Below are 695411 nucleotides of genomic sequence, written 5' to 3'. Positions count from 1 at the left end.
GAAATTCATGATCGTCTCGACTTCTTCCACGAGGCCGAGACCATAGGGACCTACCACGATACCGGCGAGCAGGTACCCGATCATGGTGCCGAGACCAACCCGGACATGATCGGAACGAGGATCACGCGGCGATCAGCGCGAACGATATACCCGCCGCGATGGAGTTTGTCGGGGAAGGAGCGCAGAGGCGTGCGTCAGGAACCCGCCCCAGAATTCAAGGAGCTTCGACCAGGCGAGTTCAAACATGGTAGGACTCCCAGTCAGCGATGCGGTCAGCGAGCGAATCGATGATTGAAGAGAACTGCTCGGGGGTGAGCGGCTGCCGGGAATCGATAATCTCGGGATCGAGCCACTTCGCGCCGCAGAAGGTCCACATGCGGCGGATCGGGCCTCAACTTCGGAGATTTCCACTTCCCCCGGGAATTCGCCGTCGCGGTACCCGGTGCCGAGTGACGGAATCCAGAGGACCCCTTTTCCCTTTACGGCATCGCCTCCGTTTCCATAGGCAAAGCCATAAGCGAGCACTTCATCGAACCACTTCTTCAGAAGCGCGGGCACGCTGTACCAGAAGACCGGGTGTACGACGAGGATAAGGGACGAATGAGCGACTGCTTTCCTCTCTTCCCACAGATCTATTGAACTGTCAGGGTAAAGGTCATAAAGCGCCCGGATATCCATTTGAGGGAATTGTTCTTTCAATCCCTCAAGCAGCGGGATGCTGATTACAGAGAAACGGGGATAGGGGTGCGCGAGAAGAGCAGTGATCATCAGTCAGTCGATATAGGGTAAAAAGTCCAAAAAATGAAAGGTGAGGGCGATATTTTACGGGAAAACCCACAGCCTGTGGGAGCCTTTTCGTTCCTATTTAAAGTACTGATAGAGATATTTGTTACAAAATTCCGAATTCGATCGGTGTTTTCACACAGAAAACACCGAGATTTTCAGACCGGATCCGCTCGATCAGGCGTTCCGCGTCCGCTTCTGTAACGGCCACGCGGACTTCGACGCTCTGCTCGCCGGACTCAAAGAAAGACGCGCTTTTAAGCCATCCGTCCCGGCCATAGCCTTCCGCAGCCGGGAAAAGGGTTGCCCCCGGAATCCCGAGACTCTTCGCGGTTTCGAGAATCCAGTTCCCCATGGGACGGCCGTCCTTTCTTCTGCTCTGCTCAGTGAAAAACGAAATCTGATATCCCTTCTGCATGGACAGCTCCTTCTTTAAAGGTGACGAAGCATGGCAATGGTGCCCATGCCGGCCAGCGTGGCGATAAGGGATCCGCCGACATGAACGCAGACCTCCATCGCGGCGAGCGTGAATTCGCCCCGCGTGAGGAGAGTCACGGTTTCAGCGGAAAACGTGGAAAACGTGGTGAGACCCGCAGAACCCCGTGACGACGAGCAGCCTCCACTCGGGTGACAGTTCAGGAAGCGCTGCGAAGAACGATAGCGCGCCGATCACGTAGCCGCCGATCAGGTCGCAGCGAGTGTTCCCGGCGGGATGGCAGGGAAGAGGCTGTTCAGCCAGAGCCCGAGCGCCCAGCGGAGAACGGCGCCGCACCCGGCACCGAAACCGATCACAAGAATGGAGAGCAGCAAGATTCAATATCCTTTGAGAGACGCAGTTAAGCGCCGGGCGCTTAACCGCGCGGAAAATCTGTCTACAGTAATGATTTTATGCCCGGTGAGACTGGCGGCGGATAGCAAAAAAGCGCAGGGATCACATCCCTGCGCTTCTCAGCAGCATCCTGGCAGATGCCGCGGCAGATTCAGACCGTGTTACGGCCAGAGGATTTCGACCTTCTTATCGATCTTATCGGAAAGGGCGAGACCGACCGGGCAGGCATCGCGTACTTCTGAATCACTTTCTTCTGGCTATCCGTGTATTCAGCCTGCGGCATGCGGATCGTGAGCGTAATGGAGGCAATGCGATGGGGACGTTCCGCCATTGTGCAGTCGCACTCAGCGGTGGCACCCTTCGCATCAGCGCCGTTCGCTTCAGCCGCGTAGGCAATCATCGTAAGCGTGCAGCCCGCGGCACCGAGCAGTCCCTCCACCGGGTCATAGGATTCGCCGAGCCCGTCAGGTTTCCCCTGATCAAAAGTCAGACGGCCGCCAGAGCGGGGATTTTCCGCTTCAACACGCTTGTTTCCAACGTAACGGGCAACGATATCAGCCATAAATGCAGCTCCTTAGAGAGATAAAAAGAGGAGAAAAAGCTGAGGGTCAGGAACCGACAGACTCTCCCCTATAATGCAACCGGCGCGCCGATGGAGTATTCCTTCGCGGCGCAGGTTTACTGATAACTCTAAGCATACGGCGTTGCAGAAAAAACGTGAGGCAGATTCCCCCTCTTCCTCAGACGCCAGGAATAAGGAGCAAGTGATGGACGCGGCAAAGACTCTTCAGGGCACTCCGTACTGCGACTGCCTCGTTATTTTCGACCCCGAATCCGACCGGAGTGTCGAAATGGCCGGTGTCTGGAGCGAGGCGGCAAGAAACCTCGGCGCGATTCCTGTCTGCCGTCCGCTCGAGGATCTGGAGGCGGGAGAGCTTGCCGGAAACCGGCTGTCCGCCGGCGGCTGCCTCACTGACGCCCTGATTCTTTCTGAAATCCGGGGCTACAGCGCGCCGACTCTCGATCTGCTTCTTAATTTCGTGATTTTCGGCGGTGCGATTGCGGCTTCGGGTCCCAGACTTTCCGGCTCTTCCGCGATCCGGAATGCGGAGGGACGGAACTCGTTCACCGTCCGATCCGAGATCGCCCGGGTGGAGCAGTACACGAGCCGCGCCGATCCCTGGGATGAGATCAACGCGGATCTGCTTCAGAAGGGGATTCCGTCACTTCGCATGCGGCGCCCGGGATTCTTTTCGGAAACGGCGATCACCCGGGTTGAAAAGGGTGTGTCGCTTGATCTGTCATCCGGGCGTGAAGTCTGGCAGATCGAGCTTTCACCGGATGAGCCGGGCTGGGACGGGATTCTGAGACTCCCGTTCCCCGCGAAATCGATCAGGGCTCTCACGGAAGAAACGCTTGAACTCCGGTTCCGCGATTGGTCCCGTTCTGATGGCGAAGATCACGCGTCCCGCGGTGATTGAGGTGACGGCCGCGATACACCCGAGCGTTTCCCCGCGGCGTCAGAAGAGGGATGGTGGTGAAGCGGGGAAGAGCCTGATGCGCTGCTTCAGCCTCTCAGGACTGGGACTCCTCTGCCGGCGAAGGCCCGCTTCTCTACAGCACCGAGGCGGATCGATCGGACTTCCCTCCGGTGCCTGAGGCGGCACGCTGATGCTCGACCTCGGGAACTCTGCCGGGCAGCTCGCGCTCGCGCTGAACGGAAAACTTCTGCAGCCCGCTCAAGGGAGCGATGGGACGATTTTCCCGGTGATCCGAAGGACATCCAGGATAAAAACCAGTCCGGATCGCGGTGAAGCGGACGAAGGAAGACGCGGGACAGAGGATCACACGGTCGGCATTTTCTCGCTTCCTGACTGGCAGGTCCAGAGGCGGGTCAGATGACCGGCGTTTACGATCTGAAACCGATCTGCCGCCTGATCTGTGCAGGAGGTCCGATATCAGAGAAAACAAACGCCCCCGGATTCCTTTTGGAATCCGGGGGCGGCTGCATTCTTCCAGCCCGGGAGAGGGCGGGGAGCCGCAGCGAGGAGAGACTGTTACTTCGCGATGTTTTCGCCCGCGACCATACCGAAGGTCAGAGCGTCAAGCACAGCGACCGTTCCGAGGCGGATGCGCCATGGACAACCGCCCGTGATTCGCCGCCGGCGTAGAGGCCCGGAATCGGCTGTGGGTCTTCGAGCTGATCACCTGAGCCTTGGTGTTGATCAGGAGGCCGCCCATCGTGTGATGGATCTCGGAGCCACTTCAACGCCGTAGAACGGGGCTTCGAGATGTTGAGGCCGTTGTTGAACTCAGAATACGGTGGAAGTCCTTATCCTCACCATCCTTCACGAAGCCATTGAAGCGCTTCACTTCCTCAAGGAACGCATCCTTCTTGATGCCGAAGTGATCAGCGAGTTCAGGCAGCGTCTGAGCGACAAAGACGGTCTTCGCGGCGAGCGGAGCCTTCACGAAGGACGGGTTGATCGCGTGAACGATAGCGTCGTCGCAGATGGCGATCGGGTAGTTCTTATCCGTGCCGATCACTTCGAGTTCCGCGTCGCTCTTGATCTTGCGGCCGGCGTGTTCATCCATGAAGCGCTTGCCGGTCTTCTTATTCACCACCATGCCGAGTCCATGCAGGCGTGGTTCGTGAATTCACCGTCACGCCGAAGCCGTCCTCATGCGGGTTGCAATAGGGGAGGAACTGCAGCCAGGAGATCTGAAGCGGGTAGCGCCGATTTCGAGAGCCTTCAGGAGCACGCCGGCAGTGGCGCCCGCTGGTTCGTGGAGTCAGTGGACGGCACAACGCGCGGATCCTGGACCTGACGGAACCAGATGTCGCGGGAGAAACCGCCAGCCGCGAGCATCACAGCGCGGCGGGCGCCGTAGACCTTACGCTTGCCGGTCTATTCTCGACGTCATCGCTCGCGAGATTGCGGTTGAAGCGATAGCCTTCGCGGCAGACAACACCCACCACGCGGCCGTCCTTATTCATCACGAAGTCGTCAAACTTCGTGCGGCCTGCATCTAACGTTCTTCAGCTCGAGAGGGTTTCATACATCGGACGATGTACCCGGAGCCGGAACCAGCCTTGATTTCATAGGAACGCGGACCGAGTGGCCGCCTTCAAACAGCATCTTGTTCGGCACAATTCAGCGCCGCAGTCCTGAACAAACTTCACCGTGTCGTTGCAGCGGTCAACGAGAACGTTCAGCAGTTCGGTGTGGTTGATGCCGAGCCATCCTTCAGGCAGTCCTTGATGAAGAGCTCGCGGGAGTCCTTGATGCCCTGAGCCTTCTGAACCGGATTCACCGGGCAGGCCATGTTGCCGCCGCAGATCGCGGAGTTGCCGCCGAAGACGCCCATCTTCTCAATCATGAGAACGGAAAGGCCTGCCTTGGCAGCCTTATAAGCGCAGGCCATGCCGGCGAAACCGGAGCCACGACCACGACGTCATACGTGCATCAAACTTGGTGTTTTCAGCCGAAACAGCGGCCTGAGCCGTGAGCGGCGCAGCGGCAACGGCTGCGGCAGCGGCGGTGCCGGCTTTCAGAAGATTTCTGCGGCTAGTTTCCATAGAACCCATGATTTCTCTCCAGAAAATGATGAGCGGCTGGCTGCGTACGTCCAACCGATGATGGAAATATAGCACTTTGGTCCTAAAAATCAAGACTAAAGTCCTAGTACTTTAGTTTATGTTTTCCCTGAGTTGTTTTTGTGGCCGGAAATACGCAGAAAAGCCCGGTCTGAACAGGTATTTGTTCAGAAACCGGGCTTCGGGGACCTCTGTGGCCGCGTTCAGTAATTCACGGTATCGGGTCTAGCCCCGTGAAGCCGTGAGCGGCAGTCTGTCGATCGCGCGCATTTCGTCCAGCGCAGCGTGAAGTCAAAGATCGAGGCATTTTCCTCGATATGGGCTTTCGATGTGCTCTTCGGAACTGGCACCACCCCGTGCTCAAGCGCCCAGCGAAGGGCAACCTGCGGAACCGTCTTGCCGTGCTTCGCGGCGATGCTCTGAAGGACGGATCCTCCATCAGCGCGCCGCGCCCGAGCGGTGCCCAGCCCAGCACCTTCATGCCGTGTTCGTGCGAAAAGCGAAGCGCCTGGAACTGCGGGTAGCCGGGATGAAATTCAAGTGAATTCACCATCGGCGTGATTTCCGCGCGGGCAAGGAGCGGCACAAGATGGTGTGGGAGGAAGTTGCTGACACCGATCGCGCGCACAGATCCGTCGCGGTACAGCTTCTCAAGCGCCCGCCACGTTCCCGCGTTGATCGCCTGGCAGGTAATCGGCTCTTCATGCGTCGCGGGCCAGTGAATCATGTAGAGGTCGAGGTAAGAGGTGCCGAGAAGCGCCGTGCTTTTCCTGAAGGCCTCCAGCGTTTTCTCGTACCCCCGGTCCGCGTTCCAGACTTTGTCGACCAGAAAAAAGTCACTCCGGGGAACACCGGAATTCCGCATGGCGATGCCTACGGCACGCTCGTTCCCATAGATCGACGCGGTGTCGATCAGACGATAGCCGGCATGAATAGCGTCGCTAAGCGAATTGAGGAGCGCGTTGCCCTCCGGACCTGCCACGAACCAATTCCGAGGCAGGGCATTCTGACGCCGTTCGATAGCTGAATTGTGTCTGCTGGCGACCTGAGCACGGAAGAGACCCTGTTAGAGAAGACAAAAGCGGATTGGCCGCCCCGGAGATTCAGACCGCAATACGAGGAGGCTATTACCACTATCGCCCCATTTTAGGGGATGAGGTATGCGCTTCATCAAAATCGCCAAATAAATCCTTTAGATGCGGGATGGCCGCATGAAGTAGGAATTTAATTCCTTCGGATTATTTCTTCTCCGTTTCAGGTCAGAAGCGGGAGAAGAACCGGTAACCGTACTTGGCGGCTGACTCCCGATGGCTTTTAGAGATAGGGGACAGCAGACAGTGGTAGCAGAACTTCAGCAGATCATCCCGGTGATGAACATTCGCGGCCGCGCGAAGCTTTTCATAGAAAGGCGTTTCCTTGGCAGCTTTCCACCACTTGTCGTGATAGGATAGAGTTTGGAGCGCCAGGGCTTTTCCGCGGTGGTGTAGTGAATGACAACAGGAGACTGAAGCGCGGACTCAATCGTGCGTCTCAGAGTCCGGTCACCGATCAGCGGGGGGAGCTTCGGCCAGGTGTGCACCGTGAGGTTATAGCGGATATCGAGCATCCGAACCCGGGTGTTCAGAATGATATTGAGGCAGTCCTGATCCAGCATTGGGAGGTTTCTGTGCGCCAGTGTGTCAGAAACCTCTGCGTTAAACGCCTTCGCGTCGATATTTCGGGGATAAAAAACCACCATGCCGGCATTGAAATACTTTTCCGGGTATTTCAGATGCAGAGTGGCATTCTGTCGGTCAATGTCGTTTTTCCCATAGGAACGTGAGAAAGTCAGGCTTTCAGGCACACAGGCCGCGGGCTCATCTCCCTGCGCGGCTGAAGGAGAGGATCAATGTCTCCAGCCACGATTGTGTCAGCGTCCAGATAGAGAACAGTCTGGTACTCCTGGCAGAGTGTGGGAATCAGCATCCGATAGTAGGTCGCGATAGGCCAGTTGCCTTTTCCCCGAAAACTGTTCCCGGGAAAGTAAGCGCTTACTGCTTCAGCTACGTTGATAAAGCGTAATGAAATATTCTGAGGACACTGTCGGCGAAGTTCCTCTTCACTCTCTGCTGGCAAATCGACATGGAAGCAAAGGACATCTCGTTTTTCCCGGATGCCTGGTCAATCAGCGACTGCAAAGCTACCGAGAAATACGGGACAAAACGTTTGTCAAACGTATAGACGATGCACGAATTTACGTCTGGGAAAGCTTTGGGGATAGAGGTGATAACAGACATAACAGTGAAGACATTCCGGGGAATTGGAGCCGCCCGGCATCCATCCGGGGAAGCGCTCTGAAGATCCGTTATTCTACGGCATCAGAGAGGGCTCCTCGCCATGGTTTACCCGGCGCAGAGGCGAATGAAAATTGCCAGTCCGGCAATTGCCGGCACGGGTCTGCTTGAAAAATCAACCGGACTATACGACACTCTACCGATAAGACGGAATATCAGCAGTTATGAGCCTCATTCGGAGGCGGAAGGAGGGGAATCGTGGGAGATACGTTTTTTTGGATCGCCCTGGGCGTGGTACTGGCGGTGGTTCTTGCGATTCTCATTATCCGTCGGGTGAGGCGCGGTATCCATGCAGTGCAGGGAGCGGCAAAAGCGGAAAGCTACCGGCCGTCCGCGACCGGGTCCGCGTCGGGAAACGTCCGGTGCCCGCGGTTCCGAAAAAGACGGTTAAGCCAAAGCCGGTTTTCAGGGGACCGCTCGGTCCCGCGCTGATCGCGTTTGGGTTTGATGATCCTGCCGGTTTTATCACGCTCTTCACCTGTCAGCCAATGAGGACAGGATCCCTTGGGGCGTTTACACCTATCACGGGCGCACTTCCCGATATCCGGATTCCCTTCGCCTGGCAGCTCGGTGCAGCCTCCGGGATCGGTGACAGGGGAAAGAACTCGGACCGGGCTTATTTTGAATTCGCCTATCCGCCAGAAGCGACCCCGGAACAGGGAAACGCCGTGCTCGCAAAACACGCTTCTGACCCTGTGACTCAGATTTTCTGGGATAAAAACGGAAAGATGATCCGAAAGAGCGCTCTGCCGCCCGAAGACTCTTGTCAGATGACAGACGCGATCCCCAAAGTGAAAAGCGTGCTTTTCACTAACCGGCTGCTTCCCGCTCTCCGCCGGGTTTGCCTTGAAGAGTCCACCCGTTTCAAAGGCCTGATTGAAGCATCGCCCGATGTGCCGCCAGAGTGGCGTGAGAAAGCCTCACGCCTTGAAGCGTTCGCGAAGCAGGGCGAAATGCCGCCTGAAGAGAAGCTTCGGGCTCTGATGGATGGGGAAAAGTCACTGCCGCCGAAATTCCGGCTGCCGCTTCTTCGCGTGGCGGTCCCCTTTCTGATCGCGGCCGGTATCCCCTGGAGTGAGGCCGTGACGCTCCTCTCCCGCATTGCGGATGATGAGAGCGGCGCCAATGGGGCTCCGGCGAAGCATCTCAGCACGTTCCTTACCCGGGTAGCGGCTTTTAACGGCCATCTGCCGAGGTTTGGCGCCGAGGTGGATGAGACGGGCCGCGTGACGCAGCTTTTCTGCTACGAAGAAAAGATCTGACAGGCGCACCTCCGGCAGCCGCCCGGAGCTCTTTAAAATAAACAGGTTATCTGAACAATGCCCTGACTCAGGATGCCGTACACGGTCTGTCCTGACCGCTTATCTTTTCCTCAGAGGAATTTCCCGCTTTGCAGCAAGCTGAACTGAACCCCGAGCAGCGCCTCGCCGTTGAGACCACGGAAGGCGCGGTCTGCGTGATTGCAGGTCCCGGTGCCGGTAAGACGCGGACACTGACGAGCCGCTATGTCTATCTTGTGCGCGATCTCGGCATCAATCCGCAGAATATTCTCTGCGTGACCTTCACGAATAAGGCGGCCCAGGAGATGAAGGCCCGGATCCGCGCGATGACAGGGGATCTCGATCTGGGGCAGATCTGTACCTTCCACGCCTTCTGCGTCCGGTTCCTGAAGGACGAGGGCTATGTGATCGGTATCCCGAAGGACTTCATCGTGATCGATGAAGAGGATGAGCTTGAGCTGCTGAATGAGGTATACGAAACCTTTGGGATTCCCGGAAATCTCATGAAGTTTTCGGCCGCGATGGATGTGATCGGAAACTTCAAGGACGACTCCAATTACATCCGGGATCTGGTGCTGACATCCCCTGAGTCGCTTCGGGAGAAGGCGCTTCAGTCACCGGATATCTCGGATAAGGTTTTCTACGGCTACCTTTGGGCTGAGCGGAAGATCTTCGGACTCGACTTTGATGATGTCATCTGGGCGGCCTTCTATATCCTGGACCACTTTCCGTCCGTGAAGCAGAAGTGGCAGGAACGGCTTCAGTACGTCATGGTGGATGAGTACCAGGACGTGAGTAACGATCAGGCGGCGCTTGCCAATATTCTTTCCGAACTGAATGGCAATCTCTTCGTGGTCGGTGATCCGGATCAGACGATCTACACCTGGCGGGGGTCTTCCCCTGCGATCATGCTCCGGTTTCCGAAGAGTCACAAAAACTGCCGCACGATCAAGCTGATGCAGAACTACCGGTCGCTCCCCGCGATCATCGGCGCGGCAAACTCGCTGATCCGCCATAACCGGGACCGCTTCCCGGTGGAAGGCGTGCCGATCCGGCGTGACGCGGATCCCGCGAATCCGAGCCTGGTCGTTTTTGACGGCGAAAAGACTGAGAAAGAGTCACTCGCCTGGTTCGTCAAGGCGCTCCTCCATCTTCATAAGGCGGGCCGCGGCTGGGAAGAGTTCGCGGTGCTCTACCGCTCGAGACAAAGTTCGCGCGCCGTTGAGGAAGCGCTCGTCCGAGCCGGTATCCCGTATCGGGTGTGGTCCGGTGTCGCTTTCTACGCGAGACGCGAAGTGAAGGACTCGCTCTGCTACATGCGGATGCTGACCCGGGGGGACGACGCGGCGTTCCTTCGTACGGTGAATTCTCCCAAGCGGGGATTCGGCCCGAAGAAAGCGGATGCCCTCAAAGTTCTTGCGATGCGGGAAGGTATCTCGTACTACGAGGCACTGAAGCGCCACATTGACGAGAAGCCTTTCAACACGAAGGCGATCCGGGAGTATGTGGCGGTCATTGAGAAGGCGCGCGCGAGCGCTGCCGCCCGCAAGGTGAGTGATGTCTTCAATCTCATCATGGCGGACTCGGGGTACGAGGCCTCTCTGCAGCTCTCGGGCGAAGATGAGCGTCTCAATAATCTCGCGGAACTCAGGCAGGCAATCGCGAACTACGAGAGTGACGCGGATGATCCGACGTCGCTCCCGGAATTCCTTCAGCGGGCCTCAGTCTTCGCGGAGGATATCGGAGAGCAGAAGGGGCCCGCGATGAAGCTGATGACGATTCACGCGGCAAAGGGGCTTGAGTTCCCGGTTGTGTTCCTTTGGGGATTTTCAGAAGGTATCATGCCGAGTTCCCGCACGAGCACCATGGAAGAGATGGAGGAGGAACGCCGGGTCTGCTATGTCGGCATGACCCGCGCGAAGGATCTTCTGATACTCTGCCACTCTCAGGGAACGAGTGAGGCCAGCACTTTCCGTTATCCAAGCCGGTTCTTTTTTGAGCTTGACCGGAATCTCGTGAAGCTGGTACGCCCGCTTGAACCGGGGTTGGAGGAGAGCGCGAAGGAAGCCCTGATGTATAAGGACAAGTTCCTTACAGGGGAACCGCTTGAAAGCAGCTCCTGGCGTCCCGGTGACCATGTCAGACACAAGGTGTTCGGAGACGGGGAAATTATTGCTGTCGCGAAGTCAGGTGCCATGACGATCCGGTTCCCGACGCTCGCGACTCCCCGGACTCTGATGGCAGGGGCGCCTCTTGAGCGGATTTCGACGGCCGGGGCACCGACCGTCGCGGACTCATCCTTTTCAGGAGCTCCGGTTCCCGAACCGTCCGCTGAGCCGGGCGTGAAAGATCAGAAGTAAACGAAACAGATTCCAGCAGCAAGGAGATTTAGCGAATGTCACGGACCGCAGTGGTTCTTTTTTCCGGCGGACAGGACTCGACCACGTGTCTTGCCGCCGCGCTGAAGCAGTATGACGCGGTGTACACCGTCGGTGTCGATTATGGACAGCGTCATCGGGTTGAGCTTGAGTGCAGAGAGCGGATCCGCGCAAGGATCGAGTCCATTCTTGGCACGCATTCCCTGAAGGATGATCTGCTTCTCGACCTGAAAGCCTTCGGACAGCTTTCCGACTGCGCACTGACGAAACCCCGAAGCGATTGAGATGAACGAGAAGACTCATCTTCCGACCACCTTTGTCCCCGGCGGAATCTGATTTTCATCACCTATGCCGCAGCGTATGCCTGGAAGCTTGGGGCGGAAGCGATTTTCACGGGTGTCGGCCAGGCGGACTACAGCGGGTACCCGGATTGCCGCGAGAACACGATGAAAGCGCTTGAGCTCGCGATTGATCTCGGCATGGAAACGAGTCTCCGGATTGAGCGGCCGCTGATGAACCTCTCGAAAGCCGAAACCTGGAAACTCGCTGAGACGATCGGTGGCGACGCGCTCGTCAGCTTTATCCGTGACGAAACGCATACCTGCTACGAGGGCGATCACACGCACTTTCACGACTGGGGCTATGGCTGTGGGAAATGCCCGGCCTGCGTTCTTCGTGAAAAAGGCTGGGAAGAGTACGTCGCAAACCTTAAAGGACGGTAACCCCTTATGCGGATCGGGATCATCACAAATAAGTTCGCCCCGTCGGGCGGCATGGAACGCTACGCCCAGGATGTGGTGCGGGAGCTTCTGAGACAGGGGCACGAGATCACGGTTTTCACCAAGAAAGCTGATCCGGCGCTCGATCTCGTGCCGATGGTAGAGCTTATTGTCTGCCCGCTCAGTTTCCTGCCGAATAAGATTCAGGATGAGTCATTTAACTGGTGGCTGAACCGTGAATGCCCGAAACGCGCGCTCGACTTTATCCTCAGCTGCTCAAGAACGGATGCGGGCGATGTTGTGGCCTGCGGCGGGACGCATATCGGATTTCTTCACGATGCCGGACGGACTCCCACCTTCTTTGATCGCCGGGCGATCAGACTGGAAACGCGGTCCTTTGAGCGTGCGAAGCTCATCATCGCTCACTCGCAGAAGATGGCGGGAGAAATTGAGGACTACTACGGGATACCGGGTGAAAAGATCCGCGTGATCTATCCTCCGGTCGATACCGAGCGTTTTACTCCGGTATCAGCAGAGAAAAGGCTTGAACTGAAGCGGTCTTTCGGTCTGCCGGAGGATCGGATTGTGTTCCTTTTCCCATCCTCAAGCCACGAACGGAAAGGGTACCCATTCCTGTCATCCTTCTTCGAGTCCACTGATCTCCCGGTCCACCTTGCGGTGGTTGGGCGCCCAATCCATAACGAGGGTGAGAACATTTCGTACCTGGGGTACAGCAGGGAAATTGAAAACTGCTATCGGGCGGCCGACTATACGATCATGGCGTCCCAGTATGAGCCGTTTGGGCTTGTGGGTATTGAAAGCCTGCTCTGCGGCACCCCGATCGTGATGACGGACGAGACCGGATGCTGCGAGGTGGTGACTTCGCCCGCTGTGACCGCTTTCAGGAAAGGGGATTCAGCAGATCTCGCGGCCAAAATAAAAGAGATTGTCACCCGGGGAGCAAAGCCTCTGACTGAGTCAGAAGTCACGCAGAGTCTTCGGTATGATCCGCATTTGCAGACCCATGTGAAGCTCCTGCTGGATGCCTGGAGGCGCCGGGGGAAGAGTCCTGGCGTCTGAGAAGACGAGATTCTCATCGGATCCGGGGAAAGGGGGCCTTAGAGGGTTCCCTTTTTTTTGTTGTTCCCTCTCATTTCGCAGATGATGTAATAATCGATGGAGGGTTATTTATTAGGTGCTTTCCCTAATATAACTAAGAACGAAAATTACACGAATTAAATATGTTATTTGTTTTCAATATATTGAAAATTAAACGCACACAGAAATTAGTTCCGGATTCCAGTAAAAACAGGATTAATGCATTACCGAAATTTACAACTTAATCCGTACAACATTTTTGCAGGGCGAATTATCACTTCAAGTGCAAAGCCTGAGAAAAGAATAGTGGCCCATAAAGCTTCCATAATAGAGATTGTCAAGATAACTATAGAGGGAGCTCATGAGCCACTATCATCATCTTACGAGGGTGAGGAAAATTTTGTGGGTGACTCTGAGATAATTGCTCTTGGAGGAGCCTCAAATGAAACGAAAGACAGACCCCTTGGATAGTGTTGCAGGACAGATTTTAGAAAACGCCAAGAAATCCGGGCTTGAGATTAATACCGCAGAGGATGCGGAAAATCTTATGGCCCATATGCTCGGTCGGCTGCTGACTCAAATGCTTGACGGTGAAATGACCAATCATCTCGGTTACGAAAGAGGCGGTAAACGTGTCACCGAAAATGAGCGTAACGGGCATAGTTCGAAAACCCTCAAATCGTCCAGCCTTGGAAATATCCGTATTGACGTACCCAGAGACCGCAAGGGAGAGTTTGAGCCGAGGGTCGTTCCTAAGCATAAACGCCAGCTGGCGGGGTTTGAGGACAAGGTTCTGGCCTTGTACGCCAGAGGGCTCTCAACCCGGGAAATTCAAGGCTTTCTCTATGATGAATACGGTATGGAGACCAGTGCCGAATTTATCAGCGATGTTACGGACGCCATCCTTCCTGAGGTTGAAAAATGGCAGAACCGTCCTCTGGATCCGTTTTATACAACTGTTTTCTTTGACCTATTCGAGTCAAAATCCGAGGTGATAATGGCATTGTTACCCCGAAAGCGGTCCATCTTGCCTTGGGCGTAAACGCCCAGGGCCGCAAGGAAGTTTTGGGGATGTGGGTCGCTGATAACGAAAGCGCAAAATATTGGCTTAAGGTCTTCACTGAACTCAAAAACAGGGGGGTGTCTGATATTCTGATTGCTGTCACAGACGGACTCAAGGGAATGAAGGAGGCGCTTGAAGCTGCCTTTCCCAACACTCTGCTGCAGACCTGCATTGTTCACCTGATCAGGAACAGTCTGAAATTCGTCGGATATAAGGATTACAAGGCCGTAGCCGGCGCGCTGAAGCCCATTTACCGGGCCGTAAACGCGGCTGATGCGCGGAAGGAACTGGACGCTTTTGCACAGTCGGAACTGGGGCTCAGATACCCTTACATCGCCAAACAGTGGATCGATTCCTGGGATAAGGTGATCCCCTTCTTTGATTTTTCCCCAAATATCCGCAGACTTATTTATACAACCAATGCCATAGAGAGCCTTAATCGGGATCTAAGAAAAGTAATTAAGACCCGAGCTGCTTTCCCTACTGAAACGGCTGCTTTGAAACTTCTCTTTCTGGCAATCCGGAAAGTAGAGAAAAGATGGGTGCGGCCTTCTCCATACTGGAGTGCCGCTATGAGAGAATTGGTTGTGCTATTTGGTGACCGAATCACCCCCTACATCGATTAACCTTGAACGAGCCGCCCACAAAAAATTACACACCCTCGCCGCTTAACACCGCCGCGCTTAAAGAGCCGGTGGTAATCATCATTGGAATAAAACTGATTGCCGACAACGTAGCCCAGATAATTTCGTTTCTCGCATCCCCGATGCTTTTCCTTATCCCAGTAATACAGACGTTCAACCACGCGGATAACTCCGCGGGCAGAGACCATGACTGCTTTGGGGTTATCCGGGTAATCAGCTACATTCTGAGGATCAGGGAGCGAGCTTTTAGTAGGCATATAAACCTCTCTATTCATACGTATTTATTATATCACATGAATACGTATGATGCAAGTAAAAAAGAACTGATTTTTCTATATTTTCTTAAGAAAAATCGGTTCCTACGGATTCCCTGAGACTAATTTAGATTTCCAAGAGGGCGGATTGGGAGGAATCCACACAAAGGAATCAGAGGCATAATCAGGATTATTCTGCGTCTGAGAAGAATGGTAGTTTGCTTTATATAACTGATTTTGAAGCTGGAATGTAGCGTATCCGTGCTTATGCAAAAAATGTAATTTCTGTTGGACTTTGGCTCTATGTGTTTATTTTTGGCGAATTATCACTTCAAGTGCAAAGCCTGAGAAAAGAATAGTGGCCCATAAAGCTTCCATAATAGAGATTGTCAAGATAACTATAGAGGGAGCTCATGAGCCACTATCATCATCTTACTCTTCGGGACAGAGTATTTATTTCGGCTTTAACGATTTCAGGCAAATCCCTGTCTGAAATTGCATGTGCGATTGGGAAAAATGTTTCTACGATCTCCCGCGAACTGAAGCGAAACAAGGCTGTATCGGCCCAGGATGGGGCTTCAGCTGCCTATGATCCCTGTGCCGCGCAGGCCCGATATCAGAGACAGAGAAAGCATTGCGGAAAGAGAAACATTCTGAAGTCTGACTCGTTGCTGACAAGGATTGTCTCAAATCTGCTGGTTAAGAAATTCTGGTGAGGGTGTGTAATTTTTTGTGGGCGGCTCGTTCAAGGTTAATCGATGTAGGGGGTGATTCGGTCACCAAATAGCACAACCAATTCTCTCATAGCGGCACTCCAGTATGGAGAAGGCCGCACCCATCTTTTCTCTACTTTCCGGATTGCCAGAAAGAGAAGTTTCAAAGCAGCCGTTTCAGTAGGGAAAGCAGCTCGGGTCTTAATTACTTTTCTTAGATCCCGATTAAGGCTCTCTATGGCATTGGTTGTATAAATAAGTCTGCGGATATTTGGGGAAAAATCAAAGAAGGGGATCACCTTATCCCAGGAATCGATCCACTGTTTGGCGATGTAAGGGTATCTGAGCCCCAGTTCCGACTGTGCAAAAGCGTCCAGTTCCTTCCGCGCATCAGCCGCGTTTACGGCCCGGTAAATGGGCTTCAGCGCGCCGGCTACGGCCTTGTAATCCTTATATCCGACGAATTTCAGACTGTTCCTGATCAGGTGAACAATGCAGGTCTGCAGCAGAGTGTTGGGAAAGGCAGCTTCAAGCGCCTCCTTCATTCCCTTGAGTCCGTCTGTGACAGCAATCAGAATATCAGACACCCCCCTGTTTTTGAGTTCAGTGAAGACCTTAAGCCAATATTTTGCGCTTTCGTTATCAGCGACCCACATCCCCAAAACTTCCTTGCGGCCCTGGGCGTTTACGCCCAAGGCAAGATGGACCGCTTTCGGGGTAACAATGCCATTATCACCTCGGATTTTGACTCGAATAGAGTCAAAGAAAACAGTTGTATAAAACGGATCCAGAGGACGGTTCTGCCATTTTTCAACCTCAGGAAGGATGGCGTCCGTAACATCGCTGATAAATTCGGCACTGGTCTCCATACCGTATTCATCATAGAGAAAGCCTTGAATTTCCCGGGTTGAGAGCCCTCTGGCGTACAAGGCCAGAACCTTGTCCTCAAACCCCGCCAGCTGGCGTTTATGCTTAGGAACGACCCTCGGCTCAAACTCTCCCTTGCGGTCTCTGGGTACGTCAATACGGATATTTCCAAGGCTGGACGATTTGAGGGTTTTCGAACTATGCCCGTTACGCTCATTTTCGGTGACACGTTTACCGCCTCTTTCGTAACCGAGATGATTGGTCATTTCACCGTCAAGCATTTGAGTCAGCAGCCGACCGAGCATATGGGCCATAAGATTTTCCGCATCCTCTGCGGTATTAATCTCAAGCCCGGATTTCTTGGCGTTTTCTAAAATCTGTCCTGCAACACTATCCAAGGGGTCTGTCTTTCGTTTCATTTGAGGCTCCTCCAAGAGCAATTATCTCAGAGTCACCCACAAAATTTTCCTCACCCTCTTCTGGTCTCCGGAGCAGATTCAATACCGTCTCAGAAAGGAGCTGCCGAATCTAAGGATCAGCGCCACGACAATCTACCGAGGAATCAATTCTGGCTTTCTGGATCGCTTTGTGGATGGCCGAAAGATGTCCCGACACCTGCGACACCACGGTAAAACGCGTCACCGTAAAGGCATGACCGAGAGGCGAGGAAAGATCCAGATCACTCACAGCATTGAAGAGCGACCCCTGGAAGCTCAGAACAGATCTCGCCTGGGGATTGGGAAGGCGATACCGTCATCGGAAAAAAGGGCGGAGCCTGCCTCACGACTCTGGTCGATAGGAAGTCCGGCTTTCTCTGTGGCGGGAAAACCGCTTCCAAGACTGCGGCCGATGTGTCTGCCGTAATTGAGAAATCTCTGTCAGATAAGGATCTGCGTACGATTACCGTAGATCGCGGAAAAGAATTTTCCTGGGCTGAAAAACTGGAGAAAGATCTCAGAACCAAAGTGTATTTCTGCTTGCCTCATCATCCATGGGAGAAAGGAAGTAATGAAAATACAAACGGACTTCTTAGAGACTTTTTCCCAAAAGGAATGAGTATCGATAAAATTTCTCAGGCAGAAGTTCAGAAACGGTTCAATGCTCTGAATTTCAGACCCAGAAAACGTCTCAATTGGAAGTGTCCGGCTGAAGTCTTTTATTCAGTAACTTTGCACTTGATTTGATAATTCACCTTTTAAGAAATTTAATATATAGGGATAGGATATTGTTATGAGATGTTTGATACTGGGCGGCACTGGTTTTTTGGGAGTTAATCTAACCAATTTACTGATAAATTTGGGGAATGAGGTAACTGTTTTCAGTTCGGGCGCGAATAAAGATTTTCTTGACTATGGCTTAAAAGCCAAGTTTGTTTGCGGAGACTTTAAAGACAGAAATTTAATAGATAGTCTGAGCAGGAATGGGTTTGATTATATATTTCATTTGATCAGTACAACCAAGCCTTCAAATTTAGACCCATACTCCGAATTCACTGATAATGTTTTGCCGACTATTAATCTTTTGGAATCGGTCAAAAATCAAGTGAATTGAAAAAGATCATATTTATATCTTCAGGAGGAACGGTATATGGTATTCCGGAAAAACTTCCAATAACGGAAGAGCATGATTGCAATCCTATATCCTTGTATGGTATTCAGAAACTTACGATTGAGAATCTTTTTTTCTATTACCACCACCAATACGGTCTTAATTATCAGTCAATCCGGTTGTCAAACCCCTATGGACCAGGACAGCCGGCGTATTCCAATCAGGGTGTTATCGCTAATTTCCTTCGGAAAGCTATTCTTGATGAGCCTATAGAAATATGGGGGACGGGTAATGTTATACGGGACTTCATATATATTTCCGATGTATTGGAAGCTTGTAAGGCCTGTATGAATTATTCAGGAGACCAAACCGTATTTAATATAGGATCCAGTCAGGGAGCTTCACTTATTCAGATTATCGGATATATAGAAAATATCCTAAATAAAAAGGTGGAAATTGTATTTAAAGAGGGAAGAAAGCAGGATGTACCAGCGAATGTCCTGGACATCAGTCTTGCCCGGAGGGAGCTGAAATGGAGGCCTGAGATTGAGCTGCCGCAAGGCATAAGACTGATGTTTAATTCCTGGTCTGCTTCAAAGCATAAATTTATGATTTAACACTTATCCGTAAAAAGCCCGGTGCAGGTTCTGATCAAGGCTGGACTGTCTTCGGGGCAAGGCAATCTATATAGGACAGTCTGTAAAAAAGTTCACTGAAACGTTTGGATAGGTAGATCTAATGTATTAAAAGAAGGTTTTGCGCGCCTTAAATGTAACAATTTATTTCTAAATCTGGCACACATTCCAATCAAACACGCCCAATTTTATCATCCCGAATTTCAGATCAAAAAAACTGGTATACCTGATTTTCAACACCACGAATATAAGAATTTGAAGCTGAGACCTGAAATTCTTTTCCATCCAGAAATAGAGATAAAAATATTTTAAATTTATCAATAATTTAAGTAGTTAAAAAAGATATCAGAATCATTGGGAATGTAAAAATATATCATAGGAATACAGCTTTTTATATAAGCTATATGCATCACGGTAAATGACGTAAATTCCCGCTATTCATTAAAGAAATATTTATAAATGTATAGCGATACAAATGCATGAAAGGCTTTCTTATTGAATTTGAGAATTTCATAATAACTAGTCAATTAGGATTACCACCGGAGAGCGCAAGACAGGGGTGATCCGACTGACTTCAAACGAATTCAATAAGGAGGACAAACCAATGTCCCAGATTTCTCGTCGTACATTAATCAAAGCTTCTGCAGCGACGGCAGCTGCCGCAGCGGTTGCCGCGCCCGGTGTTGCTTCTGCAGAAATGATGGAGAGTCCGAAGGAGCATCCCGGGTATCCTGCCGCAAAAGAGAGTGCAGCAATCTTTCCGGAGAATCCGCTCCCGGAATCAGACCTTTCTCTTACAGGTTCTTTTAATCTCGGAAAGTCCCAGCTGAATGAAGGTGAATCGATTACGGCTTTCCGCTGGGGTGTTGTCCGTCCGGTAGTGAAGGGCGGCCGTATTGTGGGCTGCAAGCCGTTTGAGCATGACTATCAGCCTTCGGTCAACCTTCAGGGGATTGCGGAAATGCCGTATTCCACGGCTCGTATCCGCTATCCGATGGTTCGTGAGTCCTACCTGAAGAATGGTCCGGCTTCCCGCGCGACGCGTGGCGACGAAAATGAAAAGTGGGTTCGGGTTTCCTGGGATAAGGCGCTGGAACTCGCAGCCAAAGCAATCCGCGACACCTATGACAACTATGGTCCGTCCGCGGTTTATGGTTCTTCATACGGCTGGATGTCAACCGGGAAGCTCAATGCCGCAATTACCTGCCAGCATCGTCTGCTCAATCTGATGGGAGGCTTTGTTGGCCGTCGGAACAGCTATTCGTCCGCCGCTGTTAACACGATCTTCCCCTATGTGGTCGGAACCGGTGATCCTCGGTCCACATCCTGGGATGTTGTGATCAAGCATTCAGAACGTGTCGTCTTCTGGGGCTGTGATCCTGTAGTGACGAATGATATTGACTGGTACACGACGCTCCACAACTACGCTGGTTATCTCCGCGCCCTGAAGAAGAAGGGGACGAAAACCATTTCCGTGAATCCGGTTGAGACGGATACGGCGGAGTATATGGGATCCGAATGGATTCATCCGAATCCTGGCACCGATCCTGCTGTGATGGCCGCCATGATTTATGAACTGGATGCCACGGGCAAGATCGACAAGGCTTTCCTCGACAAATACACCTATGGCTGGGCTGAACTCCGCCGTTACATTGTGGGTGAAGAGGATGGTGTCAAAAAGACACCTGAATGGGCCGAAAAGATTTCTGGCGTTCCTGCCTCAAAGATTCGTTCCTTCGCTCACGAAGTGCAGGAACATCGCACGATGTTCATGATCGGCTGGGGCATTCAGCGTATTGACTTTGGTGAACAGAGCCACTGGATGCTCGCGGCGCTCTGTTCGGTGCTTGGGCAGATCGGTCTTCCGGGCGGAGGACTCGGCACCAACTATCACTATTCGTCCGGCGGTTCTCCGCTCAGCGAAGCGCCGTTCATGGCTCAGATTCCGAGCAGCGTAAAGCCGGTTCGTCCGGTGACGAAGCCCTGGAAGGGCAGCAAGGTACTTCCGGTTGCTGCCGTTTCAGACGCGCTCCTGCACCCGGGCAAGACAGTTGACTATGACGGGAAAAAGGTGACGTTCCCGGACTTTCATCTGGTGATGTGGGCAGGCGGCAATCCGTTTGCTCACCATCCGGATACGAATCAGCTGGCGAGAGCTTTTAAAAAGCCGGATACCGTAATCGTGACGGATATCGTCTGGACGGCTACAGCGCGGCACGCGGATATCGTGCTTCCCGCCTGCACGGCGTTTGAACACAACGACATCACGAATATCGGCACATATTCCAATGACGGCTTTATCGCTATGAAACAGGCGATTGAACCGCAGTGGGAGGCAAAACCGGATTACGACATTTTCTCCGCTCTTGCTGACAAGCTCGGCATCAAGCAGGCCTATACGGAAGGACGCTCTCAGATGGACTGGATCCGCAAGTTCTATAACGACGCGCGGCAGATGGGAGCGACTCTGGGTCAGAAGATGCCGGACTTCGATACCTTCTGGAAGAAGGGATATCTTCTCTTCCCGGTGTCTGAAGAAAACCGGAATTATGTTTCCTTTGCGGACTTCCGTGCTGATCCGAAAGCGCACCCGCTCTCAACTGAATCCGGGAAGATTCAGCTCTTCTCCCCGAAGATTGCCGGCTATCACTATAACGACTGCCTGGGGCATCCGACCTATTTCCAGCCGACTGAAGGTGTCGCCGCGGCGACGAAGGAATTCCCGCTTGCCCTTATGGCCTGCAAGAGCCGTTATCGCATGCATAGTCAGCTTGACTGCACGGCCACCCGTCTCCGCGGAACGATTGAAGACCGGGAGCCTGTCTGGATCAATCCGAAGGACGCTAAGGCGCGCGGCATTCAGAACGGTGATATCTGTCTCGTGAAGAGCCGCCGCGGTCAGATTCTGGCCGGAGCTGTTCTTACGGATCGGATTATCCCGGGCGTTATCGTGGTGCATCACGGCGGCTGGTTCAATCCCCGTCAGACAGCTCATGGGGTTGTGGACGTCCGAGGCAATTCGAACACTCTGGTGCTCGATAAGCCGACATCCCAGCTTGCCCGCGGCAATCTGGCGTCAACTGCCAATGTCGAAGTGTCGCTCTGGAAAGGTGCCGTTCCTGAGGTGACCGTGTACGATCAGCCGCCCCGGACTATCGTGTAACAAAGCTGACCGCTGAAAGGCGAGTATCAGTTCAGACAGTCAACAGAAGCCCCGAAGATTTTCTCCGGGGCTTCTGAATGTTTACGGATTTTATTCTAAACATATGAATATCTGATTATTTTTATAATATTTTCCCTCTATCAGGCATGTTTCGTCAGCAGTCAGATTCTTCGGAAAATATCATCCAATCCGCCTTTTGTAATTCTTATTATTACGTAGTCTTAAGCTGTAAAAAGCAGTATCATTACGATAAATTTTTTACCGGAAATAGCTGACCTCCTATAAGATCAGTCTCAGTCGGGCGATTCAGATTTGAGCGGGTCTCAGTTGTTCAGCAGACGCATCCTGCAGAGGATGGACCTGCAAGGACCAAAACCGCCGAAAGCGAAGGTGCCTTTCCCAGCCAAACAGACTAATTGGAATTCTGAATGCCTAAAATCTCGGTTCTGACCCCTCTTTACAATACGGAACCCGATCAGCTGAAAGAAATGATTGAGTCCGTTCTGGCTCAGTCATTCAGTGATTTTGAGTTTCTGCTCCTGAATGATTCTCCGGACAATACTGAGCTTGAAAGTCTCGTGAAGGGATTTTCAGACCCGCGGATCCGGTTCTTCAGCAATGAAGAAAATCTGGGGATTTCTGAGAGCCGGAATAAGCTTCTCGGGCTCGCTTCAGGCGACTATATCGCCATTCTGGATCATGACGATATCTGTTACCCGACCCGTCTGGAAAAAGAAGCAGCTTACCTTGATTCCCACCCCGATGTGGGAGTCTGCAGCAGCTGGGCAGATGAGATTCCCAGTGGCCGGATGCTCAGAGTTCCTGAAAGTAACGAGGATATTAAGAGAGGGCTTCTCTCTGACTGTGCAGTGATTCATTCGGCGGCCATGATCCGGAAAGATGTACTGCTGAAAAACCACATTCGGTGGGAAGCGGTTTACTCACCAGCTGAAGATTACATGCTGTGGGTGAAACTGATGGAGGTAACGATGTTCTATAACCTCCAGGAACCGCTGCTTAAATACAGGAATACGCCTGACAATACGACCCATAAAAAATCTGATCTGATGGAAGACCGGGCTAACGTGGTCAGGAGTTACGCGATCAGAACGTATCCATACTTTTTGCTGCAGCATGACAGAAAAAGATGGGTCTACCTGTTCGGAAAAATTCCTTTTCTCAAAGTTAAAAATTATGGTTCCAAGTCCGAGTATCTGCTCTTTGGGATCCTCAAGATCTGGACCATTCTGTAGCAATTGTTAGTGGAGCAAGCATGAAGACACTGTTGGTAACCGGAGGAGCCGGTTTTATTGGTTCCTGTTTCGTTCTTCAGAGAATTGCCGCGGGCGATAAAGTTATCAATCTCGATAAGCTCACCTATTCCGGCAACCTGATGAATCTGAAGGATGTCGAAAGCAATCCGAACTACGTGTTTATCCACGGCGATATCGGAGACGAAAAGCTGCTGCGGAAGGTTCTTCCTGAATATCAGCCAGACGCGGTGGTGAACTTTGCAGCGGAGAGCCACGTTGACCGGTCCATTGTTGATCCGGACTCCTTTGTCCGCACTAATGTGATGGGCACCAGCATCCTGCTCCGCTGCGTGAAAGACTGGTGGAACACCCTCGAGGCGGAGAAGAAGAGTGCTTTCCGCTTCCATCACATTTCGACAGATGAAGTGTTTGGGACGCTTTCCATGACGGATCCGGCCTTTACGGAAGAAACCAAGTTCGCGCCCAACAGCCCGTACTCTGCTTCCAAGGCGTCGAGTGATCATTTTGTCCGTGCTTTTCATGAAACGTATGGTCTGCCGACTGTGATTACGAATTGTTCGAATAATTACGGTCCCCGCCAGTTTCCTGAAAAACTGATTCCGCTGATGACCCTGAACGCGATTCAGGGGAAGCCTCTTCCGATTTATGGATCGGGTGAAAACATTCGCGACTGGCTGCATGTGGAAGATCACTGCGAAGCGATTTATGACGTGCTGACCCGCGGCCGGGTGGGCGAAACCTATAACGTGGGTGGTCGCTCGGAGCGTAACAACATCACGATTGTCACGAAGATCTGTGAGATTCTGGATGAGCTTCGTCCGCGAAAAGACGGTAAGTCTTATAAGGAACAGATCACGCACGTTGCTGACCGTTTGGGGCATGACCTTCGCTACGCAATCGACTGCTCGAAGATCGAGCGGGAACTTGGCTGGACGCCGAAGCATAAGTTTGAAGATGGGCTCCGCGAAACAATTGAGTGGTATCTCAATAACAGTGAATGGGTTGAGTCCATTCAGACCGGTGAATACAAGAACTGGCTTAAGACTAATTACGGCAGCAGAAACGAACTGTCCTGAAGGAGCTGATTGTGGAAAACAACAAGAATAAATGGCGCGGCATTGTGCTTGCCGGCGGATCCGGAACGCGTCTTTATCCGCTCACGCGCAGCGTCAGCAAGCAGTTGATGCCGGTTTACGATAAACCGATGATTTTTTACCCCATATCGGTTCTGATCAAGGCTGGTATCCGTGAGATTGCCATTATTACGGCCCCGGATCAGCAGCACCTTTTCAAGGAACTTCTGAAGGATGGTTCCCAGTGGGGGTGCTCCTTTACTTACGTTGTCCAGGAAAAGCCGGCGGGGCTCGCTCAGGCGTTTACGCTCTGCGAGGACTTCATCAAGGGCTACCACACGTGTCTGATTCTTGGTGACAACCTGTTCTTCGGGCACGGACTCGCTGAGATGCTGGAGCGCGCGATGAGCCGGGATCACGGAGCTACGGTGTTTGGTTATCACGTGACGGATCCGGAGCGCTATGGCGTTGTTGAGTTCGATGATCAGCATCGGGCAATCAGCATTGAAGAGAAACCGAAGCACCCGAAGTCGAACTTTGCGGTAACCGGGCTTTATTTCTATGATCCTGACGTGCTCGAAATCGCGAAGCAGGTGAAGCCGTCCGCCCGAGGCGAGCTTGAAATTACGGATGTCAATAAAGCCTATCTTGAACGCAAGGATCTTTGCGTCGAACTGATGTCGAGGGGCATTGCCTGGCTTGATACCGGTACGCATGAATCCCTGCTTGAAGCGGCCATGTTTATTCACGCGGTTGAGTCCCGTGAAGGTCTCATGATTGCCTGCCCGGAAGAGATTGCCTGGAGGAAGGGCTACATTTCGAGTGAACAGGTTGCTGAACTGGCAAAACCGATCGCAAAGAATCACTACGGTCAGTATCTGCTGAACTTGATCGAAGGAGATAAATAATGGAAGTCGTAAAGACACCGATCGAAGGTGTGCTGCTCATCAAGCCTCAGGTTTTTGGTGATGAACGTGGGTATTTTGTCGAAACCTGGCAGAAGGAGCGTTACGAAGCCGCAGGCATCAATCTGCCTTTTGTTCAGGACAATCACTCCAAGTCCACGAAGGGGATTCTCCGCGGCCTCCATTTCCAGAAGCAGCACCCGCAGGGCAAGCTTGTTATGGTGTCTCTTGGAGAAGTGTTCGATGTGGCGGTGGATATCCGCAAGGGATCTCCCACCTTTGGCAAATGGTTCGGAGCCATTCTGAACCAGGAAAATCAGAATCAGCTCTGGATTCCGCCAGGAATGGCTCACGGGTTTGTCGTTCTGAGCGATGTCGCTCACTTCCACTATAAGTGCACGGACTTCTATCACCCGGGGGATGAAGGCTCCATCCGCTGGAATGACCCGACGATTGCGATTGACTGGCCCTATAAGGAAGAACCGGTTCTGTCCGCAAAAGATCAGATCGCTCCGTTCTTCAAGGACGCTCTGGAGTTCTGACCGATGAAAGTACTGATTACCGGCGCGGATGGCATGCTCGGCCGTACTCTGCAGCATGAGCTGCAGGGAGTCGAAGTGATTCCCACCAATCACAAAACAGCGGATATCACCGATGCCGCCGCCTTTGATCGGTGCCTTGCTCTCCATAAACCTGACGTGGTGATTCACTGCGCAGCCATGACAGCCGTCGATAAGTGCGAAACTGAAATTGATCAGGCTTACCGGATCAATGCGGTCGGCACTGAAAATGTGGCATCTGCCTGCTACCGCCACGGCGCGAAGCTGATTGCCATTTCAACAGATTATGTGTTTGAGGGCGATTCTCCCGTTCCCTATACGGAATTCGATGCTCCAACAGGGGGGCACTGTGTATACGGTCAGAGCAAATGGGCGGCCGAGCAGGCCGTGAGAACACACTGCCCGAACCACATTATTGCCCGCGTCTCCTGGCTTTACGGTCCCGGCGGCCCGAGCTTCCTCGATAAGATGCTTTCTCTTGCGGATGGCACCCGCGAGGTTCTGAAGGTCGTGAATGATCAGAGGGGTAATCCGACGAGCACAATCGCCGTCGCTCAGGCCCTGAATGAGCTTCTCCGTCATCCGGAGCTGGTGGGAACCTATCACCTCACTTGCGAAGGAGAGGCGACCTGGTACGATTTCGCGTGCCGGATTTTTGAGCTCGCGCACGTGAATCAGAAGGTGATTCCCTGCACATCTGAAGAGTTCAGGTCTCCAGCGAAGCGTCCGGCAAATTCCCGCCTGGCGAAGAAGAAGCTTGAATACACGCTGAACTACAAGATGCCGAGCTGGGACACAGCACTTGCGGATTATCTGACGCGGTTTTATACGAAGTAACTGAGGTCAGGAGCGGAAGTGCTGTGAAAGGCTGATTCACTCATTGTGGATCAGCCTTATATTTTTTCTGGGTTCAGCAAAGGCGGAAAGTTAGTTTGAAAGAAGAAATGCTTCGGGCATGAAAAAATCCCAGACAGCGGAACTATCTGGGATTTCTTGAATTCGTTTGGTGCGCCCGGTAGGATTCGAACCCGCGCCCCCCTGGTTCGTAGCCAGGTGCTCTATCCAACTGAGCTACGGGCGCAACTCAGAACTGAAATATTACACATGAAAATTAAAAAAGGCAAATTTTTTTGATGCCGTTTTTTGATTTAACGTCTTCATTATTGATTTAATTAGAAAGTGCGCTTCAGAAGGATGCCTCTGTTCCGCCAGAGTAATGAATGAGGTCAAGGTGGGATAACCCATTCATGCGTCACGCCTTATAAGAGCGGCAGGGGACGTGAGGATCGCAGGTATCCATCAGTTTTCTGAAACAATTCAGAGCTCACGCCGACTTCAATACGGGGCTATCCTTCATGACACAAGCCGGGCGGTGTTGTACTATTCTTCAATTACACACTGCAAACAGGGGACGCGTCCGACTGTCCCCAGTCCCCATCTTTTTTCGAGGTTAGTTAGTCATGACCGCTTTGGTTCTAGGCCACAAGAATCCGGATACCGATTCCATCGTTTCTGCACTGTCCGCCACGTATCTCTACCGCGCCCGCGGCATTGATGCTGTTTCCGGCGCTCAGGGTGATCCTTCTCCTGAAACCGCTTTCGTGTTGAAGCGCTTCGGTCTCAAGGCTCCGGAAGTGGTGCATTCGGTCGAAGGCCGCGAGGTTTATCTCGTCGACTACTCCGATCTTGCTCAGGCTCCGGACGACTTCCCGAAGTGCCGTCTCCTCGGCATCATCGATCACCATAAACTTGGCGACGTGACGAGCGACTACCCGCTCGAATGCTGGATTCAGCCGGTCGGCTGCAGCAACACGATCGTGAAGCTGATGTACGACTACTACAAGGTTGAAGTGCCGAAGGATATCGCCGGTGCCATGCTCTGCGCGATTCTTTCTGACACGGTGCTGTTCCGCAGCCCGACCTGCACACCGACGGATATCCGCGCCGCGAAGGAACTCGCCGCTATCGCTGGTGTTGACGACATCGAGGCGCTCGGTATTGAGATGTTCAAGGCCGGCAGCAACCTCGACGCCTCCCCGCGCGACCTCGTGTTCCGCGACTATAAGGACTTCGATATGAACGGCAAGAAGGTCGGTATCGGCCAGCTTTCCCTCATTTCGCTTGATCTCATCACGCCGGAACTGAAGGCCCAGCTCGCAGCCGAACTGAAGGAAGTGAAGGCTGAAGGCCGCGACACCGTTCTCCTCGTTTTGACGGACATCATGAAGGAAGGTTCCGAGCTTCTGATGGAGTCTGACGACGCCGATATTGTCCGCGGCGCTCTGAAGCCTGACGCGAACGGCTGGATGGCTGGTGTCATGAGCCGCAAGAAGCAGGTTGTTCCGCCGCTTCAGCTCGCCTTCAAGGCTTAATCAGCGATCCTTATACAGGTAGTCTGATTCCATCCCGCAGGGTTTAGGCTCTGCGGGATTTTTTCGGCGCTTGGTTCTCAGAGAAGAGAACTGAATCCGGAATCTATCCTCACTGTGACGGGTTTTCCGTCAGATACCCGAGGGAAGGTCAGTTCCTCGAGGTGCAGATAAAGCCTTGGTTCTCTGAGCTCGAAGAGCCCCCGTTTCCCATAGAGTGCGTCCCCGAGGATCGGGCACCCGAACCCCAGTGCCATATGGATCCGGAGCTGGTGCGTGCGCCCGGTCTCAGGATGCAGTCGGACGAGGGTACGGGCGAACCCACGGTGTTCACTCACCGCGATGATCTCCGCTGCTGATTTCGCGCTTTTTCCCCGGTTGGATTCCGAGAGCACGATCTGGCGCGGAAGATCGAACGGATCTCCCCCGAGAGGAAGCCGGAGAGTCTCCACACTGCCTGCGATTCCTGTTTCGCCCTCGAGAATCGCGGTATAGGTTTTCCGGGTCAGCCGTGAAGCAAAAGCGTCAGAGAGGCTTGCTGCCGCCGCGGCGTTTTTGGCGAAGAGCAATACACCTGATGTTCCCTGATCAAGTCGGTGAACGGTGTAAAGCGGACCGGTTTTTTCTTCAAGAACCGACTTCATGTTGACCGGCTCAAGGATCCCCGGGACTGACGGAATACCTGAGGGCTTCAGGATCGCAATCGAATCCTGATCCTCGTACAGCACCTCGAAGTCTGGATTTTTCCCGAGACTGAATGGGATTCTCGGAGCCTGCTCGACCTCCGGCATCAGAGAGGCTATGAGTGGACGCGTAAATGTCCGGACCGAATAGGGCGCGCCAACCGTTCGGGCTTCAAATGAGAACGGCGTTCCTGCCCGTGTTTCAAGGAGCTCAACCGGACGCCAATCGCAGAAGTGTTCTCTCCAGGTATTGATGACGGACACAGGAGCGCTCTGGAGCTCCCGCAGGATAGCGCCGCGCCAGAGATTCCGATTCCTTCCCGGCTTAGAAGCCCAGGCGGGAGCGGAGTGCTCGAAAAAGCGGGATAAATCAACTCTGCGTCCACCCGCGGTCTCCACCGGAGTCTCTGGGTTCAGGCGTTCCCCGGATTCCTCAAGATTCCGATAAAAGGAGCTCCATGAGATTTCAGCAGGCGGCATTCCGGCACTCCCCGGGAACCTCTCGTCTGAAAGCGCCGTGAGAATACGGGTGCTCCCATCCTTTTCAAGCAGAAGCCCGGCCCCCCGCATTGGATGGCTGACCGTGTGGGCAAGTTTCTGAAGCTGCGCCGCGAGTTCAGGAGTCGGGGGAACCGATTCCGGCATTCGGAAAGGCTTCGAGAAGTTATCCGTCATGAGGCGATTCCTCTCTGCTTAAGCCAGGGAACCAGAAAGCGAAGAAAAGACCGGGCCGGGGAGGCGAGGCGGTTTCCGGCGTAATACGCGTAACCAGAACTCGGCATTGTGAGATCCGGCAGGATCTGCGTCAGTTTCCCGGACTGAAGGGCGTCAGACACCGCCCAGCGGCTTCTCAGAATAACGCCGAGACCAGCCTCAGCCCATCGGGTTGCGGTTTCACTTGAATTTGTGCGGAGTGATGAATGAAAGCGGATTCGGACAGCGCCGTTTTTTCCTTTCAGCTCCCAGATGTTTCCGGGTAGGCGGTCCTCATCGATTGAAATGGCAGGGAGCTTCGCGAGATCCGCAGGTGATGTGACGGAGCTTCCGGTTTTCTGAAGCAGGGAGGGAGACGCGCAAAGGATACGGTCATTCCGGAAGAGGCGCTTGGCGTGAAAACGGCTCTCGGGGAGCTCTCCGATATGAATGACCAGATCGAGCCCGGACTGTACCGGATCGAGAGGAGGATCGGAGAGGAGGAGGGTGAGTTCGATTTCAGGATTCGCGGCGGCAAATTCCGCTGCCGCGAGGCTGAGAACCCGTTCCCCGAACCCCCAGCTGCAGTTGATGTGAAGCTTTCCTTTCAGAGTGCCTCGCGCTGACGTCACAGCGTCTTCAAGAGCGGCAATCCGTTCCAGAATGTCGTCCGCGCCCGCGAGAAACCGCTTTCCTTCCCCGGTAAGCGCCATCCCGCGAGTATTGCGGAGCACCAGGGGGCAGCCTAACCGGGTTTCCATCGCGGCGAGCCGGCGTGACACAGCGCCGGCGGTCAGTCCGAGACGGCGCGCTGCCTCAGAAAGACTTCCGCTTTTCGCGATTGCGGAGAAGAGTTCAAGATCAGTTGCCCGGCTCAAACCGAAACCCTCCTGGAAGAGACCTTCCGGAGGTGTGGCACTCCGGAAAGCCGTGACAAGTAATGTTTATTTTGCGGGCTTTCTGCACGCTGCCTGCGTGAAGGGATTCACATTCCCCTGAATCGCCGCGATGCGGCTCGCCCTCTCACACTCCCAGGCTGTTGCCGGGAACGTCTTATCCCAGGCGTTCATCAGCTGACGGGTCTGGTTACTCATCCGGTACTTCGAGTAGGCCCACTCCATGTACTTATACGTGCGGGCGACGAGCCCCTTCACGGCGTCCGGCGGTTCCGCCTTCCGGTCCTCAATCTTCATAGGGCACGTACCGAAGGTGTTCGGGGTCCCTTTCGCGAACTGCGTGTAGTCGTAGTTCTGCCGCGCGGCATTGACGGAGCCGATTGCGGGGTAGAGGTTATACATATCCGCCTGCATCAGGCGGTACTCCGCGCTCGCGCGGTTTGCGCAGGCACGGCCCTTATAAGGCTTACCGTTTCCTTTTACGCATTCCGGCGCGCCTTCCCGCCATTCCGTGAAGGCCCTTCCGAAGTTTTCCGCCGGCAGAATATGTTCCCATTCAATTCGGTTTGCGCGTTTCGGGGATTTGGCCGCGATGAATCCCTTCGGCAGAATGACCTGCTTATCCGGCGTGAAAGACGCGCCGCAGTAAATCGTCGTACGGTGATCGTTGAAGACCTGATTGAGCAGAATCTTCTTCACCTGGGAAAAGCTTTCAAACTGGGTGTTCCCGCGGGGAGCGTCAGCAGCAGACGCGGCCGAAGCGGCAAAAATCAGAGCGGGAAGGAGCAGCAACACGCGTTTCATGAATTTTCAGTCCTAAAAAATCTGAAAAAACCGAAAAGAGAAGGCAGGAATAGGGTTGGAAAATCGGTCTTCCTGTTTCTTATCTTTGATTTTTTCTCAAAACTCTTTTGATTTTATGCGTGATTCAGACTATCGGGGGTGGGGGAGAATAAAAAATAAATTTTCTTTTTCTTCCTCGAGGCCACGCCTATGAAGCTCACCGAGCTCGATACACCGTCGCTTTTGATTGATCGCGACAAACTTATCCGGAATATTGCCCGAGCCAAAGCATCCTGCGCGAAGCTCGGTGTGCATTGGCGTCCGCATCTGAAAACGCATAAGTGTCTGGAAATTGCCCGTCTCCAGATTGAGGACCCGACTGGTCCCGCCACAGTTTCCACCCTGAAAGAGGCGGAATTTTTTGCCTCCAACGGAATCACAGATCTGATTTACGCGGTCGGAATCGCCCCGCATAAACTGCCCCGCGTTGATCGGATTAATAAGTCTGGGGCTGACTGCAAGATCATTCTCGACAGCGTTGAGGCGGCCGATGCCGTGAGCCGCTATGCGCGGACAGCTGGCACCAGTTTTCGGGTACTGATTGAAATTGACTGCGATGGACATCGTTCCGGCCTGAAACCGGGAAGCCCTGAAATTCTTGAGGTAGCCCGACATCTGAAAGATGGCGCGGCGCTTGTCGGCGTCCTGACACACGCGGGCGGCAGCTATTCGGCGCACGGGGACGCCGAGCTGAAGGCCGCGGCCGAGAATGAAGTGACTGCAATTACCCGAGTCGCGGATGACCTTCGCGCTGCCGGTTTCCCGATTGAAATCGTGAGTGTCGGTTCCACCCCGACACTCTGCGCCGCGGAAAAGGCTCCTGGTGTCACGGAATATCGAAGCGGCGTCGGGACCATCTTTGATCTCTTTATGCATGGTGTGGGAGTTTGCGAGATCGGGGACATCGCTGAGTCCGTGCTGGTCTCTGTCATTGGCCGGCAGCAGGAGAAGGGCTGGCTGATTACGGATGGCGGGTGGCTCGCGATGAGCCGGGACCGCGGCACGGCTTCTCAGGCGGTTGACTGGGGTTACGGAGCGGTCTGCGATATCAATGGGAACCTGATCCCTGAGCTTTGGGTGGCGTCCGCGAACCAGGAGCACGGGATCATTGCCCGGCGTGACGGGAAACCGATTTCAGAATCGGATTTCCCTTTGGATACGCGTCTTCGCATTCTCCCAAATCACGCTTGCCCGACGGCGGCGGCTTTCGACCGCTATCACATCGTCGATCACGGAGAGGCTACGGAAGTCTGGCACCGAATCAATAATTGGGAGTAGACTTTAAGCGGTATTACGCTGAGGCGTGCATATAACGTCATCTCTAAAAAATGCTGAAGAATTCAATTCAGCTCACGCCTCCGCGAGGTTGTCCGTCAGGATAAACCTAATCTTCTGTTCCCTAACCACCAGGATGGCAGAAGAAAACGGGCATCAGGGTCTGTGCCTCAAGAGTTATGCATCAACCACAAAGGAGATGAAGCATGCTAGGTGTCGTCATAACGCTCGCAGTGATTGCGGCGGTCGCGTGGTGTATTTTCAAAAACTATTACCCTCCAACCGTTCTTTTGATTGCAGGTCTTTTATTCCTTGCAGTTGCTGCGTGTTTTGGAGTTGATCCGGTGCCGGCAAAGGCATCCACTCATTTCCTTGGATTTGATTTTGCGCAGGCCTTCACTGATCGTATGAAGACACGCCTCCCCGGTCTGGGTCTCAACATCATGTGGATTGCAGGTTTCTCGTATTACATGGATAAGATCGGGGCATCCAAGGCTCTCGTGAAGCTTTGTGTGAAGCCGCTATCAGCGATCCGCTCGCCTTATCTGCTTCTTGCCGTGACCTATATCGTTGGTCAGTTTATGGCACTCTTCATTAACAGCGCAGTCGGTCTTGGATTGCTGCTGATGGCTTCGATTTTCCCGCTGCTTGTCGCGCTGGGGGTTTCTAAGACTTCCGCGGCTGCGGTGATTGGTTCGACCTGCTGTCTTGACCTTGGACCGTCATCCTCAAATGCGATGCGGGCGGCAGATCTCCTTAACACAGACGTCGTTACCTATTTTGTCCAGAATCAGATTCCGGTTGCACTCTGCGTGATCGCTGTAGTAGCAATCGGACATTTCTTTATTCAGCGTTGGTTTGATAAGAAGGATGGTATTGAAACAAGCGGAGCCGGGACTCAGGAAGATGTAGCAAAGGCATTTGAAGGAGCAGGTCCTGTCTGGTATTCAATCCTTCCGATGCTGCCCCTTGTTCTTCTGATTATTTTCAGCCCGATGGTCTATCAGCCTGTGAAACTCTCGCTTCAGACCGCCATCATTATTTCCATTCTTGTGTCTTTCGTAGTTGACCTCATCACAACCCGGGGTGTGAAGGATTCGATTGGAAGGACAAAGGCTGTATATGAAGGGATGGGCAAAGTATTTACATCAACTGTGGCCCTTATTTGCTGCGCTGAACTCTTCGCTTTTGGTATGACAAAGGTCGGCGGTATCACGACGATGATCAACGCCGCCGCATCAATGGAATCGGCAGGTGTCTGGGTGATGCTCTTCATCATGATTGCCATTATGGTCCTTGCGACTCTGGTCACAGGCTCAGGAAATGCAGCGTTCTTTGCATTTTCGCCGCTTCTTCCTCAGGCAGCGTCTTCTGTCGGCATGAGCGCGGCTGTGCTTGCCGTTCCTGTACAGCTGTCGGCGGGTATTGCCCGTACGATGTGCCCGATTGCGGGTGTCACCATTGCCGTGTCATCGATCGCTGGCATTACACCGTTCCAGCTCGTGCGCCGCACGATTCCGGTGATGGTGCTTGCCCTGATTACAAACATTGCGGCTTCAGCCGCCTTCCTCTGAACGGAACCCGGGCTGCCGTAAAAAATTCCGGCAGCCTGATCCCATTCTCTTTCTGACAGGAGTCAAATGATGAATGCAGTTCTGATTAGAAACGCCGAGGTATATGCGCCGGAACGTCTGGGGGTTCAGGACGTTCTGATGGTGAATGGCCGTTTTGCTGCGGTTGGGAAAGATCTCAACGTAGTAATGCCTGGACTGGAAACAATTGATGCAGCAGGGAAACTGCTGACGCCTGGATTCTTTGATCAGCATATTCACGTCACGGGAGGCGGCGGAGAAGGCGGTCCCGTGTCCAGAACACCGGAACTGGTGCTTTCGGAATTGGTTGCCTGTGGAACCACTTCTCTTGTTGGGGTATCAGGGACAGACTTTATTACCCGCTCAATTGAAAATCTGCTTGCCAAAATTCGTGCGCTGGCCGCAGAAGGGGTGTCCACATGGATGTATACGAGCAATTACCGCTTTCCTCCGACCACGATGAGCGGTGAGGCCGCAAAAGATATCTTTATGGTTCCGGAGTGTCTGGGAGTCAAGATTGCGCTTGGCGATCACCGCTCATCCTTCCCGACAGTTGATCAGGTTATTCAGCTACTGGCTGACATTCGTCTTGCCGGCATGATTTCCGGAAAAATCGGTGTATTGCATGTTCATTCCGGAAATCTTCATGGCGAATTTGAAATGTTTAAGGAAATAGTGGACCGCGGTTTCCCGATTCGCCATATTCGCCCGACTCATTGCGCAAGGGCAAAGTATGTGTTTGATTCCGCTGTGCAGTTTGCCAAAGCAGGCGGCTATATCGATATCACAACAGGCGGATCCTGCTGCTTCGACTCCCCGGCTGATGCCTTTATTGAAGCGGTTGGCGAAGGGGTTGACCCTGCCCGCATTACGATGAGCTCAGACGGTCATGGCTCCAAACCTCGTTTCAATGACAAGGGGGAAATGGTAGGGCTGGCTGTCTGCGGGATTGAATGTAATCTTGAAACTATTCAGAAGCTTGTCAGGGAAAAGGGGCAGAAGCTCGAGGATGTTCTTCCCTTTATCACCAAAAATGTTGCGGATTCGCATGGGCTATCTACGCAAGGTCGGGTGGCCGATGGAGCAACGGCAGATGCATTGCTTTTTGATGACAATCTTGAACTTACGGATGTTTTTGCCAAGGGGCGTCAGATGATGCGGAATCGCGAAATTATTGTTCGCGGTACTTTTGAAGAATAATTGGTTATCCCGAGCTTCCGATAAAAACAGCGTCCCGTTAGTGATTTTTCGGGGCGCTGTTTTATTCAGGCTTGTGTCAGTGCTTCCTCTCTGTTCGATCGGTTCCAGAGCCGCTTGAATGCGGGGATCAGGAGAAGGAGATGCCAGGTGCCATATCCAATCACGAGTCCCACGGCAACACCCCCCAGAACGTCTGTCGGGAAATGGGCAAAAAGCCAGAGCCGCGAAAAGGCGATCAGAAGCGCGACGGGAAGCGCCGCGAGAGCAATTTTGAATTCCCTGCTTGCGAGCAGAACGCCGAGCACCGTGAATGACACCGCCGTGTGACCGGAAGGAAATGAGAAAGAAGGCGGGCACGCCTGCAGCATAGAGACCCCTGTCTCAATGGCGCAGGGTCTCGGACGGGCAAAAAGAAACTTCAGAAGGCCGTTTGAAATAAAAAGATCCGCGAACAGACTGACGATGATCGCGATGCTTACCGGGCGGGTCTTTTTTGAGCATAAAAGCACCGCGGCGAGCGCGATCCAGATTTCTCCCGCGTTCCCGACCCGGGTCGCCGCCATCATGATGGAATCAAAAAATGTTCCATGAAGCGCCTGGAGTGAGAGGAGAAAAGACATTTCCGACATTTTGAAGCAAACCTCTTCCGGGGGCGGTTTCTGGGAAACCGTCCCTCTTATTAATTTTCGAACCGGATCAGCGTTCAGGCTTTCTGAGGAATCCGAATGAAGCGAGCCGCATGGCTGCGCTTTAACGAAGACGCGAGAAACGCGAGGTAGACCAGAGCGGAGAGACTCCAGTCAAGAAGGAACGTCGCCACATTGTGGCTCGGGAAGTGGTATCCCCGCATCATCTGAATGACACCGCAGACCGTTCCGAAGAGGATAGCGAAAAAGAGACCGGCGCGGGCAAGGGTCGGACGGCGACGTCTGAAAGCAAACCAGAAGGGGATCAGGCTGAAACCGGTTCCGGCAAAGCCTCCGGGCCAGCAGTTGCCAGGGGCTGAAAGGCTGAATCCAAAGTGAGGGGCAAGAATCGGATGCGTACCGCCGAAGAACGTCGTGGAAACCGGGCAGTAGACCCCGGTCATATCTTTCAGCACTGAGACTGTCCCGACGCAGACGAGTATTGCGGTAATAAGATAGCCCGCTTCAGTGACAGAAATCCGGGGGGAGATCTTGGCACGGTCTTTTACCGCGATCGCGATAACTCCCAAAGCTACGAACACCGTGAGCAGTTTTGCCCATTTATGGAAGAAAAGCAGCGCTGCGCTGTTCTGAAGCGGAAACGTTCCATCCGGCGCAAAGAAACGCTCCACCGCGAGGTCAATGGAGACCGGGTGAAGGATGATGAGCGCCGCGAGCAGCAGAGCCGGAATAATCGCTTCGGCTGCAGCGGAAAGAAAACGTCTTTTCACGGGATTCAGAGTGCCGACGGACGGAAGTCCGGCAGCAGATAAAGGGAGACAGTTAAAGTGTGTTCCCTGCCGTGTGAAACCCCCGTTCAAAGCGCGTCAAAACAGTGTGAAGAATAAGAGAGGAGAGAGCCAGATTCAAAACCGGCCGAGGGTCTTTTTGAAGACCAAGCTTCTGAGGGGGAAATGTGAACGGGGAGACAAATGAGGGAAAAAGAAATATCCCTCCTTCCATGAGGAGAACTTGCAGGGAAGGAGGGAAAAAGACCTCATCTCCGAGGAGAGAGTCACGGGATGAGGCTGTACGCACTCATGCTTCTACAGATGCCGGAGCAGTGTCTCCGGATTCGCCGTGATGCTTCCGCTGCAAGGACTTCGGGAAAATAGCGGAACCGGCTTCCGGCTGCTCCTAAACCCGCTTCGCGGAGAAGAGAAGAAGGAAGAAATGCTCTCGGGGTTTCTTCTTTTTCTTTTCTCTGCAATTCATACATTACGCCTTTTTAAAAATATTTATGTATCACCAAATAGGGATTCCAGGAAGAAATGCCGTAATTTATTCATCATGATGGAGGCTTCTGTCTTGGATTTACGGGTTTCTGTAAAAGCTCTATTTATTTATAGGTATCAATATTGCGGCAGGCGGCACAGAGCGTTTCGTATGGCGGTCAGGAGGAACGGTTCACGGTTTTATTCGGTGAATTATCAAATCAAGTGCAAAGTTACTGAATAAAAGACTTCAGCCGGACACTTCCAATTGAGACGTTTTCTGGGTCTGAAATTCAGAGCATTGAACCGTTTCTGAACTTCTGCCTGAGAAATTTTATCGATACTCATTCCTTTTGGGAAAAAGTCTCTAAGAAGTCCGTTTGTATTTTCATTACTTCCTTTCTCCCATGGATGATGAGGCAAGCAGAAATACACTTTGGTTCTGAGATCTTTCTCCAGTTTTTCAGCCCAGGAAAATTCTTTTCCGCGATCTACGGTAATCGTACGCAGATCCTTATCTGACAGAGATTTCTCAATTACGGCAGACACATCGGCCGCAGTCTTGGAAGCGGTTTTCCCGCCACAGAGAAAGCCGGACTTCCTATCGACCAGAGTCGTGAGGCAGGTTCCGCCCTTTTTTCCGATGACGGTATCGCCTTCCCAATCCCCCAGGCAAGATCTGTTCTGAGCTTCCAGGGGTCGCTCTTCAATGCTGTGAGTGATCTGGATCTTTCCTCGCCTCTCGGTCATGCCTTTACGGTGACGCGTTTTACCGTGGTGTCGCAGGTGTCGGGACATCTTTCGGCCATCCACAAAGCGATCCAGAAAGCCAGAATTGATTCCTCGGTAGATTGTCGTGGCGCTGATCCTTAGATTCGGCAGCTCCTTTCTGAGACGGTATTGAATCTGCTCCGGAGACCAGAATTTCTTAACCAGCAGATTTGAGACAATCCTTGTCAGCAACGAGTCAGACTTCAGAATGTTTCTCTTTCCGCAATGCTTTCTCTGTCTCTGATATCGGGCCTGCGCGGCACAGGGATCATAGGCAGCTGAAGCCCCATCCTGGGCCGATACAGCCTTGTTTCGCTTCAGTTCGCGGGAGATCGTAGAAACATTTTTCCCAATCGCACATGCAATTTCAGACAGGGATTTGCCTGAAATCGTTAAAGCCGAAATAAATACTCTGTCCCGAAGAGTAAGATGATAATAGTGGCTCATGAGCTCCCTCTATAGTTATCTTGACAATCTCTATTATGGAAGCTTTATGGGCCACTATTCTTTTCTCAGGCTTTGCACTTGAAGTGATAATTCGCCTCAGAAAAAAACGTGAACGAAAGATAGCGTCGTTGAAATTTAAAAACGTTACTTGATGGTGATATCCGGAAAATGTCTGATGAAAACCCGAAAAGAGAGAAAGCGGGGGAAAGTCTCAGACGTTTTCCTTATCTCAGTCGACCGTGGTCAGAGAACGGCTTTGGAGCGCTCCTTCGAGTCACAGTGCCGCACTAACATGGAAGATGCCGGAGCCTCGGGGCTTCCTGCCTTCCGCGGATTCGGCAGTCCATCCAATTTCACTCAATATAAAAAATAAATCCTATGACAGAAACCAGAATTGAGGCGTCAAGCCCCCAGGCCGGGGGTCTGAAACGCACATTCGGCATGCGGGAGGCGGTGACGATCACGGCGGGCTCTGTGATCGGTGTCGGTCTCTTTACAACGGGTTCCAATGTTGTCGGCACGCTCGGGCCAGCGGTCATTCTTGCAACGCTCCTCGCGCTCGCGGTGAGTATTTATCCGGCGCTCCTATACGCGGAAATGGGAGCCGCGCTTCCTTACGCGGGCGGCACCTACCAGTTCGCATCTCTTGGTCTTGGACGTGCGGCCGGAATGCTCGCGGGCTGGAACTTCATCATTTCGCTTGTCGCAGTGACGGGGGGCGAAGCGCTCGCTTTCAGTTACTACTTCCGAACGCTTTTCCTCGCGTTTGGCTACGACCTGCCGATATCCGACGTGGTGCTCGCCTCCATTGTGACCGCGGGCTTCATTGTGGCCAATGTTTTCGGCGTGAAGCTCACCGGAAAACTGCAGAACGGCTTCATGTTCTTCTTCTGGGGCGTCGCCTTCATCTGGTTCCTTACGATGATTCCGAATGTCCACCTGCCGTCCTTTGTGCGGGCTCCGGAATTCCTTCACGCGACAACACCTCTCGGATTCTTCTCCGCGACCTGCATGATCTGGTGGTGCTTTGCTGGGTTTGAGGCCTGCGTGGCGATGGGGGAAGAAATCAAATACCCGCATATCAATGTGCCGCGCGCGATGTTCCTCGCCCCGTTTGTCGTCTTTGCGGTGAACGCGCTTTTCCAGTGGTACCTCGTCGGCATCACGCCTCCGGATCAGATCGCATCGCTCGCGGATGCGGAAGCGCCGTTTGCCCAGGCGATGAAGGCGGCCGGGATCCTCGGGTTCCCTCTCGCGCTCCTTGCTGCCGGTATCGCCTTTGGCGGCGACTTCTCCACGCTGAACGCCTCGATCTCGACGCCTCCCCGCTATCTCTTCACGATGGCGCGTGACGGCTCCATGCCGAAGGTCTTCGCGATCACGAGTAAGAAATATCAGACGCCGTATGTCGCGGTGATTGTGCTCGGTGTGCTGTCCGTAGCGCTGATTGCGACGAATTCGCTTGAATACATCGCGTCGCTCTCCCTTTTCGCCGACCTCTTCTACTACGTGCTTGGCATCATTGCCGCGCTTGCTCTTCGTAAGAAGCATCCGGAACTGAAGCGGAGCTACAAGGCTCCGTGGATCAAGGTCGGGGCTCCGGTGAGCGCGGTGATCTACGTGCTGATGATGACGCAGCTGGACGCGAACGCCTTCATCACTGGCGTGCTCTGGTGCGTGCTCGGTATCGCGATTTATCTTGTCTGCCGGTGGAAGTACGGCAAAGCCGGGGAATTCACGCTGGATCTCGCGGCGTCCGGTGCGGATGACGTACCGCCGCCTGAGGAAAAACGGGCGATGGATCGTGAGTACCTGATCTGGAAAGTGATTGTTTCAGCGTCCTGCGTGATCGCGGTTGTTCTCTATATCTTCCCGTTCTTCGTGAAGTAGCCGGGAAGAGAAGACTGTTATCCGCCAGGAAACAGCGCGCCCCTGTCTGAAAGCTTCAGGCAGGGGCGCTCTTCGTATCACGAGGATTACTTCAGTGTGTAGGATCTCGCCTTTGTGGAGCAGGGCGAACCTTCAGTCAGCCAGAGTGTCCGTTCGTCAAGATCGAGCACCATGGACCAGAGTGACGTATGGCGGTGGTATTCGGGCAGCGACATGTCGTCATGGCGGCAGACACCGTCCGGATTCCCGGCGTGATCCGAGAGGATCCGGAACAGTGTCTTTCTCTTCAGATGGCCTTCTTCCGCGCGGGTAAGGCGCCGGACGCGGTCGAGACGCGTAAAAGTCGATGTGAATGAATAGCGGGTCGCCTCTCCCTGCGAGAGCATATAGGGGGAGAGCCAGTGATTGGTGTGGCAGAGCGGATGGCCGTCTGAGAGAAGGATATCGAGATCGGAAGGTGCGTATTCAACCGCGACCACGAGACCGTCCGCGCTCGCGAGACCCACGCAGGCTGAACCCGCGCGCTTCGCCTTCGCGATCGTATCAATCGCCTTCGGGACTGTCGGCTGCTGCACAGCGTTCCTAAGAATCACATGAAGCGGTACGCCAATCTGACCTTTCTTCACGGACATGGCGTTCAGCGATACGCCGACCCCGGCCGCATTAAGCCCCTTACCTCCGACCAGACCCGCTTCTGTCACGATGAGGGCTTTCGGGTACGGCCGCTCGTACACCTCAAGAATCACGGTGGTGCCGGCTCCGATCGACCACCAGTCCCAGTTCTGCGCGAGATAGGTTTTCCCATTGCCGGAGGCTTCCTGCGGCACACCGATCACGCTGCATTCGTCCGCCGGCGCTTCACTCTTCGCGAACATCACTTCCGAGCGGCAGTTCAGCGTCAGAATCACATCAAACGGCACACCTGCCCCTTCGGCGATGCCTTTCATTTCATCGATCAGGTCCGGCCGGTAAGCCCGGATTGCCGGTTCGTAGCGTTTTGCCATCCGGACCGCATCTTTCCATGGCAGATGCGCTTCTTTATCGAAGAGAACTTTGTATTCGTCAATAACCTTCAGGATCCGTTCCTTCGCGAAGGATCCATAAGCGACGCCCCGCTCATGGGCCTGTCCCGAAATGCGGATGTATTGGTGAACTGATGGTGCCATGCGCTGCTCTCCCTTGATTTTTTTGTAGAACAGAGTGCTTCGGAATTCACTTTAACACCGGCAGTTCAGGCTGTGTGCTGAATGACGATAATCAGTTGAAATGGATAACAAAAAAGCCTCTCAATATTAATACTGAGGAGAGGCTTCCCGTGGATTTGGATGTCTTACAGGGGCGGTCAGACGGGAGAGGTTCCGGAAGCGCCGTCCTCTTTCGCAATCGTCGCCACCGCCTTTTCATAAATATCCGCTACGGTGTGACGCTTCAGCTCAGCTTCAAAGGACGCCTGAATGGCATCCAGCGTCGCGTCCAGACTCCCGTGAATAGCGCGTCCGACCGGACACGCGGGGTTCGGGTGCTCATGAAAGTGAAAAAGCGGCGCGCTGCTCCCGGTTTCCACGGCCCGGTAGAGGTCGAGAAACGTGATGGCTTCAAGCGGCTTCAGAAGCGTGATGCCTCCGGGGCCCCGGCGGACCTCAATCAGACCGGCTTCCTTCAGCTGCGACATGATGTTCCGGATGATCACGGGGTTGCTGCCAACGGTTCCCGCGAGCATATCGCTCGTGATCTTCTCATCATCCCTGAAGTATTCAATCGCGATCAGCACGTGCACAGCAGTCGTGAATTTGGTGGAAATCTGCATAGAGTCCTGATTCTCCGGAAGTGTAGATGCATCAAAGCGTCAGGCATCTCACAGGACGCCTGACGCGGTAACCGTTCTTGGGGAAGGTGGGGATTTTAAGCCCAGCGGACCGAAATCCGCTCGCGGATGTGATTCCCGTGCTCAATCTCATCCACCATCGCGATCGCGTAGTCGGCGTAGGAGATTTCAGACTTCCCGTCCTTATTCACCGTGAAATCCTCGCCGGTCAGTTCATAGAATCCCGTGCGGGGGCCGTCCGCGAGGAAGACTGCGGCCGGGCTGATATAGGTCCAGCGGACATAGTTTCTCGTACGGAGGTAGCCAAGCGACTTCTTCATAGCCTGGGCGAGCGGGCGGATCGCCTCCGGGAAGTCTTTTCCGTCAGCAAGGGTTTCCGTGCGCTCCGGGTTCGTGTAGAGAGAACCGGCACCGCCGACAAAGAGCAGACGGGTGTCAGAACCGGCGAAGATATCCGCGAGGTGCTCAGTCGTGGTCTGGTAGAGCGGGAAAGTTTCAGGCGTGAAAGCCCCGAACCCGCTCACCACCGCGTCAAACCCGGCGAGGTCTTCGCGTGTGAGATCAAGGATGTCCTTACGGACGTAAGTCTTTGCTTCCGTATTGTTCTCTTCGTGACGCCCGAAAGCGGTCACGTCAAAACCGCGGGAAAGGGCTTCAGAGATGATTTTGCGGGAAGCTTTGCCGTTAGCGGCAACGACTGCGATTTTTGCCATTTTGCATTCTGCCTTATTGATGTAATAAGTGTTGTTTCATCTGTTAAGAAGAAATATAGCGAAGAAAATTTTAGATGTCAATACTTTTATTACATCAAAAGAAATTCTGAAGGGGAAAGGGAACGGCCGGTTTTCATCAAGCCCCTGAATACAGGCATTTCGCTTTAACATTGGGGGCATGACGGCCGGAAAGGTGCCGGAATCAGGGTGCTTCAGGCGCTTCCTGCCCGGCCGCAAGGACAAAGGAGATAGGAAATGACGCTCGGTGTTCCTTCAACCGGCGAGGCAGGCCGCCTCGCGGACGCATCTCCGTGGACGGGCGAGAGACCGCCGCGGGATGAGTTTTTCTGGCTTTCCCAGATCAACAAAGCGACGTTTGTTGTCAATACCCGAAGCGGGCTTCTCGACCCCAGGCGGGCACCGGGTTGGGCAAGAGCTCAGAGACGCGTGATCGAGAAAGGCAATACACCCGGAAATCCCCGTCCCAAGATGTATGTGCGTTACGAGCCGCTTCTAATTGCCGAGGCCGGAATCGATGTCACGCTGATCCACGCGGGGCGGTCCTCCCAGGATATGCACGCGGTGTATCAGCGAGCGATGCTCCGGGATCAGACGCTTGAAGTGATGACCGCGCTGAACTCGGTGCGTGAGACACTCTTTCGCCTCGCGAAGGAAAACCGGGACACGATCGCTCCCTGCTATACGAATGGGGTGGCGGCTCAGCCGAATTCGCTCGGGCACACCTGGCTCGGACACCTTGAAGGCTTCCGGCGTGACTTTGAGTCGCTGAAGGAATTCTGGGCCCGGCTGAATCTCAGTCCTATGGGGACCACCGTGCTGAATGGGACCCCATGGCCGCTTGACCGCGAGTCGATGGCCTCACTCCTCGGTTTTGAAGGACTTGTTGAAAACGCGTATGACGCGGCGCAGATTTCATCCACTGACACCGCGGTGGAGGCAAGTCTCAAACTCGTCGAACCGATGCTGCATATCACGCAGTTTATCGAGGACATCATGACGCAGTATGCGCAGCCGCGCCCCTGGATCCTCGTGTCCAGCACGTATGCCTCAACCGCCATGCCGCAGAAGCGGAACCCCGGGTCGCTGATCGATGTGCGGCGGGACGCGAATCAGGTGCTTGGGGAACTCACGGGAACGATCTTCCGGGCGCACGATCTGATGCCCGGAATGTATGACCCGAAGGATGAGGCCATTAATAGCACAGTGATGGCGGAGGGCGCGGCGGTGCTTCGGGCTTTCGCTCACGTCCTCACGCTTCTCAAAGTGAACCCCGAGCGGGCTCTTGAGGAACTGAATCTTGACTGGACGGCGAGCCAGAATATCGCGGACGTCCTGATGAAGGACTACGGGGTGCCGTTCCGCGAGGGGCATCACTTTGCGAGTGACCTCGTGACGTTTGCCAGAAGCCGGGACTACACGCCGCTCACGCTGCCCTACGAAGACGCAAAGGCTCTCTATGAGAAACTCGCCTCCGGGGCGGAAGAGGGGATTCCAAAGACCTTCCCGCTCACGGAATACGATTTCCGTTCGGCGTTGGATCCCCGCTCGATCGTGAACAGCCGCGCGACCCGCGGCGGTCCGCAGCCGACTGAGCTTACACGGCTCTTCCGCGAGGCCGAGGACGGGATCCGGTCGGATTCTGACTGGGTAAGCGGAAAGAAGACCGCGCTTGCCGCGGCCGAGAAAACGCTTGACGAGGATTTCGAAGCGCTCTGCGCGTTGCCCGGATAACAGATTTTTTTCTTTCTGTCCGGTATCCTTACCGGTCGGTCTGGCTGCCCGCCTCCCGGAAACCCGAGGCGGGCATTTTTTTCTTTTTCAACAGGTTTTAAGAAGGAGGGCTGCGCGTGAAGCAGTTTGTGAGCCGCTGGGGATGTCTTTTTATCGGTATGAGTTCGGTGGCGTTCGGGATCGCGATGACAACCCGGGCGGGGCTCGGCACAACACCGCTCTCATCCTCGCCCTATACGGTCACGTTTTTCACGCCGCTCACGCTCGGTGCCGCGTCGATCGGTCTCAATGTGTTTTTCTTCGCGCTCCTCTGGGCCGTGATGGGAAAGCGCTTTCAGTTCACCCGGAATCTTCTCCAAGTGCCGATTGTTCTCCTTTTCGGCTTTCTCATTGATTTCTTCATGTGGGCCCTCGCCGCGGTTCCGCCGGGACCTTATGCCGCGAAGATCGCCCAGAACCTCCTCGGGAACGCCTTTCTCGCGCTTGGTGTTGTCTTTCAGGGGGCGAGCTGCGCGGTGACGCTCCCGGGCGACGGCTTCGTGATTGAGGCGTCGAAACGCTTCGGAATATCTCTTGGGCGCATGAAAGCAATCTTTGACTGGTCGCTTGTCGCGATCGCCTGCGTGCTCGGTCTCATCTTCCTTGGCCGCATCGAAGGGGTGCGTGAAGGCACCGTGATTTCCGCTCTCACGACCGGAATCTTTGTGCGGCTCTGGGCCAAATGCCCCGTGTTCCCGAAACTCGTTAAATTCAACCGTTTGAAGTAACAAAAAAAGATGAGAACGATTATATTTAAGTATCACGGAAAATAAATTTTCCGTATCTCTTTTATGTTATTAGCTATGCTCGATCTTATTGAGAATAAATGATTTTTTATTGGTCGAGTTATTTTTTTTACTGGACTTTTTTCTTTCTGAACCATTAAAATTGAAGAAAAACCATGAACCGGCAGTCAATGGCTGACCGGTCCCCCCGGAAAGCTGATAAGAGGTCTGAAATGCAGCAGGAAGAAGAAAAAGAAAAAAATGCGGAAGAGGCGGCTGAAGCCGCCCCTCGGTCTCGAAGACGGGGCCGGCCCGCATCTCTCCACACGAAGGAAATGGTGCTTCACATCCGCTGTACCACCGAGCAGCGGGATACGTTTGCGAGGATGAGCGGGTCTGTCTGGTTCCGGTCATTCCTTGATACGCTCCAGGCCGGTTTCGATCGGGATGTGAATTCATCGTCCGGCGAAGAGGATTAGGCAGAAACCGGACGGGGCAGAAATGCATCGCCGGATACAGAAACGGGAGGGTTGCCCCTCCCGTTTTTTATGGCCTGAAATCAGGAACTCTGATCACGGAATAAAGATTTTCGGATCTACGGTAATTTAAGTGTCAGTGATACTAATTACAGGGTCTTCAGTGTCTTTTCGTATTTTTCCAAATGGTAATTTCAGTGTTTTAGAGTGAGAATCTCACTCACCGGCACGCGTCCCGTCCGGAGACGGTTAAGCGGGGAGTCCGCCGGGTAGCCCAGTCCTATCCCGATCGCCAGAATCAGGTTATCGGGGATGCCGAGAACGCGCTTCACGATATCGGGGTAACGCACCAGATTAAAGGCCGGAATGCTGCCGACTCCGCGTGACGCGGCGGCAAGAAGCAGAAACGCTTCAAGCGCCCCGGCGTCAAGCACCATCCATTCCGAATGCACTTTCGGGATCGTGATAAAAGCGACTGCGGGCGCGTGGAAGAGCACGGCCTGGCTCGCCCGTTTGTCGGCCTCAAGCCCCAGCGCCTCGCGTTCTGCCGCGACCGCTTCCATCCGGGCCCGGACTTCGGGGGAGCGCTCCGAGAGCGGGAGGTTCGCGAAGTCGGTCGAAGGTGGGATACCCGCCCGGTTCCGTTCGTCGAATTCCGAACGGATCGCGTCGAGACTCTTCCCCGTCGAAATCCAGATCTTCCAGTCCTGGCCGTTCAGCTGGGAGGGAGCCCTTGTCGCGTCTTCCGCGATAGCCTGAAGAACCGGATCCGGAACAGGGCGGGCTGAGAAATACCGGATCGAATGACGGAAAGCAATGGCGCTTGAGAATTCCATGACGGAAAGGTCCCGATAAAAAGATGCATCGCAGAGGAAAAGCTCCGCGGGAGGCTTTCAAAGGGCGGAAAAAAACCGGGGCGGCAGATGCCGCGCCGGTTTCACCGGATTGATGAAATTTTAGTCCCGCGCTCCTTTAGGATTCAGGATATTTCATTCGTCACAAGGTAACCCGCACGGCTGAGCGCCTGAACCGCGTTTTTGACGGTATGGCTCTTCACCAGGATATAGTCCGTGTTGTAGGTGGAGACCGCGAAAATCGGAATCTCCTCATCCGCGAGCACCTTGGAGATCCGGGCAAGAATTCCGGTGAGTGACATATCGAGCGTTCCCGCGACCCGCATCATGCGGTAACCCCGGTCGACGGGATAGGCGTCTGACGGCACGTCTGACTCAAGCGCCACGAGCGACAGCTCATCATCCGTCTTCCCAACAAAGACAAAAGGCGACTTCCAGTTAATAGAGGCGGGATTCCGGATCTTCGCGATCGCGAAGAAGTAGGGGAAGGTTTCGATCTTCAGGGCATTGGTCATCGGAGTCTCTTTTTTTATTTCCTGGGGGAGTCTCTGATCAGAGACGGGTGCAGCTGAAGCGTTCGGCGAGCGTCTTCGCGGGAGCAGAGTCTGCCGCGTGTCCCAGCGTGATGCCGGACTTCACTTCAAATCCCTCGGGGATCTGAAGGATCGAGCGGAGTTTCGCGGGGTCTTTCGTTCCGAGAAGGCAGCCCGCGATGAAGCAGGTTCCGAGTCCGAGATCCGCCGCGGCAAGAAGCATATTTTCAATGATCGCGCCGGCGTCAAGCGTTCCCACAGTGCCGGGCTTCGCGGAAACCACGATGAAGGCGGGAGCGCCGTAAAGCGGGTCGTGGCTTTCTGAAGCCATGAAGAATTTCCGGAGTTCCGCCATTTTTTCGCTTCCGGTGACTACCGTCAGGTGCACAGTGCCGTATTCCCCCATGCCGACCGGAGCCGCGCGGCCCGCGGCAAGAATCGTGTCCAGAGCTTCATCCGACACCGGCGTCGCCTCATAGGCTCTTGAAGAATGACGCCGGGCCAGCGTTTCACGGAATTCCATGGTTTTCTCCTTACAGAAAAACAGTTCGATGGAAAGACTAGCGCAAAGACACTCTTTCGGTATTGTCTCTAGCCTATAGAGGAAGAAAAATTTTTTCCGAACGATAGCCCGAGTGCTCGTATGGGTTCGTACCGGCTGCAGCGCGTTACGTGATCATTCACCATGCCGGTTGCCTGCATAAAGGAGTAGAGGATCGTGGTGCCAAGGAACCGGAATCCTCTCGCCTTGAATTCCTTCGCGACCCGGTCGGAGAACGGTGTGGAGGGCGGCACCTGCGACTCATCCGTCCACGCGTTCTCAATCGGCCATCCATCCGTGAAGCTCCAGTACCAGCGGACAAAGGACCCGGTTTTCTCCCGGATATCAATGAGTGTCCGGGCGTTCGTAATCGCCGCTTCGATTTTCATCCGGTTTCGGATGATGCCGGGATCGAGGAGCAGCCGATTGACGTCCGCCTCACCGAAGGACGCGACCGTTTCCGGATCAAACCCGGCGAACGCTTTCCGGTATCCCTCACGTCTTCCGAGGATCGTGGACCAGGAGAGGCCGGCCTGAGCGGATTCCAGAACCAGAAACTCAAAGAGACGCTTTTCGTCAATCGTCGGCACACCCCACTCGGTGTCGTGATACGCGCGCATCGCGAGGGATCCCGAGGCTCCCCAGGCGCAGCAGCGGTCGTTTGTCATGATGTGGTTTCCTCCTGATACCTGAAACGGCTTTCTGAATGGATGCCATCAGAGTCTGAGCGCGGATTTCCGCCGGGGCCGTTCCTTTTTTTACTGTTCAGGCCAGATTTCCGAGACATTTTTTGACGAATTCAGTTTTCGTAACTGATTGATTCCGTTCGCTGTCATGATTCCGTCATATTTCTGTCACGGAACCGTCATCTCGCTGAAGCCTTTCTGACATATTCGCCCGGCATACTCAGCACCGCTAATGGAGGCGGAGCGGGCCTTACCGGTTTTTTATGGGCAAGTAAAAGACTGGCAGCTGACGGGCCTGATCTCCTGCTTCCGACAACAGATTCCTACTTCCATCACTCACCATTATGGATACATTCTTTCTAGTTCTGCTCGTGTTCCTCGCGATTCTCGCCGCGGTGGACCTTTTCGTGGGCGTCAGTAACGACGCCGTCAACTTCCTGAATTCCGCGGTCGGCAGCCGCATCGCCCCCTTCAAGGTGGTGCTCGGCGTGGCTGCGGTCGGCGTGCTGCTCGGCGCGACGTTCTCAGGCGGCATGATGGAGATTGCCCGAAGCGGCGTCTTCCATCCCTCGATGTTCTCGTTCTCTGACGTGATTGCCATTTACTTCGCGGTGATGGTGACAGACGTCCTGCTGCTGAACGTCTTCAATAAGATGGGCCTTCCCACCTCGACCACGGTCTCGATCGTGTTCGAGCTTCTCGGCGCGGCGGCCGGTGTGGCGATCAACCGTCTGATCCAGAACGGTGAGTCCGCTCTTGGGTTCGGCGCTTATATCAATGACTCGAAGGCGCTCGGAATGATTTCCGCGATTCTCGTCTCGGTCGTTGTCGCGTTCCTCGCAGGCGTCATCGTGCAGTGGATCACCCGCGTGATCTTCACCTTCCGCTATGACCGTCTCTTCAAGAAGCTCGGCGGCATCTACGGCGGTTTTTCGCTCGCGATGATCTTCTACTTCCTCGTGATGAAGGGGGCGAAAGGCGCTTCCTTCATGACGCCTGACGTGCTCGCGTTCCTCGATGCCTACGGTACGGAACTCGTGCTCGGGATCTTCGTTGTCTGCTCGATTCTCCTGCAGCTCGGGATGATGTTCTTTAAGACGAACGTTTTCCGGATCATCATTCTTGCCGGTACTTTCGCTCTGGCCTTCGCGTTTGCCGGGAACGACCTCGTGAACTTCGTCGGTGTGCCGATCGCGGCGCTCGACAGCGCTCACATCTTTGAAGCGGCCGGTGCCGGCGCTTCGGCCTCCACCTTCACGATGGCGGGTCTCGAACAGGCGATCCCCGCACCGACTGCGCTGCTTCTCCTCTCGGGTGTCATCATGGTGATCACGCTTTTCACTTCGAAGAGCGCCCGTCACGTGATTGAAACCTCCGTGAACCTCAGCTCCTCCGCCGCGGGCGAAAAGGAACAGTTCGGCGCGACGCTTCCTGGCCGTATCGTGGTGAAGGGCGCGATGAAGTTCGGTGCCTTCCTCACCTCAGTCCTCCCGAAGCCGTTCCTCAAGTTCCTCGCGAGCCGCTTCGAACCGAAGCCGGTAGAGAAGGGTGAGGATGTGCTCCCGTTTGACTATATCCGCGCGTCTCTTAACCTCATCGTGTCCGCGATTCTGATCGCGTCCGCGACGTCCCTCAAGCTTCCGCTTTCGACCACTTACGTGACCTTCATGGTGGCGATGGGGTCGTCGTTTGCGGATCGTGCCTGGGACCGTGAAACGGCTGTGTACCGCGTGTCCGGTGTGATCACCGTGATTTCCGGCTGGTTTGTCACCGCTTTCTCCGCGTTCGTTGCCGCGGCGATCGCCGCGACCCTGGTGCTTAAGGGCGGCGAAGTGGTTTCTGTCCTTCTGATGGTGATCGCGATCGCTGTCATCGTGAAGACGAACTTCTGGCCGAACAAGGTTGAAGAAGCCGAGAAGGAAAGAATCCGTCTTACGGACCGTGACGGCATCCGCACGATGCTCGACCACGAAATTCCGCGCCACTTTGATAACGCCTCTGAACTCTACGGCGCGATGGTCTACGGCTTCCTGAATGACGATGAGCGGACGCTCCGCCGCGTCGTGAACCGCGCAAGTGAATGCCTCGATGAGCTCACCGAAAAGCGCTCGCTTTACTACCAGATGGCAAAGCATCCGACGGACCGCGCGGACAGCGATGCGAAGTACTTCTACTACCGCAGCTTCACCGGCATGCGTGAAATCGCCCGTACCCTTGTCCGCACGTCGACTCTCACGCGGGACCATGTCGCGAACCGTCACCGGGTCTTTACGGGTGAACTCGCTGAATACCTGAAGCGGCTTTCTGTTGAAGTGGATGCGGCGCGGCGCGATGTGGCGACCTTCTGCAAGGTGGGCGGCGACCTCACACCGCTGCACACCCGGATGAAGAACCTCTCTGAGCTTGTGGATCAGAGCCAGGAGGCGGTGCTTTCCGACGTGAACCGCTTTGGTCTGTCGCTTCGCGGCTCCGAGCTCTACCTCGTCCTCGTGCAGTTTGTCCGGGAACTCATTAACCGCTACGAAATTGTGGTGACGCTGCAGTGGCACCTGAATCAGGTGTGCCGGAAGGAAAAGCTCGATGTGCTGAATGAAGCGCACTCGGCGGCTGTCCCTGAAAACTCGGGCCGCCCGGTTTTCCCTGGCACCCGAAAGGGCGCTGTGACGGGATCCGCCATGATGGCTGATACCCCTGTGAGACTCTCCGCACCGTTTGTGAATAAGGAAACGAAATTATGACAAAGAAGCATGGTCGCGCTGAAATCCGCTTCAAGCTGGAGCATGACCTCTATGACGCGGCGGAAGAGGCTTTCCGTGAGGCAGGGCTTTCGATCGAAACCGGACTCATGCTGTTCCTCGCGCAGGTCGCGAAGCAGCATATCGAAGGCAAGGTGGTTGACGAGCCGCATGATGTTTTCGCGACAGTTGACGAACTGATGGAGTATCTCGAGGAACGTGAGGAGCGCCGCGCGGCTGAAAAGGCCGCCGCCCGTCAGGCGAAGAAGAACGAAAAGGTTCTCGCGGAGCTTGAGCGTGAAGAGAAAGAGAAGGAAAAGGAGCGCCTGAAAGCCGCGAAGAAGGCTGAGAAGGCGGACCGTGAGGCGGCTGAGAAAGCGGCTAAAAAAGCCCGCCAGGAGGCGAAGAAGGCGGAGAAAGCGGCGAAAGACGCTGTTCCGCAGACTGAAGCCGGGGTGGAGCCTCAGGCAGCCGCTCAGCCGGAACCGAAGTCTGAGAAGAAGCCCGTGAAGGCTTCCGAACCGGTGCCGACCGAAGTCGCGATCGCGGTGTCCAGGACGGCAAATTCCTGATTTTTCGTTCGCAGGAAATGCGGCCCTTCCCGGCGACCCGTTCGGACCGGACGCTGGCCGCACAGCTGAAAGCTCCGGGATTTTTCCGAACCCTGGGCTTTCCAGGGGGAACGCTTTCGGAGGAGGTTGATGGTGGTCAGGCCTTCGGAAGCTTTTTGAGTGAAGCGGTCTCTTGCTTGCCCTGAGAGGCCGCTGAGCGCGGGGTGCGTTCTGAACAGGTGAGTGATCAGAACGCACCCCATTTTTTATGGCCGGGAGCGGGAGCCGCGGAAGACATCAGGAAGCTTTGGAAAGTTTTCCGATTTCCCGGAGCACCTGGCTGAACCGTGTGACGGGCTTTGCCCAGTCGGGTTCGCTGTGCAGCTGTGCGAAGTAAAGCCGCTTCATGGGGTCTGCCCGCAGCCCGGTCTGACGGAATTTCTCCTGAGCGATCATCTCATCCGCGATCGGGTGCATATCGATTCCCTGAAGCACCGCGCGCCGGATCGGGGCGGGAAGCGAGAAGAGTGAGAGGAGGACCGGAATCGCGAAGTGAAGCGCGGCTCCGAGCGCGGGATTCACCTGTCCCCAGTCAGCTGCCGCGGTGTTCAGTGTGCCGCTCGCCTCTCCCCAGTCTTCCTCCGTGACGGCGGAGGCGATCCGGTGCCGTTCCTTTGTGAACCGCGCCTTGCTGATCTTCGCGAAGGGAAACGTGAGCGGGTAAAACACGGCGGACAGATCCTGGATGATCGTGGCCTGCGGGAAGAAACGCTGCGCCGCGTCAGACCAGAAGGGCTCCGTGTCGTCGGGCGGCACGGCGATAAAAGCGGCGTCCATGAGCCCCCGGACACGAAGCGACGTGAAAACCGATTTCGGAATCTCAATCGCGTTTCCGGCGATCCAGCCGCCAAGCGATACCGGAACGCCCTTCTTATCAAACGAAAAGGCGAGTGCCGCGAGGAGCTCGGTCACGCGGCCGCCGTCCTGCTTCCGCACTTTGATGGGCTTGATGAAGAGGATGGGAAGCGTCTCCGGCACGGGTCCCTCGCTCCATAGATCCGCGCCGCTTTGCAGTTTCCCGACCGCGGCCTCAATAAATTCCCGCGTCACCCGGGTGCCGTGGCGGGACAGTATGGAGTCGTGGATTTCAGTATCTGTTTTTCCGCTCCGAGAGAGCCGGTACGCTTCTTTTTCGATCTGGGGAAAAAGGCCCATGGAGTGATGATCGAGAGGCTTTCCGGGATTAAGGAGCCGCGGGGAATCGAGTTCTCCCTGGAGTTCCTCTTTCAGGGTTTCAAGCTCAGGCGGCAGCCCGGCATCCGACCCTTTGTAGGAGTTGAGGAGAATCTGAACGAGAGAGTCCGTCTCCGGGCCGCCCCTGCGGCGGGACCGGGGTTCTGATTTTGCGGAAATCTTCTTCTCAGCCATAACGGGTTCAGCGGATCTGTGTCAGAAAACTTTTCAACGAAGTGAGACTACCCTAAATTTGGTAGGAGCGGGACAGTTTTTGACAGCAGGGAAAACATCCGCCGGGGTCAGTCGGCTGTCGGAAGTTATTGATTGCTAATGATTCTCAAATGCAAAAAATCCCCGTCTGACGGGGTCTGGAGGGCTGCGTCGGGGAGCCGCCGAAAACGCTCCGAAGACGGAAATTCATTACGCCTTAAGGATTTTCACTTATTTCATTTCGTGTTACATCTCTGTTTTCAATTAAGAAAAAATTAAGGAAACCGCATTATTGATCTAAGCACATGTCCCCTTTTTTAGTCACGGAAAAAGGCCTCCCACTTTTTTCCAGTTTGCCTAGAATCGTTTCAGACATTTGAGAAAAGACGGAGTAGTATCGTCTAATTGAGGGTTTGCCACTAGCTCTTAGCCGGGATGCCGGCGGAGTGAGCGCGGTCACCGCGCGGCTCCAGGGCAGGGGAAGAGCGGACCCCGCTTAACATGAGGAGTGTTTATGAACAACATTTGTGATGCGTCCTACGGTCTATTCATCAATAACGAATTCGTGCCGTCCTCTGACGGAAAGACTTTCGCGACCGTGTGTCCGGCAAACGGCGAAAAGCTCGCCGATGTGTCTGCCGCGACCCCGGAAGACGTGGACCGCGCGGTCAAGGTCGCTACTGAAGCGTTCAAGACCTGGAGCAAGACGTCGCCTGCTGAGCGTGCCGCTCTGCTTCTGAAGATCGCGGACGCGATCGACGCGAACGTTGAGCGTCTTGCCACGGTGGAAATGCTCGATAACGGCAAGCCCTTCCGTGAGACCCGCAATATCGATATTCCGGCCGGTGCCGATCACTTCCGCTACTTCGCCGGCGTTCTGCGCGCCGCCGAAGGCCGTGCCGCCCAGATTGACGAAAACACGCTCTCCCTCGTGCTTCACGAGCCGCTCGGCGTTGTGGGTCAGATCATTCCGTGGAACTTCCCGTATCTGATGGCCTGCTGGAAGCTCGCCCCGGCGCTCGCTGCCGGCGATACGGTCGTGATCAAGCCGGCTTCTGACACGCCGCTCTCCATTCTTGAACTCGCGAAGCTCCTGAAGGACATCCTTCCGGCCGGCGTCGTGAACGTGCTCCCGGGTTCCGGCCGCGTGGCTGGCCAGGCGATCCTTGAGCATCCGGGCTTCGCGAAGCTCGCCTTCACCGGTTCCACCGAAGTGGGCCGCAATGTGGGTCTTGCCGCTGCGAAGCGCATCATCCCGGCGACGCTCGAACTCGGCGGCAAGTCCGCGAACATCATCTTCGACGACTGCAACTTTGATAAGGCGCTCGAAGGCGCTCAGATGGGCATCCTCTTCAATCAGGGCCAGGTCTGCTGCGCCGGCTCCCGCATCCTCGTTCAGGACACGATCTATGACAAGTTCATCGCTGCCCTGAAGAAGGAATTCGAGGCTGTGAAGGTGGGCCGTCCGTGGGAAGAAGGCGTGCAGGTCGGCGCTCTCGTTGATGAGCGTCAGCTGAAGAAGGTTCTCAGCTATGTCGATATCGGTAAGGAAGAGGGCGCTACCGTGATTACCGGCGGCCGCCGTCTGACGGAAGACGGTCTCGACAAGGGCTGCTTCATGGCTCCGACGCTGCTCGGCGATGTGACCCCCGATATGCGCGTCGCGCAGGAAGAAATCTTCGGACCGGTTGCCGTGGTGATCAAGTTCCACACCGAAGAAGAAGCGCTCGCGATCGCGAACGACTCGGTCTACGGTCTTGGCGGCGCTGTCTGGACGCAGGATATCAACCGCGCGATCCGTGTGGCCCGCGGCGTTCACACCGGCCGTATGTGGGTGAACACCTATAACGAACTGCCGGCTCACGCCCCGTTCGGCGGCTACAAGCAGTCTGGTATCGGCCGCGAGACCTATCTCTCGATTCTGTCTGCCTACACCCAGACGAAGAACATCTTCATTTCGCTTAACGAAAAGCGTATGGGTATGTTCTGAGCGGCATGATCAGACGGCGCCGCGTGCGGTCAGTCTGACCTCCCGCGCGGCGCCTATAACGGTTATGCTCAGAGCTCCCGGATTCAGGTCCCGATAACGGGCCGGATCCGGGACTTTCGTTTTTATTACGGTTCAGAGTTTTTTGTAGCAATGGATGGAGTTTTCTTAACGATTTACGGAAGCCCCGCTTCCTATAATCGTTATTACCCGAGATGGACAGGGATCGGGCCGGAAATCTTCCGGGCTGATCGCCTGTCCGGGTGCGGGGAACCTGAATGCTGCCGTCCGACCCCTCAGGAAACGGATGGATCCGGGAACTCTTTCCGGGCCCTTCCAATAAGGAGATAAGACAATGCGTATTGCAATTCCGGTTGAAAACGGCGAAATCTACCAGCACTTCGGTCACGCTCCGGCTTTCCGCGTCTATGACGTGGAGAACAGCAAAGTGATTCAGGTGCAGGAAGTGCCGGCCACGGGATCCGGACACGCTGCCATGGCAGGGCTCCTCGCGGACCTCAACGTGGGAACCGTGATCTGCGGCGGAATTGGTTTCGGCGCGGTGAGCGCTCTTGAGTCGATGAATCTGAATCTCATCGCGGGCGCTTCCGGAAACGCTGACGAGGCGGTCCGCGGATTCCTCACGGGGAAACTCGTGAATAATCCGGACGCGTTCCACGCCTGCGGCTGCCACTGAGGTTCGCTCGAAAGCACGAGATGAGGATCTCCCCGTCATTCTCTCGGGGCACCGGATCCTCATCCAATTCCTGCAGAAAAGCAGGTAGGACGAACGATATGAAACGCAGACTGATGCTTTTAGGGCTTGCGGCGCTGCCGCTTGCCGCGATCGCGCAGCAGGGACCGGGGATGGCCCCGCCGCCCCCTCCGCCTCCCGGACAGCCCGGGACGGGACCGGCTCCCGCTCCGGCGATGCCGGGCTGGGGCAACGCGACCCCTGAACAGGTGGACTGGATGGGGCGTCATATTGCTGAGGCGCTCCGGATCCGTCCGTATCAGAAGCCGACGTTCGACTCCTGGATCGCCGCGCAGCGGCAGCTCGCGGTTGACCGCCATGAGCATTGGCGCCGTGTGAGAAACGCGCCGGATCATCAGGCGCTCGCGGACGAGCAGGCGCATTTCGCGCAGGTTCTTGCGACCGACCTTGACCGCGTGGCGCTTACCCGCCGCCGCATGGTGTCTCATTTCGATCAGCCGCAGCGGCAGACGTTTGAGCGGATGGAATTCGGTCATCCGCCCCGTCCTCCGAAGCCCGCGCCGGATCCCCGGTTCGCGCCTCCGCCGCCTGGACCCCGTCAGGCATCCCGTCCGGCTCCAGGCCCCGGAGCCTGGGGACCCGCCCGGTAATAAACCGCGCCTGAATTTCAGTTCAAAAAGAAACCGTGCGTTCTTTCAAAGGAATGCACGGTTTTCTCTTGTGATGTTTAATCAGAAAAAGGTGAATTCAGTACACATTTCTGGCTTAATAAACCGCGGCTACTCCCACGACACATCGACATTCCCGCTTCCCAGCGCGCGGATCAGATCCTTTGTGTCCGTAACACGGCCGATCCGGGTGTAGGTGTAGGGGGAGTTTTCAGGCGTCATATAGAAGATCACAACGTAGTCATCCTGATACAGCATCACGTCTCCCGCTTTGGCGTGCACCGCGGGCGCTGCCGGGAACGTACGGTCCCTGAAGTGGAAGTACTTTTCGTTCCCGTTCAGTTCGAGCATCGGGAGCTTCGCCGGAAGCACTTTCCTGAAAGCCCGCGCGGCCGGCGTATCCGCTAGCTCCACCTTGAAGGTTCTGCCGCCAGCCGTAAACCGGATGAAATCTGTCATGACACCTGCCTCCTCTTTATCCGGGCCATTGACTCTGGTAAATTACTGACAACCACTTTTCAGCCCGGTTAAATGGAATTATCATCTTCCGGGTCAAATCCGGTGTGAAAGCGGGTTATTTTTTTGTCCGGAAGGCTTTGCGAGGCCTTAAATGAGACGATTTAGCAGAAATCCGGGGGAAGCTGGATTTCGCTATTCCAATAAGTAATAATTAATTGGAAGTTATGGCTTTTAGCTATTGACTGGAATAATTTGGTATTACAAATATCGGTTTGTAAAACCGGGATTCCGGATATTTTCGATTTTGTAATTGAAAAATATTGGCGTCATAGCCAACATAGCTGAAAATAAGGCATTTTTATCGGTTTTTGTGACGCATAAGAAGGGTCACATATATATCGTTTAAGCAAAAACCTGATTTTTAATGCCGTGAAACTGATTTTCAGAGCACTTGAATGCGCGTCGGATGAGAAGCCGCCGGGGGTCCCCTGCTTGATCACCTCCGTGTTCCATTTATTCGGCTAATTAATCTTATCCTGCTGATTTTGTTTTAAATAAAAGTTTAGTTTTGGTTGATCGATCAACGAAAAAGCAGAGCCTCGCCTTAAAAAGTTAACTAAATTAAACTTGGTTTAAAAGTTGTCAATTAATGGCGGGAAACAGTTTTGAACATCCTCAATAACTGTGCTCAGTCATAAGCGTGGTCTATGGCAAGACCCTGACAGGTTTATAATTTTTTCAAGGGGATGCCGTGAGACAAACGGCATCACGGTCCACAGGAGGCCGCAATGGAAATCAGGGTGCTTCGCTACTTCGTGACAATGGCCCGCGAAGGCAATATGACGCGGGCGGCTGAGCGGCTGTTTGTGACCCAGCCGACGCTTTCCAAACAGCTGAAGGACCTCGAGGAAGAGCTCGGGCGGAAGCTGTACGAGAGAACGAATTACAGTATCAGGCTCACCGACGCCGGCATGCTTCTCAGAAAGCGGGCCGAGGATATCCTGGCGCTCGTCGATAAGACTGAGGAGGAGTTCCGGGCCCTGAATGACCTCGATTCCGGCAGCGTCTCGATCGGGGCGGCGGAGTCCGACTCGATCAAGTATTTCGCCCGCACGGTGAAGCGGCTTCATGAGCGGTATCCCGGAATCCGTCCGGACTTTGTGAGCGGGGATGCCGATGACATCACGGCAAAGCTCGATAAAGGGCTCCTCGACTTCGCGATCATTGTGAATGACGCCGATCTCTCGAAGTACAACTACCTTGACCTTCCCGGGCAGGACCGCTGGGGCCTTGTAATGCGGCGTGACGCGCCGCTCGCGATCCGGAAAGCGGTGCCGGTGGAGGATCTGCCGTTTCACCCGCTGATCTGCTCCCGTCAGGGTCTGCAGCAGGATCTCAGACGGTGGCTCGGAGACACCGCGGATCGCCTGAATATTGTCGCGACCTTCAACCTCGCCTATAACGCCGGCATCATGGTGCGTGAGGGGCTTGGGTACGCCGTGGTGTTTGATCACCTGATTGATACCTGCCCGGCCTCAGACCTCTGCTTCCGGCCGATCGTGCCGGCGAAGACAAGCGGTATGAAGATCATCTGGCGGAAGTATCAGGTGTTTACGCCCGCGGCGACCCGGCTGCTCGAAGTGCTGAAAGCGGATCTGGAGCGCGAGTTTGAAGCGGCGGCGAGAGACGCGGCTGCGGAAGCCCTGAAAGAGGATCCGGAGCGGCCTGGCGCCCGTCCGGCGAGATAACAGAAAGCCCCGTTTCAGAACGGGGCTTTGCTTTTTTCAAGCGGCCGCGGGGTTCTTCTCAGAGCTCACCCCGGCGGATCTTATAGAGGACGGAGTCGATGCAGTCGATCGACGATTCCTTCTCGTGAAGCGATCGAAGGAGCGACTCACGTTTCTCCTTCAGCTCCTCAATCGCGGAATTGCGGCAGCCGACCGTCAGAAGGTCACGGAGCCGCTCGGCATCTTCCACCCGGAAACCCGAGTCGAGAAGCTCTTCGAGAAGCATGGCGCTTCGATCTCTAAAGTCAGCCATCCTGCTGCCTCCATTTTCATCCTGAGCGGCGAACCTGCATCGCCGCTATCCATCCAAAGTCTACCGTGAAGCGGCGGAAGGCGCGAGGTTCTTCGTGAAGAAGCTTTCGAGCTTCGCGAACGGAATGAGTTCCTTCCGATCGTAGAGATCCACGTGGTTCGCGCCCGGAATGATCACGAGTTCCTTCGGCTCAGCGGCGTTCCGGAAGGCCGTTTCTGCGAAGTACCGGGAGTGAGCCTTTTCGCCTGTGATGATCAGAACAGGGCGGGGCGAAATCTCCTTGATATAGGTGAGAAGCGGCATATTCATGAAGGAGAGCGGCATCGTACGGCACCAGGCGCTCGTCGAATTGACGGACCGGGGATGGAAACCGCGCTTCACCCGGTAGTAATCAAAGAACTCTTTCAGAACCGGATCCGGATTTTCCGGGAGCGTTTCAGGAAGGATCCGGTCGCCCTGCGTAACGTGACCCGCTTTATCCACCGGGAGATCGTGGCCGCCGGGCGGAATCGAGCCCTTCGCGGCGTCCTCCCAGCGCTTTTCGTTCAGGAACGCCTTCACGGCGCGGCGGTCCGCTTCGGTGTAGCGGTCGCGCCCCGCGCCGACCCCCCAGCCCATCGCGCGGCTCATGTCGTACATCACAACAGAAGCGACCGCGCGTACGCGCGTATCCATCGCGGCGGCGTTCAGCGCGAAGCCGCCGAATCCGCAGATCCCGATAATGCCGATCCGTTTCTGATCGACGATCGGGAGGATACCGAGCGCGTCAACCGCGGCGCTGAAGTCTTCGGTATTCACGTCAGGAGACGCCATATTGCGGGGGAGGCCGCTGCTTTCGCCGGTCCAGGAGGGATCAAAGGCGAGCGTGACAAAACCGCGCGACGCCATTTCCTGCGCGTAGAGCCCGGAACTCTGTTCCTTTACGGCGCCGAACGGCCCCGAAACCGCGATCGCGGGGAGCTCAACTCCCGCTTTCACGCCTTTCGGGGTGTAGAGGTCTCCCGCGAGCGTGAAGCCATAGCGATTCTTAAAGGTGATCTTCCTATGGTCCACATTGGGGTTCTTCGGAAAGACCTTGTCCCAGCCGGACGAGAGCGCCGGTGTGTCAGACGGCACCGCGGCCGAGGAGCCGGCAGCACTCGCGGCGGCCGGGAGTCCGAGGGGAGCGGCGGCGAGCGCCGCGCACTTCAGAAAATTACGCTTGTTCATAAAGGTTCCTCTGTTCTTTTAATAATCTGAGGGCTATTGCCCCTGTGATTCAAGTTTATGAAAACGCTCTGGTTATTTCCAATATTTTGTTTTCATATCTGGTTATAGCTTTCATCGATATCTATACATCCAGCGGAGGAGGAAAAAGTCCGCCTTTTGACAGTCGGGGCGGCATTTCTGCATTTGGAGACAAAACGCGGGCGTTTCAGACCTTAAAGCCTCACGCTTCCTGAGTGCGAAAGTAGAATTCGTGACGAAATATATTCGCGGGAACCTATAAAACCGGTTCCTTTCTCAGCAACGAAGGAATAAAACAAAATGAAGATTCTGATTGTCGACGCCGGCATGCCGTTTAAGGGTGGAAATGGCGGTGCGCTTAATCATCGCCTCACTGAAATCGAGAAGGCGACGCTTGAAAGCCTCGGGCACGAAGTGCAGGTGACGCGGCTCGCGGACGGCTGGAAAACCGAGGATGAGGTGGCGAAGTACCTGTGGCTCGACGCGGTGATTTATCAGACGCCTGCCTGGTGGATGGAAGCCCCGGCTGCTCTGAAATCATACGAAGACGATGTGTTTGGGGGCCCCGCGATGATCACGGGCGACGGCCGTCACCATGAGAATCCGGCCGTCAATTACGGAACCGGCGGCAAGCTGAAGGGCCGCTACATGATCAGCTCCACCTGGAACGCGCCGCTGAACGCTTTCCTCGCCCCGGATGAGTTCTTCGAAGGGAAGGGAATCGACGCCACGTTCTTCGGTCTCCATAAGGCGAACCAGTTTATCGGTCTCAAGCCGCTTCCGTCCTTCATGTGCAATGACGTGATCAAGAATCCGACGCTCGAGTCCGATATCGAGCGCCTGAAAGCGCATCTCGAAAAGGTATTCGGCCGCGCCTGATAACCGCGTGAGAATCGTTTCATCCTGAAACCGGTCTCTTAAAAACCCTGAAGCCCCGCAGTCCTGCGGGGCTTTTTTTGAGCCGGAACAGCCGGATTCCGGGGAAAAACAGCGTCTGGCATCGTCTCTTACAAAGTTAATGATAATGACAATGATAATAATTATCATTGACAAACAAAGATATGAAGTATATCTTTACGGGTACATGGGCGGGGTGAGATTCGTTCCGCCAGTCGCAAATCATTGATTGAACAGGAAAAACGATGGAAATGAAGATGCCGGTCCACGTGATGAAGCGTGGAGGAAGCCCGGAAGAAGCGTCGTGGCGTGCCCGGGTCACCGGAAATCCGCTCCGCGACGCGTTTGACCCGAAGATCATGACGCACGCAGGGATGAGCGCGAGTCTTGTGCCGGATGAGGAGCTCGCGGTCCGTATTGAAGAAATCGCCGATACGGTCCGGGGCCGCCGGACGGTTGCCTATATCAACGTGCCGTACTGCGAGACCCGATGCCTCTACTGTCTCTTCTATATCAAGCCTTACCGCAACGCGGAAGAAAGCCGCGCGTTCACGGATCTCCTGATCCGGGAGCTGGAGCTCTGGAACAAACGCAACGTTCAGACTGGACGGCCGCTTGAAGCGGTGTATTTCGGCGGCGGCACGCCGACCGCGCTCGAAGCTTCGGACATCGTGCGGCTGATCCGCGCGGTGAAGAAGAATCTGCCGCTCGCGAACGACTGCGAGATTACGTTTGAAGGTCGTCTCTCAAACTTCGGGCCGGACCGGATGGAGGCCTGCATGGAGGGCGGGACGAACCGCTTTTCGCTCGGTGTCCAGACGTTTGACACGAAGATCCGTCAGGCGGTCGGCCGCCGTTCCACGAAGGAAGAGCTTGTGCGGCAGCTTGAGCGCCTGACGGGCTACAACCAGGCCGCGGTGGTCGTGGATCTGATCTACGGCTTCCCTTATCAGACACTTGAAACCTGGAAGGAAGACCTCCGGATGGTCGCGGAGCTCGAGCTTGACGGCGCGGACTGCTATCAGCTCCGCGTCTTCCCGGGCGCTCCCCTCTACCGCTATATCGAGAAGGGAAAGCTTCCCGCGGGGCCGGACTCCGAAATGCGGGGCCTGATGTTCGCGGAAAGCATCCGCGCGATGGAGGCCTCTCACTGGAAGCGTCTCTCGATCAGCCACTGGGCCCGCGCGACGCGCGAACGGAAATTCTACAACTACTTCGCGAAGGGCCGCACGGACTGCCTCGCCTTCGGCCCCGGAGCCGGCGGCACGGTGTCGGGTTACGGCTACATGGTGAACCGGAATGTGGACGAGTGGAAGGCGTCTGTCGCGGCGGGCGAAAAGCCGGTTGCCATGATTACCGCCCCCGGCCGCTTCTGGAATGAGGCCCGGGCGCTGAACGAGCAGACGGAACTGAATTACCTTGACCCGGCGGCGCTCGAGCGTCTTTACCCGATCGCCTTCTCTGAACTCTGGCGCCCGGCGATTGAGAACTGGCTTGAAGCCGGTTTGATTGAACCCGATGGCAGCCGTTACCAGCTAACCGTCTCCGGCCAGTTCTGGCAGGGACGTCTTACCCAGGCGCTGATGGATCTTCTCGCCTCAGCCTCAAAGTGACGGGACCCCGTGAAGGGGATCTCTATTCCAGCAGGGAATTAATAACAAATGCAAGGAAAGCATCATCTCACGCTCATCGCCGCGCTCACCGCCGCGGCTTTCGCGACAGCCGCCGGAGCGGCTGAAACCGCGGAAAAAACCGGTGAAGTCGTTGTGACCGCGAGCCGTGTCGCGCAGGAATTGGAAGACGTTCCGATGAGCGTCTCCGTCATCACGTCGGACGACATCCGCCGGTCCTCGGCCCGGACGGTGGGCGAGCTCCTGGAAGACATTCCGGGCGTTCAGATCATGAATGACGGAACGCAGGGGCTGAAGCGCCTCAGCATCCGAGGTGAGGACGCGTTTCGTACGCTCGTGATGATCGACGGTCAGAAGATTTCGGAGCATAAGTCGATGTCCGGCGCTCCGATCCTCATTGATCCGACGGAGATCGAGCGTATCGAAGTGATCAAGGGACCGGCCTCCGTTCTATACGGCTCTGACGCGATCGGCGGCGCCGTGAATATCATCACGAAGAAAGGGGGCGATAAGCCCTTTGAAGCCGAGGCGTCGATCGGTTACAACGGCGCTGGCCGCGGTTTAAGCGAAGGAGCGACGATTTCGGGCTCCACGCACGGTTTCCACTATCGGCTGAATGGCAGCTACGAGAGCCACGGCGATATCCGCACTCCCTACGGAAAGCAGGAAAACACGAATTTCCGCGCGAAGTCGGGCGGTCTCTATCTCGCTTACGACATCACTGATCACTGGACCGCGGGTCTCACGGCAGATACGTTTGACTCCTCAATCCACGGGGGTGTTTTCGGAATGTCACCGGACGCCTTCTCGGTTGATGTGCCGAAGTGGCGCCGCGACAAGGTGGGGCTTTTCGCTGAAGGGAAGAACCTCTCGAAGTACCTCTCCCGCGTCCGCTGGGACGGCTACTGGCAGAAGAACGACAAGGAAATGCTGAACCATGTGAGCCAGGGGATGACGATGGACAACACGGCGGATAACCGCGTGAAGACCCTCGGCACCTCGATCCAGATGGATTGGCAGCTCGGAGCGCGCAATTTCCTGATCACGGGCTACGAATACTCGCAGGATAAGCTTTCCGCGGATACCGGCGTTCACATGGTGATGAAGCAGCCCCTCGGCCCCGGCATGTCGTCCGACATGGATTACACGACGGACCGCGTGAATGAAGGCAAGCAAACCGTCCACGCAGTTTTCGCCTCCATGGAGACGCAGCTCCCCTGGGATCTCACCGCGAATTACGGTGTCCGCTACACGTGGGTGGATTCCGAAATGAATACCGCGACGGCGTCGAAAAACGGTTACACCCGCATCACCATGCCGCGCAGAACGATCAATAGAGAGTATGTGAATGTGGATGATGGGTCCGCCGGTGACACGGGGTCGAGCGACAACAGCCGCGCGGTCTTTAATGCCGGCCTCATCTGGAAGGGAATCGATAACCTCGCGCTCCGCGCGACCTGGTCTCAGGGGTTCCGAGCCGCGATCCTTCAGGAGCGCTATCTCGCGACCTCGATGGGCGGTCAGGGAACCCTTTACGGAAACCCGGATCTGAAGCCTGAGACGTCGAATAACTTTGAGGTCGGTGCCCGCTTCAATAACGGCCCGGTGGTGATTGACGCGGCGGCGTTCTATTCCGACGTGAAGAACTACATCACGACGGAATACCTCGCGGACGGCGTCAACAGCCGCTATGTCAACGCCGATAAGGCAAAGACCCGCGGTCTCGAACTCGCGGCCTCCTGGAAGGCGACGGAACATATTGAGCCCTATCTCTCGCTCACCTGGATGCGCCGTCAGCTTGAGTGGGGTGATTACTCCACCTACCAGAGCGGCACGCCTGAGTTCTGGGCCCGTTACGGTGTCCGTACGGCTTTCGCGGTCCCGGGCGGCACGCTCACCACGGATCTCTATGCCCGAAGCCAGAACGAAACGAAGAGCTACTCGCGTACGACCGGCGTAACCACCCGGACCGCCGGTTTCACGACCGCGAACTTCGCGGTCGGCTACCAGTTCGGGAAGCAGGGCGCGTATCAGCTCTCCGCTGAAGTAATCAACATCTTCAATAAGGGCTACCGCTACAACACTTCCACCTGGGAAGCTGAGCGGCACCTGAACCTGAAGCTTACGGCGAAGTTCTAAGAGAGGAGTGCGGCTTTCATGATGAACACCGCGGTATTCGGGGAGGGAAGGCTCCCCGACACACCGCGGCCCCGTTACTGGGCCGCGCGTGAGCTCGTCGCGATCGGCATTTTTGCGGCCGCGGCGAAGCTCACCTCGCTTCTCATCGCGCTTGCCGGGGGCGGGATGAATCCCGCAACGCTGCTGCTGAAAAATCTCGTTTTCACGACGCTCGTCGTTGTGATGCTCTACAAGGTGAGGAAGCAGTGGACGCTGCTTCTCTTCACCACGGTGAACATGCTGATCAGCCTCATTCTCCTCGGAGGGAGTGTCACGCTGATTCCGACAGCGTTCGCCGCGGCGCTTCTCGGTGAAGGCGCGATGCGTCTCGCGGGAGGCCCGAAAAGCCGGTTCGGTGTGTTCGCGGGGGTTGGGGTCTCGGATTTCGCGGCGAAAGTCCTGTCGCTCGGGGTCTCATTCCTCTTCGCCCGCGAAACGCCGGCCCTTGTCTGGATGGTCGTGCCGTTTGTGGCGATCGGCTACATCGGTTCATTTGCCGGGCTCTTCACCGGGGCCCGGGTGGTAAAGGAATTGCGTCATGCAGGGATCATTCAGTCTTAGCGCCGGAGAGAGGACGTGGCTCACGTCGCTCGACGCCCGATCCAAGATGGCGGTGACGGCGGCCGCGGCCGCGGCGACGATCGCGTTCTCGGGGTTCTGGGCTGAGTTCGCGCTTTTCGCGGCGTCAGCGGTCTACCTCGCGAGTGCCCGGCGCTGGAAAGTGTCGGCGGCTGCCTACATTCTCATGGCGCTCATGATGGCGATGTCAGTCGGCTGCGCGATGGTGCTCGCGCATTTCTTCCCCGCGATGGCGCGCGGCCTCGATATGAAGAGCCTCTCGATCCCGTTCCTCCGCGGTCTCACGATGATGAACGTGATTCTTCCGCTCGCCTTCTCGACCCGGATCCAGTCGGTGCTCGGAGCGCTGCAGTCGATGCGGCTGCCGTTCTGCATTTATCTCCCGGCGGCTGTCATGCTGCGCTTTATCCCGACCTTCGCGAACGATATCCGCCAGGTCTGGGAGTCGGTTCGGATCCGCGGCTGGAAACTGGGCCCCGTGGCGTGCGTGATTCATCCGTTCTTCGCGATGCGGCTTCTCCTTTCTCCGATTCTCTTCCGGACGCTTAAAACGTCCGACGAACTCGGAATCGCGGCTGAAATGAAGGGACTCGGGCTCCGTGCCCGGATGACCCCCTATCGGGAATCTGTCTGGAGCCGCGCGGATACCTGGCTGATGGTCACGACGATTCTCGTGATTGCCGCGGCGATCGCGCTTGAAATCGCGTTCCCGGATGCTGTGCGAGGGCCGCATCGATGAGAAACGAGAAAGTGATGGAACCTCTGATTTCGCTTGATCACGTTACGTACCGCTATCCCTTCACGGGGCGGGACGCCGTGACGGATATTTCGATCGACGTGAAGCCTGGCGAAGCGGTTCTTGTGACGGGGGTCAGCGGCTGCGGAAAAACCACGCTGATCCGTCTGATCAATGGTCTCGCCCCCGGGTACTACGGCGGGAAGGTGACGGGCAGCATCCGTGTTGCCGGGATCCCGAACGCGAGCCGAACGCTTCCTGAGATAGCGGCTGACTGCGGGACGCTTTTCCAGGACCCGGAGAACCAGTTCTTCGCGCTGAACGTCGAGGATGAGCTCGCGTTCGCGGAAGAGTGGCGGGGAACGCCTCGGGAAGGCATTCGCCGGAAGATCGAAGACGCCGTGAAGCGGTTCGGGATCGGCCGCGTGCTGTCCTCATCGATCCACGAACTCTCTGAAGGAGAAAAGCAGAAGGTCGGTCTCTCATCCATCACGATGACAGACCCGAAGGCGCTCATTTTCGATGAGCCGACCGCGAATCTCGACCCGGAGTCAACCGAGGCGCTCGCCTCTGAAATCATCCGGCTGAAGAAGGAAGGGAAGGCGATTCTCGTCGTGGATCACCGTCTCTACTGGCTCGCCGGAGCCGTGGACCGCGTGATCGTGATGGAGGACGGGCGGATGGCGGAAGAGGGGGATTTCTCAATTCTCACCCCGGAACTCTGCCGCCGCTATGGCCTGCGGTCTGCCGCGGTGCCGGATGTCCGGGAGACGCTGCCGAGAAACGAGGAGGCATCGGGCCGCCCGGTGCTCGCGGCGGACGCCGTTACCTTTGCCTACAAGGGGAAGCCCCCCGTGTTTGATGACGCGACGTTCGGCATTCACCCCGGGATCACCGCAGTGATCGGCCATAACGGCGCTGGGAAAACCACGCTCGCCCGTCTTCTCACGGGGCTCGCGAAGCCCGTGAAGGGCGGGTTCCTGCTTGGCGGCAAACGGGCTGACGCGAAGACGCTACTAGCCTCGGTGTCGATCGTGCTGCAGAACGCGGATCACCAGCTTCACATGAAGACCGTGCTTGGCGAAGTGATGTCGTCGCTCGCCGCGGCCGGACGCCCGGCTGAACGGGAAGACGCGCTGCCGCTTCTCTCGCTCTTTCACCTTGAGTCACTCGCGGAGCGCCACCCCCAGTCACTTTCGGGCGGTCAGAAGCAGCGTCTCGTGATCGCGCTCGCCTTCGCGAAGGATCCTGACGTGATCATTCTCGACGAACCGACTTCGGGGCTTGATGGCGTCAACATGCGGCGGATTGCCCGGGCGCTGGAATCCATGGCGAAGGAGTGAAAGGCGGTGCTTGTGATCACGCACGACCTTGAACTCCTGAAACTCTGCTGCGAAAGGCGGCTCACGCTTCCGATCAGAAACGAGGTTCTGGCGCGAGCCGCCTGAAACCCGTTTCTCTTCCCGGGGAAGCCCCGGGAAGCAGCTCTGACACAGAACAGATTTTTTCACTCCACCTACTTAAGGAATTAATTGAATGACGGAAAAAACGATGGAAGAAAAAGTGGCCGCGGTGCTCTCCTCCAAAGCCCCTGCGACGCTGAAAACGCTCGCCGCCGCGACCGGACTCACGGAGCTTGAGGCTTCGAAACTCCTTCCCGCGGATTCCCGGGCTTATGCGGATGGATCGAAATTTGACGCGGTCTGGAGCTCGGCCTGCGCCTGGCCCTCCGCCACGTTCTTCCTTGAGCATCTCGGAAACGTGATCGAAGTGAGCTGCAAGCTCGCGGAAGGGAAGCACGGAATGGGCTACTACAACATCTTCCACGGTTCCCCGCTTGGCGGTCACCTGAAGGCGGACGCCGTGAAGACGATCGGTTTCATCACGCTTCCCTTCATGGGACGCGAAAGCCACTTCCTCGCGTTCTTCAATGAAGAAGGCGAATCGATGTTCCAGGTCTATGTGGGCCGTGAGAACCATCAGCTGATCCCTGAGGCCCGCGACGCGTTCCTCGCGCTGAAGGCCGAGCTCGGAGCCGCCTGATGACGGATACGAGACCCGTACTCGTCGCCTACAGCTCGGGCACCGGGAACACCGAAGCCGTGGCCCGCGCGATTGCCGCGTCAATCCCGGGTTCTGTTCTCAGGAAGGCGTCTGAGGCGGGTGACCTCTCGGCCTACCGCCTCGTGCTTCTCGGGTTCTGGATTGATATGGGCGAGATGAGCGCGGACGCGAAGGCTGTAATGGGCCGCGCATCCGGCATGCCGCTCGCGCTATTCGGCACGATGGGCGGGGATCCGACGTCCCCCCGATTCCAGTCGTTTCTCGAACGGGTTCGCGGCGAAGCAGCCGCGTCCGGAGCCGATCTCCTTGGGATTCGGATGTGGCGGGGACGCGTGAGTGACGATGTGGTCCGCATGATGCAGGAGGCCGGGATGATGACGCCAGAAGTGGAAGCCCGGCTGAAGGCGTCAAGCCTCACACCCCGACCAGACGGATCTCTCTGAAGCCGGAGCCTGGGCCGCTGGGATTCTCAGCACTCAGCGGCAGCCGATTCCGGACTGAGGCAAACGAAAAATGGAAGCCGGTTCATGTACCGGCTTCCCGCTTTTAAAACATAAACATAAAAAGAAGGCACCAGAATGGGTTTAGCGAAAATGTACGAACTGATCGGACCCGCGGGTGTAGCGCTGATTCTTGTCGCTGCCGCGGGTCTTTACCTCACGATCTGGACCGTGATTTATCTCATCCGGACCGGCCGGGGCTTCCGTTCGACGATCCACGAAGCGGAGGCGGACGGCGGCCGGCATTTCCGCGAGCGGACGGAGGGGAACCTGAATCCGCTCGTCTGCGTCGTCCGGGAAGTGGTTTTTACGCATGGATCCCATTCAAACGATATCCGGGCTGAGGTCGCGTACCTCTTTCATAAGCACCTCGCTCCCGTGAATAACAGCATGTGCTGGCTGAAGCTCATCGCGGCGATTTCGCCGCTTCTTGGGCTTCTCGGCACGGTGCTCGGCATGGTGGGAGTCTTCCAGACGATCGCCGTGAACCAGGCACCGGACCCCGCGGCGCTCGCTTCCGGCATCTGGCAGGCCCTTCTCACAACCGTGATGGGCCTCGTGATCGCGATTCCGGTGCTCATGGTCTACTACTGTCTCCTTCTCCGCATTAAGGGTTTCCGGATCGAAGCGGTGGAGCATAGCTACCGCGCGCTTGAACTGGTGCAGGGCGGCCGCCCGACGCTTGAAAAAGAAGTGAAAGCTCAGGCGGAAACGCCGCGCGACGCGGGAGTCCGCTATGTTTGATGATGAGAACGAGGAACCCCGCATTGACCTCACGTCTCTGATCGACGTGATCTTCATGCTGGTCATCTTTTTCGTGATGACGATGACCTTCAGTTCAAAGCCGGTGCTTGATATCGTGCTGCCGGAGTCCACTCAGGCAAAAGCCTCAGAAGTGCCCGAAGAACTCCTTGTTGCCGTGAAGGCGGATGGCTCGATCTGGGCGGACGGACGGCCGATAACGCCGGAAGGGCTCGCCTCTTTCATTGATTCAAAACCCGCGGACGCGGTGCTGAACCTCGCGGTCGATAAGAAAGCGCCGTTCGCGGCCTTTGTTAAGGTTGTGGATGTGGCGAAGGAAAAGAAGTCCGGCCGATTTGTGATCCGGACAGAGGAGGTAGGAAAGTGATGGTGGGTGAAACCGCGGATCCTGTGCTCCTCTCGTCACGCGCCGGCGGCCGATGGCTGACGGCTGGGGCTTTCGTGCTGGCCGCCGCGCTGCTCGCGACGCAGAGTTTCGATCTGAAGCGGAGCGCGGCCCCGAAACCGGATTTCGCGATGGAAATCCGGGTCGCGGAAACGGTGAAGCCTGCGCCAGCTCCCGCGCCAGAAGTGAAAAAAGTGCCTGAGGTGAAGCCGGTCCCCAAGGCAGCGCCCGTCACGGCTGCGCCGCCCGTGAAGCGGGAGGTTCAGAAACCTCGGGTGATCGCGTCGCGTACCGCCGTAAGCCCGGTGACTGTTGAGGAGCCGAAACCGGCAGCCGCTCCCGCGGTTCCTGAGATTCCCCGTCCGGTAACACCGCATCCTGCGGTTTCCGCCCCGGCCGCGATCCCCCTGAGAGCCGCGTCTCCCGCCGTAAAAAAGGCGCCGGCCGCTCTTCCCGCGGCACCTCAGCCCGCGGTCAAGACTTCCGACGTGGCGTCGAAACTGATCGCCCTCGTGGAGCGAAAGAAGCGTTACCCAAAGAGCGCCCTCCGTTCAGGCACAGAGGGCGTTCTTGAAATCACGTTTTCGCTGAGCCCCGCGGGAAAGATCCTGAAAGCCTCGGTATCGAAAGGTTCCGGGTTTTCAGTTCTGGACGCAGCGGGTGACGTGCTTGCTTCCGCACTTATCGGGGAATCGGTTGGTGAAACCGGCCGTGCGATGAAAATCACGGTCCCGCTTCGGTACTCACTTAAAAACAGCTGATGATTCAGGAGATTGAGGTCAGACTCTCACTGATCACAAGGCAGAATCATAACGTTAAGGAAAGATTCAGACTGGGGTGAATTTGTATTCGCTCTGGACTACATGAGATCCGGGTAAAACGGGATTTCTCCGCTTTTCAGTATCAGTCAGAAGAACGATAAGACGACAAATCGCTGACGGTATCAGGTTGCTTTTACAAATTTTCACTGTAGAGATAACAAAAATTTATTTAAACTTTTATCCAGTTCAAAGGTGATTCCATCTGAAAATCAGGAATCGCCAGACGGGGAGGATATGAGTGTGAAGCCTCCCGTCAGACAGGCGCACGGCGCTTTCTGCCGTCTGCGTGCAGTCTGCCTTTGGAGACTGGAAGCAGAAGCGGCTTTCCAGGGTCTAAACGGAGCGTCAGTCCGGTCGTCATAGCGTTCCGTACAGGCGGCAGGCTCCGCGCGCCGGATGAGGTTTTCCTTTTGTGTTTCGCATGACTTCCTGAGCTATTCTTATTTCAGATCCGGGCAGAGCAATCCGCCCGGTTTTTTTGTGCGTGACGCAGCAAAAATCCCCCGGGAGAATGAGATCTCCCGGGGGATTTCGGTATCAGAGGTTTGCTTCAGAGAGAAGCGAAACGCTGATTAGAACGTGTGACGGATACCGACGTTCCAGCGATAGCGCTCATCCACTTCGCCGCCCGAAGTGCGTTCGAAGTCGACGTAACCGTAGGTGTTCTTCGTGAAGCTGAAGTTGGCACCGACACCGTATTCAACCCAGAAGCCGCCGAGGTCGTCCTTCAGGTTGCTGCGGGCAGAGGCATTCTGAGCGGACATCTTCAGGTCGCCGAGGAAGTCGTAGTTGCCGGACACGCGGGCATAGATACGGCCCTTGTTTTCAGCGAACTTCGCGCCGGCGCGGACACCGATGCGGGCGATGAGCGAGTTGTAGTCGCTCTGGTCAATCTTCACACCGTTCGAAGCCGTGTCATCAGCGCCGCCGACCGTGCCGTAGGTGAGTTCAGCCTGCGGTTCAACGAAGGCGTACTGGCCGAGGTCCTTATGCCAGCCGGTTTCAGCGCTCACCGTGAAGGCGTTGTTGTCATAGCCGCCCTTCATGTTGCCGAACTCGTAGTCGGTGCTCATGCGGGTGTATTTGCCGATCAGGTCGACATACACGCCGTTCGAGCCGAACCAGGTGCCGTAGGCCGCGATGCTGTAAGCGTCCATATCGCCGTCACCGCCGGTGTAATCAGCCTTGCCGTTCGTGTAGATGAACGCGCCGCCGACCTTCCAGCCGGTCTGGGCGATATCGGTATCAACACCGACCTGGACCGAGTTGTTCTTGCTCGTGAGACCGTTGTCACCGTAGGAGAGCTTGGAGCCGTAGACACGGGCCCAGGCGCCGACACCCTTCGGAGCGTCGCGGAGTTCGCCCATACGTTTCGTGAGGTTATTCAGGTCGTGGCGGAGAAGCGTCATCGAAATGGCGCCGATCGACTGCAGGCTGTCGAGCTTGGTGTTGCGGACAGGCGCGGCAACCGTCGTCGTGCCGTCGGTGTTCTCCGTGATCGTCAGAGCGCCGTTCACATCGCCTTCAGCGACGGTCGCGACACGCGTCGTTTCGGTGGCGAGTGCGCCGGTCACAGCAGCGGAAGTCAGTGCGGCGAGTTCAGAGGCGGAGATCACGTCTGAATTCACCGTCGTGCCATTCGTGCCGACCATATTCACGGTCAGGGTCGGAGTGCCGGACGTGGTGCTGACCGTGGTAGCGGAAAGAGAAGACGTCTTATAGGTGCCGTCAGCATTCTTTTCAACCGCGGTGTTCACCGTGCCGCCCGTGCCGGTCAGATTGTCAATCGTAGCGGTCTGGGAAGCATCCGAGAACGTCACGGTACCGTTATTGAGCGACAGGTTATTGATCGCGAGCGGGGTCGTGGAGGAGCCGGACTCTGACGAAGTCGCCGTAGCGGTGTTGGCAACAATCCAGGTGCCGCCGTTAGACAGGGAGAGGTTAAGCCCCGTCACGGTGCCGTTGGAAGTTTCACTGTTACCGCCGTTACTCAGAACCGCATTGCCAGTCCAGAAAGAGTTGGCATCCGAGAGATTGAGATTGACGGTCGAATCAGCGATATTACCGGAGTTAGCTTCGTTGTAGTTGTATTCAATATTACCGGTCAGCTGGACGGTCTTGTCCTTGTTCGGGTTGATCGTGATAACTGATCCGCCGCGGGTCAGGATGGCGTCGCCGCTGCCTGCGTTCACGGTCAGGTTGCCGTTGACATTTACGCGGCTGTTTGACATCGCAATGATGCTATACTGGTGAGACTCACCGGCGCCGGACGTGACATTGATCACCGTGTCCTCGGCATTGATGTTGATCGTGGAAACGTCACCCTTGTAGTCAGGAGTCACAGAGCTCTGAGCGAAGAGGCCGTAGGCGTCGTCCGTATCCGAGTGAGCGTTGATGGTGAGAGACTTGCCGTTCACCGTAACCGTGCTGCCAACCTTCGGGCCGGCAAAGATACCGAATGCCTTGCCCTTCGTGGCGGTGGCATTCAGAGTCGTAACGGAAGAATCCTTTCCAAGGGTAACAGTTCCGATGCCGGTGTTCCCCGAGGCTTCAATCGCCCGAGCCATGGTAACGCCGTTCGCAGAGATATTGATCGTGTCGCTGTTCACGGTAACCGTGCTGTTGTTCAGGGCAACGATGCCATGCGCTACGCTTTCCGCGCTGGTAGCGTCAAGTGTAAGGGAGGAACCGTTCACAATCACGTCGCTTCCCCGGCCACCGGCGGCATAAATGCCTCTCGAAACACCGTTGGCAGAGGTCGTGAAGGAAACCGTCGAAGTGTCTCCGCCCACGGTTAAGAGAGCCCCAGTAACTTCTGCATTGTCATTCTGCTTTCCGGGAATGTTGAACACGCCGTATGCCGTGCCGAGTGCCCCGTCATCCGGATCGTTCCCTGAACTGGTGACAGTTACGGCAATCGTCGGATTGGTAATGGAGGCCTCAAATCCGTTGTAGGAGGAGATGCCGTAGGGATAGATGCTGGAAACGGTCTGATTGGCGACATCAGTATCCGGTACCGATATATCTGCTTTATTAACGTAAACAGCGGACGAAGCAAGAGCCGCACCAGAAACGGTGGCCAGCACAGCAGCGGCAACTGAAGAAATAAGTATCTTATTCATTTACTAACCTTCGATGTGATAACTGGACAAGGCGTCGGTTAAAACGACTATGCCATTATCCACTCTACGGAAAAACGTCAATTACATTTAATAATTACAAATTCATTCTTATAAATTTAACTTATAAATCATTAAAATTAAACAAAATTTTATAAATAATGATTCCGCTTCTCAATTAAAAATATCAATGAAGATAACGAAAATTTTATGATAGTTATGCTGTTTTTAATGAAATCCGTAGATCGATAAATGATTAAAAACATTACATCGTTATTTTTAATTAATTTTTTCACACCTTAACTTTCTGAATTCCGGGTAAAAAAAGAGCCTCCGGGCAGTGATGCCGGGAGGCTTTTCCGAAGAGGTTATTTACGGAAGCTTCGCGGGGCCGTCTTTGTCCGGAACCCAGGGCCAGAGCACCTTGGGAAGGTGGTAGCTGTCATTTTTGGATTCATCGCGGAATCGATCGATCAGGTCATCCCGTCCCTCACGGACAAGGCGCGCGAGATCCGGGTTCAGCATGACAGATTGCCCGGCGGCCGCGAATTCCGTCCAGCCGGAAGACACCGCGCGTTCAAAATCTGCCCCGGTCACAAGCTCCCCGGCTCCGATCACGGCAGTGCGTCCCGCCACGGCTTCGTGAATCAGTTCCATCCGGGACTTTGAGGTGTCGGCCCCGCGTCGGACCGCATGGAAGAAGTTCTGCTGCGACACATGGAGATACTGAATCGGACGCTTGACGATCTCAGACACTGCGGCGAGGGTCTCTTTCATCGTGATGCCTTTTTCACCCGGCTGCTCAGGCGTGATCCGGTAGCCGATGATGAAATCCTTTTGTCCAGCCTTTTTTTTGACATCAATGACGGTGTCCAGCACCGCGAGCGGGAACCGAAGCTGGTTTTCCAGTGACCCGCCCCAGCGATCCGTTCTTCTGTTCGTGGCTTCTGACACGAACTGCGGAAGAAGGAAAGGACCGGCTCCGTGCACTTCGACGCCGGCGTATCCCGCCTTCATGCAGAGTTCAGCCGCGTAAGCGAACTTCTGAATCAGTGACTCAATCTCAGCTTCGGTTAGTTCTGACGCCTTCCCGTCCGGCGTAGCGGAAGGTCCCCGCGGCTGACGGTCCGGGAGGAAGTCGGGGTTAGCGAGGATCCCGCCGTGGAACAGCTGCGCGATCGGGATCGCACCGAGCGACCGGACGATTTCCACTCTTTCCCGGAGGCTCGGAAGATCAGCCTCTGAGAGCGCCCGGGCCTGTCTGTAGAAGCTTTGGCCTCCGGCGTCGACGAGCGTCGCACCGGTTACATAGAGTCCGAAACCTTCGCCGTGATGCTTCAGAAAATCGCGTTCATCGTCGCTCACCGTTCCATCCGGGTTCTGACAGTAGAGCGTGAGCGGGGCGACCGCGAGCCGGTTCGGGACCGTGACGCCGTTATTCAGGGTGTAAGGAAGAAAGAGATTGCTGTAATCGTTTGCCATAAAGGGAACCTTTTTCATTCAAAAGCCGGAGGAACTGCTTGAGAGTCCGTGTTTCCGGCGTTCCCGGTAATAGTAGACGCGGGTACTACGAGCCGTGAGGCTTTCTCTCAACCGGTAAAGAGAAGAAAAAGCCCGGAGTTCAGTAGAACGGCCGGGCTTTTTAGAGTGGAATTCAGTTGAGTTATTGCGGGAGACGGGGCCAGAGCACCTTCGGGCAGTGGTAAGCCGCTTCCTTCACGGGGTCGAGCTTTGTCTGAATCTCGGAATCGCGTCCCTCGCGGATCAGCGTGGCGAGATCCGGGTTCAGCATGACGGCGCGCCCTGTGGCGGCGAGTTCAACCCAGCCGGTGCCGATCGCCTTATCAAAGTCATCCCCCGTGAAGAGGTTCCCGAGACCGATCAGAGCGGTCTTCCCCGCAATCGCTTCGTGAATCAGGTCAAGCCTTGAGCGGGTTTCATCAGCGCCCCGGCGGGCGTTCTGGAAGAATTCCTTCTCAGACACGTGGATGTATTGGATATCGCGCTTGATAAGTTCCTGAATAAGGGCGAGTGTTTCCTTCATCGTGATACCGACTTCTTCAGGTTCCTCAGGCGACAGGCGGTAACCGATGATGAAATTCTTCTTTCCGGAGCGCTCCTTTACGCGGAGCACGGCGTCGAGCACCGCGAGCGGGAACCGCATGCGGGCTTCGTTTGAGCCGCCCCATTCGTCCGTGCGGTGATTGGTCGCGCCGGAATAGAACTGCTGAATGAGATAGCGGTTGGCGCCGTGGATTTCAACGCCGTCGTACCCCGCGACGAGGCAGAGTTCTGCCGCGTGGGCGAAGGCCCGGATGATCGCTTTTACTTCAGGAGGCATCAGAGCCCGAGCGCCGCGCTCTTCGTTTTCACTCGGCCCCACCGGAACATGATCACGAAGAAAAGCCGGATTCCCGAGAATCCCGGCGTGGTGGATCTGCGCAATGGCGAGAGAGCCGTTCGCGTGCGTCAGACGGACGCGCTCCTTCAGGGCCTGGAGGTCGTAATCACGGATCGCGCGGGGCTGGCCGGGGAAGCCCTGGCCGTTATCGCTTACGAGCGTCGCGCCATGGATCACCATGCCGAAATTCCGGCCGCGGCTTGAAATGAAATCGCGTTCTGCTTCACTGACCGTTCCGTCCGGGTTCTGGCAGTAAAGTGTCAGAGGGGCAATGACAAGCCGGCTTTGCAGCGTGACACCGTTATTCAGAGTGAAAGGCTCAAAAAGCTTTGCGTGGGAATCCGTCATTGAATTGCGCTCCTCTTATATCAGTGATTGGGTCAGCAGACCGGGCGGGCTGATTATAGGGCGAAGCGGGAGCGGAAACTTTTTTTCAGGGTTCAGCCGTGGGGAAAGCGGCTGCGGTCAAAGGGTTTCCCGTGCGCGGCGAAGAGAGCTTCAGCCGTGATCGGTACGGGATCAGCTCCATCAGGCTCAATCCACTCGGGGTAATAAGCCCGGATCTGAGCGGGAGAGCCGAAGAAGGGCAGGGGGAGCGATCCGAGCTCTTCGATCGCCCTTTCAAGAATTCGGGTGTCACTCCCGGGGAGCGCCGGAGGCTGCCTTCTCAGATCCAGCTTCAAACGGCCGTCCGGAAGGTTCCCGATACGGGTCAGCCAGGCGAGCGGCGGTTTCGTGGACTCGAGTAGCTCCTTGATTTCAAGGACAGCAGTCCCCTCCGGGAGAGAAACCAGAGTTCCTCCCGTAAGCGGAAGCCCCCGCTCGAGCAGCGAGCGGCGTTCCGACAGGTAGAAGAGCGACGAGAGTGTCGCCTTCGTCATAACACGGCCCGATCTGCCGAGGAACCAGGCCGTGATATCCGAGGCTTTGATGATGCTGAACATTTTGTAGTTATGAAAGGTTTTAAAGCCTTCGTTTCCGACTCCATGAGGTGTTGACCTTACCCGTATTCCCGAAGAGGAAAACAGTCCCGGGAAACTTAAAATCAGAAAGAAGACATCGCAAACTTGTAGAGCTTTGCTTTCGACCCTATAGCATACCCAAAGGCTATGCTTAACGTATACACCGTAAAGATTTCGTGAATATGAAAGAACAGAACGGCAGTACATCAGGCCGCCCGATGAGGCGGAAAGAGCGTGAACTCACCGTGGATCAGGCCTGGGAGGTCGTGGAGGGGACTGATCACGCGGTGCTCGCCACGGTTGATGATGAGGGAAACCCCTATGGGGTTCCTATCACTCCTGTCGCGGCTGATCGGAAGAGGATTTACTTCCATGCGACCGGAAAACCGGGCGGCCGGAAATCAGACAACATGAAGATGAACCGCAGGGTATCTCTGACCTACATCGGAAAGGAACTGACGGTTCCGGAGCTTTATACGGTTGACTACGCGAGCGCGATTGTGGAAGGCACGGCATCAATCGTTACGGATCCGGCAGAGCGCGCGGAGGCGATGGTTGCCATGGTGAGGCGTCACGCTCCCGGGAATTCTGATGCCCGGAACGCGATTCAGTTTACCAACCGGCTCGGGGCGCTCGCGGTATGGCGGATTGATGTGGTTTCGATTTCCGGCAAAGCCCGTGCCGCGGCCAAATGGGAAACCGGAAAGACACTACAGGAACCTACGCCGATGCCTGTGCAGCCGTGGCTTGTCGGCGCTCCAAAGTAGATCTGAAATATTTTAACGGCGAATTATCACTTCAAGTGCAAAGCCTGAGAAAAGAATAGTGGCCCATAAAGCTTCCATAATAGAGATTGTCAAGATAACTATAGAGGGAGCTCATGAGCCACTATTATCATCTTACTCTTCGGGACAGAGTATTTATTTCGGCTTTAACGATTTCAGGCAAATCCCTGTCTGAAATTGCATGTGCGATTGGGAAAAATGTTTCTACGATCTCCCGCGAACTGAAGCGAAACAAGGCTGTATCGGCCCAGGATGGGGCTTCAGCTGCCTATGATCCCTGTGCCGCGCAGGCCCGATATCAGAGACAGAGAAAGCATTGCGGAAAGAGAAACATTCTGAAGTCTGACTCGTTGCTGACAAGGATTGTCTCAAATCTGCTGGTTAAGAAATTCTGGTCTCCGGAGCAGATTCAATACCGTCTCAGAAAGGAGCTGCCGAATCTAAGGATCAGCGCCACGACAATCTACCGAGGAATCAATTCTGGCTTTCTGGATCGCTTTGTGGATGGCCGAAAGATGTCCCGACACCTGCGACACCACGGTAAAACGCGTCACCGTAAAGGCATGACCGAGAGGCGAGGAAAGATCCAGATCACTCACAGCATTGAAGAGCGACCCCTGGAAGCTCAGAACAGATCTTGCCTGGGGGATTGGGAAGGCGATACCGTCATCGGAAAAAAGGGCGGAGCCTGCCTCACGACTCTGGTCGATAGGAAGTCCGGCTTTCTCTGTGGCGGGAAAACCGCTTCCAAGACTGCGGCCGATGTGTCTGCCGTAATTGAGAAATCTCTGTCAGATAAGGATCTGCGTACGATTACCGTAGATCGCGGAAAAGAATTTTCCTGGGCTGAAAAACTGGAGAAAGATCTCAGAACCAAAGTGTATTTCTGCTTGCCTCATCATCCATGGGAGAAAGGAAGTAATGAAAATACAAACGGACTTCTTAGAGACTTTTTCCCAAAAGGAATGAGTATCGATAAAATTTCTCAGGCAGAAGTTCAGAAACGGTTCAATGCTCTGAATTTCAGACCCAGAAAACGTCTCAATTGGAAGTGTCCGGCTGAAGTCTTTTATTCAGTAACTTTGCACTTGATTTGATAATTCACCACGGATAAAAGTCCGCCGAGTGACTCTGTGAGGAATTGATATCAGGCACCTAAATTTGATATTATAGAAGTGTTAACAATTACGAAAGTCAGAGGCGCCCGGCATGACGAGCGATAACGATCGGCTCAGAGCCGTATTTCTGAAGCGTTCAAAAATCTCCCAGCGGGAGTTCGGTGAGCGTTATGGTATCGGCACAGCCGGCATGGTGAATCAGCTGCTCCTGGGCCGTCGGCCGGTGAGCCTCGCCGCGGCGGTGAAGTTTGCCGAAGGGCTTGGCTGCGCGATTGATGACTTCTCCCCGGAACTCGCGGCTTTCGCGAGAAAAGCGGCTTCCTTTACGCACGAGATTGAAACCGATATTGACAGCGCGATTCATCCGAACCGGATACCGGTGCTGACGGGTGAAGAGGTGGCCTCAAGAAGCCGCGGCAAAGAGGATGAGCCCGCGGGCTGGACTCTTACGGATCACCGAATGGCGGAAGGTTCCTTTGCGCTCAGAATCGAGGATACGCAGATGGAACCGCATTTCACCGCGGGTGACATCGTGATTATTGAGCCGATAGCGCCGGCCGCGGGGGGCTGCGTGGCCGCTCTCCCGTCGGGTGCCGGCAGAGCAGTGTTTATGCAGTACTCTCCGAAAACGGATCCCGTTTCCGGAAAAACGGAATTCGATCTTCTGCCGAGCAACAATCTCTATCCGGTGCTTCACTCGACCGAAGGCAATATCCGGATTCTCGGCGTGATGACCGAGCACCGGTCGTACAGACGGAAGCGCTGATCGGGAAAACCGATGAAAAACAAGCGGGAAGAGGTCTTTGGACCTCTTCCCGCTTTGCTTATGAGAGAAAGAAAACGCCTTTTACTTCAGCGTCTTTCCGTGAGCCTTGAAGACCGCCTCGAGTCGTTTCGCGTGTCCTTCTTCCTCAGGAATGGTGTCTTCGATGGCGTCCGCGATATCGTCGCGGCCGGCTGCACGGACTTTATCCGCGATCGACTGAAGCGCGGGACGGGCGCTCGCCTCAGCCTGCCAGAAAGCCCGGGCACGATCCCAGATGGCGTCCTCAGCGCTCACGCCTTCGCCGAGCATGGAAGCGTAACGGCCGCCGTGCGCCGCGTCTTCGTTCGCGTTGGCCTGCATGGCGTCCGCGAGGTCGTTGAGACCGTGTTCGCGCGCCTGGGCGATCAACACGTAGTACTCCTCAGAGCCTTTCACTTCAGCCGTGTGAAGCAACCGGATCTGATCCTCGAACGACGCGCCCTTGGCGCTTCCATAAAAAGCCATAATCGGGTTCTCCTTGGTATTGATGCGGTTTCAGTTCTGAGTTTCTTCTGAAAAACTTATCCTGCGCTTAGCTGATGGCCCGGTAGGTATTTTTCTGCGCTTCTTCCAGGCTCTCAGGCCAGCTGCCGTTCGCGGCATTCTTGCGCCAGAACGCCTCGCCTTTCCGGAACTGCTCGAAGTCGCCGCGCGGGCTGAGACCGAACTGGCTTCGGTAGTCGCGCGAGAACTGCGCGGGAGATTCGTATCCAAATTCGTAACCCGTCTGAGCTACTGGAAGTCCTGAGAGTATCGCTCTTCGGGCTTCCTGGAGTTTGAGTGATTTCTGGTATTGGAGCGGTGACTGTCCGGTGACCTCGCGGAAATACCGGTAGAACGTCGGCTGACTCATGCCGATGCTCTTCGCAAGCTCACGGAAGTCAATGGAATTGCGGAGATTTTTCCGGATTTCAAAGGCGGCCTTACGGATACGGTACTCCGGGGCGCCGACCGTGAAGATCTGCCGGAAGGCGGCTCCGCCCTGACTCACAAGGAACCGGAAGATGATTTCGCGTTGGATAAGCGGGGCGAGAATCGGGGCTTCTTCCGGCGTTTCGAAGAGTTCCACGAGTTTCGCGTAGGCGTCAATCACTTTGATATCCGGCTGCATGATCCAGGCGGCTCCGGAGAGATCCTCCGCGTCAGCCCGCTTCGGGATCGGAATGCCGCAGGCGTCCATTTCGGACGTGATCTTCACGACCTCATCCTCCTCAAGATCAAATGACACGCCAAGAAACGGTGTCTCATGGGTCGCACCGATCGCCTGGAAGCTGTCGAGCATGTCGACACCGACCACGAGGCATTCACCCGCCGTGTATTCCACTGTTTTTCCGCCCATCAGGGCACGTTTCGCTCCCTGCACGAGGAGCCCCATTCCGGGGTGAGCCGAGCAGGTGGCGGCGCAGTTCGATTCATCGCGCCGGTGCAGCGTGACACCGCAGAGCGTGCGGCTTTCTCCGGCTTCCGGAAGCAGCTTCATGTGAAGTGATGCGATTGAGCGCAGATGCTCGGCGTAATCAGCGTTATTCATGAGGGATTTTCTGACTGGGGAAATAAGGCTCTGATCATTTTAATAGTAGAGAGAAAAGGTTTAGAGGCTTTTCAGGACTGATAAAAATAAGCAAGTAAAACAGAAATTTCCCCGTAACCCATTGGGGAGCCCCGGGGCTACAGTTTTCTCCGTGGACCGGATGAGGATAAAAGCAGCCGGGAAGTGGGGGAAAGGCATGAAGAGAAGGTCATTATTAAAAGCAGGGGTCGCGTTCGCGGTCCCGGGAGTCCTGAGTTTCGGAGCCTCAGCGAAGCCGGTCTCCAAGGCGAAGGCTCCGAAAATTCTGGTTGCCTATTTTTCTCGGCCCGGCATGAACTATGTCTCAGGCGACATGGTGAACCTTCCGGTGGGGAACACGGAAAAGTTCGCGAAGATCATCGCTAAGACATTGGATGCTCCGCTCTTCAGGATCGAACCGGTAACGCCTTATCCGTTTGACTACCGGAAGACCACAGCGATCGCGCGTGAGGAACGTTCGGCAGGAAAGGCGAGAGACGCGAAAGCGATCCCTGATATCCGGGGCTACGACGTGATCTTCTGGGGGCACCCGATCTGGTACGGCGAGATGCCGTATATCGTGCGGGGCGTGCTTTCAAAGCTTGACTGCGCAGGGAAAACGATCGTCCCGTTTGTGACTCATGAAGGAAGCGGGATCGGGGATACGGCGAATCTCGTCCGGTCGTTCCAGAAGAGGGCGGCAGTCCGCGAGGGGCTTGGCATTCTCGGGACGCGTTTCGCGAGAAACGAACCGGTGGAGCCTGAGATCACTGCCTGGCTTAAGCGCCTGGGCTATCAGAAATAATCAGGAGGAATTTCAGTATGGATTTCAACGGAAAGAAGGTTGCTGTGGCACGGTTTTCGCGCCCCGGCATGAACTGGGTGTCGGGGTCGATTGTGCCGCTTAAGGTGGGCAACACGGCGAAACTCGCGGACGTGATCGCGGAAGAAACCGGGGGCTCGGTGTACGCGATTGAACCCGCGGCGGCTTACCCCGATGACTATCGGGCCTGCACCGATCAGGCGGCGAAGGAACTGAAGGAAGACTGCCGGCCGGCGCTGAAGCACCCGGTTCCGGATATGGCTGATGTCGATGTTCTTTTTATCGGATACCCGATCTGGTGGGGCGAAATGTCGATGCCGGTGAAGACGTTTCTTGAATCCGCGGATCTCTCAGGCAAGACGGTGATTCCGTTCTGTACGCATGAAGGAAGCGGCATCGGTGCAACAGTCGGGAGCGTGAAGCGGCTCGCTCCGAAAGCGCGTGTCACATCAGGTCTCGCGGTGACCGGATCAACGGCAGCTGAGGGCGGTGAAGCGCTCCGCCGCCGCGTCAGGACTTTCCTCTCCTCGCTCTGATAACGGACTGAAAGGAGACTCTCCGGATGGTGATCGGGAGCCAGACGCTCCGCGCGGTCATTGATACCGTGAAGAATCGGCTCGAAGACTTTGAGTCTCAGGAAGTGATCGCCGCGTCGACGGATATCACTGAGTCACGTCTGTGAAAATTGCCCGGATAGAAACCTATCCGGGCTTTGCCGCTCAGAGGCCTTTTCTCGGGAATGAGAAAAAGGCCTTATTCATTTCGTCCGTGTATTTCGTCGCGCGGACAGTCAGCCAGTCAGCGAAGAGCCTGACGCGCTTTTTCCGGAGTGCCTTTTCTGTTGTGATCACGCAGCAGTGCCGCGGCGGTCTCGTCCATCCCCGCATCACGGGGACAATACGGCCGTCTTTCAGATAGTCCACACACTGATCAAACGCCATGTCGGGTACGATGCCGGCGCCTAGAAGGAGTGCGTCACGAGCGTTTACCTGACTCGTAAATGCCATAGTCTGCTTCCAGTCGAGCTTTTCTGTCACGCCGTTTTTGGAGAGATAGGAAACCGAGGTTCGGTTCGGAAGTCTGAGGAGGAGTCCCGTGTGACGCATACAGTCAGACGGCCGCTCAGGCTCTCCCTGCTGTGTCAGGTAGGCAGGAGACGCACAGGCGATGAAATGCATCGGGCCGCAGTCGCGGAGAATGGCGCCTTCAGGAAGTTCGTCTGACGGCCGGTACATGAAGACAATATCGTTTGACTCGTTATCCGGTGTGGTCAGAAATTCGGAAACACCGGACACCATATCTTTCACTTCAATCGAAATTCCCGGATGCTTCATCTGGAACTCGACCGCGGAAGGAACAATCAGGCTTTCACGGAACCCGGCGGTAGAGGCGACATGAATCGGACCGGTAAGTGAATCAGCAGAGTCAGTCAGTTCTTCCTCGAGCTCTTCCTCAAGCTGCAGGATTCTGAAGACGTAGCTGTAGTAGCGCTTGCCTTCCGGTGTCAGCTTCATCGGACGCTGGCTTCGATCGAAGAATTTTGACTTCAGTTCCTTTTCCATCGCGCGGATGATCCGGAAGGCGTTACTTGGCTCAATATGAAGCTTTTCGCAGGCTTCACGGGCGCTTCCGGTTTCAACAATTTCGCAGAATACGCGGAGATTTTCGAGGTTCTCGATTTTCTTCATGGCGTCCTCCTCCTCTCTCTGAGTCTGCTCCCGCCGAGTTCAAAAACCTGTTAAGTGGCTGAATCTGACCACTTATTGGACGGCTATGAACCTTTACCGCCTCCTGATGATCTCCAATAATTTACTTAAGTCATTTTACTTATTCAGGGATAGGGAGTGGGTAGATGACGAGTATCCCTGTGAGGGTCCGGGGCCTGGGTAACAGACACGGCCTGGACTTCGGACACCCGGTCGGGAAGAACAGGAGAACGAGGCGGAGGAGTTCGAACCACCGCCCTTCCAAAGCAACCAAGAGAGAGGAGGGAACGTTTTAGGGAGGGTCGCAGGTCTAAACCTCCCGGAGCGGTTCCATGTCATCTATGTCAATATTTTTCTGGATTGAGCTCGTGATCGTGCTTGCCGTGATTTTTATCGGCGCGCGGTTTAACGGTGTTGGTCTCGGTATCTGGGGCGGCGTCGGTCTGTTCCTGATCGCGGTCCTTTTCGGCGTGAAGCCGACCGCCCCGCCGGTTGATGTGCTGCTGATCATTCTTGCTGTTGTGACAGCAGCCGCGACGATGGACGCGGCCGGAGGCATCGATTTTCTGGTGTCGGTGGCAGAAAGAATTATTCGTGCGAATCCGAAGTACATTACGATTCTTGCCCCGCTGGTGACCTGGCTCTTTACCTTCCTCGCTGGAACCGGACATGTGGTGTATCCGCTGCAGCCCGTGATTTATGAAGTTGCGATGTCGGCTGGTATCCGTCCGGAACGCCCGATGGCGGTGGCCACGATTGCCTCTCAGCAATCCATTACGGCATCCCCGGTCTCGGCAGCCACGGCGGCCATGCTCGGCATGTTCGCGGCCTATAACTGGACGAGTTTCGGTCTTGCCCAGATTCTCGCGATCTGCGTTCCTTCGACGCTGCTCGGCGTGATCGTGGCGGGTTTTGTCTCCATGTTCCTCGGAAAAGACCTCGCTGATGATCCTGAATTCCAGGCCCGCGTGAAGGCGGGGCTTGTGAAGATGCCGGATCCGAATGGAGCGAATAAGGTGCTGAAGCCTCACGCCAAGCGTTCCGCCATTGTGTTCCTCGTCTTTGTCGCGATCGCGGTGGCCTCCGGCCTGATTCCGGAACTCCGTACGCTTCGCGGGGAAACCAAGCCGCTCGGTATGGCGACCGTTCTTGAAATCTTCATGCTCGTGAACGCTGCGGCGATTCTTGTGACCTGCCGCCCGAAAGTGGACGATATCGTGAAGACCCCGACGATGCGCGCCGGCGTGGTGGCCATGATCGGCATTTTCGGTCTGGCCTGGCTCGGTGACTCCTTTGTCGGTGCCAATAAGGCGGATCTTCTTGCCGCGGTCGGCGGTATTGCTCAGGCGATGCCCTGGACCTTTGCCTTCGTGCTCTTCTTCGTTTCCGTGCTGCTCTACTCGCAGGCCGCCACGGCCCGCGCTGTGATGCCTCTTGGCGCTGCTCTCGGGATTCCGCCTCAGACGCTGATCGGTATGTTCCCGGCAGTGAATGGCTACTTCTTCATTCCGACCTATGGGTCTCTGGTCGCCGCCATCGCGTTTGACGGATCCGGAACGACGCACATCGGCAAATACGTTCTCAACCATTCCTTCATGATTCCGGGTCTTGTTGCGACGATTGTGGCGGTGACGACCGGTCTCGGCATCGCGGGGATTCTTTACTAAGAAACATGGTTTGTCTCCGGTAATCCAGGGAGGCCGGGGAGGGGAGGATTGGAAAATAATCGGGAACTTCTCCTCTCCCTTCTTTTTTCCTGGCATCGGACGATAAACGGAACCTCAGTGTTTTGAAGGGCGGGAAGATATTCCCGCCCTTTTTCTGTCTCTAAGCTCTGTCCTCAGATCCGGTCAGTCGCATAATGTCGGAAAGAAAATTAAATCCTAAAGGACTGCGGAATATGGCCGGAGAAAAAACTGAGGAGCAGGGCCTCACCACGGCGGACGCGCTGCTTTTCGCGGCAGCCGCGGGCGTTGCGGTTGGAAATCTCTATTGGACGCAGCCGCTTCTCGCTCGGATCGCGGAAAATTTCGGCGTGCAGGCGTCGGTCGGCGGTCATCTGATGACAGCCACTCAGGTGGGGTACGCGCTCGGCATTCTGCTCCTCGTCCCGCTCGGCGACATGGCAAACCGCAGAAAACTTGTCACCACGCTTCTCGCGCTCTGCGCGGTGTCCCTTGTAATCGCGGCCTTCGCGCCTCACTTCGGCGTGCTGGGGCTGTCACTTGCGCTGGTCGGTTTTACGACCGTGTCAGGGCAGGTGATTCTTCCGATGGCGGGCGGCCTTGCCGCTCCGCAGGACCGCGGTAGGATTGTCGGCATTGTGACATCCGGCGTTGTGGTCGGCATTCTGTTTGCCCGGACCGTGAGCGGCTTTATTGCGAATCTCGCGGGGTGGCGTTCTATCTATATTGTTGCGGCCGTTCTGAATATCATCCTCATCTTCGCGTTAAGAAAGCGGATTCCGACTGCCCCGGGCGGCGTGAGGATGCCGTACCCGAAACTGATCCTTTCTGTCTTCACGGAGGCCCGCCGGGTTAAGAATGTCGGACCGGTGCTGCTGATCGGAGGCTTTGGCTTCTGCGCGCTGCAGCTCTTCTGGACCGCGATTACTTTCCTTCTTGCCGCTCCGCCCTTTGGCTACAACACACTCGAGATCGGGCTCGTGAGTCTCGTGGGCGTCGCGGGCGCTCTGATTGCCGCGAAGGTGGGCGGGCTCATGGACCGGGGTGTCGGTATTCCGGCGCAGGGGTGCTTTATCGCGCTGGGGGTTGCGGCCATGCTCGTCTCTTCTCTGGGGAGTCACTCCATTATTCTCGTCGTACTGGCGGCGCTTCTGATGTCGCTTTCATTCCAGGGAATCGGCATTCTGAATCAGACCACGCTCTTCCTGCTTGCCCCGAAGTCGAGGAGCCGGCTGAACACCGCGTTTGTCGTGAATAACTTTATTTTCGCGGCTTTTGGATCAACGCTCGCCGCGGTGCTCTGGGATTATGGCGGCTGGGTGATGGTGTCTCTCGGCGGTGCCGCGTCGCTTCTCATCGCGCTCTCGGTCTGGGCCTGCGCGAAGAAGAACCTGAAGGCGGCGACAGATGCTGCCCGGGGAGAAAAGACGGAATAAAGAGAAGAGGCGCCGGGGGCAGACGAGGGGAGCGAGAGGGAACAACCGCCACTGCTCTCCCTCTTTAGGCCTTAGATTATCGGATGATAGCCTTCGCGGCGAAATTGAGGAACCGGTCACGCCACTCGGTCGGATACCCGAAGGACGTCAGATGTTTCTCCTTCAGTGCCATCCAGATTTCCCGGTTTTCGGGCAGAGCCTTCAGCATGTCATCCATCTCTTTTTCAGGGACCGAGTCATCCCGCCCCGGATACAGATAAGCGACAGGGATTTTCACTTCCCGCAGCGCGTCAATCGGATCCTCTGAAACGGAATCCGGCAGAAGTCTGGCTCCGAGATGACCGACTCCGGGACCGTAACGGCGGATCATCCAGCCGCGGTGCGTTGCCGTCACAGCCTCAAGAATGATCGCGGCGGCGCCATCTGGGTGACGTCTCAGAAGCCTGAGCAGCGCGTCGCCCCCGGGGCCCTGACCGAAAAGCACGAGTTTATCCGCGGATACGCTGCGCACATCCCGCGCGTAGCGGTAAACCGCCTCCGCATCATCCACCATGCCGTTCAGCGTGAGTTTCCCGGTGGAGCGGCCGGTTTCCTCCGGATCGTAGAGGATCACATTCCACCCAGACGGAACGAGCCAGGAAACCTGAGGCAGGTGAAAGCCCATGTTCCGTGTACAGCAGTGAGCGTAGAGCACCGTGCCCTGGAGCGGTTTCCCATCCTGCGGCAGCGCCTTAAGCCACAGTCCGGAGATGACAGAGCCATTGGGCCCCGGTGTCTCGAAGGTTTCTCCCTCGAGACCGAACTGCCGATGGTCCCAGTACCGCCGGCGGTCAGTTTCAAAGAAAAGTCCTTCTGCTATCCGATTCAGAAATCCAGCCATACCGGTTCCTTCTTCAACGCATGGTCAAGTCACTTCTTGATCCTACACATTCTGAAGCTGAGGAACAGAGCGATTCTGATCACTTAAGAAAACGGGGCAGGTACAGATAGTTCTTTATTACATGTTTATTACTGTTAAAAATATCATTTTTTAACAGTCAATTTGCGTAATTAAACGGAATAGCCGATGATTCTGTCGATAAAACCTGAAAAAGCTGGCCGTATGGAATCCGCTATTACCTCATCCTTTTTTCTCGGGGCGCTCGTGTCACTGGTCGTCATCACGAATCCGCTCACCAAAATCCCGCTTTTCCTCAGTCTCACGGAAGGCTGGAGCTCGGGGCGGCGCCGGAGCGAAGCGGCTCACGCCGCGCTCGACGCGTTTTTCATCATGGTGGCAAGTCTCGTCGCTGGTAATCTCCTGCTCTCGTTTTTCGGCATTTCTTACGGAGCGATGCGGATCGCGGGCGGCTTTGTGGTAGCCGTGATCGGAAATCAGATGCTGTTTGGCGTGAAGACGCCGAACGATTCAGAGCACGGTGAAAAAGGGAGCGACGGATGCGCGTTCTTCCCGCTCGCGATGCCGGGAATCGCGGGCCCCGGGACGATTGCCGTGGTAATCGGTTTCTCCACTCAGATCGCGGAGGCGGACGGTCTCCAGACGAAAGCCGCGATGTTTGCCGCGGTGACCGCGGCTGCGGCGCTTTCCTCCTTCCTCACCTGGGCCGTCATGCGGGGAGCGGATTCCTGCTCAAAGGCGCTGGGTCCATCCGGTACCCGGGTCCTCACCAAGATCATGGGTTTTCTGCTGATTTCAATCGGAATTCAGTTTGTGGGATCCGGAATCCTCACCTTTTTTCCGAAGTGAGAGGCTGGAGGATGCATGTCAGATTCCGCGTCAGTAAATTTGGCTTAAATGTTGAAAAAAGATGTCCGTAGTCAAAACTTAGTCAAATTTACATGTGATACGAAAAAATAAAAAAAATTAAGTTAAACAGTAAGTAAAAATAATTGAAACCCACTTAAATCGTCAACTTGTTGTAAAATATAGGTAGACAAAAAGAGAGTCTCCGGTTAATTCGCGCGGGTTGTGGCGCGAGCTTCATTGCCCGGATTTTTGTTCAGCTTCGGCTCCAGAGAATGAGCCCCATATAAGAAAGAATGAAAGAACTATGCAGTCATCCGTCATCGGCCGGATGAGCAGAACCGCGGGAGAGTTTCTCCTGCGTCGGTCTGCTCACCGGACCGCGGCAAACACACAGCCGCGGAGGAGAGGCGGAGGCTGTCCTGATAGAAGTGGGGAGTGAATTATGGCCACAACAGAAGGGCTTCGCGCTGAACGCCTTGCGCGTGTAAATGATGCTATTCAGGGCAGCGGCTATAACCAGACAGAAATCGCGCGGGCGATGGATGTGTCGAAGGCGGCGGTATCGCGCTGGATGACAGGGGCAAGCTGCCCGACCAGAGATAAGATTGTTGCGCTTGAGAAGCTGCTTGGACTTCCGGCTCGGTCACTCGTGAACGGAACCACAGGCGCTCCCTCCAAGTCTGAAGAGGAGCTGACGGTTGAGCCGCTCATCCCGTCGCGCGGCGAAGGGGTGCTGCAGTCAGTCCGGCTGTCGAAATCCGCTATTGAGTCGTTCGGGCTGAAACCGGGCTCGATCAGCGCTTACCGGATGGATAATCCGGCGCTTGGGCAGCTGATCCCGATCGGCTCCGTTCTTATCGTTGACCGGAGCGTGAAGACCGCTCAGGCGGAAGGCTTCTACCTCGTGCAGGATAACGGCGTGAAGCGGATCGGACGCTACACGTTTAAGCCGGATGGGAAACCGCGCCTCATGCGGGGGCTTGAGGATGACCCGGCGAGCGCCATGCCGCCTGAAACAGAGGTGCTTGGGCGTGTGAAGGCTGTGCTCGTGGTGACGGAGACATAATTCCGGCGGCGCGCGGTCATGGCATAAGAAAGGGCGGCTGAAAAGCCGCCCTTCGTGTATCCGGATGAGAATACCGGTAATCAGAGTTCCGCGAGATCCGCCCGGATCTTGAACACCGCCTTCTTATGCATGGCAGGGCCCGTGACCGCGAGGTTCGGCGCGTGGCGCTCTCCCGGGAAGTAGATCGCGAAGTCACCAGGCTTCATCGTCACGGTTTCTGCCGGATCCAGATCCGGGTAAAAAGCGATGTCGTCACGCTCAAGCCGGTCATCTGTGGGTGTCAGGTGGTTCGCGTGGGTAATGAAGTCCTGACGCTCGTCCCCTTCAAGCAGCAGCTGAATATCGATATAGCGTGCGTGAGCCTCAAACTTTCGGTCTGAAGCGGGGCGCGTCATCCCTTCCTCAACATTCACGTAAAATGCCGAACCTTCAATTTCGTGACGCCCGGTTTCGAGGTCACCGCCATGCGCCGCGAGGTAAGCGAAAGCGCGCGAAAAGACTTCAGGAAGATAGGACTTCAGGTTTTTCCACTCGGACAGCGTGCCGGAAATCATGTCGGGTTCTCCAGTTGATAAGGGATGGGGAAGCTGCCCCGTCCCGATGATGTCCGACTATTTTAGGACGGCTCCAGGGTGTTCTCGCGGATACTGCGTTTTTCCCCGAAATAGGGAGGGGAAAAAGGGCTCAGTGTCAGACGTCCGCGCGCTTTGCGTTACGATGAAAGGACCAAATGAAGGAGGATGGTTAGAAGATGGCTTACGTTGTGAGCAAAGCGCTTTCAGGCCGCACGGTGAAGGTCTACCGGGAGAGCGAATATCCGGTGCCTGTCATTTTCTCGACCCAGTATCAGGAACAGGGGAAAACGGTGCTCGAGCTGCTCGCGAATCTCGGCGCGCCGGAAGTGAATCTGGTCACGATTTCCGATCTTCACTGGGAAGAGGACCTGTCCCCCTGGGCTCACGGCTCTGTGCTCGCTTCAACCGATCACTTCACGGGCGGCGCGCCTCAGTATCTCGAGTTTCTCGAGAAGGAAGTGATTCCGTTCGCATCGCAGCACCTAGCCCTCGATCCCTCCACGCTGATTCTCGCGGGCTACTCAATGTCCGGCCTTCTCTCCGCCTATTCGCTCTTCATGACAGACGACTTCCCGTACCTCGTTTCTGCCTCAGGTTCTCTCTGGTTCCCGGGGTTCCTCCCGTTCGCGAAGGAGCAGGGAATCAAGGGATCGCCGAAGGCGGTGTATCTGTCGCTTGGTGACACTGAGAGCCATTCCCGGAACCCCTACCTCAAGGAAAACGCTTCAGTCACGTCCGCGATTGCCGGGCTCAGCCGGGAAGCGGGAATTCCCACGGCGCTGATCTGGGAGCGGGGCGGTCACTTCAATGAACCGGCCGCGCGGCTTGCGCGCGGGCTTCGCTGGGTCCTTGGCGTGATGCGGGGAGAGGATATCAAGATCGAAAGCCGGAAGACGCCTGACGGCGTCTGATCCGCGTTTGGTATCGGCTTCACAGAACGGGAAAGCGTTTCAGACGCCTTCCCGTTTTTTATCGGGCGGGAGACGCCCCGGTCTTTGCGGAAGCGAGGAGCTCAAGCGCCTTTTCGATCAGGCGGAGACGCGGTTCGACTGTCGCGAGATCGAGATACTCTTTATTCGGGTTATGGAGCAGGCCGCCGGAGGGCGCCAGGGCATCGATCACCGCGACGCCGAAGGACGCGAGCTCATTTCCGTCAGACGCGCCGCCCGCCTCAGCCCAGACAGGGGAGGGAAGGCGAAGCGTTGCGGCGGCCCGGTTGATGAGCGTGATCAGAGACGCGGACTCTGCGGAAAGCGGAAGCGCCGGACCGAGACTCTCGATTTTGAGGTCTGATGTCACACCGTCCGCAAACCCCGTGAGGCAGAGTTTCCTCATCCGGAAAATCAGCTCATCGCGGTCCCTGTCCGAGCCGTAGCGAAGGTCAAACGTGACCGAGGCGTGCTCAGCCACTGTGTTCGCGGTTGTGCCGCCAGAGACAAGTCCGGTGCTGATCGCTGTGCCGTCGATTTCAGACGCCAGATGCTTCAGCTGCGGTATCGCGGCAGCCATCGCGTCGATCGCGTTCCGCCCATCCTCGGGGCGGTTTCCGGCGTGCGCCGGCACCCCGTGGAAGTCCACCCGGACGGTGCTTGACCCCTTCCGCGCCCTGACAAAACTGCCATCCGGCCGTCCAGGCTCAAAAATGAAGGCGGCGGGAACGCCGCGGGACGCTTCACGGAGAAACTCAGCGTGTTCGCGCGGAGTGATTTCTTCAGCGGGCGTCAGTACAACCTTAAGGGAAAGACGGTCTTTTACGGCAGCGGGAAGACCGGATGCGATCGCAGCGATGGCGGCGAGCCCCGAGCGGTCATCCGCGACACCGGGACCAAAGGCGAGGCCCTCATCGATTCTGAAGGGGTAACGCGCGGCGCTCCCTCTTGAGTGCACCGTGTCCAGATGCGCGCAGAGCATGAGGTCAGCGGTTTCTGACTCCGGATGATTACGGAAAACACACGCGCGGCCGTAGGAACCGACTTCAGGCCGATCGGTTTCCCAGCCAAGTTTTCTGAAAATCCCTTCCATCACGTCGCCCGCTTTCGTGACTCCTTCGGCGTCGCCTGACGGTGAATCGATTCCGGTCAGTGTTCTCAGAGGACTCAGAAATTCAGGCCGAAGGTTCATGGGAAGTCTCTCCTTGTCTGGGACGTGAAAAACAAACAATAACCTCTCAGTTTAAGCGGAAAAGCGGCGGCTGTGACCGGCAAAAGACGGTATGCCGCACGGGATAACAAAAAAAAGAACTTCGGGGCAATACAGATATAATGATTCTTATAGCCCCGAGGTGTTTCAGGAGAGGAAACTATCACTTCAGTGAGATAGCTCCGGGGTATCCAGGCAAAAGCGGAACCGGCCGCACAGGGAGGAAGGCCGGACCGCGCTGTGCCTCTAAAAGGAGCCAATATGAAAATTCTGTTTCCGGTTGATGGCAGTGAATACAGTGTCCATGCCGCGCACGTGATCGCGCGCCGCGCGGAGCTTCAGAACTTTAATCCTGAGGTTTGCGTTCTCAATGTGCAGAAGGCGGCCGAACTGATGATTCCGGCACTCAAGCTTCGGCGTTCTGCCGCTACCAACCGCCAGTCTGAAGCCGCCTTCAAGAAGGTGCGTGACATTCTGAAGAATGTGAAGACTAAGGAAAAAGTGGTGATCGGAAACCCCGCTCAGGTGATCGCTGAAGAAGCGGACCGTGAGAAGGCGGATCTGATCGTGATGGGATCCCGGGGTCTCTCGGACTTCGCGAAGCTCTTCCTTGGCTCCGTCTCCACGGCGGTTCTCGCCCGCACCACGGTGCCTGTGATGCTGATCCGCAGCGAGTACACCTCTGAACCCGGCAAGGAACTGAAGGTCTGTGTGGCAGTCGACGGTTCGCCTTACTCCGAAGCCGCCGCCCGCTATATCGTGGCCCACCGCGAAATGTTCGGTGAAAAGCCGGATGTCCGCGTGGTCACGGTGGTGGATGTGGCTGAAGCGATCGCGTACGAGTACCCGACGGATGTGCCGCTTCCTGAAATTCCGGCAGAGCGAGAAGCCGCTGAAAAGAATATGGATGAGATTCAGCAGCTGATCCCCGAAATCGAGGAGAAGGGGAAGAAGGAAGCCATGTCGACGATCCGCCCGATTTTTGAACAGGCGAACTTCCCGGTGACGGAAGTGGCCCTGACGGGTGATCCGGGCACCGAGATCGCGAACTACGCGAAGACTGAGAAGCTCGACCTCGTCATCATGGGAACCCGCGGCCGCGATAATGTCGCCTCCGTCATTCTCGGCTCCGTCACGAGCCGTGTGGCGGCGGACGGTTCTGTTCCGCTCCTCGTGATTCCGGCGTAAGAATCTGTTTGCCGTCCCGGGAGACTTCTCTTCGGGATGGGAAAAGGATTTTTAAGTATCAGGCAGGAAGCCGTTCAGGTTTCCTGCCTTAATTTTTTTGCTGAAGACTGAAAGCCGGTAATCCGGATGGATGCAGCGAGCGGATCCTGACACCGTATACTCAGGAGCGGCTGAAAAATCAGGCAGCGGCGGTCTCCGGGATCGCTTCTGTCTGAAGGTATCAAAAGGAAAATAGACCGATGTCTGAAAGCAAAGTGTTTGAGTATCCGGTCCGGGTCCAGTGGGAAGATACGGACGCGGGCGGCGTGGTGTACCACGCGAACTACATCAAGTTCATGGAGCGCGCGAGAAGCGAGGCGCTCAGAGCGGATGGTCTGAATCAGAGGAAGCTCGAAGCGGAGCAGGGGATCGTGATTCTGGTCGCGGAGCTCTCAATCAAATACAAGCGGGCGGCGCAGCTCGAGGATCTTCTCACCGTGAAGACCCGGGTGGAGAAGCTTGGCCGCGCGAGCGTCGTCCTCAATCAGTCCGTGTGGCGGGGGGATGAGCTGCTCACAGACGGCCGCGTTAAGGTGGCGGCGGTAAAGAAAGCTGAGCTGAAACCCGTGCCGCTTCCTGCTGAAATCTATGACATGTTCAAGGCTTACGTGACGGAGCCTGAGTCCTGAAACGTCTCTATTGATCTTCCGTCCTGAAGCCATTCGGAATCCGTTTCCGGCGTCCGAGGGCGAAGGGAAGCCCGGACGGGATGAAGTACGTGTCCGGGAGAAAGTAGATAAGCCAGCGGGCGATCACTTCCACCTGGTCATACGCGCGGATATGCGCCTGAAAGTCCGGGCTTCGCACCATCTCTTTCAGCGCGCCGAAACTGAGGAAGGGGCGTCCCGGACCGGTTTCGGTTCTGAAGAGTGACTGAATGGTTTTCAGAAACGGGCTTCCGGCGAGCCGCGTTCCGATATAAAGATCCATTTCTTCCGGTGACCGGAGCGCCGGGGGAGGCACGAGCGCCGCGAGATCCTCGGCCGCGAGCTTCTGGATAAAACGGGCGTCGGTATCCCGCGGAAGCAGATCCCGGATATCGCGCCCCCGGAAGATTTCGTAAAGCAGATTCGGGAAAGGGCAGGCGGGGAGCCACCCCGCCGGGAGCGGGCCCGCTTCCTGGACTGCCCACCGGCGGAACCAGTCCGGAAGGAACCCCTCGCGCCGCCGCCTTTCAACAAATTCCCAGAGTTCCCCCGCGGCGTCCCGCGGAATCCGTACCGCGGCCATCCGCCAGTCATGTTCGAGCTCATGACTCTCACGGCTTGTGAAGTCAGAGGCGAGTACTTCGTCATTCCACTTCTGATCGAGCCCCACGCCGATGCCGCGGCCCGTGAGGTTCGCGCTCCCCGTGAAGAAGATCCGGTCAAAGCGGTAGTACTTCGCGTGAAGATTCGGAATTCGGTAGACCTCACCCCCGAGCGACCAGACCGCGTCCAGCGCGTCCAGATCCGAAATGCCGCTCGCGAAATCGTCCGGCGCACCGCGTGTCACGAGTGTCAGCTCATCAAACCGGATGCCGTGCGGAATAATCGCCTCAATCGCGCGGATTTTGACGTAAGGCGTCACGATAAGAATCGATCGGGCATTCTCTGCCGCGCGTCTCAGGTGATAGGCGAGGTTCTGATGGTAAAGGCGGATCATAAAGGAGCGGTAAGTCCGGGGGGAACGGCTGGTTTCCGCCATTCTAAGCTACGGCGGGGAGGAAGCCCGCGAGCGTCAATCCGATAAAATGACACGCCGGAAAATCCTTTCCGTCCAATTCACTTAAAGGAACCGGTAATGAAGAAAGCGGCTTTCATCCTTTTCTCGCTTGCCGCGGGAGCCGCGGCTCTCCCGGCGTTTGCTGCGGGAGACGCGCTGTACCCTGAAGCGATCAGCGCGAAGGAGCTGCTCCCAGGGCCGCCCGCGGCCGGCACCTGGCGAAGCGCGGCGGACGACGCTTCCTACCGCGAAGGGCTTTCGCTTCGGAACGCCCCCAGGGGCCTCCAGGCCGCGGAAGACGCCGACATGTCGCCCCTCAAAGCCTTTGAAGTCCGGTTTTCAAAGCCTCTTGGGGTTCAGATTTCGAAAGACGCGACTCCCGCGACCCACGCTTTCCTCCTTCTCACGATGAAGCGCGTCTATCCGTCACTGAAGGCCGGGAAGGAAGTCTTCAGGCGGCCCCGCCCTGTGGTCCAGCATCCGGAAGACGCCACGTGCCGCCCGGATCTCGCGAAAAAATTTGACCGCTTCGCGAGTTACCCGTCCGGTCACACCACGATGGCCTGGGCGCTTGCGCTCGCGCTGACCTCAGTCGCTCCGGGAGACCCGGTTCCGGTTCTGAAGCTTGGCTACAGCGCGGGAGACAGCCGCGCGATCTGCGGCGCACACTGGCAGAGTGATGTGGAAGCGGGGCGAGAACTCGCCGCGGCGGTTTTCGCCCGGATCATGGGGGATCCGGATTACCTTGCGGCGGCCGCCGCGAGCCGCGCGGAACTCCTGAAACTCTCGAAACCGGCGCCGTCTTCGGCCCGCTGAACTCGCGGAGAAAGAAGCCTCAGCGCGGGGCTGAGCCTTTGCTATTCTTTCTTCTGACAGCCGTTTCGCCCGCGGTCCCGCGGCCGGTACGGTCAACAGATAAAGGAGCAGGAGCGCGATGAAAATTACATTCTGGTCAGACTTTGCGTGCCCGTGGTGCTGGATCGGGGAAACGAATCTCGAAGCCGCGCTGAAGTCGCTTGGCCGTACGGCTGAGTTTGAGATGAAAGCCTACGAACTCGCGCCGAACGCTCCGAGGATGGGGGGCGAAACCACTTTCCCGCGGCTCCTCGCCCGGGGTCTCAGCTGGGAAGAGGCTGAGGGCCGGATCAAAGAGGTGGATGAGGCAGGGGCTGCGGCCGGCCTGCCCTTTGCTTACGGCGACGCGATTCAGTCAAACACCTTCGACGCCCACCGGGTGAGAAAGTTCGTTGAAGCGCATTTCGGACGCGACGCCGCGGAGAAGCTGAGCGAACGTTTTTTCCGGGCGTACTTCTCGGATCATGTCGAACTTGGGAACCCTGAGGTGCTCTGCCGCCTCGCGGGAGAAACCGGGATTCCCTCCGGACAGGTGAGAGCGTTTCTTGACGCGCCGCTTGATACCGGAACCGAAGCTCGGATTATCGCGGACGCGGTCCGTGAGGATGAAATGACGGCGAGATCCACCGGCGTCACCTCGGTCCCGTTCTTCATTATCAATGGCAAATATTCCGTTCCCGGCGCGCTCGATCAGGCGGGCTGGGAGGATGGCCTGAAGCAGGTCTTTGAGGAAGAGGATAGAGAAAGACAGCGGGGTCCTTTCGGGGCCGGTGTCACCTGCGGGCCTGACGGCTGCAGCATTGATTTTGATAGAGAATAAGAGCAGAGAGCGGCATGATTACGCGTATCGAAGTTTCGACACCGGATATTGAAAATACCTATCTCGATATCGATCCTGAGACGAAACACGGGTTTCTGATCGATCCGGGCGCCGCTCCCGATCAGATCGCGGACGCGATCCGGTCCGGGGGCTTCACGATCGAAAAGATTCTCCTCACGCACGGTCACTTTGACCATATCGGAGCGATCGACGCGATCCGTGAGGCCTTTGGGCATCCTCCCGTCTATATCCATGAGGCGGGGCTTCGGTATCTTTCAAGCACATTTTTCAATCTCTCGGGCCCCATGGGTCGCCCCTTCACGGTGGAGGGCGCGATCCCGTTTCAGGACGGGGCTGTGTTTTCGCTGCAGTCGAATCCCGCGTTTTCGCTCCGCGCGATCCATGTGCCGGGACACTCAGAGGACAGCACGCTCCTTTATTCGGAATCGGGAGGCTACGCGTTTTCGGGTGACACCGTGTTCCAGGGCGCGGTCGGCGCGACGCATTTCCCGGGCGGGGATGATGAGAAACTCGCTTCCAGCATCCGGGACCGGGTGCTCACGCTCCCGCCAGATACGAAGTTTTATCCTGGGCACGGGGAACCGACAGTGCTATCCCGTGAAATTCCGCTGCTGCGCCGTGTCGCGGGACTGAGAGAGATTCCTTAAGCCTTTTCGGATAAGCCATTTCACGTTTGCCTGTTCTTCGCTCTCTGCGGTAAGGTTTTAACTCATACCTTACAAAAACAAAGGAGCGGGCAGCTATGCCAGAACGTGCGACTTGGGCTTCGAAAGCCGGATTCGTGCTCGCCTCAGCCGGGGCAGCCGTTGGACTCGGAGCGATCTGGAAGTTCCCGTGGCTTGCGGGAAGCAACGGCGGCGCGGTCTTCGTGATCCCGTACGTGATCCTGTCCCTCACGCTGGGCTTTGTGTTCCTCACGGCCGAAATTACGCTCGGTTACATGGGGCGCGGTTCCATTGTGACGACCATGCGGAAACTCGGCGGTTCGAAATGGGTGCCGGCCGGTTATCTCGGCGTGGTGACTGGCCTCTTGGTGCTTTCCTTTTATTCCGTGATCGGCGGCTGGACGATCGCGTACCTCGTCGACGCGATTCTCGGCCGGGGGCTCGTCACGAGCCAGGCGGAGCTCGGTGCCCGGTTCGGCGCGCTTTCAGGAGACCCGCTTCTTGCGGTTGGGTATCAGGCGCTCTTCCTTACGCTCACCGCGGGGGTTGTCGCGCTCAAAGTGAGCAAGGGGATTGAGCGGCTTTCCCGCATCCTGATGCCCGCGCTCTTCATCCTGATGCTGATCCTCATTGTCCGGGGTCTGACACTCCCCGGGGCGTCCGAAGGCCTCAGCTATCTCTTTGCCTGGAAGCCTGAGGCGTTTACCTGGCAGAGTCTCTACCAGGCCCTTGGCTTTACGTTCTTCTCGCTCTGCGTCGGCTGCGGCTGCATGATGACGTATGGTTCCTATCTGCCGCAGGGGAGCCGCATTCTGAAGTCCTGTGCTCAGATCGTGGGGCTCACGACCGCGGCATCGATCCTCGGCGCTCTGATGGTGATGCCGGCGGTGTTCGCTTTCCATCTCGATCCGGCGGCGGGTCCCGGACTCACCTTCGTCACGATGCCGGTGATTTTCGCTCAGCTCCCGTTTGGCGGACTGTTCGCTGTGGCGTTCTTTGCCTGCCTCACGTTCGCGGCGCTCACGAGCTCGGTCTCGATGCTGGAACTGGATACCGCGTTCCTTGTCGATGAATTTCATGTCTCCCGGACGACGGGTGCCATTATCAGCACGCTTGTCATCATGGTGATCGGTTTCTTCTGCGCGCTTTCTTTTGGACCGCTTGCCGACACGAAGTTCCTCGGGAAGAACGTTTTCGACTGGTGCGACTTCCTCACCTCCAACATTTCGCTTCCGATCGGCGGCCTCATCGTGGCGCTTCTCGCGGGACTTGTCGTGTGGCCGAAGTTCCGTGAGGCGCTTTCGGTTCCCCCGGCACCGAGCGATCAGTGGTTCCGGATTTTCAGGCTGCTTCTCGTTGTGGCCTGCCCGATCCTCGTCGTGATCGTACTGGTTACGGGGCTGCTCTGATCGGTTAAGACGGTTCCGGAAACGGAAAAACGGGAGAACTGCTGACGCAGTCTCCCGTTTTTTTGTTGCTACAAAAGGACTTTTTGCAGGTTTCTTCAAAAGCGTGTCACCTTCACACTAAAGTAGAAACCCTTAAGAGTTTACCTCACTGTGTAGGTTTTATCAATCAAACAGTTTTCTGTGTTTCAGTGCGAGACTTTGCCGAGAGGCTGAAAGGGGTCAAAGTTTTTGCGGCAAAGAGAAATCGGCGGGAATTTTTATTCTGAAAAATGAATAAGCTGTATCACAGGCTAAAATGTAACAAATAGGCTTTAATCCCATACCTTTTTCCGGAGGCGAAATGACATTTCAGGCGGCAGGAATTCTTCTTTTCACCCTTCTCGCGGCGGGCTGCAGCGCGCAGTCTCCTTCCTGCGGGGATCCTGAGACTCTCGCGAAACTGAAGGAGGCGGTCGTGAAGGCCGTGGGGGGAGGGGCCGGGGCGACGCCTGATCAGGCGGTCGTCTCGAAAACCACGGATGGGGGTGAGAAGAATGTCTGCCGGGCGGAGATCCGCTGGAAACTCTCCCCTGAAGCCGCCGAAATCGTGAAGACCGTCCCTGCGGTCGCCTGGGATCAGGATCCGGAATTCATGGTGGGGAAGGGATCTGAAAAGATTTACGCCGCGTTCGCGGAAGAGTCCGCCGTAAAGAATAAGGGCGAGGCTCCCGCCTGGGTGCTTGCGCCTTCAGGCGACCCGGCGGCTCTGAAGGGATGGCAGGCAGGAGCTCGGCCAGGCGTCCGCCGCGGCACTCCGCAGTCTTCCGAAAGTGCAGAAGGACGGCACTATCCTTTTCTCGGCTGACCCGATGGAATTCCGCCTGATCGGAGGCGCGTCTCACGAAGTGTCGCTTGTGATTCCGCAGTCGCTCTCAGGTGCGATCCGGACCGCCGAAACACTCGGCGCCGAAGCGAAGGCGGGGGATGCTCTGATCGCGAAAGCGAAGGAAGCGCAGCTGGCCGCATCAGGCGAAAAGCCTGCGTCTGAGTCTGCCGCTTCCGCGGCTCCCCGGGATCCGAACGGCCCGAGCTACGACTGTGCCAAAGCGACTTCTGTCCCCGATAAGATCGTCTGCGGAAGTCCTGAGCTCTCACGCCTTGACCGGGAGCTTAACGCGGTCTGGGTGAAGGTCCGCGCGAAGTCCTCGGATCAGGGCTGGTCCCGCAGAAAGCAGATGGACTGGTATCGGAATGAGCGGAACACCTGCAAGAACGCCGCCTGTCTCAAAAAGGCCTATCAGAAGCGGATCCGGGAGCTTTCTTCGGATTGACAAAGAATGGACGCCCGAATTTAAGGGAAACAAAAGGCCGGAGCGGTGTCAGAGCCGCCCCGGCCTTCGTTTTATCCATTGATGCCGCGGTTACTTTGCCGCGCGGACGAGTCCGAGCGCGTTAAGCGTTCTCGGGAAGCCAAGCAGCGGATCAGCGACCCGGAGGGCATCGGTGAGGTTCTGCTTCGTCGCGCCGACAGAGAGGTTCGCCGCGATGTGCGCCTTCAGCTGCGGCTCGCAGCCGCCGAGCGCCGCGATCGAGGCGAACGTGATCAGCTCACGGTCCTTGATCGAAATGTTTTCGCGCGTGTAGTAGTCGCCGAAGCACCAGGCGGTCAGGTCATCGACGATGAGGCCCTTTTCTCCTTCGGCCGCGGATTCGTGCATCTTCAGAATGTGATCACGGCCGAAGATCCCGCCCTGGGTATCGAGACCTTTCTCGAACCGGTTCTGATCATTCACCGTGGCGCCCTTTGCCTCAACCTTGACGCCCGCGTGACGGAACGCGGCGAAGGCCTCGCGGAGCGCAGCTTTAGCGCGGGCAAGACCCACATAGGGAGAGGTCTGGAAGATGGCTTCGCGGATCAGCGTCCCGGGCACCTTATCGCGGAGCGCGCGATCCGCGATATCCCGCACGCCGCCTTCGGCCGCCACAGCGGTCGCCACCGCGAGGAGCACAAAGTATTTCTGATTGGTGCTGAGCGAGGTGCCGCGCTTCCCGAGATCCAGCATCCGGTTTTCAATCGCGTCAAACTCCGCGTCCCTCTCGGGACGCTTCGCTTCAGCGCTTCCCGCCGCACCGGCGAGGGCAGTCGTAGTCGCAGCAGCCATCAGAACACTCCTTCTTGAAAAACTCGTCATAAGATCCGTTCCTCTCTATTGTGGGGCGGGTAAGAGAAACTGACTTACTCCGCCTTCTGTTCAACCGATATTTTGATCATAGAAAGAGGAATTCTGAAAATCGCACGGATTTTCTCAAGTTTTTGATAAATCCTCTATCGCAGAGAAGTCAGTCTGATGCTATAAAGCTGAGAGCTACGCGGCAGGAGCCGCATTGAGGGAAGTGAAGGACATGGAGAATTTTCTCATTCAGGCGGCCTATGACGAAAAGGCTGTGGAGACAGAGTCAGCCCGGGAAATCACAGCATCCGGCGTCCCCCTTGTGATTCCGGCCGAGTACCTCGGCATGGAGCGGATGGAGGGAGACCCGGAAGACGCTGAGATCTATGGCTTTAACGGAGAAGAGTCTGACGGTGTCGCGTTTTTCAGCCTGATCCCGCGCGAAGACGCGCTTCCCTTCGGAGACGTGGATTCCGTGATCGAGAATGTCCACGAGATTCTGGAAGAAACCCAGGGGCTGATCCGTGTCGGAAGCGGCAGCACGGCATCGGGCCGCCCCTTTATCTACACCATCATTAAGAACGTGACGGAAGAGGGCGTCCTGCAATACACCCTCACGCTTCAGATCGCGCTCGAAGACCGGGCTCTCAACGTGCAGGGATTCTTTAACGAAACCGGGGACGGGAAGAAGCGTGAGCGCGCGGTCTACAGCCTTCGGAGAATTCTCTCAGAGCCCTGGGCAGCGGATCCTTACGATCCGACATTTACCCGGGGCCGCCTGATGACGCAGGCGGAACGCTCGGCCTGGGACCGCGACTATCCGACTCACGCGCTGAGTGAGGCTCGGAAACTCGTGAAGTGCCTCGTCGAAAAGAACTGAGAGTTCAAAGCCTTTTTCTGAAAAGTCGGAGAACGAAAGCTGATTCCCGGAACCTGCTCCGGAATCAGCTTTTTTATTGAGTATCACGGAACGGTTCCCGGCGGTTTTGCGCAAAGCATTCTGATAATACTTTCGGATATAAATTTTTATAATTTAATTTATCGATTTAAAATCAATAAATTAATAAATAACAGAGTTTTGCGTAATTAAGTTTTCCGGATAAGCCTCATAAGATTCCTCTCAGCCAAAAAGAGGAGATCTTCTTCAGGAAGATCTCAGCCTAAGGAGATGAATCATGGCTTTTGCATCCAGAAGAAATTTTCTCAAAGCGGGACTCGCGGGTACCGCTGCTGCCGCGGCCGCCGCGGTTCCTGCTGCCGCTCACGCGGCCAAGGCTCCGAAAGCGAAGGAGCTTACCTATGACGTGATCGTGGTCGGCGCGGGCTGCGCCGGGCTTGCGGCGACAATCGAAGCCGCGGACCGGGGCGCGAAGGTGCTTCTCATTGAGAAGTCCGCTGTTCCGATGGGTAACACGATTTACGCGGGCGGCTTCGTCAATGCGGCCTGCACCTGGGTTCAGAAGAGTGACGGCATTACGGACGATCTTGACTCCTTCTATCAGGACATGATGATGGTGTCGAAAGGCCGCGGCGACCCGGAACTCACGAAGATGTACTGTGAGCAGTCTGCCGGCGCTGTGCAGTGGCTTACTGACCGCTGCCACCTCAGCTGGAAAAAGATCCCGATGCAGATCAAGCCGATGCTTGGCCGCAGCCATCAGGTGGATTCAAAGGCCGGTCCCGGCGGCTCCCAGATGGTGGAGAACATGATGGCGGAAGTGGAGAAACTGCACGTTCCGATGATGTTCAATACCAAGGTGGTTGAGCTGCTGCATGACGATATGCTTCGCTGCACGGGCGTTAAGGCGGTGTCGCCCGAGGGGCCGCTCGTGATTCACGCGAAGGGCGGCGTGATTCTCGCGACCGGCGGTTTCCACGCGAATAAGGCGCTGGTCACCCAGTTCATGGGAGGCGAAGTGGCCTGGATGCCGATTCGGGGCTCGATGACTCTCACCGGCGAAAACATTCTTCTCACGGCTCCCTTCTTCCCGATGTACGTGAATATGGACCAGTTCCATGCCGGTCCGATCCATGGACCCACCAAGGCGAATCCGTCGCAGATGGTGAATTTCGGAATCTGCGTGAATACGCTCGGGAACCGGTACGTGGATGAAGCGTCGACCTACGTCGAAATCGCCCGCCATACGGCAAAGGACACGATCCGGAATTCGGCCTTCATTATTCTCGACTCGGCTGTGGTGAAGCTTCCGATTGTGGCTATGCGAATCGATCGCTACAAGGCTGCCAAGGCTCCGATTTTTGAAGCCAATTCGATCGGAGAGTTCGCGTCGAAGATCGGTGTCCCCGCGAAAGCGCTGGAAAAGACGGTTTCTGAATATAACGACGCGGTTCACGCCGGGCGCGGCGCGTCTCTTAAGGTGCCTGCCACGATGAAGAAGCCGTACACCATCGAAAAGGGGCCGTTCCTCGCGGTTCCCTTCTCCGGCGGTATGACAGCCACCTTCGGCGGCCCGAAGATCAGCCTGAAGGGCGAAGTGCTGAATACGGAGTCGAAGCCGGTCCCCGGACTCTACGCCGCGGGGAACGCGATCGGCGGTCTCTTCTATGACGACTATCTCTCAGGTTCCCAGCTCGGAGCCGCGGTGATCTGGGGCCGGGTCGGCGCAGATGAGGCGGCAGCCCGCGCGAAAGCCGCGTAAAAAAGTTCTCTCCTCCCCGCCTGGCGGCAGTCATGGGCGGCTGCCGGGCGAGGGTCATTTTTAATTTTTCTCTCTCACTCTTTCGGCTCCCGGAAGAGCTTTTTCAGGGGCTTCCGAACGTGGTTCACCGGAAGCCTTTTTTATTGGCAGGAGAAAACCTGTTGTCTGAAGCGGCTGAAGCGGTGCCCGAGAGGCGCTCCTCTAAAATAGAGACGCCGGTTTCGGAGGAGAGTGTGATGAAGGAAGACGCGGGGAAAAGGCTTCTCGCACGGGTGCTTTTCTGCGCCTGCGCGGAGGCGCGGAGTCTCACAAAGGGGCGGAAGACGCTGGGGCTTCACGCGGAAGAAGCGGAAACGCTCCTTAACGCCCTCACGCGGGAAGCGGCGGAGCCGCTTTTTCGGGTGACAAATGGCGTCTTTACGCTGACTGAGGCCGGCATCCAGCGGTTCCGGAAATGGAAGGAACCGGCTTCAAGCCTTTACCAGGCAGATCCCGTATCAGAGGAAGAGCCCGGGTATGAGAGCCTTGCGGTCTCGGTACCTACGACGACCGGTGCCACGCTGCTCTCTCCTCTGATCGTCCGGTTCGCGGAAAGCCGCCCCGGACTCCGGATCGATATCCGGCTGACACACGGCACGTACCACCCGCTCTGGGAGGGGGTCGATCTGCGGGTGGGCCACGGCGAATACTTTATGGAAGACGTGGAAACACATCCGCTTGGAGCGCTCACGCGGATCTGTGTCGCGGCCCCGGAGTATCTTGAGGCGAATGGGACGCCTGAAAATCCGGAGGATCTGGAGAGGCATCTCTTTTTCGGGCCGAAAGACGCGGTGGATCCCGGATTTCTCACCTTCACCCGGGGAAAATCGGTCAGGCGGGTTCAGGCGGAGTCGAGAGTTTCGCTCCGAAGTCATCTCTCAGCGCTTTTCTGCGCGCTCTCGGGGGAGGGTATCGGTGTGCTCGTTCCCGCGTACCTCGCGGCTCCCTATCTCGACTCGGGGAACCTCGTTCATGTGCTCCCGCAGTGGCACTCTCTCCCGCTTCCGCTTCGCGCGTTTATCGCGAAAGAAACTGCTCCCGGGGTGCTCCGGGATCTGGTGCGGTTTCTCGAAGAGGCCTGCCGGCAGAATCCTTTTATCGAGCCGATCGAATGAAAAAATCGCTTATTCCGGATACGTGGCTGATGCTCCTTCAGCTTGAGGAGCTGGGGAGTTTTTCGAAGGTTGGGGAACGGCGCGGGATCGCGCCTTCCTCTGTCAAACGGCGGCTGGATGATCTTCAGAGCCGGTTTGATCAGCCGATATACCGGGCGGAGCCGACCGGTGTTTTCTTCACCGCGTTTGGAACGAGGCTTGCCGCCGGTATCCGGACATCTGTCAAGACACTCCTTGAATCTGATGAGAAGCCTGAACCCGTGACACTGACGGTCTTCCGTGACCCGAGAGTCGCGGCAGCCCGGATACTTCCGCTCTTCTCCAAAGCGGCGGAGGAGGGGGCAGTGTCGTTCTCCCTCACCGTGTCTGAGGCCGATCGGGAATCCGCGGATCTTGCGATTACGGCCCGGATCGCTGACGGAACATCGCCCCGAAACCGGATCGCGTCTGTGCCCTGGGTGCTCACCGCGTCCCCCGGCCTGATCCGGCGAACCGGAGTGCCTTACAGCCCTGAGGATTTCAGCCGTATCCCTGTCATTTTTCTTCAGGCTGACCGCGCGATGCTGAAGTCGCTCGAACTCGCTGGAAAAACCGCCCGGACGCATTTTGTTCCGGATATGGAAACCGGGATCATGCTCGCGAAATCGGGGGCCGGGATCTTTTTCGGCGCGGATCCGGGAGTGATCGAGCGGGAAATCCGGCGGAATGAACTCACGGTGGTGCCGTTTTTTAAAGGAATTGAGCTGCAGATTGCGGCAGAGGCGAACCCTGCGGTGAGGAAACTGATCCCTGAGCTGAGGTCACTTTTTGAGGAGTACGGAAAGGGTTGTGGCGGGGAAAACTGAAAAAATCCGGCAGAACTGCATCTCCGGATACAGACTTGCAACGTCTTGATAAGAGAGAATAACCGCCTAGATTTTTATTGATCTTCTCTCCTAGCCCCGGATGACTCTGCAGAAGCCATCCGGGGATTTTTTTCTCTGGAGAGACTGAGGGAAGAGCAAAGCGCCCGGGGACTGAAACTCTTGTCGGGCGCTTAACCCTTGATCAGTACTCTTCGAAGTATTCCTGGATCTTCTTCGGGTCGTTCGTCTTCGTCAGAGCGAGCTGAAGCAGAACACGGGACTTCTGGGGATTCAGCGTGCCGCTCTGCAGCATGCCTTCATCCGCGTAGCGCTGGAGAGATTCCGTTACCGGGCCGTTCGGCACGCGGGAGGAACGGATTACGATTACGCCTTTCTTCGTGGCGTCAACAATCCCGGGTTCTTCCCATTCATGCACAGAACCGTCACCGGTGCCGGCCATGATGATGCCCTTGGCGCCCGCCTTGACGAAAGCGTCAATCGGCACGCGGTCCGCGTTCGAGTGAGAGTAGACGATATCGACGCGGGGGAGAGAGTCGAGCTTCGACACATCGAATTCAGAACCCGACGTATGACGCTTCGTCGTCTGACGGACGAAGTAATTGTGGCCCGAAGCGATGAAGCCGAAGGCACCGAGTTCAGGCGACATGAAGGTCGCGACGTTCGTCGTATCGGTCTTCGTCGTGTCGCGCGCGCCGTTAATCATGTCATTCATGGCGATCAGAACGCCGCGGCCCTTCGACTGAGGATCCGCTGCGAGCTTCACGGCGTTCAGGAGGTTGATCGGGCCGTCAGCCGAAATGGCGGTAGCCGGACGCATGGCGCCGACAATCACGATCGGCTTATCGCTGTGAACCGTGAGGTTCAGGAAGTAAGCGGTTTCTTCCAGCGTATCCGTGCCGTGCGTAATCACGATTCCGGACACGTTCGGATCGGCGAGCAGCTCGTTGCAGCGCTTGGCAAGCTTCAGCCAGATTTTGTCCGTCATGTTTTCAGAGCCGATGTTGGAAACCTGCTCACCGGACACTTCAGCGTACTGCTTGATCTGCGGGACCGCGTTGATCAGAACCTGAACACCCAGGTTGCCGGCCTTATAGCCCGTCATCTGAGTGCTGCTGGAAGCCGTACCGGCAATCGTGCCGCCCGTGGCAAGAATCTTGACCTGGGGCAGTGCCTGAGCGCCAACAGCAATGGCAAGGCCGACCGCGAAAGTGATCAGTTTGTGACCGAAATGCATGATGTAACTCTCCAATTAAAAATAAGGTGATTTACCTAGGTTTTGCCTAGTTCTTATTATTTATTAACTAGGCTATTTAACCTAGGCAACAAAGAGTATCACAAAGAATCCGGAATTAAAAGTAATGGAGAGAGTGATATTTTGGTATACCACGAATAGAATATTCTTATCTTTGCGGTATCCGCTGATTCCTAAGAGGTTCCGCCAAGCTCTGGATTGGTGCATGGAATGGGCTTCTTCAGGGGTTTCCCATGGAATCAGATATTTGTCGCGGAAGGAAATATAAAGAGAGCGGAGCAGAAACCGGCAGAGTTTCAGACCGCCCCAGGGGCAGCACCTAAGAGAGCCAGTCTATTTAGAGAGTTGAAGCCATGATGAACGGAAAGAAAACCGAGCCGGAAGAGCCGCTCAGCCGCGAAAGCGAGCCGCTTTATCGCCAGGCAGCTGAAATCCTCCGGGACCGGATTCTGAAAGGGGAATATCCTCCCGGGACCATGATCCCCTCAGAGCGCGAGCTCGGAAACAGTCTCGGCATCAGCCGGATTCCGATCCGGGACGCCATCAAGTCGCTTCAGTACATCGGAATCGTGAATCAGGTGAAGGGGAAGGGCGTTGTGGTTCAGAAGCTTGACCCGGGTCAGGTACTCGCGAAAGTGGGACCGTTCCTCGCGTCCCCGGGACTCAAAACCCTGATTGATCTCCTTGATATCCGGATCGCGGTCGAGCAGGTATCGGTGCGGGAGGCTGCCCGGAAGGGAACTCCGGAAGACTTTGATGAGCTCTCCCGGCTGATTGCCGTGCTGAGAAGTGAGGCGAGTGAGAAGGAAAAAGAGGACGCCGGGCGGCAGTTTCATCTGAAAATCGCGGAGATCGGCGATAACCAGATCGCGGTGATTCTCTGGCACTTCTTTGATGAGCTTCTGAAAATATCGCGAAGCGTTGTGCATCTGACAGAGGCTGAGAAAACTCAGTCGTACGAAGAGCATGAGGAGCTCCTCCGGGCGCTTCGGATGCGGGACGGCGATAAAGCGGCCGCGATCATGAAGGCGCACCTCGAAACCACGAGGCGCGAACTCGCGGCATCACACGACGCCTCAGTGAAGGAATAAACGCGAGGCGCGGAATGAAGAAAGGCGGATCAGCTCTGAAGCTGATCCGCCTTCTCCTTTTTATTAACTCTGGTATCGCATCACTGCGACCCGGGTTTTGCCTTTGTTATAAATTCTCTTCGGAGTCTTTTTTATTCTGTCCTTTAAGCGGCATTGTGTGGTCGAAAATTGCCTGCACCACACGTCGCACCGCTGGATCCTCGTTCCCCTGATAGTACTCCGCTATCTCATCGAGGTCCTTCCTTTCGCTGAACCGGTCGCTCTGAGACACGAGTTCAAAGAGATAGGGGTCGTCGCCGATCAGTTCCGCAAGATAGCTGAACGGAAGGCGCGAGACCGCGTCGGAGTTCAAGCAGAGCATTTCCCGGACGTCAGACGCCGGATCCGTCGCGAGGTTCTCAAGCGCCTCAAGCGGAAGCCCCGGGGAGGAGGCGAGCCGCGTACGGATCTTATGCGACTGATGCGTTGAAAGCGCTACAGCAATCGGTTCAAAACCGGTCTTGATGCCGGCTTCCAGAAGGCCAAGAGCCTCAAGGACGGTGAGGGGCATCGTTTTGCCCAGAACTTTGATACTGAAATCTGTGGTGTTCATAACTCCTCCTTTGTTATGTTATTAAGGTACCTCCGCATGCGTCAGTTTTTGACGCATGCCATCAGGAGGCGCTTTTCTCGCCGCATCGGAGAGATAAAAGTCCTACACTTTTTTCAGTTTTCTTATTCCGGGAGCACTCATGGCCAGGGTCAGTTCTATTTCGCAGGAAGCTCTGCTCATTATTGAAATTCTGAAGCTGATTCCGAGAAACCGGCTGATCACAGCGTCTGAAATCAGGAACAGCCTCTTCTCGGCGGGGTACGACATCCCGATCCGGACTCTGCAGCGCTACCTGAAGTCAATCTCGGAAACCGAGAGCCTGCATGTGGAGTGCGACAGCCGCTCAAAGCCCTACGGATACCGGAGGTCGAGTCCGAAGTCGGAATTCGCGGATCTGAAGCTGACACCTGAGGAAAGCCTGCTGCTCTCGCTTGCCGGTCAGTATCTGCAGTATCTGCTTCCCACCACGATCTCGACCTCGCTCTCTCAGGTGTTTGATGCCGCGAGGGACCAGCTCTTCAGTCATCCCGCGGCGACCCCGGCGGCTTCCTGGCTGAACAAGGTAGCGCTTGTTTTCACGAGCATCCCGACGCTTCCCCCGGAAATCAAGCCCCGGATTTTCTCCATCGCGACGGAGGGGCTCTATCGGAACCGGAAGCTGGAAATCAACTATTCAAATAAGAACGGTAAGCAGAAAGTTTCTGTTGTTTCGCCGATCGCGCTCGTGCAGCAGGATCTCCGTATTTATCTCGTCTGCCGTTACGACGGGTATGAGGATCTCCGAAACCTCGCGCTTCACCGCATCATGGATATCCGGCTTCTTGATATCGAAGCAGACCGCCCGAAGGATTTCAGGCTCGCGGACTATATCCGGCACTCCAACTTCAATTTCGGCACGGGAAAGAAATGCCGGCTTGAAATCGCTTTCCGGAGCCCGGTGCTCGCGCTGAATCTGAAGGAGACGCCGTTTAACCGGGAGCAGAAACTGGAGAAAGACGCGGATGGGGTGTTCCATCTCGATGTGGTGCTGGACGACACGACGCAGATCGACGGGTGGATCGCGCTCTGGAAGGATAATGCCGAATTTCTGGAGATCCGCCGTACCCCGATTCAGGATCCTGCTGCGGTGAAGATGGCGGGAAACCAGCCTCCTGATGGAATATAAGTAAACTGATTCTGTTTAATAAATTAATCTTTATCGGATTAAAAATTCGAGGCAGTCCGACAGGATGCCGGAACACCTCACGTTTTGGTAAAAGAGGAAGAGCGCGGATTTATTCCAGCGCTCTTTCCTTATCGGAATTACTTCGCGAGGAAGGCGAGACTTGTCCGTGCGAGCTCGGTCCAGAGACCGCTGAATCCGGCCCAGAGGACCTGAATGCCGATGCAGATCAGGATGAAAGAGAACACCTTGACGATCGCGTCCGCCCCCGCGGCGCCGAGGCGCTTTGAAATCTGGCCGGCATAGCGGAAGCAGACCCAGATACCGATGCAGAGCGCGGCTGACGCGAGATTAAGTCCGAGCGTATTCGCGAACGTCGTCGGGAGCGTGGTGCCGATCGCGGTGCAGACTGACATGGCGCCAGGTCCCACCATGAGGGGAAGCGTCAGCGGGAAGAAAGCCCGCTGCTCAAAATGTTCTTTCTCAAGCGGTTCGTCTGAGCCGCGGCTTTCACTTTTCTTCTCTCCGCCCCCGAAGCTCGAAATCGCTTTCCAGCCGGCAGACGCGAGCACGAGGCCGCCCGCCACCCGAAGCACATCAATCGAAATCCCGAAAAAGTTCAGGATGAAGACGCCCGCATAAACCGAGATCTCGATCAGGATGAAGGAGTAAATAGCGACCCGGGCCGCAAGCCACGCGCGTTCCCGCGGACCGAGGTCAGAAGTGAGCGAGAGAAAGAAAATGGAGCCCGAAAGCGGATTCACCATCGGGATCAGCGCGGCGATCACGTAGAGAAAGGTGCTGAGAAAGTGCTGCATGGCAGATGTCTGAGAGATGGGAGAAGGAGGGCCGCAGTCTACGGATAGACCACCGTGAACCGTTTTTTATCCAGCGGCAGCCGGTCACCCCGGTTCCAGCGGTAGGCGGTGAGGGGGCCGCCTTTTCCGGCTCCGTAGTCCACGCAGGCGACCGCAGTGTCAAGCGGGGCGAAATTCCCGGTGTCGGAAAGCGAATAGTGGCCGATAAACGTGGGCACGGTGGGTTTGAACACAAAAGGATTTTCCCGGAGATCCTCAAGCGGGAAGGAGCGCGATGGGTCCGAAATCACAGCGGCTTCGTATGTCGTGATTCCGCGGTCCCACCATTTGACGCGGACTCGGGTCACCGCTTTGCCTTCCGCGTTTTTGTATGAAAGTGTCTTTGGAAGCCAGACCTCAGGCCCCTTAAGCGTCTGATCAAGCGCCGCGATGAGAGACTGTCCGGCATCTGACTCCTCTCCCGAACTCCGCAAAACATCCTCATAGAGTCCGAGTGTCGGAAGCGCGCCTTCCCGGACACAGGCGTCGAGTATCGACTGGATCGCGTCCGGGTCCCAGCACGCGTGCACCACACGGATTTCACCGAGATTAAGCCAAAGCGGGAGCGTCCGGATCCACTTCATCAGTTTCTGAAGCGTCTTCGGGTCTTTCACGGCGGAGTCAAAGAAAGTGATGCGGGAATCCGTTCCGTGAACGTGGCCGATGCCGCAGAACCGGCAGAGAGCGGCGTACTCGTGATTTCCGGCAACGCAGTACGCGGTTTCGTGCCTCACCATGCGGCGCACGAGTTTCACGGTTTCCACCTGTTCCGGCCCCCGGTTGATGAGGTCTCCCGTAAACACCGCGATCCGGCCGTCCGGGTGTCCCCAGGTCTTCCCATACTTCACGTAGCCCAGCTTTCTGAGAAGCTTTTCAAGAAGCGCGGCGTGCCCATGCACGTCGCCGATGATATCGAAACCAGGTTTCTGATCCATGCTGCAGAGGCTCCCGTTGGGGCTTGATGTTTCGGAGGGAAAAAGGCGGGGTTGGGTGAAAACGCGCGGGCGGCCCGCCGGGCGGAAAAACTGCTTTGAGAGATTAATGATTTTCCGCTGGATAATCCAGCGCTTTGCGTCACAGATCGAAGTGAAACTAGCTATCATTAACATTCAAAGCAAAGTATGCGCCTCTCCGCTTTCTGTCCAGTGTTTTTCAGGCGGGAGACGCATGAAAGAGTCCGCGGCGGCCAGTATCAATCTCATCATCCCGGAGCCTCGGAACTCACATAAAGATAAAAATTACCAATGACAAAAATTAAAAGCCCGAATGGTCCGGCATCCGAGACCCTGAGGGATCTCCCGGTCGGGATGAGTGCGACGGTGAATTCCGTCGGCGGGAAGGGGCAGCTGCCGCAGCACTTTCTCGATATGGGGCTCATCCCGGGTGTCCGGGTGACGCTCGTGAAATATGCGCCGATGGGAGACCCCGTCGAAGTGAGGCTGCATGGCTATGAACTCACGCTGAGGCTTGAGGACGCCGGGAAGATCGGTATCCGCAATATCAGCCGTGAGGGGGAGCCAGAGCATGTGGAAACGTTTGATGAGGAGGAGCGGCAGCTTGAGCTCCCGCACCCGGGACTCGGTGAGGAAAAAGGCCTGATCGATGACCCCGAGGCGCATCTCCGCCCGGTGAAGGGGAAGCTCACTTTCGCGCTTGCCGGCAATCAGAACTGCGGCAAAACCACGCTCTTCAATCAGCTGACGGGATCCAATCAGCATGTGGGCAATTTCCCGGGCGTCACAGTGGACCGGAAGAGCGGTCCGATCCGCGGGTACCCGGATACGGAGGTAACAGACCTCCCCGGCATCTATTCGCTCTCTCCCTATACGAGTGAGGAAATCGTTTCCCGGGAATTCATTCTCGATGAGCGGCCGAGCGCGATCATCAATATTGTCGACGCGACCAATATCGAACGGAACCTCTACCTCACGATGCAGCTGGTGGAGCTCGACATCCCGATGGTGCTCGCCCTCAACATGATGGACGAGATGGAGGGAAACGGCGGCTCGATCCATATCAACGAAATGGAACAGATTCTGCAGATGCCGGTGGTTCCGATTTCGGCTGTGAAGAATCAGGGTGTGGAAGAACTCGTCCGCCACGCGGTCCATATCGCGCGCTACCAGGAGCGCCCCGGGCTTCAGGATTTCTGCGGCAAGAATGATCATGGGGGCGCGGTGCACCGCGCGCTGCATGGCGTCATGCATCTGATTGAGGATCACGCGAAAGCGGCTGCGATCCCGATCCGGTTCGCCGCGGCAAAGCTCCTGGAGGGGGATCACCTGATTCAGGAGGAACTGAAGCTCGACCCGGCAGAAATTGAGACGATCGACCGCATCGCGCAGCAGATGGAGACTGAGCGAGGGCTTGACCGCGCGGCCGCGATCGCCGATATGCGTTACCTCTTTATTGACAGGCTCTGCCGCAAAACTGTGGTGAAGCCTCATGAAAGCCGGGAACATGTGAGAAGCCGCCGGATTGACCGGATTCTCACGGGGAAGTACACCGCGATTCCAGCCTTCATCCTGATCATGGCGCTTGTCTTCTGGCTCACGTTCAACGTGATCGGCGCGGCGCTCCAGGACTGGCTTGCGGACGGGATCGACGCGTTGACAGAAGTCGTGAAGACGGCGCTCGCGTCATCCGGCGTCAATGACGCGATGCAGTCACTCATTGTGGATGGCATCTTTACCGGTGTCGGAAGCGTGCTGAGCTTCATTCCGATCATCGTCGTGCTCTTCTTCTTCCTCTCGCTTCTCGAAGACTCGGGGTACATGGCGCGTGTCGCGTTCTTTATGGATAAGCTGCTGCGGAAGATCGGGCTCTCGGGCCGCAGCATCGTGCCGATGCTGATCGGGTTTGGCTGTACGGTGCCTGCTGTGATGTCAACCCGGACGCTTCCTTCAGAACGAGACCGCAAGATGACGATCATGCTGACCCCGTTCATGAGCTGCTCCGCGAAGATGCCGATCTACGCCTTCTTTACGGCGGCCTTTTTCCCGAAGTCGGGCGGCCTCGTGATGATCGTGCTTTACTTCGGCGGCATTCTGATGGGGATTCTCACCGCGATGGCGTCCAAAAACACGCTCTTCCGGGGTGAGGCGGTGCCGTTCGTGATGGAGCTGCCGAATTACCGGATGCCGGGTCTCAAAAACACCCTGCGTCTGATGTGGGATAAGGCCCGTGACTTCCTGGAGCGGGCGTTCACCGTGATCTTCATCGGGACAATCGTGGTCTGGTTCCTGCAGACCTTTGACTTCCGGCTGAACATGGTGGCGGATACGGGCGAGAGCATGCTGGCCCTCATCGCGGGCGCGATCGCGCCGATCTTCACGCCTGCGGGGCTCGGCGACTGGAAGCTCTGCACAGCGCTGATTTCCGGGTTCCTCGCGAAGGAAAGCGTGGTGTCGACGCTCTCGGTGCTCTATGGCGGCATTTCGGAGCTTGCCTCCGCGATTACGCCGCTCACCGCGTGCTCGATGCTCGCTTTCTGCCTCCTCTACACGCCCTGCGTCGCGGCAATCGCCTCTGTCAAGCGAGAGCTGGGCGGCATGTGGGCTCTGAAGATGGTGTTCTTCCAGTGCGCCATTGCCTGGGTGGTTGCGGTAATCGTGAGGCTTATCGGCCTCGCGCTTGGATTCTCCTGATAAAGGAGGGAATGAAAAATGGCTAATTATATTATTGGTGCCGTGATTGTGGTTCTCGTGGCTCTCGCGCTCCGGCGCGTGATCCGCCAGGCAAAGACCGGAAAGCCTGCCTGCTGCGGAGACTGCGGCGGCTGTGGCTGTGGGAAAACAGATGAAAAGCGGATCACACTGAAAGCGAAATCCTGATTCATCAGAGGAAGGGCGGCAGGAATGCCGCCCTTTTTGCCTGAGGAAGACGGAGCGGGAATATCCCTCCCGCGGAGATCTCTGATACTCCGCTTCTCCTCAGTAAAATGAGCGGATCAGAGTGGGCAGGGCGAGCGGAATTCCTGCGGCCGCCATCACTCTCTATTGACTTCACGCCGGGAGGCTCCATCCGTATGAATTCCGTTCCGATCACGCTTCAGGTTCAGAAGGCGCTCCGCCTTCATATCGGTATTTTTGGCTGCCGGAACGCGGGGAAATCTTCTCTCATCAACCGGCTCACGAATCAGGAGCTTTCAATCGTTTCAGACGTTCCCGGAACCACGACGGATCCGGTCGAAAAGGCCTGCGAACTCCATCCGATCGGACCGGTGGTGCTGATTGATACCGCCGGTATCGATGATACTGGGGCGCTTGGAGCGGAGCGTGTCCGGAAGTCGCTCGGGGTCCTCTCCTGGATGGATCTCGCGCTTCTCGTGATTGACGCGGCAACGGGCATCACAGCCGCGGACCAAAAGCTTCTGAAGGATATCCGGGAGCTCGGGACACCGGCTGTCGTGGTTTTCAATCAGGCGGACCGCGTCCCTGAAGGTACCGCGGAGAGAATGGCGTCAGACTTCTCGGCCGCGGAAAAGATCCCGGCGGTTGCCTGTTCGGCGAAGCTCGGAACCGGAATTGAGGCAGTCCGCGCGGCGATCGTGAAAGCGGTCGAAGCGGGCTGGGAACCGGATCAGTTGCTCGTTTCCGGGCTGATCCCCGAAGGACGCACGGCAATTCTTGTGGTGCCGATTGACTTCGGTGCGCCGAAAGGGCGTCTCATTCCGCCGCAGGTCCAGTCGATCCGGGAGCTTCTCGATCAGAAATCCCGCTGCCTTGTCGTTCTGGAGACCCAGGTGGCGGATGCCATATCCGAACTCAAAGTGCCGCCCGCGATCGTGATCACGGACTCCCAGGCAGTGAAGCGGGTGGCGGCCCAGGTGCCGCCTGAGATTCCGCTCACGACGTTCTCGATCCTCATGGCGCGGAGCAAAAGCGACCTCGCGGAACTCGCGCGCGGCGCGGCTGTGCTTCCCGAGCTGAAGCCCGGTGACCCGGTTCTCATCTGCGAAACCTGCAGCCACAACCCGCAGGGCGAGGATATCGGACGCGTGAAGATCCCGAACTGGCTCGCGAAAAACGCGGGCGGCCCGATGAAGATCACGGTCGCGGTATCGAAGGACTTCCCGACCGATCTGAGGCCCTACCGTGTGGTGATCCAGTGCGGCGGCTGCATGGTGACGCGCCGCCATATGCTCGCGCGGCTTCGGGAGTGCCGGAAGCAGGGCATTCCGATGACCAATTACGGCATCGCGATTTCGCACCTCCAGGGGGTGCTTGAGCGGACGCTTTCGCCGTTCCCCGAGGCGCTCGAGGCGTGGCGGGAATCGAAAGCCGCCCGGAGTGACGCCGCATGACAAGGCTTTCTGACATCATTTCGCGGGACGAGTGGACGAGGGAAGACCTTGCGTACGCGGTGGGGCTTGAAGAAGGGGATCCCGAGCGGGAGCTCCTCTCTGAGGCAGCTCATCGGGTCAAGGCGGAACGCGTCGGCTGTGTCTCCTACTACCGCGGTCTCATCGAGTTTTCGAATATCTGCGTGAAGAACTGCCTCTACTGCGGAATCCGGAAGAGCCACAGTTCAGTGCATCGGTTTGAGTCGACGCTTGATGAAATCCTCGGTATCGCGAAGTGGACCTACGAAAACCACTATGGTTCCGTCGTGCTGCAGTCCGGCGAACGGACCGATCCGAAATTTATTGATTTTGTTGAGGAGGCCCTCCGCGGAATCAAGCGGGTGTCGGATGGAAAACTCGGCATCACGCTCTGCGTCGGTGAGCAGACGGAAGAAACTTACAGGCGGTGGTTCGAGGCGGGGGCTCACCGCTATCTCCTTCGGATCGAGGAATCCAGCCCCGAACTCTATTCAACACTGCACCCCGCGGACGGCCACCACCTCTGGTCTGTGCGTGACGCCTGCCTCCGGACACTGAAAAAAATCGGGTACCAGGTCGGCACCGGTGTCATGATCGGTCTCCCGGGGCAGACCGCGGAGAATCTCGCGGACGATATCCTGTACTTCAAAGCGCTTGGGATCGACATGATCGGGATGGGACCCTATATCGTGTCCCGCGGGACGCCGCTCGGCGATCGGGTGGAGGCGGAGGGCGGAAATACCGATGCTGCCTGCCGCCGCCGTTTTATCCTCGGACTCAACATGATCGCGGCGACCCGCCTCGCGCTGAAGGACGTGAATATCGCGGCCACCACAGCGCTTCAGGGGCTTGATAAACGGGGGCGGGAGCTCGGGCTCAAAGCGGGCGCGAATATCCTGATGCCGATCGTGACGCTCCCCGAGCATCGCGCGGATTATCAGCTTTACGACGGAAAACCCTGTATCGAGGACACGTCTGATCAATGCAAACGCTGCCTCACGGGCCGCGTCCGGTGGGCGGGTGACACCGTGGGGTTTGATTCCTGGGGCGACTCGAGGCACTACTTCGGGGAACGCGGCATCAATCCGGCACCGCACATTGAGGCGGGTGAGGGGACGGTCGGGGCCGGTATCCGCACCGTGATCCCGATCTGCAGCGAGGGACCGGACGGGCCGGAATCGGACGCCTGCCACTTTACGGAAGAAAACTGACCCCGCGTCGGAATTCCGGGGGCAGGTTTTTGACAGCCATTTTTCTTTCAGCGTGGTAGAGTCACTGATTCTCATTAAGGAATATTGCTGGCTTCATGGAAAGGAAAATGTGGCTGCAGGGGCTCGTCCGGGGCCTTGCGGCGGCAGCGGCTTTGCTTTGCATTATGACGGGCTTCAGGCTCGCCTTCTTTTTGGCGTACCGGTCGCCTGAAATCAGTTTCGCGGATGAGCTCTCCGCGCTGGTGCTTGGGGCGCGGGTCGATCTGAAGTGGGTATCGATTCTTCTTTTCCCCGCCTGGCTCTTCTGGCTTCTCGGTCTTAAAGCGGCGGTGTCCGGAAAAATCGCGAAGGTGTTCTTTGTCCTCGGCGTATTTCTTTCCGTGCTTCTCGACGCCGTCAATTTCGGTTTTTACGGTTTCTACCGGACGCCGATTTCATCCATCATCTTTGGGTTCCTGCAGGACGATACGGCGGCGATCACGAAGACCATTCTCTCTGACTGGCCCGTGATGTCGTATCTCGCCGTGATCGCAATCGCGACCGGGATTCCGCTTTTCATTCCGTCACTCTTTCACGCGCGTGTCCCGGAGTTCCGGCGTCCTAAAACCGCGCTTACGCTGATCGCCGTGATTTTCACGGTGCTTCTGGGGATCGCCATGCGCGGGAGCCTTGGAAAATTCCCCCTCCGGCTCCAGGATTTCTCCATTTCCCCGATCCCGTTTGTGAACGCCACCGTGCCGAACGGCACCGAAGCGCTTTATGTGGCGACGAAGGATCAGAAGGCGCTTGAACTGAAGGGGGGACCTGCGGCCGGGCTTCGGGAACTGGGGTTCGCGGATCCGGAGGCGGCTGAACGCGCGCTGAAGGAGCTTGAACCGCAGAATCCCGCTCCTGTAACCCGAGACGCCAGGCAGCCGAACGTGATCTTTGCTCTCATGGAATCGATGGGGCGGGACGAATTTGACTCCTACGATCCGAAGACCAACGACACCCTGGGGGCGCTCGCCGGCGCCATGAAGTCGGGCTACGTCTTCCATCAGGGGATTCCGGTCGGGAATGGCACCTTCGTGTCGCTTGAGGGGCTCCTTTACGATTCCCCGCTTTCTCCGATTTCGCAGAGCCGCTATGGGCATGAGCAGTTCCCGTTCTCTAACGTCCTCGCGTTCCGGAGGGCGGGTTACCGGACGATTTTCCTCACGTCCTGCACCGAAAACTGGCGGGAACTGAACCGTTCGCTCCCGCTCCACGGGTTTGATGAAGTGATTGGCGCGTCGAAAATCAAGGGGCGGTTCCCGGAAGCCGAAATGGGGGTCTGGGGTGTGGGTGACAAGTGGACCTTCCGCTACGCGAAGGAGCTGCTTGAAAAAGCGTCGAAGGACGGGAAACCCGTGTTTCTCATGATTCTCTCCGCAACGAACCACCCGCCGCATCACCTTCCCGATCACGAGACCGGCGCGGCAGTGGATCCCGCGAAACTCCCGCCGTTCCTGATCCAGAAGCCGCATGATGAGATGGTCTCGATGCTGCAGACGTACTCCTATGCCGCAAACGCGCTCGGGAATTTCGTGGAGGGGGTAAGAAGCGAACCCTGGGGAAAGAACACGCTGATTGCCGCGACCGGTGACCACAATGCCCGCTTCAGCTACCAGCCGAACGGCTGGTATCACCACGCGAACGGCGTTCCGATTCTCTTCTGGCTCCCTGACGGGTTTAAGCCCGCGGCGGTGCCGCCTTCGAAGCAGTGGGTGAGCCATCGGGATATTTTCCCGACGCTGCGGGGGATCGCGCTCGGCGAAAAACCGGCCCTTTATCAGGGACGCGATATTTTTGAGCCGGGTATTCCGGATGCCGCGGATACCTTTACCGGGATCGGAAAGTACGGCTACGCGATCGGAAACGCCGGAGCGGCGGGCGTGGATGGCAGCGGAAAGCTTCTCTGCTTCCGCTGGCAGGGGGATCGGCTGATCACTTCGTCCTGCACGCCTGAACTCCGGAAGCTCGGGACCATCGCGGCAGTCCGCCGCGCGCTTTCCGACTACACGGTCCGAAGCGCGCTGCTCCACGAAAAGGCGGAGAAACGATTGGAATAAAGTGAAAGCCGGTTTTCAGAACGTTTCTCAGGCACTCCGCTCCGGCTAAGATAGCGGAATGCCCGGAAGAAACCGAAGACTCAGAAGGGCGGAAATTTTCCGCCCTTCAATTTTTTCGGCAGCGAAAAAAGATAAAAAGACGACATACTGAAGGATGCAGGAGAGAAAAACCATGCTGCTGATGACAAGACGCGATGCCCTGAAGGCAGGCGCCGCGGGACTCGGGGTCCTCGCGGCCCGCGGGGCTGCCGCGGAACCGACCCGTGTGGTGACGGATCACCTGGGGAGACGCGTAACGCTGCCCCTCCGGATAGACCGGGCCGTGGTGGCGGATATTTATCCGTTCGCTTCTGTCGCCGCGATTTTCCTTGGCGGCTGCGGAAAGCTCGCCGGCATGTCTCCGGTTTCCATGAGTGCCGCGAGGCACGGGATCCTTTCCCGGATCTATCCCGATATCCTGAAGGTCAGAACCGACTTTATGACCGGGGATACGGTGAATGTCGAAGCGCTTCTCAGGCTCCGGCCTCAGGTCGTGTTCGCGAACGCCTCAAACCCGAAGACACTGGCTGAACTTGAGGCCGCGCATATTCCGGTGATCGCGGTCAGCGCGACAAAGTGGAATTACAGCGTTATCAAGACGTTTGATGAGTGGGTGATGCTCTTGAGCCAGGTGTTCCCGGAGGATGGCGGCGCGAAAGCGAAAGCGGTGCATGGCTACTCGGCCTCAGTGGTGAGCCGGATCCGGAGCCGTGTCAGCCGGATCCCGCAGCCGAAGCGCCCGAAGACACTTTTCCTCTTCCAGTATGGAAAGGACCGGATTGTCACCTCGGGCTCTCACTTCTTCGGACAGTACTGGTGCGACGCGGTCGGCGCGAGAAACGTTGCCTCTTCAATCCGGGCGCAGAACCAGAACGCGGTGATCACGATGGAGCAGGTCTACGCCTGGGATCCGGATCTCATCTTCATCACGAATTTCACGCCGGCTGAGCCTCAGGATCTGTATCGGAACGCTTATCACGACTGGAAGCCCGTGAAGGCCGTCCGGGAGAAGCAGGTTTTCAAGATGCCGCTTGGCACCTACCGGACCTTTACGCCGTCCGCGGACACGCCGGTGACGCTCCTCTGGCTCGCGAAATGCGCTTATCCGACGCTCTTCTCCGACATCAATATCGAGCGCGAGGCGGAAAACTATTATTCAAAGCTCTTCGGGATCCACCTGTCGGAAGCTGAAATCCGTTCGATCTTCGACCCCGGACGCGGTGCCGGAACAGCGCTGAAGCTCGCGAGGTAAGCGGTATGGGAACGGGATCGCGGGCACTGCCCGGGCTTGGTGCCCGGTGGGGCGTCGGGCTCTTGGCGCTGCTGATCGCGGCGGTGATGGTGTCGCTTGCGGCCGGCGCTTACCCGGTACCGCTCCGCGATATTCCGGAAGTGCTTCTCCACGCGGTGTTCCCCGGTGTCTTTCAGGCCGCGCCGGACCCAACCGCGGAAACCGTGGTGATCGGGCTCCGGCTTCCTCGCACGGTGCTCGCGGCGATCGCGGGGGCAGGGCTTGCGGTGTCCGGGGCCGCTTTTCAGACGCTGTTCCGGAATCCGCTCGCGACCCCGGATACGCTCGGTGTCGCGACAGGGGCGTCCTGCGGCGCGGCGCTCGCGATACTCCTCGGGTGGTCGGGACTCGGGATTCAGACGCTCTCGTTCCTCTTCGGGATCGCGGCGGTGGCACTTGTGACCTCGGTGTCCCGGGTTCCGGGATCCAATCGGATTCTCATGCTGATCCTCTCAGGCATCGTGGTGAGCGCGCTTTTCTCAGCGCTCGTAGCGCTGATCAAATTCGCGGCGGATCCGGAGTCTGTTCTTCCCTCGATCACGTTCTGGCTGATGGGGAGTCTCGCGTCTGCCACATGGTCCGGAATCCTCATGGCGCTCCCCTTTGTGACGCTCGGGACCGTGCTTCTTTATCTCTACCTCTGGAAACTCGCGGCGCTCTCGCTTCCCGAGGATGAAGCCCGGTCACTCGGGATTTCGGTGAGGCGTCTGAGATTCACTGCGATTCTCGCTTCCGCCCTGATCACATCCTCCATCGTCGCGCTCTGCGGCCTCGTCGGCTGGGTCGGACTCCTGATTCCGCACGCCGCGCGGATGCTGTTCGGCGGTTCCGTGAGGCGTCTGATCCCGGGGTCGGTTCTGCTTGGCGCGCTGTTTCTTATTGCGGTCGACGCCGGAGCCCGGATGGTGTTTGACGCTGAAATCCCGGTCTCTGTCCTCACGTCCCTCATCGGGGCGCCTGCCTTTATTTACCTGCTCCGAAAGACGGGCGGCGTGAAGGCTTGAAGGAGGCTCGCGATGGAACTTCAGGTTAAGAACGGGCTTTTCCGTTATGGGCACCGGGATCCGGTGCTGAAAGGCGTCGGCTTCCGGTTTGGTGACGGCACTGGATCTGGCCGGATCCTCGCGGTTCTGGGGCCGAATGGCGCGGGGAAAACGACGCTGATCCGGCTTCTTCTAGGGCATCTCCGCTGGACCGAAGGGGAGACGCTTTTCGGCGGCCGGAAGGCAGCGAGCCTTTCCCCGGCAGAACTCGCGCGTCTGATCGGCTACGTGCCGCAGGCCAAAGTACCGCCTTTCGCGGTCACCGTGCTTGAAATGACAGAGCTCGGCCGGATCGCCTTTCACGGCGAATTCGGGGAACCGGATGAAACGGATGAAGCGGCGGCGCTTGAAGCGCTTGATACCGTCGGAATCCGGCATCTCGCGGGGCGGCTCTGCAGTGAAATCTCAGGCGGCGAATATCAGCTCGCGCTTTTTGCCCGGGCGCTCGCTGCCGGCCCGGGGCTTCTCCTTCTCGACGAACCCGAGGCGGGGCTGGATTTCAGAAACCAGCGGCGGATTCTGTCGACCCTGAAATCCCTTCGCGGAAAGGGAGTGAGTTCAGTCTTTATCACGCACTATCCGGATCACGCGCTGGAACTCGCGGATGACGCACTGCTCCTCGGGAAGGGGAAAGCGCCGGTCTTTGGAAGGGCCTCAGACGTGCTGACTGAAGAAAGCCTGTCAGAAGCCTTTGGAATCCAGGTCCGGATCCGGGATGTGCAGATTCCGGAAGGCATCCGGAAAACGGTTATCGCGGCGGAATAAGGAAAGGCCGCGGGAACAGCGTTCCGCGGCCTTGCGGTCATGAAAGACAGCCCCAACCGCTATTCAGCGGGCGGAAGCGGCGACTGACGGACTTCTGGCGCGGCGGTCGCTGCCGCTTTTGGAACCAGATATCCGATCTCCCGCTTCAGCTGCTGAAGACCGATATCCGCGAGTTCGCGAAGTCTTGCCGCTTCACTCCCGAGCGTGATCGCTTCACCAAGCCCCGCGATCAGTTTCCGATAGGCTTCTTTCAGAGCCTCTTCGTGGTACGTTTCGGGTTTCTTTCCGTCGATATTCAGTTCATGCGGACCGCCGTCCTCACGGAGCTCGATTTCAGTCTGCATGACTTCCCTCCACGTGGGAAGGAGTACGAAGATGATCGACTGGATCTTCCCGGCGAGCGCCCGGTCATTCTCCTGGATCAGGCGGATCTGAGGCGCCATCCGTTCCGTTTCATCCCGTATGCCGCTGAGTCCCCGGAGGACCGTTTCAAAGCGGCTGAAGTCAAGCGGAGTTCCTGCCTTGCGGGCGGTGTTGAGCGCTTCGGCGCCGGTCTCCAGCAGCTCAGCGAGTGACGCGCCGATCGCTTTGTTTTTTGCGGCGAGGGTTTCAAGCGTCGCGCTGTCTTTGATCAGCCCGAACTGCGCGGCGTCGAGTTTTCCGCTGATCACGCCGATCGACTTCATGAGCGTTTCAGCTTCAGGAGAAGCGATGCCCGAGGCTTCAAAGAGCTTTCCGACCACGGGCAGCGTGGCAAGGATCCCCCGGTCATCCTTCTTTCCGGATGTGAGCAATTCGGCGCCTGATAGGAGGGAGGTGAGGTCAGACTTGATGCCTTCCGCGTCCTTTACCCGGATCCGTTTCAGGATGGTATCCGCAAAGGTTTCCGCCTCATCAAGCGTTTTCCGGCCGAAGTCCTCAGCCGGAAGAGAAACCGTGCCGGCAGCCGCGGGTTCCTGCTGGATAGTGGCATTTTCGCTTTCCATAATCACGCCTCCTCAATGGTTCAGGGGATCCGATCCTGAAAAGAGGAGAGGGGATGATGAAAATTACAACTTAGGAGGGAGCGGGGTGTTTCTTACAGCCCTTCAAACCGGGCGAGACCGATCGCTACCTCCTTCAGGCCACCCCTCTTTATGGGACAGTCCCTTACAGATATTGTGGCTCAAAGCGGGTGAAAACGCTAAAGTTCTGAAGGAATTTCCTGAATATGTATCAGTAATACATAAAAAATTAATAGAAATCAGATATCTAAACCCTAAAGTCTAATCCCTTCAGCGTACGGCTTATGAACTCTTTTTTTCTATAGGAATTACGAATAGAATTTTTGTAGTTCCGAAAGGGACTGGGTGGATCAGCGTGTGCAAAGGATCCGCTCAAACGCACTGTGTCTTTGGAGAGGGAAACATGTGCATTGGAATGCCCGCAAGGGTTGTGAGCGTCAACGCGGCTTCAGCGATCGTTGAAGCTCTTGGAATGAAGAAGACGGTAACAACGCGGCTGCTGGGAGAACTTCAGCCGGGTGATTTCGTTACAGTCCATGCCGATATTGCGTATGGCCGGATTTCAAGAGAAGAATACGATACGGCAAAAGTCCTCTGGAAGAAGCTCGCGAAGTGCTCCTAGAGAGAAAAAGGAGAAACCCGGAAAATGAGTTTCTCCTTTTTTAGCTTTCAGTAACCTCATTGATTGATTTGAGCAGCCCCGCCCGGTGTCAGCGCCTGGCGGGTTTTCTTTTGCCTCAGGTGCAGGAGCAAGGGCGTCCTCCGGAATTTTTTCGGGCAAACGAAAAGAGGCGCTTCTTTCGAAACGCCTCTTTCAGTGCTTATGTCAGAGCGGGAGCTCTGAACTGCTGCGGACAGTCAGCAGATTACTTGCAGCACTTGCCTTCGCCGAAGTAGCGTTCAAGCAGACCCTTGAAGGCCTTGCCGTGACGGGCTTCGTCGCGGGCCATTTCATGAACGGTGTCATGAATGGCGTCGAGGTTCGCCTGCTTCGCGCGCTTCGCGAGATCGGTCTTGCCTTCGGTAGCGCCGTATTCAGCTTCAACGCGCATTTCGAGGTTCTTCTTGGTGGAGTCGGTCAGAACTTCGCCAAGCAGTTCGGCAAAGCGGGAAGCGTGATTGGCTTCTTCCATAGCGGCCTTTTCATAGTACAGGCCGATTTCCGGATAACCTTCACGGAAAGCAACGCGGGACATCGCGAGATACATACCGACTTCGGAGCATTCGCCGTTGAAGTTGGCACGGAGGTCGTTCTTGATGTCTTCGGGAACATCCTTGGCAACGCCAAGAACGTGCTCGGAAGCCCAGGTCTGGCCCTCAACAACAGGAACAAACTTGGATTTCGGTGCGCCGCAGGTCGGGCAGGTCCAGGTGTCGGGCAGGTCAGCGAACTTCACGCCTTCGCGTTCTTCATCATAGATGTGTCCGCAAACTGTGCAACGATATTTCATATTTTTCTTCCTTTTATAAACGTTCTCCTGAGGACTTCAGTATACCAATCGTTCGTTCAGTAAGTAAGGCTTTTTTCACTCGGTATGCCAATATGTACCTTTGATGACAAACCACACATACTATCTATAGTGTTATGTAAAATGCCCCGAAATGCCCGCAGATCCGGTAAATGCTGGACTTGCCGGAAATTATTATGTGGCTCAAAAATCAACATATGGGGTGCATATTGTGGGTGGGTCTGCAATACCTTGTTACATATAGATTTAGTTGTTTTTTGTTATCAACAGAAGTCTTAAACGAGGCTGAATAAAAACATAATTTTGTGCATCAAAAATAGTTTTCAGGCATAAAATTCCGCCTGTCTTCAGTCCGGGACGGCCCGGAAACTTTTTCTTGAGGAGAAGCCGTGGCAGAAATCGTCATTCTCATCAATATCGCGGGCGCTGTGGCGCTCCTCATGTGGGGCACGTACGTGATCCGCACCGGCATGATGCGGACCTTCGGCGCGAAGCTCCGGTCGTTTCTCGGGCGGTGGCTCACGAACCGGTTTTCGGGGTTCGGGGCCGGGTTCGTCCTTTCCTCACTCCTTCAGAGTTCCACCGCCGCGACCCTTCTCGTCTCGGGGCTTCAGAAGAAGGGCCTCGTCTCTACCGCTATCGCGCTCGCCGCGGTGATCGGCGCGAACTTTGGTTCGGCCGTCATGGTGCGCGTCCTGTCACTCAATATCGACGCGGTGTCGCCCCTTCTCATCGCGGTCGGTGTTTACCTCTTCATGAAGAAGTCGGATACCGCACTCGGTCAGTTCGGGCGGGTCCTGATGGGGCTCGGTGTGGTGATGCTCGCGCTCACGCTGATCGGCCACATCACGACCCCGATCAAAGACAGTGCTGCCATGATGGCGCTCTTTCACTCGATTGAAGGAAATGCCTTCTTCTGCACGGTGCTCGGTATCGGGCTCGCCTTTCTCTGCTTCTCGTCGCTCGCGGTTGTGATTATTGACGCGGGGCTCGTCGCGGCAGGGGTGCTCGCGGTGTCCTCTGGCCTCTGGATTGTGCTCGGCGCGAACCTCGGCACCGCATTCCTCGCCTCCGTGACCACGATGGGGAGTGACGCGATGACGCGCCGCGCGCCAATGGGGAACACCATTTTCCGGGTGCTCTGCTTCGTGATCGGCGCGGCGGCGCTGATCCTCATTCCGGAGGTGAGCCGCGCGTTTGAATCGATGGCGTCCGATCAGGTGATTTGGTTCCATGTGGTCTTCAACGCGGTTTCCGGTGTCCTGGGCCTCATCATCCTGAACCCGGTCGCGGCGCTCGTTGATCGGCTGCTGCCGGCCGCTCCGATGGTGAGCACAGGGACTGAGTCACTGACGGAAGACTCGCTCTCCGACCCCGAGACCGCGTTCCATCTCGCTGAAGGGGAGATTGAGAAAACCTGCTGGTTCGTGAGTGAATTCTGGCGGAAGGCCGGGGACCTCATCACAAAGAACCCCGCTGTGGGCGCCGTGATGCTCCTGCGGCAGGATTACCCGATGATCCGTCAGCGCTGTCACGCGGTGAACAGCTATCTCTCCCGAATCGTGCAGACGAGTCTCACGCCGTCTGAAATTGCCCGCTGGGAAGAGCTTCACGCGAAGAATGCGGACCTTCAGAGTATCGGTCACGAAATCGATAAGGTAATCGCCGGGCTGGGCGAACATAAAGTGAAGAAGGAACGGTTTTTTGATGAACAGGGCGAGAAGGAGCTTCTCGAAGCGCACGCGAGAATCGCGGACGACCTGAAGACCGCACTCGATTACCTGTCGGCTGATGACCCGGTGAAGCGCGAGGCGGCGCATAAGAAGCTGCTCGCGACCCGGAAGACGCTGAACGATAACGAACTCGCTCTTGTTCAGTCCCACATGGACCGGGTGTCCCGCGGGGACTTCAAGGCGATCGAGACGAGCGCCCTTCATATTGCGCTGATTAACCGCTTCCGGAGACTTCGCACGAAGATCAACGAGCTCGCGGAGCTGTCGTTCTGAGTCTCTCCCGGGGAAAACAAAAAACGCAGAAGGCCTGAAAAACCTTCTGCGTTTTTGATGGGCGGTAACCGCCGTGTCAGATCTTATGCGGGAAGAAGACCGCCTTCACGGATCGCGGCGTGGGGGTTCCGAAGTAGCTTCCGATCACCGAGAAAAGGAGCCCAGCCGCTGTTCCGATCACGATGTTATGGAAGTGATAGAAGTGAAAGCCGGTCGCCATCGCGAGGGTATAGAGGCCAAGGCCGCCGAACACGCCCGCCATCGCACCGCAGGCGTTCATCCGAGGCCAAAAGAACCCGAGCACCACGGGCCATAGGAACGCGCTTTCGAGTCCTCCGAACGCGAAGAGGTTCACCCAGACCACGATGCTTTGCGGGTACATGGCAAGAAGAATCGACACCGCGCCAAGGAGCAGCGTGATCGTGACGCTGATTTTCTTACTCGCGTCATGCGAAATATCGGCGGGGTTCTTTCCGAAGCTCTTCTCATAGAGATCGCGGACCACGGTGGAAGAGGCCGCGATGAGAAGAGAGCTCACGGTGCTCATGGTGGCGGCAAGCGGCCCGATGATCGTGATGCCGGCGAGCAGCGGATGCATGTGATTCACGATGAGAAGCGGAATCACGGCGTCTGTCCCTGAAGCCGGTTTCTCAAGAATCACGCCGCGCGCGAGAACGCCGAGAAGCGTCATCCCGATCATCAGCGCGCCGCAGATCACGGTCGCCACCACCATCGCGCGGCTGAGGTCCCGGGTGCTTTTATAGCTGAGGCACCGGACGAGAGACTGCGGGAGCCCCACCGTGCAGAAGCCGACGAGGAGCCAGGAGGAGAAGAGAAGCGACCACGGAAGGAGCCCGCCCGCGTCAGGGAGCAGATGACGGCTGACGCCATTTGCGGTCAGGTCCGCGGCTGAAAGCGTCTGCATGATGGACGAGAGTCCGCCGCCGTCCTCGAGAATGGTGTAGCCAAGCGTCACCATCCCTGTCAGCATCAGAACCGCGCAGACCGCGTCGGTCCAGACCACGGCGCGGAACCCGGATGACGTATAGATCACCGTGACCGCGGCGAAGAGTACGAGCCCGAGCTTATAGTCGAGCCCTGTGATCGCGGCGAAAATCTGCGCTCCGCCCATAAACTGCCCCACCACCATCGCGGTGAAGAAAATGAGAAGCACGGCGGAAAAGATGATGGAGAGCGTGTTTGAACCGTAACGCTCACGGAGGATATCGATGATCGTGAGGGAATCCGTGCGGCGCGCGAGCACCGCGAGTTTCTTCCCGACGACGCCGAGAAGCAGGAACCCGGTGATGATCTGCGGCGCGGCAAACGCGACCCAGCCGAAACCGAGATTCCAGGCAACGCCCGGACCCGAGACGAAAGAACTCACGGAGCCGTAGGTCGCGACAAGCGTCATCGCGAGAACGACGCCCCCGAGGCTGCGGTTCGCGATGAAGTAATCGCGCTCAAAGTCTTCTGACTTCCGGAGCGACCGGTTCGCGATAAACCCCACGGCGAGGAGCAGCGCGAGGAATGCCATCACGGGCACGAGTGTCATCACGGGGTTCGTCATGCGGCGTCTCCCTTTGTCGTTTCGGATTCTTCGGGCGCGTCCTGATCGAGATCGAAATCCCGGAAGTATCGCTTCACGAGGAAAATCACGGCGACCACGGAAAGCACGTAGCCCCCGAGGCATGAGACCGAGAACCAGAGCGGCATCTCGAATAAGGTTTCCGGTGAATCCTTCAGGAGAAGAAGCGCGGCCCAGAAGGCAGCCATGATGACCACCGCGCAGATGGCGGTCGCTGCCGCCTCGCGGTCCATCTGGATAAATTTTTCTTTGTAAGTGAGTTTCCGCATGATTCCAAAATAAAACCTGGAAAACACCGGAGCGTCCGCGTCGGGCGTCTCCGCAGATAGGTAGAGGATGAGGCCGATGACCGGCGGGACCTCATAAGTTTTTCGAGTATAGCGGCCGGGTTTTGAAAATATGGCTGGAAAGTCGTTTCCGGTTTAGCGCGAAGAGGGGAGGGAAGAGGCGAGGTCTGGTGACACCGCGGGGCCTTCGATCATGAGTGACACGATCCTCACGAAGTCCCGCCCGGCGAGACGCTCCGGGGTCCAGACGCAGAAGGCTTCCCGATCCGGGTGCCGCGTAAGGTCACTGAAAAATTCCGCCATCCGGTCCCGAGCCTGGATGAAACTGAGCGCGGTCCGGGCGGAGATCTTCAGATCGGTCGCAATGACAAAGATACCGAAGCGCTTCGCGTCATCCGCGATCCGGGCGTCAAGCACCCGGAGAGAGGGGGAAGGCCCGCGCCCGGGAATCAATTTGAGATAGCGGCTATGAAGGGAATTGCGAGCGTCAAAAGGCATAAGCCCCGATGTGATAGCGTCCGCCGCATCGTGAACCGCGGCGGAAAGGGCGGAGGCGAAGTTGTTCTGCCGGTTTTTTGACCGAAGGATAAAGAGCCGGGCAGGGCGTTTTCCCGGGAGAAAGGGGAGATCTGCTGAGGTTTCCGCGGACTTCAGGTCCGGATTTCCGGGTAGCACATCGCTCTTCCAGTCGAGTTCCGGGAGACGGGAATTAATGACAGTCAGGATTGCCGGGTTCCCTGCTGAGAGTTTCAGCAGAAAGTGCGGGGTGCGGTTCAGTATTTCAGGCCGGGGATTTTCTCCCGCGAGGAGAAGATCCGGGGACTGATCAGGAGTAAGAAAGAAAGCGCTTTTTCTTGAAAACGCCGCAGGAAACCCTGAAGCGGTACTGACGAGAAGCTGAAGCGGAGGCATCAGCCGGACATCCATGAGTCCCGGCAGCCGATCGGTATTGGGAACGGAGAGCGGGAAGGGAGGACGGGGGGCGAATTCCATCCCGATCCTCGTCCCTTGGTCAGGCGATAACCGCCGGAGGAATTCAGACTGGGCGTCAGGATTCAGCCCCACTTCGCGGTAAAGCGCGGCGATCTGGGGGGCTTCTCCCCTGTCCGACGGTTCAAGCCGGGTTTTAAGAAAGTCCCGGGCCTCGTCGAATACGGCCCGGCCGGTTTCGTCCCCGAACGTGCTTCGGAGCGCGAGCCTGATTTTCCCCGCCCGGGCAGCATCGGCAGCCGCAGGTCGCATTCCTCTCCCCACGCCGTTTGTCGCAATACGGTCGCCGGACGCCGTGATCTTATAGAGAAGCGAGGTCCTCAGCGTCTCCGTGTAGCCTTTCTCCGGGTTGTAGCGGGTCTCCCGCTCATAGACATAGCGAGTGCCGTCTTTCCGTTTCCTTTCAAAGCGCGAAAGCCGGGGGTCGGTAGGACGAGAGGTCATGATTTGCGGTCATATGAAAAATACGAGTGTCTTTTATTTTATAAGAACACTCGTTTCAGGAAGCGGAAAAAGCACAGAATTGGTGATTAAATGATTTTTAATCAATAATTTGAGAATTTGTGCCAGGCTCAGTGCGGATTGCAGCGATGAGTCGCTCAGGTTTTTCGGCCCCGCTAAGCTTTTTCTTTCCGCATCTTTTTTCCAGGAAGGACGTTCAATTGAAGTTGAAGAAATTTGCCCTCGCGATGGGGCTTTCACTCGCCGTCAGCGCGGCTCCCGCTTTTGCTTCCGCCGGTTTTCAGTTTCCGAAAACCGGTATTGCGGAATCCGCTTCGCTGAACGGGAAGACGGTTTCCTGGCAGACTTACGCAAAGATCCCGTACGTGAAACGCCCGAGCTGCGGCTCCTGTCAGCGCCTTACGGTGTATGTGCCGGAAGCGTATCTGAAGGGCGGCACAGTGAACGGTTATACGAAAGAAACCGCGCCGATTTTCCTCCCGAACTCGGTCGGCGGGTACATGCCAGGCGACATCGCGGATCCCAAGAAACCGAATTTTGATGGCGGCGAAAGCGCGCTTCTTGCGGCGCTTGCCCGCGGATACGTTGTTGTGTCCCCCGCGATCCGCGGCCGCACAACAAAGAATGCTGCTGGCCGCTATGTCGGAAAGGCCCCGGCGCTGATCGTGGATTACAAGGCTGCGGTCCGTTATCTCCGCGCTGTGAAAAATGAACTCCCCGCCGGAAACACCGATCGGATTATTTCTGACGGCACGAGCGCGGGCGGCGCGCTATCCGTTCTCCTGGGGTCGACCGGAAATGATCCACGGTATCTGCCGTACCTGAAGAAAATCGGGGCCGCGAAAGCCCGCGATGATATTTTTGCTGCGATCGTCTTCTGCCCGATCACGCTCCTCAGCCATGCGGATGAAGCCTACGAATGGGTCTTCAAGGACGAGACGGTGTATCACCAGGGGAAGATTCCGGGCGGCATGATGCAGCCCCCGAAGGCTGTCGGAAACGGCGCCGCGCCGGCGGCCCGTCCCGATAACGCGCCGACAGAAGCCGCTGCCGGGCTTCCGCTCAGCGGGAAGCAGATCGCGGCGTCCAAGGTGCTCGCACGGGCGTTCCCCGCGACGCTTAACCGTTTCGGACTTAAGGACGCGGATGGAAAATCTTTGACACTGAAGGCGGATGGCACCGGGAGCTTCGCGGACTATATCCGGTCGCTCTATATCGCGAGCGCTGAGGGCGCGCTGAAGTCGGGAGCCGATATCAGCCGGTTCAAGTGCCTCACCGTGAAGGATGGACACGTCACCGCGATCGATATGAAGGCCTACGCGAAGGAAGTGAACCGGCTGAAACCCGTGCCGGCTTTTGACTGGTTTGATGCCGGGTCGGGTGAAAACGATGAATTCGGGACTGTGAAAAACACCCCCCGTCATTTCACCGCGTTTTCTTCCGCGCGTGATCCGAAGCATCACGCAATGGCGCCCGCAAAGGAAATCGCGCTTCTCGATCCCTTCACCTCGATTTCAAGGAAAGATGTGACTGTCGCGCCTCACTTCCGGATCCGGCACGGCTTTGAGGATCGCGACACCGTGCTCGCGGTGCCGGCTTCTGTCGCACTGAAGCTTGCGGAAAAAGGGTCGGATGTTGATTTTGCCGTGAAGTGGGGGAAGGGCCACGCGGGTGATTATGACCTTGACTCGATGTTTGACTGGGCTGACGGTGTCGTGAAAAAGGCTGCGAAGTAATCGCTGTCTGAGAACAAAAGAAAAGAGGCGGTTTTTTTGCGAAACCGCCTCTTTTTGACTGGAAAAGGGGTTAATTTTTGGCCGTTCAGGGTAAAAAAGGCCGGAAAGCTGATTTTTCGGCTTTCCGGCAGTCAAGAGAGAGACTAAGCAAAGCGCTCCGGAACTGTTTCTGGTGCAGTTCCGGAGGTACTGCGAATTACTTCAGAAGGAGCTCATTCAGGCTCTTAATGAAAGAGCTCGGATCCTTCAGCGTGCCCTGGTCAGCGAGCTGCGCCTCAGCGAAGATGAAGTTTGCCCACTGCGTGAACTTCGCTTCGTCGGTTTCAGTGGCCATGCGGCCGATCAGCGGGTGATCGGGGTTGATTTCAAGCGTGTAGTTCTCTTCCGGCACGGCCTGACCCGCGGCTTCGAGCATGCGGCGCATCTGCTGCGTCAGCATCTGATCCTGGGCTCCGACCACGCAGGCCGGGGAGTCAACGAGACGGGCCGTCACCTTCACATCCTGAACCTTGCCGCCGAGCGCCTTCTTCAGACGTTCAACGAGTCCCTTATGCTGCTTCTCGGACTCTTCCTTCTGCTTCTCTTCTTCCTTGTCCTCGAGTTCCCCAAGGTCGAGATCCTTCGCGGTGGCGGAGATGAAGGTCTTGCCGTCGAACGCTTCGACGTTCCCCATGAGCCACTCGTCCACACGGTCCCAGAGAAGGAGCACTTCGATCCCCTTCTTCTTCAGCGTCTCGAGGTAAGGCGAGTTCGCGGCGGCTTCGTAGCTGCCGGCCGTGATGTAGTAGATGTGCTTCTGCTTCTCGGGCATCCGGGCGACATAGTCGGTGAGCGACACGTCTTCGGCGTTCGTACCGGACTTCGTCGACGCGAAGCGGAGGAGCTTCAGGATTTCTTCCTGGTTCGTGCGGTCCTCAACCGGGCCTTCCTTCAGCACGCGGCCGAACTGGCTCCAGAATTCAGCGTACTTCGTCTTATCCTCGGCGAGCTTCCCGATCATCGTGAGGGCGCGCTTCGTGAGCGCGCGGCGGAGTTTCCGGGTCACCGCGCTGTCCTGAAGAATTTCGCGTGACACGTTAAGCGGAAGGTCAGCCGTGTCGACGAGTCCCTTCACGAAGCGGAGGTAGTTCGGGAGGAACTCTTCGGCGTTATCCATGATGAAAACACGCTGCACGTAGAGCTTCAGCCCGTTCTTCTGCTCGCGGTTATAGAGATCCCACGGAGCGGTCTTCGGAATATAGAGAAGGCTCGTGTACTCGAGGTCGCCTTCAACGCGGTTATGCGCCCAGGTGAGCGGATCGTCGTAGTCGTGAGTCAGATGCTTATAGAACTCTTTGTACTGCTCGTCCTTCACGTCCTTCGGGGGCAGCGTCCAGAGCGCCTTCGCGTCATTCACCTGAACCCACTTCCAGGTGGGTTCCTTCTTTTCGTCCGCGGGCGTCTCTTTTTCCCAGAGCCAGACCGGGGTCGAAATGTGGTCGGAGTACTTCGTGATGATGCCGCGGAGCGTCCATTCGTTCAGGAATCCCTTTTCGGAATCCTTGAGTGTCAGGATCACATCGGTGCCGCGGGTGTCCTTTGTCGTGAGTTCGGACTCGTAGGTGCCGTTCCCGTCAGAGGTCCAGCGGACGGCTTCGTTCGCGGCCGCTTTCGCGGATCGGGACACCACGGTCACGCGGTCCGCGACGATAAAGGCGCTGTAGAAACCGACGCCGAACTGGCCGATCAGCTGGGAGGCCTTTGCCTGATCCTGCGAGAGATTGCGGAAGAACTCTTCAGTGCCCGACTTCGCGATCGTGCCGAGATGCTCGTTCGCTTCATCCAGCGTCATGCCGATACCGTTATCGGAAATCGTCAGGGTGCCGGCTGCTTCGTCCGCCTTCACGCGGATATGGAAAAGCGGATCGTCCTTCGTGAGGAGCGGATCCTGAATCGAAAGGAAGCGAAGCTTATCAACCGCGTCAGAGGCGTTTGAAATCAGCTCGCGGAGAAAGATCTCCTTATTGGAATAAAGGGAATTCGCGAGCAGCTTGAGTAGCTTCGTTACTTCGGTCTGGAAGCCGTGAACCTGTGCAGCCATTTTCTATTGCATCTCCTGACTAGCGGACGGCACACGCCGTCCCCAAGTAAAACTTCAATACGTAATTAAATGGGGGCAGGGGATAAAAATTTCAAGGGGCTGATAAAAAATCCCGTCCTGCCGGTGAGGGAGGACGGGATCAAGAGGTAAATATTCCGATTCAGAAATCAGAACCGATGCGCGGTGCCGCCTTTGAAGCCAGAGGGTTTTGCTGACGCGCAGGGCCTGATCGTGAGGCAGGGCTTCGTTTCCGCGGGATCCGGGAGCGGCGCGATCGCCGCGTTATTCCCGTGCTTCTTCCGAAGTTCCTCAATATCCCCGAATTCGAGCGCCCGCTCAGGGCACGCCTCGACGCAGACCGGCATGCCGCCCTTTGATGTCCTTGCGACACAGCCGTCACACTTCCGCATCTTCATGGCCGCCTTGTCGAGCACGGGGGAGCCGTACGGGCATGCTTTCGCGCACATGCCGCAGCCGATGCATTTTTCCGTATCGATCACGACGAGGCCGTCCTCGGTCCGCTTGTGGTGAGCTCCCGTCGGGCACGCTTTCACGCATACCGGGTTCTCGCACTCGTTGCAGCCGATCGACGTGTAGTACGCGAAAACATTCTGAGTGCAGGTTCCGTTGGTGTTCACTTTCCACGTGCCGCCCTCAAACTCAATCACGCGGCGCAGCACGATATCCGGCGCGTAGTTATGCAGGTCACTGCAGGCGACGGAGCAAGTCCGGCAGCCGGTGCAGCGGGTCTGATCAAAATAAAATCCTTTCTGTCCCATGTTTCTGCTCCTGATATTCCGGCCTCAGGCCTTTCTCACTTCAACGAGGATGTTGTGCTGCGCGTTGCCTTTCGCGTACGCGCTCGGACGGTGTCCGGCGAGCGTATTGATGCAGCCGCCGACGTCAATCCGCATCCCGTTCACCATCGTGGGCTTATACCAGGCGCCCTGCGGGATCGTGATCACGCCCGGCATGATGCGGGGCGTTACCCGGGCGGGCAGCATCACGCCGCCGCGGCGGTTGAAGACCACCACCTTTTCACCATCCTTGATGCCGCGCGCCTCCGCGTCGATCGGATTCATCACCACCATATCGGGGTGGAGGTAGCGGAGTTTCGGGAGGTTATGGAACGTGGAGTGAATCCTGCCGTGCCCGTGGAAGCCGAAGCACTGCAGCGGGAAAGCCTTTCCTTCGGGGTCACCCGGCATATCCCAGGTCCGGTAGAAGATCGGGATCGGGGAAATGACATCCCCTTCGGGGATCTCCCAGTCCGCGGTTTCACGCGCGAGCTGTTCGGAATAGATCTCGATCTTGCCGCTCGGAGTCTTCAGCGGGTGCTTCATCGGGTCCTTCCGGAACGCTTCAAGCGCGATCGGGTCCTTGCGGTAGCCCCAGACCTTCGCCATACCGTCCTTCCAGAAGGTCGCGAAGTCAGGGAGCTGCGGGACCTTCTTCCGCGTTTCCTCGTAGCACCACTTCACCCAGCCCATCTGAGAGCGGCCTTCGGTGAATTTCTCCTCGAGCCCGAGCTTCGCGGCGAGAAGCCTGCAGATCTCAAAGGACGACTTCTGGTCATACATCGGCTTCACGGCTTCCTGGATCGCGAGCATGCAGGCCACGTCGCCGTGCGAGCCGCCCTGGCACGCCGCGTCGTTCGTTTCGGGGCCGAGCGTATCGGGGAGCAGGATATCCGCGTAGCGGGCGGACGGCGTCATCATGTTGTCGCAGACGAGGATAAATTCGCACTTCGACGTGTCGCGGAGCACCTTATCCGTCCAGTTGCAGTCGCCGTGCTGATTGATCATCGTGTTGCCGCCCGAATTCACGATCATCTTGATTCCGGTGCGGAGTTTCTCTGCGCCGTGAAGCGCTGAGTTGCGGCGTGTCATTTCAGGTCCGCGGAGAATCGCGTCCGTCCACATGTAGACCGGGATCGTGGCCTTTACCGGGTTCTTTCCAATCGGGAGATAGACCGCGGGGAAGGAGGTGTTTCCTTCGTGAGCGCCGGTGTTCGTGCCGGGGAGACCGACCTGGCCGAGCAGAATCGGCACCATGGCGATCGCGCGGCAGGTGGCTTCGCCGTTAGCCTGACGCTGCGGACCCCAGCCCTGGGAAACAAAGAGGGGCTTTGTCATCGCCATTTCGCGCGCGAGGCTCCGGATCACATCCACCGGAATGCCGGTGATGGGGGCCGCCCATTCCGGGGTCTTTGCCGTACCGTCGGGACCCGCGCCGAGGATATAGGACTTGTAGTCCGACTTCGCGGGGGCGGATTTCGGAAGCGTCTTCTCATCGAACCCCACGCAGTAGCGGTCAAGGAACGCCTGATCGATCCAGCCATTCGTAATGAATTCGTAGGCGAGAGCCGAGATGAGGGCAGCGTCTGTCCCCGGGCGGATCGGGATCCACTGATCGGCGCGTGCCGTGCAGGTATCCGTGAACGCCGGGTCGATCACGATGATTTTCTTCGGGCGGTGACGCGTAAGCGCGGCGTCAATCTGGAAGCCCTTGCCGCCGCCGGACGGCCGCGTGACAGACGGATTGTTGCCGAAAAGCACGTAGAGCTCGGCGTTCGCGATTTCACTCGGGAGGGAACTCGGGCGGCCGCCGTAGGTCTTCGGGAAGGCCGCGGCCCCTTGAGCGTTTGAGTAGGAGCCGTAGTACTGCAGGTACCCGCCCATCAGGTTCATCAGGCGCTGCCAGGCGCGGCGCGAGCTGACGAGCGACTGCTGCCCCGAGCAGTACTGCCAATAGATCGAATCGTTCCCATACTGGTTTTTGATCCGGGTCCATTCCTTCGCGATCGTGTCGAGCGCCTCGTCCCACGAGATGCGCTCAAACTTACCTTCGCCGCGTTCCCCCACACGCTTCATCGGGAAGCGGAGTCGGTCAGGCGAATAAATCCGTTCGCGCATGGAGCGGCCGCGCTGGCAGGCCCGGAGCTGACGGGGACCGAGCGTATCGGGCTGCGTGTTATCCGTTTCAATCCGGATCACCTGTCCGTTATGCGAAAAGACACGGAGCGCGCAGCGCTGTCCGCAGTTGATCACGCACGCGCACCAGGTGCACGCGTCCTTGCTGTTCACCGCTTCGGCAACCGCGCGGGCAACAGGCATCATCGGGAGTCCGGCAGCCATAAAAGCCTTTAAGAGGGACCTCCGGGATACGGGGTGAAAAATCATCTTGCTTCTCCTATTTGCTTCTGGTCTCAGAGAAGCCGTACAGACGCCTGAAGCGGAACACCCGGGGAATCGCTCCCCCGTCTCTCGGTTCATTCAGGCAAAGGCTTCTCAGAGACCGCCGGGATTCAGGAGTAATTATTTTTATATGTAATACAAAAAAGACGTTTTTCTTCCGATCTTTGCCGGAGTTGACAGGTGACGTCTAAGCCAAAAGAGGTATCTGAATCCACCGAAGAGTTTACCCGTGAAAATGGGCTTTGACAATGGTATACCGGGTAAAAAAAGCGAAATTCCGGTAAATAGCTGATAATCCGAAATATCTAGTTGAGACTGATTTCTGTTTATATACAGAAATTCACAACCGGGAAGAAAAAACCGGCCCGGGGAGGTATCCCGGGCCGGTTTGTCAGGCCTTAACAGGAGATCTGAAGCCTAGTCATCATCCTGGAACGCCACTTCGCGTTTCTTCCGGATGGAAGGCGCGAGAACGAGGATGAGAAGGATCGCCGCGGCAATGAGGAGACCGCAGGAGATAGGGCGCGTGACGAAGACCGAGGGGTCGCCGCGCGAGAGCAGCAGCGCGCGTCTCAGATTCTCTTCCATCATCGGCCCGAGAATGAAGCCGAGAATGAAAGGCGCTGCCTCGCATCCAAGCTTGATAAAGAGGTAGCCGAGAAGCCCGAAGACAATCGACACCCAGATATCGAAGACGTTGTTATTGATCGAATACGTGCCGATCACGCAGAACGCGATGATCGCGGGGAAGAGCCAGCGGTACGGCACCTTGAGGAGCTTCACCCAGATATTGATCATCGGAAGATTCAGGATGATCAGCATCAGGTTGCCGATCCACATGGAGACAATGAGCCCCCAGAAGAGGCCCGGGTCTGAGCTCATCACAAGCGGCCCCGGCTGGATATCGTGAATCATCATGGCGCCGATCATGAGCGCCATCACGGCGTTGCTCGGAATACCAAGCGTCAGCATCGGGATGAAGGAGGTCTGGGCACCGGCGTTATTCGCGGTTTCCGGTCCCGCGACGCCGCGGATATTGCCTTCGCCGAACGCGGGGTCCGCGTTCTTTCCGGCGATCTTCTTTTCAACCGTGTAGGAGGCAAAGGAAGAGAGCAGGGCGCCGCCGCCCGGCAGCACGCCGAGGATCGAACCGATCGCGGTGCCGCGGACAATCGGGCCGAAGCAGTTCTTGATATCGGCCCAGGAGGGGAGAACCTTGCCGACGGAACCCGTATTGAAGTTCCGGGTCTGGCGCGCTTCGAGGTTATTCATGATCTCGGCGTACCCGAAGATACCCATTGAGATCGCGACGAAGTTAAGCCCGTCCTGGAGATCCTCAAGACCAAACGTAAAGCGGAGCGCCCCAGAATTGATGTCGGTGCCGATGAGGCCGACGAGAAGCCCGAGGAGCGTCATGCAGAACGCCTTGATGAGCGAACCATTCGCGAGAACGATCGCGCCGACGAGGCCGAGCACCATGAGGCTGAAGTACTCGGCCGGCTGGAACTTGAACGCGACCTGAATCAGCGGCGGCGCGAAGGCGGCGATCACGAGGGTCGCGACGCAGCCCGCGAAGAAGGAGCCGAGCGCCGCGATACCGAGCGCCGCGCCGGCGCGCCCCTTTGTCGCCATCTTGTGGCCATCGAGACACGTGATCACGGCTGACGCGTCACCCGGAATATTCACGAGAATCGCGGTGGTGGAGCCGCCGTACTGAGCGCCGTAGTAAATACCGGCAAGCATGATGAGGGCAGCGGAGGGATCAAGCGTATAGGTGATCGGGAGCAGCATCGCGATCGTCGCGACCGGGCCGATGCCCGGCAGCACGCCGATCAGCGTACCGACCGTCACGCCGATAAAGCAGTAGATGAGGTTCGTGAGAGACAGCGCGTTCTCAAACCCCAGAAGCAGATTCGAAACGAGATCCATCGCTTATTCCCCCACCATAAACTCAGGAAACACCGGGATCGTCATGCCGAGGAGGTAAACGAAGATCACCCAGCAGAGCCCGCAGAGCACCACGATAAGCGCGATCACTTCCTTCGCCCGGAATTCACCGCTTGCGAGCGAGCAGACGGCGATCATCACCGCCATGGCGGCGACAAAGCCCGCAAACGGAAGCAGCACGCAGAAAAGCGCGATCGCCGCGAGAATGAGGATCATGAGGCCGAAGTGGAAGCGCCCGACACGGCCGCCATCCTGGGCGCCGCCCGTGGAGAAAAGTCCCTTCACGGAACAGAAGAGGCCGAGCGCCGTGAGACAGCCGGCGAGGAGCGTCGGGAAATAGGCGGGGCCCATACGGGCCGCGGACCCAAGCTCGTTCTCCTGGGCCGTGATGATGAAGAAGAGACCGCAGGCGGCGAAGAGTATGCCCGCCCAGAAATCTCTCTCGTTTTTGATGCGCAAAATAAAACTCGCTTTTTAAGAGAAAGCCAATCAGTCAGTGACTGCCGAAAGGATCAGAAGGTCCCGCACTTGAAGGCAAGAACGGGCAGAGCCGGAAACCAGCTCTGCCCAGATCCATTTCCGGCAGATTGAAGCGAAAAAGAAACCGTCCGGAGAAGAGCGGGGTGACGGGAATCACCCCGGCTTTTCCGGGTTATCAGTCGACGTGAGCGCCGGAGATCTTCACGATCTTCGCGTACTTCGGGATTTCCTCGCGGATGAGAGCCGCGAACTGAGCGGACGTGGTCGGAGCGGCTTCGCCGCCGAGCTTATCAAGACGCGCGTCCACTTCCTTCGACCGGAGCGCCTTCGTGAAGGCGGCGTTCAGCTTATCCACGGTGGCCTTCGGAGTCTTCGCCGGAACGAAGAGACCGTACCAGGTGGAAATGTTGAAGCCTTTCAGACCGCATTCCTCAAGCGTCGGGACCTTCGGGAGCGCCTTCGCGCGCTTCGCGGTCGTCACGGCGAGCGGAATGAATTTTCCGGCCTCAATATTCGCGGTGGCGGAGGCGAGGTTATCGAAAATGAGCTGCGTCTGGCCGCTCATCACGGAGAGCTTCGCGGGGCCTGCGCCCTGGAACGGGACGTGGACGATGTTGACACCGGTGTCAGCCTTGAAGAGCTCACCGGCGAGGTGGCCCGCGGAGCCATTGCCGCCCGAGGCGTAATTCAGCTTTCCGGGGTTCTTCTTCGCGTAGGCGATCAGATCCTTCACGGTGCGGATACCGGTCTTCTTCTGGAAGGCGGGCGTGATCACAAGCACGTTCGGCACGTGAGCGATCAGGGTGACCGGGGTGAAGTCCTTCACCGGGTCATAAGGAAGGTGGCGGAAGAGCGAGGGGTTGATCGCGTGAGTCGCGACGGCGCCAACGACGAGCGTACGGCCATCCGGTTTCTCACGGGCAACGGAACTCACGCCGCGCGTGCCGCCGGCACCCGGCCGGTTCTCGACGATCACGGTGCCGAGGTCGCCCTTAACCGCGTCCGCGAGAATGCGGGCAGAGACATCCAGGGGACCGCCCGCGGGCCACGGCACCACGATCGTAATCGGGCGCTCGCCGAAAGCGAGAGCAGCCTGGGGAATGGATGACAGCAGTGCCGCGGAAGCGGCGGCGCCGAATAGGGCGCGACGGTTAACGTTGACCACGATGACCTTCCTTTGAATTTAGGTTTTTCCGTGCCCGCAAAGTGACTCAGGGCATCGGATTGTTGTTTTCTCTAAAAATTAGGGAATCGGGTTAATTAGACCTGTTAAACCTGCGGTCTGCAACTGGATTACGATAGATGAAGGGTTTACCCTCGTTATTAATCAGGAGAGTTCCTTAGGGGTTCACAATAAATCCATAGGAACTTTCCGATGAAAGGAGGAAAGATGGATTTCGAGAAGCTATATATCGACGGAGCCTGGGTGCCGTCGGCGTCCGATAAATGGATCGAAGTGGAGAATCCGGCAAGCCGCAGCGTGATCGCCCGGGTGCCGGCCGGAAACGCTGAGGATGTCGATCGGGCGGCGAAAGCCGCCTCCGCAGCGTTCCCCGCGTGGCGTGATACGCCGCTCGCGGACCGCATCGCGCTGATGGAGAAATTCCTCACTGAATTCCGCGCCCGTGAAGAGGATCTCGTCCGGATCACCGTGGAGGAGCTCGGGAGCCCGGTTGGGTTTACGCGCTCAAGCCAGGTCGAGTACCAGTACACAAGAACCCGTTCCTATATCGATCTCGCTCCTACGGTGCCGCTCGTTGAAAAGATGGGCGCCTCCACCACGTACCGCGAGCCGGTCGGTGTGGTTGGCTGCATCACCCCCTGGAACTATCCGCTCGGACAGGTGATTCAGAAGATCGTCCCGGCGCTCCTCATGGGGAACACCGTAATTCTGAAGCCGAGCCAGCATACGCCGCTCTCCGCCTATTACCTCACGGAAGCGATCGAGGCGGCCGGTTTCCCGAAGGGCGTCTTTAACCTCATTACGGGCCGCGGCGGCGAAATCGGAAATTCCCTCTCCACGCATCCGCTCGTCAATATGGTGTCCTTCACCGGGTCGACCAAGGGCGGCGTCACCGTGGCGCAGCACGCGCTGGAATCCGTGAAGCGCGTGAGTCTCGAGCTCGGCGGGAAGTCCCCGTACGTCATGCTCCCGGGAATCGCGGATTACGATGAGCCGATTCATATCCTCTTCAACTCGATCTTCCTCAATTCCGGACAGACCTGCACCGCGTTCAGCCGCCTCCTGATTCCGGAGGCTGAAGCGCCGGCGATCGAAGCGAAGCTGAAGGAAATCGCCCGCGAGTACACGGTCGGGAATCCGCAGGATAAGAAGGTGAAGCTCGGCCCCGTCGCTTCCGAAGCCCAGTTTAAGAAGATCTCGGGCTATATCGCGAAGGGCGTCGAGGAAGGCGCGAAGCTCCTGATCGGCGAAGTGCCGACGGAAGGGAAGGGCCTCTACATCCATCCGACGATCTTCACGAATGTGAAGAACAGCATGACGATCGCGCAGGATGAGATCTTCGGGCCGGTGCTCTGCGTTCTCACCTACCGCACGGTGGATGAGGCGGTCGCGATCGCGAATGACACGCGCTATGGTCTTAACGCCGGTGTCTTCGGGCCGAAGGATGAGGCGCTTGCTGTGGCGCACCGGATCGAAGCCGGGAATGTTTACGTGAATTCGAGCCCGCGCGACACGGCGGCGCCGTTTGGCGGCTATAAAGAGTCCGGCATCGGGCGCGAGGGCGGTGTCTACGGCATGATCGAATTTACGCAGCAGAAGGCGCTTTTCGATACGAAGCTCTGAAGCGCGTAGAAAGCACTGACACCAGACCGGACGGCTCGGGGCTGCAGCCCCGCCGCCCGGTTTTTCTTTCCCTTAAAGGAGACCGCTTCCTCTTCGTTTTACAATCGGGACTCAGCCGGTTCCGCTCCCTCTGGTCGGTTTCATTCGCGGAACCGCGCGCACATAAAAAAGAAGAAGGGAGAGGTTTTTCTGATGTCCTGGCTCACAGCGCTCTTCACCGATACGCAGTCACCCGCGCACGCGGCTTTGATCTACTCGCTGGTCATCGCGGCCGGCATGGCGCTTGGGCGGATCCGGATCCGGGGCGTGTCACTCGGGGTGACGTTTGTTCTCTTCACGGGCCTTGTGGCATCGGCGCTCGGCGCCCGGGTGGATCCGGCGGTGCTCGCTTTTATCCGGGACTTCGGTCTCGTGCTCTTCGTTTTCTTTATCGGGCTTCAGGTCGGACCGTCCTTCTTCAATTCATTCCGCACGCATAACGGCCGGACACTCAATCTCCTCACGATCGGAATCATCCTCGCGGGGCTCTTCCTCACGCTGCTCTTCGCCGCGGTTCTTCCCGGGCTTGTGTCACTTCCTCAGATGCTCGGTATCCACTTCGGCGCGGTGACGAACACCCCAGGGCTGGGCGCCGCGCGGGATATGCTTTCTGAACTCGGTTATTCGGGCGAAGACATCACGATCGGCTACGCCTCCGCGTATCCGCTCGGTGTGATCGGCGCAGTGCTCACCGTGCGGTTCCTGAGGCGCCTTTTCAGGATTGATCTCGCGAAGGAAGAAGCGGCGTGGGACGCGACGGAAGGGGCGAAGGATAAGCCGGTCTTCTTTCACGTTGAGCTGACCAATAAGGCACTCTCCGGCCGCACGATCCGGGAGATCGCGGAAATCATCGGGAAGCCTTTTATCTGCAGCCGGATTCTTCATGACGGCACTCTGCTGAGCCCCGGAGCGGACACCGTGGTGGAGGCGGGAGACACGCTCCGCATTGTGTCCAACCCGGATCACCGCCAGACGATCATCGCGTTTTTTGGTTCCGAGGCGGAGGATTTCGCCTCGGATATCGAGCATTCCCCGGTGACCAGCCGCATCATCCGCGTGACCCGTCCCTCGGTGAACGGGCTTCAGATGGCGGATCTCCACCTCAGCCGGCTTGATGGAGTGAATATCACGCGGGTGTTCCGCTCAGGCCTCCAGCTTTTTCCCTATCACAATCTCACGCTGCAGCTCGGTGACCGTGTTTACTGCGTGGGCCCCGAAAATTCCGTGAAGCGTCTCGCGGAACGCCTGGGCGACGAGGAGCAGAAGCTTAATCACCCGAATATGCTTTCACTCTTTATCGGCATCGCGCTCGGGATTCTCGTCGGGGCCGTTCCGATTACCTTTCCCGGGATGCCGGTTCCGGTGAAGCTCGGTGTCGCGGGAGGTCCGCTCGTGATCGCGATTCTTCTCGGCTCCTGGGGGCCGAGGCTCCGCCTGATCACCTATATGACGCCGTCCGCGAATCTGATGCTGCGGGAGTTCGGGATGGTGTTTTTCCTCGCGAGCATCGGGCTTGCGGCAGGGGATGGTTTTGCTGAGGCTCTGATGAATGGCCGCGTGTTTCTGTACGCGGCGCTCGGCGCAGTGATCACGGTGGTGCCGGCGCTGATCGCCGGGATTATCGCGCTCCGCGTCTATCACCTGAATTTCCATTCGGCCGCGGGCCTCATCGCGGGCGCAATGACGGATACCCCGGCGCTCGCCTATATCGGGACGCTTTCCGGGAGAAACATCGCGGCGGTCGCCTACTCAACGGTGTACCCGGTCTCGATGTTCCTTCGGATTCTGTCGGGGCAGCTCGTGCTGCTCTTTGTCTGGGGTGCGATCGCCTGAGAGTAAGGCGGCCGGAAGATAAAATGAGCGCCGCGGACGGGGGGACTCGCCGCGGCGCTCAGTTTCTTCCGGAGAGAAGAATTCTGTTCAGGCTTTCTCTTTCGGCTTCCGGGGACCGAGCCCCGCGGACCGCATGACTTCCGCGACCTGGTTGTGACCAGGCTTTCTCGGGTAACCGTCATGCTTCAGGGCTTCGGCCACGCGGCGGCTCCCGAGTGTCCACCCGGCCGCTTCCTGAGCCGCCCGGATCCGCTGCGCGAGTTCAAGATTCGACTCAAGGCGCTTCCTGACGGACACGAGCGCGTTTTCCTTCCGGTAGTAGAAGGAGCTTCGCGGCATTCCGAAAATGCGGCAGGCCCGGCTGATCGGGATGCCATCCTCCCGGAGCGATTCAATGAAGTGGGCCGCGGCCAGGCGTTTTGCCCGGCTGTCAGCTAATCCCGCGCCGTGCCGGAAAGGCGCTTCATACTTCGCACGGATTTCGTCGTCCGTAAGTGCGGAGCCCGTGCGGGTTTCGTTGAGTGTCGTCATGACATCCTGAGAGAAAAGGCGAAGAAAACAGGGTCTTCGCCGTAGTTAAAAAAATCTCTCAGGAGAGTAATGCGCTGATTTCAAATTCGCGTCAAAAGGGGGGAGGGGAAACACCGGTGAGGGAGGGGAACTACTCCCTCTGATACCGTGTTTCAGCGAACGCGGAGCACCTTATGGAGCTGAACCGAGACGCGGTAGCGGCCGCCGCGCTCCACCGCGGTCCGGAAGCAGAGTGACGCCGCGGATTCTTCCATGGAAAGCGGCTGAAGGGAAATCGGGGTCGACTCGGGGATCTTATCCGTGATCGCGTCAAGCGCCGCGAGGTCTGATTCATCCCCGATCACCATCTTCACTTCGTCCGCGCGCTCGAGCGCCGAGTCGAGCACCCGGCCGCCCGGGACCGTGATCTTCGGGGACACCGTGACGAAAGTCTCTGGCGCCACATCGATTTCAAGGAACCCGGAGGTTTCAAGCGACACGCGTTTTCCGGCTGCGATCAGGCGCTCGGTAAGCGGCCGGATCGGCTGCTCAGCGGGTTCTCCCCCTGTGATGACGACGAGCGGGATCCGGGGCCAGCGTTCCAGAATGAGATTCACGAGTTCATCCAGGGTCGCGTCCGCGGATCTCGGACGGCTGTCTTTCACGAGAACTTCGGAAAGGGGAATCTTCGCGGTTCCGGAGCCATCCTCTTTCCAGGAATACTTGGTGTCGCACCACGGGCAGTGCACGGGGCAGCCCTGAAGCCGCACAAAAACCGCGGGCGTTCCGGCGAGCAGCCCTTCACCCTGGACCGACGCGAATATTTCGTTGATGGAATAACGGATTTCTTCCATTCTGGCAGCAGTTCCTATCTTTCCCGGATCAAAGCGTAAAGGTCGCGGTGCACTTCCGCGTTTCTTCCACGTCGCAGCGGATCAGCTTGACACCCGTGCCGCGGAGCTGCTCAGGGCCCACCACAGTGACGAGATACTCGGCGATATTTTCCGCGGTCGGATTAAACGGCACCTGAACCACCTTCGGGTCAAGCGAAAGGAGGGCATCCGCGAGCGGATCCTCGGTCCAGATGAGGAACCGGTGGTCAAAATGCTCCTCCAGCCACACGCAGAGCTTCTCCTTGATGACCGAGAAGTCGATCACGCGCCCGAGCGAATCCAGTTCTCCCGCGCAGCAGAACGTGATGCGGTAGTTATGGCCATGGAGGTGGGAGCACTTGTTTTCGTGCCCGCACACCCGATGGCCGCAGGAGATGTCGTGGTAACGCGTAACGGTAAACATGGCGGCAACAGTGGGAATGGAATTCCTGAATGGAGAAAAAGTAAAAACAAAAAAGCGACCCTCATTATAAGGGGGCCGCTTTTGCGAATGAGGCGAAGGACCCGGAAGGACGGTCAGCCGGCGTTATCCGCAAGCACCTTGGGTGACCAGGCGTGAAGCACCACGCCGTTATCGCCCTTATGCACCCGGGCGAAAAGCTGGCAGAGTGCCCCGACCTTCGGGAGCCCGAATTTCGGGTCCAGCACGACTTCAACCGCGTGCCCCGAGCGATCAGTGAGTAGGTAGCGGTTCTTTTCCAGCTGCTTCACGATCCGGCCTTCTACCTTCACGATTTCCAGATTCTTCGCTTCTCCGATCAGGTATGAGAGCCCGACAGGCTTCGACACTTCGAGGACTGAGACTCCGGGCGCCGCAGAGGCCCCGAGGGAAATCGTGAGAAGTGCGGCAGCGGCGGCCGCGAAAATAGCGTATCGCATGATGAAGAATCTGAGGTTAGAGGATCCCTGATAAAAATTAAAAAACGAAAAATTCAATGCTGCACTTTAACAGATGGTGAAAAAGCCGTCTGAATTCCTGTTTTTCCAACTGTTTCAAATATTTTCGGTGCCAGACCGCGGTTCCCTCTTGTCTGCGGAACATAACGGACGGGAGAAAGCCGCGGCGCGAAACCCGAACGGGAAATTCTAGGCTTTTTGGATGACACCGGGATCCCATGTTCAGGCTCCGGGTTTCAGAGTGAGGGAAAGCCATTTCCCGGGAAACTCCGAGTCAGATTCCTGCCGCGAAAGCTCGATCATCTTCTCCTTAATCATTACAATCCATACCCGTTGGACATAATTAAAAAGAATTAGGAGCGTCAGAATGAAAATCGTGGATCCTCATTTCAACGGGGTGAATTCAGGCCACTACGCGCCAGGTGTTATCTCAAACGGCATGGTCTATGTGTCCGGGCAGCTGTCGCTTGATCCGGATACACGCGAAGTCTGCAAGGACGACATCCGGGCACACGCGAGGCAGGCGCTTGAGAACGTCGACCGCGTGCTGAAGGCTGCCGGAAGCGACCGCACGAAAGTGGTGCAGTGCCGCGTCTATACCACGAAGGGGGAATACTGGGGCCCGGTGAACGAGGAGTACGCCGCGTATTTCGGCGATCATCGCCCGGCCCGGATCGTGGTGACGGTGCCGGAGCTCCACTTTGGGTGCCTCGTTGAAATCGAGGCAGTGGCGGAACTCTGACTCTGAGGATATGCTTTCCCGGCACTGCTTTCGGAGTACTTCCGGGTACTGCCAAAGCCGGGTCAAAAAACGCGGGCTTCTTACTATGATGGTGAAGTCAGACGGCGGATAAAAGAAGAGCCGGCGGGGAGAAAACTTTGAATTTTCCCCCGTGAGGACTCCGGGTACCGCCCGAAGCAAGAAGCAGACTGGAAAACCAGCAATTCGTGCCAAAGAGGAGACGCACGCACGGCAGACGGACCGGGGAGGGAACTTCCTATGTCTGCCGCGGAAAGGAAGGCTGATGCCGGGGCGCGAGATCCCGCAGCGAGCCCTCCGACTTAAAGAGAACCTATGCGAAAGATCCTATACGGCGTCTGGAAAGGCGTTAAGTACGACAACACGGAAGGGGGACGCGCCGCGCCCCTCGATCTGCCGCTCGATAAGATCGAGACCTTTAACCCGGGGAACCCGGTGGACGCGGTGGTCTGTAATTTCGGCTTCCTCGTCTTCGACCCCAATGTGTCGCTCGCGGGTGTGCTGCTTCGCTACTACGCGCTCGCGCGTGAGAATTCGTGCGGCGCCTGTACGCCCTGCCGCACCGGGTCAATTCTGCTCGCGGAGTGCCTCCGCGACGCGGTGGAAGGCCGGGGCGATACGGTTGACTGGGACCATATGCTCGACTCCGCCGAGCAGATGAAGTACACGAGTCTCTGCGGCATCGGCCGCACGACTCCGGAAGCGATGATCGGGGCGCTGAAATACTTCAGAGACCGTCTGATCAGCACCGCGGCGCCGCTGAAAGGCGATATGTATATGACAATCACGGCGAAGTGCATCGAAGCCTGTCCTTCGCACGTGAATATTCCCCGCTATATCGACTACGTGAAGGACGGACATCCGGACCTCGCGGCCGGTGTGCTCCTGCATCACTATCCGCTTGTCGCCACCTGCGGCCGCGTGTGCGTACGCCCCTGCGAAGCGGCGTGCCGCCGGAATTATGTTGACCGTTCCGTCGCGATCAAGGATATCAAGCGCTACGTGTCGGATAACGCCGGAGCGGCGATCTCAGACCTCTTCCACGGCATGGATCCGGTGATCGACTATTCAAAGGCCCGGGTGGCCGTGGTCGGCGCGGGTCCCGCGGGTCTTAACTGCGCGTATCACCTTCTCATGAAGGGCTACCCGGTTGATATCTTCGATAAGGACGAGAAGGCGGGCGGCATGGCGCTCCGCGGCATTCCTCCGTACCGGCTCCCGAAGGGGCTGCTTCAGAAAGAAACGGACGCGATCGGAGAGCTTGGCGGTGAGTGGCACTTCGGGCAGCGGCTCGGGCGAGACTTCACCGTGTCGAGTCTCTTTGACGACGGGTACGGCGCCGTGTTCCTCGGAATCGGCTGCGCGGAAGGCGCGTACCTCGGGCTTCCCGCTGAGGACCGGTCGCTCGCGGGCTATCAGAACGGCATCGACTTCCTTCTTGAAATCGAGAAATCGGTCGCGGACGGCCTTCCGCCCCAGATTCATGGGGACGTCGTTGTGGTGGGCTGCGGAAATGTCGCGATGGACTGCTGCCGCACGGCGGGGCGTATCGCGACCGGGAAAGTGCATATCGTTTACCGCCGCACCGAGGCCCAGGCCTCCGCTGACCGCGAGGAAATCGAGGCCGCGCGGGATGAAGGCGTGGAATTCCACTTCCTCACGAACCCCGTTGGCATTCTCTCTGAAAACGGGCACGTCACCGGCGTGAAACTCACGAAGATGGAAATCCGCGGCACGGATTCCCGGGGCCGCCCCGCGGTCCGCGCGGTGGAAGGAAGCGAATTCGATGTGCCGTGCGCCATGGTGATCGCCGCGATCGGGCAGAAACTTGAGCGTGACGTGTTTTCAGACGCGGACGGCGTGATTCTGGACCGCTATGGCAACATCAGCGTGAATCCGGCGCTTGCCACGACGCGGCCCGGCGTTTTCGCGGGCGGCGACTGCGCGACAGGACCGACTACGCTGATCGGCGGTCTCGCGCAGGGTCAGCAGGCCGCGAATTCGATTGACGAATACCTCTCCCGCGGTTCAGTCGGCTTTACGCCCCGCTCCCGGATGGGAGAAATCATCCGCGACTGTGAGCTTCTTGAAGACGGCGGCCCGACGGTCCCGATGGAAAAGATGCCCCGCCACCGCGTTCCGACGATTCCTGTGGAATCCCGTGAATGCAATTTCCGTGAGGTGGATCAGACGTTTTCGGATGACGTCGCGCGCTACGAAGCGGACCGCTGCATGCGCTGCTACCGCATGATGGCCGTCGCGACACCGCGCCCGATTCCCGGGAACGAAGCGCTGCATCGCAGCCCTGACACCGAAAACCTGACCGCATCCGCGAGGGGGACGAACTGATGAACGCCTGGATCAATAACCGCCCCGTCACGTTTGAGGAAGGGGAAACGATTCTGCAGGTCGCGAAGCGCCTAGGGATTTTCATTCCGACGCTCTGCGCGCTGCTGCCGCTGGATCACACGCCCGGCACCTGCCGCATGTGCATTACGGAAATTGAGCGGAAGGAAACGCCCGGGAAGCGGGAGCTCGTGACCAGCTGCACGACGCCGATGCTCGAAGGCATGGCGGTTTTCACGCATACGCCTGAAGTCCGTCACCGTCAGCGTCAGCAGGCCGCGTGGATCTTCTCAGACCACGATCAGGACTGCGCGTCCTGCGTCCGTCACGGCAACTGCGAACTGCAGGACGTGGCGCTTTACGTGGGGCTGCAGAATAACAGCTGCAACGGCCGCTTCATCGCGAAGCGCCCGGTGGATACGAGCGCGCACGGTCTGCTGCGCGACGTGAATAAGTGCATCCGCTGCGGGCGCTGCGTAGAGGTCTGCCGCAAGGTGCAGGGAATCAGCGCTCTGACGCTCGATGACATCGGGACGAAGCGCGGCGTCGGGATCGTCGGCGCGGACCGCTGGATCGATTCCCCGGGCTGCGTTGAGTGCGGCCAGTGCACGCTTGTCTGCCCCACGGGGGCGCTTGGCGAAAAGGATCAGTGCGACACCGCGATCGACTGGTTTGACGATCCGGATATCAAAACGATCGTCGCCTTCGCGCCGTCCGCCCGTGTGACGATCGGTGATGAATTCGGGCTTGAGCCTGGAAAGAACACCGAGGGGCAGCTGATCACCGCGATCAAGATGCTTGGGGCTGATTTTGTCTGCGACGTGAACTGGGGCGCGGATGTCACGATCATGGAGGAGGGGAACGAGTTCCTCAGCCGCCTCCGTACGGGCGGGACTCTCCCGATGATGACAAGCTGCTGCCCGGGCTGGGTGACCTACGTGGAAAAGCATCACCCCGAGATGATGGGGAACCTCTCCACGACCCGCTCGCCGCAGGGGATTTTCGGGGCGCTCGCGAAGACGTGGTTCGCGAAGACCCACAATATCGATCCGAAGAAGCTCCGCTTTATTTCGATCATGCCCTGCACGGCAAAGAAAGAGGAAGCGGCGAGACCGCAGCTCGCGCGTAACGGCATGCCGGACACGGATCTCGTGATCACGATCCGGGAATTCGCGCGCATTCTCCGCCGCTACGGCATCAGCCTTCCGACGCTCGAACCCTCGAAATACGATTCGCCCTTCATGGCGGAGAATACCGGTGCCGGCATGATTTTCGGCGTGACGGGCGGCGTGATGGAAGCCGCGCTCCGCACGGTGCATCACGTGGTGACGGGAAAGAATCTCGATGGGATTGAGTATCTTCCGGTCCGCGGCATGGAAGGGATCAAGGAAGCGACGGTTGATCTCGGGCCTGGCGGCAGCGTGAAGATCGCGGTCGCGAACGGCCTTCGGAACGCCGAGGAGCTGATCCAGCGCGTGAAGTCCGGAAAGGCGGATTACCAGTTCATCGAAGTGATGGCCTGCCCGGGCGGCTGTATCGATGGCGGCGGCACGGCGCGAATCAAGAATTCGTACCTCTCACACGCCGCGGCCCGCGCGAAGACCGTGTATCAGATCGACCGCGCCCGCGTTTACCGTCAGAGTCACGCGAATCCGGATGTGATCAGGCTTTATGACGAGTTCCTCGGGAAACCGAACAGCGAACTCGCGCATCACCTGCTTCACACGTACTTTACGGACCGGGCAAAGGCTCCGGATCCTGAGACGATCTCCCAGATCTGGAAACTCGTGAAGCTTGGCTGATCCGGAGTGACAGGGTCTGAAGGCCGGAAGGAGCGGGGCGGCAAGGCCCCCGTTCTTCCGGTTTCTTTGCCGTCAGATCACGAGCGCGAGAGCGGCAAGCGACGCCGCGAGCACCGGGATCGTGAGAATGAGGCCGAGCCTGAAGTAGTAGCCCCAGGTGACACGGATCCCCTTATGCGAGAGAAGCGAGAGCCAGAGCAGCGTGGCCAGGCTCCCGATCGGGGTGATTTTCGGTCCGAGGTCGCATCCGATCACATTCGCGTACGCCATCGCGGTCCGGACCGCGTCAGAAACGGATGCCGCGTCGATCGAGAGCGCGCCGATCATGGTGGAGGGGAGGTTATTCATGACGCTTGAAAGCGCGGCCGCGATGAAGCCCGCGCCGAACGCCGCGGCGCCGGTCCCCGAGTCGCCGATCCGGCTGAGCGCGGAGGAGAGGAGAGAGGTCGCGCCGTCATTCTGCAGCCCGTACACCACGAGATACATGCCGAGCGAAAAGATCACGATCGACCAGGGAGCGTCTTTCAGTACTTTCCCAGCGGGCACCACGCGGTTCTTCCGTGAGAGGAGGAGAAGGATGGCGGCGGACGCGAGCGTCACGGCTGAGATCGGAATCCGGAGGAAGGATGACGCGAAGCAGAAGACGAGCTGAAGCGTGAGCACCACCCATCCCGCGCGGAAGAGAAGGGAATCCCGGATCACGGAGTCCGGAGCGGGGAGCCTTGAGAGATCAACCCGCTTCGGGACGCTTCGCCGGAAGACGATCCAGAGCACCGCGAGACTCGCGGCAACGGACGCGATATCGACCGGGATCATCACGAGGGCGTAATCCGTGAACGTGAAGCGGAAGAAGTCCGCCGAAATAATGTTGACGAGATTTGAGCTCACGAGCGGGAGACTCGCGGTATCCACGATGAAACCCGCTGCCATTACAAAGGCGAGCTGCTGCGCTTTTGAAACACCGAGCGGCGTGAGAAGCGCGAGCACCACGGGGGTGAGAATCAGCACCGCGCCGTCATTCGCGAGAAACGCGGACATGACAGCGCCGAGCAGAATAATGAGAGTGAAAAGCTTCGCGCCGCTTCCCCCTGAAGCCCGAGCGACCTTCAGCGCGCACCACCGGAAGAACCCCGCCTCATCAAGCACAAGCGTGATAATGATGAGCCCGATGAGCGTTCCGGAAGCGTTCCAGACAATGGACCAGACGGTCGGGATATCTGAGAGCGTCACGGTTCCGAGAAGGAGAGACGCGATGGCGCCGGCTGCCGCGCTCCAGCCGATCCCAAGGCCCCGGGGCTGTGTGATCACGAGGAGGAGTGTTGCGATGAAGATAAGGACAGCGGTCATGAAGAAAGAGGGAATTCAGGCGGAAAAAACCGAAACCCCGGTCCGGATGGATCGGGGTTCGCGGGACAGGAGGTGAATTTTAGAGTTCCCGGAGGAATCTGACTTTGCCGGTCTCAATATCGAGGATCGCGGGGAGGACGGCGAGCCCGTGCTCAGACTCTTCCCGCTGAATCTCAAGCGACGTCTCAATCCGTTTCACGCTGCCCTCGGCGTTGAGGCAGGCGGCCTTGTACTCGTCCTTTTCGTCCCCGATCGCTTTCAGCACTTCATCCGTGATCGTCTTCACGTACCCCTCGGGTGCGTGGTGGATCGCGGCTCCCACTGCGCCGCAGTGCGTGTGGCCGAGCACCACGATGAGGCGGATTCCGAGGTGGGAGGCGGCGTATTCGATAGACCCGAGCTGATGGTTATCGATCACGTTCCCGGCGACCCGGATCACGAAGATATCGCCGATTCCGCAGGAAAAGGCGACTTCGGGGATCGAGCGGGAGTCTGAGCAGCAGACGACAACCGCGTAGGGGTTCTGGCCATGCTCCGCGGTGTCGAGCCTTCGGGCGTCTGAAAGATCCCCGAAATGCTGCCCGTTCACATAGGCGGCGTTTCCGAGCTTCAGACGCTCGAGAGCCTCGCGGGCCCGAAGCCCGGTGTTATATCCATTCATGGCACCCATATTCCGCCTCTCTTAAACGTTTACCGATTAAGAAAGTTATACGCGGTTTTCACGAAAATCAATGCCCCGCCGATCAGACCGGATTCGTCTGACGTGCAGCGATCGGTGTGAAGCGGGAAAGCGGCTTTCACGGCCTCATTCCGGATACCGAAGAATCCGAAGGCGGACGGGACCCGATGCATGATGACCGCGAAATCCTCACCGACCAGTGTCGGGGGGACAGAGGCGAGTCCGTCTGGTCCGAGCACTTCGGCTGCGGCTCCCGCCGCGACCGCCGTGATGGCCGGGTCATTAATGACGGCGTCCGAGAGCCAGGTATACGTGGTTTCCGCGGTGCAGCCATGAGCCGCGGCGACACGGTCCGCCATCCGCTTCATGCCTTCGCGGATTGTCTTCCGCGTTTCCTCTTCAAAGCACCGCACGGTGCCTTCAAGGTAGGCGCTGCCCGAGGTGACGTTCCAGCGGGAGCCTGAGTGGAGGCTTCCGATCGTGAGCACAGCGGAGGAGGCCGGGCTGATCGACCGGGAGACGAGCGTCTGAAGATTCACGGCGAGGAACGCGGCGGCCGGTGTCGCGTCGACGCAGAGGTGAGGCGCCGCGGCGTGCCCTCCTTTCCCTTGGATATCAATACGGAAGCGATCCGTGGACGCCATGCGGGGACCGGGCTCCAGTGATACGCGGCCGGACGCGAGTTCAGGCCACACGTGCATGCCGAACGCCGCGTCAACGCCTTCGAGCGCTCCGTCCTCAATCATGTCGAGAGCGCCGATTCCGACCTCCTCGGAAGGCTGGAAGAGGACCTTCACCGTGCCCCGGAGCTCATGCCGGTTCGCGGCGAGGATCTTCGCCGCGGTGAGCAGCATCGCGATGTGGTTATCGTGCCCGCAGGCGTGCATGACGCCCGGGTTCTCGCTCGCGAAGGGAAGTCCCGTCGCCTCCGTGATCGGGAGCGCGTCGATATCGGACCGGAGGAGGATCGTTTTTCCGGGCAGATCGCCCTTGATCGTGCCAAGCGTCCCCTGGGGGAGGCTCTTTCCGCAGCTCCGCCACTCGATTCCGTCAGCGTCGAGCTCCGCGCGGATCGCGGCGGAGGTCTTCAGTTCTTTTCCGCTCAGCTCAGGATGCGCGTGAAAGTAGCGCCGCATGCGGATCACGTACGGTTCGTACTCGGTTTTCAGCTTTTCAATATCCAGCATATTTGTGTCGTCCCTTAAGCTAATTCTGTCCAGTGGACCCGGTGAGGAAGCGAAGCGCGGTGGCTACGTGAATCAGGGCTCCATCGACAAGCGCGTTCTCATCCACCATGTAACAGTCCGAATGCTGCGGTTTATCAGCGCCGCAGGCCGCATTCCGGACACCGAGGTGCGCGAAAGATGACGGCACGAGGTTCGCGTAGAAGCTGAAATCCTCGCCTCCGGTGCCAGGCGGGTTGATCACGGTGCTTCCGGCGCCGAGCACAGCTTCGGACGCCTCGCGGGCGATGCCGGTCATCGCCTCATCATTCACCAGCGCGTCGCAGAGCCGGTCGTAAGTCACATCAGCCGTACACCCATAGGCGGCCGCGACATCCTCTGAAATCCGCCTGAGGGACGTTTCCGCGAGATCCCGGACCGCGGGGTCGTAGCTCCGGACTGTGCCTTCGATCGAGGCTTCGCCGGAAATCACGTTCCAGCGGGAGCCTGAATGAATGGTGCCGATCGTGAGAACGAGAGTGGAAAGCGGATTCGCTTCCCGGCTCCTGATGGTCTGAAGTTCAAGAATGAGGGCCGCGATCGCGGGCGCGACATCGATGCATTCGTTAGGCCGCGCGGCGTGACCGCTTCTGCCATGAAGCGTGATTCTGAAGAAATCGGTCGCGGCGGTGGAGGGACCGCTGCGAAGAGAGACCTTTCCGGAGGGGACCGAGGAGGCGACGTGAATCCCGAACGCCGCGTCGACGCCTTCCAGCACCCCGCCCGCGATCATGTCGAGCGCGCCCCGGGAGTTTTCCTCAGCCGGCTGGAAGATGCATTTCACGCGGCCCGGGAATACGGTCCGGTGTTCATAGAGAATTTTCGCGGCGGCGAGCAGCATCGCGATGTGACAGTCGTGCCCGCAGGCATGCATGACGCCCTTCGTGCCGCTCTTATAGGGAACATCATTCTTTTCCTCAATCGGGAGCGCGTCGATATCCGCGCGGAGAAGAATGGTCTTTCCGGCCCCGACCCCGTCGATCGTGACAAGAGTCCCCGGAAGCTCCTTGCCGCAGGGTTCCCAGGGGATGCCGGCGCCGGTGAGAATGGCGCGGATCCGTTCAGCCGTGTTCCACTCGTGCCCGCTGAGCTCAGGGGCCGCGTGGAAAGCGCGGCGCGTCCTGATCACTTCCTCGCGATACGCGTCGCGAAGCGAATTGAAGTTCATCTCGATGCCCTCCCTCGGAATTTTTGTGTTCTATCCATATTAACCGGGAGGGAACCGGACGGATGAGGCGGCGGCCGGCAATACCTCATAAAAAACCTCCTCAGGGGGCGGAGGCCCCGGAGGAGGTTCTGTGTCACTCAGGTCAGGAAATCTGAGCGGCAGATGGTCAGGATGACCGCTTTACTTATTGGCGTTCAGGAAATTAAGCGCCGTCTGAACGGAGAGCAGGGCACCCTTCACGAGCGTTGACTCGTCCACCGTGTAGTGGTCCGAATGCTGCGGATAGCAGGCGTTGCAGGCGGCGTTTCCGACACCGAAGAGCGCGAACGCGGCCTTCACCTTGCTGCAGTAGAAGCCGAAGTCTTCGCCGCCCATTGTGGGGGGCGTATTGGGAAGAGCGTCAGGCCCGAGGATTGTCTTCGCGGCTTCGCGTCCGAACGCGGTGATTTCCGGATCGTTATAGACGTTGTCGCAGAGGCGGTCGTACTTCACCTCGGCCGTGCAGCGGTAGGAAGCCGCGGTGTTCGCGGCGATCCGCTTGACAGACTCTTCCGCCATATCGCGGGACTCGGAGTCAAGCGACCGCACCGTGCCTTCGATCTTCGCGGAACCCGAGATCACGTTCCAGCGGGTGCCGGACGTGACCTTGCCGACCGTGAGAACGAGCGGGCTCACCGGGTTCACCTGGCGGCTCACGACGGTCTGCAGATCCATGATGGTGGCAGCCATGCAGGGCGTGGCGTCAACGCACTTATGAGGGAGTGCCGCGTGGCCCGACTTTCCGGTGATCGTGATTTCAAACTGATCGGTGGCCGCCATCCGGCCGCCCGCTTCAAGCGACACCTGTCCCGCGGGGAGTTCGGACCACACATGCATGCCAAACATTCCGTCGACGCCGTCCAGAACACCGTCCGCCATCATGTCGAGAGCACCGAGTGCCACTTCTTCAGCCGGCTGGAAGATGAACTTGATCGTGCCGGGGATTTCGTCCCTGATGCTGTTCGCGATCATTACCGCGGTGAGAAGCATCGAAATATGGCAGTCGTGCCCGCAGGCATGCATGAAGCCGTCGTTCTGGCTCGCGAAGGGGAGTCCGGTCTTTTCCTTCACGGAGAGGCCGTCGATATCACCGCGGAGCAGGAAGGTCTTGCCGGGCTTCCCGCCGTGAATAGTGGCCAGCGTGCCGGTCGTCAGGTTCTTGCCGCAGGGACGCCATTCGATCCCGGCTCGGGTCAGTTCTTCGCGGATCTTCTTCGCGGTCTCCACTTCTTTTGTGCTCGGCTCAGGGTGCGCGTGGAAATAGCGGCGCATCTCGATCTGGTACGGGTTGAATTTTTCTGCCAAAGCTTTCAGATCCATTTTCAATTCCTTTCTGACTGACACAGAGGCCCGGCGCGTGACGCCGGAACCTGAGAAATCCAATGTGATAAGGCCCTCCGCGGTCTGACGGGAGGGCCTCGAGCAAAGCAAAATCAAGTGAGGGCTGCGGCCTTCATCAGAACATCTTCACGAAGATGCCCGCGATGAAGACAGAGGTGATCGTCACCGTGACGAAACCGCCGACGATCATCGAGGGGAAGAGTTTCCCCATGAGGAAATCGTACTCTTCACGGGTCTTCGCGACGGTCTTGCAGGTGTTATCCGTGATGATCTGATCGAACGGGAAACCGTAGAGCGCGGTGAGGCAGTTCGCGAAGCAGAGGAAGAAGCTGCGGTGCAGGATCTTCGACGCGACGAAGGCAAAGAGCGTCATGCCGGCGACACCGACGATAATGAAGCCGATCATCGGGCCGATCATGCCGAAAAGCAGCTCCGGGGTCATGTCCTTAAGCCCATCAAAAACGAAGCAGATGAGGCCGAGCATCATGATGTTGAAGGAGTTCGCCTTGTGGAGCGAATCGCGGTCAAGGAACCCGAGCGTGCAGAAGATGACACCGAGGATCAGGGCCCAGATGGCGCCGGACACGCCGGTGTACTTGCCGATCACTGAGGCAACCCAGGCGACGAGGCCGAGCTTCGTGAGAATTACGATCGAGCTGTTGTACTTCTCCGGCACCTGAAGCGGAAGGCGCTTCACGTTGTCGCCGCCCGCCGCGAGCTCAATCGCGTTCTGCATCGCTTCGCGGTCCGCTTCTGACGCCTTCAGAGTGCCGTTCCGATAGCCTTCAAGAAGCCGGCGGCTTTCCTTCTTCAGCGCGAAAGCGGTGAGCGGGTAGCCCGCGAAACCCTGAATGCAGTACATCGAAATCGCGAAAAGCGCGGCAACCGTGAGACCGGCCTCCATAGCGGCTTTCTGCATCATGGTGGCTGCCACGATGCCGCCCGTGAGCGGGGGGAGACCGGCGATCACGAGCGTCCGGTCCATGAAGAACGGGCAGATAAAGAAGGCAGCAAGGCACATGCCGAGGAGTCCGAGAAGACACGTCACCACGGTCTTCCACTGCTCCAGCAGCCGCTTCATGGAAATAATCGTTCCGAGGTGAACAATCATCACCATCACGCAGATTGTGCCGCCGAACGGGATGAGGTAGGAGTCTTTGATGAGGTCGTGGGGGAGGACCGTCCAGTAGCCGAGCAGGAAAAGGCAGGCCGTCACGAAGACGGAGGGCACCCAGGCTTTTGTCCAGGAAGACACCAGCTCGCCGATGATCACGGCAGCGCCGCACACCGTAAAGGCAAGGAGAAAGTTATACATTTTTATTGTCCTGGTAAAAATTGATTCAGGCAGGCTATGAAACCGGTCACATCCTGAATGTATAGACTTTATTCATCTTAGGTTCAAAAATATTATTTGTGAAACAAGTGAGACATTTTCCTAGATACTTTCGGATAGCGTATATTTGGTATCAAATATATTAAGCAGATGAAAAATAATAAAAAATTGTTTTTATATGAAATCCTGAAAATATAAACTCTGGGGAGCGGCGGTGTTCCGCCGTGTTCTTCAATGCTTTTCCTCTAGGACCTGAGACCTAAGACGATCTACTACCGGTGGAGGATCCCTGCTGGGTCTAGCGATCTATCGTTTTTTCTTAAGAAAATCCGTAATATAGGAGCGTAACTCCAATGGTTGTTGCATTATTGCCTGGGCAGATTCCTCTCCTTCCTGCCCAGGCTGTTTTTTTTGCCATCCGTGCCGGATGCGCGCCTCGAACTTCTCCCATTTCTCCCGCTGCCAGCTCTGACGCTTTTCTCCTCCTCCGCTTTCCGCCGGGCGGGAAGTGAGGTAAAGTTATCTTGAAAAAAATACTGAATTAATCATGATGACAGTCCGGGAGTCGAAAAACCTGCGGGGACGGTCGTCAGTAAGAGGATTCCGAAAATGGCGGAAAAGAAAGCAGACGGCGCGAAGCCGCGCTCCGGGTGGGGCGGCAGAAGACCCGGCACCGGCCGGAAGAAAGGTCAGGGGAAGGGGCTCACGGAGCATCTTCAGGTCTCAGTGACACCGCTTCAGAAAGAGACCTTCAGGAGAGCGGGCGGCAATATGTGGATGCGTCACGTGCTTGATGTCGAAAGCGCGGCGGAGCTTCCGCCTGGCGCCATGGTGATGAAGACGGAGCTCTCCCACGCCGAGATTGAGTATGAGGTTTCAAGCGTCCAGGCCGGTTTCCCGTCCCCGGCAGATGACTACGCGCATGAGCCGCTCGACTTCAATGACCTTCTCGCACCGAACCCCGAGAACACGTTTGTCGTTCACGTGACCGGCGACTCCATGGTGGATGCCGGCATCACGCCCGGCTGTCTTCTCGTTGTCTCGCGCCTTCTTGAGCCCCGGGACGGCGACATTGTGATCGCCCGGATCAACACGGATTTCACCGTGAAGCGTCTTGTGAAGCGGGACGGGAAAATGGAGCTGCACCCCGAGAACAGCAGCGGTCTCTACCGGACGATCATTCCGGGCGAGTGCGATGAGTGGTCCTTCATCGGCGTTGTGACGAATGTGATCCAGAGCTTCTCCGCGGCCTCGCGCCGCTGAAAGACCGGCGCGGGAAAAGAGGAGTGAGGAAGGGGGCGGAAGATGCTGGAGCCTCGTTTTGCGCTGGTCGACGCGAACTCGTTCTACGCGAGCTGCGAGCGGGTATTCCGGCCGGATCTGCTGAAGACACCGATCGTGGTGCTCTCGAATAATGATGGCTGCGTGGTCACGCGGAGCGCCGAAGCAAAGGCGCTCGGCATCAAAAACGGCACGCCGGCTTTCAAGATCGGGGATCTGATCCGATCGGGGAAAGTGGTCGCGTTTTCATCAAACTATGAACTCTACGGCGATCTCTCCGCCCGCATGATGAAAACGGTGTCGCGGCTCGTGCCGGCGATTGAGCCGTATTCGATTGATGAATGTTTTATTGACCTCACCGGGGTGGAGAAGGAGATCCCGGAGCTTCTCACTGCGATCCGGAGCCGGGTGCTGCGGGGGGTCGGGATTCCGACCTGCGTCAGTTCCGCCCGTACGAAGACACTTACGAAACTCGCGAATCATCTCGCGAAGACCTATAAGGGGCTTGGCGGCGTGCTCGACTGGGAGAGCCTCACGCCCTCGCGCCAGGAGCGCGCGATGAAGCTCGTTCCGGTGGAGGAAATCTGGGGAATCGGACGCCGGATCGGGTCGAGGCTTAACGGGATGGGGGTCAGAACTGCCTATGACTTCACGCGGCTTCCGAATTCACTCGTCCGGAAGCAGTTTGGCGTGACGCTCGCGAGAACGCATGAGGAGCTCCTCGGACACCCGTGCCTCGCGCTTGAAGCCGCGCCGCCCCCGAAGCAGCAGATCATGCGGTCGCGGTCCTTTGCGGAACCGGTCGCGGACCGGGCGGCGGTCGAGGCGAGTGTCGCGACGCACGCCGCGGAGGCCGCCCGGAAGATGCGCTCCCAGAAAATGGCAGCTTCACTGGTTGAAGTCTTTTTTCAGACAAATATTTTCAACCCGAACGTTCCCCAGTACTTCGCGGCCGGTGTGGCGGCGTTCCCGCGGGCAACCGCGGATACGCTGAAAATCACCGACGCCGCGGTCCGGGTGGTCCGCGCGAAGTGGCGGGACGGCTTCGCCTTCAAGAAGGCGGGCGTCATGCTGACAGGGCTTGAGCCCGGGATCTCGCCGCAGCCGGATCTTTTTACGGAAGAAGAGGACGACCGGAGCCGCCGCCTTATGCGGACGCTGGACGACCTGACGGGACGATTCGGAAAATCCGCGATCGTGACCGGGAGTTCGATCGCCTCAGACCGCTGGGAGATGTGCCGCGGGATGCTCTCTCCCTGCTACACGACGCGATGGGAAGATCTCCTCAGCATCGCCTGACAAAGCCTTAAAGAGCCGATCTACCCCTTATAGGATAAAAACTAACATTTACCTCGAATTATTAACAGCTTATTTTTACAAGCGTATACTTGAGAGTGAAGGAAAGGTTGCAAAAAAGACAATTATCAGGACGGTAGTGCCTGTAGTCAGAATGAGCACGCCGGCCAACTGAATGGAAGGAGATGGATATGAGAATACTGCTCCCTGTTGACGGCAGCTCCTACAGCCGCTATGCGGCTGAATTTATTGCGTCCCGTACGTCGATGATCGGGAAGAAGCCCGCGGTTGAGGCGTTTTATGTGGCGGCTCCCCGAGGCCGTGTGGTGACGGAGATCTGGAACACAGATGTGTATGACAGCTGGATCAAGGCAGGTGCCGAAAAGGCGTTTGTGATGGTCCGCTCGCCGCTTGGCATCAAGGGCATCAAGGTCGAAGAGAAATGTGTGGTCGGCGCGCCTGCCGAAGAAATCGTGAAAGAGATCGGCGCCTATAAGCCTGACCTCGTCGTGATGGGGGCACAGGGTAAGACCAACGTGAAGAAGCTCTTCATGGGGTCTGTCACGAACGCTGTGCTCGCGGGCTGCGATACCCCGGTGCTGCTGGTCCGTGAGAAACCCGCTCCCGCCCAGGACGCGCTTCGCGTCGGCATCGCGGTCGATGGTTCCGAATACAGCCTGAAGGCCATTGAATGGATCGGCAAGAACCGTGAGCTTTTCGGCAACAAGGCGGATTTTGAAGTGCTGAGCGCGGTGGAAGACTTCTACGCGGATCTGATGACCGCGGCGAACGACTGTGACGCGCCGACGGTCTCGATGGAAGACGCGGAGAAGTACGAGCAGCAGGAGTTTGAATACGCCACGGCCCGCGCGATTCCCGCGCTGCAGGATATCGGGGTCCAGCCCCGCGCCGTGCGGCTCGTTGGGAATCCGGGTGACGCGATCGCGCGTTACGCGAATAAGGAAAAGCTTGACCTCGTGGTGATGGGGTCTCACGGCTTCACGAACTTCAAGAGCGCGGTGCTTGGCTCCGTCGCGACCCGTGTCGCGGCCGAAGCGGAGTGCCCGATTCTGATCATCCGCTGATGAGTTTCTGGTGCTGCTTCATCTGAGGCGGCTTCCGGATGGGGGATGGCCCGGCAGAGATGCCGGGCCTTTCAGTTTTCCGGGGAGCCGTTTTCTGAGTGATTGAATTTTGAAGAGTTTTTGACAGATCTGCCGCTAATATCCGGTAGATTGGGAGGGAGGGGGAAGAGCGCCACGATTTATCCGCTTACGCGCGGTTCGGCACAGGCTCTTCGCTCTCCCTATAGAATGGACCGATCAGCTGTTTACGCGTAAAGGTTTACCGAAATGCCGAAAATCCGATTCGCCCCGGCGGCCGTCAGTGTTTTTGTGGGACTCGCGGCGGCCTGGATTGCCGCTCACCTGTCAGACAGCCCTCTCACCATCGGGGGTGTCGGCGTGCTGGCGCTGATGTTCGCCTACGGTAAGTGCATGATGGATGAAAAGGCGAAACTCGAACGCGAGAGGCTGATCCGAACGACGGAAAGAGAATCTGCCGCGCAGCGGGAGGCTAAACACAGCCGTCGGGGTAAAAGTCCGAAGGCGGCCGGAAAAGCGGCCGCGGAGCAGAGTGAAAAAAGAGGAAAGAACTGATGCAGAAAAACGGAAAAGGGAAGCAGGTGCTTCTGATCACAGACGTGGCGGGCTACAGCAAAGTGGCGCTTTCCGCCATGCTTCCGGTGCTCACGCACCTGGGCTACGACCTCTATAACCTTCCGACCGCGCTGGTGTCGAATAACTTCGCGTACGGTGAATACGCTTTCCTCGATACGACGGACTACATGCGGGATACGCTCCGCATCTGGCAGCATCTGGGGTTCCACTTTGATGCGGTGTCGACAGGTTTCATGACGTCCGCTGAACAGGCTTCGCTCGTCCGTGCCTTCTGCCAGGCGCAGCGCGCCGCCGGAGCTCTGATTTTCACGGACCCGATCATGGGCGATGAAGGTTCGCTCTATCAGGGGCTTCCTGAGGAGACGGTCGGCTTCCTGCGGGAACTGATCCCGGTCTCGGACTTCCTGCTTCCGAATTACACGGAAGCCTGCCTGCTCGCCGGTATTCCTTATTCGAAGGAACCGATTTCGATGGATGACGCGAAGGCGCTGATCGCGAAGCTGCGCGATCAGGGCGCGAGGTCTGTCGTGGTGACGAGCATGCAGGTGGAAGGGGAAGGCTCCGTTGTCTGCGGGTACGACGCGAAGGCGGATCACCATTTCATCCTTCCCTATAAGCTCATTCCGCTCAGTTTCTCCGGAACCGGCGACATCTTCTCCTCGGTCTTCATCGGCCGCACGATGGCCGGATTCCCGATCCGTGAATCCACGCAGTCCGCGATGGACGCGGTGTACGAAATGATTCTCGCGAATAAGGATGTCGCGAATAAGTTTGACGGCCTGCAGATTGAGGCCTCACTCGATATCATCGATCAGACGGCGCCTAAGGCGTAAAGCCGCGCGCTGTCTTTCAAACAAATGAAAACGCTCTGGATCTATCCGGTCCAGAGCGTTTTTTTGGAGTGTGGTTTCCGGGAGGCCGCAGCCGCCCGGAAGACATCACACTCAGAGCGTACCCATGTAGGTGATCACGAGCGCGTTCACAAGGTCAATCAGGAAGGCGCCGACAATCGACACGATGAGCCAGGCGCGGGCCGAAGAACCATACTTTTCGCCGATCGCCTGCATGTTCGCGAGGCCGTTCACCGTAGCGCCCATGCCGAAACCGATGCCGCCCACAGCGAGCATCACGTTGTCGTACTCCTTGCCGAAGAGCTTGATGAAGACGAGCCAGGCAAAGGCAAGCATCAGCACAGTCTGGGCCGCGAGAATCACGATCATCGGAATCGCGAGATTCACGAGTTCGTAGAGCTTCAGCGAGTTGATCGCCATCGTGACGAAGAGGATCAGGCTGATGTCAGCGACAGCGTTGAGTCCCTTGCCTTCAACAGAGAAGGAGTGGGTGAAGTCACCGATGTTGCGGACGATAGCGGCCACGATCATGGAGCCGATATAGGCGGGGAGCGTGATGTACTGACCGAGGTAGCTCGAAACCACAGTGCCGAGCGCCATGCAGAGCGCGACGATGGAGCCGGCCTTCATCAGTTCGTCCGTGAACGTGGGGGTGTTCGCGCGCTGCTCGGATGTGATGGACACTTCGGTGTCAGAGGGCAGCATCAGCTTTTCCTCGGGCTCATGCGGCTGCTTCGGGGTCTGAATCTTGTAGCGGTGAATCACCCATTCGCCGAACGGGCCGCCAAGGACGAGCGCCGCGACCATGCCGAACGTGGCAGCCGTGATGCCGACCGCCGTGCCGCCCGTGACGCCGTAGGTGTGTTCAAAGAACGGACCGAAGGCCGCGGCCGTGCCGAGACCGCCCATCATGGAAACGGAACCGGCGAGAATGCCGTAATGCTTATCAAGCCCCATCGCCTGAGCGATCGTCATGCCGACGAGGTTCTGCAGCACCACGAGGACAGAAACCGCGATGAAGAAGGAGACGAGGAGTGTGCCGCCCTTCTTGATCAGCTTCAGGCTCGCCATAAGGCCGATCGTCGTATAGAAGGCAAGCATCAGAAGCGTCTGCAGCGACGAATCAAAATGCACCTTCATGATGTTCATGCCGTCGAGAATCGAAAGCACGATGGAGAACAGAATGCCGCCGACCACCGGGCTCGGAATCGAGTACTTCTCGAGAATGCTGACGTGCTTCTTCACCCAGACGCCGAAATAGTACGTGAGCACCGCGAGCGCGAGCGCCTGAATGGCGCTTACGTTGACGAAGAGCACTCCGCCTTTGAACGCATAATCCATTTGAATCTTCTTTTAATTAAATAACAGGTAAAAGCCATTATCTGCTACAAATGGATTTTGTTAATACCGCATTTACGGTAAATGCTCTAAGAGGTAGTCTTTACGGCTGAAGTCCTAAATGAAACCGGCAGCAGGATGGATGAAGCGCTGCCGGCTCTTTCGCCGGAGACCGGAATGTCACCCGCGGGTCCGTTCACCGTGGAGTGTCATTTCGCACGGGCCGCAGTGGAAGCGGGCGATGAATTTCATCGGGCCGGAGGTGAGAACGATCGGGGTCGGGCGGATCTTTTCACCCCGCTTGATCGCTTCCTTCGGACAGATACCGAGCGTATATCGGATGCAGTGACGGCAGTGCATGAGTTCAGCTTCACCCCGGACTTCGCCGGTTTCAAACGCCATCTGGGTGACGGTCGCGCCGCGCTCTTCATAGAACGCCTTCGCGCGGCTGTTATAGACGTTCGCCCGGTAGTCAAGCGTCTTCACGGGGAAGGGAACCACCTTCACGGGAGCCCGCTCCCAGCGCGTAAAGGCGCCGCGCCTCGCTTCCTCAAACTTTTCGACGAGCGACCGACGAAGGTTATTCAGGACTGAAACCGGAACGAAGAGCGGCGTTTCCTCGTGAAGCTCGATCGTATCGGCCCGGTAGTCAGTGTCGCCAAGCTTTGAAAGCGCGTTTTTCTGCTGCTCAAGCGACTTCGCGCCGTTTTTCGCGGGATCGAGCGCCATCGTTTCGCGGATCGCCGCGCGGCACCCTTCGGCGTCCTCGATCGAAAGCGAAATGCCCTTCGGATCAACGGAAGCCTCAATCCTCACCGGGATCTTTCGGACTGAGGTGTCACCCTCAAGCTCCCGGGTCCAGGCCTGATCGTGGTTCCGGAGGATCTGTGTTCCGGGGCGGAGGTTCGCGAGCTTGGCGGGGGACTCACGCGTGAAGATTTCCGTTGTCCGCCCTTCAAGCGGTTCGACGCGGTTCGCGAGGAGCCCGGAGAGTTCCCCCTTCTGATCGTAGAACGTGAGACCGTCGCCGTTATGAAGCGGTTCGTTCGCGCGGATCACGATGGAGCGGGCATTGATTTTCTTCACGGTGCCGATCGGTTCACCGGCGTTTTTCGGCGTCGTGATGGTCGCAATATGAGGAATCCGGCCGTGAACAAAATATTCCGTCGCGCCGCGGTTAAAGGTCTTTGCGGGGTCCGGCGTGAAGGAGAAACGGACATCTCCCACGCTTTCCTTCGCGTATTCGGGGTGAGTATTGAGAAAAGCGTCCAGTTTCTTCCGATAGAACGCCGTGATGTTCTTCACGTAGTCCATATCCTTCAGCCGCCCCTCAATCTTGAAGCTCCGGACACCGGCCGCGACGAGTTCTGCAAGGTTTCCGCTCTGATTGTTGTCTTTGAGGGAGAGCAGGTACTGATGGCGCGCAAGAACCGTGCCGTCCTCAAGCGCGGCATCAAAGGGCAGCCTGCAGATCTGGGCGCAGGCACCGCGGTTCGCGCTCCGGCACTTCACGGCTTCGCTCGCGTAGCACTGGCCGCTGTAACTCACGCAGAGCGCCCCGTGCACAAAGAACTCAATTCGGGCTGAAGTGAGGACATCCGCGATCGCGCGGATTTCTGGAAGCGTCAGTTCGCGCGCCGGCACGATCTGCGAGAACCCGGTTTCTTCAAGAAACTTCGCTTTTTCAGGCGTCCGGATATCGCACTGCGTTGAGGCGTGAAGCTGGATCGGCGGGAGATCGGCTTCGAGAAGCCCCATATCCTGAACGATCAGCGCGTCAACGCCCGCGTTCCAGGCGTCCCAGGCGAGCTTCGCCGCGGGTTCAATCTCTTCATCCCGGAGAATGGTGTTGAGAGTCATCATGACGCGGCCGCGGAAGCGGTGCGCCGTTTCACAGAGCCGCGAAATATCCTCAAGGCTGTTCCCGGCCGCGGACCGCGCGCCGAAGGACGGCCCGCCGATATAGACAGCGTCCGCGCCGTGGCGGAAAGCCTCGATACCGATGTCCGCGTTCTTCGCGGGCGAGAGGAGTTCCAGTGCTTGAGGATTATGTGGCATGTCGCTTTGAAAATCAGTGAGATAAGAAGGGGAGAGGCGCCCGTCACCTGAAGCGGAGAGAGTCCGTTTCAGGAGAAGAAAAGAGGCTGCGCCATTTTAAGCGCTCAAGGAAAGCCCGTGCGGGTCTAGTCGTTCTCGGTGCGGAAGGCCGCGGCTTTCCGGTAGCGCGTGAGGAGTTCGAGTTCTGTCTTATTCTGCTCAACCGCGGCCTTTACCGCGCGGTCAACCGAGAGGAACGAGAGCGAGGTGAGCGGAAGCTCCGGAATCACGGCGTGAGAGAGCGCCTCACGGGCCCGGCGGTGGAGACGGCAGATGAAGAGGCGGCAGTTCGAGCGCGCGAGGTCTCGCGCGAACATCTGAAGCGCTTCAATACCGGTGCCGTCAAGGTCCGCGCATTCCTCAAGACTCAGAATCAGGATGGAGATCTTTTCTGCCTGACGCCGCGCCTCGTACATCGCTTTTGTCTTTTTCATCATCGGTTCGGCGTTCGCGAAGAACATCGGCTGATCAAGCCGCAGGATCAGGATCCCAGGCACCGGCGTCGCGGTGGAGAAGATCAGCCGGTTCACGTAGCTGTGAGACCCCGGGAGATGGCGGAGTTCCGAGACATGCGGCTCCGCGGCGTTGAAGAGAATGAACACCACGGAGAGGACAACAGAAACGAGAAGGCCATTCAGCACGCCGAGAATCGCGACCGCGAGGAAGGACGAGATGACGAGCAGCCGGTCCCGCTTCCAGCGGAAGTAGGGGAGCAGGGGCTTCGGGGAAAGACCGTGCGACACCGCATTGATCACAATGGCGGCGAGGATCGGTTCCGGAATCCGCTCGACCAGAGGAAGGAGGAAGATGATCGCCAGAACGCAGACCGCGAGAGCCGTTGCGGCGGAGAGCCGGCTTTTCGCGCCGGACTCCTCATTCAGGCTTGTCGCTGAGTAGCCCGCGCCCACCGCGAGCCCGCCGAAGAACCCTGAGACAACGTTCGCGGTGCCGAGCGCGATCAGGTCCCGGTTCGTGTCAGGGGAGTCACCGTGGCGGGCTGCCGCCCCGTGGATACTTGAGTAAGACTCGGCGTACACCATGAGGCAGAGCGCCGCGCTCATCTGAATAGCGCCGATCCAGTCAGCGTTCGCGAGACTTTCGAGCGACAGAGCGTTCCGATGCAGGTCGATATTCCCGACGAGCGGAATGCCGTACTCGGGGAATGGGATCACGTAGGTCGCGGCTACCGACACCGCGATCACCCAGAGACTCGCGGGCTGCTTCGGCCACCGCCAGAAAAGGAGAATGACGAGCGCCGCGGCACCGAAGAGAAGCGGCGCGGGGCTGAGTGTCGGAAGCGCCTGAACCGTGTGGAACAGCCGTCCAAACGGCGACATGGTGTCAGGTGTCAGCGTGAAGAGCTTTGGAAGCTGCATCAGCGTGATGGTGAGCGAGAGTCCCATCGTGACGCCCCGGAGCACCGGTTTCGCGACAAAGTTTGAGGCGCGCCCGAAGCCAAGGAGCCTCGCGAGCAGGAACCAGAAGCCTGTCATCATGACAAGCACGGCGGCGAGCGTCTCAGGATCCGCGTCCGCCTGGACCGCGGAGAGTGTCGCGACACCGACGGCGAGCACGAGAGCGGAGGAACTCGTGGCGGACACAATCGCGAAGCGGCTGCGGCCGATGAGCAGATAACAGGCGAGACCGCAGAAAAGCGCGATGAGGCCGGAGGCGGGCGGCATTCCGGCAATGCCGGCATAGGCGACCGCTTCCGGGAGCAAAAGCCCGATCACGGAGAGACCGGCGATAAAGTCCGCGCGGTGGAGACGGGCAAACGCGGCCGCGGTCCGGGGTCCGGGGACTGCGCCGATCGCGGAAAGCGACTCAAATGACGACAGAATCCGCCCGATAATCCCGCTCTTGGGATTTGGATCTGAGGAATCTGGGCGGTTCTTATTCATCGCGCTTTATCTCTTATCGGGCTTTTTCGTATACGTAATGCCTTTTACTATATAGCCAAAGCCGCCGACTGGACAAAAAAGCGCCCGGAGGATCCCCTCCGGGCGCTATACCAAACCGGTTTCCCTGCGGGAAAGAACAGAGATTACCAGGCGGGAACCACCTGGCCCTTGTACTTATCCTCGATGAACTTCTTCACGGGCTCCGTGTGGAAGATTTCGATGTACTTCACGATCGACGGATCGGTCTCACGGCCCTTCTTCACGGCGATGATGTTCACGTACGGAGACGTATTGTCTTCGGCGACGATCTGATCCTTCTTCGTGAGATTCGCGGCAAAGGCGTAGCCCGCGTTGATCACGGAAGCGGTCGTGTCGTCAAGAGAGCGGGGCAGCTGCGGAGCCTCGATTTCGACGATCTTGATCTTCTTCACGTACTTCGTGATATCAGCCTTCGTCACCTTGGTGGCGGGGACATCGGGCTTTAGTTCAATCCAGCCCTGCTTCGCGAGGAGCTGAAGCGCGCGGCCGCCGTTCGACGGATCATTCGGAATGGCGATCGTCGCGCCGTCCTTGATTTCAGAGGCGCTCTTGATCTTCTTCGAGTAGAGGGCGAGCGGGGCGAGATAGGTCTTTCCGGCCACAACGAGGTCAGTCTTGTTATTCGCGTTGTAGGCCTGAAGGAAGGGCTCATGCTGGTAGCTGTTCGCGTCGATTTCACCGCTCGCGAGCGCGGCGTCCGGCGTCTGATAGTCACCGAACACCTTCACCGTGACCTTAAGGCCGGCCTTTTCGGCTTCCTTCGTCACCACTTCAGCGACTTCCTCACTCGTGCCGGCCGTAACGCCGATCGTGATCGGGCGAAGTTCACCGGAAGCGGCGCTCGAAGCGGCGGCAGCGGAAGCTGCCGGTTCCTTCTTACCGCAGGCGGTCAGCGCGGCGGCAAGGGCGGCCGCGGAACTGAGCAATACGCGTCTCTGCATGTATGTTTCTCCTTTAGTGGATATGGCAAAGAGGAGAGGCGATAAGGGAAGCCGCTCCTCTTTGTTGAATTATTGTAGAACGGAAATGTATTCCGGATGACTACCAGCCGTAGAAAGCCCTGACGGTTTTCCAGGCGACCGACTGAAGGTACGCGGCGTCCGCTTCGGAGAGCGGCTTATCGCAGCCCCCGAGGAACTTCAGGCCTTCAGGTGACCGGTGGAAGAGGAAGCTGTAAGCCACGGCGCCATAGAGATAGGAACCCGCGGCAGACGGATGCCGTTTATCCGGCGCGTAGAAATTGATATCCGGACGGCCTGCGTGGGCTTCCGCGAAGGCGAGGCCCACGGGGAGCGCTGCGGCCCCATTCTCATTTGCGGCTGAAATAATCGAGTCAGCAAGCTTCTTCGTGTCTTCCGGGTGATCCTTCTTCGCCCAGGTGACAACCACCACGGGTTCAGACCCCGCGGCTTTCACTTCGGCGACTTCAGACTTCAGATACTTTTTCCAGGTTGGAATGCTTTTCGCGTCGATCGGCTCCGTGCTGAGCGCCTGAATGAAGACCACGTCAAACATCGGGGCAGTGAGCTTTCCGTCCTTCACCTTGCCTTTCGCGTAGGGGTCGAGCTCATGCGGCGCGAGATACTGTGCCATCGGGTGATAGGAGAGGCGGCCTGAGCTGATCGTGATCTGACGGGCGCGCCACGGGATGCCTGCGGCTTTCGCGAACCCCCGCACATAGCCGACAAGCCCGCAGTTGTAGTACGTGAAGGAGTTGCCGACATAGAGACCGGTTTTCGGGGCCGGGTTCGAGAGGCTCGTCACCGCGGGCTTTACGGAGGTATCAAGCGGCAGGGCGTTCGCGGCAGCGGACACCGAGAGCATCGCGGCGAGAACCGCGGTAAGCGTAATCAGAGATTTCATTTCAGCTCCTTCTGAAAGCGTGGTTCCGTTTAACGGAGAACGATTCAGAGAAAGGAATGGGGTGCTTCATCTATAGTCTCGCCCCGGATGGGATTCATCCGGGGCAGAGAAAAAAGAGTGTATCTGTCAGCCGATAAAGATCGCGTTCGCGGCGAAAGTCACGATCATGCCGACCGTCATCGGGAGCCAGGTGCGGCGGACAACCGCGATCGGGGTGACACCCGCGGCGCCGGCAACAGCAATGATGACACCAGCCACCGGGGACATCGCGCGGAACATGCCGGACGCGAACTGCATTGGCGTCACAAGCGAAGCCACCGTGCCGCCGAGGCCATGCGCCACATCAGGAGCGAGTGCGGCGAAGCTTGAGTACGCGCCGACACCGGACCCGGTGAGGAACGTGACAAGACCCACGATCAGAGCAAGGATCACCGCCATCTCGAGCATCCCGGCGCCGATTCCCTGGGCGGAATTGATGAGCGCCGTGATAACACCCGAAACCTTGAGGCCGTTCGCGAAGAACTCAGCGCAGATAATCAGGGCGACAATGCCGCCGAACATCTTTCCCATCGACTGGAACATCGCCATGGCGTCCTTGAAGATCTTTTTCGGGCTGCGGAGCCGGATAAGCTCAACGAGGATCACGAGCACCCAGACAAGGAAGAGCGCGGCGATCGTATCGAGCTTCACGGTCGAAATGACGAGTTTCGAGAAGATGATCATCAGCGCGATCGGAAGAAGCGGGAAGACCGCGTACCAGACAGGCACCGACGGCACCTCTTTCGCCTGGACCTGATCGGCGTCCTGGTAGACATCGTCCCCCTTCCGGTCGTAGTAGCGCTGCACAAAGTAGTGGCAGACAGCGACCGCGATGAGCGTCGGGATCGCGACAGGAAGCTGATACTGCACGAAGTAGATGATCGGGTCGAGTCCCGCGACTTTCGCCGCGAGGTTCGCAGTGCCGGAGGAGGGCCCGAGCGTCATGCCGGCCGACGTGCCGATCACGGCGACAGCCGCGGCAGGGGACACCCCGACGCCCTTCAGAATCGGGTAAAGCGCGACAAGGAGCAGCATCGCGAGACCGGCGGCGCTCGGGATCACCATCACGAGAAGCTGACCGATGAGGTACCCGAGCACAAGCACGATGTACGGGCTGTTCAGTTTCCGAAGCGGAGACACCGTGATGCGGACAAGCGCGTTCGCGGCACCGATCCGTTCCATATAAGCCGCGAAGCCGCCGGCCGCCATGATGAGGAATCCGATCCCTGAGGCCTGCTTCTTACCGATTGAGACGAGGAGATTGAAGATATCAAACCCCGCGAAACCGGAGGGTTTCACGCCTTTCGGCAGGATATCGACACCGGCGAGAAACGCGGCGGTAGCGACCAGAATAAGCCCTGAGAAGAGCAGCACGATATGCGTCTGGTAACGACGGATCATGGCCCAGCCGGCCAGAATAGTGACAACAACCCCTAGCATGGGCAGAAATATGCTCATGATCAATCCTCCTTTGAGGAAGCAGTAAAAGTGAGCGGCGCAGGTCTGAGGCTTCAGCGGATCGCGTCAAAGGCGTCCGCAAGAGCCTGATGCGCGGACGCGACCCGGCGGCGGGCCATCGCGGTGTTCTCCCGGTACCAGGCGATGCGGGCTTCCTGTTCGGAGAGCATCGCGGAAGTTTCCTTCGGATTCGCGCTTCCCGCGGTCTGACGCTTCTCAAGAATCGACTTCGGGTCGAGGCAGGAGTGGAATTCGGCCTCGGTCATCGGAAGGTCAGGCGACGCGTCAGGGAATTCGGACTCGATCTCTTTCCGGTAGAGAGCCTTCATTTCGTCATACGGGAAGTCACTCGGGCGGACGTCATGCGCGCGGGCCCAGCTCACCATGGCGCTTGCCATGTGGTGGCCGATACGGAAGGGGAGTCCGTGCTTCAGCATGAGCTGATCCGCGATTTCCTGGCTCGCGGTCCAGTCGAGATTCAGTTCCTCGAGCGCCCGGTCGCGGTTCACGACAATCCCCGCGATCACGCGCCGGAGCTTCGTGAGAGCGGAGGACGCGGTGTCCGCCATCCCGGTGTTTTTTCCGGCGCTCTTTCCGTCCATCATGCCGGAGACCACGTTATGCGCCCGGAGGAAGACACCTTCGGCCGCTGCGACGGCGTCAGAGGCTTCCGCGCGGGTGTTATTGAGGAGTCCCGGGTTCCGCTTCTGAGGCATGGCGGAAGAAACATAAGTGTTGTCGCCTCCTTCAGAAAGAAGGAGCCAGGGGCGGGGCTGCGCGTACTGCGTCATGATGCCGCCGATCATTTCCCCGACATGGAGACCGATCGCGGCTACGATGCCGGCGAGTTCCACCGGGAGATCAACCTGCGAAATCTGGGTCGCGTCAAAAGCGTTACGCCGCGGCCGGTCAAACCCGAGGAAGTCTGACATCCCGTTCCGGTCGAGCGGCCACCCGGTGCCGTTCAGCACGGTGCATCCCATCGGGCACTCATTCATGCGGATATAGAATTCGCTCAGCCGCTCACGGTCCCGGGCAAAGCCCGCGATGTAGCCGGAAAGGAGATGGGCGAGCGTGGTGGGCTGCGCCGCGACCCCGTTCGTATAGGCCGGGAGGAGCGTGGATTCGTTTTTCCGGGCGAAGAGCGCGAGGTCATCGAGCGTCCCGTCAAGCGTCTCCATCAGGTCAAGTGTCGCGCTCCGCAGCATCGCGAGCCTGAAGGTGGAATGCATGTCCTGGGAAGAACGTCCCGCATGAATCACGGTGACTTCGGGACCGGCCTTCGCGATGAGAAGGGGTTCGTAGAGAATCACGCGCTTCGCGCGGGGAGACTTTCCGCTTTCCACATCGGACACGACCCCCCTCAGGGCGTCAGCCGCCATCACGGCGGTGCTGTGATTGATAAGTCCCGACCGGAGATTCGTCACAATGCTCGCGCGGTTGATTTCCGTGAGCCAGTCAAATTCATCCATCCGTGCCATGCTTCTGCTCCCAAGGCTTTTATCCTGAACTGATGGCTACATTATGTAGTCCGGAAGACGTAGAAGTAAAAGCAGAATCCGCAAACTCTGATTGCGTAAAACGCAAAATTATCGGATTCTGCCGGCTGGGATATACCGGGCGGCCGTGGTTCAGGGAGAAAATGCCGGAGGATGGGCGTGAGTGACAGGAAGCCGAAAAGATAAAGATGCCTGGAACTCTCTGTTTTTCCTGCTGCTGGAAATTCCGGGGACGATCCGGAAGAAAAAAGTGAAGAAAAAAATTTGACAAATGGAATTCCCGCATATAAGATTCTCATCCTGAGTTGCGCCCGTAGCTCAGTTGGATAGAGCACCTGGCTACGAACCAGGGGGTCGCGGGTTCGAATCCTACCGGGCGCACCACAAAATTCCTAAATCCCAGAACACTCTGTGTTCTGGGATTTTTCTTTATATCCGCGCTGAGCCGGCGGCCGACGGTGTCGGACGGGAAGCCGGTCCTCCGCTCTCCGGGTGAATTCAGGGCCCAAATAGCGACATTACCCGGAAAGTAAAATTACGTAATGTTTTCTGCGAAGGCGTGGGAGCGAAGCTATACTGACGGGTGTTTTAGTTCATCCATCACTGGCTTGCTTAGCAATGCCGGTACCGCAGTGGAATGAATTCTTGACGAGGCTCTTCTTATATCGGGAAGGGCCTCTTTTTTCGGGGCCGGAAGCCGGATTCGGATGGGGTTTCCGGAAGGAAAAAACGATCCCCTCTAATATATATAGAGAGGGGAAAGAACCCCCTCAGTGTTTTGATTCCTCCACCGGGCCTTTCAGACGATTTCCGGAAACTCCTGGGATCCCGTATTGACGAGATAGGAGAGGGGAGGAGCCCCGTACCCCCTTGAGACCTTGGTTCTAGAAACCCGGCGCGGCTGCCCGGGGTTATGAAAAAGATTAGGAAGCGGAGGATACCGCTTCTCAGCACGCTGAAACCGGGGCTTTGAGCCCGGTTTTGTGGACAATTTCGGGTACCGAGTTCTTATTCCCGCTACAGGGGAAAAACGACCTGTGGAAAAAGGAGACCCCGATAAAATAGGAAAAAAGCGGCCTATCAGGGTATGTGCTTACGGTGCCAAACCATCCTAATTTGCGTGATAGCCAAGGGGGTGGGGGCGGAATACAATCTCCCCTGTGTTTTGATTCCTGGGCAGAACCCAGGATGAGAAAGCAAGCTTCGGATTTTCCGGGGCTTTTTTAATCACGTTTCCCAAGAGCCCCGCTGTCTCGGCGTCGGGCCGGCGGTATTAGGGTTTACATTACCGGGTTATATCCGGTTGGCGTTTATCCTAATTCCGTTGGCACTCACACGCGAAAGTAGATAGAATGGCTCTGTTCACCAGAAATGCAGCGACATTTACGCACTCCACTTCTGGGGGAACAGTTTATAGTTTATAGATTCCATCCTAGATGGACGTTTGTTTTAGAGGATTGTCTCAAAAATGAATACCGCTCTGAAGATTGTTGCCGCCGCTTCTATCGCCATGATGGCTGTTGCTTGCTCCAAGCAGGCTTCTGCTCCGGCCTCTTCCGTTGCTGACGCTGCTCCGTCCGCTGCTGCTTCTATGCCCGCTTCTTCCGCCGCTGCTGACGCTGCTGCTGCTTCCGCTCCGGCTTCTGCCGCTGCCTCCGCTCCGGCTGACTCTGCTGCTGCTTCCGCTCCGGCTTCTTCCGCCGCTGCCAAGTAATTGTTCCGCTGCCCAGGTGGCAGCTGACAGTTAGCAGTAATGCCCTGATCTGATTCGTCGGACCAGGGCATTATCGTATCTGGGCTTCGCGCGGGCTTACGCTTGAATTTACTAAAAAATTCTCGACGCCCGTCTGGATTCCGTACTAAGATTACCTCTCGATTTTTAAGTTCCCGCTTGAGGCCGCGCTGCCGCTCACCCCTATTTCGGCCGCGCTCCCTGTGGGTCCCTTATCCAGAAAAATGGAGATTCGCTCATGAAGAGGCGTTCCCTGCTCGCTGCGGCCGCTGCCGCCGCGGTGTTCACTGCAGCTCCGGCCATCGCCGCCCCGGTTTACTCCGTCGGCACCGGCGCGACCTACCGTCCGTTTGAATTCCAGGCTCCTTCCAAAGAGATCGTCGGCTTTGATATCGACCTCATGAAGGAAATCGCGAAGGCAGCGGGCTTCCAGGTGAAGTTCCAGAACACGCTCTGGGGCGTGATCTTCGAATCCGTGAAGAACGGCGACCGTGACATCATTATGAGCGGCATCACGATCACCCCGCAGCGTCAGCAGACGGTGGATTTCTCGCTTCCGTACTTTGCCGCGCATCAGCTGATCCTCACGCAGCGTAACCTCCGCGTGAAGTCGATCAATGACCTGAAGGGGAAGAAAGTTGCTGTCGTCGCGAACTCCGCGGGCGATATCGTCTGCTCGAAGGCTTTCGGCAAGGCGAGCCCCAACATCAAGCGTTTCGACAACACCCCTCTCGCGCTTGAAGAGCTGAATGCGGGCGGTGTCGACGCCGCGATCGGTGACGTCGGTGTCTTCGCGTACTACGCGCAGCAGAACCCCGGCAAGCACTTCAACATGACGCGCGACCCGAATTTCGAGGAACAGTACTTCGGTATCGCGGTCCGCAAGGGCAACACGAAGCTGCTCGCCCAGATTAATGATGGTCTCCGCAAGGTCTATAAGAACGGCACCTACGCGAAGGTCTATCACAAGTGGTTCGGCAACACGCCGGTCCCGAAGCTCCCGATCAAGTAATCCGCCAGGCTTTCCGCCCCGGTTCCCGCGGCACTTCCGCCGGAGCCGGGGCTTTTCATTATCCGGAAACCTGAGAGCCTCACTGATTCCCTCCGGTTCCCGCACTGACTGACTTCAAATGTTCCGTTTCGACGTCCTTTCCGACTATTGGCCGCTCTTTATTGAAGGCGCGGAGATGACGGTCAAGCTCACGCTCGCATGCGTTATCTGCGGCGTGTTCCTTGGCATGATTCTCGGCATGGCCCGCATGGCGCAGGCCCGCCATCAGCCTCTCAAGGCACTGCTGTACTTCGGTGTCCGGTGGCCCGTGACGATCTGGGTGAGCTTCTTCCGCGGCACACCGCTCTTCGTTCAGATTTTCCTGATGTACTTCGCGGTCCTCCCGGTGTTTGTGCACCCGGTGGACGGGCTCCTCGTGAGCGGTGAGCTCGCGCGCGACCTCCGAAGCAACTACGGCGCGCTGATCGCCGGTTTCCTCGCGATTTCGCTGAACGCCGGCGCTTATATGAGTGAAGTGTTCCGTGCCGGCATTCAGTCGCTCGATAAGGGGCAGGCTGAGGCTGCGCGCTCGGTCGGCATGACGTACTGGCAGTGCATGCGCCACATCATTCTTCCTCAGGCCTTCCGCCGTATGCTCCCCGCGCTCGGGAACAACGCGATCGCGATTCTGAAGGACTCGTCACTCGTCTCCGCGATCGGTCTCACGGAGCTCGCCTACGCCGCCCGTACGGTGGCTGGCGCCTCCGCCCGCTACTGGGAGCCGTATCTCACGATTTCCGCGATTTACTGGGTGATGACGCTTGCGCTTGCCTGCGGCATCCACGCGCTCGAAAAACATATGGGTAAGGGAGACGACAAATAATGGCTGAAGAGAAAAACATGTCTTCCGACGTCATGATTCAGATCCGGGGGCTGAAGAAGAGCTACGGAAAGCTTCAGGTGCTGCGCGGGATCGACCTCGATGTGAAGCGCGGCGAAAAAGTGGTGATTCTCGGGCCGTCTGGCTCCGGGAAATCAACCCTCCTTCGCTGTATCAACGCGCTCGAGGAAGCGGACTCGGGAAGCATCCTCGTGGACGGCATCGAAGTGACGAGCCGCCGCACGAACCTCAATCACCTGCGTGAGCATCTCGGCATGGTGTTCCAGCGCTTCAACCTCTGGCCTCATCTCACGGTGATCGAAAACGTGATGATCGGTCAGGTGGTTGTCGGTCACAAATCGAAGGCCGAAGCCCGGGAGAAGGCGCTTGCCATGCTGGACCGCGTGGGGCTTAAAGACCGCGCCGATGAATACCCGGTGCGGCTTTCAGGCGGCCAGCAGCAGCGTGTCGGCATTGCCCGAGCGCTCGCGATGGATCCGAAAGCGATTCTCTTTGACGAACCGACCTCAGCGCTCGACCCGGAGCTCGTCGGCGAAGTGCTTGCCGTGATGACGCAGCTCGCCCGTGAAGGCATGACGATGGTGGTTGTGACGCATGAGATCGGCTTCGCCCGTGAGGTCGCGGATCACGTGATCTTTATGGATGGCGGCGTGATCGTCGAAGAGGGAACGCCGGAAGAGGTGGTCGTGAATCCGCGTGAAGAGCGGACCCGCGCCTTCCTGAAGCACGTGCTCTGACGCGATTCAATCGCTCGGAACCTCGGCCGGCAGGGGATTTTCCTCTGCCGGTTTTTTCATTTTCCTCTCCGGTTTTCTACAATCACGGAACGGTTTTGTTTTTCTCGTGTTTTAGGAGTCACTCCTCATGGATTCTTTTCTTCTCATGCTGTCAGTCGCGCTCGGAGCGCTCTGCACGGTGCTGCTTCTGAAGATCGCGTTCGGGGAAAAGCGTGAGGAGACGGATACGGCGGCGCTTGAAGCCGCGATCCGGGACGCGCTGGATCGGAATTCGGACGCCGCGGAGGCGCGCCAGAACCGGCTTGAGATGAGGCTTACCCAGGCGAACAGCCTGAACCGCGAGGGAATGGAAGCGGTGAGGCGGGAGTCGCTTGACCTGATCCGGAAGGGGTCGGAAAGCCAGGCGGCGCGCCTCACCTCGATGGAGTCGTCGCTTGCCGCCGGGATCAACGCGGTGAACGAAACGGTGTTCCAGAAACTCACCGCGCTTCAGGCGCAGAACGATGCGAAGCTTGAGCAGATGCGCTCAACGGTCGAGGAGAAGCTTCAGACAACGCTTCAGACACGGCTCTCGGAAAATTTCCGCCTCGTGGCGACCCAGCTTCAGGCGCTTGAAGAGGGGCTCGGGGAAGTGAAGGGGCTTTCTGAAAACGTGGACAGCCTCCGACGCCTGATGTCGAACGTGAAGACCCGCGGCACCTGGGGTGAGGCGCAGCTCGGCGCGATCCTTTCCGAGATCCTCACGCCGGATCAGTTCGGCACCAATGTCGAAACCGTTCCCGGGACCGGAAAGCGGGTTGAATTCGCGGTCCGGATGCCGGGCCCGGATGCTTCGACGCCAGTGTGGCTTCCGATTGACTCGAAGTTCCCGCGAGAGGACTGGGAGCGGCTTGAAGCGGCGCGTGAAGCGGGGGACCGGGACGCGGAATCGTCCGCGCAGGCGTCTCTCCGGACGAGCGTTCTCGCTTTCGCGAAAGATATCGCGGAAAAGTATCTCAAGGCCCCGTATACGACGGAATTCGGGATCATGTACCTGCCGACCGAGAGTCTGTACGCTGAGGTGCTTCGGATTCCGGGCCTCTTTGACGAGCTGCAGCAGAAGTGGCGCGTGACGCCTGCCGGCCCCACGGTGATCTCCTCACTCCTTAATTCTCTCCGGATGGGGTTCCGGACGCTCGCGATTCAGGAGCGGAGCGCGGATGTGTGGAAGCTGCTTGGCCGTGTGAAGAGTGAGTTCCAGGCGTTCGCGGCCGCGATGGACGCGGTGGATAAGCGGCTCCGCCAGGCGCAGGAAGCGGTGGAACGGGTTCAGAAACGGACGGAGCGCGTGGACCGGAGTCTCGCCGATATCGAGACGCTCCCATCGGATGACGCGTTTGGCGATAAATCGGAGTCGAGTGCCGGGGCTATTCAGGCTTCAGAGGCGGAACCCCCGAGGGGCTGAGTTCTCAGGCTTTCCGCTGCGCCTCAATCCAGCGCGCGGCGACCCCCGGAAGCATCACCGCGGTGCCTTCTTTTCTGGAACGGCGGCCGGCCTTCATCACGAGCTTATCCTTGCTCACGATCAGCGGGCAGCCGGAGCCTGAGGCGAGGTCAAAGAACTTCTGATCAAGCGGATCGCGGCACCGGGCAAGCGCGTCTTTCGCCGGGGACGCGGGGCGGCGCGCGATTCGGAACCAGTGAGTGAGAATCGCGGTCTGCTCTTCAGGTGACAGTCTGAACCCCGGCCGGTGAATCACTTCCGCGAATTCGTTTTCCGTTGCCTCATCCCGCAGCATCGTGCAGGTGCCGTCCTCAATCAGTCGGAGCAGCGCCTCGGTCTTCGGATCATGAAACGCCCAGAAGTCGAGGAGCACGTTCGTGTCGACAATCACGGTGAGGGCGCTGCTGTCCGGGGGATCATTTGCCGCGGGGGCGGACCGGAGCTGATCAAGGAGAGACTGGATTTCAGAAGCAATTGGCATCGGGGTTCGGTTTTTCGGTCACTAAACAAAAAGAATCGGCCGGGCGAAGCCCGGCCGGTGCAGAAGGGGAAGCCGCAAGGCACCTCACGGGCGTGAGGGCCGGCGCGGCTTCACGCGGTCCGGTTACTCCGCGATCAGGGGAGCAACGGTTTCGCTTTCCTTCACGAGTTCAGCCACCGTCTTATCGAGGCGGGCGCGGCCGGCAGCCGTGAATTCAATATCCTTCACGATTTCGTAGTTGCCGTTTCCGGTGCAGATCACGGGCATGCCGCAGACGATGCCTTCCGGAATGCCGTAGGAGCCGTCAGAGGGAACCGCCATCGTGACCACACGGCCGTCGGAGCCATTCCACCAGTCGCGCATATGGTCGATCGCGGCGGAGGCGGCGGAGGCGGCAGAGGACTTGCCGCGGGCCTTGATGATCGCGCCGCCGCGCGTCGCGACGGTCGGGAGGAAGTAGTCGTTATACCAGGCTTCATCGACGAGCTCGGTCGCCGCGGTGCCGGCGATCGTGGCAGCGGTGATATCCGGGTACATCGAGTTCGAATGGTTGCCCCAGACGCGGACACCCTGGATCGAGCAGACCGGCTTCTGGGTCTTCTCGGCAAGCTGAGCGACAGCGCGGTTCGCGTCAAGACGCATCATGGCGCTGAAGCACTTCGGATCAAGATTCGGGGCGTGGTGATAGGCGATGTAGGCGTTCGTGTTGCAGGGGTTGCCGACCACGAGCACCTTGACGTTCCGGTCAGCCGCTTCGTCAAGCGCGCGGCCCTGTTCCTGGAAGATCGGGCCGTTCGCGAGCAGCAGGTCCGAGCGGTCCATGCCGGCGCCGCGCGGCATCGAGCCGATCAGGAAGGCGGCATTGGCGCCGTCAAAGGCAACGCGCGGGTCGCTCGTCGTCACAACCTTCGTGAGCAGCGGGAAGGCGCAGTCGAAGAGCTCCATGCAGACGCCCTGCAGGGCAGCCTTGCTCTGTTCGTTATCGCGTTCGAGCAGCTGCAGCTGAACCGGCGTATTGGGTCCGAACACGGCACCGCTCGCGAGGCGGAAGAGCAGAGCGTAACCGATGTTGCCGGCGGCACCCGTAACGGCGACGCGGACAGTCTTATTTAGCTTCGGATGATTTGCAGGACAAGCCATTTGAATCTATCTCCTTCCTTGGATTTTGGGATCGCCCGGCGGGAACGCGGGGGACGATCTTCGCCAGGTGTTCAGAAACGTCCGGCCGGTACTGATTTTGTGTGTTTCCGGCAGGGTTCTTCTGCGATTCTACACGCAGAAAAACGGCTTTTACAGTGAAAAGCAGTACCGTAAATCAGGAGTTTCCTGTGTCCTGTCATTCATTCCGTTTTCGGGACAAAATAGAGACACGTAAAAGAGCCGCGCGCGTTTTTGTGCGGGCGAAGGGAGTCTCTAGAAGATGGATCAGATGAATCTGGCCGCCGCAGGGCCGGCGCTCGGGAGCAACGCCTCCTATATCGAGAAGCTATACGCACGGTGGAAGGAATCCCCGGGCGCGGTGGCAGAAGCCTGGCAGACATACTTCACGCAGCTTGAGACCGGCGCGGTCCCGGATTCCGGCGTCATCGCCCGGGCCGGAGCCGAAGCCCGCCCAAGCTGCATTCCGGAGAATGAGGTGCTCGCTTTCGCGCAGCGCCAGGTCGCGGTGCAGCAGCTCGTCGCCGCGTACCGGAATCTCGGCGCCGAGATCTCGGACCTGGATCCTCTGAAAAATCAGCCTGCCCGTGTGATCCCGGAGCTTGATCCCTCGTACTACGGGCTTACCGATGCGGATCTCGATCAGGTTTTCTCAACCGCGAACACGTATTTCGGCCGCGCCTCGATGACGCTCCGTGAACTGATTGAAGCGCTCCGCGAAACGTACTGCGGAAAGATTGGCGCGGAATTCATGTACATCACGGATCCGGAAGAGAAGCGGTGGTGGCAGCAGAGGCTTGAATCCATTCGCTCCGCCCCGTCCTTCACGCCGGAAGCGAAGGTGCACATTCTTGAGCGGCTGACCGCGAGCGAAGGGCTGGAGCACTTCCTACATAAGCGCTACACGGGTCAGAAGCGTTTTTCGCTCGAGGGCGGTGAGTCCTTTATCGTCGCGATGGACCGGATCGTGGAAGACGCCGCGTCCCGCGGAATGAAGGAAATCGTGATCGGCATGGCGCACCGCGGCCGACTGAATGTTCTCGTGAATATTCAGAATAAGGATCTGCAGGCGCTTTACGACGAATTTGACGGAAAGGAGTCTGCGGAGAGCCTCCCGTCAGGCGACGTGAAGTATCACAACGGTTTTGAGAACTCGGTCCCGACCGCCTCGGGCCCGATCTGGGTGTCGATGGAGTTCAACCCCTCGCACCTCGAAGCCGCGGATCCGGTGGCGCTCGGCTCGGTCCGGGCGCGTGAGGATCAGCTCGGTGACCGCGAAGGGAACCAGGTGCTTGGCATTCTCGTTCACGGCGACGCCGCGTTCTCGGGCCAGGGCATCGTGCAGGAAACGCTGAACCTCGCCTCCACCCGAGGCTTTGGGACCGGCGGCACGGTTCACATCGTGATCAATAACCAGATCGGTTTTACGACGTCTGATCCCCGCGACAAGGGCTCCATGCTCTACTGCACGGACCCCGCGAAGGTGACGGAAACCCCGGTGCTGCATGTGAACGGCGATGAGCCGGAATCCGTGGCGCTCGCGACGCAGATCGCGATGGAGTGCCGCCTCCGTTTCCACCGCGACGTGGTGCTCGATATCGTCTGCTACCGCCGCCTTGGCCACAATGAGCAGGACACGCCGGCAGTCACGCAGCCTCTGATGTATAAGAAGATCGACGTGCACCCCACGGTGCGTGAGCTTTACGGCAAGGCGCTGGAAGAAAACGGCACGATCCCCGAAGGCCGTGCGCAGGAAATGGACCGCTATGTCCGCGACCGTCTGAAGAAGAGTGAAAATCCGCGCGTCATCCCGGAGTCACTCCGCGCGAAGCACGTGGTGGACTGGAGCCCCTGGATCGGGAAGGCGAGGACGGAACCCGCGACGAGCGTTCCGGTCGCGAAGCTGACTGAGCTGGGGCGCGCGATTACCGCGGTGCCTGCGGCGTTCCGGCTGCATCCGCTCGTGATCCGCGTGCTCGACAGCCGCCGCCAGATGGCGGAAGGCGCGGCTCCGGTGGACTGGGGCATGGCTGAGCACCTCGCCTTCGCGTCGCTTCTCTCTGAAGGCCACCCCGTCCGGATTTCGGGCGAGGACTCGGGCCGCGGCACGTTCTCTCACCGCCACGCGGTGCTGCATGATCAGGACCGCGCGAAGCGTGATGTGGGTGAATATATTCCGCTGCAGCATGTTTCCCGCTATCAGGCGCCGTTTACCGTAGAGGATTCGCCGCTTTCTGAATACTCCGTCATGGGGTTTGAGTACGGCTACGCGTCCGCATCGCCGAACGCCCTGGTGATCTGGGAAGCGCAGTTCGGCGACTTTGCGAACACCGCTCAGGTAATCATCGATCAGTTCATTTCGTCAGCGGAAGCGAAGTGGGGCCGTCAGAATGGTCTCGTTCTCATGCTTCCGCATGGCTACGAAGGGCAGGGCCCGGAACACAGTTCCGCGCGTGTTGAACGCTATCTGCAGCTCGCGGCTGGCGACAACTTCTCTGTCGTGCAGCCGACCACCGCAGCTCAGATTTTCCACGTGCTGCGGCGTCAGGTGCTGCGTCCGTACCGTAAACCTCTGATTCTCTTTACGCCGAAGAGCCTGCTCCGTAATCCGAATGTCGCGAGCCCCTTAAGTGACCTCACGTCGGGCGGCTTCCAGCCGGTGATTGGTGACGCGGCGGTCGATCCGGCCCGCGTCACGCGCGCCGTGCTCGCGAGCGGCCGCGTGTACTACGACCTCCTGAAGAAGCGTGAGGAACTTTCGCGGAACGACGTGGCGCTTATCCGGGTGGAAGAGCTTTATCCGTTCCCCGCGGGTCTTCTCACGACCGAGCTTTCCCGCTATCCGGGGCTCGACGAAGTCGTATGGTGCCAGGATGAGCCGCGCAATCAGGGCCCGTGGAACTCGCTCTTCCCGCAGCTCCTTGATCTGATCCCGAGCAGCGTGAGGCTCTCCTACGCCGGGCGTGATGAGAATCCGGCGCCTGCGACGGGCTACGCCGCGCGATTCAAGCGCGAGGAGGCGGCGCTGCTGGAAGCCGCGTTCGGTACGCCTGTGAAGTCCTGGCGTGGTGTGAAGGGCGAATAACGACAACCTGATCGGAGGGCGGCGGAAGATTTCGCCGCCCCGGAGAGATAAGCATGAGTGAAATTGAAATCAAAGTCCCGGAACTATCCGAATCGGTGTCGAGCGCCGAGGTGCTTGGCTGGAAGGTGAAGCCGGGTGACCCGGTGGAAGAGGATCAGGTTCTCGTTGAGCTTGAGACGGATAAGGTGGTCCTCGAAGTGAGCGCGCCGTGCGACGGTGTGGTAACCGAGATCCTCGTGAAGGAAGGGGATACGGTGAAGACCGGTGATGTCGTGGCGAAGGTGGAAGAGGGCGCGGCGAAGGCCGAGAATGTCCCAGCCGCAGCCGCCGTGGCTTCGGTTCCTGCCCCCGAGCCCGCGCCGGCTCCTGAGGCTGCAGCTCCGGCAGCCGCCCCGGCTCCGGCTGCGAAACCCGCTGAGTCCCGCGTGATGCCGTCCGCCCTCAGGGCCGCGGCTGAAGCCGGAATCGATGCCCGCGCGCTTCAGGGCACCGGGGTCGGCGGCCGCGTGACGAAGGCAGACGTGGAAGCAAAGGCCGCCGCTCTTCCGACGCCCGCGCCGGTTCCTGCGCCCGCGGCACCGGCAGCGGCTCCCGCGCCGCAGGCTGCCGCGCCGGCAGAGTCCCCGGTTTCTGTTTTCTTCCCCGCGCCGCACGCGGTGTCGCGGGACACTTCGCGCGTCGCGTCAGCGGCGGCCTCAGTCCGGCTGAATTCGAGCCTCGGCACGGCCGCAGTGACGCTTTTCGAGAAGGTGGATGTCACATCCCTTTTTGACCTGATCGAAAGCGAGTCGGCGTCCTTTGAAGCGCGTGAAGGCGTGCCGCTTGAAGCGTCCGCGGTGTTTGCCGCCGCGCTTTCCCGTACGGCCGAAGCCTTCCCCGCGATCGCGCCGGCCGCGGCATCCGGAGCGGCTCTCGTGAATCTCGCCGTGGATACGGCGCTTGGCACCATTTACCCGGCTGTTGTCGCGTCCCGCCGCGAAGGGATCGCGGGGCTCCTCCGCCGCTTGTCAGACCTGAAGAGCCGGGCTGAGGCGGGTAGCCTCACGCCGCAGGAACTGTCGCTTGGCGACATCACGCTGATCACGGGGCGCGGCGCCGGTACGATTTCATCGACCCCCGCTGTGACGCCGCCTCAGGCCGCGACGCTTGCGGTGCACCGGGCTGAGGAAACAGCGGTTTGGAAGAACGGCACCTGGGAACCCCGCCGTGTGGCGGTGGCGGCGCTTTCCTTCGATAGCCGCATGGTAGAGCGGGAAACGGCGTCAGACGCGCTGCTCTTCTTCCGTTCACTCATTGAGAATCCTGTCCGGATCTTTCTTTAAGGGGGGCGCCTGATGGCAGATGGAATTGATTTTGATGTCTTTGTGATCGGAGCGGGGCCGGGCGGTTATGAATGCGCGATCCGCGCAGCCCAGCTGGGGTTTAAAACCGCGGCGGCGGATCCCTGGAAGGACGCGGATGGAAAGGCGGCCCCGGGCGGCACCTGCACGAATGTCGGCTGCATCCCGTCCAAGGCGATGCTTGCGTCCTCTCTCGCCTACGAGTCCGCGGGTGAGACATTCCGCGAACTCGGTATCAATGTCGGACCGGCGTCCTTTGATCTCGATGTGATTCAGGCGCGCCGCGCCAAAGTGGTCCGGAAGTCGAACGACGGCATTCTCTGGCTCTTTAAGAAAAACGGGGTCGAATTCTTCCCGGAATCCGCGCACTTCCTTCCGGGCGGAAAGCCCGGTGCCTGGAAGATCGGGCTTTCGGACGGCACCGAAATCACGGCGGCGAACGTTGTGGTGGCGGCGGGTTCTGTTCCCCGCCTGCTTCCCGGGGTTACGCCGGATGAAAAGACGATTCTCACCTCGACCGGAGGTCTGGAGCAGACCTCGGTTCCGAAGCGCCTCGGTATCATCGGGGCCGGCGTGATCGGGCTTGAGATCGGCGCTGTGTGGCAGCGGCTGGGGGCCGAAGTGACGATGCTTGAAGCGCTTCCCGGTTTCCTCGGAATCGCGGATGAGGAGATTTCGCGCGCCGCGCTTCAGGTTTATAAGAAGACCGGCTTTACGTTCCACTTCGGGTGCCGTGTGGAGTCCGTTGAAAAGCGGGCGGACGGTGTCGTGGTTCGTTACCGCACCGGGGATGAAGAGAAGGAAGCGGTGTTTGACCGGCTGATGGTGTCGATCGGGCGGGTCCCGGCGCTGCAGTCCGTGAATCCGGAAGCCGTGGGGCTGAAGGCGGACGCCCGGGGGTTTGTCGAAGTGGATGAGGGGTGCCGCACGAATCTCCCCGGGGTCTACGCGATCGGAGACCTCGTGCGTGGACCGATGCTCGCGCATAAGGCGAGTGACGAAGGCGTAGCGGTCGCCGAAGAGATCGCGGGTGAGCATCCGGTGATCAATCACCGGCTTGTCCCCTCCGTGATTTACACGCATCCTGAAATCGCCTGGGTAGGGCTCACGGAAGCCGAGGCCCGGAACGAGGGCTACACGGCGAAGGCCGGGAAGGCGTTTTTCTCCGCGAACGGCCGCGCCCGGGCTCAGGGTCAGACAGACGGGTTCGTGAAGATCGTGGCGGACGCTGAGAATGACCGGGTGCTCGGAATCCATATTCTGGGGTCTGAGGCGGGAGAGCTGATCGCCGCGGCGTCCTTTATCCTTGCGACCGAAGCGACGTGCGAGGATGTGGCGCTCACGACGATTGCCCACCCGACGTTTGCTGAGGCGATCCGGGAAGCGGCGCTCACGGTTCTCGGGCGCCCGATGAATAGCTGACCGGCCGCGTGACAGTCTGAAGAGAGGGGGGAGAAGCATTGCTTCTCTCCCTTTTTTACAGCCGGATGCGATTCAGGCCGATTCCTTACGGGAGGAGCTCCGATTTTTCAGGCGTCCTGCGGTAAACTTGAGAATCCCGGTCATGACTCCGGCTTGTCCCCAGTACAGAGGTTTTATTTCCATGCATTTCGCCCGGTCTGCAGTTTGTCTTTTCACGCTTACGCTGATTTCAGGTTCTGTCTTCGCGGCCGGCACCGGCATTGCTGGGAAATCCGGTTCCGTGATGACCTCTGGCTCCACGATCCGGGCACCGAAGGCGAATGCCGCGCCAGGCGCTGATGTGGATCCCGCGCGTCTCACGCCCGCTCCGAAGACCGGGGCTGAGAGACTAACAGACTCGAGCATTCTCCAGCGCTGGCCCGCCGGCTCCATCAAGACGCATGACGAGGCGGAAGCCGCGCTCGCGGACGTTGACCGCAACCGCGCGGCGCTGAAGAAGCAGGAAGCGATTGAACACGATGCCTGTATTGACCGGTTTTTCGTGAGCGCCTGCTGGGAAAAGAACCGCGTGAATTCCTATGACCGTGAAAAGGAATTCCGCCGTGTGGAGCTTGAGGCGAAGGATTGGCTCCGGGCCGAAAACGCTCAGAAGGAAAAAGAGCGTCAGCTCCAGGCAAAGATTGAGGAAGGAAAAGAAGCGAGCGCGGGTGAAATCGGTGCGGTCCTCGATGACAACGCTCCGACGAAGCGCATGATGGGTGCCGAATCCCGTATGGAAGCCCGGATCCGGGCTGAGGAACGGGTCGCGAAGGCTCAGAGTGACGCGCTCGAGAAGCAGGCAAAGGAACTTCAGAACGAAGAAACCTATGCCCGGCGCCAGGCGAACATTGTGGAGCGCCAGGCCAAGGCGGTTGAAGACGCCGCGGCTGCCGCGAAGCGTGTTGAGCAGCACGATAAGACAGTGGAGCGCGTCGCTGAGCGCCGCGCCTCTGACGCCGCGAAGGCTGCGAAGGAACCCGAAAATGTCGCGGCCTACAATAAGCGCGCGGCGGACGCCGCTGACCGCAAGGCGAAGGCTGAGCAGAAGGGGGCTGACCTCGCTCAGAAACGCGCTGAACGCGCGGCCCGGAATGAGCAGGACCGCCAGAACCGTATCGAGCTTCAGAAGAAGTATGAGGCTGAGCGGAAAGAGCGGAGCGAATCCATTAACCCGTTCCAGTAAAAGCGTCCGAGTCCCGGAGGATTTTCTTTCGGGGGAGACAAAAAAAGCTTCCGGTGATGAACCGGAAGCTTTTTTCATAAGCTCTGACGCTATGCCTGATCAGGCCTGCTGGTAGTGCTCAAAGAAGTGCTTCATCTTTTCGCAGGCCGCTGTCAGCACGTCAACCTGCGGGAGGTAGACGATGCGGAAGTGGTCCGGGTTGATCCAGTGGAAGCCGCGGCCATGCGTGATCAGGATCTTTTCCTGCTTCAGGAGGTCAAGCGCGAAAAGCTCATCATCATGGATATTGAAGCGCTTCACGTCGATCTTCGGGAAGATGTAGAACGCGGCCTGGGGGCGCACGGCGGAGATGCCCGGAATGTCATTCAGCATCCGGTAAATGCATTCACGCTGTTCGTAAACGCGGCCGCCGGGAACGAGCATCTCTTTCGTGCTCTCGCGCTGAGCGAGTGCCGGAGCGATCAGAGACTGACCGGGGGCGTTCGAGCAGAGTCGCATGGCGGAAAGGAGATTGATACCCTCGATATAGCCTTTATAGCGGCGCTTGTCGCCCGCGAGGCACATCCAGCCCACGCGGTAACCTGCCATCAGGTGGGACTTCGAGAGGCCGTTGAAGCTCACGGTGAGGAGATCGGGGGCGAGGGAGGCGAGCGCCACGTGCTCGATCCCGTCCATCACGAGGCGGTCATAGATTTCATCCGCGTAGAGAATGAGATCAAATTCTCGTGCGATCTTCACGATCCCTTCGAGGATTTCACGCGGATAAACAACGCCCGTGGGGTTATTCGGATTGATCACGACAATCGCCTTCGTGCGGGGCGTCACCTTTTTACGCATATCGTCGAGGTCAGGGAGCCAGCCGCTCTTTTCGTCACAGATATAGTGCACGGCGGTGCCGCCGGCGAGCGTCACGGAGGCGGTCCAGAGCGGATAGTCAGGCGCGGGGACGAGCACCTCGTCTCCGTTATCAAGAAGCCCCTGCATGGAAAGCGTGATCAGTTCGCTCACGCCGTTTCCGGTGAAGACATCATCCACGCCGACATTCGGGATGCCCTTTTCCTTGCAGTAGTCGACGATCGCGCGGCGGGCGCTCATGAGGCCATGGGAATCGGTGTAGCCCTCGGTGTTCGGGAGATTTTCCGCCATTGCCTTGAGAAGCGGTTCCGGGGTCTTGAATCCGAAATGGGCGGGGTTTCCGATGTTCAGTTTCATCACATCTTCGCCCGCCCGGATCATCCGGTTCGCTTCATCCATAATCGGACCGCGGATGTCATAACAGACGTGGTCGAGCTTATGGGACTTTTCGTAAGTCTTCATAGTCCTTTCTCTTCTCTCTCAAAAACCGCGGGCGCAGCGCGTCCGTCGTAGGGTCAGTTATCCGGAAATGCGGGGCGCGCGGCCTTCAGAACCGCGGTTCATCGATCCCGCCTGTTTTTGATTTCCGGATACATAAATATACTCAGTTAGGGTACAGCTTTTTCCCGATATCCGCCATTTGACGAACGCATGTGTCAAAGAGCGGTACCTGAACTATTAGAATGCGAGAATACTGCCGCGGAAGCGGCCGGCGTGCGGGGATAAACCCGCTCACGGATTCAGGAGATCAGAGCGGACGGAAGTCCAGGCGCTCAGAGCTTCCTCAAAATAGGAACAGGTCAGGAAACATGAAAGCGGGTGAAGAGAAATTAGCGCCGGGGCCGGCGGGGGAGGCTGGGAAGCCTTCGCGGCTCGTGCAGCACGTGCGCGAGGCCTTCAGCCCGCATGGTCTTCTCACGCAGAAGCTCCCGTCCTTTGTGCCGCGCGAGAGCCAGCGGGAGTTCGCGGAGGCTGTCGCGCGGACAATCGAAGAGAAGGGGACGCTTGTCGCTGAAGCCGGCACCGGCACCGGCAAAACGTTCGCGTACCTCGTTCCGGCGCTTTTTTCCGGTATCCGGGTTCTCGTGTCGACCGCCGGGAAACCGCTTCAGGATCAGCTGTACTCAAAGGACCTGCCGCTCATTCTCGAAGCGCTGGACCTTCACGCGAACACGGTGCTCCTTAAGGGGCGCTCGAACTACATCTGCAAGAAGCGGCTGGAAGAAGTGGACTGGGTGCCGTCCAAGGAAGATGTCGGCTACCTCCGAGATATTCAGATTTTCAGCCGCACGAGCCAGACAGGGGATCGCTCGGAACTCGGCCACATCCCGGAAAACGCAATGATCTGGCCGCTTGTCACGTCGACCAAAGAGAATTGCCTTGGCACCAAGTGCCCGCTCTACGATGACTGCTTCCTCACGAAAGCACGGCGCGAGGCGAAGGAAGCCGATATTCTCGTCGTGAATCATCACCTGTTCCTCAGCTCACTCGCGATCGCGGATGAGGGTGCAGACGAAATCCTCCCCTCGATGCCGCTCACCGTGATTGATGAGGCGCATCAGCTTCCTGGGATCGCGACAGACTTCTTCGGCGATCTCTTTTCAACGAACGCGGTGCTGGAACTTGCGCGCGACACGCTGCAGCTCGGGAAAACAAACGCGAAGGACGGCGCGAACTGGGACGCCGTGACGAGCGAGGTCGACAGGTCCGCGAAAGAAGTGGCGCTTTCCGTGTCGACAAAGCTCGACTTCCTGGAGGGAGACCGGAAGTCGGTTGATGATATTCCGGACCTCGGGCTTCTGATTCCGGATCTTGAGCAGCTCGGGCGGGCGCTCTCCGATCTGAGTGAGGTCCTCAAGGCGAATAAGGGCCGGAACGCGGATATCGATCTTCTTCTCCCGCGCTGCGAAAACTTTATCGAACAGGTGAATGACTGGCTGATGTTCGCGGCGGGGCAGGAGGAGGACGCGGCGGCAGCGGATGTGGTCCCTGAAGGGATAGACCGGAAGCCGCTCAGGCTCCCGGGGCTCGAAGCGGAAGCGGATGCGGTGTCGGATGGCGAATCTCCAAGAGTCCGCTGGGTGCAGCAGGGAAGGACCGGGACGCGGTTCTATAACACGCCGCTCTCGTTCGCGGAGGATCTGAACCGGCTGAGGCGCGAGAAGGGCGAAGCCTGGGTGTTTACGTCCGCGACCCTTTCAGTCGCTGGAGACTTCAGTCATTTCCTCACGGAAATCGGGCTTCCGGACGCGAAAACCGCGAGCTGGCCCTCACCCTTCGATTACTTCAGCCTCGCGTCGCTTTATCTCCCGAAGGGACTCCCGGAACCGAATTCTCCGGCGTTCCCGGAGTCTGTCGCACGGAGCGCCTGGCCCTTTGTCAAAAAGGCGGGCGGCCGCACTTTCTTCCTCTGCACGAGTCTCCGCGCCGTGGACATCATTGCGGACATGGTGAAGCAGCTCGCGAATGAAGACGGGATGCCGCTTCGCGTTCTCCGTCAGGGAGACGGCACAAGGCGCGGCCTTATCGAGGAATTCCGAAAGGATCCGGCCTCGGTTCTCGTCGGCTCGATGAGTTTCTGGGAAGGTATCGATATCAAGGGCGAGACGCTCTCGGTCGTCGTGATTGACCGTATTCCGTTCTCGCCCCCGGATGATCCGGTGGTCGCGGCCCGCTGCAAGTGGATCCGGGATCAGGGCGGAAAACCGTTTTTTGAGTATCAGGTGCCGGAAGCGGTGACGCTGCTCCGTCAGGGTGCGGGCCGTCTGATCAGAAGTGAAACGGATCACGGGGTCTTTATTCTCTGTGACTCCCGGATTATCACGAAGTGGAACTCCTACGGGAGAACTGTGGTGGAGAGTCTTCCGGACTTCTGCCGGACGCAGGACCCGATGCGGGCGCTTGCTTATCTCCCTGAGCGGGCGGAGGCGCCTAAGAAACCTGCAGGCCGTAAGAAAAAGACGAAGGGGGAAGGGAACTGATCTTCCTCCCTCCATTCACACCGAGCTGCGCCGCCCGGATCCGGCGCTCTGCGTTACGATAGGCGGTCAGCTTTCACAGAATAAAAACGAAAGGAACCCAAAACATGCCGATTTCAGAAGTCGCCGGTGCGTCCAAAGAGGCCGTGAACCATCCTTCCCACTACGCCGCGCATTACCGCCGCGAAGTGATCGAGCTCACCTCGCACTTCGACTTCACGACGGGAAACGCCCTGAAGTACGTGCTCCGCTGCCGCTTCAAAGGCCGTCCGACGGAGGATCTCCAGAAGGCTCACTGGTACCTCAATTACTTTTCCGATCACCCGGAATCCGGGTTCCTGAAGAGTGAGGGGCTCGAGCCCGTGCTCGCCGATTTCCTCACGGATCTCGCGAATCAGAAGGATCAGCTTTTCGGCGAAGAAGCCGGCCGTTTTGTCCGGAATCTCGTCGCCGCGGTGCAGCTCGCGCCTGAATTCCGGGCGCCTGAGCTTGAAGCCGCGAAGACCGCGCTCGAAACGCTGATCAAGGCGTCTGAAGCCTGATCAGCGGCTGAACGCTTTCGAATCCAGCAAAATGCCCCGGCGGTTCTGAAACCCGCCGGGGCATTGTTTTTATTGGAAGGAAGCGCTGCGGCTTATTCCGCCTTATCTTCCGTCGTGATGATATGAATCGCGGGCTGGCTCTTGAAGGCGAGCCTGAGAGCCGAAGTCACATCATCCGCGGTCACGGCCTGCAGCGCCGGAATATCCTCTTCATTCCACTTGATCCAGGGCTGCTTCTCCGTCACTTCAAGCCTGAGAAGCGCTTCCCACCGGACGTTCAGTTTCCGCTGCGTCTGAAGCGCGGTGATCATCGGTTTCTTCAGTTTCTCAAGCTCATCCTCCGTAATGCCTTTGGAGGCGAGGTCTCCCATCACCTGGCCAAGCGTCTTCCGGACGAGCGCGAGCTGGTCAGGGGACGTCTGAACCGAGGCCCAGATGAAGCCGAAACCGTCGTTCCGCGGTGATTGATAGTAGAAGCTCCAGGGGCTGTAGGCCGCGCCGAGCTTCTCGCGGATCACCTCACGGAGCTTATCGGAGAGGACAGAGGCCGCCATGCGATACGTCATCACGGTCTTCCGGTCAGCACCGTCGGTGTTCGGGAGGCGCCACGCCTCATTCAGGAACGCTTTCGGAGCGGTATCCGCGATCACCACGCGGTTTTCCCGGCCCGAGGGGAAGCTGAGCGGCGACTCACGCTTGACGCCGGATTCCGTGCCGGTCTTCTCGGCGTTGAAGAGCTGCGCCACAGCGTCCACCGCGGCCTTCTTATCAAAGTCACCCGAAATCACGATCGCGATCGGGGAAACCGTGCGGGACGCGGCGATCACTTCACGCACAGCAGGGAGCGTGTAGCGGTCGAGATTCGTGGGGGAGAGCGGCCGCACCCGTTCAAGATCTCCTGTGAACCAGGCGAGTGGCTTCCAGCTCGCGGCGCCCGCGGTGGTTTCGTAGAGCAGATGGCGGTTCTGCGCGAGCGATTCCTTCACCCGCGTGAGATCCGCGGCGTCCACGGTCGGCTGCTGATACTGGGTCCAGAGTGCCTCAAGCAGCGTCTTCACGTCGCCCTTCTGGGCGGTGCCGCTGATCGAGAAGTGGTCTGGCGAATAGCTTTCCGCGACCGCGATCCCCTTCGTTCCGAGGGTATCCGCGGTCTGCGTCTGAGTGAGCTTCCCGACGCCATGCTGCTGAAGAACGGACTGCGCGAGTTTCGGTTTCCAGGCGTCGATATCCTCGTAGGTCTGGGTGCCGGAGCCGAAGATGAGGCTTGCCTGCACGGTGCCCTTTTCCATCGTGAGCGGCTGCAGGTAGAGGCGGATCCCGTTCGGAAGCGTCGCCTCCTCAATCTGAAGATTCAGGTCCTTTGCCGCGACCCGGGTCTGGAACGCCTTGCCGGAGAGAATCGGCTGCCACGCGGCGGCAGAAGTCCCCGTCGGCATGGCGGGAAGGGTGAGGTAGGGGAACTTCACGGTTGACTGCTCGGCGAGCGGCTTCGCGGGCCGAGAGGCAGCCTCCTGCCAGACTTTGACCACTTCAGCGGTTGTCGCTTTCGCGCCGCCAGAGAGCTGAATCGTGCGGTTTTCGGGCTTAAACGCGTCGCGGAAAGCGGCGTTGACGCGTTCGAGCGTCATGTCTTTCTTAATGGAATTGAAAAATTCAAGATCCTGCTCGGGGCTCGTCACCACCTGATCCGAATTGATGGTCCAGGCGATCGCTCCCGCGATATCGGAGCTCTGATAGCCGTTATAGTTCTGCACGGCGGCCCGGAGCTTCTCCTCGTAGCGCTTCAGCGCGAGATCAAGCTCTTCCTTCGTGAAGCCGTACCTGATCGCGGAGGCGGATTCTTCCTCAAGCCCCGTCAGAGCCTTTTTCCAGCCGTCGTTAGACGTCACAGCGACCATGACGGCTTCCGGGGTCAGGCTGCTCCGGATATCGGAACTGAATCCCGCGCCGCGCCAGATGCCGGGAGACTTCTCTTCACGCTGCTGCAGACGCCGCTCGAAGATCGAGGAGGCGATTCCGTCCGCCACATCCTGTTCGGAGGCCGCGCGGGACGGCGCCTCGTGGCGGCGCGGATGCATGACGTAGACCATGATCCGGGTGGTGGATTCCTTCCGGGTGCTCACCCAGGCGCGGACGCCGGCCGCGGTCGGATTCCCGAGCGACGGGATCACGGCGCCAGGGTCCGACGCGGTGGCTTTCTTCATGGAACCGAAAGCTGCCTCAATCTCAGCCTTCGTTTTCTCCGGATTCACGTCACCCACCGCGATCACGACCATGCGGTCCGAGCGGTACCAGGTGTCGTAGAACGGCCGGAGATTATCGGAATTCGCGGCCTTGATGGTTTCCGTTTTTCCGATCGTCGCGTCCGTGAATTTGCTACCCCGGTAGAACCAGTTCCGGAACGCGTCCTCGGCCTGCTGGGATTCAGAGTCCCGGGCCCGCTTTTCAGAGAGGATGATCCCCATCTCTTCCTTCACTTCGTTCGGAATGAAGAGCTGGCCGTCGGCGTAGTCGCGAAGGATCGAGAGCCCTTTCTGCAGCTGATCCGATGACCCGGAGGAGAGATCCAGTGTATAGATCGTTTCCACGGGGTCCGTTGACGCGTTTGTGTCCCCCCCGAAACTCATGCCGTTCTTCTGGAAGAAAGGAATTAGGGAGCCGGGCGCGAAGTGCTTCGTGCCGTTAAACGCCATGTGTTCAATATAGTGTGCGTAGCCCAGCTGCTCCGGGGTCTCAAAGTACGATCCCGCCTGAACGTCGAGGTAGAGCGACACACGGCCTTTCGGCGTCTGATGCGGCAGGATCACATAGCGGACGCCGTTCGGGAGAACGCCGTACGTCATCGCGGGATCCGGCTTCAGGTCGGAGTGATCCCAGGGGAAAGCTGCCTTGTACCAGGAGAATTCAGCTGCCGCGCTGTGTGACGCGGGAGCGGAAACCGCAGCGCTGGCTGCGGGGAGTGCGGCATATGCGGCGGCGCCCGAAAGGGCGAGCGACGCGGAAGCCACGGCGAGGAAGATCAGACGGTATTTCATCCGTAATTCCCTTATTGGAAGAGTTCCCGAAGGAGCCGTCTGCGCGGCTCCGCTTCAGAGGAAACGCAATTTTTCACTTGAGTGTAGGACAAAAACTGCCGGGAAACCGTTTTACGGAGCGTGACAATCGTGAACAAAAATGACCGGCCTGTGACCGTGCCTCAGGTCCCGCCGTTCGGGCATCCGCGGAAAATGCTCTTCAGAGACACCCAGAAACAGGGGATTCCTTGTTTTTCAACTGTTTTTGTCTTGATATGAGTCAAATCTGAGGTGACGCGAATAAGGATTTATGCTTAATCAGTCTATTTAATTAATAATAATCAAAACCTTATTTTATATGTCCGGTTAAGGGCCTTGCTCCGGACTACGGTAAACGCCGTAGGAAAAAGGGAATAATCCGCTTCATAACTTATTGAATATAAAAGGCGTACCGGATAGTACCTAGACGCTAAGGAAACAGAAACATTATTTTGCAGATTTCTTTCAAAGTGTAATATTGACGGAGAATCTGATAACTAAGCCCTATCCGTTTGTATGTTGGTTCTTTTCCCTTCGGAGGTAAGTTTTCCGGCGGAGAACGGAGCAGGGCGCAAACTAACGGCGGCGGGAAATCCGCCGGTATGTGGGAGGATGTATGGCAGAAAAGAAAAAGAGCTTGCTGCTAAGTCTGCCGGTCCAGATGTGTATCGGCCTCGTGGTCGGTGTCATCGTGGGCGCGTTTGTTTCGGCTGACGTAGGCACCACTTGGTTCAAGCCGCTTGGCGACCTGTTTATTCGACTGATCCGAATGGTGGTTGTTCCGCTCGTCTTCGCGACCCTCGTCGCTGGCGCTGCCGGCATCACCGATATTTCCAAGCTCGGCCGCGTAGCTGTGAAGATTCTTCTCTGCTACTTGATCACGACCGCTATCGCTGTGGCCTTCGGTCTCGGTATTGCTGAGATCATCAACCCGGGCCTCGGCCTTGACCTTTCCACCTCCGGTGCTGTCGCGAAGGTTGTGAAGGCCCCGAGCATTGTTGAGACGTTCCTCAACTTCGTCCCGATCAACCCGGTTGAAGCCATGGCGAAGGGCAGCATGCTCCAGATCATTGTGTTCGCCATCTTCTTTGGCTGCTGCCTTGCCGGCCTCGGTGAACGCGGCAAGCCCCTGCTCAAGATCTTTGAGCTCACGGGCGACGTGATGATCCGCCTCACGAACGTTGTCATGTACTACGCTCCGATCGGCGTCTTCGGCCTCATTTCTTACACCGTTTCGAAGCACGGCCTCGCGGTTCTTCTGCCGCTCGGCAAGCTGATCCTCGCCTCCTTCATCGCGACGGCTCTCTTCTGCATCATCGTTTACGGCTTCCTCGTGAAGTTCGTGATCCGTATGCCGATCAAGACCTTCCTGAAGGGCATCTTTGAGCCGTGGCTCGTCGCTTTCACGACCTGCTCGTCCGCCGCTGCTCTTGCTCTGAACCTCCGCGCTTCCCGTCAGCTCGGCGCTTCGAAGGCTATCGCGACGTTCTCCATTCCGCTCGGCAACACGATCAACATGAACGGTACGGCCATTTACATGGGCGTCTGCGCTGTGTTCGCTGCTGAAATCTTCGGCATGAACCTGTCCCCGACCGACATGGTCACGATCGTTCTGATGGGCGTGATGGCTGCTATCGGCACGGCTGGCGTCCCGGGTGCCGGCCTCATTATGACGACCCTTGTCTTCACGCAGGTCGGTATTCCGCTTGAGGCTGTGGCTCTGATCGCCGGTATTGACCGTATTCTCGATATGATCCGTACGTCCATTAACGTCGTGGGTGACGCGGCTTCGGCTCTGGTTGTCTCCCGCCTCGAAGGTGAACTCGGTACCGATCCTCTGAGCGAAGACGAAATGCTGTAACGCTCCTCAGACTCTCCCGGGATGCGCTCTCGGGAGATCGGGATCCCGACCTCCGGAAAGAAGATTCCTTCTTCCGGAGGTTTTCTTTTGGCTGTGGGAAAGATATAGAGGAAAGGAGAAAGAGCGCGGCAGCCGGGGTACCGGCTTTCGCGTTCCGGGAACAGACGGAATTGGGAATGAAGGAGGCGGTGAGGGGGGCTTCATTCCGCTGCGGGAAAAAACAGTTCTCACTTGCCCGAGCTTAATCCGCCTCGCGGATTCTTCCTCCCGCGGTCAGGAAAAGCCCCCGCGTTCCGTTGAGGAAGCGGGGGCTTGAATGATGCGCTTTGAACTTCAGCAACGGTTTACTTCGCCTGCTGACGCACCTGGGTCGAAGGCACGTTCTTCGGGGCCTCGATCGTCGGCTTCTCAATCTTCGGCATCTTCACCTGCGTTTCGGGGTGCTCCTTATTCAGAGCGATCACGCGGCGGACGTCCTTCTCGTTATCCTTCATGCCGAGGTAGCCGTAGCTGTCCGCCATGATCTGAAGGGCTTCATCACGGTACGGCGTACGGGAGTAATCCGTAATCACACGCTGGGCGCGGGCAACCGCGGCCACATAAGCGTGGCGGATAAAGTAGAATCTCGCCACCTTCACTTCGTGATTCGCCTGCGCCAGAATGAGTTCATTCAGACGGCGGCGGGCCTCAGGAGCGTAACGGGAATCCGGGTACTTCTGCACGAGTTCGCGGAACGTATCCCAGGCGTCACGCGCGGCCTGCGCGTCGCGGTCCGAGATGTCCTGACGCGTGAGGCGGGCAAAGAACCCATCATCCTCATTCAGCGTGGCAAGCGCCTTCATATAGAGCACATAGTCGCTCGCGGGGTGATTCGGATACGAACGCAGGAACCGGTCGCATGCCTGAATGGCCTGGGCGGGATCACCGTCCTTCCAGTAGGCGTACGCCATTTCGATCTGAGCCTGCTGGGCATAGCGTCCGAACGGATACCGGGATTCAAGCTTGGTATAGTACTCTTCGGCCTGCGACCAGTTGCTGTTATCCAGCGAGTCACGGGCCTCGGTGTAAAGCTTGTCAGCGGACCAGTTGATCGTTTTATCATCGTTCACAGTCGAGAGCCAGGAGCAGGAGGCGGTGAGCGTGATGACGGCAGCCATCGAAATGCCGAGGGCGGTGCGGCGCAATGCTTTCTTCATTTACTAGGAAACCAGAAATTGAAAAGTGTGGTCAATTATAGCCTTGAGACCAAGGGCGAAACGGAACAGGAAGAAAACTTTACCGAGTACCTTGTCTCAGCGGAAAACTCCGGGGAGCGGCTCGATAAGGCACTCGCCGCCCTGATGCCCAAAGTTTCGCGCTCCCGTCTTCAGACGTGGATCAAGCAGGGCGCGGTCACGGTAAATGGAAAGCCGGTCGATAAGGTGCGGGATCCGGTCTATGAGGGAGATGTGGTCGCGGTCACTGCGCAGCCGTCTCCCGAGGAGCTCGCCTTCACGCCCGCGGATGTCCCGTTTGACGTGGCGTATGAGGATGACGCGATCATCGTTGTGAATAAGCCTTCCGGCCTTGTTGTACATCCGGCGGCGGGTCACTGGGACGATACGCTGCTGAATGGTCTTCTTTTCCGTTACCCGGAGCTTCGGGTGCTGCCCCGCGCCGGCATTGTTCATCGTCTGGACCGCGACACGACCGGTCTCATGGTGGTCGCGAAGACGCTTGAAGCGGAAACCTCCCTTGTCCGTCAGCTTCAGGAACGCACGGTGAAGCGTGAGTACTGGGCGCTGCTTCGGGGCGAAGCCCCGGAGCGGACGCTGGTCGACCGTCCGATCGGCCGTGACCCCCGGCACCCGATGCGGTTTGCCGTCGACGTTCCGGGCTCGATGCGCTCCGCCCGCACCCATATCGCCCGTGTGGCGCTCGGGAACGCAGGGAAGCGCGTGATCAGCTGGGTCGCCTGCCGTCTCGAAACCGGCCGCACGCATCAGATCCGCGTCCACTGCGAGAGTCTCGGGCTCCCGCTTCTCGGAGACCCCGTGTACCGCGGCGGCCTTCAGCCGATTGATGACGGCACGGTTTTCTCGATCAAGCGTCAGTGCCTTCACGCGAGCCGCCTCGGGCTCACGCACCCGGTGACGGGAAAGCGGATGGAGTGGTTCGCTGCGCCTCCCGCGGATCTCGCGGAAGTGATGCAGGCGCTTGACTTCGGTCCGCTTGATCAGCCGGTCACGGTGTTTGATGAAGAGGCGCCGCTTGGCGCAGCGCCTGACTGGGAATAAAACCCGATTTCTCCCGGCCTGGGGTCTCAGAGCCTCGGCCGGGCGCGGCGCGCTGACTACAATAGCCCCCAATCCTTAACTCTTTTCTGCAGCGACTAATCTCATGGCTTCCAATCTTGAAAAACCGGAGCTTGCTGTTCTGACTCCTCAGTGGCAGGCACCGGCTTCTGTTCACGCCTGTTTCACGCTTCGCGAGGGCGGGGTGTCTTCAGGACCCTTCGGGAATGAGGACGGTATCTGCGGCATGAATGTCGGTCTCTACTGCGGAGACGCGAAGGTCTGCGTCCGGACGAACCGCGGTTTTCTCTCAGCCTATGCGGGGTCTGACCCGAAGTGGCTGCATCAGGTGCATGGAACGGCAATCGTGCACGCGGATGAAGCAGCGCCTGAAGCGGAGGCGGATGGCAGCTGGACGATGACCCCGGGTGTGGTTCTCGCGATTCAGACCGCGGACTGCCTCCCCGTGATTCTCACGGATCCGGAAGGAAGAATCGCGGTCGCGCTCCACGCCGGATGGCGGGGACTCGCGGCCGGGATCCTGCAGGACGGTGTGAAGCTGGTGAGGGAAAAACTGTCGGATCCGGATACCCGGATCCTCGCCTGGCTTGCGCCCCGGATTGGCGCGGATGACTTTGAGGTGGGGACTGATGTCCTCGACGCGATGAAAGCGCGGCTCCCTGACGCCGCGTCCCGCTTTAAACCGAAAGCGGAAGCCGGGAAGTGGCTCTGCGACCTCGCGGGGCTCGCGTCAGACGCTCTTGTGTCGGAAGGCGTGAAGCGTGAGGATATCGCGGACTGCGGGTTCTCGACCTACGCGGATCCGGTTCACTTCTTCAGTTACCGCCGCGATCACGGTGAGACGGGGCGCCACGCGGCGCTTGTCCGGATTGAACCGAAAGCGCTCTGATCCCTTATAATCGCCTCCCCACTACTTAAAGACTGAAATCAAAAGGAAATCTTCTTCCATGCTGAACGAAACGCCCCGTCGGATTCCGACGATCGGTTTTGTGTCCCTCGGCTGCGCCAAGGCGCTCGTCGACTCTGAGCGCGTCATTACGGAGCTCCGGAGCGAAGGCTATTCGATCGTCGATAACTACCGGGATTCGGATCTCGTGATCGTGAATACCTGCGGGTTCATCAACGAGGCGATTGAGGAGAGTCTCGGCGCGATCGCCGAAGCGACCCGTGAAAACGGCCGCGTGATCGTGATGGGGTGCCTCGGCGGGAAAAAGGACGCGGACGGCACGAATTTCGTGATGAAGCGGAACCCGGCAGTGCTCGGCGTTCTGGGACCGGAGGAAGAGAAGGACGTGGTGAAGCTCGTGCATCAGCACCTCCCGGCTCCTCACGCCCCGTACCTCGATCTCGTTCCGGGCGGCGGTGTCCGTCTGACCCCGCAGCACTACGCCTACCTCAAGATTTCAGAGGGCTGCAACAATCACTGCACGTTCTGCATCATTCCGCAGCTCCGCGGCAAGCTTCACTCCCGCTCGATGGACTCCATCATGCGCGAAGCCTGGAGCCTGAAGGAAGACGGCGTGAAGGAAATCATGGTGATCGCGGAGGACACGTCGGCCTACGGTTCCGACCTCGGCTATAAGCTCGCGTTCGCGGGCGGCCGCCCCGTGCATACGCGTCTTGAGGACCTCTGCGTTGAGCTTGGCCGTCTCGGTCTCTGGATCCGCCTCCACTACGTGTACCCGTACCCGATGGTGGACCGCATTATTCCGCTGATGGCTGAGGGGAAGATCCTCCCGTACCTCGATATTCCGCTCCAGCACGCGGATCCTGACGTGCTCCGCCGCATGGCGCGCCCGGCGCACGCCGAGAAGACGCTTGAGCGGATCCGCAAGTGGCGCGAGATCTGCCCGGATCTCACGATCCGTTCGTCCTTCGTGGTCGGTTTCCCGGGGGAGACCGAGGAGGAGTTCCAGCACCTCCTCGACTTTATCCGCGAGGCGGAGCTTGACCGTGTCGGCTGCTTCACGTATTCGCCGGTTGACGGCGCGAAGGCAAACGACTTCCCGGACGCTGTGCCGGATGACGTGAAGGAAGACCGTCGCCGCCGCTTCATGGAAGTGCAGGCCGAGGTGTCCGCGGCGAAGCTGAAGCGCCGCATCGGGAACGTTGAGACGGTTCTGATTGACGAACCTGAGGATGAGGACGGCGTCGCGGTCGGCCGCACGGCTCACGAAGCTCCCGAGGTGGATGGTGTTGTTTACGTCACGGTGACCCGCCCGGTGAAGCCTGGCGAATTCGTGCGGGCGAAGATTGTCCGTACCGAGGAGCATGACCTTGTGGCGCTCCAGGTGGAAGAATAACCGGCCGGATTTTCTCACCGCCGGATAGAAAAACCGCTTCAGATTGACTCACTGAAGCGGTTTTGTTTTATGAGGAGCGGCGCTCGAAAAGTGCGGACATCCCGGGCTGAAGCCCCGGGATCGGTTTCAGGGGCCGCGCCCGGATTTCCTCAATCGGTTCCGCGTCACCGCCCTTCGCGTTTCGCCGCTCGCGGATCGTCTCAATCCGGAATTCGTGCGCGGGGCCTCCGATCGCCGGAATCCGGATATGAATCACGTCCCCCTCTTTAAGGCCGGCCGCTTCGCTCGCGGGAGCCGAAAACGCGGCCCAGGGGGAGGAGAGATCCGCGATCGTAGCGATCGGGAAGCCGCTCGGCGCGGCGTCGCCTGTTCCAAGGAAAATGTGGGAGATTTCCCCATTCATCGGGCTCCGGATCACGGCGTCGTTTTTTGAAGCCGTGCTCTTTCCCTTATTGCCCGCTGCGGGTGACGCTGCGGCAGGGGTTGCTCCCTGATTCCCGAGGATGAATGCTTCTTTCGCGGCGCGCTCCGCTTCGCGCGCGGAGTCGAGAGCCGCGCGTTCCTCTTCCAGCCGCTGCTCGGGGACGAGCCCCTGGCGGTAAAGACCGGACACCCGGGCAAAATTCTTTTCCTCAGCGCGTTCCGCGGCGATCGCGGCTTCGTACGCCGTGCGGGCGTCTGACATATCGCTTGTGCCGAGGATCGTTTCGTCTTTGAGGCTTCCCCTTTCATGCCGCATCGGAGAGGCCGTTTCGGCGCGGGCCCGGACTTCGGCGTCCGGGATCGTTACGATAGCGATCCGGTCTCCAAGCCCCACACGGTCACCTTCCTTCACGAGGATCTGACGGATGCGGCCGGGAATTTTGCTTCCGACGTCGATCGACGCCGCGGTGATTTTGCCTTCAAGCGGCGGGAGCCTCGGGTGCGTCCAGAGCCACGCCCCCCAGCCCGCGAATCCGATCACGAGGATCGCGAGGAGCACGGAGAGGACGATGACAAGCGTGTTGCTGCCCTGATCTTCTTTTTTTTCTTCAGCCATAAGCGACAGATCGCGGATCGGAATTCCGGTTCCGCGGGAAAGGATGGACAGTCTGTCAGAAGGAAACCTCTGAACCCAGCGCTTCAGAAACCACTGACGGCTGTCTTTCCCTATTGTAGGGATGAAACATCACTCTTTGCATCGGCGGAACGGCGGAAGTGTGATGCAGAGCCGGAAGATCGGTAAATGATTGTGGCCGGGCGGCACGGGGGGAGCGCGGTGCCGCCGGATCGGGATGACGCTCAGTCTTCGTGCGTATGGGGATGTGTGTGCGGGAGCGCGTGGGCGTGTTCGTCCGTGTGATCATGGCTGTGCCCGTGGTCATGCTCATGTTCATGCGGATGGTCATGATCCCCTTCATCCGGCACTACCGGAATCAGATTGATCTTGCCGTAGTGGACACCGGGCGCTGAGACAATCGAGAGCGCGAGACTCTGAATCTCGGACACCGGTCCCCGGAGAATGATGGTTTCGGAGCACACCTCGTGCGACACGTGGACATGCATCGCGGTGACAACAAGTCCGATATTCGCGTGCTGGATTTCATTCATCCGCTCGGTGAGCTGCCGCTTATGGTGGTTGAAGCTGTAGCTCACCACGGCGAGCGCCTCGGCATCCCCCCGCGTCAGATCCTCTTTCGCGATGATGTCGCGGAGAATATCCCGGAAGACTTCAGAGCGGTTGCTGTAATTCCGTTCCTTCATCAGGCGGTCGAGCTGGACCGCAAGATCGTCATCAAGCGAAATCGTGAAGCGCTTCATAGGTGTTCTGCCTCTTCTTCTGTCAGGGACGCGTTCGGGCTGCGTTTGGATAGGATTTTAGACCCCGGCGCGCTCGGCCCAATACGGACCGTCCGCAAACCAGTTAAGTGCCGAGTCAAGTCCGAGGCTGTTGATCTGATGCGGAATGAGGGCGCGGACCCGGGGCTTCGCGTGGTACGCGATGCCGAGTCCCGCGTATTCCAGCATCTTCACGTCGTTCCAGCCGTCGCCCATCGTGATCACGTCACAGGCCGGGATGCCGCGCTCCGCCGCGAGCTGCTCCACAATGTGACGCTTGCCGTCCGAATCCACAATCTTCCCGCCGTTTTCTTCAGGGCCCGTCACGGTGCCGTCCAGCACTCCGTCCCGGATCCCGAGCTTATTGCAGTGGAAGCCGTTCGCGCCGAGCTTCACTGCGGCCGCGGCCGCGACTTCATCAAAACCACCCGTCACGATGTGGCACTCGAGCCCCGCCGCGCGGCAGCTCTTTACCCAGCGTTCCGCGCCGAGGCTGTAGGGCATCGTTTCCGCGAAATCTGTGAACGCCTTCACGGGGCACCCCTTCACCGCTGCGATCCGGAGTCTGAGGCTCTCGGCGTAATCCTTGATATCGCCCCGCATGGCGGCTTCGGTCACCTGTGCGACTGTGTCACCGTAACCCGCGTTTTTCGCCACCGTGTCGAGCGTTTCAATCGCGACCAGCGTGCTGTCGAGGTCACTCGCGAGGAGGCGGAATTCCGTGAGTTTCAGGCCGTGCCGCACCATCGCGGCGTCGAGCCCCGCTTCCTGCAGCCTTCCGATCACGGGTTCAGCGGTGAGCGGGTTCACGGACTCCAGCCTCACGGCCCCCGGTGCGATTTCAGCGATGAAGCCGGCGAGACCCGCCGCATCAGCCGGAAGATTGCTGCGGGAAAGATCCTTTCCCTGAATCACGAGATCGTAAGAAAGCGGCGTCATCGTCACGCTAGACTCCTTCGCACGGGGGTGCCTTAAGGTTTTTGGGATTAGGTAAATTTACTCAAGTTTACCCAGAATTCCCTTGACCGCCGCAATCCGTGACTCAACATTCCCTGTTGACTGCGCGATCTGGACCCGGTTCGGGCCCGTCATCCGCATATCGCGCCGGCTCTGCATGAGGTCGATGAATTTAAGCGGCTCAAATTTCGGCTTATCGGCGACTGTGAGATAGATCACCTTTTCAGACGCGTCCACTTTGCGGATTCCGAGCTTCTCGCAGAGGAGCCGGATCCGGTGCTCATCGATCAGGGTCTTTGCCTGAGGCGGAATCTCGCCATAGCGGTCAGCGAGGTTCTCGACCACGGCGTCGATCGCGTCCGGGGTTTCGGCCGCGGCGAGTTCCTTATAGAACCCGAGCCTCTGGTTCACGTCCGGCACGTAGTCGGACGGAAGGAGCGCCGGCGCGTGGAGATTGATTTCCGCGACGGATGCGAACGGATGCTCGACATCCGGGGTTTCACCGCGCTTCAGCGCCCGGACCGCTTCCTTCAGCATTTGGTTATAGAGGTCGAAGCCCACGTTCGCGATCTCGCCCGACTGCCGTTCGCCGAGCACTTCACCCGCGCCGCGGATCTCCAGGTCATGCATCGCGAGGTAGAAGCCGCTTCCGAGATCCTCGAGATTCTGGAGCGCTTCAAGCCGCTTCTCGGCGTTCTTCGTGATGGAGGCCTCGGGCGGCGTGAGGAGGTAGGCGTAGGCCTGGTGGTGGCTGCGGCCAACGCGGCCCCGCAGCTGATGAAGCTGCGCGAGACCGAACTTATCCGCCCGGTGAATGATGATCGTGTTCGCGGTCGGAATATCGATCCCGGTCTCAATAATCGTCGTACAGAGAAGGACGTTGTAGTGCTGCTGATAGAACTCGCGCATCACGCGCTCCAGCGCGTGTTCCGGCATCTGACCGTGGGCGACCGCGATGCGGGCCTCGGGGACAAGCTCAAGCAGCCGCTCGTAGCGCGTCTGGATCGTGTCGACATCGTTATGGAGGAAGTAGACCTGGCCCCCGCGCTTCAGCTCTCGGAGAATGGCTTCCCGGATCAGCGCGTTGCTTTCCGGCCGCACAAAGGTCTTCACGGCCAGCCGCCGCTCGGGCGCCGTCGCGATCACGGAGAAGTCCCGCACGCCTTCAAGCGACATCGACATCGTGCGGGGAATCGGGGTCGCGGTGAGCGTGAGAACGTCGACCTCGGCACGAAGCGACTTCAGTTTCTCTTTCTGCCGCACGCCGAACCGGTGCTCCTCATCAATGATGACGAGCCCGAGGTTCTTGAATTTCACGGTGTCTGAGAGGAGCTTATGCGTGCCGATCACGATATCGACCGAACCCGCTTCGAGTCCGGCGAGAGCCGCCGCGGTTTCCTTCCCGCTTCGGAAGCGGGAGAGCTCCGCGATACGGACAGGCCACGCTGCGAACCGGTCACGGAACGTCTGCGCATGCTGCTCCGCGAGCAGCGTCGTGGGGCAGAGCACCGCGACCTGGCGTCCCCCCATCACCGCGATGAAGGCGGCCCGGAGCGCGACTTCGGTTTTCCCGAACCCGACGTCGCCGCAGACGAGGCGATCCATCGGTTTCCCTTTCTGCATGTCGTCGAGCACCGCGTCAATCGCCGCCTGCTGATCGGGGGTTTCTTCAAAGGGGAAGCCTTCCGCGAACGCTTCGTAGTCGGTCGGTGACACCTTGAAGACCATTCCGGGGCGGTTTTCCCGGAGCGCGTAGAGGTGAAGAAGCTCCGCCGCGGTGTCCCGCACCTGCTGGGAGGCTTTCCGTTTCGCCTTTTCCCACTCGCCCTTCCCGAGGTGGTGAAGCGGCGCGTGGTCACGGTCAGACCCGGAGTAGCGGGAAATCAGATGGAGCTGCGACACCGGAACATAGAGTTTCGCGCTGTCCGCGTAATCAATCTGAAGGCACTCGGCGGGTCCGTCCTGGGTATCCAGCGTAATCAGCCCCTGATAGCGCCCGATGCCATGCTCCACGTGGACCACGGGGTCCCCGATCCGGAGTTCCGAGAGATCCCGGATCATGGAGTCGACGTTTGTCTTCCGGTCGCGCCGCCTGACGTTGCGGCGCGGGTTCGCCTTATAGAGCTCGGTCTCTGTCACCACCGCGATCTTCGGCTGATCCATCACGAAGCCGTCATAAAGCGGCCCGTTGGTGATCGAGAACGGGGAGTCGGAGTCAATAAACGCGCTGAACCCCGAGGTCCGGTCCGGGGCGAGCCCATACTCGCGGAAGAGTTCGAGAATCGTCTCTTCGCGGCCGGCGGATGACGCCGAAATGAGGAGCCTCCGCTTCTCGGTCTGCGTCCTCGCGCGGTACGCCTTCAGATGCTCAAGCGGATCCTTCGCTCTCCGGTCAACCGAGAGATCGGGGAACACGGGGGTGCCGTCTCCCGATGTCACTAGTTTCCAGCGGGCAAAGGGGCTGAGTGCCTTGAAGAACGCTTCAGGCGACAGGAAGAGCTGCTCAGGAGGCAGCGCCGGATGCTCGGCGTCGTGCGAGAGGAATTCGTACCGCCCCTCGGTCTCGTGATAGAACCGCTCAAGCTCCGCGTTCACGTCTCCCGTGAGGAAAAACCGGGCGTCCTCTCCCACGTAATCAAAAATCGTTGCCGTCTCATCAAAGAAAAGCGGCAGATAGTATTCGCTCCCCGGGCTCGGGACGTGGTTCGCGATGTCCTTATAGACAGACGACCGGGTGCCGGCCTTCGGGAAGGCGGTCTGCCAGTTTTTGCGGAACGTGAGGGCGCCCGCCTCATCGATCGGGAACTCGCGCCCGGGGAGGATACGGATGCTTTCCGCGTCCCCCGTCGTATGCTGCGTGTTTTCGTCAAACACCCGGATCGTTTCGATCTCGTCATCGAAGAGTCCGATCCGGTAGGGGTTCGGAGCGCCCATCGGGTAGATATCGACGATTTCGCCGCGGACACAGAATTCGCCCGGGCCCATCACCTGGGAAACGTTTGAGTAGCCGGCGAGAATCAGCCGGTGCTTCAGATCCGTGGTGGAAAGGATGTCGCCCCGGCGGAAGAAGAACGTGGTCGCGGAAATGAAGGAGGTCGGCGCGATCCGGAGCGCGGCGGTTGAGGCGGAAAGAAGCAGCAGGTCAATCGCGGTCCCGGAGTCAGACCGTCTGCCGGGGACGCGGGATGAAAGCCGGTAAAGCGTTTCCAGCCGCTCCGATATCAGATCCTCATGCGGGGAGAGGAGGTCGTAAGGGAGCGTTTCCCAGTCGGGGAACGTCCGGACGGAGAGCGAGGGATCGACCCACGCCACTTCCTGCTCCAGCCGGATCACGTCAGAGGCGTTCGCCGCGATCACGACGAGGATTGAGCCCTGTTCCGCGCATTCCCGCGCGGCCTCCGCGATCGCGACACTGTCAGGCGCCCCCGCGGGGAGCGTCATCGTGCGGCTGAGCGTCGGGTGTTTATCAAAGAGACTGTCGCCAAGGAGGCCGGGGAAACGTGTTTTCGTCATGAAGAAAAATTCTGAAGGACGGGAAATTACGGTCTGGGCGAACGGTGCCGGATCGCTACAATTCCTGAAGATTATAGAAAGACTCGGGCTGCGGTTCGATCCCTGTGTTTCGAGGGGAAGCGCGTCGCCCGGGCCAAACGCCAGCGTGACTGAAAGGAAGAGTGGAGTGAAAGAGGAAGAAAGCCGTTTTTATGCTCTGGTGCCGGCCTCCGGCGTCGGGCGCCGCATGGGGCTCGCCGTTCCGAAGCAGTATCTGAGGCTCGCGGGTGAAACGGTCCTTTCTCTCACGGTCCGGGCGCTTCACGATTCAGGCATCTTTTCCGGGATCCTCGTTGTGGTGTCAGAGACGGACGCGTGGATCGATGAGGAAACGTTCCCTGAGGGCGTGAGCGTTGTCCGACGCGGCGGCGAAACCCGCGCGGACACCGTAGTGAACGGCCTCGAAACACTCTCAGGCGGCGCCGTTTTCCCGGCGTCCGGCTCGGACTGGGTCATGGTGCATGACGCGGCGCGTCCCTTTGTGGATCCCGCGGATATCCGGAAACTCCGGGATGAGGTGCTGTCAGCAGGGCACGGCGCGATCCTCGCGATGCCGATGGCGGACACCGTGAAGGAAGCGTCACCCGACCGCCGGATTCTCGCGACCCGTGACCGCAAATCGCTCTGGCGCGCGGCAACACCTCAGGCGTTCAGGCTCTCGGAGCTCCTTTCCGCGCTCAGACGCGGGACCGAAGGGGTGACGGACGAATCCTCCGCGATGGAGCGCACCGGACACCCGGTTTCCGTTGTTCCGGGCAGCACGCTAAACTTTAAAATCACGACGCCGGATGACGCGCTGATCGCGGAAGCGATCGCCGAAAGCCGGCTCCGCAAACACCCGTAACGCCCCAATAGGGGAGACTGGAGAAAGATACAGATGGCATTTCATATTGGGGAAGGCTACGACATTCACCGCCTGGTGCCCGGCCGGAAGCTTTATCTCGGCGGCATTCTGATCCCTTACGAAAAGGGACTTCTCGGGCACTCGGACGCCGATGTGCTGCTGCACGCCATTACGGATGCGATCCTTGGCGCCGCGGGCCGCGGCGATATCGGAGAGCGTTTCCCGCCGTCAGACGAACGCTGGAAGGACGCGGACAGCCGCCGTCTCCTTCAGATCGTGGTGGGCGAAGTCCGCGACGCGGGCTGGGAAATCGTGAACGTGGATACGACGATTTACGCTGAAGAACCGAAGCTCGGCGAGTGGAAGAAAAAGATCCGCACTCAGCTCGCGCGGATTCTCGGTGTCGCCGAGCAGGACGTGAACGTCAAGGCGAAGACGAAGGAAGGCATGGGCGAAGTGGGCGAAGGACAGGCGATCGAAGCGACCGCCGCTGTCCTTCTTGAGCCGAGCCTTCAGGCGGAAATCTTCTGATCGCCTTTTGCTGACAGGTCCGCTTCATCCCGTCCCTTCGGCGCTTTCGGAGGCGAGGCGAGGGGGAAGCGGATTTCCACGACAAGACCCTTCGGGTTATTTGTGTGAAGCTTCACCTGACCATCGCTGCGACGCGCGATGCGGTCCACAATCGCGAGACCGAGGCCTGAGCCGGTAGACCCGGTTCGGGCCCGTTCGCCCCGCTCAAACGGCCGGAGCACGCGTTCCATCTCCGCTTCCGGAATCCCTTCGCCGCGGTCCGCGACGGAGAGAATTGCCCGTCCGCCCTGCATCCCGGTATTCACGAAGATCTCAAGTTTCCCATCAGGGTCGCGCCCGTACTTGCTCGCGTTGACGAGGAGATTCTGCACGACACGCGCGATTTCAGCCGGGTGCGCCATGATGTAGACATCCTTCCGGATCACGCTGTCAAGCGACACCGAGGGGTCTTCCTGCATGCGGCTCGCGCCGATCGCGGAAGCCACCACTTCACCGAGATTCACGAGTTCGAGCGGCGTATTCGAGCGCCGCGCGTAGCCGAGGAACTGGTTCACGATGTTTTCCATCTGCTCCATATCCTGGACCATGGCGTTCCGGGAGTCTTCGGGGAGATCCGCGAGTTCGACCTCCAGCCGGAGCCGCGTGATCGGGGTGCGAAGGTCGTGGCTCACGCCGGCGAGCAGCAGTTCCCGGTCCTCCTCCATGCGGGAGAGGTCCTTCACCATGATGTTGAAGGATTTGTTCACCTCACGGATTTCGGTCGGGCCGGTGTCCGGGAGCTCTTCAGGCGTCTGCCCGCGGCCCAGCGCCTTCGCGGCGCGCGAGAGATTCGCGAGCGGCTCCACCGTGTGACGCGTGAGGAGCGTGGCGCCGAGCGTCGAGAGCATAAAGGCGATGATGCCCCACCAGAGCCAGGACGTGCCGCTCGGGCGGTCAAAGAGCTTTTTCCGCGTCATCAGCCAGTACTGATCGCCGTCAATCGAGAGCGACACCCAGAGGCCTTTTTCTCCGTTCACTTCGGAGGCGAGCACCGTGTGCGGCCCAAGCCCCTCATGCACCATCTGCTCGATGAGACTCACGGTTGACGTGTCGGTAAGCGGCGTCGTGTGATCGCTGTCCTCCTTCGGCACGATGCGCAGTCCTTCTTCGCTCGCGAGAATATTGAGGAGGTCCGGCCGGTAGACCGGGTCCGCGGAAATCAGCGCGTAGCGCGTGAGATTCGTCATCGAGACGATCTGCTGGGAAATGCTCCGCGCGATCGACTCTTCATTAAATGTCCAGTACGTCTGAAGGCCGCCCAGCACCGACACCACGATGAGGACCATCAGCATCAGGAACGTGCGCCAGAAGATGCTGTTGCTTGAATTACGTTCGCCTTCGGGGGCCGGCGCCTCTTTTTTAGCCATGATTGCAGCCTGGGGATAAGAGGAAAAAAGGGAAAAGCGCGGCTGGCTTCTTTCTGAGAAACCTCTGCCGCACTTCAGGTGAGAATCCGGTGACGCACCTGATCCTTACACCGTATGTCCGTCCGGGATGAAGACGTAGCCGAGACCCCAGACCGTCTGCAGGTAGCGGGGCTTGCTCGGTTCGGGTTCAATCAGCTTGCGGAGACGCGAGACCTGGACGTCAAGACTCCGGTCAAAGGCCTCGTACTCGCGGCCGCGGGCCATTTCCATCAGCTTGTCACGCGAGAGCGGCTGACGCGGGTGGCGGGCAAAGGCCTTCAGCACCGCGAATTCGCCCGTCGTGAGCGGAATCGGTTCGCCGTTCTTCCGGAGCACCCGGGTGCCGAGGTCGAGTTCAAAGTTCCCGAACTTCACGATTTCGTTTTCGCTTGAAGGCGCCCCCGGCGTCTCAGGCGTCGGACGGCGGCGCAGCACGGCGTGCACCCGGGCGAGGAGTTCGCGCGGATTGAAGGGCTTCGGGATGTAGTCATCGGCCCCGAGCTCCAGCCCCACGATACGGTCGACATCTTCACCTCGCGCCGTGAGCATGATGACAGGCGTCGTGTCCTTGGACGCGCGGATCCGCTTCAGGATCGCGAGACCATCCTCACCCGGCATCATCAGGTCGAGAATCAGCGCGTCAAAGCGCTCACGCATCCAGAGCCGGTTCATCGCCTGGCCGTTTTCAGCCACGAAGACATTGAACCCGTTCTCACCGAGATAGCGCCGCAGTAGATCCCGCAGCCTCGGGTCATCATCGACCACCAGAATTTTCGGTTTGCGTTCAGCCGTCATGTCTGTCCCCTTGTAATAGAATTCTTTCTCTAAAGAAAAAAGCTTCCCGGTTTTTGCTTCCGGGTTGGTTTGTTACATTTTGGCCTGTTACAAATTTTTTTGTGCTCTCCAAAACAAGCTGTAACAAAAGAACCCGCCCTGAAAGAATTTCACTCCCTTTTTGTAGCACTTTTTAAGAAAAATCGAAATAGGATATAGGTGTTGAAGAAAGGAGGAGCCTCCGCGGCCGGTTTCTGGAGCGGGGCCTTCCTTGCGGAAGCTCCTCCTCACTTATTTCCTTATTCGGACTGCTATGAGAAAATTTTTGCTGCTGGCTTTGCTGACGACCTGCTGCGCTGCGGCTTCCCCCGCGTTCGCGCAGGATGGTCCTATGTGCAATCGCACCTGCACTCCCGCTGAGTGGCAGAGTCTCTCCGTTCAGGAGCGCGTCGATCTCTGGCCTGTCATGACGCAGGAAAACCGCCGCCACATCTGGATGCTGATGGATGACGCGGAAAAACGGGCGCTTCGCGAGAAGCTTCGCCCGATCAGCCGGGAAGAGTTCCGGCGCCACTTTGAGTGCAGCATCGACCCGAAGGGGCTCGGTGCCATGGAGCCGGGGGATCCCCGTCCGGTGATGTCGCCGATGGAAAGAATGCATATGAGAAATCAGATCATTCAGGTGCATCAGGAATTTATGCATGTCCGGTCTGCGCGTGAGAACGCCCGGCTGGACGGAGGCCGCTGAGAAGAGGCCGTGCCTCTGGCGGGCTTCGGGAGTGAAGCCGCCGGAAAAACCCGGAAGCCGATCCGGCGAGGCGCTAAAATGCGCTCTTGACAGGCGGGATTCGCGATTCATAGCCGCGGTCCCGCTTTTTTCGTATTTGGAATTCAGTAAGAGAACAGAGAATGTCGGCAAAAATCCCAACGCTCCTCGCGCTTGATACCGCAACGCCGGTGAGTTCCGCCGCGGTGACGGGTGAAGGTCTTTCGGTCCAGAAAATTGATGAGTCCGGAGCGGGGCATTCGGAGTCCCTGATCGGAGAGGTGGACGCCGTGCTGCGGGAAGCGGGTGTCTCGCTTTCAGACTGTGACGCCGTGGTGTTCGGAGCGGGTCCGGGAGCCTTTACCGGGCTTCGGGTCGCGTGCGGCGTGGCGCAGGGGCTCGCCTGGGCAAAAGAGAAGCCGATTGTCGCGGCGAGTAACCTTGAAGCACTCGCGATGAAGGAACTCAGCGGGAAACCCGCCGGGACGAGAATCCTCGCGGCTTTCGACGCCCGGATGCATCAGGCGTACTGCGCGGTGTACGAGAAGGCGGAAGAGGGTGCGAGGCTCTCTGAACTCGTACCGGCTGAACTCGTGAATCCGGATGAGCTCGCGGGGCTTGCCGAGAGTTTCGGCGTGGCGCTCGCCTCGGGAAGCGGTGTCCGCGCGTTCCCGGAGTCGTTCGCGGTGCTGGGTGACCGGGTGACGCTGAATCCGGATGCGACAGTCACGGCGCTTGATCTCGCGGCGCTCGGCGCGATTCTCTTTAAATTGGGGCTCGCCGTGATTCCGGAACTCGCCGCTCCGCTTTACGTCCGTAACCATGTGGCGCTCACGATTGAAGAGCGCGCCGCGGGAAAGAGGCTCTGACGATGGCAGCCGCGATTCGGAATATGACGCCCGCGGATCTTCCCGCGATTGAAACGATTGAACAGCGTGTTTTTACGGAGCCCTGGGATATGGGTTCCTACGCCGCGTGCCTCCGCTCCGGGTGCTACGCGAGAGTCGCGGAGGACGCCGGGACTGTGGCTGGTTACGCCGTCCTTCATCAGCTGCGGGGTGAGGCCGAGATCTTCACGCTCGCGGTTGCCCCGGAATTTCAGGGGAAGGGAATCGGGACCGCGCTTCTCGCTGATCTCATGAGTGAGGCGAACCGTGAAGGCGCTTTCCGCGTGGTGCTTCAGGTGCGGTCTTCAAACGATCACGCGATCCATATTTATAAAAAGGCGGGGTTTGTCCAGGCCGGGGTGATTTCGGATTACTACGCGAACCGCGACGGAACACGCGAAGACGCGCTCTTTATGGAGGCAATGCTCACCCATGCTTGACGCACGGCAATCCGCGATCTGGAAGGCGATGGGGCTTGGCCCTGAGTGGATTCTCCGGGCAGAAGAGGATCCGTCAGTGCCGGTCCGAGGCGTGCCGAAGGCGATTGAGGCTCCCGCGGCTCCGGCTGCGGAAGCGACGCCTCAGCCGCGCCCGGTGGCACCCGCACCCCGTGTGTCCCGTGTATCCCGGGCTTCGGTGACAGCTCCGTCGCAGCCGGTTCACGCGAGCCCGATAACTCAGGCGCCGCGCCGTGCGGCGCAGGCGGTGTCTCCCACCGTGTCGTCTTCCATGCCGGCAGCGGTTCTCCCTGATCACGCTGCGAGCGGCTGGGATTCAGTGAAGTTCTTCAGCCAGGTGACAGACGGTACCTGGGATCAGCTGAAGGCGCTTCTCCCTGACTGCCACGGCTGCGGTCTCAGTGAAACGCGGACCCGCACCGTGTTCGCGGACGGCGCTCCGGGCTGCCCGATCGTGATGGTCGGCGAAGCGCCGGGGGCGGAAGAAGATCTCCAGGGGAAGCCTTTTGTCGGGAAGAGCGGTCAGCTTCTCACGAAGGCGCTGGAGTCTGTCGGGCTGCAGCGCGGGAAGGACATCGCGATCATCAACGTGCTTAAATGCCGTCCGCCGCATAACCGCGATCCGAAGCCCGAGGAAGTCGCGGTCTGCCGCCATTTCCTTGACCGGCAGCTTCAGCTCCTCGCCCCCAAGGTTCTCGTGCTGATGGGCCGCCCCGCGGCGTCAGCGGTTCTCGGCACTGATCAGGCGATCAGCCGTCTCCGCGGAAAGCTTTTCGAAATCGAGGTCGCTGGGAAGAAGGTTCCGGTGATCGTGACGTATCACCCCTCGTACCTCCTCCGGAACCTCGCGGATAAGGAAAAGTGCTGGCACGATCTGCTCTTTGTGAAGCGGACGCTGAAAGAAGCGGAAGCGGCCTGACACACATCGCAGAGCCCATCAAAAAAGCCCGGTTTTTCAACCGGGCTTTGCTTTTGGGGAGCGATCCGCCGCTCTACTTCTCTTTCCCGTTCTGCAGATGCGGGCTTTCTTCTCCGATCATGCTGGAGAGATCCTGACCGATCGCGTTGCGGCGGTGCGTGAGGATCACAATGATCATCCCGATCGCGACAAAGGCGCCGAAGATCTCCATGATGCGGGTGGAGGTGAGGCCTCCCTTGATCATGAGCGAGTAGATGCCAAGCATGATCAGCATCGACGAATTTTCGTTGAAGTTCTGGACGGCGATCGAGCGGCCCGCGCTCATCAGAACAAAGCCGCGGTTCTGAAGGAGGGCGTTCATCGGCACTACGAAGAAGCCGGCAAGCGCGCCGACAAGCACCATGATGCAGCCCGCGATGATGATCGCCCAGGAGATTTCAAAACCGCCCGGAAGCGTGATGACGGAAGGCGCCATCGCGCGGTTGAAGTGCGCGGCAAAGACCACGACGACCCCCATCAGAACGCCCATCGGGAGTACCTTGAGGCACTTCTTAAGCGGCACAAAGGTCGCGGCGCCGACCGCGCCGATTGCGATGCCGACAGAGACCACGGCCTGAAGAATGGAGGCCTGTGAGAGATTGAGGCCGAAATTCGTGTCAGCCCAGGAGAGCACTAGGAACTGCAGCACAGCGCCCGCGCCCCAGAACATCGAGGTGACGGCAAGCGACGTCTGTCCAAGCTTATCGGTCCAAAGCGCTTTGCAGGAGCCGAGGAAATTGCAGACCGTTTTGATCGGTTCGAAATCCGCTTTCGGGTACCGCACGCCGGTGTCCGGAATAAAGAGATTGCAGGCCGCGGCAATGAGGTAAATAAAGAAAACGATCGAGATCGCGGCGCCGGCTCTTGTATGAATGCCGATTGTCTGGAGGACGCCCGCGGCGAGCACCGGATCCGCGACAGCCGGAAGAATCAGGGCACCGCCGAGCACTACGCCGAGAATGATCGAAATCACCGTGAGGCCTTCGATCCAGCCGTTAGCCACAACGAGTTTATCCGGGGGGAGGAGTTCCGTGAGGATGCCGTATTTGGCGGGGGAGTAAGCCGCGGCGCCAAGACCGACGATCGCGTAGGCGAGAAGCGGGTGGCCCCCGAAAAGCATAAAGAGACAGCCCACCGCTTTCAGCGTGTTCGTGAGGAACATGACGCGGCCTTTCGGCATGCTGTCCGCAAAAATTCCTACATACGCCGCAAAGATGATGTAGCTCAGCGTGAAGCAGAGTCGCAGGAGCGGAGTCATCCAGGCAGGGGCGGCGAGCTCGGAGAGCAGCGCGATGGCAGCGATGAGGAGAGCGTTATCGGCGAGGCTTGAAAAAAACTGCGCCGCCATGATCGTGTAAAACCCGCGATTCATTTGTCTCCCTTATATTCCTTGAAAAGTGGGCAGTTCAGAGATGACGCAGCAGAACCGCCTAGGTAAATATAGCGGAAAGGCGGGATTTGTGACGCGGTCTCAGAAAGCCGTGCCGGAGTCTACCGGTTTTCCGTCCCGAAATCTAAAAGAAAAACGGAAACTTACACTTTATCGCACGGAGGCCTCAGGTTAAACGATCCCGGGGGTTAACTCGGGTGCCGGGCCATAGTGGTAAAGTTTCCGGACAGTTTCCTTCCGGCGCTCCGCCGCTATGCGGAAAAAAGCGGGAACGACCGCCAGGGATCATTCATCTACAGAATCAGAATAAATCAGGAAAGTTTAGAAAATGTCTCGTCCCATAGAGCTTGTCATTCATATGGACGCACTGCGCCACAACTGCCAGAAAATGCGGGAGGCGGCGCGCGGCCGGTTCCTCTGGGCTGTGGTGAAGGCAAACGGCTACGGTCACGGACTGGAGCATATTGTGAAAGGGTTCGCTGAGGCGGACGGTCTCGCGATCCTCGATATCGGTGACGCGCTGAAGCTGCGGCGTCTCGGCTGGAAGAAACGGATCCTGATGATTGAAGGGTTCTTTGATGAAGAGGACCTCGAGCCTATTCAGGAAGCAGGAGCTGACGTGATCGTTCATTCGGAGCGGCTCCTTTCCATTCTGGAGCATCACAAGGGGCTGCGCCTCGGCTGCTATATCGGCGTGAACACCGGCATGAGCCGTCTCGGCTTCCGGCCATCCGAAGTGGAAGCGGTCAGAACCCGGCTTCACGCGATTCCCGGGGTGACGAGCTACGGCGTTCTCACGCACTTCGCAAACGGTGACCCTTCTTATAAAGAGAACGGCCCGGCGACAGTCGGCCGGCAGCTGGACCGGCTCGGTGATCTCGCGAACGACCCCGAAGGGGCGTGTCTCGCTGCGACGACCGGCATGCTCTTCCACCCTGAGGTGAAAGGGAACGCGGTCCGCGCAGGCATCGCGCTTTACGGCGTGAGCCCGGATTCGACGGTGTCCGAGAAAACACTCGACATTATTCCGGCGCAGACGCTCCGCGCGAAGATTATCGCGGTCCAGCATATTGAGAAGGGTGAGGCGGTCGGTTACGGCTCCAAGTGGATCGCGCCGCGTCCGAGCCGGATCGGCATCGTCGCCTGCGGCTACGCGGATGGCTACCCGAGATCCGCTCCGAACGGCACCCCGGTCTGGGTTGAAGGGAAAAAGGTCCCGATGGCGGGGCGTGTCTGCATGGACATGATTTCGATCGATATCACCGATTTCCCGGACGCGGATGTCGGAAGCTGGGTGGAACTCTGGGGACAGCATATTCCGGTGAACGAGATCGCGGGTTCGGTCGGCACGATTGGGTATGAGCTGATCTGCAGCGTGCTGCCGCGCGTTCCTGTCCGGGAGACAGAAGGGACTCTCTGATTCAGGTGTCCTCCTTTCTGTAAACTAAAAGCTTCAACCGCAGGGCTGTGGATCCGAGGGATCCCGGCCCTGATCAGTCTACGGAGCGGCAGAAATGGCAAAGTCAAAAACGGTTTATGTTTGCAGCCAATGCGGGGAGAGTTTCCCAAAATGGATGGGACAATGCCCGAACTGCCACGCCTGGAACACACTCTCCGAATATAAGGTGGAGGAGGGTGTCAGCGCCCGCTATGGCTCTGACCGCCACCGCAGCCAGGCGATTATTGAGTCGACTGAAGTGAAGGATCTCTCCAGCGTTCAGGCAGAGGGCCTTCCGCGGATTCTGACCGGGCTCCGCGAATTTGACCGCGTGATGGGCGGAGGACTTGTGCCCGGAGGCGTATCTCTGATCGGCGGTGATCCGGGTATCGGGAAATCCACGCTTCTCCTTCAGGTCACGGCGCGGCTCGTCGGGCGCGGCATGAAAACACTCTATGTATCCGGTGAAGAAAGCGCGGGACAGGTCGCGATGCGCGCGAAGCGTCTTGAGCTCCGTCCTGACGGGATCCGGCTGATGAGTGAAATTCAGCTTGAGACGATCGAACAGGTGATCGTGGCGGAGAAACCGGACTTCGTCGTGATCGACTCGATCCAGACGATTTTCTCCTCTGAACTCAATTCCGCGCCGGGCTCGGTCTCCCAGGTGCGCGAATGCGCGGCCCGGCTTACGCGTCTCGCGAAGACCTCGGGCACGACGCTTGTTTTTGTCGGCCATGTCACGAAAGAAGGGTCGCTTGCCGGTCCCCGGGTGCTCGAGCATATCGTCGACACCGTGCTTTACTTTGAAGGCGATACGCACTCCAACTTCCGCCTCATCCGCGCGTTCAAAAACCGTTTCGGCGCCGTGAATGAACTTGGGGTCTTCGGTATGACGGACCACGGCCTCCGCGGTGTCTCGAACCCGTCCGCGATTTTCCTTTCCGAATACCGGGAGAGTGTCCCGGGTTCCGTGATTCTTGTGACGCAGGAGGGGACACGGCCGCTTCTCGTCGAAATTCAGGCTCTGGTGGATGACTCACACTCGCCGACCCCGAAGCGGCTTTCGGTCGGCCTTGATCTGCAGCGTCTTTCAATGCTCCTCGCGGTCCTCCACCGTCACGCCGGGGTGAGCTGCTTTGATCAGGATGTCTTTGTGAACGCCGTGGGCGGCATGAAGATCTCGGAACCGGCGACTGACCTCGCGGTGCTGCTCGCCATCATTTCCTCGATCCGTAACCGGGCGCTCCCGAAGGGGCTCGTGGTGTTCGGTGAAATCGGTCTCGCGGGCGAGGTGCGTCCCGCGCCGCGCGGCCAGGAGCGGCTCCGCGAGGCCGCGAAGCTCGGGTTCTCACGCGCCATCATCCCGCGCGCCAATAAGCCGAAAGAACCGATTGAGGGGCTTGAGGTGATCCCGGTGGATAAGCTCTCGGAAGCGGTCGCTGCGGTGCAGGGGATGGAGTAAAGAACGCCTCACCGGCCCCGGACTGAATCGGTATACTTTCCCGCATCAAATAACCCATATTGCCTGGAAATTACACAATGACCACGCTCACCAAAATCCTTCCGGCGGGATCGAAGCCCGCTCCTGTTCTCCTCGCGAGAATGAAGCAAATCCCCCTGATTAGCGCCTTCCGCGCTGAGCTTCCCTCCACCTTTGAGGCGGGCGGCGAAGCGTACGAAGTGACGGTTTCGGTTGATGAACTGCGTCCGCTTGAGATCGATGACATCCTGATGGATGATCATGGGCAGCTCTACGCGGTGAGCGCGGCGCCTGAAGTCGTGTTCCATGTCACGGGCGATATGAATCTGATGCAGCAGGCGGGTTCCGCTCTTCTGATGCGCGGCTACCGCGTGTCTCAGACTGAGGATGGTTTCGGTGTCGCGGCGGACGAAGACCTGGGGCTTGCGCTGAAGCAGATCGGCCTCACCTATACCGAAGTCACTGAACCCTTCACCCCGATCGTTATGGATTCCTGCGGCTGCGGGTGTGGCTGCGGCGGCCATCACCACCATCACGATGACGACGATGAATGCGGCTGCGGCTGTGGCGGTCATCACCATCACCACGAGGAAGAGGAGTGTGGATGCGGCTGCGGCGGTCACCACCATGAGCACGAAGAGGAAGAGTGTAGCTGCGGCTGCGGCGGTCACCACCACGATCACGAAGAGGAAGAGTGCGGGTGCGGCTGCGGCGGCCATCACCATGAGCATGAAGAGGGCGAATGCGGCTGCGGCGGTCATCACCACGATCATGAAGAAGGCGAGTGCTGCTGCGGCGGCCATCACCACGAGCATGAAGAGGGTGAATGCGGCTGCGGTGGTCACCATCACGAGCATGAGGAAGGCGGCTGCACCTGCGGCTGCGGTTCCGAGAAGCCCGCAGCCAAGTAACGCCACCCTGGCTGCGACTCTGATTTTTTAAATCTGCACAGCTTTTTTGAAGGCACTTTTCAGAGTTTTTCTGTAAAATAGAGCCTTCGTGCGCGGGGATGGCGAAATTGGTAGACGCACCAGGTTTAGGTCCTGACGCCCGTTGAGGGCGTGCCGGTTCAAGTCCGGCTCTCCGCACCAGTTTTCAGAGCCCGGAGTGCTTCTAAGAGGCATTTCGGGCTCTTTTCTTATGTATGCGGGGTTGTTCCCCCCGGTTCCTGCGTTCCCGCCTTCCAGCCGAGCTTTCCATTCAGGAAAGATACCCGTCTCAGTCGGTTTCCTCTGTGATTTTTGAGTTCATCAGTATCCGGTCTGATACTGAAAAACGACAGAAAAATTCCTAATCGGGACCTGCTTTTGGATGAAATCCATTAGTCGTCTAACTATAATTTTGTGTTTCAATAAATATTTAATTGAAAATACAGCCGGCTCTCAGGGACATAAATCCTTCAGTACAAAAATCCTCACTAGCGGTCTCGGACTGTCTGAATAAGAACAGTTCTCAATACCTTCAGCTTAAGGCTGGCGTAAGGTCGGTTTACCTATATTAGGAATATAAATTAAAGAGTTAAGAAGGATGGAAAGCGCCAGGTGATGTTATGAAACTGGTTTGATTGAGAAATTTTCATTCTCATTGAAAAGCACTGCCGGGATACTTTCAGTGATTGACAATATTGAAATTAAGGTAATACAAAAAAATAAAAAAAGACTCACACTTTTTATGAAAAGCGAATAGAATGTTCATATCTGGTATGCCACACATTTGTCCCCGGGACCCCCAATCACCCCGGGTGGCAGACCGGATCATTTCTAATATCTAGGAGAAAGTAATGGCTGCTAATCGTTATGCCGGTACGAAGACCGAAAAGAATCTGTGGGAAGCCTTTGCCGGTGAGTCCCAGGCCCGCAACAAGTACACGTTCTTCGCAAGTGTCGCGAAGAAGGCGGGTTACGAGCAGATCGCCGCTCTTTTCCAGAAGACCGCTGATAACGAGCGTGAACACGCGAAGCTTTGGTTCCGTCAGCTCGGCCAGATCGGCACGACCGAGGAAAACCTCGCCGCTGCCGCTGCCGGTGAAAATTATGAGTGGACGGATATGTATGATCGTATGGCGAAGGAAGCCGACGAAGAAGGCTTCCCGGAACTCGCCGCTCAGTTCCGCGGCGTGGATGCTATTGAAAAGACCCACGAAGAGCGCTATCGCAAGCTGCTGAAGAACGTGGAAGAGAAGAAGGTGTTCGAGAAGGCCGGCATCACGGTCTGGGAATGCCGCAACTGCGGTCACATCGTGATCGGCACGAAGGCTCCGGAAGTCTGCCCGGTCTGCTTCCATCCGCAGAGCTTCTTCGAAGTCCGCGCCGAGAACTACTGATAGACGCCGTGTTCCGCGGGTCCTCTGAGGACCTGCGGATCAGTCCTGATGGTTTTGTTCCGCCTTTCGTCTGCAGGCGGGGCAGATCCCTTGAAACACGGAATTCTGAAAGTCAATCAGGATTCCGTGTTCTGCATCCAGGTGATGCTTCAGTTCCTCAGCGGTACGCTCAATCTCTCCGCAATGAAGGTGAAAGAGCTTCCGGCAGACTTTGCACTGCACGTGAAACTCCGCCTCATCGTGACCCGGCGCGAATTCGAACACAATCGGGCCGCCTTTCTTGGTCAGAAATTTCTTCAGCTTCCCTTCCTCTGAAAGTGCGTTGACGAGCCGGTAGACCGTCGTGTAGCCGATCTTTTCACCGCTCGCGACGAGCCCCTCGTGAATTTCCTTCGCCGTCAGAAACTCCTCAGGATGCGACTCGAGAAAGCGGATAAGGGAGGCTTTCTGACGTGTTGAGTAACCGCTTCCGCGGGGGTTCTGTTTCGTTTCGTTTTCTTCAGTCATGACTGTCCGGTGATCTTCGCCCGAATTCTGAGAATAAGAATAACCGATAAGAGGATGAAAACCGAAATCAGGGCTGTGGCGCCCCCTGGCGCGACATTGAGCGCATAGGAGGCGAAGAGCCCGCCGATCGCTGAAACCACAGAAACCGCGATGGAAATGACGGCCGTCGCGCGGATTCCTTTACGGAACTGAAGCGCCGAGGCGACCGGGATCGCGACCATCGAGCTGATCACAAGAGCGCCGAGGATTTTGATTGAGGCAGCGACTGAGGCCGCGGCGATCACGGAGAAGAGGAAGGACACCGCCCGGATCCGGACACCGGCAAACTTTGCCGCCACTTCATCAAAAGCGACATAAATCATGTCGTAGCGAAGCAGGAACGTGAGGAGCACGGCGGCCGCCGTGAGCACAAGGATCGCGATCGCGTCGCTCCTGTCAACCGTCAGGATGCTTCCGAAAAGGAAGGATTCGGCGTTCGCGTGAAGGAGCCCCGAACTCATGAGGGTCACGGCGATGCCGGCAGAAAGCGCGAGAACGATCGCGAGCGTGAGGTCGGACCGTCTCGGGAAGCGGCTCTGCAGAAGGTCGATCCCGGCACCCGCCGCGACGGAGTACCCGATCGCGTAGAGAATCGGGTTCCCGCTGCAGAGAATCCCCGTCGCTGCGCCGGCAAGCGACGCGTGGGCGAGTGTGTCGCCGAGAAGCGAAAACCGCCGCAGCACAATAAAAATCCCGATCGTGGGGCAGAGAATGCCGATGCAGATGGACGCGAAAAACGCGTACCGCATGAAGCTGAAACTGAAGATATCGCTGAAAACCGAAAAATCAGGCATGAAGCGCCTCCGATTCCGTAAGACGGCCGTCTTTCAGTTCGAGAATCCGGTCTGAGTAGCGCCGCGCGGCACCGAGATTATGTTCCACCGCGATGACGGTGAGGTGATGTTTCTCATGAACGTGACGGATCAGTTCATAGATTTCCTCGGCCCGTTTTGGATCGAGTCCGGAAGAGGGCTCATCGAGGATCAGAAGAGCGGGAAATGAAATGAGGGCGCGTGAGAGATAGAAGCGTTTCATTTCGCCCCCTGAAAGCGTACTGACAAGCGCCTCCGCCCGATGGCCGAGGTCAACTGATTCGAGCGCGAGAAGAGCGGAGTCCCGAAGATTCGTTTTTCCGATCCTGAGAGACGCGAGAATGCCTTTCTCGGTCCGGGTCCGGAGCCGCTCATAAATGGTGAGTGCCTCAAGCAGCGTGATCGGGAAGTCGGAATACGCGTAGTCAGACGCCTGGGGGACAAAACCGATCCGGGTGCCCCGAGGAACGCGGATCGACCCGGCGGACGGCTTCAGCAGACCGAGCATCAGACGGATCAGAGTCGACTTGCCGCTTCCGCTCTCTCCGGTAATGGAGGTCCAGGAGCCGTCAGTGAGGGTCTCTGTGACCGACTGGAAGAGAAACGGCGCGTGCCCGGAGTAAGAAAAACTTAAATTGGAAATCTCAACCATATTCATTCCGTTCGACAAACGGATTTGCTATTTATTTTGGTAAGCATGTATGATAGCGGATATTCTAAATTGAAAATGCTTTCCAAATTAAGGAGTGAGAGTGATGCAGAGAAGATCGCTTCTTGCGGCGATGGCCCTGATTCCCGTCTTCCAGATGGCGGTTCCGGGCGCAGCGATTGCCGCGGAGAAGAAAGTCAAAGTTGCGGCCACTTTTGACGCGATGGCGGAGATCGCGAAGGCGGTGGGCGGGAACCGGGTCACAGTCTCGACCCTGATCCCTCCGGGCGTGGAGCCGCATGAGTATTCGCCCCGTCCGGGTGATATGCGGGGACTCGCGGGCGCGGATCTCGTGATCAAGAACGGGCTCGGGCTTGAACCCTGGACTGAAAAGGCGCTGAAAGCGTCCGGCAACGGCCGCGCGAAGATCGTCGTGGCGTCTCAGGGCGTGACGCCGATGAAGATCGGGGCCGCGATCGATCCCCACCTCTGGATTTCGCCTTCAGGCGCAATCCTTGAAGCGGAAAACATCGCGAAGGCGCTTGAAGCCGCGGATCCCGCGGGAGCGGCGGTTTATAAGAAGAATCTTGCGGCTTTCGCTTCAGGCATCAAAGCCGCGTCCGACGCCTTCCGCAAGGCGGCCGCCGGATCCAAAAACCGCACGTTTGTTACCGGGCACGCGGCGTTTGGCTATCTGTGCCGTGATTTTGGTCTGAAGCAGGTCAGCGTTGAAAACGTTTACGCGGAAGGAGAACCCTCCGCGAGGCAGCTTGCGGAACTCGTGAGCTTCTGCCGGAAGAACCACGTGAAGACCGTTTTCGCTGAGGAACTCGCAAGTCCCGCGGTTTCCAGGACACTCGCCCGCGAATGCGGCGCCAAGGTGGTCCCGATCTACACGATGGAAAGTCCTGAAGACAAACTGAGCTTCACCGCCCGTATGTCTCAGAACCTGAAACACATTGCTGAAAGTTTTCGGTAACGACGCGAAAAGACTGCGGACCTGATCCGCGCGACACACAGAGTAAAGCGTTAACCGGGCTCTCTGCCTCTTCTCCGGGAGGCAGAGAGTTTTTTTATATTGAGTTCGGGGAGAAAAAGAGCAAAAAAATGGGAAGACTGAATGGATCAGCCTTCCCTTTAAGAGAATCAGGAAACTGGGATTCGTGCTTTTTCCCCCAATCCTGTTTCCTGATTCCGTGGGAGCCCGGCGCCCCCAGAGAGAGTGGATGCAGCGTTCTTTGTCAGACGCCTGAGGAGAGGAGGGCAGTGTCCGAAGTGTTTTCCGCGATGCCGGTTAATGAGGCGGATTCTGGAGATCCTTTGCCGCATGTCCGGTACGGGAGAACTGGCGTGACTCACAGCTTTAATCCGTCACTTCTGTCTGTGAGTGACGCCGGCGGAATGACCTTTCTTCTTCTTTTCTTAGGGCACTGCCTGCGTCGGTGAAGCATTTTCAAGGGAGGTCAGATCGATCCTCCTTTTTCTGATGTAGTCATAAAAACTGCTTCCTTCTGTGTGTCGTTTATGTTGTTCTTTCTTGTGAAATCAATTCTATAAGTCATTGAATGTTGTATGTTTTGCAATTGAGATGAAGGGCGGTGAATTCAATTATTGCAATTACTTTCGCTTGAGACAGACTGATAAATTTCTGTAAAAGGCCCTCTCTGTTTCCCGGGATGAAACAATGCGGTGATTTCACTGTAAAAATGATGTTTTTACAGATGGTTGAATGAAAAGCACTGTAAATCTGACCCTTAGCCGTCTAAGTAAAGGCGGAAAGATAGCAATGATATCTAACTGAGATGAATTGGCAGTTCGTTTTCCTGTGGTTACGTAAAAGATTGACTTTTGGTTGAAAAAGTTGACTTGCAATAATTTTGATGTGTATCAAAAAGATAACCCCTTGGGGTATCGGGTTAAGCCGGTATCAGGCAGAAAGAAAGGGTTTTCGGAGGTTGACACAGAGTTTGCAGGGATGAACTTTGGAGCAGTTTTCTGAACCGGGAGTCTTAGAGCGCTGCAGATCTGAAGGCAAAAAAAACGGGAAGGTCAGGGAGGACCTTCCCGGTAAAGGAGTCTGCGAAACAGGGATCAATGCACATTCCCCCTTCCTGCTTTGCAGATTCCAAGGGGGCCCGGCGCCCCCTATGTCAAGCTGCTATGGGAGTGATTTATTTCAGCCGCTTCTGAATATCAGCGATCTGTTGCTTCAGCGCCCGGAGTTCCGCTGACTGGGAGTCGAGGCGGGTATTCGCGGCGGAAAGCTTCGTGTCAGCTGTGGCGAGGCGGGCACTGAGGTCCGTGTTTTCGGTCTTAAGCGACGTCACTTCGGCCTGCAGTTCCTGGGGCGACTTCTTCTTCATGCTGTTATCCCCGAACCGGTAAGAAACACCGAGGTTCAGCATGTGGTCGTTCGATGCGAAGGCACCGCCGACGTTAAACATCAGGTTTTCAGTCGGGCGGACAAAGAGTCCGACCGCGAGAGCCTGAGTGCCGTGATAGACACCGAGACCGAGGGAAGCGGAGACTTTGTGGTCTTCGTCATAATCCTGCGGATGGAGACCCGCGAGAGCGGCTGCTGTCGCTCCGGCCCGGTTGATACGGTCCTTCAGATCCCGCTGTCCGGCAGAGAACTGGTTCTGCAGGTTATTGATATCCGTGCGGTTAGCGGCGATGTTCGCCGTATTGTTGTCAATATCCCGGCGGTTCGTCGCAATGTTCGTCGTATTGTTCTGAACCTTGACATTGGTTTCGTGGAGCTGGGCCCCATTGATCGCCTCGTTCGACGTCGCAGAAACGGTGCCGGCAGCTACATTTGTGATCTTATTTCCGCCGTTATCGAGCCCGGCCGAAGTGATTGAAACCGTTCCGGAAGAGCCGCCGGTGATCGTTACGCCGTTCGTATTGATGACCGTCGTTGTGGGGGACGAGTCTGAGGAGAACGTGGCGCTATGCATATCCGTCAGGTCCTGGCTCAGCGTCACCGTGTAGGTGCTCGCGGGAGGCGAAGTGGAGGGATCAGCCGTGATCGGGAGACGCGTGGTGTCAACCGAGAGGTTCGGTCCCTTGGTGTCCACTTTTGTGGAAGAAGCAGCGGTAATGGCCTTGAGCTGAGCCACGTTGACCGCGTCGGTATCTTTCCAGCCAGCGGCGACACCCGTAATCTGACGCGTGATTCCTTCATCGGCGTCACCGACCGAGACTGCGGATGCGGTGGACATCCAGGTTGCGGATGTGTCTGTAGAGATCGTTTTGGTTGACGGATCATAGCCCTTCAGTCCGTACCAGGTATCAGCGACAGAACCTGAACCAATCGCCACGCCGCCAGTCGTGGTTGCGGTGGCGTTGTTGCCGATCGCAACCGAGCTCGCTCCTTTGGCGATCGTATTCGTACCGACCGCGGTAGCGTTGGCGCTGGACGCGGTTGATGTGTTGCCGATAGCGACACCGCCCATGGAGGTAGCCGTTGCCGTATTGCCGATCGCGACCGTATTCAGAGTAGCGGCCTTGGAATTGGTACCCATGGCAATCGCGTTGCTGCCAGAAGCTGTCGCTGTGCTGCCGATTGCAGTGGCGTTAGTGCCAGTCGAGTTCGCCGCGTTGCCGAGTGCGACGCCGCCCATGTAGGACGCTGATGCGGTATTGCCGATCGCAACCGTATTCAGCATAGCCGCCTTGGAATTGGTACCCATGGCAATCGCGTTGCTGCCAGAGGAAGACGCTGTATTGCCGATAGCGACACCGCTCTGGAAGGTTGCGAGGCTGTCGGAACCAATCGTCACACTGTTGTTTGCTGCTTTGACAGGAGTTGCGGTCGTGGCGTTTCCAATGACGACAGCGCCGGTAACCGTATCGAGATTACGGTTATCACCGATCACAATCGTTTTTGTGGCATGGGAAACCGAGTTTCCGGACCCAATAACGGTGACATGGTGCACGGAGTCGCCCGTGTTAGCGAAGCCTGTGAAAAGGTTATAGGCGCTCGGTGCGCCTTCACCGCCTTTCACCGTATTCCCGACACCGATAATTGCGGTTTCGTTTGTCCAGTCAGCCGTATTAGCACCGCCGATTGCAAGCGTAGAGCCGCCGCCGTTTGATTGGCTGACGAGTTCCCGGAGCGTGTCGGCGAACTCAACCGGGGAGGAGGGCAGAATCGGGGTCCGCGACAGCGTGTCGTCATTCTGGAGCGAATTGGTAATCTGGTTTGCGGCACCGAAAACCAGCGCACCGGAAGAATTGGAAACCCGGTTTGCTACGCCGACCAGACTGTTTGCCATCCCGGAGACTGCGGACTGAGAGCTTCGGGATTCGTTGCTGTTAAAAGAGCCAATGATCGTGGCACCGAACCCCTGGGAAACAGTGCTGTTTCCATTGACCGTGTTTGTTCCGCCCGGATAGTAATTGGCGGAATTGACGTTATAGGCACCGATCGACGTGGCGTACTGACCAGCGGTATAAGAGTTATAGCCTACACTCGTCGCTCCGAACCCGTACTGAAGGTTTTCATAGGAGTTGAAAGCGTCTCCCTGCTTATTGACATTCACGTCGCCGATCTGACCGGTGTAATCGTGCTGACCAAGAACGGTTGAGCCGTTGTAGCCAATGGAATTTTTACCGATCGCGATACCGCCCGCGCCAAAGTTCCCAGTATGAAAGAGATAGGACAAGGGATCCATGAATACGACAGCTGCGCCTTTTCTGCCGACTTCGGTGATGGTCTTGGCGTTGGCGCCGATTGCGATACTGGCTTCGCCAGCGTTGCCGCTATAAGTACTGTCTGTTCTGGCGTTGGGGCCAACAGCGACCTGATTGGCTCCAGTGGTTGAACTCGTCGCGCCGACAGCGACGCCGGCGCCGCTGCCTGCAGTAACCATTCCTGCGGCCATGGCGGGGCAGGCTGCGAGAGCAATCGCAGCAGCCACAAGTGACACCGCGAAACACGAATGAGAAGTGTTTCCCGTGGTGCGTTTAGAAGGGCTGGCCTGTCGCCGGGCGGAGGGAGCCTGGTGAATGACATTGCTTGACATGAGATTTTCCTCTGTGTGTTTTTTGTTAAGTTTTGTGAGGAAAATTATATGAATGAGCCATAAGTTGTTGATTTAGCAATCATCTCATGTTCGTTATGCATTCATTAAATGCAATAAGAACGGGAAAGAGGATTTGATAAATCCAACGTTTTTTCGATAACTGACGTCCAAAAATCCGGGGATAATTCAACGTATATTGAAAAAATGCATTTAAACAAGGGATTAAATAGGGAACATAGGGGGTATTATTCAAACACTGGTGAAATAACGGTATACCATCATGCATAAAGAGCAAGCAGGAAATGGCAGTTTTTCTGATTGCAAAAAGTTCAATAATTCAAATAGTTGCATGTATATCAACAACAAAAAACGTTGATTGAAGTCAAAAACCGCCAGTGATCGGGACTGAAAAACGTGTTTTGGAACTACGAAGCCGCTCCAGATTCGTAGGAAAGAGAAAGATGATCCGGGAGAAACCGAAAACTGTAGGGGGCGGTTTTCTGTCCCGTGCCGCTAAACGAAAAAAGGGAAGGTTTTTTCAAACCTTCCCATAAAAGGGCATCAGAAATCAGGACTCTGTGCTAATCCCCCATCCTGTTTTCTGGTGCCCGGGGAACCCGGCGTTCCCCGGAACCAGTCCGATGGACTGTATTAATGAAGAAGCTTCTGGATGTCCGCAATCTGGGCTTTCAGGGCTTTGAGTTCCGAGGCCTGAGAGTCAATGCGGGCATTCGCGGTAGCGAGCCGCGCGCTGAGGTCAGTGTTTTCAGTCTTGAGAGACGTCACCTCTTCCTGCAGCTGCTGCGGAGACTTCTTTTCCATGCTGTTGTCACCGAAGCGATAGGAGACGCCGAGGTTCAGCATGTGGTCATTCGACGCGAAGGCACCGCCGATGTTGAACATCAGGTTTTCAGTGGGCCGCACGAAGAGACCGACCGCCAGAGCCTGGGTTCCGTGGTAGAAGCCAAGACCGAGAGAACCGGAAACCTTATGGTCTTCGTCGTAATCCTGCGGATGAAGTCCGGCAAGAGCCGCGGCCGTTGCGCCCGCCCGGTTGATGCGATCTTTCAGGTCCTGCTGCCCGATGTTGTATTTGTTCATGAGTTATCGATGTCCGTCCGGTTAGCGGCAATATTCGTCGCGTTCTTCTGGACGTTCACATTCGTTTCGTGGAGCTGAGCCCCATTGACCGCGTCGCTCGAGGTTGCTGAGATGGTGCCAGGAGCCACTTTCGTGATCTTATTTCCGCCGTTATTGAGGCCCGTCGAAGTAAGAGAAACCGTGCCTGAAGTACCGCCAGTGATCGTCACGCCATTCGTGTTGATGACGGTCGTCGTGGACGAGACATCAGGATTACTGAAGGTGGCGCTGTGCATGTTCGTCAGATCCTGACTAAGGGTTACGGAGTAATCCTTGCCAGAGGCTTCCGCAACCGGTGTGGGATCTTCACCCTCAGAGGTGATAGGAAGCTTTACGGTTTCAGACTTAACCGAGAGGTTGGGGTCATCGGTAGTAACGGTAGTGGTATTAGCGGACGTATTAATCGCCGTCAATGTCGCAGCCCGCAGCTGAGCCACGTTGACTGCATCCGTGTCCTCGGAACCGGCGGCTACGCCAGTAATCTGACGCGTCACACCTTCATCGGCATCACCAACAGCAACCGCAGCTGCAGTAGATGTCCAGGTGGAGTCGTCCACCTTAGTCGAGGTAGTCTTCGTGGAGGTTCGTAACCGGCTACGCCAGCTGCGCGGTTAGCGACTGAACCAGCGCCGATTGCAACGCTACCGCTGACAGAAGCGGTGGAGTTTGTACCCAGAGCCACAGAGGATGGCGAATTAGCGGCCGAATTTGTGCCAATGGCTACAGCATAAAGCCCATTCGTTTGAGCCTGTGTGCCAAGCGCTACAGTCCCGCCACCAGAAGCTGTTGCGGTGTTACCTAATGCAATGTCACCGATAGTGGATGCTGTTGTGTTGTAACCGATAGCTACCGAGTACGAACCTTTGGTTTTCGTGTAGCTGCCGATAGACACACTGGACAGACCAGCGATTTTGTTATCCGCCCCCAGAGCTCCAGCCACAGCTTTGTAGCCAAGAGCAACCGATTGACTGGCGAGAGCCGTATTTTGCGAACCAATAGCTAAAGAGTCCACACCATACGCTTTGGATATGTAGCCAACAGCCAAGGAGTCTGATGCGTTAGCGAGACTCTGGAAACCAAAGGCAGAAGAGAAAGGCCCCTTCGATATTACCTGATAGCCAATGGCATTTGAGCCATCGCCCTGAGCGCTAGCGGTGTTTCCAATTGCCAATCCGCTCTTCCCACTGGCGACTGCAGAGGTTCCGATAGCATAACTGTCCTGGGCGGTTGCGCTGGCAGAGGTGCCGATTGCGACGCTGTCCTGTGCAGTCGCGTTGCTGGACTTTCCAATTGCGACAGCATCAGCAGTGGTCGCACTGGAGGAGGTACCAAGTGCAATTGTGTCTGTGGCACTCGCATTGCTGTCAGTGCCGATAGATACAAAATTATCAGCGTCAGAAATTTCTGTCGTCTCAGTAGCAGATCCCAGTACGACCGCACCGGTTGTAGAAGTTAAGGTGTGGTTGTCGCCGATAACAATGTCGGATGTTCCTGTCGAAACGGTATTGCCGGAACCAATAACTGTGACATGAGTGATCTCGTCAGCGGTGTTCGCAAAACCGGTGATCAGGTTGAAAGCACTTGGGTTTTCTGCCGAACCTGTTACGGTATTTCCGACACCCAGCAGGGCCGTTTCCAGAGTCCAGTCAGCCGTGTTGGCACCGCCAATTGCAAGGGTAGAGCCGCCGCCGTCCGAATTTTTGACGAGTTCACGAAGTTTTGCAGCAAAATCCGAGGCATTCCAAGGCATGCTTAAAAGATCCCATTTGCTAGTTGGCAAAACTCCTGAGAGCGTGTCGTCATTCTGCAGAGAATTTGTAATCTGGTTTCCGGCACCAAAGACAAGCGCGCCGGAAGCATTTGAAACCCGGTTTGCAACACCAACAATACTGTTAGCCATACCCGAAACAACTGACTGGGAATTCCGGGATTCATTACTGTTCAGCGAACCGAGAATAGTAGCGCCGAATCCTTGGGAAACTGTGCTTTTACCGTTGATGGTATTTGTATTGGCTAAGAAATAATTTGTCGAATTAACGTTATAGGCACCGACCGAGGTTGCGAACTGCCCTGCGGTATAGGTGTTATAGCCAACACTGGTTGCGCCTACGGCGTACTGCAGGTCTCCATACGTATTGCCTGTGCCTGTTCCGTTGATATTGACGTCCCCCAAGGCCCCGGTGTAGTCATGCTAGCCAATAACCGTTGATCCATTGATTGCGCTTGAATTTTCCCCGATCGCAATCCCGCCCGAACCGCCAGAGAAATCAAACGAAACAGCGATAGCCTTAGTGCCGCCTTCGGATGAAGTTGTAGCATTCTTGCCGATAGCGATGCTGGAGTCGTCATTGTTGCTACTTGAATACATAGTCGCCGCGGCACCGCTGCCAATCGCGATCTGATTGGCTTTTGCCGTGGAGCTGTTTGCTCCTACAGAAAGCCCCGGGCCGGTACCTGCAGCGACATCAGCCGCAAACGCTGTTACTGACGTGGTCGCCAGGATTGCTGCGGCGAGAATGGAGAGGGAGAACCGGAATGCGTTCTTTCCGGTGTGATTCTGCATACTGACCTCCTGCCGGGAGGGGGGAGGCACGTGGAACGCTTTTTTAGTAATTTTGCTTGTCATGGCTGGTTCCTTCTGTGTTTACGTTATTGTTAACTTCTGTAATTTCAGTATAGATAACCCATTGAAATTTGTGATTTTTGCATTTACCAACTTCGTAAATATTTTCAATAAATGCAATCACTAACGCTGAGAGTAACTTGATAATTTTCAAAACCAGCAAAAAATTGTTACGTAAATTGAAACAATCAAAAAAACAGAAAAATTACTTAAATAATCATTCTGTTAACTTTTGATATCAGCGATATATGAACAGAATCTGCGCAATAAATTGGACAAATAGCAAAGCTATAAGTTTGACAGGAAATGTATTTTTGTTGATTGCATTGTTTACAACAATGCAACGAAAATCAACTAAGTTGAATCTGATGTTTTATTGATATAGGTCAAATTAACGAGGCCCGTATACGTTTTTTGATCTAGAAGTTCACACTATTGACCTACTAGTTATTGTTAAAAATTTAATCTAAATAACGATAAATTGTGCTGTAACCAGAAAATTCGAAAGAAAAGTCAAATCTGGAATAGGAAGAGGGACAGCAGAGGGTTGAATCGTTAACCTACGCTTAACTAACCTTTAGTTGTAAATCGATCAATAGCGGTTGGAAAAAAGAAAAAATTACAAGATAAAAAATAAGGGAGAAGCATTTCTGCTTCTCCCTAAATTTTCTGTGCCGCCAAGAGGGCACAGAGAGGCTTTTTACCAGCCGCAGCCGTGTCCGCCGTTCATCATCGGGCCGGGACCAAAGCCGCCCATATGGGGGCCGTATCCGCCCATCATGCTGCCGGCGTGATGGCCGAACTCATACTGCAGGAAGATTTCCTTCTGATCCGCGGAAAGCGAATTCATCAGGTTCTTGCGGGCAGAGGCGAGAGCCGAGAGGTTATCCGACGCTTCACGCATGACCTTCGCGCGGGCTTCAAGCGCCTGCTGACGGCTTTCTGCACCGAGCATGGCCTGGCGGGCTTCGTAGCGAGTGTTCGCCATATTGGTCACCGCTTTCATCCAGGCGTCAAACACCCCCTGCTGGGCGCTCGTGATCTTGAGCCCTTCGGCGATGTGCTTGGAAATCTGGTTCATATAAGCGGGATCCACTTTACCCTGAGCCCCCTGAGGCATCACCGGGCCCGGTCCGAGCATCGGGCCGCCTGCAGGGCAGGGGTACCCCGCCTGAGGCTGACCGCCAGCCGGGTAGGCCCAGGCGGTGGCTGCCGCGGCGAGAACGCCGGCTGAGGCGAGAGCGCTGAGAATGATCTTGGAAGACTTCTTCATGGTTTTGCTCCTGAGGTTAATTGCATAACTGGAAGTCTATAGAAGAGGCGTGCAAATGCCGCATTGTCTTTGTAACGGGGAAGGTGCGGTGTTTACAGAGTATTTCAGGGGTTTCACGGAGGATATCTGATACCGCCTGTGGAACCGGAAGGCAGGGTCAGGTGAGTGTCATCCTCAGAAACAGAAACACCCCGAAGTGCCGGGCTTCGGGGTGCTGTCATGGGGGATGTGGAGAAGACCGGTGCTACTCAACTTCTTCCGGCTTCTTGTCGAATGCCTCTCCAACAGTGTCGAGGAACGAGCGCAGCCAGTCTGCGCCGCCAAGCCTCAGAAACATCTCTTTCTGCTTGGGGGTGCAGCGGATGTGAAGGACGATGTCCTTCGCATGCCCTGACAGCGGGCGGCCGCGGCGCCGTTTCTCTCCGCTAAGGGGTTGGGGCATATAAGTTCTGGTTTGAATTTCGGGCATTTTGTTTTCTCTCTTATTACACACACTATATTACATCGTGTGTTTGGAATAGTCCAGTACCCTAATGATTTGCTTACACTTTTTTCCGGTTAAGTATTACAAATTTGGAAAGTTGTAAACACCGAAGTTGTCAAAAAAATCCCCCGGACCGCTATTCAGCGCATCCGGGGGATTGCGTTTTCAGTCAACCGCGGTTAACGAAGCGCGAAGCTGATGCCGAAGAGCACCGCGAGAACGCACATCGTCGGGTTGATATCCTTCCAGCGGCGGGTGAGAACCTTGACCGCGATATAGGAGATGAAGCCGATACCGAGGCCGGTCGCGATGTTGAACGTGAGCGGCATCGAGATAACGGTGAGGAAAGCGGGGAGGGCGTCCGTGAAGTCATCCCAGTTGATGGCGCGCAGCGTCCCCATCATCATGGCGCCGACGATCATGAGGGCGGCTGATGTGGCGTAGACCGGAACGATCGAAAGGATCGGAGCGAGGAAGAGAGAAAGGGCAAAGAGCACAGCCACCGTCACAGCAGTGAGGCCGGTGCGGCCGCCAGCGGCAACGCCTGAAACGCTTTCGAGATAGGTCGTCGCGGTGGTGCAGCCGAGGAGACCGGAACAGAGCGTACCGATGGAGTCCGACATCAGGGCGCGGTCGATGCCGCGGATCTTGCCGTCAGCGGACACGTAGCCTGCCTTTGAACAGACACCGATCAGCGTGCCGAGGTTATCAAAGAGGTCAATAAAGCAGAGCGTGAAGAGTACGACCACAACCGAATGCTTCATCAGACCGCCGAAATCCAGCTGGAACGCCGTTGCGGTCGGGAAAAGCTTGATCGGTTTCGCGAATTCAGCGGCAAGGTCCGGGAGCGGAGTGGCGCCGAAGACGAAACCGACCACGGTGATGATCGCCATACCGATAATCATGGCACCCTTCGTCCCGCGGGCAATCAGAGCGCCGATGATGATCACGCAGATCACGGTGAGGAAAACCTTCGGATCCCAGAGGTTGCCAAGCGTCACGAAGGACGTCTTATCCCCCACAATGAGACCGCAGTTCTTCATGCCGATGAACGCGATGAAGAAGCCAATACCGGCCGGAATCGCGGACTTCATGGACATCGGAACCGAATTGATAATCAGCTGCCGGATGCGGGTGAAGGTGAGGAGAGAGAAGATGATGCCGGAGATGAGCACCGCGGCGAAGCCTGCCTGCCAGGTGAACCCCATCGGTCCGCAGACGATGAAAGAGAAGAAGGCGCTGATGCCGAGACCCGGGGCGACAGCGACCGGGAAATTAGCCCAGAGGCCCATGATGAGCGTCGCGATCACGGTGATCCATACCGTTGACACGAAAGCGTCGCCGAACGCGATGCCTGTGTTGGACAGCATGCCAGGGACAACGGCGAGCAGATAACACATCGTCACGAAAGTCGTGACGCCTGCGAGAATCTCCCGCCTGACGTTCGAGCCGGCAGCCTCGATTTTGAAATACCGGTTTAGAAGCTCATTCACTTGTGGTGCCTCTCCGAAGAGAAAGTTTGAGGATGGTTTTATAGGAAATCGGTTACCGCGCCCGGCGGGTGAGTGTCATGCGGGTGCGGTTATATTCGCCCCAGGAGATCTTCCCGGATATCAGGGCATCCTGATTCGCTTTCACTTTGGGGTCAATCTGGGCTTCGCTTTGTTTCACCGCGGCTTCATGTGTGTCAACGCCGGAGGCAATCATCATCTGCCGGGTCTTGTCGTTGATCGCGGCAATCTGCTGGAAGACACGGTTCGCGGCTTTCACTTCCGCGGGAGACGCTTTGGCGGAGTCGGAGGCCTGAGCGTCAGTGAGTTCAGATGCGATACAGGGGGTCTTGCTGAAATAAGCCTGATTTGAGGGCTGCTGGCAGACCCGGAGCATCAGACCGCGGACGTCGCGGAATCGGGCTGCCACGGTTTCAGGGGCCACTTTGCCGCCCTTGAAAGGAGCCTCGAGCTGGAAGGCGTCGTCCTTCGGATTCACTTCGACATCAAGAAGCTTCTGCTGCAGCGCGGGTTTCGACTGCGTGAGAGCAGGCGCGTCCGGCACGCTCACCGTTGCCCGGTCGGAGTGGAGCAGAAATTCAGTAATAGGATCAGCCGCAAAGGCGAGTGTCGCGGAAAGAGCGGCCAGGCCAGCGGCAATAACAAAATAGAGTTTTTTCATCGGGGGGGATCTCGCGGTTGTGCTAATGATAAAACCGGGGAGAGATTTCGTACATTGCCCGAACAAATTTTTTTTGACGGAAGTCCCATTCAGCAGGGGATCCGGTGCGTTTCCTTTTGAAAATTTCGGCTCTCTGGTCTAACGTATCCTTCAGTCTGGCTAATAAGAAAGGTCGATCAGATGGCTAAAACCTTCACGCTCCGTGACGCGGGGAATTCTGCGTTTGTTCCTGGGTTCCGGCTTGTGGATGCCGAGCTTCCGAACGGCATCACTCTCAGAACTGCGATCGGCGGTCCCCGCTATTCCAGGAAGCGGCCGCTTGTGATGCTGCATGGGCATCCTCATACCCACGTGATCTGGCGGAAGGTCGCGCCGTTCTTCGCGAAGGACCGTCTGGTCATCCTTCCCGATCTCCGCGGGTACGGTGACAGTTCAAAGCCTGAAAGCACGCCGGATCACCGCCCGTACTCAAAGCGCGAAATGGCGTCCGATATCGCGGAACTCGCCCGTGGCTTATCGCTCCCTCCATTTGATCTCGTGGGGCATGACCGAGGGGGACGGGTCGGGCACCGTTTCGCGCTCGACTACCCTGAGATGCTTTCAAGCGCCACCTTTATCGATATTGCGCCGACCGCGACAATGTATGAAAGAACCAATAAGGAATTTGCGACCCGATACTTCTGGTGGTTCTTTCTGATTCAGCCGGAGCCCTTTCCTGAGAAACTGATCCTCTCGGATCCGGAGTATTTCCTCAGGCGTCATATCGCGGGGCAGCTGAAGACCGAGGGGGCGACAGAAGAACCGGTGATGCAGGAATACCTTCGCTGCTACCGGGATCCCAGGACGGTGCACGCGATCTGCGAGGATTACCGGGCAGCGGCAACGATCGATCTCGAGGATGACGCGTCTGACAGCGGGAAGCGGATCCGCTGTCCGCTTTTCCTTGTGTGGGGCGCGAAGGGCACCGTGGGGCAGCTTTACGATGTGCCGGAAACCTGGCGCGGGAAGGCGCTCGATGTCCGGGGCACAGCTCTTCCCTGCGGTCATTCCCCTGAGGAAGAGTGTCCGCATCGGTTTGAAGAAGAGCTCGACGCCTTCCTGATGAGTGTTCCATAAAGAGAAAGCGCAGACTCTCGTTAAGAGTTATCTGGCTTCCTCTATATATAAGATATAAGAGGACAGTTTCTTTAGAGGAGCCCAAGAAGGCTCAGCACCGCAGGCAGCGTTACCGCGGCAAGAATTGTCGTGAGAAGGAGCGAATTCGCGGTCGGCCCCTGAAGCACATTGAATTCCTGCGCCATGATGTAGACATTCACACCGACCGGGAGGCAGCCGAGGAGACACACGGCCTGAAGTTCCGGCCCCGTGAGCCCCATCAGGTGCCCGAGAAGGAATACAACAACCGGCTGCACGCCAAGCTTCAGAACCGTGATGAGGCCAGTCGTTTCAAAGTGGGACCGAAGCTTATATTGAGTAAGACCGACACCCACCGCGAAAAGCGCGACAGGGGAGGCGGCGTTTGCCATCAGATCGACAGTCTTCTCCAGCGGCACCGGCATTTCGAGTCCCGTGAGACTCCAGAGGAGACCGAGAATAATGCCGATCACAATTGGGTTCCGAAGGGATCGCATCGTACCCTGATAGATCGTCCTGGAGAGTGACGGACTGCGGCTCCGGCTGAACTCAATCTGCACCGTCGCGAAGGTCCACATGAGGAACGCGTTGAGCGCGAAGATCACGGCAAGTGCCGGCATCGAAGCCGGGGAGAGAAGCGCGATCGAAATCGGGACCCCGAGCTGGACGTTATTGGAAAACACCGTTGCCATGCCAAACACCGTCTGTTCGTCTGTCGTGAGGTGGCAGAGTTTCTTCGCGAGAATCCGGCCGAAAAAGTAAACCAGAATGCAGGAGCCGAAAAACGCGAAGGGCACCCCGAGCTTCGGCGCGGGAAGCTGCGTGATGTTACTCATCAGACGGAAGAGGAGCGTCGGGATCGCGACCGTGAAGGCGAATTTTGAGAGCGCCTTTCCGATTTCCGGTGTGACAAGTCTGAGAGAGGCGAAAAGGTAGCCAAGACCGACCAGCGCGAAAAGCGGAAGCGCGATCAGAAAGTTATTAAGAAAGACAGTCATGAAAGGAGCCGGTTTGAATTTTTCCTGACTCTACGCCGCTTTGGATCCGGGCGCAGTTACGCAAAGCTCCGAGGATCCCCCGATCGGGGGATCCCTGCGGAAAGTCTGAATAGATCAGAGTACCGGGCCTTCCATGAAGACCTCGAGCTGCTCCTCATAAAGGAGCGTCTCCATTTTCGTAACGGTTCCGGACGCGATGTCTCTCAGATGGGTGAGAAGCGCTTCTCCCATTTCTTCGATTGACGCGTTGCCTGACATGACGGGAGAGGCGTCAAAGTCAAAATTATCAGGAGACCGCTCAAAAGCTCTGGCGTTGCCCGTTACGTAGAGGAACGGTGATACAACGGTTGGATTGATGGCAGGCATTGCGGGATTTTCAGGCATGGCGTTTCCGCCCATCTGATAAATCATGATCGCGGCGCCGGCAGCGGTGAACCCGAGGGGAAGCGAAAGCGAACTCATCCAGGCGTCCATGAAGTAGAGCCCATGACCCGACGGGGCTTCACCGTAGGTGAGTACATCCTGAATCGGGCGATGACCGGATTTGGCGATCGCGCCGAGCGATTTTTCTTCAAGGGTCGATATACCCGCCGCGATATTCGCCGGTATCGGATTGATCGCCCGGATATCTTCGCCGGTGGAGAGCGCTTTTTCTTCCCAGCGACGGGCTGCGGTGAGAATTTTCCCTGCTACGGTGTCATTTACGGCACGGGCAGCGACCAGCTTCTCCGCGCCGATGATTTCCGTGGTTTCTGAGAACATCGCGGTTCCGCCGGCGTCGATCAGCCGGTCAAAAGCGTTGCCCACCGTGGGATTCCCCGCGATGCCTGAGGTGGCGTCTGACGTTCCGCATTTTACGGCGAGTGTCAGCGCGGAAAGCGGGCAGGGCGACCTTCGGGCCCTGGAGACTTCGACCGCAAGGCTTCGGGCTGCCTGAAGCGCTTTACCGAGAAGGCCATAGCTTCCGCCGGACTCTGTGAGGTAAAGGATCCGGAAGGGTTTACCGGACTGCTCTGCCGCGGCAGCAAAGCGGCTGTCGCTCATATTGCGGTAGGCGCTTTCGCCGGACGGTTTCACCGCGAGGAGCAGTGTCCCGCCGACATTCGGATTCCGGATAAGACCTTCCATCACACGGGCAATCGTTTCTCGGTCTTTCGCGGGGCGTCCCGTTTCTGCCGGAATTTCAAAGTGAACCGCGCCCCGGATCATCCGACAGACATTGGTCGCGATGAAATTGAGCGACCGGTTGATCGGAAGAATGAGAAGCGTGTTTCTCGCGCCGGCATGCCCATCGGGGCGCATGAACCCCAGAAACTCATTAGTCATTTGGCGTTCTCCTTCAGGTCACCCCGGCCGCGGGCCCCCTCAATGTTATGAATATGGACGAGTGAACCCGGAGCGATGTCGCGGCTCGCAACGCCAATCGGCAGACCGTACTTGATCACGAGGCTGCCTTTTTTCATCGGTGACACCGCAATCTTGAATCCGAAGGGGACCGCGTCCAGGGCTGTGACTAGGCGGCCGGTTTTTTCGCGGCCCAGGATGATTTCAGCGGTATCTCCGGCCGCTGCGTCAGAAAGCGCGGTGGCCACCGTGTCTTCCGGATTGAGAAGCAGAGCAAGCATCGATTCTTCTCCTGATATAAGAGACTTCGCGAAGCGCAAAGCGATCCAATTATCAGCGGTTTCCCGTGTTTCAGAAATGCCTAATAGGGGGAAGAGGGAGGCGAGGCTTCACGCCTAAAGGTGTGAGGTTTTGTGAGCCGGGCGCCGGAATCGGGAGCAAGGCCCGGCAACTTGAAATATAATCGGCAGTTTACCGGGCCTTGAAGCGGGTGAGCCCTTTTGTTCCCCGTTTCCGCGGTCAGTCCCGAGATGGGCAGTGCTGTGTCGCGGTGCTGCCGTCTCCCGCCGGAATTTTTAGGCCGTATCCGTTCTGGAGCCGGCCCCTTTTTAAAGTAAGCAAAATGACTGAAAAAGCTGAAGAAGTAAAGAATGAAGAAACCGAGGTTAAGGCCACCAAGTCTTCCGAGGTTACCGATAGCTCCCTCACCGCTCCCGTGAACCCGCTCGCGCGTTCCGTTGAGGTCACTGTCTCCCAGGATGCCGTCTCCGCCGGCACCGAATCCCGCCTGAAGGGTTATGCCAAGAAGGCCCGCGTTGACGGTTTCCGCCGCGGCCACGTCCCGATGAACATCGTGCGCAGCCTCTACGGTCAGGAAGCCTACAGCGAAGCCCTGAACGAAGAAATCGGCAAGGCTGTTGAGAAGGCGATCACTGAAGGCGGCTTCCGCATCGCCGGCACCCCTGAAGTGGTCCCCGCGAAGGACATGCCGACTGACGGCAAGTCTGATCTCAAGTTCGAGGCTCACTTCGAAGTGATCCCCGAGGTCGAAACGCCTGATTTCGCTAACCTCGAGCTCCATCGTTTCGTCTGTGAAGTCACCGATAAGGAAGTGACCGACACGCTGAACGTCATGCTGAAGCAGCGCGCTACCTATAAGGATGTCGAACGCGCTTCCCAGAAGGACGACGAAGTGACGGTTGACTTCGAAGGCAAGATCGACGGCGTCGCTTTCGACGGCGGCACCGCTAAGGACTACGCCTTCATTGTCGGCGCCGGCCAGATGCTCCCCGAGTTTGACGCTGCCGCCACCGGTCTCAAGGCTGGCGAGACGAAGGAATTCAAGCTCACGTTCCCGGTTGACTACGGTGCGAAGAACCTCGCCGGCAAGATCGCCGACTTCACCCTCACCGTGAAGAAGGTTCAGGAGCCCGTGCTCCCCGCCCTCGACGATAAGTTCGCTGAATCCCTCGGCATCAAGAGCGTTGATCAGCTGAAGAAGGAAGTCGAGACCAACCTGAAGCGCGAAGTGAAGTCCCGCCTGACCGCCCGTACGAAGGAAGGTGTCTTCAACGCCCTGATCGAGCAGGCCAAGTTCGCTCTGCCGGTCGTGATGGTCCGTGACGAAGCCGCCCGTATCGGCAACGAATACCGTGAGCAGCTCGCTGCCCGTGGTCTCGATGTGAAGAACATGCCGAACCTTGACCCGCAGGTCTTCGCTCCCCAGGCTGAACGCCGCGTTCGCCTCGGCCTCCTCGTTTCCAAGCTGATCGCTGATAATAAGATCAAGGCGGAACCGGAACAGGTTAAGACGTTTGCCGCTGAAATGGCCTCGGCCTACGAGAAGCCTGAAGAAGTGACGGAATGGTACCTGAAGGACCAGAACCGTTACGCTGAGCTCTCCGCTGCCGTGATTGAGAACAACCTCGTTGACTTCGTGCTCGGCAAGGGCAAGACCTCCGACGAAGCGATCGACTTCGACGTTCTCATGGGCCGCAAGGCTGAAGCCTGATCCGGAAGGACCGCGGTTTCTCTGTTTTAGTGAAGAAGGAGCAGCATGACTAAGTTTGACGCAAACAGCATGGGTCTCGTGCCCATGGTGGTAGAGCAGAGCGGGCGCGGTGAGCGCGCGTTCGATATCTATTCCCGACTGCTTCGGGATCGGGTGATTTTCCTGACGGGCCCCGTGACCGATGAATCGGCGAACCTCGTCGTTGCGCAGCTCCTGTTCCTCGAGAGCGAGAATCCCGATAAGGACATCTCGCTCTATATCGATAGCCCCGGGGGCAGCGTTTACGCCGGCCTCGGGATCTACGATACGATTCAGTTCATCAAGCCCGATGTGAACACGATCTGCTTCGGAATGGCAGCGAGCATGGGTGCTTTCCTTCTTGCCGCCGGCACGAAGGGCAAGCGCTACGCGCTCCCGAACTCCCGGATCATGATCCATCAGCCGTCCGGCGGTTCCCAGGGCATGGCGAGCGATATTGAGATCCAGGCGAACGAAATCCTGTACCTCAAGAAGCAGCTGAATCAGATCCTTGCCGATCGTACCGGTCAGCCGATCGAAACGATCCAGCGCGATACGGACCGGGATAACTTCATGAATCCGAAGGAAGCGAAGGCGTATGGCCTGATTGACCATATCTTCGTTCGCCGCGGAGAAACAGACTAAGCCTGAGTCCAGAAAGGAAGATGAGGGGCACTGCCTCAGGCCGCCTCTCAGAACTCTTCTCTTTTATGGATCAGCAGGAAAGCCCGGCGGGTTCAATCATCCCTCCGGGCTTTTCAATTCCGGCGTCTGAGCCGGACAGAATTCACTATTTTTACTTTTGGAGTTCCTTCATGACAGATAGCCGTTCAGATCACGAGACCCGGAAATGCGTATTCTGCGGCCGTGGGGAAGGGGAGGTGAAGCACCTCTTCGGCGGCAACGGGGTTTTCGTCTGCGATGACTGCACGAGACAGCTCGCCTCGCTCCTCGCGGATGAAACGGGGGAAAAGGCGGCGGCGCCTTCCGTGGAAGAGGCGGAAGTCGAAGCGGCTGCCGCTGAGAAGCCGATCCCGGCTCCGAAAGAGATTTTTGAGCACCTGAATGACTATGTGATCGGCCAGGAACGCGCGAAGAAGACTCTCGCCGTTGCCGTTCACAATCACTACGTGCGTCTCCGCCACCAGGCGAAGGAAGACCGCGAGGTGGAGCTGCAGAAGAGCAACATTCTTCTCATCGGGCCGACCGGCTCCGGAAAGACGCTCCTCGCGCAGACGCTCGCGAAAGCGCTTGATGTGCCGTTCGCGATCGCTGACGCGACGACGCTTACCGAAGCGGGCTATGTGGGTGAGGACGTTGAGAACATTATTTCGAAGCTCCTCCAGGCGTCTGACGGCGACGTGAAGCGCGCGGAAACCGGTATCGTTTACCTGGACGAAATCGATAAGATCGCCCGTAAGAGCGAGAACCCCTCGATCACCCGTGACGTGTCGGGTGAGGGCGTGCAGCAGGCGCTTCTGAAGCTCGTCGAGGGGACGGTCGCGAATGTCCCCGCGCAGGGCGGCCGGAAGAACCCCGGAAAGCAGATGATTGCCGTAGATACGACAAACATCCTCTTTATCTGCGGCGGCGCGTTTGATGGGCTCGAGAAAGTGGTCCGGAACCGTACCGAGAAGAGCGGCATTGGGTTTGGCGCTGAGGTGAAGAGCAAGAAGGAAGAGCCGCTTTCGAAGCTCCTCCGGAACGTTGAGGCAGAGGATCTTGTCCGATACGGCCTGATTCCGGAACTCGTCGGCCGTCTCCCCGTGATCACGGTGCTTTCCGAACTCGATGAGGCGGCGCTCATTTCGATTCTCACGGAACCGAAGAACGCGCTTCTCAAGCAGTATCAGGTGCTCTTCGATGATGAAGGCGTGAAGCTTGAGTTCACGAAGGAAGCGCTTTCCGCGATCGCGAAGCGCGCCATCGCCCGCAAGACCGGTGCCCGCGGACTCCGCTCCATTGTGGAGGGGATTCTGCTTGACACGATGTTTGAAATCCCGTCCCGTAAGGATGTGGAAAAGGTCGTGGTGGGAGAAAACTGCGTGACAAAGGGAGAAGCCCCTGAACTCGTGCTTCGGAAGACGGAAGCCTGATAGTTTCCTCTGCTTCAGAGTACTGAGAAACGCTCGGGTCCAAAAAGGCTCGAGCGTTTTTTTTGACTTCGCTAGAATTAATTCAAAGCTGCGGCGGAACCCGGAATGTCCGGGACTGCCGCTTCCGTTTCTCGAATACCCTTGAAACTGCGTTAACCGCCCCCATATATGGTTTTAGGACTGCCGTCAGCCGGGACACACCCGGCCGGAAGATTGTTTTCTGACGGGCAGTTTCACATTTTTTGGAACGAATTGAATGACAGAAAAAACGCAAAACACCGCTCTTGAAGTGTTCCCGCTCCTTCCGCTGCGTGACATCGTGGTGTTCCCGCGTATGGTGATCACCCTTTTCATGGGCCGGGCGAAATCGATCCGGGCTGCGGAAATTGCGATGAACCAGGGTAAGAAGATCCTTCTTGTCGCCCAGCGGGACGGCCAGATCGATGAACCGACCGGACAGGATCTGTTTAAGGTCGGCTGCGTGGGCACCATTCTTCAGATGCTGAGACTCCCGGATCAGACGGTGAAGATTCTGGTCGAAGGCAAGGAACGCGTCGATGTGAGCGCGGTGCGTGAAGTGGACGGGTATCTCACGGCCTCTGTGTCGCCGCGCCCGATGAAGGAATCGGATCCGGCGGAAACGGAAGCGCTGCGCCGCGCGACCATCGAGTCTTTCACGGCCTACGCGAAGCTGAATCCGAAGATTCCGGAGGATCTCGCGCGCAGTGTCAACCAGACGACAGACGCTACGCGGCTCGCCGATGTCGTGGTGCAGCAGCTCCCGGTCGCGGTGGCCGCGAAGCAGAAGCTGCTCGAGTCTGATGACCTGAACAGCACGCTTACCGAACTCCTCAGCCTCCTTGGCGGCGAAACCGAAATCCAGAAGATGGAGAAGCGGATTCACGGCCGTGTGAAGCAGCAGATGGAGAAGAACCAGCGAGACTACTATCTGAATGAGCAGATGAAGGCCATTCAGAAGGAACTCGGGCAGGGGGATGACGGGAACGACGTGACGGACGACTACGAGAAGAAGATCGAAGCCGCCCGGATGAGCCCGGAAGCGAAGGATAAGGCGCTTGAGGAACTGAATAAGCTCCGTCAGATGAGCCCGATGTCCGCAGAAGCGACCGTGGTCCGCGCGTATCTCGATACGCTGATCTCGCTCCCCTGGAGCAAGAAGACCCGTGTCTCCTCCAATATCCCGAAGGCGAAGAAGATTCTCGACGAGGATCACTACGGTCTCGAGAAGGTGAAGGAACGTATCCTTGAGTACCTGGCGGTTCAGGGCCGTGTCACGAAGGTGAAGGCCCCGATTCTCTGCCTCGTCGGCGCGCCGGGTGTCGGCAAGACGTCGCTTGGCGAATCGATCGCCCGCGCGACCGGCCGCAAGTTCACGCGTCTCGCTCTTGGCGGCGTGCATGATGAAGCGGAAATCCGCGGTCATCGCCGGACCTACGTCGGCTCGATGCCGGGCAAGATCCTGCAGAACCTGATCAAGGTCGGTGTCCGCAATCCGCTCTTCCTGCTTGACGAAGTGGACAAGATGGGCATGGATTACCGCGGTGACCCGGCGAGCGCGCTGCTTGAGGTGCTCGACCCTGAGCAGAACAGCACGTTTGAGGATCACTACGCTGAAGTGCCGTTCGATCTGTCGGACGTGCTCTTTGTCGCGACCTCGAACTCCTACAACATTCCGCCGGCGCTCCTTGACCGTATGGAAGTGATCAGCCTCTCGGGCTACACCGAAGAGGAAAAGGTTCACATTGCGGAAGAGCACCTCGTGCCGAAGCAGATGCGTCTTAACGGCGTGAAGAAGGGGGAGCTCGTGATCGACCGCTCGGCGATCGTCGCGATCATCCGCTACTACACCCGTGAAGCCGGTGTCCGCGGACTTGAGCGCGAAATCAGCAAGATCTGCCGCAAGGTTGTCATGGCGAACATGATGAAGGAAGGGACGAAGAAGAGCGCGAAGACTGAAACCGTTACGGTGAATGAAGAGAACATCGGCAGTTACCTGGGTGTTCGCAAGTTCACGTTCGGTGTGGCGGCGAAGAAGCCCCAGATCGGTCAGGTGAACGGTCTCGCGTGGACAGAGGTCGGAGGCGATCTCCTTTCGATCGAAGCCGCGGTCTTCCCGGGCAAGGGCATGGTCCAGCGTACGGGCAGCCTCGGCGACGTGATGAAGGAATCCGTGGAAGCGGCCCGCTCGGTGGTGCGTGAGCGTGCTGAATCTCTCGGCATCAAGCAGGACGTCTTCTCGAAGACCGATCTGCACCTCCACTTCCCGGAAGGCGCGACGCCGAAGGACGGTCCGTCCGCGGGCGGTGCCATCACGACGGCGATTGTTTCCGCGCTCACCCGGATTCCGGTCCGCGCTGATGTCGCGATGACGGGCGAAATCACCCTCCGCGGTGAGATCCTCGAGATCGGCGGTCTGAAGGAGAAGCTCCTCGCGGCTCTCCGCGGCGGCATTAAGAAGGTGATGATTCCGGAGGACAACGTGAAGGATCTTGCTGAGATTCCGCAGAACGTGAAGGACGGTCTTGAGATCGTTCCGGTCCGCTGGATTGAGCAGGTTCTGGAGCAGGCTCTTGTCCGTATGCCGGAGCCGCTTCCGAAGGAAGATCTGGCTGAGTCGCTCGCGGCTGTACCCGCTGAACAGCCCGGCCTGCCTGAGATCGTTGCTCACTAAGCCTCAGATTCGGGCTTGATTTAATTGACGGGGATCAAAGAAATTTGCCCCCGTCAATTTTTTTATACGGAAATTCCTAAATTGTTTTGATTTTCCACGCTCTGCGGCTAAAATCGCTCTATCCCCGCACACAGGGGAGATTAGAAGAAGTTCATGCCCCCCACGGGGTAACAATGAAGAAGGAAATTCGATATGAATAAGTCTGAACTCGTTGAGCTCATCGCTGAAAAGGCTGATATCTCCAAAGCCAAGGCTGCTCTTGCCGTTGACGCTTTCACGGCTGGTGTTGCTGACGCCCTGGCTAAGGGTGACGAAGTCGCCCTCGTGGGTTTTGGTACCTTCACGACCGCTAAGCGCGAAGCCCGCAAGGGCCGTAACCCGGCGACCGGCAAGGAAATCACGATTGCTGCTGCCACGCTGCCGAAGTTCCGCCCTGGCAAAGCTCTGAAGGATGCTGTAAAATAAACCTTCCACTCTCGGAAAAACTGAGCGGTCTTTCTAGATTCCGGTTTTTCTGAAGAGGGCGCTTAGCTCAGTTGGTAGAGCAACGCCTTTACACGGCGTGGGTCAGGAGTTCGAGCCTCTTAGCGCCCACCAAGATTCAGCCCCGGATGCCTCAGGCATCCGGGGTTTTTTCTTATTTATTCAGCCGCCGGGCGGCAGTTTAAAAAGATATTTTTGCGGATCCTCTGATGAACCGGGATAGACTGAAAACCATCAGGAGGTACACAGCGCTGGGAAACAGGCGTGAGCCAGTCCTCCTCTGTCTGATTCAATCCGGCTAAAGGCTGATCTGCACTACAGAAATTAACCTGATAGGCGTATAGGCTTAGCCGGGTGTTTGCCGTATATTGAATCGTTGACATTTTCATGACCCGGACGGATTCCGTTCGGTCAATCCAGGGTGCAGCTATGAAGAATATCGGGATTTTCTGCTCGTCTTCCTCTCAGATCGATCCAAAGTACCTGAATGAAGGCAGGGCGATCGGTGAGGCGATCGGAAAAGCCGGAAAGACGATGGTGTATGGCGGAACGGATTTCGGTCTCATGAAGGCTGTGGCTGACGCGGCTCACGAGACGGGAGGCCGCCTGGTCGGTGTGGTGCCGAAACTCCTTGAGGAGCGGGGCCGCGCGCATACGGCGCTTGACGAGAAGATTCTCGTTGATGACCTGTCCGAGCGGAAGCGGGTCATGGTGGAACGATCGGATATCCTGATTGTGCTCCCCGGCGGGATCGGGACGCTTGACGAGGCCTTCTCCACGCTCGCCGGCTATACGCTCGGCTATCACCATAAGCCCACGTACTTTTACGACATGCAGGGCTTCTGGAGCCCGCTCGTTGTTTTCATGAGGCGGCTTGGACGCGATGGCTTCGTGAAGCCTGAGGGGAAGGAATCCTGGCATGTGATCGCGACGCACGCGGAGCTGCTGCGGATCATCGCCGAAATCTGAGCGCCGGGCGTTGAGTCGCCTCATAAGAAAAACCCTCTGCGCGAAGGACAATCCTTCAGACAGAGGGTTTTTGCATTCCGGGCAGAACTCACCGGAGAGCCATCGGCTTAGTGGCGGCGGTTGTTGTTGCCGTGAGCAGCGCCAGGAGCCGCGGAAGTCGGAGAGCGGCCTTCGATATAGCGGAAGGTAATGCGGCCCTTCGACAGGTCATAGGGCGAGAGTTCAAGCGAAATCTTGTCGCCGGCCAGAATGCGGATGTGGTTCTTGCGCATCTTGCCGCTCGTGTAGGCGATCAGTTCGTGACCGTTTTCAAGCTTCACGCGATAACGGGAATCGGGCAGCACTTCAAGTACGTGCCCGGCCATTTCAATAAGGTCTTCCTTTGCCATAGTCTGATAACCAGAACCACAGGTGCTCCACCTTCCTATCCGATTCAAGTATTTCTGAAGTGGATACCAGGTTGGGTTCTGTAGAAACTGAGTTCCTTTACTTCCTCTGCTGTAATGAAGACTCAATTTTAACTGAAAAAACTGATTTGTCATCCCTTTTTTTGATTTTTTAGTGAGGGTGAGGAAAATTTTGTGGGTGACTCTGAGATAATTGCTCTTGGAGGAGCCTCAAATGAAACGAAAGACAGACCCCTTGGATAGTGTTGCAGGACAGATTTTAGAAAACGCCAAGAAATCCGGGCTTGAGATTAATACCGCAGAGGATGCGGAAAATCTTATGGCCCATATGCTCGGTCGGCTGCTGACTCAAATGCTTGACGGTGAAATGACCAATCATCTCGGTTACGAAAGAGGCGGTAAACGTGTCACCGAAAATGAGCGTAACGGGCATAGTTCGAAAACCCTCAAATCGTCCAGCCTTGGAAATATCCGTATTGACGTACCCAGAGACCGCAAGGGAGAGTTTGAGCCGAGGGTCGTTCCTAAGCATAAACGCCAGCTGGCGGGGTTTGAGGACAAGGTTCTGGCCTTGTACGCCAGAGGGCTCTCAACCCGGGAAATTCAAGGCTTTCTCTATGATGAATACGGTATGGAGACCAGTGCCGAATTTATCAGCGATGTTACGGACGCCATCCTTCCTGAGGTTGAAAAATGGCAGAACCGTCCTCTGGATCCGTTTTATACAACTGTTTTCTTTGACGCTATTCGAGTCAAAATCCGAGGTGATAATGGCATTGTTACCCCGAAAGCGGTCCATCTTGCCTTGGGCGTAAACGCCCAGGGCCGCAAGGAAGTTTTGGGGATGTGGGTCGCTGATAACGAAAGCGCAAAATATTGGCTTAAGGTCTTCACTGAACTCAAAAACAGGGGGGTGTCTGATATTCTGATTGCTGTCACAGACGGACTCAAGGGAATGAAGGAGGCGCTTGAAGCTGCCTTTCCCAACACTCTGCTGCAGACCTGCATTGTTCACCTGATCAGGAACAGTCTGAAATTCGTCGGATATAAGGATTACAAGGCCGTAGCCGGCGCGCTGAAGCCCATTTACCGGGCCGTAAACGCGGCTGATGCGCGGAAGGAACTGGACGCTTTTGCACAGTCGGAACTGGGGCTCAGATACCCTTACATCGCCAAACAGTGGATCGATTCCTGGGATAAGGTGATCCCCTTCTTTGATTTTTCCGGTGAATTATCAAATCAAGTGCAAAGTTACTGAATAAAAGACTTCAGCCGGACACTTCCAATTGAGACGTTTTCTGGGTCTGAAATTCAGAGCATTGAACCGTTTCTGAACTTCTGCCTGAGAAATTTTATCGATACTCATTCCTTTTGGGAAAAAGTCTCTAAGAAGTCCGTTTGTATTTTCATTACTTCCTTTCTCCCATGGATGATGAGGCAAGCAGAAATACACTTTGGTTCTGAGATCTTTCTCCAGTTTTTCAGCCCAGGAAAATTCTTTTCCGCGATCTACGGTAATCGTACGCAGATCCTTATCTGACAGAGATTTCTCAATTACGGCAGACACATCGGCCGCAGTCTTGGAAGCGGTTTTCCCGCCACAGAGAAAGCCGGACTTCCTATCGACCAGAGTCGTGAGGCAGGCTCCGCCCTTTTTTCCGATGACGGTATCGCCTTCCCAATCCCCCAGGCGAGATCTGTTCTGAGCTTCCAGGGGTCGCTCTTCAATGCTGTGAGTGATCTGGATCTTTCCTCGCCTCTCGGTCATGCCTTTACGGTGACGCGTTTTACCGTGGTGTCGCAGGTGTCGGGACATCTTTCGGCCATCCACAAAGCGATCCAGAAAGCCAGAATTGATTCCTCGGTAGATTGTCGTGGCGCTGATCCTTAGATTCGGCAGCTCCTTTCTGAGACGGTATTGAATCTGCTCCGGAGACCAGAATTTCTTAACCAGCAGATTTGAGACAATCCTTGTCAGCAACGAGTCAGACTTCAGAATGTTTCTCTTTCCGCAATGCTTTCTCTGTCTCTGATATCGGGCCTGCGCGGCACAGGGATCATAGGCAGCTGAAGCCCCATCCTGGGCCGATACAGCCTTGTTTCGCTTCAGTTCGCGGGAGATCGTAGAAACATTTTTCCCAATCGCACATGCAATTTCAGACAGGGATTTGCCTGAAATCGTTAAAGCCGAAATAAATACTCTGTCCCGAAGAGTAAGATGATGATAGTGGCTCATGAGCTCCCTCTATAGTTATCTTGACAATCTCTATTATGGAAGCTTTATGGGCCACTATTCTTTTCTCAGGCTTTGCACTTGAAGTGATAATTCGCCCCCCAAATATCCGCAGACTTATTTATACAACCAATGCCATAGAGAGCCTTAATCGGGATCTAAGAAAAGTAATTAAGACCCGAGCTGCTTTCCCTACTGAAACGGCTGCTTTGAAACTTCTCTTTCTGGCAATCCGGAAAGTAGAGAAAAGATGGGTGCGGCCTTCTCCATACTGGAGTGCCGCTATGAGAGAATTGGTTGTGCTATTTGGTGACCGAATCACCCCCTACATCGATTAACCTTGAACGAGCCGCCCACAAAAAATTACACACCCTCGTGGCTCCATCTCCACGGGAAACTTTTTTCCAATGAATATGATTGGTTAAATCTTCATATTCATCAGGACAGCAAAAAATAACCTGCAAGATATTCATTTATCTTGTCCATAATGTTGAGTAGACAACATCTTTAATAGGTAAAAAGGGCTACTCTCGTAGTAGTTCTTTGAGATGCGGTGGCTTTAAAAGTCAACCTAGGCAACTGGAGAGATAAATGAAAATTCAGACTTTTTTGACGCGGACTGCGGTAGCTGCTGCAGTCGTGGCTATGGCGGGTGTGGCTGGTGCTGCTGAGAAGCAGATGACGGCTGATATCGTTGTTGTTGGCGGCGGTGCGGCTGGCATGGCGGCTGTGACTCAGGCGGTGGATGCCGGCAAAAAAGCGATCCTGCTTGAAAAGAATGCGTTCCTCGGCGGCGGCGCCTCGATGGCTGAAGGCCTTGGCGCAGTCCAGACCCGCTGGCAGCGTGACAAGAACTATGCGCTTGCAATTGAGGACGCCTATAACCGCGTGATGAATTACACCCATTACAAGACGAATGGCCCGTTGCTCCGCCGCTTCCTTGAAGGGTCTGCGGAAAATCTCGACTGGCTCTCGAAGCATAACCTTACGTTCCATCTCACGCAGATGTCGCCGACCGAATGCATCACCTGGCACGTGGTCGGAAAGTACAAGAATTCCCAGCATGGCGCGGCCTATATTGAAGCTCTGAGTGACTGGGCAAAAGAGAAGGGCGCTACGATCCTTACGAGCACTCCCGCTAAGTCGCTCATTACGGAAAACGGCCGTGTGGTCGGCGTGAAGGCTGCGGATAATCAAGGCAACACCTACACGATCCGCGCGAAGGCGGTGATCATTTCGACCGGCGGCTTCAATAACAGCCCGGAGCGTGTCCGCGATTGGGGGCACTATGATCCGGCTATTTATCAGGGACTTGTGCCGCTCAATAAGACCGGTGACGGTATCGCGATGGCTGAAGCCGCGGGTGCTGTGCCTGGCAATATGGCGCTGATGGCGCACCCCGGTACGCGCGCTTCCAATGTGAAGCTCCTCGGGAACATCTGGGTGATGTCCTGGCAGCCGAAGCCCGTCTGGGTGAATGATTCCGGTAAGCGCTTCGTCCGTGAGACCGTGACGCACGAGTTCTCGGACGCCGCGAACGCCCTCGGTCAGCAGCATAACGGCTACGCCTGGGCCATTATCGACTCCAATATGGTGGATTACTTCGAGAAGGAAGGCCTTGATCTTGGTGTCGGCGTGCTTGTTCCGGTGGGCGCGAAGATGACCGATATGAAGAAGGAAATCAAGGACGTTCTCGCGAAGGGGTCTGATGGCTTCAAGTCCGGCGCGACGATCGCCGAACTCGCGAAGCAGATCGGTGTTCCTGCCGCGACGCTTGAAGAAACGATGAAGCGCTACAACGAAAACGTAGCCTTCGGCTTCGACCGTGATTTCTATAAGGAACGCGAGTGGCTGACCCCGATCAACAAGGGCCCGTTCTACGCGATCAAGATTGCTCCATATTCCTTCACTTCAATCGGCGGTATCAAGATCGATCAGTACATGCATGCGCTCGATAAGAATAACCAGCCTGTGAAGGGACTCTACTGCACGGGTATGGACGCGGGCGGTATGTATGGCGACAGCTACCCGGTGTGGTTCTCGGGTAACGCCTTTGGTTTCTCCTCCTGGTCCGGCCGTCATGCCGCTCTCCAGGCGATTGAGGACGAAAAGCTTTAACTCTCTCTCCTCTGATTCATGGGAATGAATCAGAGCCCCGCCTTTCTCTCCAGAGGGCGGGGCGTCATTTTTTTGCAGTGTGTAAAAAGCGATTCCGGAGATGGGTTTTGCGGGTCTATAGTGAAAAGACAGATTAAAAACCCTACGGAGCCTCTTTTTATGAAAATGAAAAAAATCCTCCTCGCGATGAGTCTTGCCGCGGTGGCTTCGGTGCCGGCGGCCGCGTCAGCCGCGGATCTCACGGCGGCGCCGGACGCAGAAATCACGCTCTCCACAACGGTGACCCGTACGGTGCCAAACGATGAAGCGGTGCTGACACTCGCGGTGACCCGTCAGGGCGCTACGGCGAAAGACGCTCAGAAGGCAATGCTCACGGTGCTCAATCAGGGTATGAAGGCACTCCGCGCCGCGCTTCCTGCGGGGAAGGCTGTGCTTCAGTCGGGGAGCCTCTACACAAACCCCAATTACTCCCAGGCGAAGAAAGGGGAAGGCGTGAAGATTCTCAACTGGACATCCCGCGAGGAAGTCCGGGTAACGCTGAAAGATCCTTCGCTTGCCGGTGAAGCGATTGACGCCGCGAACCGGTATTTTGAATTCTCCGGACTTCAGTTCCGGGTATCGCGTGACGCCTCGCTCAGGAACCGCTCCGATCTGATGGCTGACGCGATGGCGGATCTGGGCGCGAAGGCCGCGGTTGTCGCGAAGGCTTTCGGGATTCCCGCGAGCGGCGTGAAGGTTTATAAGCTTTCCTTTGGCGGTCAGACCGGGAACTATTACCCGCAGGCCCCGATGCTGATGGCGGTTCGGAAAGCGGCCCCCGCTGCGGATTCTGTCGAAATGAGCCCGGGAGAATCCGATGTGTCACTCTCCGCAAGCGCGGTTTTCAAGATAAAGTAACACTTTAATCAGATATTTCTAATATTCTGAATTAAAAATAAAATCCCGCAGAAAATTTCTTCTGCGGGATTTCTCTTCTGAATCTTTGAGAGAATCAGAGACTCATCCGTCTCACCTTACGCCGGGACGCCGAAAGCGAGCGGCGGGGGAGTCGTCATGCGGATCATCTTGCGGTTGATGTCCTTCACCTTTGCCGCGCCAGTCAGCGTCATCGCGACAGCGAGTTCATTCCGGATCGTGTTCGCGAAGAGTTCAACGCCGTCCGCCAGTGCGCCGTGAGCGCCGCGGACAAAGTGACGGCCCGCGAGGCAGGCATCAGCGCCAAGGGCAATGTATTTTTCCACATCAGTGCCGCGCTTCACGCAGCCGTCGACAAGAATCATGCAGCGGCCGTGAATCGCGTCAGCGATGGCGGGAAGCACTTCCGCGGTCCCGGGTTCATCCGCAAGCACCCGGCCGCCGTGGTTCGACACCACGATGCCGGCAGCGCCCGCGTTGAGGCAGAGAAGTGCTTCATCGGTCGTGAGAATGCCCTTGAAGAAGAGCGGAAGCGGGCTCGCCTTCACGAGTTCACGGAGCTGCTCGGGGGTCTTCGGCTCAACGGTCTGGCCCTTCGTCGCGCGGGCCGCACGGCCGGCGGAATCCAGGTCGATCGTGAAGGCGACAACACCGGCGTTCGCAGCGATCTTCATGCGTTCAATGATGTCCTGCTGGCGGCGGGGTTTCAGGCCAACGATCGCTTTGAATCCCTTTGACTTCAGTGTCTGGAGCCGTTCCTCGAAAACATTCAGAGGGTCGCCGATACCGTCAGCCACAGCGCCGAGCGTTCCGGCCGCGGTGCAGCCGCCGCAGATCGCGGTAACGAACTCGGCTTCTGTCAGATGGCCGCCCATGTTATAGGTTGTGCCGCCGGTCGGTGCCGCCATGACCGGCATCGAAAGCTTGTTCCCAAAGAAATCGAATGAGGTATCTGGCACATGGACCCCGTGCACCACGCGGCCATTCAGACGGATTGCAGCAAGCGCATCGTAATTCGCCTGGAAGGAACGGTTCGCGCCCATGCCGCCGAAGCCTGGCACCTGGCCGATGCAGGGGCCGCGGCCGTTGCACTCCGCGCAGACGTAGCAGCGGGGCATCATCATTTCGCGCGCCCGGTCAAGCACGTCTTTCATTTTGAGATTCTTGCCGGTGAGGGGGCGGATCTTCTTTTCGGGTTCTTCCGCAGCCTGGGCAACAACCGGAATGCTGCTGATCGTAGAGGCGGCGGCGATAACGGCTCCGGCCTTGAATAGACCGCGACGGTTGAGGTCGATAGTTGACATGTTCTGCTCTCCTATATAAGACACTGAATTTCTCAGGCAGTGTCATTTTTTTGTCAGACGGTTTTCGCGCTTCCTGCCGTCTGTTTTTATATTATTCGAAAGGCTTAGTTCTCAGAAAACAGTATTCATATAATGAAATCTGATTATTCAGCAGGTGAGTCTGAAAAACTCCATAATGCTGAAAAAGCGGCAGATACTCGGTTTTTTGAATCACGCAGATAATTGAGACTGGTTCTCAATTAGTTAAATTATGAATAAATGATATCGGTCGTTTCTCTGAGTCGAAACGGAGCAGGGCGTTATGGGAAAACTATTGGAAGAGACACTGACGGACGATACCCCGGGGCGGAATCCGGCGCACGCAATCCTGCAGGACGGTGCCCGGGCCTTTGTGGCTTTCGGTGCGACCCGGAGCCTTTCAGAAGCGGCAAAGCGTGTGGGGAAAAGTCAGCCCTCGGTGTCCCGCGATGTCGCGGGGCTTGAAGCGGCGCTTGGCGTCACGCTGCTCGACCGCTCGACGCGGCCGATCCGGCTGACCCCGGAGGGGGATGCGCTGCTTCGTTTTCTCGATTCTGAGCAGACCGAACTCACACACCTTCTGCAGGGGCTTCGCGAAGCGAACGCAATCAGGCCCTCTTTAAGGATCGGAATCTGTGAAAGCGTCGCCTGGAGCTACGCGGATGTGATTGCGTCACGCCTTGCATCCCGCCTCTCCGATATCCGGATCGTTGTCGCTTCAAGCGGCGCGATGCTTCCGGAACTCGATGCCGGCGAGCTCGATATGCTTTTCTGCTCAAATCCGTTTGCGAACCGGAATGACCTGAACCGTATCCCGGTGTTTGAGGAACCGTCGATCCTCATTTTCCCAAAGCCGTTTGATCTCGCGCCGCTCGGGACCCCGATTACCTGGGAGTCGCTTCGCACCTGCGGTCTGCCCCACATCCGCTGCTCCAAAATGAATGCCGCGGGGCAGAGCGAAGTGAATTACTTCAACACCCACGCGCTGGAGTTTCCCGGACGGATCGTCGTGAACGAAAATTCCCTTCTTCTTAAGCTCACCGCGGAGGGGCACGGCTGGGCTCTTGCCCGGCCGACCACGCTCGCGCAGTATCCGGACCTTGCGCGCGAGGTGAACGCGGTTCCGATGCTGCCCCCCGTGCTGCTCAGACGGGCATCCATTATTACGAAGAAGGGAGCCCGGCCTTGGGTCGCGGATGCCGTGGCAGGTGTGATCCGGGATCACTACGAGGCGTCCGTCGCGCCGGCTATCGCCCGTCTGGTTCCCTGGGTCCGGGATTCACTTTACACAGTGAAAACCGGTGACTTTGGAAAACCGGTGCGGCACGCCGCTGTCCGGTTCGCGGCGGTCTGACGGGGCTGATGTATCCGATGCGCTAAGATCTCAGGCTACAGACGAACCAATTGCTCCGCGGCAGAGCCGCTTTGGAGTCCGCACTCATGCTTTCCTCCCTTTGGTCACTCGCGGCCGCCGCCAGTTTTTCTCTGATGGCCGCGATCGTGAAGCTTTCATCCGGTGAATTCGGGTCACTCGAACTGGTGTTCTACCGGTCGGTTTTCGGCATGGTGCTCATGATGTTTCTTGCGGCGTCCCAGCACGGGTCCATGCGGACGGAGCATTTCAGGGAGCACATGATCCGATCGGGGCTTGGGGTGCTGTCCGTGGCGCTCTGGTTCTTCACGCTCCGCGATATGACGTTAAGCACCAATATGACGCTGATCTATACGACCCCGCTTTTTATGGCTGCGAACTTCATCGTGCTCGCGAAGATGAAGCACGAACGGGCTCCCTGGGCGATGGTGGCGTCTATTCTCGTGGGGTTCATCGGTATTACGCTGATTCTGCGGCCGGAATTTCATGAAAAGGATTTCATTCCGGGGCTTGTCTGCCTTTTCATCTCAGCGATTGATCTTCTCGTCTACTGGCAGATGCAGAAGATGGGGAAGCTGGGTGAACCTTCCTGGAGAATCGTGTTCTACTTCTCGCTGCTAGGTGCAATCTTTTCCTTTATCGGACAGTGGGTGTTTTCTGACGGTTTCCATTACCCGAGCCCGCATGGAGCGCTCTGCATTCTGGGAATCGGTGTGTTCGCGACACTGGGTCAGATATTTATGACCCGGGCCTACGCCTACGGGAACCTGCTCCTTTCATCCTGTCTTGGTTTTTCAGCGATCCCGTTCTCCGCAATTTTCGGCTACTTTATCTTCGATGATCCGATCACTGTGATGTCACTGATCGCGATGTCGCTGGTGCTCGCGTCCGGTGTCGCGGCCTCCGTGACAACGAAAAAGATGGAGGCAACGCTCGTTCACGGGAAAAAAGGCTGAGCCCGGCATTTAGGAGAAAAAATAATGAAAGTCATTGATTTTGAAAACTTTCTGCTTCACCCCGATCTGGCGGTCGCGGAGGCCGCCATTTCGGGAGGCCCGATTCTCGTTTCAGGCTGCCGGGCGGGGACCGCGGTGATCCTGTCGCTGGACGCCTATAACGAACTGAAAGCCGCGGGGTTCACGGCCGGAAAGAAGGGTGAGGAGCCCCCCGAAAGTGCCCGGGATCCGGGCACTAAAACACCATAATTCCGATATCTTTCCGCTCATCCCGGCGGTAGTATTACAGAAATGGTGGATACCGGACGGAATCCGCCGCGTTCCAAGAGAAAAGGGATGGAGAGCATGGCGAAGGTAACTTTTGTCGCGACCGGCGACAGTTTCATCACGCGTCATATTTCAGAGGACGGATACGATGGCTTTGAGAAGCTTCGCAAACTGATCCGGGATCATGATGTGCGGTTCGCTAATCTTGAGATGACCTTTCATCGGTGTGAGGGATCCCCGGCCGCAGCGTCCGGCGGAACCTGGGCGATGACCGATCCCTCCATGCTCGACGATATGCGGCGGTTCGGTTTCAATCTCTATAACACCGCGAATAACCACTCGGGTGACTTCGGTGAGGGTGGGGTGACCGCCACAATCCGGCATCTTGAAGAGCGCGGGATGATTTTCGCAGGGACCGGTAGGACGCTTGAAGACGCGTCCCGCGCGGCGTATCTCGAAACCCGGCATGGAAGAGTGGCCCTGATCGGCGTGGCGTCAACACTCGACCCGGCAGCAATTGCGGGAAGCCAGGGTGTGGATATGCCCGGGCGCCCGGGACTTAATCCGCTTCGGTTCCGCACAATTCACCATGTGAACGCCCGGCACTTCGCGATGGCGGAGGAACTCGCCCGGGTGACCGAAGTGAATGCCCAGAAAGACTATCTGATCGCGACCGGATATTCGTCACCGTACCCGGAAGGCACGATGCCGCTCGGAGGAATGAATTTCGAGCTGAATGATCTTGAAACGGATCCGGAGCGGAATGAGACGGAGCCGCTTGCCATCGACCTGAAACGGACAGTGGCTGAGATCCGCGAGGCGAAGCGGCAGGCGGATATCGTGGTGGTTTCTGTTCATACCCACGAAATGAAGGGGCGCGACACGATGGTGCCGCCTGAATTCCTCGAAACCTTTGCTCATGCCTGCGTGGATGCCGGAGCCTCGGCTGTGATCGGTCATGGACCTCATCAGCTGCGGGGACTTGAAATTTATAAAGGCGCTCCCGTTTTCTACAGTATCGGAAACTTTATCTTTGAAACCGAGACAGTCGCGCGGCAGCCCGCTGACGCTTTCATCGGAAAAGGCATGCCGGCTGACACCAAGGTTGGTGCCTATATGGATGCCCGAAGCGCGAACGGAACGCGGGGTTACATTGTGGATCCCCATATCTGGGAAGCTGTGGTTCCGGAGTGGATCGTAGCGGATGGTAAGGTAAGGGACCTTGTGCTTCACCCCGTGACGCTCGGCCAGAAAGATTCGCGCTCACAGCGGGGACTCCCCCGTCTTGCCGAAGGGGACGAGGCGAAAGCGATCCTCAGCCACCTCAAAGATCTTTCTGAGCCCTACGGGACGAAAATCCAGGCTGAAAACGGAGTCGGCCGCGTTAAGCTCGGGATTAAAGAGTAAAAGAATAATCAAAGAAGCATTTTCAGTACGTACATCTAACCTCAGGATGAATCACTATGAAGATCCTATTGCCAGTCGATAACAGCCCGCTCAGCGAACATGCGGTGAGTTTTGTAGCGAGCCGCGCGTCGCTCCTCGGCGAGAATCCCGAAGTCACGCTTTTCAACGTTCAGACTCCCTTCTCCAACCGGAGCGCGCTGCTCGGGCAGGAAAAAATCGACGCGTATTACCATGCAGCTGAAGAGAAGGCTTTTGGCGAAGCCCGTAAGAAGCTATCCATGGCGGGGATTTCAGTCCGCGAACGGACCGCGGTCGGCAATCCCGCGGAAATGATCGCGGAAGAGGCCGATAAGATTCATCCGGATCTTATCGTTATGGGAAGCCGCGGCCGCGGCCGGATCGCTGAGATGCTGCTCGGCTCCGTGACGACCGGAGTGCTTGCCCGCACCCGTGTGCCGATTCTGATTCTCCGGGGTGACAAGGCTCCGGAAGGAAAAGAACTGAAGATCGGTCTCGCGGTTGATGGTTCCGCCTACAGTGAGGCAGCTGCCCGATACGTTGTGCGGCACCGCCATCTCTTCGGACCAGGGAACCCCTTCACGGTCTTCACGGTGGTGAATGACTATTCAGGTCACGACTACTCGATGCTTTACGCGATGACGGAAGGCCGTCTGACAGGGGACGAAGCGGAGAAGCTTGAGGCTGAGGAGTTTGATGAGGCCATGCGTTCGATCCGCCCGATCTTCCAGGAAGCGGATGTGCCGGTGAAGGAGGTCTGTCTTCACGGGAACCCCTCGGAACAGATTTCGGAATTCGCGAAATCGCAGCAGTTTGACCTCCTCATCATGGGGTCTCACGGATACAACAAGTTTGAATCCGCGGTGCTGGGATCCGTTGCGGCCCATGTCCTCGCCGCCACCACGATTCCGGTCATGGTGATCCGTACGGCAGCCCGCCTCGGCGATCGTCCCTGAACGGATTCCTGATTCTGACTAAGAAAAAGGGAGCGACCCTGAAAGCCGCTCCTTTATGCTGCCGGTCCGCCGAAGAAAGCCTTCGGCGTGAATCTTTCCGTTCAGTGCTGCATATGCATGTGATCGTGACCCTGCATGTCAGCCGGGGAGGACCCCATCGGCATGGCGGCAGCGGGGGAAGAGGCGGAGACTGAGGTCATTCCGTCAGACGCGGGCTGGGACGCGGCAGCGTCAGACCCCTGGGTATTCGGTTCCTGCTGCATCGGGGCGGCGTTCGAGGGGCCCATATCCATACGGCCGGAAGAAGGATCCATCTGCATCGGGGCGCCGGAATTCATTTCCATGGCGGCGTGGTCATGCATCGGATGCGCGTCGCCCGTGAGAGCGGGGTCGAGCATGCCGAACACCATCGCGAGATGGGCGATGATGAGGTAGCTGATGAGCCAGATGAAGTGATGCTTGATCTGCTTCACGCTCAGGTGACGGCCGGAGAGGGCAATCAAAACCGCCGGAATAAAGGCGAGGAAGAAGAACGCGATCGCGAGGATGTCAATCGGACCCTGCCACTCAATTCCCGGTACGACTGCGACGAGGAGATACACGACGAGGCAGGCGTAGTAAATTGCGAGGAAGAAACCGAGGTACTTCGTGAGCTTCTCGGCGAACGTCGACTGGGCAGCGTCACCGTGGGTGGCTTTCCCGTAGAGAACAAAGAATTCGCTGGCGACGAGGGTTTCCGCGCACGCGACCGGGATCACCATGAAGAGAATCAGATTCCACGGCTGATTGGCAGCGAGCAGCGCCATATAGGCGGTCATTGACATAATGTTGTCCTTCTGGCTTTTTCTCCGATTGGGCGGGGTTCACAGAAATCGGACAGCGCCTCGGAGATTGAAAAGTGAGTGATAGCCTGCGGGTATGGATGGCTGAAACTGATCGGTCAGGCTTCCCCCGCAGAAGGCGCTATTTTCTGCTCTTTTTTGTGTCTTTGAGAGAAATGCAGGGGGTGAGAATCACTTCGTTACATTTGTCTCAGGGCAGAAAAAAAGAGCCCGGAAATACCGGGCTCAAAAAATACGGAGAGAAAAGACAGAGACAAACTGCAGAAACTTACCAGGCTGGGAAAGTGGAATCCCCAAACCGTTTTTCGATGAACGCCTTCACGTTCGGCTGGTGATAGGCCTTGATGAAGGTCTTCACCCAGGGCTTATTTTTGTCAGCCGTACGGACGACGAGAACATTGGCGTAAGCGGACCCCTTGGCGCTCTCAACGAGAACACCCTGCTTCGCGATCGAGAGACCGGCTGGGCGGGCATAGGTGCCGTTCACGGCGGCGGCTGCCACATCAGGCAGAGCGCGCGGCAGCTGCGGAGCCTCGATTTCGACAAACTTCAGCTTCTTCGGGTTCGAGACGATATCGAGCGGCGTCGCCTGGAGACCGGAACCCGGGCGGAGCTTGATGTAGCCCGCGTTCTGAAGGATCAGAAGCGCGCGGCCTTCATTCGTGGCGTCATTCGGAATAGCGATCTTGGAGCCATTCGGAATGTCCTTGAAGCTCTTGTAGCCCTTGTTCGTGAAGAAGACGAGAGGCGAAATAATGGTCTTCGCGACGCTCTCAATCTTGTAGTGACGATCCTTGATCTGACGGTCAAGGTAGGGCTGATGCTGGAAGCTGTTGATATCGATGTCACCCGTGTCGAGCGCCACATTCGGAGCGATGTAATCGCTGAACTCGAACACCTTGATCTGGAGACCCAGCTTCTCGGCGTTCTTCTTCACGACTTCCATGATCTCAGCCTGTCCGCCCGGGTTGATGCCGACACGGATCACGGGGGTGGAGGAGGCGGCGAGGGCGCCGGAGGCAAAGAACGGAGTCGAAAGAGCGGCAGCGGCAAAGGCTGCGAAGAGGGAACGGCGATTCAGCATAGTATTTCTCCAGAACTTGATTTTGTCTTCAAGGGGTGGCGGCCCTCATAGCCGCGCCCCGTGAGAACAGTTGTACCTGAGAGAAAAAAAAGATGTTCCGGGAATCCTGTGCTCCGTGAGGTATTACCAAAGATCCTCTGGAAAACTCCTGTGGAGGATCAAAAACAGTAATACCGGCGGTGCCAAAGCCGCGTCGTGACAGCGTTCCGGAAAAGCAAAGATATAATTAATGGAACACAATCAAGGAAAGCGTCCTCGCGCTTTTCAAAGAAACGGGGTTTTTATGAAGATTCTTCTTCCGGTCGACGGCAGCGTTTACAGCCGTTCAGCGATTGATTTTGTGGCTACCCGGGCGTCTCTCCTCGGGAAGCATCCCGATATTGAGCTCCTTAACGTTCAGACTCCTCCCACGTTCCTGCAGAAACTGTTCTCGCGGGAAACGCTCGATGAGCACACCGCGAAGGAGGCCGAAAACACGTTTATTCCTATCCGGAAGATCTTCAAGTCCGAGGGCATGACCGCCCGTGAAAAAGTGAAGGTCGGTGTCCCCGCCGATACGATTGCCGAAGAGGCCGCTGAGTTCCAGCCTGACCTCATCATTATGGGATCCCGGGGGCTCAGCGCCTACCAGGGGCTTTTCATGGGATCCGTTACCACGGGTGTTCTCGCGCAGACTACGACCCCGATGCTGATTCTCCGAGGGAAGGAGACTCCGGCGAAGGAAGACCTCACGGTCGGTATCGCGATTGACGGTTCAACCTACGGGGTCGCAGCGGCCCGATATGTAGCTGAAAATCCGGATCTTTTCGGACCGGGAGCGGAATTCCAGGTAATCAATGTGGTGTCCGATATGCGGGACGCGAAGTATTCGGTGATCGCCGCGGTCGATGGGAAGCAGCTGTCAGACGATGACTTCGAGAGGCTTGAAAAGGAAGACTTTGAAGCCGCGATGAACCAGGTAAGACCGATCTTCAAGGAGAATGGCCTGAAAGTAAAAGAGGTGATGCTGACGGGTGACCCGCGGGACGAAATTTCTGATTACGTCGAAGATAAACACCTCGATCTTCTCGTGATGGGGTCCCACGGCTATACAAACTTCAAGAGCGCCGTGATGGGGTCGGTTGCGACGCATGTGGCGGCCGAAGGCAATGTGCCGCTTCTGATTATCCGTGAGGGCAGCGACGCACCGCAGGGTGTCTGATAAGAATCGGCTGTTTCAGGAGAAAATTCCCGGGGAACCGGGAATTTTTTTGATTTTGGTCCCTAATAAATACCAAGGTAGAGTAATTTAGCCGCTTAAAAAAATAGGAATAGAGAAAAATACAAAAGAAAAGTCTCTAAGGAGGACAGGCTTTTCTATAGCGGCGAATTATCACTTCAAGTGCAAAGCCTGAGAAAAGAATAGTGGCCCATAAAGCTTCCATAATAGAGATTGTCAAGATAACTATAGAGGGAGCTCATGAGCCACTATCATCATCTTACTCTTCGGGACAGAGTATTTATTTCGGCTTTAACGATTTCAGGCAAATCCCTGTCTGAAATTGCATGTGCGATTGGGAAAAATGTTTCTACGATCTCCCGCGAACTGAAGCGAAACAAGGCTGTATCGGCCCAGGATGGGGCTTCAGCTGCCTATGATCCCTGTGCCGCGCAGGCCCGATATCAGAGACAGAGAAAGCATTGCGGAAAGAGAAACATTCTGAAGTCTGACTCGTTGCTGACAAGGATTGTCTCAAATCTGCTGGTTAAGAAATTCTGGTCTCCGGAGCAGATTCAATACCGTCTCAGAAAGGAGCTGCCGAATCTAAGGATCAGCGCCACGACAATCTACCGAGGAATCAATTCTGGCTTTCTGGATCGCTTTGTGGATGGCCGAAAGATGTCCCGACACCTGCGACACCACGGTAAAACGCGTCACCGTAAAGGCATGACCGAGAGGCGAGGAAAGATCCAGATCACTCACAGCATTGAAGAGCGACCCCTGGAAGCTCAGAACAGATCTTGCCTGGGGGATTGGGAAGGCGATACCGTCATCGGAAAAAAGGGCGGAGCCTGCCTCACGACTCTGGTCGATAGGAAGTCCGGCTTTCTCTGTGGCGGGAAAACCGCTTCCAAGACTGCGGCCGATGTGTCTGCCGTAATTGAGAAATCTCTGTCAGATAAGGATCTGCGTACGATTACCGTAGATCGCGGAAAAGAATTTTCCTGGGCTGAAAAACTGGAGAAAGATCTCAGAACCAAAGTGTATTTCTGCTTGCCTCATCATCCATGGGAGAAAGGAAGTAATGAAAATACAAACGGACTTCTTAGAGACTTTTTCCCAAAAGGAATGAGTATCGATAAAATTTCTCAGACAGAAGTTCAGAAACGGTTCAATGCTCTGAATTTCAGACCCAGAAAACGTCTCAATTGGAAGTGTCCGGCTGAAGTCTTTTATTCAGTAACTTTGCACTTGATTTGATAATTCACCGCTCAAAAATAAACCGCCAGGGGGTTAGCCTGGCGGTGCGCGTATTAAAAACCGGTATTACGGATTAACGGTCTTATGCGAAGGATCCAGTCCCTTCCAGCCGCCTCCCAGCGCTTTGATGAGTTCGACACTGTTCACGAGTTCCTGCGACTGGAGTGATAGCAGCGACTGTTCGCTGGAAAGCCTTGTGGCTTCGGATGAAGAAACATTGGTGTAATCAATCATCCCGGCCTTATAGCGATTCATCAGAATGGAAGCGGTCTCAGTCGCCGCGGAGAGGGATTTCCGCGTGTTCGCCACCTGAGAGGCAAGGCTCGCCTGTGAGGAGAGCGCGTCTTCTGTCGTCTGGAACGCCTCGAGCACGGTTTGACGGTAAGCGGTGACAGATTGCTCATAAGCCGCGCGGGCCTGAGCCACCTTGGCCCGGGTGGAACCTGCGTCGAAGATTGTCTGCGCGGCTGACGCGCCAAGTGACCAGAGAAGGTGATCCGCGCTGATCAGCTGGGAAAAATGTCCGCCGCTCCAGCCGCCGGAACCGGAAAGGGTGATGTCCGGGTAATAGCCGGCAATCGCGATGCCGATCTTTTCATTGGCAGCGGCGACCGCACGCTCGGCGGATGCGATATCCGGACGCCGTTCAAGAAGCGTACTCGGAATGGCTGCAGGAATTGCCGGAACAGAAGGCAGTGCTGTGTCCTGAGGCAGGAGCGTAAATTCAGCCGGAGCCTTGCCAATCAGAACCGCGATCGCGTGTTCATACTGAGCCCGGGAGGACTTCAGGGCGTCACGCGATGCTTCCGCCGAGTAGAGTGACTGCTCAGCGGACGTCAGGTCGGATTTCGCGATCTGGCCGCTTTCGTACTGATTCCTCAGAGTTTCGACATTCTTCTGATAAACCTTGATCGTTTCGCCGTAAACCGCGATGCGGCGGTCCAGAACGCGAAGCGTAAAATAGTCTTCGGCGAGGCTCGCCTGAGCGGAAAGACGGGCATTTGCGAGATCCGCTGCGGAAGCTTCGGCGCTTGCTTCATCGGCGGTCCGGGCCCTGCGGAGTTTTCCCCAGAGATCCGGTTCCCAGGAGAAATTTCCCTGGAAACTGATGGTGTTCTTGGTGACACCGGCAGTCCGTCCGCGGGATCCGGATGCGCCGGCCGTAATGGACGGGTAAAGGGCGGCGTCAGACTGCGCGACCAGGGCGACAGCCTGCAGGTACTTCTGGGCGTACTGCGCGACGTTCTGGTTATTGATTTCGACCTGGGATTCCAGGCTGTTCAGCACCGGATCGCCATACATCGTCCACCAGTCTCCCTTAAGGGCGGCGTCATTCGGCGTGGCCGATTTCCAGCCGGCAGGAGCCTCTTTGAACTGCGCGGGCATCTGGCTCACGGCGGACGGCCGGGTGTAGTTCGGGCCGACTGCGCATCCGGAAAGGATGAGGAGGGCGGCTGCAGCGGCCGCCGCGAGTTTCAGCGGTGTCCGTACAGCGGTCTGGGTACTTTCAAAAGTCTTCTTCATGTTTCTTTCCTCTTACTTTCCGGCGGTAACGGCAGCAGCCGTACCGTTCCCTTTGAAGAACCGTCTCCAGAGTCGTTTGGCCCAGGAACCAAACCGGTCAAGATAAACATAAACCACAGGAGTGGTGTAGAGCGTCAGAATCTGACTCACCACAAGGCCGCCGCAGATCGCGATGCCGAGCGGCCGATGGAATGACGCGTTGCTGCCGGTCTGAAGGAGAAGCGGCACCGCGCCGAAAAACGCCGCGCAGGAGGTCATCAGAATCGGGCGGAAACGCTTACGGCAGGCCTCAATAATGGCTTCCTCCGGGGTCCGTCCTTCTCTCTCCGCGGCAATCGCGAAGTCCACCATCAGAATAGCGTTCTTCTTCACAATGCCGATAAGGAGAAGAATGCCGATGAACGCGATCACAGTGAACTGCGTACCAGTGATTTCCATCAGGAGCAGGGCACCGATGCCGGCGGAGGGCAGTGTCGAGAGAATCGTGATCGGGTGGATCCAGCTCTCATACAGAATGCCCAGCAGAATGTAGATCACGAGGATCGCGGTCAGGATGAGAAGCGGAATCTGCCCCATGGTTTTCTGGAACGTGGCGGCAGTCCCAGCGAAACTTCCGTGAACCGAGTCCGGGAGACCGAGGGACGCCATTGTGCGATCAATCGCGGCCTTGGCGGTGTCGAGTGACACACCGTCAGCCAGATTGAAGGCAATGGTCGTTGTCGCGGTCTGATCCTCATGGTCAACCGAAAGCGGTGTGGTCGAATATTCAATGCGAGCGAAATTCGAGACCGGAATCTGCTTTCCGGCAGAAGTCACCACGAAGAGCCGGGTGAGGACGCTCGGATCCTGAGTCCACGAGCTGTCGAGCCCAATCACGCTGTAGTACTGATTCAGCATCTTGTACTGCGTCGCGATCTGGCGCTGCGCGAAGGCGTCATTCAGGAAAGTGTCGATTTCCCGGGCATTGAGACCGTAGCGGGTAGCGGCTTCGCGATCCACGATCACCTTTACTTCAGAGCCGCCGGTTTCCGCGTCGCTGTCCACGCTTGTGAGTTCAGGAAGCTTCGAGAGCGCTTTATAAATCGGCGTGCTCCACTGACGCAGTGTCGCGAGATCGTCACTCTGAATACTGTACTGATACGTCGCGTTCGCGCTCCGGCCGCCGGTCCGGAAATCCTGAACCGGCATCAAAAAGAGCGACGTGCCTGGCATCCGCTTGGAAAGCGCGAAAAGCCGGTTCGCGACCTGGGAGGCGGTCTCAGTACGCTGATCGAGCGGCTTCAGCCGGATAAAGAACTGTCCGGTGTTCCGCGACCCGAATCCGCCGCCGCCCGTGGAGGCGAGGACATACTCAATGGCGGGATCCTTTTCCAGCATTTTGCTCAGACGCAGAATCTTCGGATCCATCTGCGTAAAGCTTGTCTGCTGATCAGCCCGAACCATACCGAAGAGAATGCCGGTATCCTGATCCGGGAATAGCCCCTTGTCGATCGTAATGTAGAGGAAAACGTTTCCGACGATAGTGAGGAGAAGAATCACCATCGTGAGGAGTTTGTGCTTCATCACGGTGCCGAGACTCGCGACGTAGGCCGTGTGAAGTTTCCGGAGACCGGAAGAGATCCAGTCAAGCACCACGGTTTGTGGCCAGCGCCGGCCGTTCGGCATCCGATGAGGTTTCGGAGCGTCTTTCCTGAAAAGACGGCTGCAGAGCATCGGAGTCAGTGTGAGAGACACAAACATTGAAATCGCGAGCGCGACAGAAAGTGTCACCGCGAATTCCCGGAAGAGCTTTCCGACAACGCCTCCCATGAGAAGCAGCGGGATGAAAACCGCGATCAGGGACGAAGTCATTGAAAGAATCGTGAACCCGATTTCGTGGCTGCCTTTCAGCGCGGCCTGCATCGGTGTCATCCCTTCCTCGATATGGCGGCTGATGTTTTCCACCACCACAATCGCGTCATCCACCACAAAGCCTGTACAGATGATGAGCGCCATCATGGAGAGAGCGTCCAGACTGTAGCCGAGGAAATACATCGCGCTGAATGTTCCGACCAGTGAGATCGGAAGGGCGACTGCGGGAATCAGCGTAGCGCGTCCCCGCCTCAGGAACACGTAAACCACCACAATCACGAGGAGGATAGAGAAGAGCAGGGTCTTCTCGGTTTCCTGGAGCGCGTCGCGTACCGTGCTCGAGCGGTCAATCGCGAGTGTGAGTTTCGTTCCCGCCGGCAGCATGGAATTCAGTTCCGGCATCAGAGCCTTCACCGAATCGATGGTTTCCAGCATGTTCGCGCCCGCCTGACGGGTGATGGAGATGGAAACCGAAGGCTTCGAATTGAAGTAACCGGAAGAGTACTTGTCCTGAATCGAGTCGTAGACGTTAGCGACGTCCTTCAGTCTCACCGGAACCCCGTTCTTATAGGTCACGATGAGGTCCCGATACTGGCTCGCCTGCGTGAGCTGACCGTTCGCCTCAATCCACCAGGTGCTGGCCTTTCCGGAAAGCAGGCCGCGAGGGGAGTTGGATGTCGCGCTGTCAACCGCCTTCCGGACGGTATCAAGCGGGATTCCATAGCTTTCAAGAAGCCGTGGCTTCAGGTCGATACGGACTGCCGGCAAAGCGCCGCCTCGGATTGAAACCTGACCGACACCCTGCACCTGGGCGATTCGCTGCTGGAGCTTAGAGCTTGCGAGGTCGTAAAGCTGACCGCGGTTCAGCCGGTCAGACGTCATCGCAAGCATCATAATCGGCGCTGAAGACGGATTCGCTTTGTGATAAGTCGGAAGCGTCTTCATTGCGGAGGGAAGGAGGCTGCGCGCCGCATTGATGGCAGCCTGAACGTCACGCGCCGCGCCATCGACGTCACGCGACATATCGAACTGGATAATGACGTGAGTCGATCCCTGGGATGAGACGGACGTCAGTTCCGTAATGCCGGCGATCTGCCCCATCGCGCGCTCAAGCGGTGTCGCGACGGTTGCGGCCATTGTTTCAGGAGACGCGCCGGCAAGCGATGCCTGCACAAAAATCACAGGCATATCGACCGTGGGGATCGGAGCGACCGGCAGGAACCGGAAGGAAACCGCTCCGACCACGGTGAGGGCGATCGAGAGGAGAAGCGTCGCGATCGGCCTCAGGATGAAGAGCCTCGATATGTTCACGGTTTTTCCTCCTCGAGGGCAGGTTCGGGCTCAAGCGCCTTCCCCTTCCTGAAGTGCGACGCAAGCCGCTCAAACCAGAGGTAAATCACCGGGGTCGTGAAAAGCGTGAGGAGCTGACTGAAGATCAGACCGCCCACAATCACAAGGCCCATCGGACGCCGCAGCTCAGCGCCGCTTCCGGTCGCCAGCATCAGAGGAACGTTGCCTAGGAGCGCAGCGAAGGTCGTCATCATGATCGGACGGAAACGCAGCAGACAGGCGCTGTAAATAGCGTCAAACGGCGTCTTTCCCGCACGTTCTCCGGCAAGAGCGAAGTCAATCATCATGATGGCGTTCTTCTTCACAATGCCGATCAGAAGAATGATGCCGATCAGCGCGATCAGTGTGAATTCCGTTCCGGTGAGCTTCAGCGCAAGGAGCGCGCCGATAGCGGCGGACGGCAGAGTCGAAATTACGGTGACCGGGTGAATCCAGCTTTCATAGAGAATGCCGAGCACGAGGTACACCACCATGACGGCCGCGAAAATGAGCCAGAGCGTATTGGCGTTCGCGTTTTCGTAAGCTGAGAGCGACCCCTGCGGCTTCAGGTTCATCGTGATCGGAAGTTTGATCTGAGTCTTCACGTCTTCGATCGCTTTCTTTGCGTCATCAAGCGAATAGCCGTCCCGGATATTGAAGGAAACCGTGGCAGCCGGAGTCTGTGAGAGACGGGCGTAGCCAGAGGGTCCCAGCTGCTCGGTCACCCGGATGATGCTTGTGAGCGGCACCATGGTGCTCGACGCAGGCGCGGCAGAATCGGAAGACGCCGAACTGGTTGTCGTCGCCGTACCGCTTTTCAGATAGATATGCGAGAAGGCATTGAGATCATCCCGGAACTGCTTACCCACCTCAAGCACGACGCGGTACTGGTTTGACTGCGTGTAAATCGTGGAGATAAGCCGCTGGCCGAAGGCGTTATAAAGCGCCGTATCGACATCATCCGCGGTGAGTCCATAGCGGGCCGCGGCCTCGCGGTCGATATCGACATAGGCGATGCGGGCGTTCCCCATGAGGTTCGTCACAACATCCTTCAGTTCAGGACGCTTCGAAAGCGCCTGCGTGAAGATCGGGACCCATTTTTCGAGTTCCGACTGGTCCGTCGTGTTGAGCGTCAGCTGGTACTCGGATGGCGTGACCTGATCATCCACCTTCAGATCCTGGTTCTTGATCGCGTAGAGGTGAATGCCTGGGACCTTCGCCGCGTCGGCTTCCAGCCGTGAAATGATGGCGTCCGCACTGTCTCGCTCTCCGAAAGGTTTCAGCGTGATCTGGAGACGGCCCGTGTTGAGGGAATTGTTGTTTACCGCGTCAACGCCGACGATCGAGCTCACGGACTGAACGCCAGGATCTTTCTGAATCAGGGCCGCAAGCTCTCCCTGGCGCTTCGCCATTTCAGAGAATGAAATATCAGCAGGTGCCCGGGTGATGCCCTGAATGAAACCGGTGTCCTGCGCAGGGAAGAATCCCGACGGAACCCAGATCCAGAGAAGAGCGGTGACAAAAAGCGTGCCGATTGCCACGAAGAGGGTCGCGACCTGATGATTCAGTACGACCTTAAGGCAGCGCTCATAGAGATTGAGAAGCCAGTTAAAGGCCTTGCCGAAATCCTGAGTGATGCGGCTGTGTTTCTCTTCCGGAATATGCTTCAGCAGATAAGCGGAAAGCATCGGCGTGAGAGTGAGCGACACGACCATCGAGACCAGGATCGACACCGCGAGGGTGATCGAGAATTCGCGGAACAGACGCCCGACTACGTCCCCCATGAAGAGAAGCGGAATCAGCACGGCAATAAGGGAGAAGGTGAGCGACACAATCGTGAAGCCGATTTCCTTTGATCCCAGAAGAGCCGCGTCGAGCGGTTTCATGCCGTCATCAATATGGCGCTGGATGTTTTCCACCACTACGATCGCGTCGTCAATCACAAAGCCTGTCGCGATGGTAAGCGCCATCAGCGTGAGGTTATTGAGTGAGAAACCGGCGAGATACATCACGGCGAAAGTGCCGACAATAGAGAGCGGCACCGCGAGACTCGGAATGAGCGTCGCGGTCGGCGTCCGAAGGAAGAGGAACGAGACCGCGATCACGAGACCTATAGCGATCAGGAGTTCCGTCTGGACATCATCGATCGACGCACGGATCGACTGCGTACGGTCTGCGAGAATCGTGAGTTTCACGGATCCGGGGAGCGATTCCTGAATGGCCGGGAGCGCCGCCTTGATGTCATCCGCGATATTCACAACATTCGTGCCAGGCTGACGCTGAATATTGATGATGATGGCGGGTTTGCCGTTCGCGAACGCTTCCTGATATTCATCCTGCGGCGCGAGTTCAACGTCTGCCACATCCTTCAGACGCAGCGCGTTTCCGTTCGAATATTTGATAACGAGGTTCTGATAGTCCTCAATCGACTTCAGCTGGTCATTCGCGTCAATCGTGACACTCCGCTCGGGCCCGTCGAAACCACCCTTGCTGCCATTGACGTTCGCGTTATTGATCGCGGTGTTGATATCGGAAAGCGCGAGACCGGCAGAGGCGAGTTTCACCGGATTCGCGCGGATACGGACAGCCTGTTGCTGGCCGCCCGCAAGGCTCACAAGGCCTACCCCTGAAATCTGGGAGAGTTTCAGTGCGGCGCGGGTGTTGATCAGATCCTGGACCTTGGTGAGGGGGAGGGTGTCAGAAGTCGCCGCAATGGTAAGAATCGGGGTATCTGCCGGATTCACCTTCTTATAGGTCGGCTTATTCGGAAGATCACTTGGGAGCAGGGCGTCAGCCGCGTTGATGGCGGCCTGAACTTCCTGTTCCGCCACATCGAGACTGAGATCGAGATTGAATTTCAGCGTGATCACCGAATTGCCGCCGGAGGTCACGGAGTACATCTGATTCAGCCCCGACATCTGGCCGAGCTGGCGCTCAAGCGGCGCGGTGACACCGGAGGTCATCACCTGAGGACCGGCACCCGGGAACTGTGTCGTCACCTGGATCACCGGATAATCCACTTCGGGCAGGGCCGAAATGGAGAGGTATCGGTACCCAAGCGCGCCCGCGACGACAAGCGCGATCATCAGAAGGAGCGTCGCGATCGGGCGATAAATAAAGAGTCGCGAAAGGTTCATTTGGTGGCCTTCAGCGCTTTAGGAATGAGAAGCGGCGGACGAGGCGGGAGCGGAGGCTGCGGGGGACGCGGCGGCGTCAGAGCCTGTGGCAGACGGTTTTCTCCGCCGCGGTGTGGCCCCATCAGAGGCGTTTGCCGCGGCAGGCTTCACCACGTTGACTTTTCCGCCATCCGTGGCGGAATCGACTCCGGATGTAATCACGGGGTCGCCTGCCTTGAGGCCCGAAAGAATCGCGGTGAAACCATTACCGGCGTCAGGCCCCATTTTGATCGGAGTCCGGTGGGCGACAGAATCACTGTCAACCGTAAAGACAAACTGCCCGGTCGTACTCGTCTGAACGGCGGCAGTCGGCACAACGATGGCATTTTCAAGCACGTTGGTGATGAGTTTCACATTGACGAACTGATTCGGGAAAAGCCTGTCATCCGTATTCGGGAAATCGGCCTTCAGTTTCACCGTACCGGTCGTGGTATCGATGGAATTTCCTACCGTTTTTACGGTGCTTTGAGCGATCAGCGTTGATCCGCTCTGATCGTAGACTTCGACGCGAAGCGATTTCCCCGCCCGGATCGGTGTTACGACATCAGAGAGGTTAGCCTGAGGAATGGAAAATTCGACAGAAATCGGGCGGGTCTGGGTAATCGTCGCGATGGCGGTTGAGTCGCTCGGTCCTACGAGGTTCCCGATATCCACACCCCGGAGACCGATAAAGCCAGAAATCGGCGCTGTGATGCGGCCATAGCCCACCGAAACCTGAGCGCCTGAAATCTGGCCTTTTGCCGCCCGAACCGCGCCTTCATACTGTTTGACAAGGGCGGCCTGAGCGTCGTAATCCTGCTTTGAAATGGAATTCTGTGCGTAAAGTTTCTGATACCGGGAGAGCACCTGGCGGGCATTCGCAAGCTGAGCTTCGCTTTGAGCAAGAGTACCGCGGTACTGCTCGGTGTTTGCTTCGTATCCTCGGGTATCAACTTTGGCGAGAAGAGCGCCCCGCTTCACATACTGCCCTTCCTTGAAGAAAATCTGCGTGAGACGGCCTGTCACCTGGCTGATCACGCTGACGCTCTGCGCCGGAGTCACTGTACCGAGAGCTGAAACGTAGACATCAACATTCTGGGTCTTCGCGGGGACTGTCAGAACCGAGGTCGGCATCCGGCGGCCGCGGCGGCCTCCGGCCTGCTGCGGCGCGGCGTTCGATTTTTTATTCTTCCAGTACTGGTATCCGCCGCCTCCAATTGCTGCGGCAGCAAGGATGGCAATGGCGGAGAAGACGAGTTTGCGGCGTTTCATGGAAGGACCTTTTAACTGTTTTTTGGCAGGGAAGGCGGCCAGAAATGAATTCGCGCGATCCGGGTACACCATCTCCGCCAGTCTGGATGAGACAAAGATACCAGTAATAACTGTTAAGCGAGCGTAAGGGAAAGAAACGATTTCTTCCCGGTGAGGTGACTCAAACATAACGATAGTCAGCGCCGGGAAAGTTTCTGAGTGTCTCTCTGAACGAAATCAGACTGATTCTGGTGGTCTACAAAAATGATTTCTATGCCCGCGGGTGCCGCCCATTCTAAGAGCTCCGGACGTAAAGGGAGGTGCCGGAAATTGAGAGTTTCTGTATCAGAAAATAAAAAATACCCTGCCTGATATCAAGCAGGGCGGGGTAAAAGCTTTCTATTTCAGACGTCTTTCAGCGGGCCGCGCGAAAGAATCAGCATGAATAGAAGGGAGATGACGGCGAAACAGGCACCTGCCCAGAAGGACGCCGATGCGCCGAGCGTGTCCCAGAGCGCGCCGGCCCCGATACCGGCGATCAGAAGAGCACCGCCTGATACGAGGTTATAGAGACCGAACGCCGTACCGCGGAGATCTTCAGGGGCGAGTTTGGCGATGAAAACGGAGAAAATGCCCTGAGTAGCGCCGAGGTGCAGACCCCAGAGGACGACCGCAGCCAGAACCCAGACGGGGGATGACGCAAGAGCAAGAGTCACCTGCGAGGCAAAGAGGAAAACGATGCCAAGTGTCAGGAGCCAGATTGGATGGATCCGGTCCGCGGCTTTTCCGAAGGGATAGGACGAAAACGCGAACACTGCGTTCATGAGCACCATCACGAGCGGCACCATGGCGGCCGAAATTCCGACATTAGCCGCGCGAAGCACGATAAAAGCGTTGGAGAACCGGGCGAGGGAAAAAACAGCCGCTGCCGCGATCAGCATCCAGAAGGCCGATGACAGCCTCCCCATAGCTTCGCGGGAAATCGGGTTCGTCCGGTGAGCGTTCTTCGGTTCCGGCGCTTTCACTTCAAAGATGATGAGTGAAAGGCAGATCAGACCCGGAATCAGGGCGCACCAGAAAATGAGCCGGTAGTTATCAAACGTGAGCCACATCAGCAGCGCCGCAATAGCCGGGCCAATAAAGGCACCGGCGGAATCGAGCGACTGGCGAAGTCCAAAACTCGCTCCCATCACGTCTTTCGGTGTAACGGTGGCAATCAGGGCGTCTCGGGGCGCTCCGCGGATCCCTTTTCCGATTCGGTCAGCAAACCGGCAGCAAAAGACCTGAAGCACGGTGTCAGAAAGGGCGAAGAACGGTTTCGAAATTACGCCGAGTGCGTAGCCCGTGAAGACGAGTGCCTTCGTGTGACCGAAGCGGTCAGAGATCATGCCGGAAAAGACCTTCATGATGAGCGCGACGGATTCCGCCGCGCCTTCCGTGATACCGATCGCTGTGGCCGAGGCTCCGAGTCCCACCGCCATGAAGAGCGGAAGAACCGCATGGATCATTTCAGACGAAATATCCATAAAGAGCGAGACGAATCCGAGGGCCCAGACCGTGCGGGGGATCTTGGCGCGGTCTGTTTTGGGAGGGAGCTTTGAAAATTTCATAGTTATGCCCTGCAAAAAGAAGACCCCTGGGCCGGGACCCAGGGGAACTTAAGGTTTTATGTGTCGGTTTTTGCTTACTTCGACGGCTTCCGGCACGCAGCCGTAATGTCCTGCTTCGCGTTGTAGGTCGAGCTCTTCACCTGGGTGAGAGCAAGAACCGTGCTCCAGATGTCGTCATGCGAAACCGGTTTTTTCGCGCCGGCTTCAAGGCACCCCTTCGCAATGCCAAGGCGGGACCGGAGACCGTCCGACACCCAAAGGATCATCGGAATATGAGTCTGTTCACTCGGAGCGATCGCATAGGGAGCGCCGTGGAGGAAAAGACCCTTTTCGCCAAGGCTTTCGCCGTGGTCTGACATGTAGATCAGAGCGGTATCCGCGTCCTTCATCGCCTTCAGTTTGTCGATCATGGAGCTCAGCACGTGATCCGTGTAGAGGATCGAATTGTCATACGCGTTCCGGATCGATTTCGGATCACAGGACCGGAGATCAGAATTCGTGCAGACCGGACCCCACTTATTGAATTTTTCCGGATAGCGCTTGGCGTACGCCGGGCCGTGACTGCCCATCATGTGGAAGAAGAGGGCATTTACCGTACCGGGCTTCAGTTTCTCCTGATCAATATAGGGAACCATGCCTTCGTCATAGCATTCGCCATTCGGACAGACGGAATCGCGAAGCGCCTTCGGAAGAGACTTGACGGGTTCCGTGTACGGAGTCCCCTGGCTCGCTCCCTTATCACCGCCCTGGTTATCCACCCAAAGCGTCTTCACGCCGGCGCGCTGCAGGACCGCGGGAAGCGGTTCTTCCGTAATGATCTTCTTCCGGTTGTAGTTTTCTCGTCCAATCCGGCTGAACATGCAGGGGACAGAGACGTCGGTGCTCGTGCCGCAGGAAGAAGCATCAGTGTAATTCACCACGCCTTCCTTACGGAGTTCAGGGGTCGTGTCGCGGTCATAGCCATCGAGTCCCCAGTTCGCCGCACGGGCGGTTTCTCCCGTCACGACAACGACGAGGAGGGGACGCTCAGTCGCGGAAGGGGCAGGGGACAGGGTCGGAGTTTTATCCACGATTGTCCGGACTTTGACCGAACCCGGAGCCTCATCCGAAAACTGTGTTTTGACTGCGGAGTAAACGATATTGACTGGAGTCAGCAGATAGCGGGCGCTCTTCTGACCGCGGATGAAGTACGAGAATCCCTGGAAGTCAGCCAGCAGAGAAACAATGCCGAAAATAACGAGGGCAATTGCCGCCAGGAACCGCATCGCGTGATCCTTAAGCGGCGCGGGTTTCAGCGGAAACTTCCAGATCAGAAGAATCGGCGGAATCGCGGCGCAGAGGAACGTGAAAATGAGCCCGGGGGAAATCAGGTCACGGGTTTCAGCCACATTGGTCGCAAAAGCGTTACGCAGCATGTCAGGCGACATCACCGCGCCGTAAAGAAGCGAGAAACCGAAACCGCCCGCGCCGATCAGCGAGAGGATGATGAGCAGCGCTTTATAGAGCCGCCGGTCCATAATCGCGGCGAGGAGCGTACCCAGAGCCGCAAAAAGGAAAAAGAGTCCGAGCCACGCTGAGGCGTAGAACTTCACGCCGGCGAGCGACAGCGGATTCGTACCGGTTGCGGCCGCAAGCTTCCAGAAGGGGAAGCTGTCCACCGTCAGCCACCAGGCCGCGACAATCAGCGCAAGACCGGTAGCGCCGGTCGCGAAATACCGGACAAAGCTCTTAAGGGAATGCAGAACGGACATAGAGAAACCTATCCATATTAGACGGTGACGAGTCTGCATTGCAGACTGTCAAATGAAGGTCAAAATACTTGCAATTCGAAACATTTGCAACTGAGACTCTTTATTTTTGTGTCTCACGCCGCTTTAACCGAACTCTGTCAACTCGGTATTATTAGATGGATGAAATGATTGGACCGGAGCCATGCAGGAAAACATTCTGGTTGTAGATGATAACGACGATATCCGCTCAAATGTCGCGGAATACCTGAGAGCCAAAGGCTGGAAAGCGGAGGAGGCTTCAACTGGTCCTATGGCAGTCGCTCAGGTGCACACGGGAGCCTTTGATCTCGTGTTGCTTGACCTTGGGCTCCCCGGGATGGATGGCATTGAAGTGTGCCGGAAACTCCGAAGCGAAGGTTATTCTCTTCCTATCATGATGCTCACCGCGCGCGATGAACTCGATGACCGTGTGGCAGGTCTTCAGAGCGGCGCGGACGATTATCTCGTCAAGCCTTTTTCACTCCGGGAGCTTTCAGCCCGTGTTGAAGCAGTCCTCCGACGCAGCCAGGGGAAAGTGGTTAAGGATCTGAAGGTTGGGGACCTCGTGCTCTATCTTTCCACGGCATCCGCTGAACGTGAGGGAAAAACACTCCACCTGAGCCCCGCGTGCTTCCAGATTCTTCGGGTACTGATGTCAAAGAGCCCGAATATCGTGCCGCGCGACGAACTTGAGAAAGCTCTCTGGGGCGGAGACCGCCCGGATTCAGACAGCCTTCGCTCAAATCTCTGGCTTCTCAGAAATGTAGTGGATAAACCCTTTGCTGCGCCGATGATTAAGACGCATCCGGGATTTGGCTGGTCGATCGCACCGGCCGCGGCACCAGCCAAAGCGACAGAAGACAAATAAATTCCAGCAGCTGCTGCGGGGCGAACCAATAGGAGAAGCCGCATGAAACGTATCGGACGCTTTTTCCTGAGACTTGGGCTTCGGGCGAGGCTGATGCTGGTGATCGGTATTCTTGCCTTCGTGCTCACGGCCGGTTCTATTGCCGCTTTCTCCTACGCGATTGAATTCACGGAGGATCATCTGGTTTCTGAGAACCAGTACTACTCACTTCGCGGCTATATTGACAGTGATATCGCGCACGGGAAAGCCCCACGGCTGCTTCCGAATAAGAAGCTTTACGCAGATCCGAGCGTCGTCAATGGCGTAAAACTGGAACCCATTCCGCCCGAATTTCAGAATCTGCCTGACGGGTACACCGAGTACGAAGACGATCATCAGGCGGATTATGTCTTCAGGATGCAGCGTCACGGTGTGACCTATATCCTCACAACCGATCAGACTGAGTTTGAAGAGGTGGAGCACAGTCTCGTCGCTGTGGTCGTTCTTTTTGGTCTGCTCGCGGTGATGGCCGCGGTTCTGATGGCCTGGCTGCTTGGCGGCACGGTTGTGCGTCCGGTGAAAAAGCTCGCGCGCGAGGTTCAGAGATGTGCGTCTGAAAAAGAATTCCGGCCGCTCTCGGTTGAATTGACGAATGATGAAGTCGGCTATCTCGCGAAGACCTGTGAGAACTCGCTCAGAAAATTGCATGAAACCGTGCAAAGCGAACGATTCTTTGCGTCGGATCTCTCTCACGAATTCCGTACTCATCTTTCAATTGTTTCCACGACAGCCGAGCTGATGCGGGAAATCGGCGACCTTACCCCGCAGCAGGAGCGGCAGCTGGCAAAAATCACGCTTGCCGCAGAGAGAATGCAGCGACTGATCCATGTGCTTCTTGCACTTGCGCGCGATAAGGATGTCAAAGCCGCGGATAACGATATCAAATATCTGCCTGATATTGCCCGTGAGATTCAGGAAGAGGATGAGCCTGATGCCCGCCAGAAAGGGCTCCGCATGGTGATTGACGACCGGTCCGGTACACCTCCGCCTCGACTTTCGGATAGTTTCGCTTCCTGCGTGCTTTCCAACCTTGTGCGGAATGCGGTGAGAAATTCCACCCGTGGGACTATCACGATCACGCTCGAACCCACACGGTTTTCCGTGAAGGACGAAGGGTGCGGTATCCCCAAGGACGAAATGGAAAAGATCTTTTTGCCCTTTACCCGGGGAAAACTTTCCCATGGTCAGGGTCACGGAATCGGGCTCTCGCTGGTCTCCCGTATCTGTACCCGGATGGGATGGAAAATCGCGGTGGAAAGTGAAGAGGGGAAGGGATCGCTCTTCACCATTACGTTCGCTGAGAAGAAAACTCCGTTCTGAGGCGAACACTCAGCCGGAAATGATTCTGACGATGATTTTCCCAAGCATAAAGAGGCCGAAGGCGAGGAAGAAGAATCCGCCGATCCGGTTCACCCAAAGGAGCCCTCGCTTTCCTGTAAGCAGATGGCGGGCATATGCCGCGGCGGCCGCGTATCCGGCGTGAATGACGATAAGTGTCAGCGCGTAGAGGAGCGAGAGCAGTACGGACTGTCCCCAGAACGACCCATCCTGGTCGATAAACTGCGGGAACATGGAGAAGAAAAAGATGATGAGGACAGGATTCGTGAGCTGAAGCAGAATGCCCCGGGTAAAAATCGAGACGGGTGAAGCGCCGGTTTCCTGTTTATCCCTTTTCTCCGCAAGTGACATCAGATCAACCGCGGGCTTCCGGAAACTTTTGACACCAAGCCAGAGAAGATAAAGCGCGCCAAGCGCCTGAATAAAAGTAAATAAAGAGGGGCGGGCGGAAAGAATGGCCCCGAGTCCGCCCACCGCGATCATGGCGAGAATAAAGGTCCCGCATGCCAGCCCACCGATACACCAGGGAGTCTTCCGGCCGCCTTCCTCCAGAGTCGTCATCACCGTGAGAAGCACCCCGGGACCGGGAGAAGCAACCACTGTGATACTGAGAATGATGAAGAGCGTCAGTGTGTGGGACAAGATTCAGGACCTCCAGTGCATTCAGTTAGAAGAAAACAACATCAGACACAAGATTCCTGAGCAGCGCGATGACACTCCATGCAGCAGAGGTGCTTGACTTGGGGTTGGCCGGATCCGGCTTCGACGCGATCGAAAGCTCGGCGTGCATAAGACCGTTTGAGAGGCTGATCCGGTGAATATTTTCGCGAAGCCCAGGAACGCTTCTCACAGTTACCCGGGCGTTCGGAGCCTCGGCGGCGATTGAGGCGGTAACCGCGACATTGACGTTTTTCGGGAAAGCCGCAATGGCGTCCCGGACAGTGCCGGTGAAGAGAACTTCTTCCGCGGTTGCTGAAGGGATACGGCCTTTAAGTCCTGGAGCGCCTTCAAGGCTTCTCGGAGCTTTGACATCCTCAATTTCGACCCGGGCGTCCCCTTTCAGGGCATAGACCTGCATGAGGTCCAGTCCGCCGATCGCGCCAGAAGGGATAAAGAGTTTTGCCCCCGATTCCTTCGCAGCTGTTTTCAGCGTATTGAAGAATTTGGGATCAGCCAGAGCGCCGACAGAAGCGGGTATGAAATTGGCACCGGACCGGAGAATCGCTTCACCATACTCCCGGACCGCGGCTCCGCCCGCGAATTCAATAACAAAATCAGGCTTCAGGGCAAGAAGCGGATCAATCTCGGTAAAGAACCGGCAGTCCAGTGTTTCCGCAAAGGATTCCGCACTCCCGGCGTGACGCGCCATGACGCCTGTAATCCGGAATTCACCGGGAAGAATCCGAAGCAGATTGCGGGCAAAAATGTGGGACAGGGCTCCGCAGCCGATCAGCGCGATGGTTTTCATACGATGGAATCTCCCGGATGACAGAAAGAAGACTTCGCCGGAAGCTGAAACGCACTGCTCAGATAAAAAACGGAACCAGTCCAGCCGGACGGCTCCGTTTATTGGATTCCGGCACTGCCCTCTATTTTAGAAGCGCAGTGCGCGTAAAACCATATTTTTTGTGTTCCGGCGCGGATTACTTCGCGACGCGGTGAATCACAGCGTCCATCGGGAGACGGCTCTTCTGCTTCGTGGCGTTGCGGTCTTCCTTTTCGTCGTGGTGACCGATCGCGAGAACGAGCACCGAGGCAAGGCCCTTTTCAGCGAGGCCCAGGTTCTCGTCCATCTTCTGGAACTGAACACCTTCCATGATCGTCGTGTCGAGCCCCATCTGGGCGGCGGCGAACATCAGGTAACCCATGCCGAGATAAGCCTGCTTGGAGGCCCATTCGAAGAATTCACCGGAGGTGACAGCGTGCAGGCCGACAAAGTAGCGGCGACCGGCGTCCATGTTTTCTTCGCCTTCGTGACCGGCGTAGCGGCCATCAGCGATTTCCTGCTTATAAACAGCCTGCAGGTGTTCTTCCGACGGACGGAAAGGCACAGCGCACACGATAGCGCGGGAGGCTTTGGTCACGCGTTCCTGATTGAAGTCAGAAACACCAGCCGCAACGGCAGCACGCTCTTCTTCAGTTTCAGCAACAAAATACTGCACCGGCTGGTAGTTGACGGAGGTCGGGGCGAGACGGAGGATCTCGAGCAGATCCTTCCACTCGGCGTCCGTCACGGACTTTGCCGGATCGTAAACTTTGGCCGTAAAGCGGCGGCGTGCAATATCAAGAGCTTCAGTCATCTTTTTAAATCTCACTCATTTTCGGGGGGGAATGTGTCCCGATTGGAAGACTTCCGGCGGCGTTTTGATGGGCCGGCCTTGAAGATCGCCTGCACGAGGCGTGACTGTGCGATCACGACTCCCATGCTGTTATAGGCGATTTCCCAATCGGCGTACCACGTAATCATACGGACTCCGCAGATGAAGAGTGAGCCTATCCAGACCGCGGCAACAGAATTGACTCCGACATAGATAAGTCCGAGCGTGAGCCAGCTCCCGAGGAAAGCGGCGGAGGCGTAGGGCTTTCGATCTGAGAGGACCATTGGAAGCTTATTCATGAAGACATCGCGCAGCATGCCGCCCGCAGCGCCCGTGGTGACACCGAGAAGGGTGGAACTCAGCATCGGGACTCCGAAAGAATAGGCAAGCGCGGTGCCTGATGCCGAAAAGAACCCCAGACCAATGGCGTCAAGCCAGATGAACGCGGCGTAAGGAATATCGTGATGGAAGCGCTTGACGAGAACCGGGGCGAAGACCGTAAGAAGGAGCGTGAGCCACACGTAGTATTCGTGCGTGATGAACCAGAATGGACGGTTATTAATCACCACGTCACGAAGAATTCCGCCTCCGAACGCCGTCGTGAACGCGAGAACAAAAATCCCGACCGGATCCAGACGCCGTTCCTTTCCTGCCAGCAGCCCCGAAAAGGCAAAGGCCAGAATACCGATAAAGTCGGCGAGATTCGAGAAGAACTGAAGCATGGAAGGCACCCGGTGAAAACGCTTTAAAAAGATAGATTAAACCGGGATATTACTTGGTGGAACAGGCAATGTAAAAGCGATTCGCTACCGTTTTCTTCTGACAGTGAAAAGGCTTAATACGAGAGGAGCGCGAAGCGCAGAATCCGCGTGAATTCCTGAGGATCAAATCCCAGACCCGCCAGTGCGAGGACCTGGAGTACAAGGAGTGCCGGAATGCCGAAAGCGAACAGAGGCTTTCGGGTTTTGTGGTGAAAGAAACGCATGCCGGCAAGCGCTCCGATTGAGCCACCGGCCGCGGCGAGCCCAAGAAGTGTGGCTTCGGGGATCCGCCACATATGCTGCTCCGCCTTCCACTTATCGATACCGAAGGTGATGAACGCCGCAATATTGATGAAGAGAAGCCAGAGCGCCATGAGAAATACCGTATTCGTTTTAAGAGATGCGAATTATAGGAGTCTCCGCGACGCTAAACCGCAGGCGGAGAATCTCCGCTGAAACAAAGAGTAATCGCACCCCGATACCGAAAAATCAGGCGACATTTCAGTCTTCCGGTGCTAATGTGACACAGAAAGGTGTTGAACCACTCTGAAGGAGACTCCCATGCGGACCAAAGAAGATGCGAGGGCCTTGATTGATGCTGTGAAGAAGGTGCCTCTTGGTTTTTACCCCACACCGTTTCATAAGCTTGAACGGATGTCCGAGCTTACCGGGGTGAATCTTTGGGTGAAGCGTGAAGACTTCTCGGGTGTCTCGCTTTTCGGCGGAAACAAGGTGAGAAAGCTTGAGTTTCTACTCGCGGACGCGGTCCGGAAAGGGTGCGACACCGTTTTTACCTATGGCGCGACAGAATCCAATCACGCGATGCAGACCGCGACTGCCGCTAGAAAACTTGGACTGAAACCCGTGCTGTGGCTTGGCGCGATTGTGGAGCCGAATCCCGCGGCGCTTCGCGCGAACATGCTGCTCGACAGAATTCTCGGCGCGGAAATCCATATTCTGGAATCCCGAGGGAGTACGCGGGAGACCATGGAAGCGAATCAGGAGCTCTTCGAAAAACGGAAGAATGAGCTCGAGAAAGAAGGGCACCGGGTATATGACATTCCGATGGGCGGCTCCCTTCCTCGGGGCGCGCTCGGGTTTGCCGAGTGCTGGATTGAACTTGCCGAACAAGCAGAGGCGGCGGGGATTCATCCGGATTATGTGTACACCTGTACAGGAAGCGGCGGAACCCTCGCGGGGCTTGCCGCCGGACGTACCCTGATCGGATCTGATCGGACCGTGCTCACCGGAATCGCGGTTGGAAAGAAAGATCCTGAGACGTATGGGAAAGAAGTCCGGCTGCTGGCGGACGATGTCCTGATGCTGCTCGGTGAAAAGAAGCTGACCAAACCGGATGTGTTCCAGATCCTTTACGACTATGTCGGCGCGGGTTACGAAAAGCCTTTTGGCCTCGCGAACGACGATATCCGGCTGCTTGCCCGGACTGAAGGCATATTCCTTGACCCGGTGTATTCAGGAAAGGCGTTCCACGGCATGATGGAAGAAATCCGCAAAAGAAATGTGCCCCAAGGGAGCACCGTGGTGTTTCTTCACACCGGAGGCGCGACAGCGCTCTTCGCGGAACCTGAAATTATTGGGGATCTTTCTGAAGAAAAGTAGAATTTTTGCTTGAAGTTTATTCAGATAATCGTCTGATTACGAATAATATTTGGCCGTCAGTCCTAAGCGGATCGGAGAGAGAGTTTCCGCGGTGGGACTGACGGCCAAACCTTTTAAATCGGCTGCTTAATTTCAGTGCGTCTTGGCGTAGTGAGCGGCATCTTCGCCAGCGAGACGGCCTGAGGTGTAGGCAAAGCCGAGCGTGCCGCCCTCGAAGTCGACGTACGCCTTGCCATACATGCCGCCCGCGTCAGCGCCGACAGCCCAGAGACCGTTGATCGGCGTGGCATCAGAGGTCACCGCACGGAGTCGGTCATCCACACGGATGCCGCCCAGCGTACCGAGGAGTCGGGAAGTGAAGCGGACAGCGTAGAACGGTCCCTTTTCAACCGGAATCAGGCGCTTTCCGTCAGCGAAGAAGAGCGGATCTTTCCCATCGTGATAGGCCTTGTTGTACTGCTCGACAGAAGCGGCGAAGTTCTTTTCGTCGACGCCGATAGCACGGGCGAGCTCAGGAATGGAATTTGCCTTGTAAACGGTTGCGGTATTTCCGACCAGCTTATCGAGGAACGCGGCCACATCCTTCGGCGTGTTTTCAGCCTTGGAGAGTTCATCCGTGTCGTTCGGCTCATTGAATTCCTGGAAGTACTGACGCTTGTCTCCCTTCCAGTTCGCGTACTGTTCTTCGATTGCGGCGAAACCCTTTGCCTTCACTTTATCGAGCATTCCGGAGTCAACAATCACGAATTCCGTCTGATGCGGCTGCATCGCGATTTCAGCGCCGTGAACCGAGTAGAGCGTCGCGTCCGTTTCGTTGCTGAAGCGGCGGCCATTGGTGTTCACGCGGAGATTCGGGTAACGCGTGAAGTCCGTAAGCGCGAACCAATCATCACCCACCTGCTTCGTGATCTTGCCCATTTCCTCCTGGCTGAACGTTTCCCAGAAATACTGTGCGACATTCTCACCGCGTTTTCCGGCACCGGCCTTCCACGCCATCTGGATACCGTCACCCGTGTTCTGGGTCACTTCACCCATCGTGTAGGGGACACCGATGTAGCGTTCAAGCATGTCCTTATTGCCGCCGAAGCCGCCGGAAGCAATCACAACAGCCTTTGCCGTCACCTTGCCGGGCTTCCCATCCTTGCCAATAATCCGGACGCCGGTCACATTGCCCTTTGCGTCCTTAATGAGTTCAGTGGCCCGGGTAGAGAAAAGCGCCTGGCCGCCAGCCTTCAGGAACGAGTCCTTCAGGGCGACGAGAGCCTTCGCGCCGCCATCCTGATAGCCATGGAGCGTTGCGGGCATTCCAATGTGAGCGTACGCGCCGCCAGTACCGGCGTCGACAAGCGTCATCCGGCAGCCGTTCGCGTTCAGCCAGTCAACCGTTTTTCCGGATTCATCAATGATGCGGCGGACAAGGAGGCTGTTCTGGAAACCGCCCGAGAGGCTGAGGTACTGATTAAAGAGCCACTTCTTATCAACAGTCTTTCCGGCAGCCTTCTGCTGGGAAGAGTCAGCGGCAAACATACCGCCCGCGAACGACCCGGCGCCCATCTGGAAGGGAGTCTTTTCGAGAAGAATGGTCTTCGCGCCGGATTGCTGGGAGGCGAGGGCGGCTGCGGAACCTGAGGCACCCGCGCCGATCACAACAACATCAGCCGTATAGTCAGCGGCAAAAGCCGGGGCCGTCATCGCCACCGCGAGGGTGATGGCGGAGATAGAAATCGCTTTGCGCATCCACTGCATGAAAAATGACTCCTTTGGTTATTTCCGTTATGCGTATATGAATTGTTCCCCGAACGATCTAGGGGCCCGATGATTCTGGCAAAGAAAATTCCGGGATAAAATTACACAACATTCGCTTCTATCCATTGATTCAGCTGACATGAAGAATCTCCATATCCTGAATGACGACATAATTCCGACATCCGTCGATCTGATTACGCAGCTCCTTACGAGTGAAGAAGCCCAGAAGCAGTTCTTCGCCGCGATTTACCATCAGGGCCGGGTTTCAGAAGCGGCGAACCGCCAGTCAGACCTTGAGCTGGCGGGCACTGTGGTCAGCGCCATCGTGGAAAGCGAACTGGTCGCGTTTCTGAAGCGGGAAAACAGCAAGCGGGGCGCAAAGAAAAACTATCGGAACGGCTATATCCCACGGGAACTTCACGTTGGAAAGGAAAAGCTTCCGGTGCAGATCCCTCGCGACCGGAACGGCGTCTTCCGGCCGTCATTTGTTCATACCTATTCAAGGGAATTCCGACCTTCAATTGAAGACATTCTGTCTTTCGCCGTAGCGGAGGGGTACCGAAGGGAAGAGCTCGCGATTCTGCTTTATCAGGCCTATCAGGATCAGCGGTCTGACGGTCTCATCATTGCGAAGCAGATGCCGATTCTTTTTGAGTCGCTTGAGAAGTGGCTGACCGCTCCCGCTCCCGGCACGATCCGGCTCCTCGTCGGGTGGGAAAAACGGGTAAGGCACTGTGCCGGAATCGAAAAGCGGATATGCGGCGTGAAGCAGCTTGAGCCTGACGGGACACTTTCCGGGATCTGTGCCTGGGCGTGCGACGCCGACAGCGATGAGGATATTGAGGCAAAGCTGATCCACTTCGTCAAGACGAAGTGCGGTGTCAACACGGTTCAGATGCTTTTCGCACTGAATCACTGTGACGCGTTCGAATCGGCGGCGAAGAAAGCCTGGCCTCAGGTGAAATTCCCGGCGGTCTGAAAAAAAGCCGGGAGGATACACAATCCCCCCGGCAGCTCACTGCAAGAGAAAGAAAAAATGAAAATGACGCCGGGATCAGAAGAAGTGCGTCATACCAACCTGGAACGCGGTGTAATTCGTGTCTGAACCGTCGTTATCCCAGGAGAGAGCGCCGCGGCCGATTGACTGTGAGACATCGGCGTACATCAGCGTACGCTTTGACATGTAGTAGTAACCGCCAAGCGCAAGCACATGGCGCTTGAACTTCGTACCGTCGTCCTTCACCTTGCCGTCCAGGTACTGATACTGGGCGACGACCTCGTACTGATTGATCGGCACGCGGATACCGATCCAGGCCTGGTCTGATGAAATACCCTTCTTCAGCGCTTCGCCTGACGCGGTGGTCATGGAGTAGAGGTTTTCGTTAAAGGTCGCGTAGGCGTACTGATACTGATGCTCGGCCCGGTTATAGCCGCCCATCACCTTGAATCGGCCGAAGTCGTAGCTTGCGGCGGCCCGGAATACGCGGCCGTCCTTCAGATCAGAATCCGTGCTTCGGATGTCGCCCTCTGCGGACACCATGGCGGAGAGTTTTTCATCTGAATAGCGAATGGCAGCGTTCCAGAAGCGGTTGTTCTTCGACTGCCGGGCGTTCTCCTTCGCGTCTCCCGAGAACGAATAGAAGAGACCTGCCTTGAAGCCCTTAAAGGTCGGCGTGACGTAGTAGAGGGAGTTGTCGTACGCGGCCCAGGTCGTCTGCTGCGTGGACTGCAGACCAGCATCCTGGTATCCAGCCTCAAACACGTCAAACGGGCACATCCAGCCCTGAGTACCAACGGATGCGGAGAACGGGCTCATGCGGCCCGCACCGATCAGACCGTACGGCCCCTCAACGTAGAGCTGGGACTCGTAATCGAAAAGCTTGTCCTGAGTCTGGAAAGCGCCGGTATCCGGGTTGAAACGATTACGCAGGGCAAAACCGACCTTCGTCGTGCCGGAGAGTTTCTCCTCCCCAAGGAAGTCAAAGCCTGAACCGATATAGTTGTCAGGCGTCATGGAGAGCGTCGTGTCGCCATGCTTCGCATGGGTTACGGTAAGACCGAGATCAATGACACCTCGGATCTGAAAGTCAGCGGCCTGAGCGCTGAAGGCGAGCAGAGCGGCGGCAATGCCGGCAGCTGCCTGCGTAAGTTTGAACATGTTTTCTCCTTTGGTCGTTTTCGCGCCTGGCAACTGAAATACCAGGCGTGCCGAAATCGTATGAAGAAAACAGGGAGGCGAAAATTACACAACTTTCGATCTAAGCCGTGTTAACTCCAGCAGTCTAGTTAGAAAGAAATATTTTCCTGCCGCGAAGGAGAAAAAAGCCCGTTACAAACGCTGAAAGCAGTTCCGCCACGCTGATCGAGAACCAGATACCGTTGATCCCGATAAGAAAAGGAATCAGAAAAACGCATCCCGTTTCAAGGACAAGCGTGTGGGTGAAGGAAATAGCGGCTGACACCGGACCGTTTCCAAGCGCTGTGAAAAAGGCGGATCCGAAAATCGTGATCCAGCAGAGAAGGTAGGAGAGGCCGTAAATCGTCATGGCATTCACGATCAGACCGTGGAGCCCGGCGTCTCCGGCATCAAAGAGTCTCGCGACGAAATCCGCGAAAACGGCGGACAGAATCGTCATCAGAATGCCTGTGAGAGCGAGGATCACCACGCTTTTCTTAAAGAGACTCTTTACTTCCCGATAGTTTTTGGCTCCGAAGTGGAAGCTGATCGCCGGGGCGACGCCCTCAGAGAAACCAATCATCGCAGACACGAAAACGAACGCGGTGTAGATCACGGCTCCGTAGGCCGCGACGCCGTCATTCCCCGCGTAGCGGAGGAGCTGCAGGTTGTAGCAGATGCCAACCACCGACATCGCGATGCTGGACATGAGTTCTGAAGATCCATTGATCACCGTATCCAGCACAACCCGCGGCATCCAGACTGGACGGATAAACCGAAGGAGGCTCGTGTTTGGGCGGGAGAAATAAAGCAGTGGGAAAAGCCCGCAAAGCAGCTCACTGATCGCGGTAGCGGCCGCGGCACCAGTGACACCCCAGCCAAAAACAATAATAAAAAGAGCGTCGAGCCCGATATTCGTGACCCCGGCAGCAATGGTTGATGCGAATCCGAGGTTGGGCTTTCCGGCCGTAATGTAGAAAGACTGGAAGAACGACTGAATCATGAAGCAGGGGAGAGCAGCCGCAATGATCCTGCCGTAAGAAATACAGTCCGGGAGAAGCGTGGCATCCGCTCCAAGAGCCCTTGAAATCTCAGGCATCAGAAGCCAGAGGATGACGGAAATCAGGAGTCCAACCCCCACCGCGATCGCGGCGAGAAGCGAAAAGATCCGGTTCGCCGTTTCCGGTTCTTTCCGTCCAAGAGCCGCTCCGACAAACGCGGAACCACCGGTGCCGAGCAGAAAACCAGGCGTTCCGGCTGCCATCAGGACCGGGAACACCAGGTTAACCGCGGCAAAGGCCTCCTTACCTACAAAGGACGCGATAAAGAAACCGTCCACAATCGTGTAGCAGGACAGAAACACCATCATCGCGACGGTCGGAAGCGTAAATCTCAGCAGTTTTCGATAAGAAAAATGACGATCGAAAGCGTGGTTATTCAAACAAACACCTTTATTTCCGAAGGTTACGGCAAATTGCGCCAGGTTTCGAACAGAAAGCCCGGATGAGGGACCGTTACGGAAGATTTATACCCTATGGGAATTTCTGCCGCTTAAACACAACACTTCCGCCCATCCTGCGGGAAGCCATAAAAACGCTTCGTGGCGTACAAAATTGGACATTCTGATTACGAAACCAGCATGTTTTCTAGGTTTTTATGGGTTTTTGTGACGCAAATTACAAATTAATTGTGGCGGAGAATGGGCAATAAGTGTAAAACTATAGATATAGAAATTGATGGTGTTGGATTCAATAAAAAGTTTTTAACAGCAATTGCCTTCAGTTCGTTCATTAAGACCGGGCTGAAGGTGAATCCTCTACCTCGCTGCTTGCCCATAAAGAACGGAAGAGAGTTTACCCCAACCCCTAGAAACTCCCTTTTAGACAGGCAGCGGGGCCCACGCTTTGCCTGCTTCAAAACAGCATTATCCGAAACCCTATGGTTCCGGATTTTGGTCTTTCCCGAAAAGGTGGATCTATGAATCAGTTCGTTAAGTTTGCAGCGGCAGCTGCGGTGTCCCTCGTTTTCCTGAGCGGCTGCTCAGACCCGGTGTCTACGGTGAAGGACGGGACGCTGCCTGAATTTTCAACATCCATGAAGGTTGGGGACGCGCTGGGCAAGTATTCCGGCTGCGTCGAGAAGACCGCCAAGTGGTCGAAATTTTCAACCGATCAGATTAAGAGCGGAGTGGAATTTACCTGCGAGCTTAAGCCGAGCGCGGAGCTCTATGCCGGCATCCGTAAGGAAGCGGTTGACGCGAAGAGCGGTGTTCAGGTGCTGCAGGCCATGGCTGACGCGTTCCGCGCGGCGCTGGGTAACGGGGCTTCTCAGCAGCTTGATATGTCGAAGAATATCGACACGATGATCGCGGCGACCGGTGTCACGAAGAACGAACTGACCGTCCGGTTCGCGATTAATTCCGATGACAAGAAGAAATTTGATCTGAGCAGCGTTTCGACAAAGTTCTTCTGGGGGAAAGATTCCGCGAATCTCGCGAATCCGAAGGATAGCCTCCACGCGGTTTATGACAATGTACCGTTTGTCGCGAACACCGCGGGTAAGGAGAAGACTTTCCGCGAGGATCTCTTCAATCTCTATAACACCCGTACCGTGGCAGCAGGCTCTGCGCCGGCTTCCGCACCGGCATCGAGCCCAGCCAAGTAAACTTCTGAGACGCACAGAACCGAAGGCTGCGGAGGCTTTTCCCGCAGCCTTTTCTGTATTCAGAAAAAGTTACTCTGAAGCCTCACGGTTATTATCCGATCGGATTAATCTATTTACCGAATCCTATAGGTTCCGTAAGGAAATCAGAATGGCTGAAGAAAATAAGAAAACAATCCGACTCCTGATGCCTCAGTGGCAGGGAGGCGATTACGACCTGCCGCCAGTGACTGGTGAGATCTATCCCCTGGGAGCCCGGCTCCTTTCCTTCCTTGCCCCGAAGAGCGAGACCACGCCCGAGTTTGAGGTTCCCGTGGCTCCCTATGAAGGGAAGCACGGCTGGAAGACGAATGGTGTCTATCAGCAGGAGGTGGTGCTGAAGCAGCTTCACGCCGCCCGGGAGATTATTGACCGCGAGGCACCGGATCGTATTGTTGTTTTCGGCGGTGACTGCCTTTTGGATCAGGCTCCGTTCTCCTATCTGAACGAAAAGTACGATGGGGACCTCGCGGTTATCTGGGTAGACGCGCATCCGGATATTTCCACGCCTGAAGTCTTTGACCGGGAGCACGCGATGGTTCTCGGAAATCTGATGGGAGACGGTGATCCGGTTTTCGCCCGTGAGGTGAAGAAGCCGCTGACAGGCGAACAGGTTGCCATTGTCGGCCCGAGCCGCTTCAACTCTCCGAAGGAAAGCGCGATTGTTGAGCGTCTCGGAATGAAAGTGTTCCCGCCGGAATCGGTGTTTGAGACAAGCACCGCGGTGACTGACTGGCTGAAGACCAGTGGCCTTAAGCACGTTGCCATCCATTTTGACATTGACTCGCTTGATCCCCGGTTCTTCTACTCGCAGTTCCCGAATGATCCGAACGGCATTCCGTTTGATACCGCGCCCGGGAAACTGAAGATCGAACAGGTAACCCGTCTGATTCTTGATATCGGGAAGACCGCGGACCTCGTGGGTCTCGGTATTGCAGAACATATGCCGTGGGACGCCTGGAATCTGAAGCGCATGATGGAAAGCCTTCCGATTCTGAAGTGATTGATTCATTCCTCAATCAGTCAAATGCCCGAAGATCGGTTTCGACCTTCGGGCATTATTTTCAGAAAGAGTCCATCAGGGCTGGGACTTATCATCCGCCGCATATCGTTTTTCCAGCTCACGATAGCGATCAAGACCAATGAAGTGATTGAATTCACTGAAGTCAATCATTCTGCTGAGAAACGCGTCACTGGTTCCGTCTCTTGCCAGTTCAGTGAACGCGTCTTTCAAGGTCTTCGCAACCAGATAAAGTGAAGCGCAGGACCAGAACACCCCCGCGTATCCCATTTCCTTCAGTTCAGAGGCCGGAATAATCGGCGTTTTTCCGCCCTCAATCATGTTCGCGAAGAGATAAGTGCCGGTTCCCTCGAATTCGCGGGCCAGCCTTTCAACTTCCTCCCGGTCCCGAAGCGCCTCGATAAAGAGGATTTCAGCGCCGGCATCCGCGTAAAGATGACCCCGCCGGATGGCGTCATCGACCCCATTGATCGCCCGGGTGTCAGTTCGGGCCATGATAACTGTGTTCTTATCAATCCTGGCGTCACACGCCGCGCGGATCTTTTGAACATGGATTTCGGCCGGAATAACCTGTTTTCCTTCCATATGACCGCAGCGCTTGGGCCATTTTTGATCCTCAAAGAAGATGCAGGAAGCGCCAGCCCGCTCATACTCATTTTCAGTCCGGATGACATTCAGGGCATTGCCGTAGCCGGTGTCCCCGTCTCCAATCACAGGAATATCAGTCGCTTCACAGATCTGCTTCAGCGATTCCCGCATCTCGGTAAGAGAAAGCAGCCCGACATCCGGCTGTCCCAGACGGGTAGCGGAGATGGCATAACCGCCCATCGCGAGACAGTTAAGACCTGAAACTTCGGCTATCTTCGCGGACAGCGCGTCATAGATGCCGGGGGCGATCATGAATGTTCCCGTCTCAAGATTCCTTCTGAACTCGAGACGTTTCGCTTCAGAGGTTTTCATGCCTTTGCTCCTTCGGTAAGACGGGAAAAGACCTGAGCGGCACGCTCCCAGTTAAAGACGCCGCAGAGGCAGCTCGCCGCAATTTTTTTAGCCGCCTGTTCCGGTGTCGTAAAACCGTCCTCTATATCCCGAACGAGTTTTTTGATGACTCCGAATGAGACCATGTTGTGACCGCACATGGAGGCAATTTCGAGAACACCTTCCTTTGGCAGTTTTTCGGTTTTGCCGAAGATCCCAAGCGACACATTGGCCGTGTGAGGAGTCAGTCCAGCGCACCGACAGGAGGCCTTGACCTGATCAAATAGCCCTGAAACCACGATGGAAATACCGAGGTCTTCTTTTTTCAGGTCCTGGAGCACTGCTGTGACATCCTCAATATCCCTGAAAACGGCGTGAGAGACTGTGTTGTCACGCGTAAGAGAGACCATTTCGGGCAGCGTCCGCGTGAAGGAATTTCCGGCCACGTTTCCGAAATTCACCGGATTATGAGCGGCGAAAATTTCAAGTGCCCGGGCGAGTTTCGGTGCGGCTCCGTCACGGTTGACACCCCGGGCTGCCATTGCGAGAACCACATAATCATGCGCAAGATCTGACTTTGAGCCGCGCCGATGAAGAGTATGTGTCATGATGCCGCCTCCACTGGAAGAAACGGTTTGCCAAGTCCGACATTGGTTTTTCCGTTGGGACGATAAAAAATGCCGTTCTCTTCCAGAATCTGAATAAGTTCCGGCTCCGATTCCCCCGGACGGATCGGTTCGGCGAGGGCGGCGGAAAAAACGGTATCAACTGTCTTTCCCGCTTCTTCCAGCGCTTCTACCAGTTCAGGTACCCGGCTGACGGGAATCTCAAATTCAACGAGTGCGGAGAGTACCCGCTCCCCCAGTACCTCAGGATTCAGATCTCCATTTCGATCGTTTGTGAAGAGAGAAGTGACTGGATTTTCTTTCTGGAACTCGACGTCAAGGCGGGCGAGGGCTCTGGTGACCGTCTGGACATCTTCGAAACTTGCACTGATTCCGGGACGCCCGAGTTCCACCGCGACGTTGACGAAACCAGCCCGCAGCCGTCCCGTTACGTCGTTGGTTTTCATTTCTTCGGTTCCGCGGCCAAGAACCCCGGTTGATTTATGAGGACTCAAAACATCGGAGAAAGCCGAGCGCAGACTGCGGGGCCACGGCAGTTCCTGAGGCTCAAAAGCGTTGACGGGACAGACCCTGGAACGGAGACAGGCACTGCATTCGACACAGCGGTCCAGATTGACCTCTGAATGGTGCCCGTCAGCCGCAGCGCCAATAGCGCCGACCGGACACACAGGCCAGCATTGGCGGCATCCGATACATTGCTGATTGATATGCATTTTCTTCCCTTGTGAAACGGATTAGAAGGCGGCTACCACAGAGCCTTTGAACTTATCCTTCACAAATTGCTTCACTTCGGGGCTCTGGAACGAGGCGAGGAGAGTCTTGAATTCAGGTTTATCTTTGTCCTCAGTGCGGGTGACAAGAACGTTGGCGAAGTCTGAATCCGCGCCTTCGAGAATAAATGCGTCTTTCTCAGGGGAAAGCTTGGATTTCACCGCCCAGCTGCCGTTGATGACCGCGAACCCCACATCAGGAAGTGACCGGCCGAGGTAAGCGCTGTCAACCTCGCGGAAAACCAGGTGTTTCGGATTCTCAGCGATATCGTGTGTCGTCGCGTGAATTCCGACGCCATCCTTCAGTTTGATAATGCCGTTACGTTCAAGGAGCTGCAGACCGCGGCCGAGATTCGCGGGATCGGCTGGAACGGAAACGAGCATTCCATCCGCGATTTCAGTTTTGGTATGAATTTTCTGAGAATAAACGCCAAGCGGGAAGAGAACGGTTTTCCCAAGCGCAGTGAACTGATATCCCTTTGAGGACTTGGCCTTCTCAAGGAAGGGAACGTGCTGAAACGCGTTGCAGTCAATATCCTTCGCGGCGAGCGCTTCATTTACCTGACCATAATCGGAGAATTCGATAATCTGAACATTCAGTCCCTTTTTGGCAGCGACCTTTTTGGCTTCTTCAGCGACTTCAGCGTGAGGCCCGGACAACGTTCCAAGCTTGATCGTCTTTTGAGCAGAGGATGAATCGTTCTTGCTGCAGCCGAAGAGAGCGATTGCGGGAGAGGCTGCAATAGCAGCGAGAAGGATGCGGCGTTTCATGATTTGTGAGTCCCTATAGCATTAAGCATTGTTACCGTCAGTTTTTTTGTGATCAGATTTGACGGGCGTTTTTTGATTTTTCCGCATCTCAGGGACTATGGATGCTGAGCTCAGGGAACTTATTGGGGTATTACCAGCTGATTTTCTTTAAATACGAAAAGTCACCGTAATATGTCAAAACAAATAAGGCTTTTGATTTGCCGAGAAAATAATTCACCTCAAATAAAAATGCCCGGACATTGCCGGGCATTTTTAGATCAAGCGAGGATTTCCTCAGACTCCGCGGATCATTGTCACAATGACAAGCGCCGCAATGATGAAGAAGAAAACCGCGCTTGTGCGCCGCAGGATGAGAGATGCCTGGGGTGACTTGAAGAACGTCCGGGCCCGGGCAACGGCAAATGTGTAGATCGTCATCACAGCGAAAACGAGGAAAGAGTAGACGATCGTCATGATCACGACCTGCGGAATATAGGCAAGTTTCTGATCGATGAACTGGGGAAGCAGCGAGATAAAGAAGACAAGCGGCTGCGGATTCGTGATCTGCAGCATAAAGGCTTCCGCAAACTGCCTGCGGCCGTTATGAGCCGGGATCGCTCCGTCAGCGATGAGAGACGTGGCAGGCGCTCTCCAGGCCTTGATCCCGAGGTAAATCAGGTAAGCAATACCGATAAAACGGAGAACCGTGAAAATCGTCGGGCTGTTCGCAACGATCACCCCGAGACCTGAAACCGAGGCGGTCATCAGTACCAGAATGCCGACAGCGAGTCCGACCCGACACCAGAAGTTTCCTCTTAGTCCGCCTTGAATTCCCGTTGTGATGGCATAAACAACACCCGCCCCCGGAGCAAAAATGTTGGCGAGTGAAATAACGATGAACATGCTGAAAAGGGAAAGATTAAGCATCGGGCGTCCTGTAAAACAGTTTCAGCCGGAATCTGAGGAGAAAATCCGGCTGTACGATGGAAATTCTAACAAAGCGTTACAGGAAAAGCCTCACCTCCCGCACTCCCGGTAATGGGGCGTGCATGGCGGGTAAACAGCGGTTCTTCAGACTTCATTCCTCTGATAAGCTCACTTCCTCATTCTGAAAAGCAACGCATTCATGGATTTCGCCTCTTACTTTGGAAACCTCGGCCTGTTTGGCGTCGCGCTGAGTGCCTTTCTCTCGTCCACGATTCTTCCGGGAACGAGTGAAGCGGCGGTGATTGCCTATGAGGCGGCTTTCCCGGGACGCACGGCCGCGCTTTTCCTCACGGCAACGCTCATGAATACTGCGGGTGCCATGACTTCCTGGGCTCTCGGACGGTTTATTCCGGAGGGAAAGAAAGTGTCCGAACCGACGCTCGCGAAGCTCCGCCGCTTCGGAACGCCGCTTCTCTTTTTCTCCTGGGTGCCTGTGATCGGGGATGCGCTGTCGCTTGGCGCGGGGCTCATCCGGACACCATTTATTCCAGCGCTTCTTTTCACGCTTCTTGGGAAAGGAGCCCGGTACGCGGCAATACTCGGACTGTTTTCTCTTCTGAAGCCCTGAAAAAAACGGCAGAGATGAACTCTCTGCCATTTGTTTATACCGATTTCCTGTTTTACTTTATGAGGTTAAGCAGGGAACCGGTGTTTGGGATTTCTGAACTGTTTTCGACGGGACGCTCAGGCGCCGGAAGGTCGCCTAGCGGATCCGCGGGGACCTTGCTCTTAGCGGCTTTGGCGGGAACGGTCTTGTTATAGGCGGCAGCGACGCGTCTCACATCCGCGAGTCCCTCCGGATCTTTCGCTTCAGCCGCGACCCGGTACCAGTCATAAGCCTTACGAAGATCTTTTGCCGTTCCGGTTCCGTTTTCGTAGAAGGAACCAATCTTCTTGATCACGGCAAGACGCGGCGGGACATTCTGAGCCGCAATTTCAGGGGAGGGCGCTGCGATGAGGTACCACTCTAGCGCTTTCGCCGGATCCTTCTTGAAGTACACGCCGTTCTCATACATTTCGCCGATCCGGATAGCGCTTGTGATGTCACCCGCCATCACGCCCTTCTGATACCAGTCAAGCGCCTTCGGATAGTCAGGCTTCGCGCCGTTCGCGGTATCCGCTTCCATCTCAGCAAGGTAGCGGGGGGCCTTGAAGTTTCCGAGCGTCCAGGCCTTTTCATAGGCTTCACGGGCGAGCTTCAGATTATAGAAACCGGAATCGTGGTTTCTGTAGATATCACCCATCAGGACGTAGGCGTCATCATCGCCGCGGGCCGCTGCTTTCTTGAACCAGTCAAGCGCCGTCGCGAAATTACGGCGCATGCCTCGGCCTTCCATATAGATCCTGCCCACAAGGGTTTCCGCCGGACCGTAATTCTGATCTGCGCTTCGCTGCAGAAGATTCAGACCATCCTGTCCCTTAGCGAGAAGTGAAACACCGCCGAGGAAGAAGCGACCTTTATAGGTGTCGTTCCGGTTTTGTTCGAGGAGCCACTCACGGATCGCCGGGATTTTGTAGGCGGCGTCAAACCCGTACATATGGTCGCCGTACGCCTTTCCCCGGCTATCAGCATTGGCCGGGATCACAGTTCCAGCCGTAAACCGGATGAAATTGATTGGTTTCCCTTCGCTGTAGAGTGACTTCACAGCGGCGTTCTGCGAGGCAAGGGGGAGGCGGGCCCAAAACTCCGTCTCTCCGATATCCGCACCTTCTTTCTGAAGCACCGTGCGGAGCGCTGCCATCCCAACCGAGGCCTTCGGGTCTCCGGCGGAGGTCACATAGGTAAAGTGATCTGAGGCAAGCGGCTTCAGGAGATCCGCTCCCCACTGGCTCGACACCATCAGAGAACCCGCAAAGAGATCCGGGTTCACGGTGTTGAAATAGAAGGAGAGCATCCCGCCCATCGACTGGCCTGTCGTATAGACGCGGTCCCGATCGACGTTATAGCGATGCATGACGGTTTTCAGAAGCCGGTACGCAATCATCGCTTCAGGTGAAACCGTTGAATCATCCCGGGTTGCGGCTTCCGGTCCCTTGAATGATGGGACAAGGACAATGACCGGCCCCTTTGCCTGGGTTTCAGGCGCGGCCCAGATAATGCCGCCCCAACCCTGCATCAGAGGGGCTTTGACGCCCTTGCCGACAGTGCTCGCGTCCGCCATAAAGAGAACAAGCGGGCAGCGTTCCTTTTTGAGGCAGACTTCCGGAACGTAAACGCTGTAGTCCATTTGCTGGCCCGAGACACCGTCGTGGAAAGTGCCTTCCGTGAAGAGCGAGGCAAGAGAGTCGCGGCGGGAAAGCAGTTCCTTATCGAAGGACTTGTCCGCACCGCCCCATTCGCCTGACCAGGCGGAGCCTGAAGTCTGGGAGGCAGAGGCAGTGCCGGCAGCCGATGCAGCGCCGGATGACAGAGCAAGTGCGAGGCTGAGGACGAAAGCAAGTTTTTTCATCATGGATCTATCGTCTGAAACTCATATTCTTCTGAGTCTAACGCGGAAAAGCTCTGGCGAAGGCAGAAAAGCCGCTCGCCCAGCGGATAAAACCTCTCGTGGATCCCCTGAATAAGGCAGTCTTCAGCGGCTCGCCTGACAGATCTGAAGGAGATGACTGCTGAGCGGAGTCTTCAGCCGCCACACAATATTGATCGGAGCGGATCCCTGATGACTGACGTACACCGCTTCTCCGAGGCACGTATAGCTCATAGCGGATTTCGTCTCCGGATCCGTCCTTCGTTCACGGACAAAGAGGAAAACGCGGCTTCCCCTTTCCTCATGATGGAAATAGCGATCCGCTGTTTCGCTCGTGCTTCTCGTCTGAGACTGGCTCTGCCAGTGGAACTCCCGGTCGTTGATCGCGTAGTCCTCATACCGGGTAGAAGAGGTAAAGTCGCTTTCTGACTTATTGATTGTGATGAGGAAAACGTCAGCCTTCCGGTTTTTGAAGTACTTCACGCCTTCGCGCCAGGTGCAGAGCCGATCCATCGCGATCAGGATCTGGTTTCGGGTATAGGTGCAGCCCGTTTCAAACGGGATACCGTCCGGAGCCGGGTCGCAGATCACTGGAACCGCGTTTCGGCTGTGTTCTGAAATCGTGAGCAGATCAAGAAGTTCCGAGGCGATCACGGGGTTCTCTCTCAGTTCCTCTATCCGGGACACCGGATCCGCGGTGTCCTTTTGACCCGAGCGGAGGAGTTCCGCGAACATCTCTGTGAGACGCCGCTCCCGATCGCTTTCGGTTTCCACCTCCATCCGGAGATCCGGGGTGCTGAGAAGCAGCCTGATCTGTCGGATCAGTTCCGGAGAGTCGATATCGGCCCACCAGCCTTTCGCAAGAGCTTTATTCGCGGAAAGCTCAAAGTCGGTCAGCGGGAAATCTTCCCTTTTTCCAGCGTCCGCGGAGCATCGGGCAAAAGAGCGTTTTGCCTGAATGTAGAAGGATTTCGCGGTAAGACGGTAAAAACGCAGGAAATTCTGAAGTGTCAGCGCTTCGCCCGAGTCGGATTCGAAGTTCCGGATCAGAGACTGCATCCGCGATTCGCCGCGCCCAAAGAACTGCCGGATGTTTTCAAGAATGACCGCCTGAGCCCGTTTCTCGATTTCAATCACACAGCCGCTCGGGAGTCCCGGGAACCCCGTCTGGATCTGCTTCACCGTGCCGCCGGTCGTGACGGAGAGGAGAGCTCGGAACCGCTCTTCGAAGTTGTACCGGGCGTTTGCCTGGCCGACAAAATCGAGCACCGTAAGACAGTCCTTCTGATCGCCGTATTTCCTAAGTCCCCGGCCAAGCTGCTGAAGGAAAACTGTGAGGCTTTCGGTCGGTCTCAGGAACAGGACCGTATTGATGCAGGGGATGTCGACGCCTTCGTTAAAGACGTCGACCGTCATTAGAGCCTTCAGCTTTCCGGTTTCCAGATCAGACGCTGCACTCGATCGGATCCCGTCCGGGGTTGTGCCATCGATCACTTCAGAGGAGATCCCGGCCTCGTTAAATAGCGCTGCCATGGCGCGCGCATGGCTGACGCTCGCGCAGAAGGCAAGGCACTTCATCGAATTCAGGTCTCCGACCTGTTTCTCTAAAGCCTTCAGAATGACGTTATTCCGGAGGCCAGCCGCGCGTCCCTCGGTATAGAGCTCGGTGAGTGCGTTTGAGTCATAGCGGCCGTTCCGCCAGGTGACGTTCTCAAGCGACACGGGGTCATACACCACGTAGTACTGGAAGGGGCAGAGGAGACCATCCTCGATTGCCTGAGGAAGGCGGATTTCAGCGGATATCCCGTGATCGAAATACTGCAGAATGTCCTTTCCATCCATGCGCTCAGGAGTCGCTGTAAGACCGAGAAGAATATCCGGTCTGAAGTGACCGAGAATAGCCTGATAGCTGTCCGCTGCCGCATGATGGAATTCGTCGATTACGATGTAGTCGTAATAGTCTGTGGGAAAACGAGCGACCAAATCCCGATTCAGGCTTTGTACCGAAGCGAAAAGCACGGACTCATCCTCCGGCTTCCGGCCGTTCACCAGGAGATCTCCGAACTCCGGTTTTCCGAGAACCGCCGCGAAGGCAAACTGGCTCTGCTCCAGAATTTCCCGCCGGTGCGCGATAAAGAGAAGGTGCGGCTCACGCCCCTTCTCTGAAACGAAGTGCCTCCGGTAATTCCGGAAGTCAAACGCCGCGATCAGTGTTTTGCCGGTGCCGGTGGCCGCGACGACGAGATTCTTCCGGAAGCCAAGGGCCCGCTCGGACTCGAGTTTCTCGAGAATCTGTTTCTGATGCTCATAGGGCTCAATATCAAACTTCATACTGAGCTTCAGTGGTTTCCCTTTTGAGAGACTCCCCGCGTCTGAGAGCGCCGCCTCGACTGCCGCGTCATCCTCTTTTGTTCCCCGGTACGGCGTAAAACTGCCGCTTTCCCAGTAACGTTCAAAGTTAGACGCGATCTGACGGAAGGTGTCCCCGAGCTCAGTCTTCGTGATTTTGACGTTCCACTCACGGCCGGAGTTCACGGCTACCCGGGTGAGGTTTGAAGAACCGATATAAGCCGTGCTGAACCCTGTGTCGCGGTGGAAGATATAGGCCTTCGCGTGAAGCCGGGTAAGGCCGGGGTTCAGCTCAATCCGGATATCCCCGCCGATTTCCTGCAGCCGCCTGATGGCGGCGAGTTCCGTGCAGCCGGTGAAGCAGGTCGTGATCACGCGGAGTTTCTTTCCCGCCTGGCAGAACGCGGTGAGTTCATCGAGCATCGGACCGATGCCGGAAAACCGCACAAAGGCCACGAGAAGGTCAATCCGGTCCGCGGTCTGGATTTCGGCCTTCAGTTCATGAAGGAGATTCGCGGATCCCCGGTCAGAATCGGTGATCAGCGTCGCGTACGTGACGGAGGTGGAAGGACGGGGAAGGGCAGCCCGCTTTTCGGCGATTGGATGCGCGGGATCCGCTTTCTTCTGAAGGGAGAGCAGTTCTTTTGGCGGGATTGCAAGGAGCGCGTCGTCCGTGACTGCGGGTGTCGAGTCGGAAAGCATCCGGATCAGACGGTTCGCAAGGCTTACCTGACGCTCGGCCGCGGTTTCGCCGATAGCCTCGTCATCGTTTGCCGCGTCATCCGCCGCGGCCTGCAGAGCCTTTTCAATCAGCTCTCCAAGGTAAACACGAAGGAGCCTCGGGATGCCGGCCGGGTCCGGCGCTGTTTCTTCTGTCAGGTACGCCCCGCTGCTTCGGATTTTCTCCTGCAGCACTTCAGTCATCAGGGATTCATAAAGCCCGCAGGGCAGGGCGGGAAGGAGTGGCTTCGTATCCGGCATGGAAATTCGTAACGTCAGGTTTTTCCTGCAGCTTACCAGGGGGACAGGGGACAGGATCCTCCAATACGGGAAATCCAGGAGACTGCGCGCAGAAAACCCGAAACTCTCTGAAAAACGACTGAAAAAATGCCGGGGCAGATTAAAGCCGGATAAAGTTCAATACCAAATACTTCAATAATCGTTATTGTCACACGCTGAAATCAGTCTAATGCCGTGCGGATTTGTGGGGAACGTCGGAAATCCGAAATTCTGAAACACGTTTTAACAGAATTGAAAATGCTACCCTCTCCAATCCGCTAAAATTCTGCACAATCCGCAGGAACAGGCCCTGCGGCTTTTTGTGCTGAATAAAAGGCATAGCGGACAAAAGCTCTGAAACGCGTTGCGAGGAAGGAAGCAGTGGATATTGGTAAACAAAAACTGAGGAAATGGGCGTCGCTCCTGCTGGATACGGGAAAACGGAGCAACCTCATCAGTTTCAAGGATTCGAAGTCCTCGACCGTTGAAGTGCTTTCGCCGTCGCCGGATGAATTGTTTGTGAAAATTCAGAAGGACGCGACGTTTGAGGTGTTTGATCCGCGGCTCTACGGACAGCTGCTTGAAGAGCCGGCAGAAGAGAATTCGGGTGAGGACCTCTTCTCCGAAAACCCTGCCCCGGCACCGGTAAAGAAACCCGCGGACCGCAAGACCGCTTTTATGGAGCTCTATCAGAAGAAGAGCGAGACCGCGCGGAAAAACGAAATCCTTGTATGGAGCAACGGCTCTCCCGCTCCCTTTACGGCGCTCAAAAATATCCGCCGCAAGGCGAAGACCCTGCTTGAAGAAACCGGCGTTAACGTCGCCTACATGGCGTTTGGGTTCATCCACTGGCGGGAGAGTGAGTCATCGTCCGAATTTTTCCGGGCTCCGGTTCTGCTGGTTCCGATCCAGCTCGATCAGTCGTCAGCCGTTTCACCTTACGTTATTCATACGACCGAGGATGACGTGATCGTGAACCCCACGTTCGCGTACAAAATGCAGGAGGAGCAGGGGATTCCGCTCCCCGAGTATGACGAGGAGACCTATAAGTCGCTCTCGGACTATCTCGCCGCGATCAACGAAATGGTTACCCGTCTCGGCTGGACCGTGACGTCAGACTGCCGCATCGGGACGTTCTCGTTTCAGAAGATCAATATGTATCGGGATCTCTTTGATAACGCGGACGAAATCCTCTCGAACGACAACGTGAGGATACTGATTGGAGAGGGCGGCTCATCAGACGGCACCGCAGCAGAAGAGGAGCCTGAAGACGCTGATATCAAGAATCCGCTTACCGAACTCACAACGGTGCTCGACGCGGACTCAAGCCAGATCGGCGCGATTGAGCTCGCCAAATCCGGCCGCAGCTTTGTGCTCCAGGGGCCTCCCGGCACCGGAAAAAGCCACACGATTACCAACATCATCGCGGAATGCCTGAGCGATGGGAAGAAGGTGCTTTTCGTATCAGAAAAGCTCGCCGCTCTGAATGTCGTCTATGAAAAACTCCGCGCGGCGGGTCTCGGTGACTTCTGTATTCAGCTTCACAGCCAGAAAGCGAATAAGAAGGACTTCATCGGTGACCTGAACCGGACACTTCTCACGCCGAAAACCGAGGTGCCGGCTGAGGCGGCGGACGAAATCGCCGTAAAGGAACAGGCGCAGAAGCAGCTTGACGCCTATGCGGAAGAACTGCATAAAACGCGCCCTGTCATTGAAAAGACCCTTTATCAGCTCTACGAGGTCTACGCGTCGCTCCGAAATGCGCCGAAAGTCTTTTGGGCGGTGCCTGACCTGCAGACCAAAGGCCGGGACTTCCTCATTGAAACCGTGCCGCTTCTTGAGCAGTTTGTGGACTTCGCGCCTTCGATTGGCTATCGCTACCGAGAGAACGCCTGGTTCGGCTACTCAAAAACCGATACGACTTACCAGGCGAAGGCTGAGACGCAGAAGAACCTCGGAGACGCTTCCAAAGTCCTCCGGGCACTCGTGCCGCTTGCCGAAGAAATTTCGAAGAAGTATGGGGTCGCCTGTTCGTCAATTGAGGATGCCCGGTTCTGGCAGGAGTTCTTCGCCTTCGCGTCGAAGTCTGATGCCATTACCCCTGCGCTCTTCCAGAAAGAAAACTTCCGGAAGGTGACAGAAGGACTGAAGACACTCGAAACGATCAGCTCCGATATCAAGACCCGCCGCAAAGCGCTTGATACCAAGTTCGATGCCGGAATCTTTGAGCTCGATGGCGCGGCTGTCAATGAGAAGCTGATCACTCAGTTCGATGGATTCTTCTCGCGGCTTTTTAATGGCGAATATAAGTCCATCATCCGGAAGCTCAGAAGCTGCCGGAAGGACGGCGCGAAACCGTCTTTCGAAGAAGCGGTGGCGCAGACTGAGGCGCTTGAGGTTTATCAGCGAAAGACACATGAATTCAAAACCGCGGAGACTGAAATCCGCCCGTTCCTCGGGACTGCCTACGCGGGGCTCGACACCGACTGGGCCTATTTTGGAAATCAGCTTGGGACTCTGAAGGAAGTCCTCTCCAAGGGAGTTTCCTTTGGGAATATCGCGACTTACAGTGACTTCCTTTCCGAAAGGAAGGCATTCGCGGACTTCGCATCAGAGCTTCAAAATGTTCTCAGCGCGGAGGCCGAGACTGCACTTTCAGGCGTATCAGACGCTTTTGATCCGAAGGTCTTTGATCTTGGGAAAACGGATGGACCGGCAGCCCTTGATAAGCTGAACCGCTGCCTGGCGTCTGCATCCCAGCTCGACAACTGGTGCCACTTCCGGGCGCTTCTCGAACGGCTCTCGACGCTTGGCATTCTGCCTTATGTCGATCTGGCGATTGAAAAGCAGATCGAGCCTAAGGATCTCGTCAGCGCGTTTAAGCGTCTTTTCGTCTTCCAGTGGATTGATTCGATTCTCGCGTCAAGCCCGGTTCTCTATTCCTTTAACCGGATTTCGCAGGACAAGGCGATTGAGGTCTTCCGTGAGAAAGACACCGAACAATTTGAACTGAATAAAGAAATTATCAAGGCGAAGCTTTCCGCTGAACGCCCGTCGCTTGATCGGGTGCCGCGCGGAAGCCCGGTTGCCATCATTCGTCATGAGGGCGAAAAGAAGCGCCGTCTGAAGAGCATCCGAACGCTTCTCACAGAGGCTGGCGACGTGATTCAGACGCTGAAACCTTGTTTCCTCATGTCGCCTCTCAGCGTGAGCACTTATCTCACGAAGGGATCCGTGCATTTCGATGTGGTGATCTTTGACGAAGCGTCGCAGATCTTCCCGCAGGACGCTGTCGGCGCGATCTACCGCGCGAAGCAGCTGATCGTGGTCGGTGACTCGAAGCAGATGCCGCCTAGCAACTTCTTCAACGCCTCGATTGAGTCTGATGATGACATGGATGAGGAGACTGAAGACGTCACGAACTTTGAGTCGATTCTCGATCTCTGCTCGACCTCCATGCGGCAGCTGCGCCTCCTCTGGCACTATCGCAGCCGCTACGAACAGCTGATCGCGTTCTCAAACAAGAATTTCTACGATAATCAGTTGATTACGTTCCCGTCAACCAAGACTGACGCCAAGTGGATCGGTGTTGACTACTACCACTGCGACAGTCTCTTTGACCGCAGGTCTCACACGAACCGCAAGGAAGCGGAGTTTATTGTCGACCTGATCTATAAGAACTTCGAGAAGTTCCCGGACCGGAGTCTGGGTGTGGTGGCGTTCAGCGTCGCGCAGCAGGAACTGATTGACGATCTGCTTACCGCGCGCCGTCAGACGCGGCCCGAGATGGAGCCCTTCTTCCGGAATACGGAAAATGAACCTTTCTTCATCAAGAACCTCGAAACGGTGCAGGGTGATGAGCGCGACACAATCATCTTCAGCGTCGCTTACGGCAAGGACGCCCAGGGGCGGCTCCTGCTCAACTTTGGTCCGCTTAACCGGGCAGGGGGAGAGCGCCGTCTGAACGTCGCGGTGACCCGCGCGAAATCGAATGTCCAGCTCGTTTCCTCGATGCACTACACGGATATCGATCTGAAGCGGACAAATTCTGAAGGCGTGAGGCTGCTCCGCGAATATCTCGACTACGCGGAGAATGGCGACAAAGCGCTGGAGCGTTCGATCAGCGTTCCCTCTGACGACCAGTTCGACTCTGACTTCGAAATGGAGGTCTGTGAGTTCCTGCGATCCAACGGCTTCTCGGTGGACTCTCAGGTCGGGTGCTCCGGATTCCGGATTGACCTTGGGCTCCGGATGCCGGAGAGCTCGGACTATGTGCTCGCGATTGAGTGTGACGGCGCGACGTACCACTCCTCGAAGAATGCCCGCGACCGCGATCGCCTCCGTCAGCAGATTCTTGAGCGGATGGGGTGGAAGTTCCACCGCGTCTGGTCAACGGACTGGTTCCGGAACCGGGCAGAGGAAGAACGGCGCCTCCTTGAGGCGGCCACAAAGGCGGTCCGAAACGGTGCGTCCTACGATCCCCTGAGTGTCCGGGATTCAGCGGACACTTCCGCCAATCAGAAAATCGACACGGAGAATGCCGCAGCCTGAAGTCTGGCCGATTTTCAGAAAGCAGAATTAGGTGCTTCCGCTTACTTAAGACAAATTGTCTGAAACAAAAGATCCGGGGATATTCCTCCCCGGGTCTTTTTATATGGTGAATTATCAAATCAAGTGCAAAGTTACTGAATAAAAGACTTCAGCCGGACACTTCCAATTGAGACGTTTTCTGGGTCTGAAATTCAGAGCATTGAACCGTTTCTGAACTTCTGCCTGAGAAATTTTATCGATACTCATTCCTTTTGGGAAAAAGTCTCTAAGAAGTCCGTTTGTATTTTCATTACTTCCTTTCTCCCATGGATGATGAGGCAAGCAGAAATACACTTTGGTTCTGAGATCTTTCTCCAGTTTTTCAGCCCAGGAAAATTCTTTTCCGCGATCTACGGTAATCGTACGCAGATCCTTATCTGACAGAGATTTCTCAATTACGGCAGACACATCGGCCGCAGTCTTGGAAGCGGTTTTCCCGCCACAGAGAAAGCCGGACTTCCTATCGACCAGAGTCGTGAGGCAGGCTCCGCCCTTTTTTCCGATGACGGTATCGCCTTCCCAATCCCCCAGGCGAGATCTGTTCTGAGCTTCCAGGGGTCGCTCTTCAATGCTGTGAGTGATCTGGATCTTTCCTCGCCTCTCGGTCATGCCTTTACGGTGACGCGTTTTACCGTGGTGTCGCAGGTGTCGGGACATCTTTCGGCCATCCACAAAGCGATCCAGAAAGCCAGAATTGATTCCTCGGTAGATTGTCGTGGCGCTGATCCTTAGATTCGGCAGCTCCTTTCTGAGCCTGAAAGTTCTACAACAGGCACACGTTCGGTTGATTTCGGCTGAGTAGACCGCAGAAAGGGGATGTTTTCTGCGTTTTTTCTTGACCCATTTAGTGTTACTATATATAATATAGATAACATTATTGGAGCCAGCCATGTCCCGCACCTATACCGGAAAAATCCATGTCGGCCAGCGCCGCGTAACCCGCGCCAATGGGGATGTCTACGTCTACGAGCGCCACACGCAGTACGACCGGGAGACGCAGAAGACCGTCACGTTGAAAAACAAGCTTTTGGGCAAACTAGACCCTGAGACAGGCGAAATTGTTCCGACAAGGCCTAAAAGCAGGTCTAAGAAGGAGGCTTCCGCCTCCATCGAGCACGCCTGCCTGGCTGACATCCTGGACCTTGTCGCAAGGGAAACCGGGATCGACAAGGGGCTTGAAAGCGCCTTCGGGACGGCCGCGGCTCAGAAGATCGCCACCATCGCCCGTTACCTGATCGCCACGGACGGCGCGGCGATCCCCCGCATGGAGGCCTGGCAGGTCGGCCACCCGACGCCCTACGAGGAAGGCCTGGGCGAAAGCGCCTGCAGCGAGCTCTTCGACAAGGTCGGCAAGGATGGCGACGGGCAGCAGAAGTTCTTTGCCTCCCGGGCGGCAAGGCTCGAGACGTCCCCGAGCATCGCCTTCGACTCGACCACGGTTTCGACCTACAGCTCGGGGCAGGCCGAGGCCCGCCAGGGATTCAACAAGGACGGCGACGGGCTGGACACCGTCAAGCTGCTCACGCTCTACTCGGTGAATGACCGCCAGCCCGTCGCCTTCGCGAAGCAGCCGGGGAACGTGCCGGACGTCATCTCCATCCAGAACGCCATCCGCCAGCTCCAGTGCTTCGACATCGACAAGCCCGTCGTAGTTACGGACAACGGCTTCTACAGCCAGGCGAACATGGCGGAGTTCGCACGGAACAGCATGAAGTTCCTGACGCTCGCCTCGCCCTCCACCCTCTGGATTCGGGAGATCGTCGACGAGCTGCGCGACAGGCTCGACTCGGTGTCCTCCGTCTGCTCGTTCGACACTTCGGTCCATTGCGCCTCGAAAATGGTCATGAAGGAGCTGTCCGTCGTCAGGCAGAGGAGCCGCGGCGGCATTGCCGCCGGCGAGGCGGAGACCTTCAGCCGCAGGCTCTATGTCCATGTCTGCTATTCCAGGGACCGCGCCACAAAGGACGAGCAGAGGCTGGTGAACGACCTGTTCGAGCTCAAGAGGCTCGTCGAGGCTGGCGAGCAGCTCTCCCCCGCGGGCGAAAAGAAGGCGGAGAAGTTCCTCCACTGTTCGACCGTGGGCCGCGGCGGGAAGCTGAAGGTGGCCTTCAGAGACGAGGCCTTCCGCGAGGCCAGGAAGTATTTCGGTTTCTTCGCGCTTGTCTCCAATGAGGTCAAGGACGCCGAGGAGGCGCTGAAGTCCTACAGGCTGAGGGAGAAGATTGAGGAGCTCTTCAATGTCCAAAAGAATGGCATGGACGGGAGCCGCCCACGCGTCTGGCACCCTGACAGCCTTCAGGGCAGGCTCTTCGTGCAGTTTGTCGCGCTCGGCTACCACTGCTACCTCACCAAGCGGATTGGCGAGATCAAGGAGCGGCTCGGCACGGAAAAGGATGGGAAGACGAAGGCCGAGCTCGATCTGGAAGTCAGTCTCAAGAAATGGCTTGAGGCCAGGTCCCTGATTCAAGTCCTCGAGTGGTTTGACTGCGTGAAGACGACCTCCGTGATGACGCCGCGGGGAATGAGGCGCTGGAGCACCGAGTCCGTGAAGCGCGACCAACTGTTCCTGAAGCTGCTCGGCATTTGATGAGCCAGAGCCACGAAGGCTTTCGTGGCTCTATTGCAGAACTTTTGGGTTCTGAGACGGTATTGAATCTGCTCCGGAGACCAGAATTTCTTAACCAGCAGATTTGAGACAATCCTTGTCAGCAACGAGTCAGACTTCAGAATGTTTCTCTTTCCGCAATGCTTTCTCTGTCTCTGATATCGGGCCTGCGCGGCACAGGGATCATAGGCAGCTGAAGCCCCATCCTGGGCCGATACAGCCTTGTTTCGCTTCAGTTCGCGGGAGATCGTAGAAACATTTTTCCCAATCGCACATGCAATTTCAGACAGGGATTTGCCTGAAATCGTTAAAGCCGAAATAAATACTCTGTCCCGAAGGAGGGTGAGGAAAATTTTGTGGGTGACTCTGAGATAATTGCTCTTGGAGGAGCCTCAAATGAAACGAAAGACAGACCCCTTGGATAGTGTTGCAGGACAGATTTTAGAAAACGCCAAGAAATCCGGGCTTGAGATTAATACCGCAGAGGATGCGGAAAATCTTATGGCCCATATGCTCGGTCGGCTGCTGACTCAAATGCTTGACGGTGAAATGACCAATCATCTCGGTTACGAAAGAGGCGGTAAACGTGTCACCGAAAATGAGCGTAACGGGCATAGTTCGAAAACCCTCAAATCGTCCAGCCTTGGAAATATCCGTATTGACGTACCCAGAGACCGCAAGGGAGAGTTTGAGCCGAGGGTCGTTCCTAAGCATAAACGCCAGCTGGCGGGGTTTGAGGACAAGGTTCTGGCCTTGTACGCCAGAGGGCTCTCAACCCGGGAAATTCAAGGCTTTCTCTATGATGAATACGGTATGGAGACCAGTGCCGAATTTATCAGCGATGTTACGGACGCCATCCTTCCTGAGGTTGAAAAATGGCAGAACCGTCCTCTGGATCCGTTTTATACAACTGTTTTCTTTGACGCTATTCGAGTCAAAATCCGAGGTGATAATGGCATTGTTACCCCGAAAGCGGTCCATCTTGCCTTGGGCGTAAACGCCCAGGGCCGCAAGGAAGTTTTGGGGATGTGGGTCGCTGATAACGAAAGCGCAAAATATTGGCTTAAGGTCTTCACTGAACTCAAAAACAGGGGGGTGTCTGATATTCTGATTGCTGTCACAGACGGACTCAAGGGAATGAAGGAGGCGCTTGAAGCTGCCTTTCCCAACACTCTGCTGCAGACCTGCATTGTTCACCTGATCAGGAACAGTCTGAAATTCGTCGGATATAAGGATTACAAGGCCGTAGCCGGCGCGCTGAAGCCCATTTACCGGGCCGTAAACGCGGCTGATGCGCGGAAGGAACTGGACGCTTTTGCACAGTCGGAACTGGGGCTCAGATACCCTTACATCGCCAAACAGTGGATCGATTCCTGGGATAAGGTGATCCCCTTCTTTGATTTTTCCCCAAATATCCGCAGACTTATTTATACAACCAATGCCATAGAGAGCCTTAATCGGGATCTAAGAAAAGTAATTAAGACCCGAGCTGCTTTCCCTACTGAAACGGCTGCTTTGAAACTTCTCTTTCTGGCAATCCGGAAAGTAGAGAAAAGATGGGTGCGGCCTTCTCCATACTGGAGTGCCGCTATGAGAGAATTGGTTGTGCTATTTGGTGACCGAATCACCCCCTACATCGATTAACCTTGAACGAGCCGCCCACAAAAAATTACACACCCTCCCGGAAACGTTTTCAGAGCGTCTTCAATCAGTTTTTCAAGCGCAGTGTCTTTTCTCTCTGTTGGTCTGCTCTTCGCATAGGACCTGACGTGCTCTACAATCGCTGACGATCTTTCGACTTCAGATTCAAGAGCCTCCAATAGTTCAGCGGGTTTCTCTTTCAGTATTCCAGCTCGTTTCAGATACATTTTCAGAGCAGCCGCATAAAGGGAAATATTCATGATCGGCTGCTTGATTTCGTGGGCAAACATGGAAGACAGCTGAGACACGATGCTGTTTCTTTCGAGGTTGAGAATCTTTTGATGTGACTGGCGTCTCTCGTTGTAAAGACGCCTTGTTGTTTCCAGAGCCTGAGTCAATTCCGCAGTGCGGCGGCGTACCAGAATATTAAGTGTCACTATGTGGAAAATTACAGCCAGTAGCAATGCGACTGTCAGAAGAATTTCTGCTTTGTACCGCTTCCAGATTCCCTGAGGACTCATATCCCTTAGGTAACGGTAGGGACCGATTTTCAGGCTTTTCAGCAGATCCATTGTTGGCTGAAAGTCACTTTCCACCACCCAGTCGAAATTTCTCCCGTTTCTAGGCATGGAAAGGATGGCGATTGTCATATCGCGCATCACGTCTGAGGAAACCCATGGCATTGAGGAAATCACCACGTCCGGGTATTGGTCGGTACTCCTCAGACATCCCGAAATTCCTTTTCTTACTCCAATTAAACGGAAATCCTGCCTTTTAATCTGCCCCTGAGCTTCCATGGATTCAAATTCGCAGGTGGAAAGAACACCGACATCCGCAAATCCCTGGGACACCAAAGTAGCCACGTCAGGAATTCCATAATGCGTTTCGTAAACCTCTGAAAAAAATCGATCTGGGTCCTGGCCATGTTTTGAAATTTCTCCCTTCGCTATCTGCCATCCATCGAAGCTTTGAGAGTCAGTAATTGCCACCGTCCGGCCATGCATCTCCGCAAAATCATGAATAGGGCTAGCTGCTGGAACAATGAATAGAGAAGAAAGCGAATGAGCTGCGTCTTTTTCCTGTGCGCTTTTTTTGGTTGCTACCTGATGAGCACCCTCAAAAGCACCAAGTTCGCCAAAAGTAGAAGCTGAAGAAAAAAGAAAATCAGGATGAACGTTCTTAATTCCGTCATCCACGTCCCGATAATCTATTTCCTTGATTCTGAATTCGTACTGCGGGAGATGAGTCCGAAGATAGTCGACCGTAGGAACATAAGTGTGAAGGTAGAAATCAGGCGAAAAGGTATCAACCAGAGCAATAGTGATCACAGGTTTTGATCCCATTGCCGCTGTACGAGCGGCCATCACCCCCTGCGAAGTCATCAGAATGCAGCCTGCCAGGAGCAGGGGAAGAAGTTTGAATCCCTTGTTCCTGAATCCGACCATCGCTAGAGCACCCTTACGATCTTCACCCAGCCGTTCCGGTCAGACTGAAGGAAGAAAGCCTCATCCTCGAGCATCGCGCGGGTCATAGCCTTCGCGTGCAGATGCTGGGATATAAAGTGGCAGGCGAGAAAAGCGATCAGCCCAAGCGGAATCACCCACCAAAAAAAGAAGAAGGCAAGGATCAAAGAGGCCGGAATACAAAGGAGCCCGAAAAACCAGACCATAGGCGCGAGCGTATGCGTAACGCCGTTTTTCCAGGCATCCATCGCCTTAAACGGATCCACATGTACAACAATCCGGTTATTTTCCCAGTCATCACGGAACCGTTCCCAGTTCTCACGGTCTTTTCTTGCGCTCATGAGATTTTCTTCTCCTACCCATTTCCTTTATCGGGTTCTGTGAGTTTAAGCACGGCGGTGGCCAGACGACAAACCATCGGAAAAGGGCCGGCCGTACCGATCCGTTAAAATGAAAACGTTATTGCCAGAGTTTCATTGAGGAAAGGATGACGGATTTAAAGGGACTGACGAACAAACGTTCAGGAATCGCGGCTTACCCGCTCACGGAATCAGACATCGCGGCAGCAAACCTCTGCATGCAGGAGGCGTTCCCACCCGGTGAGCAGTTCCCGATTGAGCAGCTCCTTCGCTTCGCGGCGGCCGATCCCGCCCGTTCCTGGCTTGATCTCTGGTTCCTTGATCAGCAGTTTGCGGGGTTTACCTACACCACGAAAGTGCCGGAAGACGCGGACCGGACGTATCTCGCGTACCTCGCGATCAGCGGGGCGCTCCGGGGCCAGGGGCTGGGGACTGAGATTCTCCGCCGCGTGACCGCGGAGAATACCGAGACACTCTGGTGCCTCGGAGTTGAGCGGCCGATCGCGGCAACGCCGGAATATGCCGCCCGGACCCGCCGTCTTCGTTTTTACGCGAGAAACGGCTGGATAGATACCGGTATTCACGCGATCGACTGCGGTGTCGATTTTGAGCTCCTCACACGCCGCCGTCCCGTTCCTCCTGGAACACAGATGGACATCATCAAAGGGTTCTGGGAATCACTCGCAAAGGCCTAAGCATATTCAGAAATATCTCAATTCTGTTATGCTAAGTACCCTATTTTCGAGGACACAGGTTTTATGGCTGCAAAAGAAGAGAAGCCGCTGAAGATTTCGGCTGTTTCGGTTGACAAATCGCTGGAAGACTGGAAGAAGGTAAAGGCGCTTTATAAAGAGTCCTTTACCTCGGCCCAGAGAGCGCCTTTCCGCTCGCTTATGGCCCAGCCCGAAGAGGGTGAATCCGCTCTGACCGCATATCTGACCGATTCACGCAAAATCCTCGGGCTTTCTTACGCCTATACGAAAGGCGACATCACTTACATTCCGTACATTGCCTTCAAGGATTGCCCGAAAGACGCGGAAACCGTGATTTTCAGCCTGCTTCTTGATGCCCATAAGGGAAACCGCATTGTCCTTGACGTAGCCCGCACCATTTCTGAGGATAAGAAGAAAGCCCGCCAGAAGCGGCTCGACTTCTTTAAGAACGCCGGTTTCACCGAAACCGGGATTTCCGGCAAGGACTTCGGCGTTGAGTACGACTACTATGCGCTGGGCGGCAAAGTGACCCGAGAGGAACTCACTGAATTTACAGAAGATTTCTGGAATTCACTCGACGCCTGAACGTTGCCTGTTTCAAGACGTCACAAATTCACGTCTGCCAGAGCGGAAGAAAAGATTCAGAATCTCTCTTTTTCCGCTCTTCATTTTTTCTCATGGAACGCAAACTCCTCTCCTTCCGGACCTCGGTGATCGCGGCGCTCGCCGCTCTGACGCTTGCCGGCTGCTCGTCCCTCAACCCGGACATCCGGGCCGTGAAGGATACGGTGATTGAGGAAAATCACTCTTTCTTCACCGTTGGCCGGGTTCTCGACTTTTATCCGGACTGCAAGGACACGAACTGGGATGCCTATAAGGACCCTCAGGGACACCGCTGGGTGCATTACACGTGCGCCACGAAGTCGATTGATGACTTCAGAACGAACGCTCTGAAGACGCTCTCCGACAAGCGAAAGCCAAACGACCCCTTCCGTATCAAGGCTGAAAAGGCGCTTGGATACAGTGACGCCGAACTTCTTATCAAATTCCGTTTGCTCGGCGTGAGCGATAAGTGGAAAATCAACTCAACGTCGCTTGAACTCACCTGGCCTGACGGCGCGACACGCTCTGTGTCGCTCCCGGTCTACCTCGTGCTCGCCGCTATGAAGAAGGGCGAACCGATCAAGCCAGAGGAAGTGAATGAACGGCCGGGGTTCATCTCCCGGATGTTCGGCAGCCTGATGGAAAGTGTCGAGCTTCACTTCATCATGTCGGCGTATGACGACGCGCATAGCGCAAAGAATTTCCATCCGAAGAAGTAATCGACAGGGATTGACCATCATGAAGCCGGGGAGACGCCTAGAAAGATACAGAATCGCTTTTCTGGGTCTTCTTTTGGCCCCGGCTTTTCTGATGCCTGCGGGAGCCGCGGGACTTCAGAACCTTCCGATTCCGGACAGCCGACCTGTCGTGAAAATCGGTGTTTTCGACACGTTCGGCACGAGTTTCGTGAACGAAACGGTGGATCCGACACTTGCCGTGATCCAGGCGAAGCTTCCGCGCTACCGGTTTGAGCTCGACGTGATCGCGGCCTCCAACCCGGAGGATGCCGTGAAGTCGAGCGGTGTTGATTTCTTTGTGTCGTCTGCCGGTGTCTACAGCACACTTGAACGGACGGTCGGCGCCCGGCACATCGCGACCCGCCGTCAGGCAGGTGTCGCAGACCCCGCCCGGAGTGTCGGCGCGGTGTTTGTGGTGAGAAGTGACCGCAAGGATCTGAAGACTCTCGCTGACCTTAAAGGGAAATCCGTCGTCGCGAGTCAGAAGAACGACTTCAGCGGCTGGCAGGTCGCGATGGGAGAGATCGCGAAATCGGGATTCAACTGGCGGGACTTCTTCGGAAAGCAGGACTTCGTGATTTATCAGCTCCCGGACGTGGTGACGGATGTCCTTGCGGGGACTTCGGATGTCGGAATTCTCACGACCTGCGCGCTGGAAACGCTGGAGAGCGATGGCTGGATCGAGAAGGGGGCGCTCCGCGTCATTAATGAAAAGGCGGATCCGCACCCGAGCGCTTACACCTGCCGCCGGAGCACAGACCTGTATCCGGACGCGGTTTTTGCCTCGGTCGCCGGCGCGAAGCCGGACCTCGTGCGCGATGTCACCGTCGCGCTCCTCACGATGCCGCCAGGGAACCGCAGCTGGGACTGGAGCGTGGCTTCTGACTACCTCGCGGTGGATCACCTCTATAAAGCGCTCATGATCGGGCCGTACGCCTATCTGAACGACATGACGCCATACGGCATCTGGAAGCGGAATCAGGAAATCATCATCCCGATCATCGCGCTCTTCCTCCTTCTGATCGCGTATGAACTGCGGCTTCACTATCTTGTGAAGAAACGGACATCTGAACTCTCCACCGCATTGAAAGAAAAGGAAGCGGCGGAGGATGAGGCGAAGCGAAGCCGTGAGCGGCTTTCGCGGCTTGAGCGATCCGGCGTCATATCGCAGCTCTCCTCCATGATCGCGCACGAACTGAAGCAGCCGCTTGCCTCAATCCTTAATTACGCGAACGGCCTCGCGCAGCTTGCGAAGATGGGCCGCTCAACCCCAGAGCAGACGGGGTTCGCCGTAAAGTCCATTAAAACGGAGGCTACCCGCGCGAACGCGATCGTGGACCGGGTCCGCGCCTACGCGAAGCATGAAGAAGGGCCGCTCACAGAACTCGATCTTTCAGACGTTTCGCATAAGGCGATCCGGACCTTTACCCGAAACGCGCTGACGCCGGTTGCGGTCTCAGACGCAATTGAACCGGGGATCCGCGTGATGGGGCATGAACTGGAACTCGAGCTCCTGACGCTTAACCTCATCCGAAATGCCGGGGACGCCGTAAAGGATGTGGCTGATCCCCTGATCCGCGTGACACTCAGGCGGGATGGCGGCAAAGCCGTGTTCCAGGTCCGGGATAACGGCCCCGTGGTGACAGATGCGGTGCTTGAGAAACTCACAGAAATTGAGGAAAGCGTGAAACCTGAGGGGCTCGGCCTGGGACTCGCCATTGTGCGGGACATCGCGGACCGCCATGGGGCGAGCCTCAGCTTCAGGCGGAATGACGACACAGGGCTCACCGCGGAAATGCGGATTGATATGGTGGAGTCAAAACCACGCGACACTGAAGAAAAGACTGGGCCGAAAGGAGATGCCTCATGAAGAAACTGACCCGCCGCACGCTGATCAGCCTTGCCGCGCTCCTTCCGGTCATTCGGGTGAACGCGGCCGTGTCCGGGCGCTTTGACGTCATTGTTGTCGGAGCCGGCATCGCCGGGCTTGCGGCTGCGGTGTCCGCAGCGGAGAACGGCGCGAAACGCGTTCTGGTGCTTGAGAAGGGACCAATGATTGGTGGGCACGCGATTTACGCTGACGGCACAGTGAGCGCGGTTTATCCGCGGCTTCAGAAGGTCTTCAATATCAAGGATTCGCCTGAACTGATGGCGAAACAGATCTGGGAGTGGGGCGACCGGGATGGGGATCTCAGCCTAATCCGCGTCATGGCGCGCGAGTCGGGTCCCGCGATCGACTGGCTTCGCGGCATGGGCGTTCATTTCCGGGACTGGGTTTTCGTTCCGTATCCGTCAAACTTTCCCCGCGGTCTCACGTCACACCCGACCCGGGGCGGCTACGAATATATCCGGGCTTTGAACCGCCGGGCGAGAGCGCTTCATGTGGAGGTGCGCCTGAATACCCGCGTGGTGCAGCTCCTGCGGTCCGGCGGCGCGGTCACCGGGGTTTCCGCGAGCGGCCCGGAGGGGGTCGAGCGGTTCTACGCACCCTCTGTCGTCCTTGCGACAGGCGGTTTTTCCGCGAACCCCGACATGATCCGGCGTTACAGCCACATCAAAAACCCCGGAACGCACTCATCCGCGAACCCTGGCGGCCGGCATTTTGACGGGGCCACGGGTGACGGCATTCAGCTCGGAACTGCGGTCGGCGCGGCTCTTGCGGAAATGCCCTATATCGAATTCATTCCATTTCGGGGCGGCCGGCTGCTTGAATACGTGGGCGGCGATATCTTCGTGAATTCGAAAGGCGAACGGTTCGTGGATGAGGGGGTCAGCCACCCGAAACTCACCGAGGCGCTCTCGCATCAGCCGGGCGGCACGATGTGGGTGATCACGGATTCCCAGTCAGTCAAAGGCACCACGGTGACTCATAAGCTGATGACAGGGCAGGTGAGGAAGGCCGCGAATATCGACGAAATGGCACGCATCATGGATATTGATCCTGAGGTGCTGAAGAAAACGATTTCCCGCTACAACAGCTTTGTCCGGAAGGGCCGCGACGATGATTTCGGAAAGACGATCTTCACGCAGGAAATCAAGGTGCCCCCGTACTACTTCGGCGTGGAGTACCAGGATCCTCACTACACGAACGGCGGGATCCGGATCAACACAAAAGCGGAAGCGCTGAACACCGCGGGGCTGCCGATCCCCGGGCTCTTCGCGGCCGGTGAAACCACGGGCGGCATTGAAGGGAAGGAGCGTGAGGGCGGAATGGCCTTCACGGACTGCCTGGTTTTCGGGCGGATCGCGGGGCGGGAAGCCGCGCGGCGGGTCATTAAAAAATAAACGCCGGACTTATCGAATAAGCCGGCGTTTGACGCAGAAGTGCGCGGCTGATCAGACCAGCCACTCGGTCACTTTCTCACCCATTTCCTCGATCTTCAGCTGCTTCCCGTCGTAAGACAGCACCGCGATGGAGCAGTTCCCCACGGGAAGCTTCCAGAAATCGTCGTAAGAGAAACCGCCGACCCGGGTCAGCATGTCGCGGATAAAGATTCCGTGCGAGACCACCAGGATCGTGGCGTCCGGGTTCTTTGCCTGGATCATATCCAGCGTGGAAAGCTGGAACGCCTCGGCGCGAGCCGAGAGATAGTTAAGGGGTTCACCGCCGAATTCAGGGACGTATTTATCCGGATGAACGAAAAGTTCGTGAAGCGGCTGGGATTCATCCGTTCTCGCGTCGTTATAGAGTGTCCCTTCAAGCGGTCCAAACCCAAGCTCACGGAGCCGGGGATCCATCTGAACCTCAATATCGCGGCCCTTCAGAATCGTTTCGGCGGTCACCTCCGCGCGTTCCAGATCCGAGCAGAAAGCGTCATCAAAGTGAACGTTTTTCAGTTTCTCCGCAACCTCTTCAGCCTCTTTCACGCCTTTCGCGTTAAGCGAAATATCCGCCCAGCCCTGCAGGCGCTTTTCATTATTCCAGTCCGTTTCGCCATGGCGCACGAGATAAATTTTCATGATTCTGAAGCCTTAGCCTAAATTTAGAGATTGAAGAAAAAGAGTCCGCATCCGATGAGGACGAAGACCGTTCCGAAAACACGATTCATCCGGGTGACGTTCCGTGCGCCCTTCATCCGGCTCGCAACAGCGGCAGCGGCAAGCGACACGCCTGTCATCACGCAGAAATCCGTAAAGCCGCAGGTGAGACCCATTTCAAAGTACTGAAGCAGGATCGGCGCGTCGGTATTGATGAACGGGGTCAGAAGCGAAATAAAGAAAACCAGTCCCTTCGGGTTCGTGATGTTGACGAGAAACCCCTGCCGGAAAAGCTGCCAGCCGGTTCTTTCGGGGGCTGCCTCGTGCTCCTCGATGATGACCGCGTGCCCCTTCGCTCGAAGAAGCGAAATGCCGAGCCAGACAAGGTATGCGCAGCCAAGAAGCCGGATGATAAAGAAGAGGGAAGGTGACGCCGCAAGGATGGCCCCGATTCCAACTCCGACAACCATAACGAGGCCGAGAACCCCCAGACCCAGCCCGAGACTCTGCGGAACGCATTTCTTCCAGCCGTAATTCAGAGCCGCGGAGAGCGACGCGAGCTGCGCGGGACCAGGTGAGAGACTGATCCCCCAGCAGAGGGCAAAAAACGAGAGCCAAGTTTCGAAATGCATCAGATGAACGGGGAATACAAATGAATGAATCAGTGTGGCTCGAGTCTAAACGCTTCTTTTCGCCTTGTGAAAGCGGGAACCGCGGTGTCTTTTGTGACTCCGGCAACGAGGGGAGGCGAGTGGTACCCCCAAAGAAGGATACCGTGTGCGGCACGAGCCATAACGGAGAACTGATTCTACAATAGCCTTACAGCGATACCTTCTGAATCGCTTGATGAGGTGCGTATGAAAAGAAGAACTCTGCTCACGCTTGCGGCCGGGCTTCCAGCCGCTCTCCTCTCAGGCTGCGTCATTCCGCCTGATGATTTTGGTCCTGGACCTGGTCCGAAGCCCCGCCCCGAGGGTCCCGGCTACCGTGAGAACCCAGGGAATCCCAATAACCGGTCCGTAAACGGCCCGAATAATCCCGGCAACCATTACGGCAATCAGCCGGGCGGCCCCGCCAATCGCGCGAGTAATGGCACTCCGGGCAACGCGCCCAAGGCGCCGAATGGCCCGCAGCCCGGTAACCGGAACGCGCCTGATGGTCAGAAAGGACCTAATGGCCAGGGCGGCCCGGGGGATCCGAATCCCAATCACTGATCCGTATCGGAACACAAAAGGGCTTTTTCCTCTAGGGAGAAAGCCCTTTTCATGTGATTCACGACCGAAAATCAGGTAATCTTTCCCCTGCATGTTTATTCCGAGACCCGAGGCTTTGCCAGTATGAAGAAACGCGACGAAGAGTCCGCATTCAGCGCGATCTGCAACGCGCAGAGAATTGCCTGCGCGCCGTTTGAGTTTGAGGCGGCGAGATCGCTCCGGGATTTTGGAATTCTCGCGGCTCTCGATAAAGCGGGAGACCCGGGCCTGACAGATGAGGAAATCAAAGCCGTTTCAGGGCTTTCGGACTACGCAGTCCGCGTACTCCTCAACGCCGCTGAAGGCGCCGGAATCCTGAAAACGGAGTCCGGCAGAACGTCACTCACGAAAACCGGCTGGTTTCTCCTGAATGACCCGATGACGAAGGCCAACTTTGACTTCGCGGCGGATGTCTGCATTCCCGGAGTCGCGAGGCTCTCTGACTCCCTCAGGGAAGGGCGTCCCACGGGCCTCAGCACGCTTGGCCCCTGGGACGGAACGCTATACCCGCACCTCCGGGAGCTCTCTCAACCCGCCCGCGAGAGCTGGTTCGGGTACGACCAATTTTTCTCTGACAACGCTTTTTCAGATACGGTATCCCGCGTCACCGCGCTTCACCCGACGCTGCTCTGCGATATCGGCGGAAACACCGGAAAGTGGGCGATCCGGCTCGCGAAAGCGGACCCCTCGATCCGGATCCGGATAGTCGACCTCCCGGAGCAGTGTGAAACCGCGGCAGCCAATATCGCGGCAGCCGGTCTCAGCAGCAGGGTGGCCTGTTTTCCGGACGACGTGATGTCGGGTACGAATCTCCCGGGCGACCCCGACATCTGGTGGATGAGCCAGTTTCTCGACTGCTTCGGTGAAGCCGATGTCGTACGGATTCTGAAGAAAGTCCGGAACGCCATGAGACCCGGAAGCCGGATTCTGATTCTGGAGCCGCTGATCGGGAATCAGAAGTTCCCGATCGGGGACCGGTGTCTCGCCGCGTTTTCGCTCTATTTCACCGCGATCGCGAATGGCTGCAGCCGGTTCTATTCCGAAGCGGACTTCAGACGGTTCGCGCTTGACGCGGGGCTTGAAGTCGAATCGGTCGAAAACGGACTCGGCATTGGGCACACGCTGATCACGCTCACCCGGGGTGACAAGTCATGAGTGAACGGGGGTTCTCGATTCTCTCGTGGACCGCGGCAGCGCCTGGGTTCGCGGATCCCGCGTCCTGGCTTTCATGGGCGGAGAGCGACGCTGCGATTGACCCCGCCGCGCCTTTTACCGTCCCGAAGACACTCCCCCTGATGACGTCACGGCGTCTTTCACCGGGCGCTCGGGCCGGAATTGAATGCTCCATCGCGGCGGCGGGAAGCACGGTCCCCGATTTTATTGTGACAGCGAGCCGCGATGCCGAACTTCCCCGCTGCGAAAAGATTCTCACGGGACTTGCTGACGGGGACCCGGAGTCACCCACTGACTTCACAATGTCCGTTCATAACGCCGCGGAAGGCACGCTTCTTATCGCGAAGCACTGGAAAGTGCCAGGGACCTCTGTCGCGGCCGGCCCGAGGACATTCTTTGCCGGCTGGACCGAAGCCGCCGCGGCGCTCGCCTCAGGAAAGAAAACCGTACTTCTCACGTTTTTTGAAAACGCGAGACCGACTGAAGCCCGGGCGGCGTATCACGATCATCTGCTGACCTTCCCCTACGCGCTTTCCGTTCTTCTCGCGTCAGGTGGTCCCGTCTCGCTTGTCCCCGTTTCGGCTTCCGATTGTTCTGAAGGAACACTTCCGCCCGCGCTTCTGTTTCTCCGCGCCTATCTGAGGAAGGTGCCTGCCATCACCATCGCGGCCGGCCGTACGGTCATCGAATGGAGGTTCACGGCATGACCCGCGAACCGGATTCGTTCCTGAAGCTTCAGATCCGGCGCCTCGCGACCGGTTTCTGCTGGGCCGTGTTTGGGATCGGAGGGCTTACGCTCTCACTCACGGCATTCCCGGTGATCCGGGCGGCGACAGACTCAAAAGAAACCTCTGTTCTCCGGACACGCCGCCTGATTTCGGCGTCCTTCAGGCTTTTCTTCCGCCTGACCCATCTTCTGGGGGTTATGGAAGCGGACACCGCTGGAATTCAGTGTCTTAAAGATAAGAAGGGCGTCATTCTTGTCGCGAATCATCCGACACTGATCGATTACGTGCTGATCGCGTCCGTCATTCCTGAGACCGACTGCATTGTGAAATCGGCACTCACCGGTAACTTCTTCCTGAAGCGGGTGGTCCGCGCCGCGGACTATATCGTGAACAGCGAAGATCCCTCGGATCTCGTGCGGGACGCGGAGGCGCGGCTCGCGAAGGGCGGTGTGCTCCTCATCTTCCCCGAAGGCACCCGGACGAAGCCCGGCATAACACCGACTCTTCACCGCGGAGCCGCTCAGATCGCGGTCCGCACCGATACCCCGATTGAGGTCATTCAGATAGAATCTAGTGACCCCTGGCTCACAAAGGGAGCGCCCTGGTACGCTGTTCCGCCGCGGAAACCGATTATCCGGCTTTCCTACGTTGGACGGCTGACCCCTCAGCCGCTCGAGGATCCGGAAGCGGCGCCCGCCGCCGCCCGATCACTCACAGCGAAAATCTTCGCCTCCCTCCGCTTCAGCTCTGAGCCCGCTGGGAATAACGGAAAGACACACAATGGAAACGCTTGAAAATCAGATCCGGTCACTCATTATTGAGTCCCTTAACCTTGAAGGCATGTCGCCGGAAGAAATCGCGGATGACACGCCGCTCTTCGGGGAAGAGGGGCTGGGGCTAGATTCGATCGACGCGCTTGAGCTCGGCATGGCCGTGAAGAAGCGTTTCGGCGTGAACCTTTCCGGTACGACTGAAGAGAATCGCAGCCGCTTCGCGTCCGTGAAGACGCTCGCGGACTATATCCGCACTCAGAAGCCGGAGGCCTGACCGCCATGGAAAAAATGACCCGGGAAGAGCTCTATCAGGAAGTGGCGGAAACGCTCGCTCACCTCTTTGAAGCGGATCCTGAATCCATTAAGCCCGAGGCGAGGCTTGCCGAAGACCTCGAACTCGATTCAATCGACGCGATTGATCTGATTGTCCATATGCAGAAGAAAACCGGCGAGCGGTTCCGCCCCGAGGACTTCCAGCACGTGAAAACCGTGCAGGACGTGGTGGATACGCTCGTGCGGCTGACTTCTGACGACAAAGCGGCATGACTCCGGCCGAAGGAGTGAAGCGGGCCGCGCAGGCGCTCTCGCTTCTCTGGCCTTTTGCCGTGATTGCCGCGGTGAGTTTCGGCCGGATGTCACTCCTTCTCGCGGCAGGACTCCCGCTCTTCGCGTTTCAGGCGATCTTTACTCTGAGAAAGGGGATCCGCGGAGCATCACTCCCCGCGCTTCTCATTTCGGTTATCGGCACCGCGGTCTGCGGTCTGGGGCTCCTGCTTTCTGAGGCCTCGCTCGCGTTCTGGTACCCGGTGTTTGTGAATCTCGCTCTCCTTCTCGCGTTTGCCGCGTCGCTCTTCGGGACCCCGGTCGCCGAGGCGGTCGCGCGGAAACTATCAAAAGAACCGCTCCCCGACGCAGGAATCCGCTATTGCCGTAAGGTCACCGTCGCCTGGTGCATCTTCTTTATCGCGAACGGCGGCGTCGCCGCGGCCACCGTGCTTTCCGGAAACCGCGCCGCGTGGCTTCTCTGGAATGGATGCCTGAGCTACGGAGCGATCGGGCTCATGATGGGAATTGAATATCTTGTCCGCCGCCGGGTGATGCGTCATGCTGCTTAAAACATCAGACTGGATGAATGGGGGAAGCCCGGACGATGTCCTCTTTCTCTTGCGGGACACACCGATTACCCGGAGTGAAATCAGACGCCGGGTCTCGGTGCTCGCGGCGCGCCTCAGTGTGGTTCCTTGCCGCACGGTCGGGATCGCGGAGCGGGATCCGGTGAAGTTCCTCACGGAACTCATCGCGACACTCGCGTCACGCCGGACACCGGTGCTCGCGGGCGGGAACCGCCTCGCTTCTCTCGAGCCGGCCCCGGACGCGGTGTGGGCCGCGGAAGGCGCCGCGGCACCCGCTGGATCTGCTGTCATTCCGTCAGAGGACGGAGGTGACGCAGCCATGGATCTCCCGCCGATCAGCCCCGACGCGGAACTCCTTCTTTTCACGTCCGGCACCACCGGAAAGCCGAAACCTGTGCGGAAAATCGTGCGTCTTCTCGATCGGGAGGCTGAGATGGTGTCCGAAATCTTCCCGGACCTTCGGCGCCTCGCTGTTGCCTCAAGCGTCGATCCCCTGCATCTCTACGGGCTCACCTTTACGGTCTGGGTTCCGATGGCGCTCGGCCTCACGCGGATTGTTCCGCGGCTTGAGGTACCGGAAGACCTGGCGTCAGTTACCGTGCCCTCCGCTATTATTTCCTCTCCGACCTTCCTTCGGTACCTCGACCCCGCGGTGCCGCATGACGCAGTCCGCTTTATCCTTTCCGCTGGCGGAAAGCTGGGGTCGGAGGCCGGTGCCCGTGTGAAAGAGATATTTGGAATTCCGGCTTCCGGAATCTACGGGAGCACCGAGACCGGTGTTGTCGCCTTTACGCGCGAAGCGGGGAGGGGAGACGCGGAACTCGCGCCCGGAGTCTCCTTTATTGGCGACCCGAGGGACGGACGGATCCGCACACCGCTTACGGAAACCGGTGAAGCGTCGCTTGACGACAGGATCGAGCCAATCGGCCCCCGGACGTTCCGCCTTCTCGGGCGGCGCGACCGGATTGTGAAAATCGCGGAAGAGCGGGTCAGCCTCGATGAAATCGAAAAGACTGTTCTGGGGCGCTATGATTTCCATACGGTCACGCTCGCCGTTACCCTGAAGGGACGGCAGGCGATCGGCATCGCGGTTGACCAGAGCCGCTCGCCCGAATACGATCCGACGCGCGTGAGGCAGTATGAGCGGGAACTCCGGAAACTCCTGAAACCCGCCGCGGTCCCGCGGTTCTGGCGCTCTCTCGCCGTTCTGCCGCAGAATACGCAGGGCAAGACCGATATGGATGCAGTACGAAGCCTATTTGAAGAAACCATGACTACTGAACTTCTCCCGAAAATCAAAGAAAGCACGCCGTTTGAGAACGGCAAGGTAAGCGTCACGTTTGATCTTGAGCCGGAACTGGGCTGGTTCAAGGGACACTTCGACGCGCAGCCGATTCTGCCGGGCGTGGCGCAGCTGGAACTCGTGACGCGGTTCGCGTCTCAGTTTGCCGGTCCCGCGGCCCTGAAAGAGGTCGTTCAGATGAAGTTCACGACACCGATGACGCCGGGCGACACCGTGCGCCTCACGCTCGCGTCGCTCGACCCCGAGTTCAGCGCGAACGTGAAGTTCGATTACCAGGTCTATCGGAACGGCTCATGGCGTCTCGCGTCGATCGGACGCCTGAAGCTATGCAAGGCCGCGTAACGGAGTCTCCATTCCGTCTCGCCGCGGTCATTCCCAGTTACCGCCAGGCGGACACCCTGAAAGGGGTGCTCGAGTCACTCCGTGCTCTCGGAATCCGCTCTTATGTCGTGGATGATGGGAATGCGCCTGAGGAGTCCGAAGCCATCCTGGCGGCGACGAGATCCGTTCCGGGAACCTGTTATCTCCCCAGGTCGCGGAATTCCGGGAAGGGCGCCGCGGTGACCTTTGGGATCGAGGCGCTGAGTCTCGGGGGCTACACGCACGCGCTTCAGATTGACGCCGATGGGCAGCACGATATCGCGGACGCTCCGAAACTGATCGAAGACGCGAAGCGTCACCCGGACGCACTGATTTCGGGGCTCCCGCAGTATGACGAGTCGGCGCCCCGGGGCCGCGTGATCGGGCGCTACATCACTCACTTCTGGGTCTGGATCGAGACACTGTCATCAGAAATCCGGGACAGCATGTGCGGGTACCGCGTGTACCCCGTGCAGGAGTTCCTCACGCTCGCCCGCAGCTACCATATCGGCCGCCGGATGGATTTCGACACCGAAATCATGGTGCGCTACTTCTGGGACGGGAAGCGGATCCGTTTTATTCCGACCCGGGTCCGGTATCCGGAGGGCGGAGTCTCGAATTTCGACTACTTCCGGGATAACGTCCGGATTTCGCTGATGCATACGAAACTCGTGCTGGAGTCACCTCTTCACTGGCTCGCGCGTCTGAGGAGACCGCATGACAGGCTGTAGCGACGGATCCTGGGATCAGACCCCGGAGCAGCCGGGAAGCCGCTGGATCCGGCTCCTTCTCTGGATCTCCAAAACGATGGGAAGGAGGGCGTTTGAGGTGTCCCTTTCTCCGGTCGTTGCCTGCTACGCGGCGTTCGCGAAGGGGGCCCGGCAGGAGAGCCTCCGGTATCTCGCGCGGGTAAAGGCCGCGAGGAAACAGGCGGGGCTCCCGCCGGCTTCTGAGCCCCTCACGCCTTACCGTCACTTCCGGCACTTCGCGCTCTCGGTGTACGACAGGCTCGAAGCGTGGGATCCGGACAGGAAGCACCGTATTCACCTGCTCATGACAGATGAGGCGCGCGCCGCTTTGACCCCAGTTCCCGGCGCCCCCGGGAAACTTGTCCTCATGTCGCACTTCGGAGCGGCAGAGGTCTGCCGCGCGGTGGCGGAGCGGGACGTGGAAGCGCGGGTCATCGCGCTCCTCTACGAAAAGAACGCCGAAGGTTTCACCCGCGTCATGCGGACCGTGGCGCCTGAAAGTCGGATTGACGTGGTCCCGGTTGATAAAATGGGGGCCGAAACCGCAGTGCAGCTCTCAGACGCCATTCAGTCCGGTGCCTGGGTCGCGATCGCGGCGGACCGGACGCCGGTCACGTCTGACCGTAGGACAATAAGAACCGTAACGATCCCGTTCCTCGGGACCCCGGCCGAATTTCCGGCCGGACCCTGGGTGCTCGCGTCGCTTCTCGGCTGCGAGGTGTGGACGCTTTTCGCGTCGCGCGACGGAGACGCGTTCCGGGTGTCGTTTGAGAAACTCGCGGACCGGGTGACGCTTCCCCGCGCGTCGAGGAATGACGCGATCCGCAGGTACGCTTTGGATTTCGCGGAAAGACTTCAGCGTGAAGTGATCCATTCGCCGCTTGAATGGTTCAACTTTTATGACTTCTGGCAGGGTGCCGGACGCGATTTCAGCCGCGGGAAGAATTAATGGAGAGCTTTATCTTATGAATGCTAAAACTCTGATTTTTGTACCGCTTTCGCTTGCGTTCGCGAGTGCCCCGGCGCTCTCTCTTACGCTTGACGATATCAGTACGAAGCTCTCCGCGATCAAAACGGTCAAGGCGAATTTCACGTCAGAAAGAAATCTGAAAGGCGCCCCGAAACCTCTCGTCGCGAAGGGCAGGATGACGCTCATCGAAGGGAAGGGGGTTGTCTGGGAACAGACATCACCGTTCGCTGAAGAAATCCTCGTGAAGGACGATCAGGTCGAAATCCGGCGCGGGAAGTCGAAACCCGAAATCATCACGAAGAAATCACAGCCGCGGGCGTTTGCTTTCGCTAGCCTCATGCGGAATCTCGCAGGAGCCGACGCGAAGACCCTCGGAAACTGGTTCACGGTTTCCTCGATCAGCGGAACCGCATCGGGTTGGACCGTGACGCTTAAACCTTCGCGCGATCCGCTCCGCCAGGCGTTTGATACCGTCACGATCAAGGGCGGTGACGCCGTAACGGGCGTCTCTTTCCTCTCACCCGCGAAAGACCGGACCCGGATCCGGTTTGATGATGTCCATGTGAACGAAGGGGGGCTCGCCGATGCCGAAGAACGGCTCAGCCGCTAAGGCGGTTCTGAACGCTCTCGATTCCCCGAAAGTCCGGGCGTTTCTCTGGCTCTTCATCGTTTCGGTGATCGCGGTGTTCCTTCTCATCGCGGTGCCGAAGGCTGAAGTGTCGAGTGACGTGATGGAGCTGCTGCCGGAAGAAACCTACCGGGCGGTCCCAAAATCCGTGACAAACGGACTTGCGGACAAAATGTCGCGGCAAATGCTTTTTGCGGTCACCGGAGGCGAAGGGGCGGCGGAACTCTATTTTGAAAAACTGAAGGCGATACCGGAATTCCGGCGCCTCGCAGGGCGCCTTTCTGATGTCAGACGCCGGGAGTCGGCCTCTTTCCTCTTTAAGAACCGCGCGGCGTTCCTTTCTTACGACACCCGTTCGAGACTGAAGGAAGGAGAGGACGCGGAAGCCGAATGGGTGCTTTCGCAGCTTTATTCACCGGTTGCCGGTGTGTCCGCCCCTGAAATCAAGAACGACCCCCTCCTTCTCATGCGGGGGTCGACACTTTTTGATTCGGGCACCAGCCGCATGAGCACGTCAGGCGGCTGGCTGACGGCGACAGATGATAAAGGCGTCACCTGGCGCTTTATTTCGGGTGAAGTGAAGAAGGGGACTGCCTCCGCGGGTTCTGTCGGACCGTTCCTCGATAAAGTGAAAGCGGCTCAGAAGGCCGTGAAGGACGCCTATCCGAACGTGCGGTTCGCGAGCGAAGGCTCAATCTTCTACTCAGGGTTCGCAGGGGATTCGGCGAAAAACGACATCTCAACACTCGGCACCGTCTCCGCGATCCTTCTCTTTATCGTGCTGGGGATCGCGTACCGGTCACCGCTTCCCTTCTTCCTCGCGCTGCTTTCCGTCGCCGTAGGCGCTGCGGCCGGCACAGCGGCAACGCTCCTTACGTTTGGCGGCATTCACATGGTGACGCTCGTGATGAGTCTCTCCCTCATCGGCATTTCAACGGACTACACCACACACTTCCTCACGGCCCGGATGACCGCGAAAGAGGGCGTCTCAACCTTCAATACCCTGCAGACACTTTCCCCCACGATGCTTCAGGCACTTGGGACAACGTGTCTCGCATACGCCGCGCTTCTTATCGCGCCGTTCCCGGGGCTCCGCCAGCTCGGGGTTTTCAGTATCGCGGGGCTCGCGGCGTCCTGTGCCACGGTTTTCGCCTGGTACCCGTTCCTCTCGAAGCGATTCCGGCGTAAGCCCCTCATCGGGCGGAACTTCCTTCGCCGCTATATCGCGGTGTGGGGCGGGCGGAATCGCTATCCCGCAATTCTTTTCGCCTGCCTCGCGGTGTTTGCCGCCGGCGGCCTGATGCTTGCGGGAACGAATGACGATATCGGCGCGCTGCAGACGGTGCCCTCCCACCTGAAGGCGGACGAAGACCTTATCCGGACACTTACGGGGAACGACATGACGCAGCGCTGGTTTGTCGTAACAGGATCGTCCCCGGAAGAAGCCCTTCAGAGAAAAGACGCGCTTGGCGAAAAGCTTGCGGCGCTTAAGGAGGAGGGGCTGATTACCGGCGCGACACTCATTCCGCTCAACTCCCGGGCCACTCAGCAGTCTGACTGGGAACTCATCAAAAAGGCGTCGCCCGCGGTGCTCGCGAAGCTTCGGGAATCCGGGATTGCGGCGAAACCTGAGAGCGAGAATCCGACGCTTCCCTTCGCGGTCTGGATCCGGGATTCTGTGAGCAGCAACTGGGGACGGCTGGTCCTCGGTGGCGGGGGCGGTGTCGGAGAAACTTCCCTTATGATCCCCGTTCAGGGAGACAGGAGCGCGAAAGCGGATGCCGCGCTTCAGAAAGCGGCCTCTTCTGTCCCTGGCACAGTCTGGGTGGACCGCCGCGCGGACCTGAATCACCTGTTCTCCGGTGTCCGGACCATGATTGAGGCGCTGCTCGCCGCGTCGCTCGCACTGATCTTCGCAATTTACGCCTGGCGGTACGGTCTGAAGCGCGCCGCCGGCATCATCGTCCCCTGTATTCTCTCCGTCGCCTGCGGGATCGCCTCGCTCGGCTGGGCGGGGCTCCCCGTGAACATCTTCTCGCTCTTCGCACTCGTTCTCGTCCTTGGGATCGGGATCGACTATTCGCTTTTCTTCGGTAACTTCCAGAAAGAAGCGGATTCGACGCTCTTCGCGGTTTTCACCGCTATGGTGACCACGATGATTTCGCTCGGTATTCTCGTTTTCAGCGGCACGGCGGCGATTTCAAACTTCGGACTCGTTCTCGCGGCCGGTGTCTTCACGGCGTTCCTCGCGTCGCCTCTCATCCTTCGGCTTGACCGGAAAGAGGAGAGTGTCTGATGGTCTATATCCACGCTGTGGCGCTTGACTGCGCGCTTGGGGCCAGGCCTCAGGACATTCTCGCGAATCTCGGGAAAAATGAGGCCCCCGGATTTACGCCTGACAGTCACTGGCTTCTTTCAGGAGAACCGCTCGCTTTCGGTCATATGACGGGAGACTTACCGGCGGTTCCAGAGAATCTCGCAAAGCATCAGAGCCGGAATAACCGCGCCCTGATGTCGGTCTTTAATTCGGAACCCCGTTTCCGGGAACTGCTGGACCGCTCGGATCCTTCCCGTGTCGGAATTATTCTCGGGACCAGCACGTCGGGATCTGAAGAGTTCGCGGGCTATATCCGCGGTTTCAGAAAGGGGGAACCCGACCCTGATTTCCGCGGTGAAGCGCAGGAGCTCGGTGACCCGTCTGAATTCCTTTCCGCCTGGCTGAGTACTACGGGACCCGCGTACACCGTGTCGACCGCCTGTACGAGCAGTATCCGGGCCATCATTTCAGGAGTGAGGCTTCTTGAAGCCGGCATGATTGACGCCGCTATCGTGGGCGGTGCCGACACCCTCGCGAAGCTTCCGATCAACGGTTTTGACGCGCTGCAGGCGCTTTCCCACACCCGCTGTCTTCCGTTCTCCGGGATCCGGGACGGGATCGCGATCGGAGAGGCGGCTGCGCTTCTCTGGCTCAGCCGGGAACCGGGCCCGATCGCGGTCCGGGGATTCGGTGAATCGTCAGACGCTCACCACATGTCGGCTCCTGACCCAGAGGGAGAAGGAGCAGAAGCTGCGATCCGCGAAGCGCTTCAGATGGCAGGCGTCACGCCTGACGCAATTGATTACCTGAACCTCCACGGGACAGGAACAAAACTCAATGACTCGATGGAAGCAAAAGCCGTTTACCGGGTGTTTGGCGACCGGGTGACCGCGAGCTCCACCAAAAACCTGACCGGGCACACACTCGGCGCCGCGGGAGCCGCAGAAGCCGCGCTGATCGCGCTTCTTCTTCAGAATCCGGGGTCCGTGCTTCCGCCTCAGCTCCCGGACTCTGTCCCTGCGGACCCCGCATTACCCCCAATTTCACTTGTGAGCCGATTTACCGCCGTCTCAGGCTCCCTTATGATGAGCTGTAATTTCGCGTTTGGCGGCAGCAACGCGGCTTTGATTCTAGGAACAGATTGACGATGTCTCAGATTCTTAATCCGGGGAAACCGGAACTCTTTTTGCCCCAGCGTCCTCCGATGCTTCTCGTGTCCCGCATCCTTGAATTCACCGAGGATGACGTGATTGCTGAGGCGGATTCCAAGATCCTTGAACCCTTCCGCCGTCCGGACGGCCGGCTCCCTGAAACGCTCTGCATCGAAATGATGGCGCAGGCGGTGGGTGCCTGGGCGGGTTACTGGCGTCAGCAGGACAAGTCGGATAAGCCTGAGGATGAGAAGGATGCCCCGATCGGCTATCTCCTCTCGGCCCGCAATCTGAAGATTGAGGTTCCGGTGATTCCGGAAGGAAAGACTTTCCGCATCACGATGCACCGCGAAGTGTATGAAGGACCGATTGGTTCTTTCGCGGGTGAAATGAAGGATGGCGACACGCTGATCGCGACGGGCCGCGTCTCGGTCTATCAGCCGAGCAACAAAGAGTACCGCGAGCTTTTCGGCGGAAAGGCTGCCTGATGACAGAGGCCTCTGGTAGATCGGTCCTTATTCTTGGGGCGTCCGGCGGCATTGGTCGGGCGACCGCGGAAGCGCTTTCGTCTGACGGCTTCAGGGTGGCGCTTCATGCGTCCTCGCACCCTGAGCGGGCTGAGGCGCTGGCGGAGGAACTCCGTTCAAAAGGGGCAGACGCCTGGACGGTCGTCTTTGACGCCGCAGATCCAGCTGCGAGCCGCTCAGCGATTGAAGCGGATATTGAGCATCACGGCGCCTACTGGGGTATCGTGCATTCAGCCGGCATCACGCGCGACGCGGCGTTCCCCGGGATGACTGACAGCGACTGGTTTGATGTCATCAATACCGATCTCAATTCGTTTAATAACGTTCTGAAGCCCTGCGTGATGCCGATGATCGGCCTTCGGGACGGCGGCCGTATTGTCGTGATTTCAAGCGTCTCAGGGCTCATAGGAAACCGCGGTCAGACAAACTACAGCGCGGCGAAGGGCGGTCTCATCGCGGCTGCGAAGTCACTCGCTCTTGAGCTCGCCAAACGGAAAATTACCGTGAACGCTGTGGCGCCGGGTCTTATTGACACCGATATGACGAAGATGGATGAAACAGCACTCAAAGCGATCACCGGCATGATCCCGATGAAGCGCGCCGGGAAACCGGAAGAAGTGGCGTCAGTCATCCGCTTCCTTATGTCACCGGGGGCGAGTTACGTGACGCGGCAGGTCATCGCGGTCGATGGAGGCCTCGCATGAAAGAGAGACGGGTAGTCGTTACGGGGGCTGGCGGAGTCACCGCCTTCGGGAACAGCTGGGACGAGATCAAACCGCGTCTGCAGCTCTGCCGGAACGCTGTCAGGCGGATGACAGACTGGGATGTCTATAAGGGACTGAATGCCCGGATAGCGGCCCCGGTTGAGGATTTCACGCTTCCGGACACCTATACGAGGAAAAAGACCCGCTCGATGGGCCGTGTTTCGAAACTCGCGGTCCGATCCTCCGAATTCGCGCTCGAGTCAGCCGGTCTCATCAATGACCCGGTGCTCTCTTCAGGCCGTATGGGTGTTGCTTTCGGCTCCTGCTGCGGAAGTCTGGACGGTGTCATGGAGTTTGGCGGCATGCTGCTGCAGCATGACACGAATTTCGTAAACGGCACCACGTATGTCCGCATGATGCCGCATACGGCGGCCGTGAATGTGAGTCTCTTTTTCGGGATCACAGGCCGCGTCATTCCGACATCGTCCGCCTGCACTTCCGGAAGCCAGGCGATTGGGTACGCTGCTGAAGCAATCCGCTACGGTCAGGCAGACCTCATGATCGCGGGCGGCGCGGAGGAGCTTTCCCCCGCGGACACTGCGGCGTTTGACGCGCTTTTCGCCGCCAGCACCAAAAACGAGACTCCTGAACTCACACCATCTCCGTTTGATAAAGACCGTGACGGTCTTGTGATCGGTGAAGGGGGCGCGGCTCTCGTGCTTGAGGAGTATGAGCACGCGAAAGCCCGCGGCGCCACGATCCTCGGTGAAGTGGCCGGGTTCGCGACAAACTGCGACGCGACGCATATAACGAGTCCGAATCGGATCACGATGGAAGCCTGCCTCAGGATGGCGCTCGAGTCAGCCGGAGTGCCGGCGTCCGAAATCGGCTACGTCAACGCACACGGTACGGGTACTGCACGGGGGGACGAAGCGGAAAGCTTCGCGACCGCCGCGGCCTATGGAAGCCACGTTCCGGTGTCGACGCTGAAGAGCTATTTCGGCCACACGCTGGGGGCCTGCGGAGCGATGGAAGCCTGGCTCTCCCTTATGATGATGCGGGATGGATGGTTCTCGCCGACTCTGAATCTGGTGCACCCGGATCCGGCCTGCGCGGAGCTTGATCACATCACAGGGAGCGGCCGGAACCTGGATATCAGCTGCTTCGCGTCGAACAATTTCGCGTTCGGCGGCGTCAATACCTCACTGATCTTCAAACGCGTTCCATAAATGCGGTTCCCTAGAACAAGCGAAAGCCCGGGAGATTTAACACTTCCGGGCTTCTTTTTTGGATCCTCTGCCGGGGCTCAGACCCCGGCAGAAAGCTTCAATACATCAGGAGACGATGTAGAGGCAGACAAGCAGGATCACCATCACAGGAGCCGTACGGCGGACGATATCCATCGGGTTGACACCCGCGATACCGGCAACCAGAATCAGACCGCCGCAAAGCGGGGAAGCCTGACGGCCGAAGGCACCGGCAAAGGCCGCGAGAACACCGAGGGACGGAATCGACATACCGAATTCAGCGGCATGAGGCGTCACAGCTTCGTTGAACGCAAAGGCAGCGGCGTCACCGGAACCGGTAATCAGGCCGAGAAGGAACGGGCCGACAGAACCGCCGAGCTTAGCGACCGACTGCGCGTGCTTCAGGAATTCAACAAGGTCGCCGACCACACCGGCAGCCGTCAGACCGGATGCAAAGACACCGGCCGCGATGATGATGCCCATGATCTTCGCGTAACCTTCACCCATACCGTCGAAGAACTTCTTCGAAATTTCAGCAGGATTCGCGCGGGTCACGAGGAACACATAGATCGTACCGAGCAGCATGGCCGTGCCGACCGAAACCTTCAGGTCCTTGAACCAGATTGAGGCGACAACCAGGATCACCACCGGGAGAAGCGGAGCAATAGCCTTAAGAACATTCGGATGCTCAGGCAATGACGCGTTGCCGGCAGTACCGCCAAGCGCCAGATTGGCTTCCATTTCCTCTTCTGTCTGGTTCTTGTTGTAGTCCTTATAAACCACGCAGACGACTGTCATCAGGATGATGGCGAGAATGCCAAGACCCACTGTGCGGGGAGCGGAGAAAGCAATCAGCTGCATCACATCCATGCCGGCCATTTTCGCGATAAAGGCGTTATGAGAAACACCAGGATTCAGGAACGGGGATGTCGCGATACCGCCGCCGATGATCATGGCCGCGGCGATCGCCGGCTTGAAGCCAGCACGCACGAGAATCGGAATTAGCGTCGGAGCAACAGCAGCGGAGCAGCCTGCCGTACTGGGGAGCGCAACAGCGACGACAGCGGTTACAAGACCACAGGCCGGGAGAAGGAACAGGCCCAGTTTCTTCAGAGGCTTCGTGAGAAGCGAAACCAGATGCGTATCGCAGCCGGTAAGCTTCACAACCGCGGCAAAGCCCATGGCCGAGCAGATGGCGATGATCAGATTCGGGTTCGTCATTGACTTATCGAACTGATGGAACGCAATCATCGGCTTAAAGGACAGGAATGCCATGACGAGGCCGCCGGTAATCAGCACCAGCCGGGTTTCATACCGCTTTATGAGACCCCAGATGACGCCGATCACTGCGACAATGGCAACGATTGTTGTAAATGTCTGCATTGCGCTAAATCTCCAAACGTGAAAACTCTCTCTGGCGCGTGCCAGGGGAATTTCTTTTTTATCTCCGAAGTGGGATGCCGACATAACCCGAAAGCAGAGTGCGTAACACCTTCGAACTGCCGACGTAAGGATTTTGGTTTAAAAAATTACAAAAAAACACCCCAATCCAAATTCATATACATGACTTGGAACAAAAGGAATCAAAGAAAGAAGCCGGGAAATAGGGCGTAGACGCTAGAAAATACGATAGTTTGCCTAGAAGACTGAATTCATTCACATGACTTTTTAATCGGGACCGTGGGGTCGCTTCAGGCAAAGAAAAAGCCCGGATCGACATCCAGGCTTCAGGAGAAAAGGAAGAAAAAGCGATCAGCCGAAGAGTTTCGAGAAGAATCCCTTTTTCTCATAAGGCTCTGACTGATAAGAGGTGGTTTCATATCCCGTCGCATCAATGGCGGCGCGGAGTTCAGTTTCCGGAATCTCACGCGCTGCGATCACGACGCAGTTTTCTTTACCCTTATCGGCTTTCACCTTTTCGACTTCAAATTTGTCCCGCACGGCTCCGGCGACATGCGACTCGCACATCGCGCACATCATGCCTTTGACGCCAACCGTCATTTTGACCATGAATACGCTCCTTATTTCTGATAAACGTAATCATACTCATTTACAACCACGGTCATAAGCGATCTTCGGGGAATTGCGAAAGTCTCAGTTGATAGGAGGGGTCACGAATGTAACCGCGAAAGAAATTGCGTCAGGCCCAGACGATACGGAAGAGGCGATAGGCCGACCGGCGCTGAACCGGAACATTGCTTTCACTTTCCGTAAACCAGATGTTGCCCCGGGAATCAAGCGAGAAACCGTCGGCCCACCGGATCGGGGGCGGGGTTTTCATTTCAGAGACACGGTGCGTCATCAGATGAAGCGACGCAACACGGTCATGACGGACATCTCCGAAATAGAGCACTCCGGAACGTTCAACCATGCCGGCAGACGGGAAGGCATCCCGCGCTTCTGTCATGATGTAGCGGGCCCGGTCATGGGAGCGAAGACTGCGATCCCGAAGAATATGAGTCGGAATCGAATAAATCTTGGTTTCAATGAGAGGCGTGAAGTAGAGCGTGCGGCGGTCTTCTGAAAGGGCAAGCGCCGCGATGTTCGGCATGATCGGGTAGTAATTGCCGGTCGGGAGCGCGAGGAACTTCGCGTTCGCGCGGGTCTGCTGAACCGAGCGATCAAGCCCGAGCCATCCTTTGCCGGACTCCAGGTCAAGAACAATCAGACCGCCCGCGCCGCCGTCCGAAATAAAAGCGATATTCTGCTGGGAATCCACCCGGACATTCGCGAGCGTACTGTTGCTCTCAAGGAGTTCCGAAGGAATCCGAAAGGTCTGGAGCACCATACGGTGCGTGATATTGACGCAGATGAGACGCGCCGCGCTCTTGTTAACCGGTCTTCCGGCAAGCTTTCCGGAGTCCAGAATCCAGAGTCTGTCAGCGTCATCAATGAAGATATTGGAAACGTTGACGAGAGACTCGTTTACGTCACGGGGAAGGAATGAGACGGTAACACCGCCCCGAAGCTCCCCGACATGGAACGATGGAAACTCATTCCGGGTAGGAAAACTCGTAAAAACACGGCCGGTTCTTGAAACCGCCGTGCTGTTCCATTGGTACTCCGACGTTGCCACTTCCTGAAAAACAGGTCCCCGATAAGCCGCTCGCGCTCCGGCTTTGGCTGCCAGACCGGAAGCTAGGAGAAAAGGGACAAAAAGGGCAGTACGTCGTTGCATGATTGAAACCAGCCGGAGAGAAGCTCCGGAACAGGCATTTCCAAAGTTAAGATATATTACCTACTCATTATAGGGGCTTTTAATTACTGTATTCATAAATTCATTTCATTTTTTTAGCAAAAGGACAGTAATGAAAAGTCATGATTTACGGTCAGGTTAGGACAGAAACGTTGTTTTTCTTCTGTTTTGTCAGAAGGCAATAAAAAATACCCCCGAAGGGGTATTTTTAAAATTCAGGATGGATTGTCAGAGATCCCGGCGAAGCAAATCGGTAGGGGCAGGTTTCCCGAACACGTTCAGGCGTTCTGAAACAGTGAGCGAAGGGTTTTCGGAAGCCTCTTTCCTGAACCACCTGGCGAGCTTCTGTCCCGCGTCACTCGGAAACCGGGACTGTGGGCGCAGGAGCCACATGACTTCGGGCTCAATCTGCCAGTCAGGAAGGACTTCAATCAGGTCACCTGTCTCAAGCTCTGACTCGACCAGATAGCGGGGAACCGCAATACCGATGCCGCCGCCTTCAAGCACCCGGTTTTTGAGAGCCAGAACGAGACCGGAATCTCCCGCATGACCTGTGGGAACTGTGTAAGAGCGGCCCGTCCCGGTTTCATGAAGTGTGACCGGAAGCTCCATTTCCCGGCTGGACACCCGGATCAGGTGCCGTAGCAGGTCTTCCGGAGACTCTGGAGTTCCCGCTTTCGCGAGATAAGCCGGTGCCGCTACGCAGACGAGCGGTACACTGCAGATCCTCACGGCGACCAGGGTGTCATCAGCGGGTTCCCGTTCAAGCACCACCTGATAATTGAAGTACCCGCCGTTCTGGCCCGCATTGGGGTCCCGGATCCGGGAATTGACCCGAACATCCGGGTTCGCTTCAGCGAACCTCGCAATCCATTTCTGAAAGAGTTCGGTCCCTTCTGTAATAGGGAGGAACAGGTTGATTTCCTGGTCCGTTTCCCGGATAAGCGATTCTTCCAGTGTGTCAAACCGCTCTATCAGAGGAAGGATCTGCTCCGCAAACTTGGCTCCCTCACGGGTGACCCGGATCCCGGTCGGAAGCCGGGTAAAGAGTTTTACATGAAGCTCCTGCTCGAGCTTCGCGATTTCGCGGCTCACCTGCGGCGTGCTTTTCCCCAGGCTCTCAGCCGCCTGATTGAGACTCTCTTCATTCAGGACTTCAAGGAAAAGTCTGGTCCGGGAAAGAAAATCACTTTTTGCCATGTTTCACCTTTTCCGCGAGTTTCTCGAGCGCCTTCTGTTCCTCTGAAGAAATAGCCTCAAACCGCTTTCGTATTTCTTCCGCAAGATAGAAGAGCAGGTACTTTGAATGCTGTAAGGCATGGACTGTGACTGAGACCTGAAGCGGCGGCATAAGCCAGTCTGATGGAACCGGAATAAGCTTCCCCTCGCGGATCAGATCTTTCGTAATGCAGTAGGGCACCCCGATCGCGATACCGGCTCCAGCCTGAGCGCCGCAGATTGCCTGACGCGGAGTCCGTCGGACGGGACCGGTTCCTAGCGGAACGGAAATGGTTTCAGCCCCCCGGGAGAAAGTAAACCGTCGGCTGTAGCTTGAGAGTTCAGAAAAAATCAATGTGTGTTCTGTCAACGCTTCAGGGCTCTCAGGGGTACCGTGTTCCGCGAGATAACCGGGAGACGCGACACATACCAGAGGCAGCAGAGAGACAGGGCGTGAACCTGTTGGGATCATGGGACTCACCTGAAAGGCAAGCCCCGCTGGATCATCCCCGGACCCCGGGGGCTCAAGATCGAGTCTCAGTCCGGTGTTCTCAAACTCAAGCTGCGACATCACTTCCCAGACCGCGTCTGTCTGAATCGGTTCCGGAATACTCACCCGGATTCGTCCGCGGACTCCAGACACACTTTTTGCCAACCCATCTCTCACGGCGAGAATATCGGTCAGCACATCATGCATCTGGTTCATGACCCGGCGGCCGGCTGCTGTAGGACGGAGACCGGTGCTCTCACGATAGAAGAGCTGCATCCTCAGACGGTCTTCCAGTTTCCTGAGACGCCGGGACACTGTGGAGGGATCCACATTCATGGCGCGCGCCGGCTGCAGGTAGCTCCCGGACTCCATAACAGCCATAAAGAGCTCCCAGGTTTCGAGTTCGATATGTTCCGCTGCGCCCATAGACTCTCCTCAATGCTGAATGCTCTTTCATAATCCCGCGAAGATGGAGTCAGCTGTCATCCACATTCAAACAAATATTAACTGGTTTGCAACCGCAATTGACTCGGCAAAAGACGTAGATACCTATAAAGAATCTACCTACACGGGTCATTATCTAGTTATTTATAATTATAGCAACCGTATGATAGTCAAGACAAAAATCAAAGCCTGCCCGATATTTCCATCAAAACCGTGATTCATAAATAAAAGTATTTAGTTGATTTTTATGGAATTGCATTTTGGTTAAAACCTACCGACTTTTTGGATCATTACGAAATCCGCACCTCAAGGCGATAATACAAAAGGACAGGGGGACATAGTCCCCGTGCAAATCGGGAAAAGGGGTCAGCTCCGATTCCCTGTCTTATGTTCGTATGAACAAATGAGGAGAGTAATGATGGAGATGAACCGCAGAAACCTTCTGAAGGGATCAGTTGCTATGGGAGCTGCTGGTCTCGTTGCCAGCAAGGCGGCTGTTGCTGCGGTCCCTGCGAAGTGGGATGAAACGGTCGACATCGTCGTGATCGGCTCTGGCTTCGCTGGACTGGCTGCTGCTATTGAGGCTAAGAAGGCAGGATCAAACGTCATCGTGCTCGAGAAGATGCCGACTGCCGGCGGAAACTCGATCATCAATGGCGGCATTCTGACGGCTACGGGCTGCCCGCAGCAGAAGATGCACCACATTAAGGACTCCGTTGAACTGCTGGAACACGACATTCTGAAGGCCGGCAACTACATGAACGATCCGAAGAAGGTTCATGAAATTGCCAGCCACGCGCTCTCGAACTATGAGTGGTGCGTGAATGAACTGGGCGTGGAATTCCTCCCGGACGCCATCGGTCAGGAAGGCGGCCACAGCGTTCCGCGCTATGTGACGACGAAGAACGGTTCCGGCTCCGGCATTGTGCTGAAGGAACTCGAGATGGTGAAAAAGCTCGGCGTGCCGATTCGCCTCCGCACCTATGTCGATCACATTGTCCGCAGCCAGGAAAACGAAGGCCCGGTTCTCGGCGTTGTCGTTCATGAAGGCTATCGTTTCCCGAAGGCCGGCAGCGGCAAGCAGAAGGCCATTCGTGCCCGCAAGGGTGTGATCCTCTGCTACGGCGGCTTCTCTGCTGACGTGAAGTTCCGTACCTTCCAGGATCCGAAGCTGAACGCTACGCTTGATACGACGAATCAGCCGGGCGCAACGTCCGAACTCTGGCGTGAAACCAGCGCCATTGGCTGCCTGCAGGTCCAGAACGACTGGATTCAGTGCGGCCCGTGGGGCAACCCGAAGGAAAAGGGCATGGGCATCGGCTGGGAATACAACCAGACCGCTGCTGCTGAGTATGGCCTCTGGGTCAATCAGAAGGGCAAGCGCTTCGTGAATGAACTCGCGAACCGCAAGGTTCGTGCTGACGCCATCATGGTGCAGCAGCAGATGGGCAACAAGTGCTACGCCATCTGCAATGAGCCCAATATGAAGCCGCTCGAAAAGCAGCGTCCGGGTCACCTGCAGCGCATGCTTGATATGAAGATCATCGCCAAGTACAACACGCTTGACGAAGCCGCGAAGTCCGTTGGCATTGATCCCGCCACCCTCCAGGCGACTGTGAAGCAGATGGACCAGGCTGTTGCTCAGTACAAGGACAAGACGGAACCCGAGTGGGGCACCTACATCAACCACGACCGTCAGCCGCTTGAACAGGGCCCGTGGTACATCGGTGAACTGCAGCCGAAGGTTCACCACTGCATGGGCGGTCTGGTGACTGATGAAAAGGGCCGCGTCCGCGATGTCCGCACTGACAAGGTGATTCCGCATCTGTGGGCTGCCGGAGAATCTACCGGTATGGTTCACGGCGCTGTCCGCCTTGGTTCTGTCGCCATTCTGGACTGCCTCGTGAACGGCCGCATCGTTGGTGAAGATGCTGGCAAGTCCGCTGCCTGATCAGCAGTACAGCGTAAGACAATCCGGTAAATAAATTCTCCTGAGCCGGATTGATGAAACGCCCCTTCGGAATTCCAAAGGGGCGTTTTCTTGTCCTTAAATAACTGACTAAGCGGTATGGAGTCAGAAGATTTTGGAACCCATCCAGAAAACGAGAACCATCAGAAGGCAGGCAAAAAGCTTCTTCAGCGGTTTCGTGTTGAGACGCTTGGCTGCCGCGGCTCCGAGCGGAGCGGTCAGTATCGTGGCGCAAGCGACCGAGGCAAGTGACGGCAGATGAATATAACCCGCGGTCCATGCGGGCATCCCCGTGAGATTCCATCCGGCGTAGATATAGCCAATAGTTCCCGCCAGAGCGATTGGGAATCCAAGCGCCGCGGACGTCCCTACCGCGTGATGCATTTCCACGTTGGAACGGACCATGAAAGGCACTGAGATAAAGCCGCCGCCCGCGCCCACAATGCCGGAGAGACCGCCAATCACGGTACCCACCGCGAAAAGCCCTGGCTTTCCGGGAAGCGTATTGGTCGGTTTCGGCTTCAGATCGAAGAACATCTTTACCGCGGAGAAACCCACGAAAATAATGAAGATCAGCGTGATCCAGAAGGTCGGAAGATAGCTTGCGATCTGAGCGCCGAGCGCCGCGCCCACGAGAATCCCAGGGGCGATACCCCAGAACACATTCCAAAGCACAAAGTGATTCCGGTTATGGGCCCGGGCAGACGACATCGAGGTAAAAAGAATGATGGAAAGCGATGTAGCGATCGCTGCGTGCATCGCATACTCTGCCGGCACCCCCTGCATCGTGAGAAGCACGGAAAGGAAGGGGGTAATAATCATCCCGCCCCCGATTCCGAGAAGCCCCGCGAGAAAGCCCGATCCAATACCGAGGGCTATGAGAGACAGAAAAATGAAGAGCGTCATGCTGTGCTGACCCAGAGAAAAATACGTCCCGCAATACAAAAATGAAGGTCGCGAAGATTTTGAATCAGAGTGACTTCGCAAACTTTTGCCGCATGGGGCGCTAGCTTAAGCGAAAAAGGCGGTTCCTGTGTGAAATTGCAAAACCGTGTTTCAGAAAAGGAATTCAGAAGAAGTCAGAGGCTAAGATAAAGAAAGTGCTTTCATAACGGAGAAGGAGGATCTGCCCATGACAATCGTTATCCATCCGGAAGACCTATCTGAAGATGCCGCATTTGCGGTTCCCGTGCGGGAAGCGCTGCATTCGGATCCTGAGATCGGTCTTCACCTTCCGAAAACCGAAGCGAGAATACTGGCCGCTTTGAAGGCGCTGAAAATCGATGACGTGCACACGAATATTGGGGGCGGGGCGGTAAGCGGCATTGTGGCCATTCTCCGCGGAACCAAACCCGGGCGGACAATTGCGCTTCGGGCGGATACTGACGCTTTGCCTATTGAGGAGAAAACAGGAAAAGACTATGCAAGCCGGACTCCAGGCCGCATGCATGCCTGCGGCCATGATGGTCATACGGCCGCTCTTCTCACTGTTCTCTCCTATCTGTCACGTCACAGGGATTTTGCCGGCACTCTGATCGCTGTATTTCAGCCTGGAGAAGAAGGCTTTGCCGGGAGCCGATACATGATAGAGGACGGACTGGTCGAAAAGTTCGGGATTGAGGAATTCTATGCGCTGCATGGAGATGCATCGGTAGACCTTGGTAAGGTCGCATTCTTCCCGGGGTACGCCATGGCAAACGCAGACGCGTTTGAAATTGTTTTCGAAGGGAAGGGCGGTCATGGCTCGAAACCTCAGCTGACGCATGATCCGGTTGTTGCGGCAAGTGAAGCTGTTCTTGCGCTGCAGACGATCGTTTCGAGGAATGTGAATCCTGATGACGCGGCAGTGGTTTCCGTCTGTTCCATTGAAGCCGGAACACGCGAGGGGACGAGCGTTATTCCCCAGTCCGCCACGCTCCGCGGCACAGTCCGGACATATGAAAAGGATGTGCAGGACCTGATTGAACTCCGGATGCATGAGATCGCGAATGGAATCGCGGTGATGTTCGGTATGAACCCAACAGTGACCTATAACCGGCTTTACCCCGCGCTTTATAACGATCCTGAACGCACCGCCGAAGCGAGATCCTTAGCGGAAACCGCGCTGGGTAAAGAAAACGTGATCGATTTCCACCGGATTCCTGGCGGAGAAGATTTCGCCTTTATGCTTCAGAAGAGGCCGGGGTGCATCTTCCGTCTTGGGATCCGTGACCGCGATCATCAGTCCCCGGTTCATACCGATACCTTTGACTTTAACGATGAGGCAATTGAAACAGGGGCCGCAGTTCTCCTCACGGTCGCCCTGAATCGGATGGCTGAAAACAATTAAGAAATCATTTTGTTTTCACTATCTTGCCTGACTGAATGTCAAGCAATTCTCTAAGCAATGAAGAAGGCTCTCAGAATGAACTGAGAGCCTTCTTTTTCATCTGAACCGCACCGGAATCCATTGGCCAGAAGGGGGGGATTCCTGCGCAGAGTTCAGAAATTACGGTTCAAAGACGATGATGGCCTTCGGATTCTTGACCCGAGGCATGACCGTTTCAAAGACGCGGAAATCGTGATTCAGCTTGTTTGAGCCCAAATACCCGGTGATCATATCCTGGCCGATCACAAGGTCCATATTCTGGGTTGCTGCCGCAAGGAGAATAGCGGTCTTCTGAGGAAGGACCGGAGTCACAATCACCTGACCGCCAGCAAGAAGGTTCTTCACACGTTCAGCGACCAGAACGCCGGTACCCGGCTCAAGTTTCTGCATAGCAGCAAAGAGGTCCGGGCTGACGATGAGGGTATAAGTGCCATAGGCGTGGTTCGAAAGCAGCTTGGCAAGGCCGTTTGCCACTTCAGTAAACGCGGTATCTCCCTTGGTCCAATCGGAGATCTTGACATGCTCCACGCCTTTCGCGGTAGTGAGACCGTCATAACCCGCTTTCGGATTGCCAAGGTAAATCAGCTTATCTTCCGCAGTCGCGGTGAGCGCGGCAGACGCGGCAGCGCGCGAGAACGAAATAGGGCGGCCAGCCTGAGAGGCTGATTCAAGTTCGCGCCACGAAAGCGTGAAGTCCGAATAGAGAAGGGGAATCTGCTGAACTTTGCGTGTACCGAGTCCGGCAGCATTCTCGCCTTCGCCATAAAAATCTTCAGAAACCGTAGGCGTCGGAAGAGCATCTGTCGCAATGGCTTCGGTTCCAGCGCCAAGGGGTCCGTAAATATCGAGGAGAGGGTGTGTAATTTTTTGTGGGCGGCTCGTTCAAGGTTAATCGATGTAGGGGGTGATTCGGTCACCAAATAGCACAACCAATTCTCTCATAGCGGCACTCCAGTATGGAGAAGGCCGCACCCATCTTTTCTCTACTTTCCGGATTGCCAGAAAGAGAAGTTTCAAAGCAGCCGTTTCAGTAGGGAAAGCAGCTCGGGTCTTAATTACTTTTCTTAGATCCCGATTAAGGCTCTCTATGGCATTGGTTGTATAAATAAGTCTGCGGATATTTGGGGAAAAATCAAAGAAGGGGATCACCTTATCCCAGGAATCGATCCACTGTTTGGCGATGTAAGGGTATCTGAGCCCCAGTTCCGACTGTGCAAAAGCGTCCAGTTCCTTCCGCGCATCAGCCGCGTTTACGGCCCGGTAAATGGGCTTCAGCGCGCCGGCTACGGCCTTGTAATCCTTATATCCGACGAATTTCAGACTGTTCCTGATCAGGTGAACAATGCAGGTCTGCAGCAGAGTGTTGGGAAAGGCAGCTTCAAGCGCCTCCTTCATTCCCTTGAGTCCGTCTGTGACAGCAATCAGAATATCAGACACCCCCCTGTTTTTGAGTTCAGTGAAGACCTTAAGCCAATATTTTGCGCTTTCGTTATCAGCGACCCACATCCCCAAAACTTCCTTGCGGCCCTGGGCGTTTACGCCCAAGGCAAGATGGACCGCTTTCGGGGTAACAATGCCATTATCACCTCGGATTTTGACTCGAATAGCGTCAAAGAAAACAGTTGTATAAAACGGATCCAGAGGACGGTTCTGCCATTTTTCAACCTCAGGAAGGATGGCGTCCGTAACATCGCTGATAAATTCGGCACTGGTCTCCATACCGTATTCATCATAGAGAAAGCCTTGAATTTCCCGGGTTGAGAGCCCTCTGGCGTACAAGGCCAGAACCTTGTCCTCAAACCCCGCCAGCTGGCGTTTATGCTTAGGAACGACCCTCGGCTCAAACTCTCCCTTGCGGTCTCTGGGTACGTCAATACGGATATTTCCAAGGCTGGACGATTTGAGGGTTTTCGAACTATGCCCGTTACGCTCATTTTCGGTGACACGTTTACCGCCTCTTTCGTAACCGAGATGATTGGTCATTTCACCGTCAAGCATTTGAGTCAGCAGCCGACCGAGCATATGGGCCATAAGATTTTCCGCATCCTCTGCGGTATTAATCTCAAGCCCGGATTTCTTGGCGTTTTCTAAAATCTGTCCTGCAACACTATCCAAGGGGTCTGTCTTTCGTTTCATTTGAGGCTCCTCCAAGAGCAATTATCTCAGAGTCACCCACAAAATTTTCCTCACCCTCATCGAGGAATTTACGTCCCGTCAGAACGGTCTTTGCGGTCTTCACAACGACCGCATCAAGTTCGGTCCACTGTTCAGGGTTCAGAATTGCACCATCTCTCATCAGGAAATCCATTTCTTATTCCTCCTCAAGCCTTCATGCTTCCGATAGTCAGTTTGGATTCCGCCGGGGCGTCATCACCTTCAGCTTCAGCTGTTTCCGCGGTTTCTTCCGTCTTAATGCCAAGCTTCTCAAACATCTCAGCCACTTCAGCCTGACCGCTTGCGAAATGCTTGGCTTCATCCGGATCAAGATAACGAAGCAACGTCATCAGTTCACCGATATGAGCTTTTTCTTCATCACGGATATCACTGAGAACAGCAATTGCCACCGGGTCATCCGTTGCCTGAACGTGCGCGTCGTAGCCATAAATAGCGTCAAGTTCCCCGGATATGTCAGCGCGAATTGCTTGGATCAATTCGCCTTTTGTCATTTTGCGTTCAACATTCGCCGCAAAAGGATCACCAAATGCCATAACTTTCCTCTCTTTCCTCTTATCCAGAGGGTCGTCAGAAGATTTGTCTTCCGGCTGAAAAAACTAATCAAAACTACTCAGTCATTGAGTGACACTATAACCTTAATCGACACATATGACGAGGCTTAATTAATAAAAATGGGAAGTTATTTATATTTTTGTATGGTGAATTATCAAATCAAGTGCAAAGTTACTGAATAAAAGACTTCAGCCGGACACTTCCAATTGAGACGTTTTCTGGGTCTGAAATTCAGAGCATTGAACCGTTTCTGAACTTCTGCCTGAGAAATTTTATCGATACTCATTCCTTTTGGGAAAAAGTCTCTAAGAAGTCCGTTTGTATTTTCATTACTTCCTTTCTCCCATGGATGATGAGGCAAGCAGAAATACACTTTGGTTCTGAGATCTTTCTCCAGTTTTTCAGCCCAGGAAAATTCTTTTCCGCGATCTACGGTAATCGTACGCAGATCCTTATCTGACAGAGATTTCTCAATTACGGCAGACACATCGGCCGCAGTCTTGGAAGCGGTTTTCCCGCCACAGAGAAAGCCGGACTTCCTATCGACCAGAGTCGTGAGGCAGGCTCCGCCCTTTTTTCCGATGACGGTATCGCCTTCCCAATCCCCCAGGCGAGATCTGTTCTGAGCTTCCAGGGGTCGCTCTTCAATGCTGTGAGTGATCTGGATCTTTCCTCGCCTCTCGGTCATGCCTTTACGGTGACGCGTTTTACCGTGGTGTCGCAGGTGTCGGGACATCTTTCGGCCATCCACAAAGCGATCCAGAAAGCCAGAATTGATTCCTCGGTAGATTGTCGTGGCGCTGATCCTTAGATTCGGCAGCTCCTTTCTGAGACGGTATTGAATCTGCTCCGGAGACCAGAATTTCTTAACCAGCAGATTTGAGACAATCCTTGTCAGCAACGAGTCAGACTTCAGAATGTTTCTCTTTCCGCAATGCTTTCTCTGTCTCTGATATCGGGCCTGCGCGGCACAGGGATCATAGGCAGCTGAAGCCCCATCCTGGGCCGATACAGCCTTGTTTCGCTTCAGTTCGCGGGAGATCGTAGAAACATTTTTCCCAATCGCACATGCAATTTCAGACAGGGATTTGCCTGAAATCGTTAAAGCCGAAATAAATACTCTGTCCCGAAGAGTAAGATGATGATAGTGGCTCATGAGCTCCCTCTATAGTTATCTTGACAATCTCTATTATGGAAGCTTTATGGGCCACTATTCTTTTCTCAGGCTTTGCACTTGAAGTGATAATTCGCCATCATATAAATCCGACTTTCCTTAAAGCAGGGAAAGTGTCAATATCAGCTTTGCTATATAGCTCTAATACGAATGATTTTCTGTCCCGTGATCGGCTTGTCAGCACCTGCAGACACCCGGTATCTGGCAACGGGAAATAAAGAGTAATGTTTTACAAAAATAAAAATCCCATCTTTCCTTAAGGTTTGAGATCTGCGGAATATCCAGAAAATTGAGGGAAAGATCCAAGTTAGGGATTAAAAAAACGATTCATGTGATTCTTATACGTGTTACTGAATCCTCTTCCGGTCACGGCCTGAGGCATAGAATGAATGTTATAAGGACGCATCTATTTCCAGAACCCAAGGGGCGGCAGTCCAGCGCCTCAGTCTCAGCTTCCTAAAGAAGGCGACTGCTATGACAGAACTTAAAAGCCTGATACTTAAGACTATGGCGGCCGCAGGCGCTTTGCTGGTTATGACGTCTCCGGCCTCGGCTTACGAACCGACTGCTCGGGATTTGCAGCAGGCAGCCTATGCCTTCCTCATGGGCGATTGGGATTACCAATTTCCAATGGAAGGCGGCGAAACGCACCTCTTTTTCAAGAACGGTGCTGGAAGTACGTATTACAGCCTTGTATCTCTCTATCCCTCTGAAAGAACAGGAGTCTTCTGCGATCTGATGGAGGTGGACTCCTGCCGGTCGCGTTCTTTGATGTCAACTTTCACAGTGGACTGTGACAAGGGAACCATCAAAATGCGGAAGCTCTCTTTGTATTCGAGGGATTTCGGTATGGGAACGCCTTCCGTGGAAATCCCGGTTCCGCGCCGAGACCAGAAAGAGCAGACACCTGGACCTGACACGATCGGAGAGTTCATCGTTACGACGAAATGCGGCAGAACACCCGATCAGCCGCAGGGTTTCCGCCAGGTGAAACTCAATTCATTCTGAGCTTCAAAATTCAATTTCTCTTTGATGGGTAAGGGCGATCTGAAAAATGATCGCCCTTTTCGTTTTCTTTCTCCCGCTTCTGAAACATCTTTGCAGTGGAAGGGCAAATCCGGTTTTCTGACTTTTTTTCTCACTTTTTATGATTATGCAGATATAAAATAGTAACATTACATATACATTAATTATGGCAAAAACTGAAGATGAATTTAAAAGCCTTCAAAAATTAGAAGACGGTCAATTATTCACGTGACGTTTTTTATTTCGATTGGCGAAATTGCACAAAATTTCAGCAAAAATTAGAGCTCCTGGCATTAATCGGGTTTTGGAACGCGTCATTCCGCCAGATAAATCGGTCCTCGCCGAGCCATTACAGGCAAATCACAGTGATTTTTGGTATAGATAGCGGTTCGGGACAGCTGCCGAACAGTCATAAACAAAAATTCAGCTATAAAAATTTCAGAAAACAGAAGATAAGTCTTTATTTTTTAAAGAGTTCCATATTTTCTTCAAATTTCTTATTCAACATAATATAAGTTATGTTGAATAAGAACCTTAAAAGAGAGCATCTGACCCTTTCCTTTTAACCAGCCCTCCGCAGCCCGTTTTTTTGCTCCTGGCTTGTTTCCAGGTCACTGAAATAACCAATGCAGAAGTACTTACTACACTTTTTATTTGCATTTTTATCCATACCAGTACATTCATTGGATGTTTTTTATCACTTTCTGTATTGATTCGCTCCATTTTTTAGGGATTGAGAGACTTTTCAGACTGATTTTCCCTTCTAATCCAGCTAAATTTCAGTTTGAACTCTGATAGATCTTTATTGGCATGCTTTAGTTAACTTTAACAGCATAATAATCGCAGATATCGATTTCTATATTTAAAACCATAGATTTGATGCTTAATTGTCGCTATCTTTAACGACAAAGGACGACATATATTCACATCAAAAGTCAAGCACTTTTTTGTAAACATTGCTTGATAAACTTACTATAAAAATCAAATTTTTAAAAAATGTGCTTTATTAGGGTTTACTCTAACAAAATAGATGCTGTAAGACTTAAGTCTTATTTTTAATTAATTTTTGTATTATAGGATTCTATTTTTATATCAAAGTAGAAAAAATGCTTTTGGAATCGGCTTTATTGCCTGTCTGAGTGTGGTTTTCAGCGATTTGACCAATTTTCTGAGTGCTGGGCGGAAAAATTCAGGCTTCCAGTCAGCCTCAAACGCTCAGGAAGGCATTCCCCTTGGAAAAAACGCGGAAATAAAAAGCCGATCTGAACCCAGATCGGCTGAACGTTGACAGAACTCGCCTGCTTCCAGAAATCAAAGCCTGCAGCTATCTATATATAGAGGAGGATGCTCAGGGGACTTTCTTAAAACGGCTGAACAAAGCGCCTGTGACCTTTCTCACACCATTCTTTGAAGGCTTCACAGATTGAAAAGCGCATGTAATCAGCTGTTGGAGAAAGCTCCACCCCTTTCTGGCGGAAGAAAGAAACAGTAAGAGGCGGAAGCGGGAATCTCCTTGGGTCAAGCGCTTCAAGATGACGATTCGCTAATCTTGGATCATCCACTACACAGAGAGGTGACAGGCTTAACGCGCCGGAAGTTCCATTCAAAGCATCGACTGTGTAGTAATCGCATAGAGTGAGGCACCTCGGGGCGGTCACGCCAAAATCATGAAGACGCCGGATCAGGAAAACTTCGTCCTGGACGGTGGTCAGCCATTCCGCTTTACTGAGTAAAGTTTTGAGATCCGAGTCCGGAGCGAGGACAGGATGCCCTTTCCCTGCCACCACCCCTTGCGTCAGCGTGCAAAGAGGTTCTTCAACAAGCGACGTGAGTTCCTCATGCTGATGACGGCCTGCCATGACGAGCGCGAGGTCCAGTCTGTCAGTCAGGATCTTTGGCAGACAGTCTGAAAAGAAGCCGCTGGAAAAAATCAGCTTGACCGCGGGAAATCTCAGACGGAATCTCTGAACAGCAGCCGAGAGAACTTCTTCCGGCAATGTCGGAGTAATCGCAAGGCGAAGTGAGGTCACGCGGCCAGTCGCGCAGGCCGCAACCGCAGCTGCGGCCCGTGTAGCGTTGGACGCGATGGATTCGGCATAGGGGAGAAGACTCTGCCCCGCCTCATTCAGCCGCAGACCGAGCGCGCTGCGATCAAAAAGCGGGCAACCCAATTCGGCTTCCAGCTGGCTTATCGCTTTGGCGACCGCTGACTGCGTAATGCATAGACGGTTTGCCGCACGCCTGACACCGCCAGTTTCGGCCACTGCCAGAAACACTTCAATCTGTCGGATCTTCATGACGTCCCCTTCACTTCAGCCTTAGCGGCAGTTGGCAGAAAAGCACTGCTTTTTGCAATTATGCCGGTAAAACTTCCGGTTTATTGTGTCACAAATCTCTACTTCGTTGTTTTTCTGTATAAAGCTTCGTTTTGTGGGAGTTCACTTTTAGTGAACGGGTGGAAAGATAATCCATCGTGACCGAAAAAACAACGATAGAGGCGTCCTATGATTCATATCAGGTTGATTTATGCCTTATTGGGTTAGTCCTTCATGACTACTGGCAATACCCCGTCGGTTATACGGAGAGAGGTTTCCCACGGGGATTGTCACAGGGGCAGTAGTCATGCTGGACGGCCTGATATAAAAACACTCAAAGGGATGTCCAATTATGAAAAAGACTCTTGTTGCGTTATGCGTTGCCGCCGGTATGGTCGGAACTGCCTCTGCTGCCGATGTTCAGCTCTATGGCCTGATCAATACGGGTCTCGGCTATGTCCACACGCACTCTGACGTGGCTGGTGTTGCGAACACCGACACGCTTTCCATGGATAACGGTCAGGAATTCGGTTCCCGCTGGGGCCTGCGGGGTGGAGAGAACCTCGGCAACGGCTACAAGGTGAGCTTCGTTCTCGAGTCTGGTTTTGAATCTGACACGGGTCTCTCTGATACCAAGCAGAATGGCCGCCTCTTCGGCCGTGAAGCTTCCATCAGCGTTTCCGGCGGCTTCGGTACTCTGTCGTTTGGCCGCCTGCCGATCTTCGGCAGCGTGCTCGGTGCCAATGGCCTCTTCCGCGCTATTGATCCGCTCTTCGCTAACTACACCTCTGCTTTTGGTTCCGGCGCTGCGACCGCTTCGATGTGGACCCGCACCGATAACTCGATTTCTTACCGCACGCCGACCTACGCCGGCCTGACCGGTTATGCCATGTACTCGTTCAAGATGAATACGGCTACCGACACCGGCACTGAAGGCAAGAGCTCTTCTGACCGTTACGCTTCTCTCGCTGCCCGTTACCAGAATGGCGGCCTGGAAGGCATTCTCGTTGCTGATACCACGATGTACGGCTCTTACCGTACCGGCACGGACATCCCCGATCAGGGCTACACCGTGACTCTCGGCGGCAACTATGGCTTCAATAACGGCTTCAAGATCATTGCTTTCGGACAGCACTTCCATGATCAGGAACTGACCGCCCGCGCCCGTGCTGGCGTTGGTTATGCGGGTCTGAACGCCATCACTGGCGGCAAGGGCTACGGGTATGTTGACGGCTGGGGTATCGGCGTTGGCGCTCACTATCCGGTCCTCGGCGGTACCGTCAAGGTTGCTGTGAACTATCGCGATATGGATAACCAGAACAACACCGACTTCAACCGCTGGACGGCTGCTGTCGGCTATGACTATCCGCTTTCCAAGAGGACTTCCCTCTACGCAATGGCTGGCTACTCGTCTGAAAAGGTCAAGACCCCGACCGGTTCCGCTACGCCGACTGGCTGCGAACTCGATATGGGCATCCTTCACCGCTTCTAATCGGATGAGGATTCCGGTTTCTGTCTGAAACCGGATCTGCCTGAAAAGAGTCAAAGGGCGCTGCACTCCGCAGCGCCCTCTTTTATTTCCGGGGCAGCTATTTCAGACCGTTCACTTCCTCAGCGAATCCAGTAAAAATCCGGAACGCAATCGGGAGACTGATTTCATCCTGAATCTCAAAATCCGGGCGATGGTGACCATGATGGTTGCAGCCATAGAGCACAAAACCGGCTTTACCGCCGTGCTCAATGACCCGTCGGATAAAGAGCGCGCAGTCTTCGGACCCCGCTCCCGAGTGGACCCTCGGTAGCAATTTGGTGCCTGGAATCTTAGCCATGACTTTTTCAAGCACCGGATAAATTTCCGGACACGGCATCAGAGTCTCAGACTCCCCTGCTTTCGTGACCGTGGACTTTACCCGATAGGCCTTATCGACACCGGCAAAAATGTCGTAAACATAATCAGCCATGAACTGGTTCACAGCCATTGTTTCGCCGCGCACTTCCATCTGCAGTTTCGCGTGAGCCGGAATCACGTTCCTCCCCTCGCCTGCTTCGAGTTTCCCGACACTGACCCGTGTTTCGCCGTGGCTGTTTCTGGGAATCCCCTGAATCATCAGGCTTGCGGCACACGCAGCCATCAGAGCGCTGTGCCCAAGTTCCGGTGAATTGCCGGCATGAGCCGGAGTCCCCTCAATCGACACATCAAATTTGGTAGACGCGAGGAATCCGCCATCCATCACCGCGATTTCTCCGAGCTTCGCGTCACCTCCGACATGTCCGCCAAGGAAATAATCCACGTGATCCACGAGACCAGACGCAGCCATAGCGCGGGCCCCCCGTACGCCCTCTTCTGCCGGCTGGAATATCAGAATAAACCGGCCGCAAAGTCTATCCTTATTCATCACCAGCCAATGTGCAACCGCAAGCCCCACTGCGGTGTGCCCATCGTGTCCGCAGGCATGCATGAAGCCCGGGCGCTCTGACGCGAAACCCAATTTATTGGGAAGATGTTCAGGATTATCTGTTTCCCGGACGAGCACACAATCAATATCACTTCTGAAAGCTGTGGTTGGACCTGGCTTCCCGGTATCGAACCTCGCCACAGCACCCGTGTACCCTTCTGTCGCTTTCAGAAAGTCTTCCGGGACACCATGTGCGGCAGCCCTCTTCATGGCATCGGATACGAGAACCGGATCCCGTCCCAGAACCTCTGATTCACAGATATTGGCTTTCCCAATCGTGACCTGGAGTCCCAGCGCCTTTAAACGCTTGGCAATAAACCAGGTTGTCTCAAACTCTGTCCACCCTTCTTCCGGACGCTTATGAAGACAGCGTCTCGCCTCCACCATTTCCTTAACGAAGTCCATCGCCATTCCTCTCCCCCCCTGAGAGATCATCAAACGATATATCTGATTCTCCTACAGCTATTGGGAACCAGCATCCGCCACTCAATAATTAATAAAAACCGCTGAAAGCCCAAAGTCTTCCAGCGGTGAGAGAATCGGCTGACAGCGCGGAGAGTTACGCTGTCAGCCAGAGGCCAACAATCAAATCACGACTTTCTGTCCTGTCAGCAGCCTCCCTGTCACATATCCGGACGTATGAGCAAAGCCACAGGCGTCGCCTCCCAGATAGTGGGCTCCGTGGATACCGCCGACCGTTTCACCGGCCGCATACAGACCGCCTACCGGCTGATCATTCCACCCCAGCACCTGGAGGTGCTTATCCACCTTGAAGCCTCCCATCGAGAGGCAGACCCAGACATTGATTTTGGCCATGAAGAAGTGAGTGCCTTCAAACTTGCCGGCAAACTTCGTGCGGCCAAACTTAAGATCCCGGCCTGACGCGACTGTCTGATTCCACTCCGCGACCTGATCGAGCAGCCCCTTGGGATCCACGCCGATCTTCTTAGCCGCCTCCTCAATCGTGTTTCCCTGAACGATGACCCGGCCCTTAGCGAGTTCCGTATCCCAGCGGGCACGGGTCCATTGCGGTGAACTGAGCAGAGCCCCGAACGGATACTTCTTTGTCGCGCGTTCGAACTGATCCGTCGTCATCAGCAGATACATGCTCTTATCTGAATTCCGTTCCATAGAGGGAGAGATCAGCGTCGGGGCAAGCGATTCATTGACGAACCGCTTTCCTTCTTTATTGACGAGCATCGCGCCCTCATCCACGAAATACTGATAGCGGATCTGCGGTCCCCGGCCGGGTCCGGTCGCGAGAGCATCCGGATATTCGGCAAAGTACTGCATGTGGGTAATGGGCGTACCCACGTCCCGGATTACAACCCTCATCGCATCGCCATTATTCGCGCCGCCGCCGATTGTCACAGCGTCAGAGAGAACAGGCGACCATTTTCCGACTTCGGTCGGGGAACCGGTCAATCCTCCAGTCGCGAGAATCACCCCCTTAGCGGCGTGAGCAGTTTCCGTGACTTTGCAGTTACCGCACGCGACACCCAGCACCCGATTGGCCTTTTCGTCATAAAAGACTTTCTGAAGCGCTCTGTCGTGGTGGATTTTGATTCCGCGCTTATTGCATTCACGCACCAGGACGTCGATATAGTCCTTGCCGTTATAGGTTTTCTGACGGACAGTTCTCGGATTCGTGTGTCCGTTATAGGGCTGCCACATACCAGGAGCCAGCCCATGATCCACCATCCAGTCAAACGCGGCACCTGAATTCCGCGCGTACGTCAGAGCCGGTTCTCTGAGTGTCATACCATCCCCGTACGCCGACATGTTGTCAACGAACGCCTCCGGAGAATCCTTGACCCCGTGCTCTTTTTGGATACGGCTCCCGACCGCGGCGAAACAGCCGCCATTCAGCCGGGTTGAAGTGTGGTACGGGCTCATGCCCTTATCGAATACAACAACTTTCGCGCCGCCATCAAACGCCTGAACCGCCGCCATCAACCCCGCCGCGCCGCATCCAATGACAACAACATCAGCTTCGTAATCCCAGTGAGCGGGAGCAGGCGTCCCCGAAGTTGACGCCGCAAACACACTGCCCGCACCGAGAGTTGCCGGAGCTGCTGCCGCCACACGAAGAAAATTTCTCCGATTCATCTTTTCAGTCATTTTTCTCTCTCCTATTTCATCTGGGTGCCGGGACCGGTAAAGGCATGGCAGTCGTTGCAGATCAGATGGCTTTCCCCATGCATGCTGTGGCAGCTGGTGCAGTCCTCCTGCCCTTTATGCGAGAGATGCGGATTGAACTGAGGATTCAGTTTCTCAGTGCGCTTGGCGAGATCGTTATAGGAACCATGGCACGCCAGGCATTGGTCCATGGTTGGCTTTTTCGTCGTATCGCCGCCTTTATGGCAGGTAGCGCACGGCAGATCCTTGTGGCTTCCCTTCGGAAGCGTCGCGGCGTTAGCCGCTCCGGCCGCGAGCATGAAGCCCGAGACCATCGCGAGAAGCAGAGCTGCTTTCGTCATACATTTCTCCTATGGTTGGCGGCAGTCTTTATTGATCTGACTACTCACTCTTGATGCTATGTGCATCGTTACCAAAGAAAAACAGACAGAAGTTTGTTTCTTTTTAAACTCGCAGTTGTATATTTACTCAAAGAAGGTATTCAAAATCCATAATCTGCCATTCACAAAACCAGGAGTTGTGAATCATGGACCGTCTTCACGGAATGAAAGTCTTCGAAAAGGTGGCTGACTGCGGGTCATTTACAGCCGCCGCTGAGGCCTGCGGAATGACACCGCAGAACATTGCCAAAATCATCGCGGCTCTCGAAAAGGACATAGGTGCCCAGCTGCTCAATCGGAGTACGAGGCGGCAGAACCTCACCGAAATCGGTGAAATGTACCTGGAACGGGCCCGGGTCATTCTGGCGGACGTTGAAGAAACTGACGCCCTGGTCTCCCATTTCACGGGAGAAGTAAAGGGGACACTCCGGGTTTCCGTTGCCAATACCTTTGCTATCTATCAGCTCTCACACAAACTCCCCGGCTGGCTGAAGGAAAATCCCGGTATCCGCCTCGATATGACGGTTACAAACCGAGAAGTCAATCTGATTGAAGAGGGTTTCGATGTAGCGGTCACGGATGAGGAGCCTCCTGACAGCTCTTTGATCCGGCATAGAATTTCCGAGCTTCCCATCATTCTCGCGGCCTCCCCTGCCTATATCGAAGCAAACGGAATGCCCGCTTCCCCCGAAGATCTTTCGCACCATACCCTGCTCGTCCGTCAGGATCAGACATCCTGGACCTTCAAGGGGCCTGATCGGAGCCTGATCACCATCCCGACAAGCGCGAAATATCTCGCCAATAACTGCCTGATTTCCTGCGAAATGGCGATCGGAGGACTAGGTATCACAAAGCAGCCCCTTTTCAGGCTCCGCCCTCACATTGAGCGGGGAGAACTCATTCAGGTGCTCCCGGATTATCCAATTCCGTCAAAGACGCTTTCCGCGGTCTACCCGCAGCGGCGCCTTATGACGCTTAAGGTAAAAAAGTTCCTCGATTTCCTTGATCAGGAATTCGGACACGGACAGCTTATGTAAACAATTTCGCTTTTATGCGTAAAAGTGTTTAAAGCAATGCTGACGGATCGAGGCGATTTTTTTGAACTTTGTTCAATCCGGACCGTAACTTGTGTCATTTAGACACATTTATGCAGTAACGCTTTTCGTAAATTTCTTGATTACGTCCATCCTATTGGCGCTAGAATGGTCAGTGTCTGTAAACATTTTTGGGGCTACGCTCCGATTGGGCCAGAAACTATGAATTTGAAACTTTCAGTTATTCTCATGTCTGCATTTGCCGCTGCCTGCGCGAATGCCGCTGTTACGGATTTCACTGTCAATGGGACGAAGGTTACGGCCGCCCAGCAGGAGCAGATTCTGAAGAATCTGACGGCCCGCGGCCAGCAGCGTACGCCTCAGCTTGAAAATGCCGTGAAGCAGAACCTCGTGACCGAGATCGCTGTGCTTCAGGAAGCCCAGAAGGCTGGTCTCGCAAACGACCCCAACGTCAAGATCGCTGTTCAGAACGCCACGAACAACATCATGACTGAGGCTCTCCTTAACCGCTATGTCCAGCAGCATCCAACGTCTGACGCTGATCTGCAGAAGATGTATCAGAAGGACAAGGCCGCTTACGGCAACACCGAGTATCACCTCCGTCAGATCGTGACGAAGACCCAGGGTGAAGCCCAGAACGCTCTGAACCGCGTCCTGAAGGGTGAAAACTTCGCCAAGGTCGCCTCTGCCGTGACGATTGATCAGCCTTCCAAGGCCCGCGGCGGTGACATCGGCTGGTTCGCTCCGGTTCGTGTTGTTCCGCAGATTGGTCAGCTCCTCCCGTCCCTCAAGGCCGGTCAGGTTTACTCGAAGCCAGTGCAGTTCCGCGGCGGCTGGGCCGTGTTCCAGGTGGTGGCTACGCGTCCCGCGCAGCTTTTCCCGACCTTTGAACAGGCTAAGCCCCAGCTTCAGCGAATTGCTGCCGCTCAGACCGCGCAGCAGTACGTGCGTGACATCACCTCCCGTGCTGTCGTAAAGTAAGCTTTTCTGATTCAAAAAGAGAAAACATCAAATGAAGTTCAAGAAGGCACTCGTATTTGCCTGCGTGATCGCGATCCCGTTTGCTGCCAATGCGGCATTCAAGGACGTGACCGTTAACGGCTGGAAGATCACCGCGGCTGAACAGGAGCAGATCCTGGCTGCCGCTACGGCCCACGGTCAGAAGCGTACGCCGCAGCTCGAACAGGCAATCCGCGACAATCTGATCGCCCGTACCGTCGTGCTGCAGGAAGCGGAGAAGGCTGGCGTAGAAAAGCGTCCGGCTGTTGCCGCCGCGATTCAGAATGCGAGAAAGCAGATTGTCTCTGACGTTTACCTCGGCGACTATCTGAAGAAGAACCCGGTCACGGATGCTGAGGTCCGCAAGGTTTATGACCAGCAGAAAGCTCAGTACGGCAAGACCGAGATCCACATCAACCATATCGCTGTGAAGACACAGGACGAAGCGCAGAAGATTCAGGCTCGTCTCGCCAAGGGCGAATCGTTCCAGAAGATTGCCCGCGCGGAGTCTCTCGATCCGACTGCCAAGCGGAACGGCGGTGATATGGGTTGGGTCAACACGGGTGCCCTTCCTCCTCCGATGGTTTCTACCCTTCAGGGACTGAAAGGCAATAAGACCGCTATCGTGACCGGCCCTGCCGGTTACGAAGTGGTTATGAACCGCGGCACGCGTAATGCCAAGGCGGCTCCGTCATTTGATCGCGTGAAGCCTGAAATCCGCCGCGCGCTGGAGGCTCAGAAAGTTAACGCCTACATGCGTGACCTCGTGAAGAAGGCGCAGGTTAAGTAATTTCTGCCTTTCCTCCTTAAGGACAGCCCGGCTCTGCCGGGCTTTTTTATTTGTCTGGTCGCTGGCCGACCTTTTTTTATGTTAGTGGCCCTGTTACTCTACCTTGGTATATATTGGCGGATAAAAGAAAACAAGCGATACTGCCGCCTGTTTTCTGCAGGTCTGAAAATCAGGCCCCCGGAAAGCTCACATTCTGAAGTACGGCGGCGACGATCGGATCCATCTTGCCCTTGTCTGTCAGAACCTGAACGGTCTCATAAACAATATCCTTCGCCGAAATTCCCTCTTTATCCGTGAGACGGCTGAGGAGTTTCTCAAGCTCCGCCAAACCGGCCTTTCGGCGGGCTTCAGCTTCCGCGTCCTCTGCGGACAGGGGTTTCGGTGCCGGCGCGGCTGCAGGAGAATCAGCCTTCTTTTCAGGTTCCTGCGGCGGAACCTCCTCATACTTCCCTTCAGGGGGCAGCGGCACAGGATCAGGTTCTTTCCGTTCGCCCAGCACCAGTGTGTGGAAATCGACGACACCGTTCAGATGAGGCCAGCGTTTGAGCCCCATATCGAAGAGCGGCCCCATATATTCCGGGACCGGCGGCGTTTCCTGAAAGTAAATCGGCACAGACTCGTATTTTCCGAGATGCTCCTCAACAGCGACCCACGCCGGATCGTCCATCGATTCCGTGTTCACGAGGAGCGCCGAGGCGCCGAGAGAAAGTGCGAGCCGCTTATTTGAAAGCCGGTCTTCAATTGAACGGCAACCAAGGAACGGATCCAGAGCGGTCATGAGAACGAGCTTCCCGGAATCCAGCAGCTTCTTCCAGCCCGGCTGCGCAGCGAGCGACGCGAGCGGCTTATTCGGCACCTGGCACGCGGTCCCTCCTACCTTCAGGGCGCCGCGAAGCGCTCCGTTTTCTGCCCCCTCTTCGCCCGACGCGACAACGAGAAATCCGGCATAAGAAGCCATTGTGCCGTTTTCGTTACCGATCCGGTCATAGTGCTTGTTTTTGGATCCGGTACCCAGTACTGAAAAGGCATCACTCTGCAGAAGCTTCAGATTGCCGCAGCCCCAGACAGCGGGAGGCGTATCTTCTCTCAGATGCGCTTTCAGGATTTTTGGATAATCCCGGTCCGCCCGCGTACAGCACCAGATACCAAGAGACCGCCAGGCCGCCCGGGCGCGGGACAGCTCCGCCTTTCTTCCGAGCAGCGCTTTAAGACGCTCCGCGTCGACCAGTTCGCCGCAGGAGTGGATCAGTTCGGTGTTCTCCGGGTTCAGGAGGTCGGATGGCTTTCTCTTCATATCGAGAAGCTGCCGCGCGAGGAATCCATATTCCTCAGTCGACAGCGGTTCGATTCCTTCCTGCACTTCGCCCCGTACGGCGAGCGGCGCCGTGAGAAGCAGTATCGCGTCGGAATTGGGAGAAATCGTTTCAGTCATCGGGGCGTCTCTCTTTGCGTTCAGTTGTTTTTTCAGACAGAGAAGTCAGTTTAATTCCTCTCCCACCTGAGCAACAGCCCTGAAGCTCCCTTTCCGTCCATCAGATCCTGTTCTCTTTCTCTCTATTTTCTGAATCCTTTTAGAATTCCACCCGCAGAACCCAGTTCTTATGGGCTCCCTTATTTTCAGGAGTGACAACACATGGCTCTTCTTATCCGCAATGCCCGCGTTTACGCGCCGAAGGATCTGGGCATCACCGATGTTCTGATGGCAGCCGGGAAAATTCTCGCGGTCGGCAGCAATCTCACCGTCTCGCTCCCCGATCTTGAAACCGTTGATGCCAAGGGAAAGATTCTGACCCCGGGATTTTTTGATCAGCATATTCACGTGAATGGCGGCGGCGGTGAAGGCGGTTTTGCGAGCCGTACGCCTGAAATCATGCTTTCCGAACTCGTGAAGGTAGGTACGACTTCGATCGTCGGCGTCTGCGGAACGGATTTCATTTCCCGCTCGATTGAAAACCTGCTCGCCAAAGTCCGGGCCCTTTCGATCGAGGGCGTAAGCGCCTGGATGTATACGAGCAACTACCGCTTCCCCTGCACATCGATGAGTCAGAGAGTCGCGCAGGATCTGTTCCTCGTGCCGGAGTGCCTCGGTGTCAAGATCGCGCTCGGCGACCATCGCTCCTCCTTCCCGCGGCCGGATGAAGTGCTGCACCTTCTCTCCGATATCCGTCTCACCGGCATGATTACCGGTAAGGGCGGTGTGCTGCACGTCCATATGGGCGACATCCCCGGGATCTTTGATATGTTCCTGTCCTTCGAGAAGGGCGGCTTCCCGATCCGTCACATCCGTCCGACGCACTGCTCAAGAAAGTGCGAAGTGTACGAGGGGTCGCTTGAATTCGCCCGCCACGGGGGCTTTGTTGACTACACGGCCGGATTCTCCTGCAACGGCTCCACGGCAAACGACATCACAGAGGCCATCGCCTCCGGTGTTGATCCCACCCGGATCACGATGTCGACTGACGGTCACGGCTCAATGCCCCGCTTTAATGAGAAGGGTGAAATGATCGGACTCGCCACGGGCGGTGTCGGCGGTCTGCTCGATACGGTCCGCGATCTGATCGGCAACCACGGAATGGATCCGTCACTCGCGCTCACGTTTGATACCACGAATGTCGCGGATGCTCTTGGCCTCAAGGATCAGGGCCGCGTTGAAACCGGCGCCTGCGCGAACGCCTGCCTCTTTGACGAAAACTGGAACCTCACGGATGTGGTCTCCAAGGGGCGCTTCCTTATGCGGAACTCTGAGGTGATCGTCAAGGGGACGTTCGAGGAATAAGTCTCTTCCCTGAACCGGAGGCGGTGAAGCCCTGCCGCCTCCCCCTTTCGAGCAGTTCCCATATTCCGTGTTTTCACCCTATGATTAATGTATACGACGGTTTTTCAGCGGGTGAATATATGAAGAAAAAGATCCTCCTCGCACTTCTCGCCTCGGCCGCAGCGCTCACAGGCTGCGCCAATATGGAGTCGCTCGGTTCCGATCAGGAAGTCGTTGCAGCCGCCAATCAGAGCTGCCGGCAGATGGATCAGAAAAACACCATTACTCACCAGTATGACGGCCGCATGGCCATCATTCGGCAGGGACTCCCCACACAGGTCGGCGGGCAGACACTGAATTATCAGGTCTATAAGACCAAGGACATGAATGCCTGGGCGATGCCAAACGGCTGTGTCCGCGTGTATTCCGCCCTGATTGATCGTCTGAATAACGATGAGGTCCGAGCCGTGCTCGGTCACGAAATCGGACACGTGGCGCTCCGTCACAGTGTGCAGCAGTACCGCACGAACCGCGGCGTCGCGATCGCGCTCAGCGCGGGCGGCGCGCTGGGCTCCCTCGTCGGTCTCGATGGCACCGGGTCTGACCTGATGCAGCAGGTCGCCTACTCCGCGATTTCCGCCCAGTACTCTCAGGCGCTTGAAACCGAAGCAGATAACTACAGCGTGGATCTGCTCCTCAAGGAGCCGAATGGAAAACAGAAGGCGCTCGCCATGGCTTCCGCCCTCAAGAAGATTTCAACCGGCGACGCGGATTCCGGCATCATGCAGAAGATGTTCGGAGACCACCCCGATACCTCGAAGCGAATCAAGAACGTTGAGGACCGGGTCGCAGCTGCCGGAAATGTTAAATAACCAACGCTTAAACCAACAGAAAACCGCGGACGCTTGGCAGCAGTTCCGCGGTTTTTTCTGTTTCCGACAATCTCGGATCAGATCGTCTGAAGGACGGCAAGCAGAAGCTTTGTCCGCTCGTAAAGCGTCTCTTCGATCGCGTACTCACGCTCGGTGTGATTAAATTCGCCCCGGACACCGAGTGAGCAGATCGTGGGAACGCCGGCCCGCGAGAGGAATACGGAGTCAGATCCTCCGCCCGTGCTGATCGGTTTCATTTCCGGCAGTCCGCAGGAAACCGCAAGGTCATTCACCCGGGCGAAAAGCGCTTCAGAAGCTTCAGTCCGCTCCATTGCCGGAATATCGACCTTGAGCTCCGCCTTGGTTTCGGTGCCTTCGATATAGCGTTTTGTCTCAAGCTCCGCCATCGCGCGCTTCACGCGTTCCATCTCCGCTGCTTTCGTGAACCGTACGTCCACCGTGCACCAGGCCTTGTCAGGAATCGCGTTCGGGACCGTACCGCCTCCCATGACCCCCACGTTGATCAGGGTTCCCGCCTCATGGTCCGCAAGATCGTTGATATCGATCATCTTATGCGCGAGCTCGATAATCGCGCTCCGGCCGTCTTCGGGATTATTGCCGGCATGGGCGCCGACACCCGACACTTCGACCCGGTAGACCGCGTAGCCCTTTCGCCCAAGAACGACGCTCCCGTCCGCGAACCCCGTGTCAAGATTCAGACCGACAAATCCGCCGCTGGCTTCCTCAACCAGGTCACGCGCCGCTTTGGATCCGCGGTGAGCCGTTTCTTCGTCTCCCGAAATCAGGATCTTCACCGGATGCCGGTCCCAGCCCCGGGCAGCAAGAATCCGGATAGCGGAGAGCAGAATCGTGATGCCGCCCTTCATATCAAGGCACCCCGGACCCGTCACAATTCCATCCCGGATCGTAAAGGGCCGCTCCGCCGCTTCTCCGTCCGGGAACACCGTATCGAGATGCCCGACGAGACAGATAAAGGGTTTTGTCATGTCCCCCCGTTCGGCAACCAGCAGGTTCCCGGCTTCCTCATACTCATGGAAACGTACCGAAAAACCGCATTTCTTCAGCGTATGCGCGGCAAACGCCTGCAGGGCATCCACGGCGGCTTTGTTTTTTGATCCGCTGTCGTGATTCACGAGGTACGCCCAGGTTGCCCGCATATCGGGCTTTGCCTGGTCAACGTCGCGGAAAAGAGACTCAATTTCTGGGGTCATGATCATCCTTTATTCAGTTTCGGCTCTGTGTCTTTTTATTGTTGCCGGCGGATGGTCCTGCGGCTATCCGCCGGTTGGCTGATCAGGTCCTATGCTCAGATCGTGCAGAGGATCGTGATGAGGAGCTTTGTGCGCTCAAAAAGAGAGTCCTCCATCGCGTACTCACGGACCGTGTGGTTGAATTCCCCCTTCACGCCGAGCGCGCAAACTGTCGGGACTCCTGCCATCGTGAGCGCCGCGGAATCGGATCCGCCGCCAACCCCCTTGGCGGTCATCTCAGGGAACCCATGCTCCACGGCAATCTTATTCACGCGGCTGAAGAGTTCGAGAGACGATTCAAGCCTCGGCATCGCGGGGAAGTAGAAGAGTTCTGTCACTTCCGTATGCGTCCCGTCGAGATAGACCTTATCCGCGATCGCCTTAAGGCCTGCCCGGACACGGGTGATTCCCGCCTCACCCTTATAGCGGACATCGACCACGCAGAACGCCTTTTCGGCGCAGGCGTTCGGAACTGTGCCGCCGCCGATCACGCCGACATTCAGCGTCGTGCCTTCGTCATAGTCGGTGAGCGCATTGATGTCAGCAACCTTCGCCGCGATTTCTGTAATGGCGCTCCGGCCGCCTTTCGGATTATTGCCCACATGAGCGCCGATCCCCTGCACGTCAAACCGGAATGTGGCGACGCCCTTCCGTTCAATGACGACTGAATTGTCCTTGAAACTCGTTTCAAAATTGAGGCCGAAAAGCGCGCCTTTCGCCTCTGCCATCATGTCGCGCACGGCGGTCGACTTCTGATGGCCCGCTTCTTCGTCTCCCGCGAGAATCACTTTCACCGGGTACCGGTCCCAGCCGGCTTCATTCAGAATCCGCATTGCGGAGAGGAGCACCGTCACTCCGCCCTTCATGTCGAGACACCCCGGGCCCGTCACAACGCCATCCTTGATCGTGAAGGGGCGCTTTGCCGCCTCGCCATCCGCGAACACCGTGTCGAGATGTCCGATCAGAGCGACAAACGGCTTCGTCGTGTCACCGCGCTCCGCGATGAGAAGGTTCCCCGCCTCGGGATACTCGTAAAAGCGGACTTTGAAGCCCGCGGACTCAAGAATCCCCTTCACATCCTGCCCGACCGCGTCGACCCCGGCCTTGTTTTTGGATCCGCAGTCGCGGTCGACGAGCAGCTTCCAAGTGGCCAGCATGGAGTCTCTGGATTCATCCACCCTGCTGCAGAGCGTTTCAAGATTTTCAGACATATCCCGTTTCCCCTTTCGGAAAAACGAGCCGCCGCGAAGGACGGATCTCCGACTTCGCGTTCCCGGCCCGTTCTGTTTTCTTTGTGATTCACAAATTATGCGGCAGAGGTCCATGGCACGCATGGAATGGGGGAATGAGAAACGCGTTCAGGCGGTATTAGTCACAAAAGGTAAGCTTTTCTACCTATTAAAACGTCTTGAACTTATTGTCTCTTGGGGCTAAAACAAACATAACGGAATGTTTTTGAGAAAACCATTCAGAAGGGAGAGCGCACTATGAAATTTCATTACAAGGCTCAGCTCGCTGCAGCCCTCATCGCCGCGGCTTTCGCAGGTACTGCGCTGGCCGGCCCTGTTCTCTATACGACTGAAACCACGGACATCACGTCGACCCCGGGCGCGAATGTAGCGGGTCAGGTGCTTGCGGGCACCCAGGTGGAGGAACTTGAACGCGTGAGCGGCAAGGCCCGCGTCCGGATCCGCGGCTGGTCCCGTGTAGCGGATCCCACGCACATTTCGGCAGAACCCGGAAAGCCCGTGATTGAAGCGGCATTCGCCTCTTCCCGCACCGTGAAGCTCGATCCTTCGGCCGGCACCGCGAAGATTCTCGGCGCGACCTGGAACGTGGCAACCGCTGAAGGCTGGGTTGACTCTTCGAAACTCACCGCTGACGGCGCCGGTCTCACCGCTCAGGCCAAAGCCGCGAAGGATTCCAAGTGCAGCGCCTGCCACGCGGCGCCTAGCCCCTCAAGCCAGACCGCGAGCGGCTGGTACTCGATCTTCCCGCAGGGCGGAAAGGCCGGTGACGAAAACTCTCAGGATGAGCTCGTCTTCCGCTATCTCCAGAACGGCGCCCGGAAGTAACGCGCCTCCTGTCCGCCTGAAACCGCGTGTCTGATCCTCGGTTTTAGGTCTGTCTGCCCGGATGAGGGTTCCGCCCGACTCCGGGCAAAGTTTTTTCCGCCGCACCTTTTCTCCCATCTGCTAAGATGTGCGCCCTGCGGGAAAAGGACTCTGAGCCCTCTCCCACGCGACCTCTATCTCATTGATTTGAATACTCCCATGCTTCTCACTCTGGCTCCCATGGAAAGCCTCACCGGAATTGTTTTCCGGCGGCGGCATCATGAATTTTTCGGCGGCGTCGACCGGTACTACACCCCGTTTGTCACCCCGACCGTGGAGCCCGAGTTTACGGAACGTCAGATGCGGGAGCTGTCCCCTGAAGCGAACCGCGGGATGAATGTCGTCCCGCAGCTGATGGCTAAAGACGCAGACCGCTTCCTCTGGGCTGCGAAGCGCCTTGCCGAACTCGGTTACAGCGAGGTGAACCTCAACCTCGGCTGCCCGATGGGCACGGTAACCGGGAAGGGAAAGGGATGCGGCTTCCTCAGGCATCCGGACGAGCTCCGGGAGTTTTTCGAATCGGTGTTCGCGGAACCTCTTCCGATCGCGGTGTCCGTAAAAACGCGTCTCGGCTGGAATACGGAAGAAGAGTTCGATGATCTCATTCGGGTGTACGCGGATTTCCCCATTTCGGAACTCGTCATTCATGCCCGGGTGAGAAATGACTTCTATAAGGGGGATCCGAGAACGGAGTGTTTCCTCAGGGCGCTCCCCAAACTCCCGATGCCGGTGGGGTTTAATGGCGACATTCACCTTGTGAGTCAGATCAGCGAGTGGGAAAAGACCCATCCTGAACTTCAGTCGCTCATGATCGGCCGCGCCTCAGTCGCAAATCCCGCGATTTTCCGTGAGGCCCGGGGCGGCGCGCCGGCCTCGGGTGAAGAGCTCGCGGCGTTTCATGACGCGCTGATGGCGGATTACGCCGCGGCGTTCGGAAGCATCGGAAACACCGTCGGCCATATGAAACAGTACTGGTTCTATATGAAGAACATGTTTGAGGGCGGCGAAAAGCTTTTTAAACAGCTTCTCAAAACCAAAAACGTGTCGGACTACGAGTCGCTCGTTCAGGAAATCGCGACGACACTACCGATCCGGACTGAACCCGCTTACGGCTGGTGGAAGCCGGTTTAAAACCCAGACCAGGGGTCCTTCAGACGGGATCCCTTTTTTATGCGCTCATAACCGGGAATCTATCTAAGCCAAAAGCGCTAGACTACCCACACCCCGGGACAGCGAGCCCCGGTTATTACAAACCGGATCCACTTACATCATGATTTCCTTCATTACCCTATTCCTTGTTGGTATCGGCGTCGGGTGCTTCGGCGCGCTCGTCGGTCTGGGCGGCGGCCTCATCATGGTTCCGCTCTTCATGCTTACGATGATGCCTCCTCACGGAACCACGTTTGAAACCGTGCAGCAGGTCATCGGCACGAGCCTCTTCGGTGTGCTGCTGAACGCGATGTCAGGTTCCTGGGCATACTGGAAATCCAACCTCATCATGTTCCGCGCGGCGATCCCGTTCGCGATCGCGACAATTCCGGGCGCGTGGCTCGGCGGCACGCTGTCCAACTATTTTTCGGGTCCTGGTTTCTCGATCACCTTCGGCGTCACGCTGATCCTGATGGCAGCCGTCATGTGGTGGAAGAAGAATTCGAAGCGCGGCTCAACGCCGATTGAAGGGTTTGACCCGAAGACCGCGAAATTCAATCTCTGGCTCGGTGTGTTCCTCTCACTCTTTGTCGGGTTCATCTCTTCGATCCTCGGTATCGGCGGCGGCATTATTCATGTTCCTATGATGATGTTCATCCTCGGCTTCCCGACCATCATCGCGACCGCGACCTCCACCTTTGTTCTGATGATCAGTGCGCTGATCGGCACGGTAAGCCACGCGATGCTCGGCCACATTCTCTGGGTCCCGGCGATCGCGGTCGGTGTCGGCGCTATTGTCGGTGCCCAGATCGGCGTGAAGCTCGCGAAGAAGAGCAAGCCGAAACTGATCCTGAAGCTCCTCTGTCTCGCGATGTGCCTCGTTGGCATTCAGCTGATCGCCCGCGCGATTTGACGGATCGCACATCTGTCAGATCCCACCCCGGAAAGCCCTGCCTGGCTTTCCGGGATTTTTTATCCGTCTTCCGGAAGTCATTTATATCAATTTCCCTTTCCGCGCCGCACACACTCGCACCACCCCGGCGGAGCATCTCACCGACCTAGAATAGGATTTATCCGAACAGCTCTGACCTGACGTTGCATTCGGGTTATGGCTGTCCGGTCCTTTGGACCTTCTTATCGTGAGGTGAGTGATGCTGGACTGCATTCTGAAAGGCGCCCGGGTCGTGGACCCGGTGAATCATCTGGACCGTGTAACGGATGTCGGGATTGAGAATGGAAAGATCGCCGCGGTGGGCGATAACCTCGGTTCCGCGAAAGAAACCGTTTCTCTCGACGGTCTTGTTCTGACCCCAGGCGTCATTGATCCTCATCTCCACCTTGGATCCGAATTCGGGTCCCGGTACGGCCAGCGGATGACCGCCATGTCGGGCGTCACCACGTGCCTCGATATGGCGGGTCCGGTCGCCGGCATTGTAGCGGACAGCCATGAATTCGGTTGCGGCATCAATGTGGCGATGCTGGAAGGTTTCTCCCCCATGAAGCAGATGGGGACCAAGGCGCCGGACCGCAGGACGATGGACGCCTGGATCGGGAAGTCGCTTGAGGCCGGCGCGATCGGTGTGAAGATTCTCGGCGGCCACTGGCCTGTGGCGCTTGAAACCGAAGCGGCTCTCGTCGAGGAAGCCGTGAAGTGCGGCTCCTATATCGCCTGGCACGCTGGGTCAGATACTGCCGGGTCCAATATTGAAGGGGTCCGCGAAGTGGTCCGCGCGATCGGTAACGCCCCGCTGCACCTTGCCCACATCAACGCCTACTGCCGCGGCCGCGTGAACCCGGTGCTCGACGAAGTGAAAGAGGCGCTGGATCTTCTCAAGGCGCATCCGAATATCTGGTCCGAGGCGTACGTGAGCCCGATGAACGGCACGATTCTCACCTGCGACACGAAGACCGGCGCCTGCACGGATCACGTCACCTGCAACTGCCTCAGAACCTTTGGCTGCAGCGAGGACACGGCCGGAATTGAAAAAGCCATTCTCGCCGGGAACCTCTTCGTCATTTATGACGACGGCAATATCTCGTACCTGATCGGGGGGAAAGAGGCCGTGGACTACTGGAAGTCGAAGGGGACGGTGACCGCGGGATCCTTCCCCGTGAACCCCGCCTCCGCCCGGTTCCTGATCGCCGAGGCGAAGCGGGACGACGGAAGTTTCGTTGTCGACTCGATTTCAACTGACGGCGGCTGCATTCCGAGGAATGTCATTATCGATACCGGGCTCTCGCTCGTCCGGTTCGGTGCCCTCACGCTCTCCGAATTTGTCGTGAAAGCGTCAGTGAACGCCGCCCGCCATCTGAGACTCGTGAATAAGGGGCATCTCACTCCGGGCGCCGACGCCGATATCACGGTCTTTGACCTTGAGCGGCAGAAGGCGCTTTACTCCTGGGTCGCCGGGAAACCTGTCCTCTCAAACGGTAAACTCCTTGGGAAGAGCACCCACTTCATTACGGGTGAGCGCGGCGTGAAGGCGCTGACAGACGCGGGATTCACCGCGGAAGCCGTGTCCTTTGAGACGCCGGAACCCGCGCGCTTCGTTCCGTAAAGTCCGCGGATTATAAAAAAGCTCCGGAAGGATCATTTCCTTTCCGGAGCTTTGGTTTTCTGAAGGGGGATCACAGGGGCGTCTGCTCACGGACGGTTCTTTCCGCTGCCCTGATAGAACCCGTTCTTATCGTAGTAGCTGGTAGCGGCGAGTGCCGCTCCCGCTCCAGTGAGGAGAAGGCCGGCAATCACGGCGCGCCGGCTTAGGCCGCGTTCCTGACCTTTCTTCATGGCTTAACCTCGAAAAAACGATTTCAGGAGGCGTTACTGCGCCTTTCCCTGATAGGCGCCATAGCGGTCGTAATACTTTCCGTCCTTCGATTTCTTCCCATCGTAGGCACCGTTCCGGTCATAGTACTTGCCGTCCTTCGACTGCTTTCCCTGATAAGCACCATACCGGTCGTAATATTTGCCGTCTGAGGACTGCTTCCCCTGATACGCCCCGCTGCGGTCATAGAACTTCCCGTCCTTCGACACTTTGCCCTGATAGGCGCCGTAGCGGTCGTAGAACTTCCCGTCGTCAGTGCGCTTCCCCGTGTAGCTTCCATACCGGTCATAAAACTTGGTGTCGGCGAACGCGGCGCCGGATGCCGCGAGCAAGAGTCCCATGATGACGGCTCGGCGTGTTGTCCTGATTTCCTGACTGTCTTTCACCTGCGGCTCCTTAAAAAGGAGTTATTAATAGTGTTATTAGTCCGAATTTCAGGAAAAGTCAATAAAATCCGGTATTCTTGTTACCGATTGAGAGAACCGGAAACGGGTTTAGGGGCATTCTGCTGCCGGGCATAACTATCTGACCGCCCAACGTACTTTCCTGTCGGTCCATAAATCCGGCCGGAAGAATCCGCCCGTCCCACATAGTGCCCGGTGCTGTCATACGTTCTTCCATCCCGGCTCACCGAACCGGCAAACTGTCCAGTCGGGCCATACGCCCGCGCGTTCGGAGCCGGAGCGCGGGGTGCCGGCGGAACCGGAGCCTGATAGCCGGGGGTCTTCGGGGCTCCCGGAGGCGGCGGGACACCCGGGCCCCCGATCGCGGACGCCGGAAACGAAATCGCAGCTGAAAGCACCGCGGCCGCGAGAATCCTCATACCAATATTCATTTCGCTGCCTCCTCATTTTTTTCTTCAATATCAGTCTTCTCTATATTAAATCCCGAGAGAAAAACGATATGGTTCCGGTCCTACATCAAGCCCCGGTCACTATGCCTCACGGCCTATCAAGCCTCAGGATATGATTTAAAGCACCACGAAAAACAAAAGAAAGATTGGAACATCATGCAGCTCATCACTAATCAGACTTTCGGCGGCGAACGCTCCCTTTACAAGCTTTCTGACGCCAAACTCGATCACGTTACGATTCTCGCCGGTGATTCTCCCATCAAGCACGGCACGAATCTCACGCTGACCAACTGCGACATTGAGGGCAAGTATCCCCTCTGGATCAATACCAATACCGTGGTCGACAACTGCCTTCTCAAGGTAACCGCCCGCTCCGGTCTCTGGTACCTGAAGAACTTCAAGGTGACGAACACCCGGTTCGAGTGCCCGAAGTCCTTCCGCGATTCGGACGGCATTGAAATCCGCGACTGTACGTTCACGGACGCCCAGGAAACGCTTTGGTCCTGTCGAAACGTTCTCGTTGAAAAGAGCTCTTTCGATAAGGGCGACTACCTCCTCGCACACTCTTCTGACATCCGTCTGAAGAACATCAAGCTGAACGGCAACTACCTCGGTCAGTGGGGCCGGAATATCGAAGTCTTCGATTCCGAAATCCATTCCCGCGACGCCTTCTGGAACACCGAGAACGTCTCCTGCTACAACTGCACGCTGGACGGCGAATACCTCGGCTGGCACTCCAAGAACCTCCATCTCGTCAACTGCCACATCAAGGGTCAGCAGCCGCTTTGCTACTGCGAAAACCTGGTGCTGGAAAACTGCACGTTTGATCCGGACGCGGATCTCGCCTTCGAGTACTGCACGGTGCATGCGGATATCCGCGGCGCGGTGACGAGCGTGAAGAACCCGACGAGCGGCGAAATCGTGGCGGATTCGATCGGCGAAATCATTCTCGATGGCAACGCCCTTCCGCCCGCGAACTGCAAGATCGTCACCCGTAAGTAATCGACAGAGCAAGACACAACTGAGATGGCAGAAGAACAGTTTGATTTCGACGAGCTGATTGCCCGCCGCGGCACCCGCTCGCTTAAGTGGGATATCGACCAGGATCCGGACGTGATCGAGCTCTGGGTCGCGGATATGGATTTCCGCGCCGCCCCGGTGATTCTCGAAGCGCTTCAGAAGAAACTCGATTCCGGTGTTTTCGGTTACGGCCTCCCGACGAAAGCCTTTTATGAGGCGATCGTCAGCTGGTACCGGAAGCGTTACGGAGTGGAATTCTCGCGGACTTCGATTATTCCCACGACCGGTGTGGTGCCCGCGATTTCCTCGATCCTCCAGGGGCTCTGCCTCCCGGGCGATGAAGTCATCATCCAGACGCCTGCCTACAACTGCTTCTTCTCCTCAGTCCGGAATTCGGGCCTTGTGCTGAGCGAAAACGCGCTGAAGCTCGTGAACGGCCGCTGGGAAATCGATTTCGAGGATCTCGAAGAACGTGCTTCCAGAGAAAAGGCCCGCGCCCTTCTCTTCTGCAATCCTCAGAACCCGACAGGCCGCGTGTGGACGCGAGACGAACTCACGCGTGTCGCTGAGATCTGCGAAAAGCACGGGATCTTCCTGATTTCAGACGAAATCCACGGCGAACTCACGGCTGAAGGCTTCCGCTACACGCCGCTCGCCTCTGTCTCTCCGTGGGCGAAGGACCATGTGATCACGGCGTCCGCCGCCTCCAAGGCCTTCAATATCGCCGGGCTTCAGACCGCGTACATCATCGCGCCGGTCGCAGAGGCCCGGAACCGGATCGACCGGCAGATCAATATCAACGAGGTCTGCGACCCGAATCCGCTCGGAATTGAGGCGCTGATCGCGGCGTACAGCGACCGGGGCGCGGCCTGGCTCGACGCCCTGAATCACTACCTCGATGGCAACCGGAAGGTGATCGAGGAGTTTGTCCGCGAGTCACTCCCGGGCTGCTTCCTTTCGCCTCAGGAAGGCACGTATCTCCCCTGGATCGATTTCTCGTCCTTTGGGAAGACATCGACCGAAATTGAGAAAGAGCTGCTCCACGGCTATCACGTCCGCGTGAATGGCGGCGCTCACTACGGCGAAACATCCCCCGGCTGGATCCGGATCAATATCGCGACACCCCGGGCCCGGCTACGTGAAGGGCTTCGCCGGATCGCGCTCTGGGCCGAAGACGAACGCAAAAAGGGCTGTCACCCTTTATATCGCCGCAACCCCTTGAAATACAGGGATCCTGTCCCCATATAAGGTGTATCAGCAGTCTTTTTTCAATACGGAACTCATTTATGGCAGCAGGTAACAGCGGCGATATCCAGATGAACGGCAACGTTGACTGGAACGCGATCGCCAAGCAGACGCTCAGGTATCAGTATGACGCGAAGCGTGCCTCCGTCTGCCTTTGGTTTATTCTCTTTTTCTTCAATGCTGAGCAGCGCCGCGAGGCGGCGAATCAGTGGGAGTCGCTCTGGCACGATCTCTCCTTTGTGGAGCAGATGGCGCTGCCGCAGCCGCCTCCCGAGATGAAGCCTGCTCCCTACCCAGTGGAGCAGATGAACGCCGATCTCGCGCTTCTCTTCAAAAACGGCGACGTGAAGATGCTTTCCGAAACCGCTCTCCTCAAGCCCGAAAGCCTCACCTTCGATGAGGAGGGTTTCCGCAACCGGCTGCTCGATCGCTATACCGATAACGGAATCTCGATTGAGCCTGGAATGGAGCGGCTCGCGGACACACTGCCCGCTGAGTTCTCGTTCCTTCAGGCGCTGATTTCGCAGAGAGCGGACGATAAGGAGCAGGCGAGGTTCTTCTTCGGTCATCTGAGACCGCTTGGCTATGCCACGATCAAGGTTCTCCGGGAAAAGGCCTCCGGAACCAACCTCGAACTTGTCGCCCAGGCCCTGCATCGTTTCCTCGTCGCTGAGGAGACGCTTTATAAGAACGGGTACGAAGGTGAGCCGCTTTCGGCCCGTCCGATCAATTGAAGACAAAAAATCGCGTCGCACGAAGGGGAGAAATTTTTATTTCTCCCCTTTTTTCTGCCCTTGGATCATGAGTACCGCGGGGCGGCTCTCAAAGACACGCCGGATAGCCGCGTTGACGTCAGAAAGGGTCAGCCCCTCAAGCGCCCGGAGTTCAGACACCGGATCAGTGACCCGGCTGTTTTCAATCGAATACGCCGCTTCTTCCCGCCAGAACCGCGAAGACGCGATCGCGTTCCTCATTTCAGACACGAGGGGCGATTTGATTTCCGAAAACTCAGACTCCGTGATCCCATGCCTCGCGAGGTCTGCCGCGATCGCGCGGATCCGCGTCCGCACAGAAGCGATGTCAGCGGCCTCGGTGAGGACTCCGGACTCGATATAGCTTTCCTCCGGATCCGATTCAACGCGGACAAGCCGGCACCAGGGACTGTAGGTGAGACCAAGTTCAGAGCGCAGAATCCTGCGGATCCGGGTATCGAGCGCGGCGGCCGCGGCTCTTCCGGCCCAGTACCCTGAATTTCCCCGCTCAGACGGAGAAAGCGTGTATCCCCAAGCCGTGAACACACCGGCGCGCGGCGTCGTTTCCTTTAGGGTTTCTGTCTTTTCCACTCCGGCCGGGAACCGGTAGCGGGATCTCGCCGCGGCGGGGCGGGGACCGCGGATGATTTCGTTTCCGAAAAGCTGTTCCGCGAGTTTCAGCACCTCTGCTTCATCAAAGGATCCGGTGACCAGAATCCGGATCGGCCCGGGATTCCGGGTGTCACGGAACCAGGAAAGCGCCGCTTCCTTTGTAAATCGCGCGGTATCCGCTTGCGTGAGAGGCGCAAAGGCCGGATTCCCGCCGTGGAAGAAATAGGAAGGCCGCCACGTCACCGCGCCATCCATCGTGTTCACTATCCGGTCTTCCGTATTCAGAACACCTTCTGCCGCACGCGCCGCGTCCCCTTCGCCGACCATCGGGTCCCGGTACTGCGTCCAGATGGCTTCAAAAAGCGTCCTGAGGCGCTGCGCGGGGGCTGTTCCCTGGATCACCGCGGTTTTCGCGGCGTACGACTCAGACACCTGGACGCCGAGTGAACCAAGAGACGCCGCGGTTTCCATGGGGGACATCCGGCCGACTCCGCGCTGAGGAAGAATGAGGGACGCGAACCGCGGAACCCACAGGCGGTCAGTCGGCAGGGCATCCGTTCCCGGGCCGAAGAAAAGCGATACGGTGACACCCTCCGCGTTTTTTTCAGGCAGCAGGCTGAGTTTTGCCCCGTTAGCGAGTGGCAGTGTTTTCAGTTCAACCCCCTGAGCCATCACCCGGGTTTCAGCTTTTCTCTCCGCACCCCTGAGGGCCGGTGTATCCGGAAGCGGCGGAAGCCTGAGATAGGGGAAGCGGATTGTACCGGTCTGAGATCCGACGGGCTCTCTCCCGCTCCCTCCCCGCTTCGCGCTCTCATACGCCCGGAGAAGATCAGACTCGGGCACCTTCTCTGGCGCCATGAGTTCAATTGTGACTGCACCGGTTTCAAAAGCTTCCCGAATAGCGTCTGAAATCGCTTTGCCAGTGATCGAAGACGCCGCAGCGTCAAAAAGGACGAGATCCGTTTCGGGGGACGTCATCACGCGGCCGGACGCGAGTTCGGTCTCCATCCCTTCCACCGCGATGTCCGGATCCGGAATTCCGGCTTTGACCGCGCTTTCGAGGGCCGTCCGGATTCTCCGCTTTGCGCGAGCCGCCTCCTCGTCCGTCACACCGGTTTCCGCGGATTTCAGTTCAGCGAGGAGCGCCGAGAGGGAAGCCTCCCAGGATGAGGATCCGCCATCTGCCCGAAGCGATGCCTCAGGCAGATAGGGATCCTGAATTCCGATATAAGCAGCCGCGGACACCCAAGGGGCGCCGCCCGCCTCTGCCCGGCGCGAGAGCCGTTCAGTGAGCACACTCTGAGCCGCGGCGATAAGGTATCCGGATTTTCTTAACGCTGCCGAGTCCTCGGCCGGAGACCGTTTCCGCATGACGCGGATCCGGATCCGAGCCCCGTTTCCCCGGATTACACCGGACCACGCTCTTACTCCCTCCCGATCCGGGTCACCCAGATAAGGGACCGGGGGCGGCGTACCCGCCTGAAGCGTTCCAAACGTTCTCTCGATCAGAGGAACAAGGTCATCAGGCCGGATGTCACCTGCCGCCGCGAGGATCATACGCTGCGGGACATACCAGGTCCGGTAGAAGCGCTTCAGGTTTTCGGGAGATGCCGCGGAAATCACGGCAGGATCCCCCGCCGGGAGAAACTCAAACTGGGTGCCGCCGTAAAGAAACTTTCTCAGATCAGCGAGCGTCCGCCCTTCCTCCGTATCCGCGAGCGCAAGTTCTGAAAGCACAACGCCCCGCTCACTCGCGACAGACTCCGGCGCGAAAAGCACACCGCCCGCGAAGTCACTGAGCACCTGCAGGGATTCAGAGAGTGTCTTCTGATCCGCTTTCTGGAGCGTGATCCGGAACACGGTCCGGTTGCCGGACGTGAAGGCATTCGCGTCACGCCCGAACTTCATGCCGTTTTCTTCAAAGAACCTGGCCGCGGTGCCTGATGGATAGTGAGTGGATCCCGTAAAAGCAAGGTGTTCCGTGAAGTGGGCGTACCCCCGCTCAGACGGCCGCTCGGCGTATGACCCGGCGCCGACAATAAGAGAAAGCGACACCTTTCCCTTCCGGGGAGCGGATAAGAGTGCGTATCGAAAACCGTTCGGAAGTTTCCCCTGAATGATCCGGGAGTCAGGTGTCAGGTCGCCCGCTTCACGCCACCCGCCGATCCACGCTGATTCCGCCAGTGCGGGAACCGCGGGTCCCTTCCCCTGAAACCAGGGGGAGGACGCCGTATAAGCCCCTGCCTCAGCCGCGATAGCGGTGAGGATCATTGAGAAAAGCAGACGGGGAACGGCTGACTGTCGCATGGGAGATGGAAATTCAGATAACGGATTCCGTCATTCTAAGAAAAAGAACCCATACCCACTGAAAAGCTTTCCAATTTGCGGCGCTTTTCGCTAAACTCTAGCGAATTAGCTTTCGGGTAAGAGCCCCAAAGCGATTGTTTCGTACAAAGGGTATTAGGAATATGGAACCCACCACGACTGATCAGGCAGCTGAAACCGCTGCCGCAGCGCCTGAAAAAGCAAAGACTGAAGAGAAGGCTGCTCCCGCCGCAGAAACCAAGGCTCCCGCCCAGGCTTCTGACGCCAAGCGTCCTGCCAAGGCCCCTCAGGGCAAGAAGGGAAATCGCCACGGCGATCATCGCGGAAACGGCGACCGTCATAATAGCCGCGGTCACGATCACCCCGCTCCCATGGGTGCTCTGCAGCAGGCTCTGAAGAAGACTTCCGGCGACTGGAAGGCGTTCCGTGACGCACAGATTGCTGAAGGCCGCTCGCAGAAGAGCTTCTGGCTGACGGAAAATGAAGCTGAGCGTGTCCGCCGCTTCATTCATAAGATCCGCGAGAAGGCTGAGCGCGAGGCTGCCCGTCAGGCTGAAATCGCCGCCCGCAAGGGAAAGGCCGGCTCGAAGCCGAAGCAGGCTGATAAGCCCGTTCAGAAGTCAGTTCCGAACCCCGTGAAGAAGGAAGCCCGCGCTGAGGCTGCTGCCGCAGTCGCCGCTCCGGCTCCTGAAGCGAAGAAGGAAGAGCCGAAGGCCTAAAATCCTCACTGGCTGATCCGATCAGAAAGGCAGTTCAGAAATGAACTGCCTTTTTTGTGTCTCGAATTTCACCCATCCCCGAAATCCTGTTCAGAAATCACGCAGTTACTTCCCCTTCAGCCCTACTCTCTGCGAGCCATTGCCCCATCCTTTCTGAGGTCAGACCGCCTCTATAGTGAGATACGTAGATAGTCAGATTGACCTAGGCGCTCCTATCCGTCTGACTTTAGGTATTTCCTTTAGTATCCCCTGTTTTCGGGGTTTTTCAGCAACCTCTGCCTATTTCATGGGCGTAAGCTCACGCGCCTACGCTTCAAAAAACCTTGGGAGAAGAGGGCCCGAAATGGACGATACATTAATGCGAGTTGTGCTGCTTCTGATTGATATCATCGGTCCGATATCGATCGGCTACTTCCTGAAGCAGAAAAATCTCGTCAAGCCGGCATTCAATGACTTCATGATCAAGCTGAATGTCCGGGGTCTCTTCACGGTCCTCGCCTTTGTCGCTTTCTGGAAGCTGAAGTTCACCGCAGAAGTGGCGCTGATCCCGATTGCCGGTCTCATCATTCTTTTCGTGCCGTATTTCCTCGGCATGGCAATCACGAAGAAAGTTGAGGATCCGCTGGAACGCGGCGCCCTCGTGGTGTCCTCCATGCTTGGCAACACGAGTACGCTTGGCGGTCTTCTCTGCTTCATGCTGCTTGGCGCCACGTCGTTCGCCTACGTCCAGGTGATCGGCGTGCTGCAGAGTATCGTGCTGATTCTCTTCTGCTTCCCGGTCTGCCAGAAGTTCCATGATATGGCGGATACCCAGCGAGGCCTTTCCAAAAAGCGCACCTTCCGCGAGATGTTCTTCACCTGGAATCAGGTGTCTATCCTCGGCATGCTCGCGGGCGCCGCGCTTTCTCTCGGCGGCGTGAAGCAGCCGGACTGCTTCGCCCCGTTCTTTGCCGCGCTCGTTCATATTTCGGCCTGGATCCAGTTCCTCCCGGTGGGCCTGCTCCTCAACTTCGCGGCTGCCCGCCGTCAGCTGAACCTCAATGTGCTGAAGCTGATTCCGCTGAAATTCATCGTGATGCCGGCGATTATCTGGCTCTTCTGCTTCTTCGTGTTCTCGGATAAGACGATTACGGCTACGCTCGTTATCCAGTCCGCCTGCCCTGTCGCGATCAACACAGTATTCTGCTGCGCGCTTTATGGTCTGAAGACCGACACCGCGATGGCCGCTTTCGTGTCCACCACGATCGTGTTCCTCGCGGTGCTCTGCCCGATCTTCTTCTGGCTCTACCTCTGATAAAGAACGGAAGCGATTCCGATCATAAGAAAGCCGCCGGTTCTTTTTGAGGAACCGGCGGCTTTTGTCAGCTTACAGGAGCTTCTCAGCGGAAAGACTTCATGCTTCGGAGCGTCTTGAAGGCTTCACGCATATCCTGCTTCACAAGCTTCACCTTCTTCATGAAGAGATCGCGGTAAAGCTCGGAATTCGCGGGGTTCGGGGCGTAAGAGGCATCGCGCACGATCGTGTCCTGTAGCGCCGGAATCACGTCCTTCACACCGCCCGACGCGAGAGCCGCGAAGACGCAGTTCGTGACGACCGCGCCGCCCGCGTTGCGGAAACGGACGACGTCAGACGCGAGCATATCCGCCTTGATCTGATTCCAGAGAGAGTCGCGCGAACCGCCTTCCGTCACCGTAATGCGCTTCAGCGGGACACCGGAGGCACGGTACGTATCCGTGATCTCCATATAGTCGTAGCCGATCGCCTCAAGCACAGCGCGCCACATCACGCCCTGATCATCATCCAGCGTGAGGTTGAGGAAGCAGCCGGAAGCGTTCGCCTCATCACCGGTGCCGCCCGTGAGATACGGAAGGAAGAGGACGCCATTGCAGCCCGCAGGAACCTTTTCCGCCATTTCGGAAAGCGGCACGTAGTATTTCGGATCGTCTGACTTCAGGCAGATGTTGTCCTTGAACCAGCGAAGCGCAAGACCGCCCGTGCGGATATAGCCCCAGTAGAAATAGGTGTCCGGAAGGGAGCCGGAATTGAAGATCAGACCGGAACCGGGTTTCGAGAGCTCGGGAACAATGCCGTCCGTCGAAACGCAGAACATCGAGCAGGTACCCGCTACGTCAACGCCCTGGCCAGACTCAAAGACACCGCTACCGAGCATCGACTGCATCGTGTCGCCGGCGCCCGCGCAGACAAGCGTGCCTTCCGCGAACCCCGTCTTCTCAGCCATTTCAGCGGTGAGTTTTCCGACAATATCCCAGGGCTTCAGGATCTTCGGCATGTACTTCGGATCGATGCCGAGAATCTCAAGCTGTTCCTCGCTCCAGACCTTATCCATCACGCGGTAGCCAAGGCCCCAGCCAGACATCGTGCCCCAGTCAATGAAGGCGTCCTCAGCCTTGAGACCCGCGAGATGCATGAGGATATACGGCGCGTCATGGACAAACTTCACGCCGCGCTCTTTGAACGCGTCGGAATTCTTCAGGAACCAGCGGGCGAACATCGCCGGGAACATACAGGAAGCTTCCGGGTTTCCGGTCTCACGGCCCCAGATCTCGCGGGGCGTGCTGTTGATCGCGTCAACGTCTTCCTTCGTCCGCGAATCCAGATAGTTGATGAAGGGAGTAATCGCGTTGCCGTCAGCGTCAATACCGGTGATACCGCAGATAATGCCGTCACCCATAATGGCAGCGACATCCGCCGGATCATAGCCCTTGCGGCGGAGTTCATCGCTGCAGGCCTTCATGCAGGTAACCGTATTCGCGACGTATTCGTCCGCATCCATCTGAACCCAGCCCGGATTCGGATACCCGAGGGTAGTCGGAAGACTGTGGGACGCAACCTTTGTCCAGCTGCTGTCATAGACCGCGACCTTGACGCTCTGAGTACCGGCGTCAAATCCGAGATAAAGCTTTCCCATAATGTTCTTTTAAAACCTCTGATTGAGGGAAGGGAAAAACTGCGGGGTGCAGGCAGGTGAGACCTGCAGACCGTAAAGTGCCATCTTCCGCTTCCAGTGATGAACTGATCGATTGTACCGATCCGGAACCAACTACACACTAGTGGTTAGCACGTTTTTGTGACCAACGGGCAAAACTGTTAGGAATTATGAATTTGCCCACGGGTTTCCGTGTAAGCTATTCACGTAAACCATAACAAACAGCCCTCAGAAGTATCCGATATGTCCCTTTCAGCCGCCGTCTCGGTTTATATCAAGTTTTTCTTTCTGCTCACCCCGTTCTTCATTCTCGCGGTTTTCCTCGCGCTCACGGAAAAGGTTGAGACGCGGATGCAGCGGGCCCTTGCCGGCCGCGTGACGGTCGGTATCGTTCTCACCTCGATTCTGCTTTTTCTCTTCGGGGAAACGATTTTTGATCTCTTCGGAATCACGGTGGACTCTTTCCGAATCGGCGCGGGTGCCCTTCTCTTCCTTTCCGCGGTGTCGCTCACCCAGGGAAAGTTTTCTCTTCCGTCGACTGACAGCTCACTCATGAGCCTCGCGATTGTGCCGCTCGCCATTCCGATCACAATCGGCCCCGGCACGGTCGGCGCTCTCGTCATTGCCGCCGCGGAATCGCCCACCTATATCAAGAAGGCGGAGACGCTTGCCTGCATTGTGGCGGCGTGTCTTACTGTCGGACTGATGCTCTTTGTCGCGGACCGCGTGAAAAGCGTGCTCGGCGCGAACGGTATCGCGATGCTTTCCAAAATCACGGGACTGGTGCTCGCGGCCCTCAGCTGTCAGCTGATGTTCACCGGCATCGCGGCTTTCCTGAAATAAACGGAATTCGCTCCTCAAGTCGCAGAAAAGGCGGAATCTCAATTCCGCCTTTTCTTTTTACTTCACCACATATTTGGGATCCAGGGTTCCGCGGGCCCACTCGGCGATATTCCTCGCGGCTCTGATATTCATGCCGGCCGCGTTCCGTTTCGTGAAAGACGCCGTGTGGGGCGTCAGAACGGCTTTTTCTGACCCCATCAGAGGAGAGTCTGTGCAGGGTTCATGATCAAAAACATCCGCAGCCGCCCCGCCAAGCGTTCCCTGATCGAGATGCCGCCTCACCGCTGCGGCATCCACTACCGGCCCCCGTGCGATATTGATCAGCACCGCGTCAGGCTTCATCAGCGAAAGCTCCGCCTCGCCAATCATCCCCCGCGTAGCCGGAGTGAGCGGTACGTTTACGGATACCGCGTCGCTTTCTCTCAGGAGTTCATCCATCGGAGCGTAGGAGACCCCGAACTCCGTCTCCCAGGCAGGATCCGGATGACGGCAGGTATACAGAATCCTGACTCCGAAAGGCGCCGCGCGGCGCGCGATTTCCTTTCCGATTCCGCCAAACCCGATGAGACCGAGCGTTGAACCGGCGAGCCCCGGCATCGCCATCCGTTCCCAGTGCCCCGACTGCATGGACTGATTCTGAAGATCCAGACGGCGGGCGAAATAAAGAAGGTACGCCATCACATGTTCGGCAACGGCCCCTTCCACGGCTCCAGTCGTCCGCATCACTGTGATACCGCGGGCCCGGCAGGCGTCAATATCGACGGAGTCATACCCGATCCCGCGACGCGTCACGGCGCGAAGCTTGGGGAGCCTTCGGATCAGGCTTTCCGTGATCGGCTCAAGCCCCACGATCGCCGCATCCGCGTCCTTCAGGGCTTCAAAAATCTCATTCTCCGTACTTTGGGCACCGAACCCGGCAGAGGAAAGATTCACCACTTCGAAACCCGCCTCCCGGAGGATCGATTCGGGGTCATTGGGGGAAGAAGACCCCTGAAATTCACCTTTTTCCGCGAAGCCCCGCGACGTGATAACAACCCGCATGCGACCTCCCATCCCCTTATCAGGAGATAGTTTCGAAATTATTTTTTTCCTGTGTACAATGAATTTAGCAGATAGTGTAATCTTCGGTTCTTCTTTTGCGGCCGAAGTATCACAAATTAGGGAGCAGTCATGACTGATTCAAAAGCAGGCGCTGTCCAGATTTTCCTACTTCCACAGCTGGTAGAGGCACTCTCCAGCGCGCCGTCCGTCATTCAGACGGATCTATTCGCATTTATCTCCCGCTTTTCTGCCAATCCCGAAGAGATTCCCTATAAGGAAAGAAAGTCCCAGGAAGTGCCTGAGGGCTTCCGGATCTTTACTCTCAACTCCGCCTGGAGCGTCGTTGTCGCGGAACCCGCCCCGGATCTTAAGATCATCGCCCAAGCCAACTGGACGAAGGCAGCGTTTGAATGGGCGGCAGAACACGAATTCGTTCCGAACGATGAGGCAAAAACCGGCGGTTACTTCAGACTCTGCGAGAGACCCGGCGCGGTGAAGCATGAGGAAGAGGTCCCGCCTCCACCCCCTCCGCTTTTCGCGGATATCTCCGACGAAGAGCTGATTGCGATCGGGCTTCCCAAGTCGAAGCTGCCGCTCGTGCGTGATCTCGAAAACAAGGACGATCTTGAAGCCTCTCGAAGCGAAATTCCGGCTGAGACCTATCAGAGTCTCACCTGGTACGTGGATGGGGCTGAATGGTCCGCTGTGAAGCGTGAGTACGCGAAGCTCCACCACTCCGCCGAATCCCAGATGGGCAAGATCCGCCTCTACCTCAATCCCGAGCAGAAGAAGATTGTCGATGGACCGTGGAAGGGAGCGCTCCTTGTTCAGGGCGGCGCCGGCACCGGTAAGTCTGTGGTTGCCATGCACCGCGCGAAGCACCTTGTTGAACTCCCCGACTGGAAGGATGATGACCGGCTGCTTTTCGTCACCGCGACGCGTAACCTCGCGGTCGATATCGAGGAACAGCTGCAGAGGCTCGTCCGCGCGGACCGGATCAATACGATTGAGGTGACAAACCTGGATGGCTGGGTTACGGCATTCCTTCGCCGCAACGGCTATAAACCCGCGATCATCTATCCGGGGAAGCCGATTTATGAACTCGCCTGGAAAGCCGCGACCGAAACGCTTCCGGAAGGTGTGACCGAAGCCGAAGCGCGCGAGGAATTCGAGCGTCATGTGCTCCCGAATAACATCCGGATTCAGAAGACCTATATGAAGTCGGATGCCTCGACACTCACTGCTGAACAGCGCGAGGCGATCTGGCCCGTCTTTGAGAACTTCAGGCGCGAGCTTTTCGCCCGCGGCAAGGTCGCGGCGCCTGACGCCTACTACGCGGCGATCGGCCTTCTCACAAGCAGCAGCACCGCTGAAAAAGCACCGTACCGCGCCGTTATCGCTGATGAAATCCAGGACTTCGGTCCCGAAGGCCTGAAGCTTCTCCGGGCTCTGACGCCTGACCACGATAAGCACCCTGAACTCCGCGATGTCGAAGGCGACCTCTTCCTTGTCGGCGACAGCCGTGAAAGAATTTACGGCCGCGATGTGTCCTTTGCCGCCTGCGGCATCAATGTGAAGGGCGGACGGTCCCAGTTCCTCACGACAAGCTACCGCACGACCGCTGAAATCGCGGGTGCCGCGGACTACATCCTGAACGAAGGGAAGGAATCCGATAAGGATAAGGAGCGCGAGATCACCCTCCGCCACGGACCGCTCCCCGAACTCTATGTCGGAAAGGAATTCACGGACGAAGTGAGCTGGATCGTCCGTCAGATCCATCACCTGATCGATACGGAACGCGACCTCGCGCTCTCCTCTATCGTCATCGCTGCCCGAACGGACAGTCTGCTTGACGATTATCAGAGCGCGCTCTCGAAGCGCGGCATCAAGACGCTGCAGATTTCGAGAAACATTCCGGATGACCCGAACGCGGCCGGCGTCAGAAGCGCGACGCTGCATCGCCTGAAGGGGCTTGAATTCCGGGCTGTATTCATTGTGGGCGCCGATGAAGGAAACATCCCTGACGCGCTGACGCTGAATGAATCGCCGGATCCGGATGACCGGGAAGAAGCCGCGCGGTCTGAACGCGCGCTCTTCCACGTGGCTGCTACCCGTGCGGTTGACCGGCTGTATGTGTCCTGCAGCGACACGCCGGGAGAATATCTGAATGAACTCATTCAGTATGAAAAGGATGTGAAGGCCAAGGCGAAGAAGACGAAGTAGTCCGCCGAGGTTTCTGCAGACAGGGCTGGTTCCGCAACGCGCGGAATCAGCCTTTTATTTTGCTTCGGACTTTTTCCCGGGGCGGATAAGGAGAAGAACCGCGCCGATCAGAAAAATCACAATTCCCTGAATCAGAAGGGAAACAGAGAAGTGCTCATTGGAGTAGGCGCTGTAGGAATACCAGGCGGCGGCACCGAGCACAACAATTCCGTACCCTACTCCCTGAAGCACAAAACCGGTCAGCGTCTCCCGATCCGGATTCGCGAGCGTGAAGAGCAACTCCTCACGCGCGAGAAGCGCGGACCGCGTTCTTCCGAGCAGGATAAAGAGGATTCCCAGCAGCACCGGCGCGAGATTCTCAGCACTCAGCGCTCCAAGCACCGCTGCGGTGCCGATGGCGACTGAAAGCGCCTGACGGCTCCCTGTCGCGACACGGAGCGTGAACACAAGAATGGCGAGCGACGTCAGAGCGCACCAAACGGGGACCGGAAGCCCCGCATCGATCACCGGCTCAAACCCCGGCCCGGGAACCGTGACCGCGAGCCAAAGCGCGAGAAGGCATGAGAGCCAGAGTCCAGGCTTTGTCCGTGGTTTTCCCGTCCAGATACCAATAATGAAAAGGACGAGGCCGAGTCCCGACAGAATCTCCCCCACCACTTTGGCGCCCCGCATCAGCTCCCAGCCCGGCGCGCTCAGCGTCAGGCCATAGTCTTCCAGCACCCAGATTCCCATGACGGATGAGAAACCTGAAAGTGTCAGCACAGCAACGCCGGTTATGAGGAAATGGATCGCAATCCAGTTCTTCCATCGGAGAGTGGCTGCATTGGAGGCAGGCGGAACAAAAGGAAAATTCATATAGCAAACGTAATTGTTGTTTACCTCTTAGAGGGTAAACCCGTAAAAACAATTACTATAGTACGGGTAATCCTGAATTACATCCCCTGAAAGGCTTTAAAAACCCCCTCTATTCCGGTTTGTTTGATATCGATCAAGATTGAATACCCTGCCTTCTCTACACATTTTTATGGAACTTGTATCTTAAACAGACGATGTCTTGAGGCAGGGGCTAAGTACCCCAGGAGTCAGCCGTACGCCGTGTCAGCTTTCCGCGGTCGGCCAAAACAGTCATCTTTACAAGCACTCCTGTCAGGGCCACATTTCCCCCGGGCAGGCTTTAATAAGAAGGCAGGAATGACTCAAGTTTTTATCGACGGAAGTTCGGGCACTACCGGACTGCGAATCCGTGAGCGGCTAGAAGGCCGTCAGGAACTTACCCTTATCACGCTCCCGGAAGAATCCCGAAAGGACCCTGAAGCCCGCCGCAACGCGCTGAACAGCGCAGATGTCGCGATTCTCTGTCTGCCGGACGCGGCTGCCATTGAAGCGGTAAGTCTCATCACCAATCCCAATACCATTGTGCTGGACGCGAGCACCGCGCACCGCACGGCGCCTGGCTGGGCCTATGGATTCCCTGAACTCGGCTCCGGCCGGGAAGAAGCGATCCGGACCTCCCGCCGCGTTGCGGTCCCCGGCTGCCACGCGAGCGGTTTCATCGCGCTCGTCTCTCCGCTTGTAGAAGCAGGAATTCTGTCGCCTGACGCGCGGCTCTCCATCACGTCGCTCACCGGATACTCCGGCGGCGGCAAAAAGATGATTGCCGAGTACGAGTCTGAAGGCCGGAGCCCGCTCCTCGACGCGCCGCGCGCCTACGCCCTCCCCCAGCACCATAAGCATCTTCCTGAAATGAAAGCCCTTACCGGGCTTCATACGCTGCCCGCTTTCCTTCCGATTGTCGGCGACTTCTACTCAGGCATGCTCGTTACCGTTCCGGTTTTCCGCGAGGATCTCCTGAACGGCGCCACCATTGAAGATATCCGACGAGTCTATCAGTCACGATACCGAGGCCCCATCGTCTCGTACCGGGAAAATGCGGACGAGTCCGGATTCCTTTCCGCACTTTCCCTCTCGGGACTCGACAGAATGGATGTGTCTGTTTTTGGTAACGAAGACCGCATCCTTCTTGCCGCGCGCTACGATAACCTTGGAAAAGGAGCATCGGGTGCCGCTGTCGAGTGTCTCAACCTTGTAATCGGCGCTGCGCCCGAGACCGGCCTCAGGCTTGTCTGATATACGCGCACCGGCTAAAAGCAACTTTATTTTCAAGCGGACCTCAAGCAGCCGCCCGGACTTCCGGGCACAGGCTGCAGGCAGGTCATACGCATACCCTTTTTTGCTAGAAGGATCACTGACATGTTGAAGATCTCTTCCGGAAATGTCTGCACGCCGCTCGGATTCCGGGCTAACGGCATTCACTGCGGCATCAGAAAGAATCAGTCGAAGCGCGATCTCACTCTGATCGTGAGCGATGTGCCCTGCACCGCAGCCGCGGTCTACACCCAGAACCGCGTGAAAGGCGCTCCGCTCCTCGTGACGCGCGATCACCTGAAGGATGGCCGCGCGCAGGCTGTTATCGTGAACAGCGGGAACGCCAATACCTGCAACGCCGATGGCGTTGAGGTCGCTGAGCGGATGACTGAAATCACCGCCGCGCAGCTCGGTCTCAAACCCGAGGACGTCTGCGTCTCCTCGACCGGCGTGATCGGCAAGCCCCTTGACATCACCCCGATCGTGAACGGTCTCCCCTCTCTGATTGCCGGCCTCGCCCGCGACCAGGAGCATGGCGAATACGCATCCCAGGGCATTCTGACAACAGACACCCGCATGAAGCAGATCGCGGTTGAATTCACGGTGGGCGGCAAGACTTGCCACATCGGCGCGATCGCGAAGGGCTCCGGCATGATTCATCCGAATCTCGCCACAATGCTCGTTTTCATCACGACGGACTGCGCGATCACTTCTGAAATGCTCCAGAAGGCCCTATCGCACGATGTGCAGAAGACCTTCAATATGACGTCCGTGGACGGTGACACGTCGACGAATGATCACGTGCTGCTGCTCGCGAACGGTCTTGCCGGAAATGAGCCGATCACTTCCGAGGGCCCTGACTTTACGGCTTTCATGGAAGCACTCAACACCGTCACGATCCATCTCTGCCGCATGATCGCCGGGGACGGCGAAGGCGCGACCAAGATGCTCGAATGCCGGGTGGTCGGCGCGAAGACCGATAAGGATGCCCGGATCGCCGCGAAAGCCGTGATTACTTCGTCGCTCGTCAAAACCGCCATGTTTGGCGCTGACGCGAACTGGGGCCGGGTGCTCTGCGCGATTGGCTACAGCGGTGCGGATGTTGACGTGAATAAGGTGGAACTCTCTTTCGAATCGAAAGCCGGCGTCATTCCGGTCTGTGTTGACGGAGCCGGTATCCCCTTCTCCGAAGACATCGCGAAGAAAGTGCTTCTCGAACCCGAAATCAATATCCTTATTGATCTTCATGACGGCGAAGGCAAAGCCACGGCCTGGGGCTGCGACCTCACCTATGACTACGTCAAGATCAACGGCGACTATCGGACATGATCAGCGGAGGAGACAGAAAAATGGCAACTGCTTTTTCGAATGCGGATCGGGCTGAAGTCCTGACCCAGGCACTCCCCTACTTCAAGAAGTACTACGGCAAGACCGTGGTCGTGAAGTACGGCGGAAACGCGATGCTGACAGAGGACCTCCAGCAGCAGGTGATGGAGGATATCGTTCTGCTGCACCTCGTGGGAGTCCGCGTAGTGCTCGTGCACGGCGGCGGACCAGAAATCACCGGCATGCTGAAGCGGGTCGGCAAGGAATCCCAGTTCGTGAACGGCCTCCGCGTGACGGATAAGGAAACGGTTGAGATTGCCCAGATGGTGCTGGCCGGCAAGATCAACAAAACCCTTGTCACCTATCTGGAAGCGAAGGGCGGGAGCGCGATCGGCCTCTCCGGCATGGACGGCCGCATGATCACGGCAAAGATGAAGGATCCGGCGCTCGGCTACGTGGGTGAAATCACGAAAGTGAACCCGGTTCCGATCCGGGATCTGCTCGAGCGCGGCTATATCCCCGTCATCTCGTCCCTCGGCTGCGACAAGGAAGGAAACGTCTACAACATCAACGCGGATACGGCTGCGGCAAAGATTGCCTCAGCCCTCCACGCCCAGCGCCTCATCCTGATGACAAACATTCAGGGGCTGCTGAAGGATAAGGATGATCCCACTTCGCTCATTCCGCTGATCGACATGGAAGAAGCGGAAGGAATGATCGGCTCCGGAATTATTTCCGGCGGCATGATCCCGAAGATTGAATGCTGCATCACAGCGCTGAAGAACAATGTTTCGAAGGTGATCATCATGGACGGACGCATCCCCCATTCCGTCCTGATGGAGCTCTTCACCGACACCGGTGCGGGCACGATGATCGTTAAGAAAAAGAAGGCTGAGAAAGACACGGCCAATAAGAATGATGAAAGGACTGATGACTGATGACGAATAACATTAAGACGCTTGACTCTCAGTACATTGCGAATACTTACTCCCGGTATCCTGTACAGATTGTCGACGGTGAGGGATCGATCCTCACGGATGAAAACGGCAAGCACTATATCGACCTCGGCTCCGGTATCGGCGTGAATATTTTCGGCCAGAAGGATCCGGCCTGGATTGAAGCCGTGCAGACGCAGCTTCACCGTTTTCAGCACACCTCGAACCTTTACTACTCCGCTCCTGACGCTGAACTTGCGGAGTTCCTCTGCGAACGCACCGGTCTTAAGAAGGTGTTCTTCAGCAATTCAGGCGCTGAGGCGAATGAATGCGCCATCAAGGCGGCCCGTGCCTATGCGGCAGCGAAGAAAGGCAAGGAGTGGAGCACCATCGTGACGCTTCGGGACTCCTTCCACGGCCGTACGCTGACGACTCTCGCCGCGACGGGACAGGACATGTTCCATCAGGACTTCCTGCCTCTGACGCCGGGTTTTGTCCACGCGGAGCCTGATGACCTCGAAGGGCTGAAGCAGATTGTCCGCGAGAACCGCGTGGCCGGCATCCTGATCGAATGTGTTCAGGGTGAAGGCGGCGTCCGGGCGCTTTCCGATGCCTATGTGAAGGGTGTCGCTGAACTCTGCGAAAAAGAAGATATCGTTTTCATGACGGACGAGGTCCAGTGCGGGAACGGCCGCACCGGTAAGCTCTATGCCTATGAGCACTACGGCGTCCTTCCTGATGTGGTGTCGACCGCGAAGGGTCTTGGCGGCGGTCTCCCGATCGGTGCCACAATGCTTGGAATGAAGGTTGAAAATGTCTTCACCCCCGGGAAGAACGGTTCCACTTTCGGCGGCAACCCGATCGTCTGCGCCGGCGCTCTTTCGATTCTGAAGCGTCTCGACGATAAGTTCCTCGCCGAAGTCACCCGCAAGGGGAACTTCGTGAAGGAGTATCTCGCCGGGAAACCCGGTATTGAGCGTGTCTCAGGCCTTGGCCTCATGATCGGCGTGAAGACCGTGAAGTCTGAAAATGAAGTCGTCGCGAAGATGATGGAGAACGGCGTTCTCGCCCTGACCGCTCATGGCGGCATGGTGCGGCTCCTTCCGCCGCTTAACATTTCGGACGCCGATCTGAAGAAGGCGCTTGACGTGCTGCTCGCCGCTGCGGCCTGAAGCCCCCACAGCGTCTGATTCCTTCAGTCAGACCAAAGCCCGCGGGAAAAATTCCGCGGGCTTTCTTTTTGCCTCCGGGATGAAAAAACGACCCCCACCCGTTAACGGGCGTGCTTCTTCACGGCGGAATCAAATTCCTCGAGCGCCTTCGCGACGCGGTCGAACGTCTTCTTTGCTTCGGCTGGAATCTCTGCTTTAGCCACCTTCTTCGCGGCAAGTTCCTTCTTCAGTTTCACGGCAGCCGGCCGCGGCGCTGCCTTGTCCCCGAAAGCCCCTGGAAGGCTGCCAGCATCCTGATCCATGAAACCGATATCCGGGAGCCCCCCGAGGCTCAGCTTCTTCTTTTTCACTTCTTTCGTACCTCTAAAGAGAATGGTGTGAGTTTACTAGAAAGAATTAAAAGAGGATTTTTTAGGAGGAAATTGCAAAAAATGCATTACCGTAATACAGAAAAAAGATTTATAGTGATTAATATCCCATCACCTCATAAGGAAATCTGGAAATGACGACCTACAAAATGATTGATATCGAAGGCGTTGGCGAAACTTACGCCAAAAAGCTGGAAGAAGCGGGCATCAAGGATTCTGCCGATCTGCTGAAGAAAGCAGCTACCCGTTCGGGCCGTGCGGAGCTGGAAGAGGCCACGGGTATTTCCGGAAAGCTGATTCTCACGTGGACGAACCATGCTGATCTATGCCGTATCAACGGCGTTGGTCCTCAGTACGCCGAACTGCTGGAAGCGGCCGGTGTTGATACGGTGAAGGAACTCGCGCACCGCGTCCCGAAGAACCTCGCCGAAAAGATGGCTGAGGTCAATGCCGCCAAGAATCTGACGAACGGCGCGGTTTCCGAAAAGGAAGTCGCCAAGTGGGTTGAAGAAGCGAAGACTCTGCCGGCCGTTATGACCTACTAAGCAGAAATTTCGTCTGGGATTTAAAAAAACGCCCGGGTCCATCAGGATCCGGGCGCTTCTTTTGCTCTGAAGCTTTTTATCGGCAGAACGATCAGAAGGCGGCGACGACAGCGCCCTTCAGGTTCTTATCGATGTATTCCTTCACTTCCGGAGACTGCAGAGCCTTCACAAGCTTCTGGATCTCAGGACGGTTCTCATCACCCTGGAGGACAACGAGGTAATTCGCATACGGGGACTTGGAGTCTTCAATGAAGAGAGCGTCCTTCACCGGGTTCAGATTCACGGTCAGAGCGAAGTTCGAATTGATGACAGCGAAGTCCACATCCTTCAGGGAGCGCGGAATCTGAGCGGCTTCCAGTTCCTGGAGCTTGACGTTATGCGGGTTCGAGACGATATCGGCCTTCGTCGCGTTGATGCCGGTGCCCTTCTTCAGCTGAATGATGCCGGCAGACTGCAGGAGGAGCAGAGCGCGGCCGCCGTTCGTGGCGTCATTCGGGATCGCGATCGTAGCGCCGTTCTTGATGTTCTTCAGATCCTTGCTCTTGCCGGCATAAAGACCGATCGGTTCGATATGGATCGGGGCCAGGGCGAGGAGGTGAGTCTTATGCTGCTTCTGGAAGTCATCGAGATAAGGCTTATGCTGGAAGAAGTTCGCGTCAATCGACTTGTCTTCCAGAGCCGTGTTCGGCTCGACATAATCGTTGAACTCGACAATCTGCAGCGTGACGCCTTCTTTCTCGAGGTTCTTCGCGGCAACCTTCAGAAGATCAGCGTGCGGGACCGGAGTCGCGCCGACCTTGATGGTGACATTGCCGGCAGCAGCGCTCGAACCCGCCGTAGCGGTGGCGGCAGCCGAAGAGGCGGCTTCTTTCTTACCGCAGGCAGTCAGGATGGCAGCGGCAGCAGCGCTGGAGGCAAGAGCCAGGAATTGACGACGCTTCATTATCTATCTCCTTAGAACTTTTCAAGCCGCCCGGTTTTAAGGGCGAAACAGAGTTTTGGTTTAGTAAATGTAGCGTTTTTTCAAAAAAAAATCTCGCTGAAAAGCACGGGTTTTCGAGGTATTACCAAGAGAAGCGGCGATAGGATCAATGCTCTCAGAATTGAATTTAATTGTTAATTCTTAAAAACAAACTTATAACAAAATAGAAAAAAATCTATAATGGATTTAGGGGGTCGTATAGGGGTTGAACATTCTTCTTTGGTACAACTGTGACCATGGCAGACAAACCTTTCCAATATATACAGACACTTCTCGAGGCTGGCAGCTTTTCCAGAGCTGCGAAGCGCCTAAACATCTCTCAGCCCTCGCTCTCTCAGTTCATCATGCGTCTCGAAAAAGACGTCGGCGCTACGCTGGTTGACCGCGTGGCAAAGCCCCTGCGGCTGACACCCGCCGGGGAATGCTGGATTGGGGCCGAAAAGAACGTCAATAAGATCCGCGCGCTCTCGCGGGTTCAGATTCACGATATGGGGAGCGGCATTACGGGCCGGCTCGTTGTCGGTACACCTCAGTACTTTGAAGGGTACTTCCTCGTCAATGCCCTGCCTCCTTTCATGAAGGAATTCCCGGGAGTGGAGCTCGTGATCGAGCAGGGTTCCAGCGTGGATCTGGAAGAATCGGTCGCGGACGGGAGACTGGATCTCGCCATCGTTCCGAATCCGAGAAACCTGCCCAACATCACGACAGAGGAACTCTATTCCGAAGAGTGCCTGATCGCGCTCCGGACAGATGATCCCATGTGCAGCCAGGCAGTTGAAAACAGGGCGTCGTCCTACCCTGTTCTGGACTTCAGGCTCTTTGACGGAAAACCGTTCGTCACCGTGAAACACGATCTGCGGATGCGCTCTGTCTTTGATGATCTCTGCGCAAAGGCTCACGTGAAGCCCAAGGTGATGCTGGAAACCGGCGATCTGGCGACCTGCCTTGCCCTGACAGACGAAAAGGTCGGGCCGACTCTGGTGACCAATACGCTCGCGCGGCTTTTCGCGCCTAAGTTCCCGCTTCGGTTCTTCTCGATCCGTCCGAAGATTCCGGATTCCGATATCCGCGTCGTCTACCGCAGCAACCGGTACGTTTCCAAAGCGGCCCGCGCGTTGATTGACTGCATGAAAAAGGAAGGCAAGGAACTCACTACGCTGAACGACGCAGCGGAAACCGCGTAGAGGTATTTATGAAACCCGAAAGAAGGGAGGAGCGAATGCTCCTCCCTTTTTTCATGTCCGGGTTTCCAAAAGCACATAAAACAAAACCCTCGAAAGAAAACTTTCGAGGGTTTTGAAAGGGGAGCCTGACAGTGACCTACTTTCACCGGAAATACAACCGACTATCATTGGCGCGAGAGCGTTTCACCGTCCTGTTCGGAATGGGAAGGGGTGGGGCCACTCTGCTATGGCCGTCAGGCAAAGGCTTTGCTTTCGAAGTTTTTAAGGACTTCTCAAGCGAATTCTTTGGGAAGGAATGAAATCACATGGCTTGCTTTTCCACATTCACATATTTCTTTCTTTTTGCAAGCTTCCTTTCAAAACCATTTGCTGTCATTTAACTAAGCAGCACGGTTATAGGATCAAGCCTCACGGGCAATTAGTACCAGTTAGCTTCACGCCTCACAGCGCTTCCACACCTGGCCTATCAACGTCCTGGTCTCGGACGACCCTTCAGGGAGGTCAAGCCTCCGGGAAGACTAATCTTCAGGCAAGTTTCCCGCTTAGATGCTTTCAGCGGTTATCTCTTCCGCACATAGCTACTCGGCAATGCGACTGGCGTCACAACCGATACACCAGAGGTGCGTCCACTCCGGTCCTCTCGTACTAGGAGCAGCCCCTGTCAATCTTCCAGCGCCCGCGGTAGATAGGGACCAAACTGTCTCACGACGTTTTAAACCCAGCTCACGTACCTCTTTAAATGGCGAACAGCCATACCCTTGGGACCGGCTACAGCCCCAGGATGAGATGAGCCGACATCGAGGTGCCAAACACCGCCGTCGATATGAACTCTTGGGCGGTATCAGCCTGTTATCCCCAGAGTACCTTTTATCCGTTGAGCGATGGCCCTTCCATACAGAAGCCACCGGATCACTATGACCTGCTTTCGCATCTGCTCGACTTGTCTGTCTCGCAGTCAGGCACGCTTTTCCCATTGCAGTATCCTCACGATTTCCGACCGTGATTAGCGTACCTTCGCACTCCTCCGTTACCCTTTAGGAGGAGACCGCCCCAGTCAAACTGCCCACCATGCACGGTCCCCAGCCAGGATCACTGGCCCAGGTTAGAACCTCAAACAAATCAGGGCGGTATTTCAACGACGGCTCCGAATGAACTGGCGTCCATTCTTCAAAGCCTCCCGCCTATCCTACACAGATCGGTTCAAAGTCCAATGCAAAGCTACAGTTAAGGTTCATGGGGTCTTTCCGTCTAGCCGCGGGGAGATTGCATCATCACAAACATTTCAATTTCACTGAGTCTCGGGAGGAGACAGTGTGGCCATTATTATGCCATTCGTGCAGGTCGGAACTTGCCCGACAAGGAATTTCGCTACCTTAGGACCGTTATAGTTACGGCCGCCGTTTACTGGGACTTCGATCAGGAGCTTGCACCCCATCAATTAATCTTCCAGCACCGGGCAGGCATCACGCCCTATACGTCGACTTTCATCTTTGCAGAGCGCTGTGTTTTTAGTAAACAGTTACAGCCACCGATTCTCTGAGACCTCTTCACCCTCCGGGTTTCTCTCCCGTCAAGCTACAAAGGCACACCTTCTTCCGAAGTTACGGTGTCAATTTGCCGAGTTCCTTCTCCCGAGTTCTCTCAAGCGCCTGAGCATATTCAGCTCACCCACCTGTGTCGGTTTACGGTACGGTCGCCGTTGAACTGAAGCTTAGAGGTTTTTCCTGGAAGCGCTTCCAGTGGCTTCGTCTTCAAAAGAAGACCCGATCCTTCGTCCTGGGTATACGCCTGCGGATTTGCCTGCAGGCACCCATCGCTCGGAAGCCGGGACATCCAACACCCGGTCCACTCTGGCTGCTCCGTCACCCCATCGCATTCAACGCCGGTTCAGGAATATTAACCTGATTTCCATCAGCTACGCTTCTCAGCCTGGCCTTAGGAACCGACTCACCCTGCTCCGATTAACGTAGAGCAGGAAACCTTGGGTTTGCGGCGAGCGGGCTTTTCACCCGCTTTATCGTTACTCATGTCAGCATTCGCACTTCTGATACCTCCAGCAGACCTTACGATCCACCTTCGCAGGCTTACAGAACGCTCCCCTACCACTCACACTCAAAGTGTGAATCCGCAGCTTCGGTTATCAACTTAGCCCCGTTACATCTTCCGCGCGGAAGGACTCGATCAGTGAGCTATTACGCTTTCTTTGAAGGATGGCTGCTTCTAAGCCAACTTCCTGACTGTTTTAGCCTTTCCACTTCGTTTTCCACTTAGCTGATATTAGGGACCTTAGCTGGCGGTCTGGGTTGATTCCCTTTTGAGTCCGGACGTTAGCACCCGGTGCTCTGTCTCCTGCGCGAAGCTTTCTGGTATTCGGAGTTTGCCATAGTTTGGTAAGACGCCATGTCCCCCTAGCTATAACAGTGCTCTACCCCCAGAAGCTCATGCGCAAGGCACTACCTCAATAGTTTTCGGGGAGAACCAGCTATCTCCAGATTTGTTAAGCCTTTCACCCCTAACCACAGCTCATCCTCTGGTTTTGCAACACCAGTAGGTTCGGCCCTCCAGTGTGTGTTACCACACCTTCAGCCTGGCCATGGTTAGCTCATCTGGTTTCGGGTCTATGCCATGCGACTGAATCGCCCTGTTCGGACTCGCTTTCGCTGCGCCTCCCCTAGTCGGTTAGGCTTGCCACATAACATAAGTCGCTGACCCATTATGCAAAAGGTACGCAGTCACCCCGAAGGGCTCCTACTGTTTGTATGCATGCGGTTTCAGAATCTATTTCACTCCCCTCCCGGGGTTCTTTTAACCTTTCCTTCACAGTACTAGTACGCTATCGGTCGATCACGAGTATTTAGCCTTGGAGGATGGTCCCCCCATGTTCAGCCAGGGTTTCACGTGCCCCGACCTACTTTTCGAATCCTCAGTACCTTGAGATGAACGTCCCGTACGGGGCTATCACCCACTATGGCGAGCCTTTCCAGACTCTTCCAGTGTTCTTCTCAATATCGAATTCAGGCTGTTCCGGTTTCGCTCGCCGCTACTTCCGGAATCTCGGTTGATTTCTTTTCCTGCAGCTACTGAGATGTTTCAGTTCGCCGCGTTCGCCTCCATGCGCTATGTATTCACGCATGGATCAAGCTAAAGCTTGGAGTTCCCTCATTCGGAGATCCCCGGATCAAAGCTCGTTGTCAGCTCCCCGGGGCTTTTCGCAGACTGCCGCGTCCTTCATCGCCTGTGATCGCCAAGGCATCCACCACATGCACTTAGTCGCTTGATCCTATAACCCTGCCGCCTTTTACCCGGCACGGTTTCAATCGACTTGTAACGTGTCGCTGTTCTCTAAATGTTGCTTCGGTTTCTTGGAGAAACTTGCAAATTTGTGAATGCAATCACAACCCATGTTCATAACTGCCCTGAAATACCCTCATCAAGTATTCCAGGCACTTAGAACTTTCATTCCTTCCTAATTGTTAAAGAACAACCGAACATAGTCTTCATTTCTCAGAAGACAACGAACGATAAGTATGAGCACCTGTCTTGAGAACTTCGTTCTCTTAAAAGGAGGTGATCCAGCCGCACCTTCCGGTACTGCTACCTTGTTACGACTTCACCCCAGTCATGGAACCCACCGTGGTCGCCGTCCTCCTTGCGGTTGGACAAACGCCTTCTGGCAAACCCCACTCCCATGGTGTGACGGGCGGTGTGTACAAGACCCGGGAACGTATTCACCGCGGCATGCTGATCCGCGATTACTAGCGATTCCGACTTCATGCAGTCGAGTTGCAGACTGCAATCCGGACTACGATCGGTTTTCTGGGATTAGCTCCGCCTCCCGGCTTCGCTGCCCTCTGTTCCGACCATTGTATGACGTGTGAGGCCCTAGCCGTAAGGGCCATGAGGACTTGACGTCATCCCCATCTTCCTCCGGTTTGTCACCGGCGGTCTCATCAGAGTGCTCTTGCGTAGCAACTGATGACAAGGGTTGCGCTCGTTGCGGGACTTAACCCAACATCTCACGACACGAGCTGACGACAGCCATGCAGCACCTGTGTTCAGGCTCCCTTGCGGGCACTCCAGACTTTCATCCGGATTCCTGACATGTCAAGGCTAGGTAAGGTTTTTCGCGTTGCGTCGAATTAATCCACATCATCCACCGCTTGTGCGGGTCCCCGTCAATTCCTTTGAGTTTTAATCTTGCGACCGTACTTCCCAGGCGGTCAGCTTCACGCGTTGGCTTGGTTACCCAGGAATTGCTTCCCGAACAATCAGCTGACATCGTTTAGGGCGTGGACTACCAGGGTATCTAATCCTGTTTGCTCCCCACGCTTTCGTGCATGAGCGTCAGTCATGTCCCAGAGGGCTGCCTTCGCCATTGGTGTTCTTCCGCATATCTACGCATTTCACTGCTACACGCGGAATTCCACCCTCCTCTGACAAACTCTAGCCGTGCAGTCACAAATGCAGTTCCCAGGTTAAGCCCGGGGATTTCACATCTGTCTTGCACAGCCGCCTGCGCACCCTTTACGCCCAGTAATTCCGATTAACGCTTGCACCCTACGTATTACCGCGGCTGCTGGCACGTAGTTAGCCGGTGCTTATTCTTCAGATACCGTCAGCGGAACGTATTATTCGTACGTCCCTTTTCGTCTCTGACAAAAGCGGTTTACAACCCGAAGGCCTTCATCCCGCACGCGGCATGGCTGGATCAGGGTTTCCCCCATTGTCCAAAATTCCCCACTGCTGCCTCCCGTAGGAGTCTGGGCCGTGTCTCAGTCCCAATGTGGCTGATCATCCTCTCAGACCAGCTACTGATCGTCGCCTTGGTAAGCTTTTATCTCACCAACTAGCTAATCAGACATCGGCCGCTCCTGTCGCGCGAGGTCTTGCGATCCCCCGCTTTCACCCTCAGGTCTCATGCGGTATTAGCTGATCTTTCGATCAGTTATCCCCCACAACAGGACACGTTCCGATGCATTACTCACCCGTTCGCCACTCGCCGGCAGGAGCAAGCTCCCCCGCTGCCGTTCGACTTGCATGTGTAAGGCATGCCGCCAGCGTTCAATCTGAGCCAGGATCAAACTCTTGAGTTCAATCACTGCTATTACTTCATTTGCCTCAGTTTCCTGAGGCGTCGCGCTCAAAATTATCGACTGGTAATTCTCAGAAGCTCTCGCTTCTGCATCATTCCATTCGTCTTTTCAAGCACCTGATTTTTTATGAGCTGAAGCTCTTCAAAACCAGATGCTCACGCTTATCGGTTCGTTATTCAGTTTTTAAAGATCATCACTGCGTCAGCAGCGAAGAACACGTATATTACAGACGAAAAATTCAAATGTCAAACTTTTTTATTCTCAGGACCTGAACCGGAGCCCCGGTTCATCGTCATCTTTGACATAGGGAGCCATTTTTCTTCTATAGTTTTCAGTAATTTCCATCGCTTTAAATGTGCCATCAGGCTGAAGCTGAGTGAACACCAGAGTTTCAGCGATTTTGACCGCGGGCGAATCATCTTTCATGATTTCAAACGCCCAACGGATAGAACTCCACCCGAGCTGCTCAATCCAAAGCCTGAATTCCACCTTATCTCCCGCTCTGAGCGGCGCGCTGAATTCCGCCTGGATTCCGGCCATTGGCGCATAGATCTGATCTGTCACTCCGGGACCGAAAATCTTTTCCCCGAGAATCTCGCGGAAAAAGGCTTCTTCCGTATCCACTGCCCAGCGGAAGAAATGCGGATGAAAAACGAGCCCCGTCGAATCACAGTCTGAGAAATGAATCGTGAAGGGTTTGGAAAAAACACTATGCATCGGGCTATTCCTCATTTTCGCTGCGGATCCGAAGCGAAAGACCGGTGATCACGAGGTTATCTTCTATCAGATAGTCAGGGAAATACTGCCTGAAGGCTTTCTCGTAATAATGAGCGGCCCCTCCTGTAATAACGAGTTTAGGTTTCGCCTCATTTCCCATCGCTTCAAGCCCCCCGGAAATAAAGCCACGGACACAATCCGTGATCCCTGTTGAAATACCGTCGCTCGAATTCTGAGGGAACGTCTGATACGTACCGCTCGGCACATGAAGCCGCGCGGTACCCTGCTGAAGACTCTTAAACATCATGGTCGGTCCCGGCGCAATCCGTCCCCCCAGGTATTCGTATTCCCCTTCGCCACGGCAGATAATGCTGTCCGCCGTCAGCGCGGTTCCCATCTGAACAATGAGAAGGTTCTCATCCGGGTGCTTGCTCACAGCGCCCAGCGCCGCGTACCAGCGATCAGGACCGAGCTTTGTATAGTCGTCGTAGTGGTTGACGACATGAAAGGCGCCGTTAAATTCCCGCTGGCTTCCCAGCAGCTCAATCCTTGTCCGCTCGCACACCTGCTGAACCGTACTGGCAATGACACTGTGAGCCACTGTGCAGGCATAAATCAATTCCGGTCTCTGATGCCGGTAAAAGTCTCTTACCTGTTCTGCCAGCATCACCATGTCACCATAGGTGATCACGCCAGTATTCTGAGGTGTTGTCGCTTCCGCCCACTTGAGAGCTGAGTTGCCGATATCAATCAGATAGGTTCTTTTCAATGCCTGCACCTTTCTCTATTTCTATTGCCAGTGGCTTATCCTACGCCAGCAGAGCGAAAAAAAAGACCGGATTAACAGGAATCCGGTCTGGTAAAGGAGAGATGTCTCAGCAACTCATCTGTCATGAATCATGTTCCCGAAACCTTAACAGAAGCTGAAAGAAAAGCCCGCCGTCATTTGTGTTTCCCGCTGTTACAATAAACTTAATAGATAGGTGAAATACCATAGGGGATGCACTATGAAATACAGGCTGCTCAAATTCATCATCGCCGTACTGGCTCTAGTCGTGATCGGGCTTCTTGCCGCCCCCTGGTACATTTCGGATCCCGATATTGAAAAGGCGATCGCCAAAGATCTGACTTTTGTCGCGGCCGGCCTCATTGTTCTTGCCGCTATTGGTTTTCTGGTCAACATGACTGACACCAAGATCCACGAAGATCAGGCCGCCGCTTCCGGGAAAACCGATTCACCCTTCTCTGATAACAGTCTTTTTGACGCGAAGATCCGCGCGATGCATGAGCGCGCGAAGAAAGGCATGCATGTCTACCCGGAAGGTCACGTCTGCAAGACCCTGATTTCTCCGATGGACCTGGTTCTGAAGGCGCTCGATCCGGATGATATTTTGGTCGACTGCTACGGAAACGATAAAGAAGGCTATCGGACCCGGTTCTATGGATCGCTTGACGGCGGTACAAACTGGTATGAGATCAAGGTTCCGTCTTCTCCCGCTGACCGCAAGACCATGCTGAAAGTGGCTCTGGGTCTTGCCTCCGTCCATGATTTCGCGAATCAGACCCGTATGAGACTCAGGGAAAAGATCGTTGCCGGAACAGATGATGGAGTCGATGTGGCAGAGCTCTCGAGCTGGGAAAAATCCGTTAAGACCCCTGATCGCGAGGAGCGGAAACTCAATATAACGGAGAATGAGAAATCCGCCTGAGATTTCCGGAAGCCTGACAAATCAAAGGGCGCTTCAATGAAGCGCCCTTTTTTCGAACCTTTAGAAGTCTCTCACCTTTCCCCGAAGTTTCTTCACTTCGCTTCGCAACGTCTTCGTCTGCCGAACTCTGCGAATGCTCGCCCGGGTGGGTTTTGTCGGTATGCGGAAGTCCGGTATTTCCGAGGCTTCATCAATCAGCTCTCGAAGCCTGCGGTACGCCTCTGCCAGATTCAGTTCCTGAGTACGGTTATTTTCCGCCCGGATCGTAATAACGCCGTCAGCCCCAAGCCGTCTGTCTCTCAGGGTGAGCAGTCTCTCTTTCAGTTTTTCAGGAAGTGAACTCGCCCGGATATCAAACTTCAGCTGAACGGCGGTCGCGACCTTATTCACATTCTGTCCGCCGGCACCGCGGCTCCGTACCGCCGTCCATAACGCCTCTTCTGCTTTAAACTCGTAGTGAATCTTTCTCACGTGTCACCTTGCTTCAGTTCGGGGTGATCGCGGCTGTATGTTTAGGAGCACAGGAATCATGTCCTTACTGAAAATCGGTATTGCCGCCCTTGCCGCGGCGGTTTTGGTCACTGGCTGCGACCGCGCCGTCACCCGGATTTTTTCACCTTACGAAAACGACAGCCGGAATGTCAAGCGCATCGGCACCGCTGTCGGATCCCCGATCTATCGGATCGTGGATGACGACATGAAGTGTGTGGCAATTTTTACGCCGCAGGGTGACAGCGCCGCTGTCTCCTGCGTGAAAACGGATGGAACGCCCGCAAGCCCTGCCGCCGGGCAGACCGGCGGTTTCCTGAGCCGCTGAGCATTAAAAACAAGCCGCTGCGGATCCTTAATGGGCCGCAGCGCGGCGGCGGAAGCGGATCGGACGTCCGTGAGTGACATGCTTTTCTTCACGCGTCGCCATCCAGCAGATAAAGGATCCGATGACCACGAGCGCCACACCCTGCCAGAAGTCCAGCGTCAGGGTGGCACCAAGCATCAGCGCGCCGAGCAGACAGGACAGCACCGGGGTAAAGTAGGAACCGATCGCAAGAATTGTCATGCTCCCCTTCTGTACGCCGTAAGTCCACACGGCATAGGCGCCGCCAAACACACAGCCCGCCGCTACGCAAAGCAGAAAACCATTCCATGTCGGAGCGGGAGCCTCAAGACCGCCGGAAATAAAGATGCCGGCAAAAATGAGCGCGTCAAGCCCGAAAATAATCGGAGTCGGATTCTGGCCATTCCCCCAGGCGCGGCTCGCTGAGCTGAAGAGAGACCATGCAACCGCACCGAGCGCCGCAAGACCATAAGCAATCGGATTTTCAGCGATATGTCCGGCAATCTCAAGCGGATGGAATCCATGACCTCCCGCCAGAACTAGCCCAAGGCCGGCAAGCGTAAAGAGAAAACCAACCGCAACGTACCAGCGTGCCTTCTGATGATTGAAGAGCACCGCACAGATCACCGTGAGACTCGGCCAGAGGTAATTCACCATGCCGACTTCAAGAGTTTGCCTGCCGCCAGCAGAAAACTGAAGCGAGAATGTGAAGCAGAGTGAGCAGATAACAGAAAGCGGAACCCCGAGGAAGAGATACTTCTTCGAGTACTTGGACAGATGGGGAATACCGAAAACAAACAGCGTAAAGAGCATTCCGATCACGTAGCAGATCGTGAGGCCCTGAGCCATTCCAAAGACTTCCTCAAGCGACCGGATGAGCCCGACCGACATACCCCAGCAAACCGGCGCGAGAAGCCCAACGAGGGTCGCCCGATTCTTTTCCTGCAGCATAAGAAAAATGTCCAGCAAAGAATAAATTCAGGAACGGAATTCTATGCCTAATTTTCTTGATTATTTTGCGTTTAGTCTTAATATTTAGTCCCGCGTAGTAGGGATGTTCCCCAACTTCTTGAGGAGAGTAAAACTATGGATCTTTCTTCGGTAATGAACCCGAAGTCGATCGTGCTTGTCGGTGCATCGACCCGTGATCACACAATTGGCCATGATCTGCTGCATCGTCTGATCGATTACGGCTTCCAGGGCGACCTTTATCTGGTCAATCCGAAGGGAGGCGTCCTGGAGGGCCGTGAAGTTTATACGAGCGTGTCCGCTCTCCCCGATGGAATCGATCTCGCCATCATCGCAATCAACGCGAAATACATGCTGGATACGATCGATCAGTGCCACGAAAGAGGGATCAAAGGCATTGTCGTGATTTCGGCCGGATTCAAGGAAACCGGCGCGGAAGGTCTGGCGCTCGAAAAGGCTCTGACTGAGCGCGTGCATCAGTACGGCATGACGATGGTTGGTCCGAACTGCCTCGGTGTCGTGAATACGAACCCCGCAGTCCGCATGGACGGGTGCTTTGCCGAGACGCTGCCCCGCCGCGGCGACATCGGTTTCGTTTCGCAGTCCGGCGCTCTTGGCGGCGGCATCCTTAATATTCTGAAGGACCTCGGCATTGGTTTTGCCCAGTTCATTTCGATCGGCAATCAGGCTGACGTGAACGCGGCGAGCGCGATTGAATTCTGGGAAAACGAAGAGGATGTGCATCAGATCCTCCTCTATATGGAATCGATTCTCGACCCGAAGGCGTTCCGCAAGCTCGCCACCCGTGTGTCGAAAAAGAAGCCGATTCTCGCTCTGAAGGCCGGACGGTCCGCTGCCGGCGCGAGCGCCGCCTCCTCCCACACCGGGTCCCTTGCGGGCGCCGACAAGGCCGCTGACGCACTGCTTCGTCAGTCGGGCGTGATCCGTGAGAAGTCCCTCAGCGATCTGTTCTCGTCTGCCAAGGCTTTCTCGCTCTGCCCGCTTCCGAAGGGCGACCGGATTGCCATTATCACGAACTCGGGCGGCCCCGCCATTATGGCGACCGACGCGGTCGAAGACTTCGGTATGCAGATGGCAAAGCTTTCCGATGAGACCAAGGAAACGCTTCGCTCCTTCCTCCCGTCCGCGGCCTCGGTGAAGAACCCGGTCGACATGATCGCTTCTGCCCCGCTCGAGCATTACCGCAGAACGCTGGAAACCGTCATCGCGGATGACGGCGTCGATATGATCCTCACGATCTATCTGCCGTTCCTCGGCCTTAAAGACACGGATGTGGCGAACGCGATCATGGATATCCGGGCGAAACACCCCGAGAAGCCGATTGTCGGTGTCTTCATGACGACGCAGGAATTCTTCTCGTCGCTCGCCGATAAGAATGTGACCGTTCCCTTCTATATGTATTCAGAGGAAGGCATCGCGGCGCTTGATCGGCTTAATCGTCAGCGGAAGTGGGTCGAGAAGCCGGAAGGCCGGATCGAACGCTTTGCCGTGGACCAGGAAAAAGCCAAGGCGATCATCGCCGGCGCTGATGCGGAGTCCCGCGACACGCTGACCACGAAGGAAAGCATCGCCCTGCTCGATGCCTACGGCGTCCGTGTCTGCCGCTCAGCTCTTGCGAAGACAGAGGATGAGGCAGTCGCTATCGCGAATTCGATCGGTTACCCGATCGTGATGAAGATGACGTCGAAAACCACCTCCCACAAGACTGACGTGGGCGGCGTGCGTGTCGGCATCGCCTCTGAGGAAGCCCTCAGGCGTGAATACCGCGATCTGATCGCGAAGCTCACTGAGCGCGGACTCGATAAAGGCCTTGAAGGCGTTCTGATTCAGGAAATGGTGAAGAGCTCGCGCGAAATGGTGTGCGGTCTCGCCACCGATCCTCAGTACGGCCCGATGATTATGTTCGGTCTCGGCGGTGTGTTTGTCGAAGTGCTGAAGGATATTTCCTTCCGCATTGCTCCCCTTACGGATCAGGATGCATCTGAAATGGTGCGTTCCGTCAAAGCATGGAAGCTTCTCGAGGGTGTCCGCGGTCTCCCGCGCGCCCAAACCGATAAAATCGAGGAAACTCTTCTCAGGCTGTCCCAGCTGGTGACGGATTTCCCCCGCGTTTCCGAGCTCGATATCAATCCGCTCATGATTTCCGATAAGGATGGTGAAGCGATTGCGGTCGACGCCCGGGTGAAGCTCGCAAAGGCATAAGCTTTCCCCCCTGCTTCACGCGGAGCAAAGCCGGATCTGACCGGGCCAGTCTTTAACAGACGGCCCGGTTTTTTCATGCTTACCTTTATCATCAGACACCTGCAGGAAACGGCAATCGCTGCTCTCATTCTCACGGCCGCGGCCGCGATTCTCACAGGCTCAACCTGGGCCGCGGTCATCGGGGGTGCCCTGACGCTCGGGCTTTACGCCTGGCTGGGCGGCCGATACGCCTATCTGAATGTCCGGAAAACCGAGATCGACGCCTCACGCCCGAGCCTTGCCGCGTCACCCTCTGACTTTGATCGGGAGTACGTCACGCTGCACGTCAGACCCGGCGACCTCATAGAGCCGCGTAACTCCGGGACATCTGCGGATAAAAAGACGTCCGTCGTCACGCTTTTCCACGGTCACTACCGTCCGATCGCGCGGCTCATCGTTTCGTCTGACGATCCTCTCCCCGGCGCGCTCTCCAAAGGGGCCTTTTTCGGACGGGTCAAATCGGTTCCGGATGGTAATACCGGAGAATTCAGGATAGAAATTCAGGCCAAATCCCCGAAGGACGACAGACTCATCTAAAATAAATAGCCAGAAAACGGGAGTCTCCGTTTTTCGCCTCAGCACCTCAAACCAAAGTCGGGAAAACATGCACTCAAAAACCTTAGCCCCGATAGCAGGAAAGATCCTGCTCATTCTTGCCGGCAGCGCCTTTTTCGCCCTGCCCGCGTCAGCGACTCCGCACGACACTGAAGATCCGCTTTCCTTCATCTTCTTTACGCCCCCGGAACCTGCCGCAGCACCGGCTCCCGCGCCGCTTCCTGATGCTGATGCCGCTCCCGCGCCGACCAAATTTGGACTCAAGATTGTCAAAACCGTGAAGCAGCAGCTCGGAACGCCGTACCGCTACGGCGAAGAAGAACCTGACAGCGGTTTCGACTGCTCGGGACTTGTCTGGTGGGTCTATCGCCAGCATGGCGTGAATCTTCCCCGCACGACGACTGAGCTCGCTAAGGTTGGAGAGGATATTCCGCTTTCTGACGCCCATGTCGGCGACATCATTATTTTCCGCACAGGCCGCGGCGCCACTGGACTTCATACCGGCATTCTCACCGGCCCCTCCCGTTTCATTCACGCTCCCCGTACCGGAAAGAACGTGATGGAAAGCACGCTGAATGAATACTGGGCCCCGAGAATCGTGACCATCCGCCACGTGCGCGGTCTCCGTCTCCCGGAACGGTTCCCCTCCGCGGACGAGATTTCTTTGGCTCTGAGTCAGATGGATCCGACTGATTTCGGCAGCGGCGCTGAAGCCGATACGTCGATTGATCCTCTTTTTGACGCTATTGCTCTCGGTGAATCCGAACCCGCGCGTCTGGGTCCCGCGAACACAGTGAAGAACAGCGTAAAGTCGACCCGTCACCGCTATGTGCTCGCTAAGAACGAGGTGATTCCTGCCCGTCAGGCACCGCAGGCAAAGGCTGTCAAGACTTCGGCCAAAGCGTCTACAAAGCCTGCCGCTCAGACCGCAAAGACCGCCCGCAAAGCGAAGCCCGGTTTCGAACGTACGTCGCTTCGCGGCTACCGTTCCGCTCACCGCCGTGCCGCGCAGCCAAACATCTGATCAATAAGGCAACTGCAGGATGGTTTACCCTGTTTCCTATAACGATTACGCTAAAAAAACACCTCTACTCGACCGTTTCATCCGCTACGCGCTGATCCCGACAGGTTCAGATCCTGAAAGCGCAGCCTCCCCGAGCGCTGCACGGGAATTTGATCTCGCGCGGGTCCTTGAGTCTGAACTCCGGGCACTCGGCGCGAAGGATGTGACACTCTCCGAGAAAGGGGTGGTGACCGCGACGATTCCCGCGTCGTCCGGAGCTGAAAAAGCGCCTGTGATTCTCCTCAATTCCCACATGGATACGTCCCCTGAAGCCTCCTGCGAAGGCATTCATCCTCAGGTGGCAGAGGCCTGGAACGGTGAGGCAATCGCGCTTGATCCGGAAAACAAAATCCGGCTGGATCCGGAAGTATTCCCGGAACTCCGACGCCATATCGGGGAAGACATCATCTGCACCGATGGCCGCACACTTCTCGGCGCGGACGACAAAGCCGGCGTCGCCGCTATCATGAACGCCGCGGAGTGGTTCCTCACTCACCCGGAAGACCCGCATGCCGAAATCCGGATTCTTTTCACGCCGGACGAGGAAATCGGGCGGGGCACGGATTCTGTTGATGTGCCGGGGCTCCGCGCCTCATACGGGTTCACGATTGACGGCGGCGATGTCGGCGGGCTCGAAAGCGAGACCTTTAACGCCGCCACTGCCCGGGTAACCTTCACGGGAATTTCCGTTCATCCGGGGTCCGCCAAAGGAAAGATGGTAAACGCGGCGAAGCTTGCCGCCCGATTCATTTCTCTCCTTCCTGAATCTGAATCTCCGGAAGAGACCGAGGGGCATGAAGGCTTCTTCCATCCGATCTCGATCTCGGGCGGCGTTGAGCATGCCGAAGTGATCCTCATCATCCGTGACCATGACCGCGGCGCCTTTGAGGACCGCAAGATGTGGCTCGCGGCGCTCGTGCAGAATTTCGACACCGGCCGCGCCGCTCCCGCGCAGGTGGTGATTCAGGATCAGTACCGCAACATGCGGGACTATCTCGCCGGGCACGAAAATATTCTGGACCTCGCCCACGCGGCATACCGCGACTGCGGAATCGAACCGATTGAAGAACCGGTCCGCGGCGGGACGGATGGCGCCTTCTTCTCCGCGAAGGGACTTCCCTGCCCGAATGTCTTTACCGGCGGACTTAATTATCACGGTATCTATGAGTGCATCCCCGCTCAATCGCTCGAAAAAGCGGCAAATGCCGTGATCGCCATTCTGAGGCGTTCCGCCTCTCTTACCCTAAATTCGTGATACGGGCGCCTGCCGCATTCGGATTTACCATTAGAATGAAAGGAAAGCGGGCTCCATGCCCGCGGCCCTGACCTTTTTCTGGAGTCTCAGCCTATTCCGATTCTTCAAACACCTTAACCAGAAGGGACTTCTTTTATGGATTCCGTTTTACAGATGGTCGGGCTTCTGATCCTCGTCCTCTGCTCGGCGTTCTTCTCGATTTCCGAGATTTCACTCGCCGCCGCAAAGAATGTGAGGCTTCAGGGGCTCTCCGAAGCAGGCGACCAGCGCGCCCGGGAAGTTATTGCGCTTAAGGCTAATCCCGGACCTATGTTTACGATCGTCGAGATCGGCGTTAATGCCCTCGCTCTTGCCGGCGGTATTCTTGGGCAGGATGTTTTCATCCCTCTCTACAAATCGGCATTCATTCACGTGCTCAGCGAATCCTCCGCTGACACCGCAGCCTTCTGGCTCGCGTATCTCACCGCTACCCTCCTCTTCGTTCTCTTCGCTGACCTGATCCCGCGCCGCTACGCGATGGCGCGTCCTGAGTCGTGCGCGATCCTCGTGATCCGCCCGATCACCTGGCTGAACTCGGTTCTGAAACCGGTTGTCTGGGCTCTGAACAGCTGCGCCACTTTCGCGATGAAGAAACTCGGCATGCCGACGCACGCCGGTGAACGCGTCACGACGGCAGACGTCCTCGCGACCGTAAACGCGGGCGTCAAGGAAGGTGTGATTGATCCTGAAGAGCGGAGCGTGATCGAAAACATCTTCTCGCTTGAAGACCGGACGGTTTCCACTGCCATGACGGCGCGCGACGATATCGTCTACTTCCTCAAAAACGAGAGCGACGAAAGCATCCGCACCAAAGTTGTTCAGAACCCGCATCATCAGTTCCTCGTCTGCGAAAAAACGATCGATAACGTCGCGGGTTACGTGGACAGCAAGCAGCTTCTCACCCGCCTGGTTCAGGGGAAACGTCTGGATCTGACGGAAAAAGGTCTCCTCAGCCCCGTGAAAATGATTCCGGAAAGCCTCTCCATGTCGGAAACGATTGAAGAAATCCGGAACACCATGGCTGACTTCGTGGTGGTGATCAATGAGTACGGTGAAGTGGCCGGCCTCATTACCCTGAATGACGTGATGAACACCATCATGGGCGAAATGGTCGGCCTGGATGAAGACGCCCAGATCGTGAAGCGCGATGAAAACTCGTGGCTCGTTGAAGGCTCCACATCGCTCTACGAACTGGAGAACACGTTCGACCTCCCGGATATTGAAGACAATCCGCCGTATGAAACCGCGGGCGGCCTCGTCATGTTCCTTCTCCGCCGCATTCCGAAGAGAACCGATAAGCTCACGTTCGGCGGCTACCAGTTCGAAGTGGTGGATGTGGATAAGAACCGCGTTGATCAGCTGCTTGTCACTAAGCTTCCGAAGGGCGGAATCCCGAAAACCTCCCCAGATACCACTGCGGATACCAAGAATCAGACCCCGTCCGGAAATACTCCCCAGGATATTTCCGAAACACATTAAGCCCATCATCCTAAGGGGAAGCACGCCTGGCCCCCGCCCATAGCGGGGAGCCTATACTGAGAGGGATTCACGAAGCCCTGTTTTAAGTGATTCATTAATTAAAACAGGGAATTATGAAAACACCTCAAAGGAGAATTGGCGTGAATACAGGATTTGCTCTCAGACTGACCGCAGCCGCGGTCGCGGCCTGCGTTGCGAGTGGCGCTGGAGCCGCTGCCAAGGACGGAACCTTTACCGGAACCGGGAACGGCCGCGGCGGTCAGATTACCGCTGCCGTGACGTTCAAGGGCGGAAAGATCGCTGATGTCAAAATCACCAAGCAGACGGAAACCGTCGGGGTTTCAGACTCTGCGCTCAGGATTCTTCCGAAGGAAATTGTCGAGAAGAACACGCTGAAACTCAACGCAGTGTCCGGTGCGACGCTCACGAGCTGCGGAATTCTTGAAGCCGTGAGGAACGCTATCAAGGCAGCCGGCGGCACCGATAAAGACTTCATGACAGCCCCGGTTGTTGTGAAGAAGACCGCCAAAGCGGCTCCGAAAGAAATCAAGACTGACATCCTCGTGATCGGCGGCGGCGCGAGCGGCATCACCGCGGCAGTCCGTGCGGCAACTCTCGGCGAAAAGGTCATCCTTATTGAAAAGATGCCGAATATCGGCGGCGACACGCAGCTGAACGCCGGCACGCTGATCGCCACCGGCTCCCGCTATCAGCGTGAGGTGATGAAGGAAACGAAGGACAGCCCCGAGCTCGCTTACAAAGACATCATGAAGGCCGGCAAAAACAAGAATGATCCGGTCCTCGTTCACATGACAACGCAGAACGCGGGCAAAGTGGTCGACTGGCTGATTGATGACCTGAAGATTCCGTATGGACCGGCCGCCACGCAGTACCCGGATCACTCCGCTAACCGTCAGCTCGGTGTCGAGGGTCGCTCCGTCAACTTCCTCCGTCTGATGAGCAACGAGCTGAAGAAGCACGGCGGCGTCATCATGACGGACACCCGGGCGCAGAAATTCATCCTCGATAAGAAAGGCAATGTCATCGGCGTGAAAGCGCGTCTCGCTGACGGTGCCTATGTGAACTTCTCCGAAAAGGCGACTATTCTCGCCTCCGGCGGCTACGGCGCAAACCGCTCGATGCTCCCGAAGAAGGTCGCTCAGGGACTCTTCTACGGTCTTGACTCCGATAGCGGCGACGGTCTGAAAATGGGCCGCGAGATCGGGGCCGGGACGATCAATCTGGACCTCGTGAAGCAGTACCCGCAGGGCGTCGAAACGACTCCGCATCACGGTCTTGCCGCCACCGCCTCCTCTACCGACACAATGAAGAAGTCGGGCGCTATCTACGTGAATTCTGACGGCCGCCGCATTGTTGATGAGCTTCAGGGACTTGGAACACTTACCGATGTCACGAAGGCCCAGAAAGGCCAGATCATGTATATCGTGATGGATCAGGCCGCCTGGAAGGAATACGTCGCGAAGTCACTCGAAGATAAGCTCGTCGCGTCCGAAGCCGATCTCTACAAGTGGGAAAAGATCGTGAACAACGGCCGCCCCGTCATGGCTGAGGGTAAAACACTCGCTGAAGCCGCGAAGAAAATGGGGATCAACCCCGCGCAGCTGCAGAAGACTGTTGACCGCTGGAACGGTTTCGTGAAGGCCGGAAAGGACGCTGATTTCGGCCGCAAAGTGCTGAAGCCGCTTGCCGGAGGCCCTTACTACATCGTGGAGCAGAAAGTCCGCTTCTGCACGACGCTCGGCGGTCTGAAGGCTAATGGCAGCATGCAGATTCTGAAGAAGAACGGAAAGCCGATCGGTAATCTCTATGGCGCCGGCTGCGTTGTGGGAGGCGCGAACGGCGCTGACTCGATGACCGCCATGATGAATTCCTGGGCCATTATCTCGGGTTACGTCGCCGCGGATTCCGCAGTGAAAAGCCTGAAGAAGTGAAAAAACGCTCCGGATTCGCCTGAGTGACCAAGGGCGGCGCGGTATCTTCCGCGCCGCTCTTATTCCATTCAGTCTCCCCATCCCCTCTTTCCGCAAAAAGCCTCAGGTCTTTTTTTCGCGTTCATATAATAACAATTATCATTAACATTTAGAGAACGGTTATGTCCGATTTTTCACTCGTACTCCAGATGGCAGCGCTCGGCACCGGGTTCTGCTTTCTGATGACGACGCTTGGCGCGGCATCTGTCCTCTTCACCGGAAAAGAATCCAGTCCCGCGTTCCAGAGAATTTCTCTGGGATTCGCTGCCGGCATTATGGTGGCGGCGAGCGTCTGGAGTCTTCTGATTCCATCCCTTGAAGCGAGCAGCAAAGACGCTATTCCGTGGCTCCCTGCCACCGGCGGCTTCGTGCTTGGCATTGCTTTTCTTCTTCTGATGGATAAGACAATCCCCCACTGGCATCCGGCGGAGGATTCCCCTGAAGGACCGAAGTCCAACCACTCGCGTACAGAACTTCTTGTTGCCGCGGTAACGCTTCACAACATTCCGGAAGGAATGTCTGTCGGGCTCGCTTTCGCGATGGCCGCGATCACGGGCGAAGCGAGCACGCTTTCCGCCGCAGGCGCTCTCGCGCTTGGCATCGGAATTCAGAATATTCCGGAAGGCGCCGCCGTTGCGCTCCCGCTGAAAGACGCCGGTCAGTCGCGCGTCAAAGCTTTTATCGGCGGGTCGCTCTCCGGGATCGTGGAACCGATCTTCGGCATCCTCGTGGTTTTCGCGGCATCCTTCATCCAGCCCTACATGCCCTGGCTTCTCGGGTTCGCGGCCGGCGCCATGATGTTCGTGGTGGTTGAGGAGCTGATTCCCGCGGCCCATCTCGACTCGAAGCGCCACGACTCCACGCTCGCTGTCATGGCAGGATTCCTGCTCATGATGGTGCTCGATACCTCGCTCGGTTAACAGCGAAAACCGCTGTCACAGTCAAAAAGAGAGACAGGCCGCAAAGCCTGTCTCCCTTCTTTTTTATGCAGCGCCTCCCCGATTCGGGAGGCGTTTTACTTGCTTACTTCAGCTCCGTGAAGGGCTTGCCTTCGGAAGCTGCCTTCGCGCTGTCACCCGCGAGGACAAACGTGAAGTCATCCGTCTTCACGAGCTTCTTCACGGCGCGGTTCACATCATCCACCGTCAGGCGGCTGATGGCTTTATCGAGCTCAAGGCTCTTCGTCCAGTCAGCGTCCTCGGCGAGATAGCTCACCCAGCCGGTCGCGAGCATCGTGTCCTGGGAACGGTTGACGGAACGGGATTCAAGAAGGCCCTTCTTCGCTTCCTCCACTTCCTTCTCCGTCACACCATCCTTTGCCACACGGGCAAATTCTTCCCGCATGTCACTCTCGGCATGCGCAAGGTTCTGCGGCGCCGTGATCGCGAGAGCGATCCAGCTCGAGCGGTTCCCGAAAGTCTTCAGAACGATCGTGCTGTAAACCGAGTACGAGAGACCGTCCTTCTGACGGAGACGATCCGCGAGACGGTTCGAGAGGCCGGAACCGCCGCCGATAATCCAGTCAGCCACGATCAGCGCCGCGGCATCCGGATCATCCATGTTCGCCGCGAAATCGCGGCGCGCCATCAGGAAGGCGTTCTCTTTCTGCGGCGTATCAATCACGATCCGCTTCGGAGCCACCGGACGGTACTCGGAATCCACGCGGACGAATGGCGTCTCTGACTTCTTCGTGAAGGAATCAGCGATCGCAGCCTTCACTTCCTTCGGATCAAAGTCGCCGACCACCGCGATATCCGCGGTCGCGGTCTGGAAGACGCTGTCATAGAACGCCTTCACCTGTTCATCCGTCATCGAACCGATACGGTCCACGATTTCCTGACTCGTCAGACGGTTTCGGGCATCCCCTTCCGGATAGGTTCTGAAGTGGCGGCTCATCGCGTCAATCGCGAGCGTCGTCGGGTTATCGAGCTTCGCCTGGTTGGAGGTCGCCACCTGACGTGCGAGCTTCGTGAATTCGTCCTTCGGGAAGGAGGCGTCACGCATCAGCCCGCCCACAAACCGGAGAGCGTCCGCGATATGAGCGCGGTCCGTCGTGAAACTCGTAATATCGCCGTCAATCTTGAGAGCGGTAAAGCGGTCCGAGATCTCTTCATACGTGAGATCCTTCGTGCCTCGGGTCAGCATCATCTCTAGAAGCGTCTTCTCGAGCTGCTTCCCCTTAAGCGCCGCGTCATTTCCAATATTGAGACGGATTTCAACAGTCACCGTCTCGCCGCGGTTCTTCTTCGGGAGAAGCGCGAGCTTCATGGAGCCGGTCTTCACGACTTCGGTGCGGGCGTTGATGTTCTGCTGCGAGTTATCAAACGCTTCAGCCTCTTCGCCCTTCTCATTGAAGTGATGAGACGCGATCTGCTCCTCGATCGGAATACGCTTCGGCATCGCGGCACGCTTGGGGGCCGTCTCCGGAAGGAACATGCCGACCACACGGTTATCGCAGACAAAGTACCGGGAAACGGCGCCTGCCACACCTTCAGGCGTCATATCGGCAAGCTCATCGCGGCCGATAAAGAAGAGCCTCCAGTCACCCTGACCGATGTACTCGGAAAGCTCCACGCCGAACTCCTCGGGGTCCGAGAACATGCGGTCATAATCCGTCCGCTCGTCCTCAACCGCCACCTTCATTTCGCTTTCGGTCGGCGCCTTTTCGCTGAAGGACTCTTCAAGCGTCTTCACCATGGCGTCGCGCACCTTCGCCTCATCTCCGGTCTTCTTGAGAAGCGCGCCGATGAAGACAAAGCCCGGATCCTTTCCGGGGATCGAGAAACCAAACACCTTTTCGGCGAGGCCCGTGTCGACCAGAGCCTTATAGAGACGCCCCTTCGGACTGTCAGTCAGGATCGAGACACCGAGCGCCACACGGTGGAAATCCGGGTCGTTTGAAGCCGGCACCCGGTAGCCGACCGCGACAAACTTCGCCTCACCCGGACGGCGCACCGTGAAGGAACGCTCACCGTCAGCCACCGGCTCAACAGTCCACTCTTCAGGCAGCTTACGCTCAGGACGCGGAATCGCGCCGAAAATCTTCTCAATCTTCGGAAGAATCTCAGCCGGATCAAACTTGCCGGAAACCGTCAGCACGGCATTGTCCGGCTGATAGTAACGGTGATAGAACGCCTGAAGATTCTCTATCTTCACGTTCTCAATATCGCTCCGGGCACCGATCGTCGGCTTCCCGTAGTTATGCCAGTCGAAAAGGATGCACTGCATCCGCTTCAGCACAACGCTCACCGGATCGTTCTCGCCCATCTCGTACTCGTTCCGGACAACCGTCATTTCGGAATCGAGATCCTTCTTCGCGATGAAGGAATTCACCATGGCGTCCGCGCTCCAGCGGAGCGCCCAGTCCATGTTGTCATCCGTCGCTGTAAAGGACACGTGATAATTCGTGCGGTCGAGCCAGGTCGATCCGTTCATGCGGAATCCGCGGCGCGTGAATTCCTTCGTGGGGGACGGGAAATTCTTCGATCCCTTGAACATCAGATGCTCAAGGAGATGCGCCATGCCGGTTTCTCCGTAGGACTCATTCCGGGAGCCCACTTTGTACGTCATATTGACGGTGGCAGTGGGTTTTGACGCATCGGGGAAGAGAATAACGGACAGACCGTTCGGAAGGGTGTACTCAGTGATTCCTTCCACCACCGCGGCCTTCACGGCGCGGACGGGCTCGGAAGCCGGCTGAGCGGCCGCCCCGGCGGGAGCCGAGGCAAGACCCAGTACTGCAGAACCAGTAACCATAATGAACTTAAGTATCGATCTCATAAGAAAAAGGAAAAAAGAGGCGGCGGAGGAGATCTCATCAGGACGGATCCTGGGCACCCTCCGCAGTCATTTCTTCCCGGCGACTGCGGATCCCCAGACACTCCTTTTGGGAGACGGGAACAAGCCGCCGGTTCGCCTTGCACGTAAGAGTCCTCCATCTTAGCGCACCGCAACGTTTTGTCACGCCTTTACATGCGGCGGAAATCGCAAATCCGCGCTGAATGTGCTAATTTCACTCTCTCTATATGGCTGAAGGTGTTTCAGCCGGCGTTTCGGAGCAGTATCCGTGAAACTACTTTTCGACCTTTTCCCGGTCATCCTTTTCTTCCTCTCCTTCAAGATTTCTGAAGCGAAGATCGACCAGACAATGGGAATCGTGAACCGGCTGCTGGGCAGCGGAATCGATCCCATGCAGGCGCCTGTGATTCTGGCGACCTCGGTCGCGATTGTCGCTTCAATCCTGCAGGTCGCCTTTGTGCTGCTGCGCGGCAAGAAGGTGGAAGTCATGCTGTGGCTGTCGCTCGCGATCGTTACGATCTTCGGCGGCCTCACGATCTGGCTCCACAATCCGCTTTTCATCAAGTGGAAGCCTACGATCCTCTACTGGGTCTTTGCCTCGATCCTGATCTACGGCAGCATGACCGGAAAGAACTTCATTCATAAGCTGATCGGCGCTCAGATCGCCCTTCCCGCCAACATCTGGAAAAACCTCCAGAAGGGCTGGATCGGGTTCTTCATCGTGGTCGGGTTTATCAACCTCGCGGTTGCTTACTCGTTCTCCACGGAAGCCTGGGTGAATTTCAAGCTTTTCGGCCTCCTTGGCCTCACGCTCGCCTTCACGCTCGCGATGGGTTTCTACATCGCGAAATACAGCCCCGAGTCTCTTGAAGACAACGTGAAAAGCGACGCCGCACCGAAATAATTCCGGACAGAAGAGTTAACCCTCTGTCCAAACCATCTGTTTTTTTTGGAGTCATTCCAATGCAAATGAAAGCCACCGCCGCCATTCTCGCCGGCGTCATCTTCGCGAGCGCCCCGGCGTTCGCCGCTGTCTCTGACGTTACCGTGAACGGCCACAAGATCACGGCTGCCGAGCAGGAGCACCTGATTCAGGGCGCCGTCGCTCAGGGCAACCAGCGCACGCCTCAGCTTGAAGAGAACGTGAAGCACGCTCTCGTCGCTCAGGAAGTGCTCCTTGAGGAAGCCGCCAAGCAGAAGCTTGAAACGACGGACGCCGCTGTGCGCTCCGCTCTCCGTCAGGCGAAGAACAATATCCTCTCGCAGGCTGTGATCGCGAAGTACATGAAGGCTCACCCGGTGACCGAAGCTGAAGTGCGCGCTGCTTACGATAGGGAAAAGGCCGCTTACGGCGCGACTGAGTATCACGTGCGCCACATCCTCGTCAGCTCTGAGGCTGACGCGGAGAAGGTCCTGCAGCGCCTGAAGTCGGGCGAGGATTTCGCGAAGGTCGCGAAGGACGTCTCGATCGACACCGGCACGAAGGATAACGGCGGCGATCTCGACTGGGCCTCCCCGAGCTCCATGGTGAAGCCGTTCGGCGACGCGATGAAGACTCAGAAGGTCGGTGCCGTGAGCGCGAAGCCCGTGCACTCCCAGTTCGGCTGGCATATTCTCCAGGTGATGGAGTCGCGTCCTGCTGAACTCTTCCCGGCGTTTGACCGCGCGAAGCTGCAGATCGAGCAGAACCTGACCCGTGAGCGCGTGAACGCCTACGTGGACGGCCTTGTCGCGAAGGCGAAGATCCACTGAGATCTGAACTCCCCCCGGCTGGCGGCACCGCCCCGGCCGGCGCAGTAATAAAAAAGCAGCAGATGAAAATCTGCTGCTTTTTTATTGGCTTTCGCTGATCCCGGTCCGGGATTCCGGACCGGTTCATCAGAAGGCTGTGCCTCAGCCAACCCAGCGGCGGGCGTTCCAGAACATCCGCATCCAGGGGCTCCACTCACCATCCAGAGCCTCTTCGCCCCAGGAGAGCTGCACCGCGCGGTGGCTGCGCTCAGGGTGAGGCATCATCGCGGTGAAGCGGCCGTCAGGAGTCGTTACGCTGGTCACGCCGGCAGCCGAGCCGTTCGGATTAAACGGATAAGTTTCCGTCGGACGGCCCTGCGGGTCTACGTAGCGGGCGGCAACGAGTGCCTGACCGGCATCCGCCGGATCACGCCACAGCACACGGCCTTCGCCATGTGCGTTCACGACAGGCATCGAAGAACCGGCCATGCCGCTGAAGAAGATCGAGGGGCTTTCCTCAATCTTCACCTGCACGAGGCGGGCCTCGAACTGCTCAGAGAGGTTGCGGACAAAGCGCGGCCAGTGCTCAGCGCCCGGGATCAGGCTGTGCAGTTCGGAGAACATCTGGCAGCCGTTGCAGATACCGAGGCCAAACGTGTCCGAACGCGAGAAGAACCGGGCGAACTCTTCCGAAAGCTTCTCGTTAAAGAGAATCGAACGGGCCCAGCCGCCGCCGGCACCCAGCACGTCGCCGTAGGAGAAGCCGCCGGCCGCCGCGATACCCTTGAGACCATCGAGACTCACACGGCCGGAAAGGAGATCCGTCATGTGCAGATCGCAGACCTCGAACCCGGCGTGCATGAAAGCCGCGGCCATTTCGTGCTGCGAATTCACGCCCTGCTCACGGAGCACTGCCATACGGGGCTTCGCGCCGAGGTTGATCATCGGAGCGGCAACGTTATCCTGAGGATCAAACGTCGTGTGGATATAGAGACCGGTATCTTCCGGATTCTCGATACGGGCGTATTCCGCGTCCGCGCATTCCGGATTATCGCGGTTGCGGGCAATCTGCCAGGAGACTTCAGTCCACGCCTTCTGCAGCGCGGCGCGCGTCTCGGCGTAGATTTCCTTCCCGTTCACAAGAATCACATAGCGGTCATCATTCTTCGGAGCGCCGATGAAGAACGCGGCGTGGTCCAGCCCCGCTTCGCGGAAGGCCGCCATCGCGGCTTCGGCGTCTTCATCACGCACCTGAATCACAGCGCCCGCTTCTTCATTAAAGAGCGCGCGGAGGATTTCCTTCGGATCGTGAGAGTCGCCGCGGGTCAGAGAGGCAATGTCCGCGGACACACCGCAGTGGCCGGCAAAGGCCATTTCAGCGAGCGTTGCCGCGAAGCCGCCGTCAGAACGGTCGTGGTAAGCAAGGATCTTGCCTTCGGAGGCGAGACCGCGGATCACGCGCACAAAGGCCTTCAGCTTCTCAGCGGATTCCATATCCGGCGCTTCATCACCGAAGCTCTGGATCACCTGAGCGAGGATCGAGCCGCCAAGACGCTCACGGCCTTCAGAAAGGTCGATCGCGATCAGCTTGGAAGCGACATTCGGGCGCAGCTGCGGGGTCAGCGTGCGGCGGATATCGCGCACCGGGCCGGAAGCCGAGGCGATCATCGAGACCGGGCTCGTCACGGAGCGCTTTTCGCCGGACTCGGTTTCCCAGCCCGTCTTCATCGAGCAGGAATCCTTGCCGACCGGAATCGAAACGCCCAGAGCGATACAGAATTCGCTCGTCGCCTTCACGGCGTCGTAAAGCTTCGCGTCTTCGCCTTCGCTGCCGCAGGAAGCCATCCAGTTCGCCGAGAACTTGACGGTCGGAAGCTCGATATCAGCGGCCGCGATATTCGTGATCGCTTCAGCGAACGCCATACGGCAGGAAGCCGGGGCATTGATCACGGCGATCGGGGAACGCTCGCCGATTGCCATCGCTTCGCCCTTATTGCTGAGGAAGGAGAGCGCGGTCACGGCGACGTCAGACACCGGCACCTGCCAGGGGCCGACCATCTGGTCGCGGTGCGTCAGACCGCCGACCGCTCGGTCACCGATCGTGATCAGGAAGGACTTGGAAGCCACCGTCGGGTGACGAAGCACTTCCGGCAGCACCTTCGCGAGCTCAACACCATCGAGCGCCACAGGTTCAAGCTTACGGTCCACGTGCTTCACATCGCGGTGCATCTTCGGCGGCTTTCCAAGAAGCACATCCATCGGCATATTCACCGGGTCCTGCTTCTCTTCAGGCTTCGACACAATCAAGCGGCCGTCTTCGGCAATGTGGCCGATCACCGCGTACGGGCAGCGTTCGCGGCGGCAGAAGACATCAAAGCGATCAAGATCTTCCGGCAGCACGGCGATCACATAGCGCTCCTGGCTCTCGTTGCACCAGATCTCAAGCGGGCTCATACCGGATTCTTCAACCGGGATCTTCGACATATCGAAGCGGGCGCCGCGGCCGGACATTTCAGCGAGTTCCGGCATGGCGTTCGAAAGACCGCCGGCACCGACGTCATGAATCGCGAGAATCGGGTTCTTTTCACCGCAGGCCCAGCAGCGGTCGATCACTTCCTGCGCGCGGCGTTCCATTTCCGGGTTGCCGCGCTGCACGGAGTCAAAGTCCAGCGCTTCGGAGTTCGAGCCCGTGGTCATCGAGCTCGCGGCACCGCCGCCAAGACCGATACGCATACCCGGGCCGCCGAGAACGATCAGCAGAGAGCCGACCGGAACCGGGAGCTTCTTCGTTTCGTCATTACGGATGTTGCCGATACCGCCCGCGAGCATGATCGGCTTATGGTAGCCGTAGCGGATGCCGCCGACGTTCGCCTCAAAAACACGGAAGTAGCCGGCAATATTCGGACGGCCAAATTCGTTATTGAAGGCCGCGGCGCCGATCGGACCTTCCTTCATGATGGAGAGAGGCGTCGCGATGCGGGACGGCGCGCCGTAGGTGCGGGAGGTCTTCTCGCCCGTCACCACGTCGGAATCGTTTTCCCAGCCCTGAGCAGCGCCCGGGAGATGGAGCGCGGAAACCGTGAAGCCGCAGAGACCGGCCTTCGGACGGCCGCCGCGGCCGGTAGCGCCTTCGTCACGGATCTCACCGCCGGAACCGGTGGCAGCGCCCGGGAACGGAGAAATCGCGGTCGGATGGTTATGCGTCTCAACCTTGAAGACCGTGTGCGTCAGTTCGTTCTCTTCCGTGAAGTACTGTCCGTAGGGAGAATCCTTTGCCGGACGCGTATAGAGACGCGGGACTTCGGAACCCTCGTAAATCGCGGCGTTATCGGAGTATGCCGTAATTGTGCCTTCCGGGTGCGCCTTGTGGGTCGCGCGGATGTAGCCGAAAAGCGACTGATCCATCGGCTTTCCATCGATCACCCAGGAGGCGTTGAAAATCTTGTGGCGGCAGTGCTCGGAATTCGCCTGCGAGAACATCATGAGTTCGGTGTCCGTCGGACCGCGGCCTTCGGCTTCGAACGCCTTCTCCAGGTAATCCATTTCACCGTCAGAAAGCGCGAGACCCATTTCGGCGTTCGCGCGGGCGAGCTCACGGTGAGCCTCTTCCGGGGTTGAGGCGGAAATCACGCTCATCGGCTTACCGGGAAGCTCCGTGAAGAGCTTCTCAACCGGGAAGTCAGAAGGCACCACGGATTCGGTCATCCGATCGTGGAGCTTAGAGGCGATCGCTTCCAGAATGTCAGAAGCGGGGGCCGCGCCTTCAAACGCGACCGCGTAGCGGATGCCGCGCTCAACACGGAGCACTTCAGTCATGCCGCAGTTATGGACGATATCTGTCGCTTTCGAAGCCCAGGGGCTGATCGTTCCAAGGCGGGGAATCACGAGGAACTCGGCATCAGCCGCCGCATCCGCTCCCTCAAAGCCATAAGAAAGCAGCGCGCGGAGCCGGGACACTTCCTGCTCTTCGAGCGCCCGGGCAGCGTGTACAAAGTGAATGTAACGGCCTGAAACCGCCTTCACCTGGGGATAGACGGATTTCAGATCGGCAAGCAGCCGCTCGGCACGGAAATCAGAAAGCGCGCTCGAAGCCTCAAGCGCAAACATGCATCCGGATGTAGTCATCGACAAAAGCCTCTGCCGGCCGCCGCGCCCTGATTCGGGCGGGAAGCCGGACTGCGAGTTGGTGGGAAAAAAGATTGCCCACATTATAAAGAGGGCGGCCCGGTTTCTGTGGGTAGAGAGGGAAGGATTTTCTCGGTATTCCGCCTCCTGGGGAGGCCGCTTCTATTAGAATTGAACGGTTTTGGGTGAAAGCCCTGGAATTCAGAGGAAAGTCAATGCGGGTTGCAGTTATCGGAGCGGGCATTTCAGGTATCAGGACATGCGAGTCGCTCCTTCGTCGTGGATGCAGCGTGACGCTGCTCGAATCGGCGTCCGGCCCCACGCAGGGGCTTTCCTACGCGCCAGGGTTCCTCGCGTCGGCCTGGGCTTTTCATCCCGCCTTCTATATGAAGAAGTTCTCTTCATTCCGAAAGCTGCCAGATGATTCGGTTTTTATCGCGGACGGCGTCTCAGACCGCATGAGGAACCGCGCGTTTCTGACCGGGGCCGGACAGAGCGCCGCGAACCCCGCCTTCGCTGAAAATCTGAAGCGGTTCGAGGCTTTCGTTCAGGCGTCTGACGCCGGCACGCGGAAGCTGCACGCGGAATTCGGCATCGCGGATGGCCGGATTGACGGTTCGCTGATGCTGCTTTCCGAGGCGGAAACCGCTCTGATGCGGGAAACATTCCCTGACCGGGAGCTCCTTTCCCGGGAAGCGACGCTTGAACGCTTCCCGCTCATCGATCCGTCGCTTGCCTTCGCAGCCTCCCTTCTGATCCCAGAGGATTCCACTTTCAACGCCACTTTCGCAGCGAAGCTTCTTCTGCAGCGGATCGCTGAAAAGTACGGCCCGCGATTTACCCGCCGTTATCGGGCAAAGGCTCAGGAAATTATTTACCGCGGAGGACGCGCGGAAGCGGTGGCGATCAGCGGGAACGAAAGGATCCCATGCGACGCTGTAGTCCTCGCCTCAGCGGGCGGCGCCCTGCCTTTGATTTCCGGAACCGGCTTCCGGGCACCGCTTACGTCTCTCACGGGCTTCACGCTGACACTGGAACTCAGCGACTCGGAAGCGCTCCCGGCTCTCACGGTTGCCTCGCCCGAAAAAGGATTTATCCTCTCAAGGCTCGACCGGCGGCTTCGCGCGACCGGCCGTTTCTTCCTTGGCTCTCCCGCCGAGAAAGAAAAGAAGGCAGAATGTAACCGGCTTTATGACGCCGTTATGGGAAGCTTTGAAAATCTGCGATCCAACACTGTGGCATCACAGTTCTGGAGCGGTGAATTTCTCGCCTCCCCTGACCGCTTCCCGCTGGCTGGCCCTGTGCCGGGAGCGGATAACGTCATTCTGAATATTGCCCACGGTCCTTTCGGGCTTGCCGGAGCCGGAGAATCCGCGGAAATCGCCGCGGCTTCCGCCCTGGGAGAGGATCCGGGCGAATTCGCGGCCTTCTGCAGTCCGGGACGGTTTGCAGAGAAATAAAGAGATATCCCGAAGCCGCGCGGCATCAGACGCGTAAGCGCAGCGCCCCACGGCCGGATGCAGCACCCATTTGATTAAGGAGATAAAAAGCATGTCCATTTCCCTACTGACACTCGACGACCTTCGGGATGTTGAGCGGCGCCAGGCCTCTGTTCTTGAATCCGGCACGCTGATGGAGCGCGCGGGTCAGGACATCGCGTCGCGCCTCGAGCGCGAGCTTCCTCCGAAGGGACGCGTCACGATCCTCTGCGGCACGGGGAATAACGGCGGGGACGGCTTCACGGCTGCCCGCTGCCTCAAGGCCCGGGGCCACGACGTGATCTGTGTGCTGGTCGGCGGGGATGAACCGAAGGCTGAGGACGCGAAGCGCGCTTTCGCGGCCTGGCAGGCTGTGGGCGGCAAGACCGTCCGTGAGCCGGATTCCCTCGGGAAAGCCGATATCGTGGTGGACGCGATGCTCGGGATCGGCGGCGACCGCCCGATCCGCGGCGAAATCCTTGACGCCACGATCTGGTACAACGTGCAGAACTCCCTCAAGGTGTCGATTGATGTTCCGACGGGACTGAACGCGGAAACCGGTAACTGGAACGGCCGTATTCAGGGCTGCCGCTCGGATATGACGATCGCCCTTCTCTCCGCTCACGCCGGTCTCTTTATGAATGAAGGCCGTGACGCCGCGGGTCACGTCTGCCTCTCCGAACTCGATGTCTCGATCCCGCTTCCGCTTCAGGGACTGATTGATGAAGCGGATTACGGCCACATTCTTGAACCCCGGCCCCACTTCTGCCACAAGGGGACCTGGGGAACCGCCGCCATTGTGGGCGGTGATGACGGAAAGATCGGCGCCGCGATCCTCGCCTCACGCGCTGCGCTGCGCCTTGGCGCAGGCCGCGTGAAGACCGAGTTTCTCGCCTCAGACGCTCCGGCGGTTGACCCGGGATGCCCGGAACTCATGATTGCCGAGTCGCCGCTTGACCTTGCGTCCTTCTCCGCGCTTGTGGTCGGCCCGGGCATGGGTACAGGGGAAAAATCCGTGAAGCGTCTGCTTGACGCCATTCACTGTGAAGATACCCCGCTCGTGCTTGACGCCGATGCCCTCACGATCCTCGCTGAGAAGCCTGAGCTTCAGGAAGAGCTCCTCACCCGCCGCGCCATGACGGTTCTCACGCCTCATCCGCTTGAAGCCGCGAAACTCCTTCGCAACAAGGTGGAAGAGGTTCAGAGCAACCGCATTTTCTGGGCGCGCGAACTGGCCCTCCAGACCGGAGCCGCGATTGTGCTGAAGGGGACTGGCACTGTGGTGTCCCTCCGGTCCGGCCACGCCTGGGTGAACCCGACCGGCTCCGCGGCGCTCGCGACCGCCGGCACTGGTGACGTTCTTTCCGGCATGATCGGTTCCTTTATCGCTCAGGGTTATGACCTCACGACCGCCGTGCTCGGCGCGGTCTGGCTCCACGGGGCCGCAGCTCAGTGCGCCACTATGCCGGTGCTCGCGGATGAGCTCTCGAGCCGCGCGGCGACCGCTCTCGGCATGCTTCGCCGCGCGAAGCTCCGCTGGGCAGAGGCCGGAAGCGATCCGCTTTCCTCGGTTGGCACGATCGCTCTGCAGCCGGGACAGCTTGCTCCCGCTCCGGTTGAGATGATCGGCAAAGTCCGTCACTGATATAGAGGTACCCACCCGCCTGGCAGCCCCAGGCGGATGCATAAAAAAATGCGCTTCATCTGAAGCGCATTTTTTATTGGGGCCGGAGCCGCAGCCTGCGGTTCCGGCTATCCCTTCAGGAATTACTTCGCAGCCGGGGACGAAGCCGGAGCGGAGCCCTTCTTCGCCGGGTAGACGTAATCCTTATTCAGCACCTTGGCCTTGAGAACTCCCTTCAGACCGCCGATATAGGCATCCATATCCGCCCCGCCATGCAGCTTCGCGAGTTCGGCCTTGGCGTCCTTCAGTTCGTCATCCGTCACCTTCGGGGTGTCAGACGCGGTCACATGGGCAATCACATAACCGACACCGTTAATCGTTGTGCCAACATAAGCCGGAAGCTTCGAGGCCGGGATACGGAGTTCAGCGGAAACGAGTTCCGGAGGCTGCCCCATCGGCTGCTGACGGGAAACCCAGGCGGCGGCCGTAAAGCCAGCATCATCCGGCTTCGCGCGGAGCGCGGCAAGCTTCTTCTCGCCCTCAGCCTTGGCGGCTGCCACAGCGGCGTCCGCCTTCAGCTTCGCGATGATCTGAGCCTTCACCTGATCAAACGGGATCTGGGCCGCAGCCGTGTGCTCAAGCACACGGGCAGACACGAGAACGTTCGGCTTCACTTCGATCGCCTGGGTATTACGCTTCTCGTTCACGCAGTCATTCGAGAACAGAAGCTCAATCATGTGCTCATTCAGATACTGAGCGTCAGGCGTGTTGCCAAGACCGGCCTTCGTGACGTTTTCAACGATCACGGGCTTCAGGTTGTACTTCTTGATCACCGGGTCAAGCGAGCTGCTGTTCTCGTAAACCATGTTCGAGAAACCGTCGGCCGCCTCAGCGTACTTCTTCTGAGCCATCTGACGGCCGTACTGGGCTTCGATCTTCGAGCGGACTTCAGCGAGCGGAGGAACCTTGCCGCCGCGGACATCCTGAACCTGAATGATGTGGAAGCCGTATTCCGTGCGGATCGGGCCGACAATATCGCCCTTCTTCGCACTGAAAACCGCGGCTTCAAATGCAGGAACCATTGTCCCTTTGCCGAACCAGCCGAGGTCACCGCCCTTCTCGGCGCTGCCCGGGTCGATCGATTCCTTCTTCGCGACAGCGGCGAACTGATCCGGATGAGCCTTCAGCTGGGCAACAATCGCCTCAGCCTTCTTTTCAGCGGCCTTCTCGTCGCTTCCGAAGCCAATCAGAATGTGGCGGGCTTCGCGCTCCTCAGGTGCGGCGAACTGCTTCGCGTTCTGCTCGTAATAAGTCTTGATGTCTTCTTCAGTCGGCTTCGTGTTCACGAACTGATCCGGCGTGAGCACCACGTACTCCACCTTCTCGTGCTCGGGGTTCATGAAATCAGCCTTGTGGCTGTCGTAGTAAGCCTTGGCCTGCGCGTCAGAGACCTGAACCGTCTGGATAAAGCGGGCCGCAGGAATCTGGAACAGACGCACTTCGCGGCGCTCACGGAGCAGCTGATTCAGCTGATCCACTGAAGACTTGGAGACGATCGTCGTGCGCACAATGTTATTCAGGAGCATTTGGCGGGCGAGGTCCTGCTGAAGTTCCTGCACGAAGCCTTCGTCAGTCTTACCCTGGCTCGCGAGGTAGCGCTTATAGAGCTCGGGATCAAACTTGCCATTCACCTGGAAGCCAGAGGCCGTTTTGATCACGTTGATAGCCTGCTCGCGGGAGACGAGAATACCTTCTTTCGCGACTTCAGCCGCGAGAGCGTGTTCAGTAAGGAGCCGGTCAAGCAGCGCGGCGCGGGCCTGCTGATTATCAAGAATACTGGACTTGAAATTGCTTCCCATCTGCTGCTGGAGCTGCTGCAGCTCTTGGCGCTTCGTCTGATCGAACTCTTCAGGGGTGATCTTGGAGCCGCCGACTTCAGCGAGCGCCTTGTCCCCTTCGTTCGAGCGGGAATAGCTATAGATGCCTGTCGCCACGAAGGCGATCGAAATCGGGCCGATGATCAGCGCCATCATCCAGCGCTTATGTTTGCGGAAACCCTGAAGCATGGATCCTTGATTCCCCAGCGATGGAAGGCCGGCGAGGCCTGACGCCTTCCGAAGATAAGAAAAAAAGGCGAACTTTTGTAAAGTTCGCCTTTTCGGAATTTTGTGGCGGAGTTGAAGGGGCTCGAACCCTCGACCTACGGCGTGACAGGCCGTCGCTCTAACCAAGCTGAGCTACAACTCCACAGACAGTCATTATACTTGTTTTTCTTTCCCTGTCCAGAAAGAAAACTGGCGGAGTTGAAGGGACTCGAACCCTCGACCTACGGCGTGACAGGCCGTCGCTCTAACCAAGCTGAGCTACAACTCCGGAACAGGATTTGAATTATACGTGGATTTTTCTTTTTGTCCAATTTATTTTTGGTGAATTATCAAATCAAGTGCAAAGTTACTGAATAAAAGACTTCAGCCGGACACTTCCAATTGAGACGTTTTCTGGGTCTGAAATTCAGAGCATTGAACCGTTTCTGAACTTCTGCCTGAGAAATTTTATCGATACTCATTCCTTTTGGGAAAAAGTCTCTAAGAAGTCCGTTTGTATTTTCATTACTTCCTTTCTCCCATGGATGATGAGGCAAGCAGAAATACACTTTGGTTCTGAGATCTTTCTCCAGTTTTTCAGCCCAGGAAAATTCTTTTCCGCGATCTACGGTAATCGTACGCAGATCCTTATCTGACAGAGATTTCTCAATTACGGCAGACACATCGGCCGCAGTCTTGGAAGCGGTTTTCCCGCCACAGAGAAAGCCGGACTTCCTATCGACCAGAGTCGTGAGGCAGGCTCCGCCCTTTTTTCCGATGACGGTATCGCCTTCCCAATCCCCCAGGCGAGATCTGTTCTGAGCTTCCAGGGGTCGCTCTTCAATGCTGTGAGTGATCTGGATCTTTCCTCGCCTCTCGGTCATGCCTTTACGGTGACGCGTTTTACCGTGGTGTCGCAGGTGTCGGGACATCTTTCGGCCATCCACAAAGCGATCCAGAAAGCCAGAATTGATTCCTCGGTAGATTGTCGTGGCGCTGATCCTTAGATTCGGCAGCTCCTTTCTGAGACGGTATTGAATCTGCTCCGGAGACCAGAATTTCTTAACCAGCAGATTTGAGACAATCCTTGTCAGCAACGAGTCAGACTTCAGAATGTTTCTCTTTCCGCAATGCTTTCTCTGTCTCTGATATCGGGCCTGCGCGGCACAGGGATCATAGGCAGCTGAAGCCCCATCCTGGGCCGATACAGCCTTGTTTCGCTTCAGTTCGCGGGAGATCGTAGAAACATTTTTCCCAATCGCACATGCAATTTCAGACAGGGATTTGCCTGAAATCGTTAAAGCCGAAATAAATACTCTGTCCCGAAGAGTAAGATGATGATAGTGGCTCATGAGCTCCCTCTATAGTTATCTTGACAATCTCTATTATGGAAGCTTTATGGGCCACTATTCTTTTCTCAGGCTTTGCACTTGAAGTGATAATTCGCCTTTCAAATAAATTCTTTTATACCAAAAACGTGGTACATCGAAGATGCCCGGATTCCGGGCTTTTCAGACGGTTCAAGGATAAAACCCGGGAGTAATTCCGATAAAAAATAGGTACTTAATGCGCAGTTCCCGCAGACTGATTTTTCATCCTGCCTGACCCTTACTAGAATAGGAGTTTTGGTTCATTTTCTTTTTCCTGCGGAATGCCTATCCAAAGCAGCACTCACTTTCTCGGAATTCTCGGCGTTCTTGCCGCGTCCCTTCTCTGGGGCACGACGGGGACCGCGGCCGCTTTTGCTCCTGAAGTGTCTGCCGCCGCGATCGCTGCGGCGGCGATGGGAGGGGGAGGGCTCCTGCAGGCGCTCCGCGGTCTCCCCCTGATCCGCCGGAACCGCGCTCTGCTTAAGCGGCACTCCGCGCTCCTTCTCTCAGCCGGACTCTCTGTCGCTCTCTACCCGATCGCGTTTTATGGCTCAATGAGACTTGCCGGTGTCACTCTCGGTACCGTGATTTCGATCGGCGCCGCCCCGCTTTTCTCAGGCGCGATTGAATGGGCAGCGGAAGGAAAAGCGCCTGGTGTCCGGTGGGGAGCCGGCGTTGCGGCTGGAATCATCGGAATCCTTCTCATCACACTGGAGTCCGGAGCCGAAACCGCTTCGGGAACCGCCCTGCACCCGGTGGCGGGCGTTTTGGCTGCGCTCGCCGCCGCCTTTACGTACGCCTATTACTCTTACGCGGCGCGGCGCCTGATGCTCTCCGGCATTCCGTCCCGAGCCGCAATGGGCGCGGAATTCGGAATCGGCGCCCTGCTCCTTCTTCCGGTTCTCCTCGCGACAGGATCTCCCTTCCTGCACTCGGTTCAGAATGCTGCTGTTGGCCTTTATATGGCCGTGGTTCCGATGTTTATCGGCTATATCTGTTTCGGATACGGGCTCGAACGGGTCCGGGCAAGCACCGCTATTGCTATTTCGCTTCTGGAACCGGTGGTTGCGGCGCTGCTTGCGGCGGCCGTACTCGGCGAACGCCTGTCTCTTCCCGCCTACGCAGGAATCGCGCTGATCTTCGCTTCGCTCGCGCTTTTCACCTTCACCGGCAAAAAATCCGGATAAAGAAAAACCGCGGAATATTCAGTTCCGCGGTCTTTCCTGCCTTACCGGCTCTGGACTTTAGGACCAGCCCGGGACAATGGTGCCCTTGTACTTATCGGCGATGAACTTCTTCACTTCATCCGAGTGATAAGCCTTCACGAACTTCTGAACCGCTTCCGAATCCTTGTTGTCCGGACGGGCAGCGATCACCATCAGAGCGAGCGGCGCATCCTTGTCTTCAAGGAAGATGCCCTGCTTCGCAGGATCAAGACCTGCGGACATCACGTAGTTCATCGTGATGGTAGCGGCGTCCAGGTCGTCAATCGAACGCGGCAGCTGAGCGGCTTCGAGCTCCTTGAACTGCAGATGCTTCGGATTATCCACCACGTCAGCCAGCGTCGCCTTGAAGCCCGCGCCTTCCTTCAGCTTGATAAGGCCGGCCTTCTCAAGGAGCTGCAGACCGCGGCCGCCGTTCGTCGGATCGTTCGGGATACCGACCGTGGCACCGTCCTTCAGCTCATTCACGTTCTTCACGCGGTTCGAGTAAATGCCCATCCGCATCAGGATGGCGGGAGCCACCGCAACGAGATCAGTCTTCTGATTCGCGTTGAAGTTCTTGAGGAACGGCTCATGCTGATACACATTCAGGTCGAGCGCCTTTTCAGCCAGGGCCTTATCGGGGCCGAGGTAATCCGTGAATTCGACCACCTGAACCTTCAGGCCGTCCTTCTCGGCGGCCTTCGCGGCAGCCTGAACCACTTCAGCGTGAGGGCCTGCCGTAGCGCCGACCTTGATTTCAGCCGGCTTCTTCGTGCAGCCCGTGGCGAAGCCGCCCGCAGCGGCCGCGGCGGCGGCCGCAACGATCGTCTTCAGAAAAACTCGCTTCTGCATAATGCTGTTCCTCTCTTTCTTATAAACGGTTTCAATTCGCAGCGCCTCCGGGCGCCGTCTTTCTGTTGAATCCATTATGGGCGAATCAAAAGAGGATTTCCTTCTTTCCTCGGGTAATACCGCACACAGAATCAAAAAAAAGTCCCCGAAAATCGGGGACCTGAGCAGTATTGCTTAGAAAAACCGTGTTTCTCAGAGCTCAGCGAACGCCGCGCTCATGCGACGCATGGCTTCTTCGCAGTACGCTCTCGGGCAGGCGACATTCATGCGGAGGAACCGCTCACCCTCAACACCGAACGTATCACCCGGATTCAGTCCGAGCTTCACCTTTTCAACAAAGAACCGGTCAAGCTCAGCCTGGGTCTTGAACGGCAGCTTCCGGCAGTCAAGCCAGAGGAAGAACGTTCCCTCGGGCATATAGGCGCCGATCTGCGGGAAATGCTCATGGATGTAGTCGAGCACATAGTGCAGATTCCCCTGGATATAGGGAAGCAGCTGATCGGCGTAATAGTCGCATTCCGTAAAGGCTTTCACGTAGCCCGCGATGCCGAAGCCCTCGCGGCCCAGCTTGCAGGAAGCGAGCGCCGCCTGATACCGGGCCTGAAGCTCCGGATTCATCGTGACAACGGAGGACGTCCGGAGGCCGGCAATATTAAAGGTCTTTGCCGGATTCACCGCCGTGACGCACATGTTCTTCGCCGCTTCAGAGAGCTTTGCGAAGACCTGATGACGGTTCGGCGCGTGCACGAAATCCGAATGCACTTCGTCCGCGAACACCACAACACCGTGGCGGCCGCAGATGTCGGCGATCTTCGTGAGTTCTTCAGCCGTAAAGACCTTTCCAGTCGGGTTATGCGGGTTGCAGAGGAGGAAAAGCTTGCACTTCGGATCCGCGGCACGGCGCTCAAAATCCTCAAAATCAATTTCCCACTTTCCATCGCGGAAAATGAGCGGATTATTGGACGCGGTGCAGCCATTCTTCTGCGTGACGGCAGTGAACGGAGGATAAATCGGCGTCTGCATCAGAACCTTGTCACCCGGTTCGCAGAACGCCTTCACCGCGACCGCGAGGGCTGTGCCAGTGGAAGGCACAAAGTCCACCATGCTCTCCTCAAAATCCCAGTCATAGCGAATATGGCACCAGCGGACAGTGGCCCGCTCAAATGAACCTTCCTGCACATACGGGTAGCCGTAGACCCCGTGCTCCGCGAGACGCTTCATTTCATCCACGATCGGCTGCGCGCAGCGGAAATCCGAGTCCGCGATCCACATCGGAAGAACGTCAGCCGGATACTTGAGCCACTTCGAGCTGTTCGTTCCGCGGCGGTCAACAATTTCGTCAAAGTTATGCTTGAGCGTCATAGTCATTGCTCCAAAAATTCAATATCAGAAAACAGGTTCATCGGCCGCGCTGAGGGGACCTGAGCCCCTCAGGCGCAGCGCTCGGGATCAGGGGTGATACCAGAAGAGGAAGTACGCGGCGTAGCTCACGATCGTTGCAACGAACATCGGGATGCAGGTCCGCTTTGCCACCTGGAAGGAGGAAACACCGGCGATACCGGAAATAGCGATCAGGGCTGCCGTAATCGGGGAGGAAACGCGGCCGAAGGACACCAGCACCTGAAGCGGGAAAATAAGGGAAACGGTGGAGACGCCGAGCGTCTTCGCGATCGGAGGAACCAGCGGGGCGAACGAGAAGAACGCCGCGTTTCCGGACCCCATGATGAAAGCCATGAGCCAGAGAATCAGGCCGCCCACGATCACCATCGCGGCAAGGCCGAAACCTGCCTGGTCAGCTGCCGTAATAAGGGTTCCCATGGCGCCCGACTTGATCAGACCCTGCGCGAAGAATTCACCGCAGACGATCAGCGAGACGACACTCACGAGAATCTTTCCCATGCCTTCAAAGAAAAGCTTGAAGGTCGCGAGCACTTCCTTCAGATTCCGGTACCGGATCAGTTCGCAGATGATCGCGATCACGGTGGAAATCACCATGGCGGTCACGACATCCATGCGGATCGCGCTTCCCGCCACCTTCGAGAAGAAGATGATGAGGAAAAGCGGAATCACCGGCAGAATCGCGTAGATCTTCGGGGCTTCTTTCACATCAACCGCGGGTTTTGTACCGGCAAACGTCTGGACATTCTTCGGGTCAAATTTCCAGCCTTCGCGTTTGTCCCACCAGGCCTGCACGAACATATGAACGAAGGTGAGGATCACAACGAGCGCGATGAAAAGCGGAAGCTGGTAGTAGACGAAGTATTCCGAGACATCCATACCGGCGACCTGTGCCGCCATGTTCGCGTTGCCGGAACCCGGCCCCACGTCAAGGAACTGGCAGCAACCGATCACGCCAAGCGCCGAGAGCGGGCTGACGCCCGAACGCACGAGGATCGGGTACAGCGTGCACATCAGAAGGAGACCAAGACCGGCGTGCGACGGCACGAAGATCACCATGATCTGTTCAACGATGAAGGCCGCGCCGAGAAGCAGGTACGGATTATGAATATGCTTCAGCGGTTTCTCGAAGACACGGAAAAGCGCGCTTGATGCGCCGACATGCTCCATATAGCGGGAGAAACCGCCGATCGCCATCAGCATCAGGCCGAGACCGCCGATTCGGGACGCGAAACCGTCACTGAAGACCTTGAAGACATCAAACCCGCCGAAGTGGGTGGTCGTCTTCGCGGGAAGCAGCGTTCCCAGACCGAAAACCCAGGTGCAGGTGAGAAGAATCAGGCCGCCGATAAAAAGCGCTGCCTGCGGGTAATAGCCCTTGACGAGCAGGTAAACCACGATCGCGATTGTGACCGCGGCGATGATGAGACTCAACATGAAAAAAGCTCCGAAAGAATTTCTCTCTCCCGGAGCTTCGTGTCACCGGCCCCGGGACCAGTGAAGAAGCGGCTTACTTCAGAGCGATAGCTTCAACTTCCAGCTTCGCGTTCTTCGGTATGGCCGCGACCTGGAAACAGGAACGTGCGGGAGCGTCTTTCGGGAAGAACTCCGCGTATACGGCATTGAAAGCGGCAAAATCCGCGATGTCAGCGAGAAAGCACGTGGTCTTCACGACCTTGTCGAGCGAGCTGCCCGAGGCTTCAATAATGGCTTTCAGATTGGTGAGGGACTGCCGTGCCTGAGCTTCAATCGTCTCAGGCATCGCACCCGTTTTCGGGTCAACCGGGAGCTGCCCGGACACGAAGACGAGTCCGTTTCCGGCGATCCCCTGAGAATAGGGACCGATTGCGGCTGGCGCATCCGGGGTTGCGATAACGGTTTTATCCATATCTCATTCTCCTTGCATGTGTGTGGCCGAAAACCGGACTCTCATCCGGCATCGGGGGAATTTTTTAGGTTCAAGTTTTCAAGCTTACGGGAACTCGGCTCCCGGGAACCGTTTTTTTGGATCTAGTTCTTTATTCCTATCAGATCCGCCTGATTAATTCCACATAGGTAATTATTCTGAGAATGAATCAGGAAAAACAGTATTGAGAAATACCCCGCCGGCAGATGGGAATCCCGTAATCGCTCCTTTCAAAAAGTGAAAGGAGCAATTTAAGCGTCACGCGGTTGCGTTTCCGCAGGCACTCTTCACGGCATTTTCGAGCAGCCCCCGGAACCACTGCTCTGCGGGGTCAGAAGCCGTTCTCGGATGCCACACAATCTTAAGAAGCGGGGGTTCTGAGAAGGGCCTGAAATCCTTCGGGAAAGGAATGGCAGCGAGCCCATACCGGGGCTTGAAGAGATCCCGGATCACGAGAGTGCAGGACACCATCCAGGCGTCAGACGCGAGAAGGAAACCCGGGGCCGCGAGTCCATCCGGTATCACGACCGTTTTATCGGACGCCCTGCCATCCTCGAGAAACCGCTTTCCCCGGAAGCGGGACGCCTCCACAATGCATTCCGGATATTCCGCGAGATCAGAAGCCGTGATTTCAGGCAGTCTGAGGAGCGGATGATCGGGCCGCATCGCGATCTGGTACTGGCAGCGCGAGGCGTTCAGCTCCATAAAACCGTTCGGGATATTGCCTTCAGGCGACACCGCGGCATCGGCGCTGCCGTCCGACAGTCTCGCACTCCACCCGCTTCCGGGCTGCTGAAACACAACACGGCTCCCCGGTGACGCCCGGCTGAGATCCGCGAGCAGCACGGGGCCAAAACGTGAAAGCGGCTGACTGTTCGCAATCACGATGAAAGTGCGGCGAAGCTTTGCCGGATCAAACGTATTTTCAGCAAACAGCCGCTCCAGCGAGGCGAGTGACGCCGCAACTCGAGGAAGAAGCGCGGACGCCTTTCTTGTCGGCTCCATCGTGTTCCCGATGCGGATAAAGAGGTCATCCGAAAAAGACTCCCGGAGAGACTTCAGAAGGCGCGAAGCCTTCGGAAGATGAATCCCAAGCTGTTCAGCCGCTGCGGTGAGTGAACGCTTCTCCCAAAGCGCGGTGAAAAGCATCAGCTCTTCCCGCGTGACTTCACCGGATTCTTTCACTTGTTTTTCTCTCCCCTGGGGATCATGGTTACTGCTGGTATACGGAAAAATTAAAAGATATCTTTCTTTCCCCTATTCCCGACATATTAATGCAACACACTGTGCCCTTATTTCAGAAAATGAAACGGGCACTTTCAGGAAGTCCTTTTTCTCCCGGGTAACTCTTGGCTGTACCGCGGATCAGAGCTCACACTACACTACGTTTCAGCGATCAAGACAAGTTTGAGGAAAAAACGATGGATCACTTCAGCCCGTCAGCCGCCTGCGCTGAGTTCGCGGCAGACCTCTCGTATGACAGCATTCCTCCCGAGGCACTCGACCTGATACGACGGGACATCCTCGACTGGACGGGATGCGCTCTTGCCGGATCCCGGGACCGGGCGGCCGTTCCGATCCAAAAAACCGCGGAGCTCCTTGGCGGGAAAGCCGAGGCCAGTGTTTTCGGAAACCGCGATAAAACCGACCTCCGGACTGCAGCCATGGAAAATGGCTACTTCGGCCACATCTTTGAAATGGATGATGTCGACCGCGAATCGATCTCACACCCGGCTACCGTGGTGATGCCAGGCGCCATGGCGCTCGGCGAATGGCAGAAGAAAACCGGGCGCGAAGTTCTCACTGCGATCGTTGCCGGGTTTGAAGTGATGCTCCGGATCGGCGCCGCCATCACCCCCGCGCATTACGCGATCTGGCACACCACCTCAACCGCCGGTGTCTTCGGAGCCGCCGCGGCCTCAGGCCGCATGCTCGGACTCACCAATCAGCAGATGCAGTGGGCGCTCGGAAACGCCGGCACCCTCGCCTGCGGTTTATGGCAATTCAATCCGGACGGCGCGATGAGCAAATTCCTTCACGCCGGGAATGCGGCCGGGAACGGCATCCTCGTGTCACTTATGGCTCAGAACGGATTTTCAGGCGCCACGCATATTCTCGAGGGGAAGCAGGGCTTTTTCGCGGGCTACGCAAGGCAGAGCGTGAATTTTGATCTCTTCCGGGATTTCGGCCGGGTCTGGCGTTCAGCTTCAGTGTCCTTCAAGCCCTATCCCTGCTGCCGGCACACGCATTCCGCGATTGACGCCGCGCTCTCGATCCGTGAGCAACTCACGCGTCACCCGGGCGACCCAATCCGTCATCTCACGGTTCACACGTACGGCACAGCGCTTTCCATCGCAGGGAAGACCGCGCCCGCTACGGGCCGGGATGCCAAGTTTTCGATTTCCTACTGCGTCGCGAGCACGATTCTCCGCGGCACGCCTGTTGAAGCGTCCTTCGCGGCGGACGCGGTATCCGATCCGGCGGTTTCCGGCCTGCTCTCCTGCACTGACGTGATAGACGATCCGTCGCTTGACGCCATGGTGCCGAAAAACTGGCCCTGCCGGATTGAGGCTGAGCTCGGGTCAGGCGAAATTCTCACCGCTCAGGTCAAAGCCCCGAAGGGGGACCCCGAGAATAGGGTGAGCTGGGAAGAGTGTGAGATGAAGTTCCGCACGATGACGCTTGATATCCTGGATGACGCTCAGGTCAAGGCGATCGTGGACCTCGCGAAGCATTTCGACGATATCCCGGATTTCAGCCGGGAAAATCCCTTTTTGATCGCGAACCGGAATCTTTGAATTCGGGGTATCGGAAAAAGCGCGGGCGGACCGGTCTCAGTCCGCCGCGTTCTGCTGCAGACTGATTGAGAAACTGTAGCGGTCTCCCGGATGCCAGGACACGGACACTTCAAGGGGCTTCCCGGATTCATCGAGATAAACACGCCGGATCTTCAGTGCCGGGACTCCCGGCTTGCACTGAAGCCACGCCGCCTGATCGACCGGCATCGCAACCGCCGAGACATCCTGCTTCACTTCGCTGCAAACAACGCCGTGCATCCGGTTGATCAGCGTAGCGATCAGTGTTTCCGGTTCGCGGGCAGCCGCCGCGACCACGTCCTCCCAGACTTCCGGGATAAAAACCTGAGTGCAGACAACCGGCGGATCCTCAGGCTTATCGCCCGCGCGGATATTGGTAAGCCTGACCCAGGAGGTTCCAGCGGGAAGCCCAAGCTCCTGAGCCTTCTCCTTATCGACTTTCACGTGAATCGACTGACAGACCTCGCGGGCATGCGAGTGGCCGATCATATCGACATCGCTGAACGACTGGAGCCGATAGGCAAAGCCGCGGGCCGCGCCCCGGGCGACAACCTCAGTGCCGACGTGCGGTGTCCGCTTGATGAGACCGGTGCGCTGCAGATGATCCAGCGCCGCGCGGACGGTGTGCCGCGAGAGCCCTGTCTTCCGGCAGATATCGAGTTCCTTTGGCAGAAGCGTCCCGACGGGATAGCGGCCGGTCGCAATTGCGTACGCAAGATCGCGGGCCAGCTGGACCCAGAGAAGCTCTTTTTTTGCCATATGTCGGTACCCGGTCAGGTGAGAAATCCCGCTTGGGGAAACCCGGCTATTCTAGCCGAAAGGTACGGTCTTATATGAGAGACAAAAACGGCCTCCCAGTCCCACAGGAAAGGGAAGCCGTTCGTTGATTTACTGATAGATTCCTCAGAGATACCGGGAAAGGAATGTCCTGAAGCGATCCGTTTTCGGATTCACCATAACGTCATCCGGCGCACCCTCCTCAACCACGACGCCGTCTGCCATGAAGACCACACGGTCCGCCACTTCACGGGTAAATGGAATCTCGTGCGTCACAATGATCATCGTATAGCCCTGCTCCGCGAGCGACTTCATGGTCTGAAGCACCTCACCGACGAGCTCCGGATCGAGCGCTGAAGTCGGTTCATCAAAGAGCAGGAGCTCCGGTTCAATCGCGAGAGCCCTCGCGATTGAGACGCGCTGCTGCTGACCGCCTGAAAGCCGCCTCGGGTATTCATTCGCTTTGTCTGCGAGACCGACCCGATCAAGAATCTCAAGCGCCTTTTTCTTTGCCTCGTCCTTCGGCACGTGATGCACTGACACCGGAAAGAGCATCACGTTTTCCAGCACCGTGAGATGCGGGAAGAGATTGAACGCCTGGAACACCATTCCGATCCGGCTCCGCTGTTTCGCGACGACCGGATACGGCGCTTCCCAGAGTTCACCGTTCCTCATCTCGTAGCCGATAGCCTCACCGCCTACCGTGATCATTCCGGAATCCATTGTTTCCAGATGATTGATACACCGAAGGAGTGTTGACTTGCCGGACCCCGAGGGACCGAGGATCACCACGACCTCCCCCTTCTTCACTTCGAGGCTGATGCCCCTCAGCACCTCATTTGAGCCGAAACTCTTACGCACGTCGCGGCAGATCACAAAGGGCTCCGTGTTCCGGGCTGTCAGTTCTTCTGTCATGCGCTTACTCCTTCCGCCGCGAGGGTCTCTTCAGCAGCCGGCGTGCTGGGGCTGCGGCCTTTCGAAAAATGGCGCTCAATCATCCACTGAATCACGGAGAGGACCGACGTGATGATGAGGTACCAGATCACCGCGACAATGAGGAGCGGAATGATCTGGAAAGTGACGTTGTAAATCGTCTGGACCGAGTACAGCAGATCATCCATCGCGATGATGGACACCATGGCGGTCGCTTTCACCATGGAGATCACCTGGTTTCCGGTCGGCGGAATAATGGCGGTCATCGCCTGAGGAATCAGAATCCGGAACATGATCTGAAGGCGGCTCATGCCAAAGGCCTGAGCGGTTTCTTTCTGATTCGGATCAACGGAGAGCAGTCCCGCCCGGATGATTTCCCCCATAAAGGCGCCTTCGTTAAGCGAGAGCCCGATGATCGCGGCGGAGAGCGGCGTGATGAGCGTGTTGGTTGATACCGCGCCCATCCCGGGCAGCGTTACCTCGGGAAACAACGCCGCGAGGTTGTACCAGAAAAGCAGCTGCACCAGCAGCGGGGTTGAGCGGAAGAACCACAGATAGATGTTGCTGAGCGTATTGAAAAAGCGGCTGCCGGAGAGTTTCCCCAGCGCGCAGATAAGGCCGAGCACCGTCCCGATCACCATGGAAACCACGGTGAGCCCCAGCGTCATCTTGATTCCGTGGAGGATCGAGTCGTGCGTAAAGTACTGCGCAACAACTCCCCACTCAAAATTCGGGTTCTTCGAGCAGATCCAAAGGAAGTACAGGATGATCGCGGTCACTGCCGCGTAAAGCACCCACCTTAACCAGGGCACCGGGCGGCGTGCCCTGGAGACATCCGCCGCTTTGAATTCAGAATTCGTCATTCTCAGATTTCCAGAAAAGCTTTGACCCGGCGGGTGAAGTCACCGCCGGGGCGGATAGATCGGGTTACTTCACATCGATCCCCATGTTCTTTCCGGGGTGCGCTGCCATGTTGCGGCTGAGGCCCCACTTTTCCATGATCGCCTTATAGGTGCCGTTCTTGTACATGATCTTGAAAGCATCAAGCACCACAGGAGTCAGAGGAGAATTCTTCGGCAGCACCGCGCCCTGATAGAGATCGTTGAAGCCATTCTTCTTCCCGACCGCTGCGAGCTCCAGGTAAGCCTTGTTCTGGCTCACAAAATACGTGAGCGGAGCCTGGGAGGAGAAGAAAGCATCGGCGCGTCCCGAGCGCACAGCAAGAGCGGAAGTCGTCTGGCCGTCATAGGAGAGCACCGTGACCGGCTTTTTCCCGACCTTCACGCAGGTGTCTGACTGCTTCTTGATCACGCGCTCCGCGGAACCGCCCGCCATCACGGAAATCCGGCGGCCGCAGGTGTCCTCAAGTCCATTGATCTTCAGGGGATTGCCCTTCTTCACCGCGAAAACCACGTACTCCTGAACATAGTCCACGAAATCATTCTTCTCCTCGCGGTTCGGGAAGTCGCCGATCGGTCCGATCGAAATGTCGTAGCGGCCCGACTGCAGTCCGATCAGCGTGCCGGAAAGCGAAGGAATATTCGTATGCTCAACCCGGACCCCGAGAATCTCGCCAAGCGCCTTCGAGAAGTCGGAGAGCGCGCCCTGAATCTTCTTATCCGGTGTAACGACATAGTAGGGAGGGAAGGAACCGTTCACGGCGTCCCGCAGCACGCCGCTCTTCTGGATCGAGGCCGGGAGCTTCGCGTGAAGCGATTTATCGAGTTTCTGTGCCGGGATACCGGCGGCGAAAGCGCTGAACGCAAAGCTGAGGGCTGCGGCTGCCACCGCGAGTTTCTTGAAATTCATCATGCTCTCCTTATGGACCAGGGGTATCCCGCTTGGTCCTTCTGAGTTGTTTTTTTTCAGTAGAAATAGGGATTTGGGTTAACGGTCACGGCTTCAGTTCCGGGCGGGCGAAACGCATGTTTTCAAGCACCGGGAGGACTTTTCTCGCGTCTTCAAGCACCGATCGGCTCATATCCGCGGTGATCAAGGCTTCAGCCGCGCCCGCCCGGGAAACCGGAACGCCAAGCGGATCCACCACCATGGAGCAGCCAATATTCCGGGCTGAGATTTCCGAAAGCGCGGCGACATAGACGGTGTTTTCAAGCGCCCGGGCACGCGCCATGATTTCCCAGTGCATTTCTTTCAGCGATCCCCTCACCCAGGCGGCCGGAAGCAGAATGGCATCCGCGCCGTCCAGCGCGAGGCGCTTCGAAAGCTCCGGAAAACGCACGTCGTAGCAGGTTTCGAGCCCGAACTTCCAGCCGTCTATATCAACCAGCGGCGGTACGGTGTCGCCCGGCACCACATTGGCGCTTTCGAGACCTGAAAAGGCGTCATAGAGATGAAGCTTCCGGTAGGCGGCGAGAAGCTTTCCGCCGTCCGCCACAATGTGGGTGTTCCAGACCCGGCCGTCCGGCGCTCCTGACGGTTCATGAACCGTGCAGGAAACCGCGATCGGAATATCGGCGGTCGCGGCGAGAAGCCCCGATACGAAGGGGCCATCCAGCGGTTCCGCGTGTTTGCGGCTCCAGGCGCCGTCAGTCGGTTTCCGGGCAATCACGCCTTCAGGGAGCACCAGAAGCCTTGCGCCGGCATCTGCCGCCCGCCTCATCAAAGACACCGCCTTCGCGAGATTCTCGGTTCCCGTCTCCGCGACCGTCATCTGCCCAAGGGCTATGCGGAAAAGATCACTCATTACGGTCTCCTCTCTCTCAGATCGTCTTCACGGGGAAGAGAAAATCAGCGTCACGCTGCACGGGGGTCAGTTTCTGCAGATACTGCTGGCGGGCGAATTCGTCGAGCATCCTGCGGTTCGGCTCAAGCCCCACCGGGTCCCAGTCTTCAGGAAGCGACTTCGCCATATCAATAAGATCCGCGATCAGCCACGGCGTGGTTTCGAAGTACTTGCGGCGCTTCGCGAGCCAGAGATTCTGTGAGGCGCGAAGGAGCTCGCAAAGCTGCCTCGGAGCCTCAGGATGCGCTGCGATAAAGTCCGCTTTCATCGCGAGGATATGAATCCCGGGAACGAAACCGGCGCAGCCGAACCAGGCCTTTTCCTGTGAAACGAAGTCAGGCTGCAGCTGCCGCAGCCCATACCCTTCGCTATAGAAATCAGCCGGCATGAAAGCCTGGAAAATCGCATCGATCTTTCCGGCTTTAAGAAGATCAACAAGCGGCGTTTCGTCCGGGTCATGGAACACCACGCGGTCATCCCAGAACTGTTTTCCCCGCTCCGGATCAATCCGGTCCGCGGCCGTCATACGGGAAAGCGTCCACTGAATGGAATCCACCGGAACGCCCGCTTCAAGAAGGAGCGCCCGGGTCCAGGTGTTTCCGGAATCCTGCCATCCGGAGAGCCCGATCCGCTTTCCTCTGAGGTCAGAAAGCGTGGTAATCGGGGAATCGTCTGACGTCAGAATGCACCGGTTTCGGAACCCCCGCATGATGAAAAACGGGATTCCGACAAGGTTCCGGTCGGTCCCTGCGCTTCGGCGGATCGCGTATCGGGAAAGACTCATTTCCGCTGCTTCGCAGTCAGGATCATCCGCCACGTTATCGATCAGGGACTGCACTCTCGTCAGTTCCAGATCGATAGTGTCAGACGTAACGTCCCCCAGCAGCAGGGGTGTCCAAAAATCCCAGTCCCGGGACTTCATTCGGATCTTCAGTGCCATCAGCGCATCTCCAGTGATTGTTACCGGATATATCGCAATCATCGTGCCAACTTTTGACATCGATACTAATTTATTTTTATTTCAAATACTTATAGATTAAAAACTAAAATTTTTCTCCATAATTTAATAATCTTTACGCACTTTATTTGTGCATATTACTGCTTTTTTATTGTTATTAAAATTTCATGACGCACCAATAGAGTGATTATTTTTATTATTTGTTTTCATGATGTTGTGTAAGATAAAAGTAGGGATGTTTCCCTTTCAGGAATCCAGATGTTCAGATTTGGTGCATCAATTCATATACATGAATGGGTGGGAGCCGTCCCCATGGATTCATACCGGAAAGTCATGTACATGTTTCACTGAATCCGCGGGAATTTTTCTGAATCGACGGGAACTTCGGTTTTTTTCTGCTTTAATTCCTACATCGATTGCGGCACCGTCCGATGCGGGAGAACCGGCAATCACCAACCATTGAGGTCCAGGAGAAAAGCATGACTGAAGAGATGCAGGATATTGCGGTAGAAGGCGCGGCCTTTGCGAAAAAGATTTTTGATGACGTCCGTGAGTTTTCAAAGGACCCAGTCGCCGGCGTCTCACGGCAGGGCTACAGCGCGGTAGAGAATAAAGTTCACGAATACGTGAAGGAGGTCGGAAAGACGCTCGGTCTTGAAGAGTGGGCGGATGCGGCCGGAAATCTTTTCCTCACGCTGCCTGGTGAACACCGCGACCTGCCGGCTTTCGTGACGGGCTCACACGGCGACTCAGTCCCTCAGGGCGGAAATTATGACGGCCTTGCCGGTATCGTCGCCGGTCTCACGGTTCTCTGGTGGATGCGCCGCACCAACTACACGCCGTACCGCGACATGTCTGTGCTCGTGACCCGCATGGAAGAAAGCTCCTACTTCGGCAAGGCCTATGTCGGAACGCTCGCGATGACGGGCAAGCTGAAGCCCGAAGACCTGAAGCTCCGCCACCGCACGAAGCAGCAGACGCTCGCGGAAGCGATCCGTGAATCCGGTTTTGACCCTGAAGCCTGTGTCAGCGGCAAGCCTCTCGCGGATCTGAAGAAATTCGGGGCATTTATTGAGCTCCACATTGAGCAGGGCCCGACGCTTGACAGCAATAAAACGAAGCGTGTCGGTGTTGTCACCGGCATCCGCGGAAACCTCCGCCATAAGGTTGTCCGCTGCATCGGCGAAACGGCTCACTCGGGCGCCGTGAACCGCGAGTTCCGCCACGACGCGGTGCTCGCGACCGCTGACTTCCTGATGCGGATGGAAAAGCACTGGATTCACCGTCTGGACCGTGAGGAAGACCTGGTCTTTACGGTCGGTGTGCTGAAGACCGGGGACTCAGCCGCCATCGCGAAGGTTCCGGGGCTTGTCACCTTCTGTATTGATATGCGCAGTCTCTCGATGGGAACGCTTGAGCGGTTCCATGAAGTGCTCCTCTCCTGCGCGGATAAGGTGGCCAAGGAACGCGGCGTGAAATTTGAGTTCGATCAGATGCTCCGCACCGACCCCGCGAAGCTGAACAGCGGCCTTGTCGCCCGGATCGCGACGACTGCGGCGGAAAACGGTATCCCCTACATCGCGATGCCGTCCGGCGCCGGTCACGACTCCGCTGTGCTCACGAACGCTGGGATTCCTTCTGCTATGATTTTCGTCGCGAACCAGAATGGGTCCCATAATCCCCGCGAGGAAATGAAGCTTGAGGATTTTATGCAGGGCGTGAAGCTTCTCTGGAAGGTTGCCGAAGGTTTCGACACTGAAAGGGAATAATCCGATTGCTTCATCCGAAAGACCCCGGGCGAGGTTCCCCCATCCGGGGTATTTTCGGAGCAGTTCGAATAATCCCGAGTAAATTACTCGACTATTTTCTTTTTTTAGGGTATTGTTTCCCCTGTCGATGCCGGTTGTCTGCGGCATCGGGTTAAACTTTTTGGAAACAGTCTCTATGGAAAACCTACAAAAAGAGCCGAGCGGTTCCCCGACTAACGCTCAGGCTGCCCTTAAGAAAAACACACGCGTTATCGCGTTCTGGTTTTTCGCGCTCGTGGCTGGCGGATTCCTTGGCTGGCTGCAGATTGGTTGGCTGAACGAACTGTTCGGCTTCATCGCTACCGTCTTCACCCGCCTCTTTAAGTTCGTCGCCGTGCCGGTAATCGCTCTTGCTGTGATTACCACGCTTTCTCAGCTTGGCGCGAAAAGAGAAACCAAGCAGATCTTCGCTCACGCGATCTTCTACACTCTCGCCACGACCTTCGCCGCGGCTCTCGTCGCACTCGGGCTCTTTATCCTGATTGCGCCGGAAAACGTTCCTGCTGCTATTTCAGCCGCCGGTTCCGCTGCCGTTCCGAAGAATCTTCAGTCCCTCAGCTACTACGACCACTTCCTGTCTGTCGTTCCGGACAACGTTCTGCACCCCTTCCTTGAAGGCAATGTGCTTTCCGTTCTGGTGATCGCTGTTGCCGTCGGCCTGGCTCTCGCCTTCATGCCCCGCACGGAAGGCCGTGATTCCCTGCTCCGGGTGATCTTCGGACTCCAGGAACTCCTTTTCACGCTGATCCGCGCACTTCTCTTCATTCTCCCGGTCGGTATTCTTGCCTTTGCAGGCCAGCTGTCCTCCCAGATTGAAGCCGGTGTGATCGTTGGTTCCCTCGGCAAGTATGTCGCCGTTGTGGTGACGGGTAACCTGCTGCAGTTCTTCGTTGTGCTGCCGCACTTCCTTCTCGCCCGCCGGATCAATCCGCTGCGCGTCCTGAAGGGCATGTTCCCGGCGCTTGCTGTTGCTCTCTTCTCGAAGAGCTCCGCCGGTACGCTTCCTGTGACACTTGCCTCTGCTGAACAGAACCTGCGCCTTGACCGCCGCGTTACCCGCTTCGTGCTCCCGATCTGCACCACGATCAACATGAATGGCTGCGCTGCGTTCATTCTGGTCACGTCCCTCTACCTGATGCAGAATGCCGGCATCGCGATTACGGGCGGTACGATGGCAGTCTGGGTGGTCGTCGCCGTGATCGCCGCTATCGGCAACGCCGGTGTTCCGATGGGCTGCTACTTCCTCACCCTCTCCCTCATGTCTTCCCTCAACGTCCCGGTTGACCTGATGGGTGTGATCCTCCCGGTCTACGCCATCATCGACATGATCGAAACCGCGGTGAACGTTGCGAGCGACTCCTGCGTCGCCACCATGACGGACCACGATCTGAAAGGCAAGCTTCCGCCTGCCGAGTCTGATGCACCGGACGCTCCGGTTCCCCAGGCCGCCTGATCCCTGACAGGTTTGATGAATGAAAAAAGCTTCCCGATCAAAATCGGGAAGCTTTTTTTCTGCCCTGAGGGTCTGCAAAACGACCCGCTTTTACTTCCGAACCTGCCGTTTCTGTCCATAACAGACACCTTTTCTCTCACGCTTTTTCCAAAGAGCACCGCTCTGAGGCCCCAGCGTGAGAAGCAGTATCAGAATCTTTTTCAGCGCCTCGGTGAGGCGCCTTCGCCTTCGGGTCATAGATTTGCCATAGAGATCAAGAAGAAAGTGGACCGGAGCAGCCTTTCCACTCTTTGATTTTAGCCGTGATGGCGCGGAAATCCACGAATCTGTGCCTCCCAAAATCACAGAAAAGCTCATCCCACCGGCTTCGGCGTGCTTATACTTCATCCATCGGGACACGCGTTTCCCTTGTCCCTCTTGAATTGGAGTAAGCCTGATGAAGATCCTGCTTCCGATCGACTTCAGCCGCAGCAGCCAGGATGCTGTCCGTTTTGTCGCTTCCCGCGAGACACTGCTTGGCAGCAACCCGCAAATTGAAATTCTGAATGTTCACGCACCGGTTAAGAGAAAGCCCTCTTTCCTCTTCGGTGAAGGAGCTCTGGATGATTACTATCAGGAGCACGCCGAGAAGCTTTTCTCACGCGCCCGCCGGACTCTGGAAAGCGCGGGCTTCAAGGTTTCGGAAACCATGCTGGTCGGGGTTCCCGATCAGACTATTGCGGCAGAGGCTGAGCGCTACAAAGCGGATCTGATTGTGATGGGGACGCGCGGTCTCGGCGCCCTGAAGGGACTCTTCAAGAATTCCGTGTCGACCGGTGTTATTTCGCTCGCCCACTGCCCTGTACTGATTGTCCGCGGCAAGCATGACGAATTCCCGGATTCGCTTCGCGTCGGTATCGCGGTCGATGGTTCGGCTTACGGCGAGGCCGCTGTCCGCTATACGCTTAAGCACCGGAAGCTTTTCGGAGACCACGCCTCCTTCACCATCATCAACGCGGTAAACGATTACCGAGGCGCGGCGATGACGAATGTCACCGGCATCGCGCTTCCGACGCTCTCTGATAAAGATATTGATCAGCTGGAGAAGAACGAGTTCGAAGACACGGTTTCCAAGGTGCGCCCGATTTTCGCGGCCGAAGGCATTACGCCTGACGAAGTGAAGCTCGTCGGCACCCCGGCCGATGAAATCGCCGCTTACGCCCGCGCGAACGGCATCGGTATTCTCGTTATGGGGTCTCATGGCTATAACCGCCTGAAGACCGCTGTGATGGGATCGACCGCGGCCGCCCTTGCCGCTCACGGCATCGTGCCGCTTCTGATCGTCAAGTCACCGAAAATCGAGAAAACAGCCGTGAAAACCGCTGAACCGGCAAAAGCCTGATCTGCTGACGGGCTCTCTATAAAAAACGGCATCAGGTTATCTGCCTGATGCCGTTTTTGGTTTTCTTTTCCCCGCCTTACGTGTTCTTTGTCAGCGTGACGCTGTCAATCTCGTTCCCATTCGGAAGGAGAGTCTTAAGGGACAGGGACTGACCGGTAGCATCCAGCAGCAGATAGTTATCCGTTTCAGGCTGAGGAGCAATCTTCACATCAAGCGGGTGATCGATCCAGAAATCCGGATATCGGATATTGCCGGCCACGCCGGTCACGATATAAAGAGGTCCGTCTTCCGATCGGGCAAACGCTTTGATATGGTCACGCCGACGATAGGTATGAAGATGAGCCGTGAGGACAAGATCCACCCCCGCTTCGTCAAAGAGCGGCATCAGCTCCTTCCCGACCTCATCAAAGGTTTCGTTCGCGCGCTTCCGCCCTTTGATCTTGTAGTAAAGCACGTCCCGGTGCATCAGAACAACGCTCCAGGGCTTATCGGTTTTGGAAGCCACGTTCCGGAACCACGTCTTCTTCTCTGAAAGGAGTCCCGGTCTGAGAAGATCCGCCTCCTGCCACTCCGTGTTCAGAACAATGAAATGCACGGGCCCTGAATCGAACGTGTAGTACCAGCGTCTGAAATTCTCACTTCCGTTATCCGGGACCGGAAAGGAATGCAGAAACATCACGGGCTCCGCGACACGGGTCTTGGAATCCATGTCGTAGGTATCGTGATTCCCCATCACGACGGCAACCGGAATCCGGCTGATCCCGCCCTTCACCGCGCTGAACCAGTAATCCCAGTGATCGAGCCAGGCCCCGCAGTCAACGAGATCCCCCATATTGCAGGTAAAGTCAATATCGGGTGTTCTGCCAAGAGCGCCGTTATAAACCCCTTCCCAGGTCTTATACCGATCGTTTGACTGAGAGTCCGGGAATATCAGTGCGCGGCAGTTTTCCAGATCCGATGTTCTGAAAGCTGTCCATCCGGATCTTTCATCATTCGGACCGGTGATCTGGTACTCATACGTCGTCGACGGATGCAGTCCGGCAATCCGAACGGTCTGCAGATGATAGGTTCTCCCCTTCACTGTGTAGCTGTCCGGCTGAGGCGTGAAGCGTTTGGCGTCCCGGCTGCCGCTCTTTCGAAGCTCCAGATACCAGCTGCCGTTTCCTTCCCACTGCACGGCGATGGAATTATCCGTATCGGATCCGACGATCAGGCGGGCATTGAATTCAGAAGGCTTCCGATCCTTAAAGAAGGCGGAAGCCCCAAAAGCTGCCGCGCCGACCGCTACCGCGGCACCCGCTCCGATCAGAACGCGGCGCGTCGCTTTCAGCTGCTTCATAGGTTCTCCCTCCAGCAGAAACAGCGGATCAGCCGGCCGTCCGCGTAATCAGCTCGAAAAGATCATCCGGCGTGAATTCGCGGTAAATCGATTCACACGGCCCCGGTTCAGCAATGAACTTGCGTAGCGCTGCCGGATCCGCCTTCTGCGGCTTCAATTCATTCAGTGTCAGGGAAAGACCGAATTTCCGGTAGGTTTCTTCGATCGTCTGTAACCCAAGTTCCAGCACCTGATCATCCGTCTTTCCGTCCACGTCGACCCCCCAGGCATCCCTGAAGTAGCGGCGGAACACGGGCTGCGCGGAATAGACCGACTTCAGCCAGTGCGGGAAGAGCGTCACAATCGAGGGGGCATACGGCAGATCCCAGTAGTACTCAATAATTCCCTCGATGAAGAAGACACTGAAGTCCGCACCGTCCTTCCCAAGCGTTCCTGCGCCGAACTCATTCATGCAGGCGCTCACCATCAGTTCACCGAGCGCCGCCTCATCCCCCGGTTTCTGGATAGCGCGCTCAAGGTTCGCGAGCTCATTCCGGATGAGTCCGGATGTGAACATATCGCCATATCCTGACTGCTTCGGGTTGAGGAAAGAATTCGACGCCTGAATGATGGAAGTCATCACGCCGTAAGCGAGGAACTCGGGCGGAATGGACTTGGCGTAAGCCGGATTCAGCCAGCAGAAATCCGGAATGAGCGGGGCACCATAGAGACCGCCCGCGTGATCTGTCGACTTTTCCACCATTTCGGAGGCGCTGTCGAGATCGGAACCGGAGGACGGGAAGGTCGGCACTGTGACGAGACCAAGGCGCTTACCGGTTGTAATGCTAGAACGCGTCGCGATCAGCGGCCAGATATCTTCTTTCTGGCAGGCGCCATAGGCCGTGAGTTTCGCGAAGTCCATCGCGGTCGCGCCGCCGACTCCAACCACAGCGCCGATTTCGTTATCCCGGCAGAGTTTCCAGGCGACACGCGCCTGTTCGATAGTCGACTGATGAAGATCCGCGATCGCCCAGGTGCGGATCCCGATTTCCTCAAAGGCCGTCAGCATTTCGCCCAGTTCCCCGCTGCGCGCAAAATGCGGACCGCATACAACGAGAACCTTGTCCGAAAGCGCTTTTACCCCCTGCAGAAACTCGTCACGCTTTCCTTCACCAAACAGAATCCGGCCCTTGTTCTGAAACTCAAAATCTTCCATTCCTAAAACTCCCAACCGTTTTGTCAGATCGTGTGCCTCTCAGCGTATCACTTAGTCTTCTTCAGGCTTAGGCACCAGCTGAAGCGCCGTTTCCATAAATGCCTTCACGGCTTTCCGCTGATACGCCTGCTTCGGGAAACCGAATCGGATTTCGTATGTCGCTTCGCGGGGCAGTCTGAAAATATCGAGCTGATTCACGTTTTCGGGTGTCAGGGTCATCCGGATGAAATTCGCCTGGCAGAAGCAGGCACCGACCCCGCGGAGACAGAGCGCGAGCAGTGTCCCGATATTGTCTGACCGTGCCTTCACCTGAGGCTGCAGGTTATTGCGATGCAGGAAGTCCCGGGCAATGCCGCCCGAAATGTCCTCAGGCTTTCCCATCACAAACGGGAAAGTGCCCAGCATCGAGAGATCCCCCTGACGGATTGCCGCCGCGAGTTCAGCGCGCTTCCCCGGGAAACGCTCTTCAACCAGACTCTTCGCGATCGCGAGAACCATTTCTTCCCGATAGAAAGGCTTCACCTCAATATCCGCCGCCATATCCGGGAAGGTTGCGATCGCAAGATCCAGATCTCCCTCCGCCAGCAGCTTCGTGAGTTCCTCGTTCGTGACCTCTACGAGCTGAATCTCGTAATTCGGCCACTTCTTCTGAAATTCCTCAATCAGGTTCGGCATGATCGCGAGACCGCGCGTAAAGCCGACGCCGACTTTGATGAGTCCGCTGTGATTCTCGCTGATGTCATTCAGCTCCATCACCATCTGCTCGTAATTCTTCTGAAATCCGGCCGCATAACGCAGGAATACTTCACCGGCATAGGTGAGTTCGAGCGGCACATGGCGGACCAGGAGCGTGCAGCCAAGCTCCTTCTCGACGCCGGCGATATGAGCGGACAGCGTCTGCTGTGTGATCTTCAGTTCGGCTGCTGCGCGGGTAAAGCTTCGGATCCGTGCAACCGTCGTAAAGTACTTCATCGAGAGGAAGTTCATAGTTCTTCGTAAAAAGACTGTATACAGAAATTATTCTGTATTCTAGAAGCCGTATTACAGATAAACAAGCGTATCCGGATCTTTTTTACAGATGGAAATGAGATCCGGAAACTTGCACTTGAAAATCAATCTTTTCCACTAAAACGCCATCCGCTAAAATGATTTTCAGGGAGCCCGCGGCGCGATGGCTCCCCCAATTATTCTTAGCCGGGGTAAAAACAATGCGATGGCGTAACCGAGAATCAAGCGACAACATTGAAGACCGACGCGGGCAGTCAGGCGGAGGCGGCGGTCTCCCTCCGATTGGAGGAAAAGGCGGCATTCTGCTTCTTGTCGTCGTGCTCGTGGCGGGTTACTACGGCATCGACCTTACACCGCTTCTGAACGGCGCTGCACCGACTCAGACCACGTCCTCCGCGCCGGCCGCCAATTACCAGCCGACCGCTGAAGAAAAGGAGCTCGCGGATTTCACCGGTGTCGCTCTGAAGACAACGGAAGATACCTGGGGCGAAATTTTCCAGAAGGCCGGAAGCCGCTACACACCTCCCAAACTGGTTCTTTACACGGGATCCACACCGACCGCCTGCGGTTATGGCCAAAGCGCGATGGGCCCCTTCTACTGCCCTGCTGACCAGAAGGTCTATATCGATCTCTCTTTCTACGAGGATATGAAGAAGAAACTCGGCGGCGGCGGTGACTTCGCGCTGGGTTACGTGCTCGCGCACGAGGTCGGGCACCACGTACAGAATCTTCTCGGCATCAGTGAAAAGGCTCAGAAACTGGAGAGCCAGGGATCCAAGGCGGACGCCAATCGGATTTCCGTCAAGGTTGAGCTTCAGGCTGACTGCTTTGCCGGCGTCTGGGGCAATTACATGAAGCGGGACGGTGTTCTCGAGTCTGGCGACCTGGAAAAGGCCCTGAATACCGCCACCGCTATCGGTGACGACCGTCTGCAGAAAGAAGCGACCGGGCGGGTTGTGCCTGACAGCTTCACGCACGGGACTTCAGCCCAGCGCCTTTACTGGTTCAAGCGCGGCTATAACTCCGGGAACCCGAATACCTGCAATACCTTTGAGTCTGACACCTCAAACGGCGCGGTACCCGCTACCGCCTGGGGACGGACCGCGCAGTAATCCGGGATTGCTTCAAACAAAAACGGCATAGTCCTCTGGACTATGCCGTTTTTGTTGGTCTGATACGATCAGGCGCGCTTCGGAAGCGTCGGCTCCGTCAGCCCGTCCACACCGGCGAGCAGCAGTGCGGTCAGCGCCACGAGCTGCGGAGACTTCCAGGCTTCTTCCTGCGTCCACCATTCGTCAAGAGCGTGGTTATTCCCTTCCACGCCCCCCGCGCCAAGCGTGGTTGACGGAATGCCAAGCGACAGCGGGACATTGTGATCGGTTGACGCGCTGGCATAGCGGGTCAGAGGAATGCCCAGAGTTTCCTGTGCGGCACGAGCCGCAAGAATCACCGGACTCAGATCATCAGCAACACCTGCCGGACGGCTGCCGATCTGCTTCTTTGTCAGCTTCAGCTTCATATCGCCCTCGGCGTTCGCGCGGCGGTTCTCTTCCTCGAGCGCCTCATCAAAACACGCGAGAACCGTCTTTTCAAGCTTCAGCAGCTCATCATTACCGCCGGAACGAAGGTCAAGCTGTGCCTCACAGTGAGCGGCCACCGCGTTCACAATTGTGCCGCCCTTGATCGTGCCGAGGTTATAGGTAGTACGGGGATCCTCTGGAACCGGCAGATCCGCGAATTTGGCAATGGCACGGCCCATCGCGTGAATCGCGGACGGAGCGATGCGGAACTTATGGAAAGAATGGCCGCCGGGGCCATCATACGAAATCAGCCAGCGGTGAGAGCCGGTGGCGCCAGCGAGAATCCGCTTCACATCCGCCGCGTCAATCCCGATGAAGCCATCCACCGGGACTTTCTTCTCAAAGTGAATATGCTTTTCCCCGCGGAGATCGCCGTTTCCTTCCTCACCGACACTCGCTGTAAAGAGAATGCTGCCGACAGTCTGAATATTCAGCTGATCAAGCTGTCGGAGAACGCAGAGCATGGATGCAAGGCCACGGGTATCGTCTGAGATGCCGGGCGCGCGGTAAGTATTCCCATCCTTCTTCACGGTGACATCCGTCCCCTCGGGGAAAACCGTATCCAAGTGAGCCGCGATCTGCACCACGGGACCGTTCCCCGTACCGCGGCGAAGCCCGAGAACATTCCCGACTTCATCTACATAGGCATCTTTCAGCCCATACTGACGGAAAAGTGACAGCAGGAGCTCTCCCCGCTTGGTTTCCTTGAAGGGAGGCGCCGGAACCTCGCAGATCTCAATCTGCTGATCGCGCGTTGCGTCGTCATCCTGACGGATCGCTTCCAAAAGCGACTTCACGCTCTCTGACGCAGAGAGCCTCCGCATCGCTTCTTCAACACGCTCGGGAACCGGCGGAAGTTCAGATACTGGGGTGATCGACATGCCATTTCTCCTAATAAGTGGAACGGACGAGGCGCACAGCCGGCTTCCGCTCCGCGTGTGACTTCAAGGTGAAAAATTTCTTTCTCTTTCCTAACTATACGGAAATCCCATACATCGGAGGAGACCCAATACGCGATTGGAATCTCACCCCTTCAGAATGAGGTCCGCCACCTTCCCCATATCCGGCTCAAGCACGAAAGCCCCAGCCTGTAGAAGCTCCTGATCGATTGCCTCTCCCACATGGTTATGTCCCGTAAATCCAATGCAGCGGATACCTGCCGCGACGGCCGCCTGGACACCCAGTGGAGAATCCTCAACCGCAACCGCTTCCTCAGGACTGATGCCAAGGGACCGAAGGGCAAAAAGATAGATATCCGGGGCCGGCTTTCTGCGGCTGCCCTGATCAAGATGGAAGAGCCGATCGCCAAACCAGGTTTCCAGACCGGATTTCGCGAGCACCCGCTTCAGCCGGGGCTCGTAGCTGTTTGAGGCAACGCCGAGCTGTACACCCGAATTCTGAAGGCGGCGCAGCGCATCTTCTATTCCCGGCGTGACGATCATATGGTCCTCAAGCTTTGATCTTTCCTCGATATAGCGGGGATGCCAGTCAAGAGGCACCTGCACGCCATAGTGCGCGAGAATTGCCTCCTCAATTTCCGTTCTGGGAAGCCCGATAAAGTCTTTCATTACTTCGTTCGGTGTCTTCCGGATTCCAACCTCAAGCAGCATCCGGGAGATCAGCGCGCAGTCCGGTCCCTCCGTATCCACAAGGGTTCCATCAAAATCAAATAGCGCAGCGGCTGGCTTCATGAATTCACTCGCCGGGAGAGAGCGCCCAGCCCTCTTCCGGATAAAAAGAAATAATCAGAAAATTCGCAGATCTTCCGGCGGTTCACCCCAGCGGTTCGCCTTCCGTTCACCAGGCAGCGCGCAGAAAATCAGCACGATTACAAAGAGCACCCCTGTAATGAAACAGACCGGCCCCAGCGCCACAAAAGTAAAGAAACTGAAGAACAGCGAAATCGGGAAGAGGATAAAAAGCGCGCACATCACGATAAGCGGCGCGGTGATCCACCATCCTGAGCGTCCGGCGTCATGAAGCCGCCGGAAAGCAACGGTCCAGGTCGGAACGAGCGTCACGATCCACCAGGCGGCTGAGGCAAGGGCCGCGAAGAAACCGATAAAAGGCTGAGAAGCCAGAACATTCAGGATCGAGCTCACAAAGAGTCCGCCAAGGAAAAAAGTCCAGAATTCGGTGCGGTTCGCGCGGCCGGAAAATTTCCAGTAGCGGTTCTGGAACGTATCCCAGAAGAGATCCCAGAGCTGAGCGAGCGTCCCCTTGGGGTGAGGAGTCTGCTGAGAAGACTTCGGAAGCTCTGCCGGAAGATTTGATCTTTCGGGCTTTGGCTCCGGTTCGGGCACCGCCGTCAGGGAACCCGCGGTACCGCCAGGCGGGAGTCCGTTTCCGCCCCCCGCTTCTGTTTTCAGCGCATCAGACGCATCTTCTTCAAGGTGGATACTGGGCGCTGTTTTCCCGTCACCGGCCTCAACCTTCAGGGAGGGCGCTGCCGCTGCATCGGCAGCCGGTGCAGCCGGCTTTTCCCGGGAAAAGGATTCCGCGGCTGATACCGGATCCCTCTCTTCCTGCGTCTTGTCAACGTTTTCCATATAAGCCACCTTTACTCACAGATGCGGAGAGTCCGGTAACTGACGCCGGAACTCCGTTTACAAAATACTATAGCGGCTTTTCTTTGGATAACCTGAAACCGGCTCAGTCTTCTGTAACGGGCGGTATCGATCCGACCCCCTGGAGCACCACGTCCGGTCTGAAGGCATATTTACGGATGTCATGCTCGGAGGTCATCCCTGAAAGGACGAGAACCGTGGCCATGCCGGTTTCCAGTGCTCCGAGAATATCCGTACCCATCGAGTCGCCGACCATGACAGACTCCGACGCGTGCACTCCGAGGCTGTCCATCACGCGGCGAAGCATGAGCGGATTCGGTTTCCCGACAAAATAAGCTTTCCGGCCGGCCGCTTTCTCAATCGGAGCAATCATGGCCCCGGTTGCCGGAACCAGACCATAGGAACCGGGCCCCGCCAGGTCAGCATTGGTACCGATCAGCCTGGCTCCGTTCACAACCAGATTCACTGCTTTTTCAATCGCCTGCCACGTGTACTCTTTCTCAGATTCCCCGACTATGACAAATTCAGGATTCTCGTCCGTAATTCGGACCCCTGCCGCTTCCAATGCGGAATAAAGTCCATTGGCCCCAATCACCCAGGCGGAAGGGTCATCTGCCTGATGAGAACAGAATGAGGCCGCTGCCATAGCGCTCGTATAGAAGTGCTCAGGTCTTTCGTCGATCCCCATCGCGCAGAGCCGCTCTGAAAGCTCCGCCGCCGTAAAGTACGAATTATTCGTTACAAACCGATAGAGTTTTCCTTCCTCGCGAAGCCAGCTGATAAATTCAGGAACCCCCGGGAGGAGAAATTTCCCGTGATAGATCACCCCATCCATATCAATCAGAAAGGCCTTCTTCTCACGGATCCGATCAAGCGTCATCATGGCGTAGCGATATCCTTCTTTTGCGGTTAACGACACCACACTATAAGCGACCTGATACTTTTCGAAAAAAAGAGCGGTGCTTCAGGTCTTCGGCTTTCCGGTAATATGCAGGCATGTTTCCCATTCATAAGAACTGAAAAAAATGCCGGCACAAACTCCCAAGCCCCCTTACTACGCCCTCAATTTCACGACCATTGTGTCGCCTGGCACTGAGGACATTTTCACGAAGCTGAATGCCTACATCAAGGAAACGGTGGCAAACGCCCCCGGGTTTCTCGGTATCGAAGACGCCAAAGGTGAGTCCGAATGGATCACGGTGACCTACTGGGAAACGCGCGAAGCGATTGATGAATGGGCGAAGTGCCTGAAAGTCTTCACGGCGAAGCATCCCACTGTCATGATGGCACTGATCTCCGCCAAGGCCCGTATCGCGAAGGTCGAAAAACAGCTGCCCTGATGTAACCTGCTGTTTTTAAAAGATCCGGACAAAGCTGACCGCTTTACCGGGTCTTTTGCTAGTACTTTTTATCTAATTCATTTGGCAGGAATTTTCTGCCGCAATTCACTCCCCCTCCTAGAAGCGCATATTTTTATACCCAATAAGGTATACAAAAGATCCCGTTTTTTCTGTCACACTCCCCGCCAGCCCCTGAATCTATCCCTGTGCACTGCGGATGCTCTGCATAACCTAAAATTGCTCATTTTTTAAGCAATTTATTAAAAATAAAATAATATCAATACCTTATCTATATGTCCCGCTTTAATGCCGGGAAATTTTATCTGAGTAAATCTACCTAATTTCTTTGGTTTGCCGCAATTTTTACTAATTATTAACCCTATACTCCTTCCGTATTGCCAATATTCACCTAAAATACCCATTCAGTTTACGTCTATACCTAGTTGCAGCCGACCCGGCCGCCAACTCGGTTTTTTTACAGAGAGAGGAGATTTCTTCATGGACGATTTTCGTATTGAGCATGACTCCATCGGCGAAGTAAAGGTTGATAACTCGAAGTACTGGGCTGCCCAGACCCAGCGCTCCTATCAGAATTTCAAGATCGGCACGGAAAAGATGCCGGCTGAAATCACCCGCGCCTTCATGTATCTGAAGCGTTCCGCCGCCGTTGTGAACAACGAGCTCGGCAATCTCGATGACCGCCGCAAGAACGCGATCGTCCAGGCCTGCGACGAGATCCTCTCCGGAAAGCTTGCTGACAACTTCCCGCTCGCTATCTGGCAGACCGGCTCCGGCACGCAGTCCAACATGAACATGAACGAAGTCATCGCGAACCGCGCCACCGAAATCCTCGGCGGCAACTTCCGCGACAAGGCTCACGAGAAGAAGGAAAACATCGTTCACCCGAACGACCATGTGAACCGCGGCCAGTCCTCGAACGACACGTTCCCGACCGCTCTGCACATCATGGCTGTGTATGAAGTTGAGAAGCTGCTGATCCCCGCTATCGATCGTCTGCGCGGCTCTCTGCAGTCCCGCGTTGAAGCCTTCAAGGACATCATCAAGACCGGCCGTACGCACCTTCAGGACGCCACGCCGCTGACGCTTGGCCAGGAATTCTCCGGCTACGTTTCGATGCTCGACCACAGCAAGGCCCAGATCCTCAAGGCTCTCGACTCCTGCCGTGAACTCGCCATCGGCGGCACCGCTGTCGGTACCGGCCTGAACGCTCCGGAAGGCTACGACGTCCTCGTCGCTGCTGAAATTTCCCGCGCCACCGACCTCAAGTTCGTTTCCGATCCCAATAAGTTCCACGGCCTCACGAGCCACGACGCTGTCGTGTTCCTCGAAGGCGCCCTGAAGGGCCTCGCCGCTGACCTGATGAAGATTGCGAACGACATCCGCTGGCTCGCTTCCGGCCCCCGCTGCGGCCTCGGCGAATTGAACATCCCGGCGAACGAACCGGGCTCCTCCATCATGCCGGGCAAGGTCAATCCGACCCAGTGTGAGGCTGTCACGATGGTTGCTGTCCAGGTGATGGGCAACGACGCCGCGATCGGCTTCGCCGCTTCTCAGGGCAACTTCGAACTGAACGTGTTCAAGCCCGTGATCGCTTACAACCTGCTGCAGAGCATCCGTCTGCTCGCCGACGTTGAAGTGTCCTTCGCTGAGCACTGCGTTGACGGCATTACCGCTAACAAGGAAAAGATTGATTACTTCCTCAATCGCTCCCTGATGAACGTCACGGCTCTCTCTCCGCTGATCGGCTACGAGAACGCCGCCAAGGTTGCTCACTACGCTCACGAGAACGACCTGTCGCTCCGCGATGCTGCCCTCGCTCTCAAGGTCTGCACGCCTGAAGAGTTCGACGCGACGGTTGTCCCGGCGAACATGGTTCACCCGCTGAAGAAGGCGAAGTAATCTTCTTCCCGCTGCCGGAAAACTCTCCGGCACAATGAAACTTGCTTGATCCCCGGCTCAGATGATGAACCGGGGATTTTTTATCCTGCGGTCCAGGCGCCCCGAATGTATACACACCGGCACTGTCGCCACACCGGCTACTGAGGCCAGAGGAATAGCGCTCTTTCCCTTCCCCCTTCTGGTTCCTCCGTCAGGTCAGAAAATCTCACGCGGATCAGCTGATCCGGAAAACGCTTCCCCGAAAATAGGCGCCTTAAACTTCCGGGATTACTTCCAATACAAAAACCCGCTATTTCACAGACAACTTCCTGACAGCAAAAAAAACAGAATTCTTTAAAAGAAGAGAAGGATCAATTCCATAGAGGGCTTCGCAGGCAATAAAAAAGCTGAATCCCGCAGCTTTCACTGCGGAAATTCAGCTTTTTAAAGCATTCCTGCCGCCCGGCCGTAAAAGGTCTGACTCCCGGGCCCCTCTCACACTCTACGCAAATCCGAGCGCGTGCAGAATCCGATAGCCGACATAACCGACCAGGAAACAGGTGACGACAGAAACTGTCCGGTATAGCAGGTCATGCCACACAGTTTTCTCCCTTAAAGAATTGGATATTCGGAAGAAACAATGAGCAGTCTGTCACCGCTTTCTTATTCCGTCTTGATCAGGAAGTCTTCGAGCTTACGGCCGGCATCAAGCTCAGCCTTCAGCCACTTCGGCTTCAGACCGCGGCCGGTCCAGGTCTGCAGACCATCCTCACTCTGATACTTGGGGCTCACCTTGACGCGCTTAACAGCCTTCTTCGGCTGCTGGTCGGCAGCCGGAGCAGCGGCCTTCGTCTTCGAAGCGGCAGTCGCGCCAAGCTCCTCGAGCGTGATGTTATAGCGGGCCATATACTGGTGGATTTCCTTGATGGCCGTACGCTTAATGTCCTTCATCAGAGCCTCAGTCTGACGCTGGAGTTCCCGGGCTTTCTGAATCTTTGCATCGAGCTGCTTATTTTCGTTCAGCATCTTTTTCCTTGTCCTTTTAGTCGTGCCGCATCAGATAGATATCGTTTCTTTCATAAATATCCGCAGATTCCGGATATTTAATTTGGACTAGTCTTTTAAATAACCAACCGGTCAAAATACTTAGAAGACAAAAGTGACAGGGGAAAATGTTCACTCTATCTTCCGACCGGCGATCTGAAAACCGGCTCTTATTTCAAAACCATAATCTGAAAAACGGGGGATTAACTTAAAAGTTTTGTTTTAGTGAATTATTCTTTAATTATTCTACCCAATATTTTCTGAAAGGTCTAAAACCGTGTCTGATTTAAATGTTTATAGTTATTTCATGACCGGGGGCAATTAAAAACCCCAGGCAGATGGGCTGATTGCCACTATCCGCCTGGGGTTTGAAATCAGATGCCAGGTATCCTACCTGAATTCCCGATTTACTTATACATAGCGGGATTCAGGAGGCAGTTTTCCAGTCCGAGTCGCTCAAAAACGAGTCTGTGGCGACCTAAAATTTCCCCGAGCCAAACTTTTCCTGTTGATGAGCTATAGAAACGGATCTGCCCCACATCTTCCAGCAGCTCCATGAGAGAATATTCGTCAAGCAGAGGTGCATAGGATTTCTTCCCTATTTTCACTTCAACACTCATGGCTTTGATGAGCCAGGAAACAATTGTGGCAGCGATGAAGGCTAACAAGAGACGTCCATTAACAGAAACGTCGGAGTGTCCCCTTGTAGTTGTAAAACCAACATCAGTCTTGATAACCCCAAAGCATTTCTCGATGCAGTCGCGCGTTCTGTAGATCTCCAGGATTTCTTTCGACTCAAGTTTTCGATCGCTGATCATTGAAAAGAATCCCATGTATCTGACCTTTTCATTGACAGCATCATTGTTTCTGATCAGAGGCTTTTTACCGGGTTCACTATCAGGTGTTTCATAGAATCTCAAAAGTTTGGAATCAGGGCTGGCTAACCCGTTAATCCAGTCTTCTTCAAAGGTTACCAAATCAGATAAAAATTTATCCTGCTCATTATTTGCAACTGCAAGACTGTAATAGATGTACACCCAAACACTACATGATTTTGGGTCCTCTTTCGTGCCTGGTATTGTGACCTGGGTTTGAACAGCGGTCAGGTTGTGACCGCGAACGTTGTTCGTCATATCCCAGAAAGCGGGAAGATTATCTTCGATGGCGTCCCTGATGAAGGAGTGATCAGTTTTGGCAGCCATGATGAAGTGATGCTTGTTCTTGCAGAGCAGCCGAAGATTCTCACGGCTGCAATAGCCCCGATCAAAAATTGAGATAATTTTTTTACTGACTCCGATGTTTTCCCATCGAGTCAGAAGGTCATGCATAGTGACTATATCTGGCACGTTTCCGGCGAATCGCCTGAACATCAGGGGAACACCAGAATTATGACCGTAGAGGAGCGCCAAACCAATCTGGTTTTCGTAGCCTCCGCGTTTACTAATTCCTTTTCGTACATCTGTCAGAGATCGGCTTTCAGACGCGATTCGTGTGCTGTCGAATGATAAATATTCTGTTTCAGGAAGACGCTTGGCCCGAAGAGCAAAGAGCCGATTTAATGAAGCTGTATCTGAGCCAATATCCTGCGATAACTCACTTAGTCTTTGAGACTCGATATTGTCTGGAAGACCGGCTGGCAAGGCGTTAGTATCAGAAAAAATCTTGAATCTATGCTGTGAAGTAGTGTTTTTGATGATTTGATATGCCGCCAGGCTTACCATCATGGCGGCCTTCCCCTCACCATAAACTTTCTTCAAATCATCAGTTAAACCCGAGGTTTCTGCTGCTTGAGTAAGGAGTGCGGTTGTTCCGAACGTTTTGTCATGATCAAATTTCTGACGCTTATCAGTGGTCTTTTTGACACGGGTCAGCTTCAGCTCTGCCGCATAAGCTGCGTTCGGAACAAATTTTCCATCAACAAGCTTGCCAATATATCGCCTTTTTTGTTGGCCCCGCTTTTTTTCTTTATCCCACCAATACTTATGGATTGCAACGTACTCTGTGTCTTTGATTCGGACAATACGCGCATCTTCGGGAAGGATCGGATTGTGATCAGTCATATCGCAAGGGCTGCAAAAGAGATTATATATGTCTATATTATACGTATGTTTTACCTATAAATCAACCCTTTTTTTAAATTTTCTATTTGGAAAATCAATAGACTTTTGTTAAAAAATACAGCTAACAGAGCGGGAATTTAGGATCCTAAAACCGGCTTCCTGTATATCCAGTCCGCCTGAAATTTTATTCTCCGGGAAATCCGGGAAATGGACGCTTATATTCTGCGGCATGAGCCGCGAGATTCGGGTGATATTTCCCGGGGCCATATTCGCGTCGCGTAAAGGTTACAGCCGGCAGTGCGTCCCTCTCCGCTTCTCCGCTGATACCGGATGCGGCTTCTGTTTTGGCTTTCTGCCACCGATCATTTTCCTCAGCGGCCACCGCGAGCCAGGTATAGGCTTCAAGCGAATCTGACGGCACCCCGATTCCCTTCAGGTAGCAGAGTCCAATAGCCGCAAGCGCGTCCGGCTCCGCCCCCTTGGCCGCCTTTTCAATCAGCCGCGCTCCTTCCGCTTCATTTTTATCGATCCCCGCATCCGGATCTCCCTTCAGCATGAGGAGCCCAAGGAGATACTGCGCCCTGGGCAGACCTTTATCTGCCGCCGCTCTGATCTGAGCAGCTCCTTCACGCCGCGTAGGGGCGTTTTCAGACATCATTTTCCCGAATCCCACCGCATACAGCGCTCCGGCGTTGCCTCCTGCGGCCAGAGCGGATATCTGATCCACTGCGGCCTGTCCCTCTTCCATGGCTCCCAGCCCCCGTACCTCCATTTCGGCTTTCGCGGCCAGGGCATCTTCATTTCCTTCCTTCGCGGCCTGCGAGGCCCAGACATAAGACTCTTTCCAATCCTCCTTCACACCCCGGATGCCAAAGCCGTACCTCACCGCAGCTTCGAGCGCAGCCTCCGGGTTTCCCTTCTCCGCGGCATCCGCAAGCGCTTCGAGCTTCATCGCAGAAACCCCTTTCGGACGATTTGCCCGTCCGGCTGTGAAATACACCGCGGCTGCCAGCACCACAACAGCAATAAGGAAGATCTGAAAGGATTTCATGGGGGCTCCAGTAGCAATAATTGGATTACGGAAAATATCCCTTTCGGGATAGATTCAACTGCGCGGAAATTATTTTAAAAGGCGAATTATCACTTCAAGTGCAAAGCCTGAGAAAAGAATAGTGGCCCATAAAGCTTCCATAATAGAGATTGTCAAGATAACTATAGAGGGAGCTCATGAGCCACTATCATCATCTTACTCTTCGGGACAGAGTATTTATTTCGGCTTTAACGATTTCAGGCAAATCCCTGTCTGAAATTGCATGTGCGATTGGGAAAAATGTTTCTACGATCTCCCGCGAACTGAAGCGAAACAAGGCTGTATCGGCCCAGGATGGGGCTTCAGCTGCCTATGATCCCTGTGCCGCGCAGGCCCGATATCAGAGACAGAGAAAGCATTGCGGAAAGAGAAACATTCTGAAGTCTGACTCGTTGCTGACAAGGATTGTCTCAAATCTGCTGGTTAAGAAATTCTGGTCTCCGGAGCAGATTCAATACCGTCTCAGAAAGGAGCTGCCGAATCTAAGGATCAGCGCCACGACAATCTACCGAGGAATCAATTCTGGCTTTCTGGATCGCTTTGTGGATGGCCGAAAGATGTCCCGACACCTGCGACACCACGGTAAAACGCGTCACCGTAAAGGCATGACCGAGAGGCGAGGAAAGATCCAGATCACTCACAGCATTGAAGAGCGACCCCTGGAAGCTCAGAACAGATCTTGCCTGGGGGATTGGGAAGGCGATACCGTCATCGGAAAAAAGGGCGGAGCCTGCCTCACGACTCTGGTCGATAGGAAGTCCGGCTTTCTCTGTGGCGGGAAAACCGCTTCCAAGACTGCGGCCGATGTGTCTGCCGTAATTGAGAAATCTCTGTCAGATAAGGATCTGCGTACGATTACCGTAGATCGCGGAAAAGAATTTTCCTGGGCTGAAAAACTGGAGAAAGATCTCAGAACCAAAGTGTATTTCTGCTTGCCTCATCATCCATGGGAGAAAGGAAGTAATGAAAATACAAACGGACTTCTTAGAGACTTTTTCCCAAAAGGAATGAGTATCGATAAAATTTCTCAGACAGAAGTTCAGAAACGGTTCAATGCTCTGAATTTCAGACCCAGAAAACGTCTCAATTGGAAGTGTCCGGCTGAAGTCTTTTATTCAGTAACTTTGCACTTGATTTGATAATTCACCAAATATTAACTTCCCCGGCATTAGAAGGTATTTGTCTTGATCCAAGGCTAAGCCTACTGAAACATCCTCCGTAGCGTATATGTGGTAGGGTTACCGAAATTGTAAAGACTTTGTTTTTGTTTTGATGAATGTCAAAGATTTACATTCGGTTTCTGAGACATGATGAATCTAACCTTTCGGCAAACCCGCGAAAACAGGGAACGGAAAGGCTACTGATTCTGAAACCATTAAGGGGTTCTCATCATGTCTGAAACAATCGCCCAGCGACGGCATATGCTGATGCGCTACGGGTCGATGATTGCGGGGCCGCTGCTCTGCGCACTGATTTATTTTTCAATGCCATCGACCTATAGCCTTGCAGATGGTTCGGTCGCGCAATTCTCTTCCGCGGGCCGTGCCTGTCTTGGCGTCCTTGTCTGGATGGCCATCTGGTGGTGCTTTGAAACAGTGCCTATCGCAGTAACTTCCATGCTGCCGATGGTGCTCTTCCCGCTTTTCCAGGTTACCAAGGTCAGCGCCGCTATGGCGCCTTACGCCTCGGATACCGTGTTCCTCTTCCTCGGTGCGTTCATGCTCGCTGGCGGCGTGATGCGCTGGGGTCTTGACCGCCGCATCGCGCTCGTCGTGATGAGTTTCGTCGGCACGACTCCGAAGCGGATGGTTTTCGGCCTGATGCTGACCACCACGTTCATCTCTGCCTTCATGAGCAACACGGCAACGGCTGCCATGATGCTGCCGGTCGCGATGGCTCTGATCACGCTCGTCCACTCGACGAAGGCGGCTGGCGATCCTGATGCGGTTACGCACGAACGTAATTTCTCGCTCTGCATTCTGCTTGCTCTTGCCTACGGCGCCTCAATCGGCGGCATGGCTACCCTGATCGGTTCGCCCCCTAACGGCATTTACATGCGCTTTATGGAGCAGACCTACGGCCAGGTTGTGAGCATCGCGAGCTGGATGAAGGTTGGTGTTCCGGTTACCCTGCTGCTCTTCATTGTCTCCTTCTTTGTTCTTACCGGACTGATGTTCCGCAATATGGGCGGATCGGTTCCTGGCGGCAAGGAATGGGTGCGAAACGAACTGCGCAGCATGGGCAAGCTCTCCACCGGTGAAAAGGCTGTGGGTCTCTGCTTCCTGATCGCCGCTGTCCTCTGGTTCTCCGGCGCTCAGCTCCGCGGTATCAACATCGACGGCTGGCAGCCCTTCAAGTACCTCACGGATGCTGTGATCGCCATGGGTATGGGCATTGTTCCCTTCCTGATCCCGGTTGACCGCAAGGGTACGATGGCTATGGACTGGAAGACCGCAAATGAAGCGATTTCCTGGGACGTGCTGCTCCTCTTCGGCGGCGGTCTGTCTCTCGCCTCTGCTATTCAGCACACGGGCGTTGCCCAGCTGATCGGTGCTCAGGTTGCTGTCCTTGCTGGCTCTCCGTTCCCGGTCGTGCTCTTCGGTGTGGTCTTCATCGTCACCTTCGCCACCGGCGTTACCTCGAATACCGCCCTGGCCGCAATGATGATGCCGCTGCTCGCCGCTGTCGCCAATGCCCTTGGCCTTCCGCCGCAGCCGATCCTGATGGGTACTGCCCTTGCAGCTTCCGCAACCTTCATCCTGCCGATTTCGACGCCGCCTAACGCGATCGTCTTCGGTACCGGCAAGATCAAAATCGCGGATATGTTCAGAGCAGGTATTCTGATCAACTTCGTGGCAATTTTCGTGATCACCGGCGTCATGCTCCTGCTTGACTGATCGGTAGAAAACTGAAGCATTAAAGGCAAAGCTCCGGTTCCCTTAAAAAGGGACCGGAGCTTTTCTTTGTTCATCGCGGAACATGCGCTACGATACCTCACCGCAACTTATTTCCAATTACCAGAAAAAAGAAATGAACGCAACGACCGATAACAAGCCTCAGCACTCCGCCGCCACACTGACGACGGTCCTCCTTTCACGCCCTGAATTCTCTGCGAAGCAGTATGTGCAGAATCTGAAAGCTGACTGGGGTTTTGAAATCCCCGCGACCGACATCGGAGAGGAGAACGGCTCTGTCGTTACGATGATCGGCGGCATGATGGTTTCTGTCTTCATGACCCCGGTTCCGGTCGAAGACGGAAAGGCTGAGCGTGAGGCGCTCACCAATTACCTTTGGGACGGCGCTGTCACGGCCGCAAAAGAGCATAAGGCCTACGTTACGGTCACCGTGCAGCATAACAACACGGATCCGGTCGTTGCCGCGACGCTCGCGGTGAAGCTCACTGCTTCCATTCTCCGGCAGGCGGCAGCCACCGCTGTTCTTACCTGCGGAACCGTGATGTCTCCGCGCTTCTACTCGGAATCCGCCGCCTCCGGCTGTGAAGGGCACCGCGTTCCGGTGATGAATCTCGTTTACTTCGGCGTCTACACCGAGAACGAGGGGCAGACCATGAATGGCTATACCTTCGGTCTCTCGAAACTCGGGTGCGAAGAAGTTGAAATCCTCAATTCTCTCCGGGAGCCGCAGGAAATCTTCGAAATGCTGACTACCGCCGCCACGTACATGCTCGACTATCACGTCAAGCTGAAGAACGGCGATACGATCGGCCTGAAGGAAGGAGAAAACTTCGCCATTTCCGAAGGGAAGGGCCAGGCGGTCGACGGCCAGTCTCTTAAGATCGCCTTTTAAGAGAATTTCCGCATCATGACGGAGTCCGCGGAAGAAAAGTCTGAAGACTGGCTTTCCCAGGCGCGGACTCTTCGTTCACAGAATCTCTGGCACGCGCTTCTTCGGCTCCCTGTACCCCATTCCGCTGAGTCAGATCCTGAAGTCTGTCTGCTTCTCGCCGAAGCCCTGCTGAAGGACCAGCAGGACGCCAGCAGGGATGCTGCGCTGCGGGCCCTGTCACTTCTTCCCTCCCCTCTCAGAACGCCTGCGCTTCACCCGCGCGCCCTGCTCCTCTCGGGACTCGCCAGACTGGCCCTGGATCAGTGGGATGCTGCTGAGTCTGCTCTTTCCGAAGCCAGGTCGCTGCTTCCTCCCGAGAGCCCAGCCGGAAACGAGGCGGCAAAGGCGCTCGAAGAAACCGCGAGCCGCACAGTCCTTCCGCTCTTCCGACATCCTTTTGCCGCCCATGCGGCGGAATTCTGGGAAGCGGCCGCGGCGGGAGAAGACCCATCACCCCTTCTGGTCCGGATTTTCGGCGATCAGGGGTTTCCTGCCTGGGCAGAATCCGACGCCCGCAGCATAGCCTTCTCCTCCTTCGGGGTCCGGGAGACCGCGATTCTGCTCGACGTTCTCATCAAACTCGCTCCGGATGATGCTGAACGAGATCTGACACTGACTCTCGGAATACCGGCATCCGCGGCCCCTGTCCGTCTGCCATCCGGCGGGCTTCTGCCGGTACGGGACGCGCTCTTTAGGGTAAATGGATTTTCAGATGACAGATGCGCTTCAGTCTCCATCCACTCAGAAGCACTCTCGGTCATTCAGGATCCCGCAGAACGCGCCGCGGCAGCCTTTATGACAGCCGCCCGGGCGATCGGAGAAATCCGTGCAATGCGGTGCCTCACCGCGTTTCCTGCCATAACTTCTGATGAGGAAGAGGGGCGTTTTCTGAGCGCTCAGGCGTTCGCCGCCGCCCTGAGAACCCGATTCTCAGAAAAGGACTGGGAAAAACTTTCTGACCCCGATCAGCTTCTCGAAAGTGAGACCAGATACCGGGTTCCGGATTCAGCCAGTAATGAACCGCTTTTTTCAGGTCTTGAGGAAGGTGCAACCCGTTTACCCGGTTTTTCCCGGGCTTTCATTCAGGGATCCGCGGGCGACACGCCGTTTCTCGCGGCCGGAGCTGTCTGCGGTGCGTTCCTCATCTCCGGCGAGGTAACAGGGAATGAGAAAACCTGCCGGAAACTCCTTCGTGACCTTGGAAACGAAACCGCTTTTTTCGTCCCGCTCGGGTTCCTCTATGGAAGAGCGGGCATCCGGCTCGACTTTCTCGCGCTAGCCCCAGATGTCTTCGATATCGCGGAAGCCTATTTCTCAAGGCACTTCCGGAGAGGCAGCGTCCGGTTTTCAAGGTTCAGGCACCGAACCTCGGCTTCATCCCGGTCTGAACCCTCACAGCTTCCTGTTGAGATTTACCGGCAGCTTTAGCCTGCTGCCTTTTTCGCTTCCTTCTCTACCCTCGCGCCATCGAGAATCAGGATCAGAATCGCGCCGATGATGAGCGCGATACCGGCGATTGTCGGAAGACTGCTGTCTTCACCCAGAAGGAAAATACCGAGGCAGGCTGCTCCCATCGGCTCTGCAAGCGAAAGCGTTGCCGACACAACCGGCGCCGTCGTTTTCATGCCAAGGAAGAAAAGCCCGAAACCAAGTCCCCCCGCAATACCAAACGCGGCCGAGACGAGAAGCCCCCGGGGTGAACTCCAGATCCAGTCAATCGGAAAGAGCACCAGAACCGGTGCGAGCATCACGCTGATCATGCAGAGTCCGATCATGATGCCCGCCTCAGGCTGCATATGAGAGGACACCTCAGGACTCGCGTTCATATAGATACCGTAGACCATGGCGCCCAAAAGCGGCACGATGACCCAGCCAAGATTCCCGGCCTCAAAGCTTTTGATATTGAGAAGCCCGATTCCGACCACTGCGATCAGCGTGGCGACGTACCAGATTGGCCGCGGTGAATGACCGAGCACGAATTTCGCCACAATCGCTGACATGATCGGTGTCGCGCCGACACAGACCACGGTGCCCACCGCCACACCAAGCTTCAGCGCTCCGAAAAAGAAGAAGAGCTGATAAAGACACGTGCAGCAGGCGCAGATAATGATGGCGCGCCAGGGAAGGTCCGCTGTGAGCTTCGGGAGTTTTCCGGTCGCGGCGCACCACAGAAAAAGGAAGAAGGCCGACGTTACCATCCGGACCTCGGCAATCACCCACGGGGTCGCTCCGGCCGGAGCGAGCGCCTGAAGCGTTCCCGTAACCGAGAAGCAGAGCGCGCTTAAGAGAATAAGAATCGGACCGGCAAGACGGGACTGCATGGAAACCTCATTTCGTTCTTAAATTCCGCCGGGCATTTCGCCTTCCGGGGAAGCGGAATTTTTGTGTTATCTGATGATTCTAAACTACGATCACCGCCATATGGGACGCAGAGCTGGTTCTCCACCGGCAGGCTGCTCCCAAGGTGATGCAAAATAGACCTATCTCTTCTGGAGGGCTCTAATTTCCATGCGCATGGTATCCGAAAACCGCCGTATCTTCGATGCAGAACGGGAGCAGCTGATCGAAGCATTCAAACGCGATCATGACAGCGCAAAGCTTCTTTCGTCCACAAGCGCTGCCACAGACCGCGCCGTACTCCGGGAGTTTGCCGCACACACCCTGCCGGACGGCATCGCGCTTGTTGCAGTCGGCGGTTACGGCCGCGCGGAAATGTTCCCCTACTCTGACCTTGATCTTCTCGTTCTCGTGCCGCCGGGTCTGACGGAAGAGGAACGCTCTCCAATTCAGAGCTTTATTACATCGCTCTGGGATCTCGGTCTCACCGTAGGCGCTACCGAACGAACCGTGACCGAGTGCCTCGCTGCCGCAAGTGACATCACGGTCTGCACCTCTCTTCTGGAGTCGCGGTTTATCGGCGGGAGCCGTGCGCTCTTCGATGAATTCCAGTGTGAATTCACGATGCAGCTGGTACCGCGCGACTTTTTCCGCGACAAGATGCTCGAAATGCATCAACGGCATGCCCGGGCCGGTGACTCCCCCTACGCGCTCGAACCCAACGTCAAAGAGAATCCCGGGGGTCTTCGGGACCTGCAGGTCTTTATGTGGGTCGCGCGGGCATCCGGTTTCGGAAAATCCCTTCAGGATTTTGCCGCTCATGGACTGATCACAACGAAAGAGGCGGCAGAGCTCCGCCGCGCGATGGTTTTTCTGCAGAAACTGCGCGTTTACCTCCATATCGAAGCCCATCGGCATGAGGACCGGCTGCTCTTTGATCTGCAGGCCGCGGTCGCTGCAGACCTGGGTTTCAAGGACAGCGAGGCATTCCGGGCTTCCGAAGCTCTGATGAAGAGCTACTACCGGAACGCGAAGTCCGTGATTCAGCTTTCACTCATCCTTCTTCAGGTGCTGTCTGAAAAATACACGGGGAAAAACGCGGCTCCGATCCGCCCGATCGATTCCGAATTCGGTCTCTGGGGGGAAGAGCTGGATCTGCTGCGCCGCGGGGTATTTGATCGTCACCCGGAGGCGATGCTGCGGGCGTTTTACCTGCGGGCGACCTGGCCCGGGATTTCGCGCGAAAGCACGGCGCTCCTTCGGGCGCTCTGGCATACACTCCGAAACCCTGACGTCAATCTCGCGCCGACAGACGAAGGCCGGAAGATCTTTCTCGATATCCTGAAGCTGGATAAGGGCGTCTACCGGACACTCCGGAACATGAATACCTGGGGGATCCTAGATCATATTCTTCCCCCCTGGGCCCGGATTGACGGGCAGATGCAGCATGACCTATTCCACGTGTACACGGTTGATCAGCATACGATTCAGGTGATCCGCGGGCTCAGGCACCTGGTGTACGCCGAACACGCGCATGAGTTTCCGCTTCTTTCGCAGCTGATGGCGGAGCTCCCCGACACCTGGCGTCTGATCGTCGCGGCGCTCTTTCACGATATCGGCAAAGGCCGCGGCGGGGATCATTCGAAAATCGGTGAGGAGGAAGTGCGGGAATTCTGCCGCAGTTACGGCATTACCCCGGAGGACACCGAGTTTATTGCCTTCCTTGTCCGCGACCATCTCACTATGAGTCATGTAGCCCAGAAAGAAGATATCTCGGACCCCGCGGTGCTGCAGCGGTTTGCTGACCGCGTGGGGACTTCCGACCGGCTGAAGGCACTCTATCTGCTGACCGTTTCGGATATCCGCGCAACTGGTCCAAAGGTCTGGAATAACTGGAAGGGACAGCTTCTTGAGCGGCTCTACTTTCACGCGGCCGCCCTTCTCGGCGGTGCCGCCCCGACCCGCAGTTCCATTCTGGAAATGAGGAAAAGCACCGCGCTTGATATCGCGATGGCGTCGGGTCTCACGGAAGAAGACTGCACGAAGCTCTGGGAAAAGCTGGATGTCGCCTATTTCCTCCGGCATACCCCGGAAGATATTGCCTGGCACGCGACTGAGCTCTGCCGCTCAAACGGAGAATTCCCGCTTGTCCGTGTCCGGATGACACCGCATCGGATGTATGAAGTGCTGGTCTGCGCGGATGATGAAAAGGGGCTCTTCCTGAAACTCGTGTCAGCCCTTCAGAAGTCGAGCCTCTCGGTTCTTGATGCCCGGATTCACACAACGCGTGACGGCAAGGCTCTGGATACCTTCCTCGCGATGGACGCCGGGAAACGGCCGGAGCCGCAGGAAGTTTTTGAAATCGCGTCCTCAAATATCCTAGACTCCCTTTCAGGGCGGCGGGCGCTGCCGCCGGTACGCCTTGGACCGCTCTCCCGCCGCTCCAAGCACTTCCCGATCCGTCCTCAGGTGCTGATCGAACCGGATGCGAGCGGCACCACGTACCTGCTGACGCTCTCCTGCAACGACAGACTCGGTCTCCTCTACGCCATCTCAAGCGTTCTCTCCCGTTTCGGCGTGAACCTTCAGACCGCCAAGATTTCGACGCTGGGCGAGCGGGTGGAGGATATCTTCCAGATTTCGGGCGACATTCTTGCGGACTCGAATGTGTGCCTTAAGATAGCAGCTGAACTGATTGAAACGATTGCGCCTGCGGAAAAGTCTGCCGGTGCTTCCCGCATTACAAAAAGGTGACTCAACCCATGGCAAGCGCCAACCCTCTCAACCTCTTCGCAGCCCAGAGTCTCGACCGGGCAGCCCCTGAACTGGCTTCCCTCTTTCAGGAAGAAACCGGCACGGAAGTCATTGTCAAACTCGGACACTCAGGCTTTCTCCGTACTGAAATCGAGGGGAACCTTCCCTGCGATATCTTCTGCTCCGCTGATACCGGACATCCGAAAGCCCTGCTCACCGCGCTGAAGGCCACAAAGGGCTTTGTCTACGCCCGGAACCGGCTGGTTGTCGTCTCCAGAGAGGAGCGTCGGTTTATGCGGAGCACCTGGCTCTCGCTGCTTACGGATCCCTCGATCACAATCGGCATCAGCACGCCGAATGTTTCACCCGAAGGCGACTGGGCCAAGGTCCTCTTTAAAAACGTTGCCAAGGTCTACAGGAGTGAACCTGGCGCCTCCATCATCAGCCAGCACGCGATCCCTCTGGTCGGCGGGAACCATACGGCAGAAGATCTGCGGGGGGAAACCGCCGCAGGCTTCATGCTGCGGCACGGAGTGGACACTGCCGTGGTCTACGCAAGCGACACTGACCGGATGAAAAAGGAAGGACTTGTGATTTATGAAATCCCGGACGAAGTGATGCCTGAGATTCTCTTCGGGGCGTGCCATCCGAGATCAGGGAAATGTCCCACGAAGAATTGCGACGCATTCGCGGAGTTTTTGCTTTCAGACAAAGCTCAGGCAGTTTTCCGTAAATTCGGGTTCCTTCCCCCTACCGAAAAATCCGTGAAACTCTAGAATACCGCCCTCAAGGAATTCTTTTTTATATCAGACACAAACATGAACCGCACGACGCTTCTCAACTGGGTTCTTCCGATTGCTATTCTTCTCGGAGCCGCGGCTCCGCACAGCCACGCCGCAACGCTGACCGGGCAGGTTGTGAAGGTGGCGGACGGCGACACCGTGACCGTTCTCGCGCAGAATGGCACCCGTTACCGCGTGAGGTTCCTTGGAATCGACGCGCCGGAAAAGAATCAGGCGTTCGGTCAGGACTCACGTCAGAACCTCGACCGTCTGGTGTACCGGAAGCAGGTCACGGTCGACTATAACGGCAACGACCGCTATGGCCGGATCGTAGGCAAAGTGCTGCTCGATGGGAAGAACATCAACCTTGAGCAGATAAAGAGCGGCAGCGCCTGGTTCTACCGCCACTATGCGAAGGACGTGGCCCCTGCCGATCGCAAGGCTTACGAGGCGGCTGAGGACGCTGCCAAGTCCGCGAAACTCGGTCTCTGGAAGGACGCCTCTCCCACGCCACCCTGGGATTTCCGGGCATCGGAACGGAAGGCCACTGACACCTCAGGCCGCCACGGCAGGCACTGATTCTCATATTTCCAGATTCCTGATACACAGAAGCCCCGCGTGAAAAATTCACCGCGGGGCTCTTTTCTCCCGAAATCAGTCCTTATTTATTCCGCTTCTTCCACTCTTTCTTTGAGAGCAGGAGAACCGTATCCTCTTCAGCGAGCCCCTGGAGACCATGCCCCGCGGGGACACCTCCGACGTCGCCCGACAGATAGGCTTTTTCGCGCTTCGGACCTTCCAGTTTCGACGCCTTTTTGGAAACCCCGGAGAACCGGCTGATACCGGAACCGCCATCGAGCTCCTTATTCACCAGCCACACCGCGTCAGACGGAAGGCTTTTATCCCGAAGTGTGACCGCATCGTGGCTCGAGCAAAGCAGCTGCGCGCCATGAGGATTGGTTTCAGTTGCCTCAAAAAGTGAAATCACATCCTGAACAAGGCTCGGGTGAAGACTCGCGCTGAGACCATCGATCACCGCGACGCCGCCTTCTTTCAGCACCGGGAAGAGTTTCGAATAGAGAGCGAGCATCTTCTGGCTGCCCGCGGATTCTGCTTCCAGCGGAAGCGTGAACGTGAGACCGCCGGGTACTGAATGGCTGACAGAGAGCCGGGAGTTCGCCGCGCCGCTCCCGCGCTTCAGGGTGAGTCCCGTGATGCTGGGGTCAAGCGACGCCAGGTACTTCGTCATCCTGTCCCGGATCTCTTTCTGATGGAAGAACCCCTGCGGAAGCTCAATCGCTGCGGTTCCCGGAATCTCGGAATCCTCAAACCTGAAGCCGGTGAAGAACTGCTTCAGGGAATCAAGCGCCGGATCATCACTCTTCAGAAGATCGCTGACGGCGAGCCTCGAATCACTCAGATTCCGCAGAACCTGTTTCGCGTCCCTATCGGAAAGCCCGGGAACTTCTGTCTTTTTCCCATTGCGGCTGAATACCGTGGATTCGGCGCCTGATTCCGTCCGGGTCAGCAGTTCCTCGCGGACCTCGCGGCCAAGGATCGCCGCACAGTAGGTAAAAAAGGATTCCGGGGAGTTCCCAAACCGGAACCGGAAGACGGTCGGACGGCGGCGGCTTTCCACATCGAGAAGGAACGGGACGGTCTCAGAAACCTTCCCCTCATTTACGGATTCAATCAGAAAACGGAGAGCAGCAAAAAAGTTGGATTTTCCGCTTCCATTTGCTCCCAGGAAAAGCGCGACTGGCAGAGTCTTCGCCCCCTTGCCTTTCTTTCCCTTTTTTGACTTTGCGCTGCTCACCAGCGACACCGCTGCCGGAGCACGGAAAGATTTGAAATTCTGAATTTCAGCTTCTAGGAGCGTCATCGTCAGGATCTTCCTATGAGAATGAAAAGTGTCACACCGCGAAGAGCGTGATACATATTAGCGCAGTAAGAAGGCGCTCATCCTGGGAGGGACCTTTTCTTCAAGCCATGCGGTGAAATCCGCCGCGAGCTGCCGGGAGAGCGTGAGTCTCGCTTTCCGGCCGGCACGGCGCGCGAGCATTTCACTTAGACCCCGCGCATAACGGCAGAACGCGATCCGGTCCGCCTGATCCGCGTTCAGCGCCGCGAAAAGCCAGAGTTCGACCGCCGGCTGCACCGCGAGTTCTCCCTGAATCAGGCGGGCTGACAGAGCCTGGGGCGGTTCGGCAAAAGACGACGCATACTCAGCCGCGTCAGCGAGAAGCCTGACAATATCCGGAGTTCCGGCTGCTTCCAGTGCTGTCGCGAGCGGCAGCGCGGCCAGCAGCGCGTCTGCCACCCGGGAGGCTGACTCCGGATGCATGGTGTCAGAAAAAAGGCCTCGCGCTCGGTCCCCGTATGCGCTGAGAAGCTCGGCCTTCAGGAAGGCTGCTTTCAGGCCTTTGACAGGAAGACCTTCCGTATTGAGGAAATGCTTCTGTTCGGACGCGGGCCGCCGCCTCACAAACTCAAGGAGAGACGCAAGTGTCGGCCGGCCTTCCGCGTCCAGCCACAGCACAGGGATCGGCTGAGGGGCGGCGAGTTCAGGCAAAAGCTCCGGCTGCTTCCCGGGATTCTCGGCCTCCTGGCGCAGTTTCTCGATAACCTCCGAGAGGTCGTACCCCGCCATGTTGGACGACGCGGCGAGCGCCGGAGAAACTCTTTCAGCCGGAATCAGACGCACGAGAACGGGCTGCCTGAGAGACTCAATCACCTTTCTCTCCAGCCGGTAAAGGCCCGCGTCACGGAGCAGCTCCTCCCGGTACTCCGAGGCATGGCCCTCCCGATACGCTTTTTCAAGACCGACCGCTCTCAGATACCCTGCGACCACGAGGAGCGGTTCCTCCTCCGCGTCAGACCCGCTGCCCGGGGAAAAGAGATCTCCTGGATCCTTTACCGACAGCAGCCTCTCCGCCTCAACCACCGCGTACTGACAGGGGATCCGTTCGCTGCCAGGCGTCACAAGAAAATCGACCCGGCCGCGGCACGAATCCGCGACACGACCGCAGGACGCCACCGGCGCCCCAATCGCGATAATCCTTGAAAAGCCCAGTGCTGCGTAGCCCGGGTTCTCCGACACGGAAAAAATCACCGCGGCATGCTCAGGCGTCGTCGGGTCCGGCGGCGGCAGCTGCATGCTTTCCGGGAGACTGAGCAGTGTCTCTATCCCGGATCGGGTAGGTTTCGGATCAGATTTCTGCACCGGTTCCATGGAGAGTAGCGGATAGGTTAGGAAGGAAAAGGCGACTTTCGCGTCAGGGGTCAAAGATACACCATGCGGCGGCGGATTGCCGCCTGATGCCGGGAAATGCAGGGATTACTCACGCAGAAGGGCCGGAGAGGATCCCCTCTCCGGCCCTTCTTCTCAGGAATACGTCAGGAAGACGCTATTAGAACTTGAACGACACACCGGTGTAAACGGAAGTCGTCTGGGTCTTCGTGTCGTCGATCGCAACAGCATTCTTGACCTTGGACTGGCCATAGGAAGCGCCGGCGTAGACAGACGTACGCTTGGAAAGCGGGTAGACGTAACGGACAGCGACACCGTAGTACTGAACGTCAGCGCTCGCCTTATCACCGCTTTCGACAGCGGAGTCACCCGTTTCGCCGTCAACGTAGTAGAGACCAGCCGTCAGGTCGCCGCCGGCAACCGGAACGATCGTGCCGAGGTGAGCACCCCAGCCCTTGAGGCCCTTGCCCGTCAGACCGAGGTCTTCGTAGTTCTGGCCGGCGACTTCATCCCAGCCGCGGAAGTACTGACCCATCGCGAAAACCTGAGCAACACCTTCGAAGTTGTAGTTGCCGCCGAGGGTAACCAGCTGGCCGTCCTTCGTAATGGGCGCAGAGTCGAGCGAGCTGCGGTCAATGAATTCATAGCCGAGCACAGCCTGGAAGTTGCCGTTTTCGTAGTTCACGGCAGCGCCGGCATAGCGGTCAGCAGAGCTGCGGCCTTCAGTACCGTCAGCCTTGGAGTTCGACTTGAAGGAGTACTGGGCGGTCAACTGGAGACCAGCAAACTTCGGAGACTGATAGGTGAGGGAGTTATCGATAACGGGGGTAGCGGCCAGACCGAACACATCCCAGTCACCGCCGTCGAAAGCGTCGCCGACAGCGAAGATCTGGTCATAGGTGCCGATGGAAGAGCCCAGAGCACCGATGCGGCCGGCGGTCAGGGTGCCGTAGCGGCCAGAGAGGCTCACCTGAGCTTCACGGCCGAAGAGACGGCCGTCTTCATCAGCCTGAGTACCATCGTCCGTATTGAACTTGTCAGCGAGATTGAAGGAGACGGTGGTGTTGCCGATCTTCTCTTCACCCTTCAGGCCCCAGCGGGAGGTCTCATTCACGCTGGAAGTCATGCTGAGTTCGTCGGTCGAGGACTGGCCGGTCACTTTCTGGTGCTGATAGCCGAGGCCGGTATCAACAATGCCGTAGAGCGTAACGGACGGAGCCGCAAAGGCGGCGCCGGCAAACGTAGCAAGCGTAGCTGCCGCGATGAGGTGCTTTTTCATTTGGAACCCTAAATTGAGTTAAAAAATTAAGGCGTCTCGCCTTGAACGAAGAGGATATTACTACAAGAGAATGATTATCATCCACGGGATGACCGTATTATTTTGATTCCCTTTCAGTGATTCTGCGTCAATTCAAGGGATTATGAAAAAATTAAGTGTTGCTTTTTTGCAACACTCTAGGGAAGAAAGGCAATACTTTGACCCAAACGGGTAATACCTAGGCGAGTACACTGACCTCTTCAGATTGTTTCAGTGATCGGAAAGGATGCATTTCGAATGGAAGAGTTGAACGAACTGTTCTATAAGGACCCCTACCTGAAGTCATTCGCAGCCACTGTGACTTCGTGCAGTGAAGGGAAGAACGGATTTGAAGTAGTGCTTGACGACACCGCGTTTTACCCGGAAGGCGGCGGCCAGCCTGCAGACCATGGAACGCTCGGTGCCGCTCAGGTGACCGATGTGCGCCGTGTGAAGGGCGTCATTATTCATTACACCGATAAGCCCCTCGAGGCAGGCACCAAAGTCGAAGGAAAGATCGACTGGGAACGCCGTTTCGATAACATGCAGAACCACACCGGAGAGCACGTCCTTTCCGGCCTTGTGCACGCGAAATTCAAGTACGAGAACGTGGGTTTCCACATGGATGACGATATCGTCACAGTTGACTTTAACGGTCCGATGACTGAGGAAGAGCTGAAGGCGATTGAAAAGGCGGCAAACGACGCGGTTGCAGCTGATGTACCCGTCGAAGAACTCTTCCCCTCCGCCTCTGAGCTCGAGACGCTCGACTACCGAAGCAAGAAAGAAATCACGGGACGCGTCCGCATCATCGACATTCCGGGGCTTGACCGCTGTGCCTGCTGCGGCACTCACGTGAAGAAGACGGGGGAGATCGGCATGATCAAATGCCTTACCCTCTCGAAGCACCGGGGCGGCGTCCGAATCGAATTTGTCTGCGGCGGCAGAGCTCTCCGCAGTTTCGCGAAGAAGGTTGAGGAAGCTCAGGCCGTGTCTCAGCTGCTCTCCGCGAAACCGGACGAAATTTCAGCCGCTGTGAGAAAAGTGCTCGCGGAAGTCCAGGCCCGGGATGCGAAGATCGCTGAACTTAACCTCCGCTACTTCAGAATGCGCGCGGATGCCCTTCCCTCAGGCGGAAAGTTCCTGCTTGCTGAAGAGGAAGGGCTGACACCGGGAGATCTGAAGACCTTCTGCAATCTGCTCACGGAAGAAAAGAAGGCCGATGTCTGCGCGGTGATCGCTGCGGTGCCAGGCTCCGATCCTGACACCGCCTGGAACTACATGATCGCGTCCGAAACCGCTGATCTCAAGACAGCCGGCAAGCCGCTCAACCAGGCTCTGAACGGACGCGGAGGCGGAAACGGGAAATTCCTCCAGGGCACCTACAAGGCCCCGAAGGCTGAAATTGAAAAGGCGCTGAACGCGGCTTTCAACGCCTGACCTGCAGGCAAAAAGAAATCCGGGCGGTTTCCCGTCCGGATCTTTGTCTGAGAGGAAATGCCGGACTGTATGAAAACAGTTCCGGCATTTTTCTTCCCAACAGCTTCTTAGTTGTGCTTCCGGCTCGTACCGGCAGAGATACCAAGGAGGACAGCCGCGCCAAGCACGGACTTCGTGAAAGCACCAGCGATGAACGGGGTGACGCCAAGCGCCATGCCCTTCGCGAAGCCCATCATGACCGCGAGCCAGGCACCACCGATAATCAGGCAGAGAATATTGCCCGCGAGCATCGCGATGAATCCCTTCACAAAGCTGCGGCCGCTGAAACCGTGCTCAACCATCCAGCCGGTGAGCATGGCGCAGATCGGGAAGGAGAAGAGGTAGCCGCCAGTCGGGCCGAAGAAGCGGGCGATACCGCCGACCGCACCCGGAGCGAAAACCGGAAGACCGAGAGCGCCCTGCATGAGCCAGAACAGCACGGTGAGACCGCCGAGTCTCCAGCCGTACACTGCGCCGACAACCGTAATCGCGAACGTCTGCATCGTGATCGGCACCGGAACCATCGGAACCGTGATATAGGAACCGGCCGTCAGAATAAGAGAGCCGAAAAGAACAGCCACAGCCTTGAAGAGGAGCGACTGCGCTTCGAGCCATTTAGCGGTCGAAAAAACAGATGCGGATGAAACCATGCTCTGAAACTCCATTCATTAAGTATGAAAACAGGGGTAGTCTAGCAACAAGAAATTTCCGTGTAAGAAAAAGCGCTGAAAAGGTTGTCCCCTCTCAGCGCTAATCCTCAGAACTCTTGTTCAGCCCTTGAAAATGGGCAGATCCGAGATCATGCCCCGGAATTCCGGAGCATCGAGCATCTGATACTCGAGAACTCCGACACCGACCACGTCAACGGCCGCGCTCACGCCCTTAAGCAGAGTGCCCACCTTCTTAAGCGAACTGAGATCGGGATCCGAAAGGTCAACCAGACCTTCCTCACGGTAGATACCGGAGCGGATATCCGCTGAACCCACGGAGTCCAAATCGATGTGAATAGCCAGGTGCTTGATGCCGGACGCTTTGAGCCAGTCCAGAACCGCGGTATTGCCCGCGTCAAGCGCTTCCTCCTTCGCGAGGCCGATTTCCAGATGATGGAACTGGATATCTTCCGCGGGAGGCACCTCGTCGGCTCGCGTGCTGACGAAGAAGAACCGGGAGGGAGGAATCGAGGTCTTCATCAGCCCCGGAATCTGCGCCGCATCACCGGTAAACGTGCTGAACAGCGCGGCGCGCTTACGCCAGAAACGCTCCGGCGTTACCGGCTCACGATGGACATCGAGCCACAGAACACCGAATCCCTCGTACTTTTCATTCAGGTAATCAATCGGAGCAACGCAGGCCGCGCCGTCCGTCGAGAACGCGATCACGCGGTCCGGTGCCTTGGCGTCCAGAACTTCCCGCGCGGCGTTGTAACACACCTTGAAGTCTTCCGGAGAAAGAATGGTCAGGGCTCGCGCCGCTACAACTTCATTCTGAGTCCGCTCCGGGCTCACATCTCCAGGAGTGATTTCAACGGTCTCTGAATGCTCACCCTGAGGCGCAATGCTTGCCAGAAACCGGGGCACGAACCCCGATCCCGGATTCGCGCCGTGCTGCCAATCCGGAAAAATCAGACGAAGCGTCTTTTCTGCACTTGCCATGGATAGCTCCTTTATGGGCACGATTTCTGTTATGTTTTTCCCGAGGGGGATGTCGTTCCCAAATCTGTTAGCTAGAACATTTTTTTACTTCCTGCACAATACGATAATAATTAATTTGGTGGGAATTTCTAGACGCCCATAGCCCTACGCTTTTCGGGGTACCAAATTTACGGGTTCGGACTTTTCCCGGGTACGGTCCCGAAGGAGCCTTGCGGAATTAAGAATCACAAAAACCGATCCGCCGTTATGGACCAGAGCTCCCACTACCGGCCCCATCAGCCCGAGCATTCCAAGCCCCGTCGCGACCAGATTGATTCCCATCGCGAAAGTGATATTCCACTTGATCATCCGAAGTGTTCTGCGGGAAAGGCGGAAGAGATGCGGGACCTCATCAATCGAGTCCTTGACGAGAACAATGTCTGCGGCCTCGATCGCAATATCGGATCCGACGCCTCCCATGGCAATACCGACGCGGGATGCTTTGAGAGCCGGGGCGTCATTCACACCGTCACCGATCATGGCAGCCGGTTTCCCGCTCCTCTCCCCTTCCCGCAGGAATTCAAGTTTCGTTTCCGGAAGGCAGTTCGCCTCAAAGCGGGGGATACCCGTTTCTTCCGCAATACGCTTGGCCGCCACAGCGTTGTCACCTGTCAGGAGCACCGGAGAAACGCCAAGCGCCTTAAGCTCCGCGACAGAACGGGAAACTGAGCTCCGCACGGGATCGTTCAGAGCGATAAATCCGGACGGCACTCCATTCACCGCTATATAGATCACTGTGTCACCGAGATCCAGGTAGCGCTTCGCCGCAGACTCCAGTTCTGAGGCACGGGGGTCTCCTCTATCCGCGATGAACCCGATCTTCCCGGTCCGAACTGACTTCCCACCAACCGAAGCCTCAACCCCCTTCGCGGGGATCATACGGAAGTCAGATACCGCTGGGAACGCCTCCCGGTGGTCATTCTTCCAGCCATTCACAATCGCTTTTCCGAGCGGGTGTTCGGACAGCGATTCGGAGGCTGCCGCCAGCTGATAGAGCTCCGTATCCCGAATTTCCGAATTTACAGAGTGGACAGTTTCCACGCGGGGGCTCCCCGCGGTCAGCGTGCCGGTCTTATCAAACGCCACCTGTTTCACATCAGCGAGACGCTCGAGCGCATCGCCCTCCTTCACCAGCACACCGTGCCGCGCGGCGTTTCCGATTGCTGCCATGACCGCGGTCGGAGTCGCAAGCACGAGGGCGCAGGGGCAGAAAACGACCAGCACGGTTACCGCACGGATGATTTCGCCTGACGCGAGGTAAGCAATCACAGCGCAGGTAAGCGCCATCACAACAATCCAGGTATCCCAGCGGTCCGCGACACGCACGATCTTCGCTTTTCCGGCATCGGCGCTCTTGATGAGGGCCGCCATTCTGGCAATCGTTCGGTCATCCCCCACTTTGGTGGCTTTCATAAGGAAGGTGCCAAACCGGTTGACGGTCCCGGAAATCACTGTGTCCCCCGGACCCCGATCAACCGGCACCGGTTCACCTGTCAGCACAGACTGATCGATCGATGTGATGCCGTCCAGAATCTCGCCATCAACGGGCACCTTTTCTCCCGGGATCACCCGGACAGTGTCACCTGCCTTGACTTCCTCTGCCGGGATGACGGTTTCCGTGCCGTCCGGGCCCACAATCCGCGCGGTTTCAGGCGTCATCGCGACCAGACGCTCAAGTCCCGCCTGCGCCCGCTTCACCGTGAGTTCCTCGAGGAGACCCCCGATCTGCATAATGAGCGCCACTTCGCCCGCCGCAAAATACTCTCCGATCGCGACCGCGGCGATAAGCGCGAGCGATACCAGCACATCGGCCCGGATATCAAATTCAGTAATAAGCCCAATCGCGGCTTCTTTCAGAATCGGAAGTCCGCAGAAAACGATGGCAATCCAGGCGGGATCAAAACCCGCTACCCGGACGCCTGCAAAAGAGGCGAGAAGAAATGCGCCGCTTACGATCAGGATGGCGATCTGAATGATCGCCTCACGGTCAAGGATCTTTGTGTGCTGCATATGCCGGTACCCGTATAGGTATATTCAGGAGAATAAAAATTATTCCCATTTCGGGAATACGGGTGTGACTATACCCCACGGGGTATCAATTTTCAAGACCTGCGCGTGAAGTGCTCCACCGCATCCGCAAATTTTTTGATCGTTTCTTCGGCGTCTCCATTTTCAATGCCTTCAAGGACACAATGCTGCAGGTGCCCTTCAAGCACAATCTGGCCGACGCGATGCATAGCTCCCTTCACAGCATTGATCTGAATAAGGATCTCTTCGCAGGGCACATCCTCATCCACCATCTTGTCGATCGCCTTCACCTGACCGAGGATCTTATTGAGGCGTCGGTGAAGATTCGGTGCATCCATGCATTCGCGCATAAAAGTAACTCCTTCGGAAAATCCGGTTAAGTATAGCTGTTGAATCACCGAAAATTGATTGCAAAAGGAAACCGCTCTATTTAAAAGAAAGCGCGGAAGGAATCCACTTCCCTCCGCGCCCTATATTTATTCAGCAGCGTGCGGTCTCAGGACACACCGACGATACCTTTGTCATCCGTATCCGGCCCGATGAACCCGGGGGTTCCGGCGGGAGCAGGCTTTCCCGTTTCGGGTTTCGGAGACTTTGAAGCGTCCGATGGCTTCTTTTCCCCGCTCTTCATTTCAGCAAGAACACCCTCGGCTACCGCCACGGCTTCTTTTCTTTCCGCCGTGGTCATACCGGCTGTCGCCTTCGCAAAAGCCATGACCGTCTGGTCAGCCTTTACTGACTTGCGAATGATCTCAATCGGCTTCAGCGTCTTCTGATCCTCATAGGAACGGAAGGGCTTATCAGCCTTCGGCAGAATCAGCGGCCGCAGGAAGAGGCCCATCTGTACTCTTTCATGCTGCAGTTCTTTATGAAGTGACACGAGGAGCAGTGCGATCACGAAGGAGAACGGAAGCGCCGAAATAATCAGCACGTTCTGCAGGGCTCCAAGACCGCCCGAAAGAAGCAATACGCAGGTGAGAGCGGAAAGCAGCACACCCCAGATAGCCTTCGTGCGGAGACGAGGTTCCAGATTTCCGTTTTCACTCAGCATGCCGAGCACGAACGACGCCGAGTCGGCCGAAGTAATAAAGAACGAGAACACCAGCACCACGGCAACCATCGAGAGAACCCGCCCGAAGTCGTAATGAGCGAGAGCGCCGTACAGCACGGTTTCAGTCGGCAGATTCGCGAGATTCACACCGCCGATCTGCACCGCGGTCGTGAGCGAACCAAAGACCGCGAACCAGATGCAGCTGAAGATCGTCGGGATCAGGATCACGCAGAGCAGGAACTCACGGATCGAGCGGCCGCGCGAGATACGGGCGATAAAGACGCCGACGAAGGGAGACCAGGAAATCCACCAGGCCCAGTAGAAAATGGTCCAGGACTTGATCCAGTCGTGGTGACTCTGATCAAACGGCGCCACGTTGAAGCTCATGCTGATGAAGTTCTGCAGGTAATCGCCCGTTGAGGTCACCAGCACATTCATGGTCTGAGCGGTCGGGCCGATCGCGAGAGCCGCGAGCACGAAAGCCACCGCGAGGATGACGTTCGCGTTCGAAAGCCACCGGACGCCGCGGGAAATACCGGAGAGCGACGAGGCAATAAAGCAAACCGTCGTGATGCCAATGATGATCAGCTGAACCGTTGAGTTATTCGGAATGCCAAAGAGGTAATTCAGACCGCCGTTAATCTGCATGGCACCGAACCCAAGGCTCGTCGCAACGCCGATCACTGTGGCAAGGACCGTCAGCACATCAACTGCCGTTCCGAGCGGCCCGGTAGCGTGCTTGCCGAAAAGCGGCTTCAGAGTGACAGAGAAAAGCGCTTTTTCCTTTTTACGGAAACGGAAGTACGCAAGCGCCAGAGCCACAATGCCGTACACCGCCCAGGCGGAGAATCCCCAGTGGAAGAAGGAATACTGGAAAGCGTCTCGGAGCGCTTCAACAGAACCCACTTCAGGTCCCGGAGTCGATGTCGCGAAATGGGCGAGCGGTTCTGCTGCGCCCCAGAAAACAAGGCCGATACCCATACCGGCAGAGAACAGCATCGCGATCCATGAAGCCCGTGAAAACGTCGGCTTATCCCCCGGATTTCCGAGGTGGATGTTTCCTATCGGACTTATCATGAAAACCATGCAGACAATCACGATGAGTGCGACAAGAAGCAGATAGAACCATCCAAAATCGGTTGAAATGGTGTCGCAGAGCTGGGAGGTGGCCGCAAGGAACTGAGAGGGCCAGGCGAGACACGCTGCGGTAAGGCCGGCAACAATCAGAAGTGAGAGCAGGAAGACAGGGGTGAGCTTTTTCTTTTCAGTCGTGGCTTTGACGGGATCCGCCTTTTCCTCTTCTGTGGCGACTGAGCCAAAGCCGGTTTCCCGGTCTTCCTCGTTACTCGGCGTGTGAAGCGGATAAAGGTCGTGAAAATCCCGATGCAGCTCATGCATCTCTGTCTTCAACTCCTCAGATATTTTTTTGTTTTTCTGCATTAAGCAAAATCTCCTTTAGAGTTGAACAGGGGACTGCTTTCTTGTTCTTCAGGCTCCAGGCAACACCCACTGCGGGGTCCAGCGGTTCAGTGACCCGAAAAGCGCCGGGCTGATAAGCGGAATGTTCCGCCCGAAATGAATGCGTCGCCGTGATGCGGTCAGGCAAATCACCTGAAGGTGAACTCTGTGCTTTTCGATACCCGGGAAAGAACTTTTTCCCGTCAGAATCCTCAGCTGACAGAATTCAATTAAGAGGCAGCTAATAATGACGGAAGCAAAATGACTGCTTCCAGAATTCAGAAACCGGAATGTTTCCCGGTTCAAACGGCATTCACGGTCCGGAGAATCAGAGGTTCCTTATTCCGTGAATAAACTTGCAGGTTTTCCTGGCACCCGCTGACGCTATTTCCGTGCGGATGCAGTACGCAATATGCTTGTGGGCAATTGGCGCCGGGAGGCGCTTGAAGCAGATGGGGTAATCTCTTTTTCCCAGCCGGCAATTCCTGCAGACAGACTTAATTGTAACACAGATTAATTATCAATGCGAGGGTTTTTCCTGAAAGATATTTTATTCAGGCACCATCCCGCGTCATTTGTCATTATTTGTGCCATATCTTCTGCCAATCAAATAAAACAGGATCACTGTATCTTTTTTTCTCTTATCCAAGGCGATAATTCTGCGTATTTCCCGGTATTGCTTAACCTCACCACCTGGGTTTCCCGCCTTTATAAAAGGTCAGTAAGCCAAATAATAATGATCAGCTCTCAGATTTTCTGGTTTACAAATTTTTAAGAATATCGGAGATCTCAAAGATACCTTCCTCAATACTGCCCACTGCTCTGCCGGGATATTGAAACGAATACTGCCAGCTGCCGGCTTTGTTTCCGCTCTTAATCCACAATTTGCATACGAATTTTATTTTCGTATGAAACAAGGTATACTGCTACCCGCCTGACAACAGAACGGCGCCAAAGTTATTCCGCCTTCCGGGAGCAATTCATGAAAAAACTGCCTGTTCTTCTCGCTTTATCCGTCATCTCCGCCGCGCTTCTTGCGGGATGCGGCGGCAGTGGAAAAACAGACAGCACCGAGCTTCGTTATGCCTCCATGAAGGACATCCGGAACATCAACCCCCATCTTTATCTCGGGGAAATGGCGGCACAGGCCATGGTGTTTGAGCCTCTCGTGGTCAGCACAAAGGATGGCATCAAGCCCTGGCTTGCCGAAAGCTGGACCATTTCACCTGACGGCCACACTTATACCTTCAGGCTTCGTCAGGGCGTCAAATATTCAGACGGGACTCCGTTTGATGCCGAATCCGTCAAACTGAATATCGAAGCGGTTCTTCAGAATAAGGTCCGGCACGCCTGGCTTGATTTCACGAACGAGATCGCCTCTGTCGACGCCCCCTCCCCTGATACGGTGGTTCTTAAACTTCATCACGCTTACTATCCGACGCTCACTGAACTGAGTGTCACGCGTCCGTTCCGCTTCATTTCCCCGAAATGCATGAAGAGTGGTTCCACAAAGGACGGCGTTACCTGTCTCAGCGGCACGGGGCCCTGGGTGCTGTCCGAGCATAAACAGAACCAGTATGCGGTTTTCACAGCAAATCCCTCTTACTGGGGCGCGAAACCGAAGCTGCAGAGCGTTCGCTGGACAGTTATGCCCGACGCCCAGACGATGCTGATGGCGCTGCAGAAGGGGGAAATTGATCTGATCTTCGGCTCAGACGGCGATCAGATTACGAGTGACACCTTCGCGAAACTTCAGAAGGAAGGCCAGTACGCGGTTCTCGCGAGTGATCCGATCGCGAGCCGCGCCGTGCTCCTCAATTCAAATCCGAAAAACGCCCCCGTCACCGCTGATCCCGCTGTCCGTGAAGCGATTCAGCGCGCGGTCAACCGCAAGGCGATCACTGAAGGCGTTCTGAATGGACTTGAGTCACCGGCTGAAACGCTTTTCGCGAAGAATGTCCCAGGCTGCGATGTTCCGCTGAAGCCCCGTCCTTATGATCCTGCCGCAGCTGAGAAGATCCTTCGGTCTGACGGCTGGCAAAAGGGTTCTGACGGCATCTATATAAAGAATGGGAAACCCTGTGAGGTCACTTTCTGGTTCAACTCCAATAACACTCAGGAAAAGGCAATTGCTGAGGCCATTCAATCCGACCTCGCGAAAGTCGGCATCCGCATGAATATCCGGGGGGAAGAGAAACAGGCTTATCTCGACCGGCAGAGAACCGGAAAATTTGACATGCAGTACTCGCTCTCCTGGGGCGCTCCGTACGATCCGCAGAGTTACTTCTCAAGCTGGCGTATTCCGGCTCACGGCGACTTCCAGGCGCAGACCGGACTCCCCGACAAAGCTCTGATTGACCGGGAAATTACATCTCTCATGACGGAACAGTCAGAAACGAAACGCGCCGCCATGATCCGTGACATTCTCACCCGGATACATGACTCCGCGGTCTACGTTCCGATTTCCTACTCCCGAACCAAAGCGGTTTACCGTACCTCACTCTCGGGTGTGGGATTCAGGGTGTCACAGTACGAAATTCCGTTTGAAGACATGTTCTTCAAAAACGCCAAATAAGGAGAGAGACTCCCAATGCTGCGGCTGATTCTGAAACGGCTCATCTTTCTTATCCCGATTCTTATCGGGATATCGATGATTTCGTTTTTAATCACCTCTCTTTCGCCATCCGATCCCGCCGAGGTCGCCATTCGCGTGAACGCCATGGTGCCGACACCGGAGCTCATAGCGGAAACACGATCCGAAATGGGACTCGACCGCCCGATAGCCGTCCGGTGGGTGGATTGGATCACCTCCGCCCTTCATGGAGACCTGGGCCGCAGCTGGGTTTCCGGACGCCCTGTCGCGGAGGAATTTTCCGAAGCGCTCCCCGCCACACTGAAACTCGCGGCCGCAGCGCTCGCCATCATCATTCCGCTCTCAGTTCTATGCGGCGCGATCTGCGCATCACGCGAGGGCGGCAAAACGGATCACCTGATCCGATCAGTGGTCTTCGCCCTTTCCTCTCTCCCTGACTTCTGGGCCGGGCTTCTCCTGATGTGGCTCTTCTCCGTTTTCCTTGGATGGCTGCCGACAAGCGGCATGACCCGGTCGGATTCGATTATTCTCCCGGCCGTGACGCTGTCACTCGCCTATATCGGCACCTATGTGCGCCTCATCCGGGCGGAAATGGTGGAAACGAACCATGCCGGCTGGGTGCTTTTCGCCGAGAGCCGTGGTCTTTCCCGGACCAGGATTCAGCTTCATAAACTGCTGAATTCTCTCCGGGGCAGCGCGACCGCTCTCGCGATGTCAATCCCGAAGCTGATCGCCGGGGCTTTCGTGGTCGAATGTATTTTTGCCTGGCCCGGAATCGGCAGACTCTGCGTCACGGCGATTTTCAACCGTGACTTTCCGGTGATTGAAGCCTATGTGCTGCTGATGGCGGTGTGTTTCATCCTTTTCAACCTGGCGGGGGACATCTTCACCGCCTGGCTTGACCCCCGTCTGAGAAGGCAGGGTTCGACGCTCTGAGGAGGGATGAAATGAATATTCTCTTCAGGCGATTCAGAGAAAACCGCGGGGCAACCGCGGCAGCCGGGCTCATCCTCGCGATCGCGGTGATTGGGGTTCTTGCCCCGGTTCTGCCGCTCTCCAGCCCGACTGAAATCAGTCTGACGGAAAAGCTCCTTTCCCCGTCCCTCACTCATCTTCTCGGAACGGATTCTCTCGGCCGGGATCTGCTTTCACGTCTTATCTGGGGGATCCGCTCAACGCTCTTCACGGGCGCGGCTGCCATGCTGATCACATGCCTTGCCGGTGCCGCGTATGGCGCGGTTTCTGTCATTCTGGGCGGCAGAGCCGAATCCCTCATGATGAGAGCGGCGGATATCTTTATGAGTTTTCCGTCAGCCGTCCTTGTACTCGCGATCGTCGGAATCGCAGGACCCGGTCTCGGCAATATTCTTTTTGCCTGCGCCGCGGCGAAGTGGCCCTGGTACGCCCGGATGATGCGGACCATCCTCCGCTCGATCATGCAGTCCGGATATGTTCAGTATGCCCGTGCGGCCGGTGCCTCTCGGTTCCATATTCTTTTCTCTCACCTGCTCCCGGGCGCAGCCGGGGAATTTTTCGTCCTGATGACGATTGATACCGGAGCCGTGATTCTGATGATTTCATCCCTCTCCTTTCTGGGTCTCGGCACCCAGCCTCCGACACCGGAATGGGGAATGATGCTGTCAGAAGCGAAGAATGTTCTCTCGCTCTACCCCTGGCAGATGCTCCCTCCTGGACTCGCGATTCTGACCACGGTCGCCGCTTTTAATTTCCTCGGAGACTCACTCCGGGATGTTTTCGATATGCGGCATGTCACTCCGGAGGGAGACCAGGCATGAGTGAGCTGATTCTGAAAACGGACGGTCTGCAGATAAAAGCCCCAAACGGCCGGACTCTCGTAAGCGAAGCCTCGTTTGAAGTGCGTTCTGGTGAATGCATCGCAATTGTCGGCCCGTCGGGAGCCGGGAAAACCACATCTGTCCTCGCTTCGCTGGGTCTTCTCTCCTCGCGGTTCGGCCTCTCGGGGTGCATCTCCTGGCTCGACGGTCCTGCCGTTCCGGCCTCATCCTCCCGTCCTTTCCGTCTCGGGCGGGACGCTGTGCTGCTCACTCAGCAGCCGATGGAAGCCTTTGACCCTCTGATTCGGATCGGGCGCCAGATTGAAGAAACTCTGGAGAAGGCCTTTCCGGGCACGGGAAAGTCTGAGGCGCGGTCCGCCATCCTCGCCACACTTCGCCGTCTGGGTTTTGATCGGCCCGAAGACGTGATCCGTCGTTTCCCGTGTGAGCTTTCGGGCGGCATGCTGCAGCGATGCATGACAGCGATCGTCAGGCTTCTTAAACCGCGGCTGATCGTTGCTGACGAACCGACATCGGCTCTCGATATTCTTTCCTCCTCGTCTGTTCTCACGGAACTTCTCGGTGCGCAGAAAGAAACCGGGGCCGCCCTGATTGTGATCACGCATGACGTGGCGTCTGTCCTGTCGATCGCTTCCCGGATTTATGTCGTCGATCGGGGAAATACGGTCGAAACCCTCATTCCCGGGAACCTCGCGGGCGCGGAGCACCCTGCTTCAGAGCGGCTTCTCTCCGCGCTCAGGACTCTGCCGGAAGACCGACCGGCATTGCCTGCCTCATCCACTCCATTTATTGAAGTGAAGGATGTCCGCAAAACCTATGCCGGCCCAGGATTTCTTTTCCGCGGGAAAGTCACCAATGTGCTGGACCGAGTGTCCTTCACTCTGAAAAAAGGTGCCTGCACCGGACTTATCGGTCTCTCCGGCGCCGGGAAAAGCACGCTTTCACGGATTCTTCTGGGGCTGGAAAAAGCGGATTCCGGACAGGTGCTTTTCGATGGGGTGACGGTTCACGCCTGGAAGAAGGCGCATCCGGGATCGCTCAGCATCGTGCTGCAGAACTATACAGACTCCGTAAACCCCAATAAAACCGTTGGGGAAATCATCGAGGAGCCTCTGCGGATCGCGGGCCTGAATACCGGAATCCAGCAGAGGACCGAGGAAATGCTTTCAAAGGTCGGACTCACCGAGGACTTCGCAGCGCGATTCCCGCACGAACTCTCCGGCGGTGAACTCCAGCGGGTCTGCATCGCGCGGGCTCTGGCTCCCGCCCCCCGCTTCATCATTTTTGATGAAGCGCTTTCAGGGCTCGACGCTGCTCTGCAGCAGGACATCCTGCAGCTGCTCCGCAGCCTTAAAACCCCTGAGTCAACCTGGCTCTTTATCACACACGATCTGACGGCCCTTCGGTCAATCTGCACCGATGCCGTTCTTCTCGAGGATGGCCGCGCGGCGCTTCAGATCGACACCTCGGCAATTGACACGTCTGAGAATCCGCTCCTCAGGCAGCTTGCCTCCCTTTTTAAAGAAAAATCCCGGCTCGCGGCCGGACTCACACTGAAAGGCAGACCATGATTTCTGAACAGCTGACCGAAAAAAACTCCATAACCGCATCCCTTATCCAGGCGTTTGATCGCGATATTGAAGAGGAAATTACTGAATACTGGAATCGCCGCGCTGAAGGATTCGCAAAAACGAGGCTCGCTGAACTTTCGGGTCCGGTGAAATCCCGCTGGATGCATGAAATTGCCTCTGCTGTGCTTGGCACATCCCATTCTCTCCGTATCCTTGATGTGGGTACCGGAACCGGTTTCTTCCCGATTATCACGGCGCCGCTCGGCCATCGGGTAACGGGGATTGACCTATCGCCTGAAATGATTGCCGAAGCGAAAGCCGCGGCGGCTCACTTTGACGTCAACGCTGAATTCCGGGTCATGAACGCTCAGGCACTGGACTTCGAGGATGAAACGTTTGATCTCATCCTCACCCGCAATCTCACCTGGACACTGCCTGACGCGAGAACCGCTTACAGCGAATGGTTCCGCGTTCTGAAGAAAGGCGGGCGCCTGATCAATTTCGATGCGGACTACGGCTCTGTGTCCTTTGAGTCCCTCACTCATGACCTCAAGGATCAGGGGGTCGAGAACGCCCATAAAGGGCTATCGGATAATTCCCTCGCTGAATGCGACCGGATCAAAGACAGCCTCGGAATCAGCGATGAACGCCGTCCGGAATGGGATTTTCAGGTACTGACTGAAATCGGTTTTGAACGTGTTTCCCTTGACAATTCGCTTTCTGACCGGATCTACCTCGAGTGTGATGAAACGTTTAATCCCGTCCGTATGTTCCGTATTGACGCGGTAAAAGCCTGAACGGATCTCTCTGTCACAGGAACTGACTCATGAATTGCCGACTCGCTGCCGCATTGAGTGCCGCCCTTCTGATCCCGGGAACAGCCTTTTCGTCCGGTCTGACACTTTATGGTGTCGTTGATACCGGACTTCGCTACTCCCATACCGCCTCTGAAGGCACTACAGCAGACAGCCTCCAGATGATGAGCGGACAGAATGCCGGTTCCCGTTTCGGTTTCAAAGGCGGAGAATCGCTCGGCAGCGGCTGGAGAGTTGGGTTCAAACTCGAAAATCAGTTTGAATCGGACACCGGAAATGAAAAAGGCGGCCGGCTCTTCCACCGCCAGTCGACAGCCGATGTCAGCTCTCCCTACGGCAGAGTCACTTTCGGGCGGATCGGCACCTTTTCTTCCGCGGCCGGAACGTACGACCTTTTCTTCGGGACCGGGGACGCTTTTGATGGCGGAGACGGGCTCATTACCGGCCCCTATTCCTTTGACACGCGCCGCAACAACACGGTGACTTATGAGTCCCCGTCTGCCGCCGGGTTGACGGGGTACCTCCAGTACTCCTTCTCCCAAGGCGATGAAGCTCCGCATGAGAGCGGGAATGAGCGATACCTCGGTGCCGCCGCGGCCTATCGTCGGGGAGCCCTGAACGCTGTCATCACGGCGGAACGCGTCCGATACGCTGCCATTACCGGCTTTGGAAAACGGGAGGATAAACAGGTCTATGGGCTTGCGGGAAGCTACGACTTTGGGACTTTCAGGCTTCTCGGCGGTCTGCAGTATGTCACCGGAGCGGATAATCTTGCCGGTCTCTGGCTTGGAAAACTCGCGGATGGATCGGCAGATTACGGCCGCCTCAGCGGGGCCGCGGTGGGACTCGGCGCGGTCATTCCCCTCGGAAAAAACAAAGTTGAAGTGATGACAGGATATGCCTCCGGCCGTTACGGCAAAGAATTCGCGCAGGCAGGCGAAACGTACGATCTGACAGGCTTCAGCGCCGCGATCCGCTATCACTATGTCTTCAGCAAGCGGACCGAGATTTATACCGGCATCGGGTACCAGCAGTACAAAAAGGACTTTGACACGGCGCCGAGCCGGAAGACCCGGATTACGCAGGTTGCTGCCGGAATGACACACCGTTTCTGATTACGTATTTATACATTCTGTGAATAGGAATCCACAGGATGGATACCTCTGCGGATTTCTGCAGCAAGAAAAATTTCACTTGAATTACGCGCGAAAAAAACCGCGGCAAGGAAGAGGCGCATAGTCGCAACTGACCCTTTCCGCGGTTTTAATCTGATGAGCCGCAGTTTATCGGGCTTCAAGCGCTTTGATCCTGCGAACGGCTTCCGGCGGCAGCTCAATCATTAACTCACCGGGCTGCGGCGCTGAAGGTGCTGGAAATTCTCTTCCGTCTTCTTCATAAAAGTCGATCGAAGTGACCAGCGCGTCGAGCGCCATCTCTTTCAGTTCTTCAATGCTTTCAGCCTCGGTCAAAGCCTCCGGCACATCCCGGAATGAGCCGATAAAACCTCCTTCACCATTCGGGGTGGCTTTTACCGGATATTGATAAATTTCAGTCATAGTCTTATTTCTTAGTTTCTGTTTTGTTTTCCGAAGAGGATTCCACAGAATTCTTTCTTTCAGGGAATTTCTTTTTGCTCACGGCATATCCGATCAGGAAAAAAACGGGACCCAGGACTGCGAATGCCCCGAAAATGCCCATTATTTTCTCACCCAGTGTCTGCGCAAATGGCGGCGTCGGCAGTCCCATCAGTATCCGGACAATGGGACCCCCGAGCTGATAACTGAGGAATATCACTGGCCACAGAGCAAACTGCAATGCATAGGAAGCCCGGCTCTCCGGGTGCCAAAAGTGACGTGAACACCACCAGAGCGCAACGGGAATCAGAAAAGCCAAAATTCCCGCATATAAACCAAAGGTGCTGGAAATCCGATCAGCCGTTTCGAAGTCCATAGAGCCTCCGGAAAAACAACCTGAGCACTTATTATATAAAAATAATAACTTTTAATATAATCCATGCCTCTCTGCTCTGAGTGTCAGGCTTATGCGATTGACGCAATTTTTTATTTTGATGGTGAATTATCAAATCAAGTGCAAAGTTACTGAATAAAAGACTTCAGCCGGACACTTCCAATTGAGACGTTTTCTGGGTCTGAAATTCAGAGCATTGAACCGTTTCTGAACTTCTGCCTGAGAAATTTTATCGATACTCATTCCTTTTGGGAAAAAGTCTCTAAGAAGTCCGTTTGTATTTTCATTACTTCCTTTCTCCCATGGATGATGAGGCAAGCAGAAATACACTTTGGTTCTGAGATCTTTCTCCAGTTTTTCAGCCCAGGAAAATTCTTTTCCGCGATCTACGGTAATCGTACGCAGATCCTTATCTGACAGAGATTTCTCAATTACGGCAGACACATCGGCCGCAGTCTTGGAAGCGGTTTTCCCGCCACAGAGAAAGCCGGACTTCCTATCGACCAGAGTCGTGAGGCAGGCTCCGCCCTTTTTTCCGATGACGGTATCGCCTTCCCAATCCCCCAGGCGAGATCTGTTCTGAGCTTCCAGGGGTCGCTCTTCAATGCTGTGAGTGATCTGGATCTTTCCTCGCCTCTCGGTCATGCCTTTACGGTGACGCGTTTTACCGTGGTGTCGCAGGTGTCGGGACATCTTTCGGCCATCCACAAAGCGATCCAGAAAGCCAGAATTGATTCCTCGGTAGATTGTCGTGGCGCTGATCCTTAGATTCGGCAGCTCCTTTCTGAGACGGTATTGAATCTGCTCCGGAGACCAGAATTTCTTAACCAGCAGATTTGAGACAATCCTTGTCAGCAACGAGTCAGACTTCAGAATGTTTCTCTTTCCGCAATGCTTTCTCTGTCTCTGATATCGGGCCTGCGCGGCACAGGGATCATAGGCAGCTGAAGCCCCATCCTGGGCCGATACAGCCTTGTTTCGCTTCAGTTCGCGGGAGATCGTAGAAACATTTTTCCCAATCGCACATGCAATTTCAGACAGGGATTTGCCTGAAATCGTTAAAGCCGAAATAAATACTCTGTCCCGAAGAGTAAGATGATGATAGTGGCTCATGAGCTCCCTCTATAGTTATCTTGACAATCTCTATTATGGAAGCTTTATGGGCCACTATTCTTTTCTCAGGCTTTGCACTTGAAGTGATAATTCGCCATCGAATTCTGCTCTGGGACGTCCGAGCGGTCAGTTGGCCATTGCAGTAAATAAAAAGCCTGGGGAAATCTGTCATTCCCCAGGCTTTCGCTTTTCAATTCAGATCAGCAGTTTGAACGGGATTATTCCCACTCAATCGTCGCTGGCGGCTTTCCGGAGACGTCATAGCAGACACGGTTGATGCCCTTCACTTCATTGATAATGCGGTTGGACACCTTGCCGAGCAGCTCATAGGGCAGGTGGGACCACTTGGCCGTCATGAAGTCCGTCGTTTCGACGCAGCGCAGCGACACAACCCAGTCGTAAGTACGGCCGTCGCCCATGACGCCCACAGAGCGCACCGGGAGGAAAACCGTGAAGGCCTGGGAGACCTTGTCGTACCAGCCGGCGTTATGCAGTTCTTCAATGAAGATCGCGTCAGCTGCGCGGAGCAGATCCGCGTATTCCTTCTTCACTTCGCCAAGGATTCGGACACCCAGACCCGGGCCGGGGAACGGATGACGGAACACCATCTCGCGGGGAAGTCCCAGCTTAATACCGAGTTCACGCACTTCATCCTTGAAGAGTCCGCGGAGCGGCTCCAGCAGCTTCAGGTGCATATCGGGGGGCAGACCGCCGACGTTGTGGTGAGACTTGATCACCTTCGCTTTCTTCGTCTTCGCGGCGGCGGATTCAATCACGTCAGGATAAATCGTGCCCTGGGCAAGCCACTTCGCGCCGGTCAGTTTCTTAGCCTCTTCCTGGAAGCAGGCAACAAATTCACGGCCGATGATCTTGCGCTTCTGCTCAGGATCCGCAACCCCCTTCAGGGCATTCAGGAAGCGCTCTTCAGCGTTCACCACGACAAGCTTCATGCCGAGGTTCTTCTCAAACATTTCCTGAACCTGCTGACGCTCGTTCAGTCGGAGAAGACCGTTGTCAACAAACACGCAGGTGAGCTGCTTACCGATTGCCTTATGAATCAGAACCGCGGTAACGGAAGAATCCACGCCGCCCGAAAGGCCGAGAATGACTTCATCGGAACCCACCTGAGCACGGATGCTTTCAATCGCTTCGTTCGCGAAGTTACCCATTTCCCAGTCCGGATTGCAGTTGCAGATACCGAGCACAAAGCGCTGCAGAATCTCGCGGCCCTTTTCCGTGTGGGTCACTTCCGGGTGGAACTGAACGCCGTAGAAGTGACGGGTTTCGTCCGCCATTGCCGCGATCGGGCAGGAGGGAGTGGACGCCATCACAACAAAGCCCGGGGGAAGCTCGGAAACACGGTCACCGTGGCTCATCCAGACCTTCAGGAAACCTTCACCGTTCGGGCCCTTGAAGTCTTCAATGCCTTCCAGCAGCTTCGTGTGGTTATGGGCGCGGACCTCAGCGTAGCCGAATTCACGCTTCGTACCAGGCTCAACCTTGCCGCCGAGCTGAATCGCCATCGTCTGCATGCCGTAGCAGATGCCGAGAACCGGAACACCGGCGCTGAACACCGCGGGGCTTGCCTGATCATTCGACTCCTCATAGGCGCTCATATAGGAGCCGGAGAGAATAATGCCCTTCGGCGCAAATTCACGGATGAAGTCTTCAGAGACGTCATTCGGATGGACTTCGCAATACACATGCGCTTCTCGGACACGGCGGGCGATCAGCTGGGTGACCTGGCTGCCGAAGTCGAGAATCAGAATGCGATCATGATTCATGGGGGAACACTCTTTCAAGTTAGAAGAAAAGCAAAGCGGATACATTGGCCAGCAGGTGCACTGCCGCTTTCCAACGTATCCGCTGATTTTAATTCATCAATTCAGATCGAATTATCACTGCTGGTGATAGTTCGGAGCTTCCTTCGTGATCTGAACGTCATGGACGTGAGACTCGCGCATACCGGCAGCCGTGATCTCAACGAAAGCGGCCTTGTGGCGCATATCGTCGATCGTCGGGCAGCCACAGTAGCCCATGGAGGAATGCAGACCGCCCATCAGCTGATAAATGATGGCGCCGACCGGTCCCTTGTAGGGAACCATGCCTTCAATGCCTTCCGGAACGAACTTGGAGATGTTGCCCTGGTTGTTGTCCTGGAAGTAGCGGTCAGCGGAGCCGTGGCTCATAGCGCCGAGGGAACCCATGCCGCGGTAAGACTTGAAGGTGCGGCCCTGGGAGAGGATCACTTCGCCCGGAGCTTCATCAGTACCGGCGAACATGGAACCCATCATCACGGAGTAAGCGCCGGCAGCGAGAGCCTTGGCGATATCACCGGAGAAGCGGATGCCGCCGTCAGCGATCAGCGGAACGCCGGTGCCTTCGAGAGCTTCTGCCACATTGGAAACAGCGGTAATCTGCGGGACGCCAACACCGGCAACGATACGCGTCGTGCAGATGGAGCCCGGGCCGATACCGACCTTGACAGCGTCAGCGCCGTTGTCGACGAGAGCCTTGGCAGCGTCACCGGTAGCGATGTTGCCGCCGATCACCTGAACGTTCGGGTAGTTCTTCTTAACCCAGTTGACGCGGTCCAGCACGCCCTGGGAGTGGCCGTGAGCGGTATCAACGCAGAGGACGTCAACGCCGGCTTCAACCAGCGCTTCGATACGCTCTTCAGTGCCGGCACCGACGGAAACGGCAGCGCCGCAGAGGAGCTTGCCGGAGGCGTCGTGAGCGGCGTTCGGGAATTCAGCAGCCTTGACGATATCGCGGACCGTCATCAGGCCGGCGAGCTTGAACTGATCGTCAACGACCAGAACGCGCTCGAGACGATGCTGGTGCATCAGAGCCTTGGCTTCTTCGAGGGAGGCGCCCTTCTTCACAACGACGAGGCGTTCGCGGGGGGTCATGACGGCGGAAACCGGCACATCCTTGCGGTCTTCGAAGCGGACGTCGCGGTTCGTCACCATGCCGAGAACCGTGCGGTCTTCAGCGACAACCGGGAAACCGGAGATGCGGCGCATACGGGAGAGACGAAGCACGTCAGCAACCGTCATATCAGGACGGACGGTGATCGGATCATTCACGATACCGGCTTCGAAACGCTTCACCTTGCGGACTTCAGCTGCCTGGGCCTGAGCGGACATATTCTTGTGAATAATGCCGATGCCACCCTGTTCAGCGAGAGCAATAGCGAGACGGGATTCAGTAACCGTATCCATGGCTGCCGAAACGAGCGGAATGTTGAGCGTGATTTCGCGCGTCAGCTTGGTTTTCAGGGAAGTCTGTCTGGGAAGCACATTGGAGTACGCCGGAACGAGAAGAACGTCATCGAACGTGAGTGCTCTCTGAAGGAGTCGCATGGTTAACCTCTGAGCAAAAAAAAAAAGTCCCTCCGGCAAGGCATCTGCCGTGGTCCGAGTGCTGAACGGGGGAACTGTTCAACGAGAATCTCGGATACAGGTTAACGGCGCATTATAGCTACCATTCTGATAAAAAGTCAAGCTCCAGTGAAACAAAATCTCCGGGACCAATTTACCTCTGCTGCAAAAACGCCGGAAAAGCCCGCTGACAGTAACGATCTCAACGGAAACGCCCGATTTACAGGGATTCCATAAGAAAAAAAGAGGGGCGGCTTCATCGGCAGCCGCCCCAAAATGCACTCTGGATTCTGACTTCTCTCTGTGCCCTACTTCACCATCCTGCGGCAGACTGCCGCGAAAACAAGTCCCAAAAGACAGAACGCTGCGCCGACCATACAGCAGTCTGAAAAGACAAAGCCGGTGTGCTGCATCCAGCGCATCAGCGCGGGACCGCCAAATCCAGCAGCGGCGAAGCCGCAGAACATGATTCCGTAGTTGACACTTGAATGCGCGGTGCCAAAACGTTCCGCCGTAAAGCCCGGGTAAATCGCCATAAAGGCGCCAAAGGAGAGCCCCACGAGGACACAGCCGAGGTAGTACTGCGCGAAATCCCCCATCCCCGCGGTCATCAGCGTAAAGAGCCCGGCGAGCGACAGGCAGAGCGCTCCGGCGAGCACCGTGATACGCCCGAGATGATCCGAAAGAATTCCCGCCACAAGGCGGCCCGCCATATTGAAAAGCGCAATGACAGAAACCGATACCGCTGCGGCCGCGGCTGTCATCCCGATTTCATGGCGCGCGATCGAGGCCGCCTGGGAAATAATCATCATCCCCGCAAAGGCCCCGCTGAGCAGCAGCGCGATCATGGGGTAAAAGACCGGACTTCTCAGCATTTCGCGCCAGGTGAGCCCCTTCGCCTCTGCTTTCGCCTTCTTCACCATGCCGTGCGGCACAAAATCAGGCGGACACTGCCTGCAGACAAAGCCCCCGGCCATGATGGCAGCCCCACAGACCGTCCCGAGAATAATGAACGTTGCGGTAATGCCGACAGAGCCAATCAGAGCCTGGGCAATCGGCGGCACAAGCACCGAACTCATGCCGTAGGCCGCCGTCACGATACCCCCTGCCATGCCGCGTCGGTCCGGAAAATAACGTACAGCGGTAGTAATGCAGGCCCCATAGGTCAGCCCCAGCCCCAGACCGAAAAGACCGCCATACGCCGCGATCAGAGTTCCCACGGATTCCGCGAGTCCGCAGCAGATCAGTCCGAGCCCCATAAGGAAACCGCCTGCCACAATGACGGTCCGGGGGCCGAATCGGTCATTGATCGCACCGCCCAGAATCATCGGAATCGGTCCCACCGCATTCGCGACCCCGAACGCGATAGCGAGGTCTCCCGGGGTAACCGCAGTGCCGAGCACCGATGAGAGCTTTGCGGCGCTGGCGGCCGCCAGCACACTCCAGGCGTAGATAGAACCCGCGCAGAGGTTAATCAGACCTATGACCGCGAGAATCCACCATCGGCGTTTTTCGAGCTGCAGCGTCATTTCGGCGTTCATGCTCTTTCTCTCCTTTAGACAGGCCGCTTATCAAAGAGCCTGTAATTCCGATTCGAGCGTTTTTTCCGCTTCTTTTCGGTTCTGAATGAAAAAGTCTACCCGACCCTTCATCGCTCTGACCATCTGGGAGGCGGCATTCATCTGGTCCTCAAGCATCAGAGGAGAGGCACTTCCCGGAGTCTTTCGGTTTTCAAGAATGTGAAGGGGATTCACCGCCTGCTTCAGCTGTCCGTCGTTCAGCGGGAAAGACTGAGGAAGGTCCTTACCAGCTGCAAATTCAGACCAGACACCGGTGAAATCACCGTAGGTCGCGTTGGCCGGCGTCAGTCCCTTCTCCCGGGCGTATGTTACAAAACGGGAGGCAAAGCCATGCCCTGTCCGGAAATCAATCCCGGCCTCCCGCATCAGCGTATCGGCGATCTCCTGCGTGCAGGTCCATTCCGCATTCAGCTCGGCGAGCGCTCTTTCGCGATCCACCCGAAGAGACTTCACAATGCCCGCGAAGGTTTTCACGACCACGGCGGCGTCTGTCATCAGGCTTTCCATAGACCACGAGTCGCGGACGTCCGCCATACCAAGCGTCAGGTTCTGCATACGCATCAGAACACCCTGCGCTTCTCCTATCACGAGCCCCGCGTCCCGCCGGCAATCATTGATAAGACCAGGATTCCGCTTCTGCGGCATCGCGCTCGAGTGATAGACGCCATTCGGATCAACGCTGTGAATCCAGGGCTTTGTCTGGGAATACTGCGTCATGAAATCCGCAAGGAACGCGTCAATATGGAGCATGACAGAGGCCGCGATCTGACTTGCCTCGAGCGGAAGATCATTTCCGCGGCACTGTCCCGCGTCGAAAGCGTTATCCGCCGTCCGTTCAAACCCGAGCAGTTCAGCCATACGGGCAGAATTCAGCGGCCATCCCGTGCCATTGCAGACACAGCTTCCCATCGGACAGACATCGTGACGCCGTACGCATTCCACCATGCGCTCAATATCGCGGCTGAAAACGTAGACCTGGGCGAGGAGGTAATGGCTGTAAAGTGTTGGCTGCGCCTGAACGCCATTCGTATAAGCCGGAACAAGCGCATCAGACTCCCGCTTCGCGGTTTCAAGAAGAGCGTCGCAGAGCCGCGCTGTTTCACCCGCGAGCATCATCAGACGTTCCTGATTCATCGCGGCGTTCGAGGTTGCGAGAATATCCTGGCTTGAGCGTCCCGCATGAAGCCGGCTTGCCTCCATGCCGCAGAGTTTCAGAAGCTTCGGCTCGAACTGAATATAAAGATCACAGTGCTGGGCGCCCGGCTCCGCAGCTTCCCGCCGGAGTTCATCCAATGCGGCGCGGATTTTTCTCGCGAGTTCCCGGTCAAGCAGCCCGCTCTCAACATTCGCCACAACCGACGCGCGGTTGATCTGCTGCAGCCAATACTCCGTGTCATGCACCATCGACTGATCAGGCGCCTGAACTTTACCCACATGGAAACCCAACATTTTTACCCTGCTCCACAAAAACTTTTTATTCACCCGCGGCTGACTCTTACTTTCGGAATCAGCCGCGGGTACTGCCCATCTGAGAACTTTCAGATTTCTCAGAAGCGATGCATCATGCCGGCGATGAATTCATGAGCCGAGATGTTCTTCCGCTGCCAATCGGCGTCCTGCCAGAAATAGCCTCCGACCGCGTAGAGCGAGGTACGGCGGGAAAGCGGATAGATATAACCGAGGCCGAGATTCACGCGGTCATACTTATTCTGGTTCGTCGTGTTGTTGTTTTCACCGAACCCCCAGGCGGCGGAAACCTTGACTGTTCCGCCAGCCGCGGGAACATCGACACCCGTCGAGAAAGCCCAGCCGTCAAACCCCTTTGTCAGGTCGCCTGCATGCTGGAGCGGCGCAAATTCCTTCGTAGAGTAGCCGCCGATCCAGCGCGTATTCTTGAGGTACTGGGCTGTTCCATAAAGCGTGAAGCGATCAAACTTGTAGTGCCCGCCAACAGTGGCTTTCCACGTATCCTTATCGGTCAGGCGATTGGCAGAGTTGCCGGCCGCAATCCAGTCAACGACAGCCGCAATGTACGAGCGGCTTCCTGTCCAGTTAAAACCGACCGCGGTCCAGCGATCGGCGTCAGACGTACCCTCAGTCGTGTCGCTCTTATTGCCGAAGGAATGCTGGAAGTGGAACTGAGCCCCATTCATCACGGGGGTCTTGTAGTTGATCATGTTGTTCCAGCGTGCGGTCGCCAGCGTACCGGCAAACTTCCAGCCGCCTGTCATGTTGCCCCAGCCGGCTCCGAACGGATTCACGCGGCTGTTCAGCAACCCGGTCGTACCGGAACCGGTTGACATGGCCGGCATGCGGCCGCCCTTCAGTTCACCCCAGATCTTGGAGCGGAAACCAACCGAAGACTCACGCTCAAAAAGCACGTTATTCATGTAAAGCGTGCCATCATCAGGAAGGAAACCGTTTTCGAGGTGGAAGATCGCTTCAAGATTGTCAGAAAGCTTTTCAGAACCCTTGATACCCCAGGTGCTCACATTACCCGTGCCCTGCTCAAATTTATGTCCAGCGCCCTGCTGCGTCACATAGCCCGCGCTGTCAAGTACATTTGCCTTGGACTGTCCAACAGGTCCCTGCATGCCGGTATTTCCGTCTTCGTACCGGTAAGTAAGACCCTGATCCAGGAATCCGAAGACTTCAACGTTGGCGGCAGATGCCTGCTGAACCGCACCGAGAAGCGCCATCGCGACCGAGGCAGCGAGAAGTGAATGCTTTTTCATGAACGATCTCCTATTGATTGTTTTTTGACAGTGAGCCGAAAGTCCTGTCTATTGTTGGTATTCCGCCTGGAAGGACTTCAGCCCGAAGCCCCATCCGGCGAACGGCTTCCAAACCTGCCTCAGTGACGAGAGCGGTGCCTCCGCGGCCATTTACCCGGCCATCCCGCAGAACGGCTTCGCCTCTCACAAAGGTGTGAACCGCGGTCATCCTCTCCGGGTCATAGAGCGTGAGATCCGCGTCAGCCCCAGCTGACAGCCTCCCCTTCTTTTCGAGCTTGAGCATGCGGGCAGGAATAAGGGAGGTTTTCGCGGCAAACTCAAGCGCCGAGAGTCCGCCAAGCTTCATCAGACCGCAGCCCCCGCGCACGATGACATTCCGCGGCAGCACACCGCCATCCGTGCTGATCCCATCCACGAGGAATGTGCCGTCAGCGCGCTTCGCGGTCGCGAAGAAAGTTCTGGCGATGATCGGGTTCACTCCCCCAAAGGATCCGTCTTTCGCTTCTCCGGAGAGGAAAGCTTCAACCCCTTCTTTGGGAGGGAGAAGCACAAGCGTTCCGTTTCTGGGAGCGATGGCGCGAAGCACATCCGCTTTCATCGCGGCAACCGCTCCATCCCGAGAGGGCTCAAAACCGAAGAACCTGAGCTGCGCGGATAGAATCCCCGAGGCGGGTTTCCCGTCCGGCGTGAAATTCAGGGGGCAGCCATTCCGATCCGAGAGGTAACTCTCCGTCACGATTTCCGGATGAGAAGCAAGGAGTGACTCCGCTTCTTTGCATTCATCCAGAATGCCGTTCACGCGGCCGCGGCAATAAGCGTTGATATGAGCCAGATGGAAGGGATGACCGGACGCCAGTTCCACCGCTTCTTTCATGCCTTTTATGTTGGAACCTGCCTCCGTCGTTCCCGCGTGCCAGGCGGCGTAAATCCCCCGCTCTGCGGCAATGCGGATGATTTCAGCGGATGCTTCAGGAGTGAGCGGAAAGTGCCCGCCAAGGATCTTTACGCCGAACGCGCCGTCCTCAACCGCTTTCGTCATCGCGAGGTCAATTTCCGCAGCCTTCGGATCGTTTCCCGAGACGTTGTCTCCTGGAATCAGCGCGGTCAGCACCGCGACGTTGATCCCAACACCCGCAACCGGCATATAGCTGAAGACTTTCGGCGCGGGACCTGCCATTTCGAGACAGGTCGTCACACCGCTTTCCGCGGCCATCCGCATGCCAAAGGGGTGAGAAGCGAGGTGAAGATGTGTATCGATGACGCCTGGCTGCACCGTGAGGCCGGAGGCGTCGAGTTCTTCCGTACCTTTGCTGCTGATCGATTCGGAAACTTCAGCGATCCTGCCGTCCTCGACAGCGACATCAGACTTCCCGGCGAATCCGGATTCGGGATCCACCACAAAACCGTTTCTGATAATGAGGTCAAACATTTTTCTTACCTCAGACCAGAATCAGGGCAGCGACCAGCACACCAACCGTCATGCCCGGCACCAGACGCTTCACAACAGCGACCGGGTTCGCGGCAGCCATACCGGCCACGATAATGATCGAACCAGCGAGCGGGCTTGCGGTACGGCCGAACTGACCCGCCATAATGGCGAGAAGACCGAGGGAATTAGGCGACATTCCAAAGCTCACAGCGTGAGGCGTCACAGCCTGGTTGAAGGCCCAGATCGCCGCTTCGCCGGAACCCGTGCCGATAGCCATCAGATACGGGCCAAGAGCGGCGCCCCAGCGGGCAAGTTCATTCGAGCTCTTCAGGAATTCAATGAAGGCACCGACAGCACCGGTCACCTGAAGGCCAGCCGTAAAAACACCGGCTGCCACAATCAGGCCGATCACCTGCGCGTAACCAGAACCCATGCCCTTGAAGAAAGCCTTGGAAAGTTCACCCGGATTCGCAAGCGTAACGAGCGCGATCACCAGGGTACCGATCAGCATGGCGGCCACAACGTCGAGCCCTGCCTTCGGGAACCAGATAGCGGCAACCATAAGGACCGCGAGCGGAACGAGCGGGCAGATGGCACGAAGATAGCTCACCTTGAATTCTTTCTTTTCACCCAGATTCAGGCCCTGCATTTCTTCCGCGCTCGGTTTGTGATCACGGAAACCGAAAATTCCAACGACGGCGTTCACGAGAGTCGCGATAACAACCAGCCCCACCACATACGGAGCCGCCCAGGCAATGAAAGCCATCAGATCCATATTGGCCATCTTCGCGACGTAAATGTCATGCGCGCAGCCAGGGTTCAGCAGAAGCCCCGCCATCGTGCCGCCGCCGACGGCCGCTGCTGCGGCTGCCGGACGGATGCCAGCGCGGATAAGGAGAGGGATGAAAGTCGCGCCGGCGGTTGCAGCCGTACCGGCAGCCGACATGATGGCGATATTGATGGCAAAGGTGAGAAGCGTGGTAACCGGAATCAGAAGACCGCCGAGCTTCTTAAGGGGAGCGGCAACCGCGGCAACCAGATGCTCGTCACACTTGGAAGCGGTGACAACGGCAGCAAAGCCCATAGCCGAGCAGATTGCCGGAACCAGGGTGATATTCGTCATTCCCTTGACAAATGCCTGAAAGGCTTTCATCGGGTCCCCGCCGACAATACACATGGCAAAACCCGCCAAAAGCAGAACCATTCGGGTTTCATACCGTTTAACAAGTCCTACCACCGCAAGAACAATGGCCGCACAAGCGAACCAAATCTGCCAGGTCATTCTGATTCTCCTATCTCTCTCATGAATCCCCCCGGGGTCTCGTCCGGCAGGGATTTTTTCTTGAACAGTCTGATTATCCGGAGAAGATAGATTTCAGAAAAGACAATTTCATCAATTTTAAATTGGCATAAACGCAATAAATAACGTAGACTTAGTTCCTAGTTTGAGCTCAACCTATTGTTAAACAGCCAATCTGAGAAAAGATCTGTTGCATAAATGGAACATCAGATTGCAGTTTTTTCCAAAATTCCGGGAAAATACCCATACGATTTACCTAACACCTTAAGGTGTATATGAGTACCTATCTCGGAGAAAATGGAATACATCTTAAGAAATACAAATAAAAAATCCGGAGAGAGATGTGAACCGTTTGGACGACATGAATTCATGGCGGATGTTCTGTGAAATCGTTCGGGCTGAAGGACTTAATGCCGCCTGCGAGCGGCTTGACTGTGAACCCAGCACCGCAAGCCGGGCAATTCACGCGCTTGAAAAAGAACTGGGGGCTCCTCTTTTCTCTCGCTCTTCGCGTCCTGTCAAACTGACCCAGCTGGGGCATGAGGCATATCAGGCAGCGCTGAAACTGACCGCGACTCACGAGGATATGATCCGCTCACTGAAAGGCGATAAAAGTAAGCTATCAGGTCTGATCCGGGTCACATCTCACGCAGGCATCGGGCCGGCAGAAATCACCCCGGCTCTGGTTGAATTTCAGAAAATTTATCCGGATATTCAGTTCGAGCTGAGCGAGCTTACAGCTCCTCTTCCAGACGGTTTTATGACATCTGATGGCAATCTGGTTGATGTGGCGGTTGGTTACGGAGAAGACGCCCCGCTCCCGGGGGTGATCCAGAGATATTCAGGAGAAATGCCCTTTATCCCCTGCGCATCCCCCGCCTATGTCAAAAAGCACGGTTTTCCTCGCCAGGTCGATGACTGCCAGAGGCATACCGGCGTTCTGATCAATACTCCAACCCGGTCTGCGACAACGGTCCTTCAGAAAGGAGCCAAAACTGCAACAATCAGGTGGAAGTCCACGCTGATTGTCCATAACCTCATTTCGGTCAAATCCGCTGTAATGCTGGGAGCCGGTGTTGTTCCGGACCTCCCGCTTTATCACTGCGCAGATGATATTGAAGCGGGGAATCTTGTCGCAGTACTGGATGGCTGGAGGCGGAAACCTCTCTCCTGCTTTGTCTACGCGCGGGAAGAGTCTTACGAAAAACGGAGAGTTCAGGTTTTTGTTGACTGGCTCGCGGATCACGAGGAACGGTCGATGAATCGGCTGAAATCCCGATTCCCCGAGTTCTATCACTGAGCTTTCCTGATTAGGCAACCAAAAAAACTCTCAGATTCCAGTAGGGAACCCGAGAGTTTTTTGTACTTCAGATGAAGATTCTGAATTCTTACTTCTTCAGATTAGCCTTGATGTAGTCCGCGACGTGATAGCCGTAGACCGCCGCGTTTGTCAGCTGAGCGCCGCCGACGTAATTGTCATAGAAGAGACCGCCTGCCGCATTGCCGATCGCGTAAAGTCCCGGAATCGGCTGATTCTCAGTATCAAGCACCTGAGCGTCCGTATTCACCAGAGGACCGCCGAAAGTGGCTGTCATTCCGCCTTGGAACGGCACAGCGTAGAACGGGGCCTTCTTCACAGGCCGAGCTTCCTTCAGCGTATTCGGGGGCACAAGTTTCGCGCGGGTATTATTCGCACAGGCCTCGTTATATTCATCCACAATCTTCGTCAGCTTCTTCGGATCAAGACCGGCTTCCTTGGCAAGGGCTTCAATCGTGTCAGCCTTATAAACCGGTGCGTGGTTCTTTGCGTAGGAGTTCCAGTCGTTCGCAAGGACCTTCAGGTTATGAACGTCTTCGTCAACGATCATAAAAGCCCAGTTATCCGTAGTCTTCGCTGCGGTGTCACGCGCCATCTGAACATAAGTCTGTCCTTCGTCCGTGAATCGCTCGGTACCTTCCCTTGAGACACAGATACCGTTATTCACGATGTTCAGAGGATTAGCGCCGGTCGGCCCATGAATCGGACCGCAGTGATACTGATCGACATTCACAAACTTCGCGAAGAGCGGATCCGTAAGCTTAATGTTTTCACCAGCAATAATGTGGGAACCGCGAATCGGCATGCGGGCGGCCGCAGCCCCCGCGTATTGGGTCACCATGGCCTGGTTCGCGGAGAAACCGCCGGTAGCAAGAACCACTCCGCCGCGGGAACGGATGTCACTGTAACCATCTTTGGTCTTGACGCGGACACCGTCAACGAACCCCTTCGAATTCTGAAGCAGCTGCACAACCTTGGTGTTAAACATCATTTTTACGCCAAGGCTCTTCGCCTTCTTCTGAAGATCGAGCGCCAGCTGGGAACCACCAGGCTGGGTCGGCCCCTGAACGAGATGAGACCGGGTAAGCATTGGGAAAATGAAATGCATACCAGTCTTGAATTTGATACCGCAATAGTCCGCCATCCATTCAAGCGTCTGATCCGCGTGATCGACAAAGTAGCGGGTGAGCGCCGGGTCGCCATGTCCTTTGGACACCTTGATCATGTCGTCATAGAACTTATCGGTCGTATCGCCGGAGATCCCTGCAGCGCGCTGCATCTTCGTATTCGTGCCGAGCATAAATCCGGCAGCGTAAATCGTATTGCCAGAGGAATCCATCATCTTTTCTAGCAGCAGAGGCTTAAGACCGATCTGTGCCGCGCGAACCGCGCAGACAAGACCGCCGCAGCCGGCACCGACAATGATGAGATCGTAGGAAGCTGTTCCTTTGGAACCTTTCTTGGCCGCAGCCTCTGCGGTTCCGGAGGAAAGAACGGCGGCACCAGCTATTGTGGCGGCAGCGCCTTCAAGAAAATGGCGGCGAGACGGATTATTCATGACGAATCTCCTTCAATCAGATATGAGGATTGAACTACGACAATGCCAATACTGTCGAATTCTATTCTTGTTTCTGTGTTTTTTAAATGGTGAATTATCAAATCAAGTGCAAAGTTACTGAATAAAAGACTTCAGCCGGACACTTCCAATTGAGACGTTTTCTGGGTCAAGGAAATACCGTTCCGACTGTCAGGGTCAGATTAGCGTCATGAAACTATTTGAAAAGACAGGAATTTGTGTGGGGCGGCAGCCCCACTCAGTTTCTTAGCTGGCGAATTATCACTTCAAGTGCAAAGCCTGAGAAAAGAATAGTGGCCCATAAAGCTTCCATAATAGAGATTGTCAAGATAACTATAGAGGGAGCTCATGAGCCACTATCATCATCTTACTCTTCGGGACAGAGTATTTATTTCGGCTTTAACGATTTCAGGCAAATCCCTGTCTGAAATTGCATGTGCGATTGGGAAAAATGTTTCTACGATCTCCCGCGAACTGAAGCGAAACAAGGCTGTATCGGCCCAGGATGGGGCTTCAGCTGCCTATGATCCCTGTGCCGCGCAGGCCCGATATCAGAGACAGAGAAAGCATTGCGGAAAGAGAAACATTCTGAAGTCTGACTCGTTGCTGACAAGGATTGTCTCAAATCTGCTGGTTAAGAAATTCTGGTCTCCGGAGCAGATTCAATACCGTCTCAGAAAGGAGCTGCCGAATCTAAGGATCAGCGCCACGACAATCTACCGAGGAATCAATTCTGGCTTTCTGGATCGCTTTGTGGATGGCCGAAAGATGTCCCGACACCTGCGACACCACGGTAAAACGCGTCACCGTAAAGGCATGACCGAGAGGCGAGGAAAGATCCAGATCACTCACAGCATTGAAGAGCGACCCCTGGAAGCTCAGAACAGATCTCGCCTGGGGGATTGGGAAGGCGATACCGTCATCGGAAAAAAGGGCGGAGCCTGCCTCACGACTCTGGTCGATAGGAAGTCCGGCTTTCTCTGTGGCGGGAAAACCGCTTCCAAGACTGCGGCCGATGTGTCTGCCGTAATTGAGAAATCTCTGTCAGATAAGGATCTGCGTACGATTACCGTAGATCGCGGAAAAGAATTTTCCTGGGCTGAAAAACTGGAGAAAGATCTCAGAACCAAAGTGTATTTCTGCTTGCCTCATCATCCATGGGAGAAAGGAAGTAATGAAAATACAAACGGACTTCTTAGAGACTTTTTCCCAAAAGGAATGAGTATCGATAAAATTTCTCAGGCAGAAGTTCAGAAACGGTTCAATGCTCTGAATTTCAGACCCAGAAAACGTCTCAATTGGAAGTGTCCGGCTGAAGTCTTTTATTCAGTAACTTTGCACTTGATTTGATAATTCACCCTTTAAAAAAACTTTCAAAGTATGCACATAAAACAAAACCCTCGAAAGAAAACTTTCGAGGGTCTTGAAAGGGGAGCCTGACAGTGACCTACTTTCACCGGAAATACAACCGACTATCATTGGCGCGAGAGCGTTTCACCGTCCTGTTCGGAATGGGAAGGGGTGGGGCCACTCTGCTATGGCCGTCAGGCAAAGGCTTTGCTTTCGAAGTTTTTTAAGGACTTCTCAAGCGAATTCTTTGGGAAGGAATGAAATCACATGGCTTGCTTTTCCACATTCACACATTTCTTTCTTTTTGCAAGCTTCCTTTCAAAACCATTTGCTGTCATTTAATCAAGCAGCACGGTTATAGGATCAAGCCGCACGGGCAATTAGTACCAGTTAGCTTCACGCCTCACAGCGCTTCCACACCTGGCCTATCAACGTCCTGGTCTCGGACGACCCTTCAGGGAGGTCAAGCCTCCGGGAAGACTAATCTTCAGGCAAGTTTCCCGCTTAGATGCTTTCAGCGGTTATCTCTTCCGCACATAGCTACTCGGCAATGCGACTGGCGTCACAACCGATACACCAGAGGTGCGTCCACTCCGGTCCTCTCGTACTAGGAGCAGCCCCTGTCAATCTTCCAGCGCCCGCGGTAGATAGGGACCAAACTGTCTCACGACGTTTTAAACCCAGCTCACGTACCTCTTTAAATGGCGAACAGCCATACCCTTGGGACCGGCTACAGCCCCAGGATGAGATGAGCCGACATCGAGGTGCCAAACACCGCCGTCGATATGAACTCTTGGGCGGTATCAGCCTGTTATCCCCAGAGTACCTTTTATCCGTTGAGCGATGGCCCTTCCATACAGAAGCCACCGGATCACTATGACCTGCTTTCGCATCTGCTCGACTTGTCTGTCTCGCAGTCAGGCACGCTTTTCCCATTGCAGTATCCTCACGATTTCCGACCGTGATTAGCGTACCTTCGCACTCCTCCGTTACCCTTTAGGAGGAGACCGCCCCAGTCAAACTGCCCACCATGCACGGTCCCCAGCCAGGATCACTGGCCCAGGTTAGAACCTCAAACAAATCAGGGCGGTATTTCAACGACGGCTCCGAATGAACTGGCGTCCATTCTTCAAAGCCTCCCGCCTATCCTACACAGATCGGTTCAAAGTCCAATGCAAAGCTACAGTTAAGGTTCATGGGGTCTTTCCGTCTAGCCGCGGGGAGATTGCATCATCACAAACATTTCAATTTCACTGAGTCTCGGGAGGAGACAGTGTGGCCATTATTATGCCATTCGTGCAGGTCGGAACTTGCCCGACAAGGAATTTCGCTACCTTAGGACCGTTATAGTTACGGCCGCCGTTTACTGGGACTTCGATCAGGAGCTTGCACCCCATCAATTAATCTTCCAGCACCGGGCAGGCATCACGCCCTATACGTCGACTTTCATCTTTGCAGAGCGCTGTGTTTTTAGTAAACAGTTACAGCCACCGATTCTCTGAGACCTCTTCACCCTCCGGGTTTCTCTCCCGTCAAGCTACAAAGGCACACCTTCTTCCGAAGTTACGGTGTCAATTTGCCGAGTTCCTTCTCCCGAGTTCTCTCAAGCGCCTGAGCATATTCAGCTCACCCACCTGTGTCGGTTTACGGTACGGTCGCCGTTGAACTGAAGCTTAGAGGTTTTTCCTGGAAGCGCTTCCAGTGGCTTCGTCTTCAAAAGAAGACCCGATCCTTCGTCCTGGGTATACGCCTGCGGATTTGCCTGCAGGCACCCATCGCTCGGAAGCCGGGACATCCAACACCCGGTCCACTCTGGCTGCTCCGTCACCCCATCGCATTCAACGCCGGTTCAGGAATATTAACCTGATTTCCATCAGCTACGCTTCTCAGCCTGGCCTTAGGAACCGACTCACCCTGCTCCGATTAACGTAGAGCAGGAAACCTTGGGTTTGCGGCGAGCGGGCTTTTCACCCGCTTTATCGTTACTCATGTCAGCATTCGCACTTCTGATACCTCCAGCAGACCTTACGATCCACCTTCGCAGGCTTACAGAACGCTCCCCTACCACTCACACTCAAAGTGTGAATCCGCAGCTTCGGTTATCAACTTAGCCCCGTTACATCTTCCGCGCGGAAGGACTCGATCAGTGAGCTATTACGCTTTCTTTGAAGGATGGCTGCTTCTAAGCCAACTTCCTGACTGTTTTAGCCTTTCCACTTCGTTTTCCACTTAGCTGATATTAGGGACCTTAGCTGGCGGTCTGGGTTGATTCCCTTTTGAGTCCGGACGTTAGCACCCGGTGCTCTGTCTCCTGCGCGAAGCTTTCTGGTATTCGGAGTTTGCCATAGTTTGGTAAGACGCCATGTCCCCCTAGCTATAACAGTGCTCTACCCCCAGAAGCTCATGCGCAAGGCACTACCTCAATAGTTTTCGGGGAGAACCAGCTATCTCCAGATTTGTTAAGCCTTTCACCCCTAACCACAGCTCATCCTCTGGTTTTGCAACACCAGTAGGTTCGGCCCTCCAGTGTGTGTTACCACACCTTCAGCCTGGCCATGGTTAGCTCATCTGGTTTCGGGTCTATGCCATGCGACTGAATCGCCCTGTTCGGACTCGCTTTCGCTGCGCCTCCCCTAGTCGGTTAGGCTTGCCACATAACATAAGTCGCTGACCCATTATGCAAAAGGTACGCAGTCACCCCGAAGGGCTCCTACTGTTTGTATGCATGCGGTTTCAGAATCTATTTCACTCCCCTCCCGGGGTTCTTTTAACCTTTCCTTCACAGTACTAGTACGCTATCGGTCGATCACGAGTATTTAGCCTTGGAGGATGGTCCCCCCATGTTCAGCCAGGGTTTCACGTGCCCCGACCTACTTTTCGAATCCTCAGTACCTTGAGATGAACGTCCCGTACGGGGCTATCACCCACTATGGCGAGCCTTTCCAGACTCTTCCAGTGTTCTTCTCAATATCGAATTCAGGCTGTTCCGGTTTCGCTCGCCGCTACTTCCGGAATCTCGGTTGATTTCTTTTCCTGCAGCTACTGAGATGTTTCAGTTCGCCGCGTTCGCCTCCATGCGCTATGTATTCACGCATGGATCAAGCTAAAGCTTGGAGTTCCCTCATTCGGAGATCCCCGGATCAAAGCTCGTTGTCAGCTCCCCGGGGCTTTTCGCAGACTGCCGCGTCCTTCATCGCCTGTGATCGCCAAGGCATCCACCACATGCACTTAGTCGCTTGATCCTATAACCCTGCCGCCTTTTACCCGGCACGGTTTCAATCGACTTGTAACGTGTCGCTGTTCTCTAAATGTTGCTTCGGTTTCTTGGAGAAACTTGCAAATTTGTGAATGCAATCACAACCCATGTTCATAACTGCCCTGAAATACCCTCATCAAGTATTCCAGGCACTTAGAACTTTCATTCCTTCCTAATTGTTAAAGAACAACCGAACATAGTCTTCATTTCTCAGAAGACAACGAACGATAAGTATGAGCACCTGTCTTGAGAACTTCGTTCTCTTAAAAGGAGGTGATCCAGCCGCACCTTCCGGTACTGCTACCTTGTTACGACTTCACCCCAGTCATGGAACCCACCGTGGTCGCCGTCCTCCTTGCGGTTGGACAAACGCCTTCTGGCAAACCCCACTCCCATGGTGTGACGGGCGGTGTGTACAAGACCCGGGAACGTATTCACCGCGGCATGCTGATCCGCGATTACTAGCGATTCCGACTTCATGCAGTCGAGTTGCAGACTGCAATCCGGACTACGATCGGTTTTCTGGGATTAGCTCCGCCTCCCGGCTTCGCTGCCCTCTGTTCCGACCATTGTATGACGTGTGAGGCCCTAGCCGTAAGGGCCATGAGGACTTGACGTCATCCCCATCTTCCTCCGGTTTGTCACCGGCGGTCTCATCAGAGTGCTCTTGCGTAGCAACTGATGACAAGGGTTGCGCTCGTTGCGGGACTTAACCCAACATCTCACGACACGAGCTGACGACAGCCATGCAGCACCTGTGTTCAGGCTCCCTTGCGGGCACTCCAGACTTTCATCCGGATTCCTGACATGTCAAGGCTAGGTAAGGTTTTTCGCGTTGCGTCGAATTAATCCACATCATCCACCGCTTGTGCGGGTCCCCGTCAATTCCTTTGAGTTTTAATCTTGCGACCGTACTTCCCAGGCGGTCAGCTTCACGCGTTGGCTTGGTTACCCAGGAATTGCTTCCCGAACAATCAGCTGACATCGTTTAGGGCGTGGACTACCAGGGTATCTAATCCTGTTTGCTCCCCACGCTTTCGTGCATGAGCGTCAGTCATGTCCCAGAGGGCTGCCTTCGCCATTGGTGTTCTTCCGCATATCTACGCATTTCACTGCTACACGCGGAATTCCACCCTCCTCTGACAAACTCTAGCCATGCAGTCACAAATGCAGTTCCCAGGTTAAGCCCGGGGATTTCACATCTGTCTTGCATAGCCGCCTGCGCACCCTTTACGCCCAGTAATTCCGATTAACGCTTGCACCCTACGTATTACCGCGGCTGCTGGCACGTAGTTAGCCGGTGCTTATTCTTCAGATACCGTCAGCGGAACGTATTATTCGTACGTCCCTTTTCGTCTCTGACAAAAGCGGTTTACAACCCGAAGGCCTTCATCCCGCACGCGGCATGGCTGGATCAGGGTTTCCCCCATTGTCCAAAATTCCCCACTGCTGCCTCCCGTAGGAGTCTGGGCCGTGTCTCAGTCCCAATGTGGCTGATCATCCTCTCAGACCAGCTACTGATCGTCGCCTTGGTAAGCTTTTATCTCACCAACTAGCTAATCAGACATCGGCCGCTCCTGTCGCGCGAGGTCTTGCGATCCCCCGCTTTCACCCTCAGGTCTCATGCGGTATTAGCTGATCTTTCGATCAGTTATCCCCCACAACAGGACACGTTCCGATGCATTACTCACCCGTTCGCCACTCGCCGGCAGGAGCAAGCTCCCCCGCTGCCGTTCGACTTGCATGTGTAAGGCATGCCGCCAGCGTTCAATCTGAGCCAGGATCAAACTCTTGAGTTCAATCACTGCTATTACTTCATTTGCCTCAGTTTCCTGAGGCGTCGCGCTCAAAATTATCGACTGGTAATTTTCAGAAGTTATTCACTTCTGCATCATTCCATTCGTCTTTTCAAGCACCTGATTTTTATGAGCTGAAGCTCTTCAAAACCAGATGCTCACGCTTATCGGTTCGTTATTCAGTTTTTAAAGATCGTCACTGCATCGCAGCGACAGGACGAGTATCTTACCCTCTCAATTTTAAAAATGCAAATATTTTTTTATTTATTTTTTCATCTGACTCAAAATCGATAGGTAAAACCGCTATTATTGAATGAGTTAGACCTTTTAAAAAAGAGATTCTCATGACTGCTCTTGCTTTGATCGTCGCCCGGTCTCACAACGGTGTGATCGGCCTGAATGGACAAATGCCCTGGCATATCCCGGCTGATCTGCGCTTCTTCAAAGAAACCACCACTGGATACCCGGTCATTATGGGGTGGAACACCTGGGTTTCAATTGGCCGCCCGCTTCCTCGCCGCCGCAATATCGTCCTCTCCCGTACGCATACGGAGTTAATCCCCGGTATTGAAATTGTCCGGACACTCTCAGACGCTCTTCTTCTCCTCGATAAGGAAGAAAAGGCTTTCGTGATCGGCGGTGCCTATACCTACCGCGAGGCTCTTCCCCGGATTTCCGAAGCTTATATAACCGAAATCGACCAGGACTTTGATGGCGACACTTTCTTCACCATGACTGATCCTGATGCCTGGAATATCGAAGAAGTCGGAACCTTTGAGGACGGCGGCTGCACCGGACGCTTTACTCACTGGGTCAGAAAATAAACGTTTCGATCGTCACAATAGGAAATACTTCTCCATCGCTCTTTTGCAATAGGAAAGGGCAAAATAAAGAGTAAGGCGATCGATAACAATCGTGTGCCCGCGCTTTTATGTGGAGGGAATCTATGAAAAAATTCATATCTGCTTTGGTTGCAGGCGCCATGCTCGCTGTTGCAGCAGCGCCTGCACTCGCAGGTCCTGGCGGCCCGGGCCCCGGTCCGGGCTGGGGACCTGGTCCCGGCCCCCGCTGGCATGCCGCGCCTCCGCCGCCTCCCCGCGGCGGTTGGGGTTGGGGGGCACCGCTATTGGGGTCCCGGTGACTGGATTCTGCCCTTCGGTGTAGGAGTCGGTCTTCTTGCTCTCGCCGCAACTCCCAGCCATACAACTAGCACGGTTCCCGCAGCACCGGTTCAGACTCAGCCGGCGCCCCCGGTCAACGTGACGATCAATAACACCCCTGCCTCTTCCTCGGTGGCAACTCAGGATTATTTCTATTGCCCCGCACAGAAGGGCTACTATCCGACGATTCCCAGCTGCCCGACCGGCTGGATCAAGATCACGCCTCAGGGCTGACCCTTCTGTCGGGATTGCCTCAGGAGCCCCGGTTCAATCACGAACCGGGGCTTTTTTATTGGCTTTCAGTTCTGACGCGGCTTCATCAGCAAGAGGAATACCCGCCTTAAGGAAAGCCTGTCTCCAGGCAGACGCCAGCTTTTCGAAATTCCAGGCCGCGTTCGCTGGAGATGTCGATGGCAGACTGATAAAAGCAATATCCGGCCGTTCAGCTATCAGCTGACGAAAGATCTGCCTGAAAACGGATTCCGACTTTTTCCCATTGAAAAAAACAAAATGGATCCCTGGGTTCTCTTTCAGGATCCTGTCAACCGGGTTCGGTTCAATCTCCCGGATTGCTGAATCCAGACTTCCTTCCCGCACGCAGGAACCGACGGAATCCCAGAGCGCGATGCCATGGCTGCTCAGAATTTCAATTCCAGTTTTATATGCCGGTCTCGTCTTATTGCCGGCAAGCAGCCAATTCATCAGACTCCAGAAACGATTTCTGGGATGAGCGTAGTACTCGTCCTCTTCCAGAGACTTTTCGCTCGGCATGGATCCAAGAATCAGGGCTTGAGGATCCCTTCCAACGAGGGGAGCAAAGCCCCGGATCCTGACTGGCAGTTCGGTATTTTTGGAACCCTCTCCCATCTGAGCCTCGATTGTGCTTTTCTGATTACGAATCAACCTATTGTATGCATTGCGAGTATTCGGATCTGCCCCTCACACTCACGCCGCCGGACCTGCCACATAAATTATCTATTTGATTTAATGAATAAATAAGCAGATGATCCCTCACCTATATTTTTTTCAAGATATCCACAATTTTTGTGGATTACCCTTTCTGCAAAAACCTTATAGCAGTTCAAATTTAAGGATTTAGGCTTACTGCTTATTTTTTGGGCAGACGCGACAGTTCATCCAGTTTTCTGACATAATTGTCAGACGCTCTTTCGAGCTCGGTTTGAGACATCCTCATGGCGCCGTAAAAAGCGTCAATCCCCAGAACCTCGACGCCTGCCAGACGCGCGGAAAGCGTGAGCGGCAGAAGCAGTTCTTCAAGCGTATGGCCTATCCGCCCCGAGGCGGAGTAATCAGCATCCCCCAGTTCGGTCGTTACGGCAAGCATCAGACGCTTACCGGGGAGAACTTTCTTCGGCGCACCGAAATCAGAAAACCAAACGGTGTCCAGATAAGTTTTCACTGTAGCCGGAAACGTCATCGACCAGATCGGAAACTGCATGACAAGGATATCGGCGTTCTGAATGCGCACCCGCTCACGCTCAACATCCACTCTCTCCAGATAGTCCCCGTATTGGGTTTCCATCTGCTGGAAGCTTAGCGAAGTCACCCGCCTGGCAGCCGCTGCAAGCCGCTTATTCGCGCGGCTCTCGAACCAGTGCGGATGAAACACCTGAAGAAGAATATTTCTGGATCCCATGTTGAAATACAAAGTCCGTTCTTATTTTTCCATCACCTTACCGCATTTCGACGGCTCCGGTTCCGTTAAAATGAGCAGTTCTGTCTGCAGGAGTCATTCCTGCCAGTTCTGAATCCGCAGCTTTCCAAATGCCAATCAAGAATTTTCTGATACTGCTTCTGACCGCCATGATCTGGGGAACCGCCTTTGTCGGGCAGGCTCTCGGCATGGAGTATGTTCCTCCTTTCACTTTCACGGCGGGGCGATCCTTGCTTGGCGCTCTGGTCCTGGTCCCGGTCATTTATTTTCTGGATCGATTCAAGAGTCCGGCGCGCCGCGCTGAGGAGTCGACACCGGAAGCCAAAAAGCTTGTCTGGGTCGGCGGCATTCTCTGCGGCATCGCGCTTTTCGCTGCTGAAAGCTTTCAGCAGTTCGGTCTCATTCAGACTCCTGTCGGAAAGGCCGGGTTCCTGACTGCGCTCTACATCATCTTTGTACCGCTCATTGCCCTGTTCCGGGGAAAAAGAAGCTCCGGGATTCTCTGGATCGCGGTTCTGATCGCCATGGCGGGACTCTACTTCCTTTCCGTAAAAGGCGATTTTTCTGTCGGCTCAGGCGATATTCTCTGCATTGCAGGCGCCGTCTGCTACGCGATCCAGATTCTCATCATCGATCGTTATGCCCCCAAAGTGGATGGCGTCAAGCTCTCCTGCATCATGTTCCTGACGGGCGGGGTGCTCGGCGCGTTCTTTACTCTGATCTTTGAGCCTGGGTTGACGCTGAGCGCAATCAAGGCGGCACTGCCCGCTATTCTCTATGTTGGGATCCTCTCTAACGGGGTCGCCTACACCCTACAGGTCATCGGACAGAAGGGAGCCAATCCGACAATCGCGTCCCTCACAATGAGCCTGGAATCCGTCTTTGCCGTGATATCCGGTTGGCTTATTCTCGGTCAGACACTGAATTCGCGTGAAGCGCTTGGATGCCTGCTAATGGCATGCGCGATTGTGATTGCTCAGCTGCCCACTAAAAATAAATAGGAATTATTTGCATTTGTCGACCGAGATCCATACAATTCGGTTATGGCAAGCATAGAGACTTTTCAGGGGCGGATCCGCAAGGAATCCGCCCCTTTTTTCATCACCTGAAGGAAGAGCCTCAGTCTGACAGACGGCTCCTCCCGAACCGCTCAGTTACTTCCTGTCCGGCAGCAGCTTTCCGGGATTCATGATGCCGTTCGGATCCAGCGCGTGACTGATTTTCACCATGAGCTCTAACTCAAGCGGATCCTTAAGCTGCAGGAAGTGCTCCCGCTTCAGCTGACCGATACCGTGTTCCGCCGAAATAGACCCATTCCGTTTCACGGTTTCTTCATATGTGATCTTCCGAATGCCCTCTTCATTCTCAAAGGCGAGGTTCGAAGGAATTGAACCAATATTGAAGTGAAGATTGCCGTCACCCAGGTGACCGTAAAGCGAAGGATCTAGCCACGGATACGCGTCCTTCAGACGCCGCACTGTAACATCAAGGAATTCCGGAATCAGAGCGATCTTCAGACTGATGTCGTTATGGAGGTTATTTCCCACACGGGCATCGGCTTCCGGAATCGATTCCCGGATTTTCCAGAACGCTTCAAACTCTTTAAGCGACTGAGCGAGATAAGCGTTCTTCACAATTCCATCCTCAAAAGCCTTGCCAAGGATTTCTTCAAGAGACGGGCCGGAATCCGGTGAGCAGGAGACTTCTGCGAGAACCCACCAGGGACAGTCATCAACAGGCCCTGGAAGTCCGATGTCAGGGAGCTGTTCATGAACCCGGACCAGACACTTGGACTGCATCAGTTCAAACCCGGTAAGGTAAGGACCAGCCGCTGTACGGCATTCATTGAGGAGCTTCACCGCGTCGTCCGGAGACTCAACACCGACAAGCGCCGTCTGATTCCCTATCGGCTGCGGATAAAGCTTCAGGACAGCGCGGGTAATGACCCCCAGAGTTCCTTCCGACCCAATGAAAAGCTGCTTCAGATCGTACCCCGTATTGTCTTTACGGAGGCCGCGGAGCGCAGTCCAGATCCGCCCATCGGGAAGCACCACTTCAAGACCAAGGCATAGATCCCGCATATTCCCGTACCGAAGCACGGCAGTGCCGCCCGCGTTAGTAGCGAGATTCCCGCCGATCTCAGCGGACCCCTTGGCTCCGAAAGAAAGCGGGAAAAAGCGCCCTTTCTCCTCAACGGCTTTATGAAGGTCTTCAAGAATGACACCGGCTTCAACCGTCACCGTGTCATTCACGGTATCGATATCCTCAATCTTGTTCAGACGGCTGAGAGACAGCAGGATGGCGTTCCCGGAATCATCCGGAATCGAACCGCCGACAAGCGTTGTTCCACCCGCCTGGGGCACCACAGGAGTTCGGGTTTCATTGGCGATACGAACCACACGGGAGACTTCTTCCGTATTGGCAGGGCGCACGACCACGGCCTTCCCTACAAACCGTTTGGTCCAGTCTACAAGGAACGGCTTAGTTGCCTCATCCTCGGTCAGAACATACTTTTCACCGACCGCCGCTTTCAGTTTTTCAATAATTTCTGCGTTCATGCTTCAACTCTTCAGAATGCCAAAAACCCGGCAAAGGATTTTGCCGGGATGAGGATTTCTGCCTGTCAGGCTGCTTCTTCTTTTTAGAAGGAGGGAACCACAGCGCCCTTGTACTTCGTCAGAATAAACTTCTTCGTGGCCGGAGACTGCAGTGCCTTCACAAGCTTCTGCACCCGGGGATCATTCTGATCGCCCTTGCGGGTAGCGACCACGAGAGCGTACGGGCTACGCTTGTCTTCGAGGTAGATCGAATCCTTCAGCGGATTGAGACCGATACCAAGCGCGTAGTTGGAGTTCACCACGGCAATATCGACGTCCTTCAGGCTGCGCGGCACCTGAGCTGCTTCAAGTTCGACAAACTTCAGCTTCTTCGGGTTCGAGACAACATCAATCGGAGTCGCTTCATAGCCGACGCCGGAACGCAGCTTAATGAGACCTGCGGACTGGAGAAGAAGCAGGGCACGGCCGCCGTTAGACGGATCATTCGGAATCGACACGCGGGCGCCGTTCGGCACGTTCTTCAGGCTCTTCAGCTTCTGAGAGTAAACAGCCATCGGGAGAATGTAGATCGGCGCAACACGAACCGCGTTGATATGACGCTGACGGACTGCGTTATCAAGGAAAGGCTGATGCTGATAGAAGTTGACATCCACTTCCTTAGCGTCCAGAGCCGCGTTCGGAGCAATGTAGTCCGTGAATTCAATAATCTTGAGGTCAATGCCTTCCTTCGCAAGGATCGGCTTCACAAACTTCAGCACTTCGCCCTGCGGAACAGGCGTAGCGGCAATCTTCAGCTCCTTAAGGGGAGCGGCAGAGGCGGAGAAAGAGCCGGCGGCGAGGATCGCGGCAGCGGCGGCGGATAGCAGAGTACGACGATTCATGATGTTCTTCCCTATTTCCTGATGTTCGGTATTTCTCTTTATCTTCGCCGGAAGGCCTTGAGGGAGGCCTGTCCGGCGTGCTGTTGAGATAACCTTATCTGAAAATACGGAAAATCAGCTGAAAATCTCCCTTTTCCTTGCGGTATTACTTTTACTGAGCTGAGAGAACCGCTGTGCGGATGATCTCCCGGACACCAGCCGTCATCCGCTCCATGCTTTCCTTAATCGATTCAAAATCAATACTTTCCTTTGAATCCGAAATTCCCGCGGCCCAGTTGACCGACAGACCGAGGAGCGCATACCGAAGCCCTGCTTCACGCGCCACGGCTGCCTCAGGACAGGCTGTCATGCCGATCATCGCGCCGCCCAGCTGTGACACAACCCGGACTTCAGCTGCGGTTTCCAGTCTCGGTCCCTGCGTGCACCAGTAAACACCGCCATCCATGACAGGAACCTCAGCCGCGAGTGCCGCCTTAATGAGTTCCTGCCTCAGGCCCTCAGAAAAGGGATGCGTGAAATCAACATGCTGCACCCCGGTTTCAGGCCCCGTATAGAACGTGGACTGCCGGCCCCAGGTCCGATCAACCAGATCATCCGGAATGCAGATCGCGCCAGGCGGAAGGGCCTCTGACACAGCGCCGACCGTTCCGACCGCGAACACGTCTGTCGCACCCGCCTCACGCAGCGCCCAGAGATTCGCCGCATAGGGAATCGCGTGCGGCGGATAGCGGTGATTCTCTCCATGACGCTGGAGGAACAGCACACGGTGATCGCCGATCCGCCCCTCCAGCACGGGGGACGCCGGAGCGCCGAACGGCATCTCGCGCGGCAGCGCCGCTTCGCTCATCCCCGGAAGCCAGCCATTCTCGAAACCTGACCCCGCGATCAGCGCAAAAACCCGTTCGCTCATTCCGCCCCCTCACCCAGCATCCGGAGGAGCTCCGCTTCGTCAATCACCGTGACTCCCAGCTTTTCTGCCTTCGCGAGTTTGGAACCGGCCGCTTCGCCTGCCACCACGAAGTTCGTCTTCTTCGAAACGGAGCCCGAAACGCGGCCGCCTGCCGCGAGGATCCGGTCACTCGCTTCATCGCGCGACAGATTGGGAAGCGTGCCGGTCAGCACAAAGGTCTTTCCGGCGACTTCTGAAGCCGACTCCCCATCTGCCGGTTCAGAAGCAGCAGGGGCCTTCGCCTCAGGCCAGGTGACACCCGACTCCTGAAGCGCCCGGATCACATCGCGGTTACCGGGAGCCGCGAAGAAACTCGTGATCGATTCCGCGATCACTTCGCCCACATCCGGCACTTCAAGACACTCTTCAGGCGTAGCCTTTTCAAGCGCCTCAAGAGTTCTGAAGTGGGAAGCAAGGTCTCGCGCTGTAGCTTCCCCGACATGGCGGATACCGAGCGCGAAGATAAAGCGGGCGAGCGTCGTCTGCTTGGAGCGTTCAATCGACGTGATGATGTTTCCGGCAGACTTTTCCCCCATACGCTCAAGGGTCATCAGGCTTTCCGCGGTCAGCCGATAAAGATCAGCCGGCGTCTTGACGAGCCCCTTTTCAGTAAGCAGATTGACGAGCTTTTCACCCACACCGTCAATCCCCATCGCGCGGCGGCTGGCAAAGTGAAGAATCGAAAGCTTCATCTGGGCCGGGCAGAAAAGACCGCCTGTGCAGCGCGTGTCTTTCTCCTCCTCATCGCGGATTGTCGCGGAGCCGCAGACCGGGCAGGTCTTCGGCATCTCGAATTCCACGGTTCCCTCAGGACGCCGGTCCTTCATCACGCGGACGATTTCTGGAATCACGTCACCGGCGCGGCGGATCACAACGGTATCCCCTACCCGGAGATCAAGCTCATGAATGAAGTCTTCGTTATGCAGCGTGGCGTTCGACACATTCGCGCCGCCTACAAAGACAGGCTCCAGGCGGGCAACCGGTGTGAGACGCCCGGTGCGGCCCACCTGCACATCGATCCCAAGAACCTTCGTAAAAGCTTCTTCCGGCGGATACTTGTGCGCGCAGGCCCAGCGCGGTTCGCGGGCGACAAAACCAAGGCGCCGCTGAAGATCAAACCGGTTCACCTTGTAAACCACGCCATCAATCCCGAAGGGGAGCGTATTTCTGATCTTCGCGACGTAGAGATGGAAGGCTTCAAGCTCTTCAGGCGAGTGGCAGATGCGCCTTGTGTCCGCGACCGGGAACCCGAGGCTCTTCAGCCGTTCAAGCGAACCCTCCTGGCTTTCCGCAAAGGGACCTGCTTCCGTTGACACCTCACCGAGGCTATAGGCATAGAAATGCAGGCGGCGCTTCGCGGTCACCGAAGGATCCAGCTGCCTCAGGCAGCCGGCAGCCGCGTTCCGGGCGTTCACGAAAGTTTTTTCTCCCGCTTCTTCCTGCTTCTTATTCAAGGCAAGAAAGTCTTCCGTATGCATGATCGCCTCGCCCCGGACCTCCAGAATCTCGGGATAGATCCCCGTCAGTTTCAGAGGAATTGTCCGGATCGTGCGCGCGTTGGCCGTGACATCCTCACCGACAATACCGTCCCCCCGGGTAGCTGCCGAAACGAGAACCCCCTTCTCATACCGGAGATTGATCGCGAGACCGTCAAACTTCAGCTCCGCGACATATTCAACCGGAGGATCCTCGGGCTTCAGCCCGAGGGCATTCCTGACACGCTCATCAAACGCGCGGGCCCCCTCCGCGGAAAAATCGGTCTCCGTATGGATCGACAGCATCGGAACGCTGTGCGTCACCTTCGCCATATCTGACTTCGGTGCGCCGCCCACGCGGAGCGTCGGTGATGTGGGGCTCACGAGCTGCGGGTATTCGGCCTCGAGCGCCTGTAGCCGGCGGAAAGCCTGGTCATACACAGCGTCTGACACCGAAGGCGAATCCTCAACGTAATACTCGCGGTTCCAGCGTTCAAGATCTGCTTCAAGACGGCGCATTTCCTCTGCCGCCGCTTCTGAAAGCGGGCCCTTTGCCCCGGGGATCTTTCCGTCAGCCATTTCGTTCATCACTCAAGCCTTTCACCAAAAATGCGGTCAGCAGGCGCTTTCCGCAGACTCAAAAAAACAGGCCGCGCGGGATTGGCAATCCTCACGCGGCCGCGCTGCAGCACCTGACTCTCAGGCGAAGAGCCGCTTCGTGCGGCGGGTTCCGGGGTCAAGTCCCTGCTTCGACATCGCTTCATAGAAGAAGCGGAGCTGCTGCGTAATGCTCACGATCGCGGCGGAAGTGAGCGGAACGCCGGAGACATCCGTAATCACAGCGTTCTCTCGGGCGGCGATGTAGTTTGCCACGCTGAAAAGCGCTCCAAGAGGATTCTTGGACGGTGCGCAGAGCGCCGGCGTGAGTTCAAGTGTCACCATGAGCGGATTCTCAGGGTGAGGAAGCAGCCGGAGCCACGGGGCCGCGCTGTCGGCGTCCCGCATCACGAGTGCATTCTTTTCCGTATTGAAACCACAGGCCCGGGCGATCTCAACCGCTCTTTGCTGCGTCAGAGGCATCACGCTCTTCACCGCGATCGAAAGCGTGATTCCGAAGCGATCAATGAGAGCCCGGACGGCCTTCGCCTGGGACACCATGCTCGGCACATCAACGATATCGGCATCGGCGTCAAGCGAAGCCGCCACCTGATTCACGGCGGCCGCGAAGTTGCCGGCCGTGAGCTCGTCCACAGTCTTTGTGCGCGTGGCGAGCTGAAGCGTCACGACCATATCGGTATACGTACCGCCGCGCTTGATGTGTTCCCAGAGACGCGTGATCTGATTCTTGGCCTGAATTCTGAGGGGAGTGCCGAAATCCTGATTGAGGGGTTTGATCACGAGCCAGGCCCGATTGGCCGTGAAGGGCTCGGGGCTCTTGATCTTCACGACGATTTCCGTCATCTGATCAATATCAGGTTCTTCATACTGAACATCGTCTCCCTCTTCAGGACGGTATTCACTGAAGAAATTCTCGGTGTCAGCTACCGGCTGAGGTGAAGGAACACTCTCCGGGGTCTGAGCGGGGGCCGGCGTATCGGCAGCGCCCTCTGCCTCCGGCTTATTCTCCGCCGGAGCCGGGGCATCCTCCTTCGCAGCCTCGCCTGATGCCGCAGCGGCGGGTCTTGCCAGCACCCGGGGCTCGACTTTTGTCGGCTCCGCAACTGAGGAGGGCTTGCGGCCGAGGTAAAAATACACGCCGGCTGCCGCCACGAGGATAATGACGATTATCCCCAAAAAAAGTTCAGTATTCATTTCCGCTTCCCGATGTCCGAATTGCGCCCTTCCTGCTGCTGAGGCGCAGCTCCGGAGTACGCCCATACAGTCTTCTTAATTGTAGGGCAGAAAACGCGGGAATGCCGCATTCGACGGTACTCTTCGTGCGAAAAATCACGCCGGGGCGCCTTCTCCGCCCCCCGCGTAATTGACAGCTTCGCGCAGATCGACCGAAACCACCCGGGAAACCCCGGGTTCCCGCATCGTGACACCGATCAGCTGCCCGGCTTTTTCCATCGTGATCCGGTTATGGGTAATCGCGATAAACTGCGTCGCGCTGCTCATCTGCTGCACCATATTGGCAAGCCGCAGCTGATTCGCTTCGTCAAGCGGCGCGTCCACCTCGTCGAGCAGGCAGAACGGCGCCGGATTCAGGCGGAACATGGCAAAAACGAGCGCTGTCGCGGTAAGCGCCTGTTCACCGCCTGAGAGCAGCTTCACCGAAGCGTTCCGCTTTCCGGGCGGCTGAGCCCGGATTTCGATCCCAGCCTCCAGGATCTCGTCCCCGATCAGCTCGAGACTCGCCTCACCGCCTCCGAAAATGCGGCTGAAGAGATCCTTGAAGTTGCTGTTCACCTGATCAAAGGTGTCCTTCAGCACGGCACGGGTTTCAGCATCGATCTTCCGGATTGCCTCTTCGAGCGTCGCGATAGCTTCGTTCAGGTCCTCCACCTGATGCTCCGTCATCTCGAGCGCTTTCTTCGCGGCCTCCAGGTGTTCAAGCGCCGCATGGTTCACGGGGCCAAGCGCTTCGATATCGTTCTCAATCCGGCCGATTTCGTTTCTCACGCCCTGGGTCTTCCAGCCGCCGGTTTCCGCCTCGCGGAGTGACGCCGCGCGGTCAACCCGGCGCTCGGCAATCTGATTGGTGAGCGCCTGAAGCTCAGCCTCAGTGCTGCCCTGCTTCACCTTCATTTCGCCGATCCGCTCCTGCTTCGGGCGTTCGGACTCCGTGATGGAATCTTTCTTCCGGTTAATCTCAGAAAGCTTTTCCGTCAGTTCCGCGGTCTTCTTCTGTGCGGTCTGAAGCTCCGCCTCAGAGTCCGCCTGTTTCGCAAGGACATCCTGCAGGCCATCCCGCTCGGCGTCTTCATCGAGTTCCTCGAGCATCGCGCGGGTTTCCTCAATCGACGCTGTCAGCTCAGCCTCTTCCGAGGAAAGCTTCAGCGCTGACTGTCGGGCATCCCCGGCGCGTTCCAGGGCATGAGCGGCGTTTGTTCTGAGAAGCGTGATCCGGGAGGCTGCGTCACGCGACGCTCTGGACGCTTCATCCATCGCGTTCCGGGCCGCTTCCTCCGCCATTTCGGCATCCTGCGAGGCCTGGCTTGCCGTAGCGAGCCGAGAATCGAGCTCTTCAAAGAGGGACTCAGCCTCTTCATACTCCGCGTCGATTTCTCCTAGCCGCTTCTTCGCCTCTTCGAGATCCGTCCGGATCTGTCCCGCCCGTTTCTTCCAGGCTCCGACTTCAGACTCCAGTTCTTCGGCGCGGAGAGCGGCGGAGTGATAGTCACGCCGCGCGCGCTCGAGTGACGCCTCGGCGCTTCGCAGCGTCGCGGTTGCCGCGTCACGCGCCTTTCCGGTCTCAAGAACATCTGCGAGGATCGCCTGATAACGCTCTGAGGCGCCTGACTGTTCCGCCTTCAGCTGTCGGATCTCTTCCTCACGCTCAAGCGACCCGGCAAGCGGATTCTCTTCCGCCCAGAAAAGCACCGCTCCGCGCTCCGCGATATGCCCATCCCGGGTGATCACAGGAACCCCGCCGTCAGTGGATTGCCTCACAGCGTCATCAAGAGACTCCGCGGTTCTGAAGCGTGAGAGCCAGGTGGCAAGAACCGACGCTGAGGCACCTGAACCCCGCACTTTTGCGGCAAGGGTCCCAGTCCGGTCCGCCGGGGCGTCCGCAGCCCCTTCACGGGACGCGATCGCGAACCGTCCGGGCGGCGTGTCCTGGGCAAGGATGCCGGCGGAATCAAGATTTTCTGTGAGGTACGCGGGAATACGGCCTGAGAGCGCGGCTTCGACCGCTTTTGCCCAGCCGGTTTCAATCTCCGCGCCATCCAGAATCTTTTCGTAGCGGGAAAGACCGTGCGCGGCGGCCCAGGCTTCAAGCTTCCCCTCAGCCCTCGCTTTCTGCTGAATCTCTTCCAGCGCCTGAAGCCTGGCGGTCGCTTCAGAAAGCGTTGCCGAGGCCGAAGCCTTTTCTTCCGCGGCAGCTGCTGCCGCCTCATCCGCTTCAGAGGCAGCGTCACGCGCCTCTTCGAGGGCTGCCTCCCGCTCCTCTAAGTCAGACGCCCGCTCCTCCGCGGTAATCTTCGCCTCTTCAAGTTCGCTCTCGCGGCCGGCCGTTCCAGTGCCGCCTGACGCCTCAGATTCGAGTTTCTCGATCCGGGCCTCAAGCTCACGCTTTTCCCGCTCCAGCGCCTGCTCGCGGAAATTCACTTCGGTAAGCGACTTCTGCGCGAGACGCTCTTCGTCCGCCGCGCGCTTTGAGGCTTCCTTCGCGGATTCCCAGTATTTTTTCGCTTCCGCTGCCCGCTCATCGGTCGCCGCGGCATCCTCCGCTATCGACTCGGCTTCTTCGGAAAGCGAATCCGCTTCCTTAGTGAGCTCCTCGGCCCGGCGCTCGGCGGCTGACGCTTCTTCTCCGGCGCGCGAGAGTTTCGCGCTGTCGCGTGTCACACGGTCAGTGAGAAGCTTCTTCTTCTCCACAATCGCGGCAATCGCGCTCTGCGTTCGCGCGAGTTCCATATTGAGGCGGTTGAGGGCATCGCGTTTCGCGTCCTCATCCTGCTTCGCTACCGTAAGGCTGAGCGAGAGTTCCACAGACTCTTTTTCAAGCGCGGATTTTTCAGCACGCCCCGATTCGATATCCGCCACGGCTTCGGCAATTTTGGCCGCGATCCGGTCACGCGCCGCGATAGCGTCCCGCTCCTGAAGCGACAGCCAGACACCGGCGAGCATTTCCTTGCGGTTATTGAGTGTGCTCCACTTCCCGGCAAGCTCCGCTTCAGCGGAAAGCCTTTCAATATCGGACTTTCTGACTTCCTGCAGATCCGCCACACGGTCAAGATTCGCGCGGGTCGACGCGAGGCGGCTTTCCGCCTCACGCCGTCTCTCTTTATAACGGGAGACGCCGGCTGCCTCTTCGAAGTAGAACCTGAGCTCCTCAGGTTTCGCTTTCACGAAGCTGCTGATCATGCCCTGGCTGATAATCGCGTAGGAGTGCGGCATGAGACCCGTGCCCATGAAAATATCCTGGACATCGCGGCGTCGAACCGGCTGGTTATTGATGAAGTAAGCGCTCTGCCCGTCACGCGTCAGTGTCCGTCGGATCGCGACCTCCGCATAGGCACCCCAGGGCCCGGTCAGCGTTCCGTCACTGTTATCCAGCGTCATTTCGACTGAAGCGCGTCCAGCTGGAGCCCGACCTTCACTCCCCGCGAAAATCAGTTCCAGCATGGAACTCGTCGCGCGGAGCTCGCCCGCCCGGGTTTCACCCATCACCCACCGGACAGCGTCAATGACGTTGCTCTTCCCGCAGCCGTTTGGACCGACGATGCCGACGAATCCGCTCGGGAACTCAATCACCGTCGGGTCCGCAAAGCTCTTGAAACCTGAAATTTTGACCTGTCTTAGGCGCATGTATGTGAGGGATATCGAAGTTTTGCGGGATGAAGCCTGTGACCCGCAGGTGGATGGACTCTATAATATGCGGCTTACTGCTGAGGGACTGATTTTACCCTCTCACGGGCCCGCTTCCGCATGGAACCCGGCACGCGGCTTCCGGACGCGCCCGAAAGAACGTTTTATATAAGGAATAAGTGACATGTCTTCTGCACCGAGCGAAAAGCTTGAGGTCTTTGATAATCCGGCGCCTGAGCGCGACTACGTGATCCACATGGAGATCCCGGAATTCACCTGCCTCTGCCCGCTCACCGGTCAGCCCGACTTCGCCACGCTGATCGTCGACTACATCGCGGACGAAAAGTGCCTTGAGCTGAAGTCGATCAAGCTCTACACCTGGACCTACCGTGAAATGGGCGCCTTCCATGAAGACGTGACAAACCGGATTCTCTCCGACTTCGTCAACGCCATTCATCCGCGCTACATGCGTATCCGCGCCCGGTGGTGGGTCCGCGGCGGCATCTACACCACGGTGATCGCCGAGCACCGCAAGGAAGGCTGGACCCCGGCCCCTGTCGTGCATCTCCCTGACTTCGAAACGAACTCCCCGATGCGCGGCTGATCCGCCTCTGGAACTCTTTAAAGCGCTCACGCGAGAGGAACAATCTGATGCCTCAGAATATTCATGAATCGGTTTCCCGGCTCCGCACAATCCGCGACATGGTCCGCTGGGCCATGACCCGTATGGAGTCGTCCGAAATTTCGTTCGGTCACGGTACCGACGATACGTGGCAGGAAGCGACGTTCCTCGTGCTGCGGGCGCTGCATCTGCCGTTTGAGAAGCTCGAGGCGTTCTGGGACGCCCGGCTGACCGCGGATGAAATCATCAAGATCACGGATCTGATTGAGCGCCGCGTGACGGAGCACGTCCCGGTGCCTTATCTGCTCCACGAAGCCTGGCTCGTGAAGCACCGCTTCTACTGCGATGAAGACGTGCTGATTCCGCGCTCCTTCATTGCGGAACTCCTCGAGGATCAGCTCGCGCCGTGGGTTCAGGATCCGGAAGCGGTCAGCTCCGTGCTCGATATGTGCACGGGCAGCGGGTGCCTCGCGATTCTCGCGGCTGAGGCTTTCCCGAACGCTCACGTCACGGGTGTTGATATCAGCCCGAAGGCGCTTGAAGTCGCCCGTGTGAACCGCGCGGACTATGAAATGGAAGACCAGATCGACCTCGTGCTTTCTGATCTCTTCGATATGCCCGAAGTGAAGACGAAGAAGTGGGACGTCATCATTTCGAATCCGCCTTACGTCACCACGGCCGCCATGGAATCCCTGCCGGATGAATACCGCCTTGAGCCGTCTCTTGCGCTCGAAGCCGGCTTCGACGGAATGGATGTGGTGCGCCGTCTGCTGCCTGAGGCCGCGGATCATCTGACCGAAAACGGCATCCTGGTCGTTGAAGTAGGTGACGGCCGCGAAGCGGTTGAAGCGATCTGGCCTGATCTCCCGCTCACCTGGCTCACGGTCAGCGCAGGTGATGACCTCGTGTTCCTTGCGACCGCCGAAGACCTGAAGCGATACTTCAAGCACTGATTCAGCGTGGGCCTGCTTCTCGCCCGGCTCCGGCAGCTCTGAGGGCGGCGATCTTCGCCGCCTTTTTCATGTTTTTAAGAAAGGTTTGATTGTGCTACGCCTTATTGATGTCAGCCTCGTGAGAGGCGTCCGCGTTCTCTACAGCCACGCCTCGGTGCTCGCCTCCGATGGCGAACGTGTCGGCCTCGTCGGCCCGAACGGCTGCGGAAAATCGACGCTTTTCGCCGCGATTCTCGGAGAACTTCAGACAGAAGCGGGTGAAATCGAACACCCCGCGGAAGACCGCATCGCGCACGTCGCCCAGGACATCGAGGCAGTTGATATGTCGGCGCTCGACTTCGTGCTCTCCGGGCACGCCCCGCTTGAGGCGGCCAAAGCAGCACTGAAGGCCGCTGAAGGGTCGGGTGACGATATGGCGCTCGCTCAGGCCATGGCAACACTCGCGGAACTGAATGAAGGCGCGATCGCAGCGAACGCCAAAACCATTCTTCATGGTCTCGGATTCTCGGAAGAGCAGACCGTGCTTCCGGTCCGTGATTTCTCCGGCGGCTGGAGAAACCGCCTCGCGCTCGCGCGAGCGCTGATGCGTCCCGCGGACCTGCTCCTTCTCGACGAACCGACGAACCACCTCGACCTTGACTCCGTGATCTGGCTCGAAGCCTGGCTGAAGCGGGTTCAGGCCACGATCATCATTATTTCTCACGACCGTGAGTTTCTCGACCGGGCGGTCGGCACGATCTGGTCAATTGAGGACGGAACGATCCGCCGCTACGCCGGCAACTATTCCGACTTCGAAGCGATGCGGATTGAGCGGCTCCGTCAGCAGGAAGCCGGTGCCCGCGCGTATGAACGGACCGCGTCTCACCTGCAGGCTTTTATTGACCGCTTCCGCTATAAGGCAACGAAGGCGCGCCAGGCGCAGTCCCGCATCAAGATGCTGGAAAAACTGCAGGCAGTTGAGCCGGTCCGCGCTAAGGCTGAGTGGCGGTTTGAATTTCCGGAGCCTGAGCGGCTTCCGGATCATCTGCTGGATGCCGAGAATATGTCCCTCGGCTACGGTGACACCCCGGTGCTTCAGGATGTTTCCTTCTGCGTCCGGTCCGGCGAACGGATCGGCGTTCTGGGCGTCAACGGGGCCGGCAAGTCAACCCTCGTGAAGGGAATCTGCGGTGAGCTCCCGCTCATGTCCGGCACGCTTCGACGCGGCCAGGGACTCACGATCGGCTACTTTGCCCAGCACCAGCTGGATTCCCTGAGGCTCGATGAAACACCGCTTCAGCATCTGAGACGGATGGCCCCTGATACCCGTGAGCAGGAGCTTCGCGATTTTCTCGGCAAGTTCCGTTTTTCGGGCGACCAGGTGAATGAACTCGTGGCGCCGATGTCTGGCGGCGAAAAAGCCCGTCTCGCGCTTGCCCTCATCGCCTGGGAAAAACCGAATCTTCTCGTGCTCGACGAACCGACTAACCATCTCGACATGGAAACCCGCGAAGCGCTCACGATCGCGCTTTCCACGTTCGGCGGTTCGGTCCTTATCGTGTCGCATGACCGTCATCTGCTGCGGGCGGCAACGGAAACGCTGTGGCTTGTCCGCGGCGGCCATGTGTCGGCATATGACGGTGACCTAGACGACTACGCTGAACTCGTCCTTTCAGACCGCCGTGACCGCGCGGCGGCGCAGAAGGAAGAGAACCGCAGCGCCGCGGCCCCGGTTGTCACTCAGAAAGAGGCACGGCGCGAAGCCGCGAAGGAACGCGCCCGCATCGCGTCGCTCCGCAAACCGGTCCAGAAGAAGATTGATGCCGCGGAAAAGCGCATGGCGGAAATCGACGCCCGGGCCGCGGAGCTCGATGCCCAGATCGCGGATCCCGCTTTCTATAGCGGCGAAAAGGCTCAGGTGGAGGAAACACTGAAAGAACGCAGCGCTCTCACGGAAGAGAAAGAGACGCTCGAAGCCGAATGGCTGGAACTCTCAGAAGAGCTTGAATCCATCAAATAAAGCCTTTCGTTTCAGATACACAAAATGGGGGAACGGTTCATGACCGTTCCCCCATTTTTTATTTTTCTGATTCAGAGAACCAGCTGATTACTTGCCCTGAACAATATGCGGTCCGACCGCGTGGCCGAACGTCATGATGTCCGCAATGGCGTTGCCGCCCAGGCGGTTGGCACCATGAATGCCACCAGTCACTTCACCCACGGCATACAGCCCCGGAATCGGCTGTCCCTTGGCGTTCAGCGCTTCGCTCTTCACGTCAATTCTGATTCCACCCATCGTGTGATGAACCGTCGGGACTTTCTTGCAGGCGTACCAAGGGCCTTCTGTCATCGGCTTATCGTCTGTGTTATTCGCAATGAACCCGAAGCGATCCTTCTGCTTCCCTGTAACAGCATCGTTGTACTGCTGAATGGAAGCCTTGAGGTCTGCCGCCTTCATACCGGTTTTTTGGGCGAGTTCATCAAGAGTCGGAGCTTCAACCACCGCACCGAGAGCCACCATATCGCGGATAGTGGCACCCATGCTGTCCTTGAAATCACGGCTGGGATAACGCAGCTTATTCACCACGATCCAATACGTGCTGCCTTTCTGATGGAAAATGGCGTTCGCCAGGACATCGCGTGCTGCGCCCTCACTCACAAATCTCTGGCCGTCGGAATTAACAAAGATCCGATTGCGTCCGGACGTACGAATGTTCTCCATCAGCCCGGTGCCCGGCGTGCCGCAGGGGTGCAGCTGAATATCGGAAAGACCGATCAGTTCAGCGCCAGCCTTCTGTGCCATGAAGAGCCCGTCACCCTGAGCCGCCTTCTGGATATTGGTGCAGCCGATTGTGTCATCAAGACGCACATGCTTCCAAACACCGGTATTCACTTTCTGACGGAATGCGACATTTGCTCCAAAACCGCCGGTTGCAAGGATCACGCCGTCTTTCGCCTTGACAGTTACCTTGGAACCGAAGTTATCGGCAACGACACCGATCACACGCCCGCTTTTATCCTGAATCAGACTCTTTGCAGGAGTATCCAGAAGAACCTGAATTTTTCCATTCGAATCAGCGATCACCTTTTCAAACACGCGGATATAGGCATTGCCGGACGGATCCACCGGATAATGTGAACGCTGACCAAGAGAACCCGTTGCCGCACCGATGTGATCCTTGAACTTCACACCCAGGCTTTCCATCCAATGGACAGCATCGATGGAGTGGCGAGTCATATAACGAACCAGTTCCGGATTGCCGACGTTATGGCCACCTTTCATCGTCGACTGATAGAACGTTTCAAAACTATCCTGAATACCTTGAGCCTTCTGGCGCTTATCGTCCACAGCGTTTAAAGCAGCTCCGGAAACGTTGGTTGATCCTCCAAGATATCCAAGCTTTTCAAGAACAATGACTTTCTTCGCGCCAGCCTGCATCGAAGAAATCGCGGACGCAAGACCGGCTCCGCCACCGCCAACAATCACCACGTCAGCTTCGTATGTTCTGTCATGAATCGGGTGGAATTCAGCCTTTTTCTCAAATTGCTTCATATCAGCGCCTGCTTTGATAAGGCACTGCTTCACGCCTTCCTTAAGGGCTGCAGAGGAAAAAGATGCTCCTGTTACAGAATCAACATTGATGCTTTGATACTTCAGGATTTTTCTTCCGACTTTATCAAGAGCGACTTTTCCAACACCGATTGTTTCGAGGGTGTGTAATTTTTTGTGGGCGGCTCGTTCAAGGTTAATCGATGTAGGGGGTGATTCGGTCACCAAATAGCACAACCAATTCTCTCATAGCGGCACTCCAGTATGGAGAAGGCCGCACCCATCTTTTCTCTACTTTCCGGATTGCCAGAAAGAGAAGTTTCAAAGCAGCCGTTTCAGTAGGGAAAGCAGCTCGGGTCTTAATTACTTTTCTTAGATCCCGATTAAGGCTCTCTATGGCATTGGTTGTATAAATAAGTCTGCGGATATTTGGGGAAAAATCAAAGAAGGGGATCACCTTATCCCAGGAATCGATCCACTGTTTGGCGATGTAAGGGTATCTGAGCCCCAGTTCCGACTGTGCAAAAGCGTCCAGTTCCTTCCGCGCATCAGCCGCGTTTACGGCCCGGTAAATGGGCTTCAGCGCGCCGGCTACGGCCTTGTAATCCTTATATCCGACGAATTTCAGACTGTTCCTGATCAGGTGAACAATGCAGGTCTGCAGCAGAGTGTTGGGAAAGGCAGCTTCAAGCGCCTCCTTCATTCCCTTGAGTCCGTCTGTGACAGCAATCAGAATATCAGACACCCCCCTGTTTTTGAGTTCAGTGAAGACCTTAAGCCAATATTTTGCGCTTTCGTTATCAGCGACCCACATCCCCAAAACTTCCTTGCGGCCCTGGGCGTTTACGCCCAAGGCAAGATGGACCGCTTTCGGGGTAACAATGCCATTATCACCTCGGATTTTGACTCGAATAGAGTCAAAGAAAACAGTTGTATAAAACGGATCCAGAGGACGGTTCTGCCATTTTTCAACCTCAGGAAGGATGGCGTCCGTAACATCGCTGATAAATTCGGCACTGGTCTCCATACCGTATTCATCATAGAGAAAGCCTTGAATTTCCCGGGTTGAGAGCCCTCTGGCGTACAAGGCCAGAACCTTGTCCTCAAACCCCGCCAGCTGGCGTTTATGCTTAGGAACGACCCTCGGCTCAAACTCTCCCTTGCGGTCTCTGGGTACGTCAATACGGATATTTCCAAGGCTGGACGATTTGAGGGTTTTCGAACTATGCCCGTTACGCTCATTTTCGGTGACACGTTTACCGCCTCTTTCGTAACCGAGATGATTGGTCATTTCACCGTCAAGCATTTGAGTCAGCAGCCGACCGAGCATATGGGCCATAAGATTTTCCGCATCCTCTGCGGTATTAATCTCAAGCCCGGATTTCTTGGCGTTTTCTAAAATCTGTCCTGCAACACTATCCAAGGGGTCTGTCTTTCGTTTCATTTGAGGCTCCTCCAAGAGCAATTATCTCAGAGTCACCCACAAAATTTTCCTCACCCTCATTGTTTCCAGATTTTTGGATGTATCAATCGAAGTGATCCTGTTCGCATCAACGGTTACCTTAACCGTCAGCGGAGCGTTGTGTCCATTAACTTCTGCTGTGTAGGTTCCGGGCTGCAATGCAGAGGCCGCTCCCGCAGCGAGTCCCGCAAGCAGAATGACAGGATTCAGTCTGAAAAGACTCATGATTCCTTCTCCTTAGAAAATGTGTTGCTTTTTTGTATTGATGATGAAGTCCATCCATCACTGGGTTTATGAGAAGGTTTTACTACCGCAGCTGGGTTTATTTTTATCTAACTGGCGGTAAATAAACATTTTTGAATATGAATCATGCTACTTAAGTAGCTACACTCCGATTAAAATACTGAATCACGGAAATTCTGCCGGACAAAAATAGGGCTGTACGGCAGTCGCCGTACAGCCCGTTACTTCATTAAAACGTTTCAGGGGCTGTTACTTGCCCTGAACAATATGCGGTCCGACCGCGTGGCCGAACGTCATGATGTCCGCAATGGCGTTGCCGCCCAGGCGGTTGGATCCGTGAATGCCGCCCGTCACTTCACCGACAGCATAGAGACCCGGGATCACTTTGCCCTTCGTGTTGATCACCTGGCTCTTCACGTTGATCTTGATACCGCCCATCGTGTGATGCACGGTCGGCACCTTGCGGCAGGCGTACCAGGGACCTTCCGTCATCTGCTTATCGTCCTTGTTGTTCGCGACAAACCCGAGCTTATCCTTTGCCTTCCCGGAAACAACCGCGTTGTAGTCCGCGATAGCCTTCTTCAGATTCTCGGCATTCATGCCGGTCTTCTTCGCAAGCTCATCAAGCGTCGGGGCTTCAACCACTGCGCCGAGCGCTTCCATATTGCGGATTGAGGCGCCCATACGGTCCTTGAAATCCGGAGTCGGATAACGGAGCTTATTCACGACAATCCAGTAAGTCCTCCCTTTCTGCTGGAAGATGGCGTTCGCGAGAACGTCACGCGCCGCGCCTTCATTCACGAAGCGGTTGCCGTCCGAATTCACAAAGATACGGTTGCGGCCGGACGTACGGATGTTTTCCATCAGGCCGGTGCCCGGGGTGCCGCAGGGGTGAATCTGAATGTCAGAGAGGCCGATCAGCTTGGCACCGACTTTCTGAGCAAGGAAGAGGCCTTGGCCCTGAGCGGCCTTCTGAATATTCGTGCAGCCGATCGAGTTATCGAGCTTGATGTTCTTCCAGACGCCGGTGTTCACTTTCTGGCGATACGCGACATTCGCGCCGAAACCGCCGGTCGCGATAATCACGCCGTCCTTCGCCATCACCGTAACCTTGGAGCCGAAGTTGTTGCCGACAACTCCCACCACACGGCCGCTCTTATTCTGAATGAGCTTCACGGCCGGTGTATCGAGGAGCACCTGAATCTTGCCATTCGAATCCGCGATCACCTTTTCAAACGTACGGATATAGGTATTGCCGTACGGGGTCGCCGGATAGTGCGAACGCTGGCCAAGAGACCCGGTCGCAGCGCCGATATGGTCGTTGAACTTCACGCCGAGGCTTTCCAGCCAGTTCACGGCGTCCATTGAGTGACTCGTGAGGAAGCGGACAAGGGTCGGATCGCCCTTATCGTGGCCGCCGTGCATCGTGGTCTCATAGAAGGTTTCGTAGCTGTCCTTGATACCCTGGGCCTTCTGACGCTGATCGTCCACGGCATTCAGAGCGCCTTCACTCACATTCGTTGAGCCGCCGACATAACCGAGCTTCTCAAGAACAATCACCTTCTTAGCCCCGGCCTGCATCGAGGAAATCACGGACGCGAGGCCGGCTCCGCCGCCGCCGATCACGACAACATCAGCCTGATAGGTACGGTTATGGATCGGATGCTTTTCAGCCTTCCTCGTGAACTGCTTCATATCGGCGCCGGCCTGCTTCAGGCACTTCTCGACGCCTTCCTTCAGCGCGTTTGAGGAGAAAGTGGCGCCCGTTACCGCGTCAACTCCGATGGACTGGTAGCGAAGGATGTTATCCGCGGTCTTCTTGAGACCGACCTTGCCGACACCAAGCGACTCCTGATCATCCGGAGTCTTGATGGAAAGGATCTTATTCGCGTCGACCGTTACTTCAACCGTGAGCGGCGCGTTGTGACCGTTAACCTTGGCGGTATAGGTACCGGGCTTCATCGGGGAAGCCACTGCGGCAGTTCCAATAAAAGCAAGGGCTGCTGCAATCGCGATCGGTTTAAAAGCAAATTTCATATTTCGTTCTCTCCTTAAAAATAAAGAAACTGCTTATCCTGTAACAGATAACCTCGCGATTATTATCGGAGTTATGAATTCCATTGAATCAATTTTCTGAATCACTTATGCCTTATGGCAAAGTTTTTTGGATAATGAATGAGTTATTCATGGGGATACGGTTTTCTCTTAAGACTTCCTCTTGCGACTCAGAAAACCCTTTAAAATCCCCTTCTTCCGGCAGTCAGGCTGACAGACACTGTATTTTTGAGGCATTATTACGGTAGTTTTATGTTTACCGCAGTTATTACGCCATGATTTCCGTCATTCTCTGGGTAATCGCCTTTATTCTCGCGGCGGTGCTCTTCATGCCTCTCTGGAGCAGGATCGGACCCCGCGTTTACGCGCTCAGCCGAAGCCATGCTGTGCAGATCGCCGGAATGGCAGCGACCTTCATCATTACTTTCATTGCGGCCCGTGCCGTTCTTCAGTTTCTTACCGCCTTATTTACAAAATGACAGCAAAACAGACCTTTGCCGATCGGCTCCGTGCCTGCATGGAGCGGATGAACTATAAGCAGCGCTATGTCGCGGATCAGGTTGGCGTCTCGCAGCCCGCCGTCGCGAAGTGGCTTGCCGGCGATACACGGAAGGTCCAGGCGGATGTTCTTTTCAGACTCGCGGACCTCTTTAACGTCAATGCCCGCTGGCTTTCTGACGGTCAGGGGCAGCCCTGGGTGAGCCCTGCGGATGACTGGATTCATGAGATGACTGCGCCTGCGGCCCAGCCCGCGCATTTGGAGTCTGCCGCGGAAACGCGCCCGGATCCCGAACCTGAGGCACCCAAGAAATCGCCCGGCCGACCGCGGAACCCGGACTACACGATGCCGCTTGACCTCGAGGTGCCGGAAGAGAAATCCTCCGCTAAGGATGAGCCGGCCGCGGAATCCGGTAAATCTGAAAAAAAGAAGAAGGATCCCTGCGCGAGCCGCTGTCACCTCTACGCCTCGGTGCCGACTTTCTCGCTGATCCGCGGCAAGTCGCCCCGCATCCCGGTGCTGGTGCCGTCCGATGAACGGATTGATGCCGTGATTCCGAAAACGGATCTGAAGGGGCATGACCCAAAGGCCTGCCGGCAGTTTGTGGTCCGCACCGATACGATGGCGCCCGCGATCTGTCCCGAGGACACAATCGTCGTGGATACCGGAAACCCGAACCGGGTTCACTACGGCGCGGTGCATCTCCTTTTCTGGCAGGGACAGAGCACGCTTGGCCGCCTGCTGAAAGAACCTGACGGTTCGGTCATTATTCAGTTTGACAATCCGGCCTATCCGGTCCGCACTTTCTCAGAGTCTGATTTCTCGTCTCTGATCACGGTAATCGGTCCGGTGGTGCTCCGGACCGGATCAAAATTTATGGCTCGCGGGCTTCTCGTTTAGCCGCCGCCTGCCGCTCTTCGCCGTGCAGCACGACGGAGAGCGGTGTATTCAGCACCTTATCCGCCATGAGGCCGCGGTACCAGGACGAGTCCGTGGCATTTTCCTCTTTGAAGAGACGGATGGTCGGATCCAGCGCGAGAGCAGCTACCACGGGTTTCAGCGTCGCCGTATCGGGATCTGCGATCAGCACCCAGGCATCGCCCTTCCCCCGCCTGTCAGTCACCCGGGAGACGTAACCCACTTCCGCAAGCTGCTCGAGAATCGCTCCTACCGCCTCAGGCCAGCTGTCTACCTTGCGGCAGAGCTTCTCAACCGGCACCACCGGGTTACCCGCTTCTTTTCCCCGCATCAGGGCTTCAAGAAGCCCAATTCCCGTAGCCAGGCTGTTGCCATGCTTATAGGTATCCCCAAAACGGCCGCTCGCGATCATCGGAAGCGTAGCGGTCACGCCGGCGCCGGCAAAAATCAGGATCCAGGTCGCATATATCCAGAGCATGAACACCGGAAGCGCGACAAACGCCCCGTAGAGACTCGTCAGCGTTCCGTGGCTGATATAGGCCGAGAATCCCCACTTGACGACAAGACCGACCACTGAGGTGAAAAGACCGCCCGCCATGGCATCCCGCCACTTCACGCGGCAGTTGGGAATCGCATAGAACATCGCGCTGTAACCCAGCGTCTGAATGATGAAGGTGAGCGTATTGAGTCCCCAGAAAACGATGCCTCCTGAGAACCCCGAGAGCGCGAGACGCGCGAGATACGTGGTCACTGTGATGCTGCCGACAGTCACCACGGGACCAAGCGTCAGAAGCGCCCAGTAAAGAACCGCCTTCTGGGCGATGGACCGCTGATGACGGACCCGGAAGATCTGATTGATCGTCTTGAAAATCTTATCGATCAGGAACCAGGCCGAAAGCGCGACACCCGCGAAACCAAAGGCAGAGAGACCCCGCGCATGTTCGGAGAAGCCTCTCAGATAGTGAAAGATCTGAATGCTGTACTGACCTGGAATGACGTTCGCGAGGATCAGCTCGAGCTCCTTGCGGTACACCGCAAAGGCCGGAATCACGGAAAACATCGCGAGCGCCACGGCAAGCAGCGGGACGATGGAAAGCACCGTGGCGAGCGTCATGGAGCTTGAAATCTCCACGATGTTGGTTTCACTGAATCGGTTCAGAGCGAGCTTTGACAGGCGCTTCAGCGTCAGGGCAAGCCCCCGGCGGCCGAATGCTTTATCCAGTTTCTTATCTAACGCGAGCGGCATGGCTCTCCTTCGAAAATTCTTTCCTGCGGGCGATACCCCGGTCCGCGGTCTCCTGAGAGGCCCGGAACCCGGGGTTCCGCCTGCTCATGCCGCAGCTTCTTACTCTACATAATGCTCTCTCAGGAGCTTAATTTCATGCGCGTAGCCCGGAAGTTCATTCGGGGTCTCGAGATAAAAGGGCAGATGCTTCAGCGCCGGGTGGTTGATCACACTGACCAGAGCGTCCAATCCAATCTCTCCTTCGCCGATTTTTTCATGCCGGTCCTTATGGCTTGAACGCGGATTCTTGCTGTCATTCAGGTGAATCGCCTTCAGTCGGTTAAGACCCACCGTACGGTCAAACTCTTCCAGCACTCCGTCAAGGTTTCCGACAATATCGTAGCCGCCGTCCCAGATGTGGCACGTGTCGAGACAGACGCCCAGCCGATCGCCGAGCTTCGCGCGATCCATGATCATCCGGAGCTCCTCAAAGCAGCGGCCAACCTCACTCCCCTTGCCCGCCATCGTTTCGAGAAGCACCGTAGTCTTGATATCCGGAGTCAGCACCGCATCCAGCATTTCAACGATCAGCCGGACACCCTCTTCCACGCCCTGCTTCACGTGGGAACCCGGGTGGAAGTTGTACTGGAAACCAGGAAGCGCGGAAAGCCGCACCAGATCATCCGCCATAGTCTCGCGGGCAAACTGCCGGATCGAGGGATCCGCAGAACAGGGGTTCAGCGTGTAGGGAGCGTGCGCCAGGCCCGGCGTAAGACCGTGTTCCGAGGCGAACGCGAGATACGCCTTCACATCTTCCGGATCCTGCGGCTTCGCGGAACCGCCTCGCGGGTTTCTCGTAAAGAACTGAAAGGTCGATGCACCGATCTTCACTGCTTCTTTTCCCATCGCGAGATAGCCCTTGCTCGACGACAGGTGGCAGCCGATATTCAGCATTTCAATTTCCTCTTTCTTCAATAGATAACTGTTAGAGGAGAGGTTAGCAAGAAAAAGGGAGGTGAAAGACCCTCGTCTCTCACCCCCCTTACAGGCACTTTGATTCGAAACCCCTGATCCCGCTCATTCAACCCAGCGGTAGTACCGGACAGGCTTTTCCTCACCGCCGCATCCGCAGGACTTCCCGTCACTGCAGCACGGCGAATGCATCACCTTCGGAACCCAGGTTTCAATCTGCCCCTTCTGCACGAGGCGCTCCATCATCGGTTCGAGGAGTTCTTTCGGCGTGCGGAATTCATTTGCCATCTCAATCAGGCTGATGCTTCCTTTTGACTTCACGTAGTCACGCAGTTCAATAAGACTTGCCATGCTCAAAATTCCTTTCCCTTTCGGGAGTGAGCCGCTTCCGGCCCCCTTTGACGGGGCCGGAAGCGGGATTCTTATCTGCCTGATCAGGCCGCCTTGATCGGGATCACACGGGGGCCGTTCTTGATCGCATTGTTACGGCTCGCGCGCATCCAGAGGATCATCACAGCGACAAACGCGGCGCTTCCCACGATGCAGCTGAGCGAATAAGCCGGATGCTGGGCAAACGTGGCGATCTGATAGAAGACCGTAGCGGAGCAGTAGCCGATACCGGTGGTCCAGGCGCAGGCGAAGAGCGTCCAGCGGGTACCCACTTCACGCCAGATCGTGCCGATAGCGGCGCAGCAGGGCATGTAGAGCAGCACCATCAGGAGGTACGCAAAAGCCGCGGTGGTCGAGCCAAAGAGCTTCTGCATCATCGTGACGGTCGTCATTGTGCCTTCAGCTTCTTCAACGGCTTCTTCCGTGTTCGAGAGATCACCGATATGAGTGCCCTGGAGAAGCGGATTCTCAAGCTGCCCCGCGAGACCCAGCAGATTATCCCCAGTCGTGCTCAGGGCTTCCTGCAGCGTAGCGGTAAAGCTCCAGGCTTCTTCCGGTTCCTCAGGCTTCGCTTCCGCGCCGGCCGCCGCGTTTTCGCGGTCAGCAGCCGCAGCGTAGAGCGAATTAAGCGTACCGATCACGGACTCCTTCGCCAGAACGCCCGTGAAGACGCCGACAGAAGCAGGCCAGTTTGCAGGCGTAATGCCCATCGGCTCAAAGGCCGGAACGATCGTCTTACCGATAGCGGAGAGAACGCTGTCCTCGCTGTCCTGGTGACCGAAAGTTCCGTCCGTGCCCCAGGAGTTCAGGAACGTCAGAACCACGACCACAGCAGTAATCACCTTGCCGGCGCGGCCGATAAAGGCGCCGACACGTTCTGCCGTGTGGTTCCAGATACCGCGAAGCGTCGGGATGTGATACGGCGGAATCTCCATGATGAAGGAGGCGTTATTGCCCGGGAAGGCATTCTTCTTCAGAAGGAAACCCGTCAGAATGGCGACGCAGATACCGATCAGATAAAGGCTGAAGATGAGGAGCGAGCCGCTTCCAGCGAAGAACGCCGCGCCAAACAGCACATAGACCGGAAGACGGGCGCCGCAGGACATGAAGGGCACCATCATGACGGTCATGATGCGGTCAGACTCACGGTTCATCGTACGGGTGGACATGATGGCGGGGACGCCGCAGCCAAAGCCCACGATAAGCGGAATGAACGCACGGCCCGGCAGACCGATGGAGCGCATAAAGCGGTCCATCACGAAAGCGGCGCGGGCCATGTAACCCGAGTCCTCAAGGAAGGAGAGGAAGAGGAACAGGCAGAAGACCACCGGAATGAAGGTGGAAACCGTCTGAATACCGCCGCCGACACCGTCCGCGAGAATCGTCTTCAGCCAGCCCGGTGCACCAATGCTGGTAAGAAGCTGACCGAAACCGTCAACCAGCACACCGCCCACGAGAATATCGAAGAAGTCGATAAATGCGCTGCCGACGTTAATCGTGAAAACGAACATCAGGTACATCACGAGAAGGAAGATCGGGATGCCGAGCCAGCGGTTCAGAACAATCTTGTCGATCTTATCGGTGATGGTAGAGCCCACGTCACCCTTGTGGTGCAGCACCTCTTCGCAGATCGTGCCGACGAGCTGATAGCGGGTATCGGCAATAGCGATATCCAGGTCTTCGCCATAGTGCTCAACCGGACGCTTCAGTTCCGGCAGATCGTGCGCGACATCAGAGGGCAGTTCAGAAGCGAGTTCCGCGTTTTCGAGCACCTGCGTGGCCGTCCAGCGGGCGTGCTTCGCGCCGGTCGCCTCAAGCCGCTTCGCGATCGCGTCGATCGCGGCAGTGATGTCAGACGGATACTGCACGGCGTTAGCCGGAATCGTCTGGCTGTCCACCATGCGGTTCACGGCGTCCTCAAGCTGCTTCAGACCCTTTTCCTTGCTCGCCACCATGCCGATCACCGGGCAGCCGAAGCGTTCCGAAAGACGATCGAGATTGATCTCGAGCTTATGCTGTCGCGCGATATCCATCATGTTCACGACCATGATCATCGGCACCCGCATTTCAAGCAGCTGGGTAGAGAGATAGAGGTTGCGTTCGAGGTTGCCGGCGTCAACGATATTGATCACCGCCTCAGCCTCTCCGGACAGGAGATAGTCGCGAGCGACGCGTTCATCCTCGCCCGTCGCGTTGGAGGGCGTAACGGAATAGATACCCGGCAGATCGACGAGCGAAATATCGTGGCCATCGTGGCTGTAATGGCCGATCTTCTTCTCAACCGTAACGCCAGGCCAGTTGCCGACTTCCTGCTTGGAACCGGTAATGGCGTTGAAAAGAGTCGTCTTGCCGCAGTTAGGGTTGCCGACGATGCAGACAATATGTTTGGACACGAGTGGTTCTCCCGGATTAGAGCTTTTCAACTTCGACGATTTCCGCTTCACCCTTGCGGACAGAAACCATCGAACCGCGGACGCGGATCTCAATCGGATCCCCCATCGGAGCAACGCGCACCACTTCGAAGGTGGCGCCAGGCGTCGCACCCAGCATCAGAAGATGACGCCGGTAATCGGGCTGTCCCCCGAGGAACTTCGCGATCTTGCCGCGGTCCCCAACCTTCAATTCATTCAGAATCATGAAAAGTCTCTCTAGTCAATGAACAAGAATTTTCTTTGCCATCTGATAGTTGATGCCGATGCGGGCATCTCCCACAGCAACCATGATTGAATCGCCTTCCTTCCCATGAAGCACTTTCACCTGAGAACCCAGATGCAGTCCCAGATCCTTCAGTGAACTCACTTCTTTTACGGAACCGCGGATTGCGGTCACAATCCCGGGATTCCCGATCCCGAGCTCCGTCAACGGCTTGATCATTTCGAACCCCTTGGTGGCATTCCTCCCGGAAACCGGGAGGTCAGTTTTTAGGCAAACTGCGGTCTATCGCCGCAGAATTTCATGCGAAGTTTATCACTTCTGATAATTATTATCATTTAGTAGAAAGAACTATGAGAAATAATTCTCATATGTGTATGTTTTAATTTATTTTATTTAAAAATACGAATAGAAATTTGTGAGACGCATACTCATTCAAATGCTTGAAAATCCCAAAATCATCGAGAACAGGAATCGGTTTTATCTTCTCTGTCGGATCATTCAGACATAAAAAAAGCAGCTCCCAACGGAGCTGCTTTTTCAGTAAGGCGGAGGAACCCCTTCGCCAGACTTCTTTTTCAGAAAAGATGATTCACGAAGATACGGGCCTTGTCCTGCACCGTCTCTTCATCATCGGGCATCACGGATTCAAGATAGCCCGGCCCGAATTCATCTTCATACCAGGCATTCAGGATCCCGCGGACCCGAGCCTTGATTTCCTCACCCTTCCCGGCATCATGGGAATTGATCCACTTCATCAGGGACTCATGAGCCTCAAAGGTTTCGTGATTCATCGCGAAGAGCTCTTCAATAAAGCGGGCCACCACCAGGCGCTCACCGCCCAGCTCTTTCGCCGCCTCACGCACCTGGGAGGCAAACTTTTCCGGGAGTCCCTGACGGATAAGGCCGTCCACCGTGAACGGAATCTGCTGACGGGAAACGTCGCGGAGCGAGCTTCTCATCGTACGGATCGCGGAAGGCAGCAGCAAATTGATATCGCGCATCAGCATGTCTTGTGACTCCTCATTGCCGGGTTACTGCCCCGGCTGGTACTCTGTTGAAAGTATTATTAGTCAGGCTCTCTTATTAGCCGCTTAAATGCCATTGATTATTTCCAAAAGACACCTCTGTTACATCGTGAAATGTCTTAAGATTCAGGCATCTGACAGCCATACGGAAAAGCTGTACTAAAAATCTACCTTTCTTGTATATAACTTGGTTTATTTGTTTTACGTAAAACATTATTCACGCATTTTTCGATTTTTTCAACCCCCTTTAGGAGTAGCTCTTAGGCGCAATGGCACGGATGACACCACAGCCGTTTCAGAAAAAAGCGGTTAAATCCTTAATCAGAATGCCTGATGGCGACTAAAATATTTCACAAAGTATGCTCAGGGTACCCGCTCGGAAACGGGCCCAGGAGATGAGAAGAAAATGGGAGACGGTCCCGAGATAACGTCTCCTTCCGATAAAGAGACAAAATTGGACAATCTCAAGCCTTTGATCCGCGTGATCGATGACGATTACGCCATGCGGCGTTCCTGGGCCTTCCTGATCGAAGGGGAAGGCTGGGAAGTCGTGACATACTCCAATGCGCTCGCATTTCTCGCTGCGAACGATTTCTCCCGCCCGGGCTGCCTCCTGCTCGATGTGAGAATGCCCCGAATGAGCGGTCTTGAGCTTCAGAATGCCCTGAAGGACAAGGGCGTTGATCTCCCCATCATCTTTATTTCAGGACACGGCGACATTGATATGGCGGTCCGCGGCCTGAAGAGCGGCGCGGTGGATTTCCTGCAGAAGCCGGTGGATGACCGGAAGCTGCTGGACGCAATCAGCAACGCGGTGCTGAAGAATCTGAACGCCCGCCGCGCTGACGCCGAGATTTCAAGCTTCAAGACGAAACTTGAGTCCCTCACGCAGCGCGAACGCGAAGTGATCCGCATGGTGGCCCAGGGCGCATCCAATAAGGCTGTGGCTGAGGGACTCGGCATTTCCGAAAAGACCGTTCAGGTTCACCGCGGTTCGGCCTACCGGAAGCTTGAGATTCATAACGCCGCTGAAATCGCGCGGCTTCTTATGCGCTGCGGCGATCCTCTGTAATTCTTGAGGACCGCAGAAAGAAATGGCATCCGGGGCTCACTCCTCCGGGTGCCGTTTTTTATCGGCTGACCGGGGCGCCTGAGAAAAGCGCGGCCCACCCCGAAATCAGATCCGAGGCCTTCTCAGGAGGCACCACACCGCCGCACGCCTGGATCTCCCGCCAGAGACTCCGTACAAAGAGTTCGGACGCCGCCCGGATCGCGCTCGCTTCAGGCCGCGGCCCAAGACCGAGCTGCCCGCTGAAATTCTTCCAGAGATACGCCTCCAGCCTCTCCGGATTCCAGTTCTCTGTGGTTCCAAAGGCCGGATTCCCGCCTGAGAGGGTATCCTCGAGCCAGTTCACGAGCCGCGAATCCGCAGCCCTGATATCGTCTTCCGTCAGAGCTCCGGCTCTCAGAGCCTCGGCTCTCGCCGCTGTTTTTCTGAACGCCTCGGAAAAGATTTCTTCCAGCACAGCGGGCGATGTCAGCTCCGGCAGCCTCTCCACCTGCGATGGGAAATTTCCCCGCAGCCTGACCGGCCGGATGGGACGGCGGCGGGCCTGGCGCCCGATACGTTTTAGTTCTTCTTCCATCTCTCCTGACACACTCCAGATAATCGAAAAGCCGCTCCAGCATACCTGAAGCGGCTTTTACAGGGGAACTTACCGAACCCTGGATTACTTCTTGGCAGGGGCCTTTTCAGCAGCCTCCTCAACCGGAGCCTGAACCGCAGGCTGAGCCGCCACGGCCTTCTGAACACGATACTCATAGAAGTCGATCGCGCTCATACGGATGGCGAAAACGGGATCCTTCGGCGTCGGGGTCCAGATCAGGTCGGTACGACCGGAACGGAAGCCCGTGATGAATTCCTCAAAGACCTTCGGAGCCTTGGGGGAGTCAGTAATCAGCTGCACATTGCGGGTTGCAGCACCATGGCCCAGCGTAAGAATATGGACAAACTTCTGAGCCGGGGCTGCCTTGGCGGCAGTCTTCGGGGCCTCAGTCTTTGCCTTTCGTCAGCTTTGTTTCCAGCCATTCCTATCTCCTTGCTACACATCAACTAAAGTTAAAGGGATCCGGGGAGGATGATGTCGGGCTTCCCCTTCCCTACAAAGCGGTCCGTCCACTTGACGCAAAGGTCATGAAGAAGCCGTCCCTGTTTCTCAATTGCCTTGTCCGCGTCAGTCTCCGGGACGTGGTTGATTTCACTCACCATTTCCTGGACCTCATGCATGAAGCGGATCGCCGCAAACATGATGACGCCGTCGGTTGAAGAGAGCATTTCCTGGGCCTGACGCGGGAGTTTCGATATATCCCCGGAGAGGTCCGCGATCAGACTGCGGGCGAGAGGCGCGCCGGTCCAGCCTTCTTTCGCCTCCACCCCATCGATGCCGCCGAGAAGCGCCTCTGTGAGCCATTCATTCACGTTTTCCATGCGCTGCTCAGCCTGCTCGCTTGTGATTTCCCCGGTCGACGCGCGAACGAAGATTTCACTCACGTTTTCAATAAACGCAAAGCAGATCTGATAGACGTCTTCAGCGTTCCCGAGTGAAAGCGAATGCTTCTGCTTCGCTTCATCGTTCGGCTGATTCGTAACTTCAGAATTTCCTGCTGCTGCCTGATCTGGCATCTCTTCTTAAACCTCAATCAAAAGGACACTTTGCTGTCTGACATACATTGCCATCGGACAGGCTAAGCGCCTAAGTAATTCGAAATTCTACTACGGCACCGGATTTTTTACACCTGCCGCGTTAGGTTTTGCGCTTCCGCCCTTCACAATCGCCATGGAAGAGGTGATCAGACTGGCGAGATCTCCCATGTTGGCGGGCACAACAAGCGTGTTGCTCTGCTCAGCAATCTTCGCGAAAGCATCCACATAGCGCTGGGCAACCTGCAGATTGACGGCGGTCATACCGCCCGGTTCCTCGGTTGCGGACGCCACCTGGCGCAGGGCCTCAGCAGTAGCCTTCGCGATCGCGACTGTAGCCGCAGCCTGACCTTCTGCGATGTTGATCTTCGACTGCTTTTCGCCTTCAGACCGCGCCACAGCGGCAGCGCGGGCACCTTCAGCGAGGTTGATCGCTTCCTGCTTTTTGCCTTCAGAGGTGGCCACGACGGCGCGCTTCTCACGCTCTGCCGTGATCTGGCGCTGCATGGCCTGCAGAATCACGTTCGGCGGCGTGAGATCCTTGATTTCGTAGCGGAGCACCTTCACGCCCCAGTTAAGAGCGGCCTCATCGATAGCCGAAACCACGGAGTGGTTGATCGTATCGCGCTCTTCAAAGGTCCGGTCAAGCTCCATGCGGCCAATCACAGAGCGGAGCGTGGTCTGAGCGAGCTGCGTGATAGCGATCACGTAGTTGCTTGTGCCATACGACGCCCGCTGGGGATCCGTAACCTGGAAGAAAAGAACGCCGTCCACGGAGAGCTGCGTGTTGTCCTTCGTGATGCAGATCTGCTGCGGTGTATCAAGCGGCACTTCCTTAAGGGAGTGACGATAGGCGATCCGGTCAATAAACGGGATCACGAGGTTCAGCCCTGGATTCAGCACAGCGTGAAACCGTCCCAGACGCTCCACGACCCATGCGGTCTGCTGCGGCACGACGCAGATCCCTTTATAGGCCACCACCGCGACAATCGCGGCGAGCACCAACGCAAAAATAAAGCCTGAAGTCATAATCTCGCCCACCTCTCTAAGAAGCCCGCAGAAAAGCTGTTCCCGTAAAACTTACCCGTTTTTGCGTGACGGTGCAATGACAAGCCGCGGCCCCTCTGTCCGCTCAATCACCCAGCGTCCCGGCACCAGTTCCGCTCCTGGCACTGCCTCCGCAAGCCATTCCGCCCCCCGGTACTGTACACGTGCCGTGCGGTCTTCAGCCCAGGCTTTCACCTCGACCGGCTGCCCGATATCGAAGGAGTTGTCACCAGGCTTCTCAGCAAGCCGCCCGGCCTTATGACGCCGCCAGAGGTACCCGCAGCCAAGCGATGCGGCGACAGCGGCCACGACGACCTGGATCGTGGCCCCGAAGCCAAGGAGAGACGCTGCGGCCCCAAAACAGGCCGCCACCGCCAGAATCAGCATGTAGAAGGTGCCCGTCAGGAGTTCTGCCACTCCGAGCACCCCAGCCGCAACAAACCAAATCCAAACCGGCATCGTCCGCACCTCCCTGCACTGCCTATAAAAAAAGCTGCAGCGGCTTTTCAGCTGCTGCAGCCTCTTATCCATAGTCTACCGGGTTATAGCGGCAGTGGATGGATGTTAAGCGCGGTTACTTCGCGAGACGACGCCAGGTGCTCACAACGGTATCCGGATTGAGGGACATCGATTCGATACCCTGATCCATCAGCCAGCGGGCGAGATCCTCGTGATCGGAGGGGCCCTGACCGCAGATACCGCAGTACTTGCCGCGGCGGCGGCAGGCGGCGATCGCCATCGAGAGGAGCGCCTTGACGGCCTCGTTGCGTTCATCGAACGAGGCAGCCACCAGACCGGAGTCACGGTCGAGACCCAGCGTGAGCTGCGTCAGATCGTTGGAACCAATCGAGAAGCCATCGAAAATGTCGAGGAACTGATCCGCGAGGAGCGCGTTGCTCGGAATCTCGCACATCATGTTGATCTTCAGGCCATTCTCACCCTGCTTCAGACCATGGGAAGCCATGATCGCAACAGTCTTCTTCGCTTCATCGATCGTACGGCAGAACGGGATCATCAGCTCAACGTTGGTGAGGCCCATTTCATCACGGACGCGCTTCATAGCGAGGCATTCGAGCTCGAAGCACTCGGCGAACGAATTCGAGATGTAGCGGGAAGCACCGCGGAAGCCAAGCATCGGGTTCTCTTCAACCGGCTCGAAGAGCTTGCCGCCGATCAGCTTGCGGTATTCGTTGCTCTTGAAGTCGGACATGCGGACGATCACCTTGCGGGGATAGAACGCAGCGGCAATGGTCGCAACGCCTTCAGCAATCTTGCTGATGTAGAACTCGCGCGGATTCGCGTAGCCGGCAGAGAGACGCTCGACAGCGTCACGGAGCTCGCCCGGAACGTTCGGGTACTCAAGGCAGGCCTTCGGATGCACACCGATGTTGTTATTGATGATGAACTCGAGACGGGCAAGACCAACACCCTTCGCCGGGATCTTCTGGAACTCGAAAGCGAGCTGCGGATTGCCGACGTTCATCATGATCTTCACGGGGATCTCGGGGAGAGCGCCCTGCTTCACTTCTTCCATGTTGAAGTCAAGCTTGCCCTCGTAGACGTGGCCCGTATCGCCTTCGGCGCAGGACACCGTCACTTCCTGATTCTCAGCGAGGAGTTCGGTCGCGTTGCCGCAGCCAACCACAGCCGGAATACCGAGCTCACGGGCAATAATAGCCGCGTGGCAGGTACGGCCGCCGCGGTTCGTCACGATGGCGGAGGCACGGCGCATCACGGGTTCCCAGTTGGGGTCCGTCATATCGGTCACGAGCACGTCACCCGGCTGCACGCGATCCATTTCCTTCGCGGACAGAACGATGCGGACGGGACCCGCGCCAACCTTCTGACCAATGGCACGGCCGGTCACGAGGGTCTTGGCGCCCTTGCTGTTGATCGTGAACTTTTCCTGGACGTCAGCCTTGTTCTGGCGGCTCTTAACCGTTTCCGGACGGGCCTGCAGAATGTAGATCTTGCCGTCGATGCCGTCCTTGCCCCACTCGATATCCATCGGGCAGCCGTAGTGCTTTTCAATCAGGCGGCCGAACTGAGCGAGTTCAATCACGTTCTCGTCAGTCAGAGCGAACTGGTGGCGTTCTTCTTCAGTCGTATCAACCGTGCGGACGGATTCCTTGGCACCAGGTTCGGTGTTGAACTCCATCTTGATCAGCTTGGAACCCAGCTGCTTACGGATGATCGGGAACTTGCCCTGTTCGAGGATGGGCTTATGAACGTAGTACTCGTCCGGGTTCACAGCGCCCTGCACCACGGTTTCGCCGAGACCGTAGGAAGCGGTGATGAAGACCACCTGGTCAAAACCGGATTCCGTGTCGAGCGTGAACATCACGCCGGCAGCGCCCTTATCGGAGCGGCACATACGCTGAACGCCGGCGGAAAGCGCCACTTCAGCGTGATCGAAGCCCTTCAGAACGCGATAGGAAATAGCGCGGTCGTTGTAGAGCGAAGCGAACACTTCCTTCATGCGGGCGAGAACCTGATCGATTCCGTTCACATTGAGGTAGGTTTCCTGCTGACCGGCGAACGAAGCGTCCGGAAGATCTTCGGCAGTCGCCGAAGAGCGGACAGCCACCGAAATCTCGGCGCCGTCGCGCAGCCAGTCGTAATACTCACGGATCTCTTTTTCGAGTTCAGCCGGGAACGGGGCTTCCTCGACCCACTGACGGATCTCGGCGCCCGCCTTTGCGAGCTCGTTCACATCTTCAACGTCGAGACTTTCAAGTCTCTTGTTAATACGCTCATTCAGGTTGCTTTCCTTCAGAAAGAGCCTGAAAGCATCAGCAGTCGTTGCGAATCCGTTAGGAACACGGATTCCCGCACTCGTCAGCTGGGAGAGCAGTTCACCAAGAGAGGCGTTCTTGCCGCCCACCCGGTTAACATCGGTATATCTGAGTTCGCTAAACGGAATAACGTACTTGCCCTGCATGCCATTTCCTCTCTACCCCCGATGTGGGGAATGTTTAGAATTGACCGCATTCTAAACAATTCGAGCGAATGCGGGGGAAGACTCCGCCAATCTCCACCTAAGGTGTTTTACTATGGCTGACCTCAATCCTCCTTCCAGCACCATTCCGCGTCCGGTTTTCATCGTTTCTGATGGCACCGCAATTACGGCCGAAACACTGGCTCAGGCTGTGCTCACTCAGTTCCCGAACCTGAACTATGAACAGCGCCGCATTCCGTTTGTCGACACAGTCGAGAAGGCCGTAGCGACGGCGGACAGAATCAATCTCGTTCAGGAAAAGACCGGAATGCGCCCGCTTGTCTTTTCAACTTTCTCAAGGAAATCAATCAGCAACGCGTTCTGTGATGAATGCACAGGGTTTGTTTCGGAGCTTTTCCGCAGCTTCGTGAACCCGCTGGAAGAAGAACTCGGCATGAAGAGTTCGCATCAGGTCGGCATGACGCACCGGATCCGGAATGAGGAAAACTATGACCGCCGCATCGCGGCCATCGACTACACGCTGACACATGATGACGGCCAGACAGACTTCGGTCTTGATGAGGCCGAGGTGATCCTCGTCGGTGTTTCCCGTTCCGGCAAAACGCCCACATCCCTTTTTCTGGCTATGCAGTTCGGCATCAAGGTCGCGAATTATCCGCTCATTCCTGAGGACTTTGACCGCGGAACGCTGCCAGAGGCGCTCGCCAAGGTGCATGACAAGCTTTTCGGCCTCACGATTTCCCCCGAACGTCTGCATGAAATCCGGAATGAGCGCCGCCCGAACTCCCGCTACGCGTCGATCGAGAACTGCCGCTATGAGATTTCTTCCTGCGAAGCGATGATGGACCGTGAAGGCATTTCCTACCTCTCCTCCACCACGAAGTCGATCGAAGAAATCGCCGCAACGATCTTCGCCACGCTGCATCTCGAGAAGCATGAGCGGATCGGCTGAGGATTCCCATCTCCTTCTCGCCGCAGAACCTTTTTTGCGATAGATTAGGAGAAGAGCCGCAGTCACTGCGACTGCGGCTTTTTTTCTGCAGCGGACGGTGCAAAACACCCTGCTGCAGTTCCGGTCAACCATTCTTCAGGAGTGCCCGCGAATGAAGACTCTGCCTGCTGCGATACTCGCCGCTCTGATTCTGAGCGGATGTTCGTCCGCGACCCTGCAGTTTGCCTCCGATCCCGAAGGCGCTGTCGTCCGGACTTCCGGCAATGGTTCCGTTCTCGGCACAACGCCCTTCAGCGTTTCCGTTGATCCTGACTCGCTGGCGCGTTACGCCACATCGCCTGGCTGCTACCGTCTGCCATACGGCTACGACTTTATCTGGGAGTCCGGAGCCAAGGTCTCAACCGCATCGCCTCTCGATATGTGTTCGATGACATCGGGAAAGAATCAGGTATTCCGTTTCTCTTTCAGCCGGCCAAAGGACGCGCCGGGGCTGGAAACAGACCTTCGGGTCGCGCTGAAAAACGCCCAGGAGCGGGCAAGGCGCGAAGCTGAGCGCGCGGCCCAGCTCGAGAACGAGCAGCTCATGATGGACATGGGCTGGGGCGGCTGGGGTTGGGGCTGGGGACCGATGTATATGGGACCCGGACCGAGATTCCGTCCGCCGCCGCCTCCGCCTCCCCCGCCTCACCGCCGCTAGGGAGCAGAAAAAAGCTTTCAGGCCTGACACCTGAAAGCTTTTTCTGTTTCTTGAGTTTCCTCTTCAGCCCCGGGTAACGCCCGGACCTTCGATCTGATTCAGGCCGCCCGCGGAACCGGACTTCACTTCAATCCGGACGGGAATCTTCTGCCCCACCTCTTCGATATGGGAAATCACACCGACAAGTTTCCCCTGGTTCCGGAGTTCGGAAAGGGCAAAAAGCGCCCGCTCCAGCATCTCAAGGTCCAGCGTTCCAAAGCCTTCATCAAGAAACACCGTATCGACCTGAAGCGACTGGCGGGATCCCCCGCTGCTCATTCGGGAGAGGCCGAGCGCGAGGGCGAGGCTCACAAGGAACGACTCACCGCCGGAGAGGTTGGTCGCTGAACGGCTGAGGCAGTTAAGCGAGTTATCAACCACCTGGAAGTCAAGCGGATCACCCGCTGCCGGTTCCAGCACGTAGCGGCGCGAGAGCTGCCCCAGTTCCTCATTTGCGAAATGAAGCAGCCGTCTGAATGTCAGCGCCTGCGCGAAACGGACAAACTTCGCCCCGTCTTCACTTCCGATCAGATCGTTCAGCTCATTCCAGCGGTCAAATTCCGCCCGAGCGGCCGCCGCGACACGGCGGGCGTTGTCCGACTGCCTGCGGCTTTCCTCATCAGCCTTCAGTTCGGTTTCGGCCTGCGTTGCGCCTCTGACAGCTTCAAGAAGCTGCGCCTGGACCGCCTCACGCTTCGCCTGGACCGCCTCCTGGGCTTCCGCCGTGACACTCTTCATCAGATGATCCTGAAGAGCCTTCTCAGCGTGTTTCACGCGGGATTCCGCCGCTCTGAGAGCGCTCTGGACCTCGAGCGACTCCTTCTCCCACTCAGCGATCACATCGGGTTCACGGCGGGCGCGGAGGAATTCTTCCCGCGTCTTGAAGGAGCCGTGAATCGAGATATCCAGATTCGTTTCCAGTGTCTTCGAATTCTGGCGTTCTTCCTCAGCCTGTTTTTCGCACTGCTCAATCCAGGCCTCGGCTTTATGCTTCTGCTCACTCGCCTCTTCGATCTTCTGCTGAACCGCGGTCTTCGCGGCCGTTGCTTTGTCAAGCTGCGCCCGGATCGACCGGCGCTCCTCAAACACCACAGCCGTACCGAAGAGTTCATGACGCTCCCCGGTTTTCGCTTCAAAGGCCTCAGAAGCTGACTTCAGCGCGATGCCGGCAGCGTCCGCGGCTTCTGCCGCCTTCACCCGCTCTTCTTCTGCCTTTGCGATCAGCGCCCGCTGCGTTACGGCAGCCTTTTCAGCCTCATCGCGATCCTTAAGGGCAGAGGAACGTGCCTTTCTCCGCTCGGAGAGGCGGTTCATGGTTTCTTCAACCGAGAGCGACCCTTCGCCGAAACCAAACGGGCGGACGAGTTCGAGCCAGGCGTTTCTCACAGAAGCGCTCGTTTCCTTTTCATCAGCGACTGTCTTTTCGGCAGCCTCCGTACGGCCTTTAGCCGCGGCTTCCTGACTCCTCGCGGCCGCGAGCTGCGCCTGGAACCCCGCATAAGCTTCCGCCGCCTCTTCAGCCGCAGCTGCCGCTTCCTGAGCGCTCTTCGCCGTGTTTTCGGTCTTTCGCGACCAGTTCTGAATCGCTTCACGGGCTTCCGTAAGGCGTCTCTGGAGTGCCACCCGATCCGCAAGGAATTCCTTCAGGAGGTTAGGGTCCGCCGCGCCAAGCCGCTTTAGGTTGGTTTCGCGCGTTACCCGGAGCCCCGAGAGATAAGGAATACGGTCATGCTTCAGGGCGCGGAGTTTCTCCGCTTTCTCACCGGCGATTCGGGCAAAGTTCACCGCCATTTCGATACCTGAGCGCTTTGCCTGTATCGCTCTCTGATCGCTCTTGCGGCTGACCCGCTCCGCCTCGGTAAGCTCGGCTGCCGCTTTATCCTGAAGCACCGAAACGCGTTCAATCTCTTTCTGCGCCGCATCAAGAAGCTTCGTGAGAGCAATCTGCTCATCAAGAGAAATCAGCGCAGCAATCTGCCCGGACTGAGTGAGCCCCCCTCGGGCTGCATCCGATAGAAGTTTCGCCTGAGCAGCTTTTTCGCGGAGCGTCTGCAGCTGTGCGCGACCTTTTTCCGCCTGTCTGTCAGCCTCACGCACCGCGTTTGTTGCGGACGCGAGCGCTGCGGAAGCCCGGGTGAGTTCAGACTGAGCGGCCTCAAGGCGCTCGTCCGCGAGACGCACCTGGCGGGACTGCTCGCGCATTCCGGAGAAGCTTTCGAGCAGCACATCATCCTTCGCGGTTTTTTCCACGCGAAGCGCCGCTGCCTCAGCATCCGCCTCAGACCGCTTCAGGTCGGAGGCGAGCTTTGAGAGCTCTTCCTCACGTCCGGTTTTGATGCCGAGTGCCTTCTGAACAGCGGCAGAAGCCGCGTCGCGCTTCTCCTTCAGGACAGCACGCTCTTCATCCAGCGCCTGAACACGAGGCGCTACAGCTTCAAGCTGCTCAGAAGCGGCACGGGCTTCGGAAACCCGCTGTTCCGCCTCGGTCGCCCGGGCGCTCAGCTCTTCGAGAAGCAGCGTCTTCGCCTTCGCGCTCTCCTGATACCCCTTCAGTTTCTGCAGCGTTTCGCTGAGGGCGTCGTCATTTCTCTTGATCGCCGCGAGCTGAGGCTCAAACTCCCGCGCCTTTCGGGCAAGATCAAGTCTCTGACGGTTTTCCGCAAAGCGCTTGTCGGCCTCACGGGCATCTTCCAGAGACTTCTTCGACTCCTCGTGCTCATGCGTAAGATCGGCCTTCTTATGAAGCCAGCTGAGCGCTTCATCCAGCCTCGCGGCTTCCTTTTCAGCGGCCTCCTCACGTTCCTCAAACCCGGCGAGACGCACACGCAGAGCCTTCAGGTCCTCAGCGCTGAGAAGCCGGATCCCCTGCACCTGAGCCTCGGCTTCCTCAAGCGCTTTTTCGCGGGCACGCTTTTCCGCATGCACCTGGCGGGAAATGTCTTTATAAATTTCGGTTCCTGTGATTCCCTCAAGAATCACTGCCCGGTCATCGCCCTTCGCCCGAAGGAACTCAGCGAAGCTCCCCTGGGCAAGAAGCACGCAGCGGAGGAACTCCTGAAACCGGAGACCGATCGCTTCCGCGGTCTTTTCCCGCCACTCTTCAAGCTTATCCGTGCGCGGCACCCACACACCATTCACCAGTTCGGCGAGCTCTCCTGTTTTCTGGAGCGTGCCTTTCTTGGATGAACGCGTCACGCGATAGCTTGATTTCCATAGCCGGCCGCGGGATTCAAACACAGCCTCAGCCCAGCAGACCCGGGTGCCCTTCGTCATATAGGGGCAGTCATCCGTTTTCTTCTGCTCAGCGGTAGACCGGTCACTCTTCTGACGCGCGGTTTTGCCGTAGAGCGCGAGCGTCACAGCGTCAAAAATGGAGGTCTTCCCTGCGCCGGTTCGTCCGGTGATCAGGAATATTCCATCCTGATAGGCCGGCACCGTGAAGTCGATCTTCCACCTCCCGGCCAGTGAATTGATATTCTCAAAAGCAATCGTCTGAATCTTCATTCTGCAGTCTCCGGTCCGTTCTTCACATCAGACGGAGAGGAGTCCTCATCCCTGTCTTTCCCGGCTTCATTCACGCGAACAATGGCAAGCGCCTCTTCGAAGGTTTCCATGAGACGCTTTCTGGCCGCCTCTTCCTTATGGCACTCCGTGAGCAGCTGACGGAAAACATCCTCAGGTTCCATCTCTTCCAGAGACTGCGACAACGCGGTTTTCGAGAGCGCATAGCGGAAAGCGGCCTGATTGCGGACCGCGAGGAGCTTAAGTCCCCGGGCGAGAGCAAGTTCCTGGAGCTTCTCCGTCAGATCGGGCTGCTCAGTCACCCCCGTATAGTTCGCCTCAATCCAGGCTCCGGGCTCTTCGCGCGCCACGCGTTCCATAGCGGCGCAGATTCCGTCCACATCGCCTTCAAGGCGCTCCATCGGCTGGAATCGCGGAACATATACCGGTTCGATATCAGGAGCCTTTCCTTCTTCCAGTGTCACGAGCACGACCTGGTTCTCGTTCTTCACCTCACGGAAGGAAAGCGGCTGCGGCGAGCCGCTGTAACGGATGTTTTCCCGTCCGACAGTCTGCGCCCGATGGATGTGGCCAAGCGCCACATAGTCCCAGCCATCCCCCACCACATCCGGCGAAATCGCGCCGAGCGTGCCGACTGTCTGTGGGACCTCACCGGTTTCCGGATCCGGCGTAATGGAGGTTCCGAGCGCGAAGAAGTGTCCCATAGCGACACGGGGCACCGCCGCCCCGGCGAGCCGCGCGTCAAGCGCCTCGCGGACGCGGGCATAGTGCGCCCGGACTCCCTTTTCATAAAGCGCCCAGCGTTCACCGTCTGTCATGCCTTCGAGACTCAGCCGCACTTCGCTCTCCCGAAGGAACGGAACGGCACCGATCCCGAGCAGCGGGACTCCGGAGTCATCCCGGATCACAACGGCTTCGCTCTCGGGGTCAGGTCCGGGCACCACAATGCCAAGCTGAGAGAGCATGGCAGCCGGCGCGCGAAGGAAGTTGGCGGAATCGTGATTCCCCGGCGTCACCACCACACGGCGGCAGCCAGCCTCAAGCAGTCTCGAAAGGAAACTGTAATAGAGACGCTGCGCCTCGTTGGATGGCATCGCGACATCAAAAACGTCGCCTGATATTAGAAGGCAGTCGACTGAACGCTCCCGGCAGAGACTGAGAATCCACTCCAGCATCTTGCGATCCATATCGATCGTGCTTTCGCGGATGACTTCCTTGCCGAGGTGCCAGTCTGATGTATGAAGAATCCGAACCACTTCCGTACTGTCCATATGTCGCGGTCCTGCTCCAAGGGGGAGCGGAGCAGCTTGCCGACCGCTTGAATTGTTTGAAATCGACGATGAGACTAACACGAAACCGCAGCGGGTACCCCGCCCCGTATTCACCATTCCGGAGCACACGCTTGCGTCAATTTGGTGCAATTTTGCACTGTTATGGTGCAAACAATATTTTTCCTGTAGAATTAACTGTAAAATAGCGATAAGTAGAACAACCTAAGCGTTTTTAATTTCATCCGTATTTTCATTCAGTTGCGCGGAAAATACCCCGAAATAAAAAAACTGGCACGCCGTTTGCGTAATAGAAAGCAAAGGCCACCGGAAAAAGGGGCTTCGGCTAAAAAGCCAATCAGACTTAATCAAGAGGGAGTCTTAAATGAAAGTTTCTCATGTTCTGCTCGCCGTCCTCGGCGCCTCAATCGCCTGCTCCGCCTTCGCTGCCCCTGCGCTCGACGGCACCCTGAAGAAGGCGAAGGATACCGGCATCTTCACGATCGGCTACCGCGACGCGTCCGTTCCGTTCTCCTACCTCGACGCCAAGGGCAAGTCGATCGGCTACGGCAACGAAATCTGCAAGAACATCGCCGCCGCTGTTGAAAAGAAGGTCGGCCGCAAGCTGACGATCAAGTGGCAGCCGATTACCTCCGGCAACCGCATTCCGCTGCTCCTGAACGGCACCTATGACGTTGAGTGCGGCTCCACCACGAATTCGAAGGAGCGCCAGAAGCTCGTCGACTTCGGCACCACGTACTTTGCTGTGGGCGTTACTGCTGCCGTGAAGAAGAATTCCGGCATCAAGTCCTTCAAGGATCTGAATAACAAGAACGTTTCGACCACCGCCGGCACGACCTCTGTCACGCTGCTGAAGGATCTCCGCAAGAAAGGCATCAATACCCGTGTGGTTCCCGCGAAGGATCACGCCGAAGCCTTCCAGCTGCTCGCCCAGAACCGCGTCGTTGCTAACGTGATGGACGATATTCTGCTTGCCGGCCAGATCGCGAACTCCCAGACCCCTGCTGCATACACGCTCCTGAACGAGACCATCTCGGAAGAGCCCTACGCCCCGATGCTCCGCAAGGATCCGCAGTTCAAGGCCCTGGTTGACGCCACGGTTACCGGCATGATCAAGTCCGGTCAGATGAAGAAGCTTTATGACACCTGGTTCACGAAGCCGATTGCTCCGCATAACGTCAACCTGAACTTCCCGATGAATGCTCCGACGAAGGCTGCCTTCGCTCATCCGAACTCGAACGGCATCTGATCGGTTCTGACAGCAGTTCTTTGAAAAAGTGAGGATCCTCCCGCCCTGCTGAGGATCCTCGCTTTCCGTATTTTTCAGAAACATCAGCGGGCAGGCAACACCAAACACCTTATTTAATTTGGGGAATGACGATATGGGATTTGAAATGGATTGGTCGACGCTTTTTGCGATCAGCGACCTTTCGGACACTCCCTGGTGGCAGTACATGCTGGGGGGCGCCGGAATCACCCTCGCCCTCACCTTTTCCGCCGGGCTGCTCGCCCTCGTGGTCGGAACGCTTGTGGGCATCATCCGCACGGTTCCGAACCGCGCTCTTAACTTTATCGGCGAAGCCTGGGTCGAACTCTTCCGTAACGTCCCTCTCCTCGTGCAGCTGTTTCTCTGGTTCTTTGTGGTGCCGGAATTCATCCCGCCGCTGAAGGCGTGGATGATCAGCACGGATCCTCTTTACGGCGAATTCTTCTGCGCCTGGATCGGCCTCGGTCTTTTCACCTCTGTCCGTGTGGCTGAGAATGTGAAGTCCGGCATCAAAACGATTCCGCGCGGCCAGCTTTTCGCTGCCTACGCGCTGGGGCTTTCGACCCCGCAGGCTTACCGCTATGTGCTTCTGCCGCTCGCGTTCCGTATCACGCTTCCGCCGCTGAACTCCGAAGCCATGAACCTCATGAAGAACACCGCGACCTCACTCACGATCGGTCTTGCCGACCTCACGCTGCGGTCGCACGAAATGGGTGAGATGACCTTCCAGTTCTTCGTCGCGTTCTGCTTCGCAACAGTGGTCTACATCATCATTTCTCTCGTGATCAACCGCTCGATGACCACGCTTGAAAAAGCGGTCGCCATCCCCGGCCTCATCCGCAGATAAGGAGCCACGCCATGGATTTCTCTTCGATTACCGGCTCGACCTCCTTCCTGCTTCAGGGGGCTGCCTATACCTTTGAGCTCACTGCCACTTCCGCGATCGGCGCCATTATCCTCGGCACCTTCCTCGCGCTTGGCAAAATGGCCAAGAGCCGCGTGCTCTCGCTCCTCTGCTCGGGTTATATCAACCTGATGCGCGCAGTGCCGCTCGTGCTGATCCTCTTCTGGTTCTTCTTCCTCGTGCCGGTTTTCATTGCCTGGTTCACGGGGTCGCCGATTCCGGTTCCGGTTGGACCCGAAAAGACCGCTCTCATCACCTTCATCCTTTTTGAGGCGGCTTACTACGCGGAAATCATCCGCGCCGGCATCCAGTCGATTTCCCGCGGTCAGCTCTACGCGAGCTCCGCTCTCGGCCTCTCCTTCGGCCAGACGATGCGCTACGTGATTCTGCCGCAGGCTTTCCGCAACATGGGTCCGGTGCTTCTCACTCAGACAATCGTGCTCTTCCAGGACACGTCTCTCGTCTACGTGCTTTCGGCCACCGACTTCATGGGTGCTGTCTCCAAGATCGCCCAGCGCGACAGCCAGCTTACCCTCATGTATTGCTTTGCTGCGGTATGCTACTTCGTGGTCTCCTTCACCCTTTCCACGGGCGTGAAGCAGATGCAGAAGAAGCTCGCAATTATCCGCTAAGACCCTTTTCTTCCAGGAAGAATTTCTCATGACAGTTAATGAAAACGAAGCTCCCATGATCGACATCCGCAATGTCTCGAAGTGGTACGGCAGCTTCCAGGTCCTTAAAAACTGCTCTACCAGCGTCAGGAAGGGAGAGGTTGTCGTGGTCTGCGGTCCGTCCGGTTCCGGCAAATCCACCCTCATCAAGACGGTGAACGGCCTTGAACCTGTGCAGCAGGGCACCATTCTCGTGAACGGCGTCGAGGTGACGAATCCGAAGACGAACCTCACGCGGCTCCGCAGCCACGTCGGTATGGTGTTCCAGCATTTCGAGCTCTTCCCTCACCTCTCGATCCGCGAGAATCTTGTTCTCGCGCAGATGAAGGTGCTCAAGCGAAACCGCGAAGAAGCGACGAAGAAAGGTCTTGCTCTTCTCGACCGCGTCGGTCTTCTGAAGCAGGCTGAAAAGTATCCGGGACAGCTCTCCGGCGGCCAGCAGCAGCGTGTGGCAATCGCCCGGGCGCTCGCGATGGATCCGATCTGCATGCTGTTCGACGAACCGACTTCGGCTCTCGACCCGGAAATGATTAACGAAGTGCTTGACGTGATGGTTGAGCTCGCGCAGGAAGGCATGACCATGATGGTGGTGACGCACGAAATGGGCTTTGCCCGAAAGGTTGCTGACCGCGTGATCTTCGTCGAAGGAGGCGAGATCCTGGAGGACTCCCCGAAGGACGAGTTCTTCGAGCATCCGAAGTCCGAGCGTACCCAGCACTTCCTCTCGAAGATTCTGAGCCACTGATCTGGCTTCATCAAAATGAAGGGCCGCGATCCTATGGAATCGCGGCCCTTTTCTTATTCTGAAAAACAGCCTGTGATCAGTTTATTAATCAGAAGCTGTTTAATTCGGACACTCAGGACTTATTCGTCTTGATCGGTCCATACCGCTTCCAGACCCGCTCCATCAGCCAGAGAATCACGAAACCCACGACACCGACAAGAACGGCGGAAAAGCCTTCCGAAATGCCGGTCATGATCAGGGCATTCATCAGAGGCTTCTCAATCACGAGAGCAAAGAAGAGAACTACCAGCACGATTTCCTCGATAAAGAAAAGCGCCGGATTGCGGTAATTTTTGAAGTCGAACATCTTTTTATCTTTCCCCGGGATAAAAATGCAGAAATCTTTCAGCGGACACGAAGCCTGCGGCGGCGCTGCTCAAAAAGACAGACGGCAGCGGCAGCAGCGACATTGAGGCTCTCAGTCTCGGATTCAATAGGAATATAAAGGCGCTCGTCAGCAACTTCAAGCGCCGCGTCAGAGAGCCCCGGCCCCTCGGCCCCCATCATCCAGACAGTCGGCCCTTTTTCCCAGCCTTCCTCGGCATAGATGTCGTGCCCTCCCCGGGCGTCCGCCGCGAGGAACCGGCCATCGAACAGCGTCTTTGCCTCAGAGGGCTCAATCCCCTCAAGAATCACCGCTCCGAAGTGGGCTCCCATGGCGCTCCGCATCACCTTCGGAGCCCAGAGAGACGCGGTTTTACGGCTCGCCGCGATCACCCGGACACCGGACGCCACAGCGGTCCGGATCAGAGTCCCGGCATTTCCGGCGTCCTGCACTCCGTCGAGATACAGCACATCGCTCTTCCGGATTCTGTCATCCGCCGCAGGTTTCTCCGGAAGATCAATCTCGATCATGATTCCGGCTCCATGTTCGACCGGAGAAATCTCCTCAAAAAGCTGATCATCGAGGAAAAACACCTTCGTCTGCACACCCTGGACCGTGCTCTCATCGGCAATGGCCTGCGCGAGATCATCCGTCTCGGCATCACGCCGTCCGGCCTTCAGAATCACGGCCCGCACCGGGACCCGGGCGTCCCGGGCTGCCATAGCGAGGTGCAGGCCTTCCGCGAGCGTAAAGCCCTCCTTGCGGATCGCGCGGGGTGACGCGCTCACCTTTTTCCAGGTCTTGAACCGGTCATTAGACGCGGATGTAATGTCGATCGCGAGCATCGCTTTCCTCTCTCCTACTCTTTTCTTTCCATCGCTTCCCGGCTCCAGCCGGTCATCGTACGCACGGGCTCGAAGCTCTTCCGGTAAATCCCCGGAATCAGACCGAACTTCCGGATCGCCTCAATATGAGCCGCCGTGCCGTAGCCCTTATGGCGGGCAAAGCCGTACTCCGGGTAAAGCGCGTCCAGCCGCCGCAGCTCGGCATCCCGGGAGGTCTTCGCGAGAATCGACGCGGCGGAAATCGCCTGCATCCGGTCATCGCCCTTCACAATCGCCTCCGCTCGGATATCAATCTTCGGAAGACGGTTCCCGTCAACGAGTACGAGAGTCGGACGGATTCCGCCCGTCAGCCCCTCGAGCGCCCGCTGCATCGCGAGAAACGTCGCCTGAAGGATATTCAGCCGATCGATTTCCTCGGGCGTTGCCTCACCGACTCCCCAGGCAAGAGCTCGCTCACGGATCACCGGAGCCAGCTCCTCACGGCGCGCTTCGCTCAGTTTCTTCGAGTCTCTCAGCCCTTCAATCGGGCGGGCCGGATCGAGGATCACGGCTGCCGCGACAACGTTTCCGCAGAGCGGTCCGCGGCCCGCTTCATCAATTCCCGCGATGATTTCCGAGGCGTAGTCCTCGATCGGAAAAAGCGGCAGCGTCGCTGCATCCTTCGCTTTCCTCATGCAGCGCCCCCGATGGTATCGAGAATCGCCTGAGAGGCGAGCGTCGCCGTATCCCGAAGGAGACTCTGATGCAGTTCCGTGAAGACCTCTTCGAGGTGCTCACGTCTCGCGGGATTCAGCTGATCGAGGAGGGACGCTGCCATGTACTGGGGCTCAGCGAAATACTGCAGGAATTCAGGCACAACACGCTTCTGCTCAAGAATATTCGGGAGACTCACGAAGGACGTGTTCCCCTTGCTCTGAATAATGAGAGAGGAAAGCGCGGGCATCTTGTACCCCACAATCATCGGCTTCTTATAGAGCGCGGCTTCAAGTGTCGCGGTGCCAGACGCGATCAGCGCCGCGTCACAGGCTTCCAGCACATCGTGGCTCCGGCCCGAGAACAGAATCACGTGCTCAGCCACCTCGCGGAATCCTCCAAGCGCCTGCACGATCTGTGTCCTGCGGGCCTCATCAGAAGCCGGAATGAGGAACATTGAGTGCGGCTCCGCCTTCAGGACCTCGCGGGCGGTTTCAAAGAATACCGGCGCGTTCCACCGTATCTCGTCATAACGGGATCCGGGGAGCACGGCAAACACCGGTCCTCTCGGCTCAAGCCCCAGACGCTGCCTTGCTCCATGTGTATCCGGTTTCATCGGAATCCCTTCCGCCATCGGGTACCCGATATAGGTGGAAGGAATGCCGGCCGCATCGTAAATGGCTTTTTCAAACGGGAAAACAAGCAGCATGTGATCCACTGAGCGTTTGATCGCGTGAATCCGCTCCGGGCGCCAGGCCCAGATTGAAGGACTCACGAAATGCACTGTGCGGATTCCGGATTTGCGGAGTTTCTCCTCGATCGCGAGATTGAAGTCCGGCGCGTCCACGCCGATAAACACCTTCGGGCGGACCGTCTCAGCGGTGCGGATCACATCGCGGCGCAGCATGAGAAGCTGCGGCAGCTTTTTCAGCACCTCAACATAGCCCCGGACGGAAAGCACAGACGCGTCATGCCAGACACTGAGCCCCGCGGCCCGCATCTTTTCTCCTCCGATGCCAAACTGCAGAGCGCCGTCCATCGCGCGTTTCACCGGAGGGATCACCAGCGACGCGAGCGCGTCACCGCTCGCCTCTCCGGCGAGCCACATGACACCGTTCCTGTGCGCCTCATCCGGCACAGGCCGAACCGTGGCTGCTGTCTCTTCGCTTCGTTTTTCCATAAATCTTTCCAACGATAAAAAAACCGGCCTCCCAGAGGCCGGCTCTTTCTGCTGCTCTTAGCGGATGATGCCCCGGGGACTTTCTGAGACAGCCTGGCGGAACAGTTCAATCAGAGCCTCATCGGCAGGATTTGCCTTTTCAAGCTCTTTCATCCGGTCACTCGCCTCAGCCACGGTGAGATTCTCGCGGTACACCACGTGGTAACACTGCTTCAGCACAGCGAACTGCGCTGCGGTAAAGCCGCGGCGGCGAAGCCCGATCGAATTCAGTCCATGAGGAGCTGCCGGATAACCCGAGCAGATGACGAAGGGAGGCACGTCACGCACGACAATCGAGCCGCCGCCCACCATGGCGTGCTCACCGATATGCACGAACTGATGGACACCGGCCTGACCGCCGACAATGGCGAAATCCTTCACATGGACGTGACCGGCAAGACCGACGTTATTCGCGAAAATCACGTCGTTGCCCACCTGGCAGTCATGCGCCACGTGCACGTTCACCATGTAGAGGCCGCGCGAACCAACCCGGGTGATGCCCTGATCCTGCGCGGTGCCAATCGACATCGTGCAGTTTTCACGGATCACGTTCTCGTCGCCGATCTCAAGCGCGGTATCCTCGCCGGCATACTTCTTATCCTGAGGCGTGCATCCGATGCAGGCACCCGGATAGATCTGGTTGCGTTCACCGATAGTGGTCCGCCCCGTCACGGAGACGTGGCTGATCAGAACGGTTCCTGAACCGATCTTCACCTTCGGGCCAACAACGCAGAACGGACCGATTTCAACATCTTCCGCAAGCTCCGCGGAAGGATCCACTACTGACATCGGATGAATTTTTGTCATTGATACCCCTTATATCAAACTGCATCGGCTGGATTCCTGAAGCGGAATCAGCGGAATCCGGCCGTCTTTCAGATCATTCGTGAATTGTACGGCGGGCGCACATAAGAGTCGCCTTGCAGACGAGCTCTCCGTCAACCGTAGCCGTGCAGTCAAACCAGCCGATACCCATGCGGTCCTTCAGATAGCGGCCATTGAAGACGAGCTTGTCGCCCGGCAGCACAACGCGCTTGAAGCGTGCCTTGTCGATGCCGGCGAAGTAGTAAATCGCGTTCTTGTCGTTACGCTGTTCCTCGGTGAGGCGGCAGGTGGCAAGAATACCGCAGGCCTGAGCCATCGCTTCAATAATGAGGACGCCAGGCATCACGGGAGCGTTGGGAAAATGACCCGTAAACTGGGGCTCATTCGCCGTCACGTTCTTATAGGCAACAATCTCCGTGAGATCATCATTGATCGACTCAACCCGGTCCACGAGGAGGAACGGATAGCGATGGGGCAGGAGCTCCATGATCTCATAAATCTTCATTGTTTTTGACATTTTTATCAGGCGGCCCGGGGGAAAAAGGTCCTCTCTGCGGGTGACGCCTCTCCATAAAAGCCGACAAACGCCGGCGTGGATTTAAGATTCGTCTGAACCGGAACGGGCGGCTTTCAGGGCCGCAATTTCCCGTTCAAGCGACTTCAGGGTCTTTCGCATGTCGGTGAGGTTTCGTACGAGCACCGCCGTGCGTTCGGATTCGCGCCGTGGCTGCGCGGGGTAAATGCCGATCATGACTTCAGGCTTGTCACCCCAGCTCACGATCGGAGTAGCCGGACCCACCATGGAGCCGGCCGGAATCGTAATATGGCCGTTGATCATGGCAGCGCCGCCCAGCACACAGTGATCTCCCACCGTTGTGGACCCCGCGATGCCGACGCAGCCGCAGATCACGCAGTGCGATCCGATGCGGCAATTGTGCCCGATCTGAACCTGATCATCAATCTTCGTGCCGTTTCCGACTACTGTGTCATCCAGCGCGCCGCGGTCAATCGTGGAATTGGCGCCGATCTCAACATCGTCACCGATCGTGACGCCGCCCACCTGCGGGATCTTGATCCATTCCCCGGAGAAAGGCGCGAAACCGAAGCCTTCACCGCCGATCGTGGCACCCATATTGATGATCACACGGCGTCCCACGTGGCAGTGGTCACCCACCTTGGCCTGCGGGAAAAGATGCGTGTGTTCGCCGATTTCGGTCTTCGCGCCGACATAGGCGCCTTCACCGATCCACACAAACGGGCCGATCTTCGCGCCGGAACCAATCACCGCGCCGGCATCCACCCGGGCCGACGGATCGATCTCAGCATCGGCCGCGATCACCGCCCGCAGATCAATGCCGGACTCGGGTTCCGGAAACGCCCCGCCCTCCATCGCCTGGCTCGCCCATGCGTACCACGCATAGGGATTCGGCGTGAAAACCACGGGTCGGGCGAAATCCTCAAGCTTGGAAAGTGATTCTTCCGCGGCGTCCGGCACAACCAGAACCGCGGCGCCTGACGCAGCGGCCTCTTTCAGCGCCTTTGGATTCGACACGAAGGCGATATGCGCGCTGTCAGCCTCTTCAATCGGACGGAACCCTTCAACACGGATCGCCTCAGCGCCATGCATCGGGCGGGAAGGAAGCCTGCCGCCCGAGAGTTCCGTAACGCTTGCGATCAGATCAGAAACCAGAAATGAAGATGAATCGGCCATGACGCTCCTTTCCTTCAGTGTCTAACTAGGCTATCAACAGAAAAGCCTGTTCCGGTACTGCCGGACCAGGCTTCAAAGAAGCCCGGCGGTACAGACGGCGCGCTCTTCTCTTCAGGCAGCACCGTCAACCGTCGGGCGGAAGGCATCCTGATTACTTCAGGGCCTTCAGGACCTTGTCGGTAATGTCAACACGCGGGCTGACATACACGGCGTCCTGGACGATCAGGTCGTAGTTTTCGCGGCGGGCGAGATCCTGAATCACCTGATTCGCGCGGGCGATCACGATCTGGATCTCTTCATTCTGACGCTGGCCGAGTTCCTCACGGAAGGCGCGCTGTTCACGGTTCAGAGCCCGCTCTGCCTCAGCAAGATCACGCTGTTCATTGAGCCGCTGATTCTGGCTCATCGCCGGAGCGTTCTTCTGGAAGGCATCGGCACGGGCTTTGAAGTCTGCAGCCTGCTTATCGATGTCAGCCTTGCGGCGGGCGAATTCCTTCTGCAGCTTCTCGGTCGCAGCCTTGGCCGGGGCCGAATCATGAAGCACGCGCTCAAGGCTCACGACGCCGATCTTCGGAGCCGCATCCGGCGCTGCGTAAGCAGGGCTGGTGCAGGCGATGGCGACTGCCGCCGTCGCTGCGAGGATGGCCTTGGTGAAAACGTTCTTTTTCATCTTAAACAAACCTTTCTATGAAATTCCTTCGGAATACATTATCCCGACCGGAAACACTCTAGATTCTAACCTGTTGCCCCTCGATCAGAAGCTCGTACCGATCTGGAACTGGAAGCGCTGCACGTCGTCGCCCTTCTTCTTGTTCAGCGGGAAGGCGAGCGAGAACTTCAGAGGTCCAAGAGGCGAAATCCACGCCACGCCGACACCGACTGAGTAGCGCAGATCGCTGAGGCTCACGTTGCTCGTATCGGTACCCTGATTGGATCCTGAACCGCCGGAACCCCAGACCCAGCCGCCGTCGAAGAAGCCGAAGGCGCGGAGCGTCCGGTCAGCGCCAGGCAGCGGCACATAGAGTTCAGTGGAGAAGTCGAAGAGCTTCTGACCGCCCATGTTGTCGCCGTTCGTATCACGCGGGCCGAGAGACGAGGTTTCGTAGCCGCGGACCGAACCGATACCGCCGGCGTAGAAGTTCTTGAAGAACGGGTACTCCTTGTCTCCGTAAGCACCGGCATAGCCGAGTTCCGTATTGAAGGCCAGAGTCACATTCTTCGAAAGCGGCCAGTACTGCTGCAGCTGGTAGCTCACCTTGTAGTAGCGAAGGTCAAGCACCGGGAGCGACACTTCGCCGCTCACACGCTGATAGCGGCCCTTGTTCGGAGCGAGAGCGTTGTCTCGGGAGTCGCGCGACCAGCCGAAGGTGGCTGCGATCGACTTCGGATCCTTGCCGAAGTTATCGACGTAATCCCAGTAGCGCTCAGGCGACGCGTCACCGGAACCGCGGGTGCCGCGCAGCGTCACCTTGGTCTGCTCAATCTTCGCGCCAAGGAAGATACGGTCGAGCTCAGTCACCGGGATGCCGTAGGACACAGCGGCACCGAGCGTCTCATACATCACGTTCGCGACATCGAGGTCATCGAGGTCGACGCGGCGGTCGTACACGTCAATCGTGCGGGAGACGCCCTCAGGCGTCACGTACGGCTGCGTGAGAGAGAGCGCGTAGGTGCGGGTCGAATCGGAATTACTCGCTTCGATAGAAGCCGAGTTGCCGGTACCGAAGATGTTGTTCTGGGAAATACCCGCCGACAGGATGATGCCGTCAGAGGACGAGAAACCGGCGCCGAGGGAGATGGATCCAGTCGGACGTTCTTTCACGTGAACCTTCAGATCCACTTCGTCACGGGTGCCGGGAACCGGAACGGGTTCCGCCGTCACTTCATCAAAGAAGCCGAGACGGTCAATACGGTCACGCGAGAGCTTCACCTTATCAGAGTCAAACCACGACGCTTCATACTGGCGGACCTCACGGCGCACCACTTCGTCACGCGTGCGGGTGTTGCCCGTCACGAAGACGTTGCGCACGTAGGCGCGGCGGCCCGGGTCAACCGTGTAGACCACGTCGACGGTGTGATCGGCGCTGTTCGTCACCGGATTTGGGTTCGCTGTCGCGAACGCGTAGCCGAGAACCGAGAGCTTATCCTTGATGGCGCTCGAGACCTGGTTCACTGATTCGGCGTTATAGGTTTCGCCGATCTTCACAGGCTTCGTGAGTTCAGAGAGCTGGTCATTGAGGCCGAGCTGCTCACCTTCAACCTTCACGGTCTTCACCTTGTAGGGAAGGCCTTCGTGAATGTTGATCGAAATAAAGACGTCTTCCTTGTTCGGGGCAATCGTCACCTGAACGGAGTCGAGACGGTAGTCGAGGTAACCGCGGTTCAGGTACCAGGAGCGGATGCTTTCCAGGTCGCCCGCAAGCTTCTCACGCGAATACTGGTCACGCTTCGTGTACCAGGTAAACCAGCCCGGAGTGCTCAGCTGCATCACGTCACGGAGCTCGGAAGCCTTGGCCGCCTTGAGACCCGTGAAATGAATTTCCTTAATGGAAGAAGCGGCGCCTTCATCAACGTTGATCGTCACACGGACGCGGTTGCGTTCGAGCGGCGAGACGTTCGTCGTCACTTCAACGCCATAGTGACCTTTGGCGAGGTACTGACGGCGCAGTTCCTGTGTCGCCTTGTCAAGGGTCGCAGAGTTGAAGATACGGCCTTCAGCAAGACCCGCCGCGCGGAGCGACTTCTCAACTTCCTGCTTATCAAATGCCTTGATGCCGTTCGTCTCAATCGTCGCAACGGCCGGGCGTTCGATCAGATGCACAACGACGACATCGCCATTCTCAGTGAGATTCACATCGCGGAAGAGTCCCGACTGATAAAGCGCACGGATGGCGAGCGCGCCTTTCTCAGGCGTGTATTCATCACCCACGCGGAAGGGCAGATGCGAAAACACCGTGCCAGGCTCGGTTCGCGCAATACCCTCGATGCGAATGTCCTTGATCGTGAACTGCTGAGCCGCCGCCGCGAGCGACAGTGTCGCAAGGACAGCCGCTACTGCGGTTTTAAAGGTAAAAGTCTTCAGTGTCATTGGTCTTTATCCGCCCAAAACTTCTTTCCCCCGGCAAGGAGTGCCGACAGAAGGCTAAATTTCGAGGCATTAGAAGCTAAAGCTAAAGTTTCTCTATTCTAACCACCAAAAAGGCGTGTGACGTCGTTCATCAGCGCAATCAGGGTTACAAAGAGAATCAGAAGGAGGCCGGCCCGCTGCGCGATGCCGATGGCCTGTTCGGAGGGCTTCCGCCCCACGATGAGCTCATAGAGGTACATCGCGAGGTAACCGCCGTCGAGAACCGGAATCGGAAGGAGATTCAGAATCCCGAGGCTGATCGACATCATCGAGAGGAAGAGAAGGAATGGAAGCAGCCCCACCTGCACCGCCTGCCCCGCGTAGTCCGCGATCGCAACCGGGCCTGAGAGGTTCTTCACAGACGCTTCTCCCACCACCATCTTTCCCATCACGCGAAGCGTCAGCACGGACATATCCCAGAGCTTTCCGACACCCGCCGTGAGTGAATCCCAGGGGCCGAGTCTCACCCGGACCACGTCGGGGAAGCCCCCGACCCGAATACCGATCTGCCCCACATTCTTTCCGGTCTTCGGATCCTTCACTTCAGGCACGCGGATCTTAACAGAAACCGTATCCGTTCCTCTCTTCACGCCGAGCGTCATTTCGTCTCCGCCTGAGGCTCGGAGAGTCTTCACGAGCATCACGGCGCCCGTCACCGGATTGCCGTTCACGGACGCGATCTGGTCCCCTTTCCGAAGACCGGCGCTCTCAGCCGCGGATCCCTTCATTACCTCTTCCACCGGCACGGCGCCGTCTCTCTGCCAGGGAATCAGACCGACATTTTCGAGCGGATTGGTTTTATTCGGATCGCCCTTGAAATTGACACTCCGGAGATCGATCGGATAGCGCTCCGCGTGCTCCCCCGTCTTATCCGCGGCATCCCGCACGGTGATCGTTGACTCGGTACCCGCGACGCGGAGGAGCTTCATCTGGAGATCGGCAAAAGTCTTCACATCGCCGTCCCCGACACCGATCACATACTGTCCGCCCTGGACACCGGCCGCGGCCGCGGGCGTCCCCTGAGGAGGAGCGGCGACACGGCTCGAAAGTTCATACGTCCCGACAAAACCGATTCCCCAGAGAATCAGCACCGCGAAGAGCAGATTCATAAAGGGGCCGGCAAAGACAATCAGCGCCCTCTGCCAGAGTTTCTTCCCCTCAAAGTCCTCGGCCTTATCCTTCGCGGTGAGCGCCGGAGTCGTCGGATCGCGGGAGTCGAGCATCTTCACGTAGCCGCCAAGCGGCAGAAGCGAAAGCGCGAACTCAGTGCCGCTCTTCCCCCGGATCTTCCAGAGGATGGGACCGAAGCCGACTGAAAAACGGATCACCCGCACGCCGCAGAACCGGGCGGCAAGGAAGTGCCCTCCCTCATGAATCACGACGAGTAGCTCGAGGGTCGCCGCAAACGCGAGAAGCGTTATCAGAAAAGTCAAAGTAAAAGTCTCCGGGGAGAGATCAGGAAATCCGGCCCGAGCAGATCAGGCTGTCCACGAAGCTGCGGGCTTCGCGGTCAGCGGCATAAATATCGGAAAGCGACTTCGGAGCCGGAAGCACCAGCCCGGAGAGCGCCTCGCGGCAGGCCCGCCCGATTCCAAGGAAGCTGATTTTCCGGTCGAGGAATGCGGCCACCGCGGCCTCATTCGCCGCGTTAAGCACAATCGTCGCGGAACCGCCCGCCTCAAGCGCTTCCCAGGCGAGCTTCAGCTGCGGGAAGCGTTCCAGATCCGGGGCCTCAAAGGTGAGAGGCTCCTTCAGCTTCGTAAAGTCAAGCGCCGCGGCGCCGGACTCCGTCCGCTCAGGCCAGGCCATCGCCACCGCGATCGGCGTACGCATATCGGGAACGCCGAGCTCCGCCATCACCGCGCCGTCCTCAAAGGCAACGCCTGAATGCAGAATGCTCTGCGGGTGGATCACAACACGGATCCTCTCAGGCGGAATATCAAAGAGCCAGCGCGCCTCAATCACTTCGAGCGCCTTGTTCATGAGGGTAGCGGAGTCGACCGTGATCTTCCGGCCCATCTTCCACCTCGGATGCGTACTCGCTTCTTCCACGGTAACTCCCGTGAGATCCATTCTGCGAAGGAACGGACCGCCCGAGCAGGTGAGCCAGATCACTGCTTTTTCACGCTGGGCAGGAGTCGCTGCAGCAAGCGACTGGAAAATCGCCGAGTGCTCCGAATCCACGGGAAGCAGTTCAGCGCCGCCCTCCCGGATCGCCTGCTGGAGAAGCGCGCCGCCGCAGACAACGCTTTCCTTATTGGCTAGCAGCATGCGCTTGCCGGCCTTCGCCGCGGCAAAAGCCTGCGGAAGTCCCGCTGCACCGCTTGCCGCGAGCAGCACGGCATCGGCCTCAGGGTCAGAAGCCGCCTCGCAGCAGGCAGCTTCGCCCGCGGCTGCCCGGGTGGAAAGACCGCGCGCCTTCAGGGCCGCCTGAAGCTCAGGGAGCTTCGACTCATCCGCGAGCACCGCGGCTTCAGCGCCGCACGCCTCACACGCCGCGGCGAGTTCTTCCGCGCGGCTGCCGGCAGCGAGAACACCGACCTGCCATTCGCCGGGATGACGGGAAACAACGTCAAGAGCTGAGCGGCCGATGGAACCGGTCGCACCGAGAATATTGATCTTTTTTGCCATAGTGGATGGATTCTAACCGGGACGGGACGATCTTTCCTGAAAGGGGAGTTTCGGTGTGGGTACCCTCTTTTCAGAAGGACCGCTTCACATTGACAGAAAGCCCGGTTTCAGATTTTCCGCCTTCAGTCACGCCGATATCCGCACCGACACCGAAATTCCAGAGCTTACGCCTCAGCTGCAGGCCTACAGAACCAATGCCGGAGAACGTCCGTCCGCCTTTGACGCGGATCGACCCATCCTCTTCCACCGTGCCTGTGTCACCCATACTCGCCACAGCGCCAATCGACGTATTCACCTGAACCGCGGTTTTGCTGTCCGGCTCATGAAGCAGCCTCATTCCGATGCCAACCGGCACCTGCTGCAGACTCCGCATTTCACTTGTGACCGCGGCTGATCCCCCGAGCTCCGATACGAGCCCCATCGCAGAGGTATCGGTCCGGACCGCCCGGTAACCCGCAAACGGCACAACCTGAACACCGGTGCCAACCTGAATCGGAAGCTCGGCCCGCATCTCAGCGGAATAGATATTCTGTGTCGGATCGGGAGTAATGCCGGCGAGCGTGAGCGCCACCGGAATCACGCGGGATGTCCCTTCCGCCCCCGCGAAACCGGTTCCCGTGAACTGATAGCCCTTCCCTTTCATCACCCCGCCGTATCCGTAGAAGCCAACAAGATCAAGCGGGCCCGCGTCAACGAGACGGATCGCGCCGTCTTCCTTGCGGGTTAGCGAATGATCCGCTTCCTTCAGCGGAGGCAGCACTGAGTCATCCGCGCTCTCAGAGTTATCGCCGTTTTCATCCGCGGCTTCTGAACCGGCAGACACCGGGACGGCAAGGAGATTGATCCCCTGGGGGTCCACTCCCCCGCTCTCAAGATCTGAGAGCCTCACCCCGTAAAAACCGGTCGGTTCCGCGGTCACCGCCGCGATCAGAGTCTCAAGCTGCAGCGGCGTGAGGATCGGGGAGGGCTTTTTCGCGGTTTTCAGGCGAAACTTTTTCCCCTGATCTGACGCCTTCCCGCTTTTAACCCAAAAGTTCTGCAATAGAGCCACGAAAGCCTTCGTGGCTCTGGCTCATCAAATGCCGAGCAGCTTCAGGAACAGTTGGTCGCGCTTCACGGACTCGGTGCTCCAGCGCCTCATTCCCCGCGGCGTCATCACGGAGGTCGTCTTCACGCAGTCAAACCACTCGAGGACTTGAATCAGGGACCTGGCCTCAAGCCATTTCTTGAGGCTGACTTCCAGATCGAGCTCGGCCTTCGTCTTCCCATCCTTTTCCGTGCCGAGCCGCTCCTTGATCTCGCCAATCCGCTTGGTGAGGTAGCAGTGGTAGCCGAGCGCGACAAACTGCACGAAGAGCCTGCCCTGAAGGCTGTCAGGGTGCCAGACGCGTGGGCGGCTCCCGTCCATGCCATTCTTTTGGACATTGAAGAGCTCCTCAATCTTCTCCCTCAGCCTGTAGGACTTCAGCGCCTCCTCGGCGTCCTTGACCTCATTGGAGACAAGCGCGAAGAAACCGAAATACTTCCTGGCCTCGCGGAAGGCCTCGTCTCTGAAGGCCACCTTCAGCTTCCCGCCGCGGCCCACGGTCGAACAGTGGAGGAACTTCTCCGCCTTCTTTTCGCCCGCGGGGGAGAGCTGCTCGCCAGCCTCGACGAGCCTCTTGAGCTCGAACAGGTCGTTCACCAGCCTCTGCTCGTCCTTTGTGGCGCGGTCCCTGGAATAGCAGACATGGACATAGAGCCTGCGGCTGAAGGTCTCCGCCTCGCCGGCGGCAATGCCGCCGCGGCTCCTCTGCCTGACGACGGACAGCTCCTTCATGACCATTTTCGAGGCGCAATGGACCGAAGTGTCGAACGAGCAGACGGAGGACACCGAGTCGAGCCTGTCGCGCAGCTCGTCGACGATCTCCCGAATCCAGAGGGTGGAGGGCGAGGCGAGCGTCAGGAACTTCATGCTGTTCCGTGCGAACTCCGCCATGTTCGCCTGGCTGTAGAAGCCGTTGTCCGTAACTACGACGGGCTTGTCGATGTCGAAGCACTGGAGCTGGCGGATGGCGTTCTGGATGGAGATGACGTCCGGCACGTTCCCCGGCTGCTTCGCGAAGGCGACGGGCTGGCGGTCATTCACCGAGTAGAGCGTGAGCAGCTTGACGGTGTCCAGCCCGTCGCCGTCCTTGTTGAATCCCTGGCGGGCCTCGGCCTGCCCCGAGCTGTAGGTCGAAACCGTGGTCGAGTCGAAGGCGATGCTCGGGGACGTCTCGAGCCTTGCCGCCCGGGAGGCAAAGAACTTCTGCTGCCCGTCGCCATCCTTGCCGACCTTGTCGAAGAGCTCGCTGCAGGCGCTTTCGCCCAGGCCTTCCTCGTAGGGCGTCGGGTGGCCGACCTGCCAGGCCTCCATGCGGGGGATCGCCGCGCCGTCCGTGGCGATCAGGTAACGGGCGATGGTGGCGATCTTCTGAGCCGCGGCCGTCCCGAAGGCGCTTTCAAGCCCCTTGTCGATCCCGGTTTCCCTTGCGACAAGGTCCAGGATGTCAGCCAGGCAGGCGTGCTCGATGGAGGCGGAAGCCTCCTTCTTAGACCTGCTTTTAGGCCTTGTCGGAACAATTTCGCCTGTCTCAGGGTCTAGTTTGCCCAAAAGCTTGTTTTTCAACGTGACGGTCTTCTGCGTCTCCCGGTCGTACTGCGTGTGGCGCTCGTAGACGTAGACATCCCCATTGGCGCGGGTTACGCGGCGCTGGCCGACATGGATTTTTCCGGTATAGGTGCGGGACATGGCTGGCTCCAATAATGTTATCTATATTATATATAGTAACACTAAATGGGTCGAGAAAAAAACGCAGAAAACATCCCCTTTCTGCGGTCTACTCAGCCGAAATCAACCGAACGTGTGCCTGTTGTAGAACTTTCAGGCTTTTAACGGACGTTATCGGAGACTTACGGGCGGTCTTCTTCTTTGCTGTCTGACGCGCGCGGGATTTCGGCTTATAAACAGACTTTCCTGCCGACGCCACTTTCAGCAGCTGATATAACGGATCACGGGAATGATGAGAAGCCCCGTAAACCGGGCCAGCGGCAACAAAAAGGAACAAAAAGAAAAAAGTGAGCATATACCGAACGCAAGCGCCGATATTTTCATCACTTTCTACCTTTCTTCCCACTGGCGGCATAGAGCAGAAGCCCCTTTTTTATTCGCAATAAAGCTAAAAGATAGGATAATAGAAACCGTTAATGGGGGGTACCCCGAGAATTTATCCAACCTAAGGATCACAGCGCTATGGCAAAGAACGTCATCATCATGGGAGCGACATCTGGGATTGGAGAAGCGCTCGCCGTCCGATTTGCCGCCCTCGGGTGCGATCTGGCCATTGCAGGCCGCCGCGCTGACCGGCTCCAGGCAATTGCTTCGAAAATCTCCTCTGAACATAACGTCCGGGTGATCTGGAGTGAAATCGATGTCCGGCGTGAAGACGCGCCGCTCAAGATTTCACACCTCGCGTCTGAAATCGGCGGTGTGGATCTCTATATTCACGCAGCCGGAATCGGTCACGAAAATGTTGAGCTCGATCCGAAGATCGAAATGAACACCGTGGATACCAATGCCTCCGGCTTTGTCCGCTGCATTGATGCCGTTGTCACGCTGCTCCGCAGTCAGGGAACCGGCGGACAGATCGCCGCGATCAGCTCCGTAGCCGCAACGCGCGGTCTGGGCGCCTCTCCCGCCTACTCCGCGACAAAAGCTCTCCAGGCTCACTACCTCGAGGCGCTCCGTCAGATGGTGAACGCGAAAGGCTGGGACATCCGAATCACGGATATCCGTCCGGGCTTTGTCGATACGCCGCTGCTCGAGGGGAAGAAGTACCCGATGACGCTTCCTCTTCCCTACGCCGCTGACCATATCGTCAAAGCCATTCTGAAGAAGAAGACCGTTGCCTGGATCGACTGGAAGTATCAGCTGCTCTGCGCCGCATGGGTGTGCCTCCCGAAGATCGCCTGGGAGAATCTCCCTGTGGGTTTCGTGCCGTTCTATAAGCCGGATTCCGGAAAGAAGGCCGCCGCGAAAGCGCCTGACGCATCGAACCCTGCGGAGACTCCCGAAGCTCCCAAGGCTTCTGCAGCCGCAGCCGAAGATAAGCCCGAAGGAAAGTAACCGATGCCCGGTTTCCGTGAATCCGTGCGCAGCTGCGCTTATGAGAAATATTCCCAGTTCAGCGGCCGCACGGGCCGCGCTGAATTCTGGTGGTTCATCCTCGCGCTCTTCCTGATTAACTGCACGCTTATCGTGATCGGGATCATCCTTCCCTTCATTCAGACATCTATTCTCGGCGGTTTTACGCTGGTGATTCTGAGTCCCTTCGCTGCGGCGCTCACGCGGCGGCTGCATGATGTGGGCCTTTCCGGCAAATGGGTAGCCGCGGCTTTCATTATCGCGGTTATCGCCGGAACCGCGGGAACTTACTCCACGCTTTACTGGGCGAAGTTTGTTACGCCGGCTGCCTTTGGCCTTCTCTTTCTGATATCCCTTTTCCCGGGTTCAAAGGCTGAGAACACCTACGGTCCTGTGCCCTGAGAGAAAGTGTCTGAGAAACAAAAAAGCTGCAGAAAGTTCTGCAGCTTTTTTGTTGCCTTCAGACTCCCTGCGGAAGACTCAGGCGGATAAACCCCGCCTGAGTGCCTTCTGTATGGGAGATCAGAGAATACGGCGGATCCAGCCTTCCGGCGCTTCAATCTCGCAGGACTGGATCTTCAGCAGCGTCTCACGGATCTTGCCGGAGATTTCACCGATCTTATCCATGCCGGACGGGAAGTAGATATCGCCGTCCTCAGAGTGAATCATGCCAACCGGGGCGAGCACGGCAGCCGTGCCACAGAGGGCGCATTCCTTCATGTCCTTCACTTCGGAGAACTTCACCTGACGCTCGATCACCTTGAGGCCGAGGTAGTGTTCGCCGACATAGACGAGGGAGCGGCGGGTGACAGACGGGAGAATCGAGTTGCTCTTCGGAACAATCAGGTTATTGTCCTTATCGACGAAGAGCACATTGGCGCCGCCCGTTTCCTCAACGTACGTATGAGTGGACGGATCGAGGTAAATGTTTTCAGCGAATCCCGCACGGTGCGCTTCCATCGTGGGATAGAGGCTCATCGCGTAGTTAAGACCAGCCTTGATGTGACCGGTGCCGCGGGGAGCCGCGCGGTCGTACTGAGCGACCTGAATGCGGATCGGCTTCACGCCGCCCTGGAAGTAGGATCCCACCGGCATCGCAAACAGGCGGAAAAGGAATTCGTGAGCGGGAGCGACACCGATCTGGGGACCCGAACCGATCATCACCGGACGGATATAGAGAGAAGCACCCGTGCCGAAGGGCGGAACCCAGGCGGCGTTCGCCTTCACCGTTTCATCGAGAGCCTTCAGGAAGGTCTCCTTCGGAAGCGGCGGCATTTCGAGACGGCGGCAGGTGTTCTGCATGCGTTCCGCGTTCTGATCCGGACGGAAAGTCACAATGTGACCGTCTTTCGTCGTGTAAGCCTTCAGGCCTTCGAAACAGGACTGGGAATAGTGGAAAACGCAGGCTGCCTCAGAGAGCGTGATATCGGGATCTGTGGTCAGACCACCCTCTTCCCACGCGCCGTCATGCCAGCGGGTCTGCCAGCGGTAATCGATCGGACGATAAGTGAACCCGAGGTTGGCCCAATCAAGATTTTTCTTTTCCATTTTGCTTATAACCTTCAAAAACTTTCTTGCTGAAAAAATTCTGCGGTCACTGACCGGTTTCCCAAACCTTTCTGCTCAGAACCCGGTTCAGCTTGTGACTGAAAGGATTCAGGCGGACGTTATTTCAGATATCCGCGCCAGAAGGGGCTTAGTGCGCAAGGTCTTCACGCTGGCTAATTCATTTAATCGTACACCCGGCACGAATAAGTAGGGCCGGGAATCACGGGAAAGTGTGTATAAAAAAGCCTTTCCCGCAAAGGAAAGGCTTTTCAGAGACTCTCAGGATCAGGCTCTGTGATCCGGAATCAGGAAATTGTCGTGAGAAGAATGATCAGCACGACTGCCGGCATCACCGGCACGCAGGAGTCCAGACGGTCAAACCAGCCGCCGTGGCCCGGAAGAAGGTTGCTGGAATCCTTGATGCCGGCCTGACGCTTCGCGGCTGATTCAAGCAGGTCGCCCGCCATCGAGAACAGCGTGAGCAGGAGTGTCACCACAACGGCGGTGAGGAATCCGGTCTCGGTGATCAGGACAGACTGGAATACATCAGCCCGGCCGGCACATGCGATGCCAATCGCGAACAGCACGCAAAGCCCAAGGATATAGGCGCCGAGCGCTCCTTCCCAGGTTTTCTTCGGGGAGATAGCAGGCGCCATCTTCATGTCGCCGAAAATCTTTCCGCCGAAAAACCGGCCGCAGAAATACGCGCAGATATCCGCGCTCCACACGATCGCCAGGACGGAAATCACCATCTGCCAGCTCCCGATCTCAAAAAGCCAGAGAATCGAGTACCAGGCAAGCGGCAGCATCAGAACCGCCATGGCGCCCTGCGCCGCAACAGGCAGACGGAACCCGGTATTCCGATCACGGAAGAGACCGACCGTCAGCAGGAACCAGACCGCGGCGTCTGCCGCCGTAAGCGCGAGGAGCGCCTGAGGCCTGAGACGAAACCCCATCACCCAGAGCGCGTAAAGCACGATTCCCATTACTGCGGCAACCGGAAGCGCGGCTTTGACCCCCAGCATCCTCAGCCACTCCCAGATAGCCGCCGCCACAGCGAAGGTCATCACCGCGGCGAACGCAAGCGGCGACAGGTAAATGGAGCCCACCAGAACGATGAGCAGGATGATGGCAGTAATGACTCGTTGCTTAAGCATTTGAAATGCAGGCCGCTTTCGCGGCCCGCCAATAAAAGGTGTTACCAGGATCCCGCGGGGGAATCCCTTTCAGCTAGCCCTGGAGCTGTTCGCTCGTGAGACCGAAGCGCCGTTCGCGGCCGGTAAACCACCGGATCGCTTCAAGCAGGTGCTCTTCCCGGAAATCGGGCCAGAGCACCGGCGTGAAGTAAAGCTCGGCGTAGGCTGCCTGCCAGAGCAGGAAGTTCGAGATCCGGGACTCACCGCCGGTGCGGATCATGAGATCAACGTCTCCCGCCCAGGGAAGCGCGAGATGACGGCTGATCAGTTCCTCATCGATCATGGCGGGGTGAGACGCAGCGAGCGGCTCCTCCTTCAGGATCGATCTCACTGCCTGCACGATATCCCAGCGGCCGCCGTAATTCGCGCAGATGGTGAGCTGCATCGCGCTGCAGTGCTCGGTCGCCCGCTCGGTTTCCTCGATCGCCTTTCTCAGGGGATCAGAGAAGGCCGAGACGTCACCCGCCACATGAAGACGGATATCGTTCTTTACGAGCTTTTCCCGCTGGTTCACCAGCATCAGCCCGAAGAGCCGCATGAGGGCGCTCACTTCCTCCTCAGGGCGCTTCCAGTTTTCGCTGCTGAAAGCGAAAAGCGTCAGCGCCTTGATTCCGGCGCGTCTCGCGGCTTCGGTACAGCTTTCCACCGCGGAAACTCCTCTCCTGTGGCCTTCGACTCGCGGCATATGGCGGTTTTTCGCCCATCTGCCGTTTCCGTCCATGATGACGGCAACATGCCTCGGGAGAGTTTTCACCGGTTTAGCTTCCTCCATCAGTTCTCCAGTCATGCCGCCATCAGACGGTCATGATTTCCTTTTCTTTCTCTTCAGTCACCGTATCAACTTCAGCGATGAACTTGTCAGTGAGCTTCTGAATGTCGTTATCGGAACCGCGGGCTTCGTCCTCGGAGATCTCCTTATCCTTCAGGAGCTTCTTCACGGCGTCATTCGCTTCACGGCGGACATTGCGGATCGCAACCTTGCCTTCTTCCGCAAGACGCTTCACAACCTTCGTGATCTCGCGGCGGCGCTCTTCGGTGAGCGGGGGCAGCGGCACGCGGAGCGTCTGACCGCTCGTCACCGGGTTAAGACCGAGATCGCTCTCCATGATGGCCTTTTCGATCGGCTTCACGAGGGTGCGGTCATACGGCTGAATCGTGAGCGTACGGGCGTCAGCCACGTTCACGGAGGCGCACTGCGCGAGCGGCGTGCGGGCGCCGTAGTACTCAACATAAATGGAGTCAAGCAGACCCGTGGAAGCACGGCCCGTACGGATCTTGCGGAACTCTTCCCTGAGGCCTTCAAGGCTGCGCGTCATCTTGCGCTCGGTCTGGGAACGGATTTCCTGAATCGTCGTCATAAAAATATCCTTTGCTTTGTTTTAATGGTTGCGGGTGCTCAGGAGTGGACAAGCGTCCCTTCTTCGAGCCCCGTGCAGGCGCGCTTCAGGGCGCCCGGCTTGAAAATATTAAACACCCGGATCGGCAGATCGTTCGTGCGGCAGAGGGCAAAAGCCGTGCCGTCCATCACCTTAAGGTCGCGCTTCATCGCTTCATCGAACGTGATATCAGCGAACTTCGTGGCGGTCGGATCCTTCATGGGATCGGCCGTATAGATGCCGTCCACCTTCGTCGCCTTCAGCACCACCTCGGCGCCCATTTCCGCGCCGCGGAGCGCCGCAGTCGTATCCGTCGTGAAGAAGGGGTTGCCGGTACCGGCAGCAAAGATCACGACACGGTTCTGATCGAGATAACGCAGCGCCTTGCCGCGGATATAGGGCTGGACGACCTGCTCAAGGTGAAGAGCTGACTGAATACGGACCGGAACACCCGTCTTCGTGAGCGCATCCTGAAGCGCCATCGCGTTCATCACCGTGGCAAGCATACCCATGTAGTCGCCGGTCGCGCGGTCCATGCCGTTCGCACCAAGCGCAACGCCGCGGAAAATATTGCCGCCGCCCACTACGATGCCCACCTGAACCCCGATATCGAGAATCGACTTGATTTCGCCAACCATGTAGTTCAGCGTATCGCGGTTGATGCCGAACTGGTCGTGCCCCATCAGGGCTTCTCCGGAAAGCTTCAGTAGAACACGCTTATAGATAGGTTTTGCTTTTTTCTGATCCGACATTCGCTGTATCTCCAGGCGGGCTAGGCACACTGCCGCCCTAATAACATATTAGTAAGGCATGGGGATAATACTGCAAAGACGCACCTTTGCGCTACGGCTTGGCAGAAGGCTCCCATAAAAAAACCGCTCGGAGAGACATCTCCCGGGCGGTTTTTCAGCCAGAATTCCGCTCCTCAGAAGAACGGAATTCCGGTACAGGCCATTAGGCCTGCTTGGAAGCGGCAACCTGAGCGGCCACTTCGGCAGCGAAGTCGTCAGACTTCTTCTCGATGCCTTCGCCAACGACGAAGAGGTAGAAGGCAGCGCAGGTGGCACCCTTGCTCTTCAGCAGCTGGCCGACGGTGATCTTGTCGTCCTTCACGAAGGGCTGGTTGAGCAGCGTCACTTCCTTCAGGAACTTCTTCACGGAGCCTTCAGCGATACGCTCAACGAGGTTCTCGGGCTTGCCGGACTCGCGGGCCTTTTCGATAGCGATACGGCGCTCGGACTCGATCAGCTCAGCGGGAACGCCGTTCTCATCGAGAGCCTTCGGCTTGGAGGCAGCGATGTGCATGGCGACGTCGTGGGCGAGTTCATCGTCGCCGCCGATCATGTCAACCATAGCGGCGATCTTGGCACCACCGTGCACGTACGTGTCGAGACGGCCCTGGGCTTCCACGCGGATAAAGCGGCGGAAGGACATGTTCTCACCGATCTTGCCGACGAGGCCCGTGCGGATCTCTTCGAGGGACTTGCCATCAACCGTCAGGGCGGAGAGGGCAGCGATGTCAGCCGGGTTCTTTTCCGCGACGAGGCGGGCACCAGCTTCAGCCATGGCGACGAAGTCAGGGTTCTTCGCAACGAAGTCAGTTTCAGAGTTGACTTCGAAGAGAGCGCCGAGCTTGCGGTCGTCAGACACGTAAACACCGACAATACCTTCAGCGGCGACGCGAGCGGCAGCCTTGTTGGCCTTGTTGCCCAGCTTCACGCGGAGGATTTCCTCAGCCTTGGCGAAATCGCCTTCAGCAGCCACGAGGGCCTTCTTGCACTCCATCATCGGAGCGTCGGTCTTCTGGCGAAGGTCTTTCACCATTGCGGCGGTAATAGCGGCCATTTAATTCTCCAGATACTAATAAATTTGATACGTTTGAAAATCGAAAGGGGGCGCACCCAAGACTGAGAGCGCCCCCTGAAATGCTTCGGCAGGAACGCCTGCTGAATGACTGATTAGGCCTGAGCGGCAGCGTCAGCAGCGGTTTCAGCGGCTTCGACTTCCACGAACTCTTCAGCCGGATCCTTGTCAGCACCTTCCTGGTGTTCAGCGGCGCCGGCGATGACGGCGTCAGCGATGCAGGAGGCGTAGATAGCGACAGCCTTGCCGGCGTCGTCGTTACCCGGGATCACATAGTCAACGCCAGCGGGGCTGCTGTTGGTATCGACAACGCCGATAACCGGAATGCCCAGCTTGTTGGCTTCCTGAATGGCGATCTTGTGATAGCCAACGTCAATGATGAACAGAGCGTCCGGGAGGGAGGCCATGTCCTTGATGCCGCCGATGGAACGGTTCAGGGCTTCGATTTCACGGTTGAAGTCGAGAGCTTCCTTCTTCGTCATCTTCTCAAGGCCGCCTTCAGCGACGGTGTCTTCCATTTCCTTGAGGTGCTTGAGCGTGTTCTTCACCGTCTTGAAGTTGGTGAGGGTGCCGCCGAGCCAACGGCGATCGACGTAGCTCATGCCGGCGCGCTGGGCTTCAGCAGCGATGATCTCGCGGCCGCCGCGCTTCGTGTCGACGAACAGGATCTTGCCGCCCTTGGCAGCGAGGTCGTGCGCGAACTTCTCGGCTTCAGCGAGCTTCGCAACCGTCTTCTCGAGGTTGATGATGTGGATGTGGTTGCGGGAGCCGAAAATGTACTGAGCCATCTTCGGGTTCCAGAAACGGGTCTGATGGCCGAAGTGGCAACCAGCTTCAAGCATTTCACGCATGCTAACCATGTTGATTCTCCAAGGTTTGGTCTGACATCCGGGTCTCATGCCTGCTTGCATAAGCGGGCACCTCGGTAAACCCGGATGCGCTATTTAAGGCTCCCGCCCAGAGGACGGACAGCCAGAAAAAAGGTTAAGTTTGTCTGCCCCGGTTGGAGCAGGCGTGCAATTATAGGATAAATTGAGATCCCGCTCAAGCGTTTTTTATGAATTTTCTTTGAGCTTTAGCCGCACTTCCCTGCCCCGCCCCCGCCTCTGGTGTACCATGTTGGCTAACTCTGGTTTTCAATATGACCTGCGCCGCGGGAAGCGGCCGGGCGTCCTGCGCCCCCTTCCTCTCTTCCCGCGTCCGGGGACAATTTAAAAATGGCAAAAGAACAGATCCCTAGCATTCATATCTGCACGCCGGAAGAAATCGAAGGACAGCGCACCGCCTGCCGCCTCGCTTCCGAGCTGCTTGACTACATCACTCCTTACGTCGAACCGGGTATCTCTACCCTTGAGCTCGATAACCTCATTCACCGCTATACGGTCGATGTCCAGAAATGCCGCCCGGCGGACCTTGGGTATCCGAACGCTGAAGGAGTCCCTTTCCCGGCCGCTTCCTGCATCTCGGTGAATAATGTCGTCTGCCACGGTATCCCGTCGGAAAAGAAGCTGAAGAAAGGCGATATCGTGAATATCGACGTCACGAGCATCTGGAACGACTTCTACGGTGATACTTCCCGTATGTTCCTTGTCGGCAAGCCGACCATCGCGGGAGAGCGTCTCGCCCGGGTGACCTACGAATGCATGTGGCGCGGCATTGAGGCCGTGAAACCCGGCAATACTTTCCGCGATATCGCTGTTGCCTGTGAAAAGGTGGTGTCAGATGCCGGTTACTCCACAGTGCGCGAGTACGGCGGCCACGGTATCGGCAAAGGTGTTTTCCACGGTGAGCCCTGGGTGTCTCACTATCCCCTTTCCCCGAAGGATTTCCCGCCCGCGGGCATCGTGTTTGAGCCTGGCATGATGTTCACGATTGAGCCGATGGTGAATGCCGGCCGCCGCCACATTCTGGATCTCGGAGACGGATGGACGGTGGTGACGAAAGATCATTCCCTTTCCGCGCAGTGGGAACACACCCTCGTCGTGACAGAAACCGGTTACGAGGTGCTCACGCATTCGGATGGCTGCCCGAAGCCGCCGGAATGGGCGACCCAGAAGTGGTAAGAAATCGCTGAGCCTCTCGCTCAGAACAAAAAGCCGCGGAATAAAATCCGCGGTTTTTTCTGATTTTAGGCAGACGTTATCCCCGTGATCAGGCCTTCTTCTCCGCGAAAGCCCACCAGTAGACGAGCGCCACCATGAACCCTCCGACGAGGTTTCCGAGCGTCACAGCGGAGAGGTTATAGAAGATCCCCGGAATCGTGATGACCGAGGGGTCGAATCCCGCGGGAGCCGGGAAACCGCTCGAAGCGAGAAGGTATCCCATCGGAAGGAAGTACATTTTGGCCACACAGTGCTCAAACCCAAGCGCAACGAAAGCGGAGACCGGGAGGAGCACAGCGAGAATCTTGTCAGCTACCGAGTGAGCCGCGAATCCCATCCAGACCGCGAGGCACACGAGCACGTTGCAGAGAATGCCTTTGAAGAAGAGTGTCCCCCAGCCAAGCGACACCTTGCCGGCCGCAATCTTCATCATTGTGGCTCCCATCTGCCCAAGTTTCGGGGTATCAGAGAGGTAGACGAGTGTCACCAGAATCACTGCGCCGACCAAATTGAATATCCAGACCCAGATCCAGTTCCTCAGCATGCCGCCCACGGGAATCTTCCTCGAGGCAAGAGCCCCAATCATCAAGGAGTTTCCCGTAAAGAGCTCCGCGCCGCAGATGATCACGAGAGCAAGGCCAAGCGAGAACATCAGGGCTCCCGCAAAACGCTGCACCGCGAAGGACAGCGAGCTGTCAGCCATGAAGAGCGTGAAGTAAAGTCCGCCGAGACCAATAAAAAAGCCCGCGGCGAGCGCGAGCGGTATCAGTCTGGAAAGCGTCAGGGCATTTTTCGTGACCCCGATCGACTCCGCCTTCCGTTCAATCGCGGCAGGGGCAAGCGAATCAATCGAAATCACGGGCTGCGAGGCGGCGCCCTCTTTCTTCAAATCAGTCATTCCTTATTCTCTCCTTAATCTGGAAGTGCTGAAGAATGATGATTTTAAAGGAAAATTACATTATTCAAAAGGCTACTGAAGTATCAGGCGGCATCCCTACTCAGGGGCATGCCGCCTGTCACTTATGGTGATACCGGATATCCGTCATGCCCTCTGATGGACTACAGAAAATTAGGAAAGCGCGGTTCCGGAATACGTACCGCGTACCGTAACCTTTCCTTCCCGCTTCAGGAAGACGCCGCGCGACATCACATCCGTCAGTTCCCCGTTCGAGCGAAGGAAACAGAGATCCGCGTCCCGCCCGGTTTCCAGCCGGCCCTTCGGTATCAGGAGACTGTCAGCCACATTGCTCGTAAGGAAAGGCAGCGCGCGGCGGATACCTATCTCGTGCGCGAGAATCTTCCAGGCGCGGAAATTATTCCGGATGTCGAGAGTCTGCAGTCCCTGCAGCGTCCCGTCTTCCGCGTAAACCGGCAGAGCGCCATGACCGTCAGTGGAGAGCGTGATGCGGTCTTCGGGAACACCCCCGGAAATTGCTTTCAGAACGGCATCCGCGGCTTTCTCGGGCTCATCCGTCGTGAAATCGAGCATCCCGCCCGCGCGGCCGAACTCAATCGCCGCATCCAGGTCTCTCGCGCAGTGCGTCGGTCTGAAATGCTCAATCGGAATTCCTCGCTTGACCGCGTCCATAAACATGCCGAACGCGCCGCCCAGCGTTCCGAGATGGATATGAAGGAAACCCCGCTTGCCGGCCAGGCGGCCTCCGAGCCTGATTTCGGAGACGAGCCGCATCAGCTCTTCCATCGTCATAAAGGAAGCGCGTGTATCGGCCATGGCAACTTTGACCCCAAGGCACTCGGGAATTGTGTAGAGATCCAGCTTCACGGAGCCGGTAAGCGTGGTCGGAGGATAGGCGTAGTTTGAGGTCCACATCCAGGTGGAGAGACCTTCCCGCCTCAGGCCGCGGATCTTCGCGAGCAGAGAAACCACCGGGCGGGAAATGACATCAGCCCCCAGAACGCCGACTACAGTCGTGTCGCCGCACTCCGCTGCTTCCTCAACAGAAAGCTCCGGCGCCCGGGTATGCTCTCCGCCCTCACCGCCTCCGCCTGTCACGTGCACATGCTGATCGATAAATCCCGGAAGCGCCTTCGCTCCTGACATATCAATCTTCTGAAGCCCTGGGATTCCCGGGGCAAGCGAGTCGCCGATTGCGGCGATCCGCCCCTCGACCACGAGAATATCCTTCACTCCCCGGTAATCCGGGGCATAGAGCTCAGCCCGCTGAAAAAGAAAACTTGCCATTGGATTTCTCCTTTCTTTTTTCGATGCGGGACTTCGGAGACGGCCTCCCGGTCTACTTCGAAGACTCGCGGTTGAAACCGTAGACCCGGACCGGCCGTTCCTCGACACCGCCGATACCGCGGAGCCTGTCAAGAACCTTTTTCGCGTTTTCGACCACTGGATTCGTGCTCGAATCGCTTCCGATCTCTTTCTGCTTCGTTTCACGGGCGATTGTCATGAAGAGCTTCACGCGGTTCGCGATATTCGCCTCCGAGCTGCCGGCTTCAAAGTCGAGCGCCATCAGGTTGGATTCCGGATAGCGGCCGCGGATTGCCTTCGCAACCCCCTTGCCCGTGATGTGGTTCGGGAGGCAGCCGAAAGGCTGCAGACAGAGCACATTCGGAACACCATGATTGATAAAGTCAATCATCTCTGCCGTAAGGAGCCAGCCTTCACCGGCCTGTTCTCCGAGCGACACAATGCCTTTCACCGAGGTCTGCAGTTCCTTGAAGTCCGCGATCGGCATATAGCGGGTGCCGGCGAGCGCTTCGCGCATCGAGCGGCGCAGAGACTCGATTCGGCCCATAAAGAACTTCCCAACCATCGACTTCAGGAAAGAGCCGCGGCGGAACTTCTGCTCTATCACGCTGTCATCCAGGCAGTAGAGGAAGAAGTCCGTCATATCTGTCAGCACCGGTTCGCCGCCTTCAGCCAGAATCATGTCCGTCAGGTGACGGTTGGCGTCCGGGTGATACTTCAGCAGAATCTCACCCACGATGCCGACACGCGGTTTTTCGATGTCATCCTGCGGGATGGAACCAAACTCGCGAACCATCGGGATCATGTCAGACTCGAAGTCTTCGACGCTGTTACGGAAGCTCACATCGCGGGCCCGCTCGATCCACTCGTCAAGCTTCTCCTTCGCGTCACCCTTGAAGAGCTCGTGAGCCTTGGTCGCGTAGTAGAGCCTCTGCAGCATATCGCCGTAAAGGGTCGCGATCATCGCGCGGCGAAGTGCAAGCGGCGAAATCGAGAAACCCGGCTGTTCATTCAGAGAACCGCCAGAGAGCGACACAACCGGCACCTGGCTGAAACCCGCTTCTGCCAGAGCGCGATGGAGCAGCGCAATGTAGTTAGTCGCGCGGCACGGACCGCAGGTCTGAGCCAGCATGAGTGCCGTATGGTCAGGATCCTCAACGTTTTCTTTCAGCGCGTTCACCAGCTGACCGATCGTGACGATAGCCGGATAGCAGGCGTCGTTATTCACGTACTTCAGACCAGTTTCAATCGCGCGCGGCGACGCAACCGGAAGAAGCTTCAGCTTGTAGCCGCTTGCGGAAAGGGCCTTTTCCAGAATGGCGAAGTGAATCGCCGACATCTGAGGCGCCAGAATCGTATGGGTTTCGCGCATCGAACGCACGAAAACCGCAGGCTTCGCCGGTGCCTTTGCGGGCGTCTCGTCAGACTCGTCTGCCTTCGGCATGCCACGGCCCGCCTTGCGCTCTTCCACCGTTGCGAGGAGCGACGCGATACGGATCTTCGCGGGTCCGAGCGAATCGCCCTCGTCGATCTTAAGAAGCGTGTAAAGCTTTCCGGACCGCTGCAGGATTTCGGCCACCTGATCCGACGTGATGGCATCAATGCCGCAGCCGAAATTCGTGAGATGGATCAGCTCAACACAGGGCTCGGTCGCCGCGAGCGCGGCCGCGCGGTAAAGCCTCGAGTGATAAGCCCACTGGTTGACAACACGCAGCTTCCCGGGTTCAGGCGCGAGCTGCATCACAGAGTCTTCCGTCACGACCGACACGCCCAGAGACGCGATGTAGTCGGGAAGCCCGTGATTAATCAGCGGATCCACGTGGTAAGGACGGCCTGCGATCAGGACCACCGTCTTGCCGGCAGCCTGAGCCTCTGAGAGAACCTTCTCGCCCTCGGCCTCAAGCCTCTGCTTCCAATCCGCCAGCGCGTCGCGGGCCGCATCATAGGCACGGTCAACTGCCGCCCCGTCAAGCTGCGGGAAATACTTCAGCATCACGCGCTTCACGACCTTCTTGTCGCTCACCAGCACGAAAGGCGTCAGAACCTGAGGCTCCACACCGGCCGGAAGATCCGCGTTCAGGCGGACCACTTCCGGGTAGCCCGCGACCACAGGGCAGGCAAAAGTGTTATCCGACTCCTTGAAAACTTTCTCTTCCTTCGGGATGCAGGGGAACCAGATCCGCTTCACACCGTGCGTGGCAAGCCACGTCACGTGGCCGTGGGCCAGTTTCGCCGGGAAACAGACAGACTGAGATGGCATCGAGGAAAGTCCGGAGTCAAAAATGGACTTCGTGGACTCCGGTGACAGCACAACACGGAAACGGAGTTTCGTGAAAAGCGTGAACCAGAACGGGTAGTGCTCGTAAATATTGAGCGCGCGCGGAATGCCAATCACACCCTGAGGCGCGTTCTCCTCTGCGAGAGGCTCCCCTTCAAACAGGTGCTGCAGCTTCCAGGCGCAAACGTTATTCGTCGGCTCTTCTTTCTTTTTCGCGCCGCCCCGGGCACCGAAGTCGCAGCGGTTGCCGGAAATAAACTTCCGGCCATTGCTGAACCGGTTCATCGTCAGCATGCAGCGGTTGTTGCAGCCCTTGCAGCGGAAGCTGCGGGTTACCACTTCGAGCGCCTCAAGAGAAGCGACATCAAGTTTCGGTGCGGGCAGATTCCTCATCTGCACCTTTTCACGCGCGATCAGAGCGCAGCCATAGGCTCCCATCAGACCGGCAATATCCGGGCGAAGCACGGGCTTCCCGAGATGCTTCTCCAGGACTCGGAGCAGTGCGTCATTCAGGAAGGATCCGCCCTGCACAACCACATGGTCGCCGAGCTCTTCAGCCGAACGGAGACGGAGCACTTTGTAAAGCGCGTTGCGGATCACTGAGTAGCAGAGACCGGCCGCGATGTCACCGACATCCGCGCCTTCCTTCTGCGCCTGCTTCACACGGGAATTCATAAACACCGTGCAGCGGGTACCGAGATCCGCGGGATTCTTCGCAAAAAGCGCCTTATGCACAAATTCCGGCAGTGTCAGGTTGAGGCTCTTCGCGAATGTCTGGATGAAGGCGCCGCAGCCAGAGGAGCAGGCTTCGTTGAGCTTCACCTGCTCAATCACGCCGTTATGCGTCTTCAGGCACTTCATATCCTGACCGCCGATATCGATCACATAGGTGGTCTTCGGGTCAAGGAATGTCGCGGCGCGCAGATGCACCACGGTTTCCACTTCACTCAGCGGTGTTCCAAGGACAGATGCCGCCAGATCAGCGCCGTAACCCGTGGTGCAGATACCCCGGATCTGAGCGCCTTCCGGCATCTCTTTCAGCAGCTCAATCACATGAGGAAGAAGCGTCGGCAGCACGGAACCCGTGTTGCTGCCATACCAGGACTTCACGATGCGGGATTCGCTGTCGAGCACGACAGCCTTCATGGTGGTGGAACCGAGGTCCACACCCATCCAGAGATCCCCCTTCGCTTCGGCAATCGGAGCCCGGGGTGTCACCTTGCGGCTGTGATCCGCGAGGAACTTCTGATACTCCTCTTCACTCGTAAACAGAGGGGGAAGGCTCGAGGTGCGCTTTCCCGTCGGACGGCTGCGCTCAATACGTTCAATCCAATCACTGAGCAGAATAGGACCTGCGCGGTTCTCATTCTCAAGCCGCGGGGAAAGTGAGCAGAGCGCCGCGCCGTAGGCCACGATGAATTGGCCGTCAGGAATATCGGCTATCGTTTCATCCGTAAGCTTCAGCGTTGCTATAAAGCGTGCGCGAAGCTGATCCAGGAAGTGAAGAGGACCGCCAAGGAAGGCGACTTTCCCTCGGATCGGGCGGCCGCAGGCCAGACCGCCGATTGTCTGATCGACGACAGCCTGAAGAATAGAAGCGGCCACGTCCTCCCGCCGGGACCCGGCATTCAGAAGAGGCACAACGTCCGTCTTCGCGAACACGCCGCAGCGGGACGCAACGGGATAGATCGTCTTCGCGTCGGCCGCGAGTTTATTGAGCCCTGACGCGTCCGTATTGAGGAGTGACGCCATCTGGTCGATGAACGCCCCCGTGCCGCCGGCACAGACCTCATTCATCCGAAGCTCCATCCCATCCGAGAGATAGAGAATCTTCGCGTCTTCGCCGCCAAGCTCAATTGCCACATCCGTATCAGGGGCAACGAGTTTGATAGCGCGGCTAGACGCAATCACTTCCTGAATGAATCCGGCGCCTGCTGAAACGGCAAGATCCAGAGCGGCGGATCCTGTCAGCATCAGTTCAAAGGCGGTATCGGGGTATTTGACCTGCAGCTCCTTCAGGAGCGTCAGCGCTGTTTCCTTTACAGCCGCGCCATGGCGACGGTAATCGCTTTCAAGGATCTTTCCTTCGCTGTCAACAACTGCAAACTTGGCAGTCGTAGAACCTAGATCAAGACCAATCCCTAGAATCTTCACAACTTGACTCCAAAACCGTCCAATTCCCCGGTTACAGACCGGGGAAGGCTGCTGTTAAACGATGGACCGGCAAAAAAACCTGTGTAAATTTTGACAAATCGGCAGTTGTATAAGAAGCAACCAGAATACAGGTTTACCCTTATCAAAAACCGAACCGTATATCGTCAGACTTCAGCCTGGTAGACGCTTCTGTAAATAGTGAGCACATCAGAGGCTTCAAGCGGCACAAAGTGTCCCAGAGTTTTTCCTCCGGTCACACTCTGAGCAAGCTCTTCAAGCGGCGCGTCACCAGCTCCGAGTGCCGTGAGAGAATCCGGCATTCCCATCTCGCGGTAGAAAGCCTTCAGCCGGGCAATGCCTTCGCGGATCGCCTCGGCATCATCCTCCTCCTTCACTTCCATCACATTGCGGGCCCACTGTGCCACGCGCTTCGGATTTCTGACACCGACAAAAGCGAGATACCCCGGAATGATGACCGCGAGCCCTTCAGCATGGATGATGGATGGCTTCCATCCGGAGAGAGCGTGTTCCATTCCGTGGCAGGCCCAGTCCTCCTCCTGTCCGAGGCCATAGAAACCGTTATGTGCGAAAGTGCCCGCGAGACCGATCTGGCTCCAGGCGCTGTAGTTCTTGGGCTCGCGGCGGATAATGCGGCCGAAATGCATGATGGAGCGCATTGCGGCTTCTGCCTGACCATCAATAAAACCCGTATCAGAAGTATTCGTGAAGTAGCGCTCCATGATGTGGCTCATCATGTCCACCACACCGGAGGCTGCCTGGACGGCAGGCAGCGTAAAGAAGAGCTCCGGATCAATCAGCGACATAAAGGATCGGATATGCTGGCTCGCAGTCCCCAGTTTCTTCTCGCCATTCGTCACCACGACGCGCATGGAAAGTTCGGAGCCGGCCGCCGGAATCGTGAGGATTACGGAGATCGGTGTAGCTTTTTCGCAGACAGCCCGGCCGATAAAGAAATCCCAGACATCACCGTCATAAGGAATTCCCATCGACGCGGCCTTCACGGTATCGATCACTGAACCGCCACCCACCGCAAGCAGCACATCCGGCCGCCATTCGCGCGCCTCTGCGATCAGTTCACGGATAAAGCCAACCTCCGGGTTCGGATGCACACCGCCTTTTTCCCGGACACTTAAGCCCGCATCAAGGAGTGACTGCTTTACCCGGTCATAAAGTCCGGTTCGTTTGATGGAGCCTCCTCCGTACACGAGAAATACCTTTCCGCCGGGGAAACGGCGCGCCAGACGTGTACCTATTTCTGTCTCAACTCCCCGGCCGAATACCAGTTCCGTTGGAGAACAAAAATCGAAATTCTGCATTTAAGCCCCTTCAATCTGAAACACATGTTGCGATCAGCTTACAACAAAATTTGTTACGCGCTAAGGATCCCGGATACCTAACCTGAGGGGCATTATTTCCGCTTCAAAAGTACCCCCCGAAAGTGGGATACGGGTTATTTTCGGCTTGACTTTGACTGTCTGAACGTCTATCTTTCAGGCCATGTCAAAAACGGCCTATCTGATACGCGGGGGACTGCACCGGTCTCTGCCGCGCACTTTTTTCGCCTGGTTCCGCCGCTGCGGGAACCAGCGGTCGCCGTTTTTTCAAGGAATCTTCCCTTTGCGGGAAGATTTTTTTTGCGTCCATGACAAGCGCCGCAGCCCGCGATCGGCCTTTCGGACCGTACTGCAGGCCACTTCGGGACCCCTCTCCCGCAGGCGCAGCAATTCTCCCATCACTCATTTTTAATCTGAGGCAAGCTCTATGTTGGAAAAACCCCTGACGGTTCGAGACCTGATTGAACCCGCCATCATGAAGGCTGGCGGCTGGGTGAACACCCATGCCCATGCGGACCGTGCCTTTACTCTGTCAGACAAGGTGCTGGAAATCCGCCGCACTTACACGCTGCAGCAGAAATGGGATGTGCTCGATCAGCTGAAGAAGAACTCTACCGTCGAGGATTATTACCGCCGGTTCTGCCAGTTCTTTGAACTGATGATCAGCCAGGGCGTTACCGCCGTCGGCTCCTTTGTGGATATCGACCCGCAGTCTGAGGACCGCGCGATCACGGCCGGTCTCAAGGCCCGTGAGCACTATAAGGATCAGCTCACAATCAAATTCGGCAATCAGACGCTGAAAGGCGTGATTGATCCGGAAGCCCGCAAGTGGTTTGACCGCGGCGCGGAACTGGTGGACTTCATCGGCGCGCTTCCAAAGCGTGACGAACGTGATTACGGCCGCGGCGAAGAAGCCTTTGACATCATTCTTGAAACCGCCAAGAAGTACGGCAAGATGGTGCATGCCCACGTGGACCAGTTCAATTCGTCTGACGAATATGAAACTGAAATGCTCTGCGCGAAAACAATCGAGCACGGCATGCAGGGCCGCGTCGTCGGTATCCATGGTATTTCGATTGCCGCCCACTCACAGAAGTACCGTACGCGTCTTTATGAACAGCTGAAGCGCGCCAAGGTGATGATGGTGACCTGCCCGACCGCCTGGATTGACACGCGCCGCAGCAACATGATCAGCCTTTCTCACAACTCCATGACCCCGGTGGATGAAATGATTCCGGCAGGTGTCACGGTCGCTCTCGGTACTGATAACGTCTGCGACGCCATGGTGCCCTGGTGCTCGGGCGATATGTGGCATGAGCTTCAGCTTCTTGCCACGGGCTGCCGCTTCGACGACTTCGAAAACCTCGTGAAGATCGCCTCCGTGAATGGCCGTAAGGTTCTGGGCCTTGATCCTTACGATTCTGAAACTGCCCCTGTTACCGCTAATAAGAAGGAGTGATCACAATGACTGAACCTCTGAACAATACCCGCCATCTCACCGCTTCCTCCCCGCTTGCGATGGAGATTACGGCGGAGAATCTGCTTCAGATCGGAGCGGTCAACTTCCTTCTGGATCAGCCGATCCGTCTGAAGTCCGGCCTTGTTACCCCGATCTACGTGGATAACCGTCAGCTGATTTCCCACCCGGATGAGTGGCATGACATTATCGAAACGATGGCCTCCTGCATTGAGGCTCTGAAACTCGACTTCGACTGTGTCGCAGGCGTCGAAGGAGCTGGTATCAGCCATTCGGCCGCTCTGGCCTACCGCATGAATAAGCCGAATCTCTACGTGCGCCGCGCTCCAAAGACCTACGGTGACCGCTCGCGCTTTGAGGGCGGCACGGTGGCCGGGAAGAAAGTGCTTCTGATTGAAGACCATATTTCCACCGGGCTCTCGTGCCTCGACGCGATCGACGCGCTCCGTGCCGAAGGCGCTACCGTAACGGACTGCCTCTCCATCACGAATTACGACATGCCTGAAACTGAACGTCTTTTCGCAAAAGCGGGCGTCGCTACTTATGCCATGCTGCCCTTCAGTTTCATTCTGGATAAGGCCGAAACCCTTGGCATGATCAATGCCGCTCAGCATGAAGATCTGAAGGACTGGCTTGCTACGCCGTGGACCTGGAGCATGCGCCGCGGAAGCGCTGTGACAGGCGCGGAAAACTGACCCTCTTCCGGATCTCATTTTCCTGATCAGACGCCGCGATTCATTCGCGGCGTTTTTTCGTTCGCTGTTTGTGTTTTTCCTTTATGATGTACGCCGTTGGCATCTTTTTCAGTCTACGTAAAACTCCATGCAGCTCACTCGTTATACCGACTACAGCCTGAGGGTTCTGCTCTACCTTGCTGTGGATCAGAATCGGAATCCGCCGGTCACCGTCGACGAACTTTCCCAGCAGTTTCAGATCAGCCGAAACCATCTGGTCAAGATCGTGCACGAACTTGGTCAACGGGGGCTTTTGCTGACCGTGCGGGGCCGCGGGGGCGGAGTTCGTCTTGCGAAAGACCCGAGTGAATACCGGATCGGTGACATCATCGAGCAGCTGGAAGGCGGCCGCGCTGTCATTGACTGCAAGAAGATCGGCTGCGTTCTGACTGGAAAGTGCGGCCTCTCCGGAGCGCTGTGGCGCGCTATCCGTCATTTTTTTGATGAACTGAATCAGTACACACTCGCGGACGCCATGGATGCCGAAACAGTCGCCGCAGTGGAAGCCCTGCATCCGACGCTTGAAGTTCTGATGCACAGCCGCGAAATCTGCCGCCATCACCCTGACGCCGAAGCCGCTGACAAAACATCTGCCCAGAAAAAGACCGGCAGAAAATCCTCTTCCGCCGGCCGTATCAAAATTTACGAAGTTCCGTAAATCTCTCTAAGACTGCTTCACTTCCTCTGTCTTCCGTTCCTGTGACCGGGTCACGGAAGACTTGGGAATGCCCTGTGCCGGTGTGGCCGTATTCTCAATAAATTCCTTACGCTTCGTCCACAGATAGGCGAACGCGATAATCTGCACAATACCTGCGGCAATCATCGTCGCGCGAAGCGAGAGCAGCGAAGCAATCGCGCCGCCCGCCAGAGGTCCGATGATGGAACCCGCCTGCTGGAAACTGAACGAAATACCAAACGCGCGGCCGCGCTCTGTTGATGGTGTGTATCGCGTCAGGAGCGCGTTGATCGACGGGAATACACCGGCAAAGGCTAGACCGCCGATAAACCGGAGAACGATGAACGGGTCAAGAGTGCTTGGAATCGCGGAGATAACTGCAAAAAGGCCGGCAAAAAGCATTGAGGCGAGAAGCACCGGTTTAAAGCTGAAAGTCTGACCCACCCAGCCCCAAAGCGGCGACGCGATTACACCTGCGATACCCAGCACAGCGAAGACATATCCGGAAAGCGCGACGATATTATCTTCAGACCCCTGCAGAAACGCCACGTAGAACGTGAAGATCGGCATCGCGAGCGTGATCGACACCTGGGTGAGGCAGGCTGAAATCAGCAGTCCGCGGATAACGGGCATTTTAAAGAGCGAGGGCTTCTTCTCTTTCTTTTCCTCAGCCTTTGCCGCTTTCGGGGCCGCCTTTCTCGGCGGATCCTTCACGAAAAGAATGATGACCATTGTTATCGTGAAAAGCGCCGCGCCGCCGAAAAAGAAAGACGTGCGCATACCGAAATACTGAGCAAGAACACCGCCGATCAGAGGTCCGATCACACCGCCTGCCGTCACGGCCCCCTGCATAATCCCCATAGAAATGCCAAGCTTCTGCTGCGGGCAGTTCGACGACATGATGGCGAGCAGCGCGGGCCAGAGACCTGCAGCAATGCCCTGCAGAACACGGACAAAAAAGAGCTGAGTCGGCGTCTGGACAAGACCGCCTAGCGTGTAAGCAAGCGACAGCAGCACGGCAGACCGGATCGCCATCAGCTTCCGGCTTCCCTTGTCAGACATCGCGCCCCAGATCGGAGCCATAAAGGTACTGACCAGGAAGGTAACCGAGAACACCGCTCCGGACCAGAGATTGACGTGTTCAGTAACGCCGAGCTCTTTCGTCAGATACACCGGCAGAAACGGAATCAGCATGGTGTAGCTAGACGACATCAGCGTGGCCGCCAGTGTCAGGATGGTCAGCAGCACCTTCCAATTCATCATCTTTGGAGGTGTCTTTTCAATTAATTGATTATTCATATTCAGATCCTGCACATAATTTCTTTCTGCCGCATTTCCGCTCTCATAGGCTGAACGGAATAAATCAAACAGATGAAACTATCGAGGCGCTTAGTTTAACCAATTGTGAGGATACACTTGACGCATCACGGAAAAACAATTCTGGCAAAATTTCTGAATTCCGTGACAATAGAAACAACCCGGGCGGTTTCTATCGAGCCCCGCAATATGATGAGAAAGGTTTAGCAGTGAATCAGATTCAACAAAGTACCTTGGAACACCTGAAAGATGCCGTAAGCCATCACGCTGTGACGCTAGTCAGTCATTTTCCGGGTAAACCCTCTGCGAAGCTGATCTCAGAATGTTTCCCGGACTTTACGCTGGTCAGCGGTGAATCCATCAAAGTCTGGAATCTGGCAGAAAATCTCCCCCGCGAGTTTTTTTCTGTTTACCAGACACCTCTGATTTTTGACGCCTGTGAGCGTGTTCCCGGTTTTCTAAGATACCTGTCAGATGAGCTGCCAACACTCACCGGTCCTCTGATTCTGATCGGAAATCCAGATCCGATTCCTGAAGTCCTTCTGAATTCGCCTCAATTCAGCAGAATCTGTCTGTTTCCGACCGCCTGGCCCGAAACAGAATCTTTTCCGCCGATCGGAGAGGATGTGTCCGAGACAGGCACAGTTTACGAAATGCCGGCTGCAATGGCAGAAGAAAGAACCGCAGCCGGACTCGCCAGAACCCGTGGATCTGACAGTATTGGCTCTTACAGTTTCTGGTCTGACTGGATGAACGAATTTATTCGGGATACAGCGATAAGTACCCTTAAGGTACGAGACCAGGCGGCCTTTTTCAGGTTTCTGAAAACACTGGCTGCATCTGCCGGGCAGGGGCTGAACGCGCGAGCCCTCGCGAAACAATCCGGCGTTACCGCAATGACCGCCGGAAACTGGATTCAGAAGCTGAAGTCCCAGCAGATCATTCAGCTGATTCAGCCGGTTCCGCAGCCTGAAAATCACCGTCACATCAGACGTCCGAAACTTCTTTTTACCGATACCGGTTTCGCCGCGTATCTGCTCGACGTGTCGTCCTATGACATCCATTCGAGTCCATACCGCGATGCGCTTCTTGAAAACGCATTTGCAATAGAACTGATGAAACGTTTCAGTCCGTATGACAACGCGGAATTCTTTTACTATCAGGACACCAATCACATTGCTGTCGATCTGATCTGCGAACTTTCCGGAACTTTCACACCTATTGCAGTCGCGACAGATGAGGCTTCACTTTTGAAGAAAATTCGGGACTTCAGAATTCTTCCTGCGCTGGGCTTGAAAACCGGCCTCCCCGCACTGATTACGCTGAAATCTCTCGCGGAAAAAGATGAAGTAAAGGCGCTTCAGCCGGATCTGGTGCTGCTGACCTGATCCGGATCTCAAACAGTCCGAAAGTGAAAAGGGAGGAGCGTGAGCTCCTCCTTTCTTTCTCCTGGTTTTCCAAACGCACATAAAACAAAACCCTCGAAAGAAAAACTTTCGAGGGTTTTGATGGGGGAGCCTGACAGTGACCTACTTTCACCGGAAATACAACCGACTATCATTGGCGCGAGAGCGTTTCACCGTCCTGTTCGGAATGGGAAGGGGTGGGGCCACTCTGCTATGGCCGTCAGGCAAAGGCTTTGCTTTCGAAGTTTTTTAAGGACTTCTCAAGCGAATTCTTTGGGAAGGAATGAAATCACATGGCTTGCTTTTCCACATTCACACATTTCTTTCTTTTTGCAAGCTTCCTTTCAAAACCATTTGCTGTCATTTAATCAAGCAGCACGGTTATAGGATCAAGCCGCACGGGCAATTAGTACCAGTTAGCTTCACGCCTCACAGCGCTTCCACACCTGGCCTATCAACGTCCTGGTCTCGGACGACCCTTCAGGGAGGTCAAGCCTCCGGGAAGACTAATCTTCAGGCAAGTTTCCCGCTTAGATGCTTTCAGCGGTTATCTCTTCCGCACATAGCTACTCGGCAATGCGACTGGCGTCACAACCGATACACCAGAGGTGCGTCCACTCCGGTCCTCTCGTACTAGGAGCAGCCCCTGTCAATCTTCCAGCGCCCGCGGTAGATAGGGACCAAACTGTCTCACGACGTTTTAAACCCAGCTCACGTACCTCTTTAAATGGCGAACAGCCATACCCTTGGGACCGGCTACAGCCCCAGGATGAGATGAGCCGACATCGAGGTGCCAAACACCGCCGTCGATATGAACTCTTGGGCGGTATCAGCCTGTTATCCCCAGAGTACCTTTTATCCGTTGAGCGATGGCCCTTCCATACAGAAGCCACCGGATCACTATGACCTGCTTTCGCATCTGCTCGACTTGTCTGTCTCGCAGTCAGGCACGCTTTTCCCATTGCAGTATCCTCACGATTTCCGACCGTGATTAGCGTACCTTCGCACTCCTCCGTTACCCTTTAGGAGGAGACCGCCCCAGTCAAACTGCCCACCATGCACGGTCCCCAGCCAGGATCACTGGCCCAGGTTAGAACCTCAAACAAATCAGGGCGGTATTTCAACGACGGCTCCGAATGAACTGGCGTCCATTCTTCAAAGCCTCCCGCCTATCCTACACAGATCGGTTCAAAGTCCAATGCAAAGCTACAGTTAAGGTTCATGGGGTCTTTCCGTCTAGCCGCGGGGAGATTGCATCATCACAAACATTTCAATTTCACTGAGTCTCGGGAGGAGACAGTGTGGCCATTATTATGCCATTCGTGCAGGTCGGAACTTGCCCGACAAGGAATTTCGCTACCTTAGGACCGTTATAGTTACGGCCGCCGTTTACTGGGACTTCGATCAGGAGCTTGCACCCCATCAATTAATCTTCCAGCACCGGGCAGGCATCACGCCCTATACGTCGACTTTCATCTTTGCAGAGCGCTGTGTTTTTAGTAAACAGTTACAGCCACCGATTCTCTGAGACCTCTTCGCCCTTCGGGTTTCTCTCCCGTCAAGCTACAAAGGCACACCTTCTTCCGAAGTTACGGTGTCAATTTGCCGAGTTCCTTCTCCCGAGTTCTCTCAAGCGCCTGAGCATATTCAGCTCACCCACCTGTGTCGGTTTACGGTACGGTCGCCGTTGAACTGAAGCTTAGAGGTTTTTCCTGGAAGCGCTTCCAGTGGCTTCGCCTTCAAAAGAAGACCCGATCCTTCGTCCTGGGTATACGCCTGCGGATTTGCCTGCAGGCACCCATCGCTCGGAAGCCGGGACATCCAACACCCGGTCCACTCTGGCTGCTCCGTCACCCCATCGCATTCAACGTCGGTTCAGGAATATTAACCTGATTTCCATCAGCTACGCTTCTCAGCCTGGCCTTAGGAACCGACTCACCCTGCTCCGATTAACGTAGAGCAGGAAACCTTGGGTTTGCGGCGAGCGGGCTTTTCACCCGCTTTATCGTTACTCATGTCAGCATTCGCACTTCTGATACCTCCAGCAGACCTTACGATCCACCTTCACAGGCTTACAGAACGCTCCCCTACCACTCATACTCAAAGTATGAATCCGCAGCTTCGGTTATCAACTTAGCCCCGTTACATCTTCCGCGCGGAAGGACTCGATCAGTGAGCTATTACGCTTTCTTTGAAGGATGGCTGCTTCTAAGCCAACTTCCTGACTGTTTTAGCCTTTCCACTTCGTTTTCCACTTAGCTGATATTAGGGACCTTAGCTGGCGGTCTGGGTTGATTCCCTTTTGAGTCCGGACGTTAGCACCCGGTGCTCTGTCTCCTGCGCGAAGCTTTCTGGTATTCGGAGTTTGCCATAGTTTGGTAAGACGCCATGTCCCCCTAGCTATAACAGTGCTCTACCCCCAGAAGCTCATGCGCAAGGCACTACCTCAATAGTTTTCGGGGAGAACCAGCTATCTCCAGATTTGTTAAGCCTTTCACCCCTAACCACAGCTCATCCTCTGGTTTTGCAACACCAGTAGGTTCGGCCCTCCAGTGTGTGTTACCACACCTTCAGCCTGGCCATGGTTAGCTCATCTGGTTTCGGGTCTATGCCATGCGACTGAATCGCCCTGTTCGGACTCGCTTTCGCTGCGCCTCCCCTAGTCGGTTAGGCTTGCCACATAACATAAGTCGCTGACCCATTATGCAAAAGGTACGCAGTCACCCCGAAGGGCTCCTACTGTTTGTATGCATGCGGTTTCAGAATCTATTTCACTCCCCTCCCGGGGTTCTTTTAACCTTTCCTTCACAGTACTAGTACGCTATCGGTCGATCACGAGTATTTAGCCTTGGAGGATGGTCCCCCCATGTTCAGCCAGGGTTTCACGTGCCCCGACCTACTTTTCGAATCCTCAGTACCTTGAGATGAACGTCCCGTACGGGGCTATCACCCACTATGGCGAGCCTTTCCAGACTCTTCCAGTGTTCTTCTCAATATCGAATTCAGGCTGTTCCGGTTTCGCTCGCCGCTACTTCCGGAATCTCGGTTGATTTCTTTTCCTGCAGCTACTGAGATGTTTCAGTTCGCCGCGTTCGCCTCCATGCGCTATGTATTCACGCATGGATCAAGCTAAAGCTTGGAGTTCCCTCATTCGGAGATCCCCGGATCAAAGCTCGTTGTCAGCTCCCCGGGGCTTTTCGCAGACTGCCGCGTCCTTCATCGCCTGTGATCGCCAAGGCATCCACCACATGCACTTAGTCGCTTGATCCTATAACCCTGCCGCCTTTTACCCGGCACGGTTTCAATCGACTTGTAACGTGTCGCTGTTCTCTAAATGTTGCTTCGGTTTCTTGGAGAAACTTGCAAATTTGTGAATGCAATCACAACCCATGTTCATAACTGCCCTGAAATACCCTCATCAAGTATTCCAGGCACTTAGAACTTTCATTCCTTCCTAATTGTTAAAGAACAACCGAACATAGTCTTCATTTCTCAGAAGACAACGAACGATAAGTATGAGCACCTGTCTTGAGAACTTCGTTCTCTTAAAAGGAGGTGATCCAGCCGCACCTTCCGGTACTGCTACCTTGTTACGACTTCACCCCAGTCATGGAACCCACCGTGGTCGCCGTCCTCCTTGCGGTTGGACAAACGCCTTCTGGCAAACCCCACTCCCATGGTGTGACGGGCGGTGTGTACAAGACCCGGGAACGTATTCACCGCGGCATGCTGATCCGCGATTACTAGCGATTCCGACTTCATGCAGTCGAGTTGCAGACTGCAATCCGGACTACGATCGGTTTTCTGGGATTAGCTCCGCCTCCCGGCTTCGCTGCCCTCTGTTCCGACCATTGTATGACGTGTGAGGCCCTAGCCGTAAGGGCCATGAGGACTTGACGTCATCCCCATCTTCCTCCGGTTTGTCACCGGCGGTCTCATCAGAGTGCTCTTGCGTAGCAACTGATGACAAGGGTTGCGCTCGTTGCGGGACTTAACCCAACATCTCACGACACGAGCTGACGACAGCCATGCAGCACCTGTGTTCAGGCTCCCTTGCGGGCACTCCAGACTTTCATCCGGATTCCTGACATGTCAAGGCTAGGTAAGGTTTTTCGCGTTGCGTCGAATTAATCCACATCATCCACCGCTTGTGCGGGTCCCCGTCAATTCCTTTGAGTTTTAATCTTGCGACCGTACTTCCCAGGCGGTCAGCTTCACGCGTTGGCTTGGTTACCCAGGAATTGCTTCCCGAACAATCAGCTGACATCGTTTAGGGCGTGGACTACCAGGGTATCTAATCCTGTTTGCTCCCCACGCTTTCGTGCATGAGCGTCAGTCATGTCCCAGAGGGCTGCCTTCGCCATTGGTGTTCTTCCGCATATCTACGCATTTCACTGCTACACGCGGAATTCCACCCTCCTCTGACAAACTCTAGCCATGCAGTCACAAATGCAGTTCCCAGGTTAAGCCCGGGGATTTCACATCTGTCTTGCATAGCCGCCTGCGCACCCTTTACGCCCAGTAATTCCGATTAACGCTTGCACCCTACGTATTACCGCGGCTGCTGGCACGTAGTTAGCCGGTGCTTATTCTTCAGATACCGTCAGCGGAACGTATTATTCGTACGTCCCTTTTCGTCTCTGACAAAAGCGGTTTACAACCCGAAGGCCTTCATCCCGCACGCGGCATGGCTGGATCAGGGTTTCCCCCATTGTCCAAAATTCCCCACTGCTGCCTCCCGTAGGAGTCTGGGCCGTGTCTCAGTCCCAATGTGGCTGATCATCCTCTCAGACCAGCTACTGATCGTCGCCTTGGTAAGCTTTTATCTCACCAACTAGCTAATCAGACATCGGCCGCTCCTGTCGCGCGAGGTCTTGCGATCCCCCGCTTTCACCCTCAGGTCTCATGCGGTATTAGCTGATCTTTCGATCAGTTATCCCCCACAACAGGACACGTTCCGATGCATTACTCACCCGTTCGCCACTCGCCGGCAGGAGCAAGCTCCCCCGCTGCCGTTCGACTTGCATGTGTAAGGCATGCCGCCAGCGTTCAATCTGAGCCAGGATCAAACTCTTGAGTTCAATCACTGCTATTACTTCATTTGCCTCAGTTTCCTGAGGCGTCGCGCTCAAAATTATCGACTGGTAATTCTCAGAAGCTCTCGCTTCTGCATCATTCCATTCGTCTTTTCAAGCACCTGATTTTTTATGAGCTGAAGCTCTTCAAAACCAGATGCTCACGCTTATCGGTTCGTTATTCAGTTTTTAAAGATCGTCACTGCATCGCAGCGACACGATGAGTATCCTACCCTCTCGATTTTAAAAATGCAAATATTTTTTCATTCGATCTTTCATTTTCCTCAATGGATTTCATGAAAACAATTGATTAAAACGATCATTTTTTTATTAATTTTTTCTGTTTTATGGATTTCGGACAGCTTCCATACAAACAGGGCGGAGAAACTTCCGTTTCTCCGCCCTGTCTGAAAAGCCCAAAATGCTTAAATAAAGCGGCAGATATGATCAACAGCAATATCTGAGAATCCAAAGGCTTCCGCTTTGGTGACTTTTCCGCTTGCGACCCGGATCACTTCGTCGAGAATACCTTTCCCGGCATCAGCGATGGTCAGATCTCCTTCCAGAATACCGGACGCATCGATGTCCATATTGTCAGCCATGCGCTTCGCGGTCTCCCTGTTACCGGTTACCTTGATTACCGGAGCCAGAGCGTGACCGGTCGGTGTACCCCGCCCTGTTGTGAAGACCACCACTGTAGCGCCTCCCGCCACCATGCTCGTGACAGAAGAAATATCGTACCCGGGAGTATCCATAATCAGAGCTCCCTTCTTGGTTGGTCTTGCCGCTTCCTGAAGGACCTCTACAACAGGCCTTGTGCCTCCTTTATGGATGCAGCCAAGAGACTTTTCCTCAATCGTGGATAGACCGCCTGCTTTGTTCCCCGTGGTCGGCTGCCCCGTACGGCAGTCCTGTCCAACCCCGGCAAGATGTTTTTCGTAATCCTCGCAGATGCGGATGATCTGGTCATGGATTTCCGGTGTTGCACCTCGTTTCGCGAGAATATGTTCCGCTCCCACGAACTCGATCGTTTCAGACATCATCGTGGTGCCGCCCAGATCCACGATACGATCAGACATGTTCCCCACCGCCGGATTCGAGGCGATGCCGCTTGTTGCATCCGATCCGCCGCACTCAATTGCGACAAACAGATCTGACGCATCGCAGGGTTCACGCTGCTGCTCACTTGCCTGTGCAACCATTTCCCGGGCTGCTTTAACCGCGGCCGCAGTTGTTGCTACCGTTCCGCCTATCTCCTGTATTCCGAACGAGACGACAGGTTTGGAAGTCTCCGCACGGATTTTCGCGGCCAGTTCTCGATGACCGACCGTTTCGCACCCAAGGCCGATTACGATGACTCCGAATACATTCGGATTCAGCGCGAACCCCGTCAGCACACGAAGATTCATGTCCGTGTTCGCCTGCACATCAGAACACCCGACATTCATAATCACGTTCTTTGTGCCGCGGACTTCGCTTGCCACCAGTCTGCAGGTTTCGGAAGCGCAGGCACAGCCTGGAAGAATCAATACATAGTTTCTGACACCAACACGCCCGTCCTCCCGACGATATCCCATGAACTGCATTTCACGCCTCCTTCTTAAGCAAATACTCGTCTGCATACGCCCGCGGCTGACTGGCAATATTCCGATCATTCACAAGACATCCTTTACGGATATCCTCGGTGGCTTTGCCGATAACCTCACCGTACTTCAGTACCTCTTCTCCAGAGGCAATATCACGAAGCGCGATTTTGTTGCAGAAAGCGATCGCCTCAGCGGCTTTCACTGCCCCTCTTGAACCATCCGGCTCAAGAATCTCGACCTCATCCCCCGGCTGAACCGCGGACGTGCAAACCGCAATATTGTCAGTGGCATGTATATGCAAGGCTTTTGGCATCTGAACGTTCCTTTCCTGATTCGGAATAACTAGAACGCACTCTACGCTTATTAGTTCTTTAGGGGTACACAGCTTAACGTGATATAACCGCGTGGCCTTTTTGTGATAAGACTATTGCTATCACCACTCCTCAGACAGGTGTCGAAATGGATCATCTTTTTGAAACACGTTTTTCTGAGCTTCTCGTCACGTATGGTGAGAAGATCGCACTCGCGATCATCTGCCTTATTGTCGGCAAGATCGTCATCAATCTCATCATCGGTGCTGTAGGCAGGGTCAAATACTTCAACAATGTTGATCAGACAGCAAAGGGCTACATCAATTCATTCCTGAAGATTGGTCTTTGGGTCGTTCTGCTGATCATTGTGATTCAGATCCTTGGTGTTCCGATGGCGTCCGTCATCACAGTACTTGCATCCGCAGGTCTTGCTATCGGTCTTGCTCTGCAGGGGGCGCTTTCCAACATTGCGGGCGGTGTCATGCTGATGATCTTCCGTCCGTTCAGTGTGGGGGATTATGTTCAGGCATCCGGCGTTGAAGGGACAGTTCGGGATATCACGCTTTTCTATACCACGCTGATTTCCCCTGACAACAAGCGAATCACAATCCCGAATTCGCAGGTCATGAACACTACGGTCACCAATCTTTCGAGCGAAAAACTTCGCCGTGTCGATCTCGACTTCAGCGTTGCCAAAGACGAGACCCCTGAGAAAATTCAGTCCCTCATGCTAGAAGCCATTGCGAAAACCAATAAGGTTCTCCAGGATCCGGCGCCGTTTGCCCGTCTTACCGGAGGAAACGACAAGGGCATGAACTTCCAGGCCCGCGCCTGGTGCAAGAGTTCTGACTATTGGGACGTCTATTTCGACCTCACGCAGAACATCACCGAGGCTATGGGGGAAAATGACGTCAAGGCCCCTGCGGCTCGTGTGATTCAGGCTTAAACCACAAGTCTCTTTCCATAAGAAAAAGCGCAGACCGTTCTTACGAACGTCTGCGCTTCTTTTTGCCTTATCCTGATCAGCGTTTCTGGCTGTCGCGGTAATCGGCCAGGAATTTCTCAATCCCCTTATCGGTCAGTGGATGAACCAGCATCGCCCGAAGCACCTTTGTCGGAATCGTCGCAATATCGCACCCGGCGAGCATCACCGCGTTCACGTGCCCGAGCGAGCGGATGCTTGCCGCAATGACTTCCGTCTTGATATCAAAATTACGGAAGACGTCCACAATATCGGCAACCAGCTGCACGCCGTCTTCACCGATATCATCAAGCCGTCCAACAAAGGGTGAAACGTAAGCTGCACCCGCACGGGCCGCAAGAAGAGCCTGAGGAAGGCTGAAGATCAGAGTGACATTCACACGGATGCCTTCTGACGACAGCACCTTCACCGCTTTAAGTCCTTCGGCAGTGCAAGGAATCTTGATCACGACATTCTCAGCGATCTTGACGAGCTTATGCGCTTCTTCGAGCATGCCCGCGCAGTCAAGACTGATCACTTCCGCCGATACCGGCCCTGGAATCAGGCTGCAGATCTCAGGAATCACATCCGCCTGGGAACGGCCGGATTTCGCAATCAGAGAGGGATTGGTTGTTACACCGTAAACGATCCCCATATCGGCAAATTCGCGGATCTCATCCACGTTAGCCGTGTCCATAAAAATCTTCATGCATATCCCCTTTGTTTTCCGCCTGCCTCTTGAGGACAGGCGTTATTGCTTAAATAATGCCGATCCTGAAGAGGAGTTTCAACTTAAGACAAGGGGATTTTGCGTGATTCAGCCTGACTATTGACCTTGGGCATCCCGGACTGGTTAAAAGCCTTACAGATTGACCCAGCCTTCTCCTGGAGGAAGCGGCGTTCCGTCCTCGGCTTTGGGGCCATCTGCTTTCGGTGTTCCACCGCCCAGCAGATAGGCACCCGCCATCTGCTGCCACTTCATGAATTCGTCTGGCGGAATGCTCACATCCCGGCCAAGCGCAATCTCCCGGAGAGATTCGTGGGGATTCGCTGTTTTCATGACCGCCTGAGCCGCGGGATCCGTGCCATCCGCAAGATCAACTGCATACCAGACCCGTGACACATCGTACTTCAGGGACCAGCTGGGGATCAGGAATTCCACATTCAGCACAAGACTTGGATCCGGTGTCCTCTCAGTCTCCAGATCATCCTCTCCTGTTGTATGACAGGAAAACAGCACCCGATGACCGCCATCCCCGGATTCCACTGTCCAGCTTTCCGTATTCTTCTTGCAGTACTGATACTGATTCAGGGCATCACCGATTCTGAAAGTTCTGCCATCTTCGAAACTGATTTTCCCGTTCTGGACATAACTGAGCCAGAGCATCCCTGTGCATCCGGCGAGGAGCAGCGCTGAGAGTGCCGCTGCCGCAGCCCTGAACGCTTTCTGACTAAACTTCATTCAGACCATCCTTATCAGCCGTCTTTCCGGCGACTGTTTTCAATCTAATATCCGGCCTCACGCTCCCGGATTTCACGATAAAGCGATTCATTTACTGGAACAGGGACACCTAGATCGTGCCCTTTCTTCACCACAGTTCCGGCAAATGACTCCACTTCCGAGAGCCGATGAGCGAGACCATCCTGCCGCATTGAAGGCATACCTTCAGGAGCCAGAGTGTCAATCAGTCCTACATAAAAACTGAGATCTTTCTCTGTTACTGCGACGCCGCTCTTCAGGGCGATCTGCATAGCTTCCCGCATCGCTCCGATCATCCGATCGCGAGCGGGGCCAGGCTTCTGAACAACAGCATAGCCGCCTTCCTCAACCATGCAGAGCTGATTGACACCGACATTCAGCATCCATTTGGCCCAGATCCGGTGAAGAATATCCGGATCCCGCTCAAAGGGCACGTCACAGCGGGTCAGCAGCTCGCAGAGCATTTCCAGATCAGGAAGACGCTCCTGATCCCCCGCGGGCAGTCCCACACAAAGCGTCCCAGGGTGCGAATACTTCAGATCAGGGCCGATCTTTGTGGCATCCATACCTTGAGCGACTGTATACAGAACATGTCTGCCGCCGAGCTTTTCCGAAATTATCTCTTCGCTCGTAATGCCATTCAGCAGCGAAATGATGATGGTATCGGGTCCGGCAAACTGCTTCGCAAGACCAATCGCGCTTTCCAGACCGGTTGCCTTAGTCGCAAAAATCAGCAGATCAGGAGCCGGCGCGTCCTTGGCTTCCATCATCCGGAACGGGCATTTCTCACCATTGCAGGTAACACCGACCGAATTGAAGCGCCGCACCCGAGCGGCATCAGCGACAAAGAAAAGGTTTTCATAGCCAATTCTCCGGCCGATCAGATGTCCGTACAGGATACCGAGGGCACCCATCCCGATAATAGCAACGCTTCCAATAGTCTTCATGGCCGCATCCCCGAATTACCCGGCAAACCGGGAACTCTTTTTCACCTCACTGTCGACCTCCGCGCCGAGCTTCCGGAGTTCAGCAATGATCCGTTCGCGCTTCAGGCGCTTTGCTTCCGCCGCATCGCTGTCAACGCGGAGTGTCTTTGTGAAAGTCTCCGCCTTGGACTGAACCTCAGTCACGAGATCCGCCGGTTTTTCGGTCTCGTGTGACTTTTCTTCAGCAGAGGGTCTCACGCCTTTCTCGGCCAGCTGCGACATCAGCCACCAGAGTCCCGACTCCGGGTCACGGCTCCAGGCTCCACCCCGGACACGGACAAACTGCCAGCCGGCACGCTCCAGAATCGTCTGGCATTCCATCCTTGCGATAACCGCATTGGGGATCGGAGTTCCTGCGTCACCATCGCATTCAACGATGACTTTCTTCCCGTTCTCTTCGACTACCAGGTCGAGGTCAAAAGCTCCTATCCGGTACCCCTTGTGAACGGTGAACCCCTTCTCTTCAAGGCCATCAGCCACTTCAGAGGCAAGCTCAGAAATCAACCCGCTATCCTCCTCGCGGCATCCGTTTTTCTCAAGATCCGACAGATAGTCAAAGAACGTCTTGCGGATATCACCTTCCTGCAGCTGAGTCGCCGGATCAAAGGAGTACACCGCCCAGATCTGATCCCGGGCGCGCGACACGGCAACGTTCCAGCGTTTCTTCATACCGTCGTCGCTTCCCGCGCCTTCACGCCGCAAAGGTTTGTCTCCGTCAGGAGAATCGACGAGTGACAGGAAAATGACATCGCGTTCATCCCCCTGGAAATCAGGGGAAAGGCCGCAGAGAATTCTCCGGCTCTGGATTACTTCCGGCCCCAGTGCCTTATAAAGCAGATCATTGATCAGCTGTATCTGAGCTCCTGTCTTGCCGGATCGCATGACGATTACACCAAAGGTCTTGCCGTCGTAGGCCTTTTCTCCGATACAGGCCTTAATCCTTCCAACAATGGCCTCAGCCTCCGCCTTGTTCGCATCGTTCTGTTCACGGACACCATTCACCCGGCAGCGGACAATCGCCGGCACAAGGTTAGTAGAAGCCGCATCACGGAGCGGAAGAATAAGGCCGTTATAGGAGAGCTGATTCGAGTAGCCGATGATCGGCGGGACGCTTCTGAAATGCTCACGGAGCATCAGCGGGTCGTAAGCGGTCCGGGCGAGATCATAGAGAGAAGACTGTGCCTGGTAGATCGGCCAGTTCGCAATCTTTCCCTCAATGTACTGACGGGACAGCGCGTTGACAGCCATGTCACCGACACCGACCGCCGCCGGCGACACCTGTCTGTCATCCCCCGCGATCACCGCACGGTTGGCGAGGAAGAGAAGCGGCATCGACACAATGTCAGACTGGCTCGCTTCATCCAGCACGATAACGTCAAACTTCCAGGTACCGTCGAACATGGCAAGAGCCCGTTCGGCCGGCATAATCCAGCAAGGAACCGCCTGCGCGCAGGAGGACATAAGGTCCCGGGCCTGGGCTCGCAGCGTTTCAACATTCCGTCCATTCCCGCGGCCAATTCTCGCCGCAATCTGTGCCCAGCCCTGCAGTTTCTGCATAAGAGCACGGTTCTCCCGCATGCGTTCAGACAAAGCAAGCCAGGCGCGATCCACAGCGAGTGTCACAGTCTGACGCCTCAGCGTAGAGGAAAGTTCCTCGGCCTTTTTCTGCTCATCCGCCATGCTGGTGGAGAGATAAGACTCAAAGCTGGAATCCAGAAGCTTCCAGTCCCAGGCCTCAATTGCGTGTTTCGGACACGAAGTTGAGCGGCGCTCAGCAATTGCCCGGGCCCAGGCCGGAGCACCTGAAGCGAGCCTTTGAAGCAGCTCACTGCGTGCGTCAATCTGAGGTCTGAGTTCCCTGAGTGTCTCACGGTCTTCCCAGGCCTTCTGATAGGCCTCAGGACTCTCATCGAGAGCGGCTGACAGCCTGACCGCAAGTTTTGATCCCTTCTGAATGGCGGGTTTCAGGCTTTCCCGGACAGAGCGGACATAATCCCGGAGTTCGGTGAGCCGATCCATGACCCGATCAAGGGCTGCCGCTGGACGGAGAAGCTCCTCAACACTGCGCGCCAGGGCGCCGCAGCTTTCCACGGGACCAACGCCGGTTCCACCCGTGATCAGAGCGGGATTGATTCCCAGCACTTCCGCCTTACGGAGCAGCGGCTCAGCCCAGCCGGTCCACCAGGAAAGGGCCTTTTCAAGCCGCGGTACATAACGCAGCCTCACCTGCTCCTCGGGGTGATCCGTTCCAAGAGACTCAAATGCCGGGCCGCCTTCCTTCTGCACGAGATCGTTCCAGAGCTTCATGGCCGCCGCACGGGCTTCTTCCAGATCGAGCCTGAGAAGCACCGAGGCGTAATCATGATCCGTGCTCGGCACGTGTCCATTCACGAGTGATCCGCCAAGGGCCGCAAGACGCGTTTTCTGGGTCAGCTTGGTAAGAAACCCAGGCTCACCGGAAATCCGGTTCTCCCGGAAATAGTTCAAGGCCTCACGGAGAGCCGGACGGTCTGCGTCCGGACGGATCTCAACCGCAAACTCATCCATCTGCCCGATTTCTTTCTCCGCGAGTTCAGAGGCTGCCTGAACAGCAGCCAGCAGTTTTTCCCAACGGGCTTTGATAGCACCGCCGGCCGCACCGGCCGCGCGCGCTGAGGCTACCCAGGGTTCAGGAATGCCGACAGTCCGATCCTTTTCCAGCCAATCAGACAGCATGGCGACAGGGCCGCCCGGTTTTTCAGGCGCCTCAATCGCGAGGTCACCGGCCACATAGCGGAAAATTCTCTGTCCGCCCTGACCGCCGCGCGCTTCAACCCGAACCGTCGAATGACGGACAAAATCCCGGAGTTCAGAGGCCTCTGCGGCAAGATGCGCCTGTTCCTCAGGCTGGGGCAGTGTATCTGTCTCCAGCATGCCGGAAAGCGATTCGGTCTCCACTTCACGCGTCACAACACCCGAAAGGCTGTAGAGCGTCCGGAGTTCCTCCTCGGTCAGCGGGAAAGGCCCGGTTGGCGTATCTCTGCCGGGAAGCACAGCTTCCAGCGCTTCATTCTCATGGAGCCACGTGCCGATTTCTGTTGGCGTCCAGCTCCGTCCTCCGATTTCCTGCTTTTCAGACTCAGCGTTGAGACGGCTGTAGAGCCTTGAACGGGACTCCTGCAGAGCCTTGAACGTTCTGTCCCGGGCCGCGGTCTCAGCCTCAATCTTCCGTTCGAGCTCCTCCGGTCTGACCAGAGAAAGCTTTTCTGTCAGTGCCTGAACGGTCGCGAGGACGTCATCCTCTTCGCTCGAGAAGGAAATACAGAGATCCTGCATTTCAGCCGGCAGCATCGATTTGATAACCCGGAGCGCTTTTTCCTTCTGAGAAGAAATAAGCACTGTCTTTCCGCAGGAAAGGAAATCTCCGATCAGGTTCGCGATCGTATGGGTTTTACCTGTTCCCGGAGGTCCCATGACAAGAACGGCGTCACGATTACGGATTTCCCGGGCGACCTCCAGCTGTTCGCGGTTAGCAGGCTTCGTGAGAAGAATTGAAGCATCTTCCCCGCCCGCGGCTGCCAGACGGTCTTCCAGAGTTTCAGACGGCTTGGCGGGAGCCGTATCGTCCCGCTCCTCCACACCGCTCACCAGATCGATCAGATGCTGCGGAATCTTTTCACCCGCATCAATCTCACGGATGATCCGATCGGAGGCTTCCGCCATGCCGGAAACGCGTTCTTCTATCCAGAAAACCGGATCCTCATAGAAACCAAAATGAACTCGGTCATCAAACTCCGGCGGTTTTCCGCTGTCAGACCAGCGGCTTTCAGGAGAAATCGTTGCCGCGAGTTTTTGGAAAGAAGCCCGCACGGGCTGCGTGTCAAACGGATGCACATTGGTGCTCTCGACGTCCTCACGCGTTGCCTGGCAGAGTTCAAGCCTGAAACCATCGTCCTGGAATCCGGAAAGCAGTTCTGACTCAAACCGTGCCGGTTCAGAAAGATCCACCTCTACCCGGATCGTCACGCGGTTCTCATCCACAATCAGCCGGAAACGGATCGGGCGCGTAAGCACCGGATGACGTGCGGCGAGGTGTGCGTCGTCGCTGGCGAAGGAAATAGATCCCGCCTTGGCAATCAGCCTGAGATTGCTGTCCTCCACCTCGCGGCTCTTCTGATAGAGCATCTGGAAGAGATCAAGAGACTTTGAAACGGCCTCCCAGTGAAGAAGCCAGTCCTTTCTCGCCCCGCCCCAGTCGAGCCAGGCCTCCCCGAATTTTTCATCCGAAGCGGCGCGTTCAATCAGTTCGCTTCCCGGTTCCCACTCCGGTTTTTCCCATCCTTCACCCACTGCCTCCCGAAGCAGCGCCGGGGGCTCCGGGCAATGCGGAAGCTGGAGCTGCTCAACTGACAGCAGCAGATTCGGCTCCCGGGATTCCGGTGTCCATTTTTTGACCCCCGGAAGCTTTGGATCAATGGATGAAAACTTCAGGAACCAGGGATGGCGATCAAGCCAGATGATGTTTTCCCGGCGAACTCTGCCCAATTCCCGGGCAAAACCGAAAAGCGCTTTTGCCTGGGCCGCCTGCCGCCCTCTTTTCTCAATCGATACTTCCTGCATAATCCATCCACCCAGAGAAAACGGCTGCCCAGAAGCGGGAAGCCTGCCGGAGAACTACGTTTGAAACATCATATCAGGACGCCAAAGCCCGGAGAAAAGGCTCTCCGAGAGGCGCACTTACTGCTGCTGCGGGCCAGGGGAAACAGCTTCATTGATGTTTTTCGAAGACTGTGCGGACCGCATAGGCCGATCGAAATCGAATGACATCTGCTCGCTGTTATCACCTGACACTGAGGACTTCGTCTGGACTCTGACCTCTTCGGCTTCATCCTCCTCATCATCCTCCCAGACATCAGGCTCATCGTTTCCCGGCACATAAGTCCCATACCTGCCCTTATACCGGGTAAAGGCTTCCTGGACTTCCCGCTCCTGCTCCCGAAAGCGGTCATCACGGCCAAGAATCACATTGCCTGAGTCGTCCGGTACCCAGGTAACGCCTGGTACGGCGGCTATCCTGCTTTTCCTGTCCTGAGTCGGAAGGGGATCCGGGCTGTAGGCAATCGGTGCCCGGCGTTCACCGGGCTGAAGCGTTTCAAAACTCTTCAGCTCATTGCCGGAATGCCGGGAGGGAGACACAGTCTCTGCCTGCCGCGTTTCCGGTATCAGCGTCTCTTTCTCCCTCTCAGGGACCTCGGCGGGTATAGCAGTGTTTTCAGCGGGAGACGGAGCGCCGCGGCTGAAAAGCGCAGCCGCTTTCCGGATCAGACTGCGGACCCACTCCATCAGCTCTCTCCCTTGGCCGCGGAGGATGCAACATCCGTCTGCGTTTCTGCGGCAAGCGGACCGGACACACTCTGCTCAGACGTCTGAGCGCTCCTCTGCTCCTCCAGTTCGGGGATACCAGGGGCGTAGCCTGGCGCAATCGATTCCTGGACAAACTTCCAGCACTCCGGGTCCCGCCCCCATTCAGAAATGGGTTTGCCCAAAGAGGAAAGTCTGAGTGTCGCGTTAATCTCTTTCGCCCAGGCTTCCAGCTGAGCCAGAAACTCAGGGGACAGCGATTGCTGCTCCCAAAGCCTCCTGAGCCGAAGCTTTCCTGCAAGCCTTCGGGAGGCGATAGCGACCGTGTAGGCGGTGATAACGAGACTGCTGCCCGAGAATTCCTTTTTCGCGATCTTCTGACATTCACGGAAAATCACGGCTACCGCGACAATATCCTTCCATGTCCCGGGGGTGAGCTTCAGCTGGTCAGCCCCTCCCTGATCATCCAGCGCCTTCATAAAAAGCGCGTAATTTTTCTGCGGGGAAAGACAGACGAGCTCCGGGCGCCCGAACCAGGCATTCATGATCTTTGCGAGGTCAAGCTTAGTAATACGGTTCGAAGGTGGAATCAGCTGTTTTCTATGCTTTCTTTCGGCCGGCGTTCTCTCCTTCGCAAGCATCGTGCGGTACGACCCTGTAGTGCGCTCATAGAACCACTGATGCTCTCCATCGGGGCACCAGGTCGTCCTGGCCAGGTGCTCAAGTCCCAGGTGGAAAGGCGAAGAGGACGAAAGATCCGAGGCCCGGACATTATTCTGCGTATTCGCGAAACGGGCGATATCCGTCAGAAACGCGTCTGCGTGGTCTCCAATCTCAGGCTTCAGCACAATAATCTTTGCCGGAATCCGGATATGTGACAGATCGAGAGTCCGGTCACGGCGCTTGCCGAAGAAAAGGGTCGCCGAAGTCTGCCCGCCATTCACGATTTTGATGCCCGCAAGCACCTTGATTCCGGTTGTGCCGATTGAAGTCCGCGAAAGCTGCAGCTGCTCAGCCACAATCACGATCCCGTTATTAAAGGCGAGAAAATCCTCGGGATGCTCCTTGAGCGTCGTGAACATTCCCTTATTCACCTTCGACTGAATCGAAAGATAGGATCGGACATTCGCTTCGAGCAGCCGGGCATCGTATTTTTCATAAAGAGAACGGAGCACTTCGCCTGGGAGCAGGCAGAGCGCCGTGTCATACGGTGCCTTTTCGTCAGAATAAAAAACGCAGGGAAGCGCCTCTCCGCATTCACGGGAAAAATCAACGTTGATTGGGTCGCCCTTTTCGCCCTCAAGCGCCATGCGTGACAGACGAAGCAGGTCTACGACTTCGAGCGTGACAAGCTTCCCGGCAATTTCCTGAGGCTTATAGCGGGCGTTCTTCACAAGACCGTTTGTCACAATCCAGATTCGGATCTGATCGAGTCCCTTCCAGCATGACTCGACGAGTGCAGCAAAAGCGGCTGCCCGGCCGCCTGAAGGGATTTCGTTCGTCAGCGTCCCATCCACACAGGCTCTCAGAAACAGCAGACACTGGGATGCCGCCCGCTGCGCTTCATCCGCCTTGACCTCAAACACTTCACTTGACGACTCATAGAGCGTCACAAAGACATCCATCCGGTCAAGGTCATCCGACACCGCGTAGGCCGATACCCGGGCCACAGCGCCGTTCACCGTGCCCTGGAAAGGGCAGAGCTCAGGTTCCGCCGCGAGAAGCCCCATCTCTGACATCAGCCGCGAGACCTGTTCAGTAAAGGCGCCCTCCAATTCCGTATAGGCCGTTTCCAGATCGGCGTTGACCGCTATGGCCTTCACTTCGCTCTGAAGTTCAGTGAAATACTGCTGCAGCACGGTATCAGCCGCCATCATGCGTCGCCCTCCCATCTGGTGTCTCACGCGGTGTGTGCCGGATTGCCCGGCACTGCGCTTTCATAGGGTAATCCTACAGGAAGAAAAAGAAAACTTTCCACATTTCAGACCAGGACCGAGAGGAAATTTGCCTTGTTTTTCCGCTCTGTATTTTTTATTCTGTACTACAAAATATCACTCATCCTCCCAAAGGATTAGAATCTTCGGAGGTTACTGGTTACAGCCTGTTACATGCGGAAGGTTACCGGATGAGCATATTGTCCGGAGCCAGTCCGGCCTCAGGCCGAGCCCTGCTCCGGAGGTATCTCTTTATGCTTGACGCGTTTTTGCATGCTCTCTCCGCGGTTTTTGTTCTCGTCTGCGTAGCGGGTCTCGGCTGGTATTCATCGGCCAAGGGCTGGTATGACGAAGCGGGAAAGAGACTCGTATCCAAGATTGTCGGTCTCGCGATCCCTTTCTTTCTCTTCTATTCGATCACCTCAAAATTCACTCACGCGCAGCTGCTGGAACTGCTCCGCATCTCGGGGCTTCCTTTCATGGCATTCGCGGTCTACATCGTCACGTCCTGGCTGATCTGCAAAGCGGGACTGGTGAGAGATGAATGGCACGGCACCTTTATCGCTGAATTTTCCGGCTCCTCTTTGCTTTTCGTCGGCATTCCGGTGACCTACGCCATGTTCGGAGACCGGGGCATCCCGTACCTGCTCGTCTACTTCTTCGCAAATGTGATATTTGTCTGGACCATTGGGCTCTATAACGTGCAGCTTGACGGGGTTCGGCATACCGGAAAACCAGCCCCAAAGTTCTTTTCCAGGCAAAGCCTGAAAATGATCTTTACAAAACCTCTAATCGGTTTTCTGATCGGCGTTCTCTGCGTAGCGATTGACCTCAAGATCCCGCAGCCCATTTCGCTCGCCACACGGCTGATCGGCCAGATCTGCTCACCTCTCGCTCTCATTTTTATCGGTATCACGGTGCAGCAGATCGGTTTTGCCCGCTTCAAACATCTCCCGCGTGAAACCTGGATCATTCTTTTCGGCTGCAATGTCTATAAGCCGCTCGTGATGTTCCTGATCTCCCAGCTTCTTGTTATGGATCCAATGATGCGGCAGATCCTGATTCTCTCCTCCGTTATGCCGGTAAGCCCGATGCTCGGGGTTCTGGCAAAGCTTCATGACGGACCGGCTGATTTCGCCTCTGCCACAGTTGGGGTAACGGTAGCCGCACTCACTTTCACACTTCCTGTCATCATGGTGCTCGTGAGTTTCGTGAAATAGTTTCCGACGCCTCACCTTTCTTTTCTTGGAAGGTGAGGTTCTTTATCTCTTAATAGGTATTATCAATTAGTTCTAAAGTGGATTACTATTATCCGCGATACATCACAATTGATCGGCTGAGTCACTAAAAAGCCGGCGTCTTTGAGGTGAAGTTCAATTATTGATCTACACCTCCCTTCAATCAAGAAAACCACCGCAAATACATCGGAGATTCATAAATGAAAATCGTCAGTGTGGACATAATTGACGTTAAGAATCCGCTTCAATCCGCTGTTGCCAAGTGGCGACCCGTCGTCGTTCGTATCAATACGGACGAAGGCATTTCCGGCTTCGGCGAAGTCGGTCTTGCCTATGGCGTAGGCGCATCTGCCGGTTTCGGCATGGCTCAGGATTTCGCGAAGCTGCTTATCGGGCTCGACCCGATGAGGAATGAATTCATTTGGGACAAGCTCCAGAAGAAAACCTTCTGGGGTCAGGGCGGCGGCACGGTCGTTTCTGCCGGTATGTCGGCAATCGACGTAGCGCTTTGGGACATCAAGGGCAAGGCTCTCGGCGTTCCCTGCTATCAGCTCCTCGGCGGCAAGTGCCGCGATGAGCTTCGGACGTATGCCTCGCAGCTGCAGTTTGGCTGGGGCAACGCCGAAAAGAAAGACATTCTCGTCACTCCCGCTCAGTACGCCGCGGCAGCCGAAAAGGCGCTCGAGCAGGGGTATGACTGCATCAAGGTTGACGTGAACGAAATCGACCTCGAGGGGTATGCGAAGCGCCGCAATCTTTACGGCTGCTTTGCGGGCCGCGATCTCCGCGTGGGCTATGACCGCCTGAAGGCAATCCGCGAAGCGGTCGGTGATCAGATTGACATCATCGTTGAGGCTCACGCCCTGACGGATACCACGTCCGCCATCGAGTTCGGCCGCATGATCGAGGAATTCCGGATCTCCGCCTACGAGGAACCGGTAATGAGCCTCAACCCGATGCAGCTGAAGGAAGTGCACGACAACGTGAATATTCCTATCGCTGCGGGTGAACGCGTCTTCACGCGCTGGGGATTCCGCCCGTTCTTCGAGAATCACATCATTGATCTGATCCAGCCGGACCTCGGTACCTGCGGCGGCTTCACTGAAGGCAAGAAGATCTGCGATATGGGCCACATCTATGACACGACCGCACAGATTCACGTCTGCGGCGGTCCGATCATGACGGCCGCGTCCCTGCAGCTCGAGGCCGCAATCCCGAACTTCGCGATCCACGAACTGCACCGCTATGCGCTGCTCGAAGGCAACCGCCGGACCTGCAAGTATGACTACATGCCCGTCAACGGCAAGTATCAGATTCCGGATCTGCCCGGCATTGGCCAGGAACTGACTGACGAGTGCATCGCCGAGTCTCCCAAGGTCACCGTGAAGTAAGTCTCAGGGCTTTCTTCTGTCAAACCGATGGAAGGGAATTTCCCTTCCCGGTTCCCAAAAACTGAAAGAGGAGCAGACCCGCGGTAAATCCGCCGGTCACTCCCTGATCCATACATACGGTACCCCTATGCTTGGTCTCACTATAGCTGCCATTGTCACCGTCGCGGCCGGCTATCTGATTGTCAAGCGCGCTTACGCCCCGGCAGTGCTTCTTGTCGCGGGCGTGGTGCTGCTTGCCATTGCTGCTTTCGGCGATATCGGCCTCGGACTCGGCCTCAAAAAGAGTTCCGGTTCCATTTTCTTCGACATCTTCCTTGTCGTCGAAAATGTCATGTCCACGACTCTCGCGAAACTCGGTCTCTCCATCATGTGCATGGCGGGCTTCGCGAAATACATGGACCGCGTTCATGCGGGCCGCGCTCTTTATGACGTTGTGGGCGGTCCCCTGAAGTACGTGAAGTCTCCCTATGTCCTCGCCGGCATGGGGCTCATCGTGACTCAGATCGTGGGTCTCGCGATCCCGTCCGCCGCAGGGCTTGCCCTCATGATGATGGTGACCCTCTACCCGGTCATGATCCGCGCGGGCGTCCCGAAGATGACGGCTGTCTGCACAATCGCAGCAAGCCGATTCTTCGACCTTGGACCGGGCTCCGCGAACTGCCTTCTCACCGCGAAAACCGCGAATATCGAATGGGCGGATTACTTCTTCCACTGGCAGATGCCCATTTACCCGTTCATGCTGCTCTCGATGCTGATCTCCATGTACTTTGCCCAGCGTTACTGGGATAAAAAGGAAGGCGTTGAGCCGCTGACGGCTGAAGAAATGGCCGCGCTCGAAATGGATGAAAAGAAAGCTTCTGAAGAAGCCCGGATCCCGAAGATCTACGCTCTCCTTCCGATGCTCCCGCTCTTCATCCTGCTGCTCTTCAACCCGGTGGTGCTCGGCCAGTACGGCATCAACGTGAAGGTCGGCGTCCCGACCGCGATCGTGCTCTCCGTGATGGTTGCCATGATCTTCGACGTTATCCGTACGCGGAACGTCATGGACACCATGGACGGACTCCGTGAGTTCTTCAAGGGCATGGGCAACGCGCTCACAGTCGTGATCTCCCTCATCATCGCGGGCCAGGTCTTCGGCAAAGGCCTTATCTCGATCGGCGCCATCAAGACGCTGATCGATGGGGCACAGTCTGTCGGCCTCGGCGCTATCCCGATGGTGCTCGCCATGGCGCTCGTGATTGGCATCGTTTCCTTCCTGATGGGATCCGGAAACGCGCCTTTCTTCTCGTTCGCTCCGCTGATTCCGGAAATCGCCGCCCGCTACGGAATCCACACGGCAACGATGCTTCTCCCGCTGCAGACGATGACCGGCATGGGCCGCACGATTTCCCCTGTGACCGGCGCAATCGTCGCTGTGGCTGGACTCGCGAACGTATCGCCCTTCCGTGTTGTTAAGCGGAACGCTATACCGCTCGCTATCACCACGGTGGTCTATCTCATCGCAACGTTCGTGATCTTCTACTGATCCGAAATCTGAACAGAGGGGCCGGGAAACAATCCGGCTCCTCTTTTCTTTAGGAGACGAAATTATGGAAGAACCGCTTCAGGCCGGTCTCGCCCGGTTTATTTCGGGCTGCAGTCTGGAAAAGATCCCTGAAAAGTTCAAGGCGGACGCTAGACTCCGTATCCTTGACTGGGCGGGCTGCGCGATCGCCGGCGCCCATTACCCACAGACCGTGATCGCCGGCAGGTATCTCAGCTCGGTCGGCGGCGCGGCGGAATCCACCGCTATCGGACTTGATGACCGCCTTCCCGCCCGATCCGCCGCTTTTCTGAATGGGGTGGCAGGTCACGTCTGTGAGCTCGATGACGGACACCGCACAGCGATCGGGCACCCGGGTTCAGTCACGATTCCGGTGGCCCTCGCACTGGCAGAAAAAACCGGCGCGACAGGGGCTGATTTTCTGAAAGCCGTCATCATTGGCTACGACACCTTTGCGCGTCTCGGACGGACCGTGAATCCCTCGCACTATAAAACCTGGCACACCACAGGAACTGTCGGCACAGTTGCGGCTGCGGCCACCGCGGCGAGCATTCTCGGCCTTAACGAGGAAGCTGCCAATAACGCGATCGGACTCGCTGCCACAATGGCAGGCGGTCTCATCGAATCATTTGGCTCCCACGCCAAAGCCCTCAATATCGCAGAAGCCTGCCAGAACGGGATCGATGCGGCGCTTCTCGCACAGTCCGGCTTCACCGGATCACACTCTGCACTTCTCGGGAAGAAGGGGTTTGTAGCCGCCACATGCTCGGATCCTCATCCGGAGAACCTGGAAAATCCGTCTGAGGAAACACTGGTTTCTGATACGGCTTTCTTTAAGGTGTATGCCTCCTGCGGTCACACGAATTCACCGCTTGACGCGCTTTTCAGCCTGATGAAAAAGCATCCGCTTGATCCGGATACCATCCGCTCGGTACGCGTGAAAACCTATCGTGTCGCTGTGGATGTGACCGGCGCATTCCGATATGGCACGGAGGATGAGGCGAAATTCTCGCTTCCCTGGTGCTTTGCCGCGGCAATCACGGATGGAGCGGTCACCCTGTCTCAGTTCACGCCTGAAGCGAGAGCCGATGAAAGAAAGCTCGCGCTTGCCAGAAAGGTTGAAGTGACTGAGGATCCTGAAGCTACGTCACTTTTCCCGAGACGCGTCGCCGAAGTCGAAGTAACGCTTTCGGATGGAACCGTTCTCTCGGAAAAAGTCTGGAATTCAAACGACGCCGCGGATCCCGCCGTCATCCGGCAGAAATTTGTGTCTGCTGTGCAGAAAACGCTGGGTGACGAGGGTGCTGAGAAAGCGGCAGACCTGCTTCTCGCCGCAGATTCACTTTCAGGTGTTTCGCCGATTGCTCAGCTGATCAGCGTTGCCTGAGATCAGAAACTTCGCTTTTGGATCCGGCACCTGTGCCGGATCTTTTTTGATTTTTCACCTTGGCTGGCAAAGTAAAATAAGCAAATCCTGTTTAACTCAGAATCTGAAACCTGCTGCCAGCCATGCACTATCGAGTCAATCTGAGAGATCTCCCGAACGGCAGTGTCGAAGCGACCTGCCCCGATATCCCAGCCTTCTTCACGGTACAGCCGTCACGCCCTGAGGCGCTTGACTTCGTCAGAGAAAACCTTGCCTCCGCTCTTCAGACCTACCGGAAAAAACACGAACCGATACCAGTCACCTCAGACCGGAGCGCCACCTGCCTTGTCTACCTGCCTGTCCGTGTACAGGCGAAGATTATTCTCTGGAATTACATGCTGAAGAACCGCTGGCGGCTTTCGGATCTCGCCCGTCTTCTTGGTGTCACCCAGACGCAGGCTCAGAGACTCGTAGATCTGGATCGGGATCTCGCCAGCATGGAAGCGATTGAAGACGCTTTCCGGGCCATCGGAGGCGCTTTCTCACTTTCTGAAAAAAATCCCGGAGCTCGTTAAACGGCTCCGGGAATCAAGATCACAGCCGATTCTCCGTACTGCTATCCCCCGATAACGGAGAACCGGCAAATACATCATCATCCGCAAGATGAAAATGCATCTGGGGAGAGCCACGTTGCGGAGCGCTCCCTTCGAAAAGCATTCTACTCCTTTTTACCTAATTCTTAAAGGTGGTATGACACAAAATTCTCGTTCCTTAGATGAGAAAGACCGCTTTGGGACAGGTAAAATGATGGGGTTTTCTTATAAGGAGCAAGCCGATGGCCACCAATTCCGCCCCGGAACGGAATCACGAAAATGAGATTTGGAACCCTTGGGCCGCATTGTGGCTGTCCATTATCTTCACTCCCGTTTTCGGCACCATGCTGCAGGGAACCGATCTGAGGCACATCGGTGACAAGGAAGGCGCGGACGCCGCTTTTCTCTGGGAGCGTTTCAGCATGATCCTGCTCGCCATCGCGGCCATCATTCAGCCGATCGCCGCGATCCGTCCGGGCTGGGGCCTGACGCTTTTCATCGTAGACATTGTGCTGCTTGTCGGCTGGGCCGCAACCTGCGGCTTCCGTCACGCGATTCGGATCCGCGAGGCTCAAAAACTCTCCAAGCGCCTCGTCAGCGTCCCGACCTCAAAAGCGATTACCTTCGGTGTTCTCGGTCTCGCCGCCTGGACCGCGCTCTTCTACATCGCCAAGATGTTCTGGCAGCTGATCGGCATCATTCCGTATACCGACTGAGAAGGCGGACGCCGCAGGATGACAAAAACAGCAAGGGAAATCGGGCAGAGTCTTTTCCCGGCACCGGGCCGCGAGAAACTGATGCGCGATCAGGGAGTCCTCGAACTGCTGGAAGGGACGCCCGGTGCTTCGACCCGGCGCTCAGCCGAAGCGATCGAGGACTATGCCCGTGCCGCCGCAACCGGCGACACTCAGGCGCAGTACGAACTCGCGAAGCTCCTTGTCTCAAGAAATACTCTTTCCACGGAGAACCGCGAAGCCGTCAAGTGGCTCCGCAAGGCCGCAGCCCGGGATCATGCGGCAAGTGAAGCGCTGCTTGGGCTTCTCTACGCCCGGGGTCAGGGTGTTCATCCCAATCCTGAACGCGCGGTGGAACTCTTCCATACAGCAGCTCTGGCAGGAAACGCCGACGCTCAGTATCACCTCGGGGTTGCGATGGAACACGGCTTCGGAACACCTGAGGATCCTCACGGGGCTCTCACCTGGTACCGCCTCGCCGGTGCCCAGGGGCATGTGCTTTCACAGCTCAAAGTCGGCAAATGCTATGAAACCGGAATCGGCTGCCGGCCGGATCCCGTACAGGCTGCGCTCTGGCTTCGCCGCGCGGCATCCCAGGGTTACGCGCCGGCTCAGCTCGAGCTCGGGCTTTTCTACGCGAATGAAAAAGAATCCCGGGGAGAAAACCGGGAAAAAGAGGCTGTGCGGTGGATCACGGCAGCCGCTTCTGACGGCCTTCCCGATGCCCAGTACCGTCTCGCTCTTCTCTACGCTATCGGCCGGGGCGTCGCGGCGAACCCCGCAAAGGCGATCAGCTGGGCTAAGGCCTCCGCCTCCCAGGGCAATCCGAATGCCCTTCTCTTTCTTGCCTCCGCACTGCAGCGCGGAGACGGTGTGGAGCAGAACATCGCCTCAGCTCTCGCACTGACCCTTCGGGCTCAGGAGCAGACAGACGGTGAACTCGGACGCGATATGATCGGAGCGCTCGAAGCTGTCGCCTCCCCTTCCGAACGCAGCGAAGCACAGAAGCTTTCCGCCCGCTATCCGGAAGACTCAGCGCTTGTCGCGGCCCTTTTCTAGGCGGTTTGCGGGCATTGTTCTCGGTCAAACACCGGATTACTTTTGACGCAGGGCATTTTTTTGCTGTTTTTCCAGCTAAAACCCTTATTTAGCAGGCGTTTCTGAGGTTTTTCTGTGTTCAATTGCGGTTTTTTCAGCTAACATCAATTCAACACCTGCGTTTTTCGGTGTGGACCGCTTTCCGGGCGGAAACCGCTGATTTCAGGCGATCCGCTTTCGGCTGACAGCTTAAAGTCGATGTTGATCTCTCGAGCGTCCTGCGGCCCTGGTTCATTTTGTATTTTTTCTAAAAATCAGCCGGCCGGGCATTGGCCCAAAGCTGCCGGTTAAAGGAGAACCGCTTATGAATCGTCAAGAGCTCGTTGAAAAGATCGCAGCTGCCGAAGAACTTCCGAAGGCCAAAGCCGCTCGCGTTCTGCAGACCGTTCTCGATGCTGTTGTTGAAACCGTCAAGGCCGATGAAAAGCTGACGCTGGTCGGCTTCGGTACGTTTAAGCTCCAGGCCCGCCCCGCCCGTACGGGACGCAATCCGAGCACCGGCGCTCCGATCAAGATCGCCGCTACCAATGTGCCGAAGTTCATCCCGGGCGCTGCTTTCAAGGCTGCTGTCAACGCACCGAAGAAGAAGGCTCCTGCCCGCAAGGCGAAGGCCCGCAAGTAATTCTGTACGAGGAGGAGCTTGTCCTCCCGTCTGAACAGCCCCCGGATGTGATTCCGGAGGCTGTTTTTTTATGGTCCGAATGTCGGATTTTACTTACCGAAGAAAGAGCCAACGCCTTTCAGAAGTTCACCTGCCTTGCTCGCCGCACCGCCCGCGGACTGAAGATCCAGCACGTTACCGACCTGATCGCGGACCTTTTCCCGCAGCATAAGCGAGGTCACGGTTTCCATGGCGTCAATGGAGCCATTCTTCGGATCCGTGAGAAGCACCTGAGCCGCTTCCTTCGGGCAGGAATGAAGAAGAAGCGTCGTCAGCGTGCTCTTCATTTTCTGCGTCACCGCCTGGGTCTTGGCCTGAGGAATCGCCTGGACGCTCTTCGCGGCATCGGTCTTTCCGATCGTCACATAAGCCCACTGAATCAGCTGGGTTTTCTGGTCAGGCGTCGCGTTCCGGTAGAGACACTCACCCAGCGCCTGGGAAGAGGTTCCGGCAGCAAAAGCCTGCGCCGAGGCCCCCGCGAGCGTCATCATCAGAGCGGCGCAGGCGGCCGCAGTCTTCAACGTTTTCATCAGATTCTCCTTTGCCCCGGAGACAGCGCCTGAATCCGCTAGGACAGACTGAAGAGCGCGCGCAGTTCGCTCGTGCTCATATCGCCCACCCAGTTCTCACCGCTCGACACCGCGAGATCCGTTATCCGGCGCTTTTCCGTCAGCATTTCGTTGATTCGTTCTTCAAACGTTCCCTCAGTGACGAAACGGTACACCAGCACATCGCGCTGCTGACCGATACGCCAGGCGCGGTCACTTGCCTGGCTTTCCACCGCAGGGTTCCACCACAGATCGTAATGGATAACGACGGAGGCGGCAGTGAGATTGAGACCGGTTCCGCCCGCTTTGAGCGACACAAGAAGGATATGGCTGTCAGGATTATTCTGGAAGTCATCCACCATCACTGCGCGGCGCGCGACACTTACCCCGCCGTGCAGGAACTCAGGTTTCCGACCGGTCTTTTTCGCGATCCACCCCTGCAGCAGTTCTCCCATTTCCCGGTACTGCGTAAAGACGAGAACTTTTCTTCCGTTTTCACGGCACTCATCAAGCAGTTCAAAAAGTGTTTCCGCCTTGGCGCTGTCCGGTGTCTCAGACCACTGTTTGTTGTACTGAGAGGGAGAATTGCAGATCTGCTTCAGCTCCGTGATGAGCTTGAGAACCAGCGCCCGGCGCTTCACCTGCTTATCGCGGCTGTTCGCCTCAGCACGGCTGATCGCATCCAGATTTCTCGTGAGAGTTTCCTGGTAGAGATACGCCTGCTCGGGGAGCAGCGTCGTCATAACATCCTGCACAATGCAGTCGGGCAGATCGCTGATAATCGCTTTATCGGTCTTCATACGGCGAAGCATGAAGGGGGCGACAAGCTTTCTGAAAGCCTCGGCCGCCCGGGGATCATGTTCGTTCTCAATAGGAACCGAGAAATTTTCCCGGAAGTCGGACGCCGTGCCGAGAAGCCCTGGCTGCACAATCGAGAAAATTGACCAGTACTCCATCAGACGGTTCTCAACCGGTGTACCCGTCATAGCGATCACGCGATCCGCCGGAAAGGAGGAGGCGGCAGCATAGGCACCGGTTCCGGTGTTCTTCACGGCCTGGGCTTCATCCATCACCATGACGCGCCACGAGAGTTTCGAAAGCTGCTCGGAATCCCGTCTCAGCGTGCCGTAGGTCGTGAGAAGCACATCAGGGCGCTTATCCGGGTCACCCAGTTTCCGGTCCGATCCGTGATAAATCTCGGCTGTCAGATTCGGGGCAAACTTCCGTATCTCCCGCACCCAGTTTGTGAGCAGTGTCGCGGGCACGACCGCAATGACTTTCCCGGTCTTCAGTTCGCCTTCGCGCTTCAGTTCATCGAGCGCTGTGATCACCTGAAGCGTCTTTCCGAGTCCCATGTCATCCGCAATCAGCGATCCAAGCCCCAGGCGGAAATTCTTCATGAGCCAGGAGTAGCCGCGCTTCTGATACGGGCGCAACTCCGCCCGGATATCATCCGGCACCGGAATCTCTTTCTCGCGGCTGATTTCACGCAGCTTCTCCATGATGTCGCCCGACACCTGAACGCCGGCGCCTTCAATTTCACCGGTAAGAGCCCCTCTCAGGCGCTCGAGATACCCTGGCTTACGCTTCTGCTTCAGGCGTTTTTCAATCGCCTCGATCTCCGCCGGATCAAGCCACACATATTCATCATCCAGCTGAACAATCTCGCCCTTCTTTTCAAAGAGCTGCAGCGCTTCGGCTTCCGTCAGCTCCCGGCTTCCGATCGAAACCTTCCAGCTGAAATCCGCGAGCATCTCCTTCGTGAGGAAACGGCCGGCGGAACTCTTCACGGTGCCCGATATTTCAGCCGTCAGCTGCGGACGGAAAATCTTTCTCAGCCGCTTCGGCAGCAGCACCTGCGCTCCGAGCAGCTCAAGAGCCGGGCGGGCCTCAAAGAGGAACGGCTTCAGATCCTCGGGCACCATCGAGAACGGTTTCCCCTGACTCTTCAGGACTTCAGCGAGCTCGGGGCAGGCGCTCGTCAGCATCTGGAAACCCGCGATCACCGCATAGCGATCCCGCTCATACTCAGGATCGGTCAGGATCGTCTTCAGCAGAATCGGTTTTTCTCCGGCCTCATGCTTCGCGGGCAGAATTCCGAGATTCAGCTGGAGCGTCTCCCGGTTCCGGCTCCTCACAACCACGACCGGCACCCAGTCGGTCGGAAGCTGATAGAAGGAGAGCGGCCGGAGGTAACGGCTCAGCGTATGGATTTCAGAATCACAGGCCCCCTCTTCAAGACACCGGTAGCGGTCACCGAATAGTCCGGTGACAAGCTTCCCGCGGGCTGCCGCGTCTACTGCCTGCATGTGATCAGCAAAAGCCGTAATGAGAACCGTGAGAATAGCGAGGAAACGCCCTTCAGGGGTTGATTCCTCATTCTCGGGAAGCGTGATCAGCCGGACACCAAGCGACTCAAGCGCCGCGGCGCCTTCAAGCACAACACTCCGTACGGAATCCGCCGCGAGAGCCGGTTCCCAGACAAGCGTGCAGGCTGGCTTCTCAGCCTCCGGATGACGCACGAGCACCGGCACCACAGCGCCGTTCTTCATGAGGGCCAACGCGATGGTGATCAGCTGATACCAGACGGAGAGCCCGACAGAATGATTTCTCGCCTCTTCGTTTCCCAGCTCCAGCATGGCGTCAAAAAGCCATCCGGAGGCCCGCTTTTCAGAGAGCGGCCGGGGTGTCATGCCTTCAGAATAGGGGCGCACAAAGTCGAGCGAATCGTCGAACATCTGCACCTTCGGCACAACCGGCCCCCAGGATCCAAGAGGTCCCTTGTCAATGCGATCCCAGACATTCGTATGGCTTCCGCGGAGGGACCAGGCGTTTGACGCGCGCTTTGAAATCCGGTTCCAGACTTTCTTCAGCCAGTCGCGGCCTCCAGGAAAGAGCGCCGTTTCTTCCGGCAGCAGCTTCAGAAGAGAGGCGGAGAGCGGTTTCACAAGATAGAGCGGAACCGCCGAAAACGCGGTTTCCGCATCCTTCGCGCCGCCCTGCTTCGGCGCTACAGCCTCTTCAGGCTTCGCCTTCCAGCGAAGCAGTGACCGGGCGTCCGGAAGCTCAAAGCCCTCGGCCCGCTCCAGATCGACTCCCCGCTCCTTCAGCGCTTTTTTCAGATCAAAGCCCTGGAAACTCAGCACTTTCAGGGGATCGGCATCAATTTCTCGGACGATGGCAAGGAAGGCTGCCGCAATGTGCTTACAGGGCACCGCGAAATCCGGGCAGGTGCAGGTGAGACCGAATTCGCGCCAGGATTCCGGAAAGAGCCTGAGTCCGGCGGCCTCTGCGACGTCCGCGACGCGGGGCTCCAGCCTGTCGTCGACAAGGGAAGAAATAAATTCCGGATCTTTTGCGACAAGATCCGTGAAGCGGGCAGCCGCCTCCCGGTCCACCCGGGGAAAACGGATTTTCACGGTATAAGGTCTCAGCTGCGAGCCCTGAACCTTCGCTGTGAAAAGCAGTTCCTTCGGATCGAATTCACTTGAGAGAACATGACCCGTCGAAAAGTAACTCCGGCCGCGGGGCAGCCGGTTTTCGTAGTCGAGGAGCGTCAGTGAATCGAGCCACTTCTTGCCCCACCAGGTTGTTCCAAAAGGAATACGCGCCATGCTTATAAGCTCTCTCAGATTCCGGAGAAGGCTCCAGCCCTCGAAAATAAGGGGGAGCCGAAATCGCTATATTTTACTCGCTTGGCCTCCTGAGTTCCGGATATTCCGCACTACGAATGATGTTCCCGACACCCCGCAAGGCTTCCCCGACTGCTTTCACTCCCGCGGCTACAATGGAACAAAGACCCTAACCTAAAAAAAAACATGTCTACGATAATTTTCCCATCACCCCTTTTCGGCCCCGTTCACAGCCGCCGTCTCGGCATTTCTCTCGGTATCAATGTCTGCCCGGGGGACGGCAAGATCTGCTCCTTCGACTGCATTTACTGCGAGATCGGCTTCAATGCCGACACGCGTCCGCATCAGAAGATGCCGAGCCGGGGGCTCATCCGTACGATGCTCAGGGAAAAGCTCGAGGAAATGAAAGCCGAGGGGAAGCTCCCCGATACGCTGACCTTCTCCGGGAACGGCGAACCGACCGGTCACCCTGAATTTTCTGAAATCGTGGATGACGTTCTGAAGCTCCGTGATGAGTATTGCCCGAAGGCGAAGGTCTCTGTCCTGACAAACGCCTTCCTTATCACGCGTCAGCCCATTTTTGACGCGCTTCTCAAGGTCGACAACGCTGAGCTGAAGCTTGACACCGTAGATGAGGAATACATTGAGCGGGTTGATCGGCCCAATGCCGCTCTGCATCTCGATAAGATCCTCGAAGCAATGGAACGGTTCGGAAACCGCGCCATCATTCAGACGATGTTCCTTCACGGATCTTTCGACGGCAAGCGGGTCGATAACGTCGATGAAAAGTATGTCGGTCCCTGGCTGGACGCAGTTGAAAAGATCGGACCGAGACTTGTCACGATCTATACGATTGACCGCGATACCCCGGCGCATGACCTGCAGAAAGCAACGCATGAAGAGCTTGACGCGATCGCTGAACGTGTCCGGGCCCGGGGCCTCACCTGCCAGGTCTCGTACTAGCGCGGCCGCTTTACTCCGGTACTGACTTTGTTCCGGAGAAAACGAAAAAAGCGTTCATCTTCCAATGACGAACGCTTTTTTCTATGCCGGAAGAACGGGGGAACTCTCAGTCATCCCCGTCATTATCAATAAAGAGGCCGGTTCTCTTACCCTTCTTCGCGGCTTCGAGCTCACGCTTCTCCTGCAGGGTAGAAAGCACACGGTTATCGACACCGGAGGATTTTTCGAGAATCGTATTGGTTTCACGCTGCGATTCTGTCCAGTATTCGGCATTCGTGATACCGAGTTTTGCCGGATCAAATGTCGGATCAAGCCCCAGGTGTTTCTGTTCCTCATAATCCCGGAGGCACTTGAAGGCGATTCCCTGAAGCAGCAGAATCGCGATGAAGTTCACCCAGGCCATCATCCCGATGCCGATATCACCCATGGCCCAGGCGAGATCCGCGCTCTTCATTGAGCTGTAGGCCGTGCCCACGAGGAAAATGACGCGCAGCACGAAGATTGCGGCGCCCCGCTTCGAGCCGCGGAAAAGGTAAACAATATTCGTCTCCGCCTGATAGTAATAAGCAACGATCGTCGTAAAGGCGAAGAAGAAAAGCGCAAGTGCCACAAACGGGGAACCCCAGCCCGGCATCAGCGTTTCGACAGCGGCCTGCGTGTAGGCCGGTCCCACTTCCACGCCCGGCAGATTATTCACAATTGTCTGCCCGTTCGGACCGATCACGTTGTAGCAGCCCGTGAGAAGAATCATGAACCCAGTGGCCGAGCAGACAAAAAGCGTATCGATATAAACCGAAAACGCCTGCACGAGACCCTGCTTCGCCGGATGAGAGACGGCGGCGGCAGACGACGCGTGAGGACCGGTACCCTGACCGGCTTCATTGGAGTACAGGCCGCGCTTCACGCCCCAGGTCACCGCGGTGCCCAGCATGGCGCCGAACATCGAATTCACGCCGAAAGCGGACGAGAAAACCAGCTGCAGCATCGCGGGGAACTTGTCGATATTCACGCCGACGATAATGAGAGCCGCAACGATATAGATCTGAGCCATGAACGGAACCACCACGACCGTGAACTGCGCGATACGGGTAATGCCGCCAAAGATAATGAAGCAGAGAAGCGAGATAACAAAAACCGTTGTGACCGCGGTGTTCAGTCCGAAGGCGTGCGTAAAGGCGCTCGTGATTGAGTTGCCCTGAACGCCCGGGCAGAGGAACCCTGCGGCAAGCACCGTCACCACAGCGAACAGCACAGCAAAAGGTTTGCTGTGCAGGCCCTTCTCGATATAGTAAGCCGGACCGCCGCGGTATTCGCCGTCGATATTGACCTTGAAAACCTGACCAAGCGTTGATTCAACAAAGGCGGATGACGCCCCGAGGAAGGCCACAACCCACATCCAGAAAAGCGCGCCCGGACCGCCAAAACAAATGGCCGTAGCGACGCCCGCGATATTGCCGGTACCGACCCGGCCGGCGAGCGTCATGGTGAGTGCCTGGAAGCTCGAAATACCGACTTCACCCACTTTCTTCTGGAAGAGAAGCCGGATCATTTCGCCGATCAGTCTCAGCTGAAGGAACCGGCCCCGAACCGAAAACCAAAGGCCGCCAAGAAGACAAAGCGCGACCAGCGCGGGCGACCAGACAAAGTTGCTCGCCTGAGTAATAAATCCTTCCATGGAATATCCCAAAAAACGTAGTCTGAAGGAGGAAACAGACTATTTCTTAATCTGAAACGGAATTTTTCTTTAGAGGATACCGCCGGATGACACCCTTAGGCGGAAAGCGTCATCACTTTTTCGTGTACCCCGTTTTCCCTTATTTCAGGAGGGATACCTTCACAGGAATTTCACAAACCCGTAAATTTTGCTAATGTACCGCCTCGGAAAAAAACGGACAGAACCTCTATCCGCTAAAAAAATAAAGAAGAAACAGGTTCATCAATCATGACACTCACGCCTCGCGATAAGCAAAACCTCAAAACCTTCGGCTACGGCGTTCTCGCTGTGCTGGCCGGCGGCCTCATCTATCTGCTCTGCCTTGCGGCCTGTTTCTGGCAGTCCCGCTACGGGGTTGAGTCTGAAACCGCGATCGAGTGGGTACAGGACATCGTGCTGCTGATCTCAATGGGCAGTTTCTTCACCCTGGCGAAACTGATCCCCGAGGAGCGGGGAGGCATCCTGCTGATGGCAGGCTTTATGACATCACTCTTCATCCGTGAGCAGGACGCTTATTTCGACTTTATTTCAAAGAGCGCCTGGCAGATTGTTCTCGCGGTCTTCCTCGTGATTCTTTTCTGGGGCGTCTGGAAGCGGGGGCTGTCGGAAGCGCTCGAAGGCGTCGCGCATTTCGTCCGCTCTCAATCCTTTGTCGCCATGATCGCCGGTCTCGGTATGCTCCTTGTCTATTCCCGCCTCTACGGCTCTGGCCACCTCTGGTCTCTCTTCATCTCAGAAGAAGGCCCGAAGTACATCGCGAAGCGCCTTTCTGAAGAAAGCACAGAACTCCTCGGCTATGCGCTGATGTCCATTTCTGCCATCTCCTACTACGTGGAACGCATCAAGCTGCACCGCTGAAAACCGCGTAATTCAGGCGTCTCCGCAGTTTCGGGTTAAAAAAAAGCCTTCGGCCGGGAGCGGCTGAAGGCTTAAAATATATAGGAGACTTGCCAGAAGCAAACCATGAGAAGGGAGCCAGAGAACCAGAATTGGCGCCCTTTCAATACTTGAGTACTTTACTCGGAATTAAGAAAAATACAAGACTGGCAGGGAACCAGATACAATTCTTTACACTTGCAATTAATACTCATTCTCATTTATGCCGAATGATTTTCTCTATCCGGTGCCGGATCTTGCACTCGGGCAGTTTCATCGGGTTGAGCAGACCATCAAGCGAAGCCGCTTTATCTGCACAGCGGCCCATGTCACATCTCCCGAAGAAGCGAAAGCCTTTATTGACCAGATACGGGAAGAATTCTCTGACGCAAGGCATAACTGCTGGGCGTTCGCCGCTGGCGCTCCCGGCGCCACCGCCCAGGTCGGAATGAGTGATGACGGCGAACCTCACGGCACCGCGGGACGCCCCATGCTTACCGTGCTGCTTCACTGCGGGGTCGGTGAAATCGCGGTTGTGGTGACCCGTTACTTCGGCGGCATTCTGCTCGGTACCGGCGGTCTTATCCGCGCGTACCAGGGAACCGTGAAGTTCGCGCTCGAAACACTCCCCACCGCGGAGCGGCTCGTCACCGTACCGCTCCGCGTCACGATCGAGCATCGCTACGTCACGCAGTTTCTCAGACTTCTTCCGCAGTACCGGGCCAGCATCTCAGAATCCAATTTCGGCATGGACGCGGAGTACGTTCTCGCGATTCCCCGGGACGCCATCCCGGCGCTGACCAAGGATCTGACGGAACTCACTTCAGGCTCTGTCCTTGTGGAGCCGCCAGAAGAAGACTGACCGGCATGCCGGTCTCCCAACAAAAAAAACCGAACCGATCTGACATCGGTTCGGTTTTTGTTTCTCTGCCCGAAAAACGGTCAGTTTCCGGCGATTCAGCCTTTCAGCGCGCGGAAGAGATTGGACAGCGCGCCAGGTTCCTGCGCCTGCGCCTCTTTCTTCGTCGCTACAGCGGAGGCTGCCTTTGCGGCGATACAGTCGTTCTTCGCCGTGCAGGCTCCCATCGCGTCAATCACGGCGCCGCGGAATCCGCGCTCCTCAAGAACACGCACCGCTTCAATCGTCGTGCCGCCGGGGCTCGTCACCTGATCCTTCAGTTCACCGGGATGAAGCCCGCTTTCAAGCACCATCTTGGCTGCGCCCTGAACCGCCTGAGCCGCGAATTTATAGGCCTGCGCGCGCGGCATTCCGTCACGCACGGCACCATCCGCCATCGCCTCAATCAGCATGTAAACCCAGGCGGGAGAAGCGCCGCTCACCGTGCCGGCTGCCCCCATCAGGGATTCGGGAATCACTTCGACACGGCCGCAGGTCGCGAAAAGAGCCTGAACCCATGCGAACGACTCCTCAGACACCAGATTATTCGCGCAGAGCGCGGTCATCCCCTCACGGACGAGCGCCGGTGTATTCGGCATCGCGCGGACCACCTGCACAGGCTTTCCGAAAAGCGATTCAATGAGGGCGATCGACTGGCCGGCTGCCACGCTGACAATCAGAGTATCCGTGCCGACGACCGGGGCAATCTCATGAATCACATCAGCGAGCTTAGCCGGCTTCACCGCGAGAATCACACATTCCGCGCGCGCGACGTCCGTGTTGTCACCCGTCACATTGACACCGAGCTTCTCTGTCTTATCACGGTCGGCTTCAGTCCGATTGGACGCCACAATGTCGTCCTTTGTGATCAGACCGGACGCGAGAATCCCTGAAAGGATCGCGCGGCCCATGTTGCCCGCGCCGATGACACCGAGTTTCATGCCTTTACTCCTGAAAAATACGTATCAAGAGTGTATCCCATTGCTTCTGATAAAAGCGAGACGCCCGGTCAGCGAAGATCAGGCCGCTGCGGCCTCATCCTCTTCCTCGGTTTCCATACCCGCGGGCGGCTTCATCGCGCAGCCAACCTTCTTGCCATGAGCCTTCAGGTAGCCGCTTCCCCAGCGGTACATCGAGGCGAGAATCGGATAAATGCTTTCCCCCTGCGGAGTCAGGGAATACTCAACCCTAACTGGCACTTCGGCATACACATGACGGTGCACCAGATGGTCATCCTCAAGCTCACGGAGCTGCCGCGTGAGCGTGCGGGGTGTTGCTCCGGTCACGATCCTCGCGAGCTGTGAAAAACGCATGGGACCTTCCATCAGACGCCAAAGAATCAATGCCTTATATTTCCCGCCGATCAGCGACAGGGTCTTTTCAACCGGGCAGTATGGCGTGTCATCCACATCATTCATCAGCCCTTCCTCCCGGGCGATCTTCTCGCACACCGGGCATCCGTACTTGTCATTCTTCGCGTTCAGAGTCATTTATTGATATCTCTTAGAATACTTGGTTTCATTTATATCGTTATTGCTATTTTAGCATTAAGTTCTAAAATGTCCATTACATGAAAATTGATAGGAACCCTGAAAGTGAAAAAACAAAGGTTCAATGTCACTGGCATGAGCTGTGCGGCATGTCAGGCCGCTATCGAGCGGACAGTCGGAAAAATGGACGGCGTGCAGAGCGCTGTCGTGAATCTGCTCGCGAACACTCTTACGACTGAGTACGACGAGACCAAAGTCACGAACGAAGCCATCTGCAGCCGGATTGCCCAGATTGGCTACGGAGCGACGCCGGAAGGCGCCGCTCCTGAAGCCAAGACAAGTCAGGAGAAAAAAGCTGCTGAAGAAGCCGCGACGCGATGGCGCGCCCTGGTCTGGTCCGCCATTATTTCCGTGATTCTTATGGTTCTATCCATGGGATCCATGCAGGGCTGGCTTCCGGAATCTCTCTCCGGCACCCGCGGCGCCGTCCCGGTTACGCTCACGCTATTCATCCTCGCGAGCATTGTGCTTCTGATTCAGCGTCATTTCTATATCAACGGTTTCCGTTCCCTCTTCAACGGTCACCCGAATATGGACGCGCTGGTCGCGATCGGCTCGAGCACCGCCTATCTGTTCGGGCTGGTCTCGCTTTACCTGATGGCATTCGCCTCCGCTGATGGCAATACAGAGGAAGTCCGCCGTCTTTTCGGCAACCTGTACCTCGACTCCGCCGCTATGGTGCCGACGCTCGTTTCTGTCGGCAAATATATGGAGTCGCGCGCCAAATCAAAAGCAACGGAGGCTGTCACCGCTCTGGCGAAACTTCGTCCCTCAATCGCCACGGTGATCCGTAACGGCGCTGAAGTGACTGTGCCGATTGACTCCGTGCAGGTGGGGGATCTCCTCGCTGTCAAAGCCGGTGAAACCATTCCGGCTGACGGCCGTGTGAAGACCGGCCTCGCCTGGGTGGACGAGTCCGTTGTTACTGGTGAATCGCTGCCGGTTGAGAAAACTCCGGGCAAGGAAGTGACTGGAGCATCTGTCGCGAAATCCGGCCACCTCACGGTTGAAGTCACCCGGGTCGGCAAAGATTCAACGCTCTCCCGCATCATCGCGCTTGTTGAGGAAGCGACTTCCACCAAGGCACCGATCGCGCGCCTCGCGGATAAGGTCGCCGCGATCTTTGTCCCGATCGTGATCGGTATCGCCCTGGTGACCCTGATCGTGTGGCTGGTTCTCGGCAAGGATCTTTCCTTCGCTGTCACGATGGCAATTTCGGTTCTCGTGATTGCCTGCCCGTGCTCGCTTGGTCTCGCCACGCCTACCGCCATCATGGTCGGTACGGGGCGCGCCGCCCGCCTTGGGATTCTGGTGAAGGATGCGAAGTCACTCGAACTGATGGGCCGCGTGAAGACTATGCTGCTTGATAAGACCGGCACGCTCACACAGGCCAGGCCCGTGATCACCGATCTCATTCCCTCTGACAATTCGGACCGGAATGAACTCCTGCAGCTCGCCTCTTCAATTGAAAAGCTTTCCGAACATCCTCTCGGCCGCCCGATCATTGAACGCGCCGCTGACGTTGGCCTCGCGACTCTCCCGCTCACGGACTTCATGCAGGTGCCGGGTGCCGGCATCCGTGCCACCGCGAACGGTGAGCTGCTTCTGGCCGGCAATGCCCGTCTGATGTCCGAACTCGGACCGGGACTCGGTGAGAAGGAAAACGCGCTTTCTGAAAAGCTCTCCCTTGAAGGAAAGACCGTGCTCTGGTTCTCGCTTGGGAAGCGGATTCTCGGCGCTATTGCCCTTCAGGATCCTCTGAAGCCCGACGCGAAAGAAGCAATGGCCGCTCTTCATGAAGCCGGACTGCGCCTCGTGATGCTTACCGGTGATCAGGAGCTGACGGCCCGCGCAATCGCGCGCCAGGCCGGAATCGACGAGGTCCGAGCTGGTCTGAAACCTGAAGACAAGGCCCGGATTCTTGAGGAATTCCGCAAGGGAGGCAACCTTGTCGCCATGGTGGGAGACGGTATTAACGATGCTCCTGCACTTGCCGCGGCGGATGTCGGTATCGCGATCGGCACCGGCACCGATGTGGCCCTCGGGTCAGCGGACATCGTGCTCTCGCAGAACCGCCTCACCGGGCTTGCGGACGCCCGCCGGCTCTCCCAGGCCGTCATCCGGAATATTCACCAGAATCTGTTCTGGGCCTTCATCTACAACACGCTTGGCATTCCGATCGCGGCCGGACTTTTCTATCCGTTCGGAATTATCCTGAACCCGATGGTATCCGCCGCAGCCATGAGTCTCTCGAGTGTCTGCGTGGTAACCAATGCGCTCCGGCTTCGCTTCTTTAAGAGCGCTTTCCAGAATTCCGAGTCTACGGCCGCCCCTAAGGCTGCCGCCTCTGAAGCAATCCCGGCAGAGCCCAAAGCCTGCCCTGTTCTTGAACCTGAAACTCCTGAAGAAAGGAACTCAACTGAAATGGCTGATACGAAAACCCTGAATCTCGCTGTCACCGGTATGTCCTGCAAGCACTGCCAGGCTCACGTGAAGGAAGCTCTCGAAAAGGTGCCGGGTGTCGCCTCCGCGGAGGTCGATCTTGAAGGCGCCAAGGCCTGTGTGAAGGCGGATGACTCCGTCACGGCGGACGCCCTCGTGAAGGCAGTGGAAGCTGCCGGATACGGCGCATCTCCCCTTGAAGGAAAGACTGTCACGCTTCCCGTGAAGGGCATGATGTGCGGTCACTGCCAGGCGCGTGTCAAAAAGGCGCTTGAAGGTGTCGCCGGTGTAACGTCGGCTGATGTGGATCTCGAGGGCGCCAAAGCCACCGTTGCCTGCGGCACCGGTGTTTCCGAGGATGCTCTGAAGAAGGCAATCGTCGACGCCGGCTACGAAGTCGCCTGATCTTTGCCTCATCTCTCTCGCATCTCAGCCGGAGGCTGCGGCCACAGTGTCCTGCCCCCGGTTAAAATAGCCGGAGCGAAACCCCTCCTTTCCATGGGAGGGGTCGGTTTTTTAGGAGCTCTGACTTGATCCGGATGCGTCTTTCCAAAGCGGCCTTTGCCGCTCTTTCCGCAGCACTTCTCGGCGGCTGCGCTGTTACCCCTCCCCCGAATCACTATGTGGAACCGACAGAAGGGAAAACCGCACTGATGCGAGTCGGCGGTGAAGGCATGATTGCCGTCAGAACGGTCACCAAGGACGACGCCGACTTCTGCTACACCTGGGACGGGAAGCATAACCAGGTGCTGTACTATCTCGACGGCATCACGAAAAAAGCTCCTGCAGATCTGCCGAACCAGGGAAAGTCACTCGGACTTCCGCCTTCGTCCGCCACGGTCCGTTTCCCGGATAAAAACCGCTGGGCTGAAATCCGTATTCCGGCCGGTCAGGAAATCGAGATCCAGTACTCTCTTCCGTATGATCGGGTCCCAGGCAGCGCACCGAAGATCAAACTCGGACCTGATGACGATATGCCGCAGGACACCGGCGCACTCTGCCGTGCGGGCTTCCGCTTTGTCCCCGAGCCGGGGAAACAGTATCAGGCGAACTTCTCCTGGGGAAAAAATCTGGGGCACTACAGCTGCAGCGCCATCTTCACTTCGCTTCCTGATAACAAGATTGTCCGCGTGAATAAGCTCGATCAGTGCCACATGATCGACTACGACAATCTTCTGAAGTTTGACGGATTCAACAAGTAAGACTGACGCCACTCTCTGAGGAAAAATCACCAATGAAAAAGACGCTGATTCCCGTCCTGACAGCCGCCGCTGCCGCCGCTCTGCTCTCCGGGTGCGCATACCCGGGTGTTGAACTGGATACCCAGGTTCAGCAGAAGCAGGTTCTTGGCGAAATCTACGAACGCACCGAAACCTGGCCCTTCGAAAAGAATCCGATGCGGGTGAAGGAAGCGACCGTGCAGCATGCGGAAAATTTCTGCGCCAAACGCGGCATGGGGATCCAGCCGCTCGATCAGACGATTTCCTGGGGCGTTGAGGACGCGTCCGGCAAACTGACCAAAGGCGCCTCGGTGTGGCTGCAGTTCAAGTGCGTACAGGCGATTGACCCGTCCGCCGAACTCTGATCCGCTCTGACGGATCGCGTTTTCTAAAGGAGATGGCCATGAAGACCGCTATCGTCGTGATTGATATGCAGAACGATTTCGTTACGGGCTCTCTCGGAACCCGGGAGGCCGCGGAGGTTCTGCCCCGCATCCGGGACTTTCTTGCGGAAAATGCTGCATCCTCTTCTCCCGCCGATGTCTTCTTCACTCAGGACACGCATCCTGAAAACTATCTCGAAACGCAGGAAGGCCGGCGTCTTCCGGTACCTCACTGCATCAGAGGCAGCCGGGGATGGGACATCTGCGAAGAGCTGAAGCCTTTCGCGTCCGCTGATCGCACGATCCAGAAACCCACCTTCGGAAGCCTGGAACTCGGCAGCCGTCTGAAGACTTATGACCGCATTATTTTCACTGGCGTCTGTACCGATATCTGTGTGATCAGCAACGCGCTGATCGCGAAGGCCGCCGCCCCTGAAACGGCGATTGAGGTAAAACCGGAGCTCTGCGCCGGAACGACCCCTGAGAATCACGAAAACGCTCTGAAAGCGCTCCGGATCTGCCAGATCGATGCCTGATCGCTGATCTCAGCCGCTTTGATGCTGCTTAAAACAGAAAGCCCGGAGATTGCTCTCCGGGCTTCTCTTTTTCATACTCACTGCTCCGGGAATCCCGGAGCAGGAATCTGAGGCTTTTTACTTCTTGAGGCCAATGTACTTCACAGCGTTTTCAGCCGCGATACGGCCGCCATTCACAGCCCAGGCAATGGTGGAGCCAGCCATCAGCAGATCGTAGCTGTCGCCATACATACCGCCCGCGTCGTTGCCGGCAGCGTAGAGGCCCTTGATCGGGGAATCATCCTTGCGGACCACTTCCCACTTGTCGTCGATCTTGATGCCGCCGAGCGTGCCGAGAGACGTGGCAACGAGCTGAATCGCGTAGTACGGAGCCTTGTTCACGTGACGGATGTACTTCGGATTCTTGGCGAAGAGACCGTCGTGACGGATATCAGCCCAGTGGTTGTACTCAGCAACGTTCTTCTTCAGAACATCAGCGTGCATGCCGGTCATCTTGGCGAGCTCGTCAAGCGTATTCGCCTTCTTGGCCCAGCCAGCCTTTTCAGCGGCATCCCACTCGGAATCGAACTTCGTAAGCTTCGTCGCGACCGGAACCATCACGCCGACGCCGAGGTCGATACCTTCGTTCTTCATGTAGTCAAGCGTCGCCTGATCGTACACAACCCACATCTTGCCGCCGTTGCGTTCCAGAGCGTTGCCGGCAAACGGCCACTCGAGCATGACGGTTTCATCAACAAAGCGGTCGCCTTCCGGGTTCAGCCAGAGGTGCGGCTGCTTGGCGGAAGCGGCAACCTGATTCGTGGTGCCCACGCCCTTCGGACCCGGACGGTAGGAAGCCTGAACCTCAACGCCGTCTTCAGCAGCACCGGCCTTCCAGGCCATCTGGATGCCGTCGCCGGTCTTGCCGGTCTGAGCGAGACCGTCAACACCCGGGAATCGGAGATACTTCTTCTTCATTGCTTCGTTGGCACCGAAACCGCCGGTGGCGATAATCACAGCCTTCGCGTTGATGGTGATCTTGTCGCCATCCTTGTTCTTCGCGATCACACCTCGCACAACACCGTCAGAACCCTGGATCAGATCGGTGGCGGGGGTATTCAGGAGCAGCGTGCCGCCGTTCTTCACAAACTTGTCCTGATACTTGGCGAGCCAGCCAGCGCCACGGCCTTCATAAATGTGCCAGGTGTAGAGACCATCCGGATAGTTAGAGAAGAGCTTCTCAAACTTCACGCCGTTGCCCTGCATCCAGTCAATCGTGCTCGCGGTCTTTTCCACGAACGCGCGGACCACGCGGCCGTTACCGCGCCAGTGGCCGTAACGCATGATGCGCTGGAAGGCGTCATCCTTCGTCAGGCCGTAGTTCCAGTCACGCTGCATCTTGGACTCAACCGCCATGATGCCTTCGGAGAATTTGCAGGTACCGCCCGTAATGCCCTGCTTCTCAAGCAGGATCACCTTGGCACCGAGTTCCTGAGCTGCCACACTGGCAGAGGTACCGCCGCAGCCGGCGCCGAGCACCACGATATCGGTGCTCATCGTCTTATCCGCGGCCTGAGCCGGGAGAACACAGGCGGCCGCCAGAGTCGCGGCGATGATCGTCTTCAGTAACTTCATTCTTCTCTCTCCACTTGAATGTGTTGTATTAGTTACTCAGCCTAAAACAGAACTAATTCTTTCTATTTAGGCTTAACTCAAAAATTATCCCCAAATAGGAAGAGAAAATCTGTATCAGCAGTTACACTAAATCACAGGAACACGGTAGCGTGTTACATTTTTTGGTATTCATCCGACATCAGACCTCTTAAGGAGTGCATCCCCGTGCGCCAGATATTTCAGAACCTGCCCTGGGTTCAGCCAGCCGTGCCCCCTGTGATTGCCTCCCTCTATGAACGGCGGGGCGTCCTTCAGAAAGTGAAACGAAACCAGGTGCTGAAAGCCGGAGGCGATAATCCGAAATCCTTTCTTCTCGTCCGGGGACTCTGTGTTTACCGGATAGCGAGCGCTATCAAGGGATCAAGCTCGATTCTCTCCCTCATCCCGCCCGGAAGAAGCATGTGCGATATCTCAGCCGCGGTGGATGAACGGGTAAATGTGGAAACGGTTGCCTGGCGCGATTGCGTGGTGTACGCCATGCCCCCCCGGACTCTGAGCGAAGAGATGTCCAAGGACCCGGAGTTCGGCAAAGCCGTGCTCGCTGATGTGACAGCAAAAGAGGAGAGCTACATCGAAGGCATGGTCGCGAACTTCACTCTCGACCCGCAGTCCCGGCTCCGGACACTCTTCAAGGTGCTGATCACGAGTTACGGGATACCGATTCGGGACGACTGGACTGTGATCCCGCTGCTCCTCAATAACTCTCAGTACGGACAGGTTGTCAATCTGTCCCGGGTTTCTGTCAGCAGAATTTTTTCCCAGTGGGAAGCGGCCGGTCTGATCAGGAAAGACCGCCGTTCAATCTCTGTACGGAAAGAGCTCTTCTCTGACCTTTATGACTGGATCGACGGCAAGGGTGCCGCCGAGGCAACCTATCTCACCGGATACGGGAAGCCGTGAACGGTTTGGGAAACTTCAGGAGCCAGGCATTTGTGCTGTTTCCCGTCGGATGAAGCGCCACCGCCTGCTCCTCATCCGGCAGCACCTTGCCGTTTTTCATCAGATCACCGTCCGGTGAAAGCCTGAGCGAAGGCAGCGCTGCGCCACTTGCGGCTCTGCACCTCACTCCATAGTGCGATTCGTTCACAGCGAGAAGCGCTACATCATCTATCCGCACCAGACTTGAAATCGGTTTATCAACGCCGGCTTTGATCAGATCCGCCACGAAATCCCGGCGGACCGGCGTTACGCCTTCGCTTTTCAGGTACCGAAGCGGCGTATCCACGATGCTGCCTCCCCGAAGCGGGAACTCCGAGAGATCATCCGCACCCTTGAAGCTGATACGGACAAGGCGCGAAACCGCCTTTCCCCGCTCGGTTTCTCCGCTCTCTACCGCGAAAAGGGTTCCATCCCCGACAGATGCGAAAGCTTTGAGAGAAAAACGGTCAAGATCAGAAGGCTTCGGATAGACATAGGCTCGGGACGTCCAATCTGACGGATTGGATAGGAGAATCACCGCGTAGTCCGCCCGTCTTTCAGGAGTAATCGTTGTGGCGAGTCTCCCGTTCGGAAGCTGCGCGAGTCCCTGGAAACCGGACTCCATGGCGCTCCAGGCGAGAAACCGGGGAAGTCCCTTTCCGGGTATCGCCCGAGAGACTTCGCCAAAATCCCGGTTTGAGAGCCGGACAACTGAAGGAAGCGACGCGTCGGCTACCCAGATCGTACCGTCAGATGTGACAGCAATGCCCTGCGGATTGATTGCGGAGCCCCGCGGCTCTATCGGAGAAAACCCCGTGGTAACAGGTTCTTCATGAAAGTCGAGTGAAAGGGATCGCGCGGCTTTCGGAGGAATACCGCTGTAAGGCTGTGAATTCCGGCTTCCGCGGCGAATTCCGGTTACCTGCAGAACCCGATTCTTCAGGTCAAGCGTCAGTTCGACAAAGAGCGGCGAATACCCAGGAATCAGATAGAGGCGGGTCGGGATCAGACCGTCACGCGTCTTTCGTACTGGTCCGTGACAGGTAGGGCCGTCGTCAGTCACCGCGAGAAGCCGGTATCGGCCATCTCCAAGTCCTTCGCGGAGCGCCATGCCGCTCCCGAATGAGAGATCGAGATAGCGGCCGGCCGGGAAAGTTCCTTCTTTCTTTTCGGAAGCGAACGCCGCGCCCTCCGCTCCTTTAAGCAATGGCAGGAAGGCATAAGGGACATTCACCTGCAGCTTTACAGCATCGATCCCGGCAGCTACGGCAGAGCCCGATACCCCAAGAGCCGCAAGGCAGACAAGAAAAAGACCTGAAGCAACAGCGTGCCGCAGGCCCCTTTTCCGTTTGCGAAAAGAAGAGAAAAGAGTCATGAGTAGAAACCTGAGTAGCGTAAACCCTGATTCTAAACTCGAAACGGAAAAAACGGAATTTCCGGGGACTTTTCTCTTCTATGTTCAGATCAGCCGGCGAGACCGTCGCGGACGTCTTCCGCCTTTTCCTTCCCTTCAAGAACCTCAACGAGCTCAAGCGCGAAATCAGAAGCCGTTCCTGGACCGCGGCCCGTGATGATATGTCCGTCACGCTCGACGCGGCCCCCGGTCACATCAGCCCCTTCGAGATACTTTTCAAAGCCCGGATAGCAGGTCGCGCGCTTTCCGCGCAGCAACCCGAGACCGCCAAGCACATAGGGCGCGGCACAGATCGCGGCCACCCATTTCTTCGGATCAGCCGCAAATTCCTTCAGTTTTCCCGTGAGAACGGTATCCTGCCCGAGGTTTTCCGCTCCCGGCCAGCCGCCCGGCAGCACGAGCATATCGGCCTGATCCCAGTCAGCGGAGGAGAGCAGCGTATCGCAGAGAATCTGAACACCGTGAGCTCCCTTTCTCAGATTTCCGCCACCCACGGAAACTGTTTTTACGTCCACACCGCCCCGGCGGAGCAGGTCAACGGAAGTCAAAGCCTCGATTTCCTCAAAACCGTCCGCAATGAAAACCAATGCATGTGACATCTTGCCGATACCTCCAGGTGTTTTATATAAGTGATGCCCGTATTTTATCGGCCGCAGTCCGAGTCGGAGAGACAGAGCGGAGAGACATAAAAACAATGCCCGGCCCCTGAGTGAGGAGCCGGGCATGTCTGATTTTTCGGAATTCTGTCTGCGTCAGGCAGAATCCTGAAGCCTCATCAGATAAAGAAGTGCATCACTTCCATGCTGATGAAGGCCATCAGAACCGAGTTCACCATCAGAACCGGCCAGTACTTCTTCGGGCAATCCGTAATTCCGAGGAGACGGCCCATGTACTGAATCTGAGACGCCATCAGAATGAGGGCGGGAAGCAGAATCGTGATGTCATGGGCGTTCAGGGAACCGTCCGTCGCAAGAGCGGCAGCGACGCCGACACCGGCACCGCAGGAGAGCCACGTGGCGCAGAGCACGAGAATTGCCTTGCCCGGCAGACCGAAGACGGCCATAAAGCCGCCGCAGGTATTGCCGATCCAATCCATCACGCCGAAGATAGTCAGCATGTAGGTGAGCACGAACGCCATCAGCACGTTCGGGATCAAGTTGAAGACGCCGAGATTCCAGCCCTTGCGGCAGCCGACGATAAAGATATCAAACGGATTCTGGGAAACTTTTTCGGCCTGAGCTGCGTTGTTATTACTCATTTGCGAAGTCCTTCTTATAAACGGTCGAGAGCACGAAGCGAACGAGCATCGCGCCGACAAACTTCAGGACGAGGAAAACCACCATCGGAACCCAGATCGGGACAAGGAACCAGGCGATAAGACCGCCGACCACAGTAGTCATGTAGTTGCTGATGCAGCCAGCGCCCGCGTACTGCCAGGCACACATCGTAACCAGCTGCTTGCGGTTAATCAGGCCGTCGTCATAGAGCCCCTTCGTGAGACCAGCACCGGCGTCAGTCGACTGAAGGTCGGTAATCAGGGCAAGACCCGTCAGACCAGGCAGACCAAGGAGCGGCTTGAGAAGCGGAGTCATCAGGAACTGAGCGGCACGGAGAGCACCGTAGTGAGCGAGGACTTCAATCATGCCGAGAGCGAACATCACGCCCGGAACGAGGGAAAGACCGAAGAGGAAGCCGCCGCGGGCACCGTTGCCGCCGTGACCCACGAGGTTCGCCTTATCGACGATTGTGCCGAACTTGCCGACGAGGGTCGAGAAGTCAAGGGCGGAAAGCCACTTGTAGGCATCAGGCATCTTGGCAAACACACCGGAGAACATAATCACAGCGAGAATGAAGGCGATAAACGCCCCGATTCCCGGCAGTTTGTTCTCGTGTGTCTGAGGCGCCTGTTCAGCAGCGTTTGTTTCTACTTTTGCATCAGACATGAATGAGCTCCCTGAGCAAAATCTGCTTCGGCGTAACTGCATCGAAGCGGACTTACGGACAGAAGAATGAAGAAATATCCGCAGGTCGCCCGGGAAGGGTCGCCTGCAGGTCGTTTTGCTCTCCGCCTTTCCCGGGCGGAGACTCTCTAGGGCTGCGGCTTGACTTTGTAAGCTCTTAATTCAGCTGCAGAAACAGCTGAAGCCGCATCCAGCCGCCTGAACTATGAAGGGACAGCTAGAAATCGAAGAATAATGAGAGTCATACGCTGAGTCAAGGCAGAATCTGTCTTAATCACCGGGGTTGGTTTCTTCCCCGGAATACCGGAATACCACTGAGTAACGAAAAAACCCTGTTCATTGCTGAACAGGGTTTTCGTTGAATTCTCAGGGGACGAACCTTGGATCCGCCCGTCCCCGGTGGATTCCTCGCCTAGGGAGGAATCGAGTGCTTAGAGAGAACCAGTCCCGTAAGCGAGGTCAATGCTGCGGATCGATTCGCGCCAGGCGAGATCCTCAGCAGTCTTCATTTTGATCCCGCTCTCAGACTGGCCGCTGAGGCCCATCCGGCGGGAAAGCGTTCCGACTACCTGCTTCACGAGGTTGTTCGTCTTCTTGTCTTCATACTGATAGTTAGTCATTTTTCACTTCCTTATATTTATTTTTGTACGCCTGCTTTTCTGGCGTGGTTTGCGGTTTCATCCGACGAATCTATTTATAGCCCTCTTTTATGAAGATCCTGAGGCATTTTGATGACTGCATCGTGACAGCCGTTACAGGATCTTTCCGCCGGCAAAGGCGGGCGGAAAAAGCAAAAACAACAGTGAGGGTTTTATAGGAGCAGCCCGCCTGTCTCAGGAGGCGTTCTGCCGTATTTTTCTCTTGAGTGGATGCACAGATTTTCGACCGGATCCGGTCTGCACTTTATTCAGCAGATGTCTGCTGCTCGATGGGCTGGCGGTTTCAGAGAGCCCTTTTTTCAAGGTTACCGCCTAAGATGATCCACTCGTCCCTGAGAGAAAAAAGAAATATTGGGACAACTCCTATTATACCAATAAATCTTTAAAAAACATATTTTTAATAATTTTTTTCAATTTTAAAGTTTGGTATTGGTACTGAAACGATGTTCACATTCATTTTCAAGCTAAGTAGAATCGCAGTTAACATCGCCGGATTGCACTCCCCGTCCGGACTGTAGCCGCACGGGGACTTCCGGCCAGACTGCCTCTAATAGGATAAATAAATGGAGATCGCCCCTTACGCCGCCGGGTGGCTGTCGATTCTGCCCCCCATCATCGCAATCGGACTCGCTCTTGTAACGAAAGAAGTGCTGTCCTCGCTGCTGCTCGGTGTTCTGTCCGGATCGCTGATCTGGGCCATTGGAACCGGCGCGAACCCTGTCATGGGAACCGTGTCCGCCACCTTCGGAATCATGGTGAATAAGCTTGACTTCACCATCATTCTCTTTACATCAATGCTTGGCGCCCTGGTGTACTGCATCTCGCTCTCAGGTGCCACCAAGGCCTACGGACACTGGGCCCTCGGCAAAATCAGATCGCGCCGCGGCGCCCTGATGGCGACGACCGGTCTCGGCATCTGCATCTTCATTGATGACTACTTCTCCTGCCTCACGACCGGCACGGTGATGCGTCCGGTGACGGACGCGCACCGCATTTCCCGCGCGAAGCTCGCCTATCTCGTCGATACGACCGCGGCCCCTGTCTGCATCATCGCCCCGATCTCTTCCTGGGCTGCCGCTGTCGGCTCCTCTCTTAAGACCACGGGCGCTTTTGAAAATGATCTCGCCGCGTTTGTTGCCGCCATTCCGTGGAACTTCTACGCGCTGCTCGCGATCGGTCTTGCCCTCTTTATCAGCTGGACAAGCTACGACATCGGTCCGATGAAGGCCTTTGAAAAGCGTGCCATGGAAGGAATCGATAACGGCGCCGGCACCGGTGTGGTGAAGTCTGACGCTCTTGACCGGGCTGGGGAAAAAGGCACGGTTGCCGACATGATCATCCCGATCATCGCTCTCATTTGCTTCGCGGTCTTCTGTCTGCTTTACTCGGGCGGCTACTGGGGCAAGGATCCCAAGTTCCACACCGTGTTCGCCGCGCTCGGCAACACCTCCGCTTCCACCGCTCTCGTCTGGGCCTGCTTCGGTGCTCACATCGTGACGCTCATCATGTTCCTCAGCCGCAAGGTGATGTCCTTCAAGACCTATATGGATGGGTTCGTTGAAGGCGTGAAAGTGATGCTTCCCGCGAATATGATTCTTGTGCTCGCCTGGGCTCTGTCCGGTGTCTGCCGCGATATGCTTCAGACTCCGCAGTTCATCCAGGGTCTGGTGCAGTCGGGTTCCGCCACCGCGCTCTTCCTTCCGGCCGCCATCTTCGTGATTGCCGCGTTCCTATCCTTCTCGACCGGCACGGCCTGGGGCACGTTCGGCATTCTGATCCCGATCATGGTTCCGATCACCCACTCTGTCATGCCTGACATGATGATCGTGGCCCTCTCCGCCACGCTCGCTGGCTCCGTCTTCGGTGACCACTGCTCGCCGATTTCTGACACCACGATTCTTTCTTCGGCAGGTTCCGGGTGTAACCACATAGACCACGTATCAACGCAGCTGCCATATTCGCTCACTGTGGCCACCTGCGCGATGGCCGGGTATCTGGTTGCCGGTTTCACTCACGGCTCCTGGATTGCCTCTTTCGGTACGTCCGTTGTGCTGATGCTCGTTGCCGTGACCATGCTTCATATGCGTCACTCCAAAGCCGCGAAAGCTCAGGCGTAAAAATCAGCGTCTGCTGAAGCTCTGAATAAAAGGGGGCCGGGTTCCAATCAGGAATCCGGCCCCTTTTCTCTCTCCTCAGAAAACTTCTAGCGTCTTACGGCAAACTGCGGGAAAAGCGATCTCAGCCTTGCCTGAAGATCCGGACTCGGATAGTCCGGAGGACAGTTCGGGTAAAGTGACTCAGACTCAAATCCCGGCGGCACACGGAAGGGCTGCAGCGCATAGGACTTCACGCCTTTTGCCGCGAGCGACACACCAATCCCGAGCAGCTGCTCCTCAGAAAGAAAAGCCGGGTGGCAGGTGGTGCGGCATTCAAAAGGAACACCTGAAGCCTTCAGAATATCCAGACTGTCGAGCGTTTTCTCTTCCCCTGCGCCAACCCGGATAATGTTCCTGAAAGCCGCAGGATCAGTGAGCGGTGCCTTGATATCAAGCCCCACCCAGTCGATATCCGGAAGGATCTCCTTCAGAACCGCGGGGTAGGCACCCGACGTGTGCACCGCCACCAGAAATCCCTGTGACTTCACCGCCTTGATTGCTGCCGGCAGCGCAGGGTCTGAGAGCGGTTCGCCGCCGGAAAAAACAACGCCATCCAGAAGCCCCTTCCGGCGGCTGAGAAGCGCGATGAGCGACTCCCAGCTTTCGTGCTCATACTGCGGATCAAACTTAAAGGGGCGCAGCCAGGGATTCTGACAATACGTACAGTCCCACGGACAGCCCTGAATAAAAGCGACTGCCGCCAGTTTCCCCGGGAAGTCGATCGTCGTAAATGACGTGATCGCTCCGACCCGCAGTCCTTCAGGACCTCTTTCAGGCGTCATGCCTCCGTCCCTCAGGCATTCGCCTTTTCAGCCGGACGGGCAAGACCGCAGTGCTCTTCCGTGAAGAACTTGCGCTCGAGAAATTCGCCGACCTTGCCTTTATTGAAGGACTGCACCGGACGGTGATATCCCATCACGCGAGTCCACACTTCGCACTTCTGACGCTCGGAATCTTTCAGAACCACTTCAGAGGATTTTTCTTCCATCATTCGTCTCCTGTTTCACTATTCAAAGTCTAGTCAGCCTACGCAGCCTTGGCAGCCTGCGAGGCATTTGCCACTGCGGCTTCCGCCTTCTTCTTCGCGAGAAGCTCAGCGTCGCAGTACGGGCAGAAATCATGGCGCCCTGAGATATACCCATGCTTCGGGCAGATCGAGAAAGTCGGGGTCACCGTGATGTACGGCAGGCGGAATGTCGTCAGGACACGCCGTACGAGCTCTCTGCAGGCTTCAGCGGACGACACCGCCTCATTCATGTAGAGATGCAGAACCGTGCCGCCGGTGTATTTCTTCTGCAGGTCATCCTGCATTTCAAGAGCGAGGAACGGATCATCCGTATATCCAACCGGCAGCTGGGAGCTGTTCGTGTAGTACGGATGCTCCGGTGTACCCGCCTGGAGAATATCCGGGAAGCGTTTCTTATCTTCCTTCGCGAACCGGTAAGTCGTGCCCTCAGCAGGCGTCGCTTCGAGGTTATACATATGGCCGGTTTCGGTCTGGAATTCCACCATGCGGCTGCGGACGTGATCCAGCATCTTCAGCGCGAAAGCATGACCCCAGTCATCGGTGATGTCATGCTCGTCGTTCGTGAAGTTACGGATCATTTCATTCATGCCGTTCACGCCGATCGTGGAGAAATGATTGCGGAGTGTGCCGAGATAACGCTTGGTGTACGGGAAGAGCCCCTGATCCATATAGCGCTGGATCACCTTTCTCTTCACTTCAAGCGAGTCGCGGGCCATTTCCAGCAAATGATCAAGGCGTTTGTAGAGACCTTCCTCATCGGACTTGAAGAGATTGCCAAGCCGCGCGCAGTTGATCGTGACCACACCGATGGATCCCGTCTGCTCCGCGGAACCGAAGAGACCGTTGCCTCGCTTCAGGAGCTCCCGCAGGTCAAGCTGCAGGCGGCAGCACATCGAGCGGATCATGTTCGGTTTCAGATCCGAATTAATGAAGTTCTGGAAATACGGAAGACCGTACTTCGCCGTCATCCGGAAGAGGAGCAGGGTATTCGGGCTGTCCCAGTCGAAATCCTTGGTGATGTTGTAGGTCGGGATCGGGAACGTGAAGACACGGCCCTTCGAGTCCCCCTTCATCATGACTTCGATATAGGCCCGGTTGATCATGTCCATTTCGGGCTTCAGTTCACCATAGGTGAAGGGCTGCTCCTCGCCCGCGATCACCGGATGCTGATTTCTCAGATCCTCCGGGCACACCCAGTCAAACGTGAGATTCGTGAACGGCGTCTGCGTGCCCCAGCGGGACGGCACATTCAGGTTATAAATCAGCTCCTGAATGCTCTGAAGAACCTCCTCGTACGGCAGATTGTCCTTACGGATGTAAGGTGCCATATAGGTGTCAAACGAAGAAAATGCCTGAGCCCCCGCCCACTCGTTCTGCATCGTGCCAAGGAAATTCACGATCTGACCGGCGGCGGAAGAAAAATGCTTCGGCGCCCCGGCTTCCACCTTCCCGGGAACCCCATTCAGTCCTTCCTGCAGAAGCGTACGTAGCGACCAGCCGGCGCAGTAGCCGGAGAGCATATCGAGGTCGTGGATATGAAGATCGCCGTTCCGGTGAGCGAGCCCAATCTCCGGCGCGTAGATCGAATTCAGCCAGTAGTTCGCGACGACCTTCCCTGACACATTCAGAATCAGGCCGCCAAGCGAGTAGCCCTGGTTCGCGTTGGCGTTCACGCGCCAGTCAAGCTGATTCAGATACTCATTGATCGAAGACTCAACATCAATCCAGCTGTGCTTTGCGTCGCGCTGTTTTGCGTGCTGCTCGCGATAAACGATGTAGGCGCGGAGCGTCTTGAAAAAACCGCCCGCGAAGATCGACTGTTCGACAGCGTCCTGAACTTTCTCAATATCCGGCGTTTCGGTTTTCAGAGCCCGGATCCGGGGCATCACCTCGGTTTCCGTCAGGCGTTTTGCGCCTTCAGCCGTGATTTCTCCGGTTGCCTTGCCCGCCTTCGCGATCGCGATCACGATCTTGTCCGCGTCAAAATCACGGATGCTGCCGTCGCGCTTGATAATATGGCGCGGCTCAAGTTCCACTGTCATTCTGAGTCCCCTGAGATCATTGTGTTTTAAACAGAAGTGAAATCCGCATAAACACCATTGATAGCGAATGAAAACGCGGAAAACACCATTTGTTGTGATTTTTCTGTTTACTATATCATCATAGCTTTGATACGTTATCTGGCCTTAGGTTGTAGTCAAAAGGGAGAGTACCGCTACACATTGATTCGACTGCTTAAATCCGGAACTCTCTTTTATTTAGGGTTTTCACCTATTATATTTTACCTATCAATACGTACAATTCCCTACGTCAGAACCGTGATGGGTTATTGCGGACAATCTGATGTTTCTCCCTGCGTGGTTCCTTTCGAGGGGCTGGCGGCTGCAGCGCTACTGTTGCTGCTATGTATAAAGTGAACCATGCTTTTCTTGGTGTCCGGGCTTACCTGCAAGCCCGGTTTTTTTTGCCTTTCGCATTTTCTTTTTTCTTTTCTATATAGCGCCGCTCTTCTGACCGCCAGCCAGAGTACCTCCTCTGAGTAGATCTTCTGCACAAATTGCCTGTTTATCACTACCTGTGCTAAAAAGTAGGGCGGCTACCAAAATCGTTTTTCTTCGGTAAAATAGCGGAAATAAAAACGCTTCTCATAATCATCTCTTTTCAAGAGACAAGAAGAGGCGCCTCAGCAAGAAATCTACTTACTCTATAAAGGCCAGAACAAAATGAACCGTGAAGTCGTGAAGTGCGGACTCTTCCTCCTTGGCGGCATCGCTATCGGTGCTATCGGTGCTACCGTGGTTTCCCGCGGCAAGCTGAAGGGCATCAAGCCTATCGCCTCTGATCTTCTTTCCCGCGGCTATGACGTCCGTGAGAAGGTTCTCGAAAAGGTTGACGCTGCCCGTGAAGATATTTCTGACGTGCTCGCCGAAGCCCAGGCGAAGTCTGAAGAACGCCGTTCCGATAAGGAGCCGGTGCTTCAGGAAGCCGCTCCCGCGCAGCCCGCTGCTGAAAAGCCCGCTGCTGCCTGATACCGGGTCCGTAAGCAATACCGACCGGCTTTCCCCTGAAAGCTGCAATCAGAAGGTGTGATGGAGCCAGGCGAAAGCCCGGCTCCGTTTTATTTTGTGCAGGCCGATACACACAGAAGGACCTTTTCCGCATGAATCTCACCGTTGTCCATCACATCCCGGGACGCATCCGCTGGAGGTCAGCGAACTGCTTCACCCGAAGCCTCGCTGAAACGATCGCCGAAAAACTCGACGCGATCACCGGCGTCGAAGGTGTCCGGGTGAGCCCGCGCTGCGGCTCAATTCTTATCACCTACTCCACCGAGAAAGGACTGCTCTCGGCGGTTGACGCGCTCGCGGGCATCCGCACCGAAGCCGCGCCGCCCCGCCCCGCCTCAGCCCAGCGAGGGCTTGCGCCTAAGGATCCCGACTACAACTGGTGGCCGCTTGAACGCTATGTCTTCGTGCGTCCTCTGCTTCCTACGCTCTGGAACACTATCCATACGGCCATCGGCTCAATTCCGTTCATCGGCCGAGGAATCAGCGAACTCCTGAAAGGAAAACTGAATGTCGAGGTGCTGGACGCCTCAGCGGTCGGTATTTCACTTCTGATGCGGGACTTTGGGACCGCCGGTCTCGTGATTCTCCTTCTCGGCCTCGGCGACATGCTCGAAAAGGCGACGAAGAAAAAGTCTCGGGATTCTCTTGCCGAGCAGCTCACGGTCCGCGTGAACACGGTCTGGGTGCGCGAACCCGATGGCAGCGTGCGTCAGAAGAGCATTCAGCTTCTGAATGACGATGAATTCATCGTGGCGCGCTCAGGCGCCGCCATCCCGGTTGACGGCACCGTGGTTTCGGGTGAAGCCTTCGTCAACCAGTCAACGATGACCGGGGAACCGCTGCCAGTCCGCAAAGCGAAGGGAATGCCCGTTTTCGCGGGTACCGTGGTTGAAGAGGGTGAGGTCGATATCCGTCCGACCGGATCTGTCGAGAATTCCCGCCTGAATCAGATCGCCCGGTTTATTGATGAAAGCGAGCGTCAGAAGTCCGGAATCGAAAGCCGGATGGATCATCTGGCTGACGCGATTGTGCCGTTCAACTTCCTCCTTGCCGGCCTTGTGTTCCTCTTCACGAGGAATCTCACCCGCACCGCATCCGTGCTCCTCGTTGACTACAGCTGCGCGCTCAGGCTCTCCACGCCGCTCTGCGTTCTCTCTGCCATGAAGGAAGGAACCCGGGAAAACATTCTCGTGAAGGGCGGTCGGCATCTCGAGTCGCTCGCTGAGGCTGACGTTGTGGTATTCGATAAGACCGGAACGCTCACTCAGGCTACTCCGCGCCTCACGGACGTGGTGTCGGCCGGTGAATGGAGTGAGGATGAACTCCTCAAAGTCGCGGCCTGCCTTGAAGAGCACTTCCCGCACCCCGTGTCTCACAGCATCGTGAAGGCCGCGCGCGAAGCCGGACTCGATCATCTGATCGAAGCGCACGACTCTGAGGTGAAATATGTCGTGGCTCACGGCATCCGCTCCCGGGTTGAAGGGCGTGACATTATTCTCGGCTCCCGTCACTTCGTGGAAGAGGACGAGAATGTCGATGTCAGCGTGATGACTGACGATATCATCCGGCTTTCCGACCAGGGCAAGAGCATTCTCTACATGGCTCACGCCGGGAAACTGATTGGTATCTTCGGCGTCGAAGACCCGCCGAAAGAAAACGCCGTGGACGTGATCCGGGAACTGAAGGGCCTGGGGATCAAGAAGGTTGTGATGCTGACAGGCGATGACCCGAGAACCGCCGCGAATATCGCGGCCCGGCTCGGCATTGATGAGTTCCGCGCGCAGATGCTCCCGGAAAGCAAGGCTGAAGCCGTGAAGGCGCTTCGCGCCGCCGGCTACAAAGTGATCATGGTGGGCGACGGCATCAACGACACACCGGCCCTCACAAGCTCTGACGTTGGTGTGTCTCTCCGCGACGGTACGGATATCGCTCAGGAGGTCGCGGACGTCGTGCTCACGGCGAACAACCTCGCCGATCTTCCGAAGGCCATCCGTCTCGCACGCAGCGCCATGGCCCGTGTGCAGACGAACTTCAAGGCGAGCGTTGGACTCAATACGCTCTTCCTTGCCGGCGGTCTCACCAATGTACTCACACCGGCTGCCGGAGCCCTGCTCCATAATGGCACCACGATCGGCGTCTGCGTGAATTCAATGCGCGGCAACTATCTGACAGGAAATGCATCATGACGGACTCTTTTGAAAACTGCATTCGAAGCTACTTCCCGGGGCGTCTCCGGGCACGGCACGCTTCGCTGAAAAACGCGGAAACCGTGAAGCAGGTGAAGACTTTCCTCGCGGGGCTTGAAGGCGTCCGTTCCGTGGAAATCAATCCCCGGGTCGGGAGCCTCCTCCTGCTCTGGGACCCGGCAAAGCTCGATATTGAGCAGCTGAAGGCCCTCGCCTCTGCCGCTCTTCCGGAAGAGAAGCCTGTTCCCGCCAAGTCCGCAGCCACGCGTCAGAGAGCGCCGGCAAAGGGGTTCCAGATCGGCGACCTCAACCCCTTCCACGGCTCCAAGTTCGTGAACCAGAACGTGAACCGCGCCATGACGGCGACCTACGCGCTCACGCTTCTCGGTCTTGTCCCCGGAATCGGCCCTGGAGGCAAGATGGCCCTGCATGTCGCTTCCGGTGTCGCTTTCACTGCCTTCCTTGCCTGGCATCTGATACGCTACAGAAGTACGGTTATCTGATAGGAATGGGGCTCTGACGGGCCCCGGAAGGTTTAAGGCATGGAAAAACTGACGAAGGGGATTCTCACCGCCATTGCGGCGATTCTTGGCGGTGCCCTTCTGCTCTGGGCAGCGGCTGCAGTGCTGATAGCGCTGGTGGCCGCTACCGTCTGTCTGCTCCTTATTTATCTCCTCATGCCGAAAGAGTGCCGCGCCTTTCTCATCCTGCTGCGTGAGACCATCAATGGCTGGATCAGCCGGTGTGAGGCCTTGACGGAAAGCCTGACCGGCGCGATGTCAGACTTCGGGCAGATGGCTGAGGGACTTGCCGGCCGTCATCGCGAGGATCCCGAGGGAGACACTCCGGAGCCGGCAGAAAACGCACCGGAAACCCCGCATTCCGATTCGAAATCCCCGGATTACCCAAAAAGAGATAAGACCTAAGCTTTTATCCCTATCTTTTCTTTAATCCCGCAAAACACGCCTGATCAGTTCCGAACATCACGGAAAGCGCCCGGTTGAATACATTCCTCGGATAAGCCTGAGGCTAAAAAAACCGGCATAAAACGCCCTGTTGCGTTATCGTTATCCCTCGAACAGCCGTCCACGCAGTGAATGCGCCGGGGCCGGGGACGCCCCCTGGACAGCTGCAAAGTCTGCAGCGGCGCGCCCCCGATCCGCGGCTGCCAAACTCCGGAAAGATCAGAAGGAATACAAATTGGCTCAGCAAACTGATACTTCAGCAGCCCGGGCGAAGAGCCTGGATCTACTGCAGACGCTCCCCGAGCTGCTCACGCATAACCTTCCGGACCGGGGAGACGATGAAGCCTTCCGCGAATACAGCACCCGCGAGAAGCGCTGGATCAGCCTGACATTCAGGGAAATGGATGCCCGGGTGCAGCGCTGGCGCGAGGCCTTCGCGGCACTGAACCTCAGCCGCGGCGACCGATGCGCCATGCTGATGCCAAATTCGATTGACGCGATCTGCTTCGATCAGGGGGTCCTTTCCGACGCTCTCACCCCGGTGCCGCTCCACGCGATCGACACCCCGGGGTCCTCGGCCTATATCCTCTCAGACTCAGGCTCCAAGGTGCTTGTCACGAACAAGTACCTTAAGTGGAAGGGCATCCGCACGTCCGGCGTCGACCTTCCCGACCTGCAGCTCGTTGTGATCACGGATGATGAGGTTCCGGCTGAGGATTCCGACGCTCACCCCAGAGTGATTCCCCTCGAAACCTTCTTAAAAGAAGGTGCCGGAACACCGCTTCCTCCGCCTCCGAAGGGAGGGGATCTCGCGGCCCTCGTCTATACCTCCGGCACCACCGGCCGCCCGAAGGGCGTCATGCTTACGCACCTCAACGTGCTCTGCAACGTGCGCGCTGTGCTGAAGCACCTATGCCCCCGACCTCATGATCGCTGGTTCTCCTTCCTGCCGCTCTCGCACACCTTTGAGCGGACGACGACCTACTACGTCGGCATGGGAATGGGAAACGCGATCGTCTTCTGCCGCTCGATCGCGACACTCGCCCAGGATATGCAGCTCGCGTCTCCGAATGTGATGATGGGGGTGCCTCGGATCTATGAGCAGATCTGCGCGAAGATTCTTCAGACTTTGAAGAAGCAGCCGCCTTTAGCCCAGAGAATCTTCCACTGGGCGGTCGATGTCGGCTACCGGAATTTCTGCCGCGAGAATCACCTGCCGGTTGATGGCGGAGCGATTTCGCTTCTCGATCCGTTTGTGTCAGGGTTCCTCGACCGGAAGGTCGGCTCAGTGGTCCGCCGCGCGTTCGGCGAGCACCCCGACGTGTACTGCTTTGTATCGGGCGGCGCCGCGCTGAATCCCGCGGTCTCGCGGATCCTTCTTGGCCTCGGCATCCGGATTGTTCAGGGGTATGGCATGACTGAACATTCGCCGATTATCGCCGTGAACAAAATGGGGGCGATCAATCCGAACACGGTCGGACCGGCTCTGCCCAATGTTCAGGCGAAACTCGGGGACGGTGACGAACTGCTCGTGCGCGGTCCCTGTGTGATGAAGGGCTACTGGAAGCTGCCTGAGGCAACCGCTAAGGCGATTGATCCTGATGGCTGGCTTCACACCGGAGACGTCGCGGAGATTTATTCAGACGGCCAGATCAGAATCAAAGGCCGGATCAAGGAAATCATCGTGACATCGAGCGGTGAAAAAATCCCGCCGGATGACCTTGAACAGGCAATCGGTATGGATCCGCTCGTGAACCAGGTGATGGTGGTCGGAGAGAACCGCCCGTTCATCACAGCGCTTGTCGTCGTGAATCCGCTCGAGTGGGAAAAACTCTGCGAAAGCCTGTCGCTGGATCCGACTGACGCGGAGAGCTTCAGAAGCCGCGCTGCCCGTCAAGCCGTAACGAAGCGGATCCGTGCCGCAACCCGAAACTTCCCCAATTACGGAGTGCCGCGTGATGTCTACCTCACACGCTCTCCCTGGACCATTGAAAATGGAACAATGACCCCGACGCTTAAGCTGAAGCGGCGGATAATCCTCGCGAACCTTGAGAAGGAAATTGACGAACTCTACGCGAAACGAGGTGAGTGATACAGAATGACTGAAATGAATACCTATCCGGAATTTCCGAAGGGCTGCAGAACGCTCCCTGAGATGCTTGAGCATACGGCCGCCACGTGGCCTGACCGTATCGCCTATCAGTGGTTTGACCGGGCGACTGAAGCCTGGGCCTCCATCACATGGAAGGAATTTCTGTCCGCGGTCCGCCGCTGGCAGAAGGCCCTCAAGGCATCCGGTCTGAAGAAGGGCGATCGCGTCGCGGTGCTTCTCACGAACAGCATCGAATCCCTTCTGATTGACCAGTCTGTGCTCGCCTGCGGCATGACTCCTGTGCCGATGCACGCGATCGATACGCCGTCTGCCTGCGCTTTTGTCCTCTCGGACAGCGGCGCGCGGGCTCTCGTCACGGCGTCTGAAGCCCGCTGGCACTCGATCCGGGATGCTGATCCGACGCTTGATCTCTCAGCACTCGGAACCGTCGTGCTCTGCTCTGACACCCCGACTGAAAAAGAGTTCCACGGAACACCGCGTGTTGAAGCGGTGACGGACTGGCTCGCGGCCGGCGAAGATTATGAAATCGATCCGGCGGATCGTCCGGCTCCGGAAGATCTCGCGGCTCTCGTCTACACGTCCGGCACTACCGGCCGCCCGAAGGGCGTCATGCTGACTCACAGCTCGCTTGTCGCGAACTGCAGCCAGACCTGGCAGTGCCTCCCGCTTACCGAGCAGGACGTATCACTCAGCTACCTGCCGCTCTCCCACGCCTTTGAGCGAACGGTCGCTTATTACCTCGCTGTTGCAGTCGGCTCTCAGCTTGTGATCTCGCGCGGTATTCAGTCACTCACGGAAGACATGCAGCACGCGCAGCCCACCACGATGAACACCGTGCCGCGAGTTCTGGAAAAGATTCATACGAGTTTCGTGAATCAGATCGCTTCCGAAGGCGAAGCCGCCGTTCAGACGCTCGCCTGGGCTCAGGAAGTGGGCTGGCGCCGATTCTGCCGCAAGAACAGCCTTCCTGTGGAGCACAGCCCTCGCGAGGAACTGGATGACGCCGCGTGGCCTGATCTCGACGCGAAGATCGGCACCCGGGTCCGCGCCCTTTTCGGCGGCCGTATCCGTGATCTGATCTCTGGCGGCGCTGCCCTGAATTACTCCATCGCGAAATTCTTCTGCGCGATGGGCATCAATCTCCGCCAGGGCTATGGCCTCACGGAATCGGCCCCGATGATTTCGATGTCCGAAACGGTCGGCAACCATCCGACCACGGTCGGAAAGCCGCTCCCCGGTATTGAAGTGAAGCTCGGCGCGAATGATGAACTCCTCGTGCGCGGGCCGCAGGTCATGAAGGGCTACTGGCACCGTCCGGATGCCACTAAGGAAACCTTCACGGAGGATGGCTTCCTGAAGACCGGTGACCAGGCGGATCTCTCTGACGGCGGGCGTATCCGCATCAAGGGCCGCATCAAGGAAATCATCGTGACGTCCACCGGTGAAAAGATTCCGCCTGTGGATCTTGAGTTCGCCATCCAGTCGGATCCGCTTTTTGAGCAGGTGATGATCATCGGTGAGGACCGGCCGTTCGTCGCGGTGCTCGTCGTCGTTAACCCGACGCGCTGGGAAAATTTCTGCGCGGAACTCTCGCTCGACCCAAAGGATCCTGCCTCCTACGAAAGCCGTCAGGCACAGCGCGCTGTGCTGCAGCGGATCCGGAAGCTTACGCGTCAGTTCCCGCAGTACGGCGTGCCGCGCGCTGTCCGTATCCTGAGCGAACACTGGACGCCTGAAAACGGCATGACGACCAGCACGATGAAGCTGCGCCGCCGCGTGATCACGAAGCACTATCTCGCGCTGATCGAAGAACTCTACGCGAACAGCAAGGCCTGATCGGCATGACCGGGATGAGGCTTTTTGACTCCCACTGCCACATCAACTCAAAAGAGTTTGATGAGGACCGGGAGGAAGTGATCGCCCGGATGAAAGAGTCCGGGCTGACAGGAGCTGTCGTCATCGGCTGCGAGGACCCGGAGCTTAAGCCGCTCCGGGCACTCCTCAGTCAGCACCCGGGCTACCTTTGGGGCGCCTGGGCACTGCACCCTGAGTATCAGGATGTGGATCACGAGCCGACAGTTGAGGAAATCTGCAGCGCGAATGCAGATCCGAACTTTGTAGCGGTCGGAGAGACCGGCCTTGATTATTACTGGCATAAGCCCCCCTGCCCGTGGCAGGTTGAGCGGTTCCTCCGTCATATCGAGGCCGCGAAGCGCCTCGGGAAGCCTCTCATCATTCATGCCCGGGACGCGGAGTCAGAAGCAGTCGACATTCTGAAATCCGAAAATGCCGGAGAAACCGGGTTTGTTCTCCACTGCTTCTCCTCCACCGCGGAGGTCGCCAAAAAGGCGCTTGATGCCGGCGGAATGATCGGCATTAACGGAAATATGACATTTAAACGTTCTGTTGCAATTCAGGACGCCTGCGCCGCGATCCCCATGGATAGGATTCTTGCAGAGACTGACTGCCCCTATCTGGCGCCTGTACCGAAGCGCGGACGCAGGAATGAACCTTCCTTTGTCGCGTATACCGTCGCTAAAATAGCCGCATTGCATCAGATCGCTGCTGAAGAGGCAGCCCGCATGACTGAGGCCAACGCCCGCCGGTTCTTCCGCCTCCCGCCGCCGGTCTCCGGAGAATGAGCCATCCCGGCTCTTTCCCATGCGGAAGCGCTTTTGGAATACACAGGATTGAAAGCATGAAACAGACTTCTCTGAAGATTACGCTCGCATCGGCTTTTGCCGCCGCCATGATGACGCTCGCGCCGGCTGCGGTGCTCAGCTTCCCGGCGGCCGCTTCAGCGGCCCAAATGGGTCCTGAAGAGCTCTACGCCAACTTCACCGGCGCCGTGAAAAATAACCGCGGCGACGTGGTGAAGAAGATGCTCGCCCAGGGCTACAGCCCGAACGTGAAAATGCCGAACGGCGACCCGGCGCTCGTCTACGCCATCCGCGCGGATAACACCGACGTGATCGACCTGCTGCTGAACGCGAAGGGACTCGATGTCGACAAAGCGAATCCCTCGGGTGAATCCGCTCTGATGGTCGCGGCCTATAAGAAGAACGTGCCGCTCGTGAAGGCGCTCCTTGCAAAGGGCGCTATTGTTGACCGCACCTCCGGCTGGTCTCCCCTTCACTACGCCGCGGCCGCAGGCTCTTCTGAACTCGTCGATCTCTTCATCAAGAAGGGCGCGAACGTGAATGTCCGCACGAAGTCCGGTGTCACGCCGCTCTTCATGGCGGCCCGCATCGCGAACCGCCCCTGTATCGAGCGCCTCCTGAAGGCCGGTGCCCGCAAGGATCTCTGCAACGACCACGGCCAGAGCCCGGCCGATATGGTCCGCGCGAATAAGACCACGACGGATACGAAGCTCGCGGATCTTCTTGCCACCAATAAGTGCGCGAAGTAATCAGGAAAGCGGAGTTCTGAATCTCCGCATTCCATGAAAAAAGCTGCAGCTCTGAATGGAGACTGCAGCTTTTTTATCGTTCACCGGTTTCTGTCAGACGGAAAAGAGTCCGAGGGACCGTTTCACATCCTCCACTGCCATCTGCCCCGGAGCAGACGCCGTGCCGGACATCGCAAAGGTAAGCGCTGAACCGAAGATACCGCCTGATACCCGGGAGATGGAACCCAGCGGCCCCATCGCCATCGTGACAAGCGGGCCAAGCCCCGCTTCACGGGCTTCCGCTGTCACGAGCAGAAGTCTTGCCACGTCGGACGCCTTCCGGGGCATCACGGCGAGTTTCAGAATGTCTCCTCCCAGCTTCCGCTCGAGTTCCAGAGTCTCGCGGAGTTTCTCCGAATCCGGAGTTTCAGAGAAATTATGGCTGCTCATGATCACGCCGATTCCAGCCGCGTGCGCGGCTTCAACAAGGGGGGCGAGGAGCTCTTCTCCGCGCGACACCTCCAGATCAATCAGATCCATCCGGGAGTACCGGATCAGACTCCCGAGAAGCCGCAGGTACTCCGCGGCCGTATAGCTTGCTTCACCGCCTTCCTTACCGGTTCTCACTGTGGCAATGAGAATTTTATCGGGAGCCGCGGCGTAAGCCTGATTCACGAGCCCCGTGATTTCAAGAATCTGATCGCTGTTCCGGCCGGAATCGAGGTGATCCAGTCTCAGCTCAATTCCATCAACCGCAGGATCAGCTGCCAGCCGCTTCACCGCTTCAAGGATCGCCTCAGGCGTGCGTCCTGTCGCCGAAACGAGAATGCCGGGCGCGCCCTCCCCGATCCGCTTCCCCTTTCCGGGGATGACATAGGTCCGGGAAATCTTCTTTTCAGTATCTGCTGCTGACATGACTGCGCCGCCTTTTTTCAAAAACTGTCGGAAAGCCGAATGAGTAAAGTTTAGCGGAACGGCGGAGAAAGACAGCCTGAACCCGGTCTTCTCACTCAAAAAAATTCCCGGCACATCACTGCGCCGGGAATCGGTATAAAGAATCAGAAGAAACTTCTGAAATTACTGCGCGAGTTTCTTTGTGATCTTCACGACGAGGTTGGAACTGCCGACCGCGACCGCGGGCGTGTCGCCCTCCAGGTCACCCGGCTGCGGCATCAGGTTTCCGGTTTTCGACACGCGGGCGCCGACCACCACCTGCTTCAGGGATTCCATACCGCCCATGCCGCCCGGAAGCCGCATGTTGGAGTCGAGCGTGAACTTCGCGGGAAGATCCGACACCTTCACCTGCGTCACAGCAACCGGCATGCGGCTGCCTTCGACGGGGCGCGCGAAGATGAAGACTGTTTCGTTCCCGGAGAGACCGGCCTTCAGGTCAGCCGCAAGGCTCACGGTGCCGGAGACCGACACCACGCGCTGGCTTCCGGCAGCTTCTGACACCGGGCTCGGTTCCACACGGGTAACAGAGCTCGGACCCGTCAGAGGCTTCATGCCGGCCTTCGTCCGGGCGTCATTCACCATATTGAGAACACTCTGATAGTCCTCAGACCCCGGCTTCTGATCCGCCAGAACCTTTTCCCAGGTGGCCGCGGCCTCCTTGAACTGGTTCCGGTTGTAGTAGGCAGTGCCTTTCAGCGCGAGCGCCTTCCAGAGTTTCGGGGAAATCTTCAGGGCCTGATCAACCAGCTCCTCAGGCTTTCCGTCAAGCGAGCCGTTCTTCGCCGCAAGGCAGTCAGCCCAGTCAGCAAGAACCTCAGCCTTCGTTTCGCCGTCAACCAGCACGGAAAGCTTCTCATAGGCGGCTGCCGCCTTATCAAAGCGCTTCAGAGCGTCGTTTGTACGGGCGAGCAGCATCCAGCCATTCACGTTCTTCGGATTTTCCTGCAGGCTCTTCTCAAGCTTCTCGAGCTGTTCATCCAGCTGGGCCATCGAGTGACCGCCCGACTCATTCTGGGCCTGCATGCCGGCGATCGCCGGATTCATGGCGTCCCAAGTGCCGAAGCGCCAGTAGATCACCGCAGCCGCGATCGGAATAAAGACCGCGATAAAGGCAAGTGTCGTAAGACGCTCACGCTTATCGGATTTGTCGAGTGACTCCGTGGCGCGGCTTTCATCAAGCACGCGGCGCTCGAGCTCCGCGCGGGTTTCCTCAAACTCATCGTCTGAAATCTTTCCCGCGTCGTGCCCGGCCTTCAGGTCCGCGTAGCTCGCCTTCAGGGCTTCGACGTTGGTCTGCACGAGTTCGCTTTCAGCCCGGCCCGAAACCCGCTTGGAACGCAGGCCGAACCCGAGGATTGCAACCGCGACCGCGCAGAAAATCACGGCGATCAGAACAAAAAATGCCATCATCATTTGCGGCTCTCCTTCGGGGAATCTTCATCATCCGGATGGATGCCGAGCAGACGCTCCGCCTCCTCGCGCTCTGCCTGCGTGAGCGGTCTTCCCTCTCCCTCAGGCTGCTTTCTGCGGCGGCGCACAGTCACGAAGTACCAGGCAAGCACGATCACGAGAAGTGCGATCGGGCCGACCCAGAGAATGACAGTCGATGCCTTGAAAGGCGGTTTATAAAGAACGAAGTCGCCGTAGCGGTCCGTCATGTAGCTGATGATTTCATCATCAGTCCGGCCTTCGGCAATCTGCTCCCGCACCTGGCGGCGCAGATCAATCGCGAGATCCGCGTTTGATTCCGCAATGGTCTGGTTCTGGCAGACGAGGCAGCGGAGCTTTTCTGCGATGGCGAGAAGACGCTTGTTTTTTACCGGATCGAATTCGTCGGAGGCCGCCTCATGGGCTTCCATACGGGGAGCGGCTGCCGATGCGGCCGGGGCCGAGGCGGGAGCGGAAGCCACCGCGGCAGCGGCCGCGGAAGGCTGAACCGCCCCTGCAGACGCCTCAGGCGCTGCCAGGGCTGACGCTGAGATCACGGCCGTTCCACAAGCAAACAGTACGGTCAAAAATCGATTCATTACTCAGCCTCCAGTTTCGCGAGGAGCGGCTTCACGTCGTTCGTCCATTCCTTCTGCATCATCGGCCCGATCACCTTGTGACGGATGATGCCCTTCTTATCAATGATGAAGGTCTCAGGGACACCGTAGACACCGAAATTGATGCCAGTCTGACCTTCCGGATCCCGAAGCACCAGGGTGTAGGGGTTGCCGTACTGCGTCAGGAACGCGAGTCCGGGAGCCACCTTATCCTTGTACTGGAGGCCCACCACCGTATTCTTCAGTTCACCGCTGCGGACAAGCTGCATGATGTACGGATGCTCTTCCCGGCAGCTTTCGCACCAGGAAGCCCAGACATTCAGGAGCCAGACCTTCCCCTTCAGCTCATCACTCGACACCGTGCGGTCAAGATGATTCAGATCCTGCAGCTGGAACGCCGGCGCAGGTTTCCCGATGAGGGGCGAAGGCACCTCATGCGGATCCAGATAAAGCCCCTTCACGAGGAACCCCGCCAGCACGATAAAGAGCGCAAGCGGCAGAAGATACTTCAGCTTTTTCATAATCAGTTCGCTCCCGCAGCACCGACCTCAGGCTTCGAGGCCTTCTTCCGGTAGCGGCGGTCCGTAATCGCGAGGAGACCGCCGACCGCCATGAGCAGCGTGCCGCCCCAGATAAAGAGCACAAAGGGCTTCGAATACGCGCGGACAACCCAGCCGCCGTCAGCCGTCGGATTGCCGAGAGAGACATAAACATCGCCCGTCACGCGGTGCAGGATCGAAGCTTCCGTCATCGGCATGCCGCGGCTCGAGAAGTAGTCACGCTTCTCGGGGTAGAGATGGCCGATTTCGCGTCCGCCTTCAATCAGCGTGACGTCACCCTTTTTCGAGAGATAGTTCGGTCCGCGCGATTCCGTAACGCCATTGAACTTGAAGGTGGTCGAGCGGACCGTCACCACGTCGCCCGGCACCATGCGGACGTCACGCTCAGCCTCGTAGCCCATCACCATCGCGATGCCGAACACCGTGACGCCGATGCCGAGGTGGGCGAGCTGCATGCCCCACCAGCTGCGGCCGTGACGGAGGAAGCCTGAGGAAACCGTCTTCGCGTTGCGTGAACCCACGCGGATCTCGTGGATGATCGAGCAGAACACCCAGAAGGCGAGGAAGAAACCAACGGCCGGCCAGATCTTGAATTCACCCATCGCGAAGGGAATTGCGACAGCGGCGATGAGAGACACGATGAAGGACGGAACCATCTGGCGCACGAGGCTTCCAAGCTCCGCTTCCTTCCATCGCACAAGCGGTCCAATCGCCATGAGGAAGATCACGGGGAGCATGAGCGGCGCGAAAACCGCGTCGAAATACGGCGCGCCGACCGAGATCTTGCCGAGACCGAGAGCATCAAGGATCAGCGGGTAAAGGGTACCGAGCAGCACCGCGCTCATCGCCACCACGAGGAAGATGTTGTTCACGAGCAGCATCGATTCGCGGGAAACGATCGCGAAGTTTCCGCCGGAAGCCACTTCAGGTGCCTTCCAGGCAAAGAGCGCGAACGAGAGACCGATCACGATGCAGAGGAAGATCAGGATGAAGAGACCGCGGGACGGATCAGCCGCGAAGGCGTGCACCGAAGTGAGAACACCCGAGCGGACGAGGAACGTGCCGAGCAGCGAAAGCGAGAAGGTGAGGATCGCGAGGAACACGGTCCAGATCTTGAAGCAGCCACGCTTCTCAGTCACCGCGAGCGAGTGGAAGAGCGCCGTACCGGTCAGCCACGGAAGGAACGAGGAATTTTCCACCGGGTCCCAGGCCCACCAGCCGCCCCAGCCGAGTTCGTAGTACGACCAGAAAGAGCCAAGCGCAATGCCGAGCGTGAGAAGAACCCAGGCCGCCGTGGTCCACGGACGCATCCAGCGGGACCACGCGATATCGAGACGGCCGCCGAGGAGCGCCGCGATCGCGAACGCAAACGGCACCGAGAAGCCCACATAGCCTAGGTAGAGAAGCGGCGGATGGAACACCATGCCCGGATCCTGCAGAAGCGGGTTCAGGTCGGCGCCTTCCGGAGCCGGCGGGAAGAGGCGGGCAAACGGATCCGACGTCATCAGGATGAAGAGGAGGAAGCCGACTGAGACGAGACCGAGGACTGAAATCACTCGGGCCTGGGTAATCTCAGGAATCGAGCGGGCCGAGAAGGCGACCGCGCAGGTCCACCAGCTGAGGCACACCACCCAGAAGAGGATGGAGCCTTCATGCGATCCCCACGTCGCGGCGAGCTTGTAGTACCACGGGAGCAGCGAATTGGAGTTATTCGCCACATTCAGCACCGTAAAATCACTCGTGAGGAAGCACCACGCGAGGATTCCGAACGCGATGGTGAGGAAGAGCGCGTTCGCTACGGCAGCGGGGCGCGCAAGGTCGACCCAGCTCCTGATTTTCAAAAATGTGCCCGCAAGCGGCAGCACGCCCTGCACGAGGCAGATGACGAGCGACAGCATGAGAGCGAAGTGTCCGAGTTCTGGTATCACGAGACTTTCTCCGTTTCCTTATTGCCTGTATTGCTGAATTGAATCTTTGCCGGTCCCGCGCCGTCAGATCGACGCACCCTGCTTGGTGGCTTTAGCCTTCTTCGCGTCTTCCATCGCCTTGGCGGCTTCAGGCGGCATGTACTTTTCGTCATGCTTCGCGAGCACTTCGGTTGCAACAAACGTGCCCGAAGCGTTCAGCTTGCCCTGTGCCACAACACCGGTGTTCTCGGCGAACAGGTCAGGAAGCGCGCCCTTATAGATGCACTGCACGTCCTTGTTGTCATCTGTCACCGTGAAGCTCGTTGTGACGCCGTCACCCGACGTTGCCACTGTGCCCTTCTTCACCATGCCGCCCACACGGAACGTATGGTCATGCGGCGCTTCGCCCGCAGCTACCTGAGTGGGTGAATAGAAGAACACCACGTTCTCGGACATAGCCGAGTAGATGAGCGCGCCCGCGCCCACAATGACCGCAAAAGCGATGCCTCCAAGAATCAGAACCTTTTTTCTGGATACGTTTCTGGCCATGTTTCTACTCCTCGTCCGATACCTGCTCGGATTGCTTTTCGGCGCGTTCAATGCGCCGGATGGCGTCAAGCGCCGCCTTGCGGCGGACTGACTGGAAAATGTTTTCAAAAATCACAGCAGCGAGTGCCATACCCCAGGCCATCCAGACCCAGAAGCCGTGCCCGCCCATGGCGAAGAATGCCGATGCGCTTTCCCAATGCATAATCAAGCCTCCTTGGCAGCAGCTGCGCGAGCCCAGGGTTCGCGGCGATAGCGTTCAAGGACCACCGTCCTCGCGCGACGCACGATCGCCCCTGTGCAGTAGATCCACATCGCGGCCACCATGGTGAGCACGGTGTAGAACATCGTGGTTTCCATCGAGGTGCCGTGCGTCGTAATGGACGCGCCCTGATGCAGGGTGTTCCACCAGCGGACGGAAAAATAAATGATCGGAACGTTGAGCGCGCCGACAATCGCGATCACGGCGGCTGCCCGGTCTGCCTTTCTCCAGTCATCAAACGCCGTATGAAGCGCGATGTAGCCGAGATAAAGGAAGAAGAGAATCAGCATGCTGGTGAGGCGCGCGTCCCACACCCAATAGGTGCCCCAGGTGGGGCGGCCCCACATGGATCCCGTGAAGAGCGCGATAAAGCCCATGATCGCGCCTGTCGGCGCCATAGCGACCGCGAACACCGGAGCCATCTTCGACTTCGTGATAAGCGCCCAGATCGTATAGAAGGCCATCATGAGATACGTGAAGAGGCTCATCCAGGCGCACGGAATGTGAATGAAGATGATGCGGTAGGAATTGCCCTGCCGGTAATCAATCGGCGTTACAAAGAAGCCCATGTAGATGCCGATCACGGCAAGGACAAAGGCCACGATGTAGCAGCCGATCACGATCGGCCGCGAGGTTTCATAAAACCGCTGTGGATCCGAAAAATTTGGAAAACTCATAGCTGCTGTTCCAGACTGAAGTCTCTCTATATATAGACAGATGCTTTTTTTATTTTTCCCAGGACAAGAAGGCGAAAAGCCGCCGCGTCATCCCGGGCTGTTATTCGAGCGCGATTCTCAAAGCCGCCGCGCTGGCCCAGGGAGCAATCGCGAGAGCAAAAAGCGAAAGCGCTCCGGTAATCAGTAGATAGGCTGCGGGGGAAACCGCAACCGCTACAGCTCCCGCTGCGCCAGCGCCGAAGATGAGCACCGGGATATAAAGCGGAAGAACAAGAAGTGACGTAAGCACGCCGCCCGACCGGAGCCCAAGCGTGAGCGCCGCGCCGACGCTTCCCAGAAGCGAAAGCACCGGAGTGCCGATGAGAAGCGAGAAAACCAGGACCGCGGCCACTTCCGCTTTCAGGTCAAACATCACGGCGGCAAGCGACGCGAAAACGGTGATCGGCACGCCGGTCGTGAGCCAGTGCGCGAAAGCCTTCGCAAGAACAATCACGGGGAGCGGGTCAGGAGAGAGGACCATCTGCTCAAGCGTGCCGTCAGCAAAGTCGTGCGCGAAGAGACGCGGCAGCGAGAGGAGCGCCGCAAGCAGCGCAGCCACCCAGACAATCCCCGGGGCCATGCTGCGAAGGAGTTCCGTCTCAGCACCGACACCCAGCGGTACGAGCGTAATCACCACCAGAAAGAAGAACACTGTCTGCAGGACGTCAGACTTCTGCCGGTAGGCAAGCAGCAGATCCCGGCGGACCATCACGCGGAAAAGCTTAAGCATGGGTCACCTCCGGATTCGTGCGGGCCCTGCGGCGGGCCGGAGAAAAGTCAGAGACATCAAGCTCGCGGTACCCCGGAGTGCTGAGTCCCGATTCCTGATGCGTTGTCATCAGGGTGATGCCGCCTGAAGCCGCATGCCGCTCAATCAGGCGGCAGAGCGAGGCAACGCCCTTCACATCAAGTGCCGTGAACGGTTCATCAAGAATCCAGAGCGGAATGTCTTCCGAGAGATAAAGGCGGGAGAGTGACGCGCGCCGGTGCTGGCCCTGGGAAAGGAACCGAACGGGTTCTTCCTCAAATCCCCGGAGACCAACCTGCTTCAAGGCATCAAGGCACGCCTCACGGGAAGCCTCACGGCCGAAAAGCGTCGCGTTGGTGCGGAGATTCTCGAGACACGTGAGCTCTTCCTTGACTCCGTTCAGGTGCCCTATATAGAGGAGATCCGCCCGGAAGTCACCTCCTAACTCCTTCGTATCCCGTCCGCCCCAGAAAATCTTTCCCTCTGTCGGTGTAAGAAGCCCGGCCACAATCCGCATCAGTGTGGTTTTTCCTGCACCGTTCGGACCGGCAAGACGCAGTACGGCACCGGGCTCTGCCTCAAAGCAGAGTCCTTCATAGAGGCACCGTTCGCCTCTCACGCAGGTGATTCCCTCGGCCCTCAGCGAAGCTGCCGGGGCCTTCTGATGGTCAGAATCCTGATTCATGGCTGGAAGGCAGAAATGATTTAGTCAGTAAATAAATAGAGCATGGCGTCAGCCGGCGGTTACCGGCTATAAGAGAGGGGGGCTTTTTTCGGGCGCAATTCTCCCCTCCTCAAAAAACGCTATCGGGAGTCTAGGAATCTGCGCTTAAGCCTTGCTTAAGGATTCGTTCCTTTCCCCAACCTTCGCATTGGGTCTTTAGGTCTGCTCTTTTTCTGGTAGGTACATACCCTTACTACCGACTAATCCCTTATTTTTCGTTATCCGCAAAATAATTCGACTTGTAACTGACTATGACTGATGCAGATCAAGTAATTACCTATATGGGGATATATTTTCTTAAACTACAAGATACTGTAAAAATTTACATAAGGGTTTAACCTTAAACCAAATGCGTTTTTAAAAAAGTATTCCCAATTCGGCCTGCACTTCTTAAATTTACGGTGAAGCAAAAAAACTGAGGCAGGATTTTTTCCGTTAGTCACAGTTTTACCAATAACAAACGTCAAATAAAGTGGCTAAACGGCTTCCATCGCTTCATCAGGAAACCGCAAAGCTTCTATAGGAGATAGCTATGGCTGAAACACAATACGAGGCCCTTCGCCGTCAGGGTGTAAGCCGCAGGAGCTTCCTGCAGTTCTGCTCCCTCACCGCTGCCAGCCTCGGCCTCGGCAGCGCCGGCGCCAAGGATATCGCTACCGCGATGCAGACCAAACCCCGCGTTCCGGTGGTCTGGCTTCACGGTCTTGAGTGCACCTGCTGCACCGAATCCTTCATCCGTTCTTATCACCCGATCGCCAAGGACATCGTCCTCTCCATGGTTTCGCTCGACTACGACGACACCATCATGGCAGCTGCCGGTGAACAGGCTGAAGCGGCTCTCGAAGACACCATTACGAAGTACAAGGGTCAGTACATCCTCGCGGTCGAAGGCAATGTGCCTCTCGCCGGCGACGGCACGTTCTGCATCCCTGGCGGTGAAATCTTCAAGAACAAGATCCAGCACGTTGCTGCTGGCGCCAAGGCTGTGATCAGCTGGGGCTCCTGCGCCTCCTGGGGCTGCGTCCAGGCTGCCAAGCCGAATCCGACCCACGCTGTGCCGATCAACGAAGTGATCAAGGACAAGCCGATCGTTATGGTCCCGGGCTGCCCCCCGATCGCCGAAGTGATGACTGGCGTTCTCACCTACATCCTCACCTATGACCGTCTGCCCCCGCTCGACCGTCAGGGCCGTCCGAAGATGTTCTATGGCCAGCGTATTCACGACAAGTGCTATCGCCGCGGTCACTTCGACGCCGGTCAGTTCGTTGAGCACTTCGATGACGAAGGCGCGAAGCTCGGCTACTGCCTGTACAAGGTTGGCTGCAAGGGCCCGGTCACGTACTCCCCCTGCTCCACCATCCGCTGGAATGAAGGCCTGTCCTGGCCGGTTCAGTCTGGCCACGGCTGCCTTGGCTGCGCCGAAGCCGACTACTTCGACAAGGGCTCCTTCTATGATCACGAAACCACCGTTCTGCCTCCGGGCTGGGGTGGTGTTGAAGCGACCGTTGACAAGGTCGGCCTTGGTGTGATGGCCGTTGTCGGCGTCGCCGCTGCCGCCCATATCGCGGCCAGCGCAGTTGTCCAGGCACGCTCGAAGACCAATAACAAGCATATCGGAGAGGATCGTCATGAGTGAAACCCGTATCGTCGTTGACCCGCTGACCAGAATTGAGGGTCATATGCGCATGCAGGCCGTTCTGGGCGGCGACGGCAAGATTGCCGACGCTTGGTCCACCGGCACGATGTGGCGCGGCATTGAAGTGATTCTGAAGGGCCGCGATCCCCGCGACGCCTGGGCCTTCACGGAACGTATCTGCGGCGTCTGCACCGGCATTCACGCTCTGGCTGCTGTCCGCGCTGTGGAAGGTGCTATCGGCATCAAGATCCCGACCAACGCCAACATCATCCGTAACCTGATGAACGCTGTGCTGTTCGTTCAGGACCACGTGACCCACTTCTATCAGCTCCACGCTCTGGACTGGGTTGACGTTATCAGCGCTCTGAACGCTGATCCGCGCGAAGCCGCTGCTATCGAGTCGAAGATCTCCCCGACGCACGAACTGAACGGCGCCGGCTACTTCGCCGACATTCAGCGCCAGCTGAAGGCCTCCGTTGCCGGCGGCCAGCTGTCCATCTTCAAGAACGGCTACTGGGGTCACCCCGCCATGAAGCTGCCGCCCGCGGTTAACCTGCTCGCGACGGCTCACTACCTGGAAGCTCTCGACTTCCAGCGCGAAATCGTTAAGATCCACACGATTCTCGGCGGCAAGAACCCGCACCCGAACTACCTGGTCGGCGGCGTTCCCTGCCCGATCAACATGAACAGCACCGGCGCTGCCGGCGACATGATCAACGAAGTGACGATGAACTACATGCGCGATATCGCCAAGTACACCGTCGACTTCGTGAAGAATGTCTACATGCCTGACATCAAGGCCATCGCTTCCTTCTACCCCGAGTGGTTCAAGTACGGCGGCGGCATCAGCTCCAAGAACCTGCTCTCCTTCGGCGAATTCCCTGTCCGTCCGAACGACTGGAGCAACGACAACCTCGTGATGCCGGGCGGCGCCATCGTCGACGGCAACCTGAAGGAAGTCCATCCGGTCAACCCGAACGATCCGAAGGAAATTCAGGAATTCGTTGACCACTCCTGGTTCACCTATAGCAACGAAGGCAAGGATACGAAGGATCTGGGCCTCTATCCGTTTGACGGTGAGACTGTTCCGCACTTCGAACTCCCGAAGGGCTCTGTCGGCACGAAGACCAAGTTCAGCTGGCTCGGCGGTGACGGCAAGTACTCCTGGATCAAGACCCCGAAGTGGAAGGGTCACACGATGGAAGTCGGTCCGCTCGCCCGTGTCGTGGTCGGTTACGCCCTCGGCAAGGAAGTCTACAAGGAGCCGGTTGACGCTCTGCTGAAGGAAATGAACCTTCCGCTCGAAGCTGTGTTCTCCACCCTCGGCCGTACAGCTGCCCGCGCTATCGACGCGGTCGTGGCTGCTGACCTGATGGTGAAGTATGTTGACGACCTCACCGCCAACATCAAGGGCGGCGACGAAGTGGCTGCCAACATGGAGAAGTGGGATCCGTCGACCTGGCCGAAGGAATGCAAGGGCGTCGGTCTCTGCGAAGCTCCGCGTGGCGCTCTGAGCCACTGGTGCGTCATTAAGGACGGCAAGATCGCCAACTGGCAGGCTGTGGTTCCGACCACCTGGAACGCCTGCCCGCGTGACGCCAATGGTCAGCACGGCGCGTTCGAAGCCTCTCTGCTCGGCACTCCGATCATCGATCCGAAGAAGCCGCTCGAGATCCTTCGTACGATCCACTCCTTCGACCCGTGCCTCGCCTGCTCTTCTCACCTTTTCGACCCTGAGGGCAAAGAAATTACGAAGGTCGTATCCGAGTAAGGAGGAACCTCATGAAAATTGATAAGGTTACTTACGAAGTAGACTTGAGTGATGGCGATAAGCGCCCGATATACGTCTGGGAAGCTCCGGTACGTGTCTGGCACTGGCTCATGGTCATCACGATGTTTACGATGATCGTCACTGGTTACCTGATCGGGCGTCCTCTGGAAGCCAATCTGGGAAATACCTGGGCGACGTTCCAGTTCGCCGATATCCGTATGATTCACTTCATCGCGGGCATCTGCTTCACTGGTCTGTTTGTCTACCGTATTTTCTGGGCGTTCATGGGCAACCGCTACGCTCATCAGATCTTCCTGCCGCCTTTCTGGTCCTTTAAGTTCCTGAAAGGCATCTGGGATCAGGCTCTGTACTACCTGTTCATCAAGAAGACGTCTCCGGAGTATGCGGCGCATAACCCGCTCGCTGCTACCGCCATGTTCGGCTTCTTCGTGCTCGGCTCCTTCTGCATCATCATCACGGGCCTTGCACTCTATGGACAGCCTTACGGCGCCGGCTCTGGCTGGGACATCATGACCGGCTGGGTGTTCGCTCTCTTCGGCGATAACGCTCAGGCAGTCCGCACGTTCCATCACGCTCTGATGTATGTCTTCACGCTCTTCATGGTGGCCCATTTCTACATGGCTGCCCGCGAGGACATCATGGGCGGCGCGACGGAACTGTCCGCCATCACGAATGGCCTTCGCATGTTCAAGCACGCGAAGTAATCCTCACATCCTTTCGTACTATCCCTTTGGATAGGGGGTAGTACGTAGGAATAGGGATAAAGACCGGAACTTCAACCCCATGGTGGTGGTTTCGGTCTTTTTTTTTTGCTAACCTCACTCCCGCACATTTGTGATGGCTAATTTTCGTGTTCCATCAGGGAGTGGTTAGACACATGTCAGACAGCAATAAAAAATACCCCGTGGTTGTTCTGGGCATCGGCAATATCCTGTGGGCAGATGAGGGATTCGGCGTCCGGGCAGTAGAAGCGTTCAACGAAGCCTGGAAGTGTCCTGAAGATGTTCTGGTACTGGACGGCGGTACACTCGGTTTCTATCTCTCTGAGTACATTGAGAGCTGCTCGAAGATCATCATTTTCGATGCCTGCGAATTCAATGAACTTCCCGGCACCTGCAAAGTTCTGAAGAAAGAAGATATCAATCCGTGGCTGAACACCAAGATGAGCGCGCACCAGGAAGGTCTGAATGATCTTTTTGCCGTGGCGAAGCTTCTTGGCCGCTACCCTGATGAAATCGTCGTGCTCGGCTGCCAGCCGGGTGATCTCGAGGATTACGGCGGTTCCCTTACCCCCGAAGTGAGCGCTGCCGTCCCCGGCATGGTGGAAGAAGCCGCGAAGCAGCTGAAGGAGTGGGGCTTCAAGATTGAACCCCGCACCCCGGATGAAAAAGCAGAAACGCTCGGCGAATCCTGCCTTGAGCGTAAGCCTTATGAAGAAGGCCGCCCGTCGGAAGAAGAGGCTTGCCGCTACGCAGACCTCCGGTTCTTTTCAAAAAGAGATCAGAATGGAAACCCGATCTCTGAAAAGGAGTGAAAACCATGTGTATTGCGATTCCGATGAAGGTCGTTTCGGTTTCCGATAACTTCTCTGCGGTCTGTGATTCCGGTGAAAAGACCGAGACTGTCAACACGGAGCTCACGGGACTGGCCACGCCTGGTGAATGGCTTCTGGTATTCCAGGGCGCTTCCCAGCGCCGCATGACAGAGGATGAGGCGCTCAAAATGCGTACCGCCCTCGTCGCTCTTTCTGACGTAATGAGCGGCACCGCCACACAGAGCCAGCTTGATGACGCCTTTGCCGATATCACGGCGCATACGGGCGAACTTCCCGACTTCCTGAAGGCTCAGGTTAAGGTTAACAAGCAGTAATTCAGAAAAACAAAGGAAAAGAGACAATGCCGTCAAAACTGAATGACCCGACCCGCGAGATTACCATCGTCAACGTTGACGATCATCCGATCTTCAACCGGCTTTGGGGAAAAGAAGGCTTCGTCCGCGTGAATGAGGAAAACCTTGAAGAATTCAAGTCCGCCAAGGGACTCGTTCTGATTTTCTTCGCTGATAACCCGACCACTTTCAAGGAGACGATTGACATGGCAGTAATCGCTCCTGAAGTTGCTAAGGTGTTCCAGGATCACATTGCCGCAAAGGGCTTCACTGACCCTGCCGTGGGCCGCGCCATCGCGAGCCGTCTCGGCCTGACCCGCCTCCCGGCAGTCGGTTTCTACCGTGACGGTGAATGGCTCGGCGGTCTCCAGGGACTTAAGAACTGGAACGAATACATCAGCGGTCTTGCTGAAATCGGCGGCCGTACGGCACCTGCCCGCCGCACGATTTCGATCCAGGCTAACTGACGAACCCTTTTCATTAATCTACTGACAGACACACACTATGACAGCTCCTATTTCTGCTGATAGCATCCTCGCCGCTGCCCGCGAGGCCAAGAAGGAATCCACCTCTGAGGAAAGACTCGCTGCTGCCCGCGAAACCCTCAACTGGCTCCGCGAGACCCGCGATCTGCTGGTCAAAACCCAGAAGGAAGGCGGCCGGCTTCACTCAGTGACGGATCTGGGTCAGAAGGACGGTCCCTTCAAGAAGTTCCTCTTCGACACGCTCTCCAAGGGTGAAATCCGCATCACGATGGGCGGAGGTCAGATCCGTATGGAGGAGACGAATGTCCCGACCATCTGGCGCATGCTGATCGGCCAGCAGGATCTGCTCGTCGTTGCTTACATCCCTGACGTCGTTCTCACTTACGCCGCCCGCGACATGAAGGATAAGATCGAAGAACCGGCAGAAAAACCGGACGGTCTTTTCGCTGCTCCCGCCATCATTTCCGAACTGAATGCCGCCGCGAAGGATGTTGACTTCGACCATTTTGATCCGACGATGGTCCCGGTGGCTGTTGAACTGACCCGCCAGCCTCTTTCCCCCAATGACAAGGACTACATCAACAAGGTTCTGGGCGAAGGCACGATCGAAGTTCAGATGCAGGGCTTCGCGAAGAGCACGATCCGTCAGACTTCGGTCCGCGGTCTGTGGCGCAGCCGCATTCTGAACAAGGCCGGCAAGGAACTGCTCGATCAGGTTGAAGCAACGCCGCTTCCTCCTGAAATTCCGAGCACCGCAGAAGACCTCCCCGGTGCCATCAAGAAGATGGACGATCTTATCGAGTGGGTCGAACTCGATCTGTCCCGCGGCGCACTGTAATTCCATCCGTTTGAATTGAGGAGAGAATCATGTCCGGAATGATGACGAATGACCCGCTGAGCGTTCTCAAGACGCTTGAAGCGAGCCGTATCAAGCCTGAAACCCGCATGCAGTGCAAGGTGTGCGGTTTCGTTTACGATCCTGCGGAAGGCTGCGAGGAGTGGCAGGTGCCTCCCGGAACTCCCTTTGCAGAGATTCCGGACAATTACGACTGCCCCGCCTGCGGCTGTCCTCACCACTCTTTCATCGTTCTCGACGATGATGAGGAGGTCTAGGATGGCGAATGATCAGATTCAGAAAAAGGTTCCTGTGAAGATCAAGACGCGGGTCTTCCGTGACAGCCCGGAAGCATTCTTCCGGGCTGGATTCGAGCGCATCGCGAACACCCGCATGAAAGGCGTTCCGATCCTCAATCCGAAGCTGCACGTCTCTTCTGTCCCGTTCAAAAAAGTAAACGGTCAGTGGGTTGGCGGCATTGTCACGCCGTGGTCGATTCTCGTGATTCGGGCCTGCGGCGACCCCGCTACCTGGAAAGTCATTCCGGAAACGAAGATCGGCAGTGTTGAACTCCCGGGCGGTGACTTCAGCTTCATGGGTGTGCTTGATCCTGACCTCGGCGGTTACCAGAGCTGTTCGCTCCTCTCCCCGACCTGGGAAATCGGTGATCAGGCCACAGGAGAGGCAGTCGCCCGGATTTCGCTCGACACGATGCTGAATCCGCCTAAAGAAGACTATAAGGAACCGGACCCAAATGAGGGCTCTATTCCCCTCACCCCGGCGAAGGCTCCGGATCCTGAACCTCAGGCTCCTCTGATCGACACGAAGACCCCGATGTCCCGCCGTGAGATCTTCACTAAAACGGTTGAAGCTGCCAAGGACCGTGCTGAAACTGCTTCCGGCAAGGAGAAACTATGACGGGTGCGCTGCCTGATTTCGGAGCCATCATCGTAACGGTTGACACCAAGGACGGCGTGCCTGTCAGCGCGAGGACCCGGAGCACCCGCGGTCCGATGGTGTCAAAGCTGCTGGAAGGCCGTCAGGCTGACGAGTCGATCCCGACCCTCATCTCCATGCTTTACACCCTCTGCCCGGTCGCCCAGTCGACCGCATGGCGGGCTGCCCGCGCGTATGCAGAAGGCGGTCCGACATCTGAGGACCTTGCAAAGTGGGCCGCCGGTGTCCAGCTGGAAGCGATGATTGAACATCTGCGCTGTCTTGCCTTTGAGCTGCCGCGTTCTCTCGATATTGAATCCCGGAGCGACGCGAAACTGATTGGCAGGCTCCGCACCCGCGTAACCGGTGTCTCACGGCTTTCACAGAAAGAACTGGAGGCTCTGAGGAAAGATGTCGCTGACTGTGCGAATGAACTTCTCTATCAGACGGAGGACATTCCGACGCTCGGTGACTGGCGCCCGACTGATCAGGTGGAAACCTGGGTCGATTCAAGGAGCACCGTTCTCCGCCCGGTTTTCTCCTATCTGCTTACTCTCCCTCGGGAACTCGGCAGAAGCAGTGTTCCGGCGCTCAGCACCGCAAGCGCTGCCGTGAGAAAGGATCTCGCGGCTCATCTGACGCGGGAAGGTTTCTGCACGGCACCGTCTCTCACACTTGGATCCGCGCAGACTTCGGCTCTTGGCCGCCGCTATGAGTCGCCTGCGCTGATGCCCGAGTATCTCGCGAACGGCGCAGGCACATTCCTCTATTTCTACGCTAGGCTCCTTGAGCTTGGCTCCTGGATGCAGTCGTTTGAGGAACCGGAGAAACTCGTTTCCGGATTCAGCCCTGAACCCGGGGTCGGTATCGGTTTTGTTGAAACCGCCCGAGGCACCCTGATTCATCGACTGAGGATTGAAAACGGAAAGATGATCGAGTCAACGATCGTCGCTCCGACTGAATGGAACTTCGCTCCGGGCGGAGCCGCCGAACAGGCGCTTTCCCGCCTTGGTGTTACCAACTGGGATTCATGGCGTACCCGCGCGGAACTGGTTGTCCGGCAGTTCGACGCCTGCGTCCCCTTCAGAATTGAAACGGAGTCTGCCAATGCATGAAGTCTCACTCGCTGAAGGCGTGATTGACGTAGTCGAACGCGCCGCGGAAGGCGCCCACGCCACGGCGGTCTCTGAAGTCCGCGTTGCTGTAGGCGAACTTTCCAATGTTGAGATCGAGGCCCTTGCCTTCGCCTTTGAATCGGTGAAAAAAGGCACGGTCGCGAATGACGCAAAGCTCGTGATTGACCGGCCGGAGGGACGCGCCTGGTGCATGACCTGCCAGAAAGATGTCCCGTATCACCGGTTCGGAGACGCCTGCCCGATCTGCGGCGGTTATCAGGTAGTGGTTTCCGGGGGACGCGACATGCGGGTCGTGGATATCAAGGCGACAACACCCGAAGATTCGGATAAGGCCGATTCCTGATAGCCTCACTTTCATTTACAAATAGAAATAAACTGGATTTCTAAAACTTAAGGAGTCAAACGCTATGTGTGCAACCTGCGGCTGCGGTGGTGATCATTCCCATATGCATTCCCATACGGATGAAAACGGCAACGTGACGATTCACGCTGGAGAACACGAGCACGATCATCATCACGATCACGACCATGATCATGCCCACACGCACGATCATGAACATGCCCATACCCATGAGCACGACCACTCCCACGAGTCCACGATCTCCGTTGAAGAAGACATCCTTTCCCGCAACAACGCTGTTGCCGCCGGAAACCGCGCCTTCTTTGCTGAGCATCACATCCTCGCTCTGAACTTCGTTTCGAGCCCCGGATCCGGAAAGACTGAACTGCTCTCCGAAACGATCCGCCGCGCTGATCCCGAGAAGCTCCCGATCACCGTGATCGAAGGCGATCAGGAAACGGCGAACGACGCTGACCGCATCCGCTCGGCCGGCGCAAAGTCCATTCAGATCAACACGGGCAAGGGCTGCCACCTCGACGCTGCCATGGTGCACGAGGCGCTTCATCACCTTGAACCGAAGGACGGCAGTGCTGTTCTGATCGAAAACGTCGGCAACCTCGTCTGCCCGGCTGAGTTCGACCTCGGCGAAGCCCACAAGGTGGTCGTGATTTCGGTGACTGAAGGTGCTGACAAGCCCCTCAAGTACCCGGATATGTTCCAGGCCGCTGACCTGATGCTGATCAACAAGATTGATCTGCTGCCCTACGTGAACTTTGCTATCGATAAGTGCGAAGAGTACGCCCGCCGCGTGAATCCGAAGATCCGCTGCCTCCGCGTTTCCGCCATGAAGGGTGACGGCATGGATAAGTGGATGAAGTGGCTCGAAACCGAGCTCACGCTCGCCACTCTCTGATTGACGAAATAAGCTTTTCTCTCCACTATCAGGTCGATTTCTCATGCCAGAAACACCGCAGATGATCCGACAGCTTGTCCGCGTAACCGGTCTTGTACAGGGGGTTGGTTTCCGGCCCACCGTTTACCGGGTAGCGCTTGAACGCCATCTGACCGGCTTCGTCTTTAATGATGCGGCCGGTGTCGGGATCGAAATCGAGGGGGAGAGAGAAGCTGTACTGGGGTTTGAAGCGGCACTCCGTGCCGCCAAACCGCCGCTCGCGAGAATCGATACGGTTCTGAGCCGAGAAATTCCTCTGAAGGGCGATCCGTCCTTCACCATTCATGAGAGCGAAGCGGGGCATGTCACTACCGCGATCACGCCTGACGCGGCGACCTGCCGCGAATGCGCGCGCGATATGTTCACGCCCGGCAACCGCCGCTACCGCTACGCGTTCACCAACTGCACGCACTGCGGCCCCCGCTTCACCATCACCCGGCATCTGCCTTACGACCGCCCGCAGACCTCAATGGCACCTTTCAAGATGTGTCCCGAGTGTCTGAAGGAGTACCGCGATCCGCTAGACCGGCGTTTCCACGCTCAGCCGAACGCCTGCCCTGTCTGCGGTCCGAAGCTCATGCTCTGGAAAAATACGGGCGAAACCGTCGAAACGGATGATCCCATCCGCGATGCCGTGAAGCTTCTGAAGGAAGGCCGGATCCTCGCGGTGAAGGGGCTCGGCGGCTTCCACCTCGTCTGCGACGCGGCAAACGCTGAAGCGGTTCACCTGCTCCGCGCCCGGAAGCGCCGCGACGAAAAACCGCTTGCTGTGATGTGCGCCAATACGGTGTCCGCCTCGCGGCTTGTCACGCTTTCAGACCTCGAGCGCGAAACCCTTGAGTCCATCGCGCGTCCGATTGTTCTCGCCAAAAAGACTCCGCTCTGCGACACTGAGCTCGAGGGCGTTGCCCCGGGACTCACTGAACTCGGTGTGATGCTCCCCTATACCCCCGTGCATCTGCTCCTCTTCCATGAGGCTGCCGGACGGCCGGATGGTGTTGAGTGGCTCGACAGCCGCGTGCTCCCCTGGACACTCGTGATGACCAGTGCGAATCCGGGCGGAGAACCGCTTGTAATCGGAAACGAAGAAGCGCTGCAGCGTCTCGGCGGCATTGCGGACTTCATTCTCGCGAATAACCGCGAGATTCTCGTTCGCTGTGACGACTCGGTTGTCCGGGTCGTCGCGGATAAGCCCCGCATGGTGCGGCGCGCCCGCGGCTACACGCCGGAAGCAGTGCCGCTTGCCTTTGACTCTCCTTCGGTTCTCGCGACCGGACCGGGGCTCAAAGTGACTGCCTGCCTGACCCGCGGCAGCGAGGCGTTCCTTTCGCAGCATATCGGCGACCTCGGGAACGCAAGCTCCTGTGAGGCGCTCGAGCTTGCGGTGAAGCATCTCGAAGCGGTGCTTGAAATCACGCCCGAACTGGTGGCGCATGACCTGCATCCGGACTTCTTCTCCACGCGTCTCGCCCACCGGATTGAGCTTGAGCGCGGGATCCCTGCCTACGCCGTGCAGCATCACCGGGCCCATATCGGCGCTGTGATGGCGGAATACTGCATCACAGGTCCTGCCCGCGGCATCGCGCTTGACGGCGTGGGTCTCGGCACTGACGGCAAAGCCTGGGGCGGTGAAATGCTTCATCTCACGCCCACGGGCTTCACCCGCGAAGCGCATCTGCTCGCTCTCCCGCTTCCTGGCGGCGACCGCGCGGCGCGTGAACCCTGGCGCATGGCCTCCTCTGTTCTCGAAGCTCTGGGGCGGGGAGACGAAATCGCTGAGCGGTTCCGTGAAATACCGAATTCAGGCATGATCCGAAAGGTCATTGCCAACTCCAGGCTCTCCGGTGTCACCACCGCCATGGGCCGGTGGTTTGACGCAGCGTCCGCGCTTCTCGGACTCTGCCTCACGCAGCATGATGAAGCGACAGCCGCTATGCGGCTCGAATCCGCGGCTGAGGGGAAGACGCCGCGCGAATTCGGAAAACTCTGGGAAATCCTGCCTGACGGCTCGCTTTCCCTTCTTCCCCTGATGGCGATGCTCGCTGACACCCCTCATGATCCGGATGCTGTTTCCCAGGCATCCGCGGATTTCCATGAAGGCGTCGCCCGCGCGCTTTCTGATTGGATTCTGCAGCTCACCGGACCGGATGAAGCGGATCTGCCGCTTTGTCTCTCCGGCGGCTGCTTCTTGAACCGCCGGATGACCGTCCGGCTCATCAGCCTCCTCGGCCGCGCTGGGATCCATCCGCTCCTCTCCTCGGCTGTACCTCCTGGCGATGGAGGCGTCGCTCTCGGTCAGGCGTGGCTCGCCGCTCTCGCGCGCCGTGAAGGCGTTCTGGACGGCGGAGACCGTGTCTCTCCGTAAACGATTTTTTTACTTAAGGACCATTGATATGTGCTTGGCAGTTCCTGGAAAACTCGAAAAGATTCTGAGCGCCGATGAGGCCATCGCTGACCTCGGCGGCATTCAGAAGAACATCAACATCAGTCTCATCGAGGATCCTCAGCCCGGCGACTGGGTCGTGATCCACGTGGGTTTCGCGCTTCAGAAGATCGATGAGGCGCAGGCCGAGGCCACGCTCAAGGTTCTTGCTGAAGTTGCCCAGTCCGGCGCCCGTGCGGCTGCCGCAGCGGGAGCCGCAGCATGAAGTTCGTCACTGAATACCGCGATTCCGAACAGGCCAAGGGTATTGCGGCGGAGCTCGCCGCCACGGTGGATCCGAACCGTGAGTACCGTTTCATGGAATTCTGCGGCGGTCACACGCATGTGCTCGCCCGCTGGGGTCTCACGGATATCCTGCCGAAGAATGTCCATATGATTCACGGACCGGGCTGCCCGGTCTGCGTGCTTCCGATCGGCCGTATCGATATGGCGATGGAATGCGCGCTGAAGCATAACGCCATCCTCTGCACGTACGCGGATACGCTCCGTGTCCCGGCCTCCGGCGGCAAGTCTCTTTTCAAGGCGAAGGCTGAAGGTGCGGACGTCCGTATGGTCTATTCGCCGATGGACGCGCTGCAGATCGCCCGCGACAATCCGGACCGCCAGGTGGTGTTCTTCGCGATCGGCTTTGAAACGACAACGCCCCCGACGGCGCTCTGCCTGCTGGAAGCGAAGAAGGAGCAGATCAAGAATTTCTCCGTGATCTGCTGCCACGTGCTCACGCCTTCCGCAATGGAACACATTCTTCTCACCGCACCGAAGCGCGCGGACGCCCCGGTGCTCGACGGTCTTGTCGGCCCGGCTCACGTTTCTGTCGTGATCGGCTCTGAGCCTTACGCGCAGTTCGCAGAGAAGTGGAAGATGCCTGTCGTGATCTGCGGTTTTGAGCCGCTCGACATGCTGATGACGATTCTCATGCTGGTGAAGCAGGTGAACGAAGGCCGTCATGAGGTGGAAAATGAATTCACCCGTGCCGTGGTGCCGGAAGGCAACCGCCGCGCCATCGATCTGATGGCCCGCGTTTTCTCGCTCCGCGACTCGTTTGAGTGGCGCGGCCTCGGCCCGGTTCCGAAGTCCGCTCTGAAGCTCTCGCCTGAATTCGCTGAATTTGATGCCGAAACCCGCTTTGGTCTCGTTGAGCACCACGTGCCCGACAACAAGGCCTGCCAGTGCGGCGCTATTCTCCGTGGCGAGAAGGAACCGTTTGAATGCAAGGCGTTCGGCAAGGCCTGCACGCCGGCTCATCCGCTCGGCTCCTGCATGGTTTCGAGCGAAGGCGCCTGCGCAGCTTATTACAGCTACGGCCGGCTTCGTAAGTAAGAGCCTCCCGGTATTCGAAGATTAAAAATAAAAAAGGACAGATATGGCGGAAGAAAAAAGACGTTATTTCTCAACTCCGATCGACGTGAAGCACGGGATCATTGATCTCACGCACGGCGCCGGCGGCCGGGCAACGGCACAGCTGATCACTCAGGTGTTCGGCAAGTACTTCTCGAACCCGATTCTTGATGAGGGGCACGACGGCGCGTTCCTCCCGGAAATCAAGGGCACCCCGGTCGTTTCCTGCGACGCTCACGTGATCCGTCCGCTCTTCTTCCCGGGCGGCGACATCGGATCCCTCGCCATTGCCGGTACGGTGAATGACGTCGCGATGTGCGGCGCGAAGCCTCTCTATATCGCGGCCTGCTTCGTGCTCGAAGAAGGTTTCGAAATCGCGAAGCTTGAAAAGATCATCGAATCGATGGCCCGCACCGCGCATGAGGCGGGCGTGCAGATTGTGACCGGTGACACGAAGGTGGTTGAGAAGGGACACGGCGACGGGCTCTACATCACGACCACCGGTTTCGGTGAAGTGATTCCGGGGATTCACGTTTCCGGCCGTCTTGCGAAACCGGGCGACAAGGTGCTGATCTCGGGTTCCATGGGTGACCACGGCATGGCGATCATGTCCGAGCGCGAAGGACTCTCCTTCGGCTCCAAGATCCTCAGCGACTCAGCACCTCTCAACACCATGGTGGAAGCCATTGCGGCTGCCGCTCCCCACGTCCATGTGCTCCGTGACCCGACGCGCGGCGGTCTGGCCACCACGCTGAACGAAATCGCGGCCCAGAGTGACGTCGGCATCATGCTGAACGAAGCCTCGATTCCGGTCCACTCGGACGTTGCTCAGGCCTGCGAATTCCTGGGCCTTGATCCGCTCTACGTCGCGAACGAAGGCAAACTGATCGCGATCGTCCCTGAGGACGAAGCCGAGGCCTGCCTCGCCGCCATGAAGTCCGCGCCTCACGGTGAGGAATCCGCGATCGTCGGCACGGTGACGGATGAAGCCCGCGGCTACGTGCAGATGACGACCCTCATGGGCGGCGTCCGCATGGTCGACTGGCTGAACGCGGATCAGCTCCCGCGCATCTGCTAAACTCCCGGGGCTATGGATAAAAAACCCCGTGATCCTCTCCTCAGGCGGCGCACCGCCGCCCGGGGAATCGATTCCCTCATCTGCTTCATCATCGGATTCCCGTGCGGCCTGATGCTGTACAGCGCGGTCTACGAGTATCTGAACGCAGCCGGCCATATTGGTTCCGACCAGACGGCCGGCATTCTCTTTATTGTCTGCGCGGTGGCAACTCTCGGCGTCTGCCACATGTCGTACGAATCCGTCTTTCTCTTCCTCTTCGGTGCCACGCCCGGAAAGATGCTGATGAAGCTGAGAGTCGTGGATCAGGAAACGCTTGGACGGATCAATTACCTTCAGGCCTATCAGAGAGCCCGCGGCATTCTGAATTTCGGGCTCTTCTGGTACTTCCTCTACCCCTTCCTGCTTCCCTTTTCCTATCTCTGGGCCTCGAGACGCGAAGCCCAGCCCTGGGATACCATGGCAAAAACCCGTGTGATTCTGAAAAACGGGCAGGACAATAAAACCAAATAAAGTGAAGGACGCTTCATGACTGAAGAAAAAATGGATGCGACAACCGCGAAGCTCAAGGCACTCCTGGATGCCGGCAATATTGATCTGAAGAATCCGGAAACCGTCAAGGCTTTCCTGCGGATTCCTGCCACGGTTGCCCGCGAAAGCTGCCGCCGGATCGGCGATCTGTATCAGGATGCCGCGAAGCGCGGTGTTGACGCTCCTGAGGCTCCTGATGAAGAGACGCTGGGGCTGATCGATCAGGAACATCGCGCGCTTTTCTTCCTCTCGGCGCTCTTCCTCGGACAGTTCCCCGGCAAGACCCTTCCGGGCTGGGCCGGCGTTCCGCTCGTGAAGTGGCTCGCTGACTCTATTCCTGGCAATCTCTTCGAGAAAAGCCCGGACTTCGCGGCCGGCACGGAAGAGGCCGCGATGCAGAACTTCATTCTCATTTTCTCGAACGTCTACAGCAAATTCGCGACATTTGAACAGCTGATGAAGCGCTTCAATCAGCCGGTGAATGAATCGGATTTCGAGGGAATGCTTGATGTGTTCGCGAAGCTCGTTTCCGGCGCCTCCAAGTCTGTGGAACTTCCTGAAGCGTTCCAGCACATGGATTTCAGCGGCGAGCCTGAAAAGGAAGCCTGATCCGGACAGAAATCCCGGACCCAATGAAAAAGGGTGGTTATATATAACCGCCCTTTTTCTTTACTCCTTGTCGTTCCGGTCCTGCCAGGCCCTGGCAAGACTTCGGATCCTGCCAAAGGCAAACCCGAAGTTATACATGACGTTTTTTGTCGTCGACAGCGCGGCCGACACGTCGACCTGAGGCACCCGGCCGGCAATGTACTCGCGAAGGCACTCTTCAAACACCTCCTGAGGTGTTTTGCCCTTGGTTTTTGCCAGGAACTCGAGCGCCTGCTGGCTCGCGGCGGGGAGCCTCGCCATAAGAAGCGCGATTTGAGCGGGATTCAGCGGCACAGCCAGTACTCCGAAAGAATGAATACAGTAAATTTTAAGTAGGTGAATTATCAAATCAAGTGCAAAGTTACTGAATAAAAGACTTCAGCCGGACACTTCCAATTGAGACGTTTTCTGGGTCTGAAATTCAGAGCATTGAACCGTTTCTGAACTTCTGCCTGAGAAATTTTATCGATACTCATTCCTTTTGGGAAAAAGTCTCTAAGAAGTCCGTTTGTATTTTCATTACTTCCTTTCTCCCATGGATGATGAGGCAAGCAGAAATACACTTTGGTTCTGAGATCTTTCTCCAGTTTTTCAGCCCAGGAAAATTCTTTTCCGCGATCTACGGTAATCGTACGCAGATCCTTATCTGACAGAGATTTCTCAATTACGGCAGACACATCGGCCGCAGTCTTGGAAGCGGTTTTCCCGCCACAGAGAAAGCCGGACTTCCTATCGACCAGAGTCGTGAGGCAGGCTCCGCCCTTTTTTCCGATGACGGTATCGCCTTCCCAATCCCCCAGGCGAGATCTGTTCTGAGCTTCCAGGGGTCGCTCTTCAATGCTGTGAGTGATCTGGATCTTTCCTCGCCTCTCGGTCATGCCTTTACGGTGACGCGTTTTACCGTGGTGTCGCAGGTGTCGGGACATCTTTCGGCCATCCACAAAGCGATCCAGAAAGCCAGAATTGATTCCTCGGTAGATTGTCGTGGCGCTGATCCTTAGATTCGGCAGCTCCTTTCTGAGACGGTATTGAATCTGCTCCGGAGACCAGAATTTCTTAACCAGCAGATTTGAGACAATCCTTGTCAGCAACGAGTCAGACTTCAGAATGTTTCTCTTTCCGCAATGCTTTCTCTGTCTCTGATATCGGGCCTGCGCGGCACAGGGATCATAGGCAGCTGAAGCCCCATCCTGGGCCGATACAGCCTTGTTTCGCTTCAGTTCGCGGGAGATCGTAGAAACATTTTTCCCAATCGCACATGCAATTTCAGACAGGGATTTGCCTGAAATCGTTAAAGCCGAAATAAATACTCTGTCCCGAAGAGTAAGATGATGATAGTGGCTCATGAGCTCCCTCTATAGTTATCTTGACAATCTCTATTATGGAAGCTTTATGGGCCACTATTCTTTTCTCAGGCTTTGCACTTGAAGTGATAATTCGCCTACATTTAAGTTTCGGGTGAGAGCGAACCCCCGGTTATCCGGCTAGAATTCACTCCCGTATTTGATGTTTAAAGGAGATTTTCCGTGTCCGATGCTTCCGATAAGCTCTGCTTCCTCGTGGTCGATGACCAGCCGCTCATTACCGGAGCGCTATCCATGCTTCTCACGAGTGAAAATCCCGACTCGGAAGTGTTCACGGCGAATTCCGTGGATGACGCGCGGAAACTCGTTCACAGCCATGCCCCGGAAGCTGATCTCCTGATTCTCGATCTCTCCATGCCTGGGGTTGTCGGCACAAGCCTCCTTGAAGAGTTTGTGCGTGAGGAACCGTCACTTAAGATTCTCGTGCTCTCTGGTGTCACAGACCGTGAAAGCGTAATGAACACGCTGTCGCTTGGTGCCGCCGGATTTGTCCCGAAGACGCTCGACACGGATCTGCTCCTCACCGCGATTCACTTTGTGCTGAAGGGCGGCGTCTATCTGCCTTCGAAGATCATTGAAGAAAGCCAGCGCCGCGGATTCTTCGCGGAGGCCGGTGAAGGTATTGCGGGGCGCATGGCTTCCGCTCCAACGCTGCCCCCCCGGCAAATGGATGTGCTCCGGGAGCTCGCGAAGGGCAACCCGATCAAGCGGATCTGCACGAATCTCAGTCTCTCAGAAGGCACCGTGAAAACTCACGTCTCCGCGATCTACCGGGCTTTCGGCGCGCGGAACCGCACCGAAGCCCTGATTGCCGCGCACCGCGCGGGTTACAAGATCAACCTTTAAGAGCCGGATCCGACACCTGAGCGGATCCCGCAGGGGCCGCAAAATCCGGTCCCTTTGCTTCAAACATCCGCCAGAGCGCGCCATTCAGCTTCTCTTCATCCGCAGGCTTCCGCAGAATTTCAGGCATCTCCGCAAGCGCCCGGTGCGGGAGCTGCTTCTGCCACTCGCGCTCGATCATGTCTTCCGGCACCGCTGTCAGGATCACGGTCGGGACAGATGTCTTCAGCGCGTGCGAGAGCTTCAGGCAGGACTCAATACCGTTCGGCGCTCCCTCTCCGAAATCAAAGTCGGTGAGCAGGATCTGAGGTTTGAAGGTCTTCATCTCCTCCAGCAGCCCGTCATCGAGGAACGGAGCCACACGGACAGTCGCTCCCCAGGATTCCAGCAGCGCCTTCACGGAGTCAGACACCGTACGGTTGTCCTCGAGATAAAGAATCCGGGCCGGAATATCACGGAATTCAATCGTTTTCTTCACCTGACCGCGAGGCGAAAGCGCGAGCGGCTCTGTAATCGTTGAGGCTCCGAGCTGCAGTCTGAAAACCGATCCCTTCCCAGGAAGCGACCCCATGGAGAGACCGATTCCCAGCCGGCTGCAGATCCCCTTCACAATAGCGAGCCCCAGACCAAACCCTTCCGCCTTCCTGCCGGCCTCCCCGCGATAGAACGAGTGGAAGATCTTTTCCCGGTCTTCGCGGCTGATGCCAGGCCCGTTATCGTAGACACAGATCTGAATCAGCCCTTTCGCCCGACGGCGGGCGGCGAGAATCACGATCGGATGCTCTTTATCCGAATACTTGAAGGCGTTATTCACGAGGTTCCGGATCACGCGTGAAAGAAGTGCCGGATCCGTGTCGATCTTGTAGTCAAGCGGCCGGATCACGAAAGTGCCGCCTCGAGCCCTGACGATCGGATCGCACTCCTGGCGCAGCTTCTCGAAATACTCCGGGATCGGCACGAGTTCACGCTGAATCGCAAGCGTATCCGCCGTGATCCGGCTCACTTCCAGAATCTGCTCCACGAGGTTTGAAATGGATCCCGCGCAGAGCGAGAGCTGCTGCACAACCGGAGCAATATCGGCCGGGGCCTTCTTCTTCAGAATCTGCAGGTAAATCGCCATCGCCTGCAGCGGCTGCCGGAGATCGTGATTCGCTGCACGGAAGAATTCCTGACGCTTCTGCCCCTCGCGCACCGCAGTACGGCGGGCGGCTTCCGCGGCATTCCTTTCCCGGGCCAGCTTCTGCAGCAGCTTCCGGTTCTCGGTTTCCGTGAGAATGGAGGAAAGAATCAGGTCGTGAAGCCGACGCCCCGAGTAAAGAATTACGCCGATCACGATAAAGAAGAAGATAGCGACAAAGCCCTGCGACGTATGGAAGTAATTAAGCAGGATCGAGAGACCGGTCGGAAAAAGCGCGAGGAACGTGAAGATCGCGAGCCCCGGGAGCCACATCGCGTAGAAAGGCCAGCTCCCGAGCGCCACGCCGATCACCGCGGAAACCGACGCCGCGAGCGTGTATTCGCTTCCGAGTGACGGAAACACCGCCCCCGCGAAACCCCAGGTGATACCGGTAACGAAGCTATGCGCGATTCCAACCCGAATCCAGCCGCGGATCCGGGCCACGCGGTTCTTATCCGCGAAGAAAAGGTGGTTGTATTCGATCGAAAAAATGATCGTGAGGATCACCACAATGCCCCAGGAGATAAGGAGCGCATGCGATCCGGCACTCCAGAGCGACGCGATGAGAAGCGCGGCGCCTGCCCCTTGGGCAATCAGCGCCACAGACATCACCCGCATCGCCTGATCGAGCTGCTGGCTGATCACGCGGGAGGTACGCTTCCCGAGCACAGCCCCGGGAAGCGATTCAGAAAAAATCCTTCGCACCGCAAGGCGGAAGGCGCTGAAACGGGCACCCATCAGTCAGTATCCTTTTCCGTTCAGAGCGGGGCGGAAGCCTCAGAAACCGTATGTCTGACGGCGTCGAGCGACGCCTGCAGAAGGTCGCGCCCGCGGCCGATGACGGGCACCGAGTCCGCGGACAGCTCAGCCCGCCCCGATTTCACCCTCAGGGTCCCCTTCACCCCAACCGGCACCGCGGAGAGTTTCCGGATGTGGCCGAACGGGAGCCCCGTCACCATGGCGACGCCAGAGCGAGCGAGCCGTTCTCTGAAGTCTGAAAGCACGTCCTCCAGTCTCAGGTCGAGGTCTCCTGTGACATGGCGGTCAGCATCCGTGAAGCAGCCCAACACCACGGCGGACTGGCTTCCAAGCACGCCGGCCTCCCAAAGCTGCAGCAGCATCCGGTCGATCCGGTACGGGGGCTCACCGACATCCTCAAGGAACAGAATCCCGCCCTTCACCTGTTCAGGCTTCGGGAACCACGGAGTGCCGATGAGTGAGGCTGCCATCGCGAGGTTTCCGCCCCAGATCTCGCCCTCACGCTCCGTGTCCGCGTCAGATGCGCCGGCATTCCATTCCTGACGCCAGGATGCGGAGGTCAGCGCCTCAAGAAACGCGATCTGGGATTCGTGCGTCCGGTATCCGGGAGCGAGGCCTCCCGCCATCGGTCCCTGCCAGGAGGCAAGCCCGGCCTTTGAGAAAAGCGCGAGGTTCAGCGCTGTAAAGTCAGAAAACCCCATTGCGAGGGGCTTTCGTTCGGCAATCCTCCGGAAGTCAAGCGTCGGAAGGAGTCTCGTCATACCGTAGCCGCCTCTCACCGGCAGCACGAGATCCAGATCCGGGTCGAGAAGCGCCTGCTTCAGTTCTGCCGCACGTTCCGCATCTGTGCCGCCGTAGCGGCGCCAGTTTCTGAATCCCGCGGCGTCCCGCACCACGGTGAATCCCAGATCCTCAAGCCCGGTGACACAGCCGGCGAGACGCTCCGTATTAAGCTCCGCCGCGTCATCCTCCATCACATAGGTTCTGCTCGGCGTGATGAGACCGACTTTCGGTCTGAGAGACTGCATGACTAGATTTCCCCTTCGCGGGCTGTCCGCCGCGAATCAAAAAAATTCCGCAGAAGCGCTGCGGCTTCAGCCGCGCAGACGCCATGCGTCGCGCGGATCCGACGCTGAAGCGCAGGATCCGTTGAGAGTGACGTGGCTGAACCAAAAGCGCCGGCTTTTTCATCCGACGCTCCGAAAACCACCCGGGCGATGCGGGCGTGAGCAATAGCCCCCGTACACATCGGGCAGGGTTCAAGCGTCACGTAGAGCGTCGCCCGGTCAAGACGGTAGTTCCGCACGCGTGACGCTGCGTCGCGAATCGCCATGATTTCAGCGTGCGCTGTCGGGTCACAGCCGTGCACTGAAGCGTTCCGTCCCCGCCCGATGATTTCACCATCCAGCACAACCACGGCGCCGATCGGCACTTCGTCTTCAGGCTCCGCCTTACGGGCTTCAATGAGCGCCTCTTTCATAAAGCGGACGTCTTCTTCGAGCGCCGGCTCAAACCCGGCTGCCGGGCCGTTCACTTCACGGTTCTTCGCCTGAAGCTGCCCCCGGATCTTTTCCCGGCGTTCCGCACGAAGCGTCTCCGCAAATTCAATTTCAGCTTCGAGCCCCCGCTTCGTCGCTCCTGGTCCCACCGTAAAGTTCGCGGCGCCATCCGGCGCGAGCCATCCGTATTCCAGAGCGAGTTCCATCAGTTCTTCAGGCGTTCCGGAGAGGAAACTCCCGGCTCCGGCGAGGAACTTCTTCGCGGCGTCCGCCGCGTCCCCCTTCCCCGCCTCCGCATAAAGAGCGAACCCGGCGAGCACCGCGTGGCGGTCTTCAAACGGGGCTTTCCTGAGCGACGCGAGAGGCCAGCCGCGTCTCACCGAGAGTTCAACAAGGCGGGAAGCGTCCGCGGCATCAGCCCGCTCGGGCATTGGGAGCGGAGCCATCAGATCTTTCCTGCCGGCACACGGTACACCGCGCGGGAACGTTTGGAGAAGAGCAGATAAACCGTGCCGATCACCGCAACCCCGGATGGGATCGCGAAGTCAGCCGGCCCCGGCTGCATGCCAAAAAGCGCATAGGCCGGGATCGACACTACCGGGCCCGCGAGCCACAGCAGCGCGGAAGCCATTTTCGGAACCCAGGTCTTCCGCACCCAGACAATAAAGTAGATCGAAAGCGTGTAGAAAAGGAACGAGAGGAAAGCGGGAAGGATATAACGCACAGCCAGCATTCCGCTCGTGCTGTCCATCGAGAGACGGCGGCCAAGAGAGGAAATCAGGACAACGAGAAGCACGAGGTTCTGAAACGCCATAAAGACGATCAGGGCCACCAGCGCAAGGAACCACCCCGTCACGCTGCCGTGCCAGCGTTCAAGATCCGTGCGTCCGGCATCCACCTTCGCGGCACTGTTCTTCAGACTCACCACGAGAATGAAGAGCAGTCCGATCAGGATCGCAACGCCAAGCCACATCTGAAATGAACCGGCATAACTCATGCTTCTTTCCTCCTTTTCTTTTATTCAGCGGAAACCTTGAGCGGTCTCAGCGAGCGGCCGCGCCGGGTTCCGTAGGTCAGCGCCACACGGTCTGAGAACACCAGGTAAACCGTCGCGGCGAGCGCGTAGAAGAATGAGGCAAAGAGCCCCGTCACATTGAGGTCGGGTGTCTGGTAGAAGAAGAACGACCCCAGCGTTCCGATCGGACCCAGCACCCAGATGACAGCCACCGCTTCAGCCACTACCCGGGGGCACGCTTCATCGTCAGGCGCACGATCACCCAGCCGAAAATGAGGACGAACAGCACATCCGGAATCATCGGCATCAGAATCTGCAGCGGTGTGTAGTCCACCGACATCAGGATAAAGCGGTAGGCCTGAGCGGCGTCAACCGCCGTCATGATGACCCAGTAGAGGAAGAAGAAAACGAGCGTCGCCGTAAAGAACGGCAGGGAACCGGCAAACCCGCTCTTCCGTCCCTCACAGGTAAGCACGGGCGGGATCTTGCTTCCCACAATCCAAAGAACCCAGGTAGGCAGGGCGACCGCGAGAAGCGCGATCACAATGTTCAGGATGACCTGAAGCGGCGTGAAATGAACCATCTTTTGACTCAGTGTCCAATAAGTAAATTAGCCGTGTGCGAGTTTAATGGATCCCGCGTCCGGTTTCCTCCCCGCCTCGGGGGCAGAAAGCTCCTGAATGATGCCGCACTGATGTCCCTGCGTATGACCGTGGCAGCTGTGCTCAAGCTCGTAGAGCTTTGTCTGAAGTTCTGTCAGCGCCCGGATTCTGGCATCCACCGCCTCAATCTGCCGATGAAGGAGCTCGTGAATATGCCCGGCCTCCTCCGGCTTACTGCTGTCGTAATTCAGAATCTCACGGATTTCCTCAAGACTCATATCGAGTTTCCGGCAGTGAGCAATAAAGCGAAGCCTCGCAAGATGCCGGTCACCGTAGGAGCGGTAGTTATTCTGCAGGCGCATCGGGGGCTCAAGAAGCCTCTCTTTCTCGTAATAGCGGATCGTCTCAACCGGAACCCCGGTCTCACGCGACAGTTCTCCGATTCTCATAGGGTTAATCCTTAATTCTGTTCACTCAATAACTCTTGACCCTGTAGCAACTACAGGCTTTTTAATTAATCATAACAAACATGAAACCATTCAAAGAGGAGGCCTGTCATGGCTCATTCAGGAACAGAAGAGAAGACCGGAGAGAGGCTGATCCGGCTTTCCGTTCCGGATATGGATTGCCCGGTGGAGGAAGGAGAAATCCGGGCAGAACTTGAAAAAATCAGCGGCATCCGCTCCATTGCCGCGGATACGGCGCGCCGGACACTGGAAGTCAGAACCGCGTCGGTGCCTGATGAGGACATTCTTGCCGCCCTTGACCGGGCCGGCCATCCCGGGAAAATCCTTCCGGTCTCTCCTGAGAGCAGTTCAGAACAGATCGTCATTCTCGTGCCTGAGATGGACTGCGCGGTGGAAGCCGGAGAAATTGAGGAAGCGCTTTCCGCTCACCCTGAGATTCCGGACGGAGTCTTTGATACCCGGCGCCGGACGATTACGTTCCCGGTGGCGCGCGACCGCGCGCCTGAGATCCTCGATGTCATCCGCGGCACCGGGTACTCAGCGCAGCTCGCGCTCCGGAAGTCTTCTGATCCGGTCAAGACCTCAATTCCATGGAAGAAACTCGGCACCGCGCTGGTGCTTGCCTTCGCGGCTGAGCTGATTCCGGATTTTGCTCCGACAGGCGGCCCGGCCCTCACGGTTTTCGGGCATGGCTTCAGCGCGCCGGACCTGATCGGGCTGCTTCTCGCGGTTATTTCCGTAGCGCTTTCAGGCGTCTCAACTTTCCGGCGCGGCCTCATTTCGTTCTTCCACTTCAAATTCAATATGAGCGCCCTCATGGCGCTTGCGGTGATCGGCGCGATCCTGACCGGCAACTGGGCGGAAGGCGCTATGGTCATGGCGCTTTTCGAGATCTCGGAAGGAATCGAGCAGCTTTGCCTTGAGAAGAGCCGCAGCGTTGTGAAGTCGCTCCTTTCGATCGTCCCGAAGACCGCTGAAGTAAAACGCGGCGCGGGGTGGGAAACGGTTCCGGTCGAATCCGTCGCGATAGGCGATCAGATCCGGGTCAAGGCTGGCGAACGGATCAGTCTCGATGGGCGGGTCATCAAGGGTGACTCTTCCGCGGATGAGTCGATGATCACGGGCGAACCTGTGCCTGCCTCCAAGCACCCGGGAAGCGATGTCTATGCTGGCACGGTTAACACCACCGGAATGCTGGAAATCCGTGTTACAGCACCTTCCTCTGACACGCTCGCCGCCCGGATTATCGCCTCAGTCGAGGATGCCGAGCAGAAGAAGGCTCCTACACAGCGGTTTGTCGACCGTTTCGCGCTTTACTACACCCCGATTGTCTTCGCGGCAGCTATTCTGACCGCGACGCTGCCGCCGCTCTTCGCGGGAGCTCCCTGGATGGAATGGATCTACAAGGGTCTCGTGCTCCTGGTGATTGGCTGCCCCTGCGCTCTTGTTATTTCGACCCCGGTCACAATCATTTCATCACTGGCCTGCGCGGCGCGTGAAGGTATCGTGATCAAGGGAGGCAAGTATCTCGAGGAAGGGCGTCTTCTGAAGAACGTGGCACTGGATAAAACCGGCACCATTACGACTGGACGTCCGGTCTGCACAGACGTGATCCCTGTGTCTCCGAAGCTCTCTGAAGCCGCGGCTCTGGAACGCGCCTCTGCCCTTTCGCAGCTTTCTGACCATCCGGTTTCCACCGCTATCACGCATGCCGCGAGGAAAGCTAAGTCGCTCGGCAGCCCGGCAGAAGACCTGAAGGCGATTCCAGGCGCCGGAGTGGAAGCGAAGGTCGGCCGCGCGGTGCTGAAACTGGTGTCTCCGGCCGCTGTCAAAGGCGGAAGCCCCGCCTATCAGGCAGCCGTCCGGAAGCTTGAGTCTGAAGGCAAGACTGTTTCGGTACTCGCTGACCTTTTCGGACCGGTTGCTGTGTTCGGAGTCGCTGACACCGTGAAGAGCGGAGTCCGTGAATCCATTGCTGACCTTAAGGCCGCCGGAATGACGCCCTGGATGCTGACAGGTGATAACGAGCGGGCGGCCAGCGCGATTGCGGCCTCTGTCGGAATCGATCACGCTGAAGCCCGGCTCCTTCCGCAGCAGAAGCTCGAGAAAATCGGCAGCCTTCAGAAAGACGGTCTTACCGCTATGGTGGGCGACGGCATCAACGACGCTCCGGCTCTCGCGGCATCTGATATCGGTTTCGCAATGGGAGTCAAAGGCACTGATACGGCAATTGAGGCCGCGAGCGTCATGCTGATGGATGACAACATCGGAAAGATCGCTTTCTTTAAGCGGCTGGCAGCGAAAACCTACCGGTTCCTCGTCGCGAACATCGCATTTGCGATCGCCGTGAAGATCGTCTTCGCCGTGCTCGACTTCGCGGGCCTTGCCACCATGTGGATGGCTGTGTTCGCGGATACCGGCGTCACGCTGATTGTGGTGGCTAACGGCATGCGGCTTCTCCGCGCGGCGCCGGGAATCCACAGCGATATGGAATCTGAACGCCCGGAAACCCGTACGGAAAAAGTGGCTGAGGATTCTCCTCTCAGTGCCGCTGCCTGATCTTTCCTGACATCACTTCATTAACCGGAGCGCCTCGGGAAGACGCTCCGGTTTTTTCGTATTTTTCCCCGGCTTCGTCACCCCCAAAAAAAACGTCATGATCTACCTCTTTTTTCTACCACCCGAGAGCTTTGATTCCTCTGTGTTTTTTCATAAACAGAAGAAATCATGATGAAGAATTCATTACTCTGATATTACTTAAATAACTACTCAAGTTTAAAAAATTTTTTATTTTTCAATTACCTGAAATATTTAATTCATCAAATAATTTTGGTGTTTTGGCATCTCTTTGCTAGAATTCGGGCTTCTCTTTCGGGAAAACCCTTTGCCGGCACAGGCCCGAGCGACATGACCGGCAGATTACTTAACAAAAATAGGAGCTCTCGATATGTCCGATGAACTGATCCAGCCTGAAAAGAAGGTTGGGATCGGCGCTTACATCTCGCTGATTTTTGCCTGCGTGTTTTTCTCCGGCGCGTTCGCTTCGAATCACTGGTGGGGAATTTTTGACTTCATCACGCTGAACGGCACCTGGGGCAAGGTGGTGCAGACGGCTGTCATGAATGACGCCGGCACGCTGCAGACCGTCCTCGGAAACTTCCGCGGCAAGGGAGGATCCGGCGCCATTGATGGATTCTGTTTTGCCCTCACTCTGATTCCGACCATCATGTTCTCAATCGGTATGGTGACGGTGTGTGAGCACTATGGCGCGCTGGATGCTGCCCGAAAGCTCCTCACCCCGATCCTCCGCGGTCTCCTTGGCATTCCGGGCAGCGCCTGTCTCGCCCTGATCGCCTCACTCCAGTCCTCTGACGGCGGCGCCGCCATGACCCGTCAGCTGAAGGACGAAGGAAAACTGACTGAAAAAGAAGTCACCATCTTCGCCACGTTCCAGCAGACAGCGGGTGCCGGTATCGGAAGTTTCCTCGCCTCAGACGCGGTCCTCTTCACGCTGATGGGGCCTGACGGAAAACCTCTCCTTCCGATTGCGCTCGGCGTCGGGCTCGGGATAGAGCTGCTTGGGAAAGTGG

587 protein-coding genes, 6 tRNA genes, 9 rRNA genes and 10 pseudogenes (1 of these 612 running past the window's edge) are annotated in these 695411 nt (G+C 56.7%); 298 read left to right on the top strand and 314 right to left on the bottom strand.

All coding sequences use genetic code 11. The features are described from left to right. Positions 1 to 132: 132 nt before the first annotated feature. From M4NBBH2_RS08755 to M4NBBH2_RS08740, 4 genes and pseudogenes are all read right to left on the bottom strand, one after another. Positions 133 to 768: an NAD(P)H-dependent oxidoreductase gene (locus tag M4NBBH2_RS08755; protein WP_116270545.1), complete on the bottom strand. Its 636-nt coding sequence runs from the start codon at positions 766 to 768 to the stop codon at positions 133 to 135. Positions 769 to 889: 121 nt separating this feature from the next. Next, positions 890 to 1201, bottom strand: a complete 312-nt coding sequence (locus M4NBBH2_RS08750; protein ID WP_116269233.1) for a DUF190 domain-containing protein — start codon at positions 1199 to 1201, stop codon at positions 890 to 892. Positions 1202 to 1215: 14 nt separating this feature from the next. Continuing rightward, a pseudogene (crcB, locus tag M4NBBH2_RS08745) lies at positions 1216 to 1593 on the bottom strand (fluoride efflux transporter CrcB). A 170-nt stretch (positions 1594 to 1763) separates the two neighbouring features. Next, positions 1764 to 2174, bottom strand: coding sequence for a hypothetical protein (locus M4NBBH2_RS08740; RefSeq protein ID WP_116270544.1), 411 nt, complete (start codon positions 2172 to 2174; stop codon positions 1764 to 1766). A gap of 205 nt (positions 2175 to 2379) precedes the next feature. On the opposite strand from M4NBBH2_RS08740, the gene M4NBBH2_RS08735 reads away from it, so the two are divergent. Together M4NBBH2_RS08735 and M4NBBH2_RS08730 are read left to right on the top strand one after the other, a co-directional pair. Further along, a complete protein-coding gene (locus M4NBBH2_RS08735; RefSeq protein WP_116270543.1) occupies positions 2380 to 3093 on the top strand; it encodes a hypothetical protein in 714 nt (237 codons plus the stop codon). A gap of 190 nt (positions 3094 to 3283) precedes the next feature. Then, on the top strand, positions 3284 to 3514 hold the full coding sequence (locus M4NBBH2_RS08730) for a hypothetical protein (protein WP_116270542.1): 231 nt from the start codon (positions 3284 to 3286) through the stop codon (positions 3512 to 3514). Between the two features lie 363 nt (positions 3515 to 3877). Here the strand turns inward: M4NBBH2_RS08730 and M4NBBH2_RS12070 are convergent, their stop codons facing one another. The 7 genes and pseudogenes from M4NBBH2_RS12070 to M4NBBH2_RS12360 form a co-directional block, all read right to left on the bottom strand. Continuing rightward, a complete protein-coding gene (locus M4NBBH2_RS12070; protein WP_170135131.1) occupies positions 3878 to 4240 on the bottom strand; it encodes an FAD-binding protein in 363 nt (120 codons plus the stop codon). Between the two features lie 241 nt (positions 4241 to 4481). Further along, a complete protein-coding gene (locus tag M4NBBH2_RS12215) occupies positions 4482 to 4610 on the bottom strand; it encodes a hypothetical protein (protein ID WP_269148212.1) in 129 nt (42 codons plus the stop codon). 215 nt (positions 4611 to 4825) lie between these two features. Beyond that, positions 4826 to 5038, bottom strand: a complete 213-nt coding sequence (locus tag M4NBBH2_RS12065) for an FAD-binding protein (RefSeq protein WP_170135130.1) — start codon at positions 5036 to 5038, stop codon at positions 4826 to 4828. Further along, on the bottom strand, positions 5022 to 5192 hold the full coding sequence (locus M4NBBH2_RS12060; RefSeq protein ID WP_238691402.1) for a twin-arginine translocation signal domain-containing protein: 171 nt from the start codon (positions 5190 to 5192) through the stop codon (positions 5022 to 5024). Before M4NBBH2_RS12060 ends, M4NBBH2_RS12065 begins: the two co-directional genes overlap by 17 nt. A gap of 221 nt (positions 5193 to 5413) precedes the next feature. Next, positions 5414 to 6192: pseudogene (locus M4NBBH2_RS08720) on the bottom strand (aldo/keto reductase). Positions 6193 to 6561: 369 nt separating this feature from the next. Next, positions 6562 to 7053 carry a glycosyltransferase gene (locus tag M4NBBH2_RS12210; RefSeq protein WP_116270540.1) on the bottom strand — a complete coding sequence of 164 codons (492 nt, stop codon included), beginning with the start codon at positions 7051 to 7053 and terminating at the stop codon, positions 6562 to 6564. Continuing rightward, positions 7038 to 7364 (bottom strand): glycosyltransferase, encoded by a 327-nt coding sequence (locus M4NBBH2_RS12360; protein WP_116270539.1) that lies wholly within the window; start codon positions 7362 to 7364, stop codon positions 7038 to 7040. Before M4NBBH2_RS12360 ends, M4NBBH2_RS12210 begins: the two co-directional genes overlap by 16 nt. A gap of 541 nt (positions 7365 to 7905) precedes the next feature. On the opposite strand from M4NBBH2_RS12360, the gene M4NBBH2_RS08705 reads away from it, so the two are divergent. From M4NBBH2_RS08705 to M4NBBH2_RS12290, 6 genes and pseudogenes are all read left to right on the top strand, one after another. Continuing rightward, positions 7906 to 8805, top strand: coding sequence for a hypothetical protein (locus M4NBBH2_RS08705; RefSeq protein ID WP_116270538.1), 900 nt, complete (start codon positions 7906 to 7908; stop codon positions 8803 to 8805). A 128-nt stretch (positions 8806 to 8933) separates the two neighbouring features. Beyond that, on the top strand, positions 8934 to 11183 hold the full coding sequence (locus M4NBBH2_RS08700; RefSeq protein ID WP_116269226.1) for an ATP-dependent helicase: 2250 nt from the start codon (positions 8934 to 8936) through the stop codon (positions 11181 to 11183). A gap of 35 nt (positions 11184 to 11218) precedes the next feature. Continuing rightward, positions 11219 to 11923: pseudogene (queC, locus tag M4NBBH2_RS08695) on the top strand (7-cyano-7-deazaguanine synthase QueC). A gap of 6 nt (positions 11924 to 11929) precedes the next feature. Then, positions 11930 to 13000, top strand: coding sequence for a glycosyltransferase family 4 protein (locus M4NBBH2_RS08690; RefSeq protein WP_116269225.1), 1071 nt, complete (start codon positions 11930 to 11932; stop codon positions 12998 to 13000). Between the two features lie 237 nt (positions 13001 to 13237). Next, on the top strand, positions 13238 to 13489 hold the full coding sequence (locus M4NBBH2_RS11790) for a hypothetical protein (protein WP_170135087.1): 252 nt from the start codon (positions 13238 to 13240) through the stop codon (positions 13487 to 13489). Beyond that, positions 13461 to 14707 (top strand): annotated as a pseudogene (locus M4NBBH2_RS12290) (IS256 family transposase). Before M4NBBH2_RS11790 ends, M4NBBH2_RS12290 begins: the two are co-directional and overlap by 29 nt. Here M4NBBH2_RS12290 and M4NBBH2_RS11700 read toward each other — a convergent pair. Then, positions 14704 to 14982 (bottom strand): hypothetical protein, encoded by a 279-nt coding sequence (locus M4NBBH2_RS11700; RefSeq protein WP_125064635.1) that lies wholly within the window; start codon positions 14980 to 14982, stop codon positions 14704 to 14706. The pseudogene M4NBBH2_RS12290 and the gene M4NBBH2_RS11700 sit on opposite strands and share 4 nt — an antisense overlap. Before the next feature lie 410 nt (positions 14983 to 15392). Here M4NBBH2_RS11700 and M4NBBH2_RS08675 point away from each other — a divergent pair. Next, a pseudogene (locus M4NBBH2_RS08675) lies at positions 15393 to 15692 on the top strand (helix-turn-helix domain-containing protein); the annotation flags it as partial. A 38-nt stretch (positions 15693 to 15730) separates the two neighbouring features. On the opposite strand, the gene M4NBBH2_RS08670 reads toward M4NBBH2_RS08675, so the two are convergent. Then, positions 15731 to 16978, bottom strand: coding sequence for an IS256 family transposase (locus M4NBBH2_RS08670; RefSeq protein ID WP_116269216.1), 1248 nt, complete (start codon positions 16976 to 16978; stop codon positions 15731 to 15733). A 55-nt stretch (positions 16979 to 17033) separates the two neighbouring features. Between M4NBBH2_RS08670 and M4NBBH2_RS12425 the strand changes: the two are divergent. The 9 genes and pseudogenes from M4NBBH2_RS12425 to rfbD form a co-directional block, all read left to right on the top strand. Further along, positions 17034 to 17743 (top strand): annotated as a pseudogene (locus tag M4NBBH2_RS12425) (IS30 family transposase); the annotation flags it as partial. A gap of 46 nt (positions 17744 to 17789) precedes the next feature. Then, positions 17790 to 18110: an NAD-dependent epimerase/dehydratase family protein gene (locus M4NBBH2_RS12355; protein ID WP_116270536.1), complete on the top strand. Its 321-nt coding sequence runs from the start codon at positions 17790 to 17792 to the stop codon at positions 18108 to 18110. Beyond that, positions 18107 to 18724 carry an NAD-dependent epimerase/dehydratase family protein gene (locus M4NBBH2_RS08655; RefSeq protein ID WP_170135126.1) on the top strand — a complete coding sequence of 206 codons (618 nt, stop codon included), beginning with the start codon at positions 18107 to 18109 and terminating at the stop codon, positions 18722 to 18724. Before M4NBBH2_RS12355 ends, M4NBBH2_RS08655 begins: the two co-directional genes overlap by 4 nt. Positions 18725 to 19346: 622 nt before the next feature. Next, positions 19347 to 21905 carry a molybdopterin-dependent oxidoreductase gene (locus tag M4NBBH2_RS08650; protein WP_116269213.1) on the top strand — a complete coding sequence of 853 codons (2559 nt, stop codon included), beginning with the start codon at positions 19347 to 19349 and terminating at the stop codon, positions 21903 to 21905. A gap of 428 nt (positions 21906 to 22333) precedes the next feature. Then, complete coding sequence (locus M4NBBH2_RS08645; protein WP_116269212.1) at positions 22334 to 23158, top strand: glycosyltransferase family 2 protein; 825 nt, start codon at positions 22334 to 22336, stop codon at positions 23156 to 23158. Positions 23159 to 23178: 20 nt separating this feature from the next. Then, the gene (rfbB, locus tag M4NBBH2_RS08640; protein ID WP_116269211.1) at positions 23179 to 24255 is read left to right on the top strand and encodes a dTDP-glucose 4,6-dehydratase; all 1077 of its coding nucleotides are present in this window, start codon (positions 23179 to 23181) and stop codon (positions 24253 to 24255) included. Positions 24256 to 24266: 11 nt separating this feature from the next. Continuing rightward, the gene (gene rfbA / locus M4NBBH2_RS08635; protein ID WP_022442953.1) at positions 24267 to 25160 is read left to right on the top strand and encodes a glucose-1-phosphate thymidylyltransferase RfbA; all 894 of its coding nucleotides are present in this window, start codon (positions 24267 to 24269) and stop codon (positions 25158 to 25160) included. Beyond that, a complete protein-coding gene (rfbC, locus tag M4NBBH2_RS08630) occupies positions 25160 to 25699 on the top strand; it encodes a dTDP-4-dehydrorhamnose 3,5-epimerase (RefSeq protein WP_116269210.1) in 540 nt (179 codons plus the stop codon). Before rfbA ends, rfbC begins: the two co-directional genes overlap by 1 nt. 3 nt (positions 25700 to 25702) lie before the next feature. After that, entirely contained in the window at positions 25703 to 26554 is an 852-nt protein-coding gene (gene rfbD, locus M4NBBH2_RS08625; RefSeq protein WP_116269209.1) for a dTDP-4-dehydrorhamnose reductase, read from the top strand. Between the two features lie 167 nt (positions 26555 to 26721). Here the strand turns inward: rfbD and M4NBBH2_RS08620 are convergent. Continuing rightward, positions 26722 to 26798, bottom strand: a tRNA-Arg gene (locus M4NBBH2_RS08620). A gap of 379 nt (positions 26799 to 27177) precedes the next feature. On the opposite strand from M4NBBH2_RS08620, the gene M4NBBH2_RS08615 reads away from it, so the two are divergent. After that, positions 27178 to 28089, top strand: a complete 912-nt coding sequence (locus tag M4NBBH2_RS08615; protein ID WP_116269208.1) for a manganese-dependent inorganic pyrophosphatase — start codon at positions 27178 to 27180, stop codon at positions 28087 to 28089. A 77-nt stretch (positions 28090 to 28166) separates the two neighbouring features. On the opposite strand, the gene M4NBBH2_RS08610 is transcribed toward M4NBBH2_RS08615, so the two are convergent. From M4NBBH2_RS08610 to M4NBBH2_RS08600, 3 genes are all read right to left on the bottom strand, one after another. Then, complete coding sequence (locus M4NBBH2_RS08610) at positions 28167 to 29444, bottom strand: pseudouridine synthase (RefSeq protein WP_116270534.1); 1278 nt, start codon at positions 29442 to 29444, stop codon at positions 28167 to 28169. After that, the gene (locus M4NBBH2_RS08605; protein ID WP_116269206.1) at positions 29441 to 30340 is read right to left on the bottom strand and encodes a LysR family transcriptional regulator; all 900 of its coding nucleotides are present in this window, start codon (positions 30338 to 30340) and stop codon (positions 29441 to 29443) included. Before M4NBBH2_RS08605 ends, M4NBBH2_RS08610 begins: the two co-directional genes overlap by 4 nt. Positions 30341 to 30406: 66 nt before the next feature. Beyond that, positions 30407 to 31162, bottom strand: coding sequence for an endonuclease (locus M4NBBH2_RS08600; RefSeq protein ID WP_116269205.1), 756 nt, complete (start codon positions 31160 to 31162; stop codon positions 30407 to 30409). Positions 31163 to 31351: 189 nt separating this feature from the next. On the opposite strand from M4NBBH2_RS08600, the gene M4NBBH2_RS08595 reads away from it, so the two are divergent. The 3 genes from M4NBBH2_RS08595 (at position 31352) to iadA (M4NBBH2_RS08585) (ending at position 35268) form a co-directional block, all read left to right on the top strand. Continuing rightward, positions 31352 to 32479 (top strand): alanine racemase, encoded by a 1128-nt coding sequence (locus M4NBBH2_RS08595; RefSeq protein WP_116269204.1) that lies wholly within the window; start codon positions 31352 to 31354, stop codon positions 32477 to 32479. Positions 32480 to 32682: 203 nt separating this feature from the next. Further along, positions 32683 to 34050, top strand: a complete 1368-nt coding sequence (gene dcuC, locus M4NBBH2_RS08590; protein ID WP_116269203.1) for a C4-dicarboxylate transporter DcuC — start codon at positions 32683 to 32685, stop codon at positions 34048 to 34050. A gap of 66 nt (positions 34051 to 34116) precedes the next feature. Continuing rightward, positions 34117 to 35268: a beta-aspartyl-peptidase gene (iadA, locus tag M4NBBH2_RS08585; protein ID WP_116269202.1), complete on the top strand. Its 1152-nt coding sequence runs from the start codon at positions 34117 to 34119 to the stop codon at positions 35266 to 35268. Positions 35269 to 35333: 65 nt separating this feature from the next. Here the strand turns inward: iadA (M4NBBH2_RS08585) and M4NBBH2_RS08580 are convergent, their stop codons facing one another. From M4NBBH2_RS08580 to M4NBBH2_RS08570, 3 genes are all read right to left on the bottom strand, one after another. Next, positions 35334 to 35888: a phosphatase PAP2 family protein gene (locus M4NBBH2_RS08580; RefSeq protein WP_170135086.1), complete on the bottom strand. Its 555-nt coding sequence runs from the start codon at positions 35886 to 35888 to the stop codon at positions 35334 to 35336. Positions 35889 to 35971: 83 nt separating this feature from the next. Further along, a complete protein-coding gene (locus M4NBBH2_RS08575) occupies positions 35972 to 36685 on the bottom strand; it encodes a phosphatase PAP2 family protein (RefSeq protein ID WP_160117852.1) in 714 nt (237 codons plus the stop codon). 699 nt (positions 36686 to 37384) lie between these two features. Continuing rightward, positions 37385 to 38386, bottom strand: a complete 1002-nt coding sequence (locus M4NBBH2_RS08570; protein WP_116270533.1) for an IS30 family transposase — start codon at positions 38384 to 38386, stop codon at positions 37385 to 37387. A 378-nt stretch (positions 38387 to 38764) separates the two neighbouring features. Here M4NBBH2_RS08570 and M4NBBH2_RS08560 point away from each other — a divergent pair, with 378 nt between their 5' ends. After that, positions 38765 to 40276, top strand: coding sequence for an APC family permease (locus tag M4NBBH2_RS08560; protein ID WP_235005625.1), 1512 nt, complete (start codon positions 38765 to 38767; stop codon positions 40274 to 40276). 86 nt (positions 40277 to 40362) lie between these two features. Here M4NBBH2_RS08560 and M4NBBH2_RS08555 read toward each other — a convergent pair whose 3' ends face one another. The 3 genes from M4NBBH2_RS08555 to M4NBBH2_RS08545 form a co-directional block, all read right to left on the bottom strand. Beyond that, positions 40363 to 41442, bottom strand: coding sequence for a C45 family autoproteolytic acyltransferase/hydrolase (locus tag M4NBBH2_RS08555; protein WP_116270531.1), 1080 nt, complete (start codon positions 41440 to 41442; stop codon positions 40363 to 40365). 176 nt (positions 41443 to 41618) lie between these two features. Continuing rightward, positions 41619 to 42083: an Rrf2 family transcriptional regulator gene (locus M4NBBH2_RS08550; RefSeq protein ID WP_116270530.1), complete on the bottom strand. Its 465-nt coding sequence runs from the start codon at positions 42081 to 42083 to the stop codon at positions 41619 to 41621. Positions 42084 to 42178: 95 nt separating this feature from the next. Further along, a complete protein-coding gene (locus M4NBBH2_RS08545; protein ID WP_116270529.1) occupies positions 42179 to 42814 on the bottom strand; it encodes an NAD(P)-dependent oxidoreductase in 636 nt (211 codons plus the stop codon). 255 nt (positions 42815 to 43069) lie between these two features. Between M4NBBH2_RS08545 and M4NBBH2_RS08540 the strand changes: the two genes are divergently transcribed. The 3 genes from M4NBBH2_RS08540 to M4NBBH2_RS08530 all read left to right on the top strand — a co-directional run bounded on the left by M4NBBH2_RS08540 (position 43070) and on the right by M4NBBH2_RS08530 (position 45809). Further along, positions 43070 to 44566, top strand: a complete 1497-nt coding sequence (locus tag M4NBBH2_RS08540) for a lyase family protein (protein ID WP_116270528.1) — start codon at positions 43070 to 43072, stop codon at positions 44564 to 44566. Between the two features lie 116 nt (positions 44567 to 44682). Continuing rightward, a complete protein-coding gene (locus M4NBBH2_RS08535) occupies positions 44683 to 45333 on the top strand; it encodes a YczE/YyaS/YitT family protein (protein ID WP_022443608.1) in 651 nt (216 codons plus the stop codon). 230 nt (positions 45334 to 45563) lie between these two features. After that, complete coding sequence (locus M4NBBH2_RS08530; protein ID WP_125064658.1) at positions 45564 to 45809, top strand: hypothetical protein; 246 nt, start codon at positions 45564 to 45566, stop codon at positions 45807 to 45809. A 191-nt stretch (positions 45810 to 46000) separates the two neighbouring features. Here M4NBBH2_RS08530 and M4NBBH2_RS08525 read toward each other — a convergent pair whose 3' ends face one another. From M4NBBH2_RS08525 to M4NBBH2_RS08510, 4 genes are all read right to left on the bottom strand, one after another. Then, positions 46001 to 46642, bottom strand: coding sequence for a nitroreductase family protein (locus M4NBBH2_RS08525; RefSeq protein WP_116270526.1), 642 nt, complete (start codon positions 46640 to 46642; stop codon positions 46001 to 46003). A gap of 143 nt (positions 46643 to 46785) precedes the next feature. Next, entirely contained in the window at positions 46786 to 47175 is a 390-nt protein-coding gene (locus M4NBBH2_RS08520) for an ACT domain-containing protein (protein WP_116270525.1), read from the bottom strand. A 37-nt stretch (positions 47176 to 47212) separates the two neighbouring features. After that, positions 47213 to 47716, bottom strand: coding sequence for a nitroreductase family protein (locus M4NBBH2_RS08515; RefSeq protein WP_116270524.1), 504 nt, complete (start codon positions 47714 to 47716; stop codon positions 47213 to 47215). A 68-nt stretch (positions 47717 to 47784) separates the two neighbouring features. Further along, complete coding sequence (locus M4NBBH2_RS08510) at positions 47785 to 48402, bottom strand: DNA-3-methyladenine glycosylase I (protein ID WP_116270523.1); 618 nt, start codon at positions 48400 to 48402, stop codon at positions 47785 to 47787. Between the two features lie 362 nt (positions 48403 to 48764). On the opposite strand from M4NBBH2_RS08510, the gene M4NBBH2_RS08505 reads away from it, so the two are divergent. Both M4NBBH2_RS08505 and M4NBBH2_RS08500 read left to right on the top strand, forming a co-directional pair. Next, a complete protein-coding gene (locus tag M4NBBH2_RS08505; RefSeq protein ID WP_116270522.1) occupies positions 48765 to 51158 on the top strand; it encodes an inorganic phosphate transporter in 2394 nt (797 codons plus the stop codon). Then, entirely contained in the window at positions 51155 to 51727 is a 573-nt protein-coding gene (locus tag M4NBBH2_RS08500) for a hypothetical protein (protein WP_116270521.1), read from the top strand. The genes M4NBBH2_RS08505 and M4NBBH2_RS08500 overlap by 4 nt, the downstream gene beginning before the upstream one ends. Positions 51728 to 52003: 276 nt before the next feature. Here the strand turns inward: M4NBBH2_RS08500 and M4NBBH2_RS08495 are convergent, their stop codons facing one another. Continuing rightward, positions 52004 to 53134, bottom strand: coding sequence for a transposase (locus tag M4NBBH2_RS08495; RefSeq protein WP_116270520.1), 1131 nt, complete (start codon positions 53132 to 53134; stop codon positions 52004 to 52006). Between the two features lie 532 nt (positions 53135 to 53666). Here M4NBBH2_RS08495 and M4NBBH2_RS08490 point away from each other — a divergent pair. From M4NBBH2_RS08490 to M4NBBH2_RS08480, 3 genes are all read left to right on the top strand, one after another. Beyond that, complete coding sequence (locus M4NBBH2_RS08490) at positions 53667 to 55142, top strand: aldehyde dehydrogenase family protein (protein ID WP_116270519.1); 1476 nt, start codon at positions 53667 to 53669, stop codon at positions 55140 to 55142. A 352-nt stretch (positions 55143 to 55494) separates the two neighbouring features. After that, on the top strand, positions 55495 to 55836 hold the full coding sequence (locus M4NBBH2_RS08485; RefSeq protein ID WP_049687151.1) for a NifB/NifX family molybdenum-iron cluster-binding protein: 342 nt from the start codon (positions 55495 to 55497) through the stop codon (positions 55834 to 55836). A gap of 98 nt (positions 55837 to 55934) precedes the next feature. Then, complete coding sequence (locus M4NBBH2_RS08480; RefSeq protein ID WP_125064657.1) at positions 55935 to 56504, top strand: hypothetical protein; 570 nt, start codon at positions 55935 to 55937, stop codon at positions 56502 to 56504. Positions 56505 to 56633: 129 nt separating this feature from the next. Here M4NBBH2_RS08480 and M4NBBH2_RS08475 read toward each other — a convergent pair whose 3' ends face one another. Next, entirely contained in the window at positions 56634 to 56981 is a 348-nt protein-coding gene (locus M4NBBH2_RS08475) for a cyclophilin-like fold protein (protein ID WP_022443495.1), read from the bottom strand. A gap of 788 nt (positions 56982 to 57769) precedes the next feature. On the opposite strand from M4NBBH2_RS08475, the gene M4NBBH2_RS08470 reads away from it, so the two are divergent. Then, complete coding sequence (locus tag M4NBBH2_RS08470) at positions 57770 to 58729, top strand: LysR family transcriptional regulator (RefSeq protein ID WP_116270517.1); 960 nt, start codon at positions 57770 to 57772, stop codon at positions 58727 to 58729. A gap of 58 nt (positions 58730 to 58787) precedes the next feature. Here M4NBBH2_RS08470 and M4NBBH2_RS08465 read toward each other — a convergent pair whose 3' ends face one another. Together M4NBBH2_RS08465 and M4NBBH2_RS08460 are read right to left on the bottom strand one after the other, a co-directional pair. After that, positions 58788 to 59021 carry a hypothetical protein gene (locus M4NBBH2_RS08465; RefSeq protein WP_124944585.1) on the bottom strand — a complete coding sequence of 78 codons (234 nt, stop codon included), beginning with the start codon at positions 59019 to 59021 and terminating at the stop codon, positions 58788 to 58790. A 60-nt stretch (positions 59022 to 59081) separates the two neighbouring features. Next, a complete protein-coding gene (locus M4NBBH2_RS08460) occupies positions 59082 to 60230 on the bottom strand; it encodes an alpha/beta hydrolase (RefSeq protein ID WP_116270516.1) in 1149 nt (382 codons plus the stop codon). Between the two features lie 318 nt (positions 60231 to 60548). Here M4NBBH2_RS08460 and M4NBBH2_RS08455 point away from each other — a divergent pair, with 318 nt between their 5' ends. The 11 genes from M4NBBH2_RS08455 (at position 60549) to M4NBBH2_RS08405 (ending at position 70741) form a co-directional block, all read left to right on the top strand. Next, complete coding sequence (locus M4NBBH2_RS08455; RefSeq protein ID WP_116270515.1) at positions 60549 to 61127, top strand: NAD(P)H-dependent oxidoreductase; 579 nt, start codon at positions 60549 to 60551, stop codon at positions 61125 to 61127. A gap of 263 nt (positions 61128 to 61390) precedes the next feature. Next, positions 61391 to 62758, top strand: coding sequence for a heme anaerobic degradation radical SAM methyltransferase ChuW/HutW (gene hutW / locus M4NBBH2_RS08450; protein WP_116270514.1), 1368 nt, complete (start codon positions 61391 to 61393; stop codon positions 62756 to 62758). 48 nt (positions 62759 to 62806) lie between these two features. After that, the gene (locus M4NBBH2_RS08445) at positions 62807 to 64915 is read left to right on the top strand and encodes a TonB-dependent receptor plug domain-containing protein (RefSeq protein ID WP_116270513.1); all 2109 of its coding nucleotides are present in this window, start codon (positions 62807 to 62809) and stop codon (positions 64913 to 64915) included. Positions 64916 to 64933: 18 nt separating this feature from the next. After that, positions 64934 to 65515 carry an MptD family putative ECF transporter S component gene (locus M4NBBH2_RS08440; protein WP_238691389.1) on the top strand — a complete coding sequence of 194 codons (582 nt, stop codon included), beginning with the start codon at positions 64934 to 64936 and terminating at the stop codon, positions 65513 to 65515. Further along, complete coding sequence (locus M4NBBH2_RS08435) at positions 65493 to 66272, top strand: energy-coupling factor transporter transmembrane component T family protein (RefSeq protein ID WP_116270512.1); 780 nt, start codon at positions 65493 to 65495, stop codon at positions 66270 to 66272. Before M4NBBH2_RS08440 ends, M4NBBH2_RS08435 begins: the two co-directional genes overlap by 23 nt. Before the next feature lie 14 nt (positions 66273 to 66286). Then, a complete protein-coding gene (locus tag M4NBBH2_RS08430; RefSeq protein ID WP_238691388.1) occupies positions 66287 to 67612 on the top strand; it encodes an ABC transporter ATP-binding protein in 1326 nt (441 codons plus the stop codon). Between the two features lie 193 nt (positions 67613 to 67805). Continuing rightward, positions 67806 to 68312 (top strand): heme utilization cystosolic carrier protein HutX, encoded by a 507-nt coding sequence (gene hutX / locus M4NBBH2_RS08425; RefSeq protein WP_116270511.1) that lies wholly within the window; start codon positions 67806 to 67808, stop codon positions 68310 to 68312. Continuing rightward, positions 68312 to 68776, top strand: a complete 465-nt coding sequence (locus tag M4NBBH2_RS08420) for a flavodoxin family protein (RefSeq protein WP_116270510.1) — start codon at positions 68312 to 68314, stop codon at positions 68774 to 68776. The genes hutX and M4NBBH2_RS08420 overlap by 1 nt, the downstream gene beginning before the upstream one ends. Before the next feature lie 135 nt (positions 68777 to 68911). Next, a complete protein-coding gene (locus tag M4NBBH2_RS08415) occupies positions 68912 to 69577 on the top strand; it encodes a MotA/TolQ/ExbB proton channel family protein (RefSeq protein ID WP_116270509.1) in 666 nt (221 codons plus the stop codon). Continuing rightward, on the top strand, positions 69570 to 69962 hold the full coding sequence (locus M4NBBH2_RS08410) for an ExbD/TolR family protein (RefSeq protein ID WP_116270508.1): 393 nt from the start codon (positions 69570 to 69572) through the stop codon (positions 69960 to 69962). Before M4NBBH2_RS08415 ends, M4NBBH2_RS08410 begins: the two co-directional genes overlap by 8 nt. Then, on the top strand, positions 69962 to 70741 hold the full coding sequence (locus M4NBBH2_RS08405; RefSeq protein ID WP_116270507.1) for a TonB family protein: 780 nt from the start codon (positions 69962 to 69964) through the stop codon (positions 70739 to 70741). Before M4NBBH2_RS08410 ends, M4NBBH2_RS08405 begins: the two co-directional genes overlap by 1 nt. Positions 70742 to 71373: 632 nt before the next feature. Here the strand turns inward: M4NBBH2_RS08405 and M4NBBH2_RS08400 are convergent. The 4 genes from M4NBBH2_RS08400 to M4NBBH2_RS08385 all read right to left on the bottom strand — a co-directional run bounded on the left by M4NBBH2_RS08400 (position 71374) and on the right by M4NBBH2_RS08385 (position 77265). Then, positions 71374 to 73923, bottom strand: coding sequence for an autotransporter outer membrane beta-barrel domain-containing protein (locus tag M4NBBH2_RS08400; RefSeq protein WP_116270506.1), 2550 nt, complete (start codon positions 73921 to 73923; stop codon positions 71374 to 71376). A gap of 369 nt (positions 73924 to 74292) precedes the next feature. Further along, on the bottom strand, positions 74293 to 75420 hold the full coding sequence (locus M4NBBH2_RS08395; protein ID WP_116270505.1) for an oxidoreductase: 1128 nt from the start codon (positions 75418 to 75420) through the stop codon (positions 74293 to 74295). A 163-nt stretch (positions 75421 to 75583) separates the two neighbouring features. Beyond that, positions 75584 to 76669, bottom strand: a complete 1086-nt coding sequence (locus M4NBBH2_RS08390) for an NADH-dependent flavin oxidoreductase (protein ID WP_116270504.1) — start codon at positions 76667 to 76669, stop codon at positions 75584 to 75586. A gap of 92 nt (positions 76670 to 76761) precedes the next feature. Continuing rightward, a complete protein-coding gene (locus M4NBBH2_RS08385) occupies positions 76762 to 77265 on the bottom strand; it encodes a Panacea domain-containing protein (protein ID WP_116270503.1) in 504 nt (167 codons plus the stop codon). 200 nt (positions 77266 to 77465) lie between these two features. On the opposite strand from M4NBBH2_RS08385, the gene M4NBBH2_RS08380 reads away from it, so the two are divergent. The 3 genes from M4NBBH2_RS08380 to M4NBBH2_RS08370 all read left to right on the top strand — a co-directional run bounded on the left by M4NBBH2_RS08380 (position 77466) and on the right by M4NBBH2_RS08370 (position 79952). After that, positions 77466 to 78050, top strand: coding sequence for a pyridoxamine 5'-phosphate oxidase family protein (locus tag M4NBBH2_RS08380; RefSeq protein ID WP_116270502.1), 585 nt, complete (start codon positions 77466 to 77468; stop codon positions 78048 to 78050). Between the two features lie 113 nt (positions 78051 to 78163). Further along, entirely contained in the window at positions 78164 to 79165 is a 1002-nt protein-coding gene (locus M4NBBH2_RS08375; RefSeq protein ID WP_116270501.1) for an IS30 family transposase, read from the top strand. Positions 79166 to 79277: 112 nt separating this feature from the next. Then, the gene (locus M4NBBH2_RS08370; protein ID WP_116270500.1) at positions 79278 to 79952 is read left to right on the top strand and encodes a S24 family peptidase; all 675 of its coding nucleotides are present in this window, start codon (positions 79278 to 79280) and stop codon (positions 79950 to 79952) included. Between the two features lie 81 nt (positions 79953 to 80033). Here the strand turns inward: M4NBBH2_RS08370 and M4NBBH2_RS08365 are convergent, their stop codons facing one another. Continuing rightward, positions 80034 to 80456: a ferritin family protein gene (locus M4NBBH2_RS08365; RefSeq protein WP_116270499.1), complete on the bottom strand. Its 423-nt coding sequence runs from the start codon at positions 80454 to 80456 to the stop codon at positions 80034 to 80036. A gap of 67 nt (positions 80457 to 80523) precedes the next feature. After that, positions 80524 to 81522, bottom strand: coding sequence for an AraC family transcriptional regulator (locus M4NBBH2_RS08360; RefSeq protein WP_116270498.1), 999 nt, complete (start codon positions 81520 to 81522; stop codon positions 80524 to 80526). Positions 81523 to 81718: 196 nt separating this feature from the next. Between M4NBBH2_RS08360 and M4NBBH2_RS08355 the strand changes: the two genes are divergently transcribed. Next, positions 81719 to 82345, top strand: a complete 627-nt coding sequence (locus M4NBBH2_RS08355) for a flavodoxin (RefSeq protein ID WP_170135125.1) — start codon at positions 81719 to 81721, stop codon at positions 82343 to 82345. Positions 82346 to 82362: 17 nt separating this feature from the next. Then, positions 82363 to 82899: a flavodoxin gene (locus tag M4NBBH2_RS08350; protein WP_116270496.1), complete on the top strand. Its 537-nt coding sequence runs from the start codon at positions 82363 to 82365 to the stop codon at positions 82897 to 82899. Between the two features lie 183 nt (positions 82900 to 83082). On the opposite strand, the gene M4NBBH2_RS08345 is transcribed toward M4NBBH2_RS08350, so the two are convergent. Continuing rightward, on the bottom strand, positions 83083 to 84051 hold the full coding sequence (locus M4NBBH2_RS08345) for a LysR family transcriptional regulator (RefSeq protein WP_116270495.1): 969 nt from the start codon (positions 84049 to 84051) through the stop codon (positions 83083 to 83085). A gap of 359 nt (positions 84052 to 84410) precedes the next feature. Between M4NBBH2_RS08345 and M4NBBH2_RS08340 the strand changes: the two genes are divergently transcribed. Both M4NBBH2_RS08340 and M4NBBH2_RS08335 read left to right on the top strand, forming a co-directional pair. Then, the gene (locus tag M4NBBH2_RS08340; RefSeq protein WP_116270494.1) at positions 84411 to 85736 is read left to right on the top strand and encodes an anaerobic C4-dicarboxylate transporter family protein; all 1326 of its coding nucleotides are present in this window, start codon (positions 84411 to 84413) and stop codon (positions 85734 to 85736) included. 233 nt (positions 85737 to 85969) lie between these two features. After that, positions 85970 to 87190 (top strand): MFS transporter, encoded by a 1221-nt coding sequence (locus M4NBBH2_RS08335; RefSeq protein WP_170135124.1) that lies wholly within the window; start codon positions 85970 to 85972, stop codon positions 87188 to 87190. Positions 87191 to 87266: 76 nt separating this feature from the next. On the opposite strand, the gene M4NBBH2_RS08330 is transcribed toward M4NBBH2_RS08335, so the two are convergent. Continuing rightward, positions 87267 to 88070, bottom strand: a complete 804-nt coding sequence (locus tag M4NBBH2_RS08330; protein ID WP_116270492.1) for an alpha/beta hydrolase family protein — start codon at positions 88068 to 88070, stop codon at positions 87267 to 87269. Between the two features lie 222 nt (positions 88071 to 88292). Between M4NBBH2_RS08330 and M4NBBH2_RS08325 the strand changes: the two genes are divergently transcribed. Together M4NBBH2_RS08325 and M4NBBH2_RS08320 are read left to right on the top strand one after the other, a co-directional pair. Further along, a complete protein-coding gene (locus tag M4NBBH2_RS08325; protein ID WP_116270633.1) occupies positions 88293 to 88937 on the top strand; it encodes a MarC family NAAT transporter in 645 nt (214 codons plus the stop codon). A 442-nt stretch (positions 88938 to 89379) separates the two neighbouring features. Beyond that, positions 89380 to 90003: a helix-turn-helix domain-containing protein gene (locus M4NBBH2_RS08320; RefSeq protein WP_022443879.1), complete on the top strand. Its 624-nt coding sequence runs from the start codon at positions 89380 to 89382 to the stop codon at positions 90001 to 90003. An 80-nt stretch (positions 90004 to 90083) separates the two neighbouring features. Here M4NBBH2_RS08320 and M4NBBH2_RS08315 read toward each other — a convergent pair whose 3' ends face one another. Continuing rightward, entirely contained in the window at positions 90084 to 90557 is a 474-nt protein-coding gene (locus M4NBBH2_RS08315; RefSeq protein ID WP_116270491.1) for a NanQ anomerase/TabA/YiaL family protein, read from the bottom strand. 197 nt (positions 90558 to 90754) lie between these two features. On the opposite strand from M4NBBH2_RS08315, the gene M4NBBH2_RS08310 reads away from it, so the two are divergent. After that, positions 90755 to 91489 (top strand): alpha/beta hydrolase-fold protein, encoded by a 735-nt coding sequence (locus tag M4NBBH2_RS08310; protein ID WP_116270490.1) that lies wholly within the window; start codon positions 90755 to 90757, stop codon positions 91487 to 91489. A gap of 58 nt (positions 91490 to 91547) precedes the next feature. Here the strand turns inward: M4NBBH2_RS08310 and M4NBBH2_RS08305 are convergent, their stop codons facing one another. Beyond that, positions 91548 to 92699 carry a M20/M25/M40 family metallo-hydrolase gene (locus M4NBBH2_RS08305; RefSeq protein WP_116270489.1) on the bottom strand — a complete coding sequence of 384 codons (1152 nt, stop codon included), beginning with the start codon at positions 92697 to 92699 and terminating at the stop codon, positions 91548 to 91550. A gap of 279 nt (positions 92700 to 92978) precedes the next feature. Here M4NBBH2_RS08305 and M4NBBH2_RS08300 point away from each other — a divergent pair, with 279 nt between their 5' ends. After that, a complete protein-coding gene (locus tag M4NBBH2_RS08300; protein WP_116270488.1) occupies positions 92979 to 93905 on the top strand; it encodes a universal stress protein in 927 nt (308 codons plus the stop codon). A gap of 239 nt (positions 93906 to 94144) precedes the next feature. Further along, entirely contained in the window at positions 94145 to 94573 is a 429-nt protein-coding gene (gene ybgC, locus M4NBBH2_RS08295) for a tol-pal system-associated acyl-CoA thioesterase (RefSeq protein WP_116270487.1), read from the top strand. A 7-nt stretch (positions 94574 to 94580) separates the two neighbouring features. Here the strand turns inward: ybgC and M4NBBH2_RS08290 are convergent, their stop codons facing one another. Then, positions 94581 to 95588: a phospholipase D-like domain-containing protein gene (locus M4NBBH2_RS08290; protein WP_116270486.1), complete on the bottom strand. Its 1008-nt coding sequence runs from the start codon at positions 95586 to 95588 to the stop codon at positions 94581 to 94583. Positions 95589 to 95726: 138 nt separating this feature from the next. Between M4NBBH2_RS08290 and M4NBBH2_RS08285 the strand changes: the two genes are divergently transcribed. From M4NBBH2_RS08285 to M4NBBH2_RS08260, 6 genes are all read left to right on the top strand, one after another. Beyond that, positions 95727 to 96464: a phosphatase PAP2 family protein gene (locus M4NBBH2_RS08285; RefSeq protein WP_116270485.1), complete on the top strand. Its 738-nt coding sequence runs from the start codon at positions 95727 to 95729 to the stop codon at positions 96462 to 96464. A gap of 118 nt (positions 96465 to 96582) precedes the next feature. After that, a complete protein-coding gene (locus M4NBBH2_RS08280; RefSeq protein WP_116270484.1) occupies positions 96583 to 97323 on the top strand; it encodes a DsbA family oxidoreductase in 741 nt (246 codons plus the stop codon). A 14-nt stretch (positions 97324 to 97337) separates the two neighbouring features. After that, positions 97338 to 97991 (top strand): MBL fold metallo-hydrolase, encoded by a 654-nt coding sequence (locus M4NBBH2_RS08275; RefSeq protein WP_116270483.1) that lies wholly within the window; start codon positions 97338 to 97340, stop codon positions 97989 to 97991. Between the two features lie 95 nt (positions 97992 to 98086). Further along, a complete protein-coding gene (locus tag M4NBBH2_RS08270; RefSeq protein ID WP_116270482.1) occupies positions 98087 to 99418 on the top strand; it encodes a sodium-dependent transporter in 1332 nt (443 codons plus the stop codon). Between the two features lie 340 nt (positions 99419 to 99758). After that, positions 99759 to 100262 carry a hypothetical protein gene (locus M4NBBH2_RS08265; protein ID WP_116270481.1) on the top strand — a complete coding sequence of 168 codons (504 nt, stop codon included), beginning with the start codon at positions 99759 to 99761 and terminating at the stop codon, positions 100260 to 100262. Positions 100263 to 100266: 4 nt separating this feature from the next. After that, positions 100267 to 100728 (top strand): lysozyme inhibitor LprI family protein, encoded by a 462-nt coding sequence (locus M4NBBH2_RS08260; protein WP_116270480.1) that lies wholly within the window; start codon positions 100267 to 100269, stop codon positions 100726 to 100728. Between the two features lie 90 nt (positions 100729 to 100818). Here M4NBBH2_RS08260 and M4NBBH2_RS08255 read toward each other — a convergent pair whose 3' ends face one another. Beyond that, on the bottom strand, positions 100819 to 101559 hold the full coding sequence (locus M4NBBH2_RS08255) for a carboxymuconolactone decarboxylase family protein (RefSeq protein ID WP_160117857.1): 741 nt from the start codon (positions 101557 to 101559) through the stop codon (positions 100819 to 100821). A gap of 241 nt (positions 101560 to 101800) precedes the next feature. Between M4NBBH2_RS08255 and M4NBBH2_RS08250 the strand changes: the two genes are divergently transcribed. The 4 genes from M4NBBH2_RS08250 (at position 101801) to M4NBBH2_RS08235 (ending at position 106227) form a co-directional block, all read left to right on the top strand. Next, on the top strand, positions 101801 to 102448 hold the full coding sequence (locus M4NBBH2_RS08250; protein ID WP_116270478.1) for a hypothetical protein: 648 nt from the start codon (positions 101801 to 101803) through the stop codon (positions 102446 to 102448). Positions 102449 to 102743: 295 nt separating this feature from the next. Beyond that, positions 102744 to 104228 carry an FAD-dependent oxidoreductase gene (locus M4NBBH2_RS08245; protein WP_116270477.1) on the top strand — a complete coding sequence of 495 codons (1485 nt, stop codon included), beginning with the start codon at positions 102744 to 102746 and terminating at the stop codon, positions 104226 to 104228. 161 nt (positions 104229 to 104389) lie between these two features. Beyond that, positions 104390 to 105382 carry a LysR substrate-binding domain-containing protein gene (locus M4NBBH2_RS08240; protein ID WP_170135123.1) on the top strand — a complete coding sequence of 331 codons (993 nt, stop codon included), beginning with the start codon at positions 104390 to 104392 and terminating at the stop codon, positions 105380 to 105382. Then, a complete protein-coding gene (locus tag M4NBBH2_RS08235; protein WP_116270475.1) occupies positions 105379 to 106227 on the top strand; it encodes a LysR family transcriptional regulator in 849 nt (282 codons plus the stop codon). The genes M4NBBH2_RS08240 and M4NBBH2_RS08235 overlap by 4 nt, the downstream gene beginning before the upstream one ends. 202 nt (positions 106228 to 106429) lie before the next feature. Here the strand turns inward: M4NBBH2_RS08235 and M4NBBH2_RS08230 are convergent, their stop codons facing one another. Continuing rightward, positions 106430 to 107482: a type II asparaginase gene (locus M4NBBH2_RS08230; RefSeq protein WP_116270474.1), complete on the bottom strand. Its 1053-nt coding sequence runs from the start codon at positions 107480 to 107482 to the stop codon at positions 106430 to 106432. Positions 107483 to 107853: 371 nt separating this feature from the next. On the opposite strand from M4NBBH2_RS08230, the gene M4NBBH2_RS08225 reads away from it, so the two are divergent. After that, complete coding sequence (locus tag M4NBBH2_RS08225; protein WP_116270473.1) at positions 107854 to 108591, top strand: FadR/GntR family transcriptional regulator; 738 nt, start codon at positions 107854 to 107856, stop codon at positions 108589 to 108591. 106 nt (positions 108592 to 108697) lie between these two features. On the opposite strand, the gene M4NBBH2_RS08220 is transcribed toward M4NBBH2_RS08225, so the two are convergent. Next, complete coding sequence (locus M4NBBH2_RS08220) at positions 108698 to 109183, bottom strand: hypothetical protein (protein WP_116270472.1); 486 nt, start codon at positions 109181 to 109183, stop codon at positions 108698 to 108700. 139 nt (positions 109184 to 109322) lie between these two features. Here M4NBBH2_RS08220 and M4NBBH2_RS08215 point away from each other — a divergent pair, with 139 nt between their 5' ends. Further along, positions 109323 to 110348 (top strand): helix-turn-helix transcriptional regulator, encoded by a 1026-nt coding sequence (locus M4NBBH2_RS08215; RefSeq protein ID WP_116270471.1) that lies wholly within the window; start codon positions 109323 to 109325, stop codon positions 110346 to 110348. A 137-nt stretch (positions 110349 to 110485) separates the two neighbouring features. Here M4NBBH2_RS08215 and M4NBBH2_RS08210 read toward each other — a convergent pair whose 3' ends face one another. Together M4NBBH2_RS08210 and M4NBBH2_RS08205 are read right to left on the bottom strand one after the other, a co-directional pair. Then, on the bottom strand, positions 110486 to 111163 hold the full coding sequence (locus tag M4NBBH2_RS08210) for a MarC family protein (RefSeq protein WP_116270470.1): 678 nt from the start codon (positions 111161 to 111163) through the stop codon (positions 110486 to 110488). Positions 111164 to 111201: 38 nt separating this feature from the next. Further along, on the bottom strand, positions 111202 to 112137 hold the full coding sequence (locus tag M4NBBH2_RS08205) for a metallophosphoesterase (protein WP_160117859.1): 936 nt from the start codon (positions 112135 to 112137) through the stop codon (positions 111202 to 111204). Positions 112138 to 112446: 309 nt separating this feature from the next. Here M4NBBH2_RS08205 and feoB (M4NBBH2_RS08200) point away from each other — a divergent pair, with 309 nt between their 5' ends. The 8 genes from feoB (M4NBBH2_RS08200) (at position 112447) to M4NBBH2_RS08165 (ending at position 122964) form a co-directional block, all read left to right on the top strand. Then, the gene (gene feoB / locus M4NBBH2_RS08200; RefSeq protein ID WP_116270468.1) at positions 112447 to 114849 is read left to right on the top strand and encodes a ferrous iron transport protein B; all 2403 of its coding nucleotides are present in this window, start codon (positions 112447 to 112449) and stop codon (positions 114847 to 114849) included. An 18-nt stretch (positions 114850 to 114867) separates the two neighbouring features. Further along, positions 114868 to 115035 (top strand): FeoB-associated Cys-rich membrane protein, encoded by a 168-nt coding sequence (locus tag M4NBBH2_RS08195; RefSeq protein WP_116270467.1) that lies wholly within the window; start codon positions 114868 to 114870, stop codon positions 115033 to 115035. 107 nt (positions 115036 to 115142) lie between these two features. After that, entirely contained in the window at positions 115143 to 116507 is a 1365-nt protein-coding gene (gene hydF / locus M4NBBH2_RS08190; protein WP_238691387.1) for a [FeFe] hydrogenase H-cluster maturation GTPase HydF, read from the top strand. After that, positions 116504 to 117736 carry a [FeFe] hydrogenase H-cluster radical SAM maturase HydE gene (gene hydE, locus M4NBBH2_RS08185; RefSeq protein ID WP_116270465.1) on the top strand — a complete coding sequence of 411 codons (1233 nt, stop codon included), beginning with the start codon at positions 116504 to 116506 and terminating at the stop codon, positions 117734 to 117736. Before hydF ends, hydE begins: the two co-directional genes overlap by 4 nt. A 95-nt stretch (positions 117737 to 117831) precedes the next feature. Next, entirely contained in the window at positions 117832 to 119826 is a 1995-nt protein-coding gene (locus M4NBBH2_RS08180; protein ID WP_116270464.1) for an LTA synthase family protein, read from the top strand. Between the two features lie 172 nt (positions 119827 to 119998). Continuing rightward, on the top strand, positions 119999 to 121117 hold the full coding sequence (locus M4NBBH2_RS08175) for an ABC transporter substrate-binding protein (protein WP_200832716.1): 1119 nt from the start codon (positions 119999 to 120001) through the stop codon (positions 121115 to 121117). 5 nt (positions 121118 to 121122) lie between these two features. Then, on the top strand, positions 121123 to 122160 hold the full coding sequence (locus tag M4NBBH2_RS08170; protein ID WP_116270463.1) for a FecCD family ABC transporter permease: 1038 nt from the start codon (positions 121123 to 121125) through the stop codon (positions 122158 to 122160). A 12-nt stretch (positions 122161 to 122172) separates the two neighbouring features. After that, a complete protein-coding gene (locus M4NBBH2_RS08165; RefSeq protein WP_116270462.1) occupies positions 122173 to 122964 on the top strand; it encodes an ABC transporter ATP-binding protein in 792 nt (263 codons plus the stop codon). A 59-nt stretch (positions 122965 to 123023) separates the two neighbouring features. Here M4NBBH2_RS08165 and M4NBBH2_RS08160 read toward each other — a convergent pair whose 3' ends face one another. Continuing rightward, positions 123024 to 123950, bottom strand: coding sequence for a toxic anion resistance protein (locus M4NBBH2_RS08160; protein WP_116270461.1), 927 nt, complete (start codon positions 123948 to 123950; stop codon positions 123024 to 123026). 433 nt (positions 123951 to 124383) lie between these two features. Here M4NBBH2_RS08160 and M4NBBH2_RS08155 point away from each other — a divergent pair, with 433 nt between their 5' ends. Further along, a complete protein-coding gene (locus M4NBBH2_RS08155; RefSeq protein ID WP_160117860.1) occupies positions 124384 to 124590 on the top strand; it encodes a HypC/HybG/HupF family hydrogenase formation chaperone in 207 nt (68 codons plus the stop codon). A 244-nt stretch (positions 124591 to 124834) separates the two neighbouring features. Here M4NBBH2_RS08155 and M4NBBH2_RS08150 read toward each other — a convergent pair whose 3' ends face one another. After that, positions 124835 to 125419 (bottom strand): ferritin family protein, encoded by a 585-nt coding sequence (locus tag M4NBBH2_RS08150; protein WP_116270459.1) that lies wholly within the window; start codon positions 125417 to 125419, stop codon positions 124835 to 124837. A 407-nt stretch (positions 125420 to 125826) separates the two neighbouring features. Between M4NBBH2_RS08150 and M4NBBH2_RS08145 the strand changes: the two genes are divergently transcribed. After that, on the top strand, positions 125827 to 127443 hold the full coding sequence (locus M4NBBH2_RS08145; RefSeq protein WP_116270458.1) for a Na/Pi cotransporter family protein: 1617 nt from the start codon (positions 125827 to 125829) through the stop codon (positions 127441 to 127443). Between the two features lie 76 nt (positions 127444 to 127519). Here the strand turns inward: M4NBBH2_RS08145 and panF are convergent, their stop codons facing one another. The 3 genes from panF to M4NBBH2_RS08130 all read right to left on the bottom strand — a co-directional run bounded on the left by panF (position 127520) and on the right by M4NBBH2_RS08130 (position 130752). After that, positions 127520 to 129013: a sodium/pantothenate symporter gene (panF, locus tag M4NBBH2_RS08140; RefSeq protein WP_116270457.1), complete on the bottom strand. Its 1494-nt coding sequence runs from the start codon at positions 129011 to 129013 to the stop codon at positions 127520 to 127522. After that, positions 129010 to 129300 (bottom strand): YhdT family protein, encoded by a 291-nt coding sequence (locus tag M4NBBH2_RS08135; RefSeq protein ID WP_116270456.1) that lies wholly within the window; start codon positions 129298 to 129300, stop codon positions 129010 to 129012. Before M4NBBH2_RS08135 ends, panF begins: the two co-directional genes overlap by 4 nt. A gap of 153 nt (positions 129301 to 129453) precedes the next feature. Next, positions 129454 to 130752 carry a hypothetical protein gene (locus M4NBBH2_RS08130; protein WP_116270455.1) on the bottom strand — a complete coding sequence of 433 codons (1299 nt, stop codon included), beginning with the start codon at positions 130750 to 130752 and terminating at the stop codon, positions 129454 to 129456. Between the two features lie 218 nt (positions 130753 to 130970). Between M4NBBH2_RS08130 and M4NBBH2_RS08125 the strand changes: the two genes are divergently transcribed. Continuing rightward, positions 130971 to 132506, top strand: a complete 1536-nt coding sequence (locus tag M4NBBH2_RS08125) for a subtype B tannase (protein ID WP_200832717.1) — start codon at positions 130971 to 130973, stop codon at positions 132504 to 132506. A 196-nt stretch (positions 132507 to 132702) separates the two neighbouring features. Here M4NBBH2_RS08125 and htpG read toward each other — a convergent pair whose 3' ends face one another. From htpG to M4NBBH2_RS08095, 6 genes are all read right to left on the bottom strand, one after another. Then, a complete protein-coding gene (gene htpG / locus M4NBBH2_RS08120; RefSeq protein ID WP_116270454.1) occupies positions 132703 to 134586 on the bottom strand; it encodes a molecular chaperone HtpG in 1884 nt (627 codons plus the stop codon). Between the two features lie 167 nt (positions 134587 to 134753). Beyond that, positions 134754 to 135365 (bottom strand): DMSO/selenate family reductase complex B subunit, encoded by a 612-nt coding sequence (locus tag M4NBBH2_RS08115; protein WP_116270453.1) that lies wholly within the window; start codon positions 135363 to 135365, stop codon positions 134754 to 134756. Between the two features lie 24 nt (positions 135366 to 135389). Then, positions 135390 to 137723, bottom strand: coding sequence for a DMSO/selenate family reductase complex A subunit (locus M4NBBH2_RS08110; RefSeq protein WP_174703619.1), 2334 nt, complete (start codon positions 137721 to 137723; stop codon positions 135390 to 135392). Positions 137724 to 138200: 477 nt separating this feature from the next. Next, positions 138201 to 139712 (bottom strand): tripartite tricarboxylate transporter permease, encoded by a 1512-nt coding sequence (locus M4NBBH2_RS08105; protein ID WP_116270451.1) that lies wholly within the window; start codon positions 139710 to 139712, stop codon positions 138201 to 138203. Positions 139713 to 139715: 3 nt separating this feature from the next. Then, positions 139716 to 140189: a tripartite tricarboxylate transporter TctB family protein gene (locus tag M4NBBH2_RS08100; protein ID WP_170135121.1), complete on the bottom strand. Its 474-nt coding sequence runs from the start codon at positions 140187 to 140189 to the stop codon at positions 139716 to 139718. Positions 140190 to 140385: 196 nt separating this feature from the next. Beyond that, the gene (locus tag M4NBBH2_RS08095; protein WP_370685257.1) at positions 140386 to 141378 is read right to left on the bottom strand and encodes a Bug family tripartite tricarboxylate transporter substrate binding protein; all 993 of its coding nucleotides are present in this window, start codon (positions 141376 to 141378) and stop codon (positions 140386 to 140388) included. Between the two features lie 222 nt (positions 141379 to 141600). On the opposite strand from M4NBBH2_RS08095, the gene M4NBBH2_RS08090 reads away from it, so the two are divergent. Together M4NBBH2_RS08090 and M4NBBH2_RS08085 are read left to right on the top strand one after the other, a co-directional pair. Further along, entirely contained in the window at positions 141601 to 143016 is a 1416-nt protein-coding gene (locus M4NBBH2_RS08090) for an aldehyde dehydrogenase family protein (RefSeq protein ID WP_116270630.1), read from the top strand. A 192-nt stretch (positions 143017 to 143208) separates the two neighbouring features. Then, the gene (locus M4NBBH2_RS08085) at positions 143209 to 144888 is read left to right on the top strand and encodes a putative transporter (protein ID WP_116270448.1); all 1680 of its coding nucleotides are present in this window, start codon (positions 143209 to 143211) and stop codon (positions 144886 to 144888) included. Positions 144889 to 144975: 87 nt separating this feature from the next. Here M4NBBH2_RS08085 and M4NBBH2_RS08080 read toward each other — a convergent pair whose 3' ends face one another. The 4 genes from M4NBBH2_RS08080 to M4NBBH2_RS08065 all read right to left on the bottom strand — a co-directional run bounded on the left by M4NBBH2_RS08080 (position 144976) and on the right by M4NBBH2_RS08065 (position 147170). Further along, on the bottom strand, positions 144976 to 145419 hold the full coding sequence (locus tag M4NBBH2_RS08080) for an IS3 family transposase (protein ID WP_116270447.1): 444 nt from the start codon (positions 145417 to 145419) through the stop codon (positions 144976 to 144978). A 152-nt stretch (positions 145420 to 145571) separates the two neighbouring features. After that, positions 145572 to 146252 carry a radical SAM protein gene (locus tag M4NBBH2_RS08075; protein ID WP_116270446.1) on the bottom strand — a complete coding sequence of 227 codons (681 nt, stop codon included), beginning with the start codon at positions 146250 to 146252 and terminating at the stop codon, positions 145572 to 145574. 28 nt (positions 146253 to 146280) lie between these two features. Then, a complete protein-coding gene (locus tag M4NBBH2_RS08070) occupies positions 146281 to 146694 on the bottom strand; it encodes a 6-pyruvoyl trahydropterin synthase family protein (protein ID WP_116270445.1) in 414 nt (137 codons plus the stop codon). 113 nt (positions 146695 to 146807) lie between these two features. Then, positions 146808 to 147170 (bottom strand): hypothetical protein, encoded by a 363-nt coding sequence (locus M4NBBH2_RS08065; RefSeq protein ID WP_116270444.1) that lies wholly within the window; start codon positions 147168 to 147170, stop codon positions 146808 to 146810. Between the two features lie 385 nt (positions 147171 to 147555). Between M4NBBH2_RS08065 and M4NBBH2_RS08060 the strand changes: the two genes are divergently transcribed. The 3 genes from M4NBBH2_RS08060 (at position 147556) to M4NBBH2_RS08050 (ending at position 152096) form a co-directional block, all read left to right on the top strand. Further along, positions 147556 to 147930 (top strand): RidA family protein, encoded by a 375-nt coding sequence (locus tag M4NBBH2_RS08060; RefSeq protein ID WP_116270443.1) that lies wholly within the window; start codon positions 147556 to 147558, stop codon positions 147928 to 147930. Between the two features lie 333 nt (positions 147931 to 148263). Then, a complete protein-coding gene (locus M4NBBH2_RS08055) occupies positions 148264 to 150297 on the top strand; it encodes an FAD-dependent oxidoreductase (RefSeq protein ID WP_116270442.1) in 2034 nt (677 codons plus the stop codon). Then, positions 150297 to 152096 (top strand): [FeFe] hydrogenase, group A, encoded by a 1800-nt coding sequence (locus tag M4NBBH2_RS08050; protein ID WP_116270441.1) that lies wholly within the window; start codon positions 150297 to 150299, stop codon positions 152094 to 152096. The genes M4NBBH2_RS08055 and M4NBBH2_RS08050 overlap by 1 nt, the downstream gene beginning before the upstream one ends. A gap of 72 nt (positions 152097 to 152168) precedes the next feature. Here the strand turns inward: M4NBBH2_RS08050 and M4NBBH2_RS08045 are convergent, their stop codons facing one another. The 6 genes from M4NBBH2_RS08045 to M4NBBH2_RS08020 all read right to left on the bottom strand — a co-directional run bounded on the left by M4NBBH2_RS08045 (position 152169) and on the right by M4NBBH2_RS08020 (position 159208). Then, positions 152169 to 153443 (bottom strand): arsenic transporter, encoded by a 1275-nt coding sequence (locus tag M4NBBH2_RS08045; RefSeq protein WP_116270440.1) that lies wholly within the window; start codon positions 153441 to 153443, stop codon positions 152169 to 152171. A gap of 79 nt (positions 153444 to 153522) precedes the next feature. Continuing rightward, entirely contained in the window at positions 153523 to 154113 is a 591-nt protein-coding gene (locus tag M4NBBH2_RS08040) for a carbonic anhydrase (RefSeq protein WP_200832720.1), read from the bottom strand. 20 nt (positions 154114 to 154133) lie between these two features. Continuing rightward, positions 154134 to 155309 (bottom strand): M20 metallopeptidase family protein, encoded by a 1176-nt coding sequence (locus M4NBBH2_RS08035; RefSeq protein WP_238691386.1) that lies wholly within the window; start codon positions 155307 to 155309, stop codon positions 154134 to 154136. A 19-nt stretch (positions 155310 to 155328) separates the two neighbouring features. Then, a complete protein-coding gene (locus tag M4NBBH2_RS08030; RefSeq protein WP_116270439.1) occupies positions 155329 to 156513 on the bottom strand; it encodes a M20 metallopeptidase family protein in 1185 nt (394 codons plus the stop codon). A gap of 180 nt (positions 156514 to 156693) precedes the next feature. Continuing rightward, the gene (locus M4NBBH2_RS08025; RefSeq protein ID WP_116270438.1) at positions 156694 to 157872 is read right to left on the bottom strand and encodes a M20 metallopeptidase family protein; all 1179 of its coding nucleotides are present in this window, start codon (positions 157870 to 157872) and stop codon (positions 156694 to 156696) included. A 136-nt stretch (positions 157873 to 158008) separates the two neighbouring features. Continuing rightward, entirely contained in the window at positions 158009 to 159208 is a 1200-nt protein-coding gene (locus M4NBBH2_RS08020; protein WP_116270437.1) for a hypothetical protein, read from the bottom strand. Positions 159209 to 159835: 627 nt separating this feature from the next. Between M4NBBH2_RS08020 and M4NBBH2_RS08015 the strand changes: the two genes are divergently transcribed. The 5 genes from M4NBBH2_RS08015 to M4NBBH2_RS07995 all read left to right on the top strand — a co-directional run bounded on the left by M4NBBH2_RS08015 (position 159836) and on the right by M4NBBH2_RS07995 (position 164315). Further along, the gene (locus tag M4NBBH2_RS08015) at positions 159836 to 160489 is read left to right on the top strand and encodes a LexA family protein (RefSeq protein ID WP_022444481.1); all 654 of its coding nucleotides are present in this window, start codon (positions 159836 to 159838) and stop codon (positions 160487 to 160489) included. A 42-nt stretch (positions 160490 to 160531) separates the two neighbouring features. After that, a complete protein-coding gene (locus M4NBBH2_RS08010) occupies positions 160532 to 161806 on the top strand; it encodes a Y-family DNA polymerase (protein ID WP_116270436.1) in 1275 nt (424 codons plus the stop codon). A 188-nt stretch (positions 161807 to 161994) separates the two neighbouring features. Then, positions 161995 to 162888 (top strand): universal stress protein, encoded by an 894-nt coding sequence (locus M4NBBH2_RS08005; RefSeq protein WP_160117862.1) that lies wholly within the window; start codon positions 161995 to 161997, stop codon positions 162886 to 162888. A 267-nt stretch (positions 162889 to 163155) separates the two neighbouring features. Then, a complete protein-coding gene (locus tag M4NBBH2_RS08000) occupies positions 163156 to 163461 on the top strand; it encodes a hypothetical protein (protein WP_116270434.1) in 306 nt (101 codons plus the stop codon). After that, positions 163461 to 164315, top strand: coding sequence for a PfkB family carbohydrate kinase (locus M4NBBH2_RS07995; RefSeq protein ID WP_116270433.1), 855 nt, complete (start codon positions 163461 to 163463; stop codon positions 164313 to 164315). The genes M4NBBH2_RS08000 and M4NBBH2_RS07995 overlap by 1 nt, the downstream gene beginning before the upstream one ends. Before the next feature lie 111 nt (positions 164316 to 164426). Here the strand turns inward: M4NBBH2_RS07995 and gltS are convergent, their stop codons facing one another. The 7 genes from gltS to M4NBBH2_RS07960 form a co-directional block, all read right to left on the bottom strand. Further along, complete coding sequence (gltS, locus tag M4NBBH2_RS07990) at positions 164427 to 165674, bottom strand: sodium/glutamate symporter (RefSeq protein ID WP_116270432.1); 1248 nt, start codon at positions 165672 to 165674, stop codon at positions 164427 to 164429. Between the two features lie 177 nt (positions 165675 to 165851). After that, positions 165852 to 167729 (bottom strand): peptidase U32 family protein, encoded by a 1878-nt coding sequence (locus M4NBBH2_RS07985; protein WP_116270431.1) that lies wholly within the window; start codon positions 167727 to 167729, stop codon positions 165852 to 165854. A 125-nt stretch (positions 167730 to 167854) separates the two neighbouring features. Then, the gene (locus tag M4NBBH2_RS07980; RefSeq protein WP_116270430.1) at positions 167855 to 169669 is read right to left on the bottom strand and encodes a SulP family inorganic anion transporter; all 1815 of its coding nucleotides are present in this window, start codon (positions 169667 to 169669) and stop codon (positions 167855 to 167857) included. Between the two features lie 143 nt (positions 169670 to 169812). Continuing rightward, a complete protein-coding gene (locus M4NBBH2_RS07975; protein WP_116270429.1) occupies positions 169813 to 170649 on the bottom strand; it encodes a MetQ/NlpA family ABC transporter substrate-binding protein in 837 nt (278 codons plus the stop codon). Positions 170650 to 170749: 100 nt separating this feature from the next. Continuing rightward, a complete protein-coding gene (locus M4NBBH2_RS07970; RefSeq protein ID WP_116270428.1) occupies positions 170750 to 171571 on the bottom strand; it encodes an SGNH/GDSL hydrolase family protein in 822 nt (273 codons plus the stop codon). Positions 171572 to 171697: 126 nt separating this feature from the next. Then, positions 171698 to 173068 carry a C4-dicarboxylate transporter DcuC gene (dcuC, locus tag M4NBBH2_RS07965; protein ID WP_116270427.1) on the bottom strand — a complete coding sequence of 457 codons (1371 nt, stop codon included), beginning with the start codon at positions 173066 to 173068 and terminating at the stop codon, positions 171698 to 171700. 53 nt (positions 173069 to 173121) lie between these two features. After that, positions 173122 to 174549 carry a lyase family protein gene (locus M4NBBH2_RS07960; RefSeq protein ID WP_116270426.1) on the bottom strand — a complete coding sequence of 476 codons (1428 nt, stop codon included), beginning with the start codon at positions 174547 to 174549 and terminating at the stop codon, positions 173122 to 173124. A 325-nt stretch (positions 174550 to 174874) separates the two neighbouring features. Here M4NBBH2_RS07960 and M4NBBH2_RS07955 point away from each other — a divergent pair. The 6 genes from M4NBBH2_RS07955 (at position 174875) to M4NBBH2_RS07930 (ending at position 180372) form a co-directional block, all read left to right on the top strand. After that, positions 174875 to 174951 (top strand) — tRNA-Arg (locus M4NBBH2_RS07955). Positions 174952 to 176035: 1084 nt separating this feature from the next. Next, the gene (locus M4NBBH2_RS07950; RefSeq protein ID WP_116270425.1) at positions 176036 to 176281 is read left to right on the top strand and encodes a hypothetical protein; all 246 of its coding nucleotides are present in this window, start codon (positions 176036 to 176038) and stop codon (positions 176279 to 176281) included. 256 nt (positions 176282 to 176537) lie between these two features. After that, positions 176538 to 177311, top strand: coding sequence for a basic amino acid ABC transporter substrate-binding protein (locus M4NBBH2_RS07945; RefSeq protein ID WP_022444000.1), 774 nt, complete (start codon positions 176538 to 176540; stop codon positions 177309 to 177311). Between the two features lie 118 nt (positions 177312 to 177429). Further along, on the top strand, positions 177430 to 178173 hold the full coding sequence (locus M4NBBH2_RS07940; RefSeq protein ID WP_049687094.1) for an amino acid ABC transporter permease: 744 nt from the start codon (positions 177430 to 177432) through the stop codon (positions 178171 to 178173). Positions 178174 to 178205: 32 nt separating this feature from the next. Continuing rightward, on the top strand, positions 178206 to 178928 hold the full coding sequence (locus tag M4NBBH2_RS07935; protein WP_116270627.1) for an amino acid ABC transporter ATP-binding protein: 723 nt from the start codon (positions 178206 to 178208) through the stop codon (positions 178926 to 178928). A 127-nt stretch (positions 178929 to 179055) separates the two neighbouring features. Further along, on the top strand, positions 179056 to 180372 hold the full coding sequence (locus M4NBBH2_RS07930) for a DNA recombination protein RmuC (RefSeq protein ID WP_116270424.1): 1317 nt from the start codon (positions 179056 to 179058) through the stop codon (positions 180370 to 180372). Between the two features lie 4 nt (positions 180373 to 180376). On the opposite strand, the gene M4NBBH2_RS07925 is transcribed toward M4NBBH2_RS07930, so the two are convergent. Both M4NBBH2_RS07925 and M4NBBH2_RS07920 read right to left on the bottom strand, forming a co-directional pair. Beyond that, positions 180377 to 180892 (bottom strand): PIN domain-containing protein, encoded by a 516-nt coding sequence (locus M4NBBH2_RS07925; RefSeq protein WP_116270423.1) that lies wholly within the window; start codon positions 180890 to 180892, stop codon positions 180377 to 180379. Between the two features lie 123 nt (positions 180893 to 181015). Beyond that, on the bottom strand, positions 181016 to 182032 hold the full coding sequence (locus tag M4NBBH2_RS07920; protein WP_116270422.1) for a malate dehydrogenase: 1017 nt from the start codon (positions 182030 to 182032) through the stop codon (positions 181016 to 181018). A gap of 280 nt (positions 182033 to 182312) precedes the next feature. Between M4NBBH2_RS07920 and M4NBBH2_RS07915 the strand changes: the two genes are divergently transcribed. The 4 genes from M4NBBH2_RS07915 (at position 182313) to M4NBBH2_RS07900 (ending at position 189119) form a co-directional block, all read left to right on the top strand. After that, the gene (locus M4NBBH2_RS07915; protein WP_116270421.1) at positions 182313 to 185135 is read left to right on the top strand and encodes a 2-oxoglutarate dehydrogenase E1 component; all 2823 of its coding nucleotides are present in this window, start codon (positions 182313 to 182315) and stop codon (positions 185133 to 185135) included. Positions 185136 to 185188: 53 nt separating this feature from the next. Next, positions 185189 to 186457 carry a 2-oxo acid dehydrogenase subunit E2 gene (locus M4NBBH2_RS07910; RefSeq protein WP_116270420.1) on the top strand — a complete coding sequence of 423 codons (1269 nt, stop codon included), beginning with the start codon at positions 185189 to 185191 and terminating at the stop codon, positions 186455 to 186457. Between the two features lie 12 nt (positions 186458 to 186469). After that, positions 186470 to 187897, top strand: coding sequence for a dihydrolipoyl dehydrogenase (gene lpdA, locus M4NBBH2_RS07905; RefSeq protein ID WP_116270419.1), 1428 nt, complete (start codon positions 186470 to 186472; stop codon positions 187895 to 187897). Positions 187898 to 188078: 181 nt separating this feature from the next. Beyond that, positions 188079 to 189119 carry a hypothetical protein gene (locus M4NBBH2_RS07900; RefSeq protein ID WP_116270418.1) on the top strand — a complete coding sequence of 347 codons (1041 nt, stop codon included), beginning with the start codon at positions 188079 to 188081 and terminating at the stop codon, positions 189117 to 189119. A 99-nt stretch (positions 189120 to 189218) separates the two neighbouring features. Here the strand turns inward: M4NBBH2_RS07900 and M4NBBH2_RS07895 are convergent, their stop codons facing one another. Continuing rightward, positions 189219 to 190436 (bottom strand): pyridoxal phosphate-dependent aminotransferase, encoded by a 1218-nt coding sequence (locus M4NBBH2_RS07895; protein WP_116270417.1) that lies wholly within the window; start codon positions 190434 to 190436, stop codon positions 189219 to 189221. Positions 190437 to 190783: 347 nt separating this feature from the next. On the opposite strand from M4NBBH2_RS07895, the gene yoaA reads away from it, so the two are divergent. Both yoaA and M4NBBH2_RS07885 read left to right on the top strand, forming a co-directional pair. Further along, positions 190784 to 192955, top strand: a complete 2172-nt coding sequence (gene yoaA, locus M4NBBH2_RS07890; protein WP_160117863.1) for a DNA repair helicase YoaA — start codon at positions 190784 to 190786, stop codon at positions 192953 to 192955. A 104-nt stretch (positions 192956 to 193059) separates the two neighbouring features. After that, positions 193060 to 193494 carry a DUF3310 domain-containing protein gene (locus M4NBBH2_RS07885; RefSeq protein ID WP_116270415.1) on the top strand — a complete coding sequence of 145 codons (435 nt, stop codon included), beginning with the start codon at positions 193060 to 193062 and terminating at the stop codon, positions 193492 to 193494. Between the two features lie 92 nt (positions 193495 to 193586). Here the strand turns inward: M4NBBH2_RS07885 and M4NBBH2_RS07880 are convergent, their stop codons facing one another. Then, positions 193587 to 196529, bottom strand: coding sequence for a M16 family metallopeptidase (locus M4NBBH2_RS07880; protein WP_116270414.1), 2943 nt, complete (start codon positions 196527 to 196529; stop codon positions 193587 to 193589). 634 nt (positions 196530 to 197163) lie between these two features. On the opposite strand from M4NBBH2_RS07880, the gene M4NBBH2_RS07875 reads away from it, so the two are divergent. Next, positions 197164 to 198408, top strand: coding sequence for a dicarboxylate/amino acid:cation symporter (locus M4NBBH2_RS07875; protein WP_116270413.1), 1245 nt, complete (start codon positions 197164 to 197166; stop codon positions 198406 to 198408). 344 nt (positions 198409 to 198752) lie between these two features. Here M4NBBH2_RS07875 and M4NBBH2_RS07870 read toward each other — a convergent pair whose 3' ends face one another. Next, on the bottom strand, positions 198753 to 199604 hold the full coding sequence (locus M4NBBH2_RS07870) for an outer membrane protein assembly factor BamD (protein ID WP_116270412.1): 852 nt from the start codon (positions 199602 to 199604) through the stop codon (positions 198753 to 198755). A gap of 27 nt (positions 199605 to 199631) precedes the next feature. Here M4NBBH2_RS07870 and M4NBBH2_RS07865 point away from each other — a divergent pair, with 27 nt between their 5' ends. From M4NBBH2_RS07865 to rimO, 3 genes are all read left to right on the top strand, one after another. After that, positions 199632 to 200684 carry an RluA family pseudouridine synthase gene (locus tag M4NBBH2_RS07865; RefSeq protein WP_235005632.1) on the top strand — a complete coding sequence of 351 codons (1053 nt, stop codon included), beginning with the start codon at positions 199632 to 199634 and terminating at the stop codon, positions 200682 to 200684. A gap of 103 nt (positions 200685 to 200787) precedes the next feature. Beyond that, a complete protein-coding gene (pgeF, locus tag M4NBBH2_RS07860) occupies positions 200788 to 201591 on the top strand; it encodes a peptidoglycan editing factor PgeF (protein WP_116270411.1) in 804 nt (267 codons plus the stop codon). A 58-nt stretch (positions 201592 to 201649) separates the two neighbouring features. After that, positions 201650 to 203005 (top strand): 30S ribosomal protein S12 methylthiotransferase RimO, encoded by a 1356-nt coding sequence (gene rimO / locus M4NBBH2_RS07855; RefSeq protein ID WP_116270410.1) that lies wholly within the window; start codon positions 201650 to 201652, stop codon positions 203003 to 203005. A 67-nt stretch (positions 203006 to 203072) separates the two neighbouring features. Here the strand turns inward: rimO and M4NBBH2_RS07850 are convergent, their stop codons facing one another. From M4NBBH2_RS07850 to mfd, 4 genes are all read right to left on the bottom strand, one after another. Further along, positions 203073 to 204044, bottom strand: a complete 972-nt coding sequence (locus M4NBBH2_RS07850) for an HlyD family secretion protein (protein WP_116270409.1) — start codon at positions 204042 to 204044, stop codon at positions 203073 to 203075. Between the two features lie 242 nt (positions 204045 to 204286). Continuing rightward, positions 204287 to 204805, bottom strand: a complete 519-nt coding sequence (gene nikR, locus M4NBBH2_RS07845) for a nickel-responsive transcriptional regulator NikR (RefSeq protein ID WP_116270408.1) — start codon at positions 204803 to 204805, stop codon at positions 204287 to 204289. Positions 204806 to 204862: 57 nt separating this feature from the next. Next, positions 204863 to 205762, bottom strand: coding sequence for a phosphoserine phosphatase SerB (serB, locus tag M4NBBH2_RS07840; RefSeq protein WP_116270407.1), 900 nt, complete (start codon positions 205760 to 205762; stop codon positions 204863 to 204865). A gap of 57 nt (positions 205763 to 205819) precedes the next feature. Next, on the bottom strand, positions 205820 to 209221 hold the full coding sequence (gene mfd / locus M4NBBH2_RS07835; protein WP_441900336.1) for a transcription-repair coupling factor: 3402 nt from the start codon (positions 209219 to 209221) through the stop codon (positions 205820 to 205822). Between the two features lie 238 nt (positions 209222 to 209459). On the opposite strand from mfd, the gene ispD reads away from it, so the two are divergent. Next, a complete protein-coding gene (gene ispD, locus M4NBBH2_RS12040; protein WP_160117864.1) occupies positions 209460 to 210176 on the top strand; it encodes a 2-C-methyl-D-erythritol 4-phosphate cytidylyltransferase in 717 nt (238 codons plus the stop codon). Positions 210177 to 210209: 33 nt separating this feature from the next. After that, positions 210210 to 210707, top strand: a complete 498-nt coding sequence (gene ispF / locus M4NBBH2_RS12035; RefSeq protein WP_022444287.1) for a 2-C-methyl-D-erythritol 2,4-cyclodiphosphate synthase — start codon at positions 210210 to 210212, stop codon at positions 210705 to 210707. Here ispF and M4NBBH2_RS07825 read toward each other — a convergent pair. Continuing rightward, positions 210689 to 212113, bottom strand: coding sequence for an ATP-binding protein (locus tag M4NBBH2_RS07825; protein WP_116270405.1), 1425 nt, complete (start codon positions 212111 to 212113; stop codon positions 210689 to 210691). The genes ispF and M4NBBH2_RS07825 overlap by 19 nt on opposite strands. A 105-nt stretch (positions 212114 to 212218) precedes the next feature. Further along, positions 212219 to 212947, bottom strand: a complete 729-nt coding sequence (gene ompR, locus M4NBBH2_RS07820) for an osmolarity response regulator transcription factor OmpR (RefSeq protein ID WP_116270404.1) — start codon at positions 212945 to 212947, stop codon at positions 212219 to 212221. 292 nt (positions 212948 to 213239) lie between these two features. Between ompR and M4NBBH2_RS07815 the strand changes: the two genes are divergently transcribed. The 4 genes from M4NBBH2_RS07815 (at position 213240) to M4NBBH2_RS07800 (ending at position 215956) form a co-directional block, all read left to right on the top strand. Further along, on the top strand, positions 213240 to 213674 hold the full coding sequence (locus M4NBBH2_RS07815; protein WP_170135120.1) for a hypothetical protein: 435 nt from the start codon (positions 213240 to 213242) through the stop codon (positions 213672 to 213674). Between the two features lie 161 nt (positions 213675 to 213835). After that, positions 213836 to 214561: a tRNA (adenosine(37)-N6)-threonylcarbamoyltransferase complex dimerization subunit type 1 TsaB gene (gene tsaB / locus M4NBBH2_RS07810; protein ID WP_116270402.1), complete on the top strand. Its 726-nt coding sequence runs from the start codon at positions 213836 to 213838 to the stop codon at positions 214559 to 214561. A gap of 2 nt (positions 214562 to 214563) precedes the next feature. Further along, positions 214564 to 215019 carry a ribosomal protein S18-alanine N-acetyltransferase gene (rimI, locus tag M4NBBH2_RS07805; protein WP_116270401.1) on the top strand — a complete coding sequence of 152 codons (456 nt, stop codon included), beginning with the start codon at positions 214564 to 214566 and terminating at the stop codon, positions 215017 to 215019. After that, positions 215012 to 215956 (top strand): uracil-DNA glycosylase, encoded by a 945-nt coding sequence (locus M4NBBH2_RS07800; RefSeq protein ID WP_116270400.1) that lies wholly within the window; start codon positions 215012 to 215014, stop codon positions 215954 to 215956. The genes rimI and M4NBBH2_RS07800 overlap by 8 nt, the downstream gene beginning before the upstream one ends. A gap of 73 nt (positions 215957 to 216029) precedes the next feature. Here M4NBBH2_RS07800 and lplT read toward each other — a convergent pair whose 3' ends face one another. Continuing rightward, the gene (gene lplT, locus M4NBBH2_RS07795; RefSeq protein WP_116270399.1) at positions 216030 to 217367 is read right to left on the bottom strand and encodes a lysophospholipid transporter LplT; all 1338 of its coding nucleotides are present in this window, start codon (positions 217365 to 217367) and stop codon (positions 216030 to 216032) included. 346 nt (positions 217368 to 217713) lie between these two features. Between lplT and alr the strand changes: the two genes are divergently transcribed. The 5 genes from alr to rbr all read left to right on the top strand — a co-directional run bounded on the left by alr (position 217714) and on the right by rbr (position 222626). Next, complete coding sequence (gene alr, locus M4NBBH2_RS07790) at positions 217714 to 218805, top strand: alanine racemase (RefSeq protein WP_116270398.1); 1092 nt, start codon at positions 217714 to 217716, stop codon at positions 218803 to 218805. 94 nt (positions 218806 to 218899) lie between these two features. After that, positions 218900 to 220285 carry a DNA repair protein RadA gene (gene radA / locus M4NBBH2_RS07785; RefSeq protein WP_116270397.1) on the top strand — a complete coding sequence of 462 codons (1386 nt, stop codon included), beginning with the start codon at positions 218900 to 218902 and terminating at the stop codon, positions 220283 to 220285. 77 nt (positions 220286 to 220362) lie between these two features. Continuing rightward, positions 220363 to 221214 (top strand): hypothetical protein, encoded by an 852-nt coding sequence (locus tag M4NBBH2_RS07780; protein WP_174703618.1) that lies wholly within the window; start codon positions 220363 to 220365, stop codon positions 221212 to 221214. A gap of 92 nt (positions 221215 to 221306) precedes the next feature. After that, positions 221307 to 221394: transfer RNA gene (locus tag M4NBBH2_RS07775), tRNA-Leu, on the top strand. Between the two features lie 689 nt (positions 221395 to 222083). Beyond that, complete coding sequence (rbr, locus tag M4NBBH2_RS07770; protein ID WP_116270396.1) at positions 222084 to 222626, top strand: rubrerythrin; 543 nt, start codon at positions 222084 to 222086, stop codon at positions 222624 to 222626. Positions 222627 to 222665: 39 nt separating this feature from the next. Here the strand turns inward: rbr and M4NBBH2_RS07765 are convergent, their stop codons facing one another. The 3 genes from M4NBBH2_RS07765 to M4NBBH2_RS07755 are packed head-to-tail and all read right to left on the bottom strand — an operon-like array spanning position 222666 to position 224636. Then, a complete protein-coding gene (locus M4NBBH2_RS07765) occupies positions 222666 to 223133 on the bottom strand; it encodes a Fur family transcriptional regulator (RefSeq protein WP_116270395.1) in 468 nt (155 codons plus the stop codon). Next, positions 223130 to 223966, bottom strand: a complete 837-nt coding sequence (locus tag M4NBBH2_RS07760; RefSeq protein ID WP_200832722.1) for a metal ABC transporter permease — start codon at positions 223964 to 223966, stop codon at positions 223130 to 223132. Before M4NBBH2_RS07760 ends, M4NBBH2_RS07765 begins: the two co-directional genes overlap by 4 nt. Continuing rightward, positions 223959 to 224636, bottom strand: coding sequence for a metal ABC transporter ATP-binding protein (locus tag M4NBBH2_RS07755; protein ID WP_170135119.1), 678 nt, complete (start codon positions 224634 to 224636; stop codon positions 223959 to 223961). The genes M4NBBH2_RS07760 and M4NBBH2_RS07755 overlap by 8 nt, the downstream gene beginning before the upstream one ends. A 103-nt stretch (positions 224637 to 224739) precedes the next feature. Between M4NBBH2_RS07755 and M4NBBH2_RS07750 the strand changes: the two genes are divergently transcribed. Beyond that, positions 224740 to 225612: a metal ABC transporter solute-binding protein, Zn/Mn family gene (locus M4NBBH2_RS07750; protein ID WP_116270393.1), complete on the top strand. Its 873-nt coding sequence runs from the start codon at positions 224740 to 224742 to the stop codon at positions 225610 to 225612. A 1192-nt stretch (positions 225613 to 226804) separates the two neighbouring features. Here M4NBBH2_RS07750 and M4NBBH2_RS07745 read toward each other — a convergent pair. From M4NBBH2_RS07745 to M4NBBH2_RS07705, 9 genes are all read right to left on the bottom strand, one after another. Next, complete coding sequence (locus M4NBBH2_RS07745; protein ID WP_170135118.1) at positions 226805 to 229555, bottom strand: YadA-like family protein; 2751 nt, start codon at positions 229553 to 229555, stop codon at positions 226805 to 226807. 756 nt (positions 229556 to 230311) lie between these two features. Next, positions 230312 to 230761, bottom strand: a complete 450-nt coding sequence (locus tag M4NBBH2_RS07740; protein ID WP_116270391.1) for a YadA C-terminal domain-containing protein — start codon at positions 230759 to 230761, stop codon at positions 230312 to 230314. Continuing rightward, complete coding sequence (locus M4NBBH2_RS07735) at positions 230758 to 231294, bottom strand: hypothetical protein (RefSeq protein ID WP_202973740.1); 537 nt, start codon at positions 231292 to 231294, stop codon at positions 230758 to 230760. Before M4NBBH2_RS07735 ends, M4NBBH2_RS07740 begins: the two co-directional genes overlap by 4 nt. Then, a complete protein-coding gene (locus M4NBBH2_RS07730; RefSeq protein ID WP_125064653.1) occupies positions 231291 to 232973 on the bottom strand; it encodes a hypothetical protein in 1683 nt (560 codons plus the stop codon). Before M4NBBH2_RS07730 ends, M4NBBH2_RS07735 begins: the two co-directional genes overlap by 4 nt. Positions 232974 to 232991: 18 nt before the next feature. After that, complete coding sequence (locus M4NBBH2_RS07725) at positions 232992 to 233363, bottom strand: hypothetical protein (protein WP_116270388.1); 372 nt, start codon at positions 233361 to 233363, stop codon at positions 232992 to 232994. 760 nt (positions 233364 to 234123) lie between these two features. Further along, positions 234124 to 234696 (bottom strand): Spy/CpxP family protein refolding chaperone, encoded by a 573-nt coding sequence (locus M4NBBH2_RS07720; protein ID WP_116270387.1) that lies wholly within the window; start codon positions 234694 to 234696, stop codon positions 234124 to 234126. A 244-nt stretch (positions 234697 to 234940) separates the two neighbouring features. Then, on the bottom strand, positions 234941 to 235138 hold the full coding sequence (locus M4NBBH2_RS07715) for a hypothetical protein (RefSeq protein ID WP_125064652.1): 198 nt from the start codon (positions 235136 to 235138) through the stop codon (positions 234941 to 234943). Positions 235139 to 235359: 221 nt separating this feature from the next. Further along, positions 235360 to 236673, bottom strand: coding sequence for an NCS2 family permease (locus M4NBBH2_RS07710; protein WP_200832723.1), 1314 nt, complete (start codon positions 236671 to 236673; stop codon positions 235360 to 235362). Between the two features lie 52 nt (positions 236674 to 236725). Then, positions 236726 to 237352 carry a hypothetical protein gene (locus M4NBBH2_RS07705; protein ID WP_116270386.1) on the bottom strand — a complete coding sequence of 209 codons (627 nt, stop codon included), beginning with the start codon at positions 237350 to 237352 and terminating at the stop codon, positions 236726 to 236728. 180 nt (positions 237353 to 237532) lie between these two features. On the opposite strand from M4NBBH2_RS07705, the gene M4NBBH2_RS07700 reads away from it, so the two are divergent. Beyond that, entirely contained in the window at positions 237533 to 238468 is a 936-nt protein-coding gene (locus M4NBBH2_RS07700; protein WP_116270385.1) for an alpha/beta fold hydrolase, read from the top strand. Between the two features lie 71 nt (positions 238469 to 238539). On the opposite strand, the gene M4NBBH2_RS07695 is transcribed toward M4NBBH2_RS07700, so the two are convergent. From M4NBBH2_RS07695 to M4NBBH2_RS07685, 3 genes are all read right to left on the bottom strand, one after another. Further along, positions 238540 to 239484: an AEC family transporter gene (locus M4NBBH2_RS07695; protein WP_116270384.1), complete on the bottom strand. Its 945-nt coding sequence runs from the start codon at positions 239482 to 239484 to the stop codon at positions 238540 to 238542. A 114-nt stretch (positions 239485 to 239598) separates the two neighbouring features. Next, positions 239599 to 240810 carry a UxaA family hydrolase gene (locus tag M4NBBH2_RS07690; RefSeq protein WP_116270383.1) on the bottom strand — a complete coding sequence of 404 codons (1212 nt, stop codon included), beginning with the start codon at positions 240808 to 240810 and terminating at the stop codon, positions 239599 to 239601. Next, on the bottom strand, positions 240807 to 241109 hold the full coding sequence (locus M4NBBH2_RS07685) for a UxaA family hydrolase (protein WP_116270382.1): 303 nt from the start codon (positions 241107 to 241109) through the stop codon (positions 240807 to 240809). Before M4NBBH2_RS07685 ends, M4NBBH2_RS07690 begins: the two co-directional genes overlap by 4 nt. Positions 241110 to 241450: 341 nt before the next feature. Here M4NBBH2_RS07685 and tig point away from each other — a divergent pair, with 341 nt between their 5' ends. The 7 genes from tig (at position 241451) to M4NBBH2_RS07650 (ending at position 249097) form a co-directional block, all read left to right on the top strand. After that, positions 241451 to 242839 carry a trigger factor gene (tig, locus tag M4NBBH2_RS07680; RefSeq protein ID WP_116270381.1) on the top strand — a complete coding sequence of 463 codons (1389 nt, stop codon included), beginning with the start codon at positions 241451 to 241453 and terminating at the stop codon, positions 242837 to 242839. Between the two features lie 45 nt (positions 242840 to 242884). After that, entirely contained in the window at positions 242885 to 243502 is a 618-nt protein-coding gene (gene clpP, locus M4NBBH2_RS07675) for an ATP-dependent Clp endopeptidase proteolytic subunit ClpP (RefSeq protein WP_116270380.1), read from the top strand. Positions 243503 to 243672: 170 nt separating this feature from the next. Then, entirely contained in the window at positions 243673 to 244953 is a 1281-nt protein-coding gene (clpX, locus tag M4NBBH2_RS07670; protein WP_116270623.1) for an ATP-dependent Clp protease ATP-binding subunit ClpX, read from the top strand. Between the two features lie 256 nt (positions 244954 to 245209). After that, on the top strand, positions 245210 to 247645 hold the full coding sequence (gene lon, locus M4NBBH2_RS07665) for an endopeptidase La (protein WP_116270379.1): 2436 nt from the start codon (positions 245210 to 245212) through the stop codon (positions 247643 to 247645). A 192-nt stretch (positions 247646 to 247837) separates the two neighbouring features. Continuing rightward, positions 247838 to 248110 carry an HU family DNA-binding protein gene (locus M4NBBH2_RS07660; RefSeq protein WP_049687067.1) on the top strand — a complete coding sequence of 91 codons (273 nt, stop codon included), beginning with the start codon at positions 247838 to 247840 and terminating at the stop codon, positions 248108 to 248110. Positions 248111 to 248166: 56 nt separating this feature from the next. Then, positions 248167 to 248242: transfer RNA gene (locus M4NBBH2_RS07655), tRNA-Val, on the top strand. Between the two features lie 315 nt (positions 248243 to 248557). Then, complete coding sequence (locus tag M4NBBH2_RS07650) at positions 248558 to 249097, top strand: LOG family protein (RefSeq protein ID WP_160117866.1); 540 nt, start codon at positions 248558 to 248560, stop codon at positions 249095 to 249097. Positions 249098 to 249204: 107 nt separating this feature from the next. Here the strand turns inward: M4NBBH2_RS07650 and infA are convergent, their stop codons facing one another. Beyond that, positions 249205 to 249486, bottom strand: coding sequence for a translation initiation factor IF-1 (gene infA / locus M4NBBH2_RS07645; protein ID WP_116270377.1), 282 nt, complete (start codon positions 249484 to 249486; stop codon positions 249205 to 249207). A gap of 232 nt (positions 249487 to 249718) precedes the next feature. Between infA and M4NBBH2_RS07640 the strand changes: the two are divergent. Continuing rightward, positions 249719 to 250729: pseudogene (locus M4NBBH2_RS07640) on the top strand (IS256 family transposase); the annotation flags it as partial. 9 nt (positions 250730 to 250738) lie between these two features. Here the strand turns inward: M4NBBH2_RS07640 and M4NBBH2_RS07635 are convergent. Continuing rightward, positions 250739 to 251740, bottom strand: coding sequence for an IS30 family transposase (locus M4NBBH2_RS07635; RefSeq protein ID WP_116269340.1), 1002 nt, complete (start codon positions 251738 to 251740; stop codon positions 250739 to 250741). A gap of 98 nt (positions 251741 to 251838) precedes the next feature. On the opposite strand from M4NBBH2_RS07635, the pseudogene M4NBBH2_RS07630 reads away from it, so the two are divergent. The 3 genes and pseudogenes from M4NBBH2_RS07630 to M4NBBH2_RS07620 form a co-directional block, all read left to right on the top strand. Further along, positions 251839 to 252075 (top strand): annotated as a pseudogene (locus M4NBBH2_RS07630) (transposase); the annotation flags it as partial. Positions 252076 to 252328: 253 nt separating this feature from the next. Then, positions 252329 to 253855, top strand: coding sequence for an FAD-dependent oxidoreductase (locus tag M4NBBH2_RS07625; RefSeq protein WP_116270374.1), 1527 nt, complete (start codon positions 252329 to 252331; stop codon positions 253853 to 253855). Positions 253856 to 254014: 159 nt separating this feature from the next. Continuing rightward, entirely contained in the window at positions 254015 to 254752 is a 738-nt protein-coding gene (locus tag M4NBBH2_RS07620; RefSeq protein ID WP_160117868.1) for an SIMPL domain-containing protein, read from the top strand. 116 nt (positions 254753 to 254868) lie between these two features. Here the strand turns inward: M4NBBH2_RS07620 and M4NBBH2_RS07615 are convergent, their stop codons facing one another. Beyond that, positions 254869 to 256074, bottom strand: a complete 1206-nt coding sequence (locus tag M4NBBH2_RS07615) for an alpha-hydroxy-acid oxidizing protein (RefSeq protein WP_200832724.1) — start codon at positions 256072 to 256074, stop codon at positions 254869 to 254871. 301 nt (positions 256075 to 256375) lie between these two features. Between M4NBBH2_RS07615 and M4NBBH2_RS07610 the strand changes: the two genes are divergently transcribed. The 5 genes from M4NBBH2_RS07610 to M4NBBH2_RS07590 all read left to right on the top strand — a co-directional run bounded on the left by M4NBBH2_RS07610 (position 256376) and on the right by M4NBBH2_RS07590 (position 261068). Next, entirely contained in the window at positions 256376 to 257446 is a 1071-nt protein-coding gene (locus M4NBBH2_RS07610) for a LysR family transcriptional regulator (RefSeq protein ID WP_116270372.1), read from the top strand. A gap of 86 nt (positions 257447 to 257532) precedes the next feature. Next, positions 257533 to 258420, top strand: a complete 888-nt coding sequence (locus M4NBBH2_RS07605) for a DMT family transporter (protein ID WP_116270371.1) — start codon at positions 257533 to 257535, stop codon at positions 258418 to 258420. Between the two features lie 24 nt (positions 258421 to 258444). After that, positions 258445 to 258669: a hypothetical protein gene (locus M4NBBH2_RS07600; protein ID WP_116270370.1), complete on the top strand. Its 225-nt coding sequence runs from the start codon at positions 258445 to 258447 to the stop codon at positions 258667 to 258669. A 96-nt stretch (positions 258670 to 258765) separates the two neighbouring features. Next, on the top strand, positions 258766 to 260094 hold the full coding sequence (locus M4NBBH2_RS07595) for a CapA family protein (RefSeq protein WP_116270621.1): 1329 nt from the start codon (positions 258766 to 258768) through the stop codon (positions 260092 to 260094). A gap of 56 nt (positions 260095 to 260150) precedes the next feature. Further along, entirely contained in the window at positions 260151 to 261068 is a 918-nt protein-coding gene (locus M4NBBH2_RS07590; RefSeq protein ID WP_116270369.1) for a universal stress protein, read from the top strand. A gap of 101 nt (positions 261069 to 261169) precedes the next feature. Here the strand turns inward: M4NBBH2_RS07590 and M4NBBH2_RS11885 are convergent, their stop codons facing one another. Further along, a complete protein-coding gene (locus M4NBBH2_RS11885) occupies positions 261170 to 261892 on the bottom strand; it encodes a DUF6803 family protein (RefSeq protein WP_174703617.1) in 723 nt (240 codons plus the stop codon). Between the two features lie 286 nt (positions 261893 to 262178). After that, a complete protein-coding gene (locus M4NBBH2_RS07580; protein ID WP_370685644.1) occupies positions 262179 to 262991 on the bottom strand; it encodes a MetQ/NlpA family ABC transporter substrate-binding protein in 813 nt (270 codons plus the stop codon). 286 nt (positions 262992 to 263277) lie between these two features. On the opposite strand from M4NBBH2_RS07580, the gene M4NBBH2_RS07575 reads away from it, so the two are divergent. Continuing rightward, entirely contained in the window at positions 263278 to 264195 is a 918-nt protein-coding gene (locus M4NBBH2_RS07575; protein ID WP_116270367.1) for a universal stress protein, read from the top strand. Between the two features lie 258 nt (positions 264196 to 264453). Continuing rightward, positions 264454 to 265455, top strand: coding sequence for an IS30 family transposase (locus tag M4NBBH2_RS07570; protein WP_116269326.1), 1002 nt, complete (start codon positions 264454 to 264456; stop codon positions 265453 to 265455). 66 nt (positions 265456 to 265521) lie between these two features. On the opposite strand, the gene M4NBBH2_RS07565 is transcribed toward M4NBBH2_RS07570, so the two are convergent. From M4NBBH2_RS07565 to M4NBBH2_RS07540, 6 genes are all read right to left on the bottom strand, one after another. Then, positions 265522 to 266979: an efflux transporter outer membrane subunit gene (locus M4NBBH2_RS07565; RefSeq protein ID WP_116270366.1), complete on the bottom strand. Its 1458-nt coding sequence runs from the start codon at positions 266977 to 266979 to the stop codon at positions 265522 to 265524. A gap of 12 nt (positions 266980 to 266991) precedes the next feature. Further along, the gene (locus M4NBBH2_RS07560; RefSeq protein WP_116270365.1) at positions 266992 to 270141 is read right to left on the bottom strand and encodes an efflux RND transporter permease subunit; all 3150 of its coding nucleotides are present in this window, start codon (positions 270139 to 270141) and stop codon (positions 266992 to 266994) included. Beyond that, positions 270138 to 273296, bottom strand: a complete 3159-nt coding sequence (locus tag M4NBBH2_RS07555) for an efflux RND transporter permease subunit (RefSeq protein ID WP_116270364.1) — start codon at positions 273294 to 273296, stop codon at positions 270138 to 270140. The genes M4NBBH2_RS07560 and M4NBBH2_RS07555 overlap by 4 nt, the downstream gene beginning before the upstream one ends. An 18-nt stretch (positions 273297 to 273314) precedes the next feature. Further along, positions 273315 to 274586: an efflux RND transporter periplasmic adaptor subunit gene (locus M4NBBH2_RS07550; RefSeq protein WP_202973739.1), complete on the bottom strand. Its 1272-nt coding sequence runs from the start codon at positions 274584 to 274586 to the stop codon at positions 273315 to 273317. Between the two features lie 383 nt (positions 274587 to 274969). Then, complete coding sequence (locus tag M4NBBH2_RS07545; protein WP_116270363.1) at positions 274970 to 276175, bottom strand: MFS transporter; 1206 nt, start codon at positions 276173 to 276175, stop codon at positions 274970 to 274972. Positions 276176 to 276249: 74 nt separating this feature from the next. Continuing rightward, positions 276250 to 277926, bottom strand: coding sequence for a phosphoethanolamine transferase (locus M4NBBH2_RS07540; protein ID WP_124944632.1), 1677 nt, complete (start codon positions 277924 to 277926; stop codon positions 276250 to 276252). Positions 277927 to 278107: 181 nt separating this feature from the next. On the opposite strand from M4NBBH2_RS07540, the gene M4NBBH2_RS07535 reads away from it, so the two are divergent. Then, a complete protein-coding gene (locus M4NBBH2_RS07535) occupies positions 278108 to 278812 on the top strand; it encodes a response regulator transcription factor (RefSeq protein ID WP_116270361.1) in 705 nt (234 codons plus the stop codon). 42 nt (positions 278813 to 278854) lie between these two features. Further along, positions 278855 to 280171, top strand: a complete 1317-nt coding sequence (locus M4NBBH2_RS07530) for a sensor histidine kinase (protein WP_116270360.1) — start codon at positions 278855 to 278857, stop codon at positions 280169 to 280171. A 9-nt stretch (positions 280172 to 280180) separates the two neighbouring features. On the opposite strand, the gene M4NBBH2_RS07525 is transcribed toward M4NBBH2_RS07530, so the two are convergent. The 5 genes from M4NBBH2_RS07525 to M4NBBH2_RS07505 form a co-directional block, all read right to left on the bottom strand. After that, positions 280181 to 280831 (bottom strand): LysE family translocator, encoded by a 651-nt coding sequence (locus M4NBBH2_RS07525; RefSeq protein WP_116270359.1) that lies wholly within the window; start codon positions 280829 to 280831, stop codon positions 280181 to 280183. Positions 280832 to 280856: 25 nt separating this feature from the next. Further along, positions 280857 to 281657, bottom strand: coding sequence for an aspartate dehydrogenase domain-containing protein (locus M4NBBH2_RS07520; protein WP_116270358.1), 801 nt, complete (start codon positions 281655 to 281657; stop codon positions 280857 to 280859). Positions 281658 to 281832: 175 nt separating this feature from the next. Next, on the bottom strand, positions 281833 to 282489 hold the full coding sequence (locus tag M4NBBH2_RS07515) for a nitroreductase family protein (RefSeq protein WP_116270357.1): 657 nt from the start codon (positions 282487 to 282489) through the stop codon (positions 281833 to 281835). Between the two features lie 11 nt (positions 282490 to 282500). After that, on the bottom strand, positions 282501 to 283229 hold the full coding sequence (locus tag M4NBBH2_RS07510) for a trimeric intracellular cation channel family protein (RefSeq protein WP_116270356.1): 729 nt from the start codon (positions 283227 to 283229) through the stop codon (positions 282501 to 282503). 113 nt (positions 283230 to 283342) lie between these two features. After that, positions 283343 to 283642, bottom strand: coding sequence for a DUF1294 domain-containing protein (locus M4NBBH2_RS07505; protein ID WP_116270355.1), 300 nt, complete (start codon positions 283640 to 283642; stop codon positions 283343 to 283345). A gap of 187 nt (positions 283643 to 283829) precedes the next feature. On the opposite strand from M4NBBH2_RS07505, the gene M4NBBH2_RS07500 reads away from it, so the two are divergent. Next, complete coding sequence (locus M4NBBH2_RS07500; protein WP_116270354.1) at positions 283830 to 284888, top strand: 1-aminocyclopropane-1-carboxylate deaminase/D-cysteine desulfhydrase; 1059 nt, start codon at positions 283830 to 283832, stop codon at positions 284886 to 284888. A 132-nt stretch (positions 284889 to 285020) separates the two neighbouring features. Here the strand turns inward: M4NBBH2_RS07500 and M4NBBH2_RS07495 are convergent, their stop codons facing one another. Next, a complete protein-coding gene (locus tag M4NBBH2_RS07495; protein ID WP_116270353.1) occupies positions 285021 to 286634 on the bottom strand; it encodes an FAD-dependent oxidoreductase in 1614 nt (537 codons plus the stop codon). 139 nt (positions 286635 to 286773) lie between these two features. Between M4NBBH2_RS07495 and M4NBBH2_RS07490 the strand changes: the two genes are divergently transcribed. Further along, entirely contained in the window at positions 286774 to 287613 is an 840-nt protein-coding gene (locus M4NBBH2_RS07490) for a transposase (protein WP_116270352.1), read from the top strand. Positions 287614 to 287688: 75 nt separating this feature from the next. Here M4NBBH2_RS07490 and M4NBBH2_RS07485 read toward each other — a convergent pair whose 3' ends face one another. Together M4NBBH2_RS07485 and M4NBBH2_RS07480 are read right to left on the bottom strand one after the other, a co-directional pair. Next, positions 287689 to 288792 carry a porin gene (locus tag M4NBBH2_RS07485; RefSeq protein WP_116270351.1) on the bottom strand — a complete coding sequence of 368 codons (1104 nt, stop codon included), beginning with the start codon at positions 288790 to 288792 and terminating at the stop codon, positions 287689 to 287691. A gap of 124 nt (positions 288793 to 288916) precedes the next feature. After that, the gene (locus tag M4NBBH2_RS07480) at positions 288917 to 290179 is read right to left on the bottom strand and encodes an MATE family efflux transporter (protein WP_116270619.1); all 1263 of its coding nucleotides are present in this window, start codon (positions 290177 to 290179) and stop codon (positions 288917 to 288919) included. A 608-nt stretch (positions 290180 to 290787) separates the two neighbouring features. Here M4NBBH2_RS07480 and M4NBBH2_RS07470 point away from each other — a divergent pair. Both M4NBBH2_RS07470 and M4NBBH2_RS07465 read left to right on the top strand, forming a co-directional pair. Continuing rightward, complete coding sequence (locus tag M4NBBH2_RS07470) at positions 290788 to 291474, top strand: hypothetical protein (RefSeq protein ID WP_116270349.1); 687 nt, start codon at positions 290788 to 290790, stop codon at positions 291472 to 291474. A 148-nt stretch (positions 291475 to 291622) separates the two neighbouring features. Then, positions 291623 to 292513: an arginase family protein gene (locus M4NBBH2_RS07465; RefSeq protein WP_116270348.1), complete on the top strand. Its 891-nt coding sequence runs from the start codon at positions 291623 to 291625 to the stop codon at positions 292511 to 292513. 75 nt (positions 292514 to 292588) lie between these two features. Here M4NBBH2_RS07465 and M4NBBH2_RS07460 read toward each other — a convergent pair whose 3' ends face one another. The 5 genes from M4NBBH2_RS07460 to M4NBBH2_RS07440 all read right to left on the bottom strand — a co-directional run bounded on the left by M4NBBH2_RS07460 (position 292589) and on the right by M4NBBH2_RS07440 (position 296582). Beyond that, on the bottom strand, positions 292589 to 293491 hold the full coding sequence (locus tag M4NBBH2_RS07460) for an isocitrate lyase/PEP mutase family protein (protein WP_116270347.1): 903 nt from the start codon (positions 293489 to 293491) through the stop codon (positions 292589 to 292591). Next, a complete protein-coding gene (locus M4NBBH2_RS07455) occupies positions 293488 to 294117 on the bottom strand; it encodes a hypothetical protein (RefSeq protein WP_116270346.1) in 630 nt (209 codons plus the stop codon). The genes M4NBBH2_RS07460 and M4NBBH2_RS07455 overlap by 4 nt, the downstream gene beginning before the upstream one ends. Beyond that, positions 294114 to 294848 (bottom strand): 4Fe-4S binding protein, encoded by a 735-nt coding sequence (locus M4NBBH2_RS12440; protein WP_116270345.1) that lies wholly within the window; start codon positions 294846 to 294848, stop codon positions 294114 to 294116. Before M4NBBH2_RS12440 ends, M4NBBH2_RS07455 begins: the two co-directional genes overlap by 4 nt. Before the next feature lie 21 nt (positions 294849 to 294869). Beyond that, a complete protein-coding gene (locus M4NBBH2_RS07445) occupies positions 294870 to 295676 on the bottom strand; it encodes a MetQ/NlpA family ABC transporter substrate-binding protein (RefSeq protein WP_116270344.1) in 807 nt (268 codons plus the stop codon). A gap of 273 nt (positions 295677 to 295949) precedes the next feature. After that, positions 295950 to 296582 (bottom strand): LysE family translocator, encoded by a 633-nt coding sequence (locus M4NBBH2_RS07440; RefSeq protein ID WP_116270343.1) that lies wholly within the window; start codon positions 296580 to 296582, stop codon positions 295950 to 295952. Between the two features lie 199 nt (positions 296583 to 296781). On the opposite strand from M4NBBH2_RS07440, the gene M4NBBH2_RS07435 reads away from it, so the two are divergent. After that, positions 296782 to 297210, top strand: coding sequence for a YqaA family protein (locus tag M4NBBH2_RS07435; RefSeq protein ID WP_116270342.1), 429 nt, complete (start codon positions 296782 to 296784; stop codon positions 297208 to 297210). Between the two features lie 52 nt (positions 297211 to 297262). Here the strand turns inward: M4NBBH2_RS07435 and M4NBBH2_RS07430 are convergent, their stop codons facing one another. Next, a complete protein-coding gene (locus tag M4NBBH2_RS07430) occupies positions 297263 to 299095 on the bottom strand; it encodes an alpha/beta hydrolase-fold protein (protein WP_116270341.1) in 1833 nt (610 codons plus the stop codon). Positions 299096 to 299215: 120 nt separating this feature from the next. After that, on the bottom strand, positions 299216 to 302440 hold the full coding sequence (locus M4NBBH2_RS07425; RefSeq protein ID WP_116270340.1) for a DUF3427 domain-containing protein: 3225 nt from the start codon (positions 302438 to 302440) through the stop codon (positions 299216 to 299218). Between the two features lie 399 nt (positions 302441 to 302839). Between M4NBBH2_RS07425 and M4NBBH2_RS07415 the strand changes: the two genes are divergently transcribed. After that, positions 302840 to 307009, top strand: coding sequence for a PDDEXK-like endonuclease domain-containing protein (locus tag M4NBBH2_RS07415; RefSeq protein WP_202973738.1), 4170 nt, complete (start codon positions 302840 to 302842; stop codon positions 307007 to 307009). A 114-nt stretch (positions 307010 to 307123) separates the two neighbouring features. Here M4NBBH2_RS07415 and M4NBBH2_RS07410 read toward each other — a convergent pair. Further along, positions 307124 to 307807, bottom strand: a pseudogene (locus M4NBBH2_RS07410) (IS30 family transposase); the annotation flags it as partial. A gap of 130 nt (positions 307808 to 307937) precedes the next feature. Between M4NBBH2_RS07410 and M4NBBH2_RS07405 the strand changes: the two are divergent. After that, on the top strand, positions 307938 to 309635 hold the full coding sequence (locus M4NBBH2_RS07405) for an IS1634 family transposase (protein ID WP_116270150.1): 1698 nt from the start codon (positions 307938 to 307940) through the stop codon (positions 309633 to 309635). A gap of 44 nt (positions 309636 to 309679) precedes the next feature. Here the strand turns inward: M4NBBH2_RS07405 and M4NBBH2_RS12420 are convergent. Next, positions 309680 to 310006, bottom strand: a pseudogene (locus M4NBBH2_RS12420) (helix-turn-helix domain-containing protein); the annotation flags it as partial. Between the two features lie 43 nt (positions 310007 to 310049). On the opposite strand from M4NBBH2_RS12420, the gene M4NBBH2_RS07395 reads away from it, so the two are divergent. Beyond that, a complete protein-coding gene (locus M4NBBH2_RS07395) occupies positions 310050 to 311297 on the top strand; it encodes an IS256 family transposase (protein ID WP_116269219.1) in 1248 nt (415 codons plus the stop codon). On the opposite strand, the gene M4NBBH2_RS07390 is transcribed toward M4NBBH2_RS07395, so the two are convergent. Further along, positions 311294 to 312658 (bottom strand): PhnD/SsuA/transferrin family substrate-binding protein, encoded by a 1365-nt coding sequence (locus tag M4NBBH2_RS07390; protein ID WP_170135117.1) that lies wholly within the window; start codon positions 312656 to 312658, stop codon positions 311294 to 311296. The two genes, M4NBBH2_RS07395 and M4NBBH2_RS07390, sit on opposite strands and share 4 nt — an antisense overlap. A gap of 83 nt (positions 312659 to 312741) precedes the next feature. Then, entirely contained in the window at positions 312742 to 313098 is a 357-nt protein-coding gene (locus M4NBBH2_RS07385) for a hypothetical protein (RefSeq protein WP_116270336.1), read from the bottom strand. 146 nt (positions 313099 to 313244) lie between these two features. Between M4NBBH2_RS07385 and M4NBBH2_RS07380 the strand changes: the two genes are divergently transcribed. The 5 genes from M4NBBH2_RS07380 (at position 313245) to M4NBBH2_RS07360 (ending at position 318454) form a co-directional block, all read left to right on the top strand. Beyond that, entirely contained in the window at positions 313245 to 313811 is a 567-nt protein-coding gene (locus M4NBBH2_RS07380; protein ID WP_116270335.1) for a GNAT family N-acetyltransferase, read from the top strand. A 63-nt stretch (positions 313812 to 313874) separates the two neighbouring features. Continuing rightward, complete coding sequence (locus tag M4NBBH2_RS07375; RefSeq protein WP_116270334.1) at positions 313875 to 314414, top strand: hypothetical protein; 540 nt, start codon at positions 313875 to 313877, stop codon at positions 314412 to 314414. A 92-nt stretch (positions 314415 to 314506) separates the two neighbouring features. Continuing rightward, positions 314507 to 315151, top strand: coding sequence for a hypothetical protein (locus M4NBBH2_RS07370; protein WP_116270333.1), 645 nt, complete (start codon positions 314507 to 314509; stop codon positions 315149 to 315151). A 148-nt stretch (positions 315152 to 315299) separates the two neighbouring features. Next, on the top strand, positions 315300 to 317039 hold the full coding sequence (locus tag M4NBBH2_RS07365) for a sensor histidine kinase (protein ID WP_170135116.1): 1740 nt from the start codon (positions 315300 to 315302) through the stop codon (positions 317037 to 317039). Beyond that, positions 317036 to 318454, top strand: coding sequence for an FAD-dependent oxidoreductase (locus M4NBBH2_RS07360; protein WP_116270331.1), 1419 nt, complete (start codon positions 317036 to 317038; stop codon positions 318452 to 318454). The genes M4NBBH2_RS07365 and M4NBBH2_RS07360 overlap by 4 nt, the downstream gene beginning before the upstream one ends. Positions 318455 to 318505: 51 nt before the next feature. Here the strand turns inward: M4NBBH2_RS07360 and M4NBBH2_RS07355 are convergent, their stop codons facing one another. Both M4NBBH2_RS07355 and M4NBBH2_RS07350 read right to left on the bottom strand, forming a co-directional pair. Then, positions 318506 to 319129: a histidine phosphatase family protein gene (locus M4NBBH2_RS07355; RefSeq protein ID WP_116270330.1), complete on the bottom strand. Its 624-nt coding sequence runs from the start codon at positions 319127 to 319129 to the stop codon at positions 318506 to 318508. A gap of 23 nt (positions 319130 to 319152) precedes the next feature. Continuing rightward, the gene (locus M4NBBH2_RS07350; protein ID WP_116270329.1) at positions 319153 to 319779 is read right to left on the bottom strand and encodes a LysE family translocator; all 627 of its coding nucleotides are present in this window, start codon (positions 319777 to 319779) and stop codon (positions 319153 to 319155) included. A 225-nt stretch (positions 319780 to 320004) separates the two neighbouring features. Between M4NBBH2_RS07350 and M4NBBH2_RS11695 the strand changes: the two genes are divergently transcribed. From M4NBBH2_RS11695 to M4NBBH2_RS07270, 16 genes are all read left to right on the top strand, one after another. Beyond that, positions 320005 to 320361: a hypothetical protein gene (locus M4NBBH2_RS11695; RefSeq protein ID WP_124944651.1), complete on the top strand. Its 357-nt coding sequence runs from the start codon at positions 320005 to 320007 to the stop codon at positions 320359 to 320361. 123 nt (positions 320362 to 320484) lie between these two features. Further along, entirely contained in the window at positions 320485 to 321555 is a 1071-nt protein-coding gene (locus tag M4NBBH2_RS07340) for a methyltransferase (protein WP_116270327.1), read from the top strand. After that, entirely contained in the window at positions 321552 to 322280 is a 729-nt protein-coding gene (locus tag M4NBBH2_RS07335) for a beta-ketoacyl synthase chain length factor (protein ID WP_116270326.1), read from the top strand. Before M4NBBH2_RS07340 ends, M4NBBH2_RS07335 begins: the two co-directional genes overlap by 4 nt. Next, the gene (locus M4NBBH2_RS07330) at positions 322277 to 323095 is read left to right on the top strand and encodes a lysophospholipid acyltransferase family protein (RefSeq protein ID WP_160117873.1); all 819 of its coding nucleotides are present in this window, start codon (positions 322277 to 322279) and stop codon (positions 323093 to 323095) included. The genes M4NBBH2_RS07335 and M4NBBH2_RS07330 overlap by 4 nt, the downstream gene beginning before the upstream one ends. Then, positions 323082 to 323348, top strand: a complete 267-nt coding sequence (locus tag M4NBBH2_RS07325; protein ID WP_022443972.1) for a phosphopantetheine-binding protein — start codon at positions 323082 to 323084, stop codon at positions 323346 to 323348. The genes M4NBBH2_RS07330 and M4NBBH2_RS07325 overlap by 14 nt, the downstream gene beginning before the upstream one ends. 5 nt (positions 323349 to 323353) lie before the next feature. Further along, the gene (locus tag M4NBBH2_RS07320; RefSeq protein ID WP_306307593.1) at positions 323354 to 323620 is read left to right on the top strand and encodes an acyl carrier protein; all 267 of its coding nucleotides are present in this window, start codon (positions 323354 to 323356) and stop codon (positions 323618 to 323620) included. Then, positions 323617 to 324189: a COG4648 family protein gene (locus M4NBBH2_RS07315; RefSeq protein ID WP_116270324.1), complete on the top strand. Its 573-nt coding sequence runs from the start codon at positions 323617 to 323619 to the stop codon at positions 324187 to 324189. Before M4NBBH2_RS07320 ends, M4NBBH2_RS07315 begins: the two co-directional genes overlap by 4 nt. Then, the gene (locus tag M4NBBH2_RS07310; RefSeq protein WP_116270323.1) at positions 324179 to 325852 is read left to right on the top strand and encodes an ApeI family dehydratase; all 1674 of its coding nucleotides are present in this window, start codon (positions 324179 to 324181) and stop codon (positions 325850 to 325852) included. Before M4NBBH2_RS07315 ends, M4NBBH2_RS07310 begins: the two co-directional genes overlap by 11 nt. Next, positions 325804 to 326601: a glycosyltransferase family 2 protein gene (locus M4NBBH2_RS07305; protein ID WP_116270322.1), complete on the top strand. Its 798-nt coding sequence runs from the start codon at positions 325804 to 325806 to the stop codon at positions 326599 to 326601. Before M4NBBH2_RS07310 ends, M4NBBH2_RS07305 begins: the two co-directional genes overlap by 49 nt. Beyond that, positions 326588 to 327568, top strand: a complete 981-nt coding sequence (locus M4NBBH2_RS07300) for a lysophospholipid acyltransferase family protein (RefSeq protein WP_116270321.1) — start codon at positions 326588 to 326590, stop codon at positions 327566 to 327568. The genes M4NBBH2_RS07305 and M4NBBH2_RS07300 overlap by 14 nt, the downstream gene beginning before the upstream one ends. Before the next feature lie 16 nt (positions 327569 to 327584). Further along, positions 327585 to 328199, top strand: coding sequence for an outer membrane lipoprotein carrier protein LolA (locus M4NBBH2_RS07295; protein ID WP_160117874.1), 615 nt, complete (start codon positions 327585 to 327587; stop codon positions 328197 to 328199). Continuing rightward, positions 328174 to 330513: an MMPL family transporter gene (locus tag M4NBBH2_RS07290; protein ID WP_116270319.1), complete on the top strand. Its 2340-nt coding sequence runs from the start codon at positions 328174 to 328176 to the stop codon at positions 330511 to 330513. Before M4NBBH2_RS07295 ends, M4NBBH2_RS07290 begins: the two co-directional genes overlap by 26 nt. Further along, positions 330513 to 331679, top strand: a complete 1167-nt coding sequence (locus M4NBBH2_RS07285) for a beta-ketoacyl-ACP synthase (RefSeq protein WP_116270318.1) — start codon at positions 330513 to 330515, stop codon at positions 331677 to 331679. The genes M4NBBH2_RS07290 and M4NBBH2_RS07285 overlap by 1 nt, the downstream gene beginning before the upstream one ends. A 2-nt stretch (positions 331680 to 331681) precedes the next feature. Continuing rightward, positions 331682 to 332173 carry a hotdog family protein gene (locus tag M4NBBH2_RS07280; protein WP_116270317.1) on the top strand — a complete coding sequence of 164 codons (492 nt, stop codon included), beginning with the start codon at positions 331682 to 331684 and terminating at the stop codon, positions 332171 to 332173. Next, entirely contained in the window at positions 332173 to 332916 is a 744-nt protein-coding gene (gene fabG / locus M4NBBH2_RS07275; protein WP_116270316.1) for a 3-oxoacyl-ACP reductase FabG, read from the top strand. Before M4NBBH2_RS07280 ends, fabG begins: the two co-directional genes overlap by 1 nt. Then, complete coding sequence (locus tag M4NBBH2_RS07270) at positions 332913 to 334145, top strand: beta-ketoacyl-ACP synthase (protein WP_116270315.1); 1233 nt, start codon at positions 332913 to 332915, stop codon at positions 334143 to 334145. Before fabG ends, M4NBBH2_RS07270 begins: the two co-directional genes overlap by 4 nt. Positions 334146 to 334250: 105 nt before the next feature. On the opposite strand, the gene dcuC (M4NBBH2_RS07265) is transcribed toward M4NBBH2_RS07270, so the two are convergent. The 5 genes from dcuC (M4NBBH2_RS07265) to M4NBBH2_RS07245 form a co-directional block, all read right to left on the bottom strand. Further along, a complete protein-coding gene (gene dcuC, locus M4NBBH2_RS07265) occupies positions 334251 to 335546 on the bottom strand; it encodes a C4-dicarboxylate transporter DcuC (RefSeq protein ID WP_116270314.1) in 1296 nt (431 codons plus the stop codon). A gap of 369 nt (positions 335547 to 335915) precedes the next feature. Next, positions 335916 to 336173 (bottom strand): heavy-metal-associated domain-containing protein, encoded by a 258-nt coding sequence (locus tag M4NBBH2_RS07260; RefSeq protein WP_022443959.1) that lies wholly within the window; start codon positions 336171 to 336173, stop codon positions 335916 to 335918. Positions 336174 to 336303: 130 nt separating this feature from the next. Beyond that, positions 336304 to 337239 carry an L-dopachrome tautomerase-related protein gene (locus tag M4NBBH2_RS07255; protein WP_170135115.1) on the bottom strand — a complete coding sequence of 312 codons (936 nt, stop codon included), beginning with the start codon at positions 337237 to 337239 and terminating at the stop codon, positions 336304 to 336306. Between the two features lie 348 nt (positions 337240 to 337587). Continuing rightward, positions 337588 to 338559 (bottom strand): LysR family transcriptional regulator, encoded by a 972-nt coding sequence (locus M4NBBH2_RS07250; protein WP_116270312.1) that lies wholly within the window; start codon positions 338557 to 338559, stop codon positions 337588 to 337590. Beyond that, complete coding sequence (locus tag M4NBBH2_RS07245) at positions 338546 to 339493, bottom strand: LysR family transcriptional regulator (RefSeq protein WP_116270311.1); 948 nt, start codon at positions 339491 to 339493, stop codon at positions 338546 to 338548. The genes M4NBBH2_RS07250 and M4NBBH2_RS07245 overlap by 14 nt, the downstream gene beginning before the upstream one ends. 433 nt (positions 339494 to 339926) lie before the next feature. On the opposite strand from M4NBBH2_RS07245, the gene M4NBBH2_RS07240 reads away from it, so the two are divergent. Beyond that, on the top strand, positions 339927 to 341462 hold the full coding sequence (locus M4NBBH2_RS07240) for a flavocytochrome c (protein WP_116270310.1): 1536 nt from the start codon (positions 339927 to 339929) through the stop codon (positions 341460 to 341462). A gap of 123 nt (positions 341463 to 341585) precedes the next feature. On the opposite strand, the gene M4NBBH2_RS07235 is transcribed toward M4NBBH2_RS07240, so the two are convergent. Continuing rightward, a complete protein-coding gene (locus tag M4NBBH2_RS07235; protein WP_049687035.1) occupies positions 341586 to 342386 on the bottom strand; it encodes a sulfite exporter TauE/SafE family protein in 801 nt (266 codons plus the stop codon). A 226-nt stretch (positions 342387 to 342612) separates the two neighbouring features. On the opposite strand from M4NBBH2_RS07235, the gene M4NBBH2_RS07230 reads away from it, so the two are divergent. After that, positions 342613 to 343809: a M20 metallopeptidase family protein gene (locus M4NBBH2_RS07230; protein ID WP_116270309.1), complete on the top strand. Its 1197-nt coding sequence runs from the start codon at positions 342613 to 342615 to the stop codon at positions 343807 to 343809. A gap of 159 nt (positions 343810 to 343968) precedes the next feature. Here M4NBBH2_RS07230 and M4NBBH2_RS07225 read toward each other — a convergent pair whose 3' ends face one another. The 5 genes from M4NBBH2_RS07225 to M4NBBH2_RS07205 all read right to left on the bottom strand — a co-directional run bounded on the left by M4NBBH2_RS07225 (position 343969) and on the right by M4NBBH2_RS07205 (position 347731). Then, positions 343969 to 344691: a family 1 encapsulin nanocompartment shell protein gene (locus M4NBBH2_RS07225; RefSeq protein ID WP_269148216.1), complete on the bottom strand. Its 723-nt coding sequence runs from the start codon at positions 344689 to 344691 to the stop codon at positions 343969 to 343971. Positions 344692 to 344736: 45 nt separating this feature from the next. Then, entirely contained in the window at positions 344737 to 345984 is a 1248-nt protein-coding gene (locus tag M4NBBH2_RS07220) for an IS256 family transposase (protein ID WP_116269219.1), read from the bottom strand. Next, the gene (locus tag M4NBBH2_RS07215; RefSeq protein WP_116270307.1) at positions 345956 to 346156 is read right to left on the bottom strand and encodes an encapsulin; all 201 of its coding nucleotides are present in this window, start codon (positions 346154 to 346156) and stop codon (positions 345956 to 345958) included. Before M4NBBH2_RS07215 ends, M4NBBH2_RS07220 begins: the two co-directional genes overlap by 29 nt. Before the next feature lie 13 nt (positions 346157 to 346169). Continuing rightward, positions 346170 to 346556, bottom strand: a complete 387-nt coding sequence (gene encB, locus M4NBBH2_RS07210; RefSeq protein ID WP_116270306.1) for an encapsulin nanocompartment ferritin-likeEncB family encapsulin nanocompartment ferritin-like cargo protein cargo protein — start codon at positions 346554 to 346556, stop codon at positions 346170 to 346172. 173 nt (positions 346557 to 346729) lie between these two features. Beyond that, the gene (locus M4NBBH2_RS07205; protein WP_116269340.1) at positions 346730 to 347731 is read right to left on the bottom strand and encodes an IS30 family transposase; all 1002 of its coding nucleotides are present in this window, start codon (positions 347729 to 347731) and stop codon (positions 346730 to 346732) included. Between the two features lie 492 nt (positions 347732 to 348223). Between M4NBBH2_RS07205 and M4NBBH2_RS07200 the strand changes: the two genes are divergently transcribed. Continuing rightward, entirely contained in the window at positions 348224 to 348757 is a 534-nt protein-coding gene (locus M4NBBH2_RS07200) for a hypothetical protein (RefSeq protein ID WP_116270305.1), read from the top strand. A 1379-nt stretch (positions 348758 to 350136) separates the two neighbouring features. Here the strand turns inward: M4NBBH2_RS07200 and M4NBBH2_RS07195 are convergent. After that, the gene (locus M4NBBH2_RS07195; RefSeq protein ID WP_116270304.1) at positions 350137 to 351072 is read right to left on the bottom strand and encodes a LysR family transcriptional regulator; all 936 of its coding nucleotides are present in this window, start codon (positions 351070 to 351072) and stop codon (positions 350137 to 350139) included. Between the two features lie 370 nt (positions 351073 to 351442). Between M4NBBH2_RS07195 and M4NBBH2_RS07190 the strand changes: the two genes are divergently transcribed. After that, a complete protein-coding gene (locus M4NBBH2_RS07190) occupies positions 351443 to 352582 on the top strand; it encodes a porin (protein WP_116270303.1) in 1140 nt (379 codons plus the stop codon). Between the two features lie 97 nt (positions 352583 to 352679). Here M4NBBH2_RS07190 and M4NBBH2_RS07185 read toward each other — a convergent pair whose 3' ends face one another. The 3 genes from M4NBBH2_RS07185 to M4NBBH2_RS07175 all read right to left on the bottom strand — a co-directional run bounded on the left by M4NBBH2_RS07185 (position 352680) and on the right by M4NBBH2_RS07175 (position 356026). After that, positions 352680 to 353951, bottom strand: coding sequence for an amidohydrolase (locus M4NBBH2_RS07185; RefSeq protein WP_306307592.1), 1272 nt, complete (start codon positions 353949 to 353951; stop codon positions 352680 to 352682). Between the two features lie 180 nt (positions 353952 to 354131). Further along, positions 354132 to 355667, bottom strand: a complete 1536-nt coding sequence (locus M4NBBH2_RS07180) for an FAD-dependent oxidoreductase (protein ID WP_116270302.1) — start codon at positions 355665 to 355667, stop codon at positions 354132 to 354134. Between the two features lie 11 nt (positions 355668 to 355678). Continuing rightward, positions 355679 to 356026 carry a cytochrome c3 family protein gene (locus M4NBBH2_RS07175; protein WP_116270301.1) on the bottom strand — a complete coding sequence of 116 codons (348 nt, stop codon included), beginning with the start codon at positions 356024 to 356026 and terminating at the stop codon, positions 355679 to 355681. A gap of 185 nt (positions 356027 to 356211) precedes the next feature. Here M4NBBH2_RS07175 and M4NBBH2_RS07170 point away from each other — a divergent pair, with 185 nt between their 5' ends. The 3 genes from M4NBBH2_RS07170 (at position 356212) to M4NBBH2_RS07160 (ending at position 358909) form a co-directional block, all read left to right on the top strand. After that, positions 356212 to 357102: a LysR family transcriptional regulator gene (locus tag M4NBBH2_RS07170; RefSeq protein ID WP_116270300.1), complete on the top strand. Its 891-nt coding sequence runs from the start codon at positions 356212 to 356214 to the stop codon at positions 357100 to 357102. Positions 357103 to 357348: 246 nt separating this feature from the next. After that, positions 357349 to 358101: a peptidylprolyl isomerase gene (locus M4NBBH2_RS07165; protein WP_160117877.1), complete on the top strand. Its 753-nt coding sequence runs from the start codon at positions 357349 to 357351 to the stop codon at positions 358099 to 358101. Positions 358102 to 358132: 31 nt separating this feature from the next. Beyond that, positions 358133 to 358909, top strand: coding sequence for a peptidylprolyl isomerase (locus M4NBBH2_RS07160; protein ID WP_116270298.1), 777 nt, complete (start codon positions 358133 to 358135; stop codon positions 358907 to 358909). Positions 358910 to 359078: 169 nt separating this feature from the next. Here M4NBBH2_RS07160 and M4NBBH2_RS07155 read toward each other — a convergent pair whose 3' ends face one another. After that, positions 359079 to 360341 (bottom strand): DNA-processing protein DprA, encoded by a 1263-nt coding sequence (locus M4NBBH2_RS07155; RefSeq protein WP_116270297.1) that lies wholly within the window; start codon positions 360339 to 360341, stop codon positions 359079 to 359081. Between the two features lie 201 nt (positions 360342 to 360542). On the opposite strand from M4NBBH2_RS07155, the gene iadA (M4NBBH2_RS07150) reads away from it, so the two are divergent. Both iadA (M4NBBH2_RS07150) and M4NBBH2_RS07145 read left to right on the top strand, forming a co-directional pair. Continuing rightward, positions 360543 to 361685: a beta-aspartyl-peptidase gene (iadA, locus tag M4NBBH2_RS07150; protein ID WP_116270296.1), complete on the top strand. Its 1143-nt coding sequence runs from the start codon at positions 360543 to 360545 to the stop codon at positions 361683 to 361685. 119 nt (positions 361686 to 361804) lie between these two features. Further along, positions 361805 to 362536: a M48 family metalloprotease gene (locus tag M4NBBH2_RS07145; protein WP_160117878.1), complete on the top strand. Its 732-nt coding sequence runs from the start codon at positions 361805 to 361807 to the stop codon at positions 362534 to 362536. A 77-nt stretch (positions 362537 to 362613) separates the two neighbouring features. Here the strand turns inward: M4NBBH2_RS07145 and M4NBBH2_RS07140 are convergent, their stop codons facing one another. Further along, entirely contained in the window at positions 362614 to 363774 is a 1161-nt protein-coding gene (locus M4NBBH2_RS07140; RefSeq protein ID WP_116270294.1) for a M20 family metallopeptidase, read from the bottom strand. An 89-nt stretch (positions 363775 to 363863) separates the two neighbouring features. Beyond that, positions 363864 to 365018 (bottom strand): M20 family metallopeptidase, encoded by a 1155-nt coding sequence (locus tag M4NBBH2_RS07135; RefSeq protein WP_116270293.1) that lies wholly within the window; start codon positions 365016 to 365018, stop codon positions 363864 to 363866. A gap of 276 nt (positions 365019 to 365294) precedes the next feature. Here M4NBBH2_RS07135 and M4NBBH2_RS07130 point away from each other — a divergent pair, with 276 nt between their 5' ends. The 4 genes from M4NBBH2_RS07130 (at position 365295) to M4NBBH2_RS07115 (ending at position 369628) form a co-directional block, all read left to right on the top strand. After that, positions 365295 to 365882: a hypothetical protein gene (locus tag M4NBBH2_RS07130; RefSeq protein WP_116270292.1), complete on the top strand. Its 588-nt coding sequence runs from the start codon at positions 365295 to 365297 to the stop codon at positions 365880 to 365882. A 198-nt stretch (positions 365883 to 366080) separates the two neighbouring features. Then, on the top strand, positions 366081 to 367052 hold the full coding sequence (locus tag M4NBBH2_RS07125) for a tRNA dihydrouridine synthase (RefSeq protein ID WP_116270291.1): 972 nt from the start codon (positions 366081 to 366083) through the stop codon (positions 367050 to 367052). 139 nt (positions 367053 to 367191) lie between these two features. Continuing rightward, complete coding sequence (locus M4NBBH2_RS07120) at positions 367192 to 367983, top strand: sulfite exporter TauE/SafE family protein (RefSeq protein ID WP_116270290.1); 792 nt, start codon at positions 367192 to 367194, stop codon at positions 367981 to 367983. Between the two features lie 238 nt (positions 367984 to 368221). Next, positions 368222 to 369628, top strand: a complete 1407-nt coding sequence (locus M4NBBH2_RS07115) for an amidohydrolase family protein (RefSeq protein WP_116270289.1) — start codon at positions 368222 to 368224, stop codon at positions 369626 to 369628. An 86-nt stretch (positions 369629 to 369714) separates the two neighbouring features. On the opposite strand, the gene M4NBBH2_RS11785 is transcribed toward M4NBBH2_RS07115, so the two are convergent. The 3 genes from M4NBBH2_RS11785 to M4NBBH2_RS07105 form a co-directional block, all read right to left on the bottom strand. Further along, a complete protein-coding gene (locus tag M4NBBH2_RS11785) occupies positions 369715 to 369858 on the bottom strand; it encodes a hypothetical protein (RefSeq protein WP_160117880.1) in 144 nt (47 codons plus the stop codon). A gap of 33 nt (positions 369859 to 369891) precedes the next feature. Then, complete coding sequence (locus M4NBBH2_RS07110) at positions 369892 to 370281, bottom strand: hypothetical protein (protein ID WP_022442777.1); 390 nt, start codon at positions 370279 to 370281, stop codon at positions 369892 to 369894. A gap of 80 nt (positions 370282 to 370361) precedes the next feature. Further along, the gene (locus tag M4NBBH2_RS07105) at positions 370362 to 370730 is read right to left on the bottom strand and encodes a hypothetical protein (RefSeq protein ID WP_116270288.1); all 369 of its coding nucleotides are present in this window, start codon (positions 370728 to 370730) and stop codon (positions 370362 to 370364) included. Positions 370731 to 370904: 174 nt separating this feature from the next. Between M4NBBH2_RS07105 and M4NBBH2_RS07100 the strand changes: the two genes are divergently transcribed. From M4NBBH2_RS07100 to M4NBBH2_RS07090, 3 genes are read left to right on the top strand one after another with little or no spacing between them, the layout of a single operon-like run. Further along, positions 370905 to 371750, top strand: coding sequence for a DUF3737 family protein (locus M4NBBH2_RS07100; protein WP_116270287.1), 846 nt, complete (start codon positions 370905 to 370907; stop codon positions 371748 to 371750). Between the two features lie 24 nt (positions 371751 to 371774). Next, positions 371775 to 373016 carry a MalY/PatB family protein gene (locus M4NBBH2_RS07095; RefSeq protein ID WP_116270286.1) on the top strand — a complete coding sequence of 414 codons (1242 nt, stop codon included), beginning with the start codon at positions 371775 to 371777 and terminating at the stop codon, positions 373014 to 373016. A gap of 38 nt (positions 373017 to 373054) precedes the next feature. Beyond that, complete coding sequence (locus tag M4NBBH2_RS07090) at positions 373055 to 373747, top strand: hypothetical protein (protein ID WP_116270285.1); 693 nt, start codon at positions 373055 to 373057, stop codon at positions 373745 to 373747. A 36-nt stretch (positions 373748 to 373783) separates the two neighbouring features. Here the strand turns inward: M4NBBH2_RS07090 and M4NBBH2_RS07085 are convergent, their stop codons facing one another. Next, on the bottom strand, positions 373784 to 376684 hold the full coding sequence (locus tag M4NBBH2_RS07085) for a M16 family metallopeptidase (RefSeq protein ID WP_116270284.1): 2901 nt from the start codon (positions 376682 to 376684) through the stop codon (positions 373784 to 373786). Positions 376685 to 376845: 161 nt separating this feature from the next. On the opposite strand from M4NBBH2_RS07085, the gene M4NBBH2_RS07080 reads away from it, so the two are divergent. Continuing rightward, the gene (locus M4NBBH2_RS07080; protein ID WP_116270283.1) at positions 376846 to 377421 is read left to right on the top strand and encodes a hypothetical protein; all 576 of its coding nucleotides are present in this window, start codon (positions 376846 to 376848) and stop codon (positions 377419 to 377421) included. Between the two features lie 343 nt (positions 377422 to 377764). Beyond that, positions 377765 to 378715, top strand: coding sequence for an AEC family transporter (locus M4NBBH2_RS07075; protein WP_022442783.1), 951 nt, complete (start codon positions 377765 to 377767; stop codon positions 378713 to 378715). 85 nt (positions 378716 to 378800) lie between these two features. Here the strand turns inward: M4NBBH2_RS07075 and M4NBBH2_RS07070 are convergent, their stop codons facing one another. Further along, complete coding sequence (locus M4NBBH2_RS07070; protein ID WP_116270282.1) at positions 378801 to 380351, bottom strand: FGGY-family carbohydrate kinase; 1551 nt, start codon at positions 380349 to 380351, stop codon at positions 378801 to 378803. Between the two features lie 261 nt (positions 380352 to 380612). Here M4NBBH2_RS07070 and M4NBBH2_RS07065 point away from each other — a divergent pair, with 261 nt between their 5' ends. Then, complete coding sequence (locus M4NBBH2_RS07065) at positions 380613 to 381212, top strand: MarC family protein (protein WP_022442785.1); 600 nt, start codon at positions 380613 to 380615, stop codon at positions 381210 to 381212. 57 nt (positions 381213 to 381269) lie between these two features. Here the strand turns inward: M4NBBH2_RS07065 and M4NBBH2_RS07060 are convergent, their stop codons facing one another. Continuing rightward, positions 381270 to 382253, bottom strand: a complete 984-nt coding sequence (locus M4NBBH2_RS07060; protein WP_160117881.1) for an NAD(P)-dependent oxidoreductase — start codon at positions 382251 to 382253, stop codon at positions 381270 to 381272. Positions 382254 to 382382: 129 nt separating this feature from the next. On the opposite strand from M4NBBH2_RS07060, the gene M4NBBH2_RS07055 reads away from it, so the two are divergent. Beyond that, a complete protein-coding gene (locus tag M4NBBH2_RS07055; RefSeq protein WP_116270280.1) occupies positions 382383 to 384476 on the top strand; it encodes a 3'-5' exonuclease in 2094 nt (697 codons plus the stop codon). 54 nt (positions 384477 to 384530) lie between these two features. On the opposite strand, the gene M4NBBH2_RS07050 is transcribed toward M4NBBH2_RS07055, so the two are convergent. After that, on the bottom strand, positions 384531 to 385331 hold the full coding sequence (locus M4NBBH2_RS07050) for a hypothetical protein (RefSeq protein ID WP_116270279.1): 801 nt from the start codon (positions 385329 to 385331) through the stop codon (positions 384531 to 384533). A 336-nt stretch (positions 385332 to 385667) separates the two neighbouring features. Between M4NBBH2_RS07050 and argC the strand changes: the two genes are divergently transcribed. From argC to M4NBBH2_RS07030, 4 genes are all read left to right on the top strand, one after another. Next, positions 385668 to 386603: an N-acetyl-gamma-glutamyl-phosphate reductase gene (argC, locus tag M4NBBH2_RS07045; RefSeq protein WP_116270278.1), complete on the top strand. Its 936-nt coding sequence runs from the start codon at positions 385668 to 385670 to the stop codon at positions 386601 to 386603. A 123-nt stretch (positions 386604 to 386726) separates the two neighbouring features. Further along, complete coding sequence (argJ, locus tag M4NBBH2_RS07040) at positions 386727 to 387950, top strand: bifunctional ornithine acetyltransferase/N-acetylglutamate synthase (protein WP_116270277.1); 1224 nt, start codon at positions 386727 to 386729, stop codon at positions 387948 to 387950. A 20-nt stretch (positions 387951 to 387970) separates the two neighbouring features. Then, the gene (gene argB / locus M4NBBH2_RS07035; RefSeq protein WP_116270276.1) at positions 387971 to 388885 is read left to right on the top strand and encodes an acetylglutamate kinase; all 915 of its coding nucleotides are present in this window, start codon (positions 387971 to 387973) and stop codon (positions 388883 to 388885) included. Then, a complete protein-coding gene (locus tag M4NBBH2_RS07030; RefSeq protein WP_116270275.1) occupies positions 388885 to 390054 on the top strand; it encodes an acetylornithine/succinylornithine family transaminase in 1170 nt (389 codons plus the stop codon). The genes argB and M4NBBH2_RS07030 overlap by 1 nt, the downstream gene beginning before the upstream one ends. Positions 390055 to 390155: 101 nt before the next feature. Here M4NBBH2_RS07030 and M4NBBH2_RS07025 read toward each other — a convergent pair whose 3' ends face one another. Then, positions 390156 to 390404: a hypothetical protein gene (locus M4NBBH2_RS07025; protein WP_116270274.1), complete on the bottom strand. Its 249-nt coding sequence runs from the start codon at positions 390402 to 390404 to the stop codon at positions 390156 to 390158. 152 nt (positions 390405 to 390556) lie between these two features. Here M4NBBH2_RS07025 and M4NBBH2_RS07020 point away from each other — a divergent pair, with 152 nt between their 5' ends. Next, complete coding sequence (locus tag M4NBBH2_RS07020; protein WP_116270273.1) at positions 390557 to 390967, top strand: DUF4332 domain-containing protein; 411 nt, start codon at positions 390557 to 390559, stop codon at positions 390965 to 390967. 91 nt (positions 390968 to 391058) lie between these two features. On the opposite strand, the gene M4NBBH2_RS07015 is transcribed toward M4NBBH2_RS07020, so the two are convergent. Further along, positions 391059 to 391910 (bottom strand): MetQ/NlpA family ABC transporter substrate-binding protein, encoded by an 852-nt coding sequence (locus M4NBBH2_RS07015; protein ID WP_116270272.1) that lies wholly within the window; start codon positions 391908 to 391910, stop codon positions 391059 to 391061. Positions 391911 to 392185: 275 nt separating this feature from the next. Here M4NBBH2_RS07015 and M4NBBH2_RS07010 point away from each other — a divergent pair, with 275 nt between their 5' ends. Then, positions 392186 to 393133 carry a LysR family transcriptional regulator gene (locus M4NBBH2_RS07010; RefSeq protein ID WP_116270271.1) on the top strand — a complete coding sequence of 316 codons (948 nt, stop codon included), beginning with the start codon at positions 392186 to 392188 and terminating at the stop codon, positions 393131 to 393133. A 123-nt stretch (positions 393134 to 393256) separates the two neighbouring features. Here the strand turns inward: M4NBBH2_RS07010 and rrf (M4NBBH2_RS07005) are convergent. The 5 genes from rrf (M4NBBH2_RS07005) to M4NBBH2_RS06985 form a co-directional block, all read right to left on the bottom strand. After that, positions 393257 to 393371, bottom strand: a 5S ribosomal RNA gene (rrf, locus tag M4NBBH2_RS07005). Between the two features lie 159 nt (positions 393372 to 393530). Further along, positions 393531 to 396413 (bottom strand): 23S ribosomal RNA (locus M4NBBH2_RS07000). Between the two features lie 280 nt (positions 396414 to 396693). Next, a 16S ribosomal RNA gene (locus tag M4NBBH2_RS06995) occupies positions 396694 to 398226 on the bottom strand. The 16S, 23S and 5S rRNA genes sit together here, the layout of an rRNA operon. A 261-nt stretch (positions 398227 to 398487) precedes the next feature. After that, positions 398488 to 398943 (bottom strand): acyl-CoA thioesterase, encoded by a 456-nt coding sequence (locus M4NBBH2_RS06990; RefSeq protein ID WP_160117883.1) that lies wholly within the window; start codon positions 398941 to 398943, stop codon positions 398488 to 398490. 4 nt (positions 398944 to 398947) lie between these two features. Then, positions 398948 to 399712, bottom strand: coding sequence for a type III pantothenate kinase (locus tag M4NBBH2_RS06985; RefSeq protein ID WP_160117884.1), 765 nt, complete (start codon positions 399710 to 399712; stop codon positions 398948 to 398950). 238 nt (positions 399713 to 399950) lie between these two features. Between M4NBBH2_RS06985 and M4NBBH2_RS06980 the strand changes: the two genes are divergently transcribed. Next, complete coding sequence (locus M4NBBH2_RS06980) at positions 399951 to 400652, top strand: hypothetical protein (protein ID WP_116270268.1); 702 nt, start codon at positions 399951 to 399953, stop codon at positions 400650 to 400652. A gap of 60 nt (positions 400653 to 400712) precedes the next feature. Here M4NBBH2_RS06980 and arfB read toward each other — a convergent pair whose 3' ends face one another. Continuing rightward, positions 400713 to 401123 (bottom strand): alternative ribosome rescue aminoacyl-tRNA hydrolase ArfB, encoded by a 411-nt coding sequence (arfB, locus tag M4NBBH2_RS06975; RefSeq protein WP_235005656.1) that lies wholly within the window; start codon positions 401121 to 401123, stop codon positions 400713 to 400715. Positions 401124 to 401181: 58 nt separating this feature from the next. On the opposite strand from arfB, the gene M4NBBH2_RS06970 reads away from it, so the two are divergent. Continuing rightward, positions 401182 to 401469 carry a hypothetical protein gene (locus tag M4NBBH2_RS06970; protein ID WP_116270267.1) on the top strand — a complete coding sequence of 96 codons (288 nt, stop codon included), beginning with the start codon at positions 401182 to 401184 and terminating at the stop codon, positions 401467 to 401469. A gap of 27 nt (positions 401470 to 401496) precedes the next feature. Here the strand turns inward: M4NBBH2_RS06970 and yddG are convergent, their stop codons facing one another. Beyond that, entirely contained in the window at positions 401497 to 402438 is a 942-nt protein-coding gene (gene yddG, locus M4NBBH2_RS06965) for an aromatic amino acid DMT transporter YddG (RefSeq protein WP_125064650.1), read from the bottom strand. Positions 402439 to 402573: 135 nt separating this feature from the next. Between yddG and M4NBBH2_RS06960 the strand changes: the two genes are divergently transcribed. The 7 genes from M4NBBH2_RS06960 to M4NBBH2_RS06930 all read left to right on the top strand — a co-directional run bounded on the left by M4NBBH2_RS06960 (position 402574) and on the right by M4NBBH2_RS06930 (position 412020). After that, positions 402574 to 404679 carry an acetate--CoA ligase family protein gene (locus M4NBBH2_RS06960; RefSeq protein ID WP_116270265.1) on the top strand — a complete coding sequence of 702 codons (2106 nt, stop codon included), beginning with the start codon at positions 402574 to 402576 and terminating at the stop codon, positions 404677 to 404679. Positions 404680 to 404754: 75 nt separating this feature from the next. Beyond that, positions 404755 to 405255 (top strand): hypothetical protein, encoded by a 501-nt coding sequence (locus tag M4NBBH2_RS06955; protein ID WP_116270264.1) that lies wholly within the window; start codon positions 404755 to 404757, stop codon positions 405253 to 405255. 67 nt (positions 405256 to 405322) lie between these two features. Then, on the top strand, positions 405323 to 406297 hold the full coding sequence (locus tag M4NBBH2_RS06950; RefSeq protein WP_116270263.1) for a C40 family peptidase: 975 nt from the start codon (positions 405323 to 405325) through the stop codon (positions 406295 to 406297). A gap of 19 nt (positions 406298 to 406316) precedes the next feature. Continuing rightward, the gene (gene pepT, locus M4NBBH2_RS06945; RefSeq protein WP_116270262.1) at positions 406317 to 407591 is read left to right on the top strand and encodes a peptidase T; all 1275 of its coding nucleotides are present in this window, start codon (positions 406317 to 406319) and stop codon (positions 407589 to 407591) included. 135 nt (positions 407592 to 407726) lie between these two features. Further along, on the top strand, positions 407727 to 409109 hold the full coding sequence (gene paeA / locus M4NBBH2_RS06940) for a polyamine export protein PaeA (RefSeq protein WP_116270261.1): 1383 nt from the start codon (positions 407727 to 407729) through the stop codon (positions 409107 to 409109). A gap of 140 nt (positions 409110 to 409249) precedes the next feature. Next, positions 409250 to 411061 (top strand): FAD-dependent oxidoreductase, encoded by a 1812-nt coding sequence (locus M4NBBH2_RS06935; protein WP_238691384.1) that lies wholly within the window; start codon positions 409250 to 409252, stop codon positions 411059 to 411061. Between the two features lie 161 nt (positions 411062 to 411222). After that, positions 411223 to 412020, top strand: a complete 798-nt coding sequence (locus M4NBBH2_RS06930) for a ZIP family metal transporter (protein ID WP_174703616.1) — start codon at positions 411223 to 411225, stop codon at positions 412018 to 412020. Between the two features lie 103 nt (positions 412021 to 412123). Here M4NBBH2_RS06930 and M4NBBH2_RS06925 read toward each other — a convergent pair whose 3' ends face one another. Beyond that, entirely contained in the window at positions 412124 to 414856 is a 2733-nt protein-coding gene (locus M4NBBH2_RS06925) for a M16 family metallopeptidase (RefSeq protein ID WP_170135114.1), read from the bottom strand. Positions 414857 to 415166: 310 nt separating this feature from the next. Between M4NBBH2_RS06925 and M4NBBH2_RS06920 the strand changes: the two genes are divergently transcribed. Together M4NBBH2_RS06920 and M4NBBH2_RS06915 are read left to right on the top strand one after the other, a co-directional pair. Continuing rightward, on the top strand, positions 415167 to 415802 hold the full coding sequence (locus M4NBBH2_RS06920) for a septation protein A (protein WP_116270258.1): 636 nt from the start codon (positions 415167 to 415169) through the stop codon (positions 415800 to 415802). Between the two features lie 59 nt (positions 415803 to 415861). Beyond that, positions 415862 to 416650 carry a peptidylprolyl isomerase gene (locus M4NBBH2_RS06915; protein ID WP_116270257.1) on the top strand — a complete coding sequence of 263 codons (789 nt, stop codon included), beginning with the start codon at positions 415862 to 415864 and terminating at the stop codon, positions 416648 to 416650. A 141-nt stretch (positions 416651 to 416791) separates the two neighbouring features. Here the strand turns inward: M4NBBH2_RS06915 and purL are convergent, their stop codons facing one another. After that, a complete protein-coding gene (gene purL / locus M4NBBH2_RS06910; protein ID WP_238691383.1) occupies positions 416792 to 420754 on the bottom strand; it encodes a phosphoribosylformylglycinamidine synthase in 3963 nt (1320 codons plus the stop codon). A 215-nt stretch (positions 420755 to 420969) separates the two neighbouring features. Here purL and M4NBBH2_RS06900 point away from each other — a divergent pair, with 215 nt between their 5' ends. Both M4NBBH2_RS06900 and M4NBBH2_RS06895 read left to right on the top strand, forming a co-directional pair. Continuing rightward, positions 420970 to 422214, top strand: a complete 1245-nt coding sequence (locus tag M4NBBH2_RS06900) for an NAD(P)/FAD-dependent oxidoreductase (RefSeq protein ID WP_116270254.1) — start codon at positions 420970 to 420972, stop codon at positions 422212 to 422214. A gap of 91 nt (positions 422215 to 422305) precedes the next feature. Further along, on the top strand, positions 422306 to 423877 hold the full coding sequence (locus tag M4NBBH2_RS06895) for an NAD(P)H-hydrate dehydratase (protein ID WP_116270253.1): 1572 nt from the start codon (positions 422306 to 422308) through the stop codon (positions 423875 to 423877). 122 nt (positions 423878 to 423999) lie between these two features. Here M4NBBH2_RS06895 and M4NBBH2_RS06890 read toward each other — a convergent pair whose 3' ends face one another. The 4 genes from M4NBBH2_RS06890 to M4NBBH2_RS06875 all read right to left on the bottom strand — a co-directional run bounded on the left by M4NBBH2_RS06890 (position 424000) and on the right by M4NBBH2_RS06875 (position 427292). Beyond that, positions 424000 to 425922, bottom strand: coding sequence for a SurA N-terminal domain-containing protein (locus M4NBBH2_RS06890; protein ID WP_116270252.1), 1923 nt, complete (start codon positions 425920 to 425922; stop codon positions 424000 to 424002). Between the two features lie 103 nt (positions 425923 to 426025). Then, positions 426026 to 426103 (bottom strand) — tRNA-Asp (locus tag M4NBBH2_RS06885). A 48-nt stretch (positions 426104 to 426151) separates the two neighbouring features. Next, a tRNA-Asp gene (locus M4NBBH2_RS06880) sits at positions 426152 to 426229 on the bottom strand. Between the two features lie 61 nt (positions 426230 to 426290). Further along, on the bottom strand, positions 426291 to 427292 hold the full coding sequence (locus tag M4NBBH2_RS06875) for an IS30 family transposase (RefSeq protein ID WP_116269340.1): 1002 nt from the start codon (positions 427290 to 427292) through the stop codon (positions 426291 to 426293). 299 nt (positions 427293 to 427591) lie between these two features. Between M4NBBH2_RS06875 and M4NBBH2_RS06870 the strand changes: the two genes are divergently transcribed. Beyond that, the gene (locus tag M4NBBH2_RS06870; RefSeq protein WP_116270251.1) at positions 427592 to 428497 is read left to right on the top strand and encodes a DMT family transporter; all 906 of its coding nucleotides are present in this window, start codon (positions 427592 to 427594) and stop codon (positions 428495 to 428497) included. A 57-nt stretch (positions 428498 to 428554) separates the two neighbouring features. Here M4NBBH2_RS06870 and M4NBBH2_RS06865 read toward each other — a convergent pair whose 3' ends face one another. The 5 genes from M4NBBH2_RS06865 to M4NBBH2_RS06845 all read right to left on the bottom strand — a co-directional run bounded on the left by M4NBBH2_RS06865 (position 428555) and on the right by M4NBBH2_RS06845 (position 433856). Next, complete coding sequence (locus tag M4NBBH2_RS06865) at positions 428555 to 429367, bottom strand: MetQ/NlpA family ABC transporter substrate-binding protein (protein WP_116270612.1); 813 nt, start codon at positions 429365 to 429367, stop codon at positions 428555 to 428557. Between the two features lie 192 nt (positions 429368 to 429559). Further along, positions 429560 to 430729: a MalY/PatB family protein gene (locus tag M4NBBH2_RS06860; RefSeq protein WP_170135113.1), complete on the bottom strand. Its 1170-nt coding sequence runs from the start codon at positions 430727 to 430729 to the stop codon at positions 429560 to 429562. Positions 430730 to 430816: 87 nt separating this feature from the next. After that, the gene (dcuC, locus tag M4NBBH2_RS06855) at positions 430817 to 432202 is read right to left on the bottom strand and encodes a C4-dicarboxylate transporter DcuC (protein ID WP_116270249.1); all 1386 of its coding nucleotides are present in this window, start codon (positions 432200 to 432202) and stop codon (positions 430817 to 430819) included. 73 nt (positions 432203 to 432275) lie between these two features. Further along, positions 432276 to 432653, bottom strand: coding sequence for a RidA family protein (locus M4NBBH2_RS06850; protein WP_022444468.1), 378 nt, complete (start codon positions 432651 to 432653; stop codon positions 432276 to 432278). Between the two features lie 276 nt (positions 432654 to 432929). Then, complete coding sequence (locus M4NBBH2_RS06845; RefSeq protein WP_116270248.1) at positions 432930 to 433856, bottom strand: LysR family transcriptional regulator; 927 nt, start codon at positions 433854 to 433856, stop codon at positions 432930 to 432932. A gap of 236 nt (positions 433857 to 434092) precedes the next feature. On the opposite strand from M4NBBH2_RS06845, the gene M4NBBH2_RS06840 reads away from it, so the two are divergent. Continuing rightward, positions 434093 to 435469: an MmgE/PrpD family protein gene (locus tag M4NBBH2_RS06840; RefSeq protein WP_116270247.1), complete on the top strand. Its 1377-nt coding sequence runs from the start codon at positions 434093 to 434095 to the stop codon at positions 435467 to 435469. Between the two features lie 36 nt (positions 435470 to 435505). Here the strand turns inward: M4NBBH2_RS06840 and M4NBBH2_RS06835 are convergent, their stop codons facing one another. The 6 genes from M4NBBH2_RS06835 to M4NBBH2_RS06810 form a co-directional block, all read right to left on the bottom strand. Further along, positions 435506 to 436246 (bottom strand): GntR family transcriptional regulator, encoded by a 741-nt coding sequence (locus M4NBBH2_RS06835; protein ID WP_116270246.1) that lies wholly within the window; start codon positions 436244 to 436246, stop codon positions 435506 to 435508. 144 nt (positions 436247 to 436390) lie between these two features. Beyond that, positions 436391 to 437179 carry an amino acid ABC transporter ATP-binding protein gene (locus M4NBBH2_RS06830; RefSeq protein WP_116270245.1) on the bottom strand — a complete coding sequence of 263 codons (789 nt, stop codon included), beginning with the start codon at positions 437177 to 437179 and terminating at the stop codon, positions 436391 to 436393. Further along, positions 437176 to 438060: an amino acid ABC transporter permease gene (locus tag M4NBBH2_RS06825; RefSeq protein ID WP_116270244.1), complete on the bottom strand. Its 885-nt coding sequence runs from the start codon at positions 438058 to 438060 to the stop codon at positions 437176 to 437178. The genes M4NBBH2_RS06830 and M4NBBH2_RS06825 overlap by 4 nt, the downstream gene beginning before the upstream one ends. 64 nt (positions 438061 to 438124) lie before the next feature. Next, complete coding sequence (locus M4NBBH2_RS06820; RefSeq protein WP_116270243.1) at positions 438125 to 439009, bottom strand: ABC transporter substrate-binding protein; 885 nt, start codon at positions 439007 to 439009, stop codon at positions 438125 to 438127. 82 nt (positions 439010 to 439091) lie between these two features. Beyond that, positions 439092 to 439901: a nitrilase-related carbon-nitrogen hydrolase gene (locus tag M4NBBH2_RS06815; RefSeq protein ID WP_116270242.1), complete on the bottom strand. Its 810-nt coding sequence runs from the start codon at positions 439899 to 439901 to the stop codon at positions 439092 to 439094. A 16-nt stretch (positions 439902 to 439917) separates the two neighbouring features. Then, a complete protein-coding gene (locus tag M4NBBH2_RS06810; protein ID WP_116270241.1) occupies positions 439918 to 440880 on the bottom strand; it encodes an ABC transporter substrate-binding protein in 963 nt (320 codons plus the stop codon). Positions 440881 to 441377: 497 nt separating this feature from the next. Here M4NBBH2_RS06810 and M4NBBH2_RS06805 point away from each other — a divergent pair, with 497 nt between their 5' ends. The 3 genes from M4NBBH2_RS06805 (at position 441378) to M4NBBH2_RS06790 (ending at position 445540) form a co-directional block, all read left to right on the top strand. Continuing rightward, positions 441378 to 442667, top strand: coding sequence for a Zn-dependent hydrolase (locus M4NBBH2_RS06805; RefSeq protein ID WP_116270240.1), 1290 nt, complete (start codon positions 441378 to 441380; stop codon positions 442665 to 442667). Between the two features lie 175 nt (positions 442668 to 442842). Beyond that, positions 442843 to 444159: a dicarboxylate/amino acid:cation symporter gene (locus M4NBBH2_RS06800; RefSeq protein ID WP_116270239.1), complete on the top strand. Its 1317-nt coding sequence runs from the start codon at positions 442843 to 442845 to the stop codon at positions 444157 to 444159. 436 nt (positions 444160 to 444595) lie between these two features. Then, on the top strand, positions 444596 to 445540 hold the full coding sequence (locus M4NBBH2_RS06790) for a universal stress protein (protein WP_116270237.1): 945 nt from the start codon (positions 444596 to 444598) through the stop codon (positions 445538 to 445540). Positions 445541 to 445616: 76 nt separating this feature from the next. On the opposite strand, the gene M4NBBH2_RS06785 is transcribed toward M4NBBH2_RS06790, so the two are convergent. Genes M4NBBH2_RS06785 through M4NBBH2_RS06775 form a run of 3 tightly spaced genes read right to left on the bottom strand, consistent with a single transcriptional unit; the run spans position 445617 to position 449061 of the window. Beyond that, the gene (locus M4NBBH2_RS06785) at positions 445617 to 446879 is read right to left on the bottom strand and encodes a purple acid phosphatase family protein (protein WP_116270236.1); all 1263 of its coding nucleotides are present in this window, start codon (positions 446877 to 446879) and stop codon (positions 445617 to 445619) included. Positions 446880 to 446907: 28 nt separating this feature from the next. Beyond that, the gene (locus tag M4NBBH2_RS06780) at positions 446908 to 448074 is read right to left on the bottom strand and encodes an iron-containing alcohol dehydrogenase (RefSeq protein WP_116270235.1); all 1167 of its coding nucleotides are present in this window, start codon (positions 448072 to 448074) and stop codon (positions 446908 to 446910) included. Positions 448075 to 448125: 51 nt separating this feature from the next. After that, positions 448126 to 449061 (bottom strand): LysR family transcriptional regulator, encoded by a 936-nt coding sequence (locus M4NBBH2_RS06775; RefSeq protein WP_116270234.1) that lies wholly within the window; start codon positions 449059 to 449061, stop codon positions 448126 to 448128. Between the two features lie 221 nt (positions 449062 to 449282). Here M4NBBH2_RS06775 and ypfJ point away from each other — a divergent pair, with 221 nt between their 5' ends. Then, positions 449283 to 450194: a KPN_02809 family neutral zinc metallopeptidase gene (ypfJ, locus tag M4NBBH2_RS06770; protein WP_116270233.1), complete on the top strand. Its 912-nt coding sequence runs from the start codon at positions 449283 to 449285 to the stop codon at positions 450192 to 450194. 68 nt (positions 450195 to 450262) lie between these two features. Here the strand turns inward: ypfJ and M4NBBH2_RS06765 are convergent, their stop codons facing one another. The 4 genes from M4NBBH2_RS06765 to M4NBBH2_RS06750 all read right to left on the bottom strand — a co-directional run bounded on the left by M4NBBH2_RS06765 (position 450263) and on the right by M4NBBH2_RS06750 (position 454112). Continuing rightward, complete coding sequence (locus M4NBBH2_RS06765) at positions 450263 to 451543, bottom strand: M20/M25/M40 family metallo-hydrolase (protein WP_116270232.1); 1281 nt, start codon at positions 451541 to 451543, stop codon at positions 450263 to 450265. A gap of 144 nt (positions 451544 to 451687) precedes the next feature. Further along, positions 451688 to 452353, bottom strand: a complete 666-nt coding sequence (locus M4NBBH2_RS06760) for an HAD family hydrolase (protein ID WP_116270231.1) — start codon at positions 452351 to 452353, stop codon at positions 451688 to 451690. A 54-nt stretch (positions 452354 to 452407) separates the two neighbouring features. Continuing rightward, on the bottom strand, positions 452408 to 453211 hold the full coding sequence (locus M4NBBH2_RS06755; protein ID WP_116270230.1) for a DUF805 domain-containing protein: 804 nt from the start codon (positions 453209 to 453211) through the stop codon (positions 452408 to 452410). A gap of 103 nt (positions 453212 to 453314) precedes the next feature. Further along, a complete protein-coding gene (locus tag M4NBBH2_RS06750; protein ID WP_116270229.1) occupies positions 453315 to 454112 on the bottom strand; it encodes an HAD-IIA family hydrolase in 798 nt (265 codons plus the stop codon). A gap of 142 nt (positions 454113 to 454254) precedes the next feature. Here M4NBBH2_RS06750 and M4NBBH2_RS06745 point away from each other — a divergent pair, with 142 nt between their 5' ends. Together M4NBBH2_RS06745 and fumC are read left to right on the top strand one after the other, a co-directional pair. After that, the gene (locus tag M4NBBH2_RS06745; protein ID WP_116270228.1) at positions 454255 to 454569 is read left to right on the top strand and encodes an antibiotic biosynthesis monooxygenase family protein; all 315 of its coding nucleotides are present in this window, start codon (positions 454255 to 454257) and stop codon (positions 454567 to 454569) included. A 498-nt stretch (positions 454570 to 455067) separates the two neighbouring features. Further along, positions 455068 to 456489 (top strand): class II fumarate hydratase, encoded by a 1422-nt coding sequence (gene fumC, locus M4NBBH2_RS06740; RefSeq protein ID WP_116270227.1) that lies wholly within the window; start codon positions 455068 to 455070, stop codon positions 456487 to 456489. 642 nt (positions 456490 to 457131) lie between these two features. Here fumC and M4NBBH2_RS06735 read toward each other — a convergent pair. From M4NBBH2_RS06735 to M4NBBH2_RS06725, 3 genes are all read right to left on the bottom strand, one after another. Continuing rightward, complete coding sequence (locus tag M4NBBH2_RS06735; protein ID WP_116270226.1) at positions 457132 to 457494, bottom strand: H-NS histone family protein; 363 nt, start codon at positions 457492 to 457494, stop codon at positions 457132 to 457134. Between the two features lie 425 nt (positions 457495 to 457919). Then, the gene (locus M4NBBH2_RS06730; protein ID WP_116269242.1) at positions 457920 to 459572 is read right to left on the bottom strand and encodes an IS1634 family transposase; all 1653 of its coding nucleotides are present in this window, start codon (positions 459570 to 459572) and stop codon (positions 457920 to 457922) included. A gap of 184 nt (positions 459573 to 459756) precedes the next feature. Next, a complete protein-coding gene (locus M4NBBH2_RS06725; RefSeq protein WP_116270225.1) occupies positions 459757 to 460623 on the bottom strand; it encodes a tetratricopeptide repeat protein in 867 nt (288 codons plus the stop codon). A gap of 176 nt (positions 460624 to 460799) precedes the next feature. Between M4NBBH2_RS06725 and M4NBBH2_RS06720 the strand changes: the two genes are divergently transcribed. From M4NBBH2_RS06720 to M4NBBH2_RS06705, 4 genes are all read left to right on the top strand, one after another. Then, positions 460800 to 461801: an IS30 family transposase gene (locus M4NBBH2_RS06720; protein WP_116269326.1), complete on the top strand. Its 1002-nt coding sequence runs from the start codon at positions 460800 to 460802 to the stop codon at positions 461799 to 461801. Positions 461802 to 462053: 252 nt separating this feature from the next. After that, positions 462054 to 463559, top strand: a complete 1506-nt coding sequence (locus tag M4NBBH2_RS06715; RefSeq protein ID WP_116270224.1) for an SLC13 family permease — start codon at positions 462054 to 462056, stop codon at positions 463557 to 463559. Positions 463560 to 463692: 133 nt separating this feature from the next. Further along, positions 463693 to 464469 carry a DUF4261 domain-containing protein gene (locus M4NBBH2_RS06710; RefSeq protein WP_118076484.1) on the top strand — a complete coding sequence of 259 codons (777 nt, stop codon included), beginning with the start codon at positions 463693 to 463695 and terminating at the stop codon, positions 464467 to 464469. A gap of 15 nt (positions 464470 to 464484) precedes the next feature. Continuing rightward, on the top strand, positions 464485 to 465936 hold the full coding sequence (locus M4NBBH2_RS06705; RefSeq protein ID WP_116270222.1) for a tetratricopeptide repeat protein: 1452 nt from the start codon (positions 464485 to 464487) through the stop codon (positions 465934 to 465936). Here the strand turns inward: M4NBBH2_RS06705 and M4NBBH2_RS06700 are convergent. After that, positions 465933 to 466829 (bottom strand): DMT family transporter, encoded by an 897-nt coding sequence (locus M4NBBH2_RS06700; RefSeq protein ID WP_116270221.1) that lies wholly within the window; start codon positions 466827 to 466829, stop codon positions 465933 to 465935. The genes M4NBBH2_RS06705 and M4NBBH2_RS06700 overlap by 4 nt on opposite strands. A 187-nt stretch (positions 466830 to 467016) precedes the next feature. Here M4NBBH2_RS06700 and glnD point away from each other — a divergent pair, with 187 nt between their 5' ends. The 3 genes from glnD to M4NBBH2_RS06685 are packed head-to-tail and all read left to right on the top strand — an operon-like array spanning position 467017 to position 470960. Then, positions 467017 to 469599: a [protein-PII] uridylyltransferase gene (gene glnD / locus M4NBBH2_RS06695; protein ID WP_116270220.1), complete on the top strand. Its 2583-nt coding sequence runs from the start codon at positions 467017 to 467019 to the stop codon at positions 469597 to 469599. 8 nt (positions 469600 to 469607) lie between these two features. Then, positions 469608 to 470375 carry a substrate-binding domain-containing protein gene (locus M4NBBH2_RS06690; RefSeq protein WP_116270219.1) on the top strand — a complete coding sequence of 256 codons (768 nt, stop codon included), beginning with the start codon at positions 469608 to 469610 and terminating at the stop codon, positions 470373 to 470375. Between the two features lie 42 nt (positions 470376 to 470417). Next, complete coding sequence (locus M4NBBH2_RS06685) at positions 470418 to 470960, top strand: thermonuclease family protein (RefSeq protein WP_116270218.1); 543 nt, start codon at positions 470418 to 470420, stop codon at positions 470958 to 470960. A gap of 82 nt (positions 470961 to 471042) precedes the next feature. Here the strand turns inward: M4NBBH2_RS06685 and M4NBBH2_RS06680 are convergent, their stop codons facing one another. The 3 genes from M4NBBH2_RS06680 to M4NBBH2_RS06670 form a co-directional block, all read right to left on the bottom strand. Then, a complete protein-coding gene (locus M4NBBH2_RS06680) occupies positions 471043 to 472263 on the bottom strand; it encodes an AAA family ATPase (protein ID WP_116270217.1) in 1221 nt (406 codons plus the stop codon). A 57-nt stretch (positions 472264 to 472320) separates the two neighbouring features. Further along, positions 472321 to 473604 carry a hypothetical protein gene (locus M4NBBH2_RS06675; RefSeq protein WP_125064648.1) on the bottom strand — a complete coding sequence of 428 codons (1284 nt, stop codon included), beginning with the start codon at positions 473602 to 473604 and terminating at the stop codon, positions 472321 to 472323. A gap of 187 nt (positions 473605 to 473791) precedes the next feature. Further along, on the bottom strand, positions 473792 to 474910 hold the full coding sequence (locus tag M4NBBH2_RS06670) for a porin (protein WP_116270215.1): 1119 nt from the start codon (positions 474908 to 474910) through the stop codon (positions 473792 to 473794). A gap of 276 nt (positions 474911 to 475186) precedes the next feature. On the opposite strand from M4NBBH2_RS06670, the gene M4NBBH2_RS06665 reads away from it, so the two are divergent. Continuing rightward, positions 475187 to 476368, top strand: coding sequence for an alanyl-tRNA editing protein (locus tag M4NBBH2_RS06665; RefSeq protein ID WP_116270214.1), 1182 nt, complete (start codon positions 475187 to 475189; stop codon positions 476366 to 476368). 107 nt (positions 476369 to 476475) lie between these two features. Here M4NBBH2_RS06665 and M4NBBH2_RS06660 read toward each other — a convergent pair whose 3' ends face one another. From M4NBBH2_RS06660 to M4NBBH2_RS06640, 5 genes are all read right to left on the bottom strand, one after another. Next, positions 476476 to 477057, bottom strand: coding sequence for a biotin transporter BioY (locus M4NBBH2_RS06660; RefSeq protein ID WP_116270213.1), 582 nt, complete (start codon positions 477055 to 477057; stop codon positions 476476 to 476478). 120 nt (positions 477058 to 477177) lie between these two features. Further along, the gene (locus tag M4NBBH2_RS06655) at positions 477178 to 478059 is read right to left on the bottom strand and encodes an arginase family protein (protein ID WP_116270212.1); all 882 of its coding nucleotides are present in this window, start codon (positions 478057 to 478059) and stop codon (positions 477178 to 477180) included. A gap of 144 nt (positions 478060 to 478203) precedes the next feature. Then, on the bottom strand, positions 478204 to 480108 hold the full coding sequence (locus M4NBBH2_RS06650) for a heavy metal translocating P-type ATPase (RefSeq protein ID WP_116270211.1): 1905 nt from the start codon (positions 480106 to 480108) through the stop codon (positions 478204 to 478206). Positions 480109 to 480200: 92 nt separating this feature from the next. Next, complete coding sequence (locus tag M4NBBH2_RS06645; RefSeq protein ID WP_116270210.1) at positions 480201 to 480476, bottom strand: metal-sensing transcriptional repressor; 276 nt, start codon at positions 480474 to 480476, stop codon at positions 480201 to 480203. Positions 480477 to 480622: 146 nt separating this feature from the next. Continuing rightward, the gene (locus M4NBBH2_RS06640; protein ID WP_116270611.1) at positions 480623 to 482575 is read right to left on the bottom strand and encodes a BCCT family transporter; all 1953 of its coding nucleotides are present in this window, start codon (positions 482573 to 482575) and stop codon (positions 480623 to 480625) included. A 1042-nt stretch (positions 482576 to 483617) separates the two neighbouring features. On the opposite strand from M4NBBH2_RS06640, the gene nikA reads away from it, so the two are divergent. From nikA to M4NBBH2_RS06610, 6 genes are read left to right on the top strand one after another with little or no spacing between them, the layout of a single operon-like run. After that, positions 483618 to 485210 (top strand): nickel ABC transporter substrate-binding protein, encoded by a 1593-nt coding sequence (gene nikA, locus M4NBBH2_RS06635; RefSeq protein WP_116270209.1) that lies wholly within the window; start codon positions 483618 to 483620, stop codon positions 485208 to 485210. A gap of 15 nt (positions 485211 to 485225) precedes the next feature. After that, positions 485226 to 486164 (top strand): nickel/cobalt ABC transporter permease, encoded by a 939-nt coding sequence (gene opp1B / locus M4NBBH2_RS06630; RefSeq protein ID WP_116270208.1) that lies wholly within the window; start codon positions 485226 to 485228, stop codon positions 486162 to 486164. Between the two features lie 11 nt (positions 486165 to 486175). Further along, positions 486176 to 487024 carry an ABC transporter permease gene (locus M4NBBH2_RS06625; RefSeq protein ID WP_116270207.1) on the top strand — a complete coding sequence of 283 codons (849 nt, stop codon included), beginning with the start codon at positions 486176 to 486178 and terminating at the stop codon, positions 487022 to 487024. Next, positions 487021 to 488616, top strand: a complete 1596-nt coding sequence (locus M4NBBH2_RS06620) for an ABC transporter ATP-binding protein (RefSeq protein ID WP_116270206.1) — start codon at positions 487021 to 487023, stop codon at positions 488614 to 488616. Before M4NBBH2_RS06625 ends, M4NBBH2_RS06620 begins: the two co-directional genes overlap by 4 nt. Continuing rightward, positions 488613 to 489413, top strand: coding sequence for a class I SAM-dependent methyltransferase (locus tag M4NBBH2_RS06615; RefSeq protein ID WP_116270205.1), 801 nt, complete (start codon positions 488613 to 488615; stop codon positions 489411 to 489413). The genes M4NBBH2_RS06620 and M4NBBH2_RS06615 overlap by 4 nt, the downstream gene beginning before the upstream one ends. A 29-nt stretch (positions 489414 to 489442) precedes the next feature. Continuing rightward, positions 489443 to 490546, top strand: coding sequence for a porin (locus M4NBBH2_RS06610; protein WP_116270204.1), 1104 nt, complete (start codon positions 489443 to 489445; stop codon positions 490544 to 490546). A gap of 168 nt (positions 490547 to 490714) precedes the next feature. On the opposite strand, the gene M4NBBH2_RS06605 is transcribed toward M4NBBH2_RS06610, so the two are convergent. The 10 genes from M4NBBH2_RS06605 to dcuC (M4NBBH2_RS06560) all read right to left on the bottom strand — a co-directional run bounded on the left by M4NBBH2_RS06605 (position 490715) and on the right by dcuC (M4NBBH2_RS06560) (position 502843). After that, positions 490715 to 490987 (bottom strand): type II toxin-antitoxin system HicB family antitoxin, encoded by a 273-nt coding sequence (locus M4NBBH2_RS06605; RefSeq protein ID WP_116270203.1) that lies wholly within the window; start codon positions 490985 to 490987, stop codon positions 490715 to 490717. A gap of 4 nt (positions 490988 to 490991) precedes the next feature. Then, positions 490992 to 491381, bottom strand: coding sequence for a hypothetical protein (locus tag M4NBBH2_RS06600; RefSeq protein WP_116270202.1), 390 nt, complete (start codon positions 491379 to 491381; stop codon positions 490992 to 490994). A gap of 129 nt (positions 491382 to 491510) precedes the next feature. Next, positions 491511 to 492512 (bottom strand): IS30 family transposase, encoded by a 1002-nt coding sequence (locus M4NBBH2_RS06595; protein ID WP_116269340.1) that lies wholly within the window; start codon positions 492510 to 492512, stop codon positions 491511 to 491513. A gap of 218 nt (positions 492513 to 492730) precedes the next feature. Then, complete coding sequence (gene guaA / locus M4NBBH2_RS06590; protein ID WP_116270201.1) at positions 492731 to 494296, bottom strand: glutamine-hydrolyzing GMP synthase; 1566 nt, start codon at positions 494294 to 494296, stop codon at positions 492731 to 492733. Between the two features lie 114 nt (positions 494297 to 494410). Further along, entirely contained in the window at positions 494411 to 495877 is a 1467-nt protein-coding gene (guaB, locus tag M4NBBH2_RS06585; RefSeq protein ID WP_116270200.1) for an IMP dehydrogenase, read from the bottom strand. Between the two features lie 326 nt (positions 495878 to 496203). Beyond that, on the bottom strand, positions 496204 to 497436 hold the full coding sequence (locus tag M4NBBH2_RS06580; protein WP_235005660.1) for an L-lactate MFS transporter: 1233 nt from the start codon (positions 497434 to 497436) through the stop codon (positions 496204 to 496206). A 30-nt stretch (positions 497437 to 497466) separates the two neighbouring features. Next, positions 497467 to 498924 carry a lyase family protein gene (locus M4NBBH2_RS06575; protein WP_116270199.1) on the bottom strand — a complete coding sequence of 486 codons (1458 nt, stop codon included), beginning with the start codon at positions 498922 to 498924 and terminating at the stop codon, positions 497467 to 497469. Between the two features lie 98 nt (positions 498925 to 499022). Beyond that, entirely contained in the window at positions 499023 to 500210 is a 1188-nt protein-coding gene (locus M4NBBH2_RS06570) for a porin (RefSeq protein ID WP_116270198.1), read from the bottom strand. 10 nt (positions 500211 to 500220) lie between these two features. Then, positions 500221 to 501639 carry an amidohydrolase family protein gene (locus M4NBBH2_RS06565; protein WP_116270197.1) on the bottom strand — a complete coding sequence of 473 codons (1419 nt, stop codon included), beginning with the start codon at positions 501637 to 501639 and terminating at the stop codon, positions 500221 to 500223. A 10-nt stretch (positions 501640 to 501649) separates the two neighbouring features. Beyond that, entirely contained in the window at positions 501650 to 502843 is a 1194-nt protein-coding gene (gene dcuC / locus M4NBBH2_RS06560) for a C4-dicarboxylate transporter DcuC (RefSeq protein ID WP_235005661.1), read from the bottom strand. 457 nt (positions 502844 to 503300) lie between these two features. Between dcuC (M4NBBH2_RS06560) and M4NBBH2_RS06555 the strand changes: the two genes are divergently transcribed. Beyond that, entirely contained in the window at positions 503301 to 504239 is a 939-nt protein-coding gene (locus tag M4NBBH2_RS06555; protein ID WP_238691382.1) for a LysR family transcriptional regulator, read from the top strand. 88 nt (positions 504240 to 504327) lie between these two features. Here the strand turns inward: M4NBBH2_RS06555 and M4NBBH2_RS06550 are convergent, their stop codons facing one another. After that, complete coding sequence (locus M4NBBH2_RS06550) at positions 504328 to 505815, bottom strand: FAD-dependent oxidoreductase (RefSeq protein WP_116270194.1); 1488 nt, start codon at positions 505813 to 505815, stop codon at positions 504328 to 504330. A 366-nt stretch (positions 505816 to 506181) separates the two neighbouring features. Between M4NBBH2_RS06550 and M4NBBH2_RS06545 the strand changes: the two genes are divergently transcribed. Further along, positions 506182 to 507183 (top strand): IS30 family transposase, encoded by a 1002-nt coding sequence (locus tag M4NBBH2_RS06545; RefSeq protein WP_116269340.1) that lies wholly within the window; start codon positions 506182 to 506184, stop codon positions 507181 to 507183. A gap of 84 nt (positions 507184 to 507267) precedes the next feature. Here the strand turns inward: M4NBBH2_RS06545 and rrf (M4NBBH2_RS06540) are convergent. From rrf (M4NBBH2_RS06540) to M4NBBH2_RS06530, 3 genes are all read right to left on the bottom strand, one after another. Further along, positions 507268 to 507382, bottom strand: a 5S ribosomal RNA gene (gene rrf / locus M4NBBH2_RS06540). A 160-nt stretch (positions 507383 to 507542) separates the two neighbouring features. After that, positions 507543 to 510425, bottom strand: a 23S ribosomal RNA gene (locus M4NBBH2_RS06535). 280 nt (positions 510426 to 510705) lie between these two features. Continuing rightward, positions 510706 to 512238, bottom strand: a 16S ribosomal RNA gene (locus tag M4NBBH2_RS06530). 341 nt (positions 512239 to 512579) lie between these two features. Between M4NBBH2_RS06530 and M4NBBH2_RS06525 the strand changes: the two genes are divergently transcribed. Beyond that, positions 512580 to 513059: a dihydrofolate reductase gene (locus M4NBBH2_RS06525; protein ID WP_116270193.1), complete on the top strand. Its 480-nt coding sequence runs from the start codon at positions 512580 to 512582 to the stop codon at positions 513057 to 513059. Positions 513060 to 513308: 249 nt separating this feature from the next. Beyond that, positions 513309 to 513629, top strand: a complete 321-nt coding sequence (locus M4NBBH2_RS11780) for a hypothetical protein (RefSeq protein ID WP_170135112.1) — start codon at positions 513309 to 513311, stop codon at positions 513627 to 513629. Positions 513630 to 513662: 33 nt separating this feature from the next. Here M4NBBH2_RS11780 and M4NBBH2_RS06515 read toward each other — a convergent pair whose 3' ends face one another. Together M4NBBH2_RS06515 and M4NBBH2_RS06510 are read right to left on the bottom strand one after the other, a co-directional pair. Then, the gene (locus tag M4NBBH2_RS06515) at positions 513663 to 514262 is read right to left on the bottom strand and encodes a DNA-deoxyinosine glycosylase (protein ID WP_116270191.1); all 600 of its coding nucleotides are present in this window, start codon (positions 514260 to 514262) and stop codon (positions 513663 to 513665) included. A 241-nt stretch (positions 514263 to 514503) separates the two neighbouring features. Then, positions 514504 to 515052 (bottom strand): NAD(P)H-dependent oxidoreductase, encoded by a 549-nt coding sequence (locus tag M4NBBH2_RS06510; RefSeq protein WP_116270190.1) that lies wholly within the window; start codon positions 515050 to 515052, stop codon positions 514504 to 514506. A 128-nt stretch (positions 515053 to 515180) separates the two neighbouring features. Between M4NBBH2_RS06510 and M4NBBH2_RS06505 the strand changes: the two genes are divergently transcribed. Then, positions 515181 to 516071, top strand: coding sequence for a DMT family transporter (locus M4NBBH2_RS06505; protein WP_116270189.1), 891 nt, complete (start codon positions 515181 to 515183; stop codon positions 516069 to 516071). Positions 516072 to 516224: 153 nt separating this feature from the next. Here M4NBBH2_RS06505 and M4NBBH2_RS06500 read toward each other — a convergent pair whose 3' ends face one another. The 6 genes from M4NBBH2_RS06500 to smc all read right to left on the bottom strand — a co-directional run bounded on the left by M4NBBH2_RS06500 (position 516225) and on the right by smc (position 526408). Continuing rightward, entirely contained in the window at positions 516225 to 517628 is a 1404-nt protein-coding gene (locus tag M4NBBH2_RS06500; protein ID WP_116270188.1) for an FAD-binding oxidoreductase, read from the bottom strand. A gap of 83 nt (positions 517629 to 517711) precedes the next feature. Next, positions 517712 to 518509 (bottom strand): MetQ/NlpA family ABC transporter substrate-binding protein, encoded by a 798-nt coding sequence (locus M4NBBH2_RS06495; RefSeq protein WP_116270187.1) that lies wholly within the window; start codon positions 518507 to 518509, stop codon positions 517712 to 517714. Positions 518510 to 518660: 151 nt separating this feature from the next. Beyond that, positions 518661 to 519419, bottom strand: a complete 759-nt coding sequence (locus tag M4NBBH2_RS06490) for an S-methyl-5'-thioinosine phosphorylase (RefSeq protein WP_116270186.1) — start codon at positions 519417 to 519419, stop codon at positions 518661 to 518663. Continuing rightward, positions 519416 to 521521 (bottom strand): NAD-dependent DNA ligase LigA, encoded by a 2106-nt coding sequence (gene ligA / locus M4NBBH2_RS06485; protein ID WP_116270185.1) that lies wholly within the window; start codon positions 521519 to 521521, stop codon positions 519416 to 519418. The genes M4NBBH2_RS06490 and ligA overlap by 4 nt, the downstream gene beginning before the upstream one ends. Before the next feature lie 111 nt (positions 521522 to 521632). After that, entirely contained in the window at positions 521633 to 522745 is a 1113-nt protein-coding gene (locus M4NBBH2_RS06480; protein WP_116270184.1) for a hypothetical protein, read from the bottom strand. Between the two features lie 135 nt (positions 522746 to 522880). Next, positions 522881 to 526408: a chromosome segregation protein SMC gene (smc, locus tag M4NBBH2_RS06475; protein WP_116270183.1), complete on the bottom strand. Its 3528-nt coding sequence runs from the start codon at positions 526406 to 526408 to the stop codon at positions 522881 to 522883. A 184-nt stretch (positions 526409 to 526592) separates the two neighbouring features. Between smc and queF the strand changes: the two genes are divergently transcribed. The 3 genes from queF to M4NBBH2_RS06460 all read left to right on the top strand — a co-directional run bounded on the left by queF (position 526593) and on the right by M4NBBH2_RS06460 (position 529982). Continuing rightward, positions 526593 to 527012: a preQ(1) synthase gene (gene queF, locus M4NBBH2_RS06470; protein WP_022443238.1), complete on the top strand. Its 420-nt coding sequence runs from the start codon at positions 526593 to 526595 to the stop codon at positions 527010 to 527012. Between the two features lie 47 nt (positions 527013 to 527059). Beyond that, positions 527060 to 527983: a 50S ribosomal protein L3 N(5)-glutamine methyltransferase gene (prmB, locus tag M4NBBH2_RS06465; protein WP_116270182.1), complete on the top strand. Its 924-nt coding sequence runs from the start codon at positions 527060 to 527062 to the stop codon at positions 527981 to 527983. Between the two features lie 91 nt (positions 527984 to 528074). Continuing rightward, positions 528075 to 529982: an ABC-F family ATP-binding cassette domain-containing protein gene (locus tag M4NBBH2_RS06460; protein WP_116270609.1), complete on the top strand. Its 1908-nt coding sequence runs from the start codon at positions 528075 to 528077 to the stop codon at positions 529980 to 529982. A gap of 87 nt (positions 529983 to 530069) precedes the next feature. On the opposite strand, the gene M4NBBH2_RS06455 is transcribed toward M4NBBH2_RS06460, so the two are convergent. The 4 genes from M4NBBH2_RS06455 to M4NBBH2_RS06440 form a co-directional block, all read right to left on the bottom strand. Continuing rightward, on the bottom strand, positions 530070 to 531737 hold the full coding sequence (locus M4NBBH2_RS06455; protein ID WP_306307591.1) for a flavocytochrome c: 1668 nt from the start codon (positions 531735 to 531737) through the stop codon (positions 530070 to 530072). Continuing rightward, positions 531709 to 532956, bottom strand: a complete 1248-nt coding sequence (locus tag M4NBBH2_RS06450) for an IS256 family transposase (RefSeq protein ID WP_116269216.1) — start codon at positions 532954 to 532956, stop codon at positions 531709 to 531711. Before M4NBBH2_RS06450 ends, M4NBBH2_RS06455 begins: the two co-directional genes overlap by 29 nt. Positions 532957 to 532977: 21 nt before the next feature. Then, the gene (locus M4NBBH2_RS06445) at positions 532978 to 533199 is read right to left on the bottom strand and encodes an FMN-binding protein (RefSeq protein ID WP_116270180.1); all 222 of its coding nucleotides are present in this window, start codon (positions 533197 to 533199) and stop codon (positions 532978 to 532980) included. Positions 533200 to 533466: 267 nt separating this feature from the next. After that, positions 533467 to 535254, bottom strand: coding sequence for a flavocytochrome c (locus tag M4NBBH2_RS06440; RefSeq protein WP_116270179.1), 1788 nt, complete (start codon positions 535252 to 535254; stop codon positions 533467 to 533469). A 293-nt stretch (positions 535255 to 535547) separates the two neighbouring features. Here M4NBBH2_RS06440 and M4NBBH2_RS06435 point away from each other — a divergent pair, with 293 nt between their 5' ends. Beyond that, entirely contained in the window at positions 535548 to 535751 is a 204-nt protein-coding gene (locus tag M4NBBH2_RS06435; RefSeq protein WP_022443243.1) for a hypothetical protein, read from the top strand. Next, complete coding sequence (locus M4NBBH2_RS06430; RefSeq protein ID WP_116270178.1) at positions 535748 to 536671, top strand: XRE family transcriptional regulator; 924 nt, start codon at positions 535748 to 535750, stop codon at positions 536669 to 536671. Before M4NBBH2_RS06435 ends, M4NBBH2_RS06430 begins: the two co-directional genes overlap by 4 nt. Here M4NBBH2_RS06430 and M4NBBH2_RS06425 read toward each other — a convergent pair. From M4NBBH2_RS06425 to M4NBBH2_RS06395, 7 genes are all read right to left on the bottom strand, one after another. Continuing rightward, complete coding sequence (locus M4NBBH2_RS06425) at positions 536646 to 537935, bottom strand: YihY family inner membrane protein (RefSeq protein ID WP_116270177.1); 1290 nt, start codon at positions 537933 to 537935, stop codon at positions 536646 to 536648. The genes M4NBBH2_RS06430 and M4NBBH2_RS06425 overlap by 26 nt on opposite strands. A 99-nt stretch (positions 537936 to 538034) precedes the next feature. Next, entirely contained in the window at positions 538035 to 538868 is an 834-nt protein-coding gene (locus M4NBBH2_RS06420) for a deoxyribonuclease IV (protein WP_116270176.1), read from the bottom strand. Positions 538869 to 538991: 123 nt separating this feature from the next. Continuing rightward, positions 538992 to 539237: a FeoC-like transcriptional regulator gene (locus M4NBBH2_RS06415; RefSeq protein ID WP_116270175.1), complete on the bottom strand. Its 246-nt coding sequence runs from the start codon at positions 539235 to 539237 to the stop codon at positions 538992 to 538994. Between the two features lie 83 nt (positions 539238 to 539320). Beyond that, positions 539321 to 541669 (bottom strand): Fe(2+) transporter permease subunit FeoB, encoded by a 2349-nt coding sequence (gene feoB, locus M4NBBH2_RS06410; RefSeq protein WP_116270174.1) that lies wholly within the window; start codon positions 541667 to 541669, stop codon positions 539321 to 539323. Between the two features lie 16 nt (positions 541670 to 541685). Continuing rightward, a complete protein-coding gene (locus tag M4NBBH2_RS06405; protein ID WP_049686459.1) occupies positions 541686 to 541913 on the bottom strand; it encodes a FeoA family protein in 228 nt (75 codons plus the stop codon). 15 nt (positions 541914 to 541928) lie between these two features. Beyond that, positions 541929 to 542150: a FeoA family protein gene (locus tag M4NBBH2_RS06400; protein WP_022443248.1), complete on the bottom strand. Its 222-nt coding sequence runs from the start codon at positions 542148 to 542150 to the stop codon at positions 541929 to 541931. A 356-nt stretch (positions 542151 to 542506) separates the two neighbouring features. Further along, positions 542507 to 542938: a hypothetical protein gene (locus M4NBBH2_RS06395; RefSeq protein WP_116270173.1), complete on the bottom strand. Its 432-nt coding sequence runs from the start codon at positions 542936 to 542938 to the stop codon at positions 542507 to 542509. A 472-nt stretch (positions 542939 to 543410) separates the two neighbouring features. Here M4NBBH2_RS06395 and M4NBBH2_RS06390 point away from each other — a divergent pair, with 472 nt between their 5' ends. Beyond that, on the top strand, positions 543411 to 544028 hold the full coding sequence (locus tag M4NBBH2_RS06390; protein WP_306307590.1) for a response regulator transcription factor: 618 nt from the start codon (positions 543411 to 543413) through the stop codon (positions 544026 to 544028). A gap of 58 nt (positions 544029 to 544086) precedes the next feature. Here the strand turns inward: M4NBBH2_RS06390 and M4NBBH2_RS06385 are convergent, their stop codons facing one another. The 6 genes from M4NBBH2_RS06385 to ppsA all read right to left on the bottom strand — a co-directional run bounded on the left by M4NBBH2_RS06385 (position 544087) and on the right by ppsA (position 549645). Next, on the bottom strand, positions 544087 to 544602 hold the full coding sequence (locus M4NBBH2_RS06385) for a hypothetical protein (RefSeq protein ID WP_116270171.1): 516 nt from the start codon (positions 544600 to 544602) through the stop codon (positions 544087 to 544089). Between the two features lie 84 nt (positions 544603 to 544686). After that, the gene (locus tag M4NBBH2_RS06380; RefSeq protein ID WP_116270170.1) at positions 544687 to 544923 is read right to left on the bottom strand and encodes a hypothetical protein; all 237 of its coding nucleotides are present in this window, start codon (positions 544921 to 544923) and stop codon (positions 544687 to 544689) included. A gap of 152 nt (positions 544924 to 545075) precedes the next feature. After that, positions 545076 to 545639: a hypothetical protein gene (locus M4NBBH2_RS06375; protein ID WP_116270169.1), complete on the bottom strand. Its 564-nt coding sequence runs from the start codon at positions 545637 to 545639 to the stop codon at positions 545076 to 545078. A 90-nt stretch (positions 545640 to 545729) separates the two neighbouring features. Then, positions 545730 to 546686, bottom strand: a complete 957-nt coding sequence (locus M4NBBH2_RS06370; RefSeq protein ID WP_116270168.1) for an SPFH domain-containing protein — start codon at positions 546684 to 546686, stop codon at positions 545730 to 545732. 51 nt (positions 546687 to 546737) lie between these two features. Continuing rightward, entirely contained in the window at positions 546738 to 547163 is a 426-nt protein-coding gene (locus M4NBBH2_RS06365; RefSeq protein ID WP_116270167.1) for an NfeD family protein, read from the bottom strand. 115 nt (positions 547164 to 547278) lie between these two features. After that, on the bottom strand, positions 547279 to 549645 hold the full coding sequence (ppsA, locus tag M4NBBH2_RS06360) for a phosphoenolpyruvate synthase (RefSeq protein WP_116270166.1): 2367 nt from the start codon (positions 549643 to 549645) through the stop codon (positions 547279 to 547281). A 112-nt stretch (positions 549646 to 549757) separates the two neighbouring features. Between ppsA and ppsR the strand changes: the two genes are divergently transcribed. Beyond that, positions 549758 to 550615, top strand: a complete 858-nt coding sequence (ppsR, locus tag M4NBBH2_RS06355) for a posphoenolpyruvate synthetase regulatory kinase/phosphorylase PpsR (RefSeq protein WP_116270165.1) — start codon at positions 549758 to 549760, stop codon at positions 550613 to 550615. A gap of 151 nt (positions 550616 to 550766) precedes the next feature. Beyond that, positions 550767 to 551312, top strand: coding sequence for a hypothetical protein (locus M4NBBH2_RS06350; protein ID WP_116270164.1), 546 nt, complete (start codon positions 550767 to 550769; stop codon positions 551310 to 551312). A gap of 63 nt (positions 551313 to 551375) precedes the next feature. Here M4NBBH2_RS06350 and M4NBBH2_RS06345 read toward each other — a convergent pair whose 3' ends face one another. After that, a complete protein-coding gene (locus M4NBBH2_RS06345; RefSeq protein WP_116270163.1) occupies positions 551376 to 554855 on the bottom strand; it encodes an SbcC/MukB-like Walker B domain-containing protein in 3480 nt (1159 codons plus the stop codon). Next, positions 554852 to 556144, bottom strand: a complete 1293-nt coding sequence (locus M4NBBH2_RS06340) for an exonuclease SbcCD subunit D C-terminal domain-containing protein (protein ID WP_170135111.1) — start codon at positions 556142 to 556144, stop codon at positions 554852 to 554854. Before M4NBBH2_RS06340 ends, M4NBBH2_RS06345 begins: the two co-directional genes overlap by 4 nt. Positions 556145 to 556526: 382 nt before the next feature. Between M4NBBH2_RS06340 and M4NBBH2_RS06335 the strand changes: the two genes are divergently transcribed. The 4 genes from M4NBBH2_RS06335 (at position 556527) to M4NBBH2_RS06320 (ending at position 559749) form a co-directional block, all read left to right on the top strand. Continuing rightward, positions 556527 to 557411 (top strand): transporter substrate-binding domain-containing protein, encoded by an 885-nt coding sequence (locus M4NBBH2_RS06335; protein WP_022443017.1) that lies wholly within the window; start codon positions 556527 to 556529, stop codon positions 557409 to 557411. Positions 557412 to 557544: 133 nt separating this feature from the next. After that, on the top strand, positions 557545 to 558276 hold the full coding sequence (locus tag M4NBBH2_RS06330; protein WP_116270161.1) for an amino acid ABC transporter permease: 732 nt from the start codon (positions 557545 to 557547) through the stop codon (positions 558274 to 558276). An 11-nt stretch (positions 558277 to 558287) separates the two neighbouring features. Then, positions 558288 to 558965 (top strand): amino acid ABC transporter permease, encoded by a 678-nt coding sequence (locus M4NBBH2_RS06325; protein ID WP_116270160.1) that lies wholly within the window; start codon positions 558288 to 558290, stop codon positions 558963 to 558965. A 55-nt stretch (positions 558966 to 559020) separates the two neighbouring features. Next, positions 559021 to 559749, top strand: a complete 729-nt coding sequence (locus tag M4NBBH2_RS06320) for an amino acid ABC transporter ATP-binding protein (RefSeq protein ID WP_049686505.1) — start codon at positions 559021 to 559023, stop codon at positions 559747 to 559749. A gap of 112 nt (positions 559750 to 559861) precedes the next feature. On the opposite strand, the gene M4NBBH2_RS06315 is transcribed toward M4NBBH2_RS06320, so the two are convergent. From M4NBBH2_RS06315 to M4NBBH2_RS06255, 13 genes are all read right to left on the bottom strand, one after another. Beyond that, the gene (locus M4NBBH2_RS06315; RefSeq protein ID WP_022443021.1) at positions 559862 to 560095 is read right to left on the bottom strand and encodes a hypothetical protein; all 234 of its coding nucleotides are present in this window, start codon (positions 560093 to 560095) and stop codon (positions 559862 to 559864) included. Between the two features lie 38 nt (positions 560096 to 560133). After that, complete coding sequence (locus tag M4NBBH2_RS06310) at positions 560134 to 560958, bottom strand: TrmH family RNA methyltransferase (RefSeq protein ID WP_116270159.1); 825 nt, start codon at positions 560956 to 560958, stop codon at positions 560134 to 560136. Positions 560959 to 560972: 14 nt separating this feature from the next. Beyond that, a complete protein-coding gene (gene rnhB / locus M4NBBH2_RS06305; RefSeq protein ID WP_116270158.1) occupies positions 560973 to 561632 on the bottom strand; it encodes a ribonuclease HII in 660 nt (219 codons plus the stop codon). Then, positions 561629 to 562831 carry a lipid-A-disaccharide synthase gene (gene lpxB, locus M4NBBH2_RS06300; RefSeq protein WP_116270157.1) on the bottom strand — a complete coding sequence of 401 codons (1203 nt, stop codon included), beginning with the start codon at positions 562829 to 562831 and terminating at the stop codon, positions 561629 to 561631. The genes rnhB and lpxB overlap by 4 nt, the downstream gene beginning before the upstream one ends. Before the next feature lie 57 nt (positions 562832 to 562888). Next, positions 562889 to 563677: an acyl-ACP--UDP-N-acetylglucosamine O-acyltransferase gene (gene lpxA, locus M4NBBH2_RS06295; protein WP_022443230.1), complete on the bottom strand. Its 789-nt coding sequence runs from the start codon at positions 563675 to 563677 to the stop codon at positions 562889 to 562891. A 73-nt stretch (positions 563678 to 563750) separates the two neighbouring features. Next, positions 563751 to 564200, bottom strand: coding sequence for a 3-hydroxyacyl-ACP dehydratase FabZ (fabZ, locus tag M4NBBH2_RS06290; RefSeq protein WP_238691380.1), 450 nt, complete (start codon positions 564198 to 564200; stop codon positions 563751 to 563753). Positions 564201 to 564293: 93 nt separating this feature from the next. After that, the gene (gene lpxD, locus M4NBBH2_RS06285; RefSeq protein ID WP_116270155.1) at positions 564294 to 565406 is read right to left on the bottom strand and encodes a UDP-3-O-(3-hydroxymyristoyl)glucosamine N-acyltransferase; all 1113 of its coding nucleotides are present in this window, start codon (positions 565404 to 565406) and stop codon (positions 564294 to 564296) included. 151 nt (positions 565407 to 565557) lie between these two features. Continuing rightward, positions 565558 to 566076, bottom strand: a complete 519-nt coding sequence (locus M4NBBH2_RS06280; protein ID WP_022443233.1) for an OmpH/Skp family outer membrane protein — start codon at positions 566074 to 566076, stop codon at positions 565558 to 565560. An 84-nt stretch (positions 566077 to 566160) separates the two neighbouring features. After that, on the bottom strand, positions 566161 to 568494 hold the full coding sequence (gene bamA / locus M4NBBH2_RS06275; RefSeq protein ID WP_116270154.1) for an outer membrane protein assembly factor BamA: 2334 nt from the start codon (positions 568492 to 568494) through the stop codon (positions 566161 to 566163). A gap of 98 nt (positions 568495 to 568592) precedes the next feature. After that, positions 568593 to 569966: an RIP metalloprotease RseP gene (rseP, locus tag M4NBBH2_RS06270; protein ID WP_116270153.1), complete on the bottom strand. Its 1374-nt coding sequence runs from the start codon at positions 569964 to 569966 to the stop codon at positions 568593 to 568595. A gap of 22 nt (positions 569967 to 569988) precedes the next feature. Continuing rightward, positions 569989 to 571164: a 1-deoxy-D-xylulose-5-phosphate reductoisomerase gene (gene dxr / locus M4NBBH2_RS06265; protein ID WP_116270152.1), complete on the bottom strand. Its 1176-nt coding sequence runs from the start codon at positions 571162 to 571164 to the stop codon at positions 569989 to 569991. A gap of 70 nt (positions 571165 to 571234) precedes the next feature. Further along, on the bottom strand, positions 571235 to 572215 hold the full coding sequence (locus tag M4NBBH2_RS06260; RefSeq protein WP_125064646.1) for an autotransporter domain-containing protein: 981 nt from the start codon (positions 572213 to 572215) through the stop codon (positions 571235 to 571237). Between the two features lie 24 nt (positions 572216 to 572239). Further along, positions 572240 to 573937 (bottom strand): IS1634 family transposase, encoded by a 1698-nt coding sequence (locus tag M4NBBH2_RS06255; protein ID WP_116270150.1) that lies wholly within the window; start codon positions 573935 to 573937, stop codon positions 572240 to 572242. A 501-nt stretch (positions 573938 to 574438) separates the two neighbouring features. Between M4NBBH2_RS06255 and M4NBBH2_RS06245 the strand changes: the two genes are divergently transcribed. After that, the gene (locus M4NBBH2_RS06245) at positions 574439 to 575311 is read left to right on the top strand and encodes an SDR family NAD(P)-dependent oxidoreductase (protein ID WP_116270148.1); all 873 of its coding nucleotides are present in this window, start codon (positions 574439 to 574441) and stop codon (positions 575309 to 575311) included. Between the two features lie 3 nt (positions 575312 to 575314). After that, a complete protein-coding gene (locus M4NBBH2_RS06240; RefSeq protein ID WP_116270147.1) occupies positions 575315 to 575731 on the top strand; it encodes a DUF805 domain-containing protein in 417 nt (138 codons plus the stop codon). Positions 575732 to 575851: 120 nt separating this feature from the next. Here M4NBBH2_RS06240 and M4NBBH2_RS06235 read toward each other — a convergent pair whose 3' ends face one another. From M4NBBH2_RS06235 to rpsB, 7 genes are all read right to left on the bottom strand, one after another. Beyond that, complete coding sequence (locus M4NBBH2_RS06235; RefSeq protein ID WP_116270146.1) at positions 575852 to 576877, bottom strand: branched-chain amino acid aminotransferase; 1026 nt, start codon at positions 576875 to 576877, stop codon at positions 575852 to 575854. A 305-nt stretch (positions 576878 to 577182) separates the two neighbouring features. Beyond that, entirely contained in the window at positions 577183 to 578034 is an 852-nt protein-coding gene (locus tag M4NBBH2_RS06225) for a phosphatidate cytidylyltransferase (protein ID WP_116270144.1), read from the bottom strand. Positions 578035 to 578107: 73 nt separating this feature from the next. After that, positions 578108 to 578860, bottom strand: coding sequence for a polyprenyl diphosphate synthase (gene uppS, locus M4NBBH2_RS06220; protein WP_116270143.1), 753 nt, complete (start codon positions 578858 to 578860; stop codon positions 578108 to 578110). A 7-nt stretch (positions 578861 to 578867) separates the two neighbouring features. Then, complete coding sequence (gene frr, locus M4NBBH2_RS06215) at positions 578868 to 579431, bottom strand: ribosome recycling factor (RefSeq protein ID WP_116270142.1); 564 nt, start codon at positions 579429 to 579431, stop codon at positions 578868 to 578870. A 38-nt stretch (positions 579432 to 579469) separates the two neighbouring features. After that, positions 579470 to 580201 (bottom strand): UMP kinase, encoded by a 732-nt coding sequence (gene pyrH, locus M4NBBH2_RS06210; RefSeq protein WP_022443010.1) that lies wholly within the window; start codon positions 580199 to 580201, stop codon positions 579470 to 579472. A gap of 202 nt (positions 580202 to 580403) precedes the next feature. After that, positions 580404 to 581294, bottom strand: a complete 891-nt coding sequence (gene tsf / locus M4NBBH2_RS06205) for a translation elongation factor Ts (protein WP_116270141.1) — start codon at positions 581292 to 581294, stop codon at positions 580404 to 580406. A 113-nt stretch (positions 581295 to 581407) separates the two neighbouring features. Continuing rightward, positions 581408 to 582172, bottom strand: coding sequence for a 30S ribosomal protein S2 (gene rpsB, locus M4NBBH2_RS06200; protein ID WP_116270140.1), 765 nt, complete (start codon positions 582170 to 582172; stop codon positions 581408 to 581410). Positions 582173 to 582529: 357 nt separating this feature from the next. Here rpsB and map point away from each other — a divergent pair, with 357 nt between their 5' ends. Further along, positions 582530 to 583375: a type I methionyl aminopeptidase gene (map, locus tag M4NBBH2_RS06195; protein ID WP_116270139.1), complete on the top strand. Its 846-nt coding sequence runs from the start codon at positions 582530 to 582532 to the stop codon at positions 583373 to 583375. A gap of 88 nt (positions 583376 to 583463) precedes the next feature. On the opposite strand, the gene M4NBBH2_RS06190 is transcribed toward map, so the two are convergent. The 4 genes from M4NBBH2_RS06190 to M4NBBH2_RS06175 all read right to left on the bottom strand — a co-directional run bounded on the left by M4NBBH2_RS06190 (position 583464) and on the right by M4NBBH2_RS06175 (position 591404). After that, positions 583464 to 584312, bottom strand: coding sequence for a formate/nitrite transporter family protein (locus tag M4NBBH2_RS06190; RefSeq protein WP_116270138.1), 849 nt, complete (start codon positions 584310 to 584312; stop codon positions 583464 to 583466). Positions 584313 to 584483: 171 nt separating this feature from the next. After that, on the bottom strand, positions 584484 to 585617 hold the full coding sequence (locus M4NBBH2_RS06185) for an amidohydrolase family protein (protein ID WP_116270137.1): 1134 nt from the start codon (positions 585615 to 585617) through the stop codon (positions 584484 to 584486). 52 nt (positions 585618 to 585669) lie between these two features. Continuing rightward, the gene (locus M4NBBH2_RS06180) at positions 585670 to 590067 is read right to left on the bottom strand and encodes an acyl-CoA dehydratase activase (RefSeq protein ID WP_202973735.1); all 4398 of its coding nucleotides are present in this window, start codon (positions 590065 to 590067) and stop codon (positions 585670 to 585672) included. A gap of 164 nt (positions 590068 to 590231) precedes the next feature. After that, positions 590232 to 591404: an iron-containing alcohol dehydrogenase gene (locus M4NBBH2_RS06175; RefSeq protein ID WP_116270135.1), complete on the bottom strand. Its 1173-nt coding sequence runs from the start codon at positions 591402 to 591404 to the stop codon at positions 590232 to 590234. Between the two features lie 445 nt (positions 591405 to 591849). Between M4NBBH2_RS06175 and M4NBBH2_RS06170 the strand changes: the two genes are divergently transcribed. From M4NBBH2_RS06170 to M4NBBH2_RS06160, 3 genes are all read left to right on the top strand, one after another. After that, positions 591850 to 592881: an amidohydrolase family protein gene (locus M4NBBH2_RS06170; RefSeq protein ID WP_116270134.1), complete on the top strand. Its 1032-nt coding sequence runs from the start codon at positions 591850 to 591852 to the stop codon at positions 592879 to 592881. A 5-nt stretch (positions 592882 to 592886) separates the two neighbouring features. Further along, complete coding sequence (locus tag M4NBBH2_RS06165; RefSeq protein ID WP_116270133.1) at positions 592887 to 593594, top strand: orotate phosphoribosyltransferase; 708 nt, start codon at positions 592887 to 592889, stop codon at positions 593592 to 593594. A 127-nt stretch (positions 593595 to 593721) separates the two neighbouring features. Next, entirely contained in the window at positions 593722 to 594291 is a 570-nt protein-coding gene (locus M4NBBH2_RS06160) for an RrF2 family transcriptional regulator (protein ID WP_116270132.1), read from the top strand. A gap of 6 nt (positions 594292 to 594297) precedes the next feature. Here M4NBBH2_RS06160 and M4NBBH2_RS06155 read toward each other — a convergent pair whose 3' ends face one another. Next, on the bottom strand, positions 594298 to 595572 hold the full coding sequence (locus M4NBBH2_RS06155; protein WP_202973734.1) for an MFS transporter: 1275 nt from the start codon (positions 595570 to 595572) through the stop codon (positions 594298 to 594300). 8 nt (positions 595573 to 595580) lie between these two features. Between M4NBBH2_RS06155 and M4NBBH2_RS06150 the strand changes: the two genes are divergently transcribed. Continuing rightward, positions 595581 to 597014 (top strand): DUF8612 domain-containing protein, encoded by a 1434-nt coding sequence (locus tag M4NBBH2_RS06150; RefSeq protein WP_125064645.1) that lies wholly within the window; start codon positions 595581 to 595583, stop codon positions 597012 to 597014. A 128-nt stretch (positions 597015 to 597142) separates the two neighbouring features. Here M4NBBH2_RS06150 and rrf (M4NBBH2_RS06145) read toward each other — a convergent pair. The 5 genes from rrf (M4NBBH2_RS06145) to M4NBBH2_RS06125 all read right to left on the bottom strand — a co-directional run bounded on the left by rrf (M4NBBH2_RS06145) (position 597143) and on the right by M4NBBH2_RS06125 (position 604006). Further along, a 5S ribosomal RNA gene (gene rrf / locus M4NBBH2_RS06145) occupies positions 597143 to 597257 on the bottom strand. Positions 597258 to 597417: 160 nt separating this feature from the next. Next, positions 597418 to 600300 (bottom strand): 23S ribosomal RNA (locus tag M4NBBH2_RS06140). A gap of 280 nt (positions 600301 to 600580) precedes the next feature. Further along, positions 600581 to 602113 (bottom strand): 16S ribosomal RNA (locus M4NBBH2_RS06135). A 419-nt stretch (positions 602114 to 602532) separates the two neighbouring features. Beyond that, positions 602533 to 603693, bottom strand: coding sequence for a UxaA family hydrolase (locus tag M4NBBH2_RS06130; RefSeq protein WP_116270130.1), 1161 nt, complete (start codon positions 603691 to 603693; stop codon positions 602533 to 602535). 1 nt (position 603694) lies between these two features. After that, positions 603695 to 604006 carry a UxaA family hydrolase gene (locus M4NBBH2_RS06125; protein ID WP_116270129.1) on the bottom strand — a complete coding sequence of 104 codons (312 nt, stop codon included), beginning with the start codon at positions 604004 to 604006 and terminating at the stop codon, positions 603695 to 603697. Positions 604007 to 604152: 146 nt separating this feature from the next. Between M4NBBH2_RS06125 and M4NBBH2_RS06120 the strand changes: the two genes are divergently transcribed. Further along, positions 604153 to 604950 carry a mechanosensitive ion channel family protein gene (locus M4NBBH2_RS06120; RefSeq protein WP_116270128.1) on the top strand — a complete coding sequence of 266 codons (798 nt, stop codon included), beginning with the start codon at positions 604153 to 604155 and terminating at the stop codon, positions 604948 to 604950. A 76-nt stretch (positions 604951 to 605026) separates the two neighbouring features. On the opposite strand, the gene fsa is transcribed toward M4NBBH2_RS06120, so the two are convergent. The 6 genes from fsa to M4NBBH2_RS06090 all read right to left on the bottom strand — a co-directional run bounded on the left by fsa (position 605027) and on the right by M4NBBH2_RS06090 (position 614648). Further along, positions 605027 to 605674 carry a fructose-6-phosphate aldolase gene (gene fsa / locus M4NBBH2_RS06115; RefSeq protein ID WP_022442883.1) on the bottom strand — a complete coding sequence of 216 codons (648 nt, stop codon included), beginning with the start codon at positions 605672 to 605674 and terminating at the stop codon, positions 605027 to 605029. A 153-nt stretch (positions 605675 to 605827) separates the two neighbouring features. Continuing rightward, positions 605828 to 606427, bottom strand: a complete 600-nt coding sequence (locus M4NBBH2_RS06110; RefSeq protein ID WP_116270127.1) for a hypothetical protein — start codon at positions 606425 to 606427, stop codon at positions 605828 to 605830. 44 nt (positions 606428 to 606471) lie between these two features. Beyond that, positions 606472 to 607392, bottom strand: a complete 921-nt coding sequence (locus M4NBBH2_RS06105) for a ketopantoate reductase family protein (protein ID WP_116270126.1) — start codon at positions 607390 to 607392, stop codon at positions 606472 to 606474. Positions 607393 to 607407: 15 nt separating this feature from the next. Beyond that, the gene (locus M4NBBH2_RS06100; protein WP_116270125.1) at positions 607408 to 612030 is read right to left on the bottom strand and encodes a PDDEXK-like endonuclease domain-containing protein; all 4623 of its coding nucleotides are present in this window, start codon (positions 612028 to 612030) and stop codon (positions 607408 to 607410) included. A gap of 117 nt (positions 612031 to 612147) precedes the next feature. After that, positions 612148 to 612753 (bottom strand): hypothetical protein, encoded by a 606-nt coding sequence (locus M4NBBH2_RS06095; protein ID WP_116270124.1) that lies wholly within the window; start codon positions 612751 to 612753, stop codon positions 612148 to 612150. Beyond that, positions 612753 to 614648: an AIPR family protein gene (locus tag M4NBBH2_RS06090; RefSeq protein ID WP_160117765.1), complete on the bottom strand. Its 1896-nt coding sequence runs from the start codon at positions 614646 to 614648 to the stop codon at positions 612753 to 612755. The genes M4NBBH2_RS06095 and M4NBBH2_RS06090 overlap by 1 nt, the downstream gene beginning before the upstream one ends. Positions 614649 to 614959: 311 nt before the next feature. On the opposite strand from M4NBBH2_RS06090, the gene M4NBBH2_RS06085 reads away from it, so the two are divergent. The 8 genes from M4NBBH2_RS06085 (at position 614960) to M4NBBH2_RS06050 (ending at position 623290) form a co-directional block, all read left to right on the top strand. Then, positions 614960 to 615925 (top strand): AEC family transporter, encoded by a 966-nt coding sequence (locus M4NBBH2_RS06085; protein ID WP_170135109.1) that lies wholly within the window; start codon positions 614960 to 614962, stop codon positions 615923 to 615925. 218 nt (positions 615926 to 616143) lie between these two features. Beyond that, positions 616144 to 617334, top strand: a complete 1191-nt coding sequence (locus M4NBBH2_RS06080; protein ID WP_022442681.1) for a mandelate racemase/muconate lactonizing enzyme family protein — start codon at positions 616144 to 616146, stop codon at positions 617332 to 617334. A 127-nt stretch (positions 617335 to 617461) separates the two neighbouring features. Then, positions 617462 to 618859, top strand: a complete 1398-nt coding sequence (gene dcuC / locus M4NBBH2_RS06075; protein ID WP_116270121.1) for a C4-dicarboxylate transporter DcuC — start codon at positions 617462 to 617464, stop codon at positions 618857 to 618859. 64 nt (positions 618860 to 618923) lie between these two features. Further along, complete coding sequence (locus M4NBBH2_RS06070) at positions 618924 to 620264, top strand: MmgE/PrpD family protein (RefSeq protein ID WP_116270120.1); 1341 nt, start codon at positions 618924 to 618926, stop codon at positions 620262 to 620264. Between the two features lie 122 nt (positions 620265 to 620386). After that, a complete protein-coding gene (locus tag M4NBBH2_RS06065) occupies positions 620387 to 620818 on the top strand; it encodes a type II toxin-antitoxin system HicB family antitoxin (RefSeq protein ID WP_116270119.1) in 432 nt (143 codons plus the stop codon). A gap of 260 nt (positions 620819 to 621078) precedes the next feature. After that, positions 621079 to 621552 carry a hypothetical protein gene (locus M4NBBH2_RS06060; RefSeq protein WP_116270118.1) on the top strand — a complete coding sequence of 158 codons (474 nt, stop codon included), beginning with the start codon at positions 621079 to 621081 and terminating at the stop codon, positions 621550 to 621552. 18 nt (positions 621553 to 621570) lie between these two features. Then, on the top strand, positions 621571 to 622629 hold the full coding sequence (locus M4NBBH2_RS06055; protein ID WP_116270117.1) for a tetratricopeptide repeat protein: 1059 nt from the start codon (positions 621571 to 621573) through the stop codon (positions 622627 to 622629). Between the two features lie 343 nt (positions 622630 to 622972). After that, positions 622973 to 623290 (top strand): HU family DNA-binding protein, encoded by a 318-nt coding sequence (locus tag M4NBBH2_RS06050; RefSeq protein WP_022443090.1) that lies wholly within the window; start codon positions 622973 to 622975, stop codon positions 623288 to 623290. Positions 623291 to 623379: 89 nt separating this feature from the next. Here M4NBBH2_RS06050 and M4NBBH2_RS06045 read toward each other — a convergent pair whose 3' ends face one another. Then, on the bottom strand, positions 623380 to 623859 hold the full coding sequence (locus M4NBBH2_RS06045; protein ID WP_116270116.1) for a hypothetical protein: 480 nt from the start codon (positions 623857 to 623859) through the stop codon (positions 623380 to 623382). 38 nt (positions 623860 to 623897) lie between these two features. Next, complete coding sequence (locus M4NBBH2_RS06040; RefSeq protein ID WP_116270115.1) at positions 623898 to 627491, bottom strand: SNF2-related protein; 3594 nt, start codon at positions 627489 to 627491, stop codon at positions 623898 to 623900. Between the two features lie 204 nt (positions 627492 to 627695). Here M4NBBH2_RS06040 and M4NBBH2_RS06035 point away from each other — a divergent pair, with 204 nt between their 5' ends. Beyond that, a complete protein-coding gene (locus M4NBBH2_RS06035) occupies positions 627696 to 628472 on the top strand; it encodes a radical SAM protein (protein WP_116270114.1) in 777 nt (258 codons plus the stop codon). 106 nt (positions 628473 to 628578) lie between these two features. On the opposite strand, the gene M4NBBH2_RS06030 is transcribed toward M4NBBH2_RS06035, so the two are convergent. After that, a complete protein-coding gene (locus M4NBBH2_RS06030; RefSeq protein ID WP_116270113.1) occupies positions 628579 to 630147 on the bottom strand; it encodes an alanine/glycine:cation symporter family protein in 1569 nt (522 codons plus the stop codon). Positions 630148 to 630414: 267 nt separating this feature from the next. Between M4NBBH2_RS06030 and M4NBBH2_RS06025 the strand changes: the two genes are divergently transcribed. Together M4NBBH2_RS06025 and M4NBBH2_RS06020 are read left to right on the top strand one after the other, a co-directional pair. Further along, entirely contained in the window at positions 630415 to 631044 is a 630-nt protein-coding gene (locus M4NBBH2_RS06025) for a hypothetical protein (RefSeq protein WP_116270112.1), read from the top strand. 241 nt (positions 631045 to 631285) lie between these two features. Further along, a complete protein-coding gene (locus tag M4NBBH2_RS06020; RefSeq protein WP_116270111.1) occupies positions 631286 to 631924 on the top strand; it encodes a YigZ family protein in 639 nt (212 codons plus the stop codon). 95 nt (positions 631925 to 632019) lie between these two features. Here the strand turns inward: M4NBBH2_RS06020 and proC are convergent, their stop codons facing one another. Together proC and M4NBBH2_RS06010 are read right to left on the bottom strand one after the other, a co-directional pair. Then, the gene (proC, locus tag M4NBBH2_RS06015; protein WP_116270110.1) at positions 632020 to 632901 is read right to left on the bottom strand and encodes a pyrroline-5-carboxylate reductase; all 882 of its coding nucleotides are present in this window, start codon (positions 632899 to 632901) and stop codon (positions 632020 to 632022) included. Between the two features lie 78 nt (positions 632902 to 632979). Next, positions 632980 to 633450, bottom strand: a complete 471-nt coding sequence (locus M4NBBH2_RS06010; RefSeq protein WP_235005548.1) for a winged helix-turn-helix transcriptional regulator — start codon at positions 633448 to 633450, stop codon at positions 632980 to 632982. Positions 633451 to 633555: 105 nt separating this feature from the next. Between M4NBBH2_RS06010 and M4NBBH2_RS06005 the strand changes: the two genes are divergently transcribed. The 4 genes from M4NBBH2_RS06005 (at position 633556) to M4NBBH2_RS05990 (ending at position 638091) form a co-directional block, all read left to right on the top strand. Beyond that, positions 633556 to 636357 carry a heavy metal translocating P-type ATPase gene (locus tag M4NBBH2_RS06005; RefSeq protein ID WP_124944084.1) on the top strand — a complete coding sequence of 934 codons (2802 nt, stop codon included), beginning with the start codon at positions 633556 to 633558 and terminating at the stop codon, positions 636355 to 636357. A gap of 125 nt (positions 636358 to 636482) precedes the next feature. Further along, positions 636483 to 637154, top strand: coding sequence for a hypothetical protein (locus M4NBBH2_RS06000; protein WP_116270108.1), 672 nt, complete (start codon positions 636483 to 636485; stop codon positions 637152 to 637154). 32 nt (positions 637155 to 637186) lie between these two features. Next, a complete protein-coding gene (locus tag M4NBBH2_RS05995) occupies positions 637187 to 637537 on the top strand; it encodes a hypothetical protein (protein ID WP_116270107.1) in 351 nt (116 codons plus the stop codon). Between the two features lie 38 nt (positions 637538 to 637575). After that, positions 637576 to 638091: a cysteine hydrolase family protein gene (locus M4NBBH2_RS05990; protein WP_116270106.1), complete on the top strand. Its 516-nt coding sequence runs from the start codon at positions 637576 to 637578 to the stop codon at positions 638089 to 638091. A 117-nt stretch (positions 638092 to 638208) separates the two neighbouring features. On the opposite strand, the gene M4NBBH2_RS05985 is transcribed toward M4NBBH2_RS05990, so the two are convergent. Further along, a complete protein-coding gene (locus tag M4NBBH2_RS05985) occupies positions 638209 to 639705 on the bottom strand; it encodes an FAD-dependent oxidoreductase (protein WP_116270105.1) in 1497 nt (498 codons plus the stop codon). A gap of 204 nt (positions 639706 to 639909) precedes the next feature. Between M4NBBH2_RS05985 and M4NBBH2_RS05980 the strand changes: the two genes are divergently transcribed. Continuing rightward, the gene (locus tag M4NBBH2_RS05980; RefSeq protein WP_116270104.1) at positions 639910 to 640644 is read left to right on the top strand and encodes a Crp/Fnr family transcriptional regulator; all 735 of its coding nucleotides are present in this window, start codon (positions 639910 to 639912) and stop codon (positions 640642 to 640644) included. Here the strand turns inward: M4NBBH2_RS05980 and M4NBBH2_RS05975 are convergent. The 5 genes from M4NBBH2_RS05975 to M4NBBH2_RS05955 all read right to left on the bottom strand — a co-directional run bounded on the left by M4NBBH2_RS05975 (position 640622) and on the right by M4NBBH2_RS05955 (position 644657). Continuing rightward, positions 640622 to 642037 (bottom strand): esterase-like activity of phytase family protein, encoded by a 1416-nt coding sequence (locus M4NBBH2_RS05975; RefSeq protein ID WP_116270103.1) that lies wholly within the window; start codon positions 642035 to 642037, stop codon positions 640622 to 640624. The genes M4NBBH2_RS05980 and M4NBBH2_RS05975 overlap by 23 nt on opposite strands. Positions 642038 to 642126: 89 nt before the next feature. Continuing rightward, positions 642127 to 642675: a DJ-1 family glyoxalase III gene (locus M4NBBH2_RS05970; RefSeq protein WP_116270102.1), complete on the bottom strand. Its 549-nt coding sequence runs from the start codon at positions 642673 to 642675 to the stop codon at positions 642127 to 642129. A gap of 176 nt (positions 642676 to 642851) precedes the next feature. Continuing rightward, the gene (locus tag M4NBBH2_RS05965) at positions 642852 to 643334 is read right to left on the bottom strand and encodes a YjiG family protein (RefSeq protein WP_022443107.1); all 483 of its coding nucleotides are present in this window, start codon (positions 643332 to 643334) and stop codon (positions 642852 to 642854) included. Beyond that, the gene (locus M4NBBH2_RS05960) at positions 643327 to 644019 is read right to left on the bottom strand and encodes a nucleoside recognition domain-containing protein (RefSeq protein ID WP_138707971.1); all 693 of its coding nucleotides are present in this window, start codon (positions 644017 to 644019) and stop codon (positions 643327 to 643329) included. The genes M4NBBH2_RS05965 and M4NBBH2_RS05960 overlap by 8 nt, the downstream gene beginning before the upstream one ends. 449 nt (positions 644020 to 644468) lie before the next feature. Then, positions 644469 to 644657 carry a hypothetical protein gene (locus M4NBBH2_RS05955; RefSeq protein WP_116270101.1) on the bottom strand — a complete coding sequence of 63 codons (189 nt, stop codon included), beginning with the start codon at positions 644655 to 644657 and terminating at the stop codon, positions 644469 to 644471. A 602-nt stretch (positions 644658 to 645259) separates the two neighbouring features. On the opposite strand from M4NBBH2_RS05955, the gene M4NBBH2_RS05950 reads away from it, so the two are divergent. After that, on the top strand, positions 645260 to 646813 hold the full coding sequence (locus tag M4NBBH2_RS05950; RefSeq protein WP_235005549.1) for a Na+/H+ antiporter NhaC family protein: 1554 nt from the start codon (positions 645260 to 645262) through the stop codon (positions 646811 to 646813). 86 nt (positions 646814 to 646899) lie between these two features. Here M4NBBH2_RS05950 and M4NBBH2_RS05945 read toward each other — a convergent pair whose 3' ends face one another. Genes M4NBBH2_RS05945 through M4NBBH2_RS05935 form a run of 3 tightly spaced genes read right to left on the bottom strand, consistent with a single transcriptional unit; the run spans position 646900 to position 649921 of the window. Beyond that, positions 646900 to 647634 carry an anaerobic ribonucleoside-triphosphate reductase activating protein gene (locus M4NBBH2_RS05945; protein WP_116270100.1) on the bottom strand — a complete coding sequence of 245 codons (735 nt, stop codon included), beginning with the start codon at positions 647632 to 647634 and terminating at the stop codon, positions 646900 to 646902. Positions 647635 to 647645: 11 nt separating this feature from the next. Beyond that, a complete protein-coding gene (nrdD, locus tag M4NBBH2_RS12195; protein ID WP_370685242.1) occupies positions 647646 to 647843 on the bottom strand; it encodes an anaerobic ribonucleoside-triphosphate reductase in 198 nt (65 codons plus the stop codon). 35 nt (positions 647844 to 647878) lie between these two features. Then, positions 647879 to 649921 carry a ribonucleoside triphosphate reductase gene (locus M4NBBH2_RS05935; protein WP_116270098.1) on the bottom strand — a complete coding sequence of 681 codons (2043 nt, stop codon included), beginning with the start codon at positions 649919 to 649921 and terminating at the stop codon, positions 647879 to 647881. A 681-nt stretch (positions 649922 to 650602) separates the two neighbouring features. Between M4NBBH2_RS05935 and M4NBBH2_RS05930 the strand changes: the two genes are divergently transcribed. The 8 genes from M4NBBH2_RS05930 (at position 650603) to M4NBBH2_RS05895 (ending at position 659620) form a co-directional block, all read left to right on the top strand. Beyond that, the gene (locus M4NBBH2_RS05930) at positions 650603 to 650908 is read left to right on the top strand and encodes a hypothetical protein (protein ID WP_022443049.1); all 306 of its coding nucleotides are present in this window, start codon (positions 650603 to 650605) and stop codon (positions 650906 to 650908) included. A 131-nt stretch (positions 650909 to 651039) separates the two neighbouring features. Next, entirely contained in the window at positions 651040 to 653133 is a 2094-nt protein-coding gene (locus M4NBBH2_RS05925; RefSeq protein WP_116270097.1) for a heavy metal translocating P-type ATPase, read from the top strand. Continuing rightward, positions 653130 to 653636 (top strand): HMA2 domain-containing protein, encoded by a 507-nt coding sequence (locus M4NBBH2_RS05920; protein ID WP_116270096.1) that lies wholly within the window; start codon positions 653130 to 653132, stop codon positions 653634 to 653636. Before M4NBBH2_RS05925 ends, M4NBBH2_RS05920 begins: the two co-directional genes overlap by 4 nt. A gap of 39 nt (positions 653637 to 653675) precedes the next feature. After that, entirely contained in the window at positions 653676 to 654059 is a 384-nt protein-coding gene (locus M4NBBH2_RS05915; RefSeq protein ID WP_116270095.1) for a hypothetical protein, read from the top strand. 274 nt (positions 654060 to 654333) lie between these two features. Next, positions 654334 to 656190 (top strand): AMP-dependent synthetase/ligase, encoded by a 1857-nt coding sequence (locus tag M4NBBH2_RS05910; RefSeq protein ID WP_116270094.1) that lies wholly within the window; start codon positions 654334 to 654336, stop codon positions 656188 to 656190. 15 nt (positions 656191 to 656205) lie between these two features. Next, on the top strand, positions 656206 to 658047 hold the full coding sequence (locus tag M4NBBH2_RS05905) for an AMP-dependent synthetase/ligase (protein WP_116270093.1): 1842 nt from the start codon (positions 656206 to 656208) through the stop codon (positions 658045 to 658047). Positions 658048 to 658061: 14 nt separating this feature from the next. Beyond that, positions 658062 to 658853 (top strand): TatD family hydrolase, encoded by a 792-nt coding sequence (locus tag M4NBBH2_RS05900; RefSeq protein WP_116270604.1) that lies wholly within the window; start codon positions 658062 to 658064, stop codon positions 658851 to 658853. A 56-nt stretch (positions 658854 to 658909) separates the two neighbouring features. After that, positions 658910 to 659620 carry an ankyrin repeat domain-containing protein gene (locus tag M4NBBH2_RS05895; protein ID WP_160117767.1) on the top strand — a complete coding sequence of 237 codons (711 nt, stop codon included), beginning with the start codon at positions 658910 to 658912 and terminating at the stop codon, positions 659618 to 659620. Positions 659621 to 659713: 93 nt separating this feature from the next. Here the strand turns inward: M4NBBH2_RS05895 and aroD are convergent, their stop codons facing one another. From aroD to ccmA, 10 genes are all read right to left on the bottom strand, one after another. After that, complete coding sequence (gene aroD, locus M4NBBH2_RS05890; RefSeq protein WP_116270091.1) at positions 659714 to 660514, bottom strand: type I 3-dehydroquinate dehydratase; 801 nt, start codon at positions 660512 to 660514, stop codon at positions 659714 to 659716. Between the two features lie 162 nt (positions 660515 to 660676). Continuing rightward, positions 660677 to 661966: a c-type cytochrome biogenesis protein CcmI gene (gene ccmI, locus M4NBBH2_RS05885; protein WP_116270090.1), complete on the bottom strand. Its 1290-nt coding sequence runs from the start codon at positions 661964 to 661966 to the stop codon at positions 660677 to 660679. Next, positions 661963 to 662538, bottom strand: coding sequence for a cytochrome c-type biogenesis protein (locus tag M4NBBH2_RS05880; protein ID WP_238691379.1), 576 nt, complete (start codon positions 662536 to 662538; stop codon positions 661963 to 661965). Before M4NBBH2_RS05880 ends, ccmI begins: the two co-directional genes overlap by 4 nt. Positions 662539 to 662579: 41 nt before the next feature. Next, positions 662580 to 663119, bottom strand: coding sequence for a DsbE family thiol:disulfide interchange protein (locus M4NBBH2_RS05875; RefSeq protein WP_116270088.1), 540 nt, complete (start codon positions 663117 to 663119; stop codon positions 662580 to 662582). A 2-nt stretch (positions 663120 to 663121) separates the two neighbouring features. Beyond that, a complete protein-coding gene (locus M4NBBH2_RS05870; protein ID WP_116270087.1) occupies positions 663122 to 665086 on the bottom strand; it encodes a heme lyase CcmF/NrfE family subunit in 1965 nt (654 codons plus the stop codon). Between the two features lie 63 nt (positions 665087 to 665149). Beyond that, positions 665150 to 665614 (bottom strand): cytochrome c maturation protein CcmE, encoded by a 465-nt coding sequence (gene ccmE / locus M4NBBH2_RS05865; RefSeq protein ID WP_116270086.1) that lies wholly within the window; start codon positions 665612 to 665614, stop codon positions 665150 to 665152. 4 nt (positions 665615 to 665618) lie between these two features. After that, a complete protein-coding gene (gene ccmD / locus M4NBBH2_RS05860) occupies positions 665619 to 665816 on the bottom strand; it encodes a heme exporter protein CcmD (protein ID WP_022443390.1) in 198 nt (65 codons plus the stop codon). Positions 665817 to 665818: 2 nt separating this feature from the next. Further along, positions 665819 to 666550 carry a heme ABC transporter permease CcmC gene (gene ccmC, locus M4NBBH2_RS05855; RefSeq protein ID WP_116270085.1) on the bottom strand — a complete coding sequence of 244 codons (732 nt, stop codon included), beginning with the start codon at positions 666548 to 666550 and terminating at the stop codon, positions 665819 to 665821. Positions 666551 to 666650: 100 nt separating this feature from the next. Continuing rightward, entirely contained in the window at positions 666651 to 667319 is a 669-nt protein-coding gene (ccmB, locus tag M4NBBH2_RS05850; protein WP_116270084.1) for a heme exporter protein CcmB, read from the bottom strand. Continuing rightward, positions 667312 to 668022, bottom strand: a complete 711-nt coding sequence (ccmA, locus tag M4NBBH2_RS05845; protein WP_116270083.1) for a cytochrome c biogenesis heme-transporting ATPase CcmA — start codon at positions 668020 to 668022, stop codon at positions 667312 to 667314. Before ccmA ends, ccmB begins: the two co-directional genes overlap by 8 nt. Before the next feature lie 571 nt (positions 668023 to 668593). Between ccmA and M4NBBH2_RS05840 the strand changes: the two genes are divergently transcribed. The 18 genes from M4NBBH2_RS05840 to M4NBBH2_RS05755 all read left to right on the top strand — a co-directional run bounded on the left by M4NBBH2_RS05840 (position 668594) and on the right by M4NBBH2_RS05755 (position 684056). After that, positions 668594 to 669697, top strand: a complete 1104-nt coding sequence (locus M4NBBH2_RS05840; protein WP_116270082.1) for a hydrogenase small subunit — start codon at positions 668594 to 668596, stop codon at positions 669695 to 669697. Beyond that, the gene (locus tag M4NBBH2_RS05835; protein WP_116270081.1) at positions 669690 to 671468 is read left to right on the top strand and encodes a nickel-dependent hydrogenase large subunit; all 1779 of its coding nucleotides are present in this window, start codon (positions 669690 to 669692) and stop codon (positions 671466 to 671468) included. Before M4NBBH2_RS05840 ends, M4NBBH2_RS05835 begins: the two co-directional genes overlap by 8 nt. 11 nt (positions 671469 to 671479) lie before the next feature. Further along, complete coding sequence (cybH, locus tag M4NBBH2_RS05830) at positions 671480 to 672193, top strand: Ni/Fe-hydrogenase, b-type cytochrome subunit (protein WP_116270080.1); 714 nt, start codon at positions 671480 to 671482, stop codon at positions 672191 to 672193. A gap of 173 nt (positions 672194 to 672366) precedes the next feature. Continuing rightward, positions 672367 to 673023 (top strand): HyaD/HybD family hydrogenase maturation endopeptidase, encoded by a 657-nt coding sequence (locus M4NBBH2_RS05825; protein WP_116270079.1) that lies wholly within the window; start codon positions 672367 to 672369, stop codon positions 673021 to 673023. Between the two features lie 5 nt (positions 673024 to 673028). After that, positions 673029 to 673358 carry a HypC/HybG/HupF family hydrogenase formation chaperone gene (locus tag M4NBBH2_RS05820; protein WP_116270078.1) on the top strand — a complete coding sequence of 110 codons (330 nt, stop codon included), beginning with the start codon at positions 673029 to 673031 and terminating at the stop codon, positions 673356 to 673358. Positions 673359 to 673384: 26 nt separating this feature from the next. After that, complete coding sequence (locus M4NBBH2_RS05815) at positions 673385 to 673843, top strand: thioredoxin domain-containing protein (protein WP_116270077.1); 459 nt, start codon at positions 673385 to 673387, stop codon at positions 673841 to 673843. Between the two features lie 37 nt (positions 673844 to 673880). Then, the gene (locus M4NBBH2_RS05810) at positions 673881 to 674699 is read left to right on the top strand and encodes a hydrogenase expression/formation C-terminal domain-containing protein (RefSeq protein ID WP_116270076.1); all 819 of its coding nucleotides are present in this window, start codon (positions 673881 to 673883) and stop codon (positions 674697 to 674699) included. Between the two features lie 29 nt (positions 674700 to 674728). Beyond that, the gene (locus M4NBBH2_RS05805; protein ID WP_116270075.1) at positions 674729 to 674974 is read left to right on the top strand and encodes a rubredoxin; all 246 of its coding nucleotides are present in this window, start codon (positions 674729 to 674731) and stop codon (positions 674972 to 674974) included. 1 nt (position 674975) lies between these two features. Further along, a complete protein-coding gene (gene hybE, locus M4NBBH2_RS05800; RefSeq protein WP_160117768.1) occupies positions 674976 to 675614 on the top strand; it encodes a [NiFe]-hydrogenase assembly chaperone HybE in 639 nt (212 codons plus the stop codon). After that, positions 675611 to 676747, top strand: coding sequence for a nickel-dependent hydrogenase large subunit (locus tag M4NBBH2_RS05795; RefSeq protein ID WP_116270073.1), 1137 nt, complete (start codon positions 675611 to 675613; stop codon positions 676745 to 676747). The genes hybE and M4NBBH2_RS05795 overlap by 4 nt, the downstream gene beginning before the upstream one ends. After that, a complete protein-coding gene (gene hypA / locus M4NBBH2_RS05790; RefSeq protein WP_116270072.1) occupies positions 676740 to 677111 on the top strand; it encodes a hydrogenase maturation nickel metallochaperone HypA in 372 nt (123 codons plus the stop codon). The genes M4NBBH2_RS05795 and hypA overlap by 8 nt, the downstream gene beginning before the upstream one ends. A 64-nt stretch (positions 677112 to 677175) precedes the next feature. Beyond that, positions 677176 to 678021: a hydrogenase nickel incorporation protein HypB gene (gene hypB, locus M4NBBH2_RS05785; protein WP_116270071.1), complete on the top strand. Its 846-nt coding sequence runs from the start codon at positions 677176 to 677178 to the stop codon at positions 678019 to 678021. 61 nt (positions 678022 to 678082) lie between these two features. Beyond that, complete coding sequence (gene hypF / locus M4NBBH2_RS05780) at positions 678083 to 680425, top strand: carbamoyltransferase HypF (RefSeq protein WP_238691378.1); 2343 nt, start codon at positions 678083 to 678085, stop codon at positions 680423 to 680425. Positions 680426 to 680453: 28 nt separating this feature from the next. After that, a complete protein-coding gene (locus M4NBBH2_RS05775) occupies positions 680454 to 680708 on the top strand; it encodes a HypC/HybG/HupF family hydrogenase formation chaperone (protein WP_116270069.1) in 255 nt (84 codons plus the stop codon). Continuing rightward, positions 680705 to 681823 carry a hydrogenase formation protein HypD gene (gene hypD, locus M4NBBH2_RS05770; RefSeq protein ID WP_022443371.1) on the top strand — a complete coding sequence of 373 codons (1119 nt, stop codon included), beginning with the start codon at positions 680705 to 680707 and terminating at the stop codon, positions 681821 to 681823. The genes M4NBBH2_RS05775 and hypD overlap by 4 nt, the downstream gene beginning before the upstream one ends. 43 nt (positions 681824 to 681866) lie before the next feature. Then, positions 681867 to 682919 (top strand): hydrogenase expression/formation protein HypE, encoded by a 1053-nt coding sequence (gene hypE, locus M4NBBH2_RS05765; protein WP_116270068.1) that lies wholly within the window; start codon positions 681867 to 681869, stop codon positions 682917 to 682919. Positions 682920 to 682931: 12 nt separating this feature from the next. Beyond that, a complete protein-coding gene (locus tag M4NBBH2_RS05760) occupies positions 682932 to 683429 on the top strand; it encodes an RDD family protein (RefSeq protein WP_022443368.1) in 498 nt (165 codons plus the stop codon). A 15-nt stretch (positions 683430 to 683444) separates the two neighbouring features. Further along, positions 683445 to 684056, top strand: coding sequence for a hypothetical protein (locus tag M4NBBH2_RS05755; RefSeq protein ID WP_116270067.1), 612 nt, complete (start codon positions 683445 to 683447; stop codon positions 684054 to 684056). Positions 684057 to 684116: 60 nt separating this feature from the next. Here M4NBBH2_RS05755 and M4NBBH2_RS05750 read toward each other — a convergent pair whose 3' ends face one another. After that, positions 684117 to 684389 carry a hypothetical protein gene (locus M4NBBH2_RS05750; protein WP_116270066.1) on the bottom strand — a complete coding sequence of 91 codons (273 nt, stop codon included), beginning with the start codon at positions 684387 to 684389 and terminating at the stop codon, positions 684117 to 684119. Positions 684390 to 684439: 50 nt separating this feature from the next. Then, positions 684440 to 685441, bottom strand: coding sequence for an IS30 family transposase (locus M4NBBH2_RS05745; RefSeq protein ID WP_116269340.1), 1002 nt, complete (start codon positions 685439 to 685441; stop codon positions 684440 to 684442). Between the two features lie 180 nt (positions 685442 to 685621). On the opposite strand from M4NBBH2_RS05745, the gene M4NBBH2_RS05740 reads away from it, so the two are divergent. Continuing rightward, the gene (locus tag M4NBBH2_RS05740; RefSeq protein ID WP_238691377.1) at positions 685622 to 686305 is read left to right on the top strand and encodes a response regulator transcription factor; all 684 of its coding nucleotides are present in this window, start codon (positions 685622 to 685624) and stop codon (positions 686303 to 686305) included. Here M4NBBH2_RS05740 and M4NBBH2_RS05735 read toward each other — a convergent pair. Genes M4NBBH2_RS05735 through M4NBBH2_RS05705 form a run of 7 tightly spaced genes read right to left on the bottom strand, consistent with a single transcriptional unit; the run spans position 686295 to position 691803 of the window. Further along, positions 686295 to 688217, bottom strand: a complete 1923-nt coding sequence (locus M4NBBH2_RS05735; protein ID WP_116270065.1) for an ATP-binding protein — start codon at positions 688215 to 688217, stop codon at positions 686295 to 686297. The genes M4NBBH2_RS05740 and M4NBBH2_RS05735 overlap by 11 nt on opposite strands. A 20-nt stretch (positions 688218 to 688237) precedes the next feature. Then, entirely contained in the window at positions 688238 to 689266 is a 1029-nt protein-coding gene (locus M4NBBH2_RS05730; protein WP_116270064.1) for a S66 peptidase family protein, read from the bottom strand. A gap of 2 nt (positions 689267 to 689268) precedes the next feature. Further along, complete coding sequence (tadA, locus tag M4NBBH2_RS05725) at positions 689269 to 690183, bottom strand: tRNA adenosine(34) deaminase TadA (RefSeq protein WP_116270063.1); 915 nt, start codon at positions 690181 to 690183, stop codon at positions 689269 to 689271. Beyond that, entirely contained in the window at positions 690183 to 690734 is a 552-nt protein-coding gene (locus M4NBBH2_RS05720) for a hypothetical protein (RefSeq protein ID WP_116270062.1), read from the bottom strand. The genes tadA and M4NBBH2_RS05720 overlap by 1 nt, the downstream gene beginning before the upstream one ends. A gap of 20 nt (positions 690735 to 690754) precedes the next feature. Next, complete coding sequence (locus M4NBBH2_RS05715; protein ID WP_116270061.1) at positions 690755 to 690976, bottom strand: hypothetical protein; 222 nt, start codon at positions 690974 to 690976, stop codon at positions 690755 to 690757. Then, complete coding sequence (locus M4NBBH2_RS05710; RefSeq protein ID WP_116270060.1) at positions 690976 to 691335, bottom strand: hypothetical protein; 360 nt, start codon at positions 691333 to 691335, stop codon at positions 690976 to 690978. The genes M4NBBH2_RS05715 and M4NBBH2_RS05710 overlap by 1 nt, the downstream gene beginning before the upstream one ends. Before the next feature lie 27 nt (positions 691336 to 691362). Continuing rightward, positions 691363 to 691803 carry a MerR family transcriptional regulator gene (locus M4NBBH2_RS05705; RefSeq protein WP_235005552.1) on the bottom strand — a complete coding sequence of 147 codons (441 nt, stop codon included), beginning with the start codon at positions 691801 to 691803 and terminating at the stop codon, positions 691363 to 691365. Between the two features lie 108 nt (positions 691804 to 691911). Between M4NBBH2_RS05705 and M4NBBH2_RS05700 the strand changes: the two genes are divergently transcribed. Next, a complete protein-coding gene (locus tag M4NBBH2_RS05700; protein ID WP_116270058.1) occupies positions 691912 to 694380 on the top strand; it encodes a heavy metal translocating P-type ATPase in 2469 nt (822 codons plus the stop codon). 388 nt (positions 694381 to 694768) lie between these two features. Then, positions 694769 to 695411, top strand: partial view of a nucleoside recognition domain-containing protein gene (locus tag M4NBBH2_RS05695; protein ID WP_116270057.1) — the 5' portion only. 59 nt of this gene lie beyond the right edge of the window; the window shows 643 of its 702 coding nt (coding positions 1-643); its start codon is at positions 694769 to 694771; its stop codon lies off the right edge, out of view.

It is taken from the genome of Mesosutterella multiformis (genome assembly GCF_003402575.1).
GTDB lineage: Bacteria > Pseudomonadota > Gammaproteobacteria > Burkholderiales > Burkholderiaceae_F > Mesosutterella > Mesosutterella multiformis.
Note: the sequence above shows the minus strand (reverse complement) of the source record. Positions and strands in the feature narration are given on the sequence as shown.

Bases quoted from the DNA above. Each gene is read 5' to 3' on its own strand.
- M4NBBH2_RS08755 (WP_116270545.1), bottom strand. From the start codon at position 768: ATGATCACTGCTCTTCTCGCGCACCCCTATCCCCGTTTCTCTGTAATC.
- M4NBBH2_RS08750 (WP_116269233.1), bottom strand. From the start codon at position 1,201: ATGCAGAAGGGATATCAGATTTCGTTTTTCACTGAGCAGAGCAGAAGA.
- M4NBBH2_RS08740 (WP_116270544.1), bottom strand. From the start codon at position 2,174: ATGGCTGATATCGTTGCCCGTTACGTTGGAAACAAGCGTGTTGAAGCG.
- M4NBBH2_RS08735 (WP_116270543.1), top strand. From the start codon at position 2,380: ATGGACGCGGCAAAGACTCTTCAGGGCACTCCGTACTGCGACTGCCTC.
- M4NBBH2_RS08730 (WP_116270542.1), top strand. From the start codon at position 3,284: ATGCTCGACCTCGGGAACTCTGCCGGGCAGCTCGCGCTCGCGCTGAAC.
- M4NBBH2_RS12070 (WP_170135131.1), bottom strand. From the start codon at position 4,240: ATGGTGGTGAATAAGAAGACCGGCAAGCGCTTCATGGATGAACACGCC.
- M4NBBH2_RS12215 (WP_269148212.1), bottom strand. From the start codon at position 4,610: ATGAATAAGGACGGCCGCGTGGTGGGTGTTGTCTGCCGCGAAGGCTAT.
- M4NBBH2_RS12065 (WP_170135130.1), bottom strand. From the start codon at position 5,038: ATGGCCTGCGCTTATAAGGCTGCCAAGGCAGGCCTTTCCGTTCTCATG.
- M4NBBH2_RS12060 (WP_238691402.1), bottom strand. From the start codon at position 5,192: ATGGAAACTAGCCGCAGAAATCTTCTGAAAGCCGGCACCGCCGCTGCC.
- M4NBBH2_RS08690 (WP_116269225.1), top strand. From the start codon at position 11,930: ATGCGGATCGGGATCATCACAAATAAGTTCGCCCCGTCGGGCGGCATG.
- M4NBBH2_RS11790 (WP_170135087.1), top strand. From the start codon at position 13,238: ATGCATTACCGAAATTTACAACTTAATCCGTACAACATTTTTGCAGGG.
- M4NBBH2_RS11700 (WP_125064635.1), bottom strand. From the start codon at position 14,982: ATGCCTACTAAAAGCTCGCTCCCTGATCCTCAGAATGTAGCTGATTAC.
- M4NBBH2_RS08670 (WP_116269216.1), bottom strand. From the start codon at position 16,978: ATGAAACGAAAGACAGACCCCTTGGATAGTGTTGCAGGACAGATTTTA.
- M4NBBH2_RS12355 (WP_116270536.1), top strand. From the start codon at position 17,790: ATGAGATGTTTGATACTGGGCGGCACTGGTTTTTTGGGAGTTAATCTA.
- M4NBBH2_RS08650 (WP_116269213.1), top strand. From the start codon at position 19,347: ATGTCCCAGATTTCTCGTCGTACATTAATCAAAGCTTCTGCAGCGACG.
- M4NBBH2_RS08645 (WP_116269212.1), top strand. From the start codon at position 22,334: ATGCCTAAAATCTCGGTTCTGACCCCTCTTTACAATACGGAACCCGAT.
- rfbB (WP_116269211.1), top strand. From the start codon at position 23,179: ATGAAGACACTGTTGGTAACCGGAGGAGCCGGTTTTATTGGTTCCTGT.
- rfbC (WP_116269210.1), top strand. From the start codon at position 25,160: ATGGAAGTCGTAAAGACACCGATCGAAGGTGTGCTGCTCATCAAGCCT.
- rfbD (WP_116269209.1), top strand. From the start codon at position 25,703: ATGAAAGTACTGATTACCGGCGCGGATGGCATGCTCGGCCGTACTCTG.
- M4NBBH2_RS08615 (WP_116269208.1), top strand. From the start codon at position 27,178: ATGACCGCTTTGGTTCTAGGCCACAAGAATCCGGATACCGATTCCATC.
- M4NBBH2_RS08610 (WP_116270534.1), bottom strand. From the start codon at position 29,444: ATGACGGATAACTTCTCGAAGCCTTTCCGAATGCCGGAATCGGTTCCC.
- M4NBBH2_RS08600 (WP_116269205.1), bottom strand. From the start codon at position 31,162: ATGAAACGCGTGTTGCTGCTCCTTCCCGCTCTGATTTTTGCCGCTTCG.
- M4NBBH2_RS08595 (WP_116269204.1), top strand. From the start codon at position 31,352: ATGAAGCTCACCGAGCTCGATACACCGTCGCTTTTGATTGATCGCGAC.
- dcuC (WP_116269203.1), top strand. From the start codon at position 32,683: ATGCTAGGTGTCGTCATAACGCTCGCAGTGATTGCGGCGGTCGCGTGG.
- iadA (WP_116269202.1), top strand. From the start codon at position 34,117: ATGATGAATGCAGTTCTGATTAGAAACGCCGAGGTATATGCGCCGGAA.
- M4NBBH2_RS08580 (WP_170135086.1), bottom strand. From the start codon at position 35,888: ATGTCTTTTCTCCTCTCACTCCAGGCGCTTCATGGAACATTTTTTGAT.
- M4NBBH2_RS08570 (WP_116270533.1), bottom strand. From the start codon at position 38,386: ATGAGCCACTATTATCATCTTACTCTTCGGGACAGAGTATTTATTTCG.
- M4NBBH2_RS08560 (WP_235005625.1), top strand. From the start codon at position 38,765: ATGACAGAAACCAGAATTGAGGCGTCAAGCCCCCAGGCCGGGGGTCTG.
- M4NBBH2_RS08555 (WP_116270531.1), bottom strand. From the start codon at position 41,442: ATGGCACCATCAGTTCACCAATACATCCGCATTTCGGGACAGGCCCAT.
- M4NBBH2_RS08550 (WP_116270530.1), bottom strand. From the start codon at position 42,083: ATGCAGATTTCCACCAAATTCACGACTGCTGTGCACGTGCTGATCGCG.
- M4NBBH2_RS08545 (WP_116270529.1), bottom strand. From the start codon at position 42,814: ATGGCAAAAATCGCAGTCGTTGCCGCTAACGGCAAAGCTTCCCGCAAA.
- M4NBBH2_RS08540 (WP_116270528.1), top strand. From the start codon at position 43,070: ATGACGCTCGGTGTTCCTTCAACCGGCGAGGCAGGCCGCCTCGCGGAC.
- M4NBBH2_RS08530 (WP_125064658.1), top strand. From the start codon at position 45,564: ATGCAGCAGGAAGAAGAAAAAGAAAAAAATGCGGAAGAGGCGGCTGAA.
- M4NBBH2_RS08525 (WP_116270526.1), bottom strand. From the start codon at position 46,642: ATGGAATTCTCAAGCGCCATTGCTTTCCGTCATTCGATCCGGTATTTC.
- M4NBBH2_RS08520 (WP_116270525.1), bottom strand. From the start codon at position 47,175: ATGACCAATGCCCTGAAGATCGAAACCTTCCCCTACTTCTTCGCGATC.
- M4NBBH2_RS08515 (WP_116270524.1), bottom strand. From the start codon at position 47,716: ATGGAATTCCGTGAAACGCTGGCCCGGCGTCATTCTTCAAGAGCCTAT.
- M4NBBH2_RS08510 (WP_116270523.1), bottom strand. From the start codon at position 48,402: ATGACAAACGACCGCTGCTGCGCCTGGGGAGCCTCGGGATCCCTCGCG.
- M4NBBH2_RS08505 (WP_116270522.1), top strand. From the start codon at position 48,765: ATGGATACATTCTTTCTAGTTCTGCTCGTGTTCCTCGCGATTCTCGCC.
- M4NBBH2_RS08500 (WP_116270521.1), top strand. From the start codon at position 51,155: ATGACAAAGAAGCATGGTCGCGCTGAAATCCGCTTCAAGCTGGAGCAT.
- M4NBBH2_RS08495 (WP_116270520.1), bottom strand. From the start codon at position 53,134: ATGGCTGAGAAGAAGATTTCCGCAAAATCAGAACCCCGGTCCCGCCGC.
- M4NBBH2_RS08490 (WP_116270519.1), top strand. From the start codon at position 53,667: ATGAACAACATTTGTGATGCGTCCTACGGTCTATTCATCAATAACGAA.
- M4NBBH2_RS08485 (WP_049687151.1), top strand. From the start codon at position 55,495: ATGCGTATTGCAATTCCGGTTGAAAACGGCGAAATCTACCAGCACTTC.
- M4NBBH2_RS08480 (WP_125064657.1), top strand. From the start codon at position 55,935: ATGAAACGCAGACTGATGCTTTTAGGGCTTGCGGCGCTGCCGCTTGCC.
- M4NBBH2_RS08475 (WP_022443495.1), bottom strand. From the start codon at position 56,981: ATGACAGATTTCATCCGGTTTACGGCTGGCGGCAGAACCTTCAAGGTG.
- M4NBBH2_RS08470 (WP_116270517.1), top strand. From the start codon at position 57,770: ATGGAAATCAGGGTGCTTCGCTACTTCGTGACAATGGCCCGCGAAGGC.
- M4NBBH2_RS08465 (WP_124944585.1), bottom strand. From the start codon at position 59,021: ATGGCTGACTTTAGAGATCGAAGCGCCATGCTTCTCGAAGAGCTTCTC.
- M4NBBH2_RS08460 (WP_116270516.1), bottom strand. From the start codon at position 60,230: ATGAACAAGCGTAATTTTCTGAAGTGCGCGGCGCTCGCCGCCGCTCCC.
- M4NBBH2_RS08455 (WP_116270515.1), top strand. From the start codon at position 60,549: ATGAAGATTCTGATTGTCGACGCCGGCATGCCGTTTAAGGGTGGAAAT.
- hutW (WP_116270514.1), top strand. From the start codon at position 61,391: ATGGAAATGAAGATGCCGGTCCACGTGATGAAGCGTGGAGGAAGCCCG.
- M4NBBH2_RS08445 (WP_116270513.1), top strand. From the start codon at position 62,807: ATGCAAGGAAAGCATCATCTCACGCTCATCGCCGCGCTCACCGCCGCG.
- M4NBBH2_RS08440 (WP_238691389.1), top strand. From the start codon at position 64,934: ATGATGAACACCGCGGTATTCGGGGAGGGAAGGCTCCCCGACACACCG.
- M4NBBH2_RS08435 (WP_116270512.1), top strand. From the start codon at position 65,493: ATGCAGGGATCATTCAGTCTTAGCGCCGGAGAGAGGACGTGGCTCACG.
- M4NBBH2_RS08430 (WP_238691388.1), top strand. From the start codon at position 66,287: ATGGAACCTCTGATTTCGCTTGATCACGTTACGTACCGCTATCCCTTC.
- hutX (WP_116270511.1), top strand. From the start codon at position 67,806: ATGACGGAAAAAACGATGGAAGAAAAAGTGGCCGCGGTGCTCTCCTCC.
- M4NBBH2_RS08420 (WP_116270510.1), top strand. From the start codon at position 68,312: ATGACGGATACGAGACCCGTACTCGTCGCCTACAGCTCGGGCACCGGG.
- M4NBBH2_RS08415 (WP_116270509.1), top strand. From the start codon at position 68,912: ATGGGTTTAGCGAAAATGTACGAACTGATCGGACCCGCGGGTGTAGCG.
- M4NBBH2_RS08410 (WP_116270508.1), top strand. From the start codon at position 69,570: ATGTTTGATGATGAGAACGAGGAACCCCGCATTGACCTCACGTCTCTG.
- M4NBBH2_RS08405 (WP_116270507.1), top strand. From the start codon at position 69,962: ATGGTGGGTGAAACCGCGGATCCTGTGCTCCTCTCGTCACGCGCCGGC.
- M4NBBH2_RS08400 (WP_116270506.1), bottom strand. From the start codon at position 73,923: ATGAATAAGATACTTATTTCTTCAGTTGCCGCTGCTGTGCTGGCCACC.
- M4NBBH2_RS08395 (WP_116270505.1), bottom strand. From the start codon at position 75,420: ATGAAAAAGGTTCCCTTTATGGCAAACGATTACAGCAATCTCTTTCTT.
- M4NBBH2_RS08390 (WP_116270504.1), bottom strand. From the start codon at position 76,669: ATGACGGATTCCCACGCAAAGCTTTTTGAGCCTTTCACTCTGAATAAC.
- M4NBBH2_RS08385 (WP_116270503.1), bottom strand. From the start codon at position 77,265: ATGTTCAGCATCATCAAAGCCTCGGATATCACGGCCTGGTTCCTCGGC.
- M4NBBH2_RS08380 (WP_116270502.1), top strand. From the start codon at position 77,466: ATGAAAGAACAGAACGGCAGTACATCAGGCCGCCCGATGAGGCGGAAA.
- M4NBBH2_RS08375 (WP_116270501.1), top strand. From the start codon at position 78,164: ATGAGCCACTATTATCATCTTACTCTTCGGGACAGAGTATTTATTTCG.
- M4NBBH2_RS08370 (WP_116270500.1), top strand. From the start codon at position 79,278: ATGACGAGCGATAACGATCGGCTCAGAGCCGTATTTCTGAAGCGTTCA.
- M4NBBH2_RS08365 (WP_116270499.1), bottom strand. From the start codon at position 80,456: ATGGCTTTTTATGGAAGCGCCAAGGGCGCGTCGTTCGAGGATCAGATC.
- M4NBBH2_RS08360 (WP_116270498.1), bottom strand. From the start codon at position 81,522: ATGAATAACGCTGATTACGCCGAGCATCTGCGCTCAATCGCATCACTT.
- M4NBBH2_RS08355 (WP_170135125.1), top strand. From the start codon at position 81,719: ATGAAGAGAAGGTCATTATTAAAAGCAGGGGTCGCGTTCGCGGTCCCG.
- M4NBBH2_RS08350 (WP_116270496.1), top strand. From the start codon at position 82,363: ATGGATTTCAACGGAAAGAAGGTTGCTGTGGCACGGTTTTCGCGCCCC.
- M4NBBH2_RS08345 (WP_116270495.1), bottom strand. From the start codon at position 84,051: ATGAAGAAAATCGAGAACCTCGAAAATCTCCGCGTATTCTGCGAAATT.
- M4NBBH2_RS08340 (WP_116270494.1), top strand. From the start codon at position 84,411: ATGTCAATATTTTTCTGGATTGAGCTCGTGATCGTGCTTGCCGTGATT.
- M4NBBH2_RS08335 (WP_170135124.1), top strand. From the start codon at position 85,970: ATGGCCGGAGAAAAAACTGAGGAGCAGGGCCTCACCACGGCGGACGCG.
- M4NBBH2_RS08330 (WP_116270492.1), bottom strand. From the start codon at position 88,070: ATGGCTGGATTTCTGAATCGGATAGCAGAAGGACTTTTCTTTGAAACT.
- M4NBBH2_RS08325 (WP_116270633.1), top strand. From the start codon at position 88,293: ATGGAATCCGCTATTACCTCATCCTTTTTTCTCGGGGCGCTCGTGTCA.
- M4NBBH2_RS08320 (WP_022443879.1), top strand. From the start codon at position 89,380: ATGGCCACAACAGAAGGGCTTCGCGCTGAACGCCTTGCGCGTGTAAAT.
- M4NBBH2_RS08315 (WP_116270491.1), bottom strand. From the start codon at position 90,557: ATGATTTCCGGCACGCTGTCCGAGTGGAAAAACCTGAAGTCCTATCTT.
- M4NBBH2_RS08310 (WP_116270490.1), top strand. From the start codon at position 90,755: ATGGCTTACGTTGTGAGCAAAGCGCTTTCAGGCCGCACGGTGAAGGTC.
- M4NBBH2_RS08305 (WP_116270489.1), bottom strand. From the start codon at position 92,699: ATGAACCTTCGGCCTGAATTTCTGAGTCCTCTGAGAACACTGACCGGA.
- M4NBBH2_RS08300 (WP_116270488.1), top strand. From the start codon at position 92,979: ATGAAAATTCTGTTTCCGGTTGATGGCAGTGAATACAGTGTCCATGCC.
- ybgC (WP_116270487.1), top strand. From the start codon at position 94,145: ATGTCTGAAAGCAAAGTGTTTGAGTATCCGGTCCGGGTCCAGTGGGAA.
- M4NBBH2_RS08290 (WP_116270486.1), bottom strand. From the start codon at position 95,588: ATGATCCGCCTTTACCATCAGAACCTCGCCTATCACCTGAGACGCGCG.
- M4NBBH2_RS08285 (WP_116270485.1), top strand. From the start codon at position 95,727: ATGAAGAAAGCGGCTTTCATCCTTTTCTCGCTTGCCGCGGGAGCCGCG.
- M4NBBH2_RS08280 (WP_116270484.1), top strand. From the start codon at position 96,583: ATGAAAATTACATTCTGGTCAGACTTTGCGTGCCCGTGGTGCTGGATC.
- M4NBBH2_RS08275 (WP_116270483.1), top strand. From the start codon at position 97,338: ATGATTACGCGTATCGAAGTTTCGACACCGGATATTGAAAATACCTAT.
- M4NBBH2_RS08270 (WP_116270482.1), top strand. From the start codon at position 98,087: ATGCCAGAACGTGCGACTTGGGCTTCGAAAGCCGGATTCGTGCTCGCC.
- M4NBBH2_RS08265 (WP_116270481.1), top strand. From the start codon at position 99,759: ATGACATTTCAGGCGGCAGGAATTCTTCTTTTCACCCTTCTCGCGGCG.
- M4NBBH2_RS08260 (WP_116270480.1), top strand. From the start codon at position 100,267: ATGGAATTCCGCCTGATCGGAGGCGCGTCTCACGAAGTGTCGCTTGTG.
- M4NBBH2_RS08255 (WP_160117857.1), bottom strand. From the start codon at position 101,559: ATGGCTGCTGCGACTACGACTGCCCTCGCCGGTGCGGCGGGAAGCGCT.
- M4NBBH2_RS08250 (WP_116270478.1), top strand. From the start codon at position 101,801: ATGGAGAATTTTCTCATTCAGGCGGCCTATGACGAAAAGGCTGTGGAG.
- M4NBBH2_RS08245 (WP_116270477.1), top strand. From the start codon at position 102,744: ATGGCTTTTGCATCCAGAAGAAATTTTCTCAAAGCGGGACTCGCGGGT.
- M4NBBH2_RS08235 (WP_116270475.1), top strand. From the start codon at position 105,379: ATGAAAAAATCGCTTATTCCGGATACGTGGCTGATGCTCCTTCAGCTT.
- M4NBBH2_RS08230 (WP_116270474.1), bottom strand. From the start codon at position 107,482: ATGCATTTCGGTCACAAACTGATCACTTTCGCGGTCGGCCTTGCCATT.
- M4NBBH2_RS08225 (WP_116270473.1), top strand. From the start codon at position 107,854: ATGATGAACGGAAAGAAAACCGAGCCGGAAGAGCCGCTCAGCCGCGAA.
- M4NBBH2_RS08220 (WP_116270472.1), bottom strand. From the start codon at position 109,183: ATGAACACCACAGATTTCAGTATCAAAGTTCTGGGCAAAACGATGCCC.
- M4NBBH2_RS08215 (WP_116270471.1), top strand. From the start codon at position 109,323: ATGGCCAGGGTCAGTTCTATTTCGCAGGAAGCTCTGCTCATTATTGAA.
- M4NBBH2_RS08210 (WP_116270470.1), bottom strand. From the start codon at position 111,163: ATGCAGCACTTTCTCAGCACCTTTCTCTACGTGATCGCCGCGCTGATC.
- M4NBBH2_RS08205 (WP_160117859.1), bottom strand. From the start codon at position 112,137: ATGGATCAGAAACCTGGTTTCGATATCATCGGCGACGTGCATGGGCAC.
- feoB (WP_116270468.1), top strand. From the start codon at position 112,447: ATGACAAAAATTAAAAGCCCGAATGGTCCGGCATCCGAGACCCTGAGG.
- M4NBBH2_RS08195 (WP_116270467.1), top strand. From the start codon at position 114,868: ATGGCTAATTATATTATTGGTGCCGTGATTGTGGTTCTCGTGGCTCTC.
- hydF (WP_238691387.1), top strand. From the start codon at position 115,143: ATGAGCGGATCAGAGTGGGCAGGGCGAGCGGAATTCCTGCGGCCGCCA.
- hydE (WP_116270465.1), top strand. From the start codon at position 116,504: ATGACAAGGCTTTCTGACATCATTTCGCGGGACGAGTGGACGAGGGAA.
- M4NBBH2_RS08180 (WP_116270464.1), top strand. From the start codon at position 117,832: ATGGAAAGGAAAATGTGGCTGCAGGGGCTCGTCCGGGGCCTTGCGGCG.
- M4NBBH2_RS08175 (WP_200832716.1), top strand. From the start codon at position 119,999: ATGCTGCTGATGACAAGACGCGATGCCCTGAAGGCAGGCGCCGCGGGA.
- M4NBBH2_RS08170 (WP_116270463.1), top strand. From the start codon at position 121,123: ATGGGAACGGGATCGCGGGCACTGCCCGGGCTTGGTGCCCGGTGGGGC.
- M4NBBH2_RS08165 (WP_116270462.1), top strand. From the start codon at position 122,173: ATGGAACTTCAGGTTAAGAACGGGCTTTTCCGTTATGGGCACCGGGAT.
- M4NBBH2_RS08160 (WP_116270461.1), bottom strand. From the start codon at position 123,950: ATGGAAAGCGAAAATGCCACTATCCAGCAGGAACCCGCGGCTGCCGGC.
- M4NBBH2_RS08155 (WP_160117860.1), top strand. From the start codon at position 124,384: ATGCCCGCAAGGGTTGTGAGCGTCAACGCGGCTTCAGCGATCGTTGAA.
- M4NBBH2_RS08150 (WP_116270459.1), bottom strand. From the start codon at position 125,419: ATGAAATATCGTTGCACAGTTTGCGGACACATCTATGATGAAGAACGC.
- panF (WP_116270457.1), bottom strand. From the start codon at position 129,013: ATGACGAACCCCGTGATGACACTCGTGCCCGTGATGGCATTCCTCGCG.
- M4NBBH2_RS08135 (WP_116270456.1), bottom strand. From the start codon at position 129,300: ATGCGGAAACTCACTTACAAAGAAAAATTTATCCAGATGGACCGCGAG.
- M4NBBH2_RS08130 (WP_116270455.1), bottom strand. From the start codon at position 130,752: ATGACCTCTCGTCCTACCGACCCCCGGCTTTCGCGCTTTGAAAGGAAA.
- htpG (WP_116270454.1), bottom strand. From the start codon at position 134,586: ATGGCTGCACAGGTTCACGGCTTCCAGACCGAAGTAACGAAGCTACTC.
- M4NBBH2_RS08115 (WP_116270453.1), bottom strand. From the start codon at position 135,365: ATGGGACAGAAAGGATTTTATTTTGATCAGACCCGCTGCACCGGCTGC.
- M4NBBH2_RS08110 (WP_174703619.1), bottom strand. From the start codon at position 137,723: ATGGCTGCCGGACTCCCGATGATGCCTGTTGCCCGCGCGGTTGCCGAA.
- M4NBBH2_RS08105 (WP_116270451.1), bottom strand. From the start codon at position 139,712: ATGGATCTCGTTTCGAATCTGCTTCTGGGGTTTGAGAACGCGCTGTCT.
- M4NBBH2_RS08090 (WP_116270630.1), top strand. From the start codon at position 141,601: ATGGATTTCGAGAAGCTATATATCGACGGAGCCTGGGTGCCGTCGGCG.
- M4NBBH2_RS08085 (WP_116270448.1), top strand. From the start codon at position 143,209: ATGTCCTGGCTCACAGCGCTCTTCACCGATACGCAGTCACCCGCGCAC.
- M4NBBH2_RS08080 (WP_116270447.1), bottom strand. From the start codon at position 145,419: ATGACGACACTCAACGAAACCCGCACGGGCTCCGCACTTACGGACGAC.
- M4NBBH2_RS08075 (WP_116270446.1), bottom strand. From the start codon at position 146,252: ATGGAAGAAATCCGTTATTCCATCAACGAAATATTCGCGTCGGTCCAG.
- M4NBBH2_RS08070 (WP_116270445.1), bottom strand. From the start codon at position 146,694: ATGTTTACCGTTACGCGTTACCACGACATCTCCTGCGGCCATCGGGTG.
- M4NBBH2_RS08065 (WP_116270444.1), bottom strand. From the start codon at position 147,170: ATGCGATACGCTATTTTCGCGGCCGCCGCTGCCGCACTTCTCACGATT.
- M4NBBH2_RS08060 (WP_116270443.1), top strand. From the start codon at position 147,556: ATGAAAATCGTGGATCCTCATTTCAACGGGGTGAATTCAGGCCACTAC.
- M4NBBH2_RS08055 (WP_116270442.1), top strand. From the start codon at position 148,264: ATGCGAAAGATCCTATACGGCGTCTGGAAAGGCGTTAAGTACGACAAC.
- M4NBBH2_RS08050 (WP_116270441.1), top strand. From the start codon at position 150,297: ATGAACGCCTGGATCAATAACCGCCCCGTCACGTTTGAGGAAGGGGAA.
- M4NBBH2_RS08045 (WP_116270440.1), bottom strand. From the start codon at position 153,443: ATGACCGCTGTCCTTATCTTCATCGCAACACTCCTCCTCGTGATCACA.
- M4NBBH2_RS08040 (WP_200832720.1), bottom strand. From the start codon at position 154,113: ATGGGTGCCATGAATGGATATAACACCGGGCTTCGGGCCCGCGAGGCT.
- M4NBBH2_RS08035 (WP_238691386.1), bottom strand. From the start codon at position 155,309: ATGCTGGATATTGAAAAGCTGAAAACCGAGTACGAACCGTACGTGATC.
- M4NBBH2_RS08030 (WP_116270439.1), bottom strand. From the start codon at position 156,513: ATGAACTTCAATTCGCTTCGCGACGCGTATCGCGAGGAAGTGATCAGG.
- M4NBBH2_RS08025 (WP_116270438.1), bottom strand. From the start codon at position 157,872: ATGGATCTGAAAGCTTTGGCAGAAAAATTCAACCCGTACCAGATCGAG.
- M4NBBH2_RS08020 (WP_116270437.1), bottom strand. From the start codon at position 159,208: ATGTATAACTTTCTCCTTGCCTTTACGGTGTGCGGCGCTGCCGTGATC.
- M4NBBH2_RS08015 (WP_022444481.1), top strand. From the start codon at position 159,836: ATGGCGGAAAAGAAAGCAGACGGCGCGAAGCCGCGCTCCGGGTGGGGC.
- M4NBBH2_RS08010 (WP_116270436.1), top strand. From the start codon at position 160,532: ATGCTGGAGCCTCGTTTTGCGCTGGTCGACGCGAACTCGTTCTACGCG.
- M4NBBH2_RS08005 (WP_160117862.1), top strand. From the start codon at position 161,995: ATGAGAATACTGCTCCCTGTTGACGGCAGCTCCTACAGCCGCTATGCG.
- M4NBBH2_RS08000 (WP_116270434.1), top strand. From the start codon at position 163,156: ATGCCGAAAATCCGATTCGCCCCGGCGGCCGTCAGTGTTTTTGTGGGA.
- M4NBBH2_RS07995 (WP_116270433.1), top strand. From the start codon at position 163,461: ATGCAGAAAAACGGAAAAGGGAAGCAGGTGCTTCTGATCACAGACGTG.
- gltS (WP_116270432.1), bottom strand. From the start codon at position 165,674: ATGGATTATGCGTTCAAAGGCGGAGTGCTCTTCGTCAACGTAAGCGCC.
- M4NBBH2_RS07985 (WP_116270431.1), bottom strand. From the start codon at position 167,729: ATGCCACATAATCCTCAAGCACTGGAACTCCTCTCGCCCGCGAAGAAC.
- M4NBBH2_RS07980 (WP_116270430.1), bottom strand. From the start codon at position 169,669: ATGAATAAGAACCGCCCAGATTCCTCAGATCCAAATCCCAAGAGCGGG.
- M4NBBH2_RS07975 (WP_116270429.1), bottom strand. From the start codon at position 170,649: ATGCAGAGACGCGTATTGCTCAGTTCCGCGGCCGCCCTTGCCGCCGCG.
- M4NBBH2_RS07970 (WP_116270428.1), bottom strand. From the start codon at position 171,571: ATGAAATCTCTGATTACGCTTACCGCGGTTCTCGCCGCGATGCTCTCG.
- dcuC (WP_116270427.1), bottom strand. From the start codon at position 173,068: ATGAGCATATTTCTGCCCATGCTAGGGGTTGTTGTCACTATTCTGGCC.
- M4NBBH2_RS07960 (WP_116270426.1), bottom strand. From the start codon at position 174,549: ATGGCACGGATGGATGAATTTGACTGGCTCACGGAAATCAACCGCGCG.
- M4NBBH2_RS07950 (WP_116270425.1), top strand. From the start codon at position 176,036: ATGAATACCGCTCTGAAGATTGTTGCCGCCGCTTCTATCGCCATGATG.
- M4NBBH2_RS07945 (WP_022444000.1), top strand. From the start codon at position 176,538: ATGAAGAGGCGTTCCCTGCTCGCTGCGGCCGCTGCCGCCGCGGTGTTC.
- M4NBBH2_RS07940 (WP_049687094.1), top strand. From the start codon at position 177,430: ATGTTCCGTTTCGACGTCCTTTCCGACTATTGGCCGCTCTTTATTGAA.
- M4NBBH2_RS07935 (WP_116270627.1), top strand. From the start codon at position 178,206: ATGATTCAGATCCGGGGGCTGAAGAAGAGCTACGGAAAGCTTCAGGTG.
- M4NBBH2_RS07930 (WP_116270424.1), top strand. From the start codon at position 179,056: ATGGATTCTTTTCTTCTCATGCTGTCAGTCGCGCTCGGAGCGCTCTGC.
- M4NBBH2_RS07925 (WP_116270423.1), bottom strand. From the start codon at position 180,892: ATGCCAATTGCTTCTGAAATCCAGTCTCTCCTTGATCAGCTCCGGTCC.
- M4NBBH2_RS07920 (WP_116270422.1), bottom strand. From the start codon at position 182,032: ATGGCTTGTCCTGCAAATCATCCGAAGCTAAATAAGACTGTCCGCGTC.
- M4NBBH2_RS07915 (WP_116270421.1), top strand. From the start codon at position 182,313: ATGGATCAGATGAATCTGGCCGCCGCAGGGCCGGCGCTCGGGAGCAAC.
- M4NBBH2_RS07910 (WP_116270420.1), top strand. From the start codon at position 185,189: ATGAGTGAAATTGAAATCAAAGTCCCGGAACTATCCGAATCGGTGTCG.
- lpdA (WP_116270419.1), top strand. From the start codon at position 186,470: ATGGCAGATGGAATTGATTTTGATGTCTTTGTGATCGGAGCGGGGCCG.
- M4NBBH2_RS07900 (WP_116270418.1), top strand. From the start codon at position 188,079: ATGCATTTCGCCCGGTCTGCAGTTTGTCTTTTCACGCTTACGCTGATT.
- M4NBBH2_RS07895 (WP_116270417.1), bottom strand. From the start codon at position 190,436: ATGAAGACTTACGAAAAGTCCCATAAGCTCGACCACGTCTGTTATGAC.
- yoaA (WP_160117863.1), top strand. From the start codon at position 190,784: ATGAAAGCGGGTGAAGAGAAATTAGCGCCGGGGCCGGCGGGGGAGGCT.
- M4NBBH2_RS07885 (WP_116270415.1), top strand. From the start codon at position 193,060: ATGCCGATTTCAGAAGTCGCCGGTGCGTCCAAAGAGGCCGTGAACCAT.
- M4NBBH2_RS07880 (WP_116270414.1), bottom strand. From the start codon at position 196,529: ATGAAATACCGTCTGATCTTCCTCGCCGTGGCTTCCGCGTCGCTCGCC.
- M4NBBH2_RS07875 (WP_116270413.1), top strand. From the start codon at position 197,164: ATGGCAGAAAAGAAAAAGAGCTTGCTGCTAAGTCTGCCGGTCCAGATG.
- M4NBBH2_RS07870 (WP_116270412.1), bottom strand. From the start codon at position 199,604: ATGAAGAAAGCATTGCGCCGCACCGCCCTCGGCATTTCGATGGCTGCC.
- pgeF (WP_116270411.1), top strand. From the start codon at position 200,788: ATGGCTTCCAATCTTGAAAAACCGGAGCTTGCTGTTCTGACTCCTCAG.
- rimO (WP_116270410.1), top strand. From the start codon at position 201,650: ATGCTGAACGAAACGCCCCGTCGGATTCCGACGATCGGTTTTGTGTCC.
- M4NBBH2_RS07850 (WP_116270409.1), bottom strand. From the start codon at position 204,044: ATGGCTGAAGAAAAAAAAGAAGATCAGGGCAGCAACACGCTTGTCATC.
- nikR (WP_116270408.1), bottom strand. From the start codon at position 204,805: ATGAAGCGCTTCACGATTTCGCTTGATGACGATCTTGCGGTCCAGCTC.
- serB (WP_116270407.1), bottom strand. From the start codon at position 205,762: ATGACGCCGCTTTCTTACGATCTCGTGATTCAGGGAAAGGATCTTTCC.
- mfd (WP_441900336.1), bottom strand. From the start codon at position 209,221: ATGACGCTCCCCGCGGGGGCGCCTGACAGTGTCGCGATCGCGGAGGCC.
- ispF (WP_022444287.1), top strand. From the start codon at position 210,210: ATGGCATTTCATATTGGGGAAGGCTACGACATTCACCGCCTGGTGCCC.
- M4NBBH2_RS07825 (WP_116270405.1), bottom strand. From the start codon at position 212,113: ATGGCTAAAAAAGAGGCGCCGGCCCCCGAAGGCGAACGTAATTCAAGC.
- ompR (WP_116270404.1), bottom strand. From the start codon at position 212,947: ATGACGGCTGAACGCAAACCGAAAATTCTGGTGGTCGATGATGACCCG.
- M4NBBH2_RS07815 (WP_170135120.1), top strand. From the start codon at position 213,240: ATGAGAAAATTTTTGCTGCTGGCTTTGCTGACGACCTGCTGCGCTGCG.
- tsaB (WP_116270402.1), top strand. From the start codon at position 213,836: ATGTCGGCAAAAATCCCAACGCTCCTCGCGCTTGATACCGCAACGCCG.
- rimI (WP_116270401.1), top strand. From the start codon at position 214,564: ATGGCAGCCGCGATTCGGAATATGACGCCCGCGGATCTTCCCGCGATT.
- M4NBBH2_RS07800 (WP_116270400.1), top strand. From the start codon at position 215,012: ATGCTTGACGCACGGCAATCCGCGATCTGGAAGGCGATGGGGCTTGGC.
- lplT (WP_116270399.1), bottom strand. From the start codon at position 217,367: ATGAATCGCGGGTTTTACACGATCATGGCGGCGCAGTTTTTTTCAAGC.
- alr (WP_116270398.1), top strand. From the start codon at position 217,714: ATGTCTCGTCCCATAGAGCTTGTCATTCATATGGACGCACTGCGCCAC.
- radA (WP_116270397.1), top strand. From the start codon at position 218,900: ATGGCAAAGTCAAAAACGGTTTATGTTTGCAGCCAATGCGGGGAGAGT.
- M4NBBH2_RS07780 (WP_174703618.1), top strand. From the start codon at position 220,363: ATGACCACGCTCACCAAAATCCTTCCGGCGGGATCGAAGCCCGCTCCT.
- rbr (WP_116270396.1), top strand. From the start codon at position 222,084: ATGGCTGCTAATCGTTATGCCGGTACGAAGACCGAAAAGAATCTGTGG.
- M4NBBH2_RS07765 (WP_116270395.1), bottom strand. From the start codon at position 223,133: ATGACTGAAGAAAACGAAACGAAACAGAACCCCCGCGGAAGCGGTTAC.
- M4NBBH2_RS07760 (WP_200832722.1), bottom strand. From the start codon at position 223,966: ATGCCTGATTTTTCGGTTTTCAGCGATATCTTCAGTTTCAGCTTCATG.
- M4NBBH2_RS07755 (WP_170135119.1), bottom strand. From the start codon at position 224,636: ATGGTTGAGATTTCCAATTTAAGTTTTTCTTACTCCGGGCACGCGCCG.
- M4NBBH2_RS07750 (WP_116270393.1), top strand. From the start codon at position 224,740: ATGCAGAGAAGATCGCTTCTTGCGGCGATGGCCCTGATTCCCGTCTTC.
- M4NBBH2_RS07740 (WP_116270391.1), bottom strand. From the start codon at position 230,761: ATGAACAAATACAACATCGGGCAGCAGGACCTGAAAGATCGCATCAAC.
- M4NBBH2_RS07725 (WP_116270388.1), bottom strand. From the start codon at position 233,363: ATGCAGAATCACACCGGAAAGAACGCATTCCGGTTCTCCCTCTCCATT.
- M4NBBH2_RS07720 (WP_116270387.1), bottom strand. From the start codon at position 234,696: ATGAAGAAGTCTTCCAAGATCATTCTCAGCGCTCTCGCCTCAGCCGGC.
- M4NBBH2_RS07715 (WP_125064652.1), bottom strand. From the start codon at position 235,138: ATGCCCCAACCCCTTAGCGGAGAGAAACGGCGCCGCGGCCGCCCGCTG.
- M4NBBH2_RS07705 (WP_116270386.1), bottom strand. From the start codon at position 237,352: ATGAAAAAACTCTATTTTGTTATTGCCGCTGGCCTGGCCGCTCTTTCC.
- M4NBBH2_RS07700 (WP_116270385.1), top strand. From the start codon at position 237,533: ATGGCTAAAACCTTCACGCTCCGTGACGCGGGGAATTCTGCGTTTGTT.
- M4NBBH2_RS07695 (WP_116270384.1), bottom strand. From the start codon at position 239,484: ATGACTGTCTTTCTTAATAACTTTCTGATCGCGCTTCCGCTTTTCGCG.
- M4NBBH2_RS07690 (WP_116270383.1), bottom strand. From the start codon at position 240,810: ATGACTAATGAGTTTCTGGGGTTCATGCGCCCCGATGGGCATGCCGGC.
- M4NBBH2_RS07685 (WP_116270382.1), bottom strand. From the start codon at position 241,109: ATGCTTGCTCTGCTTCTCAATCCGGAAGACACGGTGGCCACCGCGCTT.
- tig (WP_116270381.1), top strand. From the start codon at position 241,451: ATGACTGAAAAAGCTGAAGAAGTAAAGAATGAAGAAACCGAGGTTAAG.
- clpP (WP_116270380.1), top strand. From the start codon at position 242,885: ATGACTAAGTTTGACGCAAACAGCATGGGTCTCGTGCCCATGGTGGTA.
- clpX (WP_116270623.1), top strand. From the start codon at position 243,673: ATGACAGATAGCCGTTCAGATCACGAGACCCGGAAATGCGTATTCTGC.
- lon (WP_116270379.1), top strand. From the start codon at position 245,210: ATGACAGAAAAAACGCAAAACACCGCTCTTGAAGTGTTCCCGCTCCTT.
- M4NBBH2_RS07660 (WP_049687067.1), top strand. From the start codon at position 247,838: ATGAATAAGTCTGAACTCGTTGAGCTCATCGCTGAAAAGGCTGATATC.
- M4NBBH2_RS07650 (WP_160117866.1), top strand. From the start codon at position 248,558: ATGAAGAATATCGGGATTTTCTGCTCGTCTTCCTCTCAGATCGATCCA.
- infA (WP_116270377.1), bottom strand. From the start codon at position 249,486: ATGGCAAAGGAAGACCTTATTGAAATGGCCGGGCACGTACTTGAAGTG.
- M4NBBH2_RS07635 (WP_116269340.1), bottom strand. From the start codon at position 251,740: ATGAGCCACTATCATCATCTTACTCTTCGGGACAGAGTATTTATTTCG.
- M4NBBH2_RS07625 (WP_116270374.1), top strand. From the start codon at position 252,329: ATGAAAATTCAGACTTTTTTGACGCGGACTGCGGTAGCTGCTGCAGTC.
- M4NBBH2_RS07620 (WP_160117868.1), top strand. From the start codon at position 254,015: ATGAAAATGAAAAAAATCCTCCTCGCGATGAGTCTTGCCGCGGTGGCT.
- M4NBBH2_RS07615 (WP_200832724.1), bottom strand. From the start codon at position 256,074: ATGTCAACTATCGACCTCAACCGTCGCGGTCTATTCAAGGCCGGAGCC.
- M4NBBH2_RS07610 (WP_116270372.1), top strand. From the start codon at position 256,376: ATGGGAAAACTATTGGAAGAGACACTGACGGACGATACCCCGGGGCGG.
- M4NBBH2_RS07605 (WP_116270371.1), top strand. From the start codon at position 257,533: ATGCTTTCCTCCCTTTGGTCACTCGCGGCCGCCGCCAGTTTTTCTCTG.
- M4NBBH2_RS07600 (WP_116270370.1), top strand. From the start codon at position 258,445: ATGAAAGTCATTGATTTTGAAAACTTTCTGCTTCACCCCGATCTGGCG.
- M4NBBH2_RS07595 (WP_116270621.1), top strand. From the start codon at position 258,766: ATGGCGAAGGTAACTTTTGTCGCGACCGGCGACAGTTTCATCACGCGT.
- M4NBBH2_RS07590 (WP_116270369.1), top strand. From the start codon at position 260,151: ATGAAGATCCTATTGCCAGTCGATAACAGCCCGCTCAGCGAACATGCG.
- M4NBBH2_RS11885 (WP_174703617.1), bottom strand. From the start codon at position 261,892: ATGTCAATGACCGCCTATATGGCGCTGCTCGCTGCCAATCAGCCGTGG.
- M4NBBH2_RS07575 (WP_116270367.1), top strand. From the start codon at position 263,278: ATGAAGATTCTTCTTCCGGTCGACGGCAGCGTTTACAGCCGTTCAGCG.
- M4NBBH2_RS07570 (WP_116269326.1), top strand. From the start codon at position 264,454: ATGAGCCACTATCATCATCTTACTCTTCGGGACAGAGTATTTATTTCG.
- M4NBBH2_RS07565 (WP_116270366.1), bottom strand. From the start codon at position 266,979: ATGAAGAAGACTTTTGAAAGTACCCAGACCGCTGTACGGACACCGCTG.
- M4NBBH2_RS07555 (WP_116270364.1), bottom strand. From the start codon at position 273,296: ATGAACCTTTCGCGACTCTTTATTTATCGCCCGATCGCGACGCTCCTT.
- M4NBBH2_RS07550 (WP_202973739.1), bottom strand. From the start codon at position 274,586: ATGAAACGCCGCAAACTCGTCTTCTCCGCCATTGCCATCCTTGCTGCC.
- M4NBBH2_RS07545 (WP_116270363.1), bottom strand. From the start codon at position 276,175: ATGAAATTTTCAAAGCTCCCTCCCAAAACAGACCGCGCCAAGATCCCC.
- M4NBBH2_RS07540 (WP_124944632.1), bottom strand. From the start codon at position 277,926: ATGTCCGTTCTGCATTCCCTTAAGAGCTTTGTCCGGTATTTCGCGACC.
- M4NBBH2_RS07535 (WP_116270361.1), top strand. From the start codon at position 278,108: ATGCAGGAAAACATTCTGGTTGTAGATGATAACGACGATATCCGCTCA.
- M4NBBH2_RS07530 (WP_116270360.1), top strand. From the start codon at position 278,855: ATGAAACGTATCGGACGCTTTTTCCTGAGACTTGGGCTTCGGGCGAGG.
- M4NBBH2_RS07520 (WP_116270358.1), bottom strand. From the start codon at position 281,657: ATGAAAACCATCGCGCTGATCGGCTGCGGAGCCCTGTCCCACATTTTT.
- M4NBBH2_RS07515 (WP_116270357.1), bottom strand. From the start codon at position 282,489: ATGACTGAAGCTCTTGATATTGCACGCCGCCGCTTTACGGCCAAAGTT.
- M4NBBH2_RS07510 (WP_116270356.1), bottom strand. From the start codon at position 283,229: ATGCTTCAGTTCTTCTCGAATCTCGCCGACTTTATCGGTATTCTGGCC.
- M4NBBH2_RS07505 (WP_116270355.1), bottom strand. From the start codon at position 283,642: ATGGCGCTCTGGCTTCTCTTCATCAATATTGCGGCGTTCATCACCTTC.
- M4NBBH2_RS07500 (WP_116270354.1), top strand. From the start codon at position 283,830: ATGCGGACCAAAGAAGATGCGAGGGCCTTGATTGATGCTGTGAAGAAG.
- M4NBBH2_RS07495 (WP_116270353.1), bottom strand. From the start codon at position 286,634: ATGCAGTGGATGCGCAAAGCGATTTCTATCTCCGCCATCACCCTCGCG.
- M4NBBH2_RS07490 (WP_116270352.1), top strand. From the start codon at position 286,774: ATGAAGAATCTCCATATCCTGAATGACGACATAATTCCGACATCCGTC.
- M4NBBH2_RS07485 (WP_116270351.1), bottom strand. From the start codon at position 288,792: ATGTTCAAACTTACGCAGGCAGCTGCCGGCATTGCCGCCGCTCTGCTC.
- M4NBBH2_RS07480 (WP_116270619.1), bottom strand. From the start codon at position 290,179: ATGATGGTGTTTCTGTCCTGCTACACGATTGTGGACGGTTTCTTTATC.
- M4NBBH2_RS07470 (WP_116270349.1), top strand. From the start codon at position 290,788: ATGAATCAGTTCGTTAAGTTTGCAGCGGCAGCTGCGGTGTCCCTCGTT.
- M4NBBH2_RS07465 (WP_116270348.1), top strand. From the start codon at position 291,623: ATGGCTGAAGAAAATAAGAAAACAATCCGACTCCTGATGCCTCAGTGG.
- M4NBBH2_RS07460 (WP_116270347.1), bottom strand. From the start codon at position 293,491: ATGAAAACCTCTGAAGCGAAACGTCTCGAGTTCAGAAGGAATCTTGAG.
- M4NBBH2_RS07455 (WP_116270346.1), bottom strand. From the start codon at position 294,117: ATGACACATACTCTTCATCGGCGCGGCTCAAAGTCAGATCTTGCGCAT.
- M4NBBH2_RS12440 (WP_116270345.1), bottom strand. From the start codon at position 294,848: ATGCATATCAATCAGCAATGTATCGGATGCCGCCAATGCTGGCCTGTG.
- M4NBBH2_RS07445 (WP_116270344.1), bottom strand. From the start codon at position 295,676: ATGAAACGCCGCATCCTTCTCGCTGCTATTGCAGCCTCTCCCGCAATC.
- M4NBBH2_RS07440 (WP_116270343.1), bottom strand. From the start codon at position 296,582: ATGCTTAATCTTTCCCTTTTCAGCATGTTCATCGTTATTTCACTCGCC.
- M4NBBH2_RS07435 (WP_116270342.1), top strand. From the start codon at position 296,782: ATGGATTTCGCCTCTTACTTTGGAAACCTCGGCCTGTTTGGCGTCGCG.
- M4NBBH2_RS07430 (WP_116270341.1), bottom strand. From the start codon at position 299,095: ATGATGAAAAAACTTGCTTTCGTCCTCAGCCTCGCACTTGCTCTGTCA.
- M4NBBH2_RS07425 (WP_116270340.1), bottom strand. From the start codon at position 302,440: ATGCCGGATACGAAGCCACTCCTTCCCGCCCTGCCCTGCGGGCTTTAT.
- M4NBBH2_RS07405 (WP_116270150.1), top strand. From the start codon at position 307,938: ATGTCCCGCACCTATACCGGAAAAATCCATGTCGGCCAGCGCCGCGTA.
- M4NBBH2_RS07395 (WP_116269219.1), top strand. From the start codon at position 310,050: ATGAAACGAAAGACAGACCCCTTGGATAGTGTTGCAGGACAGATTTTA.
- M4NBBH2_RS07390 (WP_170135117.1), bottom strand. From the start codon at position 312,658: ATGGCCGCTCGTACAGCGGCAATGGGATCAAAACCTGTGATCACTATT.
- M4NBBH2_RS07385 (WP_116270336.1), bottom strand. From the start codon at position 313,098: ATGAGCGCAAGAAAAGACCGTGAGAACTGGGAACGGTTCCGTGATGAC.
- M4NBBH2_RS07380 (WP_116270335.1), top strand. From the start codon at position 313,245: ATGACGGATTTAAAGGGACTGACGAACAAACGTTCAGGAATCGCGGCT.
- M4NBBH2_RS07375 (WP_116270334.1), top strand. From the start codon at position 313,875: ATGGCTGCAAAAGAAGAGAAGCCGCTGAAGATTTCGGCTGTTTCGGTT.
- M4NBBH2_RS07370 (WP_116270333.1), top strand. From the start codon at position 314,507: ATGGAACGCAAACTCCTCTCCTTCCGGACCTCGGTGATCGCGGCGCTC.
- M4NBBH2_RS07360 (WP_116270331.1), top strand. From the start codon at position 317,036: ATGAAGAAACTGACCCGCCGCACGCTGATCAGCCTTGCCGCGCTCCTT.
- M4NBBH2_RS07355 (WP_116270330.1), bottom strand. From the start codon at position 319,129: ATGAAAATTTATCTCGTGCGCCATGGCGAAACGGACTGGAATAATGAA.
- M4NBBH2_RS07350 (WP_116270329.1), bottom strand. From the start codon at position 319,779: ATGCATTTCGAAACTTGGCTCTCGTTTTTTGCCCTCTGCTGGGGGATC.
- M4NBBH2_RS11695 (WP_124944651.1), top strand. From the start codon at position 320,005: ATGAAAAGAAGAACTCTGCTCACGCTTGCGGCCGGGCTTCCAGCCGCT.
- M4NBBH2_RS07340 (WP_116270327.1), top strand. From the start codon at position 320,485: ATGAAGAAACGCGACGAAGAGTCCGCATTCAGCGCGATCTGCAACGCG.
- M4NBBH2_RS07335 (WP_116270326.1), top strand. From the start codon at position 321,552: ATGAGTGAACGGGGGTTCTCGATTCTCTCGTGGACCGCGGCAGCGCCT.
- M4NBBH2_RS07330 (WP_160117873.1), top strand. From the start codon at position 322,277: ATGACCCGCGAACCGGATTCGTTCCTGAAGCTTCAGATCCGGCGCCTC.
- M4NBBH2_RS07325 (WP_022443972.1), top strand. From the start codon at position 323,082: ATGGAAACGCTTGAAAATCAGATCCGGTCACTCATTATTGAGTCCCTT.
- M4NBBH2_RS07320 (WP_306307593.1), top strand. From the start codon at position 323,354: ATGGAAAAAATGACCCGGGAAGAGCTCTATCAGGAAGTGGCGGAAACG.
- M4NBBH2_RS07315 (WP_116270324.1), top strand. From the start codon at position 323,617: ATGACTCCGGCCGAAGGAGTGAAGCGGGCCGCGCAGGCGCTCTCGCTT.
- M4NBBH2_RS07310 (WP_116270323.1), top strand. From the start codon at position 324,179: ATGCTGCTTAAAACATCAGACTGGATGAATGGGGGAAGCCCGGACGAT.
- M4NBBH2_RS07305 (WP_116270322.1), top strand. From the start codon at position 325,804: ATGGCGTCTCGCGTCGATCGGACGCCTGAAGCTATGCAAGGCCGCGTA.
- M4NBBH2_RS07300 (WP_116270321.1), top strand. From the start codon at position 326,588: ATGACAGGCTGTAGCGACGGATCCTGGGATCAGACCCCGGAGCAGCCG.
- M4NBBH2_RS07295 (WP_160117874.1), top strand. From the start codon at position 327,585: ATGAATGCTAAAACTCTGATTTTTGTACCGCTTTCGCTTGCGTTCGCG.
- M4NBBH2_RS07290 (WP_116270319.1), top strand. From the start codon at position 328,174: ATGCCGAAGAACGGCTCAGCCGCTAAGGCGGTTCTGAACGCTCTCGAT.
- M4NBBH2_RS07285 (WP_116270318.1), top strand. From the start codon at position 330,513: ATGGTCTATATCCACGCTGTGGCGCTTGACTGCGCGCTTGGGGCCAGG.
- M4NBBH2_RS07280 (WP_116270317.1), top strand. From the start codon at position 331,682: ATGTCTCAGATTCTTAATCCGGGGAAACCGGAACTCTTTTTGCCCCAG.
- fabG (WP_116270316.1), top strand. From the start codon at position 332,173: ATGACAGAGGCCTCTGGTAGATCGGTCCTTATTCTTGGGGCGTCCGGC.
- M4NBBH2_RS07270 (WP_116270315.1), top strand. From the start codon at position 332,913: ATGAAAGAGAGACGGGTAGTCGTTACGGGGGCTGGCGGAGTCACCGCC.
- dcuC (WP_116270314.1), bottom strand. From the start codon at position 335,546: ATGCAGACATTTACAACAATCGTTGCCATTGTCGCAGTGATCGGCGTC.
- M4NBBH2_RS07260 (WP_022443959.1), bottom strand. From the start codon at position 336,173: ATGGTCAAAATGACGGTTGGCGTCAAAGGCATGATGTGCGCGATGTGC.
- M4NBBH2_RS07250 (WP_116270312.1), bottom strand. From the start codon at position 338,559: ATGGCAAAAAGTGATTTTCTTTCCCGGACCAGACTTTTCCTTGAAGTC.
- M4NBBH2_RS07245 (WP_116270311.1), bottom strand. From the start codon at position 339,493: ATGGGCGCAGCGGAACATATCGAACTCGAAACCTGGGAGCTCTTTATG.
- M4NBBH2_RS07240 (WP_116270310.1), top strand. From the start codon at position 339,927: ATGATGGAGATGAACCGCAGAAACCTTCTGAAGGGATCAGTTGCTATG.
- M4NBBH2_RS07235 (WP_049687035.1), bottom strand. From the start codon at position 342,386: ATGACGCTCTTCATTTTTCTGTCTCTCATAGCCCTCGGTATTGGATCG.
- M4NBBH2_RS07230 (WP_116270309.1), top strand. From the start codon at position 342,613: ATGACAATCGTTATCCATCCGGAAGACCTATCTGAAGATGCCGCATTT.
- M4NBBH2_RS07220 (WP_116269219.1), bottom strand. From the start codon at position 345,984: ATGAAACGAAAGACAGACCCCTTGGATAGTGTTGCAGGACAGATTTTA.
- M4NBBH2_RS07215 (WP_116270307.1), bottom strand. From the start codon at position 346,156: ATGGATTTCCTGATGAGAGATGGTGCAATTCTGAACCCTGAACAGTGG.
- encB (WP_116270306.1), bottom strand. From the start codon at position 346,556: ATGGCATTTGGTGATCCTTTTGCGGCGAATGTTGAACGCAAAATGACA.
- M4NBBH2_RS07205 (WP_116269340.1), bottom strand. From the start codon at position 347,731: ATGAGCCACTATCATCATCTTACTCTTCGGGACAGAGTATTTATTTCG.
- M4NBBH2_RS07200 (WP_116270305.1), top strand. From the start codon at position 348,224: ATGACAGAACTTAAAAGCCTGATACTTAAGACTATGGCGGCCGCAGGC.
- M4NBBH2_RS07195 (WP_116270304.1), bottom strand. From the start codon at position 351,072: ATGAAGATCCGACAGATTGAAGTGTTTCTGGCAGTGGCCGAAACTGGC.
- M4NBBH2_RS07190 (WP_116270303.1), top strand. From the start codon at position 351,443: ATGAAAAAGACTCTTGTTGCGTTATGCGTTGCCGCCGGTATGGTCGGA.
- M4NBBH2_RS07185 (WP_306307592.1), bottom strand. From the start codon at position 353,951: ATGGACTTCGTTAAGGAAATGGTGGAGGCGAGACGCTGTCTTCATAAG.
- M4NBBH2_RS07180 (WP_116270302.1), bottom strand. From the start codon at position 355,667: ATGACTGAAAAGATGAATCGGAGAAATTTTCTTCGTGTGGCGGCAGCA.
- M4NBBH2_RS07175 (WP_116270301.1), bottom strand. From the start codon at position 356,026: ATGACGAAAGCAGCTCTGCTTCTCGCGATGGTCTCGGGCTTCATGCTC.
- M4NBBH2_RS07170 (WP_116270300.1), top strand. From the start codon at position 356,212: ATGGACCGTCTTCACGGAATGAAAGTCTTCGAAAAGGTGGCTGACTGC.
- M4NBBH2_RS07165 (WP_160117877.1), top strand. From the start codon at position 357,349: ATGTCTGCATTTGCCGCTGCCTGCGCGAATGCCGCTGTTACGGATTTC.
- M4NBBH2_RS07160 (WP_116270298.1), top strand. From the start codon at position 358,133: ATGAAGTTCAAGAAGGCACTCGTATTTGCCTGCGTGATCGCGATCCCG.
- M4NBBH2_RS07155 (WP_116270297.1), bottom strand. From the start codon at position 360,341: ATGACTGAAACGATTTCTCCCAATTCCGACGCGATACTGCTTCTCACG.
- iadA (WP_116270296.1), top strand. From the start codon at position 360,543: ATGGCTCTTCTTATCCGCAATGCCCGCGTTTACGCGCCGAAGGATCTG.
- M4NBBH2_RS07145 (WP_160117878.1), top strand. From the start codon at position 361,805: ATGAAGAAAAAGATCCTCCTCGCACTTCTCGCCTCGGCCGCAGCGCTC.
- M4NBBH2_RS07140 (WP_116270294.1), bottom strand. From the start codon at position 363,774: ATGATCATGACCCCAGAAATTGAGTCTCTTTTCCGCGACGTTGACCAG.
- M4NBBH2_RS07135 (WP_116270293.1), bottom strand. From the start codon at position 365,018: ATGTCTGAAAATCTTGAAACGCTCTGCAGCAGGGTGGATGAATCCAGA.
- M4NBBH2_RS07130 (WP_116270292.1), top strand. From the start codon at position 365,295: ATGAAATTTCATTACAAGGCTCAGCTCGCTGCAGCCCTCATCGCCGCG.
- M4NBBH2_RS07125 (WP_116270291.1), top strand. From the start codon at position 366,081: ATGCTTCTCACTCTGGCTCCCATGGAAAGCCTCACCGGAATTGTTTTC.
- M4NBBH2_RS07120 (WP_116270290.1), top strand. From the start codon at position 367,192: ATGATTTCCTTCATTACCCTATTCCTTGTTGGTATCGGCGTCGGGTGC.
- M4NBBH2_RS07115 (WP_116270289.1), top strand. From the start codon at position 368,222: ATGCTGGACTGCATTCTGAAAGGCGCCCGGGTCGTGGACCCGGTGAAT.
- M4NBBH2_RS11785 (WP_160117880.1), bottom strand. From the start codon at position 369,858: ATGAAGAAAGGTCAGGAACGCGGCCTAAGCCGGCGCGCCGTGATTGCC.
- M4NBBH2_RS07105 (WP_116270288.1), bottom strand. From the start codon at position 370,730: ATGAATATTGGTATGAGGATTCTCGCGGCCGCGGTGCTTTCAGCTGCG.
- M4NBBH2_RS07100 (WP_116270287.1), top strand. From the start codon at position 370,905: ATGCAGCTCATCACTAATCAGACTTTCGGCGGCGAACGCTCCCTTTAC.
- M4NBBH2_RS07095 (WP_116270286.1), top strand. From the start codon at position 371,775: ATGGCAGAAGAACAGTTTGATTTCGACGAGCTGATTGCCCGCCGCGGC.
- M4NBBH2_RS07090 (WP_116270285.1), top strand. From the start codon at position 373,055: ATGGCAGCAGGTAACAGCGGCGATATCCAGATGAACGGCAACGTTGAC.
- M4NBBH2_RS07085 (WP_116270284.1), bottom strand. From the start codon at position 376,684: ATGCGACAGTCAGCCGTTCCCCGTCTGCTTTTCTCAATGATCCTCACC.
- M4NBBH2_RS07080 (WP_116270283.1), top strand. From the start codon at position 376,846: ATGGAACCCACCACGACTGATCAGGCAGCTGAAACCGCTGCCGCAGCG.
- M4NBBH2_RS07075 (WP_022442783.1), top strand. From the start codon at position 377,765: ATGGACGATACATTAATGCGAGTTGTGCTGCTTCTGATTGATATCATC.
- M4NBBH2_RS07070 (WP_116270282.1), bottom strand. From the start codon at position 380,351: ATGGGAAAGCTTTATCTCGGATTTGACGCCGGTACTCAGAGCGTCAAG.
- M4NBBH2_RS07065 (WP_022442785.1), top strand. From the start codon at position 380,613: ATGTCCCTTTCAGCCGCCGTCTCGGTTTATATCAAGTTTTTCTTTCTG.
- M4NBBH2_RS07060 (WP_160117881.1), bottom strand. From the start codon at position 382,253: ATGCGGGTTGTTATCACGTCGCGGGGCTTCGCGGAAAAAGGTGAATTT.
- M4NBBH2_RS07055 (WP_116270280.1), top strand. From the start codon at position 382,383: ATGACTGATTCAAAAGCAGGCGCTGTCCAGATTTTCCTACTTCCACAG.
- M4NBBH2_RS07050 (WP_116270279.1), bottom strand. From the start codon at position 385,331: ATGAATTTTCCTTTTGTTCCGCCTGCCTCCAATGCAGCCACTCTCCGA.
- argC (WP_116270278.1), top strand. From the start codon at position 385,668: ATGACTCAAGTTTTTATCGACGGAAGTTCGGGCACTACCGGACTGCGA.
- argJ (WP_116270277.1), top strand. From the start codon at position 386,727: ATGTTGAAGATCTCTTCCGGAAATGTCTGCACGCCGCTCGGATTCCGG.
- argB (WP_116270276.1), top strand. From the start codon at position 387,971: ATGGCAACTGCTTTTTCGAATGCGGATCGGGCTGAAGTCCTGACCCAG.
- M4NBBH2_RS07030 (WP_116270275.1), top strand. From the start codon at position 388,885: ATGACGAATAACATTAAGACGCTTGACTCTCAGTACATTGCGAATACT.
- M4NBBH2_RS07020 (WP_116270273.1), top strand. From the start codon at position 390,557: ATGACGACCTACAAAATGATTGATATCGAAGGCGTTGGCGAAACTTAC.
- M4NBBH2_RS07015 (WP_116270272.1), bottom strand. From the start codon at position 391,910: ATGAAGCGTCGTCAATTCCTGGCTCTTGCCTCCAGCGCTGCTGCCGCT.
- M4NBBH2_RS07010 (WP_116270271.1), top strand. From the start codon at position 392,186: ATGGCAGACAAACCTTTCCAATATATACAGACACTTCTCGAGGCTGGC.
- M4NBBH2_RS06990 (WP_160117883.1), bottom strand. From the start codon at position 398,943: ATGCATAGTGTTTTTTCCAAACCCTTCACGATTCATTTCTCAGACTGT.
- M4NBBH2_RS06980 (WP_116270268.1), top strand. From the start codon at position 399,951: ATGAAATACAGGCTGCTCAAATTCATCATCGCCGTACTGGCTCTAGTC.
- M4NBBH2_RS06970 (WP_116270267.1), top strand. From the start codon at position 401,182: ATGTCCTTACTGAAAATCGGTATTGCCGCCCTTGCCGCGGCGGTTTTG.
- yddG (WP_125064650.1), bottom strand. From the start codon at position 402,438: ATGCTGCAGGAAAAGAATCGGGCGACCCTCGTTGGGCTTCTCGCGCCG.
- M4NBBH2_RS06960 (WP_116270265.1), top strand. From the start codon at position 402,574: ATGGATCTTTCTTCGGTAATGAACCCGAAGTCGATCGTGCTTGTCGGT.
- M4NBBH2_RS06955 (WP_116270264.1), top strand. From the start codon at position 404,755: ATGCTTACCTTTATCATCAGACACCTGCAGGAAACGGCAATCGCTGCT.
- M4NBBH2_RS06950 (WP_116270263.1), top strand. From the start codon at position 405,323: ATGCACTCAAAAACCTTAGCCCCGATAGCAGGAAAGATCCTGCTCATT.
- pepT (WP_116270262.1), top strand. From the start codon at position 406,317: ATGGTTTACCCTGTTTCCTATAACGATTACGCTAAAAAAACACCTCTA.
- paeA (WP_116270261.1), top strand. From the start codon at position 407,727: ATGGATTCCGTTTTACAGATGGTCGGGCTTCTGATCCTCGTCCTCTGC.
- M4NBBH2_RS06930 (WP_174703616.1), top strand. From the start codon at position 411,223: ATGTCCGATTTTTCACTCGTACTCCAGATGGCAGCGCTCGGCACCGGG.
- M4NBBH2_RS06925 (WP_170135114.1), bottom strand. From the start codon at position 414,856: ATGGTTACTGGTTCTGCAGTACTGGGTCTTGCCTCGGCTCCCGCCGGG.
- M4NBBH2_RS06915 (WP_116270257.1), top strand. From the start codon at position 415,862: ATGCAAATGAAAGCCACCGCCGCCATTCTCGCCGGCGTCATCTTCGCG.
- purL (WP_238691383.1), bottom strand. From the start codon at position 420,754: ATGACTACATCCGGATGCATGTTTGCGCTTGAGGCTTCGAGCGCGCTT.
- M4NBBH2_RS06900 (WP_116270254.1), top strand. From the start codon at position 420,970: ATGCGGGTTGCAGTTATCGGAGCGGGCATTTCAGGTATCAGGACATGC.
- M4NBBH2_RS06895 (WP_116270253.1), top strand. From the start codon at position 422,306: ATGTCCATTTCCCTACTGACACTCGACGACCTTCGGGATGTTGAGCGG.
- M4NBBH2_RS06890 (WP_116270252.1), bottom strand. From the start codon at position 425,922: ATGCTTCAGGGTTTCCGCAAACATAAGCGCTGGATGATGGCGCTGATC.
- M4NBBH2_RS06875 (WP_116269340.1), bottom strand. From the start codon at position 427,292: ATGAGCCACTATCATCATCTTACTCTTCGGGACAGAGTATTTATTTCG.
- M4NBBH2_RS06870 (WP_116270251.1), top strand. From the start codon at position 427,592: ATGCCTATCCAAAGCAGCACTCACTTTCTCGGAATTCTCGGCGTTCTT.
- M4NBBH2_RS06865 (WP_116270612.1), bottom strand. From the start codon at position 429,367: ATGCAGAAGCGAGTTTTTCTGAAGACGATCGTTGCGGCCGCCGCCGCG.
- M4NBBH2_RS06860 (WP_170135113.1), bottom strand. From the start codon at position 430,729: ATGACGCTCAAGCATAACTTTGACGAAATTGTTGACCGCCGCGGAACG.
- dcuC (WP_116270249.1), bottom strand. From the start codon at position 432,202: ATGTTGAGTCTCATCATCGCCGCGGTCACAATCGCGATCGTGGTTTAC.
- M4NBBH2_RS06850 (WP_022444468.1), bottom strand. From the start codon at position 432,653: ATGGATAAAACCGTTATCGCAACCCCGGATGCGCCAGCCGCAATCGGT.
- M4NBBH2_RS06840 (WP_116270247.1), top strand. From the start codon at position 434,093: ATGGATCACTTCAGCCCGTCAGCCGCCTGCGCTGAGTTCGCGGCAGAC.
- M4NBBH2_RS06835 (WP_116270246.1), bottom strand. From the start codon at position 436,246: ATGGCAAAAAAAGAGCTTCTCTGGGTCCAGCTGGCCCGCGATCTTGCG.
- M4NBBH2_RS06830 (WP_116270245.1), bottom strand. From the start codon at position 437,179: ATGACAGAAGAACTGACAGCCCGGAACACGGAGCCCTTTGTGATCTGC.
- M4NBBH2_RS06825 (WP_116270244.1), bottom strand. From the start codon at position 438,060: ATGACGAATTCTGAATTCAAAGCGGCGGATGTCTCCAGGGCACGCCGC.
- M4NBBH2_RS06820 (WP_116270243.1), bottom strand. From the start codon at position 439,009: ATGATGAATTTCAAGAAACTCGCGGTGGCAGCCGCAGCCCTCAGCTTT.
- M4NBBH2_RS06815 (WP_116270242.1), bottom strand. From the start codon at position 439,901: ATGAGTGATCTTTTCCGCATAGCCCTTGGGCAGATGACGGTCGCGGAG.
- M4NBBH2_RS06810 (WP_116270241.1), bottom strand. From the start codon at position 440,880: ATGGCACTGAAGATCCGAATGAAGTCCCGGGACTGGGATTTTTGGACA.
- M4NBBH2_RS06805 (WP_116270240.1), top strand. From the start codon at position 441,378: ATGACTGAAGAGATGCAGGATATTGCGGTAGAAGGCGCGGCCTTTGCG.
- M4NBBH2_RS06800 (WP_116270239.1), top strand. From the start codon at position 442,843: ATGGAAAACCTACAAAAAGAGCCGAGCGGTTCCCCGACTAACGCTCAG.
- M4NBBH2_RS06790 (WP_116270237.1), top strand. From the start codon at position 444,596: ATGAAGATCCTGCTTCCGATCGACTTCAGCCGCAGCAGCCAGGATGCT.
- M4NBBH2_RS06785 (WP_116270236.1), bottom strand. From the start codon at position 446,879: ATGAAGCAGCTGAAAGCGACGCGCCGCGTTCTGATCGGAGCGGGTGCC.
- M4NBBH2_RS06780 (WP_116270235.1), bottom strand. From the start codon at position 448,074: ATGGAAGATTTTGAGTTTCAGAACAAGGGCCGGATTCTGTTTGGTGAA.
- M4NBBH2_RS06775 (WP_116270234.1), bottom strand. From the start codon at position 449,061: ATGAACTTCCTCTCGATGAAGTACTTTACGACGGTTGCACGGATCCGA.
- ypfJ (WP_116270233.1), top strand. From the start codon at position 449,283: ATGCGATGGCGTAACCGAGAATCAAGCGACAACATTGAAGACCGACGC.
- M4NBBH2_RS06765 (WP_116270232.1), bottom strand. From the start codon at position 451,543: ATGTCGATCACCCCAGTATCTGAACTTCCGCCGGTTCCCGAGCGTGTT.
- M4NBBH2_RS06760 (WP_116270231.1), bottom strand. From the start codon at position 452,353: ATGAAGCCAGCCGCTGCGCTATTTGATTTTGATGGAACCCTTGTGGAT.
- M4NBBH2_RS06755 (WP_116270230.1), bottom strand. From the start codon at position 453,211: ATGGAAAACGTTGACAAGACGCAGGAAGAGAGGGATCCGGTATCAGCC.
- M4NBBH2_RS06750 (WP_116270229.1), bottom strand. From the start codon at position 454,112: ATGATGACGCTTGATCGGATCCGTGAGAAGAAGGCCTTTCTGATTGAT.
- M4NBBH2_RS06745 (WP_116270228.1), top strand. From the start codon at position 454,255: ATGCCGGCACAAACTCCCAAGCCCCCTTACTACGCCCTCAATTTCACG.
- fumC (WP_116270227.1), top strand. From the start codon at position 455,068: ATGGACGATTTTCGTATTGAGCATGACTCCATCGGCGAAGTAAAGGTT.
- M4NBBH2_RS06735 (WP_116270226.1), bottom strand. From the start codon at position 457,494: ATGCTGAACGAAAATAAGCAGCTCGATGCAAAGATTCAGAAAGCCCGG.
- M4NBBH2_RS06730 (WP_116269242.1), bottom strand. From the start codon at position 459,572: ATGACTGATCACAATCCGATCCTTCCCGAAGATGCGCGTATTGTCCGA.
- M4NBBH2_RS06725 (WP_116270225.1), bottom strand. From the start codon at position 460,623: ATGAAATCCTTTCAGATCTTCCTTATTGCTGTTGTGGTGCTGGCAGCC.
- M4NBBH2_RS06720 (WP_116269326.1), top strand. From the start codon at position 460,800: ATGAGCCACTATCATCATCTTACTCTTCGGGACAGAGTATTTATTTCG.
- M4NBBH2_RS06715 (WP_116270224.1), top strand. From the start codon at position 462,054: ATGTCTGAAACAATCGCCCAGCGACGGCATATGCTGATGCGCTACGGG.
- M4NBBH2_RS06710 (WP_118076484.1), top strand. From the start codon at position 463,693: ATGAACGCAACGACCGATAACAAGCCTCAGCACTCCGCCGCCACACTG.
- M4NBBH2_RS06705 (WP_116270222.1), top strand. From the start codon at position 464,485: ATGACGGAGTCCGCGGAAGAAAAGTCTGAAGACTGGCTTTCCCAGGCG.
- M4NBBH2_RS06700 (WP_116270221.1), bottom strand. From the start codon at position 466,829: ATGCAGTCCCGTCTTGCCGGTCCGATTCTTATTCTCTTAAGCGCGCTC.
- glnD (WP_116270220.1), top strand. From the start codon at position 467,017: ATGCGCATGGTATCCGAAAACCGCCGTATCTTCGATGCAGAACGGGAG.
- M4NBBH2_RS06690 (WP_116270219.1), top strand. From the start codon at position 469,608: ATGGCAAGCGCCAACCCTCTCAACCTCTTCGCAGCCCAGAGTCTCGAC.
- M4NBBH2_RS06685 (WP_116270218.1), top strand. From the start codon at position 470,418: ATGAACCGCACGACGCTTCTCAACTGGGTTCTTCCGATTGCTATTCTT.
- M4NBBH2_RS06680 (WP_116270217.1), bottom strand. From the start codon at position 472,263: ATGACGCTCCTAGAAGCTGAAATTCAGAATTTCAAATCTTTCCGTGCT.
- M4NBBH2_RS06670 (WP_116270215.1), bottom strand. From the start codon at position 474,910: ATGAAAAAGCACCTCATCGCGGCAGCTACGCTTGCTACGTTTGCCGGC.
- M4NBBH2_RS06665 (WP_116270214.1), top strand. From the start codon at position 475,187: ATGGAAGAGTTGAACGAACTGTTCTATAAGGACCCCTACCTGAAGTCA.
- M4NBBH2_RS06660 (WP_116270213.1), bottom strand. From the start codon at position 477,057: ATGGTTTCATCCGCATCTGTTTTTTCGACCGCTAAATGGCTCGAAGCG.
- M4NBBH2_RS06655 (WP_116270212.1), bottom strand. From the start codon at position 478,059: ATGGCAAGTGCAGAAAAGACGCTTCGTCTGATTTTTCCGGATTGGCAG.
- M4NBBH2_RS06650 (WP_116270211.1), bottom strand. From the start codon at position 480,108: ATGCAGCACACAAAGATCCTTGACCGTGAGGCGATCATTCAGATCGCC.
- M4NBBH2_RS06645 (WP_116270210.1), bottom strand. From the start codon at position 480,476: ATGCGCGAATGCATGGATGCACCGAATCTTCACCGACGCCTCAATAAG.
- M4NBBH2_RS06640 (WP_116270611.1), bottom strand. From the start codon at position 482,575: ATGCATGAGCTGCATCGGGATTTTCACGACCTTTATCCGCTTCACACG.
- nikA (WP_116270209.1), top strand. From the start codon at position 483,618: ATGAAAAAACTGCCTGTTCTTCTCGCTTTATCCGTCATCTCCGCCGCG.
- opp1B (WP_116270208.1), top strand. From the start codon at position 485,226: ATGCTGCGGCTGATTCTGAAACGGCTCATCTTTCTTATCCCGATTCTT.
- M4NBBH2_RS06625 (WP_116270207.1), top strand. From the start codon at position 486,176: ATGAATATTCTCTTCAGGCGATTCAGAGAAAACCGCGGGGCAACCGCG.
- M4NBBH2_RS06620 (WP_116270206.1), top strand. From the start codon at position 487,021: ATGAGTGAGCTGATTCTGAAAACGGACGGTCTGCAGATAAAAGCCCCA.
- M4NBBH2_RS06615 (WP_116270205.1), top strand. From the start codon at position 488,613: ATGATTTCTGAACAGCTGACCGAAAAAAACTCCATAACCGCATCCCTT.
- M4NBBH2_RS06610 (WP_116270204.1), top strand. From the start codon at position 489,443: ATGAATTGCCGACTCGCTGCCGCATTGAGTGCCGCCCTTCTGATCCCG.
- M4NBBH2_RS06605 (WP_116270203.1), bottom strand. From the start codon at position 490,987: ATGACTGAAATTTATCAATATCCGGTAAAAGCCACCCCGAATGGTGAA.
- M4NBBH2_RS06600 (WP_116270202.1), bottom strand. From the start codon at position 491,381: ATGGACTTCGAAACGGCTGATCGGATTTCCAGCACCTTTGGTTTATAT.
- M4NBBH2_RS06595 (WP_116269340.1), bottom strand. From the start codon at position 492,512: ATGAGCCACTATCATCATCTTACTCTTCGGGACAGAGTATTTATTTCG.
- guaA (WP_116270201.1), bottom strand. From the start codon at position 494,296: ATGAATCATGATCGCATTCTGATTCTCGACTTCGGCAGCCAGGTCACC.
- guaB (WP_116270200.1), bottom strand. From the start codon at position 495,877: ATGCGACTCCTTCAGAGAGCACTCACGTTCGATGACGTTCTTCTCGTT.
- M4NBBH2_RS06580 (WP_235005660.1), bottom strand. From the start codon at position 497,436: ATGAACGCCGAAATGACGCTGCAGCTCGAAAAACGCCGATGGTGGATT.
- M4NBBH2_RS06575 (WP_116270199.1), bottom strand. From the start codon at position 498,924: ATGTTGGGTTTCCATGTGGGTAAAGTTCAGGCGCCTGATCAGTCGATG.
- M4NBBH2_RS06570 (WP_116270198.1), bottom strand. From the start codon at position 500,210: ATGAAAAAGCATTCACTTCTCGCTGCCTCGGTCGCGATGGCGCTTCTC.
- M4NBBH2_RS06565 (WP_116270197.1), bottom strand. From the start codon at position 501,639: ATGTTTGACCTCATTATCAGAAACGGTTTTGTGGTGGATCCCGAATCC.
- dcuC (WP_235005661.1), bottom strand. From the start codon at position 502,843: ATGGTTCTGCTTTTGGCGGGTTTTGCCATGTGTATTGTCGGCGGGGAC.
- M4NBBH2_RS06555 (WP_238691382.1), top strand. From the start codon at position 503,301: ATGAATTCATGGCGGATGTTCTGTGAAATCGTTCGGGCTGAAGGACTT.
- M4NBBH2_RS06550 (WP_116270194.1), bottom strand. From the start codon at position 505,815: ATGAATAATCCGTCTCGCCGCCATTTTCTTGAAGGCGCTGCCGCCACA.
- M4NBBH2_RS06545 (WP_116269340.1), top strand. From the start codon at position 506,182: ATGAGCCACTATCATCATCTTACTCTTCGGGACAGAGTATTTATTTCG.
- M4NBBH2_RS06525 (WP_116270193.1), top strand. From the start codon at position 512,580: ATGACTGCTCTTGCTTTGATCGTCGCCCGGTCTCACAACGGTGTGATC.
- M4NBBH2_RS11780 (WP_170135112.1), top strand. From the start codon at position 513,309: ATGCCGCGCCTCCGCCGCCTCCCCGCGGCGGTTGGGGTTGGGGGGCAC.
- M4NBBH2_RS06515 (WP_116270191.1), bottom strand. From the start codon at position 514,262: ATGGGAGAGGGTTCCAAAAATACCGAACTGCCAGTCAGGATCCGGGGC.
- M4NBBH2_RS06510 (WP_116270190.1), bottom strand. From the start codon at position 515,052: ATGGGATCCAGAAATATTCTTCTTCAGGTGTTTCATCCGCACTGGTTC.
- M4NBBH2_RS06505 (WP_116270189.1), top strand. From the start codon at position 515,181: ATGCCAATCAAGAATTTTCTGATACTGCTTCTGACCGCCATGATCTGG.
- M4NBBH2_RS06500 (WP_116270188.1), bottom strand. From the start codon at position 517,628: ATGAACGCAGAAATTATTGAAAAACTGAAAGCGGCGGTCGGTGAAAAG.
- M4NBBH2_RS06495 (WP_116270187.1), bottom strand. From the start codon at position 518,509: ATGAATCGTCGTACTCTGCTATCCGCCGCCGCTGCCGCGATCCTCGCC.
- M4NBBH2_RS06490 (WP_116270186.1), bottom strand. From the start codon at position 519,419: ATGAGCGAACGGGTTTTTGCGCTGATCGCGGGGTCAGGTTTCGAGAAT.
- ligA (WP_116270185.1), bottom strand. From the start codon at position 521,521: ATGAACGAAATGGCTGACGGAAAGATCCCCGGGGCAAAGGGCCCGCTT.
- M4NBBH2_RS06480 (WP_116270184.1), bottom strand. From the start codon at position 522,745: ATGAATACTGAACTTTTTTTGGGGATAATCGTCATTATCCTCGTGGCG.
- smc (WP_116270183.1), bottom strand. From the start codon at position 526,408: ATGCGCCTAAGACAGGTCAAAATTTCAGGTTTCAAGAGCTTTGCGGAC.
- queF (WP_022443238.1), top strand. From the start codon at position 526,593: ATGTCTTCTGCACCGAGCGAAAAGCTTGAGGTCTTTGATAATCCGGCG.
- prmB (WP_116270182.1), top strand. From the start codon at position 527,060: ATGCCTCAGAATATTCATGAATCGGTTTCCCGGCTCCGCACAATCCGC.
- M4NBBH2_RS06450 (WP_116269216.1), bottom strand. From the start codon at position 532,956: ATGAAACGAAAGACAGACCCCTTGGATAGTGTTGCAGGACAGATTTTA.
- M4NBBH2_RS06445 (WP_116270180.1), bottom strand. From the start codon at position 533,199: ATGAGTCTTTTCAGACTGAATCCTGTCATTCTGCTTGCGGGACTCGCT.
- M4NBBH2_RS06440 (WP_116270179.1), bottom strand. From the start codon at position 535,254: ATGAAATTTGCTTTTAAACCGATCGCGATTGCAGCAGCCCTTGCTTTT.
- M4NBBH2_RS06435 (WP_022443243.1), top strand. From the start codon at position 535,548: ATGATTTCCGTCATTCTCTGGGTAATCGCCTTTATTCTCGCGGCGGTG.
- M4NBBH2_RS06430 (WP_116270178.1), top strand. From the start codon at position 535,748: ATGACAGCAAAACAGACCTTTGCCGATCGGCTCCGTGCCTGCATGGAG.
- M4NBBH2_RS06425 (WP_116270177.1), bottom strand. From the start codon at position 537,935: ATGCCGCTCGCGTTAGATAAGAAACTGGATAAAGCATTCGGCCGCCGG.
- M4NBBH2_RS06420 (WP_116270176.1), bottom strand. From the start codon at position 538,868: ATGCTGAATATCGGCTGCCACCTGTCGTCGAGCAAGGGCTATCTCGCG.
- M4NBBH2_RS06415 (WP_116270175.1), bottom strand. From the start codon at position 539,237: ATGGCAAGTCTTATTGAACTGCGTGACTACGTGAAGTCAAAAGGAAGC.
- M4NBBH2_RS06405 (WP_049686459.1), bottom strand. From the start codon at position 541,913: ATGATTCTGAATGAATTGAAGGTTGGGGACCGCGGCAAGATCGCGAAG.
- M4NBBH2_RS06400 (WP_022443248.1), bottom strand. From the start codon at position 542,150: ATGATCAAGCCGTTGACGGAGCTCGGGATCGGGAATCCCGGGATTGTG.
- M4NBBH2_RS06395 (WP_116270173.1), bottom strand. From the start codon at position 542,938: ATGCTGATGCGCGATATCAATTTGCTGCTGCCTTCCGCGATCCGTACG.
- M4NBBH2_RS06385 (WP_116270171.1), bottom strand. From the start codon at position 544,602: ATGGAAGAAGAACTAAAACGTATCGGGCGCCAGGCCCGCCGCCGTCCC.
- M4NBBH2_RS06375 (WP_116270169.1), bottom strand. From the start codon at position 545,639: ATGCCAGATCAGGCAGCAGCAGGAAATTCTGAAGTTACGAATCAGCCG.
- M4NBBH2_RS06370 (WP_116270168.1), bottom strand. From the start codon at position 546,686: ATGACTTCAGGCTTTATTTTTGCGTTGGTGCTCGCCGCGATTGTCGCG.
- M4NBBH2_RS06365 (WP_116270167.1), bottom strand. From the start codon at position 547,163: ATGCCGGTTTGGATTTGGTTTGTTGCGGCTGGGGTGCTCGGAGTGGCA.
- ppsA (WP_116270166.1), bottom strand. From the start codon at position 549,645: ATGCAGGGCAAGTACGTTATTCCGTTTAGCGAACTCAGATATACCGAT.
- ppsR (WP_116270165.1), top strand. From the start codon at position 549,758: ATGGCTGACCTCAATCCTCCTTCCAGCACCATTCCGCGTCCGGTTTTC.
- M4NBBH2_RS06350 (WP_116270164.1), top strand. From the start codon at position 550,767: ATGAAGACTCTGCCTGCTGCGATACTCGCCGCTCTGATTCTGAGCGGA.
- M4NBBH2_RS06345 (WP_116270163.1), bottom strand. From the start codon at position 554,855: ATGAAGATTCAGACGATTGCTTTTGAGAATATCAATTCACTGGCCGGG.
- M4NBBH2_RS06340 (WP_170135111.1), bottom strand. From the start codon at position 556,144: ATGGACAGTACGGAAGTGGTTCGGATTCTTCATACATCAGACTGGCAC.
- M4NBBH2_RS06335 (WP_022443017.1), top strand. From the start codon at position 556,527: ATGAAAGTTTCTCATGTTCTGCTCGCCGTCCTCGGCGCCTCAATCGCC.
- M4NBBH2_RS06330 (WP_116270161.1), top strand. From the start codon at position 557,545: ATGGGATTTGAAATGGATTGGTCGACGCTTTTTGCGATCAGCGACCTT.
- M4NBBH2_RS06325 (WP_116270160.1), top strand. From the start codon at position 558,288: ATGGATTTCTCTTCGATTACCGGCTCGACCTCCTTCCTGCTTCAGGGG.
- M4NBBH2_RS06320 (WP_049686505.1), top strand. From the start codon at position 559,021: ATGATCGACATCCGCAATGTCTCGAAGTGGTACGGCAGCTTCCAGGTC.
- M4NBBH2_RS06315 (WP_022443021.1), bottom strand. From the start codon at position 560,095: ATGTTCGACTTCAAAAATTACCGCAATCCGGCGCTTTTCTTTATCGAG.
- M4NBBH2_RS06310 (WP_116270159.1), bottom strand. From the start codon at position 560,958: ATGCTCGCGATCGACATTACATCCGCGTCTAATGACCGGTTCAAGACC.
- rnhB (WP_116270158.1), bottom strand. From the start codon at position 561,632: ATGAGGAAAGCGAAGGATGCAGCGACGCTGCCGCTTTTTCCGATCGAG.
- lpxB (WP_116270157.1), bottom strand. From the start codon at position 562,831: ATGGAAAAACGAAGCGAAGAGACAGCAGCCACGGTTCGGCCTGTGCCG.
- lpxA (WP_022443230.1), bottom strand. From the start codon at position 563,677: ATGACAAAAATTCATCCGATGTCAGTAGTGGATCCTTCCGCGGAGCTT.
- fabZ (WP_238691380.1), bottom strand. From the start codon at position 564,200: ATGAAGATTTATGAGATCATGGAGCTCCTGCCCCATCGCTATCCGTTC.
- lpxD (WP_116270155.1), bottom strand. From the start codon at position 565,406: ATGGCCGATTCATCTTCATTTCTGGTTTCTGATCTGATCGCAAGCGTT.
- M4NBBH2_RS06280 (WP_022443233.1), bottom strand. From the start codon at position 566,076: ATGAAAAAGAACGTTTTCACCAAGGCCATCCTCGCAGCGACGGCGGCA.
- bamA (WP_116270154.1), bottom strand. From the start codon at position 568,494: ATGACACTGAAGACTTTTACCTTTAAAACCGCAGTAGCGGCTGTCCTT.
- dxr (WP_116270152.1), bottom strand. From the start codon at position 571,164: ATGGCAAAAAAGATCAATATTCTCGGTGCGACCGGTTCCATCGGCCGC.
- M4NBBH2_RS06255 (WP_116270150.1), bottom strand. From the start codon at position 573,937: ATGTCCCGCACCTATACCGGAAAAATCCATGTCGGCCAGCGCCGCGTA.
- M4NBBH2_RS06245 (WP_116270148.1), top strand. From the start codon at position 574,439: ATGGCAAAGAACGTCATCATCATGGGAGCGACATCTGGGATTGGAGAA.
- M4NBBH2_RS06240 (WP_116270147.1), top strand. From the start codon at position 575,315: ATGCCCGGTTTCCGTGAATCCGTGCGCAGCTGCGCTTATGAGAAATAT.
- M4NBBH2_RS06235 (WP_116270146.1), bottom strand. From the start codon at position 576,877: ATGGAAAAGAAAAATCTTGATTGGGCCAACCTCGGGTTCACTTATCGT.
- M4NBBH2_RS06225 (WP_116270144.1), bottom strand. From the start codon at position 578,034: ATGCTTAAGCAACGAGTCATTACTGCCATCATCCTGCTCATCGTTCTG.
- uppS (WP_116270143.1), bottom strand. From the start codon at position 578,860: ATGACTGGAGAACTGATGGAGGAAGCTAAACCGGTGAAAACTCTCCCG.
- frr (WP_116270142.1), bottom strand. From the start codon at position 579,431: ATGACGACGATTCAGGAAATCCGTTCCCAGACCGAGCGCAAGATGACG.
- pyrH (WP_022443010.1), bottom strand. From the start codon at position 580,201: ATGTCGGATCAGAAAAAAGCAAAACCTATCTATAAGCGTGTTCTACTG.
- tsf (WP_116270141.1), bottom strand. From the start codon at position 581,294: ATGGCCGCTATTACCGCCGCAATGGTGAAAGACCTTCGCCAGAAGACC.
- rpsB (WP_116270140.1), bottom strand. From the start codon at position 582,172: ATGGTTAGCATGCGTGAAATGCTTGAAGCTGGTTGCCACTTCGGCCAT.
- map (WP_116270139.1), top strand. From the start codon at position 582,530: ATGGCAAAAGAACAGATCCCTAGCATTCATATCTGCACGCCGGAAGAA.
- M4NBBH2_RS06190 (WP_116270138.1), bottom strand. From the start codon at position 584,312: ATGACTGATTTGAAGAAAGAGGGCGCCGCCTCGCAGCCCGTGATTTCG.
- M4NBBH2_RS06185 (WP_116270137.1), bottom strand. From the start codon at position 585,617: ATGGCAAGTTTTCTTTTTCAGCGGGCTGAGCTCTATGCCCCGGATTAC.
- M4NBBH2_RS06175 (WP_116270135.1), bottom strand. From the start codon at position 591,404: ATGCAGAATTTCGATTTTTGTTCTCCAACGGAACTGGTATTCGGCCGG.
- M4NBBH2_RS06170 (WP_116270134.1), top strand. From the start codon at position 591,850: ATGTTGGAAAAACCCCTGACGGTTCGAGACCTGATTGAACCCGCCATC.
- M4NBBH2_RS06165 (WP_116270133.1), top strand. From the start codon at position 592,887: ATGACTGAACCTCTGAACAATACCCGCCATCTCACCGCTTCCTCCCCG.
- M4NBBH2_RS06160 (WP_116270132.1), top strand. From the start codon at position 593,722: ATGCAGCTCACTCGTTATACCGACTACAGCCTGAGGGTTCTGCTCTAC.
- M4NBBH2_RS06155 (WP_202973734.1), bottom strand. From the start codon at position 595,572: ATGATGAATTGGAAGGTGCTGCTGACCATCCTGACACTGGCGGCCACG.
- M4NBBH2_RS06130 (WP_116270130.1), bottom strand. From the start codon at position 603,693: ATGCAGTTCATGGGATATCGTCGGGAGGACGGGCGTGTTGGTGTCAGA.
- M4NBBH2_RS06125 (WP_116270129.1), bottom strand. From the start codon at position 604,006: ATGCCAAAAGCCTTGCATATACATGCCACTGACAATATTGCGGTTTGC.
- M4NBBH2_RS06120 (WP_116270128.1), top strand. From the start codon at position 604,153: ATGGATCATCTTTTTGAAACACGTTTTTCTGAGCTTCTCGTCACGTAT.
- fsa (WP_022442883.1), bottom strand. From the start codon at position 605,674: ATGAAGATTTTTATGGACACGGCTAACGTGGATGAGATCCGCGAATTT.
- M4NBBH2_RS06110 (WP_116270127.1), bottom strand. From the start codon at position 606,427: ATGAAGTTTAGTCAGAAAGCGTTCAGGGCTGCGGCAGCGGCACTCTCA.
- M4NBBH2_RS06105 (WP_116270126.1), bottom strand. From the start codon at position 607,392: ATGAAGACTATTGGAAGCGTTGCTATTATCGGGATGGGTGCCCTCGGT.
- M4NBBH2_RS06100 (WP_116270125.1), bottom strand. From the start codon at position 612,030: ATGCAGGAAGTATCGATTGAGAAAAGAGGGCGGCAGGCGGCCCAGGCA.
- M4NBBH2_RS06095 (WP_116270124.1), bottom strand. From the start codon at position 612,753: ATGGAGTGGGTCCGCAGTCTGATCCGGAAAGCGGCTGCGCTTTTCAGC.
- M4NBBH2_RS06090 (WP_160117765.1), bottom strand. From the start codon at position 614,648: ATGATGGCGGCTGATACCGTGCTGCAGCAGTATTTCACTGAACTTCAG.
- M4NBBH2_RS06085 (WP_170135109.1), top strand. From the start codon at position 614,960: ATGCTTGACGCGTTTTTGCATGCTCTCTCCGCGGTTTTTGTTCTCGTC.
- M4NBBH2_RS06080 (WP_022442681.1), top strand. From the start codon at position 616,144: ATGAAAATCGTCAGTGTGGACATAATTGACGTTAAGAATCCGCTTCAA.
- dcuC (WP_116270121.1), top strand. From the start codon at position 617,462: ATGCTTGGTCTCACTATAGCTGCCATTGTCACCGTCGCGGCCGGCTAT.
- M4NBBH2_RS06070 (WP_116270120.1), top strand. From the start codon at position 618,924: ATGGAAGAACCGCTTCAGGCCGGTCTCGCCCGGTTTATTTCGGGCTGC.
- M4NBBH2_RS06065 (WP_116270119.1), top strand. From the start codon at position 620,387: ATGCACTATCGAGTCAATCTGAGAGATCTCCCGAACGGCAGTGTCGAA.
- M4NBBH2_RS06060 (WP_116270118.1), top strand. From the start codon at position 621,079: ATGGCCACCAATTCCGCCCCGGAACGGAATCACGAAAATGAGATTTGG.
- M4NBBH2_RS06055 (WP_116270117.1), top strand. From the start codon at position 621,571: ATGACAAAAACAGCAAGGGAAATCGGGCAGAGTCTTTTCCCGGCACCG.
- M4NBBH2_RS06050 (WP_022443090.1), top strand. From the start codon at position 622,973: ATGAATCGTCAAGAGCTCGTTGAAAAGATCGCAGCTGCCGAAGAACTT.
- M4NBBH2_RS06045 (WP_116270116.1), bottom strand. From the start codon at position 623,859: ATGAAAACGTTGAAGACTGCGGCCGCCTGCGCCGCTCTGATGATGACG.
- M4NBBH2_RS06040 (WP_116270115.1), bottom strand. From the start codon at position 627,491: ATGGCGCGTATTCCTTTTGGAACAACCTGGTGGGGCAAGAAGTGGCTC.
- M4NBBH2_RS06035 (WP_116270114.1), top strand. From the start codon at position 627,696: ATGTCTACGATAATTTTCCCATCACCCCTTTTCGGCCCCGTTCACAGC.
- M4NBBH2_RS06030 (WP_116270113.1), bottom strand. From the start codon at position 630,147: ATGGAAGGATTTATTACTCAGGCGAGCAACTTTGTCTGGTCGCCCGCG.
- M4NBBH2_RS06025 (WP_116270112.1), top strand. From the start codon at position 630,415: ATGACACTCACGCCTCGCGATAAGCAAAACCTCAAAACCTTCGGCTAC.
- M4NBBH2_RS06020 (WP_116270111.1), top strand. From the start codon at position 631,286: ATGCCGAATGATTTTCTCTATCCGGTGCCGGATCTTGCACTCGGGCAG.
- proC (WP_116270110.1), bottom strand. From the start codon at position 632,901: ATGAAACTCGGTGTCATCGGCGCGGGCAACATGGGCCGCGCGATCCTT.
- M4NBBH2_RS06010 (WP_235005548.1), bottom strand. From the start codon at position 633,450: ATGACTCTGAACGCGAAGAATGACAAGTACGGATGCCCGGTGTGCGAG.
- M4NBBH2_RS05995 (WP_116270107.1), top strand. From the start codon at position 637,187: ATGAAAAAGACGCTGATTCCCGTCCTGACAGCCGCCGCTGCCGCCGCT.
- M4NBBH2_RS05990 (WP_116270106.1), top strand. From the start codon at position 637,576: ATGAAGACCGCTATCGTCGTGATTGATATGCAGAACGATTTCGTTACG.
- M4NBBH2_RS05985 (WP_116270105.1), bottom strand. From the start codon at position 639,705: ATGAAGTTACTGAAGACGATCATCGCCGCGACTCTGGCGGCCGCCTGT.
- M4NBBH2_RS05975 (WP_116270103.1), bottom strand. From the start codon at position 642,037: ATGACTCTTTTCTCTTCTTTTCGCAAACGGAAAAGGGGCCTGCGGCAC.
- M4NBBH2_RS05970 (WP_116270102.1), bottom strand. From the start codon at position 642,675: ATGTCACATGCATTGGTTTTCATTGCGGACGGTTTTGAGGAAATCGAG.
- M4NBBH2_RS05965 (WP_022443107.1), bottom strand. From the start codon at position 643,334: ATGAGTAATAACAACGCAGCTCAGGCCGAAAAAGTTTCCCAGAATCCG.
- M4NBBH2_RS05960 (WP_138707971.1), bottom strand. From the start codon at position 644,019: ATGTCTGATGCAAAAGTAGAAACAAACGCTGCTGAACAGGCGCCTCAG.
- M4NBBH2_RS05955 (WP_116270101.1), bottom strand. From the start codon at position 644,657: ATGACTAACTATCAGTATGAAGACAAGAAGACGAACAACCTCGTGAAG.
- M4NBBH2_RS05950 (WP_235005549.1), top strand. From the start codon at position 645,260: ATGGAGATCGCCCCTTACGCCGCCGGGTGGCTGTCGATTCTGCCCCCC.
- M4NBBH2_RS05945 (WP_116270100.1), bottom strand. From the start codon at position 647,634: ATGACGCCTGAAAGAGGTCCTGAAGGACTGCGGGTCGGAGCGATCACG.
- nrdD (WP_370685242.1), bottom strand. From the start codon at position 647,843: ATGATGGAAGAAAAATCCTCTGAAGTGGTTCTGAAAGATTCCGAGCGT.
- M4NBBH2_RS05935 (WP_116270098.1), bottom strand. From the start codon at position 649,921: ATGACAGTGGAACTTGAGCCGCGCCATATTATCAAGCGCGACGGCAGC.
- M4NBBH2_RS05930 (WP_022443049.1), top strand. From the start codon at position 650,603: ATGAACCGTGAAGTCGTGAAGTGCGGACTCTTCCTCCTTGGCGGCATC.
- M4NBBH2_RS05925 (WP_116270097.1), top strand. From the start codon at position 651,040: ATGAATCTCACCGTTGTCCATCACATCCCGGGACGCATCCGCTGGAGG.
- M4NBBH2_RS05920 (WP_116270096.1), top strand. From the start codon at position 653,130: ATGACGGACTCTTTTGAAAACTGCATTCGAAGCTACTTCCCGGGGCGT.
- M4NBBH2_RS05915 (WP_116270095.1), top strand. From the start codon at position 653,676: ATGGAAAAACTGACGAAGGGGATTCTCACCGCCATTGCGGCGATTCTT.
- M4NBBH2_RS05905 (WP_116270093.1), top strand. From the start codon at position 656,206: ATGAATACCTATCCGGAATTTCCGAAGGGCTGCAGAACGCTCCCTGAG.
- M4NBBH2_RS05900 (WP_116270604.1), top strand. From the start codon at position 658,062: ATGAGGCTTTTTGACTCCCACTGCCACATCAACTCAAAAGAGTTTGAT.
- M4NBBH2_RS05895 (WP_160117767.1), top strand. From the start codon at position 658,910: ATGAAACAGACTTCTCTGAAGATTACGCTCGCATCGGCTTTTGCCGCC.
- aroD (WP_116270091.1), bottom strand. From the start codon at position 660,514: ATGTCAGCAGCAGATACTGAAAAGAAGATTTCCCGGACCTATGTCATC.
- ccmI (WP_116270090.1), bottom strand. From the start codon at position 661,966: ATGATGATGGCATTTTTTGTTCTGATCGCCGTGATTTTCTGCGCGGTC.
- M4NBBH2_RS05875 (WP_116270088.1), bottom strand. From the start codon at position 663,119: ATGAAAAAGCTGAAGTATCTTCTGCCGCTTGCGCTCTTTATCGTGCTG.
- ccmE (WP_116270086.1), bottom strand. From the start codon at position 665,614: ATGGCCAGAAACGTATCCAGAAAAAAGGTTCTGATTCTTGGAGGCATC.
- ccmD (WP_022443390.1), bottom strand. From the start codon at position 665,816: ATGCATTGGGAAAGCGCATCGGCATTCTTCGCCATGGGCGGGCACGGC.
- ccmC (WP_116270085.1), bottom strand. From the start codon at position 666,550: ATGAGTTTTCCAAATTTTTCGGATCCACAGCGGTTTTATGAAACCTCG.
- ccmB (WP_116270084.1), bottom strand. From the start codon at position 667,319: ATGCTTAAGCTTTTCCGCGTGATGGTCCGCCGGGATCTGCTGCTTGCC.
- ccmA (WP_116270083.1), bottom strand. From the start codon at position 668,022: ATGAATCAGGATTCTGACCATCAGAAGGCCCCGGCAGCTTCGCTGAGG.
- M4NBBH2_RS05840 (WP_116270082.1), top strand. From the start codon at position 668,594: ATGGCTGAAACACAATACGAGGCCCTTCGCCGTCAGGGTGTAAGCCGC.
- M4NBBH2_RS05835 (WP_116270081.1), top strand. From the start codon at position 669,690: ATGAGTGAAACCCGTATCGTCGTTGACCCGCTGACCAGAATTGAGGGT.
- cybH (WP_116270080.1), top strand. From the start codon at position 671,480: ATGAAAATTGATAAGGTTACTTACGAAGTAGACTTGAGTGATGGCGAT.
- M4NBBH2_RS05825 (WP_116270079.1), top strand. From the start codon at position 672,367: ATGTCAGACAGCAATAAAAAATACCCCGTGGTTGTTCTGGGCATCGGC.
- M4NBBH2_RS05820 (WP_116270078.1), top strand. From the start codon at position 673,029: ATGTGTATTGCGATTCCGATGAAGGTCGTTTCGGTTTCCGATAACTTC.
- M4NBBH2_RS05815 (WP_116270077.1), top strand. From the start codon at position 673,385: ATGCCGTCAAAACTGAATGACCCGACCCGCGAGATTACCATCGTCAAC.
- M4NBBH2_RS05810 (WP_116270076.1), top strand. From the start codon at position 673,881: ATGACAGCTCCTATTTCTGCTGATAGCATCCTCGCCGCTGCCCGCGAG.
- M4NBBH2_RS05805 (WP_116270075.1), top strand. From the start codon at position 674,729: ATGTCCGGAATGATGACGAATGACCCGCTGAGCGTTCTCAAGACGCTT.
- hybE (WP_160117768.1), top strand. From the start codon at position 674,976: ATGGCGAATGATCAGATTCAGAAAAAGGTTCCTGTGAAGATCAAGACG.
- M4NBBH2_RS05795 (WP_116270073.1), top strand. From the start codon at position 675,611: ATGACGGGTGCGCTGCCTGATTTCGGAGCCATCATCGTAACGGTTGAC.
- hypA (WP_116270072.1), top strand. From the start codon at position 676,740: ATGCATGAAGTCTCACTCGCTGAAGGCGTGATTGACGTAGTCGAACGC.
- hypB (WP_116270071.1), top strand. From the start codon at position 677,176: ATGTGTGCAACCTGCGGCTGCGGTGGTGATCATTCCCATATGCATTCC.
- hypF (WP_238691378.1), top strand. From the start codon at position 678,083: ATGATCCGACAGCTTGTCCGCGTAACCGGTCTTGTACAGGGGGTTGGT.
- M4NBBH2_RS05775 (WP_116270069.1), top strand. From the start codon at position 680,454: ATGTGCTTGGCAGTTCCTGGAAAACTCGAAAAGATTCTGAGCGCCGAT.
- hypD (WP_022443371.1), top strand. From the start codon at position 680,705: ATGAAGTTCGTCACTGAATACCGCGATTCCGAACAGGCCAAGGGTATT.
- hypE (WP_116270068.1), top strand. From the start codon at position 681,867: ATGGCGGAAGAAAAAAGACGTTATTTCTCAACTCCGATCGACGTGAAG.
- M4NBBH2_RS05760 (WP_022443368.1), top strand. From the start codon at position 682,932: ATGGATAAAAAACCCCGTGATCCTCTCCTCAGGCGGCGCACCGCCGCC.
- M4NBBH2_RS05755 (WP_116270067.1), top strand. From the start codon at position 683,445: ATGACTGAAGAAAAAATGGATGCGACAACCGCGAAGCTCAAGGCACTC.
- M4NBBH2_RS05745 (WP_116269340.1), bottom strand. From the start codon at position 685,441: ATGAGCCACTATCATCATCTTACTCTTCGGGACAGAGTATTTATTTCG.
- M4NBBH2_RS05735 (WP_116270065.1), bottom strand. From the start codon at position 688,217: ATGGGTGCCCGTTTCAGCGCCTTCCGCCTTGCGGTGCGAAGGATTTTT.
- M4NBBH2_RS05730 (WP_116270064.1), bottom strand. From the start codon at position 689,266: ATGCAGTCTCTCAGACCGAAAGTCGGTCTCATCACGCCGAGCAGAACC.
- tadA (WP_116270063.1), bottom strand. From the start codon at position 690,183: ATGGCTCCGCTCCCAATGCCCGAGCGGGCTGATGCCGCGGACGCTTCC.
- M4NBBH2_RS05720 (WP_116270062.1), bottom strand. From the start codon at position 690,734: ATGAGTTATGCCGGTTCATTTCAGATGTGGCTTGGCGTTGCGATCCTG.
- M4NBBH2_RS05710 (WP_116270060.1), bottom strand. From the start codon at position 691,335: ATGGTTCATTTCACGCCGCTTCAGGTCATCCTGAACATTGTGATCGCG.
- M4NBBH2_RS05705 (WP_235005552.1), bottom strand. From the start codon at position 691,803: ATGAGAATCGGAGAACTGTCGCGTGAGACCGGGGTTCCGGTTGAGACG.
- M4NBBH2_RS05700 (WP_116270058.1), top strand. From the start codon at position 691,912: ATGGCTCATTCAGGAACAGAAGAGAAGACCGGAGAGAGGCTGATCCGG.